An 821,348-nucleotide genomic window follows, 5' to 3' on the forward strand; every position below is an offset into this window, starting at 1 on the left:
CGGATCGCCAACAGGATCGTCAACGCCCGGGCGGAAAAGCCCTTCGCCACAACTGGCGAGCTGGTGGAGCAAATACGCAGCGTGGTTCCCGCTGCCGCAGCGAAGAGTGGCGGACACCCCGCAAAACGAACGTTCCAAGCGCTGAGGATCGAAGTCAACGAAGAACTCGATGTCCTGGAGCGGGCGGTTCCGGCGGCCGTTGCTTCTACGGCCATGGGCGGACGGATCGTGGTGATGTCCTACCACTCCCTGGAGGACAAGATCGTCAAATCGGTCTTCCAGTCCGGCTCGAAGTCCTCCGCACCGCTCGGCTTCCCGGTGGAACTCGAAGAGCACAAACCCGAACTCAAGACCATCACCAAAGGCACGGAAGTGCCTACAGCAGCAGAAATCGCTGAAAACCCGCGTGCGGCGTCTGCCCGCCTCAGGGCAGTGGAGCGCATCAAACCAAGGAGAGACGCATGAGCAACGCCGCAGCGAAGACAATGCCCTCCGTCGTGGGCAACACGGCACGGGCGCTGCCGGTTCCCGCGGGAAAACCCGATGCGCCGCGGAAGACCCGCACACCGCTTTCCTTGGTCCGCAGTACGCCCGGGAAGCGGAGGACTCCGTTTGTCGTCCTGTGCTTCGTAGCCATGGCAGCTGCATTGTTGACAGTCCTGGTCCTGAACATTTCAGTGTCCACTGCGCAGTACCAGTTGGTGCAGCTCAAAGCGGAAGCTGCGACCCTGAACAAGGAAAACCAGGACCTGACACAGAAGAAGCAGAACTACGAAGCTCCGCAGAATCTGGCCGCGAAGGCTGCAGAATTGGGAATGGTACCGTCCACGGTGAAAGGCCAGATCAATGTGGACACCATGACAGTCACGGGAAAGGCGACTCCTGCGGTTAAGGGGGACAACCCCGGTGCGCAGCTCGCTCCTCCCGCGGTGGCAGGAATGCTTGATGTTGTTCCGTCGGTGACTACCAAGGACCCGCTGGAGAACCTCAAACCAGTGACACCGGCCGCACCGGCTCCCACACCGGCAGCTCCGGCTGCTGGAACGGCAGCAACACCGCCGGTGGAACTCCACGGGGGATCGGTGCCTGCTCCGCAACAGAAGGCACCAGGGCAGTAGTCCATCAGTCCATTGAAGTAAGGCCAGCAGCAAGGAATCCACGTGGCTCAGAACCCCGGCACATCGAAAAAACCGAAGACGCCGGCGGCAAGGAAGCGGCTGCGCGTTGGCCTTGGCATCATGCTGACGCTGTTGCTCGTAGTGGGCGGCAAGCTGTTCATGGTGCAGGGACTGGACGTTGGCGGAATGGCCGAAGCTGCCCTTGCCAGCCGCCTGACACCCCAGGTACTGCCCGCCGAGCGGGGCAAGATCGTCGACGCCAATGGCACAGTCCTGGCCAGCAGCGTGATTCGCTACAACATCGTGGTGGACCAGGTCCAGAACACCAACACGGCTTCGTTCAAGCGCTACAACGAAAAGACCGAAGAACTCGACGTCGTTACCCGGGACCAGGGCATCGCCGAATTGGCCGGCCTGCTGGGAGCTGACGAAAGCAAGGTCCGTGATGCCCTGACCGGCGACAAGAAATATGCGGTGGTGGCCAAGGACATCAAGCCGGAGCTTGAGGACCGGATCTCCAAACTCCTGATTCCGGGCATCGTGGCCGAAGGTGTCAGCAAGCGGGTCTATCCCAACGGCAGCGTGGCCGGCGGCGTCATAGGGTTCCTGCAGGACGGCACCACCGGGCAAGCAGGCATCGAGCAGACGCAGGATGATGTGCTGCGGGGAACCGAGGGAAAGCGCGTCTTCGAAATTGGCGCAGACGGCCTCCGGATTCCCGTGGCAACGGACGAACTGACACCTGCCGTGGACGGCAGCGACGTCAAACTGACACTTAACACGGACATCCAGTACTTCGCCCAGCAAGCCATCCAGAACCAGGTGGATAAGCTCAGCGCCGAGTGGGGCGTGATCATCGTCATGGACACCAAAACCGGCAACCTCATCGCATTGGCCGACACCAACGCACCCGATCCGAATGATCCGGGCAAGGTCGATGCCAAGGACCGCGGCGTGCGTTCGGTAACAGCGGCCTACGAGCCGGGTTCCGTGGAGAAGATGATCACGGCGGCAGCTGTCATCGAGGAGGGAAAGTCCAACCCGCTGGACCACTTCACCATCCCGCCGTCGTACACCATTGACGGACAGACCTTCACCGATGCGTTCGAGCACGGCACCGAGGAGCGAACGCTGGCCGGCATCCTGGGCTGGTCCATGAACACCGGGACCGTGATGGCAGGCAGCCGGCTGACCAAAGAGCAGCGTTATGACTGGCTCAAAAAGTTTGGGGTAGGGGAGCAGACCGATATCGGCCTTCCCGCCGAGGCCACCGGCATCCTGGCCAAGCCCGAACAGTGGGATGATCGTCAGCAGTACACAGTGCTGTTCGGACAGGGCGTGTCGCAGTCAACGCTGCAGACGGTCCGTGCCTACCAAAGCATCGCCAACAACGGTGTCATGCTCCAGCCCAGGCTCATTGACAGCTACATCGCCCCAGGTGGGGAAGAGCACAAGGTTCCCGCCAAGGATCCCCGCCAGGTGGTGTCCAAAGAGACCGCGGAACAGGTACAGGACATTCTGGAAAGTGCCGTGACCGAGGGCCAAATCAAGGACGCAGCCATCGACGGCTATCGCGTCGGTGCCAAGACCGGAACCTCTCAGGCGCCCCGGGAAGACGGTTTGCCCGGCTTCGATGGTTACACGGCCTCAATGGTGGGTATGGCTCCCATGGAGGATCCCCGTTTCATCGTGGAAGTGGTGCTCCAGCGCCCCAAGGGAAGCATCTACGGCATTACCAACGGGCCGGTGTTCCGTTCCGTCATGGCACAGGTCCTCCGGACGTACAACGTGCCGCCGTCAACGGGAACCCCCGCGCGGCTGCCGCAGTTCGTCAAGTAAGCTTTTTGGGCGTCTGTTTCGGCCAAATATCGATCCACCACTAACGGCCCGGGCGCCGCTGGCCCACGGCCGGTCGTTCCACGAGCACCAACGGAGAACCACGTGTCAGAGCACAATCAGGCAGATGTCCAAGCCACCACGCCGGAATCCGGTCGATCGGGCTTCCGTCCCGGGTCTGTGGCTGCGGTGTCCCTGGCCACCATCGCTGAGTCGCTCGGACTTGCGGCCCCGGACGCCAGCAATGAGGCCAGCGTGACCGGCATTACCCTCAATTCGAAAGCTGTCGAAGCTGGAGACCTCTACGTGGCCCTGCCGGGTGCCTCACGGCATGGCGCCGACTTTGCGGCGCAGGCAATCGACGGTGGCGCTGTAGCGGTGGTGACGGACGACGCCGGGGCGCGCCAGCTTGCGCTGGCCGGCGAGCAGCCCGTGCCCGTACTGGTCGTCGACCAGCCGCGTACCGTCGTCGGGCGCTTGGCCGCACTGATTTACCGCAGCCAGCCTGCCGGGGGCGGTTTCCCCTTCCTGTTCGGTGTCACCGGAACCAACGGGAAAACCACCACCACGTACTTCATCAATTCGCTGTTGCGTGCCCTGGGCAAAAAGCCGGGGCTTATCGGCACTATCGAGATCGTTGCCGGTGGCGAGCCCATTCCCAGCCTCCTGACCACGCCGGAATCCACGGACGTCCATGCGCTGCTCGCCCTGATGCGCGAACGGGGGCTGGACGCTGCTTCCATGGAAGTTTCCTCGCACGCGATCTCCTACCACCGGGTGGACGGCGTGATGTTCGAGGTCGCTGGCTTCACCAACCTCACCCAGGACCATCTGGACCTGCACGGAAGCATGGAAGAGTACTTCCGCACCAAGGCGGAGCTGTTCACCAGTGGGAGGGCCCGCCGCGCCGTCGTCACGGTTGACGATGCCTGGGGACGCAAGCTTGCCGACACTGCCGGCATCCCGGTGACAACGCTCTCGGCAAAGGGTGCCGACGCAGACTGGCACGTGGCGTCCACCACTGCTCGCGGACTCGGCTCTGAGTTCGAACTCAGGCACACCGACGGCCGCTCCCTGCGCGTCCACACGGGGCTCCCCGGAGGCTTCAACGTGGCCAACGCGGCACTGGCCACCATCATGGTCCTGGCGTCCGGCGTCGACGTCGAGACGCTCCAAACGGCCCTTGACTCCCATGATCCATTCACCGTGGCCGTTCCCGGCCGCATGCAGCTCGTCTCCACCGCACCTGCCTCCGTTGTTGATTTTGCCCACAATCCTGATGCCCTCGCCCGCGCCCTGGAAGCTGTTCGCTCGCCCAAGGAGGGATCGCGCGTGATCGTGGTCTTCGGTGCCACGGGCCAGCGGGACCAAGGCAAGCGGCCCACCATGGGAGCCATCGCGGCCCGCCTGGCCGATGTGGTGATAATCAGCGATGACGATCCCCACGACGAAGACGCCGCGGCAATCCGCGCCGACGTCATGCAGGGCGCCATAGCGGCACGCGATGCCGAAGGTCTGGGGTGTGAGGTCATCGAGTCCTCCCCGAGGGATGCTGCCATCCGCCTGGCCGTCGACAAGGCAACGGCAGAAGACACGATCCTCATCGCCGGCCGCGGCCACGAGGTCTGGCAGGAAGTCAAGGGAGTGAACCTGGCACTGGACGACAGGGTGGAGTTGCGCGCCGCCTTGACATCCAAGGGATTCAGCGTTTCAACGGACCAGCGGATAGAGTCCTAAACCGAGATGATTGCACTTACTGCGGCGGAGATCGCCGACATCACCCATGGCCGCTTGACCGGAGCTCCGGGCATCGCGCCGACCTCCGTCGTCACTGATTCACGGGAAGCAACCCCTGGTTCGCTGTACGTTGCCAAGCCCGGCGAGCACGCCGATGGCCACGACTTCGTCGATGCCGCATTCGAACGCGGCGCCGTCCTGGTCCTTGCCGAACGTGAAGTGGTCGATGCCGACGGGAACCCGCTTCCCGCCGTCGTGGTTGAGGACGCAGTCCTTGCCATGGGTGCGTTGGCGGCTGAAGCCGTCCGCCGGATCCGTGCAGCGCGGCAGGAGCGCGGCGAAGACTTTACGGTTATTGGCATCACCGGGTCCGCAGGCAAGACCACCACCAAGGACCTCTTGGCGGGCGTGCTGTCCACCGCTGGCCCCACGGTCGCGCCACAGGGTTCCTACAACGGCGAGGTCGGGGTACCACTGACCGTCTTCTCCGCAGATGAGAACACCCGGTTCCTGGTCATCGAAATGGGTGCCACGGGCCTGGGCCACATCAAGTACCTCGCCGACATGGTCAAGCCGGACATCGGTGTTGTCCTGGTAGTTGGCACAGCCCACGCCGGCGAATTCGGTGGCGTGGAGAATATCGCCAAGACCAAGGGCGAACTTGTCGAAGCCCTGAGCGAGCACGGCACCGCGGTCATCAACCTCGACGACGGCCGCGTCGCCGCCATGCGCTCACGGACCAAAGCCAAGGTCCTCGGTTTCACTGCCTCGCCGGCCACCACCGAAGAGGTGGAAGCCCGCAACGTGGTTGTCAACGACCAAGGCTTCCCGGACTTTGACCTCGTACTTCCCGACGGCGGCCCGTCCGTTCAGGTGCGGAGCCGGCTGATCGGTGGCCACCACGTGACAAACCTGTTGGCAGCAGCTGCGGCCGCGTTCGCGGCGGGTCTTCCGGCCGCTGACATCGCCTCCTCGCTCAGTTCCCAGTCCGCGGCGAGCCGCTGGCGCATGGAACGGACTGAGCGTGCAGACGGCGTCACCATTATCAACGACGCGTACAACGCAAACCCGGAATCCATGCGGGCGGCCCTGCGCACCTTGGCGGACCTCGGACAGGGCCGCAGGACCTGGGCGGTCCTGGGCGCCATGCTCGAGCTGGGGGAGGACTCCATCCGTGAGCACACAGCCGTGGGCACCCAGGTGGTGCGCCTGAACATCTCCAGGCTGGTAGTAGTGGGCCGGGAAGCCCGGGCCCTCTACGTCTCCGCGATCCAGGAAGGGTCCTGGGGCGACGAGTGCTCGTTCACCGAAACCGTGGAGGAAGCCTACGAGCTCCTGAGCAACGAGTTGGAACCCGGCGACCTGGTCCTTTTCAAGTCCTCCAATGGGGTGGGCCTGCGGCATTTGGGTGATCGGATAGCATTACCTCCACGGGCCGAGCCCACCGGAGACACCGCGGATGAAGCTGCCGCAAGCGAAGGGAACGAGCTGCTGTGATTGCACTTTTGATCGGCGCCGGCGTCGCCCTCCTGGTCGCCCTTATTGGGACGCCCCTGTTCATTAAGTTTCTCGTGGCCAAGAGCTACGGCCAGTTCATCCGCGACGACGGACCGACGTCGCACCACACCAAGCGCGGGACACCCACCATGGGCGGAACCGTGGTGGTGGCAGCTGTCCTGATCAGTTACTTTGCCACCCACTTGGTCATGTGGATGATGAACCCAGGCTCACCGGGACCGTCCGCGTCCGGGCTCCTGCTGCTGTTCCTGATGGTCGGCATGGGTTTTGTGGGCTTCCTCGATGACTACATCAAGATTTCCAACAAGCGAAGCCTGGGCCTCAACGCACGGGCCAAGCTGATCCTGCAGGCAGCCGTCGGCATCATCTTCGCGATCCTGGTCCTGCAGTTCCCCAACGAAAACGGGCTGCGCCCTGCCTCGACCCAGATCTCGCTGGTGCGGGACATTCCGTGGCTCGACCTCGCCTTCGGCGGCACCGTGGTGGGCGCCATCCTTTTCGTGCTCTGGTCCAACCTGATCATCACTGCGGCCACCAACGGCGTTAACCTCACCGACGGCCTCGACGGCTTGGCTGCGGGCGCGTCCATCATGGTCTTTGGCGCCTACACCATCATGGGAATCTGGCAAAGTAACCAGGCCTGCGGATCCCCGCGGGAAGCAGGCAGCGGCTGCTACCAGGTCCGTGACCCCATGGACCTGGCCCTGCTGGCTGCCATCCTCAGCGCGGCCTTGGTGGGCTTCCTGTGGTGGAACACATCGCCGGCAAAGATCTTCATGGGAGACACCGGGTCCCTGGCCATCGGCGGAGCCGTTGCAGCCTTCGCCATCCTCTCCCGGACCGAGCTCCTGCTGGCCTTCATCGGCGGCCTTTTCGTGCTGATCACCTTGTCCGTGATCATCCAGGTGGGCTTCTTCAAGCTCAGCGGCGGCAAGCGTGTCTTCAAGATGGCTCCACTGCAGCACCACTTTGAATTGAAGGGCTGGGCGGAGGTCACGGTGGTGGTCCGGTTCTGGATCCTCGCCGGGCTCTTCGTAGCCGCCGGCCTGGGAGTTTTCTACGCTGAATGGGTGGTACTGCTGTGAATGGAAGCCCCGAAACAACTCCGTCCACCGGAGACAGGCTCAACGAACTCACCAGCTGGGACGCTGACTGGAGCGGGCTGCGCGTGGTAGTCACGGGGATCGGAGTGTCCGGCTTCTCAGCCGCCGACACCCTGATCGAGCTCGGCGCGAAAGTGGTAGTGGTTGATGCTGCCACCACAACCCGTGCCAAGGCCCAGGCAGACACCTTGAAGATCGTGGGGGCCGTTGACGTGCAGTTGGGCGAGGAGGCGGTAAACGCCCTTCCCCTGATCGACGGTGCGTTGCCCGAGCTGGTTGTGACCTCGCCAGGGTGGCGGCCGGACCAGGCCCTCCTGGCAGCCGCCAAGCGCAAGCACATCGCAGTTTGGGGCGATGTCGAGCTTGCTTGGCGCTTGCGTGTCCGGGCGGGACACAAGACGGCGGATTGGCTCACCATCACCGGCACCAACGGCAAGACAACCACTGTTGGCATGACGGAATCCATGCTTCAAGCAGCCGGACTGAAGGCCATCGCCGTCGGCAACGTGGGCACGCCGATCCTCGACGCCCTCCGGGATCCCGTGGACTATGATGCCTTCGCAGTGGAACTCTCCAGCTTCCAGCTGCACTGGAGCCACTCGCTGTCCCCGGTGGCAAGTGTTTGCCTCAACGTGGCCGAAGACCACGTGGACTGGCACGGTTCCTACGCCTCCTACCTCGCCGATAAGGCCAAGGTGTACGAAAACACCCAGAAAGCTGCCGTCTACAACGCCGAACAGATCGAAACCGAGCGGATGGTGGAGAACGCGGACGTCGTCGAGGGCTGCCGGGCCATCGGGTTCACCACCAACACCCCGTCCATCAGCATGCTGGGCGTGGTTGATGGCCTTCTGGTGGACCGCGCCTTCATTGCTGAACGCAAGGACTCCGCCGCCGAACTCGCCGCCATGTCCGACCTCGGTCCGGTAGCGCCGCGGCACATGGTGGCCAACGCCTTGGCCGCTGCCGCCCTGGTCCGGGCCTACGGAGTTGAGCCTTCAGCGGTGAAGCAGGGCCTGGCCAACTATTTGCCGGGCGCCCACCGCATCCAGCTGGTGGCCAAGCACAACGACATCCTGTGGATCAACGATTCAAAGGCCACCAATCCGCATGCAGCCTCCGCGGCACTTTCCGCCTTCCAGAACGTCGTGTGGATCGCCGGTGGCCTCTCCAAGGGCGTCAACTATGACGACCTGGTCAAAGAGCATGCCCAACGCTTGAAGGCCGTGGTACTGATTGGTACCGACACCGAAGCACTGGAAGGCTCCCTCCAGCGACACGCAGCGGATGTCCCCGTGATCGTGCAGCCCAAGGGTGACACTGAAAGGGTGGAGACCGCAGCCGGTAATGCCGCTTCGCCTATCTACGGTGAGGCCGTCATGGCCCAAGCCGTCGCTGCGGCGGCCACCGTGGCAGCGTCAGGCGACACTGTGCTCATGGCGCCGGCGGCAGCATCCATGGATCAGTTCTCTTCCTACGCTCACCGTGGCGACGCTTTCGTCCAAGCAGTTCGCGAGCTTGTGGAAGGGCAGGCACCGACCACCGAGGAGTAACAATGGTCAGCACGCCCACCCGCACCCGCGGCAAAGCGCCACGGGACGGGAAACCCGAGGCGTCGCCCGTGTCGGCGAAGAAGCCTTCCGGGCTCCGCCGGCTCGTGCGCAACTTTTGGGACAGCCTCGAAGGCAAGGACAGGGCTCCGAACAGCTCCACCTACTACCTGATCCTTGGTTGCGCCCTGGCACTGACTGCCATCGGCGTCATGATGGTCCTGTCCGCTTCCAGTGTCGAGGCAATTTCCGAAGGCAAGTCACCCTACGCGGACGCCCTGAAGCAGGCCATGTTCGGAGTCCTGGGTGCTTTGGCCATGTACGTCATCTCGCGAACCAACGTGAACTGGATGAAACGGTTGTCATGGTGGGCACTTGGCGCCGTAGTGGTCCTTCTTGCGCTGGTCCAGGTCATGGGCAACAGCGTCAACGGCAACAAGAACTGGATCGACATCGGTGGAGTGACGCTCCAGCCCTCCGAAACGGCCAAACTGGTGCTCTGCGTCTGGATCGCTGCCGTATTGGCCCGCAAGCAGAAGCTCCTGCACCGTTGGTGGCACGTGATCATTCCTGTCGTTCCCGGCGCAGGGCTGGTGATCGCCCTGGTGATGCTTGGCAACGACCTCGGCACAGTCATCGTCATTGCCGCGATCACGGCGGCGGGGCTGTACTTCGCCGGCGTTCCCGGCAAGATGCTTGCGATTGCGGGCACAGTCGGTGCCGCGGGCGCCATCCTGGCGACGGTCAGCAGCGCAAACCGTATTTGCCGTATCACCTCGTGGCTCGGTACGGCCTCCGCCTCCTGCACGGCCGATTTCGACTTCGACTTCCAATCCACCAACGGCATGTACGGCCTGGCGCAAGGCAGCTGGACTGGCCTGGGGCTCGGCCAAAGCCGGCAAAAGTACAACTGGCTCCCTGAAGCCCACAACGACTTCATCTTCGCCATCATCGGCGAGGAACTGGGCCTGGTGGGCACCATTGTGGTCCTTGTCCTTTTCGCGATCCTCGGCATCGCCATCTTCCGCGTCGTCGTCCGCCAGACAGATCCGTTCCAGCGCACCCTGGCCGGCGGCATCATGGTGTGGCTCCTGGGCCAGGCAAGCATGAACATGGCGGTAGTCACCCAGCTGCTTCCCGTCGTCGGGGTTCCACTTCCGTTCATCTCCTACGGTGGTTCAGCGCTGGTGATGTCGTTGTGTGGCGTGGGCGTAGTCTTGTCCTTGGCCCGAGGCCAGTTGCCGCCGCAGCAGCGGCCCCGTTTCCTACCGCGCCGTTCTCCGAAAACCGCACGAAAGCGTACTTAGCACTTCATGACTCCTGAATCCCTTATTGCCCGCAAGCCCCTGTCCGTTGTCCTGGCCGGCGGCGGAACAGCAGGGCACGTCAGCCCCCTGCTGGCTATCGCTGATGCCTTGAGGGAGAGGCGTCCCGACGCCGCCATCATGACTGTTGGTACGCCGTCGGGTATGGAAACCCGGCTCGTCCCGGCTGCCGGCTACGAGCTCTCAACGATCGACCGTGTCCCGTTTCCGCGGCGTCCTTCGGCCGACCTGCTCAAGCTTCCCGGACGCTTGGGCGCTGCGGTCAAGCAGGCCCGGCGCATCCTGGAGGACGCGGAAGCGGACGTCCTGGTGGGCGTGGGCGGCTACGTTTGCACGCCCATGTACCTGGCCGCCCGGAAACTGCGGATCCCCATCGTCATCCACGAGGCCAACATGAAGGCCGGCCTGGCCAACAGGGTGGGAGCCCGGTTCAGCAAACACGTGGCTGTCGCCTTTGCCGGGACCCGCCTCCGGGGAGCACGGCATGTGGGCATGCCGATGCGCCGTGCCATCTCCGGACTCCACCGGGCCGAAGCAGCTCCGGCAGCCAAGGCGTCATTGGGCTTGGACCCGGCACAGCCAACCTTGATCGTCACCGGTGGGTCATCCGGCGCCCAGAGCATCAACCGTTCCATTGCGGCTTCCTTGCCGGCACTGGCTGCGGCCGGGATCCAGACGCTGCACATCACCGGCAACGGCAAATCGGTACTGGACGACGACGGCGGCCTCCTCGCCGCTCCCGGCTACCGCCAGGTGGAGTACGTCGACGGCATGGAGAACGTCTATGCCGCTGCTGATGTCCTTTTGGCCCGCGCAGGGGCCGGCACCGTGAGCGAAGTAGCGGCCGTGGGAGTTCCCGCAGTGTTCGTGCCCTTGCCCATCGGGAACGGAGAGCAGGCCTTGAACGCCGCCCCGTTGGTGGAAGCCGGGGGAGCACTCCTGATTGACGACAAGGACCTGAGCCCGGCATGGCTGGAAGCGGAACTCATTCCGCTCCTGTCGGACCGCGCGCGGCTCAGCGACATGGCCCGCAAGTCCGAGGCCCTTGGTATCAGAAACGCCGATCAGCGCATGGCTGATCTTGTCTTGGAAGCGGTATCCGCATGACCAACAGCATCGTTCCCCTCGAGTCCCTTGGCCGCATCCACTTCATTGGCATAGGCGGGGTCGGAATGTCCGCCGTGGCCCGGATCATGGTGGCGCGGGGCGTGCCCGTCAGCGGTACGGATGCCAAGGACCTGCCAGTCATGCATGACCTTTCCGCGGCGGGTGCCCGGATTGCGGTGGGCTATGACGCCGGAAACCTGGGCGATGCCCAAACGATCGTGGCTGGCTCGGCAATCCGAGCGGACAACCCGGAACTGGCCGCCGCCCGCGCCGCCGGGCTGCCTGTGCTGCACCGGTCCGAGGCATTGGCAGCCACCATGGCCGGACACCGGGTGGTCACTGTTGCGGGCACGCATGGGAAGTCCACCACTACCTCCATGATCGCCGTCCTGCTGAAGGAAGCGGGGCTGGACCCCTCTTTCGCCATTGGAGCCAACGTCCCGGCGCTGGGCGTCAATGCCGCCCACGGGGCTTCGGATATCTTCGTGGCGGAGGCTGACGAGTCGGATGGTTCCTTCCTGAACTACCGCCCGCTGATCGCCGTTGTCACCAACGTGGAAGCCGACCACCTGGACCATTACGGCACACCCGAGGCAGTGTTCGCTTCCTTCGACAACTTTGCCGCGCTCCTGCCGGCGGATGGCGTGCTGTTGGCCTGCGCCGATGACGCCGGTGCCCGTGCCCTGGCCGAACGTACCGCTGGGAAGGGAACAACCCGCGTACTGACCTACGGAACAGCCGAGGATGCGGACATCCGGCTCCACGACGACGGTCCGGCCGCCGTAGCTGTAGCCATCGGCGCCCAAACCCACACGCTGGACCTTCAGGTACCGGGGCGGCACAACGCGCTGAATGCGGCAGCCGCGTTCGCAGTCGCCGTCGAGCTTGGCGTAACCCCTGAAGCTGCAGCAGCAGCATTGGGCCAGTTCACCGGAGCCTCGCGCAGGTTCGAACTCAAAGGTCAGGGGAGGGGAGTGCGGGTCTATGACGATTACGCACACCACCCCACCGAAGTCAGGGCCGCCCTGTCGGCAGCGCGTTCAGTAGCCGGCGGCAGGAAGGTCCATGTCCTGTTCCAGCCGCACTTGTTTTCCCGCACCCGCGAATTCGCTACTGAGTTCGCCGAGGCATTGGCCGCGGCTGACACCGCCCTTGTCCTGGATATCTATCCCGCCCGCGAAGATCCTGTTCCGGGTGTCACCAGCGCCTTGATTGCCGATCATTTGACCAATGGCCGCCTTGTTCCGGCCAGCGAGGCCGTGGACGCCGTGGTTGCCGTGGCGGGTGAGGGCGACGTAGTCCTGACAGTAGGGGCGGGAGACGTCACGGCCTACGGACCCGCGATTGTGGGAGCCCTGGGTGGCTAGCACCCGAAAACCGACGTTCAAGCCCGGGACGGACCCGGCCGTGGGTAAGGCCAGCGGGCCTCGAAGCGAGGGCCCGGGCGGGGTCATCAGTGCCCAGCGTTCCCTCGAGCCTGAAGAGAAGACTTCGGACAACGTCATTGCTTTCCCGGAGCCGAAAGGGAAGCGTAAGCGAAGGCTCGTGCTGTGGACGCTGTCCATTGTTGTCGCTTTCGTCGCCGTGCTCATGGCAGCGGCGGTGTATTCTCCGGTGCTGGCCGTTCGGACCATCACCGTGGACGGCACCACGCTCCTAACGCCCGATGCCGTCCAAAAAGCGTTGTCGGGCCTTGACGGCAAACCACTTCCGCAGGTCAGCGAGCAGGAAGTCAACGAGCTCCTGAAGCCATTGATCCAGGTCCGGTCGGCCACCATTGAAGCGCGGCCGCCGTCGGAGTTGCTGGTCCATGTCAACGAACGGGTACCCGTGGCATTGTTGAAGCAGGGCGACAGCTATGTGATGGTCGATGTCGATGGCGTGCAACTCGGTGCCACCAAGGACCTGGCCACTGTGGCGTTGCCGTTGATCGACGCCGGCGCCGGCGCGACCAACACGGAGTTGTTCAAGGCGATTGCCGCCGTTCTGGACACGTTGCCCGCAGACGTCCTGGCCAGGATGTCCACGGCATCAGCAGCCTCCCCGGATGCGGTGGAACTGAAACTCGTGGACGGAAAGACGGTAGTGTGGGGCAATGCCGAGGACAGGGAACTGAAGGCGAAGGCACTTGAGGCCCTGTTGAAGATGCCTGCGGACCCCAAGGTACCCGTGCGCGTCTACGACGTCAGTGTCCCGCGGCATCCGTTCACCAAATAGAGCAGCACAGGGAAAGTAGACTCGCGACGGCGGCAGCCTTATTTCGCGGCAATCACACGACACGCGCAAGCGGTCATTGCATGTGGGAACCAGAGGAAATACCGTCGCTGTAGAGTTACTTGACATAACTATAACCTTCAACTAGAGGGTTAAGGTCCAAGTATTCAAGTTGGACTCGATCAGTTTCGCTATAGGACACAAGCAAGGGGCACGAAACGTGGCAGCACCGCAGAATTACTTGGCCGTCATCAAGGTCGTCGGCATCGGCGGCGGTGGCGTGAACGCAGTCAACCGCATGATCGAGGTGGGCCTTCGGGGCGTCGAGTTCATCGCGATCAACACCGACGCGCAGGCGCTGCTCATGAGCGACGCCGACGTCAAGCTTGACGTCGGACGCGAACTCACCCGTGGCCTCGGCGCGGGAGCAAACCCCGAGGTCGGCAAGCAGGCCGCAGAAGATCACGCCGACGAGATCGAAGAAGTTCTCCGGGGTGCCGACATGGTCTTCGTCACCGCAGGCGAAGGCGGCGGTACCGGAACCGGTGGCGCCCCTGTGGTCGCGCGCATCGCCCGCTCCCTGGGTGCGCTGACCATCGGCGTCGTGACACGTCCGTTCACGTTCGAAGGCCGTCGCCGCGCAGGCTCCGCCGAAGCCGGCATCGACGCGCTCCGCGACGAAGTCGACACCCTCATCGTGATCCCCAACGATCGCCTCCTGTCCATCAGTGATCGCAACGTCTCCGTCCTGGACGCTTTCCGTTCCGCGGACCAGGTGCTGCTGTCCGGTGTCCAGGGCATCACTGACCTCATCACCACCCCTGGCCTGATCAACCTTGACTTCGCCGACGTGAAGTCGGTCATGCAGGGAGCCGGTTCGGCCCTCATGGGTATCGGCTCCGCCCGCGGCGAGGACCGTGCCGTCAAGGCAGCGGAACTGGCCATTGCTTCCCCGCTTCTGGAGGCTTCCATCGACGGCGCCCACGGCGTCCTGCTCTCCATTCAGGGTGGCTCCGACCTCGGCCTGTTCGAAATCAACGAGGCCGCCCGCCTGGTGCAGGAAGTGGCCCACCCCGAGGCCAACATCATCTTCGGTGCCGTCATTGACGACGCCCTGGGTGACGAAGCACGCGTCACGGTCATTGCTGCAGGCTTCGACGACGTCAAGGCGACCTCGCCGTCCATGGACCAGTCGCGTCCGGCCCAGAACCCGGTCCCCGCAGAGCGTCCCGCTGCTCCTAACAGCGCTCCGTCCAGCGCCGCAGCACCGCAGCACGCAACAGCCGGCATCGGTGCCGCAGGGCTGAGCAACTGGGGCCAGCAGCGTCCCGCCGCCCTGCCCGCAGACTCAGGTTTCGACGTCGACCTTCCCGCCGTAGTGGAACCGGACCTCTCCGGCAGCCGCTCGGACGATCTCGACGTTCCCGACTTCCTGAAGTAAAGCCGCGTTCGGAGAGTCAGTACCTGGTGTTTTGGTGGCGTAATGAAGTCCTACCCGGCGTCTCCGTAGCCTTTACGGACAGGGACGCCGGGAATCTGGCCCTCCACGTCGGGGACAACCCGGGAGAGGTCCTGGACCGCCGGATCCGGCTCGACCAGGCCGCAGGCTTGGGCGCCGGGCACTTCCAGTACATGGACCAGGTCCACGGAAACACTGTGGAGTTCATCGAGGGCCATGGGCAGGGACCCACGGCGGACGCCATGGTCTCCCGGGCCACTTCTGACCGCGCGGCACCGCAACCACTGGCGGTCATGGTGGCAGACTGCGTGCCTGTGGTCCTCGTGGGTGTCGACGACGGGAATCAGCCGATCATTGCGGCCGCGCATGCGGGACGACCAGGCGTCGCCTCGGGCGTCATCCCCGCCACGGTCGCGGAGATGCGCCGCCGGGGAGCGGCAGGCATCAGGGCGTGGCTCGGCCCGTCCATCTGCGGCTCCTGCTACGAGGTGCCGGCTGAATTGAGGGCCTCCGTAGCGGCTGAGGTGCCGGCTGCCTGGGCGTCCACCTCGTGGGGAACGCCGGCATTGGACCTCCCCGCCGGGGTGCGGTCCCAATTGGCTGCCGAGGACGTGGCCGTTGAGTACTCGGGGGAGTGCACCTTGGAAAACGACAGTCTTTTCTCGTACCGGAGGGACAACCGTTCCGGTCGATTCGCAGGTTTGGTGTGGACGCATGACTAGTTCCGGAAACGATCCACGTACCGCGGAACTGGCCGAACGGCTGGCCGCCGTGACCCTCAGGATCGAGGCAGCAACCGTGGCCGCCCAGCGGACCGACGCGCCCCGGCTCATCGTGGTCACCAAGTTCCATCCCGCCGCGGACGTCCGGCGCCTGGCGTCCTTGGGCGTTGTGGACGTTGGCGAAAACCGCGACCAGGAAGCCGCCGCCAAGTCCGGTGAACTGGCGGGCGTTGACGTTCGCTGGCACTTTATCGGGCAGCTCCAAAGCAACAAGGCGAAGTCGGTGGTCAAGTACGCTTCGTCCGTCCAATCGATCGACCGCGTCCAACTCGTCGACGCGCTGGCCAAGGCCATGGCGCGGGAACAGGACGGCACGGGCCGGGCGGACCTCGACTGTTTCATCCAGGTCAGCCTGGAGGACGACGCCGGTGCGCACCGTGGCGGTGCCAGCCCGGCCGACGTCGAGGTTCTCGCCGAAAAGATCCAATCAGCGGGCGGCCTGCAGCTCTCCGGCCTGATGGCCGTGGCGCCGTTGGGCGCAGATCCGGAAGCTGCTTTCGAAAAGCTGGCAGGAATTTCTGCCACCCTCAGTTCGGTTCATCCAGCAGCGACGGCAATTTCCGCCGGCATGAGCCAGGACCTGGAAGCTGCGATTAAGTTCGGGGCGACACACCTGAGAATTGGCTCCGATATTCTCGGTTCCCGTCCGGCCGTGGGGTAGCGTCAAAGTATTGGAATGACGGGCCGGGGTTCCGATGTGTCAAGTCATGGCGGCCCGCCTACTGCAGAAACGATAGGAGTGCACCATGGCTGGCGCTCTGCGCAAGACAATGATCTATCTTGGGCTCGCCGACGGCGATGAACACTACGAATCTGAGCAGGCAGTCGCCTCGCACCCCGACGAAGAACGCCCCCAGGCACAGGAACGGGAAGAGCGCCGCGCGCCTGCTCCCGTCCGGGAAGTTGTCCGTGAAATGCCCACCGTTGACGCCGAAGAGGAATACCGCGCACCTGTGACACCCATCAAGCGTGCGGCGTCCAGCCGCGAAGATGCCTCGGGCCTGAGGCAGATCACCACCGTCCATCCCCGCTCTTACAACGACGCCAAGGTCATCGGCGAGAGCTTCCGGGATGGCATCCCCGTCATCATGAACGTGACCGACATGGGCGAAGCGGACGCCAAGCGGCTTGTGGACTTCTCCGCAGGACTGGTCTTTGGCCTGCACGGCAGCATCGAGCGGGTGACCAGCAAGGTCTTCCTGCTGTCGCCGTCGTATGTCGAAGTCATCGGAGATGACAAGAAGGCCAGCGAGACACAGGCCAGCTTCTTCAACCAAAGCTGACAAGAGTCTTTCAGGGATGCCAGGCGGGTCAACCTGCCTGGCATCTGTGTTGCAATAGTAGGGACCGATCGGCATTCCGGAACAAGTGGGAGATCTGAGCTAACTCGTGGGCATTGTTTTCGGCCTTATCCATATTGTGTTGTTTCTCTTCTTCATCACCCTGATCATCCGCCTCGTCTTCGAATGGGTTCAGATGTTTGCCCGCCAGTGGCGGCCAAGGGGTGTGGCGTTGGTTACAGCACACGTGGTCTACTCGGTCACGGATCCTCCCCTGGGAAGGCTTCGTCGACTGATACCGCCCTTGCAGCTGGGTGGAATCTCCTTGGATTTGGGCTTCCTGATCCTGATCATTGCCGTGAGCATCGCCATGGCAGTGACCTTCAGCCTGGCCTAGCCGCACCGCGGAACCCCGGACCACCGATGGTCCACAGGCCGCAAATTCTCCAATTCAACACGATGGTGTTGAATTGGAGGAACCAGATGATATTTAGGTACCGTAGTTTTGAACGGCCGGAAGGCCTACTGACTAACTAGACCAACGAGGTGACCAGATGGCTTTGACGCCAGAAGACGTTGTCAACAAGCGCTTTCAGCCGACCAAGTTCCGCGAAGGCTACGACCAGGACGAGGTAGATGACTTCCTCGACGAGATCGTGGTGGAACTTCGCCGCTTGAACCAGGAGAATGACGAGCTTCGCAAGAAGCTCGGCGAAGCCGGTTCGGCTGTGCCTGCTGCAACTGCTGCGGCTCCGGTCGTCGAGAAGGTGCCGGCTCCGGTCAAGGTCGACAAGGAAGCCGAGGCCAAGGCAGAAGCTGAAGCCAAGGCCGCCGAAGCTGCCAAGAAGAAGGAAGCCGATCAGGCCGCAGCTGCTGCCGCCAAGGCGCCTGCTGCAAACAACAGCCTCACCCCCTCTGCCGAGTCGGCTGCAGGTCTGCTTGCCATGGCACAGCAGATGCACGACAAGCACGTTTCCGACGGTGCACAGCAGAAGGAAAAGATCATTGCCGAGGCGCAGATCGAAGCATCCAGCCTCGTCAACGACGCCCAGGAGAAGTCCCGCAAGATCCTTGGTGCCCTCGAGCAGCAGCGCTCCGTCCTGGAACGCAAGGTTGAGCAGCTCCGCGGCTTCGAGCGCGACTACCGCTCACGCCTGAAGGCTTACATCGAGGGCCAGCTGCGCGACCTCGATGCCCGTGGTTCCGTCGCCGCCCCTGAGGTTGGCGAAGCAACCGCAGACGTATAGCAAGTATTCTAAAAGCCGGTGGCTGAGGACTCCTCGGCCACCGGCTTTTGCTGTTAAACCGACGACAACAGGCCACCACGCTTAACGAATGAAAGCCATAATGACCGACGACTTCACCGATGACGCCTCACAGCCGGAGCCCGGCTCCCGCCGAAAGCGGCGTCCGGCCGTACTCTGGCTCTTTGCCGGCTTCGCCGTGTTCGCCTACGCCTTCGACCAACTCACCAAGCTCTGGGTAACCAGCACCATGACCGAGGGCGAACGGATACCCGTCCTGCCTCCGTTGCTGCACTGGTATTACATCCGGAACTCCGGGGCGGCTTTCTCCATCGGTGAGAACGTGACGTGGATCTTCACTATCGTCATGGCGGCTGTTTCCATCGCGATCCTTTTCCAGCTGCGCCGCTTGGGTTCGGCCTGGTGGGCTTTGTCCCTCGGCCTCTTGCTGGGCGGAGCACTCGGCAACCTGACAGATCGCCTGTTCCGGGAGCCTTCCTTTGCCATGGGGCACGTGGTGGACTTCATTCAGTTGCCGAACTTTGCCATTTTCAACATCGCCGATTCGGCCGTGGTGTCCGGGGTGGCCATCATTTGCCTGCTGACGCTCCGCGGAATTGGCATGGACGGGTCGCGCCACGTCCCAACACGGAAGCCGGCCGACGAGGCCAAGCCAGCGGGCGGTTCCACGGGGGATTCCACCAGTGAGTGACTCCGTGGTGGTACCTGAGGACCTTGCCGGTGCACGCGCTGATGCAGGGCTGGCGAAATTGCTGGACATCTCCCGGTCTGCGGCGGCCCTGCTGATAGCCGAAGGCAACGTCACCGTCGGCGGCGTGCCCCTCGGTAAATCGGCAAAGCTCGCAGCCGGCGCAGTTCTGGACGTCACCGTTCCAGAACGGCCGGACCCTTTGGAAGTCGTGGAGGAAGTTGTGGAAGGCCTGAAAATCCTGCTGGACGACGATGAATTCGTTGTCATCGACAAGCCGGTAGGTGTCGCCGCGCACCCGTCTCCCGGTTGGGTGGGACCCACTGTGGTGGGTGGCCTCGCCGGGGCGGGATACAGGATCTCGACGTCTGGGGCACCTGAGCGTGCAGGGATCGTACACCGGCTCGACGTCGGCACATCCGGTGTCATGGTGGTGGCAAAAACAGAGCACGCCTACACGGTGTTGAAGCGCGCTTTCAAGGAACGCACTGTGGACAAGGTGTACCACGCCGTAGTCCAGGGCCTCCCTGATCCACTCGAGGGAACCATCGACGCCCCCATCGGACGCCACCCCGGGCACGACTGGCGGTTCGCTGTGATTGAGGATGGTCGTCCATCAGTCACCCATTACGAGGTGCTCGAAGCGTTCGGCAAGGCGACCTTGGTGGAGGTGCACCTGGAAACGGGCCGTACCCACCAGATCCGCGTCCACTTCTCGGCTCTCCGCCACCCCTGTGCAGGTGATCTCACTTACGGTGCGGACCCCCGCTTGGCCGCCACCCTGGGGCTGACCCGGCAATGGCTGCATGCCCGCCAGCTTGGATTCAACCACCCGCGCACGGGGGAGTGGGTGGAGGTCAGCAGCGACTATCCCGCAGACCTCCAATACGCTTTGGACCTCCTGGCCAGCGGATCCGCCTAGTTGGCCTTTACCGCCCCCGCGTCCGCATTCCGGCGGACCGGGGACGGTAGACTGTCGTGGTGACTTCCAGCAATGATTCGTTCGTCCACCTGCACACCCACACCGAATACTCCATGCTGGATGGAGCCGCCAGGCTGGGTGAGTTGTTTGACGAAACAGAACGGCTGGGCATGCCCGCCCTGGCCACCACGGACCACGGCTACCTGTTCGGTGCGTTCGACTTCTGGCGCAAGGCCACGGACAAGGGCATCAAGCCCATCATTGGCGTTGAGGCCTACGTAACCCCGGGTACGGCCCGCGGCGACAAGGAGCGCGTCCGCTGGGGTGACGAGAGCCAGCGCAAAGACGACGTCTCCGGTGGTGGCTCCTACACCCACATGACGTTGCTGAGCTACAACAACGTGGGTATGCGGAACCTCTTCAGGGCTTCCTCCATAGCCTCCCTGGACTCTGTCTTCGGCAAATGGCCACGGCTTGACCGCGAACTGCTCAACACCTACTCCGAAGGCCTGATTGCCACCACCGGCTGCCCTTCCGGGGAAGTCCAGACCAAGCTGCGGCTGGGGCTGTACCGCGAGGCCGTGGAGGCTGCTGCGGAGTTCCGCGACATCTTCGGCGCTGAGAACTACTTCTGCGAGCTGATGGACCACGGCCTGGACATTGAGCGACGCGTCACCGGTGACCTCCTGCGCCTGGCCAAGGACCTGAACCTCCCGCTGGTAGCCACCAACGACCTCCACTACACGCACGAGCACGACGCCAAGGCGCACGAAGCCCTGCTTGCCATCCAATCCGGTTCCACCCTCCTGGAACCGACGTATGACAACGGCGGCTCCAGGTTCGCGTTCTCCGGCAGCGGGTACTACCTGAAGTCGCCGCAGGAAATGCGTGAACTGTTCCGCGACCATCCCGACGCGTGCGACAACACCCTGCTCATCGCCGAGCGGTGCGAAGTGTCGTTCAACACCGGCGCCAACTACATGCCGCGGTTCCCCTGCCCACCCGGCGAAGACGAGACGTCCTGGCTGGTCAAGGAAGTCGATACCGGGCTCAAGTACCGGTACCCGCAAGGCATCCCGGACAAGGTGCGGGCACAGGCCGACTACGAGCTCGGCGTTATCACTTCCATGGGATTCCCTGGATACTTCCTGGTGGTGGCCGACTTCATCAACTGGGCCAAGAACAACGGCATCAGGGTGGGCCCGGGCCGTGGTTCCGGTGCAGGTTCCATGGTGGCTTACGCCATGCGCATCACGGATCTCGATCCGCTGCAGCACGGACTCATCTTCGAACGCTTCCTCAACCCGGACCGCGTTTCCATGCCCGACTTCGACGTCGACTTCGATGATCGCCGTCGCTCCGAAGTGATCGATTACGTCACCAAGAAGTACGGTGACGAACGCGTGGCCATGATCGTCACGTACGGAACCATCAAGACCAAGCAGGCGCTCAAGGACTCTTCCCGTGTGCTGGGCTACCCGTTCAGCATGGGCGAGCAACTGACCAAGGCCTTGCCCCCGGCTGTCATGGCCAAGGACATCCCGCTAGCGGACATCCAAAACCCGGAGTCCAAGCGCTACAGCGAAGCAGGGGATTTCCGGCAACTCATCGCCACGGATCCCGAGGCCGCCAAGGTCTTCGAGACGGCGTTGGGCATTGAGGGGCTGAAGCGTCAGTGGGGTGTGCACGCGGCAGGCGTGATCATGTCCTCGGACCCGATCATTGACGTCATTCCGATCATGCGCCGCTTCCAGGACGGCCAGGTCATCACGCAGTTCGACTACCCGACGTCCGAAGGCCTCGGGCTGATCAAGATGGACTTCCTGGGCCTCCGAAACCTCACGATCATTTCGGATGCCCTGGAAAACATCAAGATGAACCGTGGCGTCGACCTGGACCTGGAAAACCTGGAACTCGACGACGCTGCGTCCTATGAGCTGCTGGCGCGTGGCGACACGCTGGGCGTGTTCCAGCTCGACGGCGGCCCCATGCGGTCGTTGCTCAAGCTCATGAAGCCTGACAACTTCGAAGACATCTCGGCTGTGTTGGCCCTGTACCGTCCGGGACCCATGGGCGCCAACGCCCACACCGACTACGCACTGCGTAAGAACGGGATCCAGGAAGTCATTCCGATCCACCCGGAATTGGAGGAACCGCTCAGGGAAATCCTCGGCGGCACCTTCGGCCTGATCGTGTACCAGGAGCAGGTTATGGCCGTGGCACAGAAGCTGGCCGGCTACTCACTCGGCCAAGCCGATATCCTCCGCCGCGCGATGGGCAAGAAAAAGAAGTCCGAACTGGACAAGCAGTTTGCAGGCTTCTCGCAGGGTATGCAGGACAACGGCTATTCAATGGCTGCCGTCAAAACACTCTGGGACATCCTGCTCCCGTTCTCCGACTATGCGTTCAACAAGGCCCACTCGGCAGCGTATGGCGTGATTTCCTACTGGACCGCGTACCTGAAGGCGCACTATGCGCCGGAGTACATGGCGGCGCTGCTTACGTCGGTGGGCGATGACAAGGACAAGTCCGCCATCTACCTCAATGAGTGCCGCCGCATGGGCATCACGGTCCTGCCGCCGGATGTCAACGAGTCCTCGTTGAACTTCACTCCTGTGGGAACGGACATCCGCTTCGGCATGGGCGCCATCCGCAACGTGGGCGTGAACGTGGTGGATGCCATGGTTGCGGCCAGGACATCCGAAGGCAAGTACACCTCGTTCAAGGACTTCCTGCTCAAGGTTCCCGCCGTCGTGTGCAACAAGAGAACCATTGAATCCCTGATCAAGGCAGGCGCGTTCGACTCCCTGGGCCACCATCGGCGCGCGTTGGCGATGATCCACGAAGAAGCCATCGACTCGGTCATCACCCTGAAGAGGAACGAAGCGATTGGCCAGTTCGACCTCTTCGCCGGCTTCGAGGACCAGGAACCCGAAGCGTCGCTGACCACGGAAATCCCGGATCTTCCGGAGTGGGAGAAGAAGGACAAGCTGTCCTTCGAGCGTGACATGCTGGGCCTCTACGTCTCAGACCATCCGCTCCAAGGGCTGGAGGGCGTCCTCAGCCAGCACGCCGAACAGTCGATTACGTCGATCATCGCCGAGGACGGACCGCACGACGGCGCGATTGTCACCATTGCGGGGATGATCACCTCGCTGAGCCGCAGGATCGCGAAGGCCAGCGGCAACGCCTATGCCCGCGCGGAAATCGAGGACCTGGGCGCCTCGATGGAGGTCATGTTCTTCGGCCAGGTCTATGGCCCGATTGCCTCCGTGCTGGCGGAGGACCTGATTGTGGTGGTCAAGGGACGCTTGCAGCGTCGGGATGACGGAGCCGTGACGCTGAACTGCATGGAACTCTCCGTGCCCGACCTCAGTGAGAGCGTGAACGGGCCCGTAGTGATCACCATCCCCACGTTCAAAGCCACAGAGGCTGTAGTGACCGACCTCCGCGATGTGCTGCGGACCCACCGGGGAAACTCGGAAGTCCGGTTGAAGCTGATGGGCGACACCAAGGTGGAGGTCATGGGGCTGCCGGTCCACATGAGGGTGAACCCCAGCCCGTCACTGTTCGGGGATCTCAAGGTCCTGCTGGGCCCGGCCTGCCTGGATAACTAGCAGGCAGGGCCCGATCTGGCTCAGATCTCGTAGTCGAGAGGGGCGGGCTTGCTGTACGCGCCGCTGTGATACAGCAGGGGAGCGCCGTCGTCTCCTACCTGTCCGTCGACGACCTCGACCACCACCACGGCGTTGTTCTCGAACGACAAGCGCATCTGGATCTTTCCAACGAGCCAGCCGCTGACATCCTTGAGGATCGGCACGTCGTGTGGCCCCGGCTCCCAGTGGTCGCCTTCGAAGCGGTCGCGGGTCCGGGCGAAGCGATTGGCCAGGGCCTGGTTTTCAAGCCCTAGCATGTGCACGCCGATGAATTCCGCGTTGGCCACGGCAGGCCAGGAACTGGAACTCCGGGCCATGTTGAAAGTGAAGCGGGGCGGTTCGGCGGACAAGGACGCCACGGACGTGGCGGTGAAACCGAACGGTTTGCCGTTGAGGTTGGCAGTAATGATGGCCACCCCGGCTGCATGCCGGCGGAACATCTCCCTGAAGGTCTGCTCGAAGCCGGGTTCTTCGCTTGCCACGTTGCTGTTCTCCTGGACTGGGGTTGCGGGTCTTACTCTCAGGGTATTCCCCGGGTGCTCCAGCCCCTTCTTTTGCGGGGCCAGCGTGAACCTTTGTTAATGTGGGTTGCATGACCGAGCCCAGTGTGAGCCTCCCTTCCGTTTCCGAACCGGCTCCCGCCCGTGGCCCACGGCAATTGCGGGACGTCTTTTGGTTGGCCCTCCCCGCGGCTTTGGGCGTCGTCCTGGGCGTGCTCTGGTGGCTCTTGGCCCCAGGCGGACTCAACCTCCTCTCGGGCAACCCGGACCTGGCCAACCCCGCGGACCCGGAATCGTGGCTTCCCCGGGACTTGGTCCTCGCGGCCCTGATGCTCCTGGCAGGGTGCGCCACGGGACTTGCCTTGGACGGAAAGCTGCAGGGCACGGACGCGCCGCGCCGGTTGGCCTTCGCCCTGGTGGGCGGTGCGGCGGGCGCGGTCGTAGCCTGGCTTGTGGGCCTGCTCGCCGGCCAGTTGTGGAGCCAAGTCCCGGATCCCGCACTCGGAGCAGGATACGGGTTCACGCTCCGCTCGTATGCCGTGCTGGTTCTGTGGCCAGGCGCCCTGGCCTTCGTGACGTTTGTCCTGGCGCTGTTCGGGGTTCTTTCGAAGAAGCCCGTAAAATAGCCGGGTGACCACTTCCCCGGATACTTCCGTCCCAGCCGCTGCCCTCGATTTCCGCACCATCGATTTCCGGGGCCGCCACCTTTCGCTCGCTGAACTGCGCGCCGCCGTTCCCAGGGCCCGCCACCAGACGATGGCTGACGCCGAGCAAAAGGTCCAGGACATCATCTCTGCCGTACGCAGCCAGGGCTTCGCTGCCCTGGGCGAGCTGGCACGGAAGTTCGACGGCGTGGAACAGTCGCACCCCCGCGTCCCGGCCGAAGCGCTGACGCAGGCGCTGGACGGGCTCGCCCCCGAGGTCCGTGCCGCACTGGAGGAATCGATCAGGCGGGCACGCCAGTTTGCGGACCAGCAGCGGCCCGCCAACGTGGATGTAACGCTGGGCGACGGCGCAGTAGTCAGCCAGAACTGGATTCCCGTGGGCCGCGTTGGGCTGTATGTCCCCGGCGGCCTCGCGCCCTTGGCATCATCCGTGATCATGAATGTGGTCCCTGCGGTGGCTGCCGGTGTCGGGTCCATTGCCCTGGCCTCGCCTCCGCAGAAGGACTTTGATGGCCTGCCGCACCCCACCATCCTCGCGGCCGCCAAACTCCTGGGCATCGACGAGGTCTACGCCATCGGTGGTGCGCAGGCGATCGTGTCCTTCGCCTATGGCATCCCGGGATCCGGTGAAGAGCTACCGATCGAACCCGTAGACGTTGTCACCGGACCCGGCAACATCTTCGTGGCCACCGCCAAGAGGCTGGTCAAGGGTGTGGTGGGCATCGACTCTGAAGCCGGCACCACGGAGATTGCCATTCTTGCCGATGCCACAGCGCAGGCACCCCTTGTAGCTGCCGACCTCATCAGCCAGGCCGAGCACGATCCCAAAGCAGCTTCTGTCCTGGTGACGGACTCCGGGGACCTGGCCGACGCCGTCGTGCTTGAACTTGCACGGCAGGCAGCTGCCACCAAGCACAGCGCCCGGGTTCTGGAAGCATTGTCCGGGCCCCAGTCCGGTGTGGTGTTGGTCGACGACCTGGAGCAGGGGATCGCAGTGTGCAACGCCTATGCGGCCGAGCACCTGGAAATCATGACCGCGGACGCAGCTTCAGTCGCGTCACGGATCCGGAACGCCGGAGCGATCTTTGTGGGGGAGTACAGCCCTGTCAGCCTGGGTGACTACTGCGCCGGTTCCAACCACGTCCTGCCAACCAGTGGCACCGCGGCTTTCTCGTCCGGATTGAATGTGACCACTTTCCTGCGCGCAGTGCAGGTCATCAACTATGACCGTGCCGCCTTGCAGGAGGTCAGCACCCACATCGTCAGCTTGTCGGGCGCGGAGGACCTGCCGGGTCATGGAGACGCCGTCCGGATCCGGTTCGCCTGACCGCCAACCACTACATATAAGGGTGCCCACCACTACATGTAGTAGTTACACGCTTGTCATTAGGGTGTTATGAAACGTAAACTGGTGCCGGAAGTTATCTTCCGGCACCTTTGCGTATCCGGCGACCTGCCGGGCGAGTCCCGTGCCGGATCTGTCAGGGGAGGCCCAGCGTGTATTGTCCGTTCTGCCGGAATCCTGACTCGCGCGTCGTTGACAGCCGCATGGCCGACGACGGGTCTTCCATTCGCAGGCGCCGTCAGTGCCCCGAATGTGGTCGCCGTTTCACTACCGTGGAAACTACCAGCCTCTCCGTCATCAAGCGCTCTGGCGTAGGCGAGCCCTTCAGCCGCATCAAGGTCATCAGTGGCGTCCGCAAGGCGTGCCAAGGGCGTCCGGTTACCGAGGACGACCTCGCCATGCTGGCACAGGAAGTCGAAGAGAACATCCGTTCGTCGGGCGCGGCGGAGATCGATGCTCACGAGGTAGGCCTGGCGATCCTCGGTCCGCTGCGGAAGCTGGACGAGGTGGCGTATCTTCGCTTTGCCAGTGTGTACCAGGCCTTCGAGTCCCTGGAAGATTTCGAGTCCGCTATTTCCTTGCTCCGCCACGAGGCCGAAGCCCACGCCAAGGCGGGCACAAAGCAAGCCAAAGGTTCCGAGAAGAGCCAACTCTAGCTCCGGTGGCGGCAGCGGAGGGGAAGCCGCAGCCGCCACCGGCACCATAGCAGCTGCAGGTACCGGCACTGTGGCACGGGCCGGGTTATCGCCCGCCCGCCACCGGAAGCACAGCCCCCGTGATGTAGCCGGCCTCGCCGGACATCAGCCACATCACCGCGGCTGCGACTTCTTCCGGTTCAGCGCCGCGACCCATGGGGATGGTTGGGTTCAGCTTTTCCACACGGTCCGGCATGCCAGCTGCCGCGTGAAGCCCCGTTTTGGTGCTGCCCGGTGCCACTGCGTTGACTCGGATTCCCTGCTTGGCCACCTCGGACGCCAAACCCACCGTCAGGACATCCACCGCGCCTTTCGTTGCCGCGTAGTGCACCCAGGTACCGGGTGAGCCTGCCTTGGTGGCGGTGGAGGAAATGTTCACGATGTTCCCGCCGCTGCCGCCGTGATCAGTGGACAGCCTCCGCACAGCTTCCTGGCACATGAAAATCATGCCCGAGACATTGACATCGACAACCCGCTGCACCTTCTCGGCAGGCACCTCCACCAGGGTGCCGATCTGGTTGCCGGTGATGGCCGCATTGTTGATTACCGCTGTCACCGTTCCCCAGTTTCCGGCTTCGTCAAACAAGCGAACGACGTCGGCAGGTTGGCTGATGTCCGCCTGTACAGCAAGGGCACGGCCGCCTTGGGAAACAATGCGGCGGACAACGGCGTGTGCGCCCTCGGCATCCGCTGAGTAATTGACAACGACGCCATACCCGGCGGCTGCCGCGGCGTGGGCAACGGCAGCGCCGATGCCACGGCTTGCACCGCTGACGATCGCGATGCGGTTTGCCGACTGGTCCTCCACCGGGCCCTACTTGGCGAGCTTGTGGTGCAATGCCACCTCGAGGGCAGCGCCAACAATGCCGGCGTCGTTTTTCAACTTGGCAGTCACGATCTTGGTGCGCAGCTCCAGGTGGGGGAAGTACTCGTCGGACCGCTTCGAGATGCCGCCGCCCACGATGAACAGCTCAGGGGAGAACAGGAACTCCACGTGCTGGAGGTAGCGGTTCAGCAGGACACCATACTCGTCCCAGCTCAGGCCATCGCGTTCGCGGGCAACGGCTGATGCCTTCGTCTCGGCGTCGAATCCGTCCACCTCAAGGTGACCCAATTCAGCGTTGGGGACCAGCTGGCCGTTGAAGATGAAGGCAGATCCGATCCCGGTGCCCAAGGTGATTACCAGGACTGTTCCGTCCACGCCTTCGCCTGCGCCGTAGCGGGCCTCGGCGAGGCCGGCGGCGTCGGCATCGTTGATGACCTCAACGGGGCGCCCCAGCCGCTTGGTGAATGTCGCATCGATGTCGGTGTTGAGCCAGGTCTTGTCCACGTTGGCCGCAGAGTGGACCACGCCGTGCTGGATGATGCCCGGGAATGTCACGCCCACCGGGGAATCTGCTGCCGGCGCGTCGGGACGGCTGGACAGTTCTTCGACGATCTGTGCAACTACTTCGGCGACAGCCTCCGGGGTTGCGGGCTGCGGAGTGGGCACCCTGAAACGGTCACCGATCAGCTTGCCCTTCTTCAGGTCGACGATGCCGCCCTTGATGCCGGTGCCGCCGATGTCGATTCCGATCAGCGGGGCGTTCTTGTGGGTCTTCTCATCCTTCTTGGACAATGCATTTCCGATCGTGGCAGGAGGGGATGGGCATGGCGCAGCCTCCGGGGCTGCTGGGACCTTCCGGAGGGCTCAGGGAAGGGTCAGGATTTCCGCGCCGGTCTCTGTGACCAGCAGGGTGTGTTCGAATTGGGCCGTGCGCTTGTGGTCCTTGGTGACGACTGTCCAGTCATCGGCCCACATGTCCCATTCGATGGTTCCGAGGGTCAACATGGGCTCAATGGTGAAGACCATGCCTGCCTCGATCACGGTGTTGTACGCCGGGGCTGCGTCGTAATGCGGAATGATGAGGCCCGTATGGAACGCCTCACCCACGCCGTGGCCAGTAAAGTCGCGAACCACGCCGTAGCCGAAGCGTTTTGCGTAAGACTGGATGGCCCGCCCGATGACGTTGATCTCGCGGCCGGGGGCCACGGCCTTGATGGCCCGGTTGAGCGACTCCTGCGTGCGCTCAACCAGCAGACGGGATTCTTCGTCCACGTCGCCAACGAGGAAAGTGTAATTGGTGTCCCCATGGACCCCGCCGATGAAGGCGGTGATGTCGATGTTCAGGATGTCGCCGTCCTGGACCACCGTGGAATCCGGGATGCCGTGGCAGATGACCTCATTGAGGGAGGAGCACAGCGACTTGGGAAAACCCCTGTAGCCGAGCGTGGACGGGTAGGCGTTATGGTCCAGCAGGAACTCATGCCCCACCTTGTCCAACTGGTCCGTGGTGACCCCGGGTTGGATGTGCTTGCCGACCTCGACAATTGCCTGTGCCGCGATCTTGCTGGCAATCCGGATCTTCTCGACGGTCTCGGCTGACTTCACCTCGGAGCCGGTGAACTTGGCAGGTGCCTTCTTGCCTACATACTCGGGCCGGGGGATCGACGCCGGGACGGGGCGTTCAGGGCTGATGGTTCCCGGGGTGAGGGCGCCAATGGGTGCAGTCGAAGCTAGAGAAGGCATAGATTGATCATATAAGGCACGCAAGAGACGCAAGTAACAAAGTGTGGTTGGGTTCCTGTGACCCCGCCAACGTTACGCGTCCAATCGCCCGAGGATCGAGGAGGAGACGTGACGGAGTACTGGTACAACGTCAAGACGCACGAGATCGAAGAGGACGCCATGTCCGATTGGACCCAGCTGATTGGCCCCTATAAGACCAGGGAAGAAGCCGAGCACGCCCTGGAGAAGGTCAAAGCGCGAAACGACGCCTGGGACGCCCAGGACGACGACTAGCCCAGGACGACGACTAGAAGGAGTGCTCCGGTCCGGGGAACTGCCCGGACCGGACGTCGTCGCCGTACGCTGCCGCGGCATCGCTCAACGTGGTGCGAAGGTCCGCGTACTGCTTGACGAACTTGGCCATCTTTCCGCCCCGCAATCCGGCCATGTCCTGCCAAACGAGGACCTGGCCTGTAGTGCTCTTGCCTGCTCCGATGCCGACTGTCGGAACCCGAAGTGCTGCGTCCACGGTGGCCGCGGTTTCTGCCGGGACCATCTCCATGAGGACGCTGAAGGCACCCGCGTCCTGCAGGGCCACTGCGTCATCGACCAGGCGCTGGGCGTCATCCCCACGGCCCTGTACCCGGTAACCACCCAGGGAGTGCTCGCTTTGGGGAGTGAACCCGATGTGGGCCATGACCGGGATCCCCGCTTGGACCATTGCTTTGACGGTGTCCGCGTAGTAGGCCGTGCCCTCGATCTTGACGGCGTGCGCCAGGCCTTCCTTGAGGAACCTGACACCTGTGGCGACGGCCTGCTCAGCCGAAACCTCGTAGCTGCCGAAGGGCAGGTCCGCGACGATCAAGGCGCGCTTTGCCGACCTTGCAACGGCCCGGCACAACGGCAGGAGCTCATCGACGGTGACAGGAAGGCTGGTCTCGTTGCCGAAGACGTTATTGGACGCGGAATCACCCACCAGGAGGACTTCGATTCCGGCTTGGTCGAAGATCTCCGCTGTGTACTGCTCATAGGCGGTCAGCATGGCGAAACGCTCGCCGTTGTCCTTGGCTTGCTGAAGGTGGTGGATCCGGACCCTGCCCGCTGGCTTCCTGCCTGCAGCCGGCGACGGCTGCGCCGCTGCCGTGGGGCCGCTGCCGTAGGGGGCGGGAACTTCGGCGGGCGTGGTGGACTCAGGGAGGTTGCTCGGGGCCATGGATAGAGCCTAAGCGGTGCCGACGACGCCTGCCACCACTGTGCCCAGCGTCACCTTGTGTAAACGCTGTGTTACGCGCAGCAACTGCTGCGGCATTAGCACGGAACTCTTAGTAGAGTGAAGGCTGAGCTGTCGTGGCTTCAATCCAATGAAACCAGCGGCATGGACACCGAATCGGAAAAGAGGCCCTATGGACCGCCAGCAAGAGTTCGTTCTGCGGACAATCGAAGAGCGTGACGTGCGCTTCGTACGCTTGTGGTTCACCGACGTCGTGGGTTCGCTTAAATCCGTTGCGCTTGCGCCGGCCGAAGTGGAGGGTGCCTTCGAAGAAGGCCTCGGCTTTGATGGTTCAGCCATCGAGGGCCTGGCCCGCGTGTTCGAGTCCGACATGCTCGCCCAGCCTGACCCGTCCACCTTCCAGATCCTGCCGTGGCGTGGCGAGACCGAGCAGACCTCCAGGATGTTCTGCGACATCCTGACGCCCGACGGTGAGCCGTCCGCCGCCGACCCCCGCAATGTTCTCAAGAGGACCCTGGCCAAAGCCGCGGACATGGGTTTCACCTGCTACACCCACCCGGAGATTGAGTTCTACCTGCTGAAGTCCAAGGACCTCGGTCCTGACGGCTCGCCGGTCCCCGTGGATGAGGGCGGCTACTTCGACCACGTCCCCGGCGGCGTTGCGCAGGATTTCCGACGCACCGCGGTCACCATGCTCGAGTCCGTTGGCATCTCAGTGGAGTTCAGCCACCACGAAGGCGGACCGGGACAGAACGAAATCGACCTCCGCTATGCGGATGCGCTCCAGACCGCGGACAACATCATGACGTTCCGCACGGTGATCAAGGAAGTCGCCCTCCAGCAGGGGACCTACGCCACCTTCATGCCCAAGCCGTTCACCGACCACCCGGGTTCGGGCATGCACACGCACTTCTCCTTGTTCGAGGGCGACACCAACGCTTTCTTCGAGGCCGGGGCTGAGTTCCAGCTGTCCAAGACGGCGCGCCAGTTCATTGCCGGCATCCTCAAGCACGCACCCGAATTCACGGCCGTGACCAACCAGTTCGTGAACTCCTACAAGCGCCTCTGGGGCGGCGGCGAGGCACCGAGCTACCTGAGCTGGGGCCACAACAACCGTTCCGCACTGGTCCGCGTCCCGCTCTACAAGCCCGGCAAGGGCCAATCCGCACGTATTGAGTACCGCGGTATCGATTCGGCCACCAATCCGTACCTGGCCTACGCCGTGCTGTTGGGCGCCGGTTTGAAGGGCATCGAGGAAGGCTACGAGCTTCCCGCGGCAGCCGAGGATGACATTTGGTCGCTGACCACGGCGGAGCGCAAGGCCATGGGCCACGCCCCGTTGCCGGCCAGCCTCCACGATGCCATCCGTGCCATGGAAGAATCGGAGCTGGTGGCCGAGATCCTTGGCGAGCAGGTCTTCGAGCACTTCCTGCGCAACAAGCGCGCAGAATGGCAGGACTACCGCCTTCAGGTCACTCCATACGAGTTGCAGCGCAACCTCGGCATTCTTTAGGCAGGGCCCATGAGCCTCGCACGTCGGCTCATCTCAGCCGGATTCAGTGATCTCGAAAAGGGCGAACGCTTCCTCGCTGCCCCTGAACTTGAGGGTATCGACGAGGACGCGCTTTTCGTCGGGCTTTCCATGGCGGCCAGCCCGGATACGGCACTCCAAACACTGGTCCGGCTTATCGAGAAGAATCCCGGACTGAAGAAGCTGGCTGCAGCAGACCCGGATGCCAGCGAGCCTATGTACCGGCTGCTGGGTGCCTCCGAAGCGCTGGGGGAGTTCCTCATCCGACGGCCGGAGCACCTGGACGTTTTCGATGTCCGCATCAGTCCAGAGCCACTTCAGGCCTCCAGCGAAGATCTCCGGACTCTGCTTCTGCGCTCGGTGAAAGCCGAACCCGGTGCCCAGCGTCCTATTGCCGGGATCACCGGGATGCCGGCTTACGCCGCTTTGCGCACGGCCTACCGGCGGGGACTGACAGAGCTTGCCATCAAGGACCTTTGCGCCGCCTCGCCACAGGACTTCATGCCCTCTGTCGGTGCCGAGCTGGCGGACCTCGCCGGTGCCGCGATCGAAGCGGCCCTGGCGGTGTCCCGTGCCGAAGCGGCAGGCCAGTATGACCCCGAGGAGATTGCCGACGTCGGACTCGCGGTCATCGGCATGGGTAAATGCGGTGCGCGCGAGCTGAACTACATTTCCGACGTCGACGTCATTTACGTCGTCGAATCCGGGGAACTCGATGACGCGCGTGCCTCAACCATCGGTACGGCCCTGGCGTCAGGGATTTCCAGGGCCATCTGGTCGTCCGCCCCCGAGCCGGGGCTGTGGGAAGTCGATGCCAACCTGCGGCCCGAAGGCAAGTCAGGGCCCTTGGTCCGCACGCTGCCATCGCACTTGAGCTACTACGCACGTTGGGCCGAAAGCTGGGAGTTCCAGGCACTCCTGAAGGCCCGCACCATTGCCGGGGACCGGGAGCTTGGCCAGCGTTACGAGAAGGCAGTGGAGCCCCTGGTGTGGTCCTCTGCAGGCCGTGAGGGCTTTGTTGAATCCGTGCAGGCCATGCGCCGCCGGGTGACCGACTATATTCCCGCGGCCGAAGAACAGCGCCAGATCAAGCTGGGACGTGGCGGACTTCGGGACGTCGAATTCACCGTGCAGCTGTTGCAGCTGGTCCATGGCAAGTCCGATGAATCCCTGCGATGCAGGGACACCACCTCCGCCATAGCCGCGCTATCCGCCGGTGGGTACATCGGCCGTGCGGACGCGGCAGCCTTCGACAACGCGTACCGGTACCTCCGCCTGCTGGAACACCGCATCCAATTGTTCCAGTTGCGCAGGACCCACCTGATGCCGGCCACCGAAGACGCCCAGCGCTTCCTTGCCAAGGCAGTCCTGGGTCCATTCGCGCTTGAGCGCCCGCATCCCGACCAGCTGATGGGGACGTGGCAGAAGACCAAGAAATCGGTCCGGGAGTTGCACGAGAGGATCTTCTACCGGCCGCTGCTCAATACTGCGGCAAAGCTGAGCAGCGAAGACGCCAGGCTCAGCCCTGAGGCTGCGCAAGGCCGGCTCGCCGCACTCGGTTACCTGGATCCCCAAGGCGCCATGCGGCACATCGAGGCACTCACGGCAGGAGTCAGCCGGCGCGCGGCGCTGCAGCGCCAGCTGCTTCCCATCCTTCTTGGCTGGCTGGCCGAGGGTGTGGATCCCGACGCCGGACTACTCGCCTTCCGCCGTGTCAGCGAGACTCTCGGAACCACGCATTGGTACTTGGGGTTGCTCCGTGATTCCCAAGCAGCCGCCGAGCGGTTGTGCCAGGTCCTGGCCAACTCCCGGTTGATTTCGGACCTGCTGGAAGTGTCGCCGGAGTCCGTGGCGTGGCTTGGCAGCGACAAGGAACTGGCGCCGATCCGCTTTGAGGCGCAGTGGCAGGAAATCCAGTCCAAGCTTTCCCGCCACCCGGACCCTGAAAGCGCCATGCGACTCATCAGGCTGATCCGGCGCCGGGAAATCCTGCGGACCGCCATTGCGGACAGTGCCGGGTTGCTGGACCAGGACGCCGTTGGGCTCGCCCTGGCGGAGACAGACCGGGCAGCCGTCCTGGGTGCTTTGCATGTTGCCGAATCGGTGGTGGCTGCGGAGGGTCCGCTGAAGACTGATGTCCTGGTGGTCGCGATGGGCCGGCAAGGCGGACGCGAGATCGGTTACGGTTCAGACGCGGATGTTATTTACGTCCACCGCGCCCGCCCCGGTTTCAGTGATGCCGAGGCCCAGGAACAGGCGACGACGATTGTCGCCAAGATCTCGAGTTTCCTCACCCAGCCGCTCAAGCCGGCCATCATGGCAGAACGAGTACTGATGGTGGACGCCGACCTCCGGCCCGAAGGCAAGAACGGTGCCATGGTGCGTTCCCTGGACTCCTATGCGGAGTACTACCGCAGATGGTCGCTGATCTGGGAAGCCCAGGCGCTGTTGCGGGCGCGCCCCATGGCGGGCTCGGATGAACTCGCCGCCGATTTCGTGAAGCTCATCGATCCCATCCGTTACCCCGAGGAACTCGCCGAGCAGGATGTTCGGGAGATTCGCCGTGTCAAGGCGCGTGTGGAGTCCGAACGGTTGCCCCGTGGCGCTGATCCGGCGCGGCATGTGAAGCTGGGCCGTGGCGGGTTGAGCGACGTCGAGTGGTTGGTCCAGTTGATTCAGCTTCAGCACGCCGGGAAGCACCCGGAACTGCGGACCAGTTCTACCCTCGAGGCTCTGGCCGCCGCCGAAAAACTGGACTTCATCGACGAAGACGACGCCGCGCTCCTGCGGGAGGCATGGCAGCTGGCCAGCCGCATCCGTTCCGCAAATGTCATCGTGACTGGCCGGGCTTCAGACCTCCTCCCGTCCTCGCGTAAGGATCTGGAGGCGGCAGCGCGCTGGTGTGGGTATGCTCCCGGGAATGCCGGTCAGTTCGAAGAGGATTATCTGCGGCTCAGTCGTCGTGCCAGGGGAGTGTTCGAGAGACGGTTCTACGGCAACTAGGTCTGCAGGGTGTGTGCAGTTCAGTTGGTTTGGGAAGCCGCAGCGTGAATGGCCATGGCGAGGTCGCGGGGACGGCTCCACATGGGCCAGTGCCCCGTCGGGAGGTCGATGACGTCGAGGTGTTCGAGTTCCGCGACTTCGGTAAACATCGCATGGCCGGCTCGGGCCAGCTCAAGCACCTGCTCGCCCGGGATCGAACAGCACACCAGGGTGGTCCGGACGTTGCGACGGGCCTCGTTCGTGAGCTTGACGGGCTGACGAAGCACGGGGCCGGGCTCGGGGACGGCCCGTGCCCGGAAGCGTTCGAGGACCTCTGCGTTCAGGCCTTCCAGGCTCGCCTGCTGTGCCAGGACGTCGAAGGACGGTAGCGGAAGCTCCGCCAAACCGTCCGGGAGGTCCGGGGCGAAGACACTTCCCGGCGCAACCGGGCCCGAGTCAACCCACACCACCCGGTGGACAAGCCCCGGGTGTCGGTCAATGACGAGACTGACGGGCGCGTTAGCCCCACTGTGAGCGACCAGGATCACCGGCTGATCGTGGTGCCCAATGGCGCCCAGGATCGCTGTGGCCTGATCGTCGAGAGTCCTCGCCGTGCGCTCCGGGTCATCAGCGTCGAGGCCAGGCAGCGTCACCGCGATGGCGCGGGCATGGTCGGCTTTCAAGTGTTCAAGGACTTCATCCCACGCCCAGGCGCCCAGCCAGTGGCCGGCAATAAGGATGATCGGACGGCTCGTATCTGTTGACATGCAACAACTCTCGCAGGCCCCACGGACAAGGGTATGTCACTATTTATGTCATGAATTCGATCGGGCCTGGGCTGTGAAACGAGCCGAACGACTCCACGCCCTGTCGGAAATGCTCCGCCGCAGCGGAGGCCGGGGGATCTCCGCCGAACGGCTGGCAGGAGAGCTTGAGGTATCCGTTCGTACGGTCAAGAGAGACCTCGATGCGCTGGAGAACAGCGGTGCGCCCCTGTGGTCCCGCCCTGGTCCGGGAGGCGGCTACGGGTTGGCTGCAGGTGCCACCCTGCCACCTGTCAGTCTCTCTTCTGCACAGGCGGTGGCGCTGATGGCGGCTGTGTCCGCCGCATCGGACGCACCCTACGCGGATCTGGCCGCAGCCGGCATCCGGAAAATCATGGACGTCCTTGATCCCAGGACCCGGGCCAGAGCCGACGAGCTGGCCCACCGCGTCTGGGTGAATGCGCTTCCCTCACCTTCGCGCGCAATCAGGTCGGCGCTGGAAGAGGCAATGGCCGAGCAGCGCGTGCTCCGGATTCGCTACACCGCGATGGACGGGACCACCACCACCCGCGATGTCGAACCCGTACTATTTGCCTGCACGAACGGCCAGTGGTACCTGGTTGGATGGTGCCGGCTGCGCAACGCAATGCGATGGTTCACCGTTGCCCGCATCGAGCGGGCCAGTGTGACCAAATTGGCCTGCGACGGTCATACCGTCCAGGAGGTCGGGGAACCCCCGGCGAATGCCAGGCCGGTGCACGGTCGCAGTGAGTGAGCCAGAGGTAGTCTCCCTGGTCAGTAGGACGAGGCCTGGGCCATGGCCGCCGCTGCCTTTTCCCTGGCATGCCGCAACATGGCCACCACTGGAGCGCCAGGTGTGAGTTCGCCGTTAACCACGTAGCCTTCTTCGCGGTCCCGCAGCGTTTCCACCATGCGTTCACGCCACAACTGCAGTTCGCCCTGGTTGGCAGTTTCCTCGGCGAGGTTGGTGCGCTCCTGGGGATCGGCGTCGAGGTTGAACAATTCTTCCGTTCCCCGACCGGAACCCCAAATGTATTTATGGTGCCCGTCCGTGAGCCAGTGCAGGTTCTGCCCCCAGTAGACGTGCTCGCCGTGCAGGATGTCACGGACGGCCAGGGTGCTTTCACCTCGGACGATCGACGCAAGCGACTTTCCATCGACGGAGTCCGGGATCGGCAGCCCGGCGAGGTCCAATAGCGTGGGCATGATGTCCCGGAGTTCCACCACGTGCTCCACTACTGTTCCCCGCGCTGCGGTTTCAACGGCAGGAGAGTCGGCGATGATGAACGGCACGCGGGCGGAGCCTTCGTACGGAACTGCCTTACGGAACATGTGGTGGTCGCCCATCATTTCGCCGTGGTCGCTGGTAAAGGCGATAACGGTGTTGTCCAGCAGTTCGAAGTCAGCCAGCGACTCTTTGATCCGATTGATTTGCAGGTCGATCTGGGCCATCAGCCCGTAATATCCCGCCCGGGCACGGTGCACGACGTGGTCCGGAACCTTGCCGTAGCTGGCCTGGTAGTCGCCATCCTGGCGGTGCTCGTCCCAATGCTGTTCCCAGTTGCCTTTGACTGCCTCATAGGCAGGAAGGTTGAGGTACTGCTCAAAGGCCCACGACGGCGGGTCGTACGGGGGATGCGGGCGGTGGAACGAAAGGTAGAGGAAAAAGGGCTTTACGGGGTCCCGCCGGTGCATCCATTCGATGGCCTGGGTGCCGATCCAATGCGTGGGATGGAGATTCTCTGCCTTGTCCCACGGCCGGGCGACAATTGAGTTGCAGTTGACGCCGTGGTCGAAGTATTCGGCGTCCGGGCCCATTCCGGGTTGCCTCCGGAGCCAGGGGACGTAATCGTCAAACATGCCGAAGTGTTGTCGGTGCTCCCGGCGGGCATGGTGGAGGAATCCGTCGTGAAGGATGACGTCGTCGAAACCGAGCCGGGAACGTTCGGGCCATACGTGCATCTTTCCGATGGCCTGCGTGTGGTACCCACCTTTTCGGAACTCATCCTGTACCGTCACCGGGTGGACTGCATGGAAAGGTACGCCGTCGTTGTAGCCAACCCGGCCATGCCGTTCCTGTGACTGTCCCGTGAAGAGCGCTGCGCGCGCTGGAACGCACGACGGGGTAGCAGAATAGCCTTTGGAGAAGCGGACGCCCTGCCTGGCCAACTCGTCCAGATGGGGAGTTTCCACGAAGGGGTGCCCGTCCGAGGACAGGCAGTCGCCCCGCCACTCATCGACGCAGATCAGGATGACGTTGGGCTGGTTCACGTAGCGATGCCTCCGGCGTTGGACACTGTTGGGACAACCCTAAGGGAAGAAAGGGCTGAAATGCTCGAAGGTGACTCTGGGGATGCGCTTTCAATCGATAATGATCACCAGTGGTTGGGTGACGTCTGGTTGATTCCCCTCAAAATGCTCGACGACGACTCCCGGGCCATACAGTTGGGCGCGGTGGCCGGGATGGCGGTCGATGACTCCCAGCGAAATTTTGTAGGCGACCCCCTCCGCATGGTGCTGATTGGCCTCGAAGAGGATTCGCGGTTTCCGTACATTATTGAATCCGGCGGGGAGGCGGTGGGAGTCCTGACCCTTCAAGCTGGGGCGGCGAGCCTCGCGGGCTGGGCGGACGATGAATCGGCCTGGTTGCTGAGGGGGTTCCTCATCGACTCCCGGCATCAAGGGCGCGGCCTCGGCTCAATGGCGGCGCGCGCCGCGGTGGAAGAGGCCCGAAAGCTGACGGCGCGGCTGGGTGGCGGCCAGGTCGGCGTCGTACTTTCCGTCAATGAACGCAACCCTGCAGGGTTGGCTGCGTATGCCAAAGCAGGCTTCGTGGACACCGGCCGGTATCTGGGTGGAAGTGCCGGTCCGCAGCGGACCATGTACAGGGAACTGGGCTGACCAGGCTGTCAATGTAGGTTGACGGCGCCGCCAAGCGTCAACTATGGTTGATGGCATGGAGGTGGACCGCATGAAAACGCTTGTGGGATCGATGGACGGAATGGGCCCCGCGGAGGCGCTCTACGCCGTGGCGGAACTGCAGAAGGAAGTAGGCCGCACTGAGGCCTCGCTGGTTCGGTCGGCCCGGCAATCGGGGTTGTCCTGGGAAGCGATCGCCCTTTGCCTGGGCGTCAGCAAGCAGGCCGTACACAAGAAATACGGAAAGCAGTAGGAGGGTCTTTGCGGCCTGTTCCTGGACCGGCGGCGTCGCCTAGACTTCTCCCGTGACAGTGATGCTGGATCCTGAGGGGACTGCCTTCTCCAACGCGAGCTGTTTCCGCTGCAAGCAGGCGGGGCCGCACTGGTCATCGCGCCACGGCCGCGACGGAACCTTTGCCTGCCGGCGGTGTTTCGCCACGTTCGCGGACGCCGAAGCAAACGAGGGGCCCCGCGCCGGCAATGCGGCGGGTGACGAGGGCCCCCGGTAGGCCCAATCCAAGTAGTCGCGGCTGCCGGGTGACGAAAAACGAGTACACACTACTCGTGCCCCGGGTGGGCGTGGGCGGGCAGCATGGTCCCTATGACAGCCTATGTGATCGAATCAGCGGCCCTGCTCCATCGCTGCCAGTGCTGCGGTGAAGAAACAGATCGGGTGTTCTGCGCAGACTGTGCAGCCCCCGAGCAACCAGGGCAAGCACCCACTACCAAACACTGAGCGCCGGGAAGTATCCCCTGGGTGAATCGCCGCGGGGGCATGCCTGACGCTAAGTAACCTTATAGACTTCTTCTGTCACTGATCTCGATGCATAGGGGAAGTACATGGAATACAACGGAAGTCCGACCGAAAAGGCGATTACCGCCGGAGAGCTGGACCGGCGTCACGTCGGTCAGTCCGTGAGCTTTCAGCCCAACGACTTCACTGTTGTCTTCGGGACGATCGCAGGCATCGCGCGGACCGAAGCGCTGGTTTATCTGTCCCTCAATGGCGTTGGCGGTGGTACGCATCTGAAGGATGAGTACGACCTGCCCATCGACAAACACGTCTATTTGCAGCTGGACCCGCTCGGCAGTGCGGAAAAGGGTTTGACGGACGCCGCCAGTTTCGTCAAGGACAAACTCGACGAAATCACCCGGAACATCCGCGAACGTGAGCACGAAAAGTCAGAGTAGTTCCTGCGCGCACGATGAAGGCCAGGGTCAGTCGCTTCGGACTGACCCTGGCCTTCTTGCGTGTTGGGGCTAAGCCCCGTGCAGGGGGCACGCGCGGGTTCGAACCCAGACGAGGCATGCGTACTGGGGGGCGTTAATTTCCCCATTTGGTGGATGTATTGGTTGGGTGTTGATAGTGTCGGGCATGTCCGGTCGCGGTGGTGATGCCGCTGGCGGTTTATGATTGTCACTTTTGGGGGTTTCTATGTCGCGTGTGTTGTCTACTGAGCAGGCCAAGGCTGCTATTGGTCAGGTGCAGTCGATTATTACTGGTGGTTTTACGGATCAGATTTCGGCGTTGGATGCGCAGGGTCGTGTGTTGTCGGATCCGAATGTGTGGGATGGTCCGTTGGCTGCTGAGTTCCGTGGTTCGACGTGGCCGGAGACGAAGGCTGCGTTGGATAAGGCGCGGGAGGAGTTGGAGCAGTTGCGTGGTCAGTTGCAGAAGATTTCGCAGGATATCTTCTCTGCTGGCGGCGGCGCGTAGTTGTCATAGGGGGAAGGGCCTCACGGCCCTTCCCGGCCAGTCCGTAGGGTTTTCGTTGGGGGAGTAAGCATTGGCCGTAGCGTTTGATGATGATGCTGCCACGTCGTTGGTCAGGGTTGCTCGCGACGTGGATGGGCGGCTTCGCGATGAAGGCGTGTTACGTCCCGGCGCGGTAGCGAACAGGCCGGCTACTTTGACGAGCGAACAGAGTCCCTAAAAAACGTAGCCTGGGCAATCAGGGGAAACTGAAAAGATCACCCCGTATGTTCCGTTGGGGCCGACTGATTTGCAAAAGGCCCTATTGGAAGGAATGTCGAATGCCAGCGGCTAAGACTCGAATTAGGATCTTCACGGCCGGGGCAGCCGTGCTCATGATGGGAATGACAATGACCGCATGCGCTGAGAAGGGTCCCAACTCGACAATGTCAGACAAGCCGTCATCGGAAAATACAATCAGCGCCAGAGAAGGGCGGGACCGGGCGGTCGAACTCGTCATCAACACCACCAAACAGCTCGACGTCACCGGCTGGTGGCCCCGCAACGGCGTCGCGTGGGCGCAGGAGTGCTCCCTCGGGGCGGGCGAGGAGGGAGCCAGCTATGGCTATGACCGCTGGGCACCCCAAGGAACTAACCATGTTGAAGACGCCAAACGCGTAGCCGAGTATTGGAAATCCCTGGGCATGACCGTACGCACCGTGAATCCAACGACACACCCGACCGTCTTCGCAGAGGGAGGCCCTGTCCTTCGGGCCGAGTTCGATACTGACAGGCTACGTGAATACTACGATGTGGGCGCTGTTGCTCCCTGTTCACCGGGCGACGCGGTTGAATTGAACGACGAAGACGAAGCAGAACGTAAATAAGGGACAGTTCTCCCCGGAGACGAAGGCCTGGTCGTTCGAGACGACCCCACGCAATAGCTCCAGGAGGCGACCACACCCGCTGTCCGCCATTCAGTCCTTACTGTCGGTCTGTTGATAGCGTTCTTCTTATGCCTTAGGACGATAAGCCGAGCCGGCGTTTCCTCACAATCGAGCAGGTCGTGGAAGAGTTAGCGACCAGCGACGTCCAGATCCCGGCCATCCTCAAGACAGGTCAGCTCAAAGGCATCCGCCACTCGGTATGCGTAGCCGCCAACGTCGAAGCGGAAGCTAACCGACGGGCACATATAGGCCCGACAAGGAAGAAACAGCCTGGGTGGCAGTAGCCGGTGTGCTTGCCGAGCGGCTCAAATCGCGGACTGACCAGCACGCATGGAACACAAAAAGGCCGACCCCGAGGTAGTGAAACCTGGGGGTCGGCTTTTCTGTATTCAGATTCTTGCGGGCTACCTGCGGACTATGCCCGCTTCAGCCGCGTGATCCAGCTAGACGCCGTAGTAGAGCTCGAACTCGTACGGGTTCGGGCGCAACGACAGCGGTCGAATCTCGTTCTCGTACTTGTAGTCGATCCAAGTGTCGATGAGGTCCTGGGTGAAGACGCCGCCGGCCTGCAGGAACTCGTTGTCCTCGCGTAGGGCCTCAAGAGCCTCTTCCAGGGAGCCCGGAGCCTTGGGGATGTCCTTGGCTTCCTCGGCAGGGAGCTCGTAGAGGTCCTTGTCGATGGGAGCCGGGGGCTCGATGCGGTTGCGGATGCCGTCGATGCCGGCCATCAGTTGGGCAGCGAATGCCAGGTACGGGTTGGAGGACGGGTCCGGAGCGCGGAACTCGATGCGCTTGGCCTTCGGGTTGGTGCCCGTGATCGGGATACGGATACCTGCGGAGCGGTTGCCCTGCGAGTAAACCATGTTCACGGGAGCTTCGAAGCCCTTGACCAGGCGGCGGTAGGAGTTCACCGTCGGGTTGGTGAAGGCGAGCACGGCGGAGGAGTGCTTCAGCAGGCCGCCGATGTACCAACGCGCGGTGTCCGAAAGGCCGGCATAGCCCTTCTCGTCGTAGAACAGCGGATCGCCGTTGCTCCACAGCGACTGGTGGCAGTGCATGCCAGAGCCGTTGTCACCGAAAACAGGCTTCGGCATGAACGTGACGGACTTGCCCCAAGCGTCCGCGGTGTTCTTGATGACGTACTTGAACTTCTGCAGGTCATCGGCAGCAGCGGTCAGCGTGGTGAACTTGTAGTTGATCTCAGCCTGGCCGGCAGAGCCAACTTCGTGGTGGGAACGCTCAACCTCGAGGCCGGCCTTGTCCAGCTCAACGCACATGGCGTCGCGGAGGTCGGCCTGCTTGTCGGTGGGGGAAACGGGGAAGTAGCCGCCCTTGACGGGGGTCTTGTAGCCGAGGTTTCCGCCCTCTTCCTTGCGGCCGGTGTTCCAGTGTGCTTCCTCGGAGTCGATCTTGTAGAAGCTGCCTTGGGGGGAGGACTCGTACTGGATGTTGTCGAACACGAAGAACTCGGCTTCGGGAGCGAAGAATGCGGTGTCGGCGATGCCGGTGGAGGCCAAGTAGGCTTCAGCCTTCTCAGCAACGCCGCGAGGGTCGCGGTGGTACGGGTCGCCGGTGCGCGGGTTCACGATGGAGAAGTTCAACGCGAGCGTCTTCTCGATGCGGAAGGTGTCAACGAAGGCAGAAGTTACATCCGGGATGAGCTGCATGTCGGACTCAGCGATGCCCTGGAAGCCGCGGATGGAAGATCCGTCGAAGAGCTGACCATTGACGAAGAAGTCGAGGTCAACGCTCTTGGCCGGCACGTTGAAGTGCTGCTGGACACCAGGAAGGTCGGTGAAGCGGATATCGACGAACTTGACATCTTCTTCTTTGATGAACTTGAGGACTTCGTCCGCAGTCTTGAACATCTATGCTCCTTATGCATATCAAGTAACAGGCCCGGAAGGCCGCGTGGTGCAGCCCAAACCGAAGGCAGGAGGCACAAAAAGGACTCCTTGCCATGGTGGCTGGCAACTCATACCACCTTAGGGAGATGGGATTTCCCGGGGGTGTCAGTATTGTTTCCGGCAGGTTACAGAATCGTCTGTTGTGTAAACGGTAGTCGGCTGTCCGGTGTTCGGTCCAAGCGGGTCCATTGGGCGAACATGAAAGGTGCTTGTGCAGCCCGTCGCGGTCGGGCGCAACGCGCACCAGACGTTAAGCTTGATGGGTGGTAGATCGAAAAGACATTGGTTCGTGGTTGAGCGGACCGGACACATCCGGCATCTCCAAATATCCAGGCGAAAGACTCGGCCTACCCGAGTCCGGCCCTGGCTCCATCGCCCGTGCCGGGCGCCGCATCTTCGGGATCGTGATCGACTGGACCTTGGCGCTGGTGATCAGCAACTTCGCTTTCGGCGGTAATCAGTGGGCTACGCTCGCCATCTTCGCCATCGAACAGATTCTTCTGATCGGCACCCTAGGGTACAGCATCGGTCACAGGATTATGGGTATTCACGTAGTGCGGCTTGGGGGCGGGCCGGCGGGTCCAATGGCCGCGGTGGTGAGAACCCTGCTGCTCTGCCTGGTCATCCCTGCAGTGGTCTTCGACCCGGACCAACGCGGACTTCACGATAAAGCCATGAACACCATCCTCATCAGAAGGTAGGCAGCTGGCGGTCGACAGTTTTTGACAACGTAAAGAAAAGCGCGCTTCCCCGCAGTGGGGAAGCGCGCTTTTTCGTTCGGATGGGTCCTGCCGGGCTAGCGGCCGCGAGCGGCCTTGCGGTCCGGGCGGGCCTTGTAGGGGTCGATGCCCTTGGGGATCGGCAGGCGGTTACCCAGTGAATTGATCCGCTTGCTGACTGCGTTGACTTCAACTTTGGTGAGCTCGTTCTTCATTTTTCCCATAGTCTTGGCCAGCTGGTTGAGCGGAACCTGGCCTTCGCCGCGACCCGACTCCAGGACACGGATGGTGACGTTGGGGAGAATACGTGCAAGGCGCTTGCGTTCGGCGTCCACCAACGGCTTAACACGGTGGGTCGGTCCTTCGCTGACCAAGACGATACCGGGTCGGCCGATGGCCATGAAAACGGCGTCCTGGGTACGCGGGTTGACCGCAACCGGCTGATCCTGCGTGATCCAGCCGCGGCGCAGCGTCCCCAAGGCAGCACCGGAGGCACCGGGCTGGTTCTCAATCTGCGCAAACGCTGCCTTCTCGGCGCGGCGCGAAAGTATGAAGACGGCGGCGAGCAGGCCCAAAGGAATGCCAATAATCAGGCCGGTAACCCAGTTCTCCAGCAGGTAGCCGATGAGGAAGGCAACCGCGACGACGGCAAGGAACGCCAGCAGCATGATCCAAACAACCTGGGGATCATTCCGCCGGGTCATCTTAAAGACTTCAGCGATCTGCTTCAGCTGGCTCGGCTTCTTGGCCTTGGCTTCCTTGGGCTTGCGCTGGAACAGCCCACGCTTGGGTGCGTCGGCCGATGGGGTCGATTTGCTGGAATCAGGGGAGTTCGCCATAGTGCCTCAATTCTACGTGATATCCGTGCAGGCCCCGGACGTTGCATCGAAACTGTCGAAGCCAGGTTTGGGGGATCGGTCTACCCCTGCACTGGCGTGCCGGGGTAGACCCGCGCTGTTTGGGCCTATCGATTTTCGAATTCCACGTCATGATTCTGCGGCGTCCCGCACTTGAACTTCGCGAGCCTTTGCCGCTGAAAGCACCCCCCTAGGAATCAGATGCCCGAATCACCCCCGCTGCTCACTATTGTCCTGGAAGAGACAGGACTGCTTGACCGTGAGTCCGCGATGTATAGACGCCTCATGGCTGCCCGTCTTCGGCTCGAATCCGATTTCGCGGTGCGCCACGTCGATGAGCCCTTGACGACCGCCAGCATCGCAGGACTCTGCGCAGAGATACAGAGCAAGTACGTCATCTTTATGCGTACCTCGCATCTCATCTCCGCCAATTACGTGGCGACTTTGTTCGAGTACCTCAGGACACGGACTGTCTATCTCGCGGAACCGGTGGTGTACACCGGGGCCATTGCGAAAAATGTCGCCGGAACCAAGATTGATGACACCTACCACTTCAGCCGCGACACCGATGTTTTCGGCATTGCGTTCAACACCAAGCGGCTTGGTGATGCACTTGAAGCGCTCAAGGACATCGATCGTTCGGCCCTGTACATCAGCTACCGGCTTTATTGGTCCATCGCCAAGGTCAGACCCCTTACGACTGGCTTCTCGGTTGCCTCGGATACCAAGGCAGCCACCGGGCTGCAGATACCAAGTGAGGCCCAGCGTCTGGTTCCGCTTATTCCGTTTCATTCCCAAGAAATCCGTTTGCAGCTTCTGCGCTACGTTGCCTTGTTCCTGAGGGGAATCCGCGGGCAAAAGGCGACATCGATCAGTCTTAGCCATCTCCGGGACGTGAGCCGCGATTTCCAGCTCATCGAGCTCGTCGGCATGGTGGAGCAGCTTCAACCGTTCGAAGCCGCATGGATTCGTTGGCTGGATGACTCCCTGGTAAGCCGGCAGCTCTACAAGCAACTGAGCCACAAGGACGCCTACCTGGTTTTCAACGGTAAGCACGAGGACCGGACCGGGACCTCCCTGCACCTCTACGAACTGTTGTTCCAGGACGACATCCTGACTATCGAGAAGCAATATCTGGAACGCAGGCTCCGTCCCGGAAATGCCAGGCCGGGAAGCTACAACTTCTACAACCGGCCGATCGGACCATCCTCAACCATCCTGTTCTTTGATCGGCCCCAACAAGCGGACGACAACGCCGAGCACCTGTACGAGTACTTCACACGAGAGCACCCGGAATTCGGCAACGCCTACTTCGCGATCAGTCCCAAGTCGCCCGATTGGCCACGGCTGGAAGCAAAGGGTTTCAAGCTGGTCCCGATCTTCACCAAGGAGTTTTACGAGATGTTCCTGGTGTCGGACCTGGTGGTTTCATCGCAGATCTACAGCATCAGGTATCGGGGAAAGTCATTTGCGAACTCACGGTTCGTATATCTTCAACACGGAATCCAACTCAATGACATGTCCGACTGGGTGCTTTCCAAATACTTCGACGTTTTCGTGGCTACGGGTCGCATGGAAGCGGACTACATGGGCAGGCTTGCCCCCGTGGAGACGCTGAATTCAGGGCTGCCACGCTACGAGTCCCTGGCGCGGGCAAACGAAGGGCAGCGGCACCTCCTTTTCATGCCGACCTGGCGCTTCAACCTTCACCAGTCATCCACGGAGCGTTTCGCCCAGTCGGGCTACTTTCGCACCATCGACTCCTTTCTCTCCGACTCGGCACTGTTGTCCTTCCTGGCGGACACGGACCGGGTCCTGCACGTCAAACTGCATCCGAACGTGGAAAAGCGTGCCGGCCAGTTCAGGTTCACCGAGCGCATTGTGCATTCCGGCCTGAGTTACAGGGAAGCAATCCGCTCTGCGGAATTGGTCATCACCGACTACAGCTCTGCCGCCCTGGACGCGGCCTTCATAGGAATCCCCATCGCCTACTACCACTGGGACGCAGCGGACTTCTTCCGCGACCAGCCCTATGAGAGCCGCCTTGATTACCTCGACGACGGCCTGGGACCCGTATTCAGTGACCAATCCGGAATCGTGGACCACATCATCCATGAGCGCTTCGCAGCTGAGGATGTCACGTACACGCGGCGCCGCGAACGCTTCTTCGAAGGCGTGGAACCCCAACGCATAAACGAGAAAATTGTGGAGAGGATGCTTGGTCTCTGATGTCGAGGATTCATAGCTTCAAACGGAGCATCAGCATGGCCGGGAAAGCTGCGGCGTATTCGCCTGCTGGCCTGGAGTTTGCCAGGGCGCTTCTGGCGTCGAAGCCAGATTCACCGGTTCGGCGAATGATCAAGGCAAAGGGCCTCGAAGGCCGGATCCGCAGGATCGCCTCAGAGAACCTTCCGCAAGGCATCTACTTTGCCAAACTGACCCTGGGGGACTGGAAAAGCTGGAATGGAAAGCCATTTCGGCTGTTCCAGGACGGTGCCCTGGTTTACGGAAACATGATCGAGCCGCCGGCCCGCGGCTTTCCCCTCGAATACCGGAACATCATGGTGACCTCGAATGATGTATCGCATTTCACGTTGGACATCGACGTGCCTTTCGAACTGAAAATAGGGCGTGGGGCTTTCACGACACCTCAGCAACTGAGATACGACGAGCAGTACGGCGTGGAACAGCATGGGGACGTTTTTTACTCCCTTCGGGGCAACACCACCACCCCGACGAAGATGCTCATTACCTTCCCCGGATTCGGCCCTTCCACCACCCGTATCTCCTATGCAGTGAGTTACCTCAAGGACCTGAACGACGAGGACCTGAACGACACGCTGATGGTCTGTTTCCAGGACCGGTACTTGGCGGCAGGATCCTACATGATGGTCGACAACGCGGGCAGGGCGCTTTACGAACGCGTCCGGGATGCCATTGAAGGTTTGAGGAGTCGCTTCGCCATTGACCGGACCCAGATGCTGTTTTTCGGCGCCTCCAAGGGCGGCGCCATCGCCATACAGTACGCGCGGGAGTATCCGGAGGCAGCCTTACTCCTCGCAGTTCCGCAGATGAACCTGCCCTACTACTTCACCAAACCCGCCTTTAAGGACAACCTCTTCCGTCACAATGCGTTGCGCGAACTGGAACAGCCGGAAGTCCGGCTCCGTGAGTACTTCGACGAGGGGCGCAGAATCCATTACTTCTACACAAATTCGGACGAATCGAGCAACCATTCCCTGATCGAACTGGCGAGCGACATACCGCATCTGGTGAAGTACCGCATCGACGGGCAGCATTCGGATGTGGCCCGGGCTGCATTGCCGGCAATGCTGGGTCTTATCCGACGATTCCTGCGTGGTGGGGCAGACGAGCAATTCACCTGCGAAGAGCTTCGGACCTTCCGCCACACAGGGAACGTTCAAGTGCAGGTCCGTGTGGATCCGGTGGCGTCCAAGGTTTCCGGAGCGAACTGGTTCATCCAAGGGCAGGCGGGGCGCACACGTTTCCTGCAGTTGATGACCGAGCATTCCTACGACTTCGTCAAGTACACGACAGCGGAGCAGAGCCTGTTCCCGGCATACGATCCGATCGTGGAACTGGAACACGTCCTGGCGATACAGCCCAACGGCACAACCTGGAGCGGATCCTTGCCCTCCCGTGTCAACCCGGGAACCCGGGTACCCAAACAGCAACTCACCAACTGCGCGCTGTCACTGGACGCCTCGACTGTCCAGGAATACGTGGTGCTGGACGGCGAATCGTTCGGCCGCTACAGATACCGGTGGCATCGACAGGTGGACGGTGCCGACACGCTGGAAATGCACTTCGTCCCTGAGCTCGGAAGCGGGACATGCGGACCGTTAGATGGCGACCAGCGCGAACAAGCAGCCTCCACGGTGGAGGTTCAACCTATTGATGGTTGCTCCCTGGCGGATCTGTTCGCCTTACGGGTCCTGATCGCCACTGGCATGCGGCGGCTGCATGTCGTGATCCACGGAAAAACCCTCAAGGCGGACCTGGAGGCGCTGGCCACGATGGACTGGGACGGCATCACCGTTGACCTGCATGAATCCAAGGCGGTGCTGGCTGGTGCAGCGCAACAGTAAGCAGAATGGTGCGGGCCCGGCGCCCACGACGCAGACTATCCGGGAGTACGGGGACGTCTCCGCGATCCGGAACAACGTGGTGCACCTCCAGGACACGCCTGGGTCGGAGTTCATCGGTTCAAGCATTGAATTCGCGGGTACGGGAAATGTCCTCTTCGTCGAGGACGGTACACGGCTACGCAATTGCCGGCTGCGATTCATGGGCAATGATGCGGTCATCCACCTGCGAAAGTCCCATGGATTTCTCAGGCTGATTGCCACTGTCTTCGAAGAGTCTGTGTTCTACCTGGGCCCGGGTGCAACCTTCACCTCAGAAGCACGCGTCCTACCCACCGAACGCAAACATGTGATTGTGGGCAGTGACGCAATGTTCTCCTCCCGGGTGGCCTTCCGGACGGCTGATCCCCACCTGATTTACTCAGTGCAGGACCGTCAACGCGTCAATCCCAGTCAATCCATTTGGGTGGGGGACCACGTGTGGTTGGGCGAAGACACCCTGTTGCTGAAAGGCTCGCGTGTCGGCTCGGGGAGTATCCTCGCCGCCCGGGCATTGATCACCAAGAACGTCCCCTCCAACTCAACCGCTGCCGGCGTTCCCGGGAGGATTGTCAGCAGTGGGATTTTCTGGACCCGACCGTCCGTTCACGGCTTCACCGAAGCCCGGACGGCGCAGAACCTCGTCCACGACGGGGACGAGTTCATTTACTCAGCGGATGGGAATGTGGCTGACATGAAGCAGTTGGAGGATGAACTGGGGGCAGCCACGTCCGGGATCGGGAGGGCCGCCTGGTGTTTCCAACTGGATCAGTTGGAAGGCAAGAACCGCTTCTATCTCGTGTAGCCCGGTTGCTGCCGCACCGCACCATGTGGGCGGCGCGGCAGGTGGTTAGCTGTGGGCGGCGAGGATGGTGGAGGCTTCCTGGCGGGTGGTGCCGGAGGACTCGATGTGGGCCAGGGCGGCCGGGATTTCCCAGCCCTTCTTGCGCATCGCGGTGGCCCAGAGGCGCCCGGCCCGGTAGGAGGAACGGACCAGGGGCCCGGACATGACGCCGAGGAAACCGATCTCCTCGGCCTCGTGCTGGAGGTCCACGAACTCCTGCGGCTTGACCCACCGGTCCACCGGAAGGTGCCGCTCGGAGGGGCGCAGGTACTGGGTGATCGTGATCAGGTCACACCCGGCGGCGTGCAGATCCCGGAGGGCTTCGGAAATCTCTTCACGGGTCTCGCCCATGCCCAGGATCAGGTTGGACTTGGTCACCATGCCCAGATCCCGGCCCTGGGTGATGACATCCAGGGACCTCTCGTACCGGAACGCCGGCCGGATCCGCTTGAAAATCCTCGGCACGGTCTCGACGTTATGCGCGAATACCTCGGGCTTGGAATCGCAGATCGCCGCGATGTGCTCGGGTTTGCCGGAGAAGTCCGGGATCAGCAACTCCACCCCGGTGCCCGGGTTCAGTTCGTGGATCTTCCGCACCGTTTCGGCGTACAACCAGACACCCTCATCGGCCAGGTCATCACGGGCCACACCGGTCACCGTGGCGTAGCGCAACTGCATGGCCTGCACCGAGCGGGCCACCTTCGTGGGTTCGAACATGTCCACCGGGGAGGGTTTGCCGGTATCGATCTGGCAGAAATCACAGCGCCGGGTGCACTCGGACCCGCCGATCAGGAACGTCGCTTCCTTGTCTTCCCAGCACTCGAAAATGTTCGGGCAGCCGGCCTCTTCACAGACCGTGTGCAACCCTTCCTTCTTCACCAGGTTCTTGAGCTGGACAAACTCAGGACCCATCTGGACCTTGGCCTTGATCCACTCAGGCTTACGTTCAACCGGTACCGCCGCGTTACGCTGCTCAACGCGCAACAACTTACGGCCTTCAGGTGCCAAGGTCACTGGAGTGCTCCTTCGGGGGTGGAAACGAGTGCTTCTTCGTGCTTGCGGAATTCTTCCACGAAGCGGTCGACGATATCGGCCGGATTGATGGTCTGGCCGGTCTCCAGCGACATGGTGGTGACGCTGGCGTCGGTGATGCCGCAGGCGATGATCTGCGCGTACGGTGCCAGATCATTGCTGCAGTTGATGGCCACGCCGTGCATGGTGACGCCGTCGAGTACACGGATGCCAATGGCCGCAATCTTGCGGTCCGGACCGTTTTCGTCGGCAAGGATCCAGACGCCGGCCCGGCCCTTAACGGTGACGGCGTTGATGCCGTAGTCCTTCATCACAGCGATCATGGTGGCCTCAAGCCGCTCAACGTAGTCGCGGATTCCAGCCCGGTTCTTGAGCTTGAGGATGGGATAGGCGATCAACTGTCCGGGCCCGTGCCAGGTCAATTTGCCACCTCGGTCCACGGGAACGACGTGAGTGCCATCAAAGGGACGCTCGTGATCCTCCGTGAGCTTGCCTGCCGTATAGACGGCGGCATGCTCCAGAAGCAGTACGGTGCTGTTCTGCTCGCCCGCAACAACTTTGTTGTGGATCTCGCGCTGCAGGTCCCAGCCCTGCATGTAGTCAACGAAATCAGGGGCAAGACCCAGTTGTGAAAACTCAAGAGTCATGCGTTCAAGCTTAGACCCCGCAGCAGACTGGCCATGGTTTTGTGGTGAAGCTCTCAGTCGTATCACGGCTGCTTGACCACGACCCGGTAGGGGCTGTGGATAACTTCTGCACCGATCCTCGCCGTCCGGTAGACCTTATCTATGGAAACTCTGGATTCTGCTGATACGCCTCCCCGCCTGCCGGGGTATCGGGCAAGCCGTCAACTGGGCAAGGGCGGGAGCTCTACGGTATGGCTGGCGAGGAGGGACTCAGACGGAGAGCAGTTTGCGGTCAAATGCGTCAAGGCGGCGGCTCACGATCGTGGCCCCCGGGATCCACACGGTGACATTTCGCATGAGGCTGGCGCCTTGCTTGGGGTGAAGCACAAGCACTTGGTTGGCATCCACGACGTCCTCCAGCTCGACACGGAAGTTCCGGGAGTCCGCGGCATTGTCATGGACTACGCCGCAGGGGGTTCGTTGGCGAACCTGGTATCCGGGCGCGGACGGCTTCGGGTGGGGGAGGCGGTAACAATTCTGGGTCCCCTCGCCCAAGCCTTGGACTACCTCCATTCCCAGGGCGTGGTGCACGGGGACGTGTCGCCGGGGAACATCCTGTTCACGGCCGAAGGAATGCCCCTGCTGGCGGATTTCGGGATCACCGCCAGGGTAGGCGACGCCAAGCATCACCTGGACGTGGGAACGCCTGGGTTCACCGACCCTGTGGGCCTCGTTTCCGTGGGCCAGGAGGATGGGGCATTGCGGCCGGAACGCGACCTCTATTCCCTCGCGGCTGTCGGCTGGTTCTGCCTGACGGGTTCGGTCCCCGAACAGGCAATGGACCGTCCGCCCTTGTCATTTGTCGCCAGTGAAGTACCCCGCTCCCTCGCTGGCGCGTTGGAGGCCGCTTTGGATCCGGACCCCCGGATGAGGCCTTCAGCAAGGGAATTTTCGACCGCCGTTTTCCGCAGCGCGGCCCCGGAAGCAGTGGATCTTGCAGGGGCGGTGCACCCCTCGGTCATTCCCGACTTGCTGACGCGGCGTCAGGCGCTGGATCGAACACCGCGCCGAAGTGCCCGGTGGTTCGGGAATCGGCGCTCGGTCCTGCCCCTGGGGAAGGTTGTACTCCCCAAGGCCTCCCAGACGCTGGGAAGGCACAAGATACGCAAAGCGTCCGCGGGCATCAAGGTAGCGGTGGTGCTGGGGGCCGGAATGCTGGTAGCAGCCACCGCGTGGGGCCTTTGGGGGCAGGGCCAACCATCGGTGCCGCTTTCCGGAGCGGTGGATGTGTCCGGTTCTGGCCTGCCTACGGACATCCCGGAGTCCTCTTTGCTCCCGGAGGGCCTTAATCGGGAGCTTCATTCCGATGACCTGGCCGTTGCCGTGCCGGCTTTGGCAGCTGTCCGGGACTTGGCGTTGCGCCAAGGCCACGTTGAGCTCTTGGCTGTGATCAACGCACCCGGTTCACCAGCCGAAGCTGCTGACCGCCAAGTGGGGGAGCACCTTCGAACAGCCGGCACGGTATTCGCCGGCCTCGCGACAACCGTGACGGCCGTGACCATCCGGGAACCGCCACAGCCCGACCACGCGATGGTGGAAATCGTAGCCGCTACTTCCGCCTACGAGGAACGCCTGTCCTCAGGCTCGGTGGTCCGTTCGGAGGAGGCCGGGACGCCACAGGATCTCCGGCTGCATCTGGTGCGTCGGGACGGACGATGGCAGATCGTGGAGATTCTGGCCGGCGCCACAGGCTAAGAGCCGAAGCCGCCACCGTGAAGCGCTAGCGATCCTTTGCCGTTGTCAGCCATTCCATCGCTTCAGCAAGTGAGGGGTGCTGCCACTGGAAACCTGCGTTTGCCAGCCGGCTGGCGTCCATCTCTTGGTTCGCCAACACCAGTTCGTCCGCCAGCTTTCCGAGTACCAGCCGAAGTGCTGGCCGGGGCACCCGGCAGAACGCCGGCCTGTGGAAGGCTTTCGCCAGGTGGGACACAATGGTGTTCACGTCAGCGCTTTCCGGAGCGCAGACATTCACCGGTCCGTCGATGTCGGCCGTCAGGAGGTACGCCAAGGCGGCAGCTTCATCGGCCAGCGTGATCCAGGGCCAATACTGCCGCCCATTCCCAAAAGGTCCTCCGAGCCCGAGCTTCAGTAGCGGGAGCAGCGGCCCGAGTGCGCCACCTGACGGGCTGAGAACCACGCCGGTCCTCGGAGTGACGACCCGCACGCCCGGGGGCGCGGTCCTGGCAGCCCGCTCCCACTCCACGCAGAGGGGGCCAAGGACGCCGCCGCCGGGGCCTGAGTCCTCCCGGAGCGGGCCATCAGTCGTGGCGCCGTAGTAGCCGGATGCTGATTGGCTGATGAAAGTCGACGGCGGTTGGCTGAGTCGCTGCAAGGCGTCAGTCAGGGTGCGGGTGGGTTGGAGTCGGGAATCCCGGAGCACTTCGATTCGCTGTTTCGTCCACGGACGGTCACCGATGCCTGCTCCCGAGAGGTTGACCACGGCGTCGACGCCGTCGAAGACCGCTTCGTCCAACTCTCCCGCGGCGGGGTCCCACGTCCGCTCCGCTGCATTCCTGGCAGGTCGGCGGACCAGCCGGATGACGTCGTGGCCCTGGCTGGCCAGTTGCGCCGACAACGCCGTTCCGATCATTCCCGAGGCTCCGGACATCACGATTCGCATGACCCATCTCACCATGGCCAAGGCATGCGGGGGAAACGCCTGTCGATGCCCGGGACGGCGGGTGCCTCTTGACTATGATCGAACAATGACCTCCTCCAGCTACCTCCGTTTCCCGCATGTGCACGGCGATCTGGTCACCTTCGTGGCCGAAGACGACATCTGGGTCGCGCCCCTTTCAGGCGGCCGCGCCTGGCGGGTTTCCTCCCAACAATTGCCTGCCCGGAACCCAAGGTTCACCCCCGACGGCCAACGGCTGGTGTGGACGGTCGTCGTCGGAACGTCACCGGAAGTGGTGACGGCGGAGGTCGACGGCGGCGGGTACAGGCAGCTCAGTTACTTCGGGCACAGCACCACTAAGGTCAAGGGGTTCACTCCCGCGGGCGACGTCATTGTCACAAGTGCGTTCCAGCAGTCCGAAAGCCGCCACACGTACGCCTACAGCCTCCCGCTCGACGGTGGCTCCGCCGTCGAACTTCCCTTCGGTCCGGTCGAAGGTGTCGCTTATGGGCCGGAGGTGGGCGACGAGAAGCCGGTGGTGCTCGCCAGCGTCCTTTCCCGCGAGCCGGCTTGGTGGAAGCGGTATCGCGGCGGTACGGCGGGCAAGCTGTGGATCGATGCCGACGGGATCGGGGAATTCGAAAGGCTTCTCCCGGAGATCGAAGGCAACCTGACCGACCCACTGTGGCTCCAGGGACGCATTGCCTTCCTCTCCGACCATGAGGGGTACGGAAACCTGTACTCCGTTTTGCCCGACGGTTCCGGACTGCGCCGCCATACCGATCACGAGGATTTCTACGTCCGCCATGCGAGCACCGATGGTCAGAGGGTCGTCTTTGAGTCCGCCGGCGAACTGTGGATTCTTCCTTCGCTCGATGCCGATGTCGAGGCCACAAAGCTGGATATCACCCTCGGTTCGGCCTCTCCGGCACGCCGTGCAGCACCCCTGAAGGTATCCGCCCATCTTGGCGACGTCGTCCCGAACCTGACCGGGACTGCCAGCGCCGTTGAATCGCACGGCACCGTTCATTGGCTTCGGCACAAGGACGGTCCCTCACGCGTGGTGGAGGCTACTCCGGGCGTCCGTGCACGTTTGCCCCGCCCGCTGACAGACGGACGGATTGCCTACGTCGCGGACCATGGTGGGGTGGAGGCGCTGTACGTCAAGCGCATAGCCACACGCCTTTCGGCAGCAGTCGAGATGCCCAAGGCGGCCGTTGAGCCGGCCAAGCCCACAAACGACGCCGATCCGTTGCCGAAGCCGGTTTCCGCATCGAACGTCCTGGGGCAGGGCAAGGCTTCTGAGGCCGTCGAAGCAGGCGCCGACGAGACGGCCAAGGCTGGATCGACGACCACCGCCGGCGATGCCGCCAATGCGGGCCAGTCCGCTGACACGGTGGGCGGTACAGAGGCAGCGGCAGCCCCCGCTACCGAAGACACCGCCCTGCGGATCGAGTTTCCGGCGCTTACCCGGACAAGTGCGCTCGAGGCCAGTCCCGACGGTCGCTGGCTTGCGGTGGGCACTTCTTTTGGCGACGTCTTCGTTGCCGACACCTCCACCGGGACGTTGACGCGGCTCGTTAGCGTCGGAGAGGGGAGCATCGATGAGTTGTCGTGGTCTGCCGATTCGCAGTGGCTCGCATGGTCCGAACCGGTGACTTCGTTCGGTTCGCGGAGCAAGCTCCGGATCACCCGCCCCGGCGGGACGGAGTCCGGTATCGTCGACGTCACCGACGGCCGTTTCTGCGATACCTCGCCGCGATTCACTCCGGACGGAAAGTTCCTCGCTTTCCTGTCCAACAGAAGCTTTGACCCCGTCTACGACGGGCACTCCTTCGATCTCTCCTTCCCCAGCCCCATCAAGCCGTATTTGGTGGCGCTGGCGGCGGACACGCCGTCGCCGTTCGGTCCCTCGATCGACACCCTTGAGGATGCGCCCAGCACCCAAGACAAATCCGACGACGGCGATGTCGCCGCGGTCCGCGTCGACGCCGATGGGCTGGCGCACCGTGTTATCACCGTCCCGGTTCCCCAAGGCAACTATTCCGACCTCGCTGTCGGTGACGGGGCACTCCTGTGGCTGGACACGGAACTCACGGGTGTCACCGGTGAAGGCAAGGGAACACCGCAGGACAAGAAGTCGGCGCCGTCCCTGGTGCGTTACGACCTCGGCAAGCGCAAGCAGACCACTCTTGTCACGGCAGTGGACAGCTACCGCCTATCGGGCGACCTCAGCAGGATTGTCTATGTCCTGGACAAGCAGGTCACTTCCGTCCCGGCAGACAGCAAAGTGGACGAGGATTCCGCTGATCTGGTGAAGGTGGAACTCAACAGGATCCGCGTCATCCTTGACCCCGTTGCTGCCTGGGGTCAGGCGTTCGATGAGGCCTGGCGATTGCAGCGCGACTTCTTCTGGACCGCGGACATGGCCGGGCAGGACTGGGACTCCGTGTACAAGCGCTACCGCCCGATCGTGAACCGGCTCGGTACCCACGATGACCTGGTTGACCTGTTGTGGGAGATCCACGGTGAGCTGGGCACGTCCCACGCCTATGTGAAACCGGCAGCTGTCACGGAGGCCGGACGGAATGGACAGGGCCGGCTGGGCGCCGAATTGCAGTTCGGCAAGAAGGGCTGGGAGATCACCCGGATCCTGGCAGGGGAGTCCTCCGACCCGCTGGCCACTTCGCCCTTGACGCGTCCCGGTGCGGACGCGAAGGTGGGCGACGTGCTGTTGGCGATCGACGGCGTCGAACTTTCGGCTGCTCTAACACCTGCCATGCAGTTGGTGGGCGCCGCGGGCCGGACTGTGGAACTGACTCTTTTGAACGGCGACGGCCACGGCGAAGCAGCCGGGCAGCAGCGTCGGGTGGCGGTGGTTCCTGTGCGCGACGAGGAAAGGCTGCGCTACCAGGATTGGGTCCGCGCCAACCGGCGCACCGTCCGGGAGGCGTCCGACGGTAAGTTCGGCTACCTTCACGTCCCGGACATGATGGCCAATGGTTGGGCACAGCTCCACCGGGACCTTGATACCGAAACCGCGCTGGACGGCCTGATCGTGGACGTGAGGCGCAACCGTGGCGGCCACACCTCTCAGTTGGTGGCCGAACTCATTGGCCGCAAGGTGACGGGATGGAGCATGCCGCGAGGTGAGAAGCCCCGGACCTACCCGGACCACGCCCCGCGGGGACCGGTCATCATCCTCGCAGACGAATTTGCCGGGTCCGATGGCGACATCATCACGCAGGTCTCGAAGCTGCGCGGCATTGGCCCCGTCATCGGCACCCGGACCTGGGGTGGCGTAGTGGGCATCGACAACCGGTTCGCACTGGCAGACGGAACAGGCGTCACTCAGCCGCGGTACGCCACGTGGTTCAACGGGGGAATCGGGTGGGACGTGGAGAACCGCGGCGTCGAGCCCGACATTGAGGTCCTCTTCCCGCCGCACGCCTACGCGGCCGGCACGGATCCGCAGCTGGAATACGGCATCGGGGCGCTTAAGGAAATGATCCAGGAATTGCCTACCGATCGGCCTCCGCGGCGTGAAGGCTACCGGAAGGTGCGGCCGGCGCCCTTGCCGTCGCGTCCGCAAGCGGGCTAGGGAGCAAATCCAAGCGCAGAAGAGCCCCGTCGCCTCCCTGAGGGAAGCGACAGGGCTCTTCCGTTGTCGTGGTGTCTGAAGCGGAGCCTAGGCGGCGAGGGTGGCATCCAGGGTGATCTCGATGCTGGCCAGGGCGCCGGACACGGGGCAGCCGGTCTTTGCGTCCTCGGAGATGCGGCGGAAGTCCTCTTCCGAGAGGCCGGGGACCTTTGCCGTCATGGTCAGGTGGCTGCCGGTGATGCCGGTGCCGGGGACGAAGGTTACGTCCGCTTTGGTGTTGACCTCTTCCGCGGTGAATCCCTCTCCGGCCAAGGCGTGGCTGAACGCCATGGAGAAGCAAGCGGAGTGGGCGGCAGCGATCAGTTCCTCGGGGCTGGTCTTGCCGCCGGACTGCTCGGTGCGTGCCTTCCACGTGACGTCGAAGGTGCCCAGGCCTGAGCTGTCCAGCGTGGTGTTGCCGGCGCCTTCGATGAGGTTGCCGTTCCAAACCGTGTGTGCGGTACGTGTTGCTGCCATGTCCACTCCTTGGGGTCGTTGTGAGTCGGCAACCAGCATTAGCCGGTTGCCACCGGGATCAATCCTAGGGATTTGGCGGCAGGACTGCACGGCCATTCTGCTGACAGTGGATTGTGACCCCTAAACTGGCGATATGGAGACTCAGGAACACGCATCCGGCGGCCAACGCCGCACCCCGAGAATTGCTTCGATCATGGTCAACGCGGTCGATGCTGCCCGCCTTTCGGCCTTTTGGTCCGAACTGTTGGACATGCCCATCGCTGCCGAGCATGAGGGGTTCATCTGGTTGCGGCCGGCGGAGCCCGGCCTTCCGCAGTTGGCTTTCCAACAGGTCGAAGCGCCCACTGACGGCAGGCGACGCCTCCATTTGGACCTGCACGACGCCGATGCCGCAGCGTTGCGGATCAAGGCCGAGTCGCTGGGTGCTACTTTTGTCGAGGGCTACGACATTGCGGATTTCCATTGGGACGTGATGCAGGACCCCGAAGGCAACGAGTTCTGCATCGCCCAGGAGTAGTCGGCGCTGCCTTCAGCCCGCGCGGCCGAGTGATCGTCGTTAACGCAAAAGGCCGTCCCGCCCTGCGTGCTCGCAGGGCGGGACGGCAATGCTTTCTGCAGGAAAGCTACCGGGATTCGATCCCGGCTTAGTTCCAGAGGGTGGCAATGGCGATGTTCACCAGTGCGAGGCCACCCACGCTGTGAGCCAGTCCGGTGGAGACCGGTTCGCCGTTCTTGACCTTGCGGGAGCCGATGACCGCAAGGACCGCTACAGCCACGGCGATGGCGAACTTGACGCCAAGCTTGAAGTAGTTGGGATCGGCGTCGGGAAGCAAGGGCAGGATGCCCATCATGGCGATGCCCGTCAGGAGCTGGAGGAATGCGCCGTCGCGCTGGCGGGGGTGGACGGTGGGCTCCCGAAGGGTGGCGATCCAGTAGCCCACGATCATGGCTGCGCCGACAATGTGGAAGAACACCAGAATGCTGAACAGAATACTCATGGCTCCAGCTTATCCAGATGGTTCTACGTCCCGTAGCAAAGCCACGCGCAGGTGATTGAAGCAAAAGGGCAGGTTGCCGGATATCCGGCAACCTGCCCTTTCAGTTCCGCAGTGCTTGCGGGTGCGTGATCCTAGAGGCCCAGGTCCGCTTCGAAAGCACCTTCCTCAAGGCGGGCCTTGAGGGTCTGCAGGAAGCGGCCGGCGTCCGCGCCGTCCACCAGGCGGTGGTCGTACGTCAGCGACAGGTACATCATGGAGCGGATGGCAATCGAGTCATCGCCGTTCTCATCGGCAACCACGACGGCGCGCTTGACGATTGCGCCGGTGCCGAGGATGCCAACCTGGGGCTGGTTGATGATCGGGGTGTCGAACAGGGCACCAACGGAACCGATGTTGGTGATGCTGAACGTACCGCCGGACAGTTCGTCCGGACCGATCTTGCCGTCACGGGTACGGCCTGCGACATCGGCGATCTTGCCGGCCAAGCCAGCAAGGTTCAGGTTGCCGGCGTCGGAAATGACGGGAACCAGGAGGCCCTTGTCAGTGTCGACGGCGATCGCCAGGTGTTCGGCGTTGTGGTAGGTGATTTCCTGCTTGGACTCGTCGTAGGCAGCGTTCAGCTTGGGGTGCTGCTTCAAGGCCTCGGCAACAGCCTTGGCGATGAACGGCAGGAAGGTCAGCTTGACACCGTTCTGGGCCTGGAACGAGTTCTTGGCCTTGAGACGGAGCTTGGCGATCTTGGTCATGTCGACCTCGTGCACCTGGGTCAGCTGGGTGGAGACCTCAAGGGACTCGCGCATGCGGCGGGCGATGACCTGGCGGATACGCGGGGCCTTCTCCGTGGTGCCACGCAGGGACGAAGCCACTACCGGCGCGGCCGTCTTTGCAGCGGGGGCTGCTGCGGGGGCCGCGGCTGCTGGTGCTGCTGCAGCCTGCTTGGCTTCAGCGGCGGCAAGGACGTCCTGCTTGCGGATGCGGCCACCTACGCCGGTGCCCGCAACAGAGGAGATGTCTACGCCGTGCTGGTTGGCCAGCTTGCGGACCAGGGGAGTGACGTAGCCGGACTCCGAAGCAGATGCGTCGGCGGCAGGAGCAGCCGGAGCCGGAGCAGCCGGTGCGGCGGCGGGGGCTGCAGCAGGTGCCGTTGCGGCGGGAGCGGCGGGAGCCGGTGCAGCAGCTGCCGTTGCGGCGGGAGCGGCGGGAGCCGGTGCAGCAGCTGCCGGTGCAGGCGCAGCGGCAGGGGCTTCGGCAGGCTTCTCGGCGGCGGGCGCAGGTGCTGCGGCCGGGGCTGCGGCAGGTGCCGCGCCGGAGCCGATGACGGCCAGGACGGAGCCAACTTCAGCGGTCTCGTCTTCGCTGACGCGGATTTCCTGCAGGGTTCCGGCAACAGGGGAGGGGATCTCGGTGTCGACCTTGTCGGTGGAAACCTCGAGGAGCGGTTCGTCCACCTCAACGGTGTCGCCCACAGCCTTGAGCCAGCGCGTCACGGTTCCTTCGGTGACGCTCTCGCCGAGGGCCGGGAGTGTTACTTCGTGGCCTTCGCCGCCGGAGGCTGCGGGAGCTTCGGCAGCCGGTGCAGCGGGAGCCTCTGCGGCGGGTGCAGCGGGGGCCTCTTCTGCGGCTGCAGGTGCTGCGGGGGCCTCCTGGGCCGGTGCAGCTTCGGCAGCAGAGCCTGAGCCGTCGCCGATGCGGACCAAGGGGGCGCCAACTTCGGCCGTCTCGTCTTCAGCGACGAGGATTTCTTCGATGACGCCTGAGATCGGAGAAGGGATTTCGGTGTCTACTTTGTCGGTTGAAACCTCGAGCAACGGCTCGTCGATCTCCACCCGGTCACCAACCTGCTTGAGCCAGCGGGTGACGGTTCCTTCGGTGACACTCTCACCGAGGGCGGGCAAGTTAACGGATTCAGACATGTCGTCCCCGTTCTCCTTATTGATCTTTGTGCGGATGAATTCTGCTGGTCCGGGTCGGGTGCATCCGGCTGATTCCGCCGCATGCACCCGACCCGTTTGTCTTTGGGTAAAGACTTAGCCGTGGAGCGGCTTGCCCGCGAGGGCGAGGTGGGCTTCGCCCAGTGCTTCGTTCTGGGTGGGGTGGGCGTGGACCAACTGGGCCACATCCTCCGGGTAGGCTTCCCAGTTCACGATCAGCTGGGCCTCACCGATCTGCTCGCCGATGCGGGAACCGATCATGTGGATGCCAACTACCGGGCCGTCCTTCTGGCGGACGAGCTTGACGATGCCACCGGTACCAAGGATGGAGCTCTTGCCGTTGCCGGCAAGGTTGTATTCCTGGGTCTGCACCTGGTCGTCGCCGAACTTAGCCCTGGCGGCCTTTTCGGTGTAGCCGACCGTCGCGATTTCGGGCTCGCAGTAGGTGACCTTGGGGATGTTGATGTCCTCGACGATGGCCGGGTTGAGGCCGGCGATTTCCTCGGCGACGAAGATGCCTTGCTGGTAGCCGCGGTGTGCGAGCTGGACGCCCGGGACGATGTCGCCCACGGCGTAGATGTTGCCAACGCCGGTGTGGAGGCGTTCGTTGGTGATGACGAAGCCGCGGTCGATGGTGATGCCGGCTTCTTCGTAGCCCAGGTTTGCGGTCACGGGTCCGCGGCCGACTGCTACGAGCAGGAGATCGGCTTCGAACGTCTGGCCATCAACCAAGGTGACCTTGACGCCGTCGTCGTTCTGCTCCACACCCTGGAAGAAGATCCCGGTGGTGAACTTGATGCCGCGCTTCTTGAAGGCGCGCTCGAGGTTCTTCACGATCGAGGCGTCCTCGTTGGGAACCAAGGAGGGGAGGCCTTCGATGATGGTGACGTCCACGCCGAAGGACTTCCATACGGAAGCGAATTCGACGCCGATAACGCCGCCGCCCAGGACGATGGCGCTCTTGGGGATGTAGTCCATGGTGAGGGCCTGGTCGGAGGTGATGACCTTGCCGCCGATTTCGAGGCCAGGCAGTGAACGGGAGTAGGAACCCGTGGCCAGGACGATGTTCTTGCCCGTGTAGGAAGTGCCGTTCACGACGACGGTGTTGTTGCCCTGGAGCTTGCCTTCACCTTCGATGACGGTGATGCCCTTGGACTTGATGAGTCCCTGGAGGCCCTTGTACTTACCGGCAATGATGCCGTCCTTGTAGGCGTTCACGGCTGGCATGTCGATGCTGTCCAGCGTGACGTTGACGCCGTACTTGGCGGAATCCCGTGCGTGGTCGGCCAGTTCGGCCGAGTGCAGGAGTGCCTTGGTGGGAATACAGCCGTTGTGCAGGCAGGTCCCGCCGAGCTTCGCCTTTTCCACAAGGCCAACGGTGAACCCAAGCTGTACGGCCCGCAGGGCAGTGGCGTAGCCGCCGCTGCCGCCACCGAGTACCAGGATGTCGAATTCTTGCGCAGTTGCCTGATCGGCCACTAAAACGCTCCCTCGCGTGAGTGATGACACGGGACTGCGTGCCATCTGGTCTTTGGAACTTGTTCTGCCGTGATTATGCCAGCACCTAAGTTCTCTTGCATTTGTGACTACCGAGTTCACCTTAGCGAACCACCTACCCATGCTCCACCCTCCGCGGGCGTTTGTGGTGCGCTTGTGTCGAGACTCACGTTCACTTGTGACACAGCCCTACACGCCGCATAATTCCGGGGTTGTGCGGGCCCCGGTGCATGGATGCGCAGGGGCCCGCACGCCCTCGGAGGGTAGGGAATGATGCTAGGCGGATACCGCCAGGAGGTCCTCGGCGTAGGCAACCAGGGTCCGCACGGTGCAGCCGGTGCCCTGCTTGGGGGTGTAGCCGTAGGGGCTGCCGTTGTTGAACGACGGCCCGGCAATGTCCACGTGGGCCCACGGGATCTGCTGGCCGTCGCCGTTCTTGCCCACGAACTCGCGCAGGAAGACCGCAGCGGTCATCATGCCACCGTTGCGCTCACCGATGTTGGCCAGATCCGCAACCTGCGAGTCGAGGCTCGGCCGCAGTTCTTCGGGCAGGGGCATGGGCCACACCAGCTCGCCGGCCCTGTCCGCGGCTGACTTAAGGGCAGCAGTGACGGAGTCGGAGCCCATGACCCCGGCTGTACGCAGGCCCAAAGCAATCAGTTGGGCGCCCGTGAGGGTGGCAACGTCAATGATGGCGTCCGGCTTCTCCAGGCTGGCAGCGACGATGCCGTCTGCCATGACGAGGCGGCCTTCGGCGTCAGTGTTAAGGACTTCGACCGTCTTGCCGCCGTAGACCGTCAGCACGTCGGCGGGCCGCTGCGCGGCGCCGGACGGCATGTTCTCCGCAATGCAGAGCCACGCGGTCGCCTTGATGGGAAGGCCAAGGGAGGCGATGGCCAGCACAGCGTTAAGTACGACGGCGGCACCGGCCATGTCGCTCTTCATGTCGCCCATCCCCAGCGCCGGCTTGATCGAGATGCCTCCGGTATCGAACGTGATGCCCTTGCCGACGAGGGCGATCTTCTTGGTGGCCTTGGTGGGGGCGTATTCGACCTTGACCAGGCGGGGCTGGCGGGTTGAACCCTTGCCAACGCCCATGATGCCGCCGAAACCTTCCTTTTCGAGTCGCTTCTCGTCCCAGACCGTTACCTTCACAGGCAGGCCCTTGGCGAGTTCCTTGGCGGACTCGGCAAACGACTCGGGGTACAAGTGGCTGGGCGGCTGGTTGACAAGCGTCCGGGTGGCATTGACTGCGCGTGCCAGCACGATCGCCCTGTCCAATGCGGGCTGTGCGTCCTTGGCGTCTACATCCGAGAAAACCAGGGCCTTGGCGACTGGAGCCTTCAGGCCGTCCTTGCTGGAGCGGTGCTCCGTGTAGGAGTAGGCGCCCAGGGCCGCACCTTCGGCGACTGCTGCGACGTCGGCGACGCTCGTCGTCGGGAATGCGAGGGTTACCGATGAGACGCCTGCAAGCTGTCGGACGGCAGATCCTGCTGCGCGGCGCAGAGCCTCTTCGGTGAGGCTGCCGCCGTCGGGCAGTTTGCCCACTCCCGCCAGGACCAGAATCTCCGAGCCCGTTTCCGGCAGCCCCGGGAGCCGGTGAACCTGATCGGCCGCGCCCGTGATCCCCAGCAGCTTAAGGGAGCCGGCTACCGATTCGGCCGCCTTTGCGCTCAACGGGTTCGACAGCAGGACAGGCCCGTCCGTTCCCTGCGCAACGCCAAGCACAAGGGCGTCGCTGGGGGACTTTTTCAGGTCTTTGGCGATGATGCCCAGGATGATGTCAGTAGTCTTGACCACGAGGATCTGTCCTCACTTCTCTCTGCATTGCATGGCGGGGCCGCATGTTTGGCGGCCTGCCCCGGTTAGCGCCCCACGTCATCTTGCGACGGCGGCCTTGGTCTTCAGGGCCGGCGCCGCACGGGCGCCGGTCCGTTTCGATCGTAGTCTCTCGGGCGCTGGGGACAGCAATTAAATGAGAGCTGCGGCACAACCGGGGCAGGAATGTCCCGTGGAAGTGGTGCGTTGTACCACTAGAGAAGAGTGCCGCAGCCGGGCAGGGGAGTTCTTGGTCCCGTCCTCCGGCAACAGCTGGCCACCCTGAAATTTGTCTTCGTCCTGAAGATTGTCTTCGTGAAAGGAACATGCCGTGTTTGAACGGATATCCGGCTCCCTCCTGGACCCCGAGTCGCTCTATGCGAGCAACATCGAGACGTTCCATAGCCCCGAACTGCGGGGCCTGGACATGGTCATGGGCTTCACGGGCTTCGCCGATGCCGGTCACGTGGTCCGGCAGATCAACGCAGAGCTATTGGACGGGGACGACGTCCAGGTCGTTGCCATGTTCGACGCCGACCAGCTCATCGACTACCGCTCGCGGCGGCCGCACATCAGCTTCGTCGAAGACCACCTCGAGGACTACCAGGCCCCGAAGCTCGGCTTGTACAAGCTGAACGACGGCCTCGGCCAGCCCTTCCTCCTGCTGGCCGGTTTTGAACCGGACCTCCAGTGGGAGCGATTCTCCCGGGCCGTCGTCGGAATCGTCGAGAAGCTGGATGTGAACCTGGTGACGTGGATACATTCCATCCCCATGCCGGTACCGCACACGCGGCCAGTTGGGGTCACGGTGCACGGAAACCGGCCAGAACTGATCGATGGCATCTCCAGCTGGAAGCCCACCGTCGACGTGCCCGCCGCCATTGGCCACATCCTTGAGCTGCGGCTCACTGAAGCGGAGCGAAACGTGGCAGGCTACGTTATCCACGTCCCGCATTACCTCGCCGAAGCCGAGTACCCGCCAGCCGCCGTGGCAGGGTTGGAGTACCTGGGGGCCGCAACATCCTTGATGCTGCCCACCGACCGGCTTCGTGAAGCGGGACGCGAGGTGGGGCGCCAGATCGCCGAACAGATCCAGGCCTCCGAAGAGGTGCAGGCCGTGGTCGCCAACTTGGAGACCCGGTACGACGAGAAATCCGAAGGCGTGGTGCGCCGCTCGCTGCTGGCCGACGAGAATGACGAACTGCCCAACGCCGAGGACATCGGCGCCGCAGTTGAGGCATACCTGGCCCGTAAAGACTCGCCGCAATAAATCAGCTTTGAAGTCCCGGGAGGCATAATTGGGGGGTGAATGCTCCCCGCGCCTGGCTCATCTGGACGATCGGCGTCTTCGCCTACTTGGTGGCCGTGGCGCAGCGCACATCCTTCGGCGTGGCAGGCCTGGAGGCGACGGAGCGTTTTGATGCCAGTGCCGCTGCGATCTCCTTCTTCACGGTGCTGCAGTTGCTGGTTTATGCCGGCCTGCAGATTCCCGTGGGTGTCCTGGTGGACCGATTTGGCTCCCGGGCCATGGTGGCCGGTGGTGCCGTGCTCATGGGCCTGGGGCAGTTGCAGTTGGCTTTCGCTGAGAGTGTTCCCGGCGGGGTCCTGGGCCGCGTGCTGGTAGGGGCAGGCGACGCCATGACCTTCATCTCCGTGATCCGGCTGGTCCCCTTGTGGTTCGCCCCGGCGAAGGTGCCTCTGGTAACGCAGCTCACTGGAATGTGTGGCCAGCTCGGACAACTCTTCAGCGTCGTCCCGTTTGCGCTGCTCCTGCATTCCGCCGGCTGGACCCCGGCGTTCCTGACGCTGGCCGCAATGTCGGTGCTGGCCGTCGTGCTCGTACTCGCCTTATTGCGGGACGCGCCTCCCGGTCACCCACCGCGGGAGGAAGGGCAGGGGCTCAGGGCCACTGGAGTCTCACTGTCGCGCGCCTGGAAGCAGCCGGGCACCCGCCTTGGGCTTTGGAGCCACTTCACCGTGCAATTCAGCGGAAACCTCTTTGCGATGACCTGGGGCTACCCGTTCCTGCTCTCTGCCCAGGGCCTGGACGCGGGGACGGTTTCGGCATTGATGGCCCTCTTCGTTGGCACGGCCATTGTGGCCGGTCCAGGCTTTGGGCGCTTCGTGGCGAAGCATCCCATGCGACGATCTGCGCTGGTCCTGCTGATTACCCTCGCCACAGCCCTCGCGTGGGCGGCGGTCCTGGCTCTTCCTGAACGGGCGCCTCTATGGCTCCTGGTGATCCTTGTGGTTGTACTGGCCATTGGTGGCCCTGGATCGATGATTGGATTCGACTTCGCCCGTACCTTCAACCCCTCCCACCGGATCGGCACTGCAACAGGCATCGTCAATGTCGGGGGCTTCATCGCGGCGCTCGTCGCGATCTACCTCATCGGCCTGGTCCTGGACCTCCTCAATGCCAGTGGCTTCTCGGGTGGCGAGCTGTATGGCCTGGCCTCCTTCCGCATAGCCCTCAGCGTCCAGTTTGTGCTCCTTGGACTTGGAACGGTCCTCATCCTGATGACACGGCGCAAGGTCCGGCGACAGATGGCAGCCCAGGGAATCCACGTGCCTCCGTTGGTGGCTACGCTCGCCAAGCAGCGCCGGGACCGGATAGAGCGACGGCGGAGCCAGCGCGCCGGAGCGGCGGGCGACGGGCCGGACCGGGCCTGACCGGCCTATGGCGACAGCTTTTCCACATACGGCGAATGGTCTCTGGTGACGCCGGCTTGGCTTGCGCAGGCTGGAGCCATGACAACAAACAAGACCCTGAGCATTCGCCGGCCCGAAGACATTCTCGGCTACATTCCGCACATGTTGGGCTACTGCCCTGAAGACAGCCTCGTCGCCATCACCATGCAAGGGAAGATCCTCGGGGCCACGTTGCGCGTCGATTTGCCCATCCGGCATTCGCCGCAGCTGCTAGCCGGTTTTGCCGAGCGGGTCCGCAGCTACCTGATCTCTGACGAGGAAGCAGACGGCGTTGTCCTGGCCCTCTACTCCGATGCCGGGTGGGCGGACGGTGCCGTGGTCCGCACGATGGTTCCGTTGCTCGAGGAACTGCGGCAATGCCTTGACGAAGTGGATCTAACCGTTCGCGATGCGTGGTTGGTGGGAAAGGAGTACTGGCGCAGCGCCTACTGCACTGACCTCGGCTGTTGCCCGGTTCCGGGCCACTCTGTCGATCGCATTAAGGACAGCAGTCTCAGCGCAGAACTGGTGTACCAGGGGAGTATTGTCGGTCCGCCGCCGGGAGCCGGGCGAGGAGCCGGGCCAGGAGCATCGTCCCTGGCCCGGCGCGGCAGCCTTGATGAAGGAGTCCTTGAAGCGGAGGCACGCTACGGCGATCGGCTGCTCAGCCTGTGGCGCAACGAGCAGTGCTTGGATGCCGTCTGGCCGTTTGGCAGCACGTCATCAGCACCCGAGGGGGAAGCGATCCGTTACAGCCGGCCCAGGATTCCGGGCTCGTCGGATTCCTGCGGATGACGCTGAAGGTGCCGGCCTGGCGGGACGCTGTCATCGTCATGGCAGCCGCCGGAATCGAGTCCGCAAAGTCCGGAGCCGCTGCATATGGGTTCTTCGATGGTGATGGCGGGTTCGGAGATGGCGGGTTCGATGGTGATGCAGGGGAGGGCCCGGTTTTCGATCCCTGCGAAGTCGGCGTGCCGGCCGTTGCGGCCACCCCGGCTGCAGTGCCGTCGGTAGGCTCTTGGAGCGCGGTGGACGTCTATACCTATGGCGACGTACTTCTGGGAATCCGGCCTGAGGTGCCCCTTTGGCCCCAACTCAATGCCTTGCAGCAGATTCTGGCCACTCTGTGCGTCGAAGAGGAATCAGGTGCTGTGGCTGCGGCGGCCCTGACCATCCAAGGGTGGATCTCCTGGTGCAAAGGCAGTGGCTCAATAGCCCACGCCAGCCTCGAGCTCGCAGAGGCGGCCTGTCCCGGTTACCGGTTGGCGGAACTGCTCAGTGAGGTTCTTGCGCACGGCGCCATTTGCGAGTGGGCACGACGTCCCGGCTCCGCCTGGCGGGGGCAGCAGGGCCTTTCCGTGTAGTGCTCGACGATTTATCAGGCGTAGGTTTTTCAAAACCGTGAGACAATGGATGCCGAGACCCGGTTGGGTCCGCGTTCGAATGCCTGAAGTGTCCCGTATATCGGGAACATAACAGCGTCGTCGGGAGTTCTACATAAGGACTCTGCAGGCGGCGATCACATTTGAAATTGATCGCGGACTTGACAGGGTCATAGTGGTGTTGCCCGTATGGTGATTCCACAGACCGCCGCTAGAAAGGTTTTCTGTGACCCCGTCTTCCGTCGAGAAGGAACCCGCCGCCCTGGCCGAACTGTCCGCTGAGGAAAAGAAGGCGGCCACATCGGCAAAGCGCGCTGCTACACGTGCTGCCAACAAAGCCTCAGAGGGTGGCTCTGACAAGCCTGCACCCAAGAAGCGCGGACCCAAGCCCGGCGCGAAGGCCGCCGCTGAAGCCGCGAACCAGTCCTCAGGCTCAGACGCCGAGGACGCCAACGCCGAAGACGAAGACTTCGATCCCGCTGCGGCGGAAGAGGTCGAAGTCGGAGACGACGACGCAGAGGACGGTGCTGCCGCCCCCAAGGAAAAGGCTGCTCCATCCGGTTCCGGGTTCGTCTACTCGGACGCCGATGATGACGACGCTCCTGTCCAGCAGGTGATGTCGGCCGGCGCCACCGCCGACCCCGTCAAGGACTACCTGAAGCAGATCGGTAAAGTCGCCCTGCTGAATGCCGAGCAGGAAGTCGATCTCGCCCTCCGCATTGAAGCCGGACTCTTCGCCGAAGAAAAGATCAACGCTGACGACGGATCCATGGACCCGAAACTCAAGCGTGAACTCGAGTTCGTGATCCACGATGGCAAGCGCGCCAAGAACCACCTCCTTGAAGCCAACCTGCGACTCGTCGTTTCGCTGGCAAAGCGCTACACCGGCCGTGGCATGCTCTTCCTGGACCTGATCCAGGAAGGCAACCTGGGCCTCATCCGTGCCGTCGAGAAGTTCGACTACACCAAGGGCTTCAAGTTCTCCACGTACGCCACCTGGTGGATCCGCCAGGCCATCACCCGCGCGATGGCCGACCAGGCCCGCACCATCCGTATTCCGGTGCACATGGTTGAAGTCATCAACAAGCTGGCCCGTGTCCAGCGGCAGATGTTGCAGGACCTCGGCCGCGAACCAACGCCGGAAGAACTGGCCCTGGAGCTGGACATGACGCCCGAGAAGGTCGTCGAAGTCCAGAAGTACGGCCGTGAGCCCATCTCGCTGCACACCCCGCTGGGCGAGGATGGCGACTCGGAGTTCGGTGACCTGATCGAGGACTCGGAAGCTGTTGTTCCGGCCGATGCGGTCAGCTTCACCCTCCTGCAGGAGCAACTGCATTCCGTCCTGGACACCCTGTCCGAGCGTGAAGCCGGTGTCGTGGCCATGCGCTTCGGCCTGACCGACGGCCAGCCTAAGACTTTAGACGAAATCGGCAAGGTCTACGGAGTGACGCGCGAGCGTATCCGCCAGATCGAATCGAAGACGATGTCCAAGCTGCGGCACCCGTCCCGCTCACAGGTCCTCCGGGACTACCTGGACTAAAGAGTTCAAGCATCACGTGGGCGGCCCAGTCGGAATTCCGGCTGGGCCGCTTTCTGTTGGCGGCATGCGCCCGCCGGAGGCATGCCCCCGCTGGAGGCATGCGCCCGGGCGACAACGCAACAGGGCTCCTCCCGATCGGGAGGAGCCCTGTACGCTCAAATGATTTTCCGGATCTTGCCGGTGTGCCCTGCCTAGTCGACGGGGACGGGTGCCTTCTCGTTGAGGCGCTCGGTCTCATCGTGCCAGTCAGAAGTCATGGGCCGAAGCGTAGCTTCCACTGCACGTGCGTGGTGGCCGCAGAAAAGAAGCTCACCACCGGAGGACTCGAGTACAACGCGGACATACGCCTGGGCTCCGCAACGATCGCACCGGTCAGCTGCGTTCAGCGTGCGGTCTGCAACTGCTGTTGTCATGTCGGCCTCCTTAGTAGTTCTGTACATCCATATAACCAGCATTCGACGCAGATCCATGGCAAGGATGGGTCACTTTCGCTGTCCGCGTATCACATGTGCGTAACGTAACCTGCCGGATTGCCCTGGCCCGGGAGTGGCAACCCGTACCTGTCGGTGGCCGCAGCTAGCCTAGTATGGGCAGTGTTTGCCTTGAATTACCAGCGATCATACGGCTGGGAAACACCCTGAGATATACCCCTGAAGGAGCACACCGCGAGTGGCACCGAATTCTGAATACAACGCCCGGCACCTGTCTGTCCTTGAAGGCCTGGAAGCCGTCCGAAAGCGTCCGGGCATGTACATCGGGTCCACCGACTCCCGCGGCCTCATGCACTGCCTGTGGGAGATCATCGACAACGCGGTGGACGAGACGCTGGCAGGTTTTGGCCACGACATCAAGGTGATCCTGCATGCCGATAACTCGGTGGAAATACACGACGACGGCCGCGGCATCCCCGTGGATGTCGAGCCGAAAACCGGACTCTCCGGCGTCGAAGTTGTCTTTACCAAACTGCACGCGGGCGGCAAGTTCGGCGGCGGTTCCTACACTGCATCCGGTGGCCTGCATGGTGTGGGCGCGTCAGTGGTCAATGCGTTGTCGAGCCGGCTGGACGTCCAGGTGGACCGGGGCAGCAAGACCTACCAGATGTCGTTCCGCCGGGGTGAGCCTGGCCGCTTCGTGGACTCCGGGTCCAAGCCCGGACCCGACTCGCCCTTCGAGCCCTTCGTGGAGAACTCGGTGCTGGACGTCGTGGGCAAGGCCAAACGCGGTGTTACGGGAACCCGGGTCCGCTACTGGGCAGACCGCCAGATTTTCACGCCGGACGCAAAATTCTCCTACGACGACCTCGCAGCACGCGCACGCCAGACCTCTTTCCTGGTCCCAGGCCTGAAAATCACGGTCCGCGATGAGCGGAAGCTGGCCGGAACGCCGGGCGAGAACGGAGCCCACGAAGAGGTATTCCACCACGATGGCGGCATCTCCGAGTTTGTTGAGTTCCTTGCAGCCGACTCCGGAGTGACTGACGTTTGGCGTCTTCATGGTTCCGGAAAATTCAAGGAAACCGTGCCTGTCCTTGATGAGAAGGGCCACAGCAAGATTGCCGAAGTCGAGCGCGACTGCGAGGTCGATATTGCCCTGCGTTGGGGTATTGGATACGAGACCACCATGCGCAGCTTCGTCAATATCATCGCCACGCCGAAAGGCGGAACCCACCAGTCGGGGTTTGAAGCTGCCCTGCTGAAGACCTTCCGCAAGGCTGTGGAGACGAATGCCCGCAAGCTCAAAGCCGGCAACGACAAGATCGAGAAAGACGACATCCTCGCCGGGCTGACCGCCGTGTTGACGGTACGCCTGGCGGAGCCCCAGTTCGAGGGGCAGACCAAGGAGATCCTTGGCACATCGGCGGTCAGGGCCATCGTGGCAAAGGTCGTCGAAAAGGAGATCACCTCCCGGCTGAATTCCGCCAACCGCAATGACAAGGCCCAGTCGGCCCTCCTGCTGGAGAAGATGGTCAGCGAGATGAAGTCGCGCATCTCGGCCCGCGTCCATAAGGAAACCCAGCGCCGCAAGAACGCCCTGGAAACCTCGTCGATGCCTACCAAGCTGGCTGACTGCCGGACCGACGACGTCGCCCGGTCGGAACTGTTCATCGTCGAAGGTGACTCCGCGCTGGGTACTGCCAAGCTTGCGCGTTCCTCTGACTTCCAGGCGCTGCTCCCCATCCGAGGCAAGATCCTGAATGTGCAGAAGGCCTCGGTGGGGGACATGCTCTCCAATGCTGAGTGCGCGGCGCTGATCCAGGTGGTGGGTGCCGGCTCGGGCCGCAGTTTCGATATTGACGCAGCCAGGTACGGCAAGGTCATCCTCATGACTGACGCCGACGTGGATGGCGCGCACATCCGTACCCTCCTGCTGACGCTGTTCTTCCGCTACATGCGTCCCATGGTTGAGGCCGGCCGCGTTTTTGCCGCGGTACCGCCTTTGCACCGGGTTGAAGTCATCAACCCGGGCCAGAAGGCCAACGAGATGATCTACACCTACTCCGAGGCCGAACTTCATGTCCTCCTCAATAACCTCGCCAAGGAGGGGAAGCGCTACAAGGAGCCCATCCAGCGTTACAAGGGCCTGGGCGAAATGGATGCGCAACAACTGGCCGAAACCACCATGGACCCGCGCCACCGCACCCTCCGGAAGGTGGGCATCGACAGTGCCCAGCGGGCAGAAGAAGTGTTCGACCTCCTGATGGGCTCGGACGTGGCGCCGCGCAAGGAGTTCATTATTGCCGGGGCCGCGACCCTGGACAGGGAGCGCATCGACGCTTAGCGGCTGGCTGGCGGAGCCGATGCGCCGCCGTTCTTAGCCGCGCCGCCATTGTTGGCCGGACCGCCGTTCTTTGCCGGGCTGGCGGCCGGGGCTGCAAACGCTGCTGCACCCACTGCCAGGGCCAACGCGCCGAGTCCCCAGGGCAGTCCTGCGGCGACCGCAACCCCACCCACCAGCAAGGGGCCTCCCGCGTCGCCGAGCTCACGTCCGAGTTCTGCCGACCCCATGGTCCGGCCCAGGCGTTCGGGAGGCGTCGAGTCGGCGAGGTGGGCGAAGGCCAGGGGCGTAGCTACGCCAATTCCGAGCCCGATGAGGATGGCAGCGCAGTACGTCCACCCGGCACCAGGCAGGAGCCCCGCCATGAGCGTGCCAAGGGCGATGGCTACCAATCCAGCCACCATGCCGGGCTTGTCGGCGAGCAGGGCGCTGTCGCGCAGGCGGCCGATCCGCGGCTGTATCAGGGATGACGCAACGGCAAGCACCGTCACAACGGCAACACTGCCTGCCGTACCGAGGCCTTCGCGGGCCGCCAGTGCCGGGAGGAATCCGACGGCGGCGCCCAAGGCTCCCGTTGCAGCGGCGAGGACCAGCGTTGGCCCCAGGAAAGACCGCTCCGTGCTTTGGCGCCACACGTCGACGATGGTGTACCGCGGCCGGGGAAGCGGCGCCAGGGACGGAACGGCAAAGGCGGCCCACGCTGCCACCACCAGGCCGAGGGCTGAGAGGATGAGGAACAGCAAAGCGAAGCCGCCGGCCATGATGGCCAAGGCTCCCAGCAGGGGCCCTATGGCGTATCCGAGTCCCTTCCACGAGCCGTACCGTCCAAAGTAGTGGCCGGTCTTCCCGCCGGCCAGCCGGGCAACGCCTGCGGACGATGCGGGGGAGAACGCCGACGCTGCCATCCCTTGGCCCAGGCGGGCTGCGGCAAGCATGGCCGGTTGATCTGCCCAGAGGCCGATCAGGGAGGCGAGGGAGAAGGCGACCAGGCCGCCCACGATGACTGGCTTGGGACCGATGCGGTCGCTCAGGGCGCCAAAAACGGGTTTGAGGAACACCTCGGCGATGTCGTACAGAGCCAGCAGGATGCCAAGCCCCAGGAGGCTGAGCCCAATGTCCGCACTTTCCGCCCCCAGCCCGGCGGCGACGGCATGGGCGCCGAAGGCTGTGGTAAATCCTGCGGCGTACAGGGGCCAGCGTTGGACTGCGGCGAGGCGCGCGGAGTCGGACGATTCTGAGACATTCACGGCTCCAATGTAACAGCTGCTACATTTTAAGTTGTGATTGATGAACGTTGGCTCCTGATCCTCGTCCAGGTTCCGTCGCAGCCGTCCCGGCATCGGGTAGCTGTTTGGCGTGAACTCCGCAGGATTGGCGCCGTCCCGTTGTCCCCGGGAACATGGGTCCTGCCCGTCCATCCGGCCTTCGACGACGGATTGGCCAGGGCTGAGGAGCTTGTTGCCAAGGGTGGGGGCTCCTGGACACTGGTGGACGCCGCACCGCGAAACCAGGGTGCGGACACCTTCCGGAGTGCCTACGAAGCGGCCCGGCTGGAGGAGTGGTCCGAGTTCATGGCGGATTGCGGAAAGTTCGAGCAGGAAATTGCCAAGGAAATATCCCGGGAAAAGTTCACCTTCGCAGAACTCGAGGAGGAGGAGCAGAGCCTGGAGCGACTGAGGCGCTGGTTCCGTGAGTTGAAGTCCCGCGATGTCCTGCATCTCCCTCAGGCAGGGGAAGCCGCCGACCATCTTGGGCGGTGCGTGACGGCGCTCGAGCACTACGCCTCAATGGTCTATGAGGTCACGCTGCCGCAGTAGCTGCCTTACGCCAGCAACCCGGAACCCAACCCCGGCACTTACCCCAGCAGTCCCGGCACAATCAGCAGTGCTGTCGGGACGGCCAGCAGGAGGATCGAGGCCGCGAGGACCAGGATGCGCAGACCCCTGGTGAGCGGAGGCTGCGGTGAGAGAAGGCGGCTGACGCGGGACGCCGTCGTACGCGGTGAATCGGCGCCTCCGGTAGCGCTGACTGAACTGCCCTCGACCACCGCGCCTCCTGTGGTGAAGGCGTGGGTTCCGATGGTCGGCTGGGACGAGCCGCTGGCGACGATGGCGATGGCCTTGATGAGTGTCCCCTTGCTTTCCGTCCGGAGGGCGACGTCGTCGGCCAGCATCTCGATCAGGGAGTTCACGGCAGTCTGGGCGAGCCGGGTGGTGGGAAACCACGGTAAGGCCTGCCGCCAGGCGGCGAAGGCCCACAGGAGGAGGTCGTGGCGTTGGGAAAGGTGGGCATTCTCGTGAATGAGGACGGCCCTGAGTTCGGCGGGTTCGAGGGCCGCCATGAGGCCATCGGAGAGCACGGTCACTGAGCGGGCGCCGCCGGGCAGGCAGTACGCCACTGGCGAGTCGTGGTTGATTACCACGGTTCCCGGGCCGTCGTCGGAGGGAGATGCGAGCAGGGCCAGTAGTTCGCGGTGCCGGCGCCGCTGGCGCTCAATTTTGTAGTAGGTCAGCAGGAGGGTGAAGACCAGGTGCGCGGTCAGGAGCGCGGCTGCCGACAGGGCGAAGAGGTGCCAGAATCCCAGCGCCGTGGTGGGTTCGTTGTGGAAGACCATTCCTGCCAGGCTCCGGAGGCCGGCGAGGAGATTGTCGCCCACGGGCTCCAGGCCGTACACAAGCATGGCGCCGATCATGGAAAGACCACCGGCCAGGGCGATTGCCTGCCACAGCACCATGGCGGTGAAGGGGGAGCGGGCCGGCCACTGTGCACGTGACATCAGGACGGGCACAGGCCAAGCCAGGATCAATGCCAGGACCGCAAGCAGGTATGAGGTCCAGAACATAGTGGCTAATTGTAGCCGAGCAGTTTGCGCAGTGTTGCGGCTTCGCTTTCGGTGACGGAGCCAATGAATCGGGCCAGGACGGCTTCCCGGTCAGGAGCGGAGCCAAGGACCTCATGCATCAACTCGGCCGTGTGGTCTGCGCGGCTGGAGACGGCCTGGTAACGGTGCGGGCGCGTACCGCGCTCACGCTCCACGAGGCCCTTCTTTTCCAGGCGGGAGAGCACGGTAAGGACCGTTGTTACGGCCAGGTCCTTCCCCTGGTGCCCCGCCGAGCCGTCGCCGGCCTCGGAATCCTGCGCGAGCAGGTCGCGCAGCGTGTTGGCAGTTGCAGCCTCCTGGCCTGCCCAGAGCAGATCCATGACTGCCCGTTCCAGTTCCCCAAGACTTGCCATCAATACGTCCCTACCTTCCGCATCCCAACAACAGCACTTCTGCTGCCCGGTGCGACGATCCAACATTCATTCACTAATTTACCGCTTTTCAACTCTTCATTCTACGTCAGGTAGAACTATCGGCGCGCCGCGGGCCGGAGAAGGGCCTTGCGCGTGCGTAACGCCACTTGAAGAATGGGTTTGGTCTGCCGCCATTTGTTCTACACTGTGTAGAAGACAAGTTTTCTACAGAACGTAGAAGTACCGTCACTGCACTTCGGTCCACCGCACAAAGGACAGCCATGGACGCTTTGGAAATCGCACGCTGGCAATTCGGCATCACTACCGTCTACCACTTCATGATGGTGCCACTCACCATTGGCCTCGGCCTGGTGGTGGCCATCATCCAGACCCTTTGGTACCGCACCGGCAAGCCCGAGTACCTGCGCATGACCAAGTTCTGGGGAAAGCTGTTCCTCATCAACTTCATCATGGGCGTGGCAACCGGAATCGTGCAGGAATTCCAGTTCGGTATGGCCTGGAGTGAGTACAGCCGGTTCGTGGGCGACGTCTTCGGCGCTCCACTGGCCCTTGAGGCGCTGCTGGCCTTCTTCGTGGAATCCACGTTCCTCGGACTATGGATTTTCGGCTGGAAGCAGCTCAAACGCGGCGTCCACCTGGCCTGCCTGTGGATTGCCGTGATCGGCTCGGTCTTTTCCGCGTACTTCATCATCGTGGCCAACTCCTGGATGCAGCACCCCGTTGGTGTTGAGATGGTGGATGGGCGTCCCGTCATGACAGACGCCTGGGCAGTCTTCACCAACAACACAGCCCTGGTTGCAGTACCGCACACCCTGTTCGGCGCACTGGCCGTTGCTGGTGCCTTCCTGCTGGGAATTGCCTGGTACCACCTGTGGCGCAGGCGCCACGACGGCATAGACGTGGTGGGTGCAGACGGCAAGCTGATCCCAGGTGAGGCTGCGATTCCAGGCCGCGACAAGGCCGACTACACCGTGTGGATGACATCGCTGAGGATCGGTGCCGTGGTGGCCATGATTTCCTTCGCCGGAACTGCCATCACCGGCGACCTCCAGGGCAAGCTGATGTTTGAACAGCAGCCCATGAAGATGGCCGCTGCCGAAGCGGCCTGCCACGATGGCACCGGCTTCTCGGTATTGAGCGTGGGCAACCTCGGCGCCTCCAACTGTGACGACATTGTGGCGGTCATCGAAGTCCCGGGCATCCTGTCCTTCCTGGCCAAGGGTGACTTCACCACCGAGGTCAAGGGCGTCAACAGCTTGCTCGGCGAATACAAGGAAAAGTACGGGACCCACCTGCCGGACAACCCGCTCTACGGCGAGCGCGCCGGCCAGGAGATCCAGTATGTTCCCGTGATGGAAGTGACGTACTGGGGCTTCCGCATGATGATCGGCTTCGGTGGTATCGCAGCACTTGCGGCCCTGCTGGCCCTGTGGGTCACCCGCAAGGGCGTGGTGCCCCAGTCCAAGTGGCTCATGCGCCTGGCGGTCTTCGGGATCCTTGCTCCCTTCGGGGCCAACGCGGCCGGGTGGATCTTTACGGAGATGGGACGCCAACCCTTCGTGGTTGCCCCGAATCCTGACATGAACGGTATCGACCAGGTCTTCATGTTTACCGCGGCAGCTGTCTCACCAGGGGTCAGCGCGGGTGAACTCATGACCTCGCTGGTGGTCCTTACCGCCATCTACGCCGTGCTTCTGGTGGTTGAAGTGAAACTGCTGGTCAAGTACATCCGCGGCGGAGCGGCGTCGGCGATGCCTGAACTTGCCCACGCCAAGGACACGGACAAGCACGACAAGAACGACGACGGCCCGGACAAGTCCGGCGACGACGTCCTGGCATTCGCCTACTAGAAGCCAAGGGAAACTGACAATGGAACTATTGCCAACTATCTGGTTCGTGGCCATCGCCGTTCTGTGGACCGGCTACCTCTTCCTGGAGGGCTTTGACCTCGGCGTCGGCATGCTCATGAAGCTGTTCGCACGCAACAACACCGATCGCCGAGTTCTGTTGAACACGATTGGTCCGGTGTGGGACGGCAATGAGGTGTGGCTGCTCACTGCGGCCGGTGCAACCTTCGCTGCGTTCCCTCTCTGGTACGCGTCCTTGTTCTCGGCGTTGTACCTGCCGCTGCTGTGCGTCCTCGTGGCCCTGATCTTCCGTGCGGTCGCCTTCGAGTACCGGGGCAAGGTTGACTCCGTCCGTTGGCGCAACCGCTGGGACTGCGCCATCGCCGTCGGCTCCTTCGTTGCCGCCTTCGGTATCGGCGCCGCCTTGGCGCTGACAACAACGGGCCTGCCGTTGAACGACAACGGGGACCGCGTGGGTGGCCCCATGTCATGGTTCAGCGGGTACGCGCTCCTCGGCGGGTTCGGTGTTGTGGCGTTCGCCCTGGTTCACGCCTTGGCCTTCCTGGCGCTGAAGACCGACGGCAATGTGCGGCACCGGGCGCGCCGCTGGTTTGTGCGGCTGGTCCCGGTGGCGGTGCTGCCGATGTTCGGCTGGATGCTGGCGGTGCAGTTCCTGAGCGGGGAGCCGTGGACCTGGGCCCTGGTGGCCGCTGCGGTGGTTGCCGTAGTCCTGGCTTGGCAGTTGGCGCGGGCCGGATCTGAAGGCCGGGCATTTAGTGCCCTCGGCGCCTTCATTGTCTGCGCCACCGCCTCGATCTTTGGTGCAGCGTTCCCGGTGGTCATTCCTTCCACGATCGATCCGGCCTTCAACCTGACCATCTCCAACGCTTCGTCCTCGGACTACACACTGGGCCTGATGAGCATTGTTGCCGCAGTTGGGCTGCCGCTGGTGATTGCCTACCAGTCCTGGACGTACTGGGTATTCCGGCGGCGCGTCAGTGCAGCGCACATCCCCGAAGCACATGGGTTCCTGCCGGCGATCGCCGCGAAGGTCCTGGTTTCGAAGGAACCGGGAGCAGCCGGTAACCAGTCTGACAAGCGAACGCGCCCAGGAGCCTGAACGCCGATGAAACCCGTGTTCCCTTCCGGCCCGGCTACCCGCTCCGCCCTCTACACGATCGGCCTGCTGTCCGCCCTCAAGGCATTGTCCCTGGTGCTGATGGCGCAGGCGGTGGCGGTGATGCTGGCAGGCCTCGCCTCCGGGTCGGGGGATTGGAACAGCGGACTGGTCTGGGGTGCTGTGGGTGCTGTCCTGCGGTCGCTGACTGTGTGGGGCCAGGGGATTGCCTCCCGCCGGGCCGCCCTGGGCGTCAAGGAAGAGTTGCGCGCCGGGCTGTTGCGGCGGTCACTGGCTGACGGTGCCGCTTCACCGGTAGGGGGAATGAACGACGGCGGCCTGGCGATCCTCACGACGCGCGGCCTGGACGCGCTGGACGACTATTACACGCAATACTTGCCCGCCTTGGTGAACTGCGCAACGGTGCCGTTGCTGATCGGTGCCCGTATCCTGTTTGCAGACTGGGTCAGCGCAGTGGTGATCGTCCTGACCGTTCCCTTGGTTCCGTTGTTTATGGTCCTGATCGGCCGGCACACCGAGGACAGTGTCCGCGACGCGCAGACCACTCTGCGGAAGCTCTCCGGGCACATTCTTGAGCTCGCCAAAGGCCTGCCGGTCCTGGTGGGCCTGGGCCGTGCCAGCGAGCAACGCGCAGCCCTGGAGGATATCTCCGAGCAATACCGCAGCCGAACCATGGGCACCCTCCGCACCGCCTTCCTTTCGGCGCTTGCCTTGGAGCTCATAGCCACGATCTCCGTAGCTGTTGTTGCCGTGTTCATCGGTGTCAGGCTCGTCGCTGGGGACATGGCTTTGGAAGCAGGGCTGTTGGCATTGATCCTTGCCCCCGATTGCTACCTGCCCCTCCGGGAACTGGGTACCGCCCACCATGCCAGCGATGACGGCCGCGCCGCCCTCGAAACCACCAATGCCGTGCTGGGAGCTCCCACGCACCAGCGACTGCAATCAAGCCCCGGGACGCCAGGACAGGCCGACACCGTGGTGACCGATCTTTCGGTAACGTACAGCGGCAGGTCCGCGGCCGCCGTCGGGCCCCTCAGCTTTACCGCGCAACAGGGCAGGATCACCGCCCTGGACGGGGACAGTGGGACCGGAAAGAGCACCGTCCTCGCTGTCCTGGCCGGGCTCATCGGGCCGGGAACGGGTACAGCGGTCACCGGGCACGTTAGGGGCGCAGGACAAGGAACCGTGGCATGGGTGCCACAGCATCCTGTCATGGCAGCCGAAACCGTCCAGCAGGAAATTGAGCTCTACCTGGACGGCTACGACGGCAACACCGCCGAAGCTGCCGCGCGTGTCCTGAAGAAGACCTCAGCAGACCACCTGGCGGCCAAGCACGCCGCTGAGCTGAGCCCAGGCGAACTCCGCCGTGTGGCACTGGCCCGCGGGCTGGCGCGTGTGGAAGCCGGAGCCACCCTGTTGCTGCTCGACGAGCCCACCGCCCACCTGGACCACTACTCCGCCAGCGTGGTGCGGAACGCCATCGAATCACTCCGCGGCTCGGTCACGGTGATCCTGGTGGCCCACGACGCCGCCACCCGGGCGCTCGCCGACCACCTGGTGCCCGTGGGGCGCAAGCACCCGTACCCGGCACCACCGATGGGGGAGGGCGCCGTACTCCCCGCCGGGGGCCACGCGGAAGCTAGCCCTGCGAATAACTCCGCAGGCCAGGACGGCCTCGTGCCGGCCGCGCACCGGTCCGGAAGCCTTCAACGCCTGCTCGGCGTCCTGAAACCCGTCCGCTGGAAGTTCGCCGCCGCCGGTGTCGTCGCAGTCCTGGCCGCCTTGTTCGCCGTGGCACTGTCCGGACTGTCCGGATGGCTGATCATCAGGGCCAGCGAGCAGCCGCCCATCCTCTACCTGCTCGGCGCGATAGTGGGTGTCAGGTTTTTCGGTATAGGGCGGGCAGTCCTGCGGTACTGCGAGCGCCTGCTGGCCCACGACGCCGTGTTCGCTGCCATGACCCGCCTCCGGGGCGCCCTCTGGGCAACACTGAGCCGGAGGGCACTCTCCCTTCGTCGGCTCCTCCAAGGCGGCAACGTACTGGGGTCCATCGTGGACGACGTCGACACCCTCCGCGACCTCCTGCCTCGCGTTGCACTGCCTCCGGCCACCGCAGCAGGAGTCAGCGGAGCTGCCATCATCGCCACCGCCCTCGTCATGCCCGCAGCAGTGCCCGCCGTGGTGCTGGTGTCAGTCATCGGGCTGGCGTTTGCTCCGCTCCTTGCCGTCCTGGCCGACAGGAACGCCGCAAAATCAGAACAGCAGGTGCGCTCCGTGGTGCTGAAAGGTGTCGCTGCGGCCCTGGACGCACGTGCTGACCTCGCAGGCAACGGGGTGGGGGAACCCGTCCTCCAGGACCTCCGGAGCAAGGACCGCGCCGCCACCGTCTCCGCCCAGCGCTCGGCATGGGCCGAAGGGCTCGGACAAGCTGTGATCGTCCTGGCGTGCTCGCTGGCAGCCCTGTGGGCGGGTGTCCTCAGTGCTCCCTCGGTAGCCAACGGCTCCGCAGCACCCGAACTCGTAGCCGTGATCGTCTTGATGCTGCTGGCGCTGGTGGAACCCTTCGGTGGCATCGTGTCCGCGGTGCGCCAAGCCCCCGCGCTCGCAGCCGTCCTTGGCCGGGTGGCTGCTTCCGGAGCCTTGGACGCCACGACCACTTCGGAAGACGCCGACGGCGGCCCCCGGCCGCTTCCTGACCGCACCGGCAAAGCGGGACTGGAGTTGAGGGGAGCTGCCGCGGCATGGCCTGGAGGTCCGAACGTGTTCGCAGGCCTCACGGCGGAAGCAGGACCCGGCCGCTGGCTGTCCGTTACAGGACCTTCCGGCGCAGGAAAATCCACGCTCCTGTCGGTACTGCTGGGCTTCCTTCCATTGACGCAGGGAACGGCGAAACTGACGGGCACCGCAGCGTGGTGCCCGCAGGAGGCTCACCTCTTCGATTCCACGATCCGTGGGAACCTCCTGCTGAGCCGGTCCGCGTCGGCCAAACCCAGTGAGGCGGACATGCACAAGGCGCTGGCGGACGTCGGACTGGACGTTGTGGTGGAGTCATTGCCGGGCGGGCTCGACGCCCGGGTTGGACCTGGCGGGTCCTTCCTCAGCGGCGGGGAACGACAGCGGCTCGCGATGGCCAGGACTCTTCTCACCGGGGCCTCCATATTGCTTCTGGACGAGCCCACTGCCCACCTGGACGCCGGCTCGGCCCGGGAAATGATGGCCATCCTCCGCAAGGGACTCAAGGACGTCACAGTGGTCCTTGTCACCCACAATCCCGAGGATATCGATCCGGCGGACGCGCGCCTGGAGCTGGGTGCGGCGGGAACTGCTGCGGCCACTGGCGCGGGCGCGGCGGAGCTGGTGGGAAGGGCTACTCCTCAGTAGCCTGTTGGCATGCCTTTCGAAGCAGCAAGCCAAGCCATGCCCGACGTCGTCGTGACGGGCCTCCAGTGGCGGCCGGCCTCCACGGGGGACCTGGACAACTGGGCCGGACTGATCGCCAGGACGGCCGCCGTTGAACGTCCCGCCTGGTATGAAAAGCGCGGCGACCTGATCCATGTCCTCGAGTCCAGCAAGAATCCTCCGCAAGCCAGTACGCTGCTGGGCTTCGACGCCGACGGGGTGGCACGCGCCTATGGACGCATCACCAAGAACCCGGACGGCGACAAAGCCACCGGGATGGCATGCGTTGACCCGGAGTGGCAGCAGCGCGGTATTGGCTCCGCCGTGCTGGTGTGGCAGGAAGAGCAAGTGCGGAGGCGCTTCGACGACGATCAGGCAGCGGGACACACGACGGCACCGCCCCGGTTGCGCATCCAAACTGAAGAGCAGCACGAGCACCAGGCCACGCTCCTGATGGGACACGGCTACGGGGCAGTGCGCTGGTTCAACGAGATGCACCGGCCGCTATCCACGGCGCTGCCCCACGCTCCCCTCGGTGGGGGACTTGAACTGCGGACACTGGAACCATCCCTGTTCGAACCAGTACGGCAGGCCCATAACGATGCTTTCCGGGACCATTGGGGAAGCGAACCCAGGGACGAGGAGTCGTGGCGGTTCACTATCGGCGAACCCACTGCGCGGCATGATCTCAGCACAGTGGTGCTCGACCAGGCCACGGGTGAGGTTGTGGGTTACCAGCTGGCCAGCCACGACCCGGACGCGGCACGTGACCGCGGTTTCAAGGAGGGGTACACCGAGCTCCTGGGCGTCCGACGTGCCTACCGGGGCAGGGGAATCGCCCAGGCCCTCCTGGCAGACGCCATGAGCCGGTACTCGCAGGCCGGGATGGACGTCGCCTCCCTCGATGTCGACTCGGCCAACCCCACCGGCGCCTTGGAGCTCTACCTCGGAATGGGCTACGAGCCGGTCAACCGCAGCATGACGTGGGAGAAGATGCTCTAGCCGTCCACGTCGTGCAGGTGGTGGACGACGTCGTGGAGGAAGTACTGCGAGAACGTCAGCACGGTGAAGGCTGAGCCGTTGCTGCGCGTTCCTGTCCGCTCCCAGTCTTCCTCCCGGACCCGGGCAAAGGACTCGGCGATGGTGGCGCCCTCGGCTTCCAGTTCGTCGGCCACGGTCCGGGGGTCTGCCGAACCGTACTCGCCGTCGATGGCTGCCTGGTCCTGGTCCCAATTGGCGAACTGTGCATCCTCTTCGGCCAGCATCAGGTTCAGCCGCTGGTCGAACAGGCTAAAGACGTCGCGCACATGGCACGCATACTCCAACGTGGACCATGTGTGGTCGTTGGGCCTTACCGCAACATCCTCGCGACGCAGGACCGCCCGCCACCGCGGCAGCATGTTAAGGACAGTGCCCGGCACTGTTGATGGGGTCACCGTGGCGGGGTCGAAACCGCACTCGGGGCAGGGCTCTGAGAGCACCCAGGTCCAGTCTTTTTCATCAGGGATGATCGGCATGTCGCCAGTCTAAGCCGAACTGCCCCGGCCTCCCCGCCTACGCCGAAAAACGGTGCCGGTTTCCAATTACTTCCCATCACGGGCAGGAGTAAAGTTCGTTCCGGGAGGAGAGCCGGAAAGAGAAAAACATGCTCAAGGATCAGCAGGTTGGTGCCGTCCTACCGGCACAGGACATAGCCCGGGCCCGCGCTTACTACAGCGAGAAACTGGGACTGGAACCGGAGAACCCGGACGCCGATGACAACCTTCAATACAGGTGCGGCGACGGAACCGGGTTTTTCATCTATCAGACGTCCAATGCGGGGACGGCAAAGAACACCCAAATAGGCTGGATGGTGGACGACGTCGCTGCCGCGGTCGCGGAACTGCGGGACAAAGGAGTGAAGTTTGAGGACTACGACTTCCCCGGACTGAAAACCGAGAACGGCATCGCCACGATGCCCGATGGCACCGCAGCTGCATGGTTCCTGGACAGTGAAGGCAACATTCTGAGCCTCAACCAAGGCATCTGAGTGGTTCCTGGTTTCACTGCCTGGGAAAGGCAACAGGGCCGGCGGTTGTGACCGCCGGCCCTGCTTTTCGCCATCAACAAGCTATTCGGCGGCTTCAGTCCACGCCATGCTGGGCCCGATTGCTTCCACAGGCTGCGACAACGGAACCCCGGATCCGTCCCTGCGCCCGTGCTCGTGGGGCAATGCCCTGGCCACGCCGGCTGCGGAGGACGCCTTGGCCGGACCGTGCCCGGCCCACGCCAGGAGCAGCGTGTCTTCGCCCTTGAGGAAGCGGTGGACGCGCACGCCACCGGTGGCGCGGCCCTTCGCCGGATACTCATCGAACGCCGTCACCTTGGCAGTTCCCGGTGCCGTCCCCGGCAAAGCGCCGTTGGTGCCGGCAATGGTCACCACGACGGCGGCTGGATCGTTGGCGCGCACGGCGCCGAAGTGGATGACTTCGTCGCCTGCGGCCAGCTTGATCCCGGCCATGCCGCCTGCTGTCCGTCCCTGCGGGCGGACGTTGGAGGCACTGAACCGCAGCAATTGGGCCTGCCTGGTCACGAAGACGAGATCGACGTCGTCCTCCTGCGCCGCTTCCACGGCGAGTACCGAGTCCTTGTCCTTGAGGGCGATAATTTCCCAATCCTCGCGGTTAAGCGGGTAGTCGGGCTGCACGCGCTTCACGACGCCCTGGACGGTTCCGATCGCCAGGACGGAGTCCAAGGGCACGAAAGCAACCAGGGTCTCGCCCTTGGTCAAGGTGATGAAGTCCTTGGCGGGCACGCCCCCTGCCAGGTTGGGGAGGCCGGAGACCGGCGGCAGGGCAGGCATGTCCATCACCTGCAGCCGGAGCATCCGGCCCTGGGAAGTGACGGCACCGATTTCGCCGCGGGCGGTGGTCTTCACGACCGAACGGAACACATCGTGCTTCGCCCGTGGACCGGCCTCCGCCAACGGTTCCTGGTTGGAAGTCCTGGCGATCTGGCCCGAGGTGCTGAGCAAAGCCCAGCAGGGGTCATCCGGGATCTCCAGTGGAAGTGCCGCGCCCTTGCCCTTGGGTCCTGGTGCCGCGGCTGCGAGTGCGGCGGCCACTGTGGGCGAGACAGCTTCAGATTCAAGGAGCACGGTGCGCCGGGGAGTGCCGTACTTCTCGGCGATCACTCCGAGCTCGCCGGACACAAGGTCCCTGAGCAGCTCGTCGGAAGCGAGGATGGCTTCGAGTGCTTCGATTTCGCGGCGCAGCTCGTCCTGTTCCTTCTCCAGTTCCAGCCGCGAGTACTTGGTCAGTTGCCGCAGGCGCAGTTCCAGGATGTAGTTCGCCTGGATCTCGGTGAGGTCGTAAATGGACATCAGCCGCTCACGCGCAGCCGAAGCCTCGTCGGAGGAACGGATGATCTGGATGACCTCGTCGATGTCCACGATCGCGATCAACAGGCCCTCCACCAGGTGGAGGCGGTCCTTCTTCTTGCCCAGGCGGAACGAGGTCCGGCGGCGCACCACATTGAGGCGGTGCTCAACGTACACCTGGAGCAACTGCAGCAGGCCAAGTGTCTGCGGCTGGCCGTCCACCAGGGTCACGTTGTTGATGCCGAAGGAATCTTCCATGGGCGAATAGCGGTACAGCTGCTGGAGGACGGCGTTCGGGTTGAAGCCGTTCTTCAACTCGATGACCAGCCGGAGGCCGTGGTTCCGGTCCGTCAGGTCCACCACATCGCTGATGCCGGTCAGCTTCTTGGCGTTGACGGCGTCCTTGATCTTCTCGATGACCTTTTCCGGGCCCACCATGTACGGGAGCTCGGTGACCACAAGTCCGGTGCGGCGGGCGGAAAGCTGTTCCACTTCCACTTTGGCGCGGGTCTTGAAGGAACCCCGTCCCGTTGCATAGGCGTCGCGGATTCCGTCCAGGCCCACGATCCGGCCGCCGGTGGGGAGGTCGGGTCCGGGGACGAACCGCATGATGTCCTCGAGCGTGGCATCGGGGTTGGCAATCAGGTGACGTGCTGCGGCGATGACCTCCACCAGGTTGTGGGGCGCCATGTTGGTGGCCATGCCCACAGCGATACCGGTGGTGCCGTTGACCAGCAGGTTGGGGAACGCTGCCGGGAGGACGTCCGGCTGCGTCAACTGGTTGTCGTAGTTGGGGACGAAGTCCACCACGTCTTCGTCGAGGTGGTCGGTCATGGTCAGCGCAGCGGCCGCGAGCCGGGCCTCGGTGTAACGCGGGGCGGCCGGACCGTCGTCGAGCGAGCCGAAGTTGCCGTGACCATCGATCAGCGGAAGGCGGAGGGAGAAGTCCTGGGCCATGCGCACCATGGCGTCGTAGATCGCCGCGTCGCCGTGCGGGTGGAGCTTACCCATGACTTCGCCCACCACGCGTGCGCTCTTGACGTGTCCGCGGTCAGGGCGCAAACCCATGTCCGCCATCATGTACAGGATGCGACGTTGGACAGGCTTCAGTCCGTCGCGTGCGTCGGGGAGGGCGCGCGAATAAATCACCGAGTAGGCATACTCCAGGAAGGAGCCCTCCATCTCGGAAGTGACGTCGATATCGACGATGTTCTCGGTGAAATCGCCGAGGGGCTCGCCTTTGCGTGCGGGAGTTTGGCTGCGGGCCATGGGGTCGGTGGATCCTTGAAAGTCGTACTGCGGATGTTTTAGCTAGGCTAAGCCTATGGTGGATCAGCCCGGCGTCGGCATTTATCCGGAATATTGGGAGGCCGATGTCGTCCTGCGCGACGGCGGCACAGCCCACCTGCGGCCGATACGGCCCGAGGACGCAGATGCGCTGCAGGCATTCCACGCCGGCCAGTCGCAGGCTTCCATCTACATGCGGTTCTTCTCCTTCAAGCCCAGGCTCTCCGGCAAGGAAGTGCGGCGGTTCACCGAAGTGGACCACATCAACCGGGTGGCGTTCGTGATCACCATCGGTGGCGAGATCATGGGCATTGGACGGTACGACCGGCTTGACGATCCGCTGGAAGCCGAAGTCGCCTTCAACATTTCCGACGCACACCAGGGCCGGGGCATTGGCTCGATCCTCCTGGAGCACCTGGCCGTAGCCGCCCGCGAAAACGGCATCCGCCGCTTCACCGCCGAGGTCCTCCCGGACAACCGGAAGATGCTCATGGTGTTCGCGGACGCCGGCTACGACCTCAAACGGCAATTCGACGACGGCGTCGTCAGCGTTGAGTTCAACATCGACCCCACAGAGAAATCCCGCGCCGTCATGGAGTCCCGGGAGCACCGCGCAGAGGCACGCAGCGTACGCGACCTGTTGTCGCCGTCGTCCGTTGCTGTTATCGGTGCCAGCCGCAAGTGGGGGACGGTGGGCTACCAGCTGCTGGAACACATCATTGAAGGCGGCTTCACGGGCCCGGTGTACGCCGTCAACCCGGAAGCCCTGGAACTGGCCGGCATGATGTCCTACGCCAAATTGTCCGAGATCCCTGACCCGGTTCAGCTTGCCATCATCGCCGTCCCCTACGACGAAGTGCCCAAGGTGGTTGACGACTGCGCTGCAGCGGGCGTGAAGGGCATCGTGGTGGCGACGGCCGGATTCGCCGACGACGGTGAACGCGGGCTCCTCCGCCAGCACGAGTTGGTCCGGCGCGCCCGGGCCAATGGCATGCGTGTCATCGGCCCGGAGTCCCTCGGGATACTGAACACCCACCCTTCCGTGTCGCTGAACGCTTCCATGGCACCCACTATGCCGCCCAGGGGCAGCCTGGGCCTGTTCAGCCAATCGGCGGCCGTCGGAGTGGCCGTCTACGCGGCCGCCAGCCGCCGTCGGCTCGGGTTGTCCTCTTTCCTCTCCGCCGGCAACCGCGCCGACGTTTCAGGCAACGACGCCATGCAATATTGGGAGGACGACGCCGATACCTCCGCCGTAGGCCTCTACCTGGAATCCATCGGCAACCCCCGAAAGTTCTCCCGCTTGGCGCGGCGCTTGTCCCGCAGCAAGCCCGTCATCGTGGCCAAGTCCGATGTCACCGGACTCAGCCTGCCACCGGGCCACGAGGTCCGGACCACCCAGGCGCCGGGCGCGGCGGTGGACGCCATGATGCGGCAGGCCGGCGTCATCCGTGTCGAGACCATCGAACAGCTCATGGACATCGCGCAGATCGTGTCCACGCAGGCACTGCCCAAAGGTCCCGGCCTTGCCGTGTACTCGAATTCCGTGGCGCTGGGCAAAGTGGTGGCCGACACCGCGGTTCCCCTCGGCCTCGACGTCAATCGCCTGGTAACGGATGTGGATCTCGACGCCGGCATGTCGCTGGCATTGCCCGCCCTGCGGGCCAGCCTCCAGGAGAGCCTCGCGGACGAGTCCGTGCACGCCGTCGTCGCGGCCCTCCTCCCCGCGCGCGGCCTCACCGTGGAGGCTTTGGCGGGGGTACTTGCCGAATGCAGCGCCGAGGCGGGCAAACCAGTGGTGGCCGCCTTCACCGGGATCCTGGATTTTTCGGTTCATGTGGAGGGCATGGTGGGCTTGTCAGGCAAACCCGCGCTGCCTTGCTACTCCAATGCCGGCGCGGCCGTTGCAGCCCTGGCGGCGATCGTCCGGTACGCGCAATGGCGCGACCGGGACCAGGGACTCTTTGTCGAACCGGAGGGCTGCGACGTCGATGGCACCCACGAGACCCTGGCGGCGATGCTCGCCGGCGTGACCGGCGAGAAGCTAAGGAAGCTCGACGCCGGTGCTGCTGCGGCGTTGCTGGGTGGCTACGGAATTGAGGTGGTCCCCACCTTCGGCTTTGCTACGCCGGATGGGGCCGTGGCCGCCGCGGACAAAGCCGGATGGCCCGTGGTCCTGAAGACCACAGATCCGGCTCTCCGTCACCGGCTGGACCTGGGCGGCGTCCGGCTGGACATCCAGGACCCCGAATCCCTGCGGCAAAACATCGCGCAGATGCGCCGGGCACTCGAGCCCTACGGATCGCCGGCGCTGGAAGTTCAGGCCATGGCCCCGGTGGGCCAGGCATGCACTTTCCGCGCCATGGAAGACCCCCTGCTTGGCCCGGTGCTCTCCTTTGGACTGGCTGGCGACGCCGTGAACCTGCTGGACGATTGGGCGCATAGGGTGCCCCCACTTTCCGCGGCGGACCTGCATGACGTGATCCGTTCACCACGCGCGTCCCGGAAACTCTTCGGCTACCAGGGGCTGCCGGCTGTGGACGTTGAAGCGTTGGAGGACGTCGCCGCGCGACTGGCAAAGCTCAAGGATGACCATCCGGGCATTGCGCTGGTTGAGTTCAATCCGGTGCTTGCCGGACCGGCAGGAGCCACGATCCTGGCTGCCGACGTGTGGATAGGCAACGCGGCCCAGCGCACGGACAGTGCCCGTCGGGCCATGCGCGGTTAGCCACAGCAACGGCCATCGCGGTTAGGAAGTCACCCAGCGATCTGTGAAAATGGGGGAATGAGCACCCAGTCTCCGACGCCTCAATCCCGCCCGTCCAGCACCGGGAACCCTGCCGCGCACAACCACGCCACGCAGGGACAAAGCCTGGACCAGGCGCTGCAGCAGGCGGGGTTCTATCCGCGGCTGGTGGCGGACGTCGTTGATGACGCCCTGGACGGCCGCGAGTGCCTGTCCCATCTGGTGCACCTGGAAACACACTTCGACCGGGCCGAGGTCCGCCGCCACATCACCGTCCTGGTGCTGACCGAGGACATGCTGGTCATCACGCACGTTGACGACCAGCAACTGGACGAAGCGGGGGAGCAGATCGTCGCGCAGATCTCCACCGAGTCCGTGCCTGTGGCCCAGATCCGTTCGGTGGTCCTCAGCTACATGTACTCCCAGCCGCAGGACTACAAGTCCTCCGACCCCGTCCGGGAACTGACCGTCTCCATCGCCTGGTCGGGTGGCCAAAGGCTCGACATGGGGCCCGCCAGTTGTGGGGATCCACAGTGCGAAGCTGATCACGGCTACAGCGGAACCATCGCCCAGGAAGACATCGTCCTGCGCATCAGCGCCGAAGCCGATGGCCTGCAGGCGGTGCAGGACGCGAAGCTCTTTGCCCGGGCCCTGCGCGCGGTCAACACGGGCAACCCTGCTCCGGTCCAGCACGCCACCATCCCGGCTCCCAGGCCCCGGTCAGGGGTCTTCAGCAACCGCCTGAGCCGCGGACACCAGCGTTGAGCGAAACGGCACAGACAGGCCGCTCCTCCGACATTCCCGCACCTCCCTTGTTCGGGACCAAGTCGATAGCCGAGGTCCTTAGCAGTTCTGCGGCTGCCCTTGGCTTGCCGGGGTTCACCAACCAGCTCCAGTTGCCCTCATCGCAACGGGTCTGCGTCGTTCTCGCCGACGGACTGGGTCGGAGCCTGTTGAAGCAGAAGACCTCCCACACTCCCTTCCTGCGGTCGGTCCTTGCCGGGGGCCAGGGAAATGTCCCGCAGTGGATCGACTCCGCATTCCCCAGCACCACGGCGGCCTCCCTGGCGAGCCTAGGTACGGGATTGCCCGCGGGACAGCACGGGATGGTGGGCTACGACGTCCTGGACCCCGCTCAGGACAAGGTGGTCAACCTCCTGGGCAATTGGGATTCAGCGGTAGACCCGGCGACGTGGCAGCCCAACGCCACCGTTTTTGAACGCGTGGCGTCCGAGGTGGACGTCGTGACCGTCAGCCTTCCACAGTTCGGCAATTCCCCGATGACCCAGGCAGCACTCCGTGGCAGCCGCTTTGTGGGCGGCACTACCCTGCATGCCCGGACTGCCGCGGCAGCGGAAGCCATGTCCGGGGGTGGAAGGTCGCTGATGTACTTCTACCTCAACGAGCTCGACAAGGCCGGCCACCGCTACGGCTGCCAGTCGGACCGCTGGGAGCACCAGCTCGAAGAGCTCGACTCCACCGTGAAAAGGCTCTCGGCAACACTCCCCGCGGGAACCACTATCCTGCTCACCGGTGACCACGGCATGCTGGACGTTCCCGAATCCCAGCGGATCGACTACTCCGCCGAGGAGCCGCTGGTAGCCGGTGTCCGGCACACCGCCGGGGAACCCCGCATGGTGCATCTCTACCTTGAACCTGACGCCACCGATTCCCACCGCGATGCGCTCCTTGCCGCCTGGCGGAAGCGGTTTGGCGAGCGTATCTGGGCTTTCACCCGCGACCAGGCAGTGGAAGCCGGTTTGTTTGGCGCAGTGCGCCCGGAAGTTGCTCCCCGCATCGGTGATGTGATGATCGCGGCCCGCGACACCCTGGCACTTTACGACACCCGCCGTGTCCGGCCCGCAGCCCTGGAAGTGGTGGGACAGCATGGATCGCTGACCAAGACGGAACGCGAAGTGCCGCTGCTGTGCTTTGCCGCTGCCGGTAGGAAGGGCAAGCGTGGCTGAGCTGGTCTTCTTCTCGGGCACCATGGACTGCGGAAAGTCCACTCTCGCCCTGCAAATGGATCACAACCACCGCGCACGCGGCCGTGGTGGCATTCGCTTCAGCTGCAACGACCGCGCGGGGGACTCCACGATTTCCAGCCGGTTGGGCCTGCGCACCGACGCCGTTGAGGTAGAAAGCGGCACGGACTTTTGGGACGAAGTAGTGGTCCGCCGTACCAGTGGACTGCGTGTCGACTACCTCATCTGCGACGAGGCCCAGTTCTCACCGTCCCAGGTTGAGCAGCTGGCGCGGGTTGTGGACGAGATGGACGTGGATGTCTTCGCTTTCGGAATCACGTCCGACTTCCGCACACGCTTGTTCCCTGGCTCACAACGGCTTATAGAGCTCGCCGACAAAGTCCAGGTCCTGCAGGTCGAAGCATTGTGCTGGTGCGGCCGCCGGGCAACCCAGAACGCACGCACCCTGAACGGCATCATGGTGGTCGAAGGTGAACAGGTGATGGTGGGCGATGTCGCCGCCGCCGACGATGCACCCTTCGCGGGTGTGGTGGGCTACGAAACCCTTTGCCGCCGGCACTACATGCGACGGGTCACAGCCCATGGTGCCAACCTGATGGCTGGAGGGGACCAGCCGCTTCCGTTCGACGTCGACGCGTGCCTCTGGCCCGGGGCCGGCGAACTTCCACGGCAGTAGCCGCCTGCGCAGCTAGTCCCCGCGGGCTCCAAAAACGATCTCGTCCCAACTCGGGATGCTGGACCGCTTGGGCCGCGAGGGCTGGCGCTCAGCAGGAGCCTCAGCGTCCTTGCCGCCCTCATGGTCCTTGGCGTCGTCAGCCCCTTGCTCGGGGATTCCTTCCGCCTCATCGCCGGTGGGCCCGTCCTCACTCCGTGGATTGGCATTGGTGCTGCCGCCCAAGAGTTCGTCCAGCCCGGCAGGCTTCCGTCCAGCCAGGGAAGTGACCGGGCGCATGGGGCTGGCCACCACCGTGATCTCCCGGGTGTCCGTGCTGACGCCGTGGTGCAGCTTCAAGGAATCGTCGTCATCCTCGGGGCCGGCGTGCCGTGGGGCCAGGCTCAGCCGGGAAAGCATGGAAGGCCGGCCGTCCTTGCGTGCAGGTTCTTCCGGGGCGGCGGGGGTCGGTTCGGGGGAGTCCTCGCCTGCTTCTGCGAGGACCTCCTCCACCTCTTCGCCGGGACGTGGGTGGGCTGCCGGAACATTGCTCAGCAGGACCGCGAGGGCATCATCGCCGTCTTCGTCCACGCCCAACCGCTGTCCACGGCGTGAGCGGAGCATCTCCAGCAGGCTGTCCGATTCCTTGGCGGCCGCACGGGCGGCCGATTCGGCGTCGTTCTCAAAATCGAAGGGCCGGTCCGAAACGGCGGCCAGCCGACGGGCGGGCACAGGTCCGTCCAACGGCTCAAGTTCGCTGAGCTGCTGCGCCCAACGGTTGGCGTTCTGAAGTGACTTGCGTTGGGGGCTGAAGGTCCACATGGCGGGCGGTTCCTCGCCGATGTTTCCATGGGTCCCCGGGACCGTTTCGAAACGCGCGACGACGGTCCAGGAACCGTCAGGACGGCGCCACGAGTCCCATTCGACGGTGGCGGAGTCAATGCCGTGGGCGGACAACCGGTGGTCGACCATGTCGCCAAGCGTTGCCGGGTGGTCGCCGAAGACCGAACGGTACATGTCGTGGCCGGGGGCGGGAGAGGCAACTTCGATGCCCCGCGCCTGGCGGACCACGTACTCACGCTCGGCAAGGACAGGTCCCTCGTAGCGTTGAACGTTCGCCAAGGGCAGCCCGGAGAGCTCGGCGACTTCCGCTGCGGTAGCCCCGCTCCGGATCCTGGCCTGGATATCCCTGGGGGACATGGCGATGGGCGTATTGGAGGCGCGTGCCGCCACCTGGGCAGGGGTCCGGCTCGCCGCGGCCCGCAGGGCCTCGTCGATCGGAAGCTGGAACATCGCACCACCGGGGCCGCTGAGGAGCAGATGCCCGCCGTCGTCGTGGACTCCTACCAGTCGTAGATCCTGCATAACACCCTCCACCACATGGCATAACTGACATTCGAAACTCTGCCACCGGTTGCGGCCTTTTCCTACTAGGACAAAGGGCGTGCCGTGATATTCCCTTGAAAGAGCACCGGCGAGGGTATTGGCCTGAGGGCCGGGCCTATGGACATTTGGTGGTGGGGGGAGGAAAATCTGCCCGATATCGGGCACAAAACCAAGGCGTCCGGCGTTGCACCGTTACACCGGCGGCGGGCACTGATCCACCCGGCCGGGAACCCAACCGGACCAGGTACGGAGGATGAAGCAGGACCATGGCAACGGATTATGATGCCCCTCGCAAGACCGAGGAAGACGCCAGCGAGGACTCCCTTGAGGAGCTAAAGACGCGCCAGTCGGGGAAGCAATCCTCAGCGGTCGACGTCGATGAGACCGACCTTGCCGATGGCTTCGAACTCCCGGGAGCCGATCTGTCGGGGGAGGAGCTCCTGATTCAGGTCATGCCGCCCCAGGCTGACGAATTCACGTGCTTCAACTGCTTCCTGGTCAAGCACAGGTCGCAGATCGCCGCGGAAAGGGGCGGCCACCTCTACTGCACGGAGTGCGAAAGCTAAGGGGCCGCCCGTCGGTTTCCTAGGACTGGCGCGCCGTCAGGGCAGACACCAGTTCCTCCGGCCTGCGGGACGAAGCAAGCCAATACGGAGTTCGGTCGGCGGGATCCGTGATTTCGATCTTGACCACCGGATCGATCCATCCGCGGAAGCACATGTACGCCAGGCCGTTAAGGCGGGGGCCGCGCTCCGCCGTCGCTTCGGCCTTCCTGAACGCCTCAACCGAGCCGACGAAACTGCGGTCGATGCTTGCCCGGCCCACGCGCACCGTGTCCGCGGTAACGGTGATGGTGGGGGTGGAGAGCACCAGCATCACCGTCATGATGACCAGGAGTGCGATCGCTGCGATGATTCCGGTAGCCACGCTGATGGGGCCAAACATGAGGAGGCCTGCGCTGGAGAGACCAACCACGACGATCCAGATCCACGGTGACGGCCACAACTTTTCGCTGTACAGGACCCCGGAGGCTGAGGGCGTGTTCCGGGCAGGCACGGGTGAAGACTGGTCAGGCGTAGGCATGGGTCCAGCTTATCGGGCGATCGACTCCCAGCGGGTTCACAGGCAACGGTGACGCTGATCGCGGACCTTCCCGCCGGGCCCAGTCCCCGTAGAATGGACGACTGTGAGCAACGAGACCGCAGTATTCAGTTCAGACGCCGCCTCCGCAGATGCGGACAGCAGCAACACCACCGCTTCCTACGGCGCACCCACTTTGGACGTGCAGCTGAAAATGCTCGACGCCGGGTTGGAAGCACCCTCTTACGCCCACCCCGGAGACGCGGGAGCCGACCTGCGGTCCCGCGAGGACGTGCACCTCGCCCCAGGCGAACGGAAACTCGTGCCCACAGGCGTTTCCATCGCGCTGCCCGACGGATTCGTGGCCCTCATCCACCCACGCTCCGGCCTGGCCACCAAGCATGGCCTCACAGTGGTCAACGCCCCTGGAACCGTGGACGCGGGCTACCGTGGCGAGATTGCCGTGACGCTGCTGAACACCGACCAAGAGCACGCCATCGACCTCAAGCGCGGCGATAGAATTGCACAAATGGTGATTCAGCGCGTCGAATATGCGCGGTTCGTAGCTGTCGACCAGCTCTCTGATTCCGTTCGGGGAACCGGCGGTTTCGGATCCACCGGCGGCTACAACGCACCGACCACCCCGGCAAACCACTGATTCTGGCAAGCGCTGGAATCTGAGTCCCGCCGCATTGCAGTTGTTTTACGTGGTTGCGGTTTACTTGGGGATAGACCACTACTAAGGAGAAAACCCCATGCTTTTTGGGCGCGGCAAGAAGTCCAAGGACGAGCAAGCGGAAACCGCTGCCGCCGTCGATGAATCCGGTACGGCAGCAGGAAGCCCCGAGGCTGCCGAAGGTGGCACGCGTGGCGACTTCCGGCTCGGCAAGGGTCCATTGGACATCGATGAAATCGAGGACCGTGACGGGTACGTCGACCTGGGTGCGTTGCTGATCTCCCCGGCCGAAGGGCTGCAGCTGCGGCTTGAGGTGGAAGAAGCCACCCAACGTGTGGTTGCCGTAACCATGGACCTTGCGGGCTCCAGCCTGCAGCTCCAGGCCTTTGCAGCGCCGCGCTCCGAGGGGCTGTGGGACGAAATCCGGGAGCAGATCACCCAATCCGTCGCAAGCCAGGGAGGCGAAACCGAGGAAATCCCCGGGACCTTCGGCACGGAACTGGTGGCAAAGCTTCCCGCGGAAGCCACTGATGGCAGCCGCGGGTTCCGCGCGGCCCGCTTCATGGGAGTGGACGGTCCCCGCTGGTTCCTCCGCGGGGTGCTCGGGGGAGAAGCTGCCCTGGACCGTGACGCCGCGGCCGGCCTCGAAGAGCTCTTCCGCCGCGTTGTTGTGGTCCGTGGCGACAACCCGATGCCACCACGTGAACTGCTGCAGCTTCGCCTGCCCAAGGACGCAACCGCTGCCGGCCAGCCTGGCGCTCCGCAGGGCGCACCCGGCATGCAGCAGCCGGAACGGGGTCCGGAGATCACCCAGATTGGCTGACACCCCGGGCCGCAACGAGTTTGCCGGCCAACCGCCGCTGGGGGAGGGCGTGCGGGATCTGCCCATGCGCGGCAGGGCGGTCTGCACGGGTTACATCGAGTCCGTTACGCATCAGCCGCCCAGCGAGCAGCCGTTCTTCTCCGCAGTGGTGGTGGACGCACTGGAGCATGGAAGCGAGTCCTTGCTCATGTCCAAGGGCAGCCGGCGGCCGTTTGACCGGCTCCGCGTCATTTGGCTGGGCAGGACACGGGTTCCCGGCATCGAGGCCGGTGTACGGCTTCGCCTGAACGGCATGGTCACCCAGTTCGACGGCTTGCCGGCCATGTTCAATCCACGCTACGAAATTCTTTCCCGTCAGGAGCACCTATGACCGTGGCCAACGGTTCAGAGCCGAAGGACAACGGAGGGGCGACGCCGTCCGGCGAAGTAACGCCGTCCGCGACCCCCGACAACCGGCCCAGCATGTCCGACCTCGCTGCTGGTTACGCAGGAAAAGCGGGCCTCCAGCGAAACAGCGCCGGGCATGTCGACATGCTCAAATCCGCCGGAGGAGTCCAAGGGATCGCCGAGAGCATCCTTCCCGGACTGGTCTTCCTGGTGGTGTTCACCGTCACGCGGGACCTTGGCCCCTCCCTCATCGCCGCCCTGGCCGCGGCAGCGATTTTCACCGTGGTTCGCCTGGTGCAACGGCGTCCCCCGACGCAGGCCGTCGCAGGCATAGTGGGCGTCGGCATTTCGGCCTGGCTGGCCAACACCACCGGCAAGGCAGAGGACTTTTACGTCCTGGGCTTCTTCACCAACATTGCCTACATTGCGGCCATGGTGGTGTCCATCGCCATCAAATGGCCAGTGGCTGGCCTGCTGTTCGGCTTCGTGCGCAACGAGGGCCTGGAATGGCGGAAGGATCCGGAAAGGCTCCGCGCCTACAAGCTGGGAACCTGGATCGTGGTGGCAGTGCTTGCGCTGCGCCTGGTGGTCCAGGTTCCGCTCTACTTCATGGGCGAGGCCGGCCTGACGGCACTGGCCACCACCAGGCTCCTGATGGGTGCGCCGTTGTACATCCTCGGCCTTTGGGTAGCCTGGTTGGTCACCAAGCCCGCGGCTCAGCCGTCGAAGCCGTCGTCTTCGGCAGACTGATCGAGCACACCGTTGCTCTCCTGGCCGCCGAGCTCCGAGCCCGGTGACAGGAGGGCGCGCAGGCCATCCTCCGCAGCGATCGTGGTGACGAAGAACAGTTCGTCGCCTCCGTCAAGGACGTCGTCGCGGGTCGGAGTGATGGGAGCCTGGTCGCGCAGGATGGCCACCAGGGTGGAATCGTCCGGCCAGTCAATGTCCCCCACGGTGCTGCCAATGACATGCGAGTCGTGCGGAACCGTGAACTCGACGATGGACGCCACACCGGTCTGGAGGGTCAGCAGGCGGACGATGTCGCCGATCTCCACGGCCTCTTCCACCAGGGCGGTCATCAGCTGAGGGGTGTTCACAGCGACGTCGACGCCCCAGGAGTCGTTGAACATCCAGTCGTTCTTCGGATTGTTCACCCGCCCCACAGTGCGTCCGACGCCGAATTCAGTCTTGGCCAGCAAGGAGACCACCAGGTTGACTTTGTCGTCACCTGTGGCCGAAACGACGACGTCGGCATCCTCCAGTTTGGCGTCCTGCAAGGTGCTGAGTTCGCACGCATCACCCACCAGCCACCGCGCACCCCGAAGCCCGCTGCGGCCAATGACCTCGGGCTTGAGGTCGATGAGCAGGATCTGGTGCTTATGGGACAGCAGTTCCCGTGCAATGGACGAGCCGACGCTGCCTGCGCCAACAATGACAACTTTCACTAAGACTCCTTGGCGGGTGCTTTGGCGAGGATCCGGGTGATCTCGGAGGTTCGGTCCAGGCTCACCATGGCGTGGACGGTGTCGCCTTCCTGGTAGGCCGTGCCTGGGTGGGGGAGGAGGCCTTCGCCGAAACGCGTCAGGAAGGCGATGCGGATCCCCGAAGCGGCCTCGATGGAGGTAAGGCTGTGTCCAATCCAGGCCTCGTGCAGGTCGACTTCGGCCAGGATGAGCCGGCCGGATGGTTCGCGGTAGTCGCCGGCCAAATGCTGCTCGGGAAGAATCCGGCGCAGCACCTGGTCCGCGCTCCAGCGCACGGCCGCAACCGTGGGGATGCCCAGCCGCTGGTAGATTTCGGCGCGGCCGGGGTCGTAGATGCGTGCCACGACGTGGGCCACATGGAACGTCTCCCGGGCCACCCGGGTAGCCAGGATGTTCGAGTTGTCGCCGCTGGAAACCGCGGCGAAAGCGTACGCTTCCTCCACGCCTGCCTGCTTGAGGGTGTCCCGGTCGAAGCCGACGCCGGTGACCTTGCGGCCGCCGAAGGTGTGGCGTAACCGGCGGAAGGCCCGCTCATCCTGATCGATGATGGCCACTGAGTGGCCGGCATCCTCCAAAGTATGTGCCAGGGTGGCGCCAACACGCCCGCAACCCATGATCACGAAGTGAGCCACCATGTCTCCTTATGTGTGTTGTCCGTGCCGCTCGGTATGACTTTACCGCCGAGGCGGGGCTAAGCCCGCTACGACCGTCATGACATCGCTCTGGATTCAGAGTAGCTTTGCGGAGTGCTGACAATTTTGAATGCCGCGAAGCGGGTGTTGGTGGGCAGGCCGGTCCGGAATGACCGCCTGTCCCACACCCTGTTGCCCAAACGCATCGCTTTGCCCATCTTCGCCTCGGATGCCTTGTCCTCGGTGGCTTACGCCCCGGACGAAATCCTGCTGACGCTGGCCCTTGCCGGGGTCAGCGCTGTAGCGTTTTCCCCGCTTGTGGGCCTCGCCGTCATGGTGGTCTTGCTCACAGTGGTGGCGTCCTACCGCCAAAATGTCCACGCCTACCCTTCGGGTGGCGGCGACTATGAAATCGCCAACGTCAACCTCGGCAAGTACGCGGGCCTGACAGTGGCGTCGGCGCTTCTGGTGGATTATGTGCTGACCGTGGCAGTGTCCATGTCATCCGCGGCCGCCTATGTCACCACCGCCATTCCATCGCTGCACGGCCAGCAGGCGCTCATCGCGACGGTGGGCGTGGTCATCCTGGCGTTGGTGAACCTGCGTGGAATCAAGGAAGCGGGCTCGGTTTTCGCTGTCCCCACCTATATCTTCATGGCCTCGATCCTTGGCATGACAGCGGTGGGCATCTTCCAGTTTGCTACAGGGCAACTGGGGGAAGCGCAGTCAGCCAACTTCACCATCGTCCCGCAATCCGGCTTCGATGAAGGCCTGGTGGGCCTGGCCGGCGCGTTCCTCCTCCTTCGGGCCTTTTCCTCGGGCGCCGCAGCCCTGACCGGCGTCGAAGCCATCAGTAACGGCGTGCCCAACTTCCAGAAGCCCAAGAGCAAGAACGCGGCCACCACCTTGCTGCTGCTTGGTGCCATCGCGGCGGCGATGCTGGCCGGTATCCTGTTCCTCGCCAATGCCACCAAGGTCCACATCGTGCTGGACCCGGCCACGGAATTCCTGGTTGATGGCAAACCGCTGCCAGAGGGGTACATCCAGAATCCCGCCATCAGCCAGATCGCCGACACCATTTTCGGCGCGGGGTCCATTCCCTTCTACATCGTGGTTGCGGCTACGGGCGTGATCCTGGTGTTTGCATCGAACACCGCCTTCAACGGTTTCCCGGTGCTGGGCTCCATCCTCGCCCAGGACGGCTACCTTCCCCGCCAGCTTCGGACCCGCGGCGACAGGCTCGCGTTCAGCAACGGTGTCCTGGCTTTGGCTGCGGGCGCGCTGGTGCTGATTCTTTCGTTCAACGCCGATGTCACCAAGCTGATCCAGCTGTACATCGTCGGTGTGTTCATCTCCTTCACCGCCAGCCAGCTCGGCATGATCCGGCACTGGGGGCGCGAGCTCAAGCTTGCCCGCGACAAGGCCGTCCGACGCCGCATCATCAAGTCGCGCACCATCAACATGGTGGGCTTCGGCATGACGGCTTTGGTGCTGGTCATTGTCCTGATCACCAAATTTGAACAGGGCGCATGGATCGCGTTGCTCGCCATGTTCATCCTGTTCCTCATCATGTGGAGCATCAGGGCCCACTACGACAATGTGGCCAAGGAACTCGCGGTGGACGAGGACTCCTCACCCCGGGCGCTGCCTACGCGGGTGCACGCAGTCCTCCTCGTCTCGCATGTGCGCAAGCCGGTGCTCCGTGCACTGGCTTATGCCCGTGCGTCACGGCCCTCGCGGTTGGACGCGATCACGGTGGACATCAACTCCGAGGAGACCGAACACACAGTCCGGGACTGGGAGAAGCTTGAGATCCCGGTTCCCCTGACCGTCCTCGCCAGCCCCTACCGTGAAACCGTGACCCCCATCATGGACTACATCAAGAACATGCGCCGCGATTCACCCCGCGACCTGATCGTGGTCTACATCCCGGAGTATGTCGTGGGTAAATGGTGGGAACAACTGGTCCATAACCAGACAGCACTCAGAATCAAGACGCGGCTCCACTTTGAACCTGGAGTCATGGTTGCCAGCGTTCCGTGGCAGCTGAAGTCGTCCGAAGAAGCAAAGGCACTGCAGGATACCTAAATGACGTCCCACAGCAATTCCCCCCATGACCAAGACACCAAGGAACAGGCAGGGCCCGGACCTGAACTCGTGGTCGACGTGGGACCCATCGCCCACGGCGGGCACTTCATTGCGCGCCACGAAGGGCGCGTCATCTTTGTCCGCCACGGCATCCCCGGTGAGAAAGTCCGGGTGCGGCTGACCGACTCCGGCGACTCGTCGCGCTTCTGGCGCGCCGACGTCGTCGAGGTCCTGGAAGCTTCACCGGACCGCGTTCCGCACTTTTGGAAGCCTGCCGACTCCCTGGGCTCCTGGCGGCGTGGCGGTCCGCCGGTTGGCGGCGCGGAACTGGGCCACATCTCGCTGCCGCGGCAGCGCGCACTCAAGGCGGAGGTCCTGGCCGAGCAACTCAAGCGGCTGGCCGGTACGGACCTCACCACCGAGGTGGAGGCGGTAGGCAAGAACGACGACGGCGGACTCGGCTGGCGTACGCGGACCAGCTTTGCGGTCACCTCCAAGGGCCGGTTGGGCATGCACGCACACCGCTCCGATGTGGTTGTCCCCATCAAGGAGATGCCGTTGGCGCTCCAGGGGATCAACGAACTCCGGCTGTGGGACCTGGACTTGTCAGGTATCGCCCGCGTTGAAGTGGCCGTGCCCGCCAACGGATCGCGGCCTTTGATTTTGCTTGCCCCGGAAGAAGGCACTGGTCCGAAGCGGCTGCACAGCATCCTTTCGCAGTTGCCCCATGAGGTCTCGGTGGCCAGTTTCGATCCCGGCAAGGGCGAAGTCCTGCAACTGCGTGGGAGGACGTGGGTGCAGGAAAGCGCAGTAGGTCACGAATACCGCGTAACCGGGGAAGGCTTCTGGCAGATCCATAAGGATGCTCCGGAGACCCTGGTGGGCGCTGTGACGGACTTCCTTTCCGGCGGCGGGTACTTGCAACCGGGCGCCACCGTCGCCGACCTCTATGCCGGTGCAGGGCTGTTCACTGCCCCGCTGGCGGACGCCGTTGGAGTCACCGGATCGGTGCTTTCGGTGGAGGGGGCGCCCGGAACGAGTCGCGACGCCCGCAAGAACCTGCATGGACAACCCCAGGTGGAGATCGTCCAGGGGCGTGTGGAACGGGTGCTGCACCAGCGGGCACGCAGTTTCGATTCCCTGGTGCTGGACCCGCCCCGCGCCGGAGCGGGCAAAGCCGTGGTCAAGCAACTCATGGCCACCGGACCCCGCGCCATCGCCTATGTGTCCTGCGATCCCGCTTCCTTTGCGCGTGATCTGGGTTACTTCCAGCAGGGTGGGTGGCGGCTCGAGTCCTTGCGGGCCTTCGACCTCTACCCCAACACCCATCACCTGGAGACAGTGGGCCTCATCGTTCCCGCCCAGTAGTCCGGATGCCGCCCGCCTGCTTGGTCAGCGCGGGCGGCATCGGCTTTGTCCGGGCACCTGCCCCTCCCGGGATTTATGCCACTACGATGGGCATAGTAGTCCCGCTCCGCAGGAAACACCGCGGCGGACCGGGATGACCACCAGAGATGCCGCCCGGCTAAGTAAGGTCCGCCTAACTGGCTAGCGGCCAACCACGCGACAAAGATGAAACTGTTGCGAGAGGAGTCCTGCCATGAGCACTGTGGACAGCTTCGGTTCCAAAGGCGTACTGAATGTAGCCGGCACCGATTATGAAATTTTCCGGTTGAACTCCGTAGAAGGCGCTGACAGCCTTCCGTTCAGCCTTAAGGTATTGCTTGAAAACCTCCTGCGGACTGAGGATGGGGCCAACATAACGGCCGACCATGTCCGCGCCCTGGCCGGTTGGGATCCCAATGCGGAGCCCGACACGGAAATCCAGTTCACCCCTGCCCGTGTCATCATGCAGGACTTCACCGGCGTTCCCTGCGTCGTCGACCTCGCCACCATGCGCGAAGCCGTCAAGGAACTCGGTGGTGACCCCAAGCGCGTCAACCCGTTGGCGCCCGCAGAAATGGTCATCGACCACTCCGTCCAGATCGACGCCTTCGGCAACTCCGGCGCGCTGGAGCGCAACATGGAGATCGAATACCAGCGCAACGGTGAGCGCTACCAGTTCCTTCGCTGGGGCCAGACCGCGTTCGACGACTTCAAGGTTGTCCCTCCGGGAACCGGCATCGTCCACCAGGTCAACATCGAGTACCTGGCACGCACCGTCATGACCCGTGAGATCGACGGAGTGGTCCGCGCCTACCCCGACACCTGTGTTGGCACCGACTCGCACACCACCATGGTCAACGGCCTGGGCATCCTGGGCTGGGGCGTTGGCGGCATCGAAGCCGAGGCAGCGATGCTCGGCCAGCCCGTCTCCATGCTGATTCCCCGCGTTGTCGGCTTCAAGCTCAACGGCAGCATCCCGGCAGGCGCCACCGCCACCGACGTCGTCCTCACCATCACCGAAATGCTGCGCAAGCACGGCGTCGTGGGCAAGTTCGTCGAGTTCTACGGTGAAGGCGTCGCGGCTGTGCCGCTGGCCAACCGCGCCACCATCGGCAACATGAGCCCGGAATTCGGTTCCACGGCTGCCATGTTCCCGATCGACGACGTCACGCTGGACTACCTGCGCCTCACCGGCCGCTCGGAAGAAAACGTCGCCCTCGTCGAGGCATACACGAAGGAACAGGGCCTCTGGCACGATCCTTCCCGCGAACTCCGCTTCTCCGAGTTCCTGGAACTGGACCTGTCCACCGTGGTTCCGTCCATCTCGGGCCCCAAGCGTCCCCAGGACCGCATCGAGCTCACGGATGCCAAGGAACAGTTCCGCAAGGACATCCACAACTACGTCGCCATCGAGGACGGCAGTGTTGACGAGTCCCTCGACGAGTCCTTCCCGGCATCGGATGCACCGTCCTTCACGCACGCCGATTCGCACACCACGGAGACGGCACGCGTAGCGTCCGCCGCCAACGGTGCGCATGGCCGTCCGTCTTCGCCCGTCAAGGTCACCACCGCCGACGGCCGCGAGTTCGAACTGGACCACGGCGCTGTCTCGATCGCTTCGATCACGTCCTGCACCAACACGTCCAACCCTTCCGTCATGCTTGCGGCTGCACTCCTGGCCCGCAACGCCGTGGACAAGGGCCTGACGTCCAAGCCGTGGGTCAAGACCTCCGTAGCCCCGGGCTCGAAGGTCGTCACGGACTACTACGAGAAGTCCGGCCTCACGCCGTACCTGGAGAAGCTCGGCTTCTACATCGTGGGTTATGGCTGCGCCACCTGCATCGGTAACTCCGGCCCGCTGGAGCCGGAAATCTCCGAAGCCATCCAGGCCAACGACCTCTCCGTCACCGCAGTGCTCTCGGGCAACCGCAACTTCGAAGGCCGTATCAACCCGGACGTAAAGATGAACTACCTGGCTTCGCCGCCGCTGGTCATCGCCTACGCCCTGGCCGGTTCCATGGACTTCGACTTCGACACCGATTCCCTGGGCACCGACTCCGATGGCAACGAGGTCTTCCTCAAGGACATCTGGCCGAACCCCACCGAGGTGCAGGAAGTCATCGACTCCTCCATCGATGAAGCCATGTTCGCCAAGGGCTACGAAGGCGTCTTCGACGGCGACGACCGCTGGAAGGCACTGGACACCCCTGCCGGCGACACGTTCGCCTGGGCCGAGGATTCCACGTACGTGCGGAAGCCCCCATACTTCGAGGGCATGAAGGCCCAGCCGGACCCCGTCAAGGACATTGCCGGCGCCCGCGTGCTCCTGAAGCTTGGCGACTCCGTCACCACGGACCACATCTCCCCGGCCGGTTCCTTCAAGTCGGACACCCCGGCTGGTCAGTACCTGCTGGCCAACGGCGTGGAGCGCAAGGACTTCAACTCCTACGGCTCGCGCCGTGGAAACCACGAAGTCATGATCCGCGGTACGTTCGCGAACATCCGTATCAAGAACCAGCTCCTGGACGGCGTTGAGGGTGGCTTCACCCGCGACTTCAGCCAGGAAGGCGCACCGCAGGCCTACGTCTACGACGCCGCCCAGAACTACCAGGCAGCCGGCATCCCGCTGGTGGTACTGGCAGGCAAGGAATACGGTTCCGGTTCGTCCCGCGACTGGGCAGCCAAGGGCACTGCGCTCCTGGGTGTCAAGGCCGTCGTCGCCGAAAGCTACGAGCGCATCCACCGTTCCAACCTGATCGGCATGGGCGTCCTCCCGCTGCAGTACCCCGCGGGCGAGTCGGCAGCAACGCTGGGCCTGACCGGCACGGAAACGTTCGCCGTCGAAGGCGTCACCGAGCTGAACAACGGCACCACGCCGAAGACGCTCAAGGTGACCGCCACCGCTGAGGATGGCACTGCCAAGTCGTTCGATGCCGTGCTGCGTATCGATACCCCGGGCGAAGCGGACTACTACCGCAACGGAGGCATCCTGCAGTACGTCCTCCGCCAGATCTCCGCATAGCGAAGAAGCTGGGTTCCAGCTGATTCCGATTGCCAGACAGCCCCGGCTGGTCGCCTGACCAGCCGGGGCTGTTGGCGTCCTGCACACACCACTCCGCGACCTGCCAGTGTGGGAAACGCGTGGGTGCCGGGCACGCGCTAAAGTTAACAAGCACGTCATTCACCCTAAGGAGGGCCGTTGGGACTTTTGGAAACCGTCAAGGATCCACAGGACCTGGCCAAACTGTCCGGCACCGAGCTGGAACAACTGGCCGGAGAAATCAGGGCATTCCTGATCACCAACGTAGCCGCCACAGGTGGACACCTGGGACCCAACCTGGGCGTTGTGGAACTTACGCTCGCTATCCATAGGATCTTTGAATCCCCGCGGGACAGCATCGTTTTTGACACCGGTCACCAGTCATACGTGCACAAGCTCCTCACCGGCCGGCAGGACTTCAGCACGCTCCGCCAGCAAGGCGGACTCTCGGGCTATCCGGAACGCGCCGAATCCGAACACGACATCGTGGAAAGCTCGCACGCTTCCTCGTCCCTGTCGTGGGCTGACGGTATTTCGCGCGCCCGCCAACTGACCGGCGAAGGCGACCGGTTCGTCGTCGCGGTAGTGGGCGACGGCGCGTTGACCGGCGGCATGACGTGGGAAGCCATCAACAACATTGCCGCGGACAAGCGGCGCCGGGTGGTCATTGTCGTCAACGACAACGGACGTTCCTACGCTCCCACTGTCGGCGGTTTCGCCGACTACCTGGCGTCACTGCGCCCCACGATCGATTCGTTGCGAACAGCCCCGGCTTATGAGGGCATGCTGGATTGGTGGAAGAAGAGGCTGCAGAACGGCGGCCCCGCAGGCCAGTTCACCTACAAGAGCCTGCATGCCATGAAAAAGGGCATCAAGGACTGGTGGGCCCCGCAGGGCATGTTCGAAGACCTGGGGATGAAGTACATCGGTCCAGTGGACGGGCACAGCCTTCAGGCGATGGAGCACGCCCTCAGCACGGCCAAGGCCTATGGTGGCCCCGTGATCGTGCATGCCATGACGGAGAAGGGCCATGGTTACGCTCCGGCCCTCGCCAACGAGGCCGACCAATTCCATGCTGTGGGCATCATCGATCCCGAAACGGGTGAATCCACGGAAATGCCCGGTGCCAGGTCCTGGACGTCGGTGTTCGCTGAGGAAATCGCCGACATCGCCGACGAACGCCCCGACATCGTGGGTATCACCGGCGCCATGCTCATTCCGGTGGGCCTGCATAAGTTTGCTGAGCGCCATCCCGAGCGCGTCATCGACGTCGGCATTGCCGAGCAGCACGCATTGACTTCTGCCGCGGGCATGGCCTTTGGCGGTCTCCACCCCGTCGTGGCGGTGTACGCCACCTTCCTCAACCGGGCCTTCGACCAGCTCCTCATGGACGTGGCGCTGCACAAAGCCGGCGTGACCATCGTCCTGGACCGGGCTGGGGTCACCGGCCCGGACGGGCCCAGCCATCACGGCATGTGGGATATGGCTATGGTCCAGATCGTGCCCGGACTTCACTTGGCTGCTCCGCGCGACGCTTCCCGGCTCCGTGAGGAACTCCGCGAAGCCGTGGCCATAAACGACGCCCCCACCGTGGTCCGTTTCTCCAAGGGCAGCGTCGGTTCTGAAGTCGAGGCCATTGAGCGCCTGCATGACGGCGTGGACATCCTCGCCCGCCGCCCCGAGGGTTCCACCGAGAACGACGTCCTGATCGTCAGCGTTGGCGCCATGTCGGAAATCGCTCTCGACGTCGCCGCTCGCCTGGGCGCCCAAGGTATCAGTTCCACGGTGGTCGACCCCCGCTGGGTCCTGCCCGTCCGTAAGTCCATCATTGCCTTGGCCGCCCGCCACCGCTTGGTCATCTGCATCGAAGACGGCGTCCGGGCCGGGGGCGTCGGTTCCCGGATCCGGCAGGAAATGCGCGCCGCGGGCGTCGATACCGCCCTCAACGAGGTCGGCCTGCCTGTCGAGTTCCTGGTGCACGGATCGCGCAGCCAGGTCCTGGAACGGGTGGGGCTCACCGCCCAGAAAATAACCCACGACGTCGTAGCCCAGGTTTTGGGGACAAAGGTTCCGTTTGCCCGCCCGTTGCCGGGCCAGGAGCACCCCACCACCGGAAGTATGCCCACCCTGTGAACGGTGACCGCGGGCCGGGCTCCCTGCAGCCCGGCGACCTTGTGGTGTCGAGGAACAGGAAGTGGAACGGCAAGGCACACTGGGTGGTCCCGGGAACCTACCTTGGTGAGGACATCCACGGCTGGTGGGTCTTCCAAGGGGCGGGGGAGTTCTGCTCCCGGCCCGGCGCTGCTTTCTACACAGCTTCAGACGCTGTCCTGCTCATCCCGCGCACGGGGGAGTACGTGGCCACCTTCTACGACGACAGCTACCCGGGCGACTTCCGGATCTACGTCGATCTCGCCACTGCCCATGCCTGGAATCAACTGAAGCCCGGCGTCACCGAGTTCCACATGATCGACATGGACCTGGACGTCATCCGGTCCACCATGCATGGGGTGTTCGTGGATGACGAAGACGAATTCGAACAGCATCGAACCGATATGGCGTACCCCGAGGCCATGGTTGCGGCCATGCGGGCGGAATGCGCAGGCCTTTTCGAAGCAGTACAAAGCATGGAAGCCCCCTTCGACATGACCGGTGCTGCCAGCACCAGCGCAGAGTGGTTCAGGAAAGGACGAGCATGAGCGGCATTATTCGTACGTACAAACGCGACGACGACGGGGTTCTCCACTTCCGGGAAGCCTGGTACGACGATGAGGACCAGCAGTTCGTCGTGAACCACGGTGTCGTTGGGCACCAGAGCACGACCGACGAGACCGCCGTCGACAATGAAACCTCCGTCGAGGGCCTGATGGCGGCCTTTGCCGCGCAATGCGAAGAAGACGGGTATGCGGAGATTCCCGAATCCGAGCAGTTCTGGGTGGTGGCACAATTGGCCCTCAAGACCAAGGACGGCACCGAGCGGGACCGTCACCTTGAGCGGAAGGCGAAGACCGCGCTCACGGCCGAACTGGCCTGGCGGGGCCTCGGAGTGGTGGACCGTTCAGAAATCGGCAACTCCCGGCTGAACATCTTTTGCCTCTGCCCCGACGTCAACAAAGCCGTGAACGCCATCAAGATCTGTGTCCGCGGTGAAGACCTGGATTTCACCAAGCTCACCATCGCTGCCGCGCCCCACAGTGATCCGACCGCTTTCAAAATTAAGCACTCGCCGAAGCAGGGTGTGGGCTTTACTCTCTAAGTAAGCACCATTGCGCCCAGAAGGGATCACTCCATGTCGTCCAAAAGCAATTGGCCCGGCCATACCCCCTTGCCCAAAGGCCTCGCGGCGCCGGCCAAGCGTGCGCTGGCCCACGAGGGGATCGAGACACTGGAGCAGCTGGCCGAATTCGGCGAGTTGAAAGCCACCAAACTCCATGGGATGGGGCCCGTGGCCATTGCCCAGCTTGAGGACGCCATGGAGGAATCGGGAATCACCTACGGCCGCAGCTAAGGGGCAGGGGTGTTTGTTGCCTGGGGTTACTAGCTGCTTGGGCCGCCGATATAGGCTGAACCCATGACTGAATACCGACGCCTTGGCCATTCCGGATTGACCGTGTCAGTAGTTGGACTGGGCTGTAACAACCTCGGCCGTGCCAACACCCCCACGGAGACGCAGGAAGGCACGGACGCCGTGGTCCACGCCGCCCTCGACGCCGGGGTGACGTTCTTCGATGTTGCCGACGTTTACGGCCGTGAGCCTGGCCTGAGCGAGGCCATGTTGGGCAGGGCTTTGAAGGGCCGCCGCGACGACGTCGTGATTGGCACCAAGTTCGGCATGGACATGGGCGGAGTCAACGGCAACGATTTCGGTGCCCGGGGCTCGCGCCGGTACATCGTGAAGGCCGTCGAGGCATCGCTTCGGCGACTGGACACGGAGTGGATCGACCTCTACCAGTTCCACACACCGGATCCGCGGACTCCCATCGACGAAACCCTGGCTGCCTTGGATGACCTCGTATCCAGCGGCAAGGTCCGTTACATCGGCCATTCCAACTTTGCCGGCTGGCAGATCGCCGAAGCTGAGTATGTTGCCCGCCAGGCCGGGGGAACCCGCTTCATTTCCACGCAAAACCACTACAACCTGCTGGACCGGCGCGCCGAACTCGAAGTTCTCCCCGCGGCCGGGGCCTTCTCCTTGGGTGTCCTGCCGTACTTCCCCTTGGCCAACGGGCTGCTCACCGGAAAGTACTCGGCGGGCAAGGCCCCCGAAGGTTCGCGGTTGAGCCACACCCGCACCAACCTGGTGCACGACGCCGATTGGGAACAGTTGGGTCGATTCGGCCAGTTCGCCAAGGAGCGGGACATCACCGAGCTTCAGCTTGCTTTCTCCTGGCTGGCCGCCCAGCCCGGTGTCAGCAGCGTCATCGCCGGGGCCACCCGTCCGGAGCAGATCCGGGAGAACTCTGAAGCCGTCCGCTGGGTCCCCACCCAGGAAGACCGGGCGGAGCTTGACGACATCTTCCCGAAGGCGCCGAAGGTAGCGCTCTTCTAGGCCTCGCTCACATCCCGCCCGCAATGGTGGGTCCCTCTCTCACAAAACAGACCTAAAAGCAGAACGCCCTCTCACCTTAGTGAGAGGGCGTTCTGTTCCAAGCCGCGGAATGCGGGAGGGCTGGGCCGGGGTTAGGCGGGGGCCGAAGCAACTCCCGGTGCGAGGAAGCGCTTGCCGTTGACTCGCTCGGAGGCGCCCACCCGGTCCAGGTAGGGGGTGATGCCGCCCAGGAACATCGGCCAACCTGCGCCCATGATGACGCAGAGGTCGATGTCCTCGGGGCCGGCGACAACGCCTTCTGCCAGCATGAGCCCGATTTCCTCGGCCAGGGCGTCCTGGGTGCGTCGCAGGGCTTCTTCACCCGTGGACGGGGTGTTGCCGAAGGACATGATGGCGAGGGTCTCGGCGGGAATGGCCGGGGTCCCGTCCGGACCGGGAACCCACAGGGACTTCACGCCGTTGTCGATGAGCTTTTGCAGGTTCTGCGACACGGGGAAACGGTCGCCGAAGGCCGCATGCAGGGACTCCTGGACATGCTGGGCTACTGGCAAGCCCACCATGGCGCTGAGGGTGAACGGCGACATCGGCAGGCCCATGGGCCGCAGTGCCGTGTCGGCAACCTCTGCCGGGGTTCCTTCGTCGAACGCGGCGATGACCTCGCCCATGAGGCGCAGGAGGATGCGGTTCACCACGAAGGCGGCGGCATCCTTGACCAGGACTGCTGTCTTCTTGAGTCCCTTGGCGAGTTCGAAAGCGGTGGCCAGGACGGCGTCGTCGGTCTTGGGCGCCCGCACGATCTCCAGGAGTGGCATGACGGCCACGGGGTTGAAGAAGTGGAAGCCCACCAGGCGTTCCGGGTGTTTCAGGTCTTCGGCCATGGCGGTCACGGACAGCGAGGAGGTGTTCGTGGCGAGGATGCATTCGGGAGAGACGATTGCCTCCACCTCGGCGAAGACCTGCTTCTTGATGTGGAGTTCTTCGAAGACGGCCTCAATAACGAAGTCGGCATCGGCGAAGGCTTCCTTGGAGACAGAACCGGTAACCAGTGCCTTGGTCCTGTTGGCGGCGTCGGGCTTGATGCGCTTCTTGGCCAGCATCTTGTCCACTTCGGCATGGACGTACGCCACGCCCTTGTCCACGCGTGCCTGATCGATGTCCGTCATCACGACGGGCACCTTGAGCTGCCGGGCGAAGAGCAGCGCCAATTGGCTGGCCATCAGTCCGGCACCGACCACGCCGATCTTGGTCACGGGGCGGGCAAGCTTGCGGTCGGGGGCTCCGGCGGGACGCTTGGAGCGCTTCTGCACGAGGTCCAGGAACGCGTACACCGTGGAACGGAACTCGTCGGTCTGCATGAGCCCGGCGAGCGTCTCGCATTCGAGGGCAGCGGACTCGGCCTGGGTCATGGTGCGGTTGGCTTCCATGACGTCCAGGACCTTGGCCGGTGCGGGGGAGGCATTGGAGGTCTTCGCCTCGACGAAGTCGCGTCCTGCGGCCACCGACGCGGCCCACCGGGTGGCAACGTTTTCTTCGGTGGGGTCCACGGAGTTCTTCCGCTCAGGCGTCACCTCGCCGGAGATAACACGCGCCGCCCACGCCAGCGACTGTTCAACGAAGTCGGCAGGTTCAAAGATGGCGTCGGCAACGCCAAGCTCGAAGGCCTGTGGTCCGGTGAGGGTCTTGTTGTTGCTGAGGGGGTTTTCGATCATGACCTTTACGGCGTTCTCGGGACCGATGAGGCGCGGAAGGATGTACACGCCACCCCATCCCGGGACCAAGCCAATGAACGCTTCAGGCAGGGCGAGGGCACCGGCACCTGTGGAGACGGTGCGGTAGGTGGATTGCAGGGCGATCTCCAGCCCGCCACCCAAGGCAAGGCCGTTGATGAAGGCGAAGCTCGGAACGCCGAGGTCGGCGAGGGTGGCATAGACGGCGTGGCCCAGTTGCGCCATCCATAGGCCGTGCTCGCGTTCCTTCAGGGTCTTCACCGCTGAAAGGTCAGCGCCTGCGACCAGGAAATAGGGCTTGCCGGTGACGCCCACGCCCACGATTTCTCCCTTGGAGGCCCGCGCTTTGAGGCCTTCCAGGACGCTGCCGAGCTCCACCAGGGTGTTGGGTCCAAGGGTGGTGGGCTTGGAGTGGTCCAAGCCGTTGTCCAAGGTGATCAGCGCAAACGTTCCTGCACCGCCTGGGAGTTCGATGTCCTGGACGTAGGAATGCGTGACGACTTCGTCGGGGAAGAGGGCGGCGAGCTTCTGGAATTCGGCGGCGCTCATGCTGCGGCTCCTTCGGTGGTGGCCGTGGTGGCCTGGTCGGTGGCAAAAGATTCATAATCGGCGTGGTGCGGGTTTTCCCAAATCACGGTGGCACCCATACCCAGCCCGATGCACATGGTGGTGATGCCATAGCGGACCGAGGGGTCCTCTTCGAACTGGCGTGCGAGCTGGTTCATCAAACGAACGCCCGAGGAAGCGAGGGGATGTCCGACGGCGATCGCGCCACCGTAGCGGTTGACCCGGGGATCGTCGTCAGCAATGCCGAAGTGGTCCAGGAAGCTCAGGACCTGGACTGCGAACGCTTCGTTGATTTCGAACAGTCCGATGTCTTCGATGCCCAGCCCGGCGTTCCGGAGGGCTTTCTCTGTGGCGGGGACCGGGCCGATGCCCATGACTTCAGGTTCGACGCCGGCAAAGGCGTAGGAGACGAGGCGCATTTTGACGGGAAGGCCAAGTTCCTCGGCAGCATCGGCCGAGGCAAGCACTGCGGCCGTGGCGCCGTCGTTCAACCCTGCGGCGTTGCCTGCGGTGACCCGCCCGTGCGCGCGGAACGGAGTGCGAAGCCCGGCAAGGTCCTCAACCGTGGTTCCGGGACGCGGGGGTTCGTCCGTGGTGTGCAGTGCCCAGCCCTGTCCGGGTTTCATCGTGGCCACGGGAACCAGGTCATGCTGGATCTGTCCGTTGGAGTAGGCGGCTGCGAGCTTCGCCTGGGAACCGGCCGCGTAGGCGTCCGTCCGTTCCTTGGTGATTGCGGGGAAGCGATCGTGCAGGTTCTCGGCAGTGTTGCCCATGTTCAGTGCCGCAGGGTCCACGAGGCGTTCGGACATGAAGCGCGGATTGGGGTCCGCTCCGGCGCCCATGGGGTGGTTGCCCATGTGTTCTACGCCGCCGGCGATGACGACGTCGTACGCGCCGAAGCCGATGCCGCTCGCCGTCGTCGTTACGGCCGTCATGGCTCCTGCGCACATGCGGTCGATCGCGAAGCCGGGAACTGTGCGGGGGAGTCCGGCCAGCAGGGCGGCCGTGCGGCCGATGGTGAGGCCCTGGTCCCCGGTTTGGGTGGTTGCCGCTATGGCGACCTCGTCCACACGATCGGCGGGCAATGATGGATTGCGCCGCATCAGTTCCCGGATGCATTTCACCACGAGGTCATCGGCGCGGGTGCCTGCATAGATGCCCTTTTCCCCGGCCTTGCCGAAGGGGGTGCGGACTCCGTCGACGAAGACGACGTCGCGGACGTTCCTCTGGGCGCTGCGTGCTGGACTCATGTATTAACTCCTCGTTGAGACATGGCGCCGGAGGCCGCGCTGCGGGCATCCGGTTGGCATTGATGGCAATGTTACTCGTGGGTAACTTAGCTTGCAAGGCTGACCGACGCGAGACCGTCACGCTGTGGGAAAACGAAAGCCCGCCACCCGAACCGGGGTTCGGGTGGCGGGCTGGAATCAGCACGCTCAGCTGGCTTCCTTGGACTTCGTTTCCTTGGCTGGAAGCGCTTCGGGGTTCAAGCACGCTGCGGTGAGGATCGGGGCGGTCAAGGAAATCTGCCACTCCCGGGCGCCCAAGGACCGCAACTCGGCGGAGACCGATTCGAGCGAAACGTCCGCCGGTGGCCGCCAGGTGATCCGGCGCAGGTAGTCCGGGGTCAGGAGGTTCTCGACAGGAAGGTTGAGTTCCTCTGCGAGGGCCTGCAGGGCGGGCCGGGCGGTGGCCAGGCGTGCCGCGGCCTCGGGATCCCGGTCCACCCACACCCTGGGAGGTGGCGGTGCGTTGGTGGGCAAGTGCAGGGGCGGGAGGTCCGTGAGGGTCCTGGCAATAGTGATGCACCGCAACCAGCGGGGAGCTTCACGTTGAGCGGACCGGCCATGGAATCCCTTGGTAGCCAGAAGCTGCGGGACCGTGGTGGGCATGGCTTTGGCAGCGGCGACGAGGGCGGAGTCCGGAATCAGCCGGCCGGGTGCGACGTCTCGTTTGCGGGCCAGTTGATCGCGTTCCTGCCAGAGTTCCCGGACAGCGGCCAGCTGGCGGCGGTCGCGGATCTGGTGGAGGCCGGACGTCTTGCGCCATGGGTCGACGCGCGGCGGGGAAATTCCCGCGGCAAGGATCCCGGCGAATTCCTGTTCGGCGTAATCGAGCTTGCCGTCCGCTTCGAGCAGTTCGATCAGCTCTTCGCGGAGTTCGGCGAGGACCTCGACGTCCAAGGCGGCGTATCGCAGCCACGGCTCGGGGAGGGGGCGGGTGGACCAGTCAGCCGCGGAGTGCTCCTTGGCGAGGCCGAACCCGAGGAGCTGCTCGATCACGGCAGCGAGTCCGACGCGGGGGAGGCCTGCCAGGCGGGCAGCCAGTTCCGTGTCGAAAAGTTTGTCAGGCCACATGCCCAGCTCCGAAAGGCAGGGCAGGTCCTGGGTGGCCGCGTGCAGGATCCATTCGACGCCCCTGAGGGCGTCGTTGATGATGGCCAGGTCGTCGAAGGGCTCGGGATCGATCAGCCAGGTGCCGGCGCCTTCACGCCGGATCTGGACAAGGAAGGCGCGCTGGCCATAGCGGAAGCCTGAGGCGCGCTCAGCGTCCACTCCTGCCGGTCCTGTCCCAGCGGCGATGGCAGCGGCGCACCGTTCCAAACCGGCCGGGGTGTCGATGACAATCGGCACGCCTTCGCGCGGGGTGTCAAGATCAATAATTTCAGGGACGTGGCTGTCGAAGCCGTCAACCTTGATGTGGGTGGTGGTTTCAGCAGCCGGATCGCCGGCTGTGGTGTTTTCCGGATTTTCAGGGGTCATGGTGGCTTAAGCTTACCGATTCCCGTCACAACGGTATGCTGCGGGGGCGGCGGCGAAGCGGCCAGTGGAATGTTCCGGGGTCAATTGAGCCTCCTGTTGGGTAGTCCGGTGACGCCTGGCGGAAGGGGCGGCAGTCCGGCGAAGGTGCAGACCATGTCGGACCACGCTTCCAAATGGGCTTGGACGTCGGCGCTTGCGGGTGTCCAGGAGGCGCGAAGCTCGATGTCGATGGTGTCCGGCCGCTCTGCCAGGGTGCCGAAGCTTTCGGAGAGGATCCTGGTGGCGGTGCCTCCGGCCGCACGATGGGGAGCCGCATGGTTCTCCAGCGCATCCACCAGCCACGTCCAGGCAACGGAGCCCAGCATGGCATCGTTCCCCATCTCGGCGTCCATCTGGGCCCGGATGTACGTGACAATGCGGAATTCGCCCTCCCACACCGCGGACCCGTCGGGGTCATGCAGGAGGATGAAGCGGCCCGTAGCGAGCTCGTCGTCGTCATCCGCGGACGGGCTGTTGGCGTGGCTTTGGGCGAAAGCCTTGGCTGCTGGTCCGTGGACAGGGACCTGCCGGGTAGCTGCGGTGGGGCTGAACACTTCCGCTCCCAGGGCCACGGCGTAGGGCGCCAGCCGGGCGGGGGCAGGGATCTCCTCAAGCCGCAGTTCGCTGCGGCATTGTGCTTTGCGTAGTGTTCCCAGGGCGAAGAGAAAGTCCGCGGGAACCTGTGCGAGGGCGTTCACCCTCGCAGGTTATGCGTCCGGGGCGGCGATTCTACGCAGGCTCGCCGCCCCGGAGCGCAAGGGTTATTTGGACCCGAGCTCGCGCCGGATCCCTTCGACGAACGCGTCGATGTCCTCCGGCGTGGTGTCGAAGGAGCACATCCAGCGGACTTCGCGTCGGGCGGCGTCCCAGTCATAGAACGCGAACGACTTCCGAAGCCGGTCCGCTACGCCCTCCGGGAGGATGGCGAACACTCCGTTGGACTGGGTCGCCTGGGTGGGTTCAACGCCGTCGATCGCTTCCACGGCTGTGCGGAGGCGGGCCGCCATGGCGTTGGCGTGCGCGGCGGACCGCAGCCACAGGCCGTCTTCGAGCAAGGCGATGAACTGGGCGGAGATGAACCGCATCTTCGAGGCGAGTTGCATGTTCATCTTGCGCAGGAACTTCAGGCCGTCGGCTGCCTCAGGGTTCAGGGCCACCACGACCTCACCGAAAAGCAGCCCGTTCTTGGTGCCGCCGAAGGAGAGGATGTCCACGCCGGCGTCGCGGGTAAAGGCGCGCAGGGGGACTCCCAGGTGGGCTGCAGCGTTGGCCAGCCGGGCTCCGTCCATGTGCAGCTTCATGCCCTTGGCGTGGGCGTGGTCGGCAATGGCGCGCACTTCCGCGGGCGTGTAGCAGGTGCCCAGTTCCGTGGTTTGGGTGATGGAAACGGCAAGGGGCTGGGCGCGGTGCTCGTCGCCCCATCCCCACGCTTCGCGGTCGATCAGCTCAGGGGTGAGCTTGCCGTCGTCGGTGGGTACCTGGAGGAGCTTGATTCCACCGACGCGCTCCGGCGCCCCATTTTCGTCCATGTTGATGTGCGCGGTGGATGCGCAGATGACGGCACCCCACCGTGGAAGCAGGGACTGCAGGGAAAGGACGTTGGCACCCGTGCCGTTGAACACCGGGAAGCTCTCAATCCCGGGTCCGAACTGTTGTTCCAGGACCTCCTGGAGCCTGGCCGTGTAAACGTCCTCGCCGTAGGAAACCTGGTGGCCACCATTGGCCGCTGCCAAGGCAGCAAGGACTTCCGGGTGCACGCCGGAATAATTGTCCGAAGCAAATCCACGGACCGACGGATCGTGCAGTTGTACAGGCCCGGCCGAGCCGGGGGCGCTGTGGATTGCCTCTGTTGTGCTTGTCACTGGTTCGTTCACGCTTTCAAGTCTATTTGGCCAGCAGGATGCGCTGGCCGTTCAGTTCGCTGGCAGCTTGTTCAAAAAGTTCGACGACGGCGGCAGCCAGGTCTTCGACGTCCGTGTACCCGGGGAATCGCCGTTCGGGATGCGCCTCCCGCATGCCGGCGTCGACGAGGGCCTTGACCACGAAAACCAGCGCGGCGCTGTGCTGCTCGGTGGGAGCATCCTTGTTGCCGGATTGTTCCCGGCGGAAACCGTCGGCCACCGCCAGGGTCCAGGCTTCCGCTGCAGCCTTCGCGGCAGCGTAGCTGGCGGCTGCGGCCGTTGGTGCCGAGGCGCTGGTGGACGACACCATGGCGAGCCGTCCGCGCGCCGATGCTTCGAGTTGGCCGTAGAAGACCCTGGAGACGTTGCGCAGTGTTGTCACGGCGCTTCGTTCCATCGAGTCCCAGTCGTCGTCGGTTTGATCCTGTATTCCGCTCGCGCCGCGCCAACCGCCGACGAGGTGGATGACTCCGTCGACGCCCCCAATGCGCAGCTGTTCGATGTCGGAAGCCAAGTGGCGGACGGCCTCAAGGTTGGCGAGGTCGCACACAAGCGGTGTGACGTCCTGCCCTGTTTCTGCCGCCGCGGACTTGATGCGGGCTTCATAGGAACCCACTGTGATGACGCGGTGTCCGGCTTTGGCCAGTGCCCGGGCGGCAGCAACGCCCGAAGCGCTGCTGCCGCCCGTCACCAGGATGGTCAATGCGGTCATCAGGCCGCCGTCGAACCGGTGATGCCGGTGGTGGATTCGATCACGGGACGCATCTTCTTCTCCAGTGCTTCGTAGAACATGGACAGCGGGAACTCGTCGTCCAGGACCTGGTCCGTGAGGCCACGGGGCGGACCATCCAGCGGCAAGGCGTCCGGGCCCTTCGCCCAAACGGACGCCGGGTGCGGAGTGACCGTGCTCGAAATGAGCCCGTAGGCGGCCAGCCAGTGCGCTGCCTTCGGACGGTCGATGGAACGCCAGTATAGTTCTTCGATCTGTGCACCAAGCTCCACCACGACGCCGGCTGCTTCGTCCCAGTCGATGCTGAGCTTGCTGTCTGTCCAATGCAGGACGCGGTGCTGGTGCATCCAGGCGAACAGGAGCTGGCCGCCGAGTCCGTCGTAGTTGCGGACACGGCTTCCGGTGATGGCGAAACGGAAGATCCGATCGAAAATGACGGCGTACTGCACCAGTTTTGCGTGCTTGCGGGCATCGGGGTCGGCGGTTTCGTCCTTTTCGATCCGGACGGATTCCCGGAAGGCGGTGAGGTCGCAGCGCAGTTCCTCGAGCGAGTAGAGGAAGAACGGCATCCGTTGCTTGATCATGAACGGGTCGAAGGGCAGGTCGCCGCGCATGTGCGTACGGTCGTGGATCAGGTCCCACATCACGAACGTCCGCTGGGTGAGTTCCTGGTCGGAGATCAGCTCGGCCGCGTCCGCGGGCAGTTCCAGGGACGTGGTCTCGGCGGCTGCCTTGAGGACGCGGCGGAAACGGGCGGCCTCGCGGTCGGCGAAAATGGCACCCCATGTGAATGTCGGCGTCTCCCGGACCGCGACGGTCTCGGGGAAGAGGACCGCAGAGTTGGTGTCGTAGCCCGGAGTGAAATCGACGAACCGGATGGGCACGAAGAGCTTGTTCGAGTAGTCGCCTGCTTCCAGGCCATCAATGAACTCCGGCCAGATGACCTCGATCAGGACGGCCTCAACCAGCCTGTTGGTGCTGCCGTTCTGCGTGTACATGGGGAAGACCACCAGGTGTTGGAGTCCGTCAACGCGCTGTTCCTGCGGCTGGAAGGCCTGGAGGGAGTCAAGGAAATCCGGAACGCCGAAGCCTTCGGCTGCCCACCGGCCGAAGTCTTCGACCAGCAGTTCCAAGTAACGGGCGTCGTGGGGAAAGTGTGGGGCCAACGCGGTGATGGCCTCGGAGATGGTGGCTACGAGGGCAGCTGCCTCGCTGTGGACGGCCGGATCGGCAATGGAGCCGTCCTTTTCCTGGTGGGCCTGCAGAGCGGTGGCTGCAGCTTTGAGGGAGGTCCACTCGGCGTTGTCGGCGGTGACACGCGGGAGGGTGGGGGTGGCGGTAATCGTCATGGAACTCGGCCCTTTCGAAGTAGTAATTGCTTCTGGGCCGAGCGTAGCAAGCGAAAAGTATCGCTAATTCAAAATCGGGCTGAGCATAAGAAACTCTTGCTCATGGGGTTGGGGAAAGGCATCCGAGGTCAAGTACGCACCAGCTGAAGCCTGTCGGGAAAGCGCCGGACGGACCGCCTGGGCGATCCGTCCGGAACCGTTCAGCCCTCTTCCGGGTTCACCAGGCGGAGGGAGATGGAGTTGATGCAAAAGCGCTGGTCAGTCGGAGTGTCGTAACCCTCGCCATCGAAAACGTGTCCCAGATGCGAATCACAGGTGGCACAGCGAACTTCCACCCTGTCCATGCCCATGGTCCGATCGTGGAGATACTTAACAGTGCCCTCCGCCAAGGGTGCCCAGAAAGACGGCCAGCCACAGTGGGAATCGAACTTTTCCTGGCTGGTGAACAACTGGCTGCCACACGCCCGGCACTGATAGACGCCCTCGGTATGGGTGTCCCAATATTCGCCGGTGTAAGGCCGCTCCGTGCCGGCTTGCCGCAGGACCCGGAATTCCTCCGGCGTCAACTCCTCACGCCACTGGGCGTCGGTCTTCTCCACGGCCGCAGATGATGTCTTGCTGGTGTTCTCAGGAGTGTTCATGTCTTGTCCAACGCTCACGAGTCGCCGATAAATCCCGAACCCGCGTACAGGTGCAACACCGGAAGCCCCAGCTGATCCTGCGCCTTATTGGCCCAGTCCGTATGCAAGGTATCGGCTATCGCGTGCGGTCGGGTCACAACAACGGCCTGTGCGGCGTCCAACGAGCGGACCTTGGACACCAAGCCGGCCACGGCACCGCCGTCGACGACCTCCCCGGTAACTCCGCCACCCAAACCGGCCAACGCCGCCAGCGAGGCCGCCAGCGTCTCCGAAGCCTCGGCACGCTCTACCGCAGGGTCAGGTGATTGCGCAGTGAGGTCGCGGAACGCCTTGGCGATATCGAGCAACGAGAGGTTCTCCAGGAAGTCCACCAGGAGATGCCGCTCGGTATTGGAGGGGACCAACACAACCAAGGGCGCGTCACCGCCGTCGAGCAGTTTGGAAATATTTACACGGTCGTCGGGGCCAAGGGGCTCTTCCGTCAGGATGACTATGGGATCGCTCATGGCTACAGCGTAGTCCCGGGCAACGGGACCCCGCAGGCTTTCGCCCCGAATCCGCCCACGGGGCGCCGCGCTGACCGCACCTGCACAAGGCGGTGCCCGGAAAAGGCAACAATGGAACCATGGCATCGAAAACCCGGTCAGCGAGTGACGCTGCAGAGAAGAAACTGTCCCTCCGCACCAAATGGGCCATCGGAGGTTTCCTGGCAGGCGGGACCATTGCGGGTTTGCTGGGGGCAGGCTCTTCGGCGCTCGCCGTCTACTTTGCCCGCCGCGTCATTACCCCCGCTGCCCGTCACGAAGACCAGGAAGTCCTGGCCGTCATCCGCGGCGACGACGGACCCCAGGTCATCCTCGCGGCAACCCCGGACAGCATCATTGACGGCACCTACAGCCTCTTCTTTTCAGGAGGCACAGGGCACGCGCGGATTGGGCGGATCGTCTCGTATTCGCCGGCTGAACAAACCGTGCTGCGCGAGGTCGAAGAAGTTTACAGCGGCAACCTCTCCGAAGCCCGCCGGGCCTGGTGGAGCGGGGCTACCTACCCGGATCCCGAAGCCATGGGCCTTGCGGCCGAAAACGTGGACATCGAGGTCGACGGCGGCAAGGCGCCTGCGTGGTTGATCCGCGCCGAAGCGTCCGCACCGGCAGCTGTCTGGGCCATCATGGTCCACGGACGCGGTGCCACCCGGCTGGAGGGGCTCCGCGCGGTGCCTGTTGCGCGCGAACTTGGGCTGGACAGCCTGGTGATTTCCTACCGCAATGACGGTCTTGCTCCCTCGGCGCTGGACGGACGGTACGGCCTGGGATCCACGGAATGGCGGGATGTGGAGGCTGCCATCGACTACGCCCTTGAGAACGGCGCGCACGAGATCGTGTTGTTCGGGTGGTCCATGGGCGGTGCCATCAGCCTGCAAACCGCGGATCTGTCCAAGCACCGACTGGCTATCCGGGCGATGGTCTTGGATGCCCCTGTCATCAATTGGGTCAACGTGATGGCCCACCACGCCGAGATGAACAGGATCCCCTACAACGTGGGACGTTATGGCCAAATGATGCTGACCCACCCCTTGGGCCGCCGTCTCACCGGCCTGGCCGCCCCTGTGGACCTGAAAGCCATGGATTGGGAGGCCCGCGCCGTGGAGCTGCGCACGCCCACCCTGCTCATTCACAGCGTGGACGACGACTACGTACCCTTCGGGCCATCCGCCAGCCTTGCGGAGAAGAACCCCGAAATGGTCACCTTTGAGCCTTTCGACGGCGCCAGACACACGAAAGAGTGGAACGTTGACCCCGAACGCTGGGAGCGGCTGGTGCGGTCCTGGCTTCGCAGGCAACTCGCACCCCGGAACAACCCCGGCCAAGGTGGTCCAGCGGGACGCGGCAGCGGTTCAGGGCCGGTTGGCTGAATGAGGCTACTTGCCCGTGCCGATCGGCGCGGTGATGGCTTTGGTCAAGCTGACCAGGTCAGCGGGGGAAAGCTCGATGTCCAGCCCCCTTCGCCCACCTGATACCAGGATGGTCCCGAAGGCCAGGGCTGAGTCGTCAAGGACAGTGGGGGAGGATTGGCGCTGCCCCAGGGGCGAAATACCACCGAGCACGTATCCCGTGCGGCGTTCGGCCGCTTTGGGGTCCGCCATGGCTGCCTTCTTGGAGCCCAGGGAGGCGGCTACCGACTTCAGGTCAAGATTCCCGGACACCGGCACGATGGCGACCGCCAAACGCCCCTCCACCTCCACCATGAGTGTCTTGAACACCCGTGCAGGATCGATCCCCAGGACCTCGGCAGCTTCGAGACCATAACTGGTGGTGGACGGATCATGGGCGTAGGGGTGCAGGACAAAGGGAACGCCGGCCGCAGCAAGTGCTGCAGTAGCCGGCGTTCCCTGTGAAGCCATTTTCTTGGCCATACCGTTTGGCGGTACCTTTCAGTGTTCCAGGTGGCTGGTCAGTGTTCCAGGCGGTTTGCCGCCGCTACCTTCCGCTTGATCCGGCCGAGCATGGCCGTCATACCCCGCATGCGCAGGGGCGTGATGGCACGCGTCAATCCGAGAAGTTCCGGCATGTCATCCGGAACCGCAAGGATCTCCTCGGCGGTCAGACCGTCCAGCCCTTCATGAAGCACGCCGGCAAATCCACGCGTTGTAGGTGCTTCCTGCGGTGCCTTGAAGAACAACCGGTAAGCACGGGCGCCGCCCGGGTTTTCCCCGTTCTTCTCCGACTCAATGGTCAGGAATAGGGGAGACTGGCACTCGACTACCTGCTCCAGCAGTTCCGGGTGGTCCTTGAGGCGCTCCGGAAGCTCCGGCAGACCCCTGGAGAACTCGAGCAGCAGCTGCAGGCGGTCAGGCTCCGTCAGGGCCTGGAAGTCATCGACGATTTCCGCCAGCGCGGCGGGCAAGGTGTGGGTACTCATCTCTTCCAGCTTACGCACAACCGCGCCGATTGCACTTTGTGTCCTGCAACACTGGGGAGCCTCGGTTTCGGGTGCTAGTTGCGGACCAGTGCTGCCGGAACCGAACCGCGCTCGGAGCCCTTGGCGATGGGGACGCGGACGGCGTTGCCCCACTCGGTCCAGGAGCCGTCATAGTTGCGGACGGTGTCGAAGCCCAGGAGGTATTTCAGGGCGAACCAGGTGTGGCTGGACCGCTCGCCGATGCGGCAGTAGGCCACGACGTCGTCGCCGGGTTCCAGGCCGGCCTCGCCGAGGTAAAGTGCCTCGAGCTCTTCGCGGCTCCGGTAGGTGCCGTCTTCCGCCGCGGCACGTGCCCACGGAATCGAAGCAGCCGTCGGAATGTGGCCGCCGCGCAGGGCGCCCTCTTCCGGGTAGGCGGGCATGTGGGTGCGCTGGCCCGTGTATTCCTCGGGGGAGCGGACATCAATCAGTGGGTTGCCCAGGTGCGCCAGGACGTCTTCCTTGAAAGCGCGGATGGGAGCGTCGTTGCGTTCGACTTCGGGATACTCGCCCGGGGTGGGCTGCGATGCATCCGTGGTGAGCTCGCGGCCCTCGGCGATCCACTTGTCGCGGCCGCCGTCGAGCAGGCGGACGTCGCTGTGGCCGAAAAGGGTAAAGACCCACAGCGCGTAGGCGGCCCACCAGTTGGACTTGTCACCGTAAATAACGACGGTGCTGTCGCGGGAGATGCCCTTGGACGCGGCGAGGGCGGCGAAAGCGGCACCATCGACATAGTCGCGGGTGACTTCGTCATTCAGGTCTGTGTGCCAGTCAATCTTGACTGCACCCGGGATGTGTCCGGTTTCGTACAGCAGGACGTCTTCATCGGACTCCACGACTACCAGCTTGCCGTCGGCAATGGCGCCGTCGGCAAGTGCTGCCGCAAGCCACTCTGTGGACACGAGGCGTTCGGGGTTCGCGTAGGCGGCGAACTTTTCGTTCTGTTCAACGGGGTAGGACATCTAATGGCCTTTCACTGACAACGGACGGAGCCGGGCTGTGCTAACACAGGTGCCCGCCCGGCCTTTCCAACACTAACCACGGCCCGCGGCGAATGCTTCCCCTGCGGTCACATGATGAAACATGGCTTTGGTCACGTGGCCGTTCCGCTGTTCCGTATGCCGGTATTCTTGCTGGGGACCCACAACCGAAGGAACGGACCACAGTGGTACAGATCGAACAACTGGCTGCCCGCACGCCGGCAGTCTCCGTGGAGGAACTCCTCAAGGGTTTCTACCCCTCTCCGCGATTCGGAGAGGTATCGTTCGACAGCTACCGGCCGGATCCATCGCAGCCGAGCCAAGCCAACGCAGTGAAACTGCTGTCCGCCTTCGCCGATGGCGTGGGTTCCGACGACGGCGGGGGTCTCTTCAAGAAGTTGTTCGCCAAAAAGGCGCCTGCCACCAGGGCGGGCATTTATCTGGACGGCGGATTCGGTGTCGGCAAGACACACCTTTTGGCGTCGCTCTGGCACCGGTCACCAGGACCCAAGGCCTTCGGAACCTTCGTGGAGTACACCAACCTTGTAGGCGCCCTTTCGTTCCGCAAGACTGTGGAAGCGCTGAGCAGCTACAAACTGGTCTGCATCGACGAATTCGAGCTCGATGATCCAGGCGACACCGTTTTGATGTCACGCCTCATGCGTGAGTTGGCGGACGCCGGCGTCAAGCTTGCCGCCACGTCGAACACCTTGCCGGGGTCCCTGGGTGAGGGCCGCTTTGCCGCCGTCGACTTCCAGCGCGAGATCCAGGTCCTCGCGGACCAGTTCGACGTCGTCAGGATCGACGGCGAAGACTTCCGGCACCGCGGTCTCCCTGCCGCCCCCGCGCCGCTCAAGACCGAAGAACTGAAGCACCGCATGCGTGCCGAATTCGACGGCAAAACGGTGGCCGTCGATGATTTCCGCACCCTGGTCAACCACCTGGCCGCAGTCCACCCCAGCCGCTACCGCCAGCTGCTCGCCGGCGTTGAGGCCGTGGTGTGGAGCGACGTCGAAACCATCACCGAGCAGGCCGTTGCCTTGCGGTTCGTGGTGCTCGCGGACCGTTTGTACGACAAGGACGTGCCGATCCTCGCCAGCGGAGTCCCGTTCGATCAGCTCTTCACGGAAGAGATGATGACCGGCGGGTACATGAAGAAGTACTTCCGGGCGGTCTCCAGGCTGACGGCGCTGGCACGCGAGGCGCAAAACCACGAACCTGCCTGAGTCAGCCTTTCTGGAGCGGCGTCCGGCTCTTCAGCATCCAACGAACCAGGATGCCACCGGCCAAGGCCCAGAACGCGGCGCCCACTCCCGCGAAGCTCAAGCCTGAGGCTGCGAGCAGGAACGTGATGCACGCCGGTATGCGTTCCTCGGCTGCGGCCAGTGCCGAGGAAATCGATGATGCCAGTGTTCCCAGGAGCGCAAGCCCCGCCACCGCTTCCAGCAGTCCGGGCGGGGCTGCAGCAACTACCGTGACCAGTGCCGCGGACCCCGCAGCCAGGACCAGGTACGCCAGACCCGAGACAAAAGCCGCAATCCAGCGCCGACTGTGGTCCTTGCCGGCTTCTTCGCCGGCTGCCAGCGCTGCGCTGAGGGCAGCCAGGTTGATGGCGTGGCCACCGAAGGGAGCTCCAACGGCGGTTCCGGCCCCGGTCACCAGCATGGACGACCGCCACGGAGTGGTGTAGCCGAACGATTTGAGGACTGCCACGCCCGGGATGTTCTGTGAGGCCATGGTCACGATAAAGAGTGGCAGGGCCAGCCCCACGGCAGCTTCCACGGTAAATGCGGGCGTTGTCCATTCCAGCCGGGGGAGCAGGTCCTCAGCCGGGACCTGGACGCCGTTTGAGGCGATGTGGATGCCGATGACGGCCAAAGCCACCAGCAGCGACCCCGGAACAGACCAGCGGGGAGCGAACTTCATCAGGACGATCCAACACAGGACCACCGGGGCGATGAGCAGCGGCGCCGATCCCAGCGACTTGAAGGGCGCCAGGCAGAGCGGAAGCAGAACGCCGGCCAGCATGGCCTGTGCCAGTGCCGTGGGGATCTTCGCCATGATCCTGCCGAGGACAGGGAGCAGCCCGGTGAGGAGTATCAGCACCCCCACCAGCAGGAACGCTCCCACGGCAGCCGGCCAGCCGCCGTCGACCATTCCCGCGGAGGCGAGAAGCGCCGCTCCGGGCGTAGACCACGCAAGGGTAACCGGCATTTTGGAGCGCCAGGAGAGCCACAGGATACCGAGCCCGAAAGTCAGCGTGAGCGCGAGCAACCCGCTGGAGGCCTGCCCCTGATTGGCGCCGACGGCTTTCAAACCTGCCAGGACGACAGCAAACGAGGAGGTGAAACCCACCAGTGCCGTGACGATTCCTGCGGTCACGGGCGGACCCAGGGCCTCCTTGCGGACGAGGCGTTCGGTGGTTGACGGGGAAGGGGAAGGCATAGGCACAAAAATACCCGACCACCGTGGTGGTTAAACGCCAAGGGCACCGGTGGCGCCTCTCGGCGGGACCGGTGCCCCCTTGACGTATCTGGTACGGCGGCTCAGGCAGCTACGGCTGCTTCGGCTCATCCGCGACGGGAGCCTGTGGCTCTCCGTCATTCTTGGCCACGAAGTCGGAAGCGGCGTTCTGGACTTTGTCGACGTGGCCGGCGTACTTGCCACCCGTCTTCTCGTCCACAAAATCCCCGGCCTTTTCGATGCCATTCCTGATGGCTTCTTCGTTGCCTTGAATGAGACCCTGAGCCTTGCCCTTCAGGTCGTCAATTAAACCCACGGGCACCTCCCTTCCATCGCGGAGCCAGTTCGCTCCTCCGCGTCCGACCCTAACACCAGTTGGGAGAGGTGCCAAGGCTTCAACGCAGGCCTGTGGACAAACTACGCCGAGGGCGTAGTCACGGTCTTGTGGCGGGGGCTGTCCGGATTCATGAGTGAGTGCTTACGGCCGTAGGAGAAGTAGATCACCAAGCCGATGACCAACCACACGCCAAACCGTACCCAGGTCTCCCAGTGCAGCTGGAACATCAAGAACGCCGAAGCCAGGACGCCGAAGGCCGGGACGACAGGCATGAGCGGCAAACGGAAAGTACGCGGTGCATTTGGCTTGGTGTAGCGGAACACAATCACCGAAACGCAGACCACCACGAAGGCGGCGAGGATGCCGATGTTGGTGAGGTCGGCGACTTCCTTGATGGGGAAGACACCGGCAAGGAATGCCGAAGCGATGCCGGCGATCCAGGTAACACGCTGCGGAGTGCCGTTCCGGTCGGTCTTGGCGAACCACCCGGGCAGCAGGCCGTCGCGGCTCATGGAGAACCACACGCGGGTAACGCCCAGGAGGAACGTCAGCATCACGGTGAGGATGGACAGGACAGCGAACACCGAGATGATGGTGGCGATGACCGGCAGTCCCACGCCCGTGAAGGCGGAGGCAAACCCGGCCGTGGGGTTGATGTCCTTGTAGTTCTGCATACCCGTGAGGACGAGTGTGGCGGCGACGTAGAGCAGCATGGCGATGATCAGGGACAGGATGATGGCCTTGGGCATGTGCTTCTTGCCATCCTTGGCCTCCTCAGCCGCGGTACTCATGGCGTCGTAGCCGAACACCGCGAAGAAGACGGTTGCAGCACCGGCCACCACTGGACCGAAGCCACTGGGCATGAACGGGTTGTAGTTCTCGGTGTTCACGTAGAAAATGCCCAGACCGATGATGAACAGGATCAGAATCACCTTGATGGCGACCGCCACCAGCTCGAACCTGCCGAACGCCTTGGTTCCCCGGCTCAGGATCCACGTGACGAGGAGGCAGACGAGGATGGCCGGCAGGTTGATGATGCCGCCCTTGCCTTCATCGGCGGTGGACGTCATCCACGTGGGCATGTGGATCCCGATGCCGGACAGGAAGGCGTCGAAGTAGCCGGAGATGCCGATCGCCACTACGGCCACGATCGCGATGTACTCAAGCAAAAGATCCCAGCCAATAAACCAGCCGATGATCTCTCCGAGGGCCACATACCCGTAGGTGTAGGCCGAGCCTGCGCGGGGTATCATGCCGGCGAATTCGGCATAGGAGAGCGCTGCCGCTCCCGAGGCCAGCCCGGCGATCAGGAACGAAAAGAGCACGGCAGGGCCGACACCCGGGCTTCCTTCGCTGCCGTGGGCGACCAGTCCCGCCAGGGAGAAAATTCCGACGCCGATAATTCCGCCGACGCCGATGGCCGTCAGTTGCCAGAGGCCAAGACTTTTGAATAGTCCGCTGTGCTTGCTTTCTTCCTCGATGTCGTCGATGGGCTTGCGCCTCAGGACGGACTTGGAAGCCGTCAGTTGGTTCATGGGGGTACTCCTGCCAGTTGGCGTGGAACGGTGATGAGCTCGCAGTACATTATGCGAGCCCAATCACATTAGATAAAGCGACTTCTTCTGAGGTGTATCGGTTACTTCAAATGATGAATAGGCTATTCGGCGAAAATGGGCATAAAAAAAGCAGCTCCGAAGAGCTGCTCTTTTATATGGAGCGGACGACGAGATTCGAACTCGCGACATCCACCTTGGCAAGGTGGTGCTCTACCAGCTGAGCTACGTCCGCACATGTTGCCTGCCATGCTGATGCGTGGCTTTCAACAACAAACAAGTTGCCTTGTTCTGGTGGGCGATACTGGGATCGAACCAGTGACCTCTTCCGTGTCAGGGAAGCGCGCTACCGCTGCGCCAATCGCCCATGCATCCAGCAAAAGCTGGAAGACATGGTTTTCACCGAGGTGGGTACGGGATTCGAACCCGTGTATACGGCTTTGCAGGCCGCTGCCTCGCCTCTCGGCCAACCCACCGTGTAAGCAGGATTCCGGGGAATTCTTGCCTTGACAGTGCCTTGCGAGCGGACGACGAGATTCGAACTCGCGACATCCACCTTGGCAAGGTGGTGCTCTACCAGCTGAGCTACGTCCGCAGTGTCGTTTCGGCGGGCAGCCCTTCAGGCATTCCGTCGCTTTCCGACGAGTAAAAACTCTATAGGAGGTTCCTGCAATCTCCAAATCGGTTGCTTGCATTTGGCCGCAGAGGCGGCCGGATCCCTGCAATTACGCGGATCCGGGGGAGTTTCACGGCTGTAATTCCACTGTTGTAGTTAGCGAGTGGCGGTGAACTCCAGACCCGTTTTGCATTCCGGCCGTGGTCCGTTAGTGTTTTCTATGCACCCGGGCGATTGGCGCAGTGGTAGCGCGCTTCGTTCACACCGAAGAGGTCACTGGTTCGAACCCAGTATCGCCCACCAACAGAAACCCCCGGACATCCGGGGGTTTCTTTGTGTTCCGGGCCGTCCGTCCCGATGGGGCGTTGAAGAACCCGGGGTCTGAGTCCGGGAAGTTGCGACACGAAATGCGTGCTGGAAGCACTCCATCAGCGTGCCCGTACAAGAAGAACACGAACAGCCCAACGCAACTCCAGGGCCCTCCCTGCCCCTGGAAGACCTGGCTCTGACGGCCCCCATCCTCGCTGCAAAGCTGGCGCGACTGGCGCCGGAGCAGCTCGCAACGATCTTCCCCTCGGAGAATGTCGGTCCTTTATGACACAGTCTTTATATGACTGCTCCACTGCTTGCCCACGCTACTGACTACGGCCGGATGTACGCCCGCTCTACTACCGAGCAATTCTCCGTGCCATCCATCACCACGGTGATCGGCCAGCAGGCCCACTCCCTGGACGGATGGTTCAGTTACATGGGTGCCAGCAGCTTGGCTGCCGACCCCGAGCTTCCTGCGATTCTCGGAAGTCCGGCAAAAATCCGCCAGGCAATCAACAAAGCTTCCAAGGCCGCCGAGCTTTACCGGGACCAGGCTGCTGCCCGGGGTGACAGGGTGCATACGTACTGCGAGCAGGTGGCTTTGCGCGCGATGGGACGGCCGCACCGCGCGGAGGAATGCCGGGAAGACCTGGCAGCACACGGCGAGCAGGCCTTCGCGGCCCGGTTCGATGAGTGGTGGGAGCTCTACCAGGTTGAGCCACTGGCGCCGGAGATCACGGTCTGGAACTCGACGGTTGGCTACGCCGGCACGTTGGACCTTGTTGCCCGGATCAATGGGCGCATATGCCTCATCGACTACAAGACCAAGGGGACAACCCGGGATGGGACTGTTAAAGCCCTCGACGACAAAGTAGTCATGCAGCTCACGGCAGGAATGAAGGCCGAAGAAAGCCTGGTGGACCCCGTGACAGGCCAATGGGAGCCCTGGAAGTACGGTGACAATCCCATGTTGCTGGCTGTTGCCGTGGGGGAAACCGAGGTGCGGCCGCAACGGGCCAACCCTGAGATCCTCAAGCACCATTGGTGGAAGTTCTGCGCTTTGCGTCGGGTGTGGGAGATGTCGGCGGACGTTACTGCCGCCGGACAGGCGCTGCTCCCTATCGCCCCGCCCGTGTTCGCAACGGCCGGAGCAGGGCAGGGATCAGCAGCAGCACTGTGACCTCAACTAAACTGGCTTAGGCTCCGCATCACCCGGAGCCGGCTTTGACGATCGTGAGGACTGACAGCACATGGCAATTATGAGTATCCGAATCATTGGGGATCCGGTGTTGCGCACCGTAGCCGATCCCGTTACTGAATTCGGTCCGGAGCTCGCCAAGCTGGTAGCTGACATGACCGAAACCATGGAGGACGTTGAGGGCGCAGGCCTTGCGGCACCCCAGGTTGGGGTCAGCCAGCGTGTTTTCACGTACCGCATCGGTGGCGTGGAGGGCCACATCATCAACCCCGTCCTGGAAAACAGCGAGGATTTCCAGCCCGACGAAGTTGAAGGCTGCCTCTCCATTCCCGGTTTGGGCTTCCCGGTGCGGCGCTACCGGGCCACGAGGGCAACCGGAGTGGACCTTAACGGCAACCCGGTTTCCGTGGAAGCCGAGGGCATGTTGGCTCGATGCTTCCAACATGAAACCGATCACCTGGACGGTGTCTTGTACACCGATCGTCTGGAGGGCGAGGACCGGAAGGCGGCTCTCCGGGCCATCCGTAACGCCAACTACCACGCCATCACGGAGCAAACCACCTCCAAGCGCGCCAACACGGTTGGTTCCAGTTTTGGTGGCGGCAGCTTCGGGGTTCCCGAGTGAGGGTACTTTTCGCAGGAACTCCCGCTGTCGCGGTCCCGTCGTTGGACGCGCTTGTCAAAGCCGGGTTCGACGTCGTGGCCGTCCTGACGCGGCCGGACGCGCCCCTGGGCCGCAAGCGCATCCTGACTCCGTCTCCGGTGGCAGCCCGCGCCGCCGAACTTGGCATAGATGTCATCAGGGCAGCGAAGGTAGACGCGGACACGACCTCCCGCATTGCGGAATGTGCTCCCGATGTTGCCGCCATTGTGGCCTACGGGGGAATTGTCCCGCGCGCGGCGCTGGGCGTTCCCACCCACGGCTGGATAAACCTGCACTTCTCTTTGCTGCCGGCGTGGCGCGGTGCCGCACCCGTCCAGCGTTCCATCATCGCGGGCGACGACATCACCGGGGCGGCGACCTTCCAACTGGAGGAAGGCCTTGATACCGGGCCTGTCTTCGGGACGCTCACTGAAACCGTCCGGCCTGAAGACACCGCCGGTGACCTCTTGGACCGGCTCTCGGTGAGCGGCGCCGTTCTGCTCAGCCAGACGCTCTCCGCGATAGATGCCGGACATGCCGTCGCGCAACCGCAGACCGGTGAAGTGTCTTTGGCTCCCAAACTGACGCTGGACGATGGACGTCTGGACTGGACGCAGCCGGCTCTTGCCATAAATCGGAGGGCCAGGGGCGTCACTCCCGAACCAGGGGCATGGACCACTTTGGAAGGGCAGAGGGTCAAACTCGAACCTGTGCTGCCACGGCCCGATGTGAAGGACCTGGCGCCGGGAACCATCCGTGTGGAAGCAAAATCTGTACTGGTGGGAACCGGTTCCCACGCCGTAGAGCTTGGCCGGATTCAGCCGGCCGGTAAGAAAATGATGTCGCCGGCCGATTGGGCCCGCGGCTTGGCAGCACCCGAGAGAGTGGTATTCGAATGAGCGAGTCCGGCCGGCGAGGCCCCAACAACAGCGGGAGCCGGGACGGTGGCGGACAAGGCAACCGTGACGGGCAAGCGAACCGCGGCGGACAGGGGAGCAAGCGCAATGCCCAGGGCAGGGAACGCAACAGGGGACCGCAGCGCGGTTTCTCCACTAGTGCTCCCGCTCAGCGCACGCGCCGCGCCGACCCAGCGCGACTGGTTGCTTTCGAAGTCCTCCGGGCGGTCGCTTCCGAGGACGCCTACGCAAACCTTGTCCTCCCGGCCCGCATCCGCGAGCACCGCCTGGATCGTCGTAATGCCGGATTCGCCACAGAGCTGAGCTACGGCGCGCTGCGCGGCCAAGGCACTTACGACGCGATCCTGGCCCGGTGCGTGGACCGGCCACTCGAACAGCTTGATCCGGCCATCCTGGATGCTCTGCGAATCGGCGCGCACCAACTGCTGTCCATGCGTGTGCCTGCCCATGCAGCCCTGGACCAGACAGTTGGTTTGGCCCGTGCGGTCATCGGCGCCGGCCCGTCCGCGCTTATCAACGCCGTGCTGCGCAAAGTCACGGCGCATACATGGGATGAGTGGCTGGACACGCTCCTTGACCAGGAAACGGATGAGACCAAAATCGCCGCCCTGCGCCACGCACACCCGGAATGGATTGTGCGGGCACTGCGCCAGTCTTTGGTGAACCACGGGCGTCCGAAGTCCGAGATCGACGCACTCCTTGAGGCCGACAACGCAGCACCTGTGGTCAACCTGGTGGCGTTGCCCGGACTGGGTGACCTCGACGAAGCGTTCGAAAACGGCGCCACCGCGGGCGAACTGGTGGAAGGCTCCGCCCTCTCAGCCGGTGGCGATCTTGGCCGCTTCGAGTCGGTCCGCCGCGGCACCACCCGCGTCCAGGACGTCGGCTCGCAGTTGGTTGCGCGCGCCTTGGCCGGCGTTGACCTTGACGGTTCTGCGCGGGATGGGGAACGGTGGCTGGACTTGTGTGCCGGCCCCGGAGGCAAGGCTGCGTTGCTTGCCGCCCTGGCCCACCGTGACGGCGCCACCCTCCTGGCAAACGAGCCCGCCCCGCACCGCGCAAAGCTTGTCCAGCAGGCCCTCTCGGCTGTTCCCAGTGAGAGCTGGACTGTGCGGACCGGCGATGGACGCAACGTCGGCACCGAGCAGCCCGGGGCATTTGACCGTGTTCTGGTGGACGTCCCCTGCAGTGGCCTGGGAGCCTTGCGACGGCGGCCGGAATCGCGGTGGCGCCGCTCACCGAAGGATATTGGCGACCTCGGTCCGCTGCAGCGTGACCTCTTGAAGTCGGCAATTGACGCGGTCAGGCCCGGCGGTGTGGTGGCTTACGTGACCTGCTCGCCGCACCCGGCAGAAACAACGGCAGTGGTGGGCGACGTGCTGGGCAAGCGTGAGGACCTTGAACTGCTCGACGCCGGACTGGCACTCGACCATGTCAGCCTCACCGGCAGCCTGGGTGCCGGCCACGAGCAAACGGCCCAGCTGTGGCCACATGTCCACGAGACGGATGCGATGTTCCTGGCGGTTATCCGCAAGAAAGCGTAGCTGCATACACATCAGGCCGCAGCGGACGGGACGTCCGTTGCGGTCGTCCCGCGCACCAACTACCCGAAGGGCCTGCCTTGTCCCAGTGCTGTATCAACCCGAGCATCCTGTCCGCGGACTTCGTCAACCTTGAGGCGGAGTTGCAGCGCATCAGCAACGCCGACGCCGTCCACGTTGACGTCATGGACAACCATTTCGTGCCGAACCTGACACTCGGTTTGCCGGTGGTTGAGAGGATCCAGGCGGTCAGCCCGGTTCCGCTGGACGCGCACCTCATGATTTCCGACGCCGACCGCTGGGCTCCGGCTTACGCTGACGCTGGCGTCGCGTCGGTTACTTTCCATGCTGAAGCGGCCATGGCGCCGGTCAAGCTGGCCCGTGAACTGCGTGCGCGGGGATCCAAAGCCGGTATGGCGTTGCGTCCAGCCACCCCGGTGGAGCCCTACCTGGACATGCTCAGTGAGCTGGACATGCTGTTGATCATGACGGTGGAGCCCGGATTCGGGGGTCAGTCGTTCCTTGATATCACTTTGCCCAAGATTCGACGCGCCCGTGCGGCCATTGATGGGTCGGGCATCGGCGTCGCAATCCAGGTGGACGGTGGCATCACCGAAGAGACCATCGTCCGTGCGGCAGAAGCCGGAGCGAACGTTTTCGTGGCGGGGTCAGCCGTCTACGGGCACCAGGACCCGGCGGAGGCCATCGACCGTCTCCGGGCTGCCGGGCAGGCTGCTGCGGCGAACGCCTGACGGCCGTCACGCATGTTACGAAGATGGCTGGGAATAGCCTGGACTTCTTTGTAGTTGTGGCAGAATAACAACACACATACGTGCTCCGGGGTCGGTGTAAGTCCGAACCGGCGGTTATAGTCCGCGACCCGCAAGCCATCAGGACCCAAGTTATTGGGGCTTGGCGGCGAACGGTTGAATCGGTGAAATTCCGGTACCGACAGTTAAAGTCTGGATGGGAGAAGCACGTACAGTCATGCCGTGGGCGTTCCTTCAGTGACGCCCGGCATTGCGCTGTCGTACACCCCCGGAGTCATCGCGGCTTACTGGGAAGGAACGGCATGGACTTACTGCGATGGCTCTTCGAAGCACAGATCCCCGTTGGAGGATCTGCTCTTGTCTTACGCGAAGTGCTAGGAAACATTTTTGGGCTACTCAGCGCCCTCGGCGGCATGCGCCGAAAAGTCTGGGCGTGGCCGATGGGTATCGTCGGCAACATCCTCCTGCTCACGGTGTTCCTCGGCAACGTTTTTGGTGCTGCCGCACCCGCAACGCTGTGGGGCCAGGCCGGGCGGCAGGTCATGTTCATCGCTGTTGCCGTCTACGGCTGGTACCGGTGGCGCCAAGGGCGCGAATCGAGCTCGCAGGGGCGGGCGATCGTTCCCGGCTGGGCCAGTACCAAGGTCCGCATTGCCCTGATCGGTGCGATGGTCGCAGGCACCGCCGCGTTGACTCCGCTGTTCGACGCCCTCGGCTCGTACCCCCCGGTCTGGGCCGATGCCTGGACTTTCATGGGGTCGCTGCTGGCTACCTACGGCATGGCCCGGGGCTGGACTGAATTCTGGCTCATCTGGGTCGCCGTGGACATCGTGGGCGTGCCCCTGCTGTTCAGCGCCGGTTATTACGCCAGCGCGGTCATGTACCTGTTCTACGGCTTCTTCACCCTCACCGGATTCTTCGTGTGGTGGCGGGCCGAGAAGCGCGAACGGATCCTCGTCCACCCCGGGGCTGCCCCGGTAGGAGCGGCCCGATGAATGACCGGGACATGCCCAGCATTAGCGCCGAACCCAGCAGTACCGCCGAAGAAGGAGCCATGGAGGCCGCACTGGCTGCGGCACTTCGCGGCCCACGGGGTGCGAACCCGCTGGTGGGTGCAGTGATCCTCAGTCCGGAAGGCGAGCACCTCGCTACCGGATATCATCGTGGCGCCGGCACGGCCCACGCCGAAGCTGACGCCATTTCTGAGGCCCGTCGGCAGGGAATCGACACCACCGGGACCACCATGGTGGTCACCCTCGAGCCTTGCAACCACGAAGGCCGCACCGGCCCCTGCGCACAGGCCATCATCGCCGCCGGAATCGCCAAGGTGATCTACGCCGTCGACGATCCCCACGACCCAGCCGCGGGCGGTGCCCGGACGCTGCGCGCCGCCGGGGTTGAAGTCCACTCAGGGCTTGCAGCCGGCGAGGCACGGGACCTGAACCGGGAATGGTTCGACGCCGTTGCCGCCAAGCGTCCGTTCGTCACCTTGCATATTGCGCAGACCCTCGACAGCCGTATCGCGGCTGTGGACGGCACCAGCCAATGGATCTCCAGCCCCGAATCACTGGCAGACAACCATGGTTTGAGGGAGTTGATTGACGCGATCCTGGTGGGCACCGGAACTGTGCTGATCGACAACCCGCGGCTCACGGCACGCACGCCGGACGGGGAGTTGTCCCAGCACCAGCCGCTGCGCGCAGTCATGGGACTCAGGGACGTTCCCGACGACGCCGCGGTGCGGGGAACCGACGGACGATTCGTGCACCTGCCCACCAGGGATCCGGCGGAGGCCCTGAGCCGGCTCTTCGACGAAGGCGCCCGGCACGTGATGGTGGAGGGTGGTTCGAGCATACTCAGCACCTTCCTGGCGGCCGGCCTGGTGGATGAATTGATCATCTACCTTGCGCCGACCCTGCTGGGATCCGGAACGGCCGCACTTAATGACCTGGGGATCACCACCTTGGCCGACGCCCAGCACTGGTCCTGGGACGACGCCGGAGGCGGAGCTGTCCGAACCTTGGGCAATGACCTTCGACTCCACCTGCGGTCCACCCGGGCCGCCACCACCAAGAATTCGGTTCCGCGCAGGGAAGCTGCGGAATATCTCACAGGAGGACACTGATGTTTACCGGAATCGTTGCCGAACAAGGCACTGTACTGGGCATTGAGCACGAAGGCGATGCCAGCGCGACCCTGCGCTTGAAGGCACCCACCACCACCGACGGCCTGCCCTTGGGCGGATCAATTGCCGTCAACGGGGTGTGCCTGACCGCGACCCGGATCGACGGCCAGGACTTCAGCGTCGATGTCATGGGGGAGACCCTCGTCCGCACCACCATCGGGGAGCTGTCACCGGGGGACACGGTGAACCTGGAACGCTGCGTTCCTGCCGGCGGACGCCTCGACGGCCATGTGGTGCAAGGCCACGTGGACGGCGTGGGCGAGCTCGTGGAACGTGAAGCGCTGGGCAACTGGGACCGTCTTCGCTTCGGCGTGCCTGCCCCGTTGGCACGGTACATCGCGGAGAAGGGGTCGATCGCCGTCGACGGTGTTTCACTGACGGTGACAGCCGTCAGCGAAGCTGCGGAGACCGCGCCATGGTTCGAGGTGGGACTTATCCCCACCACCCTGGAGGAGACGGGGCTCGGGGCCAAGCCCGTGGGTGGACGCGTCAACCTCGAGGTGGACGTGCTCGCCAAGTACACCGAACGCCTGCTGTCTTTCGCACCCCGGCAGGGGAGCGCACGATGAGCGTCCCCACCCACTCCGGAACCTCGGCGAACCGCCGCACCGGCCTCGATCCGGTGGAAGCTGCTGTCGCTGCCATGGCAGCAGGCAAAGCGGTCATCGTGGTGGACAACGAAGACCGCGAGAACGAAGGCGACATCATCTTCGCCGCCCAACACGCCACGCCCGCCCTGATGGGCTGGACCATCCGGTATTCATCGGGCGTCATATGCGTCCCCTTGGAAGGCGAGCGGGCCGACGCCCTGATCCTGCCGCCCATGGTGGAAATCAACGAAGACGCCAAAGGCACGGCCTACACCGTTTCGTGTGACGCCGCGATCGGCGTCAGCACGGGCATTTCGGCCACCGACCGGGCCCTCACCGCCCGGATCCTGGCTGACCCGGGCAGTTCACCTGCCTCGATCACCCGCCCCGGGCATATTTTCCCGCTGCGGGCCGTTAAGGGTGGAGTGCGTGAACGTCCGGGACATACGGAAGCTGCCGTGGACTTATGTCGTCTCGCCGGGCTTGCCCCGGTGGGTGTGATCGCAGAGTTGGTACATGACGACGGTGAAATGATGCGCTTGGACAGCCTGCGCGACTTCGCCTCCGAGCATGGATGCCCCCTCATCTCCATTGAGGACCTGGTGTCATATGTTGGGAAGGCAGAGTCCGGCACGGCACATCATTCACAGGCAGACGAGGAGAAGCGATGACCGCATCGACAACACGCAGCAGCGACCACACGGACCCCGTTCCGCCTTCTGTAAGCGGCGGGCCAATCGTGCAGCTGCCCACGGCTTTTGGCGAGTTCATCGCCCAGGCCTGGACCGATCATGAGACGGGTCATGAACACCTGGCCGTGAGCTCACCGAACCCGCCCAGGGGCGGCAAGGCACCCTTGGTGCGCCTGCATTCCGAGTGCCTCACCGGAGACGTGTTCGGATCCTACCGTTGCGACTGCGGTGAGCAGCTCGCCTTCGCCTTGGAGCTCATCCACGCTGAGGGTGGCACCCTGCTGTACCTGCGCGGGCAGGAAGGCCGCGGGATTGGGCTGGCCAACAAGATCAAGGCCTATGCCCTTCAGGAAGCCGGTTTCGATACCGTCGAGGCCAACGAGCAGCTCGGCCTCCCGGTGGATGCACGGTCCTACAGTGCGGCGGGCCAGATCCTGGCCGAGATGGGCCTCCACGAGGTCCGCTTGTTGAGCAACAACCCCGACAAGCAAAACCGCCTTGCCCAGGCCGGAGTGTCGGTTGTGGAGATGGTTCCCACCGAGGTTCCGTCCCGCGAACAGAACCTGCGGTACCTGCAGACCAAGAAAGACCGGATGGACCACCTGCTGGCCCTTGATGTAGAGCCCGTCAGCAACGGCAAAACCCCGGCAGCACGCCCCATTGACAAGAACCACGACTGAACGGATCCACAGAACACCATGAGCGGACACGGCGCGCCCACTATCGACCTCACCACCCTCAACCCCGAGGAAACTTCGCAGCTCAGGCTCGCCATTGTCGCGGCCAGCTGGCATACCCAGATCATGGACGGACTGGTGGACGGTGCGCTCCGCGCCGCCAAGGAAGCCGGCATCGCAGAGCCCACACTGGTGCGCGTGCCAGGCAGTTTCGAGCTTCCCGTTGCAGCAGCCCGGCTCGCCCCGCACTTTGACGCCGTTGTGGCGCTCGGCGTGGTCATCCGCGGCGGAACGCCGCACTTCGACTACGTCTGCCAGGCCGCGACGTTGGGACTCACCGACGTCAGCGTCCGCACCGGCGTGCCGGTAGGCTTCGGCGTCCTCACCTGCGACACCGAGCAGCAGGGCCTGGATCGTGCCGGCCTGCCGGGCTCGCAGGAGGACAAGGGCCACGAAGCAGTAACCGCGGCCCTCGCGACGGCAGTGACGCTGAAGCAGTACAGCTAGAACCACGGATCGAAGGGGATGTGGGTGTGTCTTCACTCACATCCCCTTCGTCATGCAACGCCCCAACAAGCGGTGGCAGCCCCCGAGCAAGTAGTCTGGAGGGCGTGAAGAATTTCGAGACGCTGTTCGCAGAACTGAGTGAGAAAGCAGCGACCCGCCCGGCAGGTTCGCGCACGGTTGCCGAACTGGACTCCGGAATCCACGGCATCGGCAAGAAAGTGGTCGAAGAGGCCGCCGAAGTGTGGATGGCTGCTGAGTACGAATCGGACGAAGCCGCCGCTGAGGAAATCTCCCAGTTGCTGTACCACCTGCAGGTCCTCATGCTCGCCAAGGGCCTCAGCCTGGAAGACGTTTACAAGCATCTCTAGCCACGCCACTCCGCGCACCCGTCGCGGAGCCCGCTGCGTGGCCGATGTGCCTGAAACCTCCATTCCAAAAAGAAAGTCTCCCCAATGCTCCGTGTAGCAGTCCCCAACAAGGGATCCCTGTCCGAAGCCGCCTCGGCCATGCTGTCCGAGGCCGGTTACCGCCAGCGCCGCGACTCCCGCGAACTGGTCATGGTGGACCCTGACAACGACATCGAGTTCTTCTTCCTTCGCCCCCGCGACATTGCTGTGTACGTCGGCCAGGGAACGTTGGACGTTGGCATCACGGGCAGGGACCTCCTGCTCGACGCCAAGGTCGAAGCCGAAGAACTCCTTCCCCTGGGCTTTGCACCGTCCACTTTCCGGTTCGCCGGCCCCGTTGGTGACTTCTCCGGCGTCGAACAGCTTGAAGGCAAGCGCCTGGCCACCAGCTATGACGGCCTCCTGCGCGACTACCTCGCCGGGCGCGGCGTGAACGCCACGGTTGTCCGCCTGGATGGTGCCGTGGAATCGTCGGTGCGCCTCGGCGTCGCGGACGCCATTGCCGACGTCGTTGAAACGGGCAATACCCTCAAGGCAGCCGGCATGGAGATCTTCGGTGATCCCATCCTGAAGTCCGAAGCCGTCCTGATCCGCCGCTCCGGTTCCGGTGGCGCCGCCAACGGGACCGCCAAGGAAATCGACATCCTCATCCGTCGCCTGCAGGGCGTCCTCGTGGCACGCCAGTACGTGCTGATGGACTACGACATCCGCAAGGACCTGGTGGAAGACGCCGCGGCACTGACACCGGGACTTGAATCGCCCACGGTTTCTCCATTGCGTGACTCCGAGTGGGTTGCGGTGCGGTCCATGGTTCCCAAGAAGGAAACCAACCGCATCATGGACGAGCTCTACGACCTCGGCGCCCGCGCCATCCTGGTCAGCAGCATTCACGCCTGCCGGATCTGATCACCGCATCCAGCGAGCAGAGCCCAGCAGAATCTAGGAGCAGCACATGGCTGTAGCCGTACGCGTCATTCCCTGCCTGGACGTCGACGCCGGTCGCGTCGTGAAAGGCGTTAACTTCGAAGGCCTCCGGGATGCCGGTGATCCCGTGGAACTGGCACACCGTTACGACAATGGCGGGGCGGACGAACTGACGTTCCTCGACGTCACGGCCTCGTCGGGAAACCGTGAAACCACGTTCGACGTCGTTCGCCGGACCGCGGAGGAAGTCTTCATTCCCCTGACCGTGGGCGGCGGCGTCCGTGGCGTTGCGGAGGTGGACAAACTCCTGCGCTTTGGTGCGGATAAGGCATCCATCAACACCGCGGCCGTGGCCAGGCCCGACGTCATCGACGAGATCACCCGCCACTTCGGTTCGCAGGTCCTTGTGCTCTCCGTGGACGCCCGCCGTACCCGCCAAGGTGACGTCCCGACGTCGTCCGGTTTTGAAGTGACCACCCACGGTGGCCGCACCGGCACCGGCATCGACGCGATCGCCTGGGCTAAAGAAGCAGCAGACCGGGGCGTAGGGGAGATCCTGCTCAACTCGATTGATGCGGACGGCACCAAGGACGGCTTCGATCTCGAACTGATCCGCCTGGTCCGTGCCGCGGTGAACATCCCGATCATTGCATCCGGTGGCGCGGGGAAACCCGCTCACTTCCCGCCTGCGGTGGAAGCGGGCGCGGATGCTGTCCTGGCGGCGTCGGTCTTCCACTTCGGCCCGGACGACATGATTGCCCAGGTGAAAGCCGCCATCCGCGAGGCCGGCTTCGAGGTCCGCTAGCGTTCTTAAACTACGAGGGGTCACTTCCTGCCCATCATCCCTTTCGGGATGGGGCGGAAGTGACCCCTCGGTTCGTTTAGAGGCCGATGTCCGCTGACTGCAACAGCGCGACGGCGTCCGGCTGGCCTTCGAAGGTGACCAAGGCCTGGCTGGTGCGTCCGTGGGCGTGCATGAGGAGTTCGCCTGGCTCGCCGACAATCGCAACGGAAACAGGGGCGCGCTTGGCCACGTGCCGGGGGCCGGTGGGCCGAACCAGGACGATTCCAAGGTCCACGCCGCGATACAGGAAAGCGGCGCGCTTGATGAGTTCGTCCCAGAGGGCGTCAGAGTAGGCTTCGTCGAGGGCGCGAGGAGCCCAGCGGTCGCCGGCGCGGCGGATGTCCTCGGTGTGGACGAAGTATTCGATGAGGTTTGAGGTCTCGTCCAGCGCCTTGATCTTCAAGGGGGAGAAGGTCGGCGGGCCCGCCCGGAACGTCTTCACGAGTTCGGCGTAGGCGTCGGAGTTCTTGAGTTTGGCGGCCAAATTTGACGTCGCCTTCTCGGAGGCCTTGCCAAGGCTGGGGATCAGCAGCCCCAGGCCTACGGCGATCTTCCGTTCGCGCAGATACAAATGCGCAGCAAGATCCCTTGTCTGCCACCCTTCGCAGAGCGTGGGGGAGTCAGGGCCGGCCGCAAGCAGGGTCTCGGCCAGTACTTCTCGGGAAGGATCGACGAAATGCATCACTTGTGAAACTAGCACGATCAGGGCGCTCTTGCGCAGTGGAACCGCCGCAGAATCCGGCTCTCCCCAAAGGCACTAGACTTGATCTGATGTCAGAGCAGTCCGCCCCCAGCCCCTCTCCCGCCGCGGAGCTTTCCAGCGACCCCACGGGTCCCTTGCCGCAGGAGATCGCAAGCGCCCTCAAACGCGATGCCGCTGGCCTGGTTGCCGCCATCGTCCAGCAGCACGACACCCACGAGGTCCTCATGCTCGGCTGGATGGACGACGAGGCACTGCACCGCACCATGACCACTGGGCGCGTCACGTTCTACTCCCGTTCCCGGCAGGAGTACTGGCGCAAGGGCGACACTTCCGGACACGTTCAGTTCGTGAAGTCAGTCGCCCTTGACTGCGACGGCGACGCCCTCCTGGTCCGCGTGGACCAGATCGGCGCAGCTTGCCACACCGGTACCCGGACGTGCTTCGACGGCCGCGACCTCAGCGTCGTTACGGGTCACCGCGACTAAGGCACCCACCACTTTCCACTGACGCACCACCTCAGACCAAAAGGCGGAGAAAATAGCCATGCAGGACCTTGGAATCATCAGCCCGGGCCTGGAAGAGTTCCGCGAACTCGCCGTCCACAGCCGTGTCATACCCGTCCGACTTAAGGTCCTGGCCGACGCCGAGACCCCCATTGGCTTGTACCGGAAGCTGGCCAAGGGGCAGCCCGGGACGTTCCTGCTGGAATCCGCAGCAGTCGGCGGCGCCTGGTCCCGTTACTCCTTCATTGGGTCCAAATCCCGGGCCACGCTGACCACTAAGGACGGCCAGGCCCACTGGATCGGCGAACCTCCCGTTGGCGTGCCGGTCTCCGGTAACCCGGTTGAGGCGGTCCGCGACACGATCGCTGCGCTCCAAACGGACCGCTTTGACGGCTTGCCTCCTTTCACATCCGGCCTGGTGGGTTTCCTCGGCTGGGAGGCCGTGCGCCACTGGGAGCGGCTGACCTCCCCACCGGAGGATGACCTGCAGCTGCCGGAGATGGCGCTGAACCTCGTTACCGACATGGCCGTCCACGACAATGTGGACGGAACAGTCCTCCTTATTGCCAATGCCATCAACTTTGACGACAGCTCCGAGCGCGTTGATGACGCCTGGCACGACGCCGTGGCGCGGGTGAAAGGGCTGCTTGACCAGATCAGCACTCCCGTGGCCCAGCCCGTGTCCGTGCTGGAAACAGCAGCCTTGGACTTCGCCTCGAGCGTGCAGGAACGGTGGGACGAAGCCCGGTACCTGGAAGCGATTGACCGCGGCAAGGAAGCGATCGTCGACGGCGAAGTCTTCCAGGTGGTCATCTCGCGTCGGTTCGAGATGGAATGCGCGGCCGACCCCCTGGACGTCTACCGGGTCCTGCGCAATACCAACCCCAGCCCGTACATGTACCTCTTCAGCCTTGAGGATGCGGACGGCCGCGAGTACTCGATTGTGGGTTCCTCGCCTGAGGCCCTGGTGACGGTGACCGGTGAGGAAGTCATTACCCACCCCATCGCCGGCTCGCGTCCCCGTGGCAAGACGGTTGAGGCGGACAAGGCACTGGCTGCTGAACTGTTGGCCGACGAGAAAGAACGTTCCGAGCACCTGATGCTGGTTGATCTTTCACGGAACGACCTCTCGAAGGTGTGCGTTGCGGGCACGGTGGATGTCACGCAGTTCATGGAAGTGGAGCGGTTCAGCCACATCATGCACCTGGTGTCCACGGTGGTGGGTGAGCTTGCTCCGCACGCCAAGGCATACGACGTCCTCAAGGCCACGTTCCCAGCGGGCACTCTCTCCGGCGCCCCCAAGCCGCGTGCATTGCGTCTCCTGGACGAACTGGAACCGCACCGGCGCGGCATCTACGGTGGCGTTGTTGGCTACCTGGACTTTGCCGGTGACATGGATATGGCCATCGCCATCCGTTCAGCCCTGCTCCGCGAAGGACGTGCCTACGTACAGGCCGGCGGCGGGATCGTGGCGGATTCGCACAAACCTTCCGAAGCGCTGGAGACAGTGAACAAGGCGGCGGCGCCCCTGCGGGCCGTCCACACAGCCGGATCGCTGCAGAACATCTCGGGCGGCTCTGTGCGAGACACTGAAAACGCCGACGGCGGGACTCCGGCACCATGAGCACTGAATCGGCAGCGTCATCCGCGGCGGCAACACCCCGCTGGGCGCGTAAATCGACTTTGGTCCTGGCCATGACGGTCCTTGCCCTCCTGGTTTTTGGAGCCACGACGCAGACCTGGATCGAGGTCCAACTGGACCCGAACGGAGCTTCCAACAGCAACCTCCACGTCCAAGGAAACAAGGCGGCTACTGCCGTGACCGCCTTGGCCCTTGTTGCTCTGGCAGGCGGCTTGGCTGCTTCCATCGCCGGGAAGATCGCGCGCTGGGTCATCGCCGCCATTATTGGACTGTCCGCGGTGGGCATTATCCTGGCCGCCATCACCGTGGTGGTGGATCCGCTTGGCGCCGCCCAGGGTTCCATCGCTGCCGCCACGGGCATCTCAGGTGGGCAGGCCAGCGTCACCGCCACGGCATTCCCCATCCTGGCTATCGTGGCGGGCGCGCTCCTGGCGGTCTGCGCTGCGGTATTGCCGGTGGCCGGGCGCCACTGGAAGTCCCGGACCAAGTACGATGCCCGCGCCGGCGGGTCGCAGGGCGGCAACGGGCCGGTGGACGAGATCGACAGCTGGGACAGCCTCTCACGGGGTGAAGATCCCACGTAGTCGGCCATCAAACAGTCTTTCGGGCCGGGGCGACGCAACATAGGCGCCGTGGCCGGTCCTGGCGTCGGACGATGTCCCGGCCGCCGTCAATAAATGGCAGAATGTAAGCAGTATTCATCCTGAGGAGATTTCACATGAGCAAAACCACAGTGTCCGCACACCAAGCTGAATCCAAGATGGCGAGCCACGCTGACGCCATCGGCCACGGTAATAGCCCGGCTGCCTGGACCTGCGTGATTGTGATGCTGGCCGGCGCCCTGATTTCCTCCATCGCTTTCGTGATTGCCAGCACCCCGATTTTCGTCGGCGGCCTGGTTGTCATGGTCATCGGCCTCATCGTGGGCTTGGTAATGCGCCGTGCGGGCTATGGAGTTGGTGGCAGCAAGCTGCAGAACAACGGCCACTAATCGTGACCGTTCTTGATGACATCATTGTTGGCGTCAAGGAGGACATGGACGGCCGTCGCCGTCACGTCTCCCTTGTAGAGCTCAAGGAACGTGCTGCCGGCGCAGCTCCGGCACGTGACGCGTGGGCTGCCCTCGGAGGCACCTCCTCTGTTCGCAACGACCTCAAAGTCATCGCAGAAATCAAGCGCCGCAGCCCTTCAAAAGGCGATCTGGCGCCCATCGCGGATCCTGCGTCCCTTGCGGTCCAGTACGCCGACGGCGGAGCTTCCGTCATCAGCGTCCTGACCGAACAGCGCCGTTTCGGCGGTTCGCTGGCCGACCTCGATTCCGCGCGTGCCGCCGTCGGGACTCCCTTGCTGCGCAAGGACTTCACAGTTGACGAGTACCAGATCTGGGAAGCCCGTGCCCACGGCGCCGACCTCATCCTGCTCATCGTCGCAGCTCTGTCCGACTCCGAACTCGCAGAGTTCAGTGCGCTCAGCCACGAGCTCGGCATGAACGTGCTCGTGGAAACGCACACCGAGGAAGAAATTGAGCGCGCGGTCGCGGCACAGGCCAAGATCATCGGCATCAACGTGCGCAACCTGAAAACGCTCGACGTCGACCGCTCGGTTTTCGGATCGCTGGCCGGTTTGATTCCGGCTGAGTCCGTCATCGTCGCCGAGTCCGGGGTCAGGAACGCCGACGACGTCTCGTACTACGCAGCGGGTGGCGCCAACGCCATCCTGGTGGGGGAGGCGCTGGTCAGCGACTCCACACCGCGCGAACGCATTACTGAATTCAAGGCAGCGGGAGCTGCCGCCATCGCCGTCAGAAACTGAGGCAGTCACTGAATCACGGCGAACAGTCATAGGGCAGCCCGGGCGTGAGCCCGCGGCTGCCTTGTGGCAAGTGGAACTACCCAATGAACTAACTGGAACAGGACGGTGAGACTGATGGTCGACGCGCCAACAGCCGGCTCAGAAGAGAATGTGGCTGACGCATTCCTGCAAGGTGGCCCTTCGCTGCGCAACGCATCGGGGCCCTACTTTGGCAGCTACGGCGGACGCTGGATGCCCGAGTCTCTCATCGCCGCCCTCGACGAAGTCCAGGACACCTTTGAGAAGGCCAAGGCTGATCCCGACTTCATCGCGGAGCTGAAGGACCTGAACAAGAACTACTCGGGCCGCCCTTCGCTGCTGACCGAGGCCAAACGCTTCTCCCAGCACGCGGGCGGGGCACGGATTTTCCTGAAGCGCGAGGACCTCAACCACACGGGTTCCCACAAGATCAACAACGTCCTTGGCCAGGCATTGCTCGCCAAGCGCATGGGTAAGACCCGTGTCATTGCCGAGACCGGCGCGGGCCAGCACGGCGTTGCCAGCGCTACTGCCGCGGCCTTGCTCGGCCTTGAATGCGTTGTGTACATGGGGGCTGAGGACTGCCGCCGCCAGGCCCTCAACGTGGCCCGCATGCAGTTGCTCGGTGCCACGGTGGTTCCCGTGACCAACGGTTCCCAGACGCTGAAGGACGCCATCAACGACGCCCTTCGTGACTGGGTTTCGAACGTGGAGCACACCCACTACCTGCTGGGTACGGCCGCCGGGGCGCACCCGTTCCCTGCCATGGTCCGCTACTTCCACGAGGTCATCGGTGACGAGGCCCGCAGCCAGATCCTTGAGCAAACCGGCAAACTTCCCGACGCCATTGCCGCCTGTATCGGCGGCGGCTCGAACGCCATCGGCCTGTTCCATGCGTTCCTTGATGACGCATCAGTGAAGATTTATGGATTTGAAGCCGGCGGTGAAGGCGTGGAGACCGGCCGTCACGCCGCGGCCATCTCGCTGGGTCGTCCCGGAGTGCTCCACGGAGCCCGTTCGTACCTCATGCAGGACGAAGACGGCCAGACCATCGAGTCCCACTCCATCTCGGCCGGCCTGGACTACCCGAGCGTCGGCCCGGAGCACTCCTACCTGGCGGACATCGGGCGCGTGACGTACGAGGCCATCACCGACACCGAAGCCATGGACGCTTTCAGCCTCCTGTGCCGGACCGAGGGCATTATCCCGGCCATTGAATCCTCGCATGCCCTGGCTGGCGCCATCAAGATCGGCCAGCGCCTCACCGAAGGCAAGGAGAACCCGTCCGAGGTGACGGTGATCGTCAACCTGTCCGGACGTGGTGACAAGGACGTGGAGACAGCCGCTGCCTGGTTCAACATGCTGGACGAGGAAGGGCACGTCAAGGGCACCACCCTGTCCACGCGTAAGCCCAAGGGACCCAGCGAACGGGCCGCCGAAGCCGCTGCGGACGTAAACGAGGACCAGAAGTGATGACTGAACAATTCGCCAGCAAATCGGCTGCCGCCATCGACCGCGCCAAAGCTGAGGGCCGTGCGGCCTTGGTGGGCTACCTGCCCGCAGGCTACCCGACAGTGCAGGACAGCATCGAGGCCGGCATCGCACTGGCCCGCAATGGTGCCGACCTGATCGAAATCGGCATCCCCTACTCTGATCCGGTGATGGACGGCCCGGTAATCCAGGCCGCCACCACCGAAGCGATCTCCAACGGCTTCCGTGTTGCCAACGTCTTCGACGTCGTAGCGGGCATTACCGCCGCCACCGACGCTGCCGTCCTGGTGATGACGTACTGGAACCCGGTCATGCGAATGGGCGTCGACGAGTTTTCCCGCCGCCTGGCCGAAGCCGGGGGAGCAGGGCTCATCACGCCGGACCTCATCCCGGACGAGGCATCCGAATGGTTTGAAGCCTCTGACAAGTACGGCCTCGACCGGGTCTTCCTTGTTGCGCCGTCGTCCACTCCCGAACGCCTGGACATGACCGTCAAGGCAAGCCGCGGTTTCGTTTACGCAGTCTCCATCATGGGTGTCACCGGAACGCGCCAGTCCGTTAGCAGCAGCGCGGAGGATGTCGTGGCGCACGCCCACGCGGCAGGCGCCGAGCGGGTGTGCGTGGGTCTCGGGGTCTCCAACCCGGACCACGTCCGCGAGATTGCTGCCTACGCCGACGGCGTCATCGTCGGTACCGCGCTCGTGGCGGCACTACGCGACGGCGGCGTGGACGCCGTCGGGCAGCTCACCAAGAACCTCAGCGCCGGCTTGGGCCGCGCGGCTGCAGAAGCCTAGGAAAAGGAAACAGCGAAGCGAATGCAGACCGTCCTTCACGCAGCGGCAATGGTCCCACTGAGTATCCCGAGCCCTTCGTGGTCCGGTTTCGACATTCCGCTGCCGTGGGGGACGTTGCGTATCCACGCGTATGCCCTGTGCATCCTTGCGGGCATCATCGTTGGCCTGTGGCTGACTTCGGCACGCTGGAAGCAGCGCGGCGCGCCTGAAGGGAGCCTGTGGGACATCGCCATTTGGGCCATCCCGTTCGGCATTATTGGCGGCCGTCTCTACCATGTGTTCTCGTCGCCCGACGCCTACTTCGGCCCGGGTTTTGACGGTACTGGCGATCTTTCGTTGATTCCGCAGATCCAACGTGGCGGGCTGGGGATCTGGGGTGCCGTGATCCTCGGTGCCGTGGGCGCCTGGATCGGGTGCCGTCGTGCTGGGGTCAAACTGACGGCGTTCCTGGATGCAGCAGCTCCCGGTCTCCTTCTGGCCCAAGCCATCGGCCGCCTGGGCAACTGGTTCAACCAGGAGCTTTTCGGTGCGCCGACCACCCTCCCGTGGGGACTCCAGATCGATCCTGCCAATGCCAACTTCCCGGCCGGCATGCCAGCAGACACGCTCTTCCACCCGACATTCCTTTACGAGTTGCTATGGAACCTCGTCGGCGTCGGCATTCTGCTGATGCTCGACAGGAAGTTCCACTTCCGCTGGGGACGCCTGTTCTGGCTCTACGCCGTCTACTACACCCTGGGCCGGGTGTGGATCGAAGCCCTCCGGATTGACGACGCAGAACAGATCACCCTCTTTGGCCTCACCACCAGGCTCAATGTCTGGACCAGCATTTTTGTCTTCATCGCGGCATTGCTCATTTTCGTCGCCCTTGGCCGTCGCGGTCGTCCGGTGCCTGACACGCCCTACTTGAAGGGCCGGGAACCGGAAGAGGTAGCCCAAAAGGAACCTGCCACGGTGACGAGCGTCACCAGTCATGATGTGGACGCATCTGTCTCAGATACTGGTTCGCGTGATAATCTCCGAAATAACCAAAGCGATCCGGGCCACGTTGACGAGCCGCAGGATGCTGCAGGGCACTCCGCCAAGGACACCACGTCCGCCGCGGATGCCACATCTGCCGCAACTGCCGTAAGGAAGGCCCCCGGATCCTCGCCGAAGGCAGACGACACCAAGTAGTCGCCGTCGGTAAAGGGGCAACAGAGTCACCGCTCGTAGGGCCCAGTCCACAGCGTCGTGGCACCCCGGAAACCGGACCGCAGCATACCGATGTTCACTGGTCAAGCCGGGGCCAGAGGTCTGCGTAACTGTTCGTTGCGCTGGATCGGCTGGCCTACAATTCCAAGTACTAGCGCTTTGTTATGCCCGTCACAGGGTAGGCAAGGTGGGGCCAACGTTGTCCCTTCCATACGCACGATCTCGAGGAAGGACGTCTCCCATGACCCATCTTCATAACCCCGGTTGGTCCGAAAATATCGAACCTCAGGGTGCCATGTCTCCGTTCAAGCGCTTTGCTGCGCTCCCGGAGGCCCAGGGTCTTTACAACCCTGATAAGGAGAAGGACGCCTGCGGCCTGGCAATTATTGCCACGCTCCGCGGGGAACCGGGATACGACATCGTGGAAGCGGCACTGACCGCCCTCCGCAATCTCGAACACCGCGGTGCTGTTGGCGCCGATGAAGGCACCGGAGACGGTGCGGGCCTGCTCATGCAGGTGCCGGACGAGTTCTTCCGGGCCGTTGCCGAATTCGAACTGCCTGCCCCAGGTCAATACGTGGTGGGCACCGCCTTCCTCCCGGCCGAATCCCGCGAAGCCGATAACGCGAAGGCCGGTATCGAAGCACTCGCCGCTGACGAGGGCCTGACAGTCCTCGGCTGGCGTGAGGTTCCCGTGGTTGCCGACCTTGTCGGTGCCATGGCGCGTGCGTGCATGCCGTACTTCTCGCAGCCGTTCTTTGCCTCAGCCAACGGTGAGCAGCTCGAACACAATGAGCTGGACTCCCGTGCCTGGCGTATCCGTAAGCGGGCGCAGAACAAGTTCGGCGTCTACTTCCCCTCGCTGTCCTCGCGCACCATCGTTTACAAGGGCATGCTCACCACCGCGCAGCTCGAGCCCTTCTATCCGGACCTTTCGGACAAGCGCTTCAAGACCAAGCTTGCGATCGTGCACTCGCGCTTCTCCACCAACACGTTCCCGTCGTGGCCCTTGGCGCAGCCGTTCCGCACCATCGCCCACAACGGCGAAATCAACACGGTCAAGGGCAACCGCAACTGGATGCGTGCCCGCCAGTCGCAGCTGGCCAGCCCGCTCCTGGGCTCCGTGCCTGAAGAGCTGTACCCGATCTGCACCCCGGGTGCCTCGGACTCGGCCTCCTTCGATGAAGTTGCTGAGCTCCTCTGGCTCTCCGGCCGCCCGATCACGCACTCCATCATGATGATGATCCCGGAGGCCTGGGAGAACCACGCCACCATGGATCCGGCCCGCCGGGCCTTCTACGAATACCACTCCCTGCTCATGGAGCCGTGGGATGGTCCGGCAGCTGTGTCGTTCACCGACGGCAGCCTGGTCGGCGCAACCCTGGACCGCAACGGGCTCCGCCCCGGACGCTACTGGATCACCGAAGACGGCCTGGTCATCTTCGCCTCCGAGGTTGGCGTGATCGAGGTTGAGCCCTCCAACGTGGTCAAGAAGGGCCGCGTTGCTCCCGGCAAGATGTTCCTGGTGGACACCGAGGCCGGCCGCATCATCGACGACGCCGAGGTCAAGGCGGAAGTTGCTGCAGCCAATCCGTGGGCCGAGTGGCTCAAGGACAACCTGATCGACATCAACGAGCTCCCCGAACGCGAGCACGTGCTGCATACTGCCGCGTCGGTGAACATCCGCCAGCGCACCTTTGGCTACACCACCGAAGAGCTGAAGATCCTGCTTGGTCCGATGTCCAGGACAGGTGCCGAGCCTTTGGGTGCCATGGGTTCGGACACTCCTGTTGCCGTGCTCTCCAAGCGTCCGCGTCTGCTGTTCGACTACTTCGTGCAGTCGTTTGCGCAGGTAACCAACCCGCCGCTGGACGCCATCCGTGAAGAGCTGGTGACGTCGCTGAAGTGCGCCATCGGCCCGAACGGCAACCTGTTGGATGGCAAGCAGGTCCGCCAGCCGCAGATTTCGCTGCCGTTCCCGGTGATCAACAACGACCAGCTCGCCAAGATCGCCAACATCGAGAGTCCCGATGGCGACCGCATCGCCATGAAGGTCCGCGGCCTGTACCGCCCCGAGGGCGGGGAAGCGGCGCTGCGTGCCCGCCTGACCGAAATCTGCGAGCAGGTTTCCGGTGCGATCAACCGCGGCGTGCAGTACGTCGTGCTGTCCGACCGTGACTCGAACGCCCAGTGGGCGCCGATTCCGTCGCTGCTGCTCGTCAGCGCAGTCCACCACCACTTGCTTCGCAGTGCGAACCGCACCAAGACCGCTCTCGTGGTTGAAGCCGGCGACGTCCGCGAGACGCACCATGTCGCCGTGCTGATCGGCTACGGCGCGTCGGCTGTGAACCCGTACCTCGCCATGGAATCGGTGGAACAGCTGATCTCCAACGGCGACGTCGTTGGCGTCACGCCGGAAGACGGCGTCTACAACCTCATCAAGGGCCTCGGCAAGGGTGTCCTGAAGATCATGTCCAAGATGGGCATCTCCACGGTGGCTTCCTACACGGGCGCACAGACCTTTGAGGCCCTGGGCCTGTCCCAGGAACTTGTGGATGAGTTCTTCTCCGGCACCCACTCCCAGCTGGGTGGCGTGGGCCTGGACGTCATCGCCGCGGAGGTTTCGGCACGCCACCAGATGGCGTACCCGGAGGGCGGCATCGAGCACCCGCACCAGCCGCTGCTTGGTGGTGGCGAGTACCAGTGGCGCCGCGACGGCGAACCACACCTCTTCAACCCGGAGACGGTGTTCCGCCTGCAGCACGCAACCCGCGAACGCCGCTACGACATCTTCAAGTCCTACACCAAGGGCATCGATGACCAGTCAGAGAACCTGATGACCCTTCGCGGGCTCCTCAAGTTCAAGGACGGCGTACGTCCGGCGGTCCCGCTCGAAGAAGTCGAGCCGGTATCCAGCATCGTCAAGCGTTTCTCCACCGGGGCCATGAGCTACGGCTCCATCTCCAAGGAAGCGCACGAGACCTTGGCCATCGCCATGAACCGCCTCGGCGGTAAGTCCAACACCGGTGAAGGTGGCGAGGACGTCGATCGCCTGCTCGATCCGGAACGCCGTTCGGCGATCAAGCAGATCGCGTCCGGCCGTTTCGGCGTGACCAGCCTGTACCTGACCAACGCCGAAGACATCCAGATCAAGATGGCCCAGGGTGCCAAGCCCGGCGAAGGTGGCCAGCTGATGGCACAGAAGGTCTACCCCTGGGTAGCCCGGACGCGTCACTCCACACCCGGCGTGGGACTCATTTCTCCGCCCCCGCACCACGACATTTACTCGATCGAAGACCTCGCGCAGCTCATCTATGATGCCAAGCGCGCGAATCCTTCCGCTCGGGTACACGTCAAGCTTGTTTCGGAAGTCGGGATCGGCACGGTGGCGTCCGGCGTCACCAAGGCGAAGGCCGACGTCGTGCTCGTTTCAGGTCACGACGGCGGTACCGGCGCCTCGCCGCTGAACTCGCTCAAGCACGCGGGTGTGCCGTGGGAACTCGGCCTGGCCGAGACCCAGCAGACCCTCATGCTCAACGGTCTCCGTGATCGCGTAGTGGTCCAGGTTGACGGCCAGCTCAAGACCGGGCGCGACGTCGTCATTGCTGCCCTGTTGGGTGGCGAGGAGTATGGTTTCGCGACCGCCCCGCTGGTGGTTTCGGGCTGCATCATGATGCGCGTCTGCCACTTGGACACCTGCCCGGTGGGCGTTGCCACGCAGAACCCTGAGCTTCGTTCGCGGTTCAATGGCAAGCCCGAGTTCGTGGTCAACTTCTTCGAGTTCCTCGCAGAAGAAGTCCGCGAAATTCTGGCCGAGCTTGGTTTCCGCAGCCTGGAAGAGGCGATCGGCCACGCCGAGGTACTGGACACCCGTGAGGCAATCAATCACTGGAAGGCCGAAGGACTGGACCTGGATCCGATCCTGCACGGCCTTGAGTTCGACGATGATGTGCCGCTGCGCAACATGACCGGCCAGAACCATGAGCTGGACAAGCACTTCGACCAGCGCCTGATCACCATGGCACAGGAAGCGCTCAGCGACCGCATGCCCGTCAAGATCACCCTCGACGTCATCAACACGGACCGTTCCGTGGGAACGATGCTCGGCCACGTGGTGACCAAGACGTTCGGCATCGATGTGCTCGCCACGGACACCATCGACATCACGCTCAACGGCACCGCGGGCCAGTCCCTCGGCGCGTTCCTGCCCGCCGGCATTACCCTGCGCATGTTCGGTGACTCCAACGACTACGTTGGCAAGGGACTCTCCGGCGGCCGGATCATCGTCCGCCCGGACCGGACCAACGTGTTCCAGGCCGAACGGAACGTCATCGCCGGCAACGTCATCGGTTACGGTGCAACCAGCGGCGAAATGTTCCTGCGCGGCCAGGTGGGCGAACGCTTCCTGGTCCGCAACTCCGGTGCGACCGCCGTCGTCGAAGGTATTGGCGACCACGGTTGCGAGTACATGACCGGAGGCCAGACGCTGATCATCGGCCGGACCGGCCGTAACTTCGGTGCCGGCATGTCCGGTGGTACCGCTTATGTGCTGGACCTCCAGCCTGAGCGCGTCAACAAGCTGGCCCTCGACACCGGTGAACTCCAACTCCTGGAGCTCGACGCCGAGGACCGCGACATCGTCCACGGCCTGCTCACCAAGCACGTCGAGGAAACCGAATCCGTCCTGGCTGGCCGTCTGCTCGAGAACTTCGACGACACCGCCGCCCGCATCACCAAAGTACTGCCGCGCGACTACGCCGCAGTCCTGCAGACCCGTCTCGACGCCATCGAAGAGGGCCTTGATCCCGATGGCGAAGAAGTATGGTCCCGAATCCTGGAGGTAACCGGTGGCTGATCCACGCGGATTTCTGAAAGTCAGGCAGCGCGAAACGCAGCCACGCCGTCCCGTTCCCGTCCGCATCATGGACTGGAAAGAAGTTTACGAAGCCCAGGAAAAGGGTGTCCTGAAGAGCCAGGCCGGCCGCTGCATGGACTGTGGCGTTCCGTTCTGCCACCAGGGCTGCCCCTTGGGCAACCTGATTCCCGAGTGGAACGACCTCGTGTGGCGTGACAAGGGTGAAGAAGCGATTGAGCGCCTTCACGCCACGAACAACTTCCCGGAGTTCACGGGCCGCCTGTGTCCGGCGCCCTGCGAGGCGTCGTGCGTGCTGGGGATCAACCAGCCTGCCGTCACCATCAAGCAGGTTGAGGTCTCGATCATCGACCAGGCCTTCGAGAACGACTGGGTCCAGCCCCTTCCGCCGACGCGCCTCACCGGCAAGACGGTGGCCGTTGTCGGTTCAGGTCCTGCGGGCTTGGCAGTCGCGCAGCAGCTGACGCGGGTGGGCCACACCGTTGCCGTTTACGAGCGCGATGACAAAATCGGTGGCCTGCTCCGCTACGGCATCCCCGACTTCAAAATGGAGAAGGAGCAGGTTGACCGCCGCCTGGAACAGATGAAGGCAGAGGGAACCCGCTTCCGTACCGGAGTGGCCGTCGGCACCGACGTCACCTGGGAGCAGCTGCGCCGTCGTTACGACGCCGTGGTTGTTGCAACCGGCGCGACCGTCCCGCGCGATCTTCCCATCCCGGGCCGTGACCTCGAGGGCGTCCACTTCGCCATGGACTACCTGGTTCCGTCGAACCGGGCCGTCGCGGGGGAGAAGCCCGAGAACCACATTGATGCCCGTGGCAAGCATGTCGTCATCCTGGGTGGTGGCGATACGGGTGCTGACTGCATCGGTACCGCCCACCGCCACCAGGCAGCGTCGGTGACCACGCTCGCGATCGGCAAGCAGCCGCCGTCGGAACGTGCCCTCCACCAGCCGTGGCCAACCTTCCCCACCCTTTTCGAGGTCGCCAGCGCCCACGAAGAAGGCGGCGAACGTACTTACCTTGCATCCACCGTTGAATTTGTCGGAGAAAACGGCAAGCTCACCGGCGTCAAGGTTGCTGAAACCGAGTTCGTGGACGGCAAACGCCTGCCCAAGGCCGGTACTGAGCGGGTTATTCCTGCTGACCTTGTGTTCTTGAGCCTTGGCTTCACCGGTGCTGAGCCGGCAGGGATCACGGAACAGGTCAGCGCAGAGTTCGACGGTCGGGGCAACGTTGCCCGCGACGGCTACTACATGACGAACACTGAAGGTGTGTTCGTTGCCGGCGATGCCGGACGTGGCCAGTCACTGATTGTGTGGGCCATTGCGGAAGGCCGTGCATGCGCGGCCGCAGTGGACAAGTTCCTGATGGGAAGCACCATCCTCCCGGCACCGGTCGCCCCCACCGACCGGGCAATAGCGGTCTTATAGCGCCGGCAGGAACGATCTTTTACTCAATCAGCATGAACTACTTAGGGTAGGTATATGAGACGCGCGAAAATTGTGGCAACTTTCGGCCCGGCTATCTCCAGCTTCGACAACACCCTCGCGGTGCTGGAGGCCGGCGTTGACGTTGCCCGCATGAACATGAGCCACGGCGACTACTCCGTACACGACATCACCTACGAAAACGTCCGCAAGGCTGCGGCGCAGCTGCACAAGCCCGTCGCCATCATGGCCGACCTCCAGGGACCCAAGATCCGCCTGGGTCGCTTTGTTGACGGCCCCCACGAGCTGGCCGTCGGCGACACCTTCACCATCACCACCGAAGACGTTCCCGGCACCAAGGACATCTGCTCCACGACGCTCAAGAGCCTCACCGAGGACGTCAACGTTGGCGACGCCCTGCTCATCGACGACGGCAAGGTGGCGCTGCGCGCCGTCGAGGTCGACGACGTCAAGGTCGTCACCACCGTTACCGTTGGCGGCAAGGTTTCCAACAACAAGGGCATCAACCTTCCCGGTGTTGCCGTCAACGTCCCCGCGCTGAGCGAAAAGGACGAGGACGACCTCCGTTGGGCCCTTAAGCGCGGTGCCGACCTGATCGCGCTCTCGTTCGTGCGTGATGCTTCCGACATCACCCGCGTCCACGAGATCATGGACGAAGAAGGCCGCCGCGTGCCGGTGATCGCCAAGATCGAAAAGCCGCAGGCAGTGGAGCAGCTCCACGAAATCATCGACGCGTTCGACGCCATCATGGTTGCCCGTGGCGACCTCGGCGTCGAGCTGCCGCTCGAAGAGGTGCCGATCGTCCAGAAGCGCGCCATTGAACTGGCACGCCGCTGGGCCAAGCCGGTCATCGTGGCCACCCAGGTCCTCGAATCCATGATCGACAACCCGCGCCCGACGCGCGCCGAGGCTTCCGACTGCGCCAACGCAGTTCTCGACGGCGCCGACGCAGTGATGCTCTCCGGTGAAACCTCCGTGGGCCAATACCCCATCGAAACCGTCAAGGTCATGGCCCGGATCATCGAGTCCACCGAAGTACATGGTCTTGAGCGCGTCCCCCCGCTGGGCACCAAGCCCAAGACCCGCGGTGGCGCCATCACCCGTGCCGCCGTCGAAATCGCCGACCAGCTGGACGCCAAGTTCATCTGTACGTTCACCCAGTCCGGTGACTCGGCACGCCGCCTTTCGCGCCTGCGCCCGGTCAAGCCGGTCTTCGCGTTCACCCCGGTGGAACACGTCTGGAACCAGCTCGCCCTCACCTGGGGCATCCAGCCGGTGTTGGTCCCGTCCGTGGGTCACACCGACGAAATGACCGCACAGGTGGACAAGAGCCTGCTGGAAATGGACCTCGTTGACGAAGGCGACCTGGTTGTCATCGCAGCCGGTTCCCCTCCAGGACAGGCCGGGTCCACCAACTCGCTGAAGGTCCACAAGGTAGGCGACCTCGCCGACACCTCCAAGACCGACGAAGGCTCCCGCAAGGAACCCGTTGGCCCGTGGCCTGAAAAGAAGTCCAAAACCAAGGCATAGTCCTTAGTTATGAAATTGGGCCCCGCCGTCTGGCGGGGCCCACTTTTTTGTCCAAGGCGAGTACGACGGCGGCCGGTCACCTCACGTGAGGTGACCGGCCGCCGTCGTGCGTTGCTTGGTGTTAGTTGACCTGGTTGATGATGGTTTCGGCAACCTCACGCATGCTGAGGCGACGGTCCATGGAGGTCTTCTGGATCCAACGGAACGCTTCCGGCTCCGTCAGGCCCATTTTGGTGGTCAGGAGGCTCTTGGCGCGCTCTACAAGCTTGCGCGTGGCGAACTGCTCCTGGAGGTCGGACACCTCGTTCTCAAGCGCCTTGATTTCCTCATGGCGGCTCAAGGCAATCTCGATGGCGGGGATAAGGTCCGCGGGGGAGAACGGCTTCACGACGTACGCCATGGCACCAGCGTCGCGTGCACGCTCCACCAGTTCCTTCTGGCTGAAAGCCGTCAGCAACACCACAGGGGCGATGCGTGCCTTGACGATCTTCTCGGCAGCCGAGATGCCGTCCATCACGGGCATTTTGACGTCCATGAGGACCAAGTCAGGCTTGAGCTCCTCAGCCAACTGCACGGCCTTCTCGCCGTTGTCTGCCTCGCCGACGACGTCGTACCCTTCGCCCTTCAGGATCTCGATAATGTCCAAGCGGATGAGGGTCTCATCCTCGGCTACGACAACGCGGCGGGCCGGCTGGCTTGTGGACGTGGACTCCGTCTGTTCGGTCACGGGATCTCCTTGAAAAGGTTCGGCGGGTTCATGTCCATCTTAGTGTGGACTCATTGATGGCTGGTTTTTGTTGCATCAGCGCGCCCGGTTCTTTGAATCAGCCTATCTGCATGTAGAGTAGTTTCGCGTGCTGGGAAAGGATCGCGTTGCTCACAGAAGTGAGGGCAGTCAGCGAGAATTAACTTCCCGGTAATCCGCGCCCGAGTGGCGGAATTGGCAGACGCGCTGCACTCAAAATGCAGTATCGAAAGGTGTGTGGGTTCGAGTCCCACCTCGGGCACGGCATACCCCCTCGTCAGAGGGGGTTTTTGCTTTAATGTGTGTACATTCTGGTTGGTCAGGTCCCTCTGACACTGGCCGCGGGGTGTGCCTGGCGCCGCGGGTCGCCTGTTTGGTTGTGGGGGAGCGGGTTCAGGGTCGTGGCTGGCGGGCCCTCCGCTTGCTCTGAACTGGGGCTATGCGGTCCTTTCCTGGATCGTTCGGTAGGTCGTGGTGGGCCTACACCTCTTCATGGGTAGGGATGCTGCGCACGACATGACTTCGGGACCTTGCACTGAAGATCCTGACTTTGGTTCGTTCCTGGAGCGAGGAGTCGTGGATGGTGGCTGCTTTGTCAGGCCAAAGGGGGTGTGGACATTGTCCACACTTAAATCCTCTTTATTTTGAGGGATTGCAGTCCTTTGATGTCCCTTGTGGGTGCATCTCCTCGCTACCAAAGCCAGTGACACTAGGCCTGGCCGGCCTTTGGTGAATCCTGCAGAAATCGCAGAAGGCTCGTCATCGGGCAGCAAGAGCGGGCGAAGCGTCGCATCGCTCAAGAGGCTGCACGCCTGGTGGGCTGGAGCAGAGCGTCTTTGTACAGCAGGCATCTGCCCGTCACTGCACCTTGCTCCGGTAGGCCCTGCTCCTTTTCGGGTGCCTTCCCACACCTCAAACCGGGGGCTGGCTAGCTGCACTCCTGAACTCAACCAGCTCTCTTCACGGCTTTGTCCTTGTCACCGCCGCTGTTCCCGAAATGTCACTTCTTCAGTGGATCTTGAACGCGGCGGTAATGGTCTGCCTTCCGGAGATGCAGGCCGAGCGCCGCTTGGACTCGTACCCAACCTAGCGTTTGGATTTTCTTTGCTGTCTCTTGGTTTCCCGCTGACGGACTCGTCTGGCTGCCACGTAGAGGTAGGAGGCTTCCCGACGTGATTCAATGCGGGTCGCTAAGTATGGGGCCATGGTGGTGAGCGTTCCGAGTGCGGCGCCGGTAATCCCTGGCAAACCTCCAGCGGAGGCGATGCCCATGCCAATCGCGGAGCCGGCAGCGGGGATGATGCCGGACAGGAGCCGGTTCGTTTTGATGCGATTGGTAAGGGCCTGTGAGGCGTCTTCGATTTCCTGTGCGGCTTGGGTGAGGGCAAGGACTTCCTGGTTGGTGTCCTGAGCTGTCATAAGAGCCCTCCGGATGCGCTTTCGGAGGTCTTGGATGGGTGCTTCATACCGTAAGAGGGACGCCAGGCCAGCGCTGGAGAGATCGCTGAGCATCGGAATGTCAGCCCAGATAGCCGCCTGCGCGGGATGAGGTGTGAGGATTGCGGCTCGGCGCTGCAACAGTCGGGCCTCGAAACGGGAGGCTGAGACGTACTGGGCACCGAAGACATCGGCGGAGACTAGCCGTTCGTTGGTGCGCTGCACGTAGTAGGAGATGGCATCATTTTGGCATTTGGTGATCCAAGCCGTGTAGTCGTGGTCGGCTTCGTAACGCTGCAGCAGCCGTGTGGTGAACTCCCTGGTCGTTGGGTCGACGCTTTCGGGGTCGATGCGCGCGTTGAACCACATCTGGGGGAAGGCTTCCTTCTCCAGGTCGTCTTTGACCGAACCGAAGATGACTTCTCTGGCTGTGGGCCCTTCTAAGACGAGTTGGCTGCGGACGAAATCGACGATTTCTGCTTGCTGGAGGTCCTGGGCGGTTCGCTCCTGGACGCTGCGTCCCTGAACAGCGCGGCTGACACCGTCGGGTATCGGAATTAAGATGCCCGCCGTCAGGAGATTTTTGTGTCTGAGGAGCTTTTGCGCGGCCTCTTTCAGGCTGCGATTGGTGGCGTCTTCCGACACTGCTTCCAAGAGGTAGTCGGGCACGAAAACGTGATCTGCCAGTAGGAGAGTGCGGCTGAGGAAAACATCGGCCTCCAGTTCCTCGTTCCATAAAACCGTCCGGTCCTTATGCTTTTCGGTGAGGCTGCTGGCGGTTTGCATGGTCATGACCGCCAGGCCGAGGATGCTTTCCACATGGGCGTCAGAGACGGATGAGTCATTGTCGGGGCAGTTCACAAGTTCTTTGAGAACTTCCACCCGCAGCTTGCCCAGAGTTTCCGGGCTTTTCGTTGAACCTTCGCGCCGGGTGTGAGCAGCTAGGCGTTCAAGTTCGCTGTATTGGACTGTTCTCGGGCCAGGCTCAGTAGTAGGAGCCATGATGGGCAGACCGCCAGCGGGCATCATCTTCGGCAGAAGGGAGCGGTCCATCCGGATGCTTGGGCTCAACCAGATCGTATTGTTGTCGTCTTCCGGTACCGGGTCTCCTGGCTGCGAGCGCGGGGTGTGCAGTTTCCGATGGCAAAGGCGGTATGTCTTGCCCGATCCACACCAGCACGGGTCTTGACGATTCAGCGGTGCTAACGGATCCACGGAACTCCTTCGACGAGGTCTCAGACGGCCGGGGTTTGTCCCGACTTGAGTTTCATTCTCCCCGCAAATCTGAACCCGCTATGACGACCGGTTTCGACTAAATGCTCCTCGCCACCGATGGCATGAAAATTCATCGAAGGAGCTTCTGGCAGCAAGGAGGTAAGTTGGCTGCTGTGACCAACGCTGACCGGACCGAGAATTTCACCTGGCTACCCGAAGAGCTGGAGCCTGTAGCCCTAAGGTTGGCAAGAGCCGATGAATGCGCGTTCAAAATTGGGGACCTTACTTCCAAATGGTCTGCGGATGGGCCGCTGGAGTTGGAACAGGTTCGACAGGGGGACCGGGTTCAAATGTTCTTGACGTCCATGCGCCCCATCCCTCCCGCGGCGTCTCTTCTGTTCAGCGAGGCCGTAAATCACATTCGAGCAGCGATTGACAACGTCGTCTGGTACCTCATCGAACAAGAACATGGTCACCTCGAGGGCCCCACGGCCACCTTGGTTAACATGCCCATCCTGGAGTCCCAAGAAAAATTAGACAATTGGACGAAACGAAGGCTCAAGGAAAAGATCACAGCGTTCGGTGCGGAGACTACCCTAGGACGACGACTCAGGACACTTCAACCTTTTGTAGATCTGCATAGCGGAGTTCCTTCGATGAGCAAGGCCTTGGCCGGAGCATTGCGTCAGGAAGTTGAAACTGCCCATCCTCTCCGGCTTCTGCAGGCCTACTCCAACTCTGACAAACACAGGTCCGTCCGCGTTGCCTTGGCACGGACCTTTATTTCCAGCGATTCCGTTCCTCTCGCAGCTCAGGACCTAGCCCATCAGGAAATTAAGGTGGGCGAGCCCATGGGGCCAGCCACAAGGTGGGGACAGGTGTCCATTCTGGAGACGAATACAGCGGTAATGGTCCGGCGGCCCAGCCCCTATGAAGCGTGGGTAAATCCTGTTACGGACATCAACGCGATACGCGGCCACGTGGCCGATGTCGTTGTCCCCATCCTGCTAACAGGTTTGGAAGTGCCCAGAGCACTTCCACCCGCGATAGATTTGGGTGATAACGGTCGTACCGCTCGCCAACGCATAAGAGACGGCAATTGGGACACAGCGGACGCACGATTGCGACCCATCTTGCAGGCTCGCTACAGAGAAGCTGAAAGCCGTGATGTGCAGGTCGCGCCCGTCGTGGAGCGCAACCAGCCCACCACGGGCGACGACCCAGAGTGATCAATAGCAGTGCTGGACAGTTCCGAATCAGTTGGTGATGCGGAACTGGGCAGAAAGCATCTGCTTGTCCCGTGAATGCTTGCCCACCAAGAGCTCGAAGACACCGGGTTCAACGACTCGATTGCCGTTGTGGTCTACGAGCGAGCACGACGATGCTGGAAGAGACAATTCGACGTCGACTGACTGGCCGGGGTCGACGTTGACTTGAGTAAAGGATTTCAGCTCGCGTTCAGCCCACGTCACGCTCGTCACGACGTCGGTCACGTACACCTGGACGGTTTCCAGGGAGGGCCGTGTTCCGGTGTTCGTCAGGGTGACTTTGGCGCGTATCAGGTCGTCTGCGGTGACTTCAGCCGTAATCATTCGGAGGTCCTCGTAGTCGACAGAGGTGTAGCTGAGCCCCTCACCGAAGGCGAACAGGGGGTCCTGGGAAAGATCTGCATAGCGGTCTCCGTGCTGGCCGCGGATCTGGTTGTAGTAGATCGGGAGTTGGCCGGCGTGCCCCGCGAAGGAGATGGGCAGGCGGCCCGTGGGTTCGATTAGGCCAAAAACCAATTCTGCTATTGCTTGGCCGCCCTTCATGCCGGGGTTAAACGCTTCGATGATCGCCGCCGCGTCGAGAACGGACCGGGGAAGTACCGAGGGCTTGGACTGGATCAATACGACCACGACGGGAACACCGGTTTCTACAAGGCGCTCGACCAGTTCGATCTGTCCGCCCTGGAGTTCGAGGGTTGCGGTTGATTTGGTTTCCCCGGCCAGCGCCACGGTGTCACCAATGACGGCTACGACGTAATCCGCTTCTTGCGCGGTGGTGATCGCCTCGTCGAGCATGGCCTCATCCGTCCCGGCCGCGAGGAACATGGGTGGCCTTGGCTGTCCGTCGGCGTATGTGGGACCGGCGGGGTCCGGTACGAGGCGCCCGATGTCGGCGCCTCTTGCGTGGGTGACGGTCCAGTTTTCCGGGACTGTGGAGCGGAAGCCGTCCAGAACCGTGGAGGTCAGGTGCCGCGGGTGGCCGTCGGGCAGCCAGGGTATTTGTCCTGAGGCTCCGGCCCAATCGCCCAGTTGGGCGTGGGGGTCGTCGGCGTTGGGTCCGATGACGGCGATGGTTTGCGGCGTACTGGATGCAGCGGCACGGCCCGAATCAGAGGGGGTCAGGCCGCCGTCGAGCGGTAGCGTTCCGTCGTTGGTGAGCAGCACAAGGGACCGGCGTGCCATGTCCAGGTTGGTCGCTGCGTGGTCGGCGCAGCCGATGACTTTTGCTTGCTGGTCTGCGTCAGGGATGCGGGGGTCTTCGAAGAGCCCCAGCTCGAACTTCAGGGTCAGGAGGCGTCGGACGGCGTCATCGATCAGCGCCTCGTCGAGCCGGCCACGGTGCACTGCTTCCTGGGCGCCTTCGTAGAAGCCTGGAGTGGTCATGACGAGGTCGTTGCCCGCTTCGACGGCAACTGTTGCTGCTTGGACGTCGTCTTCGCAGACTTTTTGTTCCCAGACCATGCGACCAACGTTGTCCCAGTCGGTAACCAACGTTCCAGTGAACCCCCATTCACCTTTGAGAACGTCGTTGAGGAGCCACTTGTTGGCCGTGACGGGGATCCCGTCGATGGCTTGGTAGCCGAGCATGAAGGTGCGGCAGCCTGCTTCCACTGCTTCCTGGAAGGGGGGAAGGAACCACGAACGTAGTTTCCGCTGGCTGATGTCGGCTTCGCTGGCGTCCCGCCCGCCTTGGGTTTCCGAGTAGCCGGCGAAGTGCTTGGCGGTGGCCAGGATTGCCGTGGGGTCGGTGAGTCCGTTTCCTTGGTAGCCGCGGATCATGGCTTTGCCCAAGGCTCCGATCAGGTGGGGGTCTTCGCCGAAGGTTTCGTTGACGCGTCCCCAGCGCAGGTCGCGGCTGATGCAGAGCACGGGGGAGAAGGTCCAGTGCAGGCCGGTGGAGGCGACCTCGACGGCCGTGGCGCGGGCTCCACGCTCTACCAGGGCGGGGTCCCAGGTGCTTGCCATGCCCAGTTGCGTGGGGAAGATGGTGGCTCCTGGCCAGAATGAGTGGCCGTGGATGCAGTCGTCTGCCATGAGCAGGGGTATCTGCAGCCGTGTGGTCAGGACGAGTTTGCGGGCCTCGACGATGCGTTCGGGTGAGGCGTGAAGGAGTGATCCCGCTCGTTTTTCCAAGACCAGCTCTTCGAGGTTGCCGCGGGCGTCCAGCTGCAGCATTTGACCCACTTTTTCTTCCAGCGTCATCCGGCTGAGGAGGTCCTCGACCCGGTTCGGGATGGGCAGCGTGGCGTTGGTGTAGGGGGCGGTTCGGAGGTCGGTGTGTGCAGGGTTCACGGGTTCTCTTTTCTTGTTGCTGCGCAGCGGTGCGTTAGAGACTGAAGGTCAGTGTGCGTTGGTGGCCGGTGACGTGCTCGGTGACGGCGGTGGCAGTGGCGGGTAGCGTCATGCCGAGACCTGAGGGCAGCGTGACGGTTACGTTTTTTCCGGCGGGGGTTCGTTTCCAGGCCACGCTGACAAGACCATGTGGCGTTGGAACGGTGCCTTCCGCCCAGTCCAGGGTGCTCGGTGCTGGATTGATGGCGACTTGCGTGAAGCCGGGTGCTGCCGGTGAGATGCCGAGGATGTAGCGGGGGAAGTGCTGGAGGGGCACGCTGCCCCACGCGTGGCAGTCGCTGCGGAGGCTAATTGTGTCCTCGGCCCAGGTCGTGAGGTTCTGGGCCAGCATGTCCTCCCAAGGGTTCCAGTCGATGCCGTCGTCGGCGTGGGCGATCCTGAGGGCGTCGAAGAGATCAAGTGCTGTGGCGTAGGAGCAGGGGGCGAGGCTCTTGTCGGCCACGGCCCGGCGGAGAAGGTCGGTGGCTGCGCCGCCTTGCACCACTCCTGAGAGGACAGCCCACATCTGGGCGTGGACACTTTGCGGCGTCCCACGGTCGCTGTCCCGGTAATAACCGGCGTCTGCATCCCAGGCCGGTCCTCGCCTCACCGTTTCGGTGAGCGCGGCCGCCCGGGATGTGTATTCCTGGGCTAGCCCGTTCCGGTCGCAGAAGTCGGCGATGGCCGCAGCCGAGTGCAAAGCGGAAATGTACATGAAGGTAGCTATCGTGTTGGCGCGGCATGGTCCCAGCTCAGGGACTCCGCGGCTGGTGCGCCATGCTTCGGTCCAGTCAACGAAATTCCAAAGGATTCCGTCGCCTTCGGCGGAAATGACGAAGCCATCCGGGGATATCCGGTCGCGAAAGTAGCCCAGGACCGCGTCGATCCTCCCGACGAACCGTTCGGTGAAAGCCCGGTCGCCGATGAAATCGACGTGCTCTGCGATCATCCTGATCCAGTAGAGCGAGAAACCCGGGATGAACTGTGGTTCCACGCTTGGGGAACGGCTCTCCGTCAGACCGGTGGGACTGCCTGAGGCAGCGAAGTCCTCGATGGCCCGTTTGATCAGACGATCATCGGTAGAAAGGTGTAGTGAGAACAGCGCCTGGGAGCGGGTGTCCATGGCGTATTGGAGCTGCTCGTAATAGGGGCAATCTTCGAACGTTTCGTGCATGCAGTTCAGCAGTGTGCGGACGCTGACGTCCCAGAGCGTCTTGTCCAGGTTCGACGACGACGCGAAGGTGCCGCTGATGTCCAGCGGGTAGTGGGTCTTGGTGAAGGTGACGGAGCGAATCCGGACTGGAGCGTCCGCCGTCGTGATCCGCACTCGGAGGAAACGGAACGTTCTGAACCAGAACGGAGAGTATTGCTCCGAACGTTTTCCCGTCCCTGAGCCTGAGATGAGGTAGGTATCCGGGTCGCCGTACAGGTCACCGTTGACGTGGTCGGTGCGGTCCGCCTTCCGCCTGAGCCACGGAATGTCGATGGGTGGTTGTTCGTAGCATTCGGCGGCCGTGACCTCCAGGCGTGCTCCCTCGCCTCCTTCGACGCCGATAGAGAGGAACGCGGTCATCAGAAACCCGGCGTCCAAGTCAACGCTGACGTCGGTGTTCGGCGGAATGGTGACAGGTTCCCCGCGAACGAGTCGGTCCCATTCAATGTCGGGTCCTGACGAGGTGGTGATGCCGCTGATTGGGGCGGGATCAAGGGTGAGGTTTGGTATGGGCCTGGGCGCGAGTGCTGGCCGGGCCGTGTCGCTGAATGGCTCCTGGCTGTCCCTGGCGGGAATCTGCCACGTCGTGTCGTTGAAGTCGTGGTTGAGCCAATCGGGATCGCTGAGGGTTCCGTCGACCGATTCCTGAATACCGAGGAAGAGTGTGTTCCGGCCTTGATGGAAGCGCCGGCCCTTGACGCTGCTGCACTTCCAAGCTGATGGTTCTGACATATCTGTGTGTCCAACGGATCCTCGAACCATCAGACCGGGTCTGCCTGTACGCGGAACGGAGGCGTTCCCCAACTGGGAGGGTGTGTAGGAAACCACGTCGATTCCGATGATGTTTTCCCCGACGCGGAGGTGAGGTGCGATATCGACCGTGTCGGCGAACCATGTCCGGCCGGACGGTTTCGCGGGGCCAGCAGCAACGAACGTCCCATTGACGTACAGCCGATAACGGGAGTCGGCGGCTATGTGGAGCCATGCCGGAGCTCCGGAGCGGGAGTCGATGCTGATGCGGGACCGGAACCTCATGGACGATGCGACGCTGCTGCCGGACTTTGCAGCGGATCCCGTGGGCAGTTCGAACCAGGGGCCGGAGAGATCCTGCTTCGTGACAACTTGCTCTGCAGGTACCAAAGGGGAACTTTTCATTTTCCAATCAACATCTCGTGAGGTTTCCGAAGCGCGCGGCTTACCCGGGCGAAGAGGGGCGGTCACCTGTGATGACCGCCCCACTCCACGGTTTCGACTATTTCAGTGCGCCGGTGAAGGCTTCCTGCATGGAGGTCAGGACGTCCTTGGGGGCTTTAGAACCACCGAGCATTTCCTGGATGCCGGTCAGGTGGAGGTTCTGGACCTGCGGTGAGGGCCAGTCCACGTCCGGGAAGGGAACCGTCTTGTTGTCTTCGACGAACGGGACTTCGAGCTTGTTGATGTCGTTGGCTTCGACCACACCGTTGGGTGCGACACCGAACTTGTCGGCGTTCATGGCGCTGCCTTCCTTGCTGGCAAGGAACGCGACGAACTTCTTCGCACCGTCGGCGTTCTTTGCTTTGGCGTTGATGCCCCAGCCCACGCCAAGTCCGAACCCGAGCCGGGTGTCGGCCGCGGTGTCGGTTGCCGGCAGCGGGGCGAGATGGACCTTGAGCTCGGGGTTTGCAGCTGTCATGGAGTTGGCCATGGTGGAGAGCTGGATTGCTCCGAGGGCGCGTCCGTCGGCGACCATGGCGGTTTGGGTGTCCACGGACGTTCCCAGGGCGTCCTTGTTGAAGCAGCCCTTGTCGAACATTTCCTTGTACTTGGTCATGGCGTCGACCCAGCCGCTGTCCTGGAATGTGACTTCCTTGTTCAGCTGCTTTTGGTTGAAGTCAGGGGTCTTGGAGTACACGTCTGTGGGAACCAGCGCATAGGTCACCAGCTGGGTGACCCACTGGGTCTGCGCGCCGAGGGCGTAGGCGACCTTGCCGGCCTTTTGGGCGTCGGCGCAGAAGCTGAGGACCTCGGGGTACGTGGTGGGGATATTCAGCCCAGCGTCCTGCAGCGCCTTGGAGTTGTACACGCCGCCGAGGGTGTTGGCAGTAGCGACATCGGTGAACATGTACCGCTTGCCCTCGTAGCTGGTGGGGGACGTGGTGCTCTCTGGCTGGGACGATGCCCAACTTTCGCCGGTAAGATCAGCGAGGTATCCGTTCTTGGCCAGGGACCTCACGGCGGTGGCGTTACCGCTGCCCGGAAAGACGTTCAAAACGTCGGTGGCCGTGCCGGCGGAGAGCCGGGTGCCCATCTGCTGGTTGTAGCTGTCGGTGGGGATGATGGTGTACTCAACGGTCAAGCCAGGGTTGAGCTCGTGGAACTTGTCTGCAATTGCTTTCCACTTGTCGTCGGACCCTGACAGCCGCGCTACTGTGACGGTGCCGCTCGAACTGGCGGCCGGCGGGTTGGAGGAACATCCCGTGAACGCGATGCCGACGGCGGCTACCGCGCCGAGGGTGGCGAGGACTTTCTTGTGACGCATGATTCTCCCTTGAAGGTCATGGGGTGGGGTGTGGGTGGTGCTGGTTGTGCGGTGATGCGGGGGTCGTTGTGTGCTCAACCCTTCAGCCCTCCTGCGAAGCCCTTGATGATGCTTCGCTGCAGGAGGAAGTAGAAGATCAGGAGGGGAATCACGCCGATGATGAGGGCGGCGAAAATGGTGCCCCACTGGTTTACGTACTGGCCCGTGAATGAATAGATCGCGATCGGGATCGTGTTGGTTCCGCTGCCGGAGAGGTAAAGCAGCGGGGTGAAGAAGTCGTTCCATACGGTGATGGTGTTCAGGATGACCACGGTGCCGGTGATTGGGCGCATGAGCGGGAAGACGACTTGCCAGAAGACCCGGAATGGGCTGCCGCCGTCCAATGTTGCCGCTTCCTCGAAGTCCAGTGGCAGGGATCGCAGGAACTGGACGTAGAGGAAGATCGAGAACGGCATTTGGGATCCGACGTAGATGATGATCAGGCCCCAGATCGAACCGAGCAGCTGAAGGTCACGGAAAGTGGTGTAGAGGGGGATCAGGGCGAGGAGGCCGGGAATCAGCAGCCCACCGAGGAAGAACGCAAACGTGAGCTTGGACCATGTCCGGGTGATTCGCGCCAGGGGATAGGCAGCAGAGGCGCTGATGACCACGATCAGGAACACTGAGACCACCGTGATGACGATGTTGTTGATCATTGCCGGACCGAGGCGTCCGCTGACCCACGCCGTGACGAAGTTGTCGAATGACGGATCGGCTACCGGGGCCAGGGAGGTTGTCACGCCCCGGATTTGAGGGCGGTGTTCAGCAGGACGTAGACGGGGGCGGCGAACAGGAGGGCGACAAGAACCATCACAACCTCGAGGACGCCGGTTTTGAGGGTGTAGCGCTTCATTTGTCTTCTCCTCGGCGGAGCAGGGTGAACTGGATGATGGAGGCGACCGCGACGAAGGCAGTCAATACGAGGGTCAGTGCCGTGCTGTAGCCGAACAGCTGGAACTGGAAGGCGTCCTTGTAAGCGATGGTGCTCAGGCTCTCGGTGGCACTGCCCGGCCCGCCCTGGGTCATGATCAGAACCTGGTCGAAGAGCTTGAGGCCACCGATGAGAGAGAGCATCAGGTTGATGGTCATCGCGGGGGCCAGCAGGGGCCTGGTGATGTTCCAGAAGGTTTTGAAGGAGCCGGCGCCGTCGAGGCTGGACGCCTCATAGATGTCCTCGGGGATGCTCTGGAGTCCGGCCAGGAAGATGACCATGGAGTATCCGGCGAATTGCCACACCACCACCGAAATGATGGCGGGTAGGGCCAGTTGGGCGTTGCCCAGCCAGTCCTGGGCGAGGAAGTCCAGGCCGATTGCCCGGAGCGCTGTGTTCAGGGCTCCCTGTGGGGCGAGAATGTATTGCCACAGGTTGGCCACGACCAAGGGCGTGACCACTGCCGGGGCGAAGAACAGGACCCGGAGCCAGTTCCTGGACTTGATGGCCGAGTTCACTCCCAGGGCCAGGAGCAGGCCAATGAAGTTCTGCACCACCATGATGCCGACGGCATACAGGGCCGTGTTGACGATCGATGCACCGGCCGCGGAGTCCCTGAAGACACGGACGAAGTTGTCGAATCCGACGAAGTCGAACGTTGGTGACAACCCATCCCAGTCGGTCAAGGCGAAGAAAGCTCCCCGCCAGCTGGGGATCACGACGATCAAGGTGAACAGCACCAGTGCAGGCAGGAGGAACCACCACGGTGCTCGGGTGCCGGCGACGGGCCGGCGTCTACGGCTCCGGGATGGCCCGGACCGTGGTGTCGTGGAACGTCCAGGCTCCCCTGTGCGGGGGTCTGCGAGTTCACGTTGCGTCATCGCATTTCCATTCTCTTCGTCGAGGACGTCTCCGTCGTAGCGGAGGTGAAACCCTACTCGTGTGAATCGTTTCAGATGAGCACAATTGCTTCCACAGAATTTCTGCTGCGAGTGAGGGCGTCCGGTTCTGTAACTGTTAGTAGTACGTTCTACTTGGAGTCTGCTTTAAAGCTCGTATATCTGCGTAGTACGTTCTACACTTTCCATAGCGTAGATCACAACCTGCGGATCTGCCAAGGGGTTAAGCTTCAATTTGCGGCAAGAAGGGTGAGTAGCATGGGAAAAGCCAAAGGAGGCGCGGTGGGCAAGGGGTCCGTGAATAAGCGGCCGACGATCGTGGATGTCGCGGCCCATGCCGGGGTCTCCACGGCTGCGGCGTCAAAGGTTCTACGAAACGCCTATGGAGTCAGCCCGGAGATGAAAGCCAAGGTTCAGGCTTCCATGAAGGAGCTAGGCTACCGGCCTCTGGCGTCCGCCAGGGGAATGCGGGGGCGTACGCACACTGTGGCTGTGGTGGTCGCGGATCTGCACAATGAGTTTTCCTCCCTGCTGGTCGAGGGCATCAGGCGTGAATGTGAACGTCAGGAATACCGGCTCCTCGTGGCACCTGCGGGATCCGGCAAGGCCGCCCAGGAGCGGATGGTTGAGGATCTGATCGACCGTGGGATGGACGGCATCGTGCTGATTTCACCCTTAGGTGCCGACGCAGACCTGGAACAAGTGGCCGGCAACATCCCCGTTGTGGTGCTGGGACGCCACGGTGCCAGCAGCGATTTCGACTCCGTCGCAGCAGATGATTTCGCTGGTGCCAATCTCGTGGTTGATCACCTGGTGGCCCTGGGCCACCGGCGCATCGCCTACGTCAACCACACCACTGAGGGCACCAACGATGCCCGGCTGCCGGAAGAGGTTCGCGTGCGCGGTTATGTCGACGCCATGATCCGACACGGGCTCGGCGACGCCATCGACGTCATTCAATCCCAGTGGAGCCAGGAGGGCGGCGAGGAATCGGGCAGGGCCATCCTGTCCCGGGCGGAACGTCCCACGGCCGTCTTTGCAGGCTGTGACGTAGCCGCCTTCGGTGTGCTTACAACGATGTGGAACGAAGGCATCCGCGTGCCGGAGGAAGTGTCGGTGGCGGGCTTCGACAATATCTTCACCACCTCGCTGGCTCCCATCTCGATGACGACTGTGGATCAGTCCGGCCTCAATATGGGGATCGAAGCCGGGCGACTGTTGCTGGAGCGTATCGGTGGGCGTATGGAGGCCAGAAACGCCCTGATTCGGCCGAAGCTTTTGAAGCGGCGAACCACTTCCTCACCAGTTTCATCCATGATCCCTTCGCCGGACGTCCGATAAGCGCAGGTAGGGCTGTCACCGCATGGGTCGATCAAGTTCTGCCGACAATGTCAGCAACCACCACAGGATGACCAAAATCTCGTAGGTCAGCCCGTACCATGATTCGACTGCGGCACTAGTCGATTGCCGACTCAGGGACTTGCCACATCTTTGGAGCGGTGTCGCATAGGAGCAATGATTCATTGTTCTGGCGGGAAGAGCGCGGTCGCGCTTTGGGTTGTTCTACCGACCTGCGCGAGTCATGGCTTGGAGGTCGGGGCTTCATCCAGACCGCCCGGACATGAGGGGTCCGTTCCTGCGGAAGACCGAGTGCTTCGGGGTGGTCTTGCCCGGCCAGACGACATGGCAACAAGTATTAATAGGAGTCACTCCCGGTGCAGAGTACTTGTCGCCAGCAAGGCGGAGCCGTGGGATTTTCGCCTGATCGGCGGCTTAGTAAGTCAAAGCCGTCCAGCTTGCCCGTAAGGCCACACATGTCCCGAGGAGCCTTCGGTGAGTACGCCCGGCCGCGATCTGAACGGCTCGAGGTATTCTGGAGCGTCGATGGGATGCCTGATTCTGCGCGTGAATGAAGTCCCGGAGCTGTCGGCTACTTGGTGTCAGTGGGCGTACCCGGCGGCTGCTTCGGTGAGTGTTTTACCCTTGGTTTCGGGTGCGAGCCATTGGGAGAGTGCAGCGCCTGCAAGGGCGACGGCGGCGGCGATCAGCATGGTGGTGCCTGCACCCAGTGATTCCATGGACATTGGCATAAGGAAGATGCCGATGCCTGCTCCGACGCGACTGACAGCGGCCGCGAACCCGGTTCCGATTCCACGGATTTCTGTCGGGAGGACTTCGCCTGGGTAGACGTTCGTCAGCGTGTTGTATCCGGCGTTGAAAAAGGAGAAGACCAGGAACAGGATGAGCACGGCGATAGCGGGGGCGCCAGCCCAAAGCCCAATGATTGCGAGGACTGCAGTGCAGAGCCATTGGGGAGGGACGGTCAGCGTGCGGCGGCCTACTTTTTCGATGAGCAGGAAGGTGACGATGACTCCGGCGAGGGCGATCGCGGAGAGCCCGACGCCGCCAGCTAGACCGCCGGCCAGGCCGTACTGTTCGAGGACGCTGTCCGCGAAGGTGGCGATAGCGAAGTAGGGTGTCACGGCGCAGAACCAAAAACCCGAAATGAAAAGGGTAGAGCGCCAGTACTGCTTGGAGAACAGCATTCCGAAGCTGCCTTTGCGAACGTCCTCATGCTGGACGTCGTCAAGGGCATCGTCCGGCAGGTACTTTGCGGTGAGTGCCTGGGCTTCATCTTTGCGGCCGACGCTCCAGAGCCATCGGGGTGACTCGGGCATCCCGAGGCGGCCGAGGAAGATGGTGACGGCTATGAAGGTGCTGGTGCCAAGAATGAAGTGCCAACTCAGGGTGGTGTATTCGTTCAGGAGGTGGCCGATCAGGAAGGCGATCATGAATCCGGCGTACCATGCGATGCCCATGGCGGCCATCAGCTTGCCCCGTAGGTGGGTGGGCGAGAATTCTGCCATCATCGGCCACCCGACTGCGTACTCTGTGCCAATGGCGATGCCCATTAACAAGCGCACCACGATGAGCAGCGTGGCGGAGTCGACGAAGAACTGCATTCCCGAAGCGATCGCGAACAGCCCGATGTCGAACATGAAGATGGGCTTTCGGCCCCACTTGTCGGAGGCATAGCCGCCGAGCGGAGATCCGATCAGGATGCCGATCAGCGCGGCTGCGGCTATGAGACCCTGCCAGAATGCATCGAGTTGGAGGTCTTCGGCCATCCGCCCTGACACCGGCCCGATGATACCGAGGACATAGCCGTCCAGGACCATTCCACCGATCAGTACGGTGACCATCCTGATCAAAAAACGCTGCTTGCCTGCGGCTGAGGCATCACTGGCTGCGTTGTCCATGGTTGACACTGGGAGCTCCTGACGACGGCGTACAAAACCCATGGTCCGCCTCATGCCCGGCGTTATGAAGTCCTCTCTACGGACGATTTTTTGGCAGTGCGTGCTGCGCCGCGCCGCGATACCTGTTACCAACGCCTCCTAAATATGTAAAGATTCAAGGAAATAGCGTATAGAGGTCCTTCGTGCGCGCAGGACCGATCACAGGAGGGTTTGCCATGGAGAGTACGGCACTCTCAACCCGCGCCTTGGATCTTCTGCTCTTGTTGCGGGGGAGTGAGCCCGAAGGCCTGGGCCGGGCGGACCAGGTCTCCTACCAGATCGAAACGGCCATCCTCATGGGCATTCTGACGGAAGGTGACCGGCTCCCCACTGAATCGGTCCTGGCGGCCGAGCTGGGCATTTCTCCCATCACCCTCCGCCAATCCCTCGCTGCATTGCGCACAAAAGGCCTGATCGAAACCAGCAGGGGCCGGAGCGGCGGCAGTGTCATTAGAGGCCAGATCGATCTGACGGACTCCCAGCTCCAGCGGAAATTGCGGGATGCCAGCACGGAATCACTGCGTGATTTGGGTGACCTGGGTGCTGCAATCTCCTCCATGTCCGCCCGGCTGGCGGCTAGTCGAGCGGACGCCCAGAACGTTGCTCACCTCGAAGACCTGGTTCAGCGGCATCGGGACACGAAGGATGAGCGCGCCAGGAGACGGGTAGATAGCCGTTTTCACGTTGCGGTGAGTGTTGCCGCGCAGTCGAGCCGTCTCACGTCGGCCTCGTTGCAGCTCGAAGCCGAGTTGATGACGCTCTGGTGGAGCCATCCGGCGCAGGCCGACAGCCAAGATGTTCTCGAGAGGCAGCACACGGCTATTCTCGAGGCGATCCGGGCCCGTGATGCCGATGCCGCCTCGGCCGCAGCTGAGCTGCATTCCCGTACCGAGACCGAGTACTTGATAGCACAGCACCTCAGATTGACGATGGAGTCCGACGAAAATGCGTGACGTGGCAGCAACAGATAGGGCTCTTGAGCGAACAGCCGAAGCCATCTCCACTAGTGTCGGCGGTGTTTTTGACGATCTGGAGAAGATCGCGGCCACTGTTTCAGCCGTCGCGACGCAGGCCCAGGATGCGCCCCGGCGAAGTGCCTACGCTTTCCTGAAGAGGGACTTGGCCACCTTCATCAATCGGCACTCGGCACTGATTGTCGGGGCCGGCATAGCATACGCACCCGGCAGTCTTCCCGAAGCACCTCTGTGGCTGGAATGGTGGAGGGGTTCACAGACTGGGGGAGAGCCGCGCTGGGTCACGCATGACCTCAACCCCGAATCCCTGAACTACTACGACTACACAACCCGCGAATGGTTTGCGACGACTTCTGCCAAGGGAAGTCCTGTTGCCGTGGGACCTTACGTGGACATTGGCGGCATTAACGTCAATATCATCACGCTGTGTGTTCCTGCTCCTACACCGCAAGGAACCCACGTCCTCGGGTGTGATCTGACGCTCGCCAAGCTCGAGGGCGTCTTCCTTCGGGCCTTGCAACTCCAGGATCCTACCGTGGTCCTGCTTGGCCCTACGGGCCGGGTCATCGCGTCGAATAACGCCCGCATAGCATCGGGCACCCTCTTTGTGGAGGAGGACCTCAAGCAGGTGGACCGTTCCGTTGATGTCTCCTCGATGAGTCCCGCACGGTTACCTTGGAGGCTGGTCACGTTGAGGGCCTAACCTCGTCACGACATGCATCCCGTCCGGCAGATTCTGCCGGACGGGATTTTTTTACCCAAAAGACCTATTGCATTAATCATACAATGATGTATCTTTTAGTTGTGACCAGGCACACAAGCCCCTGGGATGCACCTCATAAAACAGACGTGACATAAGCGTTCTCCAGCTGCCGACGAAGACAGCATGCGGGTCCGCGTACCGCGATCCTCGAAGAAGAAAGTTCAATCCCATGAAAGACGTAGTAATTGTCGGCGGTGGCCTCGCAGGACTCTCAGCAGCATGGCGCTTGCGGCATTGGGACACTCTGGTGCTCGAGTCCGAACACCGTGTGGGTGGGCGAATCCGTTCGGAACGGCGCGGCAACTACTGGTTGAACTGGGGCGGACACGTCTTCGCAGGTGCCGGTTCCTCCACGGACTCTTTGCTGAGTGAGGTGGGTGTTAGTGCGGTCCAGATTCCGGGATCGCTGCAGGCACTGTCCATGAACGGGAAGTTCATTCGCGAGGGACACATCGCCACTTACCCCTTCCGTATTCCGATGTCCTTGTCCTCGCGGATTGACACCTTGAAAGCGGGAATCAAGGTTGTCAGCGGAGTGGCCAAGTACACCGGCGTCGTTCGCAAGCGTGCAGGCGAATCAGGCGCCATGCGTCAGCAGCGCATCTACGACTTCGAGAACAGCAAGTCGTTCCAGGATTTCATTGGTGACCTTTCCGAAGACGCCGCCGCGCTCTTCAAGACGACGGTTACCCGTTCGGCGGGCGATATGGATGAGATCTCGGCCGGGGCCGGCATCGGCTACTTCAGCTTGGTGCTGGGGATCGGGCAGGGCTTGAGCCAAGGCATCGTTGGTGGACCGTCCACCCTGACGGAGTCCATTGCGGTTTCGTTGGGTGAGCGGGTCCAACTTGGCGCCACCGTCAACGAAGTGGTGCACAAGAAGGACTCGGTGTTGGTCCGTTACACCCAGAATGGCGTTGACCAGGAAGTGGAAGCCCGTACGGTGGTGCTCGCAACCACGGCGGATGTTTCCCACAAGGTGGGCGTGGATCTTCCCGAGGAACTCCGCGGCGCGCTCAGCCAGATCAAATATGGCCCGCACGTCAGTACAGCCTTCCTGACGAACGAAACCTCTGCACGTCCCTGGGATGACATCTACGCCATCGCAGCCCCCAAGCGTTCCTTCGCCATCGCGTTGAACCAGGCGAGCATTGTGCGCGGCACCGAATCCGTCCGCAAGCCCGGCGGCAGCTTCATGACGTTCTCCCCGGCCAGCCTGGGCAAGGCGCTGCTGGACAAGAGCGATGAAGAAGTCATCCAGACCCATCTCGCCGACCTGGACCAGGTGCTCGGCCATGGTTTTGCGGACAGTGTGGTGGAAGCCCAGACCGACCGCTGGAAGGTCGCTTCCCCGTACTGCTTCCCGGGCAGGGCCAAGCTCCAGTCCACGCTCATGCGCGGCACCAACCGTGTCTTCCTGGCGGGCGACTACCTGGGCACGCTTTACACCGAAAGCTCCATCACTACCGGCTTCTCAGCAGCCCAGGAAGCCGCCAGCGTCCTGGCCACGCACCGTCAGGCGCCTAAGTCCGGCCTGTCCGCCGTCGCCTGATCCCACAACTTATAGCGCTACTGCTACACCTACCGAAAGAGGAAAACCCCATGTACAAGGAACTCCGCGGCGTACTCACCGCTCTCTCCACGCCCTTCAACCAGGACGAAACCATTGACGTCGCCACCTTGCGCAAAATTGTCGACCGCTCCATCGACGCCGGTGTCGATGGCGTCGTCGCCGCAGGCTCCACCGGCGAGGTTGGCGCGCTTTCTTCTGAAGAGCGCCTGCTGCTGATCAAGACCGTCATTGAGCACACGAACGGTCGAGTCCCGGTCATCGCGAACACCGGCGCCACCTCCACCGCAGAAGCCATCCGTCTCTCCAAGGCCGCCGAACAACTGGGCGCAGACGTGCTGATGCTCATCACGCCGTACTACGAGCCGCTGTCCTTGGAAGAAACCGTCACGTACATCAAGGACGTGGCCCGCTCGGTCACCATCCCCGTGATGCTCTACAACATCCCGCCCGTCACCGGCGTCAACCTGGACCCCGCAACCGTCCGCGCACTTGCGGAAGAAGTGGAGAACATCCTCTACATCAAGGACTCCAGCGCCAACTGGGAGCAGGCACTGCAGCTTATCCACCACCACAGCGACGTCATCGGAACCTTCATAGGTTGGGATGCCTACCTCTACAGCGCACTCGCAGAGGGTGCAGCAGGTGTCATGGCCGGCACTGCGAACGTTGTTCCTGACGAGATCGTGGCTGTCACCAAGAGGATTGCCGAAGGCGACCTTGCCGGTGCCCGCGAACTCTGGAACGCCGTCTACCCTGTGATCGATGCGCTGCTGACCGTGCCATTCATTCCGGCGGTCAAGACCGGCCTCACGTTGACCGGCCTTCCGGCCGGATTGCCGCGGAGGCCAACTGCAGGGCTCGACGCCGATGATCTCGCCAAAGTTGAGCAGGCGCTGGGCAAGCTGTCATCGCTCAAACAGAACATCGGCTAATCCATGGGTGACTTCGATTTTGCGGAGTTCCTGTCCAGCGTTTCGGACGCTGTCTGGGCGCCCATGGCCTACGTTGTTCTTGGACTGGGTATCGCCTATTCGGTAGCCACCAAGGGTATCCAGTTCCGGCGAATTCCGGACATGCTGCGCCAACTGAGGGAGACCCAGGACGGAGACGGGGGCTTGTCCTCCTTCCAGGCACTGGTTCTGGCACTGGCCAGCCGCGTGGGCGTGGGCAGCATCGCCGGTGTTGCCACTGCCGTGAGCGCCGGCGGGCCCGGAGCGTTGGTGTGGATGGCCGTTACAGGTCTGGTCGGCTGCACTGTGGGGTACGCGGAAGCCACCCTGTCGCAGGCCTTCAAGCGCCAGGTCCTCGATGAGGACCGCAAGAAGGCCAATGAGGACATTGGTGGCATGCCGTACTACATCAAGTACGGGCTGAAGCTTCCCAAGGTGGGCGCTATCGTCGCTGTTCTGGGCGTGATTGGCTACGGGTTCGTCTTCCCTGGTCTCCAGGTGAACACCATCGCCGCCAGCGCGGAGAAGGCGTTCAGCCTGCCAAGCTGGGCCCCCGCCATCCTTGTCACCGTGTTGATCGGTTTGGTGATCATTGGCGGTACCACCCGCGTGGTCAAGGTCACGCAGGGACTCGTTCCCGTTCTGGCCATCGGTTACCTCCTGCTGGCCTTGGCCGTCATCGCCATCAACGTGGACAAAGTTCCCGAGGCTGTTGTCCTGATCTTCCAGTCGGCCGTAGGCATCCATCCTGTGCTGGGTGGCATCGCCGGTGCCGCCGTGGCTTGGGGTGTTCGACGCGCCGTCTTCGCTTCCTCCAACGGCCTGGGTGAAGCGACCTTCGCCGCAGCCGCCGCCCGCACGTCCCACCCCGGAAAGCAGGGCCTGGTCCAGACGTTCAGCATCTACATCGACGTGTTGCTCATCTGCATGGCCACCGGCCTCATGATGGTGGTCTCGGGCAAGTACAACGTCTCCGACGGCTCCGGCGGATTCCTCGTCAACAACATCCCGGGTGTTCCCGTGGGCGCCAACTGGGTCCAGGAAGCAATCGACACGATGCTCCCGGGCTGGGGTGCAGGCTTCGTCGCCGTCGCGGTTTTGCTCTTCGGCTTCACATGTCTTCTGGCGTACTTCTACGTGGCCAACTCCAACCTGCTGTACCTGCTGGATGGACGGACCGGAAACGGCTGGAAGAACGTCCTGAAGATCGGGACCCTGGCAATTGTGTTCGTCGGATCCATCGTCAACGCAAAACTCATGTGGGCCGCTGGTGATATCGGGCTGGGGCTCATCGCCTGGGTCAACCTCATCTGCCTGGTATTCCTGTTCCCGCTGGTCCGCAAGATCTACCTGGACTACGAACGGCAACGGAAGCTCGGCCTCGATCCCACCTTCGATCCAAAAGCATTGGGCATTGAAGGCGCCGACTTCTGGGAGCACCAGAACGAAAAGTCCACAGCCGCCGCAGCAGTTGCCAAGTAGTCATCAAGCAAAGGAATGAGCACGCCATGACCACCACAGAAACGTCCTTGCCGGAAACGTCCCGGTTCAGCGTCCGCAGGGAGGGCACCCTCCCGACACCGGCACTTCCGCCCTTCGGCCAGTTCATCGGCGGCGAATTCATCGCCTCCACCTCGGACGCAACAGTCGACGTCGTCAATCCAGCTACCGAAGCAGTCATCACCCAGGTGCCGGCCGGCTCCCTTGAAGATGTCGACGCCGCCGTGGCAGCTGCCGTTGCGGCCAAGGCGGAGTGGGCGGCAAAGACGCCCAAGGATCGTTCCGCCGTCCTGCTGCGTATCGCGGACATCGTCGAGGCCAACCGTGAGATCCTGGAGAACCTGGAAGCGGCCAACACCGGCAAGCCGTCCGCCGTGGCCGAAGACGACATCTCCAGCGCCATCGACACCTTCCGGTTCTCCGCCGGTGCTGCCCGCGCCTTCACCGCCCTCGGCGCAGGAGATTACGCGGACAACCACACCTCTGTCGTCTTCCGCGAGCCGGTAGGGGTGGTGGGTGTGATCACGCCGTGGAACTACCCGCTGCTGATGGCCGTATGGAAGATCGCGCCTATCCTCGCCGCCGGCAACACCCTGGTCCTGAAGCCCTCCGAGCAGACGCCGCTGACTACGTTGAAACTCGCCGAGCTCATCGCCGGTGAGGTTCCTGCCGGCGTCGTCAACATTGTGACCGGGCCCGGCCGGGTGGTGGGCAACCGGCTGTCCGAACACCCGGGTGTGGACCTCGTTGCCATTACGGGAAGCGTCGGCAGCGGGCAGAAGGTTGCCGCGAACGCGGCGTCCACCGTGAAGCGCGTACACCTGGAACTCGGCGGCAAGGCCCCTGTGGTGGTTTTCGACGACGCCGACCTTGAAGAGGCGGCGAAGGGTGTCCGCTCCGCGGGCTTCTGGAACGGCGGACAGGAATGCGGCTCAGCGTGCCGGGTGCTCGTCCACGAATCCGTGGCAGAAAAGTTCATCGAAATCCTGGTCCGGGAAATTAGTGAGATTTCCGTTGGCGCCCCAGGCGCGGGAGACGACGTCGAAATCGGTTCCATGATCTCCAAAGCCCACTACGACCGGGTACTGGAAGCACTGGAGGACGTCCGCAAGGAAGGCCACACCATTGCAGTCGGCGGCCATGCCTTGGAAGGCCCGGGATACTTCATCGAACCGACCGTGGTGACTGATGTCCCGGCGGGTGCTCCGATCACGTACACCGAGATCTTCGGGCCGGTGGTGTCCGTGGAGACCTTCAGCACCGACGAGGAAGCCATTACGCGCGCCAACGAGACCGTCTACGGCCTGGCGGCATCGGTGTGGACCAACAACGCGTCCCGCTCCCTGACCGTTCCGCGTCGCCTCGATTTCGGTACCGTTTGGGTCAACTCCCACCTGGTGATTGCCAATGAGGTTCCGTGGGGTGGGTTCAAGGGCTCCGGCTACGGTCGGGATCTGTCCATCTACGCCCTGGAGGACTTCTCCAGGACCAAGCACGTCATGTACAACCGGGGCTGAAAACAGCCTGTTCCCACGAAGCGGCCGTGCACCCTTGCCAGGGTGTGCGGCCGCTTTCTGCAATCGATCAGATAGGACGCCCAACCATGGATCAGCGGCGCATCAGCGACTGGACCCTCCTCACCGGAACCAGCGTGGAACTAAGGCAACAGGGGCATTCGGTGTGCCGGGGATACGTCGATGCCGTGACGGACGACGGATCCATCCTGTGGCTCCAAACCTTGACACAGGGCCGGAGGCTCTTCGAAAAGGCTGAGTTCTACGAGGTCTGGGCTTCCGAGGAGCGCACCGGATTCCACTACGAAGTAACCAACTCGGACTCGCAATAGTAGATTTCCCAACCAAGAGGAAGCAATGGAACTGCTGTTCGAAGCAGCCGGCTGGGCAGGGGCGGCAGCGATACTTGGCGCCTTCCTGTCCGTGTCCATGGGCTGGCTCAAGGCCGGTAGGGCCTTTCAGACCGCAAACCTCCTAGGGGCTTGCGCTTTCATCATCAACGGCGCCTTCCACGAGGCTTGGCCGTCCGTTGTCGCGAATATTGCGTGGTTTCTCATCTCGGCCGTCGCACTTATCCGCTTACGCACCGTGCGTCGAATGCCAGGTGTCCCTGATCCCACGGGACCACTGCCCATCGTTAAGGCTTTCGTTGAACCCGGAGCAAGGGACAACTCAGACTTTTAGGCTCGTGGGGCGCTTTAGTGCCTTGTGATTGGGTTGACGATGTCCTGGACAGGTGGCTGGGTCCACCTTGGATGGCACCTTTGGCGGTGATCATCCTCTGCGCGCTCGAGCTCGGATTTCCTGCCAAGGTTGTTGCCATGGATGTGTCAGCCATTCGGCGGGGAGAAGCCGGCTAAGTCCAATTGGCCCTATTTCTTCATGGTGTAGGTGCTGGTCGTCAGGGCCGGCGCGTGGACGGGCGTGTGAGTCGAAAACGCAGCCGCCTCCAAGCCCATAATGCCCGACGCGGGCCCGGCCTAGGTTTGAGCAGACCGGGTCCGCCATGAATCTCCGGGACGGCCAGAAGGGCGACGCCGGGTTGATTACCCGACGCCGCCCAAGGTGCTGTGCGATGTAGTTAGAGTTCGCTGGGTGCGCCCGGCTCGCCTACGGAGGGGTCGATCCCGTACTTCTCAAGGATTGTTTTGATGGTCCCGTTTTCGCGGAGCTTCTTGATGTCCTCGTCCAGGGCCTTGCCAAGGGTGTCATTGTCGAGTGCCGAGGGCAACATAACTTGGCCCACCGACGCGAACTGCGGGACATTCGCGTTGGGCTTCACGTCCACGACCGTTGCTCCCTCAATGGGGGCATCCTTGAAACGGTATTTTGCAGAGGCTGAAGATGCCACCAGGGCGTCGATGCGGCCGGCTTTGAGGTCTGAGTAGATGGACTCGTCATCCTGGTAGATCTTGAACTTATCTCCGAGCCATTTGGACATGCTGTCGTTCCAGAGGTTGCCTGCGACGGAGCCGATCATCTTGCCCTCAAGGTCGTCGCTGGTGAGGCCTGTTTTGGAGACGATGGCCTGCGGGTCGCTCCACAGTGGCGTGCTCATGTAGACGATCTTGGTCCGTTCCTTGGTCCGCAGCCAGTTTCCCGAGCCGATGTCGACGCGTTTGGATTGTACGGACGGGATGACAGCTCCGGCACCTCCTGAGGTGCTGACGGTGACCTTGAGGCATTCGAGTTTGGCGATCTCGGCGATCAGGTCACCTTCCATGCCGGTGACGTTCTCGCCGCTCAAGATGGTAGCGGGTGCGTAGTCGTAGCTGGCCACCGTGAGCTCACCTTGGGTGATGGTCTTGAGGTCCGGGTGAGCAGGCGTGCAGTCGGAGCTGCTTGCTGCCTCGCTGCCGCCGCAAGCGGCGAGGGACATGGCGAGCATGCCGGCGACGGTGCCGGCGGAAAGCGCGCGCACGAGGGGGCGGGGAATTCGTGACATTGGTTTCTCTTTCTTTGCTGGGGTTGTCGGGGAGGTTCCCCAAGGATGTGGAACGGGATTAGTTGCGTAGCAGGTGGCGTCCCAGGCGCAGTTCCAGTAGCCGGACCAGGCCCAGGAAGATCAGGGTCAAGGATCCGTAGACCACTGCGGTGAGGGTGTAGACGCTGAGGTATTCGAACGTGATGGATCCGATTTCGAATGCTTTTGACATCAGTTCCGGCACCGCGATGACAAAGGCCAGTGCGCTGCCTTGGAAGACCAGGACGGCAAGGCCGGCCAAAGGGGGCGTGGAGATTCTGAGCGCCTGCGGAAGGATGACGATGCGGAACCCCGTCCAACCGCTGAGCCCGGAGGTTATTGCTGCTTCCTTCTGTCCTAGCGGGACAGCAGCGAGTCCGGCGCGGAAGTACTCCGAGGCGTAGGCGCCGGTGTTCCAGCTCAGGGCGATGATCGCTGTTGTAAGGGATGTCAGGGTGATACCGGCGTCTGGAAGGCTGAAGTACAGCAGGTACAGCAGCACCAGAGCGGGTAGTCCCCGTCCGATCTCAACGAAAGCGAAGGAGATCCATTGGAACGGCACGAATTTCGCTTCCGCCATCACGGCCAGGAGCAGGCCGAAAGGGAAGCCGATGAGCAGTGCGAGTCCGGTCAATTGGAGGCTGATGACCAGTCCTGGTGCGAGGTTCGGCATCCAGCCGAGCCATTGCGTGAGCAAGTCCATCAGGCCACTCCGATCTTTCTGCGAAGCTTGAGGTCGACGCGGCGTGCGACGAGGGCGACAACCAAGCTGATCACGATGTAGAGCGCTCCGGCGACGACGAACGAGAGCAAGCCTTCATGGGTTTGTTTCGCTCCTTGCTGGGCGTAGTAGGTGATTTCCCGGACGCCGATGGTGGAAGCCAGAGCGGAGTCTTTCAAGAGTCCGATGCCGTAGGTGGCGATGGCTGGAAGGGCTACCCGGAAGGCTTGCGGGGTGATGATGTGCCCCACGGTGGTAAACGGGCTGAGCCCGAGGGCATGCGCGGCTTCGCGCTGGCCATCCGGGATGCTGAGCAGCCCGGAGCGGTAGATCTCGGCCATGAAGGCCGAGGCGATGATGGAGAAGCCGATGATGGCTGCCTGAAGGGTAGAGAGCCGCAGCGCGTACTGGGGCAAGCCGAAGTAGATCAGGAACAACCAGGTGATCGGCGGGATGACCCGGACCACATTGATGTACAGCGTGGCTGCACCGCGGATGATGGCGATCGGTGATCGTGCGGCGCCTACCAGTACCAGGCCAATGAGGCCGCCGAACAGCAGTGAAGCGCCCGTTACATAGAGTGTGAGCCCGACGCCTTGGGCGATCGAAGCCAGGAGTTGCATGATCATGGCCGGGTCACCTGTCCAGTACAGCCTTGAGGAACTGCCGGGTCCGATCGTTCTGCGGTTCCGACATCACCTGCTGGCTGGGGCCGATCTCAAGGACGCCGCCGTTGCCCATGACCATGATGCGGTCCGACACATCCCGTGCGAAGTGCATTTCGTGTGTCACTACCAGCATGGTCATGCCCTCGTCGGCAAGGTCACGCATGACGGCGAGTACTTCAAGGCCGATCTCAGGATCGAGGGCTGAGGTGGGTTCGTCGAAGAGCATGACTTTGGGTGACAGGGCGAGTGCGCGTGCGATGGCGATGCGTTGCTGTTGCCCTCCCGAGAGCCGGGCAGGGTAGGCCTTCGCCTTTTCGGGAAGTCCAACGCGCTTGAGCAACTGGTTTGCGACTTCTTCGGCTTGTTCCTTGCTGGAACCCAACACCTTCCGCTGTGGAAGGGTGATGTTCTCCATCACGGTGAGGTGCGGGAACAAGTTGAAGCTCTGGAAGACCATTCCGGTGACTCGACGCAGGTGGTCCAGGCTTGCTTTGTCCGGTAGCTTTTCGCCCGCAACAACACGTGCTCCGCCTATGGCGATAGTGCCCGAGCTGGGCTTTTCCAGGTAGTTCAAGCACCGCAGGAAGGTGCTCTTACCGGCACCGGATGGTCCAATGACGGACACTACCTCGCCCTCCGCCATGGAGAGGTTGACGTCCTTCAACACCTCGATGACGCCATATTTCTTGCCAAGCCCGGAGACCTCAACCTCGCCGGAGAGGGCGGTTGGGGGAGCTTTGGTGCCAAAACTTAAGCCCATTTTCGTTTCCTTCAAATAGCTGACGCTTGAGAGACATCCCAGCCGCGCTCACTTGGGGGTTGGTGTGACTTGAGCCGCAATAGGCTGTGGCCTCAATCACATCTAAAGAATACATCATTGAATGATTAATGCAATAGGTTCTTGATCGGTTTCTTATCCGTACGTCGCGGTAGAAACTGCGTGCAGGATGTCCTGGCTGACGCGTTTGGCCTCTGAGTACGCTCCATGGGTACCGGCAGTCTCGGAGGAGTAGTCGCCGGCAAAGTGAAGGGTGCCATCGATCGGCGCCTGAAGTTGGGGGAGGGCTGTGGCGCGTGTAGGCGTTAGCAGCGAGAAGCAGTGTTGCCACGACTGGATGCTGGCCCCGAGGATGCGGCCCCGTAACTGCGGTGCCACCGTAAGGAACTCTTCGACCCAATGCTCCAGCACGCCCGAGGTGGGATCGTTGGCTTCCTCGATGTATCCGGCTGTATTGCCGTAGCAGACAAATTGGGCGGTACCGTCCTTGCGTCCCGGCCTCGGATTGATCATCACATCGAACGCGCGCCCTGCGGTGGCAATGAAGGACCAGTCGTCCACAGCCGCCAGCTCCGGTGCGCTGATGTCCACAACAACACCGAGCTCGGTAGAGCCGGGAGTCTGCACGGCGTCCAGTGCCGCGCTCTTCCATTCCGGCAACTGCACAATGCTGGAAATCCTAGGGGCAGGGACCGCCATGATGACGTGCCTCGCGGTCACCTTCCGTCCTGCGCCGCCGTCTGATTCGGCAGCGATTTGTAGGTTCCACTGTCCCTCACCGTTTTGGTGAAGGCTCTCCACTCGGTGATGCAACCGGACTTCGGTGGACTGCAGGGCCTTGGCCAAGGCTGCGGGGATCGCCTCCATGCCCTTGAGTGAGACCACGCGGTTCTTCTTTTCCTTCACCAGATAACTTGCGAAGTACCTCAGGGCATAGGTTGCGCTGAGTTCGGCAGGGTGAGCGACAGAGCCTCCGCGAATGGCTGCAGTGAGTATTTCCTGGACGTCTTGGGGCAAGTCGCTCATTCGTGATTGGGCGGATTCTTCGCCAAACCCCGGGGTGGCCGGGCGAAGCTGCCCATCCACCGTGTTTGCGTAATATTCCGATGTTGCACGCCGGATGAAGGCCCGGAGTCCGTTTCGTGAGTGTTCTGTTAGGGGGAGCCGTTCCACAAGGTCGTCGTTGTCCGGGGAGACTACGGTTTCCCCGTTGACGTGGATGCCGAAAGTTGTTGGTTCGAAGGGCTCCAGGGCAACGTCGAGTTCAACTGCCAGCTCGTGCGACGCGGTGCCGGCGTACACGAACATGGCCCCCATGTTGACCGGTTCCCCGTGGACGTCCACGGTTTTCGCACGACCGCCAAGTCGGCCGGTTTCTTCCAACAAGACCACTTTTTGGCCTGCGTGCTCAAGGTTGTAGGCCGCGGCCAAACCGGCCGGACCTCCGCCAATGATGGCGACATCGTACATTTGCTCTCCTTGGTAATCGCGTGGACGGTCCGGTTTCTCGAAGCGCCTGGTGGCTGGTCTCAATAATTGGCAGCACCAGGAAAGATGGGAATACCTGAGGAGCAAAACGGAACGGAAATGAGTCTTTGAGTCATAGCTTCCCTAGACTGGCCGCATGAGGAATGGAGATGATCGGGCAGAGCTCAAGCGCGCCGTTCTGACGGCGCCTCTCTGGATGCAGGCAAACAAGGGTTCCAGCCGCCAGGTTGCGGACGCTGTCGGCCTGAGCCAGTCGTTCGTAGCGCGGACCTGGAAGGAGTTCGTCGAGCCGGATCAGGAAATCGAGCCGATAAGGGCCTTGCTTACGGAGCGGCAGATGGTTTTGGTCGGATTCGCCGTTGGACCGAAAGGGTCCTGTCTTGTCCTCAATCCCTCCCGGGCGTCGCGTGTCCGCTATCCGGCCAGTCTGTCCACGAGCAGCAAAAGACGGCTGCGGACGGTGCTGGCTGCCGACCTTCTTCGAGGTGTCGGGCAGGAACCGAGCTACACAGGCGACCGACCGGACCTGTGGTCATCGCTGGATTCCGGCGGATACGTCCTCGCTGAGGAATCCATGGTTCTGACCAGTGGCAACTATTCCGTGCCTGCCGGCGTCCGGCGGTCAGCTCACTTCGCCGATGCCTGGCAGTGGCAGAAGCTTGTAGCTGCATTGGACCTCTTGCCGGAAGTGCCAACGGGTGAGTCATTGGCGGACTTGGAATGGCGCATACGCCGCTGGTACCAAAGCGGGCGGGCACCCTTTTCATGGACTGTTGACCGTAAAGAGTCTGGCGTCCTGGGTACAAGCGGAGATGACTTCCTGGGGGCCGGAAATGCACTGGCCGAAGATATTCTTTCAGCAATTCGCCAGGGGTTGGTCGACGGTACCTTTTCCGGCGACAGTGAAATTTCCCTTGGGACGCTCAATCGCCTGCTTGGTGCGCCAGTGCGGGACATTCGCGCGGCCGTTCGCGCTCTCACTGAAGATGGGCTGGTAACCGCCGCCAGATCAGATTCTGTGGTGGTGCGAATTCCCTCCCTTGATGATGTGTCAGAGACCTATATGGCCCGGCGCGCTTTGGGGGCGATCGTGGTCCGAGCAGCGAGCCGGTGGAGCGCTGAAGGTCGATCCCGTGTGAAGCACCACCTTGATGAGCTGGGGGATTGTGCTCGCCGCAACGATGTCGCCCGAGCCCACTACTTGGATATGGATTTCCAAATCGCATTGTTTGAGGGATCTGGCCTAAACCGAATACCGGCAATTCTAGAGACACTCACCAAGCAGGCGTTCATGCATTTTGCGGTCATGGGCGCACGTTATGCATTTTCGCCAAAGATTATTCTTGACCAAAACACGGAGATTTTTGAGGCGATCGATGCCGGCGAACTCCGGGCCGCTACCTTGAGTTGGCAGACCAAGATGGATGTAGGACTCAACTACCTAGTGCAGCACATTTCGGCAATGAATGCCCTGAACGAAGGGCGAGGCCTGAACCGTGGTTGACCGCTGCCCTTGCGGACAGCTTGCCACTACGTCACCTACCAACTACGTGAAGCCAGAGCCGAGCGCCAAGTCTGGGGAGGTTATCGAAAAGCATGTTGTTGGCGGGGTCTCTGCTTAGTCAGCCGCGGCCTGTTGATTCATTTTGAAGGTCTGGCAGGACGGCCACGGCCCCTGTTCGCGAACTCAATGAGGAGCCTTAGGGCGAGTCGAGGTTGGTTTTGTAGGCGGTGGTCTTGTTGGTGTTCCAGCCTGCGATGATGCCGGCTCCGAGCATTTGGTCGGTGAGTCTGGCGAAGCGGTAACCGGGGTCGGTATCGAGTGCGAGTTGCATGTATTGGTGTGCTTTGGATCCTCGGCCTTCCCACCAGTTGATGTAGCCGACGGTGGTGAGGATTGGTGCTGCGTGTTGCGGGCTGGTCCGCGTATAGGCGTGGATGAGGAGTTGCTGGGCCCATTCGACGCGTGACCACTTCGGCGCGGTCTGGGTTTGGGCGAAGAGGATGTGTTGGGGTGGTTCGTTGATGCCGGGGATGTCTGCCATGAGCCGGTCACGGATGTGAGGGAACTGGAAGTTTGCGATGAGCGCGGCGCAGTCCTCGTCGGTGGGGAAGTCACTTGACTCCAGCATGGTCGACCACAGTTGGCTGGCTTGTTCTGCCGCTAGACCAGGAGGCAGCGCCCTGATGATGTCCATGTGATCCTCAACTGCGATTGCTTGTGCTGCTTCCTGGGATGGCGCAGGGAGGACGATCCGGTTGGTGGGTTCGATGGTGCTGCCGCGGTAGATGAATTCGGCGTTGACGCGGCTGTATTCGGTGGTGCTGAGGGGCAGGCTGATGTCTTGGCCGGGTTCGCTGTCGTAGGGGGAGTAGGCGTCGTCGGAGACGAAGATTCCGTCGCGGATTCTGATGCCGTTTTCGGCGAGGACTCCGGTGAGCGCGGCGATGGTCGCTGCATGTGGCTTCGGATGTCCTGGTTCGCAGCGGGCTGAGGTGTAGAGGGCGAAGACGATGCTCGTCGCGCTGGTGTCACTGGTGAGGTAACTGCTGACGGTGCGGGCGTAGGGGAGTTCTGTTCCCGGTTGGCGGGGGAGGTCGATCCGGAGGGTGGCGCCGACCTTGCCTTTGTCCAGGGTGATGCAGACCAGACTCTCTTGGGGCCAGAAGCCGAGGGTGTGCCCGATGAAGCTGAGCAGGTCTGCAGGGTCTTTGATGGTGAGCGCATTCATTGTCCTGTTCCTTTGCCCTTGTCTTTTGTCCTGCGGTCGTTGGTCTTGTGGGTCGTTCTGTTAGGGACCGATTCGCTGGTTAGGGGCTGGAGTGCAACTCGGGGGTTCGGGGCAGGTCCGGAAAGTTCGGAAGGGGCAGGTCGCTTAGGAGCGCCGGGCGAAGTTTCCAGATCGGCGGCGGGATGTCAGCGCCCTGGTTCTGCGGAGGCCCCACCCAGCGATGATCGGGATATCAGAATGACAAACAGCTTTGTTGCTTCTGGCTATTCATGGGCCGGCGAGGGTGGGGCGTCATGACGTGAGCGGACTTAGTCTTCGGCAAATGCCATCGTTTGGCGGGACTGCTGTGCCGGATGCGGCCGGGGCTGCGTTCGGTCCGACATATGCGCCGTTATCGGTCACAGTCATCGCCGGTGGTTTTGCGCCGGCTGACTCTTCCGAAGATTTGACCAGCAGTAATACTGGTCGGTAGATCGACAAACCCGCGTTTTAGAACACCTCGCTGCAATCGGAGGACGCGTGCTTGACTCGCAAGAACGTCCAAATCGCAGCGGGCGGGGTTCCTGCGATTGCATTCACTCCGCTACGTTTGACACCGCTATCGATGATTCCGTCAAACTAGGGGGCATGTCCAGTGAGTAGAGGACCGACGTGGCACGCAAGCTAGCGCGTCTCCAACTAACCTATTGTCGGTGCAGCATGCGTGGACCTACTGGCGCTTCAGGGTGAGTAGATCGAAGGCCATCAGCCTGCCTGCCGCAAGCAGGGCAACAATTCCTCTAGCATAGGAAGCACCTCCGGTACGGCCACGGAAAAGTTGCCACTTTCATAAAGGAACCACTTTGGACAGCTATCGGGAACATGAGCCTATAAAGGTGATTCTCGATCTCATGAGTAATGAAGAATTCACTTCGGAGTACATGCCGTTCCTCCTCGACGACGAGCAATTGGTTCTGGGTAGCTTCACGGAGGCCATATATGCCCTAAGAAGTGAAATCGACGTTAAGGATCTACTACTTAATGGGCTACAAAACGCACTCAGCCAGACTCCCGAGTTTCGCCCCTCTGCCGGTTATGCCTTTGTTGCGAGCGTCACTTCGGTTATACCGCTGCCAGCTGGCTACACCGCGAGCAGGTATTTGCAGTCTTCAAACGAGATGATTTTTGCCCTCTCGGGAAGCTTTCCTGTCAAAGTCGCTTTCGGTGCGAGTGAGAGCCGGGCCGGCGCTTCCCTACTCATTTTCGGGGTCCTCGCTCAAGATCGACTCGATGAAGTTGCATCATTCGACACGGGGCTTGGCTATGCGAATGACGTCCTAACCTCATATAGGCTCGTCCGCCATGATCACGGCGTCCAGCCTCTCCCTGCCAGACAAATGCCTGGCGTCTTTGACCGCTACGACCTGTCGTTCGCTGAAGGTCTGACGGTTGGTGGGCCGGAACCACTGTCGATCCACGCCAACGACAAGATGGATGTATGGGCTAAGAGATCACTTCTGCCCATCGAATATCAGGACTTTTTAGCCCACCTTGAGGGCCTAATCGATAGTCCACAAGTTCGGTACTTGCTCAATTTAGCTGTGTCATCTATCGACGACTTGTGTCTCGGGCAGTTCGAGTCTGCCGTTCTCAACTCTGACAGATTCATGGAATTGGCATTGAGGTTCTGTTACCTAAAGCATCCTGAGCTTCCAAATGACAAGCTGGGCGGCATCATAAGTGTTTACAGTCCCAGGCCTAGGTCGAGCACTTTACTCAGCCATTTGGGGCCTAAACTTGGGATTAATGCGCCGCACTTTATTGAGGCTTGGGCTGCAAATTCTAGGAGTCTGCGGAATGCTGTCGCGCACAAGTTGAACTTCAGCGTGGTTACTCCTCAAGGCGCTCATCTGGCCGTCGAATATAATCTTGCTCTAGTGCGCCTACTGGCTCACAGATTTCCCGAGACCGCGCATGATGTGCGCCTTCTGGGCAACATGGTCAACATCCTTGAACGTCTTTTTGGGAGACGGCGGCCATCTGAGGGTCCTTAGGGCATGCAGGTGCCGATCCCGGCAGCTCTTGCAGAGGCACCCGACTGGGTGATTTCTATGCACACGATGCGGTCTAGACTTGTGGCTGATGATTGTCCTTTCATCAACCTGAGAATGGTGCGGCGCATCCTTCGAGATTCGCCGTTAGGTTGCGGGGACCTTCGAATTTGCATCAACTAGCTGCGCATTTTTCGTGGAATTTTTATGTTGTGAGTAAATGAAATTTATGAAGGAGGTCAGGATGATTACGACTGCACCTATTAGGCTTCCTTGCCAGATAATATCTGCCTGCGCTGATTTCATTGTTCCGGACTTCAAGGACTCATCTACGTAGACGATGGCACCAACAGTCCCTCCGATAGCCAAAGTCGTGCTCATCGCTAGAACTATTATTGACACCTCGTAACGTCGCCGCCTATTGATCTGCTTGGGTGCTTGGGCTGCGGCCTCGCTGCTGATGAGTTCGGCAATTTGCTGGATTACAGCCTTATCGCCCACCTTGACGGCCGCCTCAGCCAACTCAGCGATATTCTGGGTGATATGCCGCCGTGTGCGATGAATCATGAGTTGAACTAGTGCGCCCCCGAGCAGCGATGAACTCAAGAGCGCCGGCACAAACCAAACCAGGAATGAGAAGTCAAAGGTCATAGTAATCTTCCTGGCTCCGGATCAGATCAGCGGTGTCATGACGTACGAGATGAGGGTACACAAGCCGTTGTGGTTTCGCGATTTGGCTCACCGCCGTCCGGCGACGTGGACGTCAACGTGCCGGGAGGGCTAGATGCGTGTATCACGCCTAACCGAGTGGGAGTGGAGTCTCTACCGCTCGACACTGCCGTTCTCACGCGAAAGACGAGCGTTTCTCTCATTCAGTGAGCGTTCGGCCGAAACGTCGATGATGGACGTTCTGTTGTCGGCCCGACCGGGACATCTTGTCATGGTGCTCGGTGTCGTCTCCGCCATGTTAGGGATGAAGGAGGTACAGCTACTATGTCTTGTTATTCATCGTTCTGGCGGGCTAAATGCCATCATCGCGTTTTGCGTTGTTCTACGGCCCGGCGGGAGTCATGCCTTGGACGTCGGGGCCCCATCTTGACCGCAGGCTTCACGCGGACCAAGAGGTACCGTCCAGCAGGAAAACTGCGGAGGCGGCAGCGCCGATTTCCCGGCGCAGGCTATGAGTCCGCGGGGACGCGCCAAGTGCCCTCTTTTCGGTGTTCCATCGAGCAAAAAGGAAGTGTGGACAATGTCCACACTTTCCGCCCCGGACTGGGTCGTACGCCCATCGGACTGGCGCGGATTCCGCGTGTTTCCGCCTCTTCCCAGTGTTTGCAAGGCCTGGAATCCCGTTCGAGTCCCACCTCGGGCACGGCATACCCCCTCGTCAGAGGGGGTTTTTGCTTTAACGTGTGTACATTCTGGTTGGTCAGGTCCCTCTGACACTGGCCGCGGGGTGTGCCTGGCGCCGCGGGTCGCCTATTTGGTTGTGGGGGAGCGGGATCAGGGTCGTGGCTAATGGGCCTTCCGCTTGCTCTGGACTGGGGTTATGCGTTCCCTTCTTGGTTTGTCGGGTAGGTCGTGGTTGGCCTATACCTCTTCATGGGTCGGGGGACTGAGCACGACATGACTTCGAGATCTTGGGTTCGGCTCGTTCCTGGAGTGAGGACACTTCACCGGTGGAGGTCTTTGTCAGGCCAAAGAGGGGTCTGTGCATTGTCCACACTGAGATCTTTCGTATTGTGACGGCTTGCGACCATTGACTCTTCCCTCCTTGGGCCTACATCTACTCATGAATGCGAGTGGCCATAGCGACATGACGCGGATCCGGAAGCGCTCTACATGTGAGGGTCACTCCGAGGTGAGAGTTCAGTGGCAACGGTCGGCCGAGTGCTTTCAATTTGGTCTTTGCCAAGTCCTCGACGCGCTCTGCCAAATCAGGCGGGACGCGGGTCCGACGCAGATGACCGCTCCCCAGCGGTGCCTCCGGAACATTGCAGTTCACGCGCTCGGCAGACCGTGCACGTCGGAGATGGCCACAGTTTGCCGAGAGGGGCCCATCCGGAGCGGGTCGTCTGACGACGGGTTTCCAAGAATCCTCGCTTCGGCTCTTCGACTCCAGGTGCTCAACGATTGGCAGTGTCGGCCGAGGTCACGTCTAGGTCCGGAAGGCAGGGAATGCCGACAAGCGCTGCTTCGGACAAACGCCGCGGGCGATTACGCTGCTCTGATGGCACGCGTACGGGCCGGACAGCATTACCCGAGGTGCTGTCCGGCCCTGCCCATAGTTCTGAAAGACGAGTCCTGCGGTGTTATGGCGCTGTAACGTGGGGGACCGGTTGCTTGCGTACTTCAGCTTGCTCGTCGGCGAGGGGTTTGCGTGCTGTCTCCGCGCTCATCAGCAAGCCCAGCAGGGACAGTACACCGATGCCCATCAGGAAGAACGCCGGCGAGCTGGGGTTGCCTGTCGTGGCGATCAGCCATGTGCCGATAAGCGGTGCGACGCCGCCGAAAAGCATGGCGCCGACGTTGAACGGCAACGCGAATCCGAGGTAGCGCGAGCGGGTGCCGAACAGTTCGGTGAAGAAGGAAGGAAACACTGCATCGTTCATGGCGAAGAACATGAGCGAGACGATGAGGACCGCGGAGGCGAGGACGACGCCTCCGAAGGAAAGCAGGGTCATGATCGGGTAGCTCAAGACGATGAAAGCGATGCTTGAGATCATTAGGGTGCGCTTACGTCCGATCCGGTCGGACAGGCGCGCGGCAAGGGGAATGAAGATGATGTGCGCCACAAGGCCAATCGTGACAACCAGTGTTGCGGTCGCTTCGCTCATCCCCGCTTCTTCGATGAGGAACGAGGGCGTGTAGCTGAGCAGGAGGTAGTAGGCGCCGGCATTGAGCGACATGACGAGCAGCGCCTTGAGCATCGACGGGAGGCTCTTGCGGGTCTCGGACCAGCGGTTTGAGGCCGGAGGCTGATCAACTGCGCTCTGGCGTTGCTTCTTTTCGAGTTCCAGCACCCGGCGGAACTGCGGGGTGTCTTCCAAACGCAGGCGAAGCCAGAGACCAACGATGCCGAGGGGGCCCGCGATGAGGAAGGGGATCCTCCAGCCCCACTCCTGCATGAATTCCGGTGAGGTGCTGGCGTAGAGGATGGTGGCCATGAGTGAGGCTGCCAGGAACCCGGCGGCAGCTGAGATGGGTACCACGCTCGTGAGCAGTCCGCGCTTGGCGGCGGGGGCGTACTCGGCGACGAAGGTGCCTGCGCCGGCGTATTCGCCGGAGGCTGAGAAGCTCTGTGTTACGCGGAGCAACAGGAGCAGGATGGGTGCTGCGATGCCGATGGTGCCGTAGTTCGGTATGAATCCGATGAGGAAGGTGGCGCCGGACATGAGGATGATGGTCGTGGCGAGGATGCTCTTACGGCCGATTTTGTCGCCTAGGCTGCCCCAAACGAAGGCTCCGAGTGGGCGTACGAGGAACGATAGCGCGAACACCGCGAAGGTGCTCATCAGGGCAACAGCGCGGTCCTCCGGGGGAAAGAAAACTATTGCGATCGTGGTCGCGAGGTAGCTGTAGCTGGCGTAGTCGAAGTACTCCAGCAAGGTGCCGAGCCCGCTGGCGATGATGACTCGGCGGAGTATGGATCGGGGGACGGAATCTGTGGTGGCTACGGTGGTGGGCATGATGTCGTTCCTCATTTGAGTACCGGATCTTCGCGGTGGGTCCGCAGGATGTGACGACCATCATGGCAGCTAACGTCAGCCCGGAATATGGCCTCGGCGGCGAACTTCCACTGTTAGTTATGGCCCCGGAGGTGAAGTACCTGCGCTGTCGCGGAAGCCTCTGACTTTAAGGGCGAGCCAGAGCTCGGTCTGTGCATCGATGCCGTCCAGGTCGTGACCGGTGATCTGGACGATCCGCTGCATCCGGTTCCGTACTGTGTGCCGGTGGACTCCCATTCGCTCGGCTGTCGCTTCGACGGATCGGCGTTCGAGAAGCCATGTGTGCAGTGTGTTCAGGAGGGCTTCGCCTCCGCGCGAGTTCTCGATGGGGGCGAGGACAGCGCTGGAGAAGGCTTCCAGGTATTCGGATGGAGCGGCGTTGATCAGGAACTCGTGCGAGGCTCCGTCGACGTACTCGATGGGGGTGCCGGCCCGACGGCTGGTCTCCAAGGCCAGGGTTGCCTGCCTGATGCTGCGGGCGGAGTGCTCGGGAGCGCCCCTGGTGCCGATCCCCGTGGGGACGTCGAGACCGTAGTCAGCCAGAGCCTTTCGGGGGTCGACGGTTGCCAGACATTCGACTATGCGGTGACGGTGCCGTATGAAAGGGGCGGCGAGGACGACCGCGAGGTCGTCGATGAGCACTTCGGCATGGGTCTCATTGCGCGCTTCGATGGCCACACCCCGCAGCGGGCCTGAATCGGCGCCGAAGCTCCGGAGGAATGTCCGGGCGCTGCCCGGCTCCGTGAACGTCAGGAGGCGCGCAAACCGTTCGGCGCGCCTACGGCGCGCAGATTCGTCGAGGAACCACACGCGTTCGAATTCGAGTGCCAGGAGCGAACGCAGTGCTGGCGCGGCGAGCTCTGCCGTCTCCTGGCCTGTTGGGATACGGACGCAGAACCCCCGGACAGTGTCATTGCCTGCGAACGGGAAGACCTCGACCGTCTCTTCTTCGCCGGCGGATGTTTCGTCGGGTCCGGCGACCAGCTCGGTGGCTGACAGGAGGACTTGCTCTCCAAGTCGTGGTGCTTTATGGCCGGCGAGGCGTTCGCTCAAGGGCGCGAGCAGGATCGAAGGAAAGGCCGAGCTTCTGGCCATGACCCTCCCGAGACGGTCGAATACAGCCACTGGCTCCTCGGTCCGTTGCTGCCAGCCGGACAGCAGGTCCCCAAACGAGCCGCCGCGGGCCACGATTGCTGTGATCTCCATCTGCAGGTCGAGCGGCCGTCTGAGCGCTTCCCGTTGTCCTTCCGCGTGCAGGACGGCGATGGTGTGCGCGATTCGCCCGAAGTCGGCGATGTCACCGGTCAGCAGTGGCAGGTCATACTCGCTTGCCAGAGCCAGCATCTGCGCCGGGAGGCGCTCGAATGCGGCCTCGGCGCCGAGGCCGATGATGAGCCCCGAGGCACCGGCGCCCGTGGCTTCCGACAGGAAATCCTTCCAGGCTGTCCAGTCCTCACCGACGTGCAGCCCGCTGGTAAGCACGATTTCGCCGCCGTGGAGTCTCGGAAACGGTCCTTTTCGCTCGACAGCAATGGGGACACCGGCGGCTCGTTCAAGGCCGGCTCCTCCGTGCGCCGTCGTCAGACCAAGCCCTGGGGTGGAAGCAAGCTTGGCCACGGTGAACGCCGTCAATTCAAGTGCCATGGCCCCATGTTAGCGACGATCAGGCGGCTTTTCTGTACGAGCCGGCCACTAATTGGTTAGCAAAGAGTACGCCCCGGCGATGGTCTGGGAAGGGTGGCTTCAATAGTGTGATTCGCAGCAGGCCGCACCAGCGAGCCGAAGACCGCAACTGCGAATGGGAGCATGTCATGATCGGCCAGAACGGGTACTACGAGGGACAAGTACGAAGCCTTGAATTCAAGAACGAGCAGGGAAACTTCACCGTCGGGGTGATGGAGCCCGGTGAATGGAAGTTCGAAGCTCCCGTCAAAGAATGGATGCACCTTGTCCGCGGAACCTGGGACGTGCAGCAACCCGCCGGTCAGGGGGAGTGGACAACCTACAAGGAAGGCGAACGGTTCGAGGTCCCGGGCGGTACCGACTTCACCGTCCGCGTAAAAGACACCGTCGCCTACCTCTGCCCCTACACCGGTGAATTCCTCGGTCACCTGGACATGTAGCATCCGCAACTGCCTGAGTACTGACACAAGTGAATATGTGTTGGACTGACCTCAACAAAAGGAGCCTGGCGCCAAGCCGGGCTCCTTTTAGTTGCGCCCGTGCGGGCCTTCACCTCCATGAGTGAGAGTTACATGTATCCGTAGCGTGACTCGACGGCTCAGTGAGCAGTCCGCTAAGCCGTTAATCAGTCAAGGTCCGTTCCGCTTGCCTCGAGGTAGACCCTGACTGCATCGATCAGGTGGCCGATATGTTGAGGCATCAGCTGGCCCGCCATATCTGCGTCCCTCCGCACTTAGGCCGCTGCCAGTTCTGCATGGTCGTCCGCCTGTTCGGAGACGAGCTGATCGTCGGCCGCGCATGTCGAAGCCGACCAGATTGCCGATAACGCCCATATGTCGTCCCTGCGGTTGTAAGCGAATCGCCGCTACAGCCCCAGGAATTCTGTCAGTGCCATCGAGAATACTTAGAACATGGATCTTTTCCCCGATTCCCACCCCGATCTGGCGCCATTTCGCGTGGAGCGCGACGGAACCTGCTGGTGGTGCGGTGCCGTAGCTGACAGCAGAGAACACAAGTACAAGCGAACGGACCTGGCACGTTTGCAGGGCGACGGTCCGAACCTTGTATGGGGTGGTGATGAAGGGAGACTCCACAACATCCAGAGCATAAGGAAATCGCCGGCCGTGAGGTTTGAGATGGACCTTTGCCGACGGTGCAACGATACCCGCAGTCAGCCTTTCGATCGGGCCTACGACACTTACTCCGCCTACATATGGGAGAACGCAGACAGTCTGTGGGGCGCACCAGGTCTGGACATGAAGGCCATATTTGGTATCGATTGGGAACGAAAGCAACTCGACCTCGGACGGTACTTTGCCAAACACTTTGCATCACGCATGGTTCTCGACGGCCTTCCCGTCCCGGCGGGCTTGCTCGACTTTCTGAACGGCGCCCTCGTCGCCAAGAACGTAAGGTTCTGCTTTACCGTGGATGAAGGGTTGTGGCTCCTGCGTAAATATGGTGCCACGCAAGGGTCACCAATTCACGGGCTTTGGCTCCGCCCAACCTTTGCTTGGGTTAGCTCAGATGGCAGAGAGTTGCGCGCGTACGAGACGCAATCGTACCTAGGGTACGTAGGAGTCTCCTTACTCTGGTCTGCAGAGCAGGAGCACATGGATTCATTCTTCCCCCACGTTCGCCCGGTTCTGAACGTGGTGAAAGCCACGGAAGAGATGATGAAAATCATCGCCGATTTGGAAAGAAAATAGAGTCCCTCAGATTTCACGGGACCAAGGTTAGTGGTATCAAAGGATCCCTTGATAAGAACCTCCCGGCCGTTTTGCGTCGACGATTACAGTTCGCAGGTTTCCGGGTCGTCGCCTGTCCCAACAATGTGTCTCACTAGGGTATTCTCAACATCACGTGTATTTGTCCTTTGATAAGACCCGGAGATGTGATGGCCCGCCTTGGATATGCCCGCGTCAGCTTGGCTGACCAGAATACCGATTTGCAGATCCGGGAACTGGAAGCAGCTGGGTGCGAGCGGATCTATAAAGACCAGGGGATCAGCGGGACCAGGGTCAGTCGACCGGAGTTGGACCGGATGCTGGACCGTCTCGGTCCGGGGGATGAAGTTGTGGTGTGGAAGCTGGACCGGTTGGGACGAAATACCCGCCACCTGCTCGAGCTCTTGGATGATTTCAAGGTGCGAGGCATCAAGTTCCGTTCCCTGAGGGATGGCATCGCCACTGATCCGGCCAGCGAGGTCGGGGGAGCGATGGCCCAGGCGATGGTCACCATCATTTCCGCATTCGCCCAGCTTGAACGAGACCAACTTTCCGAGCGCACCAAGGCCGGCATGGCGGCTGCAGCTGCTAACGGACGCAAAGCAGGCCGCCGGGAAATCACGACAGACCACGAGAAGGTCAAGAGGGCACATGAACTGAAAGCTCGCGGCCTTAAGCCGACGGATATCGGGAAGATCATCGGAGCCAGTCGCGCCACCGTCTACCGATACCTAGGCATGGACTCCTGAGCTAAAGAGGTAACTGTCCCGGAAGTTGTCTTTGTGACGGCTGTCCACGGCAGATTTTTTGGGACAACATCCGGGACGGAATTGTTACGAGGCCCGCTGCCGACTGCTGGCGGCACAGCAAGTCGCCATCGCCTAATGATCGAATCCACAGGGGCGCGTCCCGCTTCTAAGCAAATCGGGCATGGCACGTCAAGAGGCAGGCGCAGATTTCTTTACAGGGATTAGCCCGGTGGGGCCACATTCAGGGTTGGCTGCCATCGGTCCGGCTAGGACGGTTATAGGATCTCCGTCATGATGTTCCAGCCGCTGCCCACTTTTCTCGATGTGGGCCATGCGGATCCACCGCTGCCCTCGTAAAGGTACAAGTCGCCGATGGAGTCCCGGGCTATGATGTCGTTTTTTCCGTCCCCATTGAAGTCGCCGGGTCCAACAAGGGAGTTCATGGCGTTCCAGCCGGCGCCGGTCACGCTCTGTGGCAACCAGCCGCCGGTTCCGTTGCCGGGGTAGAGCCACAGGACACCGGAATTGTCGCGGCCCACGACATCAGCTGTGCCATCACTATTGAAATCACCGACACCGATGGCCTCCGACCCGAAGAACCAGCCATATCCCGCCCACGCTGAGTTCAGCCAACCGCCCTTTCCATCACCGCGTTCTATCCACATCCCGCCACGGTTGGAGACGGCTACGTCAACGAATCCGTCGCCTTGGAAGTCGCCGATCCCTAGGCTATTAGTCTGGTTATTCCAGCCGGCGGATACCTGCACACGTGGCATCCAGCCCGCCGAGCCGTTTCCGGGGTATAGCCACAAATCACCCAAGGGATAATCACGGGCCAGGATGTCCGCATGACCGTCACCATTAAAGTCCCCGGGGGCAATGATGGCCGTCATGATATTCCAGCCGTTTCCTACCTTAACCTGGGGAAGCCAGCCACCTGAGCCGTTTCCGGGGTAGAGCCACAGGTCGCCGGCGCCATCACGGGCCAGAATGTCAGCGTTGCGGTCTCCATTAAAGTCGTTCTTGACGACGTCCGACGCGGAAGTTGACGGAGCCAGATCCCGGTTCGCGCTGGCCGCGGCAGGCGACCCTCCGGTTCCCACGAACAACGCCAGCACTAAACCGACGGTCGCCGAACCGACCCTCATTTGGCGGCCCGGCCGTTGACCGGCGGCTTGAAACTTACGCGTAGCATCCACAATAAACCCCCCAATAAAGAGTGGTGACGCGGCAGCGCGTCGTGGAACGGAGTCTACGACTGCCACATCCTTAAGGGGAGCCCCACCTGCTAATCCGGCTATGAGCCGGCTGCTACGCCTGGAGCAATCCGGGCCATCCTAGGACCTGAGCCGACACGCTGCTTGGACTTCGTTCGCAGGCGGAACGCTTGACCGGTGTCTGCTGGTAACCCGCGGGGTGCTGGTGCCGTCCCGGTGAAAGGACTTCAGGATCGGGTCCAAAATTCTCTGCACTAACGAATGTTCCCTCAAGCCGCTGAGGGAACGCCGCACTCTCGACTGTTCCACTTCCAAGGAAGTGGAACTGGCAAGTGTGTAGCGTTTAGGGTCCCTTCGCCCATGGCCAGAATTCATGTGGCCATCTGGTGGGGGAGCTAGCGAGGACGCGTAGGATCGTTCCATGGGGATCAAGGGCACGACCAAATCATTCGCTGTTCTAGCAGGGCTGTTGGTGGCAGCGTTTTCGCTTTTTGCCGCACTATGGGTGAACGGGAACATCCCTTTGCCTGCGGCTGTAGCCACTTCATTTATTCTCGGTGTGGCAACGTTTATAGCAACCAGCAAAGGCACCGCTAGGAAATCCGACTAGCAGTAGCATCGCGGTTCTTGGAGCGAGGCCACAGCATACGCGTTCCGTGCTGTCGTGAGGCCGGGACATATCAGAAGTGGCTTCCATCGTGCCTGGAGGGCGAGTTGGCGCCTGAGGGGTCCCCTTACCGGCATCTGCGGCTTCGAACACCAGCAAGAAAGCCGCCGGCTCGCAATCGAATCCACGATGGGGAGCGCGTCCCGCCACTGAGAGTTCCAGTCCCAAGGCAATGAGACACATCCTGTGTGAGGTGGGCCGGCGGATAAGAGGAGCGCCTGAGTGCGGGACTTCTCGTCGGGTGGGGGAGGTCGTTGGTTTGTATCTTAGCTGTCGCAAAATAGCCTTCGATCACAAGGTGTCGCTACTGCGAGGAACAAAGAGCTATGCAGTTGTGGCCCGACCGCGAAAGAAGTGTGCCAATGTCCAATGACTTCACTCCCAAACCACAGCCACCGGCCAACCCCAGCAAACTGCTCGGCATCATCGGCACAATAGCTGTGGTTTTGCTCGCCGTGATAGCCGTTTCAGTCAGTTCCCAGGCCATACGGGCGGGCTAGGTGGCCGACGCTAAGGTCAGTGCTGAAGCAAGCGCCTCCGCTATGGCTGCGGCTGTAGACGCTGCACAAAAGGTCATTGACGATGAGCGCGAGGCTGACTCTAAAGAGGCAAACACGGTTTGCGAGAAGCGTCTTATTCAGAAGCATCCAACGGCGACAGTTCTGGTGGGTAAGACGAAATCCACCTTCCGTGCTTCCGATGGTAGCTATGACACCACTGGTGCCTACACTGACGCTCCTGCTGGAAATACGGTTCCGATGCAGTTTGTGTGCTGATCGATCCAAAGCAGCGGAACAAGTTGGAACGTATTCCTGAAATCCGACGGCCACGGTTAGTCCCGCGCCGTTCACTTGCGGCAGCAGCGGCGTCGAGTGCGGCGGCGCCGTCCTCAGCACCGGCGTCGGAGATGCTGAGACGGACCTTGTCGGTGGCTGGGTCCTCAAAATCGAAAGCTTTTCCCGATCCGGCCGGACGCCACTGACCGTTGATCAGCAGGCCGGTGGGAACGGAAGCCAGCAATTGAAGTTCCTGGTCCGTCGTAGTCGGCTTGTTCTTCCATTCGCGAGTTTGTGGTCTTATTCAGGATTTTTTGGTTGCATGATGACGGAATGTCGTGGTCGCTGCATTCCGGGTGTGGCGGCACCAATGGGCAGCGCTGGTTACATCCATTCCTCTTGTGTCGGAGTCCCTCGCTGCATGCTCACCTAGGTCGAGCTCGTACAGCAGGGTCATGTCGTCTGTGTCGAGTTCGACGTTCGTTGCTTCGAGGTTCGCTTGCGGTTGGGTCGGCGACGCTGACATGACCAGTGGAACGAAGCCTTGCCGCATATGCCCGGCGAGGACGACCTGGGCAGCTTGGCGTGTTAGCGATGCCCGTCCTATTGATGCGTGTCTGTCAGGTTCAGTAGCTGCGGGCGTCTGAGGGGACCGCGCCGTAGCTGCTACTGCCGGTGACGACTTCCTTGGAGTGGGGTGTCGCAACCTCGGTAGCGGACTTCCGCGCTCCCCTCAAAGCCCTGCGGGCTTCCGTCATGTTGGTGAGCCCGCAGGGTTTGGTGCGCTGTATGTCGCTAGATGGTCGCTTTGTCGTACGCCGGTTCCCGGCGCTGGTCGAAGATGGTGGCTCCGACTTCTTGTTCGGCTTGGTTGTTGATGGAGAGGTCTATGCCTGGCCTGTCCCGCAGGATCAGTACCGCGATGACAGACAGTATGGTCATGCCGAGCAGGTACAGCGAAACCGCGGCGCTGCTTCCGGTGGATTGTATGAGTGCTTGGGCAATGGTTGGTGCGAATGCCCCTCCGAGGATGGCCCCGATCGCATAGGAGATGGATACTCCGGAGAAGCGTACTGAGGCGGGGAATATTTCGCTGTACCAGGCTGCCTGTGGCCCGTAGCTGAGTCCCAGACCGATGGTGAAAAGGCCTAACGCGAGGTAGAGCATGGGTAGCGAGCCGGTGTCGATGAGCCAGAACAGCGGGAACACCATGAGTGCCTGGGATCCGAAGCCGATCAGGTAGGTGCGTTTGCGACCGATCTTGTCGGCGAGGTAGCCCGAGAGAAGTGTGAAGAGGAACCACATGGCGGCGGCGAATGTGATCGCAAGGAGTACGTCGGTGCGGTCCAGGCCTACTTGACTGGTGGCGTAGCTGGGGATGAAGCCTCCTGTAGCCATGTAGCCTGCTGCGTTGTTTCCTGCGAAGACAAGTGCGGCGAGCAGGACCAGTAGCCAGTGTTTGCGGAACAGTTCGGCGGCCGGGACTTTGGTCTGCTGCTTTTTGGTGGCGATTTCCTGGAATACGGGGGATTCGTCAACGGCGCGCCGGACCATGTATCCGACGGCGATCAGAACGATGCTGAGCAGGAATGGCACGCGCCAGCCCCATTCGATGAAGGCTGTCCCGGGGGATACCCATCCGGTCATAACGGCTGTGACTCCGGAGGCCAGGAGCATGCCCAGCGGTACTCCGAGTTGGGGGAAGGCTCCGGCGCGGCCGCGGCCATTGCGCGGGGCGTGCTCGACGGCCATGAGTACAGCGCCTCCCCATTCGCCGCCTGCTGAGATGCCTTGGAGAATTCTGAGGAGCAGCAACATGACGGGGGCCAGGATTCCTGCAGTTTCGTAGGTCGGCAGGATTCCGATGAGTGTGGTGGCGGCTCCCATCAGGATGAGGGTGAGGACCAGCATGGGCCGACGGCCGATGCGGTCGGCAGAGTGCCCGGCTAGGAAGGCTCCGAGCGGGCGGAAGAGGAAACTTATCCCCACGGATGCGAATGCCAGCAAAAGCCCGATCGATTCCCCTGCAGGGGCGAAGAACACTTGGGCAAAGACGAGTCCGGCGGCTGTGGCATAGATGAAGAAGTCGTACCACTCGATGGTGGTTCCGACGATGGTGGCGAAGGCGACGCGGCGTTGCGTCTTTTTCGCCGCGGCGTCGGTTGATGCACTGGGCATGGTTTCTCCTGCGTTGGGTGAGGGTGGTGTTTAGGGGTAGTGCTATGCGGGGTTTAGCAGTGTCTGCTTTGTATGTGCTTTCAGGCTGAAACCTGGAACTTGGGCTTCTTCGGGTGATGGTCCCAGGCCTGCGGATAGAAGTTTCCGGGCAGCCATGTGGTCTGCTGCGGCATTTACGGATTCGACTGCTACGAGTTGGCCGTCCCGGTGGCAGAGGACCGAGAATTTGGCTGCGGCGGGGTCGCCGATGAGTGTGGTTGTGTCATCGGCACTGGACATTCCGGCCATTTGCAGCCGCAGTGTGCCCTGTGTTGACCAGAACCAAGGTGTTTCTTCGTAGTGGTCCGTTGCGCCAAGGACGACCTGTGCTGCGTGGAGCCCGTGCGCCCCTGCGTTCTGGACCGACTCGAGTCGGGTTCTGGTCCGGGTATGGGGGTTCGGGTAGTTGGCGCAGTCGCCGATGGCCAATATCCGAGGGTCTGAAGTTCTCAGGCACTGGTCCACCACGATGCCGTTGTTTGTTTTCAGTCCGGCCCTGGCGGCAATCGCGTCGTTGGGGATGACACCCACACCGACAACAACGAGGTCAGCCGGGTAACGCCGATTTGTGGTGGAGTGGGCGGCGCAGACCCCGCCCTCAGGGCCAGCCTCAAAATGGCTGATGCCTTCACCCAATCGAAGCTCGATACCGTTTCGTCGGTGCGCGTCGGTAAACCACTCGCTCATGACAGGCGTCAGGGCCCGGGCCATGGGTCGGGGGGCATATTCCAGCACTGTCACGGAGCATCCGTGGGCTCTTGCGGCTGCGGCGAATTCCAGGCCAATAAATCCTGCTCCGATGACGACGACGTCCCGCGCTTGGGTGAGAGCGGCGTGGAGTTCTTCTGCCTCCTGCAGAGTCTTCAGGCTGTGAATGCCTGTCGCTTCGGCTCCAGGACAGGTCAGTTGGCGGTTGCGGGAACCAGTGGCCAGGACAAGGTGGTCGTAGGGAAGCGCAGTCCCGTCTGAGATGGTGACGGCCCTTTTGTCCCGGTCGATGTCCGTTGCGGAGACTCCGGTGCGCAGGTCGATGTAGTTGTCGGTGTAGAAGGAGCCCGGCCGCAGTGGCAGGGGCACGGGGCGTCCGCCCGGGGCCAGGTAGTCCTTGGACAGTGGCGGGCGCTGATATGGCAGGCCCTCTTCCTCGGCGAGGATCGTAATGCTGCCTGTATATCCGCCGGAACGGAGGGAGTCGCCCGTTTGAATGCCGGCTTGGCCGCCTCCGATGATGATTACTCCCATGGTTTAGACCTGGTCCGTGGGAATGTCGACGATGATTGCGTCAAGGTGTGCGCCGACACTCACCTGGCATCCGAGGCGGGATTGGCTTGTCCGTTCTGCCGTGGTGCAGTCGAGCATTTCGTCTTCGTCGTCGCTGAGCTCGGGCAGGGCGTCCTCGAATTCGGGGCGAACATACACGTGGCAGGTGGCGCACATGGCTTGGCCGCCGCATTCGCCGACGATGCCTTCAACGCCATTGGTGACCGCGGCGCGCATGAGAGACGTCTCTTCTTCCACGGAGACGATGTCGGATTTTCCGGTGGGCTGTACGAACGTGATGGTTGGCATGATTCTTCCTTGGAGTGCTGGATAGGGCTGGGTTTCAGTTCCAGAGGACTGGCATTTTGGTCAGTCCCCGGAATACCCAGCCGGCGTCGATAGAGGGGTTATCAGGGTCCAGCCGCAGGCTAGGCAGCTTGTCGAAGAGCGCGGGCATCGCCACTTGGGCCACTTGGGCACGGGCGACCCAGGTCCCGGCGCAGAAGTGCGCGCCTCCACCGAAGCCAAGGTGCGGCTTCTTAGGCCGGTGGATGTTGAATGTCTCCGGGTCGGTGAACACGGCAGGATCGCGGTTTGCGGCGCCGAGCACCACGCCCAGCCGTGCGCCGGTGGGGAGGCGCACACCTTCGAGGACTGTTTCGCGGGTCGTCTGCCGCGGGTACATCCCGATGGGCGCGACCCAGCGGACGGACTCTTCGAAAGCGACTGAGAACAATTTCGGGTTATCCAGGACGTCGGCCAGTTGGTCCGGGTTGGTCAGCAGGGCCCAGACCGTTGTGGCCAGCACGTCGCGGGGCTCGTTGAGGCCACCGCCGATGGTCATCTTGAGGTTGGCCCTGATCGACTCAAGTGGAATAGGCATTGACGCCAGCCCCGAGAGCAGCGATGGATCGGGGTTCTTGCGCAGGTACGGGATCATGTCATCAATGGCCGCGTCTACCTCCTTGGACGATGCTTCGCTCTTGGTCCACACGGAGGCGTCGTCGGCATAATTGCCGGTGCCATCGATCATCGTCTGGCTCCAGCGCTGGAAGTCCTCCTGGGTGGAGTTGTGGAAGCCACAGATCAGCCTGAGGTTTTCTGCCGCGTAGGGGGCGGCGTAGTCCCAGACGAAATCAGCGCCCGGGCTCTTGGCGGCGAGCTCGTCCAGGTACTTGGTGTTGTTCTTTTCGAAGATCGACGCCCAATGATTCTTGACCGTTCCGGGGCGCAGCGTGCTGCCATATGAGTCCCGGTCCACTTTGTGTTCCGGGTCGTCTTTGCGCAGCATTGAGTGGCCCATGGCCCGCTTCATGAGTGAACCGGATTCGTTGGCGGAGTAAGTGTCCGCGTCCTGTTCTATGGTGTGGCAGGCAGCGTAGCTTGTGACCATGTAGCGGTTCACTGCCGGCACCCAGTGCACTGGTGCCTCTTCACGCATGCGCCGGTAAATAGGGAACGGGTTGCTGTATAGATCGGGAATGGTTACCCAGTCTGCTACCGGGGCCTCAATGAATGCCTCGGCGGCTGGGGAATCTGAGGCGCCAACGTGGTCTGCTGGAACGGAGGCAAGCAGGGCATTCCGCTCCGCTGTGTCCTCGGGGAGCGCCCGCGTGAACGGGCAGCCTGGGGCTTTCGGGGTTCCTTGGGTGATCATCATTGGTCTCCTGAAGTCGTGGGCAACTTTGCCTGAACTCAGTGTGGAATAGAACACATCCCCGGTAAAGTACAAGTATCTGCGATATATCCACGGTTTTTGCGAGGAGGCAATGGGTGGCTCGGTATACACTGCGGCAGCTCGAAATATTTGTGAGCGTGGCGGAACACGGAACCATGACCGCAGCAGCGGACACCTTGCTCATTTCGCAATCGGCAGTGGCAGGAGCAATTAACGCACTTGAGCACGCCTTCGGAGCGCAGCTGACCATAAGACGCAAGGCCCACGGCGTGGCATTGACCGCGGCCGGACGTTACGTCCTGGACCGCGCCAAAGGGCTGCTTCATGCGGCCACCGATTTGGAGCTTCACGCCGCCGACGCCGGAGCCGAGTTACGCGGGTCCCTGACGTTGGGCTGCTACGGGACATTGGCGCCTACCGTACTGGCCGCGCTCATCGACAACTACAGTAAGCGGCACCCCTACGTCGACCTCGACTTCTTCGTCGGCCCGCAATCAGACGTGCAGGAAGGGCTCAAGTCCGGAACGTTGGACTTGGCCATCGCCTACGACCTGTCACTGCCCAATGGGCTGCGGGGCCAACGGCTCTTCGACACGTCGCCGGCCATCGTCTTGGCCGCTGACCACCCACTCGCCAGTCATCCGACGCTGGGACTTGAGGATGTCGCTGACGAGCCGATGATTCTTTTGGACGTCAACCCCAGCCGCGAAAACACGATGATGATGTTCTCCAGCGCGGGGCTGGACCCAAACATCCGGTTCAGGACCCTGGATTACGAAGTGACCAGATCGCTGGTAGGACGCGGAATGGGTTACGCCATCCTCGTGCAGCAACCAGCCTCCAACCAATCCTATGAAGGGCGACCACTAGCAGTTCGACCTATAAACCCCGCAGTGCGCAGCGTTCCCGTTTCCATCATCTGGCCAGCCGCTATAAAGCAGTCTCAGAGCGTCGAAGCCATGATCACACTCGCGAGGCAGCTGTACACCTCAACGGTCAACGCTGGTTCGGAACACGGAGACATCTGAACGCAAGGTCTGTTGGGACTATCCATCGGACAGTTCCGGGAGATTCCACAGCACAGCTGCACGCAGGGATCTCGGATCGGACTCACGGTGCTCCGGTAGTTGGTCAAGCGAAACAGGACTGTGGACAATGTCCACACTTTCATTGTCCCGGCTGATGCCTGGCTGTCGGGTGTGGCCTGCTCAGCTTGGATGGGTGAGCGGGGTCAGCGTCCTGGCGGTTGGGCGTTCCGCTTGCTGGGCTGTGGGGTCGTTCGTCGCTGCTGTCGTGGGTGTTGGTGTGGCCCTTGTCCGCCCTTCACTACTTCATGGCCGTTACGTGTACTTATGACATGACCTGCGACAAGTATTCCGGATGGTTCTTCTGGCGCGGGTACATTGCCATTCGAAACGAACTGGTTTCCGGTCGCGTTTGTCAGGCCATTGGGGGTGCGGACAATGTCCACATTTAAGTCTGATTTTTCGGGTGGGCGGGTATGGTTCGGAATTCTTGCTCACACAGCTTCATTGGTGGCTGTGTTCGGTTCAACATGATTGGTGTTGAGTTGATCGGCACTGAGCAGCTGAGCCCATCCGTACTCGTATCACTGGGGTGGTTTAGTGCCGCCGGTTGGCCTGTTTGAATGGGGACCGGCTAAGAGGGCCCGCTGGGCGCTTTCGTTGGTTGGGGGTGGACTACTTCATGCATCAAATTGTCTAGAGGGTGTGACCTTGGGTAGAAGTCGGTGCAGGCTTCTGGCGTGGCATTCTCCTGCCTGGCTCCGTTCAAGAGGTCTGAGGTACATCATGCAGCTTTGATCCACTGCAGGGGCGGAAGTTTTACAGGAGGAGGAGCCAGGTCCCGGCCATGAACCCGAGGCTGACCGGGCCCGGAGGGGCACGGGTCTTGGTGTTTTCGAGCGGCGGGCCGTCTGATTCTGAAAAGAGCCTTTGGCGTCCTGCCCTCGCTGTACCGCAGTGATACCTTGCCGGTCAGCGGCGGCCGAATCTGCCTGCCGACCGACAAATAACCTGGTGGTCGCCTGCGGCGGCAACGGCTGTGCGGGGTGTGGGCCGTCAAGCAGCGCGGGAGCAATTGCACGGGAAGCCTGAAAGTCTCCGCTGGCTCAGGCGGGCAGTTCAAGCCGGAAGCCGCAGCTTAGACAGCGGAGAATTTTGGTTCTGAGCCGGACGTCGAGCAGCGGCGACGCCTCGTCTCTTGGAGCGGTGTTCGCGGTCAAGCTCCGCCGCACCTCGAGGGGAATCCTGGCCATTGGTTCGCTGCAATGAAGGTAGCTGTCGCCAAAGATGATGAGCCCTTCGAGGTTCTTTTTGGTGTTGAGTTTTGCGGCAACCTCGCGGAATGGCGTGTAGTGGGAGAGTATCGAACCGCATCCGGCGCAGCTATAAGAGACCTCTACGATGAGGCCGACTGTGTGAAGCCGTATTGACTCGATCGCGTGTAGCACCAAGTGGTCGTCGGTCCGGCACGTCAGGCACCACATTCGCGCCCCTTGGGGCAGGGACATTCCATCCGGTGGAACCGGGTTCTTTGACATGACGGCTACCTTGCCTCCTCCTTCGTGAAAATTGGGCTGCTTTCACGGTAGGAATGGGTGGGTCTTACGTCGGGTCTGGGTAGGGTCTGGTTGACCAGTGACAATGTTGCCTCCTCGTGCGCGCTGGAATGCTCTGCCGAGGTCTGGGGCAACAAGACCAGCCTAGGCACGAAGGGCGCTGCTAGTCCATACGGTAAGGAGCTCCCGGGCGATCCGTTATGAACGCTTCACCCGACGGGATTTAGATCTTTAGGGTGCGTGTGACGATGCTTTCGGCGACGTCGTGGAGATTTTGGCGGGAGGAGCGGGCGTGTGCGCGCAGCACGTTGAAGGCGCTGTCCATGTCGAGGTTTTTGGTTTGGGCGATGACGCCTTTGGCTTGCTCGATGAGCACCCGGGTGGTCAGTGCGCGTTGGAGTTGTTCGTTGAGGACGCCTGCTTCGCGGATGGTGCGTTCCTGGAGGAGGCTGATGGTTGCGACGTCTGCCATGGCCTGGGCGATCGAGGCGTCTTCGGGGGTTAGGGCTCCGGTTCGGGCGCCGAACAGGCCCATGGCGCCGATGACCCTGGAGTGGACGCGCATTGGCACCGCGTGGACTGATCTGAAGCCCATGTCCAAGGCAATCTGCTGGAAGGCGGGCCAGCGGTCACCAAGGTTGCTGATGTCATCAACAGTGATGACCGAGCCGGTGTGGTAGCACTCCACGCAGGGTCCGGCTCCTGCTTCGAGTTGGAGCAGTTCCACGAGTTGGCTTTGCTCACTGGTGGAGGCAAGTAGTTGCAGGTTGCCGTCGGCGTCGGAGAGCAATAGGCCGGCTTGGGCGGCGTCGAGTAAATCGACGGCATCTGCGACGAGAGTGTGGAGCAGGTCCAGGACGTCGTAGTCGGCAACGAGGGTGTCGGTAAGCTTCACGAACGTATCGCTGAGACGTTCGGCCCTGCTTTTCATGACCATGTCTGCATTTTACTGTGATCCATTATCGGTGGCGCCCGTGGCCGGGGCGAAATCGAGTCGGCGGCTGACAACGTCCAGAGCGGTGTCCTGCAATGATCGTCCGCTGGCGAAGGCATGACCGCGCAGCAACATCAACGCTTCGTCGGCGGTGCTGTCGGTTTGTACCAGCACCATGCCGGTGGCTTGGTGGATTTCACGCCGGGCCAGCGGAATTAAGGCTGATCCGGTTTCGTTGTCCGGCATCAATCCGCGCAGCAAGGTCCAGGCGGTCCGGCTGGCGGGTTGCGCGGCCCGGCTGATTTGGGCGGCACTGAGTTCCCGCAGTGAGGTGCAGTAGAGTTCGGCTACCCCGATGACCAGGCCGCCTGCGAGCAATGGGAACACAAAGAACGCAACTGCGTCTGTCTTGGTCGCGGCTTCGGCGAAGGCGGGCCATGACCGGACTCCGGCCGCGCTGAGATCGGGAATCGTGACCGGCAGGTGGGTGCGGAAAACGTCCCATCGTGGTCCGTCCCCGAGATCGTATTGGAGCTCATCGAGCCGTGCAGCAGTAGCGTTGGAGGCGCACATCAATGTTTCCGCTGCGGAGCCGCCGAAAATCGAAACAGCTGCGCCATCGATAGGCAGTTCCTGGAGGAAAGCGGCACAAAGATCGCCGTGGGGACCACAAGCGGCCGCTGCGCTCACCTCAGGCACCGTACATCAGAGCTCTCCCGCGATGGCTCGGCTGCACCAACAACCACCATTCCTGTTCCTCAAGGCAGTCAGATTCTGTCTGCTTCCTCAACCATAAACCCGCCGGCCGTGATGACTCTCGACGGCGGTTGTCACCCCCGGCCACCGCAACCGCCCTTTGCGGGGTTCTACTTCTCGAAGAAGGTTGAAGTGCGGGTCGCGGTGACCCGCTGGATTATCTTTTCGGCGACTTCGTGAAGTTTTCGGTTGCGGTCGCTGGAGGCCTTCTTGAGAATTTCCATTGCTTGGGACTGGCTGCAGCGATTCTGGGCCATGATCATTCCGCACGCCAGATCGATCACCGTCCTGCTTTCCAATGCTGACCTGAGATCGTCCGCCAGTCGCTCTGCCGTTGTGATCCTGACAGCGAGACGAAGGGCCCGGCCCGCCATGTCGCTGAAAATTTGGGCGTCCGCAACTGTCTCCGGAGTGAATTGATTCGCTGGGGACGCGAAGAAGTCCAGGACAGCGTCGGCGTCGACTCCCAGCTCGAGGGGAATGCCCATTGCGCTACGGTACCCCTCATCGGTGAGCGTCCTGCAGTATTTGGGCCAGCGTAGCTCCGTCGCCGCATCCGAGACGATCATGGGTTCTCCCACCTCCAGCGCTTCCACGCAAGGTCCTTCACCGAGGCGCTGTTCGATTTGATCCAGCCAGAGGGCCATGTCGCTGCTGCCGGCAATCGTGGTTCGGTGCCTGCGACGGTGCAGCGCTACCGCGCATTCGATCTGTGTTCCTTGCACATGGGACAACTTTTCCGAGGCGAGCCCAGCCATGCCCTGAAGGAAGCCCTTGAGGTCGTCGGTCGACGATATCAGCCGGTTCAGGTGATCGAAGCCTTCCTCCAGCTCGTTGTCCGTCATGCGTCCAATCTATGGTTCGGTGTCCTGATACACAATGCATGGTGGGTGGCGTCCGGTCCGGGCGCTGTTGGCTTAGCTTGATAGTGCGTTCTTCTGCCGCGTGGTGATGGTCGAGGGCCGGCCGCAGTGGGTGCAGCTGATGGTGTAGGACTTGGACGTCGTGAAGATGGGGACGAAGAACAGGGTGAACTTCGTGGCGCGTTGTTGCAGGTGGTGATGAGCGAACTGGCCGCAGTACTGGCAGGTTGCCATTCGTCCGGGCAGTTCCCGTATGGCGGTTTTAAGACCGAACAGAAGAAACATGAAGGATGCCTTTCAAGGTTGTTCTTGCTTTAGCCCAACGGCTGGGAGTGCGGAGGGGAAAGATGGGCAGAGAGGCCCGAGAGCAAGATGCTGATTCCCTGGTCCAATTCGGCTGCACCGTCGTAGGTGGCAAGGACAGGAGCCAAGGCCCGCAGCCGGGGGAATTCCTTGGGTGGGAGCCGGTGCAAGCCCAAACGGAGCAGGGCTTCATTTTCATCCGGATCCACGATGAGTTCTTGCAGTTCGTTAAGGATGTGCCCGTAAAGGTATCCGTAGTAAGCGCGGTAAACGTGCAGTGCGTCCGCGGGCGCGAACCCAGCGTCGATCAACAGGGACAAAATCTGTTCCAGCGGCCGGAGGGTACCCAAGGGACGAAGGCCCAATGGCGTGGACAAGGGGCGTGTGACAAGCAGGGGAACAACATTGGGGTGCCGGAGCGCTAGAAGGCGAAGATCGTGCGCGATGCGGCGCAGCTGCGCCTGCCAGTCCGGCGCGTCGGGCGTAATAGCCAGTTCGTCGAGGACGAGTTCTGAGACTCCATCCAAAAGCTCGGCCCGGTTTGCTGCATAGCGGTAAAGGCCCATGGGATCCCGACCGAGTTCCTGCCCAAGACGACGCATGGTGAGCGCATCGAGCCCCTCTGCATCAACGAGCCTCAACGCCGCGGAAAGAACAAGCTCCCGGGTAAGCCGCTCCCTCTTGCGTGGCATCGCTTTGGCCATGGAGTCTATCTGGGGGGACATTCTGTTCCGTCCTTGGTACGCGCGGGCAAGCAACTTCCGAGAAGGTAAGCAAACTTGCTTTACATGTAGTCTACGCGTAAAGTCTACATTGTAGAGAAGTTGTTATCACAGGTTTCTGAAGCGGGACTCTGGTTGCACGGCCACTCTGGCCCCTCACATCAACCCAGGAGTTACCAATGACTGCGAACAACACCACCCAAAACACGCGCACTGAGACCGTCCGTACGGCCAGCGACATCAAGATCTCCACGAGGACACTTGAGTTCGCGGTGTATGTCGCTGCCGTCCTGGCGACGATCATTACATCCGCCGTCGTTGGAGACGATGCCAGCGAAAACGGAGTGGATGTCTTCAATGCCCACGATGCCATGCAGCTCATCACCTGGCTGACCGTCGGACTCATGGTTGCCCGTGGCCTCGCGAAGGCCGGTAACCGGAACCACAACCGCGCGTAACGTTTACGCACGCTCGGTGACCAACCGCCGTCGAACCGTGGATCCTGGTGCGGCTTCCCTGAAGGGTGGCAGCACCAGGATTTTCTGTTCAATCGCCACCTTCCGCTCCGCACTGCAACACCAGGAAACCACTCATGGACTCTGCTCGTACCTTTGAATCAATCGTCATCATCTTCAATCCCAACAGCACTGGGGATGCACCGAAAATGGCCGAAGAACTTCGCGATCGTCTGACCGCACTGCTGGGATATCCGGCGGACGTCACACTTCAGCCCACTCGTCATGCAGGGCACGCCGTTGAGCTCGCGCGTGTGGCGGCCAGCGTTGCCGGCGATGTTCTTGTTGTGTCAGTCAGTGGGGACGGCGGCTATAACGAGGTAGTCAATGGGGTAGTGCAAAGCGGTAACCCCAGAGCTGTCTGTGCGGTCATGGCGGCCGGAAACGCGAACGATCATCGTCGAACCACCCGCACCCAGCCTCTGGAAGAGGCCATTGCCGAGGGCAACGTGCGACACATCGATTTGTTGAAAATCCACACAGTTCAGGCAGGCGATTCCACCGCGGAGTACGCCCACTCCTATATTGGCTTCGGTCTCACGCCCGTGATGGCGATAGATCTTGAAAAAGGCAGCAAGGGCGCCCTGAAGGAAATGGTTTCCGTAATGCGGACCTTTGCAAAGTTCAAACCGTTCGAAATACGCCAGACAGACGGCAAGCGGCGAAAATTCGACAGTCTGGTGTTTGCCAACATTCCCGAAATGGCAAAATATGCCACCATCAGCGCAGCGGACAGTAACCCCTCTGACGGAAAGTTCGAAGTTGTCCTCTTTCCGCACGTGCCAAAGTGGCGAATACTCCTGATGGCTCTAAGGGCTGCCACCCAAGGACTGGGAGACCAGCCAAGTGTCCGCACCTACGAATTCACCGCCCTAAAGCCCCTTCCATATCAAATCGACGGCGAAGTGAAGACGGTACAGGCGAACACCAGGGTCAAAGTCGAAAGTGCGGCGTCCGCCCTCGCGACATTGGGATAGCACTCGGGTTAGCCCACGTTAGAAGCCCTGCTTATCCGTTTGCCTCCTCCCGGACGGACAGTCGACGGCAGGACTCGGTTCTCGTCGTCTTCAACGATTTCGTACAAGTCATCGCGGGCCGTGGATCGGTCATGAAGTCTGCCGCGACCTCCAGTACTCACAGAACGAAATCCCGATAACGGACGTTCTGTCTTCGGGCTGGCCGGAAGGCCAAGGCCATGTTCTTCGGTGCCGTCTCGGCCATGCACTTGATGAAGGAGGTGCTCCCACCGTGTCGAGTTATTCATCGTTCTGGCCGGTAGTCTGCCGCCAGGTTCTGGGGTGTTCTGCCGGCCGGCGGGTGTCATGCCTAGTAGGTCGGGGCCTCATCCTGACCGGAGGTTCACACGGACTAAGCGGGAGCGCCTATTTCCCGGCGCAGACTTTGAGGGCGCAGGGGTGTTCAGGTCCTCGTTTTTCGGTGCGCGATCGAGCAAAAAGAAGGTGTGGACAATGTCCACACTTCCCACCTCGGACTGGCTCGTACAGCCACCGGAATGGCCCGTATTCCGCATGTTTCCGGCACTTCCCAGTGTTTCCAAGGCCTGGAATCCCGTTCGAGTCCCACCTCGGGCACGGCATAACCCCTCGTCAGAGGGGTTTTTGCTTTAATGTGTGTACATTCTGGTTGGTCAGGTCCCTCTGACACTGGCCGCGGGGTGTGCCTGGCGCCGCGGGTCGCCTGTTTGGTTATGGGGGAGCGGGTTCAGGACCGTGGCTGGCCGGCCCTCACCAGGCTTTGATCTGGGGTTATGTATGCCTCTCTTGGTTCGTCCGGTAGGTCGTGGTTGGCCTACACCTCTTCATGGGTAGAGGGAATGAGTGCAACATGACTTCGAGATCCTACGTTGAGACACCTGGATTCGCTTCGTTCCTAGCGTGAGGACGCCGGGACGGCCGCTGCTTTGTCAGGTCGAAGAGAGTGTGGACATTGTTCACACTTAAATCTTCTTTATAGGCCCCGATTGCAGCCATTGGTTTTTTCGTTCATGGGTGAGTTCCGGCTAGCCTACGCAGCCCTGCGGGCCAACTGGTCGGCTAAGCGAGCGACGGTGTGAAGACCAGCGCGGTAATTGAAACCACTGGCCTGACCGTTGGTGAGGCGTTTCGCTGGGGTCGGTCGCCTCCTCTACTACGGGCTGATCTCTGGGCAAGGCCCGATCGTCCGATTGCAAATCTCAGACGGCGATGTCGCGAGTGAGAGTACCCGCGACATCGCTGTCACTGTCGCGGATGAGGTCAGGTCGGGATGATCTGAAGGTCGATTCGAGAGGGATGTGCGGCGTCGTGGCGGATGCGCTGGCGGGCAACTCGGATGGTCGTTCCCTTTTTCTCCGGTGCACCGGTATTGAGGTTGCGGTCCCAGCGGGGAAAGTTGCTCGATGTAACATGAGCTCGCAGACAGTGGCCGGCCTTGATCAGGATCGATGTCGACCAGAGGTCGATCGTTACTTCGTCGACCCGACCGGCTTCCGTGTAAACGCGCGTGATCCCGTCGACGATGTTCCGCGACACACCTTCGGAGTCCACTTCGCACAGTCGGACCACCCAATCGGTAGACGGGCCGTCGGTCGCCGCGAACAACGTCGCACTAATCCGCCCGGTGATCTCGACGTCCTGCTCGAGTGGAGCGGTGGTGAACACCAGCACGTCCTCGCGCGCCTCGGCGATCCTCTGGTCGAACGGGCCGGCAGGGTAGTCCGAACCCATCACCAGGTTTCCACCGCGCGTGATCACCGGGTCAGCGGGATCATAGAGATAAGTGGATCCTGCCTCTGTCGACACGGGTGCTTCCCAACTGAGGGCACCCGCCACATCCAGGTAGAGCGGGGTGGTGACGGCACGGGCGAGGGGCCAGTCCGCTTCGGCACGCCACTCGTTGGCTCCCATCACGAAGATCAGCACGCCGGATTCGTGGGCGCTTGTTGCGGGGTTGTCGCGCAGCCAGTGGTCGTACCAGTCGAAGTTGATCTTCGAGATCTGCTCCCCGCCGGGGGAGAGCATCCCGAGGCCAAAATTCACCTCGCCGACTTCTCCCAAGGTGGCGCCGGCATTGAGTGAGGTGTGCGACCACGGCCCGACGATGAGGCGTGTGGTGGCACCCTGCGCGCGCATCCCTACGTAGTTGTCCACTGATCCCTGCACGAATACGTCGTACCAGCCCGCGAAGTTCAGCGATGGCACGGTGAGCTTTTCGTAGTGCCCGTCCACGCGGGATTCGTCGATGGTGGATCCCTTTCCCGTCATCGGGAAGTGTGTCGGTTGCGGTGGTTTGAGAGGGTGGGAGACCTCCATCAGCACTCCTGCCCGAAGACCCAGCGGCGCATCCGGACACGAGCAGCAGCAGGACGGCACTGGTGGAAAGTACGCGTCTGTAAAGGGGGCGGTGCATGGTTGTCATCGTTTTCTAGCGAAATTTGCCTTCCGGGTCGGGAACGCAGCGGGTGTTTCCGCCAAGGTTTATTTCGTACTTTCCGGTGGTGAGCCCCATGACGAATTTGTCGGGCCCGAACACGTCGGTGTGTCTGACGAAGTTCGGGCCGCCATCGGATTCTTGCTTCACAGTGAACCCCGTGGACACGAAGACAGTTTTTACCTTGTCGTGCAGAGCGTCCATTTCTTCCCGGCTCAGCGGACTTCGACTGGTATCGATTGAGAATTGGGTACCGTCAGACCCGTCCGGGAGCCGGCAGACATCCCCTTGATATTCGGAGGGCGGCGCGACATCCCAGTCGCCGGGGGCGAGGGCCTGAATCTTGTTGAAGAGGTTGAAGTACTCTGTGCGGGCTTGTTCTGGGTCCATGGTTTGCTCCGCGGTGCTGGTAGGTGGGTTGGTTCCAGGGGTTGTTCCGCACCCTGAAAGGGTGATTAGAAGGATGGCTGCGGCGGGAAGGATGCGCCTGTTAAGGGGGCGGTGCATGGTTGTCATCGTGTCGCATTCGTGAGTTGGTCATTCAAGCCGAGGGCGATTCTGGCTTGGTTATAGCTTGACTGGGTTCTCCTGTCGAAGTACCCGTAGATGCCGTCCTTGCCGCCTGTTTGTCCGTCGTGGGTTTTCGTTGGGAGTTCTGTGGCACCATCCGGTCCCGTGATGCCGTCCGTGCCGAAGGTGACGGCGCCGAATCCGGGGTCTGCGGTGCTTTTACGCTGCCAGCCGAGCCCATGCCCGACTTCAGCTACGTGGTCCCAGTCGTAGGTTCCCCGGTATACAGTGCCGCCGGGGTTCAGGTGGAGATCGTTCACGGAGGTCACGTTATCAGGGGCCCCAACGTCCCCGACGAGAACGAGGTTATCGACAGGCAGCTCGGTTTTTGCTGCCTCCATGGCCCCGAGGGAACCCATGGAGTGCCCGACTGCTGTTGTCATGGCTGCGTTGTCGAGGTTTTGGTGAACGGCGTTGACCCCTGTCGCGTAGTCGCGAAGGGCAGCCCCAACGACTTTGGCCTGATCGTTGCTGAACACACCCAGACCCTGGGCCGGCTCGACACCAATCCAGGTAACGACAGCAATCCGGTTCTTATCCAGCCCGTTGGAACCGGCGAGTTTGCGTTGATCAAGCCGCTGATCATTGGCCTGCTTGGTCTTTGATGCCATGTCCTTGCCGATGGTGGTGTCCAGTCCCGGGAGCTGGTAGGTGACGTGCTTGGCGGCGTCGAGGTCCCCCACGGAAATAGATGCACCGAACCCGGTCTCCGATCCTCTCCCGAGACTAAAGGGAGCGAAGCTGATCAGTTGCCGGATGTCGGATGGATCCTGAGGATTGGTTTTCGGCTTGCCCTGGCTGTCGTAGAGCGATTCCCAGACTTTGTTGACCATGCCTTCCTGGGAGCCTTCATCAACTTTTCCGGCGTGCTCTTCGCGGTACTTCTTCCAGTAGTCGTGCATCTGCAGCAACTTTTTGCGGTTGGCAAGGTCCCTGGCGGTCGCGGTGACACCGTTCAGGTTACCGATAACGTCCGGCAGTGCACCGATCAGAAGGTACTGTTCTTCACCGACGGTGACTTTCCCGGTGGCAGGCTCGACGGTGTGGCCAAGACCAGACCACCACGTGGCTGTGGCTACGGGGTCCAGTCCTGGTTGGGTCAGGAGTTCCCGCAGCCGGGCGGTGCCACCATTTCCGAGCCAAACCTTCAGTTGCGCTGCACTCATGGTTCCGATGTCGTTCAGGCCCACTTGGTTTGGTGTTGCGTATTGGATGAAGAGCCCGTTGAGCACGCTGTCCGCGATAGAGCCGCTGCCTGCTGTTTCGAATGCGGTGGCGACCTGCTCCATCCAATCGGCGTCTGCTGCGTTGGCGGCGAGCAGCCGCTCAAAACCAGCAACCAACGATTCAGTCTCGATGTTCACCCAGGAACAGGATGCTGTGAAGCCGCTCCAGGCGTTCCGGACTGCGACAAAGTGTGAGTTCAAGGTGTTCGTGGCAGTCCGGGACACTGAGGCGAAGCCGCGCAGCTTGCCCGGGTCAGCCGAGGTGGTTCCGCTTCCTGGTCCGCCGGCGAACCGGGGCCGGTCCCGCGGAGAAAACACAGCTGAGACAGTTGGTGCCGGGACCGGTGTACTCTCGGGCATCGGGTCCAGGACCATGGTGGCGACAGTCGCGGATGCTTTCGCGATGTCACCGGAGAGCAGTTGCTGTTTACGGATGTTGTCGCGCTGCTGCCAGGCATCCATGTTCTTTTGCCGGGCTTTCTCTTGCTGGGCCCTGTGCTTGGCCTCGCGAACGTCGTTCGCCAGAACTGCCAGAACACCTGAGAGCTTGCCGCGATCATCAGACCTGATGCCGCAGGCGTCCAACAAACGTGCGAAACCGCCCTTGAAGTCCTGCAACGCCTGATCCACAGCCCCGCTAAGGAATCCACCTTCGGCGCGAAGAACCTGCTCGGCCGTCTCAGCAGCACAGATCAGCGCATCGGCTGCGCCGTCATCAAAAGCAATCCCCATATGCTTACCCCCTAAGCAAGAACATAAATCCAACGACTAGCATAACTGTTGTCCTGTGTGAACGAAGCGTGAGAGTGGCGCCTCATGGGCGGGTCGTGGAACTCGTCTTACCCCAGGGCGTTTCGGCAGGATAGCCTTCAATTCGATTATCAGCAGATTCGGGAGTAATTCATGACGTCGACAGAAGAAGCCGCAGCAGTCAGTTTTCAACTGGTGTAGGGTGCGAAGTTCCGCAAGACCTCCATCATCATGGGTGTCATCGGCTTGTTCATTCTGGGAATTCCCCTGGGCATCGGGGCTTTCTTTTATGCACGCAAAGCAGACGCGCACGGGGTGAAAGCCACCGCAGGGCTGGTCCTGTCTTCTTGTTGACGAATGAGCCAGGTATGAAACATTGGGGTTGGCACTGTTTCGTCAGTGATCAAGCCTTACTGGCGCGCTCCTTAGCTTCAGCCTTCATGCGGTCGCGGATCTCGTTCTGCCAATCGACGGGCGGCACGGATCATCGTCGACTCCGAATCGTTCAGCGTTAAGGGTGCAGTCAAGTTCATGGAGCTGACCACAAAAGTGCGGGGGAGTGCCATGTACAACCCCGGGCTTGCTGAACCGCGAATCGTCATCAATAAATACGCAGGGACCGCGGAGCACATGTATCAGCAGAAGACCCTGATAGATGCTTATGGCCCCGCCGTCCTGGTGCCGGCAGTACCGCGAACGACGGCCATTGCTGATGGGCAATCGGGACGCGTGCCGCTGAGCAAGATTTCATCGAGGGGCGCCATAAAGGCCGGAGAAGCCTTTACTCGCCACGCAGTCGCAATCAAGAAGGAACTGAGTAGCAAATGAGCAGCATTAAAATGTAACCGCAGGTACCGTCAGGCGCAGGAAGCCAGGCGCCGCTGGCCAGAGCCCCACGAACCGACATTGTGGACGCAGTGACAACGCCGGCCGCCAAGGCCCCGGAGGCCAGCACGCCGACGCCAAAGAAGAGGACTGTGACCTTTACCAACAGGCTCGACCCGGACCTTCTTGACTGGATGGACGCTTACAAGCAGCGCACGACCGTGACCATTGCCGCTCAGCTCGATGAAGCAGTCCGCGACTTCATGGAGAAGAAGAGGAACGAGATGCTCTTGCAATATTGCAATATTGCAATATTGCTCGAAGATGTAACGCCTAGGGCCTCAGCGACCTCGAACGACGAAACAGCTGATGAGCACTTAGGGGTGGCTTGTGAAAAAGTGGAATATCCGACGCTAAGGATATTTCGCTTCCGCCGATCAGCTCCTGAGTAGAATTATGCAGTGGTTTCACATCTTGACTCGCAGGCGCGGGCATCTGTCATTAGTACCGGCCGTTGGATAGCTGCGGCAAGGGCTCTTGAGACTTCCCGTCCGGACCGGCTCTTCAACGATCCGTGGGCCGGAGACTTGGCCGGAGATAGCGGCAGGGCCATGTTGGATGCTGCGGACTACAATCCGTTCCTTCCGGTCCGAACACGATACTTTGACGATCAAATTATCGACGCTACCGGGCAAGGCTGCCAAGTCGTCCTCCTCGGCGCTGGCATGGACACCAGAGCCTTCCGGCTTCCGCTGCCTTCCTCCTGTACCGTGTTCGAGATCGACTATGCGGAGGCCTTCGCCCAGAAGGAATCCGTTCTTCGCACGATATCGCCGGCATGTGAACGACGGTGTGTTCAGGCGGACTTGTCCGGCCCCTGGGACCATGCCCTTCTGGAGGCAGGCTTTGATCGCCACACCCCAACAGTCTGGGTTGCCGAGGGCCTCTTCTTTTACCTGGCGGCCTCCTCCGTCGAGTCCTTATTCCGCGATACTGCTTCCTTGTCTGCCGAAGGGTCTCTCTTCTTGGCGGATGTCTTTGGAACAGGCCTGTTGGCGTTGGAAAGCATGGCTCCGTTGGTGAAAGCACGCACGGAATCAGGCCGTGCACTGCCGTTTTGCACAGACACTCCCGATGCCTTGTTCCAGGCTAGCGGCTGGACTAACACCAAGCTGGTAGAGCCCGGTCACCCGGCAGCCAACTTCGGACGTCTAAGCCTGGCCCCTGGTGCAAGCGGCGGGGAAGAACAGCCCAATCTACGCACTTACCTGGTCACAGCCGGCATCTGACGGCCGCTCGTTCTCCGATGTCCTGTAACGATCGTTCGCGAGACACTCAGGGGCGTGGTCGACAAGACGCGGAATCGCGCGGCAATTTTTGTAATGCTTCGCGAAGGGCGAGGCCCGGAATACCCTGGCCCGGGCCGTGTTCTTCAACCGGCTCGGCGGGATCCGCGACCGGTCCTTCGAACAGCGTGACTCGACGGAAGCGGTTTCCTGCCGCTGCGCGTCCGATAGGTCCTAGAAGCGCCGAGCAAGCTGGACCAACAGCGTCCCTGCTGGACTAACTGCGCGGTGGGTTTAGGGGACCGGAGCCGATGGTCAATAACGACCGTAAAATCGGTGGTTTGAGGGCCGGAAAGGCCGGAGAATGCTTGATGTCGGGGGGAATTTTGGCAGTCAACAGTCACCAGGAACACGATGATGCGGTGCATGCCGAGCATGAAGCGGCTCTTGCCCGTGGGGAGCAACGGGTTTTGTACTTAACCAAGGATGGGATGCTGCACAGCTACACCAAAAAAGAGCTGGGCGGTCCACCTAACGGAAGTACACGCTGGTGGCAGAATCTGCCCGGGCTGCTGTTCCTGCTCCCAATGCTGTCCCTCGGCATATACGTATTCATCACTAATCCGGTTGGCAAGCCGAGTGCGCAATGGGCAACCTTGTTCGGTGCAGTGTTGATGGCCCTGGGAGTCGTTTACCTCATCTGGGAAATGGTGGTTGTGTATCGCGGTCGGGAGGAACGCCTCCGTCGGGGATCGCCTGATCCACTTCGCATCTCCGGGGCCAAGACCAAGCTTCCCGAGTCGTATACGCAATCACAACCAATTAGGAAGGGCCGATGGTGAACGATTCCTGATCCATGAGGGCACGTTTGGGTTGAGTCGTCGCGGACACACTGCGGCATCTATCGGCGATATCGGTCAGAAACGACCCTTTATACGGGTTTGTCCTGCACCTCGACAGGAGACACACGACGGGGTTGTGTGGGGCGGCCCTGAGCGTCAGAACTCGCTTCCGGAATCAAACATGCTCAGAACCGCTCAACTAGCGTTTCTGACCTGATGCCCAGAGATGGCCGTCGGGCTGCCGCAGGCAGCCAGCGATCCAGATACTGAGGAATTCCGCGCCACGGTTGTCTCCATTCTTTGTTTCTGGCGGGGAATGCTTCCCCGAGCGAGCGAACGCAAGGTGATCCCTTACCGTAGAACCAGATGTTCCTCACCTTCCACTGGATCCAATGAAACAATCGCGGTATGACACGTGTGCTCGTTAGGGCTACTGCAATGCGATGGGCAAACGACCACTTCCCGGGATGGATAGAGGTTGACCTTGTCGACGCGGAGGGTCGGACGCATCGGATCATTGAAAAGGTCCCAGTCCTCGCTAAGGCCGACATCACCGCGGAGTCGACGTTTCCGCATGAACTGTGGATACAAGCTGAGTTCGAACGCATGATCGGCGCCGCTGTCTTGGTACGGCTTGCCCATGGCGTAGAAGCCACCGATGGCATGGAGCTGATCGGAATGGACAAGCAGGCCGTCCGCTGGCTGTAAGAGTTACTCTCCCCGCGTTCCGAAGCCTGCCTGAACAGCGGGCAGCCGGCTGGCGATGGCACCCGTAAGGGGATCCTTCACCAGACGCTCCCGTTCGAAGAACTAAGTGGACTATTGACCGGCCTGTGCAACGCGGTTTCGCGCTTGCGCGAGCAGCTCGATGTAATTTGCTTCGAAGGGCGCGACAAGAACGGACTCAAGGTCAGCTTGAATGTCCCAAAGGACCCGTTGCTCGGCCTGATGAGTAACCACAGGGGCCTCACCGTCGTTCAGATGACAGAGCCAATCGAACAACACCAGTGCCTGATCCTCGTCGAGTTCGATCTTCACCTGCTCCGGCATACCTACGTCTTCCCTTTTCTGACAGAACCTCGGTCCGTGAGTTTATCGCGGCTTTTGGCCCACCGCCGGTAGAGGATCGGCGGATTCTAGCGGTCATTGCAACAGGAGGTTTTCGATCAGTTCGATCGGTTTCCTGAACTCTAGTCTTTTACGCGGTCGGTCGTTGAGTTCCTGGGCGACCCAGTCGAGGTCTGTGGCGCTGTGGATGCTCAGGTCGGTGCCCTTGGGGAAATACTGGCGCAGCAGACCATTGGTGTTTTCGTTGATTCCACGCTGCCAAGGCGAGTGTGGGTCGCAGAAGTAAATCTCGATGCCGGTATCGATCTTCACGGTTTTCCAGTCCTGCATCTCGATCCCCTGGTCCCAGGTCAGGGACTGCCGAAGCGACTCGGGGAGCGTCTTGATCTTCGCGGCCAGCGCATCACGCATCTGCTCGGCCTTGTACCCGTCCGGTAGGTGCACGAGCAACGTGTAATTGGTGGTCCGCTCGACCAGCGTCCCAATCGCGGACTGATTCCCTTTGCCGATGATGAGATCGCCTTCCCAATGCCCCGGCACGGCCCGGTCCTGAACTTCAGGAGGGCGCTCGGAAATGTTGATCATCCCCGGGATCCGGTTCTTGCGCTGGCCAGCCTTGCGGCAGGGCTGCCTCATGGCCCTCCCGGTGCGCAGGCACGCGGTCAGATCACGCTTCAGCGCTCCTCGGGACTGCACGTAAAGGGACTGGTAGATCGTCTCGGGTGACACCCTCATCTCCGGCTCATCAGGGAACTCAACCCGGAGTCGTCCTGCGATCTGCTCGGGTGAGTACTTCTTTCTCAGGTCCTCTTCCACCTTCGCACGCAGCACCGTGTTCGTGTGCAGTTTCGCTGGTTTCGGACGTGAGGCCCTCTCATAGGCCAGTGCGTGCGCTGAGGTTGCCCGGTAGGGCATCCCTGCCACCGAGTTGCGCCGCAACTCCCTCGAAACCGTGGAAGCCGACCTGCGGACCACGGCTCCTATTTGCCGTAGAGATTGCCCCTGGGCACGCAGTATTGCGATCTCCTCGCGCTGGGCGAAGGTCAGGCAACGGCCTTTCAGATCACGGCCCCGCCGGGGCCTGACGCCACCGGCCTCAAGCAGCACCCGGCGCCCGGTACGCCGACTCGTATTGATCGGAGCCACGGCATCGGTGATGAAATCACCCGCCTGCATCCCGGCCCAAAAAACCTGCAAGAGATCAGGCCTTAGATGAATTGAATATCCTGCCATGCCAACACCCATCCGCTAAGTGTTGCAATCACCGCAAGAACCCAAGGATCCCTCATCGGACAACTCACGACTCCGCGTCGCCCTCCGCATGAGTTTGCAATGAGGGGGTCGGCCCGCGCGGCTGCTCCGGCACGTCACTTCGTGCTTGACCGTCCTGAACAAAGGTGATCTCAATTTGGCTTCCCCACGCAAGGACCGACCCTGCCGGAGGATCTTGGGAGGTCACCCAGAATAGCCCTGGCCACGTGCGCGAGCGAAGGCCTGGACCATCAGGGTCCCCGGCTGCGAGACCGAACCCAAGGTTCGCCGCAGTCTCCTGTGCGATATGTACAGGCTGCCCAACCAGATCGGGAACATTTAGCATCTGGCGTTCGACCACCTCGGCACCTCCTTTGCGCCCGAAAACTGGTACGGCAAACTGAACCGTCTATTCATCAGATTAGCGCCGGTGTTCGGTACGCCCGTAAGGGATCCCCTGGCGGACACCTGTGCCGCATCGAAACGTGACCAACGAAGTCCTGCCTAACAATTACGTCCACGACGTTTGTTCCAATGCCGCACGGCGTCCCAGTTCTAAGGAAGTGGAACACCACCTCTGATTCCGTGAGGTAAAAACCAGGCATGGAGCACTCTGGCCGAATCTGGGCACAGTATTCTGGCGGTTGAGAGCGGGAGGTTAGCGTGAAGCTCACAGCGCAAATACGGAGAGCTGCAGACGGCAGATTGGATCTCCACGTGCTTGAAATGCCTGACCTCAAAGTTCACGCTCGAAAGGTGGAAGAGATTCCCAATGTTGTTAGGGAAGCAGCCGCGATCCTGACAGGTCGCCCCCCGGAGGATTTTGACGTTGTAGTCGGGTATTAGTCGTCGAACGGCCCGCCTCGCCAAACGCTCTAGGCAGCTCACGCACCCGGTTGCAGGAGATGCGACCGGTGGAGACTCGCTTGCGGGTACTTGACTGGCGCCTTCCGGATGGAAACGAAGCACGTTCTGTAAAGATTTGGTTGCTGGTGTAATCATTCGTTCCTTGCTGGAAACAACATATTTGAGCAGGCTGATCTGCTCGGCTCGTCCAAGGGGGAAGGAACCCAACCATGAAGTACCGCCGATCCGACTATGCCAAGTACGCGACCCTTACATCGATTGCGCTGGCGCTCACTCTCGTCGCCTGCACACCGGCAGGCCCGGAGGCGAGTACCTCGTTCACACCCGCTGCTTCAGCGGACGTCACAATGCCGGTGCAGCCACATGTCGCGCCGGTGGAGGAGCAAGTCTTGGTTGAGGAGCCTGGCTCGGTGACTGTTTCCGAACAAATAGTGGAAGCCCCAGTCGTGACCACTCCTGTGGAGCAGGCACCTGTTTCGGTGCCGGCGCCACCCATTGCTCCTGTCGCTCCGGCAAAACCTGCCGTCACTCCGGCAACGCCTGCCGTCGCTCCGCGGCCGGCCGCATCAGTGGTGACACCAGCTGCGCCTGCAGCCCCCTCTGCTCCGCAGCTGTCGCCTGACCTCCCGGTGACCGGCACCTACACCTTTCCTGACGGGCACATTTCGTTCGATCTGCCCGCGGGCTGGAGCGCGAAGATCGAGCAGGACGACTACAACGAAAACGCCGACAACCCTGGTGGGAAAGAGAACTCCCTGGCCGCCAACATTTTTGACGAAACCGGTGAGCAGGTTGCTCACATCACCAGTGGGGGTACTGGTGGACTTTTGAGCGGGCCGGTCAACCGCACCATCCTCGACTCCCAGGAACTGACCTCGTTCGACAGCCGTGACGGTGCCTCGCACTTCGCTTTTGTAAAGGATGATTACCCCACCGATCCGCTAGAGGTGCGCTACTACATGGGGGTTGTCGTCGGTAACTTCATGACAGAGGGCCCCGATAGCCTCTCGGTGAACAGCTTCATGATCATGCCGAACGGGCTGGCTACCGCGGTAGCCCACGTCGACGCTTCCATGACCCCTGAAACCGCTGAAGCGTGGATGAAAACGGACCAATACGTCAAGCTTCGGGCATTGCTGACGAGTCTTCGCTACGCTGCCTGACCACCACGCGCTCCAGATACCCGGCACACTCATTGGGGGAGTTTGCCGGGTATCGCTGTGTTCCCGGGGCCACCGGAAAAGTTGCTGAAACTTTTTCTCCGGTTGTGTAAGAAACGACGGTTCCCGGGACACTAAAGGGTTGACACATCACATCGCACTAGCCCGGGGGAACAGAACAAGGATGTTGGCTACCAGAGAGCAGGAACTGATCGCTCTTCACGCTGAACACTTCAGCCGCATCTACCAGTACATCGCGTACCGGATCAGTGACCGCGAACGGGCCGAGGAACTCGCCAATGACGTATTCCGGATCGTGTGGGAGAAACAACCGCCGGAGCCGCCCGGCGTCGGGTGGCTGATAGCTACGGCCAGGAATGTGCTGGGCAATGAGTACAAAGGGCGGAGTCGCCGCGATCAACTCATGCAAAGGCTGGCTGAAGAAGCCCGGGTCCAGGCCGTCACCACCGACGACGATGAGCAGCAGGCCAGCGTTGCGGAGATTCTCTCCAAGCTCAAGGACCGGGACCGGGAAATCCTGATGCTCTCCTACTGGGATGACCTGTCCACCGCAGAACTGGCCGAAAGCCTTGGATGCACAGCCTCCGCTGCCGCGGTCAGGCTCCACCGGGCCCGTAAAGCCTTCGCGAAAGCCGCACCACAACACCTCATGACAGAACGGGAAGTCTAACCATGGACCGCATCGAACAACTCATGAAAAACGCCAAACCAAACGTGCCCGAACCCGGCACCGCCCCTGGTGTCCTGCCGGGTCGGTCGCATGTCTTCTCCGATGACCCGAACGTCGTTTCCCTTGCCGGGCGCAAATCCCGCCGGACCGGCTGGGCCGCGACGGCGGGCGTGGTCCTGGCCGCTGCCGCCGTCGTCGGTGCAGTGGTTGTGGCAGAAAACCTTGTCCCGCAATCGGCGCCGGCGCCCGCCACTACCGATACCCCCAGCATCACTGCCACACCCACGCCAACGCCCACCGCGTCGCCAACGGTTACGCCTTCCGCGACGGCCAGCCCCACACCGACAAGCACTCCAAAGGAAACTCCGGTGTGGAGCGCTCCTCCGACCCCGATCACAGTCATTACTCCGCCCCCGCCGCTGGCCACGGTACCGCCAACCACCGCGCCCGTCGGCCCAGCTGCAGGCGCCTGCGTACCGGCCAACATCGACATCCGACGGGACGACACGGTCCAGGCGATCAAGCCCATCCCGGCCAGCGAGCAGCGGTACTACACCGTCCTGGGATGCGCTGAAGGCTGGCTCGCGTACTCCATTTCAGATGAGGGGGTCAGCGCGATCGGCCTGGACGGCGGCAACGCTTGGTACAACATCGCCAGACTGCAGAGCAACGGCCGGTACCTGACCGACTTCACACAGTTGTGGACCAGCGTCCATACTTGGGAATTCCTCGCCTTTGGCGTCCAGAACGGCCAATACGCCACCGTGCAAGAGGGCATGGACGCCGAGTTCGCCAAATATGGCATCCCCGTCCGGCTGAGGCCACAACTTGTTGGCCCCGGGCCTAAAGCGCCAACAGGAACCAGCACCCCGTGAACACCCCTACTCACAGAACGAGAAGTGACCCATGGAGTCTGTCGAAGCCCACACCGTGGTGATGATGGCTGTACTAGTCGTTCACCTCATCGGAGCCATAATCATCACAGCGTCGGCCATAGTCATAACGCCTGCGTTACTCGCTGGCCTACTTGGCGTGCGCGCGCTCAGAAGGATGAAGGCGGCGGCAACAGTGCGCATAGAACCCATTGCACCGTAGAGGGGTCCCTAACGGACATCCTGTGCGCCTGACTACGGACATCCGTGCAAGCGACTTCGAAAACTGCCATCCCGGACACGGGGGTGTTCCGGCTTGGAGTGTTCCACTTCCAAGGAAAGCCCGCCGGTGGGGGACCGGCGGGCTTTCCAGAGAGACACTACGGCTATCCGTTTTGAACATCGAGTGGAGAGCCGATGCTATATCTCCGCTTGTCAGGGGCTTCAGGGAGAAAAGCTGTCGAACGACGTCACGATCAGGGATCTTGGTGCACTTATGACTTGGAGGAGTGTCTCATAGCTGATGGGAGTTCATGTTCGGCGGAGTCTGCTTTTTCGGCGGTGGAGTGCCTGTTCGGCCCACGGCTGCGGACGGGCTGCGCGCTCCCAAACTCCAGGGAGTGCACGGATGTTCTGACCCAAGACGCTTCTCGACTTGGGCCGGTCCAGTGTGTTCGTGGTTTTTCTTGATCGAATCTTGAGGTGTTCCGGGGTGTTCCTGGGGCCGTGGCTGTCAGTATGTACTTGTCTTACGGAAGCGTAGACGTGCTGGGTGGTCGGTCTTGCAGCGGGCCGGGCATCCAGATTCCGTGGTGTCAGTCGATGGTGCAGCCTTGTTCTAAGATCATCGATGGAAGTGACAGATAACGAAAAGCGGTATAAATGGTCCGGGTTCCGTTGGCTGACTTCGATATCCGCCTGGAGGGCCATCAGATCCTTCACCTCAGATGGGTCCCTGGGATCCGAGTAGACGGTGACAGTGCCCGCGCAGCGATGGGCGCCGTGAACGACCTCGCCGCCGGAATCCGGCGTCCCTTACTCGTGGAGATGGCGGACGTTTCATACCTGGACCGGGAAGCACGGCAAGTCTTCGCCGCACCGTGCGCGGCCTCCCGGATTGCCCTGCTAGGCTCTGGACCTGTTGACCGGATCATCGTCAACTACCAGTTGGCTACCGCGGATGTGCCAGTCCCCACGCAGTTCTTTACCTCGGAGGCCGAGGCCCTGGACTGGCTGCTGGAAACGGCTCCCGCCCGAACGTAGCCAAAGTCCACGATGTCGCCGAAGACATCCCGCCGGACTCCCCGGAATGCAGGCAACATAGCCACCGACTTCCAGTACCGACCCGTCGCAAGGCCACTTTCCGATTGCTAGACTTCCTTGCTAAATTATTCACCGACACACCAGTGACCCCACGGCAACGCGAGCATCGCCCCGGCGGGCAACAATCACGGTGGTCTCCCGGGCTTTGGCAGAAAGGCCCTTTTTAATGGCTGTCACTGTTGTGAAGGGCGGTGGTCTGTTATGCATTCCGTGGTCGTGGAGGACTGGTCCCAGGACGCTGACCAGCTCGCGGAACTGGTGGTTACCGCCGAAGATATCAAAGCTTTTCTGAACGGGTTGGCCGAGCTCGGTGCCTCGGTCGTATCCAGGTCAGCCGGCACGCGGATTGAATGCGCTGTGACCTTGGGGCGGCGGAAGCGGATAGCGACAATCGGCGGGTCCAGTGATCAGGCGATGTTGCTGGACCGGATCGAGCAAACCCTCGAAGAAGGCCCCTGCATCGACGCCCTGGAGAGCGGGCACCCCGTCCTTCTCGATGACGCACTTACCTCACCACAGTGGAGCACCTACTGCAGGGCCCTGGATGCTGCCGGGATGCGCAGCGCCCTCGGTGTTCCGATGAAACTCGAGAACGACGCCGGTGCCGTGCTGAATTTCTTTTCCCCTACGCCAGGGACGTTCACCGAAAGAATCGCCACGGACGCCCTGACCTTCGCGGGAATCGCGGGCAAAGCCTTGAAAGTTGCGATCAGGATCACCGCCCTGAACGAAGCAGCCGAGGACCTCGATGCCGCCATGGAAAACAGATCAGTCATCGACACCGCGTGCGGGGTCATCATCACCCAGAATCGGTGCACCCATGACGAGGCGTTTCAGATCCTGCGGAAGGCTTCCAACTCACGGAATCAAAAACTGCACGAACTCGCCCGCGACTTGGTCAAAGGTACCCCCTTGCGGCAACGACCGCCCGCGCCAGAATAGCCGTGCTTTAAGGGCAGGGCTGCACTGGCGAGCTGGCTACGTGTCGGTGTGATCAGCCGCGCAATAGTTCTCCATGGCGAATGGTTGGTTTCAGGGAGCGCTTTTGTGGGAAGAATATGCACATGTGTGGCAGATACGTGATGTCCAAAGCAACCAGCGACCTTCTAAGCCATTTCGATGCCAAAGAAGTTGAGGGCAGCCCGCCGGGGCCGAGCTGGAACGTCGCGCCGACTCAGAACGTGCCGATCGTGGCCGAACGGCTGGATGAAGGAACACTTGACCGGCGCCTCCTGATCGCTAAATGGGGGCTGGTGCCCTCCTGGGCAAAGGACGCCAAGATCGGGTCGAAATTGATTAATGCCCGCAGTGAATCAATCCTGGAGAAGCCGTCGTTCCGGTCAGCGGCGGTCAAGCGCAGGGCCATCGTTCCCGCCGAGGGGTACTACGAGTGGCAGAAGACCGAGGACGGGAAGAAGATCCCGAACTACCTCTACTCGCCAGATGAGTCGCTGCTGGGGTTCGCTGGTCTGTATGAGTTCTGGCCTGATCCTGAGTTGCCCGAGGATGACCCCGGACGCTGGCTGCTGACCTTCACGGTCCTGACCACCACCACCCAGGACGCGTTGGGGCACGTCCATGACAGGTCCCCGGTTATCATCCCGCAGGACCGCTTTGCGGAATGGCTCGACCCGGACCTGACCGACAAGGCCGACGTCCAATACCTGCTCGATTCCCTGCCGGAACCGACCCTGACGCCCCGGATTGTCAGCACCCGGGTCAACAGCGTCCGCAACAACGGACCCGAACTGATTGAACCGGCCGAGGAAGGTACCCGAGGTTAGGATGAGGCTCGTAAGGGCAGTTCCCCATATTGCCGCCCCTTGGGATGGGCATCATGAAGGAGGGTCACGCATGGCAGGAAAGTTCGAAGTCTACAAAGACAAGTCCGGCGGGTACCGGTTCCGGTTGAAAGCCGGCAATGGGGAAACCATTGCCAGCAGCGAGTCGTACACCACCAAAGCCGCCGCCCTGAAAGGCGTTGAGTCGGTGAAGACCAACGCCGGATCCGATGTCGTGGACCTCACTGGCTCCTGAACCACAACGATCCATCAGCTTCTGAAGGCAAGGCCCTCGCGCGCTGCGCAGCGTGTAGGGGCCTTGTTTCGTGACTGGTATTCCCTGGGAGTAGCTGGAAGGCTGGGACGTTCATCGGCTGAGGGGAACATGTGAGCATTGAGATTGGTGTCATTATTGCCATGGGCATCGGCGTTCTGGGCGTTGTCGCTGCAGTCCTGATGTGGGGCAGCGGCAACCGAGGCGGCAAGTAAGCAATTCGACAAGAGGCCCGGCTTCCCAACCAGGAAGCCCCCGGGCTGGTCAGGGTGTGCGGTGCCACCCGGGCAGGCGTTTGTTGAGCTCTTTGATCCGGGCAGGGTATTCGCCTTTTTTCGCATGCAATCGTTGTCTGGCGACCCATGCGGCCAGCGCACGTTCAGTTGAGTCGCCGGCGTTACGGTGTGGGTTTCTGCCGTTGGCTTGCACCCATGCGATGAGTTCGGTGGCGCGTTGTTGCCAGTGCCGCTCGACGTTGAGTGTGATCCCGTCCAGCCAGCCTGGGAAGGCGGCATCGAGGGCCTGTACGGCTTCCTTGGCGAGCAGGCCGCGCCGTTTCTGGTTCCGTAGAACCAATAGAACCTGTGCCAGACGTTCGGATTCACTTCCGCTGGCACCGTCCGGGGCCGGTAGCATGCCGTGTTGTTGGACATACGCAGCGACCTGCTGCGCCGACTCGACGTATGACTGTTTGCCTTGATGGGAAAACGTCTCACGCCATTCGGGTAACCGGGTATCGAGTTCACGAACCCGGGCAGGGAAGCGGTTCTTGCGCGCGTCATAACGTTGCCGGACTAACCAGTTCCCCAAGAACCGTTCGGACGCGTCGCTGGAAGACTTGCTCGGGAACCGGTGGTTTTCCTTCACCCAGGTGATGAAGTCGTCGGCTGTGCGCTGCCAGCGTTCGGTGGCGTGATCGGCCCGCGTGGTCCAGGTTGGATGGGTTTCGTTCAAGATCCGGGCCGCGTCGTGGGGGAGGGTGCCCGCGGCGTTGAGGCGGCGGAGCCTTCCGAGGGCCGAGGCCAGGCGTTTATGTTCCCCCGTGGGTGGTGTGTGTTGGGTGGGCAGGTAGCCGTGGTCCTTGTAGAACGCGGCTATCTGCCGGGCTGAATCGACTGCTGTTCGTACTTCTGGTTTCATGCAGGCTTTCTAGCTGGTGCGCAGGACAATGGCCTTGGAGCCCTCCGGGATCAAAACTTCGGCAGCTGCTTTGGCTTCTTCGTACGTCTGGCCTTCGGCCTCGACGTAGCTGACTTGGCCGTCGCCGGCCGCCACAGTCAGGGTTACTTTCACTCCCATATTTTAGGCCGCCACGTCCACGCGGAGCCGATCCAGCGCCGCCCGCAGCAGTGACGGATCCCGGCTCTCGCGCAGGTCCACCGGGCGGCACCCGTCCAGGGCGGGGGAGGGGACCATCATCCACAGGGCGAAATAATTATGTGGGATCCGCAGCTCCAACGCCCGTTCAAACAGGCCCATCACCACGGGGTCAAGACCCAGGTCCGCCCGGAACTGGTACGCCGGGCAGAATGTCCCTTCATCGACGAACACCCGAAACAGCCGTCTCATCGCAGGTGCGGGGTCCTCCTGGGCGGCTGTGAGCCGTTCCCGGACCTGGGCCAGGTCGGGAAGGCCGAATCCCTCACGGATCCGGTCCCATAGCTGGTCCGGGACGGTCGAGCGATACAAAGCAGCGGGCATCAGCTGATGGACTCGAGCTGCCACTGTGTGGCCAGCGGTTCGCGCCGCAGCGTGAACGTGCGCATCTCCGCCATGGCGCTGGGTATTTTCGCTTGAACTTGCCAGTGCTCGACGCTGACCATATCCCCGGTACCGATCGCGGCCCGGTCCCGGGTTTCCCACCAAGGGGCCCTGGTGAACCAGTGCCCGGCGTGGACGTCGGGGTCGACCATCCAGATCCGGCCGTCGTGACGGATCGCCAGCGGCGTCCCGTCGGGGCTGAACCGGACAGCGACTTCCTGCATGGTTTGTGGTTTTTCGGGGGCAAGAGTCATGGGTGGACTCCTTTCTTGCGTGGGCGCCGGTCAGGCGGCTTTGACGAGGGGAAGTTCGTCCCAGTGGGTGGTGTATCTGGGGGAGAGCATGTCGCGTTTCATGGACCAGTCGGGCCCGCCTTTGATTCCGGCATGGCCGAGGCCGATGGATCCGCGGCCGTAGCGTTTGGCCACGTCTTCAAGCAGGATCCCGATGCCGCGTTCTTCGTGGGGGTTCTCGAACAGCTCCAGGGGTTTCTGGTTCCCGGACGGGCGAAGGTCCGTGACCATGATCCCGGCCCGGACATACTTCACGCCCTCAAACACCTGGGGAAGCAGCGCGTGGGCTGCCTTGGTCAGCAGCACCGGGTCCGCGGTGGGCATTGGCAACGCCAGGCAGACCGAGGGAAAGGACTTCTCGTTCGGGTTGAAGTGTGACGTCGCCGCGAACGCTGTCAGTACCTTCGCTTGCAGGTCGTGTTTGGCCAACCGGGCCGAGGCCATTTGCGCGTAGACGCTCATGACCTGCCGCAGCCCGGCAGCTGTGGTGATGGGTATGGAGAAGGACCGGGAGAAGATCAGCTGGTCACGGCCGATCCGTTCCTCTTCCATCGGGATACATGGTGTGCCTTGCAGTTCCAGGACGGTTCGCATCATGACGATGGAGAACTTGTCCCGGATCGCGACCGGGTTCGCCCGGACAAGGTCAGCGATGGTGAAGATTCCCATAGCGTTCAGCCGTTTAGTCAATCTGGTGGCCACGCCCCAGATCTCGATGACGGACAGCTTGGCCATGAGCGCTTCGCGCTGCTCGGCCGGTACTGACTCCCACCGGCACACACCCGCAAAAGCGGGGTTGTTCTTCGCCCACTTGTTGCACAACTTGGCCAGGGTCTTCGTCGGCGCGATGCCGACGCAGACCGGCACGCCAACGTTCCGCCGGCACGCGGCCTTCATCTCCCGCCCCATTTCCAGCAGCTCGTCCGGTTCGCCTTTGACGCCCAGGAAGGCCTCATCGATGGACTAGACCTCCAGCCAGGCCGAGTAGCGGCCCAGCAGCTCCATCACCCGGGAGCTGATGTCACCGTAGAGTTCGTAGTTACTGGACAGGGCCACGAGGCCCCATTCCTTGGCCCGCGGCCGGAGCTTAAACCACGGCTCACCCATGGAAATGCCCAGGCGTTTGGCTTCCGGAGAGCGCGTGACCGCGCACCCGTCATTGTTGGAGAGCACAATGACGGGCTTGCCCTCCAAAGCAGGATTGAACACGCGCTCGGCCGGGGCATAAAAGCAGTTCACATCCACGTGCGCGATTTCCTGCATCCTGCGCATCACCGCGGGCTTAGACATCGCGGCCTCCGATCGCCCGTTTAACGCAATAACGCCGCTTACACATGGTGCAGGCACCTCGTGGCCACGCCCCAGATCGTCAGTTCCGACAGGGCCGGAACCTTGATGTCCGGGAAGCGTGGATTCTCGGCCTGCAGGACCACGCCAGTGGGCGTGATCCGCAGCCGCTTCATCGTCAGTTCCCCGTCCAGTACCGCAACGACCACGGAACCGTCCTTCGGTTCCAGTGCCCGGTTCACGACCAGCTCGTCACCGTCGCTGATTCCGGCCTGTTCCATGGATTGGCCGGTAACCCGGACGATGAACGTGCTGGTCACGTCTTTGACCAGGTGTTCGTTGAGGTCGATCCGGCCGTCAAAGTAGTCCTGGGCGGGCGAGGGATAGCCGGCGGCCACCGCTACCGGAGCCAGCAAAGCTGTCACCAGAGAGAGGTCCCGCATCTATCACACGGGGGCCAACTATCACGCCCACAACACGCCCTTTATTCGAATATATGTTCGGATTAACGGTACTCCAAGGGGGCTGACAAAATAGCGCCTTCACCAAGTTGCACCTGATGCAGAATGTGTAGGGGTGCCGGCCCTGCAGGTTCGTCCGGGGGTGCTTCCCGGGCAGTGCGGAATCAGGGATTCGGCCGCGCTCTACGGGGTACATTGCAGGCATGCAGTCGCTAGTTCTAATAGGTGTCGTTCTGGGGGCCGCCATCCTATGGGTAGGATTCGTTTTCTTCATGCTCCTTCGCCTGGACAGGCTCCAGCGGAAAGCCCGGCGGGACGCCCGTAGAGCGGCCGAACGGAACCTGAGCCGAAAGGGGGCCCGACGTTCCCTAAGGCCAGTGGCCCGCGGCCCCCGCAAACACGCGTCATCGGCTGTACCGAAACGCTGACCCCGGACAGGCGAAAGGCCGGACGGGCTTCTGGGTACCGCCATCCGGCCTTGCCGGCAGATTACTTAGGCATTGATCGGCGAGCTGGGGGTCTTCGCCGTCTGCCACGAACCCGCTATGACAATTCAAGACCCACGATGGGCCCTGCACACGAGTAGTCGGTACTCATTTTGTCGACCAGTCCGCTACTTGCTCCACATCGATCGACGTAGGCGGCAAAATCTGCTGACCAGGCAAGAACTTCTTCGACCATGTCCAGCATCCTCTGCCCGGAACTGGCCACTACATTCAGGTACCGGGTTATCGTCGCATCAGGGGCCAAGCAACCTTCCCTGCGTCTCCGATTGCTGACTACGAGCATTCCGCGTGGAGTAGAAAGGTGATTGGCGAGCCGTGATTGTTGGGTAGGCGATTTCCCATTTACTTCAGCCGGTAAACCGTTATTGTTGGCTTCACGGAGTGCTTGGGGGAGCGGGATGCAACAAATATCTGTCGGCAGTGGCAAGGGAACCCTCGAGTTGGGTGAAGAGGGATTTTTTCACCTCGTGTGGAATCACGGAACAGTATTGGAAGCCGCTGATGTACAAGCTGCCATGGCAATGATCAATGAGCTGTCCAAGGGGAACGAGTACCCGATGTTGATCGACATAACGAACACACGGGAAGTGACCAGGCCGGCCAAGACCGCTTTCAGCACGAAGTGTGCTGCTTCACGGATTGCTCTGATCGGATCGAGCCCTGTCAGCCGAGTCATTGCCAACTTCGCCATGTCTCGACGGACACTGCCATGCCCCACACGGTTCTTCAGCTCCCGCCACGAGGCAATAAACTGGCTTCTTCAAGGGCCTCGGCCCTGACCGTTGCCCGTGCAGGTGGCAGAACATTCGGGAAAGAAACCTGACCACGCCAGACCGCCGGGCCGGAGCCAGTATCACCTGCGATCTGGGCGTCCTCAAGACACTTGCGATTACCTAGCCAGGCAGCTTCGTCCGTGTGCGAATTCATCGAGCGTTCCTTGACGTCCCATGAACCCTGGGAGTGGCGCCAGCCTGTTGGACGGAACGGGTTCATCACGGAAATCTGTGAGTCCCTGTAAGTTTCCTTCTTTCAATGCCATTGACGGGACGCCCGCCCGTCCTCCGGTGGTTCCGCAACCGGCGTCGATTCCGTTCCCCTGGCCACGAAGCTCGAATAGATAACTTCGAGGACTCTCGACCTTGCGCCAGCAGGGCAGATCCAGCTACGTCGGTGCCTACCGACAGCACGCTCTACCTCCTCATTGGCCAGTGTCCCCAAGCCACTGTCGCGGAGCAGAATTTGCCTTTGGTGAGGTTATGGACGGTGCCGTGTGGGTAGGTCTAGTTTGACATCAGTGGTGGTAGCCCGTGGCAACCACTTACCCGGGGTTGGCTCACTCCTTGCAGCCGGAATGCTGTGGCTTGGGCTCTTGTGCGATGGAGGACGACCATGGTTGATCGTATAGCCCAGATTTGGGGAACCCGGACGCCGTTCGGCCGGGGCGAGCGGTGGCCGGTGCGGGTAGACCAGGTTCTGGCCGAGGGCGTCGAGGAATCGGACGTGCAGCGATGGGTCCAGTCCGCGTGCGTGCTGTGCAGCAACGGGTGCGGCATCGACATCGGAGTCAGGGACGGGGTGATGGTCGGGGTCCGCGGCCGCGCTGCGGACATCGTCAATCACGGCCGGCTCGGGCCTAAGGGTCTTTTCGCGAGCTGGCAGGGAGTGCAGAACAAGGACCGTCTGACCCGCCCTCTGGTGCGGGAGAACGGTGAGCTGGTCGAGACCGACTGGGACACCGCCATGGAACGCATTGTGTCCCGGAGTCGGAGCCTCTTGGAAACGAAGGGGCCTTTGTCGCACGGGTTTTACACCAGTGGACAGTTGTTCCTTGAGGAGTATTACGCCCAGGCGATCGTGGGCAAGGCCGGTATCGGCACTCCCCACATGGACGGGAACACTCGTCTGTGTACGGCGACAGCGGCAGCGGCGATGAAGGAGTCCTTCGGCTCCGATGGCCAGCCCGGCAGCTACGTGGACATCGATGAATGCGATGCGATGTTCCTGTTCGGGCACAACATGGCCGAAACCCAGACGGTCCTTTGGGCACGGGTGCTGGACCGGGCCGCAGGCCCGGACCGCCCGAGAATTGTGTGCGTTGACCCCCGGGAGACCGAGGTCGCCCGACACGCGGAAGTACATCTGCCGGTCCGGCCCGGGACGAATCTGGCCTTGATGCACGGGTTGGTCCGCGAGCTGTTCGTCAACGGCTGGATTGATCAGGACTATATTGACCGCCACACGATGAACCTTGATGAGTTGAGGACCACTGTCGAGCAGTGGACCCCGGAAACGGTGGCCGACACCTGCGGCGTAAAGGCTGACGATGTGCGCCGCGCCGCCGAAATCTTCGGCACCTCGGAGCGGGTGCTATCAACGGTGCTGCAAGGGTTTTACCAGTCGTCCCAGGCGACGGCGGCATCGTGTGCAGTCAACAACCTGCACCTGCTCCGTGGCATGATCGGCAAACCAGGATGCGGCATCCTGCAGATGAACGGGCAGCCGACAGCCCAGAACAACCGGGAATGCGGTGCCGACGGCGATTTGTCCGGCTTCCGGAACTGGGAAAACCCCGACCATGTCCAGGAACTGGCCGAGCTGTGGAATGTGGACCCGGCCATCATCCCGCACTGGGCCCCACCCACACACGCGATGCAGATCTTTCGGTACGTTGAACAAGGATCCATCGAATTCCTGTGGATCTCCGCCACGAACCCTGCCGTGTCGATGCCACAACTGCCGCGGATTCGCGACATTCTGGCCACTGACTCCCTGTTCCTGGTAGTTCAGGACCTGTACCTGACAGAGACAGCCCAATTCGCCGACGTCGTCCTGCCCGCCGCGGCGTGGGGAGAAAAGACCGGCACGTTCACCAACGTGAACCGCACCGTGCACCTGTCAGAAAAGGCCGTTGAACCGCCCGGGGAAGCCCGGAGCGACCTGCATACCTTTCTGGACTACTCCGCGCGCATGGGCTTCCAACAACTCGACGGGTCACCGCTGCTGGACTGGAACCAGCCCGAAGACGGCTTCAACGCGTGGAAGGAATGCACTCGCGGGCGGCCCTGTGATTACACGGGTCTCAGCTATGACAAGCTCCGCGGCGGCAGCGGCGTGCCCTGGCCATGCAACGAAAGCCACCCCAACGGTACGGTGCGCCTCTACCATGACGGCGTGTTCCCCACGGATCCCGACTATTGCGAAACCTACGGCCACGACCTGCTCACGGGGGCAACGGTAGGCCCCGAAGCCTACAAAGCAAAGAACCCGGCAGGACGCGCCATTTTCAAAACCGCCCCTTACCATCCCGCGCATGAAACACCGGATGAGGAATACCCCCTCCAGTACACCACTGGGCGTACCGTCTATCATTTCCATACCCGCACCAAGACCGGCAGGTCCCCCCAGCTCAACGATGCAGCACCAGATGCATGGGTCGAAATGTCAGTGAACGACGCCGAAACCTACGGGGTGACCGAAGGCAACATCGTGCGTGTGGAATCCCGGCGAGGACACATCGCCGCACCGGTACGGGTCAGCGATATCCGCGACGGCACTGTTTTCGTGCCCTTCCATTACGGGTACTGGGACCAAAGCGGGACACCGGACACCAGCCACCGGGCAGCGAACGAACTCACTATCACCGAATGGGACCCGGTCTCCAAACAACCCGTTCTGAAAAACGCAGCAGTCCGGGTCACGAAAATCGCCGAGGGTACCGGTCCATCACCGGCACCCACCACGACAGCCTCCCGCCCCGCCACACGCCGAAAGGCACGCAAACACCTGCTCCCCACAGCTGGAGGGCCGGCAGCACAGGCCACGGAAAGCATCGACCCGGCGGCGCCGCCATCCGTAGCCGCGAAGGAGGAACAGCCATGAAACTCCCGGTCTATCTCGGCCTGCTGGACAAAGCCGAAGGCACCCTCGCTGAATCATTCCGCAAGGTCGCTGAAGGCCACGGGCAGGAACCCGACGTTCACTTTCTCTGCCAAGCCCTCGCGGCGCAATGCGATGAACACCAACAAGCACTCCAGCCCATCATCGAACGGTACGGGGAAGTCGACGATGACGACGAGCCCGAAAGACTCCACGCCGATGGCCTAAAGAACACCCGGTCAGGTCCAGTGGGTCTGCTCCGGGATTTGCAGGACCTCTACCTCCTTGCAAGCCTGGTCGACATAACTTGGACAATGATCAAACAAGCAGCCCAAGGATTAAGGGACAAAGAACTTCTCAGTGTCGTCAACGAGTGCGACGGCCAGACCACCACACAACTCAGGTGGCTGCAAACACGGATGAAGCAAGCAGCCCCGCAAGCCCTCATCGTCGCAAAATAAGAGCTGATGAAGCCTGCCCAACCAGAATTCAACGATCGGCAGGAGACTTCAACTTCATGTCGAAGCATTCGATCCACGCCCGACTAACAGAGTCCGGTAGCCGCCCAGGGCCAGCTGTTTACGCGGCGACCCTGTCGCTGATTGTTCTGGCAGCCAGCGGCGCCATCGGGCTGGCCTTGCATAGCCCGTGGCTGTTCCCCAGCCTGGGTCCAACGGTGATGCTCTTCTTCGAATCCCCGCAGGAGGAATCTTCGCGGCCATCGAACGCACTGATAGGTCACGGAGTCGGGCTCCTGGCCGGCACCGCATGCCTCTACGGCTTCGGCCTACAGGACGCACCCTCAGTTCCGGCCGCTGGCCTGACCCCAACACACCTCCTGGCCGGGGCCCTGTCAGTGGCCGTGACCACCCTGGTGTTGACTTTGGCCCGGAAGCCCCATCCACCGGCTGGCGCAACAACCCTCATCGTCAGCCTCGGCATATTGACGAACCCCGCACAGCTGCTCTCAATGGCCGCAGCAATCATCTTCACCACCATCCTCGGCTGGGGACTCAACATACTCCTGGGAACAAAACCCGCCCCCGGCAAAGTGCCGGGCTAAACCGGACAACAGCGGGTCGCCGACCCGTGCGGCGGAGTGAATTGTCGGCAAGATTGCGGCCGCAAGAGGTACGACCCAGCAGGCGGGATCTCGGCCCTAGAACTTGCAGATGACATCCTCACTGTTGCGAAGGTCCCAGAACTACCCGCAGACCATGGCTTGGCGCAGGTACTGTTACTCGTTCGCCTGTTGAAGGGAATGCTTTTCCGCAGGCTTAGCCGGACGAGTCAGAGTTCGAATTCAGCAACACCCCTATATCTGGAGCAGGAGGCTTTCGGCGCCGTCAGAACGCGGCCGCGAAGGGCATGGCAGGCAAAGTTGCCTTTGTTGCGTGCTTTTGCGAGACTGTAGCCCTCTATTCCCCAGTGTTAGGTCGATGTTTTGACGGGCATTACAGGTTTCACGACGCCAACCGTGCGCTGACTAATTCCCTGATGCCCCATGGTGGGCCGGTGATGCAGCGCATTCGCTGAACCACTGGAGCCTTCGGAGCATCATGCCCACAACAAAAAACCCGTCCATCACCCTGACCGACGTGCGCCTTCTATGGCCCGACGGCACCCCTGCCCTTGCCGGGATCTCCGGTACGTTCGGAACTGGCCGCACAGGCCTGGTTGGGTCGAACGGTGCAGGAAAGTCAACACTACTCCGCCTTATTGCCGGGATTGTCTCGCCGACGAGCGGCCGAATCACGACCAACGGTGACGTCGGCTATCTTCCGCAAACACTGACCCTCAGCACGGACTCCACCGTGGCGGACCTGCTCGGCATCGGCCAGAAGGTGAGAGCCTTGCGGGCCATCGAATCCGGCGACGCCTCGGTGGAGAATTTCGAGATTGTGGGCGATGACTGGGACATCGAAACCCGCGCCGACGAATCCCTGCGCCACATCGGCTTCTCAGCCGCGGACCTGGAACGAAACGTCGGCGAAATCTCCGGAGGCGAAGCCATGCTGGTCGCCATCACGGGGCTGCGGCTCCAGAGGACGGCGATTACCCTCCTGGACGAGCCGACGAACAACCTGGACAGGGACGCGCGAGCCAAACTGGCTGGCTTGGTGTCCACTTGGCCAGGAACGCTGGTGGTGGTCAGCCACGACCTCGCCTTGCTGGAGTTGATGGACAACACGGCGGAACTCCATGGCGGGGAACTTGCCGTGTTCGGAGGCCCCTACAGTGCCTGGCGGTCCCACCTGGATGAGCAGCAGACTGCGGCGGTTCAGGCCGCCCAGGCTGCGAAACAGACCGTGAAGGTTGAGAAGCGGCAACGCCAGGAAGCTGAAGCGAAGCTGGCGAAGCGGGCCCACACGGGCCAAAACAGCTATGACAACAAGAAGGGTTCCAAGATCCTCATGAATCAGCGGGCCTCCGACGCGCAGGTGTCAGCGGGGAAGCTCCGCTCAGGATCGGACGACAAAGTTAACGCCGCCCAGGCTGCCCTCGACGCGGCGTCCTCCAGGATCAGGGAAGAAGAGCGAATCAGCGTGAATCTTCCGGATCCGGACGTTCCCCGCAGCCGGCGCATCGCCGAGTTGCGGGGAACGAATCGTGCTTTCCTGGTGGAAGGTCCGGAACGGGTGGCGATTATCGGTTCAAACGGGGTGGGAAAGACCACGCTCCTTGAACGGGTGGTCAGCGGCGCTTCTTTGACCGGCGGCGACGAAGCAAGCGACGACGTCGGATGCGCTACCGCAGGTGGACGCCTCCTCACCGAGCGGGCAGGTTATCTGCGGCAGCGGCTCGACGGATTGGATGATGCTGCGACCACGTTGGAAAACCTCCAGGCCGCTGCGCCGGATGTCCCTGCAGGTGAAATCCGGAACCAATTGGCACGCTTCCTGTTGAGGGGCGACAGCGTCTACAGGCCAGTTCATACTCTCTCCGGTGGCGAACGGTTCAGGGTTTCGCTTGCCCGGCTTCTGTTTGCCGATCCGCCGCCGCAAGTACTGATTCTCGATGAGCCGACCAACAACCTCGATCTCCAGAGCGTGGACCAGCTCGTGGAGGCGTTGAATGCCTACCGCGGGGCCGTCATTTTGGTAAGTCACGACGACGCGTTCCTGGGCCGCCTCGATCTGGACCTGGTGCTGCGCCTGGACTATGACGGGTCGCTCACGGAAATGCCGGGAGTCGACCCGCGATGACCAGCAGTACAGCAGGTCATCGTTGGACGGCCGACGCCCTGCGCGCTGCCCTGCGCTGAGCGAGATAAATAAGCGCAGCGCAGGGGAGGGCAACGACGTAGAACCACGTTGCTGCGGTGAAGACTGCTCCATAGGAGTCGGCTGCTGCCAGCCCCGCGGAGGATCCGCCGGAGCCGGCGAAAACCACCGTCAAGAGTGCCAAGCCAATGGAGCCCCCCAGCTGGTGTGCCGTGTTGACCAGTCCGGAGGCGGCTCCGTTGTCGTCAGGTTCCACTGCGGACATGCCGAACTCGGTCAGCAGGATGATCGCGATTCCCTGGCCGATTCCCAGGACGATCAACGGAAGCAGGACGCCGGGGAAATACGCGGTGCCCGGTCCTATGGTGCTGAGCCACAGCATCCCCAGGCCGGCAATGACCAGAGCGGCCAGCAGCAGCGCAGGTTTGCCCAGCGCCGAACTGAAGGGTTTGATTACGTACACCATGAGGAAGAACAGGGATGTCAGGGGGATGTAGGCGATTCCAGCTTCGAAAGCGCTGAATTCCAGGACGTTCTGGAGGTATTGGCTGAGGAAATAGAACGTGGAAAACATGGCGCCGACGATCAGTATGCGGATGATGTAGGCGCCGGAGCGGGTGGTGTCCCGGAAGAGGCGCAGGGGAGTGATGGGCTGTCCGGAGCGGCGCTCGATGAGGACGAATGCCAGGAGCAGTGCCAGCGCTGCGGCGAGTGAAACGATGGTAACCGGGTTGCCCCAGCCGGCGGCGCCTGCATTCACCAATCCATGGACCAGGGCAGACATCCCGGCCGTGGCTGTCAACGCGCCCGCTACATCCACGCGGCCCTGGACCCGATCGGTCTCCGGCAGGAACCGTGGGCTGAGCAGCAGCACGGCAACCCCGATCGGTACGTTGATCAGCAGGCCCCAACGCCATGACAGCAAGTCCGTGAAGATGCCTCCGACGATGATTCCCACGCTGCCCCCGGCCCCGATTACGGCACTGTAGATGCTGATCGCTTGGGACCGTTCCTCTGGCTTGGGAAAGGTCTGCACGAGCAGCGCCAGCGTCGCCGGGATGGCGAAAGCTGACGCCGCCCCCTGAAGTACGCGGGCAAAAATCATTATCTCGGGGCCGAACGCAAGCCCGGCCAGCAGGGATGCGACGGTGAAGACTGCCACACCGGCAATGAAGACCCGCCGCCTGCCCAAGAGATCGCCAGTACGAGCGCCCAGCAGGAGTAGCCCTCCGAAGGCCAGAGCGTAGCTGTTCTGGACCCACGACAGCGTGGTGCTGGTGAAGCCGAGCTCGCGTTCAAGGTGCGGCAGGGCTGTGGTAACGATGGAGGTATCCAGCACCATCATCAATTGGCAGCCCATGACGACGGCCAAGGTTATTGACCTGGACGGCGATGTGGGTACGAGCCCTGTGGTGGCTGCCCCTACTTGGGTTGTTAACATGCTGCTTCCTTTCTAAGTAACTAACTGGTTCGTTTTAACGATGTGCGCAAAGGGTTCTCCTGTCAACTAACCGGTTACTTGCTACGATGGATGCATGGCGAGAGATGCGGAAGCGACCAGGCAGCGGATCCTGAAGGCGGCGGAGGAGGAATTTGCCCGCTACGGGATAGCAGGGGCGCGGGTAGATCGCATTGCCGAGGAGGCATTGGCCAACAAAGCCATGCTGTACCGATATTTCGGCAGCAAGGAACAGTTGTTCGACGAGGTCTTCTCCCAGCGCGTGGTCGCAGTAGTAGAGGAGACTGAGTTCGACGCTTTGGACCTGCCCGGTTACGCTGCCAGGACTTTCGATCTCTACCAAAAGGACCCCAACGTCCTCAGGCTCACCAACTGGTACATCCTCGAGCGGGGCGCGGGAGCCGACCTTGAGACCTTGACGGCCTCGCATAAGGCAAAACTCATGGGTATCCAACGCGCCCAGGGGGACGGTCGCCTGCGGGGCGACTTCACGCCCCTTGAAATGCTGGCAAGCGTGCGTGCCCTGGCCATGACCTGGCACACCCTCACGCCGGAGATGGCGCGATCCAAACTGCCGAGCGTAGAACGCCGCCGGGAGACGATTAAGGAGAACGTGCGGAGGCTTATCAGCTAAGACCCAGAACAGGGCAGGAAACAGCTCCGCACCTAGTCGGAGAGAAAGAGCTAGCTGTCTGGGTTTCAGACTGACTTGCCACTCGAGAGCAAGGCCAGTGAGCGAGTCTCAGGCGCGGGTTTGCCATTCACCCGTCGTGGCGGGTCCCGGCGATCTGGTCTATGTAAGCTTCCGCCCCACAGGATCCAGGCACGTTCGGATACCTCACAGGACCATCCACTACGGCACGCATCCGCACCACAACCACGGCCCCCGCTGCAACGTAGCTGCAACCCTGCGTTCAGTAGTCTGAAGGTAGGTGAGGAAGGGGACCTTATGCGGCTGACGGTAAAGATCAAGCAAGCAACAGACGGCCGAATGGACCTCCAAGTAGCGGAACTGCCGATACTGGAGACCTTTGTCAGCCGGGTCGCTGATATCCCGGACGTCGTAGCCGAAGCCGCAGCCTCACTCACAGGCCGCTCCAAAGAGGACTTCGAAGTTGAGCTCGGATACAGAGTCCGAAATATAGCGCACGGGTTACCCGTGCAACTCGAAGTAGCCCATGGATGTCCTCGTCCTGCACATCGGCGGTCCGGTCAGCCTACTTGAATCGGGCCTTGTCTACCGAAGTATCCGGGTCCATCAGCAACAGCAGCAAACGCTACCAATCAGGAGAAAACCAGATCTGTCTGCTCACTTTCTCGATCGTTAGGTGTCTGTTTCGCGGCAGTTGGCACCTCAAGGTCGAAGGGCACGCCCGGACGTGGCTTGCTGATCGTGGCAGAATCTGGGTGACGGAAGGGCTGAAGCATGAAGAAAGCAGGGCGTATTTTTGCGTGGGTGGGCAGTGTCGTAGTTGTCCTTGTCATTGCGGGCGTAGTGTTCTGGAATGTCAGCCCATGGCCCAGCGTCTGGGTCTTGCGGTCCGCGCCAGACCCGGGTGGTCTCGAAAACGCGGAGGCTGCCGCCAGATACGTGCCGGACGGAATTCATGCGGACTTGGACGTGGTCTATGACCAGAATTCAGCAGACGGGCGACTCGATGTATTCCGTCCTTCGGATGCGAGTGCTTCACTTCCGGTCGTGTTCTGGGTCCATGGCGGCGCTTTCATCGCAGGCGAAAAAGAACCATTGCGAAACTACCTCCAGATTCTTGCCTCTCACGGCTTCACTGTCGTGAACGTAGAGTATACGCACGCCCCGGAAGCCACCTACCCCCGCCCCATTCAACAGACCGATCAAGCCATCCAACACGTCCTTAAGCACGCCAGCCAATTCCATGTGGACCCGAACCGGGTCGTGCTGGCAGGAGACTCTGCTGGAGCTCACATTGCGGCCCAGGCCGCCATGGCCATCGCGCAGCCGGACTACGCCGCGGCGGCCGGATTGCCGGCCGCCATCACCGGCGGACAACTGCGGGGGACGGTCCTCTTTAGCGGGCCCTATGATCCAACCACGGTCAGATATGACAACGACTCATTCGGTTTCTTCATGCGCACCGTGATGTGGTCCTACTCAGGGACCAAAAACTTCCTGGAAAACGACCAATTTCTGTACACCGCATTACCCAAACACGCGGACAGCAATTTCCCGCCGGCGTTCATCTCGACTGGCCCCGCAGATCCGTTGGCTCAGCAGAACAAGGAATGGGCCCATGCACTCACAGAGGCAGGCGTAGACGTCAACGCGTTATTCTTCGACGAGCAAACGACCCCGTCGACCGTCGGTCACGAGTACCAGCTAGCGTTGGACACCCCGCAAGCCCAAAAGGCACTCAAGGCCCAGGTTGCCTTCCTCCGGAAAGTCACCGGAGCGGAGACGCGGAAAGGAGTCTCCGACTCCTGGTAGAGGGCACGGCTTCACTCTAATAAGCGAGGCAAAACCGCCCAACGATCGTTATCCGACCGCTCTGAATCTGTCCCGATTTCCTCTCATTCGACGGTGATTCAATTTTCACCGTCACCTCGGTGAGGGACAACAGACGGTAGGCGCGGGTGCCTTCACCGTTGTGGGCACCGTCTTCCTCAGGAGGCCTGCGGCCTGGTTGTCCGCGATGATGGTTACCTCAGGATGGAGCTGAATGACCGAGGCCGGGCAGTCGGTTGAGACAGGGCCTTGAATTGCCCGTGACAGGGCGGCCGCCTTATCAGCGCCGCTGGCAAGAAGGAGTAGCCGTCGGGCTCCCAGAATGGTTCCGAGTCCCTGTGTCAGGGCATGAGTGGGAACGGCTGAAGGGACATCAAAGAACCGCGCGTTCGCTTGCCTCGTATCTTCTGTCAGTGGCACTACGCGGGTCCTGCTGTCGATCGCGGAACCTGGTTCGTTGAAGGCGAGGTGTCCGTTGCGTCCGATCCCGAGGATTTGCAGATCGATTCCCCCTGCTCTGTCGATTTCTCTCTCAAAGCGGAGGCATTCTTCATGAAGATCGACTGCCACTCCGTCGGGAACACGAATCTGTTCTGGTGGGATTCCCAAGGGGTTCCCGATGAGCTCTGTAACAAACTGTCTGTAACTCTGGGGATGGTGACCTGGGAGACCCACATACTCGTCAAGGGCAAAGCAGGTCGCTCCATCGAATTGTGTCCCCTGGTCCATTGCGAGCTGCGCATATACGGGCAGAGGCGACGCCCCCGTTGCTACGCCCAGAACAAACCGGGGATTGGCGCGGACAAGGGGTGCGATCAGCTCTGCGGCTATCATCCCTTGCTGCTGAATGGTGTGCGCAATGATTAGTTTCATCGTCAAATATTCCTTTTATGCTTACCGAGGGCCTACGGAACGTCGGGCGTCCGTATTGAGTGGTCGAAGGCAGTGTTCAGGCGCAGGAATTGATATCTCTTCTTACTGGTAGTGCTGAGCACTTGACGCTGTGAAGGCTGCAAGGGCCTTGCGCGCGGCGACCAACCCCTCCCAACCCGCACCGGAGGCCTCTAAGGCCAGCAGCCCAGCACCGAGTATCGGTGGCGCCTGAACCAGCTGGACGAAAGCGTGCGGTGCCAGCTTGTGCAGTCCCTCTTCCACCCCTGCCATCAGCCGGGCATCATTTGCTGCCAGGACACCTCCGCCCAGGACTACCGGCACTGACGCATTCTCAAGGTTCAGGCGGCGGAGGGCAGTTACCGCCATGAGGACTATCTCGTGAGCTTGGTGATCCACCTCTTCAGCGGCCACCTGGTCACCGGCCCGGGATGCTTCGAAAAGTACTGGGCAGAGGTCGATCAAGGACCGGGCGGGAAGCCGCTTGAAGTGTATGGCCTCCGTCAATGCCATGACACTGGAGAACCCGAAGGCCTGCGGCACGGTCGTTTCAAGCAGGGTCTTGGGGCCTCTCCCGTCTTCGGATCGGGCAGCATGCCATAGGGCGCGCGAGCCCAGATAGCCCCCACCGCCGCGGTCTCCTGAGATGGTACCGAGCGCCGGGAACCTGGCCGTGGCACCATCGGCCCGGAAACCTGCGGCGTTGATTCCGGTGCCGCAGACGACCACGACGGCATCTGGTTGGTTCGTGCCCGCACGCATGAGGGCAAAGAGGTCGTTATCAACCAAGGGTGCCTGGTATCGGGACTGCGGGGTCCAGCTTTTGCCTGTGATGGCTTTTGAGAACATCACGATTTCTGACGGCAGGTCCATGCCGGAGAGGTACAGGCTCGTTTGAACCAAAGGTCGGTTGCCCACCGCGGCGTGCACTTGTGTTGCGAGGTCGTCGATCACCGACAGTGCGTGTTCGAGCCCGAGGACTTGGTGGTTGGAGCCTGTGCTGCGGCCGCTTGCCAAGAGCTCGCCCTCCACGCTTAGGGCTACGGCGTCGGTTTTGGACCCGCCGCCGTCGATGGCAAGGACAAAGGCTCCGGGAGGTAGTTTCGTTGCTGAGGGGTGGGCTTTTTGCTGTGCGAGCTTCATCGTGCCCAAGTGAGGTACTGCTGGTTATCGGCCAGGAGGAGGTCGGTGAGGCGTTCTGCCCTTTCGTATTGGCCTACCAAAGGGTGTGCGAGCATAGCGAGCACTACGCGGTCGCGGCCGCCATGCAGTGCTGCGTCCAAGGCCAAACGTTCGTAGCCGGCCACGGCGCTGATAAGCCCGCGCATATCTTCCGGCAACGGCGCTACGGGCTGCACCGATAGCTTGCCCGATCCGATGACGGCGGGTACTTCGATGACGTGGTCATCTGGCAGGAACGGCAATGTGCCGTCATTTCGAACATTTACTATTTGGGTGTCTCCGCGATTGGAGGTCAGTGAGGCCATCAGGTCCACAGCTGCCTCGGAATAGAAGGCGCCGCCCCGCTGGCTTAGTTCCTCAGGTTTAACAGCAAGGGACGGGTCAGCGTATTTGGTCAGCAGCGCGCGCTCAACGTCCTGGACCTCCTGTGCCCGGCTCCGCCCATATTGCTGCTCTCCCAGCACCGTGTCGTGCAAGTAGTAGTAGCGCAGGTAATAGGAGGGAACCGCACCTTGGAGCCGCAGCAGTGCTTCGGGCATGCGAACATCTGAGGCGATGTGGTCCATGCTGGACTTGAGCAGTTCCGGCAATACGTCGCGGGTGCCTTGGTCCGTGCGGAGGTTGACTCCCAGTTCCCAGGTCAGGTGGTTCAAGCCCACGTGGTTCAGCGACACGTTGCTGTGGTCTGTGTCCAGCAGGTCGGCGAACTTGCGTTGGAAGCCAATGGCAACGTTGCATAGCCCGACGGCGCGATGGCCGGCCTGCAGCAGCGCGCGGGTAACAATCCCCACGGGGTTGGTGAAGTCGATGATCCAGGCATCTGGCTTGGCCTTTGCCCGGACTGTTTCGGCGATGTCCAAAACTACCGGGACGGTTCGGAGCGCCTTGGCAAAGCCGCCCGGGCCTGTGGTCTCTTGGCCGATGCAGCAGCCTTTGTGGGGGAACGTCTCATCTCCGTGCCGGGCCGCTTGCCCACCGACACGCAGCTGGATCAGCACAATGTCGGCGTCGCTGACACCGTCGGCCACAACGGACGTGGTTTTGATGGTTCCGGGGTGGCCGGCGCGGAAGAAGATCCTCCGGGCCAGTCCGGAGACCAACTCCAGCCTTGACTCGTCGGGGTCGACCAGCCACAGTTCCGTAATCGGAAGGACCTCCCTCAGCCGGGCGAAGCCATCGATGAGTTCAGGCGTGTAGGTGGATCCGCCACCAATGACAGCAACTTTCATGGTTATCCCTTTACTCCCGAGAACTTGATGCCCTCGATGAATTGTTTTTGTGCGAAGAAAAAGAGCAGAATGACCGGGGCCATCACCAACAAAGTGGCAGCCATGGTGAGGTTCCAGTGGACCTGATGGACGCTGCGGAAAGAGGCAAGCCCCAGGGACAGGGTCCAGTTTTCGGTGTTTTCACCGGTGTAGAGAATGGGCCCGAAATAGTCATTCCAGGTATTCAGGAAGCTGAACAGCGCGGCGGCTGCAATTCCCGGCCGGGCCATCGGAAGGATGATCCGGTAGAGGACACCGAATTCACTGGCCCCGTCCACACGCGCAGAGTCCGAGTAGGACTGCGGAATGGTGATCAGGAACTGACGCAGCAAGAAGATGCTGAACGCGTCGCCAAACAGGTTGGGAATGATGAGCGGCCATAACGTGCCCGTGAGTCCCAGCTGGGCCCACACCACGTACATGGGAACGGCCACCACCTGGGGAGGGAGCATCATTGCCACGATCACCAGGTAGAACATGGTGTTCCGGCCACGCCACTTCATTCGGGAAAGGGCGTAGGCCACGGGCACGCTGGATACGAGCATAAACACGGTGGCCAACCCGGCATAGAGCAAGGAGTTGAAGAAGTACTGCAGCAGAGGTGCTTTCTCAAAGACTGTTGCAAAGTTCTCCCAATGCCAGGACGTAGGCCAAAGATTTTTGGTCAATGCCTGTTGGTCACTCATCAGGGCCGTAAGGATGATGAACAGGATCGGGGCGATGAAGCCGATGGCCAAGGCGATGGCTACTGCATGAAGCCCCACCCAGGAAAGGAACTTTTGGCCCTGCCGGCCACCGCTCACCTTGCTTGCCGTAAGTGATAACGCCATGGCCTACTCCTCCTCTCCGATTCCGGCGGAACGCATCCGGCGGACCAATATGACGGTAAAGACTGCGGATACCACGAACAGGACGATCGCCATGGCCGAGGCGTATCCCATGTGGTACTGATGAAAACCCTGTTCGTAGAGCCACATGGGAAACGTCAGTGTTGAGTTGTCCGGATAACCGATGGTCAGGCTTGAACCGGCTGTGGCCGTACTGCCCGAGGCCACAGATCCTGCCACCACTGCCTCGGTGAAGAACTGCAGCCCGACGATGATCGAGTTCACGATGGAAAACATGAGCACGGGGGCGATGGACGGCAAGGTGATATGCCGGAACTGGTGCCAGGCGTTCGCACCGTCCAGGGAAGCGGCTTCATAGAGTTCGCCGGGAACATCCAGCAACGAGGCCAACAAAATGACGATGATGGTGCCCGATGTCCAGAGTGCCATCACTGAGAGAGCCGGTTTGGCAAAGGCTGGGTCGTTGAACCACAGCGGTCCTTCAATGCCTAGCAGACCAAGGAACTGGTTTAGCGGTCCAGTGGAGGGGTTCAGGATAAAGACGAAGGCCAGGGAGGCGGCTACTGGCGGGGCAAGAGCCGGGAGGTAGAAAAGCGTCCTGAAGACACCTGCACCGCGTTTGATCTTTACGAGGACCATTGCCGCCAGCAGGCCAAAACCCACACGGCCGACGGTAATGACAATCGTCAACCAAGCTGTATTCCCGATTGCCTTCCACATCAACGGGTCCTTGGTGAACATGAAGACGTAGTTGCTGAAGCCTGTCCATTGCGGATCGCTGATCAGGTCGAAGTTAGTCAGGGAGTAGTAGGCGGTGGCAAGCAGCGGATAGAGGAAGAAGACGGAGAGGCCTACTATCCACGGTGCCATGAAAGCCAGGACCGTCAGCTTACGGCGGCGCTTGACCCCGGTCGATCCTGACGGGCAGGTCCGTACGGGTGCTGCAGGCGCGGGCCGGGTGGGCATGGTGGTAGCGCTCATCACTTGCCCAATTGCGCGCTGTCGTCGATCTGCTTGTCGACTTCCTGGAGTCCGCTGTCAAGGTCGGTGGAGTCGCCTGCAACGTACTTCAGCGCGAAGTCCTGTGCGATCTTCAAGTAGGCGCCGCCATTTGGGGAAGCAGGACTGTTGGCCAGTTTCCCGCCATGGAATAGGTCAAGGAACGTTTTGAATTGCTCCGTGGACTGAAGTTCCGGAGACGCGAGGGCCTCGGTGGAGGTAGGGACGTTCTTCAGCGAGTTGGACAGGGACACCAGGGCGTCGGTGTCTGTGGTCAAGTACTTCAACAATTCCCATGATGCGCCTGCGTTCTGGGCGCCCTTCGGGATACCCGCGATGGTTCCTGTGGTGTAGGCGGTTCCGTAGAGCTCCGGTTTGGAATCGGCCACGGGGAAGGGCGCAGTGGCGTATTTGAGGTCCTTTGCCTCACGATCGGCAAATGCTGTGCGGTATTCGCCGTCCATGATCATGGCAATCTTTCCGGCTTGGAAGTCGTTGTCTGCCGAGTACTCCTGGCCGGACTGGGCCGTGAACTTCGTCAGCTTGTCTGCGCCGAAGAAGTCCGTCAAATCCTTCTGCCACTTGAGCATTTCCTTCCAGCCCGGGTCTGTTGACAGCGCAGACTTGCCGTCGGGAGTCTGCCATTTGGCACCGAACTGGGGCGCCAGGGTCTGGATCGTATTCTCGTAGAACGAGGGTGTCGGGACGAAGCCTGCCACTTTGATGCTGCCATCGGGGTTGAACTGGGTCAGTTTCCGGGCATAGTCGGAGAGTTCACTCATGGTCTTCGGCGGCGAGGTGAGCCCGGCGGCGTCGAACATTGCCTTGTTGTAATAGAGCCCGTAGACGTCGGCCAATAGCGGCATGGCGCACCGGGTGCCGTTGAACTGTGTGTAGTTCTTGGTTGCCTCGGGGATTGCACCTAGATCTACTTTGTCCCGGTCCAGGTATGGCTTCAGGTCCTGAAAGGATCCGGAGCTGCAAAATTGGCCGATGTTGTCGGTGGTGAAGGAAATTGCCAGGTCCGGGGCGTTCCCGCCCCTGATGGCCTGGGTGATCTTGTCGTCGTCCTGGCTTCCTTCGCTCTTGATAGTGATGTTGGGATGCGCCGAGTGAAACTTGTCCAGCACCTTCTGGAGAGCGTCCAGCTCGCGGTCGGCGAAGCCGCTCCAGACCGTAAGGGTGACTTTTTGATCATCGGAAGGCCGGGGCGCTGCCCCTGTGGGCTTCGACGCACCCACGCCTCCGCAGCCGGTCGCGGTAAGGGCGATAACCAGGCCTAATCCAAGGAAGTTCGATGCCTTTTTCATTGATTTTCTCCGGGTGAGGTGGGGGATTTGGGTATAGCGAAATCAGCGTGTGTCGGCCAGCGGCTCGCCACACACTTGAAGCGGTGGTTCTGGGAGAGATCCCGGTTTTAGAGGATCAGGATGTAACTATGGATCCTGTTTCAAACGCCTTGTCCCTGGCTTTGGCAAGTGCTGTTTGGAGTGCCCCGGACAGGGCCGCCCCATCAGTGACGGGGTAGGAGACAATGCGGGTGGCCGACGCCGGTGACGTCGCCAGCACGCGGGAAAGCTCTTCTTGCACCACTGAGGCCAGGTTTTGACCTCCAGCGGCTCCGAATTTTCCCCCAAGCATGATGAGCTCGGGGTCGAGGACAGTAACAACGGCGGCCAAGCCTGTGGCGATCCGGGTTGCCAGGTCCCTTATAAAGGCACCGCCCAGGACATCATTGGCCACCGCTGTTGCGATCGCTTCTTCAGGGCGGGTAAATGTGAGGCCGTGGGCTTTCGCCAGATGCGCCATGGCCTCCGGGCTGAGCAAATCACCGAGCTTGACGCCGTCGCGCTGGTTACCAGCGCCCGTGGATGATCGATCGGGCACGGGCAGGTAGTCGATTTCGCCTGCACCGCCGGTCAGGCCCCTGAACAGTTCCTTTCGTAACACAATGGCCGAACCGACGCCTTCGTCGATCCAGACCAGGGCGAAGTTCTCGGCTTCTTCAGCCAGGCCGTTTTTCATTTCCGACAAAGCCATGAGGTTGACGTCGTTTTCCACCTTTGTGGCGATACCAAGTTCAGACTGCAGGGCAGCCCTGACGTTGGTACCGTTCCACGCCGGCAAGTGGGGGGCGTAGCGAAGCATCCCTGTCCGCGGGTCCAGCGCGCCCGGGATAGCCACCACAAGTTGAAGCAGCTGGCGGCGCTCCAATCCCGCGTCTGCACATGCTTGGTCGACGCAACGCCGGACATCGGCAACTCCGTTATCAGCTGTCCAGCCCTGCCTAACGTGGGCAACAGGGTTGCCGGCCAAATCGGCGATTGTGACGGTGATGTCATCGGGTGAGATCTCGGTGGCTGCGGCATAACCGGCGTCGGGACGGACACTCCATAGCTGGGCACTTGGCCCTGGGCCTCCGTCGCGCTTCCCTGATTTCTCTACGAGGCCTGCCGCCTCGAGGCGGGTGAGCAGTTCAGCCGTCGCTGGTTTCGAGAGTTCGGTCAGCTTCTCCAATTCCGCACGGGAAATGGATCCTGCCTCCAGAATGAAGCCCAGCGCTGTCCTGTCGTTAAGGATGCGGAGCTTACTGGGTGCGCCTATAGCCATTACACGGAACTCCTGAACTCAAATAACCGACTGGTAACCTTCCAGACGATTAAAGCGCAAAGAGATCTACTTCACAAGAGGCCAGTCACGGTTCCCGCCAATGTCTCTACCAGGCAACCCGCCCTGAGGCCCAGAGTGCAGTATCAGCCCTCAGGCACCACGCTCCGTGAAGGCCCATGTTTGTCGCGGGACGGCACGCTTAGTAGCCTTCACGACGGTGCAAAAGCAATCCCTTACCTAGGGGATCCTGTTAAACGTAGTAAGTACCCTTGCTGTTTCGGCGGAGTGTCATGTGGATGGGTTTTGGAGGGGCATGGGGTCCACCGCGGGTATAGAAACATCATCTGCACGGCTCTCATCCACAGAGGTACCACGCTCGACACGCTGCAGGCAGGACTGGTCCCGGCCACGGCCAAGGCGGTGATAACCGCGCGGCGGTGGCGATGATTGGACACCTCACCGACAACGGACCGTTGGAACCTCGCAGTCATTGCGATTCGTGCTGCACCATAACCTCGGAATGCGGTGCTCGATCACGTGGATTCGGTGCGCTTCAGTGCCGCCCAGGCCTGGAAACCGCCGATGAGGTCTGTCGCCTGAGCCAACCCCAGCCGTTGCAGGGTGTGCGCGGCCAGGCTGGAACTGTAGCCCTCATTGCAGACGACCACGATCCGCCGGGCGGCATCCCCGGCGCCCGGGATGCGGTGCGGGCTGGTGGGATCGAGTCGCCACTCGAGAACGTTCCGGTCTATGACCACCGCTCCCGGGAGCTCAGTCGCGGTCCCGTTGATCGACCGGCCGTGTATCAACAACCAGGGCGCCCTCCGCGATCTCCCGCTCAAGATCCGCAGGGTGAACCCGTTCCAATCCAAGGCGGCTCTCAGCGAGTAACTGGTCAATCGTCAGAGGCCCGGGGACGTCGGTTGGGGCCAAACCCCCCGGGCCCGATGCATGTTCGTTGTCGGGAATATCCCGCTGCCTCATGGTCTTCCTCCAGTGGCTGCCGTCCGGTGCGCCTTCCACCATTAAACGAAACACTGCGGAAAAGGGTTAGTGGCGCCAGGGTGTTGGTCCTGTTGCTGCCGCAGTGGTTTGGGCTATGCTCCAGAAATGGCGCCGAGAAGTTTTCTTCAATGGCCGGTCGTCCGTCAACTGAGTACGGGCGACCTGTTTGGCCGTGGACCGGCGGTCACGTCGGCCAAGACCGAAGCAATAACTGCGCGAACAACCACTGCTGACCGGGTGGTGCAAAGCATCTGCCCGTACTGCGCGGTAGGGTGTGGCCAGCGCGTCTACGTCAAGGACGAGAAAGTTGTCCAGATCGAGGGCGACCCGGATTCGCCCATCTCCCGCGGCCGTTTGTGCCCCAAAGGTTCCGCCAGTGAACAGTTGGTCAACTCGCCCGGTCGCCAGACCAAAGTACTTTACCGGGCACCCCGGTCCACTGAGTGGGAACGTCTGGACCTGGGTACCGCCGTCGAGATGATCGCGGACAGGTTTATCGAGACACGCCGCAGGACATGGCAGCAGAACGACAGTGAGGGCCGACTGCTGCGCCGCACCATGGGCATTGCCTCACTGGGCGGCGCAACCTTGGACAACGAAGAGAACTACCTCATCAAGAAGCTGTTCACGGCTGCAGGGGCGGTGCAGGTCGAGAACCAGGCCCGCATATGACACTCCGCCACGGTTCCCAGTTTGGGAGCCTCGTTTGGACGCGGCGGTGCTACGCAATCGCTGCAGGACATGGCCAACGCCGACTGCATTGTCATCCAGGGTTCCAACATGGCCGAATGCCATCCCGTGGGATATCAATGGGTAGCGGAGGCGAAGGCCCGGGGAGCCAAAGTCATCCACGTTGACCCACGGTTCACGCGGACTTCGGCGGTGTCGGATAAGCACATTCCCATCCGGGCCGGCTCGGATGTTGTGCTCCTGGGTGCCCTGATCAACTACGTCATCTCCAACGACCTATGGTTTAAGGAGTACGTGGGCGCATATACCAATGCGGCAACACTGGTGCATGACGATTACCGTGATGCCGAAGACCTGGGCGGCTTGTTCTCCGGCTTCGATGCCGAGAAGAGCGCCTACGAGACGTCGTCGTGGGGATATGCCGAACGGGGGGAAGGAGCCATTGACGAACCCGGTCCCGGTTCCGAACACGGCGCCGATGCGACCGCCCGGGCCGCCGGCCACAGCTACGGCAGCGGTGGCCCGCCCTTGGAGCATGCAGAGGTCCAACGCGACGACACCCTGCAGGATCCAAGGACCGTCTTCCAGATTGTGAAGCGGCACTATGCCCGCTACACCGCTGAGATGGTGCAGGACATGTGCGGCATCAGCGTGGCGGACTTCGAGTATTTGGCGCGCGCCATCACGGAAAACTCCGGACGTGAACGGACCACATGTTTCGCGTACGCAGTTGGCTGGACCCAGCACTCCCTGGGTGCGCAATTCATCCGGGCCGCCGCTATTCTGCAGCTCCTGCTTGGAAATATGGGGCGTCCGGGTGGCGGTATCATGGCCCTTCGTGGCCATGCCAGCATCCAGGGCTCCACGGACATTCCCACCTTGTTCAACCTGCTTCCCGGGTATCTGCCGATGCCCAGCGCGGGTCGCCACGACACCCTTGACGAGTATCTGGCAACGATTGGGTCCAAACAACAAAAGGGCTACTGGGCGAACGCCGATGCGTACACCATCAGCCTGCTCAAAGCGTGGTGGGGCGAGGCAGCGAACGCGGATAATGACTGGGCCTATGACTATCTTCCCCGGCTGACGGGAGCGCACGGCACCTACGAAACAGTCATGGGCATGCTGGACGACGAGGTGGAAGGCTACTTCCTTCTCGGACAAAATCCCGCAGTAGGGTCGGCCCACGGCCGCATGCAACGTCTGGCCATGGCGCACTTGAAGTGGATGGTGGTGCGTGACCTGAACCTTATAGAGTCGGCGACCTGGTGGAAGGACAGCCCGGAGATCGAATCGGGGGAGTTGCGCACCGAGGACATCGAAACGGAGGTGTTCTTCCTTCCGGCCGCAACGCATGTGGAGAAGGCGGGGTCGTTTACGCAGACCCAGAGGCTGCTTCAGTGGCGGCACCAGGCTGTGGCGCCGCCAGGGGAATGCCAGAGCGAGCTGCAGTTCTTCTTTGAACTCGGCCAACGGATCCGGGAAAAGCTCGCCGATTCCGACGACGAACGGGACCGGCCGCTGCTCGACCTGACGTGGGACTATCCCACGGACGAACACGGTGATCCGGACCCCGAAGCGGTGCTCGCGGAGATTAACGGCCGTCACCTTGATGGCCCCGACGCCGGCGCACCACTCTCCGCCTACACCGAACTTCAAGCCGACGGCTCCACGGCGGCAGGCTGCTGGATCTACACCGGTGTGTATGCCGACGGCGTCAATCACGCCGCCAACCGCAAACCGGGCCACGAACAAGGCCCGGCCGCCTCGGAATGGGGCTGGGCATGGCCGGCCAACCGCAGGATCCTCTATAACCGGGCATCTGCGGACCCCGCTGGTAAACCATGGAGCGAGCGCAAAAAGTACATCTGGTGGGATCAGGACCAAGGCAAGTGGACTGGAGACGATGTGCCCGACTTCCCGGTCGACCGTGCGCCAGGGAGCCATCCGGACCCCTCCGTCGGCGGCCCTGAGGCACTGAGCGGAGACGATCCCTTCATCATGCAGGCCGACGGCAAGGGCTGGTTGTTCGCCCCCAAGGGACTGCTGGACGGGCCCCTGCCTACCCACTACGAGGCCCAGGAATCACCGGTGGCCAACGCCCTCTACCCGCAGCAGCAAAGCCCCGCCCGGTTGGTGTTCCCCCGTGCGGACAACCCGAGTGCGCCGAGCGCCGGGACCCTTGGCGCCGACATCTACCCTTATGTGTTCACCACATACCGGCTCACTGAGCACCACACGGCAGGCGGAATGAGCCGGTGGCTTCCCTACCTGTCCGAGCTTCAACCGGAGATGTTCTGCGAGGTCTCGCCTGAACTTGCGGCTGAACGGGGCCTTGAACCTTACGGCTGGGCCACCATCATTTCGCCGCGCTCCGCCATCGAGGCGAAAGTGCTGGTCACAGCTCGGATGGTGCCCCTTCAGGTCGGTGGCCACACGGTGCATCAGATTGGGCTGCCCTACCACTGGGGCGTCGGAAACAACGCCATCGTCAGCGGTGACGCGGCCAACGACCTGCTGGGCGTAACCCTTGATCCGAATGTCCAGATCCAGGAATCGAAGGTTGCCTCCTGCGACATTCGCCCCGGGCGCCGGCCCCGCGGCGAGGAACTCCTCGCCCTGGTTGCCGAATACCGGGAGCGGGCAGGAGTGACCATGGAGACTGGCAACGCCGCCGTGACCAACCCGTCGGCCGAAGGCGTCGACCCCGGATTGGAGGACTAGATGGGCCAGTTGTCCGGACCGACGGACCCCACCACCGATGCCCATTGGGAGCACACCCATCCGCGCAAAGGGTTCTTCACCGACACGTCGATCTGCATTGGCTGCAAGGCCTGCGAGGTCGCCTGCAAGGAGTGGAACCACAACCCCCAGGACGGGAACCTGGAAATCCTCGGGTCCTCATATGACAACACCGGATCATTGGGGGCCAGCACGTGGAGGCATGTCGCCTTTATCGAGCAGGGCCAGGAACGCATAGTGGAAGCGAGGGAATCGGGCCGCGCGCTCGTCAACCTGGGCATGCCGCGCATTGGTCCTCCCGCCCCGGCATCACCTGATGTCGCTGACCTGGCCGACGCAGACACGACCCCGCCGGACACTGCCGACTTCCGATGGCTGATGTCTTCGGATGTCTGCAAGCACTGCACGCACGCAGGTTGCCTTGACGTCTGCCCCACCGGAGCACTGTTCCGCACCGAGTTCGGGACCGTGGTGGTACAGGACGACGTCTGCAACGGCTGCGGAACCTGCGTGGCCGGCTGCCCGTTCGGAGTCATCGAGCGCCGCAGCAACGGTACGGTCAAAGTGGCAACCAGCAGGAATGACCAGCATGACGAACATCCCGCGGTTCCCAATGCAGGCATCGCCCAGAAGTGCACGCTGTGCTACGACAGGCTGGTGGATGACCAGACACCCGCCTGCGCCAAAGCGTGCCCGACGACGTCCATCAAGTTTGGTGACCATGACGCCATGGTGGAGACCGCCAAGGAACGCGTGGCCGACCTCCATGCCAAGGGCCTCACGGAAGCCAGGCTGTACGGGGCTAACGAAAACGACGGCGTCGGCGGAACCGGGTCGGTCTTCCTCTTGCTGGACGAACCTGAAGTTTATGGACTTCCGCCGGATCCCCGCGTGCCGACTGCAGATCTGCCCACGATGTATCGCCGGGCCGGGCTGGCGGTCGCGGGTATGGCCGCGGCGGCTGCCCTGGCTTTCCTTGGAGGACGCGCGTGACCCTGTCTGAGTTCGACAACCTCCGCCCCTCCGGGCCAGCACGACGCCGACGGGCGGACGGCAAACCCGGCACCCGCCGTCGTCGGGAGAACGGTGACGGCTCCCGGGAAATGCCCATGGTTCCGGAAGCTGAATTCACCTCCTACTATGGCCGTCCAGTGGTCAAACCGGCACCGTGGGGCGAGGACGTCGCTCTTTACTTGTTCCTTGGTGGCGTCGCAGGGGGTTCGGCCCTCCTTGGCCTGGGTGGACAGCTCACCGGGCGGCCGATACTGCGCCGGAATGCCCGGCTGGGTGCCCTGGCAGCACTGAGCCTGGGTGCCGGCGCGTTGGTGAAGGACCTCGGCAGGCCCGAGCGTTTCCTGAATATGCTGCGAACCTTCAAAGTAACTTCGCCGATGAGCGTGGGTTCGTGGATCCTGAGCGCCTTCGGTGCGGGGACCGCCGTCGTGGCAGCCGCCGAGATTGATCGGATGACAGGCTGCCGGATTCCGCTGGGTCCGTTGCGGAAGGCACTGCAGGCTGTTGAGGGGCCTGCGGGGTTTGAGGCAGCGGTGTTCGCAGGTCCGCTTGCGGCGTACACGGCTGTCCTGCTGGCGGACACCGCGACACCAACGTGGAACGCTGCGCACGAGGAATTGCCGTTTGTCTTCGTGAGTTCTGCCTGCCTGGCATCGGCCGGGCTTGCCATGATCACCACGCCGGCACACGAAGCCGGTCCTGCCCGGAAGCTCGCAGTGCTGGGCGTCCTGGGTGATCTGGCAGCAATGAAGGTGATGGAACGCCGGATGGATCCTGTGGCCGCAGAGCCGCTGCACCTGGGCAAAGCCGGAACCATGCTCACGTGGAGCGAGCGGCTGGCACTGGGTGGTGGCCTGGGAGCCGTACTGGCCGGCCGCAACCGTGCCGTGGCCGCGGCGTCCGGGCTTGCGTTGCTTGCTGCCTCGGCGCTCACGCGGTTCGGGGTGTTCGAGGCAGGGCTGGCCTCGGCCCGGGATCCGCGCTACACGATCGAGCCGCAGAAGAACCGGCTGGCGGCGCGCCGTGCTGCTGGCATGACCGACGACGCGATCACCACAGCCAGGTAGTGCTTCCGCAGCACGCTAGCGGATTTCGATGCCCCGACCCGCCGTAGTGTGGCCAATCACCGGGTACCCGGGCAATTCGCCGATCACCAACAGTCCTCCGGAGGTCTGGGCGTCGGCCAGAAGCAGCAGATCGTCTTCGGTGACCGTGCCTGTGGACGCCAGATGTGGCCGCACCCATTCGAGGTTGCGACGGGTTCCGCCCGACACAAAACCGTCTCGCAGGGCTTCCAGGGAACCATCGAGCAAGGGCACCGCCTTTACGTCGATCACCGCCCCAATGCCCGAGGCCCGGACCATCTTGTGCAGGTGGCCCAGCAAGCCGAAACCGGTCACGTCCGTTGCCGCGCGAACGCCTGCGGCCACTGCGGCCTCGGACGCTTCGCGGTTAAGGGCCGCCATCATCTCTACAGCTTCGGGGAACACCTCGCCAGTCTTCTTATGACGGTTGTTGAGAAGTCCGACGCCGAGCGGCTTGGTCAGCGTGATGGGCAGCCCGGGCCGGGCGGCATCGTTGCGGAGCAGCTGCTCGGGATGGGCGACGCCGGTCACCGCCATGCCGTACTTCGGCTCCGGATCGTCGATGGAGTGTCCGCCCAGGACGGGACACCCTGCCTGGGATGCGACACTCAGACCTCCCCGGAGGACTTCGGTCATCACTTCGATCGGCAAAACCTCGCGGGGCCAGCCGACCAGGTTGATGGCCGTGATCGGGCGACCTCCCATGGCGTAGATATCCGAGAGGGCGTTGGCGGCTGCGATCCGGCCCCAGTCAAAAGCGTCGTTGACCACAGGGGTGAAGAAGTCGGCGGTGGTGAGGACGGCAAGGTCCTCACGCACCAAGACCGCAGCCGCGTCGTCCCCGCTGTCCAAGCCGACCAAAACGTCCGCGCCCGGTTGGCCAATCAGGCCGCGGACAGCATCTTCGAGTTCGCCGGGCGGGATTTTGCACGCGCACCCCCCGCCGTGGGCGTAGTCGGTGAGCCGGAGTGCTCCATGGGTTCCCTGTTCGACGTCGTTTGTTGTGGCCTGGGTCTCATTCACCCGTTCAGCGTACCCTCGTAAGCAACCTGCTATATTGAGGCGCGGTGGCGTCCGGGTCCTGGTGGGCCCCCCGGTCTTCAAAACCGGTGAGGCTGAGCATCTCGGCCTGGCGGGTTCGATTCCCGTCCGCCACCGCCAAAGCACCGCCGTGCAGTTGCCGTGAAGCGAGGAGCCGCCGTGGACCACGTAGATCCCCGCCGAATGATTCCACGTACGAATGACCTGCTTGCACTGCCTGCTGTTGTCGAAGCCCGGCACCGCTTGAGCGAACACGTCATCCGCGGAACCGTTCGCGGCATCCTGGACCGGGCCCGGCGCGGCGAGCTGCCTCCCACCGATGTAGAGCCAACGCTGCTGTCCGCGCTGGCTGAATACCAGGTGACCAGCATTCGCCCCGTCCTGAATGCCACCGGAGTGATAGTCCATACGAACCTCGGGCGCGCGCCCCTTTCCGCTGATGCGGTCCAAGCCGTTGTCACCGCCAGTGGCTACGTCGACGTGGAGCTCGACCTGGCGGACGGCAGCCGATCCCGCCGTGGAGCCGGTGCCAGGAATGCTTTGCTGTCGGCCTGTCCGGCCGCCGAGGATGCCCTGATCGTGAACAACGGGGCGGCGGCGTTGGTACTGGCCACCACGGCGCTCGCCGCCGGTCGGGAAGTCGTGGTGAGCCGCGGGGAATTTGTCGAGATCGGTGCGGGTTTCCGGCTGTCGGACTTGATTGAGTCCACGGGTGCAAGGCTTCACGAAGTAGGCACGACGAACAGGACCCACCTGCGCGATTATGAGGGCGCTCTCGGCCCGGACACCGGTTGCGTGCTCAAGGTGCACCCGAGCAACTTCCGGGTGGAGGGATTCACCTCGACAGTGCGCCTGGAGGACCTGGGCCCCGTGACAAGGGCAAACGCAGTACCGCTTGTGGCCGACCTTGGCAGCGGGCTGTTGGCCCCCGATTCGCACCTGCCCGATGAACCCGATGTTGCTTCGGCTTTGGTGGCCGGGGCCGACGTCGTCATCGCCAGCGGTGACAAACTTTTGGGCGGCCCCCAGGCAGGATTGCTTCTGGGCCGCAGGGAGATCATTGAACGGTTGGCACGCCATCCGCTGGCGCGCGCCGTTCGTGCAGACAAGCTCGCTCTCGCCGCCCTCGAGGCGACTCTTGCGGGCGGACCACCACCGGTTGTTCAGGCACTGCACGCCGACGTCGAGCAGCTGCGGCGCCGAACTGACAAGCTGGCACAAGCTCTCGGCGTGCCCCTCGTTGCCCATGACGGCCGGGTGGGAGGTGGCGGTGCTCCCGGAGTTCCCTTGCCGGGATGGGCGCTGCAGCTCCCTGCCGATCTCGCAGTCCTTTTGCGGACCGGAAATCCGGCCGTCCTGCCGCGTGTCCACGACGGTGCCTGCCTTGTAGACCTACGCTGCATTCCCGCTGCCGATGACCACCGGATTCTCGCCGCGGCACGGCAGGCCTTGTCGGTCCGGGCGGGTCAGTCTGCTGGGCAGGGCTGAGAAATGCACGTCATTGCCACCGCTGGCCACGTCGATTCCGGCAAAAGCACCCTGGTCCGTGCCCTCACCGGCATGGAGCCGGATCGCTGGGAGGAGGAACGCCGCCGTGGGCTGACCATCGACCTGGGCTACGCCTGGACCACTTTGCCCTCCGGGCAGGAGGTGGCCTTCGTGGACGTACCAGGCCACGAACGATTCCTTGGGAACATGCTCGCGGGAATCGGGCCGGCGCCGGTGGTCTGCTTCGTCGTTGCTGCCGACGAAGGCTGGCAAGCGCAATCCAGCGACCACCGTGATGCTGTGGCTGCCCTTGGTATCTACAACGGGGTCGTGGTCCTCAATCGAGCGGACAGGGCATCCGCCCGGCGGATCGAAGACGTGCTGTCACGAACCCGCAAGGAGTTGGCCGGGACCGGTCTGCAGGATGCGCCCGCCGTAGCGGTGTCCGCCGTCGACGGAACCGGGCTGGAAGAGTTGCGTGCCGCGCTCGGCGGTGTCCTGGCGCGGTTGCCCGCCCCTGACCTCGCAGGGCGGGTCCGGCTGTGGGTGGACCGCTCGTTCACCATTACAGGGTCCGGAACGGTAGTGACTGGAACGCTGGCCGCAGGGACGCTGGCCCGGGGGGACCGGCTGGACCTGCTCGGCCACGACAGTTCCCGGACCGTTTCGGTCCGCGGGCTGCAGAGCCGCGACAAGGCCTGTGCCTCGGTGGAACCGGTCAGTCGGGTCGCGTTGAACCTTCGTGATGTGGCTCCAACGGACATCCGGCGCGGAGACGCCTTGGTCACTCCCGGTGCCTGGCCGACGACTTCGGTGGTCGGCATCCAGCGCACTACTGGAGTGGCATACACGGACGTGCCTGAACAGTTGATGGTCCATGTCGGCACCGCAGCGGTGCCTGCACGGTTGCGTCCTTTCGGGGCTGACCACGCCCGCCTCGTCCTCGAGAGGAAACTGCCCCTCGTTCTTGGCGACAGGCTGGTTCTGCGGGATCCGGGGAGTCACTCGGTGCTGGGCGGCGCGCGTATCCTCGATCCAGAGCCGCCTGCACTGCGGCGACGCGGGGACGGCACCCGCTGGGCTGAGCGGCTTGCAGGCATGGATCCCACCGGAGACGTGACGGGGGAGGTAGCAATCCGCGGAGCAATCCACGTGGACCAGTTGTACAAGCTTGGGCTGCTTTCTGGACCCGACGCGGATCCGCCGACCGGCATAAAAGTCTTTGGTGGTTGGTGGGTGCATGTCCCTGTTCTTGAGGCGTGGCAGCATCGGCTGCACGCAGCAGTCCGTGCGCTGCAGGAACGCGATCCTCTGGCTCCTGGTCTTTCCATGGGCGCGGCGCAGGACCTTCTCAAACTCCCCGACGGAAAGCTCCTTTACCACGTCATTGATGGTGCGGCCCTGGAGCAGGATGGCGGACACATCCACCTGCCCGGCAGCCAGGACAGCCTCGGCCCGATCGAGCACGCCATTGCCACGTTGGAGGCCAGGATGAGGGCGGACGCGTTCCGCGCGCCCGAATCCGATGAGCTGGCCGCATTGGGCCTCGGCGCGCGCGAACTCGCTGCTGCAGAACGCAAGGGTCGCCTCCTGAGGTTGGGCGACGGAGTGGTGCTGCTCCCAACGGCGCCTGCCCTTGCGATGCGAGCGCTTGCCCGCCTTGACCAGCCCTTCACCACGAGCCAGGCACGCCAAGCACTGGACACGACACGCCGGATCGCGGTTCCTTTGCTGGAATATCTCGATTCGCGCGGCTGGACAGAGCGCCTCGATGCAGGTCATCGCAAAGTGGCGCGCTGACCCGCTGCTCCCAAGGTAGGACTCAGCGTCCTAGGAAGAACAGGGACAGGAAAACGTGCTGACCAGGCCGTGCGATGTGGGTATCGTCGACTCCAGCCGGAACACCCCGCCCGAGAACCGAGGAGAGTCATGCACTATCGCACACTAGGTAACAGCGGGGCAGTGGTATCGAACTACGCGCTCGGAACAATGACGTTTGGAGCCGAAGCCACGGAGGAAACGTCGCACGCCATCCTTGACAGCTATGTTGCCGCAGGCGGCAACTTCATCGACACGGCCGATGTTTACAGCGCCGGCACGTCGGAGGAAATCATCGGACGCTGGCTCTCGCGTAGGCCGGAGCAACGCGACCTGGTGGTTTTGGCCACCAAGGGACGCTTCCCTATGGGCAAGGCCCCGAACGATGTGGGCACATCCCGCCGCCACCTGACCAAGGCCTTGGACGATTCCCTCCGCCGCCTCGGAGTGGAACAGATTGATCTCTATCAAATGCATGCGTGGGACCCCATCACACCACTGGAAGAGACCCTTCGTTTCCTGCATGACGCTGTCAGTAGCGGCAAGATCGCCTACTACGGATTCTCGAATTTCCTCGGATGGCAATTGACCAAGGCTGTCCACGTGGCCAGGGCCCATGGCTGGAACGCACCCGTAACCCTGCAGCCGCAGTACAGCCTGCTGGTGCGCGGGATCGAGAGTGAGATCGTGCCGGCGTCCCTCGATGCGAAGATAGGCCTGCTTCCGTGGTCGCCTCTTGGCGGCGGCTGGCTGTCCGGCAAGTACAAGCGCGACGAGCCGCCTGTTGGCGCTACCCGGTTGGGGGAGAACCCCACACGGGGCATGGAAGCATGGCAGGCCCGCAACGATGACCCCCGGACGTGGGACATTGTTGGAGCCGTAGGACAAATTGCCGCTGACCACGGTGTGAGCGCCTCGCAGGTAGCGCTGGCCTGGTTGGTGGATAGGCCAGCAGTGACGTCCGTGATCCTGGGTGCCCGTACTGTTGACCAATTGATGGACAACCTTGCCGCTGCAGACCTTGAACTCACGTCCGACGAAACTGAGCGTCTGGCCCATGCCAGCCAGCCGCGCGTCGGGGTTTATCCCTACGGGCCCATGGCCGATGAGCAGCGCAGCCGAAAGATCGAAGGCGGCAGGTAGCGGTCGGCTACCTTTCGGCCAGCTGTTGCAGCACTTGGAAGGCGACAGCTACGACGAGGGCGTTGTAGAAGAAGCTGGCAATGCTGTGTACCAGAACTGTCCATCGCATCCGACTCGAACTCACTGTCACGTCGGATGTGGCGAATGAGGTTCCGATGGTAAATGAAAAATACAGAAAATCTGCAAATGTGGGTGTGCGGTCTGAAGCAAAAGCCAGGCCCGGCTCGTCTGGATGCCTGTCCCAGGAAGCTACGTAAATCTGCGCGAAGCCGGTGTGCAGCATATGCCAGGAAAGAATGATGGCCAGCGAAGCCGCCACGGCAAGTACCGTGCCCTGCCCCGGGGCGGGGTCGTCCAGGCCGCGAACAATCAGGACATGTACGGCGGCCGTAATGCCTACCAAGCTCGCCGCAAGTGGCAGTACCCATGCCAGAGTGGCCAGCGCGCCGGTCCGCCCGGCCTCATTCTTTCCAGCCAGGGACCGTCGCCGTGAAACAACGAAGCTGACGAGCAGGTATACGGCTGCGATCGATTCCCAGATGATCAGGACGGTAAGGCTTCCACTGGCGACGTAGGCCACTGACGTCAGGACAATGACGCTTTCGACGGCGGTAGCGAAGTAGTCGCTTGGGCGGTGGCGATGGGTGACTGGTTGCAAGGACAGTCCTCTCTGGGGCATGCGTTTGGCCTTAGTGTCAGGGCTGCCGGGGGCGCCGTCAACGGGACATGCCTTTGTAACGTGTGTTCAGGGTGCCAGTGGCAATCGACGGATAACCCCTGATTGCGAGCTAGTCCGACAGAAAATGTGTGAACACCTGGTAGCCATCGGATCTGAGAAGCATTCGTCGTGACGAAATGCCTTCCGCTGATACCCAGAGCAGCGAGTCGTCAGGCATAACGGCTTCGACGGTTCCCTTGCGGACAAACTTTCCGTCTTTCCAGATCTCAACACGCTGCCCGACGGCGCGCTGCCAGTCTGGTTGCAAGTGCAGGTCCATTTTGCTCCTCTACTGGGTCTGCTGGAGGTTTTGATTCCGCGTGAGGCGCTGGAGGTGCCGGCAGATCTCTTCCACGGCAAGCCTGGCCTGCGCGAAAGCGCTGATTTCCGTGATGAAGCCGTGGAAGATGCCCGGATATCTGGTCAGTGAGGTGGGTACGCCATCCTCCCGCAGCCGAGCCGCGTAGGCCTCGGCGTCGTCCCGGATTGGATCAACTTCGGCAGTCAGAATCGCTGCGGGAGGAAGGCCACGCAGGGACGAGGCCCGCATGGGCGCCGCGAGATGGTCCTCCGGCCTGTCGTTTGGACCGACGTATTGGTTCCAGAACCAACAAGCGTCCGCGGTGCCCAGCAACGGCGCATCAGCGAATTCCGTCCAGGAGGGCGTAGTGAATGTCGCGTCCACCGCGGGGTAGGCGAGTATCTGGGTCACCGGCAGTGACAGGCCCTCGTCACGTCGATGGAGGCACAAGGCGGTTGCCAGATTGCCACCAGCCGAGTCGCCGCCAACGGCGATGCACCCGGGGTCGATCCCTAATTCCGGGGCTGTCCGCATAAGCCATGTATATGCGTCGAGGCAGTCCTGCAGCGCGGCCGGGTACGGATTTTCCGGAGCGAGGCGGTAGTCCAAGGACACAACTGTCCATCCGGACCCCACGGCGATCGCACGGCACAGCTCATCGGCTCCGTCGATGGTGCCAAGAACGAAACCACCCCCGTGCATATAGAGCAAAGCCGGGCGGGGAGTGCCGGCGTCGCCCTGGGGCTGGTAAAGACGAGCCGGAACCGCGTCCCCACCGCGGGTCGGCACGAGCAGTTCTTGAACCTGGTCCAGAAATGTCGTTGGTTCCATATTTGGGGGAGAGTCCAGAAGCGCGCGGGCTTGTTGCACTCCTAGTTCGCGGATGGGTATCGGCAGGGCGTGTTCGATCATCCGGGCTGCGGACTTTGCCTCGTCGTCAAGCAAATCCCACCATGCTGGCTGGTTGTGGTTCATGTCGGTTACCTCGAAGTCGTTGACAAAGAAGTGATCTGTACCTCATCATCATAGTCACATGATCAAGTCATCTGACCATATATAGATCATGTTCCCTTGGGATCGGCCGTTGACACTGTGACGTGCGTCGGTCTCGTTGAATTGAAAGGACAGAAGGATGACCGAAACGACAATCGGCCACGCTCCACGCGAGGCTGACGTGGTCGGCGGGGTCCGCGTTCGGATCGAAGAGGACGCGAGTCCAATCGTTCGGCTGATCGGCCGCACGATCAACGATTCCATCCGCGCCAACCCGGACGACTCCCTCATCGAGGGATTGGAAGGATCCGTCGCGGTCCGTTCCCACGACACCCCTCAGGCGGCGACCATCAACGTCTCGAATGGGCTGCTGGCCGTATCTAGCGGCGTCTTCGTTGAGCCCGACGTGACGTTGGTTGTGGACCTGAATGCGCGCTTTAGCCAGGTTGGCGGGTCTTCAGCCGACGACCGGGATGGCCTCGCGACCACACTACTGGCATTGCTGTCACCGACGGTTCCCGACTGGAGGGTTGCCGCCGAGGAGTTCTGGGCCGCTACGAGGTTGATACCTGGAATACCGGACGTTCTCGTCGCCGTCGCGGATGGCCCCGAGGGGTTGTCGGAGCTGGTGGTCGGCGAGGGCGAAACGCACTATGTGATCGCCGGTCCACCGGACGGGCTGGCCGGCATCTTCTCTGGTGCCGATGACCTGATCGCCGCCCTGTCCACCGGTCTGATTGGCGTGCGCGGCACCCTTTCCCAGCTATCAGTTATGGTCGGCGCATCCTGGAAGGTTCGTTACGATGTCTGAAACTATTAGTACTCCACAACGCCGTGAAGGTATCCACACAGTCAGGCTGGAGGCTACCAATCACGAAGGTTCATTCCTCGGAAAGAACCTGTCGCCCAAGAAGTTTTCAACGAGCGCAGGATCTGGGTTTGCGTTCGCCGACCTCCTGTTCGGCCTCGACCTGGGCAACGCGCCGACCTTCGGTTTTGCCTATCCAGGCTGGCGCGGGCACTTGGCAGACGTCCAGTTTCGTCCCGACATGGGCACGCTGGTGCAATGGGAGGCCGGCATACAGTCCGTCATCGGGGACTTCTGGCAAGCGAATGGCACTCCGGTGGGCATCTGTCCCCGTAACCTGGCCCGCAAATTAATCGACCGGCTTGGGGATCGAGGGTACACCGCCACGGTCGCGGTAGAGATCGAAGCGACGCTCTTCGAAGAGTCCATCCACGAGGCCCGCACCAAGGGCTACCGTGACCTCACCCCCTTGGGCGGCACCGCCGGAACGGCCTACCATCTGGCGAAGTCGAAGGACTGGGTCAACTACATGTCCGCAGTCGCCCGCCGTCTCGACGAAATCGGCATCGAGTGGGAGGCATGGAGTGACGAGGACGCGGCCGGCCAAGTCGAGCTCAACCTTGCTCCCGGTGAACCCCTGGCGGTTTGCGACAATTGGGCCCGCGCCCGGCAGGTGATGCGCGAAGTGGCCTTCGAACTCGGACATACCGTAACGTTCATGGCCAAGCCGACCGCTGGTTACGGACAGGCTTCGCACGTCAATCTCTCGTTGCAGAGCGACGGCGTCAATGCGTTCTACTCTGAGGACGGGCCATCGCCCGCTATGCGGCATGCGGTTGGAGGACTCCTCGCGACGATGCGAGGTGCGACGTCGGTCATGCTCCCGCAGATCACCTCGTACCGACGATTGGTGGACCTGAGTGGGCCGCCAACCACCGTGACCTGGGGTATCAGTAATAAGACCACCGCGGTCCGCGCGGTTTGCGGCCACCCGACGTACTCGAGGTTGGAATACCGCGTGCCGGGTGCCGATGCGAACCTGTATTTGGCGGTCGCTACTATCCTTGCCGGCGTGATCGCTGGCCTCGATGCTGCAATCGAGCCGCCCGAGCCGGTCTCTGATATGGCGTGGTGCGTCCCGGACCTTGAGCGGTTGCCGGACACTGTCACCAAGGCGGCGACAGCACTTGAGGCGGACCCGATCCTCCGGGAACAACTCGGGGACGAGTTCGTCGATTACTGGGTAGGCACCCGGCGCTGGGAGTGGATGCAGTTCCATACGGCAGGCGGCGACCCGTTCGCAGAGCTTTCGGAGTGGGAGTCGGCTCGATACTTCGAACTCCCGTGAGTGCGCCGGAGCCGGCACCTGCAACCATCCGACCGCTGATCGGCATCACTGGGCGTCGGTTCCGTCTGGGGCTCGTCGAAGGAATGGACAAGCGTTACGGCCATTTGTTCACGGATGCTTTCATGACAGACTTTTCCGATCGGATCGCAAAGGCCGGCGGGATTCCGGTCAACTTGCCTTACGACGCCGACCCCGAGGCGCTGTGTCACTGGTTGGGGGCGGTGGTCATTACGGGAGGCCAGGATGTTCATCCCGCGTGCTGGGGCGGCGAGCTGTCCGTCGTCACTGAGGTTGATCCGCGAGACGATCCAAGAGTTCACGATCCGGACAGGGACCGGTACGAGATCGCATTGGTGCGGGCGGCGTTGGCTGCGGGTGTTCCGATCCTCGGAGTGTGCCGGGGCCTTCAGATCCTGAATGTTGCCCTGGGCGGCACCCTCGTCTCCGACCTGCCCGCCAGTTCCGTTCAGCATCTCTCGGCCTCGTCGGCACCCGCTGACGGCGCGGACGACCATAAGGTGACCTTCGAACCCGGCTCCATTGCGGAACGACTGTTCGGAGCCGGTGCCGTGACCAATTCCTGGCACCACCAGGCAGTGGACGGCTGTGGTACCGGCCTCGTTGTCACAGGACGGGCGTCCGACGGCGTGGTTGAAGCAGTCGAGCTCCCGGGGGCTTCAGTCCTGGGTGTCCAGTGGCATCCGGAGTGGATGGAACGCGATGATCCCGCGTTGAGCTGGATCGTCGAAGAAGGCCGGCTGAGGATCTGATACGCGAGGGAAGTGTTCCGGCCGGGCCCTGAGTGCAGGTGGTCCGGCCGGACAACCCTTAGCTAAACCTTGGAAGTCCCGGAAACGCCGAGGCTGGTCGCCATCCAGGCATCAAGGACGTTGAGCGTGAGCTCAATTTGCCGCTCAGCTGCCGAACGGTCGGCAAACACCAACCAGTTGAGCGCAAATCCGTCGGACAGCGTGGACACGATGTATGTCAGTTCATCAATCGTGGCTTCGTTGACAGTCTGTCCTGAAGTTTCCGCGGCACTTTTCAGAATGGAGCGCATGGTGCCGAAGCCTTCGTTGTACACCATCTCAGCCTGATTACCCTCTTGGCGCTGGGCCCAGCTGATGAGCTCAACGATGGCAGGGCCGAAGTCGGGGTGTTCCAGGTACCACTGCAACAGGCCGCGCAGGAGGGTTCGCGCGGTGCCTTCAAGATTTCCATCGACGCCATTGCTCGTCAGCACGTCACGGTATTGCCCGGCGACGTATTCAAAAACTGCTGCAAACAGGACTTCCTTGCCCGCGAAGCAGTAGTGGAGCGTGGCCAGCGGAGCATTGGCTTCCTGCGCAATACGCCGCGTTGTGGCGCCCTCCACCCCGTGGGCGGCGATCATTCGGACCGCCGCGGCCACGAGTTCGGCGCGGCGTTCGGCGGCAGGCATGTGGGCCATTTGTTCTTCCTGTCGAAGTAGACGGACGACTGATCAAGTGGTGTCACGCTATCAGACGCATGGCTGACCATAGGATCAGTCTTCTTGATCATATGTCTTGATCAAATGACCAAGTAGAGATATTGTCATGACCGGGATCACATTCCCGGCTGATCGCTCCGGCGAGGCCACCCTCGAACAGCCCTGCGTCTACAGGGCCGGGGTCCCGCCAACACTGCGGGATCCAGAAAAGCCAAACACTGTACGTCCAATGACGGCAGCGTCACCACAACCGCCCGAGACACTTTGAAGAGGACGAGATGACCAGAGTTGCGTCAGTTCGCCGGGACCCCGGGATCACCATTGAGCGCATGGCGGAAAACCCGCCCTTCGACAACCTTCCAGACCTGCTCGAACACCAAGCGACCACTTCTCCCAGCCGTGAGTTCCTCCGCTTTCCTGAAGGATCCTGGACATTCTCTGAAGTGGACGACTGGACATCGCGGCTGGCCCAGCGCCTTGCCACAGAAGAGGGAGTGCGCTCCGGCGATCGGGTCGCCATCATGTTGCCCAACGTTGTGCAGTGGCCCATCGCCTGGCTGGCAATTCTCAAGGCTGGAGGCGTCGCGGTGCCCGTGAACTCCTCGTATCAGCGCGCAGACCTGGAGTTCGTCCTTGGTGACTCCGGGGCCCGGGTTATCGTCACTGACTCCGATCACGCGCCACTGGTCAGGGACGTCCTTGGCAGTAACGGCGACCTGTCCGTCAGGATCGTCGAAGCGCCCTCACGCACCGAGCTTGAAAAGTATCCGGCCAGGCGACCGAAGGCCCACATTTCGCGGGAGACGCTCGCCAACCTGCAATACACCTCCGGAACCACCGGGTTCCCAAAGGCCTGCATGCTGACGCACGAATATTGGATCCGGTTGGGTTGGATCTGCGCAGCAGCGGCGGGCCTTGGCGAAGACGACGTCGTGCTCACCTCGCAACCGTTTTCCTACATGGACCCACAGTGGAACACCTCCCTATGCCTCACAATTGGGGCGCCACTGGTGGTATTGCCCCGCTTCTCAGCATCCGGATTCATGGCGGATGTCCGACGACACAGGGCCACCTTCTGTTACGTGCTCGGTTCGATGCCCACGCTTCTGTTCAAGCAGCCACCGAGGCCGGAGGACCTGGATAACGACCTTCGCCTTGTTCTGTGCTCGGCAATACCGGCTGCTTTGCACCAACGGCTTGAAGCCCGCTGGGGAGCGCCCTGGCGGGAGATCTTCGGGATGACGGAAACCGGAGCGGACCTGATCAGCCTTCCCGAAAGTACGGACGACGTCGGCACTGGGCGGTTGGGGCAGCCAGTACCCACCAAGAAGGTCAGGGTGGTTGACCCGGCCGGCCGGGACGTTGGGCCGGGAGAACCCGGCGAGCTCATCACGTCGGGTCAGCCGATGATGCTCGGATATTGGAACCGCCAGGAAGACACCGCAAAGGCTCTTCGTGATGGCTGGCTCCACACTGGAGATGTCGCGGTGCGTGAGGCAGGCGGATACCGCCTGGTGGGCCGTATCAAGGACATGGTCCGTCGAGGTGGCGAGAACATCGCCAGCGCCGAGGTTGAGCGGGTCTTGGAGAAAGACGCCGCGGTGGTCGCCTCGGCCGTCCTCGGAGTCCCCGATGAGCTGTTTGGCGAGGAGGTCAAAGCCTTTGTTCAACTGGCCCCAGGAATAGAGCAAAGCCGGATAACAGCGGAACGAATCATCGCGGGCGCCCGAGCCGAATTGGCGCGCTTCAAGGTTCCCCGGTACGTCGAGTTCGTCGCAGACTTTCCACGAACACCGTCCGAGCGGGTGTCAAAGCCGGCGCTCAGGGCGCGATCCGATGCATTTCCCGGCATGACCCATGACCTGCAACAGCCGAGGGTTGCCGCCTTTGGGAACGGAGGGGGCAGGCATGAATGACGACTACCTGGACGTGCACATCGAAGCTGACGTTGCTGTCCTCCGATTGAACAGGCCAAAGAAGTTGAACGCGATGGACGCGGCAACGCGGGTCCGGCTGGCGCAGGAAATCCGCCGGTTGGGGACGGGTAATCAGGTTCGCGGCATCGTCCTGACGGGCACGGGACGGGCGTTTTCCGCCGGCGAAGACCTCCAGAGGGTGCCGACCACGTACTCCGAAGTGCGCGAGGCCTTCGCCACCTTCCATGACATCACCCGCGCCATTCTCGAGACCACGGTTCCCGTCATCGCTGCGGTGAACGGAATCGCTGTCGGCGGTGCCTCGGAGATCACGCTTTGCTGCGACTTCCGGATCGCTACCCCGGACGCGGAGTACTACCAGCCGGAAAATCACCGGGGAATCATCATTTCAAACGCATCGAGCTTCCTCTTGCGCCGCCTGGTACGCAATAACGCCATGCGAATCATTCTGGGATCGGAGCGCATCAACGCCAATGAGGCCCTGCAGATCGGGCTCGTTGATGAAATCGCCCCGTCGGACCAGCTATTGGGGCGCGCGGCCGAGGTGATCGCACAGTGGAATCCGGACCCTCGGATCACCGCGCTGCACCTTGGCTTGCTCCGGCCACACACCAAAGACATCGAGGACGCCTTTACCCGGGAGGACGAAGCTGCCCGGGAAGCGTGGGCCTCCGGCGCTTTCACTGAAGGCATCGAGCGCTTTTGGGTGTCAAAAAACGCGGCGGTTTCGCCCACATCAACAACGTAGATCGGAGATCATGGTGATCACCACCGAAGCAGCACTTCTCACAGCGGTGAACGAGCCGCTGGCACTGACCAGGATCCACGTGGATGATCCGGAAGCCAATGAAGTCCGGGTTGCGGTCTCGCACGTGGGCTTGTGCCACAGCGATCTGCATTACATGAACGGAGCAGTCCCGACGGGTTTGCCGGTGGTAGTAGGGCACGAAGTGGCAGGCGTCGTCGAATCCGTCGGCTCGGCGGTGACGTCCCTGCAGCCCGGTGACCGCGTCGTTGGCGCGCTCACACCGTCCTGCGGACTATGCCGCAATTGCGAGGCGGGCCATCCCACCCAATGCCAACGCACATCACTCATCCGGCAGCGGCCGCGTCCGGCTTTCCAGTTGCCAGGGGGCAAAGCCGTTGAACGGCTCGGTGATGTTGGGGCCTTTTCACGCCACACCCTGATGCGCGAGAACTCACTGGTAAAGCTTCCGGATGGTGTGGGGCTGCACGTTGGGTGTTTGCTCTCGTGCTGCATCATCACAGGTGTTGGTGCCGTGTTCCGCGCTGCTGAGGTGCGGCCCGGCTCCACGGTTGCTGTCATCGGTTGTGGCGGCGTGGGCTCGGCAATCATCCAAGGGGCACGGCTTGCAGGTGCCTCGGCGATTGTTGCGGTGGATCTCGACGACGCCCGGCTCGCCGCCGCGCGCCGATACGGAGCCACGCATTCTGTTAACGGCTCGACCGATGTTGCCAACGAGATACGCAGAATCCTGGGTGACGGCGTGGACTACTCCTTTGAGGCCGTGGGAAACGCGCGGACGGCGGCTGCCGCACTCGCTGTGGTCCGTGAAAGGGGCACTGCCTGCCTGGTGGGGATCGCGCCGGACGGCACAAACCTCAGCCTGCCGGCGTCGGACTTCTTCTTCGGCGAGAAGCGCCTGATCGGCTCCTACATGGGCTCGGGCCAATCGCACCAGGACATTACAGAATTTGCGCGCCTGTACCTCCAGGGCCGTCTCCTGCTCGACGAGATGGTCAGCGACGTCATCCCTTTCCGCAGCGAGTCGGTATAGCCGCCCAGCAGTTTGGTGACCGGCTGCCCCAGCGTCTTGCCGATAACGTCCCACACGGCTATGTCCACCGCGCCTTTGGCCGTCTGGTTGTGGATGGTCCGGGCCAGGACGGCCTGGATCTTTTCACGATCAAAGACTTCGGTGCCTACCAGTTGCGGAGCGAAGATGTCCTGGATCACCGCGACGATGGACTTCTGTGTCTCGCCATAGGTGTAGGGGCGGGGCGGGGTGTCCGCGGTTCCCACCACACCATCATCGGTGTGGACCCGGACCAGGACGTGATCGGCCTCGTGTACGGAGCCGGACGCGAAGTGGAGGGGGTGGCGGTACGGGATCGAGTAGGGGATCGCCTTGATGGCTGCGATCTTCATGATGGGAGGGGCCTTTCATCAGCAGAAGCGGGGGACGAGGCGTCGGCGGTTGCCGTGGCCACGATGTCCAGGAAGTTTTGCAGGAGGGCGGACGGGTGGCCCCGCATCCAGGCAACCGCGAGTTCCACCTGTGGAACATTGTCGATTCCCCGGTAAGCGACGCCGTCGAGCTGGAAGGAACGCACGCTGGACGGCATGATGGCGATGCCGCTGCCCGCGGCCACGAACGCGAGCATCGTCGAGGTCTCACCAACCACCTGGGCGATCCGGGGCACGAAGCCTGCCTGGCGGCAGAGGTCCGAGGTAATACGGTTCAGGACGGACTCGGGTGCGTAGGCGATGAAGTCCTGGTCCTGCAATTCGTGCATGGCCACAGGCCGGTCCACCGCCAGCGCGCTGAAGGAAGGAAGCGCGACGACGAGTGGCTCCTGGGTGACGACGCGGTAGTCGATCTCCTCGGACGCAACGGGGGGACGCAGCAGTGCCGCGTCCAAGGTCCCGTTCCGCAGCCCGGCTTCCATGGACGGCGTGAGCATCTCGCCGTTCAGCTCCAGCGATAAACCGGGAAGGACCTGTTTCGTGAGTCGCGCGATCCGGGGCATGACCCCGTAGGTTGCCGACCCGGAAAACCCCACCCTGAGGACGCCGGTAGCGCCCTTACCCACCTGGTAAACATCCGCCTGGAGCGTCTCGACGTCGTTGACGATCTGCCGTCCGCGGTCCAGTAGAAGCTGGCCTGCCGCCGTCAGGTCCACCCGCCGGGTGGTTCGGTTGAAGAGCTGGACGGCGAGCTGGTCCTCCAGTTGGCGGATTTGCTGTGACAGGGGCGGCTGCGCCATATGCAGGCGCTTGGCCGCCCTGCCGAAGTGTCGCTCCTCAGCGACCGCAATGAAGTACTTCAGCTGCCGGATCTCCATTGCCGTGCTACCTCTTCCTGGGGTGCGGGATGAGGAGCGTTGCAACCTCATTGATTCATAGAATAACCATAAAAGGCTCCACTAAGATATTTTTTCGACGTAATCTTCTCGCTCCTTCGCGGCGGCCACAACTATTTCCTGCATGTGCTGGCGGGGTACCAGAATGGTGACCGCGCCGCCGATCAGTGCCACCGCACCGTAGATGTAGAAGGCGGTGGCACCGCCGATGCCCGCAGCGGCGAGCCAACCGCCGATGATCGGACCCAACACTCCGCCCAGCCGGCCCACGCTGGCGCACCAGGCGACGCCAGCCGCGCGGGCATTGGTGGTGAAGTAGTTGGACTGGAAACCATAGACCAGCACTTGGGTGCCCAGGGTACCCACTCCTGCGGTGGCGATGAAGGTGAAGAGAAGCGGAAGCGGAAAGCTGAAGGTCATCAGTCCCAGGGACGCGGTGGCCAAAGCGAACGTGGCAGCGATAACCCGTTGGGGTCCGTTCCGGTCGGCCATGCGGGAAGCCGCCAATCCACCCACAACGGCCCCGAGATTCAAGGCAAGTGGGAAGAAGAGGGCGTAGGTCCTGCCGTATCCGTAACCCTCCATGATTTTGGGAAGCCAGGTGTTGAGTCCATAAGTCAGGAGGAGACCGCAAAAGGACATCAGTCCCAGCATGATGGACGCCACTGCGAACTGGCGGGAGAAGACGGCGGCGAACCCGGACTTCCGCGGGGCGGCGCCGGCTTCCCGGATCACCTGCTCTTCGGCGAGTGGAACCCCGGTGCGCCATGCGGCGGCCAAAGCCTCCTCGTCCCGTCCCCGGGCCAGCAGCCACCGCGGTGATTCCGGAAGCTTCCGCCAGGCAAGGGGCAGGATGATCAGGAGGGGGAGGGAACCGGTGATGAACAGACCCCGCCAGCCGATGCTGTCCAGGAATGCGATTCCCAGTACGGACGCGAGCACACCACCCGCGGGTACCCCCGAGTAAACGATCGCGTTGTAGAACTGCCGGCGTCCCGCGGGTGCGAACTCGGCCATGGTGGCGCCGGCGCTGGCGATGACGACGCCCAGGCCCAGTCCTGTCGCAAAGCGGAGGGCGCCGAAGGCGGCGACGTTGGTGGCGAGGGCAGTGGCAAACATACCCAGGGAGAACCATGCGATGCCCGCGAGCATCAGCCGGCGCCGGCCGAAGAAGTCGCCGACAGCCCCGCATGCCAGTGACCCCACCAGCACACCGATAAGGGCCCAGGATCCCAGGAGTCCGGCCATGGCTGCATCGAAGTGTCCAATTTGGCCTGCGTCAGCGAGCAGTCCAGGAAGGACGGTGCCGTAGACCACCAAGTCGTAGCCATCAAACAAGAGGGCCCCGCAGATGATGAAAGCCACCCAGTTGGCTGTCCTGGCCTCCCTGCCCGGCTCTCCGGAAATCGTGGATTGTGGGAACGGCAATGTCATGGTCGTGTGTCCTCTCGAGAGCTGGGAAGGCCGTGCAGCGTTCGTTTCGATCCGCGCTCCGGCCCTGGCAATCCAGCCTGACAGGCAATGTGACGCAGGGCATATGCGGTAAATGCCCGGTTTCCCGCCGGGGGTGCATTGGGCGTTGTGCGTGTATCAAAGGGGCTGCATTCGCGATGGATCAAGCAGGAACAGGGCAAATGCGCCCTTCGATTGGGCTTGCTGGCAGCGGTGACGCCGAGGGTCTTAGTCCATAGGTGGACGGTATGAAATAAGCGGGCCGTTACCGTGGCCGGAGCAGGGCGCCGCGGCTATTCTGGCGTGATGATTAATCCAGCACGGCTGCACTCTGACCTGTCCCGCCTCGGCCGGGAGACGGAGATGTTCCTGGCCACGGCCTCCTCCTTGTCTGACGAAGAGCTTGCTGCTCCTTCGCTGTGTGAAGGGTGGACCCGCGCCCAGGTGATCGCCCACGTCGCATCCAGCGGACGGGCCCTGCTGGGGCTGATCGACTGGGCCGTGACCGGGGAGGAGCGACAGTTGTACCCTTCGCCTGAAGCGCGGACGGAGGCTATTGCCGCCCTTGCTGCCCTGTCGCGCGAAGATCTCCTGGACGCAGTTCGGGATTCGGCTGCCGCATTCGCCGTTGAGGCCCAGCGCCTGACGGGGGAGCTTGCAGCGCCGCAAGTAGCGGTTGGCGGCCGGGAGTTGCCGGCCACCTCGATCGTCGCCCTGCGGGTCTCCGAGGTGGTGGTGCACCACCATGACCTGGAAACTGCCTGGACCATCGAGGAAGCCGACCCGGATTCGCTGTTGAACGCCATCGAAGCCGTGGTGCGCACGATGCGTGCCAAGGGAGCCCCAGGAATGACCCTGGTCACTGAGGAACGCGACGAATGGGTGATCGGCGACGGCGCCCTGCGCGTTGAGTCCGACCGGGAGGGGCTCCTGAAATGGTTGGCCCGCGGCGATGCCGGATTCATCGAGACCGAAGGTCCCCTCCCGGTCCTTCCCCGCTGGTAACGGGTTTGCGGGGCCGCGCGACCTCAGGTTCTAGACCTCTTTTTCCCGAACAGCTGGTTGGCCGACCACGTCGGTGATCCATGCCGCAAGCGCCTTGACGTCCGAGGAATCAATGCTGTGTCCACCCGTGGACCTGTTTGTTGTTGCCCGGGCTTCTGATTCGCCGGTGAGGTAGTCCCAGGTGCGGGCCAAAAGCTCAGCAGGGATTACTCGGTCTCCATCGCTTTGGGCTACAAGTACGGGCTTGTCCTTCAGGCGGCCAGGGGTTGTTGGTACGCCGGCATCAAATGGGAGCGTTCCATGAAGGATGGCTGCACCCGCAAATCGGCTGGGGTCGTCCAGGATGAGACCTCCGGCGAATGCGGCGCCACCGCTGAATCCGATCAGCAGCACTGGCCGTCCTGGCTGGGCTGATTCGTCGAGCCAGGTTCGGAACCAGTCCATGTTTTCTGCCAACGATTCGGCCAGCGGTCGACCTATACCGCGATTGGCGAACCATGCGTATCCGGGTCCTTCTGGGATCGGGGCGCGAACGGCCACATAGGTGGCTTCCCGGGGGAGGTAGTCAGCGAGGCCGATGATTTCCGTTTCGCGGGAGCCGCGACCATGGAGAAGCACCACCAATGGCTGGCCTGCATCTCCATTCGAAGCGTGCCAGGCGACGGTGGGGGTGAGTAGCGTGCTCATGTGCCGGGTGCGCCTAGTTCATGAGGGCGAAGCCGGCAGACCAGGACGTCTGTTCCGACGCCGCGAGTGTGATCTGCAGAAAACCCAGTGCTTCAAGCTCACGGGCGCGGCGCAGGGAACCAGCGTCAGCTACACGCAGGCCACCAGCCGTAACGACGTCAGTGAGCAAGGACTTAGCCCCTGCGTCATCTCCTGCGATGAGGACAGTGGTGGGCTGGTCGTTGACCTGGCCGGACGCAAGGGTTGCGGCAAAGTTGGTGTTGAAGGCCTTGATCACCCGTGAGTTCGGCAGCGCCGCGGCCAGCTCTGAGGTTGCCGATGCATCGGCCGGAACTGTCAGCGAATCATAGGTTTCGAAGTTCAGGGGATTCGTGATGTCTACAACGATTTTGCCTTCAAGCTGAGGCGCGCGCTGGCCGAGCACTGTTGAAAGAGCAGGGTAAGGAACGGCCAGGACTACTACGTCTCCGGCAATCGGCTTGTCCAGGTCCGCGCTGGTGTAAATGTCGGCCGTGTTCCCTCCGCGGGTGACAACCTCGGCAATGGCCGGACCCATGTTGCCGCCTCCGATGATGCTTACGTGAGTCATGACGTACCTTTCGATTGTTTCGCTGGTATTGGTTGTTGCTACAACTAAATTATCAGTCGTTGGTTGTCGTTACAAGTAAAAGGCGACATAATTTTTCCCATGAACGAGATCTGGTTGACGAAAGAGCAGGCGGCGGCGTGGGTGAGGTTGGCGGCCGTCGTCGAGCTGCTGCCCAATGTGTTGGACTCCCAGCTGCGACGCGACGCCGATCTCACGAACTTCGAGTACTACGTCCTTGCAATGCTTTCGGAGGCTCCGCAGAAGACCTTGCGGATGACGGCCCTCGCCGCCCAGACAAACGCAACTCTGCCTCGGCTGTCCCATGTGGTTCGTCGGCTCGAGGAGCGGAAAATGGTGGAACGCTTCCCCTGCCCGGAGGACGGACGCGCTACCAATGCCCGGCTTACCCTGGATGGGTGGCATAAAGTCGAGCAGACCGCTCCGGGGCACGTGGCGAACGTTCGCAAACACGTAATCGACGCCCTCACTCCGGAGCAGATAGCCCAGCTCACCGAGATCACCGAAGGCATCCTTCATCGGCTGGATCCTGATAGGGCCATGACCGCGATGTACTACCGACATGACGATTAGGTGCATGGTACGCATGAACCTGTAGGGCTGACTCTGCGCACTCGCCTTTGGGGGTTGTCACGGCGGGGGATGGGCCAGCGCGTGCTGGCCCATCCCCTTGTTGTGCGTTATGGGCCGCCGTGGATGAGCGTATCCGTGGCAGCGCTGAAACTCCGGGTATGCCCTCGCGTCAGGGGTCCTTTGAGCAGGTCCACGAGAGCATCGCCATGCGTCAGTTGCGGATGGTGCCCGGCGCCTGGCACCGAAATGAGTTCAACATTGGGAAGTGACTCGAGCTGCCCAACTGTGCCCGGAGCGATCGGGTCGTCGCTTCCCGTAATGATGCGGACCGGCCCGCTGAATCGCCCAAGTGCCTCCCGGAGTTCGGCACGCCACTGCTTTGAGGCCGCGAGGGCAAGATGCTCGGCCACTCCCTTGGCGCGGCTTCGCTTGAGGTCCGCCACGCTGGAGCCGAGGGCAGAGGCGCTCGCCTCTGATCCGGTCAGTTGGTGCGACAGTCGCGCCGGGTTGGTGTGCCGTAAATATGTACGTACGAGCGGCCGCAGCCTGGCCGAAGCCCCCATTCGCGCTTGGAGGAAGAACGGTGCGATCAGGGTGAGGGACGTGACCCGCTCCGGGAATCGGTCAGCCGCGACTACTGCCGCAGCCGCACCGATGGAATGGCCGATGAGGTCAGCAGGTTCCCCACCGAGGATGGCGGGCAGCCACTGTTCCCAGTCCTGGGCGCCCGTTCCGCCGCTGAGGCCGAGCCCGGGGAGGTCGACGGCCCGCGCTCCGATGCCCGAGGCCACTTCGGCCCATGTGTCTGCGTTGACTGGCAAGCCGGGCAGGATCACCCGGCTTGATCCGGGCAGGCCGAGTTCGAATGTCCGAAGGCCTCCGGCGTCAACGAATCGACGGCCATCCGCCTTGCCGGCACCAAACCGATGCGCGGCCAGGTAGTCGGCCCACCGTTCGAGAGACACCAGCACGTCCGGCATCTGGATCCCGTGGTTGTCGGCGAACTCGACGGCGGATTGGGTCGGGTAGCGGTCGGCGGACATGAAGGTGAGTGTCTCGGGATCCGCCTTGGTGATCCGCTGAGGGAGCCGCTTGATGAGAGCAACGGGCATTCTTAAACGCGGGACCTTTGCACCGAGGTGCCGGCCGACGTGAGTGAGCAGGTCTGCCAGCGGCGGGGTGGCGTCGTCGAGAATCCAATAGGCCTTGCCCGCAGCGTTGGGATCTACGGCTGCTGTAGCCATGAAGGCCGCCAAGTAGTCGACCGTAACGACCGGTAGGAACGTCGTTTCGTTTCCCGGCAGCGCGGATACGGCGCCGTCCCAGATCTGCTCGATAGTACTGGCCAGCCCGATGAACTGATCGGACTCGCCGGTGACGCTGTCGCCGATCACGCTGGATGGATTGACAATGGTCCAGGGGATCCCGAGCTCCAAGGCCCGGGCCTGGAAGATAGCGTCGGACTCCACCTTTGAGGCTTCGTAGGCGCCAAGTTCCTTGTAGGCCGCCGTACGGTGGTCTTCTGGCCAGGGAACCGTGGTTGGGTCCTGTCCGCCGACGCGGTAGCCCGACACGTGGACCACCCGCTGCAGTTTAGGGAGGTCCTCGGCGAAGTCCATCAGCTTCTCGACGATGCCAACGTTCGCGCTACGTGCCTCTTGGGGGCTCATGCCGAAGCGGTAGGACCCGGCGCAGTTGTGGATCTCGGTGATGTACGGGAACGCCGCAGGGCCGCCCGCGACGATTTCCGGAGCATCGAAATCGACGATCGTCGTGCGGATGCTCCGTGTTAGGCCATGCTGCCTCAGCCATTGCTCAACACGCTCTCCGGACTCGACAGTCCGAACTGCCGCCGTGACGTTCGCGCCAGCTTGGGCAAGGGCTAGGACGAGGTGCCTGCCGACCATCCCCGAGGCACCGAAGACCAAGGCGTGACGGGGGCCTACGTGTGCTGTCATCGTGTCCTCCCAACGCTCTCGAGGCGCTGGTTAATGAGCTCTGCCACAACATCAGCGGCCGAGGCCAAGGGTTGGGTGTCCTGCATGGCGCGGGAGACGATCACTGCACCCTCGATTGTCGACACAATGACCGTTGCCAAGGATCGGGCCTCCTTGGCGCCAAGACCGTTTGCCTCGAGCAACGCGGCGGTTGGGGTGATCCATGATTCGAAGGCGGTGGCGCACGCCTGCCGCAGTCGCTCGCTCTCCGCGCCCATCTCCAGGGTGACGACGGAGACCGGGCAGCCCAACCTGAAGTTGCTCTCGCTGATGATGGTCGCCAGGGCCTCGATTGCGGCGCGGGCGGCCTCCGCCGCACCGCCCGCAGAAACTGCAGCCTCTGCAATGAGCGTCTCGAACTGCTTCGCTGCGAGTTCGACTGCTGCGACACCCAGGCCCTCCTTCCCGTCGGGGAAGTGGAAGTAGATCGACCCTTTGGGTGCTGCGGCATGTTCGATCACAGCATTCAGGCCCGTGCCGCTGTAGCCGCTGGTCTGGATGAGTTGGAGCATGGACTCGGTGAGCCGTTCCTTTGTCAGATTTCCTTTGGATGCCATAAGAAAATAATAGACCGGTCTACATATTTTTGATAATCGGCTCATCCCTCACGTGAGTCTCCCCACGTTATTGTGAGCTATTCAAAATAAGAAGATAAACTCGGTATAGGCCAGAGCAGCCCTTGAGTACCGCACCGGTGAACATTCCCGGGCCGGCTGGGCGCGCAACAAGACCGCAAACACCCTTCCGCTTGAGCGGTACTGGAATCCCCAACTGGCCATGATCCTGAACCCCAAGGAAAACCCATGACTTTAATGACTGAACGCCCCGCAACCTCAACACCCGCCGGTGACACGGCTACGGCCGTCACCGTCATCAACACCGCCCTGCTCGGCGGCAGCTACGTAACGCTTTCCACTGCCAGCTTCCGGGCCCGTGGTGAAGCTACCTACGTCACCGTCCCCGGCAACCGAAAAGTGTCTCCAGCTACTCGTGGCAGCTATGTCATGGTACCCGGCGCTCCCGACGGCCCTGATGGCGGCAGCTACGTAACGCTTTCCAAGGCGGCCTAAACCCAGTCCCGCTGACTCTCTGGACCGCGGCTGAAGGTTGCCCTATGGTGGGGGAATCAACGGCCTTTGGCCGGGTGGAGCTCCACTGCGGAGGTGCATCATGGGTATCATTTCGTCCGGATTCCGTGGACGGCGGTCGGAGAATACTGCCCTGCCTCCCGGGCAGCATGAGACACACGATTTCCCCGTCCTGACGGCGGGACCCGCTCCGCTGATCCCCATAGACACATGGGAGTTCTTCATCACCACGGAGGAAGGCCAGCGGTATTCCTGGTCCTGGGATGACTTCATGGCTTTGCCGCAGGAGGAAATTACCCAGGACATTCACTGTGTGACCAGTTGGTCCAAGCTTGGAACGAGCTGGCGGGGAGTGCCGGTGGATACGTTCTTCGAAAGCGTCGAAACGACCAGTGACTTCGCCACGGCACACTCCTTCGGCGGCTATACAACGAACATTCCGCTGTGGGATCTCCTCGGCGGGAAGGCGTGGGTGGTGTCGGAATTCGATGGAGAACCGCTTGCGCGGGCCCACGGCGGGCCGGCGCGACTTCTGGTGCCTCACCTGTATTTCTGGAAAAGCGCCAAATGGATTCACGGCTTGGAACTGACGGGGGAGGACGTTCCCGGCTTCTGGGAATCAAACGGTTATCACCTTCACGGCAATCCGTGGCGAGAGGAGCGGTACTCGTGAGGCGCCTGCCGTGAGCTCCATGTGGCAGGTCGCGGAAGTGGTCGGCGGTACGGACGAAACCGACACAGCGCGGACCATACGGCTCCGGGTGGAGGGCCTGATGGGACACCTGGCGGGCCAGCACATCGACATCCGACTTACCGCCGACGACGGGTACACCGCCATCCGCTCCTACTCGGTGGCGTCTGCCGGTATGGATGGGCATCTGGAAATTACCGTTGATGAACTGCCCGACGGCGAAGTGTCGCCCTATCTTGTCCGCAACCTGGCCGTGGGGGACCAGTTGGAAATTCGCGGACCCGTAGGCGGCTGGTTTGTCTGGCGGCCCAGCAGGGAGAACCCTGTGCAGCTGATCGGGGGAGGGTCCGGCGTGGTGCCACTGATGTCCATGATCCGCGCCCATCAGGCTTCCGGCAACGCGTCCCCATTCCGGTTGCTGTACTCCCTCAAGTCTCCCCACACGTTGCTCTACCGGGAGGAGTTACGCCGGTTGGAGCGCGAATCGGCCAAGTTGACCGTCGACTATGTTTATACGCGTTCGACGCCGGAGGGCTGGCCGGTCATGCCGGCCCGCCTCACGGCCGACACCCTTTTGGCCAGGATCTTCCCTGCTGAGGAGAATCCCGACGTGTTCGTGTGCGGCCAAACGGTATTCGTGGAGGCCGTAGCGGATTGGCTCGTGATGGCTGGCTATTCGGCAGAGTCGATACGAACCGAACGGTTTGGCGGGACGGGAGGCATCCAGTGAGCAGCGCCGACAACTTCGTTTTCCCCGAACCCGAGGATCAGGACATCGACGCAGGACCCCACGAGCCCATTCCGTATGTAGACGGAAACGCAGCGGCGGGCGCCCTGTCCGAAATCTTTCGGATCGACATCATCGCCGCGCTCGGGCGCTGCAGGCACTGCGGTGCAGTACGCGCCTTTGGGGCGGCCATGGTCTTTACCGACGCGCCCGGAATAGTGGTGCGTTGCCGTGATTGCCAGGGCGTCCTGCTGCGGTTGGTACAGACGCCGACCAGATATTGGTTGGATCTGAGCGGGCTTAGCTATTTGGAGATCGACCGCGAGGAGTAGGGCGTAGCCGGGATGCATCCCGGCAACGGGAACGGGCATTTTCTGACGGGAGTTACGATGCGCGAAATAGCTCTTCCGTCCGGTGAGGCTGTCCCAGTGCTCGGGATCGGAACCTGGGGCATGGGGGAGCACCCCGGCAACGCCGCCCGAGAGACAGCGGCGATCCATACGGCCCTGGACTTGGGAATGTCCGTAGTGGATACCGCGGAGATGTATGGTAATGGTGCGGCCGAGGAACTCGTCGGAACGGCGCTGGCAACACGGCGGCATGAAGCGTTCCTGGTCACCAAGGTCCTGCCGCATCACGCCACTTTGCGCGAAACCATGACCGCTTGTGAGGGTAGTCTCCGCCGCTTGGGAACGGACACCATCGACCTCTATCTGCTGCATTGGCGGGGCGGAGTTCCCTTGGCCGAAACACTCGAAGCCTTCGAAATCCTGCAGCGGGCCGGAAAAATCCGCTACTGGGGCGTCAGCAACCTCGATGTGGCGGACATGGAAGAACTTGCGGGCTCGCCCGGCGGCCAGGACGTTGCGACCAACCAGGGGCTGTACAACCTGACCCGCCGGGGCATCGAGTTTGACCTGTTGCCGCACTGCGTCGGGAGGGGTATCCCGGTTATGGCGTATTCGCCGCTGGAGCAGGGGCGTATGCTGACTGATCCTGTGCTGGCCCGCATCGCTTCAGAACATGGCACCAGTCCAGCGCAGATAGCCCTCGCCTGGGTGCTCAGGCAGCCTCTCGTCCTGGCAATTCCTAAAGCTTCAAGCCCGCAGCATGTCCAGGAATGTCACCTGGCACTCGACGTGCGGCTCACTCCCCGCGACTTGGCTGACCTGGATAGCGCTCATCCTCCGCCCACCCACAAACGCGGACTAGAGATGCTCTAGGGGACCCGCTCGAGCACCGGGCCGTCAGCGACGCGCAGCCTTCCTGGCGGCGTTCTTCAGTGCTTTGCGGGACACCGGCTTCAGGGCTTTTCGCGCAGCCTCGTCGGCTAAGGCACTGTGGCGGCGGGCATCGATCACATCATTCCAGAGTGCCGTGGCAAAGGCTCCGCCGTCCTGGGCATATACGTTATACGGGTAGCCGGAAAAGGCCGCGGGCGGTGTCTCCGCGCGGAGACCGGATCCGGATGCCCGCGCTACGGCGTCGGCTATGGCCCACGTCTCGGTCAGGTGGGGCGTGAGGTTTTCCTCCACAAAGGCGTTGGCGTCGGGGGACTGCGCAGCGCGTTCCAGCAGGGAGTCAAGCCGTTCTGCGAGCAACCCGGAGGCCGCATCCTGTAGTGGGGTTCCGTCAGCCGTGGCCGCTTCAAGACTGGCTTCCTGTTCGGCGACGGCGTCGGCCCAGTCGCTGGTCAGACGGAACGTCTGCAACGTGGGGAACCACACGATCGCCCCTGTGGCGTGGTTGTGGATGTGCTGCAGGCCGCTGGCCTTCTCCGTGGCCGCGTGGTCATGACCAGCGGTGTCGGCGTCAGCCAGTACTTCGGACAAGGTCTTCGTGGGTGTCGGGTTCATGGTGATGTCTGGGTGCTTCCTGTAGGGCGGGGCGTCGCTTCGTTCATCAACACAACCGACGGCGGGGACTGACTATTCCGTTTAGGCGTCGCTGCCGTAGGCCGGAGCTCGGGGCCCTCGCCACGTAACTGGGCGGTGACGACATCCACGGTCTCTGCGTTGTCACGGTCCCGCTAGCTGGTCAATGCGGTCAAGCACGTTGGTGGTGAAGGTGATTTCGGCAAAGCCGGCGCCCGCAACACCGCATTCGAAGATATGTTCTAATCTTGTCTTATGAGACCTAAGCAAGACTCCAACGCTTTCGCCCGCATGATGGCCCAGACGGCCGCGGACGATAACCACCCCAAGCCTGACGACGGCAAGATCATTGAAATGGAAGCTGGAAGCCAGCCGTTGGTGCGGGTCAGTGAGATCTACGGGCGGGCGATCAAGTACACGAGGTCCTATGGATTGGTCGAGTGGGTCGATGACCAGCGGGTCTATCACGTTCAGTGGTTCCCGGCGGGGCAGGTCAAGCGGGTGGATCAGGAGGGGTGGAGGGGAAGGCCGCTCTAGTTCGGAATGCAGTGCCATTGCTGATTTCGCCATCTCCCGGCGGACGCTTCCGTGCCCCACGCGTCAGCGCATCCGCGTAGGTATCCTGCCCTGATGTGTGGGCGCAAAAACGAGTACTGACTACTCGTGCGGACCGCCCGCCCAGGGTCTTTAGTTAGAGAAGCGGATTCCGTAGGCAGCGGCGAATGTCCCCCAACCTCGCTGGGTTGCTTGCAGCGGCTCCGCCCGCCAGGGCCGGATAGCGGTACCCAGAAGCCTATCCGGCCCTCGGCATGACCCGGCAAAGCCTCACGCCCTTCACTTCGCCCCAAAATTGATGACCCTCAGCCTATGGGCCACCAGTCCGGGAGCAGTTCGCGCAGGTCGGCGAGGAATTCGTCGACGGTTCGGGGTGAGGCTTCCAAAAGGCGCGACTCCAAGGCGCCCACCACGCCGTAGGCGATGAAGCGGGCCACCATGGGTGGTGGTACTTCGCGGCCGCCCGGTGCCGGTATTTCGATGGCCCGACGGGCGAGCAGTTGGCGGACTGATGCCTCGAAGTGGGATCCGAGCATCGCGTGCAGCCCGCCGCTGCCGGTGTCCGTGACCAAACCCCGGCGGTAAATGTTTCGGTGCCGGTCTACGTGCCTGGCAACATCGGCAGTGACCGCGAGGACGGCCGGACCGATGTCGCTTCCCGCGCTGAGGTGGGCTTCGCGGAGGGCGTCCAGCTCCTCGGATAAAACCTGCCGGAGCAGCGCTGCAGGAGATGCGGCGTGCTGGTAGAACGTTGATCTGTTGACCCCGGCAGTGGAGGCGACCTGCCCCACGGACAACGTTCCGGCGTCGTGCTCTGATGCCAGGTCCAAGATGGCCGCCGCCAGCTTCTCGCGGCTACGCCGGGCCCGGGGATCACGGTAGGCAGGCGCTTCAGCGTCCTGATTCGGTTCCAACATTGTGCAGGTCACACTCCAAAGTGATCTTGGCCTCCGGCGGTGGCAAATCGGCCGCTTCAAGCGTACCGTTCTAACTATCCAACATATGTCGGATAGATAGGTACATCCATCGTGCTGAAGGACGTCGACGGCGGATCCGCCGCCCGCTGAGTCAGGCAACAAAGTCTTCACGCAACAAGAGATTTCAACAGAGACAAGAAGGGCATCAAATGCGCGCGATCGTATTCAAAGAGTGGAAGCAGTTCCCCGAACTCGAGGACGTGGCCCGGCCTGTACCCGGGCCGGGCGAAGTGCTACTGAAGGTTGCGGGTGCTGGTGCCTGCCATTCGGACGTCAGCATCTTCCAGGACTTCACCGCGGAGGTTCCTGGGAACATGGCCAAGGGCTTCGTACTGGGCCACGAGAACTCGGGCTGGGTTGAGGAGCTGGGGCCGGGCGTTGAGGGCATCGAAAGAGGTGGCGCATATCTGGTCTACGGGCCCATCGGTTGTGGCCACTGCAAGGCCTGCTCCCGCGGCCAGGACACCTACTGCGAGAACGCCGCGACCAACCCCTACCTTGGCATTGGCTTGGGCCGCGACGGCGGAATGGCCGAATACGTCACAGTACCCGTCCGCAACCTGATCCCGCTTGGCGATGCGGACCCCATCGCCGCGGCGCCGCTCGCGGACGCAGCCCTGACGCCCTACCACGCCATCAAGAAGGCGCTGCCGCACCTGAATGGCGGTGGCCGGTTCGCACTGGTGGTTGGACTTGGCGGCTTGGGCCAGATCGCCGTCCAGATCCTCAGGGCGCTGACGGGCGCCACCATTATTGCCACCGATATGAAGCCCGAAGCGATGGCCAAGGCTGAAGCGGCAGGGGCTTTGACGGTCCCTGGCGGTCCCGACCAGGTTTCACGGATCCGGGAAATCACCGGTGGACGCGGCGTGGACGCTGCCTTCGACTTCGTCGGCGTGACGCCTACGATCGCCATCGCCACCGGCTCCATGGCGCAGGGCGGCCGGCTGACCGTCGTCGGGATTGCCGGCGGCCTGCATGAGTGGACCTTCTTCAACACGCCCTACGAATCCACTATCACCAACACCTACTGGGGCACCATCGAGGAGCTTCATGAAGTTGTGGACATGTACAGGGCGGGGCAAATCGTCCCCGAGATCGAGACCTTTAGCCTCACGGATGGACTCACGGCGTACCGCAAACTGGCCGACGGACAGCTCAGTGCCCGCGCAGTAGTCGTCCCACACCAATAAAGGTTTGCGTAGAACCGGGCGAAGGTATTACTGTCTTGCTACTGCAACCGGCATGGGCCACATGGCCCGGGGAGGAGGAGCGCATCACCGCTGACCAATCCAAGCATCATGTCCCGTACCCGTTGAAAGCCCCTTCCGAGGGGCTTTCCCTATGTGTAGGAGTAGTCTTGGGGGAGAGGTATCGTAAGTATGCTTATGATATTTCTGTTAGCGGACATTCCGGCCGACGCGGTTGGGGGTCCTTGTTTTCCCTCGTTTCGAAGAGTAGCCCATGTTCAACTTTCGGCCGCTGGCCCGCATCGCCTCGGTTTTAACCACGCCGCTTGCCCCGGAAGACGTCCTGGCGCTGTTCAACCCGGTCTATTCGTCGCGCCAGTTGCGCGGAGTCGTCACCAAGGTAGTCCAGGAAACTGCGCAGTCGGTGACAATCTTCTTCCGGCCCGGCCGTGGCTGGCACGCCCACCTCGCGGGCCAGTGGGCAAGGATCGGCGTTGAGCTCAACGGGGTCCGCCAGTGGCGTTCCTATTCCCTGAGTGCGCCGGCAGGCGAGGACCCTGCTATTACGGTCACTGATGTTGGGGCTGTATCTGGAGCGCTGGTTCGAGAGACCAAGGTTGGCGACGTACTCTTCCTGGCCCCGCCCCAGGGCGACTTCGTCCTGCCGGAGCACCCACGCTCCCTTCTCATGCTCACTGCGGGAAGCGGCATCACTCCCGTCATGTCAATGATTCGGACCCTCGTCCCCAGCCGCCCCGACGCGGATGTTATGTTGATCCATTCCTCCCGCGCGGAAGATGAGAGTATTTTCCGTGAAGAGCTGGCCGAGCTTGCTGATCAGTTTCCCAATTTCCGCCTGGTTCAGTGGCACACGGGCGGTCGCGGACGTCTGAGCTTCACCTCTCCGGCTGCCCTTGAGGAAATTTGCCCGGACTGGCAGGAGCGGGCCGCATATGCCTGCGGCCCCGAGAGCTTCCTGGATGATGCCGAGGCGCTGTGGAACGAAGCCGCGCTGACAGCTGCCGCCACCTCGGGGGAGGCAGGCACCGGCGGAGCTGCGGAGGGCTCACTCACCATCGAACGGTTCAGCACCGACCTTACGAGGGGTGGCGGCGGTGAAGGCGGTTTGGTCACCTTCGAAGCATCGGACCGTGAGGTCATGGCCGACGGCGGCGTCCCCCTCCTTGACGTCGGGGAGGATGCAGGCGTCCTCATGCCCAGTGGCTGCCGCATGGGCATCTGTCACAGCTGCCTGACTCCGCTGCTTTCGGGCAACGTCCGGGACCTTCGCACCGGTGAGGTGCACGGGGAACCGGGCGAACTCATCCAAACGTGTGTCTCGGCAGCCGCCGGGCCCGTCAACCTCAAACTCTGAGGAGTACAACCGCATGTCAGTAGTTTCAGCCAAAAGTCCAGCCCCCGCCGTCGGGCTCAAGACGCGGCCCGGCGCCCTTGCTGAGGCGGGCAGCCCCACAGTGCGTCCACCGGCCGCCGCGCACCTGAGTGATGAGCAAGTAGCTGAACTTGGCCGTGAACTCGATGCCATCCGAGACGACATCCTGGCCAAACGCGGCTCCACCGATGCTGCGTACATCAGGCGCATGATCAAGATCCAGCGTGGTTTGGAAGTTTCCGGGCGGGCTGCGCTGCTGGTCAGCAAGAACAAGGCCGCCTGGATCACCGGAACAGCCCTCCTGAGCGTGGCCAAGATCCTCGAGAACATGGAACTCGGCCACAACATCCTCCATGGCCAGTGGGACTGGATGCGCGATCCGGACATCCACTCCACCACATGGGAATGGGACTTCGTTACCCCCTCGCGCTCATGGCAGCACACGCATAACGATCTTCACCACCGCTGGACCAACGTTGTAGGCAAGGACCGCGACGTCGGGTACAACCTTTTGCGGATGGATCCCGACCAGGAATGGAAGCCCTTCAACCTGGGCAACCCCCTCTACAACGCCCTGCTGGCGCCCGTTTTCGAGTGGGGTATAGCCATCTACGATCTGGAGATCCCTGAATACAAGGAGGGCCTGAAGTCCAAGGAGGCCATGAACAAGGACCTCAAGGCGCTGGGACGTAAAGCTGTCAAGCAGTTCGCCAAGGACTACGCAGCTACACCGGCTTTGGCCATGCTCACGGGTTCAGGTAAGCAAGCCCTCTACGGCACCCTCGTGGCCAACGCCGTACGGAACGTCTGGGCGCACGCGGTCATTTTCTGCGGGCACTTCCCGGAAGGAACGGACACGTTTACCGAGGAAATGGTCGAAGGCGAAACCCGCGGCGACTGGTACGTGCGTCAGATGATCGGCTCCGCAAACATCTCAGGCCCACGGTTCATGCACCTCATGACGGGAAACCTGTCGCATCAGATCGAGCACCACCTCTTCCCGGACCTTCCCTCCAACCGGTATTCGGAGATTGCACCGAAGGTTCGCGACATCTGCCAACGCTACGACCTGAAGTACACCACTGGGCCGCTGTTGAAGCAGGTCGGCTCAGCGTGGGCCAAAGTCTTCAAGCTTGCTCTTCCGCCAAAGCGTTAGAGCAGGATTGCTAGCTGCCCGGCATCCCTTCCATTGCCCAGGCGATGAGGGTTAGTTCGAATTCGTGGGGCTTTAGCGCCTCGTGCACGTAGGCATCCAATTCGACGGGGGTGGCATTGCCGCCTTCCGCCCAGTATTTGATCCATAACTGTTCAAGCGTGATGGCCTCTCGTTGGAGAAGGTTTCGAGCTGATTGTCGTGGGTCCATTGCCGCTGTCCCGTTGCCGTCGGGGGCCTCCTTCAGAGCTTGATGCGCAGGCTCCTTACTATTCACCGTAAACTCTGCGCCCCAAGACGGGCAAATGCCACTGGCTATTTCGGTGCTTCAGCCGTTGACGTAGCCCATATGCGTGGCGTTGTAGCGGTCGCCATGGACTCCAACATTTCGCGCGAGGGCATTGAGGTCGGCAACCTCGTCGGCAGTGAGCGCGATACGGGTAGCTTCGGCGTTCTCCTTGATGCGCGCGGTACGTCGCGTGCCCGGAATGGGGACGATCCATGGCTGCTGGGCGAGAAGCCATGCCAGTGCGATTTGGGCAGGAGCCACATCCTTCGCCGCAGCGAGTTCGATGACGTGTGCAACAAGAGCCTGGTTGGCGGCCAGATTTTCGTCAGTGAAACGCGGGACACGGTTGCGGATGTCGCCCTCGGCGAAGGTGGTGTCCGCGGTAACCGTACCGGTGAGGAAGCCCTTACCCAAGGGGCTGAAGGGAACAAGGCCGATACCGAGTTCGGCGAGGGTTGGAAGTATTTCGGCCTCGGGGTCCCGCGTCCACAACGAGTACTCACTTTGCAGGGCAGCGACAGGCTGCACGGCGTGGGCCCGTCGGATTGTGGCGGCGGAAGCCTCGGACAGTCCGAAGTGCCGTACCTTGCCCTCTGAGATCAAATCCCGGACGGTGCCGGCGACATCCTCGATGGGGACCTCGGGGTCGACCCGGTGCTGATAGAACAGGTCGATGGCGTCAGTACGGAGCCGCTTGAGGGAATCTTCGGCGACTCGGCGGATCTGTTCCGGGCGGCTGTTCAGCCCGACGCTTTCGCCGTTTTGGATGTCCCAGCCAAACTTGGTGGCGATCACCACCTGGTCGCGGATCGGTTCCAGTGCCTCGCCGACAAGTTCCTCATTCACATAGGGGCCGTATACCTCCGCAGTATCGAAGAAGGTGACGCCATGGTCGACGGCTGAACGGAGCACGCTGACCATTTCATCGCGGCTGCCGGGGTTGGGCCCGTAACTTTGGGACATGCCCATGGCACCTAGACCGATGGCCGATACCTCAAGTCCCTGTCCGAGAGTTCTTGTATGCATGCTGATGCCTCCATTGTGCTGTTGAATGCGGTGGTGTCTTCGTTTGGAACGTGTTCGTGCCGAATAGGGGGATCCAAGGTGCGGGACGACGGAAGTTGCCCTTAGGGTTGCGTACCCCTGGGCGAGTCGACGTGCGGCACTATCGGCCCGGCGTCGTTCTGTTGTTGGAGCGTGGCGGCCCAACTGGCGAGGAGCCGTAAGCGTTCCTCGCTGGCAGAGCCAGGTTCGGCCGTGTAGATGAGCAATGACAGGCCCGGCTCTGCGGTCAGCTCCAGGCCTTCATACGTCAGCGTGAGTTCGCCTACCTCATGGTGGTGGAAGCTCTTGGTGCCGGATCCATGCCGCCTGACATTGTGAGACCCCCACCGGGTCCGAAACGCTTCACTTCGAGTGGAAAGCTCCCCAACCAGGTCGTGAAGCCGTTTGTCTTCCGGGTCGCGTCCTGCCTCAGTTCGCAGAATTGAGACGGTGACGTCTGCAGCCGCTTCCCAGCCCGGGTAGAAATCCTTGGCCCGTTCGTCGAGGAAGCAGAACCGGGCCAGGTTGCCCTGCCCTGGACCGTCGAAGACGTGATCGTAGAACGCCCGGCCCAGCGCGTTGGTGGCGAGGATGTCCATCCGGCCGTTGCGCACGAATGCCGGCCCTTCCGTTATCACGGCGAGGGCGCGTGTCAGGCTTTCCCTCGCCACCCACTGCTGCGATTTGCGCTTGCGCACGGCGTGGACAGCGCCGTTGGCGACGCGTGAAAGGTCGAAGAGGTGTTCGCGTTCAGCGTCGTCCAGTTGGAGGGCCACCGCGAGTGCATCGAGGACAGCATCTGAGACCCCGGAGAGATTCCCGCGCTCAATCTTGGCGTAGTACTCAACGCTTACAGCGGCGAGGGCTGCTACCTCGTTGCGTCTGAGACCCGTCACGCGGCGGTTCCCGGTAACTGCCAGGCCGGCCTGCTGGGGGGTTACCCTCGCACGGCGGGACATGAGAAATTCTCGAACTTCGTTCCGGTTGTCCACGTTCCCAAGGCTACGACGTCCACGCATTGCGAGGGATGCCCTGTTGGTACGCCCCTCACCGGTGACTCCCATATCTGGCGTCATTGAATTCCTATGGAATCTCAACACGAAAGGAAAAGACATGCCGGAGGAACCACGTGCAGGATGGACCGGCGGGCAAAACGCGTTCGGTGACTTTGCGCCCGGAATGGTCCACTACACCGACAAGGTGCTGTTCGACGAAATATGGGAACGCGGGGACTTGTCCAAGAGAAACCGTAGCTTGATCACCGTCGCTGCATTAACGGCTACGGGAAAAGCCGAACAACTGACGTTTCACCTCGACTATGCACGCCAAAACGGGGTAACCGAAGAAGAGTTGAAGGAAGCCATCCTCCACCTCGCCTTCTACACGGGCTGGCCCAACGGAATGAGCGCGATGACCGTGGCCAAGAAGGTCTTCGCGAAGGAGAACTAGGATCTCCATTTCCCTCTGCCCGTCCGGCTGCGTTCCGTTGGGCGGCGCCTGCCTGGGAGTCCAAGCGTTCGTTCCGCGCCGAAGCCGACGCAGTTGCCGGCGTCGCTGCGGACTCTGCTTGTCAGGGCCAGGTAGGGGACCACGATCGGGACGTGGAAATGTTGGTGGGAAACCTTGTCCTTGCGCAGTACAAGCACAGCAAGGTTGGTGCTGATGAAGACAAACAAGAGCAGGAGCACAACAGTTTCTGCCAGGGAGCCCAAGTTTCCGGTGAGGGTAAGTGCCCCCGCGGCGATGGTCATGACGGCGATGGCGACCCAAGGGGTGCTTTGCTCCCAGGACATCGCCCAGTATCGAAGCAAAGGCCCGCTTTGTGATGTTGTGAACATCACCCTAGGATTAGTAAGCAAGCTTAGCTTTCGGGTTAAGGCAGCGAACTAAAAGGAGAACAAATCGTGCCAGTTGAGGACAATACCGTGATTCCCGGCGCTCCCTCCAGTGAGCCTCCCACAGTTGAAGAGCCGACAACCCCGCGTGAGCCATTGCCCCCTAAGCCCGATCAGCAAGCACCGGAGGCGGTCTCCCCGACGGGAAGCCCCACCGGTGCGCCGGTGAACTCCCGCGCGCAATCGGGCCAGTACCTGACAACCGCCCAGGGGCTCCGGCTGGGGGACACTGATCATTCCCTGCGGGCAGGCGCCCGCGGACCTGTTCTGCTTCAGGACCACCACTTGCGGGAAAAGATCACCCACTTTGATCACGAGCGCATCCCGGAGCGCGTTGTCCACGCCCGCGGCGCGGGCGCACACGGCGTGTTCCGTTCCTACGGCACGGCATCGAAGATCACGAAGGCCGGGTTCCTGGCCGCCGACGTCGAAACTCCGGTTTTCGTCCGCTTCTCCACCGTTTTGGGCTCCCGGGGTTCGGCGGATGCGGTACGGGATACCCGCGGCTTTTCCACCAAGTTCTACACTGACGAAGGCACCTACGACCTTGTCGGGAACAACATTCCCGTTTTCTTCATCCAGGATGGCATCAAGTTCCCTGACGTCATTCACGCTGCCAAACCACACCCTGATCGGGAAATACCCCAGGCCCAGAGCGCCCATGACACGTTCTGGGACTTCGTCTCACTGCACACCGAGGCCCAGGCGCACACGCTGTGGAACATGTCCGACCGCGGCATTCCCCGCTCATACCGGACCATGGAAGGCTTCGGCGTGCATACCTTCCGGCTGGTAGCCGCGGACGGTAGTACCACGTTGGTGAAATTCCATTGGAAACCAAAACAGGGCGTGCACTCGCTCGTCTGGGAGGAAGCCCAGATCATCAACGGCATGGACCCGGATTTCCACCGCAGGGACCTCGCCGATGCCATCGAGTCCGGAGCTTACCCTGAGTGGGAACTGGGCGTGCAGACTTTCCCGGACACCGAAGACCAGATGTTCGAAGGCATCGACCTGCTCGACCCGACCAAATTCGTCCCCGAGGAACTCGCCCCCGTCCAGCCGATCGGGCTTATGACGCTGAACGCAAATCCGACGAACTACTTCGCGGAGACCGAACAGGTAGCGTTCCACCCGGGTCATCTCGTCCCCGGCATTGACGTCACCAATGATCCGCTCCTGCAGGTCCGCCTGTTCTCCTACCTGGATACCCAAATTTCCCGGTTGGGCGGCCCGAACTTCGCACAGATCCCCATCAACCGGCCGCAAGCACCTGTCAATGACATGCTTCGTGACGGCATGCATCAGACGGCCGTTCCCGGCGGCGTGGCCCCCTATCACCCGAACTCCCTGGATGGCGGCTGCCCCTTCCTCGCCGGTCAGGACGTTGGAGCCTTCGTGGATGTTCCCGAGGCCCTTGCGGAGTCCATCAAGGAACGGCGCAACCCGGCTTCGTTCGATGATCACTTCAGCCAGGCGCGGCTGTTCTTCCGGAGCATGACTCCGGTGGAGCAGGACCACATCGTGCAGGCGTACACGTTCGAACTCGGCAAGTGCTACGAAGCGGCTATCCGGGAACGGCAACTTATGGCCTTGGCCAATATCGACGCCGGACTATGCGCCGCCGTCGCCCGCGGACTTGGTATGCCGGTTCCCGGGGCCACCGTTCAGGTCCCTGACTCCGATCCGAGCCCAGCACTATCGCAGATCGGTGGGACTTGGCCTGCCGCGGGCCGCGTAGTCGGGATTATTGCTGACGACAGCAGCGACGCGTCGCAGGTCGCTGCTGCACGCGAAGCCCTGGACGCTGAGGGCATCACGCCTTTGGTCATCGCACCCGTTGGCGGTTTCCTGGGCGCGGAGGACGGCGTCGCCGTTGCTGTTCAGCGTACCTACCTCACTGCGCGATCCACGGAATTCGACGCCGTTATTGTTGCGGGAAGCGGGGCTCCGGCACCGGACGCAGCAGTGGGCAGGGACGCCAAGGCCGGTGCACCCTCACCCGCTCTTGATCCCCGGGTAGCTCTTCTTCTGACAGAAGCCTTCCGCCACGCCAAGGCCATCGCGGCATGGGGATCCGGTGTGTCGGCTCTGCAGGCGGCCGGCATCCCCGCGGAGGGTAGCGGAGTTGTTGTTGGTGACGCGCCCGACGCCGTGGTTCGCCCAGTCCAGGAACTGCTTGCTGCCCACCGTGTTTGGGAGCGATTTCCTGCGGAAGGACTGAGCGGCAGCCAAGCCTGACAGGGAGACAACTGCAGGCTCACTCATCGCATGATGACTGCACCACAGGTCGGCACGGCACCCGATGCCGACCTGTGGTGCGTGATGGGTGCGGCGGGGGAACCCTATAGCTGCGAAATTGGTCCTGGAAACGGCAAACGATCAGATGAGGTCTTTGAAGATGTCCCAGCCGCTGCCTACCAACAATGGTGTGTTCCAGCCGCCAGTTCCGTTCGCGGGGTACTGGTAGAGGAAGCCGTTGGGGTCGCGGGCAAAATGTCCGCTGCCCCATCACCAGTGGAATCTCCGGCTGCGATGGTCTTGTCGAAGATCTGCCAGCCCGACCCTACTCTTGACGGCGCCAGCCAGCCGCCGGCCCCGTGCCCGGGGTACAGGTGCAGATTACCCTGTCGGTCCCGGGCGAGGACATCGTTCACGCCGTCGCCGTCGAAGTTTCCGCGGTCCGTCCAGCCCATGGCCCGGTTGGACGCTTCGATGGGCGGAGTCTCCGTGCTGCGGAAAGCTGTTGGTGTCTGGCATTGGGTGTGGACAATCATGGAGATTCGGTGACCCCGGTCCTGGGGGAGGAGCTTCAGGAATTCCCCCTGCCGCTCGGTTGGCAGCGGAACACCATCACTGAGCCATTCAAGGACGAAACCGTTTGGGGCGTCCTCAGTCCTGCACTTCTGGAACTGCGTCCTCCCCAGTGTCAGCTCGGAACCTACATAGGGCAACCCCACCATCAGCGGCCGTCGGCTGGCTTGTCCCGCCAAAGGCCCCGAAGGAAGCCAGGTCTGTGGTCGAATCCGTGGCTGGTAAAACCATAGAAAACGGGAAGGATCACGAAAATCACTGACGCGACCAGCGGGTGGACGAGTACTCCTGCCGCTCCGGCCGCGAGGTAGAGCACCACCCCGGCAATGGCGCGCGGTCTCTCGCGCACAAAATACGAATCGTCTACGTGCTCTTCGGTGAGCTCGGGATGCCGTGCCAGGTGCGAGAAAAATACGAGCCATGACAGGCACAGCAACGCCCCGATGATCGCATACAGCGCCACCGCCACCCGTTCGTCGGCCAGGTTGCCCGTCTTGGCCGTATCGATGATCACGGCCGTTGGCCAGGGCAGAAGCGCCAGCGTCGCGAGGATTCCAAGATTGGCCCACTGCAGGCTGATGTCCATCTCACGGATTCGGGAAAACGCGGCTTTGTGGTTGAGCCAGATCACGGCCAAGTAGAGATAGGAGGCGGCGTAGGCCAGGTATGTCGGCCACTGTCCCAGCAGGCCGGCCAGCAACCCCCCGGGCTCGGTCTCTGGCGGCGTGAGTTCAAGAACCAGGAGCGTTATGACGATCGCGATGACGGCGTCGCTGAAAGCTTCGGCACGGCTGGTGTCCGAACGTGTCACGCTCTGCTCCTAAGCCTGCGCAGGGACGCAGATACTGTGCGGTGCGGTAGCCCCTATTCGCCTTCGCCGGGCAGTTTGTAGGCGAGCACATCAACGTTTTTTATGTCTGGTTCCGCGCTGAACAGCTCTGCTCCCTGAGCGGCAAGTGCTTGCCCGACCCCTCCTGACAGGTGGGTCTTCCGTGCGTCGTCATCGGGAAATACGTCGAAGACTCCGAACGTCGATTCGTCGAATTGCAGGGCGAACCAAGCGCGCGTTCCTTGCTCCTCGTCGACCACCGAGCGTGCGCTGCGGAGGAACTCCGCGACGTCGTCCTCCTTGCCGGGCTTGGCCTTCAGGACCACTGACAAGGCGACCTTAATCATGATCCCTCACCCACCCAGGCCGAACGAACGCGGGCAAACCGTCCGTGCCAAGGCCAGTCCGGTGCTTGCCCCCGATCCGGCAAATTCCATACTGCACGACAGTTTTCATGGCGAGCCTCCTTGGAACGGTACTGCGGTGGGATGGTGCGGACCGAGCCGGCCACATGGCACATTCCTCAAGCTATCGGGGGAGCGGAGCCACGCTCTGCCCAGTCTCGCAGTGATAGCTGGTCACCACAAGGATGCGACGCCTTCTGATGGCCCCCGGTTTCCGGGCGGACGTACTTTGCACGGCCCTTATGCTTGGGTCATGTCTACTGATGAAGAAAAGGACCCACCTGTACCCGCCGACGTGGAGGGCAAAATCCCGAGAAAAGTACACGACCACCCAAACGCGGACAAGGCACCCGGCGACGAGCCGAAGGAGACCTAGCCAGCAAGACGGTCAGCGGGCAACGACCAGGACCCTTCCTACGTTGCGGATACTGGACCGCACCGCTTGTTCGACGGAGCGGTTCAGCTCCTCAAGCCCTTCCACGCTGGCGAATTCCCCAATGGGGGCTGTCACTTCAACGTGGAGCTGGTGGCCGCTCCAGCGGAGGCGGACTGTCGTCATGGGCGGAGCCGCGGTGGCCACCGCCTCCTCAACGCGGGCCAGCAAGGTGGGGTCGACGCCGTCGAGCAGCCTGCGCCCAATGTCCCTTACCGTGCCCCAGAGAAGCACGAAAATCGTCAGGGAGATCAAGACGCCGATGATCGGGTCCGCCAAGGGGAACCCAAGCCAAACACCCACGACGCCGGCCACCACCGCCAGGGAGGTAAATCCGTCAGTGCGGGCGTGGACGCCGTCAGCGACAAGGGCGGCGGAGCCGATCTCTTTACCGACCCTGATGCGGTAAACGGCGACGATCTCATTTCCCGCGAAGCCGATGAGGCCCGCCGCGAGAACCCACCCAAGGTTTTGCAGGGGTTGGGGTTGGAAAATGCGGATCACAGACTCGACGGCGGCTACGACGGCGGACAGGGCCACCATGGCCACGATGAAGAGTCCTGCAAGGTCCTCCGCCCGACCGAAGCCGTAGTTGTAGGTCCGGGTCGCGGCCCGTCGGCTCAGGACAAAGGCTACCCAGAGTGGCACTGCCGTCAGGGCATCGGAGAAGTTGTGGATCGTGTCCGCCAGGAGTGCCACCGAGCCGCTGAACAGGAAAACGGCCAGCTGCAACAGGGAAGTTACGGCCAGCACAGCCAAGGAAATCTTCAGTGCCCGAATCCCCTTCACGGAGGACTCCATCGCTTCATCCACTGAATCAGCGGCGTCGTGGCTATGGGGAACGAACAATCCGTGAAGGAATCCTTTTAGGCCACGCGGATGGTCGTGATCGTGTTCATGCTCGTGGTGATGATGGTGTTCATGGGTGTGCGTCCCGCCGCCATGCGTTTCGCTGTCGGTGTTAGTCATGCGTCACCCTCTGCCTTCGATACGTGGTGATGCCGGGGCGTACCGCCCAGCGTGTGTTCGGCCTGGAAAATGGCGTCGGCCACGAGTTGGCGGGCGTGCTCATTCTCCAGGCGGTAGTACACGCGGGTACCTTCGTGCCGCGTGGAGACAATGCGGGCCATCCTCAACTTCGCCAGGTGCTGGGACACTGCGGATTGGGGCTTGCCTACGGTTTCTGCGAGTTCGTTCACTGACAGCTCACCGTCACGCAGCGCCAAAATGATCCGGACCCGTGTCGCATCAGCAAGCATCGAGAAAACCTCGACAGCCAGTTCCACATAGTCGCTGTCCACTTTCAGCCCACATGCCTTATCTGCATCCATGCGAATATTATTACATGGGGATATAACCTTCCGAAGACGCAATGAGCCATAAAGCCCGGTCGTAGTTGCGTTCAGCCCCCGTGGACGTGGAAGAGGGATAACGTTCTCGTCAGGAACGGTTTCCCTGGGGATCGAAGGAGATGGATCGTGGCGGGAGAATCAGCGCAAAGACCCGGCTGGTGGGAGATTTTCCACCAAAAATTCGTGGTCGAGGAGCGCTTCATGGAGCCGAGGGCCAGGAGGGCCCTTTACGCGACGGCCGTCATTCTGGCGGTCCTTGGCGTGACGCTCTTCCTTGTGACGCTCACCGGCGTTCTACAGAAGAACGGTCTCGCCCTGGATGACGCAGCCGCTGAAAGTTGGCTCCTCGCGATGCGTTCAGAGCCGCTGACGGTGGTGATGATTGTTGTCGCAGTCATTTTCGGGCCCATTGGGTTGCCGGTCATTGTTTTGGTTGTCACAGTGGCTTGGGGATTGCTCGCCAAACACGCGTGGCGGCCCATGCTCCTGGCCGCCGCTATGCTCACCGGGGTGGGTTTGGCGCAGCTCATCGGGCGCTCAGTCGGCCGGCAGCGGCCACCTGTGGACCTCATGCTGTTCGGCGCCGACACCACGTTCTCCTTTCCGTCCGGGCACGTCCTTGGTGCGTCGGACTTCCTGCTTGTCCTGACGTTCCTTGTCTTCTCCCGGCATCGAAACCCAAAGATCGCAGTCGGCAGCTTTCTCTGTGCCGTCATTGGTGTTGTCCTTGCGGCCGTCAGCCGGATATACCTCGGTTATCACTGGCTTACCGACGCGGTTGCGTCGGTGTCACTGTCGCTGGTGGTGCTCGGGGCGGTCATCGCCGTGGATACCTGGCGCACGGCTCGCATCCCGGGAGAAGTAGTCACAGGGGAATTAGCCAGCCAGGACCCCTAGCGTCACCGGTCATGAGGCCGTTGCGGATTAATGCGGGTGGACCAGCCCCGCCGAATTTGGGGAACCGGGAGTTACAGTGGATGTATGGCTGCCAGCCGCAATCCGCTCGATGACCTGAGGGAATCCATTGGCCATCTGGCCAATCAGCTCAAGCTGCCCGGTTCGGAGCGTGTGGACGACCTGGTGGGCGACCTCATCGGTGCCAGGCCCGGTCCAGCCCGGCCGCTTTCTGAGGTGCAGGCTGAGCTCGACGCATTGGTCGGGCTGGAGACCGTGAAAGAACAGGTGCGGGCACTAGTCGCACTGCTCCAGGTGCAGGCCCGCCGAAAGGCCCACGGCCTGCCGGAAGTGGCCACCTCACAGCATCTGGTGTTTCTCGGGAACCCAGGCACGGGCAAGACGACGGTGGCGCGGCTTCTCGCCGAGATGTACCGCGCGGTCGGCTTGCTGCAGAAAGGCCATCTGGTCGAGGTCGACCGTTCGGGACTGGTTGGGCAGTACGTGGGCGCCACCGCCATCAAGACGGATCGGGTGATCCGGCGCGCGCTGGACGGCGTCCTGTTCATCGACGAGGCATACGCGCTGGCCCCGGAGGACGGCCGGACGGACTTCGGCCCGGAGGCGATCGAGGTCCTGCTGAAACGGATGGAGGACCACCGGCACCGGCTTGTCGTGATCGTGGCGGGGTACCCACGCTTGATGGAGTCATTCTTGCTCTCGAACCCTGGACTGCGTTCTCGCTTTGCCCGCGAGATTACCTTCCCGGACTATTCCGTGGATGAACTCCAGACGATCTTCCAAAGGATGTTGGTCCAACACGAGTACACGTTGGAGCCAGGCGCGGAGCAGATGCTGCGCCGCATCCTGAGCGGGCTCCACGCCGGCGAGGACTCCGGTAATGCACGGTTTGCCCGCACACTGTTCGAGCAGGCGCTCAACCGCCAAGCGCTACGGCTGTCGCTCAACGAGGAACAGAGCCTCGATTCCCTTGATCTCGAGGCCGTTATGACCCTCACTGCCGAGGACATCGTCGAGGCCGCCTTGGCGTTGGGCGAGGAACCGGAACCGGAACCGACGCCGGAACCGGAACAGCCGCGCTGGTGGCGCTGGCTGGTGTGACCTGCGCCGATAGTCATTCTTGCTCTGGCAATTACTCGCTTTTAGAATGCTGGATGTGGAAACTGAGGAGCAGAACGCGGACTTCCAGCGTCTTCACCAGCTGATAGCAGGAACCGAGGACGTTAAGGGCTTTATTGACGGCATGACCCGTTACGCAGCCACGACCCTGAGCCGCGTCACCGGGGCAAGGATTGAATGCGCCGTCACGCTGTGGCGCCGCAAACGCGCAGCCACTTTGGCAGGCAGCAGCGACGACGCCATCCTTCTGGACGGCATCGAACAATCCCTGGGCGCCGGACCTGTGCTGGAGGCCGTCGAAACCTCCCAGCCGGTACTTCTTGCGGATACTCAAACGGACGAGCGATGGCCGAAGTACTCGAAAGATGTTGCAGCAGCCGGTGCCCGAAGTGTCTTGGGCGTGCCCTTGGCGCTTGGGAACGATGCGTCGGCGGCCCTGAACTTCTTCGCCCCCGCTACAGGGCTTTTCAATCAGGCGGCCATTGCGGAGGCAACCCAGTTTGCGGACATGGCCGCTCAGGCCCTTCGGCTGGCCCTCCGAATTGCATCCGCGGACCTGCTTGCCGAAGATCTCAGGGCCGCCATGGAACGCCGGACAGCCATCGATATCGCGACGGGGATCGTCATGACCGAAAGCCGCTGCTCCCAGGACGAGGCTTTCGAATTTCTCATCAGGGCCTCCCAGAACCGCAACCAGAAGGTCCACGATCTCGCGGAAGGGATCGTTGCGGGCCGCTCCGGCGCCACAGGTAGAACAACGACACACTTCCAAGACTAGATCTGAATGGCCGACGACGGCAGGCCGGCCTTGCGCTTCGAGCCAGCCGTGCCCTGCTGTCGGCAGCCTGTTCTTTGCCCGCTTCAGCTGGCACCAGGCGCGTTAAGTAGCGCGCGTTAAGGATTCATCAAGAGCGGCAACCGCGGTGGAGCGGCGGTGTTATGTTCAGCAGAGAACAAGGCCAGTGAGACCCGCGGAAGAGGCCGGGATGACAACGATGAGCCGGCCACCGGCGGATCCGTCAGCGTTGCATCCTGATGCGCGCAGCCGATTCCGGAGCTGGCTTCTCTTTGGTCTTCAGGACAGCAAGGGTACCCACCAGGGACCGGGCGGCGTCAGCGATGCGCACGCCCGGAAGCACTCATGGTGGCAGGTCATGTGCCTGACCGGCGTCGACTATTTCTCCACGCTTGGCTACCAGCCAGCCATCGCTGCCTTGGCCGCCGGCGTCATCTCGCCCCTGGCAACCCTGGTCCTGGTGGCCGTCACGTTGCTGGGTGCCTTGCCCGTCTACAGAAGGGTAGCCGGCGAGAGTCATCGCGGTGAGGGTTCCATCGCCATGCTGGAGCGCCTGCTGCCCCGGTGGGGCGGGAAACTGATCGTACTGGTCCTGCTCGGGTTTGCCGCCACGGACTTCATGATCACCATGACGCTCTCTGCCGCGGACGCCACTGCGCACTTGATCCAAAACCCCCTGGTGCCCGACTGGTTGCACGATCAAAACGTGCCCGTGACGCTGTTCCTTTTGGCGCTGCTCGGAGCCGTATTCCTTCGGGGATTCAAGGAAGCCGTGAATATCGCCGTCGTTCTTGTGGCCCTCTACCTCAGCCTTAACGTCGTCGTAGTTGCGACGTCCATCTCCGAAGCCGTGACGCACCCGGCAGCCGTCCATGACTGGTGGCTTGCGCTCACCACCTCTCATGGGAACCCGTTGCTCGCTGTGGGTATCGCCTTGCTCGTATTCCCCAAGCTTGCGCTGGGACTCTCCGGCTTCGAAACAGGTGTTGCGGTCATGCCGCAGGTGCGTGGGAAGGCCGGCGACACCGCGGAACAGCCGATCGGTCGCATCCAGGGAACCCGCCGGCTGCTGACGACTGCTGCCGTGATTATGAGCAGTTTCCTGATCACGACGAGCTTCACCACCGTCATCCTGATACCCCAACATGAATTCCAGGCTGGCGGCCAAGCCAACGGTCGTGCTTTGGCATTCATTGCCCATGAATACCTTGGCGTCGGCTTCGGTACGTTCTATGACATCAGCACAATCGCCATCCTGTGGTTTGCTGGCGCGTCCGCCATGGCCGGGTTGCTCAACCTGGTGCCACGCTACCTGCCGCGCTACGGCATGGCTCCGGAATGGGCCAAAGCTGTTCGACCACTCGTGCTCGTCTTCACGCTGGTCGGGTTCCTGATCACCTTCATCTTCAACGCCGACGTCGATGCCCAAGGCGGCGCGTACGCCACCGGAGTGCTGGTGCTGATGATGTCGGCGGCCACGGCTGTGACCTTGTCCGCCCGCCGTCATCACCAGGGGAAGCGGACTGTGGCATTCGGAATCATTGCCGTGGTCTTTATCTACACCACCGTGGCAAACATCTTCGAGCGGCCCGAGGGTCTTCGAATCGCTGCAGTGTTCATCGCAGGGATCATCGTCGTCTCGTTCCTCTCACGCGTCCGACGTTCCTTTGAGCTCCATGCCACCAGAGTCCACATGGACGAGCAAGCTGTCGGGTTCATCTCAGAAACCTGGGAGGGCCCCATACGGCTCATCGCCCACGAACCACTCCGGCTGACCCCGCAGGCCTACAGGGAAAAGCTCGAGTCCGCTATTGAAGTAAGCCACCTGCCCTCCGGCGAACAACCGCTGTTCCTGGAAGTGGTTGTGGATGACTCGTCGGATTTCGAAACGGAACTAGCGGTTCATGGCATAACCCGGCACGGCTACAGGATCCTGGAGGTCCACGGTCCTGTGGTGCCTAATACCATCGCCTCCGTGCTGCTCCACATCCGTGATGTGACCGGGATGATGCCGCACGTCTACTTCCGCTGGACCGAAGGGAACCCCGTGATCAACCTCCTGAAATTCCTGTTCCTGGGCGAAGGCGAAATCGCGCCAGTGACCCGCGAGGTGCTGCGCGAAGCGGGACCGGACGTCAGCCGGCGCCCGTGGGTCCACGTAGGCTGACTCGACGCAACGGTATCTAGCGCGGCATCGCAATGGTCACCGTTGTCCCGGACTTCGGCTGGCTTTCCAGTTTGATGGTTCCAGCGTGGGCCTCGATGATGGCTTTGCACAGGGGCAGCCCCAGACCTGCGCCCGGAATTGCCGTTTCCATGGCATGGTCGGCTTTGAAGAACGTCGTGAAGGCCGCATCCTGTTCTTGTTGTGTCATGCCGAACCCTTGGTCGCTGACGGTCAACTCAATCCTGTCGGCAGCGTCCCGAAGGACGACTGAGACGTTTCGGCCCTCAGGGGAGAACTTGATGGCGTTGGACAGCAGCTCATCAACGGCTTTGGCGAAATGGCGGGGATCCACCCCGGCTTCCGCGTCTCCTTGGATCGATAACGTGACGGTGACGCCCCTGGCGGCCGCCTCGGATTTCGCGGCTCTTACTGATTCCTGCAGGAGGTCGCCAATGTTGGTTGGGCGGCGTCGGATTTCCAGCTCCTCGCAGGCAACCAGGAGCAGATTATTGATCAGGGCCAACAACCGTTCAGCGTTCCGTTCGATGATGCCCAGGTACTGAGGGTCCGGGTGTTCGTCGAGGATTTCCAGATAGCCAAGAATTGATGTCAGCGGTGTGCGAAGCTCGTGGGAGACAGTGGCAACGAATTTGTCCCGGGCTGTCTGGGCTTTCACTAAAGCGCTCACATCGGTGAAGGCAAGCACTGAGCCTTTTAGATGGCCGGATTCCCCCAGCAGTGGGCGGGCGGCGGCGGAAAAGGTCCGCTGGTGATCCTTGTTCGGTCCAACCCTGATCAGCCGGTGGGTAAACGTTGCGCCATCCGCAGCGAGTTCGGCAGGGCTGGGGGAGTCTTCGGGCACCTGTCCCGGACATATGGTGAAGGGGTTCTTTTCACCGACGTTTTCACGGCTCCACGAGCGGCCCGACCGAAACCGGCGGTTAGTAAGTATGTCGGTGCCGTTGGTGTCCATGGCCCACACGCCGACGTTCACCGTTTCAAGGACCGTATCCAGGAGCTGGGCGTGGTCGGCTGTCGCCTTGTTCAAAAGCTCCAGATCCCGGTCATTTTGATTGAGTATCTCGCGGTGTTTGGTGAGTCCGCGGGCAACAGCGTGCCCCGTGAAAGCGAGCCCGGCCATGATGGTCGGAAACACGATCATGCGGATCATTTCGGACGGTTCGATCTCGTGCCCCAAGGCCAGCGGCGAAGCAAGGGTGGCGACAATGGGCGCCATGATGGCCAAGGCCAAGCGGACCCGATTGACGCTGACTGATAACCAAATGACGGGGAACGCCATCAGTAGTCCCACCACGCTAAGGACCGGACCTCCGATCTCGCGAAGAAGTCCCACGCTAAGGCAATCGGCCACGGGGATGAGGACGAAACTCCCTGCTGGAAGCCGATGCCAGGGAAGGACAAGGCATGCGGCAGGAATCAGCACATGGAGGAACGGGATAAGGAAGACCCCGGGATCCCAGGGAGTCGCGGGTTTGAACAGGAGAGCCAGGAAGAGGATGAGGGTCATCATGACCGACAATGGCAGTTGGCACAGGAGAACTGCCCTGCGAATCCCTATGGTGCCGAGATAGTCGTCCAGGGGCAGGAATACCGCGTCGGCCATGTCGTTGCGCCGGGGGGAAATCTCATGAGAGGTGGCGTCAGTCAATGTAGTCCTCATCGTCGGCGCGGTGTATGACGATTGAGCCGTTCGCGGTTCCTTCGCGGATGGAACGCACGATCTGGGCACGCGCCTCTTCTACTTGCGATGCCCGGAGCGGCCCTGAATTGGCCATTTCGAATTCCAGGATTTCCTTGTTCCGATCCGAGATGTTGCTCCGGACAGTTTCGAGCAGCACCGCTGAGGCGCCCTTGAGTGCCGTCCCCAGGACCTTCGGGCTGATGGTGCGCAGAATCCGCTGGAGATCCCGTCGTTCGAGCCGGAGAACGTCCTTGAAAGTCAGCATTTGGGCGCGGACCTCACCGGCGAGTTCAGGATCGAGGGAATCCAAGCCCTCCAGAACCGAGCGCTCAGTTTTGTTGTCAGATCGGGTGATGATGTCCACCAGGGGTTGGATGCCCCCGACTTTGTCGCTGGACGCCCCTGGCGAGGCTACTGATCCGGCACGTTGTTTGAGTATCTCGGCAACTACCGAAACAACCTCCGGAGCCACGGGACCCATCGTGGCGATACAAAGCGCCACTTCGCTGGCCTGTCCGTCGTCGAGCCCGGCAAGCACCAACGAGGCTTTGCTGGCCCTCAGATGGGTGAGCACCAAGGCCATGGTTTGTGGGAGCTCACCGTCGATAAGTGCGACGATCTGCTCAGGGGATATTGGTTCCAGGAAGTCGAAGGACTTTCCGGCGAGGCTGGAGCTGAGCCGTTCCATGAGACCTGCGGCTTTATCAGCGCCGAAGGACGCCTCCAGCAGGCCTGCTGCGAAGTCATGACCGCCTCGGGAGGTGCGGCGCCCACCGGCGATATGGGCATGGAACTCGTTTATCACTGTGTTCGCCACGGAAGAGCTGACTCTGCGGAGTCGAACTATCTCTGCGGCGATCTCTTCAGCCTCGGATTCTGAAAACTGTGCAAGAAGGGACGCGGCGCTGATTGGGCTGAGTTGCATGAGCACGACGGCAACTTTTTGTGCACCGTTAAGAGCCGTGGACGCAAGAGCTTCCACGGTCATTCGGGCAGCACAGGCGGTGCGCCGAGGAGGGGAACAAGAGGAGTGACGGAGAACGGCGTGGCCAGCAACGGCTTCACCGCCTCCACAAAAGCCCTGACGTGGACTTCCTGGTTATGGGCTTCAAGGTCCTCCTGGCGGGCCCACCCCTCAAAGAGCACGAAGGTGCCCGGGCGCTCCCCGTCAGCGAAAACGGTGTACTCCAGGCATCCCGGGTCGTTTCGGCTGAGGGTCTGCAATGAGCGGAGCGCTTCCTGAAGTTCGGCTTCACAGCCTGCTTTGGCGATGAAAACCGGCTTGAGCCACACTTCTGTGGCCCTTTCGTGCGTTGGCATGGGATGGAGCATCCTATCTTCCTGAATTGTCCAAGGGGTGGGAGGGACGGGGCCTTCCCCGTCCCTCCCGGACTGGATCACGCGGTGATCTGTGGAACTTCCACCCATGATTCTTTTGCTGCTGATTCGACGATGGCGTCGTCGATGAGGGCCACTTGATAGCCGTCGGCGAAGTTGGGGTTTACGGTCCCGCCTTCGGCGATTGCCTTGAAGAAGTCATAGGCCTCGATAATCTTCGTTTCCCCGTAACCAATGCCCAGGGCCGGGATGGGCCAAAGGCCATCACCGTAGGGATGAGCCGGGCCGGTGTAAACGGTCCGGAATCCACGACGGTCTGCTTGGTCTGAAGCGAAGCACACCTGCAACTCGTCGCGGCGCTCGTAGTTGAAGACAATGCTGCCTTCCGTGCCGTGGATCTCGAAGGTGATGTAGTTGTTTCTTCCGTGCGCGTTTCGCGTCGCTTCGACGGATCCAACCGCTCCGTTGGCAAAACGGATCATGGTCATTACTTCGTCGTCCACATCAACTTGGCCGCGTGGACCTTCCCCACCCCGAACCGTGCCGAGTGCGTCGGCGCCGCCGGACTGCAGCGGACGTTCAGGGATCCACGTCGAGAGGACGGCGTTGACGGAGCTGAACTCCCCAACGAGGTAGCGGGCCATGTCTATGACGTGGGTTGCAATGTCGCCAAGAGCACCGGAACCGGCGATGGATTTCTGGAAGCGCCATGAAAGGGGGGAGTTAGGGTCGGCACTCCAGTCCTGCAGATACGTTCCGCGGAAACTGAGGATTTGGCCAATGGACCCTTCTTCGATGTACTTCTTCGCCAGCGCCACTGCGGGGGTGCGTCGGTAGTTGAAGGCGACCATGTGGACAATGTCTTTGTCCTTGACGGCCTCGTACATGGCTTTGGACTCTTCGCCGGTGCGGGCGAGCGGCTTTTCGCAGATGATATGTTTGCCTGCTTCGGCGGCCGCGATGGCGATTTCCGCGTGGAGGTGGTTGGGTGTGGCGATGTCGACGACGTGGATATCCGGATCGTCGATGATGCTGCGCCAGTCTGAAGTGGAGGTTTCGAAGCCGAATCGACGGGCCGCCTCGTCGGCGAGCTCTGGAGTGGCCTCCGCAATGACTTTGCGAACCGGCAGAGCCGGGGCGGGCCAAAAGAACATGGGCATAGCGGCGTAGGCGAGGGAGTGGGCTTTGCCCATGAACCCTCCGCCGATGAGGCCGACATTGAGGTTCTGCATGTGGATCCTGTTCCTTCCGGAAGTTTGGGGGTAGCACCGATGAAGGCTTCCCCAGTGGTCATGAGGTTGGTTAGAGGAGCTTCTCGAGGTACTTTTTGCTGAGTTCGGCCGCTACCCGGGGGTCGCCGTCGTAGTTGTCCAGTTCGACCATGAGCCAGCTGTCGTATCCGCTTTCACGGATAGCGGCGATGATGTCCGGGAAATCGAGTTCGCCTTCGCCGAGCGGCAGGAAATTGAACGGGTCCCGCTGGAAGTCCTTGAGGTGAACGTGCTGGATTCTGTCGGCATATTTGCGGATGACCGCGGCCGGGTCCGCACCACCAGCTGCGAGATGTGCGGTGTCCGGGCAGAAGCCGATCCTGGTGAGGGGCATGAGCCGGTCCAACTCATCGGGGCTCTCCACGATCGTGCTCAAATGGGGGTGGTAGCTTGCCGACAGGCCAAAGCTTTCGGCGATGTCGGCAACCCGGTCCAGCGCGTGGCCCAGGCGGTGGTAGTCCTGGTCCGTGGTCCCGGCCGCACGCCGCGCTCCGCCCCCCACAACCAGCCGTTCAGCCCCAAAGTTCGCAGCCAATTCCGCGGCAGTGTGGAGCCGGTGCATCTCATCAGGGAGGATATCGGTGTAGATGAAATTCGCTCCGGTGTAGACGCTGGTCAATGCCACACCGCTACTGCTGAGGATCTCCTTCAGCTCCTCAGGCTTGTCGGCGTACTCTGCGAGGTTGCCGTCGAACATCTCGACGCCCTGGTATCCGACCGAAGCGATGTCCTTGACGGCATCCCGCATTGATCCATGGGTCAGGTAAAAGAGGTCTTTGACGCTCGTCACGCCTTGGGCGTGACCGACGACGCCGCCCCAAGTGATGGAACAATATCCGAGTTTCATTGCATGGTCCTTTCGAGTGCAGGGGAAGTCATGGGAGATTCGAGCGGGTTGTCAGGGAGGCGAAGGTCGATCCACGACTCTTCGCGGGCGGAGGTGACGACGGCCTCAGTCAGGAGTGCTGCCCGCAGGCCGTCGCGGAACGTGGGGAGGCCCTCGGGCTTCTGACCCTGGACAGCGGCATAGGTATCTGCGACGAAAGCGTTGAAACTGTCCTGGTAGCCCTGGGGATGACCTGCTGGAAGCTTGGCGTAGTGCCGGCCGCCGGGGGTGGTCAGCGTCTGCGGCCCCACGGGGACGACGGACGTGGAATCAGTGCGACCTATGTGCAGCGTGTCCGGTGATTCCTGGTTGAAGCTGAACGATGCTTCAGTTCCGTCGAACGAGAACCACAGGCGGTTCTTCCTGCCAGGGCTGACCTGGCTGACCACCAGCGAACCTGTGGCACCTTTGTCGGTGTCGAACAGGAGTGTTGCGCCGTCCTCGGTGGCCACGGTGGACAGCCGTCCCCGGGTTTCGCGCTTGTCATAGGCACGGCCCGTCCTTGCCATGATCCTGGTGATGCGATGTCCCGTGGTGAACTCCATCAGGTCGCACCAGTGCACGCCGATATCGCCAAATGCCCTTGAGCCTCCGCCTAGCTTGGGGTCAACCCGCCAGTTCGTCGCGTCGGCACCTGCCAGCCAGTCCTGGAGATAGGAGCCGTGCAACAGCCAAAGGCGGCCTGCCCCGCCGTCGAGTATGCGGTCGCGTGCCTCGCGGACGGCCGGATAAAACCTGTAGACGAAGGGCACTGCCGTGACGACGCCTGCCTGGTCTGCGAGGCGGGTCAGTTCGCTGGCATCCTCGACGCTGGTAGCCAGAGGTTTCTCGCAGATAACGGCTTTGCCTGCTGCAATGGCCTTGCGTGCCAGGTCCGCGTGGGTGGAATTCGGAGTGCAGATATGGACGACGTCGACGTCGTCCCGTGCGATCAGCGCCTCAGGGCTTTCGGCCGCGGCCATGGCACCCAACCGTCCGGTTGCCGCCTCAGCGGCGGCCTGGCTGCTGGCGGCAACTGCGCTGATGGTGCTCCCCGCCGCGCGTACCGCGTGGGAATGCACGGCGCCCATGAATCCGGTGCCGATGATGCCGGCGCGTGGAGTGGAAGACATGGACCGTCACTTCTTCCGGGCAAGCGCGACTGCCAGGATGATGATTACGCCACGGACAACCTGCTGCTGGCTGCTGTCGAGTCCTGCCAGGATCAGGCCGTTGTTGATCAGGCCAATCAGAAGGGCGCCAAAAAGTGTTCCGACGATGGAGCCGAAACCGCCGAAGAGGCTGGTCCCGCCCAGAATGACTGCAGCGATGGCGGAGAGCTCATCGCCGGCCCCCCACTGGAACCGGCCTGACTGAAGGCGGCCGGCGTAAAGCATGCCGGCAACACTCGCGACCATCCCGGAAATCAGCAGCACCTGGAACTTGATGCGCTTGGTATTGATTCCGGTGAAGTCAGCGGCGTTGCGGTTGCCGCCTGTGGCCAGGACCTGCCGGCCGAACCTGGTGCGGTTGAGGACGACGGCGCCGATGGCCACGAAGATGGCGCTCCAGATAACAAGGCCCGGAATAGGGCCGAAGTTCCCCGATCCGAAGAGCGTGTTGAACGTATCGTTCAGGATGGGCTGCGGGGCGGAGGCGGTGATCCACTGAGCGACCCCGACGGCTATTCCGAGCATGCCAAGCGTCACCAGGAAGGAAGGGATGCCCAGGAGGCTGACGAGGGCACCGTTGATGGAGCCGACCACGAGACCGACAGCGAGGCCGGCAAGGATGCCGGGAACCAGGCCCCACTGGGAGAGTGCCATCGCAGTGCAGACACTGGAAAGGCCGGCGACGGATCCCACGCTCAGGTCGATCTCGGCGCACGCGATAACATACGTCATGCCGACGGCGATGACAGTAATGGTGGCGGTCTGGCGGAAAATGTTCAGAAGATTGTTTGGCGACAGGAAGCCTTGGTCGCGCAACAGAACGGCGAAAAAGAGGAAGACGACGACGAAGCCGATGTAAATGACGTAGCGTCGCCAGTCAAGTTCCTTCAGAAACGTGCCTAAAGTGCGGGTAGCCCCGGTATCCCGGGATGCGATGGTGTTTGTCTTGCTCACTGTTCATACTCCCTGGACTGCAAGTTGGAGATATTCCTCGTCAGCGATGGCGCTGCGGGGGATGTCACGGATGATTGAGCCGTCCTTGAGGACGAGGACGCGGTCGCTGACCGCGAGTAGTTCCGGATATTCGGAGGAGATGACGATGACGGCTTTCCCGGCGCTGGCAAGCTCACGGATCATGTCCAGAATTTCGCTTTTAGTGCCGATGTCGACTCCGGCCGTCGGCTCGTCGAGAATCAAAATATCCGGGTCAGTACCCAGCCACTTCGCGATGACGACCTTTTGCTGGTTGCCTCCGGAGAGCAGCCGTACCGGCCGATTGGGGTGAGCCACTTTGACTGCGAAGCGCTTGATCAGTGAGGCGGACAGCGCTTTGGCTTTGGCGCCATCCAACAGCCCACCACTGCGTATCTGCCCCAGCAACGGCAGAAGCAGGTTGTCCTGGACCGAGTGCTCCAGGACAAGGCCTTGAGCCCTACGGTCCTCCGGGATGAGTGCGACGCCTGCGTTGATGGCCTGCTGCGGTGAGGATAGCGTCACCTCTTTGCCTCGGATCAGGACCTGTCCACTGTCCAGTTTGTCAATGCCAAAGAGAGCGCGTGCGAGCTCGGTGCGTCCACTGCCCATGAGCCCTGCAAGTCCAAGGATCTCGCCGGGCCGGAGTGCAAACGATATGTTCCGCACCCGCGGGCCCGCGTTCAGGTCCCGCACTTCCAGCAAGGGCTCAAGGTCGTGGGACACCCCATTCCGCGCACGATAGCTGAGCTCGCCCTCTACCTTCTTTCCCACGATCCCTTCCACGATCTGCTCTGGAGTAACGTCGGTGAGTGCCTTGGTGAGGAGGTGTTGCCCGTCCCGCAGTATGGTGATCCGGTCCGCGAGCCTGTACACCTCATCCATGCGGTGGGAGATATAGATGATTGAGATGCCCCGCCGCTTCAGCCGGTCGATCAGTTCGAAGAGGGCTTCACACTCATGCCGGGCCAGGCTGGCCGTGGGTTCATCCATGATCAGCACCTGGGCGTTCTGGGAGAGCGCCTTGGCGATTTCAGTCAGCTGCCAATAGGCCGTGCCCAGCCGGGAGACCTCCGCGCTGGCGTCAACTTCGACCTCCATCTCGGCAAAGACTTCATTGGCCCGCCTTACCGCGGCACGGTCATCGATGAGGCCGCCCCGGCCGAGTGGTTCAGCGGCCAGGAAGATGTTCTGCGCGACAGTCAGGCTCGGCACGAGGCTGAATTCCTGGAAGACCATTCCGATTCCCGCGGCCTTCGCGTCCTGGATCGACGTGATGGCGGCCTGCTCGCCTCCGATGAGGATCTCCCCGGCGTCTGGCTGGTACACGCCCTGGAGGATCTTCATGAGCGTGGACTTGCCGGCGCCGTTTCCGCCTGCCAGTGCGTGCACCTCTCCCTTGCGTACGTCGAAGCTGACATCCTTCAGGACGGAGACGCCGTTGAAGCCCTTGGAGATGGAGCGCATCTGGACGACATTGTCTGCGGTGTTCATATTCTGCCCTTTCGGTGCCGGTGCGGGGGTAAAGGGCCCCCGCACCGGTCGGGTCTGGCTATTGCTTGTAGGACTCTTGGATGTCCTTGGGAGCGTCCTCGTGGTAGACCTGCTTCCATGCTTCGAGGACGTTGGAGTGGTCCACGGGGAGGGCGCTCAGTGCAACGTATGCCGGAGCTTCCTTGCCGATCAGTGCCCCTGCTGCGAGCCGCGCTTCCGTAACACCCTGGTCGAAGGGGACCTGGGCGCCGAGGCCGACGACGAGCTCGTTCTTGGCCAAGGCGATGGCCACGTTCTTTCCGAGGTCCTCAGTGGCGATTTTCAAATCCTGGCGGCCTGCGGCGCGCGCTGCGGCCATGACGCCTTCTGCGGGGACGTCCCATACGGCCCAGATTCCGGCCAGGTCGGGATACTTGCTGATCATGGCGTTGGCAGCCGCCTGGGCGTCTCCTGCAAAGTCAGGGCCAGCGATACCCTTCTCTTCCACGATCTGGATCTCCGGGTATTCCTTGGTGATCGTGTCCTTGAATCCTTCATGGCGTTGTTTGGTGACGAAGAAGTCGGCCTGGTGGTAGACAAGCCCCACCTTTCCCTTGCCACCGAGCGCTTTGGCCATTTGGTGGGCTGACACGACACCGTTGCCATAGTTGTCAGCCGAGACAACCGAAACGTAATCCTTGCCGGCTGTCAGTCCCTGGGGGACGTTGTCCATGAAGACGAGCTTCGTGCCGGCGGCCGCTGCTTTCTTGTATGCGGAAGCTGTGGCCACGGGGTCTGTGGGGATGGAGATGATCACGTCCGGGTTTTGCGTCATGACTGTTTCGATGTCCGAAACCTGCTTGTCCGGCTTGAAGTTCGCGTCTGTCGTGGCGATGACCTTGATACCGAGCTTGTCCAGTTCGCTCTTGAGTCCATTGACTTGGGCCGTGGCCCAGTCATTGCCGCCGTAGTGCATCACGATCGCTGCTTTGGCGTTCAGGCCTTTGATCTTCTCGATTTCTTCGGGCGTCAGGTCGGCCACGGAGGCCGGGGACGGCGTCTCGCCGTTAGGGCCTTTGCTCAACACCTGGCCCTTGATCTTCTCGAGGGCCAGTTGGGCTTTCTCGGACACGCCGGAGTCGGGGGCGTTTGAGGTTCCAGTTGCCGAACTGCTGCACGAGGCGACGGAAAGTGACAGGACTGCTGCCACGGCCAGGATGGGAAGCCTGCGGATCATCATTGTTCTCCAGTGCTTTTGAGTGGGTTGATGGATGGATAGTTTGGATTGTCAGGCGAGAGCCAGGGCCAGTGCCGTTGGAACGGGCGACAAGACCAGTCCGCCTGTTGCCGCCGCCGTCCGGACAGCGGCTGCTTTGTCCGAGGCCCTCAGGAGGGCTTCGGCATGTGCTTTCTCGACAAAGAAGCCGACTGAACAGGGCCCGTGGTTGGACTGGACCCATGTCACCGCTTCGCTTGCAGCGGTGGCGATTTCCCTGGCCTCTTTTGCGACGGGGCCGCCGATGGTGGAGACCGTTTCGGCTGAGCCGAAGTCGTCGACCGTGATGACCAGGCTGGCCCATAGGCCGAGGCCGTCGAAGACGCCCAGTACTGCGGAGGAGCCGGGGGAGACGAAGGTGCTTACTGCCCCGCCAAGGTCGTTGCGGGCAGCGTCCGTGAGGAGCACTTCCAGATTCGTCCACTGGTCGTGGTCGATATCCCGAAACCCCGCGGTGGGGTGGAGCGCGAGTACGTCTGCGACACTGCCAGGCATTCCGCTCCTTCCTCATTGAATATCGGGGCCGTAAACGCTAACGAGATCAGACCGTAAACGTTTACGGAAGTGATCGTAAACGTTTACGGTGATGAGTGTCAAACCTCACAGCAGCGGAGTGTGGGAACTCGGCGACTCAATCCGTCAACGTAGGATGAGGAGGCAGGAAGTCCGCCGCCGGCGTTGATACGGCGGCGCGAGACAGGAGAGAGCATGGCAGACGCTGGAGTCCCGCACGGAGCGAACGGACGTGGTCCGGAAGTCGCGTTACGCCGGAAGCCAACCATCAACGACGTAGCAAAAGTTGCCGGAGTTTCGTTTGGGACTGTCTCACGCGTCCTCAACGACGCACCGGATGTCAGTGCCGCCACCCGCCAACGCGTTCTGCAGGTCATCCAGGACATCGGATATCGCCGAAACAGGGCGGCAACCGCGCTGGTCACGAGCCGGTCTACTTCCATCGGCATCGTCACTGACGGTTCCCCCCGGTTCGGCCCCGTCGGGACGCTGATGGCCTTGGAAAACGTCGCCCGAAAGAAGGGCTATGCCACAACCGTGATCAGTGCCGAAACGCCGTACGCGGATTCCGTACAAGCGGCGCTCGACACCCTCGACGACATTGGCGTCGGCGGGATCATCGTTATTGCACCGGTCGTCGACATGGCATCAGCTGTATGGAACGCTACGTGCCGGGTGCCTGTGGAGATGATTGCCGCGGGAGCGTCGTCGACCCCCAACGTCTTCACATACTCCGAAAACCAGGAGCTTGGAGCACGTCTGGCCACCCAGCACCTCATCGACCTGGGCCACACCGACATTGCCCACCTGGCTGGATCCATGGACTGGTTCGACGGTCGGGTCCGAAAGCGCGGCTGGGAGGCCGCGCTGCGTGACGCCGGCCTACCGCAGGGGTTCTGCACCGAAGGGGATTGGAGTCCGCGCTGGGCTTACGAAACCGGCCTCCAGCTTGTGCGGGGAGGGAAGATCCCGCAGGCGATCTTCGCCGCGAGCGACCATACAGCCCTCGGACTCATCCGCGCTTTCACTGAGAACGGCGTCCGCGTCCCGGAGGACGTCAGTGTGGTTGGGTTTGACGATATTGAAGGTTCAGATTATTTCCTGCCGCCGTTGACCACAGTGCGGCAGGACTTCACCGCCCTGGCGCTAATGAGCATGGAGGTGCTCGTGGGGGCCATGGAGGGTCGGGAAGTGGACCGCACTCCTACCGCGCCAACGCTGGTTGTTCGCAACAGCTCCACGCGGGCAGCAAGGAGTCCGTCTCCCAAGTAATCGACAACGCGATCGTCACCGCTCAATCACGAGCACGCCGCTGTGGGCTGACCATGGAAAGCCTGTTGACGGTCCTCAGGCAGTTCGCCGCTTCCTGAAGGCCTTGAACGCGGCGACCAAGCCGCCGGCCGCCAAAGCCCAGGGAACGCCGGCGATGATGGGATCCATCCACTGATGGCTCAGGTCGGTGCGCTTTCTCCCAAACCGGGAACTCACCCCATGGTGTGAAAATTCACTCAATACCCCGGTCTCAGTGATCGGGTTGTCCGGGCGTAGGGTGGCAAGGGAGCGAAGGTGGTGTTCCCAGGCGTCGAGCCGGTCCCCGGCAATGAGGAGCAGCCAGTGGGCAGCGCGGCCCTCACTGTACTTATAGGCGTATTTCCGGACAGCTCCCGAAACACCCTTGGGCGGTGCGGAAGTGCCGAAAACAGGTGTGACGAACGCGTGTTCAACCGACCTCTCCCGCGGCCACCTCTCTTCCTGGCGTTCGGGGAAGTCCCAGCGGGCTCCTGTCTCGATGCCGGGCTGTTCACGAGGGTACGATGGCCGGTCGGCCGGGTCGAGGTCCGCGCCCCATCCCGGGATGCGGGCACGGAGGTCTTCGGAAGGCTCCTTCAGCGCTGGCCCAATGGAGGCGGTATACGGAGTCGGAATCTCATCCATGTTTGGTCGTCCTTTCAGGCTGGATTGGGGAGGATGAGCGGTTTGATGCAGTCATCGAGCTTGGCTGAGAAGATGTGGTAACCCTCTGCGATGTGCTCCAGCGGGATGCGGTGGGTGACGATGTCGCTTGGCTTCAGGTAACCGTTTCGGATGTGTTCGAACAACCTGGGCCACTGCCGTTTGACCGGACACTGGTTCATCCGGAGGGTGAGGCCCTTATTCATGGCATCGCCGAACTTCACCGCGCTGAAAAGCGGTCCATATGCGCCTACCACCGACACTGTGCCCCCTTTACGGACGGAGTCGATTGCCCAGTTCAGCGCGATGGGGGAGCCGCCCTGCAGCTTCAGTTTCGCGGCTGTGACGTGTTGGAGGAAGGTGCCGTCCGCCTCGGCCCCGACGGCGTCGATGACGACGTCGGCGCCCAGGTAGTCGGTAGTCTTCTTCAGGTGCACCACGATGTCGTCGTACTCCACGAAGTTGTACGTTTCTGCGTGCGCGAAGGTGCGGGCTTTCTCGAGCCGGTACTCCAGGTGGTCGATAACGATCACCCGGCCCGCCCCCATCAGCCACGCTGACTTGGCGGCGAACAGGCCCACAGGACCGGCGCCGAACACCACCACTGTGTCGCCTTCCGCGATGTCGCCCAGTTGGGCACCGAAGTAGCCTGTAGGCAGGGCGTCGGTGAGCAGCAGCGCGTCCTCGTCATCCATCCAGTCCGGGATCAAACCGGGCCCGACGTCGGCGAAAGGGACGCGCACGAACTCCGCCTGGCCGCCGTCGTACCCTCCGCACGTGTGCGAGTAGCCGTAGATGCCGCCGACGGCGGTAGCGTTGGGGTTGACGTTGTGGCAGTTGGAATAGAGTCCGCGGGCGCAGAAATAGCACGATCCGCAATAGATGTTGAACGGCACCATGACCCGGTCCCCGGGCTTGAGCCGCTCCACCGACGGCCCAACCTGCTCCACTACGCCGATGAACTCGTGACCGAACGTCATTCCCACCCTCGTGTCCGGCATCATCCCGTGGTATAGATGCAGGTCGGACCCACAGATAGCGGCTAAGGTCACGCGCACGATCGCATCGTTTGGATGCTCGATCGGTGGCATGTCCTTTTCTTCCACGCGCACCTTGTAGGGCCCGCGATACACCATTGACTTCATCGGTACAGCCTCCGGAAAATTGTTTGCTCGGACATTCGAGATCCCCTGTCCGGCTTTATGCGTTTGAAGGGTGGAGGACCACTTTGGTCCACCCGTCTTCGCGGTTGTCGAAGTTCTTGTAGCCCTCGGGAGCTTGATCCAGCGGCAGCTCGTGGCTGACGAGGAAGGAGGGGCTGGCTTTTCCGCCGGCAATGAGGTCGCGCAGGGCCCGGTTGTACTTTTTCACCGGGCACTGTCCCGAACCCATTGTTTGTCCCTTGAACCAGTAGTTCCCATAGTCGAAGGCCACCTGGCCTTCCTTGGCGAGTTTGTCCGGGGCGCCGGGGTCTTGGGGCAGGAAGACGCCCACGACACCCAGGCCGCCGACGAACCGGACCGAGTCCACGAGCCGGTTCAGCGTCATGTTCGCGTGTTCGTTGCCCTCGGTATCGTGCGCCTGGTATCCAACGCATTCGCAGCCCCGGTCGGCCCCGAATCCCATGGTCTGGTCCTTAACGAACTCCACCGGGTCCACTGCGGAATCATCCACGGGAATGGCACCGATCTGTTCTGCCAGCTTCAAGCGGTCGCTTTGACGGTCCACGACCATGACCTTGCCAGCCCCTTTAATGATGGCCGAGTAGGCCGCCATAAGCCCCACGGGTCCCGCACCATAGATGACTACGGAGTCCCCGGGGTACACCCCGGCCATCTCCGTGGCGTGCCAGCCGGTGGGGAAGATGTCTGCGACCATCACGTAGTCGAGTTCCTTCTCCACAGCGTCTTCGCCCAGGCGCAAGCAGTTGAAGTCACCGTACGGTACGCGCAGGTACTCAGCCTGGCCGCCCTGGTAGGGTCCCATGTCCGCGAAACCGTAGGCCGCGCCGGCGAGCTTGGGCTCGGGCTGCATGGTGAGGCAGTAGTTGGTAAAACCACGTTCGCAGTTTTTACAGAACCCGCAAGCGATATTGAACGGTAGGACGACCCGTTCGCCAACTTTGACTTTGTTCACCGCAGGGCCGACTTCGACCACCTCACCGAGGTTTTCATGGCCAAAAGTACGCCCGGTTTCGAAGCTGGTCCGGCCTTCGTACATGTGGAGGTCCGAGCCGCATATGTTCGTTGACGTAATCCGCACCAGAACATCGGCGGGATGCTCAATCTTGGCATCCGGGACGTCCTCGACGCTGACGTCGTTCGGTCCCTTGTAAACTACTGCTTTCATTGTTCCGCTCTTTTCTTTTGCCCATGCTGATTCGACCAGGTCGATGTAGCTTCCGGCGGGGGCAGTCGCAGAATGGCGCGGAGCCCTGACCGGAGTGATGGCGCAGCCGTCACCCGGATGAAGGGTGCTAAGTCAGCGAGGAAATGGGGGAATGCAGGTTCTTGCCTGTGAATCGCTTCCAGGGGGCTGGTAGGCCCAAGGCCTTCGGACGGCAGGCTGTCCAGGACAATTTTCCTGCCGGTCCGTCCGCAAAAGAGAAACTGATTGAAGCTCAATACTAAGCACACTTACTATGGGTGTCGAGGGTAAACCCAAAAAGAATTGACCAGTCCGTTTACGTCCTACAGCGGTTTCCGCCGGAACAGAGGAAAAGACATGAAATCTGGCCGTTCGATCCGTATCACGCCCCTCCGCGTAGCGGAGCTGATAGCCGAGGGGGCGCCGATGCCCGTCTATGTCCACGTCATTGAGCATCCTGATGCCCGCGTCCTGGTGGACACCGGCCTGACGGAGCTCCATCCGGCGGTTGCCGACATGGACCCCCGGCTTTTCCCCTTAAGGGAGCAGGGCTTTGACATCGGCAGCATCGACATAGTGGTCAACACACACCTGCACTTCGACCACTGCGGAGGCAACCACCTCTTTGCCGGCAAACCCATTTATGTCCAGGGCCAGGAACTCGAGGACGCCCGGACCCTTGATGACTACACCATCCGTGAATGGGTGGACGCGCCCGGGGTCACCTATGTGCCGGTCGATAAGGAGCTCGAGCTGCTTCCTGGACTTCGCCTCTTGCCGGCATCCGGCCACACCCGCGGTTCCCAGGTGGTGGTGCTCGACGGCGACAAGCACCCCACGATCATCGCAGGGGATACTGCGGTGTGGTTCGATGACGTCGATAACCCCCGTACGGAGGGACAGCTCCTGGTGCGTTCATTGAACCCGGAGGCTGTGTGGCTTCCGCACCAGCATGAGCCGTGGAGGCCCGTCACAAGCGGCCCCTGACGCCGGCGGGACCCAATGGGTCCGGGGGAGGCAGTTCAGCACAGATGGTCGAAGTCTCCCCGGGACCAGGCGGCGTGCCGTTGGGCGGAGTTGAGCAACACTTCCTTGGCACCTGATGGGATCTTGTTGTTGAAGTTGCCATAGATCCGGTCAAACTCCAGGTCGCCAAGCTGCGCGGCGATGCGCAGAGCCACGGAACCTGAGAGCGGGAGATGGTTGGGGTAGCTTCGCATGAAGGCAACGGAACGGCGATCGGGGTTGGGAAAGACGCTGTCCCCGGTGAGCAGTACCCCTCTGCCGTCCGCACCAGCTGCCCAGTGCGCCACGGCACTGCCGGGAAAGTGGCCGCCGGTTTGGTGAAGCACCAGACCGTCCGCGATGGTTCTGCTGCCTGACCAGGTGGTGACGTTAGGGCCTCCGCGGCCCAACCATTCCCGGTCAGCTTCGGACACAAGGACAGGGGCGTTCCCCAGCCGGTTGGACCATTCAACCTGCACGCCAAACATGTGCGGATGGCTGGCGGCAATGGCCAGGACGGGACCGTGTTCCAGGATGGCGCCAACTGCGTGATCGTCTACGTAGCCAACCGGATCCCACAACAGCGATCCGGCCGGAGTCACCACAAGCTGGGCCGTTTGGCCGATCCCCACCTTGGGCTGGGTCCCGATGCTTACGAGGCCAGGCTCGCTGTCCATCAGGGTGGTGTGGTGTCCGCTCTTGGCGAGTTTGTCGAGCGTGGTCCAATGCTGACCGGCCTCGGGCACATACTGTCGCTCGTCCGTGCAGATAGGACAGAGGGCCGGAGCAGGTTCATTACGTTCAACAGCGCAGGTGGAGCAGATCAGCATGGGCCCAGACTATGGCACGGCGTGGCCGCGCCGGAAGGGGCGCAGCGCCTCAGCGATGCTGCCCCGAACCGTAGTATTCTCCGAGTTTAGCGAGTCCTTCATCGATGGAAACGGCCGGCTTCCAGTCGAGGAGTTCCTGCGTTTCGCGCTGGTCGAACCAGTGCGCAGTGGAGAGCTGCTCAGCGAGGAACCGGGTCATCGGCGGCTCTTCTGTTCGTCCTGCCAGGATCCAAATTTTCTCGACCACCGAGCCCACTGCCCGGGCCACGCGGCCCGGTACAGCCCATGCAGGGGCCGGAACCCCGCCTGCAGCGCAAATGCCGGCAAGCAGTTCCCCGATGGGCCGGGGCTCGCCGTTAGTGACCACCAGGGCTTTGCCGTGTACAAGGTCCATACGGTGCAGTGCGGTGACAATAGCCGAGGCCGCGTTGTCCACGTAGGTGGTGTCGATCAGGGCTGCGCCGACGTCCAGCAGGGGCAGCCGCCGTTGTTTTGCGCGGGCGAGAACACGCTCCACGAGCTGGGTGTCGCCCGGTCCCCACACGACGTGCGGGCGGATCGCGGTGACACGGAAATCGGACGCATCCGCCGCGAGTGCCAGCAGTTCGGCCTCTGCCTTGGTCCGGGAATAGTGGCCGTGGGCATGCTTCGGGTCGGCCGGACCGGCTCCCAGGCCGACGATGGCGGCACCTGAATTGGCTACGGAGGGTGAGGACACGAAGACTACGTCGCGTACCCCGGCGGCCCTGGCTGCCGAGAGCACATGGGCTGTCCCGCGGACGTTGACGTCGTCGAATTCGGCCGCCCTGCCCGTGAACGACACTTTGGCGGCGAGATGGATCACCCCGTCCACGCCCTTGAGGGCGCTGCCAAGCGCAGCAGCGTCCGTGACCGACCCCCGCACGTCAGTGACGCCGTCGATCCCGGAAGGGCTTCGTTGGAATGTCGTGACGTTATGGCCCTGCCGCACCAGCAGCCGGGCCACTTCCCGCCCCAGCAAGCCGCTGGCGCCTGTGATCAGGACCTTCATGGTTTGCCCGGACGGCCGCCGGCCAGCACCCGTGCAGCCCAAGCGGACAGCCGGGTCCTGTCTATTTTGGCGTTGTGCCGGATATCCGTGGGCTGGTTGGGAACCACCAACACGGCAGAGACATCGACGCCGGCTTCCCGGGCGGCGGCGCGGACGCGGTGCGCCAGATGCGGCGCGGCGGGTCCGGCCTTCCGGACCGGAGGGACGGTCTCGACGACGGCGACAATCGCCTGGGTGCCCGCAGGACCAACGCCTGCCACGGCGGCCAGCCCCACACCGTCCAAGCGCTCGACGGCCTGCTCCGCACCAACAGGCGTCACCGCCTTGCCAGGCGCGGTGACGACATGCTGCAGGCGTCCCTCCACCCAGAGGCGGCCTTCGGCGTCGAAATGACCTACGTCCCCGGTCCGGTGCCAGCCGACAGGATTGGTGCTCCCTTGCTGGGTCAACCAGAGCCGGTCGTAGGAGTCCTTCACATGGGGTGCGCTGACCAGGACCTCGCCCGTCACGCCGGCCTCCGTCACGGGCTGGGAACCTGATGCGGTCCCGTCCTCAGCGAGCGGGATGACGGCAATGCGGGCACCGTGAACCGGCGTGCCCACGCAGACGCCGTTGCCGGCTCCCTTGATGGTCCCGATGGCGGCTTCGGCGGCCTGGATTTCCTGGAGGCTGATGTCGGTGACGGGGAGCGCCTCGGTCATGCCGTACGGCGTGTGCAGCGAGGCGCCCGGCAACAACAGCTGCACCTGCGCCAAGAGAGGCTCCGGGATGGGTGCACCGGCCGAGAGGAGCAGCTGCACCCCGGCCAGGGCTGTTTGGCCCGCACCGCTGATCCCGTCTTGCGTGGCCAGCACGTTACGCAATGCTGCCGGGGCGGCGAAGACCACCGTGGCGTCGATCGCAGCAACGGCATCTGCCAGGGCGCGGGCAGTCAGGGTGCGGGGGGCAGTAACGTCCATGTCCGGGGTGACCGAGACGGCACCCAGGGCGGGACCCAGCAGGGCAAACGGAGCGAAACCTGCCACGAGCCGGGCGCCCGGACGGATGTCGAAGGTTTTCGCCAGCGTATCCCGCGTCGCAGCCAATTGCCGGTGCGTGTAGAGAACGCCCTTGGCGGGGCCTGTTGATCCGGACGTGAACAGCACGGCCGCTGGAGCCTCGGGATCCACGGCAGCGTGATGCACGTCCAAACCGCCCCCGCTGCGCCGGGCCAACGCTGTAAGCGAGGTTTCAACCCGAAGAAGTCGACGGCGGGTGGCTGGCAGGTCCTGGACGCTGATCCGACGCCCCGGCCAACCGAGCGCGGCGGCTGCAGCAAGTGCCCTGTCGATGCCGATCAGGAAATCCGGTGTTGCCCCTTTGACAGCGCGGCTCAGGCCTTTGGTTCCGAGCCCGGCGTCCGCCACGACCACCACGGCGCCCAGCCGAAGGCAGGCATAGAGTGCCACTGTCAGGTCCACGCCCGGCGGAACCATGAGGCTTACGCGGCTGCCACTGACAACACCGGCTTCCCGAAGTCCTGCCGCCGTATCCAGCACCCTGCGGTTGAGCCCGTGCCAGCTCAGCGACCTCGCAACGCTGCCATCGGCTCCCATTTCAGCGACGGCGGTATCGGCGCCGGAGGCAGACTCCGCCAGGGTGCCGAGCTCGTCCCAAAGGGGGCGGAAAGCAGCCAGCTCCGGGGCGGCTTCTCCCGTCACCACGGCGTCCGGACGGGTGCCTGCGCTGTGTTGGGTTCCGTCCTGTGCGTGCCCTGCCAACCATTGGAAAACAGGCGTGGCAATGTCGCGGTCTTCTCCGAGCAGGTGGCCTGCCCCTTCGAAGCGGTGGACCTCCGCGTGGGGAAGGCGGCCGATAAGGTCCTTGAGGTAGCGGTCGGAGAAAATAGGGTCGCGCGGGCCCCAGAGCATCAAAGCGGGGACCTTTACTTCGCTCAGGCCCTCGGCCACGGCTTCAAGCGCCGGGAAGCTGGGGTGGTTGGCGTCAGCGGGAATGTCGGCCACGAAATTTCCCACGCCACTGCGGCGATGCGGACCCTTGTAGGGGGCCATGTACGCTTTCCGGACGTCGGCGGGCAGCGGAGGAGACGCCAAGGAATGCGTGACCCGCAGGAAAGCATCGGACGTCGTCGTCCCCCAGGAGTGAACGGCCGGGTGCAAGGCAAGCCGCAGTGCGGGCGGGATCTTGGATTCTGATGGCTGGTGGACCGCTGTGTTGGTGAGGATCACTCCGGTCAGCTCAGTGGGGTGGGCCAACGCCCAGCCGAGGCTGATCACACCTCCCCAGTCGTGGCCGACAGTGACCACGGGGCCTTCCAGGCCCAAGGCATCGGTGAGGTCGCCCAGGTCATTGATCCTGTCGGCGAGGCGGCGGAATTCGCCGGTACGTTCCGAGTAGCCCATGTCCAGTTGGTCAACTGCGATGACGCGCCAAGGCTGGGCGGGATCGGTTCCGGCGGCCAGCAGTGTTCGCCACAGATAGGACCAGGTGGGGTTCCCATGCACGCAGAGCAGGGTGCCGGCGGGGGTAAGGCCGCGCCGCGCGAGCTGTTCGCCGTTGTCCAGGATATGCCATTGACGAAGGGTTCCGGGAGCATCCACGGCGGAAGTGGAGGGCACGTCAATTGTCCGTGACCATTCGGGGCGTACGCCCGGCCAGGTACCTGTCACCATACGATTTCGACCATGCCGGCGTTCAGTCCGGAGCCGACACCCATGCAGAGGACCCGGTCTCCGGCGCTCAGGGACTGTGCCTCGGCGGCGAGGGTCATGGGGAGCGAAGCCGGACCCACGTTTCCCCAGTGCGGGAAGGTGATGGGAACCTTGTCAGGGTCCAGTCCCACGGCGTTGATGATGGCCTGGGTGTAGGCATTGCTGACCTGGTGGGTCACGTAGCGGTCCATGGCCGTCCAGTTCCATTCGGGCTGGGCTTCGTGCCAGGCGTCGACGACGAGTTGCAGGCCGCCGTCGAGCAGGCCCTTTGTATCGGTGGTCATGCCGTCAATGCCGCCCACGCACAATTCGTGGTGTTCGGTGCCGGCGCGCATCACGCCGCCCACCAGCCGGTGCGCTCCGCTGTGCTCGTCGGCGGGTCCCAGGACTGCGGCCGCGGCTCCTGACCCGAGGGTTAACGTGGCGAATTCCCGATTGAAATCTTCCCGGGTCGTTTCAGGCCGCTGCAGCCTGGCAAGGGTCGCCTCCTGCGTCAGCTGTGAGTCCTCACCGTTGACGATGACCGCGTACTTGATCTGCCCGGAGTCGATCATGTTGGCGGCCAGGATCAGCCCGTTGACGAACCCCAAGCAGGCGTTGGCGAGGTCGAAATTCATGGCCGAGGATGGCAGGCCCAGTTCGTGATGGATCTTCACTGCAACGGACGGTTCGAGGTTGCGGCGGGTAACGGAGGTGTTGATCAGCAAGCCGACCTCGGAAGCTTCGACTCCGGCATCGGCCAAGGCCTTGGCTCCGGCCTCGACGGCGGCATCGTCAAACGATGTTCCAGCCGCCCACCAGCGTCGGTGCGTGACGCCCGCAACGCGTTCCAGGAGCCGGGGCGGGAACTTTAACCGCTTCAGGGTGGTAGCCAACTTCCGGTCGAAGTCCGAGGAGCTGACGATCCGTGGAGCCTCGACGCTACTAACCGACAGCAGAGCGGTGTTGCTGTGCCTGAAGGTTGCGTTCCCTGCCAATTCAAGCCCCTGTTCGTTTCTGTCCCGCGTTCCTGCGGTGACTGTACCCCTATTACGCCATTCCAAGCCCGAAAGCGCAGTTGTGCTCCGGGTTCGGCGTGCACCAAGATTCCGCCGCAGTCCCTTGCGCGTAAAAATGGCGACCCTTAAGCATGACAGACAACCGGGGGGTGTCATGACGCGGGGAGCGGGGCTACCGGGAAATGATCATGATGCTTACCATTAGGGAGCATCTTAGGGGAGACCACCACTTACCAGGAGCGGACATGACATTGAGCAAAGGGACCCGCGTGGAGTGGAACACCTCCCAGGGGAAGACCCAAGGCAAAATCGTGGAGAAGAAGACCAGCGACTTCGAGCTGGACGGGAACACGCACCGCGCCAGCAAAGATGAGCCGCAATACGTCGTCGAATCGGAGAAGACCGGCGCGCGGGCAGCGCACAAGGGCGCAGCGTTGACCGAGAAGAAGTAGTGCCGTGGCCCGGCACGAGGTACTGATCATCGGCGGTGGCAACGCCGGCGTCTCCCTTGCAGCACGCCTGGTGAGGTACGGGGTCAAGGACGTTGCCCTTATCGAGCCCCGCGACCATCACCTGTACCAACCGTTGTTTTCCCATATCGCCGGCGGACGCGCCCAGGTGAAGGAAGCTGTCCGCAGCCAGCAGTCCGTGATGCCCAAGGGAGTCACCTGGATCAGGGACAAGGCAACGGACGTTGATGCGCGAGCCAACACCGTCATGCTGGAGTCCGGCTCGTCAGTGGACTACGGGCACCTGGTGGTGTGCCCAGGTTTGCAGTACCACTGGGAAGCAGTGCCCGGCCTGGCAGAGGCCGTAAATTCACCCTACGGATCGTCCCACTACGAATTCGAGCTTGCCCCCAAGACGTGGAGCTTGCTCAGCGCCCTGCGTTCGGGCACGGCGATCTTCACCATGCCTGCCGGTCCCGTCAAATGCGCAGGCGCCAGCCAGAAACCGATGTACCTGGCCTGCGACTACTGGAAGGAAAAGGGAGTCCTCGACAAAATCCGCGTCGTGATGATCCAGCCATATCCCACGGTGTTCGGTGTCCCGGAGGTGGACCAGGAGCTGGAACGCAAGATAGCCGAGTACGGCATTGAGCTCCGGACCAACAGCGAACTGGTCTCGGTGGACCCGGTCGGCCGGACAGCCAGTATCCGTGACACCGCGGCAGGGACCATCGAAGAGCTGCAGTATGAGGTCCTCAACGCTGTACCACCCCAGTCCGCGCCCGATTGGCTCACATCCACCGACCTCCCGGCCGCGGGGGACCAGGGCGGTTTCGTCGAGGTGGACACCGAAACCCTGCGCCACCCCCGGTACGCCAACGTCTGGTCCCTGGGCGATGCTGCCGGCACCTCCAACTCCAAGGCCGGCGGGGCGCTCCGGAAGCAGACCAAGGTTCTCGCCAGGAACCTCGTGGCGGCCCGGGAAGGAAAACCCGTCACGCAGAAGTACAACGGCTACTCGGTGTGCCCGTTCACGGTTTCCCGCAACACAGTGGTCTTCGCCGAATTCGACAACCGCTACCGGCCCATGCCAACCATCCCCAAGGTGCCCACCTGGAAGGAGAGTCGGCTTTCCTGGTGGGTGGACAGGATCATGTTCCCGCAGGTTTATTGGCGGCTGATCCTTCGGGGTCGCGCCTGACGACGCCGCCCATCGCCGTCGGTGGGACGGAAGGACGACGGCGGGAGGCCGCCGTCGTCCGTCCACTCAAGGCTGCTGGGCCGGCTGTGCCTAGTACTCACCTTTGATGACGAAGTACGAACCGCGGATGACCCCAGCCAGCTTGGACTTCTGCCTGGCGAACTTGAAATTGGCGGCCAGTTCCTCCGGAACCTCCATGCCGTCCGAGAGTTTGAAGCCAACAGCCCTTTTGCCGCCCTCGATGCCATACATCACGTTGATGGACAGTCCCGATTGGTAGAAAACGTAGGCCATGCTCAACCCGTCGACTTCGAAGGCGGTAGCTTCCAGGGCCGGCGATCCGATAACGATGCCGCGTTCTTCCCGGAGGATGCGGCTCACCCGTTCAACGACGTCGGGGACCTCGCTGGCCGGACTCACAGTGAAGACGTGCTGGTACTTGTTCCGGAAATACCGGGCCTCGTTGGCGCGTAAGCCGGCAAGGGCTTCGGCCACTGGCGAGGACTCCAGCCCGGCGGTGGAAACCTTGTCAAAATCAACGATGTGCGGCATGCAGCCTCCTTATAGGACGTGTCCGCACCCATGCTAACCCGGCCGCGCATCCGTCCTGAGCCGTGGCCGGATCTGGCGGAGTGCCATGAGCGGGAAGAGCAGCAGTGAGATCATTCCGGCCCCCACCAGTGCCGAGGCGATTCCGCTGGTTATAAGCCCCTGGTCCCGGCCGATGGCGGTCACGGCAACGATGATGGGCAGCCCAGTTGCCCCAAACAGGATCAAGGCCCGTTTCTCGTTGGGCGGGGCGCCTGGCGGAGAGGCGAGCAGTGATGGCAGCCCGCGGATGATGAGCAAGAGGGCCACGAACAAGGGGACCAGGGCCAGGGTAGCGGGGCTGGAGGTCAAGGCAGCGAGGTCGAAGTCGATACCGGCGTCGATAAAGAAGATGGGGACCAGGAAACCGAACGCAACGGCGTCGATCTTGGTTTCAACCACTTTCCGGTCCTCCTCCGGAGCCCGGGCCATGACGGTTTTCCAGAGGACGCCGGCGGCGAAAGCGCCGAGCAGCATATCCAGGCCCAACACCGTGCTGAGCACTACCAGCGCGCTCAGGATCAGCATGATGGACCGGACCGCGAACTGGCTGCTCGTGTGAAGCGTCCGGGTCACTTGGGCGTGGAACAAGGTGTGCCGTGCCCGGGAAGCGAAGAAGACCGCCACACCCGTGAGGACAACAAAGCCCACCAGCACCACCGACGCGATGCCCACCTGGCGCCCGCTGAAGAACAGCGAAATGGCGATCAGGGGCCCGAACTCACCGGCCGCCCCGAGTGCTGTCACAGCGATTCCAAGGGGCGACGTCGAGGTCCCGGCATCACGCAGGATCGGCAGAATGGCACCCAATGCCGTGGAAGACAAGGCGATGCCAATGATCACGGCCGCTTCCGGGCCCGGAGCCAGCAGGAAGCCGGCGCCGATTCCTGCTGCGAGCGAGATGATCCAACCCGCTGCTGCCCGGTTTGCAGGCCTTCCCCTGATGGTCGAAAAGTCGATCTCATTGCCGGCGACGAAGAACAGCATGGCAACGCCGAAGTCGGCCAACGTGTCGGTGAAGCGGGTCGACTCGATCCACCCCAGCAGGCTTGGGCCCAACAAAATTCCCAAGCCAATCTCGAAAACCACGATCGGAACCTTGGCCACGCGGTCCAGCAATCGCGCTGCAAGTGGCGCTGCAACGCCGAGCATGGCTATCAGGACCAAGGACACGGACAGATCCTGCATGGGCGGCGCCGAAGTCACGGCCGGCCCGGCCAATCCTTGCCGGCCCAGGGATCGTAGTCGGCTATCAGCGTTTCCTGCGCAGGCCGTTGCGCTTCAGGGATGTGTTGGAGGTTGATGCGCACCCGATACCAAAGGGAGCTTGAACCGCGCATCCCGTCAATGAGCACGTCGGCGGGGTGGAGTGCGGAAGTGAGGTCCGAATGGCCTGACTTCCACTGGTCGAGTGCTGCGAGGGCTTCCGGCTTCGTTTTGGTCCTGGCAACCTCGATCAGCGGCATCGTGGACATCCTCCGGCCCGATCCGTCGCCTGCCCGCGGCGCCTTCTCTGCCGGACCGAGCTCCGCGGCCAGGGCGAGCAGGCCGTCCAGCGAGCCCGCGGCGTCATCAATGCCCGCGTGGGGGTCGCCGGATTCGGAGAATCGGGCGGGGACCGTGAGCACGGTGAACTGTTCTGGCCGGGCGGTCCGGACTTCCTCCCAGCTCAGTGGGGTTGAGACCCGGGCATCCGGAAGGGAGCGGATCGAATAGGCCGATGCGACAGTGCGGTCCTTCGCATTTTGGTTGAAGTCGACGAAGACGCTTTCGCCACGCTCTTCCTTCCACCACCGTGCCGTGGCCAAGCCCGGGGCGCGGTTCTCCACTTCACGCGCCAACGTTTCAGCGGCGAGCCGAACATCGCGGAAGGACCACTGGGGTGCAATGCGGACCAGGATATGGAGCCCGCGCGAGCCGCTCGTCTTTGGCCAGCCTACCAGCCCGACGTCGGCCAGTACCTCCCGCGCGACATAGGCGGTGTCCACGATCTGCGACCAGTCCACCCCGGGCATCGGGTCGAGATCCACCCGGAGTTCATCCGGATGGTCGAGGTCCTCGGCGCGTACCGGATGGGGATTCAGGTCCAGGCATCCCAGGTTGACCACCCAGGCCAGGCCCGCGGCGTCCCTGATGACCGTTTCTTCCGCGGAAGTGCCGGATGAGTAATGCAGGGTTGCAGTGTCGATGAACGCCGGATGGTTCTCAGGCACGCGTTTTTGAAAGAACGGCTCCGCGTTGATGCCCTTCGGGAAGCGTTTGAGGACCATGGGGCGGCCGCCGGCTCCCCGCAAGGCACCATCAGCGACCGCCAGGTAGTAGTGAACCAGGTCCAGTTTGGTCAGCCCAGGCTCGGGGAAGACCACCTTATCCGGATTCGAGATGCGGACTTCGGCACCATCAACGTCCAGGATCTCCGCGGGTGTCTTGGAGGGGCTCATGCGGCCACGCTAGCAAGCAACAGCCGTCCCAACCAGAGTTGCGAGGAAGGAAAGTGGTTATGCCGCAGTAACTACGACGGCCGGGGCTTCCTGGCTGGCTTAAAAAATATAAGCAGGTATGGTGTTGGTAAAGCGAATGGAAGGGAATGATTGGCTTGTCCGGTAAATCACCAATAAATGCAAAGACAAAAAAGTCGGGGAAAACCATTTTCGAAAAGAGGGCGGAAAAGCGGGCGAAGGCCGAGGGCAGCGAAAACCGCTTCACCAAGCCCAGGAAAAGCCAACGGTAAGGTCCTCGCGCCCGTGTCGAAGCAGGTGGGATTACCGTTTTCACGGGGCTTGCCGTAGCTGCACGCTCTGTTCAAGGCGGAAATGCACAGCTGCTGGCAGCCAGAAAGTGTACAGATTGTCATGCGGAAATTCCTTGTTGCACTTATTGTTCCTGCCCGGCTCCACGAGCCCGTCAGGATTGAGGAAATTGGATTGTGCCTTGCCAGTCGGCAGGCATTAGTGGAAGGGAATGTGGAAGCCATATCAGGACGAGGTTGGCACGCATTCCTGAATGACCAGGCCAAGTCCATTCCCTTGCCACTGAACCCCCGGGCCGAAGTCCTGATCCGCGAAGCCGGCAACCCCATCGAAGCTCCGGTGAGCGGCAACGCCGTCTTCCTCGGCCACGGGAGCGACGGCGATGAAACGGACGTCCCAGCGCAGTTGCTGTCGCTGGCAGAACGCCTGTTCGCCACCCGGCTGGCGGCCTGAAGAAGGCCGAGCAAGAGCGTGGACATGCCCTGACCGTGGCACCGCCCGGGGACGCGCGGGCTGCTCGGAGGCAAGCCGACTATATTGGGCCATGTCAGCCCACCGCCACAACTGAGGGAGCCTGCACATTATGGCGAAGGAACTTGCCACCCAACTCATTGAACAACTCCAGGCTGCCGGGGTGCAGCGGATCTACGGGATAGTCGGGGACAGCCTCAACCCGGTGGTGGATGCGGTCCGCCAGACGGGCGGCTCAAGCAAGGGCGGTATTGACTGGATCCATGTTCGCCACGAGGAAGCTGCCGCCTTTGCTGCGGCTGCGGAGGCCCAACTGACCGGCAAACTGGCCGTCTGTGCCGGTTCCTGCGGGCCGGGAAACCTGCATTTGATCAACGGCCTTTACGACGCCAACCGTACCGGTGCACCCGTTCTGGCTATTGCCTCCCACATCCCCAGCAAGCAGATCGGCAGTGGCTTCTTCCAGGAGACCCACCCGGACCGGCTCTTCAACGAGTGCTCCGTGTACTCCGAAATGATCAGCACCGCCGAACAGGCGCCGCGGGTCATGCACAGTGCCATCCAGAGCGCACTTGGCCTGGGCGGAGTCGCCGTAGTTACCCTGCCGGGGGATATCGCGGGACTCGAAGCCGTCGCGCCCACGCCCCTGCCGGCGACCTTCCGGCCCGCCAGCTTGGTCCCTGATCCAACCAGCGTCCAGGAACTGGCTGGAGCCATCAACGACGCCGGAAAGGTCGCCATTTTCGCCGGCGCGGGCGTCGAAGGCGCGCACAGTGAGCTGATCTCCTTGGCTGAACTGATCAACGCCCCGATTGGCCATTCCTTGCGCGGCAAAGACTTCGTCCAGTACGACAACCCGTTCGACATCGGCATGACCGGATTGCTCGGTTATGGTGCCGCCGCCGAGGGTATCGAGGACGCCGACCTGCTCATCCTGCTGGGTACCGACTTTCCCTATGACCAGTTCCTCCCGGACACCCGGACCGCGCAGGTGGATCGCGCCGCGCAGCGGCTGGGGCGTCGGACCGACGTCGACATCGCAGTCCATGGCGACGTGCTCCCCACCCTGAGAGCCCTCCTGCCGCTGGTCCAGCCGAAGAAGAACCGCCGCTTCCTGGACCAGATGCTTAAGAAGCACGACCGGCTCATGAATAAGGCGGTGGGTGCCTACACGCGCAAGGTCGAGAAGAAACAGCCCATCCACCCCGAATACGCGGCATCTCTACTCGACCAGGTAGCTGCAGAAGACGCCGTCTTCACCGCCGACACTGGAATGTGCAATGTCTGGACTGCCCGTTACATCAACCCGTTGGGTACCCGTCGGTTGATTGGGTCCTTCCTGCACGGGTCCATGGCGAACGCGCTTCCGCATGCCATCGGTGCGCAGCTGGCTTATCCGGGGCGGCAGGTGGTTTCCGTGTCCGGCGATGGCGGTTTGTCCATGCTGCTGGGCGAGCTCGTCACCGTGGCAGCGCACCAGTTGCCAGTCAATGTGGTGGTGTTCAACAACTCCACCCTGGGCATGGTCAAGCTCGAAATGCTGGTGGACGGACTACCAGACTTCGGCGTGGACGTCCCCGACGCCAACTATGCGGCCGTGGCAAAGGCCCTGGGCTTCCATGCCGTGCGCGTCACCGACCCTGCTGACATTGAGGCCGCCTACCGGGAGGCGTTCGCGCATCCCGGCCCTTCCTTGGTGGAACTCATCACGGACCCCAACGCACTGTCCATCCCGCCGAAGATTTCGGGTTCGCAGGTCATCGGCTTCGCCACCGCAATGTCAAAGGTGGTGTTGAACCGCGGTGCCGGTGAGGCTGTCAGCATGGCCCGCAGCAACCTGCGGAACATCCCGCGACGGTGACTCAGCGCCCGAAGGCGGCTGCCAGGTAGGGTGCCGTCCGGCTCGTAGTGGAACGCGCGACGGCGGCCGGCGGCCCGGCGGCGATGATTGTGCCGCCGGCGTCGCCGCCGCCCGGTCCCAGGTCGATCACCCAGTCGGCCCCGGCCACGACATCCATCTCGTGTTCGACCACGATGACGGTGTTTCCCGCGTCCACGAGCCGGTGAAGTTGCGCCATCAGGAGCTGTACGTCAGCTGGGTGAAGTCCGGTGGTGGGTTCGTCAAGGATGTACAGGGTGTGCCCTCGCTGGATGCGCTGCAGTTCAGTGGCGAGCTTGATGCGCTGGGCTTCACCACCGGACAGTTCCGTGGCTGGCTGGCCCAAGCGAAGGTAGCCCAGTCCCACCTCCAGGAGGGTTTGCAGGCTGCGGGCGACACCCGGGAGGTCGGACAGGAAGTCGGACGCCGCCTCCACTGTCATGCCCAGGACATCGGCGATGCTTTTGCCGTGGTACTTCACTTCAAGGGTTTCGGGGTTGAACCGGGATCCTTGGCATTCCGGGCAGGGGCCGTAGCTGCCGGGCAGGAACAAAAGCTCCACGGCAACGAATCCCTCGCCCTGGCAGGTTTCGCAGCGCCCACCGGCGACGTTGAAGGAGAAGCGGCCAGGGCCGAAGCCGCGGGCGCGGGCATCCTCGGTGGCAGCGAACTCCTTCCGCACCCCATCAAACAAGCCGGTGTACGTTGCAAGGTTGGAACGCGGTGTACGGCCGATGGGCTTCTGGTCGACCTTGACGAGCCGGTCCAGCCCATGGAGCCCGGAGACTGACCCCGCACTGTTGGGCACGTCCGGGTCAGCTGCTTCGATGGTCCCCGGATGAAGTGCTGCGTCCACTACCTCTGCGAGGACCTGACTGACCAGGGTGGACTTTCCTGAGCCTGACACACCGGTCACGGCGGTCAGGACGCCCAACGGGAAGCCGGCCTCAAGATCGCGCAGATTGTGCCGGTTGACGTTGTGAAGCGTCAGCCATTCCTTCGCTTCCCGGGGTTCGCTGGTGCTCCGTCCACTCCCGGTGGCGGCTGGACCGTCGTCGTTCTTTTGATTCCCCGCAGCGCTGGTAGCAGGGAAGAGGAACGGCCGCGTCACTGACTCCTTCACGTCGGCAAGGCCGGCGACGGGGCCGCTGTAGAGAATTTCTCCGCCACCTTCACCCGCGCGTGGACCAACATCAACCAGCCAATCGGCAGCCCGCACGAATTCCATGTTGTGTTCGACCACAAACACGGAGTTGCCGGAGGCTTTGAGTTGGTCCAGGACATCGAGCAAGGATTCGGCATCCGCGGGGTGCAGCCCCGCCGATGGTTCATCGAGCACATAGACCACCCCAAACAGCCCCGAACGCAGCTGCGTGGCAATCCTCAGCCGCTGCATTTCGCCCGGGGAAAGCGTAGGCGTTTGGCGGCCCAATGCCAGGTATCCGAGGCCAAGGTCGGTCAGTACCGTGAGCCGCTTCAGCAGGTCGCGGGTGATCGCAACGGCTACTTCGGTGGCTTCGCCGGAGGACTGTTTCCGGGAAGCCGTCCCAGCGGAAGCGAGTTCCGTGGTTGGCCGGATAACGTCGGCCAGCTCGGTCATGGGCAGCGCGTTGAGTTCGGCGATGTTCTTTCCGGCGAAGGTCACGGCCAGCGCCTCCGGCCGGAGCCCGCTCCCGCCGCAGCGTGGGCACGGGCCGCTGACCATGAAGCGCAGCACCCGGTCGCGCATGGTGGTGCTCTTGGAATCGGCCAGGGTGTGCATCACGTAGCTCCGGGCGCTCCAGAACCTGCCCTTGTAGGGTTTGGCCACCCGATCGCGCTGCGGGGTCACTTCGACCACCGGTTGCTCTTCGGTGAACAGGATCCAGTCGCGGTCCTTCTTTGGGAGCTTCCGCCACGGGGTGTCCACGTCATAGCCCAGATGGGTCAGGATGTCGCGGAGGTTCTTACCTTGCCAGGCACCGGGCCAGGCCGCGATGGCACCGTCCCGGATGCTCAGTGTCGGATCGGGGACCAGGGAGGCTTCGGTGACTGTGTGCGCGGTCCCGAGTCCGTGGCACTCGGGACAGGCGCCTGCCGCGGTGTTGGGGGAGAAGGCGTCGGAGTCGAGCTGCCCGACGCCATCGGGGTAGGTCCCTGAACGCGAAAAGAGCATCCGCAGCGAGTTCGACAAGGTGGTCACTGTTCCCACGCTTGAGCGGGTGCTGGCGGTACCACGGCGTTGTTGGAGCGCGACGGCGGGTGGCAGCCCGGTGATGGACTCGACCTTTGGGTTGTGGCCTTGTTGGATAAGCCGACGGGCGTAGGGCGCGACGGATTCGAAGTAGCGCCGTTGGGCTTCGGCGAAGATGGTTCCGAAGGCCAGGGAGGATTTCCCGGAACCGGAAACTCCAGTGAAGGCCACGATGGAATCGCGCGGGACGTCCACGTCGATATTGCGGAGGTTGTTCTCGCCGGCCCCGTGGACCCTCACGAAGCCGTCCTCGGCGGGGGACTGCGGTGCAGCAGGGTCGGGTTCGGGCCGTTGGGTGGTCATCAGTTTGCTGTCCATTGACACGACTCTATCGGCGTCCGGCGCCCACGTGGTCTTCCTAAGCGCTGACGACGGCGGCTACCGCACTGATCTCCACCAGCGCACCGGGTACGCCCAGGCCCGCCACGAAAGCTGCCGTCACCAGGGGTGGCTCCTCTGAAGCGAGTTGCGCAGCAATCGCTCCATAGCCTGCCGCGAGGTCGGCGCCTTCGACGAAGAGCACAGTCCAATGGATCACGTCGCCGAGGCCGGCACCCGCGGCTTCGAGCGCGGTTTGGGCATTTTGCAGGGCGCGTGCGGACTGGATGGCCGCATCGCCTTCCCCGACCAGTTTTCCGCTCTGGTCTACGGCGTTCTGGCCGCCGACGTAAATGGTGGTGGCGCCGGGAGGAACGACGGCGACATGGCTGAAGGCAGGGCTGTTGACCAGTCCGGCTGGGCGGAGGCGTTGAATAGGTGACATGAAGGTATGGTGCCATCCGGCGTCGCCGGCCAAAAGGGGCCGCGGCTAATCGGCGGCAGGCCGGCGTCGTTGTTGCTTGGTTGCCGACCGCTGTTCCTTCGCAGCCCGGTGGCGTCGTGCGGAACCGCGGGTGGGTTTGGAAGGGCGGCGGACGGACTCCGGAGCGAGCCCAGCCGCAATGAGGTCGGCCAGCTTGGCAAGGGCAAGCTCCCTGTTGCGAAGCTGGGACCGCTCTTCGGACGCCGTCACGGTTATGACGCCTGAGACGAGCCTGCGACCAAGGCGCTGGAGCAGGATCTCCCGCTGCTCCTCGGTGATGGCAGCAGAGTCCGCGACGTTCCACATGAGTTCGGCACGGGTGTCGGTGGTGTTGACGTGCTGCCCTCCCGGTCCCGAGGATCGCGAGAACCGCCAGCTGAGTTCAGCGGCGGGGATCGTCAGCGAGGGCGGGATACGCAGGTCCATGGATCAAGCGTTACACGCCCCGTGGCCTTGGTGCTGACGGCACTCCGGGTCCTTCCCCTCGACGCGCTCATCGGAGCAAGTTCGGTGGTGCTGGCGTACGGACTTAGGATCTAGTCATGGCCGGTTCCCCTGATGTCCTTGGCCCCATCCTGGAAATGATGACCTGGGTGGGGTTCGTCCCGGGCGTGCCTCTGCTGGTCATAGCCTGGGCCATCGCCAGGCGGCGCTGCCCTTGGGCCACAGCCGACGGAGAACAGTTCACGGCCGGGGGATTCCTGGGAGTCCAGTGGGTGGACCAAAGCAATGAGGAACGGAAAGTCCTCCTGGATGTCGCTGCCAAGGATGGAAGCCTCACGTCGCGGTCTGTAGTGGTCCATTACGATCTCTGCCACCCCTCCAGGTGTTCCCTTCAGCCACCCCGGTATGACAACACCGTGCTGATTCTGGGCTGGATCCTCACTGGCATCGGGCTCCTCAGTACCATCGGCGGACTCCTCCTGGTGATCCTCTAGCTGCGACCCCTTGAACGCCTGATCGATCCGGGGCTAGCATTTGCGCACGTAGACCCGTGCGGCCAAAAGCAGGAGACCCAGATGAGCGACACGCCCGCAACGTTGACAGTGGATCTGATCATTTCACTGGACGGTTATGCCTCAGCCGAAGGATGGCCGGGGTGGTGGGGCTTGGAAAGTCCGGAGTACCTGGCCTGGCTCGAGGAAGAGGGTAAAAAGGAATTCACCACCTTGATGGGGGCGAACACCTACAGGGTCATGTCGGGCATGTCCGAGCAGGCCACCGGGGCAGACTCTGGGTTTTCCGAGGAGGAGGGCGCCGCCCTGACCGGGTTGGCTGCCATGCGCAAGGTGATTTTCTCCTCTAGCCTGCAGGAACCTTTGGCCTGGCCAAACTCGGAGCTCGTGGGCGGAGATGCGGTGGAGGTGGTGCGAACGATGAAGGAAACCGGAACAGGGAGGTTGATGACCCTCGGCAGCCTCAGTCTCTGCCGATCCTTGCTCGTCGCAGGTTTGGTTGACAGGTACCGGCTGGTCGTTTTCCCCGTTATCACCGGCCGAACCGGACGGGAGCGAATTTACGATGGCTATCCGGACGTTTCCCTTGAAATGGTAGGGAGCAGGACGTTTGGAGGCGGGCTGCAGATGCTCGAGTACATTCCCACCCTTATCGACGGCCCACCGGCCGGCCGGGGGTGAAGCGCCGGACCGGAAACAGGATGCGCAGGGGCCCGGTGGACTGCCGGGACTAGGGCTGTTCGGGGAGCAAACTCTTCAAGCAGTCGGCGTAGTGGGTCATGGCTTCGGAGAACGTCAGAAGTTCGAAGCCTGCGTGGCCTTCGGCGCTGCGGTTTCCGTCACTGGCCTCACGCCATAAGAGGGGCTCGCTGCTGGCGCCATTTGCCGTGAGCGTTGCAATGCCCCACGGGTGGCTCGGATCCGCCACCGTGATCCCAGCCGCATCGAAGGTATCGCGCAGGACATAGGTGGTGACAGTTCGCCACGATTGAAGAAACGGTGGGCGCAACTGCTCAATAAGGTCCTCGTCCTGGAGGTTGTACGCCTCCCACAAAGCCGTGGACAGCCCGTCCCACTCTTTGTCGTCGCGGACCATGCGGTGCGCTGCCTCCACATGGGCGATGGTTTCTTTCAACGTCATGGCCAGTCCCCACACTTCCTGTCGTCATTCAACCCGAGGCGCCTGTGGCCGCGGCCACAACACACCTTGATGAAAAGAGAACGGACAGGAGGCCTTCTTGATTCCCTGTCCCGCGGTCGTGGGCCAGCCGGTAGTCAATAAGCAAACTTACTAATAGGCTGGCCGTGGGGGCGTCCCCGAACGAAGAGAGTTGAGGCGAACATGGCAGAAGAGCGCGACATCAGCAAAGTCACGGACATCATCAACGATTCCAGGATCGGCATGGTGACCACGGTCAATGAACAAGGTGCTTTGGTTAGCCGTCCGCTGGCGGTCCAGGATGTCAAGGACGACGGCGACATGTGGTTCTTCACGGGACTGAGCACCTCACAGGTAGCGCATGTCCGTAATGATCCACGGGTCAACGTGTCCTTCGGAAAGAACACGGAGTGGGTATCTGTTGCCGGGAACGCCGAGGTGGTCACTGACCGGCAGATAATCCGCGACATGTGGAACCAAACAGTGGAAGCCTGGTTCCCGGACGGCCCCGAGACCCCGGAGGTCTGCCTGTTGCGTGTCGACTCTGAGTCGGCCGAGTACTGGACCAGCCCTGGGGGCACGGCTGCGACTGTGCTGCAGTGGGTGAAGTCCAAGGTCACCCACTCGCGGATGAGTGTCGGCGAAAGCGGCACCGTGGACCTGTGAACCGACGTGGCTGATTCGGGGCGGTTTCGGCGTCTCCTGGAGGGCGAGAGGCAGCAAAAGCTCGAACTTCTCGCCGCGCTGCGCAGCGACATCACATCGGTGAACCGCGCACGGCAGGACTCGAATGTTGATGACGAGCATGACCCCGAGGGCAGCACCATCGCTTTTGAACTGTCCCAGGCCTCTGCGCTGCTGGAGCAGAGCAAGCGCGGATTGGCCCAGATTGACGCCGCTCTTGAGCGCATTGCCGCAGGGAGCTATGGATTGTGCGCGGTGTGTGGAGCGGTAATACCAGAGGGCCGACTGGAAGCCCGGCCATGGACGCCGTTCTGCGTTAAGCATGCCTCCGGGAGGGCGTAGCCCTTTCGGAGAGTGGCAGTTTCGCTTCCTTGGCTGTTCAGGCTCCGCGTCCGCTAGGTCCCCATCCCCGGCTTGACCGGAACGTACTCGATGCCTTGTTGAACCTTCTTTTGCGGTCCACGGGAGAAGCCCTTGGCATCGAGGTGATTACCCGCCCGGTAGTCCGCCAGGGCTTGGTCGTAGGCCTCGTTGAGTTGCTGACCGCTGAGGATCTCCTGCGTGCCATCGGTGAAGGTGACCTGTATGTGGATGCCGCTTGGGAAGTGGCGCTTCATGCGAATGAAACCTTGCGGATCCTGCTGTAGGGAAATCAATGTGCGGCCACGCTTTCAGAAGAGGTTTCCCCTATCTTCCCGCATGGGAGTCTACGGTCGACATTTTAGTTGCAGGTTCAACCATTGGGTTGTACGGTTAACTTGAAGGTTCAAGCATTGCCTTCCTGCCAAACCTGAAGGACCCCACATGACCGCCTGTCTGGACATTGCACCACCCGCTGCATCGCTGCCCAGGGCGACCGTTCGCAGCAACGTCACAGTGCCGCTTCAGTTTCCTGACGGATTCCGGACGACGGCGGAAGTCTTCACGTTCCACGGCTTGGCTGATGGCAAGGAGCATTTGCTTCTGGCCCTCGGCTCATGGGAGCAATCCCTGTTGGCCCAGGATAGCGAAACAGGTGCTGCGCCTCTGGTGCGCCTTCACAGCGAATGCATGACAGGTGACGTCTTCGGTTGCGAGCGCTGCGACTGTGGTCCACAGCTGCGTGAAGCGGTGGAGGAGATTGCCGCCGTCGGAGGTTTCCTGCTGTACCTTCGACAGGAAGGCCGGGGCATTGGCCTGTATTCCAAACTGGATGCCTACGCGCTCCAGGACAACGGCCTGGATACCTACGAAGCCAATCTGGCTCTTGGCCATGGCCATGGCGAAGACGAACGTGACTACTCTGCCGGAGTCCAGATGCTCCAGGCCATTGGTGCCACTCGAATCCGGCTTCTGAGCAATAATCCTGACAAGGCAGCACAGCTCTCGGCACTGGGAATCGACATCACCGTCCCGGCGCTCCGGGGCTCGGGATTCGACATGGAACCGCCAAGCCCGGCAACTTTGATCTCCCTGGTGGGGGCCCTGCTGCCGCGCCTCCGGGAACGCGCATCCGAAACCGAGGAACTGCGCCGTTTGCCCGAATCCACCATGACCGACCTCCGCCAGGCGGGCGTCTTCCGCCTCCTCGCACCCAGAGGCGTTGGTGGTTACGGGATGGGTGTGGAGACCTACGCTGAGGTGGTCAGGCAGCTTGCCCGCGGTTGCGCATCGACTGCATGGACCGCGGGGCACCTGATGGAACATGTGTGGATGTTGGCCCGCTGGCCGAAGGAAGTCCAGGACGAAGTCTTTGCCTTGGGCAGGGTTCCACTGGCCGCAGCGACGGGTGCGCCCGTTGGTGCCGCCACGAAGGTTCCCGGTGGCTACAGCATCTCCGGCCACTGGAGTTTTGCTTCCGGAGTCATGCATTCGGAGTGGGCGCTCCTGGCTGTTGACTGCGACGGTGTCCGTCTCCAGGCGTTGGTCCCTGTCGCGGCGCTCGAATTGATGGACGCCTGGCATACCGCAGGGCTGCGGGGGACGGGCAGCAATGACCTGCGGGCAGATCACCTGTTTGTCCCGGACTACCGGGTCATGGAATGGGGCCACCTGAGCGCTTCGGACAACCCCGGCAGCCTGCTCCACCCTGACCCCACACTTCACATCCCCATGGCAACGCTGCTGAACCTGGTGGCACCGTCCACCGCTTTGGGCGCCGCGGAGCATGCCTTGGAGCTGTTTCAAGCGCAATTGATGGTGCGAAAGGTCAAAAACGCTACCGAGGTGCGCCAAGCAGACTCTGTACTGGCCCAAGCACGTTTCTCCGAGGCCTTCGGACTCGTTGCCACTGCCCGGCTGCATTGGGAGGAGGCGGTCCGGATTCTGGCGGCATCCATAAGGCGCTCCGGTACGGCGACAGCAGGCACGGAGCCAACAGATACGGAGCGGTCGCGGTACCGGCTATCGCTTGCCCTCAGCGGCCAGGCGGCGGAGGCCGCGGTCAGGCTCATCGTCGCGGGTTCGGGCGGCAGCGCACATCGCTTGTCGCATCCCTTGCAGCGCATCCAGCGGGACATGAATGTCCTCCTCAACCACCCCACGCTCAGCTTCGACCCCATTGTTGAGCAAGCGGGCCGGGGACTGCTGGGCCTGGGGTTCACGGTCAGGTCGTTCTAGGCGCTTCTGCTGGGCCCTCCCGGGTCGGTTCCGCAGCCAAGGTGCTGGCCCGGTCCGCTGCAGCCCCTTGCTTCCTGCTCGCCAGCAGGAATGGCACCGCAATGAGCTCGATAACGCCGGCCATGGCCAATGACGCCGGATAACCGTAAAGGTCCGCGCCGCGGCCCAGGAGTGGTTGGATCACCACTCCGCCGCTGGAACCCATCAGCGAATCGAAACTGAGGACAGTGGCACGCTGTTTCGACGGGATCATGTCATTCACATACGCCTGTCGGACCGGAGTAGCCGCAGAACCCACCACGGCCCACAACGCCAGCAGCACCAGGGCTACCCAGAACACGCGCGTGGATCCCAGCACCAGGAGAATCACGGCACCCACCAGGCCGGAAAGGATCATCACTGACGTGCGTTTGTGGAACAGCTCCCGGGCGTGCGGGGCCAGCCAGCCGCCCAGGATCTGCGAGCCTGCGACAATTGCGGCAGCCAGGCCCGCGATGGAGTAGGCTTTTGGGTCGCCAAAAAGGTCGAGAAGGTACGGCTGCAGAGCGTAAAAGACGTAAATTCCGACGCCGGCGCTAAAGGGAGCGGCCAGCATCATGTACCGAACTGGCCGGTTTTTCAGGCCGTTGTCTATCGAGGCCGTCAGTACGGTACGGACAGCCCGCAGGGGGCGCGTTGAACGCTCAGGCGAGAAACCGACGTCGTGCATGAGACCGAAAGCCACTGCGAACATGGCAAGCAGCACCCCCACGCGCATAAGGAAAGGCACGCCCAGGTTGGTGGCTTGGGCAATCACGCCGCCCGCGACGGAGCCAAACAGCATTGCGAGGCCCTGGACCATTTGCCCGCGGCCAAGCACGGATTCGAGCCCGCCTTCGTAACCGGAGAATCGCAAGGCGTCCACGAGCCACGCTTCGACGGCTCCGGAAAAGAACGTGAAGCCAAGGCCCAGCAGGACCGAAACCACGGCCCACATCCAAAACGGGGCTGAGACCTGCCAGAGCACGTAATACAGGTAGGTGGACACGGCCAGTGTCACGGTGCCGAGCAGGAACGATACGCGGCGGCCCCAACCATCGGCCACCACCCCGGTGGGGACTTCGAAGAGGACCATGCCCGCTGTGAAGAAGGCATTCGCGGCGAAGGCTTCCAGGTTGCTGAGGCCCGCATCAAGCAGGAACAGCGTGTTGATACCCCAGATGAAGGACGCCGCCACGGTATTACCCAGCGTCAGTGTCAGGTACACACGTTGGATCGTTCGTGCGGCGGGATTCATGGTGTCGCCGCTTCCGCCAGGGCGGGGAAGGACCACACGCCCATTCTCGCGCTGATCGCCCCTGTTCGCCAGATCCGGGGCGGGGAAGGTTCGTCAACCAACGCAACAGCCCGGACGCCGCACGTGAGTGAGAGCATCCGGGCTGTACGTGGTGCGGCGGTTTGGACCGACCCAACAAATCAGCTGGCACCGGCTAGTGCCAGAGTCCCAGGGCGAATTCGGCAATCACGGTGGATAGAAGGAAGGACGCAGTGATGGCAACAAGGCCCACGGGAATGATCTTCCACCCGATGTTCCGCAGCAAGGGGATGTCCTTGCCAAGGGACAGTCCGGCCAACGTCAACATCACCGTGGCGATGGAAAGGAAATCCACCGCCTTGACGGCTTCGTTCAAGACACCTGACCCGAAGAACCACGGACTTGAGATGTACGCACCAATGGTGGTGATAAAAACGATGGCAGAGACTTTCCTGGTGATCCTGGCCAACAACAGGCTGACGAGGACCAAAGCCAACATAATGCCGTAGCCGGCAAGGATGGACAGGCTCAAGCCCTTGGCAGCTACCGCTGCAGTACCAACACCCAGAACCGTCAGGACAGACAGGGAAAGCCACAGCGGCAGCTTCATGGCCGCCGAGGACTTCGCCACCTCTTCACGGAAGCGGCGGTTCTCCTCAGCCTGGATGCCATCCTGCTCCGGCTCAACTGCCGAACGCTCCAGGGGAGCAGTGCCTGCAGCCACCTTTGCGGTTTCCTTGTTGCGGGTCAGTAGCTTGTAGAACCGGTCAGCCACGGGCAAGGCGATGTAAATACCTACGTACACGCCAAGGATGGTGGTGATGAGGTTGGAAATTGCAGCCATCCCCAGGATGGCTTCCTGGTCACCCGGATAGGCCGCAATGATGCTCGCAGCCGAGGCAGCCATCATGGAGCCCGAACCGACACCGGCACCCATGGCCAGGGCCAACGGATCAAAAATTTTCCAGTTGGCTACCAACGAGGTCAGCAGCGTGATGAAGATGGCGCCGAACAGGGTCCCGAAAACGTACATGGCCAGGACACCGCGGTACTGGTCCGAATCGGGGCCGTACTTTTCCGAGACCATCGCGAAGGACGGTTCACGGTCCAAGGAAAACGTTGCGCCCACGGTTGCCTTGCCCATGCGCAGCAGGACCGCGAGGGGCAGCGCCAACACTACAGTTCCGAGCAGGTGCCCAACTTCCTGCAGGAGAAGCGCAGGACCGGCCTTGATGAGGCTCGGCAGGCTCGGTCCTATATTGAAGGCGAGCCTGGCCACCAGCAGCAGGACCGCGACGCCCACAAGTGCGGCCGCCACACGCTGCAGGTCCAGCCCGAGCCGCTTGAACTTCTGGATGGACACCAACAGGCCAAGGATCAAACCCCAGACCATGGGGAAAATGATGATCGCACCAATGCCAAGATCAATCTTGGCCTGGCCGATGAACTGGACCGCAAGGGCAATGACAAACGCCAGTGCGGCGATCGGAATCGTCAGCCGGGTACCGGCCTTGTCCGTCCGCTTGGTTTCGATGCTGGTGCTCATGATGTCGCTTCCTGGATCAGGGCTTCGCGCCGGTAGGCCGACTTGACGAAGCGCTCTCTCTGCTGGGGATCGGTTGCGGCGCCGGCGATTGTCCAAGCCAGCGCGGTGGCCGCCTCGAACATCACGGCATATGCCTCGGGTGTGTTCGCAACAGCTGCGAATCCGTGCGAATGGATGGGAACGTTGGCTCCGGGGATGCTGAGCCACGGATGCAATGAGGGAATGACCTGGGAAATGTTGCCCATGTCCGTGGAACCGCCGCCCATTCCCGCTGCGGGCGAGGTGTCCTTGCCGAACGCCTCCATCGCCCCGGTCCAGTGCACGGCAAGCTCAGCGTCCTGGATCAAGGGTTCATAGAGAGGCTCCGCGGCACTGATTTCCAGCGTGGTTCCCGTGGCGATCGCCGCGCCTTCAAAACACCGCTTCACACGCTCCAGCAAGGCCTCATACTCGGGAAGCGTGAAAGCGCGGCACTCGAAAGGAACCACGGCGTGATCCGGAATGATGTTGGTGACATGGCCGGCCTCGGCCACGTAACAGGCGACGCGATGATCGCCGGGGATCTGCTGGCGAAGCAAACCGATAGCCACCTGGCTGAGGACGGCAGCATCCCCGGCATTGACGCCCAAGTGGGGAGCGGCCGCAGCGTGGGCCGCCTTACCAGTGAAGACAGCCTCGTAGCGACCGACAGCCTGGGCAGTGGTCCCGGCCGGGTTATAGGTCACCCCGTCCTGAACAGGGTGGACCATCAGGGCCAACCCGACCCCGTCAAAGGCTCCCCGCTGGAGCATCAGCACTTTGCCGCCCCCGTGCTCCTCCGCCGGGGTACCAATAGCCTTGAGGGTGATGCCCAGCTCGTCCACATGGGGAAGGAGAGCCAGGGCTGCAGCCACGGAAGCACCCGCGATGAGGTTATGTCCACAGGCATGGCCCACAGATGGCAGGGCATCGTATTCCACGCACAGGGCAACGGTCAGGTCTCAGGTCCCGGCGCTCGCGGTGAAGGCCGTCGGCAGATCCGCAGTTCCGGCTGTGACGTCGAAGCCGCCTTCAGACAGGAGAGCGGCAATCGCCCCGGCTGCCCGGACTTCCTCGAAGGAGAGCTCTGGATTTGCGTGCAGGTCCTCCGACAACTCCTGCACTCGCGGCTTCCAGGTCGCTACGCCATCTGCCAGCGCTGCGCGAAGCGTCTCGTCCGAAGATGCTGTCTTAGTCGTTTCCATGGTTCTTCCTGCTAGTAGGACAGTGACGGGAAAGGGGATCCGGCCGCGCGGGTGGGAACCCAGACAGCCTTCGTCTGCGTGTATTCGTCCATGACGCCCGGTCCGGAGGAGCGGCCGTGGCCGGAATCGCCGAAACCACCGAAGGGAACAGCTACGTGGATGGTTTTGTAGGAGTTGATCCAGAAGGTCCCGGCCTTCACTTCGCGGGCAATGTGATGGGCGCGGGAGATGTCCGAGGTCCATACGGCGCCGGCCAGGCCGAAGTTGGTGTTGTTTGCCCGGGCGATGGCCTCGCCCTCGGAGTCGAAGGCATCCGCACCCACCACGGGACCAAAGACTTCCGTGGTTTCCAGGCGGTTCGCGGGTGTCACGCCATCCAGCAGCGTGGGCATGACCCAGTGTCCGCTCGAGAGGTTTGAGCCGGTCAGCGACTCAGGCAACGATCCTCCGGTAAGGCGACGGCCGCCGTCGTGCATTCCGGCCTCAATCAGCGAGGTGACAGTGGCGAACTGTGGTGCAGTGATAATCGGGCCCACTTCAGTTTCGGCGTGCAGCGGGTCACCGATCCGCAGCAGGGCGGCGCGTTCAGCCACCATTTCGACGAAGCGGGCGTGCACGCTGCGCTCTACGAGCAGTCGCGAGCCGGCGACGCAGGATTGGCCTGCACCGGAGAAGATCGCGGAGATCGCGCCATCGGCGGCCCGCTCCAGGTCGGCGTCGGCGAAAACGATGTTGGCGCTCTTGCCGCCAAGTTCGAGCAATGCGGGTATGCCGGCCTCCGCAGCTGAAACAGCGACGCGGCGTCCTGTCGGGACCGAACCGATAAAGCTGACTTTCCCTACCCTCGGGTCTGAAGTGAGCCTGGCTCCAACAGTCTGTCCCAGCCCAGCCGCGACGTTGAAGACGCCTTCGGGGAGTCCGGCTTCGTAGGCCAGTTGGGCGAGCCGGACAGTGGTTGCCGGCGTGAATTCGCTCGGCTTGATGATCACTGCGTTGCCAGCGGCGATCGGGGCGGCTGAGTTCCAGCCGGCCGTGAACAGCGGAGCGTTCCAGGGCGTAATGGCGACGACCACGCCCCACGGCACGCGCTCGGTGTAGGTATGCCAAGGTCCCGGCACGGGGATTGTTTGGCCGTGAGTTTGTCCGCCCATCCTGCGTAATAGCCGAACATTTCAGCGACCTTTGCGGCCTCAACGCGGGTGTCCCGGATGGGCTTGCCGGTGGTGGCTGATTCGAGGATCGCGAGCTCTTCACCATGGGCTTCGACAACCCTGCTGACGTTTCGGAGGATGGCTGCGCGCTCGAACCCGTTCAAGGCGCCCCATGTTGCCGCGCCCCGGACGGAGCTTTCCAGGATGGCGTTGGCACCGTCGGCTCCAGGATCGGAGTAGGCGGCAAAGGGTTCACCCGTAGCTGCCGAGGTCAGGGTGATGGTGTCGCCGGATCCCAAGACCACGTGCCCGTCGAGGAACGCGCCCAGGCCGCCGGGAAAGGCTGATTCCAGGACGTCGCGGGCGGTGGCGGTGGAGGATGCAGCGGGTGCTGTGGTGATGCTCAAAGTACTGTCCTTCGTTGGGGGAGGCTAGGCCATGGTGTTCTTGTGGGGGGCGCCGGCGGGAGTTATTGCGGGTGCTACCGTCCTGGCGATTTCGGTGAAATCTGCTGACGGTCCAAGGGCGGCCAGGGCTTCCTGCCACTGGCTGGCAGCTGCTGTCAGGAGCTCGGGCTGCTCGCCGATCTGCCGGGCGACATCGATGGCGAGGGCGGCGTCCCTGGCCATCAGTCCCAGGGAAAAGCCGGAATCGTGGGTGCCGGACAAAACCCAGTTGGGGTACATGTTGGCGGAGACTTTGCTGCCGCCGGAGGCATTGCTGATGCTTGCAGCCGCCACGCCTGGGTCGATGCCGTAGGCCTTCGCCACGCCGAGTGCTTCTCCGACGGAGACCAGGTTGGCTGCGGCCAGGACGTTGTTCAAGAGTTTGACGACGTTGCCACTCCCGGGGCCGCCGATGTGGGCGTAGCTGCCGCCGGTGAGGGCTTCAAGGACGGGCCGCGCGGCCTCCGCGGCGGTACCGCTTGCTCCGACGAAGGCGCTCAGGGTGCCGGTCGCGGCTCCCTCGCGTCCGCCGGAAACCGGGGCGTCAACGAAGGCGGCACCTTTGGATTCAGCCAGGATATCCATGGACTTGCTGGTGGCGGGCTCGGAAGTGCTGGTGTCGACAATGGCGATGGTCCCGGGTGCTGAGAGGAGCACCGGCACTGTTGCCTCGACAATCGCGGCCGAGGGGAGGGAAAGCACGACGAAGGGGGTGCCTGCAAGGTCCTGGAGTTCTGCGGTGGTGGATATTCCAGCCTGCGCAGCTGCATCGCGTGCAGCTTCTGAAGGGTCGAACCCGGCGACTTCCCAACCCGCGCTGTGCAGGGTGGTGGCCATGGCGCCGCCCATGGATCCCAGGCCGATAACGGCGACGCGGCGGTTGTTGCTCATGAGGTACTCCTAGAGAGGTGTTCAGGTGGGAAGAAGGTGTGGCGGACGACGGGTGACGTCAGTCCAGGTAGATGTCCAGGTCTTTCCAGAGTTGCTGCGTGCGGCGGATGGCAGCGCGGCTGCGTTCCGGGTGGGCCGCTTCCATGCCAGCCAGCAGGCCGTAGACCATGGAGTTCGCTGCGGTCACGGACTGGAAAAAGGAGATGCCTTCCGAGGCAACAATCAGCAGATGGTCCGCAGCGGCGGCCAGCCGGCCTCGACGCATGTCGCTGATGGCGATTACCGTGGCCCCCGCTTGCTTGGCGGCTTCGGCCGTGAGGATGATCTGTTGGACGGACCGCCACATGTTCACCACCACCAGGACGTCACCGGGGCCGAGGCTGTTCGCTGCTGATGCGAGATGCACTCCGCCGCGGTTTTCAAGGGTGATCGGGTAACCCATGGTGGACCCCAGGTGTGCCATGACGCTGGCCGGTCCAGCGAAGGACCCGATGCCGATGGTGGTGATCGACTGAGCTGATGCAAGGGCAGCGATGGCTGCCTCGACGTCTTCGGCGGTGTTTGAGTCCAGCGTGAGCCGCAGGTTCTCGATGTCGTGGTTCAGTGCGTCGTGGAGGGGGCTGCGATGTTCGCCATGTTCGAGGAGGGTGTCCTCGGTTGAAATCATCACCAAGTACCGGGACCGGAGTTCGCGTTGCAGGTCCGGCCAGCCCCGGTAGCCCAGCCGCTGGGCCGTGCGGACGACGGTGGAGTTGTTGACGTCCGAGCGCTGTGCGATTTCGGCGATGTCCGCGTACGAAGAGAGCTGCGGGTTGCGGGCGATGACCTCCACAACACGCGCCTGGGACTTGGACAGCGCAACCTCTGGAAGGGCGTCCCCGAGCCACGCATGATCCATGGATTCCCGCACTGCGGGGGAGGAGCCAGCCTCGTCTTGCTTGGTTGTCACGGTCTTTTACTCCTTGTAACCCACGTCACTCTGCAAACTAATTTGCATTTAACTTACTCTGCAATTTGGTTTGCGACCAGGGGTTTGCGTTACAGGGATGCAAATCTTCGGGGCATCGTTAAGTAGCAAGTGCCGGGGAACCCTGTTTGGGTTCCCCGGCACTTGGCGGTACATCGTTAGGCTTGGTTGCTCACCAGGCCATCTGCGGCGGCACTTGCCGTGTGGTGCGCTGAAAGCAGGGGCCTGAAGAACTCGCCGAGTTCCGCCGTTGCGGTCAGGGGCAGGACGTTGGCGACGTATTGGTCCGGGCGGACCACGATTACGACGCCGTCGCGGCTGAGTCCGCGCTGTTCGAAGATGTCGTTTGCCGGGTCGGTTCCGAAGACCTTCTCAAGGTAGGTGAGCTCGAAAGGGCCGACGGTGGGTTTGAACACGGCCGGGACGGCGTTGATGTCAACGCCGGTGTGGTCCTGCTGGTAGATCACCTTCACGTCGAACCATGCGTCGCGGTCAAGGTTCGACGGCGTCGCGGCCAGCGGCGAGTCGCTTGCGGTCGCGAGCCACTCGGCGAAGTCCGCGACCGGGCCCTCGGCACCCGCTTGGGCGGCGTCGGCGAAGACGTAGATCCGCCACCGGCCATCGGCTTTGGCGTGATGGCCCAGGTGCATGGGGTTTGTGTCGCAGACCCGCTGGACGGGAGCCGACTTGAAGCGCTTGCCTACCGGGAAGCCGGTGGCGAGTTCCTGGTGCTTTGCCTCAGCAACAAGCAGGGAAGGCGCGTACTGCGTCATGAACCCGGCGGGGAACTCCGCGGTGCTGGTGTAGAAGGTTTCCAGTTCTGCCGGGTCCTCGAACTCTTCGGGCTTCTTTGCCATGAGGGTGGACCATTGCTTGTCAAAGTCGATGAGGTTCTTCGCCACCACCTGACGCTCGGCCGAGTAGGTATCCAGCAGGGACTCCGGGCTACGGCCTTCCAGGACGTGCCCGAGCTTCCAGCCGATGTTGAAGCCGTCCTGCATGGACACATTCATGCCCTGGCCGGCCTTAGCGGAGTGGGTGTGGCAAGCATCTCCGGTGATAAACACCCGAGGGGTGCGCGTACCGCGCTCCTCCGGCAGAACGTCGTCGAACCTGTCCGTCAGGCGGTGGCCAACCTCGTAGACGCTGTGCCATGCGACGTTGCGGACATCCAGGGTGTAGGGGTGCAGGATGTCATTGGCCTTGGCGATGATTTGCTCGATGGTGGTCTTCCGCACCGCGCCATGGTCATCCGCGGCGACCTCGCCGAGGTCCACGTACATCCGGAACAGATGCCCGCCTTCGCGCGGGATCAGCAGGATGCTCCCTCCGGAGCCGGACTGGATGGCGCACTTGGTGCGGATATCGGGGAAGTCCGTCACCGCGAGGACATCCATGACGCCCCAGGCATGGTTGGCCTGGTCCCCGGCAAGATGGCAGCCAATGGATTCGCGAACCTTGCTGCGCGCGCCGTCGGCGCCCACGACGTATTTGGCTCGGATGATGCGCTCTTGGCCCTCGTTGGGACCGGAGGTGTGGCCCAGCGTCACCTCGATGGGATACTCGCCCTCGCCGGTGACCTTCAGGCCGACGAACTCGTAGCCGTAGTCGGGCCGCATCCGGGCCGGCGAGTTGGCCATGAACTCGGCAAAGTAGTCCAGCACCCGGGCCTGGTTCACGATCAGGTGCGGGAACTCGCTGATCCCCGCGGGGTCATCCACCGCGCGGGCGGCACGGACGATGCGCGAGTGGTCGGCCGGGTCCGGCTTCCAGAACGCCATTTCGGTAATCCGGTAGGCCTCGGCAATGATCCGCTCCGCGAAACCAAACGCCTGGAACGTCTCGACGCTGCGCGCCTGGATCCCATCAGCCTGTCCAATTGCCAGCCGGCCCGGGCGGCGCTCAATGATGCGGGTAGTGACGTCCGGGAACTGGGACAGCTGTGCCGCCGTCAACATTCCCGCCGGGCCGGTGCCCACAATAAGGACATCAACTTCATCGGGAAGCCCGGCTGGTCGATCGAGGCCGACGCCGGCCGCCGGCTCGACTCGGGGGTCACCGGATACGTAACCGTGGTGGTGGAACTGCACGGGCTTTCCTCACTTCTTCGTGGGCTGGTTGGCATTCATGTGTTCGATAATAGAACAACGTGTTCTATTATCGCTCACACTATCGTAATGCGGCTCACATAAGCGTTCAAGTCCTTTCGGGTTTGGCCGCAGTTGTACGGCAGTTCCTTCGAAATGTCCGTTGGTCATGTCAGGATCAGGTATGCCTCGACTGATGCTCCTGGACACTGCCTCGTTGTATTTCCGCGCCTTCTACGGCGTGCCGGATTCGATCCGTCGCGCAGACGGGACACCGGTCAATGCGGTCCGTGGCCTGATGGACATGATCGCCCGCCTCGTCACCGACTATGAAGCGACCCACCTGGTGGCCTGCTGGGACAATGACTGGCGCCCGAAATGGCGGGTAGACCTGATTCCCAGCTACAAATCGCACCGGGTGGCGGAGGTGGTTCCGGACGGGCCCGACGTCGAGGTGGTCCCCGACCCGCTGGAGGCACAGATCCCCCTGATCCGGCGTGTTCTGGAGCTCGCCGGCATCGCCGTCGTTGGCGTGGACCACCACGAAGCCGACGACGTCGTTGGTACCTATGCCACCCAGGCGCCGTTCCCCACCGATGTGGTCACCGGAGATCGCGACCTTTTTCAACTCGTCGACGATGACCGCGGCGTCAGGGTCATTTACACCGCTCGCGGCATGAAGAACCTTGAGGTGGTTACCGACGTCGTAGTTGTGGGCAAGTACCGAGTGCTGCCCCAGCAGTACGCCGACTTTGCGACCCTACGAGGTGACGCCTCCGATGGACTGCCCGGCGTGGCCGGGATCGGCGAAAAAACGGCAGCATCCTTGTTGGGCGAGCATGGCTCGCTGGAAGGCCTGCTGGAGGCGGCCGAAGCGCCCGACGGCGGTTTGTCCGCTACCGTCCGGGCCAAGCTGTCCGCCGCAGCGGACTACCTCAAGGTGGCACCCGCCGTCGTCAACGTGGTCCGGGACCTGGACGTGCCGACGCTCGAACAAGCCGGCGCCGAACTGCGGCCCGTCACGGGGGAGGCGCGTGCTGAACTTGAGCGGCTCGCTACCGAGTGGAACCTGGGCGGCGCAGTGAAGAGGCTCCTGGATGCATTGGACAAGCTCGGCTGAAACTCGAATTCACAGCGGAATAACAGGTTCACAACAGCGTGGACTGGGGTAGCCCCTCCATCGTGGTAAGAGGACGGCACTCCTGACCGTCCCTCAGGCACGGACCATGGCAACACGGTCCATTGAGGAGAGGTATATGTCGAAAACCAAGAGAATCACGCTAGGCATCGCGGCCGGAGCCCTGGCCCTTGGCGCGGGGATGGGAGTGACGGGAATGGCTACAGCAGCCACCACCCCTTCGCCGAGCGCCACATCCTCGACGGATGCGGGCACCACCCCGACGGATCCGGGCGGCAAGCCCGGCGGCCACGGCCACGGCCACGGAAGGGACGGCGGTCAGATCGCCTCCCAGCTCGCAACCAAGCTGGGTGTTGACGAAGCCAAGGTCACCGAGGCATTGAAGGCGTTCCGCCAGGCCAACAAGCCGACCACACCGCCGAGTGAAGGAACGGAAGGCACCAAGCCGGACCGGACGGCCCAAGAGGCCGCGCTGGCCAAGTCCCTGGCTGCGGCACTGGGCGTGGACGAAGCCAAGGTGACCAGTGCGCTGGCGGAGATCCGGACTGCCGGCCAGGCTGAGCGTGCAGCTGCACTGAAGACCAAACTCGATAAGGCAGTTACCGACGGAAAGCTCACGCAAGCCGAAGCCGACGCCGTGACCAAGGCTGTCGAAGCCGGGGTCATCGGAGGCGGCGGGCGCTAGGCAACCGCACCTCCCCGGCTGAATGCCAGCTGAACAGGATCCCTCAGGCTTCGGCCTGGGGGATCCTTCGCATCTTGCTTCCGGGGGACGCGTCATCCGGGCGGGTCCAAAGCCCCGTTGAAACTTGTTCGGGCAGCTTGTCGATTTTTCCTCGACCCATTCGACCTATGGATGAGAAAGTCGAAGGGACTTTCCACTACACAGGAGATTGAGTGAGATGGCGAAATACATGTTGATCATGCGGGCCGACGACGATTCCTATGCCAAGTTCGAGAACATCGACTTCAACGAGATCCTCGAAGCGATGGGCAAATTCAATGACGAACTGATCCGTGCCGGGGTGCTGCTTGCTGCAGAGGGGTTGGAGGATGCCAAGGAGACGGTGGTGGTGGACTTCACTGGCGAAACTCCGGTGGTCACGGATGGCCCCTATGGCGAAACGAAGGAACTCTTCGGCGGCTTCTACATCCTGGACGTCGCTTCCAAACAGGAGGCTGTCGAGTGGGCGCGGCGGGCACCCATGACCGCTGGAACCAAGACCGAAATCCGCCGCGTCACCAGCATCGACGAATTCCCCCAGGACAACGAATGGATCCAAAAGGAACGGGCATGGCGCGAGCAGACCGGACAACTCTAGGAGATCGCTGCCAGAAGCCAGCCGCGACTGGAATGAGCTGCAACTGGAATGAGCTGCAACTGAGATGAGGAGCAACGAGGCCAGGGCCGCCGTCGAAGCGGTGTGGAGAAGTGAGTCTGCCCGCATCGTCGGCGCCCTGGCCCGCTATACGGGCGATTTCAGCTTGGCCGAGGACGTCGCACAGGAGGCCGTCGCGGAGGCTTTGGTGTCGTGGTCCGTTGATGGCATCCCCGCCGAACCAGTGGGTTGGTTGCTGACCGCAGGCAGGCGTCGGGCGATTGATGCGTTCCGCCGTCGGGCCGCACTCGACGAAAAGTATGCACTCCTTGCCAACGACCTTAGCGAAGAGGAACCGGGCGCGGACTCCCTGTTTAACCCGGAGGCGATCGACGACGACGTGCTCGCTTTGATGTTCATGGCCTGCCACCCGGTGTTGTCCCGGGAAGCGCGCATCGCCTTGACCCTGCGGGTGGTGGGTGGCATGGGCACTGAGGAGATCGCCAAAGCGTTCCTGGTGCCCGTGCCAACCATTCAGGCCCGCATTACGCGCGCCAAGAAGACCCTGTCCGCAGCCCACATACCCTTCGTGGTACCTGAACTGCCTGACATCCCAGAGCGGCTGGGGTCCGTGCTTCACGTCGTGTACCTTATTTTCACGGAAGGATCCTTTGCCTCCGGAGGAGACTCGTGGATGCGGGCGGAACTGGCCAGTGAGGCCCAACGACTTGCCCGTGTCCTGGTGCGGCTCGCGCCCGAGCCCGAAGCCTATGGGCTTCTTGCGCTGATGGAGTTAACGGCGGCCCGCTTTCCCGCTCGGCTCGACCCGGCAGGGAACCCCGTCCTCCTTGAGGATCAGGATCGACGACGGTGGGATCGGGCGTCGATACGTCGTGGCCGGGCTGCGCTGGCGACGGCGGTTGCCCTGGGCCGCGGACTAGGTGCCTACGGACTCCAGGCAACCATCGCGGAATGCCATGCCTTGGCTTCGACAGCAGCCGAGACCGATTGGCAGCGGATTGTGATCCTTTACGAAGCACTCGCCCGGCTGGCTCCGTCGCCGGTGGTTGAGCTGAATCACGCGGTTGCCGTAGCAATGGCCACAGGTCCGGCCGCCGGGTTGGACCTCGTCGATGCACTGGCGGGCCGCGGTGCGCTGAACGGTTCGCACCTCTTGCCCACCGTACGGGGCGAGCTGCTCACCAGGCTCGGACGGTTTGAGGAAGCAAAGGAAGCCCTGGATTTAGCCATGGATTTGTGCTCGAACACCGCAGAACGCTCCGCATTGGAACGCAAGATTGCCGAGTTGCCGGGGCAGTAGGACGCGCGGGGCGGACGCGGTCAGGTTCGATCATGCGGGGTGGCCGTACTCCTCGTCGGTGACCAGCTCACCCAACCTGGAGTTCTGGTTCAGGGAGGCATCTGGCTGCTGCATCGTCGCGGCCCAGCTCGCAAGCAGCCGGAAGGCATCCGCCGTCGGGGTATCGGGTTCACCGTTGTAGACAGTCAGGGTCAGCCCGGTGTCGGCGGCGAACTCCATGGCCTCGTAGAGCATGTGGAGCTCTCCAACGATCGGATGCCTGAAGAACTTCTGCCCGGTGTAGTGCTGTCGGACGTTGTGCGCGGCCCACCGAACCCGGAATTCCTCGCTCCGGGTTGACAGTTCACCCACCAAGTCCGTCAGTCCCCGGTCGTAGGGGTCCCTGCCGGCCTCGGTGCGCATGATCGCTACGGTGTCGTTGGCTGCGCGCTCCCAGTCCGGGTAGAAGGCGTGGCTGCGTTCGTCGAAGAAGAGATAGCGGGCAAGGTTTGGCGGCTCGGCCGAATTGCCGTCTTGACCGGAGTAGAGGTCGGAATACAGTGCCCGCCCCAGCGCGTTACTCGCCAGGATGTCCAGGCGTCCGTTGCGCACGATCGCCGGTGAATTGGTGATGGCGTCCAACGTCAGTTGCACTCCCGCACGGATGGCCTGCTTCCGGGCGGGGCGTCGCCGCGGCCGACCACCCTCGCTGGCCGCGCGGGCGAGGTCGTAGAGGTGGGCCCGCTCGGCCTCGTCGAGCTGCAGGGCGTTGGCCAGGGACTCGAGCACGCTGTCAGATGCCCCTGAGAGGTTTCCGCGCTCCAGCCGGGTGTAGTACTCCACGCTGACCCCTGCGAGCATGGCAACCTCGCCGCGGCGAAGGCCCGGAACCCGTCGGTTGCCGCCGTACGCGGGCAGCCCCGCCTGCTCCGGAGTGATTTTTGCCCGCCGGGTGGAGAGGAAGTCGCGTGTCTCGGTCCGGTTGTCCATGGTTCAACGGTAAGACTTTTGGCCGGCTAAGGGAGTCACTGCCAGTACCCCTAACAGCAGTGTCTCCCTTCCTGTCAGGCAAAGAGTGTTAGATGGAAACATCCACTTAAGACAGACACGCAGGAGAAACATGCCTACCGCTTCCGCATTTGCTTCACCCTCGGCCACGGGCGACCTGACCCTGACCACCATCGAACGCCGTGAGGTCGGGCCGAACGACGTCCATATCGACATCAAGTTCGCCGGAATCTGCCACTCGGACATCCACACCGTCCGCGGTGACTGGGGACCCCAGCAATACCCGCTGGTCCCGGGTCATGAGATCGCCGGTATCGTCACCGAAGTCGGCTCCGAGGTCACCAAGCATAAGGTGGGCGACCGCGTCGGCGTCGGCTGCATGGTCAATTCCTGCAAGGAGTGCAAGAACTGCCTGGCCGGCGAAGAGCAGTACTGCCTCAAGGGCAACGTGGGCACCTATGGCGCAGTGGACCGCGACGGCACCATCACCCAGGGTGGCTACTCAACCAACGTTGTGGTGAACGAAGACTTCGTTGTCACCATTCCGGAAGGTTTGGGCCTCGATGTTGCCGCACCGCTGTTGTGCGCAGGCATCACCACCTTCTCCCCGCTGCACCACTGGGGTGCGGGTCCCGGCAAGAAGGTCGCTATTGTCGGCTTGGGCGGTTTGGGCCACATGGGCGTCAAGATCGCCCACGCAATGGGTGCTGAGGTGACCGTCCTGTCGCAGTCACTGAAGAAGATGGAAGACGGCCTCAAGCTCGGCGCGGACCACTACTACGCCACCAGCGACCCCGCCACCTTCGAGGAGCTCGCAGGCACCTTCGACCTCATCATCAACACTGTCAGTGCTTCCATCGACATCAGCTCCTACCTGCAGCTTTTGACCCTCGACGGAACGTTGGTCAACGTTGGAGCGCCGGCTGAACCGCTGCCGGTGAACGCCTTCGCACTTATCGGCGGCCGTCGCCGGTTCGCCGGTTCCATGATCGGCGGCATCCCGGAAACCCAGGAAATGCTGAACTTCTGCGCCGAGCACAGCCTTGGCGCCGAAATCGAGGTCATTCCCGCGAGCCAGATCAACGAGGCATACGAGCGCGTGCTTGCCTCCGACGTCCGCTACCGCTTCGTCATCGACACCTCCACCATCGGCTAGAAAACACGGCACCCGTAAACACAGCCGTACCGTAAACGCGAAAGGCCACGCCTCCTCCCGGAAGCGTGGCCTTTCCCGCACCCCCAACAGGGACAATGGTCTGGTGACATTCAGACTGGACACCATCGGCAGGGGACTGGTCTTCGCCGATTCCCTCGAAAACCTCGCCTCGGCCCTCACCAACCAGGACGACGCCGGCACCGCAGTCGTGCAGGCACCGCCAGGTACGGGCAAAACCACTTTGGTGCCTCCGCTGCTGTCCAATCTTGTGTCCGAACGGCACCCCGGCCAGCCGCGCGTCGTCGTTACCCAGCCCCGGCGTGTCGCTGCCCGGTCCGCCGCCCGTCGACTTGCTGCCCTGGACGGCACCCGGCTTGGTGGCAGGGTTGGCTACACCGTCCGGGGTGAAAGCAAAATCAGCAACGACACCATGGTGGAGTTCGTCACGCCCGGGATCCTTCTGCGCAGGCTGCTGGCTGACCCGGGCCTTGAAGCCATCCATGCGGTGGTACTGGACGAGGTCCACGAGCGTGGCCTGGAAACGGACCTCCTTCTCGGCATGCTTGCGGAGGTCCGCGAGCTCCGGGACGACCTGACGTTGGTGGCAATGTCCGCCACGCTCGATGCGCCGCGCTTCGCCGCGCTCCTTGGGAATGCAGGGCCCGACGGCGACGGCCCGGCTCCCGTCGTCGACTGTCCGTCGGCGCTGCATCCGTTGGAGGTTCGGTGGATGCCGGCCCGGGAGCAGCGGCTGGATGGTCGGGGAGTGGCCCGCAGCTTCCTTGACCACGTAGCCCGCACCGCGGCGACCGCCCACGCTGCTGCCCTGGCCACCAATCCCGAGGTGGATGCCTTCGTGTTCCTTCCGGGAGCCCGGGAAGTGTCCGACGTCGCTGCACGCCTTCGCGGGCAGGTGGCCGCCGGTATTGAGGTGCTGGAGTTGCACGGCCAGATTGGACCGGAGTCCCAGGACCGCGCAGTATCCGGCCGTGAGCCCGGAGGCCCGCCCCGGATCATTGTCTCCACGTCCCTGGCCGAATCCTCGCTCACCGTTCCGGGGGTTCGCCTGGTCATCGACTCGGGACTCTCCAGGGAGCCGCGACGCGACGCGGGCCGCGGGATGTCCGGCCTGGTCACTGTCTCTTGTTCCCGCGCCTCGGCGGAGCAGCGGGCCGGCCGGGCTGCGCGGCAGGGGCCGGGCACCGTGGTGCGTTGTTATGACCAACAGGCGTTTGCCGCCGCCCCTGCCCACCAAACCCCGGAAATCTCCGTCGCGGACCTGACCGGCGCGGCGCTTGTTCTGGCTTGCTGGGGTGCGCCGGGCGGCGAGGGCTTGTCGCTTCCTGACGCACCACCTGCCGTCGCCATGAAAGATGCGGTGGAGGTGCTCCGCGAATTGGGCGCGGTGGCGGATGACGGAAGCGCCACCAGTGTAGGCAAGACCTTAGCCCGGATCCCAGCCGACCCGCGGCTTGCCCGCGCCTTACTGGACGGATCGCCGGTTGTTGGCCCGCGCGCCGCCGCGGAAACGGTGGCACTGGTGGCGGGGGACCAGCGGGCTCCCGGTGCCGATCTCACCACGTTGATCACATCACTCCGTTCCGCGTCACACCCGGGCGCCCGGCGTTTCGCTGAGGACGCACGGCGCACGGAGTCGATCGCGCGGCGGGAGGCGGCCGCCGTCGTGCCTCCCCACGGAAACGTGGCACCTACCCAAGGAAACAAGGGCGTCACGGCGAGGGAAGCGCCCGGGTTTGTGGTGGCGTTGGCGTTCCCGGATCGGATCGCCAGGCGCGTTCCCGGCGATGGTTCCACCACCTACCTGCTCTCGTCCGGAACGCGTGCTGGCCTCCCTGCGGGGAGCCCGTTGTCGGCCTATGAGTGGCTTGCTGTTGCCGAGGTGTCCCGCGCCCAGGGCTGTGACGCTGCCGGCACCGGCGCTGTCATCCGGTCGGCCGCACCGTTGTCGGCCGAGCTTGCAGAAGCGGCCGCGCCACAGCTCCTGGTCGGGGAGACGAAGGCAAAGTTCGGCCAAAGCCGCGTAACCGCCACCCTGGAACGCCGTTTGGGCGCCATCGTCCTGTCCGCCACGCCGGTCCGGCCCAGCGTGGAAGCCGGCCGGCATGCTGTGGCGGAGGCTCTGGAGAAAGCTGGGCTTTCCATGATTGGGTGGTCGACGCCGGCCGATGCCCTGCGTAGGCGGCTCGCATTGCTGCGTCGGGAGCTCGGTGATCCCTGGCCGGACGTCCGTGAGGAAGCCCTGCTCTCCCGGCTGGATGAGTGGCTGGCCCCCGAGCTGGAGGCCATCGCCTCCGGCTCGCCCGCCGGTTCGGTCGACCTCCTGGAGCCCTTGCGGCGCCTGTTGCCCTGGCCGGAGTCCTCGCGGCTGGACAGCCTGGTGCCCGAGCGCCTGGAGGTACCGAGCGGTTCGCGGGTGCGGATCGATTATCCGGAGGTGGACAACGACGCCGGCAGGCCAGTGGTGGCGGTCAAGCTCCAGGAGTGCTTCGGCTGGGACCGTACGCCGCGCCTGGTCGATGGCAGGGTTCCGGTGCTCTTCCACTTGTTGTCACCGGCCGGACGCCCGTTGGCGGTAACGGACGACCTCACATCGTTCTGGTCCGGACCGTACGCGCAGGTCCGGGCCGAGATGCGTGGGCGCTACCCCAAGCATCCCTGGCCCGAAGACCCGTGGCCGGCGCCGGCCACGGGCAAAACCAAGAACCGGATGCAGGCCGGCTAGCCGAGCCGCTCCAACATGAACTGGATCTCGCCGTCCACGAAGGTTCCCAAAACACTGCTTGCGGCGAACTCGTCAGGCGCGGTGGTCAGGGGATCCATCTCGAAGGCCGTGAAGTCTGCGCGCTTGCCCACGGTGATGGAGCCCGAAACATCCCACAGCCCTGCAGCCTTGGCCGCGTGCGAGGTGTATCCCTCCAGGGCCTGGAGCGCGGTGAGGGCCTGGGCTGGGGCGATGGGCTGCTGCTCGGGATGTCCGGAACGGCGGCGCAGCTGCGCATCGGCGATGATGGGAAGCGGCTCGTAGGGCGCGATGGGCCAGTCCGAGCCGATGCCCAGGGTCACTCCGGCATCACGAAGGTCCCTGCACCGCCATGCCCTGTCCGCACGTTCGGGGCCCAGGCGGATAGACCAGTTGTCGCTGTGGTCTGCGAGCGAATAGTGCGTGCAATGCGTTGGTTGCATGCTGGCCACCACTCCCGAGTCCTTGAAGCGTTCCACCAGTTGGTCGGGTACCGATTCGATGTGCTCGATCCGGTGGACGGTCCGGCGCAGGACGTCGGCTGGAACAGTCTCGGCCAGGGATTCCAATGCATTCAATACATGGTGCACGCCCGCGTCTCCGATGGCGTGCGTCGCTGTGGGGATTCCCCGGGAGGCGAAGTAGCGGACAGCAGCGGTGTAGTCCTCGGGACGGGGCCAGAACGCTGCTGTGGATTGGCCAAGGGTGTCCGGTTCGTAGAGCCACGCGGTGCCGTTGTCTACTGTTCCGTCGACGAAGAGCTTGATGGCCTCGATGGACCAGCGGCGACCACCGGTTCCGATATTGCGGGCCATTTCCTTCCATTGGGCTTCGCCGCTGCCTGGCATGCACCACGGAGCGGTCCGGAGCCTGAGGGGCAGGTCACCGTCTGCTTCCAGTGCCTGCAACAGGGCGGTCGATTCTTCGCTGTGGTCCATGATGTGGCCGCCGGTCAGGCCGGAACGGGCGACGTCCCTCAGCAACCCGGCCAGCCGCGCCTTACGCTCGGCGAAGGACTCCTGCGGCATGTGCCGCTGGACGAGTTCCATGGCCGCGGCTTCCAGCAGGAGCCCGGTGGGGGTGCCATCGCGGTCGCAAACCACCTCTGAAGCCTGGTCGAATTCCTCCGGCCCGTGGACGCCGGCACACTCAAGCGCCCGGCTGTTGGCCAGCGCCGAATGGCCATCGAACAGCCGTACAAGTGCTGGCTTCCCGCCGCTGACATCGTCCAAGGCATGGCGGTGCATGGGGATGGTGCCGAAAGCGTTCGGGTTAAGGCCCCAGCCACGCAACCACTCGCCGTCGTTCGCTGCTTCCGCGCGCAACAGGGCGCGGACCTCCTCCAGCGTCCCCGCGCCGGACAGGTCCACACCGACCGTAAGGTCAAGCCCAAACACGGGGTGGATATGGCAGTCCACCAGCCCTGGCGTCAGTGTAGCCGTGCCGAGATCCACCACCCGTGTTCCCGCTTGGCGCCAGCTTTGGGCGTCCGAGCGGCTTCCGACGGCGGCAACCATGCCGCCGCTGACTGCGACGGCTTGTATGGGCTCATGGTGTGGCCGGTCATCCAGCGTGTGAACGGTGTCGGCCAGGATGATGAGGTCAGGAGTCATGGGTTTCGAAGCTTCCAATCCGGGAGAAGACGTCAGGGCGGTTTGTGCGCAGGCCCCGGGCAATCAAGAGGCCAGCGAGGAACACCAGGGGTGCCACCAGCAGCAGGATGGTGTTGGTCAGGGCATCGGCAAAGGTGAGGAGCTCGATGTTAATGGCGATCAGTGCCACCACTCCGAACAGCAGGACGGCCGAGGCGATGGTCAGGGGGATGATCAGGCGGTTCGTGACAGCGGCAGGGTTACGGCGCAGGTAGATGAAGGCGGCAACAGAAACCAAGCCCTGGAGGGCAACGATCCCGAAAATACCCGGAGTGTTGACCCAGATCAGCAGTTGCTTGTAGGGGTCGGCCCCTGCGATTGCACAGATGATAATGACGACGGCGGCCAGGACAGTCTGGATCTGCCCTGCACGATGCGGCGACTTGTATTTGGGGTGTGTCTTGCCAAGGAATGCGGGCAGGACACCGTCTTTCGCCAGCATGTACACGTAGCGGTTGATGGCGTTGTGGAAGGCCAGCTGCGAGGCGTAGACACTGGTCACGATCAGCACGTACATGACGACTTCGGCCCAGGGCCCCACGTATTGGTTGATGGTAGCGAAGAACATGCCATCGGCCAGTTCACCGGCGGCCTCCACCACGTTTCCGTCCCCATATGCCTGGATGACGGTCCAGACGATGAACGCGTAGAACACGGACATGAAACCTACGGCTATGTAGGTTGCCCGGGGGACCGACTTGTCAGGATTGCGTGCTTCGCGCCGGTACAGCACGGTGGATTCAAAGCCCATGAAAGCTGCGAAGCAGATGGCGAGGATGGCCAGCACGCCCGGAGTGAATGCGTGCTCGGGGGAGAAGGAGGAGAAGCTGATGCCTTGGGCGCCTCCACGGGCCAGGATTCCGACTCCCATGACGGCAAGGATTGCGGTTTCGGCGATGAGCAGGACCCCCAGGACCTTTGCTCCGACGTCGATGCCGCGGAATCCAAGGAACCACACCGCCGCGATCGCCACCAGGGCCACCACCGGCCAGGGAACGTCAAGGCCGAAAAGCGTGTGGAGCATCGCCTGGGTCTGGACGGCGAAGAGCCCGTAGACGCCGATTTGCAGGCAGTTGTAGGAAACGATTGCCAGGATGGCTGAGGCCAGGCCCACGGTCTTGCCCATGGCCAGCGTGATGTATGTGTAGAAACCGCCGGCGGCTTTGACGTGCTTGGTCATGGCCATGAAGGAGATGGCGAATACCAGCAGCACGGCGCCGGCGATGACGTAACCCATGGGGGCACCGATGCCCCCAACGCCAAGGGCTACTGGTGCCACTCCGGCCATCACGGTGAGGGGGGCTGCTGCGGAGATCACCAGGAAGGCGATGCCGCCGGTGCCAATGGCATTCCGTTTGAGCCCGTTCCCGGCATCAGCTGCCGGCGGTCGGGTTTCGAGGTCAGACATGGGGGTCCTCTGGGGTTATGTGGGGAGGGGAAGTTTTCATGATTCTGGAACGTAAAGCGAAAGGCTTTCGTTTATCGTAAGGCCCTGTGACCCGCGGCACAATACTTGGGCGCAAAGTTCTGGCTAGAGTCGTAACAACAACCTTGAATGGAGACACCCGTATGGCACGCCCGCTGGTCCCGCTGATATCTGTCGACGCACTCGTCACCGCCGCCCTCGAACTGGTGGACGAGGCGGGGGACTTCAGCCTGCCCAAACTGGCCAAGCGGATCGGCGTCAGCCAATCCTCCATCTACAACCACGTGAGCGGTCGCGAAGAGATACTCGAGCTCATGCGCGGGCGGATCATCGCAGAATTGCCGTACGTCCTCGGCGACGACCAGGATTGGGAAGCATCGCTCCGCGCGATCGTCCGCAGCTACCGCGACGCTTTTGCGCGCCACCCCAGGCTTGCACCCCTGCTGGTACTCCAAACAGTCCAGGACCGCCAAGTACTGGCGCTTTACGAAAACCTTGCCGTCGCCCTCCGCACGGCCGGATTCACCGGCCGGGACGTAGTCTCCGCGATCTCCACTATTGACAGCTTCGCGCTGGGGTTCGCCCTGGACCTGGCAGCTCCTGACGTCGTCTGGGCTCCGCCGCAGCACGGCTATCCCACGCTCACCAGTGCCCTGACCTATGCGGGCCCTCCCACTGAACGCGGCGAAGCCGCTTTCGAATTCGGTCTGGAAATCCTCATCGCAGGCCTCCACTCGCGCCTCCAGTCGACGGTGCAATAGACGTGGACGCTGCTGGAAATGTGGCCCACAACTGGTGGGACGCGGTGCTTAGGGGTTTCACCGACTCCCACACCACTGCAGTTCCCCTCCCTGCCCTGCTCGGTATCCTCGCCTGCTCCGTGGTCCTGAGCATCCCGCGGCCCACGTGGCGCTGGTTCGGCCTGTACGTCACGTTCGTCCATGAACTCGGCCACGCGTACGCAGCGCTGATGACCGGCCGCTTCGTGCACGGACTCCGGATCGGGCTGGACCATTCGGGTCGCCTGGTCAGCAGTGGCCGGAGCTCCTTCGGAGCAGCATGGTCAGGGTTCTGGGGATATCCGGCCCCGGCAGTTGTCGGCTTGTGCCTGATCGCGGCGTGCGCTGCCGGGCGTTCGGGCGCGGCCATGTCTGTGGGCGCGCTGATATTGCTGGTTTCGCTGGTCTTCCTCAGGAACCTCACGGGCATACTGGTGGCCGTGTGCAGTGCGGCTATCGCCCAGGTCCTGATCCTGTTCGCGGCGCCCACTACCGTCAACTACGTTGTGCTGGCACTCGGTGTTGCCCTTTCCGTAGGCGGCGTCCGCGACCTCTTCAAACTCGTCGGGGTGCACACCCGGCGCAGGGAACGCCTGGCGGCCTCCGACGCGTTCATTCTTGGCCGCACAACGGGTGTTCCGGCCTATGTCTGGCTGGCCGGATTCACCGTGGTTGTAGCTGGGTGCTCACTCGCGGCAGCCTGGCTGCTGTGGGGCATGCTCACCGTTTAGTCCTCCGCCGGAACGGTGGTTCAAAGAACGACGCCGGGCCGCTGGTTTTGCTCGCTGCAAGCCCTTGCCCCATGGTCGCCTCAGGGTGTCCAATCCTCTTTAACGTTCCAACTGCAGGGCGTTTGCACTGAACGCCGGGAGAGAACACCAGGAGGTGCCCATGTCCGTGAAGGGCACGCGCGAATCGGCAAAAGCAACCGGCCCGGGCACCCCTGAGGCCAAGCGCGGCGACAACGGCTGGGCCTTATCGCCTGGCGATCCTGCCGGCATCCGGAATGTGGCACTCGTCGGACATTCCGGCGCAGGTAAGTCGATGCTTGTGGAAGCCCTGCTTGCAGCCACTGGAGCCATTCCCAGGATGGGCACCATCAGCGACGGGACCACGGTCAGCGACTCGGATCCGTCCGCGATCCACCAGCAACGGTCGGTGACGATGTCGGTGGCGCCGATCCGGGTCGGAGCGATCAAGGTCAACCTGATCGACACCCCGGGCTACACCGATTTCACCGGCGAACTTCGGGCTGGTTTGAGGGCCGCAGACGCGGCCCTCTTTGTTGTATCCGCCGTGGAGGACATTGACAGCGCCACCATTGCGTTGTGGGGCGAGTGCCGGAAGGTCCGGATGCCGCGTGCGGTAGTGCTCAGCAAACTGGACCATCCGCGCGCTGACTTCCGTGCCGCCGTCGTGCGCTGCCGGGAATCGTTCGGTGAGTCTGTCCTGCCGTTGTACCTTCCCGCTGACGACAATGCCGGCCTCATCGGGATAATCCATGGCAACAGCAGCGAGGCGCCAGTGGAGGAGGCCCGGGGCCCCTTGGTTGAAGGCATCATTGCCGAAAGTGAAGACGAGACGCTGATGGACCGGTATTTGGGTGGCGAAGAACTGCCACTGGGCGACCTCATCAAAGACCTCGAAACCGCAGTCGCCAGGGGGAGCTTCTTCCCTGTCATTCCCACCGCCGCCGAATCCGGCTTGGGACTCGCTGAGCTCATGGCCCTCATGACCGAAGCCCTGCCATCCCCCTTGGAACGGGTTCCTCCGCCGGCTATGACGTTGGACGGCGCATCGATGAAGCCCCTACAGTGCGATCCGGCAGGGCGGCTGGCGGCCGAAGTGGTGCGAACAACTGTGGATCCCTTCCTTGGCCGAGTGTGCCTTGTCCGGGTCTTCTCAGGAACCCTGAGGGAAGATTCGTCGATCCACGTCGGCGGGAGGGGACTCGCGGACAGGGGCCATGAAGACCACGACGCCGAAGAACGCGTCACCCACCTCTACTCGCCCGCCGGTCAGGGACTGAAAGCAGTCCCACAGTGCATTGCCGGGGACATCTGCGCGATCAGCAAACTCGCCAACGCCGAGACGGGTGACTCAATATCAGACCGTGAGGCGCCGCTGCTTCTCGAGACCTGGAACATGCCGGAGCCGCTGATGCCGGTCGCCATTGAGGGCGCCTCCAGGAGTGACGAAGACGCCCTTGCCAAGAGCATCGGCAAAGTGGCGGCCGCCGACCCCACGCTGCGCCTGGAACGCAACCAGGACACCCACCAGCTCATCCTCTGGTGCATGGGTGAGGCCCACGCAGAGGTAGTCCTGGACCGGCTGCGCAGCCAGGGTGTCAAGCTCCAAACCGTGGACGTGGTCACGCCTCTCCGCGAGACCTTCGCTACCAAGGCAACCGGCCACGGCAGGCACGTCAAGCAGTCAGGCGGCCATGGGCAGTTCGCCATCTGCGACATCGAAGTCGAACCCCTCACCCGCGGCGAAGGATTCGTGTTCACCGACAAAATCGTGGGCGGAGCAATCCCGGGAACGTTCGTTGCTTCCGTGGAGAAAGGTGTCCGGGCACAGATGCTCAAAGGTGTTTCGGCCGGTTTTCCCGTAGTGGACATCAAAGTGACGCTGGTGGGCGGCAAGACGCACAGCGTCGATTCCTCGGACGCGGCCTTCCAGGCAGCCGGAGCCCTTGCCTTGCGCGAAGCGGCAGCCGCCGCAAAGATCCAACTCCTGGAACCGGTATCCGCCGTGGTCATCAGCGTTCCCGATGAGTATGTGGGGACGGTGATGAGCGACTTGTCGGGGCGGCGGGGGCGCGTCACCGGAACCACGGCCGATGACGCCGAAGGGACCGAAATCAGTGCCGAGGTACCTGACCAGGAACTCCTGCGCTACGCGATAGAACTGCGTGCGCTGACGGCTGGAACGGGCCGCTTCCGGCGGTCCTACCTCCGTCACGAACCCCTGCCGAAATAGGAACTATGGGTTGGCGCGCAGGAAGGCCGCCACCGCGGGGGCAAGCGAGGCACCCACTTGGGCTGCACCCCGCTTCACGCCCTTGACCGCGAACGAATGGTCACCGCCCTCACACCACTGGAGGGTCGCCGTCGGGCCTATCTTCTCCACCACGCCCTCCAGCAGTTCCGGCGTGGCAAAGGTATCCCGGGTCCCCTGGAGAAAGAGCATGGGCACAGTAACGCCGTAAAGGTGCTCGTCGCGTAGCTTCTCCGGTTTGCCCGGGGCATGCAACGGGTAGCCGAGGTACACCAGTCCCTGGGCAGCCATCCCTTCAGCCACTGCCATCGACGCCATGCGGCCGCCGAAGGACTTGCCGGACGCCCAGAGGGGTTCTCCGTTGTTCAGCACCGCGGCCTGGTCCATCACGGCGCGCCATGTAGCGATGGCCAGCGGCGGCCGATCCGGGAAGCGCCGGCCGGCTTCGCGGTACGGGAAGTTGAAACGGAGGGTCGCGACGCCTTCGTCGGCCATCGCTTCCGCGAAACCCTGCAGGAACGGGTGTTCCATTCCCGCACCGGCGCCATGGGCAAGCACCAGGGTGGCCGAAGGGTGCTCCGGCCGGATGGAGAGGGCAGAAATTTCGACTTCATTGACGGCGATCCGCAAGGACGTTTCAGGCGTTGGCATGTATCCATCATCCTGCAGCGGCCCGGTCCGCGATGGACATGCGCACCGGATCGGCCCGGAATGCTGACGCGGGCGGTTCAAACACGGTAGCTTGTGGCCATGGCGAGCGAAGCAACCACTGTCACCGTGCCCGGTCCCGACGGTCCCCGGGAGGTTCGAATTTCCAGTCCCAGCCGCGTCATGTGGCCGGAGGCGGGACTGACCAAGTTGGACCTGGCCAACTACCTCATCGACGTCGGCGAGGCCTTTGTCGCTGCCAACGGGAACCGTCCGGTCAGCCTGCAACGGTATTCGGGCAACATCGAGGGCGAGATGTTCTTCTCGAAGAACCCGCCCAAGGGTGCTCCTGACTATGTGCGTTCCGTGCCCGTCACGTACCCGAGCGCTAGGTCCCATCCGCAATTGGTCATCGACGAGCCGGCCGCTGCGGTGTGGGCGGCACAAATGAACACTGTGGTGTTCCATCCGTGGGCTTCCAGGGCCGACGATCCGGACAACCCCGACCAACTCCGGATCGACCTCGATCCCCAACCAGGGACGGACTTTGATGACGCCAAGCCGGCCGCCCTTGAGCTCCGGTCAGTCCTGGAGGAGGCGGGCCTCACGGCGTTCATCAAGACGTCCGGCAACCGAGGGCTTCACGTCTATGCCCCGATCCATCCCAAGCATGAGTTCCTGGACGTCCGCCACGCCGTGATCGCCGCCGGCCGTGAATTGGAACGCCGCATGCCGGACAAGGTCACTACGGCCTGGTGGAAGGAGGAGCGGGGAAACCGGATCTTCGTTGACTTCAACCAGGCCAACCGGGACAGGACCATCGCCGGTGCCTACAGCCCACGCGCGGTGCCCACAGCGCAGGTTTCCTGCCCGCTGACGTGGGACGAACTAGATGATGCTGATCCAGCGAAGTACACCATCACCACAGTTCCCGACCGCCTGAAGAAAGTGGGCGACCCGTGGGCGACCATGCACTCGCAACCGGGAGAGATAGACGTTTTGCTCGCCTGGTGGGAACGCGATGTCACCAACGGCCAAGGCGAGATGCCCTTCCCGCCGGAATTTCCGAAAATGCCCGGAGAGCCCACGCGGGTTCAACCGAGCCGGGCCCGCAAGCCGGAGGAGTAAACCTCCGGAACCTTTGCAAGCGCTGTGGGTTGGGTGCCGGGGCTATTCGAACCGCGAAGGATCCCCGGTTCCGCGACGCACGACTTCGGCAACGCCGCTGGAAAAGTCGATCACGGTAGTCGGTTCCGCCCCGGTGTCACCGGCGTCGATGACGGCGTCCACCTGGTTGTCCAGCCGTTCTTTGATCTCCCACCCTTGTGTCAGGGGTTCTTCCTGGTCGGGCAGCAGCAGCGTGCTGGACAACAGGGGTTCGCCCAATTCGGCCAAAAGAGCCTGGACAACACGGTGGTCCGGGATGCGCACGCCCACCGTCTTTTTCTTCGGGTGCAGAAGCCGCTTGGGTACCTCACGGGTGGCCGGCAGGATGAAGGTGTAGCTGCCGGGGGTGACTGCCTTGATGCTCCTGAAGACGTCGTTATCGAGCATCACGAACTGGCCCATCTGGGCAAAGTCCTTACACACCAGGGTGAAATGGTGTTTGTCGTCCAGGTGCCGGATCGACCTGATGCGGTCCAGCGCTTCCCTGTTGCCGATCTGGGCGCCCAACGCGTAGCAGGAGTCGGTGGGGTAGGCGATCAGCCCGCCGTCCTGCAGCATTTTGACCACTTGGCCGATGGCGCGTGGTTGGGGATCTTCCGGGTGCACGTCAAAGAATCTGGCCATGGGAAGAGCCTACGACAAAGCTAGGACAGGACGTCCTTGTTTGAGAATTTTGCGTAGGCCAGCGCGCCGCACACGGCTATGTACCCGGCCTGCAGCAACGCGTTCGCACCGAACGATGTCCAGTCGATCGGCTGGCGGAGCAGATCCGCGAACCCCAGCCAGTGGTGGCTGAACAGCCACGGGTGCAGCCAGTCCAGTTGCGGAAGGTTATCCAGCACCTGTGAGACGACAGAGAGGACAATGGTGGCGGCCATGGCGCCCACCGGCACGTCCGTAAAGGTGGAAATCAGTAGCCCTATCGCGGCCAGCCCCAACAGCGACACTGTGATGTAGCCCGCAACCAGAAGGGACCGCAGGACCGATTCGCCCACACTGATGGTGTCGCCGGAGAGAAGCGTCACGGGTCCCACAGGAAAAAGTACGACGCCGGCCAGGGCACCGGACGCTGCCACGGTCACCGTCGCGGCGAAACAGAAAGCGACGGCCCCTGCATACTTGACCAGCAGGAGCCTGATGCGGCCTGCAGGTGCAATCAACAGGTAGCGCAGGGTCCCCATGTTGGCTTCGCCGGCTATGGTGTCCCCAGCCACCACGCCTATGGTCAGGGGCAGGAACAGCGGTACGCAAACCACCAGGGCGGTCACGGCCACGAACAGCCCGTTCTGGGTGATGCGGTCCAGGAACAGCGGCCCCCGGCCTGGGGCGACTGGTCGGGACGACAATTTGACGGCCAACGCGATGAGAAGGGGTACGGCGGCGAGGGCCAACAGCATGGCCCAGGTGCGGAGGCGGCGGAAAAGCACCGACAACTCGGAGCCAAGCAGGGACCAGCCAACCGTTGGCCGCGTTCCTGGGCCTGCATGTGTGGTGGTATCAGCCGACAACGTCGAACCCCTCTCCTGTCAGGGACACGAACCGGTCTTCCAGGCTCGAGTCCTCAACGGCAAAACGTCGAACCCGGACGCCGTCGGCAACCAGCGCCGCCACGATCACCTCGGGAGCCGGCCCGTCCAGTCCACCGTCCAGCACTGCCCTTGCCTCGTGTGGCCCTGACGCACCCGGTAAGGCGGGGACCAGGCCAAGGCGCGCCAGGACGCTCGCGGCCCGTTCGGCGTCGGGAGTTTCAACCACCACCTGCCGCTGGCCCGAGGACCGCAATTCCTCCAGCGGTCCTTGGGCGACCAGGCGCCCGGCGCTCATCACACCCACGTGGGTGCACATCTGTTCCACCTCGGCCAGCAGATGGCTGGAAACAAACACCGTGGTCCCGCCCGCGGCGAGGGAACGCACCAAGCTGCGGACCTCACGGGTGCCCTGGGGGTCCAGTCCGTTGGTGGGTTCGTCAAGGACCAGCAGCTCCCGCGGCCTGAGCAGCGCGTTCGCCAAGCCCAGGCGTTGCTCCATGCCCAACGAATAGGCGCGGACCTTCTTGCCGGCAGCGTGGCTAAGCCCGACTCGGTCAAGTGCGTCCGCGACGCGCTGGCGCCGTGTCGCCGACGAGGCGTGGCAGTCAGCGGAATCGAGGCGCATGAGGTTTCCCGGGCCGGAGAGGAAAGGGTAGAAGCCCGGCCCTTCCACCAAGGCGCCGACGTCCGGGAGGACGGCTGCCAGCGCCGCCGGCATGGACTGGCCCAAGACCCGGATGTCACCGCTCGTGGCGGAGGCGAGTCCCAGCAGCACCCGGATGGTGGTGGTCTTTCCCGACCCGTTGGGTCCAAGGAAACCGAACACGGCTCCGCGCGGCACAGCGAGGTCTATGCCGTCCACAGCGGAGCGGTGCCCAAAGTGTTTGACCAGCCCAGAGGTCTCAATGGCCAGCCCCGCAGAGACCGCGGTCCCGTGTTGCTCGGATGCGGGCCCCTTCACTGCGCGGCAGCGGCTGACTGGAGCCGCTCCAATGGCACCAGCCCTGCAAGGACGCGGCCGTCGTCGAGAATCAGGACGCTCACCAGCGAAGAGGTCAACGCCCGGCCCCCGGAAACGGCTTGCAGAACCTGGGAGAGCTGGGGGTTGGAAGTCAGCCCGGCGGGCACGGCAGCGGCAGGCAGGACGACGATCGATTCCCACCCGTCGCCGGTAACCATGGCGCCGTGCCGCGATGGTGCTTGGGCCGTAGCGTCGGGCACCGGGATGGGCTGCGCGGGGAGTGCCTTTTCAGTGACGGTGGCACCGGCTGGAGGATTGAACTGGAACAGGCCGGGATCCGGTGCAGAAAGGTTCAGTTCAGTGAAGGCGAGGGAGTAGGCAGGTTCGGCTTGGTTCTTCGCCTGGATGTGGACTCCCAGGGGGAAGCCGGTTTCGGAGTCGACGTCGATGGACACCGAGGCCACCAGGGTGCCGGAGCCGTTCGGGGCCAGGTTCAGCCGGTACGCACTACGGCCGGCAACCGATGAAGCCTCTCCCACTGTTACCTCGGTTCCGGCATCAACAGCAGCAAGGAACCGGCTGGCCAGTGCCTCGGGCGTGGGCATGGCCCGCTTGCTTGGCAGCGTTTCCGTGGGGCCGCCGACATCCGGGGCCTGGAGATGGGTGGCACTGTTGTCCGCTGAGTTGTAGAACCACGCATCCTTGCCATTGACGATGAGGTCGCGCTCAGCCATGGTGTCCATGATTTGCAGGCGCGCCTTGGTTGGGTCGCCGACGAAGACGCGCGCAGTGTGGGTGCCCGTCAGGAATTCCAGTGCGGAGGCAGCCCCGGAAGTGACGCCGGGACCTGATGAGGGAAGTGCCGGAAGCCCCAGCTCCGCAGTCTGTTCGAGTGTGCCGGAGAACGAACGCACTTGCGTGCGCGCAATCATGGCGAGAACCTCATCGGCTGTCTTCGGCGGGAGCGACACGGTGGCGCCCGCCTGGACCGAACCGGTGAGCACTGCAAGGACCAGGGCAAGGGGGATCAGGAGAGCCGGCAGCCACCGCCGCTTGGCCCGCGTCATCGCTACCGACCACCGCACGTGAAAGGCATGGATTAAGACTACTCCGGTTCCGGCCCGGAACCGGAGTAGTCAGGGAGAAGCGGGAGCTAGTTTCGGATCAGCTGGCGTGCCAGTTCCACCGCACCATGAACCGGGGCCTGCGTCAGGATCCTGACGGAAGACGGGTCCTCGAGTGAAACTTTCCGGGCCACGGCGCCGGCAAGCTGGCTCTGGTTCACCAGCAGGCCCCCGGCCATGACAAGCGGCAGGTCCAAACCCAGTTCGCCCAGTACTTGGCGGGCCAGCGTTGCCAAGGAATGTGCGGCCTCAGCCTGGATCCGAACGGCTGCGGGATCTCCCTCTGACGCGAACTCCAGGACGAGCGGGGCCAGACTGGCCCAGTGATCCGGTTCCGGTTTCGCATAGAAGAAGTCCATGAGCTGCAGGGCGTCGGCGCTGGCGGTCGCCTCCATCAGTGCTCGAACAAGGATTCCAGGCTCCAATCCGGCATAGTGCTCACGGAGGGCTTCCCGGACGGCGTCCCGCACCACTGAGTAGCCGCTGCCCTCATCGCCCAACAAGTAGCCATACCCGCCGCTTCGGGCTTCCCGTCCGTCAGCATTGCGGCCCCAGGCTACCGAACCGGTGCCCGCGACCAGTACGGCGCCGGCGTCGAGGCCTGCAGCTGCGAGGACAATCCGGGTGTCGTGGACGACCTCGACCTTGGCGCCGGGGAAGTGTTCCATGAGGAGTGCGGACAGGACGGCACGGCTCGCTGGTGTGTCTGCGCCGGCGGCACCAGCGCAAACGGCTTGGACCCCGCGGCCCACACTTGCGGCAATCCGCCGCAAGACCGCGTCAGCGCCTTGGTGTCCGACGGACGACAAGTTTGCGCTGGTCTCAGTGATTTCGTCGGCGGCGCTCCCCGGCGTACCGCTGAGCTGCTGCGCTTCATCCGAGCGGACGGCGTGGGTCTTGGACCCGCCGATGTGGAGGCCCAGGACTGCCGGCGTCACCGGAGGACCGCCGATGCTTCGGTCCCGGCCTGGCCGGTGGCGCGGACCAAGGGCCCGGTCCGCTGCGCTCCGTCCCTCCTCGAGTTCCCGTTCTCCTTCAACTGGCATCCCTTCGGTTCAGGTGCGGACTGTCTGTGCGAAGGTAGGGGAGTGCCCCTGGCTCGCCGTAGTTGGTTGAAACCAGCAGTCCTAAGATTGGCATAGACCAATCGAGCTGTCTACAAGTAGGATGTCCAACATGTCACCAGAAGCTGCACCTGCGGCGCCGAAGTACTACCTCCTCAAAACCGAGGTCTTGGCACTCATCGCTGGACTGCAGCCCGGCACTCTCATCCCCACCGAGCGGGCACTGGCAGAAAAGTACTCAACCTCCCGCACCACGGTCCGGCAGGCGATCAGTGAGCTCGTGGCGGAAGGCAGGCTGGGCAGGATCCAAGGGCACGGAACGTTCGTTGCGCCCCCCAAAGTGACACACGTCCGGCAATTGACGTCCTTCTCCGATGACGCCCGCACGCAGGGTCTTCGGCCGGACTCCACCTTGATCGCCCTCGACGTCTTGAAAGCGGACAGCGTAGTCTCGGCACACTTGGGCCTGGACGAAGGCGCGCAGGTAACGCGGTTGGAGCGGATCCGCCTGATCGAGGGCGAGCCGCTGGCCCACGAAGTCGCTTGGCTGCCCGGCAAGCTGGCGCGCTTCAAGTCGAACCTGACCAAAGCCGGTTCGCTGTATGCGGTCCTCGCAGACGTCTACGGGATCCGGGTCGCGGACGTAGAAGACACCGTGGAGACTGCGTTGGCCGGTCCCGGGGATGTCCAACTCCTCGGAATCGAGATGGGCGCTCCGCTGCTGGTGGTCCACAGGCTGGCCAGATCCGCCACCGGCGTTCCGGTCGAATGGACCCGCAGCACTTTTCGTGGGGACCGGTTCCGGTTCGTCTCACGCGTGAAATCAGGCGGGTAGCATGGCCAACTCGACGTCGGGCGAGTCCGTCATCCGTCGCGTCGTGAGGTTGGTGGGAGCCTTCGATGACTCCCACCGCACCATGAGCGTCGCCACGCTGGCCCGCCGCTCCGGACTCCCGGTCACCACGACATACCGCCTGGTGGACGAGATGCTTGCCGAGGGCCTGCTTGAACGGGAAGCCAATGCCGAGGTCCGCGTCGGCATACGGCTCTGGGAACTCGTCTCCAGGAGTTCCCGGATGGTTGGCCTGCGGGAAGCCGCGCTTCCGTTCATGGAAGACGTTCAGTCCGTGGTCCAGCATTCGACCACGCTGGGGATCCTGGACTCCGACGAGGTCCTGTACATCGAGCGGATCGGCTCCCGGGATTCGATGGTGGACATCACCAAGGTGGCCGGCCGGCTCCCCGTGCACGGCACCTCCTCCGGGCTCGTCCTGCTGGCATACTCGCCGGCCGCCTACCAGGACCTCTTCCTGTCCCGGACGCTGGAGAAGTTCACCGATGCCACGCTGACCAATCCAGCTGAACTGCGCCGTCATCTGGCAGCCATCCGCCAGCGGGGATTCGCATCCATGCCCGGAATCATCGTGCCGGAGTCGAGCGGAATCGCCGTGCCGGTGTTTGGCCGAACGAACACGGTCGTGGCCGCCTTGAGCGTAGTGGTGCCCAGAAATGAAGAAAACGCGGCCGTCCGGGTGCCCGTATTGATGACCGCGGCGCGAGGCATTTCGCGTGCCTTAGGTTGGCGTGGGGAACTCAAGGGCGCGCTTCGCCAAAGCAACGGCAATATCTGATTCCCGTTCATCGGTAACGCTGTGGCCCCACTCACAGGGCCGCTGGCAAAGTTGAGCACACAGCAGGGCACTGCGGACCGGACCACCGTCCAGCGCCATCCACGAGGGCTCTGACCCTCAAGGCATTTCGCCCCAGTACACGAACGGCCCCTCGGGCCCTTTTCCGTGCTGCCCTGCGCCGTAGTGATGTTTGAACGCCGCAATGCCGCGGCAGGAGGAGTTTGGTCATGGAGTCAGCACTACACGGAAAGTCCCCCCAGGCGTCCCAGCGCGTGGCCGGGAAAGTGGCTGTGGTCACCGGCGGCAGGGGAGACCTGGGGAGCGCAACCGCCCGGTTGTTGGCTGAGAATGGGGCAACGGTGGCATCCTTGGACCGCGCCGGGGCACCAGCCGGAGGCAGCCACCCCGGCATCACCGAATACGACGTCGATGTCACCGATGAGTCCAGCGTGGCGCTGACCATCGGGAAACTCAGTGAAGAGCTCGGCACTCCGGACATCCTGGTCAACGCGGCCGGCATTATCGGTGTCGCCGGAGCAAGCCACACCGCCTCCATGGATGACTTCAACGCGATCTTTGACGTCAACGTCAAAGGGGTCTGGCTCATGACCAAGTACGTGGTTCCCGGCATGATCACCAAGCAGTCCGGGAGCATCATCAACTTTTCGTCCATCCACGGACTCACCGGCGGACGCAACGTGCCGCTTTACCACGCCACCAAGGGCGCCGTCCGGTTGCTGAGCAAGTCCGATGCCGCCACCTACGGAGTCCACGGCGTTCGGGTGAACTCCATCCACCCCGGTTCCATGAACACCAGGATGAGCCGCCGGTCGGCGGAACAGTCCGAGATCGGGGCAGAGGCCTATTACCGGCAACTCGTGGGCAGCAACCCGCTCCCCAGGCAGGGTGAACCGGACGAAATAGCCTACGGCGTGCTCTACCTCGCCTCCGATGAGTCCCGATTCACCACGGGGTCCGAACTGGTGATCGACGGCGGCTACACCGCCGTCTGACCCCCCGATATCCGCAAGCTATTCCCTTTCCTGAAAGGCTTTTCCGTGAAATTTTTGAACGGCACACAGACCGATACCTACGACGTCGTAGTGGTCGGATCGGGCGCAGGCGCCCTGACCGCGGCAGCCACCGCCGCAAGGGCGGGCAAATCCGTCGTCGTCCTCGAAAAGACCGAACTGTTGGGCGGCACCTCTGCGGTGTCGGGCGGCATGCTCTGGGTGGCCGATAACCACCACGCCCGTGAAGCCGGCCTGGACGACTCCAAGGAAGCCGCGGCGCAGTACATCCGCGCTGTAGCGCGCGGCCGCAGCCGTGAAGAGCTCCTGGACGCTGCCCTCGACTTCGGGGACACCATGCTCCGCTTTACCGAGGACGAATGCGGGGTCCGTTTCATTTTCCTGGACAACTTCCCGGACTACCGCCAGGACCTGCCCGGTTCCGTCGAGGGCGGGCGCACCGTTGAACCCGAGCTGTTCAATATCCGCGAGGCACTCGGAGACCTTGCCCACCATGTCCGTTCCGATGGCAGGGCACCGTTCACCATGCAGGAGTATGAAAACTGGGGTGCCTTCACCAAATTCCCGTGGAATGAACTGAACCAGCGGCAGGAACAGGGGCTTGTGGCCAAAGGCCACGCCCTGGTTGCCATGCTGCTCGCGAGCCTGGTCCGTGATGACGCGGCGCTGGTGGTTGGCGCCCGCGGTCAACGCCTCCTGCTCGACGGCGGCAGGGTAGTGGGCGTCGAACTCGAGTCGGGTGAAACTATCCACGCCAACGACGGGGTTGTGCTCGCTACCGGTGGCTTCGAGTGGGACAAGGCATTGGCCGATTCATTGCTGGCCTCCCGCCTGTACATCATGTGCTCACCGCCGTCCAACACTGGCGACGGACTGAAGATGGCCCAGCGGATCGGGGCACAGACCCGCGGAACCCGTGAAGCCTGGTGGGCCCCCATGTCCATTACCGGCGACAACCGCGACGGGGCACCCATTGGCACCTTGCTGAGGTTCGAACGGCAAGGACCCGGCTCGCTCATGGTCAACCGGCACGGACGCCGCTTCGCCAACGAGTCCCAGAACTACAACGACCTCGCACGCTGCCTGCAGTCCTGGGATTCGCCGAACAACCAGACCCTGAACACTCCGGCACATGTGGTCTTCGACCACGGCTACCTGGAGCGCTACGGCGTCCTGGCTCACCGGGCCGGCCAACCGACGCCGGACTACCTGATCGAAGCACCCACGCTGGAAGAGCTGGCCGAAAAGATCGGTGTCCCTGCCGACGAACTCAAGGCAACGGTCAGCCGCTTCAACGAATACGCCGTCAAAGGCGAGGACCCGGACTTCGGCCGGGGTGAAAGCGCCTACGACAAGTACTGGGGCGATGACGACTGCCCTTGGCCCAATCCGTCACTGGGCCCGCTGTTGACCGGACCGTTCTACGCAATGGCAGTTGTCAATGGTGCGTTCGGAAGCAACGGAGGCGTCGCCACGGACGGCCGGGCACGCGTCTTGGACGTAGACGGCCAAGCTATCCCGGGCCTTTTCGCCGCCGGTAACACGACTGAAAATGCCTACGCCGCGGGGTACCCGGGGGCGGGTGCCACCCTGGGCCCCATCATGACCATGGGATACCTTGCGGGCCGGACCATTGCAGGCCAGACGGCCGAATATGTCGGAGTAAGCGTCCCGACAGGAGTGGGAGCATGATCCGCCACGCAGTGCTGTTCAAGTTCAAGCCGGACTTTCCCGCGGCCGACAAAGCCGCCTGGATGGCCGGCCTGGACGCGATGGACGGCAACATTCCAGGCCTCCTGAAACTGACCCACGGCGCTGACGTCTTCCAGCACGAACGCTCCTTCGACTATGCGATCGTTGCCGACTTTGCCTCTGCGGAAGACATCGAGGTCTATAACACCCATCCGCTCCACGAGCCCCTCAAAAAGTACTCGTTTCCCAACAGCGAGCACATCATCGCCGTCGATTTCCACCTCTGAAGCACCGCCTGGACGCCGTTCAAAGGAGAACAGCCATGTCAACCACTGCCCAGCAGCCAACGACGCTGCGCAAGACCCCCGGGAAAGCGGCCTTGGCCTCGTTCCTGGGTAGCACCCTTGAGTACTACGACTTCTTCATCTACGGCTCAGCCGCCGCGCTGGTCTTCGGTCCGCTCTTCTTTCCCTCCGACGACCCCGCGGTTGGCCTGATCGGAGCCTTCGCCACCTTTGGCGTGGCCTACGTGGCACGGCCGGTAGGTGGACTGGTCATGGGCCACTTCGGTGACAAACTGGGCCGGAAGAAAATCCTGCTTATCACCCTCGGCGTTATGGGGCTGTCGTCCCTCGGCATAGGGTTCCTGCCGAGCTACAGCCAGATCGGCGTCTGGGCTCCGGTCCTCCTGGTCATTGGCCGCCTGGCGCAGGGTTTCTCCGCAGGGGCGGAATCTGCCGGCGCGTCCACTTTGACCCTGGAGCATTCACCGGAGGGGCGCCGCGGCTTCTTTACCAGCTTCGTCATGACCGGCTACGCCTCCGGCATGGTGCTCGCGACGCTCGTCTTTATTCCGGTGTCCGCGCTGCCCACCCAGGCGCTGATGAGTTGGGGCTGGCGCATCCCGTTCTGGTTGTCCATCGTGGTGTTGGGCATCGCGTACTGGGTGCGGACGCATCTGGATGAGACTCCGGTGTTTGAGGACGCCAAGGACCGGAAGGCGGTAGCACCCATGCCACTGCGGGAAGTCCTTCGTTTTCAATCCCCGGATGTGGCGAGAGTGGTTGGCATGTCCATCATGTCCGTCATGCAGACAATCTTCACGGTCTTCGGATTGTCCTACGCCACCGGTGCCGCAGGCTTCGACGAGGCATCCATTCTCACGGTCAACGCGGTAGCCATTGGCCTCTCCATGTTCGTGATGCCGCTGACTGCGAAGCTCTCCGACAGGCTGGGGCGCAGGCCGTTGCTCCTGACGGCTGCAATCGGCTGCTCGGTGACGATCTTTGCCTACTTCATGGCGTTGTCCACCGGGAACATCTTCCTGGTCTTTGCCGCGGCCTTCATCAACATGACATTGCTCTATTCCTGCTTCAACGGGATCTGGCCCGCCTACTTCGCCGAACTGTTCGCGGCTCCGGTCCGGTATTCAGGCATGGCTTTGGGGAACCAGTTGGGTTTGGTGGTGGCTGGTTTTGCTCCCCTCATCGCAGGACTCCTCCTGGGCAAGGGCCACGACGGATGGCTTCCCGTGGCAGGCTTCGCGGTGCTGTGCATGGCCATAGCCGGAGTCTGCGCCTTCTTCTCCCGGGAAACCGCCAAGACTCCCATCGAAGAGCTGGGGGAGCCGTACTGGCGGGGAATCGCCGTCAGGAAGCCGTAGCCGCCGCCGTGCCCTGCAGGCAGCGTCGAACGAACTCCGCGCTGGGTTCGGCGTAGGCGGCAACGATCCGTTTGAACAATTCAGCACCCTCGGCCCCGGGCCAGTCGGCAGGCAGGAACGCCGGCGGCAACCCGGGGTCGAGGTATGGAATGATCCGCCATCGATCGATGCACTGGACGTAGGTCGCGAAGGCCTGCGCCGTCACATCAACGGTTTGGCCTGAAGCCGCGGCGCCGTGTTCCCTGATGAAGTCCTGATGAAGTTCGGCCACCGCTTCCAGGTCCCACCAGCTCGAGGCCGCGTCCCGGAGGCTGCCACCGACCAGGGGCGTCTCGGTCACGAAGACAGTTGTCATGTCACGCAAGTCCAGGTCGGCGAGGATTTCCTCCACCTCCGCCCGCAGGGAATCAGGGCAGATCCACAGGCCCGCAGCCACTGTCCCGCAGCCGATCCAATGGAGTCTCCGCCGCAACTGGTGGCGCTTTTCGCGTTCAGTCTCCGGGATGGAAAAGGAGATCAGGCACCAGGGATCGTCGTCACCCATGCTGCGTGGGTTGTAGATCCGGCGGTCGCCACGGGCCAGCATCGTGGATGCGCCCTCGGTGAGCGTAAAGCCGGGGAGGCCGTCACGGCTTTCCTGCAGCACCACCTCTTTCTTGCGCAGCCGGCCCAAGGCGGTCCGCGTAACCGTCCCGGATGTGCCGAGGGCCTCCATCAGCGCAACAATGTCCTTCGCCGACATCCAACCGCCGGCCTCCCTCAAGTACAGGCCAATGACGGTCCGCAACAAAGAGGTGGTACTCCCGGGCCGGGAGTCCATATCGTCCAGTACAGCGCTCACTTCAGGCTCACAGCAGTTCGGCGAGGGCGTCCCGGATGGCGGTCACTCCCAGCTCAACCTCGGCGTAGCTGGTGCTCAACGGCGACAGGCCAATGCGCAGTCCGTGTGGCGGGCGGAAATCGGGGATGACTCCCTTCTCCCACAATGCGGCGGTCACGTCAGCGAAGAGCGGGTGGTCCACGGTGATGTGCGAGCCGCGCTCTTCAGGATCCCGGGGACTCACGATTTCGGCGCCAAGGGGCACCAGGTGTTCCTCGGACAACGCGATGGCGTACTCGGTGAGCTTGATCGACTTCTCGCGGACGGCCTCCATGCCCACCGAAGCGATCAGTTCCACCATGTCCTTGAGCGGCTGCATGGCCAGCACCGGCGGTGTTCCCGTGATGAACCGCCGGATACCCTGCGCCGGCTCGTAGGAATCCGTCATGCCGAAGGGGTTCGCGGCGCCCATCCAACCCCAAATGGGCTGCTGCAAACGGTCCTGCTGCGAAGCATTCACGTAGGCGAAGGCCGGTGAACCAGGCCCGCCGTTGAGGTATTTGTACGTGCAGCCCACCGCGAGGTCGACTCCCCACTCGTCCAGCTCCAGCGGTACGGAGCCAACTGAGTGGCACAGGTCCCAGAGCATCAGCGCACCGGCCTGGTGCACCTTGGCGGTGATCCCCTTCGCGTCCGCGAGGAACCCGGAGCGATAAGCCACATGGCTGAGGACAACGACGGCGGTCCGCTCGCCAAGCAGTCCGTCCAGGTCGGTTGCGCGGACCCCGCTGGCGGGATTGGCGGCGATCCACTTGATGGTTGCGCCGCGCTCCTTGGCGATTCCCTCGATGATGAACCGGTCAGTGGGGAAGTTGTCGCGGTCGATGATGATCTCGTCGCGTCCGGGCTGGGAATCGACTGCCGCCCGGATCATTTTGTACAGCATGACCGATGTGGAATCGCCGACCGTGGTCTGTCCGGGGGCCGCACCAAGGGTCACTTCACCGATGCGGTCGCCTACCTTGGTGGGTTCGTCCATCCATTGTTCGTCCCAGCCCCGGATGAGGCGGCTGCCCCAGGCATCGTGGACGAAGGACGCGAGATGTGCAGCGGTGGCCTTCAGTGGGCGTCCGAGTGAGTTGCCGTCCAAGTATGAGGTGAGCTGATCGGCGTCGGGCGCGTAAAAGGCTTCACGCTGGGTGGCGAGGGGATCTGCGGCGTCCAGTTCGGCCGACGTTGGCCGGTGGATTTGCTGTGCGGTGGTCATGGTTCCTCCTGCGGTGTAGGCGGCGGGCAGTGTTGCTTAGTTGCCGATCTCGGTGCGGACGGCGTAGAGCTCGGGGAAGAAGGTCAGGTCCAGGGCGCGTTTGAGGAAGTCCACCCCGGAAGATCCGCCGGTACCTACCTTGAACCCGATGGTGCGCTGGACGGTCCTGAGGTGCCGGAACCGCCAGGCCTGGAAGTTGTCCTCGATGTCCACCAGGTCTTCGCACGCTTCGTAGAGGCCCCACTGTGTGTCATCCGACTCGTAGATCTTCTGGAAGATGGGGACGAGGTCCTGGCGGAAGGTCCACGGTTCGCTGGTGTCCCGCTCAAGGATGTCGGCGGGAATGTCGTAGCCGGCGCGGGAAAGGACTCCAAGGAACGCGTCGTAAAGCGTGGGCTCCTCCAACAACCTGCCCAGTAGTGCGTGGGCCTCGGGCTCGCTTTCGAACACACGCAACATGCCCCGGTTCTTGTTTCCCAGCAGGAACTCGACACCGCGGTATTGGTAGGACTGGAAACCCGATGAGCTTCCCAGGAAGCCCCGGAACTGGGAGTACTCGCGGGGCGTCAGGGTGCCCAGCACGGACCATTGCTCGGTCATGGTGCGTTGGATGGCCTTCACCCGGGCGATGCACTTGAGCGCCTTGCCCAGGTTATCGGCGTCGAACAACCTCCGGGCTTCCAGGAGTTCGTGCAGGACAAGCTTGAGCCACAGCTCGCTGGTCTGGTGCTGGATGATGAACAGCAGTTCGTCATGGTGTTCCGGCTGGCTAAGGGGGTGCTGGGAACTAAGCAATTGGTCAAGGTCCAGGTAGCCGCCATAAGACATCGCATGCCGGAAGTCGGTACGGACACTGTCCTCGATGTGGCGGACGCTCTGGGGGGAATGGACGGGGGGCTTTTCCATACTTTGAGAATATCACTTACATGACGAACGTCAAGAGTTTGATTCTGCCGGTCATCGACCGACTGCTGCGCCATCCCGTAGGCTGTTGCTGAACCGTTGGGGAAGGGGGAGTGGACATGGATTCCGCCCATGGCCGGATGGCCCCCGTATCGATCTACCTGGATGTCGACGGCGTGGTGAACCCCTTTAGTCCCGTAGGCGCCACTGATTGGGGCAATGAGTGGACTTTCGCCGACGCCGGCATCCTCGAAGTCGCCTTCGCCCCCGAGGTCGTTGCCGAACTCAACGACCTCGCCAGCCACCCTGCCGCCCGCTTCGTCTGGCTGACCACCTGGGAACGGCTGGCGCCCGAGTTCCTTTGTCCCGCCATCGGCCTAAGGGGGCAGGACTGGCCGGTGCTTTCCAGCCAAGGGTGGGACGAGGGGCCCGAATGGTGGAAACTGGTGGCCCTCCAGAAGGATCTGGCGTCTGCCGGGAGTGATCGGATGATCTGGGTGGATGACCAACTCAGTGCCGAGTCCGACGCCCGCTCCTGGGCTGAGTACCAGCAGGACCGTGTGCTGTGCATCTCACCGGATCCGCGGAAGGGCCTGACCCGCAAGGAGTTGGCGGCGGTCCGGGCATATTTGGGTTGAAGCCGGCCCGGGTACGTTTGTCCGCTCAGCCCCCGCCACGTAGGATTCTTAAGGTTTCAAGCCCGCCAGAGTGAATCCCGCAAGTCGAGTCAGTTGAACAGATGCTGAACTATGCTGTGGATGGCAGGTACGGGGAAGTGGAACTGCTGAACGTCGACTCTGCAGATTGGGCAACAGGTGGATATCACCTTCATGGTCGCGCTGGTAATAGCGTTGGCCCTATTTTTTGACTTCACCAACGGGTTTCACGACACAGCCAACGCGATGGCTACACCCATCGCTACGGGGGCGATCAAGCCCAAAACGGCTGTCGCCCTGGCTGCCGTCCTCAACCTTGTGGGCGCGTTCCTCTCTACGGAAGTGGCCAAAACCATTTCCGGAGGCTTGATCCGGGAAGGTTCGGACGGCATCCACATCACGCCGGACATTATTTTCGCCGGACTCATGGGCGCAGTCCTCTGGAACATGGTCACCTGGCTCAAGGGCCTGCCATCCAGTTCCTCGCACGCCCTGTTCGGCGGCCTGATCGGTGCCGCGGTGGTCGGCATCGGCTTCCACTCCATCAACTTCGAAACCGTCTTGCAGAAGGTCATCTTGCCTGCGGTCTTCGCGCCCCTGATCGCGGGGCTCGTGGCCTACATTTGTACCCGCCTCGCTTACGCGCTCACCTCAAGGCACGATCCCGAGACCGGCGACAAACTCACGCAGAAACGCGGCGGGTTCCGCACCGGCCAGATCTTCACCTCCAGCCTGGTGGCCCTCGCCCACGGCACCAACGACGCCCAGAAGACCATGGGCATCATCACCCTGGTCCTGATCGCCGGTGGTACGCAGGCGCCCGGCAGCGGGCCCCAGTTCTGGGTCATCACCGCCTGCGCCCTGGCCATTGCGATCGGCACCTACGCGGGCGGCTGGCGCATCATCCGGACCATGGGCTCCGGCTTGACCGAGGTGAAGCCCGCGCAGGGATTCTCCGCTGAAACAAGCACGGCCTCGGCCATCCTGGCTTCATCGCACCTGGGTTTCGCCCTCTCCACCACGCAGGTGGCTTCCGGTTCAGTTATCGGTTCCGGCCTGGGACGCAAGGGCACATCGGTCCGGTGGGGAACCGCCGGCAAGATTGCGTTGGGTTGGCTGTTCACCCTCCCGGCCTCGGCCATCGTCGGTGCCCTGACGGCACTCCTGGTGAGTACCGGCGTCGTAGGCGTCATCATCGCCGCGGTGGTTGGAACGGCAGCCGTGGTGTTCATGTTCGTTGTTTCACGTAAGTCGCATGTGGGCCACCACAACGCCGTCGAAGTCGATGAAGCTGGCCACGCCGTGCGGTTCCGGAAAAAGAAGAAAAACCGAAAGACCACCCCGAGCGGAGACGTGCAGCGATGAAATGGTTGGAATTGCTGCAGGTTGCAGGTGTCACCCTCGTGGCTGCGGTCACCCTGGTGGTCCTGTATTCACTCGGGGTGCGCTTGACGGCCATCGCCGGGGACGCCCAGCAGAAGTCCCCTGCACTGGTCCGTTCGCTGGCCTACCTGTGCTTCGGCGTGTGCGGGGTTGCCGTCCTGTTCGGTATCTACTTGATTGTTCCCTACTTCGGAAAATAGCGGCCTCTCTGGTAGTCACGTCCCATCGGGAGAATAATCAGCAGTGTAGTTATGCACATGACTGCGTGATCGTGATCCGGCAGATGTGGGGCTGTCATGAAATGCCAATCCCGGAGCCATCTCATCGGACTGGCCCTGGTGCCGGTCCTGATGTTGGGACTCTCTGCCTGCCTTCCCCCCTCCACAGAAGGTCTCCGGCCTGACCAGGGCTCCAGCCCAGCCACCCCGGGCACCTCGCAACCACTGCAGCCAACCGCTGCCGCGCCTACCGCTGCCCAGCCCGTCGGCCCTGCCGGCCCCGGCGCGCCACAGGCGAACGCACCAGTAGTGCAGTGGTTACCTATCGGCCCCATTGGACCCAACGACCCCACCACGGGACAGCGGTATCTCCTGCTTCAGCAATTCCAGTGCGACGCGTTGGCCCAAAGCGTCGAAGGCGCGGAGGACGCCGCAGTGTGGCAGGCGGGCGCCGCTGTCTGCCGGGCGTTGCAAAGCGGAAGCCAGCAGGACTGGCAACTGGCATCCAATGCCGTGGGAGCAACTCCGCAGATTCCGCAAAGCAAATGCCTGGAATTCAGGGTTGCCGTCACCGCGGCGTCCTTGGTTGCCCAGCATCGCAGCAATCCGCAGGCCACCTTCAACGTTCAGCCAGGGCAAGGCCAGGCCTGCCCAAGGCAACTGGTCGGGTTGACCGTGGTGGACAAGGACCTCAGGCCCGTTCCCGGCACAGCCCGCGCAACAGGCCCCAGCACTGGCGGCACCATCGTCCGGCTGGACGGGTACTACGTGCGTGTGGCTGAGGTCCTGTTCGACGGCGTACCAGCGGATGTCGACTTTGTTGGTGACAGGCAGGACTACGGAACGGTCTACCTGCGGATGCCCCCGGCAAATGGTCGGGACTCAGTCCGGATCTCGATCACTGACACGGTGGACGTCGCAGGAACGGTCACGTTCTTCTACGACGACTCCGGCGTGTCCACCAGTTCGCTACCTCCATCGGCACCCACCACGACCGCGCCCGCGACGCAGCCACCGGATGTCCCCACGGCCCCCGCGACATCCGTTGAACCGTCCCCGACGGCCGCACCGTGAGCGACCCCCAAGAGGCCGAGGAAAACAGCAACAGCAATACCCGCTGGAAAAGGACCCTCGAGGTCCTCTCAGTCATCGGGCCCCCATTGACCGTTGCCACTGCGCTCCTGGTCTATTTTGGGTGGGCGCGCACGGATGCCCAAGCAAAGGCCATGGGACTTGACGTGAGCCTGTTCGGCTACACGGTCCAGGATTTCATCCTTCGAAGCATCCAGTCCCTGTTCCAGCCACTGGCGTGGCTGGTGGTCATCGGGCTGTTGTGGCTGATGCTGGACCGCGCCGTGATGCGGCTTATCGAAAGGGCCGCCTACCGGACGCTGGTCCACCGGATCGCGATGGTAGTCATCATCCTGGGGTTCGCATATGCGGCCGTGATGTGGATCATTGTGGTCACCAGGCCCGGCCAGATTCTCCTGTACGCCCCGTTCCTCATTGCGGCCGGACTTGTCGTAGGAACCTGGGGCCTGGGCGTGAGGCGTCGGGCGGCCACCCCCTCCGGTGGTCCGCGCGCGACCAGGCCCAGGGCCTTGGAGCGGGCACTGGTCTTCGCCCTCGTCACACTGCTTTTGTTTTGGGGTACATCGGATTACGCCCAGGCGCTGGGGCGCGGTGCCGCCGTCGACTACCAGGAACGGTCCGGCCTGTTGCCAACCGCCGTCGTCTACAGCAAGGAGCGCCTGGCCGTCACCGCCCCGAACGTCCATGAGGAATCGGCCGGTACCGATGCAGCCCCGCTGTACCGGTACACCGGGCTCAGGTTGCTGGTAGTCAGCGGTGGCCGGATCTTCCTGCTCAACGATGGCTGGAGCCTTGCCCGGGGGCGTGTTGTGGTGCTGCGTGACGATGGCAGCGTCAGGGTGGAATATGGGAACCCCTCCGCCGGCTGACTAGTCTGGGGCCATGTCACTTTTTCAGTACTACGTAGCGTCCACCATTGACGGCTTCATTGCCTCACCAGACGACGATCTGGCCTGGCTCCTGCAGTTCGACCAGGTGGACGGCGTGAACGAAAGCATCGGGTCCTTCATGGCGGGAGTCGGGTGCATCGCCATGGGTGGTGACACCTACCGGTGGCTGATCGAACACGAGCCGGACAACTGGCCGTACCCGGAAACACCATGCTGGGTCTTCACGCACCACGAGTACCCGGCGCCAGCGGGATCGGACATCACCTTTGTCCGCGGTGACGTCCGCGGGTTCGCGCCCGACCTGCTCAAGGCCGCCGGCGACAAGAACGTGTGGTTGGTCGGCGGCGGAGACCTGGTGGCCCAGTTTGCGGACGCGGGACTCCTCCACGAAATCATCGTCACCATCATTCCGGTGGTGTTGGGCGCCGGGAAGCGGCTCTTGCCGCTGAAGGGCCCGACGGCGCCCCTTGAGTTGGTCTCGTCCCGCATCCTTGGGGGCGCCGCGGCTGAACTGCACTACCGGATGCCGCAGGCGGTCACCGCTTCCTAGTGCCGGTTGTCCCGGATCATGTTGGTGATCCGGGCCGTCGAGAGGCGGCGGCCCTTGTCGTCGGTGATGACGATCTCGTGCGTGGCAAGTGTTCCGCCCAGATGGATGGCCGTGCACGTGCCAGTCACCAAGCCAGCGGCAACCGAGCGGTGATGGGTGGCGCCCACTTCGATGCCCACCGCATGCCTGCCCCTTCCGGCGTGCAAGGAGGCTGCGAAGGATCCCAGTGTCTCGGCGAGGACCACGTGGGCCCCGCCGTGCAGGATTCCGGCGACCTGGGTATTACCCTCCACGGGCATGGTTGCCACGATGCGCTCAGCACCCATCTCGGTAAAACGGATGCCGAGTTTCACCACCAGGGCGCCAACTCCGTGGGCCGACAGCCAATCATGGAATTCTTCAGGCACACCTGCCTCATTCAGCTCGTCGACAAACGGGTTCGGCGTGAAATTGTCCTTCATGCCAACTAGGCTGGCACCTGTGAGTGAAACAACCAAACCGGACCAGGTTCCAACGGCCCAGGCTGCTGCCGTCGCTACAGCACCCGCACCTTCCGCCAACAGCACGGGGGAGGGCCGGCCCAGGTTGCTGGTCCTCGATGGCCACTCCATGGCGTTCCGGGCGTTCTATGCCCTTCCCGCCGAGAATTTCTCCACTGCCCGAGGGCAGTACACCAACGCAGTGCACGGCTTCACGTCCATGCTGATCAACCTCATCAAGGACCAGAAGCCGACGCACGTTGCGGTGGCTTTCGACGTTTCCGATGACACCACGTTCCGCAAAGCCGAGTACAGCGAATACAAGGGCGGACGCAACGCCACCCCCGCGGAGTTCGCGGGACAGATCGGCCTCATCGCCAAAGTCATGGAGGCCTGGGGCATCCGGACCATCGCCATGCCCGGATATGAAGCGGACGATGTCCTGGCTACGCTCGCCGCACAAGGCGACGCGGCGGGCTTCGAGGTCCTCCTCGTTTCCGGCGACAGGGATGCATTCCAGCTCATCAACGACAACGTTTTTGTGCTCTACCCCAAACAGGGCGTCAGCAACATTCCCAAGATGGACGCTGCAGCCATCGAAGAGAAGTACTTCGTTAAACCGAGCCTCTACTCGGACCTCGCCGCACTGGTGGGCGAATCGGCGGACAACCTGCCCGGTGTTCCCGGCGTTGGCCCCAAGACCGCCGCCAAATGGATCAACCTTTACGGGGGCCTCGAAGGCATCCTGGAAAACCTGGACGCCATCGGCGGCAAGGTGGGGGGCGCGCTCAAGGAGAACCTGGAGAACGTCAAGCGCAACCGCAGGCTGAACCAGTTGCTGTCCGACCTGGACCTGCCGCTGACCCTTGCGGACCTGCACGAGCCCCGACCGGACCGGCAGGCCATTGAGGAGCTCTTTGAAGAGCTCGAATTCCGGACGCTCCGCACCCGCCTCTTTGACCTCTACGGCGACGACACCGCAGGAGCAGCACCCGACACCATCGACGCCCCGGAGTTCTCCAGGCTCACGGATGCCGGCGCGCTGGAGGCGTTCTTCGCGGCAGGGTCAGGCACGCGCTCGGCCCTCGCGGTGCAGTTGGTTCCCGGGCGGATCGGCGATGACGCGAGTGCGCTGGCCATTGTCCGGAACAACGGTGCAGCCTACATTGAGCTCACGGACCTGGATGCCGCAGCAGAGTCGGTGTTGCTCCGCTGGTTGCTTGACCCGGAAGAAGCCAAGGTGCTGCACGAGTTCAAATCGGCACTCAAGGCCCTGCATAACCGGGGCCTTGGGCTTGAGGGCGTCGTGGATGACACGTCCATCTCCGGTTACCTGATCCAGCCCGACCGCCGCAGCTACGACCTCGCCGAGCTCGCCCAGGTGCATCTGAAAATTTCGCTCACCGCCGCTGCGGCCCAATCCGGCCAACTGGAACTGGACCTTTCCGGGGAAACCGACGAAGTTGCCGCAACAGCGTTGGTCCAGCATGCCGCCGTCGTTCATGCCCTCAGCAAGCACTTCGAAACCGAACTTGCCGACATCAAGGCAGATGCCTTGCTGACGACACTGGAACTTCCCGTGGCGCGCGTTCTGGCGCAAATGGAACTGACGGGTATCTACGTCTCCACGGACCGTATGGATGAGCAGCTAGCCGACCTCACCAAGGTGATCGGCAATGCCCAGGAGCAGGCGTTCGCCGCGATCGGACACGAGGTAAACCTCGGATCCCCGAAGCAGCTGCAGACTGTCCTCTTCGACGAACTTGGGCTCCCCAAGACCAAGAAGATCAAGTCCGGCTACACGACGGATGCTGCGTCCTTGAAGGGGCTGCTGGAGAAGACCGGCCACGAGTTCCTGATCCAGCTCATGGCGCACCGTGAGTCCTCCAAGCTGGCCCAAATGGTGGAGACACTCAAGAAGTCCGTTGCCGACGATGGCCGCATCCACACCACGTATGCGCAGAACATCGCTGCCACCGGCCGTATCTCGTCCAACAACCCCAACCTGCAGAACATCCCCGTCCGCAGCGAGGAAGGGCGCCGTGTCCGCGGTATCTTCGTTGTCAGCGAGGGCTACGAGTGCCTGCTGTCCGCGGACTACTCGCAGATCGAGATGCGCATCATGGCGCATCTGTCCGGCGATGAAGCCCTCATCCAGGCTTACCGTGACGGCGAGGACCTGCACCGCTTCGTGGGCTCCCGGATCTTCAACGTTGAGCCGGCCGACGTTACCAGCGCCATGCGCTCCAAGGTCAAGGCGATGTCGTACGGCTTGGCGTATGGGCTGACGTCCTTCGGCCTTTCCAAGCAGTTGGAGATCTCTGTTGATGAGGCGCGCACCCTCATGAAGGACTACTTCGACCGTTTCGGTGGTGTGCGGGACTACCTGCGCGGCGTCGTGGACCAGGCCCGCACCGATGGCTACACGGCCACCATCGAAGGCCGCCGGCGCTACCTGCCGGACCTGACCAGCACCAACCGGCAGGCGCGTGAGGCAGCAGAACGCATCGCGTTGAACTCTCCCATCCAGGGTTCGGCTGCGGACCTCATCAAGCGCGCCATGTTGGGCGTCTCAGCGGAGCTGGCCAGCCAGGGCCTGAAGTCCCGCTTGCTGCTGCAGGTCCACGACGAACTGGTCCTCGAGGTTGCACCCGGGGAACGCGAAGCAGTGGAGAAACTGGTCATCGAACAGATGGGCTCGGCGGCTGACCTCTCCGTCCCGCTGGATGTCCAGATCGGCGTTGGCTCCAGCTGGTACGAGGCCGGACACTAGCCCAGCCAAGCATTCAATGGATCGCCGGAGGGCGCGCCGCCGAGATGGTGGCGCGCCCTCCGGGGTCTGGCTAGGCTCGGGAGCGTGGCTGATCCCAATGAACGAAACCTTGAAAAATACTCCGTCCAGCGTTTTCCTGCCGTAGGGAACCCGGATGACGCCGGTTACGGCCGCTGCGCCACGTGGGTGCAGGCGGTCTCGCACGGCTTCCACCAGCAACGGCGCGACGACGAATACCTGGCCAAGACACTCGCGGCCTACCAAACAGACCAGCGCCAGCTGACCGGCGTGTATGTCAATGGCAGCGTGCCTGACCACTCGTTGGGTGCCGACGTTCCCGTGGCGACGTACGCCACGATGCGGAAGACCCTGAACATCGGCTTCGGCCGGCAACTTGAATCCAACCTGGTTACCGCCGTAACGGTCCGTGGCACCCACCGCCGGAACGGAATTCTCCGCGGCATGATCACCGCCGACCTCGAGTCCGCCAAGGACGACGGCTTGGCGATGGCGGCCCTCACGGCTTCTGAAGGTTCCATCTATGGGCGCTTTGGCTTCGGGGTGGCTACTTTCGAACGCAGCATCAAGGTTGATGCCGGGCCACGTTTCCGGCTGAGGGGCGAACCGGAGGGCACCGTCGAGGTCGCCGATCCCGCAGTCCTCCTGGAAGTGGCACCCAAGGTGTTTGAACGGGTCCAACGGCTTTCGCCCGGTTCAATTGATCGGCAGGAGTATTACAGGCTGGTGGCGTCCGGCTCCATTGGCCACGACGGCAAGCCCGACACCACTGTCCGCTGCGCCCTGCACTACGACCTTTCCGGAGCATTGGACGGATACGTTTCCTACCGCTTCAAAGGGTGGGAGCACAAGCCCTACACCATGGAAATCGTTGACTTCGTAGCGGCGACCAACGCCGGATACCTTGACCTCTGGCGGTTCCTGGGCAGCATCGACCTCATTGACGAGATTACGGGGGCCGAGGCTCCCGTGGACGACCCCCTGGCATGGGCCCTTGAAGATCCGAGGTGCATTGACGCTTCGGAAATCCGGGACATGCTCTGGCTCCGGATCCTGGATACTCCGGCCGCCCTGCAGGCCCGCCGCTACGCCACGGCCGGACGGCTGGTACTGGACGTCGCGGATCCGTTGGGGCTGGCGGGCGGCACCTGGGTTCTGGAGTCCGACGGCGGTGCTGCCGCCGTCGTGCGGGACGCTGCGGGCGAAACGCCCGACCTCAGCCTGGACGTGGCGGACCTCGCGTCCATCTACCTGGGGGCCGTGTCGCCGGTGACCCTGGCCGCCGCGGGGCGCATCAACGAGAAACGCCCAGGCGCCGCGCTGGAAGCCCAGCAGCTCTTCGCAGTTGAGCGATCCGCGCATTGCCTGACCCACTTCTAGGGCATTGCCCGGAGCGACCATAATCACATAGCCACACAAAGATAGGGACATCCATGGGGGATTCCAAGCGGCGGCCGTTGGCCCGCCGGCGATCAGTGCTGCTTGGAATGGCGGGCTTAGCCTCAGCCGCCCTGGCAGCGTGCTCGGACAATGCAAGCGCACCCGGCCCCAATGCCGCCGGGATGGGACAGGGAACACGGCCGGCGTCGGGCCCCGCCACTCCGCCACCGTCCATCGCTGCCCGGTCCCGCGAACAGGCCGCTGCCGCCCTGGCACCAGCGCCCAAGCCTCCGGCGGTGCCGGACAAGCAGCAGATCCTGGCGGAGTTCGGGGGACGCAGGCCCAAGGAATGGGGGCTCCACGTAACCGGGGTGGTGAACAACTCGCAGTCCCGGCACGTGGCCCTCACCTTTGATGCCTGCGGCGGACCAGGCGGGGCGGCGTGCGACCAGAAGCTGCTGGATACGCTGCGACGGCTCAACATACCCGCGACCCTCTTCATGAACAGCCGCTGGATCCATGCCAACCAGGGGCTTGCGGCTGAGCTGGCAGCAGACCCGTTGTTTGAGCTCGCCAACCACGGCACCGCGCACCTTCCCTTGTCCGTGAACGGCAAGGCCGCCTACGGAATTGCCGGAACTGCTACGGCCTCGGCGGCCTACGACGAACTCATGGGCAACCAGGAAGTCATGCATGAACTGAGCGGGAAAACGCCTGGCTTCTTCCGGCCCGGGACTGCCTACTACGACGACGTGGCCGCTGCCATGACGCACCGGGTTGGCTTGCTGCCCGTCAACTTCTCGGTGAACGGCGACGGCGGAGCCACTTATCCGGCAGCGACCGTCGCCGCCGAAGTGGGCCGGGTAGCGCCCGGAGACATCGTCATTTCGCACTTCAACAGGCCGGCCGCAGGCACGGCGGAAGGCTATGCACGCGTCCTCCCGCGGCTGCTGGACAAGGGCATGGGGTTTGGGCGGCTCAGCGACGTACTCACCGCGAAGGACTCCTTTTGACCCTGCTTTGCCAATGCGACTAGAATAAACGGGCGTGTACTACGTGCATGCATCCATTTTGTATTAATCCACAAATCAGGATGACCCGGTAATTTGCCGTGTTCTGCCGTCCGGACCCGGGCGGCAGCGGTTTGCCTGACCGACTAACTATCCACAACGGAGCCCCTACTACATGACCATCACCTCCACCGAGAAGCCCGGTACCCCCGTAGTCGCCATTAACGACATCGGTACCGCTGAGGACTTCCTCGCAGCTGTCGACGCCACCATCAAGTACTTCAACGACGGTGACCTCGTCGAAGGTACCGTCGTCAAGGTCGACCGCGACGAAGTTCTGCTCGACATCGGTTACAAGACCGAAGGTGTCATCCCTTCCCGCGAGCTTTCCATCAAGCACGATGTTGACCCCGGTGACGTTGTCGCCGTTGGCGATCAGGTCGAAGCTTTGGTTCTCACCAAGGAAGACAAAGAAGGCCGTCTGATCCTCTCCAAGAAGCGTGCTCAGTACGAGCGTGCCTGGGGCGACATCGAGAAGGTCAAGGAAGAAGACGGTGTCGTTACCGGTACCGTCATCGAGGTTGTCAAGGGTGGCCTCATCCTGGACATCGGCCTGCGCGGCTTCCTGCCCGCATCCCTCGTCGAGATGCGTCGTGTCCGCGACCTGGCTCCGTACATCGGTCAGCAGATCGAAGCCAAGATCATCGAGCTGGACAAGAACCGCAACAACGTTGTTCTGTCCCGCCGTGCATGGCTCGAGCAGACCCAGTCCGAGGTTCGCTCCACGTTCCTCAACAAGCTGGAAAAGGGCCAGGTCCGTCCGGGCGTTGTTTCCTCCATCGTCAACTTCGGTGCATTCGTGGACCTGGGCGGCGTAGACGGCCTCGTTCACGTTTCCGAGCTGTCCTGGAAGCACATCGACCACCCCTCCGAGGTTGTCGAGGTTGGCCAGGAAGTCACCGTCGAGGTCCTCGAAGTGGATCTGGACCGCGAGCGTGTCTCCCTGTCGCTCAAGGCTACGCAGGAAGATCCGTGGCAGACCTTCGCCCGCACCCACGCCCTCGGCCAGGTTGTTCCGGGTAAGGTCACCAAGCTGGTTCCGTTCGGTGCGTTCGTTCGCGTCGAAGACGGCATCGAAGGCCTCGTGCACATCTCCGAACTGGCTGTCCGCCACGTGGAGCTCGCCGAGCAGGTTGTCTCCGTTGGCGACGAACTGTTCGTCAAGGTCATCGACATCGACCTCGAGCGTCGCCGCATCTCCCTCTCCCTCAAGCAGGCTAACGAGGGCGTTGACGCTGACAGCACCGAGTTCGATCCCGCTCTGTACGGCATGGCCGCTGAGTACGACGAAGAGGGCAACTACAAGTACCCTGAGGGCTTCGACCCCGAGTCGAACGAATGGCTCGAAGGCTACGAGAACCAGCGCGCCGCTTGGGAGCAGCAGTACGCTGACGCCCAGACCCGCTGGGAAGCCCACAAGAAGCAGGTTGCCCAGCACGCTGCCGACGACGCTGCTGCTGCAACGTCCGGTGAGAGCGATTCCGGCACCACCAGCTACTCCTCGGAGCCGGCTGCTGCTGAGTCCAACGCCGGTACCCTGGCGTCCGACGAAGCACTCGCCGCTCTGCGCGAGAAGCTCACCGGCAACTAATTCCGCCTCCCTCACGGGATGTGCTGAATAGCCAAAGAAGGACCCCTGCCTCCGGGCAGGGGTCCTTTTGCGTTGTACGGAGCGGAACCGGGCACGGGCTTCTCAGCGCGGAATGTCGATCCATTCGGTTCCCTCAGGCCGCAATTCAATGGTCCCTGCTGTCAGCGACGCCAACCTGCCCTTGGCCGCGGCAAACTCAGCGGGGTTGTCAGCGAGTGCCAGCCGCAGAATGGTGTGCTTGGCCTCGTAACCGGTTTCAGCCATGACGTACCCCGCGCCCCGGAGCTCATTCTCGAGGCGTCCGGCTTCGGCATGCGGAACCTCCAGCGCACAGAGGCGCAGGCGCCGGCGGAGCACCAGGGGAGCGGCTTCCAAGGCTGACGAGACAGACTCCGAATAGGCACGCACCAGCCCTCCCGCACCCAGCAGGATCCCACCGAAATAGCGCACGACGACGACACTTACGTCGCTCAGGTCGGTCACCTGGGGCGCTGTCTCGCGTTTGATGAGGGCTTCCAGCATGGGAATGCCGGCGGTTCCCGAGGGCTCACCGTCATCACTGGAGCGCTGGACCATGCGATCCGGTCCGATGACAAACGCCGAGCAATGGTGGCGGGCATCGTGGAATTCCCGTCGTAAATCCGATACCAGCGAACGGGCGGTCTCCTCGTCGGGCGAACGACGTAGGACGGTGATGAACCGGGACCGCCGGATCTCCAGTTCGTGGCGGACATCGGGCCCCTCGGCGAGCGTTGTGTACGTTGTTGCGCGACTGTCGTCCTCAATTTCCACCGCTTCAGTCTAGTGTTGAGTGGTGTTGAAGATTGGGCTGACGGGCGGCATCGCCTCGGGAAAATCGCTGGTTGCATCACGGCTGCAGGAATTGGGCGCTGTCCTTGTCGACGCTGATGCCCTCGCACGGCAGGTGGTGGAACCTGGCACTCCCGGCTTGGAACGGGTGGTGGAAGCATTCGGTCAGGGGATCCTCGACCAGGACGGCAGGCTGGACCGGCCTCAGCTTGGCTCCATAGTGTTCCGGGACGTCGGGCAGCGGGAAGTGCTCAATGGCATCATCCATCCGCTGGTCCGTGAAGCAGCCGCGGCAATTGTCACAGCGGCAGGAACCGGTGACATCGTGGTGCAAGACATTCCGCTGCTGGTTGAGACAGGGCAGGGCAGTAACTTCCACTTGGTGTTGGTGGTTGATGCGCCGGATGACGTCCGCTTGCAGCGCATGGTGGAGTTCCGCGGAATGACGCCGGAAGACGCCCGCTCCCGCATGGCGGCACAGGCCACGCGCCAAGCGCGCAATGCTGCCGCTGACGTGTTGCTTTCCAACGCAGGCACGCGGGAGGAACTCCTGGCCCAGGTCGATGCCCTCTGGGAGCAACGGTTGGTGCCGTTCGCGGAGAACCTTCGACGTGACGTGCGGGCCTCCAGGCCAGGCGCGGCTGTCATGGTCCCGGCCGACGCCACCTGGAGCGCACAGGCCGAGCGGCTCGCGGCCCGCATTGCGGCGTCCGCACCGGGGGAGATCATCGCGGTGGACCACATAGGTTCGACGTCGGTGCCCGGCTTGGCCGCCAAAGACGTCATCGATCTCCAACTTGCCGTGACCGACCTGAAGACGGCGGACCGGATTGCGCCATTGCTGACCGCCGCCGGCTATCCGGCCGTGCCACATGCCAACGCGGACACGCCAAAATCCACCGATCCGGATCCACGGCAGTGGGAGAAGAGATTCCACGCCAACGCGGACCCTGGGCGCCCAGTGAACCTGCACGTGCGGGTGGCGGGATCTCCCGGGTGGCGTTACGCCCTGCAGTTCCGTGACTGGTTGCGGGCCGAACCATCGGCACTGGCCCTGTACGAGGCGCACAAACGGGAACTGGCAGCCAAGCACGCTGAAGACCACGGCACCGCGGCCTACGCGGATGCCAAGGAGCCTTGGTTCACCGATGTCGCCTGGCCGCTCATGAATGAGTGGGCGGACCGCACGGGCTGGCAGCCGCCGTCGTATTCGTCTTCCGCTGATGGCAAACGCGGACAGTAGTTGTCCTGGGGCGGGGGTAGATTTGATTCATGAGCCTTGCCCAGGAAATCAACCGTGTCGTCGCACCTTTCGAAGTGATCAGCGAGTTCAAACCTGCCGGTGACCAGCCAGCCGCCATCGCTGAACTGACGGAACGCATCAACAACGGCGAGAAGGACGTTGTCCTCCTTGGCGCCACAGGTACGGGCAAAAGCGCTACGACGGCGTGGCTCATCGAGCAGGTCCAGCGACCCACCTTGGTGATGGTCCAGAACAAGACCCTCGCGGCTCAGTTGGCCAATGAATTCCGTGAACTGCTGCCCAACAATGCTGTGGAGTACTTCGTTTCCTACTACGACTACTACCAGCCGGAAGCTTACGTAGCGCAGACAGATACCTTCATCGAGAAGGACTCCTCCATCAACGAGGAAGTCGAACGGCTGCGCCACTCCGCCACCAACGCCCTCCTCACCCGACGTGATGTCATCGTGGTGGCTACGGTGTCCTGCATCTACGGCCTGGGAACGCCCGAAGAATACATCGCCGGGATGGTCACCCTCCGCAAGGGAGCGGAGATGAACCGGGACCACCTGTTGCGGAGATTCGTTTCCATGCAGTACACCCGCAACGACATGGACTTCCACCGGGGGACGTTCCGGGTGCGCGGCGACACCGTGGAAATTATCCCGATGTACGAAGAACTGGCCATCAGGATCGAATTCTTTGGCGATGAAATCGAGAACATCCAAACCCTGCATCCGCTGACCGGAGAAGTCCTCCGGGAGGAAGAGGAAATGTACGTGTTCCCGGCGTCCCACTACGTGGCCGGGCCGGAACGGATGGCACGTGCCATCAAGCGGATCGAAGACGAACTTGCCGACCGCTTGAAAGTCCTTGAGGGGCAGAACAAGCTGGTGGAAGCGCAACGCCTCCGGATGCGCACCACATACGACCTCGAAATGATGCAGCAGATGGGCTTCTGCAACGGCATCGAGAACTATTCGGTGCATATTGACGGCCGCGCTCCCGGGACGGCACCCCACTGCCTGCTCGACTACTTCCCGGACGACTTCCTGCTGGTCGTGGACGAGTCCCACGTGACCATTCCACAAATCGGTGCCATGTACGAAGGTGACATGTCCCGCAAGCGCAACCTGGTGGACTTCGGTTTCCGGTTGCCGTCCGCCATGGACAACCGGCCCCTGAAGTGGGACGAGTTCCTGGAACGGATCGGCCAGACGGTCTACCTCTCCGCAACCCCGGGCAAGTACGAGCTCGGCAAGGCCGATGGCTACGTCCAGCAGATCATTCGCCCCACGGGGCTCATCGATCCCGAGGTAGTGGTCAAGCCCACCAAGGGCCAGATCGACGACCTGCTGGGCGAGATCAGGACCCGCACCGAAAAGAACGAACGCGTCCTGGTGACCACCCTGACGAAGCGGATGGCGGAGGACCTCACCGACTACCTGGTGGGCCACGGCGTCAAAGTGGAATACCTCCACTCCGATGTCGACACCCTGCGGCGCGTCGAACTGCTCCGCGAACTCCGCATGGGGGTCTTCGATGTACTGGTGGGCATCAACCTGCTCCGTGAAGGCCTCGACCTGCCCGAAGTCTCCCTGGTCAGCATCCTGGACGCTGACAAAGAGGGCTTCCTGCGTTCCTCGACGTCCTTGATCCAGACCATTGGACGTGCTGCACGTAACGTTTCAGGGCAGGTGCACATGTATGCGGACCGGATTACGGACTCCATGGCCCACGCCATCGAGGAGACCAACCGTCGCCGTGCCATCCAGGTCCAGTACAACACCGACCACGGCATCGACCCCCAGCCGCTCCGCAAGAGGATTGCCGATATCACCGACCAGCTGGCCAAGGAAGATGCCGACACCCAGGAGCTGCTGAACAACAACCGGCTGGCCAAGGGTGCCAAGCGGGGTAAGTCCGCCGCCAAGGGTGCCGCCACGGTCCGGCAGGACGGGCTTGCTGCAGCTCCCGCTGAGGACCTGGTGGGACTCATTGAGCAGCTCACGGAGCAGATGCACGGGGCCGCGGCTGAGTTGCAGTTCGAAGTGGCTGCCAGGATCCGTGACGAGGTCAAGGAGTTGAAGCGCGAATTGAGGCAGATGCAGACCGCAGGCCACGCCTAAGGTAAGGTTGGAGGCACGTAGGGGAGTATCCCAAGCGCTAAGTCCGTCAGCACGCAAGGCATGGTTGCCTCGCCGGGCCTAGCGGGTCGCCATGTCAGAGCATTGAGTCTCCAGGCGGCCGGAGAGACTTACACCGCTTTCACGTACCCTGCGAAAGGCCCTTAAATGGAGCTCCCTGTCTGGTTCGAGGTCGGCTCGTTCGTCGTCCTCGGAATTATTCTGCTGATTGACCTCCTGCTGGTCGTCAAGCGCCCCCACGAACCCTCAATGAAGGAAGCCGGCCTCTGGGTCGCTTTCTATGTGGCTTTGGCCATGGTGTTCGCCGGAGCAATGTTCTACTTCACCGGCCCGGAGTACGGCAGCCAATTCGTCGCGGGTTGGGTTACCGAGTACAGCCTGAGCATCGACAACCTGTTTGTCTTCATCATCATCATGGCCCGGTTCGCGGTGCCCCGTAAGTACCAGCAGGAAGTGCTGATGGTGGGTATTATCATCGCGCTGGTCCTTCGCGGAATCTTCATTGCCCTCGGTGCCGTCGTCATCGAGCAGTTCAGCTGGGTCTTCTACATCTTTGGCGCTTTCCTGCTCTGGACCGCCTGGAAGCAGGCCAAGGACTCCGGTGAAGACGAGGAAGAAGGCGCCGAGAACCCGCTTATTGCGCGTCTGCGCAAGGTCCTGCCCATGTCCGAGAAGTTCGACGGCGGCAAGTTGCGAACCACTGTTAACGGCAAGAAGGTCTTCACCCCCATGCTGATCGTCTTCGTGACCATCGGCCTGACAGACCTCCTGTTTGCTGTCGACTCCATCCCGGCGATCTTCGGGCTCACCCAGAGCGCCTTCATCGTGTTTACCGCAAACATCTTCGCGTTGATGGGCCTGCGCCAGCTGTACTTCCTGCTCGGCGGCCTGATGACCCGACTGGTCTACCTGAAGCACGCACTTTCAGTGATCCTGGCGTTCATTGGCGTGAAGCTCGTCCTCCACGCCATGCACGTCAACGAACTTCCCTTCATCAACGGCGGCCACCACATCGAGTGGGCTCCGGAGATCCCCACCTACGTATCGCTCGCGGTCATCGTCGGAACCATCATTGTGGCCGTCGTCGCCAGCCTCCTGAGCCCGGCAGCACGCAAGGCCCAGCTGGATGCCAGGCTGGAAGAGGACGCACGAAAGAGCCTGAGCGAAGCCGAGTAACCGGCTTGGATCGTTGTAGTCTCATGAAGTGAACACCACTTCGACGACGGCGCTGGACCCTCAACGGGTCCAGCGCCGTTCCGTTTTCCTCCTCAGCTCTGCCCAACTCCTCAGCGGAGTCGGCAATGGAGCCACGTTGTCCATTGGTTCATTGCTAGCCGTGGACCTGTCCGGTTCCGAAGCCTGGGCGGGCTCGATCACCACGGTACTGACCTTGTCCGCAGCGATCGCAGCCTTACCGTTGGCGCGGTTGGCCGAGTCGCGTGGCCGCCGGGTAGGTCTCGTGACTGGTCTGGTGGCAGCCATGGCCGGTGCGCTCCTCATCATCCTTTCGGTGATGAGCCAGTTGTTCGTTGTGTTGTTGTTGGGCGCGGCCTTCCTTGGCCTCGGTACTGCAGCGAACCTCCAGGCGAGATTCGCCGCCGTCGACCTCGCTGAACCCGAACGCCGTGGCCGGTCACTCTCAACGGTGGTCTGGGCGATCACTATCGGGGCGGTCGCCGGGCCGAACCTGATTCAGCCTGGCGCTGCGGTCGGAGCGGCCCTGGGCCTGCCACCGATCGCTGGACCGTTCGTGTTTTCCGCCGCGGGGCTGCTGCTGGCAGCCATTCTGCTTTTCGTCGGTTTGCGGCCGGACCCCTTACTGCTGGCCCGCCGCTTGGCCGCCGACGCCAGCGGGCCAAGCGCTACGGGGGAGAAGCCCGTCAGGGGCACCATCGGATCCGGCCTGCGGGCTGTCCGTTCGTCCCCGCAAGCGATGCTGGCGCTCACGGCCGTGGTCGCCGCCCACGGGGTGATGGTGGCTGTCATGTCCATGACGCCGCTGCACCTGCAACAACTCCTGGGCGGATCACATCAGGGGCACCACGGAGGCACCACCGACAGCACGGACGCCCTGGTGGTTATAGGCGTGACCATTTCGCTGCACATAGCGGGCATGTTTGCCTTGTCGCCCCTGTGGGGCTGGCTGACGGACAAGGCCGGACGACTAAAGACCATTGCGCTGGGACACGGCCTCTTGTTGCTGGCAGTGTTCATCCCCGGCTTTGGCCAGCACGAGCCCGTCCTGGTGACCAGCGGACTGATCCTCCTCGGCTTGGGCTGGTCCGCAGCCACCATTGCCGGCTCAACGCTGTTGGCAGAGAGCGTCGCACCAGGCCAACGGGTCACAGTGCAGGGCGTATCGGACACGCTGATGGGTGCTGCCGGGGCGGTGGGCGGTGCCACCTCCGGGCTGCTCCTGGCGTGGATCGGTTACCAGGGCCTCAACGTCGCTTCCAGCATTGTGGCTGCAGCGGTACTGGTCCTGGCCGGCGTTGCGGCCCTTCGGGGACCACTCCGCCCAGCCGGACACTCCCGAGACCAAGCGATTCAGTAACTCAGATCTAGCGGGCAGCCCGGACCATGCCCAGCAACCGACCGAAGATGCCCTCCCCGTCCTCGCCAATGCCATCATGGTGGAAGTCCGGGGTAACCCACGGCTGGAGCCCACGCACGGCGGCCGCCGTCTCCAGGGAAAGGTCATGGTCCACGTAGATATCGTCCCTGTACACTGCCGCCGCAACCGGGACAGTGTTGGCTGCCAGCCTTCCGGTGTCGTACAAAGGCTTCCAGTCCTTCTTGCTGGCCAGCAGACCAGCGACCTCGCGCAGTGGGACGAGTGATGGATCCTGCTCGAAGTACCACGGATACACCATTTCGCCGGTGAGCAGCGGCTCTGTGGCGTCCGGCTCAAATTCCGGGTACTCGCGCAGCACCCTCCAAGCGGCCCAGTCCGTGGCTTCTTCCTGGCCGTAGATCGATTCGTGCATCACGGCGTAAAGGGGATTGGTTCCCCTGCTCACCAGCGCCCGCACCTGTTCGAGGAAAGACTCAGATAGCCGCTGCCCGGCGCCCGTCTCGATGAACGCGTCCTCCAGGAGGTAGTGCAGCGAATCAACCCTGCTGTTGCCACCCAGGAACGACCCCACCATCTGGAACCGCTCCGGTGTCAGGCGTTCACCGCTCGCCAGGAACTCCGGTTGCTGTTCCAAATGACGCACAATCCGGGTCACGAGTTCCCGGTCCTCGGGATACCACGAGAAGTATTCGGCGTTGCGGGCCGCGACACGTCGGAAGGTAGCGCGGTAGACGCGATCGGCCGGACCCTGGAGAGGGGCCAGTCCGCCGGTGATCAGTACTTCCCGCAGCCCTTCGGGCGCGAAAGACAGATACGTCAAAGCACAGAACCCGCCGAAGCTTTGGCCCAGGACGGTCCATGGCCCGGAGTCCAGGACCGCGCGGATGTGCTCAGCGTCGGCAACGATGGAATCCGCCCGGAAATGCGTCAGGTACTCTGCCTGCGCCTCCGCGTCTCCCCGCCGTTCCAGGCTCTGCCGCTCGATGGGCGTGGACAATCCCGTCCCGCGTTGGTCGAGCATCAGGATGCGGAAATCCTTGGCGGCGGCCTTCATCCATCCGGAGAGGGAGGTGATCCTGTTGCCCCGGCCACCCGGCCCACCCTGGAGGTACAGCAGCCAGGGCAAACGGCTGGCTGTCTCGGGCGTGTGCTCAGCGGAGGAATATTCACGGGCGAACACCGAAATCGTCTCGCCGGAGCCGCCTTCGCTGTCGGTGTCATGGTCCAGGGGGACCGTGAAGTAGTGCTCCACGGACCGGATCCCACGGAATTCGTGGCGGGCTCGGATGCTGTGGCCGTTGTTTGGCCGCACCTTTTCAGCCACGGGCGAGTGCCTGGTTGATGTGGCCGTCGTTTGCGCCGAACGCTTCAAGTGCGTCACCTGTCAGGCGGAATGTTGACCATTCCGCCATGGGGAAGGCGCCGAGGTTCTTATAGAAGTTGATCGAGGGTTCGTTCCAGTTCAGGACACTCCACTCCACGCGCGCATATCCACGTTCGACGGCGGTCGCGGCCAGATGCTGCAACAGCGCCTTGCCGTGGCCTTCGCCGCGCGCGTCCGGAACCACGTAAAGGTCCTCCAGGTAGATGCCGTGGACCCCTTCCCACGTGGAGTAGTTCAGGAACCACAAAGCGAAGCCCTGCACCGTGCCGGCGGAATTCTCGGCGATAGTGGCGTAGACACGGGGGTTCTCGCCAAAGAGGACATCCGTGAGCATCTCAGGGGTGTTCTTGACGGCGTCCGGTTCCTTTTCGTAGATCGCAAGATCGTGGATCATACGCAGGATTGCGGGGACGTCTTCAACGGTGGCGGGGCGGATTACACTCATGGCATCGAGCTTACTAGGGGAGATCGGCCTGCCGCCGCCACGCCAACGCTGACGATCCGTACTGTACGGGCGGCTCCCGGTACATGAGCTGCGTGCCTTCCACCAGGAGGGGTGGCCCCACGAACCTGAGGGTGCCATAGGGGCTGTCCGTGACCAGGAACTCGGGCTCCGGCAGGGGATTGGCTGCACCATCTCCGTGGACCGGGGGAAGTTCGAAAAGTTGCTCGGCGGTACGTGCCAGTGACATGGTCGCCGATCCACCACGTCCGGTCCGTAGCCGTTCGCCCAGCAAGGCGATGACGGCAGCAGCCAGGCCGTACCCCGTGGCATGGTCCAGGGCCTGGACCGGCAAGGCGCCGGGTTTCCACCCTGCGTCGTCCGGTTGTCCATGCCGTTCGGCGATCCCGGTGGCGGCCTGCACCAGACTGTCGAATCCACGCCGCCCCTGCCACGGTCCCCCGCGGCCCCACGCGGTCAAGGTGGCAACGACGAGGCCGGGCCTGCTCGCCAACAGCGCACCGGGCGCCAGCCCGAAACGGTCCAGGCCGCCGTCGTGGTATCCCGTGACCACAACGTCGGCCGAAGCAACCAGCCCGTTGATGATGCCCAAGTCCGTCGTCCGGCCAAGATCTGCCTCGGCGCTTCGCTTATCGAAACCTGAATCGACGAAAGCGTCCGTCAATTCCGGAAGCTGGGGCGGGTCGATGCGTAGTACGTCCGCGCCGAGGGCACCCAGGAGACGAGTTGCGGTGGGGCCGGCGATGACACGGGTCAGGTCCAGCACCCTGAGGCCGTCCAACGGCAGCTGTGGGTTGCCGGCAGGAAACCAGGCCGTGCCAGGCGAGGCCGCAGCATGCTCAGCCGAAGGTTCGACGTCGATCCAGTCGCCTGAGGCCGCTGCCGGACGCATCGGCGAGGCGAGCCATTCGGTGCGGCTCCGGACGGCCGCAGCCACGCCCATGCTGGCCACGATCGCTGCCTCGGCCTCCAGGGAGGTCATCGACAAGAGCGCCCGGTCCACGTCTTGTGGGCCCCTGGCTGAAAGGGCTTCCAGCAAGCGCACCGCATGGTGTGGATAGTTGGCGTGAAGGCGGATCCAGCCATCAGCTGTGCGCCGGAAGCCTGACATCGGAGCGAAACCCATCGGTTTCTGACCATCGATTCGCAAGTATCCAAGTGAATCGAACGAGGCTGCCGTAGGACCGGCGGCCACGGAGTACCTGTCGGCGGAGCCGGTCAGTGCGTTAAGTGCAGTTGCCACCGCCTGGACGGAGCCGAGCGCCAGGCCTTCCACATCCAATGCACCGCCCCACCACCGGCGCGGGCCGTCCCAAGGGGCAGGAGGCACTTCACTGAATGCCCCTAGTTTCCGCAGGCCTGCACCGAGGTCGGGGATGGTTCCCATGGGATTCCCGTTCAGAGCCTGTTGACGTCCGTCACGCGGACCACGGCGGTGCCGGACTCATCAGAAGCTGCTAGGTCCACTTCGGCCGAAATGCCCCAGTCGTGGTTGCGTGCCGGGTCATCGAAAATTTGCCGGACCTTCCATGTGCCGGGCTCTTCGGTAATGATGAGCAAGCCCGGTCCGCGGGCGTCGGGCCCGGTGCCGATGTCGTCGTGTTCGTCAAAGTAGTCGTCCAACACGTCTTCCCAACGCCCGGCATCCCAGCCGGCATCGGCGTCGAGCTCGCCCAGGGCGTTGGAATCCTCGTCCGCGAAAAGTTCCACCCTGCGGAACATCTCGTTACGGACCATCACCCGGAAGGCCCTGATGTTCGAGGTCAGCGACGGAGGCGGAGGCGGGGGAGCGTCATGCGGTGTCGGCGCAGCCCCGGAGGTGAGCTCTTCCCATTCATCCAGCAGGCTCGAATCCACTTGGCGGACCAGTTCGCCCAGCCAGGCGATGAGATCTTCAAGATCCTCGCGGAGCAGGTCCTGGGGAACGGTCTGCCGGAGGGCCCGGAAACCGTCCGCCAGATAGCGGAGGACGATGCCCTCCGAACGCGCCAAGCCGTAGAACTGGACGAACTCCCCGAAGTTCATGGCCCGCTCATACATGTCGCGGATGATCGATTTCGGTGCGAGCTCAAAGTCGCCAACCCAGGGGGCTGCCTTGCGGTACACCTCGAAGGCCTCGCCGAGGATTTCCGCCAACGGCATGGGATAGGTGACTTCGTCGAGCATCGCCATGCGCTGGTCGTACTCGATACCGTCAGCCTTCATGGCCGCAACCGCTTCGCCGCGTGCCTTCTTCTGCTGCGCGGAAAGTATCTGTCGCGGCTTCTCCAGCGTCGACTCGATGACGGAGACAACGTCCAGGGCGTACGACGGCGACTCCGGGTCGAGCAGTTCCAACGCAGCAAGGGCGAAGGGGGACAGCGGCTGGTTCAGGGCAAAGTTTGCCTGCAGGTGAACGGTGAGGCGTACCGAACGTCCTTCAGCCTCTTGCTGGTCCTCCGGGATCCGTTCAACAACTCCTGCTGCCAGGAGTTCACGGTAGATCCCCAAGGCTTTCTTCATCAGCTTCAGCTGCGCGGGGCGGCTCTCATGGTTTTCGCTGAGAAGCCTGCGGGTTGCCTGGAAGGGGTCGCCAGGACGTTCCATAAGGTTCAGCAGCATCGCGTGGGTGACGGTGAAGCTGGACGTCAGCGGCTCCGGTATGGACTCCACCAGCTTGTTGAAGGTCGGCTCGCCCCAGGAAACAAACCCCTCCGGAGGCTTCTTCTTGACCACCTGGCGCAACTTCTTTTGGTCATCCCCAAACTTGGCCGTGGCCTTCGCCATGGCTTTGGTGTTCTCCACCACGTGCTCGGGAGCCTGGACCACCACCGTACCTGCAGTGTCGTAGCCTGCGCGGCCTGCACGGCCTGCGATCTGGTGGAACTCGCGGGAGTTCAGCGGCCGGGTTCGTACGCCGTCGTATTTGCTGAGTGCCGTCAACAGCACGGTGCGGATGGGTACGTTGATGCCGACGCCCAAAGTGTCAGTGCCGCAAATAACCTTCAGGAGTCCTGCCTGGGCGAGCTGCTCCACCAAACGGCGGTACTTGGGAAGCATTCCGGCGTGGTGGACACCGATGCCGTGGCGGACCAGCCTGTTGAGGGTCTTACCGAATCCGGCGGCAAACCTGAAGCCCGCGATGAGTTCAGCGATCCGGTCCTTCTCGTCACGGCTGCACATATTGATGCTCATGAGGTTCTGTGCGCGTTCGATGGCTTCAGCTTGGCTGAAGTGGACCACGTACACCGGAACCTGCTTGGTGGCGAGCAGGTCCTCCAGGGTCTCGTGCACAGGTGTCACCTGGTAGTAGTAGTGCAGCGGGATGGGGCGTTCCGCGGAGCTCACAGTGGTGGTGGAGCGGCCGGTGAGTTCCGTCAGGCCGGCCTCGAAGCGGGTGACGTCGCCCAAAGTGGCTGACATGAGGAGGAACTGGGCCTGGGGGAGTTCCAGCAATGGAACCTGCCACGCCCAACCGCGTTGCGGGTCGGAGTAGAAATGGAACTCGTCCATGATGACGGAGCCTAATTCCGCAGAAGCCCCCTCGCGGAGGGCGATGTTGGCAAGGATTTCCGCGGTGCAGCAAATGATCGGCGCGTCCTGGTTCACGCCGGAATCACCCGTGATCATCCCCACGTTCTCCGCGCCGAAAATGTCGCACAGGGCGAAGAATTTTTCCGATACCAGGGCCTTGATGGGAGCCGTGTAGTAGCTTCGCTTGCCCCGCGCCATGGCTTCGAAGTGAGCCGCGATGGCCACCAGCGACTTTCCGGAACCTGTGGGGGTGGCGAGGATGACGTTGGCGCCGGCGGCGAGTTCCATGATCGCTTCATCCTGCGCCGGGTACAGCTGAAGCCCGCGGCTTTCCGTCCACTCCACGAACCGTGTGTAAATTTCGTCCGGGTCCAGGGGACCGGTGTCGGCGGAACCGGGAAGCTGCTCAAGAAGTTTCATTGGTTTCCAGCTTAGTGCCCGTACGGTTTAGGCTCGGCCCAGCAAGGATGCCAGACGCGAGGAGGCTCTAATGAAGTGGGACCCGTCCAAGTACACCGAGTTCGGTAATCATAGGGACAGGCCGTTCCATGACCTCGTGGGGAGGATTCAGGCCAACGACCCGCGGAAGGTGGTGGACCTCGGTTGCGGTCCCGGAAACCTGACGGCGACGCTGGCCCATCGATGGCCGGAGGCCCACGTGGTAGGCGTTGACTCCTCGGCAGAGATGCTCCGCAAAGCGGAGTCGCTGGCGAAGCAGACCCCGCAGCTGGAGTTCGAGTCCGGCGACATCGCCCGCTGGGAACCGGATGCGGATACCGATGTGGTTGTCACGAACGCCGCGCTCCAATGGGTACCGGGCCACCAGGACATGGTGGCTGCTTGGCTGCGCGACCTCAAACCCGGCGCCTGGTTCGCCATGCAGGTACCGGGAAATTTCACTTCTCCGTCCCATGCCCTGATGCGCGGACTGGCAGAGTCGCCGCGATGGTCGCCCCGGCTGACTGGAGTCCTTCGGCACGATGGCGCTGTAGGCAGTCCTGCGGACTACTTGGGAATAATGCTCGACGCCGGATGCGCGGCCGACGCTTGGGAGACCACCTACCAGCAGGTATTGACCGGCGAGGACCCGGTCCTGGAATGGGTGCGCGGCACGGGCTTGCGGCCTGTGCTGGCGGCTTTGTCCGCGGAGGAAGCCGCAGACTTCGAGCAGGAATACGCCGCGATGCTACGCGAAGCTTATCCGGCCACGAAACACGGGACGGTTTTTCCCTTCCGGCGGATCTTTGCCGTCGCGCGGAAGAACTGAACCCTGGATTGCAACCGATTCCAGCAGCCAACAGTTTCCTACGCCGGACCGGCTTGTCCCGTACCGGCGTCGCTGGTCTAATTTTCGACATGGACCATGGACGTTTCGAACTACACACGCCCCGCACGACGCCGGTGACCGGCCGGAGTTACTGATGACTCCCACAGGCGAGTTCCCCGGCACCTGGCGGCCCCACACCGGGAGCGCCGTAGCGCTCTTTGAACAGTTGCGCCTCCGGATCATCGAACTGGTTGACTCCGGAGTCCTTGCGGTCGGGGCGAAGCTTCCTCCGGTCCGCAATCTTGCGGGTGCGCTGGATGTTGCACCGCATACAGTGGCCCGCGCGTACAAGGAGCTGGAAGCGGCGGGCGTGGTAGCTACCCGGGGACGGAACGGAACTGTCGTCTGTGCACGGGACGACCGATGGGGAGCGCTGGCCGGAGTCGCAGCAGAATATGCGGCCGCCGCGAAGGCACAGGGCGCTTCCTTCGCTGAAGCCGTGCAGCTTCTGGCAGCCGCCTACGACGCTGACTGATACCGATCAGTAGCGTGTGAGGCACGACATGGAAATTCGAAGAAGTTTTCGATTAGCATTGGTAGGTGCCCAAAGCCTTAGCTGAAGATACCGCCATCGAATCGCCGAACAGCGTCCCAGCCGTTCTTGAAACCAAGCCCGCCAGGCCTGACCTGTCGCGCCTGGTGGTCAAGGGCGCCCGGGAACACAACCTTCGCAACGTGGACCTGGACCTGCCCAGGGACGCCATGATCGTGTTTACGGGCCTTTCGGGTTCCGGCAAGTCCTCGTTGGCTTTTGACACTATCTTCGCCGAAGGCCAGCGCCGGTACGTGGAATCGCTGTCTGCCTACGCGCGCCAATTCCTTGGCCAGGTGGACAAGCCCGATGTCGACTTCATCGAGGGCCTGTCACCTGCGGTGTCCATTGACCAGAAGTCCACCAGCAAGAACCCGCGCTCCACCGTGGGTACCATCACCGAGATTTATGACTACATGCGGCTTCTGTGGGCCCGCGTTGGCCGCCCGCACTGCCCGGTGTGTGGCGAGCCGATTACCCGGCAGACGCCCCAGCAGATCGTGGACCAGCTCCTGGAACTGGAGACCGGTACCCGCTTCCAGGTCCTCGCACCCGTAGTTCGCGGACGCAAGGGCGAGTTCGTTGACCTCTTCAAGGAACTGACCACCAAGGGCTACTCCCGTGCCCGCGTGGATGGCGAGTTGGTCCAGCTGAGCGATCCTCCCAAGCTGGGCAAGCAGTTCAAGCACACCATTGAAGTTGTGGTGGACCGCCTTGTCGTCAAGGAAGACATCAGCCAACGGCTCACGGACTCCGTAGAAACAGCCCTGGGCCTGGCCGAGGGACGCGTCCTGGTTGAATTCGTCGACCTGGATGCTGAGGATCCCGCACGCATCCGGGCGTTTTCCGAGAACCTGGCCTGTCCCAATGAGCACCCCTTGGCCATCGATGAGATCGAGCCGCGCTCCTTCTCGTTCAACAACCCCTTCGGCGCCTGCTCCGCTTGCAGTGGCATCGGTACCAAGCTTGAAGTCGACGAGGAACTGATTGTTCCCAACCCTGAGCTGTCGCTCGGCGAGGGCGCCATCGCCCCGTGGTCACTGGGTACGGCGACCACCGAATACTGGAACCGCCTCCTGGAGGGCCTGGCCCACGAACTGGGCTTCTCCATGAAGACCTCGTGGGAGAAACTCCCGAAGGACGTCCGCAACACCGTGCTTCACGGCAAAGACCACAAGGTTGTTGTCCAGTACAAGAACCGCTTCGGCCGGGAGCGTAAGTACAGCACCGGCTTCGAAGGCGCCATCCAGTACGTTCACCGGAAGCACGGGGAAACGGACTCGGATTGGGCCCGTGACCGCTACGAAGAATACATGCGGCAGATCCCCTGCCCTGAGTGCAACGGCGCGCGCCTCAACCCGGCGTCGCTGTCGGTGCTGATCAACGGCAAATCAATCGCCGAAGTCGCCGCCCTGCCGATGCGGGAATGCGCGGAGTTCCTGGGCACCCTGACGCTGACCAACAGGGAAGCTCAGATCGCCAACCAGGTGCTTAAGGAGATCCAGGCCCGGCTGACCTTCCTCCTGGATGTCGGCTTGGAGTACCTCAACCTTGAGCGGCCCTCCGGCACCTTGTCCGGCGGCGAAGCCCAGCGGATCAGGCTGGCAACCCAAATCGGCTCCGGCCTCGTGGGTGTGCTGTACGTCCTTGACGAACCGTCCATCGGCCTCCACCAGCGCGACAACCGGAGACTCATCGAGACGCTCACGCGCCTCCGAGACCTCGGAAACACGCTGATTGTCGTTGAACACGACGAAGACACCATCCAAGAGGCCGACTGGGTGGTGGACATTGGACCGGGCGCCGGCGAGCACGGCGGCCAGGTTGTGCACTCCGGCACCTACAAAGAACTCCTGGAGAACACGGAATCGCTGACCGGCGATTACCTGTCCGGTCGCCGGAGCATAGACATCCCCAAGAAGCGCCGCAAGTACGACAAAAAGCGCGAGTTGAAGGTTGTCGGCGCCCGGGAGAACAACCTCAACAACGTTGACGCGACGTTCCCCCTGGGACTTTTCACCGCCGTCACTGGCGTCAGCGGATCCGGCAAGTCCACGCTGGTCAACGAGATCCTCTACAAGGTGCTGGCCAATAAGCTCAACGGCGCCAAGCAGGTGGCCGGTCGCCACCGGACCGTGGCAGGACTGGAGCACCTGGACAAGGTGGTCCACGTCGACCAGAGTCCCATCGGCCGTACGCCCCGGTCCAACCCTGCAACGTACACCGGCGTCTTCGACAACATCCGCAAACTGTTCGCCGAGACCACCGAAGCCAAGGTCCGGGGCTACCAGCCCGGGCGGTTCTCCTTCAACGTCAAGGGCGGGCGCTGCGAGGCCTGCTCCGGTGATGGCACGTTGAAGATCGAGATGAACTTCCTGCCGGACGTCTATGTTCCCTGCGAGGTGTGCCACGGTGCCCGCTACAACCGGGAAACCCTTGAGGTCCATTACAAGGGCAAGACCATTGCCGACGTCCTCAACATGCCTATCGAGGAAGGTGCGGAGTTCTTTGCGGCTTTCACGCCCATTGCGCGGCATCTGAAGACCCTGGTGGACGTTGGCCTGGGCTACGTCCGGCTGGGCCAGCCTGCCACCACGCTGTCGGGTGGCGAGGCGCAGCGCGTCAAACTTGCAGCCGAACTCCAGAAGCGCTCGAACGGCAGGAGCATCTACGTCCTCGATGAGCCCACCACGGGGCTGCACTTCGAGGACATCCGGAAACTCCTGATGGTTCTCCAGGGGCTGGTGGACAAAGGCAACACCGTCATCACCATCGAACACAACCTGGACGTCATCAAGTCAGCCGACTGGATTGTGGACCTCGGCCCCAACGGTGGATCGGGCGGTGGCCGGATTATCGCAACGGGAACACCCGAGCAAGTGGCAAAATCCACTGAGAGCCACACCGCAACATTCCTGGCCGAGATTCTGGGATAGAAGTATTCCGGTAGCGGCATGCGAGTTTCAGGCATGCCGCTACTCGTGAGAAACTAACCCGGTGACTCAAACAAAGGTGCCCGTAATATTCGATCTGGACGGCACCCTTGTCGATCCTGCCGGCGGTATAACTGGGGGAATCTCGGCTGCCCTCAGGGAAATGGACCTTCCCGTCCCGGAGCAGGCCATCCTGAATTCCATGGTCGGACCCAAGCTCAGTGATTCGCTCCTGCATTTGGCGAATGTCCCCACCGAATTGGTGGACCAGGTTATTGATCGCTATCGGCGCCACTACAAAGAATCCGGTATCGCCCAGAGCAAGCTTTACCCGGGTATTTACGATCTCCTGCAGTACTTTGCTGAGTCCGGCCGTCCGGTGGCAGTAGCTACCCAAAAACCACAGTCCATTGCCCGACTGGTCCTTGAGCATCATGGCATTGCCGACTTCTTCGTCTCCATACGGGGCGCCGCCGACGACGAGTCCATGGGCGCCAACACGGCCTCCGGCAAAGTGGAAATCGTGGGCGCAGCCCTGGCCGACCTGCACTCGCAACCCGCAGTCATGGTGGGGGACAGGCACCAGGACGTAGCTGGTGCGATGGCAAACGGACTGGACTGCATCGGCGTCGGCTGGGGTTTTGCACCCGATGGCGAACTCGAGCAGGCCGGTGCAGTGACCGTGGTAGCAACCGCGCTTGAACTGAAAAGCACAATTGAAGAACTTGACGCTGTCCGCACGGCAGCCCTGAGCGAGGTACAAAACGATGGCAGTCTTTGATGCGATCCGGTGGACTACCCGCGGGCTCATTTCCTCCACGTGCCGCCCTACGGTCATTGGGTTGGAAAACGTACCCACTGACGGTCCGTTCATTGTTGCCCCCAATCATCTTTCCTTCCTGGACAGCGTGATCGTGCAGGCATTGATGCCCCGTCCGGTCGCGTTCTTTGCCAAAGCGGAATATTTCACCACCAAGGGCGTCAAGGGCGCCGTGATGAAATCCTTCTTTGAGGCCGTTGGTTCCATCCCCGTGGAGCGGGGCGAGCAGGCTGCAAGCGTCCAGGCGCTGAAGACCCTGCTGGATATCCTCGAGTCGGGCAAGGGCATCGGCATCTACCCCGAGGGCACCAGGTCCCGTGATGGAATCCTCTACCGTGGTCGCACAGGCGTGGGCTGGCTTGCGCTGACTACCGGCGCCCCCGTCATCCCGGTGGGACTGATCGGCACCGAGAAGCTGCAGCCGGCGGATAAGAACGCAGTCCGGCCCCAGCACTTCACCATGAAGGTCGGCGAACCGCTCTACTTCGAGAAGACGGGCCCGGATCATTCCCTGCCGGCCCGCCGCGAGGTCACGGACAAGATCATGGATGCCATTGCCCTGCTCAGCGGCCAGGAACGGTCCACGAGCTACAACCAGAGCAAGTCCGTGGACTAGCCACCCAGGTCCGCGGGTTGTCCGTGGCATCGGGTGTCGGTCCGGTTCACTAGACTGGAAACGTGGCAGATCCAGCAAGTTACCGACCCCAGACGGGTGAAATTCCCACCACGCCGGGTGTCTACCGTTTCCGCGACCCCCATGGCCGGGTCATCTATGTAGGCAAGGCCAAGAACCTCCGCTCACGGCTGAACTCGTACTTCGCCAACCCGGCAGGCTTGCTCCCCAAGACCCATGCCATGGTCCACGCGGCCAGCAGCGTCGAATGGACCGTGGTTGGCAGTGAACTCGAGTCGCTGCAGCTCGAATACACGTGGATCAAGGAATTCAAGCCACGCTTCAATGTCGTCTTCCGTGACGACAAAACGTATCCGTACCTCGCGGTGACCATGGGCGAAAAATACCCCAGGGTGCAAGTCATGCGTGGCGAGCGGAGGAAAGGGACCAGGTACTTTGGGCCCTACACAGCCGGGGCCATCCGGGAAACCATGGACACCCTACTGAGGGTATTCCCGGTCCGCAGCTGCAGTGCGGGAGTCTTCAAGCGGGCAGAGTCCAGCGGACGGCCGTGCCTCCTTGGCTACATCGACAAATGTTCAGCGCCATGTGTCGGCAGGGTCACTCCCGATGAGCACCGGGTGCTCGCAGAGGACTTTTGTTCGTTCATGGGCGGCGAAGCCAAACGCTTCATCAGCCGGCTGGAGAAAGAGATGGAATCGGCGGTAGCCGACCTCGATTACGAGCGCGCTGCCGGGCTCAGGGATGACATCATCGCCCTGCGCAAGGTCTTTGAGCGCAACGCCGTGGTCCTCGCCGAAGACACCGATGCCGACGTCTTCGCCTTGCATGATGACGAGCTGGAGGCCTCTGTCCAGGTATTCCACGTGCGCGGGGGCCGTGTCCGCGGCCAGCGCGGATGGGTGGTTGAGAAGGTCGAAGATGCCACCACTCCCGAACTCATCGAACATCTGCTGCAGCAGGTCTATGGCGAAGACAGCGAAGTCCAGGGGCGCATCCCACGGGAAGTCCTTGTCCCGGAAAACCCCAGCAACCACGCAGAGCTCGCTGAATGGCTAGGAGGCCTGCGCGGCGCCAAGGTGGACATCAGGGTGCCCCAGCGAGGGGACAAGGCTGCGCTGATGTCCACTGTCCGCGAAAACGCGGAGCAGGCCCTCAAGCTGCACAAGACCCGGCGCGCCGGCGACATCACTGTCCGGTCCTTGGCCCTCCAAGAGCTCCAGGAAGCCCTGGACATACCCGTGCCGCTGCTGCGCATAGAGTGCTTCGATATCTCGCATGTGCAAGGCACAAACGTGGTGGCGTCCATGGTGGTGGTCGAGGATGGCCTGCCCAAGAAAGCTGACTACCGCAAGTTCTCCATCACGGGTGCCGCAGCAGCAGACGACACCGCAGCCATGCATGACGTCCTTACGCGCAGGTTCCGGCATTATCTGGCGGATAAGGTCGCACAGGTGCCTGTTGTCTCCGGCGAAATCAGCAACCCCGCACGGCCCGGAAGCGCCCGCGCAGGTGAGGTGCCGCCGTCGGACCCCACCATGCCCGCACCCAAAGCCAAGTTCGCCTACCCACCCAACCTGGTGGTGGTGGACGGCGGACAACCGCAGGTTAACGCGGCATCGCGTGCCCTTGCGGAGCTGGGAATCGAGGACGTCTACGTCGTGGGCCTCGCCAAGCGGCTTGAAGAAGTCTGGTTGCCCGACAGCGACTTCCCGGTGATCCTGCCCCGAACCTCCCAGGGCCTGTACTTGCTCCAGCGGATTCGTGACGAAGCCCACCGCTTTGCCATCACCTTCCACCGGCAAAAGCGCGGCAAGGCCATGACAGTTTCCGTGCTGGACGGGGTGCCAGGCCTCGGTGAAGCCAAACGCAAGGCCTTGGTGGCCCATTTTGGGTCGCTCAAGAAAATCCGCGCCGCGTCGGTGGAGGAGCTCACCTCCGCCAAGGGCATCGGCCCTGCATTGGCTGCCGCAGTTGTCCAGCATCTGGGGTCCACTGCGGACTCCGACGAGGCAGCTCCGGCGATCAACATGACCACCGGCGAAATCCTTGAATCTTAGTTAGGGTAAGAACTTGCTGCAACGACCATTCCGAACTGAACGGGGAACACTTGATGGATGAGGCAACAGGGTCCGGCACGGAGCAGGACGGCCTCACGCCCGTCAAGCCACCGGAGGCGGAGCTGCTGGTAGTCACCGGCATGTCAGGGGCCGGGCGCAGCACGGCTTCGGATGCCTTGGAAGACCACGGCTGGTATGTCGTGGACAACCTGCCCCCGCAAATGCTGGGCACCCTGGCTGAAATCGTTTCGCACGCGCCCAAATCGATTCCTAAACTGGCCGTGGTGGTCGATGTCCGCAGCAAGGACCTCTTCACCGACATCCAGACGGCCCTGGGTGCGCTCAGCGCCACAGGCATCACTTTCCGGGTGTTGTTCCTTGACGCCAGCGACGAAGTGCTTGTCCGCCGCTTCGAGCAAGGCCGCAGGCCCCACCCGCTTCAAGGTGGCGGACGGATCCTCGATGGCATCGGTATCGAGCGCGAGGTCCTGAGGGAACTGCGCGAGCATGCTGACGTCGTCCTGGACACCACCGAGTTCAACGTCCACGGACTTGCCACGGCCATCACCGAGCTGTTCAGCGACACGGGACCTGTCACCCTGCGGTTGAACGTCATGAGCTTCGGCTTCAAGTATGGGCTGCCCGTGGACGCGAACTTCGTTGCCGACGCGCGTTTCATTCCCAACCCGCACTGGGTTCCGCAACTCCGGCCGCACACCGGTTTGGATGAAGACGTCAGCAACTACGTCCTGGCCGCTGATGGCGTCCACGAGTTCGTGGACCGCTACGTCAGTGCCCTGGAACCGGTACTGGACGGTTACCGTCAGGAGAACAAGCACTACGCCACGTTAGCCGTTGGCTGCACGGGAGGTAAGCACCGTTCGGTGGCCGTCGCCGTCGAGCTTTCAAAGCGCCTGGCGCAGTATCCCCGCGTCACCGTCACCACCACCCACCGCGACCTGGGGCGCGAATAGTGGGGGTCCTGACGGGCCCCCTGCCGCTCATTCCCCCGAAGGGCGTCCCCGGCAGCCAACAGAAGAAAAGCCCGTCGGTGGTCGCCTTGGGAGGCGGCCATGGACTGGCGGCGTCACTGTCGGCCCTGCGGCTGCTTACCTCCGAGCTGACGGCAATCGTCACGGTAGCGGACGACGGCGGTTCGTCCGGGCGTCTCCGCGACGAGTACGGCGTCCTCCCACCCGGGGACCTGCGGATGGCTTTGAGTGCGCTCTGCGACGATACCGACTGGGGACGCACCTGGCGTGATGTCATGCAGCACCGCTTTGACGCCGGCTCGGCCAAGGGTGGGTCCCTGGACAACCATGCCATGGGCAACCTGCTCATCGTCACGCTGTGGGAGTTGCTTGGCGACACCGTCGCCGGACTGAAATGGGCAGGGGCCCTGCTCGGCGCCCGCGGGCAAGTGCTGCCCATGTCCAGTGTTCCCCTCACCATTGAGGGCCAGGCCAGGGTGGAGCTTCCTGGCGGCGGCTATGAACTGCAGACCGTCCGGGGCCAGGCGAAATGCGCCGTGGCCGGGAAACTGGAGGATGTCACCCTCCTTCCCGAAGCCGCTCCCGCCTGCACGGAGGCGCTTACAGCCATCGAGCTGGCCGACTGGGTGATCCTTGGACCCGGCTCGTGGTACACCTCGGTGCTCCCGCATCTGCTGCTCCCTGAGCTTCGCCAAGCGCTTGGGGACACCGCGGCCAAGCGCTGCCTGACCATGAACCTGGACGTCGAGACCAAGGAAACCTCGGGCATGACGGCCGCTGACCATTTGGACGTCCTGCGCCGTTATGCACCCGAGTTCAGCGTGGATGTGGTTCTTGCCGACCCCGCCGCTATCCAGGATCTGAAGGCCTTCGAAAAGGCTGCCGGGATGCTCGGTGCCGAAGTGGTGTTGGGTAGAGTAGGGGCGTCGAGGCGCCGCCCCGTCCACGATCCATTGCTGCTGGCAGCGGCGTACCACGATATTTTCGGGAACAGTTAGGAACACACGATGGCACTTACTGCGTCGGTCAAGGACGAACTGTCCCGGCTGGACATCAAGAAATCTTCGGTCCGCAAGGCCGAGGTTTCAGCAATGCTGCGCTTTGCGGGCGGCTTGCACATCATTTCAGGGCGCATCGTCATTGAGGCCGAAGTAGACCTGGCCTCCACGGCACGGCGCCTGCGCGCCGCGATCGCCGAGGTTTACGGCCACCAGAGCGAAATCATCGTGGTTTCCGGTGGCGGCCTGCGCCGGGGGAGCCGCTACGTCGTCCGCGTGGTCCGGGACGGCGAAGCCCTGGCCCGGCAGACGGGCCTCCTGGACGGACGGGGCCGGCCGGTGCGGGGACTCCCATCCGTTGTCGTCAACGGTTCAGCAGCCGACGCCGAGGCTGTCTGGCGGGGCGCCTTCCTCGCACACGGTTCCCTGACGGAGCCGGGACGTTCCTCATCCCTTGAGGTCACGTGTCCCGGACCCGAGTCGGCCCTTGCCCTGGTGGGTGCGGCCCGGCGGCTCGGGATCCAGGCCAAGGCCCGCGAAGTGCGTGGCGTGGACCGTGTGGTGATCCGTGACGGCGACACCATCGCGACCCTCCTGACCCGTATGGGTGCCCATGACGCACTCATGGTCTGGGAGGAACGGCGTATGCGCAAGGAAGTCAGGGCCACGGCCAACAGGCTTGCCAACTTCGATGATGCCAACCTGCGCCGCTCAGCCCAGGCCGCCGTTGCGGCCGGTGCAAGGGTGGACCGCGCCCTGGAGATCCTGGGCGACGACGTGCCGGACCACCTGAAGTACGCGGGAGAGCTCCGTGTTGCCCACAAGCAGGCAAGCCTGGATGAATTGGGCCGGCTCGCTGATCCACCCATGACCAAGGACGCCATTGCGGGCCGTATCCGCCGCCTGCTGGCCATGGCCGACAAGCGTGCGCTGGACTTGGGTATCCCGGGCACTGAGGCGAATGTGACTCCCGAAATGATGGACGAGTAGCCCGCACCCATAGAATCGAAAAAGTGCGGAGGAAATACTGCGAGGGCCCCGCGGGTTGTTCCCGGTGGAGGCAAGAGCAGGCTTCTTCGCCAAGGATTTCCGGCCGGTCCGCTGGCCGGATGAAATAACGAGAGTTACCAACCCGGACTTCAGTCCATTACATTGGAGGATTTCGTGACAGAGTACGTTCTGCCCGAGCTCGGCTACGACTACGCAGCACTCGAGCCGCACATTTCGGCAAAGATCATGGAGCTGCACCACAGCAAGCACCATGCGGCCTACGTCGCAGGCGCCAACAACGCGCTCTCCCAGCTCGCTGAAGCACGCGACAAGGGCGACTTCGCCAACATCAACCGCCTCTCCAAGGACCTCGCGTTCCACACCGGTGGCCACATCAACCACTCCGTTTTCTGGAACAACATTTCCCCGGACGGTGGCGACAAGCCTGAAGGCGAACTCGCAGCAGCAATCGACGATGCTTTCGGTTCGTTCGATGCCTTCCGTGCACAGTTCAGCGCTGCTGCTTTGGCCCTGCAGGGTTCCGGCTGGGCTTTCCTGGCCTACGAGCCCATCGGTGGAAACCTGGTCATCGAGCAGCTCTACGATCAGCAGGGCAACGTCGCACTCGGCACCACCCCGCTGCTGATGCTGGACATGTGGGAGCACGCGTTCTACCTGGACTACGTGAACGTCAAGGCTGACTACGTCAAGGCGTTCTGGAACATCGCAAACTGGGCAGACGTAGCCAAGCGCTTCGAAGCTGCACGCACCAACGCCACGGGCCTCATCGTCCTCTAGTGGTGAGCTCTGGTTCACGCAGATGTAACAAAAGTCACTTTTAGCGTGAATTCCGGCTAAATGCTGGAAAGCCTGCCTCCGCAGTTGCGGGGGCAGGCTTAGTTAAACGTAAGATGGATCACGGAAGGCGGTTAGCCTTCAGCAACGTGGCTGGTCGCCCTCCGATCTGATAATCACCTCTGCCCAACGGCGTGCGGGGTCTGTTAGTTGGAAATATCTGATCCGACTCACTAGGCGTGCTTGCAAGAGCACCAAGGAGATTGACACATAGTGACCACCCGTATTGGTATCAACGGCTTCGGCCGCATCGGCCGCAACTACTTCCGCGCAGCACTGGCACAGGGCGCGGACCTTGAGATCGTCGCAGTCAACGACCTCACCAGCCCTGAGACCCTCGCCCACCTCCTGAAGTATGACTCCGTCGGTGGACGCCTCGCCCAGACCGTGGAAGTTGTCGATGGAAACCTGGTTGTCGACGGCAAGTCGATCAAGGTCCTGGCAGAGCGCGATCCCGCGAACCTTCCGTGGGGCGAGCTGGGCGTGGACATCGTTATCGAGTCCACCGGCTTCTTCACCAAGGCCGCCGCAGCGCAGAAGCACATCGACGCCGGAGCCAAGAAGGTCCTCATCTCGGCACCTGCCAGCGACGAAGACATCACGATCGTCATGGGCGTGAACCACGAGCTCTACGACCCCGCAGCGCACAACATCATCTCCAACGCGTCCTGCACCACCAACTGCCTCGGCCCGCTGGCCAAGGTTGTCAACGACGCCTTCGGCATCGAGCGTGGCCTCATGACCACGGTCCACGCCTACACGGCTGACCAGAACCTGCAGGACGGCCCGCACGGCGACCTGCGCCGTGCCCGCGCTGCCGCCATCAACATGGTTCCCACGTCCACCGGTGCAGCCAAGGCAATCGGCCTGGTCCTGCCGGAACTCAAGGGCAAGCTCGACGGCTACGCCATCCGCGTTCCCGTCCCCACCGGCTCCGCAACGGACCTCACGGTTACGGTTTCCCGCGAAGTCACGGTCGAGGAAGTCAACGCCGCTGTGAAGGCTGCAGCAGAGTCCGAACAGTGGGCGGGCATCCTGTCCTACACGGACGCCCCGATCGTCTCCTCGGACATCGTTGGCGACCCGGCGTCGTCCATCTTCGACTCCGGCCTCACCAAGGTCATTGGCAACCAGGTCAAGGTTGTTTCCTGGTATGACAACGAGTGGGGTTACTCCAACCGCCTCGTAGACCTCACGGAGCTCGTCGCATCCAAGCTGGGCTAGGGTAGACACATGACATCTCACACCCTCAACGAACTCATCGCTGAAGGTGTCCGCGGGCGGTACATTCTGGTCAGAAGTGACCTGAATGTGCCGCTCGACGGCTCTACAGTGACCGACGACGGCCGCATCAAAGCGTCCCTGCCGGTCCTCAAGAAGCTCTCGGACGCCGGTGCCCGTGTGCTCGTAACCGCCCACCTCGGCCGCCCCAAGGGTGCTCCCGAGGAAAAGTACTCCCTGAAGCCCGCAGCGGACCGTCTGGCTGAACTCGCGGACTTCTCAGTGCAGCTCGCCAAGGACACTGTCGGCGACTCCGCCAAGGAGCTGGCCAGTGGCCTGCAGGACGGTCACGTGCTTGTCCTGGAAAACGTACGCTTCGATGCACGGGAAACCAGCAAGGACGACGCCGAGCGCGGCGCGTTTGCTGACGAACTCGTGGCCCTGACAGGTGACAACGGCGCGTTCGTGGACGATGCTTTTGGCGCCGTGCACCGCAAGCACGCCAGCGTCTACGACGTCGCTAAGCGGCTGCCGTCGTACCTGGGCGACCTGGTCCACACCGAGGTCGAGGTTCTCCGAAAACTGACCACCGACACGCAGCGCCCTTACGTCGTGGTCCTCGGCGGCTCCAAGGTCTCGGACAAACTGGCTGTCATCAACAACCTTCTGGGCAAGGCCGACACCATCCTGGTTGGCGGCGGCATGCTGTTCACCTTCCTGGCTGCGGCCGGGCACAAGGTTGCCGGCAGCCTCCTTGAGGAAGACCAGATTCCTGTCGTCCAGGACTACCTCAACCGTGCCGCCGACGCCGGAACGTCGTTTGTGGTGCCTACTGACGTGGTGGTGGCCAGCCGTTTCGCAGCGGATGCCGACCACGAGGTTGTCAGGGCAGATGCCATTGAGGAGAGCACTTTCGGTGCTTCCGGCATCGGCCTGGACATCGGCCCGGAAACCGCGTCGGCTTTCGCCGCCCACATCGAGGGGGCCAAGACCGTCTTCTGGAACGGCCCCATGGGCGTGTTCGAATTCGAGGCCTTCTCGAGCGGCACCCGTGCCATCGCGCAGGCACTCACAGACACTGTGGCTTTCACAGTTGTTGGCGGCGGCGACTCCGCGGCCGCGGTTCGGACACTCGGCTTCGACGATTCACAGTTCGGCCATATCTCAACCGGTGGCGGCGCCAGCCTGGAATACCTTGAAGGCAAGGAACTTCCCGGGCTCAGCGTCCTGGACCGCTAAGCACCAAACCGGCCGGCAGGACGCGCATGCGTCCTGCCGGCCGTTCCACATCTCAACGTAATCTTTGGAGTTCATGTGACTACCTCTGCCAACGGCAACTTCGTCCGCAAGCCCTTCATCGCCGGCAACTGGAAGATGAACATGGACCACGTCCAGGGCATCACCTTGCTGCAGAAGCTTGCCTGGACCCTGTCCGACGCCAAGCACGACTACAACCGGGTGGAGGTGGCCGTCTTCCCTCCGTTCACCGATCTCCGCGGCGTCCAAACCTTGGTGCAGGGTGACGACCTGGACGTTGTCTACGGCGGCCAGGACCTGTCCCAGTTCGACTCCGGTGCTTACACCGGAGACATCTCCGGACAGTTCCTCAACAAGCTGGGCTGCGCCTACGTCCTGGTGGGACACAGTGAACGCCGCACCATCCACAACGAATCCGACGAAGTCCTCAACGCCAAGGTCAAGGCAGCCTTCCGCCATAGCCTCACTCCGGTGCTCTGCGTGGGAGAGGGACTGGAAGTCCGCCAGGCCGGAACGCACGTTGAGCACACGCTGGCCCAGTTGAGGGCCGGTGTTGAGGGTCTCACGGCCGAGCAGGCCGCTGAGCTTGTTGTGGCTTACGAGCCCGTCTGGGCCATTGGAACCGGGGAAGTAGCCGGTCCTGAGGATGCCCAGGAAATGTGTGCTGCCATCCGTGCCGAACTTGCCGTGCTCTTTGACGAAACGGTCGCGTCCAAGACACGGTTGCTGTATGGCGGTTCCGTCAAGGCCAACAACGCCGCGGCAATCATGGCTGAAAGTGACGTCGACGGTTTGCTTGTGGGTGGCGCCAGCCTGGACCCCGCGGAGTTTGCTAACATTGTCAGGTTCGAGAACCACCTGGTCACCGACTAGTCCGGCTCCCGATTTCCGCTTCTTCGAAAGGCCGTCGTGGACGTTCTTCAAGTCATTCTGCAGATCCTGCTGGGCATCACCAGCCTCCTGCTGACGCTGCTCATCCTCCTGCATAAGGGACGTGGCGGCGGTCTGTCCGACATGTTCGGTGGTGGAATGAGCTCAGGTCTGAGCTCCTCAGGTGTTGCCGAGCGCAACCTGAACCGCTTCACCATCATTCTCGGAATTACCTGGGGCGTAGTCATCATTGGCTTGGGCCTGATCATGCGTTTTGCTTCGGGCGGCGACTCCTAGTCGTCCCTGCAAGGGGAGGTTCCTTCACGGGAACCTCCCCTTTTTTCTTGCCCCACACCAAACAGCAGTGCCGCCGTCGGGCTCCCCGCATTAGAATGGCCGTGTTGGCCGCGAGGCCGCAGGGCCGTGACGGCCGACCACCGACTCGCTAGGGGTTCGAAAATGGTTCATGGCACGCCAGGTTACCGGGGCACCCGAGTGGGGGTCGCCCAAGGATCCGCACCCAGAAATCAGAGCGACCACGGCGAAGGGCAACAGCTGCCCCGTATCCGGGTCCCATACTGGTGCGCCAAGGGACACGAAACCCAGCTGGTCTTCCTCAAACTACCGGACGAGCAAATACCCAAGGCCTGGGATTGCCCCAAATGTGGGCTGCCTGCTTCCAGGGATCCCAGTCACCCGGCATCGTTGCGGCCTGAGGACGAAATCTTCAAGTCCCACTTGGATTACGTTAAAGAGAGACGCTCCAGCCAGGACGCCGAAGTGGTCCTGGCCGGAGCGTTGGAACGCTTACGCGCCCGCGGGGTCCTTCCGGACGAGTTGCTGGGGGACGCGTGACGCTGCGTTCTCGTCAATAAGCCACAGAGTCCGCGAACGGCCCACAGGGCCCGCTGCCGGGACCTGGACCGGATTGGCGCCGGCAAGGGCGAGCCCTACCGCGCCGGCCTTGTCCTCACCTGCCACGACCATCCATATTTCCTGGGCGGTGTTGATGGCCGGAAGCGTCAGTGAAATACGCGACGGCGGCGGCTTCGGGGAGTTCTCGACGCCCACCACCGTGCGCTTTTTCTCGCGGATACCCGCCTGTTCGGGGAACAGTGACGCCACGTGCGCGTCCGGGCCAACACCGAGAAGGAGGATGTCGAAGCGGGGGAGTACGCCCGGGTGTTCCGGCCTGTCATCGGACATGTCCGCTGCGTGCTCCGCCTCCGCGGCAGCCTTCAGCTCATCGGCGTAGGCAGCGGCTGCTTCCTCCGCGGAAGCGAACTGGTCCGCCGATCCAGGTTCGTGAATGCGTGCCGGATCCACGTCCAGGTGCGACAAAAGCGCCTGGTGCGCCTGGCGCGTGTTCCTGTCGTCGCTGTTAGCGGCAACGAAACGCTCATCGCCCCACCAGAAGTTGACCTTGGACCAGTCCACTGCCGGAGCCGCAGCCGAATCGGCCACCGCCTTCAGGGTTCCAATGCCAACAGTGCCGCCCGTCAGGACTACCGTGGCTTCGCCGTGTTTGTCCTGGACATCCACAAGCTTGGTGATGAGGCGGGCCGCAATGGCGGCCATCAGCACCTTCGAGTCGGGGTGAATGCTTACTCTTGGCTCAGCGTGCACTGGTCTGGACTCTCCTCTGGCTGGTAAGTGGCAGTCCCATCGTAATCACTTCTCCGAAGACTTCGTCGGGATCAAGCCGACGCAGTTCCTCGGCCAAGCAGTCCTTGAGGCTCCGGCGGGGGAGCGTGATCCGCTGCGCCGGCTGTCCCGGCTGCGTCAGTTCAGCCACGGACAGGCCGGGACGGAACAACTGCACATCGCCGCTGGCACGCGTCAGGCGGACACGTCGGATGCCCGTGCCTGCGGGATCGGCCACGATCGTGACAGGTGCCTGCAAGGCAAGGCTCAGCCAGGCAGCGAGCAACAACGTACTGGGAGAATCCGAGGCTCCCTCCACCGCAACAGCCGAAACAGGGTCACCGTCCACCTGGTCAAACACAGCGGCCAGCTGCATGCGCCAGTTGGTCAGCCGGGTCCAAGCGAGGTCGGTGTCACCGGCCTTGTAGGTGGACCGGATGTTTTCCAGCGCCAGGCGAGGGTCCGGTTCGTTGGCCGAATCCGTGATCCGGCGGTGCGCGATGCGGCCAATCGAGGTCTCACACGCGCTTTCCGGTGCACCGTGCGGCCACCAGGCAACGATCGGGGCATCCGGAAGCAGCAGGGCCGCCACAAGCGATTCGCTTTCGTGGGCCATGTGGCCATGGCCGCGCAGGACGATGACTTCGGAGGCACCGGCGTCGCCACCCACGCGGATCTGAGCGTCCAAGCGGTCCGGGCCTTCAGCGCCGGCGTCGGCGAGGACGATGATCCGGCAGGGGTGTTCCCGGCTGGCTTCGTTGGCAGCCTCGATGGCCTCCTCTTCGAGCCCCGACTTCGTCACGACCACCAAGGTCAGGACACGGCCCAAGGCGATCACGCCGCCTTGCTCGCGCAGCGACGTGATCTTCTTGGAGACCTTGGAAGTAGTGGTATCGGGAAGATCTACGATCATGGCCTTCTCCAGGTTCGTCCGTCACGGGCCAGCAGGGCATCGGCCGAGGCCGGTCCCCAGCTGCCGGGTGCGTAGGGTTGCGGTTGTTCATCGAGCCCGGCCCAGTATTCCTCGAACGGGTCAAGGATCTTCCAGGAAAGTTCGACTTCCTGATGGCGGGGGAACAGGGGCGGCTCGCCCAGGAGCACGTCCAGGATGAGGCGTTCATACGCTTCGGGGCTGGACTCCGTGAATGAGTGCCCATAACCAAAGTCCATGGTGACATCGCGGACTTCCATTTGCGTGCCCGGTACCTTGGAACCGAAACGGATCGTGGCGCCCTCGTCGGGCTGCACGCGGATCACCACGGCGTTCTGGCCGAAGTCGTCCTCACCGTGGTCACGGAACAGCAGGTTTGGTGCACGCTTGAACACCACGGCGATTTCGGTGACACGGCGGCCCAGGCGCTTGCCGGCACGCAGGTAGAACGGAACTCCGTTCCAACGGCGGGTGTTGATGTCGACCCTGATCGCAGCGTAGGTTTCGGTCTTGGAGTCGGCGGGGATGCCGTCCTCGTCCAGGTAACCGAGGACTTTCTCGCCGCCCTGCCAACCACCGGTGAACTGGCCCCGCGCGGAGTGCGTGGAGAGGTCATCGGGCAACTTGACGGCGGCGAGGACCTTCTCCTTCTCAGCACGCAGGTCATCGGCGTTGAACGAGATCGGCTCTTCCATCGCGGTCAGGGCGAGCAACTGCAGCAGGTGGTTCTGGATGACGTCACGGGCCGCACCCACGCCGTCGTAATAGCCTGCACGCCCACCGGTGCCGATGTCCTCCGCCATGGTGATCTGGACGTGGTCCACGTAGTTGGCGTTCCAGAGCGGCTCGAACAACTGGTTCGCGAAGCGCAGTGCAAGGATGTTCTGCACCGTCTCCTTGCCCAGGTAGTGGTCGATCCGGAAAACGGCGTCCGGCGGGAACACTGATTCGACAATGTCGTTCAGCTGCCGAGCGGATTCCAGGTCATGGCCGAACGGCTTCTCGATCACCACGCGGCGCCACTGGCCCGGCTTGGCTTGGGCCAGGCCGTGCTTGGACAGCTGCCGGCAGACTTGCTCGAACGCCTTGGGCGGGATGGACAGGTAGAAGCCGTGGTTACCGCGGGTCCCACGGGTTTCATCGAGCTCATCCAGCACATCACCGAGACGCTCGAAGGCGTCGTCGTCGTCGAACTCGCCCTGAACAAAGCGAATACCGGAGGCGAGCTGCTCCCAGACCGCTTCGTCGAACTTCGTCCGGGCGTGCGCCTTGACGTTTTCCTTGACCTCGGCCGCAAATTCGGCGTTATCCCACTCACGGCGACCAAAACCCACCAGGGCAAAGCTCGGAGGGAGCAAGCCACGGTTGGCGAGGTCGTAGACCGCGGGCATGAGCTTCTTACGGGCGAGGTCGCCGGTGACTCCGAAGAACACCAACGACGAAGGCCCGGCGATGCGGTTCAGGCGCCGGTCCCGCGGATCCCGCAAAGGGTTCCGCAGGCCAGCGTTCTTCCTGCCATTTTCAGTTTCTGGCATGTTGTGTTTTGTGCCTTAGCTTTCGAGTGCGCTGGCCTGGCCGGCAAGCGCAGCGACGACGTCCTGGAGCTGCGCTACACCTGCGGCGCGCTCGGTGAGGTGCAGGCGCAGCACAGGACGGCCGTGGCCTTCAAGGACCTGGGCGTCACCCGATGCCTGCGCGGCGATGAGCTGGCCGAACGTGAACGGGCGCTCCGGGATTTCGAGATCGGTGGAAGCGGCGGCAGTGACCTGCAGGAAAACGCCGATAGCCGGTCCACCCTTGTGGAACTGGCCGGTGGAATGCAGGAACCGGGGACCCCAGCCGAACGTGACCGGGCGGCCGCTCACAGCAGCAAGTTCATCCCGGATCCCCTCAAGGGGGGCGTAAGAAATGCGATCCAGGTACGCCTGGACGCTCAGGTAACCGTCCGGGCCGAGCTGGTCGAGGAGCGCCTGCACGGCTTCGGCCACCGTCGCAGCAGAACCGAGCCAGTCACCACCGCGCACTTCCACCACACCGTCAGTGAAAGCGGCCGGGGTGGGCTCCGGGCGGGCATCCAGCAGCCCACGGGCTGCCACTTTGGCGGCTTCGACGTCGGGCTGGTCAAAGGGGTTGATTCCCAGGAGGCGGCCGGCAACTGCCGTGGCGAACTCCCAGACGAACATCTGGGAAGGCAGGCCACCGGCGATTGCGACCTCGTTTTCGCGGAGTTCGACGTCGGCATCCGCACCGACCAGCCGCACCACCAGGACGTCCTCGGCTCCGTTCAGGGCCTCAGGGGACTCCGGACCGGCAACGACCGGCAGGACACCGGTGCCCAGCTTGCCGGTGGACTCGGCAATGAGCTGTTCTGCCCAGTCGGCGAAGCCAACAATGCCGGAACCGTCCTCGGCAATGACGATCTTGTTGCGCAGTGGGTTAGTGCCGCCGAGGGCGATGCCCAGGGCCAGGCCGATGTTGTCTGCCGAGTCCTCGTTGAGGATCTCGGCTGCCTCTTCCGCTTCGTCCAGGAACGCCTGGATGTCCACTCCGGCAAGGCCACAAGGAACCAGGCCGAAGGCGGTGAGTGCGGAGAAGCGTCCGCCCACGTTGGGATCGGCGTTGAACACCGCGCGGTAGCCTGCCTCGCGGGAAGCCTTGTCCAGCGGCGAACCAGGATCGGTGACGATGATAATGCGGCTCTTGGCATCGATACCGGCGTCAGTGAACGCCTTCTCGAACACGCGTCGCTGCGAATCGGTTTCCACGGTGGAGCCGGACTTGGAGGAAAGGACGATGGCCGTTTCCGCCAGCCGGTCAGCCAGGGCAGCGCTGACCTGTTCGGGGTCGGTGCTGTCCAGCACGGTCAGCTCGACGCCTGCGGTGCCGGCAATAACCTCGGGAGCCAAGGACGATCCACCCATGCCACAGAGGACAATGCGTGAGACGCCTTCGGCGCGGAGGGAATCACGAAGTTCCAGGATGTCCCCGACCAAGGCCTGGGACACCGTGGCGGCTTCTACCCAGCCGAGGCGGATCGCCGACTCGGACTCCGCATCAGGTCCCCACAGGGTGTGGTCCTTGGCGAATATCCTCGTGGCGATCTTTTCTTCGACCAGGCCGTCGATGTGCTGGGCGATGGCCTGCTGGGCGGCACCGCTGGCGTCGTAGCTGATTGTGCTCATGGTGGGTTAGGAAGCCTTCCGTGCGGTGACGAGTGCGCCTTCGACGTCGGCGAGGAGTTCCTTCCAGGAGCCAACGAACTTCTCGAGGCCTTCGGTCTCCAGGAGGGTGACGACGTCGTTGTAGGAGACTCCCAGCGCTTCGAGGGCGTTGAGGGTCTCGTTCGCTTCGTCGTAGGTCCCCGTGATGGTGTCTCCAGTGACGACGCCGTGATCGAACGTAGCGTCGAGCGTCTTCTCCGGCATGGTGTTGACCACTCCGGCGGCGACGAGCTCGGTCACGTAAAGGGTGTCCGGGTATGCCGGGTCCTTGACGCCGGTGGAGGCCCACAGCGGGCGCTGGGGCAGGGCTCCGGCCTCGGCCAGGACAGCCCAGCGCTCGGTGGCGAAGAGTTCTTCGTAGACCTGGTAGGCCAAGCGGGCGTTGGCGACGCCGGCCTTGCCCTTGAGTGCTTTGGCTTCGTCGGTGCCGATCGCATCGAGGCGCTTGTCGATCTCGGAGTCAACGCGGGAAACGAAGAAGGAAGCCACGGAGTGGATCTTGGAGAGGTCGTGGCCGTTCTCCTTGGCCTGCTCAAGGCCGGACTGGAAAGCGTTGATGACGGCGCGGTAGCGCTCCAAGGAGAAGATCAGGGTCACGTTGACGCTGATTCCCTCGGCCAAGGTTGCCGTGATGGCTTCGAGGCCTTCCAGGGTTGCCGGAATCTTGATGTGGACGTTGTCCTTGTTGACCTTTGCGTAGAGGTGCTTGGCCTCGGCAATGGTTCCCTCGGTGTCCCAGGCGAGGCGGGGGTCCACCTCGATGGATACACGGCCATCGACACCGTTGGTGGCAGCGGCGATCGGTGCGAAGAGATCGCAGGCGTCCGCAACGTCCGTGGTGGTGATTTCGAAGATGGTCTCTTCGACGCTCGCGCCGGCAGCGGCCTTGGCGGCGATGGTGGCGTCGTAGTCGGTACCCGCGGTGATGGCGGCGTGGAAGATGGACGGGTTGGTTGTGACGCCAACCACGTTCTTCTCGTCAATCAGCTTCTGCAGGGTACCGGTGTCGAGGCGGGTACGGGAGAGGTCATCGAGCCAGATCGAAACGCCGGCGTCGGAGAGATTCTGCGTGGGAGTAGTAGACATGTGTTTTCTCCTGTTTTGGGGGTTCAGACTGTTACGCGTTGGTGTCTGCGAGGGAGTCTTTGGCTGCGGCCGCAACGGCTTCGGCGGTGATGCCGAACTCGTTGAAGAGCCGCTTGTAGTCAGCCGAGGCGCCGAAGTGCTCCAAGGAGATGGAACGGCCTGCGTCGCCCACGAATTCCTTCCAGCCCAGTGCCAGGCCGGCTTCGACGGAGACACGGGCCTTCACCGCGGCGGGGAGCACGGACTCGCGGTAGGCCTCGTCCTGCTTGTTGAACCATTCAACGCAGGGCATGGAAACCACGCGGGCTGCGATGCCTTCGGCCTGGAGGGCTTCGCGGGCAGCGACGGCGAGCTGGACCTCTGAACCGGTGCCGATCAGGATGACCTGCGGGTCAACCGTTTCGCCGTCCTTGGAGGCTTCGGCAAGGACGTAACCGCCCTTGGCAACACCTGCAGTGGAACCGAAGGTGTCACCCGCAGCCTCACCTTCGCCGCGGGCGTAGGTGGGGATGTTCTGGCGGGTCAGCACAATGCCGGCCGGGTTCTCGTGGTTTTCCAGCATGGCCTTCCATGCTGCCGAGACCTCGTTGGCGTCGCCGGGGCGGACAACGTCCAGGCCCGGGATGGCGCGGAGGGTCGCGAGCTGCTCCACGGGCTGGTGGGTGGGTCCGTCTTCGCCCAGTCCGATGGAGTCGTGTGTCCAGACATACAGGGACGGGACACCCATGAGGGCGCCGAGGCGGATGGCAGGGCGCTGGTAGTCGCTGAAGATCAGGAACGTGCCGGAGAAGGCGCGGGTACGGCCGTGCAGGGAGATGCCGTTCACGATCGACGCGGCTGCGTGCTCACGGATACCGAAGTGCAGGACACGTCCGTACGGGTTGCCCTTCCAGGCGTCCGTGGAACGCGACGTCGGAATGAACGAGGGCGAGTCCTCGATGGTGGTGTTGTTGGACTCTGCAAGGTCGGCGGAGCCGCCCCAGAGTTCGGGCAGGACCGGGCCAATAGCGTTCAGGACCTTGCCCGAGGCTGCACGGGTGGAAACGTCCTTGCCGGCCTCGAACACCGGAAGTGCAGCATCAATGCCAACGGGGAGCTTCTTGGCTTCAACGCGCTCAAGCAGTGCAGCGGCGTCCGGGTTGGCGGCCTGCCATGCTTCGAACGAGCTCTGCCAGGCAGCACGCGATTCAGCGCCGCGGTCCAGGACCTTGCGGGCGTGCGCCAGGACTTCCTCGTCAACGTCGAAGGACTTTGCCGGGTCGAAACCGAGCACGGTCTTCAGGGCTGCAACTTCTTCGGCACCGAGGGCGGAGCCGTGGATCTTGCCGGTGTTCTGCTTCTTCGGGGCCGGGTAGCCGATGATGGTGCGCAGCGAAATGATGGACGGCTTGTTCGTCTCAGCCTTCGCAGCCTGCAGTGCCGAGTACAGTTCCTGGACGTCTTCGACGTAATCGCCGGTCTTGGTCCAGTCCACGCGCTGGGTGTGCCAGCCGTAGGCTTCGTAGCGCTTGAGGACGTCCTCAGTGAAGGCGATGTCGGTGTCGTCTTCGATGGAGATGTGGTTCTCGTCGTAGATCACTACGAGGTTGCCCAGTTCCTGATGGCCGGCCAGGGAGGATGCCTCGGACGTGACGCCTTCCTGGAGGTCGCCGTCGGATGCGATAACCCAGATGGTGTGGTCGAACGGCGATTCGCCGGCGGGAGCATCGGCGTCGAACAGGCCGCGCTGGCGACGCTGCGAGTAGGCGAAACCGACGGCGGACGCGAGGCCCTGGCCGAGGGGGCCGGTGGTGATCTCCACACCGGCGGTGTGCTTGTACTCAGGGTGGCCCGGGGTCAACGAACCCCAGGTGCGCAGCGCCTCAAGATCCTTCAGTTCCAGGCCATAGCCGGAAAGGAAAAGCTGGATGTACAGGGTCAGCGAGGTGTGGCCGGGGGACAGGACGAACCGGTCGCGGCCAATCCAGTCCGGGTTCTTCGGGTCGTGGCGCATCAGCTTCTGGAACAGCAGGTACGCTGCCGGAGCCAAGCTCATTGCCGTACCAGGGTGGCCGTTACCGACCTTCTCCACGGCGTCGGCGGCCAACACGCGAACGGTGTCAACAGCCTTCTTGTCCAGATCGGTCCATGACAGTTCTTGCTCTTCCAAATGTGGCACGAAAACCGAGCCCCTCTCTGTGCTGACGGCAGGCGTACGGACAGCACGCAGGAAGCACAGGATGGCGCCCGCTGCAATGTGTCTACCAGCCGTTCACCATTGAAACGTTGATCTCTCATCCAGACGCACGGATATCCGAGAATACGGTTTCCCGGATGGTCAACGTGTGCTGATCTGCTCACCAGCTTAGCCCTAAACGTGTCATGGAACTCAGGGAATCCCACTAACTGGACAGAAATTCCCTTATATGAATCACGATGGCCCGGCGCGGGAGTGAAGATTCGGAAACATTGACGAATTTTGCGGACATTGGGCCACTTCCGTCCACGGTATGATATTTGGAGGCCACCAGCGGTTCATGCGCCCGTGTTTGCTTTCGAAAACCGGGACGGCAGCCGCTGCGAGAACCCCAGAGCATAGAACAGAGTGACTGCCGCCGTGAGCACAACTGATACGCCCGTCAACGCGTCCCCGGCCCGGGGAAGCATTGGAATGTCCCGTAAATTCAAGGCGTATCTGGCTCTGACCAAACCCCGTGTCATCGAACTCCTGCTGGTCAGCACGCTGCCCACCATGATCTTTGCGCAGCGGGGATTCCCCTCCATTGGGCTGATCCTGGCAACTTTGGTCGGTGGCGCCTTCGCAGCTGGCAGTGCCGGGGTTTTCAACTGCTACATCGACCGCGACATTGACAAACTGATGCACCGGACCGAGAAGCGTCCGCTGGTCACCGGCGAAGTGACTCCCCGGGAAGCACTGGTCTTCGCCTGGATCCTTGGTGCCGCTTCCATCGCGATCCTCTGGTTCGGCGCGAATCCGTTGTCCGCATGGCTGGGCCTGGGGGCCATCGTTTTCTACGTGGTGATCTACACCATGATTCTTAAGCGCCGCACTGCCCAGAACATCGTCTGGGGCGGCGCGGCCGGTTGCTTCCCGGTCCTCATCGCCTGGGCTGCTGTCACCAACACCGTCGAGTGGCCGGCGATCGTCCTCTTCATGGTCATCTTCCTTTGGACGCCTCCGCACTACTGGCCGCTGTCCATGCGCTACGGCGAGGACTACCGGAACGCCAACGTGCCCATGCTTGGAGCCATCGCCGGCGCCAAGGTGGTCTCCGTACAGGTAGTTCTTTACGCCTGGGCCATGGTCGCCTGCTCGCTCCTGATGATTCCTGTCGGCGGAGCCGGCTGGGTCTACACCATTGCTGCCGTCGCTGCCGGTGCCTGGTTCCTGTACGAGAGCCACGCCCTCTACAAGCGCGCGCAGGGCGGCGACGTCTCCAACAAGGGAGCCATGAAGGTCTTCCACGGGTCCATCAGCTACCTGACGCTGCTGTTCATCGCGCTGGCAGTCGATCCCTTCATTGGTTCACCGCTCATCGGCGGCTAAGCCGGCTCTTCAGTTACCCAACGCAAAGGCACGACGCCGCCACTTACCCGGGTGCGGCGTCGTGCCTTTTGCTTTCACCCACAGCAGCACGCCTCTAACACCACCTATGCGGCTTCCTTCAACACCTAGTTCAGGGCTCCCAGCACTCATTTTCAGCTCCAACACCACCTAGTTGTGCTGGATGCCGACTAGGTGTCGCAACATACCCCCTACCGTTCGAAGCGGAACAAAGCTGTTCCATTTCCGACGAAGGTTTGGGGAAGCGATGAAGAAGCTATTGCGTACTGCCGGAGTGATGACCATTGCCGGGGCTTCGGTCCTGACGGGCGTTTCCGCCGCCCAGGCCGCCCCGGCATGCTCCACGGCAAGGGTGTGCCTCTACGACGATTATTGGTTTACCGGAACGCAGCGAACCTTCGGCTGGGTGACCTCCAACGTCGGAACTGCAGCGAACGACAAGGCAAGTTCCCTGGTGGTAGGGCCGCCCGCTGATCCGGCTTCTCCGTACGTCTATTTCTACGTTGATGACAACTTCTCGGGATACAGCATCATCTTCCGGGGCGGGAACGCCATGAACGACCTGAGGGGCAGTGCCATGGTGGCGGGCAGGAACTGGGACGACGAAATTACGAGCGTCTGGGGCTGACGGATTGCGCAGTGCAACGACCCTGCTTCAAGCCGTAGGCAGTGCTGTGACGATGCTGGTGGTTTCGGGCATCGTCACGGCCTGTTCGCCCGTGGGCCAAGTCCCGGCCGCGCCAACGTCGACGCCGAGCCTTCCTGTTGTGGATCGCGCAGCAGGAGCAGGTGCGCGGGCGGTCCTCAACGAGGCCACTGGAGAGGTTGTGCTCCCGATGAGTGCCTACTGGTACTCCGACCGGGAGAACGTCCTGGTCAATTCCGCGGTGGCATTCCTGATCTACGACTGCGTCGAGGACGCCGGATTCACCGTGGCGCCTTGGGGTGGCGACGGCAAAGCGCTTCAAGACCGCCGATACGGGCAGTGGTCCAAGACACTGGCTGCAAAAAACGGCGTCAAGCCCGAGATCCGCAAGATTGCCGGTGTAATGCCGGAACAACCGGACCGGCCCGCCCTCAGCGCCGAGCACCAGCAGGCAGAAACCAAGTGCAGCAACACAGTGGGGCGGGCCGGTTTCCCGGAATTCCTTGAAGGCTTGGCCGGTGATTTGTCAGTCCAGCAACAGATTACCCAGGACGCCGTGGGGCTCACGGCCCGTGACCCGGAATATCTGGCGTATCGAGAAGACTGGCAGCGGTGCCTGGCTGAGAAGGGCCTGAAACTGGTGGCTGGCGACACCTGGACTGTCGCGTCGGGTGGCTCCAAGGAAGACGAGATCCGCGTGGCGGTACTCGACGTTGACTGCAAGGAATCCAGTGGTGGCGCCAGAAAACCTTATGACATCTTCGCGCAGTACCAAGCGGCCTTGATGAAAGGCCATCAGGCCGAGCTCAACGTCCTGGCTGAACAGAAGGCGGCGGCTGTTGAGAGAGCCAAACAGGTTCTTCGCGACCACGGCGTGGCCGATGCGCGGCTCTGAGACGAGCCTCGACGGTCCCGCCATGAAACGCGTACCCCGCTGGTGGCTTGTGGTGGTGGCTGTTGTCGTGGCGCTGTCGGGGATGTTGGCTGCCTATTGGGCCGGCTCGCAAGCTGCTTCCATGGCAACCTCAACACAGGACACCCCTGAGGTGATTCCTGTGTCGGCCACCGTCGAGCGCCGCGCTGTGGCCCAACAAGTCACTGTTGCCGGGAAAGTGGTGGCCGGCAAAACGTCTCCAGTCACCGCGAGTCTTTCAGATGGGATAGACAGGCTAGTCCTTACTTCCACACCCAAGGCCGTGGGGGATTCCGTGGCGCCAGGTGAATTGCTGGCTGTCGTATCCGGACGTCCCCTTCTGGTGATGCCTGCCAACGTTCCGATGTATCGGGACTTGGTGGCGGGCGACTCCGGCCCTGACGTCCGGGCGCTGCAAGAGGGCCTGGCTGGGTTCGGGTTTGCGGTGAAGGCAACCGGGACCTTTGACCAGCAGACCCAAGATGCCCTTGAAGCCTGGTACAAAGCAGCGGGGTTCTTCGCCCCCACTTCATCCATCGTCGACGCAAGCAACAAGTCCGCACCTGCTGTGATGTTTCGTTGGCGGGACTTCGTTCAGGTTCCGGGTGATACCGGAAGAGTTGCTTCGATTGCCGCGACTGGCGCGGTCCTCGCAGAGGATGGCGTGGTGGCACAGATCTCCGTAGCCGAAGACACGATCGTAGCCAGGGCCACCGTGCTCCAAGCTGGGAACTTCGCCGTCGGATCCTCAGTGACCGTCAGGGCAGGAACGGTAAGTGTGAATACCTCAGTGACGGCTGCCGGCGCATTCACTGAGGGTGACAGTGGCAACAATGTTGTGCCGGGGATGGACATTACATTTTCCATCCCTTCGGGGACCGTTGGTTTGGCACCCGGGCAGTCCGTCACGGCGACGTCCGGAAGCGTGCCGGCCGAGTCGCTCGCGGTGCCGCTCATTGCCATTCGACAGGAGTCGGGAATCGCCTATGTCCAACTTGGCGCGGACGAGGGTTCGAAACGGATAGACGTCACAGTGACAGCCCAGGCTGACGGTTGGGCTGCGTTGGCCGACGTCCAAGGCATTGCCGTGGGCGACAAGGTTCTGCTGCCGTGAGCGTTGAAGGGCAGCTCGCGCCCAGCATCGACCCGCTCGCGGTGGACCCCCTGATCTCCCTGCGGCATGTCAGCCGGGAGTTTCCCGGGGCCAAAGCCGTGGAAGACGTCAACCTGGACATTCGGGCAGGGGAATTCCTGGCTATCGTCGGGCCCTCCGGCTCCGGCAAATCGACCCTGCTCAACATCCTGGGCCTGTTGGACGCGCCGACTGGCGGAACGTATGTAGTGTTGGGCGCCGATGTCGGTGTTCTCCCGATCAGGCAGCGGACAGAACTCCGGGCAAGGACCTTCGGGTTCATTTTCCAGGAGTCCCACATGGTGGGACGGGACGCCGCTGCCAGAAACGCGGTTCTGGGGCTTCGCTCTCGCGGAGTTGCCTGGAAAGAGCAGAAGCGCTTGGTTATTCCCGCCCTGCGCAGGTTCGGCCTGGAGGACAGGGCACAAACCCCCGCCTCCTTGCTCTCTGGCGGAGAGCGGCAACGCCTGGCCATTGCACGGGCGGTCATCGGAGCGCCCACCGTGGTTCTGGCCGACGAACCCACGGGAAGCCTGGACACCGCCAACGGACGCGTGGTGGTGGATCACCTACGGCAGCTACAGAAGGGCGGCACCACGGTAGTTGTGGTCACGCATGACCCTGGCATCGCAGCATCTGCGGACCGAACCATCACCATGCGGGACGGACGCATTATTGACGACACGGGACCCGTTTTCCCTGCAGAACAGGGCGGACAGAAACACTTCACAGCCGGCGAACATCCTCCCAGCCTGGACCGGCGTCGCAGGCATGAGGTCATCGACCTTGTCGCTGACGCGCTGTCTGCCCTGACCACCCGCCCAGCCAAGGCCCTGCTGTTGGTTCTTGCTTTCCTTTTGGGCAGTGGTGGGCTCGTCGCGGCCGTCAGCCTCAGTGAAAGTGCCGCCGTCAAGGTTTCCGCACGCATAGACTCGGCGGCCAATGATGAAGTCCGGGCCACACGGGTGGGCGGTTACGATTCCTGGGCGGCTGTGTCGACGGATCTGATGGCGTCGAGCCTTCTTCCCGGGGTCACCGCTGCCGGCGTGGTCGCCGAAATCCCGGCCAGCGAGGCACAGCCTTCGACGTTCCGGCCGGACTCCGTCCCGGAAGCACCTCCATTCGGTGGTGCTGTCCTCATTGCAGACGCCGCCTACCTCCGCCTGCAGGGCGCCAATGTCTCCTACGGTGATATCGCCCTGCTTGACCATTCATTCGGGGCACCGGTGGCCTTCCTGGGCCGGGACGCCGCGCGTCAACTGGGCGTTGCGAAGCCAGGCCCCGGCGTCGTGGTCTGGCTCTATGGGCAACCCGTATCAGTGGTGGGAATCATCAACAACCCCGGACGCGACCCCATTCTGGATGGCGCTGTGGTGGTGGGCGTTGGGTCGTATCCAATTGCTTCAAACAAGATGGCTGCCACCCTGGTCCTTCGTACCCGCACGGGCGCGCCGGCCGCCATAGCAGAAGCGCTCCCCAAGGCCCTGAGTCCCGCATCACCAGAAGCAGTCGAGGTGCAGACCGTTGCTGATCTCAGGGAGCTCAAACACGGGATTAACACTGACCTGGGTCGAATGGTTGCCATGGTTTCGGTAATACTCCTGGCAATCGCAAGCTTGAGCGCAGGCACAACAATGTATGTGGGGGTCCTGGCACGGACCCAGGAGATAGCGCTGAGGCTGGCCCTCGGTATGCGCAGGGGCGCCTTGGCGTCCCTGTTTCTGGTGGAGGGTGCGTTGGTGGGTACGCTGGGCGGGGTGGCCGGCGCCGCCGCAGGAATGGGCGCTGCCCTTGCCTATTCGGCGAACGAGGGATGGCTGCCCGTTATACCGGCGGATGCGGCCATCCTGGGTATCGCGGCGGGTCTGCTGAGCGGCACCGTGTCAGCGGTCTATCCGGCAGTGGTGGCGTCGCGGGCTAACCCCGCCCAGCTCATCCGTAGCTAACGCTGCGGGCTGGAACGTGCGACGTCGGCCGCATTGGTTGAGGCGCTCATCAGCACCGCAGCGCCAAGCATGTGGGCGCCCACCAGCAGGGCAGGAATACCGTTGTAGTACTGGGTAAAGCCGATGACGGCCTGGAGCAAGGTCACGCCCAAGAGGAGGTATGTCGCCGTCCGGAACGGTCCGACAAGCTTGTGCCGGAACACCAAGTACAGGGCGAAAAGGGTTCCGCCGGTGATCAGGTAGGCGGGGACGGCGTGGATGTGCGAGAAAAGGTCCCAGTCAAGGTCGTTGCGTGGCGCATCGGCGTCGCCGGCGTGCGGTCCCGCTCCTGTGACTACGACGCCCAGCATGACGGAGAGCGCCGAGAACACTGCAACAGCGAGCATGAGCGGACGGGCCACGGTCGGCAGTACAGGCAGGGTGCGGTTCATGAACTTGCCGGTGCGGCCGTAAGCCCGGTTGACCAGCAGGGTAGCGAGAACCACCAAAGCCATGGAGACCAGGAAGTGCAGGCCCACCACCCAGGGGTTGAGGCCGGACAGGACAGTGATACCACCAATGAGTGCCTGAGCCGGGATGCTGGCCAGAAGTCCCAATGCCAGCAGGAAAAGGTCGCGGCGCTCCTTGCGAAGGTTCCACAAGTACACCAGCATCAGTGCCGCAACGGCAGCCAGGGCGAAGGTCAGCAGTCGGTTGCCGAACTCGATGAACCCGTGAACACCCATTTCCGGCGTGTTCACCAGCGAGTCACTGGTGCAGCGAGGCCAGGTGGGACAGCCCAGACCGGAAGCGGTAAGGCGGACTGCGCCACCGGTGACAACCAGGACTGTCTGCCCAATGAGCGAGAACAGGGCGAGACGGCGGACCGTCTTGTTGACCTCAGTCGGCAACTTGGACGTCAGTCGCTGGACGGTTTTCGGGAGGCGCGAAGCCGTGCTCACAGTTTTCTCACTTCTCAGTTCTGCATTGTTGGTTGATACCGGGCTGGTTAGTTCCACTTGAACCAGCGGATGGCGGCGGCACCGGCCACCACGGTCCACAGTATGAGGATCACGACGGCGGCAAGGGGGACAGTACCGTGCAGGAACGCTTCCCGCAGGGCCTCACCCAATGCTCCGGAGGGAAGGAAATGCACGATGCTCTGGACCAATGCGGGGAGTCGTTCGGCCGGTACGACGATTCCGCCCAGGGCGCCAAAGAGTATCCACACCAGGTTGGTGATGGCCAACGTAGCCTCGGGGCGAACTGTGCCCGCCACGAGCAAACCCAGCGCAGTGAAGGCCGCGGCGCCAAGGATCAGCAATCCAAGTCCCGGAAGCCAAGCCTCTGGGCGGGGCTGCCAGCCCAGCAAGCCCGCCACTGCCCCCACTACCAGTACTTGGAGCACCAGGACCACCAGGACTGCCAGGACCTTACCGGCAATCAACCCGGTCCGGCCCAGGGGAGTGGTGGACAGGAAACGGAGGACACCGTACCGGCGGTCAAAGCCCGTTGCGATGCCCTGGCCGGTGAAGGCCGTGGACATGGCGCACAGGGCCAGGATTCCGGGGGTGGCTACATCCACCCGCGAGCCACCAAGGCCGTCAAGCAATGGGGTGACAGCCAAGCCCACCAGCGCCATCAGGGGCAGGACGATCGCGAGGATGAGTTGCTCACCGTTGCGCAGCATGGTGATGGTTTCGTAGCGCCCTTGCTGCATGATCCGGCGGGGCAGTGATGCCGGTCCCGCGTTGGGTGAAAGCAGTTTGCTCATCGGACGTCCCTTCCGGAGATGTCAAGGAACACGTCTTCCAGGCTGCGGGCTTCCAGGCGCAGCGAGGCGGGCATGATGTTCCGTTCTGCCCACCAGGCCGTCAAGGCAGCGAGATCCTTGGGAGTGAGTTCGCCGGTTACCGAGTAACTGCCTGATCGGCTCTCGCTGACCCGCAACTCCCCGCCAAGGACGCCTGTGAAGTCCAGGCCTGGGGGCGCATCGAAAAACAGGGTCCGGTCCGTAACAGTGGCGTCAGTAGTGTGGTCGTGTTGCAGAAGCCCGGCAACAGTTCCTTCCACTACGTTGTGGCCCCCGTCGATGATGTAGACGTAATCCGCAAGGCGTTCGGCGTCGTCCATCAGGTGCGTCGTCAGGACGATCCCCATTCCGGCGTCGCGAAGTTCCGCAATCAGGTCGAAAACCGTCTGGCGCGACTGTGGGTCGAGTCCCGCGCTTGGCTCATCCAGGAACAGGATCTCCGGGTTTCCCACCAAAGCCGCTGCCAACGCCAGCCGCTGCTTTTGGCCGCCGGAGAGCCGGCGCACAGTGGTGCGGCTCAACTGGTCGATTCCCAGGCGCTGCACCAGTGCGTCGATATCCATGGGGTTTTGGTACATTCCGGCAATGTGCCGGAGCAACGGGATGGGACGGGCCGACGGCGGCAGGCCACCATCCTGGAGCATAACGCCAACGCGGGACCTCAGCTGGGCCCCGGCCGTATCCGGGTCCTCACCGAGCAGGGAAATGCTGCCACCGGTCCGCTTCTGCAGACCTTGGGCACACTCAAGCGTGGTGGTCTTACCGGCACCATTGGCCCCGAGCAGGGCCGTCACTTGACCGCGCTCAGCCACCAGGGACAGCCCGCTGACTACCCGGAGCATCTTGCCGTCAAGGGAGGCCAGGGGGCCTACATCCTTAATAAGTCCGTCTATGGTGAGGACAGGGGAATCGGGTGATCGCACCAAAGTATTCTACGGGAAGTAGTACGGTCACACTTGGCGGGCAGGCGAAGGTCAGTCTTGCCTTACTGGATGCATGAAACAAATTACGACATGATTGTGTTGTGTATTCCATGAGCAGTCCAGTTTCCATGCCCCCCAAACGGCATGCTGCAGCGGCAGGGGCACCCGTTGCCGCGCCTGCGTTGCCGGACGCGGATGACCGCACCCGTGACCGCGTCCTCAGCGCCGTCCTCGAGAACGGTCCCGTGAGCGCCGCCGAACTCGGCGACCTCCTCGGATTCACCCCCGCCGCGGTTCGCCGGCACCTTGACCATTTGGAACGCACTGGCGTCATTGAGGTCAAGAGGGTAGCGAAGGCCGGATCAGGCGCAGGCCGCCCCGCACGACGGTACGTGCTCAGCTCCCGGGGACAGTCCAAGCTCGGCGACGATTACCTGAACATCGCCAGTTCAGCGCTCAGGCGGCTCCAGGAACTCGCCGGAGAGGACGCCGTCCGCGAGTACGCGGAAGAACGCTTCGCGGACATGGAACGCCGGTACGCCCCCGAAGTCGAAGCAGCCGGTGACGACATCACGGCCCGGGCGCTTGCCCTGTCGAAGGCCCTGAGCCGCGACGGATTTGTTGCCTCGGCACATTCCATCGAAGCAAAGGCACCCCTGCCGGCGGCATTGTCCAGCGTGCAACTCTGCCAGGGACATTGCCCCATCCAGCGCCTCGCCGCTGAATTCCCCGTCTTTTGTGACACCGAAACCAAGGTCTTTTCCCGCTTGGTCGGCGTCGACGTCCGGCGGCTGTCCACGCTCGCGCAGGGCGGACACGTTTGCACCACCCACATACCTACCGGGCGCTTGGCTGCCACGGTGCCTACAGGTGCCGAAGAGCAGTCCGTGAGCCCGTACCAGGAATCAAACAACCAGCAAGAAAGGCCGTGATGACGGACCAAATAGCAGAGAAAGCGGTAGCCGACGGCACTGTGATCTCGGAGATTCTGGAGAAGAATCCCGAACTGCACGGTATCGGAAACTACGAGTACGGCTGGGCCGACAAGAACGACGTAGGCGCCAACGCCCGTCGTGGCCTCAACGAGGAGGTCGTCCGCGACATCTCCTCGAAGAAGAACGAGCCCGAATGGATGCTCGATCTGCGCCTTAAAGGCCTGAAGTACTTCGACCGTAAGCCCATGCCCACCTGGGGTGCAGACCTCTCCGGCATCGACTTCGACAACATCAAGTACTTTGTGCGTTCCACCGAGAAGCAGGCGGCAACGTGGGAAGACCTTCCGGAAGACATCCGGAACACCTACGAGAAGCTTGGCATCCCCGAAGCTGAGCGCAGCCGCTTGGTATCCGGTGTCGCGGCACAGTACGAATCCGAGGTCGTGTACCACCAGATCCGTGAGGACCTGGAAGCCCAGGGCGTCATCTTCCTGGACACCGACACCGCGCTGCGCGAGCACCCCGAGATCTTCCAGGAGTACTTCGGCACCGTCATCCCGGTGGGCGACAACAAGTTCGCTTCGCTGAACACCTCGGTATGGTCCGGTGGATCGTTCGTGTACGTACCCAAGGGCGTACACGTGGATATCCCGCTGCAGGCGTACTTCCGCATCAACACCGAGAACATGGGCCAGTTCGAGCGCACGCTCATCATCGCCGATGAAGACTCCTACGTTCACTACATCGAAGGTTGCACGGCGCCGATCTACACCTCGGATTCCCTGCACTCGGCTGTCGTGGAGATCATCGTGAAGAAGGGCGCCCGCGTCCGCTACACGACCATCCAGAACTGGTCCACCAACGTGTACAACCTGGTCACCAAGCGCGCCATCTGCGAAGAGGGCGCCACCATGGAGTGGATCGATGGCAACATCGGTTCCAAGGTGACCATGAAGTACCCGGCCGTCTACCTCGTTGGCGAGCACGCCAAGGGTGAGACACTGTCCATCGCCTTTGCAGGCGAGGGCCAGCACCAGGACACCGGTTCCAAGATGGTTCACATCGCCCCGAACACCAAGAGCTCCATCATTTCCAAGTCCGTGGCCCGCGGCGGCGGCCGTGCAGCTTACCGCGGCCTGGTCCAGGTCCGCGAGGGCGCCAAGCACTCGGCCAACACGGTCCGTTGCGATGCCCTCCTGGTGGACACCATTTCCCGCTCGGATACGTACCCGTACATCGACATCCGCGAGGATGACGTTGTCATGGGCCACGAGGCCACCGTTTCCCGCGTCAGCGAAGAGCAGCTCTTCTATCTGATGTCCCGCGGCATGCCCGAAGACGAGGCCATGGCCATGATCGTGCGCGGCTTTATTGAGCCGATCGCCCGTGAACTCCCCATGGAGTACGCCCTTGAGCTGAACCGCTTGATTGAACTGCAGATGGAAGGGTCCGTCGGTTAACAATGACTGATATCACAACAGAAAAGGCGCGCATCGGCGCGCCCTCGGCCCAGCCGTTTATCAACGGCTTCACCGAGGAAGGCGAGAACCTTTCGCCCGTCAACACCGGAACGAACACCAGCACGACGTCGGAGCAGCCTGCCGCTGGTCCGCTCGGCGGCGCTTCGGCCAAGAGCCACTCGCATGGTGGCGGCGTGGGCATCCCCGACAGCTCCCGCGCAGGCCGTCTCACCTCATACAAGCTGGCCGACTTCAAGCCGTTGAACGGCCTTGAGGAAGACTGGCGCTTCACCCCGCTAAAGCGCCTGCGCGGCCTCCACACTGAGGTGCTCAACGGCGCAGCTCCCACCGTCAGCGTCACGGCGCCTGCCGGCGTCGTGGTTGAGACCGTGGGCCGCGACGACAAGCGCATTGGCCAGGCAGCCATCCCGGAGGACCTCGTGTCCGCCAATGCATGGGAGAACTTTGCCGAAGCCACGGTTGTCACCGTCCCCGCCGAACTGCAGGCCGAAAGCGAAGTTTCGGTCCTGGTCACCGGCGCCGGAGAGGCACCGGCAGCCCAACACATCGTGATTGTGGCGGAACGCTTCTCCAAGGCTGTCGTTGTCCTTGACCACCAGGGCACTGCCGTGGTGTCCGAGAACGTCGAGATCATCGTCGAAGACGGTGCTGAACTGACAGTGATCTCACTCCAGGAATGGGCTGATACCGCTGTCCACGCGTCATCGCAGCAGGCAAAGATCGGCCGCGATGCCAAGTTCAAGCACATCGTGGTCAGCCTTGGCGGCGACCTCGTGCGTGTCACGCCGTCCACCCGCTTTACCGCACCTGGCGCCGATGTCGAGATGTTCGGCCTCTACTTCGCCGATGCCGGGCAGCACCTGGAGCAGCGCCTGTTCGTTGACCACGCCGTGGCCAACTGCAAGTCGCGGGTCCTTTACAAGGGTGCCCTGCAGGGTCGCAATGCCCACAGCGTGTGGGTCGGCGACGTCCTGATCCGCAAGGAGGCAGAAGGCACCGACACCTACGAGGCCAACCGCAACCTGGTCCTCACCGACGGCGCCCGTGCCGACTCCGTGCCAAACCTTGAAATTGAAACGGGTTTGATCGAGGGTGCCGGCCACGCCAGCGCCACCGGCCGTTTCGATGACGAGCACTTGTTCTATCTCATGGCCCGTGGCATTCCCGAAAAGGTTGCCCGCCGCCTGGTGGTCCGGGGCTTCCTCAACGAGATCATCCAGCAGATCAAGGTTCCGGCGATCGAAGAGCGCCTGACCGCAGCTGTTGAGCGCGAACTCGCCGCGACCGACAACTAAGACAGGCCAGGCAGGACAACCATGAGTGAAGAAACCAAGGGCGAACTGGTATGCAACGCCAATGACATCCAGGTCAAGCAGGCGCTGCGCGTCCTGATCGATGACTACCCCGTAGCCATTGTGAGGGACTCGATGGGGGAGATCCACGCCATCGCCGATACCTGCTCGCACGCGGACATCTCGTTGTCCGAAGGAGAGGTTGAAGGCTGCGCGATCGAGTGCTGGGGCCACGGTTCCCAGTTCGACCTGCGCAGCGGCCAGCCCCTCCAGCTGCCTGCTTATGACCCCGTCCCGGTTTTCGCCGTCACCATCGATGGCGACGACGTCTACGTGGACGTGACCAACGTTGTGAACGGTGCCTCGGTAGATAACTACTGAGCACCCAGTACCGCCAGACTTACGAACGAAAAGAAAGAAGAGCATGTCAACTCTTGAGATCAAGGACCTGCACGTCAGCATTGAGACGGAGCAGGGTACCAAGGAGATCCTGAAGGGCGTCAGCCTGACCATCAAGACCGGTGAAACCCACGCCATCATGGGTCCCAACGGTTCGGGCAAGTCCACCCTCGCCTCCACCATCGCCGGCCACCCGCGTTACAAGGTCACCAGTGGCACCATCACCCTGGACGGCGAAGACGTCCTGGAGATGAGCGTCGACGAGCGTGCACGTGCAGGCGTCTTCCTGGCCATGCAGTACCCGGTAGAGGTTCCCGGTGTGACCATGACCAACTTCCTGCGCACCGCCAAGACCGCCATCGACGGCGAAGCGCCGGCCCTTCGCACCTGGACCAAGGACGTCAAGGCAGCGATGCAGCAGCTGCGCATCGACGCTGACTTTGCCCAGCGCAACGTCAACGAAGGCTTCTCCGGTGGCGAGAAGAAGCGCGTCGAGATCCTCCAGTTGGAACTCTTCAAGCCGAAGTTCGCCATCCTCGACGAGACCGACTCCGGCCTTGACGTCGACGCTTTGAAGGTTGTCTCCGAAGGGGTTAACCGCGCGCACGAAGAGGGCAACATGGGCACGCTGCTCATCACCCACTACACGCGTATCCTCCGCTACATCAAGCCTGACTTCGTTCACGTGTTCGTTGACGGCAAGGTTGTGGAAGAGGGCGGCCCCGAGTTGGCAGACCGCCTTGAAGAAGAGGGCTACGACCGCTACGCCGCAGGCGCCGGCGTTGCCGTTGCTCCTGCCGTACAGGCCTAGTTAGGATCATTCCATGACCGAAATCAACACGGCGCGCACCAGCCTCGAGGATGTAGAGGAGGCGCTCAAGGACGTCATTGACCCCGAACTCGGAGTCAATGTTGTGGACTTGGGACTTCTTTACGGGCTCAAGTATTCGGAAGAGGACGGCGCCCTCCTGATCGACATGACACTGACAACAGCGGCCTGCCCGTTGACGGACGTGCTTGAAGAGCAGGTTGGCAAGTCCCTCGACGGAGTCGTTGACGATTGGCGCCTGAACTGGGTATGGATGCCGCCGTGGGGTCCCGAGCGGATCACCGACGACGGCAAGGACCAGATGCGGGCCCTCGGCTTCAACATCTGATCAGCATGTTTCACCCGCTCTCCGCGGGAAAAAGAATGGTTCCGGGCAATGTGCCCGGAACCATTCTTTTTGTTAACAGCGAAGGTCTTAGGGAGCGGCAACTCCGAAGGTGTCGCATTTGTTGATGTCACCCGTGGTGTAGCCCTGGTAGAACCACTTCTGCCGCTGTGCGCTGGAACCGTGCGTCCACGATTCCGGGGATACCCGGCCGGTGGCCGCTTTTTGAATGCGGTCATCGCCGACGGCGGAGGCGGCCGACAGCGCGTCCTGCAGGTCCTGTTCGGTCAGGGGATCCAGGAACGGCTTGCCGCTTGCATCGGTTTGCGTTGTGGCGTGCCGGACCCACAATCCTGCGTAGCAGTCGGCTTGCAGTTCCACCCTGACACCACCGGACTGGGGACCTTGCGGGTCCTGCTGGGCCTTATCGAGGTTGCCCAGGATGTTCTGCACATGGTGTCCAAATTCGTGGGCCACCACATACTCCTGCGCCAGGGGGCCGCCGGAGGAGCCGAAGCGGGTCACCAGTTCATCGAAGAAGCCGGGATCGAAATAGGCTTTCACGTCGGTGGGGCAGTAGAAAGGACCCACGTCCGTGGTGGCTGGCCCGCAACCGGTGTTGGTGGCTTGGTCGAAGATGACTGTCCCCGGGCGGGAATACTGGACGTTGTACTGGGCCAGATAGTTCGGCCAAAACGCATTGAGGCTGTTGACCGTACCCGTGATCCGGCAATCAAGTCGTTTGTCGGCGTCGGCTCCGGTCTGGCACTCCTGGAGGCCTCCCGCGCCTGCGGTGCCGCTTTCGATGGCAGGTGGTTGGCTACCGCCGCCTGTCAGATCGCCCAGGATGCTGGGATTGATCCCGAAAAGGGCCAGGAGCAGCACCACGATGCCGCCTCCGATTCCACCACCGATCTTGGTTCCGCGGCCCATTCCGCTGCCACGTCGGTCTTCCACCTGGGAAGGGTCAAGCTGTGCACCGTCATTGAAACTCATACAGTCAGAATAGACGTCACTTTTGGTGCTTGGTGTTGGACACTGCCGTAAAATTGGCTGGATGCCTTTCCTGGACAAACTTCAGCTCTGGGCCGACGAGCGCCCACACGACACCGCAGTCGTTGTGGGAAATGCCGGGCTCACCTGGGCCGGACTCCGCGACGCCGCAGCAGCGCTGCTCGGCACTGCGGCGGCCACCACTGTTCTTGCCGAACCCAACTCGTTGGGTTTCGTGCAACGCTATGCGGCGGCCGTGTCAGGGGAACGGCGGTGCGCTGTCCTGGATCCGCAGTGGCCGGCGCACATGGTCGAGGAAGTCTCGGCACGCATCCTGGACTCGGGCTCCGCGGAGGGTACGGGGTTGGAAGACGGCGATCCTTCCAGCACTTTCCTTATCGGACTCACCTCGGGGACGACGTCGATCCCGAAGGCCTTCACCCGTTCGCGCAGCTCATGGCAGGCCTCCTTTGAAGCATCCATAGAGTTCTTTGGCCTCACGGCGTCGGACCGGACGTTGGCCCCGGGCCCGTTATCAGCCAGCCTTAACCTTTATGCCCTCTCGGAGTGCCTCTATGCAGGAGCGGCATTCCACACTCTTGAATCCTTCGATGTGGGTGAGGCGCATGCCGCCATCAGCCATGACGGCATTACGCGCCTGGTCCTTGCACCCACCATGCTGCGGTTGCTCAGCGAACGTGGCCTTGCGGGCGACGTCGACGCTTCGGGCCTTCGAAGCATCATTTGCGCGGGTTCAAAGTTGGACGCCCGTACGTTGGAGGCCGCACGGCGTTGGGCCCCCCACGCCGCTATTTACGAGTACTACGGTGCCTCGGAGTTGAGCTTCGTGTCCGGTACCCGGCTGCCCGCGGGCGAGCGGCTCGATGCAGGCGGCACCGGCATTGGCAAGCCGTTCCCGGGCGTGGAACTGCGTATCATGGACGACTCGGGCCGAGCGCTTCCCGACGGTCAGCACGGAAACATCAGCGTCCGCAGCGCCATGGTCAGCAACGGCTACCTGTGGGGGGATGACGGGCAGGCCTTGCGGTGCCTTGATGGCTGGTACACCGTGGGCGACCAAGGTTATGTTGAGGACGGGATACTCCAGATCCTGGGTCGTCGCTCGGACATGATCCTTACGGCCGGAAAGAACGTCTACCCCCACGAGGTAGAGCTTGCCCTCGCCTCGGTTCCGGGCATTGAAGTGGCCGTCGCTGCCGGGGCGCCTGACGATATCCGCGGACAAAAGGTGATTGCTGGCGTCGTACCTGCCTACGGCGCAGTCACCGCCACCCACCTGCGCACCGGACTGGACGGCCTGCTGGCGAGGGACAAGTGGCCGTTGCAGTTCTTCGTACTTTCGGAGTTGCCCATGACGGACCGGGGCAAAGTCAGCAGGAATGTCCTCCTGGATTGGATCAAGAACCACGACCCGCGGGCGCAGCCCCTTGGCTGACGCAGCTCCAGGAACCATTCGGACGGACGAGTCCCTGCAACCGGTGATCATCGCTGCGCTGCGAACTCCCATTTGCCGTTCCAATGGCCAGTTGAAGCACCTCCGCGCGCCGGACCTCCTCGCCCCGGTGATCCGTTCGCTGGTCGAATCAGTGGGGGCGGACCCTGCGGGGGTAGACGACGTCATCATCGGAAACGCGGTGGGTGGCGGCGGAAATGTGGCTCGCTTCGCAGCGCTCCAGGCTGGGCTGCCATTCTCAGTCCCTGGCCTCACGGTGGACCGGCAGTGCGGCTCGGGACTGGACGCCATTGCGATGGCGTCCCGGCTTGTGGTGGCCGGCGGAGACCCGCTGTATATCGCGGGCGGCGTCGAAAGCATCAGTACCGCTCCCGCCCGGGGCAACAGGAACGACGACGGCGGCCTGGACTTCTACTCGCGGGCCACCTTCGTGCCAATGGAGTACGGCGACCCGGATATGGGTGTGGCAGCCGAAAATGTGGCGCGGGAATGTGGCGTGTCACGGGAAAGGCAGGACGACTACGCACTCCGCAGCCACCAGAGGGCGGTGGAAGCCGCCCAGGACGGCAGGTTCGTGGGCGAGATGGTTGCACTGGGCGACGAGGGAACTGTGGTGGCCTTCGATGACGGTCCCCGCCCTTCGCTTCGCGCGCCGATGATGGCGCGTTTCCCTGCCGCCTTCGTACCCGGAGGAACTGTCACAGCAGGGAATTCGTGCTTCGACGCCGACGGTGCCTCCGCCGTCGTCGTTACCTCCCTGAAGCGTGCACGCGCCATGGGCGCGGAGGACGTCTTGCTGGTGTTGGGGTGCGACACCACCGGGGTGCATCCGGAACTGCTGGGTGTCGGTGCGGCGTACGCAGCCGAGAGGCTCCTGGCAGGACACGGGGTGGCGCCGGACGATATTGACCTCATCGAATTCAATGAAGCGTTCGCCGCGCAGACAATTGCTTGCCTGGACCACGTGGGGATCGGGCCCGAACGGGCCAACCTGGACGGCGGAGCTTTGGCGCTGGGCCACGCGTACGGTGCGTCGGGAGCCGTCCTGGTGACCCGCCTTCTGGCCCAAGCGCGCCGGCGGTTCCTGGAGTCGAAGGAGTCGTCTCTGGGGCTCGCAATGATCAGCATCGCCGGCGGCATGGGAACAGCGGCACTGATGCGGTACTCAACGCTCTAGGGGTCTTCCGGTTCACCCAGGCCGCGGGCAGCCAACGCATCACCCGTTTGCCGGGCATACGCCACGGTAGTGATGAAGACAGGGAGGACCAGGGCCCGGGGGTTCCGCTCCAGGCCGCGGGCCCGGGCAGAATCGCGCACGTCGGAGAAAGCGCCGGCGATGAACGGAATGCTCCGCAGCATCACGGCAATGGTCAGGGCGAAACGTTCTGGATCGGCTCCGAACCGCCGGAACGGCTTGGCCAGGGAGACCACGCCATCCAAGAGGTCCTGCACCGGGGTAGTGGCCGTCAACACCGATGCTGCCACCACGCACACCAGGATGTTGAGGACGATGCGGGCCGCCGTGGGCCCTCCCAGTTGCCACCACTGGAACAGTCCGATCACCAGCACAATCGGCGCCACCATCCGGATGGCTCCGGCAAGTCGTCCGAGGCCTGCTCCGCTGAGCAGGAACAGGCCGCACATGACGCCGAAGATCAGCAGGGAAACGGCCCAGTCCACAATCAGGAACGATGCCGCCCCGCAGGCAGCCACCACCACGAACTTCAGCCACAGGGGTGCGCGATGGATGACAGAGTCACCGCGCACATAGTTGGCGATCAGGAAACCATGGCCCCTCACCTGGGCACGTCCCCTGTCCTGGTTCCGGACGGGAACCCTTCCAACGCCGCCGCGCACAGCATCCGGTAGTGTGCGACGCCTTCCGCCGCTCCGCCGTCGAACGCTATCCGGCCCGATTCGACAACCAGGACACGGTCCATATCCAGGGCCAGGTCCAAATCGTGGGTGGACATGATGACCTGCTGGTCCAGGCCGGCGATGGTTCGGCGGAGAAGCTCCCGGTTGCGCAGGTCCAGCAGGGTCGATGGTTCGTCAAGGACCAGAACCTTGGGGTCAACGGCCAGGACGGCGGCCAACGCGAGCAGCTGCCGTTCCCCACCGGAAAGTTCGTAGATGCTCTGGTCGGCCAGGCCCAGAAGGCCGAAACGGGCAAGGACTGTTTCGGCCCGGGCGGCGCGCTCTTTGGAGTTCTTGACCGAACGGCGGAGTGAAAGTTCAACGTCTTCACGGCCAGTCGGCATGACCAGCTGGGACAGGGGATCGGTGAACACGAAGCCCACGTTGCCCCGAACCCGGCGAACATTCGCCACAGTGTCATCGCCGTGGACCATTACCGTGCCTTCGCTGGGTGTAACCAGGCCATTCAGGAGGCGCAGCAGGGTGGATTTTCCGGAACCGTTGGCGCCAATGACGCCAATGCGGCGCTCCGGCAACTCCAGCGAGACGTCGTGCAGGAGGGTCTTGGCAGTGTCGCTGCCGTCGACCGCCACCCGTACCGCGACGCCGTCGAAATGGATGGAATTCATGAACTGATTGTTCACTGCCTACTTGACCCGACGGACCAGGACGTCAGGGAAAGCCTTGTGGATGGCCAAAGCAATGACCACGGCCAGCACGTTCTTAAGGATGTCACCGGGGTAGAAGGCGAGGTCGGCGAGGAAAGCCTTGCCGAAGTCCAGCTTGCCGTTGAGCATCATGCCCAGGACACCAAGACCGTGAATGATGACGATGCTGCTGACCATGGCGGCAGCGAAGAGCCACAGGCCACGGTGTTTCACCGTACGACGGATAACGACGCCGGCCAGGTAGCCCGTGGCGGCTGCTGCCAAGGGGAAGGCCACAATGTAGCCCGCGGAGGGCGTCGCCAGGATGCCCAACCCGCTGCGGCCACCGCTGAAGATGGGCAAACCTGCCAAGCCGAGCAGGACATAGAGCCCGACGGCGGCAAAACCGCGTCCAGCGCCCAACACCAGTCCGCTGAGCATCACCGTGAGGGTCGCCAAGGTAATCGGAACCCCCAAGGCTCCCACCGGGATACCGGGGACGATCGAGGAGGCTGCGACGAGCGCCGCGAAGACGGCGATAAGACCGATGTCGGTAGCGGTCCACCGCCGACGGGCCGGTGTAGTGGTGCGCTGGGCTGTGGCAGAGTCGGTCTGGCTCATGAAGGATCCAATCAAGTGTGATGTGGTGCGGTGTGTGCGGAACTTCCCCCTGTCTTCGAGGGTACGGACGCCACGGGACCCTCATTTTGGAGCCTTCCCACAACGCACGCCGCGGATTCTTTGCAGGGTGCCCCAAAATTCCGCTGGGCGGGCAAATGCCAGTCCCCGGCCGGGGTGCCGGTAGACTTGAACAGGCTGTTCTCACAGCCCACCCCGCCGCAACTGTCAGGCTCCGCACCTGACCGGGCCCACCGGTCCCCGCAGGCGTTCCCCATTGAAAGGCATCACCCGAATTGATTACCGTCCAGGACCTCGAACTCCGCGCCGGCGCACGCCTGCTCATGGACCAGGTTAACTTCCGGGTGGACAAAGGGGACAAGATTGGCCTCGTTGGGCGCAACGGTGCCGGCAAAACGACTCTGACCCGCGTCCTCGCAGGCGAAGGACTCCCCGCTGGCGGCAAGGTAACCCGCAGCGGCGAGATCGGCTACCTGCCGCAGGATCCGCGGACACCCGACATGGAGCAACTCGCCCGCGACCGCATCCTCTCCGCCCGTGGGTTGGACGTCGTGGTTGGCAAGCTTAAGAAAGCACACGAGGACATGGCCAGCGAGGACGCCGCCGTCCAGCGTAAAGCCATGGGCCGCTACGACCGCCTCGAAGCAGAGTTCCTGGCAGGCGGCGGTTACGCCGCCGAAGCCGAAGCCGCTGCGATCTCCTCTAACCTGGCGCTGCCGGACCGGCTCCTGAACCAGCCGTTGAAGACCCTCTCCGGTGGCCAGCGCCGCCGCGTGGAGCTGGCACGGATCCTGTACTCGGACGCGGAAACCCTGCTCCTGGACGAACCCACCAACCACTTGGACGCCGACTCCATCACTTGGCTTCGGGACTTCCTGAAGAACCACCAGGGCGGTCTGATCGTCATCAGCCACGACACCGACCTGCTCGAAGCCACTGTCAACAAGGTCTACCTCCTTGACGCCAACCGCGCCCAGATCGACTACTACAACATGGACTGGAAGCGCTACCTGCTCCAACGCGAAACGGACGAACGCGCCCGGAAGCGCGAGCGTGCCAACGCAGAAAAGAAGGCGCAGGTCCTCATCGACCAGGCGAACAAGATGCGGGCAAAGGCCACCAAGGCAGTGGCAGCCCAGAACATGGCCAAGCGTGCCGAGCGGCTCCTGAGCGGCCTGGAAGCTGTCCGCGAAAACGACCGCGTAGCAGCACTGCGCTTCCCGGACCCCTCACCCTGCGGCAAAACCCCCCTCACGGCCGAAGGGCTCAGCAAGTCCTACGGCTCGCTGGAAATCTTCACCGACGTGGACCTGGCCATCGACCGTGGCTCCAAGGTGGTCATCCTGGGCCTCAACGGCGCAGGCAAAACCACCCTGCTGCGCATGCTCGCCGGCGTCGACAAGCCCGACACCGGCGACATCATCCCCGGCCACGGACTCAAGGTGGGCTACTACGCCCAGGAACACGAAACCCTGGACGTCGACCGCACCGTCCTGGAAAACATGCGTTCCTCGGCACCGGACATGAAGGACGCCGAAGTCCGCGGCATCCTCGGTTCGTTCCTGTTTTCGGGTGACGACGTCGACAAGCCCGCAGGCGTCCTCTCCGGTGGAGAAAAGACCCGCCTGGCCCTCGCCACCATTGTGGCCTCCAGCGCCAACGTACTGCTGCTTGACGAACCCACCAACAACCTGGACCCGGCCAGCCGCGCCGAAATCCTGGGCGCGCTTAAGAACTACAGCGGCGCCGTTGTCATGGTCAGCCACGACGAAGGTGCAGTCTCGGCACTGAACCCGGAACGCGTGGTGCTGCTTCCGGACGGCGTTGAGGACCACTGGAACGAGGACTACCTGGACCTCATTACGCTGGCGTAGTTTCGCGGTACATGCGTCCGCGGCGCGGTTGCGTCCGCTGCGCGGTTGCGTCCGCTGCGCGGCGCGCTCAATGTGCCGCGTGCTCGCTCGTGCCTCGCTTAGACGCACGCTACGCACATTGAACGCGTCGCTTCGCTTGCGGGTTACTCGCCGTCTGCTCGCCTAGCGGACCTGGAGTTCCTGAGCGTTCGTGATGCGTGCCAGATCTGCGTAGGTGATGGAGAACATGGAGTTGTGGTCTCCGGCTCCGGCCCAGAGGAGCTCGTGTTCTTTCAGTGAGCTGTCCAGGAGCGTACGGATTTTTTGGGGGTGGCCTATGGGGGCTACTCCGCCTACTTCCTGGCCTGTGTGTTCCAGGACGAATTCGGGCGTCGCCCGGCGGATCTTTGCCGTTCCCAATGTGGTCGCTACGAGGGCCGTGTCCACCTTTGCGGCGCCGCTGGCGAGGATCAGCAGGGGAGCGCCGTCGAGTTCAAAAATAAGGCTGTTTGTGATGGCGGCGACGTCGCAGCCCAGCACCGAAGCAGCGGCGGCCGCCGTAGGAACTTTCACCTCAAAGATGCGAACAGTGTCCTTGGCGCCCGCCACGGTCAATGCCGACTTCACGTTCAGGACGGCGTCCGGAATGGTGTCAGTAGCCTTGGGCATCAAGGATGGCGTCTTCCTCTTCTTCGGACGTGGGACGCTTGTTCTTGCGCGCCGCGGGGGTGCGGGGCTTGGGTGTCCCACCGGCAGCAATGATCCCTTCGTCCTCTTCTTCTTCAGCGTCGATGGCCGCGTTGCGGGCCTGCTGACGTGCGGCGTAGCCGAAACCGATGAACATCAGCACACCGAAAGCGAACCACTGCAGGGAGTACGAGAGGTGCGTGCCCTCTTCCGTGGCCGGCTTCGGGAACGGGGTGGGCATCGGTTGCACCGCGGGATCCTCGCTGGCCAACTGCCCGTACGCTCCGGTGGCGATGGGGTAGGGCAATTCTTTGGCGAAGCTGGCAAGGTCGATTGAAGCGAGTTGCCCATCCACTGCGCCGCGGTCAAGCTTCGGCTCGGCAGGTTTCAGTCGGGCCACTACGGTCACTTCGCCCGTCGGAGGGGCTGGCACTACATCGGGACGGCCTGGTGTATTGTTGCCGATCGGCAACCAGCCGCGGTCAATGACCACCGACTCGCCGGTGGTGAGCCGGAAGGGAACCACGACGTCGTAGCCCGGCTGGCCGTTCAGCGGACGGTTACGGACAACACGCTGGCCGTCCAGATCGTAACTGCCCCGCATCTGGACCTGCGTCCATTCCCGTTCTGGGTCCAGGGCGTGGAACTGGTCGCTGATTTCCGTAAAAGGGATGGGGGTCGCTGAATAGTTGCTGACCACGCGATTGATCTCTGCAAGAGTCTCGGCCCGGCGATCCATCTGCCAGCGGCCCAGGAAAACGCACGCGGTGGCGAAGATCACGGCCAGGACAAAGTACCCCAGCCATTTGCTGGAGAAAAGGAAACGGTACATTCAGCCGGCCTCGTTCGCAGGGTCCTCGTCGGCCACGAACGGCACGCTTTCCTTCCAGAGGCCCCGGGTTTGGAGGTAGTCCTCCAGCCACTCCCGGTGGTCGCCGCAGGAGAGCCACACTTTCCGCCGCTCAGGTGTATGGATGCGTGGGTTGTTCCATAGAAGCTGCCACTCAGCGCCGGCTCGGCAACCCTTCCGTGAGCATGTCGCCGGCCCCGCGGCCTGCCGGGATTCCTGGCCTGAAAGGGCGGGGTTGCCGAGGCTAAAGATATTCATGAAGTCGCCTGTTCATCGCCGGATTTCCCGGCCTCGCTTGCTTCGCCACGGGTGTGTTCCGCAGGGCTGGCCGATGGTTCGTCATCCACCAGTTCGCCTTGGAGCACGGTTGGCGTGTCCGCGGATTCATCCTCCGCGGGTTGGGACGGTTTTTCGATTTCCGTTACTGCCACGTAGTCCAGCAGGGATTCGCTGTGGTCCTCGGCCTTGTCACTGCCGTTGGCGATGACCACCGCAATCCAGGGAAGGAAGACAGCACCCGCGATTGCGATGATCTTAAACCAACCGTCCACGACGAAGATCAGGATGATGCAGACCATGCGGATGCCCATGGCGATCGCATACTTGATCATGCGCTGACGCATGTCCTCGGAGTGGGCAGCTGCCGCATCGGTGATGCTGTGGACTTCGGGGTCGCCGGAAACAGCGTCCGGGTCTCCGGGCACTTGCTGCAGGGGACTGCTTCCTGTGGTCACAGTTGAATCATCACGCTCCAAAGGCCTCTTCCAATTCTCTCACCAAGCCGGTAGCGGCCCAAACCGCGGACGGCCCTTGTTGCCCGCCGGTTGCTGCGTACGGCGGATAAGATCAACAAAGGAAAATCCCTGTCGCAGCGGCACCGAATGCCGCGGAACCTGGAGCACATGTATGTCTGAAGCAGTATCTGCCCCCCGCAGCGTCCTCATCACCGGCGGCAACCGCGGCATCGGCCTGGCCATCGCGGAATCGTTCCTCGCCAACGGTGACAAGGTCGCCGTCACCTACCGCAGTGAAACAGAACTGCCTGAGGGAATCCTGGGCGTCAAAGCCGACGTAACCGATGAGGCGTCGATCGATGCTGCATTCAAGGTGGTCGAGGAAGCCCACGGTCCCGTCGAGGTCCTGGTGGCGAATGCCGGGATCACCAAGGACACCCTTCTGCTCCGCATGAGCGAAGAGGACTTCACATCGGTCCTGGACACCAACCTCACCGGCGCATTCCGCGTCATCAAGCGGGCGTCCAAGGGTATGATCCGGCTGCGGAAAGGCCGCGTGGTCCTTATTTCGTCGGTGTCCGGGCTCTACGGTGCACCTGGCCAGATCAACTACTCCGCCTCCAAAGCCGGCATGGTGGGCATCGCGCGGTCGCTGACCCGTGAACTCGGCAGCCGAGGGATCACGGCGAACGTAGTGGCTCCGGGCTTCATCAACACGGACATGACTGCGGAACTGCCCGAAGAAACCCAGAAGTCGTACCTGGCCAACGTTCCGGCCGGTCGCTTCGCGGAGGCATCCGAAGTAGCCGACGTCGTTCGCTGGGTAGCCAGCGACGAAGCCGCCTACATCTCCGGCGCGGTCATCCCGGTCGATGGCGGACTGGGAATGGGCCACTAGCCTTCAGGACTGTTTTTGTCCGGGGACGACAAAGGATTTGGTCCTTGCCACTGGCAAGATGGAATCCGAGCCCACGGAATTTGGATGAAGTGAACAAAAGGAGCACGAATGGGAACGCTGGATAACAAGACCGCGATCGTCACGGGGTCATCCCGTGGAATCGGCGCGGAAGTTGCCAAGATCCTCGCAGGCGAGGGTGCCGCCGTCGTCGTCAACTACCGCCAAAAGGCACCTCGCGCCAACAAGGTTGTAGCTGACATCCAGGCAGCGGGCGGCCGCGCGGCCGCCGTAGGAGCAGACCTCACCACCGACGAAGGCGTACACGCACTGGCCAGCACGGCGATGGAGGAGTTCGGCTCCCTGGACGTCCTGGTGCTCAACGCTTCGGGCGGCATGGAGTCCGGCATGGAGGAAGGGTACGCGCTCAAACTGAACCGCGACGCCCAGGTCAACATGCTCAACGCCGCCGTGCCGCTGATGCCGGAGGGCTCGCGCGTCGTCTTCGTGACCAGCCACCAGGCCCACTTTGTGGAAACCGTGCCCACCATGCCCGAATACGAACCCGTCGCCAAGAGCAAGCGCGCCGGCGAGGACGCCCTGCGTGCTCTCCTGCCGAACCTGGCAGACAAGGGCATCTCCTTGGTGGTCGTTTCAGGTGACATGATCGAAGGAACAGTGACGGCCACCCTGCTGGACCGCTCCAACCCGGGCGCCATCGAAGCTCGCCGCGCCGAAGCCGGAAAGCTGTACTCCGTGCAGGAGTTCGCGGCCGAGGTCGCCAAAATGGTGACCGCCGACGTCGAATCGGGACACACTGAGTACGTCGGAGGCTCGGACTACTTCAGCAAGTCAGCCGAGTAGTAGTTCACCGCTTCACACGGAACGGCCCGGGACATCGTCCCGGGCCGTTCCGCTTTAACTCCGCAGCTGCTGGCGGGATGAAACTATGCCTGATGACAATTGCATAAATATTGATAGGAAATGCGTCACGAAATAGGAGTAAGTGTTTCTTGTTTCTACTTTTGCATTTGCCCCTGCCGTCTGATTGACTCTGCAAGGTGCCACCTTTCTGGCCCATCATCAATGCGCACGCCCAAAACCGCTTGACTCACAGGTTGCGGCTCATACAGGAGTTTCTTTGGACTTATTACTGCATGCAGATGACATCCATGCGTCCTATGAACAACGGCAAATCCTCAACGGCGTCAGCCTTTCGCTGAATCGCGGCGAAATTCTCGGCATGATTGGGACCAACGGTGCCGGAAAAACGACGCTCATGGGCGTCCTGGCAGGATCCCATCAGCACCATGCCGGCCACATCATGTTGGCGGGGGATGAGTATCGGCCTGAATCGACAGAGGAAGCGCAAGCCTGCGGCGTCGGGCTCATCCCGCAGAACTTCCGGCTGGATCCGGACCTGACCATCGCGAAGGCAATCTTTCGCGGTACTTTCCAGGCCGGCAGGTCCCATGAGGAGCTCCGCGGCCGGGCAGCTGAACTGATCCGTGACATAGGCGTCACCATGGATCCGGACGCCAAGGTGGGCACGCTGATCCGGGCCGAGCAGGCGCTCGTGGAAGTTCTCAGGATGGTTGCCGAAGAAGCCCAACTGGTCATCATGGATGAGGTTGCCGCTTCACTTCCGGATCACGATGTTGCAGTCCTGCATCAGGTTCTGCGCATGCTGACCAGGCAGGGCCGTGCGATTATCTACATCACACATCGCCTGGATGAGGTCCGCTCCATTGCCCACCGCATCGCCATATTGAGGGACGGCAGGGTCCACAAAGTGCTGGAAGCCAGCCAGACCGACGTCGACGAACTGGCGTTCCTGCTGCTTCAACACCGGCTCGAAGGCAACGCCAGGCCCGCCGACCGGAGCAACGCTGAAGAGGCCTTGCGTGTGGTGGACCTCAGCGTAGGTGACGCTGTTCGGGGAGTGTCCTTCGACGTCTCCAAAGGAGAGTTCCTTGGCCTGGTGGGAACACATCGCTCGGGCGTCTACCAGCTGATCGAGGCCCTGGTTGGCGTTCATCCGAGCACGTCCGGCGAGATCCGCGTGCGGGGTGAGCGCGTTGAGATCCGCGGAACCCAGGACGCGTCGAGACTGAAAATCGGCTATTTGTCAGATACGGCCGAATCGTGGGCGCCCGATGCGAGCATCACGGAGGGGCTTCAGCACGGGAGCGCCGCAACCGGAGGCCTGGAGGACGAGATCGCCGCGTTGCGGGGCGTGGTTGAGGTGGTTCGGCGCATGCGCATCAAAACCACCAACATCCATGGGTCCTTGGACACACTTTCCGGAGGTGACCGGCAAAAGGTGCAGCTGGCCAAATGGATGACTGCCGGCTGTGATGTGCTGATTCTCAGCCATCCCAGTCGCGGCATCGACATCGGTGCCAAGGAAGTCGTTTACAGGATGCTCAGCGAACTTAGCGAGCTGGGCGTTGCGATCATCCTGTTGTCGTCAGACTTGTCGGAGTTGGTTAGCTGGTGCCACCGGATTGGGGTGATGCGCGATGGGGAGCTTGTCACCATCGAGGCCAATGCCAACACGAACGAGGACGTCCTGGTCCATCACATGTTGGGCGTGAAGTTTGAGTCAGGCACCGGAGATGCGCGGCGGGTGAGGACCTGACCCCGGCTGCTTCTCGACGGGCGGTTACTGACGAAGAAAAGGACGGTCGCGGTGTACGCGGCCGTCCTTTTCCGTGAAAACACAGGACCTAGATGCTGACGCCCTTGGAGATGCTGCTGAGCTTGTGGCGTGCCAGGGCCAGGTTCGCGTAGGTGCGATCGAGCACCAAATACACGAAAAGGCCTTTGGATCCTGCGGAGTTCAGGACGTTGATCAGATGGTACTGGGTACCCAGGGTGATGAGGATGTCTTCGATGTTGCTGTCGAGCTTCAGGTCCGCCATGGTGCGCAGCTTGGAGCTGACCACGTTGGAGTTACCAGCTGCGGCCACTCCGAGGTCGAAGCCGGGATTTCCGCCCTGCGCCAGGGCCATCCCGCTGGAGTAGTCAACGATGGCCGCACCAGTAGCGCCCTCTATGGACAGCAGTTGCTTCATGGCGTCATCAAGTGAGCTCATAATGGATTCTTCCTGTTCTGTTTCGTCATGGCCGGAATCCGTGAAGTAGATGGTTCGGGTCTCCTGGTACAGGGGCGTTCCGCTGGAAGATACAGGATCGAACACCTCAGTAACCGGTAGATCGCCGACGTGCGGTTCGACCCCGAGGATTTCATCAAGGGGTGTGGGAGTTTCTTCGGCGGCAAAATACATCAGTTCCGCCGCTTCCAGACCGTCATTACGTTTCCACCATTTCCACGTGCGTCCCGAACGGTCCACCGCCTGCCCCTGCACTTCCTTCATCCCGGACCGCTAATGCATAACGGATTTCCTTTTGAAGTTCCTATACTCACACATGAAAATGGGCAGGCATATTTGTCTGGCTATTTACTGCGATTGAATGACAATCCGATAAATAACCGGGAATTGCCCGTCACGAAATGCAATGCAGAACCACTTATGCAGTTTCAAAGGCATGGCAAATGAGGACAGGAGTCCGGGAGGACTTCGACGTGTTAGACGTTGGCGATGTGCCGGACGGCGTCCAGATACGGCATGTTGACGGCGGCGTCCGCAACAGCACGAACAGCGGGCTTGGCATTGAAGGCAATGCCAATCCCGGCCGCTCCCAGCATGTCCAGATCATTGGCACCATCACCCACCGCAATAGTGTGCTCCAGGCTGATGCCCTCCGCAGCCGCCCATTCGCGCAGGTACTTCTCCTTGGCAGCACGATCAATGACGGCGCCGAGCACCTTGCCGGTCAACGCGCCGTCGACAATTTCCAGCTCATTGGCGATCCAATAATCCAGGCCCAACCCTTCCGCAATCGGTCCAAGGATCTGGTTGAACCCGCCAGACACCACGGCCACAGCGTGGCCCGCAGCCTTGAACGCAGCAACCAGTTCCGCGGCCCCGAGGCTGAGGCGAACCTCTTCCCGGACGGAATCGACGATGGCGGCCGGCAGCCCGGCAAGCACGGCAACGCGGGCGTGGAGGCTCTGGGCGAAGTCAAGTTCGCCCCGCATGGCCGCCTCGGTGACGGCAGCCACTTCCTCCCGCTTGCCTGCATGCGCGGCGAGGAGCTCGATGACTTCCTGCTGGATCAAGGTGGAGTCGACATCCATGATGAGGAGCTTCCGGGCTGCTTGCCGGAGCCCCTCGGGAACAATGGCCGTATCCACTCCGGGGCGCGCTGCCTCCGCTACCTTGCGTCGCACGCCGGCGAGGTCCGCGGCCGTGTCGATGGCGGGGGTGAGTGCCGCAGTATGAACGGCGAAGCGCTCATCTGCCGAGTGTGATTCCGACAACACCGCGACGCCGGCGCCGGCCAGGGCATGCCGGACATTGTCGAGGGATTCGGGGGTCAAGTTCACGCCATAGCTGACCGCAGCCAAGTTCGAAGTCATGGCCTCAATCCTACTGAGGGCACCGCACGCGCCCGAATTCGTTTCATGTCACTGAGCACGCGCCGCAACCGGTTATCAGTCATGTGGATTTTTGTCCTAGTGTCTACTGCTATGAGTGATGTTCTGGAATTGGCTTCCGTCAGCGTTGTCCGAGGCAAGAAGACCCTGCTGGACAAGGTTGACTGGGAGGTCAACGAAGGCGAACGCTGGGTCATCCTGGGCCCCAACGGTGCCGGCAAGACGACCCTTCTCCAGATCGCTGCAGCGCGACTGCATCCCAGCAGCGGCCAGGCCGGGATCCTCGACGAAGTCCTTGGCCGCGTCGACGTCTTCGAATTGCGCCCCCGGATCGGTTTGTCTTCGGCAGCACTCGCAACCCAGATTCCGGAACACGAGAACGTGCTGAACGTGGTGGTTACGGCCGCCTACGGCGTCACCGGGCGGTGGCGCGAAGGCTACGAACGCGACGACGAACGTCGCGCCTTCCGTCTCCTTAACGACTGGGGAATGGGCCCCTTGCTCAACCGCACCTTTGCCACCCTGTCAGAGGGGGAGCGCAAGCGCGTCCAGATCGCCCGGGCCCTCATGACAGATCCTGAATTGCTTCTCCTGGACGAACCTGCGGCCGGCCTGGATGTGGGCGGCCGCGAAGAACTGGTCCACAAGCTGGGCGAGCTCGCCAGCGACGAGGATGCCCCTGCCATGGTCCTGGTTACCCATCACCTTGAAGAAGTACCGCCGGGCTTCTCCCACGCCATGCTCCTGCGCGAAGGCGGTGTGGTGGCCGCAGGTCCCATCAAGGAAGTGCTGACGGACGAACACCTCAGCAATACCTTCGGCCTGGCCCTGAACGTCACGGAAAACGCTGGCCGCTACACGGCCGTCGCCCGCCGCTAAGCGGGTTAGAAACCTACAGTGGAAATTCTTGGCAGCATCCTGGTCTTTTTCGCGGGCTGTGGGCCGGCACCATCAATGCGGTGGTCGGTTCCGGCACGCTGGTCACCTTCCCAGTGCTCATCGCGCTTGGGGTGACCCCGGTGGTCGCGTCCATGAGCAACGCCATGGGCCTGGTGGCCGGCACCGCGGCCGGAGCATGGGGGTACCGCCGCGAACTGGCTGGTCGGGGCCGCCAGCTGATGAAACTTCTTCCGGCCTCGTTGCTGGGCGGCATCACCGGAGCATGGCTGCTCCTGCACCTTCCGGAGAAGGTCTTCCACTACGTGGCCCCGGTGTTGCTGGTGGTTGCTTTGCTGATGGTTGTCTTCCAGCCCAAACTCCAGGCGTGGGTTCGCAACCGGGAACAAAATCCTGAACACGCCATCCGCGACCGAAGCCACGGCGTGCTCCTCGTCGCCCTGGTCTACCTGGCTGGCGTCTACGGCGGCTACTTCGTGGCCGCCCAGGGAATCCTGCTGGTGGGTATCCTTGGCGTCTTCCTCTCGGGAACCATGCAAAACGCGAACGCCATGAAGAACATTTTGGTACTGGGCGTCAACATGGTGGCCGCGATCTCCTACCTGATCTTCGCGTTCGACCGGATCAACTGGCTGGTGGTCCTCCTCATTGCCGTCAGTTCCACCATTGGCGGACTGGTGGGCTCAAGGGTGGGCCGTAAGCTCTCGCCCAAGGTCCTGCGCGCGGTCATTTTCACGTTGGGCATCGTGGCCCTTGGCTTCATGATCGCCAACCTGCTGAAATAATCTTCCGGTGACCTTCCACTACCTTGAGTCCGCCGATGATCCACGCGTCACGGACTACACCACCCTCACCGATGTACACCTCCGGAAACTCCGCGAACCGGAGGAAGGCATGTACATTGCCGAATCCTCGCGGGTCCTCCGCCGGGCCCTGGCCGCGGGACACCAGCCCCGCTCGTTCTTCCTCGCCGAGAAGTGGCTGGAAGACCTCGACGACGTCTTCCAGCAGTATCCGCAGGTTCCGGTCTTCATCGGGAAGGCCTCCCTTCTGGAGGAAATCACCGGCTTCCACCTGCACCGCGGAGCGATGGCAGCCATGCACCGGCCGGCGCCTGTTCCGTTGGAAGAGCTCCTCGCGAACGCGCAGCGCGTGGCCGTGCTGGAGGACATAGTGGACCACACCAATGTGGGCGCGATCTTCCGTTCCGCTGCGGCGCTGGGTGTGGACGCCGTCCTGGTTTCGCCCAGGTGCGGTGACCCGCTGTACAGGCGCAGCGTGCGCGTCAGCATGGGCACGGTCTTCCAGGTGCCGTGGGCGCGTCTGGAAAGCTGGCCCGACGACTTGTCCCGTCTGAAGGAACAGGGCTTCACGGTGGCCGCCATGGAGCTGACGGAGGATGCGGTGGACCTCGACGACCTGGCCGCACGGCAGATCCCAAAACTTGCCCTGGTCCTTGGTACCGAAGGTGCCGGCATGAGCGAGGACACGTTGGGCGCCGTCGACCTCGCCGTCAAGATCCCGATGCGGGCTGGCGTCGATTCACTCAACGTCGCCGCAGCCTCGGCGGTGGCGTTCTGGGAACTCCGTCCGCGGGACTGAAGCCGGTTCGTATGGCATGGCCGTTTCCGCTATGATTGGTTGTTGGCCCAGCCGCTGGAAGATTCACTGTCCAGTGACGGACCACCTCCATTCATACCTGGCAGCTGGCAAAATCCAGTTGCGTGAACAAAAGGTCCCATTATGAAGTCTGATATCCACCCGAAGTACGAAGCTGTTGTCTTCAACGACCTGGCCTCCGGTACGCAGTTCCTGACCAAGTCCACCGTGTCTTCCTCGAAGACCATCGAGTGGGAAGACGGAAACACCTACCCGGTTATCGACGTCGAAATCTCTTCGGAGTCCCACCCGTTCTACACGGGCAAGCAGCGCATCATGGACTCCGCTGGCCGCGTCGAGCGCTTCAACGCTCGCTTCAAGGGCTTCGGCGGCAAGAAGTAACCACTTCACCCCAAGTCTTTTCAAAGACCCGCATTGCTGGAATTCCGGCAATGCGGGCTTTTGCGTTTTCCGGCAAGATGGACAGCATGACTTCCCAGCCCACGCCTGAAACACAGAATCACGACGACGACACCCGCCTACACGGCGAATATAAGGTTCCCGGCGGAAAACTGGTGGTGGTGGACCTTGAAGTGGCGAACGGTAGCTTCGCGAACGTCTCCCTGAGCGGAGACTTCTTCCTGGAGCCCGATGAGGCCCTGCAGGACATCAACCGGGCGTTGACGGGGCTCCCGGATACGTCAACAGCCGCGGACATTGCTGCGGCAGTAACCGCCGGCCTGCCTGAAGGCGCCGTTTTGTTCGGCTTCTCCGCGGAAGCCGTGGCCGTAACCGTTCGACGGGCTTTGTCCAAGGCCACGGGCTGGTCCGACCACCAATGGGAGGTCATCCCGCCGACGGTCCTGCCAACCGAAGTAAACGTGGCCTTGGACGAAGTCCTCACTGAGGAAGTGGGCGCAGGGCTGCGGAACCCCACGCTGCGGTTCTGGGACTGGGAAGAACCCTCCGTGGTCATTGGCAGCTTCCAGTCCGTCCGGAACGAAGTGGACCCCGACGGAGTGGCCCGTCATGGCATCACCGTGGTGCGCAGGATCAGCGGCGGGGGAGCCATGTTCATGGAGGCCGGAAACTGCATTACGTATTCGCTGTACCTTCCGCAGACCCTGGTGGATGGAATCAGTTTCGCGGACTCCTATGCGTTCCTGGATTCCTGGGTCATGGCCGCGCTGGAGAAACTCGGCATCAACGCTTTCTACGTCCCGCTCAACGACATCGCAACGGACCAAGGCAAGATCGGCGGAGCGGCCCAGAAGCGGCTTGCCAACGGTGGCATGCTCCATCACGTCACCATGAGCTACGACATCGACGCCGACAAAATGGTGGACGTCCTGCGCATCGGCAAGGAGAAGCTATCCGACAAGGGAACCCGCAGCGCCAAGAAGCGCGTGGACCCTCTGCGTCGCCAGACCGGCCTGGCCCGATCCGCTATCCTCAAGGCCATGCAGGAAGTCTTCACCGAGCGCTATGGTGCAGTGGAATCCCGGCTCAGCGAAGCGGAACTGGCCGAGGCCGGGAAGCGGGTTGACGCGAAGTTCGGCACGGATGAATGGCTGAACCGGGTTCCCTGACAGTTGTTTTCCCGGCCCGCGCTAACCCCGGGCGGCTTGGGCTGTCAGCGCACGCAACAGGTGGCTGCGCTGTTCGACAATGATACGGCGCAACGCGCGCGGAGCGTCACCGTGCGCCGTTAGCCATTCGTCGGTACGAACCACCACCGGGTGCCCGGCTGGTTGCGTGCCTTCCCCAAGGTCCTGGGCGGCAGGGAACAGTCCGCGGACGATTCTCCCGGCAATCTCAATGCTCCGCTCCGCCCACACCTTTTCGAGGCAGTCGAAATACGGCTCCACATACGGTTCCAGCATGGCGGCCGGGGCCGTAGCGAAGCCTGCAATGGTCGCGCTCAGGATTTCATTGGACAGTCCGGTGCCGAGGACTGCCGAGTCCCACGCTGCGGCCTTCACCGAAGGGTCGGGGCGGGCCGCCGAGGCAAGAGCGTGGCCTTCCCTCCCTGAGGCTGTCTTGTCGGCTTCGAGCTCCCGGTCGAGCTCAGCTTGCGACGCCTGTCCGTGGGCTGCCAGGGCCTGCCACAGGCTCCAGCGCAGTTCCGCGTCGACGGCGAGGCCCTCAATGACGACGCTGCCGTCAAGGATGCTGCGCAGCAGGGAGAGCTCAGCGTCGCCATGCCGCGAGACATCCGCTAGTGTCCTGGCCCAGGCGAGTTGCTGGTCCGACCCCGCTGTGGCGGCCTTCAACTGTGCGGCAGCAACGGCCAGGAAGTCCTTGCGGACACCGTCCCGCGTCGCAGCGGGCACGAACCGTTCAATGGCGGTGGAGGCGTTGCCCAGGACGTTGAGCAGGACGCCGATACCGGTTTCGGTCGGGGCAAACTGTTCCACTGCAGCGACATAGCGTGCTGCGGGGGTGACGCCGTCGCGGGCCGAATCCCATAGAGCCGTCCAGCACAGCGCGCGGGCCATGGGGTCCTGGATCTTGTCCAGGGACGTCCTGACCGTGTGTTCGGATCCGGGATCGAGCCTGATCTTTGCATAGCTCAGGTCGTCGTCGTTGACCAGCAGGAGGGCTGGCCGTGGTTTACCGTTGAGTTCGGCCACCAGCGTGCTGGGACCGTCCACATCCATTTCGATGCTTTCGGTCCTGACGAGGGCACCGCTTGAGTCGGCGTCGTACAAGCCCAGCCGCATGCGGTGGGGTCGGAGTTCCTGGTGCCCTGTGATGGGGTCGATCGCGTCCTGTCGAAGCGTCACCGCGCCCAGTATCCCGTCGTCTTCGACAATCTCGGCCGAGATGGTGGAGATCCCGGAAGTTTGCAGCCATTGGCGCGCCCAACCGGCCAGGTCGCGTCCCGACGCCGCACCCAGGGCTTCCAGAAGGTCTTTCAGGGAAGTGTTGCCGTAGGCGTGGTCGCGGAAGTACTGCCGTGATCCGGCGATGAAGGCGTCAAAGCCAACGTAGGCGACCAGTTGTTTCAGGACCGAAGCGCCCTTGGCGTAGGTGATGCCATCGAAGTTCTGCTTGGCCGCTTCAAGGTCCGGGATGTCGGCGACGATCGGGTGGGTGGTGGGCAATTGGTCCTGCAGGTACGCCCATGCCTTGCGTTTGCTGGCGAAGTTCACCCACGCGGTGTCCCAGTCGGTGGCACGATCCACGCCCAGGGTACCCATGAAATCGGCGAACGACTCCTTGAGCCAGAGGTCGTCCCACCAGTTCATGGTGACGAGGTCGCCGAACCACATGTGGGCCATCTCGTGCATCAGGGTGTTGGCGCGTGCCTGGTATTGGGCGTCGGTGGCGCGTGATGCGTAAACGTACTTTTCCGTGAAGGTGACCAGCCCGGGATTTTCCATGGCCCCGAGGTTGTATTCGGGCACGAACGCCTGGTCGTACTTGCCCCAGGGGTAGGGATAGTCAAAGAGTCGGTTGAAGAACTCCAGGCCGTTCTTGGTTAGCCGGAACAGCTCGCCGGCGTCGAAAGCGTCCGCCAAGGAGGCGCGGCAGTAAAGTGCCAGCGGCACCTCAAGGCGGGTGCCGTCGTCGAGCGTTGCCCCCCAGTGGTCCGTCGCTTTGAAGTAGGGTCCGGCAAGCACGGTGGTGATGTAGGTGGACATCCGCTTGGTGGTTGCGAAGTCCCATTGGGCGGCTTTGGGATCATCCGCCAACGGCGTTCGTGCGGTCTCCACCCCGTTGGACGCGACCTCCCAGCCTGCCGGCGCGATGACGCGGAAGGTGAACTCGGCTTTGAGGTCGGGCTGTTCGAAGTTGGCGAAGACGCGGCGGCTGTCGGCTGGTTCGTACTGGGTGTAGAGGTAGCACTGCCCGTCAGCGGGGTCCACGAAGCGGTGCATGCCTTCCCCGGAGCGGCTGTAGAGCGCTGTTCCGGCCACCGTCACCTGGTTGTCGGCGGCGAGGTCTTCCAGGATAACCCGGTCCCGGTCCACCACCGCGTCGACGTCCAGGGCCCGGCCGTTCAGCACCACTGACTGCACGCCGCCACTGATGAAATCCAGGAACGTGGCAGAGCCGGGCTCGGCGGAGAACGTGATGGTGCTGGTGCTCGGGTAGCCGGCGACTGCGGGATCTGCCGCGTCGCGGACATCGAGGGTGACGTCGTAGCTGTGGGTGGTGATCAGGGCTGAACGGGTGGCGGCTTCATCGCGCGACAGATTGTGATTCGACACACGGCTATCTAATCATGATCCGGGCAGCAACCAGGCCCAGCGAGGCGATGATCAGCCACGAGCCAAGGGCCACCATCACGGCACGTCCACCTGTGTGTATCAGCGTCCGGACGCGCACCGCGGATCCGAGTCCGAACAGCGCCGATGCCAGCAGGATGTCCTGCACCAGTGCGGCCATCTCGAGGACTGCCGGGGGAGCCCAGCCCATGGATCGGACCGCGACCATGGCAAGGAATCCGACCACGAACAACGGAACGATGGGCGGGAATTTTCCGTCGCTCCCGCCGTCCTGGTGCCCGGCACCGTTGGCGCGCTTCCGCACGTGGTCGATGCGCTGGTGCAGTCCCGCCGCCGCCACTACCGGAGCCAGCAGGACCACCCGCGTCAATTTCACGACGACGGCGATCGCCAGGGCCGCCGTCCCGGCAGTTTGCGCCGTGGCCACCACCTGGCCCACATCGTGCACGGAAGCGCCGGTCCAGGCCCCGAACTGTTCCGGATTCAGGTTCAGGGGGTGCATGAGGAGGGGCAACACCCCAATGGCAAGGGTGCCGCACAGCGTTACGAGCGCCACCGGCAGCACCGTGTCCTGATGCCTGATGCGCCGCACAGCAGCCATCGCGCCGATAGCTGAGGCGCCGCAGATGGAAAAGCCCGTGGCGATCAGCAGGGCAGTCTCGCCGGGAAGGCGCAGCAAGCGAGCCAGCCCATAGGTACCCACAAAGCTGACCAGCACCACACCGGCTATCAGGACCAGGGACAACCAGCCCAGTGCCAGCACGTCCTGAATGCTGACCCTGAGGCCCAGCAACACGATTCCGGCCCGCATGAGGTGCTTTCCGGCGAAGTCCAGGCCCGGGCGGGCGCGCCCCGCAGTGAGGACAGAGGTGCCCGGTATATTTGCTGAGAGCAAGCCCAAGGCAACAGCGAGAGTCATGGCCGGAACAGCTGGCAAGACCGCGTGGATGGTGAAGGCAAGGCCCGTTGCGGCGAAGCACAGGACCAACCCCGGCCCCAACCGGGACAGCTGGGAAGCAGGACTCTTGAAGGGCATGCCTCAACCCTGCCGGATGGGGGCACGGAAAGGCGAACCGGGGGTTCCCGGAAACAGCGACACAATCAACGCGAAATGCGCTCGACTCGAAAAGGTGATTGTCTAATTCCCATGTCTGACCTATTCCAGGATTACTCCGAGGCCGCCGCCCGCAGTGGCGCCTACGACGAGATGTTTGCCCCGGGCCATGTAGCCAGAAAATCCTACGGTCAGGTTTCGGGTGCCCTGCGCGAGCTTTCCCTGGCGGATGTCACCGCCAGGGCGGACTCCATGGCCCGCACCTTCCTGGACCGCGGAGTGACCTTCGACTACGCGGGGGAGGAGCGGCCCTTCCCACTCGATATTGTTCCCCGCGTCATCCCGGCCGACGAATGGGACGTCCTGGAGCGCGGTGTAGCCCAGCGCGTCAAGGCCCTTGAAGCATTCCTCAACGACGTCTATGGACGCATGGCGGTGGTGGCCGATGGCGTGATCCCACGGCAGCTCGTCACCACCAGCGCGCACTTCCACCGGGCGGTCCACGGATTCGAACCGTCCGGGGGCGTCCGTGTGCACGTCTCGGGTATCGACGTCGTCCGTGATGCTGCCGGAACTTTCCGCGTCCTGGAGGACAACGTCCGCGTCCCGTCGGGCGTGAGCTACGTTCTGGAGAACCGCCGGGCCATGGCCAAGGGTCTGCCCGAGGCGTTCGGCCAGCAGCACATCCGGCCCGTGGAGGAATACCCCCGGCGCCTGCTTTCGGCCCTGCGCAAAACAGCACCCGCCGGCGTCGACGATCCCACCGTGGTTGTCCTGACCCCTGGCGTTTTCAACAGCGCCTACTTCGAGCACACCCTCCTCGCAGGCTTGATGGGCGTGGAGCTCGTGGAAGGACGCGACCTTATCTGCCGTGGAAATCGCGTGTACATGCGGACCACGGCAGGCGAGCAACGGGTGGACGTGATCTACAAGCGCATCGACGACGACTTCCTTGACCCCCTCCAGTTCCGCTCCGATTCCATGCTCGGCTGCCCCGGCTTGGTCAACGCTGCCCGCGCCGGCGGTGTGACCATCGCAAACGCGGTGGGTAACGGCGTAGCCGATGACAAGCTCGTGTACAGTTACGTGCCTGACCTGATCCGGTACTACCTTCACGAAGAGCCGATCATCGCCAACGTCGATACTTTCCGGCTCGAGGAAAAGGAAGCCAGGGAGCATGTTCTGGACCGCCTCGACGAACTGGTGGTCAAGCCGGTTGACGGTTCCGGTGGCAAGGGCCTGGTCATCGGCCCGGACGCGTCCAAGGACGAACTGGATGCCTTGCGCAAGCGCGTGATCGCAGACCCGCGTGGGTGGATCGCCCAGCCTGTCCTGCAACTCTCCACGGTGCCGACGCTTTCCGGCGACAAGTTCGGTCCCCGCCACGTGGACCTGCGGCCGTTTGCCGTGAACGACGGCGATGACGTCTGGGTTCTGCCCGGCGGCCTGACCCGCGTTGCGCTGAAGGAAGGGTCCCTGATCGTGAACTCCAGCCAAGGTGGCGGCTCCAAGGACACCTGGGTTCTGGCCAATTCACCCGAGTTGCCGGCCGAGGTCATTCCACGCCAGTCCGTGACAGTACGCGAACAGGTTTCTGTGTGGCCTGTGGAAAGCAACTGGCGCGACCGGCAGACGGAGCAGCAGCAGTGAACCCCGCCACCAACTACTTGAACTCCTACAGGCACCACGTGAAGGAGGCACAGTTCCATGCTGAGCCGTATTGCTGAGTCACTATTTTGGATCGGGCGCTACGTAGAACGCGCCGACGGTACTGCCAGGATCCTTGACGTGCACCTGGAGCGCCTGAACCACCTGCCCCTCGAGGAGCAGCGGAGCGTTGCGCGGGAACTGCTCGCCGTCATGGGTGCCAAGCCCCAAAGCGAGGACTTCGGCCTGCCTGAGCTGCTCCATGCCCTGGCTTATGACAAGCAGAGCGCCTCCTCGATCGCCGGTTCCCTCGGGGCAGCCCGTGAGAATGCGCGGCGTGCCCGGGAAACCGTCTCCCAGTCGCTGTGGGAAAGCCTCAACACGACGTACTACGGCCTGAACCAGCACCGCAAGGACGTCGTAGGAACATACCGTTTCTGCAACTGGGTGCTTGAGCGGACCGCCATGGTGCGCGGCCTGGCTGACACGACTGTGAGCCACGACGAAAGCTGGCTGTTCATGGTGCTCGGGCGCTCCCTTGAGCGGGCCGACATGACCGCCCGCATGCTGTCAACCCGTGATGTCCAGTCGGCCGGCATGTCCTGGGTCAACATGCTGCGCTGTGCCGGTGCCTACGAATCCTTCATCCGCACCCGCCGGGCAGCCTTCGGAGACCAGCATGCGGCCGAATTCCTCCTCCTGGACCGGCTCTTCCCGCGTTCAATCGTTTACGCCCTGCGCGACGCCGACGATTGCCTGGCAAAACTGGATCCTTCAGCGCAGCGCGTGGGCTTCATCAACGATGCCCGGCGGATCGTGGGCCAGGCCCGGACGTTCCTTGAGTTCCACCGCACCGATGACCTCATGTCTGAACTGCCCGAGCACATGGAACGTGTGCAGAAGGCCGTGACGCAGGCGTCGGATGCCATTTCCCGTAAGTACTTCAATCAGGCTGATGAGCATGCCTGGGTGGGAGAAGTTTCATGACCCGGCTGAGCATCGTCCACAAGACGGCCTACAAGTACAACCGCCGCGTGACCCTGTCCTACAACGAGGCCCGGATGACCCCGTTGACGGACGGCCAGCAAGTGGTCCTGGAGGCGTCCCTCAAAGTGTCGCCAAACCAGGCCTCCGTGAGCACCTACCGTGACTATTGGGGCACCCGGGTCACGGCGTTTGATATGCAGATGCCGCACGAGAGCCTGGAAGTGCTGGCGACTGCCACGGTGGAAGTGCACCGCACGGAACGGGTGGCAACGGAGGACGACATTGTCGGCTGGGACGTCATCGCCTCGGACAAGATCCAGGACGAATTCAGTGACTGGCTGCCCCAGTCCCGGTTGAGCGGCCCCGGCGAAGAAGTACTGGACATCGTTCCAGGCATTGTCGAAGGAAAGAACCCCCATGAGGCGGCCCTGGCTGTGTTCGCCTGGATGGCTGGTGAAATGACCTATATGAAGGGCACCACCGGTGTGACGACGAATGCCGAGCAGGCGTGGTCGCAGCGCCAGGGCGTGTGCCAGGACCTGGCTCACCTTGCCATCGGAGCCTTGCGCTGCAGCGGGATCCCGGCACGCTACGTTTCCGGTTACATCCACCCGCGGTCCTCCGCGGACATCGGCGAAACAGTCGCCGGGCAGTCACACGCCTGGTTGGAATGGTGGGACGGCGAATGGCGCAGCTGGGACCCCACCAACCACAAGCCCGCCGGCGACTACCACGTCACAGTCGCCAGAGGACGCGACTACCGTGACGTTCCTCCGCTGAAGGGCATCCTGTCCGGCGGCGGAGGTTCCGGTCTCTCCGTGTCTGTGGAGATCACCCGTCTCGCATAGGCATTTTGCACAACTAAGGCCCTTAAGACGAACGCTTAAGGGCCTTAGCTGTACTCAAACTTTCTTTACCAGGGAGAGGGCTTGTAGTCCTTGAGGAACACGCCGTACTGGTCCTCGCCCTTTTCCCCCATCACGATGGGGTCGTACACGCGCGCGGCACCGTCCACCAGGTCCAGGGGAGCATGGAAGCCTTCTTCCATGAGCCTGACCTTGGTGTAGTGCGGACGTTCATCGGTGATCCAGCCTGTGTCCACGGCGGTCATGAGGATGCCATCGGAGTCCAGCATCTCCTGGGCACTGGTTCGGGTCATCATGTTCAACGCGGCCTTGGCCATGTTGGTGTGGGGGTGTCCCGGGCCCTTGTAGGCACGCGAGAACTGCCCTTCCATCGCCGAAACGTTCACGATGTACTTGCGGTGCGCCGTCGAACGCTTCATGGCCCCACGCAGCCGGCTGACCAGCAGGAAGGGAGCGGTGACGTTGCACAACTGGACCTCGAGCATCTCGAGGGGGTCCACCTCGTCCACTACCTGGGTCCAGCTGTTGATCGCGGCCAGGTCCGGAACAAGTCCGCCGGCATCAATGGCCGTTCCAGATTCGATACGCTCCAGGGACGCCGAACCAGTAGAGAGCGCCAGTGACGTGATCGCGTCGCCAGCCAGCACCGGGTGTTCGGTGACGCTGCTTGCCAGGGCCAGCGGGTGCTTGTCATGCGCATGGCCGAACGTCACCAGCTCAGGGCCACCGTTGGCCACTTCCAGGGCGGCCGGCAACGGCTCGTCCTCGGCGTCCACCAACGGCTTGTAGGCATTGCCTGAGCGTCGCACGGTCTGGGCGGCGTTGTTGATGATGATGTCCAACGGGCCGGCCTTATCGAGCGAATCCGTCAGCGCCATGACCTGTGCCGGGTCGCGGAGGTCAATACCAACGATGCGAAGGCGGTGCAGCCATTCGGAGCTGTCCTCCATCGCGGCAAAGCGGCGGGCTGCGTCCTTGGGGAAGCGTGTGGTGATGGTGGTGTGGGCGCCATCCCGGAGAAGGCGCAGGGCAATGTACATGCCAATCTTCGCGCGTCCGCCGGTCAACAACGCCCTCCGGCCAGTGAGGTCCGTGCGGGCGTCGCGCTTGCTGTGGCTGAACGCAGCGCATTCCGGGCACAACTGGTGGTAGAAAGCATCCACCTGCGTGTAGTGCGTTTTGCAGATGTAGCACGGGCGGGAACGGATGAGGTGGCCGGCGATCTCGCCTGTGGCCGAGGGTGCAAGCTTGTTGCCCCGGGTTTCGTCGTCGATCCTGTCCGGGGCGGCCGTTGCTGTCAGGGCAATGACGGCACGGTCAGCTTCGGCGATGGAGTCGCGCTTGGTGACGCGGCGGTGGCGCTTGACGGCCTTGAACATCTTGCCGGTGGCACGCCGGACAGCAACGTAGTCCGGGTGCTCTTCGTCGTAGACGTGGATCGTTGTCAGAACCTTGAGGCAGGCCTGGATCTCTTCAGGCGTCAGATCGGTGGAGCTCATTGACCTGATTTTACAGCCTTGGGAGCCTCCGGCCTGCCTCGGGTTCTGTCAGCGTGCGGCCGGCGGGTTAGTGCGCGGCGCCCTGGGAAGCAGCGTCCGCCACGCGGGCCTGTATTCCCGCGGCTACCTTTTCAGCGGAGTCGCGGATATCGGGATCGTGGTGGGTGGCCGCCTTGACAGCTTCCGGAAGGCTTCGGCGATGCTGGGCGGAAAGAGCGAGTTCCGCTTCGCCTGGCTCCGGGACCACCTGGCCCTTGGCGAGGACCGTGATGCCGGACTCCGTGACCTTGTACCCGCGGGCCCTGTCCAGCTCGGGGTCCAAGCCAATGGCAGCACCAGCGGGGATCTTGACGTTCTTATCCAGGATGGCGCGCTTGATCACGGCACCTTCACCCACACGGACCTTGTCCATGAGAACGGAGTCCTGGACACGGCTTCCTGCCGCCACGTACGCGTCGTTGGAGAGGACGGATCCCTCAACGATGCCACCGGAAATCACGACGCCGCTGGCCACGATGGAATCGAGGGCAGTGCCCACCGTGTTGTTTTCGCCCCGAACGAACTTTGCGGGCGGGGAAATGCTCTGGCGGGTGTAAATGGGCCATTCAGAGTTGTACAGGTTGAAGATAGGGACTGGGGAGATCAGGTCCATGTGGGCGTCGTAGAACGAGTCGATGGTACCGACGTCGCGCCAATAGGTACGATCCCGTTCCGTGGCGCCGGGGATGTCATTAAGCGTGAAGTCGTACACGCCGGCTTCGCCCTGATCCACGAAATAGGGAATGATGTCGCCGCCCATGTCGTGTTTGGTGTCGAGCCGTTCCGCGTCTACGTGCAAGGCCTCAACCAACGCATCGGCGTCGAAGACGTAGTTGCCCATGGAGGCCAGGAACTGTGTGGGGTCCGCTGCGAGTCCGGGGGTGCTGGCAGGCTTCTCCACAAAGGCGGCAATCTTCTGGGGATCGTTCTGGTCCACCTCGATGACGCCGAACTGGTTGGCCATGTTCAGCGGCTGGCGTACCGCGGCCACAGTGGCCTTGGCTCCGCTGGCAATGTGCTGCTCCACCATTTGGGAGAAGTCCATGCGGTACACGTGATCAGCGCCGACCACTACCACGATGTCCGGGGCGTCGTCATGGATGAGGTTCAGCGATTGGTAGATGGCGTTGGCACTGCCAAGGAACCAGCTCTTGCCCACGCGCTGCTGCGCTGGAACGGACGCCACGTACCGGCCCAACTGCGTGGACATGCGCCAGGTTTCCGAGATGTGGCGGTCAAGGCTATGGGATTTGTACTGCGTCAGCACAACAATTTTCAAATATCCCGAGTTAACGAGATTGGATAGTGCAAAGTCAATTAGCCGGTAGCCGCCGGCAAACGGCACCGCAGGCTTGGCCCGGTCCGCCGTCAGCGGCATGAGTCGGTTGCCCTCTCCGCCTGCCAATACGATTGCCAAAACTTTCTTCAACGCCATGGTCACTGCTCCCCGTACGTCTTCGTAGCCCCCAAAAGTCCGATTTTCCGGACTCTTTCACACTAGAACACATACGCCGGAACGACTACGTTGGTTAGCGTGCGAATAGACATTGTGACTAAAGAATTCCCTCCGGAAATTTATGGCGGTGCCGGTGTCCACGTTGCCGAGCTCAGCCGGGTGCTGGCAAAGCACGTCGACCTTCACGTCCGGGCGTTCGGCGCGCCCCGTGATGCCGACTACCACGGGGCTACGGTGGCGTCCTACGCCACACCCGAAGACCTCGGCGACGCCAACGCTGCGATTCAGACCCTGGGCGTGGACCTGAGGATCGTTCCGGACATTGCGGGAGCGGACCTCGTCCACTCGCACACCTGGTACGCCAACATGGCCGGCCACCTCGCTTCGCTGCTGCACGGCATTCCGCATGTCCTCAGCGCCCACAGCCTGGAGCCGCTCCGCCCGTGGAAGGCTGAGCAGCTGGGAGGCGGCTATGCGTTGTCCTCCTGGGTTGAAAAGACCGCCTACGAGGCCGCCGCGGCCATCATCGCCGTTTCCGACGGCATGCGCCAGGACATCCTCCGCAGCTACCCCAACGTGGATCCGGACAAGGTCCGCGTGGTCCATAACGGCATCGACGTCTCGCTGTGGGAGCGGGACGAAGAAGACGATGCGATCCGCGCCCTGGGGATCGACCCTGCCAAACCGAGCGTCGTGTTCGTGGGGCGCAATACGCGCCAGAAGGGCGTTCCTTACCTGCTTCGCGCCGCATCGAGCTTGCCGGATGATGTCCAGCTGGTGCTGTGCCTTGGTGCCGCGGACACTCCGGAACTGGCTGCGGAAACTGCCCGCCTGATTGAGGAGCTGCAGACCAAACGCGAAGGCGTCGTCCTGATTGAGCGGATGCTCCCGCGGCGGGAACTGATCCAGGTCCTCAGCCATGCCACCGCCTTCGCCTGCCCTTCGATCTACGAGCCCCTGGGCATCGTGAACCTTGAGGCCATGGCCTGCGGCGCAGCCGTGGTGGCCAGCGCAACCGGCGGCATACCCGAGGTGGTGCAGCACGGGGAAACCGGCCTGCTGGTCCCGCTGGAACAGGTCACCGACGGCACCGGCACTCCATTGGATCCGGAAAAGTTCGTCAGCGATTTCGCTGCAGCCTTGAACCAGGTGGTCGCTGACCCGGCCCGTGCCCGCGAAATGGGTATTGCGGGACGGCGCAGGGCGGAGGAGCACTTCTCCTGGGAGTCCATCACCGAAACGACCCTTGAGGTGTACCGCTCGGTCCTGCGCTGACGCGCAGCGTCCAACCAGCAGTCCAAACAGCAGTCCAAACGACGACGGCGCCGCCCCCTTTGGTGGGGACGGCGCCGTCGGGCGTTAACTGTTAACTAAGGTTCCGCAACTGTTCACCGCCTGTCAGCGGAGTACTGCTAAGGGGTTTTGGCGGCCTTCAAGGCGAGCAGGGCTTTCTCGTCAGCCGGAGCGGTGCCGCTGGCGCGCTGCTCCCGGAAATGTTCGCGGGCCTGGTCCTGCCGGGTAGCTTCGGCACCGGTTGCGATGGCAGCGCGAAGGTGTTCGGGACCGTATCCGAAGGCATCAACGAGGTCCAGGGCGTGCGGACGGATCTTGACCAGCAAACGGTTGATGTAGGTGCCCACTGTGCGCCCGCGCTGCATGGACAGCCGGCCGTTCATGAGGTACCAGGAGAGGTGCTTCTCGATCAGCGACAAACCGAACAGGTCCCGCAGCCAGGTCAGGACCCGCTTGGTTCCCTCATCGGCAACGTGGGGGAGGGCCTCGGTGAAAGCTTCCCACTGCAGGAGCTCGGCGTGCGCCTGCGCGGCCTCGATGAGTTCGTGCTGGTGCTGGTTGAACAGCGCCGCGGCCTGGTGCTGGGGAAGCTTGTTGGCACCCTTCAGCGCTGCACCCACCTCAGCCACCATGGACTGGACCCGATCGGCGAGCAGTGTCCGCTGGCCTTCTTCGTCCCGCAGGGCCAAAGCTGCCTTTTGGACCGAGCCAGTGTCCGCAACGAACTGGGCAACCTGCCGCAAGCCCGTCCTGTGCAAGGCCACCCCGGCGGCCTGATCCACCACGTAGCGGGCAAGGACACCAAAGTCGGCACTGCGGAATTCCTTGGCGTAATCAGCCAACAATCGCTTGGCCACCAGCTGCAGCAAGACGGTGTTGTCGCCCTCGAACGTCACATACACATCCAGGTCCGCGCGCAGGGAAGCGAAGCGGTTCTCGATCAGGAAGCCGGCACCGCCACATGCTTCGCGGCATTCCTGCAACGTGTCCAGGGCATGCCAGGTGCTGAGCGGCTTGAGGGCTGCTGCCAACGTTTCAAGGTCCTGCCGGTCCGCGTCGGTGTCGTGCGCGCCTGAAAAGACGTCGTCGAATTTCTGCAGCAACTGTTCGTGCGCGAAGCTGGCCGCGTACGTCGTGGCCAGCCTGGTGAACAAGCGGCGCTGGTGCCGCTGGTAGTCCAGCAGCACTTCCTCGTCTGTGGACGAGGAGGCATTGAACTGGCGGCGTTCAGTGGCGTACTGGATGGCTGTCTTGAGGGCGAGCTTGCTTGCGGCAACCGCAGCGCCGTCCAGCGAAACGCGTCCTTGGACCAAGGTCCCCAACATGGTGAAGAAGCGACGCCCCGGGCTCTCGATGGTGGAGGTGTAGGTGCCGTCCGCGGCCACGTCGCCGTAACGGTTCAACAGGTTGGTTCGGGGGATCCGAACGTTGGTGAAGTGCAGCCGGCCGTTGTCGATGCCATTCAGGCCGCCCTTGATGCCGTCGTCCTCGCCGCCGATGCCGGGCAGGAATTCCTTCGTGGCCGGGTCGCGGAGTTCAACGTAGAAAGCGTGGACGCCATGGTTGACCTTTTTGGTGATCAGCTGGGCGAAGACGACGGCGGCAAGGCCGTCGGTGGCGGCGTTGCCGATGTAGTCCTTCCAGGCTGCACGGAAGGGCGTGTTGATGACGAATTCCTGGCTTGCTTCGTCGTACGTGGCGGTGGTGGCAATGCTGGCGACATCCGAGCCATGGCCTGTTTCCGTCATGGCAAAGCAGCCGGGTATCTCCAGGCTCATGATGCCGGGGAGCCACTTGTCCTGGTGTTCGGCGGTGCCCAGGTGCATCACGGCGGAACCGAAGAGGCCCCATTGCACACCGGCTTTGATCTGCAGGGACGGATCGGCGGTGACGATTTCCTCGAAGCCTGCAATGTTGCCGCCGTGGTCGTCAGAGCCGCCCAGACGGGTTGGGAAGGCACGATGGACGGTGTTGTTGTCCACCAGGAATTTCAACTGTTCAAAGACGCGGGCGCGATGCTCAGTGTGATGCAGCCCCTCAATCTTTTGCACCGCCGGGTTCCCTGCCACCTTGCGGGCCTCATGGCGGATATGGGCCCATTTGCCGAGGAGCTGCTCGCCGAGCGCGGCGACATCCACCACGGGTTCAGTGGCAGCGGTGGCGGCGTCGTCGCGGCCGGAGGATTTCTGGGCTGATGAGGCCTTGTCCACTACTTCAGTCATGTTGCTTCCTTCTTTGGTTCCGACAACTGATGAGTCATTGCTGGTGTCAGGTGGTGGTCTTGAGCGCCGGGGCAATGCCCAGGCAAAGCCAATCGGTGATCTGTCCCGCCATGGTGGCTTGATCGGGTTTCGTATTGTCCGCGGGGCTCCCCAACCACATCTCACCGGCGTTCCGGACGAGTCCGATTGCGGCCGTGGGCCAGTAGACGATCACAGACTCGTGCTGGTCGCCAAGGTATTCACGCATGGGTGTGGCGATCATCCCGGTGATCTGCTCGAAGAAGTTGCCCAGCGCACCGGAAGCTGCGATGGCGTCCTGCGAGGATGCCTCGCCTGGCGAGAGCCGGGTAATGAAGGCGTAGACATTGGGACTGGATTCGGCCATTTGAAGATAGGCGGACACCATTGCCAGCAAACCTTCGCGTGGCGTTTGGGCCTGTTGGGCTGCTTCCTGCATGCGGCGCTGCATTTGTCCCAGGACCACTTCGCCCATTGCCTGTTGGAGCCCTGCCTTGTCACCGAAGTAGCGGTAGAAGACGGATTTCGATGTGCCGGCTGCGCTTGCGATGTCCTCCATGGAGGAGTCGCTGCCCAGCTTGTGCACAGCCCTTCGCGCCTCCTTGATGAGGTCCCGGCGGCGTTCTTCCCGGTGTGATTGCCAGCGGGCAGCCCTGCCGTCAACCGCTCCGGCGGCGCCGGCCTGCGGGGGCACGGCTGAGACGGCGGATTCTTCGTGGCTACTGTTCACGATACCCAGCGTATCAGGTACGCTGGGTATCAGTAACCCGCATTGATCGAAGGAGACCAGCATGGCTGCATCAGATCTGAACCCGGACACCCCCCGGCAACAAACCGCTACGCCCACGGCAAACCGCGCTGCCGTCATTGTCGGCGGCAACCGCATCCCCTTCGCCCGGACCGGTGGCGCTTACGCCAAGTCCTCCAACCAGGACATGCTGACCGCCTCCCTCGAGGGGCTGATCGCACGGTTCGGCCTGCAGGACGAGCGCATTGGCGAAGTCGCGGCCGGTGCGGTGCTCAAGCACTCAAGGGACTTCAACCTCACCCGTGAAGCCGTCCTCGGCTCGGCCCTTTCGCCCGAGACACCGGCCTACGATCTCCAGCAGGCCTGTGCGACCGGCCTGGAGACCGTCCTTGGACTGGCCAACAAGATCAAGCTGGGCCAGATCGATTCGGCGATCGCCGGCGGCGTTGATTCAGCATCGGATGCGCCTATCGCCGTGAGCGAGGGTCTCCGCGAGATCTTGCTGGACCTGAACCGTGCCAAGACCACGGTGCAGAAAGTGAAGATCCTCAGCCGCATCAGGCCCAAGGACCTGGCACCCGACGCCCCGAACACCGGAGAACCACGCACTGGCCTTTCCATGGGGGAGCACCAGGCCCTCACCACCGCACAGTGGAAGATCACCCGTGAGGCGCAGGATGAACTCGCCTTCAACAGCCACCGCAACCTGGCGGCGGCCTACGAGCGGGGTTTCTTTGATGACCTCATCACTCCCTACCGCGGACTCAACCGCGACTCCAACCTCCGCGCCGACACCACGCTGGAGAAGTTGTCAACGCTGAAGCCGGTCTTCGGCAAGAACCTTGGCGCCGAAGCCACCATGACTGCCGGCAACTCCACCCCGTTGACCGACGGTGCCTCCACAGTCCTGCTGGCAAGCCCGGAATGGGCCGATACCCACGGTTTGCCCAAGCTGGCCACAGTCCTGGATGGTGAGGCCGCCGCCGTCGACTTCGTCCACGGCAAGGACGGCCTGCTCATGGCGCCCGTCTTCGCTGTCCCGCGCCTGCTGGCCCGCCATGGGCTGACATTTGAAGATATCGACTTCTTCGAGATCCACGAGGCTTTCGCCGGAACCGTCCTGAGCACCTTGGCCTCATGGGAAGACGAGGAATTCGGCCGGACCCGGCTGGGCCTCGACGGTGCGCTGGGGAAGGTGGACCGCGCGAAGCTCAACGTCAACGGATCTTCGCTGGCCGCAGGACATCCTTTCGCCGCAACCGGTGGGAGGATCGTGGCATCGCTCGCGAAGATGCTGCATGAGAAGGGCAGCGTCAACGGGCGACCCGCGCGCGGCCTCATCTCCGTGTGCGCCGCCGGCGGGCAGGGCGTCGTCGCCATACTGGAAGCAGCGTAGGGGGAGTCTTGGCAGATAAATACACACAGTTGGTGAGCCAGGGGCTCGGCAAGGACCTCGCGAAAAGGCTCGGCCTGCCACAGCCTGTGGAACTTCGACGGTATCGCCCCGGTGCACCGTTGGTCACCGGCCCTGTCCTGGTCAGTGGGGACAGCGCGGGCGCCCATGACATCGCCACAACCCTGCTGGGCTGGGGCCTGGATGTCCGTCGGAACGCGCTGCCCAAGGAAAAACTCGGTGCGATCATCCTGGTCCTCGATGCAGTGCAGCACCCCGACGATCTGGGAAAGCCCGTACTCACTGCCGGGGCTTCTTTGCGGGACCTGGCCGTCAACGCGAGGGTAGTCACCATCTCGCGGACCGCGGACTCCGCCCAATCTCCGGCAACCGCGGCTGCACGCCAGGGCGTCGATGGCTTGCTGCGCTCACTGGCCAAGGAGCTTCGGGCAGGAGCAACAGCCAACGGCATTCTCCTGGACGACGACCTTGCGACCACCAGTCCCTCGGCACTGGGGGCCCTGCGGTTCTTCCTCTCGGGACGCTCGGCTTACGTTGACGGACAGTTCCTGACGGTCAGCTCCACCAAGGGCCTCATACCGGGCGACCCGGAGAAGCCGCTGGCCGGCAAGGTCGCCGTGGTGACCGGCGCCGCGCAAGGCATCGGAGCGGCCATTGCCCGGACCCTCCACCGTGACGGCGCCACCGTAGTAGCCGTGGACATTCCCGCCGCCGGTGACCACCTGGCGAGGGTCGCCAACGAGGTCCGGGGGACCGCCCTGCAGCTGGACATCAGCCGCGACGACGCCGGCCACCGCATCATCGAGCACGCCGTGGAACGCCACGGACGGCTCGACATCGTTGTGCACAACGCGGGGATCACCCGGGACAGGCTGCTGGCCAACATGGATGAGGGCCGCTGGCGCTCAGTTATCGCAGTCAACATTGCGGCCCAACTCCGGATCAACGAAGCCTTGCTGGCCTCTGAACATTTCAAAGACTCGCCCCGTATTGTCTCGGTCGCCTCCACGAGCGGCATCGCCGGCAACCGCGGACAGACCAACTACGGCGCGTCAAAGGGCGGTGTGATCGGCATGGTGAGGTCCACCGCGGCACACATGGAAGCATTCGGTGGAACCATCAACGCGGTTGCCCCGGGCTTCATTGAAACGGAGATGACAGCCAAGATGCCGTTCGCCATCCGCGAGGCGGCCCGCAGGCTCAATTCCCTGAAGCAAGGCGGCCAACCCCAGGACGTGGCCGAGGCCATAGCGTTCCTGGCCAGCGACGCCGCCGGCGGAATCACCGGCGGGGTGTTGCGGGTCTGTGGCCAACAACTGGTGGGAGCATGAGCACCCTGCAGCCGGTGGTTCTTGGGGAGCTTCCTTCACTGTCCAAGCTGTACGTCAACGCGGCAGCAACGGCAGCGCGGCGCCGCGTTTTGGGGGCCGCGGGTGGGGAAAGGCAATTGCCGGCCGTCAGCCATGAGGTGCGGAACGTCCGTGCCGACGTCGGAAACCTCACCGCCTACCAGCACCTGGTAGGCGAGAGCGCCAGCGATACCCTGCCCGCCGGATACGTTCACGCCCTGGCGTTTCCCGTGTCCATGAGCGTCATGAACCGGGACGATTTTCCCTTGCCCCTCCTGGGGATGATCCACCTGAAGAACAAGGTGGAGCAGAGGGTTCCCATCGAATTCTCCGAGTCCCTGGACATCCTTTGCTGGGCAGAAAACCTGTCCGGGCACAGGGCCGGGACCCAGGTGGACATTGTGGCCGAGGTACGTTCCAATGCGACCGGCGAATTGCTCTGGCGCGGCATCTCGACCTATCTCGCCAAGGGCAGCTTCCTGCCGGGCATCGACAAGCCGGGAACATCCAACGGCGCCGTTGGGAGCGGGGACTTTTCCCCGCCGGACCCTACGGCGCTCTGGCAACTTGGCTTGGACACCGGGCGGAGCTATGCCACGGTCTCCGGCGACTTCAATCCAATCCACCTGAGCGTCCTATCGGCCAAGGCGCTTGGCTTGCGTGGTTCCATAGCCCACGGAATGTACCTGGCCTCCCGCGCGTTGGCGGACGTTGGGGCGGTGAAAGCGGATTCGTTCGCCTGGGACGTCGCCTTCGAGGCTCCGGTGTTCCTTCCGGCGCGGGTCGCGTTGGACATCACCACGGTCCAGTCGGAGTCGGGCGGGTGGCAGCGCTCGGATTACGTGGCGTGGAACCCTCGAAGTGGCCGTCGGCATTTCACGGGCACAGTCTCCGCCCTGGCTTAGGCACGATGCAGACGACGGCGGCGGTCACCTTGGGGTGGCCGCCGCCTTTTTCGTACCCGGGGTCTGTAAAGGGCCTGCAGCCCGGGTCACTGGTTGTGGCTGGTAGCGCCCTCCGGCACGTAGGCGCCCGCCCAGCGAAAAACTTCTTCGAAAAACCGGCTCCGAGCAGGTTCCGCCGACAACGCCAGGTCGTGGATGCCGCCGTCGATCCTTGCCAAGGTCACCAGTCGGCCCAGCCTGGTACTGCGATCAGCGATGTGCCGGACGTCCAGGACGATGTCGGCTGAATTGATGGTCTCCATTGGTGCAGTCGCTGCCGCACTCGCCGTCGACGCGCTCACCAGTACCGGGCAGCGGATATCCAGCCCCTTGGCGAGTTCGGCATGCCCGCGCCGGATGGCGCGAAGCCACCCGGCCAGGACCGGAAACCCTTCGAGCGGCTTCCATGTCAGGTTGAAATCCCAGGCACCCCCCGTGGTTGCGTGCAGGCTCCGGCCGTAGTGCTCACCCAGTACGCCCACCTGGCGCCGCGGCTGGTAGTTCGCAAGACGTTCGACGACGGCGGTACCCACCGTTCGCTGGAAGAAGGGCTTATTAAGGTCGAACCATGGGCTGTTGAGGACCAAAGCGTCCACGATGCCATCGAAGCGACGCCGATGTGCCCACAGGCTGGTCACCAAACCACCCGTCGAGTGGCCAAGGACAACCAGGACGTCGTGCCCGTCCTCCTCCTTGATGATCCGGGCGGCCTCGTCCAGCTCTTCGTCATAGCTTTGCAGTGACTCGATGTAGTTGGGCGTCTGGTGGGGGCGGAGGGAACGTCCGTATTTCCGGAGGTCCAGGGCGTAAAAGTCGTACCCGGCATTGACCCACTCATCGGCGAGGTGACCCTGGAAGAAGTAGTCCACGAAACCGTGGACGTACAGCACCGCCCGGCCGCTGGCCGCCGGCGCCTTACGGGACACCAGGGTAGCCACCACCTCGCCCTCGGCATCAGGCTGGAGGGCCAGGGTCCGTACCGCGTACGCGGCGCCGAGGATGTCTTCAGAGCTGTCCATGGTTTCCTTCGGTGAGCTGGGAAGAAACACTTGTGATCAAGCTCGCATTGTATTTGCGGAAGTGGATTCCGGGCAAAACAAACAAGGCCCGGAATCCAATGATTCCAGGCCTTGTGTTGGTGCGCGGAGGGGGACTTGAACCCCCACCCCCTTTCGAGGACTAGCACCTCAAGCTAGCGCGTCTGCCATTCCGCCACCCGCGCAGGTGGTGTTCAGAGAAGCGGTTCAGCACCTTCCGGTGCTTTACTTTCCTCCGAAGCAGCGAGAAAAACTCTAACACGGTTTGGGGTAACGGAAAAATCGGGGCTGGTCAGGGCGCCTTCCCTGGTCCTCCGGCGACCCGGGGCGCAACGAATTCCTGACTGGGGCCGCTGCTGGTGAGTAGGCTGATGGGACACGGGACGGGCTGCGGAAGCCGCAGTGCGCGTCGCCGGAACCTGCAGCCCAGCCACGCAAGGAGAGTTTCCATGTCTGTCATCCGCCCCGAAGACGAAGTAGTCCGGATCTGCCAGGAGCTCATCCGCATTGACTCCTCGAACTTCGGCGACGACACCGGCCCGGGGGAGCGTGCAGCAGCCGAATACACGGCCGGGCTCATCACCGAAGTGGGCCTCGAGGCTGAAATCTTCGAGTCCGCCCCGGGACGCGCCAATGTGGTGACCCGCCTGGCCGGCGAAGACCCATCGGCCGACGCCCTGGTGGTGCACGGGCACCTGGACGTTGTGCCTGCCCTGAAGGACCAGTGGAGCGTTGATCCTTTCAGCGGGGAACTGAAGGACGGGCTGGTGTGGGGCCGCGGCGCCGTGGACATGAAGGACATGGACGCCATGATCCTGTCGGTCATGCGCGACTTCGCCAGGACCGGCCGCAAACCCAAGCGGGACATCATCTTCGCCTTCTTTGCCGATGAGGAAGCGGGCGGCACGTACGGTGCCCGCTACGCCGTCGAACACCGGCGCGAGCTTTTCGACGGCGCCACGGAGGCCATCTCCGAAGTGGGGGGTTTTTCTGCCACGATCGGTGGTCAGCGTACCTACCTGCTGCAGACCGCTGAAAAGGGCCTCTCCTGGCTGCGGTTGGTGGCCCATGGCCGCGCGGGCCACGGCTCCCAGATCAACACCGATAACGCGGTCACCCGGCTCGCTGCCGCGGTGACCCGGATCGGCGAGTACAAGTGGCCCGTGGAGCTGACCCCCACCACCCGCCAGTTCCTGGACGGCGTGACGGAACTGACCGGCGTCGAATTCGACGCCGACAACCCGGACATCCTCCTGAAGGAGCTCGGTACCGTGGCCCGGTTCGTTGGAGCCACCCTGCAGAACACGTCCAACCCCACACTTCTTCGTTCGGGCTACAAGCACAACGTCATCCCGGAGTCGGCGGAAGCATTCGTTGACTGCCGCACCCTGCCCGGCCAGCAGGAGCTGGTTTTCGAGACCATCAAGGAGCTCGCCGGGGACGGCATTGAGATCAGTTACGTCAATAAAGATGTGTCCCTGGAGGTACCCTTCGCCGGGAACCTGGTGGACTCCATGATCGACGCCCTGCATTCGGAAGATCCCGGGGCAAAGGTCCTCCCGTACACCCTGTCCGGCGGCACCGATAACAAGTCGTTGAGCAAGATCGGCATCACCGGCTACGGATTCGCGCCGCTGATGCTGCCCGATGAGCTCGATTTCACCGGCATGTTCCACGGGGTCGATGAGCGCGTTCCGGCCGAGTCCCTCCAATTCGGGGCCCGCGTCCTGAACAGGCTGCTGAGCAACTACTAGACGCCACCACCAGAAAGAGGCACTTGGATGGTTTCCGAAGAAATCCTGCCCGACGCCCTGCTCGAGCGCCTGCGCGGCCGTGCCGCAGGATATGACCGCGACAACAGCTTCTTCCACGAGGACCTGAAAGAGCTGGCCAACGCGGGGTACCTCAAGCTTTTCGTGCCGGAGGCCGACGGCGGTTTGGGGCTCGGTCTCGAAGCGGTAGCGGCTTTGCAGCAGCGTCTCGCCACGGCCGCCCCCGCTACGGCGCTGGCCGTCAACATGCATCTGGTGTGGACCGGCGTCGCGCGGGTGATGGCGGCCAGGGGCGACGATTCGTTGGACTTCGTCCTGAAGGAGGCCGGTAAGGGGGAGATCTTTGCGTTCGGCATATCGGAGGCAGGCAACGACTCCATGCTTTTCGATTCGGGGACGGTAGCCGAATCCCTGCCCGATGGTGGTTACCGTTTTACGGGGCGGAAAATCTTCACCAGCCTTTCCCGTGGTTGGACGCGCCTGGGGACGTTCGGTAAGGACGCCGCAGCCAGGGACGGGGCCGGGGAGCTGGTGTTCGGCTTCATCCGCCGCGACCAACCCGGGCACGAAACGCTGAGTGACTGGGACACTTTGGGAATGCGGGCCAGCGCCTCGAACACCACCCTGCTGCATGGTGCCGTGGTTCCTCCGGACCGGATCTTCCGCAAACTGCCGGTGGGCCCTAACCAGGACCTGCTGATTTTCGCCATCTTCGCCTGCTTCGAAACGCTTCTCGCAGCCGTCTACACGGGCGTGGCAGAGCGTGCGTTTTTCTTGGGCGTAGAGAACGTCAAACGCCGTGTTTCGGCCAAGAATGGCGGCCGCAGCCTCGCCCAGGACCCGGACATCCGTTGGAAGGTAGCCGATGCCGCTTTGGCCATGGATGGAATCCAACCACAAATTGCGACGGTTGCCCGGGACGTCGACAACCTCGTGGATCATGGCGCGCAATGGTTCCCCAAGCTTGTTGGGATCAAGTCCAGGGCGACGGAGAACGCACGCCACGTCGTGGACCTGGCAATCCGGGTAACGGGCGGTTCGAGCTATTTCAGGGGTTCTGAGATGGAACGGCTATATCGGGATGTGCTGGCGGGCATCTTCCACCCTTCCAATGACGAATCCGCGCACAACACAGTGGCCAACGCATGGCTGGGACCCTTGGAGAAGTAGCCTCCCTGGGCGGTGGCGCCTACACGGTCCGCTGTACGGAATACACTTTTCGCCGCAGCCAGAAACGGCGGCCACCGCCCAGGTACAGGACGCTGCGTTCAAGTTCCCATTTGCCGTACTCCGAATGCTCGGCAAGCCGGCGACGGGCTTCAGGCAGCGAATCGTCAGGTCCCACCGTCAATACGAGGTACTCGTACTGGCGTGCGTAGTCTCGTTGGCGCTCCACGGAGCTGCCCGGAAATTGTTCTCTCATCCCTCTCCATTTTCGTCTTTTTCCGGCTAACGTGAAGTCATGAGCATCGATCCGCGTGTCGCGCTTCAATCACTGACCGCCGCCTTGGAAGAGCACCTGGCCGCCGCATCCGCCCGGCGGGGCGAAGGGGACCCCAACGTCGAGGCCGCGTTCTTCGCGGTTGCCGACGCTTTCGAGGTCTATGAGGACGCACTCTACGAGGCTTTCTCCGAGGTGACTCCGCTCCAGGTCTTCGACGACGAGGATGAGGACGATGACGAGGCACTCGATGAAGACCTGGAAATAGTGGAGGACTAGGACTCTTCCCCTTACACCGGCCACTTTTGGGTGGCCGGTTTTTTGTGCCCATTCTTCCTCGCGCCATTGCTGTTGACGCCCGTGATTCCGGGCTTTTTTGCGCGCTGGCCAGTGGCCGGGACACGTAGTCCTGCCGGTGCCAGCTAGGTACTTGCACGTAGGGGCAATGGGTAACGCTGCGCAAACTTGAGTACCGACTACTGGTGCGCCCCCTGACGGCCGAGGATTCACTGATATGTAGGCAATGGCAGGTCTGCGAAGAAGGCTGATATGGTGAAAGTTCCAGTCTTGCGTCTAGGCAAGGTAGCGGCACCCACGGGTCCGAACCATGCCACCGTGGGATCAGTCTTTCCAACGGAACCTGCCACTGCCGATGTCAATCCGCCGGCGTCTCCCTGGATTGACAAGTCCGTTGCTGCACAACGGACTGAAAAGGCGGGACTGGCGGCGCCGAGGCCGGATGTCACCCTGGACCTTGTGCCGCCAGTCACCCACCGGCGCTCCCGGGTTGCCGCACCACCCAAGGACCGCCTGACATGGACGCACCGGCTGACCACCAGCCTCCGACTGGCTGACACCATGTTGGTTGCGGCGGCCGTCGCCGTCGGGTTCCTGGTGGATACGGCGGGATGGCCGTTCACCGCCGACACCCCGGCGCAGGCAAACCACCTGGTGCTGGGCGGGATACTGGGCTTCGTTTGGCTGGCCGCGCTGGAGGTCTACAGGACCCGGGATCCGAAAGTCCTGGGCGTGGGCCCTGAGGAATACAAGCGGGTCTTCTCAGCGAGCATCCGCGTCTTCGGTTTCCTTGCCATCGTGGCGGTAGTTTTCCGCCTTGAGGCTGTCAGTTCCTTCGTCCTGGTTTCCCTGCCGCTCGGCCTGATATCGCTGACAGGCAGCAGGTGGGGTTTCCGCCGATGGCTGACCCAGGAGAAATCGCGGGGACGCTGCCTCTCGCGCGCACTGGTTGTTGGGGAGCCCCAGGACGTCCGGTACGTGGTCAAGCAAATCAACAGGAAATCCGGGGCCGTTTACGACATTGTGGGGGCCTGCCTTCCCGGCGCAAGGCGGGGAGCGGTCCTGGCAGTAGACCACCAGCGGGTCCCGGTCCTGTCATCCATGTACGGGATCGCACACACCGTCCGGCAGACAGGCGCGAACGCAGTCATCGTGGCCGGCCCCGTTCCCGGTGGCAACCAGTTCATCCAGGAACTCGGGTGGCGGTTGGAGGAAAACGCCGCGGAACTCGTCCTCGCCGCAACCCTGACCAACGTCGCCGGTCCACGCATCCACTGGCGGCCCGTCGAGGGACTTCCACTGATGCACGTCGACATCCCGCATTACTCCGGGGGCAAGCACACGCTCAAGCGCCTCATGGACATCGTCGTCTCAGCTGCCGCGTTGGTCGCCTTGGCGCCGGTGTTGCTGGTCCTGGCCGCCATAGTGCGGGCGGACAGTCCCGGCCCCATCCTTTTCCGGCAAGAGCGGATCGGCAAGCAGGGCACGACGTTCAGGATGCTGAAGTTCCGTTCCATGGTGGTCGACGCCGAATCCCAACTGGAAGCGCTGAACAGCCAGGACGAAGGCGCGGGAGTCCTGTTCAAGATCCGGGGGGATCCACGGATCACACGGTGTGGTCGGTGGATGCGCAAATACTCCCTCGACGAACTGCCGCAATTCTGGAATGTCCTGGTGGGCGATATGAGCCTCGTGGGGCCCCGTCCACCGCTGTCCCGCGAGGTCAGTGCTTACGAACAACACACGCACCGGCGCCTGCTGATCAAACCGGGCATCACCGGCCTGTGGCAAATCAACGGGCGCTCCGACCTTCCCTGGGATGAAGCGGTCCGGCTGGATCTCTACTACGTGGAGAACTGGTCCCTGGCCGGTGACCTGATGATCATGTGGCGAACCTTCCGGGCGATGACCCGGCCATCCGGCGCCTATTAGCGACGAACTGCAGTACCGACCAAGAACCGGGCTATCAGCACAGAAGTTGAGTGGGAAATGAGCATACGAACTATTCCATCAGGACAACTGAACGGCCAAGAGCTGCGGCCAAGGCTCCGCGTCGCGGTGGTGGGAGCAGGCTATTGGGGGCCGAACCTCGCCAGGAACCTCAAAGCGAGCCCCGACTGGGACCTCGTTGCCATCTGTGACCTCGACGTCGAACGCGGACTGAAACTCGCCGGATCGGTGGGCGGGGTGGCCGCCGTCGAGTCCTTGGACGAACTGCTGGACACCTACAACCTGGACGCAATCGCCGTCGCCACACCGGCGCACACCCATCACGGCGTGGTGATGACAGCCCTGCGCGCAGGAAAGCACGTGCTCGTGGAAAAGCCGCTGGCGGACAGCCGTGCCAAGGGACTGGAAATGGTGGAAGAAGCCAACGCCCGCGGACTGGTCCTGATGGCCGACCACACCTACTGCTTCACCCCGGCGGTCCTCAAGATCCAGGAACTGGTCTCCAGCGGAGTGCTGGGCGACATCCTGTACGTCGACTCAGTCCGGATCAACCTGGGACTCGTCCAACCGGACGTCAATGTCTTCTGGGACCTGGCACCCCACGACCTCTCAATCCTCGACTTCGTGCTTCCCGGCGGGCTGCACCCCACGGAAATCTCGGCCCACGGCGCAGATCCCCTCGGCACCGGCCGGGACTGCGTGGGACATCTGACCTTCGGCCTGCCCAACGACGCGATCGTGCACATCCACGTGAACTGGCTCAGTCCCACCAAGATCCGCCAAATGATCATCGGAGGGTCAAAGAGGACCCTCGTGTGGGACGACCTGAACCCGCAGCAGCGGCTCAGTGTCTACGACCGCGGAGTCAGTCTGGACCAGCAACCCCGCTCAGCGGCCGACAAGAAGGCCTCAGCGATCTCCTACCGCTTGGGCGACACGTGGTCCCCGGCGCTGCAGGAACGCGAACCCCTTGGCCAAGTAGTGGCGGAACTGGCCACCTCCATTCGGAACCACACCCGGCCCCGCACCAGCGGCGAATCCGGGCTGCGGGTGCTGTCCGTCCTTGAGGCCGTGACCCAGAGCCTGGGTACCGACGGCCGGGCAACAGTGGTAGCCGGCAACGAGGTAAATCTCCAGGTCGCACGATGAAGAAGCTACTGGGCGCCAACGTGCTGGTCACCGGAGGCGCCGGAACCATCGGATCCACTCTGGTCGACCAACTGCTCGACGCCGGTGCGGCACATGTGGACGTACTGGACAACCTGGTCCGGGGCCGGCGGGCCAACCTGGACGGCGCACTGGCCACCGAACGCGTCCAACTCGTCGAAGGCGACCTGCGGGACAAGGATCTCGTCCACGACCTCACCCGCGGCAAGGACCTGGTCTTCCACCAGGCGGCCATCCGCATCACCCAATGCGCGGAAGAACCCCGGCTCGCCCTCGAAGTGTTGGTCGATGGCACGTTCAACGTGTACGAGGCAGCCGTAGAACACAAAGTGGACAAGCTCATCTCGGCATCCAGCGCCTCTGTGTACGGAATGGCCGAGCAGTTCCCCACCAAGGAAAACCACCACCACCACAACAACGACACCTTCTACGGGGCCGCAAAATCCTTCAACGAAGGGATGGCCAGGAGCTTCCGCGCCATGTCAGGCCTGGACTACGTCATCCTGCGCTACTTCAACGTCTATGGACCCCGCATGGACGTGCACGGGCTCTACACCGAGGTGCTGGTGCGCTGGATGGAACGTATCGTCGATGGCCAGCCGCCCATGATCTTCGGCAGCGGAGAGCAAACAATGGACTTCGTCCACACCGCGGACGTGGCCAGGGCCAACATCCTGGCAGCCGTCAGCGACGTGCGCGAAGGCGCCTACAACGTGGCCAGCGGCACCGAAACCAGCCTGGCTGAACTGGCTCAAACCCTGCTGACCGTCATGGAATCCTCACTGCACCTTGAACACGGCCCGGAACGCGCAGTGAACGGGGTTGCCCGGCGCCTGGCAGACGTCACCGCGGCGCGGGAAGACCTCGGCTTCGAAGCAGCGGTCGGCCTGGAAGACGGGCTGCGGTCGCTGGTCTCCTGGTGGCGTCCCCTCCGCGCCGAGATTGCAGCAGCCCGGCTGGTGGACCGCCCCGGGGCTCCGGCAGTTGGTGCGCGATGACCATCTCCGAGACACGCTTGGGCCGCATCGACGTCATGAAACCCTGGCTGGGCGAAGAGGAAGCCCAAGCCGTGGCCGAAGTGATCGCTTCGGGTTGGGTCGCCCAAGGCCCCAAGGTCCACCAGTTCGAAGAGGCGTTCGCGGTGGAACAGGAATCCCCTCATGCGGTGGCTACCTCCAACTGCACCTCGGCCCTTCACCTGGCGCTCGCCGTTGCCGGGGTCGGCCCGGGAGACGACGTGGTGGTCCCTTCCTTCTCCTTCATTGCCACCGCCAATGCACCCACCTACCTGGGGGCGCGTCCCGTGTTCGCCGACGTCGATATCCTGACGGGCTGCCTGACCGCGGAGACGGTCGAGAAGGCCCTCACACCGGCCACCAAGGCCGTTATCGCGGTGGACCAGGGCGGGGTTCCGGTTGACTTGGACCCCATCAGGTCCCTCTGCGATGGCCGAGGCATCATCGTGGTCGAAGACGCGGCCTGCGCCATCGGCTCCCGCTACCGCAGCCGTCCGGTCGGTGCCGGGGCCGAGGTGGCCGCGTGGTCCTTCCATCCCCGCAAGATCCTCACCACCGGTGAAGGCGGAATGCTCTCCACCCCGCGCCAGGACTTCGCGGACCGGGCACGGCGCCTCCGGGAACACGCCATGAGTGTTTCAGCCACGGACCGGCACGCCAGCATCCTCGCCCCCGCGGAAGAGTACCTCGAGGTCGGCTTCAATTACCGCATGACAGACCTTCAGGCCGCCGTCGGGCTCGTCCAACTGGGGCGCCTCCACGAGGCTGTCCAACGGCGCCGTGAACTGGCCGCCACCTACGCGAACGCGTTTGCCGGCGTCGAAGGCCTCCGGCTGGTCAGCGACCCCGGATACGGCACCAGCAACTTCCAATCCTGCTGGCTCGAAGTCGGTCCTGCATTTCCGTTGGGGAGGGACGCCCTCATGACCCGCCTCGCCGAAGATGGCATCTCCGCACGGCGCGGCATCATGGCAGCCCACCGCCAACCCGCCTATGCCGGAAAGGACACAGGCCACGCAGCGCTGCCGGCCACGGAATGGTTGACCGACCACACCCTGATCCTTCCGGTGTACCACCAGCTGGCCCTCCACGACCAAGTCCGCGTGATCGATTCCGTACTCCGCGCGGCAGGACAGGGACGATGAGCGAACTTCTCCTCATCGCCGCCAGCGGACTCGCCCGCGAGGTCCTGGCGATGGTCAGGAGCAGTGGCCCATTCGACGTCATCGGCATCCTCGACGACGACGAGGACAAGCTCGGGCGCGTGGTCGATGGCGCCCACGTGCTCGGTCCCATCAAGGACGCCCTGCTCTTCCCTCACGCGCTGTTGCTGGTCTGCATCGGGTCCGGGGCCGGCCGCGAGAGCGTAGTCATGCGGTTGCGGTCCCTCGGGCTCGCCGAAAACCGCTACGCCACCGCCGTCGATCCCACGGTCAATGTCCCGGAAGGGTGCGTGATCGGCACAGGCAGCATCATCCTGGCGCACGTCAGCATGACGGCCTCCGTCACCGTCGGCAACCATGTGGTGGCCATGCCCGGAGTCACGTTCACCCACGACGACATCATCGGCGATTTCGCAACCTTCGCTTCCGGGGTTTCGCTGGGCGGGAACGTCAGCATCGGCCGGGCCGCCTACATAGGGATGAACGCCAGCGTCCGCGAGCGCCGGACCATCGGCGCGAAAGCCACCATCGGCATGGGCGCGGCGGTCCTCAACGACGTACCCGATGACGAGACATGGGCCGGCGTCCCGGCCCGGGTGATCAGGCGCGGGAACTCCCCGGCGCTGGAGGGGGCCCAGTGAAGGTGATGCGTCCGGTCCCGACGGCGGCACCGCCCACTGTGAGCGTGGTGGTTCCCTGTTACAACTACGGCCACTACTTGCCCCAAGCTGTGAAGAGCGCACTTTCCCAGGAGGGCGTGGACGTTGAGGTCATTGTGGTGGACGACGCGTCAACGGATGGCAGTGCAGCCGTTGCCTGGCGGCTGGCTTCTTTGGATCCACGCATCAGCGTGGTCCATCACGTCGCCAACCAAGGGCACATCGCCACCTACAACGACGGACTGGCACGGGCCAGTGGCCGCTACGTGACCCTGCTGTCGGCAGATGACCTGATCGCGCCCGGCGCCCTGGCCCGGGCTGCGGCACTGATGGAGGCCAACCCTCGGGTGGGGATGGTGTACGGCCTGCCGAAGGACTTTACCGATCAGCCTCCTTCCGTTGCCCCGCATGAACGCACCACCTGGACTGTGTGGGGCGGCAGGAGTTGGATCGCGCTGGCCTGCGCCCGCGGAAGGAATTTCATCCTGTCACCCGAGGTGGTGATGAGGACGGAAGCTGTCCTCAGCATTGGGGCCTACAGCTCCACCCTGCCGCACTCGGGGGACCTGGAGTACTGGCTACGGGCGGCCGCTTCCTGGGACGTGGGACGGATCAATGGACCCGTCCAAGCTTTCTACCGTGTACACGGCGCGAACATGCACCAAACACAGTTTGCTGCCGCTGCGGTGGATCTTCAGCACCGGCTCGATGCCTTCCGGGTACTGGAGGACCCCCGGTTTCCGTGCCCTACGCATAAGCGGTTCAGGCAGCTGCAGCGGGCCAAGCGGGCCCTGAGCAAGGAAGCTGCGCAGCTCGGTTCGAAGGAGACCGCCCGGGGTGGGTCGGTGGAAGCGGCCATTGAGCTGCGGAAGTTCATTGAGCGCCTCCAGGATGTTCCGGGCAACGTGCACCGCGCCAACACCTTGCAAGCCCGCATTGCCCGCCTCTCGCGCGGCAAGGGACCAGGCACAGGACGGGTGGCAGCACAGTTCGTCCATACCCAGCTGGACAGGGTCCGTTGGCGGTTATGGGCCATGACGGGCATCTCATGACCACCGTCAGCGGAGAGGACCGCTCCCTGGGTAACCGGGCCGCGAGCGCGACGCTCTGGGGCGGGGTCAATATGGCCCTCGGCAGGGTAGTCCAGTTCGCCACCACCATGATCGTGGCCCGGCTGCTCGCACCGGAACATTTTGGGGCGCTCGCAGTAGCGATCGTGGTTCAAACGATCGCCACGAACATGGCCGAATTGGGCGCGACGGCGGCACTGGCCCGGGGCAACGGGGACCCGGACAAGATCGCTCCGACCGTTTTCTCCATCGCCCTTGTCACCAGCGGGATCATGACCGCAGCTGCGGTCGCACTTGCCCCGGCTTTGGCAGCGGCCTTTGACGACCCCGCAGCAACACCGGTCATCCAGGTACTCTCCATCACCATCCTCCTGCAGGGCCTGGGCGCCGTACCTTCCACCATGGTGTGGCGGGAGTTCCTGCAGAAGCCGCGCGTCGTCGTCGACGTTTGCAGCCTGGTGACGGTGCTGGTTCTGGTGGTTCCGATGGCCCTGGACGGCTGGGGTGCCATGGCGCTCGCGTGGTCCAGGGTGGGCGGGCAACTGGTAGCGATGGCCGGGTACTGGATCATTACTCCGAAAAGGTACGCACCGGGTTTCGACCGCCAGGTGGCTGCCGGGATTTTGGCGTTGGGCATGCCGCTCGCCATGGCCAACCTCGTGGTGTTTGTTACCTTGAATGTTGACTACCTGCTGGTTGGACGGATGCTGGATCCGACGGCCCTGGGCCTGTACCTGCTTGCGTTCAACCTGGCCGGCTTGCCAAGTTCCGTCATCACGGCCGTCATCCGGGCTACAGCGGTTCCTACGTTCGGCAGGCTATTCACTGAAGGCACCCTGGGGCCGCTGGCAGCCAGGTTTGTGGCCGGAGTTTCCTACTGCGCCTTCCCGATCTCGGCCATGGTCATCGCGTTGGCGCATCCGCTGATCGTGACCGCCTACGGCGGGCCGTGGGCTCCGGCCAGTATCGCCCTGGCGACGCTGGGAGTCTTCGGTGCCACCAGGATCCTGGTGGAACTCTTCGCCGACCTGAGCGTAGGAGCGGGCCGGACGGGCTGGCTTTTCTGGGTCCAGGTTGCCTGGCTCCTCACCCTCACGCCTGCGCTCTTCCTCGGCATCACCTGGTGGGGGATAGCGGGTGCCGGGGTCGCCCACGCAACGGTGGCCTGCCTCGTGGTCATTCCGCTCTACGTAAAGTCCCTGACTTCGGTCCTGCAGACCTCCGCCTGGCACCTCCTCCGCGGCAGCATTGTTCCCTTCCTGGGTGCGACGGTGGCGGGCATCGCTGCGTGGCTGGCCACCCGGGGGATCGATAGCCCGGCAGCGGCCCTCGCCGTCGGCACCGTGCTGGGTACTGCGGTGTATGCCCTCCTGACCTTCCGCCGTGGCAAACAACTGGTCGCGGACGTTCGAGCATTGCTCAAGCCCAAGGCCGCCGCCCGCGCCACCAGTCCGGGAAGGGCGGCACGGCCATGAAATCGTCCCTTCCGGCAACAACTCGCCTGGTAGCCGGCCGCCTCCGCCGGGATGGATGGCGGCCACTGGCCAGGACAGTCGCCGCCAAGGCAGTAACCAACGCCATGAACAGGTGGAACCTCGCCGAGAGCGGCCTTCCCTTGCGGGAAGAGGACATCATGGATTCCCGTTCCAGCGTCCGGGAATCCCCCTCGCCAACGACCAATGGTGCCCTCAAAGTCGGCTGGATTTGCACACCACCGGCGCCGGGTTCAGGGGGACACACCACCTTCTTCCGAATGGTCGAAGAAATGGAACAACGCGGCCACCACTGCACCCTGTTCCTCTACGACGCCAACGATGACGAGGTGGGCCGTCACGAACAGACCATCCATAGCCACTGGCCGGCGCTGCGTGCCGGGGTTCGCAGCGCCACAAAAGGGATGGAAGGGGTGGACGTCATTGTGGCCAGCTCCTGGCCCACGGCACATGTTGCTGCGGGCAGGGCCCCGGCCGGCGTCCACCTCTTCTATTTCATCCAGGACTACGAGCCCTACTTCTACCCCCGCGGGTTCCTCTACGCGCTGGCAGAAGAGAGCTACAGGCTGGGACTGACCACCATTGCACTGGGGCCCATCATCGCCGAGGTGATGCGAAGCGAACTTGGCCAACCCGCGCAGGCGGTCATCCCGTTCGGCAGTGACACCGCAACGTACCGGTTGCTCAATCCAGCCCCAACCCCCACCCGCACGGGCGTTGTGTACTACGCCAAGAAGAAGGTGGACAGGCGCGGCTACCTCCTGGCCAAACTCGCGCTGGAGCGATTCCACACCCTCCTGCCCGAGCAGGAAATCCACATCTACGGGGACACTGTCACGGGCTGGAAGATACCCGTAACCAACCACGGCAACCTCAGCCCCACCGCGTTGAATGTCCTGTACAACCAAACGATCGCCGGCCTGGCAATTTCCTTTACCAACATCTCCCTGGTTCCCGGCGAACTGCTGGCCGCAGGAAACGTTCCGGTGCTCAACGAAGCAGCCTTCGCTTCGGGGCTCCTGACCGACCCCGACGCCGTATGGGCTGCCGCAACACCCGCAGCACTGGCCACGGCGCTCGCAGCGGTGGTCAGTGCTCCCGGCGCGGAGGCACGTGCGGCAGGTATCTCCGGGAGGAAGCGGCTGGACTGGGCCGACTCCCGCCGCGCGTTTGCACAGGTCATCGAGTCATCGTGCGCGGGCCAACCTTTTGACGTCCCGGGCAGTTCACTGCGGGGAGCCAGGCCATGAGATCCCTTCGGAAGACACTGATCTTCCCGCCCCCACGGGAGGTGCAACTTCATGACTTGTCGGGGCTCACTGGCAACGGTGGACACGTGGGGCTGTTGCTGAAATTTGCGGCTTTCAGCATCTTTTTCTTCCCGTCCAACATGGTCATCAAGCCCATCGGTGCTGCCGGCACGGTGCCGATCATGCTGGCTGTGCTGCTACTGGCGGTCTGGCTGTCTTCGGCCCTTTTTGGTTTACACAATCCACTTAAGTCCAGTAATCCCGGACGCCTGGGCCTCGGACTGCTGTGGGTAGGTTCATGCGCCTCCTACGTAGCGCTGTTTTCGGGCTTTACCGGCAACACCAACGTCTCGGCCCAGGCGGCAGCTGACCGCTGGCTGATCCTGATCCTTGCCTGCGGCGGAATAGCTCTGGTCACGGCTGAAGCAGTACGCACACTGGACAACGCCATGTCACTGGTCCGTGCCATCCTCGCCGGCGCCTTCTTCTGCTGCATCGTTGCACTGATCCAATTCCTCTTCCGCGTCAACCCCATGGTGTGGATACAGGAGGCCATGGTGGGGTTCACGGACAACGGCGGCAACACAGCCTTCCAAGTCCGCGGATTCATGACACGCGTTGCCGGCAGCACCTTCCACTCCATCGAGCTGGCTGTTGTGTGCGCCATGCTGCTGCCGTTATCGATCTGGCGCGGGCTCTACGACCGCACGGGCCACAAATGGTTCCATTGGACAGGTACAGGGCTGCTCGTGGTCGCCATCGCCTCCACAGTGTCACGTTCCGGGGTTCTCGGATTGTTCATGGGGCTTGCAGTCTTCATCCCTTTCATGCCCCGCGTGGCGCGCCGATGGGCGGTGATAGCTGCCCCCGCAGCGATGGCGGCGCTGTTTGTCGCGATCCCCGGGCTCGTAGGGACTTTGACGTCTTCGTTCACCGCCGGAAACAGCGACCCGTCCCTGACAACGCGTACCAACAACTACCCCCGCGTCGCGGAAATGTTCGGCGAGCTCCCATACCTGGGGCTTGGCCCCGGGAACTATATGCCGGACAACGCCCTCTACATCCTGGACAACCAATACCTCAACTCCTTGGTCACCTTGGGCCTGGTGGGCTTCATCGGCATGGTGGCTTACCTGACCCTGCCCGCCATTTCATCGTTCATCGCAGCGCGCGCATCCCGGATCCCTGCTCTCCGGTGCCTGGCAGGAGCAATCGCAGCGGGCGGCGCGGTGGCGGCAGGCTGCTCACTGACTTTCGATTCCATGGCTTTTCCCGTTTTCGCACTCACCTACCCCCTCATCGTCGGCCTCGGAGGAGGTACCTGGATCATGATTCGCCGTGAAATCGGGCTACGCGAAAGCAAAGCCCCGGATCAACACACCATCGGGCCGCCCGTGAAGGGACTTCCCAGCCAACCTTCAACACCGAATGCAGAGGCGAACACATGGACCCCGTAGTAGTCATCAGAACGTTATGGCACCACAAACTCATAGTGCTGCCTGTCCTCCTCGCCACGGCGTTGGCAGCACTCTACGTCTACTCATTTGCCCCACGGTCTTACGAGGCCAAGGCAACGTACGCGATCGTCAACCCCAAGATCCCCACCGCTGCCGAACTGGAAAAGAACCCGGAACTGAACACGCTGAACTCGGACAACCCCTACCTGCGATCGGCGGACTCGTCCCTCATCGCCCAGGTGGTCGGAACCCGCTTGAGTGATGACGCCACCGGGGATGCCCTGCTCCGGGACGGGCTGAGCACCGACTTCACCGTTCAACGTCCACCGGCATCCTTCTTGATCGAAATTTCAGCTTCCTCTGACAGCAAGGAAAAAGCCGTAGCCACCGTCAAGGCGCTGGGAACGCGCCTGGAGACCGATCTTTTGGCTATCCAGACTGTCAACGGAGCCAATGAAAGGTACCTGTACACATCGCTGATGATTGCCGCACCGGACAACGCCACTGAACAGTTCTCCAGCCGGCTTAGGTCACTCATCATCGTCCTGGTTGCCGGTGTGGTCCTCACCTTCGGGGCAGTGTCCATAGCCCGGGGCCTGGAATCCTCGCGGTCGCGGATCCGTTCTGCGTCGCCTGAAGGGGATCGGCAGAAGAAAGCACGACGGCGGCACCAAAAGGACCAGCAGGACCCGCCGGTGGGCGGAAACCTGGACGAACTGACCATCCAGGACGTCCTGATTCCAGCCGAAGCCGATCAGTTCTTCGCCGCCAACGCGCCCTTGACCCCGTCACTGAAGTCCAGCAGCAACGGTAAAACGCCCGTCAAGGAAACGTCCGCCTGAAAGGTAGTCCGTGAAACGAAGGACAGCCGGGATCCTGGGGGGCGCCGCTTTGGCCAGCGTCGCCGTTGCGGCCGCCGTAGCCGCCGCCAGCGGGGTCCCTCCCTTCACCGGCGCCACGGTGCCCGGCGGCAACCAGCCCGCCCCTGCAGCGTCCCCGCCGGCGTCCTATGAAGGAGTGGCGCTACGGCCCGTTGATGGGGGCGCGGACTACTACGGCCGGTTCCCGAACGGTCTCCCCGCCGATCCGGCGTATTTCCCCGTTGCCGTCTGGTTTGAAAGTGTCCTGGACAAGGGCAACATCGCCCTGGACACCCAAGCAGGCCTCAATACCTACGTAGAGCTGACCGCCAACTCCGACCTCCAACTGGTGCGGGCCTCGGGCATGTACGCCATCCCAACCTTCGACTCTGCCGATGCCTCCGGTTTCGCACTCAGCGACGAAGTGGACATGTGGGCAGGACCGGGCAGCGCTCCCTGGACCGGAAAGTACCCTGGGGAAGGGCCGCTCTGCGTCCCTGAGGAGAGCAAGTGCGGTTACACCGTGCAGAAAGAACGCCGCGCTGTGGCCCCGACAGGTGCCATGCTCTACGCCAACTACGGCAAGGGAGTGGCCTTCTGGCTCTCTGATGAAGAATCCGTGGAATTCTTCAAGGGCGTCCAGGACGTCGTCTCCGCCGACACTTACTGGTTCACCGACCCCAGCATCTGCGCGAAAGGCGAAGGGGGCGCCATCGTCGGCTACACCCGGGACCTCACCCCGGGCGAATGCAGGCTGGCAGCCAACTATGGCTGGACCATAGAACGGATCCGAAAGCTGCAACCAGCCGGGAAGACCACCCCTATCTGGGCGTTCGTGGAAGCCGGGCATCCCTTCAAGGATTCGGCCAACGCCACAACCATCACTGCACCACAGATCCGGGCAGCCGTGTGGAGCAGCCTCATTCACGGTGCAAGGGGAGTGATCTACTTCAACCACAACTTTGGGGGCGACTGCATTTCCCAGCACGTACTGCGGGACTGTGGCACACAAGTCCGGCCCACAGTGACGGCACTGAACAACCAGATCACAAATCTCGCGCCCGTCCTCAACGCACCCTTCCTCGACGGCGCCACCACAGCCACCGGCCCGGTAGACCTCACCACCAAACTTCACGACCACACGGCCTACATCTTCGCCGGGGCCAACAAACAAGCCGGGGGCACGGCGACCTTCACCACCAAATGTGGCGGCAGCTCCGCCGTCGTCATCGACGAAGACCGGACCATTCCGATCCTCGACGGCCACTTCACCGATACCTTCCAGGACGGCAACGCCGTCCACCTCTACCGCATCGAAGGCGGCGGGAGCTGCGGCTTCTGACTAGCGGCTGCTGTCGTCCCGCTCCCAGGCGGTTGCGGGCCTCCGGCCCACCAACGGACGACGACGGCCCGCAACGGCGAAGGCGGCGTACACGGCGGCATCAACAGCAGACAGGGGCCCCTTCACGGACGTAAGCAGTTCGCGCAGGGTGCGGGAAGCCGACTGGCCCGCAAAACGTTCATCCTGCTGCGCATTCCCGCGATACGTACGCCGAAGAATAGCCAACAAGGCAGCCCGGCTCCGTGGCGTCCTCACCACCACAGGTACCGTGGGCAAAACGGCCTTCTCCGAACCACTGAAGAGACGATCCACGTAGTAGTCGTCCCCGGTCAGGGCAGGAAATTCGCCCAAACGATCATGCCCCGCACGGCTAAGGGCGTAAGCCCCCGCACCCCACAGTCCCTCCGCGTTGGCCGGCACCCGGCTCCGGGCCCTGTAGTAAGACCTCACCAGCGCAGAGGCGCCACTGGTGTCATAGCGGAAGGCCGGACGGGCAGCAAGCAAGGGACCATCGTCAAGGGCCCCCAAAACCTGCTCCAGCGCTTCGGCGCTGACCTCGATGTCCGCGTCGAGGTAAAGCCGCGGCCAAAGGCCCGCAACCTGGTCGGCGGCATTCAAAGCCGCGGTCTTGGAAGCAGTCTCAACGTGGAGCACACGCACCCCCTGGAACGTCGACGCGATAGCCTCCGTATCGTCCGTGCACCCATTACAGGCAACAACGACCTCCACAGGGCCCCAACCGAGGACCTCACGCAGGGATTCAAGCGTCCGGCCGATGACAGCTGCTTCGTTGTGCGCCGGAATGATGACAGCACCCGTGGGATGGGGCCCACCACCCGCCGCTTCAGCTGTGGCCCTCGTCGCATGCGGCAGCCGCTCCCACCGCCCCCGGCTGGCCACAGCAAACGCAGCCTCACGATGCCCCGGCTTAGCCATACGGACAAGCTCCCCAGCCAGCACGACGCCGGTAAATACCCTTAACCGGCCCGGCGCGGAGTACTTGGCCGCATAACGCACACGATTGACCGCCATCAACGCCGTCAGCTGCGGGGAAGTGCCCGAACCCCCACGTTCGTGCCACATCCGGGCCGACGGCTCAAACCAAATCGAACCACCGCACTCCCGGACACGCCGGCAGTAGTCCGTTTCCTCCGAGTACAGGAAAAACTGCTCATCCCAATCGCCCACCGCCCGCACGGCGTCGGCACTGATCAACATCGCAGCACCCGTCGCCCAATCCACCAGGTGCGCATGCCGGTAGCTCTCCGGGTCATAGTCCATCTCCGACAACCAACCAGGCCTGCCCTGCACCCGACTACCCAACGCCGCATCGCCCAGCGCTCGCAGAACGCCGGGCTCTCGCCGCAGGGACGGGTAGACAGTGCCGTCATTGTCCAGCAGGACAGGCACCACCATTCCAGCCCCCGATTCGGCCATCCTTCGACGCATGGCGGAAATCGCGCCCTCCTCTACCCGCAGGTCAGGGTTGAGGATCAGGTAGGCGTCAGCTGCCCCGGCTACGCGCATGGCCGCGTTGATTCCGCCCGCGTATCCCAGGTTGCCTCCCGTCGGCACGGCCAAAACGTCCGGATGCCTCAATAGTTCCAGCATGGTGCGCTGGTCCGGGGAGTTGTCGGCCACCACCACCTTGATGGTTTGTGCAGCGGTTTCCTGCCGCAACCCCGCCACCAAGGGCCCGACGTCGTCGGCGTTGTTGTAGGTAACCACCACGACGGCGACGTCGGCTTTGACCTCCACCGGAACGAACCGTCCCGGAGCACGGCCGGGCTCATGCTCCGGGACGGCCGGTACGTAGGCCGCCGTAGTGGGTACCGCGCCAGCGCCTGCGTGGGGTGTGGCCTCGCTGTGCATCCGCAGCGTGAGGTAAGCCCCCGGCCCGTCCACAAGGTAGCGGTGGGCAAGCCTCCTGGGTTCAAGCATCAGGCGCCAGGCCCATTCGAGGCCATGGCCGCTTACCCATGCTGGTGCCCGCATGATCCGGCCGGCGAGGAAGTCGACCACTGCGCCGAAAGCCAGCAGGACTTTGGCCCCGGTCGATGGCCCATATTCAGCGATCCAGAGCTCCTGCCGGGGCTTGCCCAAACCCACCACCAGGATGTCCGATTGGCTGGCAGCTATGTCTGCGGCCAGATCGGACGACGCCGTGACATCGCTGAGGACGGAACGTTCGGGTGCCCACCAGCCCGCGACCAGCAGCTCCGGCCGCTCCACGGCGAACCGTTCGCGGATGAGTGCCTGGGCTTCGGGTGATCCGCCCAGGAAACCCACCCGGAGCCCACGCTGCTCAGCGTGGTCAAGCAACGGTCCAATCAGGTCACTGCCGGCCAACCGTGGCCAGTCACGGCGGGTGACCCTCCGGGCTTGAGCCACCAGGGGAGCCCCGTCAAGCAGCGTTAGCCATTCAACCGCCCCGGGCGGGTTCAAGGTGCCCGCCCAACGGCTGCCGGCGCCGAAGTGCCGGAGATGATCGAGGTTGGCCGAGCAGACGCCCAGGGGTTGTGCGTTGCCCGCGGTGGCGCGGTCCACGATGACGCGCAGTGCGTCCTCGTGTTCCATCAGCTTCACCGGTGCGCCGCCAAGGTTCACCCACGGGTTTGTCACCTGGTTGGTGTCCTGGTCCGTAACCTCGTCCGCGGCCGGAACTGCAGGCGCGGGGCGTGAACGTGCGTCTGGCGTGAGCAGCAGGGCGCCGCCGTTGACGTCCACAGCAGTAGCTCGGTGGGGGAGTGCGGCCCTACGGGGCGCGATCTTCGGCAGCAGCATTCTCGGCTCTCCAGGCTTCGGGGTCCAGCTCAAGGCACAACTCATAGCCGGCGATCCGGGGCCGCTGCACAGCCCTGGGTCGCCGTGGCCAGCGTGCAGCTGGCCTGCCAGTTTGTTTACTTAAGGTGTCTCCCGGCCCGCCCTGACGGGCTGCCGTACGCCAACTGTAGGACGAATGTCACCTCTTCGCTAGGGTTTCCAACGCTTGGAGGTACTCCACGAGGCGCTCCGACGCGTCCGGGGGAGCGAACCCTGCGGCCCTGATTTTGGTTAGGTCCAGCACGCTGTTCCGCGGCCTGGGCGCGCTGTCCGGTCCCGCGTAGCTCGCTGTGCTGACAGGGGTCACCTGGAGGGGATCCGCCCCGCTCAGCCGATACACTTCCTTGGCCACCTGGGCCCACGAAACAGGCGTCCCGCTGTTGCTGATGTTGTAGGTCCCGTAGGGAGCCTGCGTGTCCAGCAGATGGCGGATGCCCGCGGCCAGGTCGCCGGCGAAGGTCAACCGGCCAAACTGGTCATCCACGACGCTCGGCGACGCTCCGCGAGCAGCCAGGGCCGCCATGGTCCGTACGAAGTTCTTCCCATCGCCCACCACCCAGCTTGTCCTGACGAGGTAATGCCGCGGTACCGTCGACGCCGCCAGGTCGCCGGCGGCCTTACTCTGGCCGTACACCCCCAGGGGGCTCAGGGCCTCGTCCTCGCTGTGCACCTCCGCCGCGCCGTCAAAGACGTACTCACTGGAAAGATGGACGAGCGTCAGTGAATGCTCGACGGCGGTACGCGCCAAGGCAGCCACGGCGCCTGCGTTGATCAGCCAGGCAGATGCCCGGCCTTCGGTGGTTTCTGCGGCGTCCACAGCGGTGAACGCCGCTGCGTTGATGACAGTGGAGTAACTGGCCCAGTTGACCGAATCGTAGGAATCCGCCGAGGTGATGTCGAACTGTCCGTGCCCTGCGAAGTCCACCGTGGCGTCGCCCGAAAAAGCCTGGCGGAGCGCCGAACCCAGCTGGCCGTCGGCGCCGAGGATCAGAGTGCGCTTTTTCTGCATCGGACTGATCTCTTCCAGGCGCGGATGCTTCCTGTCCTGGAGAGACACAGTTGCCTGGTCCACGGGAATCGGCCAGGGCACGGCGACGTGCTCGTCCGCGAGGTTCAGGAAGGTGTAGTCCGCTTGGGCTTCCGGGCTCCAATGGTCGTTGACGAGATAGGAGTAGACGGTGCCGTCCTCAAGCGTTTGGAAGGCGTTGCCTACGCCTCGCGGGACGAAGATGGCTTCGCCCGGAGTCAGTTCGGCAGTGAACAGCACGCCGAAGGTGGGTCCTTCACGCAGGTCCACCCACGCGCCGAAGATCCGGCCGGCGGCCAACGAAACAAATTTGTCCCACGGCTCAGCATGTATTCCGCGGGTGGTGCCGCGTTCGGCATTGAACGAAATGTTGTTCTGCACAGGACCGAAGTCCGGCAGCCCGATGTCCATCATCTTGCGACGGTGCCAGTTTTCCTTGAACCATCCGCGGCTGTCCGAGTGAACCGGAAGCCGGAAGAGGGTCAGCCCCGGAATGGTGGTGGGCAGGGACTCCAACTGGCGTGCCGCTTCCATCAGTGGCCCTGGCCCGCGTACTTCGACTCGGTCGCGGCCTTCTGGGGACGCCACCAGTCCTCGTTGTCCCTGTACCACTGCACGGTGTCCGACAACCCGGCGTCGAAGTCCCGGTAACCCGGCATCCAGCCAAGTTCCCGGCGAAGCTTGCTGGAGTCAATGGCGTAGCGCAGATCGTGGCCGGGCCGGTCATGGACGAGGTCGTAGGCGTCGCGGGGTTTGCCCGCAAGCTCAAGCAACTTCTCAACCACTTCCCGGTTGGACCGTTCGCCGTCGGCTCCGATCAGGTAGGTCTCACCGATCCGCCCGGCCTCGAGGATCCTCAAGACCGCCGATGAATGGTCTGCCACGTGGATCCAGTCACGCACGTTGAGCCCCTGGCCGTACAGCCTGGGACGTACGCCGTCCAGGATGTTGGTGATCTGGCGCGGAATGAACTTCTCCACATGCTGGTACGGCCCGTAGTTATTGGAGCAATTGCTGATGGTCGCCTGGAGCCCGAATGAACGCACCCACGCGCGTACCAACATGTCCGAGCCAGCCTTCGTGGCGGAGTACGGACTGGTGGGACGGTAAACGGAGTTCTCGGTGAATCTGCCCGGGTCGTCCAAGGCCAGGTCGCCGTATACCTCGTCCGTGGAGATGTGGTGGAACCGGGTACCGTACTTCCGCGCCGCTTCGATGAGCGTAAACGTTCCCAGCAAATTGGTGTCAAGGAACGGGCGTGGGTCCTCCAGCGAGTTGTCGTTGTGCGACTCTGCCGCAAAATGGACCACCGCATCAACAGAGGGCGACAGGGAATCCACCAAGGCGGCATCGCAGATGTCGCCTTGAACAAATTCGTAGCGGTCAGAAGGCATTCCCGAAAGCGAATCAATGCTACCGGCGTAGGTCAGTTTGTCCAGGACAGTGACATGGAGGCGGGTGTGCTCCATGATGAAGTGAACGAAATTGCATCCGATGAATCCGGCCCCGCCGGTGACAAGGATTCTCTGCATGGCCATAGCGTAACCGCAGAATACTGCGGTGCGCAGCGGGAGAGGACGGTAGATGCGCGGAATTATTCTTGCCGGTGGTACAGGTTCCCGGCTTCATCCAATTACGCTCGCAATTAGCAAGCAGTTGGTCCCTGTTTTCGACAAACCGATGATCTATTACCCGCTGTGCACCCTGATGCTTGCAGGCATCCGCGACATCCTGGTCATCACCACACCTGCTGACGGCCCGCAATTCGAGAATCTCCTGGGAAATGGTTCCCAGTTCGGGATCAACCTGACGTACGCCCGGCAGCCGACCCCGGACGGTCTCGCCCAGGCGTTCATCCTGGGCGAGGAACACATCGGGGCCGGCAAGGTGGCGCTCATCCTGGGGGACAACATCTTCAACGGCCCCGGCATGGGCAACCAGTTCCGCCACTACGCCGACGTCGATGGCGGCGCCATCTTCGGATATTGGGTCAAGGACCCAAGCGCTTATGGCGTGGTGGAATTCGACGACGACGGACTGGCGGTGTCCATCGAAGAGAAACCAACTGAGCCCAAGAGCAATTACGCAGTTCCAGGCCTCTACTTTTACGACAACGACGTGGTATCCATGGCAAAAGACCTGAAACCCTCGCCCCGCGGGGAATTGGAAATCACGGACATCAACCGCAAATACATGGAGCTCGGAAAGCTGCATGTGCAGAAGTTTCCCCGTGGCACGGCCTGGCTGGACACCGGAACCTTCAGCGACCTGAACGACGCGTCAAACTACGTGCGCACCACCGAAAACCGGCAGGGCCTGAAGATCGGTGCCCCGGAGGAAGTGGCGTGGCGGATGGGTTACCTGAACGACGACGAACTGCGCCAGCAAGCCGCAAAGTTGGCGAAAAGCGGTTACGGAAGCTACCTGCTGGATATTCTGGATCGCCACTAGGTTAAGCCCCGGAGCCGGTGGCTACGCGGCGGAAACATCCTCCAGTGCGCGCGATATCTCAGCGGGCAAAACCGTCAACTGGGCGTCGAGGAGCTCTTTGAGCTGGACGGCGTTCCTGGGGCCCACGATGGCCGTGGCAACGCCGGGCCGGGAAAGCAGCCAGCTCAAGGAAACGTCCAGGGGAGATCTGCCCAGGCCGCGTGCGGCCATGGCCACAGCCTCAACCACCCTGGACGCGCGTGGCTCAAGGTAGGGCTCCACATACGCCGCGAGGCGGCTTTGGGCGGCACGCGAGTCGGCAGGAATTTGTCCGCGGTACTTGCCGCTCAGGACACCCCGTCCCAGCGGCGCCCATGCCATGATTCCCAGCCCGGCGTCCTCCACCGCGGGAATGAGTTCGTCCTCGGCCCTGCGCTGGACCAATGAATATTCAGACTGGTTGGCCACCAAAGTGAAACCCGCAATGGCCGCGGCCTTCGCTGTCTGCCAACCGTTGTAGTTGGAGATGCCCACGTAGCGCGCCCGCCCGGTCCGCTGTGCCAGCTCCAGTGCGGAAAGGGTCTCCTCCAAGGGAACGTTGGGATCCCACTCATGGGCGAACCAGATGTCCACGTAGTCGGTTCCGAGCCTGGCCAGGCTGGCGTCAAGTGCCGAAAGCATTGCGCCGCGTGAAGCGTTGACGCTGCGCCTGGCCTCAGTGGACGACACGCCCGCCTTCGTGGATAAAACCACCTCGGACCGTGCCACGACATCACCCAGCATTGACCCGACCATGGCTTCCGCCCGGCCTTGGCCGTAGGACGCTGCGGTGTCTATGACGGTGCCGCCTGCAGCAACGAACGCGTGGAGGACCTCGGCAGCGTCCTGCTCATCAGTTTCCTGGGCCCAGGACATGGTGCCGAGGGACAATGAGGACACGCGAAACCCGCTGTTTCCGACATAACGCTGCTGCATAGCTGCTAGCTTACGGGCAGTTCCCAGTCTTCATGACGTAGGGTCTATTCACGTGAACTGGATAGAAGCAGCCTTGCTGGGCCTCGTGCAGGGCCTCACCGAATTCCTCCCGATCTCCTCAAGTGCGCACCTGAGGATCGTCGGATCATTCCTTCCGGGCGCCGCGGACCCCGGCGCCGCTTTTACTGCGATCACGCAGTTGGGAACCGAAACCGCCGTCATTGTGTACTTCTGGCGTGACATCGTCCGGATCGTCCGCGCCTGGTTCGGCTCCTTGAGCGGCAAAGTGGCGCGCAACGATCCCGATGCCCGCATGGGTTGGTTGGTGATCCTGGGCAGCCTGCCGATCATCATCCTGGGCCTGCTGTTCCAGGACCAGATCGAATCGGTGCTTCGCAGCATGTGGATCGTGGCCACCATGCTGATCGTCTTCGGCATGATCCTGGCCGTTGCCGACGCCACCGGGCGGCAGGAACGCGACCTCACGCAACTGAGCTACAAGCACGGCATCCTGTATGGGTTCGCGCAGGCCATGGCCTTGATTCCCGGCGTTTCCCGTTCCGGCGGCACCATCACCGCCGGCTTGCTCATGGGCTACACGCGTGAAGCCGCAGCCAGGTACTCCTTCCTGCTGGCCATTCCGGCTGTGTTCGGAAGTGGCCTCTACCAGCTTTACAAGACGGTCTCGAAGGAAGGTTTGGCCGGCCCCTACGGCCTGCCCGAGATCGCTTTGGCCACCGTCATAGCCTTCGTGGTGGGCTACGTCATCATTGGGTGGTTCCTGAAATTTGTGTCGACCAGGAGCTATCGGCTTTTCGTTTGGTACCGGATACTCCTCGGCCTGGCCTTGTATGTCCTGCTCGGTTTCGGTGTCATCAGTGCCTAGCACTAAGGTTGAGTCGTGAAATCGTGGACTTCCCGCCCTGTTCCTGAGCTGCCCGGCAGCATGCCGCAACTACGCCTCTTCGACACTGCCCTGGGCCGTGTCGTGGAGGTAGAGCGGCAACCGGAGCAATCCATGTACGTCTGCGGCATCACGCCCTACGACGCCACGCACATGGGGCACGCCTCGAGCTACGTTGCCTTCGATCTCCTGAACCGTGCCTGGCGCGATGCTGGAATCCGGGTGTCCTACGTGCAAAACGTCACCGACATCGACGACCCCCTGCTTGAGCGGGCCAACGCCACGGGCGTCGACTGGCAAGACCTTGCCCAGAGCCAGATTGAACTGTTCCAGACGGACATGGACGCACTGAACGTCCTCGCACCGGATCACTACATCGGCGCCGTTGAAGCCATCCCGGACATCGTGCCGGCCATCGAGCAGCTCATAGCCGACGGCGTGGCCTACCGTGTCCCCGGCACCGATGGGGAACCTGACGGCGATGTCTATTACGACGTCGAAACGGCTGGTAAGCGGTCCGATGCCACAGACGCCTGGACCCTGGGCGACGTGTCGGGACTTGGCGAGAACGACATGCTGGCCCTCTTCGCGGAGCGCGGCGGTGACCCGGCCCGGCCCGGTAAACGCCACGCGCTGGACCCGCTCCTCTGGCGTGTCGCCCGCGAAGGCGAGCCAAGTTGGCCCGGCGCGAGCCTCGGAGCCGGCCGGCCCGGCTGGCACATCGAGTGTACGGTGATCGCCCAGAAATACCTTCCGGCCCCTTTCACAGTCCAGGGCGGCGGCTCGGACCTGGTCTTCCCGCATCACGAGATGGGAGCCGGCCACGCATATTCGCTCTCTGGGGTTCCCTTGGCGCGTCACTACTCCCACGCGGGCATGGTGGGCCTGGACGGCGAGAAGATGAGCAAGTCCAAGGGAAACCTGGTCCTTGTCTCCAAACTTCGCGCAGCAGGCGAGGAACCAGCAGCCATCCGCTTGGCCATCCTCGCCAACCACTACCGCTCGGACTGGTCATGGACCGATGAAGGCTTCGCTGCAGCCAAGGAGCGCCTGGCGCAGTGGCGGGCCGCCCTGAGCCATGCCCCGGCAGGTTCCTCGGCCCCCTTGCTTGCGACCATGCGCGCCGGACTGGCCGATGACCTCAATGCTCCCGCAGCCCTTGCCGCCGTCGATCAGTGGGCCCAGGAGGCACTGCGTGCCGGCGCCGAGGGGTCGGCTGAGGACAAGGCCGTCATCTCGGATGCCGTCAACGCGCTGCTCGGCGTGGAGCTCTAGCTGGACCCTTTTGCGAACAAACGCCAACGGCCCTGACATTCCTGTCAGGGCCGTTGGCGTTTACCGGTGTTGGGATCGGTCAGGGACGGTCCTTGCCGCGCCGCTTGAGGTACCGTTCAAACTCGCGGGCAATGGATTCGCCAGAGGCTTCCGGAAGATCGGCCGTGTCCTTGGCTTCCTCGAGTTGCCGCACGTACGCCGCGATCTCCGGGTCCTCGGTGGCGAGTTCGTCAACGCCGCGTTCCCACGCCTCGGACTCTTCGGCAAGTGCCTGGCTGTCCAACGGGACCTGGAGCAGGTCTTCCACCTTGTGCAGGATCGCGAGCTGGGCTTTGGGGGAGGGAGGCTGGGCAACGTAGTGCGGCACCGCGGCCCACAGTGAAACCGTCGGCAACCCTGCGAGCATCGCAAATTCAGCCAGGACGCCTACGATCCCCACCGGCCCCTCGTACTGGGAGGCCTCCAGATTGAGGCGTTCACGCAGCGAGCTGTCCTCAGTGCTCGTGCTGACCGGAATGGGGCGGCTGTGCGGCACATCGGCCAGCAGGGCGCCCACCAAAATAACGGAGTCGACCTTGAGCGCCTCCGCGTGGACCAGCAATTCGGTGGTGTAGGCACGCCAGCGGTAGGAAGGCTCAGTGCCCAGCACGAACACCACATCCACGTTGCTGTCCGGAACGGCGGCCTTGTAGATCCGGGTGGACGGCCACTTGACCTTCCGCGCACCCGACGACGTGCGGCGCACGGTTGGCCTGGTGAACTGGAAGTCGTAGTACTCCTCGGCGTCCACCGTGGCAACCTTCTTGCCATCCCAGAGCTTGTTCAAATAGTGCAGGGCGTCGCTGGCGGCCTCTCCGGCGTCGTTCCAGCCTTCGAACGCGGCGAGCATCACGGTGACGCGCTGGCCTTCCGCGGGTTCCTTGAGGAAACGCTCGGGCTCCGCGGTGATGTCCTGTCCTTCGGGGGTCCCGTCCACACTGTTCATCCACTCACCCTACGTCCAAGACCCTCCGGGATGCATGGCATTTCACGCCGGTGCGTGTCCCTTCTTCGCCCACAGCGCAATGCCCGAACTGCCGCCCGTCCGGTTCCACGTAGACTTGAAGCCATGCATTCCTTACCCAGCCAGCCCCTCCTCAAAGCCGTGCTCTGGGATATGGATGGCACCTTGGTGGACACCGAACCCTACTGGATAGCGGCTGAACGCGCCCTGGTGGAGTCCCACGGCGGCACGTGGTCGCACCAGCAGGCCATGCAGTTGGTGGGCCAATCACTGCTGCATTCGGCAGCGGTCCTCCAGGCAGCCGGCGTCAAGCTTGAGGCCCGCGAGATCGTGAATACCCTCAGCGCCCAGGTCATCGAGCAGGTTCGCCGGAATGTTCCCTGGCGGCCAGGCGCACGGGAACTCCTTGATGAACTTCACCAGGCCGGTGTCCGGTGCGCACTGGTGACCATGTCCGAAGGTCCCCTGGCCGGAGTGGTGGTGGAAAGCCTGCCCAAGCCGTACTTCGAGTTCATGGTCACCGGCGACACCGTCACCAACGGAAAGCCACATCCCGAGGCCTACCTCACCGCGGTTGAACGGCTCCGCCTGGACGATCCCACCTTGACCATCCACCATTGTGTCGCGCTGGAAGACTCGGTTCCCGGAGCCACGGCCGCCATTGCTTCAGGCGTCGTGACCGTGGGCATACCCCACCAGGTACCGCTGCCCGAAGACCCCCGCATGGTCTTGTGGGACACGCTCACAGGCCGGACTGTGGATGACGTGAGGCAACTCATCGTCGATCACTTCCCGGCTGGAAACGTTCTTGAAAGGGCCAACTAGGTGAGCAGTCCCACCACACCGCATCACGCCTCCGCCAAGAAGGAGGGCATCCCGCTGGGCAGGATCGCCGGCATTCCGGTCTACCTTGCGTACTCGTGGTTTGTTATTGCCGGCTTCACCGTCATTGTCTACGGGCCGGCACTGCTGGTGCAGATGCCGCGCCTGGGCCTGGGAGCCTACTTCGTGGCATTGGGCTACGCCCTGCTGCTTGCCATCTCCGTGCTGGTTCACGAACTGGCACATGCGCTCAGCGCCAAGGCCTTCAAATGGCCCACGGAGAAGATCGTCCTGAATCTCTGGGGCGGCCACACGCAGTTTGAGAACTTCACGGCCTCGCCGGGACGTTCGGTCGTGGTGGCACTGGCCGGGCCTGCTTCGAACTTCGTCCTGGCAGCCGCAATGTGGGGAGTCCTCTCGGCCGATGTGCTGAGCGGCGTGTCCGAAATCCTGGCCAACATCCTCATGTGGGCCAATCTGCTGATCGGCCTGTTCAACGTGCTTCCAGGTTTGCCGCTCGACGGCGGCCGTTTGGTGGAATCCGCTGTATGGAAAGCCACCGGAAGCCAGGACAAGGGAACCATTGCGGCCGGCTGGTCTGGCCGGATCATCGTCGCCGCATTGGTCATCTGGTTCATCGCATTGCCTCTCCTGAGTGGCGCTCCGCTGGATATCAGCCTGATGCTCATCACCGTCCTCGTCTGCGGCTTCCTCTGGATGGGCGCCTCCAGCTCCATCCACCACGCCAAGCTCCGCAGCCGTCTGTACCTGGTCAGCGCGGCGGGCCTCGCGGAGCGCGCCGTCGGCGTGCCGAACTCAGCCTCCGTGGCCGATGTGCTGGACATCGCTCCGAACGGCAGCCCCGCCGTCGTCATCTGTGGACCCGACGGTAAGCCGCAAGGTGTCGTGGACCCGGGTGCCGCCGCCCTGGTGCCGTTTGGGGCCGCGACGACGACGCCGGTCACCGCGGTGGCGCACGCCCTGGGCGCGGGGGCTTATGTCCCTGAATGGTCCAAGGGACAGGAACTCATTCAGTACTTGGCACGCTTGGAAGGGGGCGAATACGCTGTGGTGGACCACAACGGAATCGTCACCGGCCTACTGCGCCAGCAGGCCGTCGTGACAGCCATTACAGGTAAGGAAGCCCGCCGCAGCGGTCGCCCCTGACCCCGTGGCCGGTAGAGTTACATGCCGGCCGTCATAGCAAATAACCCCACGGCTTTTTGGCGCCCACCAGCCAGCAACACGTCGCGGCCCAGCCGTACAAGAGCGAGGAACACCACATGAGCAGCGAAACCGCCGCCCCCGAGGCCAGCGCAGGCCCTGACGAGGCAACTACCGGAACCGCCGTGCAGCCGACGGGCGCAGCACGCCGGCGCGGGCCTTTCCGCGTGGGCGAACGGGTGCAACTCACGGACGAACGTGGCCGCATGAACACTGTGACGCTGGAAGTCGGCGGCGCATTCCACACGCACCGGGGCTTCCTGAACCACGATGAGATCATCGGCAAGGTGGATGGCTCCGTGGTCAGCAACAACGTTGGCCAGCAGTACCAGACGTTGAGGCCGCTGCTGTCCGACTTCGTCTTGTCCATGCCTCGTGGCGCGGCCGTTGTGTACCCGAAGGACGCCGGCCAGATTGTCACCATGGCCGACATTTTCCCGGGCGCACGCGTCGTGGAAGCCGGCGTGGGCTCCGGTGCACTGTCCATTTCCCTGCTTCGCGCTGTCGGTGACGGCGGCTACCTGCATTCCTTTGAGCGCCGCGAAGAATTCGCCGACATCGCCCGTGGCAACGTCGAGACAATCTTCGGTGGCCCGCACCCGGCCTGGCAGATCTCGTTGGGTGACTTCCAGGAAGAGGTAGTCAAGGCCGAAGCCCCCGGTTCCGTGGACCGCGTAGTGCTTGACATGCTGGCACCCTGGGAGTGTCTGGACGCTGTTGCTACCGTGCTGGCTCCTGGCGGCGTCTGGATCAACTACGTAGCGACGGTCACCCAGCTGTCCCGCACTGCCGAAGCCATCCGTGCTGACGGGCGATTCACCGAGCCCGACGCCTGGGAGTCGATGGTGCGCGGCTGGCACCTTGAGGGCCTGGCCGTTCGGCCGGATCACCGCATGGTGGCCCACACCGGCTTCCTTCTGGTCACCCGCCGCCTCGCCGACGGCGTCACCGGAATCTCCGTGAAGCGCCGGCCCTCCAAGACCGAATTCAGCGAAGAGGACCTCAACGCCTGGACGCCCGGCGCAGTAGGGGAGCGTGCGGTTTCGGACAAGAAACTGCGGCGCGCCGCACGTGACGCCATCGCCGGAACCAACGTCCAGGATGACCCCACGGTCACAAACTGACAAAGGTCACAATAGGGTCCGCATTCCGAATGTCACCCAGCACCCTGAGCTTTTCGGGACTAAGGTCTTGTTAAGCGCAGGAAGGGGCTGATGATTCGTGGACACGTCAAACAACGACCTTGGACGGCAGACGCCGGAAGAAGGACACGCCGCACCGGAAGAGGCAGCAAGCCGGGGGCTGGCCCCCGTGCAACCGTCGGAGGCCTCCAGTGAACTGACTGTCGCAGAGCGGCAGATCAACATCCTCCGGGACAAGCTCCGCCACATCGACCGCCAGCTGGCCGCCGCGACGCAGAACAACGGCAAGCTCGTCAGCATGCTGGAAGCCGCGAAGTCCGAAATCCTCCGCTTGAAGGGTGCTTTGGAGCAGGAAGGGCAGCCGCCCTACAGCTTCGGAACCGTGGTGCAGGTCAACCCCCGGAAGCAACCTTCTGCTGGGAGCTCCGGCCAGGCCGCAACCGAAGAGTCGGTGGATATTTTCAACGCCGGCCGTAAGATGCGCGTGGGCGTCAGCCCCCTGGTCAACATCAACCAGCTTGCAGTCGGACAGGAAGTCCTGCTGAACGAGGCACTTCTGGTGGTTGCCGGGCTGGGTTACGAACGCGCCGGTGAACTGGTCACGCTGAAGGAAATGCTCGGCAAGGACCGGGCGCTGGTAGTCGGCCGGGCCGACGAAGAACGCGTGGTGCGGCTTTCGGGAGCCCTGCAGAACATCCACCTGAAGGTCGGCGACGCATTGTCGCTGGATTCACGGACGGGATACGCACTTGAAAAGGTCCCGCGCGCCGAGGTGGAGAACCTTGTCCTCGAGGAAGTCCCTGATATCACCTACCAGGACATCGGTGGCCTCGGCCCGCAGATTGAACAGATCCGCGACGCCGTCGAACTGCCGTTCCTGCACCCGGACCTTTACCGCGAGCACGGCCTGAAGGCGCCCAAAGGCATCCTCCTGTACGGCCCTCCGGGCTGCGGCAAGACGCTCATTGCCAAGGCTGTGGCCAATTCCCTTGCAGCACGTGCCGCCGAGCGTGCCGGCAACACGGACCTCAAGAGCTACTTCCTCAACATCAAGGGTCCGGAGCTGCTCGACAAGTACGTCGGCGAAACGGAACGCCACATCCGCCTGATCTTCTCGCGTGCACGTGAAAAGGCGTCTGACGGCAGCCCGGTTGTGGTCTTCTTCGATGAGATGGATTCGCTGTTCCGTACCCGCGGAACCGGTGTGTCGTCCGACGTCGAAACCACCATCGTTCCGCAGTTGCTCAGCGAGATCGACGGCGTCGAACGGCTGGATAACGTAATCGTCATCGGTGCTTCGAACCGCGAGGACATGATCGATCCCGCGATCCTTCGCCCGGGCCGGCTCGATGTCAAGGTCAAGATCCAGCGGCCCGATGCCGAGGCCGCAGCGGACATTTTCGGGAAGTACATCACCACGGACCTGCCTTTCCATGCCCAGGACCTCGCCGAATATGGGGGAGACGTACAGGCCACGGTGGACGCCATGGTCCAGCGAACGGTGGAAGCCATGTATTCGACGGAGAAGTCCAACGAATACCTCGAAGTCACCTATGCCAACGGAGATACGGAGATGCTGTACTTCAAGGACTTCAACTCCGGCGCAGTGGTTCAGAACGTGGTGGACCGCGCCAAGAAGTACGCCATCAAGGACCTCCTGACGAACCACCAGAAAGGCCTGCGCATCGAGCACCTCCTGCGGGCTGTGGTGGACGAGTTCCGTGAGCACGAGGACATGCCGAACACCACCAACCCGGACGACTGGGCCAGGATTTCGGGCAAGAAGGGCGAACGGATCACCTACATCCGCACCATCGTGCAGGGTAAGGCCGGGCAGGAACCGGGCAAGTCGATTGAGACCACCGCCAACACGGGCCAGTACCTGTGACAGCAAGAGTCGAAGGAACACCGGCCGGACAGTTACCCGCAGGCGGCGCAATGCGCGTCATGGGATCGGAAACTGAATACGGAATCCACGCCCCATCGGCGCCTGGCGCGAACGCCACAATGATGTCGGCCAGGATCATCCAGGCTTACGCCACGGTGACCCGCCAACGCGCTGCCGGTGGCGCGGAGACCCGCTGGGATTACACCGACGAGGAACCCTTGCATGACGCACGTGGATGGACCCTGGACCGGGCGGCAGCGGACCCCAGCCAGCTAACTGACCAGCCGCCGGTGCTCGACGCCGAAGCGGTGGCCTTGGCCTATGGGCGGCAGGAACTGGAGCTGGACGGCGCAGACGAGTCCGGCTCGCTGTTGATGAACATGGTCCTGGGCAATGGTGCACGCCTCTACGTGGACCACGCCCATCCCGAATACTCGAGCCCGGAGGTCACCAATCCCCGTGACGCCGTTGCCTGGGACGCCGCCGGGGACCTCGTTGCACTGGCCACGGTCAGGAAAGTCGCCGCAGATGCCAGCCTTCCACCGATCAACCTGTACAAAAACAACACCGACAACAAATCCGTGTCCTACGGATCGCATGAGAACTACCTCATGCCACGTTCGGTGCCCTTTGGGGACATCATCCGGGGACTGACTCCCTTCTTTGTTTCCCGCCAGTCGATCTGCGGTGCAGGACGGGTTGGCCTTGGCCAGGACAGTTCGACGCCCGGTTACCAGATCAGCCAGCGCGCCGATTTCTTCGAGGCGGAGGTGGGGCTGGAGACCACCATCCGCCGGCCCATCATCAACACCCGGGACGAACCCCACGCCACGGCGGACAAATACCGGCGGCTCCATGTGATCATTGGGGACGCCAACCTCAGCCAAGCCTCCAACTATCTCAAATTCGGCACTACCGCCATGGTCTTGAGCCTTATTGAGGCCGGGCAGGCACCGAAAATCGAAGTCCATGAGCCGGTCCAGGCACTCCAGGCCGTCAGCCATGACACCACGCTCACGTCCACGGTCAGGCTCATCGACGGACGGAGGGTGACCGCCCTCGATCTTCAATGGATGTACTACGAGGCAGCCTCGAAACTGGCCCAGGAAACAGGGGTATCGGATTCGGTCACCGGTGACGGACACACCCACGGGGTGTTGTCACACTGGGAGTCCACGTTGACGACGTTGGGGACCGACCTCGACGCCGCCGGATCCACCGTGGAATGGGTGGCGAAGAAATCACTCCTGGAGGGGTACCGCAACCGTGACGGACTCGCTTGGGATGACGCCCGGCTGGGGCTGGTGGACCTGCAGTGGGCTGATATCAGGCCGGAGAAAGGCCTTTATTACCGGCTGCTGTCCAGGGACCGCATGACGCGCATCGTCGACGACGGCGACATCGGCCGGGCGGTCAGCGAGCCGCCGTCGGACACCAGGGCATACTTTCGCGGACGCTGCGTCACCAAGTACGGCAAGGACGTTGTCGGTGCCAGCTGGGACTCGGTGATTTTCGACGTTCCGGGCCTGGGGAAGCTGCAGCGGGTGCCTACCCGCGAGCCTTTGCGGGGGACACGGTCCCTGACCGGAGCGCTCTTCGACCGTCATCAGGAAGCCGGCCCTTTCCTTGCCGAATTAATGGGGCAGAGCTTGCCCCCGGCAAAGGCCTGAGGCGGTTCGCCACAGGCGGATCAGTGGCTGGTCAAAGCCGTACGCAACAGCCCACAGCGTGGCAATATTGCAGTAGGAAGTCTCCGTTCCCCGGAGACTGACAGTAGGGAGAAGAAAATGGCAGCTCAGGAGCAGCAACAACCGCAGTCGCGGGAAACCGAGACTGAAGTAGACGTCCCGGAGGCTCCGCCGGCAGCACCCGAAGCGAAAGCCTCGGAGGCGACGCAGGGCGTGGATGACCTCCTGGACGAAATTGACGGCGTGTTGGAATCCAACGCCGAGGAATTCGTCAGGGCGTTCGTTCAAAAGGGTGGCCAGTAACCGGAGCCACCACGGGTTGTACGGCCCGGCCGCGTGAGGCCGCCGGGCATCGGAACGCAGAGTCGAAGGAGTGCAGCAATGCAGGACCCATCAACCGGCCCCCTGGCCAACCAGGCAACGTCTTCCTTTACGGAGCATCTCCAACGATCCCGTCCCGAGCTCCTGCCGTTCAATCAGTTGTTACCCGCCGGCACCGTGCCGTCGTCCCCGCATGCCACCACAATCGTCGCTTTGACCTACGCCGGCGGGGTGCTGATGGCGGGTGACCGTCGGGCAACCATGGGCAACGTCATTGCCAGCAGGCACATCGAGAAGGTGTTCCCTGCGGATGAGTACTCCGTGCTGGGTATCGCCGGGACAGCCGGCCTGGCCATCGACATCACGCGCCTGTTCCAGGTTGAACTGGAACACTACGAGAAAATTGAGGGGACGCTCCTCAGCCTCGTGGGCAAAGCGAACCGCCTGGGTGCCATGATCCGTGGCAACCTGCCCATGGCGATGCAGGGGATGGCCGTCATCCCGCTCTTCGCGGGGTTCGACCATTCATCGGGCATAGGCCGTTTGTTCTCCTACGACGTCACGGGTGGCCGCTATGAAGAGCAGGAACACCACTCCGTGGGTTCCGGATCGGTGTTCGCCCGCGGCGCCCTGAAGAAGCTCTGGAAACCGAACCTCTCGGAGGAGGCCGCCGTCGCCGTGGCTGTCGAGGCCCTCTACGACGCCGCCGACGACGACTCCGCCACAGGTGGACCGGACCCTGTCCGGCAACTTTGGCCGGTGGTTTACACGGTTAATCGCGCTGGCCACCGACGGGTTCCCGAAAGGGACCTGGCGGCCATAGCAGGGGCCATTGTTGAGTCGCGGGCCATTGCCGGACGGGAGGCCTGAGATGACGCAGCAGTTCTATGTATCGCCCGAGCAACTGATGAAGGACCGTGCGGACTTCGCGCGGAAAGGCATCGCACGTGGCCGTTCCGTGGTGGTCATCAGTTGCGCGGATGGCATCGCCTTGATAGCCGAAAACCCGTCACCTTCCCTGCATAAGATCGGCGAAATCTATGACAAGATCGCCTTCGCCGCAGTAGGAAAGTACAACGAATTCGAAAGCCTGCGACAGGCCGGCGTCAGGTACGCTGACGTCCGCGGCTACTCGTACGATCGCGAAGACGTGACCGCCCGCGGACTGGCGAGCGTCTACGCCCAGAGCCTGGGGGCCGTGTTCACTGCCGAACAGAAGCCGTTCGAGGTTGAACTGGCCGTGGCCGAGGTTGGCGCCACCCGGGAGCAGGACCACCTCTATCGGCTCACTTTTGATGGATCGATCGCCGACGAGAATGGTTTTGTCGTCATGGGCGGGCTGGCTGACCAGATTTCCGACGTCGTAAGCGGCGGTTGGGAGCCGGAAATCACCTTGGCCGGGGCCATGCGTTTGGCATTGCGTGCCTTGGCAACGGACAAGGAACCGGATGAACTGCCCGCCACCGCCGTCGAGGCAGCAGTGCTGTACCGCGCTTCCGAAAGCCACCGCGGATCGCGCAGGGCATTCCGGCGGCTGCTGCCCGAGGATATGACCCGGATGCTCACAGAGGAGACCTGAGATGGACAAGCGAATATTTGGCATTGAAACGGAGTTTGGAATCTCCTATTCCAGCCCGGATTCGCGCCCGCTGGCACCGGAAGAAGTGGCCCGGTACCTTTTCCGCAAGGTGGTCAGCTGGGGCAGGTCATCCAATGTGTTCCTGACCAATGGCTCCCGCCTGTACCTGGACGTCGGTTCGCACCCTGAATATGCCACGGCCGAATGCGACGACCTCGCCCAGCTCATTGCCCATGACAGGGCCGGCGAACTTATCCTGGACGACCTCGTGGACGAAGCCCAGGCGAGGCTTGCGGCGGAGGGTTTCAACGGAACGGTCTACCTCTTCAAGAACAACACCGATTCCGCAGGTAACTCCTACGGCAGCCACGAAAACTACCTCATCCCAAGGCGTGGCGAGTTCTCCCGCCTGGCTGAGATCCTCATTCCGTTCCTGGTGACCCGGCAGTTGATCGCGGGGGCGGGCAAGGTCCTGAAGACCCCGCACGGTGCTACGTTCGCGTTCTCCCAGCGCGCCGACCACATCTGGGAAGGCGTGTCTTCGGCCACCACCCGCTCACGTCCCATCATTAACACCCGTGACGAACCGCACGCAGATGCCGAGTTCTACCGCCGCCTTCACGTGATCGTGGGCGACTCCAACATGTCAGAGACTTCCGCACTGCTCAAAGTGGGAACCGTGGACCTCATCCTCCGCATGATCGAGGCCGGAGTCATCATGCGTGACATGCGGATGGAGAATCCCATCCGCAGCATCAGGGAAATATCGCATGACCTGAGCGGACGTGCGCTGGTGAGGCTTGCCAACGGCAGGCAACTGACGGCCCTCGACATCCAACGGGAGTACCTGACGAAGGTCACCGACTTCGTCGCCAGCAACGGGGCGCACAACGCCCACGTACCGCTGATCCTGGATCTGTGGAAGCGGACGTTGGATGCAATCGAAAGCGGCGACACCAGCACCATCGACACCGAAGTTGACTGGGCCATCAAGAAGAAGCTCATGGACGGCTATATGCGCCGGCATAACCTCAGCCTCGACTCGCCCCGCATCGCCCAGCTGGACCTCACGTATCACGACATCTCGCGACAGCGCGGCCTCTTCTTCCTGCTGCAGGCCCGTGGGGCAGCACGCCGCCTGGTGACCGAGACGGACGTGAAGGACGCCGTGGACGCGCCTCCCCAGACCACACGCGCCAAGTTGCGTGGCGACTTCGTCCGGAGGGCCCAGGAGCTCGGCCGTGACTACACCGTGGACTGGGTGCACCTGAAGCTCAATGACCGCGCACACCAGACAATCCTCTGCAAGGATCCGTTCCGCAGCGTCGACGAACGGGTGGACGCCCTCCTGGACTCTATGAGCTGACTCCCAGCTTCACGGGCTATCCTGAGTAGTGGTCTCCTCTGAAGGGGCCACCCGCTTGGATGCGCAGTGCGTCTTTCCAAGTCTCCCTTGCCCCGACGAAAGTGTCTTTTTTGTGCGCCGACTCCTAGCAATTCTCCTTCCTGCCCTGCTGCTCATGACCGCGTGCGGAGGAGGAACAACTCCGGCCAGCGAGCCAACCAGCCAGTCCGTTGGCGATGTCACAAAGCTTGACTCCTTGAAGGTCACGGACAATGGCAATGACAAGGCTCCGGGGATTGAATTCTCCAAGCCGCTGACGGTGACCGAGCCCACTGTCAAGGTGGTCAGCGAGGGTGACGGCCAGCCTGTCAAGGCGGGCCAAATTGCCGAACTCGTGTACGTAGCCGTAGATGGCACGGACGGAAAAACGCTTGAGGACGGGTACGCAAACGGACCCCAGCCGATCGAGCTGTCCGAGCAGATGAAAACGGGCAATGAGCTCATTTTCAACGCGGTTGTCGGCGCTAAAGTGGGCAGCCATGTAGCTATCGCCGCTCCGGGCAGTGCCTCTGCCACGGCTCCTGCGTCCACCCAGTTGGTCGTGTTCAAGATTGCCTCCGCCAAGGACGCGCCCGGCCTCTTGAGCAAGGAAGAAACCGATCAACTGGACAAGGACGGCAAGCTGCCGAAGGTGGCTTTCGACGACAAGGGTGTACCGTCCGTAGAGATCCCCAAGACCGATGCTCCGGCCGGCTTGTCCGTCAAGGTTTTGTCTGAGGGCTCCGGTGATGAACTGAAGAGCTCCGACACGATCGAGGCCAACTACACCGGGTGGCGCTGGGAAGACAGCACCAAGTTCGATTCCAGCTATGACCGCGGCGAGGCCGCGACGTTTGGCCTCACACAGGTCATCAAGGGCTGGACTCTGGGACTGACGGGACAGAAGGTCGGCTCCAAGGTGCTGCTTACCATCCCTACTGATCTTGCTTACGGCGCCAATGCTGCCGCACAGGGCAAACCTGCCGGTCCGCTGGTCTTCGTCGTGGAGATCAAGGGTAAGAAGTAATCCAAGACGCGGGCACTGGCTTAGGCTGGTTCCCGACAACCATTCATCCATCCTGCAAAAGGAGCAACCATGTCTTTTGGTCAGCGTGACTTCGACCGCACCAAGCCTGAAATCGACTTCCCGGAAGGTGACGTCCCCACGGACCTCGTCATCACGGACCTCATCGAGGGCACGGGCGCGGAAGCCAAAGCCGGAGACACCGTCTCCACCCACTACGTTGGCGTTGCCTGGTCCACGGGCGAAGAGTTCGACGCTTCCTGGGGCCGCGGCGCTCCGCTCGACTTCCGTGTCGGCGTCGGCCAGGTCATCCAAGGTTGGGACCAGGGCCTGCTGGGCATGAAGGTTGGCGGCCGCCGTCGGCTGGAAATCCCGTCGGAGCTGGCATACGGCTCCCGTGGTGCCGGCGGAGCGATCAAGCCCAACGAAGCCCTGATCTTCGTGGTTGACCTCGTCGCCGTCCGCTAGGACCTGCGTTCTGCGCAAGGCGCGTTGCCCTCCGGTTTTGCCGGTCGGTGACGCGCCTTGCTGCTTTCCCGCCGGTCTTTAGTAACGTAGCAACCGTGTCTGCATCCCGCACCGAACGACTCCTGAACCTCCTCCTGGCTTTGCTCAACACCAAGGTGGGGCTTCCGCGTTCCGTCCTTCGTGACAAGGTCTACCACGATTCGGCCGAGAACGACGTCGCCTTTGGGCGCATGTTCGAGCGCGACAAAGTGGACCTGAAGCAGTTTGGCTTTGAGATAGAGACACTGACCGATCCCCGCAGTTTTGGGGCCGACGACCCGGCCTCCACCCGATACCGGATCGGCAAGGACTCGAACCGGCTTCCCGAAGTGAACCTGACGCCGGCGGAATGCACCGTGCTCCTGCTCGCAGCGCAACTGTGGGAACGCGCCGCCCTGGGCAGCGCAGCAGCAAACGCCGTCCGCAAGCTGCAGGCTGCCGGTGGTTTCACCGACGTCGACCTTCCTGCTGGGGTCCAGCCCCGCATCAAACCCGCCGGACAGGCCTTCGACGACGTCGTTGCGGCCATGCATGGCAGGCATCCAGTCCGTTTCGGCTACCTTGCGGTCAGCACCGGACGCGAGGAAGAGCGGGAAGTGGAACCGTGGGGGCTCGGGAGCCGGTTCGGACAGTGGTACCTCGTGGGGTTCGACCGGGGGAGGGGGGCCAAAAGGCTCTTCAGGCTCTCGCGCATGACAACGGCGGTGACGGTCGTGACGGGCAACAGTTTCGAGCCACCGGCAAAATTCAACGCCCGGGCTGAGCTTGACGCCCTCAACGAGTTGCCCGTCCAACAGGCCATCCTCGATGTGGACAAGGGCCGGCTGCTTGCCCTGCGAAAAAGGGCTGTACCGCCCGGCCCGGTTCCGGCCACCAGCGATCGTGACCGCATCGTGGTGGAGTTCAGGGACCCTGAGCAACTCGCCGAAGAGCTGACATCCTATGGGCCGCACGCCACAGTGACCGGACCCGCTGAGTTGCGGGCCGCCGTCGTACGCCGCCTTAAAGGTGCCTTGGACTTCGATGCCTCACCGGAGGCACCGGTGCACTTCCCCGACTCAGGGCCAACGCCACGGGCGCGGAAGCGTACGTCCGAGGACCAGCTTTCCAGGATGCTGCAGCTGGTGCCGTTTCTGGTCCACCATCAGGGCCTGCACATCCAGGAAGTCGCCGACCACTTCGGCATCAGCCGTAAGGCGCTGATCGACGACCTGAAGATCCTGATCTGTTCAGGCTTGCCCGAAGGCTACCCGGACGACCTCCTGGACATCCAATGGGAAAACGACCATGTCTACATCTCCGAGCACCTGGACCTGAACCGCCCCGTACGTTTCAGCGAGGACGAAGCGGCGGCCCTGCTGACCGGGCTGGCCATGCTGGGCGACCTGCCCGCCCTGGCCGGCATGCCCGAAGACGAACCCGGGAGCGCGCTGGAGTCCGTCACCATCAAGCTGACCGGCGCTGCAGGGCAGGCTGGACGGCTGGCAGGCTCGGTAGCGGGCCAATCGGTGGCGCCCGAACAATCCCAGGCCTTCGCCACCATCACCAAGGCCATCCGGGAAGGTCAGCAGCTCCGCCTAACGTACCTGTCGCTCCAGCGGGACGAAGTCACCGAACGGGATGTCGACCCGTTGCGGCTCTATTCGCTGGACAACACCTGGTACTTCGAGGCCTATTGCCACAGCAAGGAAGGGCTCCGGAACTTCAGGTTGGACAGGGTGGAGTCCCTGGAGCCAAACGGCCGTCCCGCTTCCGGCACTGTGACAGCCCGGGACGCCTTTCCCGCGCGGCTCTACACGCCCAGTGATGACGACGTGCTGGTAGTACTGCAGCTCACCCGGCAGGGAGCCGGACTGGCTGACGACTACTACGCGGAGCGCACGGCGCAATTGCCCGACGGCGGTCTCCTCGCGGAGGTTCGGTTCGGCAGCGCAGAGTGGCTGCCCATGTTCATTTCCCAGCACGGCGGCTCAGTGCGGATCCTCGACCCCGAGGCCTTGCGGCAGGCAACCCGTACATGGCTCAACCAGGCCCTGGCCGGGTACGACTCTTCGTCGGCCGGCCGGGCTGGCTAGACTACTCAGATGCCTTGGTGGTTCTGGATCCTGTTGTGGATCGCGCTCATTGCCCTTTCGTTGCTCCTCCACGTGACGCTGGGGTATCGGTTGTTCAGGAAATTCATGACAACTGTTCATGAATTGGCTGACGCAGGTAAACGTTTCAGCAACCTTCCCCCGGTCCCGAAAACCTCCGATGTTGAAACGGCCGGAGACCGCCCTGAACCGGGTTCCGCCATTTTTGCCTCCCCGGAGCAGATGCGTCATGATTACCTGACGGCCAAAGCCTCCCGACAGGAAGTTCGGCGTCAAAAACGCGTCAAACGCAAAGCCGAGCGGGGTCAGCCACAATCCCTGCACGACATAGAATTCAGATAGACGTAGGATGTATCCAAAAGGAAAGGACCTCCCCACATGAGGCTCGAAGGCTGGCATCTCATCATCATCATCGTCCTGGCTCTGGTGCTTTTCGCAGCACCGAAGCTGCCGTCCATGGCACGCAGCATTGGACAGTCGATGCGCATTTTCAAGTCTGAAGTCCGGGAAATGAAGAAGGACGGTTCTTCCGAAACGAAGGACTCACAGGAACCTTCCGACGCCGTTGAAGGCAAAGTGGTAGGTCACCCGGATGTGAAGGCACAGAACAACGGCGAGACCGACGTTCCGCCCGCTAACCGCGTCTAAGAAGAGTGGTAGAAACGAAGGGGCGCAAGGCCAACCCCGAAGCCCGGATGGCGCTCCTTGACCACCTCAAGGAGCTGAGGAACCGGCTCTTCAAGGCTGCTATCGGCGTCATCGTCGGAACCGTGGTGGGCTTCATCGTCTACCAGCCTCTCCTTGAAGCGCTGATCAAGCCGATCAAGGACCTCAACGAAAAAGAGGGCAGGGCGGCCACCCTGAACTTTGACGGCGTCGCAAGTTCGTTCGACCTCATGGTCCAGGTATCGGTGTTCCTTGGCGTGATACTTTCCAGCCCCGTGTGGATCTATCAGCTGTGGGCTTTCATCGTGCCCGGGCTTCACAAAAAGGAACGCCGCCTGGCGCTGTCGTTTGTTGCAGCGGCAGTTCCCCTGTTCATCGGCGGCGTCCTCCTCGCGTGGCTCGTGCTGCCCAACGCTGTGCGCGTGCTGACCGACTTCACCCCGGTGGGCGGCTCAAACTTCATCAGCGCCGAGATCTATTTGGCGTTCGTCCTGCGGCTCCTGCTGGCTTTCGGTATTGCTTTCCTTGTCCCGGTGGTACTGGTTGGCTTGAACCTGGCAGGAATCGTCAAAGGCAGGCAACTCGTCAAGAGCTGGCGGATCACCATCTTCCTGGTGTGCCTCTTCGCGGCCATGGCTGCTCCGGGCGCTGACGCCATGAGCATGTTCTACCTGGCAGCCCCCATGTTGCTGCTCTTCTTCGCTGCCATTGGCGTGTGCCTGCTCAATGACCGTCGCCGGGAGCGCCGCGCCGTGAAGCGTGCTGCTGAGACTGAAGCCACTGCGGACATTGCCACCTCCGCCGCAGATCTGGAGAATCTCTAGACCATGGCCTACTAGGCTTGAGCCATGTCCTCCATTTCCGGGTCTCCATCACCGTCCGACCGTTACCAGGCCGCAGCCCAGCGGGCGGCTGAGTCGAAAACGTATCTCGGATCCTTTGCCCGTTCGCTCGAATTCGATCTCGACGACTTCCAGCGGGAGGCGTGCCGCTCCCTCCAGGAGGGTCGTGGAGTCCTCGTGGCGGCCCCCACGGGAGCCGGCAAGACGATCGTTGGCGAGTTCGCCATCTACCTTGCCTTGGAACGCGGCCTCAAAGCCTTCTACACCACCCCCATTAAGGCACTGAGCAATCAGAAGTTCTCTGAGTTGGCGGCCAAGTACGGTGCCGCCAACGTGGGTTTGCTGACTGGTGACACCACCATCAACGGTGATGCTCCCGTGGTGGTCATGACCACTGAAGTCCTTCGGAACATGTTGTACGCCGACTCCGAAACGCTTGGCGATTTGGGCTTCGTTGTCATGGATGAGGTCCACTACCTGGCGGACCGCTTCCGCGGGGCAGTGTGGGAGGAAGTCATCATCCACTTGCCCAGCGAAGTGCAGGTTGCGTCGCTCAGCGCTACCGTTTCCAACGCCGAAGAATTTGGCGCCTGGTTGGACACCGTCAGGGGCGACACGGACGTCATTGTCTCCGAACACCGGCCCGTCCCGCTCTGGCAGCACGTGATGGTGGGCCGGGAAATCGTAGACCTCTTCGCCGGCGACACCACCTTCGATGAGATTGCTCCACCCGCTCCGGAACGGCAGGATCCCGAGGTTCCGGATCTGTCGGAAAATGCCGAGATCCCGGTCGAGCCTGCCGTCCCGCAACGCCGGAAAGTGGCCTCCGCACGGTCCACAACCCCGAAGGCCAGCCACAGCGTCAACAGTCCGGAATTCGAAGTCAACCCCGATCTGTTGGCCATGGCCCGCTCGGAAAGCAGGATGAACACAGCCGGGCGGTACGGGCATGGGGGCCGGAGCCGGCGCCGCCAGGACCGGTACCGGGATGACAGGCAGCAGTCCGAGCAGCGCAGCCCGGTCCGGAAAGCCAGCCGCCCCCAGGTCATCGAGAGCCTGCGGCGGCAGGATCTGTTGCCGGCCATCACGTTCATCTTCTCCAGGGCCGGCTGTGACGCTGCAGTGGCCCAGTGCGCGGCATCGGGTTTGTGGCTCACAACCGAGCGGGAACAACAGATCATTGCCCAGCGGGTGGACGAGGCGAGCCACGAAATTCCTGCGGACGACCTCGACGTCCTTGGCTTTTGGGGCTGGCGGGACGGACTTGTCAGGGGCTTCGCCGCCCACCACGCCGGCATGCTCCCCACCTTCAAGGAAGTGGTGGAAAAGCTCTTCGCAGACGGACTGGTCAAAGCCGTCTTCGCCACGGAAACCCTCGCGCTGGGCGTCAACATGCCTGCGCGCTGCGTGGTCCTGGAGAAGCTCGAGAAGTTCAACGGCGAAGCGCACGTCAACATCACCGCGGGGGAGTACACCCAGCTCACGGGCCGCGCTGGACGACGCGGCATCGACGTCGAAGGCCATGCCGTGGTCCTGTGGCAGCCCGGAACCGATCCCACCGCCGTCGCCGGGCTTGCTTCGCGGCGCACCTACCCCCTGAACTCCAGCTTCCGCCCCACGTACAACATGAGCATCAACCTGATCGCCCAGTTCGGCCGGGTGCGGGCGCGTGAAATTCTTGAGTCGTCGTTCGCCCAGTTCCAAGCGGACCGGTCCGTCGTGGGCCTCGCCCGGCAGGTGCGCGGACGCGAAGAGTCACTGGCTGGGTATGCAAAGTCCATGCAATGCCATTTGGGGGACTTCACCGAGTACTCCAAGCTCCGCCGCGACCTCAGCGATGCCGAGAACTTCGCGGCACGGGACAACCAGCGGGCCCGCCGGTCCCACGTGACCGACTCGTTGACACGGTTGATACCCGGCGACGTCATCAGCATCTACAGCGGCAGGTTGGCTGGGCATGCGGTGGTCCTCGAAGTGGACCGTAACGCCCGCGAACCCAGGCCCTCGGTGCTGACATCCGATAACCAGCTCCGGCGCATCGGTGTCCACGACCTCGACGGGCCGGTGTCCCCGGTGACCCGGATAAGGATCCCCAAGTCCTTCAATTCCAAGGTACCCAAGGCCCGGCGCGACCTGGCCGCGGCAATGCGTCATGCCATCAGTGAAGACGTGCCGCACAGCCGTCATCACAGCAGGCACGAGGACTTCGGTTTGGGCGCCCGGCTCCCGGACCAGGAAAAGAAGATCGCGGACCTCCGGCGTGCGTTGCGCGCCCACCCGTGCCACGGGTGCAGCGAACGCGAGGACCACGCGCGGTGGTCGGAGCGCTGGTGGAAGCTGCGCAAGGAAACCGACGGGCTGGTCCGCCAGATCCAGGGACGGACCAACACGATCGCCAAGACGTTCGACCGTGTCTGCGATGTCCTCTCGGCCTATGGATACCTGGAAACGGACGACGCCGGCCACGTAGCAATCAGCGCCGATGGGCAGCGTCTCCGACGGATTTACGGCGAAAAAGACCTCCTCATCTCCCAGTCCGTGCGGCAGGGAGCCATCAACGACCTCGACGCCGCCGAACTGGCCTCGCTGGCCAGCACCCTGGTGTACCAGGCCAAGCGCGAGGACCGTGGGCTGCGGCCGAAGATGCCGACGGTTTCGCTCGAGTCAGCCGTGGACATCGTGGTGCGTGAATGGTCCCAGTTGGAGGACACAGAAGAGCACCACCGTCTCCCGCTGACCGGGGAGCCGGAACTTGGGCTGATGTGGCCGATGTACAAGTGGGCCAAGGGACGCCACCTGCAGGATGTCCTCAGCGGAACCGACCTCGCTGCCGGCGACTTCGTCCGTTGGGCGAAGCAGGTAGTGGATCTGCTGGACCAACTGGCCAAAATTCCGCAACTGGACCCACGCCTGTCCAGGATCTGCCGTGAGTCCATTGACCTGGTCCGGCGCGGCGTCGTGGCCTATTCCACCGTGGCCTGACGCCACCTCCATGAATTACCGCCTTCAACCGCTCAAGGAGCTCAACGCATGAACCAGCCAGGCGCGCCTGCCGGCAACGACCACACAGGGACCGGCAAGAAGGTCACCATGTACCGCAATGGTTCGATCTATACGGCTGCGGATCCGTTCGCAACAGCCATGGTGGTCGACGGCGATACCGTCGCCTGGGTGGGTTCGGAGCAGGCCGCAACGTCCATTGCCGATTCATCGATGGACATCATCGACCTTCGCGGAGCCCTGCTGGCACCGGGATTCGTCGACTCGCATGTGCACCTGACCGAAACCGGGCTGGCCTTGTCGGGCCTGCAGCTTAGCGCTGTGCGTTCGGCCAGGGAACTGCTCGACGCCGTTGCTTCCTCGGGCGGTACGGGAACCATCCTGGGCCACGGCTGGGACGAGACGCTCTGGGATGATCCCACGTTGCCTACCCTCGAAGAACTGGAACGGGCATCGGGCGGCCGCCATGTGTACCTTTCACGCATCGACGTCCACTCAGCCCTGGTCTCGGCCTCGCTGGCTGCTGAGGCCAACCTGAAGGGCCTGGACGGCTGGGCAGGGACCGCGCAGGTATTGCGGGCCGCACACACGGCGGCCCGGTTGACAGCCCGGCAGTTCCCGGAAGCGCAGCGACGCGCCTACCAGGAGCAGGCCTTGAAGGAAGCCTCCGCCAACGGCTACGTCGCGCTGGCAGAAATGTCCGCCCCCCACATCTGCGGCCCGGAAGACCTTCGCTTGGCGGCATCGTGGAATGATCAGCCCGGAAGTCCCGAGGTACTTCCGTACTGGGGTGAGTTGGCTACCTCCGAAGAGCACGCCCGGAGCATTCTGGCGGGCTTGGGTACCGAAGTGCGGGGACTCGCCGGGGACCTGAACATGGATGGGTCCATCGGTTCAAGGACGGCTGCGTTGGTGGATGACTATTCGGACGCACCGGGTGAACGCGGCAGCCTGTACCTGACAGTGGATGACGCGGCGAAGCACATCGCAGCTACATCGCTGCTGGGCATCCAGGCCGGATTCCACGTGATTGGTGACGCGGGCCTGGCCGCCGTTCTGGACGCGATGGACGTGGCCGCCGCCGAGGTGGGGGAGCAGCGTATCCGTGCAGCGGGCCACCGGCTGGAACACGTCGAGATGGCTGACCAGACCGCCATTGACAGGTTGGCCAAGTACTCCGTCACCGTCAGTGTGCAGCCGGGATTCGACTCCGCCTGGGGTGCCGCTGGTGGATTGTATTCTCAGCGTCTCGGCGGGCGAAGCCAATCCATGAATCCTTTCGCTTCCTTCTATGCCAGTGGCGTCCCCATTGCCTTTGGCAGTGACAGCCCTGTGACTCCGTTGCGCCCCTGGTCCAGCGTCCGAGCCTGCTTGGAGCACAGCAATCCGGAGCAGCGAATCTCCGCGAGGGCCGCGTTCCTAGGCCACACACGGGCAGGCTGGCGGGCTACCAAGCATCGGAACCCCCTGATGGGCCAGCTCGTGCCGGGCGCCCCGGCCATTTTCGCTGTGTGGGAAGTAGAGGAACTGATGGTCCAGGTCGCTGACAGCAGGGTCCAGTCCTGGAGCACGGACCCCCGGGCGCGGACACCCCTTCTGCCTGCGTTGGACACCGGTACTGATCCGCGTTGCCTCCAGACCGTCAGGGAAGGACAGGAACTGTTTGCCCATGAGGCACTCCGCGTCTAGTCCCCGAATTTTTGTCCTCAGAGGGTGCCGCTGAACTGGGAAGACAGACGGATCCGCAGGTCATTGGCTGGTTGACAGCGTGCGGTGAGTCCGTAGCATTGAGGCTCAACGGATGATCAACTCAGAGGCAGCTCACGGAGCCTAACGGTCCAGCCGTGGCCGGTTTTCCTGATGGCGGCGCATGAGTGGGCAGGTCCACGGTGACCCAGAAAACAGTTTGACCGGGACTTCACTTCCCTACACTACTGGCCCTGGGCTTGAGGACCTGCCCGCACATGTGTCCGGCGCCACAGCCGCCCGAGGAGGTCCCGGCGTCGTCCTATAATGGAGAGTTGCGCCAGAATGCCAGCCGACTGGCTGGTCCGGCACACTGACCGCTCCATCAAGGAAAGGCCTCTTCTTGCGTGTCCTGACGATCATTCCCACCTACAACGAGCTCGAATCGCTCCCCAAGACCCTCGGGCGCCTCCGCGCGGCAGTTCCCGATTCCGATGTCCTGGTGGTTGACGACAACAGCCCTGATGGCACGGGACAGTTGGCCGACGGCTTCGCCGCGGAGGACAGCAACGTCCACGTCCTGCATCGGAAGGGCAAGGAAGGCCTCGGGGCCGCCTACATCGCGGGCTTCAAGTGGGGCCTCGCTGCCGGTTACGACGTCCTGGTCGAAATGGACGCCGACGGTTCACACCAGCCGGAGCAACTTCCCCTTCTCCTGGAAGCCGTCAAAGACGGAGCGGACCTGGCCATGGGTTCCCGTTGGGTGGAAGGCGGAAGTGTCGTCAACTGGCCTCTTTACCGCCAAGCCATTTCCCGGGTCGGCAGCACGTATGCCCGCATCATGCTGGGCGTCAAAATCAAGGATGTCACCGGTGGCTACCGTGCGTTCCGTCGCAGCACGCTGGAAGCGTTGAACCTGGACGAGGTCGAGTCGGTTGGCTATGGTTTCCAGGTCGACCTTGCCTGGCGGGTAGCCAAGTTGGGCCTGCGCATCGAGGAGCGCCCCATCACGTTCGTGGAGCGCGAACTCGGTGCCTCTAAGATGAGCGGCAACATTGTGGTTGAGGCCATGATCAACGTCACCCGGTGGGGGCTGGCCGCACGCTGGGCAAAGCTCACACGGAAGTCGCCGGCGGTCGCCAAGTAACCGCCACAACACACCAAAAAGGCCGGCTCCGATTTCCCTGCGGGAATCGGAGCCGGCCTTTGGTGTATCTGGCTTGCTATGCGGAGCGGCGTTCTCCACGGCGCTCACGCAGAATGTTCAAACGATCCTCAAGGATCTGCTCCAGCTCGGGAAGGCTGCGGCGCTCGAGGAGCATGTCCCAGTGCGTGCGGACAGCTTTCTCGTTGGCATCCACGGGACGCTCGCCATCAACCAGGAGTGCTTCCTTGCCGGTCTTGGAAACCCAAACCGGGGGGATCTCGGCTTCGGAGGAGAAGGTCACGAAGACCTGCTCTCCATCTTCGCAACGGTACTCGACCCGCTGGCGCGGTGCCGGCTCAACACCGGATTCGGTTTCCATGCTCTGGGCGCCAAGACGCATACCCCGCAGGCTGCGATCGCTCATGATTACTCCCTCTGTCTGTTCGCGGAGCAGTAACCCCGCGCTAGCCGTAAGCCGTTTTCACGATCCTTACGGACTACTTCTGCACACCTTGCATCACTAATTGCAACGCCTGGCCAAGCTTTTATGTTCCATCCGCGCTGAACCAGCCGGACAAATATCCCATTATACGCGGATCGGCGCCCTGTACTCAAAAGGGCCCCAAACGCAACGAGCGGCCAGCCGCTGGGGCTGGCCGCTCATTGCGTCTGGGCGCTGATTCAGCCGGGCTTACTCAGCTGGCCGGGTCGGCGCCACCGGTGCGGGTTCGGTGGACTTCGCTGTTTCGTTGCCGCCAAAAAGGCCGGCTACGGGGGACTCTCCCGCGGTGCCCCCGAGGGCACCGCCGATTCCCTTGAGCGCTTCGCCGACTTCGCTGGGAATGATCCACAGCTTGTTCGAGCTGCCCTCGGCAAGCTTGGGAAGCGTCTGCAGGTATTGGTATGCCAGCAGCTTTTGGTCCGGGTTGCCCTTGTGTATAGCGTCGAACACCTTCTGGATGGCCTGGGCTTCACCGTCAGCACGGAGGATGGCTGCTTTCGCGTCACCTTCAGCGGCGAGGATCGCAGCTTGGCGCTGGCCTTCCGCCGTGAGGATCTGCGACTGCTTGGTTCCCTCGGCGGTCAGGATGGCCGCACGACGGTCGCGTTCTGCACGCATCTGCTTCTCCATCGAATCCTGGATGGAGTGGGGCGGATCAATTGCCTTCAGCTCGACCCGGGAAACGCGGATTCCCCAGCGGCCCGTTGCTTCGTCCAACACGCCACGGAGTTGGCCGTTGATCTGGTCGCGGGACGTCAGGGCCTCTTCGAGGTTGAGCCCACCCACCACGTTACGCAGCGTGGTTGTCGTCAGCTGCTCTACGGCCTGGATGTAGTTGGCGATTTCGTAGGTAGCCGCCCTGGGATCGGTGACCTGGAAGTACACCACGGTGTCGATCGAAACCACCAGGTTGTCTTCGGTGATGACCGGCTGTGGCGGGAACGACACGACCTGCTCGCGCAGGTCAAGCAACGGCAGGAGCCGGTCGACGAACGGGATCAGGATGGTGAGTCCCGGATTAAGCGTGCGCTGGTATTTACCGAGCCGTTCAACGACGCCGGCGCGCGCCTGCGGGATGATCCTCACCGAGCGGACCAACACTATGATCACAAATATGACGAGAACAATCAGCACAATTGCTGCTGCTGTTCCTCCTAAGCCGTCCATACATCTCCTTCGTTCCCCAATTGCGTGGTTTGATGCCGCTGTGCACGGGCGGGCTCTCCCGCCCGGCAACCGACTGGATTAACGCCGCACCTTAGTGCGGGCTGTTTTCTGCGGACGAGGCGACTACCGCCGTCGCGCCGTCAATCCTGGTGACTTGGACTGTTGCTCCGGCGTCCAGGGTGCCCGCAGCGCTGCGGGCCGTCCACACGTCGCCGCCAATTTTGACGAGTCCACTGGTGCCGGTAACGGCTTCAATGACCAGCGCCGACTGTCCGATCAGGCGGTCGATGTTGGAACGTTGCTCTTCAGGACCTTTGTGGAGGTGTTTGAGCGCGACGGGTCGGAGGAAGACGATCATCAAGAGGGAAACAACGCAGAAGATGACGATTTGCAGCCAGAATTCCGCTCCGGCGAAGTCGGCGATCAGGCCGGCAAGGGCCCCGCCGCCCAGCATGATGAAGAAGAGGTCGAGAGTCAGCATCTCCACCACTGCAAACGCGAGGAACACGGTGAGCCACAGTGCCCACCAATTCTCGCCGAGCCATTCGAACATCGGTTCCCCCTTGGTCCCGGATCCCCTCAAGAGGGATCACAGTCGCTGTTCTTCCATCCTAGCCCGACGTGCCGTCCCACGTCAGGACACGGTGAATACGCTGATCCGGAACATCGCGGTGGTGGAAACAGAACCGTCGAAAGCGGCCAATTCAGCCAACTTCCCGTCGTTCAAGTGGTGCCCCGCCGGTCCCATAAATGCGAGGTCCGCCATCTCCGGGCCGCGCAGCGTCAGGGAGATATCCAGGTCCGCACTGGACGTTGATGTGAAATGCCCACGCATGGACTCGGCGAGGCGTTCCGCTTTGCCTTCCTCGATGCCGAGCATGCCCGTGCGTTCGGCGATCCCGACAAGGTGGCCCGGCCGTGGAGTCACTACCAACAGCGTCCCCCCGGGACGAAGGACGCGGGCGAACTCCGCCGGATTCCGCGGGGCAAAGACCACCATGATGGCATCCACGGTGTCGTCCGCCAGCGGCAAGGGACGCCAAATGTCCCAGACGAGGTTGGCCGCCTCCGGATTCAGCCGGGCAGCCCGCCGAAGGGCGAACTTGGAGATGTCCAGGCCTACGGCCGAAGCGCCGGACCGCTGCATGGCCTGGTGCAGGTAGTGGCCTGTTCCCGTACCAGCGTCAAGGATGAGGGAGTCCGGCCCGTGGAGCACCGCACTCACTGACTCCGCGACTGCCCCGGCAAGGTCGTCATAGTGTCCCGCCTCGAGGAAACGGTGCCGCGCTGCAACCATCGCGGCGGAATCGGCTTCGAATACCGTGCCCTTGCCGGTCAGCAGGTTGAAGTAGCCCTGACGTGCCGCATCGAAAAGGTGCCCCGAATCGCAGGAAAGTGTCCGCTGCTGCTTCTCCAGGAGCCGTAACGCCCCACGGCAGACAGGACAGCGAAGGGCCGCGACAGCATCAGGCAACATGGCTCCAATCCTACGGTGGACGGAGTGTCTGGTGCCCTCGCCGCAACCGTCGGGCTAGGCTCACCAACGTGAAACCCGAGCAACTGCCCTTGCTGAACTCCGTGTCCGCGCCCGCCATCCACCCTGATGGCAGCAAAGCCGTCGTGTCCGTCACCAGGCCAGACTTCGACGCGGACAGCTACGTCGGCCAGCTCTGGACGGTCCCTTTGGACAGCACCAAACATTCGCGCCGGATCACCCGCGGGTTCCGTGACACCTCCCCGGCGTTCTCGCCCGACGGACTGGTCCTGGCCTTCATCCGCAGCGAACCCGACGGTAAACCGCAACTCTTCGTTGTGGAAGCGGCCGGAGGGGAGCCCCAGCGGATCACGGACCAACAGCTGGGTGTCTCCGGCTTCAAGTGGGCGCCGGACTCCCACCGCATTGCCTTCACCTCGCGCGTACCGGAGCAGGGACGCTACGGAACGGTCGACGGCGTCAGTTCCGGAACCGAGGACGCCCGCCTGATCACTGCCAACCAATACAGGATGAACGGGCTCGGCTACACCGCTGACCAGCGCCAGCAACTGTTCATCGTGGAGGTGCCGGAGCTGGGCGGCGAACCGGCCGTCACCCCGCGGGGCAGGGCCGCGCACGAACAGCCGAAGCTTCCATCCATGGGAATTCCAGCGACAAAGCAGCTCACGTTCGGCGATTCCGACCATGAGTCCCCGTGCTTCTCCGCCGACGGCAGGGAGCTCTACTTCGTGGCGGCCCTCCATGAAGGGCACGACGACGACCTTGTCACCTCCGTCTACCGGATCGCCACCGACGGCGGCCAGCCGACCGCCGTCGAACCTTCCAACGCCGGACGCCAAACCGTGACGGACGTCCTCGCGTCCGCCGATGGGAAGTGGCTGTTCTATCTTGCGCAGGATATGGGTAGCACGGGCCGGGACTTCGTCGCGCGGAACACCGTGCTCCATGTCATGCCCGTCGGTGGGGGAGAGGCAGTAGCCCTGACCGACGTCGAACATTTGGATGTGTCAGGACCGATGGAATCCAGTGGTCCCGACAGCGTGCTGGTTCTCAACACCGCGCTCGGCAGCGTCGAACTTCTGGAAGTGACCGCAGAGGGCGATATCACTCCGCTGGTGCACGGGGCCAGGGTAGTCATAGGCGCCACAGTGGCTGCGAACGGCGAAATCGCGGTCAGCTTCTCGGACGCCGCCACAGTGGGCGACGTCGCCACATTGGAACGTGGTGAAATCCGGCTCCTCACAGACTTCTCGGCCGCACTCCGGAACGACTCACAGGTCATTGAGCCCAGGGAATTCGAGGCGCCCTCCGGTGACGGGCACCCTGTCCAGGGTTGGGTTGTACTGCCGGACGGGCCTGGCCCACATCCGGTCCTCCTCACCATCCACGGCGGCCCGTTTGCCCAGTACACCGGAGCTTTCTTCGACGAAGCACAGGTTTATGCTGCGGCAGGGTACGCGGTGGTGATGTGCAACCCGCGCGGTTCGTCCGGCTACGGGCAAGCCCACGGTCGAGCAATCAAAGAACGCATGGGCACTGCGGATATGCAGGACGTCCTCGCGTTTCTTGACGCCGCACTGGCGGGCTTCGGCGCGCTGGATAAGGACCGCGTGGGAATCATGGGCGGCTCATATGGCGGTTACCTGACCGCATGGACCATCGCGCATGACCACCGGTTCAAGGCCGCGATCGTTGAGCGGGGGTTCCTTGACCCTGTCAGCTTCGCCGGTTCCTCCGACATTGGTTGGTTCTTCGGCGCCGAATACACCGGCGGGACGGCCGCCCAGATGGCGTCGCAAAGCCCCATGGCTGTTGTCGCCGACGTCGAAACACCCACCCTTGTGGTGCACAGTGAGAATGATCTTCGTTGCCCGATTGAGCAGGGACAGCGGTACTACTCGCAGCTCAAGGCGCAAGGTGTGGAAACAGCGTTGCTGGTCTTCCCTGGCGAGGATCACGAACTGTCCCGTTCCGGCACCCCGCATCATCGGAAGGAGCGCTTCGACCACATCCTTCGCTGGTGGGCGCGGTACCTTCCCACGGCTTCCAATCACCTGGCGGCCTAGAACTTTTCAGCGGTGAAAGCAAGGAGCCACCAACTAGGGCTGGAAACCGAGGGTCCTGCGCGCGTCATCGATATCCGGGGCGGCCCACCTCGCTGACAGTGACCGTATCTCGGCCCGGTCCAGGTAAAGGGTTCCATGGAGGTGGTCTGTTTCATGTTGCACGATGCGGGCCTGCCAGCCGGAGAACCACTCTTCCACGGGCTCGCCGGTCGTATCGGTGTACCGCAACTCGACGTTGCGATGGCGTTTCACGACAGCCTGGTATCCGGCGACAGAAAGGCACCCCTCGAAGAACGAGGCCGTCTCCAATCCCAGGGGCTTGTACGTCGGGTTGATGATGGCGAAGAACTCCAGCTGCTCCCGGTGCCGCACAGCTGCTGACGCCGGATCAACCTCGTATTTGTCCTCAAGGACGGCCAGTTGAAGGGGGATGCCCAACTGCGGAGCAGCCAAGCCCACGCCCGGTGCATCATGCATGACCTCACGCATCCGATCAACCAGTGCCAGCAACTCAACGTCGTCTATCTGGCCATCAAAGGGGGCCGCAACATGACGCAGGACAGGATGACCCGCCTGGACAATTGTCGGAAGCCCCTCTGCGTCAAGCAGCCTTCGGACGGCATCCCTGATCTGCGTGGGGTTGAAGTCGGTGGCGGGGCTGGGTGCCTCGGGATGAGGTTGATGCGTCATGCCTTGAGCCTAACGCGGAGGTGTCCGCGACGGTGGGCTAGGCTCGACGGATGAGCCATTCCACCCCTTTGGACCATGTACTTGGGTTCGTTAGAACCGTTGAAGCCGGCGGCGGGGCTGCTGAACTGCGGCCGTTCCTCTCCGAGGATTTCACGCTCACCGAGTGGCCACACGCACTGTCCAAATCAGGTTCCACCCGCAACCTCGCCGAGACGCTGTCCGGGGCGGACCACAGCAAGGACATCGTTGAGAAGCAAACCTTCGAAGTAGTCCGGACTACCTGCCAGGGTGACCGTGTAGTGCTCGAAATGAATTGGTCGGCCACACTGCTTCTTGACCTTCCCCACTGGGATCGCGGCGACACCATCCGGGCCCGCAGCACCGCCGTCTTCGAGCTCCGCGACGGGCTCATCATCAGCCAGGACACCTACGACTGCTACTACACGGCTCCAGGATAATCAGCGCATGGTGAAGCGCCGCTCCACCAGCGCTGCCACAGCAGGAAGCTCCAAGGCCGCGGCAAAAAGCCTGTTTCGGGTGTCCATGACGGCCGGCGGCAGCGGCCTGCCCAGCGCCATGTTCAAACCCGCCTGCCGCGAAGCCCGTATCGCTGTCCTGCGCCTGGTCACCTCAAACCGTGCAAGCTGTCGCCCAACGTCGTTCCCCATGAGGGAAGCGTGCATTATTGGCGCGAGTTCCGCCGCGTCCAGCCATCCCAGGTTCATGCCCTGCCCGCCAATCGGACTGATTTCATGGGCGGCGTCACCAAGCAAAACCACCCGTCCGTGAACCATCCTCCTCGCCAGGCGCGAACGCACCTCGAAGGCGCTGATCATGGTGTTGCTGGTCGCGTCAAGCACCTCGCCCGTCCGGGCCCCCACCAGCCCAGCCAGCCCGGCCGCCGTCGTGCCTTGATCCGGTTCACCCAACCGCACCACCCACCTGCGCACCCCGCCCGGCAGCGGAAACGACTCCACAATCCCGTCGGGTTCCAAGTACAGCACCGCATCGGAGCCATGGCCGGTGGCGTCGGTGAAGTCGCCCATGATGTAGCTGTCCGGGTAGCTGCGCGCCGGCAGTTGCGGCAGGATCTGCCGGCGAACCGTTGAATGCGCGCCGTCTGCGGCCACCACCAAGCGGGCCGTAAACTCTTCGCCTCCGCCCGGTACAGCCGCCGCCACCCTAACGGCTCCTGAAGGCTCCTCAACGAGGCGCGTGACCTCCGCCCCGCGGATAATGGCTCCCGGATCGAGCCGCAACACAGCCTCCTCCAGGACCCTTTCGGTGACGGTCTGCGGTACGGCGAGGATAAACGGAAAGTCGGGATCGCCGGAGAACGGCAGCTCGGCTACACGCTTTCCGCGGCTGTAGGCGAGTCCACGGCGGATGTGAACGCCAGCCGATGTCAGTTCAGCCGCCACTCCTGCGCGCGCCAGCTGGCCCAGCGCCGGGGGGTGGATGCCGATGGCGCGGGACCGATGGCACCGGGCGGGCCGCCGTTCCAGGATCCGGACCGTGTGGCCCTGTTGCAGCAACAACGCACCCATGAACAAGCCCACGGGTCCGGCGCCCACCACCACAACGTCAAGCATCTTCCTCCTCCGGGCCGGTCCCTTTGGCTTTGTGGGCACCATGCAAGTGTTGCGACTCGTAGACGAGGAGGCTGTGCCACGGTCCGTTCGCTTCCACCGTCCAATTGCCGGGAACGGCTGCCCTCAGTTCTGCACGCGTATAGCTGCGCTTGATGGACACCAAGCCGTCCCCGCAGATGTAGGAGCCGAGGCCCAGAGGCCAAAAACCCGCCATGAACAGCAGGTAGGAGATATTGCTGCGCAGGAGATCGTTGTGGAGGACGAGTCGCCGGCTCAGGAGCTCTGAGTCCCGCAGCACTCCGGCGAGCTGACCGGCGTCGAGGTGGTGGAGGATGTGGTTGGAAATCACGACGTCGAATGTCCGGTCCTCGGATACCAGCTGGGAGCTGTGCGCGCGCCGGTAGGTGACACCCGCGACGTGGGGCGCATTTTGTGCAAAGTCGTACGCCCTGGGGTCCGGGTCGATCGCCGTGATCTCAAGCCTGAACCCATCGCGGTGCGCCCATCGCACCAGGCTCCGGGCCACGTCGCCGCTGCCGCAGCCCACGTCCAGCAATGACACCGGATCCGAACCGGACATCAGGGGCCGGATGCGTTGCTCATAGGTGCGGCGCCACCCGGACAAGAGACTGTTGACCACCGGAAAGCGGGCGTAGGTCCGGGTCAGGCGCACGGGATCGCAGTCCGGCCGGTCCATTTCCTCTACGGCGTGCAGGTCCCTGTGCTTGAGGGAACCCCACGGCCTCACAGCGTGGGGGAGACCAACGTGAAGAGGCCTGTCTCCACCGTCAGGCCGGGACCAAACGCCATGGAGCAGATACGTTCCTCGCGTTCGGCCGCATCACGCTCCAGCATGTACTTCAGGACGAACAGAACGGTGGCGCTGCTCATATTGCCATACTCCCGCAGCGTCTCACGGGCCGGGACCAACTGTTCCTCGGTGAGTTCGAGCTTGGACTCCACTTTGTCCAGGATGCTGCGTCCGCCGGGGTGAATGGCCCAGTGCGTTATGTCGCGATACGGCAGGCCGGCCAGCTGCGGTTCCTTGGCCAGGAGTGGCTCCAAGGCTCCCGTGATGTGTTCCTCGATGATGTGGGGAACATAGGAACCCAGCACCATTTCGAACCCTTCATCGCCGATGTTCCAGGCCATCGCTTCCTCGCCCACCGGGGTGAGGACCGTCTCAAAGTGGTCCAGCCGAATGACAGGATCCGGCCCTTCCGGTTCACGGGCCGTGACGATGGCAGCGGCCGCTCCATCACCAAAAATGGCCGACCCCATAATCGTGTCGGGATCATTGGAGGTCCTTACGTGCAGCGAACAGAGTTCCACGCAGATCACCAGGACCACAGCCTCCGGATCGGCCTGGCAGAATTGCTTTGCCGCCTTGAGCGCCGGAAACGCGGCGTAACAGCCCATGAAGCCCAGGTGATAGCGCTGTACCGATGGGCTCAGGCCCAATGCCCGGACCACTTTGTAGTCCGGTCCAGGGTTGAAGAACCCCGTGCAGGAAACCGTGATGACGTGGGTGATGTCGTCCAGGTCAATGCCGGCTGCCTGGGCTACCGCCGTCTTGCCGGCTTCCACGAAGAGCTTGGTGGCCTCCGTGGCGAAGATCTCGTTGCGGACCTTGGTGCTGGGGCTCAGCACCCTGTTGGTTTCCGGATCGAAGAACCTGGGATTCTCGGGATGGGCGTCAAGGCTCAGTTCTTCCACGGCCGTGTACCGGGTGTCGATCGCGGCGGAGTCAAAGCAAGTGGAGACGAGCCGTGTTCCCAGCCGGGTCAAGCCCGGTTGGGACGCAAAAACTTCCCGTGCTTGTTGCTGGATCAGGATAGTTGGCGGAACTGCGGTTTCTAGGGACCTCACATATACCGGCATGCTCCATTCTTAGCGAGTAAACCGTGGAAGACAATGGCAGAATCGAAGCTACTGGCCGAGGCTGGCCAGTGAGAGCCAGGGGCGCCAACGGGGGACTGTTGGGCAACGCCGCCTAACAGATGGAGAAATCATGAGTATTGCCACGGGCACGCACACATCATCTCCCGCGTCGCACGTCGCCGACACCCACGATCTGATCAGGGTCCAGGGTGCACGTGAGAACAACCTGAAGGACGTCACCATCGAGATCCCGAAGCGCAGGCTCACGGTCTTCACAGGTGTCTCCGGCTCCGGAAAGAGTTCGCTCGTCTTCGCAACCATCGCCGCAGAGTCCCAGCGAATGATCAACGAGACGTACAGTGCCTTCGTGCAGGGCTTCATGCCGTCCTTGGCGCGGCCCGACGTCGATATGCTCGAAGGCCTCACGACGGCGATCATTGTCGACCAGGAACGGATGGGTTCCAATCCGCGGTCCACAGTCGGCACGGCCACTGATGCCAATGCAATGCTCAGAATCCTCTTCAGCCGCCTCGGCCACCCGCACATTGGTTCGCCCAACGCCTACTCCTTCAACGTCCCAACGGTGAAAGCCAGTGGCGCCATCACCGTGGAGCGCGGCGAAGGCAGGACCAAGACGGAAAAGGCCACCTTCAACCGGCTGGGTGGAATGTGTTCCCGCTGCGAAGGCATGGGGTCGGTCAACGATTTCGACCTGACGGCCCTGTATGACGAGACCAAGTCACTCAGCGAAGGCGCGCTCACCATCCCGGGTTACACCATGGACGGTTGGTACGGACGCATCTTCAGCGGTTCGGGCTTCTTCAACATGGACAAGCCGATCGCCAAGTTCACCAAAAAAGAACTCCACGACCTCCTTTACCGCGAACCCACAAAAATCAAGGTTGAGGGAATCAACCTCACCTACGAAGGCGTGATCCCCAAGATCCAGAAGTCGATGCTCAGCAAGGACGTCGACGCCCTGCAACCGCACATCCGCGCCTTTGTTGAACGGGCCATTACCTTCACCACCTGCCCCGAGTGTGACGGCACCCGGCTCAGCCCCGAGGCCAGGTCGTCGAAGATCAAGGGCAAGAGCATCGCGGATGTTTGCACCATGCAGATCAGTGATCTCGCTGACTGGATCCGGGGCATCGACGAGCCCTCCGTTGCGCCGCTGCTGAAGGGCCTCCAGCACCTCCTGGACTCCTTCGCCGAAATCGGCCTTGGCTATCTCTCCTTGGATCGCCCGGCCGGCACCCTGTCCGGGGGCGAGGCGCAGCGGACCAAGATGATCCGCCATCTGGGATCCTCCCTGACGGACATCACCTACGTTTTTGACGAACCAACAATCGGTTTGCACCCTCACGACATTGAGCGAATGAACCAACTCCTGCTGCAATTACGGGACAAGGGCAACACCGTTCTTGTTGTGGAGCACAAGCCCGAAACCATCGCCATTGCCGACCACGTGGTCGATCTCGGACCGGGTGCAGGCAGCGGTGGCGGCTCCGTCTGCTTTGAAGGCGACGTTGAGGGCTTGCGGGGGAGCGACACGATCACGGGTCGCCACCTCGATGACCGGGCTACCATCAAGGCCTCCGTTCGTCCCGCATCCGGCAAGCTCGAGGTCCGCGGCGCGTCCACCAACAACCTCAAAAATGTCGACGTCGATATCCCCTTGGGTGTCCTCTGCGTCCTGACCGGCGTGGCTGGTTCGGGCAAAAGCTCGCTGATCCATGGCTCAGTTGCCTCGCGTGACGGCGTCGTGGTGATCGACCAGGGCGCCATCCGGGGTTCACGCCGAAGCAACCCGGCCACGTACACCGGCCTGTTGGAGCCGATTCGAAAAGCATTCGGAAAAGCGAACGGTGTGAAGCCGGCGCTCTTCAGTTCCAACTCCGAAGGCGCATGCCCTACGTGCAACGGTGCCGGCGTGATCTATACCGACCTTGGCGTCATGGCTACTGTCGAGTCGACATGCGAGGAATGCGACGGGAAGCGCTTCCAGGCAGCCGTCCTCGAATACACCCTCGGTGAGCGCAATATTGCAGAAGTGCTTGCAATGTCCGTCGTGGATGCCGAACGCTTCTTCGCCGAGGGTGACGCCCGCACTCCCGCCGCCCACAAAATCCTCAACCGCCTGGCCGACGTCGGACTCGGTTACCTGACACTCGGGCAGCCGCTCACTACGTTGTCCGGCGGTGAGCGCCAGCGGCTCAAGCTGGCCACCCAGATGTCCGAGAAGGGCGACATCTACATCCTTGACGAGCCAACCACCGGCCTGCACCTGGCCGATGTTCAGAACCTCCTTGGCATGCTTGACCGCCTGGTCGAGTCCGGCAAATCGGTCATTGTTATCGAACACCACCAGGCCGTCATGGCACATGCTGACTGGATCATCGACCTTGGCCCGGGAGCAGGGCACGACGGCGGCAGGATCGTTTTCAACGGAACGCCGGCTGACCTTGTGGCCGCCAAGGAGACGCTGACGGGAAAGCACTTGGCTGCCTACGTGGGCGCTTGAGCTTTTCGTCAGTTCGCTGGTAGGTCCCTTCGTCAGGAGCCCACGGTGCTTGACGTGTCCCAGTCGATGTGGTGGTGGTACAGCCAGTCGAAATTGGCAGCGGACTTGCGCGAGAGCGCACGAAATACCAGCGGCAGGGCCAGGTCCTCAAACACCCGCTTGAATTGGCCCCTGATCTTCGGTGCTGCGTTCCGTCGCCCCCACTGGACCACCAGCTCCGCCCGGTTCCTGCGTTCGGCTTCGTAACGGGCCAGGGCTTCCGCTATTGACTCCGGCCCTGCGCCACGCAAGGCGCGCCCCAACGTAACGGCGTCCTCTATGGCCATGGACGCTCCTTGCCCGGAGGACGGCGATGCCGCGTGGGCGGCGTCTCCCACCAGGACCAGTCTTCCGCGCCACCAGCGGGGGATGCCCGGAAAGTCGGAGGTCCTATACGGCCGGATGACGTCCTCAGTCGCGGCAAGGATCGCAGCCATGGGCGTGCGATCCCGTTCCACGAGCTGCGTTAGCCACGCTTTGCGGGCCCTGGCATCCAAGGAGGCAGGATCTTCCGAGGACCGTTCCAGCGGGTTGGCGAACCACCACACCCTCCCGTCGGGATCCCGCATGTAGCAATAGAAACAGCGTTTTCCGAAAACCATCTTCATGCGGCCAACCTCCACATCGACCGTTCCCGGAGGGAGGACTCCGGCTGGCACGATGCCGCCGGTGTTGAGCAGCGGAATGTTCCTGGGCGCAGGGGAGGAGGGGTCGATGAGGTCCCTCACCTTCGAGTTGAGTCCATCGGCACCGATCAGGACGTCTCCGGTGGCTGAGGTTCCGTCGGCGAAAACTGCGGTCACGCCGTCGGGCCGTTCTTCCACCGCGGTGAGCCGTTTGCCGTACACGATGGCGATGCCACGTCGGCTGGCCTCTTCGCGGAACATGCCGTACAGCTCCGAGCGGGTCATGGTTCGGGCGGTGGTGCCGTCCGGCAAGGAGCCGCCATAGTCGAAGTCGATGAGGTGCTTCCCGTTGCTGCCCAGGTACATGGACATCTGGGGAGTGCTGAAACCCAAGCGACAGGCGGCGTCTTTGAGGCCAAGGGTTTCCAACGCGTCAAAGCCGTTGACGGCAACTGTGAGGAAGCCGCCAATACCGTCGGAGGGTGCGTCGTAGGCTTCAAGGATGACCGGCCGATGCCCGGCCTTCTGCAGTGCGATTCCGGAGGCCAACCCCGCGATCCCAGCCCCAATGACCAAACAGTTCATCATGTCCTGCTCCCATTTTATTTCGTTCGGACAAACGAAATATATAGCTGCAGGCGTGCAGAGCGCAATCCTTTCGGGAAAACGAAATAACTTGCTAGCCTCGTCCCATGGAATCCGAAGCCAGCCACAGCGCCAACCGGCAAGCCCTGATGGAGGCTGTTTTCACCTCCGGAAGAGAGCTATCGACGGCCGCCGTCATGTTCCACACCAAGCTGTCCGAGCTGCGCGGATTGTCCGCCACGGAGGGAAAAGCCATTGATATCCTGTTGCGCTTTGGGCCCATGACAGCAGGGGAATTCGGACAGCATTCAGGGTTGGCGCCTGCCTCGGTCACCGGCCTCATGCAGCGGCTCGAGGCCAAGGGAGTTGCCAGAAGGGTCCGGAGCGACGAGGACAAACGAAAGGTACTGATCGAGCTGATCGGTGACCAGGTCACCGCTGCGACACCGTATTTCGTCGACTTCATGGACGGACTCGGGCGACTGCTTGAGGGTTACAGCGACGACGAGCTGCGGATCATCGCTGACTACTCAACCAGAGCTGCGGAGATCCAGAAGAAAGCCGCGTCAGGCTTGGGCAATCCGGGAACTGCCGGGACCTAAGGGCGCCCACTTCCGTCTCTCGATATAAACTGGCATGCACGGGTATTCATGGTCCGGGAGTAGCACCCGGGCCCAAACAACATCGAGTCGTTTCTGGGACCGCCCCTGATTCGCATGGTTGGATAACGGCATGCCGATCCTTCCAAGCACAGAGAATTCACTTTTGGTCCGCACGAGCTACGCCGATGCCAAAGCTTGGGCCGATGCGCTGTCCGTTGTCCTGACTGAAAACGAAGACGGTTTCCGTGCCTACGTGGAAGTCGTTGACGATAATGCCTGGGAAGACGCTGATTGGGAGCAGGTCCGTCGTGCCGCACTTGCAACCGACGAACAAGCAGTCGTTCTTTTCATTATGGACAGTGCCGCTCTTGAACCGGACTATCCGGTGTTGGTAGTTGACTTGGCCGACTTGTCACATGAACCGTTCCGGTGCGTAGCCAGTGAACTTTGGGGAGTCGATAACAACTTGAACATCGCCAACATGGACTGGGAAGAGTTCGCCGACACGGCCGAGAGTGATGGGGTTTTTAGGGGTTTTGCCTGACAGCTCTTGCTGCAGCGATGTATTGGGCATAAGCGGAGGCCGAATCGGTGGCGTGGCGTTCGATGGTTGTGGGGGAGTAGCCGAGGGTTTCGGCGATGATGGCCACGGGTGCGAGTTTGGTGAGTTCGTGGAGGGTTCCGAGCCTCGCGGCGCGGGTGCTGAACAACTTGCTGAGGCGAGTTGTGAGGTGGCCTGGATGGATGTGTCGTCCGGGTGAGGCTCCGCGGAACACCCACTTGGTATTGGGGTGTGAGGCGGTCAGGTCGTGGCCAGGGTTTGCGGCGAGTTCTCGCCATGGTTGGGCCAGTGGATCCGGCAGGGCGATCTGGATTGTCCCGAGCTGGATGGTGACCATTTCTTCGGTGATGGTTACGTCGTTCCAGGTTAGCCGTGCGATGTTTTCGGCCTGTTGTCCGAAAACGAGGATGAGGATCGCGGCGGCTCTGTCACGCGTCTCTAGTCCGTCGGCGTCGATGACTCGTTTGAGAGCTTCGTCCTGTCCGGGCTTAGCGAGTCTCGGGCTGGTGCCGCGGCGGTGCGGAACGATGGTGAGCCCGGCTGGGGCGGCTTTGGTTTTGATGGCCCATTTGAGGAAGCGCTCGGCAATGCGGCGGGTTGTGGGCCCTTCTGCCTGCCATACGTCGAGGTGGGATTGCTGCAGCTCGGGCAGTTTGATGTTGTGGCCCGTGAGCCAGTTGAGGAGGTCGATGGCCATAGTGACTTCCTGTTTGGAGCGAAGGAAGGTGCCGCGGGTGACTTCGTCCATGAGGTTCATTCGTCGTTGGTGGTGCCAGCGGATGTAGCGGCGGATCGCGTCAAGGTTATGAGGGTCGCTGACGCGTTCGAGGGCTTGTGCGGCCCAGCTGTCGTAGCGCATCCGGAGTTCGTCGCGTTGGGGGAGCACCCCGTGTTCTGTGAGGAGTCCGCGGACGTATTGGCGGGTGCGTGAGTCGGGTAATTGGTCGAAAATTTCGTGGGTGATCTTTGGTGCGACTGCGAGGTTGCGAAGGAACGCGGTGACGTGCTTTTGGCGGATCCAGGTCATGCCGCTGTTGGCCCGTTTCATCGACTTCAGCGCTGCCGCCAGCGGGATCAGATCGTTGGCGATGGCTCCCGTGGCCGGGTCGGTGAGCAGGTCCTCTACGACATTGCCGAGGGCGCAGGTCCAGCAGCGCCCGCCGCTGTGAAGTTCGTCTTCGGCTCCGCAGCTCACGCAGTCGATGTTGAGTTGGATGCCTGAGCATCGACGGCAGGCGGGTTGGTTATCAATAATTCCGGGCAGGACGCCTTCGTGTCCGCAAGCACAGATTCCTCGGGTGCGTTTGGCTTGCTGGTAGCAGTAGCCGCAGACTCCGCCGTCCGGCCACCGCGCGACGGTTTGGTGGTGCTGGCCGCAGCGGTTGCAGGGGACCGGCCAGCGGATCGGGTCCTCTGCTTTGCGTGGCCTACTCACCGTCCTCGGGCGTGACGAGGCGGATGCGCTTGGCGATCGGGTTACCTGGTTGGATTCCGAGGTCTTCGCTGCGCTGCGGTGCGTTGGCTGTCGCCGCGGCACGCATCTCAACGAACGGTTCGAACAGGTCGTTCGGCGCCGTAGTGGATCAAATCCAGATGACGCGCGCTTGATCATGAAGGTATGCAACACTGCTTCTGACCTGCGGAAACGCTGAATTCTTCAGGAGACGGGAGTTCTCGCAGCTACTTCTACTCCCGTGCTTTTAGTGCCGATAATCTACATTATGTAAAGTAAAGCGAAAGCGGGGCTCCCCTCAGGCCCCCGTCATACCCGCATTGGTTTCCTTGAGATCCTGAACTGCCTCATGACAACGGCGGCACACAGCCACATGGTGATCAACCCGTTGCCGTGCGGCCTTGCGGACAGCGTTCCTGACGAATTTGCCCAAATGCCGGGAGAAGTCAATGCATGGATCGTCGGGCGCCACGGTCACATGTTCTTGGAGATACGCCTGGCGGAGCCCTTCACGTGCCCGGATGAGCAACGAAGAAACCCCGTTGGCGCTCAGTTCCATTACCCGCGCCGTTGCCGCCGGCTTCAGGCCTTCGACCTCCACGCACCAGAGAACGGCCTGCCAGCGCACCGGCAACGAATGGAAGGCCCTCATCAGCGTCGTGGATTCGAAAGCCCTGATGGACGAGTCCTCGTTGAGGACCAGGGAGTCCATGGCACTGCCATATCCCAGGGTTGCGCGACGCCGGCCCTGCACGTTGCGCCGGTGCGCGATGCGCCTGACAGCTGTCGTCAGATACGCCTGAAAGGACTCCTGCGGTCCGCCGCCTTTGGCCATCGACGCCAGCACCGAGCTGAAGGCTTCCGCGACGACATCGTCCGGGTCATTGCCCGCGTCGGACTCCGCCCTGGCCACGTATCCTGCCACAGCGGAGTGGCGTCGGTACAGTTCGGCGAACGCGGAAAGGTCACCCTGGCGTACAGCGCCCACCAGCAGGGCGTCGGTTCGGCTCCCATCGGACGGTTCCCCAAGCCCACCTCTCCCCCGCCCACGGCGGGCGTTGGAGGCATGATCCCGCGCTGCGGTGCTGGCTGGTTCGGCAAGATAAGTGGACATGGGGAGGCCTTTCAGGTGGGGCGGCCCCAAACCTAGGCAATGAGTGGTTGAATACACTCAAAACGCAGGTTTTTTGCTGAAAGAGCAGGAAAAATGCAGGAATATTATCTCGATGAGCGGGATCTCCGGCTTCTCCACGCCCTGCAGATTCGTCCTCGTGCACCGTGGGCTGCTTTGGCTCCGATAGTGGGCGCCGACGCCGTGACACTGGCCAGGCGTTGGGGTGCACTGGAGGAAGCCGGTCTGGCCTGGGTCACGTCGTATCGCGGGCCCGGGGCGAAATACACTGGCGCCATCATCGAGATTGCCTGCGCACCGGCGAGCATTGCTCCGGCCACTGCGGACCTCGCAGACGATGAGGAGGTCCTTTCCATTGACCAGACGGCTGGCGGACGGGACCTCGTCCTCACTCTGCTATGCCAGTCGGATGCTGACCTGGGCCGTTTCGTCCTCGACAGGCTCCCGGCTGTGGCAGGCATAACAAGTACCCGCACGCACCGTGGCATCAGGTTGCTCGCGGACGCGCAGCAATGGAGGCTGCGTTCGCTGCAGGAACGGGAAATCACCCAACTCGAGCTCGCACTCCCCCAGCCAGCTGCCGCCCAGCGGGGTGTGCCGTCGGAAGTGGAAAATGAGGTTGCCGCCATCCTGCGCGACGATGGCCGGGCTTCCGTCGCCCACATCTCCCAGCAGGCTGGCATCAGCCCTGTTCGGGCGAAGAAGGCCCTGTCAACGATTCTTGCTGAAAGACGCCTCATTGTGCGTCTGGAGGTGGCCCGTGCCTACGCGCCGTGGCCCGTATCCGTGTGGTACTTTCTGCGCGTTCCCGTCACCCAGGTTGAAGCAGTCGCCGGACGGCTCGTGGGCCTCCAAGAGGTCCGGTTCGTGGCCACCACGGGTGGACTCTACTCCATATTGATGATGGTCTGGCTGCGCCGTATCGAAGATATGACCGTGCTGGAACGGCAGCTCGGTGAAAGGCTTCCTTTCGCCGAGATCATGGACCGTTCAATTGTGTTGCGCACGCCCAAACATATGGGCAAGCGACTTTCCGCGGACGGTAGGCGGATCGGCTGAAGCAGTCGCCCGGATGCCCCGCCGGGACCCGGGCGGGGCATCCATCGATGGCGGTCGCGTAGGGCTACTGCTGCTGCTGGTCTCCTGCGATATTGACCAACCAGTTGATACCGAACTTGTCTACGCACATGCCAAAAGTGTCGTCCCAGGGCGCCGATTCGAGCGGAACAGTGACCGTACCGCCGTCGACGAGCTTGTCCCAGAAGCCCCGCAACTCGGCTTCGTCCGACGCTTCACCACTGAGCGACACAGAGATATTGTCGCCTGGGTTGTACTCCATTCCGTTCGGAGTGTCAGCCGCCATGAGAGTCAGCCCACCCGGGGTGACCAGCATGGCGTGCATGACCTTTTCGGATTCTGCAGGATCCTGACTCCCCTGCATGTCACCGAAAGTGCTGATGTTCAACTCTCCGCCGAAGACGGATTCGTAAAACGTGATTGCGTCCCGGGCATTGTCCCGGAACGAGATATACGGGTTGAGGCGCGTTGTCATCGGTCAGTTCTCCTCATGGTTGCCAGGTGCGTGAATACGTCACCGTGCGGCCATGCTAGCAGCGCTTCCAGCGCCTGTCCCCCATGGTTCCTCACCCGCCGTCGTAAGCTTTCTGGAGGACGTTGATATCGAGTTTGCGCATCTTCAACATCGCTTCCATGGCGCGCTGGGAACCTTCCCGGTCCGGTCCGTTCAACAGCCCGGCCATCGCGGTGGGAACAACTTGCCACGACAGGCCAAACCGATCCTTAAGCCAGCCGCACTGGCTCTCCTCTCCCCCGGACAGCAAGGCATCCCAGTAGCGGTCCACCTCCTCCTGGGAGTCGCAATGGACCACCATGGAAACCGCCTCGTTGAACCTGAACATGGGTCCGCCGTTGAGGCCCATGAACTGCCTGCCCTCGATCTCGAATTCAACGGTGAGCGCCTTGCCGCCAGGCCCGGGCGTGGCCGGCCCCATCGATGAGTTGTCAAAGGTCGATGTGTAGAACTGTGCCGCCTCCTCAGCCTGGCCGTCGAACCACAAACACGTGGAAATCTTCTGCATCTGCCACCCCTCCAAGGAACCCGGGAACTCCTTGTCCCCTGTCCGAGGCTAATGCCAGGGCTTTCACCACCACAATGACCGGGCGCGACTTCTCGCCTGATGGCAATGCCCGCTACTGTCAGAGGCATGTCTTCCCCAGTCAAACTGTGGCTCCCTGCTGCAATCGCAGATGTTTTGTTGATTCTTGTGTTCGCTGCCATAGGTCGCGACGCGCACGCCCGTGGCGATATTGTCACCGGGGCCTTCACGACGGCGTGGCCCTTCCTTGCCGGGGCCGCGGTCGCATGGTTGGTCCTGCGGGCCTGGCGGGCCCCTCTCTCCATATGGCCTGCCGGAGTGGGCATCTGGTTGGGCACGGTAGTGGTGGGAATGCTGCTGAGGGCCGCCACCGGGCAGACAGTCGTACTGCCCTTCATACTGGTAGCCCTGATCAGCCTCGCCATCTTCCTGCTGGGATACCGGGCCCTGGTGGCCTTGCTGATGCGCGTGGTGCGCAAGCGGCACAGCCGGGTGTGATCCAGCCTCGGACATGGTGGATGCACTAGGCTGGAAAGCGTCCGCAATGATGCTTTTCCGGAAGGGCCCCACGTGATCACCGCTTTCGTCCTGATCAAGACCGACGCCTCGCGCATCCCGGAGACGGCCGAGCAAATCTCCGCCATCCAAGGCATCAGCGAGGTCTACTCAGTGACGGGCGAATGGGACCTGATCGCGGTCGCCAGGGTAACAAAGCATGAAGAGCTCGCCGATGTCATCGCCGACAGGCTGTCAAAGGTTGATTCCGTGGTCCACACCACCACCCACATTGCGTTCCGCGCCTACTCGCAGCACGACCTCGATGCGGCATTCGCACTCGGCTTCGAATAAACGACGCCGAATCCGTCATCAGCTCTGGCTGAGCGCAGTCCACTTCTCCAGGACGGCGGCCGCTTTACCCGAATCAACAGATTCTGCTGCCCGCGCGAAAGCGGCACGCATGCGCTCCACCAGGCCGCCGTCAGCCTGAAGGTCAAAGGACACCAGCCCCGCTGCCGCGTTCAAGAGAACGGCGTCCCGCACGGGACCGCCCTTACCTTCAAGGACCTCCCGGACCACGGCAGCGTTGGCGGCGGCGTCGCCACCCCTAAGGTCGGCAACTGTGGACGGACCTATACCCAGGTCCGCAGGAGTGAACACCTGCTCGGTGACAGCTCCATCCCTGATCTCCCAGACCGTCGACGGCCCCGTGGGTGTGAGTTCATCCAAGCCGTCGTCACCCCTGAACACCAGCCCGCGGCTACCACGCCGGGCCAGTACGCCAGCCACCAACGGGGCCATTCGGGCGTTCGCCACGCCAACAGCTGATGCCTGCACATGGGCGGGGTTGGTCATCGGCCCCAGGAAATTGAAGGCCGTTGGAACGGCCAGCTCCCGCCTGGGAACGGCGGTGTGCCGGAAGGACGGGTGGAAGACCTGGGCAAAACAGAAAGTGATTCCCGCCTCTTCGGCGTTCCTGGCGACCTGCTCAATCGAAAGATCCAGGCGTACGCCCAACGCTTCCAGGACATCGGCTGAACCTGACGTCGACGATGCCGCCCGGTTACCGTGCTTGACCACCTTGGCCCCCGCGCCGGCAGCAACTAGAGCGGCCATGGTGGAAATATTCACCGTGTTGAGGCGGTCTCCTCCCGTGCCAACGATGTCCAGCTTCTCCCCGGAGATGTCTATGGGGTTGGCGTGCTGGACCATGGCTTCGACAAGGCCGGCCAACTCTTCGACAGTCTCGCCCTTGGCGCGAAGCGCCACGAGGAAGCCGGCAATCTGGGAAGGCGTGGCTTCACCGGACATGATCGTGTTCATGGCCCACTCAGTGTTGGCCACCGCAAGGTCGTCGCCGTTGATCAGTGCTGAGATGAGCCCTGGCCAGGTATTGCTGGCTGCAGGTGCCGATGCCGGAGAAGTCACTCCCTGATGCTATCGAGCCAGCCACGCCGATGACCAATGTGAACCGGGCCGGGAACTTTTCCGCGCGATTTCGCGTCTTTGTAGAAAAAGTCTCCCGAATCGGTGGTTTGCATTGGGAACTCTGGACTTTTACAGACATAATGTCCTTGTGACATCTGCGACCCATGCCCCCAGTACCCCGGCGCACCCGACGCTGAACCGCCCCAACTTGGTTTCTGTTGGAACCGTAGTTTGGCTGTCCAGTGAGTTGATGTTCTTCGCCGGCCTCTTTGCCATGTACTTCACCCTGCGCTCCACATCCGGAACGATGTGGGCCGAGGAGACGGCCAAGCTCAACTTCCCGTTTGCGCTCGTCAACACCATCGTCCTTGTGGCAAGTTCCTTTACTTGCCAGATGGGCGTCTTTGCCGCCGAGCGGCTGGAGCCCCGCCGGACCGGCAGGCCGCTGCAGTTCACCCGCTGGGGCATGACTGAATGGTTTGTCCTCACGTTCATCATGGGTGCCTTCTTCGTAGCCGGCCAGACCACGGAATACGCCATGCTCGTCTCCGAGCACGTTTCCCTGTCGTCCAACGCCTACGGTTCCGCCTTCTACATGACCACCGGCTTCCACGGCCTCCACGTCATCGGCGGTTTGATCGCGTTCCTGTTCATCATTGGGCGCGCCTTTGCAGCCAAGAAGTTCGGACACTTCGAAGCGACGTCGGCAATCGTCACCTCTTACTACTGGCACTTCGTCGACGTAGTGTGGATCGGCCTCTTCCTGGTCATCTACGTCCTCAAGTAAGCCCCAGCTTTGACTCTTTTTCTACAAGAGGCAGAATTTAAAGAAGCGGCTCCCGGAGCCGACGCAGGATCGAAAAAAGGAACCACCACGTGAAGGCACTCTCGCAGAAGCGACGTCACCCACTGGCAGCCATAGCGCTGCTGTTGATGGGCCTCCTCCTCACTGGTGGGCTCTACGCCGTTGCCACAACCGTCAACCAGGCCAAGGCCGACACCACTAGCTACAGCGCCAGTGACGTAGAAGAAGGCGGCAAGCTTTTCGCCGCCAACTGCGCCACCTGCCACGGCATGGGTGCAAGTGGAACCAACGACGGCCCCTCGCTGGTCGGCGTGGGTGCTGCTGCTGTTGACTTCCAGGTTGGTACCGGTCGTATGCCCATGCAGATGAGCGGCCCCCAGGCCCAGAAGAAGCCCGCCCAGTTCAACGAGGAACAGACCAAGCAGCTCGCTGCTTACGTTGCCTCCCTCGGTGCAGGTCCGGCCATTCCCGAGGAAAAGCTCCTCGACGGAAAGGGAGACGCAGCCAAGGGCGGCGAGCTCTTCCGAGTCAACTGCGCGATGTGCCACAACGCTGCAGCCGCTGGCGGCGCGTTGACCCGCGGCAAGTTCGCTCCCGGCTTGGCAGGTGTCAGCGAAGCTCACATCTACGAAGCCATGGCCACGGGTCCGCAGAACATGCCCGTCTTCAACGATTCGAACATCACGCCTGAAGACAAGCGCGACATCATCACCTTCCTGAAGACGATCGAAGCCAACGGTTCGCCCGGTGGAGCCGAGCTTGGTTCCCTTGGACCGGTATCCGAAGGCCTCTTCGTATGGGTTGCCGGCCTGGGTGTCATCATCGCCTTCACCATCTGGTTGACGTCGCGTACGTCCTAGCCTGCAGGCAAAAAACTTCTGCTGCACCGTCAGCAGTTTGAAACTGAAAATAACTCGGCCCCGGCCGAGACAACGAGAGAAGGATGAGGCGAATTATGGGCAACCATAGTGACGGCAGTCCGAACCACTCGGGCACCGTAGCTACGGCTGGTCAGAATGAGGTGGAGAAGTTCCAGGATCCTGGACTTCCTCCGCATCGTTTGCGCCTGGCTGACACGGACCCGGTAGCCGCAAAGCGCGCCGAGCGTCAGGTAGCCATTCTGTTTGGCACCTCCGTCATCGGTACGTTGGTCTTCCTGGTGGCGTACTTCGCCATTGATTTGGGCGACGACACCACCATTGCGACCATCCGCACCCAAAACCTCCTTCTGGGCCTGGGTACGGCATTTGCCATGCTGGGTATCGGAACGGGCATCGTGCACTGGGCCAAGGCCCTGATGCCCGATCATGAAGTGTCGGAAGAGCGCCACGCCATCCGCACCGAGGAAGACCGCCAGGCTGCGGTCCGTATCGTCGACGACATCGTCGAGGAGACGGGCATCAAGCGCCGCCCGCTGATCCGCAACACCCTCCTTGGTGCCGTTGCACTGGCTCCGCTGCCGGCCCTCGCTATCTTCGGCGACCTGGGTCCGCGACCGGACAAAGCCCTTGCACACACCATGTGGGCGCCTGACGGCGACAAGCTGAAGCGCCTGACCCGGGACCCCGATGGCACTCCCATCAAGGCGTCCGATGTGACCATTGGTTCGGCATTCCACGTGATTCCCGAGGGACTCAACGAGCTGCACGAAGGCAAGTTGAACGAAAAGGCAAAGGCAGTTGTCCTGCTGATGCGCCTCGACCCGAACTCGTTGAACCCCTCCGAGGGCCGCGAAAACTGGAGCTACAACGGCATCGTTGCCTACTCCAAGATCTGCACGCACGTTGGTTGCCCGGTTGCTCTGTACGAGCAGCAGACGCACCACCTCCTGTGCCCCTGCCACCAGTCCACGTTCGACCTTACGCAGGAATGCAAGGTCATCTTCGGGCCGGCAAGCCGTCCGCTCCCCCAGCTGCCCATCGCAGTTGACGCAGAGGGCTACCTCGTCGCCACCAGCGACTTCAGAGAACCTGTAGGACCGAGTTACTGGGAGCGTGACGAGCATGAGCGCCTCATCAACAGCTGAAGCCCCCTTCGTTCCGAAAACCAAGGTTGGTAGTTTCACCAACTTCGTTGACGAGCGCGTAGGCGGCTCCGGCATCCTGCGTGAGTTCGGCCGGAAGGTCTTCCCCGACCACTGGTCGTTCATGTTTGGCGAGGTGGCGCTGTACTCCTTCGTCATCCTGCTGATGTCGGGAACCTTCCTGACGTTCTTCTTCGACCCGTCCATGGCGGAAACCCACTACCAGGGTTCGTACACACCGCTGTACAACGTCGAAATGTCAGTGGCTTACAACTCCTCGCTGAACATCTCCTTCGATGTCCGCGGCGGACTGTTCATGCGCCAGGTACACCACTGGGCCGCCCTGCTGTTCGTGGCCTCCCTGGGCGTTCACATGCTGCGCGTCTTCTTTACGGGCGCGTTCCGCAAGCCCCGCGAAATGAACTGGGTAGTGGGCGGCGTCCTGCTGATCCTGGCCATGGCCGCCGGCTTCACCGGATACTCCCTCCCCGATGACCTGCTGTCCGGTAACGGCCTGCGCATCATCGACGGCGTGATCAAGTCCATCCCGGTGATCGGTACCTACATCTCGTTCTTCCTCTTCGGTGGGGAATTCCCGGGAACGGCCATCATCGGCCGCCTTTACGTCCTGCACATCCTGCTGGTGCCGGCACTCATCCTCCTGATGATCGTCATCCACCTCTTCATGGTGGTCGTGCACAAGCACACCCAGTACCCTGGTCCCGGCCGCAACGACGGCAACGTCGTTGGCTACCCCCTCGGTCCGGTATACGCAGCCAAGGCCGGTGGATTCTTCTTCATCGTCTTCGGCGTCCTGGCCCTGATGGCTGCAGCGTTCACGATCAACCCGATCTGGAACTACGGCCCCTACGATCCCTCCCCCGTCTCGGCTGGTACACAGCCTGACTGGTACATCGGCTTCGTGGATGGCGCACTGCGTCTTATGCCGGGTGTCGTCAACAACTTCCACTTCGAGTGGATCATCCTCGGCCACACCCTGACGCTGAACGTCCTGCTCCCGGCGCTCGTTCCCGCAGGCATCATCTTCACGGTCCTGTTTACCTACCCGTGGATCGAACGCTGGGTCACCAAGGACAACCGGGAACACCACGTTCTCGACCGTCCCCGTAACGCTCCAACACGTACCGCCATCGGCGTTGCAGGCTTCACCTGGTACTGCGTTATGTGGGCAGCTGCTGGTTCCGACCTCATTGCAACGCACTTCCACGTGTCGTTGAACGACGTCACGTACTGGCTCCGCACGCTGTTCTTCATTGGCCCGATCATCGCTTTCATCGTGACCAAGAGGATCGCGTTGGCCCTCCAGCGCAAGGACCGCGAGATCGCACTCCATGGCCGCGAAACCGGCCGTATTGTGCGCCTCCCGCACGGTGAGTTCATCGAGGTTCACGCCCCACTGGACGAGTACAAGCGGTACAAGCTGGTGGGCTTCGAGTCACCTGCTCCGCTGCCGGCCCAGCCGAACGAACACGGTGTTGTCACCCGCAAGGAGAAGCGCCGTGCGGCACTCTCCAAGTGGTTCTTCGAGGATCGCGTTGCACCTGCAACACCCGCGGAACTGGAAGCAGCACATGCTCATGGCCACCATGAAGCAATCACCTCCGGTGAAGACCAGAAGAGCCTGAGCCACTAGCGCCCAGTACCCTCTGTCAGATCACGCAAAAGCCCGGCTGGATTTCTCCAGCCGGGCTTTTTGCGTCTCCGGCCATGTATCAGGCCAAGCCACGACGACGTCGGCAGGAACCGCCGGTACTCGGCGCCTAGGGTGTCCTGTAGCCCGAGGAGTAGTTCCGGGTAGGGCGGACACCGGGGCGCTGGAGGGGCACCCACAGCTTGTAGCGGTCGGCCCGGTAATACGACACGGAGTAGTCCACCATGGCGCGGGCGACGAACGCATGGCGCTGGATCTTCAGAAGGGGCGAGCCGACGTCGACATTGAGCAGGCGGGCCGTGGATGGCGATGCGGCAGTAGCCTCAATCATGTCCTCGCCCCACTCCATGACCAGCCCAAAACGTTCGCTCAGGACGTTGTACAGCGATGTGGGTGGCGCCTCGTCCAACAAGCCCGGGACGCGGTGGGCAGGGATAAAGTTCTCATCCACGCTCATGGGCTCGTTATCGGCCAGCAGCAGGCGTCGGAACCGCACCAGTGGCGTACCTTCGTCCAGCTGCAATTCGCGGGCCAGGAACGCACTCGCGGCGATCTGCTCAAAACTGAGAACCTTGGCGGCGGGAACCATGCCCCGTCGTTGCATTTCCTCACTGTAGGAGGTCAGCTTGACCTGCAGATCCAGTTTCGGCTTCTTTACGAAGGTGCCAAGTCCGACGACGCGCTCAATGACTTCCTCGCCCACTAACGCGTCAATGGCCTGGCGCACTGTCATCCGCGCCAAGCCGAATCGTTCGGAAAGGTCCCTCTCGGACGGCAGCGAGGAACCCGGAGGACAGGATTGCGCGATGAAGGTCCTGAGGATTTCGCGGAGTTGGACGTAGATAGGCGTTCCGCTGGTCCGGTCGATCTCGCCGGCAATGCTTGCCGCCTCAGGCACGGCTGGTTTCCAGCATGTGAGTCATGAGCTAAGGATAATTCAGTAACGCATCAGGTCTAGACCACTGCTTCCCCGCCCTCCGTACCGGGGGTGGTGGTCGGTCGGGGCAGCTACGCTTATATGGATCATTTCGGACGGAGCATCCGTCGTAACAAAGGAGTTGAGGTTGCCGGAGCTGAAGACGTTCGTCGCTGCCCGGATCGGACTACATGCGCGGGCCGCCGCGATGTTCGTTCGCGCTGTGACAGAGACCGGGCTACCCGTGACGATCCGGAAGCAGGACGGACGCCCTGTCGACGCTCGTTCATTGTTGGAGGTCATGACAGAGGACTTTGCGCACGGATGTGAAGTTGTCCTCGAAGTAGCGCCAGAGGCCCTTACCGGCGATCAGAGTATCCCGATCGCCGAGAACGCACTGGTACAGCTTTCATCCGTCCTGGAGGCTTCCCAGGGCCACTGAACGGCACTCCAGCAGTCCGCAGCGACTGCGCCGGCCACTCAGCACATACAGGGGCCGCATAGGACAGGAACGTCGGTCGGAAAATCGATCTAAACGGAAATGGGCCCCACCTTTCGGTGGGGCCCATCCTTTTGTTCTCAGGTACTGCTAGTGGGCGTGATCGCCACGGCTGTACTCGAAGACCCAGCCCACGAGTGCCACCAGGGCGAGGCCGCCGGCAACGTAGGTGACCCAGAAGCCGATCGCGAGACCCAGGAAGCCGCCCGCACATGCGAGGCCAAGAACCAACGGCCACCAGCTCCAAGGGCTGAAGTGCCCTTGTTCGCCGGCACCTTCGTGAACTTCAGCGTCGGGACGGTCTTCCGGCCGCATGCCGACACGCTTGCCGGTGAACCCAAGGTACGCGCCGATCATGCCGGCGAGGCCACCGACGAGCAGGATCCCCAGGACCCCTACCCACTCAGACCAATTTGTCAGGAAGCCATAGGCGATGGCTACGGGGACGAAGAAGAAGACTCCGGCTCCGAAGAGCCACGATTCAATTTTCATTTGTTGACGTCCCTCTGGTCGGCGTTACCCAGAACAGCTGCTGCGGGTGACGGGGCCTCTGCGGTGTGAACCTGGGCCAACTCGGGGTGGTGGAGGTCCAGTGCCGGGCGCTCGGAGCGGATGCGGGGCAAGGAAGTGAAGTTGTGGCGCGGCGGCGGGCAAGACGTAGCCCATTCCAGTGAGGCACCGAAGCCCCAAGGATCATCAACTTCAACCTTCTTGTTACTGCGCCAGGTGATGTAGACGTTCCAGAAGAACGGCAGCAACGAAGCGCCCAGTACGAAGGAGGAGATAGTGGAGAACTGGTTCATCCACGTGAAGTTATCCTGCGGCATGTAGTCGGCGTAACGACGCGGCATGCCTTCGACACCCAGCCAGTGCTGGATAAGGAACGTGCCGTGGAAACCGAGGAACAACAGCCAGAAGTGGATCTTACCCAGGCGCTCGTTGAGCATCTTGCCCGTCCACTTGGGCCACCAGAAGTAGAAGCCTGCGAACATGGCGAACACAACCGTACCGAAGACCACGTAGTGGAAGTGCGCCACCACGAAGTAGGAGTCCGAGACGTGGAAGTCAAGCGGCGGCGAAGCCAGGATGATGCCCGTCAGACCACCAAAGAGGAACGTCACCAGGAACCCGATGCTCCAGAGCATGGGGGTTTCGAAAGTGATGGAGCCCTGCCAGAGCGTTCCGATCCAGTTGAAGAACTTCACGCCGGTCGGAACCGCAATAAGCATGGTCATGAAGGCGAAGAACGGCAGCAACACTGAACCGGTCACGTACATGTGGTGTGCCCACACAGTGACGGAAAGCGCGGCGATGGCGATGGTGGCGTAGACAAGACCCTTGTAACCGAAGATCGGCTTGCGGCTGAACACCGGGAAGATCTCGGAAACAATGCCGAAGAACGGCAGGGCGATGATGTACACCTCGGGGTGTCCGAAGAACCAGAACAGGTGCTGCCAGAGAACGGCACCGCCATTTTCGGGGTCAAAGATGTGCGCTCCGAAGCGACGGTCCGCGCCGAGTGCGAACAGTGCAGCGGCCAGCGGCGGGAAGGCCATCAGGACGAGGATAGCCGTCACGAGGGTGTTCCAGGTGAAGATCGGCATACGCCACATGGTCATGCCCGGTGCACGCATGCAGATGATCGTGGTGATGAAGTTGACGGCACCAAGGATGGTTCCGAAGCCTGACAGCGCGAGGCCGAAGACCCACAGGTCTCCACCGACACCAGGACTAAACGTGGTGTTGGACAGCGGAGCGTAGGCGAACCAACCGAAGGATGCAGCACCCTGGGGGGTGATGAAACCCGAGACGGCGATGGTGGAGCCGAAGAGGAAGAACCAGAATGCCAGTGCGTTCAAACGCGGGAAGGCGACATCGGGAGCTCCGATTTGCAGGGGCATGATGACGTTGGCGAAGCCGGCGAACAGCGGCGTTGCGAACATCAGGAGCATCACGGTGCCGTGCATCGTGAACATCTGGTTGTACTGCTCTTTGGTCTGCAGGATCTGCATGCCGGGTTCGAACAGCTCAGCACGGATCAGCAGGGCCATGACGCCGCCGAGGCAGAAGAACACGAAGGATGCAATCAGGTACATGTACCCGATGGTCTTGTGGTCCGTGGAGGTGATCCAGTTGACGACGATGCGCCCCTTGGATTTAGGAACTACCGGAGCCTCTAGGATCCCCGGTGCGGATTGAGTGTACGTAGCCACGTCGCTCCCCTTACTTTTCGTTCAGGTTCGGATTGCGGTCGTATTCCGCACCGAGCAGGCCCGTATTGCCTTCCTGGCGAAGCTTGTCCATGTGGGTCTGGAATTCAGACTCGGAGACAACCTTGACGCGGAAGAGCATTTCGGAGTGGTATTCACCGCAGAGTTCGGCACACTTGCCATCGAAGGTGCCCTCCTTGGTGGGAGTGAACCTGATGTAGTTCGTCTTGCCAGGGATCATGTCGCGCTTCTGGAGGAAGGCGGGAACCCAGAATGAGTGGATGACGTCGCGGGAGTTCAGCTCCAGGTCCACGGACTTGCCAACCGGCAGGTACAACGTGGGAAGGAGTTCCTTGTCGACATCGTTCCCGGTCAGGTGGGCCTGGACGCCGGCCTCGTGGAGGTCTTCATTGACGACCTCACCCTTTTTGTAGTTGAAATCCCATGCCCACTGCTTGCCGCGGACGTCAACAACGACGTCGGCAGGCTGCGAACGGTCATCGATCGCACGCTGGTCCTGGTCGGTGAAGTAGAAGAACACCAGCACCATGAACAGCGGAATGGTCAAGTAAAAGACCTCAAGCGGCAGGTTGTAGCTGAGCTGCTTGGGGAATCCCGTGGTGCCCTTGCGGCGACGGTAAGCGATGATGCACCAGACCAAGAGGCCCCACGTGATAATACCGACTGCCAAGGCGGCGATCCATGAGTTGACCCAGAGGTCCATGATCCGGTCAGTGTGGTTGGTCGTGCCGCGCTCTGTTGGCAGCCAACCCTTCTCTACCTCTGGTGAACATCCGGTCAAAACCAACGCGCCGGCGACTGCCAAGCCAGTGATCGAGGTGATCTTTATGCGTCGGCTGCCGGTTCGGTTCTGCGAACTCACAGACGGCCCTTCCTCTTGTTGCTGTCTCCCGGCAGGCGTAAGGCGCACCGGGCACACTAAAAGTTTTACTACCCGATGTAGAGCTTACCGCTATCAAGCGGTTTTCGCGCACATGTCGGCGCCGTGGCTCCCAACGCGTTTTACCGCGTTCGAAGTGGCGCCGACGTGCAGCGACGGCTCACATCAGTGGAATGAATCACCGCAGGCGCAGGACCCGCCGGCGTTCGGGTTATCAATGGTGAAGCCCTGCTTCGAAATGGTGTCTTCGAAGTCGATGCTTGCGCCGCTGAGGTACGGGACACTCATCTTGTCCACCACGACCTCGACGCCGTCATAGTCACGGACGGCGTCGCCGTCGAGCAGGCGCTCGTCGAAGTAGAGCTGGTAGATCAAGCCGGAGCATCCGCCGGGCTGGACTGCAACGCGCAGCCGAAGATCGGTGCGCCCTTCCTGCTCGAGGAGGCTGCGGACCTTGCCTGCGGCGACGTCGGTCAGATTGACCTCGTGCGTGGCCAGTTCGTCGTTGGCGACGACCTGCGTTCCGGTGCTGTTTTCGTTGGTTGCAGTGCTCATTGGCCTACCTTCTTATGAAGCTCTTGGCGGCCGCGCCGGGACGCTGCCTGCCCTTACCCAATTACGTACGGGTTATAGCTAATGCTACGTCGCGCAGACGCTTAGCTATAACTCCTGACGTAACCACCTACGGTATTTACTTGTTCCCGGCGCGCCCTTTTGGTTCAGCCCGCCAGGCCTTCGGCATTGAGCCTGGCCAACATGAACGCTTCTGCAAGCACTGCATGGCGGAAATCGCCGATATGCAGTGACTCGTTGGCGCTGTGGGCCCTCGAATCAGGGTCTTCCACTCCGGTCACGAGGATCTGCACTTCCGGGTACATTTCCAGGAGGTCTGCGATGAAGGGTATGGATCCACCAATCCCCATCTCGACCGGCTCCACTCCCCACGACTCCCCCAGCGCCCAGAGGGCCACCCTGGCCGCTGCCGATGAGGTATCCGTAGAGAACGCGTCGCCCCGCTCCCCCGGGGTAAAGGTCACCTTGGCACCGAACGGGGCATTGGATTCGACGTGCTGCCGCAGGGCGTCCATGGCGGCCTCGGGGTCCTGCCCGGGTGCCAGCCGCATGCTGAACTTGGCACGCGCCGCCGGAATGAGGGTGTTGGAGGCAACATCCACCGCCGGCACGTCCATGCCGATGATCGAAAGTGCGGGCTTGGTCCACAGCCGGGAACCGATAGTCCCGCTGCCGGCGAGCCGCACGCCGTCGAGCACTGACGCGTCGGCCCGATAGTCCGCTTCAGCGAGATCCACGGCCACCTCGTCCCGGCCCACCAGGCCGGCGACAGCGACATTGCCCTCGTCATCATGGAGGGTCGCGATGAGCCGCGACAGGAGGGTTGGGGCGTCGAGCACAGGGCCGCCGAACATTCCGGAATGCACCGCATGGTCGAGCACGCGGACTTCAAAAGTGCCATCAACCAGCCCGCGCAGGCTGGTTGTCAGGGCCGGTACGCCAACTTTCCAGTTGCTGGAGTCGGCAACAACAATCACGTCAGCACGCAAAAGTTCGCGATGCTCCTCAAGGAAAGTCCTGAAGGTGGGTGAACCCGCTTCTTCCTCGCCTTCGAAGAAAAAGGTCACCCCCAGGCCGAATGCCTCGCCCAGGACATGGGTGGCGGCACTGTAGGCCGCCAAGTGGGCCATGATTCCTGCCTTGTCATCAGCGGCGCCGCGACCATACAACCGACCATCACGTTCCTCCGCAGAGAACGGCTCCGAATCCCACAGTCCGCGGTCTCCGGGAGGCTGCACGTCGTGGTGCGCGTACAGGAGGATGGTCGGCTTGCCTTCCGCTGCAGGACGGCGCGCGACGACGGCAGGGCCGCCGGGGGTGCCGTCGCTTTTGTCGCAACGAAGGATCCGGACGTCTTCCATGCCGGTTGCTTTCACCAGTGCGGCAACAGCTTCGGCGCTCTTGTCCAGTTCCGAAGGGTCGAAGCTGGGCCAGGCAATGCCCGGTATGGCAACCAGGTCTTTCAAGGAGGCCAGAGTGGTGTCGAATGAGTCATGGACCGCCCGGGAAAGTGCCTCCACCGGGGTAGCGCCGGAGTCCAGGTGCTTGTTCTGCGGGGTCTCCGCATGTGCTGAAGTCATGGGCCACACTTTACCGCTGGGCATTCTCCCGGCGGGGCAGGCTCGGGGCTGCCCTTTGGAGCGCCGGCAACCGGAGGCGTAACCTGCGCCACCTCGGTGCGGGGTATTCTGTAGGGGTGTTCGGACGCAAAAAGGAAGAGCCCAGCGCTCAATCAGTAGTAGACCAGGCCTATGCCACCGCCCAGGAGCCCGTAGCCGGTAAGGGCGCCCCCACGCCCAGGCGGAAGGACCAGGAGGCAGCCCGCAAGCGCCCGCTGGTGCCCACCGACCGTAAGGCTTCCAAAGCGGCGGAACGGGTGGCCATCCAGGACCAGCGGCAGAAGATGCGGCAGGCACTGGATACGGGTGACGAAAAATTCCTGCCGCTTCGGGACAAGGGTCCCCAGAAGAGGTATGTCCGCGACTACGTCGACGCACGGTTCAGCCTGGGCGAGTACCTGATGTTCGGCGCCCTGTTGTTTGTTGTCATCTCCTTGATCATTCCCACCACGAGCGCGGGTATCAGTTACGTCCTGGTGGGCTTCTGGATCATGTTCCTCGCGGTGTTTGTCGATGTTTTCATCCTCTCGCGCAAGTTGCGGAAGAAGCTCACTGAGAAGTTCGGCGAAGTAGAGCGTGGCTCCGTCTGGTACGGATGCATGCGCGCCCTTCAGTTCCGCAAGCTTCGCCTGCCCAAGCCGCAGGTAAAGCGCGGGCAGTACCCGGCCTAAGGCCCCGACCCCTGTCAAATGAATGAAGGCCCCGGACCATGGTCCGGGGCCTTCATTCATTTTGTTCTAGGTTAGCGGCCTGAGGCCTGCCGGAGTTTCACGAGGCCCTTGTTGATCCGAGCCGCCCAGAACGGACCTTCGTAAAGGAAGGCGGTGTAGCCCTGTACCAGCGTGGCGCCGGCCTCAAGACGTTCGTGGACATCCTGCGGTGATTCGACGCCCCCCACTGCGATCAGCACGAGGTCATCGCCTACAGCCCCCTTGAGCCTGCGGAGGACCTCCAAAGACCGCTGTTTGAGGGGCGCCCCCGACAAGCCTCCGGCACCGATGGATTCCACCTTGGCAGTTTCAGAAGCGAGCCCTTCGCGGGAGATCGTTGTGTTGGTCGCGATGATTCCATCCAACTTGAGGTCCAGCGCGAGCTCGGCTACATCGTCGATGTCTTCGTTGGACAGGTCCGGGGCGATCTTGACCAGCAGTGGTACGTGGCGTCCGGCGGCTTCGTCCGCAGCGTCGCCGACGGCCCGCAGCAACGGACGCAGGGTCTCCACGTTCTGCAGCAACCTGAGGCCCGGAGTGTTGGGTGAACTGACGTTGACTACGAGGTAGTCCGCGGCAGGAGCCAGGCTACGGGCGCTCACCAGGTAGTCCTCCGTGGCGTCGTCGAGGTCCACCACCTTGGTCTTGCCGATGTTCACCCCGATGATGGGCCTGGTGTCCCGGTGGGCTTTCTGCAAAGCAGCCCGTGCGGACTTGAGGCGGGGCGCAACAGCAGCAGCGCCGTCGTTGTTGAATCCCATCCGGTTGATGACAGCCCGGTCCTCGATCAGGCGGAACAGGCGTGGTTTTTCGTTGCCCGGCTGCGCTTGGCCCGTGATGGTCCCCACTTCGACGTGGCCGAAACCCAGCTCCGTCAGGGCCTCAATACCGTGGCCTTCCTTGTCGAAACCCGCTGCCAGTCCGAACGGCGACGGGAAGCTTAGGCCCAGCGCTTCGGTGCGGAGCGAAGCATCGGGGGCGGTCATGCGGGCAAGGACGCGCCCGGCGCCCGAGCGGTGGGCTGCACGGATTCCCTGGAATCCGATCTTGTGGGCCTTCTCGGCATCCATCCAGGAGAAAGCCAACTTAAAGAATGTGGGGTAAAAACGCATGGTCTTAGTTTTGCGGTTCGCGGACAACTCGCCAAACCCATGACCGAACCTGGCGCTAGCATGTACGCATGCCGCCGGAAAATAGTGACGCACATCATCCCCATCGCCACAGCAACAGGATCGCTGCCGACGTCGTCGTGGTGGGGGCGGGCCTGTCGGGTCTCGTTGCTGCCGCCACAGCTTACGCAGCGGGCAAGTCGGTGGCCATCCTGGACCAGGAACCCGAAGCTTCGGTTGGCGGCCAGGCGCATTGGTCCTTCGGCGGCCTCTTCATGGTGGATACGCCGGAGCAGAGACGGCTGGGTGTGAAGGACAGCAAGGACCTCGCACTCTCCGACTGGCTGGCATCCGCCGCTTTCGACCGACCGGTGGATTCGAATGCCCTGGAGTGGGCCGAAGCCTATGTGGACTTCGCCGCCGGTGGGAAGCGTGCCTGGCTGAAGAGCCTCGGGGTTGGTATCTTTCCGCTGGTCCAGTGGGCGGAGCGGGGAGGATACGGGCCACAGGGACACGGCAATTCGGTACCCCGCTTCCACGTCACCTGGGGCACGGGACCAGCACTGGTGGAACCGTTCCTGGGAAAGGTGCTCGAAGGCGTCGAAGCCGGAAGGGTGTCGCTCCACTTCCGGCACAGGGCCCTGGCCCTTGCCATGACAGCCGGCAAGGTGGCTGGCGTTGTCGGAGAAATCCTGGAACCTTCGACGGCGGTGCGGGGCCAGGCCTCGTCCAGGCTCGCCGTTGGGGAATTCGAGGCTTCGGCCGGAGCGGTTGTGGTCACCACTGGGGGCATAGGCGCCAACCATGGAGCAGTCCGACGCCAATGGCCTGGGGGCAGGCCGCCGGCGCACATGCTCAGCGGCGTGCCCGCGTCAGTCGATGGTGAATTCCTTTCAGTGGTGCAATCCGCCGGCGCCGCCCTGATTAACGGTGACAGGATGTGGCACTACCCGGAAGGTATCCATAACTACGATCCCGTGTGGCCGATGCACGGCATCCGCATCCTTGCCGGGCCCTCATCCTTATGGCTTGATGCGGAGGGACACCAACTGCCCGCGCCGCTGTTCCCGGGGTATGACTCGCTTGGCGCCCTCCGTCACATCGTGACAACAGGCCACAGCCATTCGTGGTTCGTCCTCAACCGCACCATTGCCCTGAAAGAACTCGCTCTGTCAGGTTCCGAACAAAACCCGGACCTGACTGGCAAGGACGTCAGGCTCCTTGCGTCGCGGTTGAGGGCGGGAGGCGACTCCCCCATCCAGCGGTTCCTGGACCGGGGCGTGGACTTCTTGCAGGCGGCCACCCCCGGGCACCTCGCATCAAAAATGAACCATTTAGTGGGCGAAGACCTGATACAGCGCGATGCACTGGAGTCCCTTGTGAGCGCCCGGGATCGCCAGGTGGCAAGCGGGCTCGGCAAGGATCCGCAGCTTGCAGCCATCAGGGCAGCGAGGCGGTTTGCCACCGACAAGCTGATGCGGGTGGCTCCCCCGCACCGCCTGACCGACCCTGCGCACGGTCCGCTTATCGCCATCCGGCTGTCGGTGCTGACCAGGAAAAGCCTGGGTGGCCTCCGGACAGACTTGGCGTCCAGGGTGATGGACGACGAAGGACGAGCCATTCCCGGGCTCTACGCCGCCGGAGAAGCTGCCGGGTTCGGCGGCGGAGGCATCCACGGCTACCGGGCACTGGAAGGGACGTTCCTGGGCGGTTGCCTCTTCACCGGAAGGGTAGCGGGAAGGCAGGCAGCCGCTTTTGTCTAAGCTGGAGCCATGGAGTGGACCGCTGACATCCTGGGGACCGGCTTCCAGTCCTGCAGCATCGATGCCGCAGGACCGGATGGCGTGGTCCGTCATGCCACGCTGATCCGTTACCGGGCAGATCCGTTGCCCCAGGCAGCAAGCGATGTAAACGATTCGGCGCGACGGCTGGGCGTTGTCCTGTTCCTGCACGGCTGGAGTGACTACTTCTTCAATACCGAGCTCGCGGAGTTTTGGTCGGGCCAGGGATATGAGTTCTATGCGCTGGACATGCACAACCATGGACGAAGCCTCCAGCCCGGACATCCCGGTGGTTATGTTGCCAACCTGACCGACTACGACGCCGAGATCAACCAGGCCATCGAGGCGATTCGCCAGGACCGTTCAGGGTCCCGGGCGGAAAGCCTGACACTCATGGGTCACTCCACCGGTGGGCTCGTAGCCGCCCTCTGGGCGAGCCGACACCCTGGAATGGTCCAGTACCTCATTCTCGACAGTCCCTGGTTGGAGATGCATGGCAGTTCAATGGTCCGCCGGGCAGCGCACGCCATGGTGGCGCCTTTGGCGAGGTTTCGCCCCGAAACCGTCCTGAAATTGCCGGAACGCGGATTCTACTTCCGCAGCATCAGCAGTTCCGCAGAGGGCGAATGGCACCTGGACGAGAAGTACCGGCCTCCTATGGCCTTTCCCGTTCGGGCTGGATGGCTCAGCGCCGTCTTCGCCGGCCAATCCCAGGTGGCCCGCGGGTTACATCTGGAAATGCCCGTCCTGGTCCTGATGTCTTCAGCCAGCGCCAACGGCATGGTGTGGCAGGAATCCATGCGCCGTTCAGACGCCGTGCTCGATGTCGGCGTCATGGCATTGCGGGCCATGGCACTGGGCCGGACCGTCACTTTGGAGCGAATCGATGGCGGCCTCCATGACGTTTTCCTGTCTGCACCAGCCGTACGGAAGGACGCCTACGGCCGCCTGGCCCGATGGATCAAGGGCTTCATGCAGGACGAAGCACCGGATGAACAACACAAGGGGGACACGTGACCGCTCCAGGAGAAACCGAGACCAGATGGAAGAGTGACATCCTGGGCCACGGCTATGAATGCATGGACCTGCCACTTAAGCCCGATGAAGAGGGGCATGTCAAAGCGACGCTGGTCAGGCATGCACCTCCCGTCAGCCACCCTGCCCCGCAGGGTGTCCTGGACTTCCTGGTGTCCTTTACCAAGCGCAAGCGCCGCTCCGCGCCGGCAGATCCGGGAGGCGCCCCGAGGGCGGTCCTTTACCTGCACGGATGGGCGGACTACTTCCTCCAGACCGAACTCGCCGAGTACCTCACAGCCTCCGGCTTCCACTTCTATGCGTTGGACCTACGTAAGTTCGGCCGGAGCCTCCTGCCCGGACAGACCCCCGGGTACACCTCCGACCTCGGCGTTTACGACGAGGACATGGCGGCAGCCCTGGTGGAGATCGAACGTGACGTGATGGCCCGGACCGGCAACAGCACAGCGCCCACCATCCACATGGTTGCCCATTCCCTGGGCGGCCTCATCGCAGCTCTATGGGCTGACCGTAATCCAGGCAGAGTGGGCACCTTGGTGCTGAACTCGCCGGGGCTGGAACTGCAGGGAAGCAGCTTGGTCCGAAGTATCGCCATGCATTTGGTGGAACCTTTCGCCCGCACCGACCCGAAACGGCCCTTCAGGTTCCCCGAAATGCCGGCGTACTGGGAGAGCGTCAGCAACGAAGCCCACGGCGAGTGGATCCTGGATCCGGTCTGGCGACCACGGGCTTCCTTCCCTATCCGGGCGGGTTGGACCAAAGCCGTACTCGCGGGGCACGCCGCGGTGGAACGCAAGCTCAACATTGACGCGCCAGTATTGGTTCTTTTGTCCGGAAGGACGCGAATCCAAGCCGAATGGACGGCGGACCTCATGCGGGCCGACGCTGTCATCGACGTCGAGGAAACCTCCCGGCGCGCTTTGGGCCTGGCACGGCGAACAGCTGTGTTCCGGTACCCCGGCGCCCTGCACGATGTGTTCCTGTCCCGGCGGACAGTACGTCAGCAGGCCTACCGCGACGTCGCGGTCTGGCTTGCGGCCTACCCCTACTGAGTTGGCGCAACGCCAGTTAACTCGGCCATGCTATTTGGCGACGGGTGCGGCATCGACTGCCCCGCCATAGCGGCGATCCCGCTTGGCGTAGATCTCCACAGCCTCCCAGAGCGTCCGCCTGTCGACGTCCGGCCACAGCGTGTCCATGAAAACGAACTCCGCGTAGGCTGACTGCCAGAGAAGGAAGTTGGAGAGCCGCTGCTCGCCCGAGCTGCGAAGGAACAGATCCACGTCCGGAAGGTCGGGTTCGTCCAGGTACTTCTGGATGGTCTTCTCCGAGACGGAGCCGGGCTTCAAACGCCCCGCGGCAACATCGTGGGCAATGGCCGAGACGGCATCCGCGATCTCCGCCCGTCCGCCGTAGTTAACACACATGGTCAACGTACAGGTGTCGTTGGCGCGCGTGTAGTCCTCGGCCTCTTCCAATTCCTTGATCACCGAACCCCACAACCGTGGCCGACGACCCGCCCAACGGATCCGGACTCCCCACTCATCAAGCTGATTGCGTTGGCGTCGTAGTACGTCCTTGTTAAATCCCATGAGGAACCGGACTTCTTCAGGCGACCGCCGCCAGTTCTCGGTGGAGAAAGCATAGACGCTGACGTACTTGATGCCGAGTTCGATCGCACCCGCCATGACGTCCAACAGTGCCGGTTCGCCTGCCTTGTGGCCCTCAATCCGGGGCAGCCCCCGCTGGTTGGCCCAGCGCCCGTTGCCATCCATGACGATGGCCACGTGCTGGGGTATGAGCTCACTCGGAATTTTTGGTGGCACTGCCCCTGAAGGGTGACCATAAGGCGCCACCACCGGTGCCGTCCTCGCAACTGTTGACTTGTTCTTCTTGCCAAGTGCCACTGTCAGCTTCGCTCCACATGTTTGAGTGATTTCACGGCGCGTTCCAAATGCCATTGCAGGTAACTGGCCACCAGCCCCGCACTTTCCCTGCGATGCCGGGGATCCGAAACATCGGCGACGCCCCAGTTGCCTGTCAGCAACGCTCCGAGGAGTTCCACGGTCTCCGGCGCGGGGGCCGGGGACCCCGGCGGCCGGCAATCGCTGCACACCATTCCGCCCACCGGTGCCGCAAATGCGGTGTGCGGGCCTGGACGGCCGCAACGGGCACAATCCGTAAAACTCGGCGCCCAGCCCCCGGTGGCCAGGGCCCGAAGCAGATACGAATCCAGAATGAGCTCGGGAGGATGGTCGGAGCGGCTCAATGCGGCCAAAGCCCCAACCAGCAGGTTGTATTGGGCGGTCCCCGACTCGGTGTCGGCATCCGTCAATTTCTCGGCCGTCTCGGTCATCGCGGCGGCCACAGTGAATCGGCCGTAATCGGCGGCGATATCGCTTCCGTAGGCACCCTTGGCGACGGCTTGCGTCACTATGTCAAGTGTCCGGCCAGCGACCAGTTGCAGGTCTGCGACCATGAACGGCTCGAGGCGCGCACCGAATCGGCTGCTGGTTCTCCGGACTCCCTTGGCAACGGCCCGGACCTGCCCGTGGTGCTTGGTCAAAAGGGTGATGATCCTATCCGCCTCGCCCAGCTTATGGGTGCGGAGCACCACGGCATCGTCCCGATAGGACCGTGCTGCAAACGACGGATTGGCCACAACTAATCTTTGCACTTCGCCCGGGTCCGGCGTGACCGCCAGACGGTGTGGTGACTGAAAATCCAGTCACCACACCGCAGGAACCTATGCTTGGGCGTCGCGGACTGCCCGGTTTACCGCCGAAATCAAGGCCTTCAGCGATGACGTCGTGGTGCTGGGGTCGATCCCGACTCCCCACAGGACGCGTTCACCCACAGCGCATTCGACGTACGCTGCCGCACTCGCGCTGCCGCCTTCGGACAGCGCATGCTCGCTGTAGTCGAGCACCCGGACGTCTACGCCGTCATGGTGCAGGATGTCCAGCAGCGCCGCGATGGGACCGTTGCCGTGGCCTGTGCGTCGCACTTCGGCGCCGTCGATCCTGAGGTTCGCATTCATGGTCATGGCACCGGATTCGTCGGTCTCGGTGCTCACGCTGCCCAAGGTATAACGGCCCCACTGGGCCTGCTCTTCCTCCGAGGGGAGGTATTCGTCCTGGAAGATCTGCCACAGCTGGGCACCACTGACCTCGCCACCCACAGCGTCGGTGCGTCGCTGGATGACTCCGGAGAACTCAATCTGTGCCCTGCGCGGCAGGTCGAGGTTGTGCTCGTTCTTCAACAGGTAGGCAACGCCACCCTTGCCGGACTGCGAATTCACCCGGATCACGGCTTCGTAGCTCCGGCCGAGGTCCTTGGGGTCGATGGGCAAGTACGGGACCTGCCAGGTGAAGTCGTCCACGGACTTGCCGGCAGCTGCCGCGTCCTTCTCGAGAGCCTCAAAGCCCTTCTTGATGGCGTCCTGGTGCGAGCCGGAAAACGCGGTAAACACGAGGTCGCCACCGTACGGGGAACGCTCCGGAACGGGCAACTGGTTGCAGTACTCCACCGTGCGGCGGACTTCATCGATGTCGGAGAAGTCGATCATGGGATCAACGCCCTGCACGAACATGTTCAGGCCCAAGGTCACCAGGTCTACGTTGCCGGTGCGCTCTCCGTTGCCGAACAGGCAGCCTTCAATCCGATCTGCACCCGCCAGGTATCCGAGCTCAGCAGCAGCTACTCCGGTGCCGCGGTCGTTGTGCGGGTGCAGGGAGATGATAATTCCCTCGCGGGGGTGCAGGTTCCGGTGCATCCACTCTATGGAGTCTGCGTAGACGTTTGGCGTTGCCATTTCCACCGTGGCGGGCAGGTTGATGATGACCTGCTTGTCGGCGGAGGCCTCAAAGACATCAGCAATGGCGTTGCAAACGCGGGCTGCATATTCCAGCTCGGTTCCCGTGAAGGACTCGGGCGAATACTCGTACGTGATGTGCGTGTCCGTCAGCGTCTCTTCGTACTTCTTGCAGAGACGGGCTCCCTGCAAGGCGATATCCATGATGCCGTCTTCGTCCTGGTTGAAGACAACCCGCCGCTGCAGCACCGAGGTGGAGTTGTACAAGTGGACAATGGCCTGCTTGGCCCCCACCAAGGACTCATAGGTCCGTTCGATCAGGTGCTCGCGTGCCTGGGTCAGGACCTGGATGCTGACGTCGTCGGGAATGTGGCCGCCTTCAATGAGCTGCCGAACGAAATCGAAATCGGTTTGGGAAGCCGAGGGGAAACCAACCTCGATCTCCTTGTAGCCCATCTTGACGAGCAGCTGGAACATCTTCAGCTTGCGTGCCGGACTCATGGGATCGATCAGGGCCTGGTTTCCGTCCCGCAGGTCAACGGCACACCAGCGAGGGGCTTTGGTGATGACCTTGTCCGGCCATGTGCGGTCCGGAACCTCTACAGTGATCTGGTCCTGGAATGGCAGGTAGCGGTGAATCGGCATACCGGAGGGCTTTTGTGCATTACGCATGATGTGGCCTTTTCTGTAAAGAACTAAGTGAAAGCTTAGCCGGACACAACGGAACTCCGCGGCGAGGATGGCCCAGCGTCAGATAGCTTTCAGGCCTCGCCGCGGCAGCTAAGAAGAAGCATTTCCGCACGCACAAATTCACAGTAACACGATGCGTATGATGACAGTGCAACACCTCATGCAACGTCCACTATGCAGACGCCACCACGGTGGAAACGCCGGCTGCAGCGTCCACACAAGGAGCCACAGTGCCACAGTCGGGGATCACTCTTTCCAACATCGACCACAACGTCCGGCCCCAGGACGACCTTTACCAACACGTCAATGGCGCGTGGCTCAACAGCACGACCATCCCTGACGACCGGCCGCTGGAAGGTACCTTCACCGCGCTGCGGGACGGCGCCGAGCTGGCCGTCAAGGCGATCATCGAGGAAGCTGCCGCGAAGGCAGACTCAGCTACCGGCGTCGAACAGAAGGTCGGTGGCCTGTACGCCAGCTTCATGGATGAAGCCGCGGCCGAGGAAAAAGGATTCGACCCGGTCCGCGGCAGGCTCCAGGAGGTTGAATCCGTTGACTCCCCGCAGGAATTGGCGGCGCTGATCGGGCGATCGTTCCGGTCCGATGTCTCGGGCCTGTTCTCCATCTACCCGGCGCCGGATGCTGGAAATCCCGAGCGCATCCTTCTCTATATCGGTCAGGGCGGCTTGGGGTTGCCGGACGAGTCGTACTACCGTGACGAAAAATTCGAAGCGATCGTGGCGGCCTACGGTAAGTACATTGCCGCCATGTTCAACCTCGCTTCCATCCCTGATGCACAGGCCGCCTCTGAACGCGTGGTCGCCCTCGAAAGGGCCCTTGCCTCACATCACTGGGACAACGTCACGCTGCGGGATCCGCAAAAGACCTACAACCTCAAGACCGCAGACGAGGCCCGGGCACTGTTTCCCTTGCTGGACACGTGGTTCGAAACTGCACGCGTGGACCCGGCCAAGCGGACCGAGCTGGTGGTCAGCACGCCGGACTTCTTTGCCGGTGCCGCTGCACTGCTGGAATCCGAACCGCTTCAAACGTGGAAGGAATGGCTGACCCTGCGCATACTGAGCTCGGCAGCCCCGTATTTGTCGTCCGGTTTCGTCGATACCAACTTCGACTTTTACGGGACCACGCTCAGCGGAACGCCCCGCAACAAGGAGAGGTGGAAGCGTGGCGTTGCAGTGGTGGAAGCTGCGCTGGGCGAAGCCGTAGGCCAAATCTACGTTGAACGGCACTTCCCTCCCGGTCACAAGGCCCGGATGGAGACACTGGTGGGAAACCTCATCGAGGCCTACCGGGACAGCATCTCCGCCTTGACTTGGATGAGCGAAGAAACCAAGGTTGAAGCCCTCAAGAAACTCCAGGCGTTCCGGCCCAAAATCGGCTTCCCGGAAAAATGGATCGATTACTCTGCCGTCGAGATCGACCCCACTGACCTCCTGGGCAATGTTGAGCGTGCGCACAATGCCGACGTCGACAGGCACCTTGACGAGATCGGCAAGCCCGTCGATCTCACCAAGTGGCTGATGACGCCACAGACCGTCAATGCCTACTATCACCCGATGCTGAACGAAATCGTCTTTCCCGCCGCCATCCTCCAGCCGCCGTTCTTCAACGCGGACGCAGACGACGCCGTGAACTACGGTGGCATCGGGGCGGTCATCGGACACGAAATCGGCCACGGGTTCGACGATCAGGGCTCACAGTTCGACGGCACGGGCGCCCTTCGGAACTGGTGGACCGAAGAAGACCGCACTGCCTTTGAGGCCCTCACTACCAAACTGGTGGCACAGTACGACGCCCTTTCCCCCTACGCAGCCCCGGACCACAAGGTGAACGGCAAGCTGACACTGGGCGAGAACATCGGCGACCTGGGTGGCCTCGCCATCGCCTACAAGGCCTACCTGCTCAGCCTGGACGGAGCGGAGCCGGAAGTCATCGACGGTTTCACCGGACAGCAGCGGTTCTTCATGTCCTGGGCAGCCGGCTGGCGCCAGGTGATCCGAACCGAAGAAGCGATCCGGAGGCTGGCCACTGACCCGCACTCCCCCAACGAGTTCCGCACCAACGCCATTGCCCGCAACCTCGACGCTTTCCACCAGGCGTTCTCCGTGGGCGAGGGCGACGGTATGTGGATGGAACCCGGAGAACGGGTCAGCATCTGGTAATTGGCTGGCAACAGCACAGAAAGAGGCCGGGCCACATGGCCCGGCCTCTTTTGGCTTCATCGTCTATTGGTCGATATACAGCGGATTGACCTGCTGGCAGACGGCGTCGCTGGCTGTCTGGTTGACGACGTCCGGCGGTACCGAAGCAGCACCGTAGACAGAGCCCGTACCGAAGTCGGTGCCTACATAGAGCTGAACCCCGGCAACTCCAGCTGCCTGCTGGACCTGCGCGGCCGGAATGCCGTAGAGGGTAGCCACATCAGCGGCCACATCCGCAAAACCGGCTCCGTAATAGACCACGGTCTGGTCCACCGGGTTCGCCAGGTAGGACACCGCCTGGGCGAAGCCGTTGCCCGTGAGCACAGCCATTACTTCCTGGGCCCTGGCAGCAATTCCGCTGCCATTGGCGACCGCGACCGGCTGGATGGCCTTGTCGTAGGCGGGCGCGGCCGGCGTCGTAGCCGTTGGCTGCGCTGTCGGGCTTCCGGAAGCAGCCGGGCTTGACGTAGCGCCCGGCGAGGTCAGGTCAAGGTCGGCCCGCAGCGCCGAGAAAAGTTGCGATGCCTGTGGTTCCGCCAGCTCCAGCCGGTTCGGATCGATGGCAGCGGGCTGGGTGGGAACAGCGACGAAAGCCACCTTGGAGACATCAATGTCCTTCAGGCGCCCGCCGATCGTCAGCAGGGACGGCACGGAAGCCAGTCCGTCGTCCACCGTGAGGTTCTGCGTGACGACGTCGGCAATTTGCAGCAGCCGCTGTGGGTTGCCCAAAGTACCTTCGTCCTTGAGTTTCCTGGTCAGGGACGAAAGGAAGGCCTGCTGGCCCTTGATCCGTCCGAGGTCGCCACCGTCGCCGAACGCATGCCGGGTTCGCAGGAACGCCAAAGCCTGTTCGCCCTCAACCTGGGAAGTGCCCTTGGGCAGGCGAAGGCGGGAGTCCGGATCGAAAACGGGATCGCTGACGCAGACGTTGACGCCACCAACCGCTTTGGAGAGTTCCTTGACGGCGTTGAAGTCCGCCATCATGAAGTGATCAATTTGCAGGCCCGTCAATTTGTTGACAGTGTCCACAGCGCAGCCAATGCCGGCCTCGGCCATGGCTTCGTTGATCATCACGCCACTTCTGGCAGGGAAGGTCTGGTTGTTGGTGTGGTCGGTGCACTGCGGCACATCAACCAGCAGGTCGCGGGGGAAGCTCATGACATTGACGCGCTTGTTGTCCGCGGAAATGTCCAGCAGCATCATGACATCGGAATGCCCATAGCCGGTGGAGTCCTCCGAGCTGCCATAGTCGGAGTTCTTTCCATCACGGGTGTCCGATCCAAGAATGAGGATCTGCAGCCGGTCGGTCTTGTCATTTGCCGCCGCTACCCCCGAATCCCGGTTTTCGCCGGCGCTGAGGGGGGCTTTGGTGATGTTCGACTGAAGGCGGATAAACCAGAACGCGGCAAAGGCGACGCCGGCGACCAACGCCAGGGAAACCACACCGGTCGTAATTTTCAACCAGAGCGGCAGTCCCTTGCGTTCCTTCATGTGCCGGGGGGTGCCATCAGCATCCTCCCCATGGCGTCCCGCAACGGGGCCGGCGGTGCCGGTGCCCTGCGGGCGGGCGTCACGACGTCGCACTATTCGGTTTACCTTTCCTCAAACACCTGAATCTCCGCAATCATAGTTGCCGATTCTGGGAAGTTCCTTATCGGATCAACACTGCGCAGGATCGTGTCCCGGCAAACCTAGAACCCGAGTTTCACCAGCTGCTTGGGATCGCGCTGCCAATCCTTGGCCACCTTGACGTGGAGATCCAGGTAAATCCGGGTGCCGAGAAGGGTTTCAATGCCCTTGCGGGCATTGGTTCCCACTTCCCGCAGGCGACTCCCACCCTTACCGATGATGATGGCTTTTTGGGACGGCCGCTCAACGTAAAGGTTGACCCGGACATCCAGCAGCGGATTGTCCTCGGTTCGGCCTTCGCGGGGAACGATCTCTTCGACCACTACCGCCAGGGAGTGCGGAAGCTCGTCCCGGACGCCCTCCAGGGCAGCCTCCCGGATCAATTCGGCGATCATCACTGCCTCTGGCTCATCAGTGAGCTCACCGTCAGGATAGAGCGGGGGCGACGGCGGCATGTGGCTGATCAGGACATCGGCAACCGTGGAGACCTGGAAGCCGTCCGCTGCCGAAACCGGGACAATGTCTGCCCAGCCCTGTTCGCCCAAAACGTCCCGGCCCAGTTCGGCGACGGCGAGCAACTGCTCCGTCAACGCCTGCCGATCCACCAGGTCGGTCTTGGTCACGAGGGCAACGATCGGTTTGCGACCCACTGCGGCCAGCTGCGCAGCAATGTACTTATCGCCCGGGCCGATTTTCTCGTTGGCCGGAAGGCAGAAACCAATGGCATCAACTTCGGAAAGGGTGTCGGCCACCAGATCGTTGAGGCGCTTGCCGAGCAACGTGCGGGGCCGGTGCAGGCCCGGCGTGTCCACGAGGATCAGCTGCGCGTCTTCGCGGTGCACGATTCCACGGATGGTGTGGCGCGTGGTTTGCGGCTTTGCCGAGGTGATGGCCACTTTCTGGCCCACCAACGCGTTGGTGAGGGTTGATTTGCCGGCATTGGGCCGGCCAACCAGCACGGAGAAACCTGCGTGGAAGCCGCCGAAGTCCTGATCGGCGTCGAATTTCTTATTTTGCTTGCTCACGTGGAACTCCCTGTTGCGTTGAGTCGGCGTCTTCGAGGAGGTCCTCAAAGTCAGTGTCTTCCTTTGGAATGGCTGCCGCAATGATGTGGCTGACCCTGTTTCGGCGACCCTCAAGCCTATCGGCCCTAAGCGACACTCCGTTCACTTCAACAGAACTTCCCACAATCGGTACCTGCCCGAGTGCCTTGGCGAGGAGGCCACCGACAGTGTCTACCTCGTCGTCGTCGAGGTCCATATCGAACAATTCACCCAGGTCATCGATGCTCATCCGTGCGCTGACCCGGTACGTGCCGTGCCCAAGGTCCACGGCCTCTTCGGCAGCAGCGTCGTATTCGTCCACGATCTCACCAACGATTTCCTCGATGAGGTCCTCAAGGGTGACCAGGCCCGCGGTGCCACCGTACTCATCGATAACGATGGCTACGTGGGTGGATTCCTGCTGGAGTTCCCGCAGGAGGTCGCTCACCGGCTTGGACTCGGGGACGTAACGGACATCCCGGGCGAGCGAGTCGACGTCGTGGGCCTGGAGACCGGATTCCGTGCGATGGAGGGCCGCGGCCACGTCCTTCAGGTAGAGGATTCCGCGGATCTGGTCCGTGTTTTCGCCGATCACGGGGATTCGTGAGTAGCCCGAACGCAGGAACAGGCCCATGGCCGTCTCCAGGTCCGAGCCGGTTCCGATGCTGACAATGTCAGTCCGGGGCACCATTACTGAGCGCACCAGGGTGTCGCCGAAATCGAAAACGGAATGGATGAGTTCAGCCTCGTTGTCCTCGATCATGTCCGACTCGGCTGCCCGGTCCACGAATTCGCGGAACTCTTCTTCGCTGACGAACGCGTCATCTCCCGCCGGAGCACCCGGCGCCACTGCCTGGCCGAGTGCCACAAGCCACCCGGGAATGGGCCCAAGGATCCAGCAGAGGAACCTGATCAGGGGCGCGGTGAACCGGACGACCGGCCCCGAGTGGGCCCGGCCCAATTGCCGCGGGGAAACCCCTACCAGCACAAATCCGATGACGGCCATGATGCCCGTGGCTGCCAGGCCCGCAAGCCACACGTTGTCCAACAGGCTGTGAAGGACGACGGCGACCGCAACCGCGGCCGCCATCTCGAACCACACCCGCCAAAACCGCAGTGCGCGCATGTGCGCGACGGGGTTCCTCAGGATGCCGCCCAGGGCCTTGCCCTTGCTTCGGCCAATGGATTGTTCGGCTTCGTGCCGGGGCAGGAAGTTGAAGGCAGCCTCCGCTGCGGTCAGCAAGGCAACGAAGCTCAGGAAAACCAGCGCCATGCCGACCAGGATGATCGAGGTCACTGCATGGTCTCCATGGGGGCATCCTTGCCCAGGAATTCAGACAGCAACTCACGCTGCAAACCGAACATTTCTGCTTTCTCGTCAGGCTCTGCATGGTCGAAGCCCAGCAAGTGGAGAATGCCGTGGGTGGTGAGCAACAGCATCTCGTCCTGCGTGGGGTGTCCCGCGTTGCGCGCCTGGACCTCGGCAACCTGCGGGCAAATGGCGATGTCGCCCAGCATGCCCTGGGGCGTCGGCTTGTCCGGCGTGCCCGGCGTCAACTCGTCCATCGGCACCGAGAGAACATCCGTGGCCCCGGGTTCGTCCATCAGCTCGATGTGCAGCTTCTCCATGGCAGGCTCGTCCACCAGCAGGATGGACAGCTCGGCTTGGGGGTGGATGTAGAGACGCTCAAAGATGAAGCGCGACAACGTCACCAGCTGGGCCTCGTCCACCGCGACGCCGGACTCGTTGTTTACTTCGATGCTCATTTACGTTCTCCACGCTTGTGATGGGTGTTGGCGTCGGCGCGGTGCGCGTCATCCCAGTTGCTGTACGCCGAGACGATGTCGGCTACCAAACGGTGCCTGACGACGTCGGCGGCTTCAAGGATCGAGAAATTGACGTCGTCGATGCCCTTAAGGATTTCCCTGACAATCCGAAGGCCGGAGGTGGCACCGAACGGAAGGTCGATCTGCGTGACGTCTCCGGTGACCACCATCTTGGAGCCGAAGCCGAGGCGGGTCAGGAACATCTTCATCTGTTCCGGCGTGGTGTTCTGCGCTTCGTCAAGAATGATGAAGGCGTCGTTCAATGTGCGGCCACGCATGTATGCCAAGGGGGCCACCTCAATGGTCCCGGCAGCCATCAACCGCGGGATGGATTCAGGATCCATCATGTCGTGCAGGGCGTCGTACAGCGGACGAAGGTAGGGATCGATTTTGTCGCTCAGCGTCCCGGGAAGGAAGCCGAGGCGCTCCCCCGCTTCGACGGCCGGTCGCGTCAGGATGATCCTGCTGACTTCCTTCGTTTGCAGGGCCTGGACAGCTTTTGCCATGGCGAGGTAGGTCTTGCCCGTACCGGCCGGGCCGATTCCGAAGATGACCGTGTTGTCGTCGATGGCATCCACATAGTTCTTCTGGTTCAGCGTCTTGGGGCGGATGGTCTTGCCCCTGCTGGAAAGAATGTTGTGCGTCAGTACGTCGGCCGGATTCTGCACGGATTGCGTGCGAAGCAGCGAGACAAGCTGCTGAAGTACGTCAGGAGTCACCAGCGTCCCCTTGGACACCAGCCCGCGGACCTCCTCAAGGAGGCGCATCACGCGGGAGATATCGGTGGACGGACCTGTCATGGAGAGTTCGTTGCCGCGGACGTGGAAATTGACGCCCTCGAACTGTTCCTCGATGTAGCGCAGGGCTTCATCGTGGCTGCCCAACGAGTGAACCATCTGGTCGGAGTTGTCGAACGTGACAATTTCCGTGCGCGTGCCCGGTAAGGTGTGCGGGAACTCAGTGGGCGGCAGGTTGCCGTTTCCGGTCCTGAGCCGCCCGTTCAAAGATTCACTCATAGTGTTGGCCGTGGGGCCTGTTCTCCTCCGTTTGGATGGTGTCCTGGCAATAATCCTACGCCAGCCGGTCCCGGATGGACCTCATCGAGTGGCTCCCTTCAAGCCCGCAAACGGATCGCCGACATTTTGTCTCAACTCGGCATCAAGCCGGTATCAATCATGTTTCAGTTGCCCCGGGTCCCCTCATTCCCGGCCGACCGCCGTCGGCAGTGTGCCAAGCTGGCATAGCGGGTGGACACGACACCCCGCAGCCCAGCCGACCCGGCAGAGGGTTGCCAACGACGCACGGCAGGACAGGAACCCCCATCAGTAAGCAAGGAAACACCGCGCAGAGCGCACGCAAGCGGAAGAAGTCCGCTCTTGCCGTGCCCGCAATGGTGTCTGTCCTGCTGCTGACAGGATGCATCGCAGACGGGGCGGGAAGCCAGGTTTCGTCCAGCTCGCCTTCACTGTCCGTGCAGGAGGCCCCTGCAAGCAATGCTCCCCTGGAGACGACGCAGGCTTCCACGAAAATTCCGGTTTACTGGATCGGCCGCAGCAAGGACGAGGTCTACCTGTACCGCGAGTTCAGGGACATCGACGGTGACGACAACCCCGTGACCACCGCCCTGCGGATCATGATGGCGGAAAAACCACTGGACCATGATTTCTTCACGCCGTGGCAGCAACCAAGCAGCCTCGCTACATCCATTTCCGGCAAGAACGTCATTACGGTGGACATCTCCCGTGACGCCTTCAATTCGAACCTCGACGCTGTCATGGCGCAACGGGCAGTTCAGCAGCTGGTCTACACGGCCACTGCCGCCGCTTCGTCGTCCGGCCTGATCAATTCCGGCCAGCAGATCCAGGTGGTCATCCTGGTGGATGGCCACCCCGACTACATGGCATTCGGACAAGTGAAGCTGGGACAACCGATGGCGCGCGACGCCTCACTGGTGGCACCGCTGTGGATCATCGATCCACAGGAGGATGTCACCCTGCCGCCGGGCGCGGTGAAGTTCAATGGCCGCAGCACCGACAGTTCCAAACCCATCGCCTGGCAGATCTTGAGGGACAACGGCAAGGGCGAAAAAACGGGCTTGCTCAACGGCCAGGCCAAGCCCACGGGCGAGCCGGGCCAGTACGGCGTCTTTACTTTCGGCGCAACGTTGAAGGCCGGCAAGTACGAGCTGCGGGTGTCTCAGGTGGATGCCGCCGGCAACGTCATCGACTCCAGTACCGACACGCGGCTGTTCAGCGTCGGCTAATACTCGACAGCGTCCTACCAGCGACCCAGGACGTCACTGGCGAGAACGACGGCGGCTGGTCCCGCCGTCGACGACCGCAGGACATGGTGCCCCAACAGTGCCGTAACGGCCCCGGCGTCACTGAGCCGGGTGACCTCACGCGGTGAGATTCCGCCCTCAGGACCAACGATCAGGAGGACCTCACGGGGTCGGCCTTGGTCCGGACCTTGCGGCATGCCCGATTCCTCCAGGACGGTCCGCAAGGGGTTCTTGGCGTCCTCGTGAAGGATGATGGCCAGGTCCGCGGCGGCGACGGATTTCGCCAATGCCGCAGTATCCACGACCGGGCGGACCTCGGGGATGTGCGACCTTCGGGCCTGCTTCGCGGCGGCGGCAACCACCGACTGCCATTTGGCGTGGGCCTTGGCGGCCCGATCACCCTTCCAACGGACAATAGAGCGTTCGGACTGCCACGGGACCACTGCGTCGATGCCGAGTTCAGTGGCCGTTTCGGCGGCAAGTTCGTCACGGTCCCCTTTGGCCAGCGCCTGGACGAGGACCAGGCGAATGGCTGGTTGCTCCTCGAAGACCACGTCCGAGGCAGTCACGGCCAAGGTGCCCGAACCAACCTCGGAGACCGTGCCCGTCAACCGGGCGCCGGCGCCATCGGCGATGTCCACCTGTTCGCCTACGGCCAAGCGTTTGACGGTGACCGCGTGGCGCGCCTCCGGACCCTCCAGGACGAAGACAGAACCGGGTCCCAGGTGGCTGAGGTTGCCGGCCTGGGTGAAGAAGACGGGGTTGCTCACCGCTACAGGTTACCGAGCTTGTCCCGCAGTTTGGCGAACATGCCACCGCTGGCAACGAGCTTTCCCTCGGTGAACTGTTCTCCACGCAGTTTGGCGAGCTGTTGGAGCAGCTCTTCCTGGGCGGCATCGAGCTTTGTCGGCGTCTCCACGTGCAGGTGCACCTTGAGGTCGCCTCGGCCGTAGCCGCGAAGGTGGGTCACGCCCAGGCCGCGAAGGGTGATGATTTCGCCCGACTGGGTTCCGGCCTTGACGTCGATGTCCTGCGCGCCGTCGAAGGTGTCCAGCTGGAGTTCGGTGCCCAAGGCAGCGGCTGTCATCGGCACGCTCAGGGTGGCGTGCAGGTCGTCGCCTTCGCGCATGAACATGGAATCGTTGTTGACGCGGATTTCGACGTAGAGGTCGCCGGCAGGACCGCCCGCGGGACCGGCTTCGCCTTGGCCGGACAACTGGATCCTGGTGCCGGTGGCTACACCGGCAGGAACCTTGATGGTGAGGGAACGACGGCTGCGGATGCGGCCCTGGCCGCTGCATTCGTTGCAGGGATCCTTGATGACCGTGCCGAAGCCCTCGCAGGAGCCACACGGTGCCGTGGTCATGACCTGGCCGAGGATGGACCGGACAGCCCGCTGGACCTGGCCGCTGCCACCGCAGATGTCACAGCGTTCAGGATGGGTACCGGGGCGGCAGCAGCTGCCATCACAGGTGGGGCAAACCACGGCCGTGTCGACTTCGAGCTTCTTGTTGACGCCGAATACTGCGTCCTTGAGGTCGATGCGTACGCTGATCAGGGCGTCCTGGCCACGCCGGACCCGGGAGGCCGGCCCGCCATGGCCGCCACCGCCGCCAAAGAAGGTGTCGAAAATGTCCTGGAAGGCGAAGCCCTGGCCGGAATAGCCGCCGCCGAAGCCGTTTTCGGTTCCGTTTTCATTGCCGGTGGCGTCGTAGACACGGCGCTTCTGCGGGTCCGACAACACCTCGTAGGCGTGGGTCACTGCCTTGAACTGCTCCGCGACATCTTCTCCGGGGTTGACGTCCGGGTGAAGTTTCCGCGCCAACTTGCGGTACGCCTTTTTGATCTCTTCCCCGGTGGCTTCCGGCGAGACTCCCAAAACGTCATAGTGGCTGCTCAAAGTCGGTATCTCTTCCTTGTTGTACTGCGGATGTTTCCTCGGGCCGGCGTTCAGCCGCCGAGAATGCGGGAAAGGTATCTGGCCACGGCCCGGACTGCTGCCATGGTGGTGGGATAGTCCATGCGGGTGGGGCCAAGGATCCCAACCTTGGCTCCGGAGCCGTAACCGGTGGCCACGACGGAAGCCTCAGCCAAACCGTCGTACGGGTTCTCCCGGCCAATGCTCACTGTCACGCCGCGCGGATCATCGCCCATATCGGACAACAACCGGAGCATGACGACTTGTTCCTCAAGGGCTTCCAGCACCGGGCCGATGCTCAAGGGGAAATCAACATTGGAGCGGGCCAGGTTGGCGGTGCCCGCCATCAAAATGCGCTCTTCGCGGCTGTTGTCGCTCAGTGACTGCAGGCCGTGGGCGAGGGTCTGTGCCAGGCCGCGGAGCTCGGGTGGGCAGAGAGCTACAACCGATGGCAGCACCTGTGGGAGGAGGTCCAGTTGCGTTCCGGCGATACTGCCGAGGAAACGCGACCTCAGTAGCATCAATGCCTCGTTGGCAACATCGGATCCGGCATCAATGACCTTCTGGCCTACGCTGCCAGTGTCCGCGATGAGGACGACGAGGACCTGTTTGGGTGCCAGCAACACGAACTCGACGTGGCGGACGACCGCCCGGCTGGAGTGCGGGTACTGCACGACGGCGACCTGGTTGGTCAGCTGGGAAAGGAGCCTTACGGTCCGCTCCAGGATGTCATCCACATCATCCGGACCCTCCAGGAGGGAATGGATGGCCCGGCGTTCCGCCGCGGAGAGTGGCTTGACCTGGGAAATGCGGTCCACGAACAGGCGGTAGCCCTTGTCCGTGGGAATGCGACCTGCGCTGGTGTGGGGCGCTGCGATGAGGCCCTCTTCTTCCAGGACAGCCATGTCATTGCGGATGGTGGCACTCGAAACACCGAGGTGGTGGCGCTCAACTAGGGCCTTGGATCCAACAGGTTCCCGGGAATGCACGTAGTCTTCAACGATGGCACGCAGCACTTCCAACTTGCGTGGCTCACTCATTGCTCCACCTCCTGACGACTTCCGTGGTCATGGCGACCGGTCACTGCGGCACGCCCAACAGGCCTCCGCACTTAGCACTCAACATGCCCAAGTGCTAACAAGTCTATTATGGGCCACCCCGTTGCTAGCATTGAAAACGCCCGCATTCAGCTTCCAGCGTGCAGGCTCGGCAGCTTCGCAGCCAAACGGCTCCCCACCCATCCAAGTACTCAAAGGTAGGAAATATCCCTTGGCTTTCGACAACTGGGGTCCACAGGATCTGTCCGCCCCCGCCAAACGCCAACTGCCCGAGGTAGCGGTGCAGCGGGGAATGGTCCTCGAAGACGTCCAGTCCGGCTGGGTGGGCGAAGTGACCCGGGTCGAGAAGACCGGCGGCATGCACATCGTGTCCCTTGAGGACAGGCGTGGAAAGTCCAAATCGTTCCAGTTGGGATACGGCTTCCTGCTTGAAGGCCAGCCCATCCGACTGATGCCTCCAGCAGCCCGGCAGCCGGCGTCGGCCGTCCAACCGGGCCGAACAGCCTCCGGATCCGTGCGGGTCCGAGGCCAGCGCGCACAGGTGGCCAAAGCCAGCCGCATCTGGGTGGAAGGAAAGCACGACGCCGAACTCGTCGAGAAGGTCTGGGGTGACGATCTTCGGGTGGAGGGGATCGTCGTTGAACCATTGCATGGCGTGGACGACCTCGCGTCAGCCATTGCGGACTTCAACCCCGGCCCGGACCGTCGGCTCGGGATCCTGGTGGACCACCTCGTTGAGGGGTCGAAAGAATCCCGCATCGCCGCCGAGGCCATGGCATGTCCGGGGGCCGCGGGAAACGTCCTCATTGTGGGACATCCTTACGTGGATGTGTGGCAGGCCATCAGGCCCAAGGTCCTGGGCATCGAGAAGTGGCCCACGGTTCCGCGCGGCATGGATTGGAAGACGGGCATCCTCCGTGCCTTCGGCTGGCCCCATGAGACCGCCGAGGACGTCGGATTGGGCTGGCAAAGGCTGCTCGGGGCCGTACGGAGCTACGCGGACCTTGAAGCATCCCTGCTGGGCCGCGTTGAGGAAGTCATCGACTTCCTGACAGTCCCGTGAAGCACCGTCCCTGAATCAGTGCAACCGGAGTGCCACCGGGGAGTTGGTCCGTAGAAGCGGGCTGGTGCCGGTATTCTGGGACAGCAACACCGCAGCATCTTTACAGCAAAGGGAAGACACCGTGGCAGAGAACGCTCCTGAAGAACCGGGCAGCGCCGCAGGGCGGCCCCAGTACCATGGCGCGCCAGCCAATGCACTGCCCCTGACGGCCGGCGAAGACCGGCAATGGGCCACACTGGCGCACTTTGGCGGCATCCTTGGCTGCCTGCCTTCCCTGCTGATCTACCTGATCTTCCGGGACCGGGGACCCTTCACGGCACAGGAGTCCAAGGAAGCGCTGAACTTCACGCTTCCCCCGACCATCGCAGCGGTCCTGGCCAACATCCTCGTCCTGCTTCCGGTCGTGGGCAACGTCTTCGCCGTCATCGCGACCGGCATCTGGGTAGCACTCACGTGCTTCTCCGTCTCCGCGGGAATCCGCGTGAACCACGGCCAGCCGCACCGCTACAAACTCAACTTGCGCTGGATCAAGTAGCCGCCTGACGGGGGCAGACTCTGCCCCCGACCGTGCCGTGAGGCTCAGTCCGGGAGGATCCTGCGGACCACTGCGTCTGCCAGCAAGCGACCCTTTAGTGTCAGGACCAAGCGGCCCTTGAAGGCTTGGACCGGGTCCACCAATCCGTCCGCGATCAAACCTGCCATGGCGTGCCGGCCCACTGCGTCCATGGCATCCACTGCCAGGCCTGAGCCCAGGCGGGCCTCGAGCATGATGCGTTCAACCTCGCGCGTTTCAGTATCCAGCGTTTCCCGGCCTGCCGCAGGCGAGCTTCCCGCTCCCAGCCGTGATGCGTAAGCAGTGGGGTGCTTGACGTTCCACCAGCGCACACCACCTACGTGGGAATGCGCTCCGGGGCCCACGCCCCACCAGTCATCTCCACGCCAGTAGGCGAGGTTGTGTCGGCATGCCTGCTCTGGGGTGCGGGCCCAGTTGCTGACCTCGTACCAGCCCATTCCCGCCGCCGAGATGAGTTCATCGGCGAGTTCGTATTTCGCGGCATGGTCGTCGTCGTCGATGCCGGGCACCTCGCCGCGCCGGATCTGGGCAGCAAGCTTGGTGCCGTCCTCAACGATCAAGGCGTAGGCGCTGATATGGTCCGGGGCATACGACAAGGCCGTTTCGAGGGAAACCCTCCAGTCCTCCATGGACTCCCCCGGGGTCCCATAAATGAGGTCCAGGCTGACGGCGAGTCCAACGTCGCGGGCCCACTGCACCACCAAGGGAACGCGGCTGGGCGTGTGTGTGCGGTCCAGCACTTTCAGGACATGCGGAACCGCGGACTGCATGCCGAAAGACACCCGGGTGAATCCGGCGTCTGCCAGCAGCCTCAACGATTCGGGCGTGACGGAATCAGGATTGGCTTCGGTGGTCACTTCCGCACCGGGCTCCAGCCCCCACATCCCCACGGCGGCGCGCAGGATCCTTGCCAGGTCTTCGGCCGGAAGCAAGGTGGGAGTACCGCCGCCGAAGAAGACGGTACTCAGGGGGCGCGCAGGAAGCGACGAGGACTCGAGCGCCGAAGCGGCAAAGTCGAGCTCCGAAATGGCGGTACTGGCATAAGCGTCCTGTGAGGCGCCACCGCCCAGTTCCGTCGCGGTGTAGGTATTGAAATCGCAATAGCCGCAACGCACGGCACAAAAAGGGATATGGACGTACAGCCCGAACTTACGGTGCTCGACGCCCGCCAGCACCTGCGGAGGCAGAATGCCATCCGCAGGTGCTGGATCGCCCAAAGGAAGGACGCTGGGCATCTACTTCTTGGCCTTGTCCTTGGACTCGTCGGTGGTCAGGGCGGCGATGAACGCCTCCTGGGGCACCTCCACGCGGCCCACCATCTTCATGCGCTTCTTGCCTTCCTTCTGCTTCTCCAGCAGTTTGCGCTTACGGGTGATGTCACCGCCGTAGCACTTGGCAAGGACGTCCTTGCGGATGGCCCTGATGCTCTCACGGGCAATGATGCGCGATCCGATGGCTGCCTGGATGGGCACTTCAAACTGCTGGCGCGGGATGAGTTCGCGGAGCTTTCCCGTCATCATCACGCCATAGGCGTACGCCTTGTCACGGTGTGTGATGGCGCTGAACGCATCCACTTGCTCGCCCTGGAGCAGGATGTCGACCTTCACGAGATCGGCGACTTGCTCGCCGTCGGCCTTCCAGTCCAGCGAAGCGTAGCCCCGGGTCTTGGACTTCAGGAGGTCGAAGAAGTCGAACACGATTTCAGCCAGCGGGATCCAGTAACGGAGCTCCACGCGGTCCTCGGACAGGTAGTCCATGCCCTTCATCTGTCCACGACGGCTCTGGCACAGTTCCATGATGGAGCCGACAAACTCGTTCGGCGCAAGGATGGTGGCCGAAACCATTGGTTCGCGGACCTCGGAAATTTTTCCGGTGGGGTACTCACTGGGGTTCGTCACGTGGACAATTTTCTTGTCCTCGAGCGTTACTTCATATTCCACGTTTGGGGCGGTGGAAATGAGGTCCAGGTTGTACTCGCGCTCAAGGCGCTCCCGGGTGATTTCCAGGTGGAGCAGTCCGAGGAAGCCAACGCGGAACCCGAAGCCCAGCGCAGCCGACGTCTCAGGCTCGTAGACGAGTGCGGCGTCGTTGAGCATCAGCTTTTCGAGGGCATCGCGAAGCACCGGATAATCGGTGCCGTCCAGCGGGTAGAGCCCGGAGAACACCATGGGTTTCGCGTCCGCGTAACCGCTCAGGGACTCCGAAGCAGGTTTGGCCAAATTGGTGACAGTATCGCCAACCTTGGACTGGCGGACGTCCTTCACACCAGTGATCAGGTAGCCCACTTCACCCACGCCTAGACCCTTGGAGGGAGTTGGCTCCGGGGAACTCACGCCGATCTCCAGGAGCTCGTGCGTGGCTCGGGTGGACATCATCTGGATACGCTCACGTGGGTGCAACATGCCATCAACCACCCGGACGTAGGTCACTACGCCCCGGTAGGTGTCGTACACGGAGTCGAAAATCATGGCACGGGCCGGTGCGTCCGGGTCACCCACGGGTGCCGGAAGGTCCCGGACAATTTTGTCCAGCAGTGCCTCTACGCCCACGCCCGTCTTTCCGGAAACCTTGAGGACATCCTCCGGGTCGCCGCCAATCAGGTTTGCCAGCTCAGCAGCGTACTTCTCCGGCTGCGCCGCCGGGAGGTCGATCTTGTTCAGCACAGGGATGATGGTGAGGTTGTTTTCCATCGCCAGGTACAGGTTAGCCAGGGTCTGCGCCTCGATGCCCTGTGCCGCGTCGACCAGGAGAACCGCGCCTTCACATGCGGCCAGGGAACGCGAAACCTCGTAGGTGAAGTCCACGTGGCCGGGGGTATCGATCATGTTCAGGGCGTAGCTGGTGCCATCGAGCTCCCAAGGCATGCGTACAGCCTGGGACTTGATGGTGATGCCACGCTCACGTTCGATGTCCATACGGTCCAGATACTGGGCCTTCATGTCGCGTTGTTGAACGACGCCGGTGTACTGCAGCATGCGGTCGGCCAGGGTGGACTTACCGTGGTCGATATGGGCAATGATGCAGAAGTTCCGGATGATGGCCGGATCTGTTGCGGCGGGCACCGGTGCGGTGCGGGCCATGGGAGACACGCAGGATCCTTACTGTCGATACTCACACGGCAATTCCACGAACTGGGCATAGGCCAGCCGGAACGCGCCGCGCATCTGATCCTCCAGTCTCCCACGAACCAGCGGTTCACCGTACATTGACCGCATCGATGAGTACCGGCAGTTGTAGCGTTGTCACATGGCTATCGACTTGCGCCCCCTGGGCAAACTCATCCTGCGATCGCTCAGGTCATTGGGAGGCAGCAACACCAAACCAGCCACCCGCCCGGGCGCAGCAAAGACGCAAACCCATGCTGGCGGCGTCGGCGGCTCCTACCCCGGCGACTTTCGCGGGCCGCTCCGGCCCAAGTACTCCCCCAAGCCGGATGGGCAGCCGGACCCTGGTGAGATCGTATGGGGATGGGTGCCCTACGAAGAGGACTACAGCCGGGGGAAGGACCGCCCCGTGCTGCTTGTGGGCGATGACGGCAGGTGGCTCCTGGGCCTCATGCTGACGTCAAAGGACCACGACCACGGCGCCCGCGCCGGCGAGTACATCGACATCGGCGCCGGGGCTTGGGACCGCCAGGGGCGACCGAGCGAAGTCAAAGTGGACCGTGTGATCCGGCTTGACCCGGGGTCCATCCGCCGGGAGGGCGCCGTGCTGGAAAAGGCCCTGTTCAACGAGGTGTCCCGGGCGCTCCGCACGCAGCACGGCGCGCGTTGAGTTCAAAGTCGCCGTCCGGGCCAGCCTTCTGCTATTCTTTATAGCTGTGTGTTCGTGCAGGTCGACGGCCACACATGGTTGGCTGCCATAGGCATCCCCACGCCGCTCAGTCGATGGCCAACCTGAAAACCCTCTAGACCATTTCCGCATTAAAAAGAGAGTTCATACGTGGCTAATATCAAGTCCCAGAAGAAGCGCATCCTCACCAACGAGAAGGCTCGCCTGCGCAACAACGCAGTCAAGTCCGAGCTGAAGACTGCCATCCGCGCCGTCAACACCGCCGTTGAGTCTGCTGACAAGGATGCTGCTGGAACTGCACTTGTTGCTGCCAGCCGCAAGCTGGACAAGGCTGTCAGCAAGGGCGTTATTCACAAGAACAACGCTGCAAACCGCAAGTCGGCGATCTCCAAGAAGGTCAACGCACTCTAAGGTTTTTCCAGTTCGACTGAGCTGATCAAAAGGCCGGCGCCCATAGGGTGCCGGCCTTTGGGTTTAAGCGGCATCGGGCAAAGCGCCAGGGGTGGTGTCGTGCCACGAGCCGTGCGGCCTGGTCAGCGTCGACTGGCCGACGTGGCGATCACCGTCACCGCGTGTTCCACGGCATATACGGGATCACGGGATAGCCCTTTAACCTGTGCGTCGGCTTCCGCGATCACCTGAATAGACCGGATGAGACCCTCAGGGGTCCATCGCCGGACGTCCCGTTGAGCCTGCTCCACGAGCCAGGGCTGCATTCCCAAATTCCTGGCGATGGTGGCCGAAGAGCCATTGGCCCCGGCCACCTTGGCCAGGGTACGCAACTTTGCCGCGAGGGCTGCCACCAAGGGAACAGGATCCACTCCTGTAGCCAAGGCGTGCCGAAGCGTTGACAATGCCACCGGACCATTTCCGGCCATGGCCGCGTCGGCAACCTTGAAGGCAGTGGCCTCCACCCTTCCGCCGTAATATCGCTCAACAGTTGCTGCATCCACGGCAGTGGTGGCATCGGCAATCAGCTGGCTGCAGGCTGCGGCGAGTTCGGAAAGGTTGGCGCCCACTGCGTTGACCAGGGCCTGGACAGCTTCGCCCTCGATGCGCCGGCCCCCGGCCTTGAATTCAGAGACCACAAAGGCGGTCTTGTCGGCATCCTTCTTGAGTGGCTGGCAGTCCACCACCGGCCACCCAGCCGATTTGACGGCGTCGAGCAGTTTCTTGCCACGAACGCCGCCCCCGTGCCTGAGGACCAGCACGACGTCCTGGTCCGGGTTCCGCAGATATGCCAGGCCATCGGCGAGGAAGGCGTCGTTCATCGCTTCCAGGCCCTCAATTTCAATGAGCTTGCCTTCACCGAACAGTGACGGGGTAACAGTCATTGCCAACGAACCAGCCTCATAGGAGCCAGCGTTGAGCCGGCTCAACTCCACGTCCGGCGTAGCCGTCCGCACGTGGGACCGGATGCGGTCCATGGCACGAATGCCCAGATACTCCTCGGGGCCCGTGACCAAAACCACGGACGCCGGAGTTACCTCACGCCAGCTGACGTTGTTGGCCGCGGCAGTTTTGGCCCGGTTGTTTTGGGCAGCAGCCACTGGTGGTTCCTTCCGGACGTTTCCTTGCAAGGTTCAAGTCTGCCATGCCCAAAGGGAGGCTGGCGTCAGGATTTCACCAAGGCATTGTTCAGAAGGTGTTCGAAAAGGCTGTGGTGCCGATACCCGTACCGCTGATCTGATATTCGAGGGTTGTGTTTTCAGTCGGACCTTTCCGGGTGACCCCGAGGGCGAACTCGAGTGCCTTCGGGTTTACTGTGGTGCTGACGCAATGAAACTGCCTGGTCGCGGCAGGGTCCTTGGTGCAACTCCAACCGTCGGGAACAACGAGCTTTCCTGGAATCATGTCGGAGCCTTCGGACACAGTGAAGACCGCTTCCGCTTCGCTGGGAGTGGCCCCGCCAAGATCGAAGGTGATGAACGCGTTGACATCGGAGGCTGTTGTGCCGGCTTCGGTCCTGAAGGTGGCATTTACCTCCGGTTCCGGCTGCGGTGTGGCCGTAACCGACGGTAGCGGCGGGGCGGACGGGCCCGGCGTTGGTGCTTGGGTTGGAAGCAAGGGCGGCAAGGAACCAGGGTCTCCCGGAACGGTGGGTGGCAGCGGAAGCACGGGAACTCCTGGCGAGGCCGAGGGGACGGGCAAGGCAGCCGGCGGCCGCTCCACATCCGGAAGCAACGGGAGCGCCTTGGGGCTCCCGGCATTTGTACTGCCAGCAGAGGGCTTACCGGGGAGAGCCGGCACCACTTCCTGGTCCTGTTTCCCAGGATCGGAGCCGTCCTCGACGACGGCGGGAACTGTTTCCGGAGTCGCTGTGGGCCTGGCTAAGGGGGCAGTAGCAACGGGCGTGGGGCTCGACGCCGCTGCTGGTCCTTCCACCGGTAGCGATCCCGTCACTCCCATCGCCACTGCCGCGCCCACCACCACCGCTGCGCCCGTGAGCACACCGACGCCAATCTTCCACGTCAATGACAATTGCTTGGACGCAGCGTGGGAACCCCGGCCCACAGCCGTGGCTCCGGATCCTGAGAGAGCCGGAACCGCCGAAGTGAACGTGACACCGGTAATCAGGGGGAAGAGGACCGCACGCATTGCTGATTGGACATCGTTGAGGTCCAGCAACAAAGCCGTGCATCGGGCGCATTCATCCAAATGCGCCTGCACCCGGTCATGAGATCGTCGGCGCAGCCCATTGCGGGCATACACGCCGAGCTGCGATGAGTACTCTTCGCAGTCCTGTCCCACGGAAGAACTGACATGCTGCTGCAGGTAGACCTGCCGTAGGCGTTCCCGGGCCCGCAACGCCAGGGAGGATACCCCGTTGGGGCTCAGTCCAAGCATCACCGAAGCCGCTGCCGGCTTCATCCCTTCAATATCCACATACCAAAGGACCGCCTGCCAGCGTTCGGGAAGGGCCTTAAAGGCCCGGGCGACCGCTGCGGACTCGAACTCAGCCATGACCGGGTCCTGATGGACCTCCACGGAATCGAGCACGTGGGGCTCGTCCGTGGGCCGGGTGCGGGACGCAGCCTGGTTGGCCTTGAACGAGATGCGCTTCACGGTGGTCAGCAAGTACGCCCGGAAGAACGTATCCGGTCCTTTCCCTGAGGTCAGGGACTGAAATACGGAGGCGAAGGCGTCAGAAACAACGTCGTCGACATCCGCCCGGTTATCGGTCTGATTCGCTGCGATGTGGCGGGCGATGCCGCGGTGCCGCTCGAACAGGGCATCAAAAGCAGCAGTATCACCGGAGCGCACCCGTGCCACCAGGTCAGCGTCGCTGTCATCCAGGCCGACTCCGCCGCCGCCCTCACTGTCAGCTGGAACTGTCCCGTCCATACCGACCCCCGGTTCGGACGCGGATCATCCAGCGGATAAGCCTGATCATCGCTGGCCCAGGCTTATAAGGCCGCGCTGCTGCAGCCCCTTCGCAGTCGCCGCATCCAGGCCCTGCGCTCCACACGGCCAGCCTACGACCACAAAGCGAATTAATACATCGCGACCCATAGGAGGGCGCGCTTATCTTCCCCTGCGCGATGCCCATCGTTCCAGGCGCATCACCACTTCCCCGTGGAGGGCCATGACGAGCCGCAGCAGACCCGTCGGGTGCAGCATCATCCACGCCACCGTGACCGTAACCACTGAGAAAATCACCATGGCAATCACACCTGCCGGGCCCTCAGCCCAAGGCAGCGCTGCGCCCGGCAGCCCGGCAAAAAACCTGGCCACAGCTGCTACCGCCCCGGCGCAGTGCCCCGCGATTGCCAGCGGCAGCACCGCCAACCATGGGGCGACAGCCGACAACGGCACCGCAATGGTCCCCAGAATCGTCACAGGAGCCACCAGCGGGCCTGCCACGACGTTCGCGACCAGCGAGTACAGGGTGAACTGGGGCTGCAGCGCAGCAATGACGGGGCCACACAGCAACTGCGCCGATAACGGCACCGCAACACCCGCAGCCAGCCACCGGGGCACCGGGGTTGGTATCCAGGAGCCGATACGGCTGGCCAACAAAACAATCCCCAAGGTGGCAAGCACAGACAAGAGAAACCCCACATCGCTTGCCAGCGAGGGGTCCAGTATCAGAAGTGTGGAACTGGCAAGGCAGAGAAAAGTCAAAGCCCGCCCCCTCAGCCCACCCACCAGGGCTGTCACCCCCACACAGCCCATCACCGCCGCGCGCAGCACGCTTGGGTCCGGGCCCACCAACACCACGAACGCCAGGAGGCCGCCGGAGCCACATGCGGCAGCAAGGGGACGTGACAACCGGAAGCGCCTTGCCAACAGAACGAAACCGCCCAGCACCAGACTGCAGTTCGCGCCGGACACGGCCGTCAGGTGGGTCATGCCCGTGGTTTTCATGTCGATGCCGAGGCTTTCCGGCAGGGCGCTCGTGTCGCCGGTGACCATGCCGGGCAACAATCCGGCGGCGTCCGGGGGTAGCCAGCCGGATGCTTTGACGAATTGCTTCCGCAAGTCCCCCGCTACACCCCGCACATCGAAATCAGCCCCCATGAAGACGGGAGCAGATGCCGCAGAGAGCAATCCCGCTTGCGGTTGGCCTGTCCGCACGTCCTTGAGCGAGCCGGTTGTCCTGACCCGGTCCCCCGCCCGCACGTTTTGCCAGCGATGGTCACCCACAACCACCACATCGGCCTCCCCGCGCACCTTGGCGCCCGAGTACGTGGCGTCGATCAGTCGCGCATCGACGGTCCACCGGTCCTCCGTGGACTTTCCCGGGGCAGGAGCTTTGGCAGGGATGCCAGTAATGAGCAAATGGGCGACGACCCCGTTCCCTGACTCAATGGCCGGTGCGAGCGGGCCGTGTTCCTGCTTGGCGGCGGTCACGACGCAGTGGACCGCAATAGCTGCCCCCACGACGCAGGCCAGGGCAAGGGTGGCAGTCATGGTTCGTTTTGACCTTTGCGACTGGTATCGCCCTCCGACCAGCAACCCTCCCCCGGCCAGGAGCAGCCCGAACGCCAGGACTGCGCAGCCTGCCCCGCCCAATATCCCCCCGGCCAGCGCAGCAGCCCATGAAACCAGGACCGTGGGTACGAGCCTCAGGTCCAGGCGGCGCGGCGCAGCTCCCGCCTCAACCACTGTCCACCGCCACGAGGTCCTTCAACGCCTCCATCAGCTTGGGGCCGATCCCATCAATGGCGTCGAGTTCATCCACCGAGGCGAACGGACCGTGTTCCTTCCGCCAATCGACGATGCGCTGAGCCATCACCGGCCCAACCCGTGGCAGCGTTCCGAGTTCTTCGACTGACGCCGTATTGATGTTGACCTTGGCAGTCGCTCCCCCAGTTGTCCCCGCTGGAGTGCTTGCGGAGCCGGAACCGGACCCGCCAGTACCTTCGGCCAGCGCAGGTTGCGAGGGCTCCCCGACCGCCGGCACACGGATCTTGATGCCGTCCTTGAGGACTTCCGCCAGGTTCAGGCCGCCGAGGTCGGCGTTCGGCGATGCTCCGCCTGCAGCCTCGATGGCTTGGAAGACCCGGCTGCCTGTCGGCAACGTGACTACGCCTGGGGCCTTCACGGCACCGGCTACGTGGACAAGCACGGTCCCGGCCCCGCCAGGGGTATCAGGGCCAGTGGTATCAGGGGGCTGTAATGGTTCGGCTCCGTCATCCTCGGAACCGGGTTCGGCACTGATGTCAAAGGAACTCGACGGGCTAAGGGGAACTGCTGTTGGGGCCGCCGCCAGGGACATCCACCATTGAATGGCGATGAAGACAACAACCACCAATGCCAGAAGGGCCGCGACCCGCCAGGGTGTCCGCCACCGGAGGCGGGCCGCACCCGCCGGTTCAGGGCCTGCCGCGTCCTGGTACCCGTTGCCCAAAAGCTCCAGCAAGGGTGGCGCCGTGGAGCCGGTAGACAATCGGTCCGCGAAACGCTGCCGGACTGCCTGCGCTGCGGCATCCGGTGACGCGTCCTGGCTCCAGCGTGGCATGAATCGAGCCTAAGGCGGGGCTTGAGGAACAGAACCTGGCGAACTGTCCTATGTGGAAAACGCGAATGGTAGGGGTCAGTCCGTCGGCGTGCTGCTCTCCCCCACGATGACAGCGAGGACGCCCAAGCCCGCATGGGCGGCCAGGACCGCAGGCAGCGCACTGATTTGCGGCGCGGGGCAGTCCGGGCATTTTTCGTTCAACCGGGCAGCCAGGGCTTCGGCCTCAATTTGATTGCCGAAGTGGTGAACCGCCAAGCGCTGCTGGCCTGCCGGCCTGGATGCGACATCGGCGGCGACGATTTCCTCGAGACGGGCTATGGCGCGCACAGCGGAACGCACCTTTTCGAGCGGGACTATTTTGCCGCCGTCGACGGCCAATATCGGCTTGATGGCAAGGACGGTTCCAAGCAGCGACGCCGCGGCGCCAATACGTCCGCCACGCCGCAGCTGCTCCAGGCTGGGGACATAGAAGTAAACCTTGGTCCGCTCCATGCGCCGCTCCGCGAAACCGCGCACTTCTGCTGCTTCGCGCCCGTCGGCTGCTGCCACGACGGCGCTTTGGACGCCCATGCCCTGTGCCATGCCGACCGTGCGCGAGTCCACCACTTCCACGGGAATGGTGACCCGGGCTGCAGCCAGCCGGGCCGCATCGGCGGTTCCGGACAGCTCTGAGGAGATATGGATGGACACCACGGCCTGGAAACCCCGGCGCTGGGCAAGAAGGTAGGCCTGTTCAAATTGTCCGGGAGATGGCCTGGAGGTCTTGACCGAGGCCCCTGACGCCAAAGCAAGCGATAACGTTTGCGTGATGTCGTCTTCGCCCTCACCGTAGATCTCGTTCCCCACCATCACTGGCATGGGGACTACGGCCAAGCGCCCGTCGGCAGTGAAAGCAGACACCCAGTCCGTTGGAAGTGCCGCCGCGGAATCCGTGACAACGGCGGTCTTAACGACGGCGGCCAGCGGCTCGCCGGGAGCAGGAACCGGAGCTGTGGGTTGCCGAAGGCGTGCCACTCTTTCCTTGAGCCACATCCATGCGGGTGGTTCTCGCTCAGGCACGCAACCTCCAAAGATGATGGCTGGCCGCCGGCACGATGCCGGCGGCCGCACAATCCCTGCTAGGCAGGAACGATGTTCACCAGTTTAGGGGCCCGCACGATCACGGTGCGGATGCCGCGGCCGTCCAGGGCACGCTGAACATTTTCGGAAGCCAGCGCGAGCTCCCGAAGGGCGTCCTCGGTGATGTCCGGAGAGACGTCCAAGCGGTCGCGCACCTTGCCCTGGACCTGGACCACGGCGGTGACCGTGTCCTGAACCAGCAGTGCCTCGTCGTGCTTCGGCCAGCCGGCGTTTGCAACGGAGGCCGGGTGGCCAAGGGTGTTCCAGAGGTCTTCAGCGGTGTACGGAGCGAACAGGCTCAGGATGACGGCAACTGCCTCCACCGCCTCACGGACGGCAGGATCCGCAGCGCCGGCACCCGAATCGATGGTCTTGCGGGTAGCGTTGACCAGCTCCATGAGGCGGGCCACCACCACATTGAACTTGTTGTTGTCCAACAGTTCGGCGGCGTCGGCGATGGTTTTGTGGGTCACCGTACGCAGTGCGCGGTCGCCGCTGGCCGGGTCAACGCCAGGCTCGCTGCTGACATCCTGGCCGAGGCGCCATGCGCGGGCCAGGAACTTTGCAGAACCCGACGGCGAAACGTCCGCCCAGTCGACGTCGTCTTCCGGAGGGGAAGCGAAGACCATGGTGAGGCGGACGGCATCGACGCCGAACTTGTCCAACTGCTCGCCCAGGTCCACGCCGTTGCCGAGAGACTTGCTCATGGCTTTGCCGCCGTTGAGCACCTGGCCCTGGTTGAGCAGGGCGGAGAACGGCTCGTTGGCTTCGATCAGTCCGATGTCCTTGATGACCTTGGTGAAGAAGCGTGCGTAGAGCAGGTGGAGGATGGCGTGCTCCACACCGCCGACGTACTGGCCCACCGGCATCCAGTTGTTGATCTTTTCGGGATCAAACGGGCCCTCGGTGTAGTCAGGCGACACGAATCGCAGGAAGTACCAGGACGAGTCCACGAAGGTATCCATGGTGTCGGTGTCACGCTGCGCGGCACGGCCACAGTTGGGGCAGTCCACGTTGACCCACTCGACGGCGGCGGCCAACGGTGAGGTGCCCTTGGGCGACAGTGCTTCGCCGCGCAGGTTGTCGGGCAGCCTGACCGGCAGCTGGTCATCGGGAACGGGAACTTCGCCGCATTCACCGCAGTGGATGATGGGGATGGGGGTACCCCAGAAGCGCTGGCGGCTCAGCAGCCAGTCGCGCAGCCTGAAGTTGACGAATTTCTCGCCGGTTCCGAGTTTCTCGAGGATCTCGATCGCCGCCGGAATGGCTTCGGACTTGGACAGGCCGTCCAGCTCGCCGGAGTTCTTGAGGGTGCCTTCCCCCGCAGTCGCTACGCCGGTCTCCGAGGGGTCCTCGTCACCGGTGTCCAGGACGGCCCGGACAGGCAGGTTGAAGGCCTTCGCGAAGTCGAGGTCGCGCTGGTCGTGCGCAGGCACGGCCATGATGGCTCCCGTGCCGTAGTCGGCCAGGACGTAGTCCGCGGCCCATACCGGGAGCTTCTCGCCGTTGAGCGGGTTGATGGCGTAGCGGCCCGTGAAGACGCCGGTCTTCTCGCGCTCGGTGGACTGCCGCTCAATTTCGGACAGCGCCTTGACCTTTTCGCGGTAGGCCATGAGTTCGTCGTGCTGTTCCGGCGTCACCAGGTCCAATGCCAGATGCGCGTCAGCAGCGACAACGAAGAACGTAGCACCGTAGAGGGTGTCCGGACGAGTGGTGAATACGGTGACTTCACGCTCGGCACGGTCTTCAGTGGCTTCGATGACGAACCGGACATGCGCGCCTTCTGAGCGTCCAATCCAGTTGCGCTGCATGGCCAGGACACGTTCGGGCCAGTGACCCTGCAGTTGGTCCATGTCCTGGAGCAGGCGGTCAGCGTAATCGGTGATCTTGAAGTACCACTGGTTCAGGGACTTCTTGGTGACGGGCGTGCCGCAGCGTTCGCAGGCGCCGTTGACAACCTGCTCGTTTGCGAGGACGGTGAGGTCCTTCGGGCACCAGTTGACGGGCGAGTCCTTGCGGTATGCCAGGCCACGCTCGTAGAACCGCTTGAACAGCCACTGCGTCCAGCGGTAGTACTCGGGGTCGGAGGTGTGGAGGCGGCGTGACCAGTCGGCGGAGATGGCGTAACGCTTGAACGACGCCGCCTGGGTGTCGATGTTCGCGTAGGTCCACTCGCTGGGGTGCGCGTTGCGCTTGATGGCAGCGTTCTCGGCGGGCAGTCCGAACGAGTCCCAACCGATGGGGTGCAGGACGTCGAAGCCCTTTTGGCGCAGGTAGCGTGCCACGACGTCGCCCATGGCGAACGCCTCGGCGTGGCCCATGTGAAGGTCGCCGGAAGGGTAGGGGAACATGTCCAGCACGTAGCGGCGTTCCCGCGAGCCGTCGTCGGCCGGCGTGAAGACTTTGAGGTCTTCCCAGACCTGCGGCCACTTGGCTTCCATCGCAGCGAAGCTGTAGACGCCTTCTTCAGGCGCTTCGGCTGCGGCTGTCTGTGCTGTTCCGGTCTCTGTCTCCGGCTGAACGCTCACTGCTGCCCTCTTCTGTTCTTCGATGGCGGTTTTGCCTCCTGCTGCGGTCCCGGATAGCCCCGGACACACAAAAGCCCCTCAACAATGGAGGGGCGGCCGCACGGCTATTGAAGCCGGGCGGCTAGCTAAGCAGAAGGATCGCACGCATACCAATACCTTACCCCACCAAACCCATGGGCTGGGTGTAAGCCGGCCGGACGCCAAAAGAGGTTCCGGGGACTCCCCGCCATGGTGTGGCGGGCACCGCGAAGCGGGCGGGCGGGAGTCCCCGGAACCTCTGTCAGGAGAAGACTACTTAACGTCTTCGTCGACCCAGTCCATGGACTTGGTGACTGCCTTCATCCAGAGCCTCAACTGGCGCTCCTGCTCTTCAGCGGGCAGCTGCGGCTCCCAACGCTTGTCCTCGCCCCAGTTTGCGCTGAGCTCGCCGAGGTCGTTCCAGAAACCGACTGCCAGGCCGGCGGCGTAGGCGGCACCGAGGGCCGTTGTTTCTACGACCTTCGGACGGACCACGGGCACGCCGAGGATGTCTGCCTGGAACTGCATGAGGGCATCGTTGGCGACCATGCCGCCGTCGACCTTCAACTCGGTGAGCGGGACGCCCGAGTCTGCGTTGACGGCGTCGAGTACCTCGCGGGTCTGGAACGCTGTGGCTTCCAGTGCCGCGCGGGCGATGTGGCCCTTGTTGGCGAATCGTGTGAGTCCCACGATCGCGCCGCGTGCGTCTGCCCGCCAGTAGGGGGCGAACAGGCCGGAGAAGGCGGGGACGATGTACACGCCACCGTTGTCTTCCACGGCTGCGGCAAGTTCCTCGACCTCCGGGGCTGAACTGATCATGCCCAGGTTGTCGCGGAGCCACTGGATCAAGGAACCCGTGACGGCGATGGAGCCTTCCAGGGCGTAGTGCGGCTTGTTGTCGCCCAGCTTGTAGCCGAGGGTGGTGAGCAGGCCGTTCTTGGAGTGGACGATTTCTTCGCCGGTGTTGAAGATCAGGAAGCAACCGGTGCCGTAGGTGTTCTTCGCTTCGCCGGCCTGGAAGGCCGCCTGGCCGAAGGTTGCTGCCTGCTGGTCGCCGAGGATGCCCGCAACCGGGGTTTCGCGCAGAAGTTGCGAGGTGTGGACGTGCCCATAGACCTCGGAGGAGGACTTGATGGTGGGCATCATGGATGCCGGGACGCCGAAGATGTCCAGGATTTCCTGGTCCCACTGCAGTGTCTCGAGGTCCATGAACATGGTGCGTGAAGCGTTGGTGACGTCGGTGACGTGGACGCCGCCGTCGACGCCGCCGGTGAGGTTCCACAGAACCCAGGCGTCGGTGTTGCCGAAGAGGAGGTCGCCTGCTTCGGCACGTTCGCGGGCACCTTCGACATTGTCCAGGATCCATTTGATCTTGGTGCCGGAGAAGTAGGTGGCCAACGGCAGGCCGACCTTCTGTTTGAAGCGCTCCGGTCCCCCGTCCTTGCCGAGTTCGTCGACGATGGACTGGGTGCGCGTGTCTTGCCACACGATGGCGTTGTAAACCGGTTCGCCGGTGTTCTTGTCCCAGACCACGGCGGTTTCGCGCTGGTTGGTGATACCGACGGCGGCGATGTCGTGCCGTGTCAGGTTCGCCTTGGACAGCGCGGAGCCGATGACCTCGCGGGTGTTGTTCCAGATCTCGGCAGCGTTGTGCTCTACCCAGCCGGCCTGCGGGAAGATCTGTTCGTGTTCCATCTGGCCGGTGGACACGATGTTGCCCGAGTGGTCAAAGACGATGGCTCGGGAGCTGGTGGTGCCCTGGTCGATGGCGATGACGTATTGGTTCATGGTGACGTCCTTGTCTGTGTTGGTTTCTCAGTGGCGTTGTGAGGTGTGCGGAGTGTACGTAGCTGGGAAGCGCTTAGCCTGCCAGCGCGGGCATGATGTCCGGGACCCAGACGGCCACGAGCCCGGCAAGCGTGCCGCCGACCAGTGGACCAACAACGGGAATCCAGGAGTACGCCCAGTCGCTTGAACCCTTGCCCTTGATGGGCAGGACGGCGTGTGCGATGCGGGGGCCAAGGTCACGTGCAGGGTTGATGGCGTAACCGGTGGGACCACCGAGGGATACACCGATACCAACAACAAGCAGTGCTACGGCCAGCGGGCCGAGGCCGGAAGGAGTTCCGCCGAAGGTCAGGATGACGAAGACCAGGACGAACGTGCCGATGATTTCGGTGATGAGGTTCCAAGGGGTGGAGCGGATTGCCGGGCCGGTGGAGAAGGTTCCCAGCTTGTTCGCTGCCAGGGGCTCATCGTCGAAGTGCTGCTTGTAGGCGAGCCAGCAGACTACTGCGCCCAGGAACGCGCCCAGCAGTTCACCGCCGAAGTACGTCAGCGTGGACCCGAAAGTGACTGCAACGTCGGGGGCGTATTCTTTGCTGCCCTTGACCAACAGGCCCAGGGTGACGGCCGGGTTAAGGTGCGCGCCGGACTTAGCGGCCACGAAAACGCCCGCGAAGACCGCAATACCCCAGCCCCACGTCACCATCAAGAAACCACCGTTGTTGCCCTTGGTGCCTTTGAGCGCAACGTTTGCCACGACGCCGCAACCCAGCAGGGTCAGCATCATGGTTCCGAATACTTCGGAAAGGAAAACAATTCCAAGAGACATCTTTGACTCCTCATTTTTCTGTTGTCAGCCCCCTCGCGGGTGAAGAGGCCGTTGGGACGGTTCCGGTCTCTGGAACCGTCCCGGTGTGGTGGTCCCCTGGCGGGACCACCTACCCCATTCCGTCCCTGCCGCACGCTGGGACGGTCAAGCTGTTTCCGCTGCTTGCGCTCAGGCTACGAGACTGTGCACGTCAACCTTGTGGAACCGCTGCAGCACTTCCTGGGCGTGGCGGATTTCCGCTTCACGGGCAGCAGCGTCCCAACCAAGGGGCTCTGCCAGTGCAGCAGCGATCTCGTTGAGCAACTCCCCTGTTACCAGGCCCCGGAACGCGAGGGATGTCCGGCGGATCAGGACATCCACCAGGTGCCCGATCTGCTCGTGCTCGGCCATGAATGCCAGTTCGCGGACACTCAGTTCGCGGGTGGAACGCAACGGCGTGTCGTGTCCGGCTTTCAGGTAATCGATCACCGCGTCCGCCCGTGTTCCATACCGGGTTAACAGGACAGCTACGCGGTCAGCGTCCAGGCCCGGCCCCATGTGCTTCTTGATCCATTCCTGTTCGCCCTGCTCGGTGGCGGGGAACCCTGCACCGCCGCCGATGGCGAGTTTCGCCGTCGAGACCTTGCGTTCCATGCCGAGTTCGCGGAGGACGTCGTTGGTCATGTGCTCCGCAAGGGCGCGGAACGTGGTCCACTTTCCGCCGACCAGGCTGAGTACGACGGCGGCCTTACCGCCTGGCGTTGTGACGGCGTCGCTGCCGGTGCGGACGCTGCGTTCGATCCGGTAGTCGCGTGAGACGAATCCGGGCTGGGTTTCGTCGTGGCGGGGCAGCGGACGGACACCGGCGAAGCTGTACACGATCTGTTCGCGTTCCACCTTGATGGTGGGGAAGACGTGGCCGACGAGGTCGAAGAAGTAGTCAATTTCTTCTTCGGTGCACACGGCGTCCTCGGACATATCAGCGTCCACGTCCGTGGTGCCAACCAGCACACGGTCGCCCATGGGGTAGATCAGGACAATGCGGCCATCGGTGTGCTCGAAGAAGATCTCGCGGCCGTTGCAGGCGGCAAGAAGTTCCGGGTGGTCCAGGACAATGTGGGATCCCTTGGTGCCGCCCATGAATTTGCTGACGGCTCCCATGGCCTGGTTAGTGAGGTCCACCCAGGCGCCCGTGGTGTTGACGATGACGTCGGCCTGGAAGTCGAACTCCTTGCCCGTCAGCTCGTCACGGAGGCGCACTCCGTCCGCGCCCATGGAAACGAGCGAGACGTAGTTGCTGGCGCGGGCGCTTCCGCCGGGGAGTCCGCCGCCACGGCCGGCCTTTTCGCCATCCTGGAGGACGTCAAGGGTCAGGCGTTCAGGGTTGTGCACGGATGCGTCGAAATACGTTGCGGCGTACTTGATGCCGGAGTGCAGCTTGGGAAGCTCGGCGAGGGCCTTGGTGCGGCCACGGAACTGGTGCCGCGGAACACTTCCGCCGTCGCGGGAGAAGAAGTCGTACATGCTCAGGCCCACCTTGATGAGGAACGCCCCGCGCTCCTTGGGCTTGCCCTGCTTGTGGGTCAGGAAGCGCGTAGGGGCGGAGAGGATTCCGGAGAAGGTGCTGAAGATCGGGATGGTTGTCTGCAGCGGTTTGACGTAGTGCGGCGCGATCCGCAGGAGCCGGTTTCGCTCCACTACGGATTCCTGGACGAGGCGGAACTCGCCGTTTTCGAGGTAACGGATGCCACCGTGGATCATGTGGGACGAGGCACCGCTTGCCCCCTGGCAGTAGTCACCGCGCTCAACAAGTGCCACATCGACGCCCTGCAGGGCGAGGTCACGGAACGTTCCGACACCATTGATGCCACCGCCGATGATGAGTACCTTCGCCGAGGGCCGCTCCTGCAGTGCGACGACGGAGTCGCGCTGCTGTGCGTGCTGTGAGGTACCGGAAATCCTGTTGTGTCCCAAAACTGCTCCCTTGGGCTTGGTTCGTGCGCCGCGCCACTCGCTGCTGCACCGTTCACCACTAATCTTGCGAAGGTGGAAAATGGAGTCAAGCTATTTGCACAAACGTGCAGTAAGGAAATGAGATGGCACGATCACGTCACTCGGATGCGCTCCGGGCTGCACAAATGTATTACCTGCAGGACCTGACCATGGATGCGATTGCCCGCGAGCTGCGGACCTCCCGTTCCACGGTGTCCCGGCTGCTATCCTCGGCACGGGAAACGGGCTTGGTCCAGGTCCAGATCCGAAGCCCCTTCGACACCGGACCCGAGCTGGAAAGCCAGATCCGGAACCAATACGGAGTGGACGTCCACGTCGTCCCGGTGCTGGACACCCTCAATGAGGCCGAGACTTTGGACCGTGTAGCCATGCAGGCAGCACGAACTATTGGCCCCCTGGTGGACTCGAACGCCATCATCGGGGTGGCCTGGGGTGCAACCCTCAGCGCCGTCAGCCGCCACCTCACCCGCAAGGTGACGCACGACAGCATCGTGGTCCAACTGAACGGGGCCGGCAACATGCAAACCACAGGCATTACGTACGCCAGCGACATCATGCGCCGCTTCGGCAGCGCCTATGGAGCACGGGTGGAACAGTTCCCGGTCCCGGCGTTCTTTGATCACGCGTCCACCAAGACGGCAATGTGGAATGAACGCAGCGTTCAACGCATCCTCGACTTGCAGGCACGAATGAGCATTGCGATATTCGGCGTTGGCTCAGTCGATTCCGATTACCCCAGCCACGTCTACGCCGGCGGATACCTCGATGAACACGACCTCAGCATGCTGGCTGCCGACGACGTTGTAGGCGACGTCGCGACAGTGTTCTTCCGGAGCGACGGTTCCTCCGACGGAATCACCTTGAACGAAAGATCCACAGGGCCGGCCCACGAGCAGCTCCGTCAGGTCAGGCGCCGGATATGCGTCGTCTCCGGCGCTTCCAAGATCAACGGACTCCAGGGTGCCCTGGCGGCTGGACTGGCCACGGACCTTATTCTGGACGAGGCGTCCGCCCGACGCCTGGTGAGTTTCAACGGCCATGCCTGAAGAAATCGCGTCCGGACTGGGTAGAGTCGTTGCTATGAGATCCTCATCCAAGCTGACATCGAGCCGGCTGGCACTTAACAACGGCGTACAGATGGAACGACTGGGATTCGGACTCTATAAGGTTCCGCCCCATGACGCTGACACCCTGGTGGCCACGGCCCTCGGGGAAGGGTACAGGCGCTTCGACACTGCGGCGATGTACGGCAATGAGGTAGGCGTCGGCAGGGGAATCGGGGCGGCCATCGGCGATGCCGCTGCCGCCCGCAGCGCCACAGGTGGTTCCGGAGAAGCGGTACATGGCCTTTCACGCGAGGACCTGTTCGTGACCACCAAGGTCTGGAATGACGACCAAGGCTACGATCCGACGCTCCGGGCGTTCGACACCTCCATTTCCAACCTTGGGCTCGACTATGTGGACCTCTACCTGATCCACTGGCCCTGCGCCGGCCGCGGGCTGTTCACCGAGACATACAAGGCGATGGAAACCCTGTACCGCGAAGGCAAAGTCCGGGCCATTGGCGTGTCCAATTTCCAGCCCGGGCACCTCGAAGCACTCATGGACAAGGCTGAGGTTGTTCCAGCCGTCAACCAGATCGAGCTGCACCCCTGGCTGCAACAAACCCGGCTAAGGACCCTGCATGAACAGCTGGGGATCGCCACGGAGGCCTGGAGCCCACTGGGCCGCGGCCAGGTCCTGGCAGACCCCGCCATTGTGTCGCTGGCGGAGAAGTACAACCGGACCCCGGCGCAGATCATTCTCCGCTGGCACCTCCAGTTGGGAAACCTGGTCATCCCGAAGGCCAGCTCCCCGGGTCGGATCAAGGAGAACATCGCCGTCTTCGACTTTGAACTGGACACCGCCGACATCGAACGAATGGCGGGACTCGAGCGCCACCACCGAACGGGTTCGCACCCGGACAACGTGAACTAGGACTAACCGTATGGAAAAAGTGGACACCGCGCATTCGCCTGACGGTGCGCAGGCCCCTGGGGAATTCTTCAGCGCGTCCCTGCCCGGGCGGACCCACGCCTCGGACGTCGACGTGGACGGCAGCAATATCGCGTACTGGACCTACGAACCTGTGTCCGTTACAGCTGCCACCCGAACCATCCTGGTCATCCACGGTTTCCGGGGCGATCACCACGGTCTGCTGCGCGTCGCAGACCAGCTCCCCGAGATGCGCATCATCATGCCGGACCTCCCGGCTTTCGGCAGCTCCGAACCATTCGTGGGCGACGAGCACACCGTGGAACGGTACGGGCGGTTTATCTCCAGCTTCATGGCAGCAACCGGTCTTGGCCCCAAGACGGTCCTGCTGGGCCACTCCTTTGGATCCATCGTGGCCAGCCATTTCGCCGCAGCGCATCCGGGATCGGTCTACCCCTTGATCCTGGTCAACCCCATTGCCGCGCCGGCGTTGGAAGGCCCCAAGGGCATCATGACCAAACTTGCTGTGTTGTACTACCAGGTTTCAGCGAGGCTCCCCCGCCCCCTGGGGCTGGCGGTGCTCCGCAACCGGGCCATCGTGCGTGTCATGAGCATCACGATGGCAAAAACCAAGGACAAGAACCTGCGCCGGTTCATCCACGCACAGCATGATGCCTACTTCAGTGCCTTCGCGGACCGGAACAGCCTGCTCGAATCCTTCAAAGCCTCGGTCTCAGGGAACGTCGCAGAGGTCGCCGAACAGCTGACCCTCCCGGTGCTCCTGGTCGCCGGCGAAAAAGACGAGATCGCCACCCTTCCCAACCAGCACAAACTCATGGAGCGCTTACCCGACGGAACGCTGGAAGTGATTCCCGGCGTCGGGCACCTCATCCACTACGAGACGCCGGTCCCGGCCGCGACAGCCATCCGCACCTTCCTGGAGGAACATCCCGCGTGAAAATCGTCATCGACGCCCGCTTTACCCGAACGGACCACCACGATGGCATCAGCCGCTACGGTTCCAGCCTCATAGCAGCGACATCCAAAATCGCGGACGTGACCATGCTGATCAGCGACAAGCGCCAACTCGCGCTGCTGCCGGACGTTCCCTATGTGATGATCAACAGCCCCTTGTCTCCGATGGAGCTGTTTGTCGCACGCAAGGTCAACCCGCTGGGCGCGGACGTCGTCGTGTGTCCCATGCAGACCATGGGCACCCTGGGACGGCGCTACGGCCTAGTCCTCACCTTGCATGACCTCATCTACTACGAGCACCCGACTCCCCCAGGTTTCCTGCCGGCTCCCGTACGGCTGCTGTGGCGGCTCTACCACAAGGCCTTTTGGCCGCAGCGCCTCCTGCTGAACCGAGCCGACGTCGTGGCAACCATCAGCCAGACAACCCGCGCCCTCATGGCCAAGTACCAACTGACCAAACGGCCGGTGCGCATTGTGGGCAACGCCCCGCAACCCGGCCAGGCACCCCGTGATCCTGCCGCGGGCGCCGACAAGACACTCCTGTACATGGGTTCGTTCATGCCGTACAAGAATGTGGAAACGATGATCCGGGGCATGGCCGGCTTGCCGGACTTCACCCTGCACCTGCTCAGCCGGATCACCTCCGACCGCAAAGCCGAACTGGAGGCGATGGTTCCAGAAGGAGCCAAGGTCCAGTTCCACAACGGCGTTACGGACGCCCAATACGACGAACTCCTTGTCCGGGCAACCGCCCTGATCAGCCTTTCCCGCGCCGAGGGGTACGGCTTGCCGCTGGTTGAGGCGATGGCGCTGGGGACACCCGTGATCGCCAGCGACATCCCGATCTTCCGGGAAGTAGGCGGCGACGCCGTCAGCTACGTGGACCCGGATTCACCCACGGACTTCGCAGCCGCCGTCACGGCTTTGGCGAAGGACTCCCTCTGGCAGGAGCGCTCCGTGCGGTCGGTGGAGCGTGCCGCAGCGTTCAACTGGGACGAGTCAGCACAGCAACTCCTTGCCGCAGCCGAGGAAGTCGTGGCCCAGCGCAAACGCAAGGGCTGACGCGCCGGGCTAGAGGACGTCCACGCCGTCCAAGCGGAGCTGTACGGGGCCAGACGTGCGCTTGGCGGCACTCGCGGCCTTCACGGCGCGCATGGCGCGCGTAGCCGCAGCCGCGTCGCTGTAGGGAATGAAGTAGAGCATCCTGACATCCGCATCGTCGGCCGGCAATTGGGCGGCACCTGTAAGCGGCTGAAGGGGAGCTGGCCCGGCGCTGCGGAGTTTGGTGCCCGACGGCAGCGCAGCACTGGCCTCGAAGGCTTGGGAAAAGTGTCCGACGTCGGCCCTCCCGCCAGTAACGGAGGCGACCCGTACCGCTGGGGGCAACTGCAGTTCCTTCCGCAGTGCCAGCTCGCGCGACGCGTATCCCGCAGCGTCCCACCGCAGCAGCGCACCGGTCGCAGCGGTATCGTCCGCGGTGATCACCACGAGGCCGCCCTGGCTTGCAGGTTTGACCAGGGCAGCTGCGTTGAACCAGCGCCTGACGGTGTCCTCGCCTGCCCTGAGGTTCTCGCGCCGGAGCAGCGAATTTCCGTCGAGCAGCAGGGCCGCAGCGTAGCCGTGGGCAGCCACCGGCTCAGCGCCGACAGTCGCCACCACCAGGGCCGGAACATCCGGCACGGCTGCTTTGATGTGCTCACCTGATGAAGTCACGACGGCCTTGCCCGGGAAGGCACGCCCCAGTTCCTCCGCCGTCCGCATCACGCCCGCCGCACCCCGGCGGAGCCTTGTTCCGCTGCAATGGGTGCAGCGCCACTGGGGTGCTGGTGTTGAGCACCAGCGGCACGCGGGTATGGCTGAGCCGCTGGATACGGCCAACGGCCCCTGGCAGGCGTTGCAGCGGGCAAGTTCCCGGCACGTCTCGCACACCAATGACGGTGCATAGCCGGCCCGCGCAACCTGCACCAGGACCGGACCCCGCTCCAGGCCCTGCTTTGCCGCCCGCCAGGCCGCCCCGGGCAGCCGGGCAATGCGTGCCAAGGGATCACGTTCCTGCTCAAAACTGTCAGCCGTGTTCAGGACCCGCGGAACCGTCGAACGGACAGCGGATCGTGGTGCTTCGATAGGAACGGCCCACTGCATTTCGACGAGGCGCTGAAGCTCAGTGCTGCGGCTGTGGGCAGCCATGAGGCAGGCCGCACCCTCCTGCTCGGCACGCAGCAGCAGGACCTCCCGGGTATGCGCATAAGGGGCCCGCTGCTCGATGTGGAGGTCATCGCCATCGTCCCAGCACACCACCAGGCCCAGGTCCCGCACAGGGGCGTAGGCGGCCGAACGCGTGCCAATCGCCACTCCAGCGGAACCACTCAGCAGCCGAAGGAAGTTCCGGTAACGGGGGGTCTGGCCGTCGTCTGCAGTGAGTCGGGCGACGTCGGACTTCGGCAGGACACTCTCCAGGGCGGCTTCCAACTGCTCCAGGTCACGGTAGTCGGGTACGACCACCACGGCGCCCCGGCCCGATGAGCGGACCGCCGCAACGGCGGAAGCAACAAGCGCCGGCCACCCGTGGGAGCCGAATCCCTGCAAAGCGGTTAGGACAGCCTTGGGCGAACCGCCCCCGGCCAAGTGCTGCACGTACGGTGCACCGTTGGAATAAGCCCTCCAGCCATCGGCCGGACTGGACCCCAGCTCAGGTGTTCCGGCCGCATCCAGCTCGCCAGCCAGCAGTTCCTTCTCCACCTTGGCGACCCTGGGCGGGATCGCAGTCCGGAGGACGTCGCTGAGGGTTCCGGCATACCGGGCGGCGACACTGCCGGCCAACTCTGCGATGGCCGGAGTCAGGACGGCCACCGGGGAGACGACCTTGTGCAGGGCCGACAAGGAGTGGGAGCCCTCCGAATCGGCGCGGCGCTCCACGACGTACCCGTTCAGCTCCTGGCCGTTGAATTTGACCTTGACGCGCACACCGGGCACAGCAGTGTCAGAAAACTCCGCGGGAACGCTGTAGTCGAAAGGCCTGTCCAAATGCGGCAGCGAGGATTCCAGCACCACCCGTGCCACGGGGTTCTCCGCGGCGAGGGGCGGTCCGTTGACCGGTGCACGCTCCGGAAAGCCCTGCAGCAGGGAAGGCTGGAGCAATGACGGCTGGGCCTCGAATCCTGCCACGCACTTCACCTCCAATTCACTACCGGGCATCCTTGAACATCATCAACGCAGAATGCCCGCAGCGGGATTGACCCGCTGCGGGCATCTCTCTGGCTTCAGCAAACCATGGGGCACCGACAAAGTAGTAACCCATGGCCCAAGCCGGCCAAACGTGAAAGATCAGGCGTTGAAGTATTCCTTCAGGTCATCAACCCGGTCCAGCCGCTCCCACGTGAAGTCGGGATCGTCGCGGCCGAAGTGGCCATGCGCGGCCGTCTTGGCGTAGATGGGCCGCTTCAGGTCAAGGGCGTCAATAATGGCCCGGGGACGCAGGTCGAAGAGTTCCGTGATGGCCTCGCTGATGCGGGCCGGATCAACAGTCTCCGTACCGAACGTCTCAACATACGTTCCAACGGGGCGGGCCTGGCCGATGGCGTAGGCGATCTGGATCTCGGCGCGCTTTGCCAGTCCAGCGGCCACTACGTTCTTGGCGACCCATCGCATGGCATAGGCAGCCGAACGGTCCACCTTGGACGGATCCTTGCCGGAGAACGCTCCACCGCCGTGACGGGAGAATCCGCCGTAGGTGTCAACAATGATTTTGCGTCCGGTGAGGCCGGCGTCGCCCACCGGGCCGCCGATGACGAAGGCACCGGCAGGGTTCAGGATGTTCGCCGTACGTGCGATATCCAGGTTGGAAGCGGACAGCACCGGGTCAATGACGTAGCTGGCGAGGTCCGCACGAAGCTGCTCCAGGCTCGCTTCTTCGGCATGCTGGCTGGAAATAACCACGGTTTCCACGGAAACGGGTCGGTCGCCGTCGTAACCTACCGTGACCTGCGTCTTGCCGTCCGGGCGGAGGTACGCGAGCTCGCCGTTCTTGCGGACTTCGGTGAGGCGTTCCGAGAGGCGGTGCGCCAGCCAGATGGGCGTAGGCATGTAGGAGGCTGTCTCGTCGCTGGCGTAGCCGAACATGATGCCCTGGTCGCCTGCGCCCTGGAGATCGTAGTCGTCCTCCTGGCGGCCCTCGCGTGCTTCAAGCGAGTTGAAGACACCGCCCGCAATGTCGTTGGACTGCTGGCCAATGGAGACGGAGACACCACAGCGGGCACCGTCGAAGCCGTTGGCCGAGGAGTCGTACCCGATGCCAAGGATGGTTTCGCGGACGATCTGCGGAATCTCGACGTAGGCGTCAGTGGTGACCTCACCCGCCACGTGCACCAGGCCGGTAGTGGCCATGGTCTCTACGGCCACGCGGGATTCAGGATCCGCGGCCAGCAACGCATCAAGAATGGAGTCGCTGATCTGGTCGCAGATCTTGTCCGGGTGCCCTTCGGTGACCGACTCTGAGGTGAAGAGCCGGAGCTTGGACGGGGTGCCATGGTGTTCATGGTGCAGCGGTAAAGTCACTCGACCACCTTACTGGGTTGCGGGACGGCGGCTTCTTCCGTGTGTCCCTTTGCTAAGAATTCCGGTGTGGGTTCGGTTACACAGCGGGAAAAACCCGTGCGAGCTCGGCGCCCACCCGGTCGATCACGGCAGCAGCAACATCGGCCTTGGAACCGGCCGCGGATTCCGGCTCCGCCCCGTGCCCGGAAAGGATGACCACGGAGTTGTCGTCCTGGCCGAAGACACGGCCAATGCCAACATGGTTGACCACAAGGAGGTCGCAGCCCTTGCGCTTGAGCTTGGCCGTGGCATGCTCCAGGACGTCTCCCTGGGCATCGCCCGTTTCCGCCGCGAAACCCACGATCAGTTGCTTGCCGCCTTCGGCGTTCCGCCGCTCAACGAGCTCGTGCAGGATGTCCGGATTCCGAACCAGGTGCACCAACGGTGCGTCCTCGCCGTCGACCTTCTTGATCTTGGTGTCTGAAACTTCTGCCGGACGGAAGTCCGCCACAGCGGCAGCCATAATAACGACGTCGGAATCGGCCGCCGCTTTCAGCGCCGCCTCCCGCAACTCCAGGGCAGACTCAACGCGGACAATCTCGACGCCGGCAGGCGGCTCAACGTCCATATGCGCCGCAAGGAAACGGACAGTGGCTCCGGCGGACAGCGCAGCAGCGGCCAGGGCCGCGCCTTGCTTTCCCGATGAGCGGTTGCCCAGGAAGCGCACCGGATCCAAGGCTTCCCTGGTTCCGCCGGCGGAGATGGTCACGACGCGTCCGGCAAGGACACCGGACTGGCTGCCCTGCACCGGCGAGGATTCCGTGCCGGCAAGGGCCATGGCGGCAGCGAAGATCGCTTCAGGTTCCGGCAGGCGGCCCGGGCCCGAGTCCGCGCCGGTAAGGCGCCCGGAGGCAGGCTCAAGGACTGTGACGCCGCGGCTGCGCAACGTCTCCACGTTGGCCTGGGTTGCGGCGTGCTGCCACATTTCCGTGTGCATGGCCGGAGCAAAGAGGACGGGCCCGTGGGCCATGAGGAGCGTGTTGGTGAGGAGGTCGCCCGCCTGTCCGGTGGCTGCCTTGGCCAGGAGGTCAGCGGTGGCCGGAGCAACGACGATAAGGTCCGCCTCATGTCCCAACCGGACATGGTTGACCTTCTCGACGTCGTCAAAGACGCTGTTGCTCACAGGGTTGCCCGAGAGGGCCTCCCATGTGGCCACACCAACAAAGCGGGTTGCCGCTTCCGTGGGAATGACCGTCACCTTGTGACCGGCTTCAGTAAAAAGCCGGAGGAGCGATGCAACCTTGTAGGCTGCGATCCCTCCCCCGACTCCGAGGACTATGCGCACGTGACCTCCGTCAACAGGCAGTCTGTTTTATTCTGCGGGCTCGATCGGCGTGGAGACCAGGAGGCCTTCGTTGATCTCGCGCAGGGCGATCGAAAGCGACTTTTCGTTCAGCTTGGTGTCGACCAGCGGGCCAACGTACTCGAAGAGGCCCTCGTGAAGCTGGGCGTAGTACGCGTTGATCTGACGGGCACGCTTGGCGCCGAAGATTACCAGGCCGTACTTGGAATCGGCAGCCTCAAGCAGCGAATCGATCGGCGGGTTGATGATGCCTTCAAGGTTCGTGGACACGAATTCTCCAAATTCTAGCGGGCCAACAAATGCAGGCGCTTTAGCGCCCGTGCGGGGTAAGCCCCATGAGTGAAACAAGCTCGTCCGCTGCCCGGCGAACGTCGTCATTGATGACGGTGTGGTCAAACTCCGGTTCAGCAGCAAGTTCCAGTTTAGCGGTTTCCAGCCTGCGCTGCTGTTCCTCGGGTGTTTCGGTGCCCCGGCCCACCAGGCGCCGCACCATTTCATCCCAGCTGGGCGGGGCCAGGAACACGAAATTGGCGTCCGGCACCGCGGCCTTGACCTGCCGCGCGCCCTGGAGGTCGATCTCGAGGAGGACTGATTTGCCTTCGGCAATGGCCGCGTTCACCGTGCTTCGGAGCGTGCCGTAGCGGTTGTGGCCGTGGACAACGGCCCACTCCAGGAGTTCGCCCTGGTCGACCAGCGAGTCGAACTCCTCGGCGGACTTGAAGAAGTAGTGGACTCCGTCTTTCTCTCCCGGCCGGGCGGCCCGGGTGGTTGCCGAGACTGAGAGCCAGACCTCCGGATAGTTGTCCCTGATGTAGGTTGAAACGGTTCCCTTGCCAACGGCAGTGGGGCCTGCAAGGACAGTCAGTCCAGGATTCTTGCTCACGGATTCCTTCGGGGAGATGCGTCAAACGCTTTGCTGGGTATCCATAAAATCTACCAGCGCCCGGGCCTGGTGAATTCCCAGCCCCCTGATCCGCCGGGATCCGGCAATTCCAATCTCGGCCATGATCCCAGCAGCCCTGACGGGTCCAATGCCCGGCAGGGCCTCCAACAATTCCACCACCCGCATGCGGGCTATCGCCTCGTCCGTCGTGCCCGAGGAGATCAGCTCGGCAATGCTCAGCTCACCGCGCTTGAGCCGTTCCTTGGCCGCTGCACGCACGGCACGCGCCTTGGCAGCCTTTTCAAGGGCATCGGAACGTTCCTGCGGTGTCAGCTCTTTAAGGCCCACTGCCAAACCCCTGTCAGATCGAGATTGTGATCCAGATCACGCGGACTGATCCTGAACCTACCGGCAGGGGCCCCGTTGCGCAATGACGGTTGGCAACTTACTCGGAGCGGAGCCCGTCCAACGTCTCCCGGGTGGCTGCCCGCAGTGCCGCAACCGACGGGCCCGCGGCCAGGATTCCGCGGCTCGAGGTCGCAAGGACACTCGGATACGCGGCCCCAAAAGTGGCACGGAGATCGGCGGGGGTAGCGCCCTGGGCACCGAGTCCCGGGGCCAGGATGGCACCACGGACCGGACCAAGGTCAATGTCGAGGTCCTCCAACGCCGAACCAATGGTGGCACCCACCACTAGGCCAACCGAACCCAGAGCCCCGTCATAGCGGCGGTTCTCCGCAGCAGCCTCGGCCACAATGCGCCGGGCAACGGAATCAGCCCCACCAACATGCTGGACGGACTTGCCCTCCGGGTTGGACGTCAACGCGAGCACAAACACTCCCCTGCCGTACTGGGCTGCGAGATCCAGCGCCGGACGCAGCGACTCAAAGCCGAGGTATGGGCTCAAGGTCACAGAATCCGCGGCCAAGGATGACCCGTCACGCAGCCAGGCGTCGGCGTAGGCCGCCATCGTGGAACCAATGTCTCCACGCTTGGCGTCGGCGATACTGAGGACCCCTGCCTCCGAGGACGCAGCCAGAGTGCGCTCCAGCACAGCCATGCCCGCAGACCCATGCCGCTCGTAGAGGGCCACCTGCGGCTTCACCGCGGCAGCGAGGGAAGCCACTGCCTCCACCACCGTTAGCGAAAAGCGCTCCAGCCCGGCGGCGTCGTCGTTCAGTCCCCACTCAGCCAGGAGCTGCGGGTGCGGGTCGATCCCGACACACAGCGGTCCGCGGGCCGTCATGGCGGCAGCCAGCCGGGAGCCAAAGGACTCCCGGGCCGGCTGCTGCTCCTGCTGTGGCGAAGCAGCCTCAGGCATTGGCTGCTTCCACTGCCGCTGCCAGATTCGCTGCGTGCTCCTGCAGGCTGGTCACCGACCATTCGTAGGTGCGCAGCGCCTCAATTGCCTGTACAGCGGCGTTGAACTCGGCAACGGTGGTGATGCAAGGGATGCCGATGGAGGTTGCTGCGGCACGGAGTTCGTATCCGTCGCTGCGGGCTTCACCGCCGGAAGGCGTGTTGAAGACCATGTCAATCTCTCCGGCAACGACGAGGTCGGCGATGGTTCCTTCGCCTTCGGCGCTGCTGCCCTCGGCTACCTTGCGCACCGGAGTGGCTTGGATGCCGTTGCGGCGCAGGACATCTGCCGTGCCGCCTGTGGACACGATCTCGAAACCAAGGTCCGAGAGCCGCTTGACGCCCATGATCACCGAGCGCTTGTCGCGGTTCGCCACGGACACAAAGATCTTGCCTTCGGTGGGCAGCGCGTTGTTGGCTGCGGCCTGGCTCTTGGCGAATGCCGTATCGAAGTGCTTATCGATACCCATGACTTCACCGGTGGAGCGCATTTCCGGGCCGAGCAGGGAGTCCACAACCTTGCCCTCCGGGGTACGGAAGCGGCTGAACGGCAGGACGGCTTCCTTGACGGCAACCGGGGCGTCCAAGGGCAGCGTGGAGCCGTCCCCCGTCTCCGGCAGCATCTTGTAGGCGGTGCGGAGCTGGTTGATGGTGACACCCGTGCCGATGAGCGCGGCGGCCTTGGCCATCTGGACACCCGTGGCCTTGGAGACGAACGGAACCGTGCGGGAGGCACGTGGGTTGGCTTCCAGGACGTACAAGACGTCGGAGGCCAGCGCGAACTGGATGTTGATCAGGCCGCGGACACCTACACCCTCGGCGATGGCACGCGTGGCAGTGCGCACGCGTTCGATCACGTTGTTGCCCAGGGTGATCGGAGGCAGGACGCACGCGGAGTCGCCCGAGTGGATACCGGCCTCTTCGATGTGCTCCATGATGCCGCCGAGGTACATGTCAGTGCCGTCGAAGAGGGCGTCAACGTCGATTTCGACGGCGTCCTCAAGGAAGCGGTCGATCAGCACCGGGTGGTCCGTGGTGATCTCGGTGGCGTTGGCGATGTAGCGGGAGAGGTTGGCTTCGTCGTAGACAATCTCCATGCCACGGCCACCGAGGACGTAGGACGGGCGCACCAGGACCGGGTAGCCGATCTCGTCGGCGATCTTCTTGGCGTCCTCGAAGGAAACGGCGGTGCCGTTCTTCGGGGAGGTCAAGCCGGCCTCGTCCAGGACACGTGCGAAGGCGCCACGGTGCTCGGCGAGGTCGATGGCCTCGGGCGAGGTACCAAGGATCGGCACGCCTGCATCGGCGAGCTGCTGTGCCAGCTTGAGCGGGGTTTGGCCGCCGAGCTGAACGAAGACACCCATGACGCCGCCGGTGCGTTCCTCTGCCGCGATGACCTCGAGGACGTCCTCAAGGGTCAGCGGTTCGAAGTACAGGCGGGTGGAGACGTCATAGTCGGTGGAGACCGTCTCGGGGTTGCAGTTGACCATGACGGTCTCGTACCCGGCCTTGCGCAGTGCCATGGAGGCGTGCACGCAGGAGTAGTCGAACTCGATGCCCTGGCCAATGCGGTTGGGGCCGGAGCCGAGGATGATGACCGAGGGCTTGGCGTGCAGGCCCACTTCATCTTCTTCGTCATAGGACGAGTAGTGGTACGGGGTGTAAGCGGCGAACTCAGCAGCGCAGGTGTCCACCGTTTTGTACACGGGACGGATGCCCAAGGCCTGGCGGACGCCCCGGACTACTGCCTCATTGTTGTGGGTCAAGGCACCGATCTGCTCATCGGAGAAACCATGGCGCTTGGCGTTGCGCAGCATTTCCTCGGTCAGCACGCCGGCCTTGCGGATCTCCTGCGCGGTCTCGTTGAGCAACTGCAGCTGGTCCAGGAACCAGGGGTCGATCTTGGTGGCTTCGAAGAGGTCTTCCACGCTGGCGCCGCCCAGCATGGCCCGCTGCACCTGGTGCAGGCGGTCAGTGGTGGGACGCTTGGCCTTCTCAATGAGCTCGGCAACTTCGTATTCGGGTACGGAGCTGAAGTCCAGCTGCGAACCCTTCTGCTCCAGGGAGCGCAAGGCCTTCTGCAGGGCTTCGGTGAAGTTGCGGCCCATCGCCATGGCTTCGCCGACGGACTTCATGGTGGTGGTGAGGGTGTTGTCCGCTGCCGGGAACTTCTCGAACGCGAAACGGGGAACCTTGACCACGACGTAGTCCAGGGTCGGCTCGAACGACGCCGGCGTCTTCTGCGTGATGTCGTTGGGGATCTCGTCCAGCGTGTAGCCCAAGGAAAGCTTGGTGGCGATCTTGGCGATGGCGAAACCTGTTGCCTTCGATGCCAGGGCCGAAGAGCGGGAAACGCGGGGGTTCATCTCGATGACCACCACGCGGCCCGTGGCGGGGTCGATGGCGAACTGGATGTTGCAGCCACCGGTGTCAACGCCAACTTCGCGAATGACAGCGATGGAGACGTCGCGCAGCTTCTGGTACTCGCGGTCCGTGAGCGTCAGGGCCGGGGCAACCGTGATGGAGTCACCGGTGTGGACACCTACGGGATCGAAGTTCTCGATGGAACAGACAACAACGACGTTGTCGTTCTTGTCGCGCATCATCTCCAGCTCGTATTCCTTCCAGCCGAGGATGCTCTCTTCGAGCAGGACCTCGGTGGTGGGGCTGTACTGGAGGCCCTGGCCGACGATGCGGCGAAGGTCGTCCTCGTTGTACGCCAGGCCGGAGCCCAAGCCACCCATGGTGAAGGAAGGACGGACCACCATGGGGTAGCCGAGGTCTTCCGCTGCCGTGAATGCCTCGTCCATGGTGTGGATGATGTGGCTGCGTGCGGACTCTGCACCACACCGCTCCACCACGCCCTTGAATTTCTCGCGGTCTTCGCCGAGTTCAATGGCTGCAATGTTCGCACCAATGAGTTCCACGTTGTACTTCTCCAGCACACCGTTCTTGTCCAGCGCGATGGCGGTGTTCAGTGCCGTCTGGCCACCCAGGGTGGGCAGGATGGCGTCCGGGCGCTCCTTGGCGATGATCTTCTCCACCACCTCCGGGGTGATGGGCTCAACGTAGGTGGCATCAGCGAACTCGGGGTCCGTCATGATGGTGGCCGGGTTGGAGTTCACGAGGATGACGCGAAGGCCTTCCTCCTTGAGGACGCGAAGGGCCTGGGTGCCGGAGTAGTCGAACTCGGCGGCCTGGCCGATGACGATCGGGCCCGAGCCAATGACGAGGACGCTCTTGAGATCTGTACGCTTGGGCATTACTTCTTGTCCTCAGTCTTGGAGTCGTTGTTCTTTGCGGTGTTATCGCCTGTGGCCTTGGACTTGGTGTCGGCCATGAGGTCGATGAAGCGGTCAAAGAGGTAGGCGGCATCGTGCGGTCCGGCCGCGGCTTCGGGGTGGTACTGGACCGAGAATGCGGGGATGTCGAGGCAGGCGAGACCTTCAACGACGTCGTCGTTCAAGGAAACGTGGCTGACTTCAACGCGCCCATAACGCTCTTCCGGTGCCACCGTGGCGCCGTTCAGCGGCGCGTCGACGGCGAAGCCGTGGTTCTGCGAAGTGATTTCCACCTTGCCCGTGCGGCGGTCCATGACCGGCTGGTTGATGCCGCGGTGGCCGTAGCGGAGCTTGTAGGTACCGAAACCAAGGGCGCGGCCGAGGATCTGGTTTCCGAAGCAAATGCCGAAGTACGGCAGCTTCTCATCCAGCACCGAACGCAGGAGCTTCACCTGGTGATCGGCCGTCGCGGGGTCGCCCGGGCCGTTGGACATGAAGAAACCGTCGGGGTTCACGGCGTTGACGTCCTCAACCGTGGAGGTGGCCGGCAGGACATGGACACGAACGCCACGTTCGGCGAAACGTACCGGGGTCATGGCTTTGATGCCGAGGTCCACAGCTGCGATGGAGAAGCGCGGTTCGCCTTCCCAGCCGTGGTCCTTGGGCTCAACAACATAGGCCTCGTCAATGGACACTTCCTCGGCCAGGGCTGCGCCTTCCATCGGAGCACTTGCCAGGACGGTGTCCAGCAGCTCCTTGTCGGTTGCCTGTGCGGCTTCGCCGGAGAAGATGCCTGCGCGCATGGTCTTGTGCTCGCGGAGGTGGCGGGTGATGGCCCTGGTGTCCACTCCCTGGATACCGACGATTCCCTGCTCGGTGAGTTCGTCGTCCAGCGAACGCTCGGAGCGCCAGTTTGAGGGTCGGCGTGCGGCGTCGCGCACAATGTACCCGGCTACCCAGATACGGCGGGACTCAGCGTCGTCGCTGTTGACGCCGGTGTTGCCGATGTGCGGCGCCGTCTGGACAACCAGTTGGCGTGCGTAGGAGGGGTCGGTGATGGTCTCCTGGTAGCCGGTCATGCCGGTGGCGAAGACGGCCTCACCGAGCGCGGTTCCCTGGGCGCCGTAGCTGCGGCCGCGGAACACGCGGCCGTCTTCGAGCACCAGCACTGCTGCTGAGGAGGTGGGGGTGGTGGCTGCTTTACTATCCGTCACTTTATTACTTTCCACTATCGGCATCTGCCTGAGGGGCTGCGGAGATCAATTCCTGGAGGGCTTCGAGGAGGAGCTGCTTGTCGGCTGCGTGCCTGGACCGGAAACCGGTGTCCAGCTCACGGCTGCCCAGTTTCCAACTGATGACCAGGAGCCCGTCCTTTTCGACGAACTTCCCTGTCATGCCGTCCGCTGGGCGGCTGTCCTGCACCGCGGAGCGCGGGATGAAGACCGGGGCGGCACCGGATCGGTCGAACAGCACGCCTTCGGCGTGGATGCTCAGTTCCGCGTTGGTCCGGATACCCAGGCCTTGGACGGCGATTCGGTCCAGCCAGTCGCCCGCCGTGGTGGTGGCCACGTACTGGCCCTCCGCTACGACGCTGGCGGGGGTCAGCTGCTCCGGCACCGCGGGAAGGCGTTCGACGTCGGCTTGTCGCCTCAGGCGGTTCCGCCAACCCAGCCAGAGCATCGCCAGCACCACGGCGATCAACGGAACCGTGATGAGCACGGTCAGTGTCTGGTTGTCCATCAGTTACCGCTGACTGCAGGGTAGCGGTACGGGGTGTTGAGTTTGCCGTCGAGGACAGTGGGGTGGCCCTTGAAGAAGGTCGCCACCACTGAACCGGGCAGCTCTTTGCCCTTGAACGGTGAATTGCGGCCCATGGTTGCCATTTTATGGGGGTCGACGGTCCAACGCGCAGCCGGGTCCACCAAGATGACGTTGGCGGGCTCGCCAACCTCCAAGGGACGGCCCTGGTCGGCAACACGTCCGATCGCCGCCGGAGTGAACGAGGTAACCCGGGCGAAGTCGGCCCAGGTCATCAGGCCGGTTTCGATCATGGTTTCCTGCACCACGGAGAGCGCGGTCTCCAGGCCCGTCATGCCCATGGCGGCCTGGGCCCACTCACATTCTTTGTGCTCGCTGGGGTGCGGAGCGTGGTCGGTGCCGACGACGTCGATGGTGCCGTCGGCCAGGCCTTCGCGCAGCGCCTGCACGTCGGCGTCTGTACGGAGCGGCGGGTTGACCTTGTACACGGGATCGTAGCTTCGGACCAGTTCGTCGGTCAGGAGCAGGTGGTGCGGGGTGACTTCGGCGGTGACGTTGATGCCGCGGGCCTTCGCCCAGCGCACGATCTCCACGGAACCTGCGGTGGAGACGTGGCAGACGTGCAGGCGCGAACCCACGTGCTGGGCGAGCAGCACGTCACGGGCAATGATGCTCTCTTCTGCCACGGCCGGCCAACCTGTTAGCCCAAGCACCGCCGAGACGGCGCCCTCGTTCATCTGTGCCCCGGCGGTCAGGCGGGGTTCCTGCGCGTGCTGGGCCACCACGCCGTCGAACGCTTTGACGTACTCCAGCGCACGACGCATGATGACGGGATCGTGGACGCAGATGCCGTCATCGGAGAACATCCGGACCTGTGCGCGTGAGTCCGCCATGGCGCCGAGCTCGGCGAGCTGCTCACCGGCCAATCCCACGGTAACCGCGCCGACCGGACGCACGTCAACCCAACCGGACGCGCGGCCCAGGCTGTGGACCTGCTCGACGACGCCGGCAGTGTCCGCTACGGGATTGCTGTTGGCCATGGCGTGGACGGCTGTGAAGCCACCCAACGCAGCGGCGCGGGTTCCGGTTTCCACCGTTTCGGCGTCCTCCCGGCCCGGTTCGCGGAGGTGCGTGTGGACATCAACCATGCCCGGCAGGGCAACGAGGCCGTTGCCGTCGATGACTGTAGCGCCCTCGTCCGCGAGGTCCTTCCGGCGTGCTTCGATGATGCCGTCGCGGATCAACAGGTCTTCAGCTTCACCGCCGAGGATGGCCGCCCCACGAATCAGGTAGGTGTTCTCTGCCATCAGTTGGTCTCCTTGCTGGACTGGATTGCGTTCGGGGCGGCTTCGCGGGAATCCCCGGAGAGCAGCAGGTAAAGGGCGGCCATGCGGACCGAAACGCCGTTGCGTACCTGCGCAAGCACAGTGGAACGCGGCGAATCCGCGGCGGCCGAGGAGATCTCCAGGCCCCGGTTCATGGGTCCCGGGTGCATGATGATGGTGTCCTTCATGCCAAGGTCGTCCAGCGCACGGAGCCGGGCGTCGTCGAAACCCCAGCGCCGCGAGTACTCGCGGGTTGACGGGAAGAACGACGCGTTCATCCGCTCGCCCTGGACACGCAGCATCATCATCGCGTCGATGCCGGCTTCCAATGTCTCGTCCAGGTTGTAGCTGACCTTGCAGGGCCAGTGCTCGACGCCGATGGGCAGCAAAGTGGGTGGCGCCACCAACGTGACCTCTGCGCCGAGGGTCTTCAGCAACCAAACGTTGGAGCGGGCAACACGGGAATGCAGGACGTCGCCGGCGATTGCCACCCGCATGCCCTTCAGGTCAGCGCCCGTAGAAGCCGTACCCCTGAGCTGAGCCCAGTGCCGTCGCATGGTGAACGCGTCCAGGAGGGCCTGCGTGGGGTGTTCGTGGGTGCCGTCGCCGGCGTTGATCACGGCAGCGTCGATCCAGTCCGTCGCAGCGAGGCGATGGGGTGCGCCTGAGGCCCAGTGTCGGATGACCACTGCGTCAGCGCCCATGGCAGCCAAAGTCTGCGCGGTGTCCTTGAGCGACTCGCCCTTGGACACCGAGGAACCCTTGGCGGCAAAGTTGATGACGTCCGCGGAGAGGCGTTTGGCTGCGGCTTCGAAGGAGATGCGGGTGCGGGTGGAGTCCTCGAAGAAAAGGTTCACCACTGTCCTGCCGCGCAAGGCAGGAAGTTTCTTCACTTCACGCTCGCCCACTGCGGACATTTCCTCGGCTGTATCCAGGACCCGGATGGCATCGAAGGCGCTGAGGTTCTCGGTGGAAAGGAGGTGCTTCACTTGCCGGCCTCGATAACTACTTCGTTGACGGGCACGCCGTCCACGGAGTCGATTTCCTCCAGGTGGACGCGGACTTTCTCGGATGAGGACGTCGGCAGGTTTTTGCCTACGTGGTCGGCACGGATCGGAAGTTCCCGGTGTCCCCGGTCCACCAGGACAGCCAGCCGGACGATCCTGGGGCGGCCAAGGTCAACCAAGGCGTCCAACGCCGCGCGGATGGTCCGTCCCGAGTAGAGGACGTCGTCGATCAGGACAACAACCTTGTTGTCGATCCCGGACAAAGGAAGCCGGGTGTGGCGCGGAGGCCGTGTGGGCTGGTGTGAGAGATCGTCACGGAACATGGTGACATCCAGTTGGCCGACAATCGTTTCAGCGTTGACAGTGGGGTCGGCAGCTGCGATTTTGTTGGCAAGCCGCACGGCCAAAGGATAGCCACGGCTGGGAATGCCCAGAAGAACAAGGTCCTGGGAGCCCTTATTGGCTTCAAGGATCTCGTGGGCGATACGAGTGAGCGCACGGTCAATGTCCGCCTGGTTGAGGACAACCCGCGACGGCACGTGCGCTGAAGTGACTTCAGTCATCGCTCGTCTCCCCTTTCCCCGCCTCACGGGACGGAATTAAAAAAGGAATATTTGCTTTTCCAAGCTACCACAACGGCACTTTCACGCTTCACCCGGGGCCGCTCGCCGGCATGAGTTTAAGCTCACATTCTCCGCCGTGGAATAGGCTCATTCCCATGACCATGAACCATCACGGCCAACCTGGCGGACAACCTTATCCGCGACCCTCTTTGGAACCTGGCGCAAACCCCACTTGGATGGGCCGCGTGCAGCCCGCGAACTACCAGCAAGCTCCGGGGAACCCGGCATCGCTCCCCCACCAGACCTGGGCCATGCCGCCGGCGCCGAGACGTTCCATGGGCACGCTTCCGTTGGTCATCGGTGGCGGGATCCTGGCACTTGCCAGCCTCCTGCTGGTCCTGCCCTTCCTCTTGGGCAACACGGGAATCACCGGCTTCGTGATCGGCTTCATCGCCTCCCTCATTCCGTTGACTGTAGTGCTGCTCACCGTCCGCCTCATCGATCGCTGGGAGCCGGAACCAAAGAGGCTCCTGTGGTTTGCTTTCACATGGGGCGCGGCCGTATCCATCGCCGGGACGCTGCTCATCCAGCCCCTGTTCGCCCTGGCCGCACCCACCACCAGCGAAGAAGCCTTCACCTACTTCATGGCTACCGTCCAGGCCCCGATCGTCGAGGAATTCACCAAGTCGCTGGGACTCCTGGTACTGATCCTCGGCGCCCGGAAGTACTTCGACGGACCCGTGGACGGCGTCGTGTTCGCCTTCACCATTGCCGCGGGATTCGCTTTCACGGAAAACATTCTCTACTTCGGTCGGGAAATCGCTTCATCCACCGATCCCGGCACTGACTTTGTACGGATCTTCATCCTGCGCGGCGTGATGTCTCCGTTTGCCCACGCCGTGTTCACCGGAACAACCGGACTCATCATGGGCTTCGCAGCCCGCAGATGGCACCCCGGTTACGCGGTCCTGGCGTTCTTCATAGGCTTGTTGCCGGCAATGTTCCTGCACAACCGCTGGAACAGCATGGGCCAGGACTTCCTGGTGGAGTACTTCGTGGTCCAGGTTCCCATTTTCCTGATAGCGGCAGTGGGAATCATCCTGCTGCGCGTCGCTGAAGGAAAGCTCACGCGCCAACGGCTCCTCGAGTATGCACGCGCCGGTTGGTTCACGCCCGCAGAAGTGGAGATGCTGGGCACGTCCAGGGGGCGGCGCCAGGCACTGCGGTGGGCGTCGTCGCGTGGAAGGGCGGCACAGATGCGGGCCTTCATCAAAGGTGCCACGGCTTTGGCCTTCACGCGCCAGCGCATCCTCAGTGGCCGCGACGTACCGGTCCACCAACACGACGAACTTGAACACCTCCGCGCGATACCCGCTCTCAGGGCGGCAGTCCTGCAGTAGTTCTTGTCCGGCAACGCCAACAGAAAAGGACCCGCTTCCCGGTTTCCCGGGAAGCGGATCCTTTTGAACATTGCCTGCCGACTAGGCCAGCAGTGAAGGTTTGAGCTTCTGCAAGCGGCCAAGAAGGCCATTAATGAAGGCCGGAGACTCGTCCGTGGACATCGTCTTGGCCAAGGCGACGGCCTCGCTGACGGCTACACCGTCAGGGACTTCGTCGTTGTACAGCAGTTCCCACGAACCGATACGGAGGATAATCCGGTCCACGGACGGCATCCGCTCCAAGGTCCAGCCCTGCGCGTACGTCTCAAGGAACTCATCAATGGTTTCCTGCATGGAGACCACGCCTTCGATGATTTCCACCGTGTAGGGGTTGATCACGAGGTCTGTCTTCTCCCGACGTGCCTTGAGCGCGTCAAAAGCCGAGACGGAACGCTGCTCCGCTTCGAAAAGTACTTCCAGTGCCCTGCTACGGGCTTTACCGCGTGCGCTCACTAGTCGTTGACCCGGCCCAGGTAGCTGCCGTCGCGGGTGTCGACCTTGACCTTGGTGCCCTGCTCAACGAACAGCGGTACCTGGATCTCGTACCCGGTTTCAACAGTGGCAGGCTTGGTGCCTGCGGAGGAGCGGTCACCCTGGAGGCCTGGCTCCGTGTAGGTGATTTCGAGGACAACGCTCGGGGGCAGTTCGATGTAGAGCGGCGTGCCCTCGTGGATGGCGATATTGACCATCTGGTTCTCGAGCATGAAGTTGGTGGCATCGCCAACCGTTGCACCGGAAACGGTGATCTGGTCGTAGTCCTGCGTGTCCATGAAAACGAAGTCTTCGCCGTCCTGGTACAGGTACTGGTAATCGCGGCGGTCAACCGTGGCGGTTTCAATCTTCAGGCCGGCGTTGAAGGTCTTGTCGACCACCTTGCCGGACATGACGTTGCGCATTTTGGTGCGGACGAAGGCGCCGCCCTTGCCCGGCTTGACGTGCTGGAACTCAATGATGTTCCAGAGCTGGCCCTCGAGCTTCAGTACGGTCCCGTTCTTGATGTCGTTTGTGGTTGCCACTCGTATCCTCTGGTTAATCGCACTGGTTCTAGCTGCCAGCTATCTATGCCAAGCAGGCGTGCCAATCGGCGCGCCAGCGCGTATATATCAAAAATCCAAAAACCATTCTACCGGCAAATCCGGCCGCGGCTTGCGGGCGGCGTGTTCGGACGCCCCTACGAGGCCAGTTCCAGCACGTTCCGGGCGCGCTGCAGAGCCACTGCAGACGAGTAGATCAGCGCGGCATCAGCAGCCATCGCCACCCGCAGGTCCAGGGCCTTGGCGAACTCTTCGGACGCCGCCAGCGCGTTGCCACTGACGAAGTACGCACGGCCAAGGTACTGGTGGACGATCGCTTCCTTGGAGCTGCCCTGGACGTCGTGCAGCAAGTGCTTGAACAACTGCACTGCGCGGTCCATGCGATGGGTGGCCCGGTGCACTTCGGCTTCGAAGATCCGGAGGCGGAATGATTCGGGATCCTTATACCGGGCCTCGGCCAGGAGCTCAGCGGCTTCGTTTGGCTGGTTGTCGAGCAGGAGGGCCATGATGCGGTCCGCCGGATCCTCGGAGGCCGCCAGGGCGGACTCCATTGCTTCTTCATTGACGACGACGGGAAGCAGCGTATCCGGGTTCATGCGGACCCCCGGGAAACCGGCTGTCGGCCAATCGCTCACGCCGTCCTGCAATGCGATGGTCATGACGCGATTTCCTGGTAGGCGGCAAACAAGAGGGAGGTGTCGGGAACTTCCAGGATGCCCGGCTTGGCTATGCCGTCAAGGACAACGAAGCGCAGAAGGTCTCCACGTGACTTCTTGTCCCGGCGCATGCCATCCAGCAACCCCTGCCAGCGGTCCCTGCGGTAGGTGATCGGCAGACCCAGGCTCTCCAGGATGGTGCGGTGCCGGTCGGCGTCGGCATCGGACAAGCGGCCCACGCTGCGTGACAGCTCGGCCGCGAACATCATGCCCACCGACACAGCGGCACCGTGACGCCATGAGTAGCGCTCAACGAGTTCGATGGCGTGGCCCAGAGTGTGGCCGTAATTGAGGATCTCGCGAAGGCCGGATTCCTTGAGGTCCTGGGACACAACGTTGGCCTTGACGGAGATGGCCCGCTCAATGAGTTCACGGACAACGTCCGAGCCCGCATCCATGGCCGCGTCAGTCTTGTTCTCCAGCAAATCCAAGATGACGGGGTCGGCGATGAAACCGCATTTGATGACTTCGGCCATGCCGGAAATGAGCTCATTTTTTGGCAGCGTCTGGAGCGTGTCGAGATCTACAAGCACGGCGGCCGGCGGGTGGAACGAACCCACGAGGTTCTTGCCCTCGGCGGTGTTGATTCCGGTCTTGCCACCGACCGAAGCATCCACCATGCCCAGGAGGCTGGTGGGTATGTGAATGACCTTGACGCCGCGAAGCCACGTGGCTGCGACAAAGCCCGCGAGGTCGGTAACGGCCCCGCCGCCCACGGCAACGATTGCGTCCGAACGGGTGAAATCGTTTTGGCCCAGCACCTGCCAGCAGAACGCGGCAACCTGGATGTGCTTGCCTTCCTCGGCGTCCGGGATCTCCGCCGTCAGCGCAGTGAAACCGGCAGCCTCAAGCTCGTCACGGACGGTGTCCCCCGTCAGGCGCAGGGCACGGGGGTGGATGACCAACACCCGTCGAACGCGCTCACCAAGTTTGGCAGGCAGGGTATCCAGAAGGCCACGGCCCACCACGACGTCGTAGTTTTCGCTGGCGGCCTGGCCAGTCACCTTGATGACCGTTGCTTCGTTGCTCACTTTTCAACTTCCTGTTTCAAGGCTGCATGCTCGCGCAGCCGCGCCTCCAACTGGAGGCCGATTTCCGCCACGGAGCCTGAACGCACATCAATGACCAGGTCCGCGAGACGTTCGTAGACGGGACGCCGGGTTGCAAACAGCAATTCCCAGCGTTCCATGGCATCGCCCTGCAGCAAGGGCCTTCCGGTGTTGCGCGCAATCCGGTCTGCGACCGTTTCCGCGTCACACTCCAGGTAAACCACAGTGCACTCCCCCAGCAGTTGCTGGGTGCCGGTGTCCAGGACCGCTCCGCCGCCAAGAGAGATGACGGCCGGCTGCGCCTTGGCGGACTCGATGGACTTCGCTACGGCACGTGCCTCTATTTCACGAAACGCATGTTCCCCACGTCCAGCGAAAATGTCTGCGATGCTGCCATGCGCTGCAACAACCACTGCGTCGGTGTCCACGAAGGGCAGCCCCAACTGCTGCGCGAGTTGCTGGCCGATGGCCGACTTGCCGACGGCCATGGGACCCACCAGGACAACTGGACGGACGCCCAGGATAGCGGGGACCACTACCGGCCGACCGAGTCCAGGGTGGCCGGGATGCTGTCGAGGTAGCTTTGCAGGTTACGCTGCGTTTCGGCAACGGAGTCGCCACCGAACTTCTCGGCAATGGCTTCGGCGAGAACCAGGGCAACCATGGCTTCGGCAACGACGCCAGCAGCGGGCACCGCACAAACGTCTGAACGCTGGTGGTGGGCCTTGGCGGGTTCCCCGGTGCTGACATCGATGGTGCGAAGCGCACGGGGAACCGTGGCGATCGGCTTCATGGCAGCGCGAACCCGCAGGACCTCGCCAATGCTCATGCCGCCCTCAATGCCACCTGCCCGGTTGGTCTGGCGGACAATCCTGCCGTTTTCGTCCTTGAGGATCTCATCATGGGCGGCGGATCCGCGGCGGGCAGCGGTGAGGAAGCCATCGCCAACTTCCACGCCCTTGATGGCCTGGATACCCATCAGCGCTGCGGCCAAGCGTGAGTCGAGCCGGCGGTCCCAGTGCACGTAGCTGCCCAGTCCCGGCGGAAGCCCGTAGGCAAGTACTTCGACAACACCGCCCAGGGTTTCGCCTTCCTTATGGGCAGCATCCACTTCCGCAACCATCGCGTCCGAGGTTTCGCGGTCGAAGCAGCGCAGAGGGTCGGCGTCAAGCGCCAGGACATCCTTCGGCAACGGCAGCGGCCGGCCTTCCGGAACTGTCACGCTGGCAATGGAAACAGTGTGGCTGACCAACTCCACGCCCAACTGCTTCAGGAACTGGGCTGCGACGGTGCCAAGGGCAACGCGTGTGGCGGTTTCCCGCGCACTGGCACGCTCAAGGACCGGCCGGGCTTCGTCGAAGCCGTACTTCTGCATGCCCGTGAAATCGGCGTGGCCCGGACGGGGACGAGTCAAGGGAGCGTTGCGGGCCTGGTCGGCGAGGACTTCGGGGTCAACGGGATCGGCAGCCATGATCTGCTCCCACTTGGGCCACTCAGTGTTGCCCACCTGGATAGCGACTGGGCCGCCCTGGGTCAGGCCGTGCCGGACGCCACCCATGATGGTGACCTCGTCCTGCTCGAACTTCATCCGGGCACCACGGCCGTAGCCCAGGCGGCGACGCGCCAGCGCGTCGCGAATCTGCCCACTGGTGAGTTCAACACCGGCGGGCACGCCTTCAACAATTCCGATCAGAGCCGGACCGTGGGATTCACCGGCAGTCAACCAACGCAACATATAACCAATCCTGCCATGTAAGGCTTCTAGAACACCCGTCGGGGAAGCCCGACTGAGTCGCACATCACATCTATGACGGCGGCATCCACGTCACAGCCGCTGAAGCGCCTGATCTGCTCCGCCGCCTGGTACATCAGCATCTCCAGCCCCGGGACCACCGCTCCCCCATGGCCGCGCCATACTTCGGCAAGACGGCTAGGCCAGGGATCGTAGGCGACATCAAGAAGCACGCCCGCCCCTGTTCCAGGCAACGCCGCGAGCTCTTCAGCCAACGCGTCGGCCGCACGCGGCGGGAAGGTGGAGATCACCAGATCCGTTCCGGCAATGGCGGTGGCTGCTTGCGTCAACGGCCGGACAGCAAGGGAAATTCCGACGGCGGCCGCAGCGGCTTCCGCTTCACCGGCACGTCCCGCGTCGCGAACAAAGACGTCCACGTGGCTGGCACCAAGTTCGCGCGCGGCGGCGACCGCCGCAGCAGAGGTGCCCCCACCACCGAGGATGGCGGCGTGCGGAGTGGATGCAACGCCCGCGTACCGGACCGAATCAACGATCCCCGCGACGTCAGTGTTGTAACCCACACGACGCACCGTTCCGCCGTCGTGCTCGAAAACCACGGTGTTGATGACGCCCAACTGGGCGCCCGCCCCGCGGACTACGTCGACTTCCTGGACCATGGCCGACTTCAGCGGCATGGTTACCGACAAACCGCACCACGATTCGTCACCGCGCAGCGATGCCATGAACGCCGGAAGTCCGGCAACGGTCACATCGATGGCGGAGTAGTCGATATCCACGCCAAGCTTGGCGTAGGCGGCACTGTGCAGCGCTGGGGACTTCGAATGTGAAATCGGATGCCCCAGGACTGCGGCACGACGACTCACACACACCGTCCCGCGTTGGCCTGGCACCATGCGTTGTATTGCTCCACATAGGTCAAGTGCTCAGCCAGCGTCTTGGAGAACTTGGTCTCCTTGGTGTCCAGGTTGATCGTCACCCAGTACATGTAGTCGTTGGGGGTCGGCTTGGCCGCGGCGTCGATCGCAGTCTTTCCTGGTGAACCGATGGGACCCACGGGCAGCCCGACGTTCGCGTACGTGTTGTACGGGTTGGACTTGTCGGCCTTTTCTTCTTCCGTGACGTGGAAAGACTTCCTGCCCAACCCGTACGTCACCGTGGCGTCGGACTGGATGAGCCCACTGGTTTCGACGTTGTTGGGCTTGAGCCTGTTGTAAATCGCACCAGCCACGTTTCCGTAGTCCGCCTGGCCGCCCTCGGCCTGCACGATACTCGCGATGGTCACAGTGTCGTACTGCTTGGCGGGATCGGTGATGCCCTGGGACTTCAGTTCATCCAAGGTGGTGGTCACGAGTTTCTGGAGGATGTCCTTACCGGAGGTCCCGAGGTCGAAACGGTACTCCCCTGGAGCCAGGAAGCCCTCCAGGTTCTTGGCCTTGGCAGGCACACCGAACTGCGCCGGCGACTGGTTCAAGGCGTTGAGCTGCTGCAGGGGAATGCCTGAGCCCTTGGAAATGGCCTCCAGGGATTCGGTGATCCGCAGGCCCGCACTCAGGGCGAAGTACATGACCTTCGAAGCGTCCTTGTTGGCAAGGACGGCCACAGCATCAGAGTTCTTCATTTCGGTGCGGAACGTAAATTCGCCGGGCGACAGCTCGGCTCCTTCGCTCATGAACTCCTTGACGAAGGAGTCGGCATCAGCGACGACCTTGTTCTGAACCAGGGTGCTGGCAACAATTTTCGGGCCGGAGCCTTCGGCCACCGTGACGGTCACCGATCCGGTACCGGGACCGGGATAGTCGGTGAGCTTGTCCATCCCCAGCAAGGGCTTCAGGAACTGGGCTCCGATGGCAATCGCAGCTACGAACACGCCGAGCGTGATCAGCAGGGCAAGAACACGACGGCGGCGACGCGCCTTCTTCGCCGCAGCCTTCGAAGCCGGAGTTTCCACGGGAGCAATGAGATCGTGATGGTCCTCGTGGAGGTGGTCCTCATGGAGATCATCGTGGATATCAAGGGCATGGTCGCCATGCTCGTCGTACTCGTGGTGGTCGACGAGGACCGCTGCGTGCTCAGCATGCTCGGCGTGCTCCACATCGCCACCGTGTTCGGGGTGCAGTAATTCGTTGTGCAGTGGTTCGTGGTGCAGCGGTTCGTTGTGCAGCGGTTCGTGGTGCTGGGGTGCGTGATCGGCGTGTCCCAGGTCCGCGTGATCCTGATTCACGTGACCTGCATCGACGTGGGCCCCTTCAGCTTCCTGCGGGTGGACTTCCGGTTCCTGCGGGTGGGCAGGGGCGGCAGCATCTGGAGCCGGCTCCTCGGAGGTGGGCTGTGGTTCGGGTGCGGGCTTCGCCTCGGATGCGGGCGGCGCTGCAGACGCAGGCTGCGCCGCAGGAACGGGGGGCACAGCGGCTTCCGGCTCCGCAACCGGCACGGGAGGGGCCGCGGGGGCCGGAGGTACAGCCGGTACGGGTCGAGGCAGTTCGACGTCGGCCGGCGCCTCAGCTTCTCCCGGCGTGGCTTCGGGAACGGGTACCACGTTGTGGTTCTGGGTGGCGAGGAATCTTTCCCGCGCGCGCAGCTCTTTGCGGGTCAGCGGCATGCCGCCGCCCGCAGCACCGGTGGAGGGGTCGTTGTTGACCGGGCTCACAGTTGCAGTCCCCTCGTAGAAGAATCGGGTTCACTGCCGGAGGCAGCCTGCAGCGTTGGGGCACTGCCGGGCTTTGCGGACTGCGCCGGTGCCTGCACTCGGCGGCCAACGTCCGTTCCTCTGGCTTTTTGCATGTCGATTGCTTGCTGGAGGATTCCAGCAGCAGCAACCTGATCAACCACTTTACGGTGGTTCTTGCTGCTCATGCCAGCTTCGTGCAGGTTGCGGTGAGCCGTAACGGTGCTGAGCCGCTCGTCAATGAGGGCCACAGGGATGTCCAAACCAGCGAGAAGAAGCTCACCTGCCAGGAGCTCGGCGTAGTCTGTGGCCATCTGCGCGGACGCGCGTTCCTCACCTTTCATGGTGCGGGGAAGGCCAACAAATATCTGCACCGCAGACAGTTCCAAGGCGTGTTTGACGATGACCCGGACATCGGTGTTCTTCTTGGCGTTCCGGCTCACCGTCTTGAACGGCGTGGCCAGGATTCCGTCAGGATCGCAGATTGCCAGGCCCACCCTGACGGTACCAACGTCTACCCCCAGCTTGATGCCCCGGGGGTAGACGCCACTGTTCGTACTCGCAGCCACCGTCAGCGCTTGGCTATCGCGTCCACCACCGCTGTGAGGGCCTCAGGGACCTTCCCAGCGTCGGTGCCGCCGCCTTGGGCGACGTCGTCCTTGCCGCCGCCGCCACCGCCGAGGATGCCGGCAGCCAAACGGACCAAAGCTCCGGCTTTTACGCCCGCTTCGCGTGCGGCCTCGTTCGTGGCGATCAGGACAACAGGGCGATCGTTGCTGACACCGGCAACAGCCACGGTGGCGGCGTCGGAGCCCAAACGGTTACGCAGGTCAAGGGCAAGGTTGCGGAGATCATCCGCGCCCCCCACCTGGCCGGCGTCGTGGGCAATAACACGCACACCCGCGGCGTCCTTTGCCGTACCCACCAGGTTGGCTGCTGCAGCCGTGAGCTGCTCTTTGCGGAGGCGGTCAAGTTCCTTCTCCGTGGCCTTGAGCTTGCTCAGGGTGCTGGAGATGCGATCCGCAAGCTGGCCGGAGGGCACCTTGAGGAGTTCGGTGAGCTCGTTGACCAGCGCGCGCTCTGCTGCCAAGTGGCGGAACGCATCCAGGCCCACGAAAGCCTCAACACGGCGGTTCCCCGAACCAACGGATTGCTCACCCAGCAACGAAAGGCTGCCAATGAGGGAGGTGTTGGACACGTGCGTGCCACCACACAGCTCACGGGACCACGCGCCGTCGATCTCCACGACGCGAACTTCGCTACCGTAGTTCTCGCCGAAGAGGGCCATGGCACCCAGTGCCTTGGCCTCAGCGAGGCCCATCACCTTGGTGTCCACGCGGAAGTTGTTCCGGATGGCGATGTTGGAAACTTCTTCGATTTCGGACCGCGTAGCCGTGCTCAGGCCTTCACCCCAGGCGAAGTCGAAGCGCAGGTAGCCGGCCTTGTTGTAGGAACCACGTTGGGTGGCTTCCGGGCCGAGGATCTGGTGCAGGGCGGCGTGGACGATGTGGGTACCGGTGTGCGCTTGCTCGGCTGCGTGGCGGCGTTCACGGTCGACGGCGGCGCGAACCAACGCGTCGGTCGCGATCTCACCTTCGCGAACAATCGCCTTGTGCACGCTCAGGCCCTTGATGGGACGCTGCACGTCCAGGACCTCCACAACGAAGCCGTCACCGGTGATGAGGCCGGTGTCAGCGGACTGGCCGCCTGCTTCTGCGTAGAACGGGGTCTCGTTGAGCACCAACTCGATTTCGTCGCCTGTGGACGCATGCGCGACCGGCCGGCCGGCGCTGACAATGCCGCGGACCTTTGCTTCGCCTTCAAGTTCGTTGTAGCCGGTGAAGACGGTTTCGCCCTTGCCAAGGAGCTCCTGGTAAGCGCTGAGGTCGGCATGGCCGCCCTTCTTCCCCTTGGCATCTGCCTGGGCACGCTGGCGCTGCTCCAGCATGAGCGCACGGAAGCCTGCCTCGTCCACCTTGAGGCCGGCTTCTTCAGCCATTTCCAGCGTCAGGTCGATGGGGAACCCGTAGGTGTCGTGGAGGGCGAAAGCGTCGGCGCCGGACAGCGGAACACCGGCAGCCTTGGACTCGGCGACTGCGTCTTCCAGGCGTGCGGTTCCGGAGGCGATAGTGCGCAGGAACGCCTTCTCTTCGGCGTACGCAATGCGGCTGATACGCGCGAAGTCCGTCTCGACAATCGGGTAAACGCCCTTCATGGCGTCACGGGAGGCAGGCAAGAGGTCCGGCAGGCAGGCCTTCTCAACGCCCAGCAGGCGCATCGCGCGGACGGCGCGGCGGATCAAGCGGCGCAGCACATAGCCGCGGCCTTCGTTTGACGGTGCCACGCCATCGGCGATCAGCATCAGGGCCGAACGAATGTGGTCCCCGACCACGCGCATGCGGACGTCGTCCGTGTGGTGCGGGTCGTCGGGAGTCTCAGCGGACGTGTACTCGCGGCCGGACAATTCAGCGGCCTTGTCGATAACCGGACGGACCTGGTCGGTCTCGTACATGTTCTCGACGCCCTGCAGGATCATCGCGAGGCGCTCCATGCCGAGGCCGGTGTCGATGTTCTTCTGCGGCAGTTCGCCGACGATGTCGAAGTCCACCTTGGAGCGGACGTTCTCGATCTGGTACTGCATGAACACGAGGTTCCAGATTTCGATGTACCTGGTCTCGTCGGCCAGCGGGCCACCTTCGATGCCATAGGCGGGACCGCGGTCGTAGTAGATCTCCGAGCAGGGACCAGCGGGACCGGGCTGGCCCGTGGACCAGTAGTTGTCGGCCTTGCCCATGCGCTGGATGCGTTCCGCCGGGATCCCGGTGTTCTTAAGCCAGAGTTCCTTGGCTTCGTCGTCCTCTTCGTAGACCGTTACCCAGAGGCGTTCGGCCGGAAGTCCGTAACCGCCGTCGTCCACGCTGGTGGTGAGCAACTCGAAGGCGAACTTGATGGCGTCTTCCTTGAAGTAGTCGCCAAAGGAGAAGTTGCCGCACATCTGGAAGAACGTGCCGTGGCGTGCGGTCTTTCCCACTTCTTCGATGTCACCGGTGCGGATGCACTTCTGGACGCTCGTGGCGCGGCTGTAGGGAGGCTCCTCCCGCGCGGTCAGGTACGGAATGAAGGGAACCATCCCGGCCACAGTGAAGAGAAGCGACGGGTCGCTGGAAACGAGCGACGCGGAGGGAACGGCGGTGTGGCCCTTACTGACAAAAAAGTCCACCCAGCGCTTGGTGATCTCCTGCGACTTCATTAGCTGATTACTTACCCTTCTCAATTCACTGCACACGATGTGCGCGGACCGGCTGGTGCCGTTCCGCAGCTTTCCATTCTGCCCTGTTGCGGGCGCCGGAGCGAACCGCTCCCGCTAGCGGCGGCCTGCCCCGTCGTCCTGGATTCCCAGTGCCGCCCGCAAATCGTCTTCGCGCTGGTGCATGCCGGTACGGACCGCATCAGCAAAATCGAAGAGGCCATCGGCCATGCGGCCAACGGCGCGGTTCAGCCCTTCCGGGCCGAGATTGGCCTGCGCCTGCGTCACCTTGCGGAACGCTATGACGCCAATGGCGACGCCGATACCCATCCAGACAATTCTCTTCATCGGTTTCTCCCGTTGGTTCAGCGGCTACGGCGGCCGGAGGACGGTGCGCGGCGGCCAGCGAAGGCTGAACGTACGCCGTAACTGAATGCTGCCACCTTGATCAGCGGTGAACCTACCGTGGCAGCAACCAGCGACGAAAGCGCGGAAATGTTGGCCGAGGCATCCGAGACGTTCGAAGCGATGCCGTCGACCTTCTTGAGCTGCTGGTTGGTGGTGGTGACCGTGGCGGTCACTTCGTCCATCAGGGGCGTAGCGCCGTCGCTGATGAGGCGGATGGAGGTGCGGACTTCGTCAAAAACGCCGCCCAGCTTCAAAATGGGCACGGCCAACAGCAGTACGAGGAGCGCGAACACTCCCGCTGCGATGAGGCCGGCGATGTCGCCACCAGACATAGAACTCTTCTCCTAGGATCGTTGCGCTGCCCTGCACCCACCGGTTCCCGGCGGGGCCAAGGCCTCCCCCAGTACCTTACCTACAAAGGATGGGCACCTGACATACAAAGAAGCCCGCGGCGGGTGCCACGGGCTTCTTTGTATGCGCTGCTTGGATTTAGCGTGCGTAGAATTCGACGACGAGCTGCTCTTCGCAGATCACGGGGACCTCGGAGCGCTTGGGACGGCGAACCAGGCGTGCCTGCAGGGCGTCGATCTTGACGTCCAGGTATGCCGGAACGTTGTTCAGGACGTGTGCGCCTGCAGCTGCCACCTGGAACGGGGGCATAACCTCGGAGCGGCTGTGAACGTGGATGAGCTGGCCTTCGCCAACGCGGAAGGACGGGCGGTCCACGCGGATGCCGTCAACCATGATGTGGCGGTGCACAACCAGCTGGCGGGCCTGTGCGATGGTGCGGGCGAAGCCGGCACGGAGCACAAGGGCGTCCAGACGCATTTCGAGCAGCTCAACCAGGTTTTCACCGGTCAGGCCCTTGGTGCGGCGGGCTTCTTCGAAGGCACGGGTCATCTGTGCTTCGCGGATGCCGTACTGAGCGCGCAGACGCTGCTTTTCGCGCAGACGTACGGCGTAGTCGGAGTCCTGCTTCTTGCGGGCACGGCCATGCTCACCGGGGCCGTACGGGCGGCGCTCCATGTACTTGGCGGCCTTGGGGGTCAGAGCGATGCCGAGTGCACGCGAAAGGCGTGCGGTACGGCGAGCACGAGTGTTGTTAGCCACTTGTGTCCTTCCAATTACTGCGGTGTGTCAGTGTTACTGGCCTCCATCAGGGAGAGCATCGGCCAACCGCTGCCTCTTGCTACTAGCCCGGGCGCACAGCACTATCGAAGGAATCTTCAAAGGGATTGTGCGTCGGGCCATGCCAGACAAGGATCAATCGTACCACGCACAGTGGCAGCGCCGGCCGCTGGCTTGGCTGGCCGCTACTCGCCACGCACGATCTTGCGAAGCCGCTCCAGCCTTGCGGCGATGTCCCGTTCGGCGCCGTTGTTGGTGGGCTCGTAATAGTCCTTGCCCACCAGGTCGTCCGGCGGGTATTGCTGCTGTGCAACGCCATGGGGTTCGTCGTGCGCGTACTTGTAGCTCTTGCCATGGCCCAATTGCTTGGCGCCCGGATAGTGCGCGTCCCGCAAATGCATGGGGATGCCGCCGCCAAACCCGGCCCGGACGTCCGCAACTGCCTTGTTCAATCCCATGTACGCGGCATTGGACTTGGGCGCGGTGGCCAAGTGGACCACGGCTTCCGCGAGGACGATCCGTCCCTCCGGCATGCCAATCAACTGCACGGCCTGCGCGGCGGCTACGGCGGTTTGCAGCGCAGTCGGGTCTGCCATGCCAATGTCCTCGGCTGCTGAAATGACGATGCGTCGTGCCACGAACCTCGGGTCCTCACCGGCCTCAAGCATGCGCGCCAGGTAATGCAGGGCAGCGTCCACGTCGGAACCGCGGATGGATTTGATGAACGCACTCGCTACGTCGTAGTGCTGGTCGCCGGCCCTGTCGTAACGGACCGCGGCAGCGTCGAGGGCCCGCTCGGTGTGGCGCAGTTCCACCAACACGGGATCCGTGGACTCGTCTTCGTCCTCGACGGCGGTGTCCCCGAACGCCACGCCAGCGGCAGCTTCCAACGCAGTCAGGGCCCTCCTTGCGTCACCACCGGACAGGCGCACCAGGTGGTCCAAAGCCTCATCGCTGAGTGACACCCGTTCAGCCAAACCCCTGGCATCAACGACGGCCCTTTGCAGCAGCCCTGAAATGTCGTCGTCGGTCAGTGGCTTCAACGTCAGCAGGAGGGAACGGGACAACAGGGGCGACACCACTGAGAACGAGGGGTTTTCGGTGGTGGCGGCCACCAGCACCACCCAGCGGTTCTCGACGCCGGGCAGCAGCGCATCCTGTTGCGCCTTGTTGAAGCGGTGGATCTCGTCAAGGAAGAGGACGGTGGTCTTCTTGTAAAGGTCCCGGGCGGTCAAGGCCTCGTCCATGACGCGCCGGACGTCCTTGACCCCGGCGGTGATCGCCGACAATTCCACGAACTTCCGTCCCGGTCCGCGGGCGATGACATGGGCCAAGGTGGTCTTGCCCGTTCCCGGGGGACCCCAAAGGATCACCGAGCTGGGTCCGGCCGGTCCGGCCGCTTCCGCACCGGCCGCCAACTGGCGAAGCGGTGAACCCTGCCCTAACAGATGCTGCTGCCCTACGACGTCGTCAAGGGTACGCGGCCGCATCCGCACGGCCAGGGGGCTGCGCTGGGAAGCCATCCAGTGAGCGTCGGAAGGCGTCCGCAAGGAGTGCGGCATGGCAGGCAAATCCTCCGACTCGTCGTCGTTGTCAGCACCCGCACCAAAGAGATCTTCCACATGGATAGGCTACTCATAGTTCCAGCAAAGGAGACATTGACGTGGGCCGCACCGATTCCACCCCGCTGCCGAAGCAGCAGGGACCCACCACCCGCATGGCCCTGGTGCCGGCCCAACGGCTCAGCGGCTGGGTTGACCGGTTCACTGCCGGTCATGGACCGGTGCAGGAAGAGATGGTCGACGACGGCCTGCTGCTGAAGGCGTCCGACGGCGCACTGGCCCTCCTCCGCGCTCCCTGGCCCGTGGACGGAAGGCCCGGGCGTGGCGCAGGCAGCATTGAAAGACTCGCTTCCCTCGCTGCCCAGGAGCGGGGCTTGGGCATCCTCCTGGTCCGCCGGGGAGGTTTCGCCGTGGCGGCAGCCAGCGGACAGCGCGTCCTCGCTTCGAAGGGCGCCAAGCGCTACGCCGATGCCCGGTCCACCGCCGGATACGCCGCCCAGGTCTTTGCCGATCACCGGATCGAGTACATCGTTCCGGGCGGTGACAGGGCGCTGGTGGACCAGGTCCTCGCCCAACCACCACTGGGTGCCTTGGCAGGGCGGACGCGGCTGGCTTTCCTGGACATCCAGGACACCAAACCGGCGGTCCTGGCCAAAGCCGCGGCCGACGCATGCGCCATCAGGATCACCGTCACCGACCCGTCCCCTAGCAGCCGCTGAGGGCACGCCTGATGGGAGCCTGCCGGTAGAGGTAGCTGCCGTAGTCGGTGAATCCTGCCTGTGCGTACAGGGACTGTGCGCCGTAATTGGCTGACGTGACCAACAGCCAAAAGCCCTCAAGTCCGCGCCGGGCGCCGGACTCCAACAGCGCCGCCAGCACCTGGCTGCCATAACCGCGCCTTCGGTGCGTTGCCGACGTCGCCATCCCGTAAATGCCGCCCCAGCCGTCCACCAAGGCGAGGCGTCCGACGGCGGCGGGTACGCCGTCGTCGTCCCTCACCAAGGCGTACAACGCCGGGCAGCCGAGCAGGATGCGGCGGGCGACGGCGAGTTCGGCTGCACCGCCGCGGCCATCCACCGACCACCACACACTGAGCCATTCCGCGGAAGGATCATCGCTGAGCTCGACGTTCCGCCCTCCAGCAGGGACCGGCAGTCCTTCAAGGCCGCGCACCATGATCCGGGTTTCGGACTGTTTCGTGAAGCGATGCCCGTCCAGCACGGCATGGAGGGCGGCGCTGCGGGGGTCGTCAAAGACCTGGAAAATGAGCGGGAGGCGCCGCCGGCGGTACCAGTCAGACGCGGAGCGGACGGATCCAGCAAGTTCCGGGGCGCTGTCCCCAGCGTCGGACAGGTTGCGGGGCCAGACCGAGTTGGCCCTCTGCGTGACCCCTTCCGAAGCGCGCAGCACCCACTCCCCTGTGTCTTCGCGCTCAACCGCAGGCCAGGCCTTATCCATGAGCGTTTCCAGGAATGCTTGCTCCAGCATGCCGCGGGCCTTTCGTTCGCAGGGACACCAAAGGCCCCCCACCGCAGTGGAGAGCCTTTGGCTATGGTGCTATTCGGACTTGTTTTCCGCCTTGGCGGCAGGCTTGGCCTCGGGCCGGAAGTCGACGCCCGCTTCCTTGCGCTGCTGTGCCGTGATGGGTGCCGGTGCCGCCGTCAGGGGGTCGTACCCGTTTCCGGTCTTGGGGAAGGCAATGACGTCGCGGATGGACTCCACGCCGGCGAGCAGGGCCACAACACGGTCCCAGCCCATGGCCATTCCACCGTGCGGAGGTGCGCCGTACTTGAAGCCCTCGAGCAGGAAGCCGAACTTCGTTTGTGCTTCTTCCTTGTCCAGGCCCATGAGCTGGAACACGCGCTCCTGCACTTCACGGTCGTGGATACGGATGGAGCCGCCGCCGATCTCGTTGCCGTTGCAGACGATGTCATAGGCGTAAGAAAGCGCGGATCCGGGATCCTTGTCGAAGCTGTCCAGGTATTCGGGGCGCGGCGAGGTGAAAGCGTGGTGCACGGCTGTCCACTGTCCGCCACCCACAGCGACATCACCGGAAGCCACAGCAGCTGCGGCAGGCTCGAACATGGGAGCGTCCACGATCCAGACAAACGCCCAGTCGTTGGGATCAATCAGGCCGGTGCGGTGCCCGATCTCGACGCGGGCAGCGCCGAGGAGCGCCCGCGCTGCGGACTTCTCACCAGCAGCGAAGAAGATGCAGTCGCCGGGCTTGGCGCCAACAGCATCGGCCAGGCCTGCCCGCTCTTCCTCCGTGAGGTTCTTCGCAACCGGGCCGGCGAGTTCGCCGTCTTCCTTGAAGAGGACGTATGCCAGGCCCTTGTGGCCACGCTGCTTTGCGAATTCCTGCCACCCGTCCAGGGTGCGGCGCGGCTGGGAGGCACCGCCTGGCATGACTACTGCGCCGACGTACGGTGCCTTGAAGACGCCGAAGTTGGTGTCCTTGAAGAACTCGGTGAGCTCCGTCAGTTCCACCCCGAAACGCAGGTCCGGCTTATCGGAGCCGTACCTGGCCATGGCATCCAAGTACGTCATGCGGCGGATCGGGGTGGGGATCTCGACGTCGATCAGCTGCCACAGTGCCTTGACGATCGCCTCGCCCAGCTCAATGATGTCGTCCTGGTCAACGAAGCTGGCTTCGATGTCCAGCTGGGTGAACTCCGGCTGGCGGTCGGCGCGGAAGTCCTCGTCACGGTAGCAACGGGCAATCTGGTAGTACTTCTCGAAACCGCCCACCTGGAGCAACTGCTTGAAAAGCTGCGGCGACTGCGGCAGCGCGTACCAGGAACCCGGGGCCAGACGTGCCGGCACGACGAAGTCGCGGGCGCCTTCCGGCGTCGAACGCGTCAGCGTGGGGGTTTCGATCTCCACGTAGCCACGCTGGTGCAGCAGTTCGCGGGCCACCCGGTTTGCCTCGGAGCGGAGGCGGAGGTTGCGTGCGGGGCCGGGGCGGCGAAGATCCAGGTAGCGGTGCTTAAGCCGGGCTTCCTCGCCAACCTCAACGTGCTCGTCAATCTGGAACGGCAGGGCTTCGGAGGTGTTGAGGATAACAACCTTGTCGGCGATGACCTCGATTTCACCGGTCGCCAGGGCCGGGTTTTCGTTGCCTTCAGGACGCTTGTTGACGGTACCCGTCACCTGCAGCACGTACTCGTTCCGCAGGCCGTGGAAGACCTCTTCCTCACGGACAACCACCTGGGCGACACCGGACGCATCACGCAGGTCAACGAATGCAACGCCACCGTGATCACGGCGCCGTCCCACCCAGCCGGCCAGGGTAACGGTTTGTCCAATGTGCTCGGAGCGAAGGGATCCGAGGTCATGTGTGCGCAGCACAGCATTCCTTTCAGCATGAAATTTAACGGGACCGCTGCGAAGCGGTCCCGTCCGAGTTTACCCGCCCCGGCCGCGCCTCCCGCCACAGGCGGAACAAGCCGTGCGTGTATCAGTCGGTGGTGGTGACCCGTACGTGCAGGTCCTCGTCCGATGGCGTCCAGCTGGACGGGTCGGCATCCACCTGCTCACCGGAACGGATGTCCTTGACCTGGTGCTTGCCGTCGTCGTCGGTGAACCACACGAAAGGAATGCCACGGCGGTCGGCGAACTTGATCTGCTTGCCGAACTTCTCGGCTTTGGCGGCGACTTCGGTGGCGATCCCCCGGCCCCGCAACTGCGCTGCGATGTCTTGGGCGGCAGACCAGCTGTCGTCCGTGTTCAGTGCGACGAGGACCGCGGTGGGCACTGCGCGCGAAGCCGTCGCCAGCTCCTGGCTGAGGATGCGGGAAACCAACCGCGTCACGCCGATGGAAAGCCCGACGCCGGGGAACTTGCGGTTGCCCTTGCTCGCCAGTGCGTCGTACCGGCCGCCAGAACATATGGAACCGAGCTGTTCGTGCCCCACCAGCACCGTTTCGACGACAGTTCCGGTGTAGTAGTCCAAGCCGCGGGCGATGCTGAGGTCCGCCACGACCTTGCCGGGGGCACGCTGGACCGCGGCCTCAATGACCTGCTGAAGCTCGCCAAGGCCCTCTTCAAGAAGGTCGTCCTTGACCCCCAGCGCGCGCACCTTATCCACGAACGACGTGTCTTCCGTGCGGATGCCGGCCAACTGAAGGGCGAGGCCGGCTTGCTCGTCGGTGGCCCCCAGCTCAGTCTTCAAAAGCTCGGCGACCTTGGCGGCCCCGATCTTTTCCAGTTTGTCGATGCTGCGCAAAACCCCGGCGGTGTCTGTCAGGCCAATGCCGCGATAGAAGCCTTCGGCAAGTTTCCTGTTGTTGATCCGGAGCCGGAAATCCGGAATCGGCAGGGCACTCAATGCCTCCGCAATCACCAGGGCAATTTCGACGTCGTAGCGGAACGGCAGCTCGCCGTCGCCCACGACGTCGATATCAGCCTGGGTGAACTCACGGGCACGGCCTTCCTGCGGACGCTCGCCACGCCAGACTTTCTGGATTTGGTAGCGCCGGAACGGAAACGCCAGGTAGCCGGCGTTCTCCACGACGTAGCGGGCGAACGGAACAGTGAGGTCGAAGTGCAGGGCAAGCGCGTTGGGATCGGTTTTCGCGGCGTCACCGTCGTCGTCCTGAAGCCGGCTCAAGCCGTAGACCTCTTTGTCGATCTCACCCTTGCGGAGCAACTGGCCAACCGTTTCAACGGCCCGGGTTTCAATCGATGAGAAACCATGCAGTTCGAACGTCTTCCGCAGCGTATCGAGCACGTGGAGCTCCACCAACCGCTCCTGGGGAAGCCACTCGGGGAATCCGGACAGGGAGGCGCTACGTGCCATGGAATGTGTCTCCTCAGAAAGCTGACGCTGGTATCAACACCGCAGCTTTAAACATCCGTTCGGCGTTTACAAGGCGGGCGTCCAGCCGGTCATGCATAAACTATGTGCGGCAGCCAGTTTATGCTTTCCGCGCGTGCACATCTAATGCAGCATGCCCGGATCCTGCTCGGCAGCCATCGGAAGTGGACACAATCAGGAGGACTCTTGGCCACAAGGTCGCGGGATGACCGCGAAGCGAAACGCCGCATCAGGCAGATGGAAGCCAAGCGTGCCCTGCGCCAGGAACAGGGCAAGCGACGCAAACGCGACAACACCATCGCCATCAGCGCCGGCGCGGCAGCCGTGGTTCTTGCCGTCGTGCTGCAGCTGACTGTGTTCAGTTCGAATCCCACCGAGGCTGAGTTCGCTGCTGCCGAAGCCGGCCTGAGCTCCCCGTCCGCTTCGCCGTCGGCTTCCAACAGCGCAGACATACCCAGCCCGGACACGGCAGCCGGAAAGACCTTCACCGGCGAGTTGGCGTTGAATGGTGGGGCGCTCGGCATCGAACTGAACGGTACCGCCGCACCGCAGGCAGCAGCGGTACTCAAATCACTGGCGGACGCAGGCTACTACAACGGGGCAACCTGCCACCGGCTCACGACGGCGGATACCTTTGGGCTCCTGCAATGCGGGGCGAAGACCGCTGACGGCTCGGACGACGCCAACTACCGCTGGGGGCCACTGGAAAACACTCCGGCGGACAACAAGTACCCCGCGGGAACCATCGCTGTGGCCCGCACCGGCAACAACGCCTACGGCAATGGCCACCAGTTCTTCATTGTTTACAAGGACACCACCATTCCGGCCGATACGGCCGGGGGCTACACGGTGGTGGGCAAGGTAACCAGCGGACTGGACGTTGTTACGAAGATCGCTGCGGCAGGCCTCAAAGCCGGTGCAAACAATACTGACGGCGCCCCTGTGGCACCTGTCACGATAGACTCGTTTTCTCTGAAGTAACCAGCTCCAGGCCCCGGCCCGGGGTGCATTACCTTAGCAGTCCCTCCAAGCGAAAGACTTTTAGCGGTGACAGACAGTCAGAAATCCGACGAAACAGCAGTAGTGGCCAACGAAGAAGCTGCCGGACAAACCGGCGAGGCCGAGGCAGCGACTCCGGAAGCATCCGCCCCGGAGACAGACGCTCGGGTGGACGCTGCTCCAGTAGAGACTGCCCCTGTGGAGGCTGCTCCGGAGCCCCAGGCAGCTCCGTCCGCAGAAGCGCCTGCTGCTGAAGAAGCGCCAGCCGCACCCCGGCCTACGCCTTCCGCAGCCCCGTCTCCCGCGGCTTTCGCGGCCAGGCCCAAGGCTCCGGCCGCCGTCGTACCCGCTGCTCCGGCTGTCTCTTCGGCATCGCTTGCCGAAGCAGCCAAGTGGGGTCGCGCAGAAGGGGACGGCCATGTGTTCCTGACCTTGGATGGCGAGGAAATCGCCGTCGGCCAGTACCCGGGCGTCAGTCCCGACGAAGCCCTGGGCTACTTCGCCCGGAAATTCGACGACATCATCGCCCAGGTTGTCCTGCTTGAGCACCGCGTGGAGTCCAAGGCGCCGGCCACGGACATGCAGAAGACTGTGACGCACCTTCGCGAGCAACTCGCGGAGCGCAACATGGTGGGCGACATCCGCTCGGCCGAAACCCGCCTTGATACCTTGTCGGCGCAGATCGTCGAGCTGGAAAAGACGGAGAAGGCCGCACACGAAGCCGTACGCGCCAGTGAGCTTGCTGCACGCGAGGCCATCGTTGCCGAGGCTGAGTCCATTGCCGGCCAGGATCCTGCCCACATCCAGTGGAAGACCTCCAGCGCCCGCATGAACGAGCTGTTCGAAACCTGGAAAACAGCGCAGAAGAGCGGCGTCCGCCTGGGCCGCAGCAACGAGGACGCCCTGTGGAAGCGGTTCCGTTCCGCACGCACCGTCTTCGATCGCCACCGCCGGGCTTACTTCTCCCAGCTGGACAGCAACAACTCAGCTGCCAAGTCGGCCAAGGAAGCCCTGATCGCCGAGGCTGAGGCACTCTCCTCATCCACTGACTGGGGCTATGCCGCCGGCGAATACCGCAGGCTCATGGACCAGTGGAAGGCCACGCCGCGTGCCAGCCGCAAGGATGACGACGCCCTGTGGGGCCGTTTCCGTGCAGCTCAGGACGTTTTCTTCAGCAACCGCCAGGCAGCCAACGACCAGATCGACCAGGAATACACTGCCAACCTGGCCGTGAAGGAGCAACTGGTCACCGAGGCACAGGCGCTCCTGCCGATCAGCGACCTCAACTCCGCCAAGAAGGCCCTCCAGTCCATCCGGGACCGTTGGGAAGATGCGGGCAAGGTTCCACGCGCGGACATGGGTCGTATCGAGGCAGGTCTCCGCAAAGTCGAAGACGCTGTCCGTGAGGCTGAGGAGGAGAAGTGGCGTCGGAGCAATCCGGAAACCAAGGCACGCACCAATAGCGCCTTGTCCCAGCTCGAAACCGCCATCGCGGGCCTCAAGGAAGACCTGGAGAAAGCGGAAAAGGCAGGCGACCAGCGACGCATCAAGACGGCCCGCGAAGCCCTCGAAGCGCGCCAGGCCTGGCTCGACCAGATCCAGCGTTCGGCCAGCGATCTCGCTTAGCACTACCTGACGTTCCAACCCTGCAGGCTCCGTGCCGGTTATCCACATAGCCGGGACGGAGCCTGTACTCGTTGGGCGGCAGCACGGAATGATCGGTGAATGGTCCCCGTTGCAACTGCCCCGCACTTAATGGAGCCGGTATTGTCCGAGCTCTACTCCCCCAGCCGCATCTTTACGTGGAACGAATTGCAAGGCATGGCCATCGACGGCATCCTCTTGCCGCTCTACGGGAAGAGTTATGCCTCGCCGGGCGTGGCTGTGACTTATCGTCTGCGGGCCCGGGCAGCGGCCATGTCGGTCCCGGAGCGTATCCGGACCAAGGTAGTGGCCGGCAGGCTCACCGCCGCCTGGATCTATGGCTGCGCGAAACCGCCTGAACGCCTGTCCCTCCTTGTCGATGCGAAGCATCGGATATCCAGCCTGAGGGGAGCTGCTGCGTGCAGTCTCCACGAAGTCAGGCTGGGTCAGATGGACGTGGTCAGCATGGGTGGGATGCTGGTCAGCAGCCCACTGCGCACCGCAGCCGACATCGCCCTGCACGTCGAAACAGAACGGGCGCTGCCCGCGCTGAAGCGCCTCCTGAACCGGGACGAGCTGGGCATCAGGCTCCGCCTGCTCATCCTGGCCGTGGAAGCCGCACCAAGGGTGCCCCACAAGAAGCGGGCACTGGCCACCCTGTCACTGCTTGGTTCCCAGGATCCGCGACAGCAAGCTTTGGGACAGCAGGGACCGGACTAGCTGCGGCGGCGGTTCCCCGTTGTGCGGTAAACGTCGAAGACACCGTCGATGCGCCGCACGGCATTCAACACGTGGTGCAGGTACTTGGGGTCACCCATCTCGAAGGCGAACTTTGAGATGGCCACCCGGTCACTGGATGTGTGCACTGAAGCGGCCAGGATATTGACGTGGTTCTCAGACAGTATCCGCGTAACATCCGAGAGCAGCGACTTGCGGTCCAGCGCTTCCACCTGGATCTCGACGAGGAAGACGCTGGACTGGGTGGGGGCCCACTCCACTTCCACAATCCTGTCCGGCTGGTCGCGGAGCCCGGAAACGTTGGTGCAGTCTGTCCGGTGCACGGAGACCCCGGAGCCTCGGGTAACGAAGCCGAGAATCGGATCCGGAGGCACAGGGGTGCAGCAGCGGGCCAGTTTGACCCACACGTCGCCGACACCACGGACGATGACGCCGGAATCGGAGAACTTGGACTTAGCAACCTGGGTGGGAATGCTGACTTCGTCGAGGTCTTCGTCGGGGGTCTCCTGGCCGCCGAGGTGCTCCACCAGCTTTTCCATGACGGACTGCGCCGACGTGTGGCCATCGCCGACGCCCGCATAGAGCCCCGAGATGTCGACGTAATGGAACGCCTCCGCTACGGCTGACAACGCATCGTGGGTCATGAGCCGCTGCAAGGGAAGATTCTGCTTCCGCATGGCCCTGGTCAGCATGTCCTTGCCGCGGTCGATCGCTTCCTCGCGGCGTTCCTTGGTGAACCACTGACGGATCTTGTTCCGCGCACGTGCGGACTTGACGAAGTGCTGCCAGTCCTGGCTGGGCCCGGCCCCTTCGGCCTTCGAGGTGAAAATCTCCACCCAGTCGCCGTGGTTGAGTTCGCTGTTCAGTGGAACGAGCTTGCCGTTAACGCGTGCACCGATGGTGCGGTGGCCCACCTCCGTGTGCACGGCATAGGCGAAGTCCACGGGCGTGGACCCCGCAGGCAAGGCCATGACCTCGCCCTTGGGGGTGAAGACGAAGACTTCCCTGGCATTGATTTCATATCTCAGCGAATCCAGGAACTCGCCGGGATCGGAGGTTTCCTGCTGCCAGTCCACCAGGGACCGAAGCCATCCCATGTCCCCGTCCCGCGGGCTGCCTGGACCCTGGGCTGTGCGGTTGGGCTGGTCTTTGTACTTCCAGTGGGCGGCAACACCATATTCGGCCCGGCGGTGCATTTCGTGGGTGCGGATCTGGATCTCGACCGGTTTGCCGCCCGGGCCGATGACCGTAGTGTGCAGCGACTGGTACATGTTGAACTTGGGCATCGCGATGTAATCCTTGAAACGCCCCGGCAGGGGGTTCCACCGCGAGTGGAGCGTGCCCAGTGCGGCGTAACAGTCCCGCACGGAATCGACCAGGACGCGCACGCCCATGAGGTCGTTGATGTCGTCGAAATCCTTATCCCTGACGATCATCTTCTGGTAAATCGAGTAGTAGTGCTTCGGCCTGCCGGTGATGGTGGCCTTGATGCGTGACGTTCGCAGATCATCGGCGATCTGGTTGCGGATGACGCTGAGGCTCTTCTCGCGCTCCGGCGTGCGGTCTCCCACCATGCGGACGATTTCCTCGTACACCTTGGGGTACAGCGCTGCGAAGGACAGGTCCTCCAGTTCCCACTTGATGGTGTTCATGCCCAGGCGATGGGCAAGAGGAGCGAAAATTTCCAGGGTTTCGCGGGCTTTGCGCGAGGACGACTCGGCGGAAACGAAGCGCCAGGTGCGGGCATTGTGCAGGCGGTCCGCCAACTTGATCATGAGGACCCGGATGTCCTTGGCCATGGCCACGACCATCTTACGGACGGTCTCCGACTGGGCAGCCTCACCGAAGCTGACCTTGTCCAGCTTGGTCACGCCGTCCACCAGCATGGCGACCTCAGGGCCGAAGTCGCGCGTGAGGTCGTTGAGGGTGTACGGAGTGTCTTCCACGGTGTCGTGGAGCAATGCCGCCGCGAGGGTGGTCCCGGTCATGCCGAGTTCAGCCAGGATAGTGGCCACCGCGACGGGGTGGGTGATGTAGGGGTCACCGCTCTTGCGCTTCTGGCCCTGGTGGCTTCGCTCCGCGACGGCGAACGCCCGTTGGATCAGGTCGAAGTCCTCTTTGGGGTTATTGGCCCGAACGGTACGCAGCAGCGGTTCAAGGATCGGCGAGTAAGGAGCGACACCCCGGCCGGTGAGGCGGGCAAGCCGGGAACGTGTACGTTCCCTCCTGCCGGGGAAGGTGGGGCGCACGCCGCTATCGATCGGTACCGCACCAGCGGTCCGTCCGGCCACGCTTGTTGTCGGGACGGCCACAGCATTACGGCCATCTTCCCCGCCCGCCGGTGGTGCCGACGTCGCACGTTCTTCCACAGAAGCACCCCTCACAACCTATTTAATTCTCCCAGTCTATTCCCGCAAGCGAATGCTTCTGCAACCGGACAGCACATGACGGGGACGCGGACAAGTCAAAGAGCCGGCCTCCGCAATGCTGCGGAGGCCGGCTCTTCGGTGGAACTGTGCTTTGCGGTGGACCTAGACAGTTGCCTCGGCCCTGCGGTGCGATACCTTCTTGGCCTGCTTGACGAGCTCCGGCTCGCCCTGGCGGAGCCAGGCGTACAGGGGCGCGGCGATGAAGATCGTTGCCGCTGTGCCAATGAGGATACCCACAAACAGTGCCAATGACAGGTCGCGCAAGGTGCCGGCACCCAACAACCCGGCCCCGATGAAGAGGATGGCTGCTACGGGCAGGACCGCCACCATCATGGTGTTGATGGAACGCACCAGGGTTTGGTTGACGGCGAGGTTGACCTCTTCAGCGAACGTACGACGCGTCGAAGTGGAAATATCCGACGTGTTTTCGCGGATCTTGTCGAAGACCACCACGGTGTCGTACAGCGAGTAGCTGAGGACGGTGAGGAACCCGATGATGGCCGACGGCGTCACTTCGAAATCGCTCAAAGCGTAAACACCCGCTGTGGTGAACATGGTGACGAGCATGCCCACCAGTGCCGACAGCGACATTTTCCAAGTACGGAAGTACAGCGCCATAAGGATCGCGGCAAGCCCAACAAAGACCACCAAGCCGATGAGCGCCTGGCGCGTGACGTCCTGGCCCCAGGTGGGCCCAACGAAGTTGGACGTCACTTCGTTTTCCGTGACGCCGTAAGCACTGGTCAGTGCGTCCTTGATGCGGTTGGTTTCGTCGTCACTGAGCTGATCCGTCTGGATCCGCATCGTGTTCCCGGCCACGTTAGCGACGCGAGGTATAGCCTCGGGCACCACTTCGTGGACTGCTTTCTCGCCCAGTCCCGCGTCGGTGTTGGCCACGTTGGATACGGTGAACTCGGACCCGCCCCGGAATTCGATGCCGAGGTTGAATCCGCCCTTGACCACCGGGATCAGGATGGACAGCGCCACTGCTACTGCAGCAATGGTGAACCAGATCTTCTTGGAATTGACGAAGTTGTACGAACGCTTGCCCGTGTAGAGCTCATGGCCGAAGGTTGCGAAGCTCGTTGTCATTTACTTCTCCTCCTTGGTCGCCTTGGAGGAGCCGGCGAACTGGCCCTTCTCGGCGAGGCGCCGTTCGGCGATGGTCATGCGTCGTTCGGCTTCAGCAGCTGCACCGGTATTGCGTGCACGTACCGGCGTCGGCTTTTGGTCCGGAGTGCGGAGCCTGCCCGCGCCGCGGTAAAGCGGTACGGCGCCCAGGCGGTCAGGGGACAGTCCGGAGAAACGGTGTCCCTCGCCAAAGAACCGGGTGCGTGCCAGGACCTGAAGCATGGGGTGCGTGAACATGAAGACCACAAGGAGGTCGGCCAGGGCTGTGAGGCCAAGGGTGAAGGCGAAGCCCCGGACGTTGCCCACGGCCACGAAGTAGAGCACCAGCGCAGCAAGGAGGTTGACCGCCTTTGAGGCCAACACGGTGCGCTTGGCGCGCTTCCAACCATTTTCGACGGCGGAAACCAGTCCGCGGCCTTCGCGCAGTTCATCGCGGATACGTTCGAAGTAGACGATGAAGGAGTCCGCGGTCTGGCCGATGGCAACGATCAAACCTGCAACGCCTGCCAGGGAAAGCCGGTAGTTTTCGGTCCAGCCGAGGATGGCAATGGCCAGGTACGTCAATGCACCTGCCACCACGAGGGACGCAATGGTCACGAACCCGAGGGCCCGGTACTGGAAGAGCGAGTAGACCACAACGAGCAACAGGCCGATCACGCCGGCCAACAGACCGAGGCGAAGCTGGTCGCCACCGAGCGTCGCGGAGATTTGCTCCTGTGACTGGATCTCGAAGCTGATCGGCAATGCACCATACCGGAGCTGGTCGGACAACGCCTTCGCTGATGCCTGGGTGAAGTTGCCGGTGATCTGCGGCTTGCCGTCTGTGATCACGGCAAGGGAACGCGGTGCGGAGATGACCTTGTCGTCAAGGACAATCGCGAACTGCGACTTCGGGTCATCCGTGCCCTGCGCCTGGGCGGCAACGTAGAACTGGTTCAGGCGTTCGGTGACTGCCTTGAACTTCGCGGTGGCATCCGCGTTGAAGACGATGTTCACGCCCCAGGAGTTGGTGACGGAACCCTGCGCACCCTGGACCTGGGAGAAGGTGGAGTCGCTGATGTCCTGGCCCTTGACCTCAACCGGTCCAAGGATGTACTTGACCGCGGGAGTCTTGTCTGTGGCGGCCTCGCAGGTGACCAGCGGCTTGGCGGGGTCTGAACGCTCCCGCTTCTCCGTGGAAGGGTTCACGCAGTCCAGCGCTTCGAATTCCTTGACTACGTCCGCAGTAACCCAGTTGATGTCGCTCGCGTTGGCGGGCGCGGCAGTGGGCTTGGGCAACTGGGCATCGGGGGTACGGGATTCGACCGGAACAGCTGCCGGGTCTCCCGCAGCAATGACCGGGCGGAAGTTCATGTCGGCAGATGCCTGGATGAGGTCGCGGGTTTCCTTGGAGGGTGTTCCAGGAAGGCTTACTACCACGTTGCGCCCGGACTGGGTGCTGATTTCCGCTTCGGCTACACCTGAGCCGTCAACGCGCTGCCGGATGATGGCAACTGCCTGATTCAGCTGTTCCTCGTTGATTTCGCCGGAACCCTCCACCCTGGGGGCCAGGATCATCTGGGTTCCGCCTTCGAGGTCCAAAGCAAGCTTCGGAGCCCAGCTGGCGTGGCCAGTCAGCACTCCGCCACCCAGGACAGCGGTCAGTACAACAAATATTGCGCCTAGCCATGTCAGCACCCTGCGGGCTGAGTTTTTGGGGCCGGTCCTTGCCATTATCGATCTTCCTCTTATCGCCGGACAGCCGCCGGCGGACGCTGGTGAGCGTCTGCCGGCGGCTCTCCGCTGCCGTAGAAGTTGTCCAGCGCGGTGTTGCCGCGACTGACGGTGCTAGTTGTCCTTCTTGTCCTCTTTGTTGAGGCGCGCAATGGTCTCTTCCGGGGTCTCAACTGCGGCAGGAGCTTCAGTCCCGGCAACGGTCAGGGAAGATGCGTCGTCCGGAACAACCGGGGTTTCCTCAGCGGCGGCTTCAACCACCTTGGTGACAGCCTGACGGTGAACCGTGGCCAGGCTACCCGGGGACAGTTCGATAACGACCTTGTTCTCGGCCTCGTCGATGGAGACGATGCGGCCGAAGAGACCGAAGCTGGTCATGACGTCCACGCCCGGAGCGAACTTGGACTGCATCTCAGCCTGCTGCTGCTGGGTCTTCTTGTTGCGGCGGAACATCATGAAGACAAAGAGTCCAAGCATGACGAACAGCAATATGGTCATTGGATCCACAGGGAAGTTCCGTTCTGTACTTACGTTTTGGTTCACGGCAACGTCCCTGGCAGATCCGCATAGCGGGCGCATGGATCAAGGACTCGAACGTGCCGAGCGTCATACCAGTCTAAAGGGAAAAGCTGAAGAGAGCGTGTTAACCAGCCGTATCTACGCTTTCGGCGTGGTTTTCATCATCCCCAAACAGGTCCAAGGCCTCTTGGCCGAATACCCCTGCCGGGACCGCGAAACCCAAGTGCGTCCAGGCTGGAGCCATGGCGATACGACCCCGCGGCGTCCTCCCGAGCAACCCTTCCCGCACCAGGAACGGCTCCGCGACAGTCTCGACGGTTTCGGGTTCCTCACCCACTGCGATGGCCAGCGTGGACAAGCCCACCGGGCCACCATTGAACTTGGTGATGAGGGCCTCCAGGACGGATCGGTCCAAGCGGTCCAAGCCGCGCTCGTCCACTTCATACATATCCAGGGCAGCAGATGCCGAGCGGGAGTCAATCTGATCGATGCCATGCACCAGGGCCCAGTCGCGGACACGGCGCAGCAGGCGGTTGGCGATACGGGGCGTTCCGCGGGACCGGCCGGCGATTTCCGTGAACCCGGCCGAATTCACTTTGAGGTCCAACAGCCCGGCGGAGCGGCGAAGCACCAACTCCAGTTCAGCTACCGAGTAGAACTCCAGGTGCCCGGTGAACCCGAACCGGTCCCGCAAAGGACCCGGCAAGAGTCCCGCACGCGTGGTGGCACCCACCAGGGTGAACGGCGGCAGCTCCAGGGGAATGGCAGTGGCGCCCGCGCCCTTGCCCACCACGATGTCTACGCGGAAGTCCTCCATGGCCATGTACAGCATCTCTTCTGCCGGCCGGGACATGCGGTGGATTTCATCGAGGAAGAGCACCTCACCTTCCGACAACGACGAAAGGATCGCAGCGAGGTCCCCGGCATGCTGGATGGCGGGACCACTGCTGATGCGCAGTGGTGCGTTCATTTCCGCAGCAATGATCATGGCCAGCGTAGTTTTACCCAGTCCGGGAGGGCCGGACATCAGGACATGGTCGGCGCTGCGGCCACGCATCTTCGAGGCCTCGAGGACCAGTGCCAGCTGTTTCCGGACGCGATGCTGGCCTACGAAGTCGTGCAGGTTCTTGGGACGGAGTGCGGCTTCGATGACCCGCTCTTCCGGCTCCTCTCCCCCGTTGACGAGGGATTGCTCAGCCACGGCTGCCTACGCGGTTGCCGGCGCGCGCGCCGTCCTGGCCGAGCCAACGGAGCGTGGCACGCAGGATTTGGGCGACATTTCCCGCTTCCACCAGTTCCGGCGAATCGGCCATGGCTTTGTCGATGCTTCCGGTTGCGTCCTTCTCGGACCAACCAAGGCTGGTCATCGCGGCAACTACCTGGGGCTTCCATTCGGCCTTGATCGAGGCCTGGGGCTGAGCGGATATGCCTGTGCCGTGCGGGACCAACTTCCCGGCGAGCTCCAAAACGATGCGTCCGGCGACCTTCGGGCCAATGCCCGGCACCTTGGTGAAGGTCTTGCCGTCACCGGTGTGTGCGGCCACCCGGATAGCTTCGGGTTCGTGCACCGCAAGCACGGCCAGCGCCAACCTCGGTCCCACGCCGCTCACGCTCAGCAGGACGTCGAAGACTTCCCGTTCGTCGTCGTCCGCAAAGCCGAACAGGGTCAGCGAATCCTCCCGGACAATCATGGAGGTGAAGAGCTTGGCTTCGGTTCCTACCTTGAGGTGGCTCAGGGTCTGCGGTGTGGCAAAGACACTCATGCCTGCGCCGTTGAGGTCAATAACGGCGGTGGACAAACCAACGTGGGCTACGGTTCCACGGAGAAAACTGATCAAGACCCGGCTCCTGAATTAGCGGACTATCCGAACATATCTACGAATACCCTAGCAAGGGCAGGCGACATTCAGCGTGCGCGGCGCGCTTTCGCTTCGGCGTCGGCCCATGCCTTCTGCGCAGGAGTCAGTGTTCCTTTGCCGGAACCACCAGCCGAACCCATGCCGCTGCCTGCACGCCAGGCATGCGTCAGGGCCAGGGCCAACGCGTCTGCGGCATCAGCCGGTTTGGGCGGTGCATTCAGTCGCAGGATCTTGGTGACGAGCTTGGTAACGGCGTCCTTGTTGGCGGTACCACTGCCCGTCACAGCGGCTTTTACTTCGGACGGCGTGTGGAGGGCTACGGGTATTCCTCGGCGGGCCGCGGCTGCGATCACCACCCCGGAGGCCTGGGCAACACCCATCACCGTACTCACGTTCATCTGCGAGAAGACACGCTCGACGGCGACGACGTCCGGTTCGTGCAGGTCGAGCCACTCGTCGATTGCCTGGGCGATGACCAGCAGCCGCTTATCCAGCGTCAGCTCAGCGGACGTCCCCACCACCCCGACGGCGACCATGGTGGCCCTTCGGTTCTGCTCGATGTCCACAACGCCGATGCCGCAACGGGTAAGGCCCGGATCGACTCCCAATACGCGAAGAGTCAATTCCGGGCCTTCCTGAGAGATGTCAAAATTGTGTGCTGCCGCGCCTAGTCGGCGTCGAGGGCAGCCTGTACTTCCTCGCTGAGGTCCGCGTTGCTGTAGACGTTCTGGACATCGTCCAGCTCTTCCAGGGCATCGACGAGCTTCATGAATTTGCGGGCACCATCGACGTCGAGGTCCACCTGCATGGAGGGCACGAATTCAGCTTCATCGGTTTCGTAGTCGATGCCCGCTTCCTTCAGTGCGTCGCGGATGGCCTGGAGATCGGAGGGCTCGGAGTGGATTTCCCAGTTCTCGCCGCTGTCCTTGACTTCCTCGGCACCGGCCTCGAGCACTGCCATCAGGATGTCGTCCTCGCTGAGGCCGTTCTTCGGCAGGACAACGACGCCCTTGCGGGTAAAGAGGTAGCTCACAGAACCGGGGTCGGCGATGGTGCCGCCGTTGCGTGAGATCGCGAGGCGGACCTCGGATGCTGCGCGGTTCTTGTTGTCGGTCAAGCACTCGATCAGCAAGGCCGAGCCGTGGGGGCCACGGGCCTCGTACATGATTTCGGTGTAGTCGACGACTTCGCCAGTGAGTCCGGCACCACGCTTGATGGCGCGGTCGATGTTGTCGTTGGGGACCGATGTCTTCTTCGCCTTGGTGACGGCGAGTTCCAGGCCCGGGTTTCCGGCGAGGTCCGGTCCACCCATGCGGGCAGCAACTTCGATGTTCTTGATCAGCTTTGCGAACGACTTTGCACGCCTGCCGTCAATGATGGCTTTCTTGTGCTTGGTGGTCGCCCATTTGGAGTGGCCTGACATGCTTTACGCTTCTCCTCTGATCATTCGAATAAAGAGTTCATGCACGCGCTTCTCCCCCGTCACTTCCGGGTGGAAGGAGGTGGCCAGCAGTTGGCCGGAGCGCACTGCAACAATTCTAGCCACTCCGTGCAAAGTAGCCGTGTGGCTGGCGTGGTCCGGATCGACCTGAGCCAGCACTTCGACGCCGGGTCCGACGCGTTCCACCCATGGGCCGCGGATGAACACGGCGTGGACGGGCTCCACGCCGGAATCCCCTGCACTGAATTCCAGCCCCTTGAAATCAAGGTCTGTTTCGAAGGATTCGCGCTGGCGGCCAAAGGCATTGCGGCGCACCGTGATATCGAGTCCACCAAAAGTCTGCTGGGGCGCTCCCGCGAGGTCGGTGGCAGGGTCTGCGATCTCATCGGCGAGGAGGATCATGCCGGCACAGGATCCGTAGACAGGGAGTCCATCTGCAATGCGCTTTTGCAACGGATCGCGGAGTTCAAAGATGCGGGACAATTTGTCGATGGTGGTCGATTCGCCGCCTGGGATAATCAGGCCATCGATGTCGTCAAGCTCTGCCGGCCGGCGGATACCCACGCCGGTAGCTCCGGCGGCTTCCACGGCGCGGATGTGCTCACGGAAATCGCCCTGGAGAGCCAGTACGCCGATCCGGAGTCCTGAACCCACGCGTGATGAAGCGTCGGAAAGGGGGTTGGTCATTGGACCATCATAGTGCTCCGGGCCCCGCCCTGGTCGTCGCGAACCGTCCGGCACCGCCGAAGGGCCAGGTTCCATGCCGTGACTGGGATATATTACAGAGCATGCTTTCCTTCAGCGTTCCCCTCGGCAAGCTGGTCCGCAGGCTCTCCCGGCTTCGGGGCGGCGGCTCGGCTTTTCCCGGCTTGGTGGTCGAGAAAATCGACCCGGGCTTCATGCAGCGAACGTTGGCTTCCCTGCCGCACGGCGTGGCCGTGGTGAGTGGCACGAACGGTAAAACCACCACCACGAAAATGGTGGTGGAACTGCTCCAGAGCCAAGGCCTGAAGGTCTTCACCAACCGGTCCGGCAGCAACTTCACGCGCGGTGTCGCAGCTTCCCTGCTCGGTGACGTGGACTGGCGGGGACGCCTTGACGCGGATATTGCCGTGTTGGAGCTCGACGAAGCCCATGCCGTGCACTTCGTCAACAAGGTCCAGCCACGCTACAGCCTGCTGCTCAACGTCCTTCGGGACCAGTTGGACCGCTTCGGCGAAATCGACAAAACGGCCCGCCTGCTGGAACACATTGCGTCCAAGACGACGGACACCGTGGTCCTGAACCGGGAAGACCCCCGCGTGGCCCGCATCGCAAAGGTCCTCAACGGCCTGGATGCCGTCAACCATCCAAGCGTGCGGTACTTCGGCCTCGACGAATCGTTGCGCAGCACTTTCCCCAACGACGACGAGATGCGCACCACCGGCATCGGCCCGTCGCCTTCCGGCACGCCGGTGGCCGCAGCGACAGGCGAGGCTGTAGATCTGCCGGCTGCCGACGTCGTGCTCCGCAGGGTCGGTGCGCAGGACGCCGACTTTGAGTTCGACGGCGAGACGGTCACCACTGCGATGAAACTCCGTGGTGTCTACAACATCTTCAATGCCGCCGCCGCGTTGTCGCTGACCAGGGCGATCCTTGGCACTGGACCGGTTGATACGCCCAAACTCGTGAAGGCCCTGGGTGAGGTTGCTCCCGCCTTCGGCCGTGGTGAAAGCCTGACTGTGGACGGGCAGCCGCTTGAGTTGGTCCTGGTGAAGAACCCCAGCGGATTCCGCCTCGGCCTGAAGTCGTTCCCCGCCGGCGGCTACGCCACCATGATCGCCATCAACGACAACTACGCCGATGGCAGGGACATGTCCTGGCTGTGGGACGTGGAGTTCGATTCCCTCCGCGAGGACGGAGTGGAGGTGCTCACCGGCGTCCGGGCGTATGACATGGCCCTGCGGCTTCAATACGACGACGTCCGGTTCGGAGTGGTGGAGCCGGACATCACCGCCGCACTTCGGGCGTTCATCGACGGCTCGCGCGGCAAGCCCAAGCGGGTCTTCTGCACCTACACTTCCATGCTCGCCATTCGCCGCGAGCTCGCCAAAATCACCATAGTTGAGGTGGTCTCATGACCTCGGAAGCACAGCCCCGCCCCGAAACGCAGCCCAGCAAGGGCACCATCCGCGTCCTTCAGCTCTATCCCAAAGAGATGAACATCTACGGCGACTGGGGCAACGCCCTGGTCCTGCAGCAGCGCATCAAGTGGCACGGCTACACGCCCGAACTGCTGGAGTACAACGTTGGCGATGAATTCCCCGAAGATATCGACATTGTTGTGGGCGGCGGCGGGCAGGACAGTGGCCAGCTGGTCATCCAGGACGATCTCCAGGCCCAGGCGGAGCACCTCAGGCAGATGGCCGACGACGGCGCCCCCATGCTGGTGATTTGCGGGCTTTACCAGCTTTTTGGCAAGTTCTTCAAGACCAGCACCGGACCGGTGATCCCAGGGATCGGCATCCTGGATGTTGAAACCCACGGCACTGACGAACGGCTGATTGGCAACGTCATCATGAAGTCCACCGAGTTCGGGGACATCCTGGGGTACGAGAACCACAGCGGACAGACCACGTTGGGTCCCGGCGTCGAACCTCTTGGGACCGTCACCAAGGGTGCCGGGAACAACAGTAAGGACGGCCATGAAGGTGCCCGCTACAACAATGTGGTGGCCAGCTACTTGCACGGCTCCTTGCTGCCCAAGAACCCGGCTATTGCCGACTTCCTGATCCGAACTGCCGCGGAACGCAAGTTTGGTTCCTTCGTACCGGGAGCGCCCGACGACGATTACGCCCGCCTCGCGCGCGAACATGCCGCGCGGCGCCCGCGGTAGGCCTGTTACTTCTCCTTGGTGATCAGCAGTTCGTGCGCACCGGCGGTAGCCGCGCCCATGGACTCAACAACTGCCTTGGTGCGTTGGTGGGTTTCGGCATCCGCCGCAGGCGAAGCACACACACCTTGGGGTGCATCACTTGCTACGGAGCACCAGCGGTACGGATCCCGGACGATCACCGATGGCGCCCAGGCGAGATCGGACGCGGTCCAGGCTCCGGCGGCGTTCTGGCTGAACTGGGCCCGCACCAGGAGGCCTTCATTGTTGACGACATACCACGGGGACAACTCGGTAATGCCGTTGCCCAGTCCGTAGACAATCCAGGTTCCCTTGTAGTTTTCGATGGGGAGCACGGAGTGGGTGTGGTGTCCGTAGATCATGGTGAACTGGCCGCTGTCCACCAGGGCGTGCGCCACTTCCTGTTGCTGGGCGTTGGCCTCGCTGGCGTACTCGTCGCCGGCATGCATCACGCCCAGGACGATGTCGGCTCCCAGCGCTTTGGCGCGCGTCGCTTTAGCGATCATGGCCGCCGGATCGAGCTCGTCCACCAGCCACGGATACTCGGGAATCTGTCCATTGAGGCCATAGGTGCCGACGATCACGGCCACCTTGGCAGCATCGGTCTGAAGCATCAGAATTTCTTTCGAAGCCGCTTCTGTGCGGTAGGAACCTGTGTGTTTCAGCCCGGCGGCATCAAGGGCGTCCAAGGTGCGGAGCAGCCCTTCGGTCCCCCGGTCGATGGTGTGGTTGCTCGCCGTCGTGCACGCCTGGTAACCGATGTCCTTGGACGCGGTAGTGATCTGTGGCGGAACGTTGAAGGACGGGTATGCGGAGAATGGACCATCGGGCGTGCCGACAGGAGTCTCCTGGTGGCAGATGGCAAGATCGCTTTTGCTGATGTACCGTCGCTGTCCTTCCAGGAGGGGAACGAAGGTGTAGCCGGGCAGTCCCGCCGCCGCGGCGTCCGCCTTGGCCTGCTGCCAAAGCTGGGTGTGGACCAGCATGTCCCCTGTCACCGTAATCGAGGTGCAACGCAGTTCCGGACAGGCGGGCCCTTTTCCGGGAGTTGGGTTGGGCGCAGGTGTCGGAGTGGGTGAGGGAGGCTGCGTGGCTGGAGCCGTGGCGGCATTGCTGCGGTTCTGCTGGTCATTCTCGGCGATCACCCCACAGGCGCCCAACGAAAGTGCGAGGGTTGCCACGACGGCTATTTTCAGCCCCCTTGCGCAGGTGGCAAATCCGGGCGGGTTTGTGATCTTCCCCATAATTTTCATCCTACGGGTGAAGCCGGGCAGTTCAGGGCGTGCCGCTATTGAGGACACGATTCTTACGTGAAAGAGTCACTTCATGACCAATCCCCTCATGAGTCCAAGTCCCTTGCCGTACGGGCTGCCCACTTTCGACGGAGTCAAAGCCAGCCACTACGCCGAAGCGGTAGAGGCAGGGCTCGCAGAGCATCTGCGGGAGATCAGGCTCATCGTGGAGAACCCGGAATCCGCGACGTTCGAAAATACTGCCGTGGCCATGGAACGCTCCGGACGCCTCCTTCACAGGGCCGCATCTGCGTTCTACACACTCGTTTCGGCGGACGCCACGGATGACATCAAATCGATGGAAATCGAGTTGTCTCCCAAGTTCTCCGCCCACCAGGATGCCGTGTACATGGACCGCGGACTCTACGAACGGTTCGCGACTATCGACATGACCGGACTCGATCCTGAATCGTCGCGACTCGTGGAGGAATATCTCAAGGAGTTCCGGCAGTCCGGAATCCAACTCGATGACGACGGCCAGGGCAGGCTGCGCGAAGTCAACGCTGAGCTCTCCCGGTTGGGGACCGAGTTCGGCCAGCGCGTAAAGGACGCCATGAAGGCCTCGGCCCTGCTCCTGGATGACCAAGCAGACCTGGCCGGGCTCTCGTCCGAGGACATCGCCGGTGCCGCCGAGGCTGCCAAAGCCGCCGGCCACGACGGCAAGTACCTCATCACCCTCATTCAACCCAGCAACCAGCCTGCCCTTGCCTCACTGGAAAACCGGGGCATCCGCCGTCGCCTGTATGAAGCGTCCCTCGCCCGCGGCACCGACGGCGGGCCGCTGGATGTGCGCGAACTCGTGACAGCTACTGTGCAGCTGCGCGCAGAGAAGGCATCCCTCCTGGGGTTCGCCAACTACGCAGAACTGGTGGTGGACCAACAGACCGCCCCCGATTTTTCCGCGGTCCACGCAATGCTTGGCCGGTTGGCGCCGGCCGCAGTGAGGAATGCACAGGCGGAAGCCGATGCCTTGGCTCAGTCCGCGGGCCACCCCTTGGAAGCCTGGGACTGGGCTTTCTACTCGTCACGCGTCCGCAAGGAAAAGTTCCAAGTGGATGAACAGGCGCTCCGGCCGTACTTCACCCTGGACGCTGTACTGCGGGACGGTGTGTTCCACGCGGCCACGCAACTGTATGGTTTGAGCTTCCACGAGCGGGACGATCTGCAGGGCTACCATCCCGACGTCCGCGTGTGGGAGGTGCGCAACGAAGACGGCACCGGCCTTGGCCTGTTCCTCGGCGACTACTACACCCGGGAGTCCAAGCGCGGCGGGGCGTGGATGAACTCCCTCATGGACCAGTCCAGGCTGCTGGGCACCCAATCCGTGGTGATCAACAACCTCAACATCACCAAGCCGGCTCCGGGCGAACCGACGCTGCTGACCCTTGACGAGGTACGCACTGTCTTCCACGAATTTGGCCATGCCCTGCACGGCCTGCTCTCGGATGTCGCGTACCCACGGTTTTCCGGGACCTCGGTTCCACGTGACTTCGTGGAATACCCCTCGCAGGTCAACGAAATGTGGATCATGTGGCCCGAGGTCCTGGCCAACTATGCCCGCCATCATGCCACCGGTGAAGCCCTTCCCCAGGACATCGTGGATAAACTCAACGACTCATTGTTATGGGGCGAAGGTTTTGCAACCACGGAATACCTTGGGGCGGCGCTGCTGGACCTCGCATGGCATGTGCTGTCCACCGCGGACGTCCCCGACGACGTGCTCGCGTTCGAAGCCAAGGCCCTGGCCGACGCCGGCGTTGCCCACCCCCTGATTCCGCCACGCTATCGGACCGGGTATTTCCAACACATCTTTGCCGGCGCCGGATATGCGGCCGGATACTACTCCTACATTTGGAGCGAGGTACTGGACGCCGACACTGTGGAATGGTTCAAGGAAAACGGGGGCCTGAGCCGCGCGAACGGGGACCACTTCAGGGAAGAATTGCTGTCCCGGGGAAACAGCCGCGACCCCCTGGAGTCGTTCAGGTCGTTCCGGGGCCGCGATGCTGAGCTGGAACCGCTGCTCAAGCGCCGGGGACTGAGCTGACAACGACGCCGGGTGGCCACCTCTGTGAGGCGACCACCCGGCGTCGTACTGCTTTTGCTGTTACCAGCCGCGCTCTGCGAGGCGGTGGGGCTGAGGGATTTCGTCGACGTTGATGCCGACCATCGCTTCGCCCAGGCCACGGGAGACCTTGGCGATGACATCGGGGTCGTCGTAGAACGTGGTGGCCTTGACGACGGCGGCCGCGCGCTCTGCCGGGTTACCGGACTTGAAGATACCCGAACCAACGAACACACCGTCGGCGCCGAGCTGCATCATCATCGCAGCATCAGCCGGAGTCGCGATGCCACCGGCGGTGAACAGCACTACCGGGAGCTTGCCGGTCGCGGCAATTTCCTTGACCAGTTCGTACGGGGCCTGCAGTTCCTTGGCCGCGACGTACAGCTCGTCCTCGGGGAGGGCGGCGAGCTTGGCGATCTCGGCACGGATCTTGCGCATGTGCCCGGTGGCGTTGGAAACATCGCCGGTACCGGCTTCGCCCTTGGAACGGATCATGGCCGCGCCCTCGTTGATGCGGCGCAGCGCCTCGCCAAGGTTGGTGGCACCACACACGAACGGGACGGTGAAGTTCCACTTGTCGATGTGGTTGACGTAGTCGGCCGGGGTCAGGACCTCGGACTCGTCGATGTAATCAACTCCGAGGGACTGCAGGACCTGGGCTTCGACGAAGTGGCCGATGCGGGCCTTGGCCATCACCGGGATGGACACGGCGGCGATGATCTGATCGATCATGTCCGGATCGGACATGCGGGACACGCCACCCTGGGCGCGGATGTCGGCCGGGACACGCTCGAGGGCCATGACGGCAACGGCGCCGGCGTCCTCGGCGATGCGGGCCTGCTCGACGTTAACGACGTCCATGATGACGCCGCCCTTGAGCATCTCAGCCATGCCCCGCTTGACGCGGCTGCTGCCCGTGACGCTGTTCGCGGACGAACCGGCTTCGTTGCTTACATCTGGTGTAGACACAAAAACCCCTATGGGTAGATAAACGACCTTCTTGCCGGAGCCACGCGCAGCCACACGACCGCTATCAGTGCACACCGGGTTTCAGGTCAAGGTGACCAAGTACTAGTAATAGTAGTCGCACGTTGCAGGGCCGCAGTACATTCATTACTGCCTTTGGGGGCAACAAACAGTGCTGTGGTAGGACGGCTGCACAATTGCGGTAGGGACACTCTGGTCAGATGCCAGTTCCCTCGACCTCGGCCATGGCTTGCCGGTGGACGGTGGCCATTCTCTGGACGATCGTGACCACGCTGGCAATGGCAAGCAGGACCAGCGTTGCGAACAACACGACGGGCGGAAGCCCCAGGCCGGTTAGCCCGGCAATCAGCAGGACGGACGCCAAACGCTCAGCGCGCTCGGCGATCCCGACGCTGGCTTGGTAGCCCAGGGATTCGGCTTTGGCCCTGGCGTAGGACACCACCATTCCCAGGACTAGGCATACGACGGCGGCTGTTCCGATGGCGGGGTCCTGGCCCCTGGTGAAAAACCAGATGGTGAGGCCCGCGAAAATGGCACCGTCAGCCAGCCGGTCAAGGGTGGAATCAAGGAAATTGCCCCAACCACCGCTCCGGCCTTGCATCCGCGCCATGATGCCATCCACCACGTCCGAGAATGCGAAGAAGGCAACAACCACCGAGCCCCACCACAAATGGCCAAGCGGGTAGAGCACCAGGCCACCAAGGATGACGCCCGCTGTTCCCGCAATGGTGACGGCGTCAGGTGACACACCGATCCTGAGGAGCCAGCGGGCCAGCGGGGTAAAGAGGGATGTGAAAAAGCCGCGTGCGTGCCTATTCAGCATTCGACTCCCCCGGCCAGGCTTCAGCCACAAGCTTGCGGACCTCATCGAGTGTCTGCGTGATGGCCTTGGTCTGGGCGATGATGGGGAAGAAATTTCCGTCCCCGCCCCAGCGTGGAACGACGTGCTGATGAAGGTGCGCAGCAATACCGGCGCCACCCGTTACTCCCTGGTTCATGCCCAGGTTGAAACCACTGGGGTTGGAGACTTTCCGCAGGACGCGCATTGCGGTCTGGGTGAGCTCGGCGAACTCGGCCGTCTCCTCCGCGGTGATGTCCGTGTAATCGGGCACATGGCGGTAAGGGCAGATCAACAAATGCCCCGGGTTGTAAGGGAACAGGTTGAGGACCACGTAGCAGGTCTTTCCCCGGTAGACGATGAGGGATTCCTCATCAGTACGGGTGGGCCCTACACAGAACGGGCAATCGTCCTTGTTCTTGAACTGATCCTGCCCGCCCTTGATGTAGGCCATCCGGTGCGGAGTCCACAGGCGCTGAAATGCGTCCGGGACGCCCGCGAGTCCGAAGTCATCGGTTACTTCGGCGTCGCCTGGAATGCCGGCTGCCGCGCCTGTGTTCTCCTGCACCGTCTCTGTGTCCCGTTCCGTCAGCTCTCGCGGTTCTTGACGGCGTCCACGATCCGGCGGACCGCCTCTGCCACGGGCACGCCGTTATCCTGGCTGCCGTCCCGGAAGCGGAATGACACGGCGCCTGCTTCGGCGTCCTCGCCTCCGGCAATGAGGACGAACGGGATCTTGTCCTTGCTGGCGGTTCGGATCTTCTTCGGGAAGCGGTCCGAGGAGATATCCACCTCAGCCCGGATTCCTGCGGCCTTCAGCTGGTCCACGACGTCGAACATGTAGTCATTGAAAGTCTCGGCTACGGGGATGCCTACTACCTGGACGGGGGCAAGCCATGCGGGGAAAGCACCCGCGTAGTGTTCGGTGAGGACACCCATGAAGCGTTCCACGGAACCGAAGAGGGCCCGGTGGATCATGACCGGGCGCTGGCGCGTGCCATCGGCGGCCTGGTACTCCAGTTCGAAGCGTTCGGGCAGGTTGAAGTCCAGCTGGATGGTGGACATCTGCCAGGTCCGGCCCAGAGCGTCTTTGGCCTGCACGGAGATCTTGGGACCGTAAAAAGCTGCTCCACCCGGATCCGGAACCAGTTCCAGGCCGGAAGCTGCAGCAACCTCGGAAAGGGTGCGTGTGGCCTCTTCCCAGGCGGCGTCGTCACCGACGAACTTTTCCTCGTTCTTGGTGGAGAGCTCCAGGTAGAAGTCGTCCAGGCCGTAGTCCTTGAGGAGTCCCAGGACGAAGTTCAGCGTGGTGGTGAGTTCGTCCTTCATCTGCTCGCGCGTGCAGTAGATGTGGGCGTCGTCCTGTGTCATGCCGCGAACTCGTGTCAGGCCATGCACGACGCCGGACTTTTCGTAGCGGTACACAGATCCGAACTCGAACAAACGCAACGGAAGTTCACGGTAGGAACGGCCACGCGAGCGGTAGATCAGGTTGTGCATGGGGCAGTTCATCGGCTTCAGGTAGTAGTCCTGTGCCGGCTTGCGGACCGTGCCGTCTTCGTTGAATTCGGCGTCCACCTGCATCGCCGGGAACATGCCGTCCTTGTACCAGTCAAGGTGGCCGGAAACCTCGTAAAGGTGTCCCTTGGTGATGTGGGGGGTGTAAACGAACTCGTAGCCGGCATCCACGTGGCGCTTGCGTGAGTAGTCTTCCATCTCCTTGCGGATGATGCCGCCCTTGGGGTGGAAAACGGGGAGGCCGGAACCAAGCTCATCCGGGAAGGAGAACAGGTCCAGTTCCACACCGAGCTTGCGGTGGTCGCGGCGCTCAGCCTCGGCAATTCGTTCCTGGTAGGCCTTGAGGGCTTCCTTGGTGGGCCAGGCCGTGCCGTAGATGCGCTGTAGCTGCTGGTTGTTCTGGTTACCCAGCCAGTAGGCAGCGGAGGAACGGGTCAACGCGAAAGCGTTGGAAATGATTTTGGTGTTGGGCAGGTGCGGTCCACGGCACAGATCGCACCAGACGCTCTCGCCGCTCTTCCTGTCCACATTGTCGTAGATGGTGATGTCGCCGGCGCCGACCTCAACGTTGACGCCTTCCGCGGCGTCGGTTGCTTCGTTTTTCTTCCCCAGCAGTTCGAGCTTGTAGGGCTCGTTTGCCATGGCTTCGCGGGCTTCTTCTTCGGTGACCACGCGGCGAACGAACTTCTGGTTCTGGTTGATGATTTTCTGCATCATCTTTTCCAGCTGGCGCAGGTCTTCCGGCGTAAATGGCTCGGCGACGTCAAAGTCGAAGTAGAAGCCATCGGTGATGTACGGGCCAATGCCAAGCTTGGCGTCGGGGCGCAACTGCTGCACAGCCTGCGCCATGACATGCGCGGTGGAGTGGCGCAGCACGTTGAGGCCATCGGGTGATTCGATGGTGACGCCTTCGATCTCAGCGTCGGCGGGAAGCACCTGGTCGAGGTCTTTCAGCACACCGTTGACACGGGCTACAACGACGTCGCGGCGCTCGAAAAAGAGTTCCGCGCCGGTAGTCCCTTCCGTCACCTTGGTCTCTTCGCCATCGACGATGAGGGTGATCTGTTGGGCATCTGACACGGGTGTCTCCTATTCATAGTTGAGGCTTCGTAGCTTGTGGCGTACGGGGACCACAGCCAGCCACCGTCAATCGTATCCGTTTCGGTGGAGGCGGCCAAAGCAGCACGCCGTCGCCGGATTCAGCTGCCTAAGCCCGTGATGGCAAGGTTCCGGGAGATCCCGTGAAGTGGTCCGTGATCGATGTATTCGTCAGGCAGCCCAGCTCCGGACGGAAGGAGTTCCGCGTAGGGCAAGGTCTCAGGCTTGCCAAGGTCCCATGCTTTGCTGGCGCTCAGGCTGATTCCCCTGGGACCGGTCCTCCTGGTAGTCCCCCGGATCAGCAACATCCGGGTGCCGAACAGCAGTGGACCGGAATCTTCCTGTGCTTCGTGGAAGAAGACAGAATCAACGCAACCGGTGCCGTCGTCGATGCTGATGAACACCACGCGCCGCCCTCCCCGCATGGGTGGGGTTTGGGTGGCGACCCGCACTCCCGCCACCAGGACCTCAGTGCCGTTTCGCAGTCCCAGAAGTTTGTCAGCAGTGGTGACTCCGAGTTTGTCCAACAACGGCCTATGGCTGTCCATCAGGTGCTCACTGACGTCCATTGCCATCAGGTCAAGCTCGGCCCTGACGTTTTCCACCCTGGTGGGGGCGGGCAGTTCAGGAGCCAGGTTCCGCAGCTCAACATCCCCCAGCGCAAAGGACAGTTGCCCCTCAATGACGTCGGCAGCTTTCCTGGCTGGACTTGTTTGGAGGGCTTGCAGGTGCTGTACGAGGTCTGCGCGGTTTGCTTTTCCGCCGGAATCCTTATGCAGGGCATCAAAGGCCCCCAGCTGGGCCAGCCTTTTGATGTTTGGCTTGCTCACCCTTGCCCGGGCCCGGAGGTCCGCCAGGGAATCGTAGGGCTGGCCGGCAACAATCCTCGTCAGCTCGGCACCGGACAGCCCATAGATGCCGGTCAGGCTCAAGCGGATGCCGAGCTTGCCCGTGTCAGGGCCCTCCTGGATTTTTTCGACCCGGTATTCAGCATGGCTTCGGTTGATGTCCAACGGGAGGATGGGAATGCCAAGCCGGCGGGCTTCTGCCACCAGGAGGCGTTTGGGGTACATCCCGGGATCGTGTTCCCACAGCCCTGCGAGGAAAGCTTCGGGATGATGGGTCTTGAGCCAGGCTGATTGGTAGGTGGGCACGGCAAACGCCGCCCCATGGGCCTTGCAGAAACCGAAGCTGCCAAAGGCCTTAAGGGTCCCCCAGACCTTGTCCACGACTTCAGGCGGATAGTTCCTGATCGCTTCCTTGCGAAAGAACTTCTCGACGCCGGGTTCGTGGACTTCGTCACCCAGGGCACGACGGAACTCGTCAGCCCTGTCCAGTCCACACTTGGTCATGACATCGAATGTTTTGAGGATCTGTTCGTGGAACACCGTCACGCCATGCGTTTCCTGCAGGACCGGCTTGAGGTCCGGATGCGGATAGACCTCCGGGGCAAAACCATGCCTGTGCTCCAGGAAGGGCCGGACCATGTCAGATTTCATGGGCCCGGGCCTGAAGAGGGAAATATCTATGATGAGGTCGTTGAATTCCCGGGGTGCCATCTTGCCAATGAGCTCGCGCTGGCCCGGGGATTCGATTTGGAAGCACCCCAGGGTGTGGGTGCTCCTGATCAGCTCATAGGTGGCCTGGTCGTCGAAGGGGACCGCATTCAGGTCGATCTTCCCATCCGGCGCAATATAGTCAGGACCCGAACCACCTGGCCCAACGGGATGCCTGCCGGCTTCCACTACCTCTTCCTTGCTTGGATGCAACCGGATGACTTCCCGGACAGCGAAAGCCATGGCACTTTGCATACGCACGCCAAGGACATCCAGTTTCAGCATGCCCATGGGATCCATGTCGTGCTTGTCGAACTGGCTCATGGGCAGGCCCAACCCGCTGGGTTGCACAGGAGTCCGGTCCAGGAGGGTGGCATCACCCAGGATCACTCCGCAGGGGTGCATGGAGATGTGGCGGGGCAAGCGGTCCAGTCTTTCGGTCAGGTCCACCAGCAGATCGAGCTGCTGGTTTTCTTCCATAGCACCCCGTTCCACCCGCCCGGCAAAATCGCGAAGCTCAGGCTTCTCCACCAGGGCCTCACGGAATTTGCGGGCAGAAAACCTCCACAGTTGCTTGGCGATTTCGCCGATTTCGCCTTCGTCCATGCCCAGCGCCATTCCCGCATCCCGGACGGCGCCCCTTGCCCGATACCCGTTTTGCATGCTCATGAGGGTGACGCGCTCGGCTCCGAACCGGTCAAAGATCTTTCGATAGACGTTGTGCCGTTCAGCACTTTCAACATCGATGTCGATATCGGGCAGGGTTGACCGGCGCCCGGACAGGAAGCGTTCAAAGATGAGGTCGTGGCGGATCGGGTCAACCTGGCTGATGTCGATCAAATAGTTGACCAAGCTGGAGGCACCGGATCCCCGAGCCGCGACCCTTACCCCCATGTCCAGGATCATCCGTGAAACCTCTGCCACGGTGAGGAAGTATGAGCCGAACCCCAGGTTGCCAATGATTCCAAGCTCGTGGTCCAACCGCGAGCGCAGCTGTTCTTCGGCCGAGCCGCTGATGCCGGGGAATCGTCGGGAGATTCCAGCGTTGCAGCGTTCGGCCAGTTCGACCATTGGATCTTTTTCGATGCCGATGATGGAGGCTTCAGGGACAACCGGCGTTTTCCATCCCATATCCAGGACGGGATTGATCCGGCATTTGTCGGCGAGGGCTTCTGTGTTGGCAAGGAGTTTGTGGAGGTCGGCTTTGCCTTGACCGGCGGCGCCCATGATTTCCTTGCCCAGTTGGAGCATTTGGTGGGCGTTCTTGAGCCATCCTTGGCCTGTGGGCTGGAGCATTGGGGCGGTTGAGAGTTCGGGGAGGGATTTAAGGGTGCGCGCTGAGTCGAGGACGTCTGCGGTGGCGGCGCCGTCCTGCGCGCAGTAGCGGACTGCGTTGCTGAGGATTGCCGGGACGTTGTATTCGAGTGCCAGTTTGAGCATCCGCACTGCATGGGCGGTGCTGAGGGGTTCTCCGGGAGCGCTGAGGTGGGTCACTGTTTCGGCGACGATGGTGCCCGGTGGCATGGCGTTGATCCACTCTTTGAAGAGGGTCCGGGGCCTGAGGTATTTGCGTCCTCCCATGGATTGCCCCACATCGGAATCGGGGCCGATCAGGACGGTGAGGACAGGTTTGAGTGTTTGGGGATCGAGGGTTCGTGAGGCGAGTTCACTTCTGGTGACTGCCACCGGGATTGTTCCGCCGGCTTTTCCTGAGGTCCGTGCGTGGGCGTCGGAGATGAGGCGGCAGAGCGCCCTGTATCCGGCCCCGTTGTTGTTGCCGTGGGCCAGGACGACGACGCGACCGGCAATTTGGGTGCGGTGGTCGCCGTCGTCGTCGAAGACTGCAAGGTTAACCCCCACGATGGGGTCGATGCCCGCGTCCATGCAGGCCTTGATGTGTTTCACAGTTCCGTACAGACCGTCCCTGTCAGTACAGGCGAGCGCGGTTGCTGAATCTGCTGCGGCGGCTTGGGCGAGTTCATCGGGCCAGGAGACCCCATAGTGGGCGCTGAAGGCTGTTGAGACGTGCAGGTGGGTGAAGCTCAAGGTTCACGCTGCTTCGTCGGGCTCAACGGCGCGTGCCGGTGCTGCATCGTGGATGCGGAGGAGCCGCCATCGCCCGCTGCCAAGGTGGCGGACGATGTCCAGGGTGATGGTGTTTTCGAGTTGCACGCGCCAGATTTCGTGGTCGACCAGCCCTGCTCCGCTGCCGATGGGTGCACGGGTTTCCTCTGCCCACCACTTGCGTCGTTCAAACCATCGGTCCGGCTCTCCCGCAACTTTGTAGCTGGTTCCCTTAAACGTTACTTCCTGTGGTTGGCCTTGGTCTGTGCAGATGACGTCCACTGATTCGCTGAACAGTCCCATATCCACACTCCTTGCGCCTCAACCCATATTCGAAAGTATGTTCGAATACTTCCAGTTTACGACGCTGCTCCGACAAAACCTACTTCGAAGTTTTTGCTTTTCCCTGGACCCGGGAGACCTGCCTCCCCGCCTGCTTCAGCAGGGAATCCCTTAGGGGTTGCATGCGCTGTGCGAGGGCAATCCTGCCTATCAGGGCCGAGGCCAACCGCATTTGCTGGGTGCGGAACACGCGTTTCCTTTCATAGCCGGCGAGCGCCTCCTCCAGCGGCAGGTCATTGAGCAGCCTGCCTAGGGTCACGGCATCAATCAGTGCTTCGCAGGCGCCCCTACCGAGGTTGGGCGTCATGGCGTGGGCGGCATCTCCGAGCAACACGACGCTTCCCTTCACATAGCGGGCCATGGCAGGGGTGGTCCAGATGCGTTGGGCCAGTGAATTTTCCGGAGTTGCCCGGGAAAGCACGTGTTGCACGGCCGGCGAGTACTGGGCATAGCGGGCCCTTGCTGCCCCCAGCGCTTCTTCGACGTCGACCCGCCCGGGACCCAACGGCGATCTGAAGGAGGCGTACCAGTTGGTTCCGCCCTTGGCGGGGGCCAAACCGAAGATCTCTCCCCGGCCCCAGTACTCTCCAACATCTTCCGGCGATGGGACCAGGGGTACAACTCCGCGGACTGCCAGGAAGGGCGTGGCCCTGGCGGCGCTGCGCTTTCCCCATGCGTACTGGCGAACCACGCTGTGGACGCCATCCGCGCCGACCGTCAAACCCGAGGGAGCGGGAACGCCTTCCACCCTCTCCGTAACCCTCCGAACAACACTTGGCACAGCGGAGTCCAGCAGGCTGAGCAGTTCGGTCCGCGAGACCCCAAGCAAACCCTCGCCCTCCATGGACAATGCCGGCTCTCCACCCGGATGCCGGAGGGCGCCCGCGGTGATAATGGCGCCCCGGTCCCTGACGGCCCCGAGGATCCCCAGTTCCGAAAGGGCCCGCTGGGCTTCGGGCCACATCGCCAGGGTTGTCCCCACCGTGGGGAGGTAGGGCCTCTGCTCGTGCAGGGTGACGCTGAATCTTCCGGGGTCCAGCCGCGCTGCGAGCGCGAGCCCGGCTATGCCGCCGCCAATAATGTCTACGTTTTCCATGCGGTCACTGTACTACTACATTTGTAGTGGTGCCAGGGGTTGAAGCTAGACTTTCGCCATGCCTGACCGACGTACACAGTTAGCCGACGCAGCGCTCGCCGTTGTCTCCGCCCAGGGACTCAAGGGACTCACCCACCGGGCCGTCGACGCCCAGGCCGGCGTCGCCGTCGGAACTACCTCGAACTATTTCCGCAGCCGCGCCGCCTTGGTCAGCGCCGCCGTCGACCGCGTCGAAGAGCTGGACAACCTGCTTCTGCAGCAGGGCCGTTTTGAGGTCCCGACGTCGGTGCCCGCCTTGGCGGGTCAACTCGCCACCTCACTCATGGCACTCGCGCACGAAAACGCTGAACTGACCCGGGCCCGGTTTGTCCTCGCCCTCGATCAACCGGACGTTGTGGCAGCGGGCCACGAAAGGATGCTTTCCGCCTTGGCGCAGGTTCTCGAAACCATGGGCATAGCCGATGCCAGGGCACGGGCGGAAGCAGTGGCGGACTACAGCGACGGGCTGGCCATGCACACCCTCACCGCACGCCGGGGACAAAGCCTTGAGCCCACAGTCGTGGCAAGCAACGTCCAGCGCCTCCTGGAGGGCTGACCGGCAAAGGGGTGGACGGCAGCGGGTCCGCAGAGCAGGATTATGGCATGAGCACCAATGACGCACTCCTCAAGCAGGTCAACATCTCAGCCTCGGACGAGAACCTGGTGGCACGGTTCGAAATCGACGGCAACATACCGGGCTCCGGCGCCTACGTCGTGGGCCTTGTTGCTGCCAGCGAAGACTACTCCTCCCAGCGAAGGCTTGGCATCGAGTTCATGAACGGCGAAGCGATCTCGTTCTACTCGTTCAACCACTCCCTCAGCGCAGAGGAAAACTACGACATCAAGGGCGTGGAGCACTCCGGAAACGTCATCACAGGCAGTTTCCCCCTCTCCGCCATCCATGGGCTCAGCAAAGGCCATGTCATGACAGCGTTCAGCGAAGCGGACGGCCGCGAGTTCCAGTCCGGCGTTCCAGTGAACGAAGCTCTCTGACTGCTAGAAGAGCCCTTCCACCGGTTCAATGAGTTCCGGTGAGTTGTTGCGGACATTACCGACGGCGGCGCCCACCGGGTCAATTGTCCAATCGGCTGCCGCGTCGTGTGCCCTGGAGCGGACCAGCTCCACCAAACCTGCCGCATCCTTCTCGCGCGGATCGAGCCACGCTTCCATTGTTTCGGCTCCCATGGGCAACGGAACACGATCGTGAAGCGCTGTGAGCTCGTCGAACACCGAGGCGCTGCGCCGGGTCCGGGCTGATTCGGCAGTCGGTGTGTCGGCGGTCAGGATGGACATGGAAAGCAGCCAGCGTCCGGGGTCGTCAGGTGAAGCCGACTGGTCCTTCCACCACTCATACAATCCCGCAAAGACCAGTCCGTGCCCGTCCCCCGGGTGCACGTAATAGGGCTGCTTGCTCTTGCCCTCCCCCTTCTTCCACTCGTAGTAGCCATCGGCTGGGACCGCGCACCGGCGGGCCACGGCAGCCTTCTTGAAGGAGGGCTTCTCCAGGAGGGTCTCGCTGCGGGCGTTGATCAACCTGGCGCCACCCTTGGGATCCTTGGCCCATGAGGGGACCAGCCCCCACTTGGCAACATGCAGCTGCCGCTTCGGGTTATCCTCCACCAGGCGCTCCAGGACGATGGGAACCGCGTCCGTCGGGGCCACGTTCCACGACTTTTCAAGGGCGATCTCGTTTTCAAGTTCGGCGTCAAAATCGGCGAGCAGGTCCCCCACCGCACGGGCCATCACATAGCGTCCACACATGCGAACAGTCTGCCCTCTCCCGAAGGAACGCACCAGCGCGGACATGTGATGTAACGTGCACTTCCCGGCCGCACGGGAATTATTCGGCGCCGGGTTACCGTTGTTACGAACGAACCAACCCGCGAAAACGACCATTACTGAGGAGAGCTCTGTGGACTTCACTCCCGACTCCGGCACCATCACCATGTTCTCGACCACCTGGTGCGGTTACTGCAACCGCCTGAAGAAGCAGCTGGACGCCAAGGGCATCGGCTACACCGAGATCAACATCGAAGAAGTCGATGGCACCGCCGAACTCGTCGAGCAGCTCAACGGTGGCAACCGCACCGTTCCCACCGTGCTCTTCCCCGACGGAACCGCTGCCACCAACCCCTCAGCCTCCGAGGTTGAAAGCCGACTCGCAGCCTAAGGCTCACGTACACCCTGAAGGGTCCGCACGGAACAATCCACTAACTGTCTGCCACCTGTGATAGACAGATTGGGAATCCGTAGCGGGCCCTTCTGCAGTTAGCCGGGCCCGCTCTCCGCGAGCCCGAAGGGAACCCTCTCCATGGTCCACGCAGTCAAAGGCGTAGTCGTCCGCTCCAAAGGCGCACCCGCAACCCTCGAAACCGTGCTGGTTCCCGAACCAGGGCCCGGTGAAGCACTCGTTGACATCCTCACCAGCGGCGTCTGCCACACCGACCTCCACTACAAACTGGGCGGCATCAGCGACGACTTCCCGTTCCTGCTGGGCCACGAAGCCACCGGCGTCGTCAGCGCTGTGGGCCCCGACGTCACCGACGTCGCCCCCGGCGACCGCGTAGTCCTCAACTGGCGTGCAGTCTGCGGAAACTGCCGTGCCTGTAAGCGCGGCCAAGCCCAGTACTGCTTCAACACCCACAACGCAACGCAAAAGATGACCCTCGAAGACGGCACCGAACTGTCGCCGGCCCTGGGCATCGGAGCGTTCATCGAAAAGACACTCGTTGCTGCCGGCCAGTGCACCAAAGTAGACCCCGACGCCGATCCCGCCGCCGTCGGCCTGCTCGGCTGCGGCGTCATGGCAGGTTTGGGCGCCGCGATCAACACCGGCGGCGTCAAGCGCGGCGATTCAGTCGCCGTCATCGGCTGCGGCGGCGTGGGCGTAGCAGCCATCGCCGGCGCTGCGCTCGCAGGGGCCACCACCATCATTGCGGTGGACATTGACGCCAAGAAGCTCGAACGCGCCAAGGAACTGGGCGCCACCCACACCGTCGATTCCTCTGCCGGGGACCCCGTTGAGGAAATCCGTGCGCTTACTGGCGGTTTCGGAGCAGACGTGGTGATTGACGCCGTCGGCCGTCCTGAAACCTACAAGCAGGCCTTCTACGCCCGCGACCTCGCCGGAACCGTTGTCCTCGTGGGCGTCCCCACGCCCGAGATGACGCTCGAACTGCCGCTGCTGGATGTCTTTGGCCGTGGCGGGTCGCTGAAGTCCTCCTGGTACGGCGACTGCCTGCCCTCCAGGGACTTCCCCATGCTGGTTGACCTCTACAAGCAGGGCAAGCTGGACCTTGATGCCTTCGTCACGGAGCGCATCACCATCAACCAGGTGGAAGAGGCGTTCGACAAGATGCACCAGGGAGCCGTCCTCCGATCGGTGGTTGAACTGTGAACGCCGAAACCAACCCCACGATCGATCGCGTCGTAACGTCCGGCACCTTCTCCCTCGACGGCGGCACGTGGGATGTGGACAACAACGTGTGGATCATCGGTGACGCCGACGAGTGCATCGTCATCGATCCCGCCCACAATCCCGCCGCGATTGTCGAAGCCGTCAACGGCCGCGCAGTGAAAGCCATCCTGCTCACTCACGGCCACGACGACCACATCCGCTATGCCGGCGAATTCCGGGAACTCACCAAGGCGCCGGTCTACCTTCACAAGGACGACTGGATGCTCTGGCGCGATGTCTTCCCCGGCACCGATCCTGACAACTCCATCGCTGACGGAGATACCTTCACCGTCGCCGGGGCAACCCTGGAAGCCATCCACACACCCGGCCACTCGCCGGGTTCGGTCTCATTCCACCTCCCCAGCGAGGGAACGCTCTTCAGCGGCGATACCCTTTTCCAAGGCGGCCCGGGTGCCACCGGACGGTCCTACAGCGACTTCCCCACCATCATTGAATCCATCCGGACCAGGCTGCTGTCCCTGCCCGGGGATACAGTGGTCCGCACTGGACACGGGGATACAACCACCATCGGCTCCGAGAGCCCGCACCTGGACGAATGGATTGCCCGCGGACACTAGTCCCGCACTCACCGGCCTGAGCCGGCTGGCGTCCCAAAGTCCGGAGCGTCAGCTGGCTCAAGCCGGATAACCACGGACTTGGATGCCGGCGTGTTGCTGTCCTCAGCCGTGGAATCCAAGGGCACCAGGACATTCGCCTCCGGAAAGTAGGCGGCTGCGCAGCCACGCGCCGTGGGGTATGAAACCAGGCGCAACTGGCGCAACACGCGGTCCTTACCGTCGTCGGCTTCGCTGTGGACGTCAACGTAGCCGCCATCCTCGAATCCCAGTCCGGCAAGATCCTCCGGACTGACCAACAGCACCATGCGGCCCTTCTTGATGCCACGGTAGCGGTCATTCATGGAGTAGGTGGTGGTGTTGAACTGGTCATGCGAACGGATGGTTTGAAGGAGCAGGCGGCCAGCCGGTACCCCGATGGTCTCCAACTGGTTCACCGTGAACATGGCCTTCCCCGTGGCTGTCGGGAAAGTCCTGCTGTCCCTGGGTCCGTGGGGCAGCACAAAGCCGTCCTTCTCGCGAATGCGCGTGTTGAAATCCTCAAACCCGGGAACCACCCGCGAGATGTGGTCCCGGATGGCGTCGTAGTCGAACCGAAGCCCGGCCCAATCAACCGGCACCTTGTGGCCAAGGACTGCCTGGGCCATGCGTGTAACAATGGCGACCTCGGACAGCACGTCCTTGGCAATAGGTTCAAGTGGACCGGCCGAACGGTGCACCGCACAGACAGTATCCTCCACGGTCACGAACTGCTCCACACCACGCTGCAGGTCCTTTTCGGTACGTCCAAGAGTGGGCAAGATCAGCGCCTGCTCACCCACCACCACATGTGATCGGTTCAGTTTGGTGGAGATCTGGACGGACAGGCGGGTCCGGCGCACAGCGTCCTCGGCCACCCCGGTATCGGAGATCGCGTGGACCAGGTTCCCGCCGAGCGCCACCAGGACCTTGATCCGGCCGTCCCGCATCCCGCGGATGCTGTCCACGGCATCCAGGCCGGGCTTCCGCGGCGGGTCAAAACCGAACTCGTCCTGGAGCGCGTCCAGGAACCGTGGCGGCATCTTCTCCCAGATCCCCATGGTCCGGTCACCTTGGACGTTGCTATGGCCACGGATTGGGGAGGGGCCCGCACCGGGTTTGCCGATGTTGCCGCGAAGCAGGAGGAGGTTGATGATCTCCTTGATGGTGGCCACGGCCTTCTTGTGCTGAGTGATGCCCATGGCCCACGTAATGATGACCCTGTCAGCCCGGAGGTACCTTTGTGCAAGTTCATCGATCTCGCTGCTGGCCAAGCCCGTGGCCGCCAGGACGTCCCGCTCAGCCAACGTTGCCAGGTGCGCTGCGAAGCCAACAAATCCCTGGCAATGTTCATCGATGAAAGTACGGTCGAGCACCGTGCCGGGAGCCGCGCTTTCCGCATCCAACACACGCTTGGAAACGGCCTGCAGCAACGCCATGTCACCGGCAAGCCTGATCTGCAGGAACTGGTCCGCGAGGTCGGTTCCTTTTCCGAGCAGGCCGCGGGGACTCTGCGGGTTCCGGAAATTGATCAGCCCGGCTTCCGGGAGCGGATTGATGGCAACGATGTCTGCTCCCGCCCGTTTGGCTTCCTCCAACGCAGTGAGCATCCGCGGATGGCAGGTACCAGGGTTCTGGCCCATGATGATGATCAGGTCGGCCTTGGCAAAATCGGCATAGGTGATGGCGGACTTACCCACGCCAATAGTCTCCCCCATCGCAACACCGGTGGAGTCGTGGCACATGTTGGAGCAATCCGGGAGGTTGTTGGTCCCGAAAGCGCGAACGAAAAGCTGGTAGAGGAAGGCGGCTTCGTTGCTTGTCCGGCCACTGGTGTAGAACGTGGCCTCGTCCGGGGTGTCCAAGGCATGCAGTTCCTGGGCGATGATTCCAAACGCCTGGTCCCAGCCGATGGGGACGTAATGTTCCGAACCCGCGGCCTTGTACACCGGTTCGACCAGCCTGCCCTGCTGTCCGAGCCAGTATTCCGAGCGTTGACCCAGCGATTGGACGGTATTGTCGGCCCAGAACTGGGAAGGAATCCTTAGTGGTTCGGCTTCCCAGCCGATGGCCTTGGCGCCGTTCTCGCAAAATTCCGCCGCCTTGCGTTCCGGCGGGTCCGGCCATGCGCAGCTCATGCAGTCGAAACCGTCCTTTTGGTTGACTGCTGTCAGCGTCTTCCACGCCCGCGAAGGCCCCATGTACGCCATGGCATGCGGAAGCGTTTCGCTGAGGCTGGGCAGACCGGCCGCGGACCTTTTCGGCGGGCCGACGCTGAGCCCTACGTCCGAATCCTCCAGGGGTTCCTTCTTGCGGCCCATCGTTCCACCACGATTCCCGTGATTAGGTAGCTGATTCCCTCAGCCTAAACCCGGTATTCAAGCGACTCAACGGGGGGCGGTGGCTAGCCCACAAGAGTCCGGAAGTCGCCGTCGAGCACGTCGGCGTAACCGCGGTAGGCCTCAATCACTGCGTCCTCGACAGTCTTTACATCCAAGTGCGGCAGCAGGTCGCTTGCAGCACCAGCGGTGGCCGGATCCCAGTCCAGTCCGAGGGCTGCGTAACTGGCCGTCAGGACCTCGCGGATGGGCTGCGAGTTCTCCACGACAATCACTGAACTGAAGAGCCAACCGCCGGAGACCACCCGCTGGGCCGTGCCGATCAGCTTGATCCGGTGCGCGGGGAAGTCCGGGTCCTCACCGTGGACGCTGAACTCACCGGGGCAGTACTCTCCGGGGATCTCGCCGACGGCGGCATGGATGCCAACGCTTCGCAGCGCACCGGCCAGCAACTCGCCGAATTCTGAAAACCGGGCCTTGGCCCGGACGATGGCGTCCGGGTGTGGCTCCACATGATCGATTACCAACGAGCCCTCATGGTACGCGGCCGCCCGGCCACCGGCCTTCCGGACCAGGGGCTCGAACCCAAGCTCGCGGCAGGCCTCTTCGGCTGCGGCGAAGCCTGGCAGGTTCGCGTCGCGCTGGCCAAAGGCCACCGTCGGCTTCGGGCGGTACAGCCGCAGGGACGGCCCCAGTTGCCCACTCCGGGTCCGTTTCAGGAGCTCCAGTGCGAAGTCGAGGTCCTCTGCAGCCCCCATGGATTCGGGCTGACGGTAAGCAGTAAGCTGCCCGCGCTCCGTCGTGGCCGCGTGCATCAACTCTTCCTCAGGGTCAGGATCTGCTCGGCCCGGCCGAAAGGCCCGCTGATGTCGTGAAGCACAGTGGATGTCAGGCCAATACCGTCCGCGCCGAAGGAGACCTTGTTATCCAGCCCCAACCACTCGCCGGCGGGTGCCCTGTACATGTGGATCTGCAGGTCAACGTTGGGGAAGATGTAGCTGTTTTCGCCGGGCGGAACACGGGCGGCGATGCCGTTGGCCGTATCCACCAGGCCCATCAGCCGTGCCAGGTCCGTGCTGTCATCCCGATCGGTCAGCGGGTGCGAGGTCCGGATCCACACCCGGCCGGAACCCGGACGGTGCCCTTCGGCCAAGCGCATTTCCAAGGAGCGGATATAGCCGCCGGGCCACACGCTGGCGCCGTCCCATGGTTTGCATTCGTCCGGAGCGGGCATCGGCTCATCTTCAACAGCGGCCACTGCGCTGGTGTCACTGGTAATCATCCGCCACGCAGCGGCACGGATGGCCACACGACCTCCTGCGGAGAGTTCGGCCTGGATGAGTTCGATAGTCCGGCCCGCCCTCAGCGTTGAGGTGGTGACCTGGAACTCGCCGCCGGGAATCAAGCCCAGAATTTCGTAACTGATCCGTGCCAGACGAACATCATTCCTGGGCTCGTGCCGGACCAAAGCATCAGCGATGATGCCAGAGGCCGGAGCCATGTGCTGTTCGTGCGGATTCCAGGCACCCTGGGCGTGGATCGTCGAGCGGTAGCGCCCCGCGCCCAACGATTCGTAATAGAAATCGCCATCCGCCAAATCCGGTAATGCAGTACTCAATCCAAGCCTTTCGCCGATCCAGCTGTAGAACTCAGACCACTGTATCCGCTGATTTGGCCGCTGCCCGACGCCGGCGGAACACAACAACCCAGACCACCACCGCTGCCAAAGCGGCGATGCCCAGCGCAGCACCCACAGGGGACGCCGCTGCCACCGCCAGCCAGGCTTCCAAGGCGGCGAGGCCAATGGTGGCGTACAGCAGGGCCCAGACCACCGATCCAATGACGGCTGCCGGCAGGTAGCGGCGCAGCGGCATACGGGCCGCGCCGGCTGCCAGGTTGATGGCTGTCTGCAAGCCAATGGTCAGGAAGGAAAGCACGACGGCGTACGGCCCCCACCGCTGGATGAGGGCTTGTGCGCGGGCTGCTTTGGGTCGCTCCAAGGAGTTGCCGAAGCGGGTGTGGGCAAACCCGGCAACCGCTCCCCGGCCAATCCAATACGTGACATTGACGCGGATCATGACAATGGCGAAAAGCGCCGCGAGGGCGACGCCGAAGGGCAAGCTCATGATCTGGTCCACTCGACTTAGGCTACCCTAAGCACTCGCCCTCTGCGGATTTGCTCCGCTGGGTTGGCCTGAGGGAACCCTAGGATGGGTCCATGGATCTCCGCGACGCCGCCCAGGAGCTGTACGCCGCTTTGCCTCGCGACTTCACAGCCCAGCGCACGGCGTTGGCCCGAAAGGCCAAAGATGACGGCGAAAAGGACCTGGCCAAGGAGATCGGCAGCCTACCCAAGCCGGCCGCGGGCGCCTGGGCCATCAACATGCTGGCCGTTCACAAACCCGAGGTGATTGACGGCGTCGTACGTTTTGGCGTGTCCCTCCGATCTGCGCAGGAAGCGTCGGACGCAGAAGCTTTCCGCTCACTCGGACAGCAACGCCAAGGTGAGCTGACGTCGGCCGTGCACGCAGCCAAAGACCTGGCGGGCGAGCTGGGAGCGCGGCTGAGTGCGGCAGCGGCTGCCGACGTCGAACAGACCCTCAGGGCGGCGATGGCTGATGCCGGAGCCGCCGCGGCCGTGGCGACTGGCAGGCTGGTACGGGGGCTGAGCGGGAGCGGATTCGAGTCAGTGGACCTGACGGATGCGGTGGCTGCGGCCAGGCCCGGGGACACAGTTGTTGCGGAAGCCGAAGCTGCGCCGAAAGAGGCGGCCACACCAAAGAAGCGGAATAGGCCGGAGCCTCCCAAGGAAACACGGGCGCCCAAAAAGGCATCCCAGGAAGAAGCTACCTCCTTGGCCGATCGGCGGGCAGCCAAGCGGACGGCGGCGCTGGAAGAAGCCCGCACCGACTTCGAGGCGGCCGATCATGAGGCTCGGGAAGCCGAAGGAGCGGCGGCCAAGGCGTGGGACGTCGTGAAGGACCTGACGGACCGGCGGGCGAAACTCAAAACCGACATCGAGGAAGCCAAACGCCGCCTGGCGGAGCTGGAGGCCGAACTGATCGGCCTCACCAGGGACGCGGACACCGCCGAATCCACCAAGAAGCTCGCGGTCAGGGCCGCGACGCAGCAACGCCGCACCGCGGACCAGGCCCAACGACGCGTAGAGCGGTTGAGTTAGTCCTTCTTCTTGACCGGCGACTTTTGCAGGTGGTGGGTTGCGGGCCCCTCAAGGTACTTGCCCTCCGGAGTGAACCGCGAACCGTGCAACGGACAGTCCCATGACTTCTCCGCATCGTTCCAACCCAGCAGCCCGCCCAGGTGCGCGCAGCTGGCGGACACCATGCAGACTTTTCCGTCCACGGTGGACACAGCCGCTGGCTCGCCCTTATAGAGGCCGACGACGCCGCTCCCCTCGGGCGGGTGGGTTTCGTCCGTGATCTCCGGGTTGGCTTTGACCTTGGATTTGTCCTCCACCATCCTGCGGGCGATGTCCGCGTTATGCCGGATGGCTTCGGCCGCCCCCTTGGGCGAGGTGACCCGGTGGTGGATGGTGGCGGCCCAGTCAGAGTGGCCGCCCAAAATGTCCGAAGTGATGGACAGGGCCGCCGCAACCCCGTTGCTCATGCCCCATTTGTTGTATCCGGTTCCGAAGAAGATCCGCCCCTTGCCGCGGGGAAGTTTGCCAAAGAAAGGCATGAGGTTGGTCGCCTGGTAGTCCTGGGCGGACCACGTATGGGTGACCTCGGCCCCCGGATAGTGCTGGCTGGCCCATCCGAGGAGATCGTCCAGATGTTGTCGTGGCGATGTCGCCCGGCCACCAGCATGCCCGTAACCGCCCACCAGCAACAGTTCCGCCTCCGCTGCCGGGTAGGTGCGCTGGGACCGCGTGGGCGAATCAATGGACAGGTACATGCCTTGGGGAATGGCAGCCGGCACCCTCAAAGCGGCCGCGTAGGATCGGTTCGGCTCCAGCTTGGCGAAGTACAGGCCGCGGTCCAGGATGGGTGTGCCCGTCGCGAGAACCACTGTGTCCGCGGTGAAACTGCCCTTCCTGGTGGTGACGCTCAGGGGACGGTCGCCACTGACGTTTTGAACCTGCACACCTTCAACAACCAGGCCGCCATGTTCCCGGATATCCCGGGCCAAGGCATCCAGGACCTCCATGGGATGGATCTGCGCCTGGCCCTCAAGTTCCAGCGCCTCCACTACCTTGAACGGCAAGCCGGCGTCACGGCTGAAATGGACATCCAAGCCCGCGTCCCGCGAGACCGCAGCTTCCTTCCGGAGCCGCTGGCCGCCGTCGTCGGTGGTTGCGAAGGTGATGGCAGTACGGCGCTGGAACGGGACAGCTTGCTGCTCCATGTACTGGGTGAGCCACGCCTGCCCCGTCTTGTTGGCCTCCACATACGCCTGCACCACCTTCAGCGGGTACTGGCTGCGCAGGGCTGACAACGCGCCGCCTTGCAAGAGGCTCAACTTGCCGGTGGTGTTGCCTGTGGTCACCGCCCCCAGCGTTCGGGCTTCGAAAACCGACACCCGCTGGCCGGACCGGGACAACAACAGTGCAGCCACCATCCCCGTAATGCCCGCTCCCACCACTATCGAGTCAAAGTGCTTCTCCTGTGGAACGGGATCGGACTTAAAGACGGATTCCCTTTCCAACCACAGTGATTTCATCGAACAACCTGCCTCTCAATTCACGGAATTGGCACGTGGCATGTGTTGATGGAAACGGTAGGCGGCCCGCTGGTGCTTATCAAGGGGCTAGGGTGCGGCTCAGGGCTTATTCCGCGGCGGCAAGGCCAGCGGCATATTGCAGTTCAAGGTCCGGGTCGCCTGCCCACCGCTCCAACACCCGGTCAGCCCTCTCCCTTGCCAAACCCTCAAGCCTGGCCAGCAGTGGCCGCACCACATCTTTGGCCAGGGGATCCACCAGTTCCCGGGTTCCGGCCCGCCGGATAAAGCCTTCAATGCGGGTCAGGTCCGTGTTGACCAGCAAAGCTACCTTGCTCTGGAGCAGGACCACCGCTGCCAGCCGCCGCTCGAACACCGGCTCTTCCCACAGCTCCGAGCTCAGTGCCGTGATGTCGTCGTGGCTGAGATTCTTGTATCGCTTCAGGGCGTCCCGGACTGTTCCGCGTACTGCGCCCACCGATGCTCCATAGACTTTCAGGCCTTCGCCGAGGCGCTCGCTGAGCTCGGCAGCTTTCTCCCAGGTCGATTCCATCTGCAGCGTGTAGTCCACGAATTCACCAGCCTCACTCACCCGCCTATTTTGTCAGAGCCTCCCCCTACCGTGGTTTTACCAGCCACTGACAGGAGACATATGCCGTCCCAAGAGCTCGCCGCCGAGGCGTCATTCCCAAGTGTTCCCGCCGCATCGTCGATGCCCGACTGGTACCCCACCCTGCTCAACACCGTGGCGCGGGAAGTCCGCGTGGGCCGCACCCGGGCGATGGCGGCGGCCAATAGCGAGCTGTTGAATTCCTACTGGAGCATCGGGCGGCAACTGGCCGAACGCGAATCTGAGCAAGGCTGGGGCGCTAAGGTGGTCACGCGGTTGTCTGCCGATATCCGCACGCGGTTCCCCGAAGCGAAGGGCTTCTCCCCCAGGAACCTGCGGTACATGAAGAGCTTCGCGCAGGCGTGGCCGGACTTTCCAATGTTGCAAGCGCCGCTTGCAACATTGCCCTGGTACCACCAGATCGCCCTGCTGGAAAAGCTCGACGACGCCGCCACGCGCCTTTGGTACGCCGCGGCCGCTGCCCAGCACGGATGGTCGCGCAACGTTTTGACGCACCAGATCTCCACCCGATTGCACGAGCGCTCCGGGCAGGCCATCACCAACTTCGCTTCCACCATGGTCCGTGCGGACTCCGACCTCGCGCAGCAGGCAACCAAAGACCCCTACGTTTTTGACTTCCTGGCCATGACCGATCGACACACCGAGAGGGATCTGGAGGTCCAGTTGGTGAAGCATGTGGAGAAATTCCTGCTGGAGCTGGGCCAGGGTTTCGCCTTTGTTGGCGAGCAGGTCCGGCTGGAAATCGCCGGCGACGAGTTCTTCGCGGACCTTCTCTTCTACCACCTGAAGCTGCGCTGCTACATGGTGATTGAACTCAAGGCAGTGAAGTTCGAACCAGGATTCCTGGGGCAGTTGGGCATGTACATGGCCGCTGTGGATGACCTGATGGCGCATCCCGACGACAAGCCAACCATTGGTTTGCTGCTGTGCAAGGAGAAGAACAGCGTGGTGGCGGAGTACGCGCTCCGTGGCTTCAACGCACCCGTGGGCATCGCGGAATGGAAAACGTCCCTTGCCGACTCATTGCCGGACGAGTTGGTGTCCAGCCTGCCCAGCATCGAGACGTTGGAGGCAGAGCTCGCGAGCGAAGCCGCCCGGTTGCGCGGCTAGACGTTCTCCTCGAACCACGCCAGGGTGTCGTTCCAGGCCGCCGTGGCCTGGGCTTCCACGTAGCGGTCACTGGTGTCGTTATGGAAGGCATGGTCCACGCCGGGATACACCTTGAGCTGGTGCTTGACGCTGGTCTTGTCCAGCGCTTCCTGGAGTTGCGGCATGGGGCCCGTGATTCGCGCATCCTTCTCGGCATACACACCCATGACTGCCGGTTTGATGGTGGGCACCTTAGCCAAGTCCGGGGCCGGGCCGTAGAAGGCGCTCGTTGCTTTGAGTCCTGGAATCTCTGTGCTCGCCCGCCATGTGATGCCGCCGCCGAAGCAGAAACCGATCATGGCGATACGGCCCTGCTCCACGAAGCCCTGGCCGTTGAGGTACTCGAAGGCGGCTTTGAAATCACCCACATGGCGTGCTGCGCCGGCCTGGGTCAGTGCACCAGGAACGGCATCCGGGTCCATGTTGGCCGTGCCGCCTTCCCTGCTGAGAAGGTCCACGGCCAGCGCGACGTATCCTTGCTTGGCGAAGCGTCGGCCTACGTCTTGGATATGCGGCGTCAGGCCGCGGTTTTCGTGGCAGATCAGGACGGCGGGGTGTTGCCCTCCGTCCTCGGGCCGGGCCAGGTAGCCACTGATTTCCGTTCCTTGCGACTGGAAATTGACTGTGTCCGTGGTCAGCCCCGCTGCGCCTTCCGGGACTGACAAAGGGCTCTTGGCGTTGGGCACGGCTGTGGTGGCAGTGCCGTTGGAGGCCGCAGATCCGGTGGCCGTTGGTGTCGGCATCGGATCCGTTCCCCTCGGTATCTCCTGCGGTGTACAGCCCACCAACGTCATGGCCGCCGCCGTGGCGGTCATGCTTCCCATGATGAAGGCCACCCGCCGGGTGAACGTCCCGTGCGACATTTCGCCCGAGCGGTAATCGTCGTAGAACTCCTCGATCAGGTACTTCTCAAACTTCTCAAGCTGCACCATGGGACGTCCTTTCAAAGTTGGCCTACATCTTGCCCTGAAGATGGGACGCGGACAAGGGTGGGACGGTTCATACCGTCAGAAAGGGCCGCCCCACATCACTACTATTCAGACGTAACCACGACCCGGCGGAGGGGAGCATTCGGGAATGACGGGAATCGATATCGGATTGGAAGATTGGACGCCATCGGCCAAAAGTGTTCAACAGGTCTATGAGGAGATTCGCGGTCCCCTGCAGGCGCTGGCCCTCACCGTCATTGCCGAGTGTCGGAACGCAGAGCCCAAAGCATCGGGATGGACCTTTGACCTGGTGACGGTGAATGGCGAGCGGACCTACGTCCTCCCAGCGAGGGTGTGGAATGCCGAACTGACTACCATCAAAAGGGCCTTCGATGCGGCTGGAGAGAGCTTCAACGCGGCCATGATTGACGGCATGGAGCTGGAGGTTTCCGGACAACTGCGAATGTGGCCCGAGACCGGCGACATCTATTTGAAAGTCACTGACATTTCTTCGGATTTCTCCCTCAAAGGTGCGATGCTGCTGAAGGATCGCCTAACGCTTCAAGCGCTCAAGGAAGACTTTCCGGGTCACTCGAGACTCCACGCCGATGATGACGCCATATATGAGGGCGCCAAAGGTGGTTTTTCGTTGGGACGATTACGCAAGATCACTGTGATCTCGCCGGAAAAATCTCAGGGCGTCGAGGACTTCAAGCACCACCTGAGCATTTCGAAGAGTGGCGAAAAGCCGGAAATCACGTATCGTCACATGAGCTTGAGTGGTCAGTCGGCAGCCGCGACCCTCCGAACCTACTGCGATGAAGCGCGCAGGAACGGTCATGATCTTGTAGTCATTACGCGAGGCGGCGGGCACTGGCGGTCCATGCGGGGGTTCCAGGATGAAGAGTTGGCCCGGGCCATCCTTGAATCGCCCGTGCCCGTTATCACCGGCATAGGGCACCGTGAGGATGTTTCCATCGCCGACCGGGCAGCCATCGCCTCCTTCACAACCCCAACCGCCGCCGCGGTGGCTATCACGACCCCCGCAGTCAGCGCCGCGGCACCTGGGAAAAAGTACCCGACGTCCTTCAAGGAAAGCCTTGGCGCCGAGCGCCGAAAGGTTGCCAGGCTCGATAGAGAACTATCAGCCGTCAAGCACTCCCTCGCCGTTTCCCGAACGGACTTGGCAACGGCCAATGCGGCCCTTCACAGGTATGAGGCGGACCTTGGAGCAAGCAACGGCGCGCTCAGGGAAAGCTGGGCCTCGCATATCGCCTCTGACCGTCAACACGGACGTGACCTGCTTGAGCTGGCAACACGCCGAGTCCGTGGATACTCCTGGTTGCTGACCATGGCGACGCTGGGCTTGGCAGTCACGCTCGTGCTCAACTCAGCGCTCATTGCCTCCTGGATCGCTGGTTCACATGATGACGGGATCGGGCCTTGGCTGGCCATTGGGACAGTAGCCGTTTCGACAGCTGCCCTCTCGGTGCAGTTCTCTTCGCGAAAGCATCTGAATGCAAAGCACAGAAAACCCCTGAAGCGACCACCGGAATCTGTCCGCGAGTGGGAGATCCGAATCATAAACGTACGGACTGTTCGTGCACTCCGAAAATTACTGCACCATCTGCCGATGGGCTAATCCCCCGATAGCGTTTGGCTCGACAACTGAAGCCTCTAAAAATGTCGGTGCTACCTGCCAGAGTGTGATCATGGAGCAGATCCGGGAGAGGCAATCAACAACAGCTGTTGCATCACTGCCTTTTCCTTCCGCAGGGGAATCACTCCAGCCTGTCCCCCGGCGTTCAGTGATGCCGCACGCGGTCGGCAACGCTCCCCGCACCATCAGCAGCGATCTCATAGACCAGTTGCGGGTGCTGGAGGATATGAAGTCGGCGATTTCGAGTTTGCAGGCCAAGATTGCTGTGGCTTTCGATTTGGCCCAGCGACAGGAACAAGCCCGGAACGGTGTCCCGGCTTCGGAGCGGGGCAAGGGCGTTGCGGCGCAGGTGGCGTTGGCCCGGCGGGAATCCCCGAACAAGGGCTCCCGGCTGCTGGGCCTGGCCAAGGCCTTGGTCACGGAGATGCCGCACACCATGGCCGCCCTGGAATCCGGGCAGTTGAACGAGTGGCGGGCCACGCTGCTGGTCAAGGAAACCGCGTGCTTGTCCGTGGAGGACCGGGCCGCGGTGGATGCCGAACTCGCCCCGGACGCCGGGACGTTCGATGGTGCCGGGGACAAAGCCATCACCGCAGCCGTCAAAGCAGCCGCGTACCGGCGGGACCCCCGCTCGGTCACCGAACGCGCAGCGCACGCCGCGTCCGAGCGGTATGTCAGCCTCCGCCCGGCACCGGACACCATGACCTACCTGACCGCCTTGCTGCCCGTTGCCCAAGGAGTCGCAGCCTTCGCGGCACTCACCCGCGCCGCCGGAACGGCCCGGTCCGACGGTGATACCCGGTCCAAGGGCCAGGTCATGGCCGACACCCTGGTCGAACGGATCACCGGGACCGCGGCCGGGTATTCGGGAATCGACCTGCAACTGGTGATGACCGACCGGACCCTCCTGGCCGGGGACAGCGAACCGGCACGGCTGAACGGGTACGGGATCGTCCCCGCCGGGTGGGCCAGGGAACTCGTAGCAGCCGAACCCTCCGGCAGGGACCAGGAGTACTACATCTGGCTACGCCGGCTTTACACCGCCCCAGGGACCGGTGAACTGCTCGCCACCGACTCACGGGCACGCTTCTTCCCACCAGGAATACGACGCCTCATCGAAACACGCGACAACACCTGCCGCACCCCCTACTGCGACGCGCCCATCAAACACCTGGACCACATCATCCCGTGGCGTTCAGGCGGTCCCACCACGGCCGAGAACGGTGCCGGACTCTGCGAAGCCTGCAACCACACCAAAGAACACCCCGGCTGGAAGGCGGCAACCGAAGCAGGAAGCCGGCACGCATTCACCGTCACCACTCCCACCGGGCACAGCTACCAATCACAAGCACCCCCACTGCCCGGATACCGAAGAACTTAGCTCGCAGGATCGTACTGGAACTCCCGCAGTTCCTGGGAACATCGGCACGCAGCAGCAATTCTTGCTGCCCACTCGATGGCTGCTTCACGGGTCGGCAACTCAAGAACTGTGTAACCACCGTTGGGCACCCAATGACCCGGATAGGTACCAGGCTCCACGGCGCCGTCCGCCGCGACGCGAACCGGCTCGACGTCCTCATTGATGCCGCCACCGAAGACGTAAACGCCTGCTTCTTTAGCCTCTTCGATCACTGCGTGCGCGGCGTCGGCGACAGCCTGGAATTCCCCTTCAGGGATCACCATGGCTTCGCTGGGAAATGAAATCAGATACTTAGTCATCCAGGCCTCCGTTGATGGTTAACGTCAAAACCCCTGGCGCGTGGTTGCGTCAGGGTCTTTGTCAGAGGATTAGAACTCCCAGTCCTCGTCCTCAGTGTTGACAGCCTTGCCAATCACGTAAGACGAGCCCGAACCGGAGAAGAAGTCGTGGTTCTCGTCAGCGTTCGGGGACAGGGCCGACAGGATGGCCGGGTTCACGTCGGTGACGGAAGCCGGGAACATGGCCTCGTAGCCGAGGTTCATGAGGGCCTTATTGGCGTTGTAGTGCAGGAACTTCTTGACGTCTTCGGCCAAGCCGACACCGTCATAGAGGTCGTGCGTGTACTGGACTTCGTTTTCGTACAGCTCGAAGAGCAGCTCGAACGTGTAGTCCTTGATTTCCTGCTTGCGGGCCTCGGAAACCTTCTCCAGGCCCTTCTGGAACTTGTAGCCGATGTAGTAACCGTGCACGGCCTCGTCGCGGATGATGAGGCGGATCAGGTCGGCCGTGTTCGTGAGCTTGGCACGTGAAGACCAGTACATGGGCAGGTAGAAGCCGGAGTAGAACAGGAAGCTCTCCAGCAGGGTGGAAGCAACCTTGCGCTTCAGGGGATCGTCGCCCTGGTAGTAGTCCATGACAATCTGCGCCTTCTTCTGCAGGTTCTCGTTTTCGAGCGACCAGCGGAAAGCGTCGTCAATCTCCTTGGTGGAGCACAGGGTGGAGAAGATGGACGAGTAGGACTTCGCGTGCACCGACTCCATGAAGGCAATGTTGGTGTACACAGCTTCTTCGTGCGGGGTGATCGCATCCGGAATCAGCGAAACAGCGCCGACCGTGCCCTGGATGGTGTCCAGCAAGGTGAGGCCGGTGAAAACGCGCATGGTGAGCTGCTGCTCATCCGGCGTCAGTGTGTGCCACGACTGGACGTCGTTGGACAACGGCACCTTTTCCGGAAGCCAGAAGTTGTTGACCAGTCGGTTCCAGACTTCCACGTCTTTGTCGTCCTGGATCTTGTTCCAGTTGATGGCCTCGACGTGTGTCAGCAGCTTGACCTTCTCGGTCATGTCATCCCCTTAAGCGGTGGGTAGTTCTTTAGGTAAGCGTACGACGGCGGGTGGTGGCCCGCCGTCGTACTCTTTGGTTTTCAGCGTGGTTGATTACAGCATGCAGCTGACGCAACCCTCAACCTCAGTCCCTTCCAGCGCGAGCTGGCGGAGACGGATGTAGTAGAGGGTCTTGATGCCCTTGCGCCATGCGTAGATCTGCGCCTTGTTGATGTCACGCGTGGTGGCGGTGTCCTTGAAGAACAGCGTCAGGGACAGGCCCTGGTCCACGTGCTGCGTGGCAGCGGCGTAGGTGTCGATGATCTTCTCGTAGCCGATTTCGTAGGCATCCTGGTAGTACTCCAGGTTGTCGTTGGTCAGGTACGGAGCCGGGTAGTAGACGCGGCCGATCTTGCCTTCCTTGCGGATTTCGATCTTGGCGGCCACCGGGTGGATCGACGAGGTGGAGTTGTTGATGTAGCTGATGGAACCGGTAGGCGGTACGGCCTGGAGGTTCTGGTTGTAGATGCCGTGCTCCATGACGGAAGCCTTCAGCTCGCGCCAATCATCCTGGGTGGGGATGTGGTGGCCGGCGAAGAGCTCGCGAACGCGCTCGGTCTCCGGAGTCCACTCCTGCTCGGTGTACTTGTCGAAGAACTCGCCGCTGGCGTACGTGGACTTCTCGAAGCCGCCGAACTTCTGGCCGGTCTCGATGGAGAGTCGGTTTGAGGCGCGCAGAGCGTGGAACAGCACCGTGTAGAAGTAGATGTTGGTGAAGTCCAGGCCCTCTTCGGAACCGTAGTGGACGTGCTCACGGGCAAGGTACCCGTGCAGGTTCATCTGGCCGAGGCCGATCGCGTGGCTCTGGGCGTTGCCCTGGGCGATCGACGGCACCGAGTTGATGTAGGACATATCGGATACAGCGCTGAGGGCACGGATGGACGTCTCGATGGAGAGCCCGAAGTCCGGCGAGTCCATGGTCTTGGCGATGTTCATGGAGCCGAGGTTGCAGGAAATGTCCTTGCCCACGGTCTCGTAGCTGAGGTCTTCGGCGTAGATGGACGGCGAGGAAACCTGCAGGATCTCCGAGCAGAGGTTGCTCATGGTGATCTTGCCGTCGATCGGGTTGGCCCGGTTTACGGTGTCCTCGAACATGATGTACGGGTAGCCGGACTCGAACTGGATCTCCGCGAGGGTCTGGAAGAACTCGCGGGCGCTGATCTTGGTCTTCTTGATCCGGGAATCATCGACCATCTCGTAGTACTTCTCGGTCACCGAGATATCGGAGAACGGAACGCCATAGACCTTCTCGACGTCGTACGGCGAGAAGAGGTACATGTCCTCGTTCTTCTTGGCGAGCTCGAACGTGATGTCCGGGACCACGACGCCCAGGGAAAGGGTCTTGATACGGATCTTCTCGTCGGCGTTCTCGCGCTTGGTGTCCAGGAAGCGGTGGATGTCCGGGTGGTGTGCGTGCAGGTAAACGGCACCTGCACCCTGGCGGGCACCGAGCTGGTTTGCGTAGGAGAAGCTGTCTTCGAGGAGCTTCATGACGGGGATGACGCCGGAGGACTGGTTCTCGATCTGCTTGATCGGAGCGCCGTGCTCGCGGATGTTGGTGAGCGAAAGGGCTACACCGCCGCCACGCTTGGAGAGCTGCAGTGCGGAGTTGATGGCGCGGGCGATCGACTCCATGTTGTCTTCGATGCGGAGCAGGAAGCAGGAGACGAGCTCGCCGCGCTGGGCCTTGCCGGCGTTGAGGAACGTGGGGGTGGCCGGCTGGAAACGTCCGTCGATGATTTCGTCGACGAGGCGGTTGGCCAGGTCTTCGTTGCCACGGGCAAGGTGCAGGGCAACCATGCAGACGCGGTCTTCGTAGCGCTCAAGGAAACGCTTGCCGTCGAAAGTCTTCAGCGTGTAGGACGTGTAGAACTTGAAGGCGCCCAGGAAGGTTTCGAAGCGGAACTTCTTCTTGTATGCGCGGTTGAAGAGGTCGCGGATGAAGTTCATGGTGTACTGGTCGAGCGTTTCGCGCTCGTAGTACTGGTTCTTCACCAGGTAGTCGAGCTTCTCTTCCAGGTCGTGGAAGAACACGGTGTTGTTGTTCACATGCTGCAGGAAGTACTGGTGCGCAGCTTCACGGTCGGCTTCGAACTGGATCTCACCGTTGGGGCCATACAGGTTCAGCATGGCGTTGAGCTCGTGATAGCCCAGGCCCTTATAGGCCTCAGGCAGCGGCTTCTTGGCCGTGTCCACAGCGCCCCCGGTTACTTCTGTTTCTGCGACAGTTGTGTCCAAAACTTTTCCAGCCCTTCGTTGACCCGTTGGACGTCTTCTGGCGTCCCCATGAGTTCAAATTTGTAAAGATGCGGCACCTTGCACTTGACGGAGATGATGTCTCCCGCCGCGCAGTAGTTGTCCGCGAAGTTTGTGTTCCCCGCTCCGATAACACCGCGGATCAGTTCCCTGTTCCCGGGATTGTTCAGAAATCTGATGACCTGCTTCGGCACGGAACCTTCGCCGTTCGTTCCGCCATAGGTAGGCAGTACAAGGACGAAGGGTTCAAGGGCGTGAAGCGGAGCGTCCTGGGCATAGAGCGGGATGCGCGCTGCATCCCTGCCCAGTTTCTGGACGAATCGTTTGGTGTTCTCGGATGTCGAGGAAAAATAGATGAGGTGACTCCTCGTGGTCACAGCTTCCGTCGCATCGCGCACGGTGGCCGCTGCCAGCGGTGCCATGGGAGTCACCTCAACTACATAGGAATTCTTGGTGTGTGTGGTGGCGAAAGTCAGGCCACGGAGGAAACGGCCTGGGCCAGTTCCTCGATCTTGTCCGGGCGGAATCCAGACCAGTGGTCCTGCTCGGTCACGACAACGGGAGCCTGCATGTAACCCAGTGCCTTGAGGCGCTCAAGGGCCTCGGCATCCTGGGAGATGTCGACACTCTGGTAGGCAATGCCCTTCTTGTCGAGTGCCCGGTAGGTTGCGTTGCACTGAACACAGGCCGGCTTCGTGTAAACCGTTACGGTCATGATCCCTGTCCCCTAAGTTGAAGTCTGATTCTCTTCGTATCTGGCGGGCTCAACCGGAACTGATTACTGAATCCGATACCGGCCCGCGGGCTGCCGTGACAGCCAACACGCTCTGATTTTGTCTTGTGCTGGTTTCCCGCTCAATCCGTAAATCGATACTACATGTAGTGCAACCGCCGAACTGGAACCCCAAGATGATGTATTACAAGTATGTCATTCAATCCACCGCTCGTCCACAGGGCAGGGGCTTCAAAATGTCCGTGATTCCGCCAAACTGAGAGATGTCATCCACACCCTGTGGACTACTTAGCCACATTTAATCTTCAGCGTGTCGCGTGGATACGGCGTGTCGTGACACTTTGAAAATGTGGCGTGGCGAACAGCTAAAATCGGCTGATGGTCAACCTCCTCCACCTCCGCACACTCATGGAGGTGACCCGCCTTGGTTCGTTCGCTGCCGCCGCTGCCCAGCTTGGCTACACAGCCTCTGCGGTCTCGCAACAGATGGCCGCACTGGAACGTGATACCGGCGTCGAACTCTTTCAGCGGTCGGCGCGCAGCGTTGTCCCCACCGAAGCGGCGCTGACCATGACACGGCATGCCTCCAAGGTCCTCACGGATGTTGAGGCCCTGATGGCCGCCGCGTCCAGGACCAACGACTCCCCGGCGCAGGAACTTAGGTTGGGCATCTTTCCCAGCCTCGCCACCTACGTCCTGCCGGACATCCTGCGGAACGAGCGCTGGAACGGATTGGGCATTGAACTGAAGGTCTCAGTGGCAGAGCCGGCACAAACCATCCAAGGGCTGCGCAGCGGCGGCGAACTGGATGTGGCGCTGGTCTACCAGGTGGGCCAGTCCGGGCTGGCGTGGCCCCACTCGCTGGAACGGCAGTGGATCGGCGACGACGACTTCCGCGTTGTCCTGCCCGCGTCGTGGAAGATCCGCGAAGATGCCGAAATCGAGGCAGCCCACCTTTCCGACATGCCGTGGATTGTGCACCACCCTGGCACCAGCGATGCCCTGGTCATTGAGCGCCTGTTCGCCAGCTGCAACCTGCACCCTCGTGTCGTGGCCTACAGCGACGACTTCCATGCCAGCCTCGAGATGACCGCAGCCGGCCTTGGTGCTTCGCTGGTACCGGAACTGGCCCTGCGGAACCGGCCGCCCGGCGTCGTGGTCCTTGACGTCCCGGACATCAGGCTGGCCCGTAATGTGTTCGCCCTGCTCATCAACGAAAAGCGCACGGCACAGGTCCAGCTGTTCACCCAATTGCTGGCCGACACGCTCAGGGACTCCTCCGGAAAAAGCGGCCTCCACCCCCTGAAAACCGCGCCGGTCAAGGGCTCCCAGCGGCGCAGGTGAAATATTCGCAATTGCTGGAACCCGCCGGTGGTTGGGGTTAGATTGATCACATGGGCAAGCTAGCGAGCAAACACTTTGGGGAAGTCGAGCTCAACCACGGCAGTGAACATTGCTTCGTTGCCAGACATGAACTCGGCGGCAATCCGCTTGAACTTGACCTCAATGTCACTGCGCACGACCACTTCGACGAAGCTGCCATGCGAAAAGTGGACTACCGCCTGCGCTTCCTGCCCGAGCTGGTGGACCAGGTCAGGGAGATGATCGCTGACGAACTCGACCAGGACGGCACCAACCCCCAACAGTTCCTGCATTTCCACAGCTCACAACTCAAAGAAGAGCAGCTGGAGTCCGTTTTCGGTGTCCGGGACAAGGGCCAGCTCACCAACGATGTCTTCCTGAACGCCCTCAAGCTGGGCCATGTGGCCATCTACCCGGGCCAACCGGAGCGCTACTTTGTCCTGGACTTCACCCTCGGCTCGCACTTCACCGACGAACTCCTGGTGGTCGCCGCCGATGAGGACGGCGTAGTGGACGACGAAATCCTGTGGGAGTAGCGCTCCATTAAACGCCGACGGCGGCCGGTCACCACGGCCTGTCAACTCCCGGTCCATTGTCGGGACCCCGCAGGTATTCGTCGCGTTGCTGGCCTTCGGACCGCTCCCTTTGTGCCTGTTGCGCGCTGTCCCCAAGATCCTTCAGTTTCCCGGCCTGCGGGTCGGCTGCCTTGTCCGGGGTGGTCGGCGCGTTGCCGCCCTGCCCGGCCGCGTCCGGGACCTTGCCGGCGAGCCGTGCCGCAGCCGAGTCCAATGTTGAGCCTTCTCCGTCCGCATTGGCTGGGCCCGCTTCCCGGCATTTCAGCGGAGCAGCGTCCGCAACGTCCAACGCCTCCTTGAACAACCGGGCTGCCGTGCCCTTGTCCGCTGCGGTGTCGCCCAACTTCTCGATACTCAGGACCAGATTGACTCGGACCTTACATTCATCGTCACCGGCACCCACCTGTAATGCGGCCTCGAAATCGCTGCGGGCTGCCGCGAACTCCCCCGCCAGCACATGGGCGTCACCGGAAGCAAAGGGCGCCTTATACGGCTCCACCACGTTGGCCACACCAAGCCACGATGCTGCCCGCGCCACGTCGTCGTGTTGTCCGTTGCGGAAGGACTCCCCCGCAACATTGCCCAACAGGCCAACGCTGAGGAGCTTCGCAGCAACCGCGAGGACCAGGAGGGCTGGAAGAGCGGACCAGAGCACCAGCCGCAGGGGCCGGCGTCGTGCTGTTCGGTGGTTCACGGGGTTGGCTCCTTCCGCAGCGACCGGCGCAGGTTCACGAGTTCAAAGAAGTGGCGCAGGGGTTCATGCATTGCCAACAGGAACGCAGCCAGGGCGAACAGCCAGTAGAGCTCCACCCGGCCCGCGCCGTCCCCGGTGGTGGTGGTCAAGTTTCCCAACTGGATGCCACGGAGGATGTCGGAGGCTGGCTCTGCGCCTGTCCTGTGGGCATAGGGGACGTGGAGCTGATCGGCGATGCGCCCGAGCTGTGCTTCGTCAATGCGGGAGACAGCATCCTGCGCCGTGCCGGAACCCCGGTCCTTGACGTACGCCGCGCCACCCTCAGCCGATTCCCTCATCCGCCCGCCTTCGCCGGTACCGTAACCGAGGACTGCTCCCCCGGCAACGTTGGAGGCATCCATGGGCGTGGGCGGCTCTGCGCTGGTATTTTCTCCGTCACCGGCGTAGAAGACCAGCGCCGGTCGTCCCGGATGGTGCTTCTGCGCGGCGTCGAGACTGTCCTTCAGGAGCTGGGCTGCGATGGTGACGCTGCTGCCCGACGCGTAGCGTGCCCTTTGCGGTTGAAGCGTGGCCATGGCGGTCTGCAGTGCCGTGGCGTCCTGCGTGAGCGGCATCCGGACAGTCGCTTTGCTGTCAAAGGTGATCAGCGAAAATTTGGCTCCGGCAAGTTCCCGGGCGACTGCGGTCACGTCCTCTTTGACCCCGGCCAGGCGCGTTTCGGTGCCGCGGTAGTCCTCCGCGGCCATGCTGGTACTGGTATCCACCACGAAGAAGACATCAATCTCCGACGAAGCGCTGACGGACTGACCGCCCATAAGGCCCGGCCGCATCGCGGCGACGAGAAGAAGCACGACGGCGGCACCCCGCATGGCGGCAGGCCGCACCGGCCTTTGGAGCCGAGTTCCCCGCTGCCGGACCAGGGTCCAGGCGGTCAAAATGAGGATACCGAAGCCAGCCAACACAAGCACCGGCCACGGCAGAATCGGTTCGAAGGTCATGGTTCAAGCCGCCATCCAACGACGAGCATTCCGACTCCCGCCATCAGGGCAATCCCCAGCGGCCATACAGGCGTGTCCGTGACGACTGCCTGCGGGGCTGCGCGATAGCTGGTGGCTTCGGTTTCCTGCACTTCGCGGACGATGCCCGGTACCGCTTCGGGGCTGTCCAGTTTGTAATAGGTCCCTCCCGTACGCTCTGCTGCGGTCTTCAGTTGAGCTCCGGGTTGGTCGGTTTGACCACCGTAGTCCACGTCCCCCGGGTTGAGGGCATGCACTTTGACGTTCTTGCCCGCAGCCAACGCCGCGGCCGCTTCCAGGGTGAAGATCGGTTCGCCTGACAGGAAATTGTCCGTTGCCAGCACCACCGACCGCGAGCGCTTCGCTGTCCCTTGGTCACCACCAGTGTCCGTATCCGGGAAACTCTGAACGCAGGAGGCCAGTCCGTCACCGATCAGGGACGAACCTTCGCCGTTCCAGGTGCCGTCGAAGAAGGATCCGGCCCCGTCGTCCAGGGCTTCCTTGGCGAGTTTGAGCTGTTCGGCGGCGTACTCGTAGTCGTCTGTGAGTGGAAACAGTTGAACGCTGCTGCTGTCGAAGATGACCATGCCGATCCGTTCGCCGTCGAATTCCTTGGCCAGTTCCTGGAAGACGGCGGCAATGGCTGCGTCGGTGCCGGTCATGGACCCGGAAACGTCCAGGCAGAGCACGATGTCCCTGTTGCGGATTTCCGGCTGCTCGGTGGTCCGTTGGGTGGGCCTTGCTGCGGCAGTGGCGGTGGCGGCCAAAAATACTGTTCCCAAGACGACGGCGAGCGCCAGGCGTAGACGGCGCCGGCGCAGGGCCTGCTGGTATTCGGGGAGCCCGGTCAGCCGCTCGCCGTACGCCACCGCACGGGTGGGCATCGGTGGTCGGCGACGGTGCAGCCAGGCGGCGAGGACCACCACGGTGGCTGCGATGGGAAGGACCCACCAGTAGCTCAGTTCCATTCGAGCACCACCCGGCGGGCGGCAGCTGCGGATTGGCTGACTGTTTGGACGGGCAGGGGCGCAAATTCGTTGGGGTAGATCCGTGCGATCCCGGTTGCCAGGTCCGCCATCCCGTGGCGGCGAAGTTCTTCGAGCGTCATGGAGGTGATGGGTAGCCCCGTGGCACTTCCGGCGAACTCGCGGACCAGGAAGCTCAACCGTTGGTGGGCGTCGCGTTCCGGCAGGCGGCCGGCGTCGGCGTCTGATGCTGTGGCGTCGATAGCGGTGAGGCAGGTGCTGCGCAATGCGTCCAGCGTGGGGCGGGCAACGGCTGGCTGGCGGGCAGGAGCTTTGGTGCGGGCAGGCCAGAGCACCCAGGCATACCAGGCTGCTACCAGGAGCAGCAGCAGAAGCCCCAGCCATAGCCAGAGCTGTTGGTAGTTGAGTGGAGCGTAGAACCCGGAGTCATCCTGCACGGCTGCCGCCTTTGGCGCGGTTTCCGGTCGTTGCGGCCCTGTTTCCGGTCGAGGCGCGGGAGCGGTGTTTTTCGAGGAGGGTGAAGATTGCGGTCAGGACCTGCTCGCTTCCACCGGCTTGTTCTTCGGCGATACCTAGGCGTCGGAAGGTATCCCGTCGCCGCCGTGTGCGTTCCTTGACGGCGGTGGCGTACGCGGCGCGCACCTTGCTATCCATTGCCAGGGGTGAGGGGATCGTTTCCGCGGTCCGGACGTCGGTGCTGTCTTGGACGACGCTGCCCCCTGTAGGTGCCAGCTCGGCGTCCTGGATGGTGAGCCAGAGAACTTCGTGCCGGGCGCGGAGTCGTCGCAGCATCGCTTCCGTGGTGTCATCCGGGAGGAACTCATCGGCGACCACCACAATCAACAGCCGTCCCTTCAGGTATCGAAGGACATAGTCGAGTTGCTTGGCTATCTTCCCGGCGGGACTGTCCAGGGTTATCTGTGCATCGACGTCCCGTAGGAGGCGTTCCAGGTGTTCCTCGCCTGCGCGTGGAGGCACGTAGAGGGAGGCGGCTTCGTTGCCGTGCAACAGGCCCACATCGTCACCGTGACGGCTGGCGAGATAGCCCATGACGCCCGCGGCGTGAACGGCGATGTCCTTCTTGGCTTCACCGGAGGAAGCCTCAGCGGCCATGTTCCGTCCGGTGTCCACCAGGAGCAGCACCGAATGGCGGCGAACAGCCACGTAACGCTTGATCAGGGGTGATCCGTGCCGGGCAGTAGCTTTCCAATCGATGTCCCTGACTTCATCTCCCGGGACATAGGCGCGCAACTCGTCAAAGTCCAGGCTTCGGCCCTTGAAGACCGAGCCGTATTCGCCGTCGAGCAACGTGAGGGTGCGGCGATGCGCGAAGATGAACATCCTGGACTTCACGCGGCGGAGAAGGCTTGGCAATGGCTGGTCCGTTACGGCGTCTGGACCGAGGCCAGGACGGCATCAATGACGGTTTCGACCGAGATGCCCTCCACTACGGCATCGAATCCGAGAATGATGCGGTGACGCAGGATGCGGTGGGCGAGGTTCTTGACGTCCTCCGGGATGACGTGGTCGCGGCCGTTGAGCAGGGCCAAGGCCCTTGCCGCCTGGCTGAAGGCGATGCTTGCCCGTGGACTGGCACCGAACTCAACCAGGCCGGCAAGTTGGGGTTCCAGGTACTGGCTTGCGTTGCGGGTGACGTAGGCCAATCCCACGATGTACCGGACAATGGCCGGATCGATGTAGACCCTGCGCACCAACTCCTGAACCTGGAGCACGGCATCCAACGATGCTGCGGCGGGCGGCTTCAGGTCAGGGTTGAACACGCCCGCGTCGATCCGCCGGATCACTTCTGCTTCCTCGGCCGGGCTCGGATAGTCCAGCACGTCCTTGAGCATGAACCTATCCATCTGCGCCTCGGGAAGGCGGTAGGTTCCTTCCTGCTCAATGGGGTTCTGCGTTGCCAGCACCAGGAACGGCTTGGGCAGCGGATATGACTCACCGCCAATGGATGTCTGCCGTTCCTGCATGGCTTCCAACATGGCACTCTGTGTCTTTGCGCTGGATCTGTTGATCTCGTCAAGCAAAACGATGTTGGCGTGGACCGGGCCCAGCTGGGTGACGAAGGTCCCCTTCGCCGCATCGAAGATCTGCGTCCCGGCGATGTCGCTGGGAAGAAGGTCCGGCGTGCATTGGATGCGGCGGAACTCTGCGCTGACCGATTCGGCTATGGCTTGGGCCGCGGTGGTTTTCGCAAGACCCGGGACGCTCTCAAGAAGCACGTGACCGCCGGTCAGGAGTCCGATGACCAAGGTCTCGCGCAACCTGGTTTGGCCCACCACTTTATTTTCGAAGCTGCGGACAATGCTGCCCACGAGTTGCTGGGCACGGGCCATGTCCGGGGCATCAATGCCGGCCGTGGCTGTGGTCTGTTGCACTCGTGGTCTCCTCGCTGGCGTTGTTTGGCCACTCTATCCAAGTCGGGGCCCGAAAAAGCCGCAATGGGTAGCCCTCCCCATGCGGACGCCACGGGTCTATCCTTTTGCCATGCATCAGCTACCAGCCGCCTACCAGAACTACCTCGCAAGCCAAACCCAGCATGTTGTGGACGCGGTGCGCCCGGTCCTGCTGCAGTCCGCAGCGGACCAACGCCACGGAGTCCGGATCGTCTACAACACGGGCTCCACGGGCCACCAAGCCCATTTGGACGAGTCAATACCTTACGGCGAAATCATCGAGGATATCGACTGATCCCCCCGCTGCTTCCCCGGTGGCCGCGCTACCCTTTCATGGCGCCGGACAGGGCAAACGAGTTCCCCATGCCCCGGGACACCAGGGCATACAGGACCAGCACCGGAACTGAATACAGGATCGAAAAAGCCGCCAGCTGCCCGTAGGCTATGGCGCCGTGCTGGCCAAAGAAGCTGAAGATCGACACGGATGCCGGTTGCTTCCCCGTGGACAGCAGCAGGATAAAGGGGACGAAGAAGTTCCCCCACGCCTGGATGAACACGAAGATCATCACCACGCCCAAGCCCTGCCTCATCAGGGGCAGCACGATGGTGCGCAACGCCACCAGGGGCGATGCACCGTCGATCCAAGCTGCCTCCTCAAGTTCCAGGGGAACAGAGTCCATGAAGTTCTTCGTCATCCAGATCGCCATGGGCAAGGTGGTGGTGGCCATGAAAAAGATGGTCGCAGCCATGGAATCAAGCAGGTGCAGCTGGACGAACAGACCGTAGACCGGAACCATGATGGCGGTCACGGGCAACGATGTACCGAACAGGACCGTATAGAGGAACGGCTTGTTAAACCGTGACTGGTACCGGGACAAAGGGTAGGCCGCCAGGACCGCAGCCAACACGTTCACCAGTGCGGTGCCGGCCGAGAGCAGGAAACTGTTGGCAAGGGGCCGGAACAACAGCTCTGGAGTCAGTACGGCACGAAAATTATCCAACGACGGCGTTTCGGGCACCTTGGCCTGGTAGCTGGCTTGGGGATCGACGGCGGCAAGCACCAACCACAGCAAAGGCACCACGAAACACACCCCGACAAGGACCAAGGCGATGTCCGCACCCAGCTTCGCCCGACGGCGTGAGCCGGTTCCCGGCGTCGTACGCTTTGTCGCCGATGGCGCCCGCGTCCGGCTCATGCGCGTTTATCCCGCAGGAGCTGCACATACACCGCGCCAAAAACCATGCCCAACACGATCAGCACGGAAGCCACCGCCGTTCCGTAACCGATGTCACCGAACTTGAAGGCCTCCTGGTAGGCCAGCACCGGCAGCGTGGTGCTGGCGTTGGCTGGTCCCCCGGCGGTCATCACCCAGATCAGGGTGAAGACAGCCAGAGTTTGCAGCGTGATCAGCATCAGATTGGTGGCTATGCTGCTCCGGATCAGCGGGAGGGTGATAAATGCCAGGCGCTGCCAACCCCGCGCTCCGTCCATCAGGGCTGCCTCGGTGACGTCCCGGGGAATGTCCGCCAGCGCGGCCCGGTACACCAGCATGGAGAAGGCCGTGCCGCGCCAGGTATTTGCAAGGATGATCGCCACCATGGGGAAGGAATACAGCCAATCCGGGCCCTGGATGCCCACGCCGCCCAGGATCTGGTTGAGCGTCCCGTCCCGGTTGAAGTAGGCGTACGCGGCAAAGGCTGCAACGATCTCAGGAAGCACCCAGGCCGCCACCACCACCGTTCCCACCCATGACGACACGACACGTCGCGAGCGGGTCATCAGCAGTGCAATCAGCAAACCCAAGGCGCTCTGGCCAATCACGGCCGATGCCATGACGAACACCACTGTCAGCCAAGCGGCCAAGGGAAAGGATTCATCACCAGCCATTCGGGCGTAGTTGTCAACACCCACCCACTGGGGGTCCCTGGCTCCTTTCCCGGACAAGGCAGCATCGGTGAATGATGCGTAGAACGACCACACCACCGGGGCCAGCAGGAACACCATCAGCAGCACGATGGAGGGGACCACTGGCAGGAGCCGCAGGAAGCGGCGGATCCTCATTTCTCCAAAACCTTGTCCTCCCCTACCAGCTTGCGGAGGGCGGCGTCGTAGTCGGCTGCGGCATCTTCGGGGCTCTTCTTTCCGGTGATCACGGCTTCCGTGGCTTCCTGCACGGCAGTCGAAATCCTCGGGTAGTCGGCCGTCGCGGGCCGGTAGTGTGTGACCTTGACCAGGTCCGAGACATCCTTCACGAACGGGTTGGCGGCCAGGTACCCGGGGTCAGTTGCGACATCAGTCCGAACGGCGATCTGGGAGTTGTTGATGTCGTAGGACAGCGCGTTTTTCTTGTTCAGGACCGTAGTGAGGAACGTGAAGGACAGTTCGGGGTTCTTGCTTTTCGCTCCCACGGCCAGGGTCCAGCCACCGGACATGCTCACCCCGCCGGGTTCCTGGCCTTTTTGAGTGGGGAACATCGCGGCTGCCATGTCCTGTTCGTAGCCGGGCCATTCGTAGGCTCCGCCCTTCTGCCAGAACGACGGCGCGTAGGAGCCTTCCACTGTGGCGCCCAGTTTGCCTTGCGGGAACCATTCGCCAAAGACCTTCTTCCAGACATTTGCGTCCAGGGCCTCGGCCGGGCTGACAGCGAGCTTCTCGTCATACAGCGTTTTCAGGAAGGCCAGGGAATCAGTGAATCCCTGCGAACCAACCACCCATTTTTTCTCCCGCTCGTCGTACAGGGTGCTGTCCGTTCCATACAGCAGTTCGTAGAATCCCTGCATGACCGTGCCCTCACCGGTTGCCTTTCCGGCGTATATGTTGAAAGGGATGGCCTCCGCGTCCGCGGCCTTGATGGCGCGGGCTGCGGCCAGGATGTCCTCCCAGTTTTTCGGTTGCCACGGCACAGGGATGCCGGCCTTCCGGAAGACGGCTTTGTTGTACCAGATGGCACGCGTGTCGGTGCCAAGGGGCACTGCGTAGATGGCGCCGTCGTCGGCTCGTCCTGCTTCCTTTGCCGCCTCGTCGAACGCGGACCACTCGCCCCATTTCGCGAGGTAACTGTCCAGGTTGAGGAGGTAGCCGGCGTCGACGTCCGAACGAACCTTGAAAGTATCTTCGTAGAAGACGTCCGGGGCCGTATCGGTCGAACGCTGCGCCAGGGCCAGTTTGGTCCCATAATCGTCGTCATTGGCCTGGATCGGCTGGAGGTCGACGGTCACCCCGGAATTGGCGGCTTCGAATTCCTTCTTGGCATCCTGCATGACCGCGTCCAGCGCCGTGAAGGAATCGGTTTTTTGGTACACGATCTTCAGGGTCTTGTTCCCGGCTGCATCAGGTGTGGGTGAGCACGACGTCGCCGCTGCAAGGACAGCGGCGACGGAGAGCATGGCGGCAGATCGGTAGAGGGCAGTTCTTACCCGGAAGGTCATTGTTCGGCGGCCCATGAGGCTCCAATCGGTCGAAGGTGGCTGCAAGCCAGCACTTCACCGTGACACCCATGCGACGTGGCCCAGCCTTGCGGATATTCAGTTGTCCTGCCTGGCCTTAGCCCTCCAGCAGGAGCCTTTGTGCGCGTGGGGCGAGCATGTGTTCCAGGACCAGGCACGCAGCACCGATCGCGCCGACGTCTTCGCCGACCCCTGTGCCTACCACTTCAAGCCCATGGATCATGCGGGCTGCGTTGTTCCGTTCCAACAACGCAGGCACCCGTTCCATGAAGTACGGCGACATCCGGCCCCAGAACGGGCCGCCAAAGACCACCCGCTCCACGTCCAACGTGTTGGCTACGACGGACACCGCCCGGGCCACGAGGGTGGCCGACTTGTCCAGGATCGCAATGGCCCTGGCGTCACCGCCATCGGCTTTGTCGCACAACTCGGCGAACCGCTCCTGGACTTGCGGGCCGTCCGTTCCCTGGCGGTTCCCGTCGAGCACGCCAGCTTCTTCAGCTTCGGCAACAAGAACCTGCGGGATGCTGGAGGACTTGACGCATCCACGCTGGCCACAATCGCACAGGGGACCGTCGGGATCCACCACGATGTGGCCGATTTCGCCTGCGTTGCCGGACGTGCCTCGAACGACTTCGTCATTGAGGACAATGCCGCAGCCGATACCGGTTCCCATGTACATGAAGATAAAGCTGCCTGCGCCACTGGCGCCGCCCGCCCACGTCTCAGCAACCGCTGCACTGGTGACATCCTTGTCCACCAAGGTCTCCAGGCCGGTGGCCTCAGTCAACGCTTCGCGGATGCGTACCCTGTTCCAGCGTGTCAGGAGCGGAGGGTCCACCACCGAGCCCTCATCGAGGTCGATCGGACCAGGCACCGCAACGCCGAGTCCGGCGATCTTGGACGCGTCCACGCCTGACTCCTGGATGAGGATGTCGATTTGCGCTGCAATGCTGGTGATCACGTCCGCCGGGTCGCCCCCCGGGGTGGCCATGCGTGAATGCCTGACGACATCGCCCAGCAGGTCCAGGACCACAAAAGTAATGACGGCCGGGTCCAGGTGCACGCCCACCGCGTACATCCCGGCGGGGTTCAGGCGCAGGATGGTCCGGGGCTTACCCGGGCCCGAGCCTTCCTTGCCGGCCTCCATGATGAGCTGCTGGTCAAGGAGTCGCCGGGAAATGTTGGATATGGTCTGCGGCGAAAGCCCAACAATTTGCGCCAGTTCAACGCGGCTGAGCCCTCCCGAGGATCGCCGGATCGCCTCCAGGATGACGGTGAGGTTGAAGTCCCCCATCCTGGGTAGGTTCGTTCCGCGCCTAGGTGTCGGCTGCCGGATCTCAGTCACTGATGCCCCTCGTCATTGGAAAAACGTCGTCAATTAAGTCTGTCTGAATCGTACGATACCCACGCCACCACCGATACGAGCACACGCAGGTGAGGGGGTCAGGGCTTGGTAACGATGAGCCGGACACGCCCTTAGGCTTTTCGGCTGCGGGTCACCGTGAACTTCGGGTTCCGGCCTTCCTCCACTGTCGGCCCGACATATCGCTCCAAGGCGGGACGGTACTGCAGGTGGCTGTTGTACACGGTCCACAGTTCCCCGCCGGGCGCCAGGACCCGTGCTGCGGCCTCGAACAACTTCAGGCCGGCACCGGCATGCACGCTTGCCCCCAGGTGGAAAGGCGGGTTCAGCAGAATAAGGTCGGCGCTCCCGGCCTCGAGGCTGGACATGGCGTCGTCGTGGATGACGCTGATGCGCTCCCCCAGCCCGTTCGCGGCCGCGGTCGCCGTGGCTGATGCGACGGCCGCCGCGGACTGATCCGTGGCGATGACCCGTGCGCCGGGTTGATGCCGGGCATACATCGTGGCGAGGATTCCGGTTCCGCATCCAAGATCCACTGCCTGCCGGGCCGCTGGCATCCGATCGAGGAAACCAAGGAGGTAGCGGGTTCCGATGTCCAGACGGGCTCCGGAGAACACTGCACCGTGGGCGCAGACTGTGATTCCCAGTTCGGGGTTGGACTCCACCACGGGAAACGGCGGCTCGCCGGAGACCGTCAGGGGGGTTTTGGCCACGAGGATCCGGGACTTTTGCCTGGCCAACTGGGGTTGGACCGCGGAGAAGTACTTCGCCAGGACGGCGTTCATTCCCACGGACATGTGCTTGACGCGTCCACCGGCGAGCAGGACCGCATCCGGCCCCGCGAACCGGGCGACGGCGTCGGCGATTTCTTCCAACTCGGCCAGCGGCTTGGGCAGCTGCAACAGCACCAGGTCAGCACCCTGCAGCAATTCCCGGCCAAGTTCGTGTGGCGTATACCGTCCATCCAGCCCGGCCGCAGCGGCATTGCGCTGCAGCGCGGCCCTGCCGGTGAACAGGTCCTGGTTGACACGGACATGCCCGACGCCGGTACCGGCCAAGGTGCCTAAGGTCAGGGCACCGTAACGGTCACCGATGACCACCACCTGGCTATCCGGCCTGAGATAGCCTTCCGCGGTCTCCAGAAGCAGCCGATCCGTGGCGTCGTAAGCCCGCAGATTGTCCGCTTCGACGTCCGGAAGCCTGCTCAACGTACCGAACAGTGCTTCGAGTTCCCATGCCGTCACAACGCGTTTCCCGCTTTCCTTGCTTCAATGTCTCGACTTATTCCACGCCCGGGAGCACTCTGGAGGCACAACACAAACACCCGTCCGCCCCGCGGTCAGCGAACTGGCCCCGGCACTGACGGGCATCGGTCCCAGCGGTCGTAGGAGCCAGGGCGTCGGGACCACCAACAGTTGCTCCCCTCCCCTGCGAGAAGCCATGAGTGTCAATGCTGTCACGAACCTGGAAGTAAAATCCCACAATTCCCCAGATGAAACACGCCACCCTGACAAGACCACGCTGGATCTCGTCACCGTAGGAGACTACACAATCGGCCGCATGACGTTTGAGCCTGGATGGACCTGGGCCGACTGCATCAAGCCAGTTGTCGGCACGGATTCCTGCCAGTTGAGCCACGTCGGCTTTTGCGTGTCCGGCAAACTGGACGTGGAAACCAACGACGGCGGACGTATTAGCATTTCGGCCGGCGATTCCTACACCATTCCGCCCGGCCACAATGCGTGGGTGGTCGGTGACCAGCCGTTCCAAGGTGTCGAGTTCGTCAGCGGCGCCGAGTTTGCCAAGGCACTTTCGGATTAGCACCGGCCTTGGGAAACAAAAGGACCCCGCTCTCATGAGCGGGGTCCTTTTCCGAAGTGGAGCTGAGGGGACTCGAACCCCTGACCCCCTGCATGCCATGCAGGTGCGCTACCAGCTGCGCCACAGCCCCGGAAATGTTGGCTTTTCGAAGAAGTATTTCTCTTCCCGTCGAAGCAACTCGTCAATACTAACCACAATTCACCAAGAAGAGAAATCACTCCAAGGTGAGGTGCATCACCCTTCTCCCACCCTGTTTGCATGGGCTCTTTCAGGTGGACGCGGCAGCCGAGGTGCGTTGGATGAATCCATCGCACCTCCCCCCAAGCCGGCTGCCGGTGACCCAGACGGGAACACCCGAGTGGCTCACCTGAATTCTAGGATCCCCGGGCCCGTAAACCAAACCGTCCAGTCGGTTTTGTCGACCCACCTGCCGCAAAGAGGGCGGTGATAGCGTTATCGGGACGCAAAGCTGCCCGATGCACTTGGCGGCCGTCCCATACCGAGAGGTTCTGCATACCCCATGCAACAACGTGCCAAGGACACCCGGCTGGCCGTCATCGAAGGTGCCGCCCAGGTCTTCGCGGAAATCGGCTACGGGAATGCCAGCCTGACCGACATCACCAAACGTGCCGGAGTGACCAAAGGTGCTCTCTACTTCCATTTCACCTCTAAGCGCGAACTCGCCTTGGCAGTCATTGAAGAACAGCACGCCCTGGTGCTCGCCGCCGGAGCAGAAATAATCGGGTCCTCCAAGTCGCCCATGGACAAACTCATCGGCCTTTGCCGGATGTTCGGCCAGCAACTCCTTGACGAGCCCATCGTCCAGGGCGGTATCAGGCTCACGTTCGAAGCAACCGCGTTCCAAGCGGATGTGTCCGGACCCTACGAAGACTGGATCAGCACCGCTGAACAGTTGCTTCAACAGGCCGTGAATGAGGGCCAAGTACGTCCGGACGTGGATCCAGCGGCTTTCTCCCGGTACCTGATCGCGTCCTTCACCGGCGTGCAGATGGTCTCGGATGTCCTGACCGGCAGGAAAGACGTACTGCTCCGGATCGACCAGATGTGGGAATTCATGCTGCCGGCATTGGGTATGGGTACCAGCACCTGAGTGCCAGGACCGCGCAAAGCCGCCACGCGCGGAAAGCCACGGTGAAAAGAAAAGAGACCCTGCCTTCTCCATGTTTCCATGAAGTCGGCAGAGCCTCGATTGGTGGGGGTCCTACATGCCTATTCGAAACAAAGTAGCGGGTCCGTCAAACTTCGTTCCCTGATGCGCAAAATCCAGGCCCGGCCAGAGGTAACGCGTGTCGCACCACCGATCCCCCGGCGTGCCAAGCAGATCAGCACTGAACAGTCCGCCCAGCTGGCCGACGACTACCGCCAGGGCATGAAGGTCGGGGACTTGGCTGAAAAGTACGGCATCCACCGAGTGACCGTCGCTGATCACCTTGCGGTGCACCGTATCGAGAAGCGCGTACGTGGTCTGGATGAAGCTCAAGTAGTAGATGCAGCCGCGCACTACCACGCTGGCGCATCCCTAGCGGTGCTCGGAGAGAAGTACGGCGTCTCGCCGACGACGGTGCGGCAGGCCCTAGTTAAACAGGGAGTTTCGATGCGGAGTTCGTGGGACCATCTGCGCCAGACTTCGTAGCCTCCTCGGCTGCCCGCGGCTCAGCCATGGCGATGAGCGTCTTCACGAAGAGAACCACATCTGATTGAGGTCGAACCAGTGAGCGGACCACTAGATCTTTTTCCTTTATATTGCGGCACGTTCGCTGGTTCGCTTTGGACAGATCGGTTGGCCAGGATGCGACGGCCAAACTCGACATACGCTTTGCCGGCCCGGTGCGGCAGGGAAGGCTTCGCTGATTTGATCTGCTGGTAATACCCCAAGAGCGAGTCCTCGGTCGCCTTCTCGGCGCACAGATAATACTGGTGCAACGCCCACTGCTTCATAGGATTGATCAGGGTGAACAGGCTTTGCTGCTCGCTCCACAGCTAACGCAGGATCAGGTGGCGTTTTCGATAGGTCTCGTAGGTAACTCGGGGCATTCGGTTTGGTCGATGCATCCGAACCAAACCTGATTCTCAATGTTGAGACTTGTGTCATCATGAGGACATGCCAGACGCGCTTACTGCCGACGAACTTCTCGAACAGCCATTCAAGATCCATACGCTAAACGCGTACACTCACGTGGGGCTGCAATCCATGGCCTCGGCGCTCGACCTATCGTCTGGTGAGATTCAGAAGTTAATTCGAATAATGCACCACCGACTCGTGACTGATCTTGCATCTGGTGACATAGCGTATAAAAGCCTAGAGAAGGCACTAATTACCGACCGAGAAAAGCGCGAGGCCGCATTCCTCTTTGACTCGAGCGCGATCACGAGCGCGTGGTACGGACTTGAAATCTCGCGTTCCTGGCTTCCAGCCCTCCAAAAAGTTGGGCCCACAAAAACCTCCATCCGGCTTGGAGATATCCTCCACCTCCCGACGGACTTCCTGTGGAAAGCACTCGAAGGGCTTCTCGTGCGGGAGCGGGACTTCCCCCGGACATCTACCGAGCAGTACTACGTCGTCTATTTGACTAATCTGTCGAAGAAGCAGCTTCAGGACCTCCATGAGAGCTTCTTGGCTGACAGTCAGGCATATCTCGGCTATGTCGACTGCTCCTGTTGGAATCCCCTCAAGGCTGCTTTGCTGCTGCCGCAGTTCGGGGTTCGAACCGGCGACGTGATCATTACCGCCCAGGATGACGACGGAAATTCCAACCTGCCTGGGTATCCCCTGGAAGAGTACGGCTTCACGAGCTTCGGAGTCGACGAAGATCTATTCGGAATGATGCTGAGCCATCGATTCGACAACGGAGTTCCTGAATGGGCCGACGACGACAGCTCGATCGCCCTTAAAGTTCTTGGGGGGAATAGCCAGCCGCTGTCGGGAATGAATCTGATGATGACGGACGACAGGTTCGAATACCTACATCGTGGCCATGGATCGTCACTCCAAATGGCTGGCCTCACCAACCTAGACAAGGCTGCCCTCGAGGGAGCAATTATGAGCAAACTAGCCAACAATTTGGTCTTCAATCTGGCGTTTCAGGAAGGCCTCCGGGAGGGCGTCCCCTCGCCGGAACTAGACACGATGAAGCTCAACATCCAGGTGGAGTTCCCCGACGAAAACGGTATCCCTCGCCGCTTTCTGGCTGCACTCAAGTACTTCCCCTCGTCAAACACCTTGGAACTAATCACGCTGTACTAGTTGAAAATTCTTTCCCTGATGCGCAAAATCAAGGCCAGACCAGAGGTGGCGCGTGTCGGGTCGCTTATCCCCCGGCGCGCCAAGCAGATCAGTGCCGAGCATTCAGCCCAGCTGGCCGATGACTGCCGCCAGGGCATGAAGGTCGGGGAGTTGGCCAAAAAGTATGGCATTCACCGAGTGACTGTCGCAGATCACCTCGCCATCCATGGCAACACCATGCGCTCACGGGGGTTGGACGAGGCTCAGGTTTTGGACGAGCGGCCGCGCGCTACCACGCCGGCGCACCCTTGGCTGTGCTCGGACAGAAGTATGGTGTCTCGCCGACGACGGTTCGGCAGACCCTAGTTAAACAGGGAGTCCCCATGCGGAGTTCGTATGAGCATCTCCTGTCGTAGTCAGCTCTGCGCCCAGGTGTTCAGCCCAGCGGCCGTGTGCGCGATACAGACATCCAGCTTCACAGCGAAGTCCGTCGCCGTGAGACCGCCGTAGCAGAGCGGCACCAAGCTACCGATGAGATCATCTTTGTCGACTAGTGAGAGATCGATACGGTTATCCGGGCCGTAGTGCATCAACGTATTGCGAAACGGCTTAGCTGCAGGGTTCGTAATCATCTGCGCTTCGGCGGTATCAACGATTCCGGTAATAGCCGCCAGGGATTCGGCACTCAACTCAGATGCCCGTTCCGTCCGCAGCATCTCCAGGCTGCGCAGTACTTGGTAGACCGTGAGGAAGCGGATCTTGAAGAGGCTGTAGTCCAGACTTGACGGCACGAGCACGTCGACAAAATTCATACTGGCCTGGAAGACCGTCATCATGGCGTTGATACTCGGCGTCGCCTCACCATTGAAGACTCGCCGGTAATAGCGTTCGCTTCGAACATCATCACGCAGCTTGCCGAACTGCGACACATCAACATCATCCAGAAAAGAATTGGCCTTGTTATCGAGCGTGGCGCCGAGTGCGCCGAAGTACTGACCGTACTCAGTCATGATTCGAACAAGCTCTGGGCCTGCGTTCTTGTTAAACATCGTCTTCGGGTCAAGCCCAAGGCTGAACGTCGCCGCATGCGTCGTCGACACGAGCCGGCCACCATAACGGTAGAAACCAAGATCCGTTTCCCAGCGACGTGCAAGCGGCAACCACGTATTGCCATAGAACCGCTGAGCATGTGCAGGAAAGATCTCGTCTTCAAAGTAGGCTATCTGCCCGTTGATCCCCCGACGGGTGTCTTCGAAGAACTTCAAGCTATGTCGCGAACGAGCTGTCACGCTCTCCGCCAGCGGCGAAAGAGGTACTTGCAGTTGAGGAGCAACTTCAGTGAGGCGGGCATAACCTTCATAGAGAAAGAGCGAGAAGTAGCTGCCCAGGCAAAACGACACTGTATGACCAACCTTGGCCAACTCGGGTCTTGCCAAAGCGCTGATCACGCGTCCCACAAAAACAGCGTCGGCCCTCATTGCATTGTCGATAACTACTTTGCGGCTATTCATCTAGAGGACAGCCTCTGTCACAACTGATATCCCGCGCTCAAGAAGTACACGTTCCATCGTCTCCAGACGATTCGCCGCAACAGCTAGCACCAAGACGGAGCGGGCACGACTAGCACCCACGTAGAACACACGTCTCGCTTCGGTGTTCCTGCTCTGAAGCCAGTCTTCGATCACGTCATCATCCGGAACGCTCAACAGTACTGCGTCGTACTCCCGGCCCTTTGAAGCGTGAATTGTCGACCACTGCAGCAGCGAGTCCCCACTCAAGGGACTCTCTACGGCATGCAGCCAGTACCGCCACAGCGGATCAGCAGGCTTCTTGAATCTATTGCCAAGCCCTGCTCGCACCTCAACGTCGACTCCCTCAAAGTGAGTGGCGAATATCCCCTTGACCGAAGGCATGACATGACCAGCTTCAGTCCAGGTTTCGCTGCTCCTAACCAGGTCGCCGATCAGAATCTTGAGCCACACCGGGCTCTTGCCTAGTGCCTCGACTTTCTCCTGGCGACCCCACCGATCCGCGTCGTCGCCCCAATCAAATTGCCCAAGGATGAGCCTTTCCAGAGAATCTATGGCCTTCTTACGAACCGCTGGGCTCTTCTTCTGACGGAGCGTGGCGATACCGACAAGCAGGTGTTTCGCCGTAGCGTCGCCGCTTGGCTCGTCCTTGACCCCGATACCCAGCTTCCGTGCATGGCTTGTCTTATGAGCAAGCGCGATACGTTGCTCGGGACTAATTTTCCACTCCTCTGCAATTTCACAGAATCTAGCCCCCAACTTATCGGTGGCTCCACCAAGGATATAGATCGCATCCGGAGCTACTGCATCGAATGGATCGCGAGGATTTACCGGTGATGATGTGTCGTGTCGCAATTCTGAAACGAAGGAGCAAATGGCCGGGCTAGACCGATAGTTAGTCGTAAATCGCACGAGCTGTTCAATGGATAGTTCATCCTTGAATGCTTGATAGACTTGAGGGCTCGCATTGCGGAACTCGTAGATTGCTTGATCGGGATCAGCGACAACAACGATATTGATGCCTGCATCCTTCAAGAGAGTAAGTATTTCGTGCTCAGTTTCGGCGCAATCTTGAAACTCGTCTACGATGACTTCATGGAATCGCATCGATAGTCGAGCCAGACGCTTCTGACCTCTTTGCTCCTTGAGCATCTCGAGCGTTTTACGTCGTGCTGCGTCGCTATCGAGAGTGCCGAGAGATATCTTGCGGTGTATTGTGGCAACACCCTTTTCCGTCAGCTCCTTCCGGGCTTGGTCACTTGGCAGAGTGGAACGGTAATAGATCCCCTCGTCCCAGGAGAGACGACCTGCATCTAGAACAACTTTTCCGTCCCTGTCATAAGCGAAGCTGGACAGTTTGATTCCGGAGCCTCGAGGATAATACTTGTGGCGAACCACGTTTTCGAATGCAAGGTCATCCCACGATTGAAGATAATTAGGTGCATAACCCAGACTCGGAGTCAGTTCTGGCGTAACGATGTACCGATGGATAAATGTATCAAAAGTTCCAATAAAATTTGGAGCCTTGAGTAGCTGCGGATAGTCCAAGCATCGAACTGTAGCCTCATCGATAGCTGCGTTCGTAAACGATAGAAGAGCAACGCCGCTCGTTGCGCCATGGATGCGTTGACGGTATCGATTCACCACCGTTCGAGTCTTTCCAGCTCCAGGACAGGCCTCAATTAACACTACGCTGTCCGCAAGTGCCTCGAGCTGCTCATCGGACAGATCGTCATCGGCCATGTTCGTCAACATTTCCCGAAGCGAGTATGTCGACAACCGAAGGGATCGACTCAGTTGGCAGTAAAACGGCGTCGATGGCCGAGCGAAGATATGCCGGAACAACAAAAGCGGATCGCTCACCGTCAGGGCGCTCTTCGGAGTCAAGAGCTTCGGCTACTAGTTGAGAAAAATCACCCTTGCCAATGTCAAGCTCGTCATCTCTCATAGCTTGACGGAAACACCTCGCTCGCTCATTGGCATCATCACCGGCTGCATTCACAACTTCATCCCACTTTGCCACCGACCGAGAGTGGAGCACGAGATATATCTTCTTCAATAGCGCATCATTTTCGATCGGCCCAAAGAGATCCGCCTCCAATGTGTACTCGCCGTGACATACGTGAAGAACTCCTTTAGCAGCCGCTTCCGGGAAGGCCGCCAAGTATGCTGTCTTTCGGTCCAAGCCGGGCGTCGTGTCATCCTTGATGTCACCGTCGGTTACGACCACAACCCTATCGACGAGTTCGAAGGCACCACCAAGAAGAAGCTTCAAGTAAGGCTCGAAGTCAACGCCATCAATGGCAATAATGGAGACTGTCTCAAACTGCCTCAACTCTTTGGTTAAGCCTTCAAGTACAACGTGCTTGGCAAGTGCCGGCAAGACAAGCGCGTCGGCAATACCTTCCACGAGGATTACTTGCCGAGCGAACACTAGTGACGAACGAGTGACATTCAGATACCTGTCTATCTTCCTTTGCGCTGAGTCCCCCAATCCAGCGTCTGATAGTGGTCGCGTCTTCGTTCCCCAGATAGGTGAACCCGCTTCGATTGGTTGACGCGAGACGGCGACAATTTCGCGAGTTGAGATCGAGCTCGCGAGGTTCGGTGAGTGCGTCGACACGATGACTTGGATGCGGCCGGCAGGCTCCAGTGAGCCAGCAACTTCCTTGTCACGGCTCTCCTTCGCACGGTCACTGAGATACGAAAGCAGAAGCGTCTGCAGCTGGGGGTGAAGATGGGCCTCTGGTTCCTCAACCAGGAGTAGTGTCAGGTCAAACTCGCGAGCCTTCTCTAGCTGGAGCACGATGACCGCTATGTACAGAAGGTTCGCGTAGCCGAGACCTGCGGAGCCAATATCAGCGGCGCTAATACCAGCTTCGGACATCATCAATCGCATCAGACCGGCCAGCCGACGTAGCTCTTGCTGCCGGCCGTTCATATGAACTTTGTAACCCCTGGCCGGATGCGTCACCTGCTCAAGCTCACTTTGAAGTGCCGCCCTAACATCCGTAGCTAGCTTTAGATCAGCTACCTGCGAGATCAGTTTGTTAGCATCCACTTCGAAATCATCAGTCTTACTACCGGACAAGACTCGAAGAACTTCAGCTAATCGCGTCCCGTCTCCGGAACCCAATTCACGTACCGCATCCCGAAGTGGCGGCAGATAGACGTGCGCGATGCGCTCTCTATTTTCGGGTTCCGCGTCCGCTAGTTTCGCTGTTCCCACGCTGTATGACGCGCGAGCACGCTTCGGCAAATCAGCACCCGTGGCGAGATTAAGGGTATAGGTCAGTGTCTCGTCATCATCTACAAGTTGAGCCATGTAGATAGCTTCTTGCTGCGCACTCAGTTCCGTAAAAGTCTGCTGAATTTCGATAGGCGACGACTTATCTGAGCTATAGCTCCTGTCTCGTTCTGGATCAAACCATAGGGATCTATGTTCGAGCGCTGAAGCCGTCGACAGGCGAATAGCATCAATAAGATTGCTTTTTCCGCTGCCGTTCTCACCGACGAGTACCGTGAGATCACCAGTCAAACTAAGATCGGTATCAATACACGAACGAAAGTTTGACAATTTTAGACTCGACAGACGCACTTCATATCCCCTGATTATTTGTACGTATTATGACATATGTCATTGAAGACGTCAGCTATTATTGTGTTTTCTACTTATGCCCAGTTTTCACATCGGAACGGGCCAGCCGATCGCCACCTGCAATACGACATCTACGAACATATCAACGTCAATACTCGGCTGCCGATTGGACACGCCCGTCAACACCTTTCCCTTCTTCGCTTCAATTGATCTCTGAACCAGATCTTCCCCATCCAGAGAGCGCGTGAGCCCATCCTGGCTTCGGCTCCCCCGGCGTGCGCTTGGAAACACCCAGTGGCCTCAGTCCTCGGTTGGCTGGCTGGGCCATAGTTCCCAGCGGTTCGCTCTGCCGCGTCGGACCTCACTATCTGGGTACCTAGCTTGAAGTTCCGTGAGCTGTTTGATCACTTCTGCGATAGACAGCCCTGAGGGCACTACCGCCAAGGGCTCGGGCTTGAGCGGCGCCGGCTCTTTCGCGCTTTGGTTTCGTGCGAATGTCTCAAACATCTGCTGCACTTCCCGGAGCCTGGCGGCCCAGCCAGGCCAGGCAGGACACGGCCCTCCGGTTGGCGGTGCACACCAACCGTGTTGCGCAATTGGTGTCGAGCACTCCGAACACATGTCATCGGCGATGAGCTGCGGTATCGCGAGCAGCTTGTCCAGACTGCTTGTTGCTTCTTCCAGCTCAAGACGCGCCTTGGCTCGGGCGCTCTTGTCCGTCGCGCCCTTCACGGCTGTGGTGAACTCCTGGACCTTCTCGCGCAGTGCCCCCACGCTGACCGAACGATGTGCAGTGAACGCGGCCAGCATCATGCCGCGGCGGTCGCGGGGCAGCCTGCCGTGCATGTCGACGACTTGTTCTGGGTCACCGACGAGACTGCTGAGACGGTTAACCTCTGCGTGACGCCGGGTGATCGAGGCATCAAGTTCGGCGACCTGTCCTGCGCGCTTTCTGGAGTCCATTGCCGGGAACCGTTCGCCGGATCGAAGAGCCTTAACCTCGTCAACCTCATAGTCGAGTCGCGACCGTTGCTCCAGCAAGGCCAGGCGAGCGCTCTCCGTCTCGGGGTCGTAGCGTTCGCGGTTCTTCTCGAATCCCTCCTGCTCGGCCGCGCAACGCTCCTCGATCTCGTGATCCCGAAGCTTGAACATAGCCTGGACCTGCTTGTCCGTAAGCATGCGATGGTCAGGTTCAGCCCTTGTCCAGTGGCCCATGACCTCCATTGCTCGCTCGATCTCCTCGGCGCGGTCCTCGAGAACCCACGGGTTCCACGTCGACTCGTGGTGAAGTTCGAGGAAAAGTCGCCGCGCAGCCAAGAATTCCGCGGCTGTTGTAGCCGCGCCAGGCATCGGCTTCCAAAGCCGACCCTCGTGTTCGAAGGTGCCCGCCGGATACCCAGTCTTTGTTGTCGGTGTCATAACGAATTATTCTGCCGAGTGCCTCCGACATTCTCTACCAGCAGCCCGGGTCAGTCGTCTGCTCTCGCGACCAGCGGCCCGCCCGCGCTTGCGCTCGACCAGCAAGCGGGGTTGCACCGTTTTATGCTCTTGGCATCCGAGGTGTGTGCGCGTCCATACCCTGGATGATCAGGTCGGCAGACTCAGCGGAGCAGCCTCGCCATCAAGACTCAAAGACACAGTCTGATTGCGGCGGATTCTCTAGCTATATGTTCCAAACGTCCATGTTTTCTAGCTTGGACGGCACGTGCACGGCGTTCGCGAGGTGATGCCCCTGAAGACTCTGGCGAATCGTTCTGACCGCGACGTATGCATCCATGATCAGCTTTCGCTGCTTGGCGTAGATCGTTTCGTCATAGTCATTGTCCCGAATCGTGTGTGCATCAGGATTTCTTGCATTACGAATGTCCCTCATCGTCTTGCATGTGAAATCTACCAAGCCCTGCGGATCCTCTTTGACGAAGAGCGCCAGCCATTCCTTGAGTAGCGTGAGCGACCGTTTCTGCTGCCGCACCATCGCACCACCGTGCCCCGGAACATCATGGAACATCTCGGGTATCTCCGCAGCGAAGAACTCGTCCGTCATGTTGTCGGACAGCATCTTGTCCAGCATGGCGGTGAAGTCACGAAGTTCCTTCATAGTCGGGCGAACCAGATGCCCGAAGTCGCGGGGTCGCGGCTCACGCAAGTCCGGTTCCTTAGACCTGGCGCCACTCTCATAGATCTTCCGAAAGAGCTGAGGATAGCCGATGGCGTCGCACATCTTGTTGACGAGCGCCATCTCCTCAAGCATGGCAACGAAGGGGCTTAGCTTTTGTGGGAACTCGGCGCGAAGGTGCGTACGTATGAAGTCCGGATGCAGCCGGAAGTTCTCGCGGTCGGAAACCTCATGCAACTTCCAGTACTGCTGCTCGGTAGGCGTGAGGTCATCGACGTACTTCAAGAAGACCCCGACAACGACAAGGCCGTCAGTGACACGATGACCGACGCTCATCGTGTTGAGGAACATGCCATCCGGGAAGTCATCCCGGGAAATCTGACCGTCAATGTCGAAAATATAGTTGTATCGAGGATCGTCCCGGTACCGAGCCAGGACGGCCGTCTCGAAGAAACGGTGCTCCAACTGGCCGGCCCCCAAGGCCAGTTCTCGACTGAACGGCGCATCGGCATAAAGGGCCGAAGGAACCACTGTCTGCAGATGCCCTGGGGTGGGGAAGAGCACGGCATCAGTGAGAGGGCGGCCAATAGTATCGATGACTTGGAGATGAACGCCGGGAGCTTCAGGAGGTAGACCGAGAATGTGGGGGTTGACCAAACGCTGACCGAAATTCGCGTAGATGAGGCCCGCTTCCAGCAACGGCCGAAGTTCAGTTGTAAGTTCGGGCGGAAGGGAGCCGCAGTGGACACCGTTGAAATCGTTGGACGTCAGGTAGGCGTCCGTGATGAAGCCGAGGAGTAACTTCTGGGGCTCGGACAATTCGGCAGGCATGCTTCATGGTGCCACAGCCTGCGTGGCTAACGACGAAACCATGGGCTATTGTCCTCAGCTCAGGCTGCGCCGCATTTGGGAGCTTCGTCCGATGCCAGCTCCGGGCACATGGTAAAGATAGTCCATGCATCCCGTTTTCCGCACAGAGTTGTCATCCGATTTTCCCGCCGGAGCGACTTTCAAGCCCCCGAAGCCCTCGGAGATCGACGAGGAAGGATTCGGCAACTTTCGGGACGTCGTTGATCTTCGCGGCACGACGGTCAAGGAAGCTCGAACCTATTTGGCCGCACACCGGCGCGTGCTGAAATTCCTGGATGCACTGGCCACCAACCCGGACGACTTCGAAGAATATGCGCAGGCCTTCGAAAACAGCAGTGCTGAGGACGCGGGCCTGTCGGGAGCCGCCGCCGACCAAATCGATGGCCTTATCGAGTCCCAGGACTGCGACCTTGGAGGTCTGGAGCTTGGCGTGGGGGCTCTGGCGTATGCCCTTTCTGCCGGGAAGATGTTCCCAGCAGCTAGCTGTCGCAGCCACGTCGCTCGGAGTTGGGCGCCGTATCCGGTCGTCTATTTCGCGTCCAACCGGCCCCGCGCCGAACTTCTGCGAGACCTGATCCCCGAAAACGGATCCGGATGCGGATTCGACGTCGACCCGGACCGACCCGAGCTACTTGTTGTCGCAGCCCCATCATTGGTCGACATACTCGATCTGGCCCAATCAGTAGTCGACAACGTGGCTGAATTTCGTTTGCTCACCACCCGGACCAACGGTACTCGAAGCCCAGTAACACCCTATGTTCAGCCTTCGCTGCTCGACGACTGATGACCATCGCGGTCCAGAAGCGCGTGATGAAACATACTTTGTCGTTGCTGCCCGTTAGTATCCAAAGTGCTGGGCAACGTTGACGGCACGAACTACAACTGGGGGGTCAGTGACAACCGAGCAAATCCTTCCGCCGGATCCGCATCTCATGGAGTCCATGCGCGCCGTCGGCTACACACTTCAGACAGCCGTTGCCGACCTCATAGATAACTCGATATCGGCAGAAGCCACAAACGTCGACATTTTCTTTGGCGATCAACCTGACCCATACGTCGCCCTAGTCGACGATGGCGAGGGAATGACGGCCGAGGATGCCATCAAAGCAATGCGCCTGGCAGGCGCCAGCCCGATGAAGTCGAGGAACCCGAAGGACTTGGGACGCTTTGGTCTCGGGCTGAAAACGGCGTCGTTGTCGCAATGCCGAGACTTGGTTGTCGTTTCCAAGCGTGACGGTGTCTTGTGCGGCTTCGAATGGAACATCGATCATATGATCGAACAGCAAACTTGGAGCCTCCTGGTCCTTGCTGAGGAAGAGTTGCGGGAGCTCCCACGGTTCAACGAACTAGCTGAGCTCACCTCTGGGACGCTCGTCATTTGGCGGAATCTCGACAGGCTTGAAGCCGCCGTTGGAGATCTCAGCTCGTCGTTCGATGCAGCCATGATGGACGTCAAAAGCCACTTAGCCCTTGTATTCCACAGATTTCTTGCCGGCGAACACGGCCAACGCTTCGGCATCTCCCTAAACCGCGCCCCTGTGCAAGGCTCCGATCCTTTCCTAGATTCCAACAAGTCGACCCAACTCGGGCCATCCGAGTCCTTCTCCGTCGGAGGGGAACGAATTGAGGTTCAGCCTTACACGCTGCCGCATCTAAATCGGATGACGACGGCAGAAAAGAAGCGGGCTCAAATTGCTGGTCGAGTCCGCGACAGCCAAGGCTTCTATATTTATCGCGGAAAGCGTTTGGTCATTTGGGGTACGTGGTTCCGCATAGCACCCAAGGACGACTTGGGGAAGCTCGCCCGAGTCAAGGTCGATATCCCGAACACATTGGATCACCTGTGGTCTTTGGACATTAAGAAGGCTTCAGCAGCCCCACCCCCGCAGATTCGAGACAATCTTCGACGAATTGCAGGGCGCATCGTAGAGCCGAGCAAGCGTGTTCATCTCTATCGTGGCCGCATCGTCCAAGAACAGTCCCGTACGAGTCCCATGTGGAACGTGGTCGATGACCGCGGCACTTTCAGATATGAGATCAATCGGCGGCACCCAGCTTTGGAGATGTTGGCCGATCAGATGAGTCCCGATGATGTCACGCAGATGTCAGTGGTGCTTTCACTTCTGGAATCGACCTTCCCAGTTGAAGACGCTTACAACAGACTGGGCCAGGACGAGAATCATTCGCCACTTCAGCCATCTACTCCGGAGCTCGAAGGCTTGGCCTCGGCCCTCTGGAAAGCACACAAAGCAAGCGGCGGTAGCTCGGAGCAGTTCGTCTCCGCTATGGCTTCGATTGAACCGTTCGCCCTCGCGCTCGCCCCCACAGAACTCCTTTGGAAGGTAGTAAATGACTAGCCAGGCTGCCGCCGACCCCAGCGTCATTCGTTCTCAGATGGAAAAACTGGAGACCGTCGTGAGCGCTCTCCTCAGTGATGACACATACAGCGAGTCCTACCTTCACGAGCAGCTGGCAACTTTCCGCCCTGTCGTAGCTCCCGACATCTCTGACAACGACATCACAGCCGTTCACCGACGCCTTGTGAGCAAATTGAGCATTGACGTGGAGATCGGTGTCGGAATCACCGACAAGGATTTCAAGCCTTGGCTCGCGGCAAAAAAGCATCACATCGAATGGACTAGATGGCTGACGTATAAGCAGTGGCTGAGGAACAATAACCGTTCTCCGAAAGTACTGGAGAAGATGGAGGAGTTCACTGACGACATCCTGGACTACGTCGGTGATCCAGCTGTCCCTGGCCAGTGGGATCGTAAGGGCTTGATTATCGGCGACGTCCAGTCCGGTAAAACGCAGACCTATTTGGGACTTCTTAATAAGGCCGCCGACGCTGGATATCGGCTTGTAGTCTTGCTGGCTGGCAACACGGAGTCGCTGCGGCAGCAAACTCAGATCCGTATAGACGAGGGCTTCCTCGGCAAAGACTCCAGCCGCAATGTCACACGATCAGGGACAGCCAAAGCCGCCGACAGGATCGTCGGTGTTGGGCGGCTAAACAAACAACTAACTCAAGCGGTCGGCATGACGACCGTCGTCCAAGACTTTCTGCAGGCAAGCAAAGATGCAACAAGCATCAGTGTCTCGGCAGACTCTCCGCATCCCTTCATCTTTGTCATCAAGAAGAACGTGCATGTCCTAAATGCGCTCATTGAGTGGGCAGATGACCAAGCCAAATCGCACGGCAAGATTACACTGCCTCTTCTGCTCGTTGATGACGAGTCAGACTATGGTTCCGTAAATACAGGAAAAGAAGACGACCCAACAAGAACGAACCTCCTCATCCGCCAGCTTCTCGGGAAGTTCGCGCGAAGCTCCTACGTCGCCATAACCGCAACGCCATTTGCCAATATCCTCATCGACCATAAAGCCACGACTGTCAAGGAGGGGGAGGTTCACAAGGATCTGTTTCCAAAGGACTTCATTTACGGCTTAGAAACGCCAACAAACTATGTGGGCGCGGCCAAAACCTTCGGTACCGAAGAGAACATCAATCGGGCCGGCGTCATTGATCTTCACGATGTAGAACCGGTGTTGCCACTGAAACATAAGCAGCACCATTCGTTTAGTAGTATCCCGGAGAGTCTCAAGACAGCCATCCGCGTCTATGTCGTAGCAAACGCAATCCGAGACATTCGCGGGCAAGAGGATCAGCCTCGGGCCATGCTGGTCAACATCTCTCGGTTCAAGCGCGTCCAAGCGCATCTCTACGAGCTTGTGAAGCACGAGCTGGACAGTATCAAGAATGCACTTGAGGCTCACGCAATTCTCTACACCGAAGGCGTGAAGAACCACATCATCGATGACCTCCGATCGACGTTTGAAAGGTTCTATCCCGACGCGGAGGTTGCGTGGCCCGAGGTGCTGAGTGCCTTGCCGGCTGCGTCGATCGAGATTACAGTCCGGACCTTCAACTCAGACACTGAGCGACTTCTAAAAGAACAGCAGCTAAGTACTGAAATGCCAAAGAGGGTCATAGCCATCGGCGGCGATGTCCTCAGTCGCGGTCTGACTCTAGAGGGCCTCACGATCAGCTATTACTACCGAAACGTACGCGCGGCCGACACCATGTTGCAAATGGCCCGATGGTTCGGCTACCGGGACGGTTTCGAGGACCTGTGCAGGATTTGGATAGACCCTGGCGTCGCCGCGGACTACCGATTCATCGCCGCCACCATTGATGAGCTGCGATCCGATCTTAAATTCATGCGCCGCCAGAAATTGACTCCGGAGGACTTCGGGCTAGCTATCCGAATGCACCCTGACACCTTGCTCATCACCGCGAAGAACAAATCGAAATCGGCTGCTGTAGCCGAAAAGGTCATCAGCCTCATCGGCCAACGGGTCGAAACATCGCGGCTTGACTCACGACCTGCCATTGTCAAAGACAACCGGGATGCCACTGTGGCCTTGGCCACGAAGCTCGTGAAGACCATCGGCCAGCCTGAAAGAACGCAGCGAGACTACCCGCGTTTCACAAACGTACCGCAATCGGTAATCGCCGAATTCCTGGATGGCTACACGGCGCATCGGATGGATCCGTATTTTTACCGCAACGCCATAGGCAAGTTCGTCAAGAACAACAAAAAAGCCAAATTCACTTCGTGGGACGTCGTTTTTGTCAACGGATCCAAGTCGCCAAGTTCTGCGCTGACCTTCGGAGACATCGTCATACATCCGCCGACGCGTTCGATGACAATCGGCGGTTCAGGGGAGTTGCTAGTGTCGGGCAAGAGTAGCCGGTTGGCAGGTGGAGACGATCTCCGGCGAATTCTCGATCCATCTACCGATGCGTGCGTCACCCAAGCCTTCGCGGACGAGAACCCGGGCAAGACCCTCACCGAGTCTGTGATCTATAAGCACCTTCCCCGACCGGCATTGCTCATCTACGTTTTGCATCCGAAATTCGATGGACTGCTGGAAGAGGATCTAAAGAAGGTCGCCCACCTCGAGAGCGATCTCGTTGTTGGGATCAAGTTAGCGTTCCAAGGCAATCGGCTTGACGTCAATGATCGAGATGGCGACGTTAAGTACCTCATCAACACGGTGGCCCAAGAGCAATGGTTTGTGGAGTACACGGGCGACGACGGGGACGACGATGTCTAATCCGATCGAAGCCGCATGGTTGAGCGCCATTGAGCGACGGCTACCCAGAACACTTGAAGTCGATCCGGATCTCGAGCTTCGCCTCGTCTGCGGCACTGACCAAGCTGGACAGCCGATGTTCTGTTCCATCAGTAACCTCAAACCGGGCATTCCAGAGCTGTCAGATGCCGTTGATGTGACCCGCACCCAGAGGACCATCGATGGACATTGGGTACTCTTGCTTACGCTCAAGGCGGCCAAATTTACGGACGTCTTCGTGCAGCTCTGCGCGCATATCGTGGATCGTGTCTCCGAGACCAGCTCTGAAGCTCAAGGACTTTCAGCGTTCATGGCCGGCGTTGAGGAGTGGCGCACCCTCCTCCAGGCTCCCCCGAGTCAGCGGCTGTCTTTGGACGCAACGCGAGGCCTTTTCGGCGAGCTTTGGCTCGGTTTTTCGAACTTGGTTGAGGAGTGTCCCGCCGCCCACGTCATGGACGCGTGGCACGGCCCGTTCCAAAGTGACCAAGACTTTCAGTTCGCAGGCGGGCCGTTGATCGAAGTAAAAACTGTCCATAGTCGTGCTCGTCGCATTCAGATTTCCTCGGAGAACCAGCTCAATTGCCTGCCGAACGAGCGACTCTTCGTCGCCGTCGTGTCCGCCGATGACGCTATGGCAGATACACCGGGGGCGATGACAGTTCCTGCGCTCCTGGACCAGACGGACCTCCTTCTCCAGGATGCTGGCGTTGCGCAGTCTGAACTTACGCGGCGTCTCGCCGAACTCCGTTTCGATCGATCGGACGACGTCTACGCCGACATGCACTTTCTCCCAACAGGCATTCGATATCTGGAAGTAACTGAGTCCTTCCCACGGATCGAGCCCAGCATGCTCCCAGCAGGCGTCAGCCGCGTCTCCTACTCCTTGGACGTGGCGGACTTAGCGCCCTTTGAATGCGATTATTCACAGCTGGGGCTACCCACAGCAGAACTGAAAGTTTCGTCGAATGAATCTTGATGATTTCTACTTGGATCTACAAAACACTGTCAATGCTCGAGCAGCAGTCGACAACGACTACACCTCAATGGCGTTCATGGCAGAGGTGTCGGAGCGCTTCGCAGAAGCCGGTGAAGTTGAAGACTTTACGGTTCTTCAGTTCGAGGGCTCCGGTCAACGCAACAAGAAGCTTGCTGTGAATGCATACGACATGGACGATGCCGATGAATCTGTCTCGCTCGCCGTTCTTCTGCACTCGAACTCCGATTCCATCGATGTGGTCACTGCCACCGACGCCAAGAAGCGTCTGTCAGCACTCGAAAACTTTCTATCCGAAGCAGTTTCCGGACAATTCACCGCTGGCCGAGAAGAAAGCTCAGCCGCATATCAGCTAGCCTGCGACCTCCACAACCGGGGACGAGCGGTATCTCGTTACCGGCTCTACCTCGTCACCAATGGCCGACTCAGCGACCGTATCAAGCAAGTCCCATCATCGATTCTTAACGGCGTCCCTGTAGATTTCCATCTCTGGGACCTTCAGAGGCTCCACCAAGTCCAGGAGTCCCAGCAGGGCCGCGAAGCCCTCGAAATCAACTTGACCAAGTGGGTTCCGGAGGGTCTTCCCATCCTAGAAATCAGCGGCGATTCGACCGACTTCGCTACGTATATGGCCGCTGTCCCTGGCGCCCTTGTTGCCGACTTATATGCGCAATACGGAAGCAGACTGCTGGAAGGGAACGTCCGTTCATTCCTAAGCGGTCGGGGAAAGGTCAATAAGGGTATTAAGACGACGATTCTGTCCGAACCAGAGATGTTCATGGCGTACAACAATGGCATCACCGCCACCGCCACCGGCCTTACCCGAACTTCGGATGGGCTCAGAGCGACGTCCCTCGTTGACCTTCAGATTGTGAACGGTGGACAGACAACTGCTTCGCTGTTTTACGTGGCAAGAGAAAACGCCAAAGGCTCGGTGCTCAGCGACGTGTTCGTGCCAATGAAACTCGTGGTCGTAGACCCCGAGAAGGCCGTTGACCTCGTCCCAAAAATCTCGAGGTTTGCCAACAGTCAGAACCGGGTGAGTGAGGCTGACTTCTTCTCGAACAGCCCATTCCATATCAGGCTGGAAGAGCTCTCGCGAAGGCTGCTCGTACCTGCTCGCCCTGGCGTCAACTACCACACCAAGTGGTACTACGAGCGGACCCGCGGCCAGTACCTCAACGAAAAGAACAAGCTCTCCACCACCGACGCGACCAAGTTCGTGGCTACGTGTCCGCGAGGTCAAGTGTTCACCAAAACGGACGCAGCGAAATATGCGGTCTCGTGGGATCAAAAACCACACATCGTGAGTGCCGGCGCTCAAAAGAACTTTGTGGCCTTCGCCGAAGGTGTCGCAAAAATTTGGGAGGCTTCCAACGAAGAAATCAACGAACAGTATTTCCGTGACCTCGTCGCCAAAGCGATCATGTACGAGGAGATTCGGCGCTCCGTTGCAAAGGCAGACTGGTATGACAAGGGCTATCTCGCGAACATCGTCACCTACACTATGGCCAAGTTGGCCTTCGAAATTGGCAGGCAAGTCCCTGGACGCCACCTTAACTTCGCGGCTATTTGGCAACAACAATCGTTGAGCGAGGCCACGATGACGACCGCGCTCTCAGTCGGAAAGCTCGTATCCGACGCCCTTACGTCACCGACTCGACGCGTCGCCAACGTAACCGAATGGGCCAAGTCGGCGGCATGCTGGGAGGCTGTGAGAACCGAAGCCTTCGAATTGCCAGAAGGTTTCAAGAGGGAGCTCATCGATTCGTCGGTCCGGACTGAGGCCAAGAGCGCATCTAAGGCCGCTCAGAGGATCGACAACGGCATCGATATTCAGACGCAAGTCTTGTCGACAACCAAGGAGGAATGGGAGAGTCTGCGCACGTTTGCTCTCGCAAACCGCGTAGCTGGCCCTACCGATCTCGGCATCCTCGATGTAGTCACTGGACGCAAGAACGGATTCCCCTCCGAGCGTCAAAGCGTCCGTCTCATGGCGACTCTAAGCAAGGCCCGGGAGAAAGGCTTCTCGGACTTTTAGTCTTCGCTTGCATCAACGGTTCCGTCGAGACGCAGGGTCTCGACTACTTTTTCTGCAATGAGCCTCGCCAACAAGGGCGGGACAGCGTTTCCGACTTGGTGGAACTGCATTGTCCGAGAGCCTTCGAAGTAGTAGTTATCGGGAAACGTCTGAAGCCTCGCCGCTTCGCGCACCGTCAAGCTTCGCATTTGGGACTCATCTGGATGGATGTAGTAGTGCCCGTCCTTAGAGATGTGCGAGACGATCGTTGTCGATGGTTCATGCCATACCTGCACTCGGAATCGATCCAAGAATGGTGTGTTGTCTTCGCCGATGTTCTTGTGATTGGGCACAAGGTCTTCAGGCAGGTCGGCGAACTTAGGGCTCTTGCCCAGTTCCTCGGCCTTCCAGGAAAGGTGTGCGTACCGCTCAATATCCGTTTCCATGTGGCTGCGGGACTGATGCTGTAGAGGCGACGTCAAAGCCTCGTCTTCAATCCACTTTCGATATCTAAGGACGGCAGCGCTGCGCTCATCTTCATCCATGTGTTGTCGCAATTCGTTCGCGCCCGAATCGGCCGGTGCCTCTGGGACCTCAACACCGTGAAGGTCACGACGGCCGATGGCTCGTTTCCGCAGCGTGTCCCAGTTTTCTTGGCTGTCATGGCGCTTCGGTGAGATTTTTGAACGCAGGAACGGCAGATCCGCGATGGCATCTCTGACCGTAACCTTTGAACTCGGCTCAAGCACCGCCCGATTGGTTCTCTCGACAATGTCGGATCTGACACCAAGCAAAATGACCCGGTGACGCTTCTGCGGAATGCCATAATCTTCCGCAGGGATGACAAAGTCCTTCGGCGCGAGCTTCCCGTCTTTCTTGTCGATCACGAGAGACCTGACTTCGTATGTCAAGGAAGAACTCGGATGTTGCAGGTCGTGAAGTATCTGGCCAAACATTCCGACGCCGTGATTGGTCGAGGAGAGCAAGCCCTTCACGTTTTCCATCACAAAGACGGCTGGTGCGAATTGCTTGATGATGTCTAGGTACTCTTCATAAAGGAAGTGCTTCTTATCGAATGCAAATTTCACGTCATTCGTACGACGCGACCGTCCGGCAAGTGAATAGGCCTGGCATGGTGGGCCCCCGATCAGGACCCAGTCTCCGTTTGGGTTTTTTGGTGCCGCGGCCAGCGCGTCCTTGATCTTTTGGGTGACGTCCTCGCGTGTTGCGTCGCCGAGCTCAATCTCGTGGACATGGGCCGTCGCAATCTTAAGAGCGGCGGCGACTCTAGGCTCTTCCGTGAACTCTTCCCAGGACTTCGAGCCCGAAATGTACTCGTAGTACGATTCCGGCACCCCTCCATTGCGCTTGAGGTGCCGGAAGACCGACCGAAGCCTCAGTGTCAAAACGGCATTTCGCTCCATCTCGAAAGATCCAACGGTTTGGAAGATGGGGCCGCCGTCTTCCTCACCTACACTGGAAAATCCTTCGTTGAGACCGCCAGGACCAGCAAACAGGTCAATCACTGGAATGGGGTAGCGCGGATCTGCCGGAATTTCGTCACTCATAGTCTGACCAGGTTACCAGGTCAGGGCCATGAAACGTGCATCGCATAGACCCCATGTGGAAAACAGGGCAGAGGGAGACCAAGATGGACGCGAGCCTCGTCCACCTGCGAGCCCGCGAGATTGCAGCAGGTTGGAGTTTTCACGGGGATGACGTCGATTCAACTCAAACTGTCGGACCTGTGTGGCAGGCTACTCGCTATGACAGAACTCACCCGAAACTCCGGCCTTTCCTACATCTCTTGGAACGATTGGGTGGCCATGGGGCAGCAACGGTCCGCGGTCGGATTTCTGGCCGAGTGGCTCGAAACCAGTCCTCGCTCTAGTAAGTCCATGTTGCTGAGTGAGCGGGGCAACGACACCGAACAGGAAGTCGCACCTGGCATCTTGGCATGCTGTCCGGACGTATCGGTCGGCGTGCTGGCGGATGCCGTCACGACCGTCAAGTCGGGCGCCTCTGTACTGGCTCTCTTCCCGGAAGAGAAAGTGGCCGAGGCAATGGTCGACGCGATCGACTCGACGTCAGCCGACCTTTGCATCACACTGTGGCCCGGCTTCGACGACCTCGAGATGTGGCTCCATGCGCACGGCGCTATACAACTTCCGTCCGGAATGCCTGCCGATCAGAGTTATGTCGAGAGAGTGCCCGCAGTCGTGCGCGTGGCTTTGCCCCGTGCAGGGGAAGTCATGGACCAGGCCAGCGGGCTCAGGCACGGGCGGGGCAAGGATCAAATCGTGCAGACGCTTCAGCTTTTGCATAACAGCGGTTACAGATACGAGCCGCAGGACTTGGAGCTTTACGCCTACCGCCTCGGATATCGTCAGCGCGACGTCCGACAAATTCGAGACTATGTTCAGCGCATCCGTCAGGGGCGGCGGATTGTGACCGGGGCGAATCGCCTTCGATCTGACATTCTGGATATGTGGATTGCCGAAGCAGAAGCTATCCATGGGTAATGTCGGCGCCCTATGGGTCTTTCCATCACTCCATCCCTAGATCCGACGGCCGCACCTGCATTTCAGGCAATATGAGCTCGGATCAAGCACTGCTAAAAATAGCCACGTTCCGGACCATGCGGGCTCCAGCCCTTCATGAACGGCTTGAGCGCGTCGGCATCTGGCTTGGGATCATCCGGCATGCGAATCTCCCCGAGTAGAGGGTTGATTGCCGCCGCATGGGTTTCTGCCCATTGCAACCAGTCAGTGGCGGCGGCAGCATCAACCAAGTTCATGGATTGTATGCGGCTCCGCATGGCGGCGATGTAGTCGCCCAGCAGCTGCACCCGTTGGAAACGCTCGGCTTGGTCAAGAAGTACTTTGGCACGGTGATCCTCATTGAGGCGCCCGATCGCCCGATCACGAACTTGTTCCCATTGGCGGCGCTTTTCATCGTCACGGCGCTGCTTTTCGAGCCGTACCTCGACCGCACGGGCGGCTCGCAGCTCGACCTCTTGGATAATTCGTGGCAAGAGCGAATCGGCGCGAGCCGTGTCGGTCTCGGTCCACTCGGATTGCCAGAACGGTGGCTCCAGGCCCGAGAGTCGGATGTTGAGAAAGTCAGTCTTGACGAGGTCCTCGGTCGGAACCGAATAGCCACTTGCTTGCCGGCGAAGTTCGGCTGCCGTCAGTAGATGAGGCGCTCGCTCCTTTGCTTGGCTGAAATGCAGATGGACTTCGTCGTCACCGATCCTGATCCTAAGATGACCGTTCGCCCGCTCTTCGCGGCTAATGTGACCGTAGTAGTCCGGTTTAGGCACGGGCACTGCGGCGGCTCCGTAGCCTCGTCGTTCGGCTTCGATAGCGAGTCCTTGGACAATACGTAGGGTCCAGTTCCAGCGGGGCGCATCCATGCCGAGGCGGTCTGTTCGCTGCTGCCTCAGCTTGGCAACGACCTCATGGGCCGTGCGAATACCAGCGGGCACGTCAACAGGAGCAAGTGCCACCAACTGCCACTCCGGACGGCGTTTCAGCTCCACCGTGCACGGCTTGTTCCAGCTGGTGGTAACGACAAGCTCCATGTCGTCTGGAAACAGTTTCTTCCGCCGGGCGACCGTGACGAGCTGTCTATATCTTCCGGTTTCGGCACTCGTGAATTCGATAACGTGGTCCACCGCCAGGCGGTCCATCATCTTTTGTGTCGCGCTCTTGGCTGGGACGGCCGGCACCCGGGCCGGTGTCGGCACAGCCAGGCCCGTGGACGTTGATGCGACAGGCACCGCCACCGACGGCGGTCTAAAGTTCGCGGTTTCATCTCGGTCCACGTTTTCGACCCGCGGTGACGCCTCATTCGTTGGCGCAGCCAGACGTGGCGGCGACAGGCGACCGGACGTCTTCGGCGACTTCACCACGGTCCCTGTGGTTGTGGAATGCTCACGTTGTTTGATGACGGGATCGAAGTCGTTGTGCGCCAGGTAATATTCTCCGCCCGGCAACATCTCAGCCGACCAGCGGCCCCGGCGGCGGTTGGTGGCAATGAGGTTTCGGTTAGCCAAGGCCCGAGCCACAAGCTTATGGGCATTGCCCTCCCACGGCGCCTCCGGGCAACCATCGGCTACCCAATGAAGTACATCGAGCTGTGGCTGGCTCAGGGGCAGGTATTTACCGGGCACTCTGCCATTCAATGCCAAATTCCGCCCCATGGCTACAACCGCGTCTGATTGTCGGTCGGTGCTGCTAGCTTGTGAATTGACAGGCGACTCGCGTCTGCACCATAAGCAAGGGAGAAGTCAGCATGGCGAACGACGGCGTCGAGACTTACCACGAAAACGGGCAGTGGAAGAATCGAGTACAAGGTAATTCCCGAGCTTCGAACACGGCCGAGACCAAGCGGGAGGCCCAGACTGAAGGTCGTCGCATGGCACAGGCTCGCGGCGGAGAGCACACGATCAAGAAGCTCGACGGGACCATCGGCGAGCGGAATTCCTACGGCAACGATCCGCACCCGCCTAAAGGCTGAGGCCTCAGCCGCTACCAGTGGACCGGTTAGCCGCATGACCGAGTTGGAAAATGGCGATGACCGCCGCATCCCACGGATCGGCGAGGACTGGGTCTACCGCCTACGCGACGGCGCACCATCGCAACGCGTCCGGATTCTGCAGATTCACCCGAAGAACCGCAGTAGGCGATTCGATGTGGAGTTCCTTGATCGTGACACTGCTGGAACCCATGAGAATGTGCCAGCCATCCGGCTCCGTGCGCCCTGGCGTCAAGTGGTCGCATACGACAAGATGATGGCGAATTGGGAAATGCTCGCGGATACGGCGCTTGACCACGTCGAAGAGGGCGCCGCCGAAATGGTCTTCAATCTTCTTATCCCATCGAAGACGGCGGAAATCTCATGGAGTCCCGTGAACTATGCAACGGAAGTCCACCGATCCGACGACCTCTCCCAACTCCTGGGCATTTCAATTTGCGACCTCGTTTCCAACGTTCCATCATTCGAGATTGACGATGCCTTGATGTTCTCACCGGCCGCTACACTCGTCATCGCTGAGCACGCTTGTCGAAGCAACCCTGTGCCTGTCCTCAACGCAGTAACCGATGAGGAACGAGAAGCTAGCCACAAGAGCAAGCACGGCGGAAAGGCGCCCAATCTTGACGGCCCCGGTGAAATTGGCACGTCACCAGAGCGGGAGTACTCCTTGTACAGGAGATACGACCGCCCCCGTCATGAGCTCCTACGACAGTGGTGTGGCTATCGCGCCGTGTCATTTCACGAGCGGCTGGCGGCAGCCGAGGCCGAAAACCAGCGGCTCGACGAACTCCTGGGCCGCATGACCGAGACATTCAGGGAACGTGGTGAAACCGGGCTTGCTGAAATCTTTGAGCGCGAACATGAAGACGAACGAATCACTCCCTACAAAATCCGACCCGTTCCGGAACGACCGCTTGACCCGTCCGAAATCCCAGTAAGAATAGTCCGGACCAGGGGCTGGTGGGGGCACTGATTTGCCCAGCCCGGACTTCCGCAACCATAGCCGTAGAATTCACAGGATCCCGTAACAACGCTGGCTAGACACCCAATCTCAGGTACCAGAAATGAGTGACAATGACGACCACCGAGATCATCATCGCCGACCGCACTATTACCGGGCCCGTTAAGACACTGACGGACTACAGCAGGCGGTACGCAGGCACTCTGGCCGAATACGACTTCGGCGACAAAGGTGATCCGAACGTTCTCACCGAGGATGAGATCTGGACAACGCGAATCATTCACTCACGGTTCTCTCACGCGGAGCAGTCCGAATTGGCAAAGAAATCTACGAGTTGGAGGCAGAGCTGGGCTGCAGTCGCGCCTGCCGCTAGCATCGAAGACGCCGACCCAGCCATTGAGGATGGACACTACGACGCGATGCAAGAGCTCTACTCCCTCATGACCGACATTCATGGAGTGGGTGCAGCCAAGGCATCGAAGGTTCTGCACTTTAAGCGCCCAGACCTTTACCCCATCTTAGATTCGCGTCTAATGGAGCTCTACCGGGTCCCGGCAATCGCTGTGGCGAAACAATACGAAAAACGTGGCTTCAAGCGGATGTATTGGGCGGCCATCCGCAATGACGTCATTGCTAACAAGGACGCACTCAAGAAGCTTCGCCAAGACCTATCCAACGAGGATGCTGGGATCAGCAAGCTGTCGGATCTGAGCGACTTGCGCATCCTGGACATTCTCAGCTGGTCCCGCTGAGGGCTGCATGCTCAGATGGGCGCTCAGATTGAAATTCTTGGTGACCGGTCCGGGGGCATTTCTAGTTCAATTGAACGGTGCAGGAGGTATGGATTGCATCTCTGAATGTCAATTTTCGCCCGTCCGGTGGCTGACCGCTCGGCATATCCGGTATCGGCGCTCGGCTCTTCGAAGGCGAAGCCCACGTCATTGATCGGGCTAATCATGGACCCCCACTGCGGGTGACCGATACTCCGAATGTGGACCATACGTATGTGGCTCTTCCTGCCATCCGGATGGTCATGACGATCCGACAAGCCCCGGGCGAAGCGACGAATTCGCCAGCTAATTAGGGTTGCAAGAAGGTTCGCGTGGCGTCGAAGCTAGCATTCGAATACGTCCAAGCAGCCCAGCTTCCGGGAGCCATCGTAATCTCAAAGTCAGAACAGGGATTCCCCTGGTTCCACCAAGGTCTCTGCTTAAGGCCAGTCAGACTATTGTAGTAGTAGCCATTTATGCCAGACTTGCTTGCGCCCCCGATCGCAAAAGCCGTGCTATTGACGCAGTACATCAGCGCATTGGCGTGTGTTGTGTATGATCCGGCTGCTACTTTCAGCCCAAGGCCGTTGAGGTCGGTAACCGTTCTTGGGTATGAGCCGTTGTCAACAGAGAACAGTTGTATCTTGTTTGCAAAGTTTCTGATGTCACTCTGCACTGCAGAGTCGTTGGTCCTATTCTGAATCCCGTTATACGCCACAATAGTAATCGCCGCCAAGATACCGATCACCACAATAACGATCAGAAGTTCGACGATCGTAAAGCCGCGTCGATTATTCCGCCCAGATAGTAATGTGTTTGTTGATGCCTGCATTTCTGAGTCGGATTATGGGGCATAAGCGGTATTGAGTCAAGACGAAAAATTCCTTGATGCAGATCATGCAGGCCGCTGTCACGAACTATTACGTCTATACCTCTGGCGGCCGTAGCAGACCAGTCAGACTCACTGAGGAGGGCCAGTTGAAGTTGAGTTATTTACCGTACCATTCCAGGCCCAGTTAGCGGAGCTACCGTCCGAGTAGGTATACGTGCTCGGTCCCGCAGTTAACATCAGTCCGTCGATATAGACCGTATTTCCGGAGCTATTCGGACCGTTGTTTCCATGAAGATAAATCGAAAGACTCTGCGAGCCTGTTCCACTAATAGTAAAAGTACTCACAATTCGCGTCCACGTATTCGCGGAAACGGTTTGTAGACCACTCTGCGAAGTACATCCTCCACTTGTACTATTGCATGCATCAAAGAAAACATTTCGACTAACCGGCGTAAAATAATAATAGGACAGTGTATAGATTCCTGGCTGAACCACGGGAGAGATCACGGAAGCGACATCGGGGAACACTGTCGTGCTCGTTAGTGCATAAGAGTAGGCACCGAATTTTGTCTGTGCATTCGATCGGACGATGGTCGGTGAGGCAGTATCTGGCCCCATACCGGACACGTTATTCTCGGCACTCGGATTAGCAATAAGGTTCGACACTGCCGACACGCCACCCTGCCCATGTCCAGGACAGCCGCCCACGGTAGGACTAGAAATCTCGGTGGTTTTGTACGAAACGTTGCCATTGGTAGCAGTCAGGCAGAACGAAGAACCTGATCCAGTGTATTGGTAGGTTACATCCTGACTGTCGGACACGCCTGCGGCACTAAGGCTTCCTGTAGCCGGGTAGGCGCCATTGTCGATCTGATAGAGAGCTAACTTTTTGGCAGCTTGGGCGAGGGCTGAACTAGCAGAACTACTCCGTGCACGTTGTTGAATCCCGTTATACGCCACAATAGTAATCGCCGCCAAGATACCGATCACCACAATAACGATCAGAAGTTCGACGATCGTAAAACCTCGGCTATTATTTCGCGCAGATAGTAGTGTGTTTTTTGGTGCCAGCATTTCTGAAGTGAATTATGTGGCATAAGCGGTATCGAGTCAAGTAAAAAAGTTACTCAAATTAATCGTTGACCGCAGCTTCTCCGCGGGTATCGGGTTTTGGCGCTGAAAAACTGCGGAACTCCCCGTCTTTCGGCATCTCTCCGTACAGCCACGTACCCCAGGTAATGGTGGCTTCGGTCATGAAGTTGCGTTGCGTCTGGATCTTGGTGACGAGCCGGTTGTCGGCCAGTTGCGCGCCAAGTACCCACTGAGGCCAGACGGGCATGCGCCATTCGACGTCGATCTTGAACAGCCATTGCGCATCCGGCTTCAGTTTGAATTCGTCGATGTGCTGGACGGCGCGGACATATCCGGTAGCCGAACTCGGCTCTTCGAAGGTGAAGGCAAGGTCTTGTATCGGCTCGTCGTTTACCCAAACCGCAGGTGGCCGGTACTCCGAATCCGGGTCGATATGCAGGGCGATAGTCGCCAGGACGCTGCTTCCAAACTGATACATCGTCAGATGGCCCCAGGGGCGAAAAAACAACTCCTCATCTCGAAACAACGTCGCGAGTTTGTCCGCGCCCCGGTCGCTCCGGCGTAGTCCGGTTCGTTGCTCGACATGGTGACCCTTCGCGTAGGCGTCGAGTCGCTGGTTGAGGGAGCTGCCTTCCAGTCCGACGCCGCTGGTTTCGAGAAAGGCGCGGATATCGCCTTCCGGATCGACGGCGTAGCGCTTGAACATCTCAAACAGCGTGGCATGAGCCTGCTCGACGCTTCCCATGCCGACTACCCGGACCAGGGCCTCACACAGCGCGATGCGTTCTGGAACCAGCGCCCCTTCGCCGCGGCGCAGCTCGCGGAGCTCCTTCAGTAGCTGCAGCCGCAGCGGATCATCTTTCACAGGCTCATCGTGTCAGTTTTGTGTCAGTGACAGCCCATGGGGCCGTCACTGAGGATGGAGGTAGTTCTTCGGACAGGCACCCAACGGTGCAAGTTCCTTGGAACGAAACGAGTGGGAGCGACTCGAGATTTGGCCCTCGAATCGCTCCCTGTCACTTCTGGTCCTCCCGCACGACATCGCGAAATGAAGCTAGGAAAGGTTTCCCATGACACCCTCAATTGTACTGAGGCGCACCCTCGCGCCCATTTCCACCACCAAGTCGGTTCCGACGGCGGCAAGCTCGGTAGTCAGGCCTGAGTCCCGCACACCTCGCGGCACCCGATGGGATGTCACCGCCGTCACCCAGCAAGGCGCCACCCGTCTCGTCCCGGTATTCGCTGTCACTGAAGGAGCCGCCCGTCACAAGGTGCTCGAGCAACTGGGTGACGGCGAATCCCTTGGTGGGGTTTCTCCTGCCCAGTTGGCGAGGGAAGTGCCGGTCAGAAAGCCGCGTCGGTCGGGTCGCCGCCTCGCTGGGGCGGCGACAGTGCTCGGCGTTGCGATCGCGCTCGGCGCCTGCTCGGCGGCCCCGCAGGGTGACTTGGCAAGCGACAAGAAGATACTGTCCTCATGCCCGATAAGTCAGATCGGGGCCGACGCCCAGATCGATACCAGCGGCAGCGTCCGGGCGACGGAGCTGCCCGAGGCTTATGCCGGGGGGCTCAAAGCTCTGGTTCGCCGCACGGCTGTGTGCGGTGGCCACTTGAGGGTCGGAGCGTTTTCGTCCACAGCTGCCTCCACGGTAACGCTCTACGACGGCGATCTGCAGATGCCCGGCAGCACGGAGAACGCCCGGTTGCGGCACGTTCCCCAGGCCGTCGATGACGTCATGAAGACCGTCAATGACGCCTATGCACGCAAGGTGCCCAGCCTGACGTCGGGCGGGACGGACATCGTGGCCCAGTACCGACTCGCCCACGAGTACCTCCAGCAGCTCGGCGGGACGCGCCAACTGGAGTTACTGCTTCTGACCGATGGGTATCAGAACGCCGGATTCGTCTTGGGCGAACGAGCACTGACCGACGGCGAGGCAACCGCATTGGCGGCACAAGCGGATATCCCCCTGCTGCCCGGGGCCACGATCACCGTCGCCGGCATTGGAAAGATGGCCGGCCAGGACAGTGCACCCACCGACGTCATTACTGGCATGAAGGTCTACTACGACTTCCTATGTCAGCGAACCGGGGCCACCACCTGTGTCAGCGTCACCGACTTCACTCCGGCCGGGGGCTGACCATCGTGGCGAATTTGAATCTCCGTACCCCGCGCAGCTCCCGCCGACACACGGGGGGCGACCCGTCCCAGACCATGTCCAACCCCGGCGCTGTCGTCAACTTGCAGCGGGTCGATGAGGCCGCCGCTGTCGCCACCCCGAACGCCATCGGGGAGGGGACATGGATGGAACGCGGCTTCGGGGAGCTGGCGGCCGAACAGGAACAGCTGTGGCCTGCCGACGGTGAGCAGGCGAGCCGCCCGCATGCCGCGACCGCCAGCGGTCTGAACAGTGCCGCCGAGACAGAGCAGTTCTTGCTGAGTGAGTCGGCCAGCCTGGTCACTGCCAGCAAGCAGTCCTACGAGCATTGCCAAAAGACACTCCTGCCATGGGTGCACCGGGGCCCACATCACAATTTCCGCTACTGGGTCGGTTGGACCGTACTCGGACTCGGTGACGCGGTCGGTGTGGCCGGAGCGGCCATCCTCCTAGGCGAGGAGATCTGGATCGCCATCGGCCAGGCGATGGCCACCGGGCTTTCGGCGGTCACGGCCGGTTCGGCAGGGCATGACCTGAAGGAACTGCGACTGGCCCGGCAACGCCGGCGCGAGTTGGACGATCTGACCGAGGATGAAAAGCGCTACCGGCGCTTCTTCGACGATACGGCTGCCGGGGATTCCTTGCTGAAGGTTGTTGCTTGGCTGGCGGGGACTATCGTCATCCTGATCACACTGAGCATCTTGGCCCTGAGAGCCAGCATCGAAGGCACCTTGGCGGGGTTGTCCTTCGGAGCCCTCGCCGCCGCCACCGCGCTGGCCTCCTTCATTAACAGCTATGCCCACGCCGATGACGTGGCTGACCTGATGGCGGTCGCGCTGCGGGACTTCCGGCAGGCCGTACGCCGCCACCGCCGGATGGGGCGAGCCGCACCCCTTCGGCGTCGGGCCCACGCACAGGAGATGGTCAAGTCCATTACCGAGGAACATGGCCTGCGCGGCGCGGCCGCTGCCCACCACGTCCGGGCCCTGAAGTTCCAATCGCTCACTGCCAATCCGGGCGTCGTCGGCCACGGACCAGCAAGTGAAGCAACGCGGGCTGAACCCATGGTGCCCCCGCAGGTATCGCAGCATCGGCGCCGGACTCCAGCTGCAGAGGCGGATCCTTCATGACCCCGTCATTGTTTCGGCCCGCCAGCCTCCGCGAGTCAGCGCTACTCGGCGGTAGTCCTGCACCCACCGTCCACATGGGGCAGGGAGGTCGATTCCGTCTCGGCTCCCCCGGCCCTTGCCCGCAGACGCCAACTCTGACAACCATCATTTCCGATGACTCCGGAAGCCTCTATGGCCCTGCCGGCAACGATCCGCTCAGTAACCGCTACGCCGAGGCCATGCAGGCAATCCGGGCCGTGGCGAGGCGTTGCACCTGCAGGGAATGCAAGGCCGCTGTAATCCACTTCGACACGCCGACCAGCGGCTGCGTCGAACCCATCCCATTCACACGTGCAGGCCTGCGACAGCTACAAGCGGGTCTCGCGGTCCCTGCGAACGCGGCAGGGACAAGCCTGCTGGGACCTGGGCTCGACAAGGCTGAAGCCTCGGCCGCCGCCCACCCAGACCACCAGCCGGTTTTAGTCATCCTGACCGACTGGGAATTGTTCGACGACGATCTGCCGGATCTGTTGGATCGTCTGGCTACTTTCCAGGGACTGGTTTACGCCGTTGGGCTGCGGCACGACCCGCCGCCCGGACTACTCGACCTAGCGGTCCACGGCGTCACCGTTACCGCCACGTCAGCACCGGGCAGCCTGGCCAAGGCTGTGTTCGAGGGACTGACCGCCCACCGCCACGGCCGAAATCTCACGAAATAGGCAGACCATGTTGCGCGACTGTTGTGCATTCCACACCACGCGTTAAGTAACCACTTGTCTCAGCAGCAAGACCATCCACGGCCGCTTAGAAGGCCCGTCCGGTCGCCCTGTCCGATCGCCTGGCCCGGAAAGCGACCAGACGATTTACGAAATCGCCGGACTGGTTTTTAGTACAGCCAGAGCCGGGCAGCCACGCAGGCAACCAATTCCGTTGCCTTGAAGCTGACCGCACCCAAAAACAGCTCAGAAAGGAGGACCAAGCCATGACCACCGAGCACCTGAAGCCGTCGGCAGACCGTCTGTCCGGCGACTACGTCCCCCGGTTCTGCCGGACTAGCCAACTGGCCGACCAAAGGCCGCCGCTCAGGTTCGCTGACCTCTTTGCCGGCATCGGCGGGTTTCATCTCGCCTTCGACCAGGTCGGCGCCCGCTGCGTCTTCGCCGCGGAAAACGATCCGTTCGCCCGTCGGACTTACGAGGCCAACTTCGCCGAAGCGGACCCCCGCTTGTTCAACGACGGATGCTTCGCCGGGGATGTCACCTGTATCGATACCGATGACATCCCGGACTTCGATATTCTGTGCGCCGGATTCCCGTGCCAACCATTCAGTATCGTTGGCCGCCGCCAAGGATTTGATGATGCCCGCGGCACGATGTTCTTTCAGATCACCCGCATCATGGCTGCCAAGCGGCCCGCGGCGTTCTTCCTCGAAAACGTCCAGGGCCTTCTCAGCCACCATGGCGGCACGACGTTCGCGACGATGCGGCGTCACATTGAGGAAGAACTGGGCTACTCGCTGCACTACAAAATCGTCCGTGCCTGTGACTTCGGGTTACCCCAACTCCGACCCCGCTTATTCATGGTCGGTTTCCGGGACCCTGACACGCCCTTCGAGTTTCCCGAAAGCGTGCCCCTGACATCGACGATGAGCGACATCATGCGCGGGAAGTGCCAGCGAGACATCGGGCGCACCGTCCTAGTTGGCGGACGTGGCCACCGCCTGGAGCACCGCCGGAACTGGGACGGGTACCTCGTCGACGGGCAAGAGCGCCGCCTGAGCGTGCGTGAAGCGGCCGCCATGCAAGGGTTTCCGCCTGATTTCCGCTTTCCGGTCTCGACCACCCAAGCGATGAAACAGCTCGGCAACGCCGTAGCCGTGGCGCCCGTCGAGGCCACCGCCCGCGCACTCGTGCAGGCCATTCGGGCTCACCAGCCGCTCCCACACCCTCAAGGCAACAACCGCTCGGCTGCAACACATTCGGCCAGCCCTGTACCAATCCATCATTTCAGCGCCTCGGCGTCAACCGAAAGGACCCCCTCATGAACCAGCAGCAGAACCCCTCGACAAAGTACGCCTGCATCTTGGCTGATCCGCCGTGGGACGTCGACCAGAAAGGCCAGCTCGGCGCAGAACGCCATTATGACCTGATGACCCTGGATCGGATCAAGGCCATGCCCGTGGCTGACCTCGCAGCCGACGATAGCTGGTGCTTCCTCTGGGTCACCAACGGCACGCTGCGCGCCGGCTATGACGTGCTCGAAGCCTGGGGCTTCACACCCAGGGTGCCGTTCACCTGGATCAAGCCAAAGTTTGGCCTAGGCAACTACCTGCGTCACGCGTCCGAGCACCTCCTGATCGGAACCCGTGGCCGGGTAAAGCCCAACTTCCGCAGCCAGCCGACGTGGATGTTCGCCCCGGTCCAGGACCACTCCCACAAACCGGAAGAGTTCTATGCCCCGATTGAACGCCTCTGCGACGGCCCTCGACTGGAACTGTTCGCTCGACGCCACCAACCCGGATGGGATGCCTGGGGCAACGAAATCGACAGCCAAGTCAGCATCCCCGGCTACCCGGTTCCTTCCGACTTCGATGATCAGATCCTCATCGAGCCCTTGGCTGAGCACCACACGGCGGTGCACCGTGGCGGATAAGCCGCCCCGGAGCCCATTACGCTGGCTGTTCGACGCCAGCCTCCTGCTGCTGGGCGCAGCTTTGGCAATCAATTGGGCCGTCGGACTCATCTCACAGGTTTGGGTCGGTGTCGTCATCGTTTTGGTCGGCGCTGCGGTCATCGCCGGCCTCATCATTTGGTGGCGGCTCTGGCGGCGGCGATGGTGAGCGTAAGCACCAGATATGGCGTCGGAATGCGATATACCAACGCTAAATGGCGGGATGAATTATCCGAGCCTTAATTCACCAATTCATCTCTATAGAACTATCTTGCCAAGCCGTCAAGTCGGTGTTGTGAAATATACAAACTGTATTGACGCCGTCAATTGGCAGGAATATAACCAACTGACCGCTCAGCGGAATTGAATTCTTCATTATGAAAGGAGGATTGCGGATATGGGAAAGCAAGCAAAACGACGTGGGAAACAAACAGAAAGGTATCTTCGGGTGCGCAGTATCCGCCAAGATCCGCCGCACGTTGACCGTTTGACCAAGACACTCCTAGACATGGCCATGCGTCAGGCGGCCCAAGAGCAGGAGGCCCAAGCTGATCGGGACGCGCTGTCGGAGGCGAGCCATGAGTGACCCCCGCGGCAGTGCCTTGGTCTGGCGGGAAGTCCATTGGCCGCGGCCGTTGACCAGCGAATCAGTGCGGGCGCTCTTCCGCCACCTCGCCTCAACCCGACTCCCAGGCACCCTGATCTGGGAAGTCCGCGGCCAGTATGGCGCAGTAAGTCATCTGGTCGCGACCAACAAGGAGCATTCCCGGCGCTTTGGCCACCTCCTCCGGCAGCTGCTGCCAGGCATCACACTGACCAAGCCGGACGACAGAGATGTCGTAATCAAGTCCTCGCTCCTGCGACTGGCACCGTCAGCCCTGGCGGCAAATGTAGATGATCCCGAGGCAATCAGCCGCTCATTGCTGGCGGCTCTGTCCGCGGCCCGAATCGCGGATGATCTTGTTGTTCTGCAACTGGTTATCGGAGCCGGCCGCGGACCCGGGTTTGCCGACCCAAAGACCAACCCGACCGCACCGTGGTGGCAGGCATTGAGCTTCGGGGAAACATCGGCACAGGGCAGCGTACGATCAAGCCTGGCCAGCAAGGCCGCTCAGCACAGCGTCCAAGCAGTCGTGCGGGTAGGGGTCGCAGCGGAAACGTCGGCCAAGCGGCAGGCCCTGGCCCTCGGCGTCCTGGAGGCCATCGGCACAATGGAAGGCCCTGGTATCCGTGCCAGCCTGGCTGTTGAACCCGCAGTGAAGCTGAACGAGGCGCGCGTTCCAACCCTACGGTGGCCCGTGCGTCTGAGCATCGATGAACTGGCCGCATTGTTGGCGCCTCCGCTGGGAGGAACCGACCTGCCAGGCCAGCCGCCGATGCATCCCAAGCTGCTGCCAGCCTCCCCGGCCGTCGACGATAGGGAACGGGTCTTCGCGTTCTCGAATGCGCCCGGCAAGTCGCGGCACATGGGGATCGGCCCAGTCGACGCACTCCGCCACGCCGTCTTTCTTGGCCCAACCGGGAGTGGCAAGTCGACAGCGCTGCTGAACACCATTGTGGCCGACATGTTCGCGGGCCGATCCGTCTGCGTCATCGACCCCAAACGGGATCTCATCGACGATGTGCTGGCCCGTGTCCCGGAAAGCCGCCGCGGCGACGTCGTCGTCCTCGACGCCAGCGACGAACACCCCGTTGGCTTCAATCCGCTCGCCAGCACCGGCCGCAATGCCGAAGTTGTGGTCGACGGCATCCTGGCCGCTATCAAGGACATCTTCGATGGCATCGGGCCGCGCAGCCAGGACATCCTGCACGCTTCGCTGATCACCCTTGTTCGGGCAGGAGGGCACACCTTGGCAGATATCCCCCAGCTGCTCAGCGACTACGCCTACCGGCGACCCTTATCGGCAGCCCAAGCGGGGGATCCGGTCTTGGCGGGCTTCTGGGCCTGGTACGACGGGCTCAAACCCGAGGCGCAGGCCTCGACGACGGCACCGCTGTTGAACAAGCTGCGCGTCTTCCTGCTCCGCCCGCAGCTGCGGCGGGTACTCAGCCAACCCCACCCTGGTTTCAGCGTCAATGACCTGTTCGCCAAGTCGCGAATTCTACTCGTGCCGCTCAACAAAGGCATCGTCGGAGCGGAATCGGCCTCGCTCCTGGGGTCGCTGCTGGTGGCTGAGCTGTGGCAATGCATCCAGGCAAGAGCAGCAGTACCGGCGAAGCAGCGCCAGCCGGTCATCGTGACGGTCGACGAAGTCCAGGACTACCTGAAGATCGGAGACCTGGCCGACGCTCTAGCCCAGTCCCGTTCTCTTGGCGTGGGGTGGCAGTTGGCTCATCAGTTCCGAAAGCAACTGCCCGCCACGATGGCGGCCGCCATCGACAACAACGCCCGCAGCAAGATCGCCTTCGCCCTCGAGATTGACGACGCCAAGGCCATGGCCGCTATGGCACCAGGCCTTGAACCGATCGATTTCCAGTCTCTTGGCAGGTACGAGATTTACTGCAACCTGGTCGCTGCCGGCCAGCCCTCCGGGTGGGCATCCGGGGAGACGCTGCCACCGCCGATCATGATCAGCGACCCCGACACGCTCCGCATGAGCAGCCGGAAGCGATATGGCCCGGCGGAGGAGGTCAAGCCACCACCAGCGACTTCATCGGCGAAGGCGCCCCCGAACTCATCAATAGAAACGCCGGCGGTTTCGTCCGTCGGCAGGAAAAGGAGGAATGAACTATGAATAAAACCAACCAAAATCGTGACCAAGCAACTGTCGTCAACAGTGGTGGAGGGCATCCGGCCGCCAGTCCGACCGCTGCCACGAACAACGCCGAAGAACGGCCAATCGGCGCCCCCGGGGCGACTTTAGAGATGGGGACTGATCCTCCCGTTGGGAGGACAGCGGCGGCGGTGACTCGCACAAGCAAATACCAGCGGCGGGAAATCCTGGCCCAGCTGAGCGCTCGCGACCGCAGCATCTTGCTCGGTCTGGCTGCGCACCGCTACCTCACCACGACACAGCTCCAACGCCTGTTCTTCCACGACCACAAAAGCCAGCTGGCTGCCACGCGAGCCACCGTCCGTGTCCTCCAACGCTTGCACGGCCACCAACTGGCACACGCCTGCAGCGCCGCGTCGGCGGCTTCAGCGGCGGCTCCAGGGCCTTCGTCTGGGCGGTCACTGACACCGGCGAGAAGGCCATCGGCGACCTCAAAGGAGTCCTGGGTAAACGCCGGCGCTACGACCTGCCGTCCGCAAACCACCTCGAGCACCTCCTAGCCATCACCGATGCCCGACTGGAACTGATCGAGGCCGACCGTGCCGGAGCCTTCACCATCATCAGGACCGAGATGGAGCCGGACTGCTGGCGGCCATACCTGAACCGCCACGGCCAACCGGCCCACATCAAGCCCGACCTCTACGCCGTCACGCAGACACCGGAGTACGAGGACCACTGGATGATCGAAGTTGACCGGGACACTGAGCACCTCCCCGTGGTCCTACGCAAGTGTCTGGCGGTGCAGCTGTATCACGACCGCGGCATCGAACAGGACCGGCACGGAGTCTTCCCACTGACTGTCTGGGTCGTCCCCGACGAGGCGCGCCGTCACAAGATCCAAGCTGCAATCGAACGGACGGTAAACCTGAGCAGCGAACTGTTCCGGGTCGTCGAGACAAAAGACCTCGCCGCCCTCATAGCCAGCGGTGGCGGAGTGGCCGCACACGAGAAGGGAGGAAACCAGTGATGGAGAAACACGAACAAATCCGCGCACCCAAGTCGGATCCGGAACGCCTGGGACTGAACCCGGACACACCCTTCATCTACGTCACCTCCATTGCCGACTACATAGAGAACGTGCGCCACTCCGCCTGGATTAGCGCCGCCCAGCCCGCAGCAACCTTGTGGGCCCAGATCAATGAACTCATGGCAGCCTCGCCCAACAGAAAAGCCATCGAGCCCGACGAACCGGGATGGTTCATCGAGGATAAACGCGGCTTCTACGACTACGGTCCAGATCTCGGCCACGACACCATGGCAATCGCCAACATCGGCCAAGGCATCAGCCTCTACGGCGAACCGTTCGCCGCCTACGCCATGGAACACTCCGGGGGAGAACACGGCGAACGGCTGCTGCCCGAATTCGAAGAATTCTATGTCGCCTCCTTCCCGGACGCCGAAACGTGCATCGATGAATTCCTGGATTCCATGGGATGGAGCCAAGCCCTGAAGGAATTCATTACCGAGCAAGGAATCGACTGTCCACTGGAATTCGATCGTGCGTGTATCTGGGAACGATACAAAGAAGCATGGGAAGTTATTGAAACCAGGAACGGCACCGTCCATGTGTTCAACACGTAGTTATCCACAGGCAACCATCACGGACAACAGGGGTGGAAAGAAGCCCCATGGCCGCACCTGAATTTGACCGTTCCATTCACAGCGAAGAAGAGCTATTGTCAGAGACGCCTAACCGGAGACCAGAAATGAATTCACCCGCCCCCAGCGCCTACGCCCCTACCGACGACCAGGTCAAAGATCTCGTCGACATTTCGGATTCGGATTCATTGTCATTCACCAACATGACTAACGATGCGCCCGCCGGCACCCGAGCCGTCCTCTATCTCCGCGTTTCCTCCAAAGGCCAGGTCAACACCGACTACGACCCCGAAGGCATCTCCATCCCCGCCCAACGCGAATCCTGCCTACGCAAAGTCGAACAGATGGGACTGACGGTCGTCACCGAGTACATCGAACCGGGCCGCAGCGGAACGGAGATGACCAAGCGCGTAGCGTTCCAGGAAATGCTGCGCCGGGTCAGGGCAGACAGGGATGTCGACTACGTTGTGGTCTACAAGCTCTCCCGCTTCGCCCGCAACCGCACGGACGATGCGATCGTCATGGCCGACCTCAAAAAGCGCGGAGTCACCCTCATCAGCGCCACCGAGAGTATCGATGCCAGCCCCGTCGGCCAACTCATGCACGGTCTGCTCGCCGCATTCAACGAATACCGCTCCGCCGAAGACGGCGCCGACATCAAATACAAGATGTCGCAGAAAGCCAAGAAGGGCGGCACCATCGGCCGCGCCCCCGTCGGCTACCTCAACATCCGTGAATACTTCGAAGGCCGCGAAGTCCGCTCCGTCGCCGTTGACGAAGTCCGGGGCCCGCTCATCCGTCAAGCCTTTGAGCTCTACGCGACCGGTGACTACACCTTCGCAGACCTGTCCGAAGCCATGGAAGACCGCGGCCTCACCACCAAACCAAGCCCCAAGCGTTCCGCCAAGGCCATTGCCCCAACATACTTCTCGAGGCTGCTGCGCGACCGCTACTACTGCGGGATCATCACCCTCGACGGCGCCGAACATCCCGGCCGCCACGAAGCCCTCGTCCCCGACGAACTGTTCCACAAAGTCCAGCAGTTACTGGACAGCCGCGGCGTCGCCGGGGAACGGCGCCGCGTCCACGAGCACTACCTCAAAGGCACCCTATACTGCGACAACTGCCACAAACGGGGCATCGTCCACCGCATGGTCATCCAGCGCTCCATCGGAAGAAGCGGCAACGAATACTTCTACTTCTTCTGCGCCGGACGAACGGTCAAAGACTGCTCAACCAGCCACATCAGTACCGCCAGACTCGAAGACGCCATGATCCGCGAATACAGCAAGCTCCAATTCACCCCGGACTTCATCGATCTGGCCCGAACCCGAATCCGCGAAGCCCTCCGGGAAAAAGAAGCCGCCAATCTGCTCCTTCAAAAGCAGCTGGCAGCCACACTGCAGGACTGCGACGCCAAAGAAGAGAACCTGCTCGATCTCGCCGCCGACGGCACCATAGCCAAGGACAAGATCCGCACACGACTGACCGACATCGAGCGCCAGCGAACCAGGGTCCGCGAGCAGCTCAACAGCGTCGAATCCAATCTGGAAGCAGGAGCCCGCCATCTCGAAACCTATCTTGACCTACTGGCGGATCCGGAAGGACTGTACCGAACCGCCAGCGACCAGGAACGCCGCCAACTCAACCAAGCAATCTTCGTCAAAGTCCTCGTCGAAGACGAAGAAATAACAGGGACGCTACTGGCCGAACCGGTTGCGACGCTGGCTGCCGCTCACACAGGCCACCAAGCACTCCATGCTGGCACAACCCGCGCGGACGCCCTCGGTCGCGCACAAGCCAACCACGCGGCCCACAGCGACACCGAAAAGGGAACCACCAGATCTGGTGGTTCCCTTTTCGTATCTGTTGAGGACTTACTCAATGGCATCGACTCTGTCGATGGTTCGAATAAGGTCAATATGGTGGAGCTGAGGGGACTCGAACCCCTGACCCCCTGCATGCCATGCAGGTGCGCTACCAGCTGCGCCACAGCCCCATATCTTCGCTGCCCAACGCCTGGCATTTCAGCCATCCGCGCCGAAGCAACTCAAATATCTTAGAACAGCGATTCCGAAAATTCCAAATCGGGCATATTCGGTGCCGCGCAGTCCTTAGTGCTCGGAATCCTCCGCGGTGACTGCCTTGGCGGAGGCGTCGTCACCCAGCTCAAGGTCCACCACAGGGCAGTCCTTCCACAGGCGATCCAAGGCATAGAAGACCCTGTCCTCTGCGTGCTGAACGTGAATGACGATGTCGGCGTAGTCCAGCAGGACCCAACGGCCCTCGGAGCGTCCTTCGCGGCGCACCGGGCGGAGGTCCTGCTTCAAGAGTTCTTCTTCGATACCGTCAACAATGGCGTTGACCTGGCGTTCCGTCGGAGCCGAGGCGATCAGGAAAACGTCTGTGAGTGCCAGACGCTCGCTGACGTCGAGGGCGACGATATCCTCGGCAAGTTTGCCGGCCGCGGCACGCGCGGCGTGGCGGGCGAGGGTGATGGATTGTTCATGTGCAGACACGGGGACTCCTTGTTGTGGCCTGTGGCCTGTGAATGGCGTGAGCCGTTGTTTAGCGGAACTAGCCGCTGGTAATCATGATGATGCCGACGATGAGCGCAACGATGCCCAGTGCGAGGACACCGAACTGCAACAGCCTGTTGCGCTGGGCCCTGGCCAGGCCAGCTGTGTTGGCATCGAGAGGGTCAAGCCCGTAGGCAGTGCTCGCCGAAACCGGTGGCCTTTGCGCCTCTTCGCCGGATTCCGCCAAAGGGACAGGCTTCTTGCGGGCCGAACGCGCTACAGCTTCCGCCCGCGCCAGGACACCCGCACGGCCGCGTACGCCCGGCTTCTTACCGGCTGTTGGTTCAGCCTCAAGCTTGGGACCGGCGGAGGTAATCAAAGGAACGAACGTGGTACTGGGCCGCTTCATGACGGGCCGTTCGACACCTGGTACCTTAACGAATTCCAATGGCGTGACCATGGCAAGGTTATTTGCCGTCGAAGGACCCGAATTCCCGGGGTTTGGCTTACGCGGCTCGGCCTTGACTTGGTCCGGCGTCGCCTGTTCGGCCAGTTTCTGCTTCGCAGCGGCACGCTTGTTCAACACGGCCGCGCGCTCCGCCAGGGCAATCTGCTGGGCCAACACCTCTGGATCAACCGCCAGGGGGTCCTGCTCGGCTATGTGTTCCAGTTTGGCAGTCTGGTTTTGGACCTGCGCCGCGATCAACTCGCGGACAGCGAGGGCCTGCTCCACTGACATGTCGGATTCGGCCGGGGCATTCTTGCCCTCTCCTCCGCCGGCCTTCGTGGAGGCGGCCGGAGCTTTCTCCTCCTCGGGCTTCGGCTTGGCAGCGTCGGGCTTGGCAGCGTCGGACTTGGTTGCGTCCGGCTTGCTAGCGTCGGGCTTGGCTGCGTCCGGCTTGCCAGCGTCCGGCGCCGGAACGATGGGGTTCATGGAGGTGGCAACTTCGGCTTGAAGTTGCTGCAACCTCAGCTGGCGACGCGTCGGCGGCCCACCACCGGACAGTTGTTCTTCCTTGTCAGCCAGGTCCTTGATGGTCCGGAGGGCCGCGCGGTCGCGGGCACGGATCTGGGATGAACGCTCCTGCGCCGCGGGTCCCACGGCGTCCACCGGTGCATTTGCCGCACGCCTGTTACGCGCGTTTGGGCGGTCGGCTTCCTCGGCAGAAGCCGCCTCTGCCGGGTCGTTTGACGTAGCGTCCGGCGTTGTTTCCGGGTGCTCTTCCCGGGCACGGCGAAGCTCGCGCCTGCTGCGGATGGGTCGCTGTTCCTGGCTGCTCATTTAAAAACTCATTCAGTACGTGCTTGGTCGTCTGATCCGGACAGTGCGGCCGACAGTTCCCCTGCGGAAGGCCGGGGTGCGTACAGCCCATATTTTGCGATGTACTGGACCACTCCGTCCGGCACGAGGTACCACACCGGGTTGCCCGCGCCGACGCGTGTCCTGCAATCCGTGGAGGAGATAGCCATGGCGGGAACTTCGAGCAGGCTGACATCTTCCGTCCGGCCCAAATCGTTCAATTCGTGTCCGGGGCGGGTCACACCGACAAAATGGGCCAAGGACCACAATTCGTCGACATCTTTCCAGGACAGGATCTGCGCCAAAGCGTCGGCACCCGTAATGAAGAACAGGTCCGCGTCGGGACGAAGTTCCCTTAGGTCGCGAAGGGTGTCGATGGTGAACGTCGGACCCGGCCGGTCCACGTCCACGCGGCTCACGGTAAAGCGGGGGTTGGAAGCTGTGGCGATCACCGTCATGAGGTAGCGGTGTTCGGGCTCGCTGACCTGCTTGTGCGACTTTTGCCACGGCTGCCCCGTGGGCACGAAAACCACTTCATCAAGGTCGAACTTGGCTGCTACTTCACTTGCAGCCACAAGGTGGCCGTGATGGATGGGATCGAACGTTCCACCCATCACGCCCAGCCGGAGCCTGCGCTCCGACTCCCCGCGTGGTATTGCGGCGATAATGTTAGTGGCCCTGGCCGTGGGTGTGCTTGTTGGGGTGCTGGCGGTGCGGATCGGAGTGCTCTTCCACTGCCTCGTGACGGTTGCCGAGGTTGGTGTAGGACAGGGTTACGAACATGAGAACCAGCAGCAGGGCAAACATCGAGATGCCGAAGACCCACGGCTCGGCCCACAGCGGGGCGAGTTCCTCGTGGCCGCCTTCTGTCTCGGCGGCAATGGACGTGGCGATCTGCTGAAACAGCATCTTCTCCCCTAGTTGGTTCTCAAAGGATTTCGACGGCGGGACTCCCCGCCGTTCCGGACTTCTGTTCTATGTTACCGCGTTGCTAGCTGCGGATTTGGCCTTCGCCCTGGACGATCCACTTGGTGGTGGTGAGTTCCGTGAGGCCCATGGGTCCGCGCGCGTGCAGCTTCTGGGTGGAGATCCCCACCTCTGCGCCGAGCCCCAGCTCGCCGCCGTCGGTGAAACGCGTGGAGGCATTGACGATCACAGCGGCCGAATCGATGTCCGCGATGAACTTTTCCGCATTGGCCAGGTTGTTGGTAAGGATCGCTTCGGTGTGCCCGGTGGTCCACTTGCGGATGTGGTTCACGGCGTCGTCCAGGTTGTCCACCATGGCCACGGCGAGATCCAGGTCCATGTATTCAGTGGCCCAGTCCTCGTCATCGGCGGGAACAGTCTCCACACCAGAGCCCAATGCGGCCGCAATCCTGTCATCCACGTGAAGCGTCACGCCTGCGGCACGGAGTGCCTTCGCCACCGCAGGAAGCACAGTGGAACCGGAGTGCACCAGGAGCGTCTCAACGGTGTTGCAGACACTGGGCCGCTGCGTCTTTGCGTTGAGCAGGATGTCCACTGCCATCTCTTCACCGGCGGACTCGTCGATGAAGATGTGGACGTTCCCCTCGCCAGTCTCAATGACGGGCACTGACGAGTTGGCCACCACGGTCTGGATAAGTTCGCGTCCGCCACGGGGAATGAGGACATCCACGCGCCCGCGGGCGCGCATCAGGACGTTGGCACCTTCACGGCCGAACTGGTCGACGCTTTGTACCGCGTCCGCAGGGAGGCCCACAGAGTCCAGGGCTTCGCGCAGGATCTGCACCAACGCACCGTTGGTGTTCGCGGCAGCCGACCCACCGCGAAGAATCACGGCGTTGCCACTCTTGAGGGCAAGGCCCGCGATGTCCACGGTGACGTTGGGACGGGCTTCGTAAATGGCGGCTACAACACCCATGGGCACGTTGACCTGACGCAACCGCAGCCCGTTGGGAAGGGTTTGCCCACGGACCACGTTGCCCACAGGATCGGGTAGCCCGGCAAGGTTCTCCAAGGCCGCCACCAGGCCGTCAATACGGGCGGGCGTGAGGGTCAGCCTGTCCAAAAGCGCCGCGGAGGTACCGTTGGCCCGACCTACGGCCACATCTTTGGCGTTGGCTTCCAGCACATGCTTCCGGTTTTCCACCAGGGCTGCGCCGATGGCGCGCAAGGCGCGGTCCTTCCAGGCGCGGTTCGCCTGGCCCATGCGGCGGGCAGCCTTACGGGACCGGTCAGCAATTGCGTGAACTGCGGCCTGGACATCCTCGGCGGACAATGGGGCGCCGCCTGCCACAGGGTTCTCCGGCGTCTGGCCGGCAGCACCGGAAACGTCGGAGATCACAGGGGCGTCGGGGGTCAGCGCTTCAGTCATGCTCCAAGTTTAGATGAGCGCGGCGCCCGCAGGAGCACCAGATCGTCAACATGAACAACTTCGCGGTCATAACCGCGGCCCATGGCTTGGCCGAGCTCCTGCGTGGTGCGTCCCAGCATCCGTGGCAGTTCCTCCGAGGAGTAGTTCACCAGGCCGCGGGCCACCACGGTTCCGTCATGCCCAACCATCTCGACGGGATCGCCGGCTTCGAAGTCGCCACTGATATCCGATATGCCCGCGGGCAGCAGTGACCTGTGCCGGTCGCGCACGGCTTTCACTGCGCCGTCGTCGAGCATCAAGCGGCCGTGAACGGTCGCAAGGTGAGCCAGCCACAACAGGCGAACGGGCTTGCGGTTTCCGTTCACCGCGAACCACGTCCCCACGTCCTCGCCGGCCAAGGCGGCTGCGGCGTTGGCGGTAGAGGTCACCAGCGCATGAATTCCGGAGCCGGCGGCGATGGAGGCAGCCTCCACCTTGGTCATCATTCCGCCGGTTCCCACCCCGGCTTTGCCGGCCTTGCCGATGGTGACGTCTTCAAGGTCCTGGGGACCGCGGACCAACGGAATCCGCTGCGCACCCTGGGAGGGCGGACCGTCGTAGAGGGCGTCGACGTCGGACAGCAGCACGAGCGCGTCGGCGCGAACCAGGTGTGCCACCAAGGCAGCCAGCCGGTCGTTGTCGCCGAAGCGGATTTCATGGGTAGCAACGGTGTCGTTTTCGTTGACGACCGGTACCACGCCGAGGTTCAGCAGCCGATCCAAAGCACGGAAGGCATTGGTGTGCTGCGTGCGGCGCATGAGGTCATCGGCCGTCAACAGGACCTGGCTGACAGTGATCCCATGCGCGCTGAAAGCCTGCGTGTAGCGGGCCATCAGGAGTCCTTGCCCGACGCTGGCTGCTGCCTGCTGCGTGGCAAGGTCCTTCGGGCGTTTGGCAAGACCCAACGGAGCCAGGCCAGCGGCGATGGCACCAGAGGAGACCAGGATGATTTCGGTACCCGCATTGCGCTGCTGGGCCAGGGCGTCGACAAGCCCTGCGAGGGACTTCTCGGAAATACCGCCCTTGATGCTCGTCAATGACGAGGATCCCACTTTAACGACAATCCGCTTGGCGGTAGCCAGGGCCTGGCGTTCGAGTCCCTCGGCGGAATTCGGTGCGTCGACGGTCCTAGTCGTCATCACCGGCGTCCAGGTTGCTTTCCTTGACGGCCTGGGCACGCCGACCGCTGACGGATTCGGTCCAGATGCCTGCCTTGCGCTCCGCTTCGAGCTCGGCACGCGCCGCAGCCTTGGCTTCGCGGCGCTCGATCTGTTCGTCACGCTTCTGTGAACGCGTGGGCCGGTCCCCGATGTCGGCAACGCGGATGTCGGTACCGCGCGGAGTTGCCAGGAGTTCGGCGCCGGCCATCATGGTCGGCTCCCAGTCGAAGACAACGCCGTCCTCTTCACCGATGACTACGGTGTCGCCCGGCTTGGCGCCAACCTTGAACAGCTCGGTTTCGACGCCGAGCTTCGCCAGGCGGTCTGCAAGGTAGCCAATGGCTTCCTCGTTGGTGAAGTCTGTCTGCTTGACCCAGCGCACGGGCTTCTCGCCAAGGACGCGGAACAGCGGTTCCAGGTTCTTTTCTTCACGGCGGATCTTGAAGCCGGACTCGTTGACAGCGCGCGGGCGCAGGACTGGCGGGGCCACCTTGGGGGGCGCAGTGGCAACCGCGTCCCGCGCGGCCTTGACGATCTCCGCCATGGCGAAGCCCAGTTGGCGCAAGCCTTCATGGCTCGTTGCCGATACTTCGAAGACGCGGTATCCGCGGGCTTCCAGGTCCGGGCGAACGAACTCGGCCATGTCCTTGCCGTCCGGAAGGTCCACCTTGTTAAGGACAACCAGCTTGGGGCGCTCGTTCAACGGAACCACCTCGCCGTCTACACCGGCATAGCTCATGTCGACGGCGTACTTATCGAGTTCGGCCTCAATGATCGCCAGGTCCGACAAAGGGTCCCGATCGGATTCCAGGGTTCCACAGTCAAGGACATGCACCAGCGCGGCGCAGCGCTCGACGTGGCGGAGGAAGTTGTGCCCGAGGCCCTTGCCGTCGCTTGCTCCCTCGATCAGGCCGGGAACATCGGCAATGGTGAAGCGGACCTCGCCGGCCTGGACCACGCCAAGGTTGGGGATGAGGGTAGTGAAGGGGTAGTCGGCGATCTTGGGCCGGGCAGCGGACATGGCTGCGATGAGGCTGGACTTGCCTGCCGAAGGGAAGCCAACCAGGGCGATGTCGGCAATGGACTTCAGTTCCAGGACAATATCGCTGGATTCGCCTTCGATGCCCAGGAGGGCGAAGCCGGGGGCCCGGCGCTTCTGTGACGACAGTGAGGCGTTGCCGAGGCCACCTTGGCCGCCAGCGGCAGCGATGTACTCGGTACCTTCGCCCACCAGGTCAGCCAGGACTTCGCCGTCCTTGTTCTTGACCACGGTGCCATCGGGTACCGGAAGGATCAGGGTTTCGCCGTTCTTGCCACCGCGCCAGTCACCCATGCCCGGACCACCATTGGTGGCGTGGCGGTGGGGAGCGTGGTGGTAGTCGAGCAGGGTGGTGGTTTGGGCGGACACCCGAAGGATGACGTCGCCACCATTGCCACCGTTGCCGCCGTCGGGACCGCCGAGCGGCTTGAACTTCTCCCGCTTAACAGAGACACAGCCGTGGCCGCCGGTTCCGCCGGATACGTGCAGGACTACCCGGTCTACAAAGCTCGCCACGTGGATCTCCTCAGTTGCTGTTGTACAGCGTTGTTGCAAAACCAGTGCGCCCAGCGCCCCAGTCGATTGTAATGCGGTTAAAAGAACGGTGGAGCGGGCCGTTTGGCCCGCTCCACCGGTTCAGAACTAGTTGTTACTCTGCAGCTGCAGCAGCAACGATGTTCACTACGCGACGGCCGCGGCGAGTACCAAACTCAACCGCACCGGCCTGGAGAGCGAACAGGGTGTCGTCGCCACCGCGGCCGACGCCTGCACCCGGGTGGAAGTGGGTTCCGCGCTGGCGAACGATGATCTCGCCTGCGGAAACTACCTGACCACCGAAGCGCTTGACGCCCAGGTACTGAGCGTTGGAGTCACGACCGTTGCGAGTGGAACTCGCGCCTTTTTTGTGTGCCATGTGAAATGCCTGCCTCTAAATTTCTGGGGAAACTGAAAAACCTGAACAGCGTGTAACGAAAGTTACGCGATGCTGGTGATCTTGATCTTGGTCAGTTCCTGACGGTGACCCTGACGCTTCCGGTAGCCGGTCTTGTTCTTGAACTTCTGGATGACGATCTTCGGACCACGGAGGTCTTCCAGGATCTCAGCCGTAACCTTGACGTTGGCCAGTTCCGCAGCTGCGGAGGTGACCTTCTCGCCGTCAACCAGGAGCAAGGCGGGCAGCTCAAGCGTGCTACCGGCTCCACCGGGGACGCGGTTAAGCGTTACGTAGTCTCCAACGGAAACTTTTTCTTGGCGGCCGCCTGCGCGGACAATCGCGTACACCACTTGGGTACTCACTTCTCTCGACGTTTATAACTAAATTTGCGTGCGGAACCTGGACCGGAATCAGGCTTGGTTCGCGCTGTGCCTCAACGCCGTGGACTTCTGATCGAAGTCCGCGAGTCATCCCATGAACAATTCCAAGGGGCATAACCCAAGTGTTGGCGTAAGCACCGAAGATCAAGATTACGCTAGTTTGACCTTCAGCTGCAAATGAGGCCGGGTCCGGAGGCTACCACGTGACTCGCGTCACCAGTTGTAACGGACTCTCCCGGCACCGTGCCCATACAGCCTACAGGGTTTGGGCGCGATTAACGTGATTTGCCCTCCGACGCGCGGTAAACCTCCAAAATTCCGCGCCAGGATGCCGCGCCGGAAAGATCACGAGAACAGCCGCGGCGCGTCGAAGAAGGCGGTTTCATAGCGGCAGGACTGGGCGAAGGCCTCCACCATGGCCACGCGCTCTGTCGGTGATGCCGCGAGGGCCGCCGCGTCCGTGAGCTTGATCGCAGTCCGGGTTGCCTCAGCAAAGTCTTCGTCGGCATAGGTCTTCAACCAGTCCGCGTAGGCGTGGTCCGCGGGGGACCCTGCCTCCACGTAGGAGCCATGGAGCTGCTGGCCCACTTCCGCGTACAACCAGTAGCAAGGCAGGATCGCCGCGAGGACCACCGCGTAGCTGCCCGATGCCGAACAGGCCAGCAAGTGGTCCACGTAGGACTTGGTCACGGGTCCAGTCGTCGCGGACACGTCGCGGGTGCTTAGCCAGTTCCTGTGCAATTCCGACTCGACTTCCAGGCATTGCCGGGACCCCTTGGCCCAAAACAACTGTTCGTCCTCGGTAGGAGCAAGGGCGCTGGCACGGGCCAGGACCCGGGAGTAACCATTGAGGTAGATCGCGTCCTGTGCCAGGTAATAGCCGAAAGCGGCTTCCGACAGGCTGCCCGTTTGAAGGCCATCGATGAAGCCAAGCCCATGGATCGCGTCAAGTTCCGCGCGGGCCTGCTCCCACAAAGTTGCGGCGAAGTCGCCGGGCCTCAGGACCTGCTGGTGGTGGAAGTGATGGACCGGCCCGCTTCCGTGGCCAACGTCCAACGTCCCGGAACGCCTCAAAGCCTCAAGCAACCAGGGCTTCACTTCCCGCAGCGAAGCTTCCCAGTCCCCCGTCATGACCTGCACCGTTGCCAGGGCCGAGGACAGCGAACACCCTGTGCCGTGGCTGTTTCGGGTATCGATGCGGGGCCCTGCTATCTCCACCACGTCCTGCCGCAATAACCCGCTCGTGTTCACCAAAGCGTCGGGACATCCGGACCCTGCCAAATGGCCGCCCTTCACCAGGACCGTGTTCCCGTACTCAGCGGCCAACCGCTTACCCTGGTCCAGCGCCGAAGCCCAATCCGGCGCCTCGGGCTCGCCCAACAGCACTGCAAGCTCGGGCAGGTTGGGCGTCAGGAGGTCTGCCAACGGCAGGAGCGAACGCAACGCCTTCTCAGCCGACTCCCGCAGGAGCCTGTCGCCACTGGTTGCCACCATCACCGGGTCCAGGACCACGACGGCGGGACGTACCTTTTCGAGCCAGCTGCGGACTTCGTCGATGACGGCCGCGTCACCGAGCATGCCGATTTTGACGGCGTCGATCTCGATGTCGTTGCTGATGGCGTCCAGCTGTTGGCGCAGGAATTCAACGGGGGGCACGTGGACGGCGCTGACCCCAACGGTGTTCTGGGCGGTGAGGGCGGTGATGGCAGCCATGCCGTAACCACCGTGGGCCGCGATGCTCTTCAAGTCCGCCTGGATCCCGGCACCACCGGAGGGGTCCGAGCCGGCAATGCTCAACACCCGCGGGGTTTGCCTGCCGGAAGCCACCAGCGGGTAGACAGGGGAATACGGTGCAGTCATGTGGACATCCCTTCGCCGGTGCTAACCGGACAGGTTCAACGGGTTTGGATCTCAGCCCGGCCCAACGCCCGGCACCCCGTGTCAGTCCCCCAGCCTAGCCGGGAAGCAGCCCCGCCCGGGAACCGCACTGCGCTGAGGCCCGGATATGACCCGCCTAAGGTCTGGCGTCCCGAGGAGCGGCCTGGGACCTCCTGGACATGCAAAGACCCCGTAGCGACTGCCGGGGCAGTTGCTACGGGGTCTTGTACAGCTTTATGAACCGGTCAGAGCTCGGAAGCCGGTACGCCGACTCCCAGGATGATGGGCTCGTCTGCGGGCGCCTTTTTGGCTGGTTCAGCAGGGGCTTTCGCCTCGTGTGCCGAACCCTGGGGCGTCGAAGCAGTCACTTCGTGGTGCTCAACGCTTGTTTGGTTAGCTGCACCCTGGGCCCTGCTGGCGCTGCGGTTACGGCGGACTCGACGGCTCCGAGTCGCCGAAGCGGCTTCCGGATCCTGTTCGACGGCCTGTTCCGGCGCTGCCGCCTTCGGGGCAGCAGCAGGTTCGCGGACAGCCGTTACTGCCGCCTCCTGCTCCGGCGCCGCTCCGAGATGGGAGAACGCCTCGGCCAGCAGATCCAAGCTCATGGCCGGCTTGGCAGCCTGGGGTTCTTCCTGGTGCTCAACGAACGGCAAGGCGACTTCTTCGCCACCGAAACGCAGGACCGGGGTGGAGCGTGCTTCCCGAACCGCCGCGTCGTGGGCCGCTGATTCTTCGTCGTCGCTGTGAACGGCGGGTTCGGCGGCGGCCGACTGATGCGTTGAGCGGGCCAGTTCCTCTGCACGGTGAAGCTCGTCGTCGTGCAGGTGGGCGGCGTGTGCTGCGGCCGCGATCGTTGCCAACGCAGCCCTGGTGGCCTCGGCCTTTGCCTGGCGCGCAGGGTCCTGCGGTTCGGTGTGCGTCGACGTGGCGGCGGGTACGGATGGTGCAACCTGAACCGGTGCGGGGGCTTCAGGAACAGCCTGTCCCCCACCCTTGCCACGGCGACGCTTTCGTTCCGTTCGGGCGGCCGGTTGCTGCTGCTGCTGCGTCTCCGTGTGCGGGCGGTGGTGCTCGGCGGCCACCACGTTGGCGCGGCGGTGCTCCACCGGCTCGTCGTGGGTCACGACGCCACGTCCTGCGCAGTGCTCGCACTGTTCGCCAAAGACCTCGAGGAGGCCGGTGCCCATGCGCTTACGCGTCATCTGGACCAAGCCCAGGGACGTGACCTCGGCGACCTGGTGCTTAGTGCGGTCGCGGCCAAGGCATTCAACCATGCGGCGCAGGACAAGATCACGGTTGGATTCCAGGACCATGTCGATGAAGTCGATGACAATGATGCCGCCGATATCGCGCAGGCGCAGCTGGCGAACTACTTCCTCGGCAGCTTCGAGGTTGTTCTTGGTGACGGTCTCTTCAAGGTTTCCGCCGCTGCCGGTGAACTTACCGGTGTTGACGTCCACCACGGTCATGGCTTCGGTGCGGTCAATGACCAATGAACCACCGGAGGGCAGGAAGACCTTGCGTTCCAGGGCCTTGTGGATCTGCTCGTCGATGCGCCAGGCAGCGAAAATGTCCTGGTCCTTGGTCCACTTTTCGAGGCGTCCCACCAGGTCGGGGGCTACGTAGGTTACGTAAGCCTCAATGGTGTCCCATGCGTCGTCGCCCGAGACGATCAGCTTGGAGAAGTCTTCGTTGAAGACGTCGCGCACTACCTTGATGGTCAGGTCAGGTTCGCCGTACAGCAGTTCCGGCGCCAGCACCTTGGTTGAGGAGGCCTGCCCCTCAATGCCCTCCCACTGCGCGCGCAGGCGGTTGATGTCGTGCGTCAGCTCTTCTTCCGAGGCGCCCTCGGCCGCGGTGCGGACAATGACACCGGCGTTTTCCGGCAGGCGGTCCTTGAGGATGCGCTTGAGGCGGTTGCGTTCGACGTCGGGCAACTTCCGGGAGATGCCGGTCATGGAGCCGCCCGGCACGTACACAAGGTAGCGGCCCGGCAGCGAAATCTGGCTGGTCAGGCGGGCACCCTTGTGACCCACGGGATCCTTGGTGACCTGTACCAGGACGGAGTCGCCGGACTTCAGGGCGTTCTCGATCCGGCGCGGCTGGCCTTCAAGGTTGACAGCATCCCAGTTGACTTCACCGGCGTACAGCACGGCGTTCCGGCCACGGCCAATGTCCACGAACGCGGCTTCCATGGAGGGCAGCACGTTCTGGACCTTGCCCAGGTACACGTTGCCGATCAGGGAATCCTGCTGTGTCTTGGACACGAAATGCTCGGCCAGGACGCCGTCTTCAAGGACGCCGATCTGGATTCTGTCGTCGCGCTGGCGGACGATCATTTGGCGGTCTACCGACTCGCGGCGCGCAAGGAACTCGGCTTCAGTGATGACCTGGCGGCGGCGGCCGGTTTCGCGGGATTCCCTGCGGCGCTGCTTCTTGGCTTCAAGCCGCGTGGAGCCCTTGACGCTGGTGACGCGGTTCGATGGAGCGGTTTCCGTAATGGGCCGGGGTGCGCGGACGCGTGTCACCGTGTTGGGCGGGTCGTCATCCGTACCGCCGGTCAGTTCGAGATCCTGGTCACCGCGGCGACGGCGACGGCGACGACGCGACGTGACGCCTTCTTCGAGGGCCTCCGCTGCGGGGGCTTCTTCGTCCTCGGACTCGCTGGAATCCTCGGTTTCGTTCTCTTCGCGTTCGGTTCCACGCCTGCCGCGGCGGCCACGGCTCCGGCGACGACGGTGGCTGCCGGCGTCATCGAGCTCGGCGTCCGCGGTGGTCTCAGCTTCTTCTTCGGATTCCTCGGCCTTCTCTTCCACGGCCGCAACGCGCGGGACGGTGGTGAGGTCCGGGGCCTGGAAAATCATGGACGTGATGGAAACGGGTTCAAGGAACAGGGACGTGGACGCCGCCGGGGTTTCCTCCTCAGCGGGGGCCTCCTCCACAGCAGGAACCGGAGCCTCCTCAGCCGGGGTGGCAGCGGTGATCTCAGCGACAGGTTCCCCGGGCTGGGAGCCGGCATCCGGCGTCGTGGTTTCTTCAGCGGCAGGCGCCTCTACTGCTTCTGCCTTCGGCTTTGCCGTACGACGACGGCGGACCGGCTTTTCCGGCGCGGGTTCGGCGGCAGCTTCTGGCTGGCTCTCACCTGCTGCGGCCTCGGGGGCGCCAGCGGTTTCCTCGCCCAAGCCCGGCAGCGGCTCGGCGGGTTCAACCTTCTTGCGGGACCGGGTCCTGCGCACCGGCGCGGCGGCCGCTTCCGGGGTTTCGGTCCCTTCAACAGAGACGGGCACTTCGCTGCTGGTCGATTCAACCGCAGGAGTTTCCTTGGGCGCGGCCTTGCGGCGGGTCCGGGTGGTCTTCTTCGGCGCTTCCGCTGTTTCCGCGGGAGCTGCCTCGTCATTAACGGCTACAACCTGGTCTTTATCCATATGTGGCAACACTCCTGCCCCAGCGACACCGCCACATCCGGCGCCCAGTGGGGCAAATATTGTCAAAACCCGCGGGCGTTGACAGAAGTCGGTAGTTTGCCTTCCGGTTCGCACCATCATTGGGGTGCGGCAGCCCTGGAAAGCCGGCGGCCCTGTCCTGAAACCCGTTGTTCTGCTGCCACAACCAGGTGCCGTCCATTGTCATGGCGGGCCTACCGAGGATCATGGGATCCGGGGCATGCCCAGCTCATACTGGCGGTCTTGGGAACAAGTCACCGGACCGGACTCCGAATGTGGATCGGAAACCGGCCATGTTCATTCTCTCACACCCCCGCACCTTCGCGGGGTAAGCGGCTGTGTCGCCGAACTCCCGCAACAGGCTGGGCGCCTTGCCCAGCCTGCGGCGCTACAATCCTCCCAAGAGCCCTTCCCGGCCCGCCGGGCAACATATCGAAAAGGATCAGATCCGCGATGCCGAGCACCGCCAGGGAAAACCTGGCCAAGAACGCCTCCACCCCGGTGGAAGAACAGTCCACCATGCGCGCCGCACTGCCCAGGACCGTGCGGGACAAGCCCTTTGCGTGGCTCCTGCTGATCACCGGCGTTATTGGCTGGTTGGCCTCCGGGGCGTTGGTCCTGGAAAAGCTTGAAGTTCTGAAGGACCCCAACCATGTCACCGTCTGCGATGTAAATCCTTGGATTTCCTGCGGCAAGGTCATGGAAACTCCCCAGAGTTCGGTGTTTGGCTTCCCCAACATGTTCATCGGGATTGTCGCGTTCGCCGTCATTATCACCACCGCCATGGGGCTCCTGGCCGGTGCAAAGTTCTCCCGCTGGTACTGGTTGGGCCTGCAGGCCGGGGTGACCCTGGGTTTCGCGTTCGTCGTGTGGCTGTGGTCGCAGGCCCTCTACGTCATCAACGTCCTGTGCCCGTTCTGCATGGTGGTCTGGGCCGTTATGATTCCCTTGTTCGTCTGGGTGACGATCCGGAACATCTCCACCGGGGTCATCAAAGCACCGCCGGCACTGGCCAAACTGCTGGGTGATTCCGGCTGGATCATCGTGGCGCTGCTGTATGTGGCCGTCGCCGCCACCATCTTCTTCGCGTTCCTCCACGTGTTCGCCGGGACGTCCGGCTACTAGGAAGCACGCGCAAACTCCCGCGAGATGACAGAAAAGGCCGATGTTCGACTCGAACATCGGCCTTTTCTGTCATCTCGGTGGGGCGTTTTTAGCCTTCGAACCAGATCTTGATCTCGCGCTCTGCGGAGTCAACGGAATCCGAACCGTGGACCAGGTTCTGCTGGACGGCCAGGCCCCAGTCGCGGCCGAAGTCGCCACGGATGGTGCCCGGTGCCGCAGTGGTGGGGTCCGTTGTTCCAGCCAACGACCGGAAGCCTTCGATCACGCGGTGGCCTTCGAAGACCGCCGCGATGACCGGTCCGCTCAGCATGAACTCGACCAAGGGCTCATAGAACGGCTTGCCCACGTGTTCCTCGTAGTGCTGTTCCAGCAGCTCGCGGGTCGCGTTGACCTTCTTCAGCTCGGCCAGGGTGTAGCCCTTGGCTTCGATCCGGGCGAGGATGGTTCCGCCCAGGTTGCGGGCGACGCCGTCGGGCTTGACCAGGACGAGGGTCCGTTCAATGCTCACAGTTGCTCCAATGTGGTTGGTTGGTCGGTGGTTTTCCCAGCCAGTTTACGGGGTTTGGGTGCCTGCTTCGTCACCGTGGGCCGCGTCCCATTCCGCCTGCTCACGGTCCCGTAGCGCCACTTCGCGGTCAATGCGCATGCCAGCCCTGATCCCGTACCACCAGCAGATGGCAAACAGGATGCCGACAATGAACATGGTGGGTTCAGCGAAGCCCGTCAGGATCAGGACCAGTTGCAATGCCCAGCCGACGGCGATGCCCCAGGGTCTGGACAGCACTGCGCATGCCAGGACCAACACGACGCTCAACGCGATGCCTACGCCCAGGATGATGCCGGGGTCCACTTCACCCCGCTTCAGCCCAAAGACAGCCAGGGTACCGAAGAACGCCACGAAGGCCTCCAGCAGGAGCACCGTGGATGCGAACATCACTTTGGTGGACCGACGCTTCTTGGGCATTCCCGGGCGCCATTCGCGCTGGGCCTTCGTCATCTTGGCCATGCTCAGGCACCGGCCTTTCCAAGCAGGATGCGGGCCTCTGCAACTACCGTGATCGATCCGGTCACCAGGACGCCACCGGCGAGGTCGTCGTTGGATTCGGCACGCTCCACAGCCCATTCGAGGGCGTCGTCGAGCTTCTCCGCGATATGTACGTTGTCCTCACCAAAACCGAAGTCGACGGCGAGTTCGGCCAGTTCCGCTGCGGGAACGGCACGTGCCGAGTTGGACTGGGTGAAGCAGAATTCCTCGGCGAGCCCGCCAAGGGACTCTTTGAGGGTTTTCAGGATCTCCTCGGCGTCCTTCTCCCGCAGGACGCCGACCACCACTACCAACTTGCTGAAACTGAAGGCTTCCTGGATCGCCTCGGCAGAGACACGAATTCCTTCCGGATTGTGGGCGGCGTCCACCACCACAGTGGGGGCAGTCCGCACCACTTCAAGGCGGCCGGGCGAAGTCACCGTGCCGAAGGCTTCCTTCAGCACCTCGGCGTCGAGCTCCTTCTCTCCCCCGCCAAAGAATGCCTCCAAGGCAGCCACGGCCACAGCGGCGTTCTCTGCCTGGTGGGCGCCGTGCAACGGCAGCAGCAGGTCTTCATAGCGTCCAGCGAGGCCCTGGATCGTCAGGACCTGGCCGCCGACGGCGACACTACGGGATTCCACACCGAACTCAACACCCTCGAAACGGAACGGAACGTCCACTTCTCGGGCCTTCTCCAGGAGGACCTGGGCAGCGTCAACGGGCTGGGCAGCGCTCACCAGGAAGCCACCCGGCTTGATGATGCCCGCCTTTTCGTAGGCGATGTCCTCCGTGGTGTCGCCCAGCAGGTCCGTGTGGTCAAGCGAAATCGGAGTGATCACCGAAACCTGTCCGTCGCCTACGTTGGTGGCATCGGTGATACCGCCCAGGCCAACTTCCATCACGGCAACATCAACAGGCTGGTCGGCGAACACCGCGAAGCCCAGGATGGTCAGGCACTCAAAGTAGGTCAGGCGCGGCTGGTTGTCGGCAACAAGCTCGCTGTCCACGATTTCCAGGTAGGGGCGGATCTCGTCCCAGATACGCACGAACGTCGCATCCGGCACCGGCTCGCCGTCAATGCTGATGCGCTCAGTCACCTTGGACAGGTGCGGGCTGGTGTACCGGCCAGTGCTCAGCCCGTGGGCCCGCAGCCCGGCTTCGATCATGCGGGCCGTCGAGGTTTTTCCGTTGGTGCCCGTGATGTGGATGATCGGGTAAGCCTTGTTGGGCTCGCCCAGCACGTCCATGGCACGGAACAGCGGCGCAAGGCGTGGTTCCATCTTGTTTTCCGGCGCCCGGCCAAGGAGTTCCGCGTAGACGCTTTCCACCGAAAATTCGTCAGTCATGATCAGGCCCCTGCCTTTGCTACGGTGACCTGCGGCTCGTCCACGCTGGCCAGCAGGACTTCGAGTTCCAACGTGAGAGTCTCGGTCTTGACCAGCTCGGCGTTGGCTTCCAGGGCGTCAACAACGTCCTGCGCGGCCTGCACGGAGGTGTGGATGCGGTCGCTGACATTCAGTCCAGCGTCCTTGCGTGCCTGCTGGATGGCCCGGACCATGTCGCGGGCCAATCCCTCGGCGGCGAGTTCCGGAGTTACCTCGGTGTTGAGGACCACGAAACCGCCACCGGGCAGAACGGCAGCAGCGGCAGCACCGCCGTCGGCGGATTGGGCCACCACGGTTTCCAGGGTGTACTCATGGGGCTCAAGCTCAAGGCCTCCAGCCACCACCACTCCATCGTTCACGGACCAGTCGCCGGACTTGGAGCCCTTGATGGCCTGCTGGACGTTCTTGCCCAGACGCGGGCCGGCGGCACGGGCGTTGACCACGAGCTTCTGTTCGATGCCGAACTCTTCCGGCGAAGCAGAGGCAGCACCCATGAGGCGCACGGAGCGCAGGTTCAGTTCATCCGCGACGACGCCGGCAAAGCCTTCCAGCGCATCCGCGCCTGGCGCCACCACAGTCAGTTCCTGCAACGGCAGGCGGACGCGAAGGTTCGCGGCTTTGCGCAGGCTCGAACCCGTGGAACAGATCTGCTGGACACGGTCCATGGCTTCGACCAGTTCCGGGTTGGACGGGAACAGCGCAGCGTCGGGCCAGTCAGCCAGGTGCACCGAGCGTCCGCCTGTCAGTCCGCGCCAGATCTCCTCGGAGACAAGCGGAAGCAAGGAGGCGGAGACGCGGCAGATCGCCTCTAGGGCCGTGAACAGCGCGTCGAAGGCATCAACGTTCTCGTCGAAGAAGCGCTGGCGGCTGCGCCGGACGTACCAGTTGGTGAGCATGTCCAGGTAGCTGCGGAGCTCGTCGCAGGCACCTGAGATGTCATAGCTGTCCAGGCTTGCCGTGACGTTGCGCACCAGGTCCCCCGTGTTGGCCATGAGGTACTGGTCCAGCGTGTCGGAGTAGCCGTCGTAGCGCAGCTTCGCGTCGTAACCCGCACCGCCGTTGGCGGCATTGGTGTAGAGCGTGAAGAAGCTGTAAACGTTCCACAGCGGCAGGATGACCTGGCGCACGCCGTCACGGATGCCCTGCTCGGTGACGATCAGGTTGCCACCGCGGAGGATAGGGCTCGACATCAGGAACCAGCGCATCGCGTCGGAACCGTCGCGGTCCAGGACCTCGGACACGTCCGGGTAGTTGCGCAGGCTCTTGGACATCTTTTGCCCATCGGAACCCAACACGATGCCGTGGCTGATGACGTTGCGGAACGCCGGCCGGTCAAACAAAGCCGTTGACAGGATGTGGAGCATGTAGAACCAGCCACGGGTCTGGCCGATGTACTCCACGATGAAGTCTGCGGGGTTATGGGTGTCGAACCATTCCTCGTTCTGGAACGGGTAGTGGACCTGCCCGTAAGGCATCGAGCCGGAGTCGAACCACACGTCCAGCACATCCTCGACGCGGCGCATGGTGGACTTGCCCGTGGGGTCGTCCGGGTTGGGCCGGGTCAGTTCATCGATGAACGGGCGGTGCAGGTCCACCTGTCCTTCGTTGTTGACCGGGAGCCGGCCAAAGTCCGCCTCAAGGTCGGCCAATGAGCCATAGACGTCAGTGCGGGGGTACTCGGGATCATCCGACTGCCACACGGGGATGGGCGAACCCCAGTACCGGTTGCGGCTGATGGACCAGTCACGCGCGTTCTCCAGCCACTTGCCGAACTGGCCGTCCTTGACGTTGCCCGGGATCCAGTTGATCTCCTGGTTCAACTCGGACATGCGGTCCTTGAACTTGGTGACTTCCACGTACCAGGAGGACACGGCGCGGTAGATCAGCGGGTTCCGGCAGCGCCAGCAGTGTGGGTAGCTGTGCTGGTAGCTGGCTTGCCGGACCAAGCGGCCGTCGGCCCGGAGGACCTGGGTGATCGGCTTGTTCGCATCGAAGACCTGGAGGCCGACGATGTCGGCCAGCCTGCCGTGGGCGAACAGCGGCAGGAATTTGGCACCTTCATCGACGGACAGGACCACGGGGATCCCGGCGTCCTCACATACCTTCTGGTCATCTTCACCGTAGGCCGGTGCCTGGTGGACGATGCCGGTACCGTCCGTGGTGGTGACGTAGTCCGCCACGAGGACCCGCCAGGCGTTTTGCGTGCCGTACTTTTCCGTGTCTGCGAAGTCATTCCACAGCGGTTCGTACTCGAGTCCTGCCAGCTCGGAGCCTGAGTAAGTGGACACGACGGCGGCAGTGGCGGCAGCAGCGTCGTCGTACCCCAGATCCTTGGCGTAGGACCCCACAAGATCAGCGGCGAGGAGGAAACTGCCGGATACCGGCGCCTCGGCGGAAGCAGCCTTCACGCCGTTGGGTCCAGCTGGCAAGACAGCGTAGGAGATGTCAGGCCCGACGGCGAGCGCTGCGTTGGTGGGCAGCGTCCAGGGCGTCGTGGTCCAGGCAAGCGCCTGTACGCCTTCGAGGTCCTTGGAAAGCGCGGAGCCGTTGGCCTTGATGGGGAACGTGACCGTGACTGTTTGGTCCTGGCGGTTCTTGTAGACGTCGTCGTCCATGCGAAGCTCATGGTTGGACAGCGGTGTCTCGTCTTTCCAGCAGTACGGAAGGACGCGGTAGCCGTTGTAGGTCAGGCCCTTCTCGTGCAGCTGCTTGAAAGCCCAGAGGACCGACTCCATGTATTCGACGTTGAGGGTCTTGTAGTCGTTCTCGAAGTCCACCCAGCGGGCCTGGCGGGTGACGTAGGCCTTCCACTCGTTGGCGTACTTCATGACGGAGGCACGGCAGGCGTCGTTGAACTTGTCGATGCCCATGGCTTCGATTTGGGTTTTGTCCGTCATGCCCAGCTGCTTCATGGCTTCAAGCTCTGCGGGGAGGCCGTGGGTGTCCCAGCCGAAGCGGCGTTCCACGCGCTTGCCGCGCTGTGTCTGGTAGCGGCCTACGAGGTCCTTGGCATAGCCCGTGAGCAGGTGGCCGTAGTGGGGCAGGCCGTTGGCGAAGGGAGGGCCGTCGTAAAAGACGAACTCGTTGCTGCCATCCTTACCGGCATCCCGCTGGTCGATGCTGGCCTGGAAGGTGCCGTCTTCGTCCCAGTATTTGAGGATGCGCTCTTCGATCTCCGGGAACTTCACGGAAGCGGACACGCCGTGCGTGCCGGAAGAAGACGCTGAGGCCTTGGGGTAGTGGGTCATCTCATATCCTGTGATAGCTGGTTGACTGTCAGGATGCGAGGACGGCTCCTGTGCCGCTTGTCAGCGACACGGGTACCGCGGTACCACCTCACTTACCGGAACACGGGGCTCCGGCCTCTCATTACTGCTGTGACGGGCTTACCCGTCCGGTTCTACTGGGCAGTGGCCGCCGTGTGGGCGGCCTGTGCTGTTCTTCCGGAAGCTCACCGGTGATGGCCGGGTCAAAGCTTGTCCTCCAAGTCTAGCGGCAGCCGGGGTCCTTGCTCTACTTGGCAGTTCCTCGCCCTGGTGGGCGGCCGCGCGCCGCGCGTGAATAGACTCGGACCCATGACGCATCCCGCTGCTGCCGTTCCGGATACCCGCCCCGCTCGACGACGACGGCCTTCCCTTGCGTGGTCTGTGCTGGCATTGCTCCTGGTGCTTCCCGTAGCGGGACTGTCCATCTTCCGGGCTGTTCCCGTTGAGTGGCCTTTGCCGGTAGTCCAGCTGCTGTCCTTCACCCCGTGGATGGTGCCGCCGATGGTGCTGGCATTGCTCCTCGCCGTGCTGGGGCGCCGCCCCTGGGTGATGGTTACCACCACGGTCCTGCTTGCCGCACAGTTGTTCTGGCTTTTTCCCTTTGACGCGGGCAAGGCGGAGCCTTTGTCGGCGGGGACACCTGCGGCCCAGCTCAAGGTCATGAGCCTGAACTCCGAGTACGGCGAGGCGGACGCTGCCACGATCGTGTCGTTGGTCCGCGACAATGGCGTCCAGCTGTTGGCGGTCCAGGAGTTCACGCAAGGACTGGAGGACCGCCTGCGTTCCGAGGGCCTGGAGACCTTACTGCCCCAGCACCTCAGCAAACCCAATGACGACGCCTCGGGCGGAGCGGTGTATTCCGTGTTTCCTTTGGAGGCCGAGGGACAACTGCCTGACACTCCGTTCACCATGGACGTCACGCGCGTCCTCGTGGCCGATCCCGCGTCGGGTTCCAAGGCCACTTTGCACGTGACCAATGTGCACACCCTTCCACCCGTGGATGAGCGCATAGCCCAATGGCGCAGCGACCTTGGGAAGATCGCGCGCCAGGCCGCCCGGCCCGGCAACCAGCTGCTCATGGGTGATTACAACTCAACCTATGACCATTCGGAGTTCCGGGCCGTGCTGGACTCCGGACCGAACGGACGCAAATTCGTCGATGCAGGGATCGCCGCCGGTGCCCGGTTCTCCCCTACCTGGCCCATGGAAGGTCCGCCGCTGCCGGGGATCGTCCTCGACCATATGGTGACGACGCCCCGGATCAGCAGCAGCAACTACTCGGTCAGCCAGGTTCCCGGCAGCGACCACGCAGCCATCATGGCCACGCTCAGCGTCCCTGCCGGCTAGGCCTGCTTCCGGACCAGTTTGTGGTTGGCGGCCTGCGCGACCGGGCGGACCACAATCTGGTCGAGGTTGATGTGGTGCGGCAGGGAGACGGCGTACTTGACGACGTCGGCCACGTCTGCGGCGGTCAGGGGCTTCTCGACACCCTCGTAGACCTTGGCGGCCGCGTCCTTGTCGCCCAAACGGTTGAGGGCGAATTCCTCCGTGTGCACAAGTCCTGGAGCTACCTCTATGACCCGGACGTTGTTGCCAACCTCTTCCAGGCGGAGGGCATTGGTCATGGCGTGCTGGGCAAACTTTGCTGCGTTGTAGCCCGCCCCGCCTTCGTAGGCGGACAGTCCGGCTGTCGAGGTCAGGTTGAGGACGGTGCCTTCGCCGTTATCCCGAAGCATCGGCAGGAACGCCCGCGTGATTTTCATGGTGCCCAGGACGTTGACCTGGTACATCCAGTCCCAGTCTTCAGTGTCGGCGTTCGCGATGATGTCGGCGCCACGTGCACCACCGGCGATGTTGATGAGGGTGTCCGCACCTCCGGCTTCGGTGACGGCCGCGAGCAAGGCCGCAACGTCGTCGTCGACCGTGATGTCAGCCGGGAACGGCACTGCCCCGGTTTCGGCGCCCAAGGCACCAAGCCGGTCGGCCCTGCGCGCCACCGCGAAGACTTTCCAGCCGGTGGAAGCCAAAGCCCTCACGGTGGCCTCGCCAATGCCGGTGCTCGCCCCCGTAACGACGGCGGTTTTGTTCTGGACTGCGGGGGTCTGGTGTGCTGCCAAAGTCATGGCACCACCCTATCGGGCGTGCGGGGGCACCGGGCGGCGGGCTGTAACGCCAGGCCATGAAACAATTGGTCCATGGCTGAATCAACGCAGGGTACAGACACGCCCGCCACCGCCCCCATCAACGTTCCCGACAAGCCGGCCCTTGAAGGCCTCGAGGCTGCCCTGACGCAGCGCTGGCTGAGCGAGGGAACCTACAAGTTCAACCCGGACACCACCCGGGAGCAGGTCTACTCGATCGACACTCCCCCGCCGACGGCATCAGGCTCGCTCCACGTGGGCCACATGTTCTCCTTCACCCAGACCGACGTCCAGGCCCGCTACATGCGCATGACGGGCAAGAACGTCTTCTACCCCATGGGCTGGGACGACAACGGCCTGCCAACCGAGCGCCGTGTACAGAACTACTATGGTGTGCGCTGCGATCCGGCCGTCCCCTACAAGGCTGACTACACGCCGCCTGCTCAGCCGGCCAAGAACCAGCGCGATTTCGACGTCGTTTCGCGCCAGAACTTCATCGAACTGTGCGAGGAACTCGCCGTCGAGGACGAAAAAGTCTTCGAGAACCTGTTCCAGACCCTGGGCCTGTCCGTGGACTGGGACCTGACCTACCGCACCATCGACGACACCTCCCGCGCGGTGTCGCAGCGCGCCTTCCTTGCGAACCTGTCCGCCGGTGACGCTTACATGGCCGAGGCACCGACGCTGTGGGACGTTACCTTCCGCACCGCTGTGGCACAGGCTGAGCTTGAGGACCGCGAAGTTGCCGGCGCCTACTACCGCTACCCGTTCTTCACCGAAGACGGCGAAAAGATCTTCATCGAGACCACCCGCCCGGAATTGCTTGCTGCCTGCGCAGCTTTGGTGGCCAACCCCGACGACGAGCGCTACCAGCCGCTGTTCGGCAAGACAGTAAAGTCTCCCCTCTTCGACGTGGAGCTTGAAGTCAAGGCCCACCCGCTCGCCAAGGCGGACAAGGGTTCGGGCATAGCCATGGTCTGCACGTTCGGCGACTTGACCGACGTCACCTGGTGGCGTGAACTCCAGCTCCCCACGCGGGCCATCATGGGCCGCGACGGCAGGATCATCGCCGACACTCCGGAGTGGATCACTACCGACGCCGGCAAGGAAGCCTACGCAGCCATTGCCGGCAAGACCGCTTTCTCCGCCAAGGAAGCCGTGGTGGAACTGCTCAAGGCCGCCGATCTGCTCGATGGCGAACCCAAGAAGATCACCCACCCGGTGAACTTCTTCGAGAAGGGCGACAAGCCCCTCGAAGTGGTGACGTCCCGTCAGTGGTACATCCGCAACGGTGGCCGCGACGAGGAACGCCGGGAACGGCTGATCGGCCGTGGCCAGGAGATCACCTTCCACCCGGCCTTCATGCGCTCCCGCTACGAAAACTGGATCGCAGGCCTGAACGGCGACTGGCTGGTATCCCGCCAGCGTTTCTTCGGCGTGCCCATTCCCGTCTGGTACCCACTGGACGCCCAGGGCAACCCGGGCTACGACAACCCCATCCTGCCGTCTGACGACATGCTGCCGGTGGACCCCGCCGCTGACGCTGCCCCCGGCTTCGAAGAATCGCAGCGCGACCAGGCCAACGGCTTTACCGGTGACGCCGACGTCCTGGACACCTGGGCCACCTCCTCCCTCACCCCGCAGATTGTGGGCGGTTGGAGCCGGGACGAGGACCTGTTCTCCAAGGTCTACCCCTTCGACCTCCGTCCCCAGGGCCACGACATCATCCGCACCTGGCTGTTCTCCTCGGCCGTCCGTGCCGATGCCTTGCAGAAGAGCGCCCCCTGGAAGCACGCAGCCATTTCCGGCTGGATCCTGGACCCGGACCGCAAGAAGATGTCCAAGTCCAAGGGCAACGTTGTGGTGCCCACGGATGTGCTCAACGAGTACGGCTCCGACGCTGTCCGTTATTGGGCTGCATCGGCCAAGCTGGGCGCCGACACCGCGTACGAGATCGCCCAGATGAAGATCGGCCGTCGCCTGGCCATCAAGTTGCTCAACGCCTCGAAGTTCGTGTTGAACCTCGGCGCCACGGAAAATTCGGTGGTCACCTCCGACCTTTCCGTGCTGACCAACCCGCTGGACCGCGCGCTGCTCGCCCAACTCTCCGACGTCGTTGCCCAGTCAACCAAGGCGTTCGAGAATTACGACTACGCCCGCGCGCTCCAGATCACGGAATCGTTCTTCTGGCAGTTCACGGACGACTACGTGGAGCTCATCAAGGACCGCGCCTATGGTGCGGCCGGGGAAGCCGAGCAGGCATCCGTGCTGGCAGCTTTGGCAACCACCCTGGACGCACTCCTGCGCTTGTTCGCACCCTTCCTGCCCTTCGCCACCGAAGAGGTCTGGGGTTGGTGGCGCACCGGATCGGTGCACCGTGCACAGTGGCCCGCCGCCGTAGAAATCACCGACGGCGACACCACCATGCTCAGCACCGTGGGCGTTGCCCTCAGCGGCATCCGCAAAGCCAAGTCCGAGGCCAAGGTCAAGCAGCGGACCGAAGTGCTCTCTGCCACCATCAGCGCTCCTGAGGTACTGGTAGCCCAGTTGAAGGCCGGCCTCGGCGACCTGAAGGCGGCTGCCAATGCCAAGGAAATCACGCTGCAGTCCGGCGAAGGCGACCTGGCCGTCAGTGATGTTGTCCTGGCACCCGTGGAGGACGCTACAGCGTCCTAGCAGCCAGGATCCGCACTAGCGGGATCGTGCCCGTTTTTGGGCAAAGGGGAAGCCCCATCAGCGTTTTGCCGTTGGTGGGGCTTCGACTTTTCGGCTGCTTGGTGACGGCTTGGCAGTCTGGCGGAATCCTTGGAATTTCAGGTCTTCCTACCACGTCACTGGTAGCTTGCTTCCAACTTCGCCAAAGGCTGCGTTGGTTGCATATCACTGAATCTTTGGTTTCCGTGTCCCTCTTCTTTCGAAGTGGGTAAGAACCATTGTTGTCCCGCTGCGGGCGATGCACAAGGCCTCCGGCAGAACTACAGAACTGTAGTTCGTCGAAGGCTCTTTGCTCCCTTTTTCCTGCGGTTTCACCCTGTCATATGGCAGAGTATGACCATGCCGGAACTCCCCGAAGTGCACGGGCTGTGCATGTACCTGGACACCCAACTCCATGGCGCCGTGCTAACCGAGGTCCGCATCAACTCGTTCTCGGCGCTTAAGACAGCCGACCCGCCCTACAGCGCCCTCGAAGGCAGGACCGTTCAAGGCGTCCGCCGCATCGGGAAGTTCGTGTGCATCGACGTCGAAGGCCTGTTCTTCGTGTTCCACCTGGCGAAGGCCGGCTGGGTGCGTTACACCGAGCACCCATCATCTGCCGGACTGCGCATGGGGAAAAGCAACATCGCGGCGCGACTGCTGCTTCACCGGCCTTCCGACGACGCGCACATCGGCTTGGACCTGACCGAAGCCGGAACCAAGAAGAGCCTGGCTATCTACGTGGTCAAGGATCCCCATGACGTACCCGGTATCGCTACCCTGGGGCCCGAGCCGCTCAGCCCGGACTTCGACGTTGACGCTTTCGCGGCCATCCTCGCGTCCAGTTCGCAACAGATCAAAGGGCTGCTCCGCAGCCAGGGCGTCATTGCCGGAATCGGGAACGCCTACAGCGACGAAATCCTCCACGCCGCCAAGATCTCTCCCTTCGCAAGCGCGAAGTCACTGGACCAGGCAACCGTGGCGCGACTCTACGCCGCCATGCAGGAAGTCCTGGTAGGTGCCGTCAACGCCGCGGCCGGCAAGCCATCCAGTGAACTCAAAGACACCAAGCGGAGCAATTTCCGCGTGCACGCAAGGACAGGACAACCGTGCCCGGTCTGTGGGGATACAGTCAGGGAGGTGTCCTTCGCGGACACCTCCCTGCAGTACTGCGCTACGTGCCAGACAAACGGCAAGATCCTCGCCGATCGGCGGACTTCACGGTTCCTGAAGTAGCTGGATTATTTCCGGCTAGTTGAATTCGGGGCTTTCGGAGCGGCTGCGCTTCAGCTCGAAGAAGTGTGGGTAGTCAGCCAAGGTGACCGTGGCGTCCCACAACTTACCGGCCACTTCGCCGCGCGGGATCCGGGTAAGGACCGGGCCGAAGAAAGCTGTTCCGTTGAACGCGACCACCGGGGTTCCCACGTCCTGGCCGACCAGGGAAATTCCGGCCTCGTGGCTTTCGCGGAGCTTGGCGTCGTACTCGTCCGAGCCTGCGAAGCGTGCCAGGTCTGCCGGCAGCCCTACCTCGGCCAAGGCCTTCTGGATGACCGAGGCGCGGTCCTTGTTGCCCTCATGGTGGATCTGCTCCCCCATGGCGTCATAGAGGGGCTTGACGTAGCTGTCGCCGTGGAGTTCCTGGGCGGCGATGATGACGCGGACAGGTCCCCAGCTGTCATCCATCATGGTCCGGTACTCATCAGGAAGGTCACGGCCTTCGTTGAGGACCGAGAGGCTCATGACATGCCATTCAGTCTCAATTCCACGAACCTGCTCCACTTCCCCGATCCAGCGTGACGTGATCCACGCGAACGGGCAGACGGGGTCGAACCAGAAATCAGCTTTGTTGGCAGTCTGTTCGGGCACAGGGAACTCCTCGGAAAGGTGGGAAGGTGGTTGGCTGGCGACTCCGGCGGAGCCTTGCCTTATTTACGCTAACAGGCGCCTAGGCCGACTTATTCCTGCGCTTGGCCACGACATCGTGGGCAATCATGGTGGGCTGCGCCTTCTTGAGTACGACGTCGGAGGTGATGACTACTGTGGCGATGTCGTCCCTGCTGGGAAGATCGAACATTACTGGCAGCAGCACTTCTTCCATGATCGCCCGGAGTCCGCGGGCACCAGTGCCGCGCTCCAGCGCCTGGTCGGCAATGGCATCCAGGGCATCGTTGTCGAATTGAAGGTCCACACCGTCAAGCTGGAACATCTTCTGATACTGCTTCACTAGGGCGTTCTTTGGGGTGGACAGAATCTGGATCAAGGCGGGCCGGTCAAGGCTGGAAACGGTGGTGATGACCGGGAGCCGACCAATAAATTCGGGAATCAATCCGAACTTGAGCAGATCCTCGGGCATGACTTCGCCATATGTGTCTACGTTGTCCCGGGCCTCGTTCAGCGGAGCTCCGAAGCCGATGCCCTTGCGCCCGGACCGGGAACCAATGATGTCTTCCAATCCGGCAAACGCACCGGCCACGATGAAGAGCACGTTGGTGGTGTCGATCTGGATGAATTCCTGGTGGGGGTGCTTCCGGCCGCCCTGCGGCGGAACCGAGGCCACTGTGCCCTCGAGGATCTTCAGGAGCGCCTGCTGGACACCCTCTCCGGAGACATCCCTGGTGATCGAGGGGTTCTCGCTCTTGCGGGAAATCTTGTCGATCTCGTCGATGTAGATGATGCCCTGTTCGGCCTTCTTGACGTCATAGTCGGCGGCCTGGATGAGCTTCAGCAGGATGTTCTCAACGTCCTCGCCCACGTAGCCCGCCTCCGTCAAGGCCGTGGCATCGGCAACAGCAAACGGGACGTTGAGCCGCCGGGCCAGCGTCTGGGCCAAGTAGGTCTTTCCGCAGCCGGTGGGACCAATCAGCAGGATGTTGGACTTGGCAATTTCCACATCCTCGTGGTGCGAGCCCTCGCCCAGGCTTCCGGTCTTGGGTGCGTGCCCTGCCTGGATGCGCTTGTAATGGTTGTACACGGCAACGGCCAACGACCTCTTCGCCGGTTCCTGGCCAATGACATATTCCTGCAGGAAGTCGAAGATCTCGCGGGGCTTAGGAAGTTCGAAGCTTCCGAGGTCGGAAACCTCCGCAAGTTCCTCTTCGATGATTTCATTGCACAGCTCGATGCACTCGTCGCAGATGTACACACCGGGCCCGGCAATCAGCTTCCGCACCTGCTTTTGGCTCTTTCCGCAGAAAGAACACTTCAGCAGATCCGTGCTCTCGCCAATCCGAGCCATGTGGGAATCCCTTCGTTGCATGCGGGTGATGCGGCGCCGCGCCGTACTCAAGTGTGCGGCCAAGCCGCGGTTGGCACCACCGTGACAAGATCCACTCTAGGTCACAATGGGCTGCTTGGGTGGAAACAGAACGCCGGTGCGGTCCATATTTCGTGAACCGCACCGGCGTCCAATTCCGGTTACTACCGGGCGATTGCCTGGGGCTTGATCTTCCGGGAGTCAAGAACCTGGTCGATCAGACCATAGTTCATGGCTTCGGCGGCCGTCAGGATCTTGTCACGCTCAATGTCGTTGTTTACCTGCTCGGAGGTCCGGCCCGAGTGGTGGGCCAGCGTGTCCTCAAGCCACGTACGCATGCGCATGACCTCAGCGGCCTGGATTTCAAGGTCAGAAGCCTGACCACCCTGGCCGCCGGAGAGAGCCGGCTGGTGGATCAGTACGCGCGCATTCGGCAGCGCCAAACGCTTCCCCGGCGTACCGGCCGCGAGCAGGACCGCTGCGGCGCTGGCCGCCTGGCCGAGGCAGACCGTCTGGATCTCCGGGCGGATGTACTGCATGGTGTCGTAAATGGCCGTCATGGCGGTGAACGAGCCACCCGGCGAGTTGATGTACAAGGTGATGTCGCGGTCCGGGTCCGTTGACTCAAGGACCAGCAACTGGGCCATGATGTCGTCGGCAGAAGCGTCGTCAACCTGCACACCGAGGAAGATGATGCGGTCCTCGAACAGCTTGGTGTACGGGTCCTGGCGCTTGAAGCCGTAGGGCGTGCGCTCTTCGAACTGGGGCAGGACGTAGCGGCTGGACGGGAGGTTACCGGCAGACCATCCGAAGTTGTAGTTCATGTTCTTTACTCCTGAGTTTCAGTGGTTCTTTGGTGCCGGTCAGTTATCGGAGTTCGACTGGTTGGCCGTTCCGCCACCGCCGGCGACAGAGCCGGCGTGAGCCGAAATCTTGTCGAAGAATCCGTACTCCAGGGCCTCGGCTGCGGTGAACCACTTGTCGCGGTCGTTGTCCTTGAGGATGGTTTCGACGGTCTGGCCCGTCTGCTCCGCCGTCAGCTCAGCCATGACCTTCTTCATGTGCAGGATCAGTTCGGCCTGGATCTTGATGTCCGAGGCTGTACCACCGATACCGCCCGAGGGCTGGTGCATCAGGATGCGGGCGTTGGGGGTTGCATAGCGCTTGCCCTTGGTTCCGGAAGACAGGAGGAACTGGCCCATGGAGGCGGCCAGGCCGGTGGCGACGGTGACGACGTCGTTCGGGATGAACTGCATGGTGTCGTAGATGGCCATGCCGGCCGTCACGGACCCACCAGGCGAGTTGATGTACAGGTAGATGTCCTTCTCAGGGTCCTCCGCCGAGAGGAGGAGCAGCTGGGAGCAGATGGCGTTGGCGTTCTCGTCACGCACTTCAGAACCGAGCCAAATGATGCGCTCTTTCAGCAGGCGGTTGTAGATGTAGTTGTCCTGGGCTGCGGGATCGACAGTTGCCATCCGGGGAGCCTCTGATTGCTGTGACATAAGTACTTACCTCTCGCTGGTGACAGTGACCTCACTGAACTTCACTACTTGGACACTAACCGTTTTCAGGGGCGATTTGTTCGCCGGAATCGCGCTGTTCGCTGACGGCGCACGTCTGCGTTCAGCACCCATGTTCAGCCTTAAAGCAAACCGACCCCGGATCAGGAGATCCGGGGTCGGTTGAAAGCGTGAACTAGAACTTCACTGCGGCGGGGTCGTCGCTTGTGGGAGTTTCCGTTTCGTCGGCTGCTTCAACAGCTTCTGCTTCTTCGGCTGCGGCTTCACCGGCGGGACGGACGAAGTCGGTGAGGTCAACCTTGTTGCCCTCGGAGTCGACAACCTCTGCCTGGCCCAGGACGACTGCCAGCGCCTTGCGGCGGCGGACCTCGGAAACCATCATGGGAACCTGGCCGCTCTGATCAATGATCTGGGCGAACTGGTTCGGGTCCATGCCGTACTGGCTGGCCGTGGTCACGATGTAGTCGATGAGCTCGTTCTGGCTGACATCGACCTCTTCCTTGTCCGCGATGGCGTCAAGGATGATCTCGTTCTGGAAGGCACGCTCGGTGTTGGCCTTGACCTCGGCGCGGTGCTCCTCGGTGTCGTGGTCACCTTCGCCGTGGGCGTTCTCCGGGTTGAAGTGCGCTTCGATCTGCTCTTCGACCACCGAGTCGGGCACGGGGACCTCAACGAGCTCAACGAGCTTGTCCAGGACCTTGTCGCGGGCTTCAACGCCCTGCTCAACAACCTTGGAGTCGGCAGCCTGCTTGGCGAGGTCCTCGCGGAGCTCAGCCAGGGTGTCGAACTCGGAGGCCAGCTGTGCGAAGTCATCGTTGGCTTCAGGAAGCTCGCGCTCCTTGACGGCCTTGACCGTGACCTTGACCTGCGCTGCTTCGCCGGCGTGGTCGCCGCCAACCAGCGTGGTGTCGAAGATTGCTTCTTCGTCGGCAGAGAGGCCGGTTACGGCTTCGTCCAGGCCTTCGAGCATGGTGCCTGCGCCTACCTGGTAGGACAGTCCGGCAGCGGAATCAATCTCTTCGCCGTCGATCGTGGCGTTGATGTCGATCGTCAGGAAGTCATCGTTCTTGGCGGGACGCTCAACGGACTTCAGCGTGCCGAAACGGCCGCGCAGTTCGTCGAGGGCCTTGTCGACGTCAGCTTCGGAAGATTCCGCAGCAGCAACCTCAACCTTGATGCCGGAGTATTCCGGCAGTTCGATCTCGGGACGGACATCGATCTCGACCTGGAACTTGAGTTCACCATCGGTTGCGGACGGGTCCGGAACCTCGGTGATCTCAACCTCGGGACGGCTCAGGGGGCGAACGCCGGTTTCCTGGACTGCAGCCTGGTACCAGCCGTTGAGGCCATCGTTGATGGCCGTTTCCAGTACGTAGCCACGGCCGACGCGCTGGTCGATGAGCTTGGAAGGAACTTTGCCCTTGCGGAATCCGGGAACCTGGATCTGCGAAGCAACGGTCTTGTACGCGGCATCGATGCTCGGCTTCAGTTCCTCAAAGGGAACCTCAACGTTGAGCTTGACCCGCGTTGCGGTGAGGTTCTCGACAGCGCTCTTCACAGTCTAAGTACTCCTGATTTTGTGGGTATGGGGTTCTGTCGTATCCCTGAAGCGGACACAAACACAGAGTCGGGGTGACAGGATTTGAACCTGCGACTTCCTGCTCCCAAAGCAGGCGCTCTAGCCAAGCTGAGCTACACCCCGAATGCACAGGACAGTCTACGGGCAAGCGAGCCAAGAATGCACATTTGACACCGCCGCCGGAATTAGGTTTAGTTGTACCCGGCTTCAACAGCCACCGGGAAGATGTCCTGAAACAGGATATCCATCCTGGGGACGTAGCTTAATGGTAAAGCCTCAGTCTTCCAAACTGATTACGCGGGTTCGATTCCCGTCGTCCCCTCCAGGTAAGCGCCCCGATCTGCGGATCGGGGCGCTTTTTTGCTTCCGCAGAGAGTCGCCAACACGGACCGCCTAAACCTGGCAGCCCGGACACCAGTACAGCTTGCGTGCACCTATTTCCGTGATCCCCACCAGCGTCCCGCATGCCCGGCAGGGCAAGCCGTGACGTTTATAGACGAAGTGCGCATCGGCGTCGGGGGCGGTTGCCCCTCCACCGGTCCACAGTGCCGGAGGCGTCGTAACAATCCGTCCGTCGCGGACGCCGTCGGCCATTGTCTCCACGGTGTCGTCCCATAGGCGCCCAGCCGTTTCGGCGTCGATGCTGCTCCCTGGGGTCCACGGACCAACCGCCTGCCGGAAGAGCACCTCGGCCCGGTAGATGTTGCCCACCCCGGCGAGCACCGACTGGTCCATCAACAACAAAGCCACGGCGGTCTTGCGGCGGCACAGGCGTCGTATGAACTCGTCCCTGTCCCCCGGACGGTTATGCAACGGGTCCGGACCCAGCCTGGCGAGCACGGCATCGGCCTCGGCGGCTGTGATTGCCGCACAGGTGGTTGCCCCGCGCAGGTCTGCCCAGCCGTGGTCCGAAACGAGGCGGACACGCACGGCCCCCACTGGCGCCGGTGGCCCGGCGTAAGCACCGTCCGATTCAGCTGAACCCGTCTCCCGCTCGCCGATGCGACGGGGAGCCCCGATGCTGGACGCCCCAGTAAAGGATTCGTCGCCGCCGAAGCTCCAGGCCCCGTACAGGCCCAGATGGACGTGGAGGATTAATCCGTGGTCGAACCTGAGGAAGAACTGCTTTCCGTGGGCCATGGCGTCAACCATGGTGTGCCCGGTCAGCTGCGCAGCGCCGGCGGCGAACCGTCCTTGCGGGCTGGTAACGTCCAAGCGCCGGCCGCCAAAAACATCCTGGAATTGGCGGGCCAGGCGATGGACCGAGTGGCCTTCGGGCACTATTCGACGATTTCGCCGGTGTTTTCGTACACCGCGATCTTGCCGATCCGGCGGACATGCCGTTCGTCGTTGCTGAAAGGTTCAGCGAGGAACGCCTCGATCAGCTCCGTGGCTTCCTCAACGCTGTGCTGGCGGCCTCCGACTGCAACGACGTTGGCGTCATTGTGTTCGCGGGCGAGCTTGGCCGTCGACAGGTTCCAGGCCAGGGCGGCGCGGACACCCTTGACCTTATTGGCAGCAATTTGCTCCCCATTGCCGGAGCCGCCAAGGACGATGCCCAGGGCATGCACGCCGGCTTCCTGGTCGGCGACCACGGCGAGACCTGCGTTGATGCAGAAGGAGGGGTAGTCATCCAGCGCGTCATACTCCTTGGGACCGTGATCCACTACGTCGTAGCCCTTGGCAGTGAGGTGGCTGACCAGGTGGGCACTCAGTTCCATGCCGGCGTGGTCCGTTGCAATGTGGACGCGGGGTGTAGTCACAGGAAGTCCGTTTCTTTCTGGCGCGCGGGTACGGCACCTGGCCGGGCGCGGCGATGAGGGATGCGCTACCTAGGGTACCGCTAGCCGGGTTGTTGGGTCTGCCCGTCGCCTTGCGCCCGATGGGCAGCCCTGTTCAGGATTCCGGCAAGTTTGTCCGCGGAGGCGTGCGTTCCAGCGCTAAGCGCCACGCGTCGCCCGTTGAGTCTCCTGACGACAACCGCGGGTCCGCTGCTGACGAGCATCGCCGTGGCGTCGTCGTGGTGCCGCCAGCCCCACCCGCCGTAATCGGCAGCTTTCACTTCCGCAGGTGCTGCGGCTGCGATGTCGACGGCGGGAACGGCCAGGACGCGTACGATGCCGCCCGCGAAGACCTGCAGCCCTCCCCTGTCAGCACGTACCCGGGCGAACAGGAATCCCGCGCCCACCAGGGCGGCGAAAGCAACCAGGGCACCCAGCCACGGGACCACGACGGCTATCAGCGCAGCGGGGAACAGCGCCGAAACGATGATCATGATGAACACCGAACTGCGGGCGTGAACCCACATCCTGAGAGTGTCGTTGGCGAGGTCGGGGTCCTCCAGGTGGCGGAGCTCCGATTGGAGTGCTGCGTCGTCCTCGGGAGTCCAGCGCGGGTCGGGTTTGAAGGCGAACATCATCACGACGCCGAGGGCCAGGGCAGCACCGCTTCCCATGGCCAACACGATCGGGTCCACGTGGGACAACCGGGCATCCGCAGCCCCCGATTGTCCTACCAGGCCAGCTGCCAGCACCGTCGTGATGAAAAGGCTGAGCATGAGGCCAAGGCCCATCATGACGCGCCGCATGACCACCGGCCGGGCCAACGGTACGGCCTGCAGGAACGCTGCCCATCCGAGGAGGGTGATGAGGGCTGCGCCGCCGGCTACATAGGCGCCGAAAGGCGCAAAGGAGGTTCCGCCGTCGGCGTTCCACATAACGGCGACCGGTTGGGGAAGGTCGTTGCGCACCATTTGCGCGCACACAACGAATCCCGCTGCGAGCATCAAAGGAAAAGCCACCGCGAACCGTAGTGCGCGGAAGTCGAGCGTGTCCCGGAACCGTCCCATGATCCAACGCTACTCCGTCAGGACGACACTATGGTGAGAGCTCCTTGCCTTACGGGCAGGGAGTGAAAGAATGGCTTCACACCAGCGACCGGGCCTACCGGTCGGCCATCCCACTTTCCCGGAGGCACCACTTTGCCAGGCCTGAACCTCACCCGCGATGAAGCGGCCACCCGCGCCGAACTGCTCAACGTCGGGTCCTACGACGTCACCTTGGATCTGACCAAAGGCCCGGATGTCTTCGGTTCCACCACGGTTGTCAGGTTCTCGGCACGCCCGGGATCCTCGACATTCATCGACGCCATTACACAGGCCGTCCACAGCGTGACCCTCAACGGCACGGAGCTGGACTCCGCGGAGGTGGCCGACGGAGTCCGTATCCAACTCCCCGAACTCGCGGCGGAGAACGAGCTCACCGTTGTAGCGGACGCCCCTTACATGAACACCGGCGAAGGCCTCCACCGCTTCGTCGACCCCGTTGATGGCGAGGCCTACCTCTACACCCAGTTCGAAGTACCGGACTCCCGCCGCATGTTCGCCGTCTTCGAGCAGCCGGACCTGAAGGCCACTTTTACCTTCACCGTGACGGCGCCTTCGCACTGGGACGTCATCTCAAACTCCCCCACACCCGTTCCTACCGAAACCACAGCCGCCGAGGACGGTAGCGCACGGTCTGTCTGGGAGTTCGCACCGACGCCGCGGCTCTCCTCCTACGTGACAGCCCTGATTGCGGGGCCGTACCAGTCCGTCCGCTCCGAGGTCACCAGCTCCGACGGCCGGGTTATTCCCCTTGGAGTGTTCGCGCGGAAGTCCCTCATGCAGTACCTCGATGCGGACAACATCTTCGAACTGACGCGCCAGGGCTTCGAGTTCTTCGAAGCACAGTTCGGATGCCCCTACCCGTTCGAGAAGTATGACCAGTTGTTCGTGCCCGAATTCAACGCCGGAGCCATGGAAAACGCAGGCGCCGTGACCATCCTGGAAGGCTACGTCTTCCGCGGCAAAGTCACGGGCGCCCAGATTGAGCGGCGTGCCATCACGGTGCTGCACGAACTGGCCCACATGTGGTTCGGGGACCTGGTAACCATGCGCTGGTGGAACGACCTCTGGCTCAACGAGTCCTTCGCCGAGTACATGTCCCACCTGGCAGCCGTGGAAAACACCGAATTTGACAGGGCCTGGACCACGTTCGCCTCCGTGGAGAAGTCCTGGGCGTACAAGCAGGACCAGCTGCCAACAACGCACCCGATCTTCGCCGAGATCAACAACCTTGAGGACGTCGAGGTCAACTTCGACGGCATCACGTACGCCAAGGGCGCCTCCGTGCTCCGGCAGTTGGTGGCCTGGGTGGGTCCGGAGCAGTTCATGGCCGGGGTCCGCACCTACTTTGCCAAGCACGCCTGGAAGAACACCGAGCTCTCAGACCTCATGGTGGAACTCGAAGCCGCGTCCGGACGCGACCTTGACCAGTGGGGCAAGCTCTGGCTCGAGACGGCCGGCGTGAATACCCTCTCCCCCGAGCTCACGGTCGATGCCGACGGCACCATCACGGGTTTCGCCATCCGGCAGACCGCGATCGAGGAACAGCCCACCCTCCGCCCGCACCGCCTGGCGGTCGGTTTCTACACCCTCTCCGCCGAGGGGAAGCTGGAACGTACCCACCGGGAGGAACTCGACGTCGACGGCCCCCGCACGGAAGTGCGTGCCCTGGTGGGTATCAAGCGTCCTGACTTGATCCTGCTCAATGACGACGACCTCGCCTACGCAAAGGTCCGCCTGGACCCGGACAGCCTGGCGACGGCCAAAGCACACCTGAAGGATTTCGCGGCCAGCCTCCCCCGGACTTTGGTGTGGGGCTCGGCGTGGGACGCAGCGCGCGACGGCGAAACCCCGGCCCGCGGCTACGCGGACCTGATCCTGGCCAACATTGCCGACGAAACTGATTCCTCGGTGATCCTGGTCCAGCTGCGCCAGCTCGCGACCACCCTGACGTATTACGTGGCGGCCGACCACAAGTTGGCGGCCACCACCGCGGCAGCCGGCAAGCTGTGGGAGCTGGCCTCCTCCGTTGAGGCGGGCTCGGACGCACAGTTGCAGTTCGCTAAGGCCTTCGCCCAGCTCGCGCGAAGCGACCGGCAGCTGGACCGCCTCCAGGCCCTCCTTGACGGGACGGAAACACTCGAGGGCCTGACTGTCGACCAGGACATGCGGTGGGAACTCCTGACCGCTTTGGTGGCCGGGGGCCGCCAGGGCCAGGAGCGCATCGACTCCGAACTCGCCCGTGACAACACCTCAAACGGCCAAAACGCTGCGGCGCAGGCCAAGGCGGCTATCCCCACCCCCGAGGCCAAGCAAGCGGCCTGGGACTCAATAGTGGTCAAGGGGGAGCTTTCCAACGCCCTCCAGGCGTCCGCCGTGGCCGGCTTTATGCGGGTGCCCGACACTGCCTTGCTGGAGCCGTTCGCAGAGAAGTACTTCGAGGCCGTGCCCGGAATCGTCAAGGAACGCACCCATGCCCTGGCGCAGCAGATTGTGGTGGGCCTTTACCCTGCACAGCTCACCACGCAAGCCACCGTGGACCGCACGGACGAATTCCTGGCCGGACTTCCGGAAGAGAGCGCCGCGTTGCGCCGCATGATGCTGGAGAACCGCGACGGCGTTGTCAGGGCACTGCGCGCAAGGGCAGCGGACATCTAGGCAAAACCGCACATCAGGCTCATGCGGACGGTCGCGCTTGCGTAGCTAGACTGTCCGCATGAGCCTGAACGAGCACCACTACGAGCTGACCGTCCGTTGGACAGGCAACCTGGGCGAAGGCACCTCCAGTTACCGGGGCTACTCCCGCGAGCATGATGTGGAGATCGCCGGGCTGCCCACGCTGAAGGGTTCAGCCGACCCCACGTTCCACGGCGACAGGACCAGGTACAACCCCGAACAGCTGTTGCTTGCCGCGCTCTCGCAGTGCCACATGTTGTCCTTCCTGCATGTGGCCGTCAAACATGGCGTGGTGGTCACGGCCTACGAGGACAACGCCGAGGGCCTCATGAAGATGAACCGGGACGGCAGCGGACAGTTTGAAGCTGTGACCCTGAAGCCGCACGTCACCATCGCCGACCCCGGCCACTCCGCCTTGGTGCCCCAGCTGCACCACGAAGCCAATCAGGTCTGCTTCATCGCCCGCAGCGTCAACTTCCCGGTACACCACGAACCCATCACGACGGCGGCCGCTGCCTAACGCTGCTGGTCCCGCCACAGTGCCACGAGCCTGCGTTCGGTGTCCCGGCTGAGCCCGGCCTTGCGTTCCCGGTCCAAGCCCCGCCTCCGTTCGTCCTCAAGGGCGGCAGCGAGCGTCTCCTGCCAGGGCCGAAGATGTATTCCACGGTCCCGGGCTGCCTGGTTGGTGCGCGCCTGGAATCCGTCATGGTCCGGCGGAAGCCAGAGGGGCAGGGAATCAGGACCCGCCCAGTACTCCACCCCTTGTTCCGCCAGCCATGCTCCGGTGGCGCGCGCAACGTCCAGGTCCAGGTTTCCGGCCGCACGCACGCACTCTGCGAAGTAGTCCTCGAACCGGACTACATCCCCCACGGCGTTGAAAGTGCCGGTGAGCCCCGTCTCCGCGCCCCGGAGGATCCATGCCCCCAGATCCCGGACGTCGATGATCTGGGTTGCGTCGTCCGGGATGTCCGGAACCAGTACCGTGTCCCCGCCGGCAGCACAACGGCCAGGCCAGTAGCCGTAGCGGTCCGTTTCGTCGCCCGGGCCGCCGATCAGCCCGGCACGGACAATGTGGGCTTTGTCCCTTGCGGCGGACACAGTGAGCTGCTCGATGGCCACTTTGGATTCGCCATAGGTCTCCGGCGTCCCCGCCTGCCCCTCAGGCAAGGGGTCCAAAAGCGCTGCGGTTTCATCGGCACCCGGAACTGAATGGTCCGCATACACCGAGCAACTCGAGACGAAGGTCCAATGCGCGGCGCCTGGTGCCAGCAGCTCCAATGCCTCGCGTGCCCTCACAGGATCCCGTGCCACCTCCACCACCGCGTCCCAGTTGCGGCCAAGGCCTGCGTAGGCCGTGGCACCGACGGTGCGGTCGCCCCTGACCCACGTAACGCCGTCGGGCGGTTGCGTCGAAGTACCCCGGGCAAAGCAGGTGACCTGATGCCCCGAGGCCACGGCCTGCCGGGCGATTTCCGCAGACAGGAAGGCGGTACCGCCAAGGACCAGGATGCGCATACCGTCACGCTACGGCGCTAGGGTTGTCAGTGGACAGAGTGTTCCGCGCCCGGCGAACACGGGCCGACGACAAGGAGCTATTCCACCTTGACCTCCATCCCCCTAGCGGAAACCATCACGTTGGAACCAGAGAAAATCGACCTCGTATCAATCCTCATCACCATCGGTGTGGGGCTGGCAGTCTGGATCGTTGCACGGTTCATCATCGGGCGCATAACGCGCCGGGTGTCTGCCGGCAGTTCCTTCTTCAAGAAGGCGCACTTCAAGTGGGTGCAACCCGCCATACGCGCACTGGACCACGAACGGCGCTCCCAGCGTGCCGAGACCATCGGCACGCTGTTGACAAGCCTGGTGAGCGTCATTGTTGTGGTGATTGTCATCATCTACGTCCTGAAATACATGAACGTCGACGTGGCGCCCCTCCTGACCAGCGTTGGCATCCTTGGTGTCGCCATCGGTTTCGGCGCCCAGCAGCTGATCCGGGATTTCCTCGCGGGAATCTTCATCACCATCGAGGACCAATACGGTATTGGCGACGTGATCGTTACCAGCGAAGTGGTTGGTACCGTTGAATCCGTGGGACTGCGAATTACCCGGGTCCGCGCCGAAGACGGAGCCATCTGGTACCTGCGCAACGGTGAAATCCTACGGGTGGGCAACCGCTCGCAGGGTGACTACGTACCGCTGGAAGCACCAACCACCAGCGATGACCCAGGCGCTGCCGCTGCGCCCGTGACCGCTGGCGCACCACGCGCCACCAAGGCCGAGGAGAAGTCCAATGAGTAGCATTTCCGGTGGGCAGCCACCAGCGCCGCAGGCGGGCCCCCGCCGCCAACTGATGCAGAACGATCCCTTCAGCCAGCCCGCGTACACGGACAGCTTCTACGCTGCCGTCGGCGGACATGAAACGTTCGTCAAGCTCATTGACGTCTTTTACGACGGCGTGGCCACGGATCCGTTGCTGCGTCCCATGTACCCCGAAGAGGACCTTGGGCCTGCGAAGCGGCGCTTCCTCATGTTCCTGGAACAGTACTGGGGCGGGCCAACCACATATGGCGAGGAACGTGGACACCCCCGGCTCCGGATGCGGCACATGCCGTTCCGGGTCACTCCCGAGGCGAAGGACCGGTGGTTGTTCCACATGCGGACCGCCGTGGACGCGTTGGATCTCTCCCCGCTGCATGAGGGCACGTTGTGGGACTACATGGAACGCGCCGCGCTGACCATGGTCAACAGCCCATCAGCCGGACCCGACGCCTGAACCTCAGAAGCCGAGCCCGAGCCCCGCGCCTGTGCGGACCAGTACATGGCCGCGGGGCCCGCTCAACCGGAACCAGCGGCCGTTTCGGTACACCTGCTGCTCACCGTCGGCCAGGAAACCCAACGCGAAAGCGGCGAACGCCGCGCCCGACGGTACATCCTCCACACCAGGCATTCCACGTCCCCAAACGGCAGCCCTGGCACTATTGACGACGGCGGCACCCGCCACGGCAGGGACGACGCCGGCCACCTCCGCGATGCCGGCTTCGGCCGCGGACCTGAGGTCGGCGTCGGACACTGCAGCTTGCGGTTCCCAACCGGCCCTCGGTGCTCCGACGCCCGCCCAGGACTCTTTAACGGTCGACGGCGGGATGGGCAGGTCAGCGTCTCCGGCACCGGAGCGGGCCAACCGGTCCATCACGGACGCAAGCGTCACCGTAACGTCAGCTTGGGCCGGCTCAGCGAGGGCCATGGTCCGCAGCCCGAGAATGGTGGGCGTGGACTCGCCAAGGATGCGGGGCCGCAGGACGCATACATAAGCCGCGAGGACCGTGCCCGAAGCCTGAAGGCGGATGGCGCCGTCGTCGATGCTCTTGGCCCGTGTAACGAAGGTCCGAAGATCGGCGAGGTCACGGGGATCGGCGAAGCGGAAGGACTGGGTCAAGACGTCTGTCACATGATCGACTCTACCGGCATGTCCCCGGTTGAGAGCGGTCGGGGCGGCGTCTAAAGTCGAACCATGACTGAGACTAACGCTGGCCTCGACGTGCAGGCACCCGCAGAAGACCCCATGGAAGTGCTGATCGGCCTGCTGGACCTTGGTGATTTCGACGGTGCCCGCACCAACGAGGACATCTTCCTCGGGCCGTCCCAAAAGCAGCCCCGCCACCGCGTTTTTGGCGGCCAGGTCCTTGCCCAGTCAATGATGGCCGGAATGCGGACCGTGGAGCCAGACCGGGTAGCCCACTCCATGCACGGCTACTTCCTGCGCCCCGGCGACGCTAACAAGCCCATCACGTTCGGCGTCGAGCGGCTGCGCGACGGCCGTTCCTTCTCCGCCCGGCGCGTGCATGCCTACCAGGACGGCGTTCCGATTCTGTCGATGATCGCCTCGTTCCAGGTGGAGGACAGCGGGCTGGACCATCAGGCGAGCATGCCGGAGGGCATTCCTGATCCCGAGTCCCTGCCCAGCACGGCGGAACTGCTGTCCCACTTCGACCATCCCATGGCACGGCATATGTCCTCGGAGCGACCCTTCGACGTCCGCCACATCGACCCAGCCATCTATGTTTCTCCGCCAAAGGACCACATAGCCACCAACGCAGTGTGGATGAAAACCATCGGCCCCCTGCCCGATGATCCCAACCTCCACAGGGCAGCCCTGGCATACGCCAGCGACTACACCCTCCTTGAACCCATCCTCCGCAAACACGGACTCGCATGGATGACGCCCGGAATGAGCGTGGCCAGCCTGGACCATGCCATGTGGTGGCACCGCCCCGTGAGGGTGGACGAGTGGATGCTCTACGTCCAGGAGTCCCCCAGCGCCCAAGGCGCCCGGGGACTGTCCACCGGCCGGATCTTCAACCGCGCCGGCCAACATGTCGCCACAGTCGCGCAGGAGGGCATGGTCAGGATCCCCTAGCAAGCGCCTGAACGCAGATCGGCCGGTCCCTGTGGGACCGGCCGTTCTTTGCTTCATGGCTGCCAGGCGCGAGTATTAGTCGCGGGTCAGGCGGCGGTGGGTGACACGGTGCGGCTTCGCAGCATCCGCGCCCAGCCGCTCCACCTTGTTCTCCTCGTAGGAGTCGAAGTTGCCTTCGAACCAGTACCACTTGGACGGGTTCTCGTCATCACCTTCGTAGGCGAGGATGTGCGTTGCCACCCGGTCAAGGAACCAACGGTCGTGCGAGACCACGACAGCACAGCCCGGGAACTCAAGGAGGGCGTTCTCGAGGCTGCTGAGGGTTTCGACGTCGAGGTCGTTAGTGGGCTCATCCAGGAGCAGCAAGTTGCCGCCCTGCTTGAGCGTCAGAGCCAGGTTCAGGCGGTTTCGTTCACCACCGGAAAGGACACCGGCCTTCTTCTGCTGGTCCGGCCCCTTGAAGCCAAACGCCGAAACGTAGGCGCGGGAAGGCATTTCGACCTGTCCAACCTGGATGAAGTCGTGACCTTCCGAAACAACCTCCCAGAGGGACTTGTTCGGATCAATGCCACCACGGGACTGGTCCACGTAGGAGATCTTCACGGACTCGCCGATCTTGAGCTCACCATCATCCAAGGGCTCCATGCCGACGATCGTCTTGAACAGCGTGGACTTGCCCACACCGTTCGGTCCGATGACGCCGACGATGCCGTTGCGGGGCAACGAGAAGGACAGGTCTTCGATCAGGACGCGATCGTCGAAGCCCTTCTTCAGCTTCTTGGCCTCGATGACCAAGGAACCGAGGCGCGGTCCCGGCGGAATCTGGATCTCTTCGAAGTCCAGCTTGCGGGTGCGCTCGGCCTCCGCGGCCATTTCCTCATAGCGGGCCAGGCGGGCCTTGGACTTGGTCTGGCGGCCCTTGGCGTTGGAGCGGACCCACTCAAGTTCCTCGGTCAGCCGCTTGGAAAGCTTGGCGTCCTTCTTGCCCTGGACTTCGAGACGGGCCTTCTTCTTCTCCAAGTAGGTGGAGTAGTTGCCTTCGTAGGGGTACAGGTGGCCGCGGTCGACCTCAGCGATCCACTCCGCCACGTGGTCAAGGAAGTAGCGGTCGTGGGTGACGGCAAGGACGGCACCGGGGTACTGGGAAAGGTGCTGTTCAAGCCACAGCACGCTTTCCGCGTCCAAGTGGTTAGTGGGCTCGTCCAGGAGCAGGAGGTCCGGCTTCTGCAGGAGGAGCTTGCACAGTGCAACACGGCGGCGTTCACCACCTGAGAGGACCGTGACGTCAGAATCAGCCGGCGGGCAGCGCAAGGCGTCCATGGCCTGCTCGAGCTGGGAGTCGATGTCCCAGGCGTCGGCAGCGTCAATGGCTTCCTGGAGCTTGCCCATCTCGTCCAGGAGAGTGTCGTAATCGGCATCCGGGTTTGCCATTTCCTCGGAAATTTCGTTGAACCGCTGGATCTTGCCGTAGATCTCGCCAACGCCTTCCTGGACGTTGCCCAGGACGGTCTTCTCCTCGTTCAGCGGCGGCTCCTGCAAGAGGATTCCCACGGTGTAGCCGGGGCTCAGGCGGGCTTCGCCGTTCGACGGCGTGTCCAGTCCAGCCATGATCTTGAGGATGGTGGACTTGCCAGCACCGTTCGGGCCCACGACGCCGATCTTCGCGCCGGGGTAGAACGACATGCTGACATCGTCCAGAATAAGTTTGTCGCCAACGGCCTTGCGAGCCTTGGTCATCGTGTAAATGAATTCCGCCATACCCTTAAATCTAGTGGCTAGGCGTACATAACTCACATTCGGGCGCCTCGCGCAGCTAGCGGGTGTCCCCCACGAAGCATTTTCCGGTGGCGAGGACCGGCAACACCGTCACCACAACCCCACCGTCCCGGATCTGGCCCATGACACAGTTTTCCCCGGTCAGGGCGGCCGCCTCCATGGCGTCGACATCCAGGCCGGTGGGCGTGCGGCTGACAGATACTTCCACGTTCGCCTTGGGAATGCCTGCGGAAACCAGGGCTGCCCTTATGGCCTCCCTCTCCGGCTTGGCGTTGGCTGTGACCAGCTTCTTCAAGGTGCTCTCCACCGCGAGCCTGGTGTCTTCCACCGCTGGGTCCATGCTGGCTGTCGCCTCGGGAGCCAAGGAGGACGGGGCGCTTGAAGGGCTGCTGGCGGGCAAAGCGGTGCCCGTGCAGGCAGTCATCGCCAACGCCGTCGCGGCGAGCACTGACAAGCCAGCAACGCGAATTCTTCGGGCCGCGGCCATGGCCGCCACGCCACGCTCCGGTAATGTTCCACTGCTGATCACGTAGCTATTGTGCCATTCACAGGGGGACCCGACGGGCGTAGCTTTTCCTACAAGGAGCTTTGGCTCGCCGTAAACGGAGATGAAGGCCAACCATGACAGGACAGTCCTCGGATGCAGTGGCCACAACCAGCATCTCGGCGAATCGACAGAGGGTGTGGGAGGCGCTGACCGACCCTGCCCTCATCAAGCAGTACTTCCTCGGCACACACGTCGCTACCACGTGGCGAGTCGGCGATCCCATTACCTACTCCGGCGAATACAACGGGAAGTCTTATGAAGACAAGGGAACGATCCTCACCTTCGAGCCGCCAGCCCTGCTGAAGACCACCCACTACAGCCCGGCCTCAGGCCTGCCCGACACTGCGGAGAATTATCACACCGTCGAATACAGCCTTGCGGAGGAACCCGGTGGGACCCGAGTGACCATCAGGCAAGGCAATAACTCGTCTGACCAAGAAACGACGCAATCTACCGAAACGTGGGAGCTGGTGCTTCGGAATCTCAAGGAATTCCTGGAGTCCTAGGCCTTTGCTGACATCCCCCTTGGACCGTGTCCAGGGGGATGTCATTGGTGCCCCAGGAGGGAATCGAACCCCCGACCGGCGGATTAGAAGGCCGCTGCTCTATCCCCTGAGCTACTGGGGCGCACCTGGCGCCGTTACCGACACAGGCCGCTGGCGCCACAAAGAGTTTACAGTGCGTTCGGCCGGCAACCTGACAACCCTGCGCGGCACTCCTTCCCTCCACAGGCCTGGCAGCAGCAAGTTATGCACATAGCCGTGATGCGCCCTCCTCGTTTGGTACGCCGTGGACAAGGCTGAAAGAGCCGGACAGGCACTTCCCTACACCGAGAAGGACCACCATGAACGACATCATCACCGTCCGCGGCTTCGTAGCCTCGGAGGTCAAAAGTTCCACCACAGCGCGGGGAACCTCCACCGCTTCATTCCGCTTGGGATCCACGGAGCGGCGCTACGATCGGGCCACCAACACGTGGGTTGATGGCAACACCAACTGGTACACGGTTCAGTCGTTCCGCTACCTTGCCGGCCATGTGGGGTGCAGCGTCAAGAAGGGGCAACGGGTCCTCGTCGTTGGACGCCTTCGTTTGCGGCAGTGGGAACACGAAGGGCGCGTCTACCACGTGGCGGAAATCGATGCTGAATCAGTCGGACACGATCTCATGTGGGGCTCCGCCAACTTCACCCGCATGAACGGCAGCGCAGCCCCTGCCGAAACACTTCCGTCTGTTGAGGCATCCGGCATGCAGGAACGAAACAACGATTGGGACGCCGATCATGATCAAGTACCACCCGAAGAAGATACCGAGGAAGTCTCAGTGGGGGCCTCCGACGACAGCGAAACGCTCTTAGTCAACATTGAAACCGGTGAATTGGCGGGTGCCGGAGTGTGATCCTGTTGCACTTATTCGCGTACTTGCGGGACCAGCCCTGCAAGTAACGCCTATTCTGGGTCCATGCCACAGCACGATGCAGCCCCGGGAGTCGCGACCGCTCCCGCCTCCTGGGCAGCTGTCGAGCAATTGTTCGGAACCAAGGGGGAACCCTCCCGGTGCTGGTGCCGGTGGTTCGCCCTCACCGGCGCGGACTGGAAGACCAGCACGCCGGAAAACCGCAAGGAACAGCTGAAGGCTGCGTTCAGTGCTGGTCCCGCGCCGGGAGTGCTCGCGTTTGATGGCAATCGCCCGATTGGCTGGTGCGCTGTGGAACCGCGGGCCAACTACCCACGGCTCAAGAAATCCCACGTACTTAGAGGATCCAAAGTGGGATTCGGTGACGAAGCCAATTTCTGGGCCGTCAGTTGCTTTGTCGTGGCACCAGGCCATCGGCGTTCCGGAGTTTCGAGCGCGCTCCTGGCAGCGGCGAAGGAGCATGCCTTTGGCAACGGCGCCGACGTCATCGAGGCGTATCCAGTGGACACCGCGGTCAGGACCAAAGCCACCGCAGCGGAGCTTTTCCACGGAACCGTCTCACTTTTCGGGGCGGCCGGGTTCAGCATCGTTTCGAGGCCCTCACCAGGACGTGCAGTCATGCGATGCCTTGCAGGAACGATGACAGGCGGTGGAGCCAAGCAATGACCACCCGTGACCTGGTCCAGTCGATCCGTTCAAGCATTCGTTCCGCTGGGGACCCCGAGCGGGCGCGGGGAGCCCAGGCTTATATGAAATCCGACATGCCTTCCTGGGGTGTGCGTGTGCCTGAAGTACGGAAAATCGTCAAAGCAGCCGTGCGGGAATTCCCTCCGTCGTCACCGGACGAACTGCGCGTTGCAGTGCATGATCTGTGGCGTCACGCGGAAGCACGGGAGGAGCGCTATGCCGCCATCGACCTGACAGGGCTGAAGATGGCCAAGGGCGATCTGGACATGCTGCCGGTCTACGAGGAAATCATCCGTACGGGCGCCTGGTGGGACCTGGTGGACGGGGTGGCGCACCGAATCTGTGCCCTCCTGATTGCCCACCCTGCCACCATGAAGCCGCTATTGCTCCGCTGGGCCGGGGATCAGGACATGTGGATCCGAAGGGCCGCGATTACCTCACAGCTTGCCGCGAAGGCAGGGACCGACACAGGCCTGCTGGCCGCTGTTATCGGGGCAAACGTGGCTGACAAGGAGTTCTTTATCCGCAAAGCGATCGGGTGGGCCCTGCGCGAGTACAGCAAAACGGATCCGGAATGGGTGCGCGCTTTCACAGCCGAGTACGCGTCGGACCTGAGCGCGCTGTCCGCCCGGGAGGCACTGCGTCTCCTGCCGTCCCGGTGATGCCGTCCCGGTGATCCGGTCCCAGGAGTTCAGATGATGGGACGCAGGCCCGCTTGGTCCTTGTTGCGGAACAGGCCCTTGGTTTTGGGGTCCATGAATATCAAGTAGACCGCGAAGAAGATCGCGATGACGGCCGCAGCGATGCGGGCCAGCAGCAGGGCCAGGCCCAGGTCTTCGCTTTGGAGGTACGGGAATACGTCCAATTGGTCCGAGATGGCGTAAACCATGAAGAACGAGACCACGAAGTACAACGCCTTGACCTGCCAGTCGTTCCGGATGCCGGTCACGGCAAACAACGGAATCAACCACACGACGTACCAGGACTGAATCATCGGTGCCAGCAGGACAATGGCAGCGAATGCCAGCGTCAGGCGCCGCATCAAGCGATCGTAGTCGCCGCGGAAGATCAGCCAGGCCACGGCCCCAACCATCAGGACCTTACCTGCGTCATAGACCCCCTTCGCGAACACCGCGCCATCCAGTCCCAGAACGTTCGAGATCGAGGCGACAGCCAGGCCGATCAGGCCTACGGGCGCGTACCAGATCGCAACACTTCCAGGTGCCGACAACCCGTTGATCCAGCCAAATCCGAACCCGTTAATCAGGCTCAACGCATAGAGGAGGCCCAAGCTCAAAGCGGCCGTGAAGAACCAGAAAACAAACCTGCGGGGCCATGAAGCACCTTTGCCAGCCCACAGAAGACCGATGAATGGAAGGAAGACCACGGTGATGGGTTTGACGGAGATGGAAAGGGTTACCAACACGATGCCGAGGATGACACGGCGGGTTGCGCAGTAGTAAAGGCCCGCGAGGGCAAGGCCGATCATCAGCGCGTCATTGTGGACGCTGGCAATGAAGTTGGTCAGGAACAGAGGGTTGGCGGCCGTGAGCCAAAGTGCCCTGTGCGGGTTTACACCGTGGAGTTCGGCCAGCTTCGGGACGTAGATGATACACAAAACCACACCCACGGCGGCGACAAGCCGGAAAAGCATGACGCTTGCTTCCGGGTGGACGTTGGTCGCCCACACCACAAACTGTTCAATCCACAGGAACAGTTGCCCGTAGGGCACTGGTGCCTCTGTCCACTGTTTGTCCGCACCCAGTTGGAAATAGTTGGGCAGGGCCGAGATTCCGTTTTCGTAAGGGTTGATGCCTTCAACCATCAACCGGCCCTGACCGATATATGCGTAGACGTCCCTGCTGAAAAGGGGAACCGTGAACATCATGGGCAGGCCCCACGCCAGCACGGCCTGCAACGTAGCCTTCCGGGCCTCTGGGCCCCAAACCCTGACCCTCTGCCCCAGACGGAGCCAGGCCCGGACCAAGAGCATTCCGCCAATGGCCAGCAGGACGATGGACAGCGCGACTCCCACACCTTCGGTGCGCATCCAGATAAAGAGGGGTAGCCGCCTCAGCTCGGAGGCCGGCGCAAGCCAACCCACCCCCAGGGATCCGAACACCATGAACATCGAGCCGATGAAACCGGCGATCAATGGCGAACGGGCGTTGTCCACTTCGCTGGCCACAGCAGCCTTTGACGTGTCTGCTTTCCCTGCCATCTGGGCGGCCGGTACGGGCACCGTCATGTGGTCGTCGTCCAATCGTTCGCCCGCAGTTTTCGGGTCACATTCTGAGTCATCGGGGGCATTCCACGACAGGAGGAAACGACACTGTCGCGCCCAAAAATCGTACCATCGGAGCACTTGGATGCGACTGAGGGATAGGCTTGGCGCGTGCCTATTACTAATGAACGCATCGTCTGGATCGACTGCGAAATGACCGGCTTGGATTTGAAGAACGACGCCCTGATCGAAGTTGCTGCGTTGGTGACCGATTCGGAGCTGAATATCCTGGGGGACGGCGTGGACGTCGTTATCAAGCCCGACGATGCCGCACTCGAACAAATGAACGACTTCGTACGGGACATGCACACCCGCTCCAAACTCCTGGACGAGCTCCCGCACGGGAAAACCATGGCAGAAGCCGAAGCCCAGGTCCTGGAATACATAGAGAAGTGGGTTCCGGATCCCCGGAAGGCGCCGCTGGGTGGCAACTCCGTGGGAACCGATCGGATGTTCCTTGCCCGTGACATGCCGAACATCGTGGAGCACCTGCACTACCGGGTGATCGATGTCAGCACCATCAAGGAACTGTCCAGGCGCTGGTTCCCGCGCGCATATTTCCAATCCCCGGCAAAGCACGGCGGCCACCGCGCCTTGGGTGACATTAAGGACTCCATCGACGAACTGCGGTACTACCGCGAGGCCGTTTTCGTCCCCGCGCCCGGACCCGACACTGCTACCGCGCAGCGAATTTCCAAGGATGTGATGGCATCCGCCGAAACGTTGGGAACCAGCGAAACGGTGTGATCTGCAACATTTTTGGAGGTTTTTTCGCCAAAAAGGGCAAAAGTGGACTTTGCACCCCAAAACAGCAGGTAAGCTATTTGTCGTTGCCTTCGAGGAAAGCCGGTCAAACGGACTAGCCGCAAAAGGCACATGGTGGGCTTAGCTCAGTTGGCAGAGCGCCTGGTTGTGGTCCAGGAGGTCGCGGGTTCAACCCCCGTAGCTCACCCCACCGAGATTGGCTGCAGAGCCGGTTTCCACAAAGGCCGTACCGGTTATCCGGTGCGGCCTTTGCTTTTAACCCGATCCAGGGCCGAAGCCGCTTCGGGATCACAGCGTCAACAAAGGAAGAACTGACATGACCGTCCTGCCAGTCACCATCTGGGGCGAACCTGTCCTGCATCGCCGGGCTAACGAAGTCGAGGTATTCGACGATGAACTCCGCGCCCTGATAGCGGACATGTTCGAAACCAATGAAGCCGCTAATGGAGTGGGACTGGCGGCACCCCAGATCGGCGTGGGCAAGCGCATCTTTGTCTACAAGTACGCCAATGACGACGACGTCCCGGAACAGGGCGTAGTGGTCAATCCGGTACTGACGCTCTCCAAGGTCTCCGGCGCGGCACCGGACCCTGACGAACACGTCGAAGGCTGCCTGTCTTTCCCCGGCGAGTATTACCCCTTGCAGCGTGCCGAGTGGACCCGCGTCCAGGGCTTCGACGGCGACGGCAAGCCGGTGGACTTCGAGGCCACGGGCTGGTTCGCCCGCATCCTGCAGCACGAGTTCGACCACCTTGACGGGAAACTCTACGTGAACCGCCTGACGGACCGGTACGCCAGGAAAGCCATGAAGCAGGCCAAGAAGAACGGTTGGGGCGTGCCTGGCCTGACGTGGATGCCCGGCGTCGACCCCGATCCCTTTGGACACTGAGTCCATGGCCACCAGCGCCCTAACAGAACTCTTCGAGCTCTTGGACATCTCAGGCGATGACGCCGCGGAGTGTTCCGCTCTCTTGGCCACACCGCCCAATGCAGCAGTCCTGCAGGCCATGGCTGCCCTGCAGGAGCGCCTCGGGACGTTTCCGCTGGACAGCATCCAGGCAAATGACGCCAGCGAGACAGACTGGATCGAAGCCTTGCTCCGTTTCGCCCCGGCGGTTCACTCCTACCACGTGGGCCTGGGAATCAGTCCTATGGTGTCGGCGGCGTCATTGGGCGACGTTGGGCTGCAAATGCGCATCAACCGTCGGGTTCACGGCGGCTTTGGGCTGGACACCTGGAGTTGGCTGACGCTCCACATGGCCGGAAACCTGTTCCGCCTGGGCCGCCTGCAGTTCCACTTGGTCAGGAACACTGAAGGCGCAGACCAACACCACGGTTCCGCGTGGGAGCTTGGCGTTCACATTCCTGAAGACGGCGGCCTGTCCCCTGCCTTGGTTGACGCGAGCTTTGCCGAGGCCCGGAGCTTTTTCTCCCGGCATTTTTCGGACAAACCGGCAGCCACTGCCACGTGCGACTCATGGATGCTCGATCCCTACCTTGTTGAGCGGCTTCCGGATAGCAACATAGCTTCCTTCGCCCGGCGTTTCACTCTGGACCGATGCACGGATGCACCCACCGATGCCGTGTACTTTACGTTCCGCCAGCGCGGCCTGCAGGACCTGGATAAGCTGCCACGCGAAACGTCACTCCAGCGCGTCGTGCTGGAAAGGATCGACGACGGCGGCACCTGGCAACTGGGGCATGGTCACCTGGCGTTGTAGATGGTTTGCTGCTCGGGGCATCCGGAAAGTACGCGCTTCATGGCGTCTTTCTCGGCCGCGGTAACCCAGAGCTTGTAGGCGGTTTTCACCGAGATTTGCCGCGCTACATAGTGGCAGCGGAAATTCTTGTTTGCCGGCAGCCAGGTCGCGGCGTCCCCGGCCCCTTTCTTGACGTTGGCCGGACCATCAGCCGCGATGAGGTTCAGGGGGTCGTTGGCCAGCGTTTGCCGCTGCTGTGCCGTGAGCTGCTGTGCACCTTTCTGCCATGCATCGGCGAGAGCCACTACATGGTCGATTTGGACGGCGGCGCTGGTGTCCTGCCCCCTGCGGAAGGTCACGTGGGCACCCGTGTAGGGCTCGTCGAAGACTCCCCCGGAGACTTTGCAGGATGAACCAGCCGTGAATTCGACCGCGGAAAGATCCCTGTGCAGGATGTCGTTCCTGGTGTCGCATCCGTTGTGGTCCACGTCGGCCCAGGCCTGGCCGAAAGCTGCCCTGTCATAGTCCGACTTCGGTGCCCTGCCTTTCACGGCAAGCCGCTCCAGGGCTGCAGTTGCACTTTCGGCAGCAACCGGGGCTGCACCACTGACCGGCTTCATGAACGTCTGATCGAAGACGGGCGCCTCGCTGGGGCCGGCCGTCCAGGGATCAGCGACGCCAAACTGGCCCGTGGTGAAAAACCAGCACAGGCCCGCAACGACAGTTGCTGCTGCGAGGCCAAGAATGGCCCAGGCTTGAAGGGACCTACGCCGGGCGCGTTTGTAGGCAGACCAGGTGATACTCAAGGGACTCCGTCCAGTGGGGGCAGGCAGTGTCCTACGAGCGTAGGACAAGGCCCCGACAGCCAGAGCAGTATCCACAGTGTGGAGGAGGAGTCACACTGTGGTGGCGGTCAACGGCGGGGGCTTTATTGCTCCCGCATCACGCGCTGAAGGTCTTCGGTTGCTACTTGCAGCAGCCCGCGCAGCTGCTCAACGCGCTGGTCCGTGACATCGCCGGTGGCATTGGCCGCCACGGCCTGGTCAAGGAGTTTTTGGGCCTGTTTGTGGTTGGCCCGCGCTACGTCCAGCGCGTGTTCGAGTGTGGTTTCGTGCTCAATGGTCGATTCATTTTCCATGAGCCCATTTTGGTCAGGTTTCCCGGCTGTTTCCAGTGACACAGCCGGGAAACCCCTGAATAGTTCCGGGAGCTTTAGGCGTCAGCCGTTTCGAGCACCGCGATGGGGGCAATAACGTCCTTGGCGGGGAACGACGGTGGGTTGACTCCGGCCATTTCCTCCATGACGCGGACCACCTGGCAGGAGTAGCCAAATTCGTTGTCGTACCAGACGTAGAGCACCAGGTTCTTGTCGTTGGAGATGGTCGCGAGGCCATCAACAATGCCTGCACGGCGGGAACCGACGAAGTCCGTGGAAACAACATCGGGAGAGTCGATGTAGTCAATCTGCTTGCGCAGGTCCGAATGAAGGGACATCTCGCGAAGGAAAGCGTTGACTTCGTCCCGCGTGGTGCCGTTCTCAAGGTTCAGGTTGAGGATGGCCATGGACACGTCAGGGGTGGGGACGCGGATGGCGTTACCCGTGAGCTTGCCCTGCAGTTCGGGCAACGCCTTGGCCACAGCCTTGGCCGCACCGGTTTCGGTGATGACCATGTTCAGCGCAGCGGAACGTCCGCGGCGATCGCCCTTATGGAAGTTGTCGATCAGGTTCTGGTCGTTCGTGAACGAGTGGACCGTTTCGACGTGGCCGTGGATGATGCCGAACTTGTCGTTGATGGCCTTCAGGACCGGAGTGATGGCGTTGGTGGTGCAGGACGCGGCGGTGACGATCTTGTCGTCGTCGTTAATGTCCCGGTGGTTGATGCCGTGGACGATGTTCTTCAGCTCGCCCTTGCCCGGTGCGGTGAGCAGAACGCGGGCCACACCCTTGCTCTGCAGGTGCTGGGAGAGGCCATCGGCGTCGCGCCAACGGCCGGTGTTGTCCACAACCAAAGCATCCTTGATGCCGTAGGCCGTGTAGTCCACCGTGGCAGGGTTGTCCGAGTAGATGACCTGGACCTGGACGCCATTGGCGGTGATGGTGTTGGCTTCTTCATCCACGCGGATGGTGCCTTCAAAGGAACCGTGCACGGAGTCGCGGCGCAGCAGGCTGGCGCGCTTGACGAGGTCGTTCTCTGCACCCTTGCGGACCACGATGGCGCGGAGTCGAAGGCCGTGACCGCCGCCGGCCTTTTCGATCAGGATGCGGGCCAGCAGGCGGCCAATACGGCCAAAACCATAAAGGACGACGTCGGTGCTGGTGCGGTCGTCTGCTCCGCGCTTTCCAACGATCTCAGCAAGCTCGGCGCGCAGGTATTCATCCAGCGAGGCGCCATTGCCTTCAGCCCGGAATTTCTCGGTCAAACGTGCGATGTCGATTGCTGCCGCACCGAGTTCGAGCTCCGACAGGGCGTTCAACAGGGGTGCGGTTTCTTCGAGCAGGAGCTCGTGGTTGCTCATCCGCCGCGCGAAGCGGTGGGCCTTCAGGATGTTCATGGTGGACTTGTTGATCAAGCTCCGGCCGTGGATGCTGGTGACCACGTTGTTTTCCCGGTACAACCGGCCGATCACCGGAATCATGGCCTCGGCGAGAGCCTCCCGGCCCATCCACTTATCAAGACAAGAATCTGACGTCTGGCTCACAGAACTACCTTCCTTGGGTCAACCACATACGTCCTCGTATGCAGATGGCAGCGGCCGCCCGGAGTAGTCCTGCGGCACATGCGCCAGCGGGCTTCGGTCCACCCACAGCGCCTTGAACGAGAGCAAAGAAAATCCGCCGGCTGCGAACGCAGTCCCGGCGGCAGAACATCTACGTTCAGTAACCATTCTAGGGCGGAAGGAAGGGGCGCAGGCCTTTCGAGGGCGTGAAATCACTCACACGCACTGTTTGCGCTGGTCATAAATGGATGGGTCGACCGATACGCCGGGTTCTGTCATCCCTCCCGTTACCGGAAAGGGAGTAGCGGCCATCCATCTACGAACGCCGTTGCCGACGCCCTCCAGCAGCCTACCCGGACACTCGGGCGGGCAGCCCTCAAACGTGTCCTGTCTGGCCTTGCTCCGGGTGGGGTTTACCTAGCCTCCCCGGTCACCCAGGGAGCTGGTGGTCTCTTACACCACCGTTTCACCCTTACCTGCTGCCCCATGATGCAAGCATCACCGGGCGCAGGCGGTCTGTTCTCTGTGGCACTGGCCTGCGGGTTACCCCGAGTGGGCGTTACCCACCACCCTGCCCTGCGGAGCCCGGACGTTCCTCGAGCCACTTTCGTGACGCGCGACCGCCTGGTCGACCCATCCGCCATACAGTCTACCGGCGTCGGGACCCTCGAAAGTCCGGCGGTAATATCGACTGGTGCTGATTCTGCTTCCGCCTTCCGAAGGCAAAACCCCCGCCCCCAAAGGTCCCGCCATCGACTGGGAGTCACTGAGTTTTCCCGAGCTGAACCAGTACCGTGCCACCGTTCTTGAGGCCTTGGGGACGGTGAGCGCGCATGAGGACGCCCTGGCGCTGCTGGGCGTCGGCGCTTCCTTGCGGGACGACGTCGAACGTAATACCCGGCTGCATGCCGAACCGGCTGCCCCGGCGCATCAGGTCTATTCCGGCGTCCTCTACGACGCCCTGGGCTATAAGAGCATGACCGCAACCCAACGACGCAAAGCCACCGAATCCATCCTGGTGGTCTCGGCGTTGTGGGGTGCCATCGGCTTCGGCGACCATGTTCCCGCCTACCGCCTGTCCATGGGAACCGCACTGCCCGACGTCGGACGCCTCGCCTCGTACTGGAAGCCGCAGCTTAACGCCGCCCTCACCAAACGGGCCGAAGGTGAACTGGTGGTGGATTGCCGCTCAAGCACCTACGCAGCTGCCTGGGCTCCCCCGGCGGCCCAGACAGTGAACGTCAACGTTTTCAGTGAGGCGAACGGCAAACGTACGGTGGTCAGCCACTTCGCTAAACACACCCGGGGTGAACTGGCGCGGCATCTTCTGACACGGCGCGGCAAGGCACCTTCCACCCCGGATCAACTGGCCAAGGCAGCCCGGGAAGTGTGGACCGCGGAACTGGTAGAGGGCACGGCCCGCAAGCCGCACGCGCTGAACATCATCCTGGCCGGCTAGGTTCGGTCCGGCTTAGTTCCACTCCGTCGAACGGACAAGGATCACACCTGAGTCCGGGCAGAAAACGATGTCGTCCTCCGCAGCAGCTTTGACTTCAGCGAGGTCACCCGGGCTCAGCATCATGCCGGAACCTTCGGATTTGCCGTGGAACAAACGGGCGGCGCCCACTCCCCTCTTGGCAATCGTCTTCTCGTAGATTGCCAGGAGCCCTGCGTCCAGGGAATCCGCAAAAGCGGCCCGCTGCCCACGAACGACGGTTTCTTCGGCAGCGATTTCAGCTATGGATTCATCGAGCTCAGCGCGGATACTGCCAAAGGAACCCTGGATGTCATTGACGATCGACTGCTGGGCGGCCTGGCGTTCGCGAAGGGTGTCCAGGCGCTCAAGGATCTCCAGCTCCACGTCCTCAAGGTCGGAGCGGCGCTTGTTCAGCGAGGCAATGTCACTCTGAAGCGCCACCAGGTCCTTCGACAACCCCGTACCGCTGTTGAGCCTGGCCTCGTCGCGTTCGATGCGAGTAGCCACCTGCTCCACATCAGCCTCGGCACGACGCAATTCCGTCTCGGCATCGTGGACGGCAACCTTTGCCGCACCCAGTTCACCGTTGGCCACGTTCAGGGCGTCAGTGAGGTCAGTGATGCGAGGGTCCGTTTCCAGTACCCGCCGGCGGCCGGCCAACGACTTGAGCTTGGCATCCAGCCCCTGCAGTTCAAGCAATTTGTATTGTTCTGCCGGTGCTGCTTTCGCCACGCTTACCTCCGCTTGTTACCGCCGGTCCCGGAAATCAGGAGCGGCCGGACAACCCCTATCTGTCGGGGCTGCCCATATCTTTCTAGACTCTAGTCCCCGCCGGGAGTCAGTATGAAGTCCCAAGGATCGCTGTTGGTGCTGCTCACCCGGATCTCGACGTCGAAACCCTGGTCTGCGAGTACGTTCCCCAAGGCCTCAGCGGCCGCAGGGAGCCACAGCCATTCGCTGGCGAAATGTGAAACGTCGATCAGGTACGGACGGCCGTTCGTGGCCCCTTCACGGGCCTCGGAGGCCGGATGGTGACGCATGTCCGCGGTAACGTAAACATCTGCGTTGCTGGCGCGGACCGCGGCCAGCAAACTATCTCCTGCACCACCGCAAACGGCCACCCTGCGGACCAGCCCGTCCTTGTCGCCGGCAACCCGGACGCCACCGGCCACTGCGGGGAGCATCTCAAAGACGCGGGCCGCAAAATCACCGAGAGTCTCAAGATCTGGAAGGTCACCCACCCTGCCGATCCCCTCTTCCGGCAATCCGTTGCTGGCCGGTGTCAGGGGCGTGACGTTCTCCAATCCGAAGGCGTCAGCCAGGACGTCGGAAACGCCTCCGACGGCCGAGTCACCATTGGTATGCACTGTCAGCAATCCCGTCCCGGCCTCAATGAGGCGATGAATGGCCAGGCCCTTGGCTGACGTAGCAGCTACGGAATTCACACCCTTAAGAAGCAAGGGGTGGTGCGTTATCAGCAGCTCGGCACCCCACTCGATGGCTTCATCGATGACTTCCAGGGTGGGGTCCACGGCAAAGAGGACTTTGCTCACCGGAACATTGGGCCGGCCGGCAACCAGGCCTACCTCGTCCCAATCCTCGGCCAGCGACTCCGGCCAGAGTTCCTCCACAGCCAGTAACACCTGACCGAGCGTGGGATCCCCCGTGGCCTCAACTGTTCCGTCATCTTCGCCGGAATCCGCATCAGAAATGTCGGTGTTTACTGCTTCCATACTCTTATTCTTACCTACTGGGCCGAATCGGGCAGTCCCGGCGCCCGCCGTCTCCGTTATTGTCCCGTAAGGTGTTGCGGGAATCATCAAGCCCTCCGATCCATTGAAGAGAACATGAAAACTTTCGTACTTGGCGGCGGCTGCTTCTGGTGCCTGGATGCCGTTTACCAAAAAACCCGCGGCGTCAGCTCGGTTGTGTCCGGCTATACCGGCGGCCATGTCCGCAATCCCGACTACTACGGAGTCTGTTCCGGAACCACCGGCCATGCGGAGGTCGTGGCCGTAACCTTCGACGAAACAGTTGTTCCGGAGGAAGTCATCCTGGACATGTTCTTCGCCCTCCACGACCCCACCACCTTGAACCGCCAGGGTTACGACGTCGGTACCCAGTACCGTTCGTCGATGTTCTACACCACCACCGAAGAGAAGGTGCTGTTCGAAGAAGCGATCGAGCGTGCACAGGCCCTCTGGTCCGACCCGATTGTGACCGAGGTCAGCCGGCTTCCCGACTTTTATGAAGCTGAAGAAGTGCACCAGAATTACTACGCCAAGTTCCCCTACCAGGGCTACTGCCAGGTGATTATTAACCCCAAACTGGCGAAGGCACGGAAATATTACTCTGCATGGCTTACTGCTTAGCAGGGTTTCGATCCGGCTCGTTAGGCTGACCTCAGCATTCCCTCCTCAGAGATAGGCATAATCTTCATGGCAAGGATATACGACGACGTCACGCAGCTGGTCGGTCGCACTCCGCTGGTCCGTTTGAACCGGCTCACCGAAGGCCTCGACGCCACCGTTGCAGTCAAGCTTGAGTTTTACAACCCTGCCAACAGTGTCAAGGACCGCATCGGCGTAGCCATCATTGACGCCGCCGAGAAGTCCGGTGCCTTGAAGCCCGGCGGAACCATCGTGGAGGGCACGTCCGGCAACACCGGCATCGCCCTGGCACTGGTTGGGGCTGCCCGCGGCTACAAGGTCATCCTGACCATGCCGGAGACCATGTCCACTGAGCGTCGCGTCATGTTGCGCGCCTACGGTGCCGAGATCGTCCTGACCCCGGGTTCTGAAGGCATGCGCGGGGCAGTGGAAAAGGCCCAGGAAATCGTGGCCAACACTGAAAACTCCATCTGGGCACAGCAGTTCGCCAACGAGGCCAACCCTGCGATCCACCGCACCACGACGGCCGAGGAAGTCTGGGAAGACACCGACGGCGAAGTGGACATCTTCGTTGCGGGCGTAGGTACCGGCGGCACCATCACCGGCGTCGGCCAGGTGCTCAAGGAGCGCAAGCCCGGTGTGCAGATCGTAGCTGTTGAGCCCAAGGACTCCGCGATCCTCAACGGCGGAGCACCTGGCCCCCACAAGATCCAGGGCATCGGCGCCAACTTTGTGCCCGAAATCCTCGACACCAACGTCTACGACGAGGTCCTCGACGCCACGTTGGAAGATTCGGTCCGCGTAGCCCGCGAACTCGGTGCCCGTGAAGGCATCCTGGGTGGCATCTCCTCGGGCGCCATCGTGTGGGGCGCCCTTGAGTTGGCCAAGCGTCCCGAGAACGCCGGCAAGCTCATCGTCGCCGTCGTCTGTGACTTTGGAGAGCGTTACATCTCCACCGTCCTGTTCGACGACATCCGCGGCTAGTACTTGGCCCGCACACCGTCATTTCCTGTAGAAAGGTCTTTGTGAGCTTCTTCGCAAGGCTTAAGGAAGACCTCGACGCCGCCCGGTCACACGACCCGGCGGCTCGAGGCTCTTTTGAGAACTTTTTCGCCTACTCCGGCCTCCATGCCATCTGGGCGCACCGGGTAACGCACCGGCTGTGGCAAAACCCGGCACTCCGCTTCCCTGCCCGCCTGATTTCGCAGCTGGCCAGGTTCCTGACGGGTATCGAAATCCATCCCGGCGCTACCATCGGCCGGAGGTTCTTCATCGATCACGGCATGGGAGTGGTCATTGGGGAGACGGCCGAAATCGGTGAGGACGTGATGATCTATCACGGCGTGACCCTCGGCGGCCGCTCCCTGGCCAAGGTCAAGCGGCACCCCACCATCGGCGACCGCGTCACCATCGGCGCCGGCGCCAAGGTCCTTGGCCCCATCACCATCGGAGCGGACAGCGCTGTGGGCGCCAACGCCGTAGTGGTGAAGGATGCTCCCCCGGAATCCATCATCACGGGGATCCCGGCCACATGGCGGCATCGGGATGCGCGATCGGAGACCAAGCCTGCCGTGGATCCGGCCGAGTACTACATCGAGTACCGGATCTAACCTCCAGCCAGTCTCCTGTAGAAATTCAGGAAAACGGCGTCGAAGATCCTGTCCGGAAGAATTCTGCGCATCGCCAGGACGCTCCAGGCTCCCCTACCTACCGGGTAACGGGTCCTGGGGCGTTTTGCGTTGGCGGCGCGGACTATCGTGTTGGCGACCACCCGGGCGGGAGTTGAGAGGACGTGGCCGGACCCGGAGGTAGAAGCCAACGCCGCAGCGATGACATGGGCTTGGTCTTTATACGGCCCCTCCCCCGAGTTGGCCAGCAGCCCAGTCCCTGCAATGGTTCCCCACTCGGAATCCGTTCCCGAGGGTTCGATGATGACCACGTCCACGCCGTGGGGTTTCAGTTCCAGACGCAGCGAATCGCTCATACCCTCCACCGCGAATTTGGTGCCGTGATACCAGGCGCCCAAGGGCTCGTAGATTTTTCCGCCGATGGACGTGACATTGATGATCCGGCCGGAACCGGCCCTGCGCATACCGGGAATGACCAGCTGCGTCATTCGTGCCAGCCCCATGACGTTGACCTCGAACTGGCGCCTTCCTTCATCGAGGGGAACTTCCTCCAGTGACCCGTAGGACCCGTAGCCGGCGTTGTTCACCAGCACATCAACCCTTCCATGGGCCTTTTCCACCGCTGCCACTGCAGACGCCATGGACTGCTCCGACGTCACGTCCAAGGACAGGACCGAGATTCCGTGCAGTTTGAGGGGCTCCATCTTTTCAACACGGCGAGCACCCGCGTAGACGGTAAAGCCGGAGTCCTTCAGGGCGATGGCGGTTTCGAAACCGATTCCCGTGGAGGCGCCTGTAACGAGTGCGATCCGCGCTGTCATGGCTTTAGTCCTTTGCTGGCGGCCAGCGCACCGGCACCCGGCACGGCAAAGGCCGGCTCCTCCCAGCCTAGTGGGAGGGAACCGGCCTTCAGCGCGATGCTGCTAGTGGGTGTCGACAGCCGAGATCTCGGACTTGTCTTCGCCCCACAGGGTGTGGAAGGTACCTTCGGTGTCGACGCGACCGTAGGTGTGTGCGCCGAAGAGGTCGCGCTGGCCCTGGATCAGGGCGGCAGCGACGCGCTTGCGGCGCAGTCCGTCGTAGTAAGCCAGTGAGGAGGAGAACACCGGCACGGGAATGCCCAGCTGCACGGCGGTGGCTACGACGCGGCGCCAGGCCGGCAGAGCCTCCGCGATGGCCTTGGTGAAGGCCGGTGCGAAGAGCAGGTTGGCGGGCTTCTCGTCGGCAGCGTATGCCTTGGTGATGTCCTTAAGCAGTTCTGCACGGATGATGCAGCCCGCGCGCCACAGCGAAGCGATCTCGTCCAGTTTGAGATCCCAGCCGTATTCCTTCGCAGCGGAGGTCAGCATGTCCAGGCCCTGGGCGTAGGAGACCAGCTTGGAGGCGTAGAGCGCCTGGCGAACGTCTTCGACGAAAGTTTCGGGGATCTCCACCGTGGCTTCTTCACCGGCCAGCAGTTCCTGGCCGAGCCTGCGCTGCTCGGCCTGCGAGGACAGCGCACGGGCGAACACGGACTCTGCAATGCCGGACACCGGCGAGCCGAGCTCGAGGGCGGAGATAACGGTCCAGCGTCCGGTGCCCTTCTGGCCTGCGGCGTCCACGACGACGTCGACGAACGGCTTGCCGGTCTTGGCGTCAACGTGGCCCAGGACCTCAGCGGAGATCTCGATCAGGAAGGAGGACAGATCGCCCTTGTTCCATTCGGTGAAGATCTTTGCCTGCTCGGCTGGCTCAATGCCGGCACCCGAGCGGAGGAGGTCGAATGCTTCACCGATGACCTGCATGTCGGCGTATTCGATGCCGTTGTGGACCATCTTGACGAAGTGGCCCGCGCCGTCGGTGCCGATCCAAGCGCAGCAGGGTTCGCCGTCGACCTTGGCGGAAATCTTTTCCAGCAGCGGGCCGAGGGCGTCGTAGGACTCCTTGGATCCACCGGGCATGATGGAGGGGCCGTTCAACGCGCCCTCTTCGCCGCCGGAAACACCGACGCCAACGAAGTGAAGGTCCTTCTTCGCCAGGGCAGCTTCGCGGCGACGGGTGTCCTCATAGTGCGAGTTGCCGGCGTCGATGATGATGTCGCCGGCCTCAAGCAGCGGTTCGAGCTGCTCGATAACGTTATCAACAGGTGCGCCTGCCTTGACCATGATGAGGACGCGCCGGGGCTTTTCGAGGGAGTCGACGAGTTCCTGCAGCGTCTCGGTGCGAATGAAGTCGCCTTCCGTGCCGTGCTTCTCCAGCAGGGCGTCAGTCTTTTCCACGGAGCGGTTGTGGAGCGCCACGGTGAAGCCGTTGCGTGCGAGGTTGCGGGCCAGGTTGGCGCCCATCACCGCAAGGCCGGTGACACCGATGTGTGCTGACATCAAAACTCCAATTCGTTCGTGTACAAACAGTCCTGCGGACACGCAGGAAGCAAAATCAAAACCAGGGGCTGTAATAAACCATACGTATTTAAGTCAGGGGCAGGAAAGCGGCGCCCACCAAGTGGAACGGTGCCGCGTCATAAACAGTCTATGATGCTGCCCGCCCGCGCTGGCCTCCCACCGTGGGCTGCGCCGGCAAACCTGCGCACCCAGGGTCCCTGCGCCACTATGCTTACCTCTATGTCAACCAGCCTCCACCACCGCGCCGTTGAGCATCTGGGGACCCGCATAGTCGGTGGCGCCCTTCCCACTGGCCATGTCATGTTGGCGGAGCATTTGGAAGACGAGCTCAAGGTTTCCCGTTCGGTGGTCCGCGAAGCCGTTCGGGTGCTTCAGTCGTTGGGGCTGGTGGAGACCATCAAGCGCGTGGGGATTCGAGTCCTCCCGGCCCACCGTTGGAATCCCTTCGATCCCTTGGTTATTCGCTGGCGACTGGCCGGCGAAGGACGTGGAGCCCAGTTGCGTTCCCTGGCGGAGCTGCGTTCCGCCGTCGAGCCCGTGGCGGCTGAACTGGCCGCCGGCAACGCCCCGGAGGCGCTCCGCAAGGAATTGGTGGGCATCTCCCATGCCATGAAGGAAGCCGGCGACGCCGGCGACATGGCTACGTTCCTGGACCTCGACATCCGTTTCCATGCCCTGGTGCTCTCCGGTTCGGGCAATGAGATGTTCGCGAACCTGATCGGCCAGGTCACCGAGACGCTGACCGGCAGGACGGTGCACGGCCTGATGCCGGAGCACCCCCAAAAGCAGGCCCTGCAGTGGCACATGGACGTTGCGCATGCCATCGAGGCAGGCGACGGTCCTGTGGCGCGGGACGCGGCCGCCCGGATCATGCGGCAGACCATCGCGGAGTTGGCCCCCAGTTGGGACGACCAACCCCGCGTGTTTGTTCCTGTCGCCAAAAACTAGCGTGCGCAAGCTACCCGCGGAAGTTCAGCAGGACCTTGCCGGACACAGCCGGGTTCTTCGCCACGTCAAAGGCCTCCAAACCGTGGGCGACATCGAATTCGTGCGTGACCACAGGATCCACAAAGAGGGAACCGTCGGCGAGCGCTGCCATGACTTCCTCGATTTCGTCATTGAAGCGGAATGAGCCCAGCAATTCGAGTTCCCGGGTTATTGCCAGGGAGATGAACACCGGCTGCGGCCCCGACGGGAGCAGCCCCACCATGACCACCTTCCCGCCGCGGGTTGCTCCCTTGATGGCAGAGGCCAGGCCGTAATGGCTGCCCGAGGATTCAATGACGACGTCAGCCTCCACAGCCGCTATGGCGTCCGCTTCGTCGCCTTTGAGTACCGCGTCCGCACCCACTCTTTGAGCGATCTCCAGTGGCTTGTCGTGCATGTCGACGGCGACGATCCGGGCCGCGCCGGCCCGCTTCAGGACCGCGACCGCGAGCGCGCCGATGGGGCCACTTCCGATGACGAGCGCAGTCTTTCCTCGGACGTCCCCCGCACGTGCCACAGCGTGCCACGCGACACTGGCCGGTTCCACCAGGGCAGCCGTCCGGAGGTCCAGGTTCTCCGGCAGGGGGCGCAGCATCCTTGATGGCAGGTTTGCGTAGCGGCTGAAGGCACCGTCGGTGTGCGGGTAGCGGGCGGCGCTGCCCAGGTACGTGCACCCCGGGGACAGGTTAGGCCGGTCTTCGGGGTATCTGGCATCGCCGGGCGCAGGCGTTGCCGGGTGGACCGCCACGGGCGTTCCCACCCCGGGGCCGGTGCCATCCGCTGCCTGCTGGACCACGATGCCAACGATTTCGTGGCCCAGGACCATGGGCTCCTTGAGGATGGACTCCCCCGCTGCGCCGTGCAGCCAGTAGTGCAGGTCGGAGCCGCAGATGCCGCCGTAGGCGATTTCGACAATCGACTGGTCCTGCGCAGGTTCGGTCAGCGGAAGGTCTTCAATGCGGAGGTCATCCTTGCCGTAGGCGACCACGGCCGGAGCGGACCGGGGAAGTGTGATGCCCATCAGACCACCACCGTCATTCCACCATCGACGAAGATGGTCTGGCCGTTGACGAAGTTGGACGCCTGGGATGCCAGCCAGACTGTCGGCCCGGCAAGATCCGCGACGGTCCCCCATCTGTTGGCAGGTGTTCGGCCAAGGATCCAGGAGTTGAAGTCGGTGTCGTCCACCAGGTTCTGCGTCATCCCGGTGTGGATGTAGCCGGGCGCGATCCCGTTGATCTGCAGGCCCGACGCTGCCCACTCGGCGGTCATGGCGCGGGTGAGGTTGCGCAGCCCGCCCTTGGCGGCGACGTAGGGGGCGATGGTTGGTCGGGCGAGGTCCGTCTGGACCGAACAGATGTTGATGATTTTGCCGTGCCCCCTGGGGATCATGTGCCTGGCGGCTTCACGGCCCACCAGGAACGCGCTGGTCAGGTCCGTGGTGATGACCCGGTCCCAGTCCTTGACGTCGAGGTCCAGCATGGGGACCCGGTGCTGGATCCCGGCGTTGTTCACCAGGATGTCGAGCGGCCCGACGTGCTGTTCTATCCATGCCACCCCTTCCGCGGCGGCCACCGCGTCGGTGACGTCGAAGGCCCGGCTGTGGACTGTACCCGCCGGGTAGTCAGCGGCCATTGCCTCCTGCGCGGCGTCAAGTCGTTCAGCGCTGATGCCGTTGAGCACCACCGTGGCGCCGGCGTCGGCAAGGCCCCTGGCCAGGGCGTTGCCGATCCCCCGGCTTGAACCGGTAACCAGGGCAACCCGCCCGGTCAGATCGAAAAGTCCACTCATGGTTTGTTCTTCATTCCTTCTTCGGTTGCGCCGGCTCAGTTGCTGCTCGACGTCGCGGTTGGGGTCTGGCTCAGGTTGGCGATGGTTTGCCGGACGACGGCAAGGTCCTGGTCACCGAGCCCTTGGCGCCTCAGTTCGGCGTACAGCCCGATCGCGGCTGTGGCCAGCGGCACGGCGGAGCCGGCAGCTTCTGCACTGTCGAGGACGAAGCCGAGGTCCTTGTGCATGAACTTGGCCGGTCCCGTCGGCGCGTAGTCCTTGGCAGCGAGTCGCGGACCAACGTTGTCCAGCACCCGGCTTCCGGCGAGCCCGCCGGAGAGGACCTCAAAGAGCGCCTCCACGTCCATGCCGGAGCGTTCGGCGAGCTCGGCCGCCTCGGCGAGGGCCGCCGTCGTGGTCCCGACGATGAGTTGGTTGCAGGCTTTGGCAAGTGATCCTGACCCAAGTGGCCCCATGCGCCGCACGGTGGTTCCCATGGCCTCGAACAGCGGCTTGAGTGCCGCGAAGTGGGGTTCGTCGGCACCAACCATGATGGCCAGGGTTCCTTCCCGCGCACCTGCGGTTCCGCCACTGACCGGGGCGTCCACCACGATTGCGTGGCCGCTGCTCGCTTGGTGGACGGTTTCGCCGAACTGCTGGACCGCAGTTGGGGAGACGCTGCTCATGATGACGACGGCGGTTCCCGGCTTCGGCGGCGCGCCCCGCCAGGATTCGAGCAAGGCTTCAGCGGCTTCCTCGATATACGGCAGGTCCGGGAGCATGAAGATGATTGCCTCCTCATCGCGGAGGTCGGCCACCGTGGCCGCGCGCTGGACCATCGGGAGGTCCTTGAAGGCCTTCGCGGAGCGGTTCCACCCGGAGACAACCCACCCGGCCTTGGCGATGTTGGCGGCCATGGGCGCACCCATGAGCCCCAGGCCAACAAAGCCCACATGTTTACCGGTCATGCCGTGTAACACCTCACTTCTTTGTGGTCATCTCAGCAAATTCTGTTCAATATCCTAGCCGCCATTCAGTATGATGAACACCATGACGACTGATGAACTTACCATCGCCATCGCTGTGCCGCTCGAAGCAGAGCACGTAGAGCTGATCCGCGCTGTTGATCCCGCCGTAACGGTTCTCTACGATCCTGAACTTCTGCCGCCTGAACGCTTTCCCGCCGACCATGCCGGCGACCCCAACTTCAAGCGGACGCCCGAGCAGGAAGAACGCTACTGGGCCATGCTGAACAGGGCACAGGTCCTCTACGGCTTCCCCAACGAAAGCCCCGCCGGACTGGCCAAGGTGGCCGAAAGCAATCCGCACCTTCAATGGATCCATGCCATGGCCGCCGGAGCGGGCGGAGCCGTCAAGGCCTCGGGCCTGGACACAGAAGCACTGCGCAAGTTCAAGGTGACCACCTCGGCCGGGGTCCATGCCCTGCCGCTGGCAGAGTTCTCGGCCTTCGGCGTCCTCAACGGCTTCAAGCGGAGCGCCGAAATGGCCGGTGATCAGGCCTCCAGGATCTGGCCCGAGCTGCGGACGCCCACCAAACTCGTCAACGGTTCCACACTGGTCATTACTGGCCTGGGTGAGATCGGCATGGAAACGGCGCGAATAGCCCGTGCCCTGGGCATGAAGGTCAGCGGGACCAAGCGCAACGTCGAAGCCATCGAGGGCATCGAGGAGGTCACCACCAACGACGGCCTGGCCACCTTGGTTGCCGGTGCTGACGCAGTGGTGAACACCCTGCCCGGCACCCCTTATACGGAGAAGCTGTTCAACCGCGGGATTTTCTCCGCCATGAAGCCCGGGGCTGTGTTCGTTAATGTGGGCCGTGGAACCGTCGTGGACGAGGAAGCCTTGCACGAGGCACTCGAAAACGGCCAGGTGTCGTACGCGTGCCTTGACGTCTTCGCCGTCGAGCCGCTCCCACAGGACAGCCCATTGTGGAACCACCCCAAGGTCCTCGTGTCACCGCACACCTCGGCCCTGAGCGAAGCCGAAAACCGCCTCATCACCGAACGTTTCTGCAGCAACCTGCGCACTTTCCTGGACGGCGGCGAACTCCCCCACCTGGTTGATCCCGTCCACTTCTACTAATTATTCCATTCCACCCAAGCAGTGCACGCAGAGGGGCGCGGCCCGGAACTTCAGCGGGCCGCGCCCCTCTGCGTGCACGGCAGTAGTATCTTCCTATGGATTGCGCGATGGCACACCAGCGCACGACAGTGCGCCTGTTCCCGGATTACGGCGATACGGCGCTTTGGCTTGATTCGCCTATCGACTACGACATCACCGGCCTCACGCGCAGCCTTGTTCGCGAACTGCAAGCCTGGGAGCGGTCCTACTACGCGTCGCTGACCCCGAGCATTACCTGGAAGTCCAAGGATCTTGCCGCCCGCTTCACGTCCGAAGGCAACCGCCTCGCCCAGTCCTTGGCGGACGAGCTCGGTGACGGCTACGAGGTCGAGCTAAAGTCCTACGAAGAAGGCGTGCCTGCGCGCTGCTTCCGTGGACGTGGCAACCCAAACGTCCGGGCTGTAGCGGCGTTCGATGCACTGGTGGCTTCACTGCACGCAAAGCATGAAGCAATCTCATCAGCGCTAGTATCTCCGGGAGACAGAGGAGACGCAGAAGGTGCGGGATGGTATGCGTCCGCACCCCTCTCTGGAAGCATCTTCAAACCGAACCGACCATAACCGGAATAGTCGGTAATCCTTCGGTTCCGACGGCAGCGGCGCGGCCCCTCCTCTTGGAAGGACCGCGCCGCCGTGCGTTGTGTGCTCTTACTTCGAAAGCTACCGTGCGTCTTCGGTGCTGACGAGGTCGCGCCCGGCCGTCTCCGGGGTGAAGAAGGTTGTGACAAAGGAAATCAACGCCAGGACAAGGGAGTAGATGGCCAGCACCAGCCACGAGTGGTTCGTGGCGGCCAGCATCAGCGCACCGAGCAGAGGTGCCAGCCCGCCTGCCAGGACGGCCGAGATCTCACGGCTCATCGCCACGCCCGTAAAGCGGTACTGCGAGCCAAAGAGTTCCGGGAGGAGTGGGCACTGCGGGCCGAGCATCGACTGAACGCCAATGGCGATACCCACAGCCATGACCACCCATACCAGCGTGACGTTGCCCAACGTCACCAGGTAGAAGGCCGGCACGGCAATAATGGCTTGGAACAGCGCTCCGTAGCGGTAGATCGGCACCCGGCCATACTTGTCCGAAAGCGCCCCGAAGGTCACAACGAGGACTGCCGCGAAACCAGCCGCAATCAGCAGGCCGACAGGACCAATGGAATTGTTTCCAGCAAAGACGCCCGCGGGCATGCTCATGAACGAAACCAGGAGTGCCGAATAGATGGATGAGTTTCCGTTTTCGCCCATCCGCAGGCCAATGCCAATCAGCACGTTCTTCCGGGAGTGCTTCCACAGGGCACTGATCGGGTTCTTGACCACGTTCTTGTGCTTTTCCAACTCTTGGAACGCTGGCGTTTCCTTGAGCTTGAGTCGGATGAAGATGGCGATGACGATCAGGATGAAGCTGGCCAGGAAGGGTACGCGCCACAGCCAGCCTTGCAGGACGGACTTGTCCGCCATGGCGATCAGGGCGAACGTTCCCGCGCCCAGGAGGGTGCCGAGCTGGATTCCGACGAACGGCAAGGAAGCGTAGAAACCACGACGGCGGCGCGGTGCCACTTCGGAAATCAGCGTGGTGGCGCCGGCCTGCTCGGCACCGGCGCCGAGTCCCTGGACGATGCGGAGGGTGACGAGCAGAACCGCACCCAGCATCCCTGCCTGCTCGAAGGTGGGGAGGAGTCCGATGGCGAAGCTCGCCGTTCCCATCAACGCAATGGTCAGGATCAGGACCATCTTCCGGCCGAACCGGTCACCAATGTAACCGAAGATCAGACCGCCAAACGGCCGTGCCGCAAAGCCAACGCCATACGTAGCGAACGATGCGATCAGTGCCCCATCCGGACCGAGAGGCGCGAAAAACAACGGCCCGAAGATCAGCGCAGAAGCCAGGCCGTAAATGTAGAAATCGTAGTACTCCAGAGCGGAACCTACAGAGCTGGCCAAAGTCGCCCGCCGAAGCTGCTCCGGTTCGACGACGGCTTCGTCGGCTTCCGCCGCGAACTTTGTCTTAGTACGAGTTGTCACAAGCACTCCCTCAAAATCACCCCAGGCCCCCGTTGGCCCGGCGAGATAGTGATGGCATCACCGCCAAGATCACTATGTTGAACAGCGTACAGCGTGATGAACATGTTGCCAAGACTAAAATCAGATTTATAACCGCTATCCCATGGGGTTGCCCAAGGACCGGGCCAATTCCTTGAGTTCCTTGACCATCAGGGCGCCCTGTTCCTCCGAGTACGTCGCCTTCAGGGCGGTTACAGAGAGGCCCAGGCTGGGCCCGTGGGCCCCGTGGGTGGGTACGGGAACCGCCAGGCAGACGACCCCCACCGTGGACTCCTCGTCCTCGAAGGCGAAACCTTGGGTGCGGATGGTCGAAATCTGCGCCTTCAGCTCCTCGGCCGTGCGCAGCGAGTTCGCAGTCATGACAGGCAGCGACATTCCATCGGGGAACATCGCGTCAATATCGTGGTCATGCAACTGGGCCAACAAGGCTTTGCCGACGCTGCACAGGGATACCGGCATCTTGTCGCCGATGTTCGACGTCAGCCGCACGGCTGGATGGCCTTCATAGCGCGCAAGGTAAATAACATGGTCGCCATCGAGCATGGCGATCCTGACGGTCTCACCGGAAAGAGTGGGAGCCTGCTCGCAATACTTGTAGAACTCCTGCACCTCGTCCAGACGGCTCAAATATGCTGCACCCAGCTCCACGAGCTTCCGGCCCAGCGCGAAGTCAGCCCCCTGGCGGGTAATGAGGCGCGATTCCTCCAGCGCAAGGAGCAGGTTGGAGGTGGAGGACTTGGGGATGCCAAGTTCCCTCGAGAGGTCACTCAGGGTCAGGCGCCCGGATGGTGAGCCGGCAAGTGCCTCAAGCACAGCGGCAGCACGGGTGACGGCAGGAGCCGGCGACGACGCGCCCAGCCCCTCCGAGCGGGTAGAGCGGGAATCTGCCACGATTCTCCTTCGTCATTAAGGTTCTGGCTGTTCATTCAGCTGAACACTACTCATCATAGTGTCTCACCGTTTGGAGAGTCGCGGCCCGCCCTGACGACACCTTAAGCCCGCACCAGTAGCCTCACTTTCCAAACCCAAAAGTTCGCTGTATATTCATTCTCGAGCTCTCCACCGCGGCATCCCCCAATAGTCGTGGTGGAGAGCTCATCCATTTAACCCGCGGGTTCAGGCAGCCAACGCTTCCTCGCCGCGGAGGTACCAACCCCCAGCATCGCCATCCCGCACAAGTTCCCACGTCAGTGCGCCGGAGTGGGGTCCCGTTCCCGGATCCACCTGGACCTGCCAGATTTCGACATCCACCCGGCCGTGCCCCCGGGGCATGCGCCTGGACTGTTCCCACCACGAGACCCTCTCGAACCAGCGGACGGGCTCCGCCACCACGTCCCACTCCCGGCCACCCCGCAGGACCACCACGGGAGCGCCTTGGGCGGTGGTCCGGATGTCAACAGATTCCATGTCCGAAACACTAGGGAACGCCACTGACAATTTAGGCACCTGCATGTCAGGCCTTGCGGGCCCGGCTGGGACAACAAAAAACCCCGCCGCGTCGTACCTGTTGATACGACGTGACGGGGATGCTTGGTGGGTCCTACCGGGATCGAACCGATGACATCCACGGTGTAAACGTGGCGCTCTACCAGCTGAGCTAAAGACCCGAAACGCGGTTTCAGCGCTTCCTGTGAACCTTTTCAGTTCCTCAGCGCTTCAACCAACGAACAATGACTCTACATGATTATGTGCCGGAAACACCAATCGGCGCAGGAGCACCCGAAATGTCGGGCAGCGTCCGCGCCAAGTAATCCAGAGCGCCGCTCACTCCGAGGTCGAGTTTCACCGTGGCAAGGGTGTCGCCGCGGGTGGGACCCCTATTGATGATGACCACGGGCTTACCTGCTTTTGCGGCGTGACGGACGAAGCGAAGGCCGCTCTGCACCGTCAGCGACGACCCCGCCACCAGGAGTGCATGGGCGTCGTCCACCATCCCATAAGCGCGTGCCACGCGGTCCTTGGGGACGTTCTCACCGAAATAGACGAAGTTCGGCTTCAGCGTCCCGCCGCAGATGGGACAAACCGCCACCACAAACGAGGTGATAAGTTCAGGATCTTCCACCGTGGCATCGGCGTCCGGAGCCATTTCCACCACCCCGGAGTCCAGTGCAGCTTCCAGGAAGCCCGGGTTGATCTCCTCGAGGATTGCCGCGATCAGCTGCCTGCTGAAAATATGCCCGTTGTCGAGGCAGATGACCTGGTCGAACCGCCCATGCAAATCCACCACATTGACGCTTCCGGCGTCTTCATGGAGCCGGTCCACGTTCTGGGTGATGAGACCCGTAAGAAGTCCCCGCCTCTCCATCAGCGCGATGGCGGCGTGCCCGGCGTTCGGGTCGGCATGCCGCAGATGGGACCAACCGATATGGTTGCGGGCCCAGTAGCGGCGCCGGTTGGAAGCACTGCCGATGAACTCCTGGTACGTCATGGGGTTCCGCGGCGCGGAACCAGGACCCCGGTAATCAGGAATACCTGAATCAGTGCTCAGGCCGGCGCCCGTAAGTACAGCCAACGGCTTGCCGTCCAGGAAGTGCCGTGCCTCTGACACCGCCTCCAACTCACCTGGTTGGAGCTGAACGGCTGGCTCAGGGTCCATGCTGGCAAAGCCAGTCATGCCCACCCCTGGCCGGACGTGGCTCATGACGAATGTCCGACCAAGTCCGCCATGGCGCGGCGGTATTCGGCGAAGTCGCGGGCTTGGCCCCTTGGATTGACGACCGCGTAACGGATGGTTCCGCCGGCGTCGATAATGAATGTTCCCCTCAGTGCCATCCCACTGTCGGCGTCGAACACGCCGTATGCCTGGGCAGCGGCACCGTGAGGCCAGAAATCGGCGAGGAGGTCGAACCCGAAGCCCTCGCTTTGGGCATACGCCCGCTGGGAAAACTTACTGTCCACGGAAATAGCCAAGACGGTGGCGTTCGCATCGTCGAAGGCAGCGATGTTGTCGCGGATCTCACACAACTCCCCCGTGCAAATGCCCGAGAAAGCGAAAGGGAAAAACACTACAACAACGTTCCGGCCACGGTAATCGGACAATCGAACCGGTTCCCCGTATTGATTGACCAATTCAAACTCCGGCGCAGAATCACCAACGGCTGGTGCCGTCATCTGGGCCGGCGCCAGTTGGGCTTCGGTCACTTGTTCTTCTTCGGCACCAGGCGCGTGGCACTCCAGTCTTTGGACACACCGGCGGAGGTGGTCAGGTGCAAACCGGATGTCGGAGCTGCGTCCTGGATGTCGGCCGGGGAAACGTAGCCGTCGCGACCTGACTTGGGCGTCAGGACCCAAACAACTCCACCTTCCTTCAAGGTGGTGAGCGAATCCATGAGGGCATCAACAAGATCACCGTCGCCATCGCGCCACCAGAAGACAACGGCATCCACTACGTCATGATCGTCTTCATCCAACAGTTCGGATCCCGTGACATCTTCGATGTCGTCACGCAAGTCGAAGTCGACGTCGTCGTCGTAGCCGCGCTCCTGAATCAGATCCCCATCTTTGAAACCCATTCGTTCCGCCACATTTACCGATGTGGCGGCGTCGGCCTCGCTCACGTTTCCTCCTTTTGAAGTGACTTCCATTACTAACAGCCAACACCCTTTGGGCGTGTGCTTCAAGCCATTGTCCCTGCCCGGGGCCACATTCCGCACTACCGTGGGCGTTTCGAGGCCACGACAACAGCGTGGTTTCCGTCACGGAGGCCCAGCGGGTGTGACATACAACGCCCCCCGGGGCCTGCGGCTACGCATCCCGGCGCAGTGAAAGCTAGAGTGGCCATGAGCGCTATGGCTGCAGGGCGATCGCCCCAAAGAATTCTACTGGGCAGCCAAGCGCTCACAAGACCTGCCCGGCGCATCGGACCGGGCTGTTGAAACCGAAATGTCGCACACGACGCGTTCACGACGGGCAGTTACCCTGCCAGACCTGAGGCGCCGATGAATGCGCCTAAAGGAAGGTTGGACGTGTCTGTAGGAGAAGAGACCTCACACATCCTCAGCGGGTTGACTGCCCAGCTGCCTGATCGTGATCCGGAAGAGACTGCGGAGTGGATTGAGTCCCTTGA

740 protein-coding genes, 15 tRNA genes, 1 other RNA gene, 8 pseudogenes and 2 riboswitches (1 of these 766 cut by a window edge) are annotated in these 821,348 nt (G+C 62.6%); of the genes and pseudogenes, 384 read left to right on the forward strand and 380 right to left on the reverse strand.

Annotation, left to right across the window (positions count from 1 at the left end; all coding sequences use genetic code 11):
• The 20 genes from rsmH to dnaE all read left to right on the forward strand — a co-directional run.
• Positions 1–465 carry the 3' end of a 16S rRNA (cytosine(1402)-N(4))-methyltransferase RsmH gene (rsmH, locus tag AC5RU9_RS04585; protein WP_211711324.1) on the forward strand. Its footprint begins 534 nt before the window's first position, so the window shows 465 of its 999 coding nt (coding positions 535–999); the start codon falls outside the window, past its left edge; its stop codon occupies positions 463–465.
• Positions 462–1,118 (forward strand): cell division protein FtsL, encoded by a 657-nt coding sequence (ftsL, locus tag AC5RU9_RS04590; protein ID WP_211711323.1) that lies wholly within the window; start codon positions 462–464, stop codon positions 1,116–1,118. Before rsmH ends, ftsL begins: the two co-directional genes overlap by 4 nt.
• A gap of 42 nt (positions 1,119–1,160) precedes the next feature.
• A complete protein-coding gene (locus tag AC5RU9_RS04595; protein WP_494015512.1) occupies positions 1,161–2,957 on the forward strand; it encodes a peptidoglycan D,D-transpeptidase FtsI family protein in 1,797 nt (598 codons plus the stop codon).
• Positions 2,958–3,059: 102 nt separating this feature from the next.
• A complete protein-coding gene (locus tag AC5RU9_RS04600) occupies positions 3,060–4,691 on the forward strand; it encodes a UDP-N-acetylmuramoyl-L-alanyl-D-glutamate--2,6-diaminopimelate ligase (RefSeq protein WP_494015513.1) in 1,632 nt (543 codons plus the stop codon).
• A gap of 6 nt (positions 4,692–4,697) precedes the next feature.
• Positions 4,698–6,188 carry a UDP-N-acetylmuramoyl-tripeptide--D-alanyl-D-alanine ligase gene (locus AC5RU9_RS04605; RefSeq protein WP_494015514.1) on the forward strand — a complete coding sequence of 497 codons (1,491 nt, stop codon included), beginning with the start codon at positions 4,698–4,700 and terminating at the stop codon, positions 6,186–6,188.
• Entirely contained in the window at positions 6,185–7,294 is a 1,110-nt protein-coding gene (gene mraY / locus AC5RU9_RS04610; protein WP_494015515.1) for a phospho-N-acetylmuramoyl-pentapeptide-transferase, read from the forward strand. Before AC5RU9_RS04605 ends, mraY begins: the two co-directional genes overlap by 4 nt.
• Positions 7,276–8,865, forward strand: coding sequence for a UDP-N-acetylmuramoyl-L-alanine--D-glutamate ligase (murD, locus tag AC5RU9_RS04615; protein WP_494015516.1), 1,590 nt, complete (start codon positions 7,276–7,278; stop codon positions 8,863–8,865). Before mraY ends, murD begins: the two co-directional genes overlap by 19 nt.
• 2 nt (positions 8,866–8,867) lie before the next feature.
• Positions 8,868–10,169: a putative lipid II flippase FtsW gene (gene ftsW, locus AC5RU9_RS04620; RefSeq protein ID WP_211711317.1), complete on the forward strand. Its 1,302-nt coding sequence runs from the start codon at positions 8,868–8,870 to the stop codon at positions 10,167–10,169.
• Between the two features lie 6 nt (positions 10,170–10,175).
• Entirely contained in the window at positions 10,176–11,294 is a 1,119-nt protein-coding gene (gene murG, locus AC5RU9_RS04625) for an undecaprenyldiphospho-muramoylpentapeptide beta-N-acetylglucosaminyltransferase (protein WP_494015517.1), read from the forward strand.
• Positions 11,291–12,661, forward strand: coding sequence for a UDP-N-acetylmuramate--L-alanine ligase (gene murC / locus AC5RU9_RS04630; protein WP_494015518.1), 1,371 nt, complete (start codon positions 11,291–11,293; stop codon positions 12,659–12,661). Before murG ends, murC begins: the two co-directional genes overlap by 4 nt.
• Complete coding sequence (locus tag AC5RU9_RS04635; protein WP_494015519.1) at positions 12,654–13,511, forward strand: cell division protein FtsQ/DivIB; 858 nt, start codon at positions 12,654–12,656, stop codon at positions 13,509–13,511. Before murC ends, AC5RU9_RS04635 begins: the two co-directional genes overlap by 8 nt.
• A gap of 217 nt (positions 13,512–13,728) precedes the next feature.
• The gene (ftsZ, locus tag AC5RU9_RS04640) at positions 13,729–14,949 is read left to right on the forward strand and encodes a cell division protein FtsZ (protein ID WP_211711313.1); all 1,221 of its coding nucleotides are present in this window, start codon (positions 13,729–13,731) and stop codon (positions 14,947–14,949) included.
• A gap of 26 nt (positions 14,950–14,975) precedes the next feature.
• Complete coding sequence (locus AC5RU9_RS04645) at positions 14,976–15,689, forward strand: purine nucleoside phosphorylase YfiH/LACC1 family protein (RefSeq protein WP_494015520.1); 714 nt, start codon at positions 14,976–14,978, stop codon at positions 15,687–15,689.
• A complete protein-coding gene (locus AC5RU9_RS04650; RefSeq protein WP_494015521.1) occupies positions 15,682–16,410 on the forward strand; it encodes a YggS family pyridoxal phosphate-dependent enzyme in 729 nt (242 codons plus the stop codon). Before AC5RU9_RS04645 ends, AC5RU9_RS04650 begins: the two co-directional genes overlap by 8 nt.
• 85 nt (positions 16,411–16,495) lie before the next feature.
• Positions 16,496–17,032, forward strand: coding sequence for a cell division protein SepF (locus AC5RU9_RS04655; protein ID WP_211711311.1), 537 nt, complete (start codon positions 16,496–16,498; stop codon positions 17,030–17,032).
• 106 nt (positions 17,033–17,138) lie between these two features.
• On the forward strand, positions 17,139–17,426 hold the full coding sequence (locus AC5RU9_RS04660; protein ID WP_018779301.1) for a YggT family protein: 288 nt from the start codon (positions 17,139–17,141) through the stop codon (positions 17,424–17,426).
• A gap of 157 nt (positions 17,427–17,583) precedes the next feature.
• Entirely contained in the window at positions 17,584–18,276 is a 693-nt protein-coding gene (locus AC5RU9_RS04665; RefSeq protein WP_211711310.1) for a DivIVA domain-containing protein, read from the forward strand.
• A 100-nt stretch (positions 18,277–18,376) separates the two neighbouring features.
• Complete coding sequence (lspA, locus tag AC5RU9_RS04670; RefSeq protein WP_494016056.1) at positions 18,377–18,985, forward strand: signal peptidase II; 609 nt, start codon at positions 18,377–18,379, stop codon at positions 18,983–18,985.
• Complete coding sequence (locus tag AC5RU9_RS04675) at positions 18,978–19,904, forward strand: RluA family pseudouridine synthase (RefSeq protein WP_494015522.1); 927 nt, start codon at positions 18,978–18,980, stop codon at positions 19,902–19,904. Before lspA ends, AC5RU9_RS04675 begins: the two co-directional genes overlap by 8 nt.
• 59 nt (positions 19,905–19,963) lie before the next feature.
• A complete protein-coding gene (gene dnaE, locus AC5RU9_RS04680; protein ID WP_494015523.1) occupies positions 19,964–23,521 on the forward strand; it encodes a DNA polymerase III subunit alpha in 3,558 nt (1,185 codons plus the stop codon).
• A 20-nt stretch (positions 23,522–23,541) separates the two neighbouring features.
• On the opposite strand, the gene AC5RU9_RS04685 is transcribed toward dnaE, so the two are convergent.
• Positions 23,542–24,042: a flavin reductase family protein gene (locus tag AC5RU9_RS04685; protein WP_211711307.1), complete on the reverse strand. Its 501-nt coding sequence runs from the start codon at positions 24,040–24,042 to the stop codon at positions 23,542–23,544.
• 110 nt (positions 24,043–24,152) lie between these two features.
• On the opposite strand from AC5RU9_RS04685, the gene AC5RU9_RS04690 reads away from it, so the two are divergent.
• From AC5RU9_RS04690 to nrdR, 3 genes are all read left to right on the forward strand, one after another.
• Entirely contained in the window at positions 24,153–24,686 is a 534-nt protein-coding gene (locus AC5RU9_RS04690; protein WP_494015524.1) for a hypothetical protein, read from the forward strand.
• Between the two features lie 4 nt (positions 24,687–24,690).
• Positions 24,691–26,052 (forward strand): histidinol dehydrogenase, encoded by a 1,362-nt coding sequence (gene hisD, locus AC5RU9_RS04695; protein WP_494015525.1) that lies wholly within the window; start codon positions 24,691–24,693, stop codon positions 26,050–26,052.
• A gap of 170 nt (positions 26,053–26,222) precedes the next feature.
• A complete protein-coding gene (gene nrdR, locus AC5RU9_RS04700) occupies positions 26,223–26,726 on the forward strand; it encodes a transcriptional regulator NrdR (RefSeq protein ID WP_494015526.1) in 504 nt (167 codons plus the stop codon).
• A gap of 85 nt (positions 26,727–26,811) precedes the next feature.
• Here nrdR and AC5RU9_RS04705 read toward each other — a convergent pair whose 3' ends face one another.
• The 3 genes from AC5RU9_RS04705 to map all read right to left on the reverse strand — a co-directional run bounded on the left by AC5RU9_RS04705 (position 26,812) and on the right by map (position 29,334).
• Positions 26,812–27,573, reverse strand: a complete 762-nt coding sequence (locus AC5RU9_RS04705; protein WP_494015527.1) for an SDR family oxidoreductase — start codon at positions 27,571–27,573, stop codon at positions 26,812–26,814.
• A 6-nt stretch (positions 27,574–27,579) separates the two neighbouring features.
• Entirely contained in the window at positions 27,580–28,383 is an 804-nt protein-coding gene (gene ppgK / locus AC5RU9_RS04710) for a polyphosphate--glucose phosphotransferase (protein WP_494015528.1), read from the reverse strand.
• 72 nt (positions 28,384–28,455) lie between these two features.
• Positions 28,456–29,334, reverse strand: coding sequence for a type I methionyl aminopeptidase (gene map, locus AC5RU9_RS04715; protein WP_211711301.1), 879 nt, complete (start codon positions 29,332–29,334; stop codon positions 28,456–28,458).
• A gap of 108 nt (positions 29,335–29,442) precedes the next feature.
• On the opposite strand from map, the gene AC5RU9_RS04720 reads away from it, so the two are divergent.
• Positions 29,443–29,607 carry an SPOR domain-containing protein gene (locus tag AC5RU9_RS04720; RefSeq protein WP_011774435.1) on the forward strand — a complete coding sequence of 55 codons (165 nt, stop codon included), beginning with the start codon at positions 29,443–29,445 and terminating at the stop codon, positions 29,605–29,607.
• Positions 29,608–29,620: 13 nt separating this feature from the next.
• Here the strand turns inward: AC5RU9_RS04720 and panB are convergent, their stop codons facing one another.
• Positions 29,621–30,526: a 3-methyl-2-oxobutanoate hydroxymethyltransferase gene (panB, locus tag AC5RU9_RS04725; RefSeq protein WP_211711300.1), complete on the reverse strand. Its 906-nt coding sequence runs from the start codon at positions 30,524–30,526 to the stop codon at positions 29,621–29,623.
• A gap of 190 nt (positions 30,527–30,716) precedes the next feature.
• On the opposite strand from panB, the gene glnA (AC5RU9_RS04730) reads away from it, so the two are divergent.
• Together glnA (AC5RU9_RS04730) and AC5RU9_RS04735 are read left to right on the forward strand one after the other, a co-directional pair.
• Complete coding sequence (gene glnA, locus AC5RU9_RS04730) at positions 30,717–32,057, forward strand: type I glutamate--ammonia ligase (RefSeq protein ID WP_090825698.1); 1,341 nt, start codon at positions 30,717–30,719, stop codon at positions 32,055–32,057.
• A 9-nt stretch (positions 32,058–32,066) separates the two neighbouring features.
• Positions 32,067–35,078, forward strand: a complete 3,012-nt coding sequence (locus AC5RU9_RS04735; protein WP_211711299.1) for a bifunctional [glutamine synthetase] adenylyltransferase/[glutamine synthetase]-adenylyl-L-tyrosine phosphorylase — start codon at positions 32,067–32,069, stop codon at positions 35,076–35,078.
• Between the two features lie 20 nt (positions 35,079–35,098).
• On the opposite strand, the gene AC5RU9_RS04740 is transcribed toward AC5RU9_RS04735, so the two are convergent.
• Positions 35,099–35,824: an alpha/beta fold hydrolase gene (locus AC5RU9_RS04740; RefSeq protein WP_494015529.1), complete on the reverse strand. Its 726-nt coding sequence runs from the start codon at positions 35,822–35,824 to the stop codon at positions 35,099–35,101.
• Positions 35,825–35,897: 73 nt separating this feature from the next.
• Here AC5RU9_RS04740 and AC5RU9_RS04745 point away from each other — a divergent pair, with 73 nt between their 5' ends.
• A complete protein-coding gene (locus AC5RU9_RS04745) occupies positions 35,898–36,596 on the forward strand; it encodes a helix-turn-helix transcriptional regulator (protein ID WP_494015530.1) in 699 nt (232 codons plus the stop codon).
• 20 nt (positions 36,597–36,616) lie between these two features.
• Here the strand turns inward: AC5RU9_RS04745 and AC5RU9_RS04750 are convergent, their stop codons facing one another.
• Positions 36,617–38,113, reverse strand: coding sequence for an arylsulfatase (locus AC5RU9_RS04750; RefSeq protein ID WP_494015531.1), 1,497 nt, complete (start codon positions 38,111–38,113; stop codon positions 36,617–36,619).
• 60 nt (positions 38,114–38,173) lie between these two features.
• Here AC5RU9_RS04750 and AC5RU9_RS04755 point away from each other — a divergent pair, with 60 nt between their 5' ends.
• From AC5RU9_RS04755 to AC5RU9_RS04775, 5 genes are all read left to right on the forward strand, one after another.
• The gene (locus AC5RU9_RS04755; protein WP_494015532.1) at positions 38,174–38,743 is read left to right on the forward strand and encodes a GNAT family N-acetyltransferase; all 570 of its coding nucleotides are present in this window, start codon (positions 38,174–38,176) and stop codon (positions 38,741–38,743) included.
• A 55-nt stretch (positions 38,744–38,798) separates the two neighbouring features.
• Positions 38,799–39,014 carry an AsnC family protein gene (locus AC5RU9_RS04760; protein ID WP_309996531.1) on the forward strand — a complete coding sequence of 72 codons (216 nt, stop codon included), beginning with the start codon at positions 38,799–38,801 and terminating at the stop codon, positions 39,012–39,014.
• 587 nt (positions 39,015–39,601) lie between these two features.
• Positions 39,602–39,952 carry a hypothetical protein gene (locus AC5RU9_RS04765; protein ID WP_211711294.1) on the forward strand — a complete coding sequence of 117 codons (351 nt, stop codon included), beginning with the start codon at positions 39,602–39,604 and terminating at the stop codon, positions 39,950–39,952.
• A gap of 244 nt (positions 39,953–40,196) precedes the next feature.
• Positions 40,197–40,478: a pyrophosphorylase gene (locus AC5RU9_RS04770; RefSeq protein WP_144653423.1), complete on the forward strand. Its 282-nt coding sequence runs from the start codon at positions 40,197–40,199 to the stop codon at positions 40,476–40,478.
• 317 nt (positions 40,479–40,795) lie between these two features.
• Positions 40,796–41,341: a hypothetical protein gene (locus AC5RU9_RS04775; protein WP_494015533.1), complete on the forward strand. Its 546-nt coding sequence runs from the start codon at positions 40,796–40,798 to the stop codon at positions 41,339–41,341.
• A gap of 503 nt (positions 41,342–41,844) precedes the next feature.
• Here the strand turns inward: AC5RU9_RS04775 and glnA (AC5RU9_RS04780) are convergent.
• On the reverse strand, positions 41,845–43,269 hold the full coding sequence (glnA, locus tag AC5RU9_RS04780; protein ID WP_211711292.1) for a type I glutamate--ammonia ligase: 1,425 nt from the start codon (positions 43,267–43,269) through the stop codon (positions 41,845–41,847).
• Between the two features lie 302 nt (positions 43,270–43,571).
• Here glnA (AC5RU9_RS04780) and AC5RU9_RS04785 point away from each other — a divergent pair, with 302 nt between their 5' ends.
• A complete protein-coding gene (locus AC5RU9_RS04785; protein ID WP_494015534.1) occupies positions 43,572–44,009 on the forward strand; it encodes an RDD family protein in 438 nt (145 codons plus the stop codon).
• A gap of 95 nt (positions 44,010–44,104) precedes the next feature.
• On the opposite strand, the gene AC5RU9_RS04790 is transcribed toward AC5RU9_RS04785, so the two are convergent.
• Positions 44,105–44,866 carry a DUF4191 domain-containing protein gene (locus AC5RU9_RS04790; protein ID WP_494015535.1) on the reverse strand — a complete coding sequence of 254 codons (762 nt, stop codon included), beginning with the start codon at positions 44,864–44,866 and terminating at the stop codon, positions 44,105–44,107.
• A 219-nt stretch (positions 44,867–45,085) separates the two neighbouring features.
• Between AC5RU9_RS04790 and AC5RU9_RS04795 the strand changes: the two genes are divergently transcribed.
• From AC5RU9_RS04795 to AC5RU9_RS04805, 3 genes are read left to right on the forward strand one after another with little or no spacing between them, the layout of a single operon-like run.
• Positions 45,086–47,113 (forward strand): CDP-glycerol glycerophosphotransferase family protein, encoded by a 2,028-nt coding sequence (locus AC5RU9_RS04795; RefSeq protein WP_494015536.1) that lies wholly within the window; start codon positions 45,086–45,088, stop codon positions 47,111–47,113.
• Positions 47,114–47,148: 35 nt separating this feature from the next.
• Positions 47,149–48,993, forward strand: a complete 1,845-nt coding sequence (locus AC5RU9_RS04800; RefSeq protein ID WP_494015537.1) for a hypothetical protein — start codon at positions 47,149–47,151, stop codon at positions 48,991–48,993.
• The gene (locus tag AC5RU9_RS04805) at positions 48,977–49,834 is read left to right on the forward strand and encodes an acyltransferase (RefSeq protein ID WP_494015538.1); all 858 of its coding nucleotides are present in this window, start codon (positions 48,977–48,979) and stop codon (positions 49,832–49,834) included. The genes AC5RU9_RS04800 and AC5RU9_RS04805 overlap by 17 nt, the downstream gene beginning before the upstream one ends.
• A 45-nt stretch (positions 49,835–49,879) precedes the next feature.
• On the opposite strand, the gene lipA is transcribed toward AC5RU9_RS04805, so the two are convergent.
• Together lipA and lipB are read right to left on the reverse strand one after the other, a co-directional pair.
• Complete coding sequence (gene lipA, locus AC5RU9_RS04810) at positions 49,880–50,887, reverse strand: lipoyl synthase (RefSeq protein WP_309996322.1); 1,008 nt, start codon at positions 50,885–50,887, stop codon at positions 49,880–49,882.
• Positions 50,884–51,609, reverse strand: a complete 726-nt coding sequence (gene lipB / locus AC5RU9_RS04815; protein ID WP_494016057.1) for a lipoyl(octanoyl) transferase LipB — start codon at positions 51,607–51,609, stop codon at positions 50,884–50,886. Before lipB ends, lipA begins: the two co-directional genes overlap by 4 nt.
• Before the next feature lie 84 nt (positions 51,610–51,693).
• On the opposite strand from lipB, the gene AC5RU9_RS04820 reads away from it, so the two are divergent.
• Complete coding sequence (locus AC5RU9_RS04820; RefSeq protein ID WP_494015539.1) at positions 51,694–53,286, forward strand: protein kinase domain-containing protein; 1,593 nt, start codon at positions 51,694–51,696, stop codon at positions 53,284–53,286.
• A 25-nt stretch (positions 53,287–53,311) separates the two neighbouring features.
• Here the strand turns inward: AC5RU9_RS04820 and AC5RU9_RS04825 are convergent, their stop codons facing one another.
• Positions 53,312–54,211 carry a TIGR01777 family oxidoreductase gene (locus AC5RU9_RS04825; protein ID WP_494015540.1) on the reverse strand — a complete coding sequence of 300 codons (900 nt, stop codon included), beginning with the start codon at positions 54,209–54,211 and terminating at the stop codon, positions 53,312–53,314.
• An 85-nt stretch (positions 54,212–54,296) separates the two neighbouring features.
• On the opposite strand from AC5RU9_RS04825, the gene AC5RU9_RS04830 reads away from it, so the two are divergent.
• On the forward strand, positions 54,297–57,809 hold the full coding sequence (locus tag AC5RU9_RS04830) for a S41 family peptidase (protein WP_494015541.1): 3,513 nt from the start codon (positions 54,297–54,299) through the stop codon (positions 57,807–57,809).
• Between the two features lie 87 nt (positions 57,810–57,896).
• Here the strand turns inward: AC5RU9_RS04830 and AC5RU9_RS04835 are convergent, their stop codons facing one another.
• Positions 57,897–58,325 carry an OsmC family protein gene (locus AC5RU9_RS04835; protein WP_024820504.1) on the reverse strand — a complete coding sequence of 143 codons (429 nt, stop codon included), beginning with the start codon at positions 58,323–58,325 and terminating at the stop codon, positions 57,897–57,899.
• Between the two features lie 133 nt (positions 58,326–58,458).
• Here AC5RU9_RS04835 and AC5RU9_RS04840 point away from each other — a divergent pair, with 133 nt between their 5' ends.
• Complete coding sequence (locus tag AC5RU9_RS04840) at positions 58,459–58,842, forward strand: VOC family protein (protein WP_494015542.1); 384 nt, start codon at positions 58,459–58,461, stop codon at positions 58,840–58,842.
• Positions 58,843–58,969: 127 nt separating this feature from the next.
• Here AC5RU9_RS04840 and AC5RU9_RS04845 read toward each other — a convergent pair whose 3' ends face one another.
• From AC5RU9_RS04845 to AC5RU9_RS04860, 4 genes are all read right to left on the reverse strand, one after another.
• A complete protein-coding gene (locus AC5RU9_RS04845; RefSeq protein ID WP_211714055.1) occupies positions 58,970–59,323 on the reverse strand; it encodes a hypothetical protein in 354 nt (117 codons plus the stop codon).
• A 131-nt stretch (positions 59,324–59,454) separates the two neighbouring features.
• Positions 59,455–61,236, reverse strand: a complete 1,782-nt coding sequence (gene sucB, locus AC5RU9_RS04850; protein ID WP_494015543.1) for a 2-oxoglutarate dehydrogenase, E2 component, dihydrolipoamide succinyltransferase — start codon at positions 61,234–61,236, stop codon at positions 59,455–59,457.
• A 114-nt stretch (positions 61,237–61,350) separates the two neighbouring features.
• Positions 61,351–62,733, reverse strand: a complete 1,383-nt coding sequence (lpdA, locus tag AC5RU9_RS04855; protein ID WP_494015544.1) for a dihydrolipoyl dehydrogenase — start codon at positions 62,731–62,733, stop codon at positions 61,351–61,353.
• A 294-nt stretch (positions 62,734–63,027) separates the two neighbouring features.
• Positions 63,028–64,551: a leucyl aminopeptidase gene (locus AC5RU9_RS04860; protein ID WP_494015545.1), complete on the reverse strand. Its 1,524-nt coding sequence runs from the start codon at positions 64,549–64,551 to the stop codon at positions 63,028–63,030.
• Between the two features lie 349 nt (positions 64,552–64,900).
• Here AC5RU9_RS04860 and AC5RU9_RS04865 point away from each other — a divergent pair, with 349 nt between their 5' ends.
• The 5 genes from AC5RU9_RS04865 to AC5RU9_RS04885 all read left to right on the forward strand — a co-directional run bounded on the left by AC5RU9_RS04865 (position 64,901) and on the right by AC5RU9_RS04885 (position 70,182).
• Entirely contained in the window at positions 64,901–65,839 is a 939-nt protein-coding gene (locus AC5RU9_RS04865; RefSeq protein ID WP_211714059.1) for a proteasome assembly chaperone family protein, read from the forward strand.
• A 35-nt stretch (positions 65,840–65,874) separates the two neighbouring features.
• Positions 65,875–67,242, forward strand: coding sequence for an MFS transporter (locus AC5RU9_RS04870; protein WP_494015546.1), 1,368 nt, complete (start codon positions 65,875–65,877; stop codon positions 67,240–67,242).
• Between the two features lie 78 nt (positions 67,243–67,320).
• Entirely contained in the window at positions 67,321–68,055 is a 735-nt protein-coding gene (locus AC5RU9_RS04875) for a DUF4192 domain-containing protein (protein WP_494015547.1), read from the forward strand.
• A complete protein-coding gene (locus tag AC5RU9_RS04880; RefSeq protein WP_494015548.1) occupies positions 68,052–68,624 on the forward strand; it encodes a DUF4192 family protein in 573 nt (190 codons plus the stop codon). Before AC5RU9_RS04875 ends, AC5RU9_RS04880 begins: the two co-directional genes overlap by 4 nt.
• A gap of 244 nt (positions 68,625–68,868) precedes the next feature.
• Positions 68,869–70,182, forward strand: coding sequence for an RNA polymerase sigma factor (locus tag AC5RU9_RS04885; protein ID WP_211714062.1), 1,314 nt, complete (start codon positions 68,869–68,871; stop codon positions 70,180–70,182).
• 191 nt (positions 70,183–70,373) lie between these two features.
• Here the strand turns inward: AC5RU9_RS04885 and AC5RU9_RS04890 are convergent, their stop codons facing one another.
• A complete protein-coding gene (locus tag AC5RU9_RS04890) occupies positions 70,374–70,595 on the reverse strand; it encodes a DUF7455 domain-containing protein (RefSeq protein WP_018778705.1) in 222 nt (73 codons plus the stop codon).
• A gap of 256 nt (positions 70,596–70,851) precedes the next feature.
• Here AC5RU9_RS04890 and AC5RU9_RS04895 point away from each other — a divergent pair, with 256 nt between their 5' ends.
• Entirely contained in the window at positions 70,852–72,960 is a 2,109-nt protein-coding gene (locus AC5RU9_RS04895; RefSeq protein ID WP_494015549.1) for a DNA gyrase/topoisomerase IV subunit B, read from the forward strand.
• Here AC5RU9_RS04895 and AC5RU9_RS04900 read toward each other — a convergent pair.
• Complete coding sequence (locus AC5RU9_RS04900; RefSeq protein WP_494015550.1) at positions 72,957–74,204, reverse strand: MFS transporter; 1,248 nt, start codon at positions 74,202–74,204, stop codon at positions 72,957–72,959. The genes AC5RU9_RS04895 and AC5RU9_RS04900 overlap by 4 nt on opposite strands.
• A gap of 33 nt (positions 74,205–74,237) precedes the next feature.
• Between AC5RU9_RS04900 and AC5RU9_RS04905 the strand changes: the two genes are divergently transcribed.
• Positions 74,238–74,774: a Chromate resistance protein ChrB gene (locus AC5RU9_RS04905; protein WP_494015551.1), complete on the forward strand. Its 537-nt coding sequence runs from the start codon at positions 74,238–74,240 to the stop codon at positions 74,772–74,774.
• 38 nt (positions 74,775–74,812) lie between these two features.
• On the opposite strand, the gene AC5RU9_RS04910 is transcribed toward AC5RU9_RS04905, so the two are convergent.
• Both AC5RU9_RS04910 and AC5RU9_RS04915 read right to left on the reverse strand, forming a co-directional pair.
• A complete protein-coding gene (locus tag AC5RU9_RS04910; RefSeq protein WP_494015552.1) occupies positions 74,813–75,799 on the reverse strand; it encodes a M56 family metallopeptidase in 987 nt (328 codons plus the stop codon).
• Positions 75,800–75,804: 5 nt separating this feature from the next.
• The gene (locus tag AC5RU9_RS04915; RefSeq protein ID WP_211714067.1) at positions 75,805–76,191 is read right to left on the reverse strand and encodes a BlaI/MecI/CopY family transcriptional regulator; all 387 of its coding nucleotides are present in this window, start codon (positions 76,189–76,191) and stop codon (positions 75,805–75,807) included.
• 281 nt (positions 76,192–76,472) lie between these two features.
• On the opposite strand from AC5RU9_RS04915, the gene AC5RU9_RS04920 reads away from it, so the two are divergent.
• From AC5RU9_RS04920 to AC5RU9_RS04935, 4 genes are read left to right on the forward strand one after another with little or no spacing between them, the layout of a single operon-like run.
• Positions 76,473–78,062: a cytochrome ubiquinol oxidase subunit I gene (locus AC5RU9_RS04920; protein ID WP_494015553.1), complete on the forward strand. Its 1,590-nt coding sequence runs from the start codon at positions 76,473–76,475 to the stop codon at positions 78,060–78,062.
• A 19-nt stretch (positions 78,063–78,081) separates the two neighbouring features.
• Positions 78,082–79,179: a cytochrome d ubiquinol oxidase subunit II gene (gene cydB, locus AC5RU9_RS04925; protein ID WP_494015554.1), complete on the forward strand. Its 1,098-nt coding sequence runs from the start codon at positions 78,082–78,084 to the stop codon at positions 79,177–79,179.
• A gap of 6 nt (positions 79,180–79,185) precedes the next feature.
• Positions 79,186–82,578: a thiol reductant ABC exporter subunit CydD gene (gene cydD, locus AC5RU9_RS04930; protein WP_494015555.1), complete on the forward strand. Its 3,393-nt coding sequence runs from the start codon at positions 79,186–79,188 to the stop codon at positions 82,576–82,578.
• Between the two features lie 9 nt (positions 82,579–82,587).
• Positions 82,588–83,598 (forward strand): GNAT family N-acetyltransferase, encoded by a 1,011-nt coding sequence (locus tag AC5RU9_RS04935; RefSeq protein ID WP_494015556.1) that lies wholly within the window; start codon positions 82,588–82,590, stop codon positions 83,596–83,598.
• On the opposite strand, the gene AC5RU9_RS04940 is transcribed toward AC5RU9_RS04935, so the two are convergent.
• Complete coding sequence (locus tag AC5RU9_RS04940) at positions 83,595–84,113, reverse strand: DinB family protein (RefSeq protein ID WP_494015557.1); 519 nt, start codon at positions 84,111–84,113, stop codon at positions 83,595–83,597. The genes AC5RU9_RS04935 and AC5RU9_RS04940 overlap by 4 nt on opposite strands.
• Before the next feature lie 128 nt (positions 84,114–84,241).
• On the opposite strand from AC5RU9_RS04940, the gene AC5RU9_RS04945 reads away from it, so the two are divergent.
• On the forward strand, positions 84,242–84,625 hold the full coding sequence (locus AC5RU9_RS04945; RefSeq protein WP_211714073.1) for a VOC family protein: 384 nt from the start codon (positions 84,242–84,244) through the stop codon (positions 84,623–84,625).
• 81 nt (positions 84,626–84,706) lie between these two features.
• Here the strand turns inward: AC5RU9_RS04945 and AC5RU9_RS04950 are convergent, their stop codons facing one another.
• Positions 84,707–87,223, reverse strand: a complete 2,517-nt coding sequence (locus AC5RU9_RS04950; protein ID WP_494015558.1) for a DNA gyrase/topoisomerase IV subunit A — start codon at positions 87,221–87,223, stop codon at positions 84,707–84,709.
• 55 nt (positions 87,224–87,278) lie between these two features.
• Between AC5RU9_RS04950 and AC5RU9_RS04955 the strand changes: the two genes are divergently transcribed.
• From AC5RU9_RS04955 to AC5RU9_RS04970, 4 genes are read left to right on the forward strand one after another with little or no spacing between them, the layout of a single operon-like run.
• A complete protein-coding gene (locus tag AC5RU9_RS04955) occupies positions 87,279–89,966 on the forward strand; it encodes a bifunctional acetate--CoA ligase family protein/GNAT family N-acetyltransferase (protein ID WP_494015559.1) in 2,688 nt (895 codons plus the stop codon).
• Positions 89,967–90,023: 57 nt separating this feature from the next.
• A complete protein-coding gene (locus AC5RU9_RS04960; RefSeq protein ID WP_494015560.1) occupies positions 90,024–90,749 on the forward strand; it encodes a DUF5998 family protein in 726 nt (241 codons plus the stop codon).
• Positions 90,746–91,951 (forward strand): alkaline phosphatase family protein, encoded by a 1,206-nt coding sequence (locus AC5RU9_RS04965; protein WP_494015561.1) that lies wholly within the window; start codon positions 90,746–90,748, stop codon positions 91,949–91,951. Before AC5RU9_RS04960 ends, AC5RU9_RS04965 begins: the two co-directional genes overlap by 4 nt.
• Complete coding sequence (locus tag AC5RU9_RS04970; protein ID WP_494015562.1) at positions 91,944–92,645, forward strand: thymidine kinase; 702 nt, start codon at positions 91,944–91,946, stop codon at positions 92,643–92,645. Before AC5RU9_RS04965 ends, AC5RU9_RS04970 begins: the two co-directional genes overlap by 8 nt.
• 12 nt (positions 92,646–92,657) lie before the next feature.
• Here the strand turns inward: AC5RU9_RS04970 and sepH are convergent, their stop codons facing one another.
• A complete protein-coding gene (gene sepH / locus AC5RU9_RS04975; protein WP_494015563.1) occupies positions 92,658–93,986 on the reverse strand; it encodes a septation protein SepH in 1,329 nt (442 codons plus the stop codon).
• 287 nt (positions 93,987–94,273) lie between these two features.
• Here sepH and AC5RU9_RS04980 point away from each other — a divergent pair, with 287 nt between their 5' ends.
• Positions 94,274–94,573, forward strand: a complete 300-nt coding sequence (locus AC5RU9_RS04980) for a DUF4193 domain-containing protein (RefSeq protein WP_211714080.1) — start codon at positions 94,274–94,276, stop codon at positions 94,571–94,573.
• Between the two features lie 19 nt (positions 94,574–94,592).
• Here AC5RU9_RS04980 and AC5RU9_RS04985 read toward each other — a convergent pair whose 3' ends face one another.
• Positions 94,593–95,090 (reverse strand): DUF3093 domain-containing protein, encoded by a 498-nt coding sequence (locus AC5RU9_RS04985; protein ID WP_494015564.1) that lies wholly within the window; start codon positions 95,088–95,090, stop codon positions 94,593–94,595.
• A 103-nt stretch (positions 95,091–95,193) separates the two neighbouring features.
• Between AC5RU9_RS04985 and dut the strand changes: the two genes are divergently transcribed.
• The 4 genes from dut to AC5RU9_RS05005 all read left to right on the forward strand — a co-directional run bounded on the left by dut (position 95,194) and on the right by AC5RU9_RS05005 (position 97,723).
• Positions 95,194–95,745: a dUTP diphosphatase gene (gene dut / locus AC5RU9_RS04990; protein WP_494015565.1), complete on the forward strand. Its 552-nt coding sequence runs from the start codon at positions 95,194–95,196 to the stop codon at positions 95,743–95,745.
• Between the two features lie 97 nt (positions 95,746–95,842).
• Entirely contained in the window at positions 95,843–96,586 is a 744-nt protein-coding gene (locus tag AC5RU9_RS04995) for a DUF3710 domain-containing protein (RefSeq protein WP_494015566.1), read from the forward strand.
• Positions 96,579–96,956, forward strand: coding sequence for a hypothetical protein (locus AC5RU9_RS05000; protein WP_249184794.1), 378 nt, complete (start codon positions 96,579–96,581; stop codon positions 96,954–96,956). The genes AC5RU9_RS04995 and AC5RU9_RS05000 overlap by 8 nt, the downstream gene beginning before the upstream one ends.
• Entirely contained in the window at positions 96,953–97,723 is a 771-nt protein-coding gene (locus AC5RU9_RS05005) for a DUF3159 domain-containing protein (RefSeq protein ID WP_494015567.1), read from the forward strand. Before AC5RU9_RS05000 ends, AC5RU9_RS05005 begins: the two co-directional genes overlap by 4 nt.
• Here the strand turns inward: AC5RU9_RS05005 and AC5RU9_RS05010 are convergent.
• Together AC5RU9_RS05010 and AC5RU9_RS05015 are read right to left on the reverse strand one after the other, a co-directional pair.
• Positions 97,690–98,418: a potassium channel family protein gene (locus AC5RU9_RS05010; RefSeq protein ID WP_494015568.1), complete on the reverse strand. Its 729-nt coding sequence runs from the start codon at positions 98,416–98,418 to the stop codon at positions 97,690–97,692. The genes AC5RU9_RS05005 and AC5RU9_RS05010 overlap by 34 nt on opposite strands.
• Positions 98,418–99,089 carry a potassium channel family protein gene (locus AC5RU9_RS05015; protein WP_211714135.1) on the reverse strand — a complete coding sequence of 224 codons (672 nt, stop codon included), beginning with the start codon at positions 99,087–99,089 and terminating at the stop codon, positions 98,418–98,420. Before AC5RU9_RS05015 ends, AC5RU9_RS05010 begins: the two co-directional genes overlap by 1 nt.
• Before the next feature lie 114 nt (positions 99,090–99,203).
• On the opposite strand from AC5RU9_RS05015, the gene AC5RU9_RS05020 reads away from it, so the two are divergent.
• From AC5RU9_RS05020 to AC5RU9_RS05055, 8 genes are all read left to right on the forward strand, one after another.
• Entirely contained in the window at positions 99,204–101,177 is a 1,974-nt protein-coding gene (locus AC5RU9_RS05020) for an APC family permease (RefSeq protein ID WP_494015569.1), read from the forward strand.
• Positions 101,178–102,545, forward strand: a complete 1,368-nt coding sequence (locus AC5RU9_RS05025) for a class I SAM-dependent RNA methyltransferase (RefSeq protein WP_494015570.1) — start codon at positions 101,178–101,180, stop codon at positions 102,543–102,545.
• A gap of 232 nt (positions 102,546–102,777) precedes the next feature.
• Positions 102,778–105,585 (forward strand): aconitate hydratase AcnA, encoded by a 2,808-nt coding sequence (gene acnA, locus AC5RU9_RS05030; protein ID WP_494015571.1) that lies wholly within the window; start codon positions 102,778–102,780, stop codon positions 105,583–105,585.
• 177 nt (positions 105,586–105,762) lie between these two features.
• A complete protein-coding gene (gene dxs, locus AC5RU9_RS05035; RefSeq protein WP_211714089.1) occupies positions 105,763–107,736 on the forward strand; it encodes a 1-deoxy-D-xylulose-5-phosphate synthase in 1,974 nt (657 codons plus the stop codon).
• Positions 107,733–108,302 (forward strand): DUF402 domain-containing protein, encoded by a 570-nt coding sequence (locus tag AC5RU9_RS05040; RefSeq protein WP_494015572.1) that lies wholly within the window; start codon positions 107,733–107,735, stop codon positions 108,300–108,302. The genes dxs and AC5RU9_RS05040 overlap by 4 nt, the downstream gene beginning before the upstream one ends.
• Positions 108,299–108,859, forward strand: a complete 561-nt coding sequence (locus tag AC5RU9_RS05045; RefSeq protein ID WP_211714091.1) for a hypothetical protein — start codon at positions 108,299–108,301, stop codon at positions 108,857–108,859. The genes AC5RU9_RS05040 and AC5RU9_RS05045 overlap by 4 nt, the downstream gene beginning before the upstream one ends.
• A gap of 33 nt (positions 108,860–108,892) precedes the next feature.
• On the forward strand, positions 108,893–109,111 hold the full coding sequence (locus AC5RU9_RS05050; protein WP_211714092.1) for a helix-hairpin-helix domain-containing protein: 219 nt from the start codon (positions 108,893–108,895) through the stop codon (positions 109,109–109,111).
• Positions 109,112–109,174: 63 nt separating this feature from the next.
• Positions 109,175–110,152: an aldo/keto reductase gene (locus AC5RU9_RS05055; RefSeq protein WP_494015573.1), complete on the forward strand. Its 978-nt coding sequence runs from the start codon at positions 109,175–109,177 to the stop codon at positions 110,150–110,152.
• A gap of 131 nt (positions 110,153–110,283) precedes the next feature.
• On the opposite strand, the gene AC5RU9_RS05060 is transcribed toward AC5RU9_RS05055, so the two are convergent.
• The 9 genes from AC5RU9_RS05060 to AC5RU9_RS05100 all read right to left on the reverse strand — a co-directional run bounded on the left by AC5RU9_RS05060 (position 110,284) and on the right by AC5RU9_RS05100 (position 120,374).
• Positions 110,284–112,428: a 3-hydroxyacyl-CoA dehydrogenase NAD-binding domain-containing protein gene (locus AC5RU9_RS05060; RefSeq protein ID WP_494015574.1), complete on the reverse strand. Its 2,145-nt coding sequence runs from the start codon at positions 112,426–112,428 to the stop codon at positions 110,284–110,286.
• A complete protein-coding gene (locus tag AC5RU9_RS05065; RefSeq protein WP_494015575.1) occupies positions 112,425–113,696 on the reverse strand; it encodes a thiolase family protein in 1,272 nt (423 codons plus the stop codon). Before AC5RU9_RS05065 ends, AC5RU9_RS05060 begins: the two co-directional genes overlap by 4 nt.
• A 186-nt stretch (positions 113,697–113,882) precedes the next feature.
• The gene (locus tag AC5RU9_RS05070) at positions 113,883–115,208 is read right to left on the reverse strand and encodes an HRDC domain-containing protein (RefSeq protein WP_494015576.1); all 1,326 of its coding nucleotides are present in this window, start codon (positions 115,206–115,208) and stop codon (positions 113,883–113,885) included.
• 80 nt (positions 115,209–115,288) lie between these two features.
• Positions 115,289–115,945: a DUF3000 domain-containing protein gene (locus tag AC5RU9_RS05075; protein ID WP_494015577.1), complete on the reverse strand. Its 657-nt coding sequence runs from the start codon at positions 115,943–115,945 to the stop codon at positions 115,289–115,291.
• A gap of 63 nt (positions 115,946–116,008) precedes the next feature.
• Positions 116,009–117,088 carry a threonine aldolase family protein gene (locus AC5RU9_RS05080; RefSeq protein WP_442789720.1) on the reverse strand — a complete coding sequence of 360 codons (1,080 nt, stop codon included), beginning with the start codon at positions 117,086–117,088 and terminating at the stop codon, positions 116,009–116,011.
• A 43-nt stretch (positions 117,089–117,131) separates the two neighbouring features.
• On the reverse strand, positions 117,132–117,860 hold the full coding sequence (locus tag AC5RU9_RS05085) for an SDR family NAD(P)-dependent oxidoreductase (protein WP_494015578.1): 729 nt from the start codon (positions 117,858–117,860) through the stop codon (positions 117,132–117,134).
• Positions 117,860–119,227: a DUF6421 family protein gene (locus AC5RU9_RS05090; RefSeq protein ID WP_211714099.1), complete on the reverse strand. Its 1,368-nt coding sequence runs from the start codon at positions 119,225–119,227 to the stop codon at positions 117,860–117,862. Before AC5RU9_RS05090 ends, AC5RU9_RS05085 begins: the two co-directional genes overlap by 1 nt.
• Positions 119,228–119,427: 200 nt before the next feature.
• Positions 119,428–119,868: a peptide-methionine (R)-S-oxide reductase MsrB gene (gene msrB, locus AC5RU9_RS05095; protein WP_211714100.1), complete on the reverse strand. Its 441-nt coding sequence runs from the start codon at positions 119,866–119,868 to the stop codon at positions 119,428–119,430.
• Positions 119,869–119,882: 14 nt separating this feature from the next.
• Entirely contained in the window at positions 119,883–120,374 is a 492-nt protein-coding gene (locus AC5RU9_RS05100; protein ID WP_211714101.1) for a hypothetical protein, read from the reverse strand.
• Positions 120,375–120,493: 119 nt separating this feature from the next.
• Here AC5RU9_RS05100 and AC5RU9_RS05105 point away from each other — a divergent pair, with 119 nt between their 5' ends.
• Positions 120,494–121,780, forward strand: a complete 1,287-nt coding sequence (locus AC5RU9_RS05105) for an alpha/beta hydrolase family protein (RefSeq protein ID WP_494015579.1) — start codon at positions 120,494–120,496, stop codon at positions 121,778–121,780.
• A 6-nt stretch (positions 121,781–121,786) separates the two neighbouring features.
• Here AC5RU9_RS05105 and ybaK read toward each other — a convergent pair whose 3' ends face one another.
• The 3 genes from ybaK to AC5RU9_RS05120 all read right to left on the reverse strand — a co-directional run bounded on the left by ybaK (position 121,787) and on the right by AC5RU9_RS05120 (position 123,788).
• Positions 121,787–122,281, reverse strand: a complete 495-nt coding sequence (gene ybaK, locus AC5RU9_RS05110; RefSeq protein WP_494015580.1) for a Cys-tRNA(Pro) deacylase — start codon at positions 122,279–122,281, stop codon at positions 121,787–121,789.
• Between the two features lie 38 nt (positions 122,282–122,319).
• Positions 122,320–122,787, reverse strand: a complete 468-nt coding sequence (locus tag AC5RU9_RS05115) for a SufE family protein (RefSeq protein ID WP_211714104.1) — start codon at positions 122,785–122,787, stop codon at positions 122,320–122,322.
• Positions 122,788–122,861: 74 nt separating this feature from the next.
• On the reverse strand, positions 122,862–123,788 hold the full coding sequence (locus AC5RU9_RS05120) for a sulfurtransferase (RefSeq protein WP_494015581.1): 927 nt from the start codon (positions 123,786–123,788) through the stop codon (positions 122,862–122,864).
• A 203-nt stretch (positions 123,789–123,991) separates the two neighbouring features.
• Between AC5RU9_RS05120 and zapE the strand changes: the two genes are divergently transcribed.
• Positions 123,992–125,032 carry a cell division protein ZapE gene (zapE, locus tag AC5RU9_RS05125; RefSeq protein ID WP_211714106.1) on the forward strand — a complete coding sequence of 347 codons (1,041 nt, stop codon included), beginning with the start codon at positions 123,992–123,994 and terminating at the stop codon, positions 125,030–125,032.
• A 1-nt stretch (position 125,033) separates the two neighbouring features.
• On the opposite strand, the gene AC5RU9_RS05130 is transcribed toward zapE, so the two are convergent.
• From AC5RU9_RS05130 to AC5RU9_RS05160, 7 genes are all read right to left on the reverse strand, one after another.
• Positions 125,034–126,251 (reverse strand): benzoate/H(+) symporter BenE family transporter, encoded by a 1,218-nt coding sequence (locus AC5RU9_RS05130; protein WP_494015582.1) that lies wholly within the window; start codon positions 126,249–126,251, stop codon positions 125,034–125,036.
• Positions 126,252–126,360: 109 nt separating this feature from the next.
• Positions 126,361–126,591 carry an antitoxin gene (locus tag AC5RU9_RS05135; protein WP_211714108.1) on the reverse strand — a complete coding sequence of 77 codons (231 nt, stop codon included), beginning with the start codon at positions 126,589–126,591 and terminating at the stop codon, positions 126,361–126,363.
• Positions 126,592–126,686: 95 nt separating this feature from the next.
• Complete coding sequence (locus tag AC5RU9_RS05140) at positions 126,687–128,141, reverse strand: amino acid permease (protein ID WP_211714109.1); 1,455 nt, start codon at positions 128,139–128,141, stop codon at positions 126,687–126,689.
• 177 nt (positions 128,142–128,318) lie between these two features.
• A tRNA-Gly gene (locus AC5RU9_RS05145) sits at positions 128,319–128,394 on the reverse strand.
• 57 nt (positions 128,395–128,451) lie between these two features.
• Positions 128,452–128,526: transfer RNA gene (locus AC5RU9_RS05150), tRNA-Val, on the reverse strand.
• Positions 128,527–128,564: 38 nt separating this feature from the next.
• Positions 128,565–128,635 (reverse strand) — tRNA-Cys (locus tag AC5RU9_RS05155).
• 46 nt (positions 128,636–128,681) lie between these two features.
• A tRNA-Gly gene (locus AC5RU9_RS05160) sits at positions 128,682–128,754 on the reverse strand.
• A 249-nt stretch (positions 128,755–129,003) separates the two neighbouring features.
• Here AC5RU9_RS05160 and AC5RU9_RS05165 point away from each other — a divergent pair.
• From AC5RU9_RS05165 to hisF, 15 genes are all read left to right on the forward strand, one after another.
• Positions 129,004–129,078 (forward strand) — tRNA-Val (locus tag AC5RU9_RS05165).
• A gap of 307 nt (positions 129,079–129,385) precedes the next feature.
• The gene (locus AC5RU9_RS05170; RefSeq protein WP_211714110.1) at positions 129,386–130,267 is read left to right on the forward strand and encodes a cytochrome; all 882 of its coding nucleotides are present in this window, start codon (positions 129,386–129,388) and stop codon (positions 130,265–130,267) included.
• Between the two features lie 70 nt (positions 130,268–130,337).
• Positions 130,338–130,910 carry a peptide deformylase gene (gene def / locus AC5RU9_RS05175; RefSeq protein WP_211714111.1) on the forward strand — a complete coding sequence of 191 codons (573 nt, stop codon included), beginning with the start codon at positions 130,338–130,340 and terminating at the stop codon, positions 130,908–130,910.
• The gene (fmt, locus tag AC5RU9_RS05180; protein ID WP_494015583.1) at positions 130,907–131,827 is read left to right on the forward strand and encodes a methionyl-tRNA formyltransferase; all 921 of its coding nucleotides are present in this window, start codon (positions 130,907–130,909) and stop codon (positions 131,825–131,827) included. The genes def (AC5RU9_RS05175) and fmt overlap by 4 nt, the downstream gene beginning before the upstream one ends.
• A complete protein-coding gene (locus AC5RU9_RS05185; protein WP_494015584.1) occupies positions 131,824–133,389 on the forward strand; it encodes an RsmB/NOP family class I SAM-dependent RNA methyltransferase in 1,566 nt (521 codons plus the stop codon). The genes fmt and AC5RU9_RS05185 overlap by 4 nt, the downstream gene beginning before the upstream one ends.
• Positions 133,390–133,466: 77 nt before the next feature.
• Positions 133,467–134,138 (forward strand): ribulose-phosphate 3-epimerase, encoded by a 672-nt coding sequence (gene rpe, locus AC5RU9_RS05190; protein WP_494015585.1) that lies wholly within the window; start codon positions 133,467–133,469, stop codon positions 134,136–134,138.
• Between the two features lie 76 nt (positions 134,139–134,214).
• A riboswitch (FMN riboswitch) is annotated at positions 134,215–134,369 on the forward strand.
• Positions 134,370–134,458: 89 nt separating this feature from the next.
• Complete coding sequence (gene pnuC, locus AC5RU9_RS05195) at positions 134,459–135,151, forward strand: nicotinamide riboside transporter PnuC (protein WP_494015586.1); 693 nt, start codon at positions 134,459–134,461, stop codon at positions 135,149–135,151.
• Positions 135,152–135,162: 11 nt separating this feature from the next.
• Positions 135,163–136,281: a bifunctional diaminohydroxyphosphoribosylaminopyrimidine deaminase/5-amino-6-(5-phosphoribosylamino)uracil reductase RibD gene (gene ribD, locus AC5RU9_RS05200; RefSeq protein ID WP_494015587.1), complete on the forward strand. Its 1,119-nt coding sequence runs from the start codon at positions 135,163–135,165 to the stop codon at positions 136,279–136,281.
• Positions 136,281–136,910, forward strand: coding sequence for a riboflavin synthase (locus AC5RU9_RS05205; protein WP_494015588.1), 630 nt, complete (start codon positions 136,281–136,283; stop codon positions 136,908–136,910). The genes ribD and AC5RU9_RS05205 overlap by 1 nt, the downstream gene beginning before the upstream one ends.
• A complete protein-coding gene (gene ribB / locus AC5RU9_RS05210; RefSeq protein ID WP_309989822.1) occupies positions 136,907–137,602 on the forward strand; it encodes a 3,4-dihydroxy-2-butanone-4-phosphate synthase in 696 nt (231 codons plus the stop codon). The genes AC5RU9_RS05205 and ribB overlap by 4 nt, the downstream gene beginning before the upstream one ends.
• Complete coding sequence (gene ribA, locus AC5RU9_RS05215; RefSeq protein ID WP_494015589.1) at positions 137,599–138,303, forward strand: GTP cyclohydrolase II; 705 nt, start codon at positions 137,599–137,601, stop codon at positions 138,301–138,303. The genes ribB and ribA (AC5RU9_RS05215) overlap by 4 nt, the downstream gene beginning before the upstream one ends.
• Before the next feature lie 18 nt (positions 138,304–138,321).
• Complete coding sequence (gene ribH / locus AC5RU9_RS05220) at positions 138,322–138,807, forward strand: 6,7-dimethyl-8-ribityllumazine synthase (RefSeq protein ID WP_494015590.1); 486 nt, start codon at positions 138,322–138,324, stop codon at positions 138,805–138,807.
• Positions 138,808–138,911: 104 nt separating this feature from the next.
• Positions 138,912–139,175 carry a phosphoribosyl-ATP diphosphatase gene (locus AC5RU9_RS05225; RefSeq protein WP_018778638.1) on the forward strand — a complete coding sequence of 88 codons (264 nt, stop codon included), beginning with the start codon at positions 138,912–138,914 and terminating at the stop codon, positions 139,173–139,175.
• A gap of 84 nt (positions 139,176–139,259) precedes the next feature.
• Positions 139,260–140,120, forward strand: coding sequence for an ATP phosphoribosyltransferase (gene hisG / locus AC5RU9_RS05230; RefSeq protein ID WP_494015591.1), 861 nt, complete (start codon positions 139,260–139,262; stop codon positions 140,118–140,120).
• A gap of 46 nt (positions 140,121–140,166) precedes the next feature.
• Positions 140,167–140,943: an imidazole glycerol phosphate synthase subunit HisF gene (hisF, locus tag AC5RU9_RS05235; protein ID WP_494015592.1), complete on the forward strand. Its 777-nt coding sequence runs from the start codon at positions 140,167–140,169 to the stop codon at positions 140,941–140,943.
• Between the two features lie 76 nt (positions 140,944–141,019).
• Here hisF and AC5RU9_RS05240 read toward each other — a convergent pair whose 3' ends face one another.
• The gene (locus AC5RU9_RS05240) at positions 141,020–141,664 is read right to left on the reverse strand and encodes a TIGR03085 family metal-binding protein (protein ID WP_494016058.1); all 645 of its coding nucleotides are present in this window, start codon (positions 141,662–141,664) and stop codon (positions 141,020–141,022) included.
• Positions 141,665–141,753: 89 nt separating this feature from the next.
• On the opposite strand from AC5RU9_RS05240, the gene hisI reads away from it, so the two are divergent.
• The 11 genes from hisI to pyk all read left to right on the forward strand — a co-directional run bounded on the left by hisI (position 141,754) and on the right by pyk (position 156,992).
• Positions 141,754–142,170 (forward strand): phosphoribosyl-AMP cyclohydrolase, encoded by a 417-nt coding sequence (gene hisI / locus AC5RU9_RS05245; RefSeq protein ID WP_494015593.1) that lies wholly within the window; start codon positions 141,754–141,756, stop codon positions 142,168–142,170.
• Between the two features lie 58 nt (positions 142,171–142,228).
• Positions 142,229–143,812, forward strand: a complete 1,584-nt coding sequence (locus AC5RU9_RS05250) for an anthranilate synthase component I (RefSeq protein WP_494015594.1) — start codon at positions 142,229–142,231, stop codon at positions 143,810–143,812.
• On the forward strand, positions 143,809–144,414 hold the full coding sequence (locus tag AC5RU9_RS05255) for a Trp biosynthesis-associated membrane protein (protein ID WP_494015595.1): 606 nt from the start codon (positions 143,809–143,811) through the stop codon (positions 144,412–144,414). The genes AC5RU9_RS05250 and AC5RU9_RS05255 overlap by 4 nt, the downstream gene beginning before the upstream one ends.
• Before the next feature lie 134 nt (positions 144,415–144,548).
• A complete protein-coding gene (locus AC5RU9_RS05260; protein ID WP_494015596.1) occupies positions 144,549–144,821 on the forward strand; it encodes an HGxxPAAW family protein in 273 nt (90 codons plus the stop codon).
• Positions 144,822–144,823: 2 nt separating this feature from the next.
• Entirely contained in the window at positions 144,824–145,642 is an 819-nt protein-coding gene (gene trpC / locus AC5RU9_RS05265; RefSeq protein WP_494015597.1) for an indole-3-glycerol phosphate synthase TrpC, read from the forward strand.
• A gap of 114 nt (positions 145,643–145,756) precedes the next feature.
• The gene (gene trpB, locus AC5RU9_RS05270) at positions 145,757–147,133 is read left to right on the forward strand and encodes a tryptophan synthase subunit beta (protein ID WP_494015598.1); all 1,377 of its coding nucleotides are present in this window, start codon (positions 145,757–145,759) and stop codon (positions 147,131–147,133) included.
• Entirely contained in the window at positions 147,133–147,945 is an 813-nt protein-coding gene (gene trpA / locus AC5RU9_RS05275; protein ID WP_494015599.1) for a tryptophan synthase subunit alpha, read from the forward strand. Before trpB ends, trpA begins: the two co-directional genes overlap by 1 nt.
• 21 nt (positions 147,946–147,966) lie before the next feature.
• On the forward strand, positions 147,967–149,121 hold the full coding sequence (gene lgt, locus AC5RU9_RS05280) for a prolipoprotein diacylglyceryl transferase (RefSeq protein WP_494015600.1): 1,155 nt from the start codon (positions 147,967–147,969) through the stop codon (positions 149,119–149,121).
• A 259-nt stretch (positions 149,122–149,380) separates the two neighbouring features.
• Positions 149,381–153,994: a glutamate synthase large subunit gene (gltB, locus tag AC5RU9_RS05285; RefSeq protein WP_494015601.1), complete on the forward strand. Its 4,614-nt coding sequence runs from the start codon at positions 149,381–149,383 to the stop codon at positions 153,992–153,994.
• Positions 153,987–155,444, forward strand: a complete 1,458-nt coding sequence (locus tag AC5RU9_RS05290) for a glutamate synthase subunit beta (RefSeq protein WP_211714132.1) — start codon at positions 153,987–153,989, stop codon at positions 155,442–155,444. Before gltB ends, AC5RU9_RS05290 begins: the two co-directional genes overlap by 8 nt.
• 54 nt (positions 155,445–155,498) lie before the next feature.
• The gene (gene pyk / locus AC5RU9_RS05295) at positions 155,499–156,992 is read left to right on the forward strand and encodes a pyruvate kinase (protein ID WP_211714133.1); all 1,494 of its coding nucleotides are present in this window, start codon (positions 155,499–155,501) and stop codon (positions 156,990–156,992) included.
• 121 nt (positions 156,993–157,113) lie between these two features.
• On the opposite strand, the gene AC5RU9_RS05300 is transcribed toward pyk, so the two are convergent.
• Positions 157,114–157,719, reverse strand: a complete 606-nt coding sequence (locus tag AC5RU9_RS05300; protein WP_141282080.1) for an ANTAR domain-containing response regulator — start codon at positions 157,717–157,719, stop codon at positions 157,114–157,116.
• A gap of 198 nt (positions 157,720–157,917) precedes the next feature.
• Between AC5RU9_RS05300 and AC5RU9_RS05305 the strand changes: the two genes are divergently transcribed.
• Positions 157,918–157,999, forward strand: a tRNA-Leu gene (locus AC5RU9_RS05305).
• An 824-nt stretch (positions 158,000–158,823) separates the two neighbouring features.
• Here AC5RU9_RS05305 and AC5RU9_RS05310 read toward each other — a convergent pair.
• Positions 158,824–160,389 (reverse strand): SEC-C domain-containing protein, encoded by a 1,566-nt coding sequence (locus tag AC5RU9_RS05310; protein ID WP_494015602.1) that lies wholly within the window; start codon positions 160,387–160,389, stop codon positions 158,824–158,826.
• Positions 160,390–160,562: 173 nt separating this feature from the next.
• Between AC5RU9_RS05310 and AC5RU9_RS05315 the strand changes: the two genes are divergently transcribed.
• The gene (locus AC5RU9_RS05315) at positions 160,563–161,618 is read left to right on the forward strand and encodes a hypothetical protein (protein WP_494015603.1); all 1,056 of its coding nucleotides are present in this window, start codon (positions 160,563–160,565) and stop codon (positions 161,616–161,618) included.
• 27 nt (positions 161,619–161,645) lie between these two features.
• On the opposite strand, the gene AC5RU9_RS05320 is transcribed toward AC5RU9_RS05315, so the two are convergent.
• The 5 genes from AC5RU9_RS05320 to AC5RU9_RS05340 form a co-directional block, all read right to left on the reverse strand.
• Complete coding sequence (locus AC5RU9_RS05320) at positions 161,646–163,949, reverse strand: exo-beta-d-1,3/1,6-glucosidase (RefSeq protein ID WP_494015604.1); 2,304 nt, start codon at positions 163,947–163,949, stop codon at positions 161,646–161,648.
• A 34-nt stretch (positions 163,950–163,983) separates the two neighbouring features.
• Positions 163,984–166,356 carry an alpha-L-rhamnosidase-related protein gene (locus AC5RU9_RS05325; protein ID WP_494015605.1) on the reverse strand — a complete coding sequence of 791 codons (2,373 nt, stop codon included), beginning with the start codon at positions 166,354–166,356 and terminating at the stop codon, positions 163,984–163,986.
• Positions 166,357–166,453: 97 nt separating this feature from the next.
• Entirely contained in the window at positions 166,454–167,719 is a 1,266-nt protein-coding gene (locus tag AC5RU9_RS05330; RefSeq protein ID WP_494015606.1) for an ABC transporter substrate-binding protein, read from the reverse strand.
• Between the two features lie 74 nt (positions 167,720–167,793).
• Positions 167,794–168,498, reverse strand: a complete 705-nt coding sequence (locus AC5RU9_RS05335; RefSeq protein ID WP_494015607.1) for a carbohydrate ABC transporter permease — start codon at positions 168,496–168,498, stop codon at positions 167,794–167,796.
• Between the two features lie 109 nt (positions 168,499–168,607).
• Positions 168,608–169,570, reverse strand: a complete 963-nt coding sequence (locus AC5RU9_RS05340) for a carbohydrate ABC transporter permease (protein ID WP_494015608.1) — start codon at positions 169,568–169,570, stop codon at positions 168,608–168,610.
• 276 nt (positions 169,571–169,846) lie between these two features.
• On the opposite strand from AC5RU9_RS05340, the gene AC5RU9_RS05345 reads away from it, so the two are divergent.
• Positions 169,847–170,929: a LacI family DNA-binding transcriptional regulator gene (locus AC5RU9_RS05345; RefSeq protein WP_494015609.1), complete on the forward strand. Its 1,083-nt coding sequence runs from the start codon at positions 169,847–169,849 to the stop codon at positions 170,927–170,929.
• A 599-nt stretch (positions 170,930–171,528) separates the two neighbouring features.
• Here AC5RU9_RS05345 and AC5RU9_RS05350 read toward each other — a convergent pair.
• Entirely contained in the window at positions 171,529–172,848 is a 1,320-nt protein-coding gene (locus AC5RU9_RS05350; protein ID WP_494016059.1) for an MFS transporter, read from the reverse strand.
• 215 nt (positions 172,849–173,063) lie between these two features.
• On the opposite strand from AC5RU9_RS05350, the gene AC5RU9_RS05355 reads away from it, so the two are divergent.
• The 8 genes from AC5RU9_RS05355 to AC5RU9_RS05390 all read left to right on the forward strand — a co-directional run bounded on the left by AC5RU9_RS05355 (position 173,064) and on the right by AC5RU9_RS05390 (position 180,845).
• Complete coding sequence (locus tag AC5RU9_RS05355; protein ID WP_445932519.1) at positions 173,064–173,840, forward strand: FadR/GntR family transcriptional regulator; 777 nt, start codon at positions 173,064–173,066, stop codon at positions 173,838–173,840.
• 1 nt (position 173,841) lies between these two features.
• The gene (locus tag AC5RU9_RS05360; RefSeq protein ID WP_494015610.1) at positions 173,842–174,564 is read left to right on the forward strand and encodes a cache domain-containing protein; all 723 of its coding nucleotides are present in this window, start codon (positions 173,842–173,844) and stop codon (positions 174,562–174,564) included.
• Positions 174,565–174,793: 229 nt separating this feature from the next.
• Positions 174,794–176,176: a protoporphyrinogen/coproporphyrinogen oxidase gene (locus AC5RU9_RS05365; protein ID WP_494015611.1), complete on the forward strand. Its 1,383-nt coding sequence runs from the start codon at positions 174,794–174,796 to the stop codon at positions 176,174–176,176.
• Positions 176,177–176,226: 50 nt separating this feature from the next.
• Complete coding sequence (gene dapA / locus AC5RU9_RS05370; protein ID WP_494015612.1) at positions 176,227–177,129, forward strand: 4-hydroxy-tetrahydrodipicolinate synthase; 903 nt, start codon at positions 176,227–176,229, stop codon at positions 177,127–177,129.
• Between the two features lie 3 nt (positions 177,130–177,132).
• Positions 177,133–178,629, forward strand: coding sequence for an alanine/glycine:cation symporter family protein (locus AC5RU9_RS05375; RefSeq protein WP_494015613.1), 1,497 nt, complete (start codon positions 177,133–177,135; stop codon positions 178,627–178,629).
• Positions 178,630–178,655: 26 nt separating this feature from the next.
• On the forward strand, positions 178,656–180,164 hold the full coding sequence (locus tag AC5RU9_RS05380) for an aldehyde dehydrogenase family protein (RefSeq protein WP_494015614.1): 1,509 nt from the start codon (positions 178,656–178,658) through the stop codon (positions 180,162–180,164).
• Positions 180,165–180,250: 86 nt separating this feature from the next.
• Positions 180,251–180,493: a hypothetical protein gene (locus AC5RU9_RS05385; RefSeq protein WP_494015615.1), complete on the forward strand. Its 243-nt coding sequence runs from the start codon at positions 180,251–180,253 to the stop codon at positions 180,491–180,493.
• A 25-nt stretch (positions 180,494–180,518) separates the two neighbouring features.
• Positions 180,519–180,845: a CBU_0592 family membrane protein gene (locus tag AC5RU9_RS05390; protein WP_494015616.1), complete on the forward strand. Its 327-nt coding sequence runs from the start codon at positions 180,519–180,521 to the stop codon at positions 180,843–180,845.
• A gap of 397 nt (positions 180,846–181,242) precedes the next feature.
• On the opposite strand, the gene AC5RU9_RS05395 is transcribed toward AC5RU9_RS05390, so the two are convergent.
• The 5 genes from AC5RU9_RS05395 to AC5RU9_RS05415 all read right to left on the reverse strand — a co-directional run bounded on the left by AC5RU9_RS05395 (position 181,243) and on the right by AC5RU9_RS05415 (position 185,761).
• The gene (locus AC5RU9_RS05395) at positions 181,243–182,106 is read right to left on the reverse strand and encodes a substrate-binding periplasmic protein (protein WP_494015617.1); all 864 of its coding nucleotides are present in this window, start codon (positions 182,104–182,106) and stop codon (positions 181,243–181,245) included.
• Between the two features lie 58 nt (positions 182,107–182,164).
• Positions 182,165–182,827 (reverse strand): amino acid ABC transporter permease, encoded by a 663-nt coding sequence (locus AC5RU9_RS05400; protein WP_494015618.1) that lies wholly within the window; start codon positions 182,825–182,827, stop codon positions 182,165–182,167.
• Positions 182,827–183,474, reverse strand: coding sequence for an amino acid ABC transporter permease (locus tag AC5RU9_RS05405; protein ID WP_144653092.1), 648 nt, complete (start codon positions 183,472–183,474; stop codon positions 182,827–182,829). Before AC5RU9_RS05405 ends, AC5RU9_RS05400 begins: the two co-directional genes overlap by 1 nt.
• 7 nt (positions 183,475–183,481) lie before the next feature.
• The gene (locus AC5RU9_RS05410; protein ID WP_144653091.1) at positions 183,482–184,273 is read right to left on the reverse strand and encodes an amino acid ABC transporter ATP-binding protein; all 792 of its coding nucleotides are present in this window, start codon (positions 184,271–184,273) and stop codon (positions 183,482–183,484) included.
• Positions 184,274–184,426: 153 nt separating this feature from the next.
• Positions 184,427–185,761, reverse strand: coding sequence for a flavin monoamine oxidase family protein (locus AC5RU9_RS05415; protein ID WP_494015619.1), 1,335 nt, complete (start codon positions 185,759–185,761; stop codon positions 184,427–184,429).
• Positions 185,762–185,915: 154 nt separating this feature from the next.
• On the opposite strand from AC5RU9_RS05415, the gene AC5RU9_RS05420 reads away from it, so the two are divergent.
• Positions 185,916–187,283 (forward strand): GntR family transcriptional regulator, encoded by a 1,368-nt coding sequence (locus tag AC5RU9_RS05420; protein WP_494015620.1) that lies wholly within the window; start codon positions 185,916–185,918, stop codon positions 187,281–187,283.
• Between the two features lie 196 nt (positions 187,284–187,479).
• Here AC5RU9_RS05420 and AC5RU9_RS05425 read toward each other — a convergent pair whose 3' ends face one another.
• Positions 187,480–188,511 carry a DUF4192 domain-containing protein gene (locus AC5RU9_RS05425; protein WP_494015621.1) on the reverse strand — a complete coding sequence of 344 codons (1,032 nt, stop codon included), beginning with the start codon at positions 188,509–188,511 and terminating at the stop codon, positions 187,480–187,482.
• Positions 188,512–189,401: 890 nt separating this feature from the next.
• On the opposite strand from AC5RU9_RS05425, the gene AC5RU9_RS05430 reads away from it, so the two are divergent.
• On the forward strand, positions 189,402–190,544 hold the full coding sequence (locus AC5RU9_RS05430; protein ID WP_494015622.1) for a hypothetical protein: 1,143 nt from the start codon (positions 189,402–189,404) through the stop codon (positions 190,542–190,544).
• A gap of 144 nt (positions 190,545–190,688) precedes the next feature.
• Here AC5RU9_RS05430 and AC5RU9_RS05435 read toward each other — a convergent pair whose 3' ends face one another.
• The 3 genes from AC5RU9_RS05435 to AC5RU9_RS05445 form a co-directional block, all read right to left on the reverse strand.
• On the reverse strand, positions 190,689–191,192 hold the full coding sequence (locus AC5RU9_RS05435; RefSeq protein ID WP_494015623.1) for a hypothetical protein: 504 nt from the start codon (positions 191,190–191,192) through the stop codon (positions 190,689–190,691).
• 1,661 nt (positions 191,193–192,853) lie between these two features.
• Positions 192,854–194,230 carry an MFS transporter gene (locus AC5RU9_RS05440; RefSeq protein ID WP_494015624.1) on the reverse strand — a complete coding sequence of 459 codons (1,377 nt, stop codon included), beginning with the start codon at positions 194,228–194,230 and terminating at the stop codon, positions 192,854–192,856.
• Between the two features lie 117 nt (positions 194,231–194,347).
• Positions 194,348–195,913, reverse strand: coding sequence for a helix-turn-helix domain-containing protein (locus tag AC5RU9_RS05445; RefSeq protein ID WP_494015625.1), 1,566 nt, complete (start codon positions 195,911–195,913; stop codon positions 194,348–194,350).
• A 167-nt stretch (positions 195,914–196,080) separates the two neighbouring features.
• Here AC5RU9_RS05445 and ppnP point away from each other — a divergent pair, with 167 nt between their 5' ends.
• The 3 genes from ppnP to AC5RU9_RS05460 all read left to right on the forward strand — a co-directional run bounded on the left by ppnP (position 196,081) and on the right by AC5RU9_RS05460 (position 198,428).
• The gene (gene ppnP, locus AC5RU9_RS05450; RefSeq protein WP_494015626.1) at positions 196,081–196,392 is read left to right on the forward strand and encodes a pyrimidine/purine nucleoside phosphorylase; all 312 of its coding nucleotides are present in this window, start codon (positions 196,081–196,083) and stop codon (positions 196,390–196,392) included.
• Positions 196,393–196,863: 471 nt separating this feature from the next.
• Positions 196,864–197,661 (forward strand): hypothetical protein, encoded by a 798-nt coding sequence (locus tag AC5RU9_RS05455; RefSeq protein WP_494015627.1) that lies wholly within the window; start codon positions 196,864–196,866, stop codon positions 197,659–197,661.
• A 188-nt stretch (positions 197,662–197,849) separates the two neighbouring features.
• Positions 197,850–198,428, forward strand: a complete 579-nt coding sequence (locus AC5RU9_RS05460; RefSeq protein WP_064723067.1) for a recombinase family protein — start codon at positions 197,850–197,852, stop codon at positions 198,426–198,428.
• Positions 198,429–198,703: 275 nt separating this feature from the next.
• Here AC5RU9_RS05460 and AC5RU9_RS05465 read toward each other — a convergent pair whose 3' ends face one another.
• A complete protein-coding gene (locus AC5RU9_RS05465) occupies positions 198,704–199,576 on the reverse strand; it encodes an FG-GAP repeat domain-containing protein (protein ID WP_494015628.1) in 873 nt (290 codons plus the stop codon).
• Positions 199,577–200,066: 490 nt separating this feature from the next.
• On the opposite strand from AC5RU9_RS05465, the gene AC5RU9_RS05470 reads away from it, so the two are divergent.
• The 3 genes from AC5RU9_RS05470 to AC5RU9_RS05480 all read left to right on the forward strand — a co-directional run bounded on the left by AC5RU9_RS05470 (position 200,067) and on the right by AC5RU9_RS05480 (position 201,088).
• On the forward strand, positions 200,067–200,255 hold the full coding sequence (locus tag AC5RU9_RS05470; protein ID WP_494015629.1) for a hypothetical protein: 189 nt from the start codon (positions 200,067–200,069) through the stop codon (positions 200,253–200,255).
• 419 nt (positions 200,256–200,674) lie between these two features.
• On the forward strand, positions 200,675–200,812 hold the full coding sequence (locus AC5RU9_RS05475; RefSeq protein ID WP_494015630.1) for a hypothetical protein: 138 nt from the start codon (positions 200,675–200,677) through the stop codon (positions 200,810–200,812).
• Positions 200,813–201,088 carry a hypothetical protein gene (locus tag AC5RU9_RS05480; protein ID WP_494015631.1) on the forward strand — a complete coding sequence of 92 codons (276 nt, stop codon included), beginning with the start codon at positions 200,813–200,815 and terminating at the stop codon, positions 201,086–201,088. It begins immediately after the preceding gene.
• A gap of 70 nt (positions 201,089–201,158) precedes the next feature.
• Here AC5RU9_RS05480 and AC5RU9_RS05485 read toward each other — a convergent pair.
• From AC5RU9_RS05485 to AC5RU9_RS05510, 6 genes and pseudogenes are all read right to left on the reverse strand, one after another.
• Positions 201,159–201,392: pseudogene (locus tag AC5RU9_RS05485) on the reverse strand (NAD-dependent succinate-semialdehyde dehydrogenase); the annotation flags it as partial.
• Between the two features lie 322 nt (positions 201,393–201,714).
• Positions 201,715–201,846: a hypothetical protein gene (locus AC5RU9_RS05490; protein ID WP_494015632.1), complete on the reverse strand. Its 132-nt coding sequence runs from the start codon at positions 201,844–201,846 to the stop codon at positions 201,715–201,717.
• A gap of 37 nt (positions 201,847–201,883) precedes the next feature.
• A complete protein-coding gene (locus tag AC5RU9_RS05495) occupies positions 201,884–203,266 on the reverse strand; it encodes an MFS transporter (protein WP_494015633.1) in 1,383 nt (460 codons plus the stop codon).
• Positions 203,267–203,308: 42 nt separating this feature from the next.
• Positions 203,309–204,547, reverse strand: coding sequence for an NAD(P)/FAD-dependent oxidoreductase (locus AC5RU9_RS05500; protein WP_494015634.1), 1,239 nt, complete (start codon positions 204,545–204,547; stop codon positions 203,309–203,311).
• A 3-nt stretch (positions 204,548–204,550) separates the two neighbouring features.
• On the reverse strand, positions 204,551–204,874 hold the full coding sequence (locus AC5RU9_RS05505) for a 2Fe-2S iron-sulfur cluster-binding protein (RefSeq protein ID WP_494015635.1): 324 nt from the start codon (positions 204,872–204,874) through the stop codon (positions 204,551–204,553).
• Positions 204,875–204,908: 34 nt separating this feature from the next.
• Positions 204,909–206,225 (reverse strand): cytochrome P450, encoded by a 1,317-nt coding sequence (locus tag AC5RU9_RS05510; RefSeq protein ID WP_494015636.1) that lies wholly within the window; start codon positions 206,223–206,225, stop codon positions 204,909–204,911.
• 113 nt (positions 206,226–206,338) lie between these two features.
• On the opposite strand from AC5RU9_RS05510, the gene AC5RU9_RS05515 reads away from it, so the two are divergent.
• Positions 206,339–207,271 (forward strand): LysR substrate-binding domain-containing protein, encoded by a 933-nt coding sequence (locus AC5RU9_RS05515; RefSeq protein ID WP_494015637.1) that lies wholly within the window; start codon positions 206,339–206,341, stop codon positions 207,269–207,271.
• Between the two features lie 1,103 nt (positions 207,272–208,374).
• Here AC5RU9_RS05515 and AC5RU9_RS05520 read toward each other — a convergent pair.
• The 6 genes from AC5RU9_RS05520 to AC5RU9_RS05545 form a co-directional block, all read right to left on the reverse strand.
• Positions 208,375–208,806 carry a hypothetical protein gene (locus tag AC5RU9_RS05520; protein ID WP_494015638.1) on the reverse strand — a complete coding sequence of 144 codons (432 nt, stop codon included), beginning with the start codon at positions 208,804–208,806 and terminating at the stop codon, positions 208,375–208,377.
• 241 nt (positions 208,807–209,047) lie between these two features.
• Complete coding sequence (locus tag AC5RU9_RS05525; RefSeq protein ID WP_494015639.1) at positions 209,048–209,761, reverse strand: GAF and ANTAR domain-containing protein; 714 nt, start codon at positions 209,759–209,761, stop codon at positions 209,048–209,050.
• Between the two features lie 9 nt (positions 209,762–209,770).
• A complete protein-coding gene (locus AC5RU9_RS05530; protein ID WP_494015640.1) occupies positions 209,771–210,448 on the reverse strand; it encodes a GAF and ANTAR domain-containing protein in 678 nt (225 codons plus the stop codon).
• Between the two features lie 176 nt (positions 210,449–210,624).
• Positions 210,625–211,359, reverse strand: a complete 735-nt coding sequence (locus tag AC5RU9_RS05535) for a GAF and ANTAR domain-containing protein (protein WP_494015641.1) — start codon at positions 211,357–211,359, stop codon at positions 210,625–210,627.
• 72 nt (positions 211,360–211,431) lie between these two features.
• Positions 211,432–211,662: a zinc-ribbon domain-containing protein gene (locus AC5RU9_RS05540; protein ID WP_494015642.1), complete on the reverse strand. Its 231-nt coding sequence runs from the start codon at positions 211,660–211,662 to the stop codon at positions 211,432–211,434.
• Positions 211,663–211,691: 29 nt separating this feature from the next.
• On the reverse strand, positions 211,692–212,405 hold the full coding sequence (locus AC5RU9_RS05545; protein ID WP_494015643.1) for a TetR/AcrR family transcriptional regulator C-terminal domain-containing protein: 714 nt from the start codon (positions 212,403–212,405) through the stop codon (positions 211,692–211,694).
• Positions 212,406–212,581: 176 nt separating this feature from the next.
• Here AC5RU9_RS05545 and AC5RU9_RS05550 point away from each other — a divergent pair, with 176 nt between their 5' ends.
• On the forward strand, positions 212,582–212,860 hold the full coding sequence (locus AC5RU9_RS05550) for a hypothetical protein (protein WP_494015644.1): 279 nt from the start codon (positions 212,582–212,584) through the stop codon (positions 212,858–212,860).
• 134 nt (positions 212,861–212,994) lie between these two features.
• Entirely contained in the window at positions 212,995–213,894 is a 900-nt protein-coding gene (locus AC5RU9_RS05555; protein ID WP_494015645.1) for a diacylglycerol/lipid kinase family protein, read from the forward strand.
• 1,278 nt (positions 213,895–215,172) lie between these two features.
• Here the strand turns inward: AC5RU9_RS05555 and AC5RU9_RS05560 are convergent.
• From AC5RU9_RS05560 to AC5RU9_RS05570, 3 genes are all read right to left on the reverse strand, one after another.
• Positions 215,173–216,180, reverse strand: a complete 1,008-nt coding sequence (locus AC5RU9_RS05560; protein WP_494015646.1) for a CocE/NonD family hydrolase — start codon at positions 216,178–216,180, stop codon at positions 215,173–215,175.
• Between the two features lie 160 nt (positions 216,181–216,340).
• Entirely contained in the window at positions 216,341–216,736 is a 396-nt protein-coding gene (locus AC5RU9_RS05565) for a hypothetical protein (RefSeq protein ID WP_157731655.1), read from the reverse strand.
• A gap of 122 nt (positions 216,737–216,858) precedes the next feature.
• Entirely contained in the window at positions 216,859–218,874 is a 2,016-nt protein-coding gene (locus tag AC5RU9_RS05570) for an alpha/beta hydrolase (protein WP_494015647.1), read from the reverse strand.
• 549 nt (positions 218,875–219,423) lie between these two features.
• Between AC5RU9_RS05570 and AC5RU9_RS05575 the strand changes: the two genes are divergently transcribed.
• From AC5RU9_RS05575 to AC5RU9_RS05595, 5 genes are all read left to right on the forward strand, one after another.
• Positions 219,424–219,720, forward strand: a complete 297-nt coding sequence (locus AC5RU9_RS05575) for a hypothetical protein (protein WP_494015648.1) — start codon at positions 219,424–219,426, stop codon at positions 219,718–219,720.
• Between the two features lie 149 nt (positions 219,721–219,869).
• Positions 219,870–220,169 (forward strand): hypothetical protein, encoded by a 300-nt coding sequence (locus tag AC5RU9_RS05580; RefSeq protein ID WP_494015649.1) that lies wholly within the window; start codon positions 219,870–219,872, stop codon positions 220,167–220,169.
• A gap of 9 nt (positions 220,170–220,178) precedes the next feature.
• The gene (locus AC5RU9_RS05585) at positions 220,179–221,006 is read left to right on the forward strand and encodes an SAM-dependent methyltransferase (RefSeq protein WP_494015650.1); all 828 of its coding nucleotides are present in this window, start codon (positions 220,179–220,181) and stop codon (positions 221,004–221,006) included.
• 308 nt (positions 221,007–221,314) lie between these two features.
• The gene (locus AC5RU9_RS05590) at positions 221,315–221,845 is read left to right on the forward strand and encodes a hypothetical protein (RefSeq protein WP_494015651.1); all 531 of its coding nucleotides are present in this window, start codon (positions 221,315–221,317) and stop codon (positions 221,843–221,845) included.
• A 438-nt stretch (positions 221,846–222,283) separates the two neighbouring features.
• Positions 222,284–222,553 carry a hypothetical protein gene (locus AC5RU9_RS05595; RefSeq protein ID WP_494015652.1) on the forward strand — a complete coding sequence of 90 codons (270 nt, stop codon included), beginning with the start codon at positions 222,284–222,286 and terminating at the stop codon, positions 222,551–222,553.
• Between the two features lie 111 nt (positions 222,554–222,664).
• Here the strand turns inward: AC5RU9_RS05595 and AC5RU9_RS05600 are convergent, their stop codons facing one another.
• The 3 genes from AC5RU9_RS05600 to AC5RU9_RS05610 form a co-directional block, all read right to left on the reverse strand.
• Positions 222,665–222,895 (reverse strand): hypothetical protein, encoded by a 231-nt coding sequence (locus tag AC5RU9_RS05600; protein WP_494015653.1) that lies wholly within the window; start codon positions 222,893–222,895, stop codon positions 222,665–222,667.
• A gap of 93 nt (positions 222,896–222,988) precedes the next feature.
• Complete coding sequence (locus AC5RU9_RS05605) at positions 222,989–224,158, reverse strand: IS30 family transposase (RefSeq protein ID WP_494015654.1); 1,170 nt, start codon at positions 224,156–224,158, stop codon at positions 222,989–222,991.
• Positions 224,159–224,210: 52 nt separating this feature from the next.
• Complete coding sequence (locus tag AC5RU9_RS05610) at positions 224,211–224,510, reverse strand: PASTA domain-containing protein (RefSeq protein WP_494016060.1); 300 nt, start codon at positions 224,508–224,510, stop codon at positions 224,211–224,213.
• Positions 224,511–225,240: 730 nt separating this feature from the next.
• Here AC5RU9_RS05610 and AC5RU9_RS05615 point away from each other — a divergent pair.
• From AC5RU9_RS05615 to AC5RU9_RS05645, 7 genes are all read left to right on the forward strand, one after another.
• Positions 225,241–226,194: a hypothetical protein gene (locus AC5RU9_RS05615; protein WP_494015655.1), complete on the forward strand. Its 954-nt coding sequence runs from the start codon at positions 225,241–225,243 to the stop codon at positions 226,192–226,194.
• 181 nt (positions 226,195–226,375) lie between these two features.
• On the forward strand, positions 226,376–226,882 hold the full coding sequence (locus AC5RU9_RS05620) for an RNA polymerase sigma factor (protein ID WP_494015656.1): 507 nt from the start codon (positions 226,376–226,378) through the stop codon (positions 226,880–226,882).
• A 2-nt stretch (positions 226,883–226,884) separates the two neighbouring features.
• Positions 226,885–227,757: a hypothetical protein gene (locus AC5RU9_RS05625; RefSeq protein ID WP_494015657.1), complete on the forward strand. Its 873-nt coding sequence runs from the start codon at positions 226,885–226,887 to the stop codon at positions 227,755–227,757.
• A gap of 879 nt (positions 227,758–228,636) precedes the next feature.
• On the forward strand, positions 228,637–229,017 hold the full coding sequence (locus tag AC5RU9_RS05630; RefSeq protein WP_494015658.1) for a DUF7793 family protein: 381 nt from the start codon (positions 228,637–228,639) through the stop codon (positions 229,015–229,017).
• A 261-nt stretch (positions 229,018–229,278) separates the two neighbouring features.
• Positions 229,279–230,019, forward strand: a complete 741-nt coding sequence (locus AC5RU9_RS05635; protein ID WP_494015659.1) for a GAF and ANTAR domain-containing protein — start codon at positions 229,279–229,281, stop codon at positions 230,017–230,019.
• Between the two features lie 122 nt (positions 230,020–230,141).
• Positions 230,142–230,861: an SOS response-associated peptidase gene (locus AC5RU9_RS05640; RefSeq protein WP_494015660.1), complete on the forward strand. Its 720-nt coding sequence runs from the start codon at positions 230,142–230,144 to the stop codon at positions 230,859–230,861.
• 70 nt (positions 230,862–230,931) lie between these two features.
• Positions 230,932–231,114, forward strand: coding sequence for a YegP family protein (locus tag AC5RU9_RS05645; protein WP_494015661.1), 183 nt, complete (start codon positions 230,932–230,934; stop codon positions 231,112–231,114).
• Positions 231,115–231,396: 282 nt separating this feature from the next.
• On the opposite strand, the gene AC5RU9_RS05650 is transcribed toward AC5RU9_RS05645, so the two are convergent.
• The 6 genes and pseudogenes from AC5RU9_RS05650 to AC5RU9_RS05675 all read right to left on the reverse strand — a co-directional run bounded on the left by AC5RU9_RS05650 (position 231,397) and on the right by AC5RU9_RS05675 (position 234,947).
• Positions 231,397–232,272: a helicase associated domain-containing protein gene (locus AC5RU9_RS05650; RefSeq protein ID WP_494015662.1), complete on the reverse strand. Its 876-nt coding sequence runs from the start codon at positions 232,270–232,272 to the stop codon at positions 231,397–231,399.
• Between the two features lie 9 nt (positions 232,273–232,281).
• Complete coding sequence (locus AC5RU9_RS05655; RefSeq protein ID WP_494015663.1) at positions 232,282–232,425, reverse strand: hypothetical protein; 144 nt, start codon at positions 232,423–232,425, stop codon at positions 232,282–232,284.
• 9 nt (positions 232,426–232,434) lie between these two features.
• Positions 232,435–232,833 carry a hypothetical protein gene (locus AC5RU9_RS05660; protein ID WP_494015664.1) on the reverse strand — a complete coding sequence of 133 codons (399 nt, stop codon included), beginning with the start codon at positions 232,831–232,833 and terminating at the stop codon, positions 232,435–232,437.
• Positions 232,833–233,147 (reverse strand): hypothetical protein, encoded by a 315-nt coding sequence (locus tag AC5RU9_RS05665; RefSeq protein WP_494015665.1) that lies wholly within the window; start codon positions 233,145–233,147, stop codon positions 232,833–232,835. Before AC5RU9_RS05665 ends, AC5RU9_RS05660 begins: the two co-directional genes overlap by 1 nt.
• Before the next feature lie 30 nt (positions 233,148–233,177).
• Positions 233,178–234,476 (reverse strand): annotated as a pseudogene (locus AC5RU9_RS05670) (Y-family DNA polymerase).
• Between the two features lie 38 nt (positions 234,477–234,514).
• Positions 234,515–234,947 (reverse strand): annotated as a pseudogene (locus AC5RU9_RS05675) (LexA family protein).
• Positions 234,948–235,838: 891 nt separating this feature from the next.
• Between AC5RU9_RS05675 and AC5RU9_RS05680 the strand changes: the two are divergent.
• The 5 genes from AC5RU9_RS05680 to AC5RU9_RS05700 all read left to right on the forward strand — a co-directional run bounded on the left by AC5RU9_RS05680 (position 235,839) and on the right by AC5RU9_RS05700 (position 242,522).
• Positions 235,839–236,219, forward strand: a complete 381-nt coding sequence (locus tag AC5RU9_RS05680; RefSeq protein WP_494016061.1) for a DUF7793 family protein — start codon at positions 235,839–235,841, stop codon at positions 236,217–236,219.
• A 610-nt stretch (positions 236,220–236,829) separates the two neighbouring features.
• Entirely contained in the window at positions 236,830–239,319 is a 2,490-nt protein-coding gene (locus AC5RU9_RS05685; protein ID WP_494015666.1) for a molybdopterin oxidoreductase family protein, read from the forward strand.
• Positions 239,316–239,777, forward strand: coding sequence for a hypothetical protein (locus AC5RU9_RS05690; RefSeq protein ID WP_494015667.1), 462 nt, complete (start codon positions 239,316–239,318; stop codon positions 239,775–239,777). The genes AC5RU9_RS05685 and AC5RU9_RS05690 overlap by 4 nt, the downstream gene beginning before the upstream one ends.
• Before the next feature lie 56 nt (positions 239,778–239,833).
• On the forward strand, positions 239,834–240,379 hold the full coding sequence (locus AC5RU9_RS05695) for an HPP family protein (protein ID WP_494015668.1): 546 nt from the start codon (positions 239,834–239,836) through the stop codon (positions 240,377–240,379).
• Between the two features lie 496 nt (positions 240,380–240,875).
• Entirely contained in the window at positions 240,876–242,522 is a 1,647-nt protein-coding gene (locus AC5RU9_RS05700) for an ABC-F family ATP-binding cassette domain-containing protein (RefSeq protein ID WP_494015669.1), read from the forward strand.
• Between the two features lie 16 nt (positions 242,523–242,538).
• On the opposite strand, the gene AC5RU9_RS05705 is transcribed toward AC5RU9_RS05700, so the two are convergent.
• A complete protein-coding gene (locus AC5RU9_RS05705) occupies positions 242,539–243,981 on the reverse strand; it encodes an MFS transporter (RefSeq protein WP_494015670.1) in 1,443 nt (480 codons plus the stop codon).
• A 94-nt stretch (positions 243,982–244,075) separates the two neighbouring features.
• Between AC5RU9_RS05705 and AC5RU9_RS05710 the strand changes: the two genes are divergently transcribed.
• Entirely contained in the window at positions 244,076–244,633 is a 558-nt protein-coding gene (locus AC5RU9_RS05710) for a TetR/AcrR family transcriptional regulator (protein ID WP_494015671.1), read from the forward strand.
• Positions 244,634–245,425: 792 nt separating this feature from the next.
• Positions 245,426–246,463 (forward strand): alpha/beta hydrolase, encoded by a 1,038-nt coding sequence (locus AC5RU9_RS05715; protein ID WP_494015672.1) that lies wholly within the window; start codon positions 245,426–245,428, stop codon positions 246,461–246,463.
• 111 nt (positions 246,464–246,574) lie between these two features.
• Here the strand turns inward: AC5RU9_RS05715 and nagB are convergent, their stop codons facing one another.
• From nagB to AC5RU9_RS05755, 8 genes are all read right to left on the reverse strand, one after another.
• On the reverse strand, positions 246,575–247,354 hold the full coding sequence (gene nagB / locus AC5RU9_RS05720) for a glucosamine-6-phosphate deaminase (RefSeq protein WP_494015673.1): 780 nt from the start codon (positions 247,352–247,354) through the stop codon (positions 246,575–246,577).
• A 102-nt stretch (positions 247,355–247,456) separates the two neighbouring features.
• Complete coding sequence (locus tag AC5RU9_RS05725) at positions 247,457–248,515, reverse strand: N-acetylglucosamine kinase (protein ID WP_494015674.1); 1,059 nt, start codon at positions 248,513–248,515, stop codon at positions 247,457–247,459.
• Entirely contained in the window at positions 248,512–249,783 is a 1,272-nt protein-coding gene (locus tag AC5RU9_RS05730) for a 6-phospho-beta-glucosidase (protein WP_494015675.1), read from the reverse strand. Before AC5RU9_RS05730 ends, AC5RU9_RS05725 begins: the two co-directional genes overlap by 4 nt.
• Positions 249,784–249,785: 2 nt before the next feature.
• Entirely contained in the window at positions 249,786–250,652 is an 867-nt protein-coding gene (locus AC5RU9_RS05735; protein ID WP_494015676.1) for a carbohydrate ABC transporter permease, read from the reverse strand.
• Positions 250,653–250,655: 3 nt separating this feature from the next.
• Complete coding sequence (locus AC5RU9_RS05740) at positions 250,656–251,651, reverse strand: carbohydrate ABC transporter permease (RefSeq protein WP_494015677.1); 996 nt, start codon at positions 251,649–251,651, stop codon at positions 250,656–250,658.
• Positions 251,651–252,979 carry an ABC transporter substrate-binding protein gene (locus AC5RU9_RS05745; RefSeq protein ID WP_494015678.1) on the reverse strand — a complete coding sequence of 443 codons (1,329 nt, stop codon included), beginning with the start codon at positions 252,977–252,979 and terminating at the stop codon, positions 251,651–251,653. Before AC5RU9_RS05745 ends, AC5RU9_RS05740 begins: the two co-directional genes overlap by 1 nt.
• A 115-nt stretch (positions 252,980–253,094) precedes the next feature.
• The gene (locus AC5RU9_RS05750; protein ID WP_494015679.1) at positions 253,095–254,279 is read right to left on the reverse strand and encodes an ROK family transcriptional regulator; all 1,185 of its coding nucleotides are present in this window, start codon (positions 254,277–254,279) and stop codon (positions 253,095–253,097) included.
• A gap of 533 nt (positions 254,280–254,812) precedes the next feature.
• On the reverse strand, positions 254,813–255,091 hold the full coding sequence (locus AC5RU9_RS05755) for a rhodanese-like domain-containing protein (RefSeq protein ID WP_494015680.1): 279 nt from the start codon (positions 255,089–255,091) through the stop codon (positions 254,813–254,815).
• A gap of 298 nt (positions 255,092–255,389) precedes the next feature.
• Between AC5RU9_RS05755 and fdh the strand changes: the two genes are divergently transcribed.
• Genes fdh through nrfD form a run of 3 tightly spaced genes read left to right on the forward strand, consistent with a single transcriptional unit; the run spans position 255,390 to position 260,797 of the window.
• Positions 255,390–258,698, forward strand: a complete 3,309-nt coding sequence (gene fdh, locus AC5RU9_RS05760) for a formate dehydrogenase (protein ID WP_494015681.1) — start codon at positions 255,390–255,392, stop codon at positions 258,696–258,698.
• A complete protein-coding gene (locus AC5RU9_RS05765) occupies positions 258,699–259,709 on the forward strand; it encodes a 4Fe-4S dicluster domain-containing protein (RefSeq protein WP_494015682.1) in 1,011 nt (336 codons plus the stop codon). It abuts the gene before it with no gap.
• Positions 259,706–260,797 (forward strand): NrfD/PsrC family molybdoenzyme membrane anchor subunit, encoded by a 1,092-nt coding sequence (gene nrfD / locus AC5RU9_RS05770; protein WP_494015683.1) that lies wholly within the window; start codon positions 259,706–259,708, stop codon positions 260,795–260,797. The genes AC5RU9_RS05765 and nrfD overlap by 4 nt, the downstream gene beginning before the upstream one ends.
• 15 nt (positions 260,798–260,812) lie before the next feature.
• Here nrfD and selD read toward each other — a convergent pair whose 3' ends face one another.
• Complete coding sequence (gene selD / locus AC5RU9_RS05775; RefSeq protein WP_494015684.1) at positions 260,813–261,838, reverse strand: selenide, water dikinase SelD; 1,026 nt, start codon at positions 261,836–261,838, stop codon at positions 260,813–260,815.
• A 43-nt stretch (positions 261,839–261,881) separates the two neighbouring features.
• On the opposite strand from selD, the gene AC5RU9_RS05780 reads away from it, so the two are divergent.
• From AC5RU9_RS05780 to AC5RU9_RS05795, 4 genes are all read left to right on the forward strand, one after another.
• Positions 261,882–261,976: transfer RNA gene (locus AC5RU9_RS05780), tRNA-Sec, on the forward strand.
• A 39-nt stretch (positions 261,977–262,015) separates the two neighbouring features.
• A complete protein-coding gene (selA, locus tag AC5RU9_RS05785) occupies positions 262,016–263,344 on the forward strand; it encodes an L-seryl-tRNA(Sec) selenium transferase (RefSeq protein ID WP_494015685.1) in 1,329 nt (442 codons plus the stop codon).
• A 3-nt stretch (positions 263,345–263,347) separates the two neighbouring features.
• Complete coding sequence (gene selB / locus AC5RU9_RS05790; RefSeq protein WP_494015686.1) at positions 263,348–265,144, forward strand: selenocysteine-specific translation elongation factor; 1,797 nt, start codon at positions 263,348–263,350, stop codon at positions 265,142–265,144.
• A 129-nt stretch (positions 265,145–265,273) separates the two neighbouring features.
• Complete coding sequence (locus AC5RU9_RS05795) at positions 265,274–266,305, forward strand: aldo/keto reductase (RefSeq protein ID WP_211712459.1); 1,032 nt, start codon at positions 265,274–265,276, stop codon at positions 266,303–266,305.
• A 7-nt stretch (positions 266,306–266,312) separates the two neighbouring features.
• On the opposite strand, the gene AC5RU9_RS05800 is transcribed toward AC5RU9_RS05795, so the two are convergent.
• The 3 genes from AC5RU9_RS05800 to AC5RU9_RS05810 all read right to left on the reverse strand — a co-directional run bounded on the left by AC5RU9_RS05800 (position 266,313) and on the right by AC5RU9_RS05810 (position 268,299).
• A complete protein-coding gene (locus AC5RU9_RS05800) occupies positions 266,313–266,984 on the reverse strand; it encodes a DUF1345 domain-containing protein (protein ID WP_494015687.1) in 672 nt (223 codons plus the stop codon).
• Between the two features lie 109 nt (positions 266,985–267,093).
• Entirely contained in the window at positions 267,094–267,303 is a 210-nt protein-coding gene (locus tag AC5RU9_RS05805) for a hypothetical protein (protein ID WP_494015688.1), read from the reverse strand.
• Positions 267,304–267,312: 9 nt separating this feature from the next.
• Complete coding sequence (locus tag AC5RU9_RS05810) at positions 267,313–268,299, reverse strand: alpha/beta hydrolase (protein ID WP_494015689.1); 987 nt, start codon at positions 268,297–268,299, stop codon at positions 267,313–267,315.
• Between the two features lie 157 nt (positions 268,300–268,456).
• Here AC5RU9_RS05810 and AC5RU9_RS05815 point away from each other — a divergent pair, with 157 nt between their 5' ends.
• The 3 genes from AC5RU9_RS05815 to AC5RU9_RS05825 are packed head-to-tail and all read left to right on the forward strand — an operon-like array spanning position 268,457 to position 271,243.
• Positions 268,457–269,128: a hypothetical protein gene (locus AC5RU9_RS05815; protein WP_494015690.1), complete on the forward strand. Its 672-nt coding sequence runs from the start codon at positions 268,457–268,459 to the stop codon at positions 269,126–269,128.
• The gene (locus AC5RU9_RS05820; protein ID WP_494015691.1) at positions 269,121–270,473 is read left to right on the forward strand and encodes a glutamine synthetase family protein; all 1,353 of its coding nucleotides are present in this window, start codon (positions 269,121–269,123) and stop codon (positions 270,471–270,473) included. The genes AC5RU9_RS05815 and AC5RU9_RS05820 overlap by 8 nt, the downstream gene beginning before the upstream one ends.
• Entirely contained in the window at positions 270,470–271,243 is a 774-nt protein-coding gene (locus AC5RU9_RS05825) for a gamma-glutamyl-gamma-aminobutyrate hydrolase family protein (protein WP_494015692.1), read from the forward strand. The genes AC5RU9_RS05820 and AC5RU9_RS05825 overlap by 4 nt, the downstream gene beginning before the upstream one ends.
• Positions 271,244–271,305: 62 nt before the next feature.
• Here the strand turns inward: AC5RU9_RS05825 and AC5RU9_RS05830 are convergent, their stop codons facing one another.
• Entirely contained in the window at positions 271,306–271,923 is a 618-nt protein-coding gene (locus AC5RU9_RS05830) for a TetR/AcrR family transcriptional regulator (RefSeq protein ID WP_494015693.1), read from the reverse strand.
• A 299-nt stretch (positions 271,924–272,222) separates the two neighbouring features.
• Between AC5RU9_RS05830 and AC5RU9_RS05835 the strand changes: the two genes are divergently transcribed.
• From AC5RU9_RS05835 to AC5RU9_RS05845, 3 genes are read left to right on the forward strand one after another with little or no spacing between them, the layout of a single operon-like run.
• Positions 272,223–273,860 carry a class I adenylate-forming enzyme family protein gene (locus tag AC5RU9_RS05835; RefSeq protein ID WP_494015694.1) on the forward strand — a complete coding sequence of 546 codons (1,638 nt, stop codon included), beginning with the start codon at positions 272,223–272,225 and terminating at the stop codon, positions 273,858–273,860.
• Positions 273,853–274,629 carry an enoyl-CoA hydratase/isomerase family protein gene (locus AC5RU9_RS05840; protein WP_494015695.1) on the forward strand — a complete coding sequence of 259 codons (777 nt, stop codon included), beginning with the start codon at positions 273,853–273,855 and terminating at the stop codon, positions 274,627–274,629. The genes AC5RU9_RS05835 and AC5RU9_RS05840 overlap by 8 nt, the downstream gene beginning before the upstream one ends.
• A gap of 10 nt (positions 274,630–274,639) precedes the next feature.
• Complete coding sequence (locus AC5RU9_RS05845; RefSeq protein WP_494015696.1) at positions 274,640–275,680, forward strand: zinc-binding dehydrogenase; 1,041 nt, start codon at positions 274,640–274,642, stop codon at positions 275,678–275,680.
• Here the strand turns inward: AC5RU9_RS05845 and AC5RU9_RS05850 are convergent.
• From AC5RU9_RS05850 to AC5RU9_RS05860, 3 genes and pseudogenes are all read right to left on the reverse strand, one after another.
• Positions 275,662–276,051: pseudogene (locus AC5RU9_RS05850) on the reverse strand (enolase); the annotation flags it as partial. The gene AC5RU9_RS05845 and the pseudogene AC5RU9_RS05850 overlap by 19 nt on opposite strands.
• Positions 276,048–276,968, reverse strand: a complete 921-nt coding sequence (locus AC5RU9_RS05855; protein WP_494015697.1) for a LysR substrate-binding domain-containing protein — start codon at positions 276,966–276,968, stop codon at positions 276,048–276,050. The gene AC5RU9_RS05855 and the pseudogene AC5RU9_RS05850, both read right to left, overlap by 4 nt.
• Before the next feature lie 81 nt (positions 276,969–277,049).
• Positions 277,050–278,420 (reverse strand): MFS transporter, encoded by a 1,371-nt coding sequence (locus tag AC5RU9_RS05860; RefSeq protein WP_494015698.1) that lies wholly within the window; start codon positions 278,418–278,420, stop codon positions 277,050–277,052.
• Positions 278,421–278,744: 324 nt separating this feature from the next.
• Here AC5RU9_RS05860 and AC5RU9_RS05865 point away from each other — a divergent pair, with 324 nt between their 5' ends.
• Positions 278,745–279,443 (forward strand): maleylpyruvate isomerase family mycothiol-dependent enzyme, encoded by a 699-nt coding sequence (locus AC5RU9_RS05865; protein ID WP_494015699.1) that lies wholly within the window; start codon positions 278,745–278,747, stop codon positions 279,441–279,443.
• A gap of 30 nt (positions 279,444–279,473) precedes the next feature.
• Here the strand turns inward: AC5RU9_RS05865 and AC5RU9_RS05870 are convergent, their stop codons facing one another.
• Positions 279,474–280,130 (reverse strand): alpha/beta hydrolase, encoded by a 657-nt coding sequence (locus AC5RU9_RS05870; RefSeq protein WP_494015700.1) that lies wholly within the window; start codon positions 280,128–280,130, stop codon positions 279,474–279,476.
• Between the two features lie 13 nt (positions 280,131–280,143).
• Positions 280,144–280,719: an NADPH-dependent F420 reductase gene (locus AC5RU9_RS05875; protein ID WP_494015701.1), complete on the reverse strand. Its 576-nt coding sequence runs from the start codon at positions 280,717–280,719 to the stop codon at positions 280,144–280,146.
• A 99-nt stretch (positions 280,720–280,818) separates the two neighbouring features.
• Between AC5RU9_RS05875 and AC5RU9_RS05880 the strand changes: the two genes are divergently transcribed.
• Positions 280,819–281,310, forward strand: a complete 492-nt coding sequence (locus AC5RU9_RS05880) for a MarR family winged helix-turn-helix transcriptional regulator (RefSeq protein ID WP_494015702.1) — start codon at positions 280,819–280,821, stop codon at positions 281,308–281,310.
• Between the two features lie 107 nt (positions 281,311–281,417).
• On the opposite strand, the gene AC5RU9_RS05885 is transcribed toward AC5RU9_RS05880, so the two are convergent.
• Together AC5RU9_RS05885 and AC5RU9_RS05890 are read right to left on the reverse strand one after the other, a co-directional pair.
• Complete coding sequence (locus AC5RU9_RS05885; protein ID WP_494015703.1) at positions 281,418–283,268, reverse strand: alpha/beta fold hydrolase; 1,851 nt, start codon at positions 283,266–283,268, stop codon at positions 281,418–281,420.
• Positions 283,265–283,864, reverse strand: a complete 600-nt coding sequence (locus tag AC5RU9_RS05890; RefSeq protein ID WP_494015704.1) for a TetR/AcrR family transcriptional regulator — start codon at positions 283,862–283,864, stop codon at positions 283,265–283,267. The genes AC5RU9_RS05885 and AC5RU9_RS05890 overlap by 4 nt, the downstream gene beginning before the upstream one ends.
• A 246-nt stretch (positions 283,865–284,110) precedes the next feature.
• Here AC5RU9_RS05890 and AC5RU9_RS05895 point away from each other — a divergent pair, with 246 nt between their 5' ends.
• The 5 genes from AC5RU9_RS05895 to AC5RU9_RS05915 all read left to right on the forward strand — a co-directional run bounded on the left by AC5RU9_RS05895 (position 284,111) and on the right by AC5RU9_RS05915 (position 287,036).
• Positions 284,111–284,377: a hypothetical protein gene (locus AC5RU9_RS05895; RefSeq protein ID WP_494015705.1), complete on the forward strand. Its 267-nt coding sequence runs from the start codon at positions 284,111–284,113 to the stop codon at positions 284,375–284,377.
• 100 nt (positions 284,378–284,477) lie between these two features.
• The gene (locus AC5RU9_RS05900) at positions 284,478–285,068 is read left to right on the forward strand and encodes a molybdopterin-dependent oxidoreductase (protein ID WP_494015706.1); all 591 of its coding nucleotides are present in this window, start codon (positions 284,478–284,480) and stop codon (positions 285,066–285,068) included.
• Between the two features lie 19 nt (positions 285,069–285,087).
• Entirely contained in the window at positions 285,088–285,816 is a 729-nt protein-coding gene (locus AC5RU9_RS05905; RefSeq protein ID WP_494016062.1) for an FAD-binding oxidoreductase, read from the forward strand.
• Positions 285,813–286,145 (forward strand): DUF6510 family protein, encoded by a 333-nt coding sequence (locus AC5RU9_RS05910; protein ID WP_307843800.1) that lies wholly within the window; start codon positions 285,813–285,815, stop codon positions 286,143–286,145. The genes AC5RU9_RS05905 and AC5RU9_RS05910 overlap by 4 nt, the downstream gene beginning before the upstream one ends.
• 57 nt (positions 286,146–286,202) lie before the next feature.
• Positions 286,203–287,036: an aldo/keto reductase gene (locus AC5RU9_RS05915; protein WP_494015707.1), complete on the forward strand. Its 834-nt coding sequence runs from the start codon at positions 286,203–286,205 to the stop codon at positions 287,034–287,036.
• A gap of 24 nt (positions 287,037–287,060) precedes the next feature.
• Here AC5RU9_RS05915 and AC5RU9_RS05920 read toward each other — a convergent pair whose 3' ends face one another.
• Positions 287,061–287,669: a hypothetical protein gene (locus AC5RU9_RS05920; protein ID WP_494015708.1), complete on the reverse strand. Its 609-nt coding sequence runs from the start codon at positions 287,667–287,669 to the stop codon at positions 287,061–287,063.
• Positions 287,670–287,942: 273 nt separating this feature from the next.
• On the opposite strand from AC5RU9_RS05920, the gene AC5RU9_RS05925 reads away from it, so the two are divergent.
• Entirely contained in the window at positions 287,943–288,224 is a 282-nt protein-coding gene (locus tag AC5RU9_RS05925) for a hypothetical protein (protein WP_211712516.1), read from the forward strand.
• A gap of 323 nt (positions 288,225–288,547) precedes the next feature.
• Here the strand turns inward: AC5RU9_RS05925 and AC5RU9_RS05930 are convergent, their stop codons facing one another.
• Positions 288,548–289,159: a TetR/AcrR family transcriptional regulator gene (locus tag AC5RU9_RS05930; protein ID WP_494015709.1), complete on the reverse strand. Its 612-nt coding sequence runs from the start codon at positions 289,157–289,159 to the stop codon at positions 288,548–288,550.
• A gap of 209 nt (positions 289,160–289,368) precedes the next feature.
• Here AC5RU9_RS05930 and AC5RU9_RS05935 point away from each other — a divergent pair, with 209 nt between their 5' ends.
• From AC5RU9_RS05935 to AC5RU9_RS05945, 3 genes are all read left to right on the forward strand, one after another.
• A complete protein-coding gene (locus AC5RU9_RS05935; RefSeq protein ID WP_494015710.1) occupies positions 289,369–290,412 on the forward strand; it encodes an NAD(P)-dependent alcohol dehydrogenase in 1,044 nt (347 codons plus the stop codon).
• Positions 290,413–290,683: 271 nt separating this feature from the next.
• Positions 290,684–291,784, forward strand: coding sequence for a ferredoxin reductase (locus AC5RU9_RS05940; RefSeq protein ID WP_494015711.1), 1,101 nt, complete (start codon positions 290,684–290,686; stop codon positions 291,782–291,784).
• Positions 291,785–291,797: 13 nt separating this feature from the next.
• Positions 291,798–292,958 (forward strand): fatty acid desaturase family protein, encoded by a 1,161-nt coding sequence (locus AC5RU9_RS05945; RefSeq protein ID WP_494015712.1) that lies wholly within the window; start codon positions 291,798–291,800, stop codon positions 292,956–292,958.
• A gap of 10 nt (positions 292,959–292,968) precedes the next feature.
• On the opposite strand, the gene AC5RU9_RS05950 is transcribed toward AC5RU9_RS05945, so the two are convergent.
• The 3 genes from AC5RU9_RS05950 to AC5RU9_RS05960 form a co-directional block, all read right to left on the reverse strand.
• Positions 292,969–293,232: a hypothetical protein gene (locus tag AC5RU9_RS05950; RefSeq protein WP_249184363.1), complete on the reverse strand. Its 264-nt coding sequence runs from the start codon at positions 293,230–293,232 to the stop codon at positions 292,969–292,971.
• Between the two features lie 51 nt (positions 293,233–293,283).
• Complete coding sequence (locus AC5RU9_RS05955; protein WP_494015713.1) at positions 293,284–294,270, reverse strand: aldo/keto reductase; 987 nt, start codon at positions 294,268–294,270, stop codon at positions 293,284–293,286.
• Positions 294,271–294,371: 101 nt separating this feature from the next.
• On the reverse strand, positions 294,372–295,280 hold the full coding sequence (locus AC5RU9_RS05960) for a helix-turn-helix transcriptional regulator (RefSeq protein ID WP_494015714.1): 909 nt from the start codon (positions 295,278–295,280) through the stop codon (positions 294,372–294,374).
• Positions 295,281–295,401: 121 nt separating this feature from the next.
• On the opposite strand from AC5RU9_RS05960, the gene AC5RU9_RS05965 reads away from it, so the two are divergent.
• On the forward strand, positions 295,402–295,737 hold the full coding sequence (locus tag AC5RU9_RS05965; protein WP_494015715.1) for a carboxymuconolactone decarboxylase family protein: 336 nt from the start codon (positions 295,402–295,404) through the stop codon (positions 295,735–295,737).
• On the opposite strand, the gene AC5RU9_RS05970 is transcribed toward AC5RU9_RS05965, so the two are convergent.
• On the reverse strand, positions 295,734–296,126 hold the full coding sequence (locus tag AC5RU9_RS05970) for a hypothetical protein (protein ID WP_494015716.1): 393 nt from the start codon (positions 296,124–296,126) through the stop codon (positions 295,734–295,736). The genes AC5RU9_RS05965 and AC5RU9_RS05970 overlap by 4 nt on opposite strands.
• A gap of 66 nt (positions 296,127–296,192) precedes the next feature.
• On the opposite strand from AC5RU9_RS05970, the gene AC5RU9_RS05975 reads away from it, so the two are divergent.
• A complete protein-coding gene (locus tag AC5RU9_RS05975; protein WP_494015717.1) occupies positions 296,193–298,424 on the forward strand; it encodes a catalase in 2,232 nt (743 codons plus the stop codon).
• A gap of 176 nt (positions 298,425–298,600) precedes the next feature.
• Here the strand turns inward: AC5RU9_RS05975 and AC5RU9_RS05980 are convergent, their stop codons facing one another.
• Genes AC5RU9_RS05980 through AC5RU9_RS05990 form a run of 3 tightly spaced genes read right to left on the reverse strand, consistent with a single transcriptional unit; the run spans position 298,601 to position 300,173 of the window.
• Entirely contained in the window at positions 298,601–299,146 is a 546-nt protein-coding gene (locus tag AC5RU9_RS05980; protein WP_494015718.1) for an FG-GAP repeat domain-containing protein, read from the reverse strand.
• Entirely contained in the window at positions 299,146–299,808 is a 663-nt protein-coding gene (locus tag AC5RU9_RS05985; protein ID WP_494015719.1) for a TMEM175 family protein, read from the reverse strand. The genes AC5RU9_RS05980 and AC5RU9_RS05985 overlap by 1 nt, the downstream gene beginning before the upstream one ends.
• 53 nt (positions 299,809–299,861) lie before the next feature.
• Positions 299,862–300,173, reverse strand: coding sequence for a putative quinol monooxygenase (locus AC5RU9_RS05990; protein WP_494015720.1), 312 nt, complete (start codon positions 300,171–300,173; stop codon positions 299,862–299,864).
• A gap of 310 nt (positions 300,174–300,483) precedes the next feature.
• On the opposite strand from AC5RU9_RS05990, the gene AC5RU9_RS05995 reads away from it, so the two are divergent.
• The gene (locus AC5RU9_RS05995) at positions 300,484–300,606 is read left to right on the forward strand and encodes a hypothetical protein (protein ID WP_494015721.1); all 123 of its coding nucleotides are present in this window, start codon (positions 300,484–300,486) and stop codon (positions 300,604–300,606) included.
• Between the two features lie 12 nt (positions 300,607–300,618).
• Here AC5RU9_RS05995 and AC5RU9_RS06000 read toward each other — a convergent pair whose 3' ends face one another.
• Positions 300,619–301,632, reverse strand: a complete 1,014-nt coding sequence (locus AC5RU9_RS06000) for a cation diffusion facilitator family transporter (RefSeq protein WP_494015722.1) — start codon at positions 301,630–301,632, stop codon at positions 300,619–300,621.
• Positions 301,629–301,994, reverse strand: a complete 366-nt coding sequence (locus tag AC5RU9_RS06005) for an ArsR/SmtB family transcription factor (protein WP_494015723.1) — start codon at positions 301,992–301,994, stop codon at positions 301,629–301,631. Before AC5RU9_RS06005 ends, AC5RU9_RS06000 begins: the two co-directional genes overlap by 4 nt.
• A gap of 147 nt (positions 301,995–302,141) precedes the next feature.
• On the opposite strand from AC5RU9_RS06005, the gene AC5RU9_RS06010 reads away from it, so the two are divergent.
• The 4 genes from AC5RU9_RS06010 (at position 302,142) to AC5RU9_RS06025 (ending at position 307,012) form a co-directional block, all read left to right on the forward strand.
• The gene (locus AC5RU9_RS06010) at positions 302,142–302,912 is read left to right on the forward strand and encodes a phosphatase PAP2 family protein (RefSeq protein ID WP_494015724.1); all 771 of its coding nucleotides are present in this window, start codon (positions 302,142–302,144) and stop codon (positions 302,910–302,912) included.
• A gap of 84 nt (positions 302,913–302,996) precedes the next feature.
• Complete coding sequence (locus AC5RU9_RS06015; RefSeq protein ID WP_494015725.1) at positions 302,997–304,031, forward strand: AAA family ATPase; 1,035 nt, start codon at positions 302,997–302,999, stop codon at positions 304,029–304,031.
• A gap of 46 nt (positions 304,032–304,077) precedes the next feature.
• Complete coding sequence (locus AC5RU9_RS06020; protein WP_494015726.1) at positions 304,078–304,827, forward strand: GAF and ANTAR domain-containing protein; 750 nt, start codon at positions 304,078–304,080, stop codon at positions 304,825–304,827.
• Positions 304,828–305,035: 208 nt separating this feature from the next.
• Positions 305,036–307,012, forward strand: a complete 1,977-nt coding sequence (locus tag AC5RU9_RS06025; protein ID WP_494015727.1) for an APC family permease — start codon at positions 305,036–305,038, stop codon at positions 307,010–307,012.
• Between the two features lie 16 nt (positions 307,013–307,028).
• Here the strand turns inward: AC5RU9_RS06025 and AC5RU9_RS06030 are convergent, their stop codons facing one another.
• From AC5RU9_RS06030 to AC5RU9_RS06075, 10 genes are all read right to left on the reverse strand, one after another.
• Positions 307,029–308,681, reverse strand: a complete 1,653-nt coding sequence (locus AC5RU9_RS06030; RefSeq protein WP_494015728.1) for a PAS domain-containing sensor histidine kinase — start codon at positions 308,679–308,681, stop codon at positions 307,029–307,031.
• The gene (gene fliG / locus AC5RU9_RS06035; protein WP_494015729.1) at positions 308,674–309,702 is read right to left on the reverse strand and encodes a flagellar motor switch protein FliG; all 1,029 of its coding nucleotides are present in this window, start codon (positions 309,700–309,702) and stop codon (positions 308,674–308,676) included. The genes AC5RU9_RS06030 and fliG overlap by 8 nt, the downstream gene beginning before the upstream one ends.
• Positions 309,699–310,034 carry a putative quinol monooxygenase gene (locus AC5RU9_RS06040; protein ID WP_494015730.1) on the reverse strand — a complete coding sequence of 112 codons (336 nt, stop codon included), beginning with the start codon at positions 310,032–310,034 and terminating at the stop codon, positions 309,699–309,701. Before AC5RU9_RS06040 ends, fliG begins: the two co-directional genes overlap by 4 nt.
• Positions 310,035–310,111: 77 nt before the next feature.
• A complete protein-coding gene (locus tag AC5RU9_RS06045) occupies positions 310,112–311,284 on the reverse strand; it encodes a levoglucosan dehydrogenase (RefSeq protein WP_494015731.1) in 1,173 nt (390 codons plus the stop codon).
• A 70-nt stretch (positions 311,285–311,354) separates the two neighbouring features.
• Complete coding sequence (locus AC5RU9_RS06050) at positions 311,355–312,170, reverse strand: sugar phosphate isomerase/epimerase family protein (protein ID WP_494015732.1); 816 nt, start codon at positions 312,168–312,170, stop codon at positions 311,355–311,357.
• Positions 312,167–313,321, reverse strand: a complete 1,155-nt coding sequence (locus tag AC5RU9_RS06055; RefSeq protein ID WP_494015733.1) for a Gfo/Idh/MocA family protein — start codon at positions 313,319–313,321, stop codon at positions 312,167–312,169. Before AC5RU9_RS06055 ends, AC5RU9_RS06050 begins: the two co-directional genes overlap by 4 nt.
• Before the next feature lie 6 nt (positions 313,322–313,327).
• On the reverse strand, positions 313,328–314,314 hold the full coding sequence (locus tag AC5RU9_RS06060) for an ABC transporter permease (RefSeq protein WP_211712538.1): 987 nt from the start codon (positions 314,312–314,314) through the stop codon (positions 313,328–313,330).
• A gap of 3 nt (positions 314,315–314,317) precedes the next feature.
• Positions 314,318–315,826: a sugar ABC transporter ATP-binding protein gene (locus AC5RU9_RS06065; RefSeq protein ID WP_494015734.1), complete on the reverse strand. Its 1,509-nt coding sequence runs from the start codon at positions 315,824–315,826 to the stop codon at positions 314,318–314,320.
• 58 nt (positions 315,827–315,884) lie between these two features.
• Positions 315,885–317,045: a substrate-binding domain-containing protein gene (locus AC5RU9_RS06070; RefSeq protein WP_494015735.1), complete on the reverse strand. Its 1,161-nt coding sequence runs from the start codon at positions 317,043–317,045 to the stop codon at positions 315,885–315,887.
• Positions 317,046–317,093: 48 nt separating this feature from the next.
• Positions 317,094–317,576 carry a hypothetical protein gene (locus AC5RU9_RS06075; protein WP_494015736.1) on the reverse strand — a complete coding sequence of 161 codons (483 nt, stop codon included), beginning with the start codon at positions 317,574–317,576 and terminating at the stop codon, positions 317,094–317,096.
• 213 nt (positions 317,577–317,789) lie between these two features.
• On the opposite strand from AC5RU9_RS06075, the gene AC5RU9_RS06080 reads away from it, so the two are divergent.
• Complete coding sequence (locus AC5RU9_RS06080) at positions 317,790–318,866, forward strand: LacI family DNA-binding transcriptional regulator (RefSeq protein ID WP_211712542.1); 1,077 nt, start codon at positions 317,790–317,792, stop codon at positions 318,864–318,866.
• Between the two features lie 75 nt (positions 318,867–318,941).
• On the opposite strand, the gene AC5RU9_RS06085 is transcribed toward AC5RU9_RS06080, so the two are convergent.
• Genes AC5RU9_RS06085 through AC5RU9_RS06095 form a run of 3 tightly spaced genes read right to left on the reverse strand, consistent with a single transcriptional unit; the run spans position 318,942 to position 321,896 of the window.
• Positions 318,942–319,529, reverse strand: coding sequence for a hypothetical protein (locus AC5RU9_RS06085; protein WP_494015737.1), 588 nt, complete (start codon positions 319,527–319,529; stop codon positions 318,942–318,944).
• A 14-nt stretch (positions 319,530–319,543) separates the two neighbouring features.
• Complete coding sequence (locus AC5RU9_RS06090; RefSeq protein ID WP_494015738.1) at positions 319,544–320,692, reverse strand: zinc-dependent alcohol dehydrogenase; 1,149 nt, start codon at positions 320,690–320,692, stop codon at positions 319,544–319,546.
• A gap of 55 nt (positions 320,693–320,747) precedes the next feature.
• Entirely contained in the window at positions 320,748–321,896 is a 1,149-nt protein-coding gene (locus AC5RU9_RS06095) for a glutathione-independent formaldehyde dehydrogenase (RefSeq protein WP_494015739.1), read from the reverse strand.
• A 375-nt stretch (positions 321,897–322,271) separates the two neighbouring features.
• Between AC5RU9_RS06095 and AC5RU9_RS06100 the strand changes: the two genes are divergently transcribed.
• Positions 322,272–322,901, forward strand: coding sequence for an MBL fold metallo-hydrolase (locus AC5RU9_RS06100; protein WP_494015740.1), 630 nt, complete (start codon positions 322,272–322,274; stop codon positions 322,899–322,901).
• 35 nt (positions 322,902–322,936) lie between these two features.
• Here the strand turns inward: AC5RU9_RS06100 and AC5RU9_RS06105 are convergent, their stop codons facing one another.
• The 4 genes from AC5RU9_RS06105 to AC5RU9_RS06120 are packed head-to-tail and all read right to left on the reverse strand — an operon-like array spanning position 322,937 to position 328,467.
• Positions 322,937–323,749 (reverse strand): MBL fold metallo-hydrolase, encoded by an 813-nt coding sequence (locus AC5RU9_RS06105; RefSeq protein ID WP_494015741.1) that lies wholly within the window; start codon positions 323,747–323,749, stop codon positions 322,937–322,939.
• 49 nt (positions 323,750–323,798) lie between these two features.
• A complete protein-coding gene (locus AC5RU9_RS06110) occupies positions 323,799–324,779 on the reverse strand; it encodes an NAD-dependent epimerase/dehydratase family protein (RefSeq protein ID WP_494015742.1) in 981 nt (326 codons plus the stop codon).
• The gene (locus tag AC5RU9_RS06115) at positions 324,776–327,451 is read right to left on the reverse strand and encodes an alpha/beta fold hydrolase (RefSeq protein ID WP_494015743.1); all 2,676 of its coding nucleotides are present in this window, start codon (positions 327,449–327,451) and stop codon (positions 324,776–324,778) included. Before AC5RU9_RS06115 ends, AC5RU9_RS06110 begins: the two co-directional genes overlap by 4 nt.
• Positions 327,445–328,467, reverse strand: coding sequence for a 3-oxoacyl-ACP synthase III (locus AC5RU9_RS06120; RefSeq protein WP_211712550.1), 1,023 nt, complete (start codon positions 328,465–328,467; stop codon positions 327,445–327,447). Before AC5RU9_RS06120 ends, AC5RU9_RS06115 begins: the two co-directional genes overlap by 7 nt.
• Positions 328,468–328,733: 266 nt before the next feature.
• Between AC5RU9_RS06120 and AC5RU9_RS06125 the strand changes: the two genes are divergently transcribed.
• A complete protein-coding gene (locus AC5RU9_RS06125; protein ID WP_211712551.1) occupies positions 328,734–328,940 on the forward strand; it encodes a hypervirulence associated TUDOR domain-containing protein in 207 nt (68 codons plus the stop codon).
• Positions 328,941–328,944: 4 nt separating this feature from the next.
• Complete coding sequence (locus tag AC5RU9_RS06130) at positions 328,945–330,138, forward strand: NAD(P)/FAD-dependent oxidoreductase (protein WP_494015744.1); 1,194 nt, start codon at positions 328,945–328,947, stop codon at positions 330,136–330,138.
• A gap of 90 nt (positions 330,139–330,228) precedes the next feature.
• Here AC5RU9_RS06130 and AC5RU9_RS06135 read toward each other — a convergent pair whose 3' ends face one another.
• The 3 genes from AC5RU9_RS06135 to ligD (AC5RU9_RS06145) are packed head-to-tail and all read right to left on the reverse strand — an operon-like array spanning position 330,229 to position 333,167.
• Positions 330,229–330,690, reverse strand: a complete 462-nt coding sequence (locus AC5RU9_RS06135; protein WP_211712553.1) for a DUF8821 family protein — start codon at positions 330,688–330,690, stop codon at positions 330,229–330,231.
• A gap of 33 nt (positions 330,691–330,723) precedes the next feature.
• On the reverse strand, positions 330,724–331,932 hold the full coding sequence (locus AC5RU9_RS06140; RefSeq protein WP_494015745.1) for a cation:proton antiporter: 1,209 nt from the start codon (positions 331,930–331,932) through the stop codon (positions 330,724–330,726).
• Entirely contained in the window at positions 331,929–333,167 is a 1,239-nt protein-coding gene (gene ligD, locus AC5RU9_RS06145; protein ID WP_494015746.1) for a non-homologous end-joining DNA ligase, read from the reverse strand. The genes AC5RU9_RS06140 and ligD (AC5RU9_RS06145) overlap by 4 nt, the downstream gene beginning before the upstream one ends.
• 411 nt (positions 333,168–333,578) lie before the next feature.
• On the opposite strand from ligD (AC5RU9_RS06145), the gene AC5RU9_RS06150 reads away from it, so the two are divergent.
• Together AC5RU9_RS06150 and AC5RU9_RS06155 are read left to right on the forward strand one after the other, a co-directional pair.
• Entirely contained in the window at positions 333,579–333,929 is a 351-nt protein-coding gene (locus AC5RU9_RS06150; protein WP_494015747.1) for a DUF3846 domain-containing protein, read from the forward strand.
• Between the two features lie 130 nt (positions 333,930–334,059).
• The gene (locus AC5RU9_RS06155; protein ID WP_494015748.1) at positions 334,060–335,808 is read left to right on the forward strand and encodes a pyruvate dehydrogenase; all 1,749 of its coding nucleotides are present in this window, start codon (positions 334,060–334,062) and stop codon (positions 335,806–335,808) included.
• A gap of 1 nt (position 335,809) precedes the next feature.
• On the opposite strand, the gene uvrA (AC5RU9_RS06160) is transcribed toward AC5RU9_RS06155, so the two are convergent.
• From uvrA (AC5RU9_RS06160) to arfB, 3 genes are read right to left on the reverse strand one after another with little or no spacing between them, the layout of a single operon-like run.
• Positions 335,810–338,377: an excinuclease ABC subunit UvrA gene (gene uvrA / locus AC5RU9_RS06160; RefSeq protein ID WP_494015749.1), complete on the reverse strand. Its 2,568-nt coding sequence runs from the start codon at positions 338,375–338,377 to the stop codon at positions 335,810–335,812.
• Between the two features lie 40 nt (positions 338,378–338,417).
• Positions 338,418–338,822 (reverse strand): RidA family protein, encoded by a 405-nt coding sequence (locus tag AC5RU9_RS06165; protein ID WP_494015750.1) that lies wholly within the window; start codon positions 338,820–338,822, stop codon positions 338,418–338,420.
• 45 nt (positions 338,823–338,867) lie between these two features.
• Complete coding sequence (gene arfB / locus AC5RU9_RS06170) at positions 338,868–339,287, reverse strand: alternative ribosome rescue aminoacyl-tRNA hydrolase ArfB (RefSeq protein ID WP_211712558.1); 420 nt, start codon at positions 339,285–339,287, stop codon at positions 338,868–338,870.
• Positions 339,288–339,403: 116 nt separating this feature from the next.
• Between arfB and AC5RU9_RS06175 the strand changes: the two genes are divergently transcribed.
• A complete protein-coding gene (locus tag AC5RU9_RS06175) occupies positions 339,404–339,799 on the forward strand; it encodes a hypothetical protein (RefSeq protein WP_211712559.1) in 396 nt (131 codons plus the stop codon).
• A gap of 81 nt (positions 339,800–339,880) precedes the next feature.
• Positions 339,881–340,498, forward strand: coding sequence for a dihydrofolate reductase family protein (locus AC5RU9_RS06180; RefSeq protein ID WP_494015751.1), 618 nt, complete (start codon positions 339,881–339,883; stop codon positions 340,496–340,498).
• A 49-nt stretch (positions 340,499–340,547) separates the two neighbouring features.
• Here the strand turns inward: AC5RU9_RS06180 and AC5RU9_RS06185 are convergent, their stop codons facing one another.
• Complete coding sequence (locus AC5RU9_RS06185; protein WP_494015752.1) at positions 340,548–340,958, reverse strand: hypothetical protein; 411 nt, start codon at positions 340,956–340,958, stop codon at positions 340,548–340,550.
• 201 nt (positions 340,959–341,159) lie between these two features.
• On the opposite strand from AC5RU9_RS06185, the gene AC5RU9_RS06190 reads away from it, so the two are divergent.
• Together AC5RU9_RS06190 and AC5RU9_RS06195 are read left to right on the forward strand one after the other, a co-directional pair.
• Positions 341,160–341,642 carry a pyridoxamine 5'-phosphate oxidase family protein gene (locus AC5RU9_RS06190; RefSeq protein WP_494015753.1) on the forward strand — a complete coding sequence of 161 codons (483 nt, stop codon included), beginning with the start codon at positions 341,160–341,162 and terminating at the stop codon, positions 341,640–341,642.
• Between the two features lie 6 nt (positions 341,643–341,648).
• Positions 341,649–342,002, forward strand: a complete 354-nt coding sequence (locus AC5RU9_RS06195) for a TraR/DksA family transcriptional regulator (protein WP_494015754.1) — start codon at positions 341,649–341,651, stop codon at positions 342,000–342,002.
• A gap of 53 nt (positions 342,003–342,055) precedes the next feature.
• Here the strand turns inward: AC5RU9_RS06195 and AC5RU9_RS06200 are convergent, their stop codons facing one another.
• The gene (locus AC5RU9_RS06200; RefSeq protein WP_494015755.1) at positions 342,056–342,316 is read right to left on the reverse strand and encodes a hypothetical protein; all 261 of its coding nucleotides are present in this window, start codon (positions 342,314–342,316) and stop codon (positions 342,056–342,058) included.
• A gap of 148 nt (positions 342,317–342,464) precedes the next feature.
• On the opposite strand from AC5RU9_RS06200, the gene ribA (AC5RU9_RS06205) reads away from it, so the two are divergent.
• The gene (gene ribA, locus AC5RU9_RS06205; RefSeq protein WP_494015756.1) at positions 342,465–344,258 is read left to right on the forward strand and encodes a GTP cyclohydrolase II RibA; all 1,794 of its coding nucleotides are present in this window, start codon (positions 342,465–342,467) and stop codon (positions 344,256–344,258) included.
• Here the strand turns inward: ribA (AC5RU9_RS06205) and AC5RU9_RS06210 are convergent.
• From AC5RU9_RS06210 to AC5RU9_RS06240, 7 genes and pseudogenes are all read right to left on the reverse strand, one after another.
• Complete coding sequence (locus AC5RU9_RS06210) at positions 344,245–345,534, reverse strand: MFS transporter (RefSeq protein WP_494016063.1); 1,290 nt, start codon at positions 345,532–345,534, stop codon at positions 344,245–344,247. The two genes, ribA (AC5RU9_RS06205) and AC5RU9_RS06210, sit on opposite strands and share 14 nt — an antisense overlap.
• A gap of 193 nt (positions 345,535–345,727) precedes the next feature.
• Positions 345,728–347,098, reverse strand: a complete 1,371-nt coding sequence (locus AC5RU9_RS06215; RefSeq protein WP_494015757.1) for a DUF3100 domain-containing protein — start codon at positions 347,096–347,098, stop codon at positions 345,728–345,730.
• Positions 347,095–348,321, reverse strand: a pseudogene (locus tag AC5RU9_RS06220) (amidohydrolase). The gene AC5RU9_RS06215 and the pseudogene AC5RU9_RS06220 overlap by 4 nt, the downstream one beginning before the upstream one ends.
• An 11-nt stretch (positions 348,322–348,332) precedes the next feature.
• Positions 348,333–349,777 (reverse strand): annotated as a pseudogene (locus AC5RU9_RS06225) (aldehyde dehydrogenase family protein).
• 126 nt (positions 349,778–349,903) lie between these two features.
• On the reverse strand, positions 349,904–350,809 hold the full coding sequence (locus AC5RU9_RS06230; RefSeq protein ID WP_494015758.1) for an NAD(P)-dependent oxidoreductase: 906 nt from the start codon (positions 350,807–350,809) through the stop codon (positions 349,904–349,906).
• Between the two features lie 58 nt (positions 350,810–350,867).
• On the reverse strand, positions 350,868–351,707 hold the full coding sequence (locus AC5RU9_RS06235) for a MurR/RpiR family transcriptional regulator (protein ID WP_494016064.1): 840 nt from the start codon (positions 351,705–351,707) through the stop codon (positions 350,868–350,870).
• Positions 351,708–351,934: 227 nt separating this feature from the next.
• The gene (locus AC5RU9_RS06240; protein WP_494015759.1) at positions 351,935–353,866 is read right to left on the reverse strand and encodes an FAD-binding monooxygenase; all 1,932 of its coding nucleotides are present in this window, start codon (positions 353,864–353,866) and stop codon (positions 351,935–351,937) included.
• Between the two features lie 166 nt (positions 353,867–354,032).
• Between AC5RU9_RS06240 and AC5RU9_RS06245 the strand changes: the two genes are divergently transcribed.
• From AC5RU9_RS06245 to AC5RU9_RS06260, 4 genes are all read left to right on the forward strand, one after another.
• The gene (locus AC5RU9_RS06245) at positions 354,033–354,983 is read left to right on the forward strand and encodes a 5'-3' exonuclease (RefSeq protein WP_494015760.1); all 951 of its coding nucleotides are present in this window, start codon (positions 354,033–354,035) and stop codon (positions 354,981–354,983) included.
• A 136-nt stretch (positions 354,984–355,119) separates the two neighbouring features.
• The gene (locus AC5RU9_RS06250; RefSeq protein ID WP_494015761.1) at positions 355,120–355,686 is read left to right on the forward strand and encodes a hypothetical protein; all 567 of its coding nucleotides are present in this window, start codon (positions 355,120–355,122) and stop codon (positions 355,684–355,686) included.
• A gap of 217 nt (positions 355,687–355,903) precedes the next feature.
• Positions 355,904–356,323 carry a YciI family protein gene (locus AC5RU9_RS06255; protein ID WP_211712572.1) on the forward strand — a complete coding sequence of 140 codons (420 nt, stop codon included), beginning with the start codon at positions 355,904–355,906 and terminating at the stop codon, positions 356,321–356,323.
• A gap of 64 nt (positions 356,324–356,387) precedes the next feature.
• Positions 356,388–357,641 carry an RNA polymerase sigma factor gene (locus tag AC5RU9_RS06260; protein ID WP_494015762.1) on the forward strand — a complete coding sequence of 418 codons (1,254 nt, stop codon included), beginning with the start codon at positions 356,388–356,390 and terminating at the stop codon, positions 357,639–357,641.
• Between the two features lie 30 nt (positions 357,642–357,671).
• On the opposite strand, the gene AC5RU9_RS06265 is transcribed toward AC5RU9_RS06260, so the two are convergent.
• The gene (locus AC5RU9_RS06265; protein ID WP_494015763.1) at positions 357,672–358,610 is read right to left on the reverse strand and encodes a helix-turn-helix transcriptional regulator; all 939 of its coding nucleotides are present in this window, start codon (positions 358,608–358,610) and stop codon (positions 357,672–357,674) included.
• A 130-nt stretch (positions 358,611–358,740) separates the two neighbouring features.
• Here AC5RU9_RS06265 and AC5RU9_RS06270 point away from each other — a divergent pair, with 130 nt between their 5' ends.
• Positions 358,741–359,784 carry an NAD(P)-dependent alcohol dehydrogenase gene (locus AC5RU9_RS06270; protein ID WP_494015764.1) on the forward strand — a complete coding sequence of 348 codons (1,044 nt, stop codon included), beginning with the start codon at positions 358,741–358,743 and terminating at the stop codon, positions 359,782–359,784.
• Between the two features lie 100 nt (positions 359,785–359,884).
• A complete protein-coding gene (gene hrpB, locus AC5RU9_RS06275; RefSeq protein ID WP_494016065.1) occupies positions 359,885–362,527 on the forward strand; it encodes an ATP-dependent helicase HrpB in 2,643 nt (880 codons plus the stop codon).
• Here the strand turns inward: hrpB and AC5RU9_RS06280 are convergent.
• A complete protein-coding gene (locus AC5RU9_RS06280; RefSeq protein WP_494015765.1) occupies positions 362,524–364,158 on the reverse strand; it encodes an amidohydrolase in 1,635 nt (544 codons plus the stop codon). The two genes, hrpB and AC5RU9_RS06280, sit on opposite strands and share 4 nt — an antisense overlap.
• Entirely contained in the window at positions 364,148–365,605 is a 1,458-nt protein-coding gene (locus AC5RU9_RS06285; protein WP_494015766.1) for an APC family permease, read from the reverse strand. Before AC5RU9_RS06285 ends, AC5RU9_RS06280 begins: the two co-directional genes overlap by 11 nt.
• A gap of 161 nt (positions 365,606–365,766) precedes the next feature.
• Between AC5RU9_RS06285 and AC5RU9_RS06290 the strand changes: the two genes are divergently transcribed.
• The 3 genes from AC5RU9_RS06290 (at position 365,767) to AC5RU9_RS06300 (ending at position 369,384) form a co-directional block, all read left to right on the forward strand.
• Complete coding sequence (locus tag AC5RU9_RS06290; RefSeq protein WP_494015767.1) at positions 365,767–366,384, forward strand: TetR/AcrR family transcriptional regulator C-terminal domain-containing protein; 618 nt, start codon at positions 365,767–365,769, stop codon at positions 366,382–366,384.
• Between the two features lie 2 nt (positions 366,385–366,386).
• Entirely contained in the window at positions 366,387–367,133 is a 747-nt protein-coding gene (locus AC5RU9_RS06295; RefSeq protein ID WP_494015768.1) for a M50 family metallopeptidase, read from the forward strand.
• Positions 367,134–367,293: 160 nt separating this feature from the next.
• Positions 367,294–369,384, forward strand: a complete 2,091-nt coding sequence (locus tag AC5RU9_RS06300; protein ID WP_494015769.1) for an elongation factor G-like protein EF-G2 — start codon at positions 367,294–367,296, stop codon at positions 369,382–369,384.
• Positions 369,385–369,387: 3 nt separating this feature from the next.
• Here the strand turns inward: AC5RU9_RS06300 and AC5RU9_RS06305 are convergent, their stop codons facing one another.
• Positions 369,388–370,053: an alpha/beta hydrolase family protein gene (locus AC5RU9_RS06305; protein ID WP_494015770.1), complete on the reverse strand. Its 666-nt coding sequence runs from the start codon at positions 370,051–370,053 to the stop codon at positions 369,388–369,390.
• A gap of 99 nt (positions 370,054–370,152) precedes the next feature.
• Here AC5RU9_RS06305 and ligD (AC5RU9_RS06310) point away from each other — a divergent pair, with 99 nt between their 5' ends.
• Positions 370,153–371,178 (forward strand): non-homologous end-joining DNA ligase, encoded by a 1,026-nt coding sequence (gene ligD / locus AC5RU9_RS06310; RefSeq protein ID WP_494015771.1) that lies wholly within the window; start codon positions 370,153–370,155, stop codon positions 371,176–371,178.
• Between the two features lie 42 nt (positions 371,179–371,220).
• On the opposite strand, the gene AC5RU9_RS06315 is transcribed toward ligD (AC5RU9_RS06310), so the two are convergent.
• From AC5RU9_RS06315 to AC5RU9_RS06335, 5 genes are all read right to left on the reverse strand, one after another.
• Positions 371,221–371,841, reverse strand: a complete 621-nt coding sequence (locus tag AC5RU9_RS06315; protein WP_211712584.1) for an L-threonylcarbamoyladenylate synthase — start codon at positions 371,839–371,841, stop codon at positions 371,221–371,223.
• A gap of 20 nt (positions 371,842–371,861) precedes the next feature.
• Entirely contained in the window at positions 371,862–372,725 is an 864-nt protein-coding gene (locus AC5RU9_RS06320; protein WP_494015772.1) for an ABC transporter permease, read from the reverse strand.
• A complete protein-coding gene (locus AC5RU9_RS06325) occupies positions 372,715–373,707 on the reverse strand; it encodes an ABC transporter ATP-binding protein (RefSeq protein ID WP_494015773.1) in 993 nt (330 codons plus the stop codon). The genes AC5RU9_RS06320 and AC5RU9_RS06325 overlap by 11 nt, the downstream gene beginning before the upstream one ends.
• Positions 373,704–374,774 carry a LolA family protein gene (locus AC5RU9_RS06330; RefSeq protein ID WP_494015774.1) on the reverse strand — a complete coding sequence of 357 codons (1,071 nt, stop codon included), beginning with the start codon at positions 374,772–374,774 and terminating at the stop codon, positions 373,704–373,706. The genes AC5RU9_RS06325 and AC5RU9_RS06330 overlap by 4 nt, the downstream gene beginning before the upstream one ends.
• 86 nt (positions 374,775–374,860) lie before the next feature.
• Positions 374,861–375,877 (reverse strand): N-acetylglucosamine kinase, encoded by a 1,017-nt coding sequence (locus tag AC5RU9_RS06335; RefSeq protein ID WP_494015775.1) that lies wholly within the window; start codon positions 375,875–375,877, stop codon positions 374,861–374,863.
• A gap of 121 nt (positions 375,878–375,998) precedes the next feature.
• On the opposite strand from AC5RU9_RS06335, the gene AC5RU9_RS06340 reads away from it, so the two are divergent.
• The 6 genes from AC5RU9_RS06340 to AC5RU9_RS06365 all read left to right on the forward strand — a co-directional run bounded on the left by AC5RU9_RS06340 (position 375,999) and on the right by AC5RU9_RS06365 (position 381,912).
• Positions 375,999–376,730, forward strand: a complete 732-nt coding sequence (locus tag AC5RU9_RS06340) for a GntR family transcriptional regulator (protein WP_494015776.1) — start codon at positions 375,999–376,001, stop codon at positions 376,728–376,730.
• Between the two features lies 1 nt (position 376,731).
• On the forward strand, positions 376,732–377,526 hold the full coding sequence (locus AC5RU9_RS06345) for an IclR family transcriptional regulator (protein WP_494015777.1): 795 nt from the start codon (positions 376,732–376,734) through the stop codon (positions 377,524–377,526).
• A gap of 227 nt (positions 377,527–377,753) precedes the next feature.
• Positions 377,754–378,539, forward strand: coding sequence for an SDR family NAD(P)-dependent oxidoreductase (locus AC5RU9_RS06350; RefSeq protein ID WP_494015778.1), 786 nt, complete (start codon positions 377,754–377,756; stop codon positions 378,537–378,539).
• A gap of 45 nt (positions 378,540–378,584) precedes the next feature.
• Complete coding sequence (gene chcC1, locus AC5RU9_RS06355) at positions 378,585–380,249, forward strand: 4-oxocyclohexanecarboxylate 2-dehydrogenase (RefSeq protein ID WP_494015779.1); 1,665 nt, start codon at positions 378,585–378,587, stop codon at positions 380,247–380,249.
• Complete coding sequence (locus tag AC5RU9_RS06360; protein WP_494015780.1) at positions 380,246–380,536, forward strand: Dabb family protein; 291 nt, start codon at positions 380,246–380,248, stop codon at positions 380,534–380,536. The genes chcC1 and AC5RU9_RS06360 overlap by 4 nt, the downstream gene beginning before the upstream one ends.
• 35 nt (positions 380,537–380,571) lie before the next feature.
• Positions 380,572–381,912, forward strand: coding sequence for an MFS transporter (locus AC5RU9_RS06365; protein WP_494015781.1), 1,341 nt, complete (start codon positions 380,572–380,574; stop codon positions 381,910–381,912).
• Here AC5RU9_RS06365 and AC5RU9_RS06370 read toward each other — a convergent pair.
• The 3 genes from AC5RU9_RS06370 to kynA are packed head-to-tail and all read right to left on the reverse strand — an operon-like array spanning position 381,899 to position 384,905.
• Positions 381,899–382,753: a PaaX family transcriptional regulator gene (locus tag AC5RU9_RS06370; RefSeq protein WP_494015782.1), complete on the reverse strand. Its 855-nt coding sequence runs from the start codon at positions 382,751–382,753 to the stop codon at positions 381,899–381,901. The two genes, AC5RU9_RS06365 and AC5RU9_RS06370, sit on opposite strands and share 14 nt — an antisense overlap.
• 7 nt (positions 382,754–382,760) lie before the next feature.
• Positions 382,761–383,999 carry a kynureninase gene (kynU, locus tag AC5RU9_RS06375; RefSeq protein ID WP_494015783.1) on the reverse strand — a complete coding sequence of 413 codons (1,239 nt, stop codon included), beginning with the start codon at positions 383,997–383,999 and terminating at the stop codon, positions 382,761–382,763.
• Positions 384,000–384,035: 36 nt separating this feature from the next.
• Positions 384,036–384,905, reverse strand: coding sequence for a tryptophan 2,3-dioxygenase (gene kynA, locus AC5RU9_RS06380; protein ID WP_494015784.1), 870 nt, complete (start codon positions 384,903–384,905; stop codon positions 384,036–384,038).
• 116 nt (positions 384,906–385,021) lie between these two features.
• Between kynA and AC5RU9_RS06385 the strand changes: the two genes are divergently transcribed.
• The 6 genes from AC5RU9_RS06385 to AC5RU9_RS06410 all read left to right on the forward strand — a co-directional run bounded on the left by AC5RU9_RS06385 (position 385,022) and on the right by AC5RU9_RS06410 (position 389,691).
• Positions 385,022–385,540 (forward strand): HAD domain-containing protein, encoded by a 519-nt coding sequence (locus AC5RU9_RS06385; RefSeq protein WP_494015785.1) that lies wholly within the window; start codon positions 385,022–385,024, stop codon positions 385,538–385,540.
• A gap of 177 nt (positions 385,541–385,717) precedes the next feature.
• Positions 385,718–386,923 carry an inorganic phosphate transporter gene (locus tag AC5RU9_RS06390; protein ID WP_211712597.1) on the forward strand — a complete coding sequence of 402 codons (1,206 nt, stop codon included), beginning with the start codon at positions 385,718–385,720 and terminating at the stop codon, positions 386,921–386,923.
• On the forward strand, positions 386,920–387,141 hold the full coding sequence (locus AC5RU9_RS06395; protein WP_211712598.1) for a hypothetical protein: 222 nt from the start codon (positions 386,920–386,922) through the stop codon (positions 387,139–387,141). The genes AC5RU9_RS06390 and AC5RU9_RS06395 overlap by 4 nt, the downstream gene beginning before the upstream one ends.
• Positions 387,142–387,237: 96 nt before the next feature.
• Positions 387,238–388,233 carry a hypothetical protein gene (locus AC5RU9_RS06400; protein ID WP_494015786.1) on the forward strand — a complete coding sequence of 332 codons (996 nt, stop codon included), beginning with the start codon at positions 387,238–387,240 and terminating at the stop codon, positions 388,231–388,233.
• The gene (locus AC5RU9_RS06405) at positions 388,230–389,120 is read left to right on the forward strand and encodes a hypothetical protein (RefSeq protein WP_494015787.1); all 891 of its coding nucleotides are present in this window, start codon (positions 388,230–388,232) and stop codon (positions 389,118–389,120) included. The genes AC5RU9_RS06400 and AC5RU9_RS06405 overlap by 4 nt, the downstream gene beginning before the upstream one ends.
• Positions 389,121–389,133: 13 nt before the next feature.
• Positions 389,134–389,691: a dihydrofolate reductase family protein gene (locus AC5RU9_RS06410; RefSeq protein WP_494015788.1), complete on the forward strand. Its 558-nt coding sequence runs from the start codon at positions 389,134–389,136 to the stop codon at positions 389,689–389,691.
• Here AC5RU9_RS06410 and AC5RU9_RS06415 read toward each other — a convergent pair.
• Positions 389,688–390,152, reverse strand: coding sequence for a hotdog fold thioesterase (locus AC5RU9_RS06415; RefSeq protein WP_211712601.1), 465 nt, complete (start codon positions 390,150–390,152; stop codon positions 389,688–389,690). The genes AC5RU9_RS06410 and AC5RU9_RS06415 overlap by 4 nt on opposite strands.
• On the opposite strand from AC5RU9_RS06415, the gene polA reads away from it, so the two are divergent.
• The 4 genes from polA (at position 390,151) to rpsA (ending at position 397,002) form a co-directional block, all read left to right on the forward strand.
• Positions 390,151–392,943 (forward strand): DNA polymerase I, encoded by a 2,793-nt coding sequence (gene polA, locus AC5RU9_RS06420; RefSeq protein ID WP_494015789.1) that lies wholly within the window; start codon positions 390,151–390,153, stop codon positions 392,941–392,943. The two genes, AC5RU9_RS06415 and polA, sit on opposite strands and share 2 nt — an antisense overlap.
• An 84-nt stretch (positions 392,944–393,027) precedes the next feature.
• Positions 393,028–394,341: a GNAT family N-acetyltransferase gene (locus AC5RU9_RS06425; RefSeq protein ID WP_494015790.1), complete on the forward strand. Its 1,314-nt coding sequence runs from the start codon at positions 393,028–393,030 to the stop codon at positions 394,339–394,341.
• 53 nt (positions 394,342–394,394) lie between these two features.
• Positions 394,395–395,354 carry a polysaccharide deacetylase family protein gene (locus AC5RU9_RS06430; protein WP_494015791.1) on the forward strand — a complete coding sequence of 320 codons (960 nt, stop codon included), beginning with the start codon at positions 394,395–394,397 and terminating at the stop codon, positions 395,352–395,354.
• Positions 395,355–395,526: 172 nt separating this feature from the next.
• The gene (rpsA, locus tag AC5RU9_RS06435; RefSeq protein ID WP_090821282.1) at positions 395,527–397,002 is read left to right on the forward strand and encodes a 30S ribosomal protein S1; all 1,476 of its coding nucleotides are present in this window, start codon (positions 395,527–395,529) and stop codon (positions 397,000–397,002) included.
• A gap of 102 nt (positions 397,003–397,104) precedes the next feature.
• Here rpsA and AC5RU9_RS06440 read toward each other — a convergent pair whose 3' ends face one another.
• Entirely contained in the window at positions 397,105–397,794 is a 690-nt protein-coding gene (locus AC5RU9_RS06440; RefSeq protein ID WP_494015792.1) for an IMPACT family protein, read from the reverse strand.
• Positions 397,795–397,816: 22 nt separating this feature from the next.
• On the opposite strand from AC5RU9_RS06440, the gene coaE reads away from it, so the two are divergent.
• From coaE to AC5RU9_RS06460, 4 genes are all read left to right on the forward strand, one after another.
• Positions 397,817–399,055 carry a dephospho-CoA kinase gene (gene coaE / locus AC5RU9_RS06445; protein WP_494015793.1) on the forward strand — a complete coding sequence of 413 codons (1,239 nt, stop codon included), beginning with the start codon at positions 397,817–397,819 and terminating at the stop codon, positions 399,053–399,055.
• Positions 399,056–399,084: 29 nt separating this feature from the next.
• On the forward strand, positions 399,085–401,184 hold the full coding sequence (gene uvrB, locus AC5RU9_RS06450) for an excinuclease ABC subunit UvrB (protein ID WP_494015794.1): 2,100 nt from the start codon (positions 399,085–399,087) through the stop codon (positions 401,182–401,184).
• 165 nt (positions 401,185–401,349) lie between these two features.
• Positions 401,350–402,378, forward strand: coding sequence for a TerC family protein (locus AC5RU9_RS06455; protein WP_211712608.1), 1,029 nt, complete (start codon positions 401,350–401,352; stop codon positions 402,376–402,378).
• Between the two features lie 28 nt (positions 402,379–402,406).
• Positions 402,407–403,756, forward strand: a complete 1,350-nt coding sequence (locus AC5RU9_RS06460; RefSeq protein WP_494015795.1) for an MFS transporter — start codon at positions 402,407–402,409, stop codon at positions 403,754–403,756.
• Positions 403,757–403,763: 7 nt separating this feature from the next.
• On the opposite strand, the gene AC5RU9_RS06465 is transcribed toward AC5RU9_RS06460, so the two are convergent.
• From AC5RU9_RS06465 to AC5RU9_RS06480, 4 genes are read right to left on the reverse strand one after another with little or no spacing between them, the layout of a single operon-like run.
• On the reverse strand, positions 403,764–405,101 hold the full coding sequence (locus AC5RU9_RS06465) for an alpha/beta fold hydrolase (RefSeq protein WP_494015796.1): 1,338 nt from the start codon (positions 405,099–405,101) through the stop codon (positions 403,764–403,766).
• A complete protein-coding gene (locus tag AC5RU9_RS06470) occupies positions 405,094–405,606 on the reverse strand; it encodes a GNAT family N-acetyltransferase (RefSeq protein ID WP_494015797.1) in 513 nt (170 codons plus the stop codon). Before AC5RU9_RS06470 ends, AC5RU9_RS06465 begins: the two co-directional genes overlap by 8 nt.
• Positions 405,607–405,619: 13 nt before the next feature.
• Positions 405,620–407,011 carry a CoA transferase gene (locus AC5RU9_RS06475; protein ID WP_494015798.1) on the reverse strand — a complete coding sequence of 464 codons (1,392 nt, stop codon included), beginning with the start codon at positions 407,009–407,011 and terminating at the stop codon, positions 405,620–405,622.
• An 11-nt stretch (positions 407,012–407,022) separates the two neighbouring features.
• Positions 407,023–409,557, reverse strand: a complete 2,535-nt coding sequence (locus AC5RU9_RS06480) for a DEAD/DEAH box helicase (RefSeq protein WP_494015799.1) — start codon at positions 409,555–409,557, stop codon at positions 407,023–407,025.
• Between the two features lie 70 nt (positions 409,558–409,627).
• On the opposite strand from AC5RU9_RS06480, the gene AC5RU9_RS06485 reads away from it, so the two are divergent.
• From AC5RU9_RS06485 to AC5RU9_RS06555, 15 genes are all read left to right on the forward strand, one after another.
• On the forward strand, positions 409,628–410,404 hold the full coding sequence (locus AC5RU9_RS06485; protein ID WP_494015800.1) for a trans-aconitate 2-methyltransferase: 777 nt from the start codon (positions 409,628–409,630) through the stop codon (positions 410,402–410,404).
• 154 nt (positions 410,405–410,558) lie between these two features.
• Entirely contained in the window at positions 410,559–410,939 is a 381-nt protein-coding gene (locus AC5RU9_RS06490) for a GntR family transcriptional regulator (protein WP_494015801.1), read from the forward strand.
• Positions 410,940–411,004: 65 nt separating this feature from the next.
• On the forward strand, positions 411,005–413,932 hold the full coding sequence (gene uvrA, locus AC5RU9_RS06495; protein WP_494015802.1) for an excinuclease ABC subunit UvrA: 2,928 nt from the start codon (positions 411,005–411,007) through the stop codon (positions 413,930–413,932).
• A 61-nt stretch (positions 413,933–413,993) separates the two neighbouring features.
• A complete protein-coding gene (locus AC5RU9_RS06500; RefSeq protein ID WP_494015803.1) occupies positions 413,994–414,710 on the forward strand; it encodes an HAD hydrolase-like protein in 717 nt (238 codons plus the stop codon).
• The gene (locus tag AC5RU9_RS06505; protein WP_211712617.1) at positions 414,697–415,365 is read left to right on the forward strand and encodes a lysophospholipid acyltransferase family protein; all 669 of its coding nucleotides are present in this window, start codon (positions 414,697–414,699) and stop codon (positions 415,363–415,365) included. The genes AC5RU9_RS06500 and AC5RU9_RS06505 overlap by 14 nt, the downstream gene beginning before the upstream one ends.
• Positions 415,366–415,427: 62 nt before the next feature.
• A complete protein-coding gene (gene uvrC, locus AC5RU9_RS06510) occupies positions 415,428–417,443 on the forward strand; it encodes an excinuclease ABC subunit UvrC (protein WP_494015804.1) in 2,016 nt (671 codons plus the stop codon).
• A 53-nt stretch (positions 417,444–417,496) separates the two neighbouring features.
• Positions 417,497–418,417 carry an RNase adapter RapZ gene (gene rapZ / locus AC5RU9_RS06515; RefSeq protein ID WP_211712619.1) on the forward strand — a complete coding sequence of 307 codons (921 nt, stop codon included), beginning with the start codon at positions 417,497–417,499 and terminating at the stop codon, positions 418,415–418,417.
• A complete protein-coding gene (locus AC5RU9_RS06520; protein WP_211712620.1) occupies positions 418,417–419,433 on the forward strand; it encodes a gluconeogenesis factor YvcK family protein in 1,017 nt (338 codons plus the stop codon). Before rapZ ends, AC5RU9_RS06520 begins: the two co-directional genes overlap by 1 nt.
• 9 nt (positions 419,434–419,442) lie before the next feature.
• Positions 419,443–420,423 (forward strand): DNA-binding protein WhiA, encoded by a 981-nt coding sequence (gene whiA / locus AC5RU9_RS06525; protein WP_235521726.1) that lies wholly within the window; start codon positions 419,443–419,445, stop codon positions 420,421–420,423.
• 174 nt (positions 420,424–420,597) lie between these two features.
• The gene (locus AC5RU9_RS06530; protein ID WP_211712622.1) at positions 420,598–421,221 is read left to right on the forward strand and encodes a superoxide dismutase; all 624 of its coding nucleotides are present in this window, start codon (positions 420,598–420,600) and stop codon (positions 421,219–421,221) included.
• Positions 421,222–421,491: 270 nt separating this feature from the next.
• Positions 421,492–422,502 (forward strand): type I glyceraldehyde-3-phosphate dehydrogenase, encoded by a 1,011-nt coding sequence (gap, locus tag AC5RU9_RS06535; RefSeq protein WP_024821016.1) that lies wholly within the window; start codon positions 421,492–421,494, stop codon positions 422,500–422,502.
• 9 nt (positions 422,503–422,511) lie between these two features.
• Positions 422,512–423,738: a phosphoglycerate kinase gene (locus tag AC5RU9_RS06540; protein ID WP_494015805.1), complete on the forward strand. Its 1,227-nt coding sequence runs from the start codon at positions 422,512–422,514 to the stop codon at positions 423,736–423,738.
• A gap of 75 nt (positions 423,739–423,813) precedes the next feature.
• Positions 423,814–424,629 carry a triose-phosphate isomerase gene (gene tpiA, locus AC5RU9_RS06545; RefSeq protein ID WP_494015806.1) on the forward strand — a complete coding sequence of 272 codons (816 nt, stop codon included), beginning with the start codon at positions 423,814–423,816 and terminating at the stop codon, positions 424,627–424,629.
• A 36-nt stretch (positions 424,630–424,665) separates the two neighbouring features.
• A complete protein-coding gene (gene secG, locus AC5RU9_RS06550) occupies positions 424,666–424,923 on the forward strand; it encodes a preprotein translocase subunit SecG (protein ID WP_211712625.1) in 258 nt (85 codons plus the stop codon).
• A gap of 162 nt (positions 424,924–425,085) precedes the next feature.
• Positions 425,086–425,481 (forward strand): RNA polymerase-binding protein RbpA, encoded by a 396-nt coding sequence (locus tag AC5RU9_RS06555; RefSeq protein WP_211712626.1) that lies wholly within the window; start codon positions 425,086–425,088, stop codon positions 425,479–425,481.
• Here AC5RU9_RS06555 and pgl read toward each other — a convergent pair.
• The 6 genes from pgl to tkt are packed head-to-tail and all read right to left on the reverse strand — an operon-like array spanning position 425,434 to position 433,657.
• Positions 425,434–426,252 carry a 6-phosphogluconolactonase gene (gene pgl / locus AC5RU9_RS06560; protein ID WP_494015807.1) on the reverse strand — a complete coding sequence of 273 codons (819 nt, stop codon included), beginning with the start codon at positions 426,250–426,252 and terminating at the stop codon, positions 425,434–425,436. The genes AC5RU9_RS06555 and pgl overlap by 48 nt on opposite strands.
• Positions 426,242–427,183 carry a glucose-6-phosphate dehydrogenase assembly protein OpcA gene (locus AC5RU9_RS06565; RefSeq protein ID WP_211712628.1) on the reverse strand — a complete coding sequence of 314 codons (942 nt, stop codon included), beginning with the start codon at positions 427,181–427,183 and terminating at the stop codon, positions 426,242–426,244. Before AC5RU9_RS06565 ends, pgl begins: the two co-directional genes overlap by 11 nt.
• On the reverse strand, positions 427,180–428,736 hold the full coding sequence (gene zwf, locus AC5RU9_RS06570) for a glucose-6-phosphate dehydrogenase (protein WP_211712629.1): 1,557 nt from the start codon (positions 428,734–428,736) through the stop codon (positions 427,180–427,182). The genes AC5RU9_RS06565 and zwf overlap by 4 nt, the downstream gene beginning before the upstream one ends.
• 15 nt (positions 428,737–428,751) lie before the next feature.
• The gene (locus AC5RU9_RS06575; RefSeq protein WP_494015808.1) at positions 428,752–430,383 is read right to left on the reverse strand and encodes a glucose-6-phosphate isomerase; all 1,632 of its coding nucleotides are present in this window, start codon (positions 430,381–430,383) and stop codon (positions 428,752–428,754) included.
• Positions 430,384–430,389: 6 nt separating this feature from the next.
• Complete coding sequence (gene tal / locus AC5RU9_RS06580) at positions 430,390–431,508, reverse strand: transaldolase (protein ID WP_494015809.1); 1,119 nt, start codon at positions 431,506–431,508, stop codon at positions 430,390–430,392.
• 31 nt (positions 431,509–431,539) lie between these two features.
• Positions 431,540–433,657 (reverse strand): transketolase, encoded by a 2,118-nt coding sequence (gene tkt, locus AC5RU9_RS06585; RefSeq protein ID WP_494016066.1) that lies wholly within the window; start codon positions 433,655–433,657, stop codon positions 431,540–431,542.
• A 435-nt stretch (positions 433,658–434,092) separates the two neighbouring features.
• Between tkt and AC5RU9_RS06590 the strand changes: the two genes are divergently transcribed.
• The 5 genes from AC5RU9_RS06590 to AC5RU9_RS06610 all read left to right on the forward strand — a co-directional run bounded on the left by AC5RU9_RS06590 (position 434,093) and on the right by AC5RU9_RS06610 (position 439,710).
• Complete coding sequence (locus AC5RU9_RS06590) at positions 434,093–435,055, forward strand: heme o synthase (protein WP_211712632.1); 963 nt, start codon at positions 434,093–434,095, stop codon at positions 435,053–435,055.
• Positions 435,056–435,320: 265 nt separating this feature from the next.
• Positions 435,321–435,701 (forward strand): peptidase inhibitor family I36 protein, encoded by a 381-nt coding sequence (locus tag AC5RU9_RS06595; protein ID WP_211712633.1) that lies wholly within the window; start codon positions 435,321–435,323, stop codon positions 435,699–435,701.
• A gap of 46 nt (positions 435,702–435,747) precedes the next feature.
• The gene (locus AC5RU9_RS06600) at positions 435,748–436,614 is read left to right on the forward strand and encodes a hypothetical protein (protein WP_494015810.1); all 867 of its coding nucleotides are present in this window, start codon (positions 435,748–435,750) and stop codon (positions 436,612–436,614) included.
• Positions 436,615–436,636: 22 nt separating this feature from the next.
• Positions 436,637–437,746, forward strand: coding sequence for a peptidoglycan-binding protein (locus AC5RU9_RS06605; protein WP_494015811.1), 1,110 nt, complete (start codon positions 436,637–436,639; stop codon positions 437,744–437,746).
• The gene (locus AC5RU9_RS06610; RefSeq protein ID WP_494015812.1) at positions 437,743–439,710 is read left to right on the forward strand and encodes an ATP-binding cassette domain-containing protein; all 1,968 of its coding nucleotides are present in this window, start codon (positions 437,743–437,745) and stop codon (positions 439,708–439,710) included. The genes AC5RU9_RS06605 and AC5RU9_RS06610 overlap by 4 nt, the downstream gene beginning before the upstream one ends.
• On the opposite strand, the gene AC5RU9_RS06615 is transcribed toward AC5RU9_RS06610, so the two are convergent.
• The 3 genes from AC5RU9_RS06615 to AC5RU9_RS06625 are packed head-to-tail and all read right to left on the reverse strand — an operon-like array spanning position 439,707 to position 442,425.
• Positions 439,707–440,651, reverse strand: a complete 945-nt coding sequence (locus tag AC5RU9_RS06615; RefSeq protein ID WP_494015813.1) for a COX15/CtaA family protein — start codon at positions 440,649–440,651, stop codon at positions 439,707–439,709. The two genes, AC5RU9_RS06610 and AC5RU9_RS06615, sit on opposite strands and share 4 nt — an antisense overlap.
• Before the next feature lie 47 nt (positions 440,652–440,698).
• Positions 440,699–441,463, reverse strand: coding sequence for an ABC transporter permease (locus AC5RU9_RS06620; RefSeq protein WP_494015814.1), 765 nt, complete (start codon positions 441,461–441,463; stop codon positions 440,699–440,701).
• Positions 441,460–442,425: an ABC transporter ATP-binding protein gene (locus AC5RU9_RS06625; protein WP_494015815.1), complete on the reverse strand. Its 966-nt coding sequence runs from the start codon at positions 442,423–442,425 to the stop codon at positions 441,460–441,462. Before AC5RU9_RS06625 ends, AC5RU9_RS06620 begins: the two co-directional genes overlap by 4 nt.
• A gap of 110 nt (positions 442,426–442,535) precedes the next feature.
• On the opposite strand from AC5RU9_RS06625, the gene AC5RU9_RS06630 reads away from it, so the two are divergent.
• From AC5RU9_RS06630 to AC5RU9_RS06655, 6 genes are read left to right on the forward strand one after another with little or no spacing between them, the layout of a single operon-like run.
• Complete coding sequence (locus AC5RU9_RS06630) at positions 442,536–443,357, forward strand: helix-turn-helix transcriptional regulator (protein WP_494015816.1); 822 nt, start codon at positions 442,536–442,538, stop codon at positions 443,355–443,357.
• Positions 443,357–444,820 (forward strand): Fe-S cluster assembly protein SufB, encoded by a 1,464-nt coding sequence (gene sufB / locus AC5RU9_RS06635; RefSeq protein WP_211712641.1) that lies wholly within the window; start codon positions 443,357–443,359, stop codon positions 444,818–444,820. The genes AC5RU9_RS06630 and sufB overlap by 1 nt, the downstream gene beginning before the upstream one ends.
• A gap of 2 nt (positions 444,821–444,822) precedes the next feature.
• Positions 444,823–446,136: a Fe-S cluster assembly protein SufD gene (gene sufD / locus AC5RU9_RS06640; RefSeq protein ID WP_494015817.1), complete on the forward strand. Its 1,314-nt coding sequence runs from the start codon at positions 444,823–444,825 to the stop codon at positions 446,134–446,136.
• 21 nt (positions 446,137–446,157) lie between these two features.
• Entirely contained in the window at positions 446,158–446,514 is a 357-nt protein-coding gene (locus tag AC5RU9_RS06645; protein ID WP_211712643.1) for a non-heme iron oxygenase ferredoxin subunit, read from the forward strand.
• 43 nt (positions 446,515–446,557) lie between these two features.
• Positions 446,558–447,343 (forward strand): Fe-S cluster assembly ATPase SufC, encoded by a 786-nt coding sequence (sufC, locus tag AC5RU9_RS06650; RefSeq protein ID WP_494015818.1) that lies wholly within the window; start codon positions 446,558–446,560, stop codon positions 447,341–447,343.
• 13 nt (positions 447,344–447,356) lie between these two features.
• Positions 447,357–447,689, forward strand: coding sequence for a metal-sulfur cluster assembly factor (locus AC5RU9_RS06655; RefSeq protein ID WP_211712645.1), 333 nt, complete (start codon positions 447,357–447,359; stop codon positions 447,687–447,689).
• Positions 447,690–447,776: 87 nt separating this feature from the next.
• On the opposite strand, the gene ypfJ is transcribed toward AC5RU9_RS06655, so the two are convergent.
• Entirely contained in the window at positions 447,777–448,682 is a 906-nt protein-coding gene (ypfJ, locus tag AC5RU9_RS06660; RefSeq protein ID WP_494015819.1) for a KPN_02809 family neutral zinc metallopeptidase, read from the reverse strand.
• A gap of 61 nt (positions 448,683–448,743) precedes the next feature.
• On the opposite strand from ypfJ, the gene AC5RU9_RS06665 reads away from it, so the two are divergent.
• Both AC5RU9_RS06665 and AC5RU9_RS06670 read left to right on the forward strand, forming a co-directional pair.
• Complete coding sequence (locus AC5RU9_RS06665; protein ID WP_494015820.1) at positions 448,744–450,135, forward strand: class I adenylate-forming enzyme family protein; 1,392 nt, start codon at positions 448,744–448,746, stop codon at positions 450,133–450,135.
• Positions 450,128–451,330, forward strand: a complete 1,203-nt coding sequence (locus AC5RU9_RS06670) for a thiolase family protein (RefSeq protein ID WP_494015821.1) — start codon at positions 450,128–450,130, stop codon at positions 451,328–451,330. The genes AC5RU9_RS06665 and AC5RU9_RS06670 overlap by 8 nt, the downstream gene beginning before the upstream one ends.
• Here the strand turns inward: AC5RU9_RS06670 and AC5RU9_RS06675 are convergent.
• The 3 genes from AC5RU9_RS06675 to AC5RU9_RS06685 are packed head-to-tail and all read right to left on the reverse strand — an operon-like array spanning position 451,327 to position 453,338.
• On the reverse strand, positions 451,327–451,953 hold the full coding sequence (locus AC5RU9_RS06675; protein ID WP_494015822.1) for an energy-coupling factor transporter transmembrane component T family protein: 627 nt from the start codon (positions 451,951–451,953) through the stop codon (positions 451,327–451,329). The two genes, AC5RU9_RS06670 and AC5RU9_RS06675, sit on opposite strands and share 4 nt — an antisense overlap.
• A complete protein-coding gene (locus AC5RU9_RS06680) occupies positions 451,950–452,699 on the reverse strand; it encodes an energy-coupling factor ABC transporter ATP-binding protein (RefSeq protein ID WP_494015823.1) in 750 nt (249 codons plus the stop codon). The genes AC5RU9_RS06675 and AC5RU9_RS06680 overlap by 4 nt, the downstream gene beginning before the upstream one ends.
• 18 nt (positions 452,700–452,717) lie before the next feature.
• On the reverse strand, positions 452,718–453,338 hold the full coding sequence (locus tag AC5RU9_RS06685) for a biotin transporter BioY (RefSeq protein ID WP_494015824.1): 621 nt from the start codon (positions 453,336–453,338) through the stop codon (positions 452,718–452,720).
• Between the two features lie 293 nt (positions 453,339–453,631).
• Here AC5RU9_RS06685 and AC5RU9_RS06690 point away from each other — a divergent pair, with 293 nt between their 5' ends.
• Positions 453,632–455,230: an ABC-F family ATP-binding cassette domain-containing protein gene (locus AC5RU9_RS06690; protein WP_211712652.1), complete on the forward strand. Its 1,599-nt coding sequence runs from the start codon at positions 453,632–453,634 to the stop codon at positions 455,228–455,230.
• A 162-nt stretch (positions 455,231–455,392) separates the two neighbouring features.
• Here the strand turns inward: AC5RU9_RS06690 and AC5RU9_RS06695 are convergent, their stop codons facing one another.
• From AC5RU9_RS06695 to AC5RU9_RS06710, 4 genes are read right to left on the reverse strand one after another with little or no spacing between them, the layout of a single operon-like run.
• Positions 455,393–455,878, reverse strand: coding sequence for a YbaK/EbsC family protein (locus AC5RU9_RS06695; protein WP_494015825.1), 486 nt, complete (start codon positions 455,876–455,878; stop codon positions 455,393–455,395).
• Positions 455,862–456,728, reverse strand: coding sequence for an SURF1 family cytochrome oxidase biogenesis protein (locus AC5RU9_RS06700; protein WP_211712654.1), 867 nt, complete (start codon positions 456,726–456,728; stop codon positions 455,862–455,864). The genes AC5RU9_RS06695 and AC5RU9_RS06700 overlap by 17 nt, the downstream gene beginning before the upstream one ends.
• Positions 456,729–457,004: a hypothetical protein gene (locus AC5RU9_RS06705; protein WP_494015826.1), complete on the reverse strand. Its 276-nt coding sequence runs from the start codon at positions 457,002–457,004 to the stop codon at positions 456,729–456,731.
• The gene (locus AC5RU9_RS06710; RefSeq protein ID WP_494015827.1) at positions 457,001–457,501 is read right to left on the reverse strand and encodes a DUF3099 domain-containing protein; all 501 of its coding nucleotides are present in this window, start codon (positions 457,499–457,501) and stop codon (positions 457,001–457,003) included. Before AC5RU9_RS06710 ends, AC5RU9_RS06705 begins: the two co-directional genes overlap by 4 nt.
• 151 nt (positions 457,502–457,652) lie before the next feature.
• Here AC5RU9_RS06710 and AC5RU9_RS06715 point away from each other — a divergent pair, with 151 nt between their 5' ends.
• The 3 genes from AC5RU9_RS06715 (at position 457,653) to AC5RU9_RS06725 (ending at position 461,016) form a co-directional block, all read left to right on the forward strand.
• Positions 457,653–458,378 (forward strand): beta-ketoacyl-ACP reductase, encoded by a 726-nt coding sequence (locus AC5RU9_RS06715; protein ID WP_211712657.1) that lies wholly within the window; start codon positions 457,653–457,655, stop codon positions 458,376–458,378.
• A 108-nt stretch (positions 458,379–458,486) separates the two neighbouring features.
• Positions 458,487–459,239, forward strand: a complete 753-nt coding sequence (locus AC5RU9_RS06720) for an SDR family oxidoreductase (RefSeq protein WP_211712658.1) — start codon at positions 458,487–458,489, stop codon at positions 459,237–459,239.
• Between the two features lie 277 nt (positions 459,240–459,516).
• Positions 459,517–461,016, forward strand: a complete 1,500-nt coding sequence (locus tag AC5RU9_RS06725) for a sugar ABC transporter ATP-binding protein (RefSeq protein WP_494015828.1) — start codon at positions 459,517–459,519, stop codon at positions 461,014–461,016.
• A gap of 88 nt (positions 461,017–461,104) precedes the next feature.
• On the opposite strand, the gene AC5RU9_RS06730 is transcribed toward AC5RU9_RS06725, so the two are convergent.
• Together AC5RU9_RS06730 and serB are read right to left on the reverse strand one after the other, a co-directional pair.
• The gene (locus AC5RU9_RS06730) at positions 461,105–461,755 is read right to left on the reverse strand and encodes a hypothetical protein (protein ID WP_494015829.1); all 651 of its coding nucleotides are present in this window, start codon (positions 461,753–461,755) and stop codon (positions 461,105–461,107) included.
• A 212-nt stretch (positions 461,756–461,967) separates the two neighbouring features.
• Positions 461,968–462,861 carry a phosphoserine phosphatase SerB gene (gene serB, locus AC5RU9_RS06735; RefSeq protein WP_494015830.1) on the reverse strand — a complete coding sequence of 298 codons (894 nt, stop codon included), beginning with the start codon at positions 462,859–462,861 and terminating at the stop codon, positions 461,968–461,970.
• Positions 462,862–462,972: 111 nt separating this feature from the next.
• Here serB and AC5RU9_RS06740 point away from each other — a divergent pair, with 111 nt between their 5' ends.
• The 5 genes and pseudogenes from AC5RU9_RS06740 (at position 462,973) to lplAB (ending at position 466,964) form a co-directional block, all read left to right on the forward strand.
• A complete protein-coding gene (locus AC5RU9_RS06740; RefSeq protein ID WP_494015831.1) occupies positions 462,973–463,758 on the forward strand; it encodes an ABC transporter ATP-binding protein in 786 nt (261 codons plus the stop codon).
• Positions 463,759–463,776: 18 nt separating this feature from the next.
• A pseudogene (locus AC5RU9_RS06745) lies at positions 463,777–464,561 on the forward strand (sulfite exporter TauE/SafE family protein).
• Between the two features lie 7 nt (positions 464,562–464,568).
• The gene (locus AC5RU9_RS06750; protein WP_494015832.1) at positions 464,569–465,378 is read left to right on the forward strand and encodes a TrmH family RNA methyltransferase; all 810 of its coding nucleotides are present in this window, start codon (positions 464,569–464,571) and stop codon (positions 465,376–465,378) included.
• Positions 465,379–465,519: 141 nt separating this feature from the next.
• Positions 465,520–465,777 carry a type B 50S ribosomal protein L31 gene (locus tag AC5RU9_RS06755; protein WP_017200906.1) on the forward strand — a complete coding sequence of 86 codons (258 nt, stop codon included), beginning with the start codon at positions 465,520–465,522 and terminating at the stop codon, positions 465,775–465,777.
• Positions 465,778–465,863: 86 nt separating this feature from the next.
• Positions 465,864–466,964, forward strand: a complete 1,101-nt coding sequence (lplAB, locus tag AC5RU9_RS06760; protein WP_494015833.1) for a lipoate-protein ligase LplAB — start codon at positions 465,864–465,866, stop codon at positions 466,962–466,964.
• A gap of 21 nt (positions 466,965–466,985) precedes the next feature.
• Here the strand turns inward: lplAB and pepN (AC5RU9_RS06765) are convergent, their stop codons facing one another.
• Together pepN (AC5RU9_RS06765) and AC5RU9_RS06770 are read right to left on the reverse strand one after the other, a co-directional pair.
• Positions 466,986–469,592, reverse strand: coding sequence for an aminopeptidase N (gene pepN, locus AC5RU9_RS06765; protein WP_494015834.1), 2,607 nt, complete (start codon positions 469,590–469,592; stop codon positions 466,986–466,988).
• Between the two features lie 4 nt (positions 469,593–469,596).
• On the reverse strand, positions 469,597–470,646 hold the full coding sequence (locus tag AC5RU9_RS06770) for a YeiH family protein (RefSeq protein ID WP_494015835.1): 1,050 nt from the start codon (positions 470,644–470,646) through the stop codon (positions 469,597–469,599).
• A gap of 111 nt (positions 470,647–470,757) precedes the next feature.
• Between AC5RU9_RS06770 and AC5RU9_RS06775 the strand changes: the two genes are divergently transcribed.
• From AC5RU9_RS06775 to AC5RU9_RS06785, 3 genes are read left to right on the forward strand one after another with little or no spacing between them, the layout of a single operon-like run.
• Positions 470,758–472,314, forward strand: coding sequence for a circularly permuted type 2 ATP-grasp protein (locus AC5RU9_RS06775; protein ID WP_494015836.1), 1,557 nt, complete (start codon positions 470,758–470,760; stop codon positions 472,312–472,314).
• 57 nt (positions 472,315–472,371) lie between these two features.
• Complete coding sequence (locus AC5RU9_RS06780; RefSeq protein ID WP_211712668.1) at positions 472,372–473,298, forward strand: alpha-E domain-containing protein; 927 nt, start codon at positions 472,372–472,374, stop codon at positions 473,296–473,298.
• Positions 473,295–474,146, forward strand: a complete 852-nt coding sequence (locus AC5RU9_RS06785; RefSeq protein WP_211712669.1) for a transglutaminase family protein — start codon at positions 473,295–473,297, stop codon at positions 474,144–474,146. Before AC5RU9_RS06780 ends, AC5RU9_RS06785 begins: the two co-directional genes overlap by 4 nt.
• 65 nt (positions 474,147–474,211) lie before the next feature.
• On the opposite strand, the gene AC5RU9_RS06790 is transcribed toward AC5RU9_RS06785, so the two are convergent.
• Both AC5RU9_RS06790 and glgC read right to left on the reverse strand, forming a co-directional pair.
• The gene (locus tag AC5RU9_RS06790; RefSeq protein ID WP_494015837.1) at positions 474,212–475,663 is read right to left on the reverse strand and encodes an SDR family NAD(P)-dependent oxidoreductase; all 1,452 of its coding nucleotides are present in this window, start codon (positions 475,661–475,663) and stop codon (positions 474,212–474,214) included.
• A gap of 67 nt (positions 475,664–475,730) precedes the next feature.
• A complete protein-coding gene (gene glgC, locus AC5RU9_RS06795) occupies positions 475,731–477,143 on the reverse strand; it encodes a glucose-1-phosphate adenylyltransferase (protein ID WP_494015838.1) in 1,413 nt (470 codons plus the stop codon).
• A gap of 93 nt (positions 477,144–477,236) precedes the next feature.
• Between glgC and glgA the strand changes: the two genes are divergently transcribed.
• Positions 477,237–478,433, forward strand: a complete 1,197-nt coding sequence (glgA, locus tag AC5RU9_RS06800; RefSeq protein WP_494015839.1) for a glycogen synthase — start codon at positions 477,237–477,239, stop codon at positions 478,431–478,433.
• Positions 478,434–478,570: 137 nt separating this feature from the next.
• Here the strand turns inward: glgA and AC5RU9_RS06805 are convergent, their stop codons facing one another.
• Together AC5RU9_RS06805 and AC5RU9_RS06810 are read right to left on the reverse strand one after the other, a co-directional pair.
• The gene (locus AC5RU9_RS06805) at positions 478,571–480,673 is read right to left on the reverse strand and encodes an acyl-CoA dehydrogenase family protein (protein WP_494015840.1); all 2,103 of its coding nucleotides are present in this window, start codon (positions 480,671–480,673) and stop codon (positions 478,571–478,573) included.
• Between the two features lie 46 nt (positions 480,674–480,719).
• On the reverse strand, positions 480,720–481,484 hold the full coding sequence (locus AC5RU9_RS06810; RefSeq protein WP_494015841.1) for a TetR/AcrR family transcriptional regulator: 765 nt from the start codon (positions 481,482–481,484) through the stop codon (positions 480,720–480,722).
• On the opposite strand from AC5RU9_RS06810, the gene AC5RU9_RS06815 reads away from it, so the two are divergent.
• From AC5RU9_RS06815 to AC5RU9_RS06825, 3 genes are read left to right on the forward strand one after another with little or no spacing between them, the layout of a single operon-like run.
• On the forward strand, positions 481,483–482,835 hold the full coding sequence (locus tag AC5RU9_RS06815) for an acetyl-CoA C-acetyltransferase (RefSeq protein WP_494015842.1): 1,353 nt from the start codon (positions 481,483–481,485) through the stop codon (positions 482,833–482,835). The genes AC5RU9_RS06810 and AC5RU9_RS06815 overlap by 2 nt on opposite strands.
• Positions 482,836–482,843: 8 nt before the next feature.
• Complete coding sequence (locus AC5RU9_RS06820) at positions 482,844–484,184, forward strand: 3-oxoacyl-ACP reductase (protein WP_494015843.1); 1,341 nt, start codon at positions 482,844–482,846, stop codon at positions 484,182–484,184.
• The gene (locus AC5RU9_RS06825) at positions 484,181–485,107 is read left to right on the forward strand and encodes a MaoC family dehydratase (protein WP_494015844.1); all 927 of its coding nucleotides are present in this window, start codon (positions 484,181–484,183) and stop codon (positions 485,105–485,107) included. The genes AC5RU9_RS06820 and AC5RU9_RS06825 overlap by 4 nt, the downstream gene beginning before the upstream one ends.
• An 86-nt stretch (positions 485,108–485,193) precedes the next feature.
• Here AC5RU9_RS06825 and AC5RU9_RS06830 read toward each other — a convergent pair whose 3' ends face one another.
• Together AC5RU9_RS06830 and AC5RU9_RS06835 are read right to left on the reverse strand one after the other, a co-directional pair.
• Positions 485,194–486,165, reverse strand: coding sequence for an alpha/beta hydrolase (locus AC5RU9_RS06830; protein ID WP_494015845.1), 972 nt, complete (start codon positions 486,163–486,165; stop codon positions 485,194–485,196).
• Positions 486,166–486,282: 117 nt separating this feature from the next.
• Positions 486,283–486,368: transfer RNA gene (locus AC5RU9_RS06835), tRNA-Leu, on the reverse strand.
• A 264-nt stretch (positions 486,369–486,632) separates the two neighbouring features.
• On the opposite strand from AC5RU9_RS06835, the gene AC5RU9_RS06840 reads away from it, so the two are divergent.
• Both AC5RU9_RS06840 and AC5RU9_RS06845 read left to right on the forward strand, forming a co-directional pair.
• Positions 486,633–487,937 carry a M20/M25/M40 family metallo-hydrolase gene (locus AC5RU9_RS06840; protein WP_211712679.1) on the forward strand — a complete coding sequence of 435 codons (1,305 nt, stop codon included), beginning with the start codon at positions 486,633–486,635 and terminating at the stop codon, positions 487,935–487,937.
• Between the two features lie 27 nt (positions 487,938–487,964).
• Complete coding sequence (locus AC5RU9_RS06845) at positions 487,965–489,125, forward strand: acyl-CoA dehydrogenase family protein (protein WP_494015846.1); 1,161 nt, start codon at positions 487,965–487,967, stop codon at positions 489,123–489,125.
• A gap of 19 nt (positions 489,126–489,144) precedes the next feature.
• Here AC5RU9_RS06845 and AC5RU9_RS06850 read toward each other — a convergent pair whose 3' ends face one another.
• Positions 489,145–489,378: a DUF5703 family protein gene (locus tag AC5RU9_RS06850; RefSeq protein ID WP_017200923.1), complete on the reverse strand. Its 234-nt coding sequence runs from the start codon at positions 489,376–489,378 to the stop codon at positions 489,145–489,147.
• A 39-nt stretch (positions 489,379–489,417) separates the two neighbouring features.
• Between AC5RU9_RS06850 and AC5RU9_RS06855 the strand changes: the two genes are divergently transcribed.
• The 12 genes from AC5RU9_RS06855 to AC5RU9_RS06910 all read left to right on the forward strand — a co-directional run bounded on the left by AC5RU9_RS06855 (position 489,418) and on the right by AC5RU9_RS06910 (position 503,120).
• Entirely contained in the window at positions 489,418–489,675 is a 258-nt protein-coding gene (locus tag AC5RU9_RS06855; protein ID WP_211712681.1) for a hypothetical protein, read from the forward strand.
• 270 nt (positions 489,676–489,945) lie between these two features.
• Positions 489,946–491,625 carry a sugar transferase gene (locus AC5RU9_RS06860; protein WP_494015847.1) on the forward strand — a complete coding sequence of 560 codons (1,680 nt, stop codon included), beginning with the start codon at positions 489,946–489,948 and terminating at the stop codon, positions 491,623–491,625.
• A 57-nt stretch (positions 491,626–491,682) separates the two neighbouring features.
• Positions 491,683–492,792 (forward strand): Gfo/Idh/MocA family protein, encoded by a 1,110-nt coding sequence (locus AC5RU9_RS06865; protein ID WP_494015848.1) that lies wholly within the window; start codon positions 491,683–491,685, stop codon positions 492,790–492,792.
• Positions 492,789–493,808, forward strand: coding sequence for an NAD-dependent epimerase/dehydratase family protein (locus AC5RU9_RS06870; protein WP_494015849.1), 1,020 nt, complete (start codon positions 492,789–492,791; stop codon positions 493,806–493,808). Before AC5RU9_RS06865 ends, AC5RU9_RS06870 begins: the two co-directional genes overlap by 4 nt.
• Entirely contained in the window at positions 493,805–494,971 is a 1,167-nt protein-coding gene (locus AC5RU9_RS06875; RefSeq protein ID WP_494015850.1) for a DegT/DnrJ/EryC1/StrS family aminotransferase, read from the forward strand. Before AC5RU9_RS06870 ends, AC5RU9_RS06875 begins: the two co-directional genes overlap by 4 nt.
• On the forward strand, positions 494,968–495,630 hold the full coding sequence (locus tag AC5RU9_RS06880; RefSeq protein WP_494015851.1) for an acetyltransferase: 663 nt from the start codon (positions 494,968–494,970) through the stop codon (positions 495,628–495,630). The genes AC5RU9_RS06875 and AC5RU9_RS06880 overlap by 4 nt, the downstream gene beginning before the upstream one ends.
• A 5-nt stretch (positions 495,631–495,635) precedes the next feature.
• Positions 495,636–496,700, forward strand: a complete 1,065-nt coding sequence (locus tag AC5RU9_RS06885) for a glycosyltransferase family 2 protein (protein WP_494016067.1) — start codon at positions 495,636–495,638, stop codon at positions 496,698–496,700.
• On the forward strand, positions 496,697–498,193 hold the full coding sequence (locus tag AC5RU9_RS06890) for an oligosaccharide flippase family protein (protein ID WP_494015852.1): 1,497 nt from the start codon (positions 496,697–496,699) through the stop codon (positions 498,191–498,193). The genes AC5RU9_RS06885 and AC5RU9_RS06890 overlap by 4 nt, the downstream gene beginning before the upstream one ends.
• Complete coding sequence (locus AC5RU9_RS06895; protein ID WP_494015853.1) at positions 498,190–499,461, forward strand: glycosyltransferase family protein; 1,272 nt, start codon at positions 498,190–498,192, stop codon at positions 499,459–499,461. The genes AC5RU9_RS06890 and AC5RU9_RS06895 overlap by 4 nt, the downstream gene beginning before the upstream one ends.
• Complete coding sequence (locus AC5RU9_RS06900; RefSeq protein WP_494015854.1) at positions 499,458–500,918, forward strand: O-antigen ligase family protein; 1,461 nt, start codon at positions 499,458–499,460, stop codon at positions 500,916–500,918. Before AC5RU9_RS06895 ends, AC5RU9_RS06900 begins: the two co-directional genes overlap by 4 nt.
• Positions 500,906–501,760 (forward strand): chain-length determining protein, encoded by an 855-nt coding sequence (locus AC5RU9_RS06905; protein ID WP_494015855.1) that lies wholly within the window; start codon positions 500,906–500,908, stop codon positions 501,758–501,760. The genes AC5RU9_RS06900 and AC5RU9_RS06905 overlap by 13 nt, the downstream gene beginning before the upstream one ends.
• Before the next feature lie 10 nt (positions 501,761–501,770).
• Entirely contained in the window at positions 501,771–503,120 is a 1,350-nt protein-coding gene (locus tag AC5RU9_RS06910; protein WP_494015856.1) for a hypothetical protein, read from the forward strand.
• Here AC5RU9_RS06910 and AC5RU9_RS06915 read toward each other — a convergent pair whose 3' ends face one another.
• From AC5RU9_RS06915 to rfbB, 3 genes are all read right to left on the reverse strand, one after another.
• Complete coding sequence (locus AC5RU9_RS06915; RefSeq protein WP_494015857.1) at positions 503,121–505,904, reverse strand: WecB/TagA/CpsF family glycosyltransferase; 2,784 nt, start codon at positions 505,902–505,904, stop codon at positions 503,121–503,123.
• 178 nt (positions 505,905–506,082) lie between these two features.
• The gene (locus tag AC5RU9_RS06920) at positions 506,083–507,504 is read right to left on the reverse strand and encodes a sugar nucleotide-binding protein (RefSeq protein WP_494015858.1); all 1,422 of its coding nucleotides are present in this window, start codon (positions 507,502–507,504) and stop codon (positions 506,083–506,085) included.
• Entirely contained in the window at positions 507,504–508,502 is a 999-nt protein-coding gene (gene rfbB / locus AC5RU9_RS06925) for a dTDP-glucose 4,6-dehydratase (protein ID WP_494015859.1), read from the reverse strand. The genes AC5RU9_RS06920 and rfbB overlap by 1 nt, the downstream gene beginning before the upstream one ends.
• A gap of 52 nt (positions 508,503–508,554) precedes the next feature.
• Between rfbB and rfbA the strand changes: the two genes are divergently transcribed.
• A complete protein-coding gene (gene rfbA, locus AC5RU9_RS06930) occupies positions 508,555–509,421 on the forward strand; it encodes a glucose-1-phosphate thymidylyltransferase RfbA (RefSeq protein WP_211712695.1) in 867 nt (288 codons plus the stop codon).
• Positions 509,422–509,442: 21 nt separating this feature from the next.
• On the opposite strand, the gene AC5RU9_RS06935 is transcribed toward rfbA, so the two are convergent.
• On the reverse strand, positions 509,443–510,375 hold the full coding sequence (locus AC5RU9_RS06935) for an aldo/keto reductase (protein WP_494015860.1): 933 nt from the start codon (positions 510,373–510,375) through the stop codon (positions 509,443–509,445).
• A gap of 52 nt (positions 510,376–510,427) precedes the next feature.
• On the opposite strand from AC5RU9_RS06935, the gene AC5RU9_RS06940 reads away from it, so the two are divergent.
• Positions 510,428–511,261: an undecaprenyl-diphosphate phosphatase gene (locus AC5RU9_RS06940; protein ID WP_211712697.1), complete on the forward strand. Its 834-nt coding sequence runs from the start codon at positions 510,428–510,430 to the stop codon at positions 511,259–511,261.
• Positions 511,262–511,276: 15 nt separating this feature from the next.
• Complete coding sequence (gene mshC, locus AC5RU9_RS06945) at positions 511,277–512,554, forward strand: cysteine--1-D-myo-inosityl 2-amino-2-deoxy-alpha-D-glucopyranoside ligase (RefSeq protein ID WP_494015861.1); 1,278 nt, start codon at positions 511,277–511,279, stop codon at positions 512,552–512,554.
• Between the two features lie 79 nt (positions 512,555–512,633).
• On the opposite strand, the gene AC5RU9_RS06950 is transcribed toward mshC, so the two are convergent.
• Complete coding sequence (locus AC5RU9_RS06950; RefSeq protein ID WP_211712391.1) at positions 512,634–513,539, reverse strand: PAC2 family protein; 906 nt, start codon at positions 513,537–513,539, stop codon at positions 512,634–512,636.
• A gap of 30 nt (positions 513,540–513,569) precedes the next feature.
• Between AC5RU9_RS06950 and AC5RU9_RS06955 the strand changes: the two genes are divergently transcribed.
• From AC5RU9_RS06955 to AC5RU9_RS07040, 18 genes are all read left to right on the forward strand, one after another.
• Positions 513,570–514,382, forward strand: coding sequence for an HAD family hydrolase (locus AC5RU9_RS06955; RefSeq protein WP_494015862.1), 813 nt, complete (start codon positions 513,570–513,572; stop codon positions 514,380–514,382).
• Positions 514,383–515,546, forward strand: coding sequence for a site-2 protease family protein (locus AC5RU9_RS06960; protein WP_494015863.1), 1,164 nt, complete (start codon positions 514,383–514,385; stop codon positions 515,544–515,546).
• 116 nt (positions 515,547–515,662) lie between these two features.
• Entirely contained in the window at positions 515,663–516,727 is a 1,065-nt protein-coding gene (locus tag AC5RU9_RS06965) for a tRNA (adenine-N1)-methyltransferase (protein WP_494015864.1), read from the forward strand.
• A 97-nt stretch (positions 516,728–516,824) separates the two neighbouring features.
• Complete coding sequence (arc, locus tag AC5RU9_RS06970; protein ID WP_211712388.1) at positions 516,825–518,633, forward strand: proteasome ATPase; 1,809 nt, start codon at positions 516,825–516,827, stop codon at positions 518,631–518,633.
• Between the two features lie 50 nt (positions 518,634–518,683).
• Positions 518,684–520,303 carry a depupylase/deamidase Dop gene (dop, locus tag AC5RU9_RS06975; protein ID WP_494015865.1) on the forward strand — a complete coding sequence of 540 codons (1,620 nt, stop codon included), beginning with the start codon at positions 518,684–518,686 and terminating at the stop codon, positions 520,301–520,303.
• Between the two features lie 117 nt (positions 520,304–520,420).
• Positions 520,421–520,624: a ubiquitin-like protein Pup gene (locus tag AC5RU9_RS06980; protein WP_211712386.1), complete on the forward strand. Its 204-nt coding sequence runs from the start codon at positions 520,421–520,423 to the stop codon at positions 520,622–520,624.
• A gap of 78 nt (positions 520,625–520,702) precedes the next feature.
• Positions 520,703–521,512 carry a proteasome subunit beta gene (gene prcB / locus AC5RU9_RS06985; protein WP_211712385.1) on the forward strand — a complete coding sequence of 270 codons (810 nt, stop codon included), beginning with the start codon at positions 520,703–520,705 and terminating at the stop codon, positions 521,510–521,512.
• A 1-nt stretch (position 521,513) separates the two neighbouring features.
• On the forward strand, positions 521,514–522,221 hold the full coding sequence (gene prcA, locus AC5RU9_RS06990) for a proteasome subunit alpha (RefSeq protein ID WP_494015866.1): 708 nt from the start codon (positions 521,514–521,516) through the stop codon (positions 522,219–522,221).
• A 1-nt stretch (position 522,222) separates the two neighbouring features.
• On the forward strand, positions 522,223–523,587 hold the full coding sequence (gene pafA, locus AC5RU9_RS06995; protein WP_494015867.1) for a Pup--protein ligase: 1,365 nt from the start codon (positions 522,223–522,225) through the stop codon (positions 523,585–523,587).
• A 112-nt stretch (positions 523,588–523,699) separates the two neighbouring features.
• Complete coding sequence (locus tag AC5RU9_RS07000; RefSeq protein ID WP_494015868.1) at positions 523,700–524,632, forward strand: FKBP-type peptidyl-prolyl cis-trans isomerase; 933 nt, start codon at positions 523,700–523,702, stop codon at positions 524,630–524,632.
• A gap of 69 nt (positions 524,633–524,701) precedes the next feature.
• Positions 524,702–525,097 (forward strand): FKBP-type peptidyl-prolyl cis-trans isomerase, encoded by a 396-nt coding sequence (locus AC5RU9_RS07005; RefSeq protein ID WP_026540707.1) that lies wholly within the window; start codon positions 524,702–524,704, stop codon positions 525,095–525,097.
• 95 nt (positions 525,098–525,192) lie between these two features.
• A complete protein-coding gene (locus AC5RU9_RS07010; RefSeq protein ID WP_494015869.1) occupies positions 525,193–527,211 on the forward strand; it encodes a helix-turn-helix transcriptional regulator in 2,019 nt (672 codons plus the stop codon).
• A gap of 9 nt (positions 527,212–527,220) precedes the next feature.
• Positions 527,221–527,571 carry a hypothetical protein gene (locus AC5RU9_RS07015; RefSeq protein WP_211712380.1) on the forward strand — a complete coding sequence of 117 codons (351 nt, stop codon included), beginning with the start codon at positions 527,221–527,223 and terminating at the stop codon, positions 527,569–527,571.
• Positions 527,572–527,607: 36 nt separating this feature from the next.
• Positions 527,608–527,877, forward strand: coding sequence for a Sec-independent protein translocase subunit TatA (tatA, locus tag AC5RU9_RS07020; protein ID WP_211712379.1), 270 nt, complete (start codon positions 527,608–527,610; stop codon positions 527,875–527,877).
• Between the two features lie 5 nt (positions 527,878–527,882).
• Complete coding sequence (tatC, locus tag AC5RU9_RS07025; protein WP_494015870.1) at positions 527,883–528,719, forward strand: twin-arginine translocase subunit TatC; 837 nt, start codon at positions 527,883–527,885, stop codon at positions 528,717–528,719.
• Between the two features lie 24 nt (positions 528,720–528,743).
• A complete protein-coding gene (locus AC5RU9_RS07030) occupies positions 528,744–531,719 on the forward strand; it encodes a DEAD/DEAH box helicase (protein ID WP_494015871.1) in 2,976 nt (991 codons plus the stop codon).
• A 48-nt stretch (positions 531,720–531,767) separates the two neighbouring features.
• A complete protein-coding gene (locus AC5RU9_RS07035; RefSeq protein ID WP_494015872.1) occupies positions 531,768–533,426 on the forward strand; it encodes an amidohydrolase in 1,659 nt (552 codons plus the stop codon).
• 400 nt (positions 533,427–533,826) lie between these two features.
• Positions 533,827–534,570, forward strand: a complete 744-nt coding sequence (locus AC5RU9_RS07040; protein WP_211712375.1) for a polyprenol monophosphomannose synthase — start codon at positions 533,827–533,829, stop codon at positions 534,568–534,570.
• 76 nt (positions 534,571–534,646) lie between these two features.
• Here AC5RU9_RS07040 and AC5RU9_RS07045 read toward each other — a convergent pair whose 3' ends face one another.
• The 4 genes from AC5RU9_RS07045 to AC5RU9_RS07060 all read right to left on the reverse strand — a co-directional run bounded on the left by AC5RU9_RS07045 (position 534,647) and on the right by AC5RU9_RS07060 (position 537,716).
• A complete protein-coding gene (locus AC5RU9_RS07045) occupies positions 534,647–534,994 on the reverse strand; it encodes an RNA polymerase-binding protein RbpA (protein WP_011774875.1) in 348 nt (115 codons plus the stop codon).
• A 267-nt stretch (positions 534,995–535,261) separates the two neighbouring features.
• Positions 535,262–536,239 carry an SPFH domain-containing protein gene (locus AC5RU9_RS07050; RefSeq protein ID WP_494015873.1) on the reverse strand — a complete coding sequence of 326 codons (978 nt, stop codon included), beginning with the start codon at positions 536,237–536,239 and terminating at the stop codon, positions 535,262–535,264.
• Between the two features lie 91 nt (positions 536,240–536,330).
• Positions 536,331–536,792, reverse strand: a complete 462-nt coding sequence (locus AC5RU9_RS07055; protein WP_309988699.1) for an NfeD family protein — start codon at positions 536,790–536,792, stop codon at positions 536,331–536,333.
• A gap of 81 nt (positions 536,793–536,873) precedes the next feature.
• Positions 536,874–537,716 carry a methyltransferase domain-containing protein gene (locus AC5RU9_RS07060; protein WP_494015874.1) on the reverse strand — a complete coding sequence of 281 codons (843 nt, stop codon included), beginning with the start codon at positions 537,714–537,716 and terminating at the stop codon, positions 536,874–536,876.
• A 68-nt stretch (positions 537,717–537,784) separates the two neighbouring features.
• On the opposite strand from AC5RU9_RS07060, the gene AC5RU9_RS07065 reads away from it, so the two are divergent.
• A complete protein-coding gene (locus AC5RU9_RS07065) occupies positions 537,785–539,800 on the forward strand; it encodes a S9 family peptidase (protein WP_494015875.1) in 2,016 nt (671 codons plus the stop codon).
• Positions 539,801–539,833: 33 nt separating this feature from the next.
• On the opposite strand, the gene AC5RU9_RS07070 is transcribed toward AC5RU9_RS07065, so the two are convergent.
• Positions 539,834–540,490, reverse strand: a complete 657-nt coding sequence (locus AC5RU9_RS07070) for a peptide deformylase (RefSeq protein ID WP_494015876.1) — start codon at positions 540,488–540,490, stop codon at positions 539,834–539,836.
• A 50-nt stretch (positions 540,491–540,540) separates the two neighbouring features.
• On the opposite strand from AC5RU9_RS07070, the gene AC5RU9_RS07075 reads away from it, so the two are divergent.
• The gene (locus tag AC5RU9_RS07075) at positions 540,541–540,948 is read left to right on the forward strand and encodes a nuclear transport factor 2 family protein (RefSeq protein WP_494015877.1); all 408 of its coding nucleotides are present in this window, start codon (positions 540,541–540,543) and stop codon (positions 540,946–540,948) included.
• On the opposite strand, the gene AC5RU9_RS07080 is transcribed toward AC5RU9_RS07075, so the two are convergent.
• From AC5RU9_RS07080 to AC5RU9_RS07090, 3 genes are read right to left on the reverse strand one after another with little or no spacing between them, the layout of a single operon-like run.
• Positions 540,949–542,082 carry an FAD-dependent oxidoreductase gene (locus tag AC5RU9_RS07080; protein ID WP_494015878.1) on the reverse strand — a complete coding sequence of 378 codons (1,134 nt, stop codon included), beginning with the start codon at positions 542,080–542,082 and terminating at the stop codon, positions 540,949–540,951.
• Positions 542,075–542,830: a class I SAM-dependent methyltransferase gene (locus AC5RU9_RS07085; protein ID WP_494015879.1), complete on the reverse strand. Its 756-nt coding sequence runs from the start codon at positions 542,828–542,830 to the stop codon at positions 542,075–542,077. The genes AC5RU9_RS07080 and AC5RU9_RS07085 overlap by 8 nt, the downstream gene beginning before the upstream one ends.
• The gene (locus AC5RU9_RS07090) at positions 542,827–543,963 is read right to left on the reverse strand and encodes a type III polyketide synthase (RefSeq protein ID WP_494015880.1); all 1,137 of its coding nucleotides are present in this window, start codon (positions 543,961–543,963) and stop codon (positions 542,827–542,829) included. The genes AC5RU9_RS07085 and AC5RU9_RS07090 overlap by 4 nt, the downstream gene beginning before the upstream one ends.
• 130 nt (positions 543,964–544,093) lie before the next feature.
• On the opposite strand from AC5RU9_RS07090, the gene AC5RU9_RS07095 reads away from it, so the two are divergent.
• Positions 544,094–546,487: an ATP-binding cassette domain-containing protein gene (locus AC5RU9_RS07095; protein WP_494015881.1), complete on the forward strand. Its 2,394-nt coding sequence runs from the start codon at positions 544,094–544,096 to the stop codon at positions 546,485–546,487.
• A 32-nt stretch (positions 546,488–546,519) separates the two neighbouring features.
• Here AC5RU9_RS07095 and AC5RU9_RS07100 read toward each other — a convergent pair whose 3' ends face one another.
• The gene (locus tag AC5RU9_RS07100; RefSeq protein ID WP_494015882.1) at positions 546,520–547,740 is read right to left on the reverse strand and encodes an FAD-dependent oxidoreductase; all 1,221 of its coding nucleotides are present in this window, start codon (positions 547,738–547,740) and stop codon (positions 546,520–546,522) included.
• Positions 547,741–547,844: 104 nt separating this feature from the next.
• Here AC5RU9_RS07100 and AC5RU9_RS07105 point away from each other — a divergent pair, with 104 nt between their 5' ends.
• A complete protein-coding gene (locus tag AC5RU9_RS07105) occupies positions 547,845–548,339 on the forward strand; it encodes a MarR family winged helix-turn-helix transcriptional regulator (RefSeq protein WP_494015883.1) in 495 nt (164 codons plus the stop codon).
• Positions 548,340–548,469: 130 nt separating this feature from the next.
• Entirely contained in the window at positions 548,470–548,883 is a 414-nt protein-coding gene (locus tag AC5RU9_RS07110; RefSeq protein WP_494015884.1) for a DUF6924 domain-containing protein, read from the forward strand.
• Here the strand turns inward: AC5RU9_RS07110 and AC5RU9_RS07115 are convergent.
• Together AC5RU9_RS07115 and AC5RU9_RS07120 are read right to left on the reverse strand one after the other, a co-directional pair.
• Entirely contained in the window at positions 548,867–550,336 is a 1,470-nt protein-coding gene (locus AC5RU9_RS07115; RefSeq protein ID WP_494015885.1) for a site-specific integrase, read from the reverse strand. The two genes, AC5RU9_RS07110 and AC5RU9_RS07115, sit on opposite strands and share 17 nt — an antisense overlap.
• A 316-nt stretch (positions 550,337–550,652) precedes the next feature.
• Entirely contained in the window at positions 550,653–551,468 is an 816-nt protein-coding gene (locus AC5RU9_RS07120; protein WP_494015886.1) for an RNA polymerase sigma factor, read from the reverse strand.
• 93 nt (positions 551,469–551,561) lie between these two features.
• Between AC5RU9_RS07120 and AC5RU9_RS07125 the strand changes: the two genes are divergently transcribed.
• Complete coding sequence (locus AC5RU9_RS07125; protein ID WP_494015887.1) at positions 551,562–552,545, forward strand: Lrp/AsnC family transcriptional regulator; 984 nt, start codon at positions 551,562–551,564, stop codon at positions 552,543–552,545.
• Between the two features lie 64 nt (positions 552,546–552,609).
• On the opposite strand, the gene AC5RU9_RS07130 is transcribed toward AC5RU9_RS07125, so the two are convergent.
• On the reverse strand, positions 552,610–553,038 hold the full coding sequence (locus tag AC5RU9_RS07130; RefSeq protein ID WP_494015888.1) for a VOC family protein: 429 nt from the start codon (positions 553,036–553,038) through the stop codon (positions 552,610–552,612).
• Between the two features lie 91 nt (positions 553,039–553,129).
• Positions 553,130–553,585: a VOC family protein gene (locus AC5RU9_RS07135; protein WP_494015889.1), complete on the reverse strand. Its 456-nt coding sequence runs from the start codon at positions 553,583–553,585 to the stop codon at positions 553,130–553,132.
• 126 nt (positions 553,586–553,711) lie between these two features.
• Between AC5RU9_RS07135 and AC5RU9_RS07140 the strand changes: the two genes are divergently transcribed.
• Both AC5RU9_RS07140 and AC5RU9_RS07145 read left to right on the forward strand, forming a co-directional pair.
• Positions 553,712–554,101 carry a DUF3054 domain-containing protein gene (locus AC5RU9_RS07140; RefSeq protein ID WP_494015890.1) on the forward strand — a complete coding sequence of 130 codons (390 nt, stop codon included), beginning with the start codon at positions 553,712–553,714 and terminating at the stop codon, positions 554,099–554,101.
• A gap of 72 nt (positions 554,102–554,173) precedes the next feature.
• Complete coding sequence (locus tag AC5RU9_RS07145; protein ID WP_211712356.1) at positions 554,174–554,452, forward strand: Lrp/AsnC family transcriptional regulator; 279 nt, start codon at positions 554,174–554,176, stop codon at positions 554,450–554,452.
• An 18-nt stretch (positions 554,453–554,470) separates the two neighbouring features.
• Here AC5RU9_RS07145 and trpD read toward each other — a convergent pair whose 3' ends face one another.
• Complete coding sequence (trpD, locus tag AC5RU9_RS07150; protein ID WP_494015891.1) at positions 554,471–555,529, reverse strand: anthranilate phosphoribosyltransferase; 1,059 nt, start codon at positions 555,527–555,529, stop codon at positions 554,471–554,473.
• Positions 555,530–555,677: 148 nt separating this feature from the next.
• On the opposite strand from trpD, the gene ctaE reads away from it, so the two are divergent.
• The 4 genes from ctaE (at position 555,678) to qcrB (ending at position 560,011) form a co-directional block, all read left to right on the forward strand.
• On the forward strand, positions 555,678–556,316 hold the full coding sequence (ctaE, locus tag AC5RU9_RS07155) for an aa3-type cytochrome oxidase subunit III (protein WP_144648327.1): 639 nt from the start codon (positions 555,678–555,680) through the stop codon (positions 556,314–556,316).
• 89 nt (positions 556,317–556,405) lie between these two features.
• Positions 556,406–557,194 carry a cytochrome bc1 complex diheme cytochrome c subunit gene (gene qcrC / locus AC5RU9_RS07160; RefSeq protein ID WP_211712353.1) on the forward strand — a complete coding sequence of 263 codons (789 nt, stop codon included), beginning with the start codon at positions 556,406–556,408 and terminating at the stop codon, positions 557,192–557,194.
• 95 nt (positions 557,195–557,289) lie between these two features.
• Complete coding sequence (gene qcrA / locus AC5RU9_RS07165) at positions 557,290–558,360, forward strand: cytochrome bc1 complex Rieske iron-sulfur subunit (protein ID WP_211712352.1); 1,071 nt, start codon at positions 557,290–557,292, stop codon at positions 558,358–558,360.
• Complete coding sequence (qcrB, locus tag AC5RU9_RS07170; protein ID WP_211712351.1) at positions 558,338–560,011, forward strand: cytochrome bc1 complex cytochrome b subunit; 1,674 nt, start codon at positions 558,338–558,340, stop codon at positions 560,009–560,011. The genes qcrA and qcrB overlap by 23 nt, the downstream gene beginning before the upstream one ends.
• 127 nt (positions 560,012–560,138) lie before the next feature.
• Here the strand turns inward: qcrB and AC5RU9_RS07175 are convergent, their stop codons facing one another.
• Positions 560,139–560,927, reverse strand: a complete 789-nt coding sequence (locus AC5RU9_RS07175) for a GntR family transcriptional regulator (RefSeq protein ID WP_309988650.1) — start codon at positions 560,925–560,927, stop codon at positions 560,139–560,141.
• A 166-nt stretch (positions 560,928–561,093) separates the two neighbouring features.
• On the opposite strand from AC5RU9_RS07175, the gene AC5RU9_RS07180 reads away from it, so the two are divergent.
• Positions 561,094–561,387: an HPr family phosphocarrier protein gene (locus tag AC5RU9_RS07180; RefSeq protein WP_494015892.1), complete on the forward strand. Its 294-nt coding sequence runs from the start codon at positions 561,094–561,096 to the stop codon at positions 561,385–561,387.
• Positions 561,388–561,534: 147 nt separating this feature from the next.
• Here the strand turns inward: AC5RU9_RS07180 and AC5RU9_RS07185 are convergent, their stop codons facing one another.
• The 5 genes from AC5RU9_RS07185 to AC5RU9_RS07205 form a co-directional block, all read right to left on the reverse strand.
• Entirely contained in the window at positions 561,535–561,936 is a 402-nt protein-coding gene (locus AC5RU9_RS07185; RefSeq protein ID WP_211712348.1) for a cytochrome c oxidase subunit 4, read from the reverse strand.
• Entirely contained in the window at positions 561,933–563,657 is a 1,725-nt protein-coding gene (gene ctaD / locus AC5RU9_RS07190) for an aa3-type cytochrome oxidase subunit I (protein ID WP_211712347.1), read from the reverse strand. Before ctaD ends, AC5RU9_RS07185 begins: the two co-directional genes overlap by 4 nt.
• Positions 563,658–563,667: 10 nt before the next feature.
• A complete protein-coding gene (ctaC, locus tag AC5RU9_RS07195) occupies positions 563,668–564,537 on the reverse strand; it encodes an aa3-type cytochrome oxidase subunit II (protein WP_211712346.1) in 870 nt (289 codons plus the stop codon).
• A gap of 183 nt (positions 564,538–564,720) precedes the next feature.
• Positions 564,721–565,110: a HesB/IscA family protein gene (locus AC5RU9_RS07200; RefSeq protein ID WP_211712345.1), complete on the reverse strand. Its 390-nt coding sequence runs from the start codon at positions 565,108–565,110 to the stop codon at positions 564,721–564,723.
• Between the two features lie 164 nt (positions 565,111–565,274).
• Entirely contained in the window at positions 565,275–566,708 is a 1,434-nt protein-coding gene (locus tag AC5RU9_RS07205; protein WP_494015893.1) for a dipeptidase, read from the reverse strand.
• 116 nt (positions 566,709–566,824) lie between these two features.
• On the opposite strand from AC5RU9_RS07205, the gene AC5RU9_RS07210 reads away from it, so the two are divergent.
• Positions 566,825–567,418 carry a DUF3043 domain-containing protein gene (locus AC5RU9_RS07210; RefSeq protein WP_211712343.1) on the forward strand — a complete coding sequence of 198 codons (594 nt, stop codon included), beginning with the start codon at positions 566,825–566,827 and terminating at the stop codon, positions 567,416–567,418.
• Positions 567,419–567,489: 71 nt separating this feature from the next.
• Here the strand turns inward: AC5RU9_RS07210 and AC5RU9_RS07215 are convergent, their stop codons facing one another.
• Positions 567,490–568,569: a quinone-dependent dihydroorotate dehydrogenase gene (locus tag AC5RU9_RS07215; protein WP_494015894.1), complete on the reverse strand. Its 1,080-nt coding sequence runs from the start codon at positions 568,567–568,569 to the stop codon at positions 567,490–567,492.
• 68 nt (positions 568,570–568,637) lie between these two features.
• On the opposite strand from AC5RU9_RS07215, the gene AC5RU9_RS07220 reads away from it, so the two are divergent.
• The 3 genes from AC5RU9_RS07220 to AC5RU9_RS07230 all read left to right on the forward strand — a co-directional run bounded on the left by AC5RU9_RS07220 (position 568,638) and on the right by AC5RU9_RS07230 (position 572,434).
• A complete protein-coding gene (locus tag AC5RU9_RS07220) occupies positions 568,638–570,329 on the forward strand; it encodes an FAD-binding dehydrogenase (RefSeq protein ID WP_494015895.1) in 1,692 nt (563 codons plus the stop codon).
• 9 nt (positions 570,330–570,338) lie between these two features.
• Complete coding sequence (locus AC5RU9_RS07225) at positions 570,339–571,364, forward strand: alpha/beta fold hydrolase (protein ID WP_494015896.1); 1,026 nt, start codon at positions 570,339–570,341, stop codon at positions 571,362–571,364.
• Between the two features lie 62 nt (positions 571,365–571,426).
• On the forward strand, positions 571,427–572,434 hold the full coding sequence (locus AC5RU9_RS07230) for an alpha/beta hydrolase (protein ID WP_494016068.1): 1,008 nt from the start codon (positions 571,427–571,429) through the stop codon (positions 572,432–572,434).
• Between the two features lie 30 nt (positions 572,435–572,464).
• Here the strand turns inward: AC5RU9_RS07230 and AC5RU9_RS07235 are convergent, their stop codons facing one another.
• The 3 genes from AC5RU9_RS07235 to leuA form a co-directional block, all read right to left on the reverse strand.
• Positions 572,465–573,289 carry an isoprenyl transferase gene (locus tag AC5RU9_RS07235; RefSeq protein ID WP_494015897.1) on the reverse strand — a complete coding sequence of 275 codons (825 nt, stop codon included), beginning with the start codon at positions 573,287–573,289 and terminating at the stop codon, positions 572,465–572,467.
• 2 nt (positions 573,290–573,291) lie between these two features.
• Positions 573,292–574,044: a DNA repair protein RecO gene (gene recO / locus AC5RU9_RS07240; protein WP_211712337.1), complete on the reverse strand. Its 753-nt coding sequence runs from the start codon at positions 574,042–574,044 to the stop codon at positions 573,292–573,294.
• 84 nt (positions 574,045–574,128) lie between these two features.
• Positions 574,129–575,868: a 2-isopropylmalate synthase gene (gene leuA, locus AC5RU9_RS07245; RefSeq protein WP_211712336.1), complete on the reverse strand. Its 1,740-nt coding sequence runs from the start codon at positions 575,866–575,868 to the stop codon at positions 574,129–574,131.
• 248 nt (positions 575,869–576,116) lie between these two features.
• On the opposite strand from leuA, the gene AC5RU9_RS07250 reads away from it, so the two are divergent.
• Positions 576,117–578,069: a M13 family metallopeptidase gene (locus AC5RU9_RS07250; RefSeq protein WP_494015898.1), complete on the forward strand. Its 1,953-nt coding sequence runs from the start codon at positions 576,117–576,119 to the stop codon at positions 578,067–578,069.
• Between the two features lie 63 nt (positions 578,070–578,132).
• Here the strand turns inward: AC5RU9_RS07250 and AC5RU9_RS07255 are convergent, their stop codons facing one another.
• The 5 genes from AC5RU9_RS07255 to AC5RU9_RS07275 form a co-directional block, all read right to left on the reverse strand.
• On the reverse strand, positions 578,133–579,692 hold the full coding sequence (locus AC5RU9_RS07255; RefSeq protein ID WP_211712334.1) for an LCP family protein: 1,560 nt from the start codon (positions 579,690–579,692) through the stop codon (positions 578,133–578,135).
• 107 nt (positions 579,693–579,799) lie between these two features.
• Positions 579,800–580,762 (reverse strand): GTPase Era, encoded by a 963-nt coding sequence (gene era, locus AC5RU9_RS07260; protein WP_494015899.1) that lies wholly within the window; start codon positions 580,760–580,762, stop codon positions 579,800–579,802.
• Positions 580,746–582,077: a hemolysin family protein gene (locus AC5RU9_RS07265; protein WP_494015900.1), complete on the reverse strand. Its 1,332-nt coding sequence runs from the start codon at positions 582,075–582,077 to the stop codon at positions 580,746–580,748. Before AC5RU9_RS07265 ends, era begins: the two co-directional genes overlap by 17 nt.
• Positions 582,074–582,547, reverse strand: coding sequence for an rRNA maturation RNase YbeY (gene ybeY, locus AC5RU9_RS07270; protein ID WP_211712331.1), 474 nt, complete (start codon positions 582,545–582,547; stop codon positions 582,074–582,076). Before ybeY ends, AC5RU9_RS07265 begins: the two co-directional genes overlap by 4 nt.
• Positions 582,544–583,623, reverse strand: coding sequence for a PhoH family protein (locus tag AC5RU9_RS07275; RefSeq protein ID WP_494015901.1), 1,080 nt, complete (start codon positions 583,621–583,623; stop codon positions 582,544–582,546). The genes ybeY and AC5RU9_RS07275 overlap by 4 nt, the downstream gene beginning before the upstream one ends.
• 374 nt (positions 583,624–583,997) lie before the next feature.
• Between AC5RU9_RS07275 and AC5RU9_RS07280 the strand changes: the two genes are divergently transcribed.
• Positions 583,998–584,870, forward strand: coding sequence for a GerMN domain-containing protein (locus AC5RU9_RS07280; protein ID WP_211712401.1), 873 nt, complete (start codon positions 583,998–584,000; stop codon positions 584,868–584,870).
• 14 nt (positions 584,871–584,884) lie between these two features.
• Here AC5RU9_RS07280 and AC5RU9_RS07285 read toward each other — a convergent pair whose 3' ends face one another.
• The 3 genes from AC5RU9_RS07285 to hrcA are packed head-to-tail and all read right to left on the reverse strand — an operon-like array spanning position 584,885 to position 587,846.
• Positions 584,885–585,658 carry a 16S rRNA (uracil(1498)-N(3))-methyltransferase gene (locus AC5RU9_RS07285; RefSeq protein ID WP_494015902.1) on the reverse strand — a complete coding sequence of 258 codons (774 nt, stop codon included), beginning with the start codon at positions 585,656–585,658 and terminating at the stop codon, positions 584,885–584,887.
• 2 nt (positions 585,659–585,660) lie between these two features.
• Entirely contained in the window at positions 585,661–586,788 is a 1,128-nt protein-coding gene (gene dnaJ / locus AC5RU9_RS07290; RefSeq protein ID WP_211712328.1) for a molecular chaperone DnaJ, read from the reverse strand.
• Between the two features lie 50 nt (positions 586,789–586,838).
• Positions 586,839–587,846 carry a heat-inducible transcriptional repressor HrcA gene (gene hrcA / locus AC5RU9_RS07295; protein WP_211712327.1) on the reverse strand — a complete coding sequence of 336 codons (1,008 nt, stop codon included), beginning with the start codon at positions 587,844–587,846 and terminating at the stop codon, positions 586,839–586,841.
• A 229-nt stretch (positions 587,847–588,075) separates the two neighbouring features.
• Between hrcA and AC5RU9_RS07300 the strand changes: the two genes are divergently transcribed.
• On the forward strand, positions 588,076–588,927 hold the full coding sequence (locus AC5RU9_RS07300) for a DUF3097 domain-containing protein (RefSeq protein ID WP_494015903.1): 852 nt from the start codon (positions 588,076–588,078) through the stop codon (positions 588,925–588,927).
• A 121-nt stretch (positions 588,928–589,048) separates the two neighbouring features.
• Positions 589,049–589,462, forward strand: a complete 414-nt coding sequence (locus AC5RU9_RS07305) for a DUF4870 domain-containing protein (RefSeq protein WP_211712325.1) — start codon at positions 589,049–589,051, stop codon at positions 589,460–589,462.
• A 44-nt stretch (positions 589,463–589,506) separates the two neighbouring features.
• Here the strand turns inward: AC5RU9_RS07305 and hemW are convergent, their stop codons facing one another.
• Positions 589,507–590,736, reverse strand: a complete 1,230-nt coding sequence (gene hemW, locus AC5RU9_RS07310) for a radical SAM family heme chaperone HemW (protein ID WP_494015904.1) — start codon at positions 590,734–590,736, stop codon at positions 589,507–589,509.
• Positions 590,737–592,590, reverse strand: a complete 1,854-nt coding sequence (lepA, locus tag AC5RU9_RS07315; RefSeq protein ID WP_211712323.1) for a translation elongation factor 4 — start codon at positions 592,588–592,590, stop codon at positions 590,737–590,739.
• A 157-nt stretch (positions 592,591–592,747) separates the two neighbouring features.
• Between lepA and AC5RU9_RS07320 the strand changes: the two genes are divergently transcribed.
• On the forward strand, positions 592,748–593,275 hold the full coding sequence (locus tag AC5RU9_RS07320) for a type II toxin-antitoxin system PemK/MazF family toxin (protein ID WP_494015905.1): 528 nt from the start codon (positions 592,748–592,750) through the stop codon (positions 593,273–593,275).
• A gap of 168 nt (positions 593,276–593,443) precedes the next feature.
• Positions 593,444–593,704: a 30S ribosomal protein S20 gene (gene rpsT / locus AC5RU9_RS07325; RefSeq protein ID WP_011774926.1), complete on the forward strand. Its 261-nt coding sequence runs from the start codon at positions 593,444–593,446 to the stop codon at positions 593,702–593,704.
• Between the two features lie 122 nt (positions 593,705–593,826).
• Here the strand turns inward: rpsT and holA are convergent, their stop codons facing one another.
• The 9 genes from holA to AC5RU9_RS07370 form a co-directional block, all read right to left on the reverse strand.
• On the reverse strand, positions 593,827–594,843 hold the full coding sequence (holA, locus tag AC5RU9_RS07330) for a DNA polymerase III subunit delta (RefSeq protein WP_494015906.1): 1,017 nt from the start codon (positions 594,841–594,843) through the stop codon (positions 593,827–593,829).
• An 88-nt stretch (positions 594,844–594,931) separates the two neighbouring features.
• Positions 594,932–596,638 carry a sigma-70 family RNA polymerase sigma factor gene (locus tag AC5RU9_RS07335; protein WP_494015907.1) on the reverse strand — a complete coding sequence of 569 codons (1,707 nt, stop codon included), beginning with the start codon at positions 596,636–596,638 and terminating at the stop codon, positions 594,932–594,934.
• A 180-nt stretch (positions 596,639–596,818) separates the two neighbouring features.
• Complete coding sequence (locus AC5RU9_RS07340) at positions 596,819–598,402, reverse strand: ComEC/Rec2 family competence protein (RefSeq protein WP_494015908.1); 1,584 nt, start codon at positions 598,400–598,402, stop codon at positions 596,819–596,821.
• Positions 598,395–599,258: a ComEA family DNA-binding protein gene (locus AC5RU9_RS07345; protein ID WP_494015909.1), complete on the reverse strand. Its 864-nt coding sequence runs from the start codon at positions 599,256–599,258 to the stop codon at positions 598,395–598,397. Before AC5RU9_RS07345 ends, AC5RU9_RS07340 begins: the two co-directional genes overlap by 8 nt.
• 75 nt (positions 599,259–599,333) lie before the next feature.
• Positions 599,334–600,368 carry a DegV family protein gene (locus AC5RU9_RS07350; protein WP_494015910.1) on the reverse strand — a complete coding sequence of 345 codons (1,035 nt, stop codon included), beginning with the start codon at positions 600,366–600,368 and terminating at the stop codon, positions 599,334–599,336.
• An 8-nt stretch (positions 600,369–600,376) separates the two neighbouring features.
• A complete protein-coding gene (gene leuS / locus AC5RU9_RS07355) occupies positions 600,377–602,905 on the reverse strand; it encodes a leucine--tRNA ligase (protein WP_494015911.1) in 2,529 nt (842 codons plus the stop codon).
• Between the two features lie 291 nt (positions 602,906–603,196).
• Entirely contained in the window at positions 603,197–604,711 is a 1,515-nt protein-coding gene (glpK, locus tag AC5RU9_RS07360; RefSeq protein WP_494015912.1) for a glycerol kinase GlpK, read from the reverse strand.
• 73 nt (positions 604,712–604,784) lie between these two features.
• Positions 604,785–605,537, reverse strand: a complete 753-nt coding sequence (locus tag AC5RU9_RS07365) for an MIP/aquaporin family protein (protein ID WP_494015913.1) — start codon at positions 605,535–605,537, stop codon at positions 604,785–604,787.
• A gap of 168 nt (positions 605,538–605,705) precedes the next feature.
• Complete coding sequence (locus AC5RU9_RS07370; RefSeq protein WP_494015914.1) at positions 605,706–607,490, reverse strand: glycerol-3-phosphate dehydrogenase/oxidase; 1,785 nt, start codon at positions 607,488–607,490, stop codon at positions 605,706–605,708.
• Between the two features lie 122 nt (positions 607,491–607,612).
• Here AC5RU9_RS07370 and AC5RU9_RS07375 point away from each other — a divergent pair, with 122 nt between their 5' ends.
• From AC5RU9_RS07375 to AC5RU9_RS07390, 4 genes are read left to right on the forward strand one after another with little or no spacing between them, the layout of a single operon-like run.
• Positions 607,613–608,575 (forward strand): sugar-binding transcriptional regulator, encoded by a 963-nt coding sequence (locus AC5RU9_RS07375; RefSeq protein ID WP_494015915.1) that lies wholly within the window; start codon positions 607,613–607,615, stop codon positions 608,573–608,575.
• 34 nt (positions 608,576–608,609) lie between these two features.
• Complete coding sequence (locus AC5RU9_RS07380; protein WP_494015916.1) at positions 608,610–609,506, forward strand: aldo/keto reductase; 897 nt, start codon at positions 608,610–608,612, stop codon at positions 609,504–609,506.
• A 10-nt stretch (positions 609,507–609,516) separates the two neighbouring features.
• Positions 609,517–610,461, forward strand: coding sequence for an alpha/beta fold hydrolase (locus tag AC5RU9_RS07385; RefSeq protein ID WP_494015917.1), 945 nt, complete (start codon positions 609,517–609,519; stop codon positions 610,459–610,461).
• Positions 610,458–611,540 (forward strand): glycosyltransferase family 4 protein, encoded by a 1,083-nt coding sequence (locus tag AC5RU9_RS07390; RefSeq protein ID WP_494015918.1) that lies wholly within the window; start codon positions 610,458–610,460, stop codon positions 611,538–611,540. The genes AC5RU9_RS07385 and AC5RU9_RS07390 overlap by 4 nt, the downstream gene beginning before the upstream one ends.
• Positions 611,541–611,549: 9 nt before the next feature.
• Here the strand turns inward: AC5RU9_RS07390 and AC5RU9_RS07395 are convergent, their stop codons facing one another.
• From AC5RU9_RS07395 to pyrR, 13 genes are all read right to left on the reverse strand, one after another.
• The gene (locus AC5RU9_RS07395; RefSeq protein ID WP_494015919.1) at positions 611,550–613,643 is read right to left on the reverse strand and encodes a primosomal protein N'; all 2,094 of its coding nucleotides are present in this window, start codon (positions 613,641–613,643) and stop codon (positions 611,550–611,552) included.
• 159 nt (positions 613,644–613,802) lie between these two features.
• Positions 613,803–615,032: a methionine adenosyltransferase gene (gene metK, locus AC5RU9_RS07400; protein WP_211712307.1), complete on the reverse strand. Its 1,230-nt coding sequence runs from the start codon at positions 615,030–615,032 to the stop codon at positions 613,803–613,805.
• Between the two features lie 76 nt (positions 615,033–615,108).
• Positions 615,109–616,356: a bifunctional phosphopantothenoylcysteine decarboxylase/phosphopantothenate--cysteine ligase CoaBC gene (gene coaBC, locus AC5RU9_RS07405; RefSeq protein WP_494015920.1), complete on the reverse strand. Its 1,248-nt coding sequence runs from the start codon at positions 616,354–616,356 to the stop codon at positions 615,109–615,111.
• Between the two features lie 27 nt (positions 616,357–616,383).
• A complete protein-coding gene (rpoZ, locus tag AC5RU9_RS07410) occupies positions 616,384–616,644 on the reverse strand; it encodes a DNA-directed RNA polymerase subunit omega (protein WP_017197559.1) in 261 nt (86 codons plus the stop codon).
• A 40-nt stretch (positions 616,645–616,684) separates the two neighbouring features.
• On the reverse strand, positions 616,685–617,257 hold the full coding sequence (gmk, locus tag AC5RU9_RS07415; protein ID WP_211712305.1) for a guanylate kinase: 573 nt from the start codon (positions 617,255–617,257) through the stop codon (positions 616,685–616,687).
• A 21-nt stretch (positions 617,258–617,278) separates the two neighbouring features.
• On the reverse strand, positions 617,279–617,605 hold the full coding sequence (mihF, locus tag AC5RU9_RS07420) for an integration host factor, actinobacterial type (protein ID WP_211712304.1): 327 nt from the start codon (positions 617,603–617,605) through the stop codon (positions 617,279–617,281).
• A 97-nt stretch (positions 617,606–617,702) separates the two neighbouring features.
• Entirely contained in the window at positions 617,703–618,578 is an 876-nt protein-coding gene (gene pyrF, locus AC5RU9_RS07425; protein ID WP_494015921.1) for an orotidine-5'-phosphate decarboxylase, read from the reverse strand.
• A complete protein-coding gene (carB, locus tag AC5RU9_RS07430; protein WP_211712302.1) occupies positions 618,571–621,879 on the reverse strand; it encodes a carbamoyl-phosphate synthase large subunit in 3,309 nt (1,102 codons plus the stop codon). Before carB ends, pyrF begins: the two co-directional genes overlap by 8 nt.
• A complete protein-coding gene (gene carA / locus AC5RU9_RS07435) occupies positions 621,879–623,135 on the reverse strand; it encodes a glutamine-hydrolyzing carbamoyl-phosphate synthase small subunit (RefSeq protein WP_494015922.1) in 1,257 nt (418 codons plus the stop codon). Before carA ends, carB begins: the two co-directional genes overlap by 1 nt.
• The gene (locus tag AC5RU9_RS07440; RefSeq protein WP_494015923.1) at positions 623,116–623,637 is read right to left on the reverse strand and encodes a PH-like domain-containing protein; all 522 of its coding nucleotides are present in this window, start codon (positions 623,635–623,637) and stop codon (positions 623,116–623,118) included. The genes carA and AC5RU9_RS07440 overlap by 20 nt, the downstream gene beginning before the upstream one ends.
• Positions 623,637–624,962: a dihydroorotase gene (locus AC5RU9_RS07445; protein WP_494015924.1), complete on the reverse strand. Its 1,326-nt coding sequence runs from the start codon at positions 624,960–624,962 to the stop codon at positions 623,637–623,639. Before AC5RU9_RS07445 ends, AC5RU9_RS07440 begins: the two co-directional genes overlap by 1 nt.
• Entirely contained in the window at positions 624,962–625,969 is a 1,008-nt protein-coding gene (locus AC5RU9_RS07450) for an aspartate carbamoyltransferase catalytic subunit (protein ID WP_211712298.1), read from the reverse strand. The genes AC5RU9_RS07445 and AC5RU9_RS07450 overlap by 1 nt, the downstream gene beginning before the upstream one ends.
• The gene (pyrR, locus tag AC5RU9_RS07455; RefSeq protein ID WP_309988541.1) at positions 625,966–626,550 is read right to left on the reverse strand and encodes a bifunctional pyr operon transcriptional regulator/uracil phosphoribosyltransferase PyrR; all 585 of its coding nucleotides are present in this window, start codon (positions 626,548–626,550) and stop codon (positions 625,966–625,968) included. The genes AC5RU9_RS07450 and pyrR overlap by 4 nt, the downstream gene beginning before the upstream one ends.
• A 110-nt stretch (positions 626,551–626,660) precedes the next feature.
• On the opposite strand from pyrR, the gene AC5RU9_RS07460 reads away from it, so the two are divergent.
• On the forward strand, positions 626,661–627,950 hold the full coding sequence (locus AC5RU9_RS07460; protein ID WP_494015925.1) for a PrsW family intramembrane metalloprotease: 1,290 nt from the start codon (positions 626,661–626,663) through the stop codon (positions 627,948–627,950).
• 81 nt (positions 627,951–628,031) lie between these two features.
• Here AC5RU9_RS07460 and nusB read toward each other — a convergent pair whose 3' ends face one another.
• From nusB to AC5RU9_RS07530, 14 genes are all read right to left on the reverse strand, one after another.
• Complete coding sequence (nusB, locus tag AC5RU9_RS07465; RefSeq protein ID WP_211712295.1) at positions 628,032–628,442, reverse strand: transcription antitermination factor NusB; 411 nt, start codon at positions 628,440–628,442, stop codon at positions 628,032–628,034.
• On the reverse strand, positions 628,442–629,005 hold the full coding sequence (gene efp / locus AC5RU9_RS07470) for an elongation factor P (RefSeq protein WP_011774957.1): 564 nt from the start codon (positions 629,003–629,005) through the stop codon (positions 628,442–628,444). Before efp ends, nusB begins: the two co-directional genes overlap by 1 nt.
• 155 nt (positions 629,006–629,160) lie before the next feature.
• Positions 629,161–629,682, reverse strand: a complete 522-nt coding sequence (locus AC5RU9_RS07475; protein ID WP_211712294.1) for a tetratricopeptide repeat protein — start codon at positions 629,680–629,682, stop codon at positions 629,161–629,163.
• A complete protein-coding gene (aroB, locus tag AC5RU9_RS07480) occupies positions 629,679–630,770 on the reverse strand; it encodes a 3-dehydroquinate synthase (protein WP_494015926.1) in 1,092 nt (363 codons plus the stop codon). Before aroB ends, AC5RU9_RS07475 begins: the two co-directional genes overlap by 4 nt.
• Positions 630,767–631,324, reverse strand: a complete 558-nt coding sequence (locus tag AC5RU9_RS07485) for a shikimate kinase (protein WP_494015927.1) — start codon at positions 631,322–631,324, stop codon at positions 630,767–630,769. Before AC5RU9_RS07485 ends, aroB begins: the two co-directional genes overlap by 4 nt.
• Entirely contained in the window at positions 631,324–632,523 is a 1,200-nt protein-coding gene (gene aroC / locus AC5RU9_RS07490; protein WP_494015928.1) for a chorismate synthase, read from the reverse strand. Before aroC ends, AC5RU9_RS07485 begins: the two co-directional genes overlap by 1 nt.
• A gap of 26 nt (positions 632,524–632,549) precedes the next feature.
• Positions 632,550–633,404 carry a shikimate dehydrogenase family protein gene (locus AC5RU9_RS07495; RefSeq protein WP_494015929.1) on the reverse strand — a complete coding sequence of 285 codons (855 nt, stop codon included), beginning with the start codon at positions 633,402–633,404 and terminating at the stop codon, positions 632,550–632,552.
• Positions 633,401–635,188: an endolytic transglycosylase MltG gene (mltG, locus tag AC5RU9_RS07500; protein WP_494015930.1), complete on the reverse strand. Its 1,788-nt coding sequence runs from the start codon at positions 635,186–635,188 to the stop codon at positions 633,401–633,403. The genes AC5RU9_RS07495 and mltG overlap by 4 nt, the downstream gene beginning before the upstream one ends.
• A complete protein-coding gene (ruvX, locus tag AC5RU9_RS07505) occupies positions 635,185–635,775 on the reverse strand; it encodes a Holliday junction resolvase RuvX (RefSeq protein WP_211712289.1) in 591 nt (196 codons plus the stop codon). Before ruvX ends, mltG begins: the two co-directional genes overlap by 4 nt.
• A gap of 2 nt (positions 635,776–635,777) precedes the next feature.
• Entirely contained in the window at positions 635,778–638,456 is a 2,679-nt protein-coding gene (gene alaS, locus AC5RU9_RS07510) for an alanine--tRNA ligase (RefSeq protein WP_494015931.1), read from the reverse strand.
• A 114-nt stretch (positions 638,457–638,570) separates the two neighbouring features.
• Complete coding sequence (locus AC5RU9_RS07515) at positions 638,571–638,801, reverse strand: hypothetical protein (protein WP_211712287.1); 231 nt, start codon at positions 638,799–638,801, stop codon at positions 638,571–638,573.
• A gap of 17 nt (positions 638,802–638,818) precedes the next feature.
• Positions 638,819–639,193, reverse strand: coding sequence for a DUF948 domain-containing protein (locus AC5RU9_RS07520; RefSeq protein ID WP_211712286.1), 375 nt, complete (start codon positions 639,191–639,193; stop codon positions 638,819–638,821).
• A gap of 157 nt (positions 639,194–639,350) precedes the next feature.
• A complete protein-coding gene (rpsD, locus tag AC5RU9_RS07525) occupies positions 639,351–639,971 on the reverse strand; it encodes a 30S ribosomal protein S4 (RefSeq protein WP_011774968.1) in 621 nt (206 codons plus the stop codon).
• 203 nt (positions 639,972–640,174) lie between these two features.
• Complete coding sequence (locus AC5RU9_RS07530) at positions 640,175–641,611, reverse strand: replication-associated recombination protein A (protein WP_494015932.1); 1,437 nt, start codon at positions 641,609–641,611, stop codon at positions 640,175–640,177.
• Between the two features lie 95 nt (positions 641,612–641,706).
• Here AC5RU9_RS07530 and AC5RU9_RS07535 point away from each other — a divergent pair, with 95 nt between their 5' ends.
• Complete coding sequence (locus AC5RU9_RS07535; RefSeq protein ID WP_494016069.1) at positions 641,707–642,270, forward strand: Vms1/Ankzf1 family peptidyl-tRNA hydrolase; 564 nt, start codon at positions 641,707–641,709, stop codon at positions 642,268–642,270.
• Here the strand turns inward: AC5RU9_RS07535 and AC5RU9_RS07540 are convergent.
• From AC5RU9_RS07540 to hisS, 3 genes are all read right to left on the reverse strand, one after another.
• Positions 642,257–643,039 carry a GNAT family N-acetyltransferase gene (locus AC5RU9_RS07540; RefSeq protein WP_494015933.1) on the reverse strand — a complete coding sequence of 261 codons (783 nt, stop codon included), beginning with the start codon at positions 643,037–643,039 and terminating at the stop codon, positions 642,257–642,259. The genes AC5RU9_RS07535 and AC5RU9_RS07540 overlap by 14 nt on opposite strands.
• A 69-nt stretch (positions 643,040–643,108) precedes the next feature.
• Positions 643,109–644,902, reverse strand: a complete 1,794-nt coding sequence (aspS, locus tag AC5RU9_RS07545; RefSeq protein WP_211712283.1) for an aspartate--tRNA ligase — start codon at positions 644,900–644,902, stop codon at positions 643,109–643,111.
• A 109-nt stretch (positions 644,903–645,011) separates the two neighbouring features.
• Positions 645,012–646,352: a histidine--tRNA ligase gene (hisS, locus tag AC5RU9_RS07550; RefSeq protein WP_494015934.1), complete on the reverse strand. Its 1,341-nt coding sequence runs from the start codon at positions 646,350–646,352 to the stop codon at positions 645,012–645,014.
• A 204-nt stretch (positions 646,353–646,556) separates the two neighbouring features.
• Between hisS and AC5RU9_RS07555 the strand changes: the two genes are divergently transcribed.
• The 3 genes from AC5RU9_RS07555 (at position 646,557) to AC5RU9_RS07565 (ending at position 649,733) form a co-directional block, all read left to right on the forward strand.
• Positions 646,557–647,351, forward strand: a complete 795-nt coding sequence (locus AC5RU9_RS07555; protein WP_494015935.1) for a peptidylprolyl isomerase — start codon at positions 646,557–646,559, stop codon at positions 647,349–647,351.
• Between the two features lie 66 nt (positions 647,352–647,417).
• On the forward strand, positions 647,418–648,995 hold the full coding sequence (locus AC5RU9_RS07560; protein WP_494015936.1) for a DUF349 domain-containing protein: 1,578 nt from the start codon (positions 647,418–647,420) through the stop codon (positions 648,993–648,995).
• Positions 648,996–649,136: 141 nt separating this feature from the next.
• Positions 649,137–649,733, forward strand: a complete 597-nt coding sequence (locus AC5RU9_RS07565; protein ID WP_494015937.1) for a hypothetical protein — start codon at positions 649,137–649,139, stop codon at positions 649,731–649,733.
• Here AC5RU9_RS07565 and AC5RU9_RS07570 read toward each other — a convergent pair.
• From AC5RU9_RS07570 to pdxT, 9 genes are all read right to left on the reverse strand, one after another.
• Positions 649,730–652,120 carry a RelA/SpoT family protein gene (locus AC5RU9_RS07570; protein ID WP_211712278.1) on the reverse strand — a complete coding sequence of 797 codons (2,391 nt, stop codon included), beginning with the start codon at positions 652,118–652,120 and terminating at the stop codon, positions 649,730–649,732. The genes AC5RU9_RS07565 and AC5RU9_RS07570 overlap by 4 nt on opposite strands.
• Positions 652,121–652,282: 162 nt before the next feature.
• Complete coding sequence (secF, locus tag AC5RU9_RS07575; protein WP_211712277.1) at positions 652,283–653,272, reverse strand: protein translocase subunit SecF; 990 nt, start codon at positions 653,270–653,272, stop codon at positions 652,283–652,285.
• A complete protein-coding gene (gene secD / locus AC5RU9_RS07580; RefSeq protein ID WP_211712276.1) occupies positions 653,273–655,024 on the reverse strand; it encodes a protein translocase subunit SecD in 1,752 nt (583 codons plus the stop codon).
• 114 nt (positions 655,025–655,138) lie between these two features.
• On the reverse strand, positions 655,139–655,522 hold the full coding sequence (gene yajC, locus AC5RU9_RS07585) for a preprotein translocase subunit YajC (RefSeq protein ID WP_494016070.1): 384 nt from the start codon (positions 655,520–655,522) through the stop codon (positions 655,139–655,141).
• Positions 655,523–655,667: 145 nt separating this feature from the next.
• On the reverse strand, positions 655,668–656,744 hold the full coding sequence (gene ruvB / locus AC5RU9_RS07590) for a Holliday junction branch migration DNA helicase RuvB (protein WP_211712275.1): 1,077 nt from the start codon (positions 656,742–656,744) through the stop codon (positions 655,668–655,670).
• A complete protein-coding gene (gene ruvA / locus AC5RU9_RS07595; RefSeq protein WP_494015938.1) occupies positions 656,737–657,381 on the reverse strand; it encodes a Holliday junction branch migration protein RuvA in 645 nt (214 codons plus the stop codon). The genes ruvB and ruvA overlap by 8 nt, the downstream gene beginning before the upstream one ends.
• A 68-nt stretch (positions 657,382–657,449) precedes the next feature.
• Positions 657,450–658,025 carry a crossover junction endodeoxyribonuclease RuvC gene (ruvC, locus tag AC5RU9_RS07600; protein ID WP_494015939.1) on the reverse strand — a complete coding sequence of 192 codons (576 nt, stop codon included), beginning with the start codon at positions 658,023–658,025 and terminating at the stop codon, positions 657,450–657,452.
• 44 nt (positions 658,026–658,069) lie between these two features.
• Entirely contained in the window at positions 658,070–658,825 is a 756-nt protein-coding gene (locus AC5RU9_RS07605) for a YebC/PmpR family DNA-binding transcriptional regulator (RefSeq protein WP_494015940.1), read from the reverse strand.
• 3 nt (positions 658,826–658,828) lie between these two features.
• Positions 658,829–659,530 carry a pyridoxal 5'-phosphate synthase glutaminase subunit PdxT gene (gene pdxT, locus AC5RU9_RS07610; protein ID WP_494015941.1) on the reverse strand — a complete coding sequence of 234 codons (702 nt, stop codon included), beginning with the start codon at positions 659,528–659,530 and terminating at the stop codon, positions 658,829–658,831.
• 101 nt (positions 659,531–659,631) lie between these two features.
• On the opposite strand from pdxT, the gene AC5RU9_RS07615 reads away from it, so the two are divergent.
• On the forward strand, positions 659,632–660,963 hold the full coding sequence (locus AC5RU9_RS07615) for a DUF1727 domain-containing protein (protein ID WP_494015942.1): 1,332 nt from the start codon (positions 659,632–659,634) through the stop codon (positions 660,961–660,963).
• Positions 660,960–661,718, forward strand: coding sequence for a type 1 glutamine amidotransferase (locus tag AC5RU9_RS07620; protein ID WP_494015943.1), 759 nt, complete (start codon positions 660,960–660,962; stop codon positions 661,716–661,718). The genes AC5RU9_RS07615 and AC5RU9_RS07620 overlap by 4 nt, the downstream gene beginning before the upstream one ends.
• A 5-nt stretch (positions 661,719–661,723) precedes the next feature.
• Here the strand turns inward: AC5RU9_RS07620 and AC5RU9_RS07625 are convergent, their stop codons facing one another.
• On the reverse strand, positions 661,724–662,980 hold the full coding sequence (locus AC5RU9_RS07625; RefSeq protein ID WP_494015944.1) for a CapA family protein: 1,257 nt from the start codon (positions 662,978–662,980) through the stop codon (positions 661,724–661,726).
• Between the two features lie 82 nt (positions 662,981–663,062).
• On the opposite strand from AC5RU9_RS07625, the gene AC5RU9_RS07630 reads away from it, so the two are divergent.
• A complete protein-coding gene (locus AC5RU9_RS07630) occupies positions 663,063–665,075 on the forward strand; it encodes a M3 family metallopeptidase (RefSeq protein WP_494015945.1) in 2,013 nt (670 codons plus the stop codon).
• A gap of 60 nt (positions 665,076–665,135) precedes the next feature.
• Here the strand turns inward: AC5RU9_RS07630 and pdxS are convergent, their stop codons facing one another.
• From pdxS to AC5RU9_RS07665, 7 genes are all read right to left on the reverse strand, one after another.
• Positions 665,136–666,062 carry a pyridoxal 5'-phosphate synthase lyase subunit PdxS gene (gene pdxS, locus AC5RU9_RS07635; RefSeq protein WP_211712266.1) on the reverse strand — a complete coding sequence of 309 codons (927 nt, stop codon included), beginning with the start codon at positions 666,060–666,062 and terminating at the stop codon, positions 665,136–665,138.
• Positions 666,063–666,276: 214 nt separating this feature from the next.
• Positions 666,277–666,903 (reverse strand): phosphatidylinositol phosphate synthase, encoded by a 627-nt coding sequence (gene pgsA, locus AC5RU9_RS07640; RefSeq protein ID WP_211712265.1) that lies wholly within the window; start codon positions 666,901–666,903, stop codon positions 666,277–666,279.
• A complete protein-coding gene (locus AC5RU9_RS07645) occupies positions 666,893–667,486 on the reverse strand; it encodes an HIT family protein (protein WP_211712264.1) in 594 nt (197 codons plus the stop codon). The genes pgsA and AC5RU9_RS07645 overlap by 11 nt, the downstream gene beginning before the upstream one ends.
• Before the next feature lie 20 nt (positions 667,487–667,506).
• Positions 667,507–669,516 carry a threonine--tRNA ligase gene (thrS, locus tag AC5RU9_RS07650; protein WP_494015946.1) on the reverse strand — a complete coding sequence of 670 codons (2,010 nt, stop codon included), beginning with the start codon at positions 669,514–669,516 and terminating at the stop codon, positions 667,507–667,509.
• A 119-nt stretch (positions 669,517–669,635) separates the two neighbouring features.
• Positions 669,636–673,136 carry a DNA polymerase III subunit alpha gene (locus tag AC5RU9_RS07655; protein WP_494015947.1) on the reverse strand — a complete coding sequence of 1,167 codons (3,501 nt, stop codon included), beginning with the start codon at positions 673,134–673,136 and terminating at the stop codon, positions 669,636–669,638.
• Between the two features lie 3 nt (positions 673,137–673,139).
• Positions 673,140–673,457 carry a DUF6504 family protein gene (locus AC5RU9_RS07660; protein WP_494015948.1) on the reverse strand — a complete coding sequence of 106 codons (318 nt, stop codon included), beginning with the start codon at positions 673,455–673,457 and terminating at the stop codon, positions 673,140–673,142.
• A 79-nt stretch (positions 673,458–673,536) separates the two neighbouring features.
• The gene (locus AC5RU9_RS07665; protein ID WP_494015949.1) at positions 673,537–674,592 is read right to left on the reverse strand and encodes an FAD-dependent monooxygenase; all 1,056 of its coding nucleotides are present in this window, start codon (positions 674,590–674,592) and stop codon (positions 673,537–673,539) included.
• 58 nt (positions 674,593–674,650) lie between these two features.
• Between AC5RU9_RS07665 and AC5RU9_RS07670 the strand changes: the two genes are divergently transcribed.
• Positions 674,651–675,187, forward strand: a complete 537-nt coding sequence (locus tag AC5RU9_RS07670) for a TetR/AcrR family transcriptional regulator (protein WP_494015950.1) — start codon at positions 674,651–674,653, stop codon at positions 675,185–675,187.
• A 47-nt stretch (positions 675,188–675,234) separates the two neighbouring features.
• A complete protein-coding gene (locus tag AC5RU9_RS07675; protein WP_211712258.1) occupies positions 675,235–675,624 on the forward strand; it encodes a hypothetical protein in 390 nt (129 codons plus the stop codon).
• 3 nt (positions 675,625–675,627) lie between these two features.
• Here AC5RU9_RS07675 and AC5RU9_RS07680 read toward each other — a convergent pair whose 3' ends face one another.
• Entirely contained in the window at positions 675,628–676,374 is a 747-nt protein-coding gene (locus AC5RU9_RS07680) for an SOS response-associated peptidase (RefSeq protein WP_494016071.1), read from the reverse strand.
• Between the two features lie 169 nt (positions 676,375–676,543).
• On the opposite strand from AC5RU9_RS07680, the gene AC5RU9_RS07685 reads away from it, so the two are divergent.
• The 3 genes from AC5RU9_RS07685 (at position 676,544) to AC5RU9_RS07695 (ending at position 678,666) form a co-directional block, all read left to right on the forward strand.
• Positions 676,544–676,801 (forward strand): mycoredoxin, encoded by a 258-nt coding sequence (locus tag AC5RU9_RS07685; RefSeq protein ID WP_018777778.1) that lies wholly within the window; start codon positions 676,544–676,546, stop codon positions 676,799–676,801.
• A 141-nt stretch (positions 676,802–676,942) separates the two neighbouring features.
• Positions 676,943–678,028: an S-(hydroxymethyl)mycothiol dehydrogenase gene (locus AC5RU9_RS07690; RefSeq protein WP_494015951.1), complete on the forward strand. Its 1,086-nt coding sequence runs from the start codon at positions 676,943–676,945 to the stop codon at positions 678,026–678,028.
• Positions 678,025–678,666 (forward strand): MBL fold metallo-hydrolase, encoded by a 642-nt coding sequence (locus AC5RU9_RS07695; RefSeq protein WP_494015952.1) that lies wholly within the window; start codon positions 678,025–678,027, stop codon positions 678,664–678,666. Before AC5RU9_RS07690 ends, AC5RU9_RS07695 begins: the two co-directional genes overlap by 4 nt.
• Before the next feature lie 8 nt (positions 678,667–678,674).
• On the opposite strand, the gene AC5RU9_RS07700 is transcribed toward AC5RU9_RS07695, so the two are convergent.
• From AC5RU9_RS07700 to AC5RU9_RS07715, 4 genes are all read right to left on the reverse strand, one after another.
• Entirely contained in the window at positions 678,675–681,002 is a 2,328-nt protein-coding gene (locus AC5RU9_RS07700; RefSeq protein ID WP_494015953.1) for an FdhF/YdeP family oxidoreductase, read from the reverse strand.
• Between the two features lie 83 nt (positions 681,003–681,085).
• Positions 681,086–681,835, reverse strand: a complete 750-nt coding sequence (locus AC5RU9_RS07705) for a lipoate--protein ligase family protein (RefSeq protein ID WP_494015954.1) — start codon at positions 681,833–681,835, stop codon at positions 681,086–681,088.
• Complete coding sequence (locus AC5RU9_RS07710) at positions 681,835–682,638, reverse strand: thioesterase family protein (protein ID WP_494015955.1); 804 nt, start codon at positions 682,636–682,638, stop codon at positions 681,835–681,837. The genes AC5RU9_RS07705 and AC5RU9_RS07710 overlap by 1 nt, the downstream gene beginning before the upstream one ends.
• A 31-nt stretch (positions 682,639–682,669) precedes the next feature.
• A complete protein-coding gene (locus tag AC5RU9_RS07715) occupies positions 682,670–683,146 on the reverse strand; it encodes a DedA family protein (protein ID WP_494015956.1) in 477 nt (158 codons plus the stop codon).
• Between the two features lie 92 nt (positions 683,147–683,238).
• Here AC5RU9_RS07715 and AC5RU9_RS07720 point away from each other — a divergent pair, with 92 nt between their 5' ends.
• Positions 683,239–684,201: a hypothetical protein gene (locus tag AC5RU9_RS07720; RefSeq protein WP_494015957.1), complete on the forward strand. Its 963-nt coding sequence runs from the start codon at positions 683,239–683,241 to the stop codon at positions 684,199–684,201.
• Here AC5RU9_RS07720 and AC5RU9_RS07725 read toward each other — a convergent pair.
• Both AC5RU9_RS07725 and AC5RU9_RS07730 read right to left on the reverse strand, forming a co-directional pair.
• Positions 684,198–685,700: an FAD-dependent oxidoreductase gene (locus AC5RU9_RS07725; protein WP_494015958.1), complete on the reverse strand. Its 1,503-nt coding sequence runs from the start codon at positions 685,698–685,700 to the stop codon at positions 684,198–684,200. The two genes, AC5RU9_RS07720 and AC5RU9_RS07725, sit on opposite strands and share 4 nt — an antisense overlap.
• Positions 685,701–685,806: 106 nt before the next feature.
• The gene (locus AC5RU9_RS07730; protein WP_494015959.1) at positions 685,807–686,289 is read right to left on the reverse strand and encodes a DNA alkylation repair protein; all 483 of its coding nucleotides are present in this window, start codon (positions 686,287–686,289) and stop codon (positions 685,807–685,809) included.
• 60 nt (positions 686,290–686,349) lie between these two features.
• Here AC5RU9_RS07730 and AC5RU9_RS07735 point away from each other — a divergent pair, with 60 nt between their 5' ends.
• Positions 686,350–687,438 carry a PDDEXK nuclease domain-containing protein gene (locus AC5RU9_RS07735; protein ID WP_494015960.1) on the forward strand — a complete coding sequence of 363 codons (1,089 nt, stop codon included), beginning with the start codon at positions 686,350–686,352 and terminating at the stop codon, positions 687,436–687,438.
• On the opposite strand, the gene AC5RU9_RS07740 is transcribed toward AC5RU9_RS07735, so the two are convergent.
• Positions 687,435–688,409 (reverse strand): dienelactone hydrolase family protein, encoded by a 975-nt coding sequence (locus AC5RU9_RS07740; RefSeq protein ID WP_494015961.1) that lies wholly within the window; start codon positions 688,407–688,409, stop codon positions 687,435–687,437. The two genes, AC5RU9_RS07735 and AC5RU9_RS07740, sit on opposite strands and share 4 nt — an antisense overlap.
• Before the next feature lie 145 nt (positions 688,410–688,554).
• On the opposite strand from AC5RU9_RS07740, the gene AC5RU9_RS07745 reads away from it, so the two are divergent.
• On the forward strand, positions 688,555–690,048 hold the full coding sequence (locus AC5RU9_RS07745; protein WP_494015962.1) for an exodeoxyribonuclease VII large subunit: 1,494 nt from the start codon (positions 688,555–688,557) through the stop codon (positions 690,046–690,048).
• A 169-nt stretch (positions 690,049–690,217) separates the two neighbouring features.
• On the forward strand, positions 690,218–691,447 hold the full coding sequence (locus AC5RU9_RS07750) for an HNH endonuclease (RefSeq protein WP_494016072.1): 1,230 nt from the start codon (positions 690,218–690,220) through the stop codon (positions 691,445–691,447).
• Here the strand turns inward: AC5RU9_RS07750 and AC5RU9_RS07755 are convergent.
• From AC5RU9_RS07755 to nrdH, 5 genes are all read right to left on the reverse strand, one after another.
• A complete protein-coding gene (locus AC5RU9_RS07755; RefSeq protein WP_494015963.1) occupies positions 691,444–691,785 on the reverse strand; it encodes a YciI family protein in 342 nt (113 codons plus the stop codon). The genes AC5RU9_RS07750 and AC5RU9_RS07755 overlap by 4 nt on opposite strands.
• Before the next feature lie 69 nt (positions 691,786–691,854).
• On the reverse strand, positions 691,855–692,829 hold the full coding sequence (gene nrdF / locus AC5RU9_RS07760) for a class 1b ribonucleoside-diphosphate reductase subunit beta (protein WP_011775019.1): 975 nt from the start codon (positions 692,827–692,829) through the stop codon (positions 691,855–691,857).
• 93 nt (positions 692,830–692,922) lie between these two features.
• Entirely contained in the window at positions 692,923–695,064 is a 2,142-nt protein-coding gene (gene nrdE, locus AC5RU9_RS07765) for a class 1b ribonucleoside-diphosphate reductase subunit alpha (RefSeq protein ID WP_494016073.1), read from the reverse strand.
• Between the two features lie 11 nt (positions 695,065–695,075).
• Positions 695,076–695,546: a class Ib ribonucleoside-diphosphate reductase assembly flavoprotein NrdI gene (gene nrdI / locus AC5RU9_RS07770; protein WP_211712246.1), complete on the reverse strand. Its 471-nt coding sequence runs from the start codon at positions 695,544–695,546 to the stop codon at positions 695,076–695,078.
• Positions 695,547–695,596: 50 nt separating this feature from the next.
• Positions 695,597–695,839 carry a glutaredoxin-like protein NrdH gene (gene nrdH / locus AC5RU9_RS07775; protein WP_011775022.1) on the reverse strand — a complete coding sequence of 81 codons (243 nt, stop codon included), beginning with the start codon at positions 695,837–695,839 and terminating at the stop codon, positions 695,597–695,599.
• Positions 695,840–696,235: 396 nt separating this feature from the next.
• Between nrdH and AC5RU9_RS07780 the strand changes: the two genes are divergently transcribed.
• Positions 696,236–697,201 (forward strand): LysR family transcriptional regulator, encoded by a 966-nt coding sequence (locus AC5RU9_RS07780; RefSeq protein WP_494015964.1) that lies wholly within the window; start codon positions 696,236–696,238, stop codon positions 697,199–697,201.
• 50 nt (positions 697,202–697,251) lie between these two features.
• Positions 697,252–697,755 carry a DUF2004 domain-containing protein gene (locus AC5RU9_RS07785; protein ID WP_494015965.1) on the forward strand — a complete coding sequence of 168 codons (504 nt, stop codon included), beginning with the start codon at positions 697,252–697,254 and terminating at the stop codon, positions 697,753–697,755.
• 28 nt (positions 697,756–697,783) lie between these two features.
• Here AC5RU9_RS07785 and AC5RU9_RS07790 read toward each other — a convergent pair whose 3' ends face one another.
• From AC5RU9_RS07790 to AC5RU9_RS07815, 6 genes are read right to left on the reverse strand one after another with little or no spacing between them, the layout of a single operon-like run.
• Positions 697,784–698,488 (reverse strand): hypothetical protein, encoded by a 705-nt coding sequence (locus tag AC5RU9_RS07790; RefSeq protein ID WP_494015966.1) that lies wholly within the window; start codon positions 698,486–698,488, stop codon positions 697,784–697,786.
• Positions 698,485–699,486, reverse strand: coding sequence for a vWA domain-containing protein (locus AC5RU9_RS07795; protein ID WP_494015967.1), 1,002 nt, complete (start codon positions 699,484–699,486; stop codon positions 698,485–698,487). Before AC5RU9_RS07795 ends, AC5RU9_RS07790 begins: the two co-directional genes overlap by 4 nt.
• Positions 699,483–700,472: a vWA domain-containing protein gene (locus AC5RU9_RS07800; protein WP_494015968.1), complete on the reverse strand. Its 990-nt coding sequence runs from the start codon at positions 700,470–700,472 to the stop codon at positions 699,483–699,485. Before AC5RU9_RS07800 ends, AC5RU9_RS07795 begins: the two co-directional genes overlap by 4 nt.
• Positions 700,463–700,927 carry a hypothetical protein gene (locus AC5RU9_RS07805; protein WP_494015969.1) on the reverse strand — a complete coding sequence of 155 codons (465 nt, stop codon included), beginning with the start codon at positions 700,925–700,927 and terminating at the stop codon, positions 700,463–700,465. Before AC5RU9_RS07805 ends, AC5RU9_RS07800 begins: the two co-directional genes overlap by 10 nt.
• A complete protein-coding gene (locus AC5RU9_RS07810; RefSeq protein ID WP_494015970.1) occupies positions 700,917–701,864 on the reverse strand; it encodes a DUF58 domain-containing protein in 948 nt (315 codons plus the stop codon). The genes AC5RU9_RS07805 and AC5RU9_RS07810 overlap by 11 nt, the downstream gene beginning before the upstream one ends.
• Before the next feature lie 11 nt (positions 701,865–701,875).
• Positions 701,876–702,883, reverse strand: a complete 1,008-nt coding sequence (locus AC5RU9_RS07815; RefSeq protein ID WP_211712238.1) for an AAA family ATPase — start codon at positions 702,881–702,883, stop codon at positions 701,876–701,878.
• Positions 702,884–702,992: 109 nt separating this feature from the next.
• On the opposite strand from AC5RU9_RS07815, the gene AC5RU9_RS07820 reads away from it, so the two are divergent.
• Positions 702,993–703,196 carry a hypothetical protein gene (locus AC5RU9_RS07820; RefSeq protein ID WP_442789694.1) on the forward strand — a complete coding sequence of 68 codons (204 nt, stop codon included), beginning with the start codon at positions 702,993–702,995 and terminating at the stop codon, positions 703,194–703,196.
• A 28-nt stretch (positions 703,197–703,224) separates the two neighbouring features.
• On the opposite strand, the gene AC5RU9_RS07825 is transcribed toward AC5RU9_RS07820, so the two are convergent.
• The 5 genes from AC5RU9_RS07825 to AC5RU9_RS07845 all read right to left on the reverse strand — a co-directional run bounded on the left by AC5RU9_RS07825 (position 703,225) and on the right by AC5RU9_RS07845 (position 708,958).
• Positions 703,225–704,097 (reverse strand): carbohydrate ABC transporter permease, encoded by an 873-nt coding sequence (locus AC5RU9_RS07825; RefSeq protein ID WP_494015971.1) that lies wholly within the window; start codon positions 704,095–704,097, stop codon positions 703,225–703,227.
• The gene (locus tag AC5RU9_RS07830) at positions 704,094–704,963 is read right to left on the reverse strand and encodes a carbohydrate ABC transporter permease (protein ID WP_494015972.1); all 870 of its coding nucleotides are present in this window, start codon (positions 704,961–704,963) and stop codon (positions 704,094–704,096) included. Before AC5RU9_RS07830 ends, AC5RU9_RS07825 begins: the two co-directional genes overlap by 4 nt.
• On the reverse strand, positions 704,960–706,345 hold the full coding sequence (locus AC5RU9_RS07835) for an extracellular solute-binding protein (RefSeq protein WP_494015973.1): 1,386 nt from the start codon (positions 706,343–706,345) through the stop codon (positions 704,960–704,962). Before AC5RU9_RS07835 ends, AC5RU9_RS07830 begins: the two co-directional genes overlap by 4 nt.
• A gap of 100 nt (positions 706,346–706,445) precedes the next feature.
• Positions 706,446–707,645 (reverse strand): ROK family transcriptional regulator, encoded by a 1,200-nt coding sequence (locus AC5RU9_RS07840; RefSeq protein ID WP_494015974.1) that lies wholly within the window; start codon positions 707,643–707,645, stop codon positions 706,446–706,448.
• 182 nt (positions 707,646–707,827) lie between these two features.
• Positions 707,828–708,958 (reverse strand): class I SAM-dependent methyltransferase, encoded by a 1,131-nt coding sequence (locus AC5RU9_RS07845; RefSeq protein ID WP_494015975.1) that lies wholly within the window; start codon positions 708,956–708,958, stop codon positions 707,828–707,830.
• A gap of 196 nt (positions 708,959–709,154) precedes the next feature.
• Between AC5RU9_RS07845 and AC5RU9_RS07850 the strand changes: the two genes are divergently transcribed.
• Positions 709,155–709,535, forward strand: a complete 381-nt coding sequence (locus AC5RU9_RS07850; protein ID WP_211712232.1) for a cupin domain-containing protein — start codon at positions 709,155–709,157, stop codon at positions 709,533–709,535.
• A gap of 57 nt (positions 709,536–709,592) precedes the next feature.
• Here the strand turns inward: AC5RU9_RS07850 and AC5RU9_RS07855 are convergent.
• Positions 709,593–709,665: transfer RNA gene (locus AC5RU9_RS07855), tRNA-Ala, on the reverse strand.
• Between the two features lie 390 nt (positions 709,666–710,055).
• Between AC5RU9_RS07855 and AC5RU9_RS07860 the strand changes: the two genes are divergently transcribed.
• From AC5RU9_RS07860 to AC5RU9_RS07870, 3 genes are all read left to right on the forward strand, one after another.
• Positions 710,056–710,646 (forward strand): ScbR family autoregulator-binding transcription factor, encoded by a 591-nt coding sequence (locus AC5RU9_RS07860; RefSeq protein ID WP_494015976.1) that lies wholly within the window; start codon positions 710,056–710,058, stop codon positions 710,644–710,646.
• A 162-nt stretch (positions 710,647–710,808) separates the two neighbouring features.
• Positions 710,809–711,189, forward strand: coding sequence for a hypothetical protein (locus AC5RU9_RS07865; protein ID WP_494015977.1), 381 nt, complete (start codon positions 710,809–710,811; stop codon positions 711,187–711,189).
• Positions 711,190–711,657: 468 nt separating this feature from the next.
• A complete protein-coding gene (locus AC5RU9_RS07870) occupies positions 711,658–712,800 on the forward strand; it encodes a hypothetical protein (RefSeq protein ID WP_494015978.1) in 1,143 nt (380 codons plus the stop codon).
• A 395-nt stretch (positions 712,801–713,195) separates the two neighbouring features.
• Here the strand turns inward: AC5RU9_RS07870 and AC5RU9_RS07875 are convergent, their stop codons facing one another.
• The 5 genes from AC5RU9_RS07875 to AC5RU9_RS07895 form a co-directional block, all read right to left on the reverse strand.
• A complete protein-coding gene (locus AC5RU9_RS07875; protein ID WP_494015979.1) occupies positions 713,196–714,290 on the reverse strand; it encodes a hypothetical protein in 1,095 nt (364 codons plus the stop codon).
• Positions 714,291–716,051 (reverse strand): UvrD-helicase domain-containing protein, encoded by a 1,761-nt coding sequence (locus AC5RU9_RS07880; RefSeq protein ID WP_494015980.1) that lies wholly within the window; start codon positions 716,049–716,051, stop codon positions 714,291–714,293.
• Positions 716,041–717,906 carry an ATP-dependent nuclease gene (locus AC5RU9_RS07885; RefSeq protein ID WP_494015981.1) on the reverse strand — a complete coding sequence of 622 codons (1,866 nt, stop codon included), beginning with the start codon at positions 717,904–717,906 and terminating at the stop codon, positions 716,041–716,043. Before AC5RU9_RS07885 ends, AC5RU9_RS07880 begins: the two co-directional genes overlap by 11 nt.
• Before the next feature lie 300 nt (positions 717,907–718,206).
• Entirely contained in the window at positions 718,207–719,325 is a 1,119-nt protein-coding gene (locus AC5RU9_RS07890; protein ID WP_494015982.1) for a hypothetical protein, read from the reverse strand.
• A 244-nt stretch (positions 719,326–719,569) separates the two neighbouring features.
• On the reverse strand, positions 719,570–720,853 hold the full coding sequence (locus AC5RU9_RS07895) for a hypothetical protein (RefSeq protein ID WP_494015983.1): 1,284 nt from the start codon (positions 720,851–720,853) through the stop codon (positions 719,570–719,572).
• Between the two features lie 124 nt (positions 720,854–720,977).
• Between AC5RU9_RS07895 and AC5RU9_RS07900 the strand changes: the two genes are divergently transcribed.
• From AC5RU9_RS07900 to AC5RU9_RS07920, 5 genes are all read left to right on the forward strand, one after another.
• Entirely contained in the window at positions 720,978–721,676 is a 699-nt protein-coding gene (locus tag AC5RU9_RS07900; RefSeq protein ID WP_494015984.1) for a hypothetical protein, read from the forward strand.
• Between the two features lie 109 nt (positions 721,677–721,785).
• Positions 721,786–723,249, forward strand: coding sequence for an ATP-binding protein (locus AC5RU9_RS07905; protein WP_494015985.1), 1,464 nt, complete (start codon positions 721,786–721,788; stop codon positions 723,247–723,249).
• The gene (locus tag AC5RU9_RS07910; protein ID WP_494015986.1) at positions 723,242–726,013 is read left to right on the forward strand and encodes a Z1 domain-containing protein; all 2,772 of its coding nucleotides are present in this window, start codon (positions 723,242–723,244) and stop codon (positions 726,011–726,013) included. The genes AC5RU9_RS07905 and AC5RU9_RS07910 overlap by 8 nt, the downstream gene beginning before the upstream one ends.
• Positions 726,006–727,007: a PD-(D/E)XK motif protein gene (locus AC5RU9_RS07915; RefSeq protein WP_494015987.1), complete on the forward strand. Its 1,002-nt coding sequence runs from the start codon at positions 726,006–726,008 to the stop codon at positions 727,005–727,007. Before AC5RU9_RS07910 ends, AC5RU9_RS07915 begins: the two co-directional genes overlap by 8 nt.
• Positions 726,997–729,066, forward strand: coding sequence for an AIPR family protein (locus AC5RU9_RS07920; RefSeq protein ID WP_494015988.1), 2,070 nt, complete (start codon positions 726,997–726,999; stop codon positions 729,064–729,066). The genes AC5RU9_RS07915 and AC5RU9_RS07920 overlap by 11 nt, the downstream gene beginning before the upstream one ends.
• Here AC5RU9_RS07920 and AC5RU9_RS07925 read toward each other — a convergent pair.
• Positions 729,063–730,613: a DNA cytosine methyltransferase gene (locus AC5RU9_RS07925; protein ID WP_494015989.1), complete on the reverse strand. Its 1,551-nt coding sequence runs from the start codon at positions 730,611–730,613 to the stop codon at positions 729,063–729,065. The two genes, AC5RU9_RS07920 and AC5RU9_RS07925, sit on opposite strands and share 4 nt — an antisense overlap.
• A 198-nt stretch (positions 730,614–730,811) precedes the next feature.
• Between AC5RU9_RS07925 and AC5RU9_RS07930 the strand changes: the two genes are divergently transcribed.
• Positions 730,812–731,567 carry a DUF1889 family protein gene (locus tag AC5RU9_RS07930; RefSeq protein ID WP_494015990.1) on the forward strand — a complete coding sequence of 252 codons (756 nt, stop codon included), beginning with the start codon at positions 730,812–730,814 and terminating at the stop codon, positions 731,565–731,567.
• Positions 731,568–731,659: 92 nt separating this feature from the next.
• Here the strand turns inward: AC5RU9_RS07930 and AC5RU9_RS07935 are convergent, their stop codons facing one another.
• A complete protein-coding gene (locus tag AC5RU9_RS07935; RefSeq protein ID WP_494015991.1) occupies positions 731,660–733,219 on the reverse strand; it encodes a hypothetical protein in 1,560 nt (519 codons plus the stop codon).
• Positions 733,220–733,341: 122 nt separating this feature from the next.
• Between AC5RU9_RS07935 and AC5RU9_RS07940 the strand changes: the two genes are divergently transcribed.
• From AC5RU9_RS07940 to AC5RU9_RS07950, 3 genes are all read left to right on the forward strand, one after another.
• Positions 733,342–733,566 (forward strand): DUF2188 domain-containing protein, encoded by a 225-nt coding sequence (locus AC5RU9_RS07940; protein WP_494015992.1) that lies wholly within the window; start codon positions 733,342–733,344, stop codon positions 733,564–733,566.
• A 34-nt stretch (positions 733,567–733,600) separates the two neighbouring features.
• Positions 733,601–734,557 (forward strand): hypothetical protein, encoded by a 957-nt coding sequence (locus AC5RU9_RS07945; RefSeq protein WP_494015993.1) that lies wholly within the window; start codon positions 733,601–733,603, stop codon positions 734,555–734,557.
• A gap of 101 nt (positions 734,558–734,658) precedes the next feature.
• A complete protein-coding gene (locus AC5RU9_RS07950) occupies positions 734,659–735,297 on the forward strand; it encodes a DUF6308 family protein (protein ID WP_494015994.1) in 639 nt (212 codons plus the stop codon).
• Positions 735,298–735,625: 328 nt separating this feature from the next.
• Here the strand turns inward: AC5RU9_RS07950 and AC5RU9_RS07955 are convergent, their stop codons facing one another.
• From AC5RU9_RS07955 to AC5RU9_RS07965, 3 genes are all read right to left on the reverse strand, one after another.
• Complete coding sequence (locus AC5RU9_RS07955) at positions 735,626–736,147, reverse strand: type IV pilin protein (RefSeq protein ID WP_494015995.1); 522 nt, start codon at positions 736,145–736,147, stop codon at positions 735,626–735,628.
• Between the two features lie 129 nt (positions 736,148–736,276).
• The gene (locus AC5RU9_RS07960; RefSeq protein WP_494015996.1) at positions 736,277–737,221 is read right to left on the reverse strand and encodes a type IV pilin protein; all 945 of its coding nucleotides are present in this window, start codon (positions 737,219–737,221) and stop codon (positions 736,277–736,279) included.
• A gap of 58 nt (positions 737,222–737,279) precedes the next feature.
• Positions 737,280–738,104, reverse strand: a complete 825-nt coding sequence (locus tag AC5RU9_RS07965) for a hypothetical protein (protein WP_494015997.1) — start codon at positions 738,102–738,104, stop codon at positions 737,280–737,282.
• A 205-nt stretch (positions 738,105–738,309) separates the two neighbouring features.
• On the opposite strand from AC5RU9_RS07965, the gene AC5RU9_RS07970 reads away from it, so the two are divergent.
• The 10 genes and pseudogenes from AC5RU9_RS07970 to AC5RU9_RS08015 all read left to right on the forward strand — a co-directional run.
• Entirely contained in the window at positions 738,310–739,377 is a 1,068-nt protein-coding gene (locus AC5RU9_RS07970; protein WP_494015998.1) for a hypothetical protein, read from the forward strand.
• A gap of 5 nt (positions 739,378–739,382) precedes the next feature.
• The gene (locus tag AC5RU9_RS07975; RefSeq protein WP_494015999.1) at positions 739,383–740,525 is read left to right on the forward strand and encodes a hypothetical protein; all 1,143 of its coding nucleotides are present in this window, start codon (positions 739,383–739,385) and stop codon (positions 740,523–740,525) included.
• Complete coding sequence (locus AC5RU9_RS07980) at positions 740,522–741,223, forward strand: hypothetical protein (protein WP_494016000.1); 702 nt, start codon at positions 740,522–740,524, stop codon at positions 741,221–741,223. Before AC5RU9_RS07975 ends, AC5RU9_RS07980 begins: the two co-directional genes overlap by 4 nt.
• Positions 741,224–741,486: 263 nt before the next feature.
• Entirely contained in the window at positions 741,487–742,548 is a 1,062-nt protein-coding gene (locus AC5RU9_RS07985; RefSeq protein ID WP_494016001.1) for a DNA cytosine methyltransferase, read from the forward strand.
• Positions 742,545–743,156 carry an MT-A70 family methyltransferase gene (locus AC5RU9_RS07990; RefSeq protein ID WP_494016002.1) on the forward strand — a complete coding sequence of 204 codons (612 nt, stop codon included), beginning with the start codon at positions 742,545–742,547 and terminating at the stop codon, positions 743,154–743,156. Before AC5RU9_RS07985 ends, AC5RU9_RS07990 begins: the two co-directional genes overlap by 4 nt.
• Positions 743,146–743,343, forward strand: coding sequence for a hypothetical protein (locus AC5RU9_RS07995; protein ID WP_494016003.1), 198 nt, complete (start codon positions 743,146–743,148; stop codon positions 743,341–743,343). The genes AC5RU9_RS07990 and AC5RU9_RS07995 overlap by 11 nt, the downstream gene beginning before the upstream one ends.
• Positions 743,344–743,752: 409 nt before the next feature.
• Positions 743,753–745,909 carry a type IV secretory system conjugative DNA transfer family protein gene (locus AC5RU9_RS08000; protein ID WP_494016004.1) on the forward strand — a complete coding sequence of 719 codons (2,157 nt, stop codon included), beginning with the start codon at positions 743,753–743,755 and terminating at the stop codon, positions 745,907–745,909.
• A 382-nt stretch (positions 745,910–746,291) separates the two neighbouring features.
• Positions 746,292–746,915 (forward strand): replication-relaxation family protein, encoded by a 624-nt coding sequence (locus AC5RU9_RS08005; protein WP_494016074.1) that lies wholly within the window; start codon positions 746,292–746,294, stop codon positions 746,913–746,915.
• Positions 746,915–747,529: an antirestriction protein ArdA gene (locus AC5RU9_RS08010; RefSeq protein WP_494016005.1), complete on the forward strand. Its 615-nt coding sequence runs from the start codon at positions 746,915–746,917 to the stop codon at positions 747,527–747,529. The genes AC5RU9_RS08005 and AC5RU9_RS08010 overlap by 1 nt, the downstream gene beginning before the upstream one ends.
• A gap of 221 nt (positions 747,530–747,750) precedes the next feature.
• Positions 747,751–748,545: pseudogene (locus AC5RU9_RS08015) on the forward strand (recombinase family protein); the annotation flags it as partial.
• 234 nt (positions 748,546–748,779) lie between these two features.
• On the opposite strand, the gene AC5RU9_RS08020 reads toward AC5RU9_RS08015, so the two are convergent.
• From AC5RU9_RS08020 to AC5RU9_RS08080, 13 genes are all read right to left on the reverse strand, one after another.
• Positions 748,780–749,115 (reverse strand): hypothetical protein, encoded by a 336-nt coding sequence (locus AC5RU9_RS08020; RefSeq protein WP_494016006.1) that lies wholly within the window; start codon positions 749,113–749,115, stop codon positions 748,780–748,782.
• Between the two features lie 355 nt (positions 749,116–749,470).
• Positions 749,471–749,546 (reverse strand) — tRNA-Ala (locus tag AC5RU9_RS08025).
• Between the two features lie 115 nt (positions 749,547–749,661).
• Positions 749,662–750,066 carry a ribosome silencing factor gene (rsfS, locus tag AC5RU9_RS08030; RefSeq protein ID WP_211712230.1) on the reverse strand — a complete coding sequence of 135 codons (405 nt, stop codon included), beginning with the start codon at positions 750,064–750,066 and terminating at the stop codon, positions 749,662–749,664.
• 58 nt (positions 750,067–750,124) lie between these two features.
• Positions 750,125–751,348, reverse strand: coding sequence for a hypothetical protein (locus AC5RU9_RS08035; RefSeq protein WP_494016007.1), 1,224 nt, complete (start codon positions 751,346–751,348; stop codon positions 750,125–750,127).
• Between the two features lie 8 nt (positions 751,349–751,356).
• On the reverse strand, positions 751,357–752,022 hold the full coding sequence (gene nadD, locus AC5RU9_RS08040; protein ID WP_494016075.1) for a nicotinate-nucleotide adenylyltransferase: 666 nt from the start codon (positions 752,020–752,022) through the stop codon (positions 751,357–751,359).
• A gap of 13 nt (positions 752,023–752,035) precedes the next feature.
• Positions 752,036–752,275 (reverse strand): hypothetical protein, encoded by a 240-nt coding sequence (locus AC5RU9_RS08045; RefSeq protein WP_211712228.1) that lies wholly within the window; start codon positions 752,273–752,275, stop codon positions 752,036–752,038.
• An 82-nt stretch (positions 752,276–752,357) separates the two neighbouring features.
• Complete coding sequence (locus AC5RU9_RS08050) at positions 752,358–753,722, reverse strand: glutamate-5-semialdehyde dehydrogenase (protein ID WP_494016008.1); 1,365 nt, start codon at positions 753,720–753,722, stop codon at positions 752,358–752,360.
• Positions 753,719–754,900 (reverse strand): glutamate 5-kinase, encoded by a 1,182-nt coding sequence (gene proB, locus AC5RU9_RS08055; RefSeq protein ID WP_494016009.1) that lies wholly within the window; start codon positions 754,898–754,900, stop codon positions 753,719–753,721. Before proB ends, AC5RU9_RS08050 begins: the two co-directional genes overlap by 4 nt.
• The gene (gene obgE / locus AC5RU9_RS08060) at positions 754,890–756,476 is read right to left on the reverse strand and encodes a GTPase ObgE (RefSeq protein ID WP_494016010.1); all 1,587 of its coding nucleotides are present in this window, start codon (positions 756,474–756,476) and stop codon (positions 754,890–754,892) included. Before obgE ends, proB begins: the two co-directional genes overlap by 11 nt.
• Before the next feature lie 133 nt (positions 756,477–756,609).
• Positions 756,610–756,873: a 50S ribosomal protein L27 gene (gene rpmA, locus AC5RU9_RS08065; RefSeq protein ID WP_003803426.1), complete on the reverse strand. Its 264-nt coding sequence runs from the start codon at positions 756,871–756,873 to the stop codon at positions 756,610–756,612.
• A 62-nt stretch (positions 756,874–756,935) separates the two neighbouring features.
• Positions 756,936–757,244: a 50S ribosomal protein L21 gene (gene rplU / locus AC5RU9_RS08070; RefSeq protein ID WP_024816904.1), complete on the reverse strand. Its 309-nt coding sequence runs from the start codon at positions 757,242–757,244 to the stop codon at positions 756,936–756,938.
• Positions 757,245–757,619: 375 nt separating this feature from the next.
• Positions 757,620–759,134 (reverse strand): bifunctional hydroxymethylpyrimidine kinase/phosphomethylpyrimidine kinase, encoded by a 1,515-nt coding sequence (thiD, locus tag AC5RU9_RS08075; RefSeq protein WP_494016011.1) that lies wholly within the window; start codon positions 759,132–759,134, stop codon positions 757,620–757,622.
• Positions 759,125–759,223, reverse strand: a riboswitch (TPP riboswitch). (Overlaps the previous gene by 10 nt.)
• Positions 759,224–759,397: 174 nt before the next feature.
• Complete coding sequence (locus AC5RU9_RS08080; protein WP_494016012.1) at positions 759,398–762,577, reverse strand: Rne/Rng family ribonuclease; 3,180 nt, start codon at positions 762,575–762,577, stop codon at positions 759,398–759,400.
• 471 nt (positions 762,578–763,048) lie between these two features.
• Here AC5RU9_RS08080 and AC5RU9_RS08085 point away from each other — a divergent pair, with 471 nt between their 5' ends.
• Positions 763,049–763,720 carry a vitamin K epoxide reductase family protein gene (locus tag AC5RU9_RS08085; RefSeq protein WP_494016013.1) on the forward strand — a complete coding sequence of 224 codons (672 nt, stop codon included), beginning with the start codon at positions 763,049–763,051 and terminating at the stop codon, positions 763,718–763,720.
• Positions 763,721–763,808: 88 nt separating this feature from the next.
• Here AC5RU9_RS08085 and ndk read toward each other — a convergent pair whose 3' ends face one another.
• From ndk to ileS, 4 genes are read right to left on the reverse strand one after another with little or no spacing between them, the layout of a single operon-like run.
• Positions 763,809–764,228: a nucleoside-diphosphate kinase gene (gene ndk, locus AC5RU9_RS08090; protein ID WP_062069281.1), complete on the reverse strand. Its 420-nt coding sequence runs from the start codon at positions 764,226–764,228 to the stop codon at positions 763,809–763,811.
• Positions 764,229–764,273: 45 nt separating this feature from the next.
• Positions 764,274–764,726, reverse strand: coding sequence for a DUF4233 domain-containing protein (locus tag AC5RU9_RS08095; protein WP_494016014.1), 453 nt, complete (start codon positions 764,724–764,726; stop codon positions 764,274–764,276).
• 2 nt (positions 764,727–764,728) lie between these two features.
• Positions 764,729–766,090: a bifunctional folylpolyglutamate synthase/dihydrofolate synthase gene (locus AC5RU9_RS08100; RefSeq protein WP_494016015.1), complete on the reverse strand. Its 1,362-nt coding sequence runs from the start codon at positions 766,088–766,090 to the stop codon at positions 764,729–764,731.
• Between the two features lie 2 nt (positions 766,091–766,092).
• Entirely contained in the window at positions 766,093–769,377 is a 3,285-nt protein-coding gene (gene ileS, locus AC5RU9_RS08105) for an isoleucine--tRNA ligase (protein ID WP_494016016.1), read from the reverse strand.
• Positions 769,378–769,704: 327 nt separating this feature from the next.
• Between ileS and AC5RU9_RS08110 the strand changes: the two genes are divergently transcribed.
• Entirely contained in the window at positions 769,705–770,742 is a 1,038-nt protein-coding gene (locus AC5RU9_RS08110) for an endonuclease/exonuclease/phosphatase family protein (protein ID WP_494016017.1), read from the forward strand.
• Here AC5RU9_RS08110 and AC5RU9_RS08115 read toward each other — a convergent pair.
• Positions 770,739–771,518 (reverse strand): SDR family oxidoreductase, encoded by a 780-nt coding sequence (locus tag AC5RU9_RS08115; RefSeq protein WP_494016018.1) that lies wholly within the window; start codon positions 771,516–771,518, stop codon positions 770,739–770,741. The genes AC5RU9_RS08110 and AC5RU9_RS08115 overlap by 4 nt on opposite strands.
• Positions 771,519–771,590: 72 nt before the next feature.
• Here AC5RU9_RS08115 and valS point away from each other — a divergent pair, with 72 nt between their 5' ends.
• Both valS and AC5RU9_RS08125 read left to right on the forward strand, forming a co-directional pair.
• A complete protein-coding gene (valS, locus tag AC5RU9_RS08120; protein WP_494016019.1) occupies positions 771,591–774,212 on the forward strand; it encodes a valine--tRNA ligase in 2,622 nt (873 codons plus the stop codon).
• 378 nt (positions 774,213–774,590) lie between these two features.
• Positions 774,591–775,466 carry an Fpg/Nei family DNA glycosylase gene (locus tag AC5RU9_RS08125; RefSeq protein ID WP_494016020.1) on the forward strand — a complete coding sequence of 292 codons (876 nt, stop codon included), beginning with the start codon at positions 774,591–774,593 and terminating at the stop codon, positions 775,464–775,466.
• A 15-nt stretch (positions 775,467–775,481) separates the two neighbouring features.
• Here AC5RU9_RS08125 and AC5RU9_RS08130 read toward each other — a convergent pair whose 3' ends face one another.
• From AC5RU9_RS08130 to AC5RU9_RS08155, 6 genes are all read right to left on the reverse strand, one after another.
• The gene (locus tag AC5RU9_RS08130; RefSeq protein ID WP_494016021.1) at positions 775,482–776,096 is read right to left on the reverse strand and encodes a mycothiol-dependent nitroreductase Rv2466c family protein; all 615 of its coding nucleotides are present in this window, start codon (positions 776,094–776,096) and stop codon (positions 775,482–775,484) included.
• 79 nt (positions 776,097–776,175) lie between these two features.
• Positions 776,176–777,465, reverse strand: coding sequence for an ATP-dependent Clp protease ATP-binding subunit ClpX (gene clpX, locus AC5RU9_RS08135; RefSeq protein ID WP_211712213.1), 1,290 nt, complete (start codon positions 777,463–777,465; stop codon positions 776,176–776,178).
• A gap of 182 nt (positions 777,466–777,647) precedes the next feature.
• A complete protein-coding gene (locus AC5RU9_RS08140) occupies positions 777,648–778,307 on the reverse strand; it encodes an ATP-dependent Clp protease proteolytic subunit (protein ID WP_018777832.1) in 660 nt (219 codons plus the stop codon).
• Positions 778,308–778,346: 39 nt separating this feature from the next.
• Entirely contained in the window at positions 778,347–778,958 is a 612-nt protein-coding gene (locus AC5RU9_RS08145; RefSeq protein WP_283091474.1) for an ATP-dependent Clp protease proteolytic subunit, read from the reverse strand.
• A 220-nt stretch (positions 778,959–779,178) separates the two neighbouring features.
• Complete coding sequence (gene tig / locus AC5RU9_RS08150) at positions 779,179–780,561, reverse strand: trigger factor (protein ID WP_494016022.1); 1,383 nt, start codon at positions 780,559–780,561, stop codon at positions 779,179–779,181.
• Between the two features lie 69 nt (positions 780,562–780,630).
• Positions 780,631–780,705: transfer RNA gene (locus AC5RU9_RS08155), tRNA-Pro, on the reverse strand.
• Between the two features lie 128 nt (positions 780,706–780,833).
• Between AC5RU9_RS08155 and AC5RU9_RS08160 the strand changes: the two genes are divergently transcribed.
• A tRNA-Gly gene (locus AC5RU9_RS08160) sits at positions 780,834–780,907 on the forward strand.
• Positions 780,908–780,975: 68 nt separating this feature from the next.
• Here the strand turns inward: AC5RU9_RS08160 and AC5RU9_RS08165 are convergent.
• The 3 genes from AC5RU9_RS08165 to AC5RU9_RS08175 all read right to left on the reverse strand — a co-directional run bounded on the left by AC5RU9_RS08165 (position 780,976) and on the right by AC5RU9_RS08175 (position 783,430).
• Positions 780,976–781,863, reverse strand: coding sequence for an Fpg/Nei family DNA glycosylase (locus tag AC5RU9_RS08165; protein WP_494016023.1), 888 nt, complete (start codon positions 781,861–781,863; stop codon positions 780,976–780,978).
• Positions 781,863–782,345: a ribose-5-phosphate isomerase gene (locus AC5RU9_RS08170; protein WP_494016024.1), complete on the reverse strand. Its 483-nt coding sequence runs from the start codon at positions 782,343–782,345 to the stop codon at positions 781,863–781,865. The genes AC5RU9_RS08165 and AC5RU9_RS08170 overlap by 1 nt, the downstream gene beginning before the upstream one ends.
• Positions 782,346–782,425: 80 nt before the next feature.
• Positions 782,426–783,430 (reverse strand): hypothetical protein, encoded by a 1,005-nt coding sequence (locus tag AC5RU9_RS08175; RefSeq protein ID WP_494016025.1) that lies wholly within the window; start codon positions 783,428–783,430, stop codon positions 782,426–782,428.
• A 132-nt stretch (positions 783,431–783,562) separates the two neighbouring features.
• On the opposite strand from AC5RU9_RS08175, the gene pepN (AC5RU9_RS08180) reads away from it, so the two are divergent.
• Positions 783,563–786,124, forward strand: coding sequence for an aminopeptidase N (gene pepN, locus AC5RU9_RS08180; protein ID WP_494016026.1), 2,562 nt, complete (start codon positions 783,563–783,565; stop codon positions 786,122–786,124).
• 58 nt (positions 786,125–786,182) lie between these two features.
• Positions 786,183–786,662, forward strand: coding sequence for an OsmC family protein (locus AC5RU9_RS08185; protein WP_211712206.1), 480 nt, complete (start codon positions 786,183–786,185; stop codon positions 786,660–786,662).
• Here AC5RU9_RS08185 and AC5RU9_RS08190 read toward each other — a convergent pair.
• On the reverse strand, positions 786,659–787,657 hold the full coding sequence (locus tag AC5RU9_RS08190) for a Rossmann-fold NAD(P)-binding domain-containing protein (RefSeq protein ID WP_494016027.1): 999 nt from the start codon (positions 787,655–787,657) through the stop codon (positions 786,659–786,661). The genes AC5RU9_RS08185 and AC5RU9_RS08190 overlap by 4 nt on opposite strands.
• 87 nt (positions 787,658–787,744) lie before the next feature.
• Between AC5RU9_RS08190 and AC5RU9_RS08195 the strand changes: the two genes are divergently transcribed.
• A complete protein-coding gene (locus AC5RU9_RS08195; RefSeq protein WP_494016028.1) occupies positions 787,745–788,443 on the forward strand; it encodes a mechanosensitive ion channel family protein in 699 nt (232 codons plus the stop codon).
• Positions 788,436–788,918 carry a globin gene (locus AC5RU9_RS08200; RefSeq protein WP_283091472.1) on the forward strand — a complete coding sequence of 161 codons (483 nt, stop codon included), beginning with the start codon at positions 788,436–788,438 and terminating at the stop codon, positions 788,916–788,918. The genes AC5RU9_RS08195 and AC5RU9_RS08200 overlap by 8 nt, the downstream gene beginning before the upstream one ends.
• Positions 788,919–788,921: 3 nt before the next feature.
• On the opposite strand, the gene AC5RU9_RS08205 is transcribed toward AC5RU9_RS08200, so the two are convergent.
• Complete coding sequence (locus tag AC5RU9_RS08205) at positions 788,922–789,593, reverse strand: DUF8185 domain-containing protein (RefSeq protein WP_494016029.1); 672 nt, start codon at positions 789,591–789,593, stop codon at positions 788,922–788,924.
• Between the two features lie 63 nt (positions 789,594–789,656).
• On the opposite strand from AC5RU9_RS08205, the gene AC5RU9_RS08210 reads away from it, so the two are divergent.
• Positions 789,657–790,562, forward strand: a complete 906-nt coding sequence (locus AC5RU9_RS08210) for an acyl-CoA thioesterase (RefSeq protein ID WP_494016030.1) — start codon at positions 789,657–789,659, stop codon at positions 790,560–790,562.
• Between the two features lie 75 nt (positions 790,563–790,637).
• On the opposite strand, the gene ettA is transcribed toward AC5RU9_RS08210, so the two are convergent.
• Both ettA and AC5RU9_RS08220 read right to left on the reverse strand, forming a co-directional pair.
• Positions 790,638–792,320: an energy-dependent translational throttle protein EttA gene (gene ettA, locus AC5RU9_RS08215; RefSeq protein WP_494016031.1), complete on the reverse strand. Its 1,683-nt coding sequence runs from the start codon at positions 792,318–792,320 to the stop codon at positions 790,638–790,640.
• A 55-nt stretch (positions 792,321–792,375) separates the two neighbouring features.
• On the reverse strand, positions 792,376–792,633 hold the full coding sequence (locus tag AC5RU9_RS08220; protein ID WP_494016032.1) for a DUF6993 domain-containing protein: 258 nt from the start codon (positions 792,631–792,633) through the stop codon (positions 792,376–792,378).
• Here AC5RU9_RS08220 and AC5RU9_RS08225 point away from each other — a divergent pair.
• Together AC5RU9_RS08225 and AC5RU9_RS08230 are read left to right on the forward strand one after the other, a co-directional pair.
• Entirely contained in the window at positions 792,617–792,871 is a 255-nt protein-coding gene (locus AC5RU9_RS08225; RefSeq protein ID WP_494016033.1) for a hypothetical protein, read from the forward strand. The two genes, AC5RU9_RS08220 and AC5RU9_RS08225, sit on opposite strands and share 17 nt — an antisense overlap.
• 88 nt (positions 792,872–792,959) lie before the next feature.
• Positions 792,960–793,391: an SRPBCC family protein gene (locus tag AC5RU9_RS08230; protein WP_211712199.1), complete on the forward strand. Its 432-nt coding sequence runs from the start codon at positions 792,960–792,962 to the stop codon at positions 793,389–793,391.
• A gap of 45 nt (positions 793,392–793,436) precedes the next feature.
• Here AC5RU9_RS08230 and AC5RU9_RS08235 read toward each other — a convergent pair.
• Positions 793,437–793,512, reverse strand: a tRNA-Arg gene (locus tag AC5RU9_RS08235).
• Positions 793,513–793,729: 217 nt separating this feature from the next.
• On the opposite strand from AC5RU9_RS08235, the gene AC5RU9_RS08240 reads away from it, so the two are divergent.
• The 3 genes from AC5RU9_RS08240 to AC5RU9_RS08250 all read left to right on the forward strand — a co-directional run bounded on the left by AC5RU9_RS08240 (position 793,730) and on the right by AC5RU9_RS08250 (position 795,648).
• Entirely contained in the window at positions 793,730–794,281 is a 552-nt protein-coding gene (locus AC5RU9_RS08240) for a single-stranded DNA-binding protein (RefSeq protein WP_494016034.1), read from the forward strand.
• A 63-nt stretch (positions 794,282–794,344) separates the two neighbouring features.
• On the forward strand, positions 794,345–794,965 hold the full coding sequence (locus AC5RU9_RS08245) for a GNAT family N-acetyltransferase (RefSeq protein ID WP_494016035.1): 621 nt from the start codon (positions 794,345–794,347) through the stop codon (positions 794,963–794,965).
• Complete coding sequence (locus AC5RU9_RS08250) at positions 794,962–795,648, forward strand: DNA alkylation repair protein (protein ID WP_494016036.1); 687 nt, start codon at positions 794,962–794,964, stop codon at positions 795,646–795,648. The genes AC5RU9_RS08245 and AC5RU9_RS08250 overlap by 4 nt, the downstream gene beginning before the upstream one ends.
• A 29-nt stretch (positions 795,649–795,677) precedes the next feature.
• Here the strand turns inward: AC5RU9_RS08250 and mptB are convergent, their stop codons facing one another.
• Positions 795,678–797,234, reverse strand: coding sequence for a polyprenol phosphomannose-dependent alpha 1,6 mannosyltransferase MptB (gene mptB, locus AC5RU9_RS08255; RefSeq protein WP_494016037.1), 1,557 nt, complete (start codon positions 797,232–797,234; stop codon positions 795,678–795,680).
• Between the two features lie 147 nt (positions 797,235–797,381).
• Between mptB and orn the strand changes: the two genes are divergently transcribed.
• The 4 genes from orn (at position 797,382) to AC5RU9_RS08275 (ending at position 799,756) form a co-directional block, all read left to right on the forward strand.
• Positions 797,382–798,017 carry an oligoribonuclease gene (gene orn / locus AC5RU9_RS08260; RefSeq protein WP_494016038.1) on the forward strand — a complete coding sequence of 212 codons (636 nt, stop codon included), beginning with the start codon at positions 797,382–797,384 and terminating at the stop codon, positions 798,015–798,017.
• Between the two features lie 132 nt (positions 798,018–798,149).
• Positions 798,150–798,225: transfer RNA gene (locus AC5RU9_RS08265), tRNA-His, on the forward strand.
• A 126-nt stretch (positions 798,226–798,351) separates the two neighbouring features.
• The gene (gene def / locus AC5RU9_RS08270) at positions 798,352–798,924 is read left to right on the forward strand and encodes a peptide deformylase (RefSeq protein WP_494016039.1); all 573 of its coding nucleotides are present in this window, start codon (positions 798,352–798,354) and stop codon (positions 798,922–798,924) included.
• 4 nt (positions 798,925–798,928) lie between these two features.
• Positions 798,929–799,756, forward strand: a complete 828-nt coding sequence (locus AC5RU9_RS08275; protein ID WP_494016040.1) for an acyltransferase domain-containing protein — start codon at positions 798,929–798,931, stop codon at positions 799,754–799,756.
• Here the strand turns inward: AC5RU9_RS08275 and AC5RU9_RS08280 are convergent.
• The 4 genes from AC5RU9_RS08280 to rnpB all read right to left on the reverse strand — a co-directional run bounded on the left by AC5RU9_RS08280 (position 799,741) and on the right by rnpB (position 803,089).
• Complete coding sequence (locus tag AC5RU9_RS08280; RefSeq protein ID WP_211712191.1) at positions 799,741–800,541, reverse strand: HNH endonuclease family protein; 801 nt, start codon at positions 800,539–800,541, stop codon at positions 799,741–799,743. The two genes, AC5RU9_RS08275 and AC5RU9_RS08280, sit on opposite strands and share 16 nt — an antisense overlap.
• Positions 800,542–800,663: 122 nt before the next feature.
• A complete protein-coding gene (locus tag AC5RU9_RS08285) occupies positions 800,664–800,873 on the reverse strand; it encodes a hypothetical protein (RefSeq protein ID WP_309988247.1) in 210 nt (69 codons plus the stop codon).
• Positions 800,874–800,947: 74 nt separating this feature from the next.
• A complete protein-coding gene (locus AC5RU9_RS08290; protein WP_494016041.1) occupies positions 800,948–802,435 on the reverse strand; it encodes a glyceraldehyde-3-phosphate dehydrogenase in 1,488 nt (495 codons plus the stop codon).
• A 263-nt stretch (positions 802,436–802,698) separates the two neighbouring features.
• Positions 802,699–803,089: RNase P RNA component class A (rnpB, locus tag AC5RU9_RS08295), an RNA gene on the reverse strand.
• Positions 803,090–803,147: 58 nt separating this feature from the next.
• Here rnpB and AC5RU9_RS08300 point away from each other — a divergent pair.
• Positions 803,148–803,912: a YaaA family protein gene (locus AC5RU9_RS08300; RefSeq protein ID WP_494016042.1), complete on the forward strand. Its 765-nt coding sequence runs from the start codon at positions 803,148–803,150 to the stop codon at positions 803,910–803,912.
• Positions 803,913–803,924: 12 nt separating this feature from the next.
• Here AC5RU9_RS08300 and AC5RU9_RS08305 read toward each other — a convergent pair whose 3' ends face one another.
• A complete protein-coding gene (locus AC5RU9_RS08305) occupies positions 803,925–804,662 on the reverse strand; it encodes a zinc ribbon domain-containing protein (RefSeq protein WP_494016043.1) in 738 nt (245 codons plus the stop codon).
• 89 nt (positions 804,663–804,751) lie between these two features.
• Positions 804,752–805,663: a Nif3-like dinuclear metal center hexameric protein gene (locus AC5RU9_RS08310; RefSeq protein ID WP_309988239.1), complete on the reverse strand. Its 912-nt coding sequence runs from the start codon at positions 805,661–805,663 to the stop codon at positions 804,752–804,754.
• A gap of 114 nt (positions 805,664–805,777) precedes the next feature.
• On the opposite strand from AC5RU9_RS08310, the gene msrA reads away from it, so the two are divergent.
• From msrA to epsC, 3 genes are all read left to right on the forward strand, one after another.
• A complete protein-coding gene (gene msrA / locus AC5RU9_RS08315; RefSeq protein WP_211712185.1) occupies positions 805,778–806,302 on the forward strand; it encodes a peptide-methionine (S)-S-oxide reductase MsrA in 525 nt (174 codons plus the stop codon).
• Between the two features lie 66 nt (positions 806,303–806,368).
• The gene (gene cysK, locus AC5RU9_RS08320) at positions 806,369–807,304 is read left to right on the forward strand and encodes a cysteine synthase A (protein ID WP_011775088.1); all 936 of its coding nucleotides are present in this window, start codon (positions 806,369–806,371) and stop codon (positions 807,302–807,304) included.
• Between the two features lie 41 nt (positions 807,305–807,345).
• Positions 807,346–807,930, forward strand: coding sequence for a serine O-acetyltransferase EpsC (gene epsC / locus AC5RU9_RS08325; RefSeq protein WP_235522091.1), 585 nt, complete (start codon positions 807,346–807,348; stop codon positions 807,928–807,930).
• Here the strand turns inward: epsC and AC5RU9_RS08330 are convergent.
• Entirely contained in the window at positions 807,927–808,769 is an 843-nt protein-coding gene (locus AC5RU9_RS08330; protein WP_494016044.1) for an oxidoreductase, read from the reverse strand. The two genes, epsC and AC5RU9_RS08330, sit on opposite strands and share 4 nt — an antisense overlap.
• Positions 808,770–808,871: 102 nt before the next feature.
• Positions 808,872–810,308 carry an NADP-dependent phosphogluconate dehydrogenase gene (gene gnd, locus AC5RU9_RS08335; protein ID WP_494016045.1) on the reverse strand — a complete coding sequence of 479 codons (1,437 nt, stop codon included), beginning with the start codon at positions 810,306–810,308 and terminating at the stop codon, positions 808,872–808,874.
• 240 nt (positions 810,309–810,548) lie between these two features.
• Between gnd and AC5RU9_RS08340 the strand changes: the two genes are divergently transcribed.
• Positions 810,549–811,277, forward strand: coding sequence for a FadR/GntR family transcriptional regulator (locus AC5RU9_RS08340; protein WP_309988230.1), 729 nt, complete (start codon positions 810,549–810,551; stop codon positions 811,275–811,277).
• A gap of 10 nt (positions 811,278–811,287) precedes the next feature.
• Here the strand turns inward: AC5RU9_RS08340 and AC5RU9_RS08345 are convergent, their stop codons facing one another.
• Genes AC5RU9_RS08345 through AC5RU9_RS08355 form a run of 3 tightly spaced genes read right to left on the reverse strand, consistent with a single transcriptional unit; the run spans position 811,288 to position 814,054 of the window.
• On the reverse strand, positions 811,288–812,337 hold the full coding sequence (locus AC5RU9_RS08345; protein WP_494016046.1) for an L-idonate 5-dehydrogenase: 1,050 nt from the start codon (positions 812,335–812,337) through the stop codon (positions 811,288–811,290).
• Positions 812,337–813,107, reverse strand: coding sequence for an SDR family oxidoreductase (locus AC5RU9_RS08350; protein WP_494016047.1), 771 nt, complete (start codon positions 813,105–813,107; stop codon positions 812,337–812,339). Before AC5RU9_RS08350 ends, AC5RU9_RS08345 begins: the two co-directional genes overlap by 1 nt.
• A gap of 35 nt (positions 813,108–813,142) precedes the next feature.
• Entirely contained in the window at positions 813,143–814,054 is a 912-nt protein-coding gene (locus AC5RU9_RS08355; protein WP_494016048.1) for an NAD(P)-dependent oxidoreductase, read from the reverse strand.
• 70 nt (positions 814,055–814,124) lie between these two features.
• On the opposite strand from AC5RU9_RS08355, the gene AC5RU9_RS08360 reads away from it, so the two are divergent.
• Positions 814,125–815,192: a D-2-hydroxyacid dehydrogenase gene (locus tag AC5RU9_RS08360; RefSeq protein ID WP_494016049.1), complete on the forward strand. Its 1,068-nt coding sequence runs from the start codon at positions 814,125–814,127 to the stop codon at positions 815,190–815,192.
• 107 nt (positions 815,193–815,299) lie between these two features.
• Positions 815,300–815,791, forward strand: coding sequence for an immunity protein CdiI family protein (locus AC5RU9_RS08365; RefSeq protein ID WP_494016050.1), 492 nt, complete (start codon positions 815,300–815,302; stop codon positions 815,789–815,791).
• A 99-nt stretch (positions 815,792–815,890) separates the two neighbouring features.
• Here the strand turns inward: AC5RU9_RS08365 and AC5RU9_RS08370 are convergent, their stop codons facing one another.
• From AC5RU9_RS08370 to AC5RU9_RS08400, 7 genes are all read right to left on the reverse strand, one after another.
• Entirely contained in the window at positions 815,891–817,249 is a 1,359-nt protein-coding gene (locus AC5RU9_RS08370) for an MFS transporter (RefSeq protein WP_494016051.1), read from the reverse strand.
• 129 nt (positions 817,250–817,378) lie between these two features.
• Positions 817,379–818,173 (reverse strand): IclR family transcriptional regulator, encoded by a 795-nt coding sequence (locus AC5RU9_RS08375; protein ID WP_211712174.1) that lies wholly within the window; start codon positions 818,171–818,173, stop codon positions 817,379–817,381.
• 225 nt (positions 818,174–818,398) lie between these two features.
• Positions 818,399–818,689 (reverse strand): hypothetical protein, encoded by a 291-nt coding sequence (locus tag AC5RU9_RS08380; protein WP_494016052.1) that lies wholly within the window; start codon positions 818,687–818,689, stop codon positions 818,399–818,401.
• A 124-nt stretch (positions 818,690–818,813) separates the two neighbouring features.
• Positions 818,814–818,889 (reverse strand) — tRNA-Val (locus AC5RU9_RS08385).
• A 77-nt stretch (positions 818,890–818,966) separates the two neighbouring features.
• The gene (locus tag AC5RU9_RS08390) at positions 818,967–819,923 is read right to left on the reverse strand and encodes an NAD-dependent protein deacetylase (RefSeq protein WP_494016053.1); all 957 of its coding nucleotides are present in this window, start codon (positions 819,921–819,923) and stop codon (positions 818,967–818,969) included.
• Complete coding sequence (locus AC5RU9_RS08395; protein WP_494016054.1) at positions 819,920–820,423, reverse strand: peroxiredoxin; 504 nt, start codon at positions 820,421–820,423, stop codon at positions 819,920–819,922. The genes AC5RU9_RS08390 and AC5RU9_RS08395 overlap by 4 nt, the downstream gene beginning before the upstream one ends.
• The gene (locus tag AC5RU9_RS08400; protein ID WP_211712171.1) at positions 820,420–820,839 is read right to left on the reverse strand and encodes a DUF3052 domain-containing protein; all 420 of its coding nucleotides are present in this window, start codon (positions 820,837–820,839) and stop codon (positions 820,420–820,422) included. The genes AC5RU9_RS08395 and AC5RU9_RS08400 overlap by 4 nt, the downstream gene beginning before the upstream one ends.
• Positions 820,840–821,348 lie beyond the last annotated feature (509 nt).

Source organism: Arthrobacter sp. B0316-5-4 (assembly GCF_059090325.1).

What these genes read in the sequence shown, in the direction of transcription:
- ftsL (WP_211711323.1), top strand. Translation starts at nt 462, where the DNA reads ATGAGCAACGCCGCAGCGAAGACAATGCCCTCCGTCGTGGGCAACACG.
- AC5RU9_RS04605 (WP_494015514.1), top strand. Translation starts at nt 4,698, where the DNA reads ATGATTGCACTTACTGCGGCGGAGATCGCCGACATCACCCATGGCCGC.
- murD (WP_494015516.1), top strand. Translation starts at nt 7,276, where the DNA reads ATGGGTGGTACTGCTGTGAATGGAAGCCCCGAAACAACTCCGTCCACC.
- ftsW (WP_211711317.1), top strand. Translation starts at nt 8,868, where the DNA reads ATGGTCAGCACGCCCACCCGCACCCGCGGCAAAGCGCCACGGGACGGG.
- murG (WP_494015517.1), top strand. Translation starts at nt 10,176, where the DNA reads ATGACTCCTGAATCCCTTATTGCCCGCAAGCCCCTGTCCGTTGTCCTG.
- murC (WP_494015518.1), top strand. Translation starts at nt 11,291, where the DNA reads ATGACCAACAGCATCGTTCCCCTCGAGTCCCTTGGCCGCATCCACTTC.
- AC5RU9_RS04650 (WP_494015521.1), top strand. Translation starts at nt 15,682, where the DNA reads ATGACTAGTTCCGGAAACGATCCACGTACCGCGGAACTGGCCGAACGG.
- AC5RU9_RS04655 (WP_211711311.1), top strand. Translation starts at nt 16,496, where the DNA reads ATGGCTGGCGCTCTGCGCAAGACAATGATCTATCTTGGGCTCGCCGAC.
- AC5RU9_RS04665 (WP_211711310.1), top strand. Translation starts at nt 17,584, where the DNA reads ATGGCTTTGACGCCAGAAGACGTTGTCAACAAGCGCTTTCAGCCGACC.
- lspA (WP_494016056.1), top strand. Translation starts at nt 18,377, where the DNA reads ATGACCGACGACTTCACCGATGACGCCTCACAGCCGGAGCCCGGCTCC.
- AC5RU9_RS04690 (WP_494015524.1), top strand. Translation starts at nt 24,153, where the DNA reads ATGACCGAGCCCAGTGTGAGCCTCCCTTCCGTTTCCGAACCGGCTCCC.
- map (WP_211711301.1), bottom strand. Translation starts at nt 29,334, where the DNA reads ATGCCTTCTCTAGCTTCGACTGCACCCATTGGCGCCCTCACCCCGGGA.
- panB (WP_211711300.1), bottom strand. Translation starts at nt 30,526, where the DNA reads ATGGCCCCGAGCAACCTCCCTGAGTCCACCACGCCCGCCGAAGTTCCC.
- glnA (WP_090825698.1), top strand. Translation starts at nt 30,717, where the DNA reads ATGGACCGCCAGCAAGAGTTCGTTCTGCGGACAATCGAAGAGCGTGAC.
- AC5RU9_RS04735 (WP_211711299.1), top strand. Translation starts at nt 32,067, where the DNA reads ATGAGCCTCGCACGTCGGCTCATCTCAGCCGGATTCAGTGATCTCGAA.
- AC5RU9_RS04740 (WP_494015529.1), bottom strand. Translation starts at nt 35,824, where the DNA reads ATGTCAACAGATACGAGCCGTCCGATCATCCTTATTGCCGGCCACTGG.
- AC5RU9_RS04755 (WP_494015532.1), top strand. Translation starts at nt 38,174, where the DNA reads ATGCTCGAAGGTGACTCTGGGGATGCGCTTTCAATCGATAATGATCAC.
- AC5RU9_RS04760 (WP_309996531.1), top strand. Translation starts at nt 38,799, where the DNA reads ATGGAGGTGGACCGCATGAAAACGCTTGTGGGATCGATGGACGGAATG.
- AC5RU9_RS04765 (WP_211711294.1), top strand. Translation starts at nt 39,602, where the DNA reads ATGGAATACAACGGAAGTCCGACCGAAAAGGCGATTACCGCCGGAGAG.
- AC5RU9_RS04770 (WP_144653423.1), top strand. Translation starts at nt 40,197, where the DNA reads ATGTCGCGTGTGTTGTCTACTGAGCAGGCCAAGGCTGCTATTGGTCAG.
- AC5RU9_RS04775 (WP_494015533.1), top strand. Translation starts at nt 40,796, where the DNA reads ATGCCAGCGGCTAAGACTCGAATTAGGATCTTCACGGCCGGGGCAGCC.
- glnA (WP_211711292.1), bottom strand. Translation starts at nt 43,269, where the DNA reads ATGTTCAAGACTGCGGACGAAGTCCTCAAGTTCATCAAAGAAGAAGAT.
- AC5RU9_RS04790 (WP_494015535.1), bottom strand. Translation starts at nt 44,866, where the DNA reads ATGGCGAACTCCCCTGATTCCAGCAAATCGACCCCATCGGCCGACGCA.
- AC5RU9_RS04795 (WP_494015536.1), top strand. Translation starts at nt 45,086, where the DNA reads ATGCCCGAATCACCCCCGCTGCTCACTATTGTCCTGGAAGAGACAGGA.
- AC5RU9_RS04800 (WP_494015537.1), top strand. Translation starts at nt 47,149, where the DNA reads ATGGCCGGGAAAGCTGCGGCGTATTCGCCTGCTGGCCTGGAGTTTGCC.
- AC5RU9_RS04820 (WP_494015539.1), top strand. Translation starts at nt 51,694, where the DNA reads ATGGAAACTCTGGATTCTGCTGATACGCCTCCCCGCCTGCCGGGGTAT.
- AC5RU9_RS04825 (WP_494015540.1), bottom strand. Translation starts at nt 54,211, where the DNA reads ATGCGAATCGTGATGTCCGGAGCCTCGGGAATGATCGGAACGGCGTTG.
- AC5RU9_RS04830 (WP_494015541.1), top strand. Translation starts at nt 54,297, where the DNA reads ATGACCTCCTCCAGCTACCTCCGTTTCCCGCATGTGCACGGCGATCTG.
- AC5RU9_RS04835 (WP_024820504.1), bottom strand. Translation starts at nt 58,325, where the DNA reads ATGGCAGCAACACGTACCGCACACACGGTTTGGAACGGCAACCTCATC.
- AC5RU9_RS04840 (WP_494015542.1), top strand. Translation starts at nt 58,459, where the DNA reads ATGGAGACTCAGGAACACGCATCCGGCGGCCAACGCCGCACCCCGAGA.
- AC5RU9_RS04845 (WP_211714055.1), bottom strand. Translation starts at nt 59,323, where the DNA reads ATGAGTATTCTGTTCAGCATTCTGGTGTTCTTCCACATTGTCGGCGCA.
- sucB (WP_494015543.1), bottom strand. Translation starts at nt 61,236, where the DNA reads ATGTCTGAATCCGTTAACTTGCCCGCCCTCGGTGAGAGTGTCACCGAA.
- AC5RU9_RS04875 (WP_494015547.1), top strand. Translation starts at nt 67,321, where the DNA reads ATGACAACAAACAAGACCCTGAGCATTCGCCGGCCCGAAGACATTCTC.
- AC5RU9_RS04880 (WP_494015548.1), top strand. Translation starts at nt 68,052, where the DNA reads ATGACGCTGAAGGTGCCGGCCTGGCGGGACGCTGTCATCGTCATGGCA.
- AC5RU9_RS04890 (WP_018778705.1), bottom strand. Translation starts at nt 70,595, where the DNA reads ATGACAACAGCAGTTGCAGACCGCACGCTGAACGCAGCTGACCGGTGC.
- AC5RU9_RS04910 (WP_494015552.1), bottom strand. Translation starts at nt 75,799, where the DNA reads ATGTTCTGGACCTCATACCTGCTTGCGGTCCTGGCATTGATCCTGGCT.
- AC5RU9_RS04915 (WP_211714067.1), bottom strand. Translation starts at nt 76,191, where the DNA reads ATGGCAAGTCTTGGGGAACTGGAACGGGCAGTCATGGATCTGCTCTGG.
- AC5RU9_RS04920 (WP_494015553.1), top strand. Translation starts at nt 76,473, where the DNA reads ATGGACGCTTTGGAAATCGCACGCTGGCAATTCGGCATCACTACCGTC.
- cydB (WP_494015554.1), top strand. Translation starts at nt 78,082, where the DNA reads ATGGAACTATTGCCAACTATCTGGTTCGTGGCCATCGCCGTTCTGTGG.
- cydD (WP_494015555.1), top strand. Translation starts at nt 79,186, where the DNA reads ATGAAACCCGTGTTCCCTTCCGGCCCGGCTACCCGCTCCGCCCTCTAC.
- AC5RU9_RS04935 (WP_494015556.1), top strand. Translation starts at nt 82,588, where the DNA reads ATGCCTTTCGAAGCAGCAAGCCAAGCCATGCCCGACGTCGTCGTGACG.
- AC5RU9_RS04940 (WP_494015557.1), bottom strand. Translation starts at nt 84,113, where the DNA reads ATGCCGATCATCCCTGATGAAAAAGACTGGACCTGGGTGCTCTCAGAG.
- AC5RU9_RS04945 (WP_211714073.1), top strand. Translation starts at nt 84,242, where the DNA reads ATGCTCAAGGATCAGCAGGTTGGTGCCGTCCTACCGGCACAGGACATA.
- AC5RU9_RS04950 (WP_494015558.1), bottom strand. Translation starts at nt 87,223, where the DNA reads ATGGCCCGCAGCCAAACTCCCGCACGCAAAGGCGAGCCCCTCGGCGAT.
- AC5RU9_RS04955 (WP_494015559.1), top strand. Translation starts at nt 87,279, where the DNA reads ATGGTGGATCAGCCCGGCGTCGGCATTTATCCGGAATATTGGGAGGCC.
- AC5RU9_RS04960 (WP_494015560.1), top strand. Translation starts at nt 90,024, where the DNA reads ATGAGCACCCAGTCTCCGACGCCTCAATCCCGCCCGTCCAGCACCGGG.
- sepH (WP_494015563.1), bottom strand. Translation starts at nt 93,986, where the DNA reads ATGCAGGATCTACGACTGGTAGGAGTCCACGACGACGGCGGGCATCTG.
- AC5RU9_RS04980 (WP_211714080.1), top strand. Translation starts at nt 94,274, where the DNA reads ATGGCAACGGATTATGATGCCCCTCGCAAGACCGAGGAAGACGCCAGC.
- AC5RU9_RS04985 (WP_494015564.1), bottom strand. Translation starts at nt 95,090, where the DNA reads ATGCCTACGCCTGACCAGTCTTCACCCGTGCCTGCCCGGAACACGCCC.
- AC5RU9_RS04995 (WP_494015566.1), top strand. Translation starts at nt 95,843, where the DNA reads ATGCTTTTTGGGCGCGGCAAGAAGTCCAAGGACGAGCAAGCGGAAACC.
- AC5RU9_RS05005 (WP_494015567.1), top strand. Translation starts at nt 96,953, where the DNA reads ATGACCGTGGCCAACGGTTCAGAGCCGAAGGACAACGGAGGGGCGACG.
- AC5RU9_RS05025 (WP_494015570.1), top strand. Translation starts at nt 101,178, where the DNA reads ATGACGTCCCACAGCAATTCCCCCCATGACCAAGACACCAAGGAACAG.
- acnA (WP_494015571.1), top strand. Translation starts at nt 102,778, where the DNA reads ATGAGCACTGTGGACAGCTTCGGTTCCAAAGGCGTACTGAATGTAGCC.
- AC5RU9_RS05045 (WP_211714091.1), top strand. Translation starts at nt 108,299, where the DNA reads ATGAGCGGCATTATTCGTACGTACAAACGCGACGACGACGGGGTTCTC.
- AC5RU9_RS05050 (WP_211714092.1), top strand. Translation starts at nt 108,893, where the DNA reads ATGTCGTCCAAAAGCAATTGGCCCGGCCATACCCCCTTGCCCAAAGGC.
- AC5RU9_RS05055 (WP_494015573.1), top strand. Translation starts at nt 109,175, where the DNA reads ATGACTGAATACCGACGCCTTGGCCATTCCGGATTGACCGTGTCAGTA.
- AC5RU9_RS05060 (WP_494015574.1), bottom strand. Translation starts at nt 112,428, where the DNA reads ATGAGCGCCGCCGAATTCCAGAAGCTCGCCGCCCTCTTCCCCGACGAA.
- AC5RU9_RS05065 (WP_494015575.1), bottom strand. Translation starts at nt 113,696, where the DNA reads ATGAGTCCAGCACGCAGCGCCCAGAGGAACGTCCGCGACGTCGTCTTC.
- AC5RU9_RS05070 (WP_494015576.1), bottom strand. Translation starts at nt 115,208, where the DNA reads ATGACCCCTGAAAATCCGGAAAACACCACAGCCGGCGATCCGGCTGCT.
- AC5RU9_RS05085 (WP_494015578.1), bottom strand. Translation starts at nt 117,860, where the DNA reads ATGACCGCATTGACCATCCTGGTGACGGGCGGCAGCAGCGCTTCGGGC.
- AC5RU9_RS05090 (WP_211714099.1), bottom strand. Translation starts at nt 119,227, where the DNA reads ATGACGATTACCGCCACCCCCACCCTCCCGCGTGTCACCGCCGACAAC.
- msrB (WP_211714100.1), bottom strand. Translation starts at nt 119,868, where the DNA reads ATGAACACTCCTGAGAACACCAGCAAGACATCATCTGCGGCCGTGGAG.
- AC5RU9_RS05100 (WP_211714101.1), bottom strand. Translation starts at nt 120,374, where the DNA reads ATGAGCGATCCCATAGTCATCCTGACGGAAGAGCCCCTTGGCCCCGAC.
- AC5RU9_RS05105 (WP_494015579.1), top strand. Translation starts at nt 120,494, where the DNA reads ATGGCATCGAAAACCCGGTCAGCGAGTGACGCTGCAGAGAAGAAACTG.
- ybaK (WP_494015580.1), bottom strand. Translation starts at nt 122,281, where the DNA reads ATGGCCAAGAAAATGGCTTCACAGGGAACGCCGGCTACTGCAGCACTT.
- AC5RU9_RS05115 (WP_211714104.1), bottom strand. Translation starts at nt 122,787, where the DNA reads ATGAGTACCCACACCTTGCCCGCCGCGCTGGCGGAAATCGTCGATGAC.
- AC5RU9_RS05120 (WP_494015581.1), bottom strand. Translation starts at nt 123,788, where the DNA reads ATGTCCTACCCCGTTGAACAGAACGAAAAGTTCGCCGCCTACGCGAAC.
- AC5RU9_RS05130 (WP_494015582.1), bottom strand. Translation starts at nt 126,251, where the DNA reads ATGCCTTCCCCTTCCCCGTCAACCACCGAACGCCTCGTCCGCAAGGAG.
- AC5RU9_RS05140 (WP_211714109.1), bottom strand. Translation starts at nt 128,141, where the DNA reads ATGAACCAACTGACGGCTTCCAAGTCCGTCCTGAGGCGCAAGCCCATC.
- AC5RU9_RS05170 (WP_211714110.1), top strand. Translation starts at nt 129,386, where the DNA reads ATGACTGCTCCACTGCTTGCCCACGCTACTGACTACGGCCGGATGTAC.
- def (WP_211714111.1), top strand. Translation starts at nt 130,338, where the DNA reads ATGGCAATTATGAGTATCCGAATCATTGGGGATCCGGTGTTGCGCACC.
- AC5RU9_RS05185 (WP_494015584.1), top strand. Translation starts at nt 131,824, where the DNA reads ATGAGCGAGTCCGGCCGGCGAGGCCCCAACAACAGCGGGAGCCGGGAC.
- pnuC (WP_494015586.1), top strand. Translation starts at nt 134,459, where the DNA reads ATGGACTTACTGCGATGGCTCTTCGAAGCACAGATCCCCGTTGGAGGA.
- ribD (WP_494015587.1), top strand. Translation starts at nt 135,163, where the DNA reads ATGCCCAGCATTAGCGCCGAACCCAGCAGTACCGCCGAAGAAGGAGCC.
- AC5RU9_RS05205 (WP_494015588.1), top strand. Translation starts at nt 136,281, where the DNA reads ATGTTTACCGGAATCGTTGCCGAACAAGGCACTGTACTGGGCATTGAG.
- ribB (WP_309989822.1), top strand. Translation starts at nt 136,907, where the DNA reads ATGAGCGTCCCCACCCACTCCGGAACCTCGGCGAACCGCCGCACCGGC.
- ribA (WP_494015589.1), top strand. Translation starts at nt 137,599, where the DNA reads ATGACCGCATCGACAACACGCAGCAGCGACCACACGGACCCCGTTCCG.
- ribH (WP_494015590.1), top strand. Translation starts at nt 138,322, where the DNA reads ATGAGCGGACACGGCGCGCCCACTATCGACCTCACCACCCTCAACCCC.
- hisG (WP_494015591.1), top strand. Translation starts at nt 139,260, where the DNA reads ATGCTCCGTGTAGCAGTCCCCAACAAGGGATCCCTGTCCGAAGCCGCC.
- hisF (WP_494015592.1), top strand. Translation starts at nt 140,167, where the DNA reads ATGGCTGTAGCCGTACGCGTCATTCCCTGCCTGGACGTCGACGCCGGT.
- AC5RU9_RS05240 (WP_494016058.1), bottom strand. Translation starts at nt 141,664, where the DNA reads ATGCATTTCGTCGATCCTTCCCGAGAAGTACTGGCCGAGACCCTGCTT.
- hisI (WP_494015593.1), top strand. Translation starts at nt 141,754, where the DNA reads ATGTCAGAGCAGTCCGCCCCCAGCCCCTCTCCCGCCGCGGAGCTTTCC.
- AC5RU9_RS05250 (WP_494015594.1), top strand. Translation starts at nt 142,229, where the DNA reads ATGCAGGACCTTGGAATCATCAGCCCGGGCCTGGAAGAGTTCCGCGAA.
- AC5RU9_RS05255 (WP_494015595.1), top strand. Translation starts at nt 143,809, where the DNA reads ATGAGCACTGAATCGGCAGCGTCATCCGCGGCGGCAACACCCCGCTGG.
- AC5RU9_RS05260 (WP_494015596.1), top strand. Translation starts at nt 144,549, where the DNA reads ATGAGCAAAACCACAGTGTCCGCACACCAAGCTGAATCCAAGATGGCG.
- trpB (WP_494015598.1), top strand. Translation starts at nt 145,757, where the DNA reads ATGGTCGACGCGCCAACAGCCGGCTCAGAAGAGAATGTGGCTGACGCA.
- trpA (WP_494015599.1), top strand. Translation starts at nt 147,133, where the DNA reads ATGACTGAACAATTCGCCAGCAAATCGGCTGCCGCCATCGACCGCGCC.
- lgt (WP_494015600.1), top strand. Translation starts at nt 147,967, where the DNA reads ATGCAGACCGTCCTTCACGCAGCGGCAATGGTCCCACTGAGTATCCCG.
- gltB (WP_494015601.1), top strand. Translation starts at nt 149,381, where the DNA reads ATGACCCATCTTCATAACCCCGGTTGGTCCGAAAATATCGAACCTCAG.
- pyk (WP_211714133.1), top strand. Translation starts at nt 155,499, where the DNA reads ATGAGACGCGCGAAAATTGTGGCAACTTTCGGCCCGGCTATCTCCAGC.
- AC5RU9_RS05325 (WP_494015605.1), bottom strand. Translation starts at nt 166,356, where the DNA reads ATGAAAAGTTCCCCTTTGGTACCTGCAGAGCAAGTTGTCACGAAGCAG.
- AC5RU9_RS05330 (WP_494015606.1), bottom strand. Translation starts at nt 167,719, where the DNA reads ATGCGTCACAAGAAAGTCCTCGCCACCCTCGGCGCGGTAGCCGCCGTC.
- AC5RU9_RS05340 (WP_494015608.1), bottom strand. Translation starts at nt 169,570, where the DNA reads ATGACGCAACGTGAACTCGCAGACCCCCGCACAGGGGAGCCTGGACGT.
- AC5RU9_RS05345 (WP_494015609.1), top strand. Translation starts at nt 169,847, where the DNA reads ATGGGAAAAGCCAAAGGAGGCGCGGTGGGCAAGGGGTCCGTGAATAAG.
- AC5RU9_RS05350 (WP_494016059.1), bottom strand. Translation starts at nt 172,848, where the DNA reads ATGGACAACGCAGCCAGTGATGCCTCAGCCGCAGGCAAGCAGCGTTTT.
- AC5RU9_RS05355 (WP_445932519.1), top strand. Translation starts at nt 173,064, where the DNA reads ATGGAGAGTACGGCACTCTCAACCCGCGCCTTGGATCTTCTGCTCTTG.
- AC5RU9_RS05365 (WP_494015611.1), top strand. Translation starts at nt 174,794, where the DNA reads ATGAAAGACGTAGTAATTGTCGGCGGTGGCCTCGCAGGACTCTCAGCA.
- dapA (WP_494015612.1), top strand. Translation starts at nt 176,227, where the DNA reads ATGTACAAGGAACTCCGCGGCGTACTCACCGCTCTCTCCACGCCCTTC.
- AC5RU9_RS05375 (WP_494015613.1), top strand. Translation starts at nt 177,133, where the DNA reads ATGGGTGACTTCGATTTTGCGGAGTTCCTGTCCAGCGTTTCGGACGCT.
- AC5RU9_RS05380 (WP_494015614.1), top strand. Translation starts at nt 178,656, where the DNA reads ATGACCACCACAGAAACGTCCTTGCCGGAAACGTCCCGGTTCAGCGTC.
- AC5RU9_RS05385 (WP_494015615.1), top strand. Translation starts at nt 180,251, where the DNA reads ATGGATCAGCGGCGCATCAGCGACTGGACCCTCCTCACCGGAACCAGC.
- AC5RU9_RS05390 (WP_494015616.1), top strand. Translation starts at nt 180,519, where the DNA reads ATGGAACTGCTGTTCGAAGCAGCCGGCTGGGCAGGGGCGGCAGCGATA.
- AC5RU9_RS05395 (WP_494015617.1), bottom strand. Translation starts at nt 182,106, where the DNA reads ATGTCACGAATTCCCCGCCCCCTCGTGCGCGCGCTTTCCGCCGGCACC.
- AC5RU9_RS05400 (WP_494015618.1), bottom strand. Translation starts at nt 182,827, where the DNA reads ATGGACTTGCTCACGCAATGGCTCGGCTGGATGCCGAACCTCGCACCA.
- AC5RU9_RS05405 (WP_144653092.1), bottom strand. Translation starts at nt 183,474, where the DNA reads ATGATCATGCAACTCCTGGCTTCGATCGCCCAAGGCGTCGGGCTCACA.
- AC5RU9_RS05410 (WP_144653091.1), bottom strand. Translation starts at nt 184,273, where the DNA reads ATGGGCTTAAGTTTTGGCACCAAAGCTCCCCCAACCGCCCTCTCCGGC.
- AC5RU9_RS05415 (WP_494015619.1), bottom strand. Translation starts at nt 185,761, where the DNA reads ATGTACGATGTCGCCATCATTGGCGGAGGTCCGGCCGGTTTGGCCGCG.
- AC5RU9_RS05420 (WP_494015620.1), top strand. Translation starts at nt 185,916, where the DNA reads ATGAGGAATGGAGATGATCGGGCAGAGCTCAAGCGCGCCGTTCTGACG.
- AC5RU9_RS05425 (WP_494015621.1), bottom strand. Translation starts at nt 188,511, where the DNA reads ATGAATGCGCTCACCATCAAAGACCCTGCAGACCTGCTCAGCTTCATC.
- AC5RU9_RS05430 (WP_494015622.1), top strand. Translation starts at nt 189,402, where the DNA reads ATGAGTAATGAAGAATTCACTTCGGAGTACATGCCGTTCCTCCTCGAC.
- AC5RU9_RS05435 (WP_494015623.1), bottom strand. Translation starts at nt 191,192, where the DNA reads ATGACCTTTGACTTCTCATTCCTGGTTTGGTTTGTGCCGGCGCTCTTG.
- AC5RU9_RS05440 (WP_494015624.1), bottom strand. Translation starts at nt 194,230, where the DNA reads ATGCCCACCACCGTAGCCACCACAGATTCCGTCCCCCGATCCATACTC.
- AC5RU9_RS05445 (WP_494015625.1), bottom strand. Translation starts at nt 195,913, where the DNA reads ATGGCACTTGAATTGACGGCGTTCACCGTGGCCAAGCTTGCTTCCACC.
- ppnP (WP_494015626.1), top strand. Translation starts at nt 196,081, where the DNA reads ATGATCGGCCAGAACGGGTACTACGAGGGACAAGTACGAAGCCTTGAA.
- AC5RU9_RS05455 (WP_494015627.1), top strand. Translation starts at nt 196,864, where the DNA reads ATGGATCTTTTCCCCGATTCCCACCCCGATCTGGCGCCATTTCGCGTG.
- AC5RU9_RS05460 (WP_064723067.1), top strand. Translation starts at nt 197,850, where the DNA reads ATGGCCCGCCTTGGATATGCCCGCGTCAGCTTGGCTGACCAGAATACC.
- AC5RU9_RS05465 (WP_494015628.1), bottom strand. Translation starts at nt 199,576, where the DNA reads ATGAGGGTCGGTTCGGCGACCGTCGGTTTAGTGCTGGCGTTGTTCGTG.
- AC5RU9_RS05470 (WP_494015629.1), top strand. Translation starts at nt 200,067, where the DNA reads ATGGGGATCAAGGGCACGACCAAATCATTCGCTGTTCTAGCAGGGCTG.
- AC5RU9_RS05475 (WP_494015630.1), top strand. Translation starts at nt 200,675, where the DNA reads ATGTCCAATGACTTCACTCCCAAACCACAGCCACCGGCCAACCCCAGC.
- AC5RU9_RS05490 (WP_494015632.1), bottom strand. Translation starts at nt 201,846, where the DNA reads ATGACGGAAGCCCGCAGGGCTTTGAGGGGAGCGCGGAAGTCCGCTACC.
- AC5RU9_RS05495 (WP_494015633.1), bottom strand. Translation starts at nt 203,266, where the DNA reads ATGCCCAGTGCATCAACCGACGCCGCGGCGAAAAAGACGCAACGCCGC.
- AC5RU9_RS05500 (WP_494015634.1), bottom strand. Translation starts at nt 204,547, where the DNA reads ATGGGAGTAATCATCATCGGAGGCGGCCAAGCCGGCATTCAAACGGGC.
- AC5RU9_RS05505 (WP_494015635.1), bottom strand. Translation starts at nt 204,874, where the DNA reads ATGCCAACCATCACGTTCGTACAGCCCACCGGAAAATCCGACATCGTC.
- AC5RU9_RS05510 (WP_494015636.1), bottom strand. Translation starts at nt 206,225, where the DNA reads ATGATGATCACCCAAGGAACCCCGAAAGCCCCAGGCTGCCCGTTCACG.
- AC5RU9_RS05520 (WP_494015638.1), bottom strand. Translation starts at nt 208,806, where the DNA reads ATGTCAAAGAACCCGGTTCCACCGGATGGAATGTCCCTGCCCCAAGGG.
- AC5RU9_RS05525 (WP_494015639.1), bottom strand. Translation starts at nt 209,761, where the DNA reads ATGGTCATGAAAAGCAGGGCCGAACGTCTCAGCGATACGTTCGTGAAG.
- AC5RU9_RS05535 (WP_494015641.1), bottom strand. Translation starts at nt 211,359, where the DNA reads ATGACGGACAACGAGCTGGAGGAAGGCTTCGATCACCTGAACCGGCTG.
- AC5RU9_RS05540 (WP_494015642.1), bottom strand. Translation starts at nt 211,662, where the DNA reads ATGTTTCTTCTGTTCGGTCTTAAAACCGCCATACGGGAACTGCCCGGA.
- AC5RU9_RS05545 (WP_494015643.1), bottom strand. Translation starts at nt 212,405, where the DNA reads ATGTCCCCCCAGATAGACTCCATGGCCAAAGCGATGCCACGCAAGAGG.
- AC5RU9_RS05550 (WP_494015644.1), top strand. Translation starts at nt 212,582, where the DNA reads ATGACTGCGAACAACACCACCCAAAACACGCGCACTGAGACCGTCCGT.
- AC5RU9_RS05555 (WP_494015645.1), top strand. Translation starts at nt 212,995, where the DNA reads ATGGACTCTGCTCGTACCTTTGAATCAATCGTCATCATCTTCAATCCC.
- AC5RU9_RS05560 (WP_494015646.1), bottom strand. Translation starts at nt 216,180, where the DNA reads ATGACGGGAAAGGGATCCACCATCGACGAATCCCGCGTGGACGGGCAC.
- AC5RU9_RS05565 (WP_157731655.1), bottom strand. Translation starts at nt 216,736, where the DNA reads ATGGACCCAGAACAAGCCCGCACAGAGTACTTCAACCTCTTCAACAAG.
- AC5RU9_RS05570 (WP_494015647.1), bottom strand. Translation starts at nt 218,874, where the DNA reads ATGGGGATTGCTTTTGATGACGGCGCAGCCGATGCGCTGATCTGTGCT.
- AC5RU9_RS05575 (WP_494015648.1), top strand. Translation starts at nt 219,424, where the DNA reads ATGGAGCTGACCACAAAAGTGCGGGGGAGTGCCATGTACAACCCCGGG.
- AC5RU9_RS05590 (WP_494015651.1), top strand. Translation starts at nt 221,315, where the DNA reads ATGGTCAATAACGACCGTAAAATCGGTGGTTTGAGGGCCGGAAAGGCC.
- AC5RU9_RS05595 (WP_494015652.1), top strand. Translation starts at nt 222,284, where the DNA reads ATGCGATGGGCAAACGACCACTTCCCGGGATGGATAGAGGTTGACCTT.
- AC5RU9_RS05600 (WP_494015653.1), bottom strand. Translation starts at nt 222,895, where the DNA reads ATGCCGGAGCAGGTGAAGATCGAACTCGACGAGGATCAGGCACTGGTG.
- AC5RU9_RS05605 (WP_494015654.1), bottom strand. Translation starts at nt 224,158, where the DNA reads ATGGGTGTTGGCATGGCAGGATATTCAATTCATCTAAGGCCTGATCTC.
- AC5RU9_RS05610 (WP_494016060.1), bottom strand. Translation starts at nt 224,510, where the DNA reads ATGCTAAATGTTCCCGATCTGGTTGGGCAGCCTGTACATATCGCACAG.
- AC5RU9_RS05615 (WP_494015655.1), top strand. Translation starts at nt 225,241, where the DNA reads ATGAAGTACCGCCGATCCGACTATGCCAAGTACGCGACCCTTACATCG.
- AC5RU9_RS05620 (WP_494015656.1), top strand. Translation starts at nt 226,376, where the DNA reads ATGTTGGCTACCAGAGAGCAGGAACTGATCGCTCTTCACGCTGAACAC.
- AC5RU9_RS05625 (WP_494015657.1), top strand. Translation starts at nt 226,885, where the DNA reads ATGGACCGCATCGAACAACTCATGAAAAACGCCAAACCAAACGTGCCC.
- AC5RU9_RS05630 (WP_494015658.1), top strand. Translation starts at nt 228,637, where the DNA reads ATGGTCCGGGTTCCGTTGGCTGACTTCGATATCCGCCTGGAGGGCCAT.
- AC5RU9_RS05635 (WP_494015659.1), top strand. Translation starts at nt 229,279, where the DNA reads ATGCATTCCGTGGTCGTGGAGGACTGGTCCCAGGACGCTGACCAGCTC.
- AC5RU9_RS05640 (WP_494015660.1), top strand. Translation starts at nt 230,142, where the DNA reads ATGTGTGGCAGATACGTGATGTCCAAAGCAACCAGCGACCTTCTAAGC.
- AC5RU9_RS05645 (WP_494015661.1), top strand. Translation starts at nt 230,932, where the DNA reads ATGGCAGGAAAGTTCGAAGTCTACAAAGACAAGTCCGGCGGGTACCGG.
- AC5RU9_RS05650 (WP_494015662.1), bottom strand. Translation starts at nt 232,272, where the DNA reads ATGAAACCAGAAGTACGAACAGCAGTCGATTCAGCCCGGCAGATAGCC.
- AC5RU9_RS05660 (WP_494015664.1), bottom strand. Translation starts at nt 232,833, where the DNA reads ATGCCCGCTGCTTTGTATCGCTCGACCGTCCCGGACCAGCTATGGGAC.
- AC5RU9_RS05665 (WP_494015665.1), bottom strand. Translation starts at nt 233,147, where the DNA reads ATGACTCTTGCCCCCGAAAAACCACAAACCATGCAGGAAGTCGCTGTC.
- AC5RU9_RS05680 (WP_494016061.1), top strand. Translation starts at nt 235,839, where the DNA reads ATGCAACAAATATCTGTCGGCAGTGGCAAGGGAACCCTCGAGTTGGGT.
- AC5RU9_RS05685 (WP_494015666.1), top strand. Translation starts at nt 236,830, where the DNA reads ATGGTTGATCGTATAGCCCAGATTTGGGGAACCCGGACGCCGTTCGGC.
- AC5RU9_RS05690 (WP_494015667.1), top strand. Translation starts at nt 239,316, where the DNA reads ATGAAACTCCCGGTCTATCTCGGCCTGCTGGACAAAGCCGAAGGCACC.
- AC5RU9_RS05695 (WP_494015668.1), top strand. Translation starts at nt 239,834, where the DNA reads ATGTCGAAGCATTCGATCCACGCCCGACTAACAGAGTCCGGTAGCCGC.
- AC5RU9_RS05700 (WP_494015669.1), top strand. Translation starts at nt 240,876, where the DNA reads ATGCCCACAACAAAAAACCCGTCCATCACCCTGACCGACGTGCGCCTT.
- AC5RU9_RS05705 (WP_494015670.1), bottom strand. Translation starts at nt 243,981, where the DNA reads ATGTTAACAACCCAAGTAGGGGCAGCCACCACAGGGCTCGTACCCACA.
- AC5RU9_RS05710 (WP_494015671.1), top strand. Translation starts at nt 244,076, where the DNA reads ATGGCGAGAGATGCGGAAGCGACCAGGCAGCGGATCCTGAAGGCGGCG.
- AC5RU9_RS05715 (WP_494015672.1), top strand. Translation starts at nt 245,426, where the DNA reads ATGAAGAAAGCAGGGCGTATTTTTGCGTGGGTGGGCAGTGTCGTAGTT.
- nagB (WP_494015673.1), bottom strand. Translation starts at nt 247,354, where the DNA reads ATGAAACTAATCATTGCGCACACCATTCAGCAGCAAGGGATGATAGCC.
- AC5RU9_RS05725 (WP_494015674.1), bottom strand. Translation starts at nt 248,515, where the DNA reads ATGAAGCTCGCACAGCAAAAAGCCCACCCCTCAGCAACGAAACTACCT.
- AC5RU9_RS05730 (WP_494015675.1), bottom strand. Translation starts at nt 249,783, where the DNA reads ATGAAAGTTGCTGTCATTGGTGGCGGATCCACCTACACGCCTGAACTC.
- AC5RU9_RS05735 (WP_494015676.1), bottom strand. Translation starts at nt 250,652, where the DNA reads ATGGCGTTATCACTTACGGCAAGCAAGGTGAGCGGTGGCCGGCAGGGC.
- AC5RU9_RS05740 (WP_494015677.1), bottom strand. Translation starts at nt 251,651, where the DNA reads ATGAGCGCTACCACCATGCCCACCCGGCCCGCGCCTGCAGCACCCGTA.
- AC5RU9_RS05745 (WP_494015678.1), bottom strand. Translation starts at nt 252,979, where the DNA reads ATGAAAAAGGCATCGAACTTCCTTGGATTAGGCCTGGTTATCGCCCTT.
- AC5RU9_RS05750 (WP_494015679.1), bottom strand. Translation starts at nt 254,279, where the DNA reads ATGGCTATAGGCGCACCCAGTAAGCTCCGCATCCTTAACGACAGGACA.
- AC5RU9_RS05765 (WP_494015682.1), top strand. Translation starts at nt 258,699, where the DNA reads ATGGGCCAGTTGTCCGGACCGACGGACCCCACCACCGATGCCCATTGG.
- selB (WP_494015686.1), top strand. Translation starts at nt 263,348, where the DNA reads ATGCACGTCATTGCCACCGCTGGCCACGTCGATTCCGGCAAAAGCACC.
- AC5RU9_RS05795 (WP_211712459.1), top strand. Translation starts at nt 265,274, where the DNA reads ATGCACTATCGCACACTAGGTAACAGCGGGGCAGTGGTATCGAACTAC.
- AC5RU9_RS05800 (WP_494015687.1), bottom strand. Translation starts at nt 266,984, where the DNA reads ATGCCCCAGAGAGGACTGTCCTTGCAACCAGTCACCCATCGCCACCGC.
- AC5RU9_RS05805 (WP_494015688.1), bottom strand. Translation starts at nt 267,303, where the DNA reads ATGGACCTGCACTTGCAACCAGACTGGCAGCGCGCCGTCGGGCAGCGT.
- AC5RU9_RS05810 (WP_494015689.1), bottom strand. Translation starts at nt 268,299, where the DNA reads ATGAACCACAACCAGCCAGCATGGTGGGATTTGCTTGACGACGAGGCA.
- AC5RU9_RS05815 (WP_494015690.1), top strand. Translation starts at nt 268,457, where the DNA reads ATGACCGAAACGACAATCGGCCACGCTCCACGCGAGGCTGACGTGGTC.
- AC5RU9_RS05820 (WP_494015691.1), top strand. Translation starts at nt 269,121, where the DNA reads ATGTCTGAAACTATTAGTACTCCACAACGCCGTGAAGGTATCCACACA.
- AC5RU9_RS05830 (WP_494015693.1), bottom strand. Translation starts at nt 271,923, where the DNA reads ATGGCCCACATGCCTGCCGCCGAACGCCGCGCCGAACTCGTGGCCGCG.
- AC5RU9_RS05835 (WP_494015694.1), top strand. Translation starts at nt 272,223, where the DNA reads ATGACCAGAGTTGCGTCAGTTCGCCGGGACCCCGGGATCACCATTGAG.
- AC5RU9_RS05840 (WP_494015695.1), top strand. Translation starts at nt 273,853, where the DNA reads ATGAATGACGACTACCTGGACGTGCACATCGAAGCTGACGTTGCTGTC.
- AC5RU9_RS05845 (WP_494015696.1), top strand. Translation starts at nt 274,640, where the DNA reads ATGGTGATCACCACCGAAGCAGCACTTCTCACAGCGGTGAACGAGCCG.
- AC5RU9_RS05855 (WP_494015697.1), bottom strand. Translation starts at nt 276,968, where the DNA reads ATGGAGATCCGGCAGCTGAAGTACTTCATTGCGGTCGCTGAGGAGCGA.
- AC5RU9_RS05860 (WP_494015698.1), bottom strand. Translation starts at nt 278,420, where the DNA reads ATGACATTGCCGTTCCCACAATCCACGATTTCCGGAGAGCCGGGCAGG.
- AC5RU9_RS05865 (WP_494015699.1), top strand. Translation starts at nt 278,745, where the DNA reads ATGATTAATCCAGCACGGCTGCACTCTGACCTGTCCCGCCTCGGCCGG.
- AC5RU9_RS05870 (WP_494015700.1), bottom strand. Translation starts at nt 280,130, where the DNA reads ATGAGCACGCTACTCACCCCCACCGTCGCCTGGCACGCTTCGAATGGA.
- AC5RU9_RS05875 (WP_494015701.1), bottom strand. Translation starts at nt 280,719, where the DNA reads ATGACTCACGTAAGCATCATCGGAGGCGGCAACATGGGTCCGGCCATT.
- AC5RU9_RS05880 (WP_494015702.1), top strand. Translation starts at nt 280,819, where the DNA reads ATGAACGAGATCTGGTTGACGAAAGAGCAGGCGGCGGCGTGGGTGAGG.
- AC5RU9_RS05885 (WP_494015703.1), bottom strand. Translation starts at nt 283,268, where the DNA reads ATGACAGCACACGTAGGCCCCCGTCACGCCTTGGTCTTCGGTGCCTCG.
- AC5RU9_RS05890 (WP_494015704.1), bottom strand. Translation starts at nt 283,864, where the DNA reads ATGGCATCCAAAGGAAATCTGACAAAGGAACGGCTCACCGAGTCCATG.
- AC5RU9_RS05895 (WP_494015705.1), top strand. Translation starts at nt 284,111, where the DNA reads ATGACTTTAATGACTGAACGCCCCGCAACCTCAACACCCGCCGGTGAC.
- AC5RU9_RS05900 (WP_494015706.1), top strand. Translation starts at nt 284,478, where the DNA reads ATGGGTATCATTTCGTCCGGATTCCGTGGACGGCGGTCGGAGAATACT.
- AC5RU9_RS05905 (WP_494016062.1), top strand. Translation starts at nt 285,088, where the DNA reads ATGTGGCAGGTCGCGGAAGTGGTCGGCGGTACGGACGAAACCGACACA.
- AC5RU9_RS05915 (WP_494015707.1), top strand. Translation starts at nt 286,203, where the DNA reads ATGCGCGAAATAGCTCTTCCGTCCGGTGAGGCTGTCCCAGTGCTCGGG.
- AC5RU9_RS05920 (WP_494015708.1), bottom strand. Translation starts at nt 287,669, where the DNA reads ATGAACCCGACACCCACGAAGACCTTGTCCGAAGTACTGGCTGACGCC.
- AC5RU9_RS05925 (WP_211712516.1), top strand. Translation starts at nt 287,943, where the DNA reads ATGAGACCTAAGCAAGACTCCAACGCTTTCGCCCGCATGATGGCCCAG.
- AC5RU9_RS05930 (WP_494015709.1), bottom strand. Translation starts at nt 289,159, where the DNA reads ATGTTGGAACCGAATCAGGACGCTGAAGCGCCTGCCTACCGTGATCCC.
- AC5RU9_RS05935 (WP_494015710.1), top strand. Translation starts at nt 289,369, where the DNA reads ATGCGCGCGATCGTATTCAAAGAGTGGAAGCAGTTCCCCGAACTCGAG.
- AC5RU9_RS05940 (WP_494015711.1), top strand. Translation starts at nt 290,684, where the DNA reads ATGTTCAACTTTCGGCCGCTGGCCCGCATCGCCTCGGTTTTAACCACG.
- AC5RU9_RS05945 (WP_494015712.1), top strand. Translation starts at nt 291,798, where the DNA reads ATGTCAGTAGTTTCAGCCAAAAGTCCAGCCCCCGCCGTCGGGCTCAAG.
- AC5RU9_RS05955 (WP_494015713.1), bottom strand. Translation starts at nt 294,270, where the DNA reads ATGCATACAAGAACTCTCGGACAGGGACTTGAGGTATCGGCCATCGGT.
- AC5RU9_RS05965 (WP_494015715.1), top strand. Translation starts at nt 295,402, where the DNA reads ATGCCGGAGGAACCACGTGCAGGATGGACCGGCGGGCAAAACGCGTTC.
- AC5RU9_RS05970 (WP_494015716.1), bottom strand. Translation starts at nt 296,126, where the DNA reads ATGTTCACAACATCACAAAGCGGGCCTTTGCTTCGATACTGGGCGATG.
- AC5RU9_RS05980 (WP_494015718.1), bottom strand. Translation starts at nt 299,146, where the DNA reads ATGGTGGGGTTGCCCTATGTAGGTTCCGAGCTGACACTGGGGAGGACG.
- AC5RU9_RS05990 (WP_494015720.1), bottom strand. Translation starts at nt 300,173, where the DNA reads ATGATTAAGGTCGCCTTGTCAGTGGTCCTGAAGGCCAAGCCCGGCAAG.
- AC5RU9_RS05995 (WP_494015721.1), top strand. Translation starts at nt 300,484, where the DNA reads ATGTCTACTGATGAAGAAAAGGACCCACCTGTACCCGCCGACGTGGAG.
- AC5RU9_RS06000 (WP_494015722.1), bottom strand. Translation starts at nt 301,632, where the DNA reads ATGACTAACACCGACAGCGAAACGCATGGCGGCGGGACGCACACCCAT.
- AC5RU9_RS06005 (WP_494015723.1), bottom strand. Translation starts at nt 301,994, where the DNA reads ATGGATGCAGATAAGGCATGTGGGCTGAAAGTGGACAGCGACTATGTG.
- AC5RU9_RS06015 (WP_494015725.1), top strand. Translation starts at nt 302,997, where the DNA reads ATGGCTGCCAGCCGCAATCCGCTCGATGACCTGAGGGAATCCATTGGC.
- AC5RU9_RS06020 (WP_494015726.1), top strand. Translation starts at nt 304,078, where the DNA reads ATGCTGGATGTGGAAACTGAGGAGCAGAACGCGGACTTCCAGCGTCTT.
- AC5RU9_RS06025 (WP_494015727.1), top strand. Translation starts at nt 305,036, where the DNA reads ATGACAACGATGAGCCGGCCACCGGCGGATCCGTCAGCGTTGCATCCT.
- fliG (WP_494015729.1), bottom strand. Translation starts at nt 309,702, where the DNA reads ATGACCGTGGAAGCTCTTGCGTCCACGGCTCTTAACGGTGCACAAAAA.
- AC5RU9_RS06040 (WP_494015730.1), bottom strand. Translation starts at nt 310,034, where the DNA reads ATGCCAACGCACGAAAGGGCCACAGAAGTGTGGCTCAAGCCGGTTTTC.
- AC5RU9_RS06045 (WP_494015731.1), bottom strand. Translation starts at nt 311,284, where the DNA reads ATGCAGAACCTCAATGTCGGCCTCATCGGCGGAGGGTTCATGGGCAAA.
- AC5RU9_RS06050 (WP_494015732.1), bottom strand. Translation starts at nt 312,170, where the DNA reads ATGAAACTCGGATATTGTTCCATCACTTGGGGCGGCGTCGTCGGTCAC.
- AC5RU9_RS06055 (WP_494015733.1), bottom strand. Translation starts at nt 313,321, where the DNA reads ATGTCTTCCACTCCACGCGCCGGCATCATCGGCACCGGATTCATGGGC.
- AC5RU9_RS06065 (WP_494015734.1), bottom strand. Translation starts at nt 315,826, where the DNA reads ATGAACACCGCAGACAATGTCGTCCAGATGCGCTCCATCTCCAAGGGC.
- AC5RU9_RS06070 (WP_494015735.1), bottom strand. Translation starts at nt 317,045, where the DNA reads ATGATGATCCGCAGGCTTCCCATCCTGGCCGTGGCAGCAGTCCTGTCA.
- AC5RU9_RS06075 (WP_494015736.1), bottom strand. Translation starts at nt 317,576, where the DNA reads ATGCCTGGCAGTGTCGCAGACGTACTCGCGCTCCACCCCACCGCGGGG.
- AC5RU9_RS06080 (WP_211712542.1), top strand. Translation starts at nt 317,790, where the DNA reads ATGGCAGACGCTGGAGTCCCGCACGGAGCGAACGGACGTGGTCCGGAA.
- AC5RU9_RS06085 (WP_494015737.1), bottom strand. Translation starts at nt 319,529, where the DNA reads ATGGATGAGATTCCGACTCCGTATACCGCCTCCATTGGGCCAGCGCTG.
- AC5RU9_RS06090 (WP_494015738.1), bottom strand. Translation starts at nt 320,692, where the DNA reads ATGAAGTCAATGGTGTATCGCGGGCCCTACAAGGTGCGCGTGGAAGAA.
- AC5RU9_RS06095 (WP_494015739.1), bottom strand. Translation starts at nt 321,896, where the DNA reads ATGAAAGCAGTAGTTTACAAGGGACCGAACGACGTCAGCGTCGAGGAC.
- AC5RU9_RS06100 (WP_494015740.1), top strand. Translation starts at nt 322,272, where the DNA reads ATGAAATCTGGCCGTTCGATCCGTATCACGCCCCTCCGCGTAGCGGAG.
- AC5RU9_RS06105 (WP_494015741.1), bottom strand. Translation starts at nt 323,749, where the DNA reads ATGCTGATCTGCTCCACCTGCGCTGTTGAACGTAATGAACCTGCTCCG.
- AC5RU9_RS06110 (WP_494015742.1), bottom strand. Translation starts at nt 324,779, where the DNA reads ATGAAGGTCCTGATCACAGGCGCCAGCGGCTTGCTGGGGCGGGAAGTG.
- AC5RU9_RS06115 (WP_494015743.1), bottom strand. Translation starts at nt 327,451, where the DNA reads ATGGTGACAGGTACCTGGCCGGGCGTACGCCCCGAATGGTCACGGACA.
- AC5RU9_RS06125 (WP_211712551.1), top strand. Translation starts at nt 328,734, where the DNA reads ATGACATTGAGCAAAGGGACCCGCGTGGAGTGGAACACCTCCCAGGGG.
- AC5RU9_RS06135 (WP_211712553.1), bottom strand. Translation starts at nt 330,690, where the DNA reads ATGCCGCACATCGTTGATTTTGACAAGGTTTCCACCGCCGGGCTGGAG.
- ligD (WP_494015746.1), bottom strand. Translation starts at nt 333,167, where the DNA reads ATGAGCCCCTCCAAGACACCCGCGGAGATCCTGGACGTTGATGGTGCC.
- AC5RU9_RS06150 (WP_494015747.1), top strand. Translation starts at nt 333,579, where the DNA reads ATGCGGAAATTCCTTGTTGCACTTATTGTTCCTGCCCGGCTCCACGAG.
- AC5RU9_RS06155 (WP_494015748.1), top strand. Translation starts at nt 334,060, where the DNA reads ATGGCGAAGGAACTTGCCACCCAACTCATTGAACAACTCCAGGCTGCC.
- uvrA (WP_494015749.1), bottom strand. Translation starts at nt 338,377, where the DNA reads ATGGACAGCAAACTGATGACCACCCAACGGCCCGAACCCGACCCTGCT.
- AC5RU9_RS06165 (WP_494015750.1), bottom strand. Translation starts at nt 338,822, where the DNA reads ATGTCACCTATTCAACGCCTCCGCCCAGCCGGACTGGTCAACAGCCCT.
- arfB (WP_211712558.1), bottom strand. Translation starts at nt 339,287, where the DNA reads ATGGACCTGCGTATCCCGCCCTCGCTGACGATCCCCGCCGCTGAACTC.
- AC5RU9_RS06175 (WP_211712559.1), top strand. Translation starts at nt 339,404, where the DNA reads ATGGCCGGTTCCCCTGATGTCCTTGGCCCCATCCTGGAAATGATGACC.
- AC5RU9_RS06180 (WP_494015751.1), top strand. Translation starts at nt 339,881, where the DNA reads ATGAGCGACACGCCCGCAACGTTGACAGTGGATCTGATCATTTCACTG.
- AC5RU9_RS06185 (WP_494015752.1), bottom strand. Translation starts at nt 340,958, where the DNA reads ATGACGTTGAAAGAAACCATCGCCCATGTGGAGGCAGCGCACCGCATG.
- AC5RU9_RS06190 (WP_494015753.1), top strand. Translation starts at nt 341,160, where the DNA reads ATGGCAGAAGAGCGCGACATCAGCAAAGTCACGGACATCATCAACGAT.
- ribA (WP_494015756.1), top strand. Translation starts at nt 342,465, where the DNA reads ATGACCGCCTGTCTGGACATTGCACCACCCGCTGCATCGCTGCCCAGG.
- AC5RU9_RS06210 (WP_494016063.1), bottom strand. Translation starts at nt 345,534, where the DNA reads ATGAATCCCGCCGCACGAACGATCCAACGTGTGTACCTGACACTGACG.
- AC5RU9_RS06215 (WP_494015757.1), bottom strand. Translation starts at nt 347,098, where the DNA reads ATGAGCACCAGCATCGAAACCAAGCGGACGGACAAGGCCGGTACCCGG.
- AC5RU9_RS06230 (WP_494015758.1), bottom strand. Translation starts at nt 350,809, where the DNA reads ATGAGCAACAACCGCCGCGTCGCCGTTATCGGCCTGGGATCCATGGGC.
- AC5RU9_RS06235 (WP_494016064.1), bottom strand. Translation starts at nt 351,707, where the DNA reads ATGGATCATGCGTGGCTCGGGGACGCCCTTCCAGAGGTTGCGCTGTCC.
- AC5RU9_RS06245 (WP_494015760.1), top strand. Translation starts at nt 354,033, where the DNA reads ATGTCAGGATCAGGTATGCCTCGACTGATGCTCCTGGACACTGCCTCG.
- AC5RU9_RS06250 (WP_494015761.1), top strand. Translation starts at nt 355,120, where the DNA reads ATGTCGAAAACCAAGAGAATCACGCTAGGCATCGCGGCCGGAGCCCTG.
- AC5RU9_RS06255 (WP_211712572.1), top strand. Translation starts at nt 355,904, where the DNA reads ATGGCGAAATACATGTTGATCATGCGGGCCGACGACGATTCCTATGCC.
- AC5RU9_RS06260 (WP_494015762.1), top strand. Translation starts at nt 356,388, where the DNA reads ATGAGGAGCAACGAGGCCAGGGCCGCCGTCGAAGCGGTGTGGAGAAGT.
- AC5RU9_RS06265 (WP_494015763.1), bottom strand. Translation starts at nt 358,610, where the DNA reads ATGGACAACCGGACCGAGACACGCGACTTCCTCTCCACCCGGCGGGCA.
- AC5RU9_RS06270 (WP_494015764.1), top strand. Translation starts at nt 358,741, where the DNA reads ATGCCTACCGCTTCCGCATTTGCTTCACCCTCGGCCACGGGCGACCTG.
- AC5RU9_RS06280 (WP_494015765.1), bottom strand. Translation starts at nt 364,158, where the DNA reads ATGACTCCTGACCTCATCATCCTGGCCGACACCGTTCACACGCTGGAT.
- AC5RU9_RS06285 (WP_494015766.1), bottom strand. Translation starts at nt 365,605, where the DNA reads ATGTCTGACCTCGAAACCCGACCGCCGGCAGCTGATGCCGGGAACGGG.
- AC5RU9_RS06290 (WP_494015767.1), top strand. Translation starts at nt 365,767, where the DNA reads ATGGCACGCCCGCTGGTCCCGCTGATATCTGTCGACGCACTCGTCACC.
- AC5RU9_RS06300 (WP_494015769.1), top strand. Translation starts at nt 367,294, where the DNA reads ATGTCCGTGAAGGGCACGCGCGAATCGGCAAAAGCAACCGGCCCGGGC.
- AC5RU9_RS06305 (WP_494015770.1), bottom strand. Translation starts at nt 370,053, where the DNA reads ATGCCAACGCCTGAAACGTCCTTGCGGATCGCCGTCAATGAAGTCGAA.
- ligD (WP_494015771.1), top strand. Translation starts at nt 370,153, where the DNA reads ATGGCGAGCGAAGCAACCACTGTCACCGTGCCCGGTCCCGACGGTCCC.
- AC5RU9_RS06315 (WP_211712584.1), bottom strand. Translation starts at nt 371,841, where the DNA reads ATGGCCAGATTCTTTGACGTGCACCCGGAAGATCCCCAACCACGCGCC.
- AC5RU9_RS06330 (WP_494015774.1), bottom strand. Translation starts at nt 374,774, where the DNA reads ATGACGCGGGCCAAGCGGCGGTGGCTGCCGGCTCTCCTGATCCCCCTT.
- AC5RU9_RS06335 (WP_494015775.1), bottom strand. Translation starts at nt 375,877, where the DNA reads ATGCCAGTTGAAGGAGAACGGGAACTCGAGGAGGGACGGAGCGCAGCG.
- AC5RU9_RS06340 (WP_494015776.1), top strand. Translation starts at nt 375,999, where the DNA reads ATGTCCAACATGTCACCAGAAGCTGCACCTGCGGCGCCGAAGTACTAC.
- AC5RU9_RS06345 (WP_494015777.1), top strand. Translation starts at nt 376,732, where the DNA reads ATGGCCAACTCGACGTCGGGCGAGTCCGTCATCCGTCGCGTCGTGAGG.
- AC5RU9_RS06350 (WP_494015778.1), top strand. Translation starts at nt 377,754, where the DNA reads ATGGAGTCAGCACTACACGGAAAGTCCCCCCAGGCGTCCCAGCGCGTG.
- AC5RU9_RS06360 (WP_494015780.1), top strand. Translation starts at nt 380,246, where the DNA reads ATGATCCGCCACGCAGTGCTGTTCAAGTTCAAGCCGGACTTTCCCGCG.
- AC5RU9_RS06365 (WP_494015781.1), top strand. Translation starts at nt 380,572, where the DNA reads ATGTCAACCACTGCCCAGCAGCCAACGACGCTGCGCAAGACCCCCGGG.
- kynU (WP_494015783.1), bottom strand. Translation starts at nt 383,999, where the DNA reads ATGACCACCGCACAGCAAATCCACCGGCCAACGTCGGCCGAACTGGAC.
- kynA (WP_494015784.1), bottom strand. Translation starts at nt 384,905, where the DNA reads ATGGAAAAGCCCCCCGTCCATTCCCCCCAGAGCGTCCGCCACATCGAG.
- AC5RU9_RS06385 (WP_494015785.1), top strand. Translation starts at nt 385,022, where the DNA reads ATGGATTCCGCCCATGGCCGGATGGCCCCCGTATCGATCTACCTGGAT.
- AC5RU9_RS06395 (WP_211712598.1), top strand. Translation starts at nt 386,920, where the DNA reads ATGAAATGGTTGGAATTGCTGCAGGTTGCAGGTGTCACCCTCGTGGCT.
- AC5RU9_RS06400 (WP_494015786.1), top strand. Translation starts at nt 387,238, where the DNA reads ATGAAATGCCAATCCCGGAGCCATCTCATCGGACTGGCCCTGGTGCCG.
- AC5RU9_RS06410 (WP_494015788.1), top strand. Translation starts at nt 389,134, where the DNA reads ATGTCACTTTTTCAGTACTACGTAGCGTCCACCATTGACGGCTTCATT.
- polA (WP_494015789.1), top strand. Translation starts at nt 390,151, where the DNA reads ATGCCAACTAGGCTGGCACCTGTGAGTGAAACAACCAAACCGGACCAG.
- AC5RU9_RS06415 (WP_211712601.1), bottom strand. Translation starts at nt 390,152, where the DNA reads ATGAAGGACAATTTCACGCCGAACCCGTTTGTCGACGAGCTGAATGAG.
- AC5RU9_RS06430 (WP_494015791.1), top strand. Translation starts at nt 394,395, where the DNA reads ATGGGGGATTCCAAGCGGCGGCCGTTGGCCCGCCGGCGATCAGTGCTG.
- rpsA (WP_090821282.1), top strand. Translation starts at nt 395,527, where the DNA reads ATGACCATCACCTCCACCGAGAAGCCCGGTACCCCCGTAGTCGCCATT.
- uvrB (WP_494015794.1), top strand. Translation starts at nt 399,085, where the DNA reads ATGAGCCTTGCCCAGGAAATCAACCGTGTCGTCGCACCTTTCGAAGTG.
- AC5RU9_RS06455 (WP_211712608.1), top strand. Translation starts at nt 401,350, where the DNA reads ATGGAGCTCCCTGTCTGGTTCGAGGTCGGCTCGTTCGTCGTCCTCGGA.
- AC5RU9_RS06470 (WP_494015797.1), bottom strand. Translation starts at nt 405,606, where the DNA reads ATGAGTGTAATCCGCCCCGCCACCGTTGAAGACGTCCCCGCAATCCTG.
- AC5RU9_RS06475 (WP_494015798.1), bottom strand. Translation starts at nt 407,011, where the DNA reads ATGGGAACCATCCCCGACCTCGGTGCAGGCCTGCGGAAACTAGGGGCA.
- AC5RU9_RS06480 (WP_494015799.1), bottom strand. Translation starts at nt 409,557, where the DNA reads ATGAAACTTCTTGAGCAGCTTCCCGGTTCCGCCGACACCGGTCCCCTG.
- AC5RU9_RS06485 (WP_494015800.1), top strand. Translation starts at nt 409,628, where the DNA reads ATGAAGTGGGACCCGTCCAAGTACACCGAGTTCGGTAATCATAGGGAC.
- AC5RU9_RS06490 (WP_494015801.1), top strand. Translation starts at nt 410,559, where the DNA reads ATGACTCCCACAGGCGAGTTCCCCGGCACCTGGCGGCCCCACACCGGG.
- AC5RU9_RS06505 (WP_211712617.1), top strand. Translation starts at nt 414,697, where the DNA reads ATGGCAGTCTTTGATGCGATCCGGTGGACTACCCGCGGGCTCATTTCC.
- rapZ (WP_211712619.1), top strand. Translation starts at nt 417,497, where the DNA reads ATGGATGAGGCAACAGGGTCCGGCACGGAGCAGGACGGCCTCACGCCC.
- whiA (WP_235521726.1), top strand. Translation starts at nt 419,443, where the DNA reads ATGGCACTTACTGCGTCGGTCAAGGACGAACTGTCCCGGCTGGACATC.
- AC5RU9_RS06540 (WP_494015805.1), top strand. Translation starts at nt 422,512, where the DNA reads ATGACATCTCACACCCTCAACGAACTCATCGCTGAAGGTGTCCGCGGG.
- AC5RU9_RS06555 (WP_211712626.1), top strand. Translation starts at nt 425,086, where the DNA reads ATGGTTCATGGCACGCCAGGTTACCGGGGCACCCGAGTGGGGGTCGCC.
- AC5RU9_RS06565 (WP_211712628.1), bottom strand. Translation starts at nt 427,183, where the DNA reads ATGATCGTAGATCTTCCCGATACCACTACTTCCAAGGTCTCCAAGAAG.
- zwf (WP_211712629.1), bottom strand. Translation starts at nt 428,736, where the DNA reads ATGCCAGAAACTGAAAATGGCAGGAAGAACGCTGGCCTGCGGAACCCT.
- AC5RU9_RS06575 (WP_494015808.1), bottom strand. Translation starts at nt 430,383, where the DNA reads ATGAGCACAATCAGCTACGACGCCAGCGGTGCCGCCCAGCAGGCCATC.
- tal (WP_494015809.1), bottom strand. Translation starts at nt 431,508, where the DNA reads ATGTCTACTACTCCCACGCAGAATCTCTCCGACGCCGGCGTTTCGATC.
- AC5RU9_RS06595 (WP_211712633.1), top strand. Translation starts at nt 435,321, where the DNA reads ATGAAGAAGCTATTGCGTACTGCCGGAGTGATGACCATTGCCGGGGCT.
- AC5RU9_RS06605 (WP_494015811.1), top strand. Translation starts at nt 436,637, where the DNA reads ATGAAACGCGTACCCCGCTGGTGGCTTGTGGTGGTGGCTGTTGTCGTG.
- AC5RU9_RS06620 (WP_494015814.1), bottom strand. Translation starts at nt 441,463, where the DNA reads ATGAGCAAACTGCTTTCACCCAACGCGGGACCGGCATCACTGCCCCGC.
- AC5RU9_RS06630 (WP_494015816.1), top strand. Translation starts at nt 442,536, where the DNA reads ATGAGCAGTCCAGTTTCCATGCCCCCCAAACGGCATGCTGCAGCGGCA.
- sufB (WP_211712641.1), top strand. Translation starts at nt 443,357, where the DNA reads ATGACGGACCAAATAGCAGAGAAAGCGGTAGCCGACGGCACTGTGATC.
- sufD (WP_494015817.1), top strand. Translation starts at nt 444,823, where the DNA reads ATGACTGATATCACAACAGAAAAGGCGCGCATCGGCGCGCCCTCGGCC.
- AC5RU9_RS06645 (WP_211712643.1), top strand. Translation starts at nt 446,158, where the DNA reads ATGAGTGAAGAAACCAAGGGCGAACTGGTATGCAACGCCAATGACATC.
- sufC (WP_494015818.1), top strand. Translation starts at nt 446,558, where the DNA reads ATGTCAACTCTTGAGATCAAGGACCTGCACGTCAGCATTGAGACGGAG.
- AC5RU9_RS06655 (WP_211712645.1), top strand. Translation starts at nt 447,357, where the DNA reads ATGACCGAAATCAACACGGCGCGCACCAGCCTCGAGGATGTAGAGGAG.
- ypfJ (WP_494015819.1), bottom strand. Translation starts at nt 448,682, where the DNA reads ATGAGTTTCAATGACGGTGCACAGCTTGACCCTTCCCAGGTGGAAGAC.
- AC5RU9_RS06665 (WP_494015820.1), top strand. Translation starts at nt 448,744, where the DNA reads ATGCCTTTCCTGGACAAACTTCAGCTCTGGGCCGACGAGCGCCCACAC.
- AC5RU9_RS06680 (WP_494015823.1), bottom strand. Translation starts at nt 452,699, where the DNA reads ATGAATTCCATCCATTTCGACGGCGTCGCGGTACGGGTGGCGGTCGAC.
- AC5RU9_RS06685 (WP_494015824.1), bottom strand. Translation starts at nt 453,338, where the DNA reads ATGAGCCAGACCGACTCTGCCACAGCCCAGCGCACCACTACACCGGCC.
- AC5RU9_RS06695 (WP_494015825.1), bottom strand. Translation starts at nt 455,878, where the DNA reads ATGCCCAAGGCTACTGACACCATTCCGGACGCCGTCCTGAACGTGAAG.
- AC5RU9_RS06700 (WP_211712654.1), bottom strand. Translation starts at nt 456,728, where the DNA reads ATGTACCGTTTCCTTTTCTCCAGCAAATGGCTGGGGTACTTTGTCCTG.
- AC5RU9_RS06705 (WP_494015826.1), bottom strand. Translation starts at nt 457,004, where the DNA reads ATGAATATCTTTAGCCTCGGCAACCCCGCCCTTTCAGGCCAGGAATCC.
- AC5RU9_RS06715 (WP_211712657.1), top strand. Translation starts at nt 457,653, where the DNA reads ATGTCTGAAGCAGTATCTGCCCCCCGCAGCGTCCTCATCACCGGCGGC.
- AC5RU9_RS06720 (WP_211712658.1), top strand. Translation starts at nt 458,487, where the DNA reads ATGGGAACGCTGGATAACAAGACCGCGATCGTCACGGGGTCATCCCGT.
- AC5RU9_RS06730 (WP_494015829.1), bottom strand. Translation starts at nt 461,755, where the DNA reads ATGAAGGAAGTGCAGGGGCAGGCGGTGGACCGTTCGGGACGCACGTGG.
- serB (WP_494015830.1), bottom strand. Translation starts at nt 462,861, where the DNA reads ATGACTTCGAACTTGGCTGCGGTCAGCTATGGCGTGAACTTGACCCCC.
- AC5RU9_RS06740 (WP_494015831.1), top strand. Translation starts at nt 462,973, where the DNA reads ATGAGTGATGTTCTGGAATTGGCTTCCGTCAGCGTTGTCCGAGGCAAG.
- AC5RU9_RS06755 (WP_017200906.1), top strand. Translation starts at nt 465,520, where the DNA reads ATGAAGTCTGATATCCACCCGAAGTACGAAGCTGTTGTCTTCAACGAC.
- lplAB (WP_494015833.1), top strand. Translation starts at nt 465,864, where the DNA reads ATGACTTCCCAGCCCACGCCTGAAACACAGAATCACGACGACGACACC.
- AC5RU9_RS06770 (WP_494015835.1), bottom strand. Translation starts at nt 470,646, where the DNA reads ATGCCCTTCAAGAGTCCTGCTTCCCAGCTGTCCCGGTTGGGGCCGGGG.
- AC5RU9_RS06775 (WP_494015836.1), top strand. Translation starts at nt 470,758, where the DNA reads ATGTCTGACCTATTCCAGGATTACTCCGAGGCCGCCGCCCGCAGTGGC.
- AC5RU9_RS06780 (WP_211712668.1), top strand. Translation starts at nt 472,372, where the DNA reads ATGCTGAGCCGTATTGCTGAGTCACTATTTTGGATCGGGCGCTACGTA.
- AC5RU9_RS06785 (WP_211712669.1), top strand. Translation starts at nt 473,295, where the DNA reads ATGACCCGGCTGAGCATCGTCCACAAGACGGCCTACAAGTACAACCGC.
- AC5RU9_RS06790 (WP_494015837.1), bottom strand. Translation starts at nt 475,663, where the DNA reads ATGAGCTCCACCGATCTGACGCCTGAAGAGATCCAGGCCTGCCTCAAG.
- AC5RU9_RS06805 (WP_494015840.1), bottom strand. Translation starts at nt 480,673, where the DNA reads ATGACTGAAGTAGTGGACAAGGCCTCATCAGCCCAGAAATCCTCCGGC.
- AC5RU9_RS06815 (WP_494015842.1), top strand. Translation starts at nt 481,483, where the DNA reads ATGGCTGCATCAGATCTGAACCCGGACACCCCCCGGCAACAAACCGCT.
- AC5RU9_RS06810 (WP_494015841.1), bottom strand. Translation starts at nt 481,484, where the DNA reads ATGCTGGTCTCCTTCGATCAATGCGGGTTACTGATACCCAGCGTACCT.
- AC5RU9_RS06825 (WP_494015844.1), top strand. Translation starts at nt 484,181, where the DNA reads ATGAGCACCCTGCAGCCGGTGGTTCTTGGGGAGCTTCCTTCACTGTCC.
- AC5RU9_RS06830 (WP_494015845.1), bottom strand. Translation starts at nt 486,165, where the DNA reads ATGGACAGCTCTGAAGACATCCTCGGCGCCGCGTACGCGGTACGGACC.
- AC5RU9_RS06840 (WP_211712679.1), top strand. Translation starts at nt 486,633, where the DNA reads ATGTCTGTCATCCGCCCCGAAGACGAAGTAGTCCGGATCTGCCAGGAG.
- AC5RU9_RS06845 (WP_494015846.1), top strand. Translation starts at nt 487,965, where the DNA reads ATGGTTTCCGAAGAAATCCTGCCCGACGCCCTGCTCGAGCGCCTGCGC.
- AC5RU9_RS06850 (WP_017200923.1), bottom strand. Translation starts at nt 489,378, where the DNA reads ATGAGAGAACAATTTCCGGGCAGCTCCGTGGAGCGCCAACGAGACTAC.
- AC5RU9_RS06855 (WP_211712681.1), top strand. Translation starts at nt 489,418, where the DNA reads ATGAGCATCGATCCGCGTGTCGCGCTTCAATCACTGACCGCCGCCTTG.
- AC5RU9_RS06860 (WP_494015847.1), top strand. Translation starts at nt 489,946, where the DNA reads ATGGTGAAAGTTCCAGTCTTGCGTCTAGGCAAGGTAGCGGCACCCACG.
- AC5RU9_RS06865 (WP_494015848.1), top strand. Translation starts at nt 491,683, where the DNA reads ATGAGCATACGAACTATTCCATCAGGACAACTGAACGGCCAAGAGCTG.
- AC5RU9_RS06870 (WP_494015849.1), top strand. Translation starts at nt 492,789, where the DNA reads ATGAAGAAGCTACTGGGCGCCAACGTGCTGGTCACCGGAGGCGCCGGA.
- AC5RU9_RS06875 (WP_494015850.1), top strand. Translation starts at nt 493,805, where the DNA reads ATGACCATCTCCGAGACACGCTTGGGCCGCATCGACGTCATGAAACCC.
- AC5RU9_RS06880 (WP_494015851.1), top strand. Translation starts at nt 494,968, where the DNA reads ATGAGCGAACTTCTCCTCATCGCCGCCAGCGGACTCGCCCGCGAGGTC.
- AC5RU9_RS06885 (WP_494016067.1), top strand. Translation starts at nt 495,636, where the DNA reads ATGCGTCCGGTCCCGACGGCGGCACCGCCCACTGTGAGCGTGGTGGTT.
- AC5RU9_RS06890 (WP_494015852.1), top strand. Translation starts at nt 496,697, where the DNA reads ATGACCACCGTCAGCGGAGAGGACCGCTCCCTGGGTAACCGGGCCGCG.
- AC5RU9_RS06895 (WP_494015853.1), top strand. Translation starts at nt 498,190, where the DNA reads ATGAAATCGTCCCTTCCGGCAACAACTCGCCTGGTAGCCGGCCGCCTC.
- AC5RU9_RS06900 (WP_494015854.1), top strand. Translation starts at nt 499,458, where the DNA reads ATGAGATCCCTTCGGAAGACACTGATCTTCCCGCCCCCACGGGAGGTG.
- AC5RU9_RS06905 (WP_494015855.1), top strand. Translation starts at nt 500,906, where the DNA reads ATGGACCCCGTAGTAGTCATCAGAACGTTATGGCACCACAAACTCATA.
- AC5RU9_RS06915 (WP_494015857.1), bottom strand. Translation starts at nt 505,904, where the DNA reads ATGCTGCTGCCGAAGATCGCGCCCCGTAGGGCCGCACTCCCCCACCGA.
- AC5RU9_RS06920 (WP_494015858.1), bottom strand. Translation starts at nt 507,504, where the DNA reads ATGGAAGCGGCACGCCAGTTGGAGTCCCTGCCCACCACCATTCCGGGG.
- rfbB (WP_494015859.1), bottom strand. Translation starts at nt 508,502, where the DNA reads ATGCAGAGAATCCTTGTCACCGGCGGGGCCGGATTCATCGGATGCAAT.
- rfbA (WP_211712695.1), top strand. Translation starts at nt 508,555, where the DNA reads ATGCGCGGAATTATTCTTGCCGGTGGTACAGGTTCCCGGCTTCATCCA.
- AC5RU9_RS06935 (WP_494015860.1), bottom strand. Translation starts at nt 510,375, where the DNA reads ATGCAGCAGCGTTATGTCGGAAACAGCGGGTTTCGCGTGTCCTCATTG.
- AC5RU9_RS06950 (WP_211712391.1), bottom strand. Translation starts at nt 513,539, where the DNA reads ATGAACAGTGTGGACGGGACCCCCGAAGGACAGGACATCACCGCGGAG.
- AC5RU9_RS06955 (WP_494015862.1), top strand. Translation starts at nt 513,570, where the DNA reads ATGCATGGCATTTCACGCCGGTGCGTGTCCCTTCTTCGCCCACAGCGC.
- AC5RU9_RS06965 (WP_494015864.1), top strand. Translation starts at nt 515,663, where the DNA reads ATGAGCAGCGAAACCGCCGCCCCCGAGGCCAGCGCAGGCCCTGACGAG.
- dop (WP_494015865.1), top strand. Translation starts at nt 518,684, where the DNA reads ATGCGCGTCATGGGATCGGAAACTGAATACGGAATCCACGCCCCATCG.
- AC5RU9_RS06980 (WP_211712386.1), top strand. Translation starts at nt 520,421, where the DNA reads ATGGCAGCTCAGGAGCAGCAACAACCGCAGTCGCGGGAAACCGAGACT.
- prcB (WP_211712385.1), top strand. Translation starts at nt 520,703, where the DNA reads ATGCAGGACCCATCAACCGGCCCCCTGGCCAACCAGGCAACGTCTTCC.
- prcA (WP_494015866.1), top strand. Translation starts at nt 521,514, where the DNA reads ATGACGCAGCAGTTCTATGTATCGCCCGAGCAACTGATGAAGGACCGT.
- pafA (WP_494015867.1), top strand. Translation starts at nt 522,223, where the DNA reads ATGGACAAGCGAATATTTGGCATTGAAACGGAGTTTGGAATCTCCTAT.
- AC5RU9_RS07005 (WP_026540707.1), top strand. Translation starts at nt 524,702, where the DNA reads ATGTCTTTTGGTCAGCGTGACTTCGACCGCACCAAGCCTGAAATCGAC.
- AC5RU9_RS07015 (WP_211712380.1), top strand. Translation starts at nt 527,221, where the DNA reads ATGCCTTGGTGGTTCTGGATCCTGTTGTGGATCGCGCTCATTGCCCTT.
- tatA (WP_211712379.1), top strand. Translation starts at nt 527,608, where the DNA reads ATGAGGCTCGAAGGCTGGCATCTCATCATCATCATCGTCCTGGCTCTG.
- AC5RU9_RS07030 (WP_494015871.1), top strand. Translation starts at nt 528,744, where the DNA reads ATGTCCTCCATTTCCGGGTCTCCATCACCGTCCGACCGTTACCAGGCC.
- AC5RU9_RS07035 (WP_494015872.1), top strand. Translation starts at nt 531,768, where the DNA reads ATGAACCAGCCAGGCGCGCCTGCCGGCAACGACCACACAGGGACCGGC.
- AC5RU9_RS07045 (WP_011774875.1), bottom strand. Translation starts at nt 534,994, where the DNA reads ATGAGCGATCGCAGCCTGCGGGGTATGCGTCTTGGCGCCCAGAGCATG.
- AC5RU9_RS07050 (WP_494015873.1), bottom strand. Translation starts at nt 536,239, where the DNA reads ATGGACGGCTTAGGAGGAACAGCAGCAGCAATTGTGCTGATTGTTCTC.
- AC5RU9_RS07055 (WP_309988699.1), bottom strand. Translation starts at nt 536,792, where the DNA reads ATGTTCGAATGGCTCGGCGAGAATTGGTGGGCACTGTGGCTCACCGTG.
- AC5RU9_RS07060 (WP_494015874.1), bottom strand. Translation starts at nt 537,716, where the DNA reads ATGTTGCCTGATGCTGTCGCGGCCCTTCGCTGTCCTGTCTGCCGTGGG.
- AC5RU9_RS07070 (WP_494015876.1), bottom strand. Translation starts at nt 540,490, where the DNA reads ATGACGCATCAACCTCATCCCGAGGCACCCAGCCCCGCCACCGACTTC.
- AC5RU9_RS07075 (WP_494015877.1), top strand. Translation starts at nt 540,541, where the DNA reads ATGAGCCATTCCACCCCTTTGGACCATGTACTTGGGTTCGTTAGAACC.
- AC5RU9_RS07080 (WP_494015878.1), bottom strand. Translation starts at nt 542,082, where the DNA reads ATGCTTGACGTTGTGGTGGTGGGCGCCGGACCCGTGGGCTTGTTCATG.
- AC5RU9_RS07090 (WP_494015880.1), bottom strand. Translation starts at nt 543,963, where the DNA reads ATGCCGGTATATGTGAGGTCCCTAGAAACCGCAGTTCCGCCAACTATC.
- AC5RU9_RS07095 (WP_494015881.1), top strand. Translation starts at nt 544,094, where the DNA reads ATGAGTATTGCCACGGGCACGCACACATCATCTCCCGCGTCGCACGTC.
- AC5RU9_RS07100 (WP_494015882.1), bottom strand. Translation starts at nt 547,740, where the DNA reads ATGATGAACTGTTTGGTCATTGGGGCTGGGATCGCGGGGTTGGCCTCC.
- AC5RU9_RS07105 (WP_494015883.1), top strand. Translation starts at nt 547,845, where the DNA reads ATGGAATCCGAAGCCAGCCACAGCGCCAACCGGCAAGCCCTGATGGAG.
- AC5RU9_RS07110 (WP_494015884.1), top strand. Translation starts at nt 548,470, where the DNA reads ATGCCGATCCTTCCAAGCACAGAGAATTCACTTTTGGTCCGCACGAGC.
- AC5RU9_RS07120 (WP_494015886.1), bottom strand. Translation starts at nt 551,468, where the DNA reads ATGTCCACTTATCTTGCCGAACCAGCCAGCACCGCAGCGCGGGATCAT.
- AC5RU9_RS07125 (WP_494015887.1), top strand. Translation starts at nt 551,562, where the DNA reads ATGCAGGAATATTATCTCGATGAGCGGGATCTCCGGCTTCTCCACGCC.
- AC5RU9_RS07130 (WP_494015888.1), bottom strand. Translation starts at nt 553,038, where the DNA reads ATGACAACGCGCCTCAACCCGTATATCTCGTTCCGGGACAATGCCCGG.
- AC5RU9_RS07135 (WP_494015889.1), bottom strand. Translation starts at nt 553,585, where the DNA reads ATGCAGAAGATTTCCACGTGTTTGTGGTTCGACGGCCAGGCTGAGGAG.
- AC5RU9_RS07140 (WP_494015890.1), top strand. Translation starts at nt 553,712, where the DNA reads ATGTCTTCCCCAGTCAAACTGTGGCTCCCTGCTGCAATCGCAGATGTT.
- qcrA (WP_211712352.1), top strand. Translation starts at nt 557,290, where the DNA reads ATGGGCAACCATAGTGACGGCAGTCCGAACCACTCGGGCACCGTAGCT.
- qcrB (WP_211712351.1), top strand. Translation starts at nt 558,338, where the DNA reads ATGAGCGCCTCATCAACAGCTGAAGCCCCCTTCGTTCCGAAAACCAAG.
- AC5RU9_RS07185 (WP_211712348.1), bottom strand. Translation starts at nt 561,936, where the DNA reads ATGAAAATTGAATCGTGGCTCTTCGGAGCCGGAGTCTTCTTCTTCGTC.
- AC5RU9_RS07200 (WP_211712345.1), bottom strand. Translation starts at nt 565,110, where the DNA reads ATGAGCACTGCAACCAACGAAAACAGCACCGGAACGCAGGTCGTCGCC.
- AC5RU9_RS07205 (WP_494015893.1), bottom strand. Translation starts at nt 566,708, where the DNA reads ATGACTTCAGCACATGCGGAGACCCCGCAGAACAAGCACCTGGACTCC.
- AC5RU9_RS07215 (WP_494015894.1), bottom strand. Translation starts at nt 568,569, where the DNA reads ATGCGTTTTTACCCCACATTCTTTAAGTTGGCTTTCTCCTGGATGGAT.
- AC5RU9_RS07220 (WP_494015895.1), top strand. Translation starts at nt 568,638, where the DNA reads ATGCCGCCGGAAAATAGTGACGCACATCATCCCCATCGCCACAGCAAC.
- AC5RU9_RS07225 (WP_494015896.1), top strand. Translation starts at nt 570,339, where the DNA reads ATGGAGTGGACCGCTGACATCCTGGGGACCGGCTTCCAGTCCTGCAGC.
- AC5RU9_RS07230 (WP_494016068.1), top strand. Translation starts at nt 571,427, where the DNA reads ATGGACCTGCCACTTAAGCCCGATGAAGAGGGGCATGTCAAAGCGACG.
- leuA (WP_211712336.1), bottom strand. Translation starts at nt 575,868, where the DNA reads ATGCGTAATGCACAAAAGCCCTCCGGTATGCCGATTCACCGCTACCTG.
- ybeY (WP_211712331.1), bottom strand. Translation starts at nt 582,547, where the DNA reads ATGAGCATCGAAGTAAACAACGAGTCCGGCGTCGCGGTGGACGAGGCC.
- AC5RU9_RS07275 (WP_494015901.1), bottom strand. Translation starts at nt 583,623, where the DNA reads ATGAGTGAATCTTTGAACGGGCGGCTCAGGACCGGAAACGGCAACCTG.
- AC5RU9_RS07280 (WP_211712401.1), top strand. Translation starts at nt 583,998, where the DNA reads ATGGTGTCTGTCCTGCTGCTGACAGGATGCATCGCAGACGGGGCGGGA.
- hrcA (WP_211712327.1), bottom strand. Translation starts at nt 587,846, where the DNA reads ATGAGTGAGCCACGCAAGTTGGAAGTGCTGCGTGCCATCGTTGAAGAC.
- hemW (WP_494015904.1), bottom strand. Translation starts at nt 590,736, where the DNA reads ATGCCCAGCGTCCTTCCTTTGGGCGATCCAGCACCTGCGGATGGCATT.
- AC5RU9_RS07320 (WP_494015905.1), top strand. Translation starts at nt 592,748, where the DNA reads ATGGCTATCGACTTGCGCCCCCTGGGCAAACTCATCCTGCGATCGCTC.
- AC5RU9_RS07335 (WP_494015907.1), bottom strand. Translation starts at nt 596,638, where the DNA reads ATGGACGGGACAGTTCCAGCTGACAGTGAGGGCGGCGGCGGAGTCGGC.
- AC5RU9_RS07345 (WP_494015909.1), bottom strand. Translation starts at nt 599,258, where the DNA reads ATGCCACGCTGGAGCCAGGACGCGTCACCGGATGCCGCAGCGCAGGCA.
- glpK (WP_494015912.1), bottom strand. Translation starts at nt 604,711, where the DNA reads ATGAACCAATACGTCATCGCCATCGACCAGGGCACCACCAGCTCCCGA.
- AC5RU9_RS07365 (WP_494015913.1), bottom strand. Translation starts at nt 605,537, where the DNA reads ATGTCTCTTGGAATTGTTTTCCTTTCCGAAGTATTCGGAACCATGATG.
- AC5RU9_RS07375 (WP_494015915.1), top strand. Translation starts at nt 607,613, where the DNA reads ATGGCACGATCACGTCACTCGGATGCGCTCCGGGCTGCACAAATGTAT.
- AC5RU9_RS07380 (WP_494015916.1), top strand. Translation starts at nt 608,610, where the DNA reads ATGAGATCCTCATCCAAGCTGACATCGAGCCGGCTGGCACTTAACAAC.
- AC5RU9_RS07385 (WP_494015917.1), top strand. Translation starts at nt 609,517, where the DNA reads ATGGAAAAAGTGGACACCGCGCATTCGCCTGACGGTGCGCAGGCCCCT.
- pyrF (WP_494015921.1), bottom strand. Translation starts at nt 618,578, where the DNA reads ATGCCTGAGGCTGCTTCGCCACAGCAGGAGCAGCAGCCGGCCCGGGAG.
- carB (WP_211712302.1), bottom strand. Translation starts at nt 621,879, where the DNA reads ATGCCCAAGCGTACAGATCTCAAGAGCGTCCTCGTCATTGGCTCGGGC.
- carA (WP_494015922.1), bottom strand. Translation starts at nt 623,135, where the DNA reads ATGCCGATAGTGGAAAGTAATAAAGTGACGGATAGTAAAGCAGCCACC.
- AC5RU9_RS07440 (WP_494015923.1), bottom strand. Translation starts at nt 623,637, where the DNA reads ATGGACAACCAGACACTGACCGTGCTCATCACGGTTCCGTTGATCGCC.
- AC5RU9_RS07445 (WP_494015924.1), bottom strand. Translation starts at nt 624,962, where the DNA reads ATGGCAGAGAACACCTACCTGATTCGTGGGGCGGCCATCCTCGGCGGT.
- pyrR (WP_309988541.1), bottom strand. Translation starts at nt 626,550, where the DNA reads ATGACTGAAGTCACTTCAGCGCACGTGCCGTCGCGGGTTGTCCTCAAC.
- AC5RU9_RS07460 (WP_494015925.1), top strand. Translation starts at nt 626,661, where the DNA reads ATGAGTTTAAGCTCACATTCTCCGCCGTGGAATAGGCTCATTCCCATG.
- AC5RU9_RS07475 (WP_211712294.1), bottom strand. Translation starts at nt 629,682, where the DNA reads ATGACCATCGCATTGCAGGACGGCGTGAGCGATTGGCCGACAGCCGGT.
- aroC (WP_494015928.1), bottom strand. Translation starts at nt 632,523, where the DNA reads ATGTTGCGTTGGTTGACTGCCGGTGAATCCCACGGTCCGGCTCTGATC.
- alaS (WP_494015931.1), bottom strand. Translation starts at nt 638,456, where the DNA reads ATGAAGTCGCAGGAGATCACCAAGCGCTGGGTGGACTTTTTTGTCAGT.
- AC5RU9_RS07515 (WP_211712287.1), bottom strand. Translation starts at nt 638,801, where the DNA reads ATGAAGAGAATTGTCTGGATGGGTATCGGCGTCGCCATTGGCGTCATA.
- AC5RU9_RS07520 (WP_211712286.1), bottom strand. Translation starts at nt 639,193, where the DNA reads ATGTCTGGTGGCGACATCGCCGGCCTCATCGCAGCGGGAGTGTTCGCG.
- AC5RU9_RS07535 (WP_494016069.1), top strand. Translation starts at nt 641,707, where the DNA reads ATGGCCCTGGTGCCGGCCCAACGGCTCAGCGGCTGGGTTGACCGGTTC.
- AC5RU9_RS07540 (WP_494015933.1), bottom strand. Translation starts at nt 643,039, where the DNA reads ATGCTGGAGCAAGCATTCCTGGAAACGCTCATGGATAAGGCCTGGCCT.
- hisS (WP_494015934.1), bottom strand. Translation starts at nt 646,352, where the DNA reads ATGGCACGTAGCGCCTCCCTGTCCGGATTCCCCGAGTGGCTTCCCCAG.
- secF (WP_211712277.1), bottom strand. Translation starts at nt 653,272, where the DNA reads ATGACAACGAGCTTCGCAACCTTCGGCCATGAGCTCTACACGGGCAAG.
- secD (WP_211712276.1), bottom strand. Translation starts at nt 655,024, where the DNA reads ATGGCAAGGACCGGCCCCAAAAACTCAGCCCGCAGGGTGCTGACATGG.
- yajC (WP_494016070.1), bottom strand. Translation starts at nt 655,522, where the DNA reads ATGACCATATTGCTGTTCGTCATGCTTGGACTCTTTGTCTTCATGATG.
- AC5RU9_RS07605 (WP_494015940.1), bottom strand. Translation starts at nt 658,825, where the DNA reads ATGTCAGGCCACTCCAAATGGGCGACCACCAAGCACAAGAAAGCCATC.
- pdxT (WP_494015941.1), bottom strand. Translation starts at nt 659,530, where the DNA reads ATGACCAACCCCCTTTCCGACGCTTCATCACGCGTGGGTTCAGGACTC.
- AC5RU9_RS07615 (WP_494015942.1), top strand. Translation starts at nt 659,632, where the DNA reads ATGCTTTCCTTCAGCGTTCCCCTCGGCAAGCTGGTCCGCAGGCTCTCC.
- AC5RU9_RS07620 (WP_494015943.1), top strand. Translation starts at nt 660,960, where the DNA reads ATGACCTCGGAAGCACAGCCCCGCCCCGAAACGCAGCCCAGCAAGGGC.
- AC5RU9_RS07625 (WP_494015944.1), bottom strand. Translation starts at nt 662,980, where the DNA reads ATGGGGAAGATCACAAACCCGCCCGGATTTGCCACCTGCGCAAGGGGG.
- AC5RU9_RS07630 (WP_494015945.1), top strand. Translation starts at nt 663,063, where the DNA reads ATGACCAATCCCCTCATGAGTCCAAGTCCCTTGCCGTACGGGCTGCCC.
- pgsA (WP_211712265.1), bottom strand. Translation starts at nt 666,903, where the DNA reads ATGCTGAATAGGCACGCACGCGGCTTTTTCACATCCCTCTTTACCCCG.
- AC5RU9_RS07660 (WP_494015948.1), bottom strand. Translation starts at nt 673,457, where the DNA reads ATGGGACTGTTCAGCGAATCAGTGGACGTCATCTGCACAGACCAAGGC.
- AC5RU9_RS07665 (WP_494015949.1), bottom strand. Translation starts at nt 674,592, where the DNA reads ATGGAAAACGTAGACATTATTGGCGGCGGCATAGCCGGGCTCGCGCTC.
- AC5RU9_RS07670 (WP_494015950.1), top strand. Translation starts at nt 674,651, where the DNA reads ATGCCTGACCGACGTACACAGTTAGCCGACGCAGCGCTCGCCGTTGTC.
- AC5RU9_RS07675 (WP_211712258.1), top strand. Translation starts at nt 675,235, where the DNA reads ATGAGCACCAATGACGCACTCCTCAAGCAGGTCAACATCTCAGCCTCG.
- AC5RU9_RS07680 (WP_494016071.1), bottom strand. Translation starts at nt 676,374, where the DNA reads ATGGCCCGTGCGGTGGGGGACCTGCTCGCCGATTTTGACGCCGAACTT.
- AC5RU9_RS07690 (WP_494015951.1), top strand. Translation starts at nt 676,943, where the DNA reads ATGGTCCACGCAGTCAAAGGCGTAGTCGTCCGCTCCAAAGGCGCACCC.
- AC5RU9_RS07700 (WP_494015953.1), bottom strand. Translation starts at nt 681,002, where the DNA reads ATGGGCCGCAAGAAGGAACCCCTGGAGGATTCGGACGTAGGGCTCAGC.
- AC5RU9_RS07705 (WP_494015954.1), bottom strand. Translation starts at nt 681,835, where the DNA reads ATGCACGCGGCCACGACGGAGCGCGGGCAGCTTACTGCTTACCGTCAG.
- AC5RU9_RS07715 (WP_494015956.1), bottom strand. Translation starts at nt 683,146, where the DNA reads ATGAGCTTGCCCTTCGGCGTCGCCCTCGCGGCGCTTTTCGCCATTGTC.
- AC5RU9_RS07720 (WP_494015957.1), top strand. Translation starts at nt 683,239, where the DNA reads ATGGATCTCCGCGACGCCGCCCAGGAGCTGTACGCCGCTTTGCCTCGC.
- AC5RU9_RS07725 (WP_494015958.1), bottom strand. Translation starts at nt 685,700, where the DNA reads ATGAAATCACTGTGGTTGGAAAGGGAATCCGTCTTTAAGTCCGATCCC.
- AC5RU9_RS07735 (WP_494015960.1), top strand. Translation starts at nt 686,350, where the DNA reads ATGCCGTCCCAAGAGCTCGCCGCCGAGGCGTCATTCCCAAGTGTTCCC.
- AC5RU9_RS07740 (WP_494015961.1), bottom strand. Translation starts at nt 688,409, where the DNA reads ATGGTGCAGCTTGAGAAGTTTGAGAAGTACCTGATCGAGGAGTTCTAC.
- AC5RU9_RS07745 (WP_494015962.1), top strand. Translation starts at nt 688,555, where the DNA reads ATGACGGGAATCGATATCGGATTGGAAGATTGGACGCCATCGGCCAAA.
- AC5RU9_RS07750 (WP_494016072.1), top strand. Translation starts at nt 690,218, where the DNA reads ATGCCGCACGCGGTCGGCAACGCTCCCCGCACCATCAGCAGCGATCTC.
- AC5RU9_RS07755 (WP_494015963.1), bottom strand. Translation starts at nt 691,785, where the DNA reads ATGACTAAGTATCTGATTTCATTTCCCAGCGAAGCCATGGTGATCCCT.
- nrdF (WP_011775019.1), bottom strand. Translation starts at nt 692,829, where the DNA reads ATGACCGAGAAGGTCAAGCTGCTGACACACGTCGAGGCCATCAACTGG.
- nrdI (WP_211712246.1), bottom strand. Translation starts at nt 695,546, where the DNA reads ATGGCACCGCTGGCAGCGGCCACCGTGCGCGATGCGACGGAAGCTGTG.
- nrdH (WP_011775022.1), bottom strand. Translation starts at nt 695,839, where the DNA reads ATGACCGTAACGGTTTACACGAAGCCGGCCTGTGTTCAGTGCAACGCA.
- AC5RU9_RS07780 (WP_494015964.1), top strand. Translation starts at nt 696,236, where the DNA reads ATGGTCAACCTCCTCCACCTCCGCACACTCATGGAGGTGACCCGCCTT.
- AC5RU9_RS07785 (WP_494015965.1), top strand. Translation starts at nt 697,252, where the DNA reads ATGGGCAAGCTAGCGAGCAAACACTTTGGGGAAGTCGAGCTCAACCAC.
- AC5RU9_RS07795 (WP_494015967.1), bottom strand. Translation starts at nt 699,486, where the DNA reads ATGACCTTCGAACCGATTCTGCCGTGGCCGGTGCTTGTGTTGGCTGGC.
- AC5RU9_RS07800 (WP_494015968.1), bottom strand. Translation starts at nt 700,472, where the DNA reads ATGGAACTGAGCTACTGGTGGGTCCTTCCCATCGCAGCCACCGTGGTG.
- AC5RU9_RS07820 (WP_442789694.1), top strand. Translation starts at nt 702,993, where the DNA reads ATGCATCAGCTACCAGCCGCCTACCAGAACTACCTCGCAAGCCAAACC.
- AC5RU9_RS07825 (WP_494015971.1), bottom strand. Translation starts at nt 704,097, where the DNA reads ATGAGCCGGACGCGGGCGCCATCGGCGACAAAGCGTACGACGCCGGGA.
- AC5RU9_RS07830 (WP_494015972.1), bottom strand. Translation starts at nt 704,963, where the DNA reads ATGAGGATCCGCCGCTTCCTGCGGCTCCTGCCAGTGGTCCCCTCCATC.
- AC5RU9_RS07835 (WP_494015973.1), bottom strand. Translation starts at nt 706,345, where the DNA reads ATGGGCCGCCGAACAATGACCTTCCGGGTAAGAACTGCCCTCTACCGA.
- AC5RU9_RS07840 (WP_494015974.1), bottom strand. Translation starts at nt 707,645, where the DNA reads ATGGGGGACTTCAACCTCACCGTCATCCTGGAGGCGATCCGGCGATCC.
- AC5RU9_RS07850 (WP_211712232.1), top strand. Translation starts at nt 709,155, where the DNA reads ATGAGTGTCAATGCTGTCACGAACCTGGAAGTAAAATCCCACAATTCC.
- AC5RU9_RS07860 (WP_494015976.1), top strand. Translation starts at nt 710,056, where the DNA reads ATGCAACAACGTGCCAAGGACACCCGGCTGGCCGTCATCGAAGGTGCC.
- AC5RU9_RS07865 (WP_494015977.1), top strand. Translation starts at nt 710,809, where the DNA reads ATGCGCAAAATCCAGGCCCGGCCAGAGGTAACGCGTGTCGCACCACCG.
- AC5RU9_RS07870 (WP_494015978.1), top strand. Translation starts at nt 711,658, where the DNA reads ATGCCAGACGCGCTTACTGCCGACGAACTTCTCGAACAGCCATTCAAG.
- AC5RU9_RS07875 (WP_494015979.1), bottom strand. Translation starts at nt 714,290, where the DNA reads ATGAATAGCCGCAAAGTAGTTATCGACAATGCAATGAGGGCCGACGCT.
- AC5RU9_RS07880 (WP_494015980.1), bottom strand. Translation starts at nt 716,051, where the DNA reads ATGGCCGATGACGATCTGTCCGATGAGCAGCTCGAGGCACTTGCGGAC.
- AC5RU9_RS07890 (WP_494015982.1), bottom strand. Translation starts at nt 719,325, where the DNA reads ATGACACCGACAACAAAGACTGGGTATCCGGCGGGCACCTTCGAACAC.
- AC5RU9_RS07895 (WP_494015983.1), bottom strand. Translation starts at nt 720,853, where the DNA reads ATGCCTGCCGAATTGTCCGAGCCCCAGAAGTTACTCCTCGGCTTCATC.
- AC5RU9_RS07900 (WP_494015984.1), top strand. Translation starts at nt 720,978, where the DNA reads ATGCATCCCGTTTTCCGCACAGAGTTGTCATCCGATTTTCCCGCCGGA.
- AC5RU9_RS07910 (WP_494015986.1), top strand. Translation starts at nt 723,242, where the DNA reads ATGACTAGCCAGGCTGCCGCCGACCCCAGCGTCATTCGTTCTCAGATG.
- AC5RU9_RS07915 (WP_494015987.1), top strand. Translation starts at nt 726,006, where the DNA reads ATGTCTAATCCGATCGAAGCCGCATGGTTGAGCGCCATTGAGCGACGG.
- AC5RU9_RS07920 (WP_494015988.1), top strand. Translation starts at nt 726,997, where the DNA reads ATGAATCTTGATGATTTCTACTTGGATCTACAAAACACTGTCAATGCT.
- AC5RU9_RS07925 (WP_494015989.1), bottom strand. Translation starts at nt 730,613, where the DNA reads ATGAGTGACGAAATTCCGGCAGATCCGCGCTACCCCATTCCAGTGATT.
- AC5RU9_RS07930 (WP_494015990.1), top strand. Translation starts at nt 730,812, where the DNA reads ATGACAGAACTCACCCGAAACTCCGGCCTTTCCTACATCTCTTGGAAC.
- AC5RU9_RS07940 (WP_494015992.1), top strand. Translation starts at nt 733,342, where the DNA reads ATGGCGAACGACGGCGTCGAGACTTACCACGAAAACGGGCAGTGGAAG.
- AC5RU9_RS07945 (WP_494015993.1), top strand. Translation starts at nt 733,601, where the DNA reads ATGACCGAGTTGGAAAATGGCGATGACCGCCGCATCCCACGGATCGGC.
- AC5RU9_RS07950 (WP_494015994.1), top strand. Translation starts at nt 734,659, where the DNA reads ATGACGACCACCGAGATCATCATCGCCGACCGCACTATTACCGGGCCC.
- AC5RU9_RS07955 (WP_494015995.1), bottom strand. Translation starts at nt 736,147, where the DNA reads ATGCAGGCATCAACAAACACATTACTATCTGGGCGGAATAATCGACGC.
- AC5RU9_RS07960 (WP_494015996.1), bottom strand. Translation starts at nt 737,221, where the DNA reads ATGCTGGCACCAAAAAACACACTACTATCTGCGCGAAATAATAGCCGA.
- AC5RU9_RS07970 (WP_494015998.1), top strand. Translation starts at nt 738,310, where the DNA reads ATGACACCCTCAATTGTACTGAGGCGCACCCTCGCGCCCATTTCCACC.
- AC5RU9_RS07980 (WP_494016000.1), top strand. Translation starts at nt 740,522, where the DNA reads ATGACCCCGTCATTGTTTCGGCCCGCCAGCCTCCGCGAGTCAGCGCTA.
- AC5RU9_RS07985 (WP_494016001.1), top strand. Translation starts at nt 741,487, where the DNA reads ATGACCACCGAGCACCTGAAGCCGTCGGCAGACCGTCTGTCCGGCGAC.
- AC5RU9_RS07990 (WP_494016002.1), top strand. Translation starts at nt 742,545, where the DNA reads ATGAACCAGCAGCAGAACCCCTCGACAAAGTACGCCTGCATCTTGGCT.
- AC5RU9_RS08000 (WP_494016004.1), top strand. Translation starts at nt 743,753, where the DNA reads ATGAGTGACCCCCGCGGCAGTGCCTTGGTCTGGCGGGAAGTCCATTGG.
- AC5RU9_RS08010 (WP_494016005.1), top strand. Translation starts at nt 746,915, where the DNA reads ATGGAGAAACACGAACAAATCCGCGCACCCAAGTCGGATCCGGAACGC.
- AC5RU9_RS08020 (WP_494016006.1), bottom strand. Translation starts at nt 749,115, where the DNA reads ATGGCGGGCTCCTGCTTCCAGATTGGATTCGACGCTGTTGAGCTGCTC.
- AC5RU9_RS08035 (WP_494016007.1), bottom strand. Translation starts at nt 751,348, where the DNA reads ATGAGCAGCCAGGAACAGCGACCCATCCGCAGCAGGCGCGAGCTTCGC.
- AC5RU9_RS08045 (WP_211712228.1), bottom strand. Translation starts at nt 752,275, where the DNA reads ATGCTGTTTCAGCAGATCGCCACGTCCATTGCCGCCGAGACAGAAGGC.
- AC5RU9_RS08050 (WP_494016008.1), bottom strand. Translation starts at nt 753,722, where the DNA reads ATGACTGAAGCGCTGACCCCCGACGCCCCTGTGATCTCCGACGTTTCC.
- proB (WP_494016009.1), bottom strand. Translation starts at nt 754,900, where the DNA reads ATGACGACTAGGACCGTCGACGCACCGAATTCCGCCGAGGGACTCGAA.
- rpmA (WP_003803426.1), bottom strand. Translation starts at nt 756,873, where the DNA reads ATGGCACACAAAAAAGGCGCGAGTTCCACTCGCAACGGTCGTGACTCC.
- thiD (WP_494016011.1), bottom strand. Translation starts at nt 759,134, where the DNA reads ATGACTGCACCGTATTCCCCTGTCTACCCGCTGGTGGCTTCCGGCAGG.
- AC5RU9_RS08080 (WP_494016012.1), bottom strand. Translation starts at nt 762,577, where the DNA reads ATGGATAAAGACCAGGTTGTAGCCGTTAATGACGAGGCAGCTCCCGCG.
- AC5RU9_RS08085 (WP_494016013.1), top strand. Translation starts at nt 763,049, where the DNA reads ATGCCGAGCACCGCCAGGGAAAACCTGGCCAAGAACGCCTCCACCCCG.
- AC5RU9_RS08095 (WP_494016014.1), bottom strand. Translation starts at nt 764,726, where the DNA reads ATGGCCAAGATGACGAAGGCCCAGCGCGAATGGCGCCCGGGAATGCCC.
- AC5RU9_RS08100 (WP_494016015.1), bottom strand. Translation starts at nt 766,090, where the DNA reads ATGACTGACGAATTTTCGGTGGAAAGCGTCTACGCGGAACTCCTTGGC.
- ileS (WP_494016016.1), bottom strand. Translation starts at nt 769,377, where the DNA reads ATGACCCACTACCCCAAGGCCTCAGCGTCTTCTTCCGGCACGCACGGC.
- AC5RU9_RS08110 (WP_494016017.1), top strand. Translation starts at nt 769,705, where the DNA reads ATGACGCATCCCGCTGCTGCCGTTCCGGATACCCGCCCCGCTCGACGA.
- AC5RU9_RS08115 (WP_494016018.1), bottom strand. Translation starts at nt 771,518, where the DNA reads ATGACTTTGGCAGCACACCAGACCCCCGCAGTCCAGAACAAAACCGCC.
- valS (WP_494016019.1), top strand. Translation starts at nt 771,591, where the DNA reads ATGGCTGAATCAACGCAGGGTACAGACACGCCCGCCACCGCCCCCATC.
- AC5RU9_RS08125 (WP_494016020.1), top strand. Translation starts at nt 774,591, where the DNA reads ATGCCGGAACTCCCCGAAGTGCACGGGCTGTGCATGTACCTGGACACC.
- clpX (WP_211712213.1), bottom strand. Translation starts at nt 777,465, where the DNA reads ATGGCTCGGATTGGCGAGAGCACGGATCTGCTGAAGTGTTCTTTCTGC.
- AC5RU9_RS08140 (WP_018777832.1), bottom strand. Translation starts at nt 778,307, where the DNA reads ATGAACTACAACTTCGGATGGTCTGCCGGTAACCTCCCGTCCAGCCGC.
- AC5RU9_RS08145 (WP_283091474.1), bottom strand. Translation starts at nt 778,958, where the DNA reads ATGGCAACTGTCGATCCCGCAGCCCAGGACAACTACATCTACAACCGC.
- AC5RU9_RS08175 (WP_494016025.1), bottom strand. Translation starts at nt 783,430, where the DNA reads ATGGGACGGTTCCGGGACACGCTCGACTTCCGCGCACTACGGTTCGCG.
- AC5RU9_RS08185 (WP_211712206.1), top strand. Translation starts at nt 786,183, where the DNA reads ATGAGCCTGAACGAGCACCACTACGAGCTGACCGTCCGTTGGACAGGC.
- AC5RU9_RS08190 (WP_494016027.1), bottom strand. Translation starts at nt 787,657, where the DNA reads ATGCGCATCCTGGTCCTTGGCGGTACCGCCTTCCTGTCTGCGGAAATC.
- AC5RU9_RS08200 (WP_283091472.1), top strand. Translation starts at nt 788,436, where the DNA reads ATGAGTAGCATTTCCGGTGGGCAGCCACCAGCGCCGCAGGCGGGCCCC.
- AC5RU9_RS08210 (WP_494016030.1), top strand. Translation starts at nt 789,657, where the DNA reads ATGACTGAGACTAACGCTGGCCTCGACGTGCAGGCACCCGCAGAAGAC.
- ettA (WP_494016031.1), bottom strand. Translation starts at nt 792,320, where the DNA reads ATGGCGGAATTCATTTACACGATGACCAAGGCTCGCAAGGCCGTTGGC.
- AC5RU9_RS08230 (WP_211712199.1), top strand. Translation starts at nt 792,960, where the DNA reads ATGACAGGACAGTCCTCGGATGCAGTGGCCACAACCAGCATCTCGGCG.
- AC5RU9_RS08240 (WP_494016034.1), top strand. Translation starts at nt 793,730, where the DNA reads ATGAACGACATCATCACCGTCCGCGGCTTCGTAGCCTCGGAGGTCAAA.
- AC5RU9_RS08245 (WP_494016035.1), top strand. Translation starts at nt 794,345, where the DNA reads ATGCCACAGCACGATGCAGCCCCGGGAGTCGCGACCGCTCCCGCCTCC.
- AC5RU9_RS08250 (WP_494016036.1), top strand. Translation starts at nt 794,962, where the DNA reads ATGACCACCCGTGACCTGGTCCAGTCGATCCGTTCAAGCATTCGTTCC.
- mptB (WP_494016037.1), bottom strand. Translation starts at nt 797,234, where the DNA reads ATGACGGTGCCCGTACCGGCCGCCCAGATGGCAGGGAAAGCAGACACG.
- def (WP_494016039.1), top strand. Translation starts at nt 798,352, where the DNA reads ATGACCGTCCTGCCAGTCACCATCTGGGGCGAACCTGTCCTGCATCGC.
- AC5RU9_RS08275 (WP_494016040.1), top strand. Translation starts at nt 798,929, where the DNA reads ATGGCCACCAGCGCCCTAACAGAACTCTTCGAGCTCTTGGACATCTCA.
- AC5RU9_RS08285 (WP_309988247.1), bottom strand. Translation starts at nt 800,873, where the DNA reads ATGGAAAATGAATCGACCATTGAGCACGAAACCACACTCGAACACGCG.
- AC5RU9_RS08310 (WP_309988239.1), bottom strand. Translation starts at nt 805,663, where the DNA reads ATGGAAGCAGTAAACACCGACATTTCTGATGCGGATTCCGGCGAAGAT.
- msrA (WP_211712185.1), top strand. Translation starts at nt 805,778, where the DNA reads ATGAAAACTTTCGTACTTGGCGGCGGCTGCTTCTGGTGCCTGGATGCC.
- cysK (WP_011775088.1), top strand. Translation starts at nt 806,369, where the DNA reads ATGGCAAGGATATACGACGACGTCACGCAGCTGGTCGGTCGCACTCCG.
- AC5RU9_RS08330 (WP_494016044.1), bottom strand. Translation starts at nt 808,769, where the DNA reads ATGACAGCGCGGATCGCACTCGTTACAGGCGCCTCCACGGGAATCGGT.
- gnd (WP_494016045.1), bottom strand. Translation starts at nt 810,308, where the DNA reads ATGTCAGCACACATCGGTGTCACCGGCCTTGCGGTGATGGGCGCCAAC.
- AC5RU9_RS08340 (WP_309988230.1), top strand. Translation starts at nt 810,549, where the DNA reads ATGTCAACCAGCCTCCACCACCGCGCCGTTGAGCATCTGGGGACCCGC.
- AC5RU9_RS08345 (WP_494016046.1), bottom strand. Translation starts at nt 812,337, where the DNA reads ATGGGCATCACACTTCCCCGGTCCGCTCCGGCCGTGGTCGCCTACGGC.
- AC5RU9_RS08350 (WP_494016047.1), bottom strand. Translation starts at nt 813,107, where the DNA reads ATGAGTGGACTTTTCGATCTGACCGGGCGGGTTGCCCTGGTTACCGGT.
- AC5RU9_RS08355 (WP_494016048.1), bottom strand. Translation starts at nt 814,054, where the DNA reads ATGACCGGTAAACATGTGGGCTTTGTTGGCCTGGGGCTCATGGGTGCG.
- AC5RU9_RS08360 (WP_494016049.1), top strand. Translation starts at nt 814,125, where the DNA reads ATGATGAACACCATGACGACTGATGAACTTACCATCGCCATCGCTGTG.
- AC5RU9_RS08365 (WP_494016050.1), top strand. Translation starts at nt 815,300, where the DNA reads ATGGCACACCAGCGCACGACAGTGCGCCTGTTCCCGGATTACGGCGAT.
- AC5RU9_RS08380 (WP_494016052.1), bottom strand. Translation starts at nt 818,689, where the DNA reads ATGGAATCTGTTGACATCCGGACCACCGCCCAAGGCGCTCCCGTGGTG.
- AC5RU9_RS08390 (WP_494016053.1), bottom strand. Translation starts at nt 819,923, where the DNA reads ATGAGCCACGTCCGGCCAGGGGTGGGCATGACTGGCTTTGCCAGCATG.